This window comes from Vreelandella sp. ssv, assembly GCF_059448525.1.
The window spans coordinates 3224428-4137420 of record NZ_CM182545.1 but is presented as its reverse complement, the minus strand read 5'-3'; the positions used below and the strand labels follow the sequence as shown (position 1 = coordinate 4137420).

General features: G+C 54.9%; 852 protein-coding genes, 11 tRNA genes, 3 rRNA genes, 1 other RNA gene, 1 pseudogene and 1 riboswitch (2 of these 869 cut by a window edge). Of the genes and pseudogenes, 475 read left to right on the top strand and 393 right to left on the bottom strand.

Going from position 1 to position 912993, the window contains the following annotated elements:
- Both AC5TBW_RS18950 and AC5TBW_RS18945 read left to right on the top strand, forming a co-directional pair.
- Positions 1-1247 carry the 3' portion of a TRAP transporter large permease gene (locus AC5TBW_RS18950; RefSeq protein WP_495510036.1) on the top strand. Its footprint begins 43 nt before the window's first position, so the window shows 1247 of its 1290 coding nt (coding positions 44-1290); its start codon lies off the left edge, out of view; the stop codon is at positions 1245-1247.
- Between the two features lie 27 nt (positions 1248-1274).
- The gene (locus AC5TBW_RS18945) at positions 1275-2726 is read left to right on the top strand and encodes an aldehyde dehydrogenase (protein ID WP_495510035.1); all 1452 of its coding nucleotides are present in this window, start codon (positions 1275-1277) and stop codon (positions 2724-2726) included.
- Here the strand turns inward: AC5TBW_RS18945 and AC5TBW_RS18940 are convergent.
- Positions 2719-3645 carry a helix-turn-helix domain-containing protein gene (locus tag AC5TBW_RS18940; protein WP_495510034.1) on the bottom strand — a complete coding sequence of 309 codons (927 nt, stop codon included), beginning with the start codon at positions 3643-3645 and terminating at the stop codon, positions 2719-2721. The two genes, AC5TBW_RS18945 and AC5TBW_RS18940, sit on opposite strands and share 8 nt — an antisense overlap.
- Before the next feature lie 147 nt (positions 3646-3792).
- Between AC5TBW_RS18940 and pobA the strand changes: the two genes are divergently transcribed.
- A complete protein-coding gene (gene pobA, locus AC5TBW_RS18935; protein WP_495510033.1) occupies positions 3793-4977 on the top strand; it encodes a 4-hydroxybenzoate 3-monooxygenase in 1185 nt (394 codons plus the stop codon).
- 58 nt (positions 4978-5035) lie between these two features.
- On the opposite strand, the gene AC5TBW_RS18930 is transcribed toward pobA, so the two are convergent.
- The 7 genes from AC5TBW_RS18930 to AC5TBW_RS18900 form a co-directional block, all read right to left on the bottom strand.
- Positions 5036-5704, bottom strand: coding sequence for a nitroreductase (locus AC5TBW_RS18930; protein WP_495510032.1), 669 nt, complete (start codon positions 5702-5704; stop codon positions 5036-5038).
- Between the two features lie 65 nt (positions 5705-5769).
- Positions 5770-6990 (bottom strand): ABC transporter substrate-binding protein, encoded by a 1221-nt coding sequence (locus AC5TBW_RS18925; RefSeq protein ID WP_495510031.1) that lies wholly within the window; start codon positions 6988-6990, stop codon positions 5770-5772.
- 95 nt (positions 6991-7085) lie between these two features.
- Positions 7086-7640 (bottom strand): MarR family winged helix-turn-helix transcriptional regulator, encoded by a 555-nt coding sequence (locus AC5TBW_RS18920; RefSeq protein ID WP_495510030.1) that lies wholly within the window; start codon positions 7638-7640, stop codon positions 7086-7088.
- Positions 7637-8776 (bottom strand): cyclohexanecarboxyl-CoA dehydrogenase, encoded by a 1140-nt coding sequence (gene aliB / locus AC5TBW_RS18915; protein WP_495510029.1) that lies wholly within the window; start codon positions 8774-8776, stop codon positions 7637-7639. The genes AC5TBW_RS18920 and aliB overlap by 4 nt, the downstream gene beginning before the upstream one ends.
- A 56-nt stretch (positions 8777-8832) precedes the next feature.
- Positions 8833-9624: an enoyl-CoA hydratase-related protein gene (locus AC5TBW_RS18910; RefSeq protein WP_240717831.1), complete on the bottom strand. Its 792-nt coding sequence runs from the start codon at positions 9622-9624 to the stop codon at positions 8833-8835.
- 67 nt (positions 9625-9691) lie between these two features.
- Complete coding sequence (locus AC5TBW_RS18905) at positions 9692-10459, bottom strand: SDR family NAD(P)-dependent oxidoreductase (RefSeq protein WP_495510028.1); 768 nt, start codon at positions 10457-10459, stop codon at positions 9692-9694.
- 43 nt (positions 10460-10502) lie between these two features.
- Positions 10503-12158, bottom strand: coding sequence for an AMP-binding protein (locus AC5TBW_RS18900; RefSeq protein ID WP_495510027.1), 1656 nt, complete (start codon positions 12156-12158; stop codon positions 10503-10505).
- A gap of 283 nt (positions 12159-12441) precedes the next feature.
- Here AC5TBW_RS18900 and AC5TBW_RS18895 point away from each other — a divergent pair, with 283 nt between their 5' ends.
- Together AC5TBW_RS18895 and AC5TBW_RS18890 are read left to right on the top strand one after the other, a co-directional pair.
- Complete coding sequence (locus AC5TBW_RS18895) at positions 12442-13263, top strand: 3-oxoadipate:acetyl-CoA acetyltransferase (RefSeq protein WP_495510026.1); 822 nt, start codon at positions 12442-12444, stop codon at positions 13261-13263.
- A gap of 39 nt (positions 13264-13302) precedes the next feature.
- A complete protein-coding gene (locus AC5TBW_RS18890; protein WP_495510025.1) occupies positions 13303-13710 on the top strand; it encodes a nuclear transport factor 2 family protein in 408 nt (135 codons plus the stop codon).
- A gap of 13 nt (positions 13711-13723) precedes the next feature.
- Here the strand turns inward: AC5TBW_RS18890 and AC5TBW_RS18885 are convergent, their stop codons facing one another.
- A complete protein-coding gene (locus AC5TBW_RS18885) occupies positions 13724-14629 on the bottom strand; it encodes a LysR family transcriptional regulator (protein ID WP_495510024.1) in 906 nt (301 codons plus the stop codon).
- Between the two features lie 204 nt (positions 14630-14833).
- Here AC5TBW_RS18885 and salA point away from each other — a divergent pair, with 204 nt between their 5' ends.
- From salA to AC5TBW_RS18790, 19 genes are all read left to right on the top strand, one after another.
- Positions 14834-16114, top strand: coding sequence for a salicylate 1-monooxygenase (gene salA, locus AC5TBW_RS18880; protein ID WP_495510023.1), 1281 nt, complete (start codon positions 14834-14836; stop codon positions 16112-16114).
- A 369-nt stretch (positions 16115-16483) separates the two neighbouring features.
- Entirely contained in the window at positions 16484-17602 is a 1119-nt protein-coding gene (locus AC5TBW_RS18875) for a muconate/chloromuconate family cycloisomerase (RefSeq protein ID WP_495510022.1), read from the top strand.
- 72 nt (positions 17603-17674) lie between these two features.
- Entirely contained in the window at positions 17675-17965 is a 291-nt protein-coding gene (gene catC, locus AC5TBW_RS18870; RefSeq protein ID WP_495510021.1) for a muconolactone Delta-isomerase, read from the top strand.
- A gap of 63 nt (positions 17966-18028) precedes the next feature.
- Entirely contained in the window at positions 18029-19000 is a 972-nt protein-coding gene (gene catA, locus AC5TBW_RS18865) for a catechol 1,2-dioxygenase (protein ID WP_495510020.1), read from the top strand.
- A 96-nt stretch (positions 19001-19096) separates the two neighbouring features.
- Entirely contained in the window at positions 19097-20464 is a 1368-nt protein-coding gene (locus AC5TBW_RS18860) for a Rieske 2Fe-2S domain-containing protein (protein WP_035563477.1), read from the top strand.
- Positions 20465-20497: 33 nt separating this feature from the next.
- Complete coding sequence (gene benB / locus AC5TBW_RS18855; RefSeq protein WP_035563479.1) at positions 20498-20986, top strand: benzoate 1,2-dioxygenase small subunit; 489 nt, start codon at positions 20498-20500, stop codon at positions 20984-20986.
- Positions 20987-21010: 24 nt separating this feature from the next.
- Entirely contained in the window at positions 21011-22036 is a 1026-nt protein-coding gene (benC, locus tag AC5TBW_RS18850; protein WP_240720587.1) for a benzoate 1,2-dioxygenase electron transfer component BenC, read from the top strand.
- On the top strand, positions 22033-22818 hold the full coding sequence (gene benD, locus AC5TBW_RS18845) for a benzoate diol dehydrogenase BenD (protein ID WP_495510019.1): 786 nt from the start codon (positions 22033-22035) through the stop codon (positions 22816-22818). The genes benC and benD overlap by 4 nt, the downstream gene beginning before the upstream one ends.
- Positions 22819-22889: 71 nt before the next feature.
- Complete coding sequence (locus AC5TBW_RS18840; protein ID WP_240720589.1) at positions 22890-24134, top strand: benzoate/H(+) symporter BenE family transporter; 1245 nt, start codon at positions 22890-22892, stop codon at positions 24132-24134.
- 539 nt (positions 24135-24673) lie between these two features.
- The gene (gene catA, locus AC5TBW_RS18835; RefSeq protein ID WP_495510018.1) at positions 24674-25645 is read left to right on the top strand and encodes a catechol 1,2-dioxygenase; all 972 of its coding nucleotides are present in this window, start codon (positions 24674-24676) and stop codon (positions 25643-25645) included.
- A 96-nt stretch (positions 25646-25741) separates the two neighbouring features.
- Positions 25742-27109: a Rieske 2Fe-2S domain-containing protein gene (locus tag AC5TBW_RS18830; RefSeq protein WP_035563477.1), complete on the top strand. Its 1368-nt coding sequence runs from the start codon at positions 25742-25744 to the stop codon at positions 27107-27109.
- A 33-nt stretch (positions 27110-27142) separates the two neighbouring features.
- Positions 27143-27631, top strand: coding sequence for a benzoate 1,2-dioxygenase small subunit (benB, locus tag AC5TBW_RS18825; RefSeq protein ID WP_035563479.1), 489 nt, complete (start codon positions 27143-27145; stop codon positions 27629-27631).
- A gap of 81 nt (positions 27632-27712) precedes the next feature.
- The gene (locus tag AC5TBW_RS18820; protein ID WP_035563482.1) at positions 27713-28885 is read left to right on the top strand and encodes an ABC transporter substrate-binding protein; all 1173 of its coding nucleotides are present in this window, start codon (positions 27713-27715) and stop codon (positions 28883-28885) included.
- 65 nt (positions 28886-28950) lie between these two features.
- Positions 28951-29811: a branched-chain amino acid ABC transporter permease gene (locus AC5TBW_RS18815; RefSeq protein ID WP_035563485.1), complete on the top strand. Its 861-nt coding sequence runs from the start codon at positions 28951-28953 to the stop codon at positions 29809-29811.
- A gap of 12 nt (positions 29812-29823) precedes the next feature.
- The gene (locus AC5TBW_RS18810; RefSeq protein WP_495510017.1) at positions 29824-30897 is read left to right on the top strand and encodes a branched-chain amino acid ABC transporter permease; all 1074 of its coding nucleotides are present in this window, start codon (positions 29824-29826) and stop codon (positions 30895-30897) included.
- Positions 30894-31661, top strand: a complete 768-nt coding sequence (locus tag AC5TBW_RS18805; protein WP_495510016.1) for an ABC transporter ATP-binding protein — start codon at positions 30894-30896, stop codon at positions 31659-31661. Before AC5TBW_RS18810 ends, AC5TBW_RS18805 begins: the two co-directional genes overlap by 4 nt.
- Positions 31658-32389 (top strand): ABC transporter ATP-binding protein, encoded by a 732-nt coding sequence (locus tag AC5TBW_RS18800; protein WP_240718402.1) that lies wholly within the window; start codon positions 31658-31660, stop codon positions 32387-32389. The genes AC5TBW_RS18805 and AC5TBW_RS18800 overlap by 4 nt, the downstream gene beginning before the upstream one ends.
- Before the next feature lie 80 nt (positions 32390-32469).
- Entirely contained in the window at positions 32470-33669 is a 1200-nt protein-coding gene (locus tag AC5TBW_RS18795) for a benzoate/H(+) symporter BenE family transporter (RefSeq protein ID WP_495510015.1), read from the top strand.
- Positions 33670-33706: 37 nt separating this feature from the next.
- Positions 33707-34510 carry a universal stress protein gene (locus AC5TBW_RS18790; protein WP_495510014.1) on the top strand — a complete coding sequence of 268 codons (804 nt, stop codon included), beginning with the start codon at positions 33707-33709 and terminating at the stop codon, positions 34508-34510.
- Between the two features lie 10 nt (positions 34511-34520).
- On the opposite strand, the gene AC5TBW_RS18785 is transcribed toward AC5TBW_RS18790, so the two are convergent.
- Positions 34521-35423 (bottom strand): LysR family transcriptional regulator, encoded by a 903-nt coding sequence (locus AC5TBW_RS18785; protein WP_035563502.1) that lies wholly within the window; start codon positions 35421-35423, stop codon positions 34521-34523.
- 195 nt (positions 35424-35618) lie between these two features.
- Between AC5TBW_RS18785 and AC5TBW_RS18780 the strand changes: the two genes are divergently transcribed.
- Both AC5TBW_RS18780 and mscL read left to right on the top strand, forming a co-directional pair.
- The gene (locus tag AC5TBW_RS18780) at positions 35619-36062 is read left to right on the top strand and encodes a universal stress protein (protein WP_495510013.1); all 444 of its coding nucleotides are present in this window, start codon (positions 35619-35621) and stop codon (positions 36060-36062) included.
- Between the two features lie 141 nt (positions 36063-36203).
- Positions 36204-36719: a large-conductance mechanosensitive channel protein MscL gene (gene mscL / locus AC5TBW_RS18775; protein WP_495510012.1), complete on the top strand. Its 516-nt coding sequence runs from the start codon at positions 36204-36206 to the stop codon at positions 36717-36719.
- Positions 36720-36825: 106 nt separating this feature from the next.
- Here mscL and AC5TBW_RS18770 read toward each other — a convergent pair whose 3' ends face one another.
- Together AC5TBW_RS18770 and AC5TBW_RS18765 are read right to left on the bottom strand one after the other, a co-directional pair.
- Positions 36826-38103: a heme biosynthesis HemY N-terminal domain-containing protein gene (locus AC5TBW_RS18770; protein WP_495510011.1), complete on the bottom strand. Its 1278-nt coding sequence runs from the start codon at positions 38101-38103 to the stop codon at positions 36826-36828.
- The gene (locus tag AC5TBW_RS18765) at positions 38100-39104 is read right to left on the bottom strand and encodes a uroporphyrinogen-III C-methyltransferase (RefSeq protein WP_495510010.1); all 1005 of its coding nucleotides are present in this window, start codon (positions 39102-39104) and stop codon (positions 38100-38102) included. Before AC5TBW_RS18765 ends, AC5TBW_RS18770 begins: the two co-directional genes overlap by 4 nt.
- Before the next feature lie 94 nt (positions 39105-39198).
- Between AC5TBW_RS18765 and AC5TBW_RS18760 the strand changes: the two genes are divergently transcribed.
- On the top strand, positions 39199-39429 hold the full coding sequence (locus AC5TBW_RS18760) for a hypothetical protein (protein WP_495510009.1): 231 nt from the start codon (positions 39199-39201) through the stop codon (positions 39427-39429).
- 279 nt (positions 39430-39708) lie between these two features.
- On the opposite strand, the gene AC5TBW_RS18755 is transcribed toward AC5TBW_RS18760, so the two are convergent.
- Entirely contained in the window at positions 39709-40488 is a 780-nt protein-coding gene (locus tag AC5TBW_RS18755; protein ID WP_495510008.1) for a uroporphyrinogen-III synthase, read from the bottom strand.
- Positions 40485-41429: a hydroxymethylbilane synthase gene (gene hemC, locus AC5TBW_RS18750; protein WP_495510007.1), complete on the bottom strand. Its 945-nt coding sequence runs from the start codon at positions 41427-41429 to the stop codon at positions 40485-40487. Before hemC ends, AC5TBW_RS18755 begins: the two co-directional genes overlap by 4 nt.
- Before the next feature lie 134 nt (positions 41430-41563).
- Here hemC and AC5TBW_RS18745 point away from each other — a divergent pair, with 134 nt between their 5' ends.
- The 8 genes from AC5TBW_RS18745 to AC5TBW_RS18710 all read left to right on the top strand — a co-directional run bounded on the left by AC5TBW_RS18745 (position 41564) and on the right by AC5TBW_RS18710 (position 50544).
- Positions 41564-44347: a bifunctional diguanylate cyclase/phosphodiesterase gene (locus AC5TBW_RS18745; protein ID WP_495510006.1), complete on the top strand. Its 2784-nt coding sequence runs from the start codon at positions 41564-41566 to the stop codon at positions 44345-44347.
- Between the two features lie 62 nt (positions 44348-44409).
- A complete protein-coding gene (gene argH, locus AC5TBW_RS18740; RefSeq protein WP_495510005.1) occupies positions 44410-45813 on the top strand; it encodes an argininosuccinate lyase in 1404 nt (467 codons plus the stop codon).
- Positions 45810-45941: an LPS translocon maturation chaperone LptM gene (lptM, locus tag AC5TBW_RS18735; protein WP_007112308.1), complete on the top strand. Its 132-nt coding sequence runs from the start codon at positions 45810-45812 to the stop codon at positions 45939-45941. Before argH ends, lptM begins: the two co-directional genes overlap by 4 nt.
- 46 nt (positions 45942-45987) lie before the next feature.
- A complete protein-coding gene (lysA, locus tag AC5TBW_RS18730; RefSeq protein WP_495510004.1) occupies positions 45988-47259 on the top strand; it encodes a diaminopimelate decarboxylase in 1272 nt (423 codons plus the stop codon).
- The gene (gene dapF, locus AC5TBW_RS18725; RefSeq protein WP_495510003.1) at positions 47259-48092 is read left to right on the top strand and encodes a diaminopimelate epimerase; all 834 of its coding nucleotides are present in this window, start codon (positions 47259-47261) and stop codon (positions 48090-48092) included. The genes lysA and dapF overlap by 1 nt, the downstream gene beginning before the upstream one ends.
- Before the next feature lie 16 nt (positions 48093-48108).
- A complete protein-coding gene (locus tag AC5TBW_RS18720) occupies positions 48109-48819 on the top strand; it encodes a DUF484 family protein (RefSeq protein WP_495510002.1) in 711 nt (236 codons plus the stop codon).
- A 19-nt stretch (positions 48820-48838) separates the two neighbouring features.
- The gene (locus AC5TBW_RS18715) at positions 48839-49753 is read left to right on the top strand and encodes a tyrosine recombinase XerC (RefSeq protein ID WP_495510001.1); all 915 of its coding nucleotides are present in this window, start codon (positions 48839-48841) and stop codon (positions 49751-49753) included.
- A 14-nt stretch (positions 49754-49767) separates the two neighbouring features.
- Positions 49768-50544 (top strand): HAD family hydrolase, encoded by a 777-nt coding sequence (locus AC5TBW_RS18710; RefSeq protein WP_495510000.1) that lies wholly within the window; start codon positions 49768-49770, stop codon positions 50542-50544.
- Here the strand turns inward: AC5TBW_RS18710 and yihA are convergent.
- Positions 50517-51155, bottom strand: coding sequence for a ribosome biogenesis GTP-binding protein YihA/YsxC (gene yihA, locus AC5TBW_RS18705; protein WP_495509999.1), 639 nt, complete (start codon positions 51153-51155; stop codon positions 50517-50519). The genes AC5TBW_RS18710 and yihA overlap by 28 nt on opposite strands.
- Before the next feature lie 365 nt (positions 51156-51520).
- Between yihA and AC5TBW_RS18700 the strand changes: the two genes are divergently transcribed.
- The 10 genes from AC5TBW_RS18700 to dtd all read left to right on the top strand — a co-directional run bounded on the left by AC5TBW_RS18700 (position 51521) and on the right by dtd (position 60211).
- Complete coding sequence (locus tag AC5TBW_RS18700; protein ID WP_495509998.1) at positions 51521-52150, top strand: c-type cytochrome; 630 nt, start codon at positions 51521-51523, stop codon at positions 52148-52150.
- Between the two features lie 130 nt (positions 52151-52280).
- A complete protein-coding gene (locus AC5TBW_RS18695; RefSeq protein ID WP_495511991.1) occupies positions 52281-52913 on the top strand; it encodes a thiol:disulfide interchange protein DsbA/DsbL in 633 nt (210 codons plus the stop codon).
- Positions 52914-52915: 2 nt separating this feature from the next.
- Complete coding sequence (locus AC5TBW_RS18690; RefSeq protein WP_495509997.1) at positions 52916-53752, top strand: endonuclease/exonuclease/phosphatase family protein; 837 nt, start codon at positions 52916-52918, stop codon at positions 53750-53752.
- 103 nt (positions 53753-53855) lie between these two features.
- Positions 53856-54416 (top strand): TRAP transporter small permease subunit, encoded by a 561-nt coding sequence (locus tag AC5TBW_RS18685; RefSeq protein WP_495509996.1) that lies wholly within the window; start codon positions 53856-53858, stop codon positions 54414-54416.
- On the top strand, positions 54416-55819 hold the full coding sequence (locus AC5TBW_RS18680; RefSeq protein WP_495509995.1) for a TRAP transporter large permease: 1404 nt from the start codon (positions 54416-54418) through the stop codon (positions 55817-55819). The genes AC5TBW_RS18685 and AC5TBW_RS18680 overlap by 1 nt, the downstream gene beginning before the upstream one ends.
- Positions 55820-56007: 188 nt before the next feature.
- A complete protein-coding gene (locus tag AC5TBW_RS18675; RefSeq protein WP_495509994.1) occupies positions 56008-57120 on the top strand; it encodes a TRAP transporter substrate-binding protein in 1113 nt (370 codons plus the stop codon).
- 131 nt (positions 57121-57251) lie between these two features.
- Entirely contained in the window at positions 57252-58082 is an 831-nt protein-coding gene (thiD, locus tag AC5TBW_RS18670; protein ID WP_495509993.1) for a bifunctional hydroxymethylpyrimidine kinase/phosphomethylpyrimidine kinase, read from the top strand.
- A gap of 110 nt (positions 58083-58192) precedes the next feature.
- The gene (locus AC5TBW_RS18665; RefSeq protein WP_495509992.1) at positions 58193-59038 is read left to right on the top strand and encodes a universal stress protein; all 846 of its coding nucleotides are present in this window, start codon (positions 58193-58195) and stop codon (positions 59036-59038) included.
- A 100-nt stretch (positions 59039-59138) separates the two neighbouring features.
- The gene (locus AC5TBW_RS18660) at positions 59139-59708 is read left to right on the top strand and encodes a chalcone isomerase family protein (protein ID WP_495509991.1); all 570 of its coding nucleotides are present in this window, start codon (positions 59139-59141) and stop codon (positions 59706-59708) included.
- Between the two features lie 65 nt (positions 59709-59773).
- Entirely contained in the window at positions 59774-60211 is a 438-nt protein-coding gene (dtd, locus tag AC5TBW_RS18655; RefSeq protein ID WP_495509990.1) for a D-aminoacyl-tRNA deacylase, read from the top strand.
- Here the strand turns inward: dtd and AC5TBW_RS18650 are convergent.
- Complete coding sequence (locus AC5TBW_RS18650) at positions 60208-62184, bottom strand: ATP-binding cassette domain-containing protein (protein WP_495509989.1); 1977 nt, start codon at positions 62182-62184, stop codon at positions 60208-60210. The two genes, dtd and AC5TBW_RS18650, sit on opposite strands and share 4 nt — an antisense overlap.
- Before the next feature lie 30 nt (positions 62185-62214).
- Between AC5TBW_RS18650 and AC5TBW_RS18645 the strand changes: the two genes are divergently transcribed.
- From AC5TBW_RS18645 to AC5TBW_RS18615, 7 genes are all read left to right on the top strand, one after another.
- On the top strand, positions 62215-62802 hold the full coding sequence (locus AC5TBW_RS18645) for a TIGR02444 family protein (RefSeq protein WP_495509988.1): 588 nt from the start codon (positions 62215-62217) through the stop codon (positions 62800-62802).
- Positions 62803-63007: 205 nt separating this feature from the next.
- Positions 63008-64054, top strand: a complete 1047-nt coding sequence (locus AC5TBW_RS18640) for a TRAP transporter substrate-binding protein (RefSeq protein ID WP_495509987.1) — start codon at positions 63008-63010, stop codon at positions 64052-64054.
- A gap of 237 nt (positions 64055-64291) precedes the next feature.
- A complete protein-coding gene (locus AC5TBW_RS18635; RefSeq protein ID WP_495509986.1) occupies positions 64292-64870 on the top strand; it encodes a TRAP transporter small permease in 579 nt (192 codons plus the stop codon).
- Positions 64871-64900: 30 nt separating this feature from the next.
- On the top strand, positions 64901-66184 hold the full coding sequence (locus AC5TBW_RS18630; protein ID WP_495509985.1) for a TRAP transporter large permease: 1284 nt from the start codon (positions 64901-64903) through the stop codon (positions 66182-66184).
- A gap of 21 nt (positions 66185-66205) precedes the next feature.
- Entirely contained in the window at positions 66206-66649 is a 444-nt protein-coding gene (locus AC5TBW_RS18625; RefSeq protein ID WP_240718368.1) for a universal stress protein, read from the top strand.
- Positions 66650-66781: 132 nt separating this feature from the next.
- Positions 66782-67462: a BamJ family beta-barrel-assembly machinery protein gene (bamJ, locus tag AC5TBW_RS18620; RefSeq protein WP_495509984.1), complete on the top strand. Its 681-nt coding sequence runs from the start codon at positions 66782-66784 to the stop codon at positions 67460-67462.
- 3 nt (positions 67463-67465) lie between these two features.
- Positions 67466-68554, top strand: coding sequence for an alpha/beta fold hydrolase (locus AC5TBW_RS18615; protein ID WP_495509983.1), 1089 nt, complete (start codon positions 67466-67468; stop codon positions 68552-68554).
- A 22-nt stretch (positions 68555-68576) separates the two neighbouring features.
- Here the strand turns inward: AC5TBW_RS18615 and AC5TBW_RS18610 are convergent, their stop codons facing one another.
- Both AC5TBW_RS18610 and AC5TBW_RS18605 read right to left on the bottom strand, forming a co-directional pair.
- A complete protein-coding gene (locus AC5TBW_RS18610; RefSeq protein ID WP_495509982.1) occupies positions 68577-69170 on the bottom strand; it encodes an SCO family protein in 594 nt (197 codons plus the stop codon).
- A 5-nt stretch (positions 69171-69175) separates the two neighbouring features.
- The gene (locus AC5TBW_RS18605) at positions 69176-69679 is read right to left on the bottom strand and encodes a hypothetical protein (protein WP_495509981.1); all 504 of its coding nucleotides are present in this window, start codon (positions 69677-69679) and stop codon (positions 69176-69178) included.
- A gap of 106 nt (positions 69680-69785) precedes the next feature.
- Here AC5TBW_RS18605 and AC5TBW_RS18600 point away from each other — a divergent pair, with 106 nt between their 5' ends.
- Complete coding sequence (locus tag AC5TBW_RS18600; RefSeq protein WP_495509980.1) at positions 69786-70700, top strand: AEC family transporter; 915 nt, start codon at positions 69786-69788, stop codon at positions 70698-70700.
- A 333-nt stretch (positions 70701-71033) separates the two neighbouring features.
- Entirely contained in the window at positions 71034-72026 is a 993-nt protein-coding gene (locus AC5TBW_RS18595) for a 2-hydroxyacid dehydrogenase (RefSeq protein WP_495509979.1), read from the top strand.
- 96 nt (positions 72027-72122) lie between these two features.
- On the opposite strand, the gene trmB (AC5TBW_RS18590) is transcribed toward AC5TBW_RS18595, so the two are convergent.
- From trmB (AC5TBW_RS18590) to thiS, 3 genes are read right to left on the bottom strand one after another with little or no spacing between them, the layout of a single operon-like run.
- Positions 72123-72887, bottom strand: coding sequence for a tRNA (guanosine(46)-N7)-methyltransferase TrmB (gene trmB, locus AC5TBW_RS18590; protein ID WP_495509978.1), 765 nt, complete (start codon positions 72885-72887; stop codon positions 72123-72125).
- A gap of 15 nt (positions 72888-72902) precedes the next feature.
- Positions 72903-73712, bottom strand: a complete 810-nt coding sequence (locus tag AC5TBW_RS18585; RefSeq protein WP_495509977.1) for a thiazole synthase — start codon at positions 73710-73712, stop codon at positions 72903-72905.
- A gap of 10 nt (positions 73713-73722) precedes the next feature.
- The gene (gene thiS, locus AC5TBW_RS18580) at positions 73723-73929 is read right to left on the bottom strand and encodes a sulfur carrier protein ThiS (RefSeq protein WP_035555041.1); all 207 of its coding nucleotides are present in this window, start codon (positions 73927-73929) and stop codon (positions 73723-73725) included.
- 137 nt (positions 73930-74066) lie between these two features.
- Between thiS and AC5TBW_RS18575 the strand changes: the two genes are divergently transcribed.
- Entirely contained in the window at positions 74067-74447 is a 381-nt protein-coding gene (locus AC5TBW_RS18575) for a DUF423 domain-containing protein (RefSeq protein ID WP_495509976.1), read from the top strand.
- Positions 74448-74488: 41 nt separating this feature from the next.
- On the opposite strand, the gene AC5TBW_RS18570 is transcribed toward AC5TBW_RS18575, so the two are convergent.
- The gene (locus AC5TBW_RS18570) at positions 74489-75100 is read right to left on the bottom strand and encodes a nucleotidyltransferase family protein (RefSeq protein ID WP_495509975.1); all 612 of its coding nucleotides are present in this window, start codon (positions 75098-75100) and stop codon (positions 74489-74491) included.
- On the bottom strand, positions 75090-76079 hold the full coding sequence (locus AC5TBW_RS18565; RefSeq protein ID WP_495509974.1) for an XdhC family protein: 990 nt from the start codon (positions 76077-76079) through the stop codon (positions 75090-75092). Before AC5TBW_RS18565 ends, AC5TBW_RS18570 begins: the two co-directional genes overlap by 11 nt.
- A 207-nt stretch (positions 76080-76286) precedes the next feature.
- Between AC5TBW_RS18565 and AC5TBW_RS18560 the strand changes: the two genes are divergently transcribed.
- The 3 genes from AC5TBW_RS18560 to paoC are packed head-to-tail and all read left to right on the top strand — an operon-like array spanning position 76287 to position 79981.
- Positions 76287-76847: a 2Fe-2S iron-sulfur cluster-binding protein gene (locus tag AC5TBW_RS18560; RefSeq protein ID WP_495509973.1), complete on the top strand. Its 561-nt coding sequence runs from the start codon at positions 76287-76289 to the stop codon at positions 76845-76847.
- Positions 76844-77794 carry an FAD binding domain-containing protein gene (locus AC5TBW_RS18555; protein ID WP_495509972.1) on the top strand — a complete coding sequence of 317 codons (951 nt, stop codon included), beginning with the start codon at positions 76844-76846 and terminating at the stop codon, positions 77792-77794. The genes AC5TBW_RS18560 and AC5TBW_RS18555 overlap by 4 nt, the downstream gene beginning before the upstream one ends.
- Positions 77795-77797: 3 nt before the next feature.
- Positions 77798-79981: an aldehyde oxidoreductase molybdenum-binding subunit PaoC gene (paoC, locus tag AC5TBW_RS18550; RefSeq protein WP_495509971.1), complete on the top strand. Its 2184-nt coding sequence runs from the start codon at positions 77798-77800 to the stop codon at positions 79979-79981.
- A gap of 333 nt (positions 79982-80314) precedes the next feature.
- Here the strand turns inward: paoC and AC5TBW_RS18545 are convergent, their stop codons facing one another.
- Both AC5TBW_RS18545 and AC5TBW_RS18540 read right to left on the bottom strand, forming a co-directional pair.
- Positions 80315-80659, bottom strand: coding sequence for a hypothetical protein (locus AC5TBW_RS18545; protein WP_495509970.1), 345 nt, complete (start codon positions 80657-80659; stop codon positions 80315-80317).
- A gap of 528 nt (positions 80660-81187) precedes the next feature.
- The gene (locus AC5TBW_RS18540) at positions 81188-82378 is read right to left on the bottom strand and encodes a glycosyltransferase family 9 protein (RefSeq protein ID WP_495509969.1); all 1191 of its coding nucleotides are present in this window, start codon (positions 82376-82378) and stop codon (positions 81188-81190) included.
- 293 nt (positions 82379-82671) lie between these two features.
- On the opposite strand from AC5TBW_RS18540, the gene AC5TBW_RS18535 reads away from it, so the two are divergent.
- The 3 genes from AC5TBW_RS18535 (at position 82672) to AC5TBW_RS18525 (ending at position 85425) form a co-directional block, all read left to right on the top strand.
- Positions 82672-83334: a response regulator gene (locus AC5TBW_RS18535; RefSeq protein WP_495509968.1), complete on the top strand. Its 663-nt coding sequence runs from the start codon at positions 82672-82674 to the stop codon at positions 83332-83334.
- Positions 83331-84728, top strand: a complete 1398-nt coding sequence (locus AC5TBW_RS18530; protein ID WP_495509967.1) for an ATP-binding protein — start codon at positions 83331-83333, stop codon at positions 84726-84728. The genes AC5TBW_RS18535 and AC5TBW_RS18530 overlap by 4 nt, the downstream gene beginning before the upstream one ends.
- Before the next feature lie 253 nt (positions 84729-84981).
- Complete coding sequence (locus AC5TBW_RS18525) at positions 84982-85425, top strand: DUF411 domain-containing protein (RefSeq protein WP_495509966.1); 444 nt, start codon at positions 84982-84984, stop codon at positions 85423-85425.
- 10 nt (positions 85426-85435) lie between these two features.
- On the opposite strand, the gene AC5TBW_RS18520 is transcribed toward AC5TBW_RS18525, so the two are convergent.
- The gene (locus tag AC5TBW_RS18520; RefSeq protein ID WP_495509965.1) at positions 85436-85852 is read right to left on the bottom strand and encodes a PaaI family thioesterase; all 417 of its coding nucleotides are present in this window, start codon (positions 85850-85852) and stop codon (positions 85436-85438) included.
- Between the two features lie 69 nt (positions 85853-85921).
- Positions 85922-88096: a malate synthase G gene (locus AC5TBW_RS18515; protein WP_495509964.1), complete on the bottom strand. Its 2175-nt coding sequence runs from the start codon at positions 88094-88096 to the stop codon at positions 85922-85924.
- A gap of 217 nt (positions 88097-88313) precedes the next feature.
- Here AC5TBW_RS18515 and AC5TBW_RS18510 point away from each other — a divergent pair, with 217 nt between their 5' ends.
- Positions 88314-89297, top strand: a complete 984-nt coding sequence (locus tag AC5TBW_RS18510; RefSeq protein WP_495509963.1) for an alpha/beta fold hydrolase — start codon at positions 88314-88316, stop codon at positions 89295-89297.
- Positions 89298-89406: 109 nt separating this feature from the next.
- On the opposite strand, the gene AC5TBW_RS18505 is transcribed toward AC5TBW_RS18510, so the two are convergent.
- Positions 89407-90717, bottom strand: a complete 1311-nt coding sequence (locus AC5TBW_RS18505) for an esterase-like activity of phytase family protein (protein WP_495509962.1) — start codon at positions 90715-90717, stop codon at positions 89407-89409.
- 119 nt (positions 90718-90836) lie between these two features.
- Here AC5TBW_RS18505 and AC5TBW_RS18500 point away from each other — a divergent pair, with 119 nt between their 5' ends.
- On the top strand, positions 90837-91160 hold the full coding sequence (locus AC5TBW_RS18500; RefSeq protein WP_495509961.1) for an NADPH-dependent FMN reductase: 324 nt from the start codon (positions 90837-90839) through the stop codon (positions 91158-91160).
- Between the two features lie 24 nt (positions 91161-91184).
- Here AC5TBW_RS18500 and AC5TBW_RS18495 read toward each other — a convergent pair whose 3' ends face one another.
- From AC5TBW_RS18495 to AC5TBW_RS18475, 5 genes are all read right to left on the bottom strand, one after another.
- The gene (locus AC5TBW_RS18495) at positions 91185-92693 is read right to left on the bottom strand and encodes a YifB family Mg chelatase-like AAA ATPase (RefSeq protein WP_495509960.1); all 1509 of its coding nucleotides are present in this window, start codon (positions 92691-92693) and stop codon (positions 91185-91187) included.
- A 114-nt stretch (positions 92694-92807) separates the two neighbouring features.
- Entirely contained in the window at positions 92808-93707 is a 900-nt protein-coding gene (locus AC5TBW_RS18490; protein WP_495509959.1) for an ABC transporter substrate-binding protein, read from the bottom strand.
- 158 nt (positions 93708-93865) lie between these two features.
- The gene (locus AC5TBW_RS18485; protein WP_495509958.1) at positions 93866-95983 is read right to left on the bottom strand and encodes a TonB-dependent siderophore receptor; all 2118 of its coding nucleotides are present in this window, start codon (positions 95981-95983) and stop codon (positions 93866-93868) included.
- A gap of 159 nt (positions 95984-96142) precedes the next feature.
- A complete protein-coding gene (locus AC5TBW_RS18480; RefSeq protein WP_495509957.1) occupies positions 96143-97114 on the bottom strand; it encodes a helix-turn-helix transcriptional regulator in 972 nt (323 codons plus the stop codon).
- Positions 97115-97502: 388 nt separating this feature from the next.
- Positions 97503-97844 carry an accessory factor UbiK family protein gene (locus AC5TBW_RS18475; protein WP_495509956.1) on the bottom strand — a complete coding sequence of 114 codons (342 nt, stop codon included), beginning with the start codon at positions 97842-97844 and terminating at the stop codon, positions 97503-97505.
- Positions 97845-98203: 359 nt separating this feature from the next.
- Between AC5TBW_RS18475 and AC5TBW_RS18470 the strand changes: the two genes are divergently transcribed.
- From AC5TBW_RS18470 to glnK, 3 genes are all read left to right on the top strand, one after another.
- Positions 98204-98542, top strand: a complete 339-nt coding sequence (locus AC5TBW_RS18470; RefSeq protein WP_007112359.1) for a P-II family nitrogen regulator — start codon at positions 98204-98206, stop codon at positions 98540-98542.
- 36 nt (positions 98543-98578) lie between these two features.
- Positions 98579-99826 (top strand): ammonium transporter, encoded by a 1248-nt coding sequence (locus AC5TBW_RS18465; protein WP_280105053.1) that lies wholly within the window; start codon positions 98579-98581, stop codon positions 99824-99826.
- A gap of 171 nt (positions 99827-99997) precedes the next feature.
- On the top strand, positions 99998-100336 hold the full coding sequence (gene glnK / locus AC5TBW_RS18460; protein ID WP_007112362.1) for a P-II family nitrogen regulator: 339 nt from the start codon (positions 99998-100000) through the stop codon (positions 100334-100336).
- Positions 100337-100434: 98 nt separating this feature from the next.
- Here glnK and AC5TBW_RS18455 read toward each other — a convergent pair whose 3' ends face one another.
- Entirely contained in the window at positions 100435-101211 is a 777-nt protein-coding gene (locus AC5TBW_RS18455) for a ferredoxin--NADP reductase (protein WP_008956562.1), read from the bottom strand.
- A gap of 180 nt (positions 101212-101391) precedes the next feature.
- Between AC5TBW_RS18455 and AC5TBW_RS18450 the strand changes: the two genes are divergently transcribed.
- Entirely contained in the window at positions 101392-102318 is a 927-nt protein-coding gene (locus AC5TBW_RS18450) for a LysR family transcriptional regulator (protein WP_495509955.1), read from the top strand.
- A 4-nt stretch (positions 102319-102322) separates the two neighbouring features.
- On the opposite strand, the gene AC5TBW_RS18445 is transcribed toward AC5TBW_RS18450, so the two are convergent.
- The 6 genes from AC5TBW_RS18445 to phnD all read right to left on the bottom strand — a co-directional run bounded on the left by AC5TBW_RS18445 (position 102323) and on the right by phnD (position 108306).
- On the bottom strand, positions 102323-104182 hold the full coding sequence (locus AC5TBW_RS18445) for a methyl-accepting chemotaxis protein (RefSeq protein WP_495509954.1): 1860 nt from the start codon (positions 104180-104182) through the stop codon (positions 102323-102325).
- A 126-nt stretch (positions 104183-104308) separates the two neighbouring features.
- Entirely contained in the window at positions 104309-104737 is a 429-nt protein-coding gene (locus AC5TBW_RS18440) for a host attachment protein (RefSeq protein ID WP_495509953.1), read from the bottom strand.
- Between the two features lie 120 nt (positions 104738-104857).
- Positions 104858-105667, bottom strand: a complete 810-nt coding sequence (phnE, locus tag AC5TBW_RS18435; RefSeq protein ID WP_495509952.1) for a phosphonate ABC transporter, permease protein PhnE — start codon at positions 105665-105667, stop codon at positions 104858-104860.
- Positions 105661-106473, bottom strand: coding sequence for a phosphonate ABC transporter, permease protein PhnE (gene phnE, locus AC5TBW_RS18430; protein ID WP_495509951.1), 813 nt, complete (start codon positions 106471-106473; stop codon positions 105661-105663). Before phnE (AC5TBW_RS18430) ends, phnE (AC5TBW_RS18435) begins: the two co-directional genes overlap by 7 nt.
- Positions 106460-107257, bottom strand: a complete 798-nt coding sequence (gene phnC / locus AC5TBW_RS18425; protein ID WP_495509950.1) for a phosphonate ABC transporter ATP-binding protein — start codon at positions 107255-107257, stop codon at positions 106460-106462. The genes phnE (AC5TBW_RS18430) and phnC overlap by 14 nt, the downstream gene beginning before the upstream one ends.
- Positions 107258-107313: 56 nt before the next feature.
- Positions 107314-108306, bottom strand: a complete 993-nt coding sequence (gene phnD / locus AC5TBW_RS18420; RefSeq protein WP_495509949.1) for a phosphate/phosphite/phosphonate ABC transporter substrate-binding protein — start codon at positions 108304-108306, stop codon at positions 107314-107316.
- 173 nt (positions 108307-108479) lie between these two features.
- Between phnD and AC5TBW_RS18415 the strand changes: the two genes are divergently transcribed.
- Entirely contained in the window at positions 108480-109073 is a 594-nt protein-coding gene (locus AC5TBW_RS18415; RefSeq protein ID WP_495509948.1) for a histidine phosphatase family protein, read from the top strand.
- On the opposite strand, the gene AC5TBW_RS18410 is transcribed toward AC5TBW_RS18415, so the two are convergent.
- The 7 genes from AC5TBW_RS18410 to hemE all read right to left on the bottom strand — a co-directional run bounded on the left by AC5TBW_RS18410 (position 109070) and on the right by hemE (position 116150).
- Positions 109070-109468: a RidA family protein gene (locus tag AC5TBW_RS18410; protein WP_495509947.1), complete on the bottom strand. Its 399-nt coding sequence runs from the start codon at positions 109466-109468 to the stop codon at positions 109070-109072. The two genes, AC5TBW_RS18415 and AC5TBW_RS18410, sit on opposite strands and share 4 nt — an antisense overlap.
- A 215-nt stretch (positions 109469-109683) precedes the next feature.
- Positions 109684-110412 carry an amino acid ABC transporter ATP-binding protein gene (locus AC5TBW_RS18405; protein ID WP_495511990.1) on the bottom strand — a complete coding sequence of 243 codons (729 nt, stop codon included), beginning with the start codon at positions 110410-110412 and terminating at the stop codon, positions 109684-109686.
- Positions 110413-110511: 99 nt separating this feature from the next.
- The gene (locus AC5TBW_RS18400; RefSeq protein ID WP_495509946.1) at positions 110512-111612 is read right to left on the bottom strand and encodes an amino acid ABC transporter permease; all 1101 of its coding nucleotides are present in this window, start codon (positions 111610-111612) and stop codon (positions 110512-110514) included.
- 15 nt (positions 111613-111627) lie between these two features.
- On the bottom strand, positions 111628-112818 hold the full coding sequence (locus AC5TBW_RS18395; RefSeq protein ID WP_280105041.1) for an amino acid ABC transporter permease: 1191 nt from the start codon (positions 112816-112818) through the stop codon (positions 111628-111630).
- 85 nt (positions 112819-112903) lie between these two features.
- Positions 112904-113929, bottom strand: a complete 1026-nt coding sequence (locus tag AC5TBW_RS18390; RefSeq protein WP_495509945.1) for an amino acid ABC transporter substrate-binding protein — start codon at positions 113927-113929, stop codon at positions 112904-112906.
- 242 nt (positions 113930-114171) lie between these two features.
- On the bottom strand, positions 114172-115038 hold the full coding sequence (gene speE, locus AC5TBW_RS18385; RefSeq protein ID WP_495509944.1) for a polyamine aminopropyltransferase: 867 nt from the start codon (positions 115036-115038) through the stop codon (positions 114172-114174).
- The gene (hemE, locus tag AC5TBW_RS18380) at positions 115035-116150 is read right to left on the bottom strand and encodes a uroporphyrinogen decarboxylase (RefSeq protein WP_495509943.1); all 1116 of its coding nucleotides are present in this window, start codon (positions 116148-116150) and stop codon (positions 115035-115037) included. The genes speE and hemE overlap by 4 nt, the downstream gene beginning before the upstream one ends.
- Positions 116151-116425: 275 nt before the next feature.
- Between hemE and ribA the strand changes: the two genes are divergently transcribed.
- Both ribA and trhA read left to right on the top strand, forming a co-directional pair.
- On the top strand, positions 116426-117061 hold the full coding sequence (ribA, locus tag AC5TBW_RS18375) for a GTP cyclohydrolase II (RefSeq protein WP_495509942.1): 636 nt from the start codon (positions 116426-116428) through the stop codon (positions 117059-117061).
- Positions 117062-117093: 32 nt separating this feature from the next.
- The gene (gene trhA / locus AC5TBW_RS18370; RefSeq protein ID WP_495509941.1) at positions 117094-117804 is read left to right on the top strand and encodes a PAQR family membrane homeostasis protein TrhA; all 711 of its coding nucleotides are present in this window, start codon (positions 117094-117096) and stop codon (positions 117802-117804) included.
- Here trhA and AC5TBW_RS18365 read toward each other — a convergent pair.
- The gene (locus tag AC5TBW_RS18365) at positions 117801-118424 is read right to left on the bottom strand and encodes a glutathione S-transferase family protein (RefSeq protein ID WP_495509940.1); all 624 of its coding nucleotides are present in this window, start codon (positions 118422-118424) and stop codon (positions 117801-117803) included. The genes trhA and AC5TBW_RS18365 overlap by 4 nt on opposite strands.
- Before the next feature lie 43 nt (positions 118425-118467).
- Positions 118468-119421: an AraC family transcriptional regulator gene (locus AC5TBW_RS18360; protein ID WP_495509939.1), complete on the bottom strand. Its 954-nt coding sequence runs from the start codon at positions 119419-119421 to the stop codon at positions 118468-118470.
- A gap of 99 nt (positions 119422-119520) precedes the next feature.
- Here AC5TBW_RS18360 and AC5TBW_RS18355 point away from each other — a divergent pair, with 99 nt between their 5' ends.
- Entirely contained in the window at positions 119521-120258 is a 738-nt protein-coding gene (locus AC5TBW_RS18355; protein WP_495509938.1) for an SDR family oxidoreductase, read from the top strand.
- Between the two features lie 80 nt (positions 120259-120338).
- On the opposite strand, the gene djlA is transcribed toward AC5TBW_RS18355, so the two are convergent.
- From djlA to AC5TBW_RS18335, 4 genes are read right to left on the bottom strand one after another with little or no spacing between them, the layout of a single operon-like run.
- Entirely contained in the window at positions 120339-121103 is a 765-nt protein-coding gene (gene djlA, locus AC5TBW_RS18350) for a co-chaperone DjlA (RefSeq protein ID WP_495509937.1), read from the bottom strand.
- A gap of 32 nt (positions 121104-121135) precedes the next feature.
- Positions 121136-123061: a 1-deoxy-D-xylulose-5-phosphate synthase gene (dxs, locus tag AC5TBW_RS18345; RefSeq protein ID WP_495509936.1), complete on the bottom strand. Its 1926-nt coding sequence runs from the start codon at positions 123059-123061 to the stop codon at positions 121136-121138.
- Between the two features lie 2 nt (positions 123062-123063).
- Positions 123064-123957, bottom strand: coding sequence for a (2E,6E)-farnesyl diphosphate synthase (ispA, locus tag AC5TBW_RS18340; protein WP_495509935.1), 894 nt, complete (start codon positions 123955-123957; stop codon positions 123064-123066).
- Positions 123951-124241: an exodeoxyribonuclease VII small subunit gene (locus AC5TBW_RS18335; RefSeq protein ID WP_495509934.1), complete on the bottom strand. Its 291-nt coding sequence runs from the start codon at positions 124239-124241 to the stop codon at positions 123951-123953. The genes ispA and AC5TBW_RS18335 overlap by 7 nt, the downstream gene beginning before the upstream one ends.
- Before the next feature lie 249 nt (positions 124242-124490).
- Here AC5TBW_RS18335 and serA point away from each other — a divergent pair, with 249 nt between their 5' ends.
- Positions 124491-125735, top strand: a complete 1245-nt coding sequence (gene serA / locus AC5TBW_RS18330; protein WP_495509933.1) for a phosphoglycerate dehydrogenase — start codon at positions 124491-124493, stop codon at positions 125733-125735.
- An 81-nt stretch (positions 125736-125816) separates the two neighbouring features.
- On the opposite strand, the gene AC5TBW_RS18325 is transcribed toward serA, so the two are convergent.
- Positions 125817-126506, bottom strand: a complete 690-nt coding sequence (locus AC5TBW_RS18325; RefSeq protein WP_495509932.1) for a pirin family protein — start codon at positions 126504-126506, stop codon at positions 125817-125819.
- A 184-nt stretch (positions 126507-126690) separates the two neighbouring features.
- Between AC5TBW_RS18325 and trhO the strand changes: the two genes are divergently transcribed.
- The 5 genes from trhO (at position 126691) to ybiO (ending at position 132541) form a co-directional block, all read left to right on the top strand.
- The gene (trhO, locus tag AC5TBW_RS18320; RefSeq protein ID WP_495509931.1) at positions 126691-127644 is read left to right on the top strand and encodes an oxygen-dependent tRNA uridine(34) hydroxylase TrhO; all 954 of its coding nucleotides are present in this window, start codon (positions 126691-126693) and stop codon (positions 127642-127644) included.
- Between the two features lie 86 nt (positions 127645-127730).
- Positions 127731-128567 carry an enoyl-CoA hydratase gene (locus AC5TBW_RS18315; protein WP_495509930.1) on the top strand — a complete coding sequence of 279 codons (837 nt, stop codon included), beginning with the start codon at positions 127731-127733 and terminating at the stop codon, positions 128565-128567.
- A gap of 147 nt (positions 128568-128714) precedes the next feature.
- The gene (locus AC5TBW_RS18310; protein WP_495509929.1) at positions 128715-129536 is read left to right on the top strand and encodes an IclR family transcriptional regulator domain-containing protein; all 822 of its coding nucleotides are present in this window, start codon (positions 128715-128717) and stop codon (positions 129534-129536) included.
- Positions 129537-129552: 16 nt separating this feature from the next.
- Complete coding sequence (locus AC5TBW_RS18305) at positions 129553-129984, top strand: YqaA family protein (protein ID WP_495509928.1); 432 nt, start codon at positions 129553-129555, stop codon at positions 129982-129984.
- A gap of 169 nt (positions 129985-130153) precedes the next feature.
- On the top strand, positions 130154-132541 hold the full coding sequence (gene ybiO / locus AC5TBW_RS18300) for a mechanosensitive channel protein (RefSeq protein ID WP_495509927.1): 2388 nt from the start codon (positions 130154-130156) through the stop codon (positions 132539-132541).
- A 97-nt stretch (positions 132542-132638) separates the two neighbouring features.
- On the opposite strand, the gene AC5TBW_RS18295 is transcribed toward ybiO, so the two are convergent.
- Positions 132639-133397 (bottom strand): SDR family NAD(P)-dependent oxidoreductase, encoded by a 759-nt coding sequence (locus AC5TBW_RS18295; protein ID WP_495509926.1) that lies wholly within the window; start codon positions 133395-133397, stop codon positions 132639-132641.
- A gap of 167 nt (positions 133398-133564) precedes the next feature.
- Between AC5TBW_RS18295 and folK the strand changes: the two genes are divergently transcribed.
- Together folK and AC5TBW_RS18285 are read left to right on the top strand one after the other, a co-directional pair.
- Positions 133565-134011: a 2-amino-4-hydroxy-6-hydroxymethyldihydropteridine diphosphokinase gene (gene folK / locus AC5TBW_RS18290; protein ID WP_495509925.1), complete on the top strand. Its 447-nt coding sequence runs from the start codon at positions 133565-133567 to the stop codon at positions 134009-134011.
- A gap of 72 nt (positions 134012-134083) precedes the next feature.
- Positions 134084-134905, top strand: coding sequence for a flagellin N-terminal helical domain-containing protein (locus tag AC5TBW_RS18285; protein WP_495509924.1), 822 nt, complete (start codon positions 134084-134086; stop codon positions 134903-134905).
- Positions 134906-134934: 29 nt separating this feature from the next.
- Here the strand turns inward: AC5TBW_RS18285 and AC5TBW_RS18280 are convergent, their stop codons facing one another.
- A complete protein-coding gene (locus AC5TBW_RS18280) occupies positions 134935-136488 on the bottom strand; it encodes a BCCT family transporter (RefSeq protein ID WP_495509923.1) in 1554 nt (517 codons plus the stop codon).
- A gap of 404 nt (positions 136489-136892) precedes the next feature.
- On the opposite strand from AC5TBW_RS18280, the gene AC5TBW_RS18275 reads away from it, so the two are divergent.
- From AC5TBW_RS18275 to AC5TBW_RS18265, 3 genes are read left to right on the top strand one after another with little or no spacing between them, the layout of a single operon-like run.
- Positions 136893-137981, top strand: coding sequence for an ABC transporter substrate-binding protein (locus AC5TBW_RS18275; protein WP_495509922.1), 1089 nt, complete (start codon positions 136893-136895; stop codon positions 137979-137981).
- 2 nt (positions 137982-137983) lie between these two features.
- Positions 137984-138766 carry an ABC transporter ATP-binding protein gene (locus AC5TBW_RS18270; RefSeq protein WP_495509921.1) on the top strand — a complete coding sequence of 261 codons (783 nt, stop codon included), beginning with the start codon at positions 137984-137986 and terminating at the stop codon, positions 138764-138766.
- A gap of 34 nt (positions 138767-138800) precedes the next feature.
- On the top strand, positions 138801-139571 hold the full coding sequence (locus tag AC5TBW_RS18265) for an ABC transporter permease (RefSeq protein WP_495509920.1): 771 nt from the start codon (positions 138801-138803) through the stop codon (positions 139569-139571).
- A gap of 15 nt (positions 139572-139586) precedes the next feature.
- Here the strand turns inward: AC5TBW_RS18265 and AC5TBW_RS18260 are convergent, their stop codons facing one another.
- Positions 139587-140333, bottom strand: coding sequence for a DUF481 domain-containing protein (locus tag AC5TBW_RS18260; RefSeq protein WP_495509919.1), 747 nt, complete (start codon positions 140331-140333; stop codon positions 139587-139589).
- A 124-nt stretch (positions 140334-140457) separates the two neighbouring features.
- Between AC5TBW_RS18260 and AC5TBW_RS18255 the strand changes: the two genes are divergently transcribed.
- From AC5TBW_RS18255 to urtE, 10 genes are all read left to right on the top strand, one after another.
- Positions 140458-142155, top strand: a complete 1698-nt coding sequence (locus AC5TBW_RS18255; RefSeq protein WP_495509918.1) for an ATP-binding protein — start codon at positions 140458-140460, stop codon at positions 142153-142155.
- 33 nt (positions 142156-142188) lie between these two features.
- The gene (locus tag AC5TBW_RS18250; RefSeq protein ID WP_495509917.1) at positions 142189-142932 is read left to right on the top strand and encodes a response regulator; all 744 of its coding nucleotides are present in this window, start codon (positions 142189-142191) and stop codon (positions 142930-142932) included.
- A gap of 185 nt (positions 142933-143117) precedes the next feature.
- A complete protein-coding gene (locus AC5TBW_RS18245) occupies positions 143118-144119 on the top strand; it encodes a Bug family tripartite tricarboxylate transporter substrate binding protein (protein ID WP_495509916.1) in 1002 nt (333 codons plus the stop codon).
- Entirely contained in the window at positions 144119-144571 is a 453-nt protein-coding gene (locus AC5TBW_RS18240) for a tripartite tricarboxylate transporter TctB family protein (protein ID WP_495509915.1), read from the top strand. Before AC5TBW_RS18245 ends, AC5TBW_RS18240 begins: the two co-directional genes overlap by 1 nt.
- Entirely contained in the window at positions 144571-146100 is a 1530-nt protein-coding gene (locus AC5TBW_RS18235; RefSeq protein ID WP_495509914.1) for a tripartite tricarboxylate transporter permease, read from the top strand. Before AC5TBW_RS18240 ends, AC5TBW_RS18235 begins: the two co-directional genes overlap by 1 nt.
- 425 nt (positions 146101-146525) lie before the next feature.
- Positions 146526-147917, top strand: a complete 1392-nt coding sequence (gene urtA, locus AC5TBW_RS18230) for an urea ABC transporter substrate-binding protein (protein WP_495509913.1) — start codon at positions 146526-146528, stop codon at positions 147915-147917.
- Positions 147918-148027: 110 nt separating this feature from the next.
- Complete coding sequence (urtB, locus tag AC5TBW_RS18225) at positions 148028-149647, top strand: urea ABC transporter permease subunit UrtB (RefSeq protein ID WP_495509912.1); 1620 nt, start codon at positions 148028-148030, stop codon at positions 149645-149647.
- A 3-nt stretch (positions 149648-149650) separates the two neighbouring features.
- Positions 149651-150823: an urea ABC transporter permease subunit UrtC gene (gene urtC, locus AC5TBW_RS18220; RefSeq protein ID WP_495509911.1), complete on the top strand. Its 1173-nt coding sequence runs from the start codon at positions 149651-149653 to the stop codon at positions 150821-150823.
- Entirely contained in the window at positions 150820-151656 is an 837-nt protein-coding gene (gene urtD / locus AC5TBW_RS18215) for an urea ABC transporter ATP-binding protein UrtD (RefSeq protein ID WP_495509910.1), read from the top strand. Before urtC ends, urtD begins: the two co-directional genes overlap by 4 nt.
- Positions 151656-152363, top strand: coding sequence for an urea ABC transporter ATP-binding subunit UrtE (urtE, locus tag AC5TBW_RS18210; protein ID WP_101146823.1), 708 nt, complete (start codon positions 151656-151658; stop codon positions 152361-152363). Before urtD ends, urtE begins: the two co-directional genes overlap by 1 nt.
- Positions 152364-152460: 97 nt before the next feature.
- On the opposite strand, the gene AC5TBW_RS18205 is transcribed toward urtE, so the two are convergent.
- Genes AC5TBW_RS18205 through AC5TBW_RS18190 form a run of 4 tightly spaced genes read right to left on the bottom strand, consistent with a single transcriptional unit; the run spans position 152461 to position 156262 of the window.
- Entirely contained in the window at positions 152461-153381 is a 921-nt protein-coding gene (locus AC5TBW_RS18205) for a metal ABC transporter permease (protein WP_495509909.1), read from the bottom strand.
- A complete protein-coding gene (locus AC5TBW_RS18200; protein WP_495509908.1) occupies positions 153378-154484 on the bottom strand; it encodes a metal ABC transporter permease in 1107 nt (368 codons plus the stop codon). Before AC5TBW_RS18200 ends, AC5TBW_RS18205 begins: the two co-directional genes overlap by 4 nt.
- Positions 154485-154487: 3 nt before the next feature.
- A complete protein-coding gene (locus tag AC5TBW_RS18195) occupies positions 154488-155270 on the bottom strand; it encodes a metal ABC transporter ATP-binding protein (protein ID WP_495509907.1) in 783 nt (260 codons plus the stop codon).
- 23 nt (positions 155271-155293) lie between these two features.
- Positions 155294-156262 carry a metal ABC transporter solute-binding protein, Zn/Mn family gene (locus AC5TBW_RS18190; RefSeq protein ID WP_495509906.1) on the bottom strand — a complete coding sequence of 323 codons (969 nt, stop codon included), beginning with the start codon at positions 156260-156262 and terminating at the stop codon, positions 155294-155296.
- Positions 156263-156802: 540 nt separating this feature from the next.
- On the opposite strand from AC5TBW_RS18190, the gene AC5TBW_RS18185 reads away from it, so the two are divergent.
- The 7 genes from AC5TBW_RS18185 to ureG all read left to right on the top strand — a co-directional run bounded on the left by AC5TBW_RS18185 (position 156803) and on the right by ureG (position 162237).
- Entirely contained in the window at positions 156803-157687 is an 885-nt protein-coding gene (locus tag AC5TBW_RS18185) for an urease accessory protein UreD (protein ID WP_495509905.1), read from the top strand.
- A 49-nt stretch (positions 157688-157736) separates the two neighbouring features.
- Positions 157737-158039, top strand: a complete 303-nt coding sequence (locus AC5TBW_RS18180) for an urease subunit gamma (protein WP_096277280.1) — start codon at positions 157737-157739, stop codon at positions 158037-158039.
- Between the two features lie 25 nt (positions 158040-158064).
- Positions 158065-158385: an urease subunit beta gene (locus AC5TBW_RS18175; RefSeq protein WP_495509904.1), complete on the top strand. Its 321-nt coding sequence runs from the start codon at positions 158065-158067 to the stop codon at positions 158383-158385.
- Positions 158382-160097, top strand: coding sequence for an urease subunit alpha (gene ureC, locus AC5TBW_RS18170; RefSeq protein ID WP_495509903.1), 1716 nt, complete (start codon positions 158382-158384; stop codon positions 160095-160097). The genes AC5TBW_RS18175 and ureC overlap by 4 nt, the downstream gene beginning before the upstream one ends.
- 174 nt (positions 160098-160271) lie before the next feature.
- Positions 160272-160805 carry an urease accessory protein UreE gene (gene ureE, locus AC5TBW_RS18165; RefSeq protein ID WP_495509902.1) on the top strand — a complete coding sequence of 178 codons (534 nt, stop codon included), beginning with the start codon at positions 160272-160274 and terminating at the stop codon, positions 160803-160805.
- Positions 160783-161538 carry an urease accessory protein UreF gene (locus AC5TBW_RS18160; RefSeq protein WP_495509901.1) on the top strand — a complete coding sequence of 252 codons (756 nt, stop codon included), beginning with the start codon at positions 160783-160785 and terminating at the stop codon, positions 161536-161538. The genes ureE and AC5TBW_RS18160 overlap by 23 nt, the downstream gene beginning before the upstream one ends.
- A gap of 42 nt (positions 161539-161580) precedes the next feature.
- Positions 161581-162237 (top strand): urease accessory protein UreG, encoded by a 657-nt coding sequence (gene ureG, locus AC5TBW_RS18155; protein ID WP_495509900.1) that lies wholly within the window; start codon positions 161581-161583, stop codon positions 162235-162237.
- A gap of 58 nt (positions 162238-162295) precedes the next feature.
- On the opposite strand, the gene AC5TBW_RS18150 is transcribed toward ureG, so the two are convergent.
- The 3 genes from AC5TBW_RS18150 to AC5TBW_RS18140 all read right to left on the bottom strand — a co-directional run bounded on the left by AC5TBW_RS18150 (position 162296) and on the right by AC5TBW_RS18140 (position 166083).
- Positions 162296-164161, bottom strand: a complete 1866-nt coding sequence (locus tag AC5TBW_RS18150; RefSeq protein WP_495509899.1) for a TRAP transporter large permease — start codon at positions 164159-164161, stop codon at positions 162296-162298.
- An 81-nt stretch (positions 164162-164242) separates the two neighbouring features.
- Positions 164243-165235, bottom strand: coding sequence for a TRAP transporter substrate-binding protein (locus AC5TBW_RS18145; RefSeq protein ID WP_495509898.1), 993 nt, complete (start codon positions 165233-165235; stop codon positions 164243-164245).
- Positions 165236-165318: 83 nt separating this feature from the next.
- A complete protein-coding gene (locus AC5TBW_RS18140) occupies positions 165319-166083 on the bottom strand; it encodes an SDR family oxidoreductase (RefSeq protein ID WP_495509897.1) in 765 nt (254 codons plus the stop codon).
- 327 nt (positions 166084-166410) lie between these two features.
- Between AC5TBW_RS18140 and AC5TBW_RS18135 the strand changes: the two genes are divergently transcribed.
- Positions 166411-167118: a GntR family transcriptional regulator gene (locus tag AC5TBW_RS18135; protein ID WP_495509896.1), complete on the top strand. Its 708-nt coding sequence runs from the start codon at positions 166411-166413 to the stop codon at positions 167116-167118.
- Between the two features lie 53 nt (positions 167119-167171).
- Here the strand turns inward: AC5TBW_RS18135 and AC5TBW_RS18130 are convergent, their stop codons facing one another.
- A complete protein-coding gene (locus AC5TBW_RS18130; RefSeq protein ID WP_495509895.1) occupies positions 167172-168098 on the bottom strand; it encodes a YihY/virulence factor BrkB family protein in 927 nt (308 codons plus the stop codon).
- A 396-nt stretch (positions 168099-168494) separates the two neighbouring features.
- On the opposite strand from AC5TBW_RS18130, the gene AC5TBW_RS18125 reads away from it, so the two are divergent.
- Positions 168495-170273, top strand: coding sequence for a methyl-accepting chemotaxis protein (locus AC5TBW_RS18125; RefSeq protein ID WP_495509894.1), 1779 nt, complete (start codon positions 168495-168497; stop codon positions 170271-170273).
- A 99-nt stretch (positions 170274-170372) separates the two neighbouring features.
- On the opposite strand, the gene AC5TBW_RS18120 is transcribed toward AC5TBW_RS18125, so the two are convergent.
- The 3 genes from AC5TBW_RS18120 to AC5TBW_RS18110 are packed head-to-tail and all read right to left on the bottom strand — an operon-like array spanning position 170373 to position 173152.
- The gene (locus AC5TBW_RS18120) at positions 170373-171635 is read right to left on the bottom strand and encodes a TRAP transporter large permease (protein WP_495509893.1); all 1263 of its coding nucleotides are present in this window, start codon (positions 171633-171635) and stop codon (positions 170373-170375) included.
- Positions 171632-172156, bottom strand: a complete 525-nt coding sequence (locus tag AC5TBW_RS18115; protein ID WP_495509892.1) for a TRAP transporter small permease — start codon at positions 172154-172156, stop codon at positions 171632-171634. Before AC5TBW_RS18115 ends, AC5TBW_RS18120 begins: the two co-directional genes overlap by 4 nt.
- Complete coding sequence (locus tag AC5TBW_RS18110; protein ID WP_495509891.1) at positions 172157-173152, bottom strand: TRAP transporter substrate-binding protein; 996 nt, start codon at positions 173150-173152, stop codon at positions 172157-172159.
- Between the two features lie 145 nt (positions 173153-173297).
- On the opposite strand from AC5TBW_RS18110, the gene AC5TBW_RS18105 reads away from it, so the two are divergent.
- A tRNA-Arg gene (locus AC5TBW_RS18105) sits at positions 173298-173374 on the top strand.
- Positions 173375-173545: 171 nt separating this feature from the next.
- On the opposite strand, the gene AC5TBW_RS18100 is transcribed toward AC5TBW_RS18105, so the two are convergent.
- From AC5TBW_RS18100 to AC5TBW_RS18090, 3 genes are read right to left on the bottom strand one after another with little or no spacing between them, the layout of a single operon-like run.
- On the bottom strand, positions 173546-174250 hold the full coding sequence (locus AC5TBW_RS18100) for a hypothetical protein (RefSeq protein WP_495509890.1): 705 nt from the start codon (positions 174248-174250) through the stop codon (positions 173546-173548).
- A gap of 10 nt (positions 174251-174260) precedes the next feature.
- Entirely contained in the window at positions 174261-175052 is a 792-nt protein-coding gene (locus tag AC5TBW_RS18095) for a DNA adenine methylase (RefSeq protein WP_495509889.1), read from the bottom strand.
- Positions 175003-175200 (bottom strand): Com family DNA-binding transcriptional regulator, encoded by a 198-nt coding sequence (locus tag AC5TBW_RS18090; RefSeq protein WP_144814150.1) that lies wholly within the window; start codon positions 175198-175200, stop codon positions 175003-175005. Before AC5TBW_RS18090 ends, AC5TBW_RS18095 begins: the two co-directional genes overlap by 50 nt.
- Positions 175201-175390: 190 nt before the next feature.
- Between AC5TBW_RS18090 and AC5TBW_RS18085 the strand changes: the two genes are divergently transcribed.
- Positions 175391-175801 carry a hypothetical protein gene (locus AC5TBW_RS18085; protein WP_495509888.1) on the top strand — a complete coding sequence of 137 codons (411 nt, stop codon included), beginning with the start codon at positions 175391-175393 and terminating at the stop codon, positions 175799-175801.
- Positions 175802-175819: 18 nt separating this feature from the next.
- Here the strand turns inward: AC5TBW_RS18085 and AC5TBW_RS18080 are convergent, their stop codons facing one another.
- From AC5TBW_RS18080 to AC5TBW_RS18015, 14 genes are all read right to left on the bottom strand, one after another.
- Entirely contained in the window at positions 175820-177772 is a 1953-nt protein-coding gene (locus tag AC5TBW_RS18080; protein WP_495509887.1) for a phage tail fiber protein, read from the bottom strand.
- Positions 177773-178648, bottom strand: coding sequence for a hypothetical protein (locus tag AC5TBW_RS18075; RefSeq protein ID WP_495509886.1), 876 nt, complete (start codon positions 178646-178648; stop codon positions 177773-177775).
- A 1-nt stretch (position 178649) separates the two neighbouring features.
- Positions 178650-180086: a hypothetical protein gene (locus AC5TBW_RS18070; RefSeq protein WP_495509885.1), complete on the bottom strand. Its 1437-nt coding sequence runs from the start codon at positions 180084-180086 to the stop codon at positions 178650-178652.
- The gene (locus tag AC5TBW_RS18065) at positions 180083-185116 is read right to left on the bottom strand and encodes a hypothetical protein (protein WP_495509884.1); all 5034 of its coding nucleotides are present in this window, start codon (positions 185114-185116) and stop codon (positions 180083-180085) included. The genes AC5TBW_RS18070 and AC5TBW_RS18065 overlap by 4 nt, the downstream gene beginning before the upstream one ends.
- Positions 185117-185127: 11 nt before the next feature.
- Positions 185128-185463 (bottom strand): DUF1799 domain-containing protein, encoded by a 336-nt coding sequence (locus tag AC5TBW_RS18060; protein WP_495509883.1) that lies wholly within the window; start codon positions 185461-185463, stop codon positions 185128-185130.
- 32 nt (positions 185464-185495) lie between these two features.
- A complete protein-coding gene (locus tag AC5TBW_RS18055) occupies positions 185496-185819 on the bottom strand; it encodes a hypothetical protein (protein ID WP_495509882.1) in 324 nt (107 codons plus the stop codon).
- An 82-nt stretch (positions 185820-185901) separates the two neighbouring features.
- Positions 185902-186831 carry a phage tail tube protein gene (locus AC5TBW_RS18050; RefSeq protein WP_495511989.1) on the bottom strand — a complete coding sequence of 310 codons (930 nt, stop codon included), beginning with the start codon at positions 186829-186831 and terminating at the stop codon, positions 185902-185904.
- 17 nt (positions 186832-186848) lie between these two features.
- Positions 186849-187256 (bottom strand): phage tail terminator protein, encoded by a 408-nt coding sequence (locus AC5TBW_RS18045; protein ID WP_495509881.1) that lies wholly within the window; start codon positions 187254-187256, stop codon positions 186849-186851.
- Entirely contained in the window at positions 187256-187546 is a 291-nt protein-coding gene (locus tag AC5TBW_RS18040; protein ID WP_495509880.1) for a hypothetical protein, read from the bottom strand. The genes AC5TBW_RS18045 and AC5TBW_RS18040 overlap by 1 nt, the downstream gene beginning before the upstream one ends.
- Positions 187547-187556: 10 nt before the next feature.
- Positions 187557-187967 (bottom strand): gp436 family protein, encoded by a 411-nt coding sequence (locus tag AC5TBW_RS18035; RefSeq protein ID WP_495509879.1) that lies wholly within the window; start codon positions 187965-187967, stop codon positions 187557-187559.
- 3 nt (positions 187968-187970) lie between these two features.
- The gene (locus AC5TBW_RS18030) at positions 187971-188501 is read right to left on the bottom strand and encodes an HI1506-related protein (protein ID WP_495509878.1); all 531 of its coding nucleotides are present in this window, start codon (positions 188499-188501) and stop codon (positions 187971-187973) included.
- A 65-nt stretch (positions 188502-188566) separates the two neighbouring features.
- The gene (locus AC5TBW_RS18025) at positions 188567-189469 is read right to left on the bottom strand and encodes a Mu-like prophage major head subunit gpT family protein (RefSeq protein WP_495509877.1); all 903 of its coding nucleotides are present in this window, start codon (positions 189467-189469) and stop codon (positions 188567-188569) included.
- Between the two features lie 15 nt (positions 189470-189484).
- Positions 189485-189922: a hypothetical protein gene (locus tag AC5TBW_RS18020; protein WP_495509876.1), complete on the bottom strand. Its 438-nt coding sequence runs from the start codon at positions 189920-189922 to the stop codon at positions 189485-189487.
- A gap of 37 nt (positions 189923-189959) precedes the next feature.
- Positions 189960-191078, bottom strand: a complete 1119-nt coding sequence (locus AC5TBW_RS18015) for a phage protease (RefSeq protein WP_495509875.1) — start codon at positions 191076-191078, stop codon at positions 189960-189962.
- Between the two features lie 135 nt (positions 191079-191213).
- On the opposite strand from AC5TBW_RS18015, the gene AC5TBW_RS18010 reads away from it, so the two are divergent.
- Positions 191214-192017, top strand: coding sequence for a DUF8757 domain-containing protein (locus AC5TBW_RS18010; RefSeq protein ID WP_495509874.1), 804 nt, complete (start codon positions 191214-191216; stop codon positions 192015-192017).
- Here AC5TBW_RS18010 and AC5TBW_RS18005 read toward each other — a convergent pair.
- From AC5TBW_RS18005 to AC5TBW_RS17865, 29 genes are all read right to left on the bottom strand, one after another.
- Positions 191989-192450: a DUF488 domain-containing protein gene (locus AC5TBW_RS18005; protein ID WP_144814086.1), complete on the bottom strand. Its 462-nt coding sequence runs from the start codon at positions 192448-192450 to the stop codon at positions 191989-191991. The genes AC5TBW_RS18010 and AC5TBW_RS18005 overlap by 29 nt on opposite strands.
- Before the next feature lie 195 nt (positions 192451-192645).
- Positions 192646-193086, bottom strand: a complete 441-nt coding sequence (locus AC5TBW_RS18000; RefSeq protein ID WP_495509873.1) for a phage virion morphogenesis protein — start codon at positions 193084-193086, stop codon at positions 192646-192648.
- A 129-nt stretch (positions 193087-193215) separates the two neighbouring features.
- Positions 193216-194370, bottom strand: coding sequence for a phage head morphogenesis protein (locus AC5TBW_RS17995; protein ID WP_495509872.1), 1155 nt, complete (start codon positions 194368-194370; stop codon positions 193216-193218).
- Positions 194360-195967: a DUF935 domain-containing protein gene (locus AC5TBW_RS17990; RefSeq protein ID WP_495509871.1), complete on the bottom strand. Its 1608-nt coding sequence runs from the start codon at positions 195965-195967 to the stop codon at positions 194360-194362. The genes AC5TBW_RS17995 and AC5TBW_RS17990 overlap by 11 nt, the downstream gene beginning before the upstream one ends.
- A complete protein-coding gene (locus AC5TBW_RS17985) occupies positions 195961-197475 on the bottom strand; it encodes a hypothetical protein (RefSeq protein ID WP_495509870.1) in 1515 nt (504 codons plus the stop codon). The genes AC5TBW_RS17990 and AC5TBW_RS17985 overlap by 7 nt, the downstream gene beginning before the upstream one ends.
- Positions 197475-198023: a DUF3486 family protein gene (locus AC5TBW_RS17980; RefSeq protein WP_495509869.1), complete on the bottom strand. Its 549-nt coding sequence runs from the start codon at positions 198021-198023 to the stop codon at positions 197475-197477. The genes AC5TBW_RS17985 and AC5TBW_RS17980 overlap by 1 nt, the downstream gene beginning before the upstream one ends.
- Before the next feature lie 3 nt (positions 198024-198026).
- Positions 198027-198326 carry a VpaChn25_0724 family phage protein gene (locus AC5TBW_RS17975; protein WP_495509868.1) on the bottom strand — a complete coding sequence of 100 codons (300 nt, stop codon included), beginning with the start codon at positions 198324-198326 and terminating at the stop codon, positions 198027-198029.
- Positions 198327-198668, bottom strand: a complete 342-nt coding sequence (locus AC5TBW_RS17970; RefSeq protein ID WP_233975112.1) for a DUF2730 family protein — start codon at positions 198666-198668, stop codon at positions 198327-198329.
- Between the two features lie 7 nt (positions 198669-198675).
- Positions 198676-198975 (bottom strand): hypothetical protein, encoded by a 300-nt coding sequence (locus AC5TBW_RS17965; RefSeq protein ID WP_495509867.1) that lies wholly within the window; start codon positions 198973-198975, stop codon positions 198676-198678.
- The gene (locus tag AC5TBW_RS17960; RefSeq protein WP_495509866.1) at positions 198972-199325 is read right to left on the bottom strand and encodes a hypothetical protein; all 354 of its coding nucleotides are present in this window, start codon (positions 199323-199325) and stop codon (positions 198972-198974) included. Before AC5TBW_RS17960 ends, AC5TBW_RS17965 begins: the two co-directional genes overlap by 4 nt.
- Positions 199310-199975 (bottom strand): transglycosylase SLT domain-containing protein, encoded by a 666-nt coding sequence (locus tag AC5TBW_RS17955; protein ID WP_495509865.1) that lies wholly within the window; start codon positions 199973-199975, stop codon positions 199310-199312. The genes AC5TBW_RS17960 and AC5TBW_RS17955 overlap by 16 nt, the downstream gene beginning before the upstream one ends.
- The gene (locus tag AC5TBW_RS17950) at positions 199972-200130 is read right to left on the bottom strand and encodes a hypothetical protein (protein WP_495509864.1); all 159 of its coding nucleotides are present in this window, start codon (positions 200128-200130) and stop codon (positions 199972-199974) included. Before AC5TBW_RS17950 ends, AC5TBW_RS17955 begins: the two co-directional genes overlap by 4 nt.
- Position 200131: 1 nt before the next feature.
- Positions 200132-200434 carry a putative holin gene (locus tag AC5TBW_RS17945; protein WP_495509863.1) on the bottom strand — a complete coding sequence of 101 codons (303 nt, stop codon included), beginning with the start codon at positions 200432-200434 and terminating at the stop codon, positions 200132-200134.
- A gap of 163 nt (positions 200435-200597) precedes the next feature.
- Positions 200598-200822: a hypothetical protein gene (locus AC5TBW_RS17940; protein ID WP_495509862.1), complete on the bottom strand. Its 225-nt coding sequence runs from the start codon at positions 200820-200822 to the stop codon at positions 200598-200600.
- A 124-nt stretch (positions 200823-200946) separates the two neighbouring features.
- A complete protein-coding gene (locus tag AC5TBW_RS17935) occupies positions 200947-201288 on the bottom strand; it encodes a hypothetical protein (RefSeq protein WP_495509861.1) in 342 nt (113 codons plus the stop codon).
- A 33-nt stretch (positions 201289-201321) separates the two neighbouring features.
- A complete protein-coding gene (locus AC5TBW_RS17930) occupies positions 201322-201918 on the bottom strand; it encodes a type VI secretion system-associated protein TagO (protein ID WP_495509860.1) in 597 nt (198 codons plus the stop codon).
- A gap of 47 nt (positions 201919-201965) precedes the next feature.
- Positions 201966-202394 carry a Mor transcription activator family protein gene (locus tag AC5TBW_RS17925; protein WP_495509859.1) on the bottom strand — a complete coding sequence of 143 codons (429 nt, stop codon included), beginning with the start codon at positions 202392-202394 and terminating at the stop codon, positions 201966-201968.
- A complete protein-coding gene (locus tag AC5TBW_RS17920; protein ID WP_495509858.1) occupies positions 202381-202803 on the bottom strand; it encodes a gp16 family protein in 423 nt (140 codons plus the stop codon). Before AC5TBW_RS17920 ends, AC5TBW_RS17925 begins: the two co-directional genes overlap by 14 nt.
- A complete protein-coding gene (locus AC5TBW_RS17915; protein WP_495509857.1) occupies positions 202800-203204 on the bottom strand; it encodes a hypothetical protein in 405 nt (134 codons plus the stop codon). The genes AC5TBW_RS17920 and AC5TBW_RS17915 overlap by 4 nt, the downstream gene beginning before the upstream one ends.
- 9 nt (positions 203205-203213) lie before the next feature.
- An RNA gene (locus AC5TBW_RS17910) (hammerhead ribozyme type II) lies at positions 203214-203278 on the bottom strand.
- Positions 203278-203910, bottom strand: a complete 633-nt coding sequence (locus AC5TBW_RS17905; protein ID WP_495509856.1) for a DUF3164 family protein — start codon at positions 203908-203910, stop codon at positions 203278-203280. The genes AC5TBW_RS17910 and AC5TBW_RS17905 overlap by 1 nt, the downstream gene beginning before the upstream one ends.
- Positions 203911-203912: 2 nt before the next feature.
- Complete coding sequence (locus AC5TBW_RS17900; protein WP_495509855.1) at positions 203913-204323, bottom strand: hypothetical protein; 411 nt, start codon at positions 204321-204323, stop codon at positions 203913-203915.
- The gene (locus AC5TBW_RS17895; protein WP_495509854.1) at positions 204320-204961 is read right to left on the bottom strand and encodes an HI_1489 N-terminal domain-containing protein; all 642 of its coding nucleotides are present in this window, start codon (positions 204959-204961) and stop codon (positions 204320-204322) included. The genes AC5TBW_RS17900 and AC5TBW_RS17895 overlap by 4 nt, the downstream gene beginning before the upstream one ends.
- On the bottom strand, positions 204961-205356 hold the full coding sequence (locus AC5TBW_RS17890; protein WP_495509853.1) for a hypothetical protein: 396 nt from the start codon (positions 205354-205356) through the stop codon (positions 204961-204963). Before AC5TBW_RS17890 ends, AC5TBW_RS17895 begins: the two co-directional genes overlap by 1 nt.
- Positions 205353-205997, bottom strand: a complete 645-nt coding sequence (locus AC5TBW_RS17885; RefSeq protein WP_495509852.1) for a hypothetical protein — start codon at positions 205995-205997, stop codon at positions 205353-205355. Before AC5TBW_RS17885 ends, AC5TBW_RS17890 begins: the two co-directional genes overlap by 4 nt.
- 2 nt (positions 205998-205999) lie before the next feature.
- Entirely contained in the window at positions 206000-206719 is a 720-nt protein-coding gene (locus AC5TBW_RS17880; protein ID WP_495509851.1) for an AAA family ATPase, read from the bottom strand.
- A 41-nt stretch (positions 206720-206760) separates the two neighbouring features.
- Entirely contained in the window at positions 206761-208806 is a 2046-nt protein-coding gene (locus tag AC5TBW_RS17875) for a transposase (protein WP_495509850.1), read from the bottom strand.
- Positions 208803-209240: a hypothetical protein gene (locus AC5TBW_RS17870; RefSeq protein ID WP_495509849.1), complete on the bottom strand. Its 438-nt coding sequence runs from the start codon at positions 209238-209240 to the stop codon at positions 208803-208805. Before AC5TBW_RS17870 ends, AC5TBW_RS17875 begins: the two co-directional genes overlap by 4 nt.
- Before the next feature lie 2 nt (positions 209241-209242).
- A complete protein-coding gene (locus tag AC5TBW_RS17865) occupies positions 209243-209581 on the bottom strand; it encodes a helix-turn-helix domain-containing protein (RefSeq protein WP_495509848.1) in 339 nt (112 codons plus the stop codon).
- 152 nt (positions 209582-209733) lie between these two features.
- Here AC5TBW_RS17865 and AC5TBW_RS17860 point away from each other — a divergent pair, with 152 nt between their 5' ends.
- Together AC5TBW_RS17860 and AC5TBW_RS17855 are read left to right on the top strand one after the other, a co-directional pair.
- Positions 209734-210438: an XRE family transcriptional regulator gene (locus AC5TBW_RS17860; protein WP_495509847.1), complete on the top strand. Its 705-nt coding sequence runs from the start codon at positions 209734-209736 to the stop codon at positions 210436-210438.
- Between the two features lie 30 nt (positions 210439-210468).
- Positions 210469-210750, top strand: coding sequence for a hypothetical protein (locus AC5TBW_RS17855; protein WP_495509846.1), 282 nt, complete (start codon positions 210469-210471; stop codon positions 210748-210750).
- Between the two features lie 327 nt (positions 210751-211077).
- Here the strand turns inward: AC5TBW_RS17855 and AC5TBW_RS17850 are convergent, their stop codons facing one another.
- The 5 genes from AC5TBW_RS17850 to AC5TBW_RS17830 all read right to left on the bottom strand — a co-directional run bounded on the left by AC5TBW_RS17850 (position 211078) and on the right by AC5TBW_RS17830 (position 218347).
- Positions 211078-212784 (bottom strand): class I SAM-dependent methyltransferase, encoded by a 1707-nt coding sequence (locus AC5TBW_RS17850; protein ID WP_495509845.1) that lies wholly within the window; start codon positions 212782-212784, stop codon positions 211078-211080.
- Positions 212785-213015: 231 nt separating this feature from the next.
- Positions 213016-215445: an AAA family ATPase gene (locus AC5TBW_RS17845; protein WP_495509844.1), complete on the bottom strand. Its 2430-nt coding sequence runs from the start codon at positions 215443-215445 to the stop codon at positions 213016-213018.
- Entirely contained in the window at positions 215442-216017 is a 576-nt protein-coding gene (locus tag AC5TBW_RS17840; protein ID WP_495509843.1) for a hypothetical protein, read from the bottom strand. Before AC5TBW_RS17840 ends, AC5TBW_RS17845 begins: the two co-directional genes overlap by 4 nt.
- Entirely contained in the window at positions 216014-217729 is a 1716-nt protein-coding gene (locus AC5TBW_RS17835; RefSeq protein ID WP_495509842.1) for an SIR2 family protein, read from the bottom strand. The genes AC5TBW_RS17840 and AC5TBW_RS17835 overlap by 4 nt, the downstream gene beginning before the upstream one ends.
- Positions 217730-218131: 402 nt before the next feature.
- The gene (locus AC5TBW_RS17830) at positions 218132-218347 is read right to left on the bottom strand and encodes a helix-turn-helix domain-containing protein (protein WP_495509841.1); all 216 of its coding nucleotides are present in this window, start codon (positions 218345-218347) and stop codon (positions 218132-218134) included.
- A gap of 148 nt (positions 218348-218495) precedes the next feature.
- Here AC5TBW_RS17830 and AC5TBW_RS17825 point away from each other — a divergent pair, with 148 nt between their 5' ends.
- From AC5TBW_RS17825 to AC5TBW_RS17810, 4 genes are read left to right on the top strand one after another with little or no spacing between them, the layout of a single operon-like run.
- The gene (locus AC5TBW_RS17825; RefSeq protein ID WP_495509840.1) at positions 218496-218732 is read left to right on the top strand and encodes a hypothetical protein; all 237 of its coding nucleotides are present in this window, start codon (positions 218496-218498) and stop codon (positions 218730-218732) included.
- Entirely contained in the window at positions 218725-219888 is a 1164-nt protein-coding gene (locus tag AC5TBW_RS17820) for an Arm DNA-binding domain-containing protein (protein WP_495509839.1), read from the top strand. Before AC5TBW_RS17825 ends, AC5TBW_RS17820 begins: the two co-directional genes overlap by 8 nt.
- Before the next feature lie 9 nt (positions 219889-219897).
- On the top strand, positions 219898-220218 hold the full coding sequence (locus AC5TBW_RS17815) for a hypothetical protein (RefSeq protein WP_495509838.1): 321 nt from the start codon (positions 219898-219900) through the stop codon (positions 220216-220218).
- On the top strand, positions 220209-220493 hold the full coding sequence (locus tag AC5TBW_RS17810; RefSeq protein ID WP_495509837.1) for a hypothetical protein: 285 nt from the start codon (positions 220209-220211) through the stop codon (positions 220491-220493). The genes AC5TBW_RS17815 and AC5TBW_RS17810 overlap by 10 nt, the downstream gene beginning before the upstream one ends.
- A gap of 66 nt (positions 220494-220559) precedes the next feature.
- Here AC5TBW_RS17810 and AC5TBW_RS17805 read toward each other — a convergent pair whose 3' ends face one another.
- The 5 genes from AC5TBW_RS17805 to AC5TBW_RS17785 all read right to left on the bottom strand — a co-directional run bounded on the left by AC5TBW_RS17805 (position 220560) and on the right by AC5TBW_RS17785 (position 228917).
- Positions 220560-223946 carry a tyrosine-type recombinase/integrase gene (locus AC5TBW_RS17805; protein WP_495509836.1) on the bottom strand — a complete coding sequence of 1129 codons (3387 nt, stop codon included), beginning with the start codon at positions 223944-223946 and terminating at the stop codon, positions 220560-220562.
- Positions 223943-226339, bottom strand: a complete 2397-nt coding sequence (locus AC5TBW_RS17800; RefSeq protein ID WP_495509835.1) for a hypothetical protein — start codon at positions 226337-226339, stop codon at positions 223943-223945. Before AC5TBW_RS17800 ends, AC5TBW_RS17805 begins: the two co-directional genes overlap by 4 nt.
- Positions 226340-226353: 14 nt before the next feature.
- The gene (locus tag AC5TBW_RS17795) at positions 226354-226743 is read right to left on the bottom strand and encodes a hypothetical protein (RefSeq protein WP_495509834.1); all 390 of its coding nucleotides are present in this window, start codon (positions 226741-226743) and stop codon (positions 226354-226356) included.
- Positions 226744-227742: 999 nt separating this feature from the next.
- Positions 227743-228153 (bottom strand): hypothetical protein, encoded by a 411-nt coding sequence (locus AC5TBW_RS17790; RefSeq protein WP_235208652.1) that lies wholly within the window; start codon positions 228151-228153, stop codon positions 227743-227745.
- Positions 228154-228173: 20 nt separating this feature from the next.
- Positions 228174-228917 (bottom strand): alpha/beta fold hydrolase, encoded by a 744-nt coding sequence (locus AC5TBW_RS17785; RefSeq protein WP_495509833.1) that lies wholly within the window; start codon positions 228915-228917, stop codon positions 228174-228176.
- 259 nt (positions 228918-229176) lie between these two features.
- Between AC5TBW_RS17785 and AC5TBW_RS17780 the strand changes: the two genes are divergently transcribed.
- The gene (locus tag AC5TBW_RS17780; protein ID WP_035581727.1) at positions 229177-229482 is read left to right on the top strand and encodes a 2OG-Fe(II) oxygenase; all 306 of its coding nucleotides are present in this window, start codon (positions 229177-229179) and stop codon (positions 229480-229482) included.
- A gap of 428 nt (positions 229483-229910) precedes the next feature.
- Here the strand turns inward: AC5TBW_RS17780 and AC5TBW_RS17775 are convergent, their stop codons facing one another.
- Together AC5TBW_RS17775 and AC5TBW_RS17770 are read right to left on the bottom strand one after the other, a co-directional pair.
- Positions 229911-230189 carry a hypothetical protein gene (locus AC5TBW_RS17775; RefSeq protein ID WP_495509832.1) on the bottom strand — a complete coding sequence of 93 codons (279 nt, stop codon included), beginning with the start codon at positions 230187-230189 and terminating at the stop codon, positions 229911-229913.
- 723 nt (positions 230190-230912) lie between these two features.
- Entirely contained in the window at positions 230913-231797 is an 885-nt protein-coding gene (locus AC5TBW_RS17770) for a DMT family transporter (RefSeq protein ID WP_495509831.1), read from the bottom strand.
- 419 nt (positions 231798-232216) lie between these two features.
- On the opposite strand from AC5TBW_RS17770, the gene AC5TBW_RS17765 reads away from it, so the two are divergent.
- Positions 232217-232489 (top strand): hypothetical protein, encoded by a 273-nt coding sequence (locus AC5TBW_RS17765; protein WP_495509830.1) that lies wholly within the window; start codon positions 232217-232219, stop codon positions 232487-232489.
- A gap of 230 nt (positions 232490-232719) precedes the next feature.
- Here the strand turns inward: AC5TBW_RS17765 and AC5TBW_RS17760 are convergent, their stop codons facing one another.
- The 3 genes from AC5TBW_RS17760 to AC5TBW_RS17750 form a co-directional block, all read right to left on the bottom strand.
- On the bottom strand, positions 232720-232932 hold the full coding sequence (locus tag AC5TBW_RS17760; RefSeq protein ID WP_035581718.1) for an antitoxin Xre/MbcA/ParS toxin-binding domain-containing protein: 213 nt from the start codon (positions 232930-232932) through the stop codon (positions 232720-232722).
- Positions 232933-233006: 74 nt separating this feature from the next.
- Positions 233007-233228: a BPSL0761 family protein gene (locus AC5TBW_RS17755; protein ID WP_035581716.1), complete on the bottom strand. Its 222-nt coding sequence runs from the start codon at positions 233226-233228 to the stop codon at positions 233007-233009.
- 71 nt (positions 233229-233299) lie between these two features.
- A protein-coding gene (locus tag AC5TBW_RS17750; RefSeq protein ID WP_495509829.1) for an IS3 family transposase occupies positions 233300-234387 on the bottom strand; the annotation gives its coding sequence in 2 pieces (ribosomal slippage) (positions 233300-234126 and positions 234126-234387; 1089 coding nt in all).
- A gap of 83 nt (positions 234388-234470) precedes the next feature.
- On the opposite strand from AC5TBW_RS17750, the gene AC5TBW_RS17745 reads away from it, so the two are divergent.
- Positions 234471-234815 (top strand): TetR family transcriptional regulator C-terminal domain-containing protein, encoded by a 345-nt coding sequence (locus AC5TBW_RS17745; protein ID WP_495509828.1) that lies wholly within the window; start codon positions 234471-234473, stop codon positions 234813-234815.
- A 45-nt stretch (positions 234816-234860) separates the two neighbouring features.
- A complete protein-coding gene (gene acuI / locus AC5TBW_RS17740) occupies positions 234861-235841 on the top strand; it encodes an acrylyl-CoA reductase (NADPH) (RefSeq protein WP_495509827.1) in 981 nt (326 codons plus the stop codon).
- Positions 235842-235977: 136 nt separating this feature from the next.
- Here acuI and AC5TBW_RS17735 read toward each other — a convergent pair whose 3' ends face one another.
- Positions 235978-237990, bottom strand: coding sequence for a sensor domain-containing diguanylate cyclase (locus AC5TBW_RS17735; RefSeq protein ID WP_495509826.1), 2013 nt, complete (start codon positions 237988-237990; stop codon positions 235978-235980).
- A 351-nt stretch (positions 237991-238341) separates the two neighbouring features.
- Between AC5TBW_RS17735 and AC5TBW_RS17730 the strand changes: the two genes are divergently transcribed.
- Positions 238342-238503: a hypothetical protein gene (locus AC5TBW_RS17730; protein WP_495509825.1), complete on the top strand. Its 162-nt coding sequence runs from the start codon at positions 238342-238344 to the stop codon at positions 238501-238503.
- On the opposite strand, the gene AC5TBW_RS17725 is transcribed toward AC5TBW_RS17730, so the two are convergent.
- Entirely contained in the window at positions 238500-239054 is a 555-nt protein-coding gene (locus AC5TBW_RS17725; RefSeq protein WP_240719896.1) for a carboxymuconolactone decarboxylase family protein, read from the bottom strand. The genes AC5TBW_RS17730 and AC5TBW_RS17725 overlap by 4 nt on opposite strands.
- 213 nt (positions 239055-239267) lie before the next feature.
- Between AC5TBW_RS17725 and AC5TBW_RS17720 the strand changes: the two genes are divergently transcribed.
- Positions 239268-239882, top strand: coding sequence for a TetR/AcrR family transcriptional regulator (locus tag AC5TBW_RS17720; RefSeq protein ID WP_495509824.1), 615 nt, complete (start codon positions 239268-239270; stop codon positions 239880-239882).
- Positions 239883-240193: 311 nt separating this feature from the next.
- On the opposite strand, the gene AC5TBW_RS17715 is transcribed toward AC5TBW_RS17720, so the two are convergent.
- From AC5TBW_RS17715 to AC5TBW_RS17695, 5 genes are all read right to left on the bottom strand, one after another.
- Positions 240194-241750 (bottom strand): methyl-accepting chemotaxis protein, encoded by a 1557-nt coding sequence (locus tag AC5TBW_RS17715; protein ID WP_495509823.1) that lies wholly within the window; start codon positions 241748-241750, stop codon positions 240194-240196.
- Between the two features lie 46 nt (positions 241751-241796).
- A complete protein-coding gene (locus AC5TBW_RS17710; protein WP_495509822.1) occupies positions 241797-244298 on the bottom strand; it encodes a bifunctional diguanylate cyclase/phosphodiesterase in 2502 nt (833 codons plus the stop codon).
- A 1256-nt stretch (positions 244299-245554) separates the two neighbouring features.
- Complete coding sequence (locus AC5TBW_RS17705; protein ID WP_495509821.1) at positions 245555-247468, bottom strand: putative bifunctional diguanylate cyclase/phosphodiesterase; 1914 nt, start codon at positions 247466-247468, stop codon at positions 245555-245557.
- Positions 247469-247480: 12 nt separating this feature from the next.
- Complete coding sequence (locus AC5TBW_RS17700; protein WP_495509820.1) at positions 247481-248725, bottom strand: FIST signal transduction protein; 1245 nt, start codon at positions 248723-248725, stop codon at positions 247481-247483.
- Positions 248726-249388: 663 nt separating this feature from the next.
- Positions 249389-249922, bottom strand: coding sequence for a hypothetical protein (locus tag AC5TBW_RS17695; RefSeq protein WP_495509819.1), 534 nt, complete (start codon positions 249920-249922; stop codon positions 249389-249391).
- Between the two features lie 775 nt (positions 249923-250697).
- On the opposite strand from AC5TBW_RS17695, the gene AC5TBW_RS17690 reads away from it, so the two are divergent.
- Both AC5TBW_RS17690 and AC5TBW_RS17685 read left to right on the top strand, forming a co-directional pair.
- Positions 250698-251990, top strand: coding sequence for an MFS transporter (locus AC5TBW_RS17690; protein WP_495509818.1), 1293 nt, complete (start codon positions 250698-250700; stop codon positions 251988-251990).
- A 43-nt stretch (positions 251991-252033) separates the two neighbouring features.
- On the top strand, positions 252034-252939 hold the full coding sequence (locus AC5TBW_RS17685) for a homocysteine S-methyltransferase family protein (RefSeq protein WP_495509817.1): 906 nt from the start codon (positions 252034-252036) through the stop codon (positions 252937-252939).
- 74 nt (positions 252940-253013) lie between these two features.
- Here AC5TBW_RS17685 and AC5TBW_RS17680 read toward each other — a convergent pair whose 3' ends face one another.
- The 8 genes from AC5TBW_RS17680 to AC5TBW_RS17645 all read right to left on the bottom strand — a co-directional run bounded on the left by AC5TBW_RS17680 (position 253014) and on the right by AC5TBW_RS17645 (position 265771).
- Entirely contained in the window at positions 253014-254636 is a 1623-nt protein-coding gene (locus tag AC5TBW_RS17680) for a BCCT family transporter (protein ID WP_495509816.1), read from the bottom strand.
- Between the two features lie 351 nt (positions 254637-254987).
- Positions 254988-257225 carry a putative bifunctional diguanylate cyclase/phosphodiesterase gene (locus AC5TBW_RS17675; RefSeq protein ID WP_495509815.1) on the bottom strand — a complete coding sequence of 746 codons (2238 nt, stop codon included), beginning with the start codon at positions 257223-257225 and terminating at the stop codon, positions 254988-254990.
- Positions 257215-260208: a CheR family methyltransferase gene (locus AC5TBW_RS17670; protein ID WP_495509814.1), complete on the bottom strand. Its 2994-nt coding sequence runs from the start codon at positions 260206-260208 to the stop codon at positions 257215-257217. The genes AC5TBW_RS17675 and AC5TBW_RS17670 overlap by 11 nt, the downstream gene beginning before the upstream one ends.
- 330 nt (positions 260209-260538) lie before the next feature.
- Entirely contained in the window at positions 260539-261336 is a 798-nt protein-coding gene (locus tag AC5TBW_RS17665) for a M48 family metallopeptidase (protein WP_495511988.1), read from the bottom strand.
- Positions 261337-261535: 199 nt separating this feature from the next.
- Positions 261536-262843 carry an ATP-grasp domain-containing protein gene (locus AC5TBW_RS17660; RefSeq protein ID WP_495509813.1) on the bottom strand — a complete coding sequence of 436 codons (1308 nt, stop codon included), beginning with the start codon at positions 262841-262843 and terminating at the stop codon, positions 261536-261538.
- A gap of 319 nt (positions 262844-263162) precedes the next feature.
- A complete protein-coding gene (locus AC5TBW_RS17655; RefSeq protein ID WP_495509812.1) occupies positions 263163-263639 on the bottom strand; it encodes a LabA-like NYN domain-containing protein in 477 nt (158 codons plus the stop codon).
- Positions 263640-263751: 112 nt separating this feature from the next.
- Positions 263752-264630, bottom strand: a complete 879-nt coding sequence (locus tag AC5TBW_RS17650) for a diguanylate cyclase domain-containing protein (protein WP_495509811.1) — start codon at positions 264628-264630, stop codon at positions 263752-263754.
- Between the two features lie 100 nt (positions 264631-264730).
- Complete coding sequence (locus AC5TBW_RS17645) at positions 264731-265771, bottom strand: AraC family transcriptional regulator (RefSeq protein WP_495509810.1); 1041 nt, start codon at positions 265769-265771, stop codon at positions 264731-264733.
- Positions 265772-265899: 128 nt separating this feature from the next.
- Between AC5TBW_RS17645 and AC5TBW_RS17640 the strand changes: the two genes are divergently transcribed.
- Both AC5TBW_RS17640 and dctP (AC5TBW_RS17635) read left to right on the top strand, forming a co-directional pair.
- Positions 265900-266814 carry a 3-hydroxyacyl-CoA dehydrogenase family protein gene (locus AC5TBW_RS17640; RefSeq protein ID WP_495509809.1) on the top strand — a complete coding sequence of 305 codons (915 nt, stop codon included), beginning with the start codon at positions 265900-265902 and terminating at the stop codon, positions 266812-266814.
- A 71-nt stretch (positions 266815-266885) separates the two neighbouring features.
- Entirely contained in the window at positions 266886-267995 is a 1110-nt protein-coding gene (gene dctP / locus AC5TBW_RS17635) for a TRAP transporter substrate-binding protein DctP (protein ID WP_495509808.1), read from the top strand.
- A 39-nt stretch (positions 267996-268034) separates the two neighbouring features.
- On the opposite strand, the gene AC5TBW_RS17630 is transcribed toward dctP (AC5TBW_RS17635), so the two are convergent.
- A complete protein-coding gene (locus tag AC5TBW_RS17630) occupies positions 268035-269081 on the bottom strand; it encodes an AraC family transcriptional regulator (protein WP_495509807.1) in 1047 nt (348 codons plus the stop codon).
- Between the two features lie 232 nt (positions 269082-269313).
- Here AC5TBW_RS17630 and dctP (AC5TBW_RS17625) point away from each other — a divergent pair, with 232 nt between their 5' ends.
- The 7 genes from dctP (AC5TBW_RS17625) to AC5TBW_RS17595 all read left to right on the top strand — a co-directional run bounded on the left by dctP (AC5TBW_RS17625) (position 269314) and on the right by AC5TBW_RS17595 (position 276056).
- On the top strand, positions 269314-270423 hold the full coding sequence (gene dctP, locus AC5TBW_RS17625) for a TRAP transporter substrate-binding protein DctP (protein ID WP_495509806.1): 1110 nt from the start codon (positions 269314-269316) through the stop codon (positions 270421-270423).
- 97 nt (positions 270424-270520) lie between these two features.
- Positions 270521-271021, top strand: a complete 501-nt coding sequence (locus tag AC5TBW_RS17620) for a TRAP transporter small permease subunit (protein ID WP_495511987.1) — start codon at positions 270521-270523, stop codon at positions 271019-271021.
- On the top strand, positions 271018-272352 hold the full coding sequence (locus AC5TBW_RS17615) for a TRAP transporter large permease (RefSeq protein ID WP_495509805.1): 1335 nt from the start codon (positions 271018-271020) through the stop codon (positions 272350-272352). Before AC5TBW_RS17620 ends, AC5TBW_RS17615 begins: the two co-directional genes overlap by 4 nt.
- Positions 272353-272420: 68 nt before the next feature.
- On the top strand, positions 272421-273194 hold the full coding sequence (locus tag AC5TBW_RS17610) for an SDR family oxidoreductase (RefSeq protein ID WP_495509804.1): 774 nt from the start codon (positions 272421-272423) through the stop codon (positions 273192-273194).
- A 48-nt stretch (positions 273195-273242) separates the two neighbouring features.
- The gene (gene kce / locus AC5TBW_RS17605) at positions 273243-274175 is read left to right on the top strand and encodes a 3,5-dioxohexanoate:acetyl-CoA acetone transferase (RefSeq protein ID WP_495509803.1); all 933 of its coding nucleotides are present in this window, start codon (positions 273243-273245) and stop codon (positions 274173-274175) included.
- A gap of 38 nt (positions 274176-274213) precedes the next feature.
- Entirely contained in the window at positions 274214-274975 is a 762-nt protein-coding gene (locus AC5TBW_RS17600) for an SDR family NAD(P)-dependent oxidoreductase (protein ID WP_495509802.1), read from the top strand.
- Between the two features lie 7 nt (positions 274976-274982).
- The gene (locus tag AC5TBW_RS17595; protein ID WP_495509801.1) at positions 274983-276056 is read left to right on the top strand and encodes an SMP-30/gluconolactonase/LRE family protein; all 1074 of its coding nucleotides are present in this window, start codon (positions 274983-274985) and stop codon (positions 276054-276056) included.
- A gap of 351 nt (positions 276057-276407) precedes the next feature.
- On the opposite strand, the gene AC5TBW_RS17590 is transcribed toward AC5TBW_RS17595, so the two are convergent.
- Positions 276408-276635 (bottom strand): helix-turn-helix domain-containing protein, encoded by a 228-nt coding sequence (locus tag AC5TBW_RS17590; RefSeq protein WP_495509800.1) that lies wholly within the window; start codon positions 276633-276635, stop codon positions 276408-276410.
- 41 nt (positions 276636-276676) lie between these two features.
- Between AC5TBW_RS17590 and AC5TBW_RS17585 the strand changes: the two are divergent.
- Both AC5TBW_RS17585 and AC5TBW_RS17580 read left to right on the top strand, forming a co-directional pair.
- A pseudogene (locus AC5TBW_RS17585) lies at positions 276677-276778 on the top strand (short chain dehydrogenase); the annotation flags it as partial.
- 238 nt (positions 276779-277016) lie between these two features.
- Positions 277017-277673: a phasin family protein gene (locus AC5TBW_RS17580; protein ID WP_495509799.1), complete on the top strand. Its 657-nt coding sequence runs from the start codon at positions 277017-277019 to the stop codon at positions 277671-277673.
- A gap of 63 nt (positions 277674-277736) precedes the next feature.
- Here the strand turns inward: AC5TBW_RS17580 and mapR are convergent, their stop codons facing one another.
- Positions 277737-279146 carry a GntR family transcriptional regulator MpaR gene (gene mapR / locus AC5TBW_RS17575; protein WP_495509798.1) on the bottom strand — a complete coding sequence of 470 codons (1410 nt, stop codon included), beginning with the start codon at positions 279144-279146 and terminating at the stop codon, positions 277737-277739.
- A 212-nt stretch (positions 279147-279358) separates the two neighbouring features.
- On the opposite strand from mapR, the gene ccoG (AC5TBW_RS17570) reads away from it, so the two are divergent.
- Together ccoG (AC5TBW_RS17570) and AC5TBW_RS17565 are read left to right on the top strand one after the other, a co-directional pair.
- Positions 279359-280789 (top strand): cytochrome c oxidase accessory protein CcoG, encoded by a 1431-nt coding sequence (gene ccoG, locus AC5TBW_RS17570; RefSeq protein WP_495509797.1) that lies wholly within the window; start codon positions 279359-279361, stop codon positions 280787-280789.
- Between the two features lie 162 nt (positions 280790-280951).
- Positions 280952-281626: a hypothetical protein gene (locus AC5TBW_RS17565; RefSeq protein ID WP_495509796.1), complete on the top strand. Its 675-nt coding sequence runs from the start codon at positions 280952-280954 to the stop codon at positions 281624-281626.
- A 385-nt stretch (positions 281627-282011) separates the two neighbouring features.
- On the opposite strand, the gene speB (AC5TBW_RS17560) is transcribed toward AC5TBW_RS17565, so the two are convergent.
- The gene (speB, locus tag AC5TBW_RS17560; RefSeq protein WP_495511986.1) at positions 282012-282914 is read right to left on the bottom strand and encodes an agmatinase; all 903 of its coding nucleotides are present in this window, start codon (positions 282912-282914) and stop codon (positions 282012-282014) included.
- Between the two features lie 154 nt (positions 282915-283068).
- On the opposite strand from speB (AC5TBW_RS17560), the gene AC5TBW_RS17555 reads away from it, so the two are divergent.
- From AC5TBW_RS17555 to AC5TBW_RS17525, 7 genes are all read left to right on the top strand, one after another.
- Entirely contained in the window at positions 283069-283992 is a 924-nt protein-coding gene (locus AC5TBW_RS17555; RefSeq protein ID WP_495509795.1) for a LysR family transcriptional regulator, read from the top strand.
- Positions 283993-284182: 190 nt separating this feature from the next.
- Positions 284183-285754: a Re/Si-specific NAD(P)(+) transhydrogenase subunit alpha gene (locus AC5TBW_RS17550; protein WP_495509794.1), complete on the top strand. Its 1572-nt coding sequence runs from the start codon at positions 284183-284185 to the stop codon at positions 285752-285754.
- 16 nt (positions 285755-285770) lie between these two features.
- On the top strand, positions 285771-287213 hold the full coding sequence (locus AC5TBW_RS17545) for an NAD(P)(+) transhydrogenase (Re/Si-specific) subunit beta (RefSeq protein WP_495509793.1): 1443 nt from the start codon (positions 285771-285773) through the stop codon (positions 287211-287213).
- A 140-nt stretch (positions 287214-287353) separates the two neighbouring features.
- Complete coding sequence (locus tag AC5TBW_RS17540; protein WP_495509792.1) at positions 287354-289120, top strand: ABC transporter transmembrane domain-containing protein; 1767 nt, start codon at positions 287354-287356, stop codon at positions 289118-289120.
- A 27-nt stretch (positions 289121-289147) separates the two neighbouring features.
- The gene (locus AC5TBW_RS17535) at positions 289148-290152 is read left to right on the top strand and encodes an aldo/keto reductase (RefSeq protein ID WP_495509791.1); all 1005 of its coding nucleotides are present in this window, start codon (positions 289148-289150) and stop codon (positions 290150-290152) included.
- 222 nt (positions 290153-290374) lie between these two features.
- Entirely contained in the window at positions 290375-292528 is a 2154-nt protein-coding gene (katG, locus tag AC5TBW_RS17530; protein ID WP_495509790.1) for a catalase/peroxidase HPI, read from the top strand.
- A gap of 168 nt (positions 292529-292696) precedes the next feature.
- On the top strand, positions 292697-293734 hold the full coding sequence (locus tag AC5TBW_RS17525) for a hypothetical protein (RefSeq protein WP_495509789.1): 1038 nt from the start codon (positions 292697-292699) through the stop codon (positions 293732-293734).
- Between the two features lie 79 nt (positions 293735-293813).
- On the opposite strand, the gene AC5TBW_RS17520 is transcribed toward AC5TBW_RS17525, so the two are convergent.
- Together AC5TBW_RS17520 and AC5TBW_RS17515 are read right to left on the bottom strand one after the other, a co-directional pair.
- A complete protein-coding gene (locus tag AC5TBW_RS17520) occupies positions 293814-295799 on the bottom strand; it encodes a methyl-accepting chemotaxis protein (protein ID WP_495509788.1) in 1986 nt (661 codons plus the stop codon).
- Between the two features lie 197 nt (positions 295800-295996).
- Positions 295997-298291 carry a xanthine dehydrogenase family protein molybdopterin-binding subunit gene (locus AC5TBW_RS17515; RefSeq protein WP_495509787.1) on the bottom strand — a complete coding sequence of 765 codons (2295 nt, stop codon included), beginning with the start codon at positions 298289-298291 and terminating at the stop codon, positions 295997-295999.
- 210 nt (positions 298292-298501) lie between these two features.
- Here AC5TBW_RS17515 and AC5TBW_RS17510 point away from each other — a divergent pair, with 210 nt between their 5' ends.
- Positions 298502-298984, top strand: a complete 483-nt coding sequence (locus AC5TBW_RS17510) for a MarR family winged helix-turn-helix transcriptional regulator (protein WP_495509786.1) — start codon at positions 298502-298504, stop codon at positions 298982-298984.
- A 39-nt stretch (positions 298985-299023) separates the two neighbouring features.
- Here AC5TBW_RS17510 and AC5TBW_RS17505 read toward each other — a convergent pair whose 3' ends face one another.
- Genes AC5TBW_RS17505 through AC5TBW_RS17490 form a run of 4 tightly spaced genes read right to left on the bottom strand, consistent with a single transcriptional unit; the run spans position 299024 to position 302513 of the window.
- On the bottom strand, positions 299024-299689 hold the full coding sequence (locus AC5TBW_RS17505) for an N-carbamoylsarcosine amidohydrolase (protein ID WP_495509785.1): 666 nt from the start codon (positions 299687-299689) through the stop codon (positions 299024-299026).
- A gap of 50 nt (positions 299690-299739) precedes the next feature.
- On the bottom strand, positions 299740-300492 hold the full coding sequence (locus AC5TBW_RS17500; RefSeq protein ID WP_495511985.1) for a maleate cis-trans isomerase family protein: 753 nt from the start codon (positions 300490-300492) through the stop codon (positions 299740-299742).
- Positions 300493-300537: 45 nt separating this feature from the next.
- Positions 300538-301356, bottom strand: a complete 819-nt coding sequence (locus tag AC5TBW_RS17495; RefSeq protein ID WP_495509784.1) for an alpha/beta fold hydrolase — start codon at positions 301354-301356, stop codon at positions 300538-300540.
- Positions 301353-302513 carry an FAD-dependent monooxygenase gene (locus tag AC5TBW_RS17490; protein ID WP_495509783.1) on the bottom strand — a complete coding sequence of 387 codons (1161 nt, stop codon included), beginning with the start codon at positions 302511-302513 and terminating at the stop codon, positions 301353-301355. The genes AC5TBW_RS17495 and AC5TBW_RS17490 overlap by 4 nt, the downstream gene beginning before the upstream one ends.
- 513 nt (positions 302514-303026) lie before the next feature.
- Here AC5TBW_RS17490 and AC5TBW_RS17485 point away from each other — a divergent pair.
- From AC5TBW_RS17485 to AC5TBW_RS17465, 5 genes are all read left to right on the top strand, one after another.
- On the top strand, positions 303027-303515 hold the full coding sequence (locus AC5TBW_RS17485) for a (2Fe-2S)-binding protein (RefSeq protein ID WP_495509782.1): 489 nt from the start codon (positions 303027-303029) through the stop codon (positions 303513-303515).
- Positions 303508-306531, top strand: coding sequence for a c-type cytochrome (locus AC5TBW_RS17480; protein WP_495509781.1), 3024 nt, complete (start codon positions 303508-303510; stop codon positions 306529-306531). Before AC5TBW_RS17485 ends, AC5TBW_RS17480 begins: the two co-directional genes overlap by 8 nt.
- A gap of 21 nt (positions 306532-306552) precedes the next feature.
- Positions 306553-306741 (top strand): hypothetical protein, encoded by a 189-nt coding sequence (locus AC5TBW_RS17475; protein ID WP_064235471.1) that lies wholly within the window; start codon positions 306553-306555, stop codon positions 306739-306741.
- Complete coding sequence (locus AC5TBW_RS17470) at positions 306734-308254, top strand: sodium:solute symporter family protein (protein WP_495509780.1); 1521 nt, start codon at positions 306734-306736, stop codon at positions 308252-308254. Before AC5TBW_RS17475 ends, AC5TBW_RS17470 begins: the two co-directional genes overlap by 8 nt.
- Positions 308255-308372: 118 nt before the next feature.
- Entirely contained in the window at positions 308373-309404 is a 1032-nt protein-coding gene (locus AC5TBW_RS17465; protein ID WP_495509779.1) for a 2,5-dihydroxypyridine 5,6-dioxygenase NicX family protein, read from the top strand.
- Between the two features lie 53 nt (positions 309405-309457).
- Here the strand turns inward: AC5TBW_RS17465 and AC5TBW_RS17460 are convergent, their stop codons facing one another.
- Genes AC5TBW_RS17460 through AC5TBW_RS17450 form a run of 3 tightly spaced genes read right to left on the bottom strand, consistent with a single transcriptional unit; the run spans position 309458 to position 311906 of the window.
- A complete protein-coding gene (locus AC5TBW_RS17460; protein WP_495509778.1) occupies positions 309458-310408 on the bottom strand; it encodes a 5-oxoprolinase subunit C family protein in 951 nt (316 codons plus the stop codon).
- Positions 310405-311109, bottom strand: coding sequence for a 5-oxoprolinase subunit PxpB (gene pxpB / locus AC5TBW_RS17455; protein WP_495511984.1), 705 nt, complete (start codon positions 311107-311109; stop codon positions 310405-310407). Before pxpB ends, AC5TBW_RS17460 begins: the two co-directional genes overlap by 4 nt.
- Before the next feature lie 44 nt (positions 311110-311153).
- Positions 311154-311906, bottom strand: a complete 753-nt coding sequence (locus tag AC5TBW_RS17450) for a 5-oxoprolinase subunit PxpA (RefSeq protein WP_495509777.1) — start codon at positions 311904-311906, stop codon at positions 311154-311156.
- Between the two features lie 369 nt (positions 311907-312275).
- Here AC5TBW_RS17450 and AC5TBW_RS17445 point away from each other — a divergent pair, with 369 nt between their 5' ends.
- The 7 genes from AC5TBW_RS17445 to AC5TBW_RS17415 all read left to right on the top strand — a co-directional run bounded on the left by AC5TBW_RS17445 (position 312276) and on the right by AC5TBW_RS17415 (position 320861).
- Complete coding sequence (locus AC5TBW_RS17445; protein WP_495509776.1) at positions 312276-313259, top strand: LysR family transcriptional regulator; 984 nt, start codon at positions 312276-312278, stop codon at positions 313257-313259.
- A gap of 22 nt (positions 313260-313281) precedes the next feature.
- Positions 313282-314265, top strand: a complete 984-nt coding sequence (locus tag AC5TBW_RS17440) for a TRAP transporter substrate-binding protein (protein ID WP_495509775.1) — start codon at positions 313282-313284, stop codon at positions 314263-314265.
- Between the two features lie 80 nt (positions 314266-314345).
- Positions 314346-314909, top strand: coding sequence for a TRAP transporter small permease (locus AC5TBW_RS17435; protein ID WP_445531945.1), 564 nt, complete (start codon positions 314346-314348; stop codon positions 314907-314909).
- Between the two features lie 104 nt (positions 314910-315013).
- Positions 315014-316318: a TRAP transporter large permease gene (locus AC5TBW_RS17430; RefSeq protein ID WP_495509774.1), complete on the top strand. Its 1305-nt coding sequence runs from the start codon at positions 315014-315016 to the stop codon at positions 316316-316318.
- 128 nt (positions 316319-316446) lie between these two features.
- On the top strand, positions 316447-319122 hold the full coding sequence (locus tag AC5TBW_RS17425) for a bifunctional diguanylate cyclase/phosphodiesterase (protein ID WP_495509773.1): 2676 nt from the start codon (positions 316447-316449) through the stop codon (positions 319120-319122).
- 86 nt (positions 319123-319208) lie between these two features.
- Positions 319209-319931 (top strand): HAD family hydrolase, encoded by a 723-nt coding sequence (locus AC5TBW_RS17420; protein WP_495509772.1) that lies wholly within the window; start codon positions 319209-319211, stop codon positions 319929-319931.
- A gap of 36 nt (positions 319932-319967) precedes the next feature.
- Positions 319968-320861 (top strand): EamA family transporter, encoded by an 894-nt coding sequence (locus AC5TBW_RS17415; protein WP_495509771.1) that lies wholly within the window; start codon positions 319968-319970, stop codon positions 320859-320861.
- 62 nt (positions 320862-320923) lie between these two features.
- Here the strand turns inward: AC5TBW_RS17415 and AC5TBW_RS17410 are convergent, their stop codons facing one another.
- From AC5TBW_RS17410 to AC5TBW_RS17395, 4 genes are all read right to left on the bottom strand, one after another.
- Positions 320924-321664 (bottom strand): sulfite exporter TauE/SafE family protein, encoded by a 741-nt coding sequence (locus tag AC5TBW_RS17410; protein WP_495509770.1) that lies wholly within the window; start codon positions 321662-321664, stop codon positions 320924-320926.
- A 134-nt stretch (positions 321665-321798) separates the two neighbouring features.
- On the bottom strand, positions 321799-323154 hold the full coding sequence (gene mgtE / locus AC5TBW_RS17405; protein ID WP_495509769.1) for a magnesium transporter: 1356 nt from the start codon (positions 323152-323154) through the stop codon (positions 321799-321801).
- Positions 323155-323222: 68 nt separating this feature from the next.
- Positions 323223-323564: a DUF6482 family protein gene (locus AC5TBW_RS17400; RefSeq protein ID WP_495509768.1), complete on the bottom strand. Its 342-nt coding sequence runs from the start codon at positions 323562-323564 to the stop codon at positions 323223-323225.
- A 129-nt stretch (positions 323565-323693) separates the two neighbouring features.
- Positions 323694-324710 carry a 1-aminocyclopropane-1-carboxylate deaminase gene (locus AC5TBW_RS17395; RefSeq protein ID WP_335596164.1) on the bottom strand — a complete coding sequence of 339 codons (1017 nt, stop codon included), beginning with the start codon at positions 324708-324710 and terminating at the stop codon, positions 323694-323696.
- 203 nt (positions 324711-324913) lie between these two features.
- Between AC5TBW_RS17395 and AC5TBW_RS17390 the strand changes: the two genes are divergently transcribed.
- Positions 324914-325420 carry an Lrp/AsnC family transcriptional regulator gene (locus AC5TBW_RS17390; RefSeq protein ID WP_495509767.1) on the top strand — a complete coding sequence of 169 codons (507 nt, stop codon included), beginning with the start codon at positions 324914-324916 and terminating at the stop codon, positions 325418-325420.
- A gap of 44 nt (positions 325421-325464) precedes the next feature.
- Here the strand turns inward: AC5TBW_RS17390 and AC5TBW_RS17385 are convergent, their stop codons facing one another.
- A complete protein-coding gene (locus AC5TBW_RS17385; protein ID WP_495509766.1) occupies positions 325465-325839 on the bottom strand; it encodes a YbaN family protein in 375 nt (124 codons plus the stop codon).
- A gap of 199 nt (positions 325840-326038) precedes the next feature.
- On the opposite strand from AC5TBW_RS17385, the gene AC5TBW_RS17380 reads away from it, so the two are divergent.
- Positions 326039-328174: a PhoX family protein gene (locus tag AC5TBW_RS17380; protein WP_495509765.1), complete on the top strand. Its 2136-nt coding sequence runs from the start codon at positions 326039-326041 to the stop codon at positions 328172-328174.
- Between the two features lie 85 nt (positions 328175-328259).
- On the opposite strand, the gene AC5TBW_RS17375 is transcribed toward AC5TBW_RS17380, so the two are convergent.
- A complete protein-coding gene (locus AC5TBW_RS17375; RefSeq protein WP_495509764.1) occupies positions 328260-328595 on the bottom strand; it encodes a hypothetical protein in 336 nt (111 codons plus the stop codon).
- Between the two features lie 184 nt (positions 328596-328779).
- Here AC5TBW_RS17375 and AC5TBW_RS17370 point away from each other — a divergent pair, with 184 nt between their 5' ends.
- Positions 328780-329673, top strand: a complete 894-nt coding sequence (locus AC5TBW_RS17370; protein WP_495509763.1) for a LysR substrate-binding domain-containing protein — start codon at positions 328780-328782, stop codon at positions 329671-329673.
- A gap of 39 nt (positions 329674-329712) precedes the next feature.
- Here the strand turns inward: AC5TBW_RS17370 and AC5TBW_RS17365 are convergent, their stop codons facing one another.
- Positions 329713-330471: a FadR/GntR family transcriptional regulator gene (locus tag AC5TBW_RS17365; protein WP_495509762.1), complete on the bottom strand. Its 759-nt coding sequence runs from the start codon at positions 330469-330471 to the stop codon at positions 329713-329715.
- 215 nt (positions 330472-330686) lie between these two features.
- Between AC5TBW_RS17365 and AC5TBW_RS17360 the strand changes: the two genes are divergently transcribed.
- From AC5TBW_RS17360 to AC5TBW_RS17335, 6 genes are all read left to right on the top strand, one after another.
- Positions 330687-331682 (top strand): asparaginase, encoded by a 996-nt coding sequence (locus AC5TBW_RS17360; RefSeq protein ID WP_495509761.1) that lies wholly within the window; start codon positions 330687-330689, stop codon positions 331680-331682.
- A gap of 77 nt (positions 331683-331759) precedes the next feature.
- Positions 331760-332761 carry a TRAP transporter substrate-binding protein gene (locus AC5TBW_RS17355; RefSeq protein ID WP_495509760.1) on the top strand — a complete coding sequence of 334 codons (1002 nt, stop codon included), beginning with the start codon at positions 331760-331762 and terminating at the stop codon, positions 332759-332761.
- Positions 332762-332823: 62 nt separating this feature from the next.
- Positions 332824-333345 carry a TRAP transporter small permease gene (locus tag AC5TBW_RS17350; protein WP_495509759.1) on the top strand — a complete coding sequence of 174 codons (522 nt, stop codon included), beginning with the start codon at positions 332824-332826 and terminating at the stop codon, positions 333343-333345.
- Positions 333346-333361: 16 nt separating this feature from the next.
- Entirely contained in the window at positions 333362-334636 is a 1275-nt protein-coding gene (locus tag AC5TBW_RS17345) for a TRAP transporter large permease (RefSeq protein ID WP_495509758.1), read from the top strand.
- Between the two features lie 36 nt (positions 334637-334672).
- Positions 334673-335140, top strand: coding sequence for a RidA family protein (locus AC5TBW_RS17340; RefSeq protein ID WP_495509757.1), 468 nt, complete (start codon positions 334673-334675; stop codon positions 335138-335140).
- Between the two features lie 23 nt (positions 335141-335163).
- Positions 335164-336564, top strand: coding sequence for an amidase (locus tag AC5TBW_RS17335; protein WP_495509756.1), 1401 nt, complete (start codon positions 335164-335166; stop codon positions 336562-336564).
- Positions 336565-336576: 12 nt separating this feature from the next.
- Here AC5TBW_RS17335 and AC5TBW_RS17330 read toward each other — a convergent pair whose 3' ends face one another.
- Positions 336577-337641 (bottom strand): LacI family DNA-binding transcriptional regulator, encoded by a 1065-nt coding sequence (locus AC5TBW_RS17330; protein ID WP_495509755.1) that lies wholly within the window; start codon positions 337639-337641, stop codon positions 336577-336579.
- Positions 337642-337847: 206 nt separating this feature from the next.
- On the opposite strand from AC5TBW_RS17330, the gene ltnD reads away from it, so the two are divergent.
- From ltnD to AC5TBW_RS17275, 11 genes are all read left to right on the top strand, one after another.
- Entirely contained in the window at positions 337848-338783 is a 936-nt protein-coding gene (ltnD, locus tag AC5TBW_RS17325) for an L-threonate dehydrogenase (RefSeq protein ID WP_495509754.1), read from the top strand.
- 1 nt (position 338784) lies between these two features.
- Positions 338785-340083, top strand: a complete 1299-nt coding sequence (gene otnK / locus AC5TBW_RS17320; protein ID WP_495509753.1) for a 3-oxo-tetronate kinase — start codon at positions 338785-338787, stop codon at positions 340081-340083.
- On the top strand, positions 340080-340739 hold the full coding sequence (gene otnC, locus AC5TBW_RS17315) for a 3-oxo-tetronate 4-phosphate decarboxylase (RefSeq protein WP_101145496.1): 660 nt from the start codon (positions 340080-340082) through the stop codon (positions 340737-340739). Before otnK ends, otnC begins: the two co-directional genes overlap by 4 nt.
- A 27-nt stretch (positions 340740-340766) precedes the next feature.
- A complete protein-coding gene (gene otnI, locus AC5TBW_RS17310; RefSeq protein ID WP_495511983.1) occupies positions 340767-341582 on the top strand; it encodes a 2-oxo-tetronate isomerase in 816 nt (271 codons plus the stop codon).
- A gap of 31 nt (positions 341583-341613) precedes the next feature.
- On the top strand, positions 341614-342576 hold the full coding sequence (gene denD / locus AC5TBW_RS17305; protein ID WP_495509752.1) for a D-erythronate dehydrogenase: 963 nt from the start codon (positions 341614-341616) through the stop codon (positions 342574-342576).
- 104 nt (positions 342577-342680) lie between these two features.
- A complete protein-coding gene (locus tag AC5TBW_RS17300; RefSeq protein ID WP_495509751.1) occupies positions 342681-343700 on the top strand; it encodes a TRAP transporter substrate-binding protein in 1020 nt (339 codons plus the stop codon).
- 72 nt (positions 343701-343772) lie between these two features.
- A complete protein-coding gene (locus AC5TBW_RS17295) occupies positions 343773-344327 on the top strand; it encodes a TRAP transporter small permease (RefSeq protein ID WP_495509750.1) in 555 nt (184 codons plus the stop codon).
- Complete coding sequence (locus tag AC5TBW_RS17290) at positions 344324-345601, top strand: TRAP transporter large permease (protein WP_495509749.1); 1278 nt, start codon at positions 344324-344326, stop codon at positions 345599-345601. Before AC5TBW_RS17295 ends, AC5TBW_RS17290 begins: the two co-directional genes overlap by 4 nt.
- Before the next feature lie 51 nt (positions 345602-345652).
- The gene (locus AC5TBW_RS17285; protein WP_495509748.1) at positions 345653-347113 is read left to right on the top strand and encodes an aldehyde dehydrogenase family protein; all 1461 of its coding nucleotides are present in this window, start codon (positions 345653-345655) and stop codon (positions 347111-347113) included.
- A gap of 26 nt (positions 347114-347139) precedes the next feature.
- Complete coding sequence (locus AC5TBW_RS17280) at positions 347140-348015, top strand: NAD(P)-dependent oxidoreductase (protein WP_495509747.1); 876 nt, start codon at positions 347140-347142, stop codon at positions 348013-348015.
- A 284-nt stretch (positions 348016-348299) separates the two neighbouring features.
- The gene (locus tag AC5TBW_RS17275; RefSeq protein WP_495509746.1) at positions 348300-349238 is read left to right on the top strand and encodes a GGDEF domain-containing protein; all 939 of its coding nucleotides are present in this window, start codon (positions 348300-348302) and stop codon (positions 349236-349238) included.
- Here AC5TBW_RS17275 and AC5TBW_RS17270 read toward each other — a convergent pair.
- Positions 349235-349996, bottom strand: coding sequence for an SDR family NAD(P)-dependent oxidoreductase (locus AC5TBW_RS17270; RefSeq protein ID WP_495509745.1), 762 nt, complete (start codon positions 349994-349996; stop codon positions 349235-349237). The genes AC5TBW_RS17275 and AC5TBW_RS17270 overlap by 4 nt on opposite strands.
- A 210-nt stretch (positions 349997-350206) precedes the next feature.
- On the opposite strand from AC5TBW_RS17270, the gene AC5TBW_RS17265 reads away from it, so the two are divergent.
- Positions 350207-351571 carry an aspartate aminotransferase family protein gene (locus tag AC5TBW_RS17265; protein WP_495509744.1) on the top strand — a complete coding sequence of 455 codons (1365 nt, stop codon included), beginning with the start codon at positions 350207-350209 and terminating at the stop codon, positions 351569-351571.
- Here the strand turns inward: AC5TBW_RS17265 and pdxR are convergent.
- Positions 351564-353051, bottom strand: coding sequence for a MocR-like pyridoxine biosynthesis transcription factor PdxR (pdxR, locus tag AC5TBW_RS17260; RefSeq protein WP_495509743.1), 1488 nt, complete (start codon positions 353049-353051; stop codon positions 351564-351566). The two genes, AC5TBW_RS17265 and pdxR, sit on opposite strands and share 8 nt — an antisense overlap.
- A 196-nt stretch (positions 353052-353247) precedes the next feature.
- On the opposite strand from pdxR, the gene AC5TBW_RS17255 reads away from it, so the two are divergent.
- The 4 genes from AC5TBW_RS17255 (at position 353248) to AC5TBW_RS17240 (ending at position 356273) form a co-directional block, all read left to right on the top strand.
- On the top strand, positions 353248-354105 hold the full coding sequence (locus AC5TBW_RS17255; RefSeq protein WP_495509742.1) for a transporter substrate-binding domain-containing protein: 858 nt from the start codon (positions 353248-353250) through the stop codon (positions 354103-354105).
- 77 nt (positions 354106-354182) lie between these two features.
- The gene (locus AC5TBW_RS17250; protein WP_495509741.1) at positions 354183-354824 is read left to right on the top strand and encodes an amino acid ABC transporter permease; all 642 of its coding nucleotides are present in this window, start codon (positions 354183-354185) and stop codon (positions 354822-354824) included.
- A gap of 23 nt (positions 354825-354847) precedes the next feature.
- Positions 354848-355513 (top strand): amino acid ABC transporter permease, encoded by a 666-nt coding sequence (locus tag AC5TBW_RS17245; RefSeq protein WP_495509740.1) that lies wholly within the window; start codon positions 354848-354850, stop codon positions 355511-355513.
- Entirely contained in the window at positions 355506-356273 is a 768-nt protein-coding gene (locus AC5TBW_RS17240) for an amino acid ABC transporter ATP-binding protein (RefSeq protein ID WP_495509739.1), read from the top strand. Before AC5TBW_RS17245 ends, AC5TBW_RS17240 begins: the two co-directional genes overlap by 8 nt.
- Before the next feature lie 40 nt (positions 356274-356313).
- On the opposite strand, the gene AC5TBW_RS17235 is transcribed toward AC5TBW_RS17240, so the two are convergent.
- Together AC5TBW_RS17235 and AC5TBW_RS17230 are read right to left on the bottom strand one after the other, a co-directional pair.
- A complete protein-coding gene (locus AC5TBW_RS17235) occupies positions 356314-357579 on the bottom strand; it encodes a D-amino acid dehydrogenase (RefSeq protein ID WP_495509738.1) in 1266 nt (421 codons plus the stop codon).
- Between the two features lie 166 nt (positions 357580-357745).
- A riboswitch (glycine riboswitch) is annotated at positions 357746-357847 on the bottom strand.
- A gap of 119 nt (positions 357848-357966) precedes the next feature.
- Positions 357967-359637 carry an isovaleryl-CoA dehydrogenase gene (locus tag AC5TBW_RS17230; protein WP_495509737.1) on the bottom strand — a complete coding sequence of 557 codons (1671 nt, stop codon included), beginning with the start codon at positions 359635-359637 and terminating at the stop codon, positions 357967-357969.
- Positions 359638-359839: 202 nt separating this feature from the next.
- On the opposite strand from AC5TBW_RS17230, the gene AC5TBW_RS17225 reads away from it, so the two are divergent.
- Positions 359840-360133 (top strand): hypothetical protein, encoded by a 294-nt coding sequence (locus AC5TBW_RS17225; protein ID WP_495511982.1) that lies wholly within the window; start codon positions 359840-359842, stop codon positions 360131-360133.
- 124 nt (positions 360134-360257) lie between these two features.
- A complete protein-coding gene (locus AC5TBW_RS17220; protein WP_495509736.1) occupies positions 360258-360785 on the top strand; it encodes an HPP family protein in 528 nt (175 codons plus the stop codon).
- 2 nt (positions 360786-360787) lie between these two features.
- Here the strand turns inward: AC5TBW_RS17220 and AC5TBW_RS17215 are convergent, their stop codons facing one another.
- Positions 360788-361360: a gamma-glutamylcyclotransferase gene (locus AC5TBW_RS17215; RefSeq protein ID WP_495509735.1), complete on the bottom strand. Its 573-nt coding sequence runs from the start codon at positions 361358-361360 to the stop codon at positions 360788-360790.
- A 163-nt stretch (positions 361361-361523) separates the two neighbouring features.
- Between AC5TBW_RS17215 and AC5TBW_RS17210 the strand changes: the two genes are divergently transcribed.
- Both AC5TBW_RS17210 and AC5TBW_RS17205 read left to right on the top strand, forming a co-directional pair.
- Entirely contained in the window at positions 361524-362378 is an 855-nt protein-coding gene (locus tag AC5TBW_RS17210) for a sirohydrochlorin chelatase (RefSeq protein ID WP_495509734.1), read from the top strand.
- A 111-nt stretch (positions 362379-362489) separates the two neighbouring features.
- Positions 362490-364076, top strand: coding sequence for an ABC-F family ATPase (locus AC5TBW_RS17205; RefSeq protein WP_495509733.1), 1587 nt, complete (start codon positions 362490-362492; stop codon positions 364074-364076).
- A gap of 6 nt (positions 364077-364082) precedes the next feature.
- Here AC5TBW_RS17205 and AC5TBW_RS17200 read toward each other — a convergent pair whose 3' ends face one another.
- The 3 genes from AC5TBW_RS17200 to AC5TBW_RS17190 all read right to left on the bottom strand — a co-directional run bounded on the left by AC5TBW_RS17200 (position 364083) and on the right by AC5TBW_RS17190 (position 366489).
- Positions 364083-364682: a cell division protein ZipA C-terminal FtsZ-binding domain-containing protein gene (locus tag AC5TBW_RS17200; protein ID WP_495509732.1), complete on the bottom strand. Its 600-nt coding sequence runs from the start codon at positions 364680-364682 to the stop codon at positions 364083-364085.
- Positions 364683-364769: 87 nt separating this feature from the next.
- Entirely contained in the window at positions 364770-365237 is a 468-nt protein-coding gene (locus AC5TBW_RS17195) for a TspO/MBR family protein (protein ID WP_495509731.1), read from the bottom strand.
- A 133-nt stretch (positions 365238-365370) separates the two neighbouring features.
- Positions 365371-366489 (bottom strand): alkene reductase, encoded by a 1119-nt coding sequence (locus AC5TBW_RS17190; RefSeq protein ID WP_495509730.1) that lies wholly within the window; start codon positions 366487-366489, stop codon positions 365371-365373.
- 182 nt (positions 366490-366671) lie between these two features.
- On the opposite strand from AC5TBW_RS17190, the gene AC5TBW_RS17185 reads away from it, so the two are divergent.
- Positions 366672-367427 (top strand): FadR/GntR family transcriptional regulator, encoded by a 756-nt coding sequence (locus AC5TBW_RS17185; protein WP_495509729.1) that lies wholly within the window; start codon positions 366672-366674, stop codon positions 367425-367427.
- A gap of 18 nt (positions 367428-367445) precedes the next feature.
- On the opposite strand, the gene AC5TBW_RS17180 is transcribed toward AC5TBW_RS17185, so the two are convergent.
- From AC5TBW_RS17180 to AC5TBW_RS17145, 8 genes are all read right to left on the bottom strand, one after another.
- Positions 367446-368705, bottom strand: coding sequence for an allantoate amidohydrolase (locus tag AC5TBW_RS17180; protein ID WP_495509728.1), 1260 nt, complete (start codon positions 368703-368705; stop codon positions 367446-367448).
- A gap of 53 nt (positions 368706-368758) precedes the next feature.
- A complete protein-coding gene (locus AC5TBW_RS17175; protein ID WP_495509727.1) occupies positions 368759-369460 on the bottom strand; it encodes a DUF1028 domain-containing protein in 702 nt (233 codons plus the stop codon).
- Positions 369461-369475: 15 nt separating this feature from the next.
- Positions 369476-370870, bottom strand: a complete 1395-nt coding sequence (locus AC5TBW_RS17170; protein WP_495509726.1) for a YfcC family protein — start codon at positions 370868-370870, stop codon at positions 369476-369478.
- A 160-nt stretch (positions 370871-371030) separates the two neighbouring features.
- Positions 371031-371402, bottom strand: coding sequence for a hypothetical protein (locus AC5TBW_RS17165; RefSeq protein ID WP_495509725.1), 372 nt, complete (start codon positions 371400-371402; stop codon positions 371031-371033).
- A gap of 146 nt (positions 371403-371548) precedes the next feature.
- Complete coding sequence (locus AC5TBW_RS17160; protein ID WP_495509724.1) at positions 371549-372736, bottom strand: M24 family metallopeptidase; 1188 nt, start codon at positions 372734-372736, stop codon at positions 371549-371551.
- A gap of 69 nt (positions 372737-372805) precedes the next feature.
- Positions 372806-373546: a TSUP family transporter gene (locus tag AC5TBW_RS17155; protein ID WP_495509723.1), complete on the bottom strand. Its 741-nt coding sequence runs from the start codon at positions 373544-373546 to the stop codon at positions 372806-372808.
- Positions 373547-373556: 10 nt separating this feature from the next.
- The gene (locus AC5TBW_RS17150) at positions 373557-374237 is read right to left on the bottom strand and encodes a transglycosylase SLT domain-containing protein (protein WP_495509722.1); all 681 of its coding nucleotides are present in this window, start codon (positions 374235-374237) and stop codon (positions 373557-373559) included.
- Between the two features lie 87 nt (positions 374238-374324).
- Positions 374325-375743, bottom strand: a complete 1419-nt coding sequence (locus AC5TBW_RS17145) for an aminotransferase-like domain-containing protein (RefSeq protein ID WP_495509721.1) — start codon at positions 375741-375743, stop codon at positions 374325-374327.
- Between the two features lie 278 nt (positions 375744-376021).
- Here AC5TBW_RS17145 and AC5TBW_RS17140 point away from each other — a divergent pair, with 278 nt between their 5' ends.
- The 6 genes from AC5TBW_RS17140 (at position 376022) to AC5TBW_RS17115 (ending at position 381810) form a co-directional block, all read left to right on the top strand.
- The gene (locus tag AC5TBW_RS17140; RefSeq protein ID WP_495509720.1) at positions 376022-377437 is read left to right on the top strand and encodes an APC family permease; all 1416 of its coding nucleotides are present in this window, start codon (positions 376022-376024) and stop codon (positions 377435-377437) included.
- A gap of 46 nt (positions 377438-377483) precedes the next feature.
- Complete coding sequence (locus AC5TBW_RS17135) at positions 377484-378935, top strand: NAD-dependent succinate-semialdehyde dehydrogenase (RefSeq protein ID WP_495509719.1); 1452 nt, start codon at positions 377484-377486, stop codon at positions 378933-378935.
- Between the two features lie 11 nt (positions 378936-378946).
- A complete protein-coding gene (gabT, locus tag AC5TBW_RS17130) occupies positions 378947-380218 on the top strand; it encodes a 4-aminobutyrate--2-oxoglutarate transaminase (RefSeq protein WP_495509718.1) in 1272 nt (423 codons plus the stop codon).
- Positions 380219-380572: 354 nt separating this feature from the next.
- The gene (locus AC5TBW_RS17125; RefSeq protein ID WP_495509717.1) at positions 380573-380914 is read left to right on the top strand and encodes a hypothetical protein; all 342 of its coding nucleotides are present in this window, start codon (positions 380573-380575) and stop codon (positions 380912-380914) included.
- Positions 380915-381220 (top strand): DUF6804 family protein, encoded by a 306-nt coding sequence (locus AC5TBW_RS17120; protein ID WP_495509716.1) that lies wholly within the window; start codon positions 380915-380917, stop codon positions 381218-381220.
- A gap of 101 nt (positions 381221-381321) precedes the next feature.
- Entirely contained in the window at positions 381322-381810 is a 489-nt protein-coding gene (locus AC5TBW_RS17115; protein ID WP_495509715.1) for a hypothetical protein, read from the top strand.
- 273 nt (positions 381811-382083) lie between these two features.
- Here AC5TBW_RS17115 and AC5TBW_RS17110 read toward each other — a convergent pair whose 3' ends face one another.
- Positions 382084-383664 carry a cryptochrome/deoxyribodipyrimidine photo-lyase family protein gene (locus AC5TBW_RS17110; protein ID WP_495509714.1) on the bottom strand — a complete coding sequence of 527 codons (1581 nt, stop codon included), beginning with the start codon at positions 383662-383664 and terminating at the stop codon, positions 382084-382086.
- Positions 383665-383780: 116 nt separating this feature from the next.
- On the opposite strand from AC5TBW_RS17110, the gene hmuQ reads away from it, so the two are divergent.
- Positions 383781-384083 (top strand): heme-degrading protein HmuQ, encoded by a 303-nt coding sequence (gene hmuQ, locus AC5TBW_RS17105; RefSeq protein WP_035560873.1) that lies wholly within the window; start codon positions 383781-383783, stop codon positions 384081-384083.
- A 59-nt stretch (positions 384084-384142) separates the two neighbouring features.
- Here the strand turns inward: hmuQ and AC5TBW_RS17100 are convergent, their stop codons facing one another.
- Positions 384143-385069: a 1,4-dihydroxy-2-naphthoate polyprenyltransferase gene (locus AC5TBW_RS17100; protein ID WP_495509713.1), complete on the bottom strand. Its 927-nt coding sequence runs from the start codon at positions 385067-385069 to the stop codon at positions 384143-384145.
- Positions 385070-385211: 142 nt separating this feature from the next.
- Between AC5TBW_RS17100 and AC5TBW_RS17095 the strand changes: the two genes are divergently transcribed.
- From AC5TBW_RS17095 to menH, 4 genes are read left to right on the top strand one after another with little or no spacing between them, the layout of a single operon-like run.
- Positions 385212-385709, top strand: coding sequence for a DoxX family protein (locus AC5TBW_RS17095; RefSeq protein WP_495509712.1), 498 nt, complete (start codon positions 385212-385214; stop codon positions 385707-385709).
- Positions 385710-385744: 35 nt separating this feature from the next.
- Complete coding sequence (locus AC5TBW_RS17090) at positions 385745-387070, top strand: isochorismate synthase (RefSeq protein ID WP_495509711.1); 1326 nt, start codon at positions 385745-385747, stop codon at positions 387068-387070.
- Positions 387071-387075: 5 nt separating this feature from the next.
- Entirely contained in the window at positions 387076-388812 is a 1737-nt protein-coding gene (menD, locus tag AC5TBW_RS17085) for a 2-succinyl-5-enolpyruvyl-6-hydroxy-3-cyclohexene-1-carboxylic-acid synthase (protein ID WP_495509710.1), read from the top strand.
- Entirely contained in the window at positions 388802-389560 is a 759-nt protein-coding gene (gene menH / locus AC5TBW_RS17080) for a 2-succinyl-6-hydroxy-2,4-cyclohexadiene-1-carboxylate synthase (protein ID WP_495509709.1), read from the top strand. Before menD ends, menH begins: the two co-directional genes overlap by 11 nt.
- Positions 389561-389568: 8 nt before the next feature.
- Here menH and AC5TBW_RS17075 read toward each other — a convergent pair whose 3' ends face one another.
- The gene (locus AC5TBW_RS17075; RefSeq protein ID WP_495509708.1) at positions 389569-391038 is read right to left on the bottom strand and encodes an anion permease; all 1470 of its coding nucleotides are present in this window, start codon (positions 391036-391038) and stop codon (positions 389569-389571) included.
- Between the two features lie 265 nt (positions 391039-391303).
- Between AC5TBW_RS17075 and frdA the strand changes: the two genes are divergently transcribed.
- From frdA to AC5TBW_RS17040, 7 genes are all read left to right on the top strand, one after another.
- On the top strand, positions 391304-393091 hold the full coding sequence (gene frdA / locus AC5TBW_RS17070; protein WP_495509707.1) for a fumarate reductase (quinol) flavoprotein subunit: 1788 nt from the start codon (positions 391304-391306) through the stop codon (positions 393089-393091).
- A complete protein-coding gene (locus tag AC5TBW_RS17065; protein WP_495509706.1) occupies positions 393088-393855 on the top strand; it encodes a succinate dehydrogenase/fumarate reductase iron-sulfur subunit in 768 nt (255 codons plus the stop codon). The genes frdA and AC5TBW_RS17065 overlap by 4 nt, the downstream gene beginning before the upstream one ends.
- 12 nt (positions 393856-393867) lie before the next feature.
- Positions 393868-394263: a fumarate reductase subunit C gene (locus tag AC5TBW_RS17060; protein WP_495509705.1), complete on the top strand. Its 396-nt coding sequence runs from the start codon at positions 393868-393870 to the stop codon at positions 394261-394263.
- 17 nt (positions 394264-394280) lie between these two features.
- Positions 394281-394676, top strand: a complete 396-nt coding sequence (gene frdD, locus AC5TBW_RS17055; RefSeq protein WP_495509704.1) for a fumarate reductase subunit FrdD — start codon at positions 394281-394283, stop codon at positions 394674-394676.
- Between the two features lie 68 nt (positions 394677-394744).
- Positions 394745-395605, top strand: coding sequence for a 1,4-dihydroxy-2-naphthoyl-CoA synthase (gene menB, locus AC5TBW_RS17050; RefSeq protein ID WP_495509703.1), 861 nt, complete (start codon positions 394745-394747; stop codon positions 395603-395605).
- Positions 395605-396549: an o-succinylbenzoate synthase gene (gene menC, locus AC5TBW_RS17045; protein ID WP_495509702.1), complete on the top strand. Its 945-nt coding sequence runs from the start codon at positions 395605-395607 to the stop codon at positions 396547-396549. The genes menB and menC overlap by 1 nt, the downstream gene beginning before the upstream one ends.
- Complete coding sequence (locus AC5TBW_RS17040) at positions 396546-397940, top strand: AMP-binding protein (protein ID WP_495509701.1); 1395 nt, start codon at positions 396546-396548, stop codon at positions 397938-397940. The genes menC and AC5TBW_RS17040 overlap by 4 nt, the downstream gene beginning before the upstream one ends.
- 13 nt (positions 397941-397953) lie before the next feature.
- On the opposite strand, the gene AC5TBW_RS17035 is transcribed toward AC5TBW_RS17040, so the two are convergent.
- Genes AC5TBW_RS17035 through AC5TBW_RS17020 form a run of 4 tightly spaced genes read right to left on the bottom strand, consistent with a single transcriptional unit; the run spans position 397954 to position 403039 of the window.
- Complete coding sequence (locus tag AC5TBW_RS17035) at positions 397954-399354, bottom strand: amidase (RefSeq protein WP_495509700.1); 1401 nt, start codon at positions 399352-399354, stop codon at positions 397954-397956.
- Between the two features lie 2 nt (positions 399355-399356).
- Positions 399357-400631 (bottom strand): Zn-dependent hydrolase, encoded by a 1275-nt coding sequence (locus AC5TBW_RS17030; RefSeq protein ID WP_495509699.1) that lies wholly within the window; start codon positions 400629-400631, stop codon positions 399357-399359.
- Between the two features lie 18 nt (positions 400632-400649).
- Positions 400650-401504: a FadR/GntR family transcriptional regulator gene (locus tag AC5TBW_RS17025; protein ID WP_495509698.1), complete on the bottom strand. Its 855-nt coding sequence runs from the start codon at positions 401502-401504 to the stop codon at positions 400650-400652.
- Positions 401505-401515: 11 nt separating this feature from the next.
- Positions 401516-403039: a sodium:solute symporter family protein gene (locus tag AC5TBW_RS17020; RefSeq protein WP_495509697.1), complete on the bottom strand. Its 1524-nt coding sequence runs from the start codon at positions 403037-403039 to the stop codon at positions 401516-401518.
- Positions 403040-403622: 583 nt separating this feature from the next.
- Here AC5TBW_RS17020 and aptA point away from each other — a divergent pair.
- The 3 genes from aptA to AC5TBW_RS17005 all read left to right on the top strand — a co-directional run bounded on the left by aptA (position 403623) and on the right by AC5TBW_RS17005 (position 407237).
- Positions 403623-404996, top strand: a complete 1374-nt coding sequence (aptA, locus tag AC5TBW_RS17015; protein ID WP_495509696.1) for an omega-aminotransferase AptA — start codon at positions 403623-403625, stop codon at positions 404994-404996.
- 29 nt (positions 404997-405025) lie between these two features.
- Positions 405026-406522, top strand: a complete 1497-nt coding sequence (locus tag AC5TBW_RS17010; RefSeq protein ID WP_495509695.1) for a CoA-acylating methylmalonate-semialdehyde dehydrogenase — start codon at positions 405026-405028, stop codon at positions 406520-406522.
- Positions 406523-406616: 94 nt separating this feature from the next.
- Positions 406617-407237, top strand: a complete 621-nt coding sequence (locus AC5TBW_RS17005) for a TetR/AcrR family transcriptional regulator (RefSeq protein ID WP_495509694.1) — start codon at positions 406617-406619, stop codon at positions 407235-407237.
- Positions 407238-407282: 45 nt separating this feature from the next.
- Here the strand turns inward: AC5TBW_RS17005 and AC5TBW_RS17000 are convergent, their stop codons facing one another.
- The 6 genes from AC5TBW_RS17000 to AC5TBW_RS16975 are packed head-to-tail and all read right to left on the bottom strand — an operon-like array spanning position 407283 to position 412398.
- Entirely contained in the window at positions 407283-408572 is a 1290-nt protein-coding gene (locus tag AC5TBW_RS17000; RefSeq protein ID WP_495509693.1) for a M20 family metallo-hydrolase, read from the bottom strand.
- A gap of 20 nt (positions 408573-408592) precedes the next feature.
- Entirely contained in the window at positions 408593-409312 is a 720-nt protein-coding gene (locus tag AC5TBW_RS16995) for a DUF1989 domain-containing protein (RefSeq protein WP_495509692.1), read from the bottom strand.
- 39 nt (positions 409313-409351) lie between these two features.
- Complete coding sequence (locus AC5TBW_RS16990) at positions 409352-410170, bottom strand: amino acid ABC transporter ATP-binding protein (RefSeq protein WP_495509691.1); 819 nt, start codon at positions 410168-410170, stop codon at positions 409352-409354.
- The gene (locus AC5TBW_RS16985; RefSeq protein ID WP_495509690.1) at positions 410157-410852 is read right to left on the bottom strand and encodes an amino acid ABC transporter permease; all 696 of its coding nucleotides are present in this window, start codon (positions 410850-410852) and stop codon (positions 410157-410159) included. Before AC5TBW_RS16985 ends, AC5TBW_RS16990 begins: the two co-directional genes overlap by 14 nt.
- A gap of 13 nt (positions 410853-410865) precedes the next feature.
- Positions 410866-411522: an amino acid ABC transporter permease gene (locus AC5TBW_RS16980; protein ID WP_495509689.1), complete on the bottom strand. Its 657-nt coding sequence runs from the start codon at positions 411520-411522 to the stop codon at positions 410866-410868.
- A gap of 48 nt (positions 411523-411570) precedes the next feature.
- Positions 411571-412398: a transporter substrate-binding domain-containing protein gene (locus tag AC5TBW_RS16975; protein ID WP_495509688.1), complete on the bottom strand. Its 828-nt coding sequence runs from the start codon at positions 412396-412398 to the stop codon at positions 411571-411573.
- A 159-nt stretch (positions 412399-412557) separates the two neighbouring features.
- On the opposite strand from AC5TBW_RS16975, the gene AC5TBW_RS16970 reads away from it, so the two are divergent.
- From AC5TBW_RS16970 to AC5TBW_RS16955, 4 genes are all read left to right on the top strand, one after another.
- Entirely contained in the window at positions 412558-413523 is a 966-nt protein-coding gene (locus AC5TBW_RS16970) for a LysR family transcriptional regulator (protein ID WP_495509687.1), read from the top strand.
- 130 nt (positions 413524-413653) lie between these two features.
- Positions 413654-414115 (top strand): Hsp20/alpha crystallin family protein, encoded by a 462-nt coding sequence (locus tag AC5TBW_RS16965; RefSeq protein WP_495509686.1) that lies wholly within the window; start codon positions 413654-413656, stop codon positions 414113-414115.
- A 36-nt stretch (positions 414116-414151) separates the two neighbouring features.
- Positions 414152-414550, top strand: a complete 399-nt coding sequence (locus AC5TBW_RS16960) for an Hsp20/alpha crystallin family protein (protein WP_495509685.1) — start codon at positions 414152-414154, stop codon at positions 414548-414550.
- Between the two features lie 144 nt (positions 414551-414694).
- On the top strand, positions 414695-415747 hold the full coding sequence (locus AC5TBW_RS16955; protein ID WP_495509684.1) for a class I fructose-bisphosphate aldolase: 1053 nt from the start codon (positions 414695-414697) through the stop codon (positions 415745-415747).
- 45 nt (positions 415748-415792) lie between these two features.
- Here the strand turns inward: AC5TBW_RS16955 and AC5TBW_RS16950 are convergent, their stop codons facing one another.
- The 3 genes from AC5TBW_RS16950 to AC5TBW_RS16940 are packed head-to-tail and all read right to left on the bottom strand — an operon-like array spanning position 415793 to position 416451.
- Positions 415793-416131 (bottom strand): PhzF family phenazine biosynthesis protein, encoded by a 339-nt coding sequence (locus tag AC5TBW_RS16950; RefSeq protein WP_495509683.1) that lies wholly within the window; start codon positions 416129-416131, stop codon positions 415793-415795.
- A complete protein-coding gene (locus tag AC5TBW_RS16945) occupies positions 416124-416252 on the bottom strand; it encodes a PhzF family phenazine biosynthesis protein (protein ID WP_495509682.1) in 129 nt (42 codons plus the stop codon). The genes AC5TBW_RS16950 and AC5TBW_RS16945 overlap by 8 nt, the downstream gene beginning before the upstream one ends.
- Positions 416245-416451 (bottom strand): DUF1127 domain-containing protein, encoded by a 207-nt coding sequence (locus tag AC5TBW_RS16940; RefSeq protein ID WP_495509681.1) that lies wholly within the window; start codon positions 416449-416451, stop codon positions 416245-416247. The genes AC5TBW_RS16945 and AC5TBW_RS16940 overlap by 8 nt, the downstream gene beginning before the upstream one ends.
- A 166-nt stretch (positions 416452-416617) precedes the next feature.
- On the opposite strand from AC5TBW_RS16940, the gene AC5TBW_RS16935 reads away from it, so the two are divergent.
- The gene (locus AC5TBW_RS16935; protein ID WP_495509680.1) at positions 416618-418060 is read left to right on the top strand and encodes an aminotransferase-like domain-containing protein; all 1443 of its coding nucleotides are present in this window, start codon (positions 416618-416620) and stop codon (positions 418058-418060) included.
- Positions 418061-418094: 34 nt separating this feature from the next.
- The gene (locus tag AC5TBW_RS16930; RefSeq protein ID WP_495509679.1) at positions 418095-419051 is read left to right on the top strand and encodes a zinc-dependent alcohol dehydrogenase family protein; all 957 of its coding nucleotides are present in this window, start codon (positions 418095-418097) and stop codon (positions 419049-419051) included.
- Between the two features lie 123 nt (positions 419052-419174).
- Here the strand turns inward: AC5TBW_RS16930 and AC5TBW_RS16925 are convergent, their stop codons facing one another.
- Together AC5TBW_RS16925 and AC5TBW_RS16920 are read right to left on the bottom strand one after the other, a co-directional pair.
- Positions 419175-419885: an anti-sigma factor gene (locus tag AC5TBW_RS16925; RefSeq protein WP_495509678.1), complete on the bottom strand. Its 711-nt coding sequence runs from the start codon at positions 419883-419885 to the stop codon at positions 419175-419177.
- Positions 419864-420427 (bottom strand): sigma-70 family RNA polymerase sigma factor, encoded by a 564-nt coding sequence (locus AC5TBW_RS16920; RefSeq protein WP_495509677.1) that lies wholly within the window; start codon positions 420425-420427, stop codon positions 419864-419866. Before AC5TBW_RS16920 ends, AC5TBW_RS16925 begins: the two co-directional genes overlap by 22 nt.
- Positions 420428-420613: 186 nt before the next feature.
- Here AC5TBW_RS16920 and AC5TBW_RS16915 point away from each other — a divergent pair, with 186 nt between their 5' ends.
- Complete coding sequence (locus AC5TBW_RS16915; RefSeq protein WP_495509676.1) at positions 420614-421165, top strand: fasciclin domain-containing protein; 552 nt, start codon at positions 420614-420616, stop codon at positions 421163-421165.
- 61 nt (positions 421166-421226) lie between these two features.
- On the opposite strand, the gene AC5TBW_RS16910 is transcribed toward AC5TBW_RS16915, so the two are convergent.
- A complete protein-coding gene (locus AC5TBW_RS16910) occupies positions 421227-421829 on the bottom strand; it encodes a DNA-3-methyladenine glycosylase I (RefSeq protein WP_495509675.1) in 603 nt (200 codons plus the stop codon).
- Positions 421830-421843: 14 nt separating this feature from the next.
- A complete protein-coding gene (gene pcsA, locus AC5TBW_RS16905; protein WP_495509674.1) occupies positions 421844-422569 on the bottom strand; it encodes a phosphatidylcholine synthase in 726 nt (241 codons plus the stop codon).
- A gap of 162 nt (positions 422570-422731) precedes the next feature.
- On the opposite strand from pcsA, the gene AC5TBW_RS16900 reads away from it, so the two are divergent.
- Positions 422732-423181: a GNAT family N-acetyltransferase gene (locus AC5TBW_RS16900; RefSeq protein WP_495509673.1), complete on the top strand. Its 450-nt coding sequence runs from the start codon at positions 422732-422734 to the stop codon at positions 423179-423181.
- A 16-nt stretch (positions 423182-423197) separates the two neighbouring features.
- Here AC5TBW_RS16900 and codA read toward each other — a convergent pair whose 3' ends face one another.
- Positions 423198-424451: a cytosine deaminase gene (codA, locus tag AC5TBW_RS16895; protein ID WP_495509672.1), complete on the bottom strand. Its 1254-nt coding sequence runs from the start codon at positions 424449-424451 to the stop codon at positions 423198-423200.
- A 16-nt stretch (positions 424452-424467) separates the two neighbouring features.
- Positions 424468-425733: a cytosine permease gene (gene codB / locus AC5TBW_RS16890; protein WP_495509671.1), complete on the bottom strand. Its 1266-nt coding sequence runs from the start codon at positions 425731-425733 to the stop codon at positions 424468-424470.
- Between the two features lie 303 nt (positions 425734-426036).
- Between codB and AC5TBW_RS16885 the strand changes: the two genes are divergently transcribed.
- The 3 genes from AC5TBW_RS16885 (at position 426037) to AC5TBW_RS16875 (ending at position 429312) form a co-directional block, all read left to right on the top strand.
- Entirely contained in the window at positions 426037-427482 is a 1446-nt protein-coding gene (locus AC5TBW_RS16885; protein WP_495509670.1) for a diguanylate cyclase domain-containing protein, read from the top strand.
- A 3-nt stretch (positions 427483-427485) separates the two neighbouring features.
- On the top strand, positions 427486-428388 hold the full coding sequence (locus AC5TBW_RS16880) for an amino acid ABC transporter substrate-binding protein (RefSeq protein ID WP_495509669.1): 903 nt from the start codon (positions 427486-427488) through the stop codon (positions 428386-428388).
- Positions 428389-428451: 63 nt separating this feature from the next.
- Positions 428452-429312 carry an amino acid ABC transporter substrate-binding protein gene (locus AC5TBW_RS16875; RefSeq protein WP_495511981.1) on the top strand — a complete coding sequence of 287 codons (861 nt, stop codon included), beginning with the start codon at positions 428452-428454 and terminating at the stop codon, positions 429310-429312.
- Positions 429313-429326: 14 nt separating this feature from the next.
- On the opposite strand, the gene AC5TBW_RS16870 is transcribed toward AC5TBW_RS16875, so the two are convergent.
- Positions 429327-429950: a TetR family transcriptional regulator gene (locus tag AC5TBW_RS16870; protein ID WP_495509668.1), complete on the bottom strand. Its 624-nt coding sequence runs from the start codon at positions 429948-429950 to the stop codon at positions 429327-429329.
- A 178-nt stretch (positions 429951-430128) separates the two neighbouring features.
- On the opposite strand from AC5TBW_RS16870, the gene AC5TBW_RS16865 reads away from it, so the two are divergent.
- Together AC5TBW_RS16865 and AC5TBW_RS16860 are read left to right on the top strand one after the other, a co-directional pair.
- On the top strand, positions 430129-431226 hold the full coding sequence (locus AC5TBW_RS16865; protein WP_495509667.1) for an efflux RND transporter periplasmic adaptor subunit: 1098 nt from the start codon (positions 430129-430131) through the stop codon (positions 431224-431226).
- Between the two features lies 1 nt (position 431227).
- Positions 431228-434272, top strand: coding sequence for an efflux RND transporter permease subunit (locus AC5TBW_RS16860; RefSeq protein WP_495509666.1), 3045 nt, complete (start codon positions 431228-431230; stop codon positions 434270-434272).
- 103 nt (positions 434273-434375) lie between these two features.
- Here AC5TBW_RS16860 and preA read toward each other — a convergent pair whose 3' ends face one another.
- From preA to AC5TBW_RS16840, 4 genes are read right to left on the bottom strand one after another with little or no spacing between them, the layout of a single operon-like run.
- Positions 434376-435719, bottom strand: coding sequence for an NAD-dependent dihydropyrimidine dehydrogenase subunit PreA (gene preA, locus AC5TBW_RS16855; protein WP_495509665.1), 1344 nt, complete (start codon positions 435717-435719; stop codon positions 434376-434378).
- Positions 435716-437095 (bottom strand): NAD(P)-dependent oxidoreductase, encoded by a 1380-nt coding sequence (locus AC5TBW_RS16850; RefSeq protein ID WP_495509664.1) that lies wholly within the window; start codon positions 437093-437095, stop codon positions 435716-435718. Before AC5TBW_RS16850 ends, preA begins: the two co-directional genes overlap by 4 nt.
- Positions 437096-437149: 54 nt before the next feature.
- A complete protein-coding gene (gene hydA, locus AC5TBW_RS16845) occupies positions 437150-438589 on the bottom strand; it encodes a dihydropyrimidinase (RefSeq protein ID WP_495509663.1) in 1440 nt (479 codons plus the stop codon).
- A gap of 33 nt (positions 438590-438622) precedes the next feature.
- Positions 438623-439489 carry a nitrilase-related carbon-nitrogen hydrolase gene (locus AC5TBW_RS16840; protein WP_495509662.1) on the bottom strand — a complete coding sequence of 289 codons (867 nt, stop codon included), beginning with the start codon at positions 439487-439489 and terminating at the stop codon, positions 438623-438625.
- A 554-nt stretch (positions 439490-440043) separates the two neighbouring features.
- Here AC5TBW_RS16840 and AC5TBW_RS16835 point away from each other — a divergent pair.
- Positions 440044-441561, top strand: coding sequence for an NCS1 family nucleobase:cation symporter-1 (locus AC5TBW_RS16835; RefSeq protein ID WP_495509661.1), 1518 nt, complete (start codon positions 440044-440046; stop codon positions 441559-441561).
- Positions 441562-441599: 38 nt separating this feature from the next.
- Here AC5TBW_RS16835 and AC5TBW_RS16830 read toward each other — a convergent pair whose 3' ends face one another.
- On the bottom strand, positions 441600-442502 hold the full coding sequence (locus AC5TBW_RS16830; protein WP_495509660.1) for a LysR family transcriptional regulator: 903 nt from the start codon (positions 442500-442502) through the stop codon (positions 441600-441602).
- Positions 442503-442706: 204 nt separating this feature from the next.
- Here AC5TBW_RS16830 and AC5TBW_RS16825 point away from each other — a divergent pair, with 204 nt between their 5' ends.
- Positions 442707-445415 (top strand): bifunctional diguanylate cyclase/phosphodiesterase, encoded by a 2709-nt coding sequence (locus tag AC5TBW_RS16825; protein ID WP_495509659.1) that lies wholly within the window; start codon positions 442707-442709, stop codon positions 445413-445415.
- Here the strand turns inward: AC5TBW_RS16825 and AC5TBW_RS16820 are convergent.
- From AC5TBW_RS16820 to AC5TBW_RS16800, 5 genes are read right to left on the bottom strand one after another with little or no spacing between them, the layout of a single operon-like run.
- Positions 445412-446434, bottom strand: coding sequence for a CobW family GTP-binding protein (locus AC5TBW_RS16820; RefSeq protein ID WP_495509658.1), 1023 nt, complete (start codon positions 446432-446434; stop codon positions 445412-445414). The two genes, AC5TBW_RS16825 and AC5TBW_RS16820, sit on opposite strands and share 4 nt — an antisense overlap.
- A 2-nt stretch (positions 446435-446436) precedes the next feature.
- Positions 446437-447459, bottom strand: coding sequence for a GTP 3',8-cyclase MoaA (gene moaA, locus AC5TBW_RS16815; protein WP_495509657.1), 1023 nt, complete (start codon positions 447457-447459; stop codon positions 446437-446439).
- The gene (gene moeA / locus AC5TBW_RS16810; RefSeq protein WP_495509656.1) at positions 447456-448727 is read right to left on the bottom strand and encodes a molybdopterin molybdotransferase MoeA; all 1272 of its coding nucleotides are present in this window, start codon (positions 448725-448727) and stop codon (positions 447456-447458) included. Before moeA ends, moaA begins: the two co-directional genes overlap by 4 nt.
- A complete protein-coding gene (mobA, locus tag AC5TBW_RS16805) occupies positions 448724-449350 on the bottom strand; it encodes a molybdenum cofactor guanylyltransferase MobA (protein WP_495509655.1) in 627 nt (208 codons plus the stop codon). Before mobA ends, moeA begins: the two co-directional genes overlap by 4 nt.
- Positions 449347-450204, bottom strand: coding sequence for a formate dehydrogenase accessory sulfurtransferase FdhD (locus AC5TBW_RS16800; RefSeq protein WP_495509654.1), 858 nt, complete (start codon positions 450202-450204; stop codon positions 449347-449349). The genes mobA and AC5TBW_RS16800 overlap by 4 nt, the downstream gene beginning before the upstream one ends.
- A gap of 175 nt (positions 450205-450379) precedes the next feature.
- Between AC5TBW_RS16800 and AC5TBW_RS16795 the strand changes: the two genes are divergently transcribed.
- The 10 genes from AC5TBW_RS16795 to moaB all read left to right on the top strand — a co-directional run bounded on the left by AC5TBW_RS16795 (position 450380) and on the right by moaB (position 459979).
- Entirely contained in the window at positions 450380-450820 is a 441-nt protein-coding gene (locus AC5TBW_RS16795) for a DUF3305 domain-containing protein (protein ID WP_495509653.1), read from the top strand.
- On the top strand, positions 450817-451404 hold the full coding sequence (locus AC5TBW_RS16790; RefSeq protein ID WP_495509652.1) for a DUF3306 domain-containing protein: 588 nt from the start codon (positions 450817-450819) through the stop codon (positions 451402-451404). The genes AC5TBW_RS16795 and AC5TBW_RS16790 overlap by 4 nt, the downstream gene beginning before the upstream one ends.
- Positions 451405-451603: 199 nt before the next feature.
- The gene (locus AC5TBW_RS16785) at positions 451604-453343 is read left to right on the top strand and encodes a 4Fe-4S dicluster domain-containing protein (protein ID WP_495509651.1); all 1740 of its coding nucleotides are present in this window, start codon (positions 451604-451606) and stop codon (positions 453341-453343) included.
- Positions 453344-453347: 4 nt separating this feature from the next.
- Positions 453348-453974 carry a TorD/DmsD family molecular chaperone gene (locus AC5TBW_RS16780; protein WP_495509650.1) on the top strand — a complete coding sequence of 209 codons (627 nt, stop codon included), beginning with the start codon at positions 453348-453350 and terminating at the stop codon, positions 453972-453974.
- A 171-nt stretch (positions 453975-454145) separates the two neighbouring features.
- Positions 454146-454346: a twin-arginine translocation signal domain-containing protein gene (locus AC5TBW_RS16775; RefSeq protein ID WP_495509649.1), complete on the top strand. Its 201-nt coding sequence runs from the start codon at positions 454146-454148 to the stop codon at positions 454344-454346.
- A gap of 24 nt (positions 454347-454370) precedes the next feature.
- Positions 454371-457223: a molybdopterin-dependent oxidoreductase gene (locus AC5TBW_RS16770; RefSeq protein WP_495509648.1), complete on the top strand. Its 2853-nt coding sequence runs from the start codon at positions 454371-454373 to the stop codon at positions 457221-457223.
- A 64-nt stretch (positions 457224-457287) separates the two neighbouring features.
- Entirely contained in the window at positions 457288-457902 is a 615-nt protein-coding gene (gene fdh3B, locus AC5TBW_RS16765; protein ID WP_240717918.1) for a formate dehydrogenase FDH3 subunit beta, read from the top strand.
- An 11-nt stretch (positions 457903-457913) separates the two neighbouring features.
- Positions 457914-459014, top strand: a complete 1101-nt coding sequence (locus AC5TBW_RS16760) for a formate dehydrogenase subunit gamma (protein WP_495509647.1) — start codon at positions 457914-457916, stop codon at positions 459012-459014.
- Between the two features lie 105 nt (positions 459015-459119).
- Positions 459120-459452 carry a DUF1244 domain-containing protein gene (locus tag AC5TBW_RS16755; protein ID WP_495509646.1) on the top strand — a complete coding sequence of 111 codons (333 nt, stop codon included), beginning with the start codon at positions 459120-459122 and terminating at the stop codon, positions 459450-459452.
- 5 nt (positions 459453-459457) lie between these two features.
- The gene (gene moaB / locus AC5TBW_RS16750; protein WP_495509645.1) at positions 459458-459979 is read left to right on the top strand and encodes a molybdenum cofactor biosynthesis protein B; all 522 of its coding nucleotides are present in this window, start codon (positions 459458-459460) and stop codon (positions 459977-459979) included.
- 218 nt (positions 459980-460197) lie between these two features.
- Here the strand turns inward: moaB and AC5TBW_RS16745 are convergent, their stop codons facing one another.
- Entirely contained in the window at positions 460198-461580 is a 1383-nt protein-coding gene (locus tag AC5TBW_RS16745) for an aminotransferase-like domain-containing protein (protein WP_495509644.1), read from the bottom strand.
- Between the two features lie 315 nt (positions 461581-461895).
- Here AC5TBW_RS16745 and dctP (AC5TBW_RS16740) point away from each other — a divergent pair, with 315 nt between their 5' ends.
- The 5 genes from dctP (AC5TBW_RS16740) to AC5TBW_RS16720 all read left to right on the top strand — a co-directional run bounded on the left by dctP (AC5TBW_RS16740) (position 461896) and on the right by AC5TBW_RS16720 (position 467445).
- Positions 461896-462825 carry a TRAP transporter substrate-binding protein DctP gene (gene dctP, locus AC5TBW_RS16740; protein ID WP_495509643.1) on the top strand — a complete coding sequence of 310 codons (930 nt, stop codon included), beginning with the start codon at positions 461896-461898 and terminating at the stop codon, positions 462823-462825.
- 88 nt (positions 462826-462913) lie between these two features.
- Positions 462914-463426 carry a TRAP transporter small permease subunit gene (locus tag AC5TBW_RS16735; RefSeq protein WP_495509642.1) on the top strand — a complete coding sequence of 171 codons (513 nt, stop codon included), beginning with the start codon at positions 462914-462916 and terminating at the stop codon, positions 463424-463426.
- Positions 463423-464745 (top strand): TRAP transporter large permease, encoded by a 1323-nt coding sequence (locus tag AC5TBW_RS16730; protein ID WP_495509641.1) that lies wholly within the window; start codon positions 463423-463425, stop codon positions 464743-464745. The genes AC5TBW_RS16735 and AC5TBW_RS16730 overlap by 4 nt, the downstream gene beginning before the upstream one ends.
- A gap of 16 nt (positions 464746-464761) precedes the next feature.
- A complete protein-coding gene (locus tag AC5TBW_RS16725; RefSeq protein ID WP_495509640.1) occupies positions 464762-466030 on the top strand; it encodes a hydroxymethylglutaryl-CoA reductase, degradative in 1269 nt (422 codons plus the stop codon).
- Between the two features lie 209 nt (positions 466031-466239).
- Positions 466240-467445: a molybdopterin molybdotransferase MoeA gene (locus AC5TBW_RS16720; RefSeq protein ID WP_495509639.1), complete on the top strand. Its 1206-nt coding sequence runs from the start codon at positions 466240-466242 to the stop codon at positions 467443-467445.
- On the opposite strand, the gene AC5TBW_RS16715 is transcribed toward AC5TBW_RS16720, so the two are convergent.
- The 19 genes from AC5TBW_RS16715 to dctP (AC5TBW_RS16625) form a co-directional block, all read right to left on the bottom strand.
- Positions 467442-467855, bottom strand: coding sequence for a hypothetical protein (locus AC5TBW_RS16715; protein WP_495511980.1), 414 nt, complete (start codon positions 467853-467855; stop codon positions 467442-467444). The genes AC5TBW_RS16720 and AC5TBW_RS16715 overlap by 4 nt on opposite strands.
- A 7-nt stretch (positions 467856-467862) precedes the next feature.
- Positions 467863-468423 (bottom strand): chemotaxis protein CheW, encoded by a 561-nt coding sequence (locus tag AC5TBW_RS16710; RefSeq protein ID WP_495509638.1) that lies wholly within the window; start codon positions 468421-468423, stop codon positions 467863-467865.
- Complete coding sequence (locus AC5TBW_RS16705) at positions 468413-470086, bottom strand: diguanylate cyclase (protein ID WP_336273907.1); 1674 nt, start codon at positions 470084-470086, stop codon at positions 468413-468415. The genes AC5TBW_RS16710 and AC5TBW_RS16705 overlap by 11 nt, the downstream gene beginning before the upstream one ends.
- A gap of 84 nt (positions 470087-470170) precedes the next feature.
- On the bottom strand, positions 470171-470527 hold the full coding sequence (locus tag AC5TBW_RS16700; protein WP_495509637.1) for a response regulator: 357 nt from the start codon (positions 470525-470527) through the stop codon (positions 470171-470173).
- A 42-nt stretch (positions 470528-470569) separates the two neighbouring features.
- On the bottom strand, positions 470570-472717 hold the full coding sequence (locus AC5TBW_RS16695) for a hybrid sensor histidine kinase/response regulator (protein WP_495509636.1): 2148 nt from the start codon (positions 472715-472717) through the stop codon (positions 470570-470572).
- 1 nt (position 472718) lies between these two features.
- Entirely contained in the window at positions 472719-474140 is a 1422-nt protein-coding gene (locus AC5TBW_RS16690) for a CheR family methyltransferase (protein ID WP_495509635.1), read from the bottom strand.
- Complete coding sequence (gene cheB, locus AC5TBW_RS16685) at positions 474137-475204, bottom strand: chemotaxis-specific protein-glutamate methyltransferase CheB (protein WP_495509634.1); 1068 nt, start codon at positions 475202-475204, stop codon at positions 474137-474139. The genes AC5TBW_RS16690 and cheB overlap by 4 nt, the downstream gene beginning before the upstream one ends.
- 23 nt (positions 475205-475227) lie before the next feature.
- A complete protein-coding gene (locus AC5TBW_RS16680; protein WP_495509633.1) occupies positions 475228-477264 on the bottom strand; it encodes a methyl-accepting chemotaxis protein in 2037 nt (678 codons plus the stop codon).
- A gap of 229 nt (positions 477265-477493) precedes the next feature.
- Positions 477494-478660 (bottom strand): glutathionylspermidine synthase family protein, encoded by a 1167-nt coding sequence (locus AC5TBW_RS16675; protein ID WP_495509632.1) that lies wholly within the window; start codon positions 478658-478660, stop codon positions 477494-477496.
- A gap of 18 nt (positions 478661-478678) precedes the next feature.
- Positions 478679-479287, bottom strand: a complete 609-nt coding sequence (locus tag AC5TBW_RS16670; protein ID WP_495509631.1) for a DUF1190 domain-containing protein — start codon at positions 479285-479287, stop codon at positions 478679-478681.
- A gap of 26 nt (positions 479288-479313) precedes the next feature.
- Positions 479314-479727, bottom strand: a complete 414-nt coding sequence (locus AC5TBW_RS16665; protein WP_336273899.1) for a DUF350 domain-containing protein — start codon at positions 479725-479727, stop codon at positions 479314-479316.
- Between the two features lie 55 nt (positions 479728-479782).
- The gene (locus AC5TBW_RS16660; protein WP_495509630.1) at positions 479783-480505 is read right to left on the bottom strand and encodes a DUF2491 family protein; all 723 of its coding nucleotides are present in this window, start codon (positions 480503-480505) and stop codon (positions 479783-479785) included.
- A 36-nt stretch (positions 480506-480541) separates the two neighbouring features.
- Positions 480542-481237: a PspA/IM30 family protein gene (locus tag AC5TBW_RS16655; RefSeq protein WP_495509629.1), complete on the bottom strand. Its 696-nt coding sequence runs from the start codon at positions 481235-481237 to the stop codon at positions 480542-480544.
- A gap of 83 nt (positions 481238-481320) precedes the next feature.
- The gene (locus AC5TBW_RS16650) at positions 481321-481779 is read right to left on the bottom strand and encodes a DUF2170 family protein (RefSeq protein ID WP_495509628.1); all 459 of its coding nucleotides are present in this window, start codon (positions 481777-481779) and stop codon (positions 481321-481323) included.
- A 144-nt stretch (positions 481780-481923) separates the two neighbouring features.
- Entirely contained in the window at positions 481924-483456 is a 1533-nt protein-coding gene (locus AC5TBW_RS16645) for a malonate--CoA ligase (RefSeq protein WP_495509627.1), read from the bottom strand.
- On the bottom strand, positions 483453-484820 hold the full coding sequence (locus AC5TBW_RS16640; protein WP_495509626.1) for a malonyl-CoA decarboxylase: 1368 nt from the start codon (positions 484818-484820) through the stop codon (positions 483453-483455). The genes AC5TBW_RS16645 and AC5TBW_RS16640 overlap by 4 nt, the downstream gene beginning before the upstream one ends.
- Before the next feature lie 11 nt (positions 484821-484831).
- A complete protein-coding gene (locus AC5TBW_RS16635; RefSeq protein ID WP_495509625.1) occupies positions 484832-486166 on the bottom strand; it encodes a TRAP transporter large permease in 1335 nt (444 codons plus the stop codon).
- A gap of 2 nt (positions 486167-486168) precedes the next feature.
- Positions 486169-486690: a TRAP transporter small permease subunit gene (locus AC5TBW_RS16630; protein ID WP_495509624.1), complete on the bottom strand. Its 522-nt coding sequence runs from the start codon at positions 486688-486690 to the stop codon at positions 486169-486171.
- A 102-nt stretch (positions 486691-486792) separates the two neighbouring features.
- Complete coding sequence (gene dctP, locus AC5TBW_RS16625) at positions 486793-487788, bottom strand: TRAP transporter substrate-binding protein DctP (RefSeq protein WP_495509623.1); 996 nt, start codon at positions 487786-487788, stop codon at positions 486793-486795.
- Between the two features lie 156 nt (positions 487789-487944).
- On the opposite strand from dctP (AC5TBW_RS16625), the gene AC5TBW_RS16620 reads away from it, so the two are divergent.
- The 3 genes from AC5TBW_RS16620 to AC5TBW_RS16610 all read left to right on the top strand — a co-directional run bounded on the left by AC5TBW_RS16620 (position 487945) and on the right by AC5TBW_RS16610 (position 490912).
- The gene (locus AC5TBW_RS16620) at positions 487945-488628 is read left to right on the top strand and encodes a GntR family transcriptional regulator (protein WP_495509622.1); all 684 of its coding nucleotides are present in this window, start codon (positions 487945-487947) and stop codon (positions 488626-488628) included.
- 125 nt (positions 488629-488753) lie between these two features.
- The gene (locus tag AC5TBW_RS16615) at positions 488754-489749 is read left to right on the top strand and encodes a GlxA family transcriptional regulator (RefSeq protein ID WP_495509621.1); all 996 of its coding nucleotides are present in this window, start codon (positions 488754-488756) and stop codon (positions 489747-489749) included.
- Positions 489749-490912, top strand: a complete 1164-nt coding sequence (locus AC5TBW_RS16610; RefSeq protein WP_495509620.1) for an MFS transporter — start codon at positions 489749-489751, stop codon at positions 490910-490912. The genes AC5TBW_RS16615 and AC5TBW_RS16610 overlap by 1 nt, the downstream gene beginning before the upstream one ends.
- Here AC5TBW_RS16610 and AC5TBW_RS16605 read toward each other — a convergent pair.
- Genes AC5TBW_RS16605 through AC5TBW_RS16585 form a run of 5 tightly spaced genes read right to left on the bottom strand, consistent with a single transcriptional unit; the run spans position 490909 to position 496199 of the window.
- Positions 490909-491355 (bottom strand): phosphatase domain-containing protein, encoded by a 447-nt coding sequence (locus AC5TBW_RS16605; protein WP_495509619.1) that lies wholly within the window; start codon positions 491353-491355, stop codon positions 490909-490911. The two genes, AC5TBW_RS16610 and AC5TBW_RS16605, sit on opposite strands and share 4 nt — an antisense overlap.
- Complete coding sequence (locus AC5TBW_RS16600; RefSeq protein WP_495509618.1) at positions 491343-492434, bottom strand: MBL fold metallo-hydrolase; 1092 nt, start codon at positions 492432-492434, stop codon at positions 491343-491345. The genes AC5TBW_RS16605 and AC5TBW_RS16600 overlap by 13 nt, the downstream gene beginning before the upstream one ends.
- The gene (locus AC5TBW_RS16595) at positions 492431-493492 is read right to left on the bottom strand and encodes an ABC transporter ATP-binding protein (RefSeq protein ID WP_495509617.1); all 1062 of its coding nucleotides are present in this window, start codon (positions 493490-493492) and stop codon (positions 492431-492433) included. The genes AC5TBW_RS16600 and AC5TBW_RS16595 overlap by 4 nt, the downstream gene beginning before the upstream one ends.
- Positions 493480-495192: an ABC transporter permease gene (locus tag AC5TBW_RS16590; RefSeq protein ID WP_495509616.1), complete on the bottom strand. Its 1713-nt coding sequence runs from the start codon at positions 495190-495192 to the stop codon at positions 493480-493482. Before AC5TBW_RS16590 ends, AC5TBW_RS16595 begins: the two co-directional genes overlap by 13 nt.
- 2 nt (positions 495193-495194) lie before the next feature.
- Positions 495195-496199, bottom strand: coding sequence for an ABC transporter substrate-binding protein (locus AC5TBW_RS16585; RefSeq protein ID WP_495509615.1), 1005 nt, complete (start codon positions 496197-496199; stop codon positions 495195-495197).
- A gap of 134 nt (positions 496200-496333) precedes the next feature.
- On the opposite strand from AC5TBW_RS16585, the gene AC5TBW_RS16580 reads away from it, so the two are divergent.
- Both AC5TBW_RS16580 and AC5TBW_RS16575 read left to right on the top strand, forming a co-directional pair.
- Entirely contained in the window at positions 496334-497086 is a 753-nt protein-coding gene (locus AC5TBW_RS16580) for a DeoR/GlpR family DNA-binding transcription regulator (protein WP_495509614.1), read from the top strand.
- A 64-nt stretch (positions 497087-497150) separates the two neighbouring features.
- On the top strand, positions 497151-497417 hold the full coding sequence (locus tag AC5TBW_RS16575; protein WP_495509613.1) for a DksA/TraR family C4-type zinc finger protein: 267 nt from the start codon (positions 497151-497153) through the stop codon (positions 497415-497417).
- An 18-nt stretch (positions 497418-497435) separates the two neighbouring features.
- On the opposite strand, the gene AC5TBW_RS16570 is transcribed toward AC5TBW_RS16575, so the two are convergent.
- Together AC5TBW_RS16570 and AC5TBW_RS16565 are read right to left on the bottom strand one after the other, a co-directional pair.
- The gene (locus AC5TBW_RS16570) at positions 497436-497912 is read right to left on the bottom strand and encodes a DMT family transporter (protein ID WP_495509612.1); all 477 of its coding nucleotides are present in this window, start codon (positions 497910-497912) and stop codon (positions 497436-497438) included.
- Positions 497913-497938: 26 nt separating this feature from the next.
- Positions 497939-498367, bottom strand: coding sequence for a DMT family transporter (locus AC5TBW_RS16565; RefSeq protein WP_495509611.1), 429 nt, complete (start codon positions 498365-498367; stop codon positions 497939-497941).
- A gap of 89 nt (positions 498368-498456) precedes the next feature.
- On the opposite strand from AC5TBW_RS16565, the gene AC5TBW_RS16560 reads away from it, so the two are divergent.
- The gene (locus AC5TBW_RS16560) at positions 498457-499389 is read left to right on the top strand and encodes a LysR family transcriptional regulator (protein ID WP_495509610.1); all 933 of its coding nucleotides are present in this window, start codon (positions 498457-498459) and stop codon (positions 499387-499389) included.
- Between the two features lie 114 nt (positions 499390-499503).
- Positions 499504-500766: an S-methyl-5-thioribose kinase gene (gene mtnK / locus AC5TBW_RS16555; protein WP_495509609.1), complete on the top strand. Its 1263-nt coding sequence runs from the start codon at positions 499504-499506 to the stop codon at positions 500764-500766.
- A gap of 198 nt (positions 500767-500964) precedes the next feature.
- Here mtnK and AC5TBW_RS16550 read toward each other — a convergent pair whose 3' ends face one another.
- Genes AC5TBW_RS16550 through mtnB form a run of 3 tightly spaced genes read right to left on the bottom strand, consistent with a single transcriptional unit; the run spans position 500965 to position 502837 of the window.
- Positions 500965-501513: a 1,2-dihydroxy-3-keto-5-methylthiopentene dioxygenase gene (locus AC5TBW_RS16550; RefSeq protein ID WP_495509608.1), complete on the bottom strand. Its 549-nt coding sequence runs from the start codon at positions 501511-501513 to the stop codon at positions 500965-500967.
- 35 nt (positions 501514-501548) lie between these two features.
- The gene (gene mtnC, locus AC5TBW_RS16545; protein ID WP_495509607.1) at positions 501549-502235 is read right to left on the bottom strand and encodes an acireductone synthase; all 687 of its coding nucleotides are present in this window, start codon (positions 502233-502235) and stop codon (positions 501549-501551) included.
- Between the two features lie 14 nt (positions 502236-502249).
- Positions 502250-502837: a methylthioribulose 1-phosphate dehydratase gene (mtnB, locus tag AC5TBW_RS16540; RefSeq protein ID WP_495509606.1), complete on the bottom strand. Its 588-nt coding sequence runs from the start codon at positions 502835-502837 to the stop codon at positions 502250-502252.
- 102 nt (positions 502838-502939) lie between these two features.
- Here mtnB and mtnA point away from each other — a divergent pair, with 102 nt between their 5' ends.
- Positions 502940-503950: an S-methyl-5-thioribose-1-phosphate isomerase gene (mtnA, locus tag AC5TBW_RS16535; RefSeq protein ID WP_495509605.1), complete on the top strand. Its 1011-nt coding sequence runs from the start codon at positions 502940-502942 to the stop codon at positions 503948-503950.
- A gap of 10 nt (positions 503951-503960) precedes the next feature.
- Here mtnA and recQ read toward each other — a convergent pair whose 3' ends face one another.
- The 6 genes from recQ to AC5TBW_RS16505 form a co-directional block, all read right to left on the bottom strand.
- Positions 503961-506093 carry a DNA helicase RecQ gene (gene recQ / locus AC5TBW_RS16530; protein WP_495509604.1) on the bottom strand — a complete coding sequence of 711 codons (2133 nt, stop codon included), beginning with the start codon at positions 506091-506093 and terminating at the stop codon, positions 503961-503963.
- Between the two features lie 64 nt (positions 506094-506157).
- Positions 506158-507000, bottom strand: coding sequence for a carbohydrate ABC transporter permease (locus tag AC5TBW_RS16525; protein ID WP_495509603.1), 843 nt, complete (start codon positions 506998-507000; stop codon positions 506158-506160).
- A complete protein-coding gene (locus tag AC5TBW_RS16520; protein WP_495509602.1) occupies positions 506997-507881 on the bottom strand; it encodes a carbohydrate ABC transporter permease in 885 nt (294 codons plus the stop codon). The genes AC5TBW_RS16525 and AC5TBW_RS16520 overlap by 4 nt, the downstream gene beginning before the upstream one ends.
- A 63-nt stretch (positions 507882-507944) precedes the next feature.
- On the bottom strand, positions 507945-509225 hold the full coding sequence (locus AC5TBW_RS16515; RefSeq protein ID WP_495509601.1) for an ABC transporter substrate-binding protein: 1281 nt from the start codon (positions 509223-509225) through the stop codon (positions 507945-507947).
- 60 nt (positions 509226-509285) lie between these two features.
- Positions 509286-510416 carry an ABC transporter ATP-binding protein gene (locus AC5TBW_RS16510; RefSeq protein ID WP_495509600.1) on the bottom strand — a complete coding sequence of 377 codons (1131 nt, stop codon included), beginning with the start codon at positions 510414-510416 and terminating at the stop codon, positions 509286-509288.
- 112 nt (positions 510417-510528) lie between these two features.
- Complete coding sequence (locus AC5TBW_RS16505) at positions 510529-511974, bottom strand: sigma-54 interaction domain-containing protein (protein ID WP_495509599.1); 1446 nt, start codon at positions 511972-511974, stop codon at positions 510529-510531.
- A gap of 198 nt (positions 511975-512172) precedes the next feature.
- On the opposite strand from AC5TBW_RS16505, the gene speB (AC5TBW_RS16500) reads away from it, so the two are divergent.
- The 6 genes from speB (AC5TBW_RS16500) (at position 512173) to AC5TBW_RS16475 (ending at position 519816) form a co-directional block, all read left to right on the top strand.
- Positions 512173-513123, top strand: a complete 951-nt coding sequence (speB, locus tag AC5TBW_RS16500; protein WP_495509598.1) for an agmatinase — start codon at positions 512173-512175, stop codon at positions 513121-513123.
- Positions 513124-513262: 139 nt separating this feature from the next.
- The gene (locus AC5TBW_RS16495; RefSeq protein WP_495509597.1) at positions 513263-514645 is read left to right on the top strand and encodes a YjiH family protein; all 1383 of its coding nucleotides are present in this window, start codon (positions 513263-513265) and stop codon (positions 514643-514645) included.
- Positions 514646-514655: 10 nt separating this feature from the next.
- A complete protein-coding gene (locus AC5TBW_RS16490) occupies positions 514656-516275 on the top strand; it encodes a 5-guanidino-2-oxopentanoate decarboxylase (RefSeq protein WP_495509596.1) in 1620 nt (539 codons plus the stop codon).
- Between the two features lie 13 nt (positions 516276-516288).
- Positions 516289-517599: a purine-cytosine permease family protein gene (locus AC5TBW_RS16485; protein ID WP_495509595.1), complete on the top strand. Its 1311-nt coding sequence runs from the start codon at positions 516289-516291 to the stop codon at positions 517597-517599.
- Entirely contained in the window at positions 517596-518330 is a 735-nt protein-coding gene (locus tag AC5TBW_RS16480) for an MBL fold metallo-hydrolase (protein WP_495509594.1), read from the top strand. The genes AC5TBW_RS16485 and AC5TBW_RS16480 overlap by 4 nt, the downstream gene beginning before the upstream one ends.
- A 13-nt stretch (positions 518331-518343) precedes the next feature.
- Complete coding sequence (locus AC5TBW_RS16475) at positions 518344-519816, top strand: aldehyde dehydrogenase family protein (RefSeq protein ID WP_495509593.1); 1473 nt, start codon at positions 518344-518346, stop codon at positions 519814-519816.
- A 3-nt stretch (positions 519817-519819) separates the two neighbouring features.
- Here AC5TBW_RS16475 and AC5TBW_RS16470 read toward each other — a convergent pair whose 3' ends face one another.
- Both AC5TBW_RS16470 and AC5TBW_RS16465 read right to left on the bottom strand, forming a co-directional pair.
- On the bottom strand, positions 519820-520761 hold the full coding sequence (locus AC5TBW_RS16470) for a hydroxymethylglutaryl-CoA lyase (protein WP_495509592.1): 942 nt from the start codon (positions 520759-520761) through the stop codon (positions 519820-519822).
- Between the two features lie 11 nt (positions 520762-520772).
- The gene (locus AC5TBW_RS16465) at positions 520773-521978 is read right to left on the bottom strand and encodes a CaiB/BaiF CoA transferase family protein (protein ID WP_495509591.1); all 1206 of its coding nucleotides are present in this window, start codon (positions 521976-521978) and stop codon (positions 520773-520775) included.
- 151 nt (positions 521979-522129) lie between these two features.
- Here AC5TBW_RS16465 and AC5TBW_RS16460 point away from each other — a divergent pair, with 151 nt between their 5' ends.
- The 5 genes from AC5TBW_RS16460 to hpaI all read left to right on the top strand — a co-directional run bounded on the left by AC5TBW_RS16460 (position 522130) and on the right by hpaI (position 527102).
- Entirely contained in the window at positions 522130-523029 is a 900-nt protein-coding gene (locus AC5TBW_RS16460) for a LysR family transcriptional regulator (protein WP_495509590.1), read from the top strand.
- A 347-nt stretch (positions 523030-523376) separates the two neighbouring features.
- On the top strand, positions 523377-524357 hold the full coding sequence (locus AC5TBW_RS16455; RefSeq protein ID WP_495509589.1) for a TRAP transporter substrate-binding protein: 981 nt from the start codon (positions 523377-523379) through the stop codon (positions 524355-524357).
- A 124-nt stretch (positions 524358-524481) separates the two neighbouring features.
- Positions 524482-525024, top strand: a complete 543-nt coding sequence (locus AC5TBW_RS16450; RefSeq protein ID WP_495509588.1) for a TRAP transporter small permease — start codon at positions 524482-524484, stop codon at positions 525022-525024.
- A complete protein-coding gene (locus AC5TBW_RS16445) occupies positions 525021-526316 on the top strand; it encodes a TRAP transporter large permease (RefSeq protein WP_280104734.1) in 1296 nt (431 codons plus the stop codon). Before AC5TBW_RS16450 ends, AC5TBW_RS16445 begins: the two co-directional genes overlap by 4 nt.
- A 15-nt stretch (positions 526317-526331) precedes the next feature.
- Positions 526332-527102 (top strand): 4-hydroxy-2-oxoheptanedioate aldolase, encoded by a 771-nt coding sequence (gene hpaI, locus AC5TBW_RS16440; protein WP_495509587.1) that lies wholly within the window; start codon positions 526332-526334, stop codon positions 527100-527102.
- A gap of 28 nt (positions 527103-527130) precedes the next feature.
- Here the strand turns inward: hpaI and AC5TBW_RS16435 are convergent, their stop codons facing one another.
- The 3 genes from AC5TBW_RS16435 to AC5TBW_RS16425 are packed head-to-tail and all read right to left on the bottom strand — an operon-like array spanning position 527131 to position 531053.
- Positions 527131-528555, bottom strand: coding sequence for an FAD-binding oxidoreductase (locus tag AC5TBW_RS16435; protein WP_495509586.1), 1425 nt, complete (start codon positions 528553-528555; stop codon positions 527131-527133).
- Positions 528555-529856 carry an L-fuconate dehydratase gene (locus AC5TBW_RS16430; protein ID WP_495509585.1) on the bottom strand — a complete coding sequence of 434 codons (1302 nt, stop codon included), beginning with the start codon at positions 529854-529856 and terminating at the stop codon, positions 528555-528557. Before AC5TBW_RS16430 ends, AC5TBW_RS16435 begins: the two co-directional genes overlap by 1 nt.
- Before the next feature lie 33 nt (positions 529857-529889).
- Positions 529890-531053 (bottom strand): fumarylacetoacetate hydrolase family protein, encoded by a 1164-nt coding sequence (locus AC5TBW_RS16425; protein ID WP_495509584.1) that lies wholly within the window; start codon positions 531051-531053, stop codon positions 529890-529892.
- A 304-nt stretch (positions 531054-531357) separates the two neighbouring features.
- Between AC5TBW_RS16425 and AC5TBW_RS16420 the strand changes: the two genes are divergently transcribed.
- The 8 genes from AC5TBW_RS16420 to nanR all read left to right on the top strand — a co-directional run bounded on the left by AC5TBW_RS16420 (position 531358) and on the right by nanR (position 539504).
- Entirely contained in the window at positions 531358-532122 is a 765-nt protein-coding gene (locus tag AC5TBW_RS16420) for an SDR family NAD(P)-dependent oxidoreductase (protein ID WP_495509583.1), read from the top strand.
- Complete coding sequence (gene pdxA / locus AC5TBW_RS16415; protein WP_495509582.1) at positions 532119-533120, top strand: 4-hydroxythreonine-4-phosphate dehydrogenase PdxA; 1002 nt, start codon at positions 532119-532121, stop codon at positions 533118-533120. The genes AC5TBW_RS16420 and pdxA overlap by 4 nt, the downstream gene beginning before the upstream one ends.
- The gene (locus AC5TBW_RS16410) at positions 533117-534307 is read left to right on the top strand and encodes a four-carbon acid sugar kinase family protein (RefSeq protein ID WP_495509581.1); all 1191 of its coding nucleotides are present in this window, start codon (positions 533117-533119) and stop codon (positions 534305-534307) included. Before pdxA ends, AC5TBW_RS16410 begins: the two co-directional genes overlap by 4 nt.
- Before the next feature lie 208 nt (positions 534308-534515).
- The gene (locus AC5TBW_RS16405; protein ID WP_495509580.1) at positions 534516-535517 is read left to right on the top strand and encodes a sialic acid TRAP transporter substrate-binding protein SiaP; all 1002 of its coding nucleotides are present in this window, start codon (positions 534516-534518) and stop codon (positions 535515-535517) included.
- A 109-nt stretch (positions 535518-535626) separates the two neighbouring features.
- On the top strand, positions 535627-536160 hold the full coding sequence (locus AC5TBW_RS16400; RefSeq protein WP_133733268.1) for a TRAP transporter small permease: 534 nt from the start codon (positions 535627-535629) through the stop codon (positions 536158-536160).
- A gap of 38 nt (positions 536161-536198) precedes the next feature.
- Entirely contained in the window at positions 536199-537578 is a 1380-nt protein-coding gene (locus AC5TBW_RS16395; RefSeq protein WP_495509579.1) for a TRAP transporter large permease, read from the top strand.
- Positions 537579-537640: 62 nt separating this feature from the next.
- Positions 537641-538717, top strand: coding sequence for an Ldh family oxidoreductase (locus AC5TBW_RS16390; protein ID WP_495509578.1), 1077 nt, complete (start codon positions 537641-537643; stop codon positions 538715-538717).
- Between the two features lie 64 nt (positions 538718-538781).
- Complete coding sequence (gene nanR, locus AC5TBW_RS16385; protein ID WP_495509577.1) at positions 538782-539504, top strand: transcriptional regulator NanR; 723 nt, start codon at positions 538782-538784, stop codon at positions 539502-539504.
- Between the two features lie 58 nt (positions 539505-539562).
- On the opposite strand, the gene AC5TBW_RS16380 is transcribed toward nanR, so the two are convergent.
- Positions 539563-540639 carry a TRAP transporter substrate-binding protein gene (locus AC5TBW_RS16380; RefSeq protein ID WP_495509576.1) on the bottom strand — a complete coding sequence of 359 codons (1077 nt, stop codon included), beginning with the start codon at positions 540637-540639 and terminating at the stop codon, positions 539563-539565.
- Positions 540640-540904: 265 nt separating this feature from the next.
- Here AC5TBW_RS16380 and AC5TBW_RS16375 point away from each other — a divergent pair, with 265 nt between their 5' ends.
- From AC5TBW_RS16375 to AC5TBW_RS16360, 4 genes are all read left to right on the top strand, one after another.
- Positions 540905-542707 carry an IlvD/Edd family dehydratase gene (locus AC5TBW_RS16375; RefSeq protein ID WP_495509575.1) on the top strand — a complete coding sequence of 601 codons (1803 nt, stop codon included), beginning with the start codon at positions 540905-540907 and terminating at the stop codon, positions 542705-542707.
- A 17-nt stretch (positions 542708-542724) separates the two neighbouring features.
- Positions 542725-543669, top strand: coding sequence for a DMT family transporter (locus AC5TBW_RS16370; RefSeq protein ID WP_495509574.1), 945 nt, complete (start codon positions 542725-542727; stop codon positions 543667-543669).
- 30 nt (positions 543670-543699) lie between these two features.
- The gene (locus tag AC5TBW_RS16365) at positions 543700-544470 is read left to right on the top strand and encodes a FadR/GntR family transcriptional regulator (RefSeq protein ID WP_495509573.1); all 771 of its coding nucleotides are present in this window, start codon (positions 543700-543702) and stop codon (positions 544468-544470) included.
- Positions 544471-544558: 88 nt separating this feature from the next.
- Entirely contained in the window at positions 544559-545485 is a 927-nt protein-coding gene (locus AC5TBW_RS16360) for a Gfo/Idh/MocA family protein (RefSeq protein WP_495509572.1), read from the top strand.
- Between the two features lie 6 nt (positions 545486-545491).
- On the opposite strand, the gene AC5TBW_RS16355 is transcribed toward AC5TBW_RS16360, so the two are convergent.
- The 5 genes from AC5TBW_RS16355 to AC5TBW_RS16335 all read right to left on the bottom strand — a co-directional run bounded on the left by AC5TBW_RS16355 (position 545492) and on the right by AC5TBW_RS16335 (position 551138).
- Positions 545492-547066, bottom strand: coding sequence for an aldehyde dehydrogenase (NADP(+)) (locus AC5TBW_RS16355; protein ID WP_495509571.1), 1575 nt, complete (start codon positions 547064-547066; stop codon positions 545492-545494).
- Positions 547067-547097: 31 nt separating this feature from the next.
- Positions 547098-548084: an AraD1 family protein gene (gene araD1 / locus AC5TBW_RS16350; protein WP_495509570.1), complete on the bottom strand. Its 987-nt coding sequence runs from the start codon at positions 548082-548084 to the stop codon at positions 547098-547100.
- Between the two features lie 44 nt (positions 548085-548128).
- Complete coding sequence (locus AC5TBW_RS16345) at positions 548129-549430, bottom strand: TRAP transporter large permease (RefSeq protein WP_495509569.1); 1302 nt, start codon at positions 549428-549430, stop codon at positions 548129-548131.
- Positions 549430-550035: a TRAP transporter small permease subunit gene (locus tag AC5TBW_RS16340; RefSeq protein ID WP_495509568.1), complete on the bottom strand. Its 606-nt coding sequence runs from the start codon at positions 550033-550035 to the stop codon at positions 549430-549432. Before AC5TBW_RS16340 ends, AC5TBW_RS16345 begins: the two co-directional genes overlap by 1 nt.
- An 83-nt stretch (positions 550036-550118) precedes the next feature.
- Entirely contained in the window at positions 550119-551138 is a 1020-nt protein-coding gene (locus tag AC5TBW_RS16335; RefSeq protein ID WP_495509567.1) for a TRAP transporter substrate-binding protein, read from the bottom strand.
- 238 nt (positions 551139-551376) lie between these two features.
- Here AC5TBW_RS16335 and AC5TBW_RS16330 point away from each other — a divergent pair, with 238 nt between their 5' ends.
- A complete protein-coding gene (locus tag AC5TBW_RS16330; protein WP_495509566.1) occupies positions 551377-553122 on the top strand; it encodes an IlvD/Edd family dehydratase in 1746 nt (581 codons plus the stop codon).
- 27 nt (positions 553123-553149) lie between these two features.
- Here the strand turns inward: AC5TBW_RS16330 and AC5TBW_RS16325 are convergent, their stop codons facing one another.
- Positions 553150-554091 carry a LysR substrate-binding domain-containing protein gene (locus AC5TBW_RS16325; RefSeq protein WP_495509565.1) on the bottom strand — a complete coding sequence of 314 codons (942 nt, stop codon included), beginning with the start codon at positions 554089-554091 and terminating at the stop codon, positions 553150-553152.
- 159 nt (positions 554092-554250) lie between these two features.
- Between AC5TBW_RS16325 and AC5TBW_RS16320 the strand changes: the two genes are divergently transcribed.
- From AC5TBW_RS16320 to AC5TBW_RS16300, 5 genes are all read left to right on the top strand, one after another.
- A complete protein-coding gene (locus AC5TBW_RS16320) occupies positions 554251-555477 on the top strand; it encodes an aldose epimerase family protein (RefSeq protein WP_495509564.1) in 1227 nt (408 codons plus the stop codon).
- Between the two features lie 73 nt (positions 555478-555550).
- Complete coding sequence (locus AC5TBW_RS16315; protein ID WP_495509563.1) at positions 555551-556546, top strand: arabinose ABC transporter substrate-binding protein; 996 nt, start codon at positions 555551-555553, stop codon at positions 556544-556546.
- Between the two features lie 44 nt (positions 556547-556590).
- Positions 556591-558084 carry an L-arabinose ABC transporter ATP-binding protein AraG gene (gene araG / locus AC5TBW_RS16310; protein WP_495509562.1) on the top strand — a complete coding sequence of 498 codons (1494 nt, stop codon included), beginning with the start codon at positions 556591-556593 and terminating at the stop codon, positions 558082-558084.
- A gap of 54 nt (positions 558085-558138) precedes the next feature.
- Positions 558139-559155: an L-arabinose ABC transporter permease AraH gene (gene araH / locus AC5TBW_RS16305; protein WP_133733729.1), complete on the top strand. Its 1017-nt coding sequence runs from the start codon at positions 558139-558141 to the stop codon at positions 559153-559155.
- Between the two features lie 62 nt (positions 559156-559217).
- Entirely contained in the window at positions 559218-560963 is a 1746-nt protein-coding gene (locus AC5TBW_RS16300) for an IlvD/Edd family dehydratase (RefSeq protein ID WP_495509561.1), read from the top strand.
- 42 nt (positions 560964-561005) lie between these two features.
- Here AC5TBW_RS16300 and AC5TBW_RS16295 read toward each other — a convergent pair whose 3' ends face one another.
- Entirely contained in the window at positions 561006-562232 is a 1227-nt protein-coding gene (locus tag AC5TBW_RS16295) for an ROK family protein (RefSeq protein ID WP_495509560.1), read from the bottom strand.
- Positions 562233-562362: 130 nt separating this feature from the next.
- On the opposite strand from AC5TBW_RS16295, the gene AC5TBW_RS16290 reads away from it, so the two are divergent.
- From AC5TBW_RS16290 to AC5TBW_RS16220, 15 genes are all read left to right on the top strand, one after another.
- Complete coding sequence (locus tag AC5TBW_RS16290) at positions 562363-563874, top strand: sugar ABC transporter ATP-binding protein (RefSeq protein ID WP_495509559.1); 1512 nt, start codon at positions 562363-562365, stop codon at positions 563872-563874.
- The gene (locus tag AC5TBW_RS16285; protein WP_495509558.1) at positions 563855-564892 is read left to right on the top strand and encodes an ABC transporter permease; all 1038 of its coding nucleotides are present in this window, start codon (positions 563855-563857) and stop codon (positions 564890-564892) included. The genes AC5TBW_RS16290 and AC5TBW_RS16285 overlap by 20 nt, the downstream gene beginning before the upstream one ends.
- A gap of 114 nt (positions 564893-565006) precedes the next feature.
- Entirely contained in the window at positions 565007-565972 is a 966-nt protein-coding gene (locus AC5TBW_RS16280) for an ABC transporter substrate-binding protein (protein WP_495509557.1), read from the top strand.
- Between the two features lie 74 nt (positions 565973-566046).
- Entirely contained in the window at positions 566047-567102 is a 1056-nt protein-coding gene (locus AC5TBW_RS16275) for a sugar phosphate isomerase/epimerase family protein (RefSeq protein WP_495509556.1), read from the top strand.
- Between the two features lie 27 nt (positions 567103-567129).
- Positions 567130-568293 (top strand): Gfo/Idh/MocA family protein, encoded by a 1164-nt coding sequence (locus AC5TBW_RS16270; protein ID WP_495509555.1) that lies wholly within the window; start codon positions 567130-567132, stop codon positions 568291-568293.
- 15 nt (positions 568294-568308) lie between these two features.
- Positions 568309-569079: an SDR family NAD(P)-dependent oxidoreductase gene (locus AC5TBW_RS16265; protein ID WP_495509554.1), complete on the top strand. Its 771-nt coding sequence runs from the start codon at positions 568309-568311 to the stop codon at positions 569077-569079.
- Between the two features lie 77 nt (positions 569080-569156).
- Positions 569157-570281, top strand: a complete 1125-nt coding sequence (locus tag AC5TBW_RS16260) for a heparan-alpha-glucosaminide N-acetyltransferase domain-containing protein (protein ID WP_495509553.1) — start codon at positions 569157-569159, stop codon at positions 570279-570281.
- 53 nt (positions 570282-570334) lie between these two features.
- Positions 570335-571441 (top strand): serine hydrolase, encoded by a 1107-nt coding sequence (locus tag AC5TBW_RS16255; RefSeq protein ID WP_495511979.1) that lies wholly within the window; start codon positions 570335-570337, stop codon positions 571439-571441.
- A gap of 49 nt (positions 571442-571490) precedes the next feature.
- Positions 571491-571769: a peptidylprolyl isomerase gene (locus AC5TBW_RS16250; protein WP_280104685.1), complete on the top strand. Its 279-nt coding sequence runs from the start codon at positions 571491-571493 to the stop codon at positions 571767-571769.
- Between the two features lie 83 nt (positions 571770-571852).
- A complete protein-coding gene (locus AC5TBW_RS16245) occupies positions 571853-572794 on the top strand; it encodes an ABC transporter ATP-binding protein (RefSeq protein WP_495509552.1) in 942 nt (313 codons plus the stop codon).
- Positions 572791-573552, top strand: coding sequence for an ABC transporter permease (locus tag AC5TBW_RS16240; RefSeq protein WP_495509551.1), 762 nt, complete (start codon positions 572791-572793; stop codon positions 573550-573552). Before AC5TBW_RS16245 ends, AC5TBW_RS16240 begins: the two co-directional genes overlap by 4 nt.
- Positions 573553-573585: 33 nt before the next feature.
- Positions 573586-574599, top strand: a complete 1014-nt coding sequence (locus AC5TBW_RS16235; RefSeq protein WP_495509550.1) for a nucleoid-associated protein — start codon at positions 573586-573588, stop codon at positions 574597-574599.
- Between the two features lie 36 nt (positions 574600-574635).
- Positions 574636-575100, top strand: a complete 465-nt coding sequence (locus AC5TBW_RS16230; RefSeq protein ID WP_495509549.1) for a tellurite resistance TerB family protein — start codon at positions 574636-574638, stop codon at positions 575098-575100.
- A complete protein-coding gene (locus AC5TBW_RS16225) occupies positions 575093-575686 on the top strand; it encodes an exopolysaccharide biosynthesis protein (RefSeq protein ID WP_495509548.1) in 594 nt (197 codons plus the stop codon). The genes AC5TBW_RS16230 and AC5TBW_RS16225 overlap by 8 nt, the downstream gene beginning before the upstream one ends.
- A gap of 14 nt (positions 575687-575700) precedes the next feature.
- Positions 575701-576261 carry a YqhA family protein gene (locus AC5TBW_RS16220; protein WP_495509547.1) on the top strand — a complete coding sequence of 187 codons (561 nt, stop codon included), beginning with the start codon at positions 575701-575703 and terminating at the stop codon, positions 576259-576261.
- A gap of 24 nt (positions 576262-576285) precedes the next feature.
- On the opposite strand, the gene AC5TBW_RS16215 is transcribed toward AC5TBW_RS16220, so the two are convergent.
- Both AC5TBW_RS16215 and AC5TBW_RS16210 read right to left on the bottom strand, forming a co-directional pair.
- Positions 576286-577293, bottom strand: coding sequence for a serine hydrolase domain-containing protein (locus AC5TBW_RS16215; RefSeq protein ID WP_495509546.1), 1008 nt, complete (start codon positions 577291-577293; stop codon positions 576286-576288).
- A gap of 430 nt (positions 577294-577723) precedes the next feature.
- Complete coding sequence (locus tag AC5TBW_RS16210; protein ID WP_495509545.1) at positions 577724-578065, bottom strand: hypothetical protein; 342 nt, start codon at positions 578063-578065, stop codon at positions 577724-577726.
- Between the two features lie 171 nt (positions 578066-578236).
- Between AC5TBW_RS16210 and AC5TBW_RS16205 the strand changes: the two genes are divergently transcribed.
- From AC5TBW_RS16205 to AC5TBW_RS16050, 32 genes are all read left to right on the top strand, one after another.
- Positions 578237-579562, top strand: a complete 1326-nt coding sequence (locus AC5TBW_RS16205) for a UDP-glucose dehydrogenase family protein (protein ID WP_495509544.1) — start codon at positions 578237-578239, stop codon at positions 579560-579562.
- A gap of 230 nt (positions 579563-579792) precedes the next feature.
- Complete coding sequence (gene fliD, locus AC5TBW_RS16200) at positions 579793-581148, top strand: flagellar filament capping protein FliD (protein WP_495509543.1); 1356 nt, start codon at positions 579793-579795, stop codon at positions 581146-581148.
- A gap of 159 nt (positions 581149-581307) precedes the next feature.
- Entirely contained in the window at positions 581308-582660 is a 1353-nt protein-coding gene (gene fliD, locus AC5TBW_RS16195) for a flagellar filament capping protein FliD (RefSeq protein WP_280104674.1), read from the top strand.
- Between the two features lie 137 nt (positions 582661-582797).
- The gene (locus AC5TBW_RS16190) at positions 582798-583667 is read left to right on the top strand and encodes a flagellin N-terminal helical domain-containing protein (protein ID WP_495509542.1); all 870 of its coding nucleotides are present in this window, start codon (positions 582798-582800) and stop codon (positions 583665-583667) included.
- A 289-nt stretch (positions 583668-583956) separates the two neighbouring features.
- Positions 583957-586161 (top strand): glycosyltransferase, encoded by a 2205-nt coding sequence (locus AC5TBW_RS16185; protein WP_495509541.1) that lies wholly within the window; start codon positions 583957-583959, stop codon positions 586159-586161.
- 20 nt (positions 586162-586181) lie between these two features.
- Entirely contained in the window at positions 586182-587465 is a 1284-nt protein-coding gene (locus tag AC5TBW_RS16180) for a polysialyltransferase family glycosyltransferase (RefSeq protein WP_495509540.1), read from the top strand.
- Positions 587466-588464 (top strand): UDP-N-acetylglucosamine 4,6-dehydratase (inverting), encoded by a 999-nt coding sequence (gene pseB / locus AC5TBW_RS16175; RefSeq protein ID WP_495509539.1) that lies wholly within the window; start codon positions 587466-587468, stop codon positions 588462-588464.
- Positions 588464-589624 (top strand): UDP-4-amino-4,6-dideoxy-N-acetyl-beta-L-altrosamine transaminase, encoded by a 1161-nt coding sequence (gene pseC / locus AC5TBW_RS16170; protein WP_495509538.1) that lies wholly within the window; start codon positions 588464-588466, stop codon positions 589622-589624. The genes pseB and pseC overlap by 1 nt, the downstream gene beginning before the upstream one ends.
- The gene (locus AC5TBW_RS16165; RefSeq protein WP_495509537.1) at positions 589621-590484 is read left to right on the top strand and encodes an aldo/keto reductase; all 864 of its coding nucleotides are present in this window, start codon (positions 589621-589623) and stop codon (positions 590482-590484) included. Before pseC ends, AC5TBW_RS16165 begins: the two co-directional genes overlap by 4 nt.
- Complete coding sequence (locus AC5TBW_RS16160; protein WP_495509536.1) at positions 590481-591380, top strand: Gfo/Idh/MocA family oxidoreductase; 900 nt, start codon at positions 590481-590483, stop codon at positions 591378-591380. Before AC5TBW_RS16165 ends, AC5TBW_RS16160 begins: the two co-directional genes overlap by 4 nt.
- Entirely contained in the window at positions 591377-592132 is a 756-nt protein-coding gene (locus tag AC5TBW_RS16155) for an SDR family oxidoreductase (protein WP_495509535.1), read from the top strand. Before AC5TBW_RS16160 ends, AC5TBW_RS16155 begins: the two co-directional genes overlap by 4 nt.
- A complete protein-coding gene (locus AC5TBW_RS16150) occupies positions 592129-592827 on the top strand; it encodes an acylneuraminate cytidylyltransferase family protein (protein WP_495509534.1) in 699 nt (232 codons plus the stop codon). The genes AC5TBW_RS16155 and AC5TBW_RS16150 overlap by 4 nt, the downstream gene beginning before the upstream one ends.
- Positions 592827-593960, top strand: a complete 1134-nt coding sequence (gene pseG, locus AC5TBW_RS16145; protein ID WP_495509533.1) for a UDP-2,4-diacetamido-2,4,6-trideoxy-beta-L-altropyranose hydrolase — start codon at positions 592827-592829, stop codon at positions 593958-593960. The genes AC5TBW_RS16150 and pseG overlap by 1 nt, the downstream gene beginning before the upstream one ends.
- Positions 593961-593986: 26 nt before the next feature.
- Positions 593987-594541 (top strand): GNAT family N-acetyltransferase, encoded by a 555-nt coding sequence (locus AC5TBW_RS16140; protein WP_495509532.1) that lies wholly within the window; start codon positions 593987-593989, stop codon positions 594539-594541.
- A 24-nt stretch (positions 594542-594565) separates the two neighbouring features.
- Positions 594566-595609, top strand: coding sequence for a pseudaminic acid synthase (gene pseI, locus AC5TBW_RS16135; protein ID WP_495509531.1), 1044 nt, complete (start codon positions 594566-594568; stop codon positions 595607-595609).
- Between the two features lie 449 nt (positions 595610-596058).
- Entirely contained in the window at positions 596059-596829 is a 771-nt protein-coding gene (locus AC5TBW_RS16130) for an amino acid ABC transporter substrate-binding protein (protein ID WP_495509530.1), read from the top strand.
- Positions 596830-596911: 82 nt separating this feature from the next.
- Positions 596912-597580, top strand: a complete 669-nt coding sequence (locus AC5TBW_RS16125) for an amino acid ABC transporter permease (protein ID WP_495509529.1) — start codon at positions 596912-596914, stop codon at positions 597578-597580.
- Entirely contained in the window at positions 597577-598332 is a 756-nt protein-coding gene (locus AC5TBW_RS16120) for an amino acid ABC transporter ATP-binding protein (RefSeq protein WP_495509528.1), read from the top strand. The genes AC5TBW_RS16125 and AC5TBW_RS16120 overlap by 4 nt, the downstream gene beginning before the upstream one ends.
- Before the next feature lie 29 nt (positions 598333-598361).
- Entirely contained in the window at positions 598362-599168 is an 807-nt protein-coding gene (gene cysQ / locus AC5TBW_RS16115) for a 3'(2'),5'-bisphosphate nucleotidase CysQ (RefSeq protein ID WP_495509527.1), read from the top strand.
- 269 nt (positions 599169-599437) lie between these two features.
- On the top strand, positions 599438-599704 hold the full coding sequence (rpsT, locus tag AC5TBW_RS16110) for a 30S ribosomal protein S20 (protein ID WP_008959243.1): 267 nt from the start codon (positions 599438-599440) through the stop codon (positions 599702-599704).
- 98 nt (positions 599705-599802) lie between these two features.
- Positions 599803-601386, top strand: a complete 1584-nt coding sequence (gene murJ, locus AC5TBW_RS16105; RefSeq protein ID WP_495509526.1) for a murein biosynthesis integral membrane protein MurJ — start codon at positions 599803-599805, stop codon at positions 601384-601386.
- A gap of 66 nt (positions 601387-601452) precedes the next feature.
- Entirely contained in the window at positions 601453-602541 is a 1089-nt protein-coding gene (gene ribF / locus AC5TBW_RS16100; protein WP_495509525.1) for a bifunctional riboflavin kinase/FAD synthetase, read from the top strand.
- 7 nt (positions 602542-602548) lie between these two features.
- Entirely contained in the window at positions 602549-605386 is a 2838-nt protein-coding gene (ileS, locus tag AC5TBW_RS16095) for an isoleucine--tRNA ligase (protein ID WP_495509524.1), read from the top strand.
- The gene (gene lspA / locus AC5TBW_RS16090; protein ID WP_495509523.1) at positions 605379-605921 is read left to right on the top strand and encodes a signal peptidase II; all 543 of its coding nucleotides are present in this window, start codon (positions 605379-605381) and stop codon (positions 605919-605921) included. Before ileS ends, lspA begins: the two co-directional genes overlap by 8 nt.
- A 19-nt stretch (positions 605922-605940) precedes the next feature.
- Positions 605941-606387, top strand: a complete 447-nt coding sequence (gene fkpB, locus AC5TBW_RS16085) for an FKBP-type peptidyl-prolyl cis-trans isomerase (RefSeq protein ID WP_495509522.1) — start codon at positions 605941-605943, stop codon at positions 606385-606387.
- A gap of 30 nt (positions 606388-606417) precedes the next feature.
- The gene (gene ispH, locus AC5TBW_RS16080; protein WP_495509521.1) at positions 606418-607398 is read left to right on the top strand and encodes a 4-hydroxy-3-methylbut-2-enyl diphosphate reductase; all 981 of its coding nucleotides are present in this window, start codon (positions 606418-606420) and stop codon (positions 607396-607398) included.
- Between the two features lie 66 nt (positions 607399-607464).
- Entirely contained in the window at positions 607465-607860 is a 396-nt protein-coding gene (locus AC5TBW_RS16075) for a type IV pilin protein (protein WP_495509520.1), read from the top strand.
- Positions 607847-608359: a GspH/FimT family pseudopilin gene (locus tag AC5TBW_RS16070; protein ID WP_495509519.1), complete on the top strand. Its 513-nt coding sequence runs from the start codon at positions 607847-607849 to the stop codon at positions 608357-608359. Before AC5TBW_RS16075 ends, AC5TBW_RS16070 begins: the two co-directional genes overlap by 14 nt.
- Entirely contained in the window at positions 608356-608790 is a 435-nt protein-coding gene (pilV, locus tag AC5TBW_RS16065; protein ID WP_495509518.1) for a type IV pilus modification protein PilV, read from the top strand. Before AC5TBW_RS16070 ends, pilV begins: the two co-directional genes overlap by 4 nt.
- Complete coding sequence (locus tag AC5TBW_RS16060) at positions 608787-609272, top strand: PilW family protein (RefSeq protein WP_495509517.1); 486 nt, start codon at positions 608787-608789, stop codon at positions 609270-609272. Before pilV ends, AC5TBW_RS16060 begins: the two co-directional genes overlap by 4 nt.
- A complete protein-coding gene (locus AC5TBW_RS16055) occupies positions 609269-610852 on the top strand; it encodes a pilus assembly PilX family protein (protein WP_495509516.1) in 1584 nt (527 codons plus the stop codon). Before AC5TBW_RS16060 ends, AC5TBW_RS16055 begins: the two co-directional genes overlap by 4 nt.
- Before the next feature lie 71 nt (positions 610853-610923).
- The gene (locus tag AC5TBW_RS16050) at positions 610924-611946 is read left to right on the top strand and encodes a tryptophan--tRNA ligase (RefSeq protein WP_495509515.1); all 1023 of its coding nucleotides are present in this window, start codon (positions 610924-610926) and stop codon (positions 611944-611946) included.
- A 128-nt stretch (positions 611947-612074) separates the two neighbouring features.
- Here AC5TBW_RS16050 and AC5TBW_RS16045 read toward each other — a convergent pair whose 3' ends face one another.
- On the bottom strand, positions 612075-612593 hold the full coding sequence (locus AC5TBW_RS16045) for an Hcp family type VI secretion system effector (protein ID WP_087105289.1): 519 nt from the start codon (positions 612591-612593) through the stop codon (positions 612075-612077).
- A gap of 645 nt (positions 612594-613238) precedes the next feature.
- Here AC5TBW_RS16045 and tssB point away from each other — a divergent pair.
- The 23 genes from tssB (at position 613239) to AC5TBW_RS15930 (ending at position 645426) form a co-directional block, all read left to right on the top strand.
- A complete protein-coding gene (tssB, locus tag AC5TBW_RS16040) occupies positions 613239-613742 on the top strand; it encodes a type VI secretion system contractile sheath small subunit (protein WP_495509514.1) in 504 nt (167 codons plus the stop codon).
- Positions 613743-613798: 56 nt separating this feature from the next.
- Positions 613799-615280, top strand: coding sequence for a type VI secretion system contractile sheath large subunit (tssC, locus tag AC5TBW_RS16035; RefSeq protein WP_495509513.1), 1482 nt, complete (start codon positions 613799-613801; stop codon positions 615278-615280).
- A gap of 12 nt (positions 615281-615292) precedes the next feature.
- On the top strand, positions 615293-615736 hold the full coding sequence (gene tssE, locus AC5TBW_RS16030) for a type VI secretion system baseplate subunit TssE (RefSeq protein WP_495509512.1): 444 nt from the start codon (positions 615293-615295) through the stop codon (positions 615734-615736).
- 18 nt (positions 615737-615754) lie between these two features.
- A complete protein-coding gene (gene tssF / locus AC5TBW_RS16025) occupies positions 615755-617518 on the top strand; it encodes a type VI secretion system baseplate subunit TssF (RefSeq protein ID WP_495509511.1) in 1764 nt (587 codons plus the stop codon).
- Positions 617482-618504, top strand: coding sequence for a type VI secretion system baseplate subunit TssG (gene tssG / locus AC5TBW_RS16020; protein WP_495509510.1), 1023 nt, complete (start codon positions 617482-617484; stop codon positions 618502-618504). The genes tssF and tssG overlap by 37 nt, the downstream gene beginning before the upstream one ends.
- Before the next feature lie 3 nt (positions 618505-618507).
- Positions 618508-619959: a type VI secretion system-associated FHA domain protein TagH gene (gene tagH, locus AC5TBW_RS16015; protein WP_495509509.1), complete on the top strand. Its 1452-nt coding sequence runs from the start codon at positions 618508-618510 to the stop codon at positions 619957-619959.
- Positions 619956-620510, top strand: a complete 555-nt coding sequence (tssJ, locus tag AC5TBW_RS16010; RefSeq protein WP_495509508.1) for a type VI secretion system lipoprotein TssJ — start codon at positions 619956-619958, stop codon at positions 620508-620510. Before tagH ends, tssJ begins: the two co-directional genes overlap by 4 nt.
- Positions 620510-621844 (top strand): type VI secretion system baseplate subunit TssK, encoded by a 1335-nt coding sequence (tssK, locus tag AC5TBW_RS16005; RefSeq protein ID WP_495509507.1) that lies wholly within the window; start codon positions 620510-620512, stop codon positions 621842-621844. Before tssJ ends, tssK begins: the two co-directional genes overlap by 1 nt.
- A gap of 3 nt (positions 621845-621847) precedes the next feature.
- A complete protein-coding gene (gene icmH, locus AC5TBW_RS16000; RefSeq protein ID WP_495509506.1) occupies positions 621848-622690 on the top strand; it encodes a type IVB secretion system protein IcmH/DotU in 843 nt (280 codons plus the stop codon).
- Between the two features lie 8 nt (positions 622691-622698).
- Positions 622699-625320: a type VI secretion system ATPase TssH gene (gene tssH, locus AC5TBW_RS15995; protein ID WP_495509505.1), complete on the top strand. Its 2622-nt coding sequence runs from the start codon at positions 622699-622701 to the stop codon at positions 625318-625320.
- A gap of 4 nt (positions 625321-625324) precedes the next feature.
- Entirely contained in the window at positions 625325-626923 is a 1599-nt protein-coding gene (locus tag AC5TBW_RS15990; RefSeq protein ID WP_495509504.1) for a sigma-54 interaction domain-containing protein, read from the top strand.
- A complete protein-coding gene (gene vasI / locus AC5TBW_RS15985) occupies positions 626920-627573 on the top strand; it encodes a type VI secretion system-associated protein VasI (protein ID WP_495509503.1) in 654 nt (217 codons plus the stop codon). Before AC5TBW_RS15990 ends, vasI begins: the two co-directional genes overlap by 4 nt.
- Positions 627574-627584: 11 nt before the next feature.
- Complete coding sequence (gene tssA / locus AC5TBW_RS15980) at positions 627585-629078, top strand: type VI secretion system protein TssA (protein ID WP_495509502.1); 1494 nt, start codon at positions 627585-627587, stop codon at positions 629076-629078.
- 79 nt (positions 629079-629157) lie between these two features.
- Positions 629158-632763, top strand: coding sequence for a type VI secretion system membrane subunit TssM (gene tssM / locus AC5TBW_RS15975; protein ID WP_495509501.1), 3606 nt, complete (start codon positions 629158-629160; stop codon positions 632761-632763).
- Complete coding sequence (locus tag AC5TBW_RS15970) at positions 632747-633334, top strand: GNAT family N-acetyltransferase (RefSeq protein WP_495509500.1); 588 nt, start codon at positions 632747-632749, stop codon at positions 633332-633334. Before tssM ends, AC5TBW_RS15970 begins: the two co-directional genes overlap by 17 nt.
- A gap of 41 nt (positions 633335-633375) precedes the next feature.
- The gene (locus AC5TBW_RS15965) at positions 633376-634269 is read left to right on the top strand and encodes a type VI secretion system PAAR protein (protein WP_495509499.1); all 894 of its coding nucleotides are present in this window, start codon (positions 633376-633378) and stop codon (positions 634267-634269) included.
- Positions 634263-634802, top strand: a complete 540-nt coding sequence (locus AC5TBW_RS15960; protein WP_495509498.1) for a hypothetical protein — start codon at positions 634263-634265, stop codon at positions 634800-634802. Before AC5TBW_RS15965 ends, AC5TBW_RS15960 begins: the two co-directional genes overlap by 7 nt.
- Positions 634803-634806: 4 nt before the next feature.
- Positions 634807-636843 (top strand): type VI secretion system Vgr family protein, encoded by a 2037-nt coding sequence (locus AC5TBW_RS15955; protein ID WP_495509497.1) that lies wholly within the window; start codon positions 634807-634809, stop codon positions 636841-636843.
- Positions 636844-637776, top strand: coding sequence for a DUF4123 domain-containing protein (locus AC5TBW_RS15950; RefSeq protein ID WP_495509496.1), 933 nt, complete (start codon positions 636844-636846; stop codon positions 637774-637776). It abuts the gene before it with no gap.
- A complete protein-coding gene (locus AC5TBW_RS15945; protein ID WP_495509495.1) occupies positions 637769-641119 on the top strand; it encodes a T6SS effector BTH_I2691 family protein in 3351 nt (1116 codons plus the stop codon). The genes AC5TBW_RS15950 and AC5TBW_RS15945 overlap by 8 nt, the downstream gene beginning before the upstream one ends.
- Before the next feature lie 22 nt (positions 641120-641141).
- Positions 641142-641891, top strand: coding sequence for a hypothetical protein (locus tag AC5TBW_RS15940; RefSeq protein ID WP_495509494.1), 750 nt, complete (start codon positions 641142-641144; stop codon positions 641889-641891).
- 465 nt (positions 641892-642356) lie between these two features.
- Positions 642357-643568, top strand: coding sequence for a YeeE/YedE family protein (locus AC5TBW_RS15935; protein ID WP_495509493.1), 1212 nt, complete (start codon positions 642357-642359; stop codon positions 643566-643568).
- 178 nt (positions 643569-643746) lie between these two features.
- On the top strand, positions 643747-645426 hold the full coding sequence (locus AC5TBW_RS15930) for an NAD-dependent malic enzyme (RefSeq protein WP_495509492.1): 1680 nt from the start codon (positions 643747-643749) through the stop codon (positions 645424-645426).
- Between the two features lie 63 nt (positions 645427-645489).
- On the opposite strand, the gene acnA is transcribed toward AC5TBW_RS15930, so the two are convergent.
- The gene (acnA, locus tag AC5TBW_RS15925; protein ID WP_495509491.1) at positions 645490-648222 is read right to left on the bottom strand and encodes an aconitate hydratase AcnA; all 2733 of its coding nucleotides are present in this window, start codon (positions 648220-648222) and stop codon (positions 645490-645492) included.
- 260 nt (positions 648223-648482) lie between these two features.
- On the opposite strand from acnA, the gene trxB reads away from it, so the two are divergent.
- The gene (gene trxB / locus AC5TBW_RS15920) at positions 648483-649436 is read left to right on the top strand and encodes a thioredoxin-disulfide reductase (protein WP_495509490.1); all 954 of its coding nucleotides are present in this window, start codon (positions 648483-648485) and stop codon (positions 649434-649436) included.
- 39 nt (positions 649437-649475) lie between these two features.
- Here trxB and AC5TBW_RS15915 read toward each other — a convergent pair whose 3' ends face one another.
- Positions 649476-650012 carry a GspH/FimT family pseudopilin gene (locus tag AC5TBW_RS15915; protein WP_495509489.1) on the bottom strand — a complete coding sequence of 179 codons (537 nt, stop codon included), beginning with the start codon at positions 650010-650012 and terminating at the stop codon, positions 649476-649478.
- Between the two features lie 133 nt (positions 650013-650145).
- On the opposite strand from AC5TBW_RS15915, the gene thiO reads away from it, so the two are divergent.
- Positions 650146-651252, top strand: coding sequence for a glycine oxidase ThiO (gene thiO / locus AC5TBW_RS15910; RefSeq protein WP_495509488.1), 1107 nt, complete (start codon positions 650146-650148; stop codon positions 651250-651252).
- Here thiO and AC5TBW_RS15905 read toward each other — a convergent pair.
- Positions 651249-651521: a PP0621 family protein gene (locus AC5TBW_RS15905; RefSeq protein ID WP_495509487.1), complete on the bottom strand. Its 273-nt coding sequence runs from the start codon at positions 651519-651521 to the stop codon at positions 651249-651251. The two genes, thiO and AC5TBW_RS15905, sit on opposite strands and share 4 nt — an antisense overlap.
- 137 nt (positions 651522-651658) lie before the next feature.
- Here AC5TBW_RS15905 and AC5TBW_RS15900 point away from each other — a divergent pair, with 137 nt between their 5' ends.
- Positions 651659-653293 carry an NAD+ synthase gene (locus AC5TBW_RS15900; RefSeq protein ID WP_495509486.1) on the top strand — a complete coding sequence of 545 codons (1635 nt, stop codon included), beginning with the start codon at positions 651659-651661 and terminating at the stop codon, positions 653291-653293.
- Positions 653294-653331: 38 nt separating this feature from the next.
- Here AC5TBW_RS15900 and AC5TBW_RS15895 read toward each other — a convergent pair whose 3' ends face one another.
- Together AC5TBW_RS15895 and AC5TBW_RS15890 are read right to left on the bottom strand one after the other, a co-directional pair.
- The gene (locus AC5TBW_RS15895) at positions 653332-655029 is read right to left on the bottom strand and encodes a methyl-accepting chemotaxis protein (protein WP_495509485.1); all 1698 of its coding nucleotides are present in this window, start codon (positions 655027-655029) and stop codon (positions 653332-653334) included.
- A gap of 230 nt (positions 655030-655259) precedes the next feature.
- The gene (locus AC5TBW_RS15890; RefSeq protein ID WP_495509484.1) at positions 655260-656075 is read right to left on the bottom strand and encodes an outer membrane protein assembly factor BamD; all 816 of its coding nucleotides are present in this window, start codon (positions 656073-656075) and stop codon (positions 655260-655262) included.
- Positions 656076-656273: 198 nt separating this feature from the next.
- Here AC5TBW_RS15890 and rluD point away from each other — a divergent pair, with 198 nt between their 5' ends.
- The 9 genes from rluD to rrf all read left to right on the top strand — a co-directional run bounded on the left by rluD (position 656274) and on the right by rrf (position 669970).
- Complete coding sequence (gene rluD / locus AC5TBW_RS15885) at positions 656274-657233, top strand: 23S rRNA pseudouridine(1911/1915/1917) synthase RluD (protein ID WP_495509483.1); 960 nt, start codon at positions 656274-656276, stop codon at positions 657231-657233.
- Positions 657230-657985 (top strand): peptidoglycan editing factor PgeF, encoded by a 756-nt coding sequence (gene pgeF, locus AC5TBW_RS15880; protein ID WP_495509482.1) that lies wholly within the window; start codon positions 657230-657232, stop codon positions 657983-657985. The genes rluD and pgeF overlap by 4 nt, the downstream gene beginning before the upstream one ends.
- A 167-nt stretch (positions 657986-658152) precedes the next feature.
- Positions 658153-660747 carry an ATP-dependent chaperone ClpB gene (gene clpB, locus AC5TBW_RS15875; RefSeq protein ID WP_495509481.1) on the top strand — a complete coding sequence of 865 codons (2595 nt, stop codon included), beginning with the start codon at positions 658153-658155 and terminating at the stop codon, positions 660745-660747.
- Between the two features lie 476 nt (positions 660748-661223).
- Positions 661224-662948, top strand: coding sequence for an acetolactate synthase 3 large subunit (locus AC5TBW_RS15870; protein ID WP_495509480.1), 1725 nt, complete (start codon positions 661224-661226; stop codon positions 662946-662948).
- Positions 662948-663439 (top strand): acetolactate synthase small subunit, encoded by a 492-nt coding sequence (gene ilvN, locus AC5TBW_RS15865; protein ID WP_007113940.1) that lies wholly within the window; start codon positions 662948-662950, stop codon positions 663437-663439. The genes AC5TBW_RS15870 and ilvN overlap by 1 nt, the downstream gene beginning before the upstream one ends.
- Before the next feature lie 207 nt (positions 663440-663646).
- Positions 663647-664558 carry a CDP-diacylglycerol--serine O-phosphatidyltransferase gene (pssA, locus tag AC5TBW_RS15860; RefSeq protein ID WP_495509479.1) on the top strand — a complete coding sequence of 304 codons (912 nt, stop codon included), beginning with the start codon at positions 663647-663649 and terminating at the stop codon, positions 664556-664558.
- Positions 664559-665003: 445 nt separating this feature from the next.
- Positions 665004-666536 (top strand): 16S ribosomal RNA (locus AC5TBW_RS15855).
- A 287-nt stretch (positions 666537-666823) separates the two neighbouring features.
- A 23S ribosomal RNA gene (locus AC5TBW_RS15850) occupies positions 666824-669715 on the top strand.
- A 139-nt stretch (positions 669716-669854) separates the two neighbouring features.
- A 5S ribosomal RNA gene (rrf, locus tag AC5TBW_RS15845) occupies positions 669855-669970 on the top strand.
- The 16S, 23S and 5S rRNA genes sit together here, the layout of an rRNA operon.
- 242 nt (positions 669971-670212) lie before the next feature.
- On the opposite strand, the gene hisC is transcribed toward rrf, so the two are convergent.
- On the bottom strand, positions 670213-671274 hold the full coding sequence (hisC, locus tag AC5TBW_RS15840) for a histidinol-phosphate transaminase (protein ID WP_495509478.1): 1062 nt from the start codon (positions 671272-671274) through the stop codon (positions 670213-670215).
- Between the two features lie 167 nt (positions 671275-671441).
- On the opposite strand from hisC, the gene AC5TBW_RS15835 reads away from it, so the two are divergent.
- The 4 genes from AC5TBW_RS15835 to mnmH all read left to right on the top strand — a co-directional run bounded on the left by AC5TBW_RS15835 (position 671442) and on the right by mnmH (position 675603).
- Complete coding sequence (locus AC5TBW_RS15835; protein WP_495509477.1) at positions 671442-671888, top strand: copper resistance protein NlpE N-terminal domain-containing protein; 447 nt, start codon at positions 671442-671444, stop codon at positions 671886-671888.
- Between the two features lie 165 nt (positions 671889-672053).
- Positions 672054-673424, top strand: coding sequence for a DNA repair protein RadA (radA, locus tag AC5TBW_RS15830; RefSeq protein ID WP_495511978.1), 1371 nt, complete (start codon positions 672054-672056; stop codon positions 673422-673424).
- Positions 673425-673480: 56 nt separating this feature from the next.
- Positions 673481-674518, top strand: coding sequence for a selenide, water dikinase SelD (gene selD / locus AC5TBW_RS15825; protein WP_495509476.1), 1038 nt, complete (start codon positions 673481-673483; stop codon positions 674516-674518).
- Entirely contained in the window at positions 674515-675603 is a 1089-nt protein-coding gene (mnmH, locus tag AC5TBW_RS15820; RefSeq protein ID WP_495509475.1) for a tRNA 2-selenouridine(34) synthase MnmH, read from the top strand. The genes selD and mnmH overlap by 4 nt, the downstream gene beginning before the upstream one ends.
- An 18-nt stretch (positions 675604-675621) precedes the next feature.
- Here mnmH and AC5TBW_RS15815 read toward each other — a convergent pair whose 3' ends face one another.
- A complete protein-coding gene (locus AC5TBW_RS15815) occupies positions 675622-676311 on the bottom strand; it encodes a type 1 glutamine amidotransferase (protein WP_495509474.1) in 690 nt (229 codons plus the stop codon).
- A 124-nt stretch (positions 676312-676435) separates the two neighbouring features.
- On the opposite strand from AC5TBW_RS15815, the gene AC5TBW_RS15810 reads away from it, so the two are divergent.
- Complete coding sequence (locus tag AC5TBW_RS15810; protein WP_495509473.1) at positions 676436-677038, top strand: YjaG family protein; 603 nt, start codon at positions 676436-676438, stop codon at positions 677036-677038.
- Positions 677039-677125: 87 nt separating this feature from the next.
- Here the strand turns inward: AC5TBW_RS15810 and hisF are convergent, their stop codons facing one another.
- From hisF to hisB, 4 genes are all read right to left on the bottom strand, one after another.
- Entirely contained in the window at positions 677126-677899 is a 774-nt protein-coding gene (hisF, locus tag AC5TBW_RS15805; protein WP_008957631.1) for an imidazole glycerol phosphate synthase subunit HisF, read from the bottom strand.
- The gene (hisA, locus tag AC5TBW_RS15800) at positions 677896-678642 is read right to left on the bottom strand and encodes a 1-(5-phosphoribosyl)-5-[(5-phosphoribosylamino)methylideneamino]imidazole-4-carboxamide isomerase (protein WP_495509472.1); all 747 of its coding nucleotides are present in this window, start codon (positions 678640-678642) and stop codon (positions 677896-677898) included. The genes hisF and hisA overlap by 4 nt, the downstream gene beginning before the upstream one ends.
- 11 nt (positions 678643-678653) lie before the next feature.
- The gene (gene hisH, locus AC5TBW_RS15795; protein ID WP_495509471.1) at positions 678654-679295 is read right to left on the bottom strand and encodes an imidazole glycerol phosphate synthase subunit HisH; all 642 of its coding nucleotides are present in this window, start codon (positions 679293-679295) and stop codon (positions 678654-678656) included.
- Between the two features lie 76 nt (positions 679296-679371).
- Positions 679372-679965, bottom strand: coding sequence for an imidazoleglycerol-phosphate dehydratase HisB (hisB, locus tag AC5TBW_RS15790; RefSeq protein WP_495509470.1), 594 nt, complete (start codon positions 679963-679965; stop codon positions 679372-679374).
- A 230-nt stretch (positions 679966-680195) separates the two neighbouring features.
- Between hisB and AC5TBW_RS15785 the strand changes: the two genes are divergently transcribed.
- The 7 genes from AC5TBW_RS15785 (at position 680196) to AC5TBW_RS15755 (ending at position 685062) form a co-directional block, all read left to right on the top strand.
- Positions 680196-680678 carry an acetyl-CoA sensor PanZ family protein gene (locus tag AC5TBW_RS15785; RefSeq protein WP_495509469.1) on the top strand — a complete coding sequence of 161 codons (483 nt, stop codon included), beginning with the start codon at positions 680196-680198 and terminating at the stop codon, positions 680676-680678.
- Positions 680679-683018, top strand: a complete 2340-nt coding sequence (locus AC5TBW_RS15780; protein WP_495509468.1) for an AsmA family protein — start codon at positions 680679-680681, stop codon at positions 683016-683018.
- Between the two features lie 111 nt (positions 683019-683129).
- Positions 683130-684224: an A/G-specific adenine glycosylase gene (gene mutY, locus AC5TBW_RS15775; RefSeq protein WP_495509467.1), complete on the top strand. Its 1095-nt coding sequence runs from the start codon at positions 683130-683132 to the stop codon at positions 684222-684224.
- Between the two features lie 58 nt (positions 684225-684282).
- Positions 684283-684558: an oxidative damage protection protein gene (locus AC5TBW_RS15770; RefSeq protein ID WP_008957624.1), complete on the top strand. Its 276-nt coding sequence runs from the start codon at positions 684283-684285 to the stop codon at positions 684556-684558.
- 199 nt (positions 684559-684757) lie between these two features.
- Positions 684758-684833 (top strand) — tRNA-Phe (locus AC5TBW_RS15765).
- A 6-nt stretch (positions 684834-684839) separates the two neighbouring features.
- A tRNA-Gln gene (locus AC5TBW_RS15760) sits at positions 684840-684914 on the top strand.
- A gap of 72 nt (positions 684915-684986) precedes the next feature.
- Positions 684987-685062 (top strand) — tRNA-Thr (locus tag AC5TBW_RS15755).
- A gap of 217 nt (positions 685063-685279) precedes the next feature.
- On the opposite strand, the gene AC5TBW_RS15750 is transcribed toward AC5TBW_RS15755, so the two are convergent.
- The 13 genes from AC5TBW_RS15750 to AC5TBW_RS15690 form a co-directional block, all read right to left on the bottom strand.
- Positions 685280-685555: a hypothetical protein gene (locus AC5TBW_RS15750; protein WP_495509466.1), complete on the bottom strand. Its 276-nt coding sequence runs from the start codon at positions 685553-685555 to the stop codon at positions 685280-685282.
- A gap of 96 nt (positions 685556-685651) precedes the next feature.
- On the bottom strand, positions 685652-685897 hold the full coding sequence (locus AC5TBW_RS15745) for a hypothetical protein (protein ID WP_495509465.1): 246 nt from the start codon (positions 685895-685897) through the stop codon (positions 685652-685654).
- 611 nt (positions 685898-686508) lie between these two features.
- A complete protein-coding gene (locus AC5TBW_RS15740) occupies positions 686509-687657 on the bottom strand; it encodes a site-specific integrase (RefSeq protein ID WP_495509464.1) in 1149 nt (382 codons plus the stop codon).
- Positions 687654-687863: a hypothetical protein gene (locus tag AC5TBW_RS15735; protein WP_495509463.1), complete on the bottom strand. Its 210-nt coding sequence runs from the start codon at positions 687861-687863 to the stop codon at positions 687654-687656. The genes AC5TBW_RS15740 and AC5TBW_RS15735 overlap by 4 nt, the downstream gene beginning before the upstream one ends.
- 138 nt (positions 687864-688001) lie before the next feature.
- Positions 688002-688223, bottom strand: a complete 222-nt coding sequence (locus AC5TBW_RS15730) for a TraR/DksA C4-type zinc finger protein (RefSeq protein ID WP_495509462.1) — start codon at positions 688221-688223, stop codon at positions 688002-688004.
- Positions 688224-688333: 110 nt separating this feature from the next.
- The gene (locus AC5TBW_RS15725; protein ID WP_495509461.1) at positions 688334-690646 is read right to left on the bottom strand and encodes a replication endonuclease; all 2313 of its coding nucleotides are present in this window, start codon (positions 690644-690646) and stop codon (positions 688334-688336) included.
- Positions 690643-690924: a hypothetical protein gene (locus tag AC5TBW_RS15720; protein WP_495509460.1), complete on the bottom strand. Its 282-nt coding sequence runs from the start codon at positions 690922-690924 to the stop codon at positions 690643-690645. Before AC5TBW_RS15720 ends, AC5TBW_RS15725 begins: the two co-directional genes overlap by 4 nt.
- Complete coding sequence (locus AC5TBW_RS15715) at positions 690921-691328, bottom strand: hypothetical protein (RefSeq protein ID WP_495509459.1); 408 nt, start codon at positions 691326-691328, stop codon at positions 690921-690923. The genes AC5TBW_RS15720 and AC5TBW_RS15715 overlap by 4 nt, the downstream gene beginning before the upstream one ends.
- On the bottom strand, positions 691321-691617 hold the full coding sequence (locus tag AC5TBW_RS15710; protein WP_495509458.1) for an Ogr/Delta-like zinc finger protein: 297 nt from the start codon (positions 691615-691617) through the stop codon (positions 691321-691323). The genes AC5TBW_RS15715 and AC5TBW_RS15710 overlap by 8 nt, the downstream gene beginning before the upstream one ends.
- Complete coding sequence (locus AC5TBW_RS15705; protein WP_044627876.1) at positions 691617-691820, bottom strand: hypothetical protein; 204 nt, start codon at positions 691818-691820, stop codon at positions 691617-691619. Before AC5TBW_RS15705 ends, AC5TBW_RS15710 begins: the two co-directional genes overlap by 1 nt.
- A gap of 38 nt (positions 691821-691858) precedes the next feature.
- Positions 691859-692062: a hypothetical protein gene (locus tag AC5TBW_RS15700; protein WP_227404671.1), complete on the bottom strand. Its 204-nt coding sequence runs from the start codon at positions 692060-692062 to the stop codon at positions 691859-691861.
- 25 nt (positions 692063-692087) lie between these two features.
- Complete coding sequence (locus tag AC5TBW_RS15695; protein WP_133731169.1) at positions 692088-692294, bottom strand: hypothetical protein; 207 nt, start codon at positions 692292-692294, stop codon at positions 692088-692090.
- Positions 692295-692363: 69 nt separating this feature from the next.
- On the bottom strand, positions 692364-692690 hold the full coding sequence (locus AC5TBW_RS15690) for a hypothetical protein (protein WP_495509457.1): 327 nt from the start codon (positions 692688-692690) through the stop codon (positions 692364-692366).
- Between the two features lie 269 nt (positions 692691-692959).
- Between AC5TBW_RS15690 and AC5TBW_RS15685 the strand changes: the two genes are divergently transcribed.
- From AC5TBW_RS15685 to AC5TBW_RS15675, 3 genes are all read left to right on the top strand, one after another.
- Positions 692960-693445, top strand: a complete 486-nt coding sequence (locus AC5TBW_RS15685) for a S24 family peptidase (protein WP_495509456.1) — start codon at positions 692960-692962, stop codon at positions 693443-693445.
- Between the two features lie 59 nt (positions 693446-693504).
- Positions 693505-694632, top strand: a complete 1128-nt coding sequence (locus AC5TBW_RS15680) for an endonuclease/exonuclease/phosphatase (RefSeq protein WP_495509455.1) — start codon at positions 693505-693507, stop codon at positions 694630-694632.
- Positions 694633-694697: 65 nt separating this feature from the next.
- Entirely contained in the window at positions 694698-695198 is a 501-nt protein-coding gene (locus AC5TBW_RS15675; protein ID WP_495509454.1) for a hypothetical protein, read from the top strand.
- Between the two features lie 184 nt (positions 695199-695382).
- Here the strand turns inward: AC5TBW_RS15675 and AC5TBW_RS15670 are convergent, their stop codons facing one another.
- Positions 695383-695943: a hypothetical protein gene (locus AC5TBW_RS15670; RefSeq protein WP_495509453.1), complete on the bottom strand. Its 561-nt coding sequence runs from the start codon at positions 695941-695943 to the stop codon at positions 695383-695385.
- Positions 695944-696042: 99 nt separating this feature from the next.
- Positions 696043-697371, bottom strand: a complete 1329-nt coding sequence (locus AC5TBW_RS15665) for a Y-family DNA polymerase (RefSeq protein ID WP_495509452.1) — start codon at positions 697369-697371, stop codon at positions 696043-696045.
- A 116-nt stretch (positions 697372-697487) separates the two neighbouring features.
- On the opposite strand from AC5TBW_RS15665, the gene AC5TBW_RS15660 reads away from it, so the two are divergent.
- The 3 genes from AC5TBW_RS15660 (at position 697488) to AC5TBW_RS15650 (ending at position 699894) form a co-directional block, all read left to right on the top strand.
- Positions 697488-697838, top strand: coding sequence for a S24 family peptidase (locus AC5TBW_RS15660; RefSeq protein WP_495509451.1), 351 nt, complete (start codon positions 697488-697490; stop codon positions 697836-697838).
- Between the two features lie 203 nt (positions 697839-698041).
- The gene (locus tag AC5TBW_RS15655; RefSeq protein ID WP_495509450.1) at positions 698042-699259 is read left to right on the top strand and encodes a DNA cytosine methyltransferase; all 1218 of its coding nucleotides are present in this window, start codon (positions 698042-698044) and stop codon (positions 699257-699259) included.
- Positions 699256-699894, top strand: a complete 639-nt coding sequence (locus AC5TBW_RS15650; protein WP_495509449.1) for an Eco29kI family restriction endonuclease — start codon at positions 699256-699258, stop codon at positions 699892-699894. Before AC5TBW_RS15655 ends, AC5TBW_RS15650 begins: the two co-directional genes overlap by 4 nt.
- Positions 699895-700080: 186 nt before the next feature.
- Here the strand turns inward: AC5TBW_RS15650 and AC5TBW_RS15645 are convergent, their stop codons facing one another.
- The 8 genes from AC5TBW_RS15645 to AC5TBW_RS15610 all read right to left on the bottom strand — a co-directional run bounded on the left by AC5TBW_RS15645 (position 700081) and on the right by AC5TBW_RS15610 (position 707261).
- Positions 700081-700827, bottom strand: a complete 747-nt coding sequence (locus AC5TBW_RS15645) for a hypothetical protein (protein ID WP_495509448.1) — start codon at positions 700825-700827, stop codon at positions 700081-700083.
- 170 nt (positions 700828-700997) lie between these two features.
- Positions 700998-702002, bottom strand: coding sequence for a phage late control D family protein (locus AC5TBW_RS15640; protein ID WP_495509447.1), 1005 nt, complete (start codon positions 702000-702002; stop codon positions 700998-701000).
- Complete coding sequence (locus AC5TBW_RS15635; RefSeq protein WP_495509446.1) at positions 701999-702442, bottom strand: phage tail protein; 444 nt, start codon at positions 702440-702442, stop codon at positions 701999-702001. The genes AC5TBW_RS15640 and AC5TBW_RS15635 overlap by 4 nt, the downstream gene beginning before the upstream one ends.
- 14 nt (positions 702443-702456) lie before the next feature.
- Positions 702457-705036: a phage tail tape measure protein gene (locus AC5TBW_RS15630; RefSeq protein ID WP_495509445.1), complete on the bottom strand. Its 2580-nt coding sequence runs from the start codon at positions 705034-705036 to the stop codon at positions 702457-702459.
- Positions 705026-705163, bottom strand: coding sequence for a GpE family phage tail protein (locus tag AC5TBW_RS15625; protein ID WP_133731155.1), 138 nt, complete (start codon positions 705161-705163; stop codon positions 705026-705028). Before AC5TBW_RS15625 ends, AC5TBW_RS15630 begins: the two co-directional genes overlap by 11 nt.
- Positions 705164-705189: 26 nt before the next feature.
- Positions 705190-705498, bottom strand: coding sequence for a phage tail assembly protein (locus AC5TBW_RS15620; RefSeq protein ID WP_495509444.1), 309 nt, complete (start codon positions 705496-705498; stop codon positions 705190-705192).
- Between the two features lie 45 nt (positions 705499-705543).
- Positions 705544-706056 (bottom strand): phage major tail tube protein, encoded by a 513-nt coding sequence (locus AC5TBW_RS15615; protein WP_495509443.1) that lies wholly within the window; start codon positions 706054-706056, stop codon positions 705544-705546.
- Positions 706057-706076: 20 nt separating this feature from the next.
- On the bottom strand, positions 706077-707261 hold the full coding sequence (locus AC5TBW_RS15610) for a phage tail sheath protein (RefSeq protein WP_495509442.1): 1185 nt from the start codon (positions 707259-707261) through the stop codon (positions 706077-706079).
- Positions 707262-707350: 89 nt separating this feature from the next.
- On the opposite strand from AC5TBW_RS15610, the gene AC5TBW_RS15605 reads away from it, so the two are divergent.
- Both AC5TBW_RS15605 and AC5TBW_RS15600 read left to right on the top strand, forming a co-directional pair.
- Positions 707351-708295, top strand: a complete 945-nt coding sequence (locus AC5TBW_RS15605; protein ID WP_495509441.1) for a hypothetical protein — start codon at positions 707351-707353, stop codon at positions 708293-708295.
- A gap of 64 nt (positions 708296-708359) precedes the next feature.
- On the top strand, positions 708360-708953 hold the full coding sequence (locus AC5TBW_RS15600; RefSeq protein WP_495509440.1) for a hypothetical protein: 594 nt from the start codon (positions 708360-708362) through the stop codon (positions 708951-708953).
- Between the two features lie 213 nt (positions 708954-709166).
- Here AC5TBW_RS15600 and AC5TBW_RS15595 read toward each other — a convergent pair whose 3' ends face one another.
- The 17 genes from AC5TBW_RS15595 to AC5TBW_RS15515 all read right to left on the bottom strand — a co-directional run bounded on the left by AC5TBW_RS15595 (position 709167) and on the right by AC5TBW_RS15515 (position 719630).
- Positions 709167-709880, bottom strand: coding sequence for a DUF4376 domain-containing protein (locus tag AC5TBW_RS15595; RefSeq protein ID WP_495509439.1), 714 nt, complete (start codon positions 709878-709880; stop codon positions 709167-709169).
- Between the two features lie 14 nt (positions 709881-709894).
- The gene (locus AC5TBW_RS15590; RefSeq protein WP_495509438.1) at positions 709895-711661 is read right to left on the bottom strand and encodes a tail fiber protein; all 1767 of its coding nucleotides are present in this window, start codon (positions 711659-711661) and stop codon (positions 709895-709897) included.
- 1 nt (position 711662) lies between these two features.
- Positions 711663-712196, bottom strand: a complete 534-nt coding sequence (locus AC5TBW_RS15585) for a phage tail protein I (protein WP_495509437.1) — start codon at positions 712194-712196, stop codon at positions 711663-711665.
- Entirely contained in the window at positions 712189-713079 is an 891-nt protein-coding gene (locus AC5TBW_RS15580; protein WP_495509436.1) for a baseplate assembly protein, read from the bottom strand. Before AC5TBW_RS15580 ends, AC5TBW_RS15585 begins: the two co-directional genes overlap by 8 nt.
- Positions 713076-713417 carry a GPW/gp25 family protein gene (locus AC5TBW_RS15575; RefSeq protein ID WP_495509435.1) on the bottom strand — a complete coding sequence of 114 codons (342 nt, stop codon included), beginning with the start codon at positions 713415-713417 and terminating at the stop codon, positions 713076-713078. The genes AC5TBW_RS15580 and AC5TBW_RS15575 overlap by 4 nt, the downstream gene beginning before the upstream one ends.
- Positions 713417-713968, bottom strand: a complete 552-nt coding sequence (locus tag AC5TBW_RS15570) for a phage baseplate assembly protein V (RefSeq protein WP_495509434.1) — start codon at positions 713966-713968, stop codon at positions 713417-713419. The genes AC5TBW_RS15575 and AC5TBW_RS15570 overlap by 1 nt, the downstream gene beginning before the upstream one ends.
- Before the next feature lie 76 nt (positions 713969-714044).
- Positions 714045-714503, bottom strand: coding sequence for a phage virion morphogenesis protein (locus AC5TBW_RS15565; protein ID WP_495509433.1), 459 nt, complete (start codon positions 714501-714503; stop codon positions 714045-714047).
- A complete protein-coding gene (locus AC5TBW_RS15560; RefSeq protein WP_495509432.1) occupies positions 714493-714987 on the bottom strand; it encodes a phage tail protein in 495 nt (164 codons plus the stop codon). Before AC5TBW_RS15560 ends, AC5TBW_RS15565 begins: the two co-directional genes overlap by 11 nt.
- Positions 714950-715195, bottom strand: coding sequence for an Rz1-like lysis system protein LysC (gene lysC / locus AC5TBW_RS15555; RefSeq protein ID WP_495509431.1), 246 nt, complete (start codon positions 715193-715195; stop codon positions 714950-714952). Before lysC ends, AC5TBW_RS15560 begins: the two co-directional genes overlap by 38 nt.
- Complete coding sequence (lysB, locus tag AC5TBW_RS15550; protein ID WP_495509430.1) at positions 715095-715517, bottom strand: Rz-like lysis system protein LysB; 423 nt, start codon at positions 715515-715517, stop codon at positions 715095-715097. The genes lysC and lysB overlap by 101 nt, the downstream gene beginning before the upstream one ends.
- On the bottom strand, positions 715514-715987 hold the full coding sequence (locus tag AC5TBW_RS15545) for a lysozyme (protein WP_495509429.1): 474 nt from the start codon (positions 715985-715987) through the stop codon (positions 715514-715516). The genes lysB and AC5TBW_RS15545 overlap by 4 nt, the downstream gene beginning before the upstream one ends.
- A complete protein-coding gene (locus tag AC5TBW_RS15540; protein WP_495509428.1) occupies positions 715977-716180 on the bottom strand; it encodes a hypothetical protein in 204 nt (67 codons plus the stop codon). Before AC5TBW_RS15540 ends, AC5TBW_RS15545 begins: the two co-directional genes overlap by 11 nt.
- A gap of 48 nt (positions 716181-716228) precedes the next feature.
- Positions 716229-716453 carry a tail protein X gene (locus AC5TBW_RS15535; RefSeq protein ID WP_495509427.1) on the bottom strand — a complete coding sequence of 75 codons (225 nt, stop codon included), beginning with the start codon at positions 716451-716453 and terminating at the stop codon, positions 716229-716231.
- Positions 716450-716935, bottom strand: a complete 486-nt coding sequence (locus tag AC5TBW_RS15530; RefSeq protein WP_495509426.1) for a head completion/stabilization protein — start codon at positions 716933-716935, stop codon at positions 716450-716452. Before AC5TBW_RS15530 ends, AC5TBW_RS15535 begins: the two co-directional genes overlap by 4 nt.
- Positions 716936-717048: 113 nt before the next feature.
- The gene (gene gpM, locus AC5TBW_RS15525; protein ID WP_495509425.1) at positions 717049-717732 is read right to left on the bottom strand and encodes a phage terminase small subunit; all 684 of its coding nucleotides are present in this window, start codon (positions 717730-717732) and stop codon (positions 717049-717051) included.
- Between the two features lie 2 nt (positions 717733-717734).
- Positions 717735-718802 carry a phage major capsid protein, P2 family gene (locus AC5TBW_RS15520; protein ID WP_495509424.1) on the bottom strand — a complete coding sequence of 356 codons (1068 nt, stop codon included), beginning with the start codon at positions 718800-718802 and terminating at the stop codon, positions 717735-717737.
- 15 nt (positions 718803-718817) lie between these two features.
- A complete protein-coding gene (locus AC5TBW_RS15515) occupies positions 718818-719630 on the bottom strand; it encodes a GPO family capsid scaffolding protein (protein WP_495509423.1) in 813 nt (270 codons plus the stop codon).
- A 147-nt stretch (positions 719631-719777) separates the two neighbouring features.
- On the opposite strand from AC5TBW_RS15515, the gene AC5TBW_RS15510 reads away from it, so the two are divergent.
- From AC5TBW_RS15510 to AC5TBW_RS15495, 4 genes are all read left to right on the top strand, one after another.
- Positions 719778-721559, top strand: a complete 1782-nt coding sequence (locus AC5TBW_RS15510; protein ID WP_495509422.1) for a terminase large subunit domain-containing protein — start codon at positions 719778-719780, stop codon at positions 721557-721559.
- Positions 721556-722602 carry a phage portal protein gene (locus AC5TBW_RS15505; RefSeq protein WP_495509421.1) on the top strand — a complete coding sequence of 349 codons (1047 nt, stop codon included), beginning with the start codon at positions 721556-721558 and terminating at the stop codon, positions 722600-722602. The genes AC5TBW_RS15510 and AC5TBW_RS15505 overlap by 4 nt, the downstream gene beginning before the upstream one ends.
- Before the next feature lie 130 nt (positions 722603-722732).
- Complete coding sequence (locus AC5TBW_RS15500; RefSeq protein WP_495509420.1) at positions 722733-723494, top strand: DNA adenine methylase; 762 nt, start codon at positions 722733-722735, stop codon at positions 723492-723494.
- Positions 723495-723569: 75 nt separating this feature from the next.
- Positions 723570-724178 carry a hypothetical protein gene (locus tag AC5TBW_RS15495; RefSeq protein ID WP_495509419.1) on the top strand — a complete coding sequence of 203 codons (609 nt, stop codon included), beginning with the start codon at positions 723570-723572 and terminating at the stop codon, positions 724176-724178.
- A gap of 598 nt (positions 724179-724776) precedes the next feature.
- Here the strand turns inward: AC5TBW_RS15495 and AC5TBW_RS15490 are convergent.
- From AC5TBW_RS15490 to AC5TBW_RS15480, 3 genes are read right to left on the bottom strand one after another with little or no spacing between them, the layout of a single operon-like run.
- Entirely contained in the window at positions 724777-725244 is a 468-nt protein-coding gene (locus AC5TBW_RS15490) for an RING finger protein (protein WP_495509418.1), read from the bottom strand.
- Positions 725245-725291: 47 nt separating this feature from the next.
- Entirely contained in the window at positions 725292-725831 is a 540-nt protein-coding gene (locus AC5TBW_RS15485; protein WP_495509417.1) for a hypothetical protein, read from the bottom strand.
- Between the two features lie 29 nt (positions 725832-725860).
- Entirely contained in the window at positions 725861-726373 is a 513-nt protein-coding gene (locus AC5TBW_RS15480) for a DNA adenine methylase (protein ID WP_495509416.1), read from the bottom strand.
- A 713-nt stretch (positions 726374-727086) separates the two neighbouring features.
- Between AC5TBW_RS15480 and AC5TBW_RS15475 the strand changes: the two genes are divergently transcribed.
- From AC5TBW_RS15475 to AC5TBW_RS15465, 3 genes are all read left to right on the top strand, one after another.
- Positions 727087-727815, top strand: coding sequence for a Crp/Fnr family transcriptional regulator (locus AC5TBW_RS15475; protein ID WP_495511977.1), 729 nt, complete (start codon positions 727087-727089; stop codon positions 727813-727815).
- A gap of 226 nt (positions 727816-728041) precedes the next feature.
- Positions 728042-729055: an ectoine hydroxylase gene (gene thpD, locus AC5TBW_RS15470; RefSeq protein ID WP_495509415.1), complete on the top strand. Its 1014-nt coding sequence runs from the start codon at positions 728042-728044 to the stop codon at positions 729053-729055.
- 118 nt (positions 729056-729173) lie between these two features.
- Positions 729174-729839, top strand: a complete 666-nt coding sequence (locus AC5TBW_RS15465) for a fumarylacetoacetate hydrolase family protein (RefSeq protein WP_495509414.1) — start codon at positions 729174-729176, stop codon at positions 729837-729839.
- Between the two features lie 176 nt (positions 729840-730015).
- On the opposite strand, the gene speA is transcribed toward AC5TBW_RS15465, so the two are convergent.
- The gene (gene speA, locus AC5TBW_RS15460; protein ID WP_495509413.1) at positions 730016-731932 is read right to left on the bottom strand and encodes a biosynthetic arginine decarboxylase; all 1917 of its coding nucleotides are present in this window, start codon (positions 731930-731932) and stop codon (positions 730016-730018) included.
- A complete protein-coding gene (locus tag AC5TBW_RS15455) occupies positions 731929-732888 on the bottom strand; it encodes a homoserine kinase (RefSeq protein ID WP_495509412.1) in 960 nt (319 codons plus the stop codon). Before AC5TBW_RS15455 ends, speA begins: the two co-directional genes overlap by 4 nt.
- Before the next feature lie 188 nt (positions 732889-733076).
- On the opposite strand from AC5TBW_RS15455, the gene polA reads away from it, so the two are divergent.
- The 6 genes from polA to cydC all read left to right on the top strand — a co-directional run bounded on the left by polA (position 733077) and on the right by cydC (position 742364).
- Entirely contained in the window at positions 733077-735863 is a 2787-nt protein-coding gene (gene polA, locus AC5TBW_RS15450; RefSeq protein ID WP_495509411.1) for a DNA polymerase I, read from the top strand.
- 229 nt (positions 735864-736092) lie between these two features.
- Positions 736093-737664: a cytochrome ubiquinol oxidase subunit I gene (locus tag AC5TBW_RS15445; protein WP_495509410.1), complete on the top strand. Its 1572-nt coding sequence runs from the start codon at positions 736093-736095 to the stop codon at positions 737662-737664.
- On the top strand, positions 737661-738803 hold the full coding sequence (gene cydB / locus AC5TBW_RS15440; RefSeq protein ID WP_495509409.1) for a cytochrome d ubiquinol oxidase subunit II: 1143 nt from the start codon (positions 737661-737663) through the stop codon (positions 738801-738803). Before AC5TBW_RS15445 ends, cydB begins: the two co-directional genes overlap by 4 nt.
- 12 nt (positions 738804-738815) lie before the next feature.
- A complete protein-coding gene (gene cydX, locus AC5TBW_RS15435; protein WP_051052215.1) occupies positions 738816-738935 on the top strand; it encodes a cytochrome bd-I oxidase subunit CydX in 120 nt (39 codons plus the stop codon).
- On the top strand, positions 738919-740631 hold the full coding sequence (gene cydD, locus AC5TBW_RS15430) for a thiol reductant ABC exporter subunit CydD (RefSeq protein WP_495509408.1): 1713 nt from the start codon (positions 738919-738921) through the stop codon (positions 740629-740631). The genes cydX and cydD overlap by 17 nt, the downstream gene beginning before the upstream one ends.
- Positions 740622-742364, top strand: a complete 1743-nt coding sequence (gene cydC / locus AC5TBW_RS15425) for a thiol reductant ABC exporter subunit CydC (protein WP_495509407.1) — start codon at positions 740622-740624, stop codon at positions 742362-742364. Before cydD ends, cydC begins: the two co-directional genes overlap by 10 nt.
- An 88-nt stretch (positions 742365-742452) precedes the next feature.
- Here the strand turns inward: cydC and AC5TBW_RS15420 are convergent, their stop codons facing one another.
- Positions 742453-743478: a Fe(3+) ABC transporter substrate-binding protein gene (locus AC5TBW_RS15420; RefSeq protein ID WP_495509406.1), complete on the bottom strand. Its 1026-nt coding sequence runs from the start codon at positions 743476-743478 to the stop codon at positions 742453-742455.
- A gap of 216 nt (positions 743479-743694) precedes the next feature.
- Here AC5TBW_RS15420 and AC5TBW_RS15415 point away from each other — a divergent pair, with 216 nt between their 5' ends.
- Entirely contained in the window at positions 743695-744798 is a 1104-nt protein-coding gene (locus tag AC5TBW_RS15415; protein ID WP_495509405.1) for an ABC transporter ATP-binding protein, read from the top strand.
- 7 nt (positions 744799-744805) lie between these two features.
- On the opposite strand, the gene AC5TBW_RS15410 is transcribed toward AC5TBW_RS15415, so the two are convergent.
- The 4 genes from AC5TBW_RS15410 to dctP (AC5TBW_RS15395) all read right to left on the bottom strand — a co-directional run bounded on the left by AC5TBW_RS15410 (position 744806) and on the right by dctP (AC5TBW_RS15395) (position 749682).
- The gene (locus AC5TBW_RS15410) at positions 744806-746491 is read right to left on the bottom strand and encodes an ABC transporter permease (protein ID WP_495509404.1); all 1686 of its coding nucleotides are present in this window, start codon (positions 746489-746491) and stop codon (positions 744806-744808) included.
- A gap of 187 nt (positions 746492-746678) precedes the next feature.
- Positions 746679-748013, bottom strand: coding sequence for a TRAP transporter large permease (locus tag AC5TBW_RS15405; RefSeq protein WP_495509403.1), 1335 nt, complete (start codon positions 748011-748013; stop codon positions 746679-746681).
- Positions 748010-748513, bottom strand: a complete 504-nt coding sequence (locus tag AC5TBW_RS15400) for a TRAP transporter small permease subunit (protein WP_495509402.1) — start codon at positions 748511-748513, stop codon at positions 748010-748012. Before AC5TBW_RS15400 ends, AC5TBW_RS15405 begins: the two co-directional genes overlap by 4 nt.
- Positions 748514-748578: 65 nt before the next feature.
- The gene (dctP, locus tag AC5TBW_RS15395) at positions 748579-749682 is read right to left on the bottom strand and encodes a TRAP transporter substrate-binding protein DctP (protein WP_495509401.1); all 1104 of its coding nucleotides are present in this window, start codon (positions 749680-749682) and stop codon (positions 748579-748581) included.
- 434 nt (positions 749683-750116) lie between these two features.
- Between dctP (AC5TBW_RS15395) and AC5TBW_RS15390 the strand changes: the two genes are divergently transcribed.
- On the top strand, positions 750117-752207 hold the full coding sequence (locus AC5TBW_RS15390; protein WP_495511976.1) for a tRNA(Met) cytidine acetyltransferase TmcA: 2091 nt from the start codon (positions 750117-750119) through the stop codon (positions 752205-752207).
- 27 nt (positions 752208-752234) lie between these two features.
- Positions 752235-753701 carry an aminoacyl-histidine dipeptidase gene (locus tag AC5TBW_RS15385; RefSeq protein ID WP_495509400.1) on the top strand — a complete coding sequence of 489 codons (1467 nt, stop codon included), beginning with the start codon at positions 752235-752237 and terminating at the stop codon, positions 753699-753701.
- A 73-nt stretch (positions 753702-753774) separates the two neighbouring features.
- Here AC5TBW_RS15385 and AC5TBW_RS15380 read toward each other — a convergent pair whose 3' ends face one another.
- Together AC5TBW_RS15380 and AC5TBW_RS15375 are read right to left on the bottom strand one after the other, a co-directional pair.
- Positions 753775-754251: a Dps family protein gene (locus AC5TBW_RS15380; protein WP_008957591.1), complete on the bottom strand. Its 477-nt coding sequence runs from the start codon at positions 754249-754251 to the stop codon at positions 753775-753777.
- Between the two features lie 235 nt (positions 754252-754486).
- Positions 754487-755626 (bottom strand): glycerate kinase, encoded by a 1140-nt coding sequence (locus tag AC5TBW_RS15375; RefSeq protein WP_495509399.1) that lies wholly within the window; start codon positions 755624-755626, stop codon positions 754487-754489.
- 134 nt (positions 755627-755760) lie between these two features.
- Between AC5TBW_RS15375 and AC5TBW_RS15370 the strand changes: the two genes are divergently transcribed.
- The 4 genes from AC5TBW_RS15370 to AC5TBW_RS15355 all read left to right on the top strand — a co-directional run bounded on the left by AC5TBW_RS15370 (position 755761) and on the right by AC5TBW_RS15355 (position 758457).
- Positions 755761-756312, top strand: coding sequence for a hypothetical protein (locus AC5TBW_RS15370; RefSeq protein ID WP_495509398.1), 552 nt, complete (start codon positions 755761-755763; stop codon positions 756310-756312).
- A complete protein-coding gene (locus AC5TBW_RS15365; protein WP_495509397.1) occupies positions 756309-756668 on the top strand; it encodes a hypothetical protein in 360 nt (119 codons plus the stop codon). Before AC5TBW_RS15370 ends, AC5TBW_RS15365 begins: the two co-directional genes overlap by 4 nt.
- Positions 756665-757324, top strand: a complete 660-nt coding sequence (locus AC5TBW_RS15360) for a DUF1007 family protein (protein ID WP_495509396.1) — start codon at positions 756665-756667, stop codon at positions 757322-757324. Before AC5TBW_RS15365 ends, AC5TBW_RS15360 begins: the two co-directional genes overlap by 4 nt.
- Before the next feature lie 80 nt (positions 757325-757404).
- On the top strand, positions 757405-758457 hold the full coding sequence (locus tag AC5TBW_RS15355; protein WP_495509395.1) for a nickel/cobalt transporter: 1053 nt from the start codon (positions 757405-757407) through the stop codon (positions 758455-758457).
- Positions 758458-758465: 8 nt separating this feature from the next.
- Here the strand turns inward: AC5TBW_RS15355 and AC5TBW_RS15350 are convergent, their stop codons facing one another.
- The gene (locus AC5TBW_RS15350) at positions 758466-758885 is read right to left on the bottom strand and encodes an HIT domain-containing protein (protein WP_495509394.1); all 420 of its coding nucleotides are present in this window, start codon (positions 758883-758885) and stop codon (positions 758466-758468) included.
- A gap of 173 nt (positions 758886-759058) precedes the next feature.
- On the opposite strand from AC5TBW_RS15350, the gene AC5TBW_RS15345 reads away from it, so the two are divergent.
- Both AC5TBW_RS15345 and AC5TBW_RS15340 read left to right on the top strand, forming a co-directional pair.
- Positions 759059-759190 (top strand): entericidin A/B family lipoprotein, encoded by a 132-nt coding sequence (locus AC5TBW_RS15345; RefSeq protein WP_226250697.1) that lies wholly within the window; start codon positions 759059-759061, stop codon positions 759188-759190.
- 101 nt (positions 759191-759291) lie between these two features.
- Entirely contained in the window at positions 759292-759663 is a 372-nt protein-coding gene (locus AC5TBW_RS15340) for an I78 family peptidase inhibitor (RefSeq protein ID WP_495509393.1), read from the top strand.
- Positions 759664-759670: 7 nt separating this feature from the next.
- Here AC5TBW_RS15340 and AC5TBW_RS15335 read toward each other — a convergent pair whose 3' ends face one another.
- Positions 759671-760276 (bottom strand): LysE family translocator, encoded by a 606-nt coding sequence (locus AC5TBW_RS15335; protein WP_495509392.1) that lies wholly within the window; start codon positions 760274-760276, stop codon positions 759671-759673.
- 97 nt (positions 760277-760373) lie between these two features.
- Here AC5TBW_RS15335 and AC5TBW_RS15330 point away from each other — a divergent pair, with 97 nt between their 5' ends.
- On the top strand, positions 760374-761768 hold the full coding sequence (locus tag AC5TBW_RS15330) for an aminotransferase-like domain-containing protein (RefSeq protein ID WP_495509391.1): 1395 nt from the start codon (positions 760374-760376) through the stop codon (positions 761766-761768).
- Between the two features lies 1 nt (position 761769).
- Here AC5TBW_RS15330 and AC5TBW_RS15325 read toward each other — a convergent pair whose 3' ends face one another.
- The 7 genes from AC5TBW_RS15325 to AC5TBW_RS15295 all read right to left on the bottom strand — a co-directional run bounded on the left by AC5TBW_RS15325 (position 761770) and on the right by AC5TBW_RS15295 (position 768884).
- Positions 761770-762774, bottom strand: coding sequence for an ion transporter (locus tag AC5TBW_RS15325; protein WP_495509390.1), 1005 nt, complete (start codon positions 762772-762774; stop codon positions 761770-761772).
- Between the two features lie 30 nt (positions 762775-762804).
- Positions 762805-763344: an acyl-CoA thioesterase gene (locus tag AC5TBW_RS15320; protein WP_495509389.1), complete on the bottom strand. Its 540-nt coding sequence runs from the start codon at positions 763342-763344 to the stop codon at positions 762805-762807.
- A 91-nt stretch (positions 763345-763435) separates the two neighbouring features.
- Positions 763436-764746 (bottom strand): short-chain fatty acid transporter, encoded by a 1311-nt coding sequence (locus AC5TBW_RS15315; protein WP_495509388.1) that lies wholly within the window; start codon positions 764744-764746, stop codon positions 763436-763438.
- Positions 764747-764892: 146 nt separating this feature from the next.
- Entirely contained in the window at positions 764893-766182 is a 1290-nt protein-coding gene (locus AC5TBW_RS15310; RefSeq protein ID WP_495509387.1) for an MATE family efflux transporter, read from the bottom strand.
- 5 nt (positions 766183-766187) lie between these two features.
- Complete coding sequence (locus AC5TBW_RS15305) at positions 766188-766436, bottom strand: YfhL family 4Fe-4S dicluster ferredoxin (protein ID WP_495509386.1); 249 nt, start codon at positions 766434-766436, stop codon at positions 766188-766190.
- Positions 766437-766509: 73 nt separating this feature from the next.
- Positions 766510-767004, bottom strand: coding sequence for a pantetheine-phosphate adenylyltransferase (coaD, locus tag AC5TBW_RS15300; protein WP_495509385.1), 495 nt, complete (start codon positions 767002-767004; stop codon positions 766510-766512).
- Positions 767001-768884 carry a beta-ketoacyl synthase gene (locus tag AC5TBW_RS15295; RefSeq protein ID WP_495511975.1) on the bottom strand — a complete coding sequence of 628 codons (1884 nt, stop codon included), beginning with the start codon at positions 768882-768884 and terminating at the stop codon, positions 767001-767003. The genes coaD and AC5TBW_RS15295 overlap by 4 nt, the downstream gene beginning before the upstream one ends.
- Positions 768885-769111: 227 nt before the next feature.
- Between AC5TBW_RS15295 and trmB (AC5TBW_RS15290) the strand changes: the two genes are divergently transcribed.
- The 6 genes from trmB (AC5TBW_RS15290) to AC5TBW_RS15265 all read left to right on the top strand — a co-directional run bounded on the left by trmB (AC5TBW_RS15290) (position 769112) and on the right by AC5TBW_RS15265 (position 775978).
- A complete protein-coding gene (gene trmB, locus AC5TBW_RS15290; RefSeq protein ID WP_495509384.1) occupies positions 769112-769777 on the top strand; it encodes a tRNA (guanine(46)-N(7))-methyltransferase TrmB in 666 nt (221 codons plus the stop codon).
- A complete protein-coding gene (locus AC5TBW_RS15285; protein WP_495509383.1) occupies positions 769774-770103 on the top strand; it encodes a DMT family transporter in 330 nt (109 codons plus the stop codon). Before trmB (AC5TBW_RS15290) ends, AC5TBW_RS15285 begins: the two co-directional genes overlap by 4 nt.
- A gap of 9 nt (positions 770104-770112) precedes the next feature.
- Positions 770113-771588, top strand: a complete 1476-nt coding sequence (dacB, locus tag AC5TBW_RS15280) for a D-alanyl-D-alanine carboxypeptidase/D-alanyl-D-alanine endopeptidase (RefSeq protein ID WP_495509382.1) — start codon at positions 770113-770115, stop codon at positions 771586-771588.
- Between the two features lie 34 nt (positions 771589-771622).
- Positions 771623-771994, top strand: a complete 372-nt coding sequence (locus tag AC5TBW_RS15275; RefSeq protein WP_240718854.1) for a diacylglycerol kinase — start codon at positions 771623-771625, stop codon at positions 771992-771994.
- 50 nt (positions 771995-772044) lie between these two features.
- Positions 772045-775017, top strand: a complete 2973-nt coding sequence (glnE, locus tag AC5TBW_RS15270; RefSeq protein WP_495509381.1) for a bifunctional [glutamate--ammonia ligase]-adenylyl-L-tyrosine phosphorylase/[glutamate--ammonia-ligase] adenylyltransferase — start codon at positions 772045-772047, stop codon at positions 775015-775017.
- Positions 775018-775084: 67 nt separating this feature from the next.
- Complete coding sequence (locus AC5TBW_RS15265; protein WP_495509380.1) at positions 775085-775978, top strand: AEC family transporter; 894 nt, start codon at positions 775085-775087, stop codon at positions 775976-775978.
- Between the two features lie 27 nt (positions 775979-776005).
- Here AC5TBW_RS15265 and AC5TBW_RS15260 read toward each other — a convergent pair whose 3' ends face one another.
- A complete protein-coding gene (locus AC5TBW_RS15260) occupies positions 776006-776380 on the bottom strand; it encodes a hypothetical protein (protein ID WP_495509379.1) in 375 nt (124 codons plus the stop codon).
- 230 nt (positions 776381-776610) lie between these two features.
- Between AC5TBW_RS15260 and AC5TBW_RS15255 the strand changes: the two genes are divergently transcribed.
- Positions 776611-778236 (top strand): BCCT family transporter, encoded by a 1626-nt coding sequence (locus AC5TBW_RS15255; protein WP_495509378.1) that lies wholly within the window; start codon positions 776611-776613, stop codon positions 778234-778236.
- Between the two features lie 71 nt (positions 778237-778307).
- On the top strand, positions 778308-778460 hold the full coding sequence (locus AC5TBW_RS15250) for a hypothetical protein (protein ID WP_495511998.1): 153 nt from the start codon (positions 778308-778310) through the stop codon (positions 778458-778460).
- Between the two features lie 42 nt (positions 778461-778502).
- Here AC5TBW_RS15250 and AC5TBW_RS15245 read toward each other — a convergent pair whose 3' ends face one another.
- The 3 genes from AC5TBW_RS15245 to AC5TBW_RS15235 are packed head-to-tail and all read right to left on the bottom strand — an operon-like array spanning position 778503 to position 781231.
- Positions 778503-779792 (bottom strand): GGDEF domain-containing protein, encoded by a 1290-nt coding sequence (locus tag AC5TBW_RS15245; protein WP_495509377.1) that lies wholly within the window; start codon positions 779790-779792, stop codon positions 778503-778505.
- A complete protein-coding gene (locus AC5TBW_RS15240) occupies positions 779792-780481 on the bottom strand; it encodes a substrate-binding periplasmic protein (protein ID WP_495509376.1) in 690 nt (229 codons plus the stop codon). The genes AC5TBW_RS15245 and AC5TBW_RS15240 overlap by 1 nt, the downstream gene beginning before the upstream one ends.
- A gap of 48 nt (positions 780482-780529) precedes the next feature.
- Positions 780530-781231 (bottom strand): substrate-binding periplasmic protein, encoded by a 702-nt coding sequence (locus tag AC5TBW_RS15235; RefSeq protein ID WP_495509375.1) that lies wholly within the window; start codon positions 781229-781231, stop codon positions 780530-780532.
- 216 nt (positions 781232-781447) lie between these two features.
- On the opposite strand from AC5TBW_RS15235, the gene AC5TBW_RS15230 reads away from it, so the two are divergent.
- The 5 genes from AC5TBW_RS15230 to AC5TBW_RS15210 all read left to right on the top strand — a co-directional run bounded on the left by AC5TBW_RS15230 (position 781448) and on the right by AC5TBW_RS15210 (position 786465).
- Positions 781448-782812 (top strand): MFS transporter, encoded by a 1365-nt coding sequence (locus AC5TBW_RS15230; protein WP_495509374.1) that lies wholly within the window; start codon positions 781448-781450, stop codon positions 782810-782812.
- Positions 782813-782849: 37 nt separating this feature from the next.
- Entirely contained in the window at positions 782850-783377 is a 528-nt protein-coding gene (locus AC5TBW_RS15225) for a retropepsin-like aspartic protease family protein (protein ID WP_495509373.1), read from the top strand.
- Between the two features lie 72 nt (positions 783378-783449).
- Positions 783450-783629 (top strand): PLDc N-terminal domain-containing protein, encoded by a 180-nt coding sequence (locus tag AC5TBW_RS15220; protein ID WP_290696655.1) that lies wholly within the window; start codon positions 783450-783452, stop codon positions 783627-783629.
- A gap of 461 nt (positions 783630-784090) precedes the next feature.
- Positions 784091-784849 carry a winged helix-turn-helix domain-containing protein gene (locus AC5TBW_RS15215; protein WP_495509372.1) on the top strand — a complete coding sequence of 253 codons (759 nt, stop codon included), beginning with the start codon at positions 784091-784093 and terminating at the stop codon, positions 784847-784849.
- A gap of 20 nt (positions 784850-784869) precedes the next feature.
- Positions 784870-786465: an ATP-binding protein gene (locus tag AC5TBW_RS15210; RefSeq protein ID WP_495509371.1), complete on the top strand. Its 1596-nt coding sequence runs from the start codon at positions 784870-784872 to the stop codon at positions 786463-786465.
- Here the strand turns inward: AC5TBW_RS15210 and AC5TBW_RS15205 are convergent.
- The gene (locus AC5TBW_RS15205) at positions 786428-787366 is read right to left on the bottom strand and encodes a LysR family transcriptional regulator (RefSeq protein ID WP_495509370.1); all 939 of its coding nucleotides are present in this window, start codon (positions 787364-787366) and stop codon (positions 786428-786430) included. The genes AC5TBW_RS15210 and AC5TBW_RS15205 overlap by 38 nt on opposite strands.
- A 99-nt stretch (positions 787367-787465) precedes the next feature.
- On the opposite strand from AC5TBW_RS15205, the gene metE reads away from it, so the two are divergent.
- Positions 787466-789763 (top strand): 5-methyltetrahydropteroyltriglutamate--homocysteine S-methyltransferase, encoded by a 2298-nt coding sequence (gene metE, locus AC5TBW_RS15200; protein ID WP_495509369.1) that lies wholly within the window; start codon positions 787466-787468, stop codon positions 789761-789763.
- An 87-nt stretch (positions 789764-789850) separates the two neighbouring features.
- Here the strand turns inward: metE and ppk1 are convergent, their stop codons facing one another.
- Together ppk1 and hemB are read right to left on the bottom strand one after the other, a co-directional pair.
- Positions 789851-792040 (bottom strand): polyphosphate kinase 1, encoded by a 2190-nt coding sequence (gene ppk1 / locus AC5TBW_RS15195; protein WP_495509368.1) that lies wholly within the window; start codon positions 792038-792040, stop codon positions 789851-789853.
- A 120-nt stretch (positions 792041-792160) separates the two neighbouring features.
- Positions 792161-793171: a porphobilinogen synthase gene (gene hemB / locus AC5TBW_RS15190; RefSeq protein ID WP_495509367.1), complete on the bottom strand. Its 1011-nt coding sequence runs from the start codon at positions 793169-793171 to the stop codon at positions 792161-792163.
- 168 nt (positions 793172-793339) lie between these two features.
- On the opposite strand from hemB, the gene elbB reads away from it, so the two are divergent.
- Positions 793340-793999: an isoprenoid biosynthesis glyoxalase ElbB gene (gene elbB, locus AC5TBW_RS15185; protein ID WP_495509366.1), complete on the top strand. Its 660-nt coding sequence runs from the start codon at positions 793340-793342 to the stop codon at positions 793997-793999.
- 101 nt (positions 794000-794100) lie between these two features.
- Here elbB and tatC read toward each other — a convergent pair whose 3' ends face one another.
- From tatC to AC5TBW_RS15120, 13 genes are all read right to left on the bottom strand, one after another.
- Entirely contained in the window at positions 794101-794892 is a 792-nt protein-coding gene (gene tatC, locus AC5TBW_RS15180) for a twin-arginine translocase subunit TatC (RefSeq protein ID WP_495509365.1), read from the bottom strand.
- Complete coding sequence (gene tatB, locus AC5TBW_RS15175) at positions 794889-795359, bottom strand: Sec-independent protein translocase protein TatB (protein ID WP_495509364.1); 471 nt, start codon at positions 795357-795359, stop codon at positions 794889-794891. Before tatB ends, tatC begins: the two co-directional genes overlap by 4 nt.
- Positions 795360-795362: 3 nt before the next feature.
- On the bottom strand, positions 795363-795641 hold the full coding sequence (gene tatA, locus AC5TBW_RS15170) for a Sec-independent protein translocase subunit TatA (RefSeq protein WP_495509363.1): 279 nt from the start codon (positions 795639-795641) through the stop codon (positions 795363-795365).
- Between the two features lie 76 nt (positions 795642-795717).
- Positions 795718-796110, bottom strand: a complete 393-nt coding sequence (locus tag AC5TBW_RS15165) for a phosphoribosyl-ATP diphosphatase (RefSeq protein ID WP_495509362.1) — start codon at positions 796108-796110, stop codon at positions 795718-795720.
- 31 nt (positions 796111-796141) lie between these two features.
- Positions 796142-797764 (bottom strand): ubiquinone biosynthesis regulatory protein kinase UbiB, encoded by a 1623-nt coding sequence (gene ubiB, locus AC5TBW_RS15160; RefSeq protein ID WP_495509361.1) that lies wholly within the window; start codon positions 797762-797764, stop codon positions 796142-796144.
- On the bottom strand, positions 797761-798417 hold the full coding sequence (locus AC5TBW_RS15155; RefSeq protein ID WP_495509360.1) for a ubiquinone biosynthesis accessory factor UbiJ: 657 nt from the start codon (positions 798415-798417) through the stop codon (positions 797761-797763). Before AC5TBW_RS15155 ends, ubiB begins: the two co-directional genes overlap by 4 nt.
- Before the next feature lie 31 nt (positions 798418-798448).
- The gene (gene ubiE, locus AC5TBW_RS15150; protein WP_495509359.1) at positions 798449-799204 is read right to left on the bottom strand and encodes a bifunctional demethylmenaquinone methyltransferase/2-methoxy-6-polyprenyl-1,4-benzoquinol methylase UbiE; all 756 of its coding nucleotides are present in this window, start codon (positions 799202-799204) and stop codon (positions 798449-798451) included.
- A 163-nt stretch (positions 799205-799367) separates the two neighbouring features.
- A complete protein-coding gene (locus AC5TBW_RS15145) occupies positions 799368-799751 on the bottom strand; it encodes a gamma-butyrobetaine hydroxylase family protein (RefSeq protein ID WP_495509358.1) in 384 nt (127 codons plus the stop codon).
- A 112-nt stretch (positions 799752-799863) separates the two neighbouring features.
- Positions 799864-801186: an ATP-dependent protease ATPase subunit HslU gene (gene hslU, locus AC5TBW_RS15140; RefSeq protein WP_495509357.1), complete on the bottom strand. Its 1323-nt coding sequence runs from the start codon at positions 801184-801186 to the stop codon at positions 799864-799866.
- A 51-nt stretch (positions 801187-801237) separates the two neighbouring features.
- Positions 801238-801771 (bottom strand): ATP-dependent protease subunit HslV, encoded by a 534-nt coding sequence (gene hslV / locus AC5TBW_RS15135; protein WP_008957546.1) that lies wholly within the window; start codon positions 801769-801771, stop codon positions 801238-801240.
- A 159-nt stretch (positions 801772-801930) separates the two neighbouring features.
- Positions 801931-802665: an SPOR domain-containing protein gene (locus AC5TBW_RS15130; protein ID WP_495509356.1), complete on the bottom strand. Its 735-nt coding sequence runs from the start codon at positions 802663-802665 to the stop codon at positions 801931-801933.
- A 3-nt stretch (positions 802666-802668) separates the two neighbouring features.
- Positions 802669-804354 carry an arginine--tRNA ligase gene (gene argS, locus AC5TBW_RS15125; RefSeq protein ID WP_495509355.1) on the bottom strand — a complete coding sequence of 562 codons (1686 nt, stop codon included), beginning with the start codon at positions 804352-804354 and terminating at the stop codon, positions 802669-802671.
- Between the two features lie 136 nt (positions 804355-804490).
- Positions 804491-806737, bottom strand: a complete 2247-nt coding sequence (locus tag AC5TBW_RS15120; protein WP_495509354.1) for a primosomal protein N' — start codon at positions 806735-806737, stop codon at positions 804491-804493.
- A 159-nt stretch (positions 806738-806896) separates the two neighbouring features.
- Here AC5TBW_RS15120 and rpmE point away from each other — a divergent pair, with 159 nt between their 5' ends.
- Both rpmE and AC5TBW_RS15110 read left to right on the top strand, forming a co-directional pair.
- The gene (rpmE, locus tag AC5TBW_RS15115) at positions 806897-807112 is read left to right on the top strand and encodes a 50S ribosomal protein L31 (RefSeq protein WP_071694190.1); all 216 of its coding nucleotides are present in this window, start codon (positions 806897-806899) and stop codon (positions 807110-807112) included.
- A 328-nt stretch (positions 807113-807440) separates the two neighbouring features.
- Positions 807441-808712 carry a malic enzyme-like NAD(P)-binding protein gene (locus AC5TBW_RS15110; RefSeq protein ID WP_495509353.1) on the top strand — a complete coding sequence of 424 codons (1272 nt, stop codon included), beginning with the start codon at positions 807441-807443 and terminating at the stop codon, positions 808710-808712.
- 74 nt (positions 808713-808786) lie between these two features.
- Here the strand turns inward: AC5TBW_RS15110 and AC5TBW_RS15105 are convergent, their stop codons facing one another.
- On the bottom strand, positions 808787-809605 hold the full coding sequence (locus AC5TBW_RS15105) for an acyl-CoA thioesterase (protein WP_495509352.1): 819 nt from the start codon (positions 809603-809605) through the stop codon (positions 808787-808789).
- Positions 809606-809719: 114 nt separating this feature from the next.
- Between AC5TBW_RS15105 and tadA the strand changes: the two genes are divergently transcribed.
- Positions 809720-810187 carry a tRNA adenosine(34) deaminase TadA gene (tadA, locus tag AC5TBW_RS15100; RefSeq protein ID WP_495509351.1) on the top strand — a complete coding sequence of 156 codons (468 nt, stop codon included), beginning with the start codon at positions 809720-809722 and terminating at the stop codon, positions 810185-810187.
- A gap of 54 nt (positions 810188-810241) precedes the next feature.
- Here tadA and mltF read toward each other — a convergent pair whose 3' ends face one another.
- A complete protein-coding gene (mltF, locus tag AC5TBW_RS15095) occupies positions 810242-811705 on the bottom strand; it encodes a membrane-bound lytic murein transglycosylase MltF (RefSeq protein WP_495509350.1) in 1464 nt (487 codons plus the stop codon).
- Positions 811706-811889: 184 nt separating this feature from the next.
- Here mltF and purL point away from each other — a divergent pair, with 184 nt between their 5' ends.
- From purL to nadA, 8 genes are all read left to right on the top strand, one after another.
- Positions 811890-815852 (top strand): phosphoribosylformylglycinamidine synthase, encoded by a 3963-nt coding sequence (purL, locus tag AC5TBW_RS15090; RefSeq protein WP_495509349.1) that lies wholly within the window; start codon positions 811890-811892, stop codon positions 815850-815852.
- Between the two features lie 25 nt (positions 815853-815877).
- Positions 815878-817686, top strand: coding sequence for a DNA repair helicase RadD (gene radD / locus AC5TBW_RS15085; RefSeq protein WP_495509348.1), 1809 nt, complete (start codon positions 815878-815880; stop codon positions 817684-817686).
- A gap of 101 nt (positions 817687-817787) precedes the next feature.
- Positions 817788-818735 (top strand): segregation and condensation protein A, encoded by a 948-nt coding sequence (locus tag AC5TBW_RS15080; protein WP_495509347.1) that lies wholly within the window; start codon positions 817788-817790, stop codon positions 818733-818735.
- Positions 818732-819571 carry an SMC-Scp complex subunit ScpB gene (gene scpB / locus AC5TBW_RS15075; RefSeq protein WP_495509346.1) on the top strand — a complete coding sequence of 280 codons (840 nt, stop codon included), beginning with the start codon at positions 818732-818734 and terminating at the stop codon, positions 819569-819571. Before AC5TBW_RS15080 ends, scpB begins: the two co-directional genes overlap by 4 nt.
- A complete protein-coding gene (gene rluB, locus AC5TBW_RS15070) occupies positions 819558-820433 on the top strand; it encodes a 23S rRNA pseudouridine(2605) synthase RluB (protein ID WP_495509345.1) in 876 nt (291 codons plus the stop codon). Before scpB ends, rluB begins: the two co-directional genes overlap by 14 nt.
- A 222-nt stretch (positions 820434-820655) precedes the next feature.
- Positions 820656-820731, top strand: a tRNA-Lys gene (locus AC5TBW_RS15065).
- 95 nt (positions 820732-820826) lie between these two features.
- Positions 820827-820902, top strand: a tRNA-Lys gene (locus AC5TBW_RS15060).
- 284 nt (positions 820903-821186) lie between these two features.
- A complete protein-coding gene (gene nadA, locus AC5TBW_RS15055) occupies positions 821187-822215 on the top strand; it encodes a quinolinate synthase NadA (protein ID WP_495509344.1) in 1029 nt (342 codons plus the stop codon).
- Between the two features lie 114 nt (positions 822216-822329).
- On the opposite strand, the gene AC5TBW_RS15050 is transcribed toward nadA, so the two are convergent.
- Positions 822330-823793, bottom strand: a complete 1464-nt coding sequence (locus AC5TBW_RS15050; RefSeq protein ID WP_495509343.1) for a M48 family metalloprotease — start codon at positions 823791-823793, stop codon at positions 822330-822332.
- Positions 823794-823951: 158 nt separating this feature from the next.
- Between AC5TBW_RS15050 and AC5TBW_RS15045 the strand changes: the two genes are divergently transcribed.
- Together AC5TBW_RS15045 and AC5TBW_RS15040 are read left to right on the top strand one after the other, a co-directional pair.
- On the top strand, positions 823952-824215 hold the full coding sequence (locus AC5TBW_RS15045) for a sulfurtransferase TusA family protein (RefSeq protein ID WP_495509342.1): 264 nt from the start codon (positions 823952-823954) through the stop codon (positions 824213-824215).
- Positions 824212-825318 carry an AI-2E family transporter gene (locus AC5TBW_RS15040; protein ID WP_495509341.1) on the top strand — a complete coding sequence of 369 codons (1107 nt, stop codon included), beginning with the start codon at positions 824212-824214 and terminating at the stop codon, positions 825316-825318. The genes AC5TBW_RS15045 and AC5TBW_RS15040 overlap by 4 nt, the downstream gene beginning before the upstream one ends.
- A gap of 48 nt (positions 825319-825366) precedes the next feature.
- Here the strand turns inward: AC5TBW_RS15040 and AC5TBW_RS15035 are convergent, their stop codons facing one another.
- The gene (locus tag AC5TBW_RS15035; protein WP_495509340.1) at positions 825367-825843 is read right to left on the bottom strand and encodes a peroxiredoxin; all 477 of its coding nucleotides are present in this window, start codon (positions 825841-825843) and stop codon (positions 825367-825369) included.
- A gap of 331 nt (positions 825844-826174) precedes the next feature.
- Between AC5TBW_RS15035 and dapA the strand changes: the two genes are divergently transcribed.
- The 3 genes from dapA to purC all read left to right on the top strand — a co-directional run bounded on the left by dapA (position 826175) and on the right by purC (position 828870).
- The gene (gene dapA / locus AC5TBW_RS15030) at positions 826175-827059 is read left to right on the top strand and encodes a 4-hydroxy-tetrahydrodipicolinate synthase (protein ID WP_495509339.1); all 885 of its coding nucleotides are present in this window, start codon (positions 826175-826177) and stop codon (positions 827057-827059) included.
- Between the two features lie 77 nt (positions 827060-827136).
- Positions 827137-828120, top strand: coding sequence for a lipoprotein, NlpB (locus AC5TBW_RS15025; protein ID WP_495509338.1), 984 nt, complete (start codon positions 827137-827139; stop codon positions 828118-828120).
- Between the two features lie 33 nt (positions 828121-828153).
- Positions 828154-828870 (top strand): phosphoribosylaminoimidazolesuccinocarboxamide synthase, encoded by a 717-nt coding sequence (purC, locus tag AC5TBW_RS15020; RefSeq protein ID WP_495509337.1) that lies wholly within the window; start codon positions 828154-828156, stop codon positions 828868-828870.
- 15 nt (positions 828871-828885) lie between these two features.
- Here purC and tsaA read toward each other — a convergent pair whose 3' ends face one another.
- On the bottom strand, positions 828886-829623 hold the full coding sequence (gene tsaA, locus AC5TBW_RS15015) for a tRNA (N6-threonylcarbamoyladenosine(37)-N6)-methyltransferase TrmO (protein ID WP_495509336.1): 738 nt from the start codon (positions 829621-829623) through the stop codon (positions 828886-828888).
- A gap of 173 nt (positions 829624-829796) precedes the next feature.
- Here tsaA and AC5TBW_RS15010 point away from each other — a divergent pair, with 173 nt between their 5' ends.
- On the top strand, positions 829797-830321 hold the full coding sequence (locus AC5TBW_RS15010) for a GNAT family N-acetyltransferase (protein ID WP_495509335.1): 525 nt from the start codon (positions 829797-829799) through the stop codon (positions 830319-830321).
- 22 nt (positions 830322-830343) lie between these two features.
- Here the strand turns inward: AC5TBW_RS15010 and nadC are convergent, their stop codons facing one another.
- Positions 830344-831198, bottom strand: a complete 855-nt coding sequence (nadC, locus tag AC5TBW_RS15005; RefSeq protein WP_495509334.1) for a carboxylating nicotinate-nucleotide diphosphorylase — start codon at positions 831196-831198, stop codon at positions 830344-830346.
- 80 nt (positions 831199-831278) lie between these two features.
- On the opposite strand from nadC, the gene ampD reads away from it, so the two are divergent.
- From ampD to AC5TBW_RS14970, 7 genes are all read left to right on the top strand, one after another.
- Positions 831279-831860, top strand: a complete 582-nt coding sequence (ampD, locus tag AC5TBW_RS15000) for a 1,6-anhydro-N-acetylmuramyl-L-alanine amidase AmpD (protein ID WP_495509333.1) — start codon at positions 831279-831281, stop codon at positions 831858-831860.
- A gap of 384 nt (positions 831861-832244) precedes the next feature.
- Positions 832245-834917: a pyruvate dehydrogenase (acetyl-transferring), homodimeric type gene (gene aceE / locus AC5TBW_RS14995; protein ID WP_495509332.1), complete on the top strand. Its 2673-nt coding sequence runs from the start codon at positions 832245-832247 to the stop codon at positions 834915-834917.
- 58 nt (positions 834918-834975) lie between these two features.
- On the top strand, positions 834976-837015 hold the full coding sequence (aceF, locus tag AC5TBW_RS14990; RefSeq protein ID WP_495509331.1) for a pyruvate dehydrogenase complex dihydrolipoyllysine-residue acetyltransferase: 2040 nt from the start codon (positions 834976-834978) through the stop codon (positions 837013-837015).
- 255 nt (positions 837016-837270) lie between these two features.
- Complete coding sequence (adk, locus tag AC5TBW_RS14985; protein WP_495509330.1) at positions 837271-837924, top strand: adenylate kinase; 654 nt, start codon at positions 837271-837273, stop codon at positions 837922-837924.
- Between the two features lie 141 nt (positions 837925-838065).
- The gene (gene tsaB, locus AC5TBW_RS14980) at positions 838066-838764 is read left to right on the top strand and encodes a tRNA (adenosine(37)-N6)-threonylcarbamoyltransferase complex dimerization subunit type 1 TsaB (RefSeq protein ID WP_495509329.1); all 699 of its coding nucleotides are present in this window, start codon (positions 838066-838068) and stop codon (positions 838762-838764) included.
- Positions 838761-839480, top strand: a complete 720-nt coding sequence (locus tag AC5TBW_RS14975) for a class I SAM-dependent methyltransferase (RefSeq protein WP_495509328.1) — start codon at positions 838761-838763, stop codon at positions 839478-839480. The genes tsaB and AC5TBW_RS14975 overlap by 4 nt, the downstream gene beginning before the upstream one ends.
- Positions 839481-839585: 105 nt before the next feature.
- Positions 839586-840707 carry a phospholipase D-like domain-containing protein gene (locus AC5TBW_RS14970; RefSeq protein WP_495509327.1) on the top strand — a complete coding sequence of 374 codons (1122 nt, stop codon included), beginning with the start codon at positions 839586-839588 and terminating at the stop codon, positions 840705-840707.
- Positions 840708-840722: 15 nt separating this feature from the next.
- On the opposite strand, the gene AC5TBW_RS14965 is transcribed toward AC5TBW_RS14970, so the two are convergent.
- Entirely contained in the window at positions 840723-841382 is a 660-nt protein-coding gene (locus tag AC5TBW_RS14965) for a YecA/YgfB family protein (protein ID WP_495509326.1), read from the bottom strand.
- A 63-nt stretch (positions 841383-841445) separates the two neighbouring features.
- Between AC5TBW_RS14965 and AC5TBW_RS14960 the strand changes: the two genes are divergently transcribed.
- From AC5TBW_RS14960 to AC5TBW_RS14950, 3 genes are all read left to right on the top strand, one after another.
- Positions 841446-841994 (top strand): SprT family zinc-dependent metalloprotease, encoded by a 549-nt coding sequence (locus AC5TBW_RS14960; RefSeq protein WP_495509325.1) that lies wholly within the window; start codon positions 841446-841448, stop codon positions 841992-841994.
- A 193-nt stretch (positions 841995-842187) separates the two neighbouring features.
- On the top strand, positions 842188-844137 hold the full coding sequence (gene acs / locus AC5TBW_RS14955; RefSeq protein ID WP_495509324.1) for an acetate--CoA ligase: 1950 nt from the start codon (positions 842188-842190) through the stop codon (positions 844135-844137).
- Positions 844138-844398: 261 nt separating this feature from the next.
- A complete protein-coding gene (locus tag AC5TBW_RS14950; RefSeq protein ID WP_007113812.1) occupies positions 844399-845061 on the top strand; it encodes a response regulator in 663 nt (220 codons plus the stop codon).
- Positions 845062-845131: 70 nt separating this feature from the next.
- Here the strand turns inward: AC5TBW_RS14950 and AC5TBW_RS14945 are convergent, their stop codons facing one another.
- From AC5TBW_RS14945 to AC5TBW_RS14930, 4 genes are all read right to left on the bottom strand, one after another.
- The gene (locus AC5TBW_RS14945; RefSeq protein WP_495509323.1) at positions 845132-849073 is read right to left on the bottom strand and encodes a hybrid sensor histidine kinase/response regulator; all 3942 of its coding nucleotides are present in this window, start codon (positions 849071-849073) and stop codon (positions 845132-845134) included.
- A gap of 115 nt (positions 849074-849188) precedes the next feature.
- The gene (locus AC5TBW_RS14940; RefSeq protein WP_495509322.1) at positions 849189-849698 is read right to left on the bottom strand and encodes a hypothetical protein; all 510 of its coding nucleotides are present in this window, start codon (positions 849696-849698) and stop codon (positions 849189-849191) included.
- 135 nt (positions 849699-849833) lie between these two features.
- Positions 849834-851615, bottom strand: coding sequence for a sodium:solute symporter family protein (locus AC5TBW_RS14935; protein WP_495509321.1), 1782 nt, complete (start codon positions 851613-851615; stop codon positions 849834-849836).
- 6 nt (positions 851616-851621) lie between these two features.
- Positions 851622-851882: a DUF4212 domain-containing protein gene (locus tag AC5TBW_RS14930; protein ID WP_280104471.1), complete on the bottom strand. Its 261-nt coding sequence runs from the start codon at positions 851880-851882 to the stop codon at positions 851622-851624.
- A gap of 682 nt (positions 851883-852564) precedes the next feature.
- Between AC5TBW_RS14930 and AC5TBW_RS14925 the strand changes: the two genes are divergently transcribed.
- The 3 genes from AC5TBW_RS14925 to ttcA all read left to right on the top strand — a co-directional run bounded on the left by AC5TBW_RS14925 (position 852565) and on the right by ttcA (position 856227).
- Complete coding sequence (locus AC5TBW_RS14925) at positions 852565-854394, top strand: DUF294 nucleotidyltransferase-like domain-containing protein (protein WP_495509320.1); 1830 nt, start codon at positions 852565-852567, stop codon at positions 854392-854394.
- 5 nt (positions 854395-854399) lie between these two features.
- A complete protein-coding gene (locus tag AC5TBW_RS14920; protein ID WP_495511974.1) occupies positions 854400-855053 on the top strand; it encodes a 3'-5' exonuclease family protein in 654 nt (217 codons plus the stop codon).
- Positions 855054-855315: 262 nt separating this feature from the next.
- Positions 855316-856227, top strand: coding sequence for a tRNA 2-thiocytidine(32) synthetase TtcA (gene ttcA / locus AC5TBW_RS14915; protein ID WP_495509319.1), 912 nt, complete (start codon positions 855316-855318; stop codon positions 856225-856227).
- 1 nt (position 856228) lies between these two features.
- Here ttcA and fnr read toward each other — a convergent pair whose 3' ends face one another.
- From fnr to ccoN, 11 genes are all read right to left on the bottom strand, one after another.
- Entirely contained in the window at positions 856229-856975 is a 747-nt protein-coding gene (fnr, locus tag AC5TBW_RS14910) for a fumarate/nitrate reduction transcriptional regulator Fnr (protein ID WP_495509318.1), read from the bottom strand.
- A 105-nt stretch (positions 856976-857080) separates the two neighbouring features.
- Positions 857081-858520 (bottom strand): oxygen-independent coproporphyrinogen III oxidase, encoded by a 1440-nt coding sequence (gene hemN, locus AC5TBW_RS14905; RefSeq protein WP_495509317.1) that lies wholly within the window; start codon positions 858518-858520, stop codon positions 857081-857083.
- A gap of 92 nt (positions 858521-858612) precedes the next feature.
- The gene (locus tag AC5TBW_RS14900) at positions 858613-859308 is read right to left on the bottom strand and encodes a sulfite exporter TauE/SafE family protein (RefSeq protein WP_495509316.1); all 696 of its coding nucleotides are present in this window, start codon (positions 859306-859308) and stop codon (positions 858613-858615) included.
- Positions 859305-859550, bottom strand: a complete 246-nt coding sequence (gene ccoS / locus AC5TBW_RS14895; protein ID WP_495509315.1) for a cbb3-type cytochrome oxidase assembly protein CcoS — start codon at positions 859548-859550, stop codon at positions 859305-859307. The genes AC5TBW_RS14900 and ccoS overlap by 4 nt, the downstream gene beginning before the upstream one ends.
- Positions 859547-862003 carry a heavy metal translocating P-type ATPase gene (locus AC5TBW_RS14890; RefSeq protein ID WP_495509314.1) on the bottom strand — a complete coding sequence of 819 codons (2457 nt, stop codon included), beginning with the start codon at positions 862001-862003 and terminating at the stop codon, positions 859547-859549. The genes ccoS and AC5TBW_RS14890 overlap by 4 nt, the downstream gene beginning before the upstream one ends.
- Positions 862000-862533 (bottom strand): FixH family protein, encoded by a 534-nt coding sequence (locus AC5TBW_RS14885; protein ID WP_495509313.1) that lies wholly within the window; start codon positions 862531-862533, stop codon positions 862000-862002. Before AC5TBW_RS14885 ends, AC5TBW_RS14890 begins: the two co-directional genes overlap by 4 nt.
- 6 nt (positions 862534-862539) lie before the next feature.
- Positions 862540-863979: a cytochrome c oxidase accessory protein CcoG gene (gene ccoG / locus AC5TBW_RS14880; RefSeq protein ID WP_495509312.1), complete on the bottom strand. Its 1440-nt coding sequence runs from the start codon at positions 863977-863979 to the stop codon at positions 862540-862542.
- Between the two features lie 176 nt (positions 863980-864155).
- Entirely contained in the window at positions 864156-865085 is a 930-nt protein-coding gene (gene ccoP / locus AC5TBW_RS14875) for a cytochrome-c oxidase, cbb3-type subunit III (RefSeq protein ID WP_495509311.1), read from the bottom strand.
- Positions 865082-865306 carry a cbb3-type cytochrome oxidase subunit 3 gene (locus tag AC5TBW_RS14870; RefSeq protein WP_495509310.1) on the bottom strand — a complete coding sequence of 75 codons (225 nt, stop codon included), beginning with the start codon at positions 865304-865306 and terminating at the stop codon, positions 865082-865084. The genes ccoP and AC5TBW_RS14870 overlap by 4 nt, the downstream gene beginning before the upstream one ends.
- A gap of 3 nt (positions 865307-865309) precedes the next feature.
- Entirely contained in the window at positions 865310-865918 is a 609-nt protein-coding gene (gene ccoO, locus AC5TBW_RS14865; RefSeq protein ID WP_495509309.1) for a cytochrome-c oxidase, cbb3-type subunit II, read from the bottom strand.
- A gap of 19 nt (positions 865919-865937) precedes the next feature.
- Positions 865938-867362, bottom strand: coding sequence for a cytochrome-c oxidase, cbb3-type subunit I (ccoN, locus tag AC5TBW_RS14860; protein ID WP_495509308.1), 1425 nt, complete (start codon positions 867360-867362; stop codon positions 865938-865940).
- A 164-nt stretch (positions 867363-867526) separates the two neighbouring features.
- On the opposite strand from ccoN, the gene AC5TBW_RS14855 reads away from it, so the two are divergent.
- The 6 genes from AC5TBW_RS14855 (at position 867527) to AC5TBW_RS14830 (ending at position 869050) form a co-directional block, all read left to right on the top strand.
- Positions 867527-868261, top strand: a complete 735-nt coding sequence (locus tag AC5TBW_RS14855) for an alpha/beta fold hydrolase (protein ID WP_495509307.1) — start codon at positions 867527-867529, stop codon at positions 868259-868261.
- 135 nt (positions 868262-868396) lie between these two features.
- Positions 868397-868472 (top strand) — tRNA-Val (locus AC5TBW_RS14850).
- A 70-nt stretch (positions 868473-868542) separates the two neighbouring features.
- Positions 868543-868619: transfer RNA gene (locus AC5TBW_RS14845), tRNA-Asp, on the top strand.
- Positions 868620-868677: 58 nt separating this feature from the next.
- Positions 868678-868754: transfer RNA gene (locus tag AC5TBW_RS14840), tRNA-Asp, on the top strand.
- Between the two features lie 66 nt (positions 868755-868820).
- Positions 868821-868896, top strand: a tRNA-Val gene (locus tag AC5TBW_RS14835).
- Positions 868897-868973: 77 nt separating this feature from the next.
- Positions 868974-869050: transfer RNA gene (locus AC5TBW_RS14830), tRNA-Asp, on the top strand.
- Positions 869051-869172: 122 nt separating this feature from the next.
- Here the strand turns inward: AC5TBW_RS14830 and AC5TBW_RS14825 are convergent.
- From AC5TBW_RS14825 to glcD, 4 genes are all read right to left on the bottom strand, one after another.
- Positions 869173-869577 (bottom strand): heme-binding protein, encoded by a 405-nt coding sequence (locus AC5TBW_RS14825; RefSeq protein WP_495509306.1) that lies wholly within the window; start codon positions 869575-869577, stop codon positions 869173-869175.
- A 100-nt stretch (positions 869578-869677) separates the two neighbouring features.
- A complete protein-coding gene (gene glcF, locus AC5TBW_RS14820; protein WP_495509305.1) occupies positions 869678-870910 on the bottom strand; it encodes a glycolate oxidase subunit GlcF in 1233 nt (410 codons plus the stop codon).
- A 14-nt stretch (positions 870911-870924) separates the two neighbouring features.
- On the bottom strand, positions 870925-872025 hold the full coding sequence (gene glcE, locus AC5TBW_RS14815) for a glycolate oxidase subunit GlcE (RefSeq protein WP_495509304.1): 1101 nt from the start codon (positions 872023-872025) through the stop codon (positions 870925-870927).
- A 52-nt stretch (positions 872026-872077) separates the two neighbouring features.
- Positions 872078-873577, bottom strand: coding sequence for a glycolate oxidase subunit GlcD (gene glcD, locus AC5TBW_RS14810; RefSeq protein ID WP_495509303.1), 1500 nt, complete (start codon positions 873575-873577; stop codon positions 872078-872080).
- Positions 873578-873793: 216 nt separating this feature from the next.
- On the opposite strand from glcD, the gene glcC reads away from it, so the two are divergent.
- Positions 873794-874573, top strand: a complete 780-nt coding sequence (gene glcC / locus AC5TBW_RS14805) for a transcriptional regulator GlcC (protein WP_495509302.1) — start codon at positions 873794-873796, stop codon at positions 874571-874573.
- Between the two features lie 4 nt (positions 874574-874577).
- Here glcC and AC5TBW_RS14800 read toward each other — a convergent pair whose 3' ends face one another.
- Positions 874578-875261 (bottom strand): GntR family transcriptional regulator, encoded by a 684-nt coding sequence (locus tag AC5TBW_RS14800; RefSeq protein ID WP_495509301.1) that lies wholly within the window; start codon positions 875259-875261, stop codon positions 874578-874580.
- A gap of 193 nt (positions 875262-875454) precedes the next feature.
- Here AC5TBW_RS14800 and AC5TBW_RS14795 point away from each other — a divergent pair, with 193 nt between their 5' ends.
- The 9 genes from AC5TBW_RS14795 to AC5TBW_RS14755 all read left to right on the top strand — a co-directional run bounded on the left by AC5TBW_RS14795 (position 875455) and on the right by AC5TBW_RS14755 (position 886080).
- The gene (locus AC5TBW_RS14795) at positions 875455-875919 is read left to right on the top strand and encodes a GlcG/HbpS family heme-binding protein (protein WP_495509300.1); all 465 of its coding nucleotides are present in this window, start codon (positions 875455-875457) and stop codon (positions 875917-875919) included.
- Positions 875920-876231: 312 nt separating this feature from the next.
- Complete coding sequence (locus tag AC5TBW_RS14790) at positions 876232-877209, top strand: TRAP transporter substrate-binding protein (protein ID WP_495509299.1); 978 nt, start codon at positions 876232-876234, stop codon at positions 877207-877209.
- Between the two features lie 65 nt (positions 877210-877274).
- On the top strand, positions 877275-877835 hold the full coding sequence (locus tag AC5TBW_RS14785; RefSeq protein WP_495509298.1) for a TRAP transporter small permease: 561 nt from the start codon (positions 877275-877277) through the stop codon (positions 877833-877835).
- Positions 877836-877844: 9 nt separating this feature from the next.
- Positions 877845-879128, top strand: coding sequence for a TRAP transporter large permease (locus AC5TBW_RS14780; protein WP_495509297.1), 1284 nt, complete (start codon positions 877845-877847; stop codon positions 879126-879128).
- A 24-nt stretch (positions 879129-879152) separates the two neighbouring features.
- Complete coding sequence (locus AC5TBW_RS14775) at positions 879153-879959, top strand: enoyl-CoA hydratase/isomerase family protein (protein WP_495509296.1); 807 nt, start codon at positions 879153-879155, stop codon at positions 879957-879959.
- 41 nt (positions 879960-880000) lie between these two features.
- The gene (locus AC5TBW_RS14770) at positions 880001-881188 is read left to right on the top strand and encodes a CaiB/BaiF CoA transferase family protein (RefSeq protein ID WP_495509295.1); all 1188 of its coding nucleotides are present in this window, start codon (positions 880001-880003) and stop codon (positions 881186-881188) included.
- A gap of 100 nt (positions 881189-881288) precedes the next feature.
- Positions 881289-882500, top strand: coding sequence for a pyridoxal-phosphate-dependent aminotransferase family protein (locus AC5TBW_RS14765; RefSeq protein WP_495509294.1), 1212 nt, complete (start codon positions 881289-881291; stop codon positions 882498-882500).
- 18 nt (positions 882501-882518) lie between these two features.
- A complete protein-coding gene (locus tag AC5TBW_RS14760; protein ID WP_495509293.1) occupies positions 882519-885521 on the top strand; it encodes an FAD-binding and (Fe-S)-binding domain-containing protein in 3003 nt (1000 codons plus the stop codon).
- A gap of 34 nt (positions 885522-885555) precedes the next feature.
- Entirely contained in the window at positions 885556-886080 is a 525-nt protein-coding gene (locus AC5TBW_RS14755) for a gamma carbonic anhydrase family protein (RefSeq protein WP_495509292.1), read from the top strand.
- Positions 886081-886176: 96 nt separating this feature from the next.
- Here the strand turns inward: AC5TBW_RS14755 and AC5TBW_RS14750 are convergent, their stop codons facing one another.
- On the bottom strand, positions 886177-887868 hold the full coding sequence (locus AC5TBW_RS14750) for an L-lactate permease (protein ID WP_495509291.1): 1692 nt from the start codon (positions 887866-887868) through the stop codon (positions 886177-886179).
- Positions 887869-888238: 370 nt separating this feature from the next.
- Here AC5TBW_RS14750 and AC5TBW_RS14745 point away from each other — a divergent pair, with 370 nt between their 5' ends.
- The 3 genes from AC5TBW_RS14745 to AC5TBW_RS14735 all read left to right on the top strand — a co-directional run bounded on the left by AC5TBW_RS14745 (position 888239) and on the right by AC5TBW_RS14735 (position 890258).
- Entirely contained in the window at positions 888239-888931 is a 693-nt protein-coding gene (locus AC5TBW_RS14745; protein ID WP_495509290.1) for a glutathione S-transferase family protein, read from the top strand.
- A 97-nt stretch (positions 888932-889028) separates the two neighbouring features.
- Positions 889029-889718 (top strand): glutathione binding-like protein, encoded by a 690-nt coding sequence (locus AC5TBW_RS14740; protein ID WP_495509289.1) that lies wholly within the window; start codon positions 889029-889031, stop codon positions 889716-889718.
- 183 nt (positions 889719-889901) lie between these two features.
- On the top strand, positions 889902-890258 hold the full coding sequence (locus AC5TBW_RS14735) for a phasin family protein (protein WP_495509288.1): 357 nt from the start codon (positions 889902-889904) through the stop codon (positions 890256-890258).
- Positions 890259-890347: 89 nt separating this feature from the next.
- Here AC5TBW_RS14735 and uraD read toward each other — a convergent pair whose 3' ends face one another.
- Entirely contained in the window at positions 890348-890887 is a 540-nt protein-coding gene (gene uraD / locus AC5TBW_RS14730; protein ID WP_495509287.1) for a 2-oxo-4-hydroxy-4-carboxy-5-ureidoimidazoline decarboxylase, read from the bottom strand.
- Between the two features lie 161 nt (positions 890888-891048).
- Here uraD and uraH point away from each other — a divergent pair, with 161 nt between their 5' ends.
- From uraH to AC5TBW_RS14715, 3 genes are read left to right on the top strand one after another with little or no spacing between them, the layout of a single operon-like run.
- On the top strand, positions 891049-891402 hold the full coding sequence (gene uraH, locus AC5TBW_RS14725; RefSeq protein WP_495509286.1) for a hydroxyisourate hydrolase: 354 nt from the start codon (positions 891049-891051) through the stop codon (positions 891400-891402).
- A gap of 15 nt (positions 891403-891417) precedes the next feature.
- Positions 891418-892620, top strand: a complete 1203-nt coding sequence (locus AC5TBW_RS14720; protein WP_495509285.1) for a urate hydroxylase PuuD — start codon at positions 891418-891420, stop codon at positions 892618-892620.
- An 18-nt stretch (positions 892621-892638) separates the two neighbouring features.
- On the top strand, positions 892639-893373 hold the full coding sequence (locus AC5TBW_RS14715; RefSeq protein WP_495509284.1) for a GntR family transcriptional regulator: 735 nt from the start codon (positions 892639-892641) through the stop codon (positions 893371-893373).
- A 382-nt stretch (positions 893374-893755) separates the two neighbouring features.
- Here the strand turns inward: AC5TBW_RS14715 and AC5TBW_RS14710 are convergent, their stop codons facing one another.
- The 4 genes from AC5TBW_RS14710 to AC5TBW_RS14695 all read right to left on the bottom strand — a co-directional run bounded on the left by AC5TBW_RS14710 (position 893756) and on the right by AC5TBW_RS14695 (position 898783).
- Complete coding sequence (locus AC5TBW_RS14710; RefSeq protein WP_495509283.1) at positions 893756-894520, bottom strand: hypothetical protein; 765 nt, start codon at positions 894518-894520, stop codon at positions 893756-893758.
- A 481-nt stretch (positions 894521-895001) separates the two neighbouring features.
- Entirely contained in the window at positions 895002-896471 is a 1470-nt protein-coding gene (locus AC5TBW_RS14705; protein WP_495509282.1) for an NCS1 family nucleobase:cation symporter-1, read from the bottom strand.
- A gap of 29 nt (positions 896472-896500) precedes the next feature.
- Positions 896501-897859, bottom strand: a complete 1359-nt coding sequence (locus AC5TBW_RS14700; RefSeq protein WP_280104429.1) for an NCS1 family transporter — start codon at positions 897857-897859, stop codon at positions 896501-896503.
- Positions 897860-898027: 168 nt separating this feature from the next.
- Positions 898028-898783, bottom strand: a complete 756-nt coding sequence (locus AC5TBW_RS14695) for an aspartate/glutamate racemase family protein (RefSeq protein ID WP_495509281.1) — start codon at positions 898781-898783, stop codon at positions 898028-898030.
- 320 nt (positions 898784-899103) lie between these two features.
- Here AC5TBW_RS14695 and puuE point away from each other — a divergent pair, with 320 nt between their 5' ends.
- The 13 genes from puuE to AC5TBW_RS14630 all read left to right on the top strand — a co-directional run bounded on the left by puuE (position 899104) and on the right by AC5TBW_RS14630 (position 910476).
- Positions 899104-900042 (top strand): allantoinase PuuE, encoded by a 939-nt coding sequence (gene puuE, locus AC5TBW_RS14690; RefSeq protein WP_495509280.1) that lies wholly within the window; start codon positions 899104-899106, stop codon positions 900040-900042.
- 22 nt (positions 900043-900064) lie between these two features.
- Positions 900065-900940: a MurR/RpiR family transcriptional regulator gene (locus AC5TBW_RS14685; RefSeq protein WP_495509279.1), complete on the top strand. Its 876-nt coding sequence runs from the start codon at positions 900065-900067 to the stop codon at positions 900938-900940.
- Between the two features lie 322 nt (positions 900941-901262).
- Positions 901263-902117, top strand: a complete 855-nt coding sequence (locus AC5TBW_RS14680) for a transporter substrate-binding domain-containing protein (RefSeq protein ID WP_495509278.1) — start codon at positions 901263-901265, stop codon at positions 902115-902117.
- An 8-nt stretch (positions 902118-902125) separates the two neighbouring features.
- Positions 902126-902803 carry an amino acid ABC transporter permease gene (locus AC5TBW_RS14675; RefSeq protein WP_495509277.1) on the top strand — a complete coding sequence of 226 codons (678 nt, stop codon included), beginning with the start codon at positions 902126-902128 and terminating at the stop codon, positions 902801-902803.
- Complete coding sequence (locus AC5TBW_RS14670) at positions 902800-903456, top strand: amino acid ABC transporter permease (protein WP_495509276.1); 657 nt, start codon at positions 902800-902802, stop codon at positions 903454-903456. The genes AC5TBW_RS14675 and AC5TBW_RS14670 overlap by 4 nt, the downstream gene beginning before the upstream one ends.
- Positions 903437-904165, top strand: coding sequence for an amino acid ABC transporter ATP-binding protein (locus AC5TBW_RS14665; protein ID WP_495509275.1), 729 nt, complete (start codon positions 903437-903439; stop codon positions 904163-904165). The genes AC5TBW_RS14670 and AC5TBW_RS14665 overlap by 20 nt, the downstream gene beginning before the upstream one ends.
- Positions 904166-904275: 110 nt before the next feature.
- Positions 904276-905112 (top strand): bifunctional allantoicase/(S)-ureidoglycine aminohydrolase, encoded by an 837-nt coding sequence (locus AC5TBW_RS14660; protein WP_495509274.1) that lies wholly within the window; start codon positions 904276-904278, stop codon positions 905110-905112.
- A 153-nt stretch (positions 905113-905265) separates the two neighbouring features.
- A complete protein-coding gene (locus tag AC5TBW_RS14655) occupies positions 905266-905754 on the top strand; it encodes an ureidoglycolate lyase (RefSeq protein ID WP_495509273.1) in 489 nt (162 codons plus the stop codon).
- Between the two features lie 118 nt (positions 905755-905872).
- Positions 905873-907348, top strand: coding sequence for a pyruvate kinase (gene pyk / locus AC5TBW_RS14650; RefSeq protein ID WP_495509272.1), 1476 nt, complete (start codon positions 905873-905875; stop codon positions 907346-907348).
- On the top strand, positions 907335-908120 hold the full coding sequence (gene modA, locus AC5TBW_RS14645; RefSeq protein WP_495509271.1) for a molybdate ABC transporter substrate-binding protein: 786 nt from the start codon (positions 907335-907337) through the stop codon (positions 908118-908120). Before pyk ends, modA begins: the two co-directional genes overlap by 14 nt.
- A 13-nt stretch (positions 908121-908133) precedes the next feature.
- Positions 908134-908802: a molybdate ABC transporter permease subunit gene (gene modB / locus AC5TBW_RS14640; RefSeq protein WP_495509270.1), complete on the top strand. Its 669-nt coding sequence runs from the start codon at positions 908134-908136 to the stop codon at positions 908800-908802.
- Positions 908765-909943 (top strand): ABC transporter ATP-binding protein, encoded by a 1179-nt coding sequence (locus AC5TBW_RS14635; RefSeq protein ID WP_495509269.1) that lies wholly within the window; start codon positions 908765-908767, stop codon positions 909941-909943. The genes modB and AC5TBW_RS14635 overlap by 38 nt, the downstream gene beginning before the upstream one ends.
- 2 nt (positions 909944-909945) lie before the next feature.
- A complete protein-coding gene (locus AC5TBW_RS14630) occupies positions 909946-910476 on the top strand; it encodes a DUF192 domain-containing protein (RefSeq protein WP_495509268.1) in 531 nt (176 codons plus the stop codon).
- Here the strand turns inward: AC5TBW_RS14630 and AC5TBW_RS14625 are convergent.
- The gene (locus tag AC5TBW_RS14625; protein ID WP_495509267.1) at positions 910473-911333 is read right to left on the bottom strand and encodes a DMT family transporter; all 861 of its coding nucleotides are present in this window, start codon (positions 911331-911333) and stop codon (positions 910473-910475) included. The two genes, AC5TBW_RS14630 and AC5TBW_RS14625, sit on opposite strands and share 4 nt — an antisense overlap.
- Before the next feature lie 187 nt (positions 911334-911520).
- On the bottom strand, positions 911521-912255 hold the full coding sequence (locus AC5TBW_RS14620; protein ID WP_495509266.1) for a ParA family protein: 735 nt from the start codon (positions 912253-912255) through the stop codon (positions 911521-911523).
- Positions 912256-912535: 280 nt separating this feature from the next.
- Between AC5TBW_RS14620 and AC5TBW_RS14615 the strand changes: the two genes are divergently transcribed.
- Positions 912536-912993, top strand: partial view of a DctP family TRAP transporter solute-binding subunit gene (locus tag AC5TBW_RS14615; protein ID WP_495509265.1) — the beginning only. It continues 553 nt past the right edge of the window; the window shows 458 of its 1011 coding nt (coding positions 1-458); the start codon lies at positions 912536-912538; its stop codon lies off the right edge, out of view.

Genomic DNA, 912993 nt, shown 5'->3' with positions numbered 1-912993 from the left:
TGGTATTGATGATTCTGCGTGTGCCCGTTGCCCTCACGATGCTGGTCGTGGGCGTGGGGGGCTTTGCGCAAATCATTAGCTGGGACGCAGCCGTTGCACAGTTAAAAACGGTGCCGATAGAAGTACTCTCGAACTACAGCTTTAGTGCCGTACCCATGTTTATCTTAATGGGCGTGCTGGCGGCCCATTCGGGCATGGCCGGTAAACTGTTTGATTCAACGCGGGTCATTTGCGGTGGCTGGAAGGGCGGCCTGGCGATTGCGGCGGTGGGCTCTTGCGGTATCTTCTCGGCGATTTCCGGTTCCTCATTGGCGACTGCCAGTACCATGACCCGGGTAGCGCTGCCGGAGATGGAGCGCTATGGCTATAACCGTGGTTTAGCGACCGGCGCGCTGGCCGCAGGCGGCACGCTGGGCATCATGATTCCGCCAAGTATTGCGCTACTGATCTACGCCATTCTTACTGAGCAGTCCGTGGGCGATATGTTCATGGCGGGCTTGATCCCTGGCCTACTGGGGCTGGTGATGTATTCCCTTACCGTTACCGTGGTGATGTGGCTGCGCCCCTCCCTTGCGGTGGCCGGCGAGCCTACGGCTTGGAAAGAAAAACTGCTCTCTCTCACCGGCTTGATGCCCTTTTTTGGCGTTTTCCTGGTGATGATTTTAGGCATCTATTTTGGTGCCTTTACGCCAACAGAAGGGGCCAGCGTAGGGGCATTTGCCACTTTGATTTATGCCCTCGTAAAAGGGATGCGCAGTGCACAGTTATGGGCCAGCGTCCAAGAGACCTTGGCGCTCTCTGCCGTGGTGTTCTTTATGCTGGTGGGGGCGGAAACGCTGGGTTATTTCATCTCAGTCTCACGTATTTCGTTCTCCATTACCGACGTGCTCTACGGCATGGACCTAACGCCACTCGTCGTCGTGCTGTGCATCCTGGCGCTCTACTTTGTGCTGGGCATGTTTATGGACTCCATCGCCATGCTGGTGATCACCGTTCCTGTGGTGTATCCGATCATTCAATCGATGGGCATTGATCCTGTCTGGTTCGGTATTCTTACCGTACTGACAGTGGAGCTGGGGCTGATGACGCCACCGGTAGGGATGAACGTGTTTGTGATTAAAGCGATGGCGCCGCATGTGGGGCTAGGTGAGATTTTTAAAGGGGTCGCGCCGTTTGTGGTCTCTGACTTACTACGCCTGGCGTTGCTCATCGCTTTCCCTATCTTGAGCACGATGTTTCTGCTGTAGGCTTTTTTATTACAAGGAGTTAATGCCATGTTCACCACACAGCTATTGTCGGCGGGCCAATCAATCGCTGCCGAGCAAACCGCCACCTTTACCCGTGCGAATCCATTAAGCGGTGAAGTGGTTACCACTGCTGCGGCGGCAAGTGTCGGTGATGCGAACACGGCTGCGGACGCCGCAGGCCGGGCGTTTGAAGCATGGTCAAAAACGGGCCCAGGGGAGCGGCGCGCCAAGCTTCTAAAAGCGGCTGAGCTCATGGAGGCACGTCAGGGGGATTTCATCGATCGAATGGTGGAGGAAACCGGCGCCACCCCCGGCTGGGCCGGGTTTAACGTCAAAGTAGCGGCCGATGTATTGCGTGAGGCGGCGGCGTTAACGACGCAAATCCAGGGCGATATCATTCCCTCTAACGTGCCCGACAGTATGGCCATGGGTGTGCGTGTGCCGTGTGGTGTCGTCGTGGGCATCGCGCCCTGGAATGCGCCGATCATTCTGGGTACGCGGGCCATCGCCACACCCTTGGCCTGCGGCAATAGCGTTATTTTGAAAGCTTCCGAGCAGTGCCCGGCGACGCATCACTTGATTGGTGAAGTGCTTCAAGAAGCGGGGTTTGGTGATGGCATCGTTAACGTGATTACTAACGCACCGGATAACGCCGCTGATGTAGTGAGTGCGCTCATTGCCCATCCCGCCGTGCGGCGGATTAATTTCACCGGCTCCACCGGTGTGGGCAAAATCATTGCCGAGCAAGCGGCCAAGTATTTAAAGCCCGTGCTGCTTGAACTGGGTGGCAAGGCACCGTTTTTAGTATTGGATGATGCAGATATAGATGCGGCCGTGGACGCAGCGATTTTTGGCGCGTTCTTTAACCAAGGCCAGATCTGCATGTCCACCGAGCGGGTTATTGTCGATAACCAAGTGGCGGATACCTTTGTCGAGAAATTTGCTGCGCGGGCTCAGGCGCTAAAAGCAGGTGACCCGCGTGATGAAAGCAACGCGCTCGGTACGCTAATCAACGTGCAGTCAGGTGAAAAACTAAATAGCCTCATCGATGATGCAGTGACTCAAGGCGCCCACTTAGCCGCGGGTGGCAAAGCCGAGGGCGTGGTGATGCAGGCCACGGTCATCGATGGTGTGACCAGTGCTATGCGGCTATATAGCGAAGAGTCGTTTGGCCCGGTCGTCGCGGTGATTCGCGTTAACGGTGAAGAAGAGGCAATCCGCATAGCCAACGATAGCGAGTACGGCCTCTCATCGGCGGTATTCAGCCGCGATAGCGCACGCGCCATGAAAGTGGCAGGCCGCTTACAAACGGGTATCTGCCATATCAACGCCCCCACGGTACACGATGAACCGCAAATGCCCTTCGGCGGCGTCAAATCCAGCGGCTACGGACGTTTTGGGGGCAAAGCAGGCATCGAAGAATTCACCGAACTGCGCTGGATGACGATGCAGCTAGGGCCTCGGCATTATCCTATTTAGCGATATCGTTAACCGTTGCTTGGCGCAGCCGAAACTCGCGTGGTGAAAGCGCTGTATTACGCTTAAAAAAGCGCGTGAAGTAGGCGGGTTCAGAGAAGCCTAAGCTGTCAGAGATTTGGCCTATGGTCATATTGGTATAGGTGAGCTGGCGCTTGGCTTCTAGCAATAGGCGTTCATGCAGCAATTGCAGGGCACTGCGACCGGCAATTTGGCGACACAGCATATTCAAGTGCGCGCTACTCACCCCTAACTGCTCGGCTAACGCTTCAATGCTGGGCTGTTCGCGATAGTGCGCTTCGACCAGCGCTTGATAGTGCTCTATATGCTGCCGACCTTTATCGCTTTGGCGGGGACCATAACGTTTTGCAGGGTTTCCAGCGGCACTAAGACGCGACAGCTCAACCACCAAGGCTTGAATTAGCGCTTCGAGCAGCCTATCGCGGCCGGGAGCAGGCTGACGATACTCCTGGTCGATCTGAGACACCAGCGTGGCAATTCGCGAGGGTGGGTTTGAACCTGTTTGGCTCGAAAGGGGTAGGCGGTAGAAGTCTGCTTTTTTAAGCGTACTACTCTCACCCATAAGGCCATGTAAGTGGTCTGCCAGCGGTTTGGCCAGGGTAATAATGTGCCCTTGTACATCAGGCGAGAAGTGAAAGCCGTGAATTGCCATCGCGGGCACAATAATAGTGACGACACCCTGTAATTGATGACTCGTTCCCTCCAGCGCTAACTCAACGCTTCCTTGGCTAATAAATAGAATGTGCACCAGATCGGCGTGACGATGCGGGCGGATAATCCAGTTATGCAGTTGGCTGCGCTCGGGAATCGATTCGCAGTGAAGCAAATCGGGTGTCGGCCAGTGCTGGGTCTCGCCATAGAGTTTAAATACTGGAACGGAGGTTGCCGATGACGCTGCCATCTCCTGCATCTCCTTTACGACTAAGGTGGGGTGATAAAGCGCTAAATGTCCAATAATTGATCTAAATCATGCCTTATTGTGCGGCGTGTTTCATTGAAAAATACAACTTATAGCGTTTTAGATAATGACAACGATGAGGCACTCCTTATGAAGACCCAGGTCGCGATTATTGGCGCAGGCCCTTCTGGCCTCTTACTGGGCCAGCTACTGCATCGCCAAGGCATTGATAACGTGATTGTCGAGCGGCGTAGCGGTGAGTATGTGTTAAGCCGTATCCGCGCAGGCGTGCTTGAGCAGGGCATGGTGGACCTGCTGCGCGAGGCGGGGGTTGACCAGCGCATGGATAAAGAAGGCTTGCCCCATGACGGCTTTGAACTTGTCTTCGACAACCGCCGCGTGCGGGTTGCTCTGGATGAGTTAACCGGCGGCAGCAAAGTGATGGTGTACGGCCAAACAGAGGTAACGCGGGATTTAATGGAGTCCCGCGAAGCCTCTGGCGCAACAACACTTTATGAAGCAGAAAACGTCCAGCCCTACGACCTGGAGAGTGACAATCCCTATCTCACCTTTGAGCACAACGGTGAAACGGTCAGGCTCGACTGCGATTACATCGCCGGTTGTGATGGCTATCATGGCGTCTCCCGCCAGGCGATTCCTCAAGACCGCATTAAAGAGTTCGAAAAGGTATACCCGTTTGGTTGGTTAGGCATGCTCTCGGATACTCCGCCGGTGTCCGATGAGCTAATTTATGCACGCCACGAGCGAGGCTTCAGCCTGTGCAGCATGCGCTCAGCTACCCGCAGCCGTTACTACCTTCAAGTGCCTTTGGATGAAAAAGTAGAGGACTGGTCTGACGAGCGCTTTTGGGAAGAGCTGAAGCGCCGCCTGCCGGACGAGGTCGCCCAAAAGCTCGTTACTGGGCCATCCATCGAGAAGAGTATCGCCCCGCTGCGTAGCTATGTGGTCGAACCCATGCAGTACGGGCGGCTATTTCTGGTCGGCGATGCGGCACATATCGTACCGCCTACCGGTGCCAAAGGGCTGAATCTGGCCGCCAGCGATGTGAATACGCTCTATCGGCTAATGGTGAAGGTATACCAGGAAGGACGCACGGATTTGATCGAGCGCTACTCACAAACGTGCTTGAAGCGCATCTGGAAAGCCGAGCGCTTCTCCTGGTGGATGACCTCCATGCTGCACAATTTCTCTGATGAGGAGGACTTCAACAGCCGTATGCAGCTGGCCGAATTAGATTATGTGACTAGCTCTAAAGCAGGGATGACGACCATCGCAGAAAACTATGTTGGTTTGCCCTATGAGCCGCTTGAGTAGCGCTTGGCCCTTTCCCGTTGTCCTTATTGCCCAAGCGTCTGCTTGGGCTTTTTTGTTCTTAAACGCCATGAAACGTCGTGAAGTTCTCCGCGCTTTCTCGCTCAGTAATAAAGCCGTTTTCGGGTGCCTGAGTGTCTTCGTAGCCTAGCGCTATGCCGCAGAGCAGTAGCGAGCTTTCATCCAACTTAAGCTCATCGCGAATAAGCGTGTGGTGCCAAGCAAAAGCAGCCTGGGGACAGGTATGTAGACCTTGGCCCCGGGCGGCCAGCATGATGCTTTGGATAAACATGCCGCAATCCATAAAACTACCGGCTTCCAGGCGGCGATCCATGGTGATGAAAAGCCCTATGGGCGCATCAAAAAAGTGAAAATTCCGCCGTGCCTGGGCTTCTCGTTTGGCTTTGTCTTCGCGGCCGATGCCTAGCGTGGCATAAAGCCCAAAGCCACAGCGTCGGCGGCGTTCCAGGTAGGGCTCAAACCAATTCTGCGGGTAGTAGTGATACTCGGGTGGATCGCTTTTGCCGAGATCTACGGCGTTCAATAACCGCTGGCACAGTTGGTCTTTAGCGGCACCCGCCACCACATGCACTTTCCAAGGCTGGATATTGCTACCGCTGGGCGCGCGGCTCGCAATCTGCAATATGTGCATAATCGTTGCGCTGTCGACAGGAGTGGCAAGAAAACGGCGCACCGATTTGCGGCTGGTAATGGCGGTATCTACATGCATGCAGGCACTCCTTAAAAAGCCGCGCGGTGCCCTACCGCGAGCATACCGCGCGAATTGGAATGATGTTATTGGGTGACCAAGTGACAACGGCTCTCTTTCAGCGATTGAAAAGCTTCTTCACCCGGAATCGTGCGAAGTATTTCGTAAAGATCCCACTCGCCGCTCGAGGCTTCCGGTGTTTTCACTCTGGCTAGGTACATATCATGCACCATGCGACCATCATCACGAATGTAGCCGTTGGTGGCGAACATGTCGTTAATGGGCGTGTCTTGCATCATGGCGCGAACGGTAGCTGAGTCGTCCGTACCGCTGGCTTCAACGGCATTTAAGTAGTGAATAACGCTGGAGTAAACGCCTGCCTGTACCATGGTGGGCATCCGGCCGGTACGCGCTTGATAGCGCTCTGCCCAGGCCCTTGAAGCCTCATTCAAATCCCAGTACCAGCCGGTCGTTAGTTGCATACCTTGGGTGCTTTCTAAACCCAGCGCGTGTATATCGTTTAAAAACACCATTAAACCGGCGAGTGATTGACCGGACTGTGCTAAGCCAAATTGCCCAGCTGTGCTGATCGCATTAACGGTGTCGGCCCCCGCATTCGCCAGCCCTACGATCTTGGCGCCTGAGCTTTGCGCTTGCAGCACATACGAGGAGAAGTCGCTGGTATTTAGCGGATGGCGCACGCTACCCAGAACCTCGCCGCCATGCGCTTCCACGACAGCGGTGACATCGTTTTCCAGCGAGTGGCCAAAGGCATAGTCAGCGGTAATCATGTACCAGCTATCACCACCTTCTTCGAGTATCGCTTTAGCGGCTCCATTAGACATGGCGTAAGTGTCGTAGACCCACTGCACATGGTTAGGTGTGCAGTACTCGTTGGTGATGCTCAGTGCTGCGGCACCCGCCACCATGGCAAGCTTATCGTTTTCAGCCAGAAGCTGCGTGGCAGCAATAGTCACCGACGAGGCCACCATGCCTGCGACCATATCGACATTACGCTGATCGATCCATTCACGTACGGTATTGGCACCCACATCAGCGCTGTTTCGGTCATCACCACTAAACACCACAATCGGTGCGCCATTAATCTCACCGTCGTGGTCTTCGACTGCCATATTCACCGCTTCCAAACCACCAGGGCCGGCTAAATCGCGATAGGGCCCTGACATATCGGATAAATAGCCGATACGGATTTCATTATCGCTGACGCTTGCCTGAGCGCTGCTGAATGCACTGGCAAATGCGATGCTTAACGCAATGGCTAATGGTTGTTTATTTAGAGCAGACATAGAACCCCCAACCCCGCGCAAGACGAGGCAGATTGTTGTTATCGGTATGGGTAGTAACACTGAGTGCGCTTTAACAGCGCCGTTCGTTGGGTTGGTTATGGTGTTTCGGTCGTTTCCTCCTTAGCGTTTAGCGCGGTATTTTCTAAATCGTGCTGAAGTTTATTGAGGTAGTGCAATAAGCTGACGGTTTCATCGAAGGAAAAACTGCCAAGCCCATCACGGTAAAACTCATGAATACGGGGCTGTAAACTTTCCCAAAAGGCGCGACCTTGGCTGGTCAGTAAAATAATTCGTGCGCGCTTGTCATCGGGATGAGCAATACGTTCAACATGAGCATCGCGCTCTAAACGCTTGAGTACGCCGTCCAGGCTTTGACGGCTAACCACCAAATACTCGGTAAGCGCATTAAACGAAATCCCCTCTTCAAAGCCTTTGCGTGAAAGGGCGCCCAGCACTGCCCACTGTACGGTGGTCAGGCCCACTTCACTTATCGTCTGCTTTTGCAGAATATTGCTGACCTGAAAAAGCCGAAAAAAAAGTCGGTTTTCCACGCTTTTGTCGTCTTCACTCGCCATCGGCATATCCTTGACTGGGTCGATAGAGTCAGCGCCCAGGCGATCAAGTGAGACAAGCAAGAAGCCAGCGTTCACGCAGAGACCGACTGACGCGCAATAATATTTTTCATAATCTGAGCCGTGCCATCACCAATCTGCAGCCCTAGTACATCACGCATACGCTGGGAAAACGGCAAATCTTTCCCCCAGCCCGTATGCCCGTGTGCCAGCATGCACTGTTTGATCACATCAAAGGCTAGCTTCGGTCCCCACCACTTATTCATTGCCGCTTCAGCGGTATGCGGACGGTGGTTGTCTTTTAACCACAGCGCGTAATAACACTGCAGCCGCGCCGCTTGTACGTAGGTTTGGTATTCCGCCAATGGATGGGTCAAGCCTTGGAAGGCGGCTAACGGCTGGCCAAAGGCTTCACGCTGGGTGAGCCACTGCCAGGTTTCATCCAGCGACTGCTGAGCAACAGCCAAACACTGTAAACCAATCAGCGCACGACTATAGTCAAACCCCTGCATCACCTGCTTAAAGCCCTGTCCCTCGATGCCTAGCATGTGGTCGGCAGGCACGCGCACATTGTCGAAGAAAATAGAGCCGCGGCCAATGGCTCGTTGGCCTGAATCCTCAAAGCGACTGGTAGAAATACCTTGGCTCTCCATGGGTACTAAAAACGCGCTGATGCCGCTGGCGCGCTGCTCTTGTGTGCCAGTACGAGCAAAGACCACCGCTACATCCGCCTGATCGGCCATGGAAATGGAGGTTTTTTCACCATTTAGCAGAAAGCTATCACCGTCACGGGTCGCTTTGAGCTTAAGGTTGGCAGCATCTGAACCGCCGTGCGGCTCGGTAAGCGCGATACAGCAGATCTTATGTCCAGCCGTAATGCCTGATAACCACTCTTGGGCCAATTCCGGCCGGGCGTGATGGGCGATGATTTGACCATTAAGAGAAGCGAGCAGGGGCAAGTAGCCGACATTAAAGTCACCCCTGGCGATCTCTTCAACAATCACGCCAGTGGTAATACAGTCCAGCCCGCTGCCACCGAACTTTTCGGGTAGCTCACCGCCCAGGCAGCCCATCTGGCCTAACTCGGAGACGATCTCACGCTCAATGCATGCCGCCTGCTCGCGCTGACGATAGCGAGGCGCTAATCGTTCGCTGGCAAACCGTGCAATGGTGTCGCGAATGACTTCTTGCTGTTCGGTAAATGCAAAATTCATGACGCTTTACTCGCTCTCTTGAGACTACCCTTTGTGGAGGGGAGTAACGGTTATGACTAATAATATTTACGAAATTCGGGCTTACGCTTTTCCTTAAACGCGGCAACACCTTCCTGCGACTCTTTGGTGTCGTAGTAGAGGCTTAGCGCCTGCATACCGAGTGCCCCAATACCGGCGATATTCTCGCTGTCTGCATTGAACGAACGCTTGGCGATGGAGAGGGCAGTAGGGCTTTTCTCAAGAATTTCGTCACACCATTTACGCACTTCCTCGTCGAGCAGTTCAGGCGGCACCACCGCGTTGAGCAGCCCCCAATCGAGCGCTTGCTGAGCCGTATATTTTCGGCACAGATACCAGATTTCACGCGCCCGTTTTTCGCCAATGACGCGGGCGAGATAAGCGGTGCCAAAGCCGGGATCAACCGATCCCACTTTTGGACCCACCTGACCAAAAATGGCTGTCTCTGACGCAATGCTTAGATCGCAGACCACGTGTAAAACGTGCCCGCCGCCAATGGCAAACCCATTCACTCGTGCAATGACCGGTTTAGGCACTTGGCGGATGAGCGTTTGCAGCTCCTCTACCGGTAGGCCGATGATGCCGCGGCCATCGTATTGGCCCTCATGCGCACCCTGATCGCCCCCGGTACAGAATGCCTTGTCCCCCGCTCCGGTGAGCACAATGACGCCAATCGATTTGTCCCAGCCAGCACGGTTGAAGGCATCTAGCAGTTCCATACAGGTTTGTCCGCGGAAGGCGTTATAGCGCTCGGGACGGTTAATAGTGATCGTCGCGACGCCGTCGTCTACCTCATACAAGATATCTTCGTAGTGAGTGGTATGGCTCATGATGCAGCTCCTTGTTTTTGTAAGCGCCTTATTGTTGTAAACAGTTGGTCGCTGTAAGTGACTTGCGTTAACCAGCCATGGTTAGCCCGCCGGAGACGCTGATAACCTGCCCGGTAATAAAATTCGCTTCATCGCTCGCGAGCATCACGATAATCCCGGGATAATCTTCAGGTTGACCTATCCGGCGCATAGGCACAGCGTTGCGGAAGGCTTCCAATAGCTTCTCTGGGTCGCGGGAGGTATCTGCCACGCCTTTTAAAAGGGCAGTATCGGTAGGGCCAGGACAAACGACGTTGAACGTAATATTTTTGGTGGCCAGCTCCCGGGCGAGGGTTTTACTTAAACCGAGCAGCCCTGCCTTGCAGGCGGCATAAACGGCTTCACCAGAAGAGCCCACTCGGGCTGCATCCGAGGCAATGTTGACCACCTTGCCACCGCCCGCCTCAACCATTCTTGGTAATACGATGTGGTGCATATTGAGCGCGCCGGTCAGGTTGACGGCAATCAGTGACTCCCACATCGCAGGGTCGGTTTTAAGAAACGGCATAAAGCGGTCAAAGCCCGCGTTATTAATCAAAATAGTGGGCGTGCCGAGCTCTGCTTCAATGCGCTTAACGGTCACTTCGATTGCGCGGTAATCGGTGATATCTGCGGCGTAAGCGCGAGCGTTACCGCCCGCTTCAATAATGCTGTCGACACTTACTTGGGCGGCTTTCTCATCAAGGTCAAGCACAGCGACCAGCGCGCCTTCCTGAGCAAAGCGTTGACACACCGCGCGGCCAATGCCGCCGCCGCCGCCGGTCACTATTACGGTTTTTCCAGTTAAACCTTGCATATTGTTTTCCCATTACTGGCCATTTGAGGCGCATAACGACACATTAAGAGCGTGAATCGGAATGGATAGCCGCTTGGTCGCGAAGCTTAAATTTCTGAATTTTTCCAGAAGGCGTGCGTGGCAACTCTTCCAGCACTTCAAGAAACTCCGGATGGTATTGGCGCGTCACATGCCGCTCGGTAAGAAGCTGAGTGATCTCTTCAAGGCTTAGGCTGGGGTAACCCTCTTTGAGCACAACGTAAGCGACCAACCGCTCTCCTAAACGCTCATCTGGCCGACCAACCAGCGCCAGCGCCTGAATCGCGGGATGTTGATAAAGAGTGTTTTCGATATCCACAATAGGGATATTCTCACCGCCTCGTATGACCACATCTTTAGAGCGGCCCGTGATACGCACATAGCCCACTTCATTGAGGCGTGCTAAATCCCCCGTTGGAAACCAGCCTTCCTCATCTACGCCGTAAAGGTCAGGTTGCTTGAAGTAGCCAACAAATAGACTGGCACCGCGCACCCATAGGCTGCCTTCTTGATTAGGTGGCAAGATGTTGCCCTCAATATCGGTCACTTTGAGTTCCATAAAGGGCAGGGGGACGCCATCGGTTTCGACTGAACACGAAGGCGCATCATCCAAACGAGTAGTGGTAACGGCGCCGTTCTCGGTCATTCCCCAAGCGGAGATGATTTTAGTGGGTAAATTACGCGCCGCTTTCTCTACCAACGGGCTAGGTATAGGGGCGCCCGCGCATAGAAATAGCTTCAGAGACTGCAGATCGCTTCCGTGAGCAATTGCTTGCTCGGCGATATCTGCCAAAAAAGGGGTAGAGCCCAGCATCAAATTGGGCTGTTCAAGGCGCACGATGTTGACTGCTTCAGCGGGTAACCACGTGTCTTGAAGCACGGCCGTGGCCTGCAAGTAGATCGGCATCATCAAGCCGTAAAGAAAGCCTAACTGATGCGCCAGAGGCGAAGGCATTAAGGTGGTATCACCAGCATTCAGCGCTAAACGTTCGGCAAGGGGGCGAATATGGCTAAGCAGCGTATTGGAGGTGTGCATTACCCCTTTCGGCTTACCCGTAGTACCCGATGTGTAAAGCAGTTGCACAACATCATCGCCGGATGGGCGACGCTCCGTAAATAGTGCGGCAGTATCGCGCGCCTGTTCCTCGCCATGGTTAAGCAGTCGTGCTTCAAAGCTGGACTCTCCTTCACCGCCAATCACTAGCACATGGGTTAGCGACGCCAATTCTGCCTTCAGCGTGGTTGCCATAGCAGCATGATTAAAACCTCGAAACACGCCGGGTACGACTAGCAGCTTACTTTCGGCTTGGGCGAGCATAAAACGTAACTCATGCTCGCGGAAAATGGGCATAAGCGGGTTAAGTACCGCGCCAACTCGAACACACGCTAAGTGGAGCGCGGTCATTTGCCACCAATTAGGCAATTGGCACGAAACCACCTCCCCCACCTGAATGCCAAGCGAGGCAAGCCCAACGGCTATTTGTGTGACCCGCTCATTGAGTTCGCGATAGCTAAGCTGCGTGCGCTCTCCAGAGGCTATGGTGTAGGTAACAATGGCTGGTTTGTCAGGGACTTGTGCTACCGCTTTATCAAGATAATCTGTAATGAGCATGTCATTCCAGGCGCCTGACTGCTTCATGGAATTACGACGGTCTATTGTCATGTTGGTAGTAATAGACATTCCTTATGCTCCAGAAATCGCTATCAATTTTGTTTTTATAGGGCCTAGATAGAAAATCTAGTGCTTCACCTTGTTAAGCTAGAAAGTAGGTTAGCTTTAAAATTATGTCAAGTAGTTGTCATTTATTTTAGATGCCAAAGCGTCGCTTCTGAAAGTGAATTTGCATCACTCCCTTGGGCCGATAACTAGCATTGAGGAATTAAATTTGACGCTTAGAAGGAGGTGAACTATTTTGTTCGTATTACAAATTAGTATTCGCAATACGAACAAAAAGGAGGTTTCTATGTCTCAGCCTTGCATAATTTGCGTCGCCATTACCGGCAGCCTGCCACGCAAAGAGAACAACCCTGCTGTGCCCGTCACGGTTGAAGAGCAGATTGAAAGCACCCAGGCGGCGTTTGAGGCGGGGGCTACCATTGCTCACTGCCACGTGCGTAACGATGACCAAACGCCTTCATCTGACCCAGAGAAGTTTGGTCGGCTGATGGAAGGGCTTAAGAAGCGCTGCCCCGGCATGATCATTCAGCTCTCTACCGGCGGTCGATCTGGCGCTGGTGAGGCACGCGGCGGGATGCTGTCGCTGAAACCCGATATGGCTAGCCTCTCGGTGGGCTCCAACAACTTCCCCAATCGTGTTTACGAGAATCCGCCCCAGTTGGTGGAGTGGCTTGCCGATGAGATGCTCAAGTACGGCGTTAAGCCTGAAATCGAAGCGTTTGATCTGTCCCATATCCACCAAGCGGTGAATCTTTCAAAGCAAGGCAAGCTGAAGACGCCGCTCTACGTGCAGTTTGTCATGGGGGTCAAGAATTCGATGCCAGCGGACAAGCCAACGTTTGATTTTTATATTGAGACGCTCAAGCGACTGGCGCCGAATGCGCAGTGGTGTGGTGCTGGCATCGGCGCCAATCAATACCTGCTTAACGAGTGGTCGATTGCGGCGGGTGGTCACACCCGTACCGGGCTTGAAGATAACGTACGCCTGGATAGCGAAACGCTGGCGCCTTCCAATGCGGCGTTGGTCGAGCGCACCGTTGCTCTATGCGAAAAGTACCAGCGGCCGGTGGCGACCTGGCAACAGGCGCGTGAGATGCTTGGGTTATAAAAAATATAAAACCGACAATTAAACTGCAGGAGTTAAGTTATGACCGATATTACTATCGTAGGTGATGCGCCTGAGATCGACGAGATTAAGCGTGTTGTGCAGCTATATGTTGATGGCTTTCAAGGCAGTAGAGACAAGTTAGAGGAAGCGTTTCATAAGGATGCGTGGATTTTTGCTTTGGACGCTGATGCTGCGTTAGCAACTGATCTGATCAGCGATCGTTTCGAGCGCTGGGCTGATAGCCGCCGCGCAGTGAAGAGTCGCTTTATTGCGGTGACTCAGGCCGGGGAAGTCGCCAGCGTGTTGCTAGGCTTTGACAATAGCGAAAACCTTGCGGATTCCTGGGTCGATGTTATTGCCCTGGTGAAGGTCGATGGCGCTTGGAAAATCACCAATAAAACGGCAGCCCACAGCACGCGTGCGGCGTGGGCAAAGCCCAGTTCTTAGGCTTTAATGGCACCTACTCAGAAAACATAGAAAATATCAGCTCGCGCAGCCAGCGATTGCCCGGGTCTTGATGATAACGACGGTGCCAGAAAAGATTAATCGGGATTTCTGGGAACGTTAGCGGGTGCTCACGAACGGCTAACCCGAAACGTACTCGGGTTGCCTCGGCTAACTTGTCGGTCACCGTTACTATCAGATCGCTGCTACTAACGATATAGGGAACGGCGGCGAAGTTCGGCAGCGTTAGCCTGACGGGGCGAAGGACCCCAGCGCGGCCAAGCTGCTTTTCTACCATCCCGTGGCCAGTTCCCTGAGCAACTACGACGGCATGATGGGCTGAGCGAAACGCCTCTAAGCTAAAGTCGCCTGTTGCTAAGGGATGGTCATGACGCATTAGGCAGACATAGCGTTGTACAAATAGCCGCTGCTGATAGAAACCGGCTCCCAGCTGTGGGATCAACCCAATAGCCAGATCAATCTGCCCCTCCTCCATCTCATACTTCAGACCGTTATTGTGGCTGCGCACAGTGCTAAGCGAGACGCCTGGTGCTAAGTGTGAGAGATGCTGAAGTAAGCGCGGTAAAAAGACAATTTCGCCAATATCCGTCATGTTGAGATTAAAGGTGCGTTCACTCAGCGCCGGATTAAAAACATCGTTTAGGTTTAAGGTGTCACTCATGCGTGCCAATGCATCCGCAATGCCGGGGTGAAGCTGGTTAGCGCGTGACGTTGGCTGTAGCCCTTGCGAGGTGCGCTCGAAAAGTTCGTCATTCAGTAAGTGGCGTAAGCGCTTCAGTGCATGACTCACCGCTGGCTGTGTAATACCTAGGCGTAGCGCTACCCGCTGAGTGTTTTGCTCTTGGTAAAGCAGATCAAACACAACTAGCAAGTTCAGGTCGATATTGGCTAGTTTAACCATCAGGATGCGCCATGCCGGATGTTCGACAATAGTCTACTCCAGCCGTAGTTAAGGTTTTTAACTTGTTGTTTCATATTGTTATTAGCGCCGTTTATAGCCTAAATGAAGAGGACTGTGTGGTGACCGCTGTTTCATCCTAATAGCGTTAGGGGAAGAGCATAAAGCTCAACATGATAACGATAAATTCCTGAGCGGAGTGAAAACATGCCAGCCAAACAGACTCAGCAGAAACGACTTTCGATTGGCATCGTGGGCGGTGGAATCGGCGGCGTCGCCTTAGCCGTTGCGCTATCACGCCATCAGCATCTCGACGTGCAACTGTTCGAAGCGGCTCCCCAGTTCTCCGAGATTGGTGCGGGCGTCTCTTTTGGCCCCAATGCGGTGAAGGCCATTCGACTGTTAGGACTGGAGGCTTCTTATCAATGTATCGCCGACGCTTCACCAGCGCCGTTTGAGGATGTCTGGTTTGAGTGGCGTCGTGGTAAAGATGATACCTACCTTACCGCCAGCCTGGCGCCGGGGGTGGGGCAGTCGTCGGTACACCGTGCCGATTTTCTAGGTGCTATTGTTGCGAATCTGCCTGAGGGAATTGCCCACTTTGGTAAACGCTGTATAGACGTTAAGCAAGACGCCGATAGCGCCACCGCCAGCTTCGACGATGGCACTCACTTTACGGGTGATGTGATCATCGGGTTTGACGGCATTAAGTCGGCGGTACGCCCCCATGTGTTACCCCCAGAACAATACGGCGAAATTACGCCGTTCTGGAGTGGCACTTACGCTTATCGTGGAATGATTCCCACCCGGGATCTAGAAACGGCTTTAGAGGCGAAAGGTAGCGAGAAGCGTCTGGCATTGGTGCCTCAGATGTACCTTGGCAAAGATCGCCATATTCTGACCTTCCCAGTTAAACAGTCTCAGCTCGTTAACGTCGTGGCCTTCATTACGGATCGCTCTGTACCGAGCCCTAAATTACCCGAAGGCGAAGAGTGGGTTCAAGCTGTCAGCCCGCAAGAAATGTTGGCCGTATTTGAAAGTTGGAGCCCGGCGTGCCAAGCCATTCTTGAATGCATTCCTGAGCCAACGCGCTGGGCGCTGCACGAGTTACCGGAGCTTGCCCGTTACCATCGTGGCCGAGTACTGATTGTTGGCGATGCTGCTCATGCTTTAGTGCCCCACCAGGGGGCCGGGGCCGGTCAGGCACTTGAAGACGCCTATGTGCTGGCCAGCCTGATAGCTGATACCAGCCGCCAGAACGTGGAAACTGTTTTATCCGCCTTTGAGCAGGTGCGTCATGATCGCACCTGTAAGGTACAGCGTACCTCCCATGAAGCAGGCGATGTCTATGAATATTCAGGTGAAAACATTGGTGCTGATGAAGCCAAGTTGATCGATAACCTGGAAAAGCGCTTCGAATGGCTCTGGAACCACGACCCTCACGCCGATGTAATGGCGGCTCAGCGGATAGTAGCGTTAGCCATCTAGGGGGCAGTGGCGAAGGGGGCAAGTGTGCCGCCCCCTTAATAGTTAGTCGCAGACATTATGTACTAAACGCATTGCTATGGTTTACCAATCATTACGCCAACCATTTGCGGGTAAATCGCTGTCAAAATGTCAGATTATTATGCAAGATATTGATTAATAGTGAAAATTAATGAATGAAAGTAGAGCTTAAAAAGCTGATCAGAAGATGAAATGGTTAAATAAAGGTGGTTGCCCGCTAAAAACTAAGCAGTCATCACCCTGTCGTGATACCTGCTCGGTATAGCCAAGCACCTAAACAATATTGGTTCCGTCGTGTAACGCCAATCAAACTGATATCCAGTCAAATGATTGCCAGACGCCGGAGCCTCCATGTCAACCGTCATCCAACATATTGAGACGTTGCTGGTCGATTTACCGACCATCCGTCCTCACAAACTTTCCATGACCACCATGGCCTGCCAAACCATGGTCATAGTGCGGATGCGCCACTCCGACGGTATCGAAGGACTCGGTGAAGGCACCACCATCGGTGGCCTCGCCTACGGTCCAGAAAGCCCGGAGAGTATCAAGCGTAATATCGACACCTACTTGGCACCCCTTCTGATAGGCCAGCCCTCCAGCAATGTCCACCAGTTGCGTTCCCGCCTTCACCGCCACGCCCGTGGCAATATGATTGCCAAATCGGCGCTTGAGACTGCGCTATTAGATGCCCAGGGTAAGCGACTGGGGTTAAGTGTGGCTGAATTACTAGGTGGCTCTCGCCAGGAACACTTGCCTGTACTTTGGACATTAGCCAGCGGCGATACCGCTAAAGATATTGATGAGGCGATGCTGCGTTTAGAGCAGCGTCGGCATTGCGATTTCAAACTGAAAATCGGCGCCAACCCAGTAGATCAGGATGTGCAGCATGTGGCAGCTATCAAAGAGGCATTGGGAGATCGTGCCAGCGTGCGTGTCGACGTTAACCAGGCTTGGGATGAATCCACGGCGGTACGGGGGATTCAGGCGCTGCAGGACGCCGGCATAGAACTCATCGAGCAGCCCATTCCCGCCCGTGAACATGCTGGTCTGGTGCGGTTAGCAAACCGCTTCAATGTGCCCATGCTTGCGGACGAAGGTGTTCAGGATGCCCGCGATGGGCTGGACCTGATATGCAGCGGTTTTAGTGGCGCTTTCGCTCTGAAGATTGCCAAATCCGGCGGTATTTACGGTGCTCTGGAACTAGCACATATCGCCCAGGCGGCGGGTATCGGTCTCTATGGCGGCACCCTTCTAGAAGGCTCCATCGGCACTGCTGCTTCACTTCATGCTTGGGCAACCTTGCCGGAAATGGCCTGGGGGACCGAGATGTTTGGTCCATTGCTGCTCAAAGATGACATTGTCGTTGAACCCCTTAATTACACCGAGTTTGGCGTAGAGCTGCCGCAAGGCGCGGGGCTAGGCATCACACTCGACGAAGATAAATTGGCTCACTATTCGCGTAAATAAACGTACGTAAATAAAACCATATAAATAAAGCAACCGTTTGCGTGTTAGCCAGCGATGACAGAGGAGAGACGTATGCTGTTTCAAGTAGAAATGACCGTTAAGTTGCCGCCCGATATGCCAGCAGAACAAGCGGCTAAAATTAAGACGACTGAAAAAGCATATTCACAAGACTTACAGAACCAAGGCAAATGGCGCCACTTGTGGCGGGTGGCGGGTAGCTACTCGAACGTCAGTATTTTTGACGTGGAAGACAACGCCGAACTCCAACAGCTGGTCAGCAACCTGCCGCTGTTTCCCTATATGGACATTAGCGTCAAGCCGCTGTGTCGCCACCCTTCCTCGGTCCGTGACGACGACAGTTAATTAAGCACCTAAACGCCAGCTCCATTAATAAAATAATAGTTTATAAAAAAAGAGGTTTTCACCATGACCGTGAAGATATTCGACACCCCCGACGTTCAAGCGTTTGTTAAAACCGTGGCCGGCTTTGATCAGTCAGGCGGCAATGACCGCGCCAAGCAAATCGTCCACCGCCTGGTCGGTGACCTGTTCAAGCTGATCGACGATTTCGATGTCACCGAAGAGGAGTACTGGGCGGCGGTCAATCTGCTTAATGCCCTGGGCAGCCAGACCCAGTTCGGTCTGCTTTCGCCCGGGCTCGGCTTTGACCACTTCCTCGATATGCGCCAGGACGCCATCGACGCCGAAGCCCAGCGCACCGGTGGCACCCCGCGCACTATCGAAGGCCCGCTGTACGTGGCCGGCGCCCCGGAAGCGGACGGCTTTGCCCGCCTGGACGACGAAGCGACCGACGGCGAGACCATGTGGCTGACCGGCCAGGTCCGCGACGTCAACGGCACCCCGATTGCCGGTGCCAAGGTCGAGATCTGGCACGCCAACTCCCAGGGTGGCTATTCGTTCTTTGATCCCTCGCAATCCGAGTACAACCTGCGCCGCACGATCTATACCGACAGCGATGGCCGCTACACCGCGCGCAGCATTATTCCCTCGGGTTACGGCGTGCCCGAAGGCGCCCCCACCGATGTGGTGCTCAAGTCACTGGGGCGCCACGGCGAACGCCCGGCGCATATCCACTACTTCGTCTCCGCCCCGGGCCACCAGCACCTGACCACCCAGATCAACCTGGCAGGCGACCCCTACACCTATGACGACTTCGCCTTTGCCACCCGCGAAGAACTGGTCGTGCCCGCCGAGCGGATTGAAGACCCCGCCGAGATCGCCAAGCGTGACCTGGACGGCCCGTTCTCCCACGTGGTGTTCGATGTGGCGCTGGCCCCCGCCGAGGCGCCTGAGCTGCAGGTGCGTCACGCCCGACCACGCGCCAAAGAAGACGAGCAGGATCTTGCCAGCCAGCTCGCCGGAACCGCCAAGGTTTAACGCTCTATAGCCTCGCGCTGATGATGGCCTAACTGCTCATCGTCTAACGCATCAGCGCTATTCCCAGGTTATGCCACCGTATTGAGGAGAGAGATCATGACCACACAGCTTGATCAGCTCGAAGCCCGCGTGCGCGGCGCCGTCCAGGACGACCCCGCCCAGGGCATCTTCCGCTGCCACCGCAGCATGTTCACCGACCCCGCCTTCTTCGAACTGGAGATGAAGCACATCTTCGAAGGCAACTGGGTATTTCTGGCCCACGAGAGCCAAATCGCCGAGCCGGGAGACTACTTCACCACCACCGTTGGCCGTCAGCCGATCGTCATCACCCGCGACAAGCAGGGCGAGTTGCACGGCCTGATTAACGCCTGCGCCCACCGCGGTGCCACCCTTTGCCGCCGCAAGCGTGGCAACAAAGGCACCTTCACCTGCCCGTTCCACGGCTGGACGTTCAAAAACGACGGCCAACTGCTCAAAGCCAAAAACGAGAAGAACGGCGCTTACCCGGATAACTTCAAACAGGACGGCTCCCACAACCTCAAGCGCCTAGCGCGCTTCGAGAACTACAAAGGCTTCCTGTTTGGCAGCCTGAGTGACGATGTCGTCCCGCTTGAACAACACCTCGGCGAAACCACCAAGATCATCGACAACATCGTCGACCAGGCCCCCGAAGGCCTGGAAATTCTGCGCGGTACCTCGTCCTACACTTACACCGGCAACTGGAAGCTCCAGGCCGAAAACGGCGCCGACGGCTACCACGTCAGCTCCGTGCACTGGAACTATGCCTCCACCATGGAACGCCGCAACTACGACGCCGGCGGCACCAAAGCGGTGGACGCTGACGGCTGGTCGAAGAGCAAAGGCGGCTTCTACTCCTATGAAAACGGCCACATGATGCTGTGGACCCGGCTGCTTAACCCGGAAGTTCGCCCGGTCTATCAGCATAAGGACTGGATCCAGGAGCAGCTGGGCGATGCCCGGGCCGACTCCATCGTCAACCAGACGCGCAACCTCTGCCTCTACCCCAACGTTTATTTGATGGATCAGTTCTCCACGCAAATCCGCGTGATTCGCCCGGTCGCCGTGGATAAAACCGAAGTCACGATTTACTGCTTCGCGCCCAAAGGTGAAGCCGCCGAAGACCGGGAAGTCCGTATCCGTCAGTACGAAGACTTCTTCAACGTCTCCGGCATGGGCACCCCCGACGACCTGGAAGAGTTCCGCGCCTGCCAGGAAGGTTACAACGGCGCGCTGGCGGAATGGAACGACCTCTCCCGCGGGGCCCAACAGTGGATCGAAGGCGCCGACGAAACGGCCCAAGCGATCGACATGAAGCCCCTGCTCAGCGGCGCCTCACCGGAAGACGAAGGGCTCTACGTGCTGCACCACAAGCACTGGGTCGACGAAATGCTGCGCGCCATCGACAAAGAGCGCAGCCAGTTTATCGCCACCGCGTCCGCCTAAGCGCCCAGCGCCTGAAGAGAGGAGAGAAGTGACATGAGCATTAGCTATCACGACATCCAAGCCTTTTTATACCGCGAAGGCCGCCTGCTGGACGACCGCGAATGGGACGAGTGGCTCGCACTGTATCGCAAGGACGCCGAGTTCTGGATGCCCGCCTGGGACGACGACGACCAGCTCACCCGCGACCCGCACAGCGAGATCTCGTTGATCTACTACCCCAACCGCGACGGGCTGGAAGACCGGGTGTACCGGATCAAGACCGAACGCAGCGGGGCCAGTACGCCGGAGCCGCGCACCACCCACCAGGTGACCAACCTGGAAATCCTGTCGCAAGACGGTGACACGGTGGAACTGCGCTTTAACTGGCACACGCTCAACCACCGTTACAAGAAGACCGACAGCTTCTTCGGCACGTGCTTCTACACCCTGGACGTGTCGGGAGAGAGCCCGTTAATCACAAGAAAAGTCGTGCAGTTGAATAACGACTATATCCATCAGGTCATTGACGTGTATCACGTGTGACCTGATAGGAAAGGAGAGTTAACCATGAGCTATACCATAGCCCTCAACTTCGAAGATGGCGTCACCCGCTTCATTGGCTGTAAAGAGGGAGAAACCGTTCTCGACGCCGCTTACCGGCAAAAAGTTAACCTGCCGATGGACTGCTCCGACGGCGTATGTGGTACCTGTAAAGGCCACTGCGAGCAGGGCGAATTCGACATGGGTGACGAATATCTGGAAGACGCGCTTTCTGACGAAGAAGCTGCAGAAGGCCAAGTGCTCACGTGTCAGATGGTGCCTTCTTCGGACTGCGTTATCCAAGTGCCCGTAGCCTCCACGCTGTGTAAAACACAGGTAGGCAAGGTTGAAGGCACGGTTACCGCAGTTGAACAACTCTCTGAAGATAGCATTGAACTCGCGGTTGAGCTGGACGATGAGGAGGGCCTTGCCTTTTTACCGGGGCAATATATCCATATTGATGTACCCGGCACCGAGGTACACCGCTCCTATTCCTTTAGCTCACAGCCGGGGGAGAAGCGCGCCACTTTCTTGATCCGTAACATTCCCAATGGGGTAATGAGCGGTTATCTAACTGAGCGTGCCGCAGTGGGCGAAAAGCTTACGCTGACTGGGCCGCTGGGTAGCTTCTACTTGCGCGAAGTGAAACGCCCGGTGTTGATGCTGGCTGGCGGCACGGGACTGGCACCGTTCTTGTCTATGTTGGCGCAATTGGTTGAGAAAGGCTGTGACGCACCCATCCATATGATATATGGCGTCAATAAAGACGATCACTTGGTCAAAACCGACGCCTTAGACGCCTTCGCTGAGAAACTGCCAAGCTTCAGCTACGCCACGGTGGTGGTTGATGAGTCCAGCGAGCATCCGCTTAAAGGGTATGTGACCCACCACATGGACGCTGCTGTCATGCATGACGGTGATGTGGACGTTTACCTGTGTGGCCCGCCTCCAATGGTCGATGCCGTGCTGAAATACTTTGACGCGGAAGGCATTGAGCCACAGAGCTTTCACTACGAGAAGTTCACCCCCAATGAAGCAGGGAGTACATCATGACACACCGCTTTCAAGGCAAAGTGATGGTGATTACCGGTGCCGCTCAGGGAATTGGGCGGCGAGTTGCTGAACGCGCAGCCGCGGAAGAGGCACGTTTAGTTCTGGTAGATCGCGATGATTACATCCATGAAGTGGTGGCTGGAATCAGTCAGCAGGGGTGTGAAGTGATCGCGGTACAAGCGGATCTAGAGACCTGTGATGGTGCCGAGAAAGTGATTCAGGAGACGCTCTCTCACTTTGGCCGTATCGATATTCTAGTGAACAACGTAGGTGGTGCAATTAACTTTAAGCCGTTTACCGAGTTCACTGAAGCGCAAGTTATTGCAGAGATTAACCGCTCTTTAATGCCCACGCTTTGGTGCTGCCGCGCGGTACTGCCGACCATGGTAGCGCAGGGTAGCGGCGTGATCGTCAATGTTTCTTCCGTAGCGGCGCGGGGCATCCACCGGATCCCTTACTCGGCAGCCAAGGGTGGGGTCAATGCGCTGACCGAGTCACTGGCTTTCGAATACGCTGATGCTGGCATCCGCGTGGCGGCCGCTGCCATCGGTGGCACTGAAGCACCGCCGCGCCGTATCTCCCGCGGCACGCCCGAGCCTCGCAACGAGACCGAACGGGCATGGTTCCAGGCACATATCGACCAGACCAAGCAGAGCTGCCTGATGAAACGCTACGGCACGCTCGACGAGATGGCTGCGCCGATTCTGTTCCTGGCCTCAGATGAGGCGAGCTACATCACCGGCAGCGTGCTGCCAGTGGGCGGTGGTGACCAGGGCTATTAGCAGATTAACTAAGATAATTCTAAAGAAGTATTAATGATAACTCTAAGTAAAGTAATCCCCTGGAGAAAACCGTGAAACATATTGAGAAAGGCGTCAGCCTCAGGCATGCGCCCCGCGATTTCCTACGCGACCTCAATGTCGATAATGCCAGTACAGGCTTAGTCGCCGGTATTTTAGGGCTCAGCGTTGGGGTCGTTCACATCAGTGCTGGCACGTCTGCGGGTCTAGACTCCTCCTTTATTATGCTCTGGGTCATCAGCTACTTGATGATCAATGGCTTGTTTGGGCTTTTCATGCCAGCTTACTACCGCTTGCCGCTGCCGATGGCCAACTCCATTCCCGGTGCTTTGATGTTCGCAGCGGTCATCCCTGTTATAGGGCTGGAGGCCGCGCTAGGGGCGAGTTTGATTGCCGGTGCTATCACGCTGGTCGCTGGTGTGACCGGGGTGATGGGGATTGTGATGCGGCTAATCCCTATGCCGATTGTCATGGGCATGGTGGGCGGTATGCTGTTGAGTTTTGGACTCAATATGGTGAAGCCTCTGGAGAGTGCTATTGTGCCAGCCTCTATCATGATTCTGGCTTTCTTCTTTTCTGCACGGCTGTTTCGTAAGGTTCCGCCCCTGATTGTCGCGATGTTAGCTGGAATTCTGTACCTAATAGCGACCGGTGTGGACCTTTCCGGTATTGAGGCGACGATCCGTTTCCCCGAGTTCATTGTCCCAGAATTCACGTTGGGTGCCTTTCTAACGTACGGTTTGCCTCTTGCCATCATCCTGGTAGGAATGGAGACACCCGCGGGCGTCGGTTTAGTAAAAGGGATGGGTTATAAAGAAGTACCCGCTAATGCGATCACGGCGGTGGGCGGCATAGGCACCATGGTGTCGGCTTTTTTCAATTTGCACAGTACCTGCATTGCCGCGCCTATGACCGGTGTCTGCGCCTCACCGGAAGCTGGGTCTCATGATAAACGTTGGGTAGCGGCTGTAATTGCTGGGGCTATTTTCGTGGTTGCTGCGCCTTTTTACGGTTATGTGGTCAGCCTATTGGAGGCAACTCCGCGCTACTTTATTGCCATTATCGCCGGGCTGGCACTTATGCGCGTGATCACCTCGTCGATGTCCATCGCATTCTCTGGCAAGAAACATGAAATAGGTGCGCTATTTGCCTTTCTAATTGCTGCTTCTGGCATCCAGATGCTTGGGATAGGTGCCACTTTTTGGGCGTTAGTACTGGGCGTCGTTGTCTCGGCAATATTCGAAACCAAGGACTTCGAGTTCATCTTCATTCGCGAGGCTGCCAAGAAGAGCGGCTAGACCCCCACGCAACGTTAGCAATTTGATAATGGTTATCCTCGTTGGCCCGTATCCGCTTTTGCAGTACGGGCCTTTTTTGTGCGCTGCTTCCTTTTTTATTGCCTCTTATTCTTTTGTCGTAAGTGGAAGTCGATAGTTACTCCTTTGGATCAGGAGTAGGGAACGTTATGCCCTACAAAAACCGTGATATCGATTTAAAGCGTAAATAAAAGACAATTTAGATTGAAGGTTGTTAGTCATCTCATTCTCTCCATTTGAAAATTTTTCTTTATAAATAAAGGATTAAGAGTTTTTTTACGTTAATCACTTAGATAGTTGAAAGGAAGAATATCAATCCAGTCGAGATACCTATGAAGTATGGAAAGGTACTCAAACGATATTGGTCCAGTGGGTATGGACTGGACGATATTGGGGGCGAACACAACAACAACTGTCGTCTTTAGGCCCTAGATAGACGTTTCTTCATCTTCCCCTTGAATGCACTACCGCTATCGCCGGGCACCAAGACAACGATAAAAATCCAACGATAGGGTTACACCATGACCGTGAAGATATTCGATACGCCTGAGGTTCAGGACTTCATCAACACCGTGGCCGGCTTCGATCAAACCGGCGGCAATGACCGCGCCAAGCAAATCGTCCACCGCCTGGTCGGTGACCTGTTCAAGCTGATCGACGATTTCGATGTCACCGAAGAGGAGTACTGGGCGGGCGTCAACCTGCTCAATGCCCTGGGCAGCCAGACCCAGTTCGGTCTGCTTTCGCCCGGGCTCGGCTTTGACCACTTCCTCGATATGCGCCAGGACGCCATCGACGCCGAAGCCCAGCGCACCGGTGGCACCCCGCGCACTATCGAAGGCCCGCTGTACGTGGCCGGCGCCCCGGAAGCGGACGGCTTTGCCCGCCTGGACGACGAAGCGACCGACGGCGAGACCATGTGGCTGACCGGCCAAGTCCGCGATGTCGACGGCACCCCGATTGCCGGTGCCAAGGTCGAGATCTGGCACGCCAACTCCCAGGGTGGCTATTCGTTCTTTGATCCCTCGCAATCCGAGTACAACCTGCGCCGCACGATCTATACCGACAGCGATGGCCGCTACACCGCGCGCAGCATTATTCCCTCGGGTTACGGCGTGCCCGAAGGCGCCCCCACCGATGTGGTGCTCAAGTCACTGGGGCGCCACGGCGAACGCCCGGCGCATATCCACTACTTCGTCTCCGCCCCGGGCCACCAGCACCTGACCACCCAGATCAACCTGGCAGGCGACCCCTACACCTATGACGACTTCGCCTTTGCCACCCGCGAAGAACTGGTCGTGCCCGCCGAGCGGATTGAAGACCCCGCCGAGATCGCCAAGCGTGACCTGGACGGCCCGTTCTCCCACGTGGTGTTCGATGTGGCGCTGGCCCCCGCCGAGGCGCCTGAGCTGCAGGTGCGTCACGCCCGACCACGCGCCAAAGAAGACGAGCAGGATCTTGCCAGCCAGCTCGCCGGAACCGCCAAGGTTTAACGCTCTATAGCCTCGCGCTGATGATGGCCTAACTGCTCATCGTCTAACGCATCAGCGCTATTCCCAGGTTATGCCACCGTATTGAGGAGAGAGATCATGACCACACAGCTTGATCAGCTCGAAGCCCGCGTGCGCGGCGCCGTCCAGGACGACCCCGCCCAGGGCATCTTCCGCTGCCACCGCAGCATGTTCACCGACCCCGCCTTCTTCGAACTGGAGATGAAGCACATCTTCGAAGGCAACTGGGTATTTCTGGCCCACGAGAGCCAAATCGCCGAGCCGGGAGACTACTTCACCACCACCGTTGGCCGTCAGCCGATCGTCATCACCCGCGACAAGCAGGGCGAGTTGCACGGCCTGATTAACGCCTGCGCCCACCGCGGTGCCACCCTTTGCCGCCGCAAGCGTGGCAACAAAGGCACCTTCACCTGCCCGTTCCACGGCTGGACGTTCAAAAACGACGGCCAACTGCTCAAAGCCAAAAACGAGAAGAACGGCGCTTACCCGGATAACTTCAAACAGGACGGCTCCCACAACCTCAAGCGCCTAGCGCGCTTCGAGAACTACAAAGGCTTCCTGTTTGGCAGCCTGAGTGACGATGTCGTCCCGCTTGAACAACACCTCGGCGAAACCACCAAGATCATCGACAACATCGTCGACCAGGCCCCCGAAGGCCTGGAAATTCTGCGCGGTACCTCGTCCTACACTTACACCGGCAACTGGAAGCTCCAGGCCGAAAACGGCGCCGACGGCTACCACGTCAGCTCCGTGCACTGGAACTATGCCTCCACCATGGAACGCCGCAACTACGACGCCGGCGGCACCAAAGCGGTGGACGCTGACGGCTGGTCGAAGAGCAAAGGCGGCTTCTACTCCTATGAAAACGGCCACATGATGCTGTGGACCCGGCTGCTTAACCCGGAAGTTCGCCCGGTCTATCAGCATAAGGACTGGATCCAGGAGCAGCTGGGCGATGCCCGGGCCGACTCCATCGTCAACCAGACGCGCAACCTCTGCCTCTACCCCAACGTTTATTTGATGGATCAGTTCTCCACGCAAATCCGCGTGATTCGCCCGGTCGCCGTGGATAAAACCGAAGTCACGATTTACTGCTTCGCGCCCAAAGGTGAAGCCGCCGAAGACCGGGAAGTCCGTATCCGTCAGTACGAAGACTTCTTCAACGTCTCCGGCATGGGCACCCCCGACGACCTGGAAGAGTTCCGCGCCTGCCAGGAAGGTTACAACGGCGCGCTGGCGGAATGGAACGACCTCTCCCGCGGGGCCCAACAGTGGATCGAAGGCGCCGACGAAACGGCCCAAGCGATCGACATGAAGCCCCTGCTCAGCGGCGCCTCACCGGAAGACGAAGGGCTCTACGTGCTGCACCACAAGCACTGGGTCGACGAAATGCTGCGCGCCATCGACAAAGAGCGCAGCCAGTTTATCGCCACCGCGTCCGCCTAAGCGCCCAGCGCCTGAAGAGAGGAGAGAAGTGACATGAGCATTAGCTATCACGACATCCAAGCCTTTTTATACCGCGAAGGCCGCCTGCTGGACGACCGCGAATGGGACGAGTGGCTCGCACTGTATCGCAAGGACGCCGAGTTCTGGATGCCCGCCTGGGACGACGACGACCAGCTCACCCGCGACCCGCACAGCGAGATCTCGTTGATCTACTACCCCAACCGCGACGGGCTGGAAGACCGGGTGTACCGGATCAAGACCGAACGCAGCGGGGCCAGTACGCCGGAGCCGCGCACCACCCACCAGGTGACCAACCTGGAAATCCTGTCGCAAGACGGTGACACGGTGGAACTGCGCTTTAACTGGCACACGCTCAACCACCGTTACAAGAAGACCGACAGCTTCTTCGGCACGTGCTTCTACACCCTGGACGTGTCGGGAGAGAGCCCGTTAATCACAAGAAAAGTCGTGCAGTTGAATAACGACTATATCCACCAGGTCATCGACGTGTACCACGTGTGACCTGATGGGACAGGGATGTCGCTTACTGCTGTATTCGTAGCCAAAACAACTCCATAACAACTGAACCCTGGTGAAAATATAATGAAAACATTTAAAAAGACTTCCCTAGCCACGCTCCTTAGTGCCACTGCCATGCTGACAGCAGGAAGTGTCGTCGCCAATGAAGATCCGGTGAAACTTGGCTTGATGCTTCCCTATTCAGGTACCTACACCGCCCTTGGAGAGGCCATCACTAATGGTTTGAAATTGGCCATTGAGGAGGAGGGCGGTCAGTTGGGCGGCCGCGAGGTGGAATACATTGAGCTAGATTCGGAAGCTGATCCATCTAAAGCGCCTCAAAACATGAGTCGTCTGGTCAATGGCGACGATGTGGATTTCGTGATTGGGCCCGTACACTCGGGTGTTGCCATGGGCATGTTGCGAGTGGCCAAACAGACCGGTGCCATCACCATTATTCCTAATGCGGGATTGGGAGCCGCTACTAATGAGCTATGCATGCCAAACGTGTTCCGCACCTCGTTCAGCATGTGGCAAGACAGCTACCCCATGGGCAAAGTGGCTTACGATCAAGGGCATCGCAAGATTGTAACCATTACTTGGGATTACGCTGGTGGCAAGGAAGATTTGGCAGGCTTTGAGGAAGCATTTATCGCTGAAGGTGGTGAAATCGTCGAGCAAATTTTAGTGCCATTCCCCAGCACGGAATTTCAGAGTTACCTGACGCAAATTGCCAGTCTTGAGCCTGACGCGGTTTACACCTTCTTTGCGGGCGGTGGCGGCGTTAGCTTTGTTCGGGATTATGCCGCAGCCGGGCTCAAAGAAAGCATTCCGTTATTAGGTTCCGGCTTCCTTACTGAGGGTAATTTAACAGCCCTGGGCGATGCAGGTGAAGGCGTAATGACCACGCTGCACTATGCAGAGACCCTCGAAAATGACGCTAATCAGTCCTTCGTATCAGCCTACGAGAATGCCTACGGGGAAACTCCGGACACCTACGCTGTACAAGGTTACGACACGGGCATGATGCTGGTTCAGGCGCTTGAAGTGCTTGGCGGTGATACCTCGGATCGCGAGCGTTTGATCGATGTGTTAGCCAATGTGCAACTGGCGAGTCCCCGTGGGCCGCTCAGCTTCTCTGATTCCCACCACCCTATCCAGAATGTGTATCTGCGCGAGATTCGCGACGGCAAACATGAGGTCGTCAGTATCGCTTCCGAGAATCTTGAAGTCCCTGATGACGCTTGCCAGATATAACGGCATCTTGCATCACTCTGGGGCGGGGCAACCCCGCCCCTCATTCTGATTCTCGGAGGGATCTTATGGATCTCGCATTTTTCAGCGTACAGCTACTTAACGGTTTGCAGTACGGCCTGCTGCTCTTCTTAATTGCCAGCGGTTTGACGTTGATTTTCGGCATTATGGGAATCATCAACTTGGCCCACGGCGCCATGTATATGATAGGTGCCTATCTGGTTTACGACCTTACCCTGCGGCTGGGTAATTTTTGGCTGGCCATGCTGGCGGCCATCCCCATCGCTATTGTTCTGGGGCTCATCATCGAGCGCCTGTTTCTCGATACGCTTTACAAGCGTGACCATCTGTATCAGGTACTGCTGACCTTCGGGCTGATTTTAGTACTCAACGAAGCGCAGCGGATTATCTGGGGTGGCGATGTGCATCGTGTTGCGGTGCCCGCACCGTTTGATGCCAGTATTCAACTGACGGATAACCTGCAGTACTCGGTCTATCGCCTGTTTGTGATGGGCGTGTGCCTAGCATTGGCTGGGGTGATTTATTGGGTGATGCGCCATACACGGCTGGGCATCATCATTCGCGCCGGTGCCGCCAACCGCGACATGGTGGAAGGGCTGGGGATCAACGTCCGTACCCTCTTTACGCTGATTTTCAGCGTCGGTGTGGCGCTTACCGCCTTCGCGGGAATGATCGCCGCGCCACTCACCTCCATCGCGCCTGGCATGGGCGATAGCATTCTCATCACCTGCTTTGTTGTCGTGGTCATCGGTGGGATTGGTTCTATTAAAGGAGCCTTTTGGGGCGCCATTATCATTGGCATGGCCACCACTTTTGGGGCGGTGCTCATCCCCAGCCTCGCCAGCATGGTGATTTACCTGATCATGGCGGCGGTGTTGCTGGTGAAACCGCGCGGCCTGTTCGCGTGAGGAGATTAAGCAATGTTACATAGATATCCCAAGCGCGTTGCCTACATCATGCTGGTGTTAACGGCGTTGGTAGCTGCCTTTCCTCTCTGGGGAGAAGCCGTGTTCGGCAATCAGGCCAACTTCATGTTAGAGAAACTAACACTCATGCTAATCCTGGCGCTGTTTGCTATGAGCCTGGATCTGTTGGTCGGCATTGTGGGCTTAGTCAGTCTAGGGCATGCGCTCTTCTTCGGGTTGGGAGCGTATACCCTGGCGTTAGCCAGCCCTGACTTTAGGCCGGCATCAATGTGGTGGATGCTGCCTCTTGTCATGGGTGTCTCAGCTTGTGTTGGGCTAATCGTTGGCGTCTTAGTGATCCGCACTAAGGGCATCTTCTTTATCATGACAACACTGGCGTTTGGCCAGATGCTTTACTACTTCATTAGTACCTCCCCGCTGGCAGGGGGCACCGACGGCGTCTTTATCATGTTCCGCCCCAGTCTGACGATAGGTGAAACCTCGCTGGTAAACCTGGATAACCCTTACAGCTTCTTCTACTTCTGCTTGGGAATGCTGCTGATTGGCTTCTTATTTCTACGCTGGTTGACGCGCTCTTACTTCGGCCAAGTGCTCGATGGTATTCATGATAACGAGCACCGTATGCAGGCCTTAGGCTATGCCACTAGCGGCTACAAACTAGTCGCCTTTGTTATCGCTGGGGTGATGGCGGCAATTGCTGGCATGTTAGCGGCAATGCAGTATGGCTTCGCCAACCCGGCTCAGCTTGGCTGGCACACCTCTGGCGAAGTGCTGATGATGCTCATTTTAGGCGGCATGGGTACTATCTTTGGCCCCATATTAGGCGCCTTTGCTTACGAAATTCTGCTCTATATCTATGAGCATGCCACGACTCACTGGCCTATTTTGATGGGCCTGACCATTATCATTGCCGTACTGGTGCTCCCAAGGGGTATTGCGGGCTTGATTATCGCGCCACCCTGGCGCAGCAAGCGCCAAACAGAACCCAGAACTGCGTCTGAGCATGGGAAGGCGCAGGTGGCTCTTTCCGCTAAGCCCGCCCCCAGCGCAAGGAGAGCTAAGCCATGAGCAACGAAATTGTTTTGGCCACCCAGGGTTTGACCCGGCGCTTTGGCGGTTTAGTGGCGGTGAATGACGTTGATTTTGATGTTAAATCCAACGAAATACATGCCATTTTGGGTCCTAATGGCGCCGGTAAAAGCACTTTGATCAATCTGCTTTCCGGGGAGATCCCGCCTTCTGAAGGAAAGGTGATCTATAAAGATCGTCCCATTCAAGGAAAAAGCGCGCGGCAGATTGCGCGCATGGGGATTGGTCGTAGCCACCAGAAGACCAACATATTTCCACGCCTGAATTGCCTGCAGAACTGCGAGCTGGCAGCGCGTATTCATATGGGCGGCGTGTTTGGTAGTTGGCGTTCGCGACACACCGCGCGGCAGGTGAGCGAGCGAGCTCAGGAAGTGCTGGATACCTGTCAATTGAATCACCGCGCTTATACGACCGCATCAGACATGAGCTATGGCGAACAGCGCCAACTGCAGATCGCAATGGTATTGGCGACGGCACCCTCGGTGATGCTACTCGATGAGCCGATGGCAGGAATGGGACGAGAGGAAACCGTTCAGGTCACTGAATTACTCGCGAGCCTAACAGATCGCTACACGCTGGTATTGATAGAGCACGACATGGATTCGGTGTTCCGGCTTGCAGATCGTATCACCGTTATGGTCGATGGGTGCGTTTTAGAGAGCGGGCCGACAGAACAGATACGCTCCAGCGAAAAGGTGCGCGATGTCTACCTGGGACGCCACGATGAGGGGGCAACCGCATGAGCGCTGAGCAAACCAATACACCATTGATTGATGCCCGAGGGCTGCACACTTACTACGGTGAGAGCCATATTTTGCATGGGGTAGATTTGACTCTAATGCCTGGCGAAACGCTGAGTCTTCTGGGGCGTAACGGGATGGGCAAGACCACGACGCTGAAGTCGATTCTTGGCTTTGTTCCACCACGCCGAGGCGAGGTTTTTATCAAAGGGGTCTCTGCCACTAAGCGACGTCCTTGGCAGCTGATTCGTCAAGGCATCGGGTACGTGCCGGAAGGACGCGGTATTTTTCCAGGTATCAGTGTGCGTGAGCACCTAATTATGGCCGCACGCCCCAATGCGCGAGGAGAGTCTCCTTGGACGCTGGAGCGAGTCCTGGATACGTTTCCGCGCTTGGGCCAACGTATTAACCACGATGGCTCTTTTCTCTCGGGCGGCGAGCAGCAAATGCTCTCGATTGGTCGCGCGTTGACGACAAATCCCGATCTGATGATTCTTGACGAGGCGACTGAAGGGCTTGCGCCGCTGATTCGAGATGAAATCTGGAAGATCATACGAGAGATCAAGGCCACTGGCATATCGACCATTATCGTCGATAAAAATATCGACAACCTGCTGGATATAGCTGAAAAACACTTGCTGCTGGTAAAGGGAGAAGTGGTCTATAGCGGTGATTCCCAGGGGCTAAAAGACAATCCTTCAATCCTTGAAACCCATCTCGGGGTCGCCTGACATGGCTCCGGCAAGCGGATGCTTGCCGGAATTGATGTTGGCTATCGCGTTAAATTCATTGATACAGGGAAATGTGTTGCATGCAATTTCACAAGCAATTGCTAAAGGACCTGTCGATTCCTGCAATCGCTGCTGGCTTTGTGGCAGTGCTGGTCTCTTACTCTGGCCCCTTGGCAATCTTTTTTCAGGCAGCTCAGAGCGCCGAGATATCCAACGCCATGATGACGTCTTGGGTCTGGGCAATCTCTATCGGCGCAGCTGTCTCGGGTATCCTTCTAAGCCTGTGGTTGAAAGTGCCGGTGGTTACCGCCTGGTCGGCACCTGGCACTGCGTTATTAGTGACACTCTTCCCAGGCCTGTCCCTCAATGAAGCTATAGGTGCTTACCTGACGGCGGCGGTTATTATTTTTTTGATTGGTGTTACCGGCTCTTTTGACAGAATCATTCGAATGATCCCTCCTGGTATCGCCAGCGCGATGATGGCGGGAATTCTGTTCCAATTTGGTGTAGGAGTCTTCGTCTCCTTGGAAAGCGTACCGGCGTTGGCGATTGGTATGATTATCGCTTATTTACTATTTAAGCGACTTACGCCGCGCTACAGCTTAGTGCTGCTTTTAATTGCCGGGGTTACTTTGGCGGTTTTGTTAGAAGGCGCAAGTCTGGAAGGTGTTTCCGTTCAGTTTGCGGACCCACAGTTTATCCGCCCCGAGTGGACATGGAACGCTACCTTGAGCCTGGCTATTCCGCTGGTCTTGGTAAGTCTGACGGGGCAGTTCTTACCCGGCATGGCCATTTTACGCACCTCAGGTTACTCCACCCCGGCCAAGCCAATCGTTATTGTGGCCAGTTTAACATCGTTCTTCACCGCTTTTTTCGGCGGTATCACGACGGTGATCGCAGCGATTACGGCAGCTATCTGCACGAGCAAGGAAGCGCACGAAGACCCTGATAAACGCTATGTTGCTGGAGTGGCGAACGGCGTTTTCTATCTAATTGGTGGCATCTTTGCTGGCACTATTGTGGCGCTATTTACCTCATTGCCGGGGGAATTTGTGGCTGTACTTGCGGGCCTAGCACTTATTGGCGCCATCAGTAGCAATATCAGTGCGTTCGCTGCCGAAAAAAACCATCTGGAAGCCTCTGTTATTACCTTCATTGCCACGGCATCTGGCGTTAGCTTTTTAGGACTAGGCTCTGCCTTTTGGGGAGTCGTTGTTGGTGCCCTTGCCTACAACCTGCTGCATCGACGTTTTAACTCGCTTAACCATAAAACCCAATAACAGTAGATACTACTTAAGCGGTAGTTGGAGTGTAATCATGGAAAAGATCGTTGTGGCAATTGATGATAGTGAAGGTTCTTTGCATGCACTGGAGTTTGGTCAGAAGTTTGCAAACCAACTAGGCATAGATGTAAGCGCTATCTCAGTGGTGCCAGTGCAGGATGAGATAGTCTCCAGGCGCGTTAAACTGCAGGAGCGCCTATCGGCGCATCATTTCGAAACAGTACACATTGATGTCGTTTCCCATGATAGCGCCAAGGAGTACCTCGGTGAGCTTGCCAGCCGTGAAGAGACCGGGCTATGTATGATGGCCCATGGTCGCCGCCCGGTGCCCGAAATGCTAATAGGCAGTGTAACTGCCGGTGTTGTACGTCGAGCCCATCGTCCGGTTTACTTGTGCGGCCCACGCTATGACAGCCGTTCTCACCAGCGTGTTGAAGTGTTAGCCGTTTGCGTCGATGGTTCTAAGCTATCCGAGAAAATCTTGCCCTATGCCTCAGCCTTGGTGAAGCGGTTGGGAGCTCGTTTGCAGCTTCTGCAGGTGATGGATACCAATGGCGATAGAAAACCAACGACGCTAGGCCATACCGATGTCATGGAGTCAGCTTATTTGTCCGCTTTGGCACGCCGTATCGAGAGCGAGCAAGCGTTAGAGGTTGATTGGGAGGTGCTGCATGGTGACCCTGCGGCCTCTATCGTCAGCTACTTAGCGGGTAGCCATAATACGATGCTTGCCATGACAACTCATGGGCGTAGTGGTCTTTCGCAAGTAGTGGCTGGCAGCGTTAGCCATGAAGTGCTGCACGAAACGTCCTGCCCAGTGGCCGTACTGCGCCCATAAAGGAAGGGCTTCAAGGGTAACGGCCTGAGCGACGGTTCTCCACGAGCACTTCTAAAATAGCGTTGGCTTCCTGCATCAGCGGTGAGGGTTTTTCTCCTCGCCGACGACTGCAGATAACGGGTGAGGTTATTGTCTTGTCAGCCAATGCGACGTAGGCAATGCCATCCCGTTGAACGCGCTTAACCTGTTCAGGAACCAACGTAATGCCGATACCTGAGGCGACAAGGCTTAGCGCCGTCTGAACTTCGTTTGCCTCCTGTACCACTTCCACTTTTAGCCCTTGGCGGCGGAAAATGCCGAGTACCATGTCTGCCAGGCTAGGGCGTGGCTTAGCGGGAAAGAGAATGAGTGGATAGCGAGCCAGCTCCTCGCAGGTAGGGGTAGTGCCCTCTAATGGATGACCGCTCGAAAGGGCGGCAATCAGTGGTTCATCGAAAAGAATTTCCTGCTCGACGTCGGGATCATCAATGCGTAAGCGTCCGAAGCCCATGTCGATGCGACCCGCTTTGAGCGCCTGAATTTGTTGTACCGTCGTCAGCTCTGCCAGTGAGAGCTCAACATTATCCATACGGCGTAAGTCACGCACGAGCATTGGTAGCTGTCCGTAAAATACGGAGGGTACAAAGCCAATGCCAAATAGTGCACGTTTGCTACGCGCCATGTGTCGAGTGGCGTCGATGGTGACTTCCACTTTTTCTAAAATCTGCAGAGCGTGCTGCTGAAAAAAGACGCCAGGCGGCGTTAAACGCAATCCTCTTGAGCTTCGCTCAAACAGCTCAGCACCCACTTCTTGCTCTAATTGCTTGATTTGGCGGGAAAGTGGTGGCTGTGACATATGTAACCGTTCAGCCGCGCAGGTAAAATTAAGCTCTTCAGCGACAACGCAAAAATACCTCAGGTGGCGTAGTTCCATAATACCTCCAAGGTATAAGCGGCTACTTAAACAATATTGGCTTTGTTATTCGGTTACTACCAAGCTGGCGATGCTCTTCACTAAAACAGAAAACTTTTAAACCAGCTTAACCAAGCGTTATAACGCTACCAGTATTTAAGCGTTTAGAAGCGAAATATTGACTACGACTTTAGTAATGCAAGGGGATAACTAGTCATGTATGTGCGTATTTTAGTTCCTATTGACGGCTCTGAGAGCGCTAAACAAGCCTTGAAAGTGGCTTGTAAACTGCTTGATAGAGAAGGTTCAACGCTCTACCTATTGCATGTACCTGAAACGCTTGCCTGTTCGAGCAAGTTGGTATGGGGCGTTGGTGCTATTGATGCTGACTCTACTCTGGCAGAGCGCGAGAAAGTAGGTAAACAGCTACTGGCACAGGCGGCGAGTTCTGCACAGGAAGAGGGCGCTCAGAAAATTGAAGAGTTACTGACACAAGGTGATCCAGCCCACGCCATTATAGATATGGCCGACACTAATAATGTAAATGCCATTGTGATGGGAAGCCGAGGGCTGACTGATTTGGCTGGAATGGTGATTGGCAGCGTCTCACACAAAGTTGGTCACTCTGCCAGGTGTCCTGTGGTTACGGTGAGTGAATAAAGAGTGATGCCGATATCTTTCCGCATATCGCTTTATATAGTTGTCACCCTCAATAAAACTACTTGCCGCCTAACGCACCGTCGCCCATGCTTTTGATTGGATGTGTGTGGGTCACAACGAAACGTTAGGGATGTCGAAGAAATGGCAAAATTTTTCCAGGAATTCCGTGAGTTTGCGGTAAAAGGCAACGTAGTCGATATGGCGGTGGGTATCATTATCGGTGGGGCGTTTACGCTGATTGTGCAGAGCCTGGTGGCCGATGTGTTGAACCCGCTGATTGGCTTGTTGGTGGGCGGTGTGGATTTTTCGAATCTGTTTGTTGTGTTGCGTCAAGGGGTGGTGGATGGCCCTTATGCGACGCTGGCGGATGCACAGGCAGCAGGGGCGGTAACGCTAAACCTGGGCCTGTTTATCAATGCGGTGGTCAGCTTTACGATTGTCGCCTTCGTGGTGTTTCTATTGGTACGCACTATCAACCGATTAAAGCGTGAAGAGGCCGTGGCGCCTGCGAGCCCAACAGAGCAGCCTTGTCCTTATTGTTTGATGGTGGTGCCGATTAAAGCCACGCGGTGCGGCCACTGTACCGCAACACTATCTAAGCCAGAGGGTGTTGAAACAACGATTGAGACGTCTTCTACAGCGCCAACTGCAAAGTAAGTGATAGTGGTAAGAGATAGTTGTAAATGAGAGTTAAAAGAGTAACTCAACGCAAAAGGGGCCGTTCACAATGGACGGCCCCTTTTTGTTTTTTCAAACAGCGTTGTTACGCTCTTTTCTTAATCGTTTTGCTGTCTGTGCGTTTATTAGCCGGGCTTTTGCTGTCGCTAGCATCGCTGGGTTGGGGTAGCGAGGGCAGGGATTTGGCTAACATTTCGACGCTATGGCGGTAGTAAAGCTGGCTCTTATTATGCTCACCAAGGCTTGCATAAAGGCGAGCAAGTTCTGCGCAGACTTCGCCATTGGGACGTTGACGTTGGCTGGCCTCGAAGTACTCAAGCGCCTTTTGCCACTGGCCAGTGCGCAACGAGAGACGGCCACAGGCAAGCAGTAGCTCGGGGTCATTGGGGCGTTCTTGCAGCCACTTCTCCGCTTTAGCCAACTGACGTCCTGCATCAACATTCAGCAGGCCGTAGCGTTTTACTAAACGCGCGTCCCAATGGTTATCCAGCGAGTGGTTGAGTAAACGCTCGGCAATGGGTTCTTCGTTGGCTTGAATCAGCGCTTCGGTGTAGAGCACGATTAACTCAGTATTGCCGCGTAGGTAATCGGGCATATCTGCCCAAAGGCCGCGCACGCGCTCGATGTTGGTGGGGTTTTGGGCTTCAAACACGATGAGCTCGCGGTAAGCCTTAAACTCCAACTGCTCGCGCTCTTGCTGAGTAATTAGCTTCTGCGCCGCTAGGCGTGGAATCAAGCGCCGTAGGCCTTCCCAATCGTTGACGCTCAAGTGCACCTGTTTCAGCAGTTTGAGCACCTGCGGGTGGTTCGAGAGCTTCTTATCCAGTCGGTTGAGGATTGCCAGCGCCTCTTCTGGCTGCTGACGCTCAATCATCATTTGCGCCTGCATCAAGCCTACCGCCGTATCGGCACCTTCGGTAGTTAATTGTGCCTGATTCAGGTGCTCCTGGGATTTCGCGTGGTTGCCCTGGTAATGCGCGGCCAACGCTGCGGAGAGGTAGTTCACCAACGGTGTGCTGGAGTCGTCGGCGGCATTCATCAGGGTTTTTTCCGCCTTTTTCCAACGGCCTTCGGTCAGCGCTACCAAACCACGCACGGTGCGCTGCATGGCGCGACGGTTACGGGCACGGCTGTTCCAGCTGCGAAAGCGCCCCATCGGGCGAATAATACCGCTAAGTAAGCGCAGGACAAAGTGCAGCACAATAAAGGCAGCGAAGAGCAGCACCAAGCCAAACCAAAACGAGGTTTGGATGGAGGAGTCACCTACCCGGATGAGCCAATAGCCGGGCACCGACATCATCAGGTGCCCAAACAGAGCGCCGACGGCAAGGCCCGCGACAATGAGGAGAACAAGCTTTCTCATGCATCACCTCCGCTTTGGCCACGCGTCTCATAGCGGTTCTCGATAAAGCGGGCGAGCTCCTGCTGTGACGCGCTGATATCTGGCAGCTCCGGTTTGACCTGGGCTTGCTTAAGCTCTTGAAGACGCGTGATAACACTTTGCGCTTCTTCGCGTGAGGTGTCGTAGTAGCCATTTAAAAGCTCAATGGCTTTATCGATACTGGCTTCATACAGCTCTTGCTCTTCGTTGAGCAGCGCTAACTGAGACTGCTCTAGCACCAAGCGCAGACTTTGGCGCAGATAAGACTCTTGCTCCGGCGTTATCAACGCTTCTAGCGCTTCATCGTGATGGCGGATCACCACCAGATCTTTGAGCTCCTGACCAAAGCGCGCTAGCTGGCGCTGGAAAGTACCGGTAGGCGGCTGTTCAATGCTAGAGGTCACCGCACGCTCTTCAATTTCCTGCGAAAGGCGCAGGCCTGAAATGCGCTCCTGCTGCGCATTCAGCGCCAAGTAGAGGCCGGTGCGATCAACCTGGGGCACGGCGTCAAGCGCCGCCAACTCATTGGCAATCTCACGGCGCACCGGTGTTAGTGCAGGGTTGTCAGCATCGACAAGACGTGCATCGGCGGTGCGCAGTAGCGCGGCTGCACCTTCAACATCGCCCTCTAACTGCAGGCGCTGGTTAGCCAGGCGGAGTAGGTAAGCCGCTTCGGCATGCAACCACTCGCCCGCGTCGGTATCCTGCTCTTGAGAGAGCTGATCCAGCACTTGTCCCAATGTTTCATCGACATCACTGCGGTAGCTGGCAAATTCATCGCGCAGCTCATCCATGGTGCCTTGAATCGCTGCATTGCGCTCTGCTTCACCGCTGTCTAAACGTGATTCCAGGTCGCTAACCGCTTGTTGCGATGCGCTGCCTTCAGCCTGTTGCGCTAGTTCTTCAATGCGCTGCTGCTGACTATCCAGGCGTTGCCAGCCTTGCCAAGCCACGAGCGCTAAGGCGATGGCCAGTATAAGCACCAGGGCAATGGCGAGGCCGCTGCTTTTTCCACCACTGCCTTTCCCACCGCCACTGCTCGCGCTGCCACCGCTTTTATGACTGGACGGCGGCGGAGTGCCACTGCCAGCTTTATCTGAAGTGGATTTTGACGCCGAGGAGCCCGCAGGGGAGGAGCTTGCAGGGGTGCTTGAAGAAGTGCCTGAAGGGCTGGATGCCGACGGGCTCGGCGTCGACGAGGTCGTGCTAGTACTGTCTTTAGCCGTGCTGGAGGTACTGGTATTCGCGGACGTTACGCCTGCCGGTTTAGTGCTCGTCTGGGAGGTGCCTGCCGCCGCGGGGCTTTGATCTGACGTGCTTTTTTCTGGGGGGCTTGTCGCTGAGGTGCTAGCTGCCGTTGAGCCCGTATTAGAGGATCCCTTGCCACGCCGCCGCGAACGACTATTTTTAGCGCCACTTTGAGGCGGCGTCGCTGAGCTCTGCGAGGTAGGCGTCGTGCCTGGCTCAGTCGCGTCGGTGGTGGGAGTCACCTTGTCGGTCGTCGTGTGGACACCGTGAGAGGCATCGGCGGACGTCGGTTGTACATCGTCCTGATCATTTACTTGTTTGCTCATCTGTCGCTAGCCCTTAGTAAGTTCCTTGATCGACATCGGCACCCTGTGGGTCGCAGGTCTCCAACGCCGCTATCAACGCAGCCGGCGTTGCTCCGGACGCCACCTTGAGGTCACAAAAACCCAGTATGCCAGCCAGTGTAGCCAAACGGCGACTGGAAACGATTAGCGGTTGGTTCAAGGCCGCTTCATTGCACCATTTTGCCAGATGTTCCAGCAGTTCGCTGCTGGTGACGATCAACGCCCGGTAATCACCCGAAAAAAGGCGCGTTTGCTGAGCCGGTGCAAGGGGGTGAAAGCGGCGTCGATACACGGCAACGCGAGTCACCTTTGCTCCCCGTTCAGCCAGTTTTTCAGCGAGCAGTGGGCGGCCACCCTCTCCTGCTACCAGTAAAACACGCTGGTCGTTTAACTGCTGCAATGAGGCAAGCGCAAGCAGAGCTTCGCTGGTATCTTCACCCGCCGTGGGCGAAGGCACATGCACGCGGACCCCCAGCCGGTCATAAAGCGTGCTCGCGGTAGCACTCCCGACACTATAGTAGTCAATTCCCACCGGCAGTTGAGGCCAAAAACGATCCAGCGCCTCATCTAAGCAGACGGCGGCAAACGGGCTGATAACAATTATCTTATGGTACTGATCAATATCTAGCCATATACGGCGCATCGCGGGATCTTCAGGCAATGCTTCGAGTTGCATCACATCAAGAGATTCAACGCTCTCGCCCCTTTCGCGAAGCGCTGCGGCGAGCGCTTCACCGCGTTCGCCGGGGCGGCAGATCAGTACCGGTTGGCTCATATTTCGCGGCCGTAAACCTCAGCCAAAATATCGCCAGCGCCCTGGTCGAGTAGCTCTTCGGCAATACGAATGCCCAGTGCTTCAGGCTCATGCATTGAGCCACGACCTTCAGCGCGCAGCACCTCAGTGCCCTCCGGGTTGCCAACTAAGCCGCGTAGCCACAGAGTTTCATTTTCAATATCCAGCACTGCGTGACCCGCAATAGGGACTTGGCAGCCGCCCTCTAAGCGCGTGTTCATGGCCCTTTCGGCGCGCACGCGGGTTGCGGTATCGGCGTCATCTAACGGCGCCAGCAAGGCAATGAGCTCCGGGTCATGCAAGCGGCACTCAATGCCTAACGCACCTTGCCCACAGGCGGGCAAGCACACTTCTGGCGGCAGCGCCTGGGCAATCCGCTCATTCAAACCCAAGCGTTTTAAGCCAGAGGTCGCCAGAATGATGGCATCGAACTCGCCCGCGTCTAATTTGGCAAGCCGCGTTTGCACGTTACCGCGCAGATTAAGAATTTGCAGGTCAGGGCGAGCTTCGCGCATTTGCAGCCCTCGGCGCAGGCTGGCTGTACCTATACGAGCCCCTTCCGGTAGCTCATTGATGTTAGAGTAGTGGTTAGATACAAAAGCATCGGTGGGGTCAGCGCCCTCTAAGATGACTGACAAACCCAGCCCTTCCGGAAAGTGCATCGGCACATCCTTCATGGAATGAACCGCTATATCGGCGCGGCCATCCAGCATGGCGTCTTCCAGCTCTTTAACGAATAGTCCCTTACCGCCAATTTTTGAAAGTGGCGTGTCGAGAATTTTATCGCCCTTGGTGGATAAAGGTACAAGCTCGACCTCAAGACCACTGTGTGCCGCCATTAAACGGTCGCGAACGTACTCAGCCTGCCACATGGCCAATTGACTTTTACGCGTGGCAATGCGCAGTTTGGTGATTGATAGCACGTTATTCTCCCTATACCGCAGACACGGCGAGTCAAGCTATGATAGGTGTCATCATAAAGCACCGAGCGCCACAGTAAAAATAACGGAGTTAATGCGGGCCCTATATGGAACCCATTAGTTTCCTAGGAAGCCTTATGAATACAGTATTACCCCATGGCCAGCTTGATCAGTTTTTCCAGCTTTCGCAGGATCTGTTCTGTTGCCTGGATTTTGAGGGGGTACTGCTGCAAGTCAATCCAGCCTTCGAATCACTGTTGGGATATTCAGCAGATGCGTTAGTAGGGCGTCTCTGCGGTGTCGTGGTGGACCCGCAGGATCATCCTGTGATTGAAGCGGCAATGGCACGCCTGCATAGAGGGGAGATCACTACCGCTTTTGAGGTGCGCGCACTATCAGTATCCGGTGAGACACATTGGCTTGAAATAACCGCGAGCGCCGGTGGTGATATTATTTATATTATTGCCCGCGAGGTGACGCAGCAGAAATTGGCACAGGCGCAGTTATTGAGCAATCAGCGGCTGTTTCAAATTGCGGGCGAAACTGCTCTTATTGGTGGTTGGTACATGGATATGGCAGTGGGCCAGCCAAATTGGTCGAATGAGGTTTGCCGTATCCATGGCCTGCCCCCAGGTTTCCAACCCACCATTACCCAAGCGATTGAATTTTACACATCTTCTTCTCAGCCACGTATCCACGAAGTGTTCGTCGCCTGCTGCGAAAAAGGGACGAGTTTTGACGAAGAGCTAGAAATGATCACGTACCTAGGCAAGCCCATCTGGGTGCGAGTGATTGGCAAAGCGGTTCGTGATGAAGACGGAAAGATTATTCAGGTGCAGGGCTCGACGCAGGATATTACCGAGCAAAAGATGTTGCGTGAAAATATCACCCAGCTTGCACAACGACTCACCATTACTCTTGATAGTATCACCGATGGTTTTTTTACCTTAGATACCCACTGGTGCTTCACCTACGTTAATCGCGAAGCGGAGCGAATGTTGAAGCGCCGTAAGAGTGAGCTGTTAGGCCAGCATATTTGGCAGAGCTTCCCCGATGGAAAAGGCAGCCGCTTTGACGAGGAATATCAACGCGCTATTAATCAACAAAAGGCAGTACATTTTGAGGCCTTTAATCCGCGGTTGGAGTTGTGGGTTGAAGTGCATGCCTATCCTTCAATTGAAGGTCTTACGGTCTATTTCCGTAATATTAGCGATCGCAAAGCGAGTGAGCACCAACTCAAACTGTTAGAGCGCAGCGTAGAATCAAGCACCAACGGGGTCATTATCGTTGATGCCCAGAGTAACGATCTGCCGATGGTTTACGTGAATAGCGCTTTCGAACGTATTACGGGCTATTCACGCGACCAAGCGTTGGGCCGCAACTGCCGATTTCTACAAGGCGAAGACACCGACCCCGCCACCGTTAAGTTGTTAAAAGAAGGGGTTGCCGAACAGCGTGAAATACACGTAGTGATTCGTAATTATCGGCGTGATGGTTCGACTTTTTGGAATGACCTCTATATATCCCCTGTGCGCGATGAGACAGGGGTTGTTACCCATTATTTGGGTGTGCAGAACGATGTGTCTGAGCAGCGTGAGTATCAGGCCCAACTCACTTATAACGCCAATCATGATGCCCTTACCGGGCTGCCTAATCGTGTAATGCTTGGCCAGCGCCTGGAGCAGGGGTGCGTGGTGGCGCGCCGTTACAAGCGTTTTATCGCCGTTCTGTTTATCGATCTGGATGATTTCAAACCCATTAACGATACTCTGGGTCACGATGTAGGCGACTTTATCTTGATTGAAGTTGCCAAGCGCCTTGAAGAAGAGCTGCGTCCCTGGGACACCGTGGCGCGATTTGGTAGTGACGAGTTCGTTGTGTTGCTGCCCGACTTAGCCCATGAAAACGATGTGATACAAGTGGTCGAGCGAGTTCTGCAGCGGCTTTCACCACCTTACTGGTACCGTGGCAGCGAGCTACGAATTACCGCCAGTATCGGCATTGCCATGAATGATGGAAGCATGAAGAACCCTCACCAGCTTATACAGCAAGCGGATTTGGCTATGTATAAGGCCAAGCGCCGAGGGCGCAATACCTACCATTGGTATACCGAAGACCTAAACCGCAAGGTCAGTGAACGCGTGAGTCTGCGCAGCGCACTGCAGCAGGCTATCGAAAAGCAGCAATTTGAGCTTTATTACCAACCCCAGGTTCATGCACCGAGCGGTCGCGTTGTCGGTGTCGAGGCATTGATTCGCTGGCAGCACCCGCAGCGAGGTAATATTCCGCCATCTGATTTCATCAGCCTTGCAGAAGATACCGGACAAATTATGCCGATCAGCGATTGGGTGCTGGCTACCGCCTGCCGAGACGCCTACCGGCTTAATGCCATAGGAGTTGGCCCCATCACCATGGCCGTCAATATTTCACCCATGCAGTTTCAGCGGCCGGGTTTTCTGGCCTCCATTGAGCAGGTGCTGGCTAATAGTGGCTTAGCGCCTGCTTTACTGGAGCTGGAGCTTACCGAAGGTGTGCTGATGGACAGCACGGAGCAAGCCATTCAAGCGCTGCAGGATTTGCGAGGCCTAGGTGTTCATATCGCCCTGGATGATTTTGGCACTGGCTTCTCTAGCCTGAGCTATTTAAAGCGTCTGCCGATTAACAAAATCAAGATTGATCGCTCCTTTGTGCGCGATGTAATCACCGATAAACATGATGCGGCCATTATCGATGGCGTGGTTGCCATGGCAGGTAAAATGGGGCTAGAAGTGCTCGTTGAAGGGGTGGAAACGGCGGAGCAGTTTACCTATCTTGAACAGCGCAAGTGTGACTATTTTCAGGGCTACTACTTTGCTCGTCCTATGCCCCTCCACGACCTCTGTGCGTTTCTGAACTTCCCGCCTGCGTTTACTGCTCGCTGACCGACGACTCTGGTACACTTTCGGCAACGACTCCTTTGTTTTGTCAGCAGGATATACCTTCGATGAGCCAAGCTACGAATCAGTCTTGGGGCGGTCGCTTTAGCGAGCCCACCGATGCCTTTGTCGCACGTTTCACCGCGTCAGTGAATTTTGACCAGCGCCTAGCGCGTCAGGATATTCAGGGCTCCATTGCCCACGCCACCATGCTGGCCCGGGTGGGGGTGCTGACCGACGACGAGCGCGATGCGATTATCAACGGCCTGAACGAAATTCAGGGCGAGATCGAACGCGGCGAATTTAACTGGTCGGTGCCGCTTGAAGATGTGCACATGAACATTGAAGCGCGGCTGACCGATAAAATTGGCATTACCGGCAAGAAGCTGCACACCGGGCGTTCGCGTAACGATCAGGTGGCCACCGATATTCGCCTGTTTATGCGCGATGAGATCGACGTTATCGAAGTGGAATTGAAGCGTCTGCGCGAAGGCATGATTGAGTTGGCTGACCGTGAAGCCGACACCATCATGCCGGGTTTTACCCACCTACAAACCGCTCAGCCGGTCACCTTTGGTCATCATATGTTGGCCTGGCAAGAGATGCTGGCCCGGGACCACGAGCGCCTGCTGGACTGCCGCAAGCGCGTTAACGTGATGCCGCTGGGTGCCGCCGCACTGGCTGGGACCACCTATCCAATTGATCGCCACGTGACCGCAGAGCTCTTGGGCTTTGACCGTCCTGCGGAAAATTCTCTGGATGCGGTTTCAGATCGTGACTTTGCGATTGAATTTACCAGCTTCGCCAGCATTCTATTAATGCATCTGTCGCGCATGAGCGAAGAGCTAGTGCTATGGACCAGCGCCCAGTTCAACTTTATCGACTTGCCCGACCGCTTCTGCACCGGTTCATCCATCATGCCGCAGAAGAAAAACCCTGACGTCCCCGAGCTGGTGCGGGGCAAAACTGGTCGCGTGTACGGCCACCTGATGGCGCTGCTAACGCTGATGAAGTCGCAGCCATTGGCCTACAACAAAGATAACCAGGAAGATAAAGAGCCGCTGTTTGATGCCGTGGATACCGTGCGCGACTGCTTAAAAGCATTCGCCGATATGGTGCCTGCCATTGAACCCAAAAAAGCCAGTATGTATGAAGCGGCGCGGCGAGGTTTCTCTACCGCGACGGACTTGGCCGACTACCTGGTACGCAAAGGCGTGGCCTTTCGCGATGCTCACGAGATCGTAGGCCAGTCGGTGGCCTATGGCCTCAAAACTGAAAAAGATCTCTCTGAAATGAGCCTTGATGAGCTCAAACAGTTCTCCGATACCATCGAGCAGGACGTATTCGAGGTGTTAACCCTGGAAGGCTCGGTAGCTGCCCGTAATCACATTGGCGGCACGGCGCCAAATCAAGTGCGGGCGGCTGCCCAGCGAGCGCGCGAGGCGTTGGTCGCGCTCAAGGCGGGCGCATGAAAACGTTGGCCATCATGACCCTTACGGTGTTGCTGTTAACCGGATTGGCAGGCTGTGGGCAAAAAGGGCCGCTTTATCTGCCGGAAGATGCACCCGCTGACGAGCAACCTGCCCAGCCGTCTGAATAGATTGCTGCAGGCCCAGGACGCAGGTTCATAATAAGGGGAGAGCACCATGGACTATTTTAATTACCGCGATGGCGTGCTGTACGCCGAAGACGTGCCGCTGTCGCGGATTGCCGACGAGCACGGCACGCCTTGCTACGTCTACTCAAAAGCTACTTTTGAGCGTCACTTTCGCGCCTATACCGAAGCGCTGGGCGGCCATCCGCATCTGATTTGCTACGCGGTGAAAGCCAACTCTAATCTGGCGGTGCTCGGCCTTTTAGCCAAGCTGGGCGCGGGGTTTGATATTGTCTCCATCGGCGAGCTTGAGCGGGTACTTAAAGCAGGCGGTGATCCGGCCAAAGTGGTGTTTTCAGGCGTTGCCAAGCAGGCCCACGAAATGGCTCGGGCGCTGGAAGTGGGCATTAAGTGCTTTAACGTTGAGTCGCGCCCGGAACTTGAGCGCCTGAATCGCGTTGCAGGGGAGCTGGGGAAAATTGCCCCGGTATCACTGCGAGTGAACCCGGATGTGGACGCGGGAAGCCACCCGTATATCTCTACCGGTTTGAAGGACAATAAGTTCGGCATCCCGGTGGATGAAGCGCTGGAGGTTTACGAACTAGCGGCTAATCTGCCCAATCTGAAGGTGAAGGGGCTCGATTGTCACATTGGTTCACAGCTCACCGAAACGGCCCCTTTTCTGGATGCCCTTGATCGCTTGCTGATGCTCATGGAGCGCCTGCGTGAACGCGGCATCGAAATCGAGCATCTCGATTTGGGCGGTGGTTTGGGCGTGCCTTACCGCGATGAAAAGCCACCCCAGCCGTTCGATTACGCCAGCCAGCTGTTGGCGCGGCTATCCCGCTGGGAAGGCGGTGAAGCGCTTACGCTGCTGTTTGAGCCTGGCCGTTCCATCGCCGCTAATGCGGGCGTCATGCTCACTCGGGTAGAGTTTCTCAAGCCTGGTGAGACCAAGAACTTCGCTATTGTCGATGCGGCCATGAACGATCTGATTCGCCCGGCGCTGTATCAAGCCTGGCAAGCGATTGTACCGGTGGATACTCGCCAAGCGCGGAAAAGTGACCTTTACGACGTAGTAGGCCCGGTGTGTGAAACCGGTGACTTTTTAGGCAAAGAGCGCGAGCTGGCAATTGCCGAAGGGGATCTTCTGGCGGTGCGCTCGGCGGGAGCCTACGGCTTTGTCATGGCGTCAAACTACAACAGTCGTCCTCGTGCCGCCGAGTTGATGGTCGATGGTGACAGCTGCTATGTGGTGCGCGCGCGGGAAACCGTTGCCAGTCTTTGGGCGGGTGAAGCACTGCTGCCCGAAAGGGGGCGCTGATGCTTTTACACTTCACCAAAATGCATGGCCTGGGCAATGACTTTGTCGTAGTGGATCTCGTTACTCAGCGCGCCCGGCTGGACGAGGCCCAAATTCGTGCACTGGCAGATCGGCGTTTCGGCATTGGCTTTGACCAGCTGTTGGTCGTCGAGCCACCCCGTGATCCCGAGATGGATTTTCGCTACCGCATTTATAATGCCGACGGCAGCGAAGTGGAAAACTGTGGCAATGGGGCGCGCTGTTTTGCCCGCTTCGTTCGCGATCAGCGGCTAACTCACAAGCATGAAATCCACGTAGAAACCGCTGGAGGCCCGTTGGTGTTGACCGTGCAGCTCGATGGCATGGTGCGAGTGGACATGGGCCGTCCGCGGTTTAGTCCGCTGGCGCTGCCGTTCGAAGCTCCGGGGGATCAACCCTTACATCAGCTACAAGTGGGTGATGAAACGCTGCAGATCGGCGTGGTCTCCATGGGCAATCCCCATGCGGTGCTGCAGGTTGAGAGCGTTGATAGCGCCCCGGTGGAACGCCTTGGGCCGTTGGTAGAAGCGCATCCTCGTTTTCCTAAGCGTGTTAACGTGGGCTTTATGCAGGTACTCTCACCTAGCGAAATACGCTTGCGCGTGTATGAGCGTGGTAGCGGTGAAACGCTTGCTTGTGGCACGGGTGCCTGTGCGGCGGTGGCCAGCGGTATTCGTCAGGGGCTTTTAAAAAGCCCTGTGAAAGTTCACTTGCCCGGTGGAGAACTCAGCATTGAGTGGCCCGACCCTGAAGGGCCACTGACGATGGTGGGACCGGCTACACGCGTCTTCGATGGCCGCGTAGCCCTTAATTAATTCGAGGAGAACGGCGATGTCACAAGCCCCTGAACCCCGCAAAACGCTCGATCCTGATCAAGTGGCGTTCTGGCTGGCGCGTCATCCCGATTTTTTCGTCGGTCGTGAAGGGCTTTTGCAACAGCTGCAGGTGCCCCATCCGAACATCGACGGGGCGGTATCGCTGTTAGAGCGCCTGGTCTTTGATCTGCGTAAGCGTGCGGAAACCGCGGAAGGCCGTTTAGAGCACTTGCTGGAAACCGCCCGCCATAACGAGTCCCAGTACCGACGGCTGCGGGAAACGCTCATCGCGCTGGTGGAAGCTCAAGACCGCGATGCGCTGGCGCAAGCGTTGGCCACCCAATTGAGCGAGCGCTTTGAAACCCCTGCCATGGCACTGTGGTGCCCGGCGACGTTAAGCGACAGTGAGCCAACGCCGCCCCAGCCGCCGCGTCATGTGCTGGATCAACACGCTAGTGCACGCCTAACGGCGCTGTTGGATGGCCGCACCAGCCGCTGCGTTAAGCTCAGCGTCAGTGACTGGAAGTGCTTGCTACCTCACGTGAAAGCGCCGCGTAAAGCGGGTTCCTGCGCTATTTCACGCCTCTCCGCGGGTGATCCGTTGGGCTATCTGCTGCTGGCCAGCCCCAGTCCTGACGCCTATCGCGCCAGCATGGACACGCTATTCACCGAGTACTTGGGTGATATCGTCGCGCGTCTATTGGTGCGCCTCGGCGATCATGGTTGAGGCAGCGCTGGGGAAAACAATGATAGTCAAGCGTGTCGAGGCCTTTCTAGCCGCGCTGGCGTCCCATGCTAGCCCTGCCACCGTAGAGGCTTATCGGCATGATTTAACCGCGCTGTGCGTGTTTACTGACCGCCGTGAGGTGACCGACCCCGCGGCGCTAGACACGGCGCTTCTGCGCGCTTTTCTAGGCTCGGAGCGTAGCCGCGGTTTAGCGCCTAGAAGCCTTGCCCGGCGCCGGGCGGCGCTTTCCAGGTTCGCGGATTATCTGGTCAAACAGGGTGTGTTGATTGATAACCCGGTGGGGCTTTTGCGCACGCCCAAACAGCCTAGCCATTTGCCACGCCCGGTGGATGTCGACGCCCTGGCGCGTTTTCTCGATACTCCCCACGATGGCTCACCGTTGGGTGCGCGGGATCAGGCCATTCTTGAGCTGTTTTACTCCAGCGGCCTGCGTTTAGCGGAGCTGGCGGCGCTTGACCTGGGTGATTTGCAAAATAGCCGGGTAAGAGTCATTGGCAAAGGGGGTAAGCCGCGCCAAGTGCCCGTGGGGCGTCGCGCTCAACAGGCGCTGGCCGAGTGGCTGGGGTGCCGCTCAGCACTCGCGCCAACGGGGGAGCTTGCGCTATTTGTGGGGCAGCGCGGGACACGGTTAGGTCATCGCGCCATTCAAAAGCGCTTAGCGCAGTTGTCGGTAGCTCGTGGCCTACCCGAGCATCTTCACCCCCACCGATTGCGCCACTCCTTTGCCAGCCACCTACTGGAGTCGAGTCAGGATCTGCGCGCCGTGCAAGAATTATTGGGCCACGCCAATCTCTCGACGACGCAAATCTATACCCGGCTCGACTGGCAGCATCTTGCGACCAGCTACGATGCCGCCCATCCCCGTGCGAAAAGAAGCCCCAGTCCCATAAACGGCGACAACAGAAACAAATAGCCCAGGAGTAAACCATGACGATGCTGAAGGCGATTACCTTCGATTTGGATGACACGCTTTGGGATAATCATGGGGTGATGGCACGCACCGAGGAGGGGCACTATCGCTGGCTATTGGAAGCACTTGAGGCTTGGCGCACGGCACGCCAGGAGCCTGTCTTGGCGCTAACCCACGAAGGTGGCGGGCGCGATTACCTTCAGCGTCGTCAACAGTTAGCCAAGCAGGTGCCTGAACGGCGTGGCGACTTCACTTGGCTGCGTTCGCGCGCCCTTGAAGCTCAGCTGGAAGCAGCCGGGCTGCCCCGCAGTGCCGCGCTGCTTTGGGCAGCAGCGGCGATGAATGAGTTTCACCGCCTGCGCGTACAGGTCACGCCCCATCCGGAAGCTGCCGGTTTGCTGTCAGCACTGGCCGAGCGTTATCAACTGGCAGCCATTACCAACGGCAATATCCATTTGGCGCGTCAGCCGCTGGCGGCCTACTTTCCGGTGGCCATTGCAGCAGGCGAGTTGTTAGCGCCTAAACCTGATCCCACTCCGTTCCTGACCGCACTTTCGCGTTTAAATGTGGCACCCGAATATGCGATGCATGTGGGAGATTCGTGGCAGGAGGATGTGTTGCCCGCACAGCAGTTGGGTATGCATGCCGTTTGGATTTCTGCAACGGAGGATCAAGCGCTACCCCCTCGGGTTCACCGCATTGCCCATATTAAAGACTTGCCCCGCGTGCTTGATACGATAGAAAAAGAGGCACTAGAGCAGCAGCATCATTCAGGCGGTGTATACAGCCACTGATTTAGTTTCTGCGACAAGGTATCGACGCCGTCGCGCTTAAGCGACGAGAATAGCTGTACGGAGACTAAGTCTTCCCACTCTTTCAGACGCGACCGAACTTGCTGCAGCGCAGCGCTGGCGGGCCCTCTTTTCAGCTTATCGGCTTTTGTAAGCAAAATATGCACCGGCATTCCGCGCTGGTCGGCATAATCGAGCATCATTTGATCGAACTCGGTGAGCGGGTGGCGCACGTCCATTAGCAGTACTAAACCGCGAAGACTAAAGCGGTTGCGCAGGTACTCGGCTAAGTGTTTCTGCCACTCTAATTTAACCGCCTCCGGTACCTTGGCGTAGCCGTAGCCGGGTAGATCGACCAAACGTCGCGACTCATCGTTCATAACGCTGAAAAAATTGATCAGCTGGGTGCGGCCCGGCGTACGCGAGGTGCGTGCCAATGCATTTTGTTGCGTCAAAGCATTGATAGCGCTGGATTTTCCCGCGTTAGAACGCCCGGCGAAAGCGACTTCAGCGCCGGTATCATCCGGGCACAGAGCCAGGGTGGGGGCGCTGATAATAAAACTTGCCGTCGGGTAGTTCAGCCGAGGGACTGGGCTATCATGGGGGGTAGTCATGGACTTGATCCTGAAAAACGAACATAAAAACGGCCTGCTCAGCGTACTAACACGCCATTATCGCTTCACCATCGCGTAAAGTAGACCGCTTGATAGCGACGTATGATAGAGAAGAGGGAGCAGTACCGCGACGAATTACCCCTAAAGCAGACTGGGACTTGCATTCCCGCCGCAGGGGTGATTCGTTATAATGCAAGCGGTTTATATCTGCGACCTGGGGCGCTAGTGTACCATCGCCCTCTAGCCGGCAGCGACCAACGCGACACGTTGTTCGTTTTGGCGGAGCTAACCCTGGTAATTTGTGGAGCCTGGGAAGCGCCCAGGGTGCGTACCAGTCAAACATAAAACGGCATAGTGGAAGAGCAATGAGAAAGTTACTGGCAAGCCTAGCAATTACCATGGGCGCCGTTGGCACCGCCCACGCTCAAACGGACTATCAAGCCGATGCTGACGCATCTGCTGGCCAGGAAATGGCCCAAACCTGCGCCGCCTGTCATGGGCAGCAGGGTATTAGCCCATCGGGTGCTTTCCCTAACCTGGCGGGGCAGCAAATGTCATATCTGGCAAAACAGATTATGGATATTCGCGACGGCAATCGCATGGTTCCCCAAATGGCGGGACAAGTGGATGACTTCTCCGACCAGGACGCCTGGGACGTGGCAGCACATTTTGCGCGCCAAGACGCCAATTTAGGGCAGACCAACGACGAAGACGCTGAGTTACTGGCTCGTGGTGAAGAGATTTACCGCGCTGGTGATATCTCCAAGGGTATTCCTGCTTGTTCTGCCTGCCACACGCCGACCGGTGTAGGTATCGGTAGTGCCGTATACCCAGGCCTGTCCGGGCAGCACGCTCAGTACACGGTTTCAACGCTGCAGGCATTTGCATCAGGCGATCGTAACAATAGCCCTAACAACATCATGGGTGATATCGCGTCAAAAATGAGCGACAACGACATGGAAGCAGTGGCTAACTATGTATTAGGCCTATATTAAAATATTTCCTTATGCCGTTCGGTTCCCTCATTTGGCGATGTGTGTCAGGTGAGGGAACCCGCTCATGTATCCACGGTCTCAGTCTTCGCTAACCCATGGAGAAACTTACATAATGTTTAAAACGCGCGCGATGTTCAAAACACTAATGATTGCGGTAGCTGGTTTGGGGCTTTCAGCGGCGGTGAGTGCCCAGGAAGTGGTTGAGGGCCAGGACTATGAGCTGCTTGAGTCACCGGTAGAAACCCAGGTTGAAGACGGGCAAATTGAAGTCACTGAAGTATTTTGGTTTGGCTGCCCGCACTGCTACCGGCTGCAAACGCCGGTTAACGAGTGGTACGAGACCCTGGAAGATGACGTTAGTGTCGTCAAAATGCCTGCCACCATGGGCGGCGACTGGAATACCCACGCCACAGCGTTTTATGCGGCTGAATCGCTGGGTATCGAAGAGGATCTACACGCCGACTTCTTTAACGCCATTCACCAGGAAAATCAGTCTCTCACTGAACCTGATGAGATTGCTGCCTTCTTCGCCAACTATGGTGTTAGCGAGGAAGAAGCCAAGCAGGCGCTAGCCGACTTCAGTGTCCGCAGCGAAGTGAATAGTGCTAACAATCGCATGCGTCAAATGAAGTTGATGGGCGTGCCGGCACTGGTGATCGACGGCCGTTTTGTGGTCTCACCAAGCTCGGCAGGAAGCTTGGAAAACATGCCGAAAGTTGCCAATTCGCTTATTGAGCAGGTGCGTGCTGAGCGCGCAGAATAACCGTGTTACGTGAAGCGAGAGAGCGTGATGAGGCAGCGATAAGCGGCGCTGGCTCTAAACTGCTTGAAGATGGTCACCTGCGGTTACTGACGTTTAACCTGCAGGTGGGTATCCAGACGTCGGCGTATCATCACTATCTTACCCGCAGCTGGCAGCATCTGCTTCCTCACCCGCGTCGTCAGCAGCGTCTGGATGTAATGGGCGATGTGCTTAGCAAGTTCGACATAGTGGGGCTGCAAGAGGTGGATGGCGGCAGTTTCCGCTCAAGCCGCGTTAATCAAGTGGAGTATCTCGCTACCAAGGCGGGGTTTCCCCACCATGTGCAGCAGCTCAATCGTAACTTGGGGCGCATCGCCCAGCATAGCAACGGTTTGCTGTCGCGTTTGGCGCCTAGCCAAATAGAAGAGCACCGCTTGCCTGGCACTATGCCCGGCCGTGGCGCTATTCATGCCCGCTTTGGTGAGGGGGCGGATGCACTGCATATATTTGTTGCCCACCTTGCACTTAGCCATCGCGGGCGCGTTCGGCAGCTTAACTATTTAAGTGAGATTATCCAGCCACTGCGTCATGTGGTGGTGATGGGCGATCTTAACTGCACACCTGACCAACTGCATGCTCACGAGCGCTTCAATGCGTCGCTACCGCTGCACCCGGTCAAACCCCTGCTCAGCTACCCTTCCTGGCAGCCGCGCCAAGCGCTGGATCATATCCTGCTGTCGCAGTCGTTGGAGGTTGCCGAAGTGCGGGTATTAGATCATCTGTTTTCTGACCACCTACCCATTGCTGTTGACCTACCCCTTCCAGAGGCTTGTTTAGCAGCTATTCGTTCAAGCGTTTAAGAATTCACGGCTCTTGCCGATTGAGGGCGCTGCATTGTCCGCGTATATGCGCTATTGTCTGGGGCGCTGACTCCTCCTTAGCCGTTTTACGCGAGACACTTCCATGTCGGACACAACACAACTACCTGCGTTTATCGGTGCGCTGGACCGCGTTTCAGAGTGGTTCGGGCGTACCCTTGCGTGGCTGATCATCATCATGATGTTGATTCAGTTCGCGATTGTACTGCTTCGTTATGCCTTTAGTGTGAACAGCATCTTCATGCAAGAGCTGGTGATGTATATGCACGCGAGTGTGTTTATGCTCGCTGCAGCCTATACCTTTCGCCATGACGGCCATGTGCGGGTGGATATCTTCTACCGGGGAATGACCCCGCGCCGCCAAGCGTTAATCAATGTTGTGGGTATTATTACCCTATTGATTCCCGTCATGGTCTTTATCATTGCTTCCAGCCTGGGCTACGTTGCCAACTCCTGGCGCATTCTTGAAACCTCCTCAGACTACGGTGGTATTCCGGCCGTATACGCACTGAAAACCTTAATACCGCTGTTTGCCGTGTTGATGATCGCGCAAGGTGTGGTTGAGATTGTGCGCAATGGCTACGTGTTGGCCGGCCGAATAGTGCCGTCTGCTGCCGGTGGCAACCATCTTGAGGAGCGTGTTTGATGCTGGAATTTATGCCGATTATTTTGTTTGCCGTTATCTGTATTGTTTTGATGTTCGGCTTTCCTGTGGCGCTCTCGCTGGCGGGCACGGCGCTACTTTTTGCCGGGATGGGGCTAGGCCTTGAAGCCATTGGCATAGACGCCAACTTTGATAGCGGCTATCTCGCCGCGTTGCCCAACCGGCTCTATGGCATTATGACCAACCAAACATTGTTGGCGGTGCCGCTATTCGTATTAATGGGCGTCTTGCTGGAAAAATCCAAAGTGGCTGAGACGCTGTTAGATGCCATGGCTCTGCTGTTTGGCTCCCTGCGCGGTGGGCTGGGTATCTCGGTGACGCTGGTGGGCATGTTGATGGCAGCCTCTACCGGTATTGTGGGGGCCACCGTGGTCACCATGGGGCTGATGTCACTACCTACCATGTTAAAGCGGGGTTACAGCACGTCGCTGGCAACCGGCACTATCTGTGCTACCGGCACGTTGGGACAAATTATTCCACCTTCCATTGCTCTGGTGCTGCTGGGTGATGTGCTTTCTTCGGCGTATCAACAAGCACAATTGGACATGGGGATTTTCAGTCCTAAAACCGTCTCGGTGGGCGATCTGTTTATGGGGGCGCTGGTGCCCGGGCTGCTGCTAGTGGTGATGTATATGATGTATGTCGCCCTGGTGGCGTGGCTGCGTCCGCATATGGCGCCTGCCGCCGATCGTGAAGAGTTAATGGCCGAGCTTGGTCACACCTCTGGGGTTGGCATGCTGCTGCTGAAAGGACTGGTGCCCCCCATAGTACTGATTGTGGCGGTACTGGGCTCGATTCTGAGCGGCTTTGCCACGCCTACAGAAGCTTCTGCGGTAGGCGCTTTTGGTGCCCTGGTGTTGGCGCTAGCCTATCGTCAGCTCGACTGGGCGACGTTGAAAGACGTGCTGCGCTCGACTACGCACGTGACCACCATGGTGTTCTTGATCCTGATCGGCGCTGCGCTGTTTTCCCTGGTGTTTCGTGCCTACGGCGGCGAACACATGGTGACCGAACTATTCGAGACGATGCCTGGTGGGGTGATCGGCGCGACGGTCATCGTTATGCTGGTGATCTTCTTGCTCGGCTTTATTCTCGACTTTATCGAAATTACCTTTGTGGTGGTGCCCATTGTCGGCCCGATCTTGCTTGCCATGGGCCTTGATCCTATTTGGCTGGGCATCATGATCGCGATTAACCTGCAAACGTCGTTCTTAACGCCCCCGTTCGGCTTCGCGCTGTTCTATCTCCGTGGCGTAGCGCCGCCGTCTGTATCTACCTCGGCTATTTACCGTGGCGTTATCCCGTTTATCTTAATGCAGCTGGGTATGTTGCTGATGTTGAGCTTCTTCCCACAGTTAGCAACATGGCTTCCCGGCCAGTTTTAGTAAACGAGGAGTCGGTTGAAAAACATGTCCGTTATCAACGCTGTAATCAACGGGTATATGTGGCAACCTAATTAAAAAGCAGTAAATAGCCATCAATGGCCTGTATGTAGTAAACCGCCTAGTGTTCTATGCTAGGCGGAGCACTCCCTACTCATAATAGTAATAATAGAAAGTAAGAGGGTTATCGTATGAAAGCCAAAACACTCCCCGTCGCCATTGCGATGACGACCGCTCTTTCCGCCAGTTTGCTGGTGGTATCAAGCTTTGATAATCAAGCCCAGGCCCAAGAGGACGAGTTCCGTTGGAAAATGGTGACCTCCTGGCCTAAGAACTTCCCTGGCGTTGGCCAAGGCCCTGAGCGCCTATCGCAGCTGGTCGATGAAATGTCGGATGGTCGCTTAACCATAGAAGTTTTCGGTGCTGGACAATTGGTGCCGGGGTTTGAGGTGTTTGACGCGGTGTCCGAGGGCACTGCTGAGCTCGGTCACTCCGCTTCTTACTACTGGAAGGGTAAAGCGCCTGCCGCACAGTTCTTTGCCGCGGTGCCGTTTGGTATGAACGCCCAAGAAATGAACGCCTGGCTAAGCTATGGCGGTGGTATGGAGCTGTGGAACGAGCTTTACGACGATTTCGGCGTTGACGTCATGGTCGCGGGCGCCTCAGGCGTGCAGATGGGCGGCTGGTATAACAAAGAGATCAACTCAGTTGCTGATCTTGACGGTCTCAAAATGCGCATGCCTGGCCTGGGTGGCGAAGTAATGAGTCGTATGGGAGTGGCCATTGTCAACATGCCAGGCGGCGAGATCTTTACCTCGCTACAGTCCGGCGCGATTGATGCCACTGAGTGGATTGGCCCCTATAACGACTTGGCGTTTGGCCTGCATCAAGCGGCCGACTATTACTACTATCCAGGCTGGCACGAGCCGACGGTCATGTTCGAGGCCATCGTCAACGAAGAGGCCTGGGCAGAGCTGCCAGCGGATCTGCAGGCGATCCTGCGTACCGCCATTAGTGATATCAACCAAAGCGTGCTGGATGAGTACACTGCGCGTAACAACGATGCGCTGGAAACCCTTGTCAACGAGCATGATGTTGAGCTACGCCGCATCCCCGACGATGTACTCGCCCAGGCTCGCGAGTATTCGGCTGACGTAGTAGGCGAATTGGCCGCATCGAGTGAACTGGCCACGCGGATCTACGACTCCTACCGCGCATTCCAGGACAAGGTCGAGGATTACCACGCCATCTCCGAGCAGGCTTATTATAACGCCCGTAATCCAGAAGGTGACACGGCCGAGTAGTCTGCTGTATGGGATCAGAGAGCCGCCTTCGGGCGGCTTTTTTGTGCCAGTGCATGCATGTTTTAAGCAGCACAAAGCGCACAGCTTGGGTATCCTAGGAAGACATGATGTTATTACCCTCAAGGAGCCCCATGTCTACCGATTCTCGCCTTCGCAATGTGCTTACCATCGCGGGCTCCGATCCGTCCGGCGGCGCTGGTCTACAGGGTGATTTGAAAACCTTTTCAGCTCTTGGCGTTTACGGCACCAACGTGATTACCGCGGTGATTGCCCAGAATACCTGCAGGGTGGCCGCAGTGTATCCCGTCTCGCCTCAAGCAATACGCGAGCAGTTGGAACACTTGCTGGATGATGTGGCGATAGACGCGGTCAAAATCGGCATGGTGGCGAGCCGTGAAGTCGCGGAGGTGATCGCCGACGTGCTGTGCCAGCGTCGTCCACGCTGGATTGTGCTCGACCCTGTGATGGTCGCCAAAAGCGGCGATATTCTGGTCGATGATGCCGGAATTCACGCCGTGCGCGATATTTTGGTGCCGCTCGCCGATGTGATTACCCCCAATCTGCCGGAGGCCGCGGTACTGCTTGATTCGCCATCGCCCAATAGCCTCGACGAGATGGAGGCGATGCTCCCTGGGTTAACGCAGTTGGGCGCCCCCTACGTAGTGTTGAAAGGCGGACATTTACGCGGGGCCACCTGTCCAGACCTGCTGGCAACCCCCAGCGGCCATGAGTGGTTGCCCGCTTCGCGCATCGATACCGACAATTTGCACGGTACCGGCTGTGCGCTCTCCTCTGCGATCGCCGCCTGCCTGGCGAAGTTGCCAGAGCATTCCGGCCCTGATGCGCCGGTGGCGGCCATTGGTGATGCCAAACGTTGGTTGCATGCTGCGCTGGAAGCCAGTGTGCGCTTGAACGTGGGCAAAGGGCGCGGCCCTGTCCATCACTTTCATGCTTGGTGGTAAGCGCGGCAGGGGAATCATCAGCTTGCGCGAATGGGCATTGCGCACCATGCTGAGGAGTGTTTGCTTAACGGCTTGTAAGGCTGAGCTGCTCAGCCGAGGAGCGTTTCGCCATGCCTCGCACCATTCTGTTTGCCACTGATCTTTCCGCAGATAATCGCGCCGCTTTTGCTCGGGCGCTGCGTTTAGCCTATGCCCATGGGGTTCAGCTGGACGTACTGCACGTGTTGGACCCCTATCTTCCGCGGCGTGTGTTGCTTGACGTCGAGAGCGCCGTGGTAGATGACATCACGACCACGCTGACCGATCTACGCGAAGACTACGCCTTAGAGGCGCCAAAAACGCTGATCCAAACTGTGACCGGTTCGCCCCACATCGAGATCGTTCGCGAAGCTCACGAGCGCAATGCTGAGCTGATTGTGCTGGGCATGCATCGCAAGCGGGGGCAAAAAGACCTGCTGGCGGGCACTACGGTGATGCGTGTGCTGCGAAGTGCCCCTTGCCCGGTGGTGGTGGCATCCTACCAACCCACCCAGCCCTGGCAGCATATTCTGGTGCCGATCGATTTTTCGCTCACCGCGCGTCACACCTTAAAAGAGGCGCTGATTCGCTTTCCCGAAGCGACGCTTACTCTGCTACATGCCTGGACGCTGCCCGGCGAACGCGAATTGGGTTCGCAAGCCTATTACGCCCACTGGCGTGATCATGAAGTTCTGCGCCTGCGCGAACAATTAACCACTGAAGTCGATAGCCTCATGCGCGAACTAGACGGCGTGCCCGATGTTGAGCTGGTGCTAGAGCAAGGTAGGCCCTGTGATGTGCTGCAGGCGTATATGAAGCGCCACTCCCCCGATCTCATTATGATCGGCAGCCGTGGGCAGCCACATCATACGAGTAACCTAGCCGAGATGCTGCTGTGCGAACCGCACTGCGATCTAATGCTCTGCCGCGCTTGGTAGACAGCCGCAATTAAAATGGCTGTAGGAATTGGCTGGTTATTGTACGAAACCTTTATTGGGTGTATTGCTGTGTATAGTAATGCTGCCTTGAGGAGGTTTTATGTCCACGCCAATTTCCGCCCAAATTACTCTGATGTTAGTGGGGTTAATGCTGTCGCCTGGGGTGATGGCCAGTAGTGTGTCAGAAAACGGTGAGTCATTTGAACGCAGCGTAGCAGAGGAAGGCCAACGCTATACGTTGATTGGCAGTGGCGTATTCCGTTACATGATCTGGACGGCCTACGCGGGGGCATATTATCAGCTTGAAGGTGAAACCCAGCCACAGCCGTTAGGTGACATTCCACGCCGCCTGGAGCTTGCTTACTTTCATGCAATCGAAGCTAGCGATTTTGCCGAAGCGACGGAAAAAACGCTGCAAGACACTCTCACGCTGTATGAATTTACCCAGATCGAAGAACCTCTTGCGCGCCTAAATCAACGCTATCGCGACGTCGTTCCCGGTGACCGCTACCTGCTTAGCTGGAACGGCGAGCAGCTGCGCCTTGCGCTCAATGGTGAAGTGCTGTTTGAAGAGGAGAGTACCGAGTTTGCCAGCGCGATGTTTAGTATTTGGCTCGGTGAGCGCCCACTGGACAACGACTTTCGCGATGCGCTACTCGGGAGAAACTGACTAGGTAAAGGAAAAGCCAATGAGCGACGGTTACAATAATCGTTTCTTTGCTGGGGAGAGGCGTTTTGAAGGCACTAATTCAACGAGTGAAGCGTGCGAGTGTAGAAGTGGAAAGCGAGGTCGTAGGCAGTATTGATCACGGGCTACTGGCGCTGGTAGGCGTGGAGAAGCAGGATAATGCAGTGGCTGTTGAGAAGCTGCTGCATAAATTGCTCCACTACCGGGTATTCAGCGACGCCGACGGCAAAATGAATCACAACCTGCAGCAGGCGAACGGAGGCTTGCTGCTTGTGTCTCAGTTCACCCTGGCGGCGGATACCCGCAAAGGTCTTAGGCCCAGCTTCTCAAGCGCCGCTCCACCCGCCCAGGGTGAAGAGCTGTTTAACTTGCTGGTTGCCAAGGCGCGCAATGCTTGGCCGCATGTCGCCACCGGTGAGTTTGGCGCTGATATGCAGGTGGCGCTAATCAACGATGGCCCGGTAACGTTTTTGCTCGAAAGCTAGCTGGCCGTCTCTTCGCTGGCGAGCAGCTCGGCTTCCATTGTTTCCAACGCCTCTTCAGCGCTGAGCCACTGCCGCTCTGACTCGTCCAGACGTGCTTTAATCTCCGCTTGCTGACTAAGCGTCTTGGTCAGTTCGGCTTTGCGAGCGCTGTCGGTGTAGAGCGCGGGGTCTGCCAGCACTTGTTCTACCTTATCAAGTTCCTGCTGGGCCTTTTCCATGGCTTTTTCTGCTTGGTCACGCTGCTTTTTAAGCGGGCGCAGTTTTTCGCGCAGCTCGGCGGCCGCTTTACGTGATGCTTTGCGCGCTTCACGGCTGTCGCCGCTGGGCTGTTGGTTCTGGCGCTCGGCTTTTTCACCGCGGGAATCCCGACGGCTCTCTTCCAGGCGCGCTTTAAGCCAAACGCGGTAATCTTCTAAATCGCCGTCGAAAGGCTCGACGCGGTGATCCGCTACCCGCCAAAACTCATCGACCGTGGCGCGCAGCAAGTGACGGTCGTGAGAAACCAGAATCACCGTGCCTTCAAAGCTTGCCAGTGCCTGGGTCAGCGCCTCGCGCATCTCTAAGTCCAGGTGGTTGGTCGGCTCATCGAGCAGTAGCAGGTTGGGTTTTTGCCAAGCGACCAGCGCCAGCGCCAGGCGGGCTTTTTCGCCACCCGAGTAGTTGGCAACTTTGCCGAAGGCGTCGTCGCCCTTAAAACCAAAACCGCCCAGGAAATTGCGGATATCCTGATCGCTGGCGGTGGGTGAGAGGCGCTGCACATGCACAAAGGGCGTCGATGAAACGTCCAGGCTCTCAAGCTGATGCTGAGCAAAGTAGCCAATCGCCAAATGCTCGCCGGGCACGCGCTTGCCATTAAGTAGCTCAAGCTCGCCGGTGAGTGATTTAATGAGCGTCGATTTACCTGCGCCGTTGGGACCTAACAGGCCAATGCGGCTGCCGGGCAGCAAGGTAACGTTGACCTTGTCCAACTGAATGTTGTCGTCACTTCCGTCGCCCTTTTTACCGCGGTAACCTAGCTGCGCCTGATCCAGCACTAGCAGCGGGTGCGAGGTTTTATCGGCGGCAGGCAGCGTGAAGTGGAAAGGGGAGTCCACATGGGCGACGGCGATATCTTCCATGCGCTCAAGCATTTTGACTCGGCTTTGCGCCTGTTTCGCCTTGGTCGCTTGTGCTTTAAAGCGTGCAATAAAGCGCTCGATCTCTTCCCTGCGGGCCTGTTGCTTGGCGGCTTCAGCCTGCTGAAGAGCGAGCTTTTCGGCGCGGGTGCGCTCAAACTGGGAGTAATTGCCGCGGTAAAGCTCCAGCGTTTGGTGATGCATGTGCACGATGTGGTCACATACGGCATCCAAAAAATCGCGGTCGTGGGAAATCAGCAACAGCGTGCCAGGGTAGCGGGTCAGCCATTGCTCCAGCCACAGCAGGGCGTCCAGATCCAGGTGGTTGGTGGGCTCATCCAGTAGCAGAAGATCAGAAGGCATAAACAGCGTACGGGCGAGGTTGACCCGCATCCGCCAGCCGCCGGAAAACGCCGAGAGTGGGCGGCTGAGGTCGGTCTGCACAAAGCCCAGTCCAACCAGCAGTTGCGCTGCTCGCGATTCCGCACGGTAGCCATCCAGGGTTTCGATCAATCCGTGCAGTTCGGCTTCGCGATGGGCTTCACCGGCTTCGCGGGCGGCCAGCAAGTCGGCCTCTGCTTGGCGTAGTGCAACATCGCCATCAAGTACATACTCAATAATGGGGCGATCTAGAGCGTCAACTTCCTGGGCCATATGCGCGATACGCTGGCCGCCGCTCATCTCGACATCACCCTGATCGGGAGCGATTTCGCCCAGCAGTAGTTTGAACAAACTCGATTTGCCGGCGCCGTTTGCCCCGATAATGCCAGCCTTGACCCCGTTATTCAGGGTAACGTCTGCATTGTCGAGTAGCGTTTGCGTGCCGCGTTGCAGGGCGACTTGGCGCAGTGCAATCATGCTTTCTCCCGAAAATAAGTGGGTCATACGATGCTAGAGACTAATGCACTCGATTCTACCCGATTGCAGCGCTTACAGCAGATACCGTTGTGGGATTTTGCCCTGGCGCTTTACGCCAAGCCTGGAGTTGAGACAGCTTGCCTAACGCTGCAAGAGGAGGCCGGGATCGACGTTTGCGAGCTGTTGCTCCATTGCTGGCTATACTCGTGCGGCCTGGAAGCCCTGTCCACGGCGGTCGCTCGCCAGCGTGACCAGCGTCGTCGATGGCAGAGTAGCGTGACGGAAGTGTTGCGGGGGTTACGTCGTGCTTTAAAAGACTCGGCCGCGTCAAGCGAGTCCGTGACAGCACTGCGCGAAATAATTAAGCAGGCCGAACTCATGTCCGAACGTGAGAACCTTCAACGTTGGCAAGCGTGGGCTTTGGAAGTGCAAAACGATGAACGGCGTGTGACTAACATCGTCGAAATGTCGCAAGATCCGGCTAAATGGCTGCGAAAACAGCTTTTTTTAAGCAAAACAGACATGCAGTCAGATCGTGACTTACAGCAACCATCAGCACTGTGTCTGGCGCTACAAACGCTTACTTGCCAGCTTGACCCTCATCAAGGAGCGCGCTAGCCTGAATTTAAGCTGATTTTAAAATACCTAGCGTTATTCACTGGCTAGCACACAATAAGAGGAGTGCCATTGTCTGTTAGAGAACGTGTCTGTTAGTGGACGTTGAGTTGAATAGCGTATAACAGTGTCGTGTTGAGATACGCGTGGATTATCTAGCTTCTTGCGCACTTGTATAGCGCGCTTACCACTGCAAGGGGAACACCGTATGAAGGCAAGCAAACCCGTATTTAATCGTTCTGTAACCACCAAATTAGTCGCAACGGCAAGCGTGGGCGCACTATTGATGGGCATGACGGCTGTCGCGCAAGCGGATAACTGGCGTTACGCTCATGAAGAGTACGAAGGCGACGTACAGGATGTCTTTGCCTATGCTTTTAAAGAGTATATCGAAGAGAATTCCGATCACACGGTTCAGGTTTACCGCTTTGGCGAGCTGGGCGAGTCTGACGATATTATGGAGCAGACGCAGAACGGTATTCTGCAGTTTGTGAACCAGTCGCCCGGGTTTACCGGTGCACTGATTCCTGAAGCGCAAATTTTTTTCATTCCTTACCTGCTGCCGACCGATGAAGAGACCGTACTAACGTTCTTCGAGGAAAGTGATGCGATTAATGAAATTTTTCCGGAGCTTTATGCCGAGCAAGGCCTTGAGCTGCTGAAAATGTATCCAGAAGGCGAAATGGTCATTACGACCAATGAGCCGTTCTCTTCGCCGGAAGGGCTGGATAACAAGAAAATCCGCACCATGACTAATCCGCTACTAACGGAGACTTACGACGCCTTTGGTGCGACGCCAACGCCGCTTCCGTGGGGCGAAGTATATGGCGGTCTGCAGACCGGTATTATTGATGGCCAAGAGAACCCGATTTTCTGGATTGAGTCCGGTGGTTTGTATGAGGTGTCTCCGCACCTAACGTTTACTGGTCACGGCTGGTTCACTACCGCGATGATGGCGAACCAGGACTTCTATTCAGACCTATCTGAAGAAGATCAGACCCTGGTTCAAGAAGCCTCACAAGCGGCTTACGACCACACTATTGAACATATCCAAGGGTTGGCTGAAGAGTCGTTAGCGAAAATTCAGGAAGCGTCTGATGAAGTGACCGTAACGCGTCTGAATGAAGAGCAAATTCAAGCGTTCCGTGACCGCGCTCCTCAGGTTGAAGAAGCCTTCCTGGAAATGACCGGTGAAGATGGTAAAAAGCTGCTTGAGCAGTTTAAAGCCGACCTTGAAGCCGTAAGCAACGAGTAATCATCCTTCAGGCCTTGAAGGCTAGTGGGAGATTACCCAAGGGGGGGGCAGCCAAGGCTGCCCTTTTTTTGTGCTAAGGCGCTAATGGTTGGTTATTTGCCTTAGGTTTTAACAATGTTGCCGTTAGGTTACGTACATCTAGCGTTGAACCACCCGCGGCGGCATGCCGTTACGCTATATTCACTGTGCCTAGGCATATAACTGATGCCGTTAGAGCCGTTAGAAAGGAGTCCGGCCATGACCGATGAAGAGATGGAAAAGAGTTATCGCTCCGGCTTGCCGGGAGTATTGGGTGTGATCGACACTGCAATTAGCAAAATGGAAGCCGTGATCCTGGCGATGGGCGTTTTGCTAATGGCGCTGAATACGGTCACCAACGTCGTCGCCCGTTTTGTATTTGGCAATAGCATCATGTTTTCCGGTGAGTTAAACCGGATTTTGATTATCATGATTACCTTTGCGGGTATAGGCTATGCAGCCCGTCATGGTCGCCATATTCGCATGTCGGCTATCTACGATGCGCTGCCGGTAGGTGGGCGCAGAGTGCTAATGATCTGCATTGCGCTGTTCACATCGCTAGTGATGTTTTTTCTGCTCTACTATTCGGTTGTTTATATCCTCGATCTATATAGCAAAGGGCGTGTACTGCCTTCCATGGGCTTACCGATCTGGATTATCTATATTTGGGTACCGATCGGCTTTTTGATTACCGGTATTCAATACCTGCTGACTGCCGTTAAAAACTTCACCTCTCACGATGTGTATCTCTCGACGGGTGTGGTGGATGGTTACAAAGACACCGAAACTGAAGTCTGATGCAAGGCACTGCACTCTAGGGGAATAGCTATGACGACAATAATGGTCTCCACCATGATTGCCCTGCTGTTGCTGGGCTTTCCTATGATGATCCCGTTGATTACCGCTGCGGTAATTGGCTTCTACATGATGTTTAACGGCTTCGGTCAGATGGATACGCTTATCCAGCAGATGATGGCGGGGATACGACCTGCTTCACTGATTGCCGTGCCGATGTTTATTCTTGCTGCCGACATCATGACCCGCGGGCAATCCGCGAACCGCTTAATTGATATGGTGATGTCGTTTATCGGTCATATCAAAGGTGGTTTGGCGGTGAGCACCGCAGCGTCATGTACGCTGTTCGGCGCAGTGTCGGGCTCTACCCAGGCAACGGTAGTGGCCGTGGGTTCACCATTGCGCCCCAAAATGCTCAAAGCGGGCTATTCTGACTCTTTTACCCTCGCACTGATCATTAATGCCAGCGACATCGCGTTTTTGATTCCCCCCAGTATCGGCATGATTATTTATGGGGTTATCTCGGGTACATCAATCGGTGAGCTGTTTATTGCTGGGATTGGTCCTGGCTTAATGATCCTAGTGATGTTTTCGGCTTACAGTATTATTTACGCCATCGTAAAAGACGTACCCACCGAACCCAAATCAAGTTGGAAACAGCGTGCCGTGGCTGTACAGCAAGCGCTGTGGCCGCTCGGTTTCCCGGTGATTATTGTCGGTGGTATTTATGGCGGTATCTTCAGCCCTACAGAAGCCGCTGCGGCCTGTGTGCTGTATGCCGTTTTGCTAGAATTTGTGGTCTTCCGCTCGCTCAAAATGCACGACATTTATGCCATTGCAAAATCAACCGGCTTGATCACCGCGGTGGTATTTATTCTGGTGGCCGTCGGCAATGGTTTCTCGTGGATTATTTCGTTTGCTCAGATTCCACAGATGATCTTGGAGAGCGTGGGGGTCAATGATGCTGGGCCGACGGGCGTGCTAATAGCTATCTGTATCTCCTTCTTTGTGGCGTGCATGTTCGTTGACCCTATTGTGGTCATCCTGGTGCTAACACCGATTTTCGCACCAGCCATTGCCGCAACAGGCTTAGACCCCGTGCTGGTGGGTATTTTGATAACTTTGCAGGTGGCGATAGGTTCGGCAACGCCCCCCTTTGGGTGCGATATTTTTACCGCGATTGCGATTTTCAAGCGCCCCTATTGGGATGTCATCAAAGGAACACCGCCGTTTATTTTCATGCTGATTTTAGCGGCCGCCCTATTGATCATGTTCCCGCAAATTGCGCTGTTCCTGCGCGATGTCGCCTTCCGCTAAACAGCCACAAGGAGTACGCGAATGTTTAATCGCATATTAGTCCCGGTGGATGGCTCGAAAGGCGCCTTGAGGGCGCTGGAGAAGGCGGTGGGTTTGCATATGCTAACGGGCGCCGAGCTTTATCTGCTGTGTGTGTTCAAACACCACAGCCTGTTGGAAGCCTCGCTCTCCATGGTGAGGCCCAATCAGTTGGATATTCCTGACGATGCGTTAAAGGAGTACGCCACCGAGATAGCGGTGCATGCAAAGTCCCATGCCATTGAGCTGGGGGCCGATGGCTCCCGCGTGCGCGCCTTTGTGAAAGGCGGGCGCCCCTCGCGGATTATTGTGCGCTTTGCCCGTAAGCGGGAGTGCGATCTCATCGTGATCGGCGCCCAGGGTACCAACGGCGAAAAGAATCCGCTGCTAGGTAGTGTCTCTCAGCGCGTTGCTGGCGCGGCTCACTGCCCCACGCTGGTCGTCTAAATCTGCTAAACCTCTTTCTTATTTTGTGGTCTTATTAGCACCCACCACCCCAAAGATGCAGCTCGGGGCGGTGGGTGTTAGTCTTTAAGTGATACTGATTGGCGTTCGGCGCCGCGATAAAAAGGATGTTTCATGAAATTACTACTTTCTACAACGGCTCTGACAGGTTTGCTATTGGTTGCCCCTTTTGCAGCGGCAGCGCCAGAAACAGATGAACAGCGATTAGCGTATAGCCTGGGTGTCACCCTGGGTGAAAGCATGCAGGCGGACATCGAAGACCTCGACTTAGATGCGTTTAACGACGGCATGAGCGATGTTTTTGAAGGCAATGACTTGGCGTTGACAGAAGAAGAGATGACGCAGGCGCTCATGGCCTTCCAAGAGCAATCAATGCAAGCGCGGGCAGCGGAAGCTGAGGAAATCGCTCAGAACAATCTCGAAGAGGGTGAAGCTTTCCTCGCTGAGAACGCTGAACGCGAAGAAGTTACCGTAACGGAGTCTGGCCTTCAGTATGAAGTGCTTGAGTCGGGCGATGGCGCGACACCGGGCCCTGAGGACACCGTCGAAGTGAACTACGAAGGCATGCTGTTAGACGGCACCGTATTCGATAGCTCTTTTGAGCGTGGCGAATCGGTCAGTTTTCAGACTAACCAAGTGATTGAAGGTTGGCAGGAAGCGCTACAGATGATGAGCGTTGGCGATAGCTGGATGTTATATATCCCCGCTGACATTGCTTACGGCGAAAATGGTCAAGGGCCTATCGGTCCTAATGAAGTGCTGACGTTCCGTGTTGAATTGTTAGGCATCGAATAAGCGATGTCATTAGCGCCTCCCTACTTGATGCACAAGCTTGCTTACGCGCTGTTTTGTGTTGGCGTATGTATGCCGCTTATCGCGCAAGCCGAAACGGACAGCGAGCCCGAGGATTTACCTGCCTTGGGCGCTGCTCCAGAGCAAGCAAGCGTTGTAGGCGTGTCGTCAGGCGGCTATATGGCGACGCAGCTTGTGGTAGCTTGGCCTGAGCGGTTTAGTGGTCTTGGGGTGCTGGCGGCTGGGCCTTGGAGCTGTGCACAAGGCTCGCTGAGTTTGGCGCTGAATCAATGCATGATGACTCGCCGCGGTGCACCTTCATTAGATGAATTGGAGGGGCGTTATGATCGCTATAGAGCGCTTGAACAGGTCGGCAGCACAGAAGCCCTTAGCCAGCTTCGAACCTATTTGTGGCACGGTGAAGAGGATGAGGTGGTTGAACCGCTGCTAGGCGACCTTCTCGCTGAGCAGTGGACGAACTGGCTTGCTTCCCCCGACCAGTTGAGAGTTGCGCGCAGCGAAAATGCTGGGCATGGCTGGCCGGTACGCCTACCGAACGATGCATCACCTGGCCCAGAAGAGTGGGGTGATTGTCGCCAGGGGGGAGGGAGTTATGTGCTGTCCTGCGATGAAGATATCGCCGGTGAGATGATGAACTGGCTCTATCCTGAGCGTGAGATACGCAGTGGTGGCGAGCAAGGCGCTCAATTAACCGCCTTTGATCAGTCTGAGTTCGCAGTAAAAGGCTTCGCCGATACGGGCTATGTCTTTATTCCCGAAGGCTGTAAGGCTGGCGAGTGCCCGGTAACGCTAGCGCTTCACGGCTGCCAAATGAACGCAGAGGCGATTGGCGAGACGTTTGTGCGTTACACCGGGCTAAACGCCTGGGCGTCAGATCACCAGCAAATTGTGCTTTATCCCCAGGCAGAAAGCAGCATGGCGAACCCGAAGGGTTGTTGGGACTGGTGGGGATTTGCTGAAAGTACGTGGCAACTAAGCCCCCAGCACGATACCCGTAATGGGACTCAAATAGGGGCGTTAATGGCGATGCTGGATCGTTTGCAAGCCGCTCCCGAGAGCGCATCGCCAGAGTGAGCAGTCCATCCTTTGTCCGTGATTAGCTGCCCAGCTCGCTCTCCAGCGCTGAGACTAAACCGTGAGGCGTTGGCGAGTAGAGCACTCGCTGAAGAATTTCGCCCTCGCGGTTAACTAAAAAAAGCGAGGTGCTGTGGTCAATGGTATATGCCATGGCTGAATCCGGCGCTTCGACTTTTCGCCATATCACGCCATAGCGCGACGCAACATCCTCTAGCTGTTCCTGGCTGCCCACTGCACCGATGAACTCTTCGCCAAAAAAGGCCATGTACTCCTGCATACGCTCGATAGTGTCGCGTTCAGGGTCAACGGTAATCATCACCGGTACTACACGCTCGCGCTGTGCATCCGAGAGCTGGGCGAGCGCTTGGCGTTTGACCGACTGTGTCATAGGACATATATCGGGGCAGTACGTATACCCAAACGACAAGATGGCTAGTTGATCGTCATCCAATTGGGTTAACGAAAAATCACCCTGGGTAGAGGGCATTTCGACTGGTCCGCCCACAGGGTCATCATTGTGGGGGGCTAAAGCGTATTGATAGAGGCCGATGCCGCTGATCACGATTAATACTGCAGCGACTCCAGCGCTCAGCCATAACGGTTTACGGGCCATATGCGTTAACTCCGAATGACGTCAAAATCAAACCAACTGCCGACTTTCCCCTCAGCGGTGTCCAGTATGACACGCGCTCGCCAGGGCATAACGCTTTGCGTACAAATTCCCACTTGGCCTTGACCTTTAAAATGGCCGGGCGCGCCAGCGCTAAGGGCAAAGCGGTGTAATCCCAAATCCATATCCCGACCAATAAAGTCGACGTCAACCTGAGTGGCAGTGACGCCATCGACCTCGACTTCCAGTGGTAATATCTCTAATGCATCAATCCGTCCATCCGCTTGAATGTACAGGGTAATGCGGCCCTTATCGCCTAACGTGGCAGAACAAGGCGCTGCATGTAGGTTGCAGCTTGAAGCGGGCGGAAACCAGGTCACATCACTGTCGCGGTGCAGCCAATGGGCAAAGGCGTACCATGCACAGGCAGCCAGCGCTAAACCAGTGACCAGTATCAGTACCCTTAAGACGGGGAAGCCCGCCGGGTGTGCAGGTTTTGACATCATCTTCATGGCAGAATAATCGCTACGCAAGCCGTGAGGCGGGGTGTAATCGCCATGTTAACAGTAATCGAGCCGATATCGCTGTGCTGGGATGTCGCAGGCAAAAGGGACGCAAATGGAGAGTATCACCGGCGCTTTAGGCCCACTGTTTCTATTGATCTTACTGGGCGGCGTTCTCGGCTATTGGCGCTGGCCCAGCGACATCTTCTGGCCGCAGATAGAGCGGCTAATCTATTTTGTGCTGTTTCCCGCCATGCTGGTCGGAACGTTGGCGACTGCCGATGTGAGCCAGGTGCCAGTCGGCCGTTTAGCGATGGTGCTGCTAGGCGCAATGGTATTGTTTGGCTTACTGCTCTGGCGTTTTCGGAGCTGGTTACAACTTACGCCCGCGGCGTTTACCTCGGTGTTTCAAGGCGCGGTACGCTTTAATACCTATGTGGGCGTTGCCGGCGCCGCTGCGCTACACGGCAGCCTGGGGGCGACGACGGCCGCAGTCGCTGTGGCACTGATGGTACCGGTGGTGAACGTGATGTGTGTGGCTAGCTTTGTGGCCGCTGGCACGTTAGGCGGCGCTAGCGTGGCTAAAAGCGCAATGGCGCTGATTAAAAATCCGCTAATTCTGGCCTGCCTTGCGGGTATCGCCCTTAATCTCTCTGGGGTCGGCTTACCCGGTTGGAGTCAGGATACCGTGGAGTTACTGGGTCGCGCGGCTTTACCGCTAGGTTTGGTGGCTGTTGGTGTGGCGCTGCGTCCAGCAGCGCTGTTACGGGTCGACCGCGGTGTGCTGGCCACTAACAGCGTAAAACTGGTATTCATGCCCGCGCTAGTGCTGCTCTTGGCCTGGGTGTTGCAGCTTGACCCTGTTAGTCGCGATGTGGCGCTGCTGTTTGCCGCCCTACCTACCGCAACCTCTGCTTATATTTTAGCCCGCCAACTTGGCGGCGATGCCGAACTAATGGCGGCTATTATTACCGGACAAACCCTGCTGGCAATTTTGACGCTGCCCCTTTGGCTGCAGTTGGTTAGCTAAATAGAAGGTTGGGAAAAGCTAAATAAAAAATATTCGTATTTGTATTGACGAGGTAAATGAGAATGATTATAGTGTGATTGTCAGCGTTTGATGAGACGTTGGCAACCAAGACAGCTGTTGATTTAAGAATCAACGCCAATTTACTGTCATGGTTTCTCCCTCTCATTGCTAGTCACGGTCTTTTTTGCCGCTCCCTTGGAGCGGCTTTCTTTTTTCTAGCTTCTTCACATTAAGCCCGCGCGCCTTCGCCCCGCTGAATAGATGCTGCTCGAGTTACTCCTGTCGCCTATGCTGTCCCAGAGACAACGTTAAGTTCCTACGGAGAACTGAGCCATGCGCATCGCCGTGTTTAGTGCCAAGCCCTATGATCGTACCTTTCTTACCCGCGCCAATGCGGCAGAGCGACACTCCTTAAGCTTCTTCGATGCGCGCCTGACGGTAGACACCGCACCCTTGGCCCAGGGCTTTGACGGGGTATGCGCCTTCGTTAATGATTGCCTTGTTGCCACCGTGTTAGAGCAACTGCACGGTGGCGGCACACGCTTAGTGGCGCTGCGTTCAGCGGGCTTTAACCATGTCGATCTAGCGGCTGCCGACCGATTAGGCATGACGGTTGTGCGGGTGCCTGCCTATTCGCCCCATGCCGTTGCAGAGCACGCAGTCGCCCTGGTGTTGAGCCTAAACCGCATGACCTATCGCGCCTATAACCGCGTGCGTGAGGGTAACTTCGCCCTGGACGGCCTGCTGGGTTTTGATCTGTACGGTAAAACCGTAGGCGTGATAGGCACCGGGCAAATTGGCTTGATCTTTGCCGATATCATGCATGGCTTTGGCTGTCGGGTAGTGGCCAGCGATCCTTTCCCCAATCCGCAGGCAAAGCCGTTTTTAGAATACGTAACGCTAGCCACGCTGTATGCCAGCGCCGACATCATTTCGCTGCACTGCCCGTTAACGCCTGAGACTAATCATTTGATTGATGCCGAGGCCATCGCGCAAATGAAGGACGACGTGATGATTATCAACACCGGTCGAGGAAGAGTGGTCGATACCCAAGCGGTCATCGCTGGTCTGAAAAGCGGCAAAATCGGCCGCTTAGGGTTGGATGTCTACGAAGAGGAAGAGAAGCTGTTCTTCGAAGACCTGTCCCACGGCGTGATCGATGATGATCAGTTTATGCGGCTAACGACCTTTCATAATGTGCTGATCACTGGCCATCAGGCGTTTTTCACGACCGAAGCGCTAACCAATATCGCCGAGACCACGCTGGCAAATATCGATGCTTTTGAAAGCGGAGAAGGAGAGATTCATACGGTAGCTGTCGCTTGATAAGTCTCGTCCAAATAACACCGCGACGGTTTGATGCAGACCGTCGCGAGCCTAGTGATGATCACTCTATAAGCAGAGCTAAATAAGCCGAGCGCTTTACCCTTCCCGCTGATAAATCAGATCCCACACGCCGTGACCTAGCTTTTCTCCGCGGGCTTCAAACTTGGTCAATGGGCGGAAGGCCGGGCGTGGCACATACGGGGTGGTTTCTTCGCTGGCAGTATTGGCGTAGCCGGGCGCGGCTTCCATTACCTCGGCCATCCACTCCGCGTAGGCTTCCCAGTCTGTCGCCATATGGAAAGTGCCGCCGGGCATCAGGCGAGTGCGGATCAGCTCAACAAAGGCAGGCTGCACGATACGCCGTTTGTGGTGCTTCTTCTTCGGCCAAGGGTCGGGGAAGAACAGCTGCAGCGTGGTCAGCGAGCCTTCAGGAAGGCACTGTTCGAGCACTGCCAGGGCATCCTCGCGGTAAACGCGCAGGTTGGTGAGGCCCCGCTTATCGACTTCATCGAGCAATTTTCCAACGCCAGGGGCGTGGACTTCAATGCCGATAAAGTCGGTATCCGGATGGGTTTCAGCCTGTTCTATCAGCGAGTTGCCCATGCCAAAGCCGATTTCTACCACCCGCGGTGCCTGACGGCCAAACAGAGCGTCCAGGTCTTGACGACCATCGGCGATGGTCAGGCCAAAACGCGGCCAGATATCTTCCAGGCCCCGGTTTTGCGCCTGGGTCATACGACCCGCGCGGATCACGTAGCTTTTAATGCCGCGGCGGTGCAGCGGTGCGTCCTGGCTTTCAGGGGCGGTGGTGGCACTGCTGTCGGTGCTGCTTGGGTGCACAGGGGTATTAGGTTCAGTCATGGGGTCTCGAATCAATTAACCGTTAATACGGCCAGCAAAAGGTGAAGAAGGGTCGGCGGATTGACGACGCGCCATGCGGCCGGCTAAAAACGCATCGCGCCCGGCTTCGACAGCCAGCTTCATGGCGTTAGCCATGCGCAGCGGCTCGCGGGCGTGGGCAATGGCGGTATTGAGCAGCACGCCGTCGCAGCCTAGTTCCATGGCCATGGCGGCGTCTGACGCCGTACCAATGCCTGCATCCACTAATACCGGTACCTTGCTCTGTTCAACGATCAAACGCACGTTGTGTGGGTTCTGAATACCGTGGCCCGAGCCAATCAACGAGCCAAGCGGCATGATGGCGCAGCAGCCCATGGCTTCTAATTCGCGTGCCACAATAGGGTCGTCGCTGGTGTACACCATGACGTCAAAGCCGTCAGCAAGCAGCGTTTCAGCGGCTTTTAGCGTCTCGACCACATTGGGGTAAAGCGTGTGATCGTCGCCGAGCACTTCCAGCTTGACCAGATTGTGGCCGTCGAGCAGCTCGCGGGCCAACCGGCAGGTGCGCACGGCATCTTTAGCGGTATAACAGCCGGCGGTGTTGGGCAGCAGGGTATAGCGCTCCGGCGAGATAACGTCCAGTAAGTTGGGCGCTCCAGCGTCCTGGCCTAAGTTGGTACGGCGCACGGCAAAGGTCACGATCTCTGCGCCGCTCTGGGCAATGGCGGCGCCGGTTTCGGTAAAGTCTTTGTATTTGCCAGTGCCTACCAGCAGGCGCGAATGAAAATCGCGTCCGGCAATGGTGAGCGGCGTATCAGTTAGCGGTTCATGCGTTAATTGGGTCATAGTATTTCCTCTAGCCACCGCCAATCGCGTGAACCACTTCCACGTGGTCGCCATCGGCCAAGTGGGTGTCGGCGTGTTGGCTGCGGGGGACAATCTCTTCGTTAATTTCCACGGCAATACGACGACCACTAAGACCCAGTTGTTCCACCAGGTCGGCGGCGGTTAGGCCGGTGGACAGTGTATGCGGTTCACCGTTTAGACGTATCTGTATAGACATAATAGGGCGCGTCTCATTCGTCATGGCAGTTCGTTCTCTATTGTAGCGGTTTAGCGCCGCGCAAGGTACGCCGTGGGTATAATCATCGCGATGGGCGTAGCGAAATTGAGAGCAGGAAATGGAAGCAGGAGAGCAGTGTGCAACAAACAGATAAAGTGTGGTGGTGTATAGCGGCGTTGTCAGGCGCCATGATGGTGATGCTGGGCGCCTATGCGGCACACGGCCTGGCGGCGCGCACCACCGAGGCCATGGTGAGTGCCGTCGAAACCGGCGTGCGTTACCAGGCGTGGCACACCCTAGCCATTATGATGGTACTGGTGTGGCGCCGAGTACATCCGCTGGCGGGACAGCGTTGGGTGCTGGCGCTGTGGGCACTGGGAGTTGTGTGCTTTTCCGGCTCGCTCTACTTAGTGGCCTTGGCGGGACTAAGCCTCGGCATGGTGACGCCCATTGGCGGCGTTTTGTTAATGGCTGGGTGGCTGGCGCTTGCTGTCGTCGCACTGATAGCCAAGCAGTAGGCATCTTGGTAGGCCAAATATTCGCGTGGCTGTTGTTGCCGTCAGTCCGGCGGCGCGTGTTTTGATGGCGCTAAGTGAGCGGGCACGTCGATATCCATCAGCGTACCCACATCCTGCACGTGATACTCACGGTAGTGCGAGGCGTTATTGCGAATAATGTCTTTGGCCCCCGCATGGCCATTTAGCGTTGCAAGGGCGGGCCAAAGCGTACGCCCAAATATAACCGGATGCCCAGGCGTGCCTTCATGGCAGGGACGCACGATGGTGTCTCGAGTGGCTAGCCGCTGTAACGACAGCAGCGTCTGCTGCTGAATCCAGGGCATATCGCCCAATAAAATCGCGACTGCCTCGACGCTATTCAGGCGGGCATCGTGGCTAAGCGCGGCCACCGCCTCGGCGAGGCTTGCCCCTAACCCCTGATTCGCCTGATGAAGCCGAATCAAGGGCGTGCTTTCTGCAAGGCCTAGCAGGGGCGCATCATCCTCTTCGCGGATCGCCACGCGCAATAAAGGAAAGGCTTGCTCGGCATTCGCGACACAGGCTGCCAACAGCGGGCGTCCGTCGGTTAATGACGCGCAGCGCTTGTCATCCTCACCAAATCGGCGTGAGAACCCAGCCGCCATCACCAGGGCGACGAGCTTGCTAGAGCTCATGGAGTGCTTTTCCGTATTGGACTCTGACGATATCCGCCATAATCGCGAGGGCAATTTCCGCTGGGGACATGCTGCCAAGTGCTAAACCAATCGGCATATGCAGTCGGTCGACTTGCTCTTCGGTCAGCCCACCTGAGCGAATCAGCCGCTCAGCGCGCGCAGTGGATGTGCGCTTTGAACCCATGACGCCTATATAGAAGGCAGGTGTACGCACCGCTTCCATCATCGCCAGGTCGTCAATACGTGGATCATGAGTGAGCGCCACAATGGCTGTGGCCGCGTGGCAGCCGTTGCCGGCAATGTACAGGGAAGGCAGTTGCGCCTTGACCGTGACCCCTGGAACATCAAACGCCTGGCAGGCGGCTTCGTCGGGGTCGCAGACAATCACCTCGAACCCTAACGTGACAGCAAACGAGGCGCAGGCGCTGGAAACGGGCGAAATGCCGGCAATGATCAGCCGCCGTGCGGGCGCGAGTCGCATTTTTAGCCGGTTCGGCGCGCCCTCTTCACTGGGCCAGACCACGCGCGGCCCCAATGTCGTGTCGTCGGTAAAGTGTCGGGTGCCAGCGTGAATATCGACATGGCGCATCAACTGGCGGTGTCCTTCAAGCGTCGCCTTCAGCGTGCCAAGGTGCTCGTGTATATCCGGCGTGGCAGGCAGTCGTTCAACCAGCACTTCCAGAATGCCGCCACAGGGCAGCGTGATATGCCCACCCTGAGCATCGTCTACATCGCCGTAGCGTATAACGACCGCTGGTTCTTCAAACTTCCCCTCGGCTAGGCGTTTGATGAAATCATCCTCCACACAGCCGCCGGACAGCGACCCCATGTGCTTACCATCGCTGGTCACCGCCATCCAGGCGCCGGGTGCGCGGGGCGATGAGCCAAACGTGGCGAGTACCGTGCACAGCCAGACCGTTTCACCCGCCTGGGACCAGGTAAGCGCTTGATCTATCACCTGCAAGTCCAAGTGTTGCATTTCAAACGTTTCCCATAGTGAGCAAGCGGCATCCATTGCCTGTCTTGCGTGGATAGACGTGTCATAGCGTAGCGCAACTGACACCTATAGAGGTTTTGTTTTACAAGGTTTGGACACAGAGTTGGGCTGCCTGGCCGAATAGTGACTATGCTAAAGGCCTTATGGCACTAAATAAGCGAAAGCAACGCGCAAGGAAGGCATATAGCAATGAACCCCTCTAATAACGACGAAAGACACCCCAAGACCGTGAACCCCGAAAGCAGCACATTTTCACTAACCGTCAATGGCGAACGGCATACGTTAAGCCTGGATAACCGCACAACGCTGCTGGATGCCCTGCGTGAGCATCTTAAGCTGACGGGCACCAAGAAGGGCTGTGACCACGGCCAGTGTGGCGCCTGCACGGTGTCGGTGAACGGCGAGCGCATCAACGCCTGCTTGTCCCTTGCGGTCATGCACGAAGGCGATGATATTTCGACCATCGAAGGGGCGGCTGAGGTCGATCATCTTGATCCTATGCAGCAAGCCTTTGTCGATCATGACGCTTTCCAGTGCGGCTACTGCACGCCGGGACAGATTTGCTCGGCCAAGGCGGTGCTTGACGAGATTCAGGCGGGACTGCCCAGCCATGTTACCAAAGATCTGAATGCGCCGATTGAGATCAACGATGCGGAAATTCGCGAGCGGATGTCGGGCAATCTTTGCCGCTGCGGCGCCTACGCCAACATCCTCAAGGCCATCAACCAGGTTGCGGAGGCGCGCTCATGAAGGCCTTTTCCTATGAACGCGTCAGCGATCCGGCCCAGGCGGCAGCCCGTGCGGCGGAAGTGCCAGGCGCCAAGTTTATTGCGGGCGGTACTAACCTGCTGGACCTGATGAAGCATGAGATCGAAATCCCCCAGCACCTGATCGACGTAGGGGGCACGGGTCTTGACGAGATTACCCCGACGGATGAGGGCGGACTACGCATTGGCGCGCTGGTCAGCAACACCGCGCTCTCGGCGGATACCCGGGTCCGTAAAGACTATGCGGTTTTGAGCCGGGCGCTGGTGTCGGGTGCCTCCGGCCAGCTGCGTAACAAGGCGACCACTGGCGGCAACCTGCTCCAGCGCACGCGCTGCCCCTATTTTTACGACACCGGTATGCCTTGCAATAAGCGCTCGCCAGGTGCTGGCTGTGCCGCGCTCAGTGAAGGTGCCACCACGCGACAGTTGGGCATTATCGGTACATCCGATGCATGCATTGCCACACACCCTTCTGATATGGCGGTTGCTCTTCGCGTGCTGGATGCCGAAATAGAAACCGTGACGTCAGCGGGTGAAACGCGCCGCCTGACCCTGGATGAGTTTTATCAACTGCCCGGCGATACCCCGGAGATAGAGAACGCGCTGCAAGCCGGTGAAATGATCACCGCCGTGCTGCTGCCGCCACCTGTCGAGGGCCGTCATGCCTATTACAAAGTGCGCGACCGGGCCTCCTATGCGTTTGCGCTGGTATCCGTTGCGCTGATTCAAGCCTCCGATGGAACGGGGCGCGTTGCCCTGGGCGGGGTGGCACCCAAGCCCTGGCGCCGTGATGACGCCGACGCGGCGTTACCACAGGGCGCATCCGCTGTCATGGCCCGCTTACTGGACGGTGCCCGCCCGACGCAAGAGAACGCCTACAAGCTTACCCTAGCAGAACGAACGCTCGCCGCGCTGCTGGCTCAGGAGTGACCCATGGATTTCAATCAATCAACGGAAGATAACCTGTTCGATCATGCCCGCATTATCGGCAAACCCCACGCGCGAATCGACGGTCTGCTCAAGGTAACCGGCCGCGCGCCCTACGCTTACGAGCGGCATGACGTGGCAGCCAACCAACTGGTGGGATACCCCGTGTGCGCAACGATTGCGCGAGGGAAAATCACCCATATGGATGCCTCGGCTGCCCGCGCTGCCCCCGGCGTGGCGGCTGTTATTACCACACTGGAGCTTGAGCCGCTGGCGCGTGCCGACAGCAACGTGGCCCACTTGTTCGGCGGCGCCACCGTTGAGCACTACCACCAGGCCATCGCGGTGGTGGTCGCCGATACCTTGGAGCAGGCGCGTGGTGCGGCGTCATTGATCGAGGTGCGCTACGAGGAGGCGAAGGGCGTGTTTGATCTTGAAGATGCGTGGACGCGCCTGCAGAGCACCGGCGAGCCGGTGGCCAACGTAGGTGATGTGGATGCGGCGTTTGCTGCTGCGCCGGTCACGCTGGATGAAACCTACCGCACCGCCTCGCAAAGCCACGCCATGATGGAGCCTCACGCTTCTATCGTGGACTGGTCGGATGGCGGGCAGATGACGGTATGGACATCGAATCAGATGATCGAGTGGACGCGCCAGGCGCTCGCCACCACCTTCGATATCGACGCCGATAGGATCCGGCTGGAAAGCCCTTATGTGGGCGGCGGCTTTGGCGGCAAGCTATGGCTACGCGCCGATGCGGTGCTGGCGGCACTTGGCTCGCGAGAGACCGGGCGACCGGTCAAGGTGGCCTTGCCACGCCCGATGATCTTCAACAACGCCACGCACCGCTCTGGCACCATTCAGCGCCTGCGCATCGCGGCCGATTCAGATGGCAAGATTACCGCTTTCGACCATACCGCCGTTTCCCATACGCTGCCCGGCGGCAGTGGTGAAGATGCGGTCAACCAGACCCGCTGCTTCTACGCAGGGGAAAATCGTCGCGTGGCGCACCATCCTATCGATATGGGCCTGCCCGAATCGGCGGATATGCGTGCCCCTGGTGAAGCCTCGGGGCTGGCAGTACTGGAGATCGCCATGGACGAGATGGCGGAGAAGCTTGGCATGGACCCGGTGGAATTCAGGATTCTCAACGACACCCAGGTCAATCCCGAGGAGCCATCGAAGCCTTTCAGCGACCGCCATTTTGTGGAGTGCCTGCGAAAGGGCGCCGACACCTTCGGCTGGGCTGACCGTAACCTTAAACCGGCCAGCCGACGCGACGGCCAGTGGCTGATTGGTCACGGTATGGCCGGTGCCTATCGCGGTTCGCCCACCCTGACCTCGGGCGCGCGGGTGCGCTTGCAGAACGGCCGCCTGATCGTGGAAACCGATATGACCGATATCGGTACCGGTTCCTACACCATTCTGACCCAGACGGCGGCAGAAACCATGGGAATGGAGATGCAGGACGTAGAGGTGCGCCTCGGCAATAGCGCCTACCCGACCTCCTCCGGCTCGGGCGGGCAGTTTGGTGCCACAAGCGCCACCGCTGGCGTTTATGCTGCCTGTGTGGCGCTTCAGGAGCAGATCGCCAAACGACTGAACGTTGACGAGGCGCGCTTTGAAAATGGCCGTGTCGTCGCCGGGCAGACAGACTTGGCGCTGGCGGACGTAGCCGATGGCGAAGAGATAGTGGCTGAGGATTCGATCCACTTTGGCGACTTCAAGGACGAGCTGGAGATAGGCACTTTCGGCGCGCACTTTGTCGAGGTGGCCGTGAATGCCTATACCGGGGAAACTCGCGTGCGGCGTATGCTGGCCGTGTGCGATGCAGGCCGCATTCTTAATCCCATCACGGCGCGCAGTCAGGTGATTGGCGGCATGACCATGGGCGTTGGCGCTGCCTTGACCGAGGGCATGAGCGTGGATACCGAGCGCGGCTTCTTCGTCAACCATGATCTAGCAGGCTACGAAGTGGCGGTACATGCGGATATTCCTGAGCAGGAGGTCATCTTTTTGGATACCACTGATGCTGCTTCATCGCCCCTAAAAGCCAAAGGGGTGGGGGAACTGGGTATCTGCGGCGTAGCGGCCGCGATTGGCAACGCGATCTACAATGCTACCGGTATTCGGATCCGTGAGTACCCGATGACGCTAGATCGCATGATTGCGCAGTTGCCGCCTGCGTAAAACCATGGGGATATGGCCGCTAGTCTGAGCTCTATGCCGAGGGGCGAAAGCATCTCTAATCATTTGAACGCTTAGAGGCTTAGGGATTGTTTGAAGGTCCCTAAGCCTCTTTTAATTTCGCCCGCTGCATTGCCGTTTTGCTATTTCTACCAATAACATCCATAGCGGCATCGAAAGCCCGCGCACCTAGGTGTCTTGATGATGCCACGGCAACCTGCCTATTTTGCCTTCATTAAGGCTCTAAACGTATTTACTGGGATTATTTATAAGCCAAGTGTTGGTATTTTTTTCCACTGTCGATCAAATTAGTGAATATCGACTGAAGAAGAGCTATCAGGCTAAAAGATATAAAGCAACGACAGTACCAGCGCCTGCCATACCTAACGTGTCCAGGGTGTCTAAAAAGTCATTATTTAAAGAATTCAGGAAGAAGTGCATGGTTTTGCTTGCACTGCTTAATCGTAATGACTGCGATATACTACTTACCCCGATGCTGAGTATGGCGATAATAATTTCAATTGTTTCTATCTCAAATAAAGTGATAAGAGAAGTAAGAAGAATAGTTAATATCACGCATACTCGAAATGGTAGCCAATACCAGTAACTGAAATCCTTTTCATCACTCGCTATCCAGCTATCAGAAGCGATTTTTTTGTTTAATAAGAACGGTATGGACATTCCAATGCACCTAAATCAGGGTGAAGTTGAATCGATCTTGCCACCGAATACTTAACGATTACTTACGTGTTTAACTTCTGGAGAGATGTCTCCACGCTTAGCTAATCTCTTCTGCCTGCTAGTAAACGTCCGTTGCTACGACAAGCAAACCCAATACGCTGTGAAATAATTTATCGTGCGAGACGGTCTTATCAGAGATTTGGCGTAAGCAGCCCATAGCCAAGCAATACTATTTACCGACTTTCTAAAAAAATATCTTGAGTAATCCAGGTGTCTTTCCATGTGGGGTGCGTGACGAAAAAGCAGTGGTTTTTCCACGGAAGTGACATGAACAAAAAATACAAAAGGGTAGAGGGTGAGGCAGAGCATCACTTCTTGTTTAAAGGCAGATTCATTTATCCAGCATGATTGTAAACTCGATACTGCATTGATAGAGGCGCGGGAGATGCGTTTAATATCCGTGCCTAGCGTAATGTTCAGGTCACTATAAAGCGCAAAACTTAACGAATAGTTATGCGCTTTCATTCATTAACTGGCGTACGTGTGGGCGGCTCTGGGGGGAGATGTTACGCACTGTTTTGGATGATCTGCTAACGCGTCCGCATGAGCGGATGTTGTCGAGGCTCGACCCTCAAGATTAGCTTGTATGGCTTCTATTACCGTGCTGATCTCTGGGCGCCATAGAATGGTGTCATAGGCTTCTCGTGGTACGAAAGCGAATGATTTTTTCTGGCGTACTAGGGAAATGGTGGCGATATCGAGTGCCGCCGCTAAGTGCATTGGCCCTGAGTCTGGGGTCACGAGTAATCGCGCACGCTCTAAAACGGCGGCGAAGTGACGGATAGGAAGCGGTGGGCATAAGCTGCCATACAGCGATGACCTCAAACGCTGCTCAATAGGAGCCAGAAGCCTAAACTCCTCCGGTCCAAGAAATACGACATAGCGTAATTTGTGGGCTTCCATCGCATCGATGAGCATTAACCAAAATGCCAACGGCCAACGTTTGTTTTGATGCCCGCCAACGAAGATCGCAATAAAATTAGTCTCCGATGGATGGTCGCGATGAAGGCTAACTAGCTGTTGTATTTCCTTCATTGCCCGGTAGCGTTCCTGCTCTGTTAACTGGAGCAGTGGCCGATTACGACAGGCAACACCGAGCGGACGTGTCAAATTAACGATGGCATCATAAGCATGTGATGACTTCCCTTCAGCTTCAATGCTGTACCAGCGCTGGTGACCCTTACGTGACCCCATGCTGTACCGTGCCCTTATTAACCGGGTCACTATAAAACCGCTCGTTGACCCCCCACTCACTTGTACCGCTAGGTCATAGCGTTGTGCTCGTAAGCGTCGTAATAGTGTCACGCACTGCCAAGGACGGAGAATGGCGGCTCTTGACAGTAAATGAAAATGATCAACGGGACGCTGCTGCAACAGTGGCAATGTTTTATCAGTCGCTAAATAATCTATGCGCGCGGCAGGAAAACGTTCACGAAAAGCATCGATGACAGGGGTACTGATGAGTGCGTTGCCCAGACGAAAATTGGGGCGAATAATGAGAATTTTTTCTATGCCCACAAGGCTGTCAATGGTTTCTGGTGCAGGCGCTTTGAGGATATGACGTATGCCTTCCAGTAAATATCGCTTCATTCTTTTTTCTAAAAAACGGGCCATTATTTTTAAATAATAGTTTGTTCTAATGAGGGTTAGTAAATGCATACTCTGGCGCTCTGTTCAGTTAATAGACAATGATCTGCCCACGGTAGCGGCAGGGCAGTTTCAAAATGACCGCTATTGAAGGCGCTGCTTTGGCTTTGCCCATAGCGTAAGAGGTAGCTTGAGCCTAATAACTTAAAGAAGAGTTAAAACGGCGTAGCTGTTTGCAAAACTGGGAAGTAGGGTTACTGGTTGGTTGACTTCAGGTGAGGTTGTTGTGTGATATGAGCCTTTATATTTAAGAAAGGCTTAAGTCTTGGCAGCGAAGATGGTGGTTTGTCGATTGAGGAAGCAGCATGCGCGCACTGCTAATAGAGGATGATCCCTTGCTCGGGGATGGCATTAAAACGGCGCTGGAACGCGAGGGGTACACGGTCGACTGGTTTATGCTTGGGCGCGAAGCAATCAGTGCTGTCAGTAGCGAGACCTTCAGTGTGATTATTTTGGATCTTGGCCTGCCTGATATGGACGGTATGCAAGTACTGCATTTACTGCGTCAGCAATCCGTTCTGCCTATTCTGATTTTGACTGCTCGTGATGCGATGGAAGATCGCATTGGTGGTTTAGATGCGGGTGCTGATGACTATGTGCTCAAGCCTTTTAACTTGCAGGAGTTACTCGCCCGTTTGCGCGTCGTAATGCGACGCGCTGAGGGGCGCGCGTCGCAGATATTGACACTGGGAGCGCTGAGTATTGACGAGGCCCGCCATGCGGTGAGTTGGCGGAACCAAGAAGTCACCTTGGGCAGGCGAGAGTATGCCTTATTGCTAGAGCTAGCTAGGCACCCCGACAAAGTGCTGTCTCGCCCCCGTTTGGAAAATCTGCTTTATGGCTGGGGCGAAGAGGTTGAATCCAATGCGGTGGAGGTTCACATTCATCATCTTCGTAAAAAGCTTGAAAAGCATCTGATCATTAACGTGCGCGGGATTGGCTACCGATTGGATAGCAAAGCGCAATGATATCGATACGGCGTTATCTACTCCGCACGTTGGCCGTTACCATGATTGTTGCCGGGGGAGTGGCGTTTACCGCGGCCTACTTAATTACAGATCACGAGCTGGAAGAAATTCTCGATACCCAGCTCAGTCTGCATAGCCGGATCGTGGCTGGCCAGCTCGATCCAAACGCGACCATTGACGACTATGCTCGCCTCGCTTCGCGCATGGGCCTGCCTGGACATCCGACACAGCTATATCGTGACGGTATCGCAGTGCCCTTGAGCCGTTCTGAATCGGGTCCCAAGCTTTACCACGAGGAAGAGCTGAAATTAGTGCTGGGTTTTTGGAATGCAGATGGCTCACCCAGACTGTTAGGGGGCAAATGGAATGATGTCGGCCCTTTCCCAGCACCTTTAGAGGAGGGTTTTCGCTGGGAAAGCTACGATGGTCATCGTTGGCGGGTGTTCAGCATGTTCGACGTTGCCAGCGATACCTGGATCAGCATGGGGCTGCGAGGTTCGTTTCATGATGAAGTGGTGGAGCGCATCACCTGGAACAATTTATTGCCGATGCTTTTATTGCTGCCACTCCTCCTTTGGCTGATGAGCCTTATTATTCGGCGGGGTATTACGCCCATCCAAGCGCTTTCCAGCCAGGTACAAGGCCGCTCAGCCCATGACTTGCGTAAAATCGATAACCCGGTTCCTCAAGAGCTTAATGGATTACGCCAATCGCTAAACGACTTTATCGCCCGGTTGAAAGAAACGTTAGAGCGCGAAAGGCGTTTCACTGCAGATGCAGCACATGAATTACGTACTCCCTTAGCCGCGCTGAGGATCCACCTAGATAACGCGCAGGCAGGGGGTGAGCATTCACTGCAAAAGGCTTATGTAGGTGTCGATAGGCTTCAGCGGGTGGTAGAACAACTGCTTATTTTGGCTCGTTTGGATCAAGTCGCCACAACCTCACCGGCCACTATCGATCTCTATCCTATTATTGCTGAATTGGTCGCCGAGCTGTGGCCACTCGCTGAAGAGCGAGGTCAGCACTTAAGGCTAACAGGCTTAACCCGGCTGGAGGTTCGCGCCGACGAAGTCGAGGTGGGTATTCTCTTTCGTAACCTCCTGGATAACGCCCTGCGCTATACGCCGGAAGGTGGCTGGATTGAGGTGGAGTTGGCGCTTTGGGAGGGTTTGCCTCAGCTTATTGTAAGAGACACTGGCCCCGGCCTCCCTGAGGCACTTTTGGATAAAGTCACTGAGCGCTTTAGGCGTGCGTCTGGTCAGGGAACCACTGGCAGCGGATTGGGTTTGTCGATTGTCTCGGAGTTGGCTCAGCGTCAAGACGCACGGCTTACGCTTAGCAACCGCACGCCCAATGGCCTAGCGGTCAGTGTGACGTGGGGAAAAAAATAAGCAGCAAGCAACCTGAATTAGGTGAGAGCTGTGGGTTATATTTTCCTCTATACCTGCGACAAAAAGGCAGGTTTGCGTCCATTTCGCCGCTTGACCTTGGGGCTACCTATAGGCCGTAAGATAAAAGGTTAACGAATGCCACCAGCTTTTTTTACTGATAGGGCTTATAACTGATAGAGCTTATAACTGATAGGGCTGGGTATCGCCTAGCTCGTCAACTATTGGTTTAGCCACGCCTTTAAGGAGACGACTCATGAAACGTTTTACCGCTAAGTTGTTGTCGAGTGCTTTGATGTTAGGGGCTGCCACAGCTCAGGCCGCACTGCCCACTGAAGCCACGTTGTTCAAAAACCCCCAGTGCGGCTGCTGTGACGGTTACGCACGCCATCTTGAAGAACTCGGTATAAAAGTGACGGTTATTGATGATGTAGAGCTGGGTGATATCAAGCAGCAGGCGGGCGTGCCCTATGGCTTGGGGGCGTGCCATACCATCGAGATGGGCGAGTATTGGATCGAAGGCCATGTTCCGATGGAGGCCGTGCAGGCGCTATTTGAGCAACAGCCTGATGTTGACGGTATTGGTTTGGCCGGTATGCCCATTGGCACGCCGGGCATGCCTGGGCCGCAGGAGGAGCCCTATAACGTCTACGCGTTTAGCGATCAGCAAGATGAGCCGTTCATGACACTGGCGCCGTGACAACGGCCGCTTAAGACTTTTCTGGTAACGCATAGCTGGCGGTGACATGCACCACTGGGCGTATGTCATCGCTGGCTGAGTAGATTTGTACTTCGCCCACGGCTAGGCGGCGGCCGAGCTTGATTAACTTGGCGTGGGCGATAATGTCGTGATCGCCGGAAGCCGCGCGGAGGAAGTGGCAGTTTAAATCGCTGGTCACGGCCATCGCCTCCGGGCCGATTTGCGCCAAAATAGCGACGTACATGGCGACATCCGCAAACCCCATCATGGTGGGCCCGGAAACCCGCGGGCCAGGGCGCAGATGCTCGTGGCCAACCTTCAGGCGCATAGTGGCACTCATCTCACCCACGCATTCAATTTTGCCCATTCGCTGGGGGAACACCTCATCCAGGAAATATTCAATTTGCTCGGCAGTCATCACGGTCATGGTTGTTATCCTTTATATAAAAAAGCCCCGAGGCTTGCGCCTCGAGGCTGATTACACCATAAAATGCGTTTACTTCGCCTTATGCACCTGACGCCACTTGTGCAGTAGCGGCTCGGTGTAGCCAGAAGGCTGCACGCGACCTTTGAAGATCAGGTCAGAGGCAGCTTTGAAAGCAGTAGAATCTTCAAAGTCGGCGCTCATGGCCGTATAAGTCGGGTCGCCTGCGTTCTGCTCATCGACCACTTTTGCCATGCGCTTGAGGGTCTCTTCCACGCGGGGTGCATCGACAATGCCGTGGTGCAGCCAGTTAGCGATGTGCTGGCTGGAGATACGTAGCGTCGCGCGGTCTTCCATTAGGCCAACGTTGTGGATGTCCGGTACTTTCGAACAGCCCACCCCGTGCTCTACCCAGCGGACTACGTAGCCCAGAATACCCTGGCAGTTGTTGTCCAGCTCCTGCTGCTTCTCTTCATCCGACCAGTTAGCATTTTCAGCCACCGGCACGGTGAGTAGATCATCCAGGTAATCGGGCTCACCCAACTCTTCCAGCTCGCGCTGAACATCGGTGACGTTAACTTGATGGTAGTGCAGCGCGTGAAGCGCGGCAGCCGTCGGCGAAGGTACCCAAGCGGTATTGGCACCGGCTTTCGGGTGGCCGATTTTCTGCTCCAGCATGTTATGCATCAGGTCAGGCATGGCCCACATGCCTTTGCCGATCTGAGCGCGTCCACGTAGGCCGCAAGCAAGGCCGACTTGTACGTTGCTCTTCTCATACGCCTGGATCCACGCAGCGCTCTTCATATCGCCCTTGCGAACCATGGGGCCTGCTTCCATGGCGGTATGCATTTCATCGCCGGTACGGTCGAGGAAGCCCGTGTTGATGAATGCTACGCGGGAAGCGGCTTCCGCAATACACGCCTTGAGATTGACGGTGGTGCGGCGCTCTTCATCCATGATACCCATTTTCAGGGTATCGCGGCTCATGCCTAAAATGTCTTCGACGCGACCAAACAGTTCGTTGGCGAAGGCGACTTCTTTAGGACCGTGCATTTTCGGCTTCACGATATACACAGAGCCGGTGCGCGAGTTACGCGGCTGACTAGCGTCTTTTTTCAGATCGTGCAGTGCCAGCAGCGAGGTAACCACAGCATCCAAGATACCTTCTGGCAGCTCGTTGCCATTCTCATCCAGAATCGCTGGCGTGGTCATCAAGTGACCCACATTGCGAATGAACATCAGCGAACGGCCGGGCAGTGTGACGCTACCGCCATCGCTGGTTTGCCAGGTGCGGTCAGCGTTGAGCTTACGGGTAAAGGTTTTGTCGCCTTTCTCGATCTTCTCTTCCAGATCGCCCTTCATCAGGCCGAGCCAGTTGCTGTAAACACCGACCTTATCTTCTGAATCCACGGCGGCAACGGAGTCTTCACAATCCATGATGGCGGTCAGTGCGGCTTCAACCACGACATCTTTAACGCCCGCCGGGTCGGTCTTGCCGATTGAGTCGCTGGGATCGATCTGGATTTCCAGGTGTAGGCCATTGTTGCCCAGCAGAATGGCGTCGGGTTTGGCTGTTTCGCCGGTGAAACCGATCAGCTTGCCGGCATCCTTCAGGCCTGTCTCACGACCACCTTCCAGGGTGACGACCAAGTGCTCATCACGAATGGCGTATTTCACCGCATCACGGTGCGAGCCAGTGGCCAGCGGTGCCGCGCGGTCAAGCACGCCACGAGCGTAGGCAATCACTTTGGCGCCGCGTTTTGGATTGAAGCTGGTGCCTTTCTCAGCGCCATCGTCTTCTGAAATGGCATCGGTGCCGTAGAGAGCATCGTAAAGGCTGCCCCAGCGCGCGTTAGCTGCGTTCAGTGCGTAGCGGGCATTGCTTACCGGTACGACCAACTGAGGCCCTGCTTGAACGGCCACCTCACGGTCAACGTTGGCCGTGGTTGCTTTGACGTTTGCCGGAGCCTGCGCTAAGTAACCGACCTCTTTCAAGAAGCGACGGTAACCGGGCATATCGGTAACAGGGCCGGGGTTTTCCCGATGCCAAACGTCGAGCTGTTCTTGCAGTGTGTCGCGCTCTTCCAGCAATTGACGGTTTTTAGGAGTCAAATCGTGAAACAGAGCATCCACACCGGCCCAAAAGGCATTTTCGTCAACGCCTGTTCCCGGTAACGCCTGCTCATTGATAAAACGATCTAAGTCGGCTGCCACCTGTAAACGGTGGCGCGTGATACGCTCACTCATGGGGTATCTCCTGTGAGGATGCCCGTGAAAAATTAGTTTGCCACGGTCAGAGTAAAATGTATTTATGGAAAATAATTCCACACCTGCTCGGGCATGTAAACAGCGTAGACCCTAAAGCGGTAAAATGCTCGACCAAATGACTAGCAAGTAGATTTCGGGAACGCGACTCATCAGCCGCGTCTAGGTCAATGGAAAATGGCGTTATGGAGAAACAACGATGCGTGATTTCCAACACTTGGAAGGCTTGTTTCGCCATGCCTCGGGCGAGACCGCCCTTAGCCGTCTGCTGCCTGGGGAAATATTGACAGACGCCATGCAGGACTACTTTCAGCACTACGGTCTGGAAGCGCTGCTACTCGAAACCAGTGAAGTACACGCAGGCTTTATTGATACTGGACGCTTTGCGCTCTGGTGCCAAGTGTGGAGTCCTCCTCAGCCGGTGGGCACTGCTTTTGTCGTGCACGGTTACTTTGATCATATGGGGCTGTACCGTCATCTATTAAAGCGCCTGCTGGCGAAAGGCTGGCGGGTAGTGCTGTGGGATCTTCCCGGTCACGGCCTTTCCAGCGGAGCGCGGGCAGAAATAGAAGATTTTGATGACTATCAGCACTGCCTGACCCATTTGCAGATCATTCTGAAGAGCCAAGGCATGGCGCCTGCGCCGTGGTTAGGGGTAGGGCAAAGTACCGGCGGCGCCATTCTGGCCACGGATGCGCTCACCCGCCGTGAGGCCGCTGGTTGGGCAGGTTTAGTGCTGCTCGCACCCCTGGTGCGGCCTTGGGGCTGGAGCCAAACCAGCTGGCTACACCTGATCGCCAGCCCGTTTGTAAAAGCGCTGCCGCGTAAATACCGCTCCAACTCTACCGATGAGCAGTTCACCGAGTTTCTACGTGAGGGTGACCCGCTGCAGCCCGAGCGCCTAAGCGTTGCCTGGGTGAGCGCCATGCGTCGCTGGATGCCTCGCTTGCTGGCGCAGGAGCCCAACCTGCTGCCTACCCTGATACTCCAGGGCGAGCAGGACTTGACCGTCGATTGGGAGTGGAATTTAGCGATCTTGGCAAAGAAATTTCCCAATGCCGAAATTCATCGCCACCCGGAAGCTCGTCACCACTTGGTGAATGAGGCAGATCCCATTCGGGAAGTGCTGTTTGAAGCGCTGGATGGGTTTGTAGATGGTTTTGTCGATAATGTTAGTAAATAGTTTTTATAAAACACGTTGGTGAGATAGCCCCTAACGTCTCGAGCACTGAATAAATTCCGCTACGGATTTATTCAGTGCTTTTACTTTTCTATGTAAACACTTACTTGCCTTACTGGGCGTTCAGGAAGTCTTCTACATCGAGCAGTATTAGCTCATTATCATCGGCGTGGCCTTGCTGGCGACCAATCGAGAAAGGGTAGTTGTTGTCATTGGCGACCACGATGGTGCTCTCATCGACACGATCCACGTTCTCAATGGTCACAAAGGGGAAATTAAAGGTGCCGTTGATCGTGCCGCGTGGAGCAATGCCGTCTGGATCCTGGATATCCATAAGGTCGATATAGGCGATTTTCTCAAGTACGCCCTGCTCATTTGTGCGGTTGAGATCGACGAGATAGATGCGTTTGAACTCGGCAGGATTGTCTGCCCACTCTTCTCGCGGATCGCCCTGACGGCTATCACGCTCAATGATCAAGCCGCGAGTTCCGCCAATGAGATTGAAATCGCCAATCGCATGATCCGCTGACGCCAAGGGGTAGTAGCGGGTTGTGTCGCCCCATTCGCCGGTTTCAGTATCGAGCTCGAACATTCTTAATACGGGAGTGCCATCAATGGTTTCCGGGGCGTTGGCGTTGCTGTCCCAGACTGGCTTTTCCAATAAAGGGTAAAGGGTGGTTTGGTCTTCGGAGAGCGCCATGCCCTCGTAGCCTCCGGAGCGAAACACCACCACTTCATCAGCGAGAGGCGCGCCAGGGTTCGGGCTGAGGGCAAAAGCATTGTCGGGTGAGCGCATCAGCGTCCCATCAGGGTTGGTGGCCAGCACTTGCAGCACTTCGCCCGCACTATCGACCTGGATAATCCAGGGGCCGAACTCATCGCCAATCCAGTAGTTATCACCCACCGGCTGTATCGATTCAATATCGAAATCAGCCCCGGTTAAAAAACGACCAGGCGTAGCTTCATTCATAATCGGGAAGGGCACCTTGCGGTTTGGATCCGATAGTTGAACGGTTTCTTCGATGATGACGCGCCCAGTGTCCCAGTCAGTCTTTACGATGTTAAACATCAAAATGACGTCAGAGGAGTTCGCTTTGGAGCCAAAGCCGTTATCGGTTAATACCAAGAAACGGTCATCGCCAAGTGAGCGAATACCTGAAAAACCCTGCAGAGGCTGGCTGGGGAAGGGTAGCGCTAAGCCCGTGGCTTGCATGTTCGTATACAGCTGCTCAACGCGGCCCTCTTGGCCAGTAAAACGGCCGGAGACGTTGTAGTGCTCAGCGGCACCGGCAGGAGCCGCCACAAAGGTGCTGCCGGGTAGCTGGGCATGGCCGGACAATGTAGCTGGAAAGACCTGCTGGGCGTGTGCCACACCGGTAAATGCAAAGAGAGTAAGAGCAGTGGTTAATACTGGCTTTATCATCGCTATTTCACCATTTAAGAGGGGTCAGAGCTGTTTCAGCTTTCGCTAATTTTCCTCGGCAATAGTGATAATTGAATGACACTACGTAGACGTTTTAATGGCAGCTAAAGACCAAGCCGTTGATTAGCAAAAAATGCATTGCTGAAAACACGCTGGACTGGCTGTCACGACCCTACCAGGATACGCCGGGGCTTGGGTTATTTGCCGGTAAGTGGGCAGCGCTGGTGGCGGCTTCCCCTGGTGGGCTAGGTGGCATCCGTGCGCTGCCCCTTGGTCAGCAACTGTTAGCCAATCTGGGGCTGGTCGTGCTGCCACAGCCATTGTCGCTGGCGAAAGCGGGCAGCGCCTTCAATGATCGTGGCGAGTTACACGATGAAACCACGGGGCAAAAGCTTGATGCGCTGTGTCAACGCCTAGTGGACTCACTGGCAGCCACCCGCTAACCGTTCAGTGACTTTCGGGGGGGCTTACGCCCCTTTCAACATCCGATCTAACTGCCGGTAGCCAATCGCTTCAATAAGGTGCGGCTGGGTGGGCTTAGGAGCGCCCTCTAGGTCGGCTAGTGTCAGGGCCACACGCAGTACGCGGTGATAGGCGCGGGCAGAGAGCTTGAGCTTTTCGAGCACGCCCGCCAGCCAGGCGCGCTCTTCATCGTTAAGTGCGCAGGCGGCTTCCAGGGCTTTACCGCTTAACTGGCTATTCAGCGCGCCGCGGGCCATTTGGCGTTCCCGGGCGGCCATTACTCTTTCACGAACAGCTTCCGATGATTCGCCTTGGGTTTGCGCGGTGAGCTGTTCGGGCGGCAGCGCAGGGACTTCTACCTGTAGGTCGATACGGTCTAAGAGGGGCCCGGAAAGCCGTGCTTGATAACGCTGGATTTGGCTGGCGGTACACTGGCAGCGCTGGCGTGGGTCGCCCAAGTGACCGCAGGGGCAAGGATTCATGGCAGCCACTAGCTGAAACTGCGCTGGATAACGGCGTTCATGGCTAGCGCGGGCTAAATGAATTTCTCCTGTTTCCAGCGGCTGGCGCAGTACCTCTAATACATGGCGGGAAAACTCGGGCAGTTCATCTAAAAACAGTACACCATGATGAGCGAGTGAGATTTCGCCGGGCTTGGGTTTTGAGCCCCCGCCAACTAACGCTGCCGCGCTGGCACTGTGATGGGGCTGGCGAAACGGCCTTTTGCCCCAATCGGCTTCCAACGCTAGCCCGCAAACTGATCGCACGGCGGCGACTTCCAGGGCATCCTCCTCGGAAAGCGGCGGCAGAATGCCCGGCAGGCGGCTGGCCAGCATGGTTTTACCGGTGCCGGGTGGGCCAGCGAAGAGAAGGTTATGACCACCGGCCGCGGCGACTTCCAGTGCGCGGCGCGCCTGCTGCTGGCCGCGCACATCGGCAAGGTCATCTACCGGGGCGGTGGTTTTTACCGAAGCGCTGAGCTTGTGCGGGGGAATCTTCTCTTGATCGAGCAAGTGCGCCACGACCTGCCAGAGAGTGTCGGCAGGCAGCACCGGCAGGTCGCCCGCCAGGGCAGCTTCATCGGCACAGTCGCGGGGAATAATCAGCGCTTTTTTTGCTCGCCGAGTGGCCAGCGCAAACGGCAGTATTCCCGGCACCGCGCGCAGCTTGCCATCCAGGGCCAGCTCACCAGCACACTCCATGTCCTCTAGCGCTTCTACCGGAATTTGCCCGGAGGCGGCCAGAATGCCCAGTGCGATGGGTAGATCAAAGCGACCACCCTCTTTGGGAAGATCGGCGGGGGCGAGGTTTAAGGTAATACGGCGCGTATTAGGGAAATCAAAGCCCGCATTGACCAATGCGCTGCGCACCCGTTCACGGCTCTCTTTAACGGCGGTTTCGGGTAAGCCCACTAATGTCAGGCCCGGCAAGCCATTAGCCAGATGCACTTCAACATGCACCGCGGGTGCGTCCAAACCCACGCCTGCCCGCGTGGCGACAATGGCTAGCGTCATTGCATTCCCTCGCTGATTTTTCGTATGGCCTTAAGCTAATGCTTGGCGAAACCTACGTTATCTTAAGTAATTAAACTAACGTAATTAAGAACGCTTTGGTAGTCTTAGAACTTGCTAATCATTCGAGGGGGAGCTCACTACATGCGCTGAGGCTAGCGCCTTGGTCAGTTCCCGGGCAAAGCGTTGGGCGGAGGGGAGCGCGCCGAAACTCCATACCGGTGGCAGGCGCAGCAGCCTGTCGTTTTTGACACTGGGAAGATGCTGCCATAGGCCGCTTTTGGCCAGCTGCTCTTCAACCCCAGCGGGCAATGGGTCGATAATCACCAGCGCTGCCTCCGGGTAACGCGCCAACGCTTCAACCCCTACCAACGCAAATCCCCAGGCATTGGTGGGTTGATCCCAGGCATTGGGGAGGTCGAGCTGCTCCAGCACGGCGTTGTACAAGCTGTTGTCCCCAAACACCCGCACGTGGCGGGCATCCATAAACTGAATCATGAGTAGCGGCGCGATTTTTGACTGTGAGAGAGGGCTGGATTCGCGCAGGCTAGTCATCAAGGCTTGGGTGTCGTTAATTAGCTCTTCTGCTTGGGGCTGGTGCTCGGTTAACTCGCCTAGCTGGCGAGTGAGGGTTTGCATCTCCTCCCAGGTATCGGTGCCGGGGGAGTAGAGCGCGAACGAAGTGACCGGTGCGATTCGCTCAAGGCGTGGCGTCAAACCCGCAAACATGGGTGAAATAAGCGTCTGCTCTGGCGGCACTTGTGCCAGTAGCTCAAAGTTGGGCTGGGTACGTAGCCCCATATCGGTGGCACTCTCGGGGATACGAGGCTCACCCACCCACTGGTGGTAGTCACTCTGCTGGGCGACGCTGCTGACAGGTGCGTCAATCGCCAGCAAGGTTTCGGCTATCGTCCAGTCAACCGCTGCCCACTGGGCCTGGGCAGTTGAAAAGGCCATTAAGCAGACGGCGAACAGCCCGAAGCGTGTGAGTCTTGAGAGCGCGGTGGTGTGGCGCATGGTGATGAGAGGCCATCCGAAAAATAAGAGCTGTATTTAAACGATAATATTTATTGTTTGCAAACCTAGCTTCAAGGAAAAATGCCCAGGCGCGTTGGCCTGGGCAGAGTTGCTCACGATTACTCCTCGAAACTTAGGCAAGGGCTTAGAACAGAAGCTTAGAATCGGTAGTGGACGCTAGCGGTGATGCCCCGCTCGGCGCCGAAGTAGCAGTACTCCAGGGAGTTACAGGAAGCCACGTACTCTTTATCTAGCAGGTTGTTCACGTTTAAGCGCGTTTCGACCCCTGCAACGCCAAGCTGGCTGAGGTCGTAACCAATGGTGGCATCGACCAGGGTATAGTCGGGCACGGTTTCGGTGTTGGCCCGGTCTGCGGCGATATCCGCGTAGTGACGTACGCCAACACCCATATCCAAGCCGTTCAGCCAGCCATCGTTGGCTTTGTAATGCCCCCACAGTTGAACCTGGTGCCGGGGTGAGTAAATCGCGTTATTGCCCTGGTTACCGTCATCGCTTTTGGCGTAGGTGATATCGGTGAAGCTATAGCCCGCCTGCAGCGAGAGGGTCTCCGTTAGCTGGGTTTGCGCTTCCAGTTCCAGTCCCTGGGATTCGATTTCACCTACGGCGCGGTAAGGGTCGGTGGGCTGCTCTTTGGTGGCAACGTTCTCCTGGCTGATATGGAACAGCGCTGCGCTGTACTGGCTGGTGCTGCCGTTAGGCTGGTATTTGACGCCGGTTTCCCACTGTTCGCCTTCCATGGGCTGTAGCAGATCACCGCTTTCATCCACGAAGCTGGTGGGGGTGAACGCGGTGGAGTAGCTCAGGTAGGGCGCTACGCCGTTATCGAATAGGTAGACCACCCCGGCGCGGCCACTGAACTGGGTGTCGCTGAGGGAGCTGGTATCCCCGCTATCGCGGTTGGTATTGTCGATATTCACCCAGTCGTAGCGGCCTCCCAGGGTGAAGCGCCAGTTATCGAGGGCGATTTGGTCTTGCAGGTAAACTCCGGTCTGGTCGATCTCATGGCGTTCGCGCACTGGGGCGTAAAATTCGATGGGATCGCTACCATATACCGGGTCAAACGCATTGAGCGGCGGGAAATATCCCGAAGGCCATGACACATCGTTTTCCCGCTGTTGGTAATCCACCCCGAACAGCAGCGTGTGATCCATAAAGCCGCTGCTAACGTTGGCTTCTAACTGGTTGTCGAGTGTCCAGGCTTCCAGCGACTCATCGCTGCCGGAGTAGTAACGGGTGAGTTCATCAGAGGTCGGAGACGTCCAGCCATAGCCGTAGACCTGATTGAGTACCACGTCGGAATTGAGGTAGCGCATCAGTTGGCGGCCGGTCACCTGGTCGTTGAAGTGGTGCTCAAGTGCGTAGCCGAACATACGTTGGGTGCGCTCGTAAGCGTTGTAGTCCTCTTCACCGTCAAAGAAGTTGTTACTGATCTTGCGGCCATTATGGGTGACCACGGCTCCTTTATAGGGTACGCCGGAGTGGTAGCCGCCTTCCGGTTCATCCTGAAGATACGCCTCTACGGTTAAACTGGTGTCGTCAGTGATATCCCAGGTGAGCCGGGGTGCTATGGCGTAGCGCTGCTCTTCTGCCGGGCCAAACTGGGTATCCGCGGCGCTGGCTATGCCGGTCAGGCGAAAGGCCATCCGCTGCTCTTCGCCAATCGGCCCGGTGAGGTCAAAAGCGGCGCTGCGTTGGTGATTATTACCCACTCGAAAACGCAGCTCACCGCCCTGTTCAAACTCTGGTCGCTTGCTGTTCAGGGCCACCACCCCACCAGGGGAAGCGCGGCCATAGAGTACCGAGGCGGGCCCGCGCACCACTTCGATGCTTTCCAGAAACCATGGATCAATGCGCATGCTGCTATGGGAGTTGGCATCGCCCATGACCTTTAAACCATCTAGAAAGGTATTGCTCAAGCTGCCGTCAGAAAACCCGCGCAGTACCAGGTAATCGAAACGGTTGGAGGCGCCAATTTGATTGCTGTAGACACCCGGTGTGTAGTCGGTGGCCCGCTGAACGGTATCCACACCGCGATTATCCATCTGCTCGCGGGTAATCGTGGAAACGCTCTGGGGTGTTTCAATAAACGGCGTTTCCACTTTAGTCGCTGCCTGTTGAGCGGTGACTGTGACAGTGCCTAGCTCAGTGCTCTCTTGGGCATACAGGGGAGATGCCCACAGGGCGGCGATGATGGCCGCACTGAGCGGCGTGCGTGAAAAATAGTGAAGTGGGAAGCGGCTATAGGAGGCGTACATGGCGTGAATACCTGCGCAAAAAATTGATTAACTAAGTTGTTAATGAGAATTATTGCGCTTAATGGTGCTAAAAAGGTATGCGCGATGACAAAGCAGCTATGCGTACTGCCAAGAAAGCACTCTCTAAGGAACGCATTGCGTTCAGCACAGTGCAGCCACTCAGCCTCGGTTGAGCACTGCATGGGGTGCGATGCCAAAGGCTCGTTTAAAAGCGGTGGCAAAATTAGTAGCGTGGCGATAGCCACTGGCGTGAGCGGCTTGCTGCACGCTGTAGCCGCGCTGTAAATCACGATACGCCTGAGCCAAGCGGCATTGGCGCAGGTGATCAAACAGTGAGTAGCCATAACAGGCACGAAACTTCTGGCGCAGACTGCTGGGACTCATGGCGGCATCGCGGGCTAAGTCGTTTAAGCAGTAGCGCTGGGTGGGGTCATCAACAATGCGTTGATGCAGGCGCGTTAGGCAGTTGCGTTCGCGCGGGGTCAAGCGAACCCCTGGTCGCTGGCTGGCGGAATGCATGGTCAGTGGTGACAACTGGCTCGGTGGCAGGCCATGGCCGAGTAGTTGGAGTGCTAGCCCATGCCATACCAGAGGCTGACGGCAGGCGCTGGGCGGTTGATCGATAGTGGCACGCAGCAGCGTAATCAGCGTTTCAGGTAGCCGCCAGCGATGCAGCAAGGGCTCTTGTGGTGTCGAGGGGAGGCCGTTGGGTGCTGTGGCGAGCACGGCTAGGTTAACGGTGCGTAAGCGAGATTGAGCGGGTTGGTAGACCGTAAGCGAGTGCTGGGGAGTAAAGTGGGCGCAAAGTCCATCACCTGCTGAAAATGCCTGGCATTGGTTGCCTACCGTGGCAGTAATGTGACCTTCCAGCACCACGCTAATAAACCAGGGCAGCGTTTGGCGGGAAGCCGACCAGTAGGTGCGCTCAACCTTTAGATCCGAGAGCGTTAGATGCAGTGACGTGGAGAGGCTAACATCGTGAACACGGCCATGGGCGACGGGGGCAACACCTGCGCACCTGCCTTCAACTCGGTAATCGATCCCAAAACGTAACCCCAGCTGCGCTAACGAGTTTGGGGTAAGAATATGCGGTGCCTGATCTGCAGACGGATGAGCTGAGAGGGTGTTCATGAGGTCGTGGCACTATCGTCTTCAATCAAATGCATCAAATTGGCGCACTGACATGGGCGGTATCTCATCGAGATGAAATGTTCTGCGCTAGCAAATACCACTCAACAGCGGTGTCGGCACCGGCTTGACCTATATTGGTGCTTCTGAACGATCAATTTAGTGAGTAAGCCAGTTCATTTGGATTGGCGGAGTATGGAAAGCGTTTAGTAAGAGGAAAATAACACTGGAGGGGAAAATGTCAATGATATTGATTCGTGTTTGTGTTTTTGCTGTGCAAAACGATCGCCCGAGCGCTTCGCTGCAATAAGTCTTGGGCGGTCGGCAATAGATGATCGCTCTCTATTGCCGATACTCATACTAAGTACCTGAGTTATTAATGCTCTAGCGGCTAGCTTGGTTTGTTGTCTTCACTCGTGTCGCTGTTTGGCTCAGGAGTAGGGACTGGCGGTACTTCTGCTTCAAGCGGTGTAGCAGCAGGGGCAGTGGAGGCTTCTACAGTGGCCTCCAGGTTGGCAACTTGTCGCTCTAGCGCTTCCACCCGTGAACGCGTGCGCTGTAATACGTCCATCAAAATATCGAAATCCTCTCTCGAGACAAGCTCCAGGCGGTCAAAGGCGCCACGCACGACTTGCTGCACACCCTTTTGAATATCTTCCGGTGCCTGTGAGGCGTTTTGTAAACGGTCGCCAATCTGCTGGGCCAATCGGCTGATACGGTCTTGAGGCGCCATAGCTGCTCTCTCCTAAATAACTAATTAAATGTACGCATATGAAAACGGCTTACCTGTAAGGATACGCAACAGTTGGCGAATTCGCATGCGCCTTGTGCATTTCCTGCTGCGGCTTTGCTTTGCATTGAAATGGGGCAGGCTACATTTTCTTATGCTCTTTTTTGGTGCAATAGCCGTGATATGAGGATGAGTTTGGTTATAGAGGGCGCTTTGATAGTCATTGGATGTCAGCTAATTGGCTGACTTTTAAGCAAAAAAAATCAGCTGGCACGGTATGCGCATTATCGGTTCAGGTGCTTATTCTGGCGGCAAGTGTCGCTACCAATCTAGCAGGACTTATCCAGCAGGGGAGATCCGGGATGAAACTCATCACCGCTATCATCAAGCCATTCAAGCTCGACGACGTTCGTGAGGCACTCGCCGACAACGGCGTGCAGGGCATTACGGTTACCGAAGTGAAAGGTTTTGGCCGTCAGAAAGGGCATACCGAACTGTATCGCGGCGCAGAGTATGTCGTCGATTTTCTACCCAAGGTAAAGGTTGAGGTAGCCGTCGACGATGCTCGTTTAGAGAGTGTGCTGGATGCGATCTGCAGCGCAGCCAATAGCGGCAAGATCGGTGACGGCAAAGTGTTTGTTACGCCACTGGAAGACGTGATCCGTATCCGCACCGGCGAACGCGGCGCTGACGCCGTCTAATCACGGCTAAACCAGACATTAAACGGGGAACATACAATGAATGAGTTTACAGAGTTGAGCTACGCGCTCGATACGTTCTACTTCCTAATTTGCGGCGTGCTCGTCATGTGGATGGCGGCTGGCTTCTCCATGTTGGAGGCGGGCCTGGTACGCTCCAAAAACACCGCTGAAATTCTAACCAAAAACGTTGCGCTGTTTGCCATTGCCTGCACCATGTACCTGTTGGTCGGCTACTATATTATGTACTCCAGCAGCGCTGGCGGCTTCCTACCCAATCTGGGCTTCCTGATTGGCGCTGAAAACAGCGTTGATGCGGTGACTGCCGGTGGTGATGACGCCCCTTACTACTCCATGCGTTCTGACTTCTTCTTCCAGGTAGTGTTCGTCGCCACCGCCATGTCGATTGTGTCGGGTGCCGTGGCTGAGCGTATGAAACTGTGGGCCTTCCTGGCGTTTGCCGTAGTAATGACCGCGTTTATCTATCCGGTGTCTGGTTACTGGACCTGGGGTGGTGGCTGGTTGTCTGAAGTGGGTTACTCTGACTATGCGGGCTCAGGCATTGTGCACCTTGCCGGTGCAGCTGCAGCCCTTGCAGGCGTCATCGTACTGGGACCGCGTAAAGGCAAATACGGCAAAGATGGTTCTATCCATGCCATTCCTGGTGCCAACATGCCGCTGGCAACGTTGGGTACCTTCATCCTGTGGATGGGCTGGTTCGGCTTCAACGGTGGTTCCGAGCTCAAGCTGGCGGCCGTCGATTCTGCTAACAACGTGGCGCAAGTGTTTGTAAATACCAACGCTGCAGCGGCGGGTGGTGTCATTGCCGCGCTGATTCTGGCCAAACTGTGGTTCCGTAAAGCTGACCTGACCATGGCGTTGAACGGTGCATTGGCGGGTTTGGTCGCCATTACCGCTGATCCGCTCTCCCCGACTGCACTGGGTGCCACTATTATCGGTGCAGTAGGTGGCATCATCGTGGTGGCTGCCATCGTTACCCTTGATAAGCTGAAGCTAGATGATCCGGTCGGTGCGATCTCTGTGCACGGTGTGGTCGGTATCTGGGGCGTACTGGCGGTGCCTTTGACCAATGACGGCGCCTCATTCGGTGCTCAAATCATCGGTATTGCAGGTATCTTCGGTTGGGTCTTCCTGGCAAGTCTGGTGGTATGGCTCATCCTGAAAGCCATCATGGGTATCCGTGTCAGCGAAGAAGAAGAGTACGAAGGTGTTGATATCGCTGAGTGTGGTCTTGAAGCCTACCCAGAATTTGGTATTAAGAAATAAGTTAATGCCAACCCATTGAGCTGGTGTGCTCCTTATAGCCTCCCCTAAAGTGGGAGGCTTTTTTATTCTCTGACGATAGCGGTGTATGCTGGTGGTTAGCGGTTCTCGGTTGGCTTACCAGTCGCCGTGCAACCCGACCCCATTACGGCCACCCAGTTAGAGGATATGGTAATGAAATTGATCACAGCTATTATCAAGCCGTTCAAGCTCGACGATGTGCGCGAGTCGCTCTCCGACATCGGCGTGCAGGGTATTACGGTGACGGAAGTGAAAGGATTTGGGCGCCAGAAAGGGCATACCGAGCTTTATCGTGGCGCTGAGTATGTGGTGGACTTCCTACCCAAAGTGAAACTGGAAGTCGCCGTAGACGACGACATGGCCGAGCAAGTGATCGATGCCATCACCCAGGTAGCTAACACGGGTAAAATCGGCGACGGCAAAATTTTTGTGATGCCGTTGGAACAGGTGATTCGTATCCGTACCGGCGAAACGGGCAAAGACGCCGTTTAAAATACAAAACCCCCGCTAGTCGGTTTATATCCTCAAACCGATTAGCGGGGGTTTTTAGTGACTAGCGTGTAGGACTGTATGTTTACTTACTATGTCACTTACTTTTCGACAAAAGCGCGTTCAATGACGTAATCGCCGGGCTCGCCCATGCGGGGTGAGATATTCAGACCCAGCTCATCGAGTAGCGCGCTGGTGTCGTCAAGCATGGCGGGGCTGCCGCAGATCATCGCACGATCCTGGCGTGGGTCGATGGGCGGCAAGCCGGTATCTTCAAACAGTTTACCCGTCCGGATATGGTCGGTTAGGCGTCCCATGGTGTGGAACTCTTCCCGGGTAACGGTCGGGTAGTAGACCAGCTTTTCAGTGATATCTTCACCCAGGTACTCGTGGGCGGGAAGCTCTTTGGTGATGAAGTCAGCGTAAGCCAGTTCAGAGACTTCACGCACACCGTGTACCAGCACGATTTTCTCATAGCGCTCATAGACATCAGGGTCTTGAATCAAGCTCATGAACGGCGCCAGGCCAGTACCGGTCGAAAGCATGTACAGGTTGCGCCCAGGCAGCAGGTCATCGGTGACCAGCGTGCCGGTAGGCTTGCGGCTGACCATGATTTGATCGCCCACTTTCAAGTGCTGTAGGCGTGAGGTCAACGGGCCGTCGGGCACCTTGATGCTGAAGAATTCAAGATGATCCTCGTAGTTGGGACTGGCAATGGAGTAAGCGCGCATCAGCGGTTTGCCATTCACTTCCAAACCAATCATCACGAACTGACCGGTTTTGAAGCGTAGGCTGCGCTCGCGGGTGGTGCGAAAGCTGAACAGGGTATCGTTCCAGTGGTGAACGCTAAGCACTTCTTCCAGAGCAAACTTACTCATGCCGTTTTCTCCATTAGCCGACGTTGGCGCTAAGCCGTATCGGGCATATTCTTTAAAAGAATAAAAAAGATTAAATATGTTGTCAGCAAGTCTAAGTAAAGGGTGGTATATCTGTTAAGCAAATTATATTGATAACGGTTATCTGAAAAATAGATATAGATCAAAAATAGGTCAGACGCTATGCACTATACCTTGCGGCAGTTGGAAGTCTTTGTAGCGGTCGCCCAGCATGAGAGCGTCTCCCACGCAGCGCGGGCTCTCTCCATGTCTCAGTCAGCGACCAGTACCGCGCTTGCCGAGCTGGAGCGTCAGTTCGATTGTCAGCTGCTGGACCGCATTGGCAAGCGCTTAAAGCTCAACGCGCTGGGGTTTCAGCTATTGCCCAAAGCGGTGGCGCTGCTTGATCGCGGTGAAGAGATTGAAGAACTTCTACGTGGTCAGAAAGGGGTTGGCTCGCTGGAGGTAGGGGCTACGCTGACCATTGGTAACTACCTTGCCACGTTGCTCATCAGCGACTTTATGCAGCGTCACCCCGGCAGCCGTGTGCGCCTGGCGGTCCGCAATACGCGCCATATTATCGAAGGCGTGCGCCAGCACTCGCTGGATTTAGGCTTGATTGAGGGACAGTGCGACGATGAGATGATCATCAGCCAGCCCTGGGTGGAAGATGAGCTGTGCGTGTTTTGCTCACCGCGCCACCCACTGGCAGGCCGCGAGCATCTTGAGCTTGAGCAGTTGCTGCGAGAAGACTGGATTATGCGTGAAGAGGGCTCTGGCACCCGCATGACGCTGGAGCACGCTGCCCGCCACCGCCGCAGCCGGTTTAACACCCTGCTGGAGCTGGAGCATACGGAAGGTATTAAGCGCGCCGTTGAGTCGGGGTTGGGAATTGGCTGTGTTTCACGCTTAGCCCTACGCGATGCCTTCCGGCGTGGCAGCTTGGTACCGCTGCCCACGCCGGAGTTGGATCTAAAGCGTCAATTCACGTTTATTTGGCACCGGCATAAATACCTCACCACCGGCGTGCGCGAGTTCCTGCGCCTGTGTCGTGAAATGACCGCCGGAGCCAAGCGTAGCGACGATATTGCGCTACCGCCGATTCCTTAATCCCTCAAAACGACGTCAATGCCTTGGGCGAGCTTGATGTAAGCGGCGCAGGCGGGTGCTGAGAAAGCTTGAAGCTGCTAATCGTGCCTGCCAGATGATCAGCCTGCTCTTTTAACTGCTCGGCGGCGGTCGTCGACTCTTCTACCATGGCTGCGTTTTCCTGAGTCATACGATCAAGCTCGGCCACGGCGATGTTGACTTGATTGATGCCATCGCTCTGCTCGCTGGTAGCCGCATTGATCTCCTCCAAAACATCGGTCACGCGGGTAATATGCGCGACGATATTCTGCATGGTGGTTCCGGCATTACGCACCAAAGCGGTGCCGTTATTCACTTGGCTTTGTGAATCTTCGATCAGTTTTTGGATATCGTTGGCGGCATCGCTGCTGCGCCCGGCCAGTTTGCGTACCTCATCGGCCACCACGGCAAAACCCCGGCCATGCTCGCCAGCACGGGCGGCTTCTACCGAAGCATTAAGCGCCAGTAGATTGGTTTGAAACGAAATACTGTTCATTAGGGTGACAATCTCACCGATCTTATCCGAGGAGCGAGTGATGTCTTCCATGGTGGTCACCACATTCGCCACGACTTTTCCGCCTTCGTTCGCCACTTCAGAGGCAGTTTGAGAAAGCTGGTTGGCTTCTTTGGCGGAAGCCGCTGTGTGCTGAACCGTACTGGTGATTTCCTCGATCGATGCCGACGTTTGCTGCAGGCTAGCAGCGGCATTATCCGTACGCCGAGATAAATCCTGGCCGCCCATGGCGATCTCATTGGCCGCGTGGTGAACCGACTCACTACTGGTGCGCACATCGATCAATACGGCTTCCATTTTGCTTACAAAGCGGTTGAAGGCCTTGGCAATTTGTGTGATCTCGTCATTGCCCTCTTCAGGCAAACGCTGGGTTAAGTCGCCTTCTCCGGAGGCGATGTCATCCATTGCGTTACGTGCAACCAGTAAACGGCGCAACAGCAGTGAAAGCAGCAAACCAAAGACTACCGCCGTGATTGCGGCCACAATCAGCAGTGTGACTATCGATGTCGTGGCGATGCCACGCAGACCTGCCGTCGCCTCGCGTTCGTCCAGCGCTACAATCAACTGCCAGCCACTGCTACCGCCCACGTTATTGCCCATTAGTAACTTATCGCTGTTTTGCAGTGAAAGTGATTGGGGCTCATCGGCTTGGGCGATTTCGCTAAGCCGGGTGTTGGTCAGTTCATCGCTCAAACGTGTGGAAGGTTCGAGCGTCATGTCAGCGTCAGGATGCGCGATCAGGGTGCCGTTTTCCGTTGTTAAAAAGCCAAAACTGGACGGCGTCGGAGCAATGCCAGCTACAATATCGATCACATCCTCAATGGTAATATCCGCACCAATGACGGCGGCCAGCTGTCCATTACGATAGAAAGGGCGTGCAAAGGTAACGATCAGTCCGCCCGTTTGGGCATCTGTGTAAGGTGCCGTAATAATGGTCTCTTGCGCTGCGGCTGCGCCTTGAAACCAGGGGCGCTGGCGAGGGTCGTAATCGCTGGGCGGTTGCCAGCCATCGGAAAAAATAGCGTCTGGTGTGGAAGGGTAAGCAATGTAGGCCGTCATAAAGCTGCCTGAGCCAGCCAGTTGGCGAAGTGCTTCGAGCGGGTCATCGCTATTGGCTGCATCACCCATGCTGGAAAGCATGGTATAGCGTGCGCTAAACCACTCGTTAATAGCTTGCGTATTACCGTTAACCACGGCGCTAAGATTGCGCGTTATTTGCTGGCTATTATGGTGTTTTACGGTGGTGTAACTGGCAATGCCGTTCACCACTAAGGCGAGAGTAATCGCCACTAATGCGGCCAATAGGATACGTGCTCGGAGGGTAGATAGCATGGTCGCTCTCGACGTAAAAGTGCATGTCGGTACTCAGGGGGTAGGTACCGCTTGTAATGTCGACTAGGCTATCGGCGAGAGCGACTCTTTCTTTAGTGTTGAATAATAGTTAAGTTTCGGATTTTTCTAGCGTAAATCACTAACTGCTTGTTGGATATCGACCAGTGACGCTTTACTTAGATCTTTTGATAGGGAGTGAATCACCAGCTTTTGGGTAGGGGCATCGAGCTTATCGCGTAACAGTCCCAAGAATTTAGGCGGCGCCACCATAATGAGTTTCTCCATGCTGTTATCTACGCGAGCACTGTAAAGTCGCTGAGCGACCTCTTTCGCAAACAGCTCATTTTCGTGCTTGGTAGCCGTCCCCTCTTCGCCAGCCGATCGAGAGGTCGTGGACATCGACTCGTGCACATCGCCTCGACCATCGGTGACCAAATCACCTTCATGCAGCCGTCCTTCTGCGTGAACCATGCTCTCCTGCTCCGCTAGCGTTAAGGCATCACGGGTAAAGATACGTGCGCGAGCGGCGTCGGCTACCACGATATAGGTTGTCATCGCTGTGCATACTCCATGTCGTTGATGGTCATTTAACCATGGCAAGCGTTTGGCGTTAGGTCAAACGCTTGCTATTGCTTAAGCAACCAGGCTTAAGCAATTGGGTTTAAATAGTTTGGATTACAGCACCTTGCTACGCAGCAGGCTGGTTAAGGCTTCACCAATCAGCACCAGCACAATAATGGCAATTAAGATGGTCGCCACGGTTGGCCAGGCAAAGGTATCAATCGCACCTTGCAGGATGACTCCAATACCGCCCGCGCCCACTAAACCTAGCACTGTCGATTCGCGAATATTGATATCCCAACGCAGGATCACAATGGCAAAAAAGGCTGGCATCACTTGAGGCACAATCGCATAGGCGACTACTTTGGCTTTGGAAGCCCCGGTGGCTTCCATGGCTTCTACCGGACGCCTATCAATCTCTTCGATGGCCTCGCCCATCAATTTGCCGATAAAGCCAATGGAGCGAAACACGATGGCGAGGATCCCGGCTAGCACGCCAGGGCCAAAAATGGCCACGAACAGCAGCGCCCAGATAATCGTGTTCACCGAACGGCTAGAGACCAGAATAAAGCGCCCCAGCCATAAACAAGCGCGGTTTGGCGTGGTGTTCTGGGCGGCAATGTAGGCCACCGGTAAAGCCAGAAAGATCGTTAAGAAGGTGGCCAGGGTGGCGATATGCACCGTCTCGATCAGCGCCGCGATAATGCCGCTTAAGCCAGCGGCACTGGGAGGCCACATGCGCCCCCCAAGCGCAGAAATTTGATTGGGCGCATCCCATACCCAGGGCCAGAAAATATCAATATCGCGTACCGCCCAAACCACTAGCATCAAGGTGGCTAGCAGAACGGCGTAACGAATAAGGCGCTGTTTGCGGTCGTAGCGCTGCCAGATACGATCGGCAAGCTGTTGTGCGTGATCTACCATATTTTTTTCCTTACCCAGCCGCTGACACCTTCACTGAGCAAAATGACCGCGATGATGACAAGCAGAATCGCAAAGGCGAAATCGTAGTCGTAGCGACCAAAGGCGTTCATTAGCGTACCGCCTATGCCGCCTGCGCCCACGATTCCGACCACTGCTGATGCGCGCAAGTTGCTGTCCAATTGATACATGGAAAGGCCCACTTGGCGTGGCAGTATCTGCGGAAAAACGGCATAGAATAGAATCGCCACATACCCCGCCCCGGCGGCTTTCATGGCCTCTACCTGGCCCCAGTTAATCTCTTCTATCTCTTCGGCCAGCAGTTTGCCTACGAAACCGATGGAGTAGAGGGTTAGGGTCAAAATCCCGGCTAGCGGCCCGAACCCAACCGCGGCCACAAATAGTATCGCCACGATCACTGGGTGAAAGCTGCGCGATACAATAATGACGGCACGGCCAATGACATAGATAGGCATTGGGGCGATATTACGCGCCGCCATCACGGCAAAGGGAATAGAGAGCAAAACCCCCATTAAAGTCGCCAATATGGCGATTTGGAAGCTCTCTTTAAAGCCGGTAATCAGTAGTTCGTAGCGCTCTAAGTTGGGAGGAAAGCCGCCGCTAAAAATCCGCGCTGCGCGGGGCAACCCTTCGGAGATACGCGCCCAGTTGAACGGCAGCGAGCCGAAAGCCCAGACCAAATAGACGACTGCGACGATGATCAGCCCATAGCGCAGCAGTGGATTAGCGATAAACGGCGGCTTTCGCCAAGTGCGGGGCGCTGTTGAGGGGGCGTCAGGCGGAGTCATGGGAGCGCTCCTCCATGGGCGTATCGGTAATCGCATCGTCCGGCGCTTCAATGCCGCCGTAGATAGCGTCTAACGCGTCTTTGTTGAAATCGGCAGGCAACCCATCAAAGATCATCTTGCCGTGGCGTAGACCCACAATCCGCTCGGTATAGGTTTTGGCCTGGGCAACGTTGTGGATATTGATCAGCACCGGCAGCGACAGCTCGCTGGCCAAGCTCTGCAGCAATATCATGATTTGCTCGGAAGTGCGTGGGTCCAGCGAGGCCGTCGGTTCATCCGCCAGCAGAACTTCAGGTTCCTGCATCAGCGCGCGAACCACGCCTACCCGTTGGCGCTCCCCACCGGAAAGCTCATCAGCGCGCTTGTTGGCGTAGTGGGCGATTCCCACGCGCTCCATCAGCACAAAGGCCCGCTCAATATCGGCCTGGGGGTAGCGACGTGAAATCGCTTGATAGAGATTGACGTAACCCAACCGCCCGGCCAGCACATTCTCCATCACGGTTAAGCGATCCAGCAGGTTAAAGCCCTGGAACACCATGCCAATTTTGCGGCGCGCGCGGCGTAATTCAGCGCCTTTAAGGTTTACCAGCTCATTGCCGTTGAGTTTGATCGAGCCCGAGGTCGGCTCGACCAGGCGATTGATACATCTCAGCATGGTGCTTTTACCCGCACCCGAGGCGCCTACGATAGAAACAACGCTGTTTCCCTCTACCTTGAGGTCAAGCCCTTTCAGCACGGCTTCATCGTGGCCATAACGTTTGACCAGATTGGTAATTTCCAGCATGTGTCCGCTTCCATCGTCGAGACAATAACCGCACCGCCGGCGGCGGTGCGCTTCGTTTACTCTTCCAAGTTTTCTGGCGTATAGCTCACGTTATTGGCCGCTTGGATGGTACGAATCACCTTCCAGTTGTCTTGGTAGTTGATGGGTATGAATTTCTCGACGCCCTCAAACTCTTCGCCTAGCTCGGTGCCGATAAAATCAAAGCTGAAGAAGGCTTCTTCAATTTTTTCGACCAAATCTGGGTGCAGGTTATGCGCGTAGTTATACGAGGTGGTGGGGAAACGGTCGGATTCGTAGATCAGGCGCACGTCCTCCTCATCGTAAAGGCCGCGTGCCGCCATCCGCTCGACCACTTCGGAAGCGACCGGCGCCGCATCGTAGTCTTTAGCCACGACGCCCAGCATGGATTGGTCGTGGCTGCCCGAGTAGACCACTTCGTAATCCTCGTCGGGGGTAATGCCGAGTTCAGGAAACAGAGCGCGTGGGGCTAAATTGCCCGAGTTTGAGGTGGGTGAGGTATGGGCAACGCGTTTGCCTTTGAGATCCTCAACCTCATGGATATCGGAGTCAACGTGGGTAAACAGTTGCAGGGTATAACCGAATTGGCCGTCATCAGAGCCCATTAACGCAAACGGCACAGCACCGGCTAAATTCACAGCAAACGGCGTAGGACCAGTAGAGAAACCGGCGATATGTAAGCGTCCGCTGCGCATGGCTTCAACTTGAGCAGCGTTGGACTGTACCGCAAAGAAGCGCACATCCCGCTCGGTGACTTTAGCCAAGTGATCGATAAACGGCTGCCAGATGTCCGAATATATGGCTGGGTCTTCTACGGGGGTATAAGCAAAAATCAGCGTGTCTGGATTAGCCCACTCAGACTCATCGGCAGGGCGGTCGGCGACCATATCGCCATTTTCATCACAGTAAATAGTATCTAAATCGCCGCGTTCGCACTCAGCGAAAGCGGGCGAAGTGAGCAGGGCGAGCGGTAATAGAGATGCGGCGGTAAGCATCGCAAGCGGGCGCTTGCGGAAGAGCGAAGTTGCCATGGTAAGCCTCGTTTGTGCGTTATTGTTGTGTTCTTGCTCTGGGTCGAACTGAGTTTCCTTTGCTGCGTTTTGCCACTACTGAAAACGAAAAATGTTTCGTAAGTGGACATTCCGCGCCAAGGATGGTTATTTTCGAAAGCAGACACCTTCAATCTAGGGTTTGTGACAAACTTATGTCAAATACTTTACAGCCCCTCCCCGACCATTGGCGCAACCGCTATTTATTAATGCGCCACGGCCATAGCCAAGCCAATCAGCAGGGCGTGATTGTCAGCTCGCCAGAGCGAGGAATAGAAAACTTCGGTCTTTCTGAGTATGGCGAGCAACAACTTTCCCAGTTAGTTGCCGATTGGCATTGGCCTGTGCCGACCCGCGTGGTGCATTCTGATTTTTTGCGGACCACGCAAACCGCTTCCCGAGTAGCCGCTAAGTTCGGGTTAGCACTCGGCGTGGATAAGCGCTTGCGAGAGCGAAATTTTGGTGACTTAGAAGGCCTGGGAGATGAGCACTATCCCAGCGTGTGGGCGTTAGATGCCGAGGATGCCGAGCATCGTCACCATCAGGTGGAAGCCTTGAGTGCGGTGGCGCAACGTATGCAAGCAGTCATAGCTGACTGGGAACAACAGGTAAGCGGCGATACCATCCTGCTCGTCAGTCACGGTGACCCGTTGCAAATACTGTTAACGGCGTTGGCTAAAAAGCCTCTTACCCAGCACCGTGAACAGCCTCCGTTACTTCCCGCGAGCATCACCCAAGTAGGTGGTTAGGCGCCGTCTTTCGCAGGCGGAATCCAGGCAATCATATCGACTTCAACATCGGCCCCGCCCGCTAGGCCTGTCACTCCAATGCAGGTGCGGGTAGGCAGCGGTTGGGGGAAGTAGCTCGTGTAGACCTTATTGACCTCGTCAAAGTGGCCCATATTGGTAATAAACACCCGGGACTGCACCACATATTCGAAGGCGCTACCGACTTCTTCGAGCACGATCGCCAAGTTCTGCATCACCCGGTGGGTCTGCTCGGTGAAAGTACCCAATAGCATTTCGTTGGTTTCCGGCACCGTCGGCATTTGCCCAGTGATAAACACCAGATCGCCGACGCGGCAGGCGTGGGAAAACGGCGCGATAGGCTGTGGCGCGCGGTCAATAAACAGCTTTTCAATCATGTGCTTATCCTTTTTGAAATGATGTCATTGTGAGGAGCAGAGCGAAGAAGCAATCTTGTTTTTAGTAGCAGGATAACCTCAAGATCGCCGCGCTACGCTCGCAATGGTAAATAGGTGGTTTGCTGTTTTTTTAACGGTTTTAAAACATCATGGGCCTCAAATGAGGCCCATGATGACGTACTTATCAACAGCTGCTTTGTTTCGTGGGCTGTGGATTAATGCCCCAGAATCTGGCTTAAGAACAGCTGGGTGCGCTCAGACTGCGGATTATTGAAGAATGGCTCAGGTGCGTTCTCTTCAATGATCTGCCCTTGGTCCATAAAGATCACTCGGTCGGCCACGGTTTTGGCGAAGCCCATTTCGTGGGTCACACAAATCATGGTCATACCCTCTTCCGCCAGCTCCACCATGACGTCCAGCACTTCCTTGATCATCTCAGGGTCGAGAGCGGAGGTGGGCTCGTCAAATAGCATGACGTCGGGGTGCATGCAGAGTGAGCGGGCAATCGCCACGCGCTGCTGCTGGCCGCCTGAAAGTTGCCCAGGGTACTTGGTAGCCTGCTCGGCAATGCGCACCCGCTGTAGGTACTCCATTGCCAGCGCTTCGGCTTCTTTACGGGGTTTCTTCTGCACCCACATCGGCGCGATACAGCAGTTTTCCAGCACCGTTAAGTGAGGAAACAGGTTGAAGTGTTGAAACACCATGCCGACGCTGCGACGAATCTGCTCAATGCGCTTTACGTCCTGTGTGAGCGGTACGCCACCCACCACAATTTCACCTTTTTGGTGCTCTTCAAGGTGATTGATACAGCGAATCAGCGTTGATTTACCCGAACCCGAGGGGCCGCAGACCACAATACGCTCGCCGCGTTTTACCTCAAGGTAGATATCCCGCAGTACGTGAAAGTCGCCGTACCACTTGTTAACGTTACGCATCTCGACCATCAGGTCAGAAGTACTGGTGTCAGAAGTACGAGTGTCAGAGGTGTTGGTGGCTGCTTGTGTCATGTTGAAATCCTACTTAAAACGTAATGAGATGCGGCGTCAGTGCTTATGGCCAGTGTTTAGCTTGCGCTCCAAGTACTGGCTATAGCGCGACATGCTGAAACAGAATATCCAGAACACGAACGCGGCAAATACATAGCCCTCTACCGAGAAGCCCAGCCAGCGCGAGTCGGAAAGCGCCGCCTGCACAATGCCCAGCAGGTCAAACAGCCCGATGATCATGACCAGGGTGGTGTCTTTAAACAGAGAGATAAACGTATTGACGATGCCCGGAATCATCATTTTCAGTGCCTGGGGCATTACGATGAGTCCCATGCGCTTCCAATACGTCATGCCCAGTGCCGCGGCGGCCTCATCCTGACCTTTGGGAATCGCCTGCAAACCGCCGCGAATAACCTCGGCCATATAGGCACTCTGGAACAGCGTCAGGCCGATTAGCGCCCGGATAAGGCGATCCACGTTAATTTCAGACGGTAGGAACAGCGGCAGCATCACCGAGGCCATAAACAGAATGGTGATTAGCGGCACACCACGCCAAAACTCAATAAAAATCACACAGAAAGTTTTGACGATGGGCATGTTCGAGCGTCGCCCAAGTGCCAATACGATGCCAATAGGCAGTGCGCCAATCATTCCCACGCTAGCCAGTAGCAGCGTCAGCATCAAACCGCCCCAGCGGTGGGTGGATACACGCGGTAGATCAAAGTAGCCGCCGTGTAGCAGCACGTAGGCGATCACCGGGAAGATCAGCAGGGCAAACAGTGTCATCCAGCGCTTGAACGGCAGGCGTGGAATGACCATCCAGGCAATAATGCCAGCGAACATGGCAAATACAATGTTGGCGCGCCAATACTCCTCGCTGGGGTAGAGGCCATACATAAACTGGGAAAAGCGTGCGTTGACGAATACCCAGCAGGCGCCCGCTTTGGTGCAGTCTTCGCGGCTATCGCCCACCCAGTTGGCATCGATAAACGCCCACTGGACCGTTGGCACCACGAGTAGGTACAGCACGTAAAGGCCCAGCAGCGTGAATATGCTATTGATTGGACCGTTGAACAGGTTGCCACGTAGCCAGGCAACCGGACCGATCGTGCCTTTAGGAGCCGGGCGCTGAGGTATGGTTTCTTTGTTGTGAATCATGGGGTCGCCTCCGGCCTAGCGTTCGACCAGCGCAACGCGAGCGTTGAACCAGTTCATGAACATGGACACCAGCAAGCTGATGATGAGATAAACCGCCATGGTCATGGCAATCACTTCAATTGCTTGACCGGTCTGGTTGAGCGTAGTGCCAGCAAAAACTGACACCAAGTCGGGGTAGCCGATGGCGGTGGCCAGGGACGAGTTTTTAATCAGGTTGAGATATTGGCTGGTGAGCGGCGGAATGATGACGCGCAGCGCCTGGGGGATCACCACCAAACGTAGGACTAGTTTGCGTGGCAAGCTAAGCGCTTGGGCGGCTTCTGTTTGGCCATGGGGAATAGCCTGAATGCCCGAGCGCACAATTTCGGCGATGAACGACGCGGTATAAATGGAGAGCGCCAGCCACAGGGCCAAGAATTCGGGAATGATGGTAATACCACCACCGAAGTTAAAACCACGTAGTACAGGCATCTCCCAGGTGACCGGTACACCGGTCGCCACCAATACCAGCAATGGCAGGCCAAAAATGATCACCAGCGACATCCAGAAAACGGGCAAGCGTTTGCCGGTCGCTTCGTGGCGGCGCTTGTTCCAGATAACGAGCGCAATGCTAGCAATGATGGCCACCACAAAGGTAGCAGGAATTAGCCCAAAGCCTGATTCAAACAGCGGTTGTGGCAAGTACAGACCGCGAACATTGAGAAAAATGGCTTCACCAAACGCCATGCTCTCTCTAGCACTGGGTAACGTGCGCAGTACCGCGAAATACCAGAAGAAAATCTGCAGCAGCAGCGGGATATTACGAAAGGTTTCGATATAGGCGTTGGCTAACTTAGCGATCAGCCAATTGGGGGATAGCCGTGCGATACCGACGATAAAACCAATAATCGAGGCTGCTAACACCCCCAGTCCGCCGACTAGCAGCGTATTGAGCAAGCCAATCACGAAGGTACGGGCGTAGGTGCTCTGAGAAGAGTATTCGATTAAGGTTTGACCAATACCAAAGCCGGCTGTATTGCCCAGGAAGCCGAAGCCTGTGGTGATGCCGCGGGCGTTCAGGTTGGCTTGGGTATTGCCGATAATATAGATCAGGAAAGCCGTTACAACGGCGACCAAAATGAGCTGAAAAATAAGTGCGCGCTTAGCGCGGTCTCGCCAAAACGGCGGCTTGTGGCCGGCGGGGCGAATGTTGGGTCTTACAGACATGGATGGCGTCTCCGCTACACGGAAGGTCAATCAGATGGCCCGCCAGCACCTGAGAGGGTTGGCGGGCCGGGGTCAAGCGAGACGCTTAGCGAATCGGGGGAGCGTACTGGAAGCCACCGTCGTTCCACAGGGCGTTGACACCGCGCTCGATTTCAAGCGGAGAGTCCATACCCACGTTACGTTCGAAGCTTTCAGCGTAGTTACCGACTTGGCTGATGATGTTGTAAGCCCAGTCCGCTTCAAGGTTCATGCCTTCACCGTAGTTGCCGTCTTGGCCCAGTAGGCGAGCAACATCAGGGTTTTCAGAGTTCAGCATTTCTTCAGCGTTTTCGCTGGTCACGCCATACTCTTCGGCGTTAATCATCGCGAATAGTGACCACTTCACAATATTGAACCAAAGGTCGTCACCCTGACGAACCACAGGACCCAACGGCTCTTTGGAGATGACGTCAGACAGAATCATCGAACCTTCAGGGTCATCTAGCTGGATACGCAGCGCTGCGAGCTGTGAAGTATCAGAGGTCAGTACGTCACAGCGGCCAGCTTGATAACCACCTACAGTTTGCTCAGAGGTATCAAATACGATTGGGTTGAATTCCATGTCATTAGCACGGAAGTAGTCAGCCAGATTCAGTTCGGTAGTGGTGCCCGACTGAATACAGATAGAGGCGCCGTCGAGTTCGTCAGCACCGGTAATGCCCAGGTCACGGGATACCATGAAACCCTGACCGTCGTAGAAGTTAACGCCAGTAAAGTTCAGACCCAGCGTGGTATCGCGGGTAGTGGTCCAGGTGGTGTTACGTGAAAGTACATCGACTTCACCAGACTGCAGGGCGGTGAAGCGCTCAACGGCATTTAGAGAAATATAGTTAACGGCTTCTGAGTCGCCGAGTACCGCTGCTGCTACTGCACGGCAAACATCAACGTCCAGTCCCTGCCAATTACCATCGTCATCCGGCGCTGAGAAGCCCGGCAAACCATCGCTCACACCACACTGAACGGCGCCACGCTCAATGGTATCTTCTAAGGTGTCGGCTTGAGCAGTCGCCATTCCCGCTAGGCTGAGTGAGCCAGCGGACGCCAGAAGCGCTAGGTGTTTTTTATTGAACATTTAGTTTCCCTCGAAGTTATTAAAATCTGTCACTGAAATAGTTGTGCATGCCGTAGCATGTCACTAAACCTAGCAAGGAAGATGCCAACAAGGGTACAGGTGCTAATTCAGCGCTTTTCAACGCTACTCAACGAATTCGAGACGAACGTCTAGGTGCAAAAAATGTTACCGCCCACCTCGCTTTGCACCTTTATAGAGCAAGCTGGGGTGAGCGGTGACAGAAAAACGGCAGTGAAGGACGTTTATTTGGCCGCAAATGCCTTGCGCATAAACGGAGGTAGGGCGAGCGCACCGCGATGGGCGTCAACGCTATAGTACTCAAGCGGCAGGTCGTGGCTGGCGGCTGCCTGCTCGCGGAACGCATTAACGTCTAAGCCTTTGCCCGCCAATGTCACGCTCCACCAGCCTGAGGGGTAAACCGGCTGCGGGAAGGGTAGCGTGGCGACACTGTCGAAACCCGCTTCCAGCATATCGTGGCGTAGCTCACGAATGATCGAGCCCGTGTGGTAAAGCGGTGACTCGCTCTGCTGCACCATCACGCCGCCACTTTTCAAAATACGGTGGCAGCGTTTGAGAAAATCGGTCTTGAACAACCCCTCGGCAGGGCCGACCGGGTCGGTGGAGTCGATAATGAGGACATCGATGCTCTCATCCGGTGCATCGTCCACCCATTTCACGCCGTCGGCAAACAGCAGCTCGGCGCGCGGATCATTATTCGATTCTACCAGCGATGGAAAGAAGCGCTCAGAGGCCTTGGTTACTTCTTCATCGATATCAATTTGAGTAACTTGCTCGACGCCCGGGTGACGCAACACTTCCTTTAAGGTACCGCAGTCGCCGCCGCCGATAATCACGACCCGTTTAGGGTCTTGGTGGGTAAACAGGGCCGGATGCGCGATCATCTCGTGATAGAGAAAGTTATCGCGATCGGTCAGCATCACACAGCCGTCCAGCGCCATGAGGTTACCGTAAGTCTCGGTAGCATAGACTTCCAGATGCTGGTACTGGCTCTGCACATCCAGCAGCTTTTCAGAGATTTTCAGCGAGAAGGCGCTGCCGTGGCTATCAAAGACTTCGGTAAACCACTGGTCGTCGCGTAGTTCGCTCATGAATGGGCTCCTGAGTGTGCTGTGTTGGGTTGTGTCGGAATATCCCGATGGTATTGCGGGCTTAGCTCGTGCAGCGCCTCCATGAAGGCGGTGACGTTATCCGGGTTGGTAAACTGGCTGATACCGTGGCCCAGATTAAACACATGGCCAGGGCCATGACCGTAGCTTTCCAGCACGCGGGCCACTTCAGCGCGGATAGCCGAGGGCCGGGCAAACAGTACGTTGGGATCCAGGTTGCCCTGCAGTGCGACCTTATGACCAACGCGGGTGCGGGCATCGGAAAGCTCAGTAGACCAGTCGATACCCAGGGCATCGGCACCGGCGCAGGCGATATGCTCAAGCCACTGGCCGCCATTCTTAGTAAAGAGAATGACCGGCACGCGGCGTCCGTCGTGCTCGCGGATCAGCCCGGAAACGATCTGCTCCATGTAGCGCAGTGAGAACTCCAGATACGCCGGGGTAGAGAGCGCGCCGCCCCAGGTATCAAAAATCTGCACCGCCTGAGCGCCCGCGCGAATTTGGGCGTTCAGGTAGTCGGTCACCGCATGCGCCAGCGTATCCAGCAACTGGTGCATGGTATCTGGTGTATCGTACAACATGGTTTTCAGGTGCCGGAAGTCCTTGCTGGAACCGCTCTCCACCATGTAGGTCGCCAGGGTCCAGGGGCTGCCGGAGAAACCGATCAGCGGCATACGGCCGTTCAGCTCGCGGCGAATGGTCGACACCGCACGCATTACGTAATCCAGGTCACGCTCGGCATCGGGCACGGTCAGCGCAGCGACTTCTTCAGGTGTGCGCACGGTTTTGCGAAATTTGGGACCTTCGCCGGTTTCAAAATAGAGCCCCAGGCCCATCGCATCCGGAATGGTTAAAATATCCGAAAACAGAATGGCGGCATCCAGCGGGTAGCGTTCTAAAGGCTGCATCGTGACTTCGCAGGCCAGGTCATGGTTGCGGCACAAATCCATAAAGCTGCCTGCATCGGCACGACTGGCGCGGTATTCCGGCAGGTAGCGGCCCGCTTGGCGCATCATCCATACCGGGGTGCGGTCGACGGGCTGACGCGCCAGGGCGCGAAGAAAACGGTCATTTTGCAATGGTGTGGGAGTCATAGACACTTGCTCTTAAGAAGTTTGCCCGCACTGTCCTGGGGACAAGTACTAGGTTCATGTACTTGGTATCGTATGGGGCAATTGTACTTGAAGATAGGCGCAAGGGCGGCGTACTAGGTGGCAAAAATCGTCGCATCCGGCCAATTTTTCTCCTCTAATGAGCCGATTTTAGTCGCGTTGCCACCGTGAGGCGGGCGCCGCTTCCTGTTAGAATGCTTGCCCATTTTGCCAACACTGGTGTGGTTAACTGGTTTGGTCAATCAGCGAGGTAACCTGTGACCATTCGCTTTATTGCCGCTTCCCAACTGCCCACGCCCTGGGCGACATTTACGATGCATGGCTTCGAAGATGAGGCCACCGGCAAGGATCATATCGCCTTAACATTGGGTGATGTGACCGGCGATGTGCCGGTCTTGGGGCGTGTGCATTCCGAGTGTTTAACCGGCGATGCGCTGTTTTCCATGCGCTGTGACTGTGGTTTTCAGTTGCAGGAAGCGCTTAAACGCATTGCCGAAGAGGGGCGTGGCGTACTGTTTTATCTGCGCCAAGAGGGCCGCGGGATTGGCCTGCTGAACAAAATTCGCGCTTATAATTTGCAGGATCAAGGAGCTGATACGGTCGAAGCCAACGAACGGCTTGGCTTTGGCGCTGATATGCGTCGCTATGATCTCTGCGTGCCGATGCTTAATCACCTAGGCATTACGTCACTGCGATTAATGACCAACAACCCGCGTAAGGTGGATGCCCTGACGCGCGACGGGGTGAATGTCGTAGAGCGCTTACCCATCACCACCGGCCTCAATCCCCATAACGAGCACTATCTTTCCACTAAAGCGGGCAAGCTCGGCCATATGATGGCCCTTGATGATTTTACTCATGCTAGCGATGTGGATATTGAGCGAAAGGGGTGATAATAGTGGTGTAGGTTTTAGGAGCACCCAGAATGAAAGCCGTACGTGATGGACAGTGTGAGAAGCAGCGTGAAATCACGCCTGCAGAGCAGGGCGAATTCAGCGTTGTTGAAGAGTGGCTGCACAGTATCACTCACGGTATCGGGGCCGTGCTCAGCCTGGTGGGAATGGTCGTTCTGCTGATGGCCGCGAGCCTCGCCGCTCATGTTGATCCATGGAAAATCGTCAGCCTGAGCCTCTACGGTACCACCCTGGTGCTGCTTTATACCGCTTCGACCCTTTATCACGGCATTCCGCATCGGCGCTGGAAGCAGCGCTTTCAACTACTCGATCACTGCGCCATTTATCTGCTTATCGCAGGCACCTACACGCCTTTTTTACTCGTCAATATGCGCGGCACCACGGGTTGGGTCTTGTTCACCGCCGTGTGGTCGCTGGCGCTGGCAGGCATTGCCTGCATATTGCTATGGCCTCAGCGCTTTTCGATACTACGCGTGGCAATTTATCTGCTGATGGGCTGGATGATCTTGCTGGCGTCAGGGGAGATGGCGGCGAATCTTTCCTCGACCGGCATTTTTCTGCTTGCTGCGGGAGGCATCACCTACACGCTCGGCGTTATCTTCTACGCTGTGCGGGCGATCCCCTATAACCACGCTATTTGGCATCTGTTTGTCATAGCAGGAAGCGTCTGCCACTACTTGGCTGTTTATAGCGCGGTTCTCCCTCACGTGACGCCTGCTTAACTCTCTGCGGCAGCTTTCTCACGCGCGACTGCTTTGGCCATCGCGGGGCGCTGGCTATGACGCTCGCGGTAAGCCATGAGCGGCTCGGGCAAGCGGTGCTTCATGCTAACCGCCCAGGAAAGGGTATGCGTTAAAAATATGTCCGCAAGCGTGAACGAGTCGCCGACCAAATTTTCTTGGCCATTATAGCGCCTTTCCAGGGCGCTCAGTGCGCGCTGCAACTCCCAGGCGCAGACTGGCAGCACAGCGGGAACGCGTTTATCTGTGGGCAAGGCAAACTTATGCTTGGCCTGATTCCACAGCGGCTGCTCAAGTTCAGTGACGATAAAGCTAAGCCATTGATCAACCTGGGCGTGGGCGGCGGGATCGCTGGGCAGCAGTGAACCATCGCCATAAGTCTCGGCCAGATAACGGCAAATAGGCGCCGACTCAAATAAATGTACCTCGCCATCCTCGATGACGGGCACCTTACCGTCCGGGTGGCGTGCCAAATGCTCGGCTGTTTGGCCCTCGCCTTTATCCAGTGCCACGTGCTGGCACTGATACTCAAGGCCTAGCTCTTCGAGTGTCCATGCCGCTCTTAGCGAACGGGATTGGGGAAAGCTGTATAGCGTGATCATGGCGAGCTCCTGGCGAAAAAACGATTCTTTAATCTAGCGGTCGTTAGCGACGCTGTCGATTCTCTTCCTTGTCCACAGGTTTTTTTAACTGGGCTTTGGGGGAGTGTCCAACGGTTCGTTTAAAGGCGGCGCCGAAAGCACTCTGTGACATATAACCCACGGTTTCAGAAACCTCTGCGATACTTAGGCCTTCCTGAATCAATCTTTGCGCCAGCTGCATTCGCCAATGCAACAAATAATCGATCGGTGATTTTCCTACAGCTGTTCGGAAGGCATTAGAGAACGAAGATCGCGACATACCGACTCGATGTGATAGGTCTGCGACTGTCCAGGGGCGACTAGGCTCAGAATGCATGAGATCTAACGCAGCGCCAATTTGAGAGTTGTTCAGCGCTCCAATCCAGCTGGTTAAAACATCTTCAGGTTCCGCTGTGGTGCCAGCATATTCCCGTTTTGCAAAAGCACGTAGAAGTTGAACCAGCAGCATGTCAGCTAAATGTCGCCGCATTAAACCGAAACCAATCTCGGTACGACGGATTTCGGTATCCAGGATTTCTAAAATATGTCGCAAAGAGGCTGCCGATGGTGCAGCAGCCGGAATTCGCATGAATGGCGGTAGAGTGTCGATCAATAATTGCGCGTGTAGATCATCTAATAGAAAGCTTCCAGCAAGCAGTACTGTCTCGGCGCCGCCGTAATGACCAGTATCGGAATGTTCCCAGTCGATAACGGCCACTCCGTCCTCGGCCAAGAGGTTGGGGTCACTGGCAATAACGTAGGGTGGCGTGTGCGAAAGAAGGAATACATCACCTTCATCAAGCCAGATATGTTCTTGGTTTGGATATATCAGCCAGCAGCCTCCACGCATAACGGCTGCGAATTTAAGAGCAGGTTTTGCAGGAAAGCGAAGTGCCCAGTCCCCACCGGCTTCGAGTCTGGTACATCGCGCACTACGCAAATCGAGTAGCGAAAATACTTCCGTTAGCGTATCGCTCATTATTAATACGATCTCTATAAAAAACTGTATTTTCCAGCATAGATAAACCAGCTGAGGCTCACCATAATATTTTCATTAACCGATAAGAGGGGATATGAAATGACAGGTATCAGCGGCAAGGTTATCGCTATCACGGGAGCAAGCAGCGGCATTGGCCGAGAGACCGCACTTAAGCTGGCTGGAGCGGGGGCAAAGTTAGTTCTAGGGGCTCGTAAAAGGGAAGCGCTGGAAAGCCTCGAGGAAGAGATAACGCTGATGGGGGGCGAAGCGGCCTTCGCAATAACGGATGTCTGCGTCCGCGAGGATCTGCAGAGACTGGTTGACGTTGCCTGTCAGCGGTTTGGTCAGCTTGATGTTTTCATTTCCAACGCAGGCATCGGCCCCATCTCAATGTTAGATGAACTGCGCGTTGACGATTGGGATGCGATGATTGATGTGAATTTGCGTGGAGTCATCTATGGCATCGCAGCTGCACTACCGATTTTCCGTCGGCAGTCATCGGGGCACTTCGTGAGTGTGATTTCAACAGCCGGGCTAAAGATCGTTCCAGGGCAGGCCATTTACGCAGGTACAAAAAATGCCGTACGCACTATCCACGAGGGACTTCGACAAGAAGCAGGCCCCAACCTGCGAGTAACGGGGATATCTCCCGGCATAATTCGCACGGGTTTTGGCGACGCTATCCCTTCTCAAGAGCTTCGAAATAAGGTTGCGGACAGCATGGAGTCAATAGCCATTGACCCTGCTGCTGTTGCATCGGCCATCGCTTTTGCCATTGCCCAACCACCCGAAGTCGATATTGGAGACATTGTCGTTCGGCCAACGGCGCAAGGTTAAGATCAAAGGCCTAGAGCTATCGAAGTTACCCTTGTGGGGCCTCGTTAACTAGCTTTTGGAAATTGGCGATTGCGGTCAGACTAAGCGTTCCCCCTTGCCTCGCGGATCCGCTCGTAGGCGTTACCGATTTCGCTGGTGCGCGCTTGGGCGATATCGCGCATGCTTTCGGGCAGACCTTTGCCCGCCAGTTTATCCGGGTGGTTTTGGCTCATCAGGCGGCGGTAGGCTTTTTTAATTTCGGCATCGCTGGCGTCATCAGAAACACCTAATACGCGGTAAGCATCTTTGAGAGCCTCTTCGCTGGCGCCCTGAGAGTTCGCGGCCGCGCCGTGGAGCATCGCCTCGATCTGTTGAACTTCGGCGTCGCTGCAGCCTACGCCCTGGGCGACGCGCAGAATCATCTCGTGTTCGGCGGGGTGAAGGACGCCATCAGCGGCAATCGCCGAGAGCTGAACCTGGATAAACACTTGGCGTAGCACCGGCTGGCGCTGGGTGAGGCGGTTAACGTTGGCCAGCTCGGCGTCCAGGTTGAAGTCTTCGGCACGACCGCGCTCGAAGGCGGCGCGGGCTTTGGCGCGCTGCTCGCCCTGGAGGCGCATCTGATCAAACAGTTTCTCGGCAACGTCCAGCTCCCCTTCGGTCACTTTACCGTCGGCCTGGCAAAGGCAGCCCATTACGGAGAAGATCGACTCCAGAAAACCTTCCTGAATGCGCATCCGGGCGATATTCAGACGACGGCTAAGGCGCTTGCCTAGCCACCAGCCCAGGCCACCGCCAATCAGGAGGCCCACCGGGCCACCAAACGCAAGGCCAATCAAGGCGAAGATAATAATTAGAAATAGCATATGGGTCTCAAAAGTAATTTAAAAATAATGGTTTATGGCAGTCGAGCGCGTATGGCGCGCTCAATGCCGTCGATATCCAACTGACAATCGGCAAGCAGCTGAGCGGGCGTGCCGTGCTCTACAAAGCTGTCCGGCAGGCCGAGATTCAGCACTTCCACCTGAACGCCTTCGGCGTGGAGCAACTCATTCACGGCGCTGCCCGCACCACCGGCAACCACGTTCTCTTCCAGGGTCACCAGCAGCTCGTGTTCGTCAGCGGCATGCAGCACCGCATCGCGATCCAGCGGTTTGATGGAGCGCATATTGATATGGGTAGCGTTGAGTCGTTCGGCGACTTCCGCCGCGGCGCTGTTCAGGCTGCCAAAGGCGAGCAGCGCAATGCGCACGCCGTCGTTGGCGGCGTGGCGGCGCATCTCGGCCTTGCCGATGGTCAGCGGCTCAAGGTGGGCAGGAATTTCCACGCCAGGGCCAGTGCCGCGTGGGTAGCGCACTGCGGCAGGGCCTGGATGATGATAAGCCGCACTAAGCATGGCGCGACACTCGGCTTCATCCGCCGGAGCCAGAATCACCATGCCGGGTACGCAGCGCAGGAACGAGAGATCCATGCTGCCGTGGTGGGTGGGGCCGTCTTCGCCCACTAAGCCCGCGCGGTCAATCGCAAAGGTGACATCCAGGTTCTGGACCGCGACATCATGAATCAGTTGATCGTAGCCGCGCTGCAGGAAGGTGGAGTAAATCGCCACCACCGGTTTCATGCCTTCGCAGGCCATGCCCGCTGCGAGCGTTACCGCGTGCTGCTCCGCGATGGCGACGTCAAAATAGCGCTCGGGATACGCTTTAGAGAAGCGAATCAGATCGGAGCCTTCACGCATCGCGGGGGTAATGCCCATCAGGCGTGAATCAGCCGCAGCCATATCGCATAGCCAGTCGCCAAACACGTTGCAGTACTTTTTCTTGGCAGGTGATGGAGTAACCACCGGCTTCTTAGCCGCGCCAGCATTGGCTAACGTGTCGGGTTTTTCCAGCTTGGTAATAGCGTGGTAGCCAATTTGATCTGCCTCGGCGGGGAGGAAACCTTTGCCTTTCACCGTTTTAATATGCAGGAATTGCGGGCCGTCGAGGTCGCGCAGGTTCTCGAGCGTATGGGTGAGCGCGTCGAGATCATGGCCGTCAATCGGGCCTACGTAGTTAAAGCCCATCTCTTCAAACAGCGTGGCGGGGCTGACCATGCCTTTCATGTGCTCTTCGGTGCGCCGTGCCAGTTCCAGTGCGCCGGGCAGGTGCGAAAGCACCTTTTTGCTCTCTTCGCGTATTTTCAGGTAAGGCTTGCTGGAGAGCACGCGAGCTAGGTAGGTCGCCATGCCGCCGACGTTCTCAGAAATCGACATCTCGTTGTCGTTGAGCACCACCAGTAGATTGGCATCAACGTGACCCGCGTGGGCGAGAGCTTCAAAGGCCATGCCAGCGGTGAGCGCGCCGTCGCCAATAATCGCACAAACGCGCCGCTTATTGCCCTGTGCCTTCGCTGCAAGTGCCATACCCAATGCCGCCGAAATCGACGTGCTGGAGTGGCCAACGCCAAAGGTGTCGTACTCGGATTCGGCGCGGCGGGGAAACGCCGCCAAACCGCCGTGCTGGCGAATACTCAGCATCGTTTCACGGCGACCGGTAAGAATTTTATGCGGATAAGCCTGGTGACCAACGTCCCAGACTAAGCGGTCATGGGGCGTGTGAAAGGCGTGGTGCAGGGCAACGCTTAACTCGACCACACCCAGGCCTGCGCCAAAGTGACCACCCGATACGCCCACGCTATAGAGCAAATAGGCACGTAGCTCGTCGGCCAATTGGGCGAGCTGATGGTCATTCATGGCCCGCAGGGCGGCGGGGTGATCAAAAGAGTCGAGCAGCGGCGTCGCCGGACGCTCGCGGGGAATTTCGTCGAACAGCTTCATGGGCATGTTTAGTGGTCGCGCTCGATCATATAGTGGGCTAAGGCGGCCAGCGGTGCGGCACGTTCGCCCAGGGGGGCGAGCGCGGCAATGGCCTCGTCAATCAGGCTGTGCGCTTTGCGTTGAGCACCCTCTAAGCCCAGCAGGCTGGGGTAGGTAGGCTTGGCTCGTGCGGCATCGGCACCTGACGTTTTGCCTAGGGTAACGGTGTCGCCGGTCACATCCAGGATGTCGTCGTGAATCTGAAAGGCTAGACCAATGGCGCGGGCGTAGCGAGTCAGCGCGCTCAATCGAAGGTCATCATCCGCCACTGCTACCAGGCCGCCCAGGCGTACCGCGGCGACAATCAATGCGCCGGTTTTGTGGGCGTGCATATGGGCTAGGGCATCGACATCCGGGTGGCCGCCAACGGCGGCTAAATCCAGCGCCTGGCCAGCGACCATGCCGTCTCGGCCAGCGGCTGAGGCCAGCGTGTGAACTAAATTACCCAGCCGCGGATGAGCGGTACTGGCCAGCACCTCAAAGGCCAGTGCCTGCAGGGCATCACCGGCCAGAATCGCGCTCGCTTCATCAAACGCCTTATGCACAGTGGGCTGGCCGCGACGCAGGTCGTCGTCATCCATGGCCGGTAGGTCATCATGGATCAATGAGTAGGCGTGGATTAATTCAATCGCTGCGGCAGGAGCGTCTAGCGCTTCGTCTTCTGCACCCAGTGCGTGGCCAGCCAGATACACCAGCAGCGGGCGCAGGCGCTTGCCTCCGGCCAGCAAACCATGGCGCATGGCGGCCTCAAGGCGAGGCGCCACTGCCGGGCGGCTATCGAACAGAGCCGCTAGGGTGGTGTCTACGCGGGTATTGCTGGTGTGGCGCAGGGTGGCAAGCTGGCTAGGCTGCATGGCTACCATGGGGGCGTCTCCTTGCTCTCATCCTCGGCCGCATCCTTGGGGTCGTCGGGGCCAGCAAAGGGTGCCACATTCAAGCGACCTTCGCTGTCTTCACTCAGCGCACGAACCTTAAGTTCGGCGCTATCCAGGCGCTGTTGGGCATCGCGGGTTAGCCGCACACCCTGCTCAAACGCGGTCAGTGCATCCTCCAATGAGAGCTCGCCTGACTCAAGGCGCTCCACGATGGTTTCGAGTTGCTCAACCGTCGCGGCAAAGTCCTGTGTAGGTGCTGTTATGTCACTCATTGGGGGGTGCCTGCAAACCGGTATGTTTTTAAAATAAGCTGAAATAAGCTCCCAGTATACACCGACGCTAGGGGGTGGCGTCTGCCTTTCAGCCTACGCTTATGGTAACGACTTGCGGTTCATTCATCGTCACCACGCAGACTTTTCATCATTCTCACCCGGCCTGAACGGTGTGGGCTGTGCTACGATATGCGCCTCCCGTGAACCGATACACGGCGCATGCCGCCGACCATAGAGGTTGATTCAGCCATGGCCAAAACGTCCCTGGACAAGAGCAAGATCAAGATCCTGCTACTCGAGGGCGTCCACCAAAGTGCGGTGGACAATTTTCACAACGCCGGTTATGAAAATATCGAGCATCTGCCCACATCGCTTGATGAAGAAGCGCTGATCGAAAAGATTCGTGATGTTCACTTCATAGGTATTCGTTCCCGCACCCAGCTGACTGAGCGCGTTTTCGAAGCAGCGGAGAAGCTGGTCGGCGTTGGCTGTTTCTGTATCGGCACCAACCAGGTGAATTTGACCGCTGCCCTCACCCGCGGCATCGCAGTATTTAATGCGCCGTACTCCAATACCCGTTCGGTAGCCGAGCTGGTGTTGGCGGAAGCGATCATGCTGCTACGCGGTATTCCCGAGAAAAACGCCCGAGCCCATCAGGGCGGTTGGTTGAAATCAGCCAAGAACTCCCACGAAGCACGCGGTAAAACGTTGGGCATTGTGGGTTACGGCAGCATCGGCGCGCAGCTCTCCGTGCTGGCCGAATCGCTTGGCTTTAATGTTATTTTTTATGACGTGATCACAAAGCTGGGCATGGGTAATGCTAGCCAAGTATCAAGCCTTGAAGAGCTGTTAGGCCGCGCCGATGTAGTCAGCCTGCACGTGCCTGACCTTGCCTCTACCCGCTGGATGATCGGCGAGAAAGAGATCGCTGCCATGAAGCAAGGCGCTATCTTGATTAATGCCGCTCGCGGCAGCGTGGTGGAAATTGATGCTCTGGCAGAGGCGATTAAAGCCGGCAAGCTAAACGGTGCTGCCATTGACGTATTCCCGGTTGAGCCGAAAGGCAATGACGAGGAGTTCCAGAGCCCGCTGCGTGGTCTGGAAAACGTCATTCTGACCCCGCACGTCGGTGGTTCTACCCTGGAAGCCCAGGAGAACATCGGTATCGAAGTGTCAGAAAAACTGATCACTTATTCTGATAACGGCACCACCGTGACCTCGGTCAACTTCCCCGAAGTGGCGCTGCCCGCTCACCCGGACAAGCATCGTTTACTGCACATTCACGACAACGTGCCGGGCGTGCTGTCGCAAATTAACCGCGTGCTGTCTGAAAACGGCATCAACATCTCGGGTCAGTATCTGCAGACCAACGAGAAAGTCGGTTATGTGGTCATTGATGTGGATAAAGCCTACGGCCCTCAGGCGCTTGAAGCACTGCGTGAGGTAGATCACACACTGAAAATACGTGCGCTCTACTCGACACAAAATAGCTAATCGAATTAGCTAAAGCGTTGTTTCAAAAATAAAACGGCCCCTCAATTGGGGCCGTTTTGGTTAGCGTCTTCGAACGATTCATCAAGCGAGATCAAACAGCAGCACTTCGCCTGCCTTTTTGCCGGTTAACTGAATTGCCTCATCCGGCGTAAAGGCCGCAGCGTCGCCTGCGCCCAGCGTCTCGCCATTCACCTCCATTTCACCATTCACTACATGCAGCCAGGCGTGGCGCGAAGGCGGCGCGGTTGCCTGTTCGCCAGCATTAAACAGACCGGCGTACAGATTAACGTCCTGATTAATACTCACTGAGTCTTCGTGGCCCTGTTCAGACACGACTAGCCGCCACTGGCCCTGACGCTCGGCGACAGGAAAGGCCTTCTGCTCGTAGCTGGGTTTAATGCCCAACTGCTTGGGCTCAATCCAGATCTGCAGAAAGTGAAGCCCGTTCTCCTTGGAGTGATTGAATTCGCTATGCAGCACGCCGGTGCCCGCCGACATGCGCTGTACATCGCCTGGGCGCATCACCTCGCCGTTGCCCATGTTGTCTTTATGCTCCATCTCGCCTTCCAGTACGTAGGAGATAATCTCCATATCCCGGTGAGGGTGGGCGCCAAAGCCATGGCCGCCCGTTACGCGGTCTTCATTGATCACGCGCAGCGCGCGAAACCCCATATGGTTGCGGTCAACATAGTTGGCAAATGAGAAGGTATGAAATGAGCGTAGCCAGCCGTGGTCAGCGTAGCCCCGATCGTTTGAACGACGAATAATCATGATGAACTCCGCTAGTTGCGTGAGGGAATAGGGACAATATACGCCTCGTTGAAGACGCGTGGGGTGAAGGTTTCAGTACGTTTCTGTCGAATAAATCGACGTTTTCAGCGCCAGGTTGCGCTAGAATATGCGCGTCTTAATAACCCGGTCCGTCCTTTACGAGGATGACTACCTGGAGCTTTACATGTCAGTAACCACTCAAATGCCGCCCATTGTGGTCGCGGCGCTGTATAAATTTGTCACCCTGAACGACTTCGAAGCGCTGCGAGAGCCGCTTCACCAAACCATGCTCGATAACGGCGTGAAAGGGACCTTGCTGATCGCTAAAGAAGGCATCAACGGCACGGTGGCGGGCAGTCGCGAAGGTGTTGACGGCCTACTTGCCTGGCTGACCGCCGACCCGCGCCTGGCCGATATTGATCATAAAGAGTCCTATTGCGACGAAACGCCGTTCTACCGCACCAAGGTCAAACTCAAAAAAGAGATCGTCACCCTTGGCGTTCCGGATATCGACCCTAACGACACCGTGGGCACCTACGTCGAGCCGGAAAATTGGAACGACATCATCGCTGATCCGGAAGTGCTGGTGATCGATACCCGCAATGATTACGAAGTGGCGATCGGCAGCTTTGAGCGGGCGATAGACCCTAAGACCACCACCTTCCGCGAATTTCCTGAGTACGTGCGCGAGCACTACAATCCGGAAAAACATAAAAAAGTGGCGATGTTCTGCACCGGCGGCATCCGCTGTGAAAAAGCCTCCAGCTTTATGCTTAAAGAGGGCTTTGAAGAGGTCTACCACCTGAAAGGCGGCGTGCTGAACTACCTGGAAAAAGTCCCCGAAGCGCAGTCGCTATGGAAAGGTGAGTGTTTTGTGTTCGATAACCGCGTAACGGTGCGCCACGACTTAAGCAAAGGCGAGTTCGAGCAGTGTCACGCTTGCCGTATGCCTATCTCCGCCGAGGATATGCAGTCTTCCGCTTATGAGCCGGGGATTAGCTGCCCTCACTGCATCGATTCGCTGCCGGAAAAGACCCGCAACGCTGCGCGTGAGCGCCAGCGCCAAATTGATCTAGCCAAACAGCGCGGCGAGCCGCACCCATTAGGCAGAGATACCCGCTTAATGAAAAAAACCTGATAAAAATGTCTTGGCGCACAAGCATTGCACGCAAAGCTTGTGCGCTAGACTGATGGGCAATGTGTTACTCACACCAGGAGTTCACCATGTCCATCATCTCTCAAGGACCCTCTTCTGAAGAGCCATCTTCTGAAGGGCCAGCTTCACCGACTACCATTCTGCAGCGCCTTGACCATCACGGCGTTGTAACGCTGACGATGAACGCGCCAGAGCGCTTTAATGCGCTTTCGGAAGCGATGTTGCAAGCCCTCCACGACGCCTTAGCCGATATCGCTGACGATAGCAGCGTGCGCTGCGTGGTACTTGCCGCCGAAGGCAAAGCTTTCTGTGCCGGGCATGATCTAAAGCAGATGCGCGCTAACCCCGATAAAACCTACTACCAAACGCTATTTGCCCGCTGTGGCGAAGTGATGCAGGCCATCGTCAATCTTCCTGTACCGGTAATTGCTAAAGTCCAGGGCATCGCCACTGCCGCGGGCTGCCAACTGGTGGCGAGCTGTGACCTGGCGGTGGCGGCGCGCAGCGCCCGCTTTGCCGTTTCCGGTATCAACGTAGGCCTGTTTTGCTCCACTCCAGCGGTGGCGCTGTCGCGTAACGTTGCCCGTAAGCGAGCCATGGAAATGCTGCTGACCGGGGAGTTTATCAGCGCCGAGCAGGCGGCTGAGTGGGGCTTGATTAACCGCGTGGCAGAGGACGATGCGCTAGATGACGCAACGCAAGAACTGACCGCCAGTATCTGCGCTAAAAGTGCCGTGGCGGTGCGCACGGGGAAAGCCATGTTTGCCCGTCAGCTCACCATGCCGCTTGATGAAGCCTACGCCTTTGCCGGAGAAACCATGGCCTGCAATATGTTGGCCGAGGATGTGAGTGAAGGGATTGATGCGTTTATGGCCAAACGGCCACCGCAATGGCGGCATCGTTAAGGTGACGCCATTGAATGAATGGAATTCGTTTCCGTAAACGCGACAACGACTGTGTTGGCACGTTATCCTGACGCCCTTTGTACTTTCAAGGAAGGCGCCGTCAGTAAAGGCGCTTTCAGGTAGGAGCGCCTTTTAGGAGAAAGCCAGGTGAGTGAAGCCAAGCGCAGGACGGTCGGCCGTCCGGCGAATACCGCCAAAGCTAGTGGAGGGCATAGCCAGTCGCTGGTACGAGGCTTAACGCTGCTGGAATACCTCGCGGCCAGCCCGCTTGGGTTAGCCCTGTCAGAAGTGGCAGAGATGGCGGAGTTAGCGCCATCGACTACCCATCGTCTGTTACAGGCCCTGCAAAGTCAGGGCTTTGTGACCCAGGAAAATGAGCAAGGCCTGTGGCGAATCGATGTTAAAACCTTTCGTATTGGCAATAGTTTTCTAGAAGCGCGCGATGTGGTGGCTACAAGCCGTCCGTTTCTGCGCCGTTTGACCGCCGAAACGGGTGAAACGGCCAACTTGGGTATCCGCGACGGCGCTACGGCAGTGTTTCTTGCCCAGCATGAGTCTCCGCAGATGATGCGCATGATCACTCGACTCGGCTCCCGCGCGCCGTTACATGCTTCCGGCGTAGGTAAAGCACTGCTGGCAGGAATGCCTGACGACGAGCGGATGCAGTTATTGGAAGGACGCGAGCTTGTCCGTGTAACCGCTAATACGCTCTATCAGCCCGACCTCTTACAGACCGAAATGCAGCAGATACGCGCCCAAGGCTTTGCCTGTGATCGCGAAGAGCATGCTATTGGCCTGCACTGCGTGGCTGCCTGTATCTTTGATGAACACGGCACGCCGCTCGCAGCGATCTCTGTCTCAGGCCCGGTGGCCCGAATCCCGGAAGAGCGCCTGTTAACCCTGGGCGCACTGGTTCGCCAAACGGCCGATGAAATCACTCAGCAGCTGGGTGGGCAGGTGCCACGCTAACGCGGGCCGCTGAGTTATGTTAAGCCTGTTTTTTGTCGCTTTGGTCAGCGCCACCCTGCTACCGGGCGGGTCCGAAGTGTGGCTCGCGCGGCTGTGGTGCACGGGGGAGCCACCCCTGGTGTTATGGATAGTGGCGACCTCGGGCAATACCCTCGGTAGCATGATCAACGTTGCATTAGGCCGCTATGCCCGCCAGTTTCAAGACCGTCGCTGGTTTCCCGCTTCGCCGCGTAGCCTGGCCCGTGCAGAAGGCTGGTATTATCGTTTTGGTGAGCTGAGCCTGCTGATTTCATGGGTACCGATCATTGGTGACCCGCTCACTGTGCTGGCTGGCGTGCTTCGACTGCCCTGGTGGCGGGCACTGGCATGGATCTTAGTCGCCAAGGGCAGCCGTTATGCCGTGGTATTGCTGCTGGCGCACTATTGGCTAGCGCCCCTGTGCCAGTGAAACGCCTTATTAATCAAGTCATGTTACCCTGTACAACTTTTTAACAAGCGGTACTGTCAATATGAGCAGGGTTTGTTGTACGCAATGTGCCCAAGTGTAAAACGCCTGCTAGCTTATAAGCAGCCAGCCGTTAGATTGAAACAACACTCACCCAAAAGGAGGTTTAGGTGTGAAGCCACTTCGTTTATTACCCTGGCTAGGTGTCTGGCTTTTGGCAATGATTGCCATTGTGGCCACGCCAGCAATGGCGCAGGGCACGCCGAGTGAGTCGGCCAGCGCCGACGGCGCCGCATCATCCGAGGAAGCGTCGCCTACGTCTTACGAGGCATTGGCCAATCTTTTAGAAGATGAGCAGTCGCGGCAAGAGTTGATTGAGATGTTGCGCAGTCAAGCCTCTGCACTGCCCGAAGGCATCGCCAATGAGCTTTCGCCAGAAGCTGCCGCGCAAGGCAGTGAAATAGCGCCAGAAGATGTCTCACTGCCGCGCCAGTTAGCTGAACTCACCAGTCGTGTAGTAAGCGATGTGGGAGGGCAATTTGAACAAGTGGTTAGCATCGTAGGTGGACTGTTCGCGGGTGAAGAAGCAGACAGTGTCTTTGACATGGCTGCGTTCATCAGTGCGGCGATCAATCTAGGCATTGTCATTGTCGCTACGTTTGCGATGTTTATGATTTTTCGCCGTTTAGCGAAACCACTGTTTACTAAAATAAGTGGCTGGTCGCTGAACGGTAGTAATTTAACGCCGGTGTTGCGATTGATTGCATGTGTGGCGATTGCGGCGGTCATTGATGTGCTGTTGGTCGCCGTTGCTTACGTTGGCGGCAACCTATTAGCCACCTTTGCCATTGGTGAAGCCGGCGAGCTTTCGACTCGCGCTTCACTGTTCTTAAATGCATTCTTGATTATCGAGCTGCTCAAAGCCGGTGTGCGGATGCTGTTCTCTTCGCGCTACGAAGGGCTGCGCCTGTTGCCTATTTCGACCCAAGAAGCGTCTTATTGGAATCGCTGGTTAGCGCGTTTGATTGGCATGGTGGGTTACGGCCTGATGGTGGTAGTACCGCTGGTCAATTTCTACGTGGCGGCGTCGCTGGGTGAAGCTGTCGGTACGCTGATCATGGTGTTGGCATTTATCTACGCTGTGGTAGTCGTGCTGAAGAACCGCACCCGCCTACGCGATAACCTGAATGAGATGGCGGCAAAATCAACGCTCACTGCCAGCCGCGTTTCACTGCAGCTATTTGCCCGCACCTGGCATCTGTTCGCGCTGCTGTACTTCTTGATTGTATTTGTACTGACGTTGACGCGCCCCGGCGATGCACTGCCGTTTGTAATGTTTGCTACCTTGAAATCCCTGGCCGCCATCGTGGTAGGGCTGCTTGTGTCGTCCTTCCTTACCCAGACCATTGGTCGCCGTATCAAGCTGTCAGACGACCTGCGGCGCAAACTGCCGTTGCTTGAAAAACGCTTGAATAGTTACGTGCCCAATGCGTTACGTGTGCTGCGTACCATCATTCTGATCGTGGTTGTTATGGTCGTTCTGAACGCTTGGGGCGCCTTTGATCTTGCCGCCTGGTATGCCTCTGAAGGTGGCGCCGTGTTGGTCGGCAAACTGACCAGCGTTGCGGTGATTTTGATCGTGGCCCTCGCCGTTTGGTTGGGCCTGGCGAGCCTGATTGAGCATAAGCTCAATCCGGAAACCGGCTATGGCGAACCTTCGGCGCGGGCGAAAACGCTGCTCAGCCTGTTCCGTAATGCCCTGGCGATCGCCATGGTGACCATTACTGGCATGATTGTGCTGTCGGAAATTGGTATCAATATCGGCCCATTGATTGCAGGTGCCGGTGTGCTGGGGCTGGCAATTGGTTTTGGCGCCCAGAAGCTGGTGCAGGACGTGATCACCGGGGTGTTTATCCAGGTAGAAAATGCCATGAACACCGGTGATGTGGTGACGGTAGGCGGCGTGACGGGCACCGCTGAGCGGCTCAGTATCCGCTCTGTGGGGATTCGCGATCTGTCCGGTACTTACCACATCGTGCCGTTCTCAAGCGTAGACACCGTGTCTAACTACATGCGCGAGTACGGTAACCATGTGGGTGAGTACGGCATTGGCTACAGCGACAGCATTGATGAAGCCATTGAGCAGCTCAAGTTGGCCTTTGAGGATCTCAAAGCCAGCGAAGAGCACGGCACCAAGCTGCTGGCTGATCTGACAGTAGCAGGGGTTACTGCCCTGGCAGATAGCTCTGTGAACATCCGTGTAGTGATTAAAACCACGCCGGGTGATCAGTGGGCCGTTGGTCGCGCCTACAATCGTCTAGTGAAGCTGCGCTTTGATGAAGCGGGTATTGAAATTCCCTTCCCTCACACCACGCTCTATTTTGGCGATAGCAAAAACGGCAATCCGCCGCCTGCCAATGTGCGGATATTGGAGTCCACCGCCAAAGAGAAGAAGGTGGAAGAAGCTCCTGCTGTTAAGCACGATGCTCCGCACGAGGGGCAACAAACAGCGGACAATAGTCATCTTAAGCCCGACCATGATGACGTCGATGAAACGTGATGGGGTATTAACGTAGCCTTCAGCGGGGCCGCCTTCGGGCGGCCCCGCTGCGTTTAAGAGAGACCGATTTTCAAGGAGTGGATTTTACTGACGAGCTTCAAGCGCCATAGTTTTCCGAGTGACGCCCCTCAATATTGATCGACTCACCTCCATCAACAAACAGGATTTGCCCAGCCACAAAGGCGTTATCCAGTAGGTAGTGCAAAGCTTGTACGAGATGGGCGGGTTCACCACGGTGTTTGAGGGGGATACCTTCAGTGCGCCACTCAAGATAGTCGCTGCTGCGTTGAGAGGCAGGCAGCACCACCCCTGGGGCAATGCCGTTAATGCGCAGGCGCGGGGCGAATTCCAGCGCCGCCATACGTGTCATCTCCGCCAGACTATTTTTCGATAACAAATACGCCGCGTACGGGTACTGGTGATAGGCCACTTTGTTATCAATGATATTGATCACTTGGCCCTCTTGAACCGCTTCGGCAAAGTGGCGCGTGAGCAGTAACGGCGTGAACATATTAACCCTGAACTGCGTTTCCAGCATTGCCAGTTCCGTTTTGGCAATCGGGGCTGGCTCATAGGCGGAGGCGCTGTTGAGCAGTAGGTTAAGGCCAGGGAAGCGACGCTTCGCCGTCTGAAGCAAATCACTTAGCTCTTCGCTCAACGTGTCGCTTAAAAAATCGCAGGGGAATATCTCGCACTCGCGGCCTTTGGCACGGATGCTGTTGGCCACATCTTCGGCCTCAGTCAGGGAGCGATTAACGTGCAGTGCAATATCGTAACCCGACTCGGCCAAGGCTTCCGCAAAGTAGCGTCCCAAACGGGTGGCGCCGCCGGTTACCAGTGCAGCTTTTTGATACATACCGTGCTCCGCTTTGAATTTATTAGTATTGAGAGACTTTCTGCGTGAGCGCAGCGTTTGTCAATAAGTTATACAGGACTTGCACGTGGTGCTGGCCTGGAGGTATTTATACCTCTGCTCCACACTAGAGTCATTCTAGAATGCGCCACTGACCATAGGATATCGCCATGCCGTCCACTACATCGCTTAACGAGCAAGTTGACGTGCTCCATGAGTGTTTAATCTCGCTTGGGTCCAATATCGACCCTGACCACTATTACGCCCAAGCACTCGACATCATTAGTCGCGAATGCGATTTGTTGGCCCGTTCAAAAGCGATCCGCACTACGCCGGTAGGCTACCAGCAACAGCCCGATTTTCTGAATGCCGCGTTATTGGTCAGTACTTCTCTTGAATACGATGCTTTCCGTGCTTATCTCAAGCAAGTGGAAGACCGCCTGGGCCGGGTTAGGGGAGCGATTAAATCCGGACCACGTACCATGGATCTGGATATTGTGGCGTGGGATGGTGAAATCATCGATGAAGGGTATTACCAACACGACTATGTAAGAACGCCCGTTGATGAAGTGTTGGTCAGCAGTGGGCGCGCCATTGAGACTAGAAAACGCTCATGATGTTCTTCTCTTGGCCGATAGTAACGCTATAGCCTCAGAAACCAGGAAGGCTTAACTCCCTGGAGGAGCGCATTGCTCAGCCTGAATACCAATTTGATGTCGCTTATCGTGCAGAATAATCTGCGCGGCAGTCAGCAATCCATGCAGACCGCAATGCAGCGCCTCTCATCTGGGCTACGTATCAATAGTGCCAAGGATGACCCAGCGGGGCAGGCGATTGCCAACCGCATGACAGCACAAATCAAAGGCATGACCCAGGCAATCCGCAACACCAATGACGGCATTTCCATGGTGCAGACGGCGGAAGGCTCTCTCAATCAGATTAACGATAACCTGCAGCGCATTCGTGAGCTCAGCGTACAAGCGGCTAACGGCACCAACTCTTCCGATGACCTTGTCTCTATCCAAGCAGAGATCGATCAACGCTTGGATGAAATTGACCGTGTTGCAGTGCAAAGTAACTTCAATGGTATTGGGCTGCTTAACGACACCAAGTCGCTGAACATTCAGGTGGGCGCTAACGCTGGCGATAGCATCGCGATTCGTTTTGAAGCCATGAACTTACAGGCGTTGGGGCTGGAGGGCTTGAGCGTATTGGATGATGGTACTGGTTCGGAAAAACCCATTGATATGATGGATGAAGCGATCAAGCGGTTGGATCGCCAACGCAGCTATATGGGCGCCGTGCAGAATCGCTTTGAGAGTGTCATTGATGGCCTCAATAACAGCATCGTTAATACTTCCGCTGCCCGGTCGCGCATTCAGGATGCCGACTACGCTCAGGAAGTCTCCAACCTTATTCGCGCACAGATCCTTCAGCAAGCCGGTATCGCTATGTTGGCCCAGGCCAACCAGCAGCCGCAGATGATTTTGCGTCTGCTGGAAGGTCTATAAGTTAGCCAGGGTGGTGATAGCGCAACACCTTAGTCAATAATGCCCTGTTCGCGGGCCATGGCGTAAGCCGCCTGCGGTCCGTTCCAGAGCGATGGCAGCAGTATTAACGACACCGGGATCGCGGTGATAACAATAAACTGCTGCAACGCGCCAATCTGGCCAGCGCCCATATACAGTAGGACTGCCGCCATTAGTGCCATGGCGATACCCCAGAAGGCCCGCATGACAGGGCTGGGGTTGTCATGACCCGCACCGACCACGGCAATGGCATAGCTCATGGAGTCGCCCGTGGTCGCTACGAAAATCGTCGTCAGCACTAAAATGGCCAGCGCCATCCAGGTGCCACCCGGAAGCGCCTGGGCGACGGTCAGCGTCGCGACATCAAACTGGAAGTTATTAAGTGCTTCGGTTAAATCAATCACGCCAGTGAGCTGATAATAGATACCCGAGCCGCCGAGCAGGGTAAACCAGACGGTAGTGGCGATAGGCGCGAGAATCGCCACCGCAACAATCATTTCACGAATGCTGCGACCGCGGGAAATACGCGCCACGAAAATCGCCATCACTGGGGCATAGCCGATAAACCAGGCAAAGAAGAACACCGTCCACCACTGCATCCACCACGCCGGTGCAGTTTCTGCGGTCATGGTCGCCATGGTAAAGAATTCGCTGACATAAGCGCCCATACCGGAAACATAGCTATTGACCAAAAACAGCGTCGGGCCAAAGACAATAATCACCGCCCCAATGGCCAGCGCCAGAAGCACGTTAAACCGGCTAAGCAGCTGAATACCTTTGTGTACACCGCTCATTGAAGAGAGCACGTAAATACTGGCAAGTACGCCTAGAATAATCAGTTGACCGGTATAGCCTTCCGGCAGACCAAACAGCTCGTGCAGACCAAAGCTGACTTGAGTGGCCAGAAAGCCAATGGGTCCAACCGTGCCCGCCACCAGCGCAATCACACAGCAGGCGTCGACTAAACCGCCCAGTGGGCCACGCATTAAGCGTTCACCAAGTATTGGATAGAGTAGCGTACGTGGTTGTAACGGTTGGCCTTTTACGTAGTGCGCATGCGCGAGAACCACCGCTGTTAATGACCCCAGTACCGCCCAGGCCATAAAACCCCAGTGCATAAAGGACTGACCTAAAGCGCCAGAAACGGCTTCAGCGGTTCCCGCTTCGCTATCAAAGGCGGGTGGCGTCACGACAAAGTGATAAATTGGCTCACCGGCGGCAAAAAATACGCCACCACCCGCCAACAGGGTGCACAAAATGATCGATAGCCATTTAAACGTGCTCATTTCTGGTGCATCTAAATTGCCGATTTTTGCTTTTGCAGCTGGCGTCATCGCTAAACCAATGGCAATAAAGAATGTCATCAGAAGGAGTAACTGGAAATAACTCCCTAACACTAACGCCGTCCACGCGAAGCCTGCGCTGATGCTATCTGCCACCAGGGCTACGTCGTAAAACGACAGCGCCAGAAAAGCGACAATAAAGCCGATACTCAAGATCAGCACAATGGGATCGCCAAGTGAAAAACGCTGGGAACCCTCAGCGTTAGGGCTGGGTTGGTTCATGTTAAATACCTTATGGGAAGTAGGGGGAGGTGGAAAAAGAGCCTATCAAAGCATGTCGTTAGATGGTTTATCGACGCGTCATTTATTAATGAAAACAGTCATTAAAAACAGTAGGCATTAATGGAAGTGGTGATAAAACAGGTGAAGTTTTAGGTAAAAAAAAGCGCCATTCAATGAATGGCGCAAGGACAGGAAACTGCGCATAGTATACCGCCGATATAGACCAACGTCTAATGTGTTTTATTTTGGTGCGTTTTAGGAACAAAAATGCACGCTATTGGCGCGTCGACAAAGCATTCCCCATCAATGATAGGGGTGTAATTAACTGATAATTATAAGAAATACTATATTTGGCAATATTGCTGCTAATGCTTAAGCATATTTTGTATACAAGGTATGTTGCTATGTCGCCCGTTTTGACTCTTCTCCGTTCTGCCCTCAACACTGCTGCCCTACGCTGTTCGCCAACACCTTTGTGGGTGGGCGGTGCCGCTGCGCTGGTGTTAATGCCATCCCTCAGCCATGCCGACGACACCCAGATACGCTTTCAGTTGGATTGGCGTTTTGAAGGACCCTCCGCTCCCTTTTTGATGGCTGCCGAGAAGGGCTACTTCGCCGAAGAAGGCCTGGACGTTCAAATCGACTCCGGCAGCGGCTCGGCGGGGGCGATTAACCGCGTGGCGTCCGGAGCCTACGAAATGGGCTTTGGCGATCTTAATGCGCTGGTCGAGTTCCTCGCTGAAAACCCCGATGGTCCCGGTATCCACGGCGTTTATATCGTCTACGACGGCACCCCCGCCGCGGTGTTTGCCCGCAAAGACCGCGGCATCGAGAGCCCGGCTGATTTAGCTGGTAAAACCATCGCTGCCCCCACCTTTGATACTGGCTACCGTGCCTGGGGCGTGTTTGCCGCTGCCAATGATCTCGAAGCCGATGCGGTGGAGTGGCAAAACGTTGATCCTACGCTGCGCGAAACGCTGCTAACCTGCGGCGATGTGGATGCAATCTCCGGCTTCTACTTCACCAGCCTGCTCAATCTTGAAGAGCGGGGAATGAGTGAAGACGAACTGACTATCATGCCTTTCCCAGACTACGGCGTGCCGCTATACGGCAATGCGATTATTGCCAGCGAATCCTTCGCCGAAGCGAATCCGGAAGCCGTGCAGGGCTTCCTGCGCGCCTTCAACCGCGCCCTGGGTGACACTATTGCCGACCCCGAGGCTGCCATTGAGTATGTTAAAAATCGCGATGGCTTGATCAATGTGGAAATGGAAACCCGGCGCTTAAAACTCGCTCTGGATGGCGTCGTCAACACTCCCGAAGTGCGCGAAAATGGTGTGGGGGGAGTGGATGACGAGCGCTTGGCTCAGGCGATTCAATTGGTTGCCGATGCTTACGACCTCACCTCAATTCCTTCGCCCGATCAGGTGTTTAGTTCAAGCTACTTACCTACCCAGGAAGAACGCATGCTGTTTCCGGCCGAGGGCGAATAGGCATGTCGGCAGCATTCGTCACCTTTGATGACGTTAGCCTAGCCTACGATGAGTCGGGTAACGCCATTGAAGATATCAACCTGAGCATCCATGAAGGCGAGTTTGTCGCTTTCGTGGGCCCCTCTGGCTGTGGCAAGTCGACCTTCATGAAACTCTGCACCGGTCTGCATGCGCCGACTGCCGGTACCGTGCGAGTAGATGGAGAACCGATCACCGGGCCGTTGAAGATCTCCGGCATGGCATTTCAGAACGCCAACCTACTGCCATGGCGTACCACGCTGGATAACGTTTTGTTACCGCTGGAAATCGTCAAACCTTACCGCCATCAGTTTCGGAAGCGGCGTGAAGAGTTTGTCGGCTGGGCGCGCGCACTGCTCAAAACCGTGGGGCTTGAAGGCTATGAAGATCAGTACCCCTGGCAGCTTTCCGGTGGTATGCAGCAGCGGGCATCGATCTGCCGGGCGCTGATTCATCAGCCACGGCTGCTAATGCTGGATGAACCCTTTGGAGCGCTGGATGCGTTTACCCGCGAAGAGCTGTGGTGCGTGCTACGCGACCTGTGGGAAGCGCAGCGCTTTACGGTGGTACTTGTGACCCACGACCTGCGCGAGGCGGCGTTTCTAGCCGATACTGTCTATATCATGAGCCGCCGCCCCGGCCGGGTAATCGAGCGCCGTGAAATAGAGCTGCCGCGACCCCGTGCACTGGAAACCACCTACCAAAAACCCTTTATCGATCTGGTTCAGGAATTGCGTGCTCAGATTGGCGAAGTCCGTAGCACTTGATAAACGCACGCAGTACTTGATGAAAGGCGCTTTCATGACGAAAAAAAATCAGTTAATCGAACGATTAGCGCCATGGATAGCAGTGGTGGCGCTGGTCATTATCTGGGAAGTAACGGTGCGGGTATTTGACGTGCCAAGCTTTATCTTCCCCAGTGCCTTGGAAACAGCCCAAGCGCTGGTGACCTATTCCGGACCCATCGCCATGCACTCCTGGCAAACCTTCTGGACCACGCTGATTGGCTTTGGATTGGGTGTCGCCGTGGGGTTGGTGTTGGGCTTTATCATCGGCTCGTCGCGCTTTCTGTATAACGCCTGCTACCCGCTATTAGTGGGCTTTAACGCTATTCCAAAAGTGGCTTTCGTGCCGATTTTAGTCGTCTGGTTTAGGATTGGTTCAGTGCCTGCCATTCTCACCGCGTTTTTGATCTGCTTCTTTCCTATCGTGGTCAATGTGGCGACCGGTTTAGCGACGCTGGAGCCTGAGATGGAAGACGTTCTGCGAGTGCTGGGCGCGCGCCGCATGGACGTACTGCTCAAAGTAGGTTTGCCACGCTCGTTGCCGTATTTCTTTGCTTCGCTAAAAGTCGCTATTACCCTGGCGTTTATAGGCACGGTGGTATCGGAAACCGTCGCCTCCAATCAGGGCATAGGCTATCTGATGATGAGCGCCGGTTCGCAAATGCGCATGGGATTGGTCTTCGCCGGGCTGCTGGTGATCAGCGCCATGGCCATGGTGATGTATGAGCTATTTGCTCAACTGGAAAAACGCATGACCGGGTGGGCGCATCGTGGTCAGAACCGCTAGACGTTATGTTAAGGCTCACCAGCGATAAAGCAGCGACGCGCTGGTGGTGCTATCGGTGCGTTCGCTGGTGTCGTCAGGTGGTTGAGAGTTGTGCTTGATTTCGTGGGATAGGCGCAGCGACAGCTTCGAGTTGAGCCGGGCGGTGAGTGCCGTTAGCGAGCGTGATGTTATATTTTGGTCGGTATACTCAACGGACATCTCCTGCTCGATATCGGCGTAGTCAGATAAGCCCCAGCGATAATCCAGCGCGGTGTAGGTCACCATCAAACGCTCATCGTCGTAATCGCGCAGTCGATCATGGCGATAGCCAGGGCCCGCTTCCAGTGACAGCGTATGGGTATCGTTTTCCAAAATCTGTCGCCCGTAGCCACCAATCGCGGACAGCTGCTGGTCATAACCGGCAAAGCGATCCTTCTCCCAGCGGGCAAAGCCAAATAGATAGTGCGGACCATCTAGTTCATAGCGTTCGCGTCCTGCTATCAGGTACTGCTCGGCGCTGGTTTCGTCATCTTTACTCACCGTACGCACTTCACCGCGCAGCGAGTAGGTGAATTTACCGGTCAGCCATGTCAGTCGTGTTTTAGCGATCAGCGTCTGGCTATTGGTATTGCCCGAAAGGTGGGTAAAACCAAGCTCAGCATCGCCGCTAAACACGGGCGCGTCGTCTAGGGGAGGCGGTGGGGCATAGAACGGGTTGGCATAAGCCGAGGTTAACCACAATGGCCAGCAGGCCAGCAATAGAATCCGTCGAACAATAGCCACTACATCCCTCCTTGGTTTCGGCAGTGGGTAAGTATATCAGCGAACGATGACATAGAGTGACGGCGATTAACGTCGTTTGCTGGCGCGTGCCATAATGGTGCGGTCACGCATTTCGAGTCTACTTATGAGCGTTTCTCGCCCCCGAACATTGGCCGACCTGCAGCGCTGGCGCCGTACCCGCGCAAGGCGTAGTTGGTACAAACGTAGCTTTAGACTGCAGGTAATGCTGCTGGTCGGGCTACTGCTGGCGGGCATGCTACTGGCTCAGGGCACGTATCTCAATCTCCGCAAGGCGGAAATCATTAGCCAGCAAATGGGCGAACGCGCGCTGGCAGTGGCTAAAACAGTGGCGTCGATGCCCCAAATCATCAACGCTTTCGAGATACCTGATCCCGCCCGAATTATTCAGCCGCTGGCAGAGCGGGTACGCCATGAAACAGGGGCGCGCTATGTCGTGGTAGGCAATACCCAGGGCATCCGCTACTCCCATCCCTTACCGGAACGAATCGGGCAACCGATGGTGGGAGGAGATAACGATCAGGCGCTGATCCATGGTCAGTTCTATGTCTCCGAGGCGACCGGCTCACTGGGCACCGCCATGCGAGGCAAAGCACCCATCTGGGATGAAGAGGGTAATATCATTGGCCTGGTATCCGTCGGTTTCATGATGGATCGCGTCGAGATGGACGTGGCGCGCTATAACAGCTTTGGCTGGATACTGGTGGCGCTAATGATTTGCCTGGGCTTTGCCGGTGCTTATTGGTTATCGCAGCATCTAAAAAAGGTCATTTTAGGTTTGGAACCCTACGAAATTGCCCGATTGGCGATGGAAAAAGAGGCCATCCTGCAGTCGATTCACGAGGGTATTTTGGCGGTTAACCGCGAAGGCCATGTCACTCTGGTCAATCAGCAGGCACGGCGCTTTCTTAACTTGGATGACGAGCATGTGCTGCTGGGGCAACCCATCCGTGAGGTGGTACCCAACTCGAGGCTACTGGAAGTGCTCCGGCGCGGCGAGCAGGAGTTCGATCAGGAGATGTGGCTGGGCGATCACCCGGTGGTGGTCAACCGGGTGCCGATTCTGCATGAGGGTGAGATTGAGGGGGCGGTGGCCACTTTCCGTAGCCGTCGCGAGATAGTCGACCTCTCCCAGGCTCTAACCCAGGCCAGCCGCGATGTGGATATGCTGCGTGCCCAGGCCCATGAGTTTTCCAACAAACTCTACACTATCTCTGGATTGCTACAGCTACAGCGCACCGAGGAGGCCTTGGCGCTGATCCATCAGGAAACCGAACGCGCCCAGGCGCAAATGAGCTTTTTAATGCGCAACGTGGCTGACACTGTGTTTAGCGGTACGTTACTGGGTAAACTCACCCGCGCACGAGAGCTCGGCGTGGCGCTGGAAATTGACGAACAAAGCTCGCTCTCCTGCCCGCTAACGCCCACTGGTCAAGAGGTGATGATGAGTGTGGTAGGTAACTTACTGGACAATGCCTGTTACGCGGCGCTGAATGGGCCGAGTCAAGAGCCCAAAGTGCGGTTGTTTTTTACCGATTTGGGCGAACAGTTGCTGATCGAAGTGGAAGATAATGGGCCAGGGGTGCCTGCTGAATTTGCCGAGTCGATTTTCCAGGAGGGTTTCTCGACCAAAACCGGCAAGCATCAAGGCATTGGCCTGGCGCTGGTGGCTAGGCTCTGTCGCCAGCACGGCGGCGCGGTGACGCTGGAAGAGAGCGAACTGGGCGGCGCCTGTTTTATTGCAGTGCTCGACCGCTCGCTATGCGCGCAGCAGTATCAACAACCGTCTCAACAACAATTTTAAAAAGCAGTGACCACAACGGCTAGGGGGAAAGTAATGTCTGATGGGCAGTACGGCATTTTGGTCGTTGAAGACGATTTTCGCATTGCCGATATCCACAGGGCCTTTATTGAGCAGAGCGACGGTTTTTATGTTGGGGGTATGGCACGCAATGGCAGCGAAGCTAAAGCGATCATGGCGGAGCGCGCTACCAGCATCCAATTGATTTTATTGGATGCCTACCTTCCCGACGTCGAGGGCTTAGAGCTACTGTGGGCGATTCGCCGCGACTATGTGCATGTGGATATCGTCATGGTCACCGCCGCCCGGGAAGTGGAAACCATCAGTGAAGCGCTACGCGGTGGGGTGTTTGACTATCTTATCAAGCCTATCGAAGCCGCGCGGATGACCCAAATGCTGACCCGCTTTCGGCGCGAGCGTGAGGCGTTGGCCAATCGTGCCGAGATGAACCAGGACGAGCTGGATCACGTGCTGGCGCGCTTAAAGCCCGGTGAACCGTCGCGTACTAAAAACCAAGCTCAGTCTCAAACCCTGCCCAAAGGCATTGATCGGCTGACGCTGCGCCGGGTGATTGATGCCCTGGCCGACGCCTCTGATTCCCTCACTGCCATGCAGATGGCGCGCACGATGGGCGCTAGTCGCTCAACCGCGCGCCGTTACTTAGAGTTCCTGGTCGCCGAGCAGGCGGTGAGTGCCGAGCTGGGCTATGGTGATGTAGGAAGGCCCGAGCGCCGTTACCGGCTGTTAGAAGCGGCGCATGCGTGGCTAGAGTCTCTATAACAGCGGACTTAAAAAAGCGCGGTCGTGAACAAAATGAACAAAATGCGCATAAAGAACTTTTTGTCTTTTATGCGCACAAGCTTGTCTATCAGGGGAGTGGTCTTCTAACGTTCGCGGCGTGCAGTCTCACAATAAGAAGCCTACGCAACAACATCACACAACAACACTGATACGCGGAGAACGCCATGATCCTCAAGCCTGCCTTTAAATATATCACCCTGCTGGCCCTTCCACTGGCGGCTGTTACCGCCTTCTCTAGCACTGCCGCGGCCTTCGAGCCGGAGGGCAAGGTGGAATGTATCGCTCCTTCCGATCCAGGCGGCGGCTGGGACTTTACCTGCCGCAGCGTGGGTAATGTCATGCAGGAGCTTGATCTCGTACCGGCGAATGTACAAACCATCAATATGGCTGGCGCTGGTGGCGGTGTGGCGTTTGCCCATACTGTAAGCAAACGCGCCGGTGACGACCATCTGCTGGTCGCGGCGTCCACGGCGACTACGACTCGCCTGGCTCAAGGACAGTTCCCGGGGCTGACCGCCGATCAGGTCAATTGGATCGGTGCTCTAGGGGCGGATTACGGGATTATCGCCGTCGCCGCTGATTCCGAGATCGATGACCTGAATGAATTGATGGACTCACTTAAGGAAGACCCGCGTAGCGTCAAGTTCGCCGGCGGTAGCGCTAAGGGTGGTTGGGATCATCTTAAAGTGTTGATTGCCGCTCAGGCAGCCGATGTCGAGAATCTTCCGCGCATTGCCTACCTTTCGTACAACAATGGTGGTGAAGCGTTAACCCAGGTGATCGGCGGGCACGTAGACGCCTTCACCGGTGATATCACCGAAGCCCAAGGGTTTATGGAGTCTGGCGACTTGCGCGTCCTAGCGGTGCTCTCCGAAGAGCGCCTACCGGGTGACCTGTCTGATATCCCCACCGCCCGTGAGCAAGGCATCGACGCCCTTGGCCCCAACTGGCGCGGCTTTTATATGCCTGCGGATGTCTCCGAGGAAGCTAAAACGTATTGGACCGATGCCATGGACACTATTTACGAGAGTGAAGAGTGGCAGAATGTCATGGCTCAGAACGGTTTGATGCCTTTCCACATGACTGCTGGTGAGTTTGAAGAGTTTGTACTCAACCAGATCAGTGACATTGAACAGCTTTCTAAAGATATTGGATTGATTCAGTAATGACATTCAATGACCGCATCTTTGGGGTCTTGATGATCGTCCTGGCCGTCGCGTACGGCTGGGCCGCGACTCAGTTCCCGGAGCCGTTTGGTGGGGCCGAAGCCGTCGGCCCTGACACTTTTCCGAAATTGCTGGCGGTGGTGCTGGCCATTTCCAGCATTTATCTGATCGTACGCCCTGACCCCGACAACGCCTGGCCTTGGAGCCGTACCGGTATCGAGTTAATCATCGCCGTAGTGGTACTGATCTTTTACGCCATGCTGCTTCAGCCGTTGGGCTTCGTCATTAGCACCACGTTGGCGGTGGGGACGCTTTGCTGGCGCATGGGGGCTCGCCCGCTCAATGCTTACATTACCGGGGCAGTGTCGGGCGTGGTGGTGTACTTTCTGTTCAGTTTTGCACTTGATCTCGCCTTGCCGCTGGGTCTGCTGTCATTCCTGGAGGTGAACTGATGGAAACTCTAGGTTATCTGATGGATGGTTTTGGTGTTGCTTTGCAGCCCCACAACCTGATGTTTGCCCTGCTAGGTGCTTTCCTCGGTACCTTAATCGGCGCCTTGCCGGGGTTAGGTCCTGCCAATGGTGTGGCCATCCTGATTCCGCTGGCGTTCAGTTTGGGGCTCGCGCCCGAAACCGCTCTGATTATGCTGACGTCAGTGTATGCCGGGGCCATGTACGGCGGTCGTATTTCGTCGATTCTGTTGAATATTCCTGGCGATGAACCGGCCATGATGACCTGTCTTGACGGTTATCCGATGGCCCAGAAAGGCAAGGCTTCCGAGGCGTTGGCGATCTCTGCGGTGGCATCTTTCATCGGTAGTCTAGTCGCCACTGTTGGTTTGATCCTGCTGGCGCCACTGTTGGCTAATTTTGCCCTGACATTCGGCCCGGCAGAATATTTTGCGCTCTTCCTGCTGGCGTTCGCTACCTTGGGCGGTATCACCGGCAAAAACCCTGTCAAAACGGTGGTTGCCGCCTGCATTGGTCTCATGATTGCCACTGTGGGTATCGACAATACCGGCGTCCAGCGCTACACCTTCGGCGTCCTTGAGCTCTTTGAAGGTGTTGACTTCATCATCGCTATCGTCGGCCTGTTTGCCATTTCCGAGCTGCTGTTCTTCATTGAAGAGCGTGCCGGTGGTGGTAAGGAGAAGATGAAGGTCAACAAGCTATCACTCTCCTGGAAGGATATCCGCGAAATTCTACCCACCAGTTTCCGCGGTGGGGTGTTGGGGTTTATCGCCGGGGTATTACCAGGTGCCGGTGCTTCGTTGGGTAGTTTCATCAGCTATACCCTTGAAAAGCGCGTGCTGGGCAAGAAAGGTTATTTTGGGCAAGGTGATCCACGCGGCGTGGCGGCCCCAGAAGCTGGCAACAATGGTGCGTCCAGCGGCGCTTTGGTACCCATGTTGACGCTCGGCGTGCCGGGTAGCGGTACCACCGCGGTGCTGCTGGCACTCTTGATCTCGTTGAATATCACACCAGGACCGCTGATGTTCACCCAGAATGCCGACATCGTCTGGGGTGTGATCGCGGCACTATTGATCGGTAACTTTTTGCTGCTGATCCTCAACATTCCATTGGTGGGCATTTTCGTCAAACTGCTATCCGTGCCACCGATGTACCTGCTGCCGATCGTCACAATGGTTGCCTTCGTAGGTATCTACTCGATCAGTAACACCATCTTTGACCTGTACTTCATGGTGGCATTTGGGGTGGGCGGTTACGTGCTGCGCAAGCTGGAGATTCCACTGGTGCCGGTGATTCTTGGCTTGTTGCTGGGGCCTGAGATGGAGAAGAACCTACGTCATGCCATGGATATCTCCGATGGCGACTGGATGATTCTTTGGGATAGCGGTTTGGCTATCGGCCTTTGGGTCTTTGCAGGGTTGGGTTTGATCTTGCCTTATATCGTGGGGCCCCTCCTGCGTCGTGGGATGAAGGGAACGTCACCCTCGTCTGGCACACCTGAAAGTGATTGATACTCACAGAGCTCAATCTTAAGCAACGGGGCGCTGACGAAAGTCAGCGCCCCGTTTTTATAGGATTAGAAGAAACCAAGGCTCCTTAGTGGTGACGGCTGATGTGTAACTGGTCAGTAAGTATTGGGTTTCTAAATTGTATATGACTAAACCAAGTGCCTAGTTGGTGCAGTGAATCTAATTGGTGCATTAAAGAAGTGCTTAAAGGGTGGTTTGCCGCATCTTCTTGGTGCAGGAGGCAGGGTTTGGGGTTTTCCAAATATTACTAAGTGATTGATTAACTACTTGTAAACCAACGTTGTGCCAATCTGGCGCATCCCTTGCAAGAGCTATTGGCTAGTGGACGTATTGGGAAGTCAACACGCGCTTCCCAAATGCGAAGCCAATAAACAAGCCCCACCGATAAGGGGTGCAAGGAGGTTCAAGTGACCACATTGCAACACAATACTCATACTCGCTCGACGCTCTCTTACCAAAAACAAGCGCGCTCAAGCCGCTCAGCTGGCCGTTTCGCGACGGCCCTACTTGCTGCCGCCATTATGGGTGCCAGCGCCCAGGCCGTCGCCCAAGACGATGACCCGATCAAAGTCGGTATCCTGCACTCACTTTCCGGCACCATGGCGATCAGCGAAACCGTCCTCAAAGACACCGTCGAGATGCTGATCGAACAGCAGAACGAAGCCGGTGGTTTGTTGGGTCGCCAGTTGGAAGCCGTCGTCGTTGACCCGGCGTCTAACTGGCCGCTGTTTGCCGAACGCGCTCGCGAGCTGTTGGCGCAAGAAGAAGTCGACGTGATTTTCGGCAACTGGACCTCAGTTTCACGTAAAGCGGTGCTGCCGGTAGTCGAAGAACTCAACGGCCTGCTGTTCTACCCGGTGCAGTATGAAGGCGAAGAGTCCTCTGAAAACGTCTTCTACACCGGCGCCGCACCAAACCAACAGGCGATCCCGGCGGTTGAATACCTGATCAACGAAGTGGGTATCGAGCGCTTTGCGCTGGTCGGTACCGACTATGTCTATCCGCGCACCACCAACCGCATCCTCGAAGCGTTCCTCAAGGATGAACACGGCATCGCGGAAGAGGACATCATGGTCAACTACACGCCGTTTGGTCACTCCGATTGGCAGAACATCGTGGCGGAAATTCGCCGTTTTGGCGAAGAGGGTAAACCCACGGCGGTGATCTCGACGGTTAACGGCGACGCCAACGTGCCGTTTTATACCGAGCTCTCTAACCAGGGCATCGACGCTGCCGATATTCCGGTTATCGCCTTCTCTGTGGGTGAGCAGGAACTGACCGGTATTGATACCGGGCCGCTGGTGGGTCACTTGGCTGCCTGGAACTACTTCATGAGCGTCGATAACGACGACAACTACGACTTTATCGATGCCTGGATCGACTACACCGGCGACGATATGGCCGTCACCAATGACCCGATGGAAGCGCACTACATTGGCTTCAACATGTGGGCCGAAGCCGTTCGCAAAGCGGGCACGACAGATGTCGATGCGGTGAAAGACGCTATTATCGGCGTGACCGTGCCTAACCTCTCCGGCGGCTATGCAGCCATGATGCCCAACCACCACATCACCAAGCCGGTGCTGATTGGTGAGATTCAGGACAACGGCCAGTTCGATATCGTTTGGCAGACGCCGTCTACCGTGGCGGGCGACGCCTGGTCTGACTACCTGCCTGGTTCGCGTGACCTGATTGCCGATTGGCGCAAGCCGATGGAGTGCGGCAACTTCAACGTCGTGAACGGCTCGTGCGGTGGCAGCACCGCAGCAGAAGAAGCCGAAGCGGCACTCGCTGAGTAAACCTGAGTAAGTACCTTACCCTTCGCCACCCGGGCGCATAGCGTCGATAGTTAAGGGGTGGCGAAGGAGCACGCTATCTTTCCCTTTCTGATAACCAAAGGAAGAACCCCATGAGGCGTTTCCTTTCCTTGGCGCTGCTCTGCTTTCTGCTGTTGGGTATGACGCTCACCGCACAGGCACAATCAACAGACACCGCCAGCAGTTCCACGAATGATGAGGCCGCGCTCGAACTATTAGAAGCGCTGGACGTTGAATCCTATACCGCCAAAGGCGAAGCCATCACCGCTATTTTACAAAGCGATGACGAGCGCGCCCGTGACTGGCTGCAGGCCTTGCTGGATGGCCGCCTACAGCGCACCGAAGACGGCCGCTTTGTACTGGTACTGGAGAACCGTGGTCGCGACTGGCCGGTGGCCGATGTATTGACCGGCGAAGCGCTGGGCGAGATGTCTCGTCGGGATCTGGAGCGTATCGGCATTAACAACAACCTGCGTAATCAACTGCGCAGTGCCATTGCGGTCGTTGACCTCTACTCGCCCAACGTGGAACGCCGCCGCACCTCGGCCGAGCGCCTGTTAGGTGAAGTAGATGCTGAGCTGGTGCCGACCCTTGACGACTTGATTGCGCAGGAAGAGGACGAGCAGGTGCGCTATCGCCTGACCCAGGCGGTGGCGATTTATCGCGCTGAAGCGGGTGAAATGGCCGGGGTCGAAGCGCTGGACGGCAGCCTGCATCCGCGTTCCCGCGTGGCGTTAAGCCGGGCAGCCAATAGCGATGATCCCGTTGTCGCCAACGCCGCTGCCGCTTCCCTGGCGGGTATCGAGCAGCAGCTCAAACTCAATCGCGGCCTGGAAACCCTCTATTTCGGCTTGAGCCTTGGTTCGGTGCTGGTGCTAGCCGCCATTGGCCTGGCGATCACCTTCGGGGTCATGGGCGTCATCAACATGGCCCACGGCGAGCTGATGATGCTGGGCGCCTACACCACCTGGGCGATGCAGCAACTATTGCCCGGCCAGCCGGGTTTGGCGCTGATTCTATCGATTCCCGCCGGCTTTATGGTTGCCGCACTGGCAGGTGTGGCGATTGAGCGCGGCGTTATCCAGTTTCTTAAAGGCCGCCCGCTGGAAACCTTGCTGGCGACCTTTGGTATTAGCCTGATTCTGCAGCAGCTGGTGCGCACGGTGATTTCACCGCTCAATCGTACTGTCATTACCCCCGATTGGATGAGCGGCTCATTGGTGGTCAACGATGCGCTGTCGCTGACGCTCAACCGGATGTACGTGCTCGGCTTTGCGCTGGTGGTGTTTGCAGGCCTGATGCTGATCATGCGCCGCACCCGGCTGGGGCTTGAAGTGCGAGCCGTGACCCAGAACCGCGCCATGGCGCGCTCCATGGGCATTCGTGCCACCCGCGTGGATATTATGACCTTTGCGCTGGGTTCGGGCGTGGCTGGGCTTGCCGGTGTTGCACTCTCCCAGCTCACTAACGTCGGCCCTAACCTGGGGCAGAACTACATCATCGACTCCTTCATGGTGGTGGTGTTCGGCGGCGTGGGCAACCTGTGGGGCACATTGGTCGCCGGGCTATCGCTAGGGGTCATCAATCAGGTACTGGAACCCTGGGCAGGCGCGGTACTGGCCAAAATCATCGTGCTGGTCTTTATCATCCTATTCATTCAGAAACGCCCGCGTGGACTCTTCCCGCAGAAGGGCCGGGCTGCGGAGGGCTAAACGATGTCATTAACGACCGAATCATCGACGAATTTTTGGCTAACACGCCCGTTCAGCGAACGCTCGACGCAGATATTTCTCGGCGTGCTGGTGGCCGCGCTGGCACTGGTGACGCTGCTTCACGTGGCGGTGCCGCCGGAAAACCCGCTTCATATTGGCGCCTATACGGTCAACCTGTTCGGTAAATACCTAAGCTACGCGCTGCTGGCGATGGCGGTGGATCTGGTGTGGGGCTATCTGGGTATTTTAAGCCTGGGCCACGGCGCGTTTTTTGCCATTGGCGGTTACGCCATGGGCATGTATTTGATGCGTCAAATTGGCGATCGCGGCACCTACGGCCACCCAGTACTGCCCGACTTTATGGTGTTTCTGAACTGGGACAGTCTGCCGTGGTTCTGGCACGGCTTTGATATGGCCTGGTTCGCCTTTGTCATGGTGTTGCTGGCGCCGGGGTTGCTGGCGTTAGTTTTTGGCTTCTTGGCGTTCCGCTCGCGGGTTACCGGGGTGTATCTGTCGATCATTACCCAGGCGCTGACCTTTGCCTTGATGCTGGCTTTCTTCCGCAATGAGATGGGCTTCGGCGGCAATAACGGCCTGACCGATTTCCGTGAAATCGTTGGCTTCGATTTACGCAGCGATGCCACACGCTTAGGACTGTTCCTGGCCACCGGGGTGGCGCTGGCGCTGGGCTTTATTCTGTGTCGCGCGATTGTCACCAGTAAGCTGGGCCGGGTGAGCGTGGCCACCCGCGACGCCGAAGCGCGCACGCGTTTTCTCGGTTATCGGGTCGAACGCTTTCAGCTGTTTGTGTTTGTGGTCTCGGCGATGCTGGCGGGCTTGGCGGGGGCGCTTTACGTGCCTCAAGTGGGGATTATCAACCCCAGCGAGTTCTCGCCGATTTTCTCCATCGAAATAGTATTGTGGGTTGCGCTGGGCGGTCGCGCCACGCTGTATGGCGCGGTGATAGGCGCCATTCTGGTCAACTACGCCAAAACCATCTTTACCGGCGTCATGCCCGACGCCTGGCTGTTTGCCCTAGGGGCGATGTTCGTGCTGGTCACGGTGTTTCTGCCCAAAGGCGTGGCGGGGCTGTTTGGCTACCTCAAGCGGCGTAAGCGCGAGGATCAAGCGACGCATCCTGACCGTAAACACACACCCGAGGAGGCCTCCGTATGAGTTTGCTGCAATCGCTGACCCAGCGTGACCGGGTGTTCGATTTTATGGTGCCCGAGACCTCGCCAGTGGATGTTCGCCACGGCCCGATCCTCTACATGGAAGATGTCACCGTCAGCTTCGATGGCTTTAAAGCGATCAATAATCTCAACCTGACCATCAACGACGGTGAGCTGCGCTGCATTATCGGCCCTAACGGGGCGGGTAAAACCACAATGATGGATATTATTACCGGCAAAACGCGACCCAATAGCGGCAGCGTATGGTTCGGTAGTCGCCATAACTTGCTGCACATGAGCGAACCCGACATCGCCAGCCTGGGCATTGGCCGCAAGTTTCAAAAGCCCACCGTGTTTGAAGCGCTGTCGGTATTTGAAAACCTGGAGCTGGCCATGGCCGCCGACAAGCGGATCTTTCCCACCCTGACCGCCCGTATGACCGGTGAGATCAAAGACCGCATCGATGAAGTGCTTGAAACCACAGGCCTGACGGCACTGCGCCATCAACCGGCGGGGATTCTCTCTCATGGCCAGAAGCAATGGCTGGAGATTGGCATGCTACTGATGCAGCGTCCGCGTCTGCTGCTGGTGGACGAACCGGTGGCGGGCATGACCGAGCAGGAGATGGAGCGCACCGCCGAGTTGCTTACCGGGCTTGCCGGTAAACAATCGGTGGTCGTGGTGGAGCATGATATGGGCTTTGTGCGCTCCATTGCTCGCCAAGTGACCGTGCTACACCAGGGCAGCGTGCTGGCGGAAGGCACCATGGACCAAGTCTCCAGCGACCCCAGCGTCATCGAGGTCTACCTGGGTGCCGACGATGAGGAGGCCGCCTGATGTTAGCGATTGAAAAGCTCAACCAGTTCTATGGCGAAAGCCACACCCTGTGGGATTTGGATCTTGACGTGCCCACCGGGCAGTGTACCTGCGTGATGGGTCGCAACGGCGTGGGCAAAACCACGCTGCTGAAAGCCGTGATGGGCGAGGTAGCCGTCAAAAGTGGCGAGCTGCGCTACGCCAGCGAGGAAGGCGAGATCCAGCTGACGAAAAAAGCCGTTGAGGCGCGCTCTCGCTTGGGGATTGGCTACGTGCCCCAAGGGCGGCAGATATTTCCGCTGCTGACCGTGGAGGAGAACCTGCGCACCGGTCTAGCCGCCCGTAGTGACGGGCTGAAGAAAATCCCCGAGCGAGTTTATGAACTGTTCCCCGTGCTGAAAGAGATGAAAAACCGCCGCGGCGGTGATTTATCCGGCGGCCAACAGCAGCAGTTGGCCATTGGACGTGCGCTGGTTATTGAACCCAAGCTGCTGATTTTGGACGAGCCGGGGGAGGGCATTCAGCCCAATATCGTCGCCCAAATTGGGCAAGTGATTCGTCAGTTAATTAACGAAGACGGCCTAACGGTGCTATTGGTGGAGCAGAAGCTGCCCTTTGCCCGTAAATACGCCGACCGCTTTGTGATCATGGATCGCGGTCGGCCGGTAGCCAAAGGCGAGATCAGTGAACTCTCCAATGAGCTGATTAAGCAGCATCTGACGGTTTAAGTTATCCACACCCGGTTACCGCCTTTACGGCCAAGTGGTGGCCGAAAGGCGGTCGCTTTTTTGCGCGCAGGTGAGCCCTGTTTCCAAAAGCTGGGCTTCAAACGCTGGGCGGCGGCTCCACCGGCGCCTGACGTGCCCGTTGACGTTTGACCAGTTGGGTAATCACGCCGTAGCGTGGCCCTGCCAGAAAGGCGAGCATCAGGAACACGCCGGTCATGACGGCCATCATCCCGCCAATGGAGACGTTGAGATACACGGCGAGGTAGTAACCAGAAATACTTGAGGCGATAGAAATTAACGCACCGATGATAAACATCATCCACAGCCGGTCGGTCAGCAAAGAGGCGGCGGAGGCGGGAACAATGGCAAAGGCGATAAACAGCACCGCGCCTACCGCATCAAAGGCCGCTACGGCGGTGGAGCTTGTCAGCATTAGCAGCACATAGAAAAGAATCGAGGGCATAAAACCGAACGTTTTAGCCAGCGCCGGATCGAAGGTGGCCAGCTTCAGCTCCTTATAAAAGAGGCCGATAAACGCGTAGTTGAGCAGCGTCATCACGCTCATCGATACCAGCGCCTGGGGGATGGGCAGGCCAAAGATGTCGAGTGTATCCAACCAGACAAAACCGATCTCACCGAGCAACACAGTATGCGTGTCGATATGCACATCATTGGCATAAATATTCAACAGCAGCACGCCGATAGAGAACAACGCCGGGAAGACCAGGCCGATAGCGGTATCCTGCTTGACCCGTTTTGTGCTCGCTAAGGCTTCAGTGAGGAGGACGGTTAACAGCCCGGTGAGGGCGGCCCCGATCAGTTGTACCGGCCCGCTCTGTTGCTTGGTCAGCAGCCAGACAATGACGATGCCAAACACAATCGAATGGCTGATTGCGTCGGATAACATGCTGTTGCCGCGCAGCACTAAGAAGGTGCCCACCGCTGAAGAAGCGATGCCTACCATCGCGCCCACTAGCATAATGGGCAGGGCAGTGGTGGTCAGTAGCTCGGCCATCATGATGCTAATTCCTCAAAGGCCGCGACCACTCTTCTAGCCTCCGCCTGGCCCTGTGCCGTTAGCCCCCAGCGGTCGTTGCTGAGGGTGGCGCTGCGGGGAGAGTGGGTCAGGTAGCCTTGCTGCTTAAGCTTGTTGAGCATCCTGCGTGAACCTAATGTTGAGGGGGGGCATGAGGGATCGGCCGAGTGTTTATAGAGCGCATAAAGTAACTGCTGTTTTTGCAGCGCTGACCTCTGGCGATAGTGCTTTATCACACCCCACAGCAGGCCACGGCCGGGCGCCAACGCCAACGATATAAGCACGATGGCGGTGGCGGTAAGGACAATCAGCGGGCCGGTTGCCAGGCCTCGCGATAGGGTGCTGATGGTCGCCCCTGAAACACCACTGACAATACCGACGCCTGCGGCGATGGTGAGCATGCCGCCTAGGTGGCGGCTCCACTGCCGCGCGGCCGCCGCGGGTGCCACGATCATGGCGGCCATCAAAATCACACCGACCATCTGCAAGCCGACGACGACCGCTAGCGCAACCATCGCGGTGAGCGATGCTTCAATCACGGTGATAGGCATGCCGAGCGTGCGGGCATACTCCGCATCAAAGGTGACCAGCTTGGCCTGTTTCCAGAAGACCGCAAGCAGCAGCAGCGTGACCAGCGTAATGCTGCCCATCACCCATAAGTCGGAGCGCAGCGTCGCGGCGGCCTGGCCGAACAGAAAAGCCTCGAGACCGCCCTGGGAAGCGTTATTGGTACTCTGGATATAGGTGAGCAGAACGATACCCACGGCAAAAAAGATACTCAAGCAGGCGCCCAGGGCTGCGTCAGTTTTCAGGCGGCTTAAGCGCGTCAGTATCAGCATAATCAGCGCGGCGGCGGAGCCGGTGATCAGTGAACCCATAATAATCCCGCCAATATCCCGGCTGCCGGTGATGATAAAGCTTAAACAGATGCCGGGAAGGGCCGCGTGGGAAATCGCGTCTCCCAGAAGGCTTTGGCGACGCAGCACCGCAAAACAGCCCAGCGGGCCGCTGATCAGCCCCAGCAGCGAGGCGCCAATGACTACATTTTGAAAGGTGTAGTCAGATAAAAGCTCAAGCCACGCCATGGGTTACTTCACCTTTGAGGCAGAAAACATTAACGATTCATTGTCGTCAAGTAGCGCGATTTGGCCGCCGTAAGCCTGGCGCAGGTGGTCGATCTTGAACACCTCCTCGACCTTGCCGCTGGCGATGACTCGCACGTTGAGTAGCAGCAGCCAGTCAAAGTAGGTGCGAACCGTTTGCAGATCGTGGTGTACCACAATCAGCGTTTTACCCGCATCGCGCAGGCGACGCAGGATATCGATAACGGCCCGCTCGGTGGTGGCATCGACGCCCGCCATGGGTTCATCAAGAAAATACACATCGGCTTGCTGCACCAGCGCACGGGCCAAAAATACGCGCTGCTGCTGGCCACCTGAGAGCTGATTAATCTGGCGCTCAGCGAAGGCGCTCATACCGACCATCTCAAGTGCTTCCTGCGCCTCGTGACGCTCTTTTCGACCCGGCCTTTTAAGCCAACCTAAGCGCCCGTAAAGCCCCATGGTGACCACATCCAGTGCAGTGGTGGGAAAATCCCAGTCAACGCTTGAGCGCTGGGGCACGTAGCCCACTCGTTTACGCTGCGTGGCGTAGGGCCGCCCATGCACCATCACCTCGCCTGACAACGATGGCACCAGCCCAAGCAGGCTTTTGATCAACGTGCTCTTGCCAGCGCCGTTAGGACCGACAATGCCCGCCATGACACCGGCGGGAATATCCAAATCGATATCCCAAAGCACGGGCTGGTTATGGTAGCTCACCGTCAGGTTTTTAATGCTCAGTGCGGTGTCTGTAGGGTCGGATGTCGCCATGGATGCACTGCCTTATCGAATGCTTATTGGGAGAGTTGCCACTCGCTGGCCCAGTCATCTAGTGCCGTTGGCAGCGGGGCCAGCGAACCGTCTAGCGCCTCGACAATGTGCTGGGTGTTACGGTAGATCATGCCCATATAGGTACCATCCACCGTGTCTTCATCCCCCATGGCGTCGGAATAAAGCTGGCCGCCGATGGCCACATCATGGCCGCGCTGCCTTGCGGCATCAATCACTGCCTGAATAGTGCGCGGGTTGATCGTGCTCTCGACAAATACCGCAGGAACGTTACGGGCAACAACGCTATCCGCCATGCTGCGAATATCTGCGATCCCGGTTTCGGTTTCGGTACTGATCCCCTGAATCCCTTCCACCTCAATGTCATAAGCACGGCCAAAGTAGCTGAATGCGTCGTGCGCGGTGACGAGAATACGCTGCTCTTCGGGGATGCTGGCAATGCTCTCTTTAACCCACTCATGCAGGGCTAGCAACTGAGACTGATAACGCTCGGTATTGGTTTCAATGGTCGTGGCGCACTCAGGGCGTGCCTCGCTAAATGCATCGCTCAGGGTGGGCAGTAATTGGGCCCATAAAGAGACATCCATCCACAGGTGAGGGTCGATCCCGTAGACATCCTGAGCGGAGATCAACGACGCTGGCTCAATGGAAGCGGGCGCCACGGCAAGCGTGGGTGTTCGTGCCGAGAAATTCTCCAGCACACTCCCCAGCTGTCCTTCCAATGAGTAGCCTGAATAGAGAATGTATTCGGCGCCCCGCAGCAAAGCCACGTCGCTAGCGCTTGCCTGATACAGATGGGGGTCTACGCCGGGGCCCATCATGGCTTCCACATTAACGCATTCGCCGCCTACTTCCTGGGCTACATCTGCAATCATCCCAATCGTTGCCACCACGTTTAAGGGCGTTTCATCGGCAGTGGCCAACGCACTTAAAGGAAGCGTTCCCAATAGAATCACGGCATATTTTGTTGCCATTATTTAGCTCCAGACTCGTCATGAGGTAGATGGATTGCAATTGCTTCGTGTCATTTAATTGCCCTAAGGAAATAAGTATAGCCTTGGCTAAGTTTGTGGCGCTATTCATACAATGTCAAGCGGATAAAAGACGCTGAGGTGAGCTGAAAGGGGAGCCTGTATCATGGCGGAAATACGCGCAAGGCGTCCTACTAACGTACCTTTGCACGCAATACTTTGCTCGGTTGACGAAAATGCTTTGCGTGTAACATTGGCTGTTAATCAATAATATGAAGCGAGGCGCGGCGGACGTGATCAGGTCGTTATGCAGTAAGGGTCTGAAGCGCGAGTACAAGTTGAGCACTAAATCAGCAGTGAATGCATTTGTTTGGTGCATCAGAGGTCTGTTGTTGTTCCTTATTGGTGCGTTCGGGTGCATGGCACTGCAAGTCACCGTCGTTCATCCTTGCCATTGACAGCCCAATAGGGCTTTTCACCATTTTGGCGCATTAATTGCTTCTATAAATTAAAGGCTTATTAAAAAGGACGCGATAGCTACCCATGATTTTGAGCGATATCGCAAAACCACCCGTTGCCTCCGGACACCGATTTGATCAAGGCCGCCACTGGGCGGCTTCGTTAACCCTGACGTTTGCCCAGCGCGACGGCGCTACTCGCATGGTGCAGGCGCGTCATCATGGGCCACTGCGGGTGCAGCGTCCTTTCTATCCCGAAGGGAGTAGTGAGGCTTGTCACGTTTACGTGTTGCACCCGCCGGGTGGATTGGTAAGCGGCGATGCATTGACCATTACTGCACGGGTGGCGTCTGGTGCCCATGCACTGCTAACCACACCTGCCGCCAATAAACTCTACAAGGCCGACAGTCAGGGCGTTGCCTGGACTCAGCACACCCGGCTAAGCGTTGAAGATGGCGCCACTCTGGAGTGGCTGCCCCAGGAAACCATCGCCTTCGATGGCTCGAAAGGCGAGCAACGCACCCATATCGAGCTGCATGGCAGCGCTCGTTGCCTGGGCTGGGAAGTGATGGCATTAGGCCGCCCCGCCAGCGATTTACCCTACGTCTCAGGCCGCATCGAGCAACACTTTCGCTTAACCCTGGATGGCAAGCCGCTTTGGCTTGAGCGCCAGCCCCTCGACCCTTTGCACCCCCGCTTTACCGGGCGCTGGGGCCAGGGTGGCGCCACTGTTCAAGCCACGCTGTGGGCAGTAGGGGTTAGCGATGCGCCAGCGGCTATTGATGCTTTACGTGAAGCGCTGCCGGATAACCCGCGCTGGGCGGTGACCGTGCGCCAGAACGTATTATTGCTGCGCTACTTAGGCAATTCGCGCAACGAGGCCTGGGCGCTTTGCGAACATGCGTGGCGAGTCTTGCGCCCCCGTTGGATCGAACGTGAAGCGCATACACCGCGAATTTGGCTAACCTGAACAACACGTTTTCCCTATTTTTGTGGCCTATTGTTTGGAGGCATGCACCATGGAATTAACCCCGAGAGACAAAGACAAGCTGTTGCTGTTCTCAGCCGCCCAATTGGCGGAGCGCCGCAAAGCACGCGGCTTAAAGCTTAACTACCCCGAAGCGGTGGCGCTGATCAGCTTTGAAATTATGGAGGGTGCCCGGGATGGTCGCAGCGTGGCTGATTTAATGAGCTATGGCCGCGAGATTCTCAGCCGCGAGGATGTGATGGAGGGCGTCGCCGAAATGGTCGACGAAGTGCAGGTGGAAGCCACTTTCCCCGACGGCACCAAGCTGGTCACTGTCCACACCCCCATCAACTAGTTTTTAGCAACCAGGAGAGCGCCTGATGATTCCCGGTGAGTATCAGTTAAAAGAGGGTGATATCGAACTGTGCGCGGGACGTGAGCGGATTAGCGTCGAGGTGGCCAACACCGGCGACCGCCCGATCCAGATTGGCTCCCACTACCACTTTGCCGAAGCCAACCCAGCGCTGGTGTTTGATCGCAGCAAAACCCGAGGCTTTCGCCTGGACGTGGCCGCCGGCACGGCAATTCGCTTTGAGCCCGGCCAGACCCGCGAAGTCACGCTGATTCCTTTTGTTGGTAAGCGCGAAATTTACGGCTTTCGGGGCGATGTGATGGGCGCGCTAGAGGGGGATACACAATGAAGCCGACCAACAAGATCAGCCGACAAGCCTACGCCGATATGTACGGCCCCACAGTGGGTGACCGCGTGCGCCTGGGCGATACCGAGCTGTGGATCGAAGTCGAAAAAGACGCCACCCACTATGGCGATGAAGTGAAGTTCGGTGGCGGCAAAGTTATCCGCGACGGCATGGGCCAAAGCCAGCGCGCCGATAGCACGGTGATGGATACGGTCATCACCAATGCGCTGATTCTCGATTGGTGGGGCATCGTCAAAGCCGATGTCGGTATTCAGAACGGCCGCATCGCCGCGATTGGCAAGGCGGGCAATCCGGATGTGCAGCCGGATGTTGAGATCGTGATTGGCCCCGGCACCGAAATCATTTCCGGCGAAGGCAAGATTCTGACTGCGGGCGGTATCGACTCCCACATTCACTTCATTTGCCCTCAGCAGGTTGAAGAAGCGCTGATGAGCGGCGTGACCACCATGCTTGGCGGCGGCACCGGCCCAGCGACTGGCACCAACGCCACCACCTGCACGCCAGGCCCCTGGCATATAGGTAAAATGCTTCAGGCGGTCGACGATATGCCGATGAACATCGGCTTTCTGGGTAAAGGCAACGCCAGCCTGCCCGAATCCCTGGAGCTTCAGCTCAAAGCAGGCGCCATGGGGCTCAAGCTGCATGAAGACTGGGGCACCACGCCCGCCTCGATCAACAACTGCCTCAATGTGGCCGATGCCTACGATGTGCAGGTGGCGATCCACACCGATACCCTGAATGAATCGGGCTTTGTGGAAGACACCCTGGCCGCGTTCAAAGAGCGCTGCATTCACACCTACCACACCGAAGGCGCGGGCGGCGGTCACGCCCCGGATATTCTCACCGCCTGTTCCAAACCCTACGTGCTGCCGTCGTCTACCAATCCAACGCGGCCCTACACGGTCAACACCATCGATGAACACCTCGATATGCTGATGGTGTGCCACCACTTGGATCCCAATATCCCTGAAGACGTGGCCTTCGCCGATTCACGCATTCGCCGCGAAACCATCGCCGCGGAAGATATTTTGCATGATCTTGGCGTGATCTCGATGATCGCCTCCGACTCCCAAGCCATGGGGCGGGTCGGTGAAGTAGTCTGCCGTACCTGGCAAACGGCGCATAAAATGAAGGTGCAGCGCGGGCTGCTGCCGGAAGATGAAGCGCTGGGCGCTGATAACCTGCGCGCCAAGCGCTATATCGCCAAGTACACCATTAACCCGGCGATCACCCACGGTATCGCCCACGAAGTCGGCTCTATCGAAGTCGGTAAACTGGCGGATCTGGTGCTATGGAAGCCGGCCTTCTTTGGCGTTAAGCCAGCGATGATGATCAAAGGCGGCATGATTGCGGCGGCGCCCATGGGCGACCCCAATGCGTCGATTCCCACGCCGCAGCCGGTTCACTACCGCTATATGTTTGGTGCCTTTGGCCGCGCAGCCAGCCAAACCCGGCTCAGCTTTGTCAGCCAAGCCGCGCTGGATGCAGGCATCAAAGAGACGCTGGGGCTAAATAGCGAACTGGCGGCATGCAAAAACGTGCGCCAAGTACGCAAAAAAGATATGAAGCTCAATGATGCCTGCCCCGATTTGACCGTCGACCCGCAGACCTACGAAGTGCGCTGCGATGGTGAAATTTTAACCTGCGAGCCCGCCACCGAGCTGCCGCTGGCTCAGCGGTATCATTTGTTTTGAATAGCGCACTATGATCGCGAGCAAGTGCATTGCCGGGGGTAGGTCTACGTGAGGGCGCTGTAAATACCTCCCTGTACGCTACTTTTGCCATCCATGGCAAAAGACCCTCACTACGACCTACCCCCGGCTCGGCTGCTGGGTGCTTAACTGCAGGTTCTTAACAGGACGATACCAATGCTAAAACTCATAGAACGCTTAGGGCCGATAGAGGAAAGCGCGGCGAGCGACACACTCACGCTGCCCTTCGAGCTGCGCATTCGCGGGCGCTTAAAAACCAAGAGCGATAGCGGCCGCGAGCTGGGGCTGTTTCTGGATCGTGGCCCGGTGCTGCGCAGTGGCGAAGGCTTGAAAGCCGAAAGCGGCGAAGTGGTGCGTGTCTGTGCCGCCGTTGAGCCGGTGGTTACCGCGCGAGTGAGTACTGGCTTACCGCTGGCGCGACTGGCTTATCACCTGGGCAATCGCCACGTACAGCTGGCGCTGGGTGAAGATGAAAAGGGCGGCTGGGTGCGTTTCCCTCCGGATCACGTGCTGGAAGAACTCGCCGAACTGCTGGGTGCCGAACTAGAGCACCACGACGCCACCTTCGACCCAGAGCCGGGCGCTTATAACCAAGTGGGCGGCGGGCGTTCCCATTCGCACGGGCATTCACACGACCACGACCATTCACACGATCATGATCACCCGCATGAGCACCACCATGCACACTGAGCTTAACGCACTAGCAAGCCAAAGCGACGAACTGGCGCTGCTGGGGCTGATGCAGTTGGTGAGCCCCGCGCTGCCGATTGGTGCCTTTGCGTTTTCCCAAGGCCTGGAAAGCGCATTCGAGCTGGACTGGGTACGTGATGAAGCGAGCCTTGCTGAGTGGTTAAACGGCGTGCTTGAAGATGGCTTAACCCGCTGCGAGCTTCCTGTGCTGGCGCGATTGCATCAGGCCTTTGGCCAAGCGGACCGTGAAGCGGCCAGCGCAACAGTCGCCGCATGGGATGAGTGGCTGGCCGCCACCCGGGAAACCGCCGAGCTGGCTGCAGAAGACAGCCGCCTGGGCGCCTCGCTTAAGCGCCTACTGGGTAGCTTGGATTTATTGCCAAGTGAGGCAGTGCTAGAAAGTGAGGGCTTACTAACGCCCTTGTTACCGGCTCACGCGGGCTACGTTACGCTATTTGCCTTTACGGCACATACGCGAGGTGTATCCGTTCGCCAAACCTTGCTGGGCTTTTCCTGGGCGTGGTTGGAGAACCAGCTGGCGGTGGCCTGTAAAGCCTTGCCGCTGGGCCATACCGCTGCTCAACGGGTGATTGAGCAACTGCGCCCAGCGCTAGTGGATGCCGTTAACCAAGCGTTAACGCTGGAAGATGACGAACTAGGCCCTGTGCTGCCCGGCTTGGCCCTGGCCAGTGCGCTGCACGAGACCCAGTATTCGCGCTTGTTTAGAAGTTAAAAAGTTTAGAAGTTAATCGGTTTATATATTTAGGAGAGAGACATGACGCACTGTTTACGTATTGGCGTGGGCGGCCCGGTAGGCTCCGGCAAAACCGCGCTGCTCAAGCAACTCTGTTTAGCGCTGCGGGATTATTACGACATCGCCGTGGTCACCAACGATATCTACACTCGCGAAGACGCCGATTTTCTGATCAAGCACGATGCGCTCCCGGCGGATCGTATTTTAGGGGTAGAGACCGGCGGCTGCCCGCATACCGCGATTCGCGAAGACGCTTCGATGAATCTAGCGGCCATTGACGAGCTGCAGGCGCGCCACCCGAAGCTGGAACTGGTGATGGTCGAGTCGGGTGGCGATAACCTTTCGGCCACCTTCAGCCCCGAGCTTTCCGACCTGACGCTTTACGTCATCGATGTTTCCGCAGGTGATAAAATCCCCCGCAAAGGCGGACCGGGCATCACCAAGTCAGACCTGCTGATTATCAATAAGATGGATATCGCCGAACAGGTGCATGCATCGCTCGACATCATGGCGCGTGACTCGAAGAAAATGCGCGGCGAGCGGCCCTTCGTATTCACCAACCTGTATGACGGGGTAGGGCTTGAAGAGATCATCCGCTTTATTCTCGACAAAGGGATGCTGGATGAGAGACGCCCCCAGGCTGATGCAGCGGCTCCTGCGAGTACAGGCGCAACCTAGTCAATTCTAGATGCACAAAGGCCGCCAAACATTTGGCGGCCTTTTTATGCGCAGTGCCTTACTCCATTAAGTTCCACAGGCCAATGGTTAATGCGGGGAACATGCACAGTAGCAGGACGATCACCATGGTCGCAGCGATGAAAGGTACCGCCGCACGGAACACGGCGGAAGGCGATACCTTCGCGATTTGCGATGTGATAAATACCAACAGCCCCACAGGGGGAGATATCCCCCCCAGTTGCAGGGTAATAATCATCACGATCCCTAATTGCACCGGGTCGACGCCAGCACTGGTCATCATCGGTAAAAACAGAGGAGCGATAATCAGCATCGCTGGCGTCAGGTCGAGAAACATGCCAGCAACAGCAAGCACCACTAAAAGGATGATGAACAACCCGAACTGACTGTCAGCCGCTGTGCCCGCCCAGCCGACTATCTCCTGGGGCACTTGCTCAGCAATCAAGATCCATGCGAACGGTACCGAGGCCGCGATCAAAAAACCGACCAGCGCGGCGTCCGTGCCGCACTCAACGAAGGAGCGGTAAAATTGCTTCCAGTCGTACGCTTTGAATACCAGCTTACCAAGCACGAACGTCCAAAGCAGCGCCACAACGCCGGCCTCGGTAGCAGTAATAATCCCAAAGCGGATGCCGCCAAGGACACCGACGGTGATAACCAACACCGGGAGCGCTCGTAGGAAGGTATGCCAGATCGTCGCCATTGGCGCACGCGCTGTGGCGGTCTGGTAGTGGCGGCGCACGGATATCCAATAAGCGACCAGCATCAACGCACCGGCCGCCATGATCGCTGGCACGATACCGGCCATAAACAAGCGGGCGATAGAAACGTTAGCGACCGAGGCATAGACCAACATAGCAATGGCAGGAGGTACCACGTTGGGCAGGATAGCCGATGAGGCGGTGACCGCGCAGGAGAACGCGGGTGAATAGCCACGTTTGACCATCTCAGGCACCAAGATTTTGGTGCTGCTGGCAGCATCGGCACTTGATGAGCCAGAGATACCGCCGACCATAAGGCTGTTGAGAATGTTGACGTGGGCCAGACCGCCGCGCAGGTGACCGACTAGACTGGTGGCGAAATCAATCAACCGGGTTGAAAGCCCGCCGAGGTTCAGTAGGTAACCGGTGGATAGAAAGAAAGGTATCGCTAGCAGGATGAACTTAGTCGAGCCGGTGACCATGTTCTGAACCACCGCTGGAGCCGGCAGAATAAACGAGGCCGAACTGGCCAGAAATACCCCGAACATCAACGAAAACGATACCGGCACACCCACCCCGAGCGCTAAGAAGAAAACCACCACCATAATCAGGCTCGGTGAGATGCCCTGCAGGGGACCCAACAGGCCCTGATCTATTCCCATATAGATCACGCTAGCGATGACGATTGCCGCCAAATTACGGATCAGGATGCCTGTATTGTCAGCGTTGCGAGCAAGCAGGAAAACCAGTGCGATGACACCGGAAATGGGAATGACGGCATACTTGATAGCCGTGGGCCACTGTAAGCTGGTACTGGTGCCACCCACCATATCGGCTAGTTGGTAGCCGCCAAACAGCATCATAATCAGTGTCAGCGAAAGGATAAGGTTCTGGGTGAAGCCCAGTACACCGATGAGCCAGGCTGGCAGATCCTTGGGCAGAAAGTCGCCAGCGACATGGCGCTGTTGGCGAACCCCTAAGGCCGCGCCGAGAAAAATCAACCAGGTAAAGCACCAGATCGCGAACTCTTCGGTCCACGAGAAGGAGTCATTGAAAACATAGCGAGACACGACACCGGCAAATACGGCTAATGTCATGGCTAACAGGATGCCGAAGACAAGGAAACGGACCAGGCTCTCTAGCCCAGTAGCGGTGCGGCCGATGCCCAGTGATGAGGTTGCAAGGGAAAAACGGTAGGCAGACATCCGATACGCTCCAGAAGGGCGGTGCCAATTAAGGCGCAACAAACACTCGGCCCCACCATGGCGGTGGGGCCGGCAGGGTCGTTATTCCGCTTTTTCGATCAGCGAAACGAGTGCTTCGCCGTTCGGGATTTTTTCAACATACTCGTCGCGGATCGGCTTCATAGCTTCTTGCCACGGCCCTTTGTCTTCGATTTCGATGATCGTCGCGCCATCGGCAACGGTCTCATCCAGTGCTGCCTGATCGTCACTCTTACGCATTGCTGGTAGCTCCGCCTGAACCTCCAGTGCCGCCTCAGTAATCACCTCCTGGTAGTCCTCAGGCAGACGCTCCCACCAGTTCTGTGCCACCACCCAGGTGCCCATAGCGAAGATGTGATCGGTTTTCACATAGTACGGAGCTACTTCGTAGAAGCGGTTGGTCAGGTAGTTAGTAGCAGTGTTATCAAAGAAGTCGATAACGCCGGTCTGCATAGAGTTATAGATTTCAGGGGCGGGAACGGGTGTTGGGTTGGCACCAGCTGCTTGCCAGGCATCGACGTGCAACGGGCTCTGGATGACGCGCATCTTTTTGCCCTGGATGTCGTCGATCGAATGAATCGGAAAGCTGCTCATCAACTGACGTATACCGTTGACTGAGAAGCCGAGGAGATGGAACCCCTGCTCTTCAAAGTTGGCTGAGAGTTCTGCGGTCAATGGTTCGCTGAGCGCCGTTGCCTGCTCCTCGCCGTCGATCAGATACGGTAGATCAAGAACCTGTACCTCGGGCACCCAAGAGGTCAGTACAGAGCTGGTGATGATGCCCATCTGAACCGAGCCCAGTCGAATGCCTTCGGCAGATTCACTTTCTCCGCCCAGAACGCTGTTAGCGAACAGCTGGATATCAACATTATTGTCCGTGCGCTCACGCACCAGATCGGCAAACTGTTGCGCCGCTACATATTTGGTATTGCCCTCCGGCACATCGAGCGAGAGCTTGGCATTGTAATCTGCTGCTAGAGCGGACGTGCTGCTGATGGCGAACGCCAATGCCGTCAGCAAAAGGGGTGTTGTGGTTAAAGCGTGTTTGATTTGCATGAGCCTAGTCCTTGTATGTTGTTATATAGGTCGTTCATCCGGTCATACCGGTATTGTTATCTTTCGCGGGTTTTAAATTGCCGTTAAAGAACGGCCAGCATGCCGCCGTCGACGTAAATGATTTGGCCATTTACGTAGCTCGACGCCGGGGATGCGAGATAGACCACCGTCCCAACAAGATCTTCGGGGACGCCCCAGCGCCTGGAGGGGGTACGGCCAACGATCCAGTCATTGAATTTCGGATCGTCAACCAGTGGCTGGGTCATTTCCGTGATCATGTAGCCTGGACCGATGGCGTTGGTCTGGATATTGTGCTCCGCCCACTCCGCTGCCATGGATTGGGTCAACAGACGCACACCGCCCTTGGAAGCCGTATAAGCGCCCACTGTTGGTCGTGCGACTGAGCTCATCAGCGATCCGATATTGATGATTTTGCCGCCCGTGCCGCGCGCAATCATTTGGCGGGCAACATTGCGACCCAGCAAGAAGGTGCTGGTCAGGTTTGTGTTGATCACGGTGTCCCACTGGTCACGTTCGAGCTCGACCAACGGGCGGCGAAGCTGCATGCCAGCGTTATTGACCAGGATGTCGATAGTAACGCCATCGGCATCAAGTGCTGCCAGCGCCTGCTCAATGGCAGCTTCGTCGGTAATATCGAACGATGTGGTCAACACGCTATGACCTTCTTCGGAAAGGGCATCGCGTGCTGCTTCGAGTTTGTCGTGATTTCGACCATGAATGATGATTCGAGCGCCTGACTGAGCCAGCCCGCGAGCCATAGCGAGACCCAGCCCGCCAGATGAGCCAGTAATAAGGGCTGTGCGGCCTGTAAGATCGAACAAGGACATCTTTCTCACCTCTTATATCATTGTTTTTAATATGAACTACGAGTGAACACTTTTACTAAGTGCGCTAAGTCATTATTGGTGAATGATTTAAATCACCTGAAATGCCAAGTGAGTAGCCATTGATGTGAGTTATTTAGAAGATCTGACTTTATATATTTAGACTAAAAATTATTATTAAAGAAATAACCCATTAAAAAGTGATGGCCTACTTAAGCGCTATTGACGTGTGGTGTGCATGTGTTCTGATTGGAAATATATTGGTATATATCTTGATATACTATGATACTTATGTCTAATGAGGCTCTATTTGTTTGGGATAAAAAAATAATGGTCACTAAAACATCGCCTTACGGGATGTCCCAGGGAGAGCAAGCTTATGAGAGAATTGAGTCACTAATCGCCCACATGGAGCTCAAACCCGGTGAGACGATGACGATGGCCGACCTGCAGGAGCGGGTATCGCTGGGTCGCACACCAGTACTTGAAGCAATCCGCAAACTTTCCGATGACACTCTTTTAGAGGTACGCGCTGGGCGTGGCGTTCGGATTACGCCAATTGACTTGCATCGTGAACGGCGATTGTTAAGAATCCGGCGCGATATCGAATGTTTTGTCGTTGAACTGGCTATTGATAACGCCAGCAGCTTGGTACGAAGTCAGTTGAACCAGCTAGCCCGCATGCTTCGGGAATTAAAGTCGGGCAGTGATATTCGCCCCTTCAACGAACTCGACAAGCGAATGGATCAGCTCCTTCTGGAGGCTGCCGACGAACCGTTTGTGGAGCGAACATTGCGTCCACTGCACACGACGTTTCGGCGGCTGGGGTATCTTTACCAGAGTCACCTGGGGAGTGAGCGTACCGTGCAGGAAAATATCCAGATGCACGTGGACATGCTCGACGCAATCATCGAGCGTGACACCCCTAAAGCACTAAGTGCGACCCACCTGCTGATGGACTTTATGGAAGAGATGTTCGTACCGCTTGAGCGGGATCTTGCTCCTTCCTATCTGGATATCAACATCAAGCCCTTTTAAGGGGATGTTGCAGCCAGAAGGCTTCTCCTGGTGGGCCGCCAGTCACTGGTTACTCAATCGAAGCGAGTAATGGGCTGTCGGCTAGGGTCGGTGTGCCAGGGCAGGCCAAGGCGTGAATTTCGCTCCAGTTCGGCGATCACCTGGGCGCCCAGCAGCAGTATGATGGCACCCACTTCCAGGCTGATCAGTACGATTACCAGCGTAGCCAGCGAGCCGTACACGGCGTTAACGAACGAGAGATTGGCAAAATAGTAGACCAGTAACAGCCGTACGCCTTCCCACAGCAGCGCCGCCACGAAACCACCCACGATTGCCCGGCCGATGGCGATGCGCACCACCGGGAGTACTTTATAGATAGCGCTGAACATCAGAAAAACGCCAATAAAACTGGTCAGATTAAGCACGGGCTCAGAAAACCCCGCCAGCGGCAGTTCGCGCGCGAATAATAAAAATACCAATGTATTGAGCGAGCTGGCCAGGGTAACCACCAGTGTGAGCACCATCAGCGCGGCCCCGAGTACCACCATGAAAGCGTACGGCAGCATCACGGAAACCCATACCCTACGCTTGATATGCGGGTTCTCCGGCGCATGAAAAATGATCGCCAGGGCATCTTCCAGCATGCGAAAGGCAAAGGAGCTAAACAGTAATAGAATAGGAAAACTCAGAATGCCGACCATATCCCGGGAATCGAGCAGGCTGCGCACGGCATCAAGCAATACCTCGGCATGGGCGGGCGCCATATGGCGAGCCTGAATAGCGAGCACATTGAGAAGATGCTGCTGATCCACGACTTTAGTTAACAGCACCACGAGCAAGGCAAAAAGTGGCACGATGGAGAGCAAAATATTATAGCCGACCCCACCTGCCAGCAGGACGCCGTGATTTTTCAGGAAGTTGCGTAATACGCGCCAGGCAAAGTGAGCCAACTGAGGGAGCAGGAGCAAGACAGCGTTAAAATATGCGTGTTTTCGAGCCATGCTTGCCATTCTCCTTGTACACTTTGGCCATGATACGCTGATGGCAAGTAACAGGGGCAACTATCAAGAAAGTCAGCAAACGAAAGGGCGGGTCAAGGCGGGACACTAAAAACAAAAAGGTCGCCCTGACCAGGCGGTAAATAGGTCAGGGCAACCGAAGATCGTGGTTAAGCAACATGCTTGAAACGGGCCATCCTTGGCCACCACTCCACCACCATGAACGCATTGGCCCGTTATCACCTTAACCTAGGTTATGAAAATAGCCATTGATCCCTAAATAGTTGCATATAAAGCAAAAAAAGACGTAAAGAGATTAAAGCTGGGACAATCCAGGCCGATTTATTACAAAAATAAAACTATAAATTCTCCCTCAAGATTGATCCTGGAATATGCCTAATGTCCACTCCAAATGCTCCCCCTAAGCGCAGCCTGGGTTTACAAACCAAGGTGCTAATGCTCGTACTGCTCCCCCTTTTGTTGGTGACGGTAGCGCTGGTCGGGTTTAAAGCCTATAGCAGCGCCGAGGACACTCGCGCTGCGCTAGCGGAACAGCGCGAATTATTGATTGAAGAGCGCCGCAATGCGGTAAGGGATATCGTTCAGATTGCGACCACGGCCATCGCGCCTATTTATGATCAGGCCGGTGCTAATGACGAGGAAGCGAAACAGCAGGTAGCTGAACTGGTGCGCTCCATGCGCTTTGAAGACAACAACTACATTTTTATCTACGACTATGAGGGTAACAATATCGTCACGGCGCCCGCGCCGGAGCGTGAAGGTACCAACATGATCGATGCCCAAACCCCTGATGGCACCTATCTGATCCGAGAGATCATCAAGGTTGCCCAGAGTGGCGGGGGCTTTTATAGCTACGTATGGGATTACCCCGGTACCGATAGGGTTGAGCCCAAGCACTCATTCGTTGATCGTCTTGAAAAATGGGACTGGCTGATTGGTGCCGGGGTCTACGTCACCGATGTTGATGACGCCGTTGCCGAGCTTGAAGCCGCCGCCGCGGCTGATTTGCGCCAAGGGATTATCGTTGCCTCCCTGCTGGGCCTGGGCCTTTTCGTTGTGATTGCCCTGCTGGCATTCGGCTTTGTAAGTCGCACGCTGGGGCCGATCAGGCGCACCAGTTCCGCCATGAGCGATATCGCCCAGGGTCGCGGTGATTTAACGCGTCGCTTAGCGGTTGAAAGCGGCGATGAGATTGGCGAGCTTGCCGTTCAGTTCAACGCCTTCGTGGCCCGCATGCAGGATACGCTGCGTGATGTGCGCACCAGTACGGTGAGTGTGCATCAGGCGGCGGGCGAAATCTCGCAAAGCTCTGAAGAGCTAGCCACCCGTACCGAACAGGCTGCGGCCAATCTGCAGCAAACCTCTGCCTCAATGGAAGAGATCACCTCCACCGTCAATCACAGTGCCGACAACGCCCAGCAGGCCAACAAGCTGGTGCAGTCCACAGCGGAAGTCGCCCGCGAAGGTGAGGCCGCGATGGGGCAGGTTGAGACCACCATGCGTGATATCAACGACTCCGCTTCGCGCATCAGCGACATCATCAGCATGATCGATGCGATTGCCTTCCAGACCAATATCCTCGCGCTCAACGCCTCGGTGGAAGCCGCGCGAGCAGGTGAACACGGGCGTGGCTTTGCGGTCGTCGCGCAGGAAGTGCGTATTCTGGCCAGCCGCTCTAGCGATGCATCGAAAGAGATTCGTACGTTGATCGATGCCTCGGTTCAGCACACCAACTCGGGTGCAAAATTGGTACGAAGTGCTGGCGATACCATGCGTGAGATCGTCTCCAGCGTGGCGAAGGTGACCGATGTCATTGGTGAGATCACCGCCGGTGCAAAAGAGCAGAGCAGCGGTATTGGCCAGATCAACACCGCCGTGGCCGAAATGGACACCATGACCCAGCAGAACGCCGCCATGGTGCAAGAGTCGACCACCGCCGCCACTAACATGCGACGCCACGCGGAGCACTTGAACCAGCTCATCAACTCCTTCGTTCTCGGTGAAGATGAGCCTGCTCAGCGGCATCAAGCGCTTGCGTCTCCGGCTTCGTCGGCACGTGGCGGCGCGAATGCCCTGAAACGCCCGGCGCTTTCATCGCAGCCCGCAGCGAAGCCGTCATCCACCCACGCGTCAGAAGATGAGTGGGAAGCGTTCTAACGCTGCTGGTCGGTGTAGCAGGGATTAGCTAGCAGGTATAAAAACGGGGCTTGCCAATGGCAAGCCCCGTTGCGTTAATGCCGATCCAGATGAGCGTCGTTAATCGCCTGACCAGCCCAGCAAAATCGGCACATAGACGACCAGTAACAGCACGCCTATCAGCCCCAGCATATAGGGCACAATTGCCCGGGTAATGCGCTCCAGTGGCAACTGGGTAATCGACGATGCCACATAGAGGTTGATCGCCACCGGCGGGGTGATCATGCCGATCGAAAGCCCCACCACGATAATCAAACCAAAGTGGATCGGATCGATGCCCAGTTGCAGCACCAGCGGCAACAGCACTGGCGTCAGGATAATCAGCGCGCTGGCGGTTTCGATAAACACCCCGGTGAGCAGAATAATCCCCACGATCAGCAGCATAATCACGTAAGGGTTGGTCGAAAGCGACAGCACCGCCTGGGCAATCGCCCCCGGCACCTGCCAGCTTGAGAGCGTCCAGCTCAGCACCGCCGACATCGCAATCACCAGCATAATCACCGCGGTGGTCATCGCCGAACGGATCAGCAGCTTGTAAATCTGGGGCAGGTTAAGGTCACGATAGACAAACAGCGACACCAGCATGGCGTAGTTCACCGCCACGACCGCCGCCTCCGACGGTGTGAAGATCCCCGAGAAGATACCGCCGAGGATGATCACCGGCGTCATCAACCCCCAACTGGCATCTTTAAAGGTATGCCAGATGGTGGTTAGCGAGAGCGGCGTGCCCTTGGGGTACTGGCGCTTGTAGGCCTGGGCAATCGCAATGGCCATCAGCCCCAGCCCCATCGCCAGCCCCGGCAAAAAGCCGCTCAGGAACAGCTTGGAGACCGACTGCTGGGCGATGACCGCGTAGATGATCATCGGCACCGAGGGCGGGATCACCACCCCGATCGTGCCGCTGGCGGCGATCAAACTGGCCGCCGAGGCCGGGTCATAGCCTTTACGCTTGAGCTCCGGCACCAGGCTGGAACCCACCGCTGCGGTAGTGGCGGCGCCAGAGCCGGAAATCGCCGCAAAGAACATGCCCGCCATCACCGAGACCACCGACAGCCCACCGCGCATAAAGCCGACCAGCGAATCGGCAAAGCTGACCAGCTTTTCGCTCACCTTGCCCTGGGCCATCAAGTCCCCGGCCAGGATAAACATCGGGATCGCGACCAGCGCAAAAGAGTTGATGCCCTGGAACATCTGCTGGGTGACCACCATTAGCGGCACACCGGACTGATAAAGGGCATAAAGGGTGCTGGCGCCAATCGCAAAAGCAATCGGTACGCCCAGCAGCATAAACAGGAAGAACAGCCCAAAGAGCAGCAGCGTCATAGCGGCTCCTCCTGAACGTGGGTCGTTTCATCGCCCAGCAGCAGTTCAATGATATCGACCAGCGCATACCACGCCATGATCGCCGCGCAGATCGGCATCACCGCATAGACGTAGGTCATCGAGAGCCGCATCGAGGCGGATTTCTGGAAGCTCTGCACCTGCATGTAGCGGTAGCCGATCACGATCAGCGTGATCATAAACGCCAAAACAATCAGCAGAGCAGCCATGCGCGCGATTTGGCGCAGGCGGCCGGGCAGGGCATCCACCACAAAGGTGACGGCAATATGCCGCCCGCGCTGAAACGCCAGGGTGCCCGCCAGGAAGGTGATCCACACCAGCAGAAAGCGGGCGACCTCCTCCGTCCAGCCGACGGCGGTGAACAGCACGCGCGAGACGATCTGCAGGGTAATCACCCCAATCAGCGCCGCCATGCCCGCAAAGACCACGGGCTGGATGATGGCATCCAGCCCGCGCTCGATTCGACGCAGCAGCTTTAACAGCGGTTGAGTCGTGGTGGTCACTTACTTGAGCGCCTCCTGGATGCGCGGCAGGTAATCACCGAACTGTTCGCCATACTTCTCATACACTGGCTTGACGGCGGCTTGGAAGGCTTCCATATCCGGCGTGTCGTTGATCTCCATGCCAGCATCGCGCAGGGCTTGCAGCTGCTCGCTCTCCATCTCTGCGTTTACCTGGCGCTCGTGCTCGGCGGCTTCCTGCGCGGCTTCAAGCAGGACTTCTTGGGCCTGTTCCGGCAGTTGGTTCCAGGCGGGCATACCCATCACAAAAATCGCTGGGGCGTAGGTGTGGCGCGAAAGGGTCATGTAGTTCTGGGTTTCATCCAGGTTGAACGAGTGAATAACGTTCACCGGGTTTTCCTGACCGTCGATGGTGCCCTGCTGCATGGCGGTAAGCGCTTCGGTCCACGCCATGGGAATCGCGTTGGCGCCCAGCTCGCGGAAAGTGTCGGTGTACACCGGGTTTTCCATTACGCGAATGCGCAGGCCATCCAGGTCTGCCGGAGTATTAATCGCCCGCTCGCTGTTGGTCAGGTTGCGGAAACCGCGCTCGGCGTAAGCCATGCCTTTCAGGTTCACCTCTGAAAGCTTATCGAGCAGCTCCTGGCCAATCGGGCCATCGAGCACGTCATAAGCGGCTTCCGGAGAGGGGAACAGGAACGGCAGTTCGAAAACCGCCATCTCTTCCACAAAGTTGGCCACCGGCCCGTTGGTGATCACGCCCATATCCACGGTGCCGATCTGCATGCCTTCCAGCAGCGTGCGTTCATCACCCAGGGTGGCGTTGGGATAAATCTCGATATCGACCTTGCCGTCGGTGCGCGCTTCCACAAGCTCTTCAAACTTGGTGGCGGCGATATGGAAACCATCCTGCTCATTGACCACGTGGGCCAGGCGCAGGGTAACGGGGTCCATATCGGCAAAATCAGCGGCGTTCGAGGCGCTGACCAGCGCCAGTGAGATGCCCAATGCCAGCGTGCTACGTGCAAATGTTTTCATTTTATTGTGTTCCCGATTTTTCTAAGGTGCAGAAGTGCTTCCAAAGCATGCACTAGAGAAGGGAAAAGGGTCAATTGAACAAGCCCGCAAAACCGCTTCGCGGCTGGACACAGCCGCCCCGCACGGTTACGATACGCACCCACAAGCGCCCGTAGCTCAGTTGGATAGAGTATCGGCCTCCGAAGCCGAGGGTCGCAGGTTCAAATCCTGCCGGGCGCGCCATAATTTCAAGGGCTTACGTTAATGCGTAGGCCCTTTTGTTTTGCGTGTGTCAAATCTGTGTCATCAGTGTTGTAAGCGCGCGCCGCATTTGGCATATGTTAGCGGGATAATTGGCACAGCAGTCTGCTAACTTTCTTGTCAGTTTTTGCGACTTATTTGGCACCTCGTCAGCTATTGCTTAAGAATTGCGAAACGCCTTTCCCAATTCGCTAACGACACGTCGCTGAAAACCTCATTTAAGCTTTCACCAACAATAGCAATATCGCAAACCTCAGATACTGATGAAGCGCGAGTAGAGACGTTTGCCATAGCTTCCACAGCTACCCTCACGTTATTTAATAGCGCATCCTTCAAATTCAGGTCAGCGCCAGGCATTTGCATCCCTGATTGAACCTCTTCTGTAAGAACCTTAGCTTCATCAGCAGTGAAGCTACTAGGGGAGATACAAATAGCTTGTCCCGTGCCAAGTATACGGAAGCCCTCTACACCCCAAAAAGGATGAAACATAGCGATGCGATGAGCCAGATTATCGTCGTCAAGGATAGCGATGTAATTAAAAACCCAAGAGGTACTGGATAACGCACTACTTACATCGTGGTGATGCGAGTACTGAGCTTTAAATCGTTCCCGAGCTTGAAGGATTGCGCCTAGGACTTGGTCAGTGTTGTGAACGCTACCAGCTTTAACAAAATTTTTTACTTGATCCAACAGCTCAACTCTTCCAGCACCGGTTATTACACCCAGTGGTGTGCGAATAATTTTTTCAGCCTCTTGATGAATAGGCGATATATCACCATTTGAATTGATCATAACTTCAGCTTTATCTGAAGCAATCAGTCCAATCTTTCCCATGTCCATCGCAATTATTAGCGTCATACTATTTTTCCTAAAACAACCCTGCCGGTTCGGCCTCTACATCCCAACTGAAGATCAGCACTTCTTTGGCATCTGAGCCTTTGCCGCCGCCAACGGTGTAGCGGATATCGGTGGTTTCGATGTGGTAGCCCGCGAAGATCCGGCGGATGTCTGGGTGGTCGTTGAGGCTGATGATGGCCTTGCCTTTGAGCTTGGCCAACATGCTCGCCATCTCCTCGTACTGTTCTATGCCAAAGGGTACCCCATATCCTTCTGTCTGCCAGTAGGGCGGGTCCATATAAAAGAGCGTGTGTGGGCGGTCATAGCGCTCAATGCAGTCCTGCCAGCTTAGGTGCTCTATAAAGGTGCTTGATAGTCGCAAGTGGGCCGCTGATAGCGTCTCCTCTAAGCGCAGCAGGTTCAAGCCTGGTGGTGTGGTGGTGGCAGTGCCAAACGTTTGGCCTTCGATCCGGGCACCAAAGGCGTTCTGCTGTAGGTAATAGAAGCGCGCAGCACGCTGTATGTCAGTGAGCGTTTCGGGCCGTGTCATCTTCAACCATTCAAACACTTGGCGGCTGGAAAGTGCCCACTTGAACTGCCTAACGAATTCTTCCAAGTGGTTCTGCACGACACGATATAAGTTAACCAGGTCGCCGTTAACGTCATTAAGCACTTCTACTTCGGCTGGCGATGGGCGTAGAAAGAATAGAGCAGCCCCTCCTGCGAAGGGCTCTACGTAGCACTGGTGCGGCGGCATCAGCGGGAAAATACGATCAGCGAGGCGGCGCTTGCCGCCCATCCAGGGAATAATTGGGGTAGCCACGAGGCATCTCCTTTGGTGGTTTGGAGCTCGTGGCTCTCTGTTGATTTAAGTGCCTGCAGCGCGGGCACTTTATTTCTATGAACTGGTAGTCGCTGACGTTGGCCAGCTTGCGATTGCACTGCTTACAACGGATTTCTATTAACACCATGTCAAGCCTTCTAACGTTCTAACGTTTGGCTTAGACTGCCTGTGCCTCGCGAGGCAGGGGAGTCTTGGCCGACTTGCAGGTGTGTGCTGCTTGTTGGTGGCCACCTCCGGTGTTACAGCACCTTGGGTGGTCACTCCTCTTTGTGCATTAGGATGACCTAACGATCACTCTCTCTGAGGCACGATTGATTATGGATATTTCTCCTAATAAAGATGGACCTGAGTACGATGCCATCCGCAAAGATCTTTTAATCTGTCATCAAAACCGTGCTTGGCAGGTGATTCAATACTCTATCACCATCCAAACGGCCTTCATTGCTGGCTGGTACTATGCTCTTTTTGAGGCTAATCGGCCTTTTCTGGCATTGGGAGCTACTATCTTCAGCTTCCCTATTATGTTCCTGCTAAAGCAAGCCTTGGAGCGTTACAATTTCCTAATGGATCAAGCCAGCGCTGCTCTCAGGGGTAGAGATATTTACCGCAGTGATGATCAGGGCACGGCTCCAAAAGCCGCTATAACGAGCCAGCGTATAATGTTGGTCATTCTTTTTGCTAATGTTGTCCTATTCGGCTTTACGCTAGGCATACACATAAGAGGTTAGTACGCCCGGCGTGGGAACCTAGGCCTCGATCGTCAACGCATGCCTGAACAAATTGTCAACTTGCTCATCTGTTAGCCCTAGCGCAGAGGCCAGCTCTATCACGGTTTCACTTAAACGCCGGAACTCAGTCGCCTTTTCCCAAGCTCGGCGGGTTTTATTTGTCGTTTCAGGCTTTGTCATTTCCGCTTCGACCTGTTCATACAAACCGGAATCATCAAGGGCTTGGTGCGCCTGAAATGCACTTACCTTAGTCGCTGCGCGCCAGCGCTCGAGCTGCTCAATGCGGGCTTGCTCTTCTTGTTCAGGGGTTAACGGAATAGGCGATTCTGGGGCGTCATCAGGGTGTTCACTAGTGGGCGGCTCGGGCATGCTTAAACGCAGATCCACCCAGCGCCCGGCAGGTATATCCATGGGCTCATTAGCGACGACATCGCCGGTATCAGTATCCACCGTTTTAGAGAACGTGCGCACCGTGATAGTGCCATCCTGCGCCTGCTCCGCTTCTACGACACAAAGCCGATTGCCGTTACTATCCTGCGGCACTTCAACCGTCCAGCCGTTTACAGCAAAACCGAGCGACCCAGTGACGGTATACACGCCCACCGCATCATGTGTTGCGGTGACGCCTTGGGCCTCACCATTAGCCGCCCCCGATCCCGCTTCTTTAAAGTTTTGCTCTTCGCTTATCGACGTTTCAGAAGTGTTAGATAGTCGGTAAATAGGAGAAGCCTGTTTAATGAAACCATTACTATCAACAGTCGTATTTGCTGTAGAGCGTACTTGGCTAAATGCTTGCGGGTTAGTGTCAGTGGAAGAGCGAAACCACAGCCGATTATCTCGGAGCATCATTTGATAAATGCCACCGCCGCTCGTTCTTGTCTGAATCATACCTCCTATAAAAGGAGTAAACGGCCAGTAAGCGGATGTTTGACGTGAGCTATCAGCACGCCAAAAGCCGTTCGCAGATTGGCCGTTATCAAGGTTAACGCCACTTGGGCTGTAGTTGTCCGTTACTCCTAGACCGTATGCACCATCTAATAGCAGCCCTGGTCCATCACCTGTCACACCTCGGCCAGCTACATTGATAATTTGAAGTGCAGTTTGCAGCGCTTCCAGATCGCCAATATTTGCTTCTGACAATGAAGCAACGTAAGCCAGCGCTTTCAGCGCTGTTTTTTTCTCGTATTGAGTGTGCGGGTCTGTCTGTTCAGTGTGCGCCTGAACGGCGGCAGTCGCTGCACCTTCGCTTTGTCCAGCTGCCGTTTCGGCTGCCTCTTGAGCAGTCTCAGCGCCTTCTCGGGCGGTCTGGGCTAAGCCTCTCTCTTCGCCTGCATCGGTCGCGGCCTGCTGGGCTTGAGTCTTGGCAGTCTCAACTGCGTTTAGGTCGCCGTAGAGCGCCTGGGATTCATTTTTGGCCTGTACTGAGGCATCGGCAGCGGTGATCGCTGTATTGGCAGCCGTGTTAGCTGTGGATGCTGAACCCGCAGCAGCACTGGCTGAGTCGGATGATTCACCGGCTTTCGTGGTCGCTGTACTGGCAGCCGTGCTAGCTGTGGATGCTGAACCCGCAGCAGCACTGGCTGAGTCAGAAGCTTCACCGGCTTTCGTGGTTGCTGTATTGGCAGCCGAGCTGGCTGTGGATGCTGAACCCTCAGCGGCACTGGCTGAGCCCGATGCTTCATCGGCTTTCGTGGTCGCTGTACTGGCAGCCGTGCTGGCAGTGGACGCTGAACCCGCAGCGGCACTGGCTGAGCCAGCAGCCTCATTGCGCAGTGTTTGGCACTGCGTCACATAGCCAGCCGCCGCCTCAGCGTTGCTCTGCGCTGACAGCCCCATGGCCACCGCTTGCTGTAGGCAGGGGATAAACCGAACGGTATAGCCCAGGCCATCCAGGCCCGTGTCCGGGTCGGCGTCGTCGGTGTAGGTCTGGCCGTTGCCGCCTAGCTCTTCGGGAAACGTTACGCTCGCCATTTATAGGATCTCCAGTAGTGACACCGTGTTTTCATAGTTCGCGTGATACGGGTAGTTAATGGGGTTCAGCTCGGTTTGCTGTGCCAGCATGGCGCGGGCAAAGTTGGTCGGTGAGGGTACTGGCGACCAGAGATAGAGGATCTCGCCCACCACATCTTGGGTGCGATGCAAGCGGTGAACGCGCAGGAAGGCTTCGTCTTCGGTTAAGTTGCTTAGCTGGAAGTTCACGGTGCGTTTCGGCGTCACGCGGCGGGCGTAACCTGTGCGGGCAAGATCGCCTGCGCGGGTGATCTGAGTGCCGCTGTCGTAGCCATGCTGAACGTTATAATCGAGGTTCTTAATGGGCTGCCAGACGTCAGCGAGAACGACGCGACCCATGATGATCGCTCCTGTTGGGTTGCCAGTATCCACCAGCTCCACATGCACGCTGCTGGCCAGTAGGCGCTCGGGAAAAAGCACCACCATCAACGGCGTGTAGTTCATCCGGTCGTCTTCTGATAATCGGCGGTTCCAAAAATTGTCATTGCCCCATACCACATCATCCAGGCCGTAAAGAACGGGCCAGACATTTTGCCAATCGGTGTCATAAATCAGATCGGTTTGCTCAACATCACGATACACACGCGCACGAACCGTGGCGGCGGCGCTCATATTGTGGGCAGGGATGGCCAGCACGTGCAGGCGCTGACGCTTAGTTAAAGTGATTGAATATTGCGTGTCCGCCGGGTCGAGTGACGCCGATTTGGTGACCACAGATAAGCGGTCATCTTTCACGTGCTCAAGCGGCAGCGTACCTAGCCACTGGCCACCGCTAACCGTTGCCGCATCGATGTAATTGGGCCAGCACAGCGCGATTTTATTCGGATCAAGTGCCATGTTAGCCCCAGAGGTTCAGTGAGAGTTCGTCGGTTTGCGCGTTGAGCCGGTAGCCTGTAACGCGCATAGCGCGGCCATTACCGTAGCCTTGGCGCGGCGTAATCAGCGTTAGATTGCCGCCCACGGTGGGCAGTGGTGCCTCCAGGGCTTCGACCTGGACGCTATCGCGACGCACACTCAATAGCGCCAATACGCGCTGAGCCACGGCCTGACTTTGCGCATAGCTGGCCAACACGCTGTTAATGATGATTTCACCGGCTAATGGATGGCGGTCACGCACCGATTGATCGGTGGCCACCACGCGCCGTGTTTGCCGCGCAAGGCGAGCGCGACGCGCTTCTGAAACATTGCTATCAAGATCAGCTTGGATGGTCTCAATGCGATCGCATTCAAGGGTGACGCGCCACACCGGAAGGCCACCTTCACCTGCCCCGGTCGCGCTTCGGCTGATCGCTTCAATGGAATAATCGTGTATAGCTTCGTCAGTGGGCTCGGGGGATTCCCAATCGCCCAGGCGCAGCACCTGATCAGGCTGAACGGCTAGCCAACCACCGATGCTTTCAGCGATGCGATCGAGCAGCTCAAGCGTGTTAGTTTCGGTGGTGAGATAGAAGCGCACGGCACCATAGTCATTGAGAGTGGCCACGTCGCTTGTGTGCAGCGTATAGCCACGCGCCGCTGCCAGTGATTGGGCCACAGCACCGGCTCTTGGGTCGCTCTGCTCGGCATCCACCGTCAGCGTGCCTTCGGCGTTATCGCCAATGCGGATATAGCCCTGGTAGGCACGAAAATCACCGGGGTCTGGGGCCGTGTTTTGCAACTGCGCCAGGCTGGTATAGACGCCACCGTTATCCAGCGCGACGCCGCGATCGTAAACCGCCGTCACTGTGCAGTCTGAAAGCGATGACACCTGGTAGATGAGCTTGGCCGTGTTGACCAGCACGGGCTGAGCGTTGCGCACTTCACCGAACACCAGCGGCTTGGGCTCGCCTGCTATATCGTCCTCAGTCCCTTCCAGGCCGTTGGGCAGCACGTTATCGCCCGCGTAAGTCTCCATCGGGTGGGGCGATCGCAACGGCTCCAGTGGGTCACGCAGTACCACCGACACTTCGGTGTCCGAAAACGCCAGGCGTGCCACCGTCCCAGTGACCTGGGGAACACCGGCAAAGGCCAGAATCATTTCGCGGCCATCCACGGCGTAATCAGCGAGATAATCTAAGCCGCCATCAGCATTGACCAAGGTGGTTTCGCCATAGCCAGAGCGGCTCTGCTGGAGCAGTTGACCCGCGTAAAGGCCCGCTTCGTACAAGCCAGGCTGTAGGATGCGCGGGTCGTAGAAATTGTCGTCATCATCCAAATAAATGCCGAGACTAAAGCGCAGCGTTTGCGGCGTGTTTTCTTCGTCAAGCGCTTGAATGGTCAGCGTCCAGGTGCTCATCGTTTCGCCGCCTCCAGCCGCTTGTCGTCTTCCATGCGCTTGAGCATCTTATTGCCGCGCTCAGTGGCTGCGATCTGCTGGGTCGCGGCTGCACCACGTTGGTTATTGGCCGCTGCCAGGTGTTTGTTGCTGGCACTTAACAAGCGGTTAAGGTCAGCCCGTAGTTGCTGATTCTCGCGCACCAAGTCGCGCTGCACTTGCACGGCATCGTTGTTGCTGAGCAGCGGGAAGTTAGTCAACGGCATGGATGATGGCGAACGGGCAGGCAGATCCCGCAGACGATCAGCCGTCTGGGCGGGTACAACCATTTCATCGCGGTGCAGCTCTGCCACGTAGCCGTCGAACGGCACGTTCCAAAGGCCTGTCGCATGTGAGCCATCAAGTCGTGCCGCTTTGGCGCGCTCTTCATCAGCGCGGGTTTCATTGCGGTAAGCAGCGGCGTATTCGCGACCGTAGAGGTATTCCAGGGAATCCCGACCAAACACCTTATTGAGGTGCGCGAGCATGTCCTCCCACTCTTTATTGGTGAACACGCCATCTTTCATGCGGTTATCAATCAACCCCGAGATATTGCCTGCATCGCGTGAGTCGATACGGCCACTCAAGCGGCTTGCTGTCTCACTGTGGCTTGCTGACGCCGACTCAAAGCTAGCCGCGTTTGAGAGGTAACCTTCGATAGAGCGTTCGCGTTCAACGCGGTCACGCTCGGCCTGCTCAGCCGCTGCTTTCTCGCGCTCAATCCGGGCAATCTCATCGTTGGCAACACCTAGGGCGTTGATCGAATCTTGTAGACTCACCATCGTTGAGTTGAGCGACACAAACTGGTCAGTGGTGCGGGTCATTTCACCCACCAAGCCGTTCAGCTCGCGCAGCTGGTCGCGGGCCTGTTCTTCCAGGCTTTGCGTATTGGCTTCGGTGCCTTCATTTGAGCGGTTTAATGCTTCAAGGCGACTGATCGTGCCGCTGCCATCAGTGTCCAGTTTTTGGAAGATGCGCTTTAGCTCGGCATCGCTGGCCATCCCTGCAAATGCGCCGTAAAACTCATCCCAATCGATCAGACCAGAGGCATCGAGATCGATGCTCTCAAACAGCGGGTGCAGTGAAGTGGCGATGCCGCCGGGCAGTTGTTCTACGGCTTCTTGCAGTGCCTCGCGGATCTCATCAGCCAGGTACTGCTCAGCACTGATCGACTCCGGCAGCGCTCGGATAGCCGCATAAACGTCGTCTTCAATGCTCTGGCCAGCGGGGCTGCTGGCGTTGAATGCTCGGTTGGCTTCCAGCACGCGATCGGCGTACTGAGTGATGACTTGCATAGCGTCGCGGTCGCCGTTTTCGGCCAGCACTAACTGGCGGGCGAGCTGCTCTTGCGCTGTAGCCAGGTTGGTTTCAGGCGCGCCGCTGGTCGCTTGCTGCTGATCGAGCCAGCCCGCGTTTTGGGCAAACTGCTGGTTGAGCTGGTCACGCACGCTGGCCAGCTCGCGCTGATAGTTCTGAGCCGCTGCCGTGGCGTTCTGCTGCGCGGCGATCTCATCCTGAATGGCCCAGATACGCTCCTGCGTCGGGCGTAGAGATTCGTCGATCGTTGCCAGTTCGCGTTCACGCTCAAGGGCCAGGGCGCCTTCCGCATCGCCCATTAGGTTGAGCAGCTCGATCTGCTGGTCAAACGCCTGGTTGCTGAACACCTCATAGGCGCGGCGGGTCTGGTCTTCAGCGGTGGCCAGCGCATCGCGAGCGGCGCTTAATTCGTCAGTGAAGCTGCGCACGCCGGTATCGGTCTGCCCAAGCATGTCCTGCAACTGGTCAAACGCACCGCTGAGCTGCAACAGTTGGACGTAGTTACGCGCACCTGAGTCAGTGTTCTGATTTTGCGCCTCGACCAGGGCGCGGAACCCCGCTTCGTTCGCAGGCAGCGCCAAGCCCATGGCGTTGAGCGATGCTGTCAGATCCTCTTGCAGGTTCGCGGCACGCTCGGCTTCGCTGAAATACGCCTGGTAATACTGATCTTGTAACTGAGTGAGCTGATCAACACCGCCCGCGTATTCGGCAATATTGCTGGCCGCCTGATAGGCACCGGCACTGGTGGCATTGAACTGGAGATTCAGGCGATCCATGCTGCCAGCCAGCACCGTGTGCGCCTGCTGGCCTAGCTGGGCTTGCTGAACCACCTCTTCAATACCGCCGCTCAGGCCGCGCACGAACTCCCCGAACTGACCGCCGAGCGCATCCAAGGCGGCACGTGGGCGTTCGTTCAAGGCAAAGTCAATGATGTCAGCAGCGCTGCGGCTCGATGTTTGCAGCCCCTGTACTGCACTGCGCATTGCCTCCAGCTCTTCAGGCGTCTGGGCGATCGAAGCGACCAGGTTGTCCATTTCGACCGATGCGGTGGTCAGCTCTGCGGCCCAGTCTTTGGAACCGGTACCCGCACGCTGTAGGCGTTCAGTGCCCTGGTTCAGGAAGCCGGTATAGCCCAGCGCGCTCTGACCGTAGAACTCGCCATCATCCTGGTGCTCGAATGTGCCGCTGCCGATATTGCCAGTGGTGCCAAAGCGACCGCTAAACGGTGTTTTGCCACCACCGAACAAGCTGCTAATGCCACTCACGATGCCGTCGACAATACCAAGCCCCAGCACTTCATCCACCAGCATGCCGCCTGCCACCCAAGGCATTGCCGCACTGGCCGCACCCATAAAACCACCGCCCGCGCTTGCAGCACCGGATACAGCGCTGCCGAGGGCACCGCCATAGCCTGTTGATGTTGCAGCGCCAAGCGCACCGGTGTAACCAGCCGCAGCCGTTGAAGCGGCTGAACCGCCGCCCCACAAGCCGCTGACGGTATCCCAGCCGCTTTTCAGCGAGCCCATGTTGAAGCCACCTTGTTGGCCGCCAGCGCCTGGCATTCCGGTGGTGTCCAGCCCCATCATGCCCGCTACCTGGAAGGTGAACTTCTGGGTGGTGAGCATGTGAAGGATGTTGGCGATCGTCTGCTCGAAAGCACGCTCGACGGTATCTAGCGCGCTGGTTGAGCCGTCCACTAGGCCTAGCCACGCGTCCCGGCCTGAGTCGTCAACATTGCGCAGCGTGTTATCGGCAATGGTGCCCCAAGTGGTGAAGCTATTAGCGATGCGGCTGCCCGCGTCTTCAGACTTCGCGGCAAGGTCGTCGGTGTCGTTCTGTGCATCGATGTATTGCTGCTGGAGCAGTCCCATCATCTGGATGTTTTCAGCGACGTTGCCTGTGCCCATGGCGATTGCCAGGTTAAGCGTCTGCATGTCTCGCGCTAGCTGAACCACTTCACTACGGCCAGGTCGCAGGCGGTTGTAGAGTTCTTCTAAGGCATCTAATTGGGCCTGAGTGGATTTTGCAAGCTCTTGAGCCTTGGCGGCAGCGGTTTTGCTGGCTTCACCAATTTCTGTAACCGTGGGTGTGACTTCTCGGTTACGCTCTCCCAATTGGCCAATTCGACCTTCTACAAGTGCGATAGCCGATTCGAGATTGGCAGCCTCTTGCTGTGTTGCGTTGCTGGTTTCGCCCAGCTCACGCACGGCGTTGGTTTGAGCTGTGACATCAACCCCCAAAAAGCCACCGCCGCCATCACCTTCAATTTGGCCAACCTTCAGAAACTCTTCAGCCGTCACCTCAGCCTGGGCACGCACTTCAGCCAACTGACCTACCAGCGATGTCAGCGTGAGCTGCGCAGCGGCCTGGTTCATGTCATCAAGCCCATTGGTCAGCTTGTTGACAGCAGTGGTGTTGGCATCGATCTGAGGAACCGTTAGGCCTAGCTCATCGCGGAAGGTGTAAATGGCTAAGCCCGCTAGCGCGACGGCACCAGCGGGGCCACCCAATAGCATCATTGCGCCAGAAGCGGCACGAGTCGCGCCCGCCAGTGCTGTTTGTGCAGCGGCAGCGGTACCCGATACTCCTGCCATGCGCGCCAACGCGAGCTGGTACGCAATCGTCTGCTGTGTCGCTGCTAACTTGGCAGCGGTGACGTTGGCCAGGGCAACAACGACACGCCCACCAATTAGCACCGCCATGATCTCTGCACCAGACGCCAGCGTGTCGATGTTGTCGGTCAGGAACTGAACGGTGTTACTGGCGTTGGCGAGAGTGCTCTCAAATACTTCGGTAGCCCCGGCATCACCTATGGCCAGGTAAAGCTGGTAGATAGAGTCTTCTAGGTTGGCTGATTGACCGATAAGCGTGTCCATCTGATCAGACATGGCACCTGCGAACTGGTTTTGCCCGATCTCCTGGAGGTATTGGCTAATAGCTGTGGCACTGTTTGCCACGGTGGTAGTCACGCCTTGGAAGGTGAACGAGATTTGCTCACCTTCTTTGCTGGCACGAATACCAAACTCTTTTAGGCGCTCAAATTCTCCCGTCGTGGCATCCGCTACCGCCTCGACCATCTGCATCATGTCTTTACCCATGGCAGAGGCGGTGTTGCCATAAGATCGCAGCGCTTCCAGGCTAGGGTTTAATCCTAGCGACTGCATGCGGATAAATGCTTGAACTGATTGATCTAGCGTGAAGGGTGTTTCTGCGGCAAAACCTAACAGCGTATCCCAAGCCGTTGATGCGTTTTTTATAGAGCCGGTTACGGTTTTAAGTGATGCCTGAAGCTGCTGAGAGCTGCTAACAGCCGCATAGGTGTCTGCGACAAAATCACGAACACCCATGGTGGCCATTGCAACGCCAACAGCAACTGCGACACCACGCATTTGATCCAGATGGCCAGTGACCGTTTGTGCTTGGTCGCCGGTCTGAGCCAATGCACGGCTGGCTTGGCGGCTACTGCGGTCGGTTTCGGTACCAAAGGTGCGCGCTTCGCGCTGGGTGTCGCGGAGGTGATCAGAAACGGTGGCAGCCTGGCGCCCCGGCTTTTCTAATGCGGTTTCGGCCTTTTTGCTTTCCCGCTCTGTGGTGGTACTGAATTCCCGCACGTCACCCTGGGCATCCTTTAGGGTGCCCGAAAGCTGGCGATTATCGCCAGTGAGGGTAACGCTTAGCGTTAGATTGTTGTTCACAGTCCAGCCTTCTAACGTTTATTGGGGGAATTTTTGATCACGAGTAACGCGCCGTACTCAATGAGCTGTACTTGATCCAGCCGCTCAAGTTGTTGCTCTGGGGGGAGCTGGTAGAGGTTGAGAACGCTGGCAACCGCTGACACATCCAGTGATACAAGCTCATCACCGTTCTTGTATCGCCACTGGCGGCAGCAGCGTTCAAACAGCCGCACGGCTTCCCAGTTCTCTGGCAGTACGGCGAAGAGATCCGGCTCAGCTTCCGCTGCCTCGGCCTCTTCGGCCAATTCCCCTGTCAGTGTGATCCCTAATGCAGCAACGTCTTCCTTGACCAGGTTGGGCTGAGCCACATTGGCCTCAGCCCAGTGTCTCCCTGCGTCGATCAGGTTCGCGGGCGATTCTTTTTTGAGATGCTTTCCCTGTAAGCGGCTAACAACGCAGCGCTGGCTGCCGGGTCATTCTTCACTGCGTTCAGGAGTTCCTCGCCTTGCAGGGCCTTGCCGTCTTCGCCGGGCACTTCAATGTCGCTGACTTCTACCAGCACCTGATCGAGCAGCAGCGCATCGGCAGGCAATTCAAGTAATTTGTCTTGCCCCACGACTTGGAAAACAGCGTTGAACTTACCGGACTGCTCTTTGCCGGTTTCGTCGTAGACGGTCAGTGCGACAGGGTATGAGAAGCGGCGATTAGTATTGAGTTTGAACACGGGTAGTTCTCCTGGAGATAACGGTTCGTTAAAGGCTGTTTAACCGCCGCTTAGTCAGCGGTTAATTTCTTCGCAAAAGACTTTATTTGACGGTGATGGTGACTTCGTCGTTACCGTCGATCGGCTCGGGCATGTAGTTAATGCTCAGCATCTGCTTGCCTTTCACATCTGCGTAGCTAGGGGCTTCAATGCCTACAGAGGGCATGCTGAACTCGATAATGCTGCCGGGGGTTTTACCGTGAGTGAGGGTGAGTACTCCGGTTTCTGCGTTCTGGTGAGCCTCAAAATAATCCTTCACGCTTACGCCCGGATCTTCGATCTGTAGCGTGCCCGACGGGCCGCGATCGGTAATCTCGATATCGGCACCACCGACAATCTCGGACATGTGCTCCACTTGGCCAGCCATGTTCAGCGAGAACTGGCTAAACGGTACGCTTGCACCAAAGAAGCTGAGCTGCTCTGTATTCGTGCTGTTGACCACCAAGGCTTTCTTCCACTGGGTCAACGTGACGGCGGGCAGCGCTTCTTGCGTCACGGGACTGATGAGCCCGTAAAGCGTGAAGCGAATCACCGGAATGCCATTACCATTGAGCGTGAACTCTGGTGTGCCACGCGCGCCGCGACCTTTGTGCAAGTTGCCATCCATGTGGGCGAAGAACACGCAGCTGTCTTCATCGTCAGATACGGGCGAGTAGGTGACGCTTTCCCCCTCAACAATGACTTCACTCCAGCCACAGGCGCGCAACATCGTGCCCCAAGGGGGTGGCGTGCCCAGCTCGCCACTGGTGTTCAGCTCAACTTCCACCACTACCTGTACGTGCTTTTCACCAGGTGCCTGCGGGGAATTGCCGTAGTACGGGCGCACATAGTTGCGCTCGATGTTATTACCGGCCAGCGGTGTTGACGTAATCTCTCGGGCCAACACCGCTTGCGTGGCTTCATCCGGCATTGTGGTGCCATCGTTATATGCGGCTTCCAGGGCGACGATGAGCGCCCGGCGGTTCGTCTTCATGCTCACGGTTCGTTCTCCTACCACCGGTATTCAGTGGTAAATACGTCGACCCAGAAAAGGGCGTTTGATTTAAGGGCTAGAATTTGGCCGCGCTGCCACTTGATGGCGCTATCGCAGTCGTCAGGTATCCAATTGATCAGGCTGTTCAACATCGGCTCGCGCAGCTGTGCCAGCACATCGTCGGTATTACCCATCGGCAAGTTGATGCGATTAATACCGGTGACAAGCAGCACTTCAGGCTTAACCATGTGGTCGGCGCCGGTGCTCATGTCTGTGTGTGTGACGGGCTCACGCCCTAGCACTAGCATTCGGCTCGGGTGAACCACGGCGGTTTGGGCAGCGTTTACGTCTGCGGCCAACTGCACTTTCGGGCCATCATTGAGCGCGTTTAACCGTTCCAACCAGGGCGCGAGCGAGAACAACATTACTTGGCCTCTTTCTCTGCTTGCTCATCCGAGGCCACCGCCTTGGCAGGCGGAGGGGCCTTCTCCATCACCAACGCGGGATCGCGTTCAATGGCTTTGTAGGCACTGCCTAGATCATCCAGGGTTAAGTGCTTCCAGGCGTTCTCGAAAATAACGCCACACACCTGGCGTTTTACGCCTGGTGATTTGGTCTTTACCCGCACCTGAACAGCCTCACGGGGCCGTGGTGGTGGCGCGTCTTTATCAGCGCCTTGCTTAGCCGCTGCTTTGGTGGTCTGTTTGGCATTCATGGCCATCTCCTTAAAAACCGCCGCCGGAAAACACACGACGGCCTGAGTTCATCTGCACGTTGCCCGAACTGCTTGCTGCTGAGCCGGTCGAGATACCCAACTTGACGGTGCCGTTGGCAACGCGAACCAGGAACTTAACCGCATCGTCATAGCGCTTTTGCACTTGCTCGCTGGCTTGTGAGTCATAGAGCCGGTAACGGGCGATATCGCACGCATAGGCTGTGATGATGCGAGTGACCGTGGCTAGCGGCACGGTGTAACCCGCTGCGCTTACATACCCGTCGATCTCACCACTGGCGTCGTCACAAGCACGCTCGACAACAGCGGTATCAATGGCCGTGCCCGATTCATCGCGGGCAAGCGCGAGCAGCTCGGCTTCACCAAACCGCTCGATGAGATCCGCTTGCGTGCAATACGGCATGGGTTAAGCCTCCGGCTCGCTGGTCGCTTCATCCAGCGGGAAGGTGCAGTCTTCCACCTCAAGTGCCGGGTCTTCGCGCAGTTGCGTCAGCTGCTCTTCGCTCAGCGCCTCAAGGGCAATACCCATGCCCTCGCGGCTGAAGCGGAAGCCAGCACGGCGGCGGCTTTTGAAGCGACGCTTGGTGCGCACGAAAACACCAGGCAGTTCAAACATCGGCGGCAGCGCGTTGCCGGTGCCGTCGCCAGTGACAGTGTTGCCTTGGATCTCGGTAGGCTGGGGCGCTGCTGCTGGATCAGTGTTGGGCGCTACTGCATTAGCTGCCGTTTCCGGCACGGGCTCGGCATTGGCTTCATTCGCCTCTGCTGTTGTTGCCGCTTCTGCGTTTGCCTGGGCTTCCTGCTCAGCATTCGGCGCTACGGCGTCAGCCGTTGTTGGTGCTTCCACCACTGGCTCGGGCTTGGCCTCAGTCGCTTCTGCCTTCGCCTGGGCTTCCTGCTTGGCCTTGGCAGCGGTGGTCTGTTTACGTGTTGCCATGGTGTTGCTCTCCGTTGCGCAGTGCCCGCCTAAGTAGGCACTGCGAATTGCGGTTTAACGTGCCGTTAAGCGCTGGTTAACCAAGGGTTCAGCACCAGTGTCGAGGTGTTCGCCCATTTGTTGGTTTCACCGCCAGCGGCGAGCTGGCTTTGCAGCACGGCACGGGCAGCGCCTTCCATGGAGTTGGGCACCATGGTGTGCGAGTGACGCAGCGCCAGCGGGCGTTCGTAGTCACCTTTCAGCGTCGTCAATGCCTGGCGCGCGGCTTCGTAGTTCTCGGCAGTAAACGGCTGGCGAGAGCGAACGGCGAGCTGCCACAGCCCTGCACCGGCATTCACTCGGGCATCCACACCGAACAGGAACTTGTCGGTCATGAACACTGCCGTATCGTTCAGATCGGTAATCGAGCGGAAGTTGTAATCGCGCCGCTTTTGGAACATGACCGGCTTGATCACGCGGGTGTTATCCATGACGTACCAGGCATCGCCCGTGCCGCCCATGTCGTTACTGACGGAGATTTCTTTGCCCGTTTTATCCAGCACCGAGTGGTCGGTATCAAACAGCGGCTGGCCGTCGTAGCACTCGGGGTTACCTTCCAAAACTTCCACAGCGAGTTCGTTAGGGTGCTCACGGCTGGAGCGGCCAAACTCTTGGAACACCGGCGACCAGAGGCCGTAAGTGTCGTCTTCAATGGCATCACGTGAGACGCCTTCGGTTAGCTCGAACTTGCGGTTCGTGATGCTGAACCCGGCACCTTCCAGCGAGTGAATAACCCGATCACCCAGCCATTCGCGCATACGCGGTAGCGACTTAAGGAACGGATACACCTCAACCGCTGTAGTCGATGGCACAGTGGTGCAGAACAGCTCATAGAGCGCGGCCTGCTCACCCAGCGAGCTAAAACCCTGCTGGAAGCTGGTGTTGTAGGCCTGGAACAGCACCTTCAAATTTGGGGAAGTAAGATTCATGTAGGCAGTCCTTTATCAGGCGCTAGCGGCAACGCCGTTAGTCGGGTCGATGTTGACCCACACGCCGTTATCGTCGACGGCGTCGACAATGCCAGCGGGGGAGCGGGTAGCGGTGCCATCGGTTTTAGCGACGGTCTGGTTGTCAACGATGTAACAGACCTGGCCAATGTCAGCGGCGGTGATCGCGTCGGTACTGGTTGAGTTGGCGAAGTGGAAATTGCCGCGCTTCACTTCCACCACCTGGTCGCCATCCGCACCGTCGGTGTTGTCCTGGTAGTGCTCAAACACACCGGCAGCGGTCAGGCCGGTGGCGGTAGTGCCTGGCTCGGTAAAGCCTTCAGCATTGATGACGGCGATAGTGCCCGCGAAGCACTCAGCAGCAGCCGCGACCAGATGGCCGCGAGACAGCCCTAAGCGGTGCGGGGTGTTTCGATTTTGGGTTGCAGCGGTCACGGGGTGATCCTCTTGCCTGTTGGGTTAGTGCGCCTGCTTATGCAGCGGGTACGGGGTTCGCCTTGCGGTACGCTTCCGGCGAGATGCCCATGCCTTTGCACACCGCCAGCTCTGTTTCGTTTAGCTTGCCGTCGCCTTTTACTTCACTGCCTTCCGGCGCTTTGCCTTGGGTCTGTGTAGTTTTCAGGGCGGCGATGCTGGGGGCGCCTGCCACATGCGCCTTGCAGGCGGCAATACCTTGGGTGCGCAGCCAATCGGCGGTGGCTTTACCCGCGATACGGCCATCGTTGAGCCCTTCGGTGATTAGTGCTTCCAGCTCAGCGGTATTGCTGTTTTCTTTCAGCGCGGCTAGCTGCTGGGTAGTTTCTTGGTACACGGCCATAGGTACGAACTGGGTCATGTCGGCAGGCGCGCCTGCACTGGAAGCTTTAAGTGCGGCCACGGCTTCATCCGGCTTCGCGTCGTCTTTGGCACCTAGTGCTGTGCGGAACGCGTCTGCATCTGCCTGTGCGGCTTTCAGCGCGGCGATAGCGGTGTCGATCTGCTCATCGGTTGCTTCAGCGGCCAAGCCAAGGGTTTTAATCAGTTGCTCACGTTTCACGGTGTCGATCTCCTGGGCGTCATCATTGACGTCATGGGTAATCGCCATCCGAGCAGCGGCAAGCTGCGCCGCGCCCTCATCAATGGCGGGGGTGTTGGTTAACGCCAGGTGCAACAGATCTAACGGCACACCGTTGGCGTCATAAGGGAATACGGGGGAGAGGTAACGATAGGCTGCTGGTTCGCCGTTCGGGCCTTCAGCAATTGCAGCGCTTGCGGCTGCTGTCCAGGCAACGGAGCCGTACAAACCATCTTCACGCCATTCAAGCGAGCGTGGGTCGACCCAGCCAGCGGCGGGCGCGGGCAAGCCGTTATTTTCGGCGTAAAGGGTTTGGTGTTCGTAGTCGATGACAATGTCAGTGCTGCGCGCAGCAGCAAGACGAATAATCGCCTGGCCTTGTTCGGCAGAGAGGCTCCAGGGGCCAGAGCCTATAGCAGCCCCACGCGGTACGTGGAAGGTGCCAGAAGGCATCAGTCGCGTTTTTTCGTCGGTGAGCTGCACTCGTAGAGCGCAGGCAGCGACGCGGGGCTTTGTTTGAAGGCTTTGTGTTTTCATGCCCCCATGATCGGGGGCTTAGGGCGAGACGTGGATTTAAAGCGCTTTAGGAGTTTTTCTAACGAGGGGTGGAGAAAAGATCACTTTGCTGTTACTAAATAGGCTGAGGTTATTACATAAGAAAACGGGGGGAATATGCGAGACAGGGAAGCAAATATACTCATACTATGCAAAACGTATCCGAGCCCTAGTGCTAGATATCAAGAAACATCCTGTGTAGCAGGAATGGAAGAAGACGGCTCTTTGATTCGCCTTTTTCCGGTTCCCTTTCGCTTAATCAGCGGAGATCAGCAGTTTTCGAAATGGCAGTGGATCTCGGCAAAGATTGAAAAAAGTCGTGATGATCATAGACCCGAGAGCCATAAATTGAAGGTAGGCTCGATTCAACTTGGCGATTGCATACCTTCTGATGGCGACTGGAGGAATCGTCGCCATTATCTTGAGAAGCTACCCGTTTTTGATAGTCCTGAAGACCTTGAACAAGCACGTCAACGTGATGGCACAACTATCGGGTTGGTTCGAGTACAAAAAATTACTGACCTTACGCTTACCGAGCATAAAAATAAGGATTGGACTGAAGAAGAACGATCCAAGCTAGAACGAAGCCAACTTTCACTTCTAGATGATGAGCAAGGTGAAGTAAAAGTTCTGGAAAAAATACCTGTTGATTTTCACTATCATTATGAATGCCTAAAACCTTCAGACGCTGCTCCTTTCAGGCATAAAATCGTGGATTGGGAGATTGGCGCACTATATAGAAATCTTATCAGAACTCATGGTGAGGAAGGCTGGAAGCGTCCTTTCAAACATAAGCTACTTGAGGAACTGCCAGCCAAAGATTTGATGTTTCTGATGGGCACCGTGCATCGGTTTCCTGGTCAATGGCTAATCATCAGCTTGATCTACCCTCCTAAACAGCCACAGCAATCTCTTTTTTGATAGCCAAATGCTTCACATGGAGATCGGGATTTAGTTTTTTACCCGCCTCTGCCACGAACCTTCTGTGACAGAACATAACGTCTGCCTCAAAACATATCAGGCAGGCGTTAATTTCAGAGGCTTCGTCGGCCACATCGCGAACTACATCTTCTTGGGTCTCAATGTAAGCCCTGAAATGCTTCGTATAGTTTGCCCAGTCACCGTCTTTCTTATATTGATCCCGTATTGGCTTGGGGCAGCCAAGAGCTTTGACGTGTTCATAATCAATACCTGATGACTTGAGCTTTTCCGCAAAAGACGTTTTTGAAAAACCTTTCTTGCGTGATACGGGAAGCTGGCGAACGTCCACCACCTTGTTGACACCTGCGTGCCGCAGCCCTTGTAGAAAGCTGTCTATATCTAATCCTTCGTATCCTGCTGTGAATAACGCCATCGTGTTACCTCAAAAAAACTACAGTATATATAATAGTATCTTCCATGCTCCGGAGGTCTTCGTCCAATGAATCCCTTTCAAAGCCCCTAAATTGGAAATCTAACGCGGGTCTAACGCGCCTATGGCGCAAATATCAAGCCAACGTAGCGGGTAATGCCTCAGCGGCGCTTACAGGGCCACGTTGATGATTAGTTCCTACACGCTCAAGTGGTCGGCAAGGATGGCTAACACTTCGTCTTCGTCGTCATCTGACAGCCCGATAAATTCCCGTCCTGGTATATCGCCCCATAAGTGCGGGAACTCTGCTTTGGTACCGCCGAAGTTTTGCATGGCGGCATAGACCATCAAGCTGCCCCATTCGACGTTGTCGTTACTGGCGGCGTAGCTGAACTGTTTGGATAGCTCACTGCTTTCACCTTCAAGAATGCGCCCATGGCCTTTGTGCTTTTCAGTGACAGGGGAGTTATCTTTCCAAGGCGTACCGTCCGGTGCTTCCTTATCTATAAACCGTTGCTGGGTGCGGTTGATCATCTCTTCACCGATACTCTTCATCGGCGCGGTGAGATCTTCGCTTTTTTGCAGCAGCTCGGTAATGGCGCGTTCGACTGCCTCGGTGCTGACATTGATGGTACCCATGAAACTCTCCTATACTGTGTGTGCCTGTCCTCGGTATGGCTACCGACCCCAACGCTCAGGCGTTGATGAGGGCTAGCATGGGTGCCTCCCATGCGGCAGGCTACAATCCCTCTCTTATTCCCCCCTGACTTATCTCAAGCGCTCCGCTCCTGGCGGCGGCTGATCTGTACGGCTTTTAAACAGTGTCAAAAAGTAGTTCTTCTTACCGTCTTCGGTGCGTTTGAGCGCGGCGCGGTAGGTGACGCCTTCAATGATCAGGTAGATCAAGCGGCCTGGGTCGTTAGGCACTCGGTACACCTCGCCATCGTCCAGTAGCTGCTGCACGCGGCGGTAGTCATTGATACCGATCTCTGGGTGACGCTCACGGTGCGCAGTCAGGCTCTGCTGAGATAACAGCACCACAGGGCTTTCTGCCCCCAGCACTTCACGCTCGACCGGCGGCACAACGGCTACCGGATACTCCCCACGCATCTCACCATTAAAGAACCTGTTGAATAGCGGCGCTGCGACCAAATCTGCAACGTGTTGGCGTGCGATGGTGGCTTCTACACTATCCAACCGGTTTAGCCTGGCGGCGATCGCACGCTCGGTAGCCGTTTGCCCAGGGGCATAATCCCATCCTGGCTGCACGCCGTTGGGCACTGTGACCACTTCGCCGGTGGTGCTATCGACGTGCTCATAGGTGCCGTCATTCGGTGCTGTGTCCGGGCCGTCTTTACCTAAACGGCGCAGGCCACGTTCGTTGAGGGTTTCCACACCGCAGTTGCAGCCAAAGCCGTTGGGCGCGAAATGGGTTTGCCACCATGGGTCATCTGCACTCAGCACCAGGTTGTTCCAGCGCTGATGCTGCTGGCGTGGGTTCTCGATCGTGTTGTGGATGTAACGCCAGTAAGGGCGCAAGCGCACCACATCCGGGTCGGTCATCTGCTGCCACCGGCCAGCGGCGTAGGATGTATCCAGGTTGGTCTTATAGATAAGACGGGTACGCCAGGCGCGACCCGCTTTGGTGTCTTCCCCTGTCCAGTCGGTCCACCCACGTTTCGATACGATCTCATTGAACTGGCGGCGAAACTCGCCAATGCTCTGGCCATTGCTGATCGCATCGTCGACAGCGCCGCGAAGATCCACGAGCAGGTCGGCTTTGGTGGCACCGGCCACGACAAAGGCCGCGTCGTTTTGGTCGCGGGTGATTTGCCCAGAACGGGTGGTGGGCAGGTTCAGCTTGTTACGGAAGAACGTCACCTGCTCAGGAAAAGGCCGGCGGAACTCTGCACTAATCGGCATTGCCGGTTTCCTCATCGACCGTTGCACGGCCTGCCAGATCGGCAGTTTCAAAGGCGATGGCCATCACATCGGCCAGCTCGGTTTCGTCCAGGTCATCAAAGGCGTTGGTTATCAGCTCTTGCAACTGCTCTAGGCTTTCGGCTTGTTCTACCAGCTGCTGCACCTGGTTAACCCAGCCGTCTACGACCGGCTGCGCCTGGCCGTCTAGCTGCTCTAGGGTGGCGTCGCGGTAATAGCTGGGCTGGCCCGGTTGTGTGGGTGCCTGGCGTAGTGCGGCTAGCGGTGGTTTAGATGCTGGCAGGCGTAGAGCCCCAAATGGGCTTGGCGCTGCCTTTGGCATAAGCACCTCTTCGCCTTCCTGGGCTTTGGGGATGCCAGATTTCTCATGGAACCACCAACTGGGGATCTTCGCGCCCATGTCCACGAAGGTAGGCAAGCTCTTGGAGAGGCGTTCAAGATCCTCCGTTTCGCCTGTATCTAGATAGAACCTTGGCGCGCGCTGGGCCTTATCGATACCGTAGTTAAGCGCCGCCATGGGCCATAACATGCCTTTTCGGACACTGCTCGCGTACTGGCGCACGTCGGAGCGAATCAGGCTGGTTTGCCCGCGCTCGTGAACATTGCCCAGAGCGTTGGTGTTGGTGCCTTCGCCGGTACCGCTGGTGAGCGTACCGCCTAGAATCGCTTTGGCCTTAGCGCGCTCGCACCAGTCCATCATGGTTTTGTAGATATCGGCTGAAGCACCTTTGCCTGCCGCCTCGGTAAAGTCGATGGCCATCCCTTCCGGGATAATGCCAGCGGCATTCTGGCCAAGCGTGACCACGGCACGTAGCAGTGTGGCTTTCTCTTTTTCAGTGGCGTTCTTCGGGTACTTACCGATGCGGGCCGGTAGGCCGTAGATTTCGAGCAGCTGCGCCAGGTCGCCCAGCGCGTAGTTCTGGAACAGGTAGGGCCATGCGAGCATTCGGTGTAAGCCCATTCGGGCTACGTAGCCACTCTTTGCGCGGTGGCGGTGCTGCACCCATCCCAGCGGCCACAGCTCGTCACCGGTGGCGCTATGGTCGCGTAGGGTGATGCAGTTCTGGTCGTCTGGATGCAAGCGGAACCAACTGTGTGGTCTTAGTGTGGGCTGTTCGATGTAACGCAGTGCGCCGTCACGCTGCCACGATAACTCCAGGTTGGCCCAGCCGTGGCCGATGCCGGTACCCAAGTCTAGTATCAGGTCTTCAACTTCCAGCGCGCTGAACACATCAATGGCGTGTTCGGTGGCGCGCTTCTCTTGGGCGGTGGCGTTATCCGGCGGCACGATCTGCCACTCCAGCTCTGCTGCTAGCTGGCGGCGCTTGCCCAAGTCGGCACCGATCTGCGCATCCTTTTCTTCCATGTCATCGAACAGCTCGCTTTGAGCCTTGAGATCACCTTGCTCGGCGGCTTCAAGGATCTGATACAGGCGCGCAGGTGTGAGCCCCTTGGTGGGGTGATCGGCGAACTCACGCTTGAGTTGGCCAATGCGGGCATCGTTGGTTTGCTGTTCTTTCAGGGCTGGCGCACTGGCCTTGACCAAGTTGCGCCGATACTTCGCAGTGGGGCTTACCATGCGCCGCCTCCTATGCCGAATCCGGCGTGTTCAATGTCGTCGCTGTCGTTGTCCTGGTTAGGAACACCAGGCAGGGGCGCGGCGGTGAATTCAATCGGTATCACATCCATCATGCTGGCGTAGTACGCCATGGCCAATGCGATGGCCGCATCGCCGTGGCGGTCTTTGCTGTCGCCGGTTTTAGCATCGGGTAGCTTGGGGACGCCCTTAATCACTTGCAGGGCGCGCAGGTCATCAACCACGTTGCTGTCGCGGGGAAGGCTGATCAGTTCGTCTTCAAACGCGGCTTTGAAGGGCGGCATGTTGTTCAGGTACCAGCTCTGGGAAAGCATCACCACTTCCACGATGCTGCCGTAGCGCTCGGCTGCCTGTTCGGCTAAGTACTGGCCGTTGCCCCTGCCATCCAGCGCGCCACCTTGTAGCCGTGGCAGGCGGTCGGCAATAAAGAACAGCACTTGCTCTTGCTGCTTGAACGGTACGTTGCGCAACTCGACCAGGAACGGCACCTGGCGCAATAGCTGCTGGGTGATGGCCATGGGGGCAATCACGGTTAAATCCCCACTGCGGCCAAAGTCTTCACCGAAGCAATGAGCCAACTTGGGGTCGAGTTTTTCCAGTAGTGGCAGCAGGTGTTCAATACACCAGGCGTTTATTTCCAGGGCGCGGTAGTGCTCGGGTACCGCGTTGAATTCTGCGCTGCCTTCAAAGCGAATCACCGGCGCATCGACCATGCGCGCTTCGATCATGGCGCGTGAGAGGTAGGCACCGCCGCCCGCTTTGGGTACGCAGTAGTACTCCTCTAAGGCGTCTTCCCGCGTGGCGGTGTCCTTGAGCAGGTTGGCCTTCCATTCTTCCTCTGCCTCTGGCGTCCAGATCTTACCGCGCACTTGGCAAATACGCTGGTACAGCCCTTGTTCGCAGGCGTCGTCTAGCGTGATGCGGTGAACGCTGTAGCGTTTCTTTTTCGCTCGGCTGTCTTGGATCAGCTCATTGAAAACGTTTTCAACGCCGTTGTGTGTGCTGATCAGGCGCACCTTGGCGCCCCACATGGTGAGGGCTAGCGCGGCTTTGAGTACTTCAGCGAGCTGGTCGTGGAAGGCGGCTTCGTCAATCGTGACGTTACCCTGGCGGCCCCGCATGTTGCTGGGGCGTGAGCTAAGCGCCTGGATCTTGAAGCCGCTGGAGAAGTGGATATTGAAGGTGAGGATGTCTTTATCCTCATCTTGGTAAAGTTCTTCCTGGATGTGCGATGCGGCGCGGTTGAACGCTTTGGCCCACATGGCGCAGGCATCGATAAACTCGATGGCCATGTCTTTGTTTGAGCCCACATAGAAGTGGTTGGTACCACCGGAAGCTTTGGCACTGCTGGCCGTTAGAACGCCATCGGCGGCTTCGCCCCAGGTCAAGCCGGTACGGCGGCTTTTCTCAGCGATCTTGAGATCGGAGGTGTCTTCGATCCATGCTTTTTGGTAAGGCAGCAGAACTGATTCAGGTAGCGCAGCGCTCATTAGGCAATCCCCAATATGTCGCGCTTGATAGAGTCGATCGCTTCGCGGCTCATGCCTTGTGTGGCCATGCTGGTTTCGGCCTTAGCAGCGGCCTCTCTAGCCACTTGTGCCCGCAACTCTTTGGCGTGTTTCTTCTGGGTAAGCGATAGGCGTCCCAGGCTATCCAACGCCTTGGAAACTTTAGCCAGATGGTGCGCGGCGGCATCCGGTTCGATCTCCATCTTGCGAAACTCTAGGGAGATCCGCAGTAAGTGCTCTTGCACCAGGCGCGCCGTGGCGTCGATCAGGTTGCCTTCGTCATCTTCCACCGCATCCGCCATGGCCTTGGCCATTTCGGTAGTGCGGCGTACGCTGCCCATGGCTTCCTCAAACTCTTCCCGCAAGTCCTGGCCATAGCGATGCACTGAGCTTTTGGAAACGTTATAACCGCGCTCGCTTAGCCAACCGGCTAACGCTTCATAGCCCTGAAAGCCACTGCTAACGAGCTTCTCGTTTAGCTGTTCTCGCACATCCTGTGGAAGGTCAAATACCTTATTGCGTGGGGGCATGGCTCATGCTCCTGGGCGTGGCTTAGCTACGCCTGGCACATTCGCAAGGCCATCTGCACAATCTGAACCTCGGGCCGTAAGCGTGATGACCCAACCCACACGGGGTTGCTGAGTAATGACCAAATCCTGCTCTTCCAGCCACGCCAGATCACCGTGCAAGCGATCGCGGCTGATGTTGTGCGCGTAAGCACCTTTCAGCTCATCGTTTAGCGAGTACTCATTTGTCGTGAACTGGCTACGACGCGAAAGTATCCGCAGGATGCACAAGCGACGGCCTTCGGTTTCAAAGTCTTGGTAGCTCATTTAACGGTTCCCCTTTTCCGTCAGCAGGTATTCATGCAAGCGGTTGAGTAGTGCATTGCTGGCCTGTACTTGCATTGCCAGCTCACCCACTGATCGGTTCATGCCCGCCATCTCGCCGCGAAGCTTGTCGATCTCGCTGAAGCCTGGGCGATTTTCCAGCGTTTGCTCTAGGCGTGACACGTGGCGATCTACCTCATCTAACCGGATATGCACATCGCGGATGGCGGTGCTGGTGGCGCGGTTGCGGGTTGTCCACCACACGTAAATCCCACCCGCGAGCAGGAAGCCGTTCTTGAGCAGCTCGAAAAGAAAGCGGGCATCCCATAAGTTTGTAATTTCCATGTTCCCCTCAGTCTTCGTCTTCTTCTTCTTCGGTACTGGCCACGCACTTATCGGCGTGTTCACGCACTCGGGAAAGCTTGAGCCAACCCCGCGTTGCCCAGTGGTGTAGATCGGTGATGTATAGCGCCACATCGTCTTGGGTGTAATCACCCACAGGGCGCAGCGGTTGGCGTTCTGGTGCTGTCATGCCCGCTGGTGCGGCGCATTCGTCGACGTTTATAGAGGGTGGCGGCGTTAGTGGCTCTGGCGGTGTGCTGCTGCAAGCGGCCAAGGCGGCGAGAGCGCCCACGATCAATACCGTTCTCATGGCAGCGCCTCCAACGTTGAGCGCAGCACCGGGGCTATGGGGCCATCGTCGCTAGTGGGTGAGCGCTGGATGCGCTGGCGTAGGGCGTCGTAGTCTTCGGCCTGTTCTGCCATTTTTTCCTGGAGCGCTTTGACGTCAGCTTCAGCCAGGCGGCGGCGTTGCTCGGCCTGGTTTAGCTGATCTGCCACTTCTGTGGCTTCCTGCTTCCATTCGTCGCGCTTGTCGATCATTTCCGAGAGCGCTGAGCGTTCAAGGGCTAGCTCATTAGCAAGGTTATTGGCCTGCCATGTTTTCCAAAATAGTGTGATCGATAGCGCTATAACCGCGGCAACCATTACACGCTGGAGCATGGCGCACCTCCGTGCCAGCCAGCCCGCTCATAGCGGGGTGTCAGCTCTAGAAGTATGTGCCGCACGTAGTGGCGGTTTTCTCGCAGGGCCCAGCCTGCGCGGTTGGTGTACTTCTCAACGCTGCCAAACCACACACCGGCATCATCACCGGCGGCGGTGGCTAGGCGCCTGTCTCTGTTTACCCAACCTAGTCCACCGTTGTATGCGCTTAGCGCCATGGCCCAGCGTTGGCATTCGTCAGCAGTATTAGCCAGCCGCTGCCAATGCCACTTGTTGTAACGGGCTTGGGCGCGCATCGCCCATGTGGGGGAGTACGGCGCGGCGCGCCCCAGGTCTGGGTAGATCTCGGCAATCCAGGCGGAAGTAGAAGGCATAAACTGGCTAAGCCCCTGCGCACCCACGGGACTGTTGACGTTTGAACGCCAGGCGCTTTCCTGGTGGATCTGCGCAGCATGCACGGCTACGCGGCCATTCATGCCCCATTCCTGTTGAACCACTCGCGTTAGCTCGCGCTGGTAGCCCTGAGCGGCGCTAGGGATCTGTGCATGCGCGGGCTGGCACGATTCCAGTACTAGCAGTGAGGCCAGCACTAGGCTCATGGCGATCCAGGTGCCGTTGGCGAGCAGGTAAGCCTTGATATCGTTCATCATGACCGTTCCTCCTGGAGCACCTGCTCGGCGCGTTCCGTCACATCTTTCAGGCGCAGGTGTAAGGGCAGCACGCTAGCGCCACCAGGAAGGGCATCGATTTCAGCCACTAAGCGCTTGCCCTCTGCCAGCAGCTCAGCGGCGGTATCTGCGGCCATGTCAGACTCCCAAGCCAAGGGCTAAGAGCGCGGCGGCGATGATGATGGCTCGTCGGAGCATGAGTAGCGCAATGGCACTCAAGCCATTGCCGTTGTTGCACTGATAGTCGCCAGGACGGGCGTAGGGGAATATCGATCGGTCGATCCAGTACCCGAGGTATGCACCCCAGCACAATTTCGTGATTGACCAGAGCAGCACTCCAATCTGATGCTGATAGAGCAGGCCAACAACTATGGTGGTGAGAATGGCAAGGATCAGCCAAGGGCCGATGCGGAGTTTGTCGAGCAGGGAGCGAGTGTTCACGGTAGGTAGCCTCAAATGCAGGGTGAGCGATATACGCAAGTGCAGTGAGGTTCAGGCTAGAGGGGATCGGCTAGGCGTCGGGAATCAAGCAGTTTAGGAGTTTTGTTGCTGCAAAAAAAAACACCCCGCCATAGCGGGGTGCAGTATTAGTAATAAACTAAGGTCACTCTTCAATACTAACAATATCTGTATTGACACCCAAACGTTTAGCAATGTCATCGATCAGCTCATCATGGGAATGGTATTCTGTGTTGTCGATTAGCGTCTCATCATCTACTTCTGATCCGTCAATATACTCAATGGTGACTGAACCACAGCGAACGATACCGTCCATATACTCAGGAACACCTTGGTCTAGATACACGGTAACTTGATTGATTTTAGTCATTAGAAATACCTTTTGGTTGTTTTAATTAACTGGCTCGATAAAGTGTTTAGAGCCACATTGATTATACTGTTTTCAAAGGTGTTTTTCTATATTTTTAGCTGTCGACAATACTCAAATTAGCCGCTTATATCTCACATTGGTGCCGACCAAGTGTCTTGAAGCCTTCCCCTCTTGAAACTGCGGCAACATCGATGATGCGCACTAGTCGACTGCCTTCGCCTGTTGCGTTTACCCGGACAGTCTCACATACAGACATTGCGTAGCCCTCGCGGTTGTTGCCGTTATCCAGAACGCCCACATAGATAGCGCCATCGTCAGTCACTAGGAAGTCTTTTGCAGTACTGCCAGCCATCACTTCAGCCTTGATCGCTTCCTCATTGATAGTGACGTTGCTGGTTGCTTGGCTCTCTCCACAGCCTACGAGCAGAGCGGCGGTGGCGATTGTAGTACCTAAAAGCGCTCTCATAGTGAACCTCTTCTATTATTGATAGTTAGATCGTTACCAGTTGCACGCTTCACGAAGCGGAGAAATAGCTTCTTCCAACCCAGTGATAGGAAACTGAACGGTAATGGGGGATTCACTGAACGGGGTTGCGCGTACGGTCAGAATATCGCCATCGAACATGCTACTAATGACTGGTATTGACTGACCGCCGTTCCATAGCCCAAGCGCTTTACTATCTGTCGAAGCTTGCATATTTCGCGTCACAGCATCCTGCTGATCGACCCTTAGCGTTACACGGCCATAACCCTGAATATCGGCCATATGGTGTTGTTCAAAGCTGAAGTACATGACGGTCTTGTTTTCGTGGCATCGCAGAATCAGGTTTGGCCTACTGTCTCTTCCAAACCGACCTGCTATCGCTTCAATCGCCGCTGTGCGCAGCACCACGGTCTTACTATCGTCTATGGGCGAAGTTTGTTCACTGACATTCCACTCAGATACATTCTCTCGCTCGACGGCAGGACGGTACTCTGCATCGTAACAAGCTAGGCGGCGCTGATCGTTTGAAATATCGGTGCAAGTTTCGGAAGCGTGACCCTGTCCAATCGAAAGTGCTAATGCTGTTGCGATAGTTGTTACAGTTTTTTGCATGATGTTCCCCGTTATTTTTTGTTAATTATAACTTTGCTGAATCTAGCTTAGCCGTTTGCGCTTTCACCGAAAAGATCAGATTGCATGCGGGCGCGGGCAAGCTTGCGCTGCTCGCCGAGAATGCTATAGATCTGCGCTTCGGTCAGGTCGTAGTCTTCGACCAGTTGGGGAATGTTGTCGCCGGTGTGGCGCTCCCATATTTCACGGTCTCGCAGGGCGCGATCTAACTGGCGGCCTTGCGGCACGTAAAGGCTACGGCCACCCGCAAACGAGCTGATAGCACGCACAGCAGCAAAGGCGCGGCTGCGAGCTACTTTTGGTTCATCGCCTGCGCGTATGTGGGCGTTCTCGACCACGGTGAGCATGTCGCTTAGCCCTTGTGGCCACTTCTTTATGATCTCGGGGTCGAGATAGTCCAGGGCATCGTCGGGGATGCCGAAGCCCAAGTCCATGTTGTCGAGCTTATGCGATGTCATCGGGGTACCGTCCTTGCCGCTTGGCGTCGATGATCAACGCCTGGAGCAGCTTGTGCAGTTGGTTATCATCGAGAAAGTCCACGCGATCAACCTTGAACATGTGCTTGGCCATGCCATCGGCGTAGGCCCAGGCGCGGCCCGCTTCCGCCAGCAACGCTTCGACCTTGTTCATTTCCGCTTGGCGTGTCGCCGGTGGGTTAGGGGCCTTACGGCCTGCCTTTTTGGCGGGCTTTGGCTCAAAGCCGAGGCGGCGAAACTCAAACATCACACCGCCTATGGTCTTATTCGTGAGTTCTTTGGCACTGCTCACGCCCGCTGTGCGGGCGAGGATGGCACGGTAGTCCTCATCGCTCAGCCCTAGCTGCTGTTTGGCGATGTGGATCTGGGCCAGTTTGCCTTTGCTGATCATGACGCCACCTCATCGACCTTTATCTCAAGATCAGGGAAGTGCTTCCTGAGGTGAGCCACCGCAGCACCTTCGGTGCCAAAATTGGGTACAACGCCGATCACGCGAGGCGTTACCATGCGGTCGGCTTCCTTCTTGCCAAATGCTCGCTTGGCACTCGCATACACTTTTTTGGGATGCGGTGCCCGTTTCAATGGCCGCCAGAAGCGCCCTTGGGGATGCACTGGCTTACCGTCCTCGGTTTTAGTCCATTCGAAGTCCACGGTGCCGTCCACGAACACCACAACGAAGATCTTCTTACCGTCATGCATCTTGGCCAGTTGTAGCTCGTGGCCATCGGCAATCAGCTCAACTCTGCCGCCCAGGTGCTTTAAGCGCTCTTTGATATCTTTCCACTTATCCATGCATTACCTCATTGGCTGCTCATCAGTGCTGGGCCACCACGCCCAGCAGACGCCCCGAGTGGGGCGTTTCGCTTTACACCCCCGCGATATCTAGGCTGATGGGCTGGTATTGGTCGGTGCTGCCAATACGCTCATAGATGCGGATGTAGCTTTTGGAGCCGGTGACTTGCACGGCGTCGCTGATAGCATCCATGGCTTTCAGCCAGCGCTTGTCCTGAATGTTGAGGCGGCGTAAGCCCAGCACTTGACCGGTACGGATGTTGCCCGCTGTATCGACGCGGAAGGCGTCTTGAACGATGGTGGCCACCTCGGGGCGAGCGTCTGCTGTCCAGTCTTCCAGGCAGTCTTCAATCAGGCCTCTGGCCGCTTGCAGTCGCTCATCAAAGGTGATGGTTTCGGAGATAGCGCGCTGCACCTTGTACTTGCCGCAGAAGCTGACCAACTGCACGTTGCCTTTCTTGCCGCCGATCTTCGCGTCGTACTCCTGAGCGGATGTCTCAATTAGCGCGGCGATCTCGCTAAACACATCGGCCTTGAAGTCCTTTAGCTGGTCGCGCAACTCGCAGGCGCGGTCGACAATTGAGAGCACGAGTTCATCGCGCACCTGGTCGATTGGCTTGATCTGCGACTCTGGAATCAGGCGGCCCTTGGCGTCCATGCGGAAGCCTTCGGGTACCTGTTGGGTATCGGTTGCTGGGGTGTTCATGGTTAGGCTCCTTTACGGGCAAAGTTGGCGCTGCGGTTACGAGCGTTATGGCGGTTGTGGTGCAGCGGTTCGATAAACGCGCCGTTGCGCTGGCGGATAGCTTTGTTGTTTCCAAGGCCCAGCAAGAACTCCTCCCACACGGCGTACACACCAGGCAGCTCGAAAGGCTCTTCGTCTGTCGCTTGCTCGGCAGGTGCTGCAGTCTGTTCAGCCAAGCCGGTATCCCAGCGCTGCCAGATGCGCAGCACGGCGGCTTCTTGCGCAGGCAGCAGTGGCTCTGGCTCCAGCGCTAGGCGCTCGAACTGATGCGGGTTGATCAGGTACTGGGCTAGGTTCACCCCATGTCGCGCCATGCGCAGGGCGATGAAGCGATCGGCGTAGTGCTCAATGTGGGCGTCGCTGTAGGTTCTCATTGCTGGTCTCCCTGGTTGGCTGCGCCTTTCAGTAGGTCGCTGAGGCGTTTGGGTGCGTTGGCTTGCTCAGCCGCTTTAGCGTTTTGCCGCTGACTCTTTTGCGGGGTAGTCACCGTCGATTGGCGGCTTCTCAATCGCTCATGCTCGGCTAATACGTCATCGGTAGAGCGCTCACGCAACGCTGCAGCTGGGGCACGGTTTGCGGACTGTTTGGCACCGCTGCGTGCCTGTTCCTCGCGCTGTTTTTCCACTTCGCCGGCGTGGCGATCGGCACAGTTGGCAACGACTTCATAGAGGTACCCATGGCCGCTTAGCGGTAGGTTGCTGGGCGGGCGTTCCAGCAGTTGATCCAGTGCCATGACCCACACCTTCAGCGGTGCTTCCCGCGTGATGCCTTTGCGCTCAATCACGCCGCTGGTGATGGTCTCTTTCAGCTCGGTGAGTAGGCGGGCGCTTTTGGCGCTGGCCAGGGCACGGCTGGCAGGCCGGAACATGCCTAGGTAGCGCACGATGCGTGAGCTGAGCAGTGCGGGCATTTCCAGCGCGGCGGCTACAGCTTGGTTGTGTTCGCCCTGGGTGACGAAGGCGGCCATGTCGCCGGTCATGCCGCACTCGGGGCAGGTGGCTTTAAGGGTCATTAGTTTTCTCCCTGCTGGCGGTCGGGGTTGTGCGGGCATGATTGGCAGTGACGCCACATGCGCATGGCCATGGGGTTGTGCGTGGGCGTTGGGCGAGCGCGGTAGTCGCGGCACTGCTCAACGCTGATGGTGAGCTGCTGAGCTGGGCATTGGAGGCCGTCCAGGGCCAGCAGCACTTTCTTCTCGATGCTATCGGTGGAGGGGCTCGGGTAGCGGTTGGCCAGTGCCAAAGAGACCGCTGATCTGGATACCCCAATGCGCTCACCGGCCATCTTGCGGTTGGTGGCGCGCACTTCATCGGCGAGCAGCGAGATCCAACGGGGCGGCTCTTCACCCCAGTTGGTGATATCGACGGTACGGGTACGACGAATGCTGTTGTTTAAGGGCGTGTTCATGGCTCACCCCCTTCGGTTTTTGTCACTCGCGTGTAGACGACTTCGCCAGTGTTGGGGTCGTAGAGCTGCTTGGTGCGCTGGATCATGGGCGCACGAGGCCCCGTCCAGCGGCTCGAAACCAGGCGGTAACGGCTCATTACACCGGGAGTCCCTGGGCGAATAGTGGCGACGTACTCGGCAGCCGCCAGAAAGCGCAGGTATTCGTTGGCAGTGGCTTCGGCGATTTCAACCTGGGGCGTGGTGGCGGCGTCGGCAAGTTCGCGGGCGGTGCAGTCGCCGACGATCTTCAGCGTGCGCCACATCTGTTCACGGCCAAGGCCACCGGTAGGTGTGGAGCCGTCTTTGCGCACACGCGGGGCTTCCATGCCAACGTCTTTAATAAGGGAGTACTGCACCGGCTCGCCGCTTTTGCGGGGCACATCAATACGGGAAAGGTAGCCGCCGTTTTCGAGACCGTTTAGATAGTCACGCACGCGGCCCTGGCTGACGGCATCCGGCATCAGTAGCGATATGTCTACCGTGGTGATGGCTAATCCTTTAGCGTGCATGTCACGTAGGGTTTCCCAAATGGCCTGGCGGTCGATGCGCGGCCCCTGGGCGTTGAGTGGGGGTTTACGTTTTGCCATGCCTGTCTTTGTCATGATTAGCCCCTCCGTGCCGGTGGTTGGCCGGTGTGGATCTCACGCTCGCCCCATTCCCGCAGGCCGACCTTCGTCCAGCCATTGGCGGTAGCTTCGCTGTGGATCTGGTAAAGGTTCACAGCAACTCGACGCAGGCAGCCTTTAACACGGTCGTTTACCGCTTCCAGCAGGTTGTCGTCGATTTCAATATCGGGGTAGCTCTTGTCAGCCAGGGCGCGCACGTCATCCAGGCTGGCGGCTTGGGCGGGCACCCATTCCAATACGCGGTTATGCAGGCGCTCCAAGCGGGCCATTGAAGCGGGCACGCGCTCTTCACCGATCAGAATCAAGGTGCCTTGGCTGGCGTTATAGATGTCGGTGAGAACGTTGGCGGCGGCTTTGTCGATCACGTACTGAACGTCATCAACGATCAGCGGGCGGCCTGAGCGTGAGAGCTGCTCGGCGATCTGGTCGACCATCTCGCTGAGCGTTTTCATGGGGATGATGCCCATCTCGCGCAGCACGGCGACCACAAAGGCTTTTTTTGTCCAGCTTTCCCGGCACTCGACGTAGTAGGCGCGGTGTAGGTTGGCGGCATAGGCCGCTGCTAGGCTTTTGCCGTAGCCGCTGGGGCCGTACATAACCACCAAGCCAGGCAGTTCTGGTGGGCGGTTGGCGGCGCTTTCTACGGCAGCGGCGAGTAGCCCGACGTTAGTGAGTGGTACAATGGTGTTGACGCTCATAGTGCTTCCTTATCCAAGGTTGGGGTGTCGTGGGCCGTGGTCTAGACGGCCCGTCGGTTGCGGGCGGGTGACAGCCCGTCCGCATCCATTACTTTCGCGATAGCGCGAAAATCGTTGTGATGCTGGTAGCGTTCGTACCAGTCGCGTGCCGCTTCCGACACTTCCTCTGCCTGCTGAAGTTGGGCATCCAGCTTTTTCCAAAGCCGATAACGCTCCATCTTGTTTTGGGGTATCTGAAAGCGTGTGCCTTGATCCGCCAATTGCTTGGCGTAGGCGCGGCCTGCGGCTGCCTGCTTTTCATCCGAGTAACTGGCGGCGGGGGTAATCGCGCGGATCTCGACATCGCTGCCGGTGATCGTTTTGGCTTTTTGTGCCAAGCGGTTGAGCTGGCCTTTTTCGCGCTTTTCGGCGGCGCGCTGGATCATCGTTGCAGGCATGGCGGGGGTGGCGTTGCCGTCGAGAATGGCGTCGCCAAGGTGCTCGCCATCCAGGGTGTAAACGCCGACGCTGCCGGTGTCGCGGTAGTCCCAGGCGACGCGGATCTCTTCGCCGTGCATGTCGCGCAGAGCATCCATAAAGTAGGTGCCGCCATTGATGCGCACTTCGCCTCGGTTGGTTTTGCGCACTTCCTGTGGGCGCATGAGGGAGGCGACCACATCGCTAGGCGCGGTCAGCGCTTCAAAGCCTTCAGCCTCAGCACTTTTCCAAGCTTCCATGGGGCTTTGGTTGCGCAGCCTGCCGGTGTCTAAATCGCGTACTTTGGAAAGGCCTTTATGGGGCCGATGGTTGTAGACGTTTAGCGCTTCGTTTAAGGAATCAAAGAACGCCTGAAACGTGGGTATTAACGCGGGCTTTAGGCCCTTTTTAATATCGCGGCGGCTTAACTTGTGCGCTTTAGTGGAGGCTTCTTTATCCATGTCCGCGCCGATATAGCTGTCCATGGTTTTAGCCAGTTTTACTAAGGTGCTTTGGTGGGCGCGCTCAATGACGCCGCGTGCCTGAGAGTTGTAAGGCAGCGAGTGGGTAATGGTGCCGCCCAGGCGGTCGACCACTTCATAAACAGTGGCGTTGTCAAAGCCGCTGCCGTTATCGACGTAAAACAGGTTGAACATGCCCACGCGGCTAACGGCATCGCGCAGCGCATCCAGCGTCGCCACGGTGGACTCGGCAAGGTTGAGGGCGAAGCCGACGATGCGGCGCGTTGCCCAGTCGATGATCAGCGTGACCTCTGGCCTAAACGCTTGGCCGGTCAGCGGGTTAATCACTTCGGCATCAAAGGTGTGGCCATCCGCCACCCACACATCGTTCGGCCATAGTTCAGCACTGGTGCGGCGCTTGAAGGGCTGGAGTGCTTTCAGCTCATGGGCACCCATGCGGCCACGTTCCCGCGCTTCGGGGCTTAGCTTGGCAAGCCAGCGGCGCACCTGGTGTATAGAGGGGTGCGGTGGTTGGGTCTGCTCGACCAGCAATTGGTAAGCAGCTTCCACGCTGGGCTTCTGCGGTTTCTGGTAGCGCTTGAGAAAGTCACCGGCCCAGTCAGGCATGCTCATATCTGCCTGACGGCGTTTGGGGGCTAGGCCTCGTTCGCCGTGCTTGCGGAAGTCAGCGATCCAGCGCTTTAAGGTGCGTTCGCTTAGGTTGCGCGTCTCTGTCTTGCGGTCATTGGCCAGCACCACACGCTCTTTAAGGTAAGGCGTTAGATCGTCTCCCTTCGCATGGGCAACTAACGTTTCGATAGCGCGTTGCTGGCTGACCATCTTGCTCATACGTTCGATCTCGCGAACGAAGGCAACGCGGGCGGTCATCACTTGGCGCTGGGCATCGGTCAGCTGCTGCTGGCCTGGGCGCTGCTCTTCTGGCTGCGGCGCTAAGGTGCTAACAGGCGTTGGCGCGGCGTTATCTGCCTGTGCCAATAACAGTGCGTTTTGGGTTTCGGTGGGTAGAACCGCAAAGGCGTATTCGACCGCTTTACTGCCCAGGCGCTGCTGGCCTTCCCAGCGGTGACGCTTGGCATGTTCACGCACGTTGCGTTCTGTACCGGGAAGCCCTGGTAACCCGGCCAGTTCTTTGGCGGTGTACCAGTTCATTCCTCTTCTCCCATCAGCTTTTTCAGCTTGCGCAGATCTGCATTTACACGCTCCTGAATGCGGGAAAGCTTCCCGTATTCGGCAGCAAGCGCCTCACGGCCATAGGCCACACGCCCACCACGTAGATGCACGATCCAATCTGTAAAAACGTGGCTCTGGCAGACTTCTTCCAAAAGCGGAATACGATAGAAAGGGATGTTATGGTCGCTGCGCGCTGGTGAACTCCAGGCGTCAAGCATGTGTTTGGAAACGTCGTCACCCGAGTAGCGGCTCATCTGTGCGGCCACTTCATAGCGGTCAACGGGGCAGTCCTTCAACACGATGCCAACTAGCTCGCTCACTTGAGCAGCATAGTTACCACTACCTGGTAGGGGAGTGACCGGCACCGGCACCTCAAAGATGTCTAATGTTAATTCGTCTTTGACGCGTCGCATGGCTATGCTCCCTGTGCCATTTGACGGTGCGCTATAACGTTAGAAACGCTATCCTGTTCACAAATAGTGTCATTTCGCTTTTCGGCACGGTTTGGTCGCTCACGACATGGGGTGCCGTCATGGTTCCAGCGCTCTGGCCAAATAGCTTGTGGAGTAAAACCAAGCTTTTTGGCGATAGCGCGTTCCATGCGGGGGTAAGGCGTGTACTTCGCTAGCTGTACCGCGTTGTCAGTGACGCCAAGCTCATCGCTAAGCTTGCGCAAGCTAGAACCCTGGCTACGGAGTTGGTATTTAAGCCACTCCCATCGTTGGCTTGGGTTGGCGGGAATTTGTTGGTTCATGGCGTCACCTCGGTGGCGTTTTTTGGGGTGTCTAACCTGTGCTTCCCCATAAACATAGCGCGGATAAAAGTGTATATCAAGCGGATAAATGAGCATCCGTTTCTTTTTATTGCGCCAATCGCTCTTTTTTTTGTGCATGAGGTTGTAAAACAGTGGGTTACGAAGAAAGGGATGCTGACCAACTCAATGATATCGAGCATCCGATTCCTACTGAGGGAATCGGACACTTCCCCTCACGGCTTAAAGACGCTTTAGGGACTGAAAGTGCGCGCGTATTTTCGCGCCGATGCGGTTTGTCTGAAGGTGCGATACGCAGTTATATGAGCGGAGACACTTATCCAACCCTGGATCGTCTAGCGCTAATTGCCAATGCGCTTGGTAAGGACATGCAATGGCTTGCATTTGGAGAGGAGAAGGCTGATTCAATAGATGTAAAGGGCATGGACGATTACGCCTTTGTGCCTTTGTATGATGCCCAATGCAGCGCGGGTGATGGGGCTTGGAACGAGAACTGCCGTGTGCTCACGTACATCAGCTTTACGCGCTATTCACTGCGTAAGCAGGGACTGACGCCAGATCACCTATCAGCGATCCGCATTGATGGCGACAGCATGGAGCCGGTACTACACAGCGGTGATACGGTGCTGATTGACCACACCAGGACGGCGATTGAAGGCGAGGGTATCTATATACTGCGGCTGGATGGACATCTCTATGCTAAGCGGCTGCAGCGCCAATTCAACGGCGTTTCCATCATTAGCGCGAATAAGGAATATGACAAAGTACTAGTGCCTCAGGATCAACTGCATGAGCTTGAGATTGTTGGACGTGCCGTGTGGTCTGCTGGGTGGTTGTAAGTAAGTTAAAACAATGAGATAGGAGGTTGCATGGCTTCTTTTACAGTGCGGATGGTATTGAAAGGCGGGGAGTGGGAGGATTATGAAAAACTCTATGCTCGGATGGAAATGAAGGGGTTTACGAAAGAGATCGAAGGAAGCAGTGGGCAAGTCTATGAGCTACCTGATGCTGAATATATTTATGATGGTTCTGCTACTAGAGACGAAGTATTTGAAAAGGCAAAAGTAGCTGTTGAAGGGGTTGGCCTCAGGTACTCTATCTTCATAACCGAATCTAAAGGTCGAACATGGTGTGGGCTAGAGAAAGCTTGAGCGCCCTGTGCCAATAATAGCGCGAAAAAGGTTGTTCCACGACTGAGCGGCCTTCTTCCAATTTGCGCGCCTTTTGGCACTAGTGGTGTCTAATCATCTGGCGCTATATGCTGGCGCTGTGTCCGTAACCATCTGAATCTACACCACTAAATTGCGCCTCTCATCCCAGCTTATCCCTATTTGTTGTTTATAGTCCCACATTAGACCGTTGTGCCATATCTCCTGCTAACCCACAAGTGTGCCAAGCTCGTCAATATATAAGCTAATACCTGTTATAAAGCTAATGACCTTTAGCTATTACCTGACACAAGGTATGGCACAGGCTTATTAGCTCACTCCCATCCATTCCGCAAGTTGTTGATTCGCCTTTAATCGTTGGCGTTGTAGTAATGCGCTGTTAAAAATTCCATCCAGAGAAGACGTTGGCGTGGCAAGCGGCAGTGCTACGGCAGCTTCATCACGAAATTGCTGACGGACTGTACAGGCATCGAGATATTGCCACCAGTGCATAATGTCCTGTTTAGCCTTTTGCATCACTTGAGCTGCAGGCAGTCGATCCGATTTGGATTGATTGGCTTTTGCTGTCGCTGGCAGCAAATTCCATAGATCATTGTTGTTCCAGCGCGACCAGGGAAAGCAGTGGTCGATAGCGTAATTTTGCCTGTGCAAATCATTTTGTGACCAGACGCAAGACAGTGGAGCCGGTTCATGTAAACGTTGAGTGACCAGTTGACGCGCCTGCTGTGTGTCACGGCGACTTTCTTGCCACTGCAAGGCGAGATGCAATGTGCCGATATCGTAAGTGGCGTCATACCGCTGCATTAACTGAGCCCACTCATGAACAATGGCGGGCTCGATCCAGCAGGCGTAGCGGCTCATAGAGTCCCATAGTGAGGTAGGGATACGAAATGTTCCGAAAGAAGCCATCGTGGCGCTATCAAGTCGAACGGCCTGTTCGCGGATGCGTAGCCCTTGATAACTTCCATCAAATACAGGCCGCTGGCTGCCGGGCCAGGTGGTGAAGTGAGCAGGCATCTTTAGAACTGTTTGGCAGGCATCACGGATTGCTCGCATGACGGTGGCAGCACATTGAGGATCATAAAAGGCTGAGCCAATGCGCAGATCATGTGGCGATAGTTGCTTTAAGCGATAGAAATCATCCTTAGCGAAACCATACCCCTTCTCGCCGGGAGATTGGCGCAAATCACGCTCTATCAATAAAGGACGGTACAGTTTTATCCAGTAGAGACCTACTGCTCCCAGAGGTACCGTCACCCATTCTTCTGTTCGTGAAATCACTATGCCAGGTGCGCTATCGGCAAGGCGTGTCAGCGTGCGTAGCAAACCGAGCTTGTAAGAAGATGCCTTGTCATCATTAACGATAATATGCCGAAGGGAAGGCAGTGCCCCAGTGCCATCATCAGGTAGCCTGAAAACCCGTAGATGCCAAGCAACATCCTGGCGCCCAAGTTGGTCGTCGCTATGACTTGCCTGCACGGGGAGTAACGCCAGATCACGAGCCCAGCTATCGAATATGCTCATGTGGACCGAATGAAGCTGGCGCTCATTGCTATCCGGGCCTTCACGGCAGGTGATTACCATAAGCCCACCCGGCGCTAGCAGGGAGCTAAGAACCCTCAAAGCACGTTGCTGTTCATTAGCTGGTAAATGCATCCACACCGCTGATACCAGAATCAGTTGAAAGCGCTGTGAAAGCTGACGGATGCAATTTAAAGCAGGCAAAGTATCGTCAATCCAACTGACATCCTTTTCGTGCGTATACTTTTGCCCTAACGTTCTCAGCTTTTCTGCTGGCTCTACCGCCATTACCTGCCAACCGCGCCCTGCAAGTGCTTTAGCATCGCGCCCGCTTCCAGCGCCAACGTCTAGTGCTAAACCAGCCTGCTCAGGAAGTTGATGCAGCCATTCACCATGTGCGTTTTCAAAACTCAGGGACAGGTACTGGTCAAACAATCGATCAGCGTGGTCGTCGTAGAAACGCATTGACGTAATGAATGGTTGGGAATTCGCCATGCCAAATCCTTGGTAAGCAGTCACGGAAATACACTTAACCTTACCAGTTTTGTGAACCTCTGGTGGTGAGTGAGATGCTGGGCAATTCAGCTATCGGCCAATAGCAGCCATTCACTAAACTCACTGAACCGTGTCGTTCGCTACAACGAGACGGTCGCATCGTAGACCAACAAAACGTCTCAGCCACGCGGCCGTTTCAGAGCTCGGGAGGTCTAGTGTGAGCGCAGATGACTAAGATGCAATCGCTAGGTCCTGCTTCCAGTCTCTGACCAGAGTGTTTGCTACCGAGTCTCCATTGGCTGTACGTCCCAGCTCTACTGTGATCAATCGGTCCCCTTCGAAGGCTGGGCTTAGCTCCAGGCAAAGGTAGTCGAAAAGGGGTTTTTCGTGTACAGCAATGATCACTTGGCGTCCATGCTGCTTGGAGAGTGTCCGCAACAGCGCAGCGAACTGCGAGATGTGAACTTCGTCCATGCTTTGCACCGGGTCGTCGATGATCAGCCACGGTAGCTGAGGCTTCACGGACAGATGGAGCGCGAGGAACAGCGTCAGCGCGGCCGTGTTGAGATTCCCGGCGCTGAGCATGGCCCTTGGATTTCCGCCTTTACTGCCGTCTCGGTAGTGGGTCTCTAGCTTCGCTTCGACGTCGCCCCTCGTCGCCTTGGGCAAAGAGAAGGCGGGGATGAAAGGTTCATCCGGTGCCAGGCGGATGAAGAGGTCTCGCCACGCCGCATTCAAGGAATCATTGAACACCTGGCCCACGACACGGGAACGCTCAACCTGAGCGAGCCTGAGAAGCTCACGGGCCTGTTCCATCGCGCGCTCCCCCGCTTCCTTCGCCGCATGCAGGCCTCGACGAGCAGTTTTGCGCTCCAGCTGCCGCACCTTGATGGCTTCAATGTTTTGCTGCTTCAGCAGCAGTTCCCTCAGTTCCACCTCGCCATCGTGGCGTGCCGACTCTTTTGCCGTCAACCGCTCCAGCCGAACAGTGACTTCAATCAGGAACCGCTGCAGCGCCTCTTGTAAAGGCTCACTAGCGCCGATGGAGTCCATGGAAAGCATCGAGGCATACCGACCAGCAGAATCACGAATGGCTGCTGATTGCTGATCGCTGGCGCGAGCCGATGCCAAGGCTTGTGCGGCGTTGGCAGCTTGCTCGAATAGGGTTTCGCCAGCGTTGGCTTCCGCTTCCAGTGCAGACAACGCCTGCAAGGCCTGCTCTAGGGTTGCAAGCCTTTGCCCGTATTCCGCTCTAGCTTCGGCCGTGAGTACTAGCGCTTGAGTGACATCGATCTCTCGATCTCTGGCTGCGACGGCGTTCACAGTGTTCACCCGCTCCTGCGACAAGGCAGAGAGAAGGCCAGCCGACTGGGTCAGGGACGCAATCCGGGCGGTGAGATGACCCAGTAACGGCGACGACGAAACCTCACCGAAGTCCCGACTACAGACCGGGCATTCTTCCGTATGCACATGTGGCACCAGGGCAGAAAGCGCTTGCGCAAACTGACCTGCATCATGTGAATACTGCACGATCTGCTTGTCGATCTCTTCCAGCCGTCTGGTGAGACCTTGCCGGTCCTCTTGAAGGGTTGAAACCTGCTTTTGTGCTGCTTGATCCTTGCTCTGAACCTGCTCACATCTAGTTACCTCAGCGGTAATGGAGCGATGGGCGTAGGCGCGGGCGTATTCGGGGCGGTTTTGGATGGGTGACGGCAGATCAGAGAAGTAGCCACCAAGCTTGTCGAACAAATCCGTCATGCGCTTGCCACTAGTGTCCAGCCAGCCGCGCAGTGCCGCGTCGGCGGCACTGGCGGCCATTTCGGCAGCCTCGCGCTGGTCGGCAGCAATGGCGGATAACACCCTCTGGCTTTGCGAGACCGTGTCATTGAGCTCCCGCCTTAGCTGCGTCAGGCGTTGCAGCTCGGGCTCCTGCGACTGGTCCTTTAACAGGTCAAGCATCGCCTGTGTCGAGAGATCGGCAACGTCTGGCCAGTGTGGTGCAAGTCGCTGAGCCACCGTCTGCATGAGCTGAGTTGCCTGGCCCTCGGCAGCAGTGAGTTCTCTGGCCAGGCGGCTCAATTCGTCATCCAAACTCGGGATCTGCTCGCGTATGTCCCAAAAGCTAACGGCATGGCCGCGGAGCCGGCGAACGTCTCCGGCACCGTGCAGGCCGTCAATGAGCGCATCCAGCGCATCCAAGCCGAGCAGTTCCTTAACGAATCGCGTCAGTGCAGTGCCATTCGCCGATTTGTCCTCGTAGAACTCCAGTAGTCTGGATAGTGTAGATTGCGCCAGGTAGCAGCGTTCTGAGAAGTGCCTGCCCAAGACGGGATCCAGCGCCGGCTTTCCAACGAACTTGTTGCCATGGATTTCGAAATGTCCTGCAGGAAATTCGACATTAAGCTCCTGGACGCCGATCGACACCGAGCCCTTCTTGGACAACGCCTCCTTATGAACCAGATGCTCCCGAAACTGTGAGTCCAGCCGAGATAGCGATGCCAAATTGCCGGTCAGGCCAAGTTCCATCGCCGTCAACAAGCTGGTCTTGCCAGCGCCATTACGACCATGGATCAGCACGACAGGGCTGTCCATAGGGACCGTTACCGTCCCTCGAAGACTGCGGAAGTCGGTAGCCGTGAGTGACGTGATGCGTGGCGTCATGAGTTCTTCTCCTTGGCCTGGACGGCAGCGGCGTCGATGATTGAGTACAGTTCCTTGCTGACGGCGCGCTCTCCTAGAGACGCAGCATTGATCAGCTTCCTGGTGGTCTCGTCCAGGCTTTGTGCGGCGGCGTGGATGCGTGCCAAGGAGTTGCCCGCCACGGACTCAGGCTGTGGCAACGGCAGAGGCAGCAGCACAGCCAGCCAGCTCATGAGGACTTCGTCGCCGTCGTCACCGCTGATGTCGCCGATAGGAAGGACCCGGCAGACCCGTCCCATTGATTCCAGAGCGGGAGCACTGGGACGGGGGCCAGTCACCACCAAGGTAAGCGACCGTGTGGAGAATACGATGTCCAGCGCGCGCGCCACGCCGTCGACCTTGCGCGTCAGTTGCGTCTCGCTCTCGCTTGCGATGTCGGCGACAAGGATCAGTTCGGCCGAACTCTTCGCCTTCACGAACGCGGCTGGAAACTGGAATTTCAGCTCGCCGACCTGAAGTCCGTTGGCGATTCGCTGGTACCCTGCATCCTCGAGCGCCGCCGCGACCCGGCCCACTGGCGTTGAATCAGTCATAGCGCAAGCTCCTGTCGGAACGCTTCATACAGTTCGTCAGCGGTGGTGGAGGTTTGCAGCAGGGTCGATATGCTAACCTCGCGCACTTTCGGCAAACCGGTTCGCCCTGCTGCCGCCCTTGGGGATCGAGTCATTGGCACCGCCAGCCTCTGAGACTGGATCAAGAGGGGGCTTTCTGTTTCCACTAGGTGCCCCTCGCTGCGAAGCAACGCAGCGCCGGACGAGCTGGCTGTCAGGTACACCTTAGTACGAGCCGCTGCTGCGCCTTTTCCGGTGACTGCCAGCACACCCGATTCCCTCTCGAGAGACTCCGCTTCCACTACCCAGTGGTCGCGGCTCAAACCCATCCCCACCAAACCAAGTGCAACGGCTGCCTCGCGTAACCCGAGTGCCCCTAAGGCGGGATTGCCCGGGAGGGATGTCACTACATCATTCGTAATCGGCTCAAACCTGACATTGGGGTGTTCGATTTGGCCGTCACGAAGTAACTTACAAGCGCGGCCGAACCGATCGAGGAGCGCATCGATGAAGTCGATCTCCGGCTCCGCCATATCTGCTAGGTGGTTGCGAAGCGACACTATGCCGGTACACAGGTGTTGACGCTCCGCAAGAGGGAGCGGACTTGGAGCGAGAGGGATCAACGCCTGCAGCTTTCTTGACCACACATCCAGCAGCAACGCGGTGAGCAACCGCTTTGCGTATGCCTGGATGCGCGCCTCCTCAAAGACCGCCGTCCAGTTGGCTGACGTGATTTGGTCGCGGTAGACGTTTTTCAGGAGCGATCGCTGGTCCATGCCCAGCTTTTGCTCAGAGAACACATAGCTCGGAGGAGCTTCGTCAAGCTGCCACGTCAACTCGTTAGCCGCTTTGTTAAAGATTCCCTGAATATTGGAGTCCTGAGCTGAAAGGCCAAGCATAAGCGTGCGCTTGCTCCCAACGATGTGCGTCAATGCAGTGACCAGCCCTTGGTTGTTCGCCTGCGTGCAGAAGGCGGCGACCTGGTCGTTGGACGCCACCATCCATTGGCGGTACTGGCTCGGATCACCTTGAGCTTTCACAGCACAGCCGTGAAACTTGATGAGGCGGGTCTTATTGCGGGGCAGTTGAAGATCGGCAGGACGTGCGACAACTGTTGGACTCAGAGCAACATTGCCGCCTGTCAGGGTGTCCACAGCCCTTTCGACCAGCGGGTCCCAATTGGCGGAGAGCATCTCAGGCGCAATACCTTCCAGACTCAAGGCCGCGAGGCAAAGGTGCTCCACGTCGGGGATCATGTCGGGATCCGCGAACGTCGCGCAAACGTCGATGACATTCCACAAGAGATAGTCCATGTCCTCGCCATCGACAGTGAGGCCGAGCAGCTTGGAATAGTTATTAATCAAGCGCTGTGCAATGGCATCCTGATCCGGCCAACTGGCAAAGGGCTCATCGAACTTCGAGCGCGCACGTTCTTCAGCTGAGGTGCTGGCCAAGTCGAGAATCTCTTGCAAGGTGCGTGCGAACTTACAGTTGGGATCCGCATGGTTTATTTGCGAGCGTACGAACTCGACAACTTTGCCGACGAGGCTGTGCAGACTCGGTGCGCGTCCGAACGAAATCCCAGATCCCAACCAGAATGCGTAAAGCCCGTTTGACACACCTTCTGCGAAGGACTCTAACGAGCCATCAAGCAAGCTGAGCGTGTCACGCACAGTGATGTCGAATGCAGCCATGCATGGCATCTCCTTGTTTTTATTTAATTTTATCGCAATCACGCGGTACTGGATGCGCGTTTAGCCTAGGATATGTCGGTTGCTGACCATCCCGTGATCGCACGCGGCCGACTGCTTTGGCCGATCGAGATTGCGTTTTGTTCAGCCACGACATGCGTCTCTAATAATGGTGTACGGGACAATTTCGCAGCGCACTTGAACGCTCAAGTGCGTCCGCTTTGGGTCGTTATCTGCCTCTATTATGTCTCCAGCGAAGGCTAAGCTAAGTTTACTCAATCGGAGTGCTTGGGTCACCTTGATCTAGCAGAAGGCCCGATCTAGCAAGCCTAAAAGGTTTTGCATTCCGAATCGCCGAGTTAAGCACCGTCTTTTTACTTACGTTGAGCCAATTAGCATTCAATTTTAATCAGTGTCCTTATCTACCTGATACTCGAATAAGTCTCCCACCTGACAGTCAAAATACCTACATAACGCTTCCACAGCTTCAAGCTCTATTCGACTTGCTGTTTCGTGATACAGCCGTGTAACCGTTCCTCGGTTAATGCCGGTTTCACGGGCCACGTCGACGATTTTCAGCTTTCTCTCACCCATGATCCGAGATAAGTGACACTTGATCATAATGTCTCTCTATAGAATTAATTGAGCTCCTGTAGATCAAAAATGCTTGCAGATGGTCTCTTTTGGTCTATTATGTTCTCCAGGAGATCATTAAGTCCCGCTGGGATCCTTAATGAACTACTAAGAACATATCACAAGGAGAGCAAAAATGTCTTATTGCTACCTCACCACGGCAGAACTTGCCATGCGCATCAAATACGATGCGCGCACTATTCGCGAACGTTTAAAAGATGACGTGTTGCTGGAAGGTATTCACTACATTCGCCCATTTGGTGGCCGTAAGATTTTGTACCTTTGGGAGCCCATCGAGCGCGATATGCAGTTGCATTCAAAGGAAGAAAGCATCGGTGTGCCGATGGCTGGAGGAGGTATGTGCCATGGGTAGAATTGCGGTCAGGAAAGAAACTAAGAAGCTGTTTTTTGACTTTAACTATCTGGGCAAACGCTGCCGCGAACAAACGTCACTAGATAACACGGCGACTAACCGGAAAAAGCTAGAGCGGATTCTGGAGAAGATTGAAGCGGAGATTACGCTGGGCTCGTTTGATTATGGACGCTACTTCCCGGATAGCCCGCGAGCAAAGACGTTAAGCAAGCGTGCACTGACTACCTTAGGAGGTTATCAAGCGACGCCATTACTGCGCGAGTTTGCTGAGACGTGGTTTGCGGAGAAAGAGATCGAATGGCGCGAGTCACAGATCGTCACCGTGCAAGGATGTCTGGATCGACATATTTTGCCAGCGTTAGGGGATAAAGAAGTCGGCAGCATCACCCGTGCAGAAATTCTTGAGTTCCGGGCCTCACTCGCCAAAGTAAATACCCGGAGCGGCAAGAAACTCTCTGCCAGTCGCATTAACCACATCATGACGCCATTGCGAATGATGCTGAATGAAGCCGCCGACCGCTATGAGTTTAGCTCACCGTACCGCGGGATTAAATCGCTCAATGTGCCACGCACCGATGTGGAACCGTTTTCCCTTGATGAGGTGCAGCGGATCATCAGTAATGTCCGCGACGATTTTCGTCAGTACTACACCGTGCGCTTCTTCACCGGCATGCGGACTGGCGAGATTGACGGTTTAACCTGGGAGCATGTGGATTTCTCTCGACGTCAGATTCTAGTGCATCAAGCGGTGGTGAACGGCAAGGTTGTGCCCACTAAGAACGATGGATCCTTTCGTGCGATTGATATGTCGCAGCCGGTCTTCGATGCCTTGAAGGCGCAGTTTGAAGTCACGGGGAAGACAGGTCTGGTCTTCACCACACGTAAAGGCACCGCGCTTTCACACCATAACGTCACTAAGCGCGTTTGGTACCCGTTGTTGGAAGAGCTTGGGATGAATAAGCGACGGCCTTATCAGACACGCCATACCGCGGCGACATTGTGGCTTGCGGCAGGCGAGAGCCCCGAGTGGATAGCGCGCCAGATGGGCCATACCACAACGGAAATGCTTTTCCGTGTTTACTCACGCTTTGTGCCCAACCTAACGCGCCAAGACGGCTCTGCGTTTGAGCGCATGCTTAACCAGAAACGCGCTTAGGAGCAGACGATGAAACAGCTCAATACTCTAAAATTGAACCGCGACGATATCGAACACTCCCTGCGCGTTACGGCAGCTATCAAATCTCAGCGTCGTCTTGAACATCGCTTGGCGGAGTCCTTGGCCGCCGCTACCAGCTTAGCTTCTGGCTGCGCGCTCGTGATGTGGCTTGGTGATGGGCAAGAGAACAGCAACCTTGATGCGCTAACGACCTGGGTAGGGCGCACCCTTCAACAACTTGGCCTTGACGCTAATCGCCAAGCGATCCCGCATCTTCTCGCGGAATTAGAGCGCACGCTTTGGGCTTGGGAGGATCAAGCATGGCAGTAACACAGCCAGTGTCATCGAATAAAGCTGGGCGTGAGTTTGAGGGCGCGCTATATGTGGCCGGTGTTGAGGGTCCAGAGTGGTTAATGCAGCATCGGGTATGGTTGCTCTACTTGATTGGCCCCAATGGTAACTATCGCTTCTATCTCACCGACCGCCACTTAACGGGGCAGGGCGTGCCTAAAATGGGCCAACATGTTCAGGTTACGACCAAGTGGGCGCAATTTGTTAGCCAGAAGCTTTGTTTTATTAACGCGTACGAGGTGCTGAACAGCTAGGCTAATATCGTTGCTTAATATCCTACTTATCCCCACCCCTTATAATCTAAGCGGTGGGGATAAGTTTTAAGCGTCATTGCTAGGCAGGGCACCTTGATTCCCGATGGTTTCCTTATCGCCGTTGGTTAATGATGATGTCACTGACAGCTGCTCGTCGTCTCCCAGACCCAATACCAGCATCGTCATAAAAGCAGCGAAGCGCACGGCTTCCCATAAAGGTTGTTGGCGGTCTTTGTAATGCCCCCGCGTGATTTTTAGATTGGCATTCCCATGCCAGTAACGTGTTCGGCCAGAAGGCGAAGGCGTTGGAATCAACTCAATGCGCTCGTGGGGAATGTCGGTCGCATTGGACCAGTAGCGTTTGATGCTCTTTTCTTTGGCCGCCATCTCGGTTTCGACAACGAGGTAAACATGCTGAAAACAACGCAGCGGACGCAATAGTTCGCGGACACTGTTAATGGCATCAGCATTGGGTAGCTCGATCTGCCCGGTGCTACGTTGCATATGATTGCGTAACATCATTAGGCTTTCTTCCGCGATATCGGGCTGCGACTGATGCCAGTCGAGCAGGCGGTGAAAAAACTGTCCGGCCTCTCTTAGTACCGCTGGCTTGATAGGCGGTGCCATGCAGCGTTGAAGCTCTGGCATATAGATACGTTGCGATGCCACACGCCGAGAACGGTCATTGCGGTTATCTTCACGACTAAACTGTTGATTGGTGCGTCGTGTTTTACGTTGCATCAATGCTTCGCCATGCTCCAACCAGAGAGATAGCTGCTCAGGGTCGAGAACAAATCGGCTGGCTGTCCGTTGGATAGCGTCGCCAAGCGGTATCCCGTGCATCTCTTGTTGTTCGACAAGCCGCAGGCTTTGATAAATCGTCGTGGCTTCGGGCCAGTCGAACGAGGATTCCAAGAGGTTATCGAGCGGATTCTCGGTGGGCGGTTGATAGGGGTGCCATTCTTTCTCCAGAGGGTCATCGGCCAGATATGGCTGCCACTCATCCTGCAGATACTGCAATAACACGCTGGCTTGCGTCTTTCCTTTGAGCCCGCGACGGTTACGCCAACTGCTCAACGCTGTTTTAGTCGGAAAATTAAGTAATGCGAATTGTTGGTCGATATTGAGGGTGGTATTAAGACGTTCACGTAAGGCTTGCCCAAGGATCCAGTCGAGAGAGTGAGTGTACGAGCTAAGCGTCTCATCGGGGCTTGCATGCCCCGCCCAAAGCGCGAGTTGCCAAAGCCGTTTACGCGAAGGCCTGTCTTGAGGCGCAAGACCAGCTAAGGACGAAATATCGGTATCGATGTTTGGCATCGCGATATTGCGATGGTCATCCAGTGCCCAGGCGCCTGGCAGTAGTTCACCAGGCACTCGCTCCAACAGGCGCATTAGCGTAAAGGTCACAAAGCTATGCCGCAGATGATGGTAGCGCAGAGTATTGTCGCCACTGACCGTTTTTAAGGCAGTTTGTATCGGTTTAAAAAGCACTTTATCTTCCAGAAGCAATCGGCCATTTCCACTGCGACAGAAAAGCAGTTGTTTAGTTACCTGCTGGGTAGTGATTTCCCCTTTGCGACGTTTTACCCAGTCGATGAGTTCCTTTCGCTCTTCTGGCATCAGTAACCACAGCGGCAACCGTCGTGTTGCTGAATAGCTTTTACCTTTTCGGTAGTCATTGGAACGAATGATGATCTCGCCATCGAAAGGATCGTTCTCAAAGAGGTAAGCGACATCTTTTATCTGCAGCCCTGCGCACTCGCTGCGGCGGATCCCGAGACGGTAACCCAGTATCAATGCAAGTTCTTGCATCGTGCGAAAGCGTTCGGGCTGTAGTGAGGTCTCAATCAACTCCAAAGCGCGACGAAATTCGGCGGGTGTAATAATATTCACATCGACGCGCTGTTTTTCTGTATTGGCACTGTCGAGGTCGATGTTGGGGAATGCGTACGAATCAACGAGGAAATGATGAAATTCATAAAGACGATTTCGCATTTTCGCTTTGGAAGAGGAGGTTTTAGCACTGTTTAACACGCCTTCATACAGCGCTTCCCACTGATCGGCACTGGCAGCTTGAACATCACCAAAGGATTGACTGTGCGCTACCAGCGGGCGTGCAATGGTCGATAAATACGTTTCTGCAGTGCTTGCAGCCAGTTTGGATTTAACCCGGCCACCTTTTTGCATCAGCTTTTTACACCAGTTGGCGAGCATCGTCACCATGACACCGTTACTGTTTGAAACCGCTAGAAATGCGTTGATGTTGTCGATTGCGTCACGCCTGCCCGTTTGTCCTACCAGCGAAGCTGAAAAGCATTGCTGCAACTGACGAAGCTGCTTTAGCTGGTCGGCAGGTGAAGTGCTTGCCTGGTGAGTTATTTGGAAGTCTAGGTAGACGTCTTCGTCGTGGGTTTCGACTGAGGGGGCTATTAACACATTGCGGTTAAGCAGTCGCTGCCATGAGGACGGGCGTAACGAGTGCGAGGAGTCGGCTTTGCTTGCGTAGTGTGTCAGTAACGGTGGCATATCGAGAGCCGACGCTGTTTTTGCCATCGTCAGCAGAGTTGAGATGTTTGCTGGCGGTATATCGACAGCAATGCTTTTGATATAAAACTCCAGGCACTGCTCGACAGGCACCAAGCTTTTAGAAACGGTTCTTGGCCATGCGTTGCCTATATTCTGGTAGGCGTTTAGGAGTAGCAACTGGCTCATCGGACTCAAACATAATCGCCGGTAATGAGATCGCAGCTCTTTTTCGATCGGTGTCTCAGAAAGTGTTTTTGAAGGCGGATGATCATCAGACGCTTCGACTTCTACCTTTTCTTCCTCGCCTGGATTAGTCGACTGAATGCAGTCTGCTACTGTGATAAACCCTGTGCCGGGAGCAAAGGAAATACCTTGCTCAAACGCTTGAGGCATCTGTTCCAGGTAGCGCTTATCCAGCAGAGCACCTTCACGGATCAACTGAAACAACCATCGTCCCACCATCCATTTACTCAGCGCATTGCCGCTATGATTTTCCACATTAGACATTGCGTCATGTTTTTCTACGAGGGCATCCCAACGATGCAGGTCTAAGAATGAAGAGGTCGTGACGGTGGGTGGCTTACGGACGACAGTGACCAATGGACTCGGAATTGTCACACGCCATTTCAGCTTTTCACGGCCATTTTCCAACCCTTTCACTAAAAAATTGTGCGTTTTTCGCAGTGCCTTGGGCGGCGTGCTTTGGTGCAGTGCCTCAAATACGGCAGAGGTATCTGTGTCTGCAAAAGAAAGGTTCGGCTTGCCTTCTATGGCTCCGGGGACCTTTTGTTCCAATGTTTCGAGAATGCCCATCAGAAATTGATAGCGTTCACGATCGCGTTGATAGCGGCGTTTTTCTTGGCCATCACTAGACATTTTTTGAGGCCGTGGCAGTCGCCACCCTGACCAGAGCGGCTGGTCGCTCATAGCGCAGCTCCTTTCAGTGCTTTCCAGCCTTGTTGCACCATCAGAGGCTCTATAACTGAAGTTATAAGGTGCTGATATTCTCGTGGGCAAAACGTCGAGTAGCTAGCCCATGGCTCTTGGCCCGAATCCCAGTGACCCATAAAGGCATCGACAACCTCCGACGATAAGTCCCTCTCTTTTAATCGCGTATGCAAATAGTGGCGGTTGATATTTAAAGGCGGGGAGTCGATCCACTGCAACTGGTCATGTAGCCGAGTCGGCGTGATTTCCTTTGGATTGCCGCAGTGATCCAGGAACATAAACGGCGTATCCCACGGGTGTTGAAGATAAAACGCTAAGCGGAAAATAATACTTTGGCGATGAAGTTGGTAGTGTTGCAGTTGCTCTACCATGAGGCTTGTCAGCGGTAGAAAACGTGCATGGCTTTGTTGATCGTCAGTTTTGTCGGCAATGACGATGATACGTCGCGATAACGAAATATTATTCCAGCTCGGGAGTGGGTCACGAATGCTTCGATATCCTGTCGAGAACATCAGCATGGCCACTGTATAGGCCACGTAAGCATTGTGCATGTTGAACAGTGCGACCGGCCTTGCCTCCTTTTTAGCTACTTTAATCTGCTGTTGCATATTAGTGACGAGATCGTTTACGTATGCCGTTCTAGGTACGAGGTTAGACCCGACATAGTTGGCTGCATCAGATTGAGAAGTAGCGCATGCGATAGCATGGCAAGGCTCAGCTTCTGATGACGGATGAGTAGAACATTGCCGTGCGATGGCCTCCATGGCTCGGGTATATTGCTGTTCAAGGCGTTTCATATGCGGTGCATAGTAATAAAGCGATGCCTGCTGCCCGAATGAGGGCACACGCGCTGTTATAAAGCATGCCCCCGTTAAATCTGCATCACCGTGGTTGAGCGTATTAAAAAGGTGGGCACCCAAGCGATGAGCGGTTAACCGCGATCCAGTTTTACGGTTAGTGTCAGAGAGAAGCGCTTTCAACTCATTTTTCAGTTCTTCCCGATAGTCCTTTGAAAACAGTGGCACAGAGCGTTTATTAACCCTTGAAGCAATATGGCTTACTTTTAGTTTTATGAGCCGCCAAAATATTGGCGGGACAGGTAGCGTCAGGCGATCTCGTGTGATGCGCATATGAGCGGGCCAATCCCCCGTCAACTGGCGACTATTTTCTGGTCGATAAACCCCTGATACCCAATACGCTCGCTCACTAGATAAAACGTAAATTGCTTGGCTTGAAATGACCTTTGGGATCCTTTCAATGTGTTTGATTACCTGTGTGTCCAGCACACTGTCTAGGCTACGACCTGTCATGAATAGTAGCCCGACCACACACTTAAGCCATTGACGTAGGGTGGGTTTCTTTTGCTCCAATTGCTGCATTAATTGATGAAGGTCAAATGCACTTAACTGCTCCCAGCGCCCTGGTAGCAGTTGAGCGGCTTTATCTTTAAATATTTGCTGGCTGCGTGCGCGAAATACGGCTTGTAAAGAGCTATCACCCTCAGCCGCTTTGATAGGGGCGTCATTCTGGGTCAGCTCAGCGGCCGGACGCTCTTCCACGGTAGATAAACCGGAAGTACGCAGGGCATCTTTTGTTTTTTCGTCTATATCGGATGGTAGGGTGATAGCTGAGCTGGCTGTCTCGTTCCAGCTATCATCCGGATCATCATCGAAGCGACGTCTGCGCTGTGCTAGAGTCGTATTTTTAGTTTCATCAGCGGTTGTATCTTGATAACCGCGTTGTGGTTGACGACGATTTAGAGCGTAGGCGAGAAAGCGACCTAACTCTTTGATATAGCTGTCTTGCCGGTTTTTTTCTTCGTCTGCTTGGTACCTATCACACCGTTTGAGCAGTTGATCTGTTGGCCGATCGAATGGAGCCAGTAATTCCAGCCACTCAGTATCAATACGCCTTGCGACTTTGCAAGCAGCCTCCAGGTTTTTGAGGTAGGTCGTCTGTTTAAGGCGTTTTTCACGCTGCTCAGTAAAGCCTTGATTGGCTTCAACTGCTTTCATGTCCTTGCGCCAGTGGAGGGCCGCATTGATGATATGCGCCAGTAAATACAGACGATCATTAAGCCCTTCTAAATCTTCTTGCATTTTAGCAAGCTTAAATAGAGCGCCATTTATCGGGTGAGTACCGTGAATGCCTTTTTCTTTCTGGCCTGGCATTGATGTTAGTACCAACTGTCCACTCTTTATGGCGTCTGCTAGCCCTGAAAGCGCTGATGAGTCCCATGCCTTGTCACGAATGGCAGCCAGTTTTTCAATGGTGGGTACCAGTAGTGGCTGGATCGTCTCGATAGCAAAGTAACCATCGCGGGGCTGAAGGACGTCCTTGAGTAGAGCGGTAAGTTGCGCATTACTGTCCATAAATTTAACAGTCCTTAAAAGTCCCTACGGTTTATGCTAAGGGCCTCGCAGAAAGACGCCTTGCTGTTAAATTTTCCTGACAGACTTGTTAACACTTGGGGGTCAGAAGAAGCTAAGAACTGCCATAACGACATGATGTAATGAGGTAACTCTTTTGGAGAAACTGCATGGCACGTTTCTGCTGATAGCGCTAACAAAAGTGCTAGAGAATCTATATTTTTACTGAGCGGTGCATCAACTAAAGTGATTCGAATTTTTTCACTGCCAGAGAGGCAACGTTTGGCTAGATATAAAGGGAACAGGTTAGCAATGCACACCAATGGAGTGCCATTCTTACCCCTTTTATTTTCATAAACGATCGGAGGATGCTGAAGCAAATAGATTTTTATGGCCTCTTCAGACATGCATTGAACGTTTCGTAAGAGTGGCGAGCGAGCTAAAAATACACGAAGTACAGGGGCAGATAAATGCTGACTGACTCCAATATGAGATAATGGAACCTTTCTTGAACCACGGTCCTGGAGCATTAAAATACCTGTACTAATGATTTTAAAAATCACTCTAGGTTAACTAAGTGATTCAGATTTCAGGATATGTTCTCTTTATTTTTACCGCATTTTTTGATTAGCGCAACCCCTGTTTGAACAAAATTTAATATAATTTCAGAGGAGCATTATAGTGGTAGGTAGGTATTTAAGTTATTATTTTTTTATCTAGAATATAATAGTATTCAATTATTTAATTTTCTTAATTATTATAGTATTCAATTATTTTATAAAGTGGCGCTGTATTTTCTAGGTTAATATAAGAAGGCAAGCTACTTAAATAGCTTAATCGCTAACTCACTTTTTCTGTGCCAAGCAGCGCGCCACAGAGCGCTAACAAAAACTCTTTGGATCGCTTGCTTATGTTAATCAGTACGTTGAGTTGGGCTTTGCAGAAAACACCGCTAAGGAGGGCAATTCTATGCTTCGGCGATGATAGATGTAACAGGTCGATAAACTTTTTTATCATGCTCTACGTTCACCCTCCGGCCTGTAGGGTGCGCAGACTTATTTTCATAGTAATCAATTATTGTTAAAACGTGGAAAAGCACTTATTGCCCCGGTTCGAATATCGTCTGTGTCTTTTGATCTACCCCTTTGAAGCCTAACTACTTGAGGTCGCACGCGCCAAGGCAATCAACAAAAGGTATGAACTGCATAGGCGAAGCCATCCAGAAGTTCAGAAAACAACGTAGCTTGGGATCGGGATTGACCTGCGACGAAACGTTTCATCGATACCTCCCACGATCTGACCGGGGTGAAAGTAAAGAGGATAGCTACGTTTTGCAAAGCCTGGGGCAGGAGCGGACGCTTGATACTAGCTGAATGACGTAATACGTAGGGAGGTTTATTTCCTTCTTAGTCGCGAAAGTAGTCATCCCTCGCCACTAGCCCTAATTCGTCTCTCGCGTTGGTTGGAACTACATCGTCATCTTCGCTGAATAAATTTTGTATGCGCTGCTCCTGTTTTAGGTTCGCTAGTGTGAGGAAAAAACAATCCTCACAGAGGTGCAGTTCGTATCGCTCGCCATCATGCTTGGTGCCGTAGCCCCAATGTGCTTGGAGTGTAGCGAATTCAAGCCCACCAGAAGTGACTCGGGTAGAGCAGAGACATAGATCACACTGCACGTCGGTGACGGTTTCAATTTCAACTTTTTCTTTAATTTTCATCGCTATCTCCAGCATCAACCAACCGGCACATTTATCGACGGCATCGAGCAAACCCCTCAGACCAACGACCATCGAAGCGTCGCTGGTTCTAATCCGCATACACCGCTCTTGACTATATCTCAGCGTGCGAGGAACTCGAGGATATAACGCGCTGTCCCTTCTGGTTTTTCGTCAGTCACCCAGTGACCGGCATCTCTCACCCAGATCAGCTCGGCGCCCGGAATGGCATCTGCCAGCATGGGACCATAATCCGGTTTCTGGAAGCTGTCTTTGTCACCCCACAGTACCAGCGTATCGATTTCGATATTCCTGAGATCACCGGCGATGGCCTCAGTGTATTCTTTGTTGAGGCGACGCATGTTGCGAAAGAATGCCGCCTTCCCTTCAACGCTATTCCACGGCGCCACATAGCGCTCTATCATCTCTTCGGTCGCTACTGCCGGGTCATGCACACCACTTGGCATGAAGCCGCGCATGGTGGTGATAAATTCCTCGACACCCGGTTCCAGCAACTGCTTAAACTCTGGGATTGGCCAGGAATCGAAGCATACGCTATCGATCAGTACCTTACGTCGCACACGCTCAGGGTGTTTAACGGCCATCAGCTGACCGATGCCACCACCGATATCATGCGACACAATGTCTGCTCGTGCGACACCGAGCGCATCCACCAACTTGATGAAAATACCGGTTTGGGCAATGATAGAGACATCAGCATCCACCGGCATATCCGACTCACCATAGTTCAACATGTCAGGAGCAATGACACGGTAGTGCTTGGCCAGTTCCGGCATAACATTGCGCCACATCAGCTTGTTAGTCGGGATACCATGAATCAACAATAGCGGCTGGCCTTCACCCATTTACTTGTAAGTTATGCGATGTCCTTCGATCATCGCATAGCGTGTTTGTAGAGCTTCCATTGTATTGATGTCGTTGCTCATATTGACCTCTTCTATCAAAAATAGCAGTGAGTCACTGCAAGGTTATCTTTCCTGGCATAACACTTGCGCTATGAAAGTGAGGGCACTTTACGCATTAATGAGTCATCGCTCAAAAATGAATTTGAGTGACCACTCAAAATGCGCTCTAATAGTGCCAATCAATTGCAGGAAAACGCCCATGGCCCGTATTATTAACCGCACTTTGCTCGATTTAAACCGCCTGACAATCAATCTCGTGACCTACCCCGAAGGCCACAGTGTTATGCGTCATAACGACCCGGTGAGCAGCGGCAGCTACTACAAACTAAATCTTGTCCTGAAGGAGCCACAGCAAGGTGGCGTTTTCGAAACCGATCGTGTCATCTTTTCCCTCTTCAACCGTATGGTACTTTTCCGGCCCGACCTCTACGATCATAGCGTCAGCCGCATAGAACGTGGCAAGCGGATACTGTTGAGCATCGCTTTGCATTTCCCGTGGCGCTAGGCTAAGCCTTTAAGCGAGTGACCGCTCAAGAAAAAATTAAATGTTTATTTAAGTGCGCCGCGGTGTTGTACCGAGGTACCGAACAAACTGGCACTGACCATGGCCCACGCGACAATTACAAATTGGCAAGACTCTCTGGAACGAGCCCAGCAGCTGTTCTGGAAAAAAGCGAATTCTCTTTGAATATTTAGGTAGCAAATTAGTGCGTACGAATTATTTAAAATAATATGGGTTATGAGGGGATGCTAAATGCGGATAGGCCCCTTGTGAAACGGGGTCTATAAAATAGGGTTTTACTTATAATCATTTGATTTTGAAATATTTTTATATCAGCTTCATAAGTGCCAAAAAACCCACCTCGCGGTGGGATTATTGGCACTTATGAAGCTGAGCTCCGCTGTGTTTCAAACAGCAGCGCTCATCTGCTTTCAAGAGGCATTACGATCCGGCAGTTCAGATGCTGCAAACTGGTCATCGTTGCTAATTGAGTAATGCAATTCAGAGCTAGGCTCGATAACAGCGTTTTTGGCAGCGTCGCCGTTCACAAGCGTCAAATCAGCTGGGGCAATGCGCAAATTTTCGGTACTGTAGTTTGCAGAAGTGCTTGCATGAACGATTTCATTAAGCTCACCAGCACCCTGTTCCGCTAGAGCAGCAGTAGACGTTAATGTGATGGCAATTGCAGAAATAAGCGTAACTTTTTTCATGGTTAATACTCTCTTTAATTTACGGATCCAATGATCAGATCGTTATGGCGTGCTGCATCAGTAAGTGCGTTAATATTAACTGCGCAAAATAAATAAAAAAATTGATTAAAAGTACTGTTTATATTCGTTTTTATCGAATTATTTAAAGTTGCTGTTTTTGAACAGACCTGCCAACGGTTATATCCATAATTTTCATTACACTAGCGAAGATGTTCTAAGTGGCCACAAAGCGGCGACGCTAATTTTCGCTGAGCGCGTACCTCAACAAATAGCGCATCATCACCGTGTCAAAGCTCACTGGCAAAGTAGTAATACGTGTGTGGGCTCAGCCCGGAAAGCAAACGCCCTAATCACATGAAAATTCATCTGCTTTATCGGTTAGGGATTGGATTGGTATGACAGTTAGTCCGATTACCCTCAAGGCTGCTCGGCTAAGCACTCTGCCTCAGAACGCTGGTTAAAAATTCAAGATAATGAGGATAATCTTGAATTTTGGTCAATAGGCGTGAATAAATCACGCTATTTTCGCCTGAAAAAACTTTTCGTGTATCTCATATGTCTACGGCACTCTGTCGCTGTCAGCAGAGCGCCTTCTGAGTATGGGAGGTGTGCGCGATGGCCCACGTTGTTACCCAGTAGGCCAGTTGAGCGCTAGATCTCCCTTGTCAACAGGTGATGCCAGCCGCTCATGCCAGATCTGAACCACAGGCCCAAAAATAGCCGTTACCCGTTCCGCTGGCTTAGGCGTGCTTGGATGATACCGCTAGCCAGTATCAAAGCGCCGCCGATCAACTGCAACGGCGACAAGGCTTCGCCGAATAGGCTCCAGCCGAAAAGTACCACTGCCAGCGGCTCGCAGTAGGCCAGGGTGCCGTAAAGTGCGGTGGGAAGACGGTTTATCGCCAACACGGCAAACAGCAGCGCGACAAAGCCCGGCACCAGGCCCGCCACCAGCAGCCATGGCCACTGCCAAGGCGCGGCGCTTAACCCCTCGGGTTTAATCAGGGCGAAGGGTAAAATTGCCAGCGCGCCGAACAGTAGCTGCCAGAAGGCACCGGTATGGCCGTTATGACGTGGCGGCAAGCCGCGATTGGTCAAAATAAAGCCGCTGTAGGCAAGCATCGCCAGCAGTGCAAATCCTAGTCCTGTGGCGTCACTGCCGTTGTCTAGCTTTAGCTGAAACTCCTGCATCATTGCAAAGCCAAATAGTGCTGTGGCAATGCAGCCGAGTTGCGCGCGCCTCAAGCGCTCATGAAAGACAAAATGCGCTATTACCGCGGAAAACACCGGCGCTAAATACACCACCATAATGGCGTTGGCCATCTGTGTGTAGTTCATCGCCTGCACGTAAAACAGGATAAATGACGCTAGCAAACCGCCGGTGATTACTACTCCCCAGCCAGGAGCGTGGCGTAGATGTTGGCCGCGGCGGGTAATGATCAGGTAAAGCAGCAAAAAGCCCGCGCCCAGACCTAGTCGGTAGAACGTGATGCTTTCCGCGCCGAGCTGTGTAATGCGCGAAATCACCCCGATGGTCGCCATGCCCACGGCGGCGGCAACGGCAAGTAGTAAGCTAGATAACGGCACGATGGTAGAGCGAGAGGGCATGACGGCAACCAGGTGGGAAAAGAAAAGCAGGAGATGCTACCGCTTTCGATATTGTTCTGCCTTCAATAAAGCGACTAATCTTGAATTCAGGGTTTTAAGCGGGGTTATTTCACGTTTTTATAGAGAATAAATGTCATAACCTATGATATTTGCAATTTATTTGAAACGTGACTCGGTGAAAATAGCTGGGCAATGGATGCTCATCAAAAAGGAAACTAGGCACGGAACGCTCTATGACGCCATGGATGCATAAGCAGGATGCTTATGAGAGCTTGCTAGGATAGCGATGATTGAAATTGCCCGCCCCTTAGGGGGCGGGCTTTTCTTTGCCTGCATCAAAAAAACGTGTACTTTCGACGTCACGCCTTGATTGAATAGCGCTACACTTTAGAGTCCGAGCCTACTTATGGAGAGTAGCCATGATGCGACACGAGAACATCCTCGCAGGCTTGGGCGGCATGGGATTAGATGAGGCTATAAAAGACACCCGCGCCGCACTCGACCAGCAATGGCAACCCTCTCAGTTGAGTGTGACCACTGCTAACGTCAACATATGCCTGACGCAGGAAGAGCGGTTTGCAATAGGGAAGGTAATACGTGAAATGTTGAAAGATCGATTATTGGTACTGGAAAACGAAACAGATTGCTCAGACCTCGTACGCAATTATCCTTTCAAAGATAATCGAAGGTAATTCAATAAGCCTATGATATTAAGGTATTTGATGATTTAGTAATTGGACGGTTGGCCAGAATTAGAAAAGGTGGTGCAACATTGGGTGGTAACGCTCTGAAAATCGAATAGGCATCTTTCGAGTAAAGGCGTACAGACATCAATAGCGAGCCTGAACAATTATTCAACTTCTTGAGCAGAATTAATAGAAGGGGCTAAAAACCACGATCAAGTCACCGCAGAATGGCGAGGTTATGTGTAAACGCCTCTGTCTATCCTCTTAATCAGATCCAGCACCTGCTGACCGTCTACCTGCATGACATCAATGGGACGCTGCCAACTAAGCCCTATAGCTTCACTGTGTAACCACTTGTCCGCTGCTGTTCGATCCCCACCAAACAGCGCTATAGCCGCCCTCCAGATGACGATTGTACTTTCCTGTTTTGAGTCATCAGTACTAAGCATATCTCTTCACCTCTAGTAAATTCTTGAGAAATCAAATTTTAGATGAGTCAAGGCAGTATAGGTTTTGTATTCACTTATTCTTCTTTGCTAGACAGCATAGGATGAAAAATAGTCCCTGACGTAAGTTTTTCTTCTAACTCGCCAGCCATAAGCACTTCTCTACGGCTTGGGTAATGGCGCAGCAAGCGTCGGGCCTCTTGTCGCTTCTCATCAGGAAGGTATTTATCCTTGCTCAGTTCAATCAGAAAGGCTTCAGTCTGGATAATTGCACGTGTCCGTTCATAAGGTAGCGTCATTAGACTTCTCTCATTGTTTCTAGAAGCGATTGGGTAATCCCCCCATTTTTAGGGGGCTTCAAAAGTAGAGTTCAGGCCACAGTGGCCAGTTTCTGTTGAGGGGTAATCCCTCCAAGCCCCATATTAGGGCGCTCGTTGTTGTAGTGCCAGAGCCTGCGAGTAGCATAATCCTGAACCTCTTCGGTGCTGTCGAACAGATACTGTGCCAGCCAGTCGTAACGCACCGTGCGGTTGTAGCGTTCGATATAGGCATTCTGTTGGGGTTTGCCGGGCTGGATAAACGCCAACACAATGCCTTGGTTTTCCGCCCAGTTCGCCAGCTTGCCGCTGATGTATTCAGGGCCGTTGTCACAGCGAATAGAGCGCGGTTTAACCCGCCACTCAATGATCTGCTCCAGTGATCGGATAACACGCTCTGCCGGAAGCGCGAAGTCTACTTCGATGCCAAGGCCTTCGCGGTTGAAGTCATCAATTACATTCAGCAGTCGGTAACTACGTCCGTCGTTAAGCTGGTCGTGCATGAAGTCCATCGACCAACTGTCATTGATCATTTCCGGCACGCCCAATGGCACCGGCTTTTCACGCACTAGGCGTTTCTTGGGTTTTATCCGCAGGTTCAGTTCCAGCTCTCGATAAATTCGGTAAACCCGTTTGTGATTCCAGCCAAACCCTTTGACGTTTCTCAGGTGCAAAAAGCACAGACCGAAGCCCCAATTTCGCTGGTTATGGGTCAACCGGATCAGCCAGTCGGCGATCTTGGTATTCTCGCTGCTGAGCTTGGCTCGGTAGCGATAGCAGGTCTCGCTGATGCTGAACATCCAGCAAGCCAGCCGAATACTGATGCGCTTCTCATTGACGGCTTTCTGCGCCATCTCACGGCGTCGAGACGGCTTCACCACTTTTTTTCGATGGCTTCCTTTAGGATGTCCGCTTTCAATCGTTCCTCAGCGTACATCTTCTTGAGCCGTCGGTTTTCATCCTCTAGCTCTTTCAGCCGTGCCATCATGGACGCATCCATGCCGCCGAATTTGGCTCGCCACTTGTAGAAGGTCGCACCGCTCATTCCATGCTCACGGCATAGCTCCGGGACGGGTGCGCCGCCTTCGGCTTGCTTGAGGATCGACAGTATTTGGTTGTCAGAAAAACGTGATTTTTTCATGCAGAATCTCCCTGCGTTTAGCTTACGGAAAATTCTACTTTTGAGCACCCTGGTTTTTCGGGGGGATTACCACGCTACCGCCGTTGTTGCGTATCAAAGCTTTCGTAGCAGATGCCAAGGAAGGCATGCAGCGTCATGATTTTCAGCGCGGCTGTTTAGTCGGCAACTTGGGTCAAGAAGTGAATGGTCTTCCTGAAGGCTATCGTACATGCCTCCAAGCGATATTGACCGACTGGCAACAACGAATAGCGGTATGTCTACGTGAAGCCCAACGACTGAGTGACATCATTTCTTCGGCAGATTGCGATCGACTCGCTGAGGCTTTTTGGATTGGTTGGGAAGGTGCTGTCATGCGTGCACGGCTTGAAGCGCAACCACGCCCGCTCGATATCTTTCTGGATACGTTTTTAGACGGAATATCTCCGTAATTTTTTTAAAATTTAATAGACGACCGTCTACAAAAGAGGTGCAACATGTTCAAAGCAGTGCTGATCGATAAAGCAGACGATAAGCAGCAGGTAGCCATTACCTCGCTAGACGAAGCATCGTTACCTGAAGGCGATATTACCGTCAGCGTGCATTGCAGCACGCTTAACTACAAGGACGCCTTGGCCATTACAGGCAAAGGGCCTGTGGTGAAGCAATTTCCTATGGTGCCTGGCATTGACCTATCGGGGGTCGTCGAGCATTCTGCTTCGCCTGACTTCAAGCCAGGGGATACGGTGCTGCTGAACGGCTGGGGCGTAGGCGAAAAGCATTGGGGTGGATTGGCCGAGAAGGCGCGCTTAGACAGCCGCTGGCTTATTCCACAGCCGTCAGCGTTTACGCCTTATCAGTCGATGGCCATTGGCACGGCGGGCTATACCGCAATGCTAGCCGTTATGGCACTGGAGGAGCGTGGCGTTAAGCCTAATCAAGGAGAAATTTTGGTCACCGGTGCGAGCGGCGGCGTGGGCAGCTACGCGATTACGCTGCTGGCTCGCTTAGGCTATCGCGTAGCTGCCTCTACGGGGCGTCAAGAGGAAGCAGCCTATCTTGTCGAGCTGGGGGCTGAGAATGTGATAGACCGTCGTGAACTCTCCGAACCCGGACGCCCATTGGCCAAAGAGCGGTGGGCTGGGGCCATCGACTCTGTGGGCAGCCATACCCTTGCCAATGTGTTGGCCTCCACCAAGTATGGCGGCACCGTGGCATGCTGTGGTCTCGCGCAGGGGATGGATTTACCCACCAGCGTTGCTCCCTTTATTTTACGCGGTGTCACGCTCGCGGGTATCGATAGCGTCATGAGGCCGTTGGCTCATCGCATCGAGGCTTGGCGTCGCTTAGGAGAGCTATTGAGCCCTCATCAATTGGAAGCGATCACTCGACCCATCGACCTAACGCAAGTTATCGGCGTCGCAGAAGACCTGCTAGCGGGTAACGTCAGGGGAAGAGTGGTCGTCAACGTGGCCTGATCTCATAACGTGGGTGGGCGGGCCACACGTCGTTGAAATAAGCGACCTGCGGCCCGGCCTATGAGAGGAAAGATGACTTTATTGCTTGTTAAATTGTCTGCTCTATCGGCTTGGAAATAGAGATTGTAATTGTCTGCTAGACATCGACATCACTCTCGACCTTGTTACGTCCACGTTGCTTTGCGCGATAGCTCGCAGCGTCAGCTCGATTGAGTACATCGTTGATCGTTGTATCCTCTTGGCGGAAATGACTGACCCCAATACTGGCGGTGACTTGCCATTGACGACCATCCGCTTCGATAAAGCTAGTGGCAATACTGGCACGCAGAGATTCGGCGATGGTGAGCGCCCGCGCTGGCGTACAGCCCGGCAGTAAGACGGCAAATTCATCTCCACCTTGGCGAGCGGCATAATCACTGCTGCGAATCCCGCTCTGTACGATATGCGCAATCTGTTGAAGCATCTGATCGCCTAGCGCATGGCCTCCTTGATCGTTCACGGGCTTGAAACGATCTAAATCAAACAGCACGACGGCGGTCGGTTTGTCTTTTGACTGCCATTGCATCAGCAACTCTTCAAGATGCCTCGTTAGCCCGCGACGATTCAGTAAACGGGTGAGAGGATCATGCTCCGCTTCCCAGAGCTTTTGAGCATAGTCGTGGTGGTGCTGGGTGATATCGCGTACCGTACCCACGGTGCCGATAAACTGATCATCGACATGCACAGCCGCTGTTTGCACATCTAACCAGTACATCTCTCCATCGGCACTCAAGAAGCGGAACTGACGTGTAAAATCCGTCTGTTTAACGAGACTGCGTAACCAAGCGGTTCTGACCTCTGGGCGGTCATCGTGATGAATTTGATCGCTCCAGTCTAGAAGGCTGCGGAGTGCCTCATCACCCAAAATCTCGTTCAGCGCGTCGTTGATAAAGGTCAGTTGACCGCGTGGGTTCGTCACAAATGTGCCTTGAGGCGAAGCGGATAACGTTCCCCTCAGCAAGGCTTCCCGCTCCGCTAAGTCGTGCAAGCTTGCTTGGCGTGCAGCTTCGGTCGTGTTGATCACATCAATAACGCGGCGCAGCTCTTTCATCGTGGTAGGGATATTCAATACAGAGCGGCGCCCGTCTTGAAGCTCTTGAATCTGTCGAGCAAGATGCGCCAAGGGGCGTAAAGCCAACCAAATCACTCCCCACACCAAGGGTAAAATCAGTGCGAGGATGCCCCAGACATAGACAGTAATTTGCTTCATGCCCGCAACAAGGGGGGCTTCGGCTTGTGCTTGCGGCAAATGCACGCCTACGATCCAGTTCGCAGGCCAAATTTGTCGATAGGCGACCAGTTGAGATTCGCCAGCGATAGACTGACCTAAACTCTCGCCTTCCCATCCATCCAACGCCTGCTCCAAGACGGGCGAAATGGAGTCAGGTAGCGTCACAATGGCTTCCTGTTGATTGGGAGCGTAAATACGCTGACCGGTTGCCGTTGTGATCGTGACATAGCCGCTATCGCCTAAGCGGAGCTTATCAAAGTTGTTGAACAGTTGGCTTTTCCTAAGATCGACCAATCCACCTAAAAAGCCTGTGTAGCGACCCGCGTCGTCGTGGAGGGGGACCAGCATCAGTACCAACGGCGTGTTAGTAATGCGTCCAACCAGGGGAGCGCTGACGTAAGGCGTTTTGAACGCATGCATAAACCGGGTATATTCACGATCAGCAAAATTGTTACCGCTGCGGCCTCCTTCAGCAGGCCACTCGTCAATGACATCGCTGCTTAAATCAAACACCAGCAGCGCTTCAAAGAGAGGTTCCATCGTGTACGCGTGCTGTTCGAGTAGAGCTCCTTGCCTGGGAAACGACATTCTCTCTGCCAAGCGCTCCAGCTCGCTGAAACGCTCATTCACCTGACGAGTGATTGAGTGGCTAATGAGTTCTGCCTCGTAGCGCAGATGCTGGTGGTTGGTCTCATTCACCAGGAACTTGCCCGCCTGCCAGCCAAACATGAGCACGATTAGGCAAAGCAAACTCCATAGCACCACAGCCCCCATAACCAAGCGCCCGCGTAGCGTCGCAAAGGGGAATGTGATCATGCGCAGGAACGAGTGCTGCACGTGCCATCTTGGAGCGATGTTTTCATTCGATATCGATGTCATGAACGGTACCTAGCAGGCGAAGGTTCAACGCGATCGCGTATCGCCTATCTCGTATAAAGTTGTCTAGCCATCATAACAGTTGAAAAAGTGCTGAATTAGCTAACGTACCAACAAATGCTCAAGGAAGGCTAGATCCGTCACTCGCCGGTGGGTAAGGCGCTACGTGTTTGGCGTAGCACTGGGATATGACGGCAAAAGGACAAGTAGATAGAGTGGTAGGTCAGACGACCCTGTAGAGAAGAAACGACAGCAAAAGCTAAACCATGGATGTCTAATTTGATGCGGCGCAAAATACCGTCTAAATTGATCGATGTTATGGCATGAAGCCTCTAGACAAGGATGTCACCTCCCATGGAAGGCCTAATTCCTTCTGATCTGTTCCTTTTTATTGGCTCCAGCAGGAGCCTTTTTCTTGTATCCAATATTTTTAAAAGTGCCATCACTGTTAAAGAAGCCTCATTCCAAAAACAAGAAGCGACGCTGGAGCGCCGCTTCTCGCGATACATTTATTAATTAGCCTTATGCCACTCAAATTTTTTGAAAGGGGCATCAACCGGTGTGTCGGCGAGGTGGTTGGTATAGTTGCTCATGACCTTCTGCGCTGTGACGAGCACGACCTCTAGAATCTGCCGTCTTGTAAAGCCAGCAGCGAGGAAGGCCTGCACGTCATTTTCATCTACGTGGCCACGACCACGCACAACGGAAAGCGTAAAATTACGCAGCGCTTCCAAACGTTCTGTGGGAAGTGGAGTCTCGTTTCGCAGAGCCTCAGTGATGGCATCGTCCACATTCATGGATTTAGCAATGCCCGTATGTGCAGGAACGCAGTAGTGGCAGGCATGTTCGACATTGATGGTTTGCCAAACCACGGTAAGTTCTTCCTTATCAAAACTGCTATCCAGCGCTAGCTGATGAAGCTTTTGATACCCCTCCAATAGCCCCGGTGCTTCAGCCATGACGGCGTGTAAGCCAGGAATCATGCCGAATGCTTGGATAGATGTATCCAATAGCTTTTGGCTGGGTTGAGGGGCGCTTTGCTTATCGTGAAGCGTAAAATCGATCATGTAACGGCTCCTTTACTTTTTCGACAAAAAATATGTCTTGCTACAGGCAATAGTATGATTTTGAGTGATCACTCAAAAAAAGGCGTGATAGATATAGTTTTTATCGAACACGACTGTAGCTGTACTTGAGTGATCGTTCAAGATAAAATTGAGCGATCGTTCAAATTGTTGACGCCGCTTTTCTCTAGCGGCCTTGTGAAATCGGATTCGATCATGCCTCGTGCAACTCTCCACCAACGCCATGACTCCTTAGAGCGGGCTCTACAGCTTTTCTGGCGGAAGGGCTTTCATGCCACTTCGCTGAAAGACTTGGAGCGAGCCCTAGATATGCGCCCGGGCAGTATCTATGCCACCTTCGGTAGTAAGGACCGGCTGTTTCAGGAAGCTCTAGAGCGCTACGCACGTTTGGCTCTGGCCGAGCTTGAGCGTACTTTAAACGCTCACGACTCGCCGCTGACAGGCCTGGCTGCCTATGTACGACGGCTCGGCGGACTTTGTGACCAAGAGCTGCCAAACCGCGCCTGCATGTTAGTGAAGAGCCTGTTGGAATTGGGCGAACGAGAGCAGGCGGCTTGGCGCAAAGCAGAGGAGTTGCTGGCAGGTATGGAAAAGCGTTTCATTGATCGCTTCGCTGCTGCTCAGCAGGTTGGCGAGTTGGACTCGCGACTCGATCCCAGCAGGCTAGGAAGGCGATTGCAGGCCGAGGTAATAGGACTAAGAGCTTTTGCCCAGCGCGACGTAGACAGCGCTGTTGTACATGATCTTGCCGAGGACATGGCGTTGTCCTTAGAAGCCCTGCGAATGGATACTGTTTCATCTTCTCGGTAGTTTTCTATGTAATGTCTTGGCACTGGGAAGCGGATCTCGTCGCCGACGGCGTATTCGGGGTAAGCCGCAAAAAAAGCAAGCCCTGTGCACGCTCCAGCCAATGACGAGTTTAATCACTAGTGCTGACGCAAAAAATTGCCAGCAATGGCCGGTAAGTTGTGCCCTTTGACGCTAGGAATGCTCATCCCCAAATGCTCACACAGCGTTTCGTAGCCGGTGATCAGCTGAGCACCGGCGTATAAGAGTCGACGTTGCTTTGGGCTTTAAATACATAGAATTCATCGTGCGACGTTAAAGTTTGGCGTTAAGCCTTAAGAATGTGCGATAAGCGTTTGTTTATTGGTCAATGGAGAAAGTGAGGGTAGTGTGAAACCACTTACTGCTTGCATCATAGTGTCCGCAGTACCGGAGAGCCGCTCTGCCAAAAGGTGTGAGTTATCCACAGCTTCGCGGGAAAGCTCCAACGCATTATAAATTTCGTTCACGCTTTGCTCTAACTCTTCAACGCCCTGATGCTGCTGCTGGATAGCGTTGTCCATATTAGTCAAGCGCATCGCCACTTGCTCGAAGCTTTGAATAAGGGACTGGGTGGTGTCAGCAATGATGGATGTTTGATCAACGCTTTTTGAGATCTGATCGGCAGTGGCAGCGATGGTTTGGCGTATTCGAGAGGCCGTATTATGAGTATTTTTCGACAGCGTTCGAACTTCGTTAGCCACCACGGCGAAGCCTAGCCCGTGTTCGCCTGCTCTTGCGGCTTCCACCGAAGCATTTAGCGCCAATAGGTTAGTCTGAAATGTGATGTTATCAATTTTGCTAAGCATTTCATGGATGTTGCCTGTGTTTTGATTAAGCAGGCGCATCATCTTACGCATTTCTTCCACCTGTTCGCCGTTTTGACGTGCGATTTGCTCAGCATGGTTGGCCAGTTTGCGAATGTGCTGGGATTCCTCGGCGGTCTCGCGAGTAGTGGTGGCGAGTTCAGTGCTGCTGGTGGATATACGCTCGGTTTGGCTACTGTTACGTGCTGTTTGTGTCCGTAACTGTTCCTGGGCAACGAAAAGCTGCTGGCTGTAAGCTGTGACATGACTTGCTGCGGTTTGTGTTTTGCGCAAACTTTCCGAGACCTGGTTACGCATGTTGATGACGGCGGCTACGGCAGGTAACTGCTGCTCTCTATCATTAAAAGTCATATCGAGCTTGCCACTGCCTGCGGCAACCGCAAAGTGAGTCACGTGAAGTCCTTCTTTAACCATGTTTCTCAGTACCTTGGCCAAATAGCCAAGAATCACCACCTGGATAACAACAGCACCGCCATGCATTAGCAAGCAGTAGAGTAAATCTACAAAGCCGTGGCTACTGTCACCAGCTATCATGCTTTCCATATCGCCCATACTGTTATAGAGCTGGACGACACCTTGGTATTGGAGCCAAGTAAATAGAACATGGTGTAGCGCAATGACTAGACCACCAAATGCAATAACCCGCCAGTCGCTGTAAAGGATCAATACAGATAGCAGGATAAAAATACTGAAGTGTGCCTCAATCAGTCCACCACTTTGTTCGATCAACACGGCTGACCAGACCATCATCACGGCAGCTTTGACGAAGCTGTTAATAACGTAACCGCGCCATTGGTGTTGGACGATGTAGGTCAGCGGCAGAGTAATCACCCCCACTACGACAGCCAATAATAGGGTTTGGGTGAAAATACCCACAACTACACATAAGAAAACGATAAAGCCTATCGGCAACCACATGAGTCTGTCGGTGCGTGCGATATGGTTTGAAAGTGATGCATCAGCCATTATTTTAATGTCCTTTTTAGTATTATAAATGCTCATAATTGCTAAATACATGTCATGCATTGTACAAGTATGCTTATAAAAATGAGCAGTACATGATGATTAATTATTACGTAAAGCTGGCATGATCTACTGCATCGTATTCAACTATTGCATTTGAGAAAGCCTTTACCGTGCTGGGACGACCAAACAGATATCCCTGATAAATATGGCAGCCCAGTCGAGCCAGCACTACGCGCTGCTCGTCGGTTTCCACTCCTTCGGCAACCACCCGCAGTCCCAGGCTTTCTGCAAGGGTAATGATGGTGGCAGCAATTGGCGTGGCTTGCATATTCAGGGTTAAGTCCCTGACGAATGCAATGTCGATTTTAAGCGTGTCCAAGGGCAGTACCCTGAGATACGAAAGTGATGAATAGCCCGTGCCGAAGTCATCCAGTGCAAAGCTGATTCCCACTCGTTGTAACTGTTCCATTTTTTTTATGGTGCTATCAGTGTCACTTAATAAAAGCGATTCGGTAAGCTCCAGCGTTAAGCGTACGGGTGGCGCATCATAGCATTGGATGAGCGCCAGCACTTGTTCAGCAAAATCAGGCTGCTGGAATTGACGAACGCTGATATTTAATGACAGCTTTAGGTCTTGGAACCCCGGCATATGACGCCACTCGCCCAACAGGCGGCAGCCTTCTTTCAATACCCAGTGCCCCAGCGGCAAAATTAGCCCTGTTTTTTCAGCGACGGGAATAAATCGCCCAGGTGAAACCATACCTCGTGTTGGATGCTGCCAACGTATAAGAGCTTCGGCTCCGATTACTTGCCTTTCGGCATCGACCTGAGGCTGGAGATAGAGGCACAGTTCGTCGTGCTCAATGGCGTATTGCAATTCACGTTCAAGCGTCAGGCGCTCTTCCAACTCGTCTTCTTGTCCTTGATGAAAGAGCCTAGGTTTACCATCCCGGTGTTGTTTGGCTTCCAGTAGGGCAAGTCCTACTCGTTTGAACAGCTGCGGCGTCATCTCCCGGTCGTGGGGTTGAAAGATAAGCACCCCGACATTTAACTGACACGGATAGGTATGGCCTTGCAGCAAATAGTCAGCCGTCAGCGATAACACTACCTCATCAATAAAGCGCATTGCCTCCTGCTCGGCGTTGGGCGCTTCGTGCGAAACAAGAGTGCCTGCTAAGGAAAACTCGTTACCGTCGAGCCTGGCAACGAGCCATTCAGTCTCTAGCCACTGTTTAAGGCGTCCGCCCAATTGGCGAAGCAACTCATCGCCGATATCTTGCCCTAGGCTGTCGTTGAGTACTTTAAAACGATCAATATCGAATAGAGCCAAAAATGCATACGGGTGGGTGAGCGACTTCTTGGCGCAAAGCTCGGCAAGTTTTTCCTGCAGCGCTCGCCGGTTGGGAAGCTCTGTCAGCCTATCGTGATAGGCAAGGTAGTGAATACGCTGTTGGGCCTGCTGTTCTTTAGAGCGGTCGCTGAGCAGCGCAACGTAGTCCTGGTCGTCGCTGTCGGCGTAGATGACAGGGCTTACGCTCAGCCATGCGGGAAAGCTTTCACCATTGGCGCTCAGTGCGTTGATCATTCCACTCCATTCACCCTTTTTTTCTAATACTTGGCGTATGTGTTTGCTGAGTGAATGGCTTTCTTCAGCGTAGTTAAGTTGTGACACCGGCATGCCTTCAAGCTGCTTGCTGCTGATACCCGCCAACCGTTCAAACGCAGCATTGCACAGACGAATCCGGGCCTGTTCATCGAGCAGGATCACGCTATCCTGAAGAGCGGAAATCACCTCAAGTAAGCGGGTTTGAGTCATGTGTTCATGGCGCTCGCTGGTATGCAGGCGGCGCTGCACTCGGGTACCTATTAGCGCGAGCAAGGCTATTAATACAGCAACGCTACCAATTAAATAAATTATCCAGTGAGACATGTGCAAGGCAGGCGTGCCAGCATCATCAGTAGGCAAAAACCAGGCAGCCTGCATGGCGACATAATGCATGCCGCAAACCGCGACAGAAACGCAAAGTGCCGCAATAAAGGCGCAGGTTCTGGCGCGCTTCATACCCCATTCATGCTGGCAAAGGCGATAGGCATAAACGCTGACAATGCCTAAGCCAACGGCGACCAGCAGCGAAAACAAAAATAGGTCCTGTGCATGGTATAGCTCTGCGGGCATGCGCATCGCAGCCATGCCGCTATAGTGCATTGTTCCTATACCAATTCCTAAACCAAGCCCTGCTATCACTAGGGCGCGATGGGAAGGATTATCGCGCGAAATGACGGCCATGGCACATAAACTACCGAGGATGGCGGGAATAATGGATAACAATGTAGGCAAAGGAGCGTGACTGACAGGGAAGTCCAACCGATAGGCATGCATGCCGATGAAGTGCATGCTCCATACGCCCAAGCCCATGGAACTGGCACCAGCAAGTAGCCATGTGCTGCGCCAGATCGTCTTAGATCCCTTCTGCACCAGTTTAATAATATCCAAACCTGCGAATGAAGCGACCCAAGCAACTAGCCAGGAGAGCAATACTAAGAAAAAATCATGTTCTCCCTGAACCGCGTTTATGATGTCCGGGTCCTGCAACATATTGAATAACATTTATTGATCGTCAACCCGTTGGCTATCGGTAATACAGTTACTATCGGCTCCTACTCCTAAATCTGTAATGGGTTGACTCAAAGTCGTCTAAAAAGTCGCCCAAATATCCTAAAAAATAATACGTAACGTAATGCACCCCAACGGGGTGTATGCAACGTTAAGGGTTGGTTAATGTAAAAAGGAAAGTTTTACTTAAAAAAATGGCTGCTCACCGGCAACGAAACAGGTGTCACCCTCAACAGAGAAGCGGTGGGACATTTCATGGCTCAATCGCAGAACAGCACGAGCGGAGTTAAGCACTTAAATCACGCCAAATTCTTCAGCTTCATTGGTGTTAATGGCAATTCAATACGCGTCTATTAATCACCGCTTTCACCTGAGAGCATAAAGGCCTTCGTCACTCTCTCGTGACCACAAAGCGGTACACTGCGTTCTACCTTCTAGGAAGATGAAGCGTTCAGAAGTAGGGAATTACAATGTAGTGGTCAAGAAAAAATGGCCACCGACTTATAGCTAGTCCAGTACTATTTCTCTGCCTGATTCGTACTTCTCTCTTTGTTGTGCTGAAGCTGGCTGTAATGCCCGATTAATTAGTTCACGACACAAGGAGAAAGCGCTTCAAGTAGCAATCGACCTTGTACTTTCGGATGGCGCAGCAGATCACGCACTGCATGACAATGAAGATCAGCGTTTCGCCCTGATCATCTTTCTCGTTTTTAATTCTTGCCAAAGCTGTTCTTGCCGGTAGTCGATGGAGGCCTTATCGAGTCGGCTCGGCTAGCGCTTGAGCATTTTTCAGGACTAGCCCCCGTTGTCTGAGAAGATCGCTGATCGACGAGGTACTGTAGTGAACGTCGGCCAGTCGTGCGAGGGCATCGGTAATACGCTGCATCGTACAGTGCTGTTCTTCAAAGCTGAATCCTTACTGTCCCAGAGCTTTGAGCGCTCCTCACCGCCTTTTGAATACGGTCGAACCATTTGCTGATGGCGTCTTGGGTGACTTCCAGGCGCCGAGCGGCCCGATTGACTCATGCCAACCTTGACCCATTTGGTAGCGAGCTAACGACGCTATGCTTGAGTTTACTCCACTAAGATAACGATGCCATGCCAGAGAGCAGAGTATATGCCAGGTCGGCAGGCTATCCATGACGAAGTGCCTGTATCGACAGTAGTAATAAAACCATTAACTAAAATAGATTCAAATTATTGATTATATTGGTTAATATCTATTCCCTTATAATATGTCATGAGGTTTTTCAACTCATGAATTTCTGAACGCTGCAGGTTTGTTGTTCGATGATCTCACTGATGAGCTGCGGCCTGTGGAATAAATATCCTTGGCCGGTCTTTATTCTGGAGGAGTTCAATAAATAGTTTTTTTCATCCAGTGTTTCGACGCCTTCCGCGATCACGGACATGCCTAGCGATGCACCCAGGGATTCTATTGCCCCTAGGATGCTCTGGCTTCGCGGTCGCTGATGTATAGAAGTTATCAGTGATCGATCGACCTTGAGTTCGTCCGCTGTGATGTCGGCAAGAATAGCCAGGGATGAATAGCCTATTCCGAAATCGTCGATGGAAACGCCGACGCCCGCTTCCCTGATCAAGGGCAATACCTGCGTCTGAAAAGCGCCAGCTGCAAGGAAAGATTCTTCCGTCACTTCGAGCAGAAAGCGCTCTGCACACCCAGTATCGGCTATTCGCCTTATCAGCTTCTGCATGAAGAGTGTTTTCGTTGCCTGGGACGCCGATATATTGATGCTGTATGTTGCGGCCGTTCCGAACTGGGCATCGAGTAAAGGTAATCTTTGGCTCAGATTGTCGAGAACGATATCGGTGATCCCATCCAGCAGATCCAGCTCCGTAGCAAGCTGCAGGAATGTCGCCGGCGAATGGATAGTGCCGTGACGATCCACCCAGCGGACCAGCGCTTCAAATCCGACAATGTCCTGAGTGCGTAGATCGACTTTCTGCTGCAAGGCACACTGGAATTCACGTTCCGTCAGGGCAATGCGCAGCCGATGTTCGAGTGACAATCGCTCTGACATCTCGTTACCCAGTGCTGAGCTGAAAAACGTGAAGCTCCCCTTATGCGCAGTTTTGGCCCGGTACATGGCTGTGTCCGCATGACGTCGGAGCGTATCATAGTCATGGCCATGTTCCGGCCAGAGCGCGACGCCAATCGATCCCGAAGCTCTAATTTCCTGCCCTTCAATGCTGAAGGGTTGTCGTAGCTTATCGCTTACGCGGTTAACAAGGACTGATATTTCTGATTGCTGTTCAATCAGGTCAAAAACGATAACGAACTCGTCGCCACTGATTCGCCCGATAATGTCCATTTGCCGGATTTCGGTGCCAAGCCTGTCCGCGACACTCTTTAGCAGCGCGTCGCCCACCGTATGGCCGTAGAAATCGTTGACCCGTTTGAAGTCATCGAGATCGAGAAATGCCAGGGCCATTTTCTGCCCCGGCTGTTTGCGCGCAAGGATAGCCTCGACGAGTTCCTGAATATATGCCCGGTTGGGTAAGCCGGTAAGCTGGTCATGGTTGGCGCGCAGCTTCAGCGCCTCCTGGCTGACTTTCAATTGTTGGGTCAGATGTTGCAGACGATGACTTTCCGCCTCGGTCTGGCTGGCACGCTTGGCCGCAAACGCATGGGAGGCCAGCAGAGAGAATTTGCGGGCAAGCGTCACGTGGGTGCGGTCAAAGCCAGGGTGATCCTCATCCCGTAGCAACATCATGAGTCCGCGCTGACCGCGCACGCTCAGCGGCAAATAGAGGGTAGGCTGCGATTTCGACAAACCGTCAATCTGAGGCCAGGCTTCATCATCCGCGGTGGAAATCGTCGTTACAATGCGTCCAGAAAGCACCTTGCCAAATTTCCGGCCGTTTTCCCAGAGTGACGCGACCGCCGCAGCGTGGGTTGAGGCGACGCATTCCAGCTTGCACGGATCTTTTATATTTTCGATGAGGACAATAGCGTAAGAGCACTCGAAAACCGGCAATAGAGCCTTGAAGACACCCACAAAAGGGTCGACGTTGCCATCGACATCAAGCATCGCCTCCAGCGCCTCGAGCAGTACATTGGCATGCGTTACCTCGACGCGTAGGGTGCCTACCTCGCGGCGCAACGCTACCAGTGCTTCGCGAAGCTCTTCGGAGCCTTCCAAGACGGGCTGCATCTAGTGCCCAAAGGCAACAGCGGAGATCATCAGGTTGCCATGCGCATTCTTTTCAAGCACGGAGCCTTGTTCGCCGAAGGTAAAACATCCCAGGAAGGGCATATTTTTGAAGCTTGCCGACACCGTCTGCGAAACTTCGGGCATCTGTTCGCCAACAGCGAGCATGCAGCCCGCACAATAGACAATCAGTCCGCCAGCTAGATTCTCGCTGCCGCCGGGAATTGCATCCGCTGCCGCCGAGGCGACCTTACCAGCACGCTGGATCAATCGGGTTCTGTCCCCGCGCATGCTATAGAGACGAGTGCCTTCTTCGATGGAGGCAAACGTGGAAAGCGACTGATTTTTTCCGATCTGCTCAGGGTGAATGAGAAGATATTGAGTGACACCCTCGATTTGACCCGCATCGATGCCCAGCGGATAGGTGGTGGTGTCCTCGAGGATGCATCCTCCGTTCTCTATCTTTTCTGATAAGACTCCGCCAATCCACCGGTTGTAAACCTCCGCCGCCGGCTCGCCGTCAATGGTTAGAACCTGCCGACCACTGACTTTGGTGACGACCCCGCTTTCGCCGAAAGAGTCATACCCGATACTTGTCACAAGGCCACTCGCACCGCTAGGCTCGTAACCTCCCTGAAAAGCAAAACCAATGCCGCCGGAGGAAAACAACACTGCCACCACGAGACCGTCGTTCATAGGTCCCTCCGGCCCGATCTGGCGCCATCCGCCGGCCACCGTGTTGTCCGCGGAACTGCCGCCTATAATGGGACATCGGTCGCCCACCACGCGCCGGAGGCCTTCGATCACCGCTTCCTCCCGCCCGGGGGCCTGATAGATCCAGATCAATTCCGGCAGTTCCCCGGAGCAATCCGCTGCCGCCAAGGCCGCATGAAGCGCCTGTTCGGCACATCCGCACGCATCCGGCCCAAGCCGGACGGCGGCGGTGCCGTAGTCCCCGTCCGCATCCTCGATCAAAAGCAGGCCGATCGATCCCGCACCGCCCAGCCCAGCTTCACTCATTACTCCGCTACAGGAGGTGCCGCCGAGCAGGGCAGCATCCGGGAAACGAGTGCGGACGTAATCGAAAATCAACGCATCCTCATGATCGCCGTCATAGAACACACAGATAAGATTCGGGTCGATCTCAACGTCGTCAATAGCGATGGATAACTCCGATAGGGCCTCTGCGGTGGACGAGTTCGATATAACAAAAGACTTCAATGCAACCATAATATTTGCCTCGGGCATTGAGATCGCGCGCCTGGAGCTGACCGACGAGGTTTTACGCTATTCGGTTTGCGACACTATTGAGAGTTTGAACGGTGAGCCACTTGAGCACGCCTGCATTACTTTCTATCGGCATGTGACGGGAAAACTTTACGAGTCTGATGGGAGCAATAAGCCTCGTAAGATAGGCTAGAGGTGTCTGGATAACATAGGGCAGTCCATATAAGGCCTGGAGGTGTCTACGAAACCCTGGGGCGATTCATTGGCCAATGGTCATTCTTGTCCGAAAAAGAGACGTATGAAAGTCACGCAATGTGCCCATTGCTTACGCTGTAAAAGGCATTACTCGTTGTTAATTGGCGCTAGTTCCCTAAAAATTTTTACTAGTTTTAAATATATCTATATGATTTTAATAATTTATTTATATTTCTGTTTTTAGTAGCAAGAAAACTGAAACTAGCAGGATATGGCCTCCGAAGCCGAGGGTCGCAGGTTCAAATCCTGCCGGGCGCGCCAAATTGTTAAAAAGGGGCCTGCGAGAAATCGCAGGCCCCTTTTTTTGTTGGCTGCTAACGGCGAATAGCGGTTCTTTCAGTTACTCTAATATCACAGCCTAGAACGCGCGACATTGTAGTGAAGGCGCAGCCGCAAGAGAGACTTTTGCGGTGCCTGAGATTGTTAGCCTCAGTAAGTTAAGTTTGGCCAATGCTCATGCACTATTTCAGTGGACGTATGATTTGAAGATAAGCATTCACGCACCATCTTCTCAAGCACATACAGATTGATAGGATCAAGATGGCCCTCAAGCAGCTCTCTCGTTTCTTCAAATGCGTAGTCAAAGCTGTCGATCTTAAGCCTATGCGATTTGAATTGCTCAAATAGAAAGGTGATCATTCTCTTACCATAGTGCGCGTTAAGCGATGGCAAGGTAGTGGTATCAGCTTCATCCGTTTGTTGCTCAATAAGACCTTTCACAAGAGCAATAACTGAGTCCAACTTTGCATGTAGCTGCGGTATTTCCCTATTCAGAAAAGCTTTAATGAACACGGAGGTTGCTTGATCCTGCTGTATTTCTTCCACGACTTGATGATGATTGTGCTCGATAAGCCAAGCAATAAACTCAGTAAGCTCATTTCCTTTCTTGATATCCCGCCCTGTAGCGAATGCTGAAAGCAAGCCCACGATAGTAGCGGATGCAGTTGCATATTCAGCAATCACAAGCCAGCTCCAACTCTGGTACTAATAATTTATTAGTGCACATTAATATTTTCGCCACTCTTTTAAGCTTGCATGTGAACATCAATGAAATTATCGCTAGTCATTGTTTTATAATTATTTAAAAAATATTATTTTCGTAAATTCAAGCATTTGTAATTTCAAATCTTTTAAAAACCCGCTTTGTTGGCTTAAGGCGTCTATGAATATGCGTTTTAGGCTAACTTCCGCTCAGGGTCGTTAGCTGCCTTTTCATGTATCTAGCAACTGACCCGCCACCTACTAAAATTAGCCTAGCACAAGCTGCCTAAGCTGGCTGAAGCTCGTAAGCAAAAGATTTCAACGCTTCGTAAGAAATAGCTGGAACTGCATTGGAAAAATTCGCAGAGGTTTGTGTTTAGACTTATGAACAATCAGAAACTGTGCAACCTGCCGGGCTAGTACAATTGAAAAAAGAGACCTGCAATTACTCACAAGCCCCTGACTTGTCTATCCTAATCCCCGGTTTCAACTCTTCCCGCCTGAGTGGGCGTGCCTACCCGCACTTCGCTGAGATCCTCATGGGAGAGGCCGCGTTACAGCGCGAACATTATGATAAATACCAGAATAGACATCGGCAGGCCGACCACGGTGATTACCTCCTGCAATGCGGTCAGCCCGGCATCGCCTGCCAGCATGACGAGCATGGCGGGTTATCTGCATTGCTCATCTTGACTATGGCGACGACAATGAACTAAGCGCACCTCATTAAAGCCACCGCTTTCATGGAGTAGTCGGTATGAAAACCTTGTCGAATATGGGGTTTGCCCTCTTCGGTGCCGCACTGGTCGCCATTAGTTATGGCATGGCGCGTTTTGCATTTGGCCTGTTCGTGCCTTCCATCAGCGCCGAACTGGCACTGACGCCGTACCTTATCGGTCTCATCGGTGCGCTGCCGTTTATCAGTTTCGTGCTGGCTACCCTGGCCGCACCGCTTGCCGCTCACCGATTCGGTGCGCGTAACTTGGCGGTGTTGTCGGGCGGTTTCGGGGTAGGTGGCCTGGGGCTGATTAGTCAGGCGTCGGGCGCATTATCGCTCGGGGCGGGGGTGTTTATCTGCGGGATTTGCACCGGCTTGATGATGCCCGCGCTGACTGCTGCAATGCAGTCGCTGGTGAGCCGGACGATGCACGGGCGTGTGAGTTCCATTATGAACGCGGGTACCAGCGTCGGTATTATAGTGGCGGTGCCGACCGTTGTGTTTCTAGCTGATGCATGGCGCTTGACCTATACCATCTTTACGGCCCTGACTGCCCTCGGTGTAGTGGCAGCATGGTACTTCATCCCTTCGGTGTCCCGAGTCATTCCAGCCAATGCTGCACCGCCGCCGCCCATTACCCGCTTGCAGTGGTCGCGGCTCATTCGACTTTCGTTGTTTGCTTTCGCGATGGGCTTTGTGTCTGCGCCGTACTGGCTTTTTGCGCCCGATCTTGCTGTAACGCTTGGCGCGTTACCCCCTGGCCAAACCGGTTGGCTGTGGTTTGCGGTCGGTATTGCCGGGTTGGGTGGTGCCGTGGTGAGTGATTTGGCCGACCGCAATAACCCGCCCATTACGCAAGCGTTGATGTTGATGATGCTCTCCTCGAGCCTCGCGTTGCTGGCCGCTAGCCCTAGCCAGTTAGCATTGGCAATGTTTTCCGCGCTGGTCTTCGGCCTTGCCTACATGAGTTTAACGGGACTCTACCTGATGACGGGTATTCGCCTATTGCCGGGACGGCTATCAATGGGGCCGGTGTTACCTTTTATGGCCTGTGCGCTTGGGCAAGCGGTAGGCTCTCCGGTCATCGGTTTATTGGTCGATGGACTTGGCTATGCGGATGCATTTGCGATCTTCTCTGTGATCGGTATTTTGATCGCGTTTTTATCGCCCATCTATCCGGGCCATATCGACTATTGGGCGGAGGAAGAAGAGCCGCAGCCTGTTGAGGATACTGGCCTTCAGGCCGCGTACGACCAACAGCTATTGGACGACAATGGTGAGCCTATCGAACCCGTTGAAGAAGAAACCGATACGGCCTCGTCTAGTGGTTGATAACATTATGCAGCCAGTAACCTTAGCAAAGGATCGCGACCTGATGAGCGCTGAAAGAGAAAATGTAGTACTGCTTGACGGCGGAATGGGGCAGGAGCTTAGAAAACGCAGCAGCCAGCCGGTATCCCCTTTGTGGTCCGCTCAGGTCATGCTTGACGAGCCCCACTTGGTTATCGCTGCGCACCGAGATTTCATCAAGGCTGGTGCCCAGGTGATTAAGCTCAATACCTATAGCGCCACCCCTCTCCGCTTGGCGCGTGACGGCGATCCGGCCATGTTTGAACTGTTACATGCGGCAGCGCTCAGTGCCGCCCATCAGGCGTGTGAGGAAAGCGGACGGGTGGTGCGTATTGCGGGCTGCCTGCCGCCATTAGTCGCGAGTTATCATGCCGATAGCGTGCCGGACGACGCTATTTGCCTGCGTGACTACCGCCGAATCGTGGAATGCCAGGCAGACGGGGTCGATCTTTTTCTGTGTGAAACGATGTCGCTTGCCCGCGAGGCAAGGGCCGCGACTCGTGCGGCGGTAGAGAGCGGGCGTCCGGTATGGGTGGCATTTACTGTGGATGACCACGATGGTACGCGCTTGCGCTCCGGTGAGCCGCTTGCCGCGGCGGCCCGGTCGGTCGTAGAGCTCGGTGCTGAGCGGATCATGGTCAATTGTTCTACGCCTGAGGCGGTCACGAGCGCCATGAGTGAACTGGCCAGGCTCAACGTGCCCTTTGGCGGCTACGCCAACGGGTTTACCTCTGTGGCGCCGCTCCAGCCCGGCGGCACCGTGGATGCGCTAGCGTCGCGCATGGATCTTGACCCCGATGCCTACGCTGAGCACGCAATGAGATGGGTCGAGCAGGGGGCAACGGCCATTGGTGGTTGCTGTGAAGTGGGCCCTGACCACATTGCCACGCTGGCTAAGCGCTTGGCGGAAAAGAAGCCCCGCCTACGTTGAGACCGCCCAGCACTTAGTTTTCCCAATTCCAAACAGGGGCCTGCAATGCCTGGCAGGCCCCTGTTGTGTGCCCCCTAATCCTCCGGCTTCAACTCTTCTTGCTTAGGCGGCGTGCCGACTCTTACTTCGCTGAGATCCTCATGGGAGAGGCCGCGGTAAAGCGCGAACATCATAATAAACACCAGAATAAACATCGGCAGGCCGACAACGGTGATGACCTCTTGCAGTGCCGTCAGTCCGGCATCGCCTGCCAGCACGATGAGCATGGCGGCCAACATGCCTTCGGAAACGCCCCAGAAAACCCGCTGATGCCATGGGCCTGGGTCTGAGCTTCCGGTACACAGCATATCGACGACCAGGGAAGCGGAGTCCGATGAGGTGGCGAAGAAGATAGCGACGATCACCACCGCCAGGCCCTGAATCAAGGTGGCGCCGGGAAAGTTATCGAAAAACGCGAACATGGCGAGTGGAATACTTTCGGCGACGGCAGTGGATAAAATACCGGCTTGATCACCCAGGGCTGCCCGCGCCTCGGGGCCAATACCGTCAATCTCCATGGCCGACCAGCCAAAGATCGCAAACCAGATCAGCGTAAAGATCGAAGGGGCGAACAGCACGCCGAGCACGAACTCGCGGATGGTGCGCCCACGGGAAATGCGCGCCACGAAGATGCCGATGAACGGCGACCAGGTGACGGTCCAGGCCCAATAGAAGACCGTCCAACTGCCTTGCCACCCCCAGGAGCCGCCTTCGCTGGAGTAGCGTGCCAACGTGTCATTCCAAAACGCCATGGGTAGCAGGTTCGTTATATACAGGCCAAAGGTTTCGACAACGGCACGTAACAGGAAAACAGTCGAGCCGGTAAACAGCACAAACAGCAGCAGACCAACGGCCATCCCGATATTGATATTTGAGAGCCGTTTCACCCCTGAATCCAGCCCCGCGATGATCGACCCCACGGCAACAGTGGTTAGCACAGCGATGATCACTACCTTTGGCAGCACGGCGTCTGGAACACCAAACAGTTCCGTTAGCCCTGCATTGATCTGCTGGGTGCCCAGGCCGACCGACACCGCCACGCCAAATAACGTGCCGAGAATGGCGAAGATATCGAGCGCTTTGCCAACAGGGCCGTAAATGCGCTCGCCTAACAGCGGAAAGAACACCGAGCTGAAACGCATCGGCAGGTTGTAACGGTAGATAAAGTACGCGAACGCCAGCCCCGGCATGGCGAAAATCGCCCAGGTATGCAGGCCCAAGTGATAGATCGAAAAGCTCATGGCATCGTCGGCGGCAGCCACCGAGAAGGGCTCGACACCTGGCCGTGGGGGCGTTGCGAAGTGGGATATCGGCTCGGCCACGCCCCAGAACATCAGCACCGTGCCGATGCCGCCTGCAAACAGCATGGCGAACCATGAGGCGTTGGTATAAGCCGGTTTCGCATCATTGCCACCTAAGCGTATTGCCCCGAAACGGCTGATGGCCACCCAGAGCAGAAACCCTACCCAGCTTGTTACCCCGAAAATAAAAAACCAGCCCAGGTTAGTCACGATCCATTCCCGCCCTGCGCCAAAGGCTTCTCCTATGGGGCCTGGCGCAATCAACAGCGCCACGAGAAAAACGATCATGATCCCGGCTGAAGTGAAAAATATAGTGGGATCGGTCTTGAGGCCCAGCTTTCGCGCAAGTGCATCCATCGTTACGTCTCCCTGTGTCTTTACGATCGGTTTTTATACTCAGCTTTTACAATCAGCTTTATATCCGGCCTTCATCACCAGCCAATACAACGCGTCTTTAAAGCAAGCCTCTAAAACAACGTAGGAGCTATAAGCCAATCGCGCCAAGCAGGGGGAACAAAAGATGCTATTTTCAGCGCTTCTCGGCTGTATGGAATAGGGTGAGTCATGCCGACCTCTGACCCTGGTGCAGCATTGGATAGATTTGAAGAGAGGCGGATGTTTTTGGCGTTGGATGACTCTTGTGACGGGGCTTATTGATATTTGGAAGGATTGGCTCCCTCGCGCCTCAAGCGCGCATCAAAATGCTCTCTAGGTATGAAGCATGGCCCGAAATTCTGCGGCTTCAAGAGGGTAAGCGAGGATAAAACCCTGGATGCGGTTGCAGCCTTGTTCCTGCAGCCACGTCAGTTGCGATTGCGTCTCTACGCCCTCGGCCACCGTCCTGAGTCCGAAGGCCTGCGCCATGTAGAGAGTGGCCCGTGCGATGGCCTCGTCGTGCTCGTTTTCGCCTAGACCGTCGACAAAGGATTTGTCGATTTTGAGCTCGGCCAGGGGTAGCCGCTTGAGATTGACGAGAGAAGAGTAGCCGGTTCCAAAGTCGTCGATTGACAGTTCGATCCCACCTTCGTGAAGCTCGCGGATCTGCTGGTGGACAATATCGGAGCGTTCGGTGAGCGTGCTCTCCGTGAATTCCACCTGGAGCTGGCCCGGCGATATGCCATATTGCGTCATGGTCTCGCGCAGGTGGCAAGCAAACTTCCCTTCGCGAAAGGTTTTGGGGCTGACATTGAAAGAAATAACCGGTGGCTTGAGGCCTGCTGCTAGCCACTGCTGAATATCGGTACACAGCAGCTCCTGCACCCGCCAGCCCAGTTCCGTGATCAAGTCAGATCTTTCGGCAATGGGTATGAAATGCTCTGGACTGATCAGGCCCCTTTCGAAATTTTCCCAGCGTAGCAGGGCTTCTGCACCCACAAGACGCCCGAGGTTACTCGCGTCAAATTGAGGGTGATACAAGATACGCAGCTCCCCGTTAGTGAGCGAGCGGCGCAGCGCCTCCTCAATAGCGCGATCCTCTAAAAGCTGCTTATGCAACTCAGGTTCGTATAGCCGGAGCCGGTTGCCACCCTCACCCTTTGCACGATACATGGCCATGTCGGCCGCTTGGTAGAGTGTCTCTATGTCTTTGCCGTCTTGGGGGTACAACGCCAACCCAGCGCTAGTCGTTACGTGCAGGTGCCGGCCTCGAATCTCAAAAGTTCCAGCGAGGCCCTCTACTAAGCGCTGTGCGATGAATCCCGCTTCTTCTGCATCGCATTCGGCGAGCACCACCGTGAATTCATCGCCGCCTATTCTCGCGACGGTATCGAGTTCGCGTACCCACTCTTTTAGTTTATCGGCCACCTGTACAAGTAGCTCATCCCCCACCTCGTGCCCAAGGGTGTCATTGATATCCTTGAAATGATCCAGGTCCAAAAACAGAACCCCCGCCTTTCCACCGCCGTGCTGGGCCTGGGCGATGGCCTGTTGAACTCGGTCCCTGAACAGGCTGCGGTTAGGGAGGCCGGTTAGCGCATCATGGTTGGCCAAGTACTCAATTTTGCGCTGAGAGGCCTTGATCTGGCTGATATCGGAGAAAACGGCCACTAAATTCCGCGGCTGCCCTTCTTCGTCGTCAATGCGAGTGATGGTGAGCCATTCCGGGTAGATCTCGCCGCTCTTGCGGCGGTCCCAAATCTCCCCCTGCCATAAGCCATGGCTTTTAAGGCTGCTCCACATCTTTTTATAGAAGGCCTGCCCTTGGCGTTCGGATTTGACCAGGCCGCTCATGGTTCCGCCCAGGGCGTCACTTTCGGTGTAGCCGGTAATAGAGGTGAAAGCCTTATTGATGGACTGAATGCAGCCGGTGGGATCCATGACGACGATCGCCTCGCCTATTTCGTCAAATACACTGGCGGCGATGCGCAGTTTATCCTCTATCCGACGGCGCTCCGTGATGTCAATCAGCGCACAGCGGTAACGGTCAGCGCCTGCATCATCAGAAGGTTCCACCACGCTTTCCATGCGCACCGTGCGTGTCGCTTCCGCGTCCCATGCCAGGGTCAGGTCGACGGCATTAGTTTTCCTCGTGGAAGCAAGGGTGCGGCGGTGTAGATGCAGCGCATCCTGGGATTCAGTGGCCACAAAGGCAGACATTAAATGGCCGACCAGGTCGGTTCCCGGGGCGAGGAGATGGACAGCCGCTCTGTTGGCTTCCAGAATGCGGCCTTTGGCATCCAGGAGTAGATAGCCCATCGGGGCACATTCGAAGAGATCGCGATAAGCGTTTTGGGCGATTTCACGGGCGATTTCGAGCCAGTCTCGTGCTTGCTGCAGTTCCTCGTTCTGGATTCGCAGCTCTTCCTGGTGCAGCTCCAATTCGAACACTAAGGATTGAATATCAGCCCCCGTCCAGTTGGAGACATCCGTGAGGCTCTGCCCCAGACTACGACGGGCGGCTTCCCGCAGGCCTCCCGGTAAGCGCGGTTGCAGTTCGTTATGGGCCATGGTCGGGACTCATTTCGGTTCGTTCTGAAGGCTTGAGTACTGGCTTCTGAACATCGACCGCAAGCAGGATCATCGCTGAACCATCTTCCAACGCCAGATAGCGGCCATTCATGCGTAAGCAAGCGGGCGTTGCATCGCCAAGCTCCATGTTCAGTTCGAAGTCTTGGAAGGTCTGCTGTTTAGGCAGCACCTCCGTTAACAGCGCCCTCAATTCCGGGTGATTCCACTTTCCGTCCCCTAGATCCCACAGGCTCTTGCCGACTACTTCCTCCGGGGGCTGGGGGAAAATGCGATAGAAGCCATCGTTGGCAGAGACTACCTGTAACGCCGGGTCGAGCACTAAAAGGGGTTCAAGTACCGTGTCGACGACCGCTCGAAAAAAGGCCTCGCTCTGTGCCAAGGCATGTGTGACCTGGATGTCCTGAAAGGTGCAGACCACGCCGCGGATGACATTCCGAGTACTACGATAGGGTTGGATGCGAAGTAGATACCAGTGACCAGTGGTGGTCTGTACCTTGATCTCTTTGGTGATCAGGTTATCCAAAACGGCATTTGCATCTTCCATGAGTGTGTCGTAACTCAGCTTGGTCGTCAGCTCGCTTAGAGGCCGACCAATATCGGAAGGGCGTACGGCGATCAGATTCTGTACAGGGGGGGTGAAGCGCTTGATGTTCAGGGCTTCATCAAGAAACAGGGTGGCGAGGTGGGTACTGTCCAACAGGTTCTTAAGGTCATCATTGACCTCGGTAAGGTCGTCGACACGTATATTGAGCTCGGCATTGACACTGCGCAGCTCCTGATTAAGTGATTCGACTTCCTCCTTGGCGGCTTCCAGCTCTTCGTTGCTGCTCTGGAGTTCCTCATTCATGGATTGGAGCTCCTCATTCAAAGACTGAAGCTCCTGATTGGCGGCCTGCATCTCTTTAATGGCGACCTGCTTTTCCCGACGAAGGGCTTCCAGCTTGCCATTCAGTCGAGCCGCAGCCTCAATATCGCCACTATCAGAGTCAGTGGTAGGGCGGGGAGACTCCGCGGGCGGTTTCAGCGAGTTCTGTACAGGTGCAAGATGCAAGGCGACAAGGCAAAAACCCGCTAGGGCCTTGGGGGTTCGGATCAGTTGAACCTCCAGCCGTACCTGCTCGGTATCTCCATTGGCCAGCACCTCAACCTCCTGGCTAATGTGATCGATATCACCGCTGGCCACTTCCTTTAGCGCCTGACTCAGCGGCGCCCGCAGGCCGGGTCGCGCCATTTCCAGCAAATGATTACGGGCGGGCCCACTGGCGGGTTCTAGAAAACGGCCTGTTTTGCCATGCACATATACGACTTCCCCGCGGTCATTGACCACGACTGAAGGTGGGGCGAACTGCAGCGCTAGAAGGCATTCCACACTACGGGAAAGTGTGTCGGTGGCCTCCATCGTTGGCTGTCTAGGAGACTCCAGAAACGGCAGTGAGCGGCGGTGACGGCTAGGCCCAGGCATCTCCAGTAGCCGAGGCGGCAGGGACCCTTCAGCAACCCGGTAGATTCGACTCTCTTTATCTACGACGCTGAAAGCGTCGCTCTGGTGATCCAGGCTTTCCGAAGGCCCCAGCAACAGAATACCCTGGCTGCGCAGGGCGTAGCGGAACAGCGCCAGAAGGCGCTCTTGCCGCTCCCGTTCGAGATAGATCATGAGATTGCGGCAGGTAATAAGATCCAGGCTGGTAAACGGCGGATCCTGAAGGACATTGTGCTCGGCGAATACCACCATGTCTCGCACCTCACGTCCGATCCTAACGGTATCGTTTTCAGCCGAGAAATACCGTCGCAGGTTCGATTCGCTCAGGTCCTGGCTAATGCTGGTTGGATAACGCCCCGCCCTGGCTCTCTCAATGGCTGACTGATCTACATCAGTGGCGAAGATTCTCACCGCCGGAGCCTGTTCCCAGTCCGCCATGCATTCCCGGATGAGAATGGCCAGGGTGTAGGCTTCCTCGCCAGTAGCACACCCTGCCACCCAAGCCCGGAACTCCTGCCCCGTCCGCACCGCCCGTTGTAACATCGCTGGTAGCAGCTCGCCCAGGGTGGCCCAGGCTCGGGGGTCTCGAAAGAAGTTGGTGACACTGATGAGAAACTCTTGAAACAGCAGGTCAACCTCTTCGGGGTGCGCCTGCAGATAGACCAGATACGACTGGGGTTCGAGGATCTGCCGCAAGTCCATGCGACGTTCCAGGCGGCGATTTAGCGTGCTCACCTTGTAGCCTGAGAAATCGTGACCGGTACGATACCTCACCTGATGCAGGATCTTTCTCAACAGGTCGGGTGGAATCGCAGACTGATTGCTTTCCAGCGTCGCCTGACGGTGGTTTTGGGAGCGGAGGTAGCCTGCCAAGGTAGCCGGCATATCCGCCGAGGGCAGCACATAGTCCACCTGACTGGTGGCAATCGCATTGGCTGGCATCCCTCCGAACTCTGCAATATCCGGATCTTCGGCCATTACCATGCCGGCCTGGGACTTAATCGATTGAATACCGAGGGTGCCGTCACTGCCCGTTCCAGAGAGGATAATCGCGAGCGCGCGGTGTCCTGCTTCCTCCGCAAGTGACCGAAAGAGGGTATCGATAGGATGGGGCGGGTGGGGCCGGTGGGCCACTGTCGCCGATATACCGGTACCTAGGCGGTCGTTAGCCGCCCCGGACTTGACTAGCTGCCCTTTGTAAAGAATCCAGCCGTCGTCCGGTAGTGCCACATAGATTCTGTTCGGTGCCAGGGCCTCGCCCTCCTGGGCCATTTGCACTGGCAAGGCCGTATGCGAGCCTAAAATTTCGGGTAGCAGGCTACGCTCACCTCTGGGATGGTGGGTGACAATGACGTACGCCGCTCCCGTATCAGCAGGTAGATTAGCCAGGAAGGATTTAAGAGACTGGAGTGAACCAGCCGACCCTCCGATGCCGACAACTGGCAAGGCTTCCAATACGTGGTGATCGTTCGATGGTGACATGCATTGATCTCGGACGGATGATATTTAGTTTTCCATACCCTTATAATGTATGGTTTTTAGCATTATTGTGATCCTGCTTTTTCCGACTCAAGTTGCACTCGCTCTTGAGTTCGCTAAACCTCAGTATAACCGCTATCCAACAAAGGCCCGGTTGATTTGCACCGTTTGAGCTGAATAGAGTGTTTGGTCTAAATAAAAAAGGCTAAGAAGCTTCTTAACATAAAATAATGAAACTGCCGCATTGCGTTTAATAGCAGCTTTATATCGTTCGCTCCCCCACACAACATTTGTGAGCAGAGAAAGGCTGAAGGTTCTGCTCACTGCCTATCCTTAACAGTCAGCCGGGGGGACGTCGCGGTAGCTTGCCACGGCTTCCTCCATTGCTTGATTCAATGCCTCGATACGCGTTCTGTGTGCAGGGTGAGTAGAGAGAAATTCGGGGGGCTGACCACTACCGGCAGCGGCCATGTTTCGCCACAACGCCACGCTATCTAGCGGGTCGAATCCTGCTTGCGCCATGACCGCCAAGCCCATCAGATCGGCCTCCTCCTCGTGGGCGCGGCTGAACGGCAGGCTGATACCGAGCTGCGCGCCCAGGCCCAATGCCTGCATCAACTGTTGCTGCCCTAGGTCTCCTTCACCTAAAAAACCTACCAGCAACAGCACTGCCTTAATACCCAGCTGCTGGGTAAGGCGCTCATTGCCATGGTCAGCCAGCACATGCGCCACCTCGTGACCGATCACCGCTGCCAGTTGGCTCGGGGTCTCGGCCACGCTCAGCAGGCCCGAATGCACGCCGATACGGCCACCTGGAAGGGCGAAGGCGTTGGGTGAAGGATCTTCAAAAACAACAATCTCCCAGGCTTCGGGCAGGTCGGCGGCAGGATAGACGGACTCGGCAGCGGTGATTATCTCTTGGGCCACGCACTGTATCTGACGGTTAATGGAGGTGTTCTGAGACACGGGTTGGTCGCGGCGCAGTTGCTCGAAGGCATCCTCGCCCATCTGTGCCATCAGGTTCTCCGGTACCAGGGCCAGTTGTGAACGCCCGGTTGGCGTCTGATCGCAGCCAGCCAGCAGTAATAGGGGGAACATCAACAGCAGGTGCAACAAGTAAGGCAGACGCATCGCATCTCTCATCAGTAAACCACGCGTATATACCTCGGCCTTGGCCAAGGGGGGAGTCATGCCACTATCTTAAGGCATCTTCACTCGGTAGACAGAGCGAACGCTGGCAAAAAATAGGGCGCGCTACCAGCATCTTGAGTTTGAGTGTCTCAGATGCTGATAGCGCGCCCATGGTGAAACGTATTACTTAAACGAATCTCTACACGTAGAAATCAAGATCCTCCTGCGCTTTTAGCAGGTCGCGCATCTTGATGGGGTCGTCACCGAAGAAGAAGATTAAGCCCCAGTGTGTTCCGAAGGCCGAACGGTCAGGTACCGTTTCTTCCGTAGGCGCGACCAGTTCGTGCGACTCGAAATACGGGTGGTTAATCGTTGCTTCAGGCATTTCCAGCTTGCTAACCACACGGCGACGAGGATATACACCGAAGCAACCGGCGTAGCCTTTCGCGTCGACCACTTCGCGGGGGAAAAATGCCGCCACTTCCTCTTTCGTGCTTTTCGGATCGAACACCAGCATGGATGCCTGATAAGCGTTGAATCCGTAGGCTTTTTCGATCAACTCAAACGCTTTGAAGCCTGGCGGACGATAGGCAACTTCGCCAAAGTACATTTCACCATCGGCCGTGACGAAGTACTCGGGGTGAATCAAGCCGAACTGAATATCAAACGTTTTAATCAATAACTCGATTTGCTTCGTGATCGCGTTGCGCCAGCTTTCGAGTTCCGCGGTCGCGGGAACGAACACTGAATAACCGAGCGTCACGTATTCCGAAATGTTCAGAAACTGGATTTTACCATCGTGAATCCAGGCCTCAACGGCGAACTCCCAGCCATCCAGGTGGCTTTCCATCAACAGGGGATATTCTTCGTCCGGAATGTTGTCGATCTCTTCGATCGTGCGGATCATGCGGTGACCGAGGCAACCGGCTTTGTCGAATGCTTTGACGTGAATCGGGTCGTCCGGGTCCCCATCAAGTTTTAGCAGTGTTTGGTTAACACGCTTCATGAAGCGAACGATGTCTTCTTTTTCATGCGCTTCTTCGAAGATACCTACACGAATACCGCCAAGTTGAGCGCGACGTTTCATCAACGCCTTGTCACGAAACAGAATGGACTGCCCGTACATGCGCGGGCTGTCGAGAAGAACCGAGTTGATGGCGCCGGACCACTCAACGGTTTCTTCAAAAAGCGGAATGGCGACATCGACGCCTTCTTCCTTCAACCTTTCGGCGATTTCCATGGACCGGTCATTCAACCGGATAAAATCCCACGGGATAAAAGGGATATTGTTGGCAGTACAGAAATCCGCGGCCCACTCAGGCGCAACGACGATATAACGGCGGTCAAATTTCTGCGCCGCCTTAATCGCGTTGACACTCCAGCCAAGTAGAGCGATATAGCCTTTGTTCGGATCTTTGGGGGTCTCGGTGCCTTTTACCGAGTCCATTTCCGGATCACGCCAAGCCGCGACTGCTTCGGGTAATTGCTTTTCTGATGTAACCGACATTCGATGTCCTCCTTGCTGGCCGACCCAAATTGACTGTGCTGAGATTGGAGCGCACCAAGTGAGCTGAGCCACAGTCAGAGATATCCAGGAGCGATTGAGTCGGCCAGCATTAGAAAAGTTATTAGCGCACCCGTTGTAACTAAGTTAGTCCATAAGGTTACAAATGGCAATTAAACTGTAGAGTAACTGTAGAACTTTTGCGTTTGCTTGGAGTTGATGATTTTCTCAAGCGCTCAGAAGTAAAATCAGTGAATGCTTATGTAGCATTGGAATAATAAATAGGTAATGATTGAAATTAAAGTTTTTAATTAATATTAGGTTAAGCCAGCAAAAGCGACTTATCGATGGCGATAAATTCACTGGCTTCATTCATTAAAGACGCTGCCGTCAGTTTTGGAACGCCGTAAACTTCAACTCTTTTCCCAAGTTTAGCGCGGATTTTATTGACGAGTAGATCGAAGTCTCCATCACCCGAGACTAGCACAATAACATCTGCTTGCTCGGCGTACTCCATCGCGTCGAGGGTAATCCCTACATCCCAATCACCTTTGGCCGAACCATCCGAGCGTTGAATGAATGGTTTCAATTTCACATTAAAACCAATGGCTCGGAGTATGTTTTGAAATTCCCTTTGCTTTTTGTCACCCCTATCGATGGCGTAGCAAAAGGCTTGTACGACTTCTCTATGGTCAGTGGCTTTTTGCCAAAATTTATTGTAGTCAAAGTTTCGACCATAGGCTTCGCGCGAGGTGTAATAGACATTTTGGATATCGATAAATATGGCTACTTTTTCCATTAGTATTTGATTGGCCTTTATTAGTGTTTGAATAACTGTTTAACCGGTCATAAATAATTTTTTTAATTTTAAACGCTAACACTTGAAGACCGTCAAGCTAATGAGTGGTTTCTTACCCCGTAGTCGTTTGCCCCACTGTCAAGCGATCCCTCTTAATCCGATACATATGGCTATCTGCATGGCTTAGCAGGGTGTCGGCATCTTCCCCATCCATCGGATAGCAGGCCACCCCGATACTGCAGGAAGGCATGTTGAACTCACCGTACTCGGCGCTCAGCGGCTCACTAATGATCCTATTAATGTACTCTACCTGCGCTGTAATGGCTTCTTTAGACTGTATATCCGTGAGCAGAACCGTGAACTCATCGCCGCCCATTCGGGCCACCGTGTCGGTTTCTCTCACACAGCTTTCCAGCCGTTGAGCCACCGTGCAGAGTATTCGATCGCCAGCCGCATGCCCTTGGGTATCATTAATCACTTTGAAATCATTAATATCCAAGTACAGTAAGGCAAGAAAAGTCTGGTTACGATGAGCGGAACTCAGGCCAAGGGCTAATCGATCGTAGAACAGTGATCGGTTGGTCAGCTGTGTCAGCGGGTCATGGTGGGCAAGAAAACGCAACTCTTCCTCGGTCTGCATGAGCGCTGTTACATCTCGTGCAACACCAATGCGCACTCGCTCCTTTTCGTACCAGCGAGCAGACCATAATATATGAACGATACCGCCCTCTTTATGAAGATACCGATTACGGTAATCAATGTGGGGTTGGCCGTTCATTACCCTGTGAATGGAGTCCCGAGTGACGGCTAGATCGTCAGGGTGCATGTAGTTGGTAATCAAGTTACCTATCATTTCGTCGGCACGGTAGCCGAGCAGCGACTCACAGGCATCACTTACAAATACGATATGGTTGTGCTCATCGACGACGAAAACGGTGTCCAGCATCAGATGAACCAGCTTGGGGTAGAGCGCTTGTAGGTCAACGGCCATAGGCTAGGGTTATCCTGTTAGCATTGCTCGACTATAAAACAAACGCGAACGAGGGGCGATACGAAATCTTGCAATTAGAAAAAGAAGGTAATACAGCAGGTTAAATTTTTGATTCTTTTCTGACATGAGAGGGCGGCTTTCCCGTCCAGCGCCTGAATGCTCTTCGAAAATGTGCGCTGTCGCTAAAGCCTAGTCTTTTCGCTATATCGTCGGTGTTCATCCTTGTTACCAGCAGGTACTCGATGGCTAACGTACAGCGAGCATCATCCAGTATTGCCCTGTAGCTGGTCGCCTCCGCCTCCAGTTTTCTTCTTAGAGTGCGTGATGTAATGCACAGCTGATTTGCGACGGTTTCCATATCTGGAAAGCTGTTCGGAGACATCATGAGAATTTGATAAACTTCGCCACTAATGCCGGATGACATCTTGGTACGACCCAACAGTTGATTGCAGGTCTCTTGGAGTAACTGTATGGAAAGTTGGTTACCTAGCAAAGGAGATTGGTCGAGAATTGATTGTGGGAAATGTAGTTCATTTACCTTTTGATTGAAGTGGCATTCGCAGCCTAAATATTGTTCATGTATAGTTTCGATCCCCTCTCCTGAATAAGTTAATAAGGCTTTTGTAGGCAAGAGGCCTTGACCCGCGACATCACGTATATGAGTAACATTTTGGGCCATCTGTTGCTGTATGAGGAAATATCTTATTTTTATGTTTTTAACATAAGCATGGGTCTCTCTAAATTCAAAGATGGCAGACTCTTTCGTTTCCCTCCAAGTCATGTTTAGCGTTGGTGTGGCTAAAGGGTGGTATTTTACGCCAAAATTAAAATAGTCTCTGATGGTTGGACTTGAGAGAAGAGCGTACCCATACATCCCATAAGCGGTTAAATGCAGTTTAACGCCTGTCTCAAAAGGTGTTGAAAAATTGACCCCCGCATCAATAGCATTTGTGCAAGCGTCGATATACTGTTTTATCGAAACCAGTGTTCCTGGGTTTGTAAGTGCATCTTGATTTAGTCTAAGCCCCTTCAGTATTTCACCCACCGCAATTCCCTGCTCAGTGGCCGTCGCCACTAACGCCGCAATTTTATAAGGTGAATAAATCTTTTTATTCAGTAATTTGGTTTGAGAGCTAGTCATAATGGGTCATTTCTGAATGTCCGAAAAAGGCCCCTTTAAGGCCGTTTTCGACCTTCCTCAGGGCGAGGATACCTTTGTAGAGTAGCGCTACAAAACAAGGCTTCCATAGCTCTATAAGAAGGATTTTCATGAACTCACCTGTCAATATATGCGTTGTTGGTGCCGGCCTAATGGGGCACGGAATTGCGCAGACGTTTGCGCAGGCAGGCCACGCTGTATCTCTGTTTGATGTTGATAAGAAGACGCTTGAGCTTGCACCATTGCTTATTGAGAAGAACCTACTCCAAATGGATGTAGATTCTAAACCAGTACTCGATAATATAGAGTTATGCTCAGATATTGCCAGTGCTGTCTCTTCTGCAGACTTTATCATCGAAGCGGTAACGGAAAACCTTTCGTTAAAGCAAGAGTTGTTTGCATCATTGGCAAAGCTGGCACCTTCGCATGCAATTCTAGCAAGTAATACCTCCGTAATACCCATTACTGATATTGGCGAAAAATTAAGTGATACAGTGCGGTCGCGTCTTGTTGGCACGCATTGGTGGAACCCTCCTCATCTTATTCCTCTGGTTGAAATTATAAAGACACCTTTCACCGATAATGTTGTTTTTGAAACTACCTTCGATCTGATTATTAATATAGGAAAGCAGCCTGTAAAGGTTTTTCAGGATGTGCCGGGGTTTATTGGTAATAGGCTGCAACATGCTATGTGGCGCGAGGCTTTATACCTAGTTTCAATAGGTGTTTGTGATGCTGAAACTATAGATATTGTGGTCAAAAATAGTTTTGGTATGCGCATGCCATTTCTTGGTCCCATGGAAAACGCAGATTTAGTCGGACTTGAACTTATTCAGCAGGTTCATCAATTTATCTTTCCTCATCTTTGTAATGAGCAATCCCCAAGACCCATGGTTGAAGACCTTATTAAACAAGGTTGTTTAGGCATGGAAAGTGGAAAGGGACTGCAAAACTGGCCTCCAGAAAAAGCGGACAACGTACGAAAAAATCTGAATAATCGGCTCATTGACGCTTTAAAAGAGTAAATAAACGTAACGCCTGATTTTTACCCAACAATAAACTTGATTCAAGCTACTTTAATAAGGCAGGAAACAATATGAAAACTCAGCGTGCCATTAAACTTACCGGGATCGCCGTTGGTATAGCACTCGCATCTATTAGCACTGCCGCCCAGGCTCAGGTGCAGTGGACGATGACAACCACGTGGCCTGACAATATTGCGCTCGTCGAGGTCGATCGCCATTGGGTAGAGCTAGTTAATCAACTGGCTGGCGAAGAGTTGCAAATTAATTTCCGTGCTGGCGGCACGCTTATGCCCGGCACCGAGGTCTTCGATGCCACCGAGACGGGGAGTATTGATGCTGCTGGCGATTGGCCCGGCTATTGGGCGGGGCTCAGTCCTGCGTTTTCTCCATTGGCTTCTACTCCTAGTCTGTTTAACGCCGCTGATTATCTTAATTGGATTAACCAGTGGGGCGGCTGGGAGCTCTATCAAGAGGTTTATGGTGAATACAATATGGTTTACTTGCCTTACGGCATTCTTAACAACGAATCAGGTTTCATGGGGCGCACGCCGATCGAAAGCATCGCCGATCTTGACGGTAAGCGGCTGCGTCTCTCAGGTCGTGATCAGGGACGAGTGCTTGAAAAGCTGGGCGGATCACAGGTAACGCTAGCGGGCGGTGAGGTTTACCAGGCAATTGAGCGGGGTGTGGTTGACGCTGGAGAGTTTTCGTCGCCTGGGGTGGATTACTCTGCTGGTTTTGCTGAGGTTGCCGACCACTGGTCTGTGCCTGGTTGGCATCAATCTGCCAGTGTGTTTGGTGTGATGATTAATAAAGATGCCTGGGATGCTCTTACCGAGGAGACGCAAGAGAAGCTGAAAGTCGCCACGATGGCTACCATGACGTGGTCATTGGCGTGGTCAGAGCGTGAATCTACCGAGGCGACTCAAAAGTTTATTGATGCGGGCGTAGAAATCCACCAGCTTCCTGAGGAAGACTTGGCCGAGATCCAGCGCATGACCAATGAGGTTATCCTGCAGGGAGCCTGTGAAGATCCACTGCATGCCAAGGTCTACCACTCTATGGTTAGCTACATGCAGCAATATGCGACTTGGCGGGATGTGTCTGTGCCATACAACATGAGCCGCGTAACCGATGACCTTCCTTCGCTGGAAGCACTTGAGTCTTGCATGAACCAATAAGTTTGCCAGGGTGGGTCGATGTGGGCCCACCCTTGTTGGCTAATGTTGTTGAGACTCCGCACGCACTTGATGGGGCGTTTTGCCTGTCCAACGTCGAAAGGCTCTACGAAAATTAGCACTGTCGCTAAAGCCTAGCCTTGCGGCTATATCCTCGGTGCTCATTTTGGTGACCAGCAGGTACTCGGTTGCCAGCGTGCAGCGGGCGTCATCGAGTATTTCCCGATAGCTCGTTAGCTCCGCGTCCAATTTTCTTCTCAATGTTCGTGTGGTGATACACAGCAGGTTAGCGACGGCTTCCATGGTAGGAAAGCTATTCGGTGACATCAGCAGTATTTGATATACCTCGCCGGTAATCCCCGATGACATCTTTGTTCGGCCAAGCAGTTGGTTGCAGGTTTCTTGAAGTAGCTTTATTGAAAGCTGGTTGCCTAGTAGGGGGGACTGGTCGAGTATTTGTTTAGGGTAATGAATTTCGTTGACGTCTTGATTGAAGTAACAGTCGCACAATAAATACTTCTCATGAATCTGCTCAACGTCTTTTCCTGGGTAAGACAGTAATGCTTTGATAGGAAACAGGCTTGAGCCAGCCGCATCGCGGATATGAGTAATGTTTTGAGCCATCTGCTGCTGAATTAAGAAATTACGCGTTTTGATACTTTTTATATAAGAGTAAGTCTCTTTAAATTCAAACACAGCAGATGCTTCCGTTTCTCGCCATGTCATATATAGCGTCGGGGTGGCTAAGGGGTGATATTTTACCCCAAAGTTGAAATAGTCCCGCATCGTAGGGCTGGTAAGAAGGGCGTACCCGTACATGCCGTAAGCGGTTAAATGTAATCGAGTGGCCGTCTCAAAAGGTGTAGAGAGATTAGCGCCTGCCTCAATGACATTAGTGCAAGCGTCTACATACTGTTTGATAGACACCAGCGTGGCGGGGTCTGTCAGTGCCGCTTGGCTTAAGCTCAGTCCTTTGAGAACTTTTTCAGACGAAATACCCTGCTCAGCGACCGTATCGAGCAAAGCCGCAATTTTATAAGGCGCATATATCTTTTGATTCAATAGGTTAGCTTGGAAACTGGCCATCATTGACGCTCGCTGAAATGTCCGAAAAAGACCTCACGAAGACCGATTTAGACCTTCCTTGATCCTAGCGTAACTTTGTAGAGTAGCTTCACGCAATAAGGCGCCACTAACCCTCCAAGCTAAGTAACTGACATTAGACTTATGGCTAGTGTGATCGCCTGGGATACACCGCTATCGCAGAATTTTTTACAACAAAAATCAGCTTAAAGCTGACGGTTATCGGAAGGAAAATAATATGAAAACGCAGAGCGCCCTTATCCTCACTGGCTTGGCTCTCGGTGCCAGCCTGATTTCTCTCACTGCTAATGCTCAAGATCAGCAAAGCTGGACGATGACGTCTACCTGGCCGGAGAACATTGATGCGGTAAAAATAGACCGGCATTGGGTCGATATGGTCAACAATATCGCCGGTGATGCGTTACAGATTGAGTTTCATCCCGGTGGCACACTCATGCCTGGCACTGAAGTATTCGATGCCACTGAAACGGGCAGTATCGAGGCTTCAGGTGATTGGCCAGGTTATTGGGCGGGTCTAAACCCGGCATTTTCACCACTGGCTACGACAACCAGTCTGTTTAATGCCCTGGACTACTTCAACTGGATTCAGCAGTGGGGCGGACGTGAGCTGTACCAAGAGATCTATGGCCAGTTTGGTCTGGTTTATCTTCCTTATGGCGTATTGAATAACGAGTCCGGCTTCATGGGCCGCACGCCGATTGAAAGCATCGCTGACCTTGAAGGTAAGCGCCTGCGTATTGCCGGCCGAGACCAGGGCCGTGTGATGGAGCAGTTAGGCGGTTCCCAGGTCACACTGGCGGGCAGCGAAGTCTATCAGGCAATTGAGCGCGGGGTAGTCGACGCCGCGGAATTCTCAGCGCCGGGCATTGACTATAGCGTTGGTTTAGCTGAAGTAGCGGACTATTGGGCGACACCGGGCTGGCATCAGTCTGCCACGGTATTCGGGGTCATGATCAATAAAGATGCCTGGGATGCGCTTTCCGAAGATACGCAGAAAAAGCTTGAGATGGCGGCTGATGCCACCATGGGTTGGTCATTGGCGTGGTCGGAGCGGCAGTCTACCGACGCTACCCAGAAGTTCATCGATGCGGGCATTACCATTAACCAGTTCTCTGAAGAGGATTTGGCCCGCATTCAAGAAATTACCAACGAGGTGATTGTACGCGGTGCTTGCGAGCATCCAGACCATGCCAAGGTCTATCACTCCATGATCAGCTACATGGAGCACTATGCGACTTGGCGTGACATCTCCGCGCCTTTCAACATGAGCCGCGTCACTGATGATCTTCCCTCGATTGAAGATCTCGAAGCCTGCATGAATCAGTAAGTAAGCTAAGCGTGGGTGGGCCCTGATGGGCTCACCCACATTGCTTCCAGCGCTTACTGACGACCTGTTTGATCTGACCTATTCCGAGATCCTCACCATGAATGCCATTGCCAGGGCCATTGACGCCCTCAACGAAGGATTCGGTCGCTTGATAGCCCCGCTTCTTGCTGTCATCACCATTATCGTTATTTATGACATCGCCATGCGTTTCTTGGCAGGCCGCCCCAGTGATTGGGCGTTTGAGGTCACCAAGATGTTGTTTGGTGCTCACTTCATGCTGATGGCTGCGTTTGCATTACGCCATCACGCTCATGTCGAGGTCGACGTGCTTAAGCGGTTATTGTCCCGCCGCAAGCAGGCAGTGCTCGAACTCGTCGGCTATCTGGTTTTCTTCGTACCCTTTATTTGGCTAATGATCACGTTCGGCTGGGCATTTTTTGAGCGCTCTTACAGCCGCGGCGAAACGACCTACGGCATGGTCTCGCTTCCTGTCTATCCCATCAAAGGGGTGATCATGGTGGCTGCGGTACTGATCCTGCTACAGGCCGTCGCGATCGTCATTCGTGCTACCCAGCAGCTGCGGGAGGAAACCGTATGAACCTGAGTCCCGAGTTGCTGACGCTGGTGATGTTCAGCGGGTTACTGATCGGCCTGTTTATGGGGCATCCGCTGGCCTTCGTATTGGGCGGCGTTGCCGTCATCGGTGCCTTTCTAGGCCCCGGCGAGCGCGTGCTTAGCACCATCATCAACAACATCTATGGCAATGCCATGGATAACTATGTCTTGGTGGCCATCCCGCTGTTTGTGCTCATGGCGCGCTTTCTCAATGACTCAGGGGTCACTGAGAAGATGTTTGAATCCATGCGCCTGCTGCTCGCTAATCTTCGCGGTGGCTTGGCACTCACCGTGGTCATCGTGTCGGTGCTGCTGGCCGCGACCACGGGTATTGTCGGTGCCTCGATTGCCGTGATGGGGATGATCGCGCTGGTTCCCATGCTCAAGCACTCCTATAACAAAGAGCTAAGTGCCGGCGTGATCATGGCCAGCGGCTGTTTGGGCATCCTGATTCCACCGAGCATCATGCTGATACTGATGGCTAGCTACTCGCCAGTCTCAGTGGGGGCGCTGTTTGCCGGTGCGCTGGTGCCTGGGGTCATGCTGGGCGCGATGTATGCCATTTATGTGCTGGTGATTTGCTATATCAAGCCTAGTTACGGCCCGCCGGTACCGGCTGAGGAGCGCGCCCAAGTCTCTACCCGCCAACTGTTGGTCATGCTGCTTAAATACGTACTGCCACCGATGACACTGATTCTGGGTGTCTTGGGGTCGCTGTTTGCCGGTATCGCCACCGCTACCGAAGCTTCAGCCATTGGTGTTTTTATCGCGTTCCTGCTGTTCATGATTTTTGGTGACCGGAAAATATCGACCTGCTATCGCACGCTGATCGATGCCAGCAAGACCACCACGATGGTGATGTTGGTTCTCGTCGGGGCTACCGCCTTCACCGGTGTCTTTTCGCGCGGTGGTGGTATGCAGGTCATTCACAATGTCGTCATGGCCATGCCCGGTGGCACCGTGGGGGCGTTGATCCTGATGCTATTTCTGGTCTTCATCCTGGGAATGTTCCTCGACTGGACGGGTATCGTGCTGCTGAGTTTCCCCATCATGCTACCGATCGTCGCCGACATGGGCGTGGATGTGTTGTGGTTCGTGGTCATGGTGGCAGTGGTGTTACAGACATCGTTCCTGACCCCGCCTTTTGGCTATGCGCTGTTCTATCTGAAAGGCGTTGCACCACCTGGGGTGGAGACACTCGATCTCTATCGAGCCGTCGTGCCCTTCGTCGCTCTGATCGTGCTGGCTTGCATCTTGATGGCCATCTTCCCGGTATTGGTAACAGGCCTGCCCTCTTTGCTAATGAGCAGATAAACCGAACCACGACAGGCCCATTCCGACTTCGCAGGGTCTGTAGCGAGTTTCAATGGAGTAACTAGACGATGAAAGTGATAGACAGCCTGATTCCACGTTCGGGACTCAGAGTCCTGATTACCGCCGGTGCTAACGGCATCGGTTTGGCGATTGCCCAAGCCTTTCAGGAAGCGGGTGCCCGTGTCCATGTCTGTGATATTGATGATCAGGCGCTGGCTGCGCTGCCCGCTGGCATTACCCATACCAAGGCCGATGTCAGCCAAGAAGCAGATGTTGATCGTTTGTTTCAAGAGGCTGCTTATCTAGGTGGGCTTGATGTCGTGGTCAATAACGCAGGTATTGCGGGCCCAACGGCGAGCATTGAAGATATCGATCCTGAAAGCTGGAACCGCACGATCAATATCAACCTCAATGGCCAGTACCGTGTGGCCCATCGAGCCACTCCCTTACTGCGCGAGAGCCAGGGGCTGCTGATCAATATGGCCTCGGTCGCTGGCCGCCTGGGCTTAGCCTACCGTACCCCTTATTCGGCGAGTAAATGGGCGATTGTCGGTCTTACCAAGAGCTTAGCCAATGAGCTTGGCCCCGACGGTGTGAGGGTCAACGCCATTCTGCCCGGTATCGTGCGTGGGCCTCGCATCGAGCAAGTCATTACTGCCCGAGCGGAGAAGCGAGGCATCAGCTACGCCGAGATGGAGCAGGAGATCCTGTCTAATGTTTCCATGCGGCGCATGGTTGAGCCTACTGACATTGCTGCCATGGCGCTGTTTTTGTCCGCTCCCGGCGGCGCCAATATTTCGGGCCAGGCGCTGAGCGTTTGCGCCAACGTCGAGACGATTTAACCGACTTCGCGCTTCTTTTGCGTCACCCTACTTATTAGAGACATCTTCATGGCTACTCAACGTAAAGTCATCATTACCTGTGCCTTAACCGGCGCTATTCATACCCCTTCCATGTCACCGCACTTGCCGGTCACGCCGGAAGAAATCGCCGAGGCAGGCATCGCCGCCGCCGAGGCGGGCGCCGCTATTATTCATTTGCATGCACGCGACCCTATTACCGGCAAACCTACCCAGGACCCCGCCGTTTTTGAGCGTATCCTGCCCCGCCTTAAGAGCGCCACCAATGCGGTGATTAACCTCACTACCGGCGGTAGTCCACACATGAGTGTGGAAGAGCGCATGCGTCCGGCCATGGAGTTCAAGCCCGAGCTTGCTTCAATGAACATGGGGTCGATCAACTTTGGCTTATTCCCCATGCTCAGCCGCTACGACAGCTTTCAGCACGAGTGGGAGAGAGAGCATCTGGAGAACAGTCGCGATTTGGTGTTCAAGAACACCTTCGCTGACATCGAGAAGGCCATGACGCTTGGCGCCGCGAACGGTACCCGCTTCGAATGCGAGTGCTATGACATCGGTCACCTCTATAGCCTTCGCCATATGATGGATCGCGGCTTTATTGACGGGCGCGTTTTCGTGCAAAGCGTGTTCGGTATTCTCGGCGGCATCGGACCGCATCCAGAAGATGTTATCCATATGCGCCGTACCGCTGATCGGCTGTTTGGAGACAGCTATGAGTGGTCGGTGCTGGGTGCTGGTAGCAACCAGATGCGCATCGCCGCGCAGTCTGCCGCAATGGGTGGCCATGTGCGGGTTGGGCTGGAGGATTCGCTATGGCTCTCACCCGGCCAACTTGCCGAGAGTAATGCCAGCCAGGTCACCAAGGTACGTCACATTCTTGAAGAACTCTCCTTTGCAGTAGCAACGCCTGACGAGGCGCGAGAAATGCTGCAACTGAAAGGTGCCAGCAACGTCGGTTTTTAAACAACCTTAAGACGATAAGAGCTACTAAGGAATCATTAATGGAAGTCACTGATAAAGTCATTGCGATTACGGGTGGCGCGAGCGGACTTGGCTATGCTACGGCTCAGCGTTTAGGCAAGCGAGGGGCCGTAGTGGCGTTGCTGGATAGAAATGCCACTACCTTAGATGAGGCGGTCTCAGAGCTGACTGCGCAGGGAATCAATGCCCATGGCTTCCCGCTAGATGTATCAGACGAGCAGTCAGTCATTACTGCATTTGCTGATATTGCGGCTCGGTTAGGGCCGGTAGAAGGGTGCATTAATAACGCCGGTATCACTGACGACGCGCTATTAATAAAAGCCCAAGACGGAGCGGTAACCAAGCGTATGTCGCTGGATGCTTGGAAGCGGGTGATTGATGTCAATTTAACGGGCGTTTTTCTGTGTGGGCGCGAAGCCGCTAGTCAGATGGTGGAATCGGGGAAAGGGGGTGTCATCGTCAACATCTCAAGCATTTCCCGGGCGGGAAACATGGGCCAAAGCAACTATGCTGCTGCCAAAGCGGGTGTGCATGCGCTCACGGTAACGTGGGCAAAAGAGTTGGCTAAATACGGGATTCGTACCGGTAGCGTAGCGCCAGGGTTTATCGTTACTCCCATGACGGCGTCTATGCGCCCTGATATGCAAGAAAAACTTGCCAGCGGTATACCACTTAAACAACTTGGCCAAGCGGATGATATTGCCCAGAGCGTCGCCTTTATTATTGACAACGATTACTTCACCGGCAGGATTGTTGAGTGCGATGGTGGTTTAAGAATGTAGCGGAAAGATGCAAATACAAAAACAAAATCAACAGAGAGGAAATGATATGAAGAGCTTAAAAATACAACCGTTATTGTCTACCCTATTGGCTAGTATCATAATGGCATGCGGGGCGGTTTATGCAGAGGAGGGCGAAGGGTTAGGCTACGGTGGTGAGAGGGAGGCATTAATGAACTTCCCCATTCCTCCTTCTGAACAGAGTTTGCAAACAGTCATTGCGGAGCCCTGGTATAAAGTGTCAGACGAGGGCATTCAACTGGAGGGCCCTGCTTTTGATGAGGAAGGTAATCTCTTCTTTGTTGAGGTTTTTGATGGAAGGGTTTTTAAGCTTACACCTGACATGGAATTAACAACTGTATTAGAAAAGAATGATTATTCTGCCGCTGGGCTGGCAATTCATAATAACGGAAAATTATTTATAGCGGGATTAGGGGATTTTGAGACTGGTGGGACCGTCTTCTCCATCAGCCCAGATGGCGATGACATGGAAGTGATAATTGATGAGTCTCATGGCTATTTACCTGATGATCTAGTATTTGATGAACAAGGAGGGTTTTACTTTACTGATTTTAGTGGTAATTCATCTGAGCCTGATGGTGGCATGCTATATGTAAGCCCAGACTTTAACGAAATCACTCCAGTACTTCCCAATCTTTCAATTGGGAATGGGGTGGCATTGAATGCTGAAGAGGATATCGTCTGGGTATCTGAACTCAGTGCGGGCAGGTTGCATAGAATTTCATTAGCTAGTCCGGGTGAAATAGCACCTTTTGGCACATCAGTTCCTTATCATTTCGCCGGAACGCCCGACTCTATGCGTACTGACATAGACGGTAACGTATATGTTGCCATGTATGGCCAAGCCCGTGTTATGGTCTTCAATAGAAATGGATTGCCTATAGGTCAAATCCTTTTACCAAAAAGAGATGAAGGACATAACTTACGGTCAACAAGTATGGTCTTCAAGCCTGGGACGAACGACCTGTTTATTTTTACAAACGACTGGGATGGTGGGGAAGGTTCCCAGATTTTTAAAACTAAGGGGTTTGCTAGTGGCACACCTATGTACTCGCATAAATAGTAATTATAAAAAACACAAGTGACGCGCCCTAATGCTGGGCGCTTCATCATTAAAAATAAAGTAAACAGTAGTTGCTGTCACCATAACCATATTCCTTGAGAGCAGTGCATACAAGATATCAGAGGTTGCGATACGTTCTAATATATGACGGATATCCGCGATAACTTTAAGACCTACTGCTTGTGCCATCTTAATAAGGTATTCTGTCTAGCTATAAGAATTATTGTAATTTTATTGAGCTTATTAGCTCGGTAAGATGGCATTGGCGTGGCAGAGCAATACCCTTTTCTCGACATTGTGAGAGGCAGAGGCAACACTTGCTGCTCAGGCTTAGCGAGAGGGTTAATGAAGCTACTTTATATTATGCCTTCGATACTCGCTAGGACTTAGGCTATTCCATCTCTTAAATGAAGCCCTAAAGTTAGAAGCGTCAAAAAACCCCAGTAGGTTGGCGATGTCTTCAACTGTAAAGCAATTTAATTCTAAATATTTTTTTGCTAATACATTTCTCACTTCGTCCAGCGTCTCGGAGTATGTGCATCCTTCGGATTTCAATTTGCGTCTGAGGCGGCTATTCAAGAATGGGTCAGTTTAGATTGCAGGCTGTGACCCTCAAATAGCTTGGCCAGGCGGACGATATTGCCCAGAGCGTCGCCTTCATTATTGACAACGATTACTTCACCGGCAGGATTGTTGATTGCGATGGTGGTTTAAGGATGTAGCGAAGATGCTTCTTGGTTGGTCATTAGGTGTTCTGCCGCACGGAAGGATTGGCCGTTTTGGCCTAGGCTTAAAGTGATCATTTAAAAGTTACGTTACGAAAGGAAAAAATTCAGAATATTGAGGTAACGGAGCTTGTTCCTGATCCTGCTGATAAAGGCGAAGCCAGGGCTTCGTTGGGCAATGTCCATTTATCAGTTCAGTGTTGAATTCTTCTGTTACTTAACGTGGAGGTGTTAGATGAGCACTGAAAAGCCTAAGAAAAACAGAGATCATTCTGCCAAGCAAGCAACTAACCGCGCCAAGGACCAGATTGAAAGCTCCACCATCGAGCCATTACGTGCCTATGGGTCACTGGCAACGGATTATTATGAGCAACTGGTTTCAACCCAGTTTGATGCTGTGCGTTCTTTTGCTGATAAAGGTCTGGCTCAATCCCGCGCTTGGTTAGACGTCAGGGACGTCGAAAGCTTCCAGAAAGTGTTGGAAGAGCAGCAGCAAGCCATTCGCGACATGCGCGAGCGCTTGAAGGAAGATGCCATAAAAATCAGTACTCTTAGCCAGGAATATCTGAAAGAAAGCCAACAGCTGGCGATGGAGCGCATGCAAGTCGGCCGTCAACAACTCGAAGAAAATATGCAGCAGGGCAAGGAGCAGATTGAGGACAGCATCCAGCAGGGCAAGGAGCAGATCGAGGAAGGCATGCAGCAGGGCAAGGAGCAGCTAAAGGCCAGCATGAACCAGGGTACGGAGCAGGTTAAGGACAACATGCAGACGGGTCGGGAGCAAGCTAAGGACAACCTGGCGAAGGGTAAGGAAGAAGTAGCAAATACGCAGCAGAAAAGACGCCAACCATCCGTTAAAAGTCATACTTCTTCCAACACACCCAAAAAATAGGGTTGTTATAGTTGCTTTAAGTGGATGTTCAACGGGGGCGTTTTCTAAATGGAAACGCCCCCCTTAAATGAGGGCCAGCAACTTCCCTAGCGTTTCCATGCCGCGCTCGCTGCGTTGTGTCCAACGGTGGCCATAGCTTAAGCGCACGCAGTGGCGAAACTGCTGAGTCGCGGAAAAGATCGGGCCTGGCGCTAAGCTAACACCATGGTCGAGCGCCGTATTGAATAGTCGCAGCGAATCCACCTGCTCGGGAAACTCCACCCATAAAAAGTAGCCGCCCGAAGGGCGGGTAATGCGGGTATTGGCAGGAAAGTAGCGATCCGCTGCTGCCAGCATGCTGCTTTGTTGGGCTTCCAGGGCATGGCGGAGTTTACGCAAATGGCGGTCATAACCGCCGTGCTGCAAATAGTCGCCAATCGCCGCTTGAGCGGGCACAGAAGGTGAGATGGTGGTCATCAGCTTTAGCCGTGAGATGGCCTGAGCATAGCGGCCGCCGGCTACCCAACCCACCCGGTAGCCGGGTGCCAGGCATTTTGAAAAGGAGCTGCAGTGGATGACCAAGCCCTCATCATCGAAGGCTTTGACTGGCGCGGGCGGCGTGCTGCCAAAGTACAGCTCGGCATACACGTCATCCTCAAGCATGGGTACTTGGTGCTGTTTTAATAACCGATAAAGTGCTTGCTTGCGTTCTTTACTCAGGCTGGCGCCGATTGGGTTTTGCAGATGGCTCATAAACCAGCAGGCTTTGATTGGCAGCGTCTCCAGCCGTTCTGCCAACACCTCAAGGTCGATACCCTCCCGTGGGTGCACCGGAATCTCCACCGCGCGTAGTTTCAACCGTTCCAATACCTGCAGGCTGGCATAGAACGCCGGTGACTCAATGGCTACCAGATCCCCCGGCTGAGTCACGCACTGCAAGGCTAGATTAAGCGCCTCCATCGCGCCATTGGTAATCACCAGCTCTTCCATCGGCAGTTGAATGCCTCCCAGCATGTATCGCAGCGCAATCTGCCGACAGAGGTCGGTATGCCCGGTGGTCATATCGGCCACGACCTGCTGGGGCGATAGCGCGCGCAATCCCCGCGTCATGCTGGTGGCCAGACGTGAAAGCGGAAACAGCTCGGGGCTAGGGAAAGCCGAGCCGAAGGGCACCGTTCGGTCATCCTGAAGCGAGCCAAGCACTGAGAACACCAAATCGCTGACTTCCACCTCCGCTGGGTCGGTGGGCTGCAGTGTTACACGGGGTTCCTCCAGCAAACGTCGGGCGTGTTCACGGACAAAGTAGCCCGAGCGCGCCCGCGCGGTGATAAGCCCTTGGTTTTCCAGTAAGTAGTAAGCCTGAAACACCGTAGAAGGACTAATGCCATGATGACGGCTAGCCTGGCGCACCGACGGAATACGCTCCCCGGGGCCAAGCACGCCCTGGCGAATCAGCGTGGCTATCTCATCGGCAAACTGTTCGTAGCGTTTCATGGGATAAACCGTTGGTGCGTTGGGAGATCAACAAGCTCGATTTAAAGCATATCAGATAGAGCAGTGACAGGTAGACAGCACAAACTGATACGGCTTATTTCTCTAAAACTGCGTCTGTTTTGGGTATCTGCTGGAAGGGCATAGTGACGGCTAATAACCGGTGACGCCCCACGATCGTATAGATCTCCACTACCTCTTTTCTGGATATCGGTATGGCGCAACGCATTCCACTGCAAGACCTGACTACCGAGACGGCGGTTGAACATCATACGCCCCCACCCAGCTCTTCTAATTCTCAGTCTCCTAAGCCGGGGCATATTTATGTGCGAGAAATAGGCGGCTTTTTTCAGCGCATTCGGCGTTATTCCAACTGGCTACTGATGGCGCTCTATTTTGGCTTGCCTTGGATTAATTGGGGTGATCGACCACTGGTGTGGTTTGACCTTTCTGCTCAGGAGTTCCACTTATTTGCAGCGACGTTTTATCCACAGGACTTTATCTTACTTACCTGGATTTTGGTGTTGTGTGCCTTCGGGTTGTTTTTGATTACGGTCGTGGCGGGGCGCGTGTGGTGCGGTTACAGCTGCCCGCAAAGCGTGTGGACGTTTCTGTTTATCTGGTTTGAGCATCGCTTGGAAGGGCCACGGTACCGTCGCATTCGGCGTGATAAAGCGCCAGGTAGACTGGATACGCTATGGCGCAAAAGCATCAAGCATGCAGCTTGGCTACTGATTGCGCTGGCAACCGGGGTGGCCTTTGTCGGTTACTTCACACCGATAAGAGCGTTAGTGGTGGAAATGTTCACCCAGGACGCACACCCCTTGGCACTGTTTTGGATCGGTTTTTTTACCCTGTTTACCTACTTGAATGCCGGTTGGCTCCGCCATCAGGTATGTCTGCATATGTGTCCCTATGCGCGCTTCCAGTCAGCCATGTTCGATGCTAATACGCTGATTGTTTCCTACGACGCGGCCCGCGGAGAGCCGCGCCGCGACCCTTCTCAAAAGGGCGTTGAGGCAACTCGAACCGGTGACTGTATCGACTGCGAACTCTGCGTTCAGGTATGCCCCACCGGTATCGATATTCGTGATGGACTGCAGTATGAGTGTATTGGCTGTGCGGCGTGTATCGATGCCTGCAACAGCGTTATGGCTCGGATCGATAAACCGCTTGGCCTGATTCGTTACACCACTGAGCGTGCTCTGGAAGGTAAAACGACCCGTTTCTGGCGCCCTCAGCTGTTGGCTTATACGGCGGCGTTATTGTCCATGGTGGTGCTTTTAGTCAGCTTCTTGAGCGCTCGGGTACCTATTGATGTAGAGATTGCCCGCGATCGTCAGACGCTGTTTGAAAGTACCGCCGAGGGCCGCATTATCAATTACTACAACGTGACGCTACGCAACCAAGATGACCAGCCCCATCGCTATGCGGTAACGGCTACGGGGCTGCCAGGGCTTCGTCTGCAGGGAGTGGAGACCATCGAGGTGGCATCGTTTGAAACGCGCAACCTACGTCTCGCTATGACGACAGATGCCGCTGATCTGGCACAGCCAAGCCAGCCCATTGAGCTGCGGTTTACCGCATTGGATGATCCTTCCATAATGAACATCAGTGAAACACGCTTTTTAGGGCCCTCTAAGTAGTGGTGGCTCCTCCGTGATGCAATAAATGGCGTCAACGTCTGGTAACCAGATGGTCTGATCTGCCTTATTTATCGCTGTCTGATCCTGTACAGAAGAACAATATATCGTCATAGTCATTAGGTAGTTTGAAAGCTAACGATATTGCTTGAGGGAAATCTGAAAATGCTGATGTTTATGTTGTTTCTTACAATTTTTGTGGGCGTTACGATCGCTCTGTATCAAGTATATGAGACACACTTCAATATCAATTTTGGCAATGATAAAAAGCTGTCAGCTGCTGACCAACGTTGCTTAGAGAATCTTTCAGCGAGGGCAAAAAATCTAACGGACAAGAGTTCTTACTCAAATTTTGATGAGATGGTTAACAAGACCTTCGGTCCTGAGTTTGACTCGAATATTGTGCTGGCAGCTTTTGCCAAAGAGTCGGAGGGTACATATGCGATTCCCTTATTGCGACGCAAAGATCGTCTGCGTTTTAACGGCGCTAAAAATGGCATTCATAGAGGTGATGTGAGTGTTCGCCATCTGCCGTTCTGGAAAACACCGCTGCCCAGCGTGAATGTTCGTGGGTTTTTAATGACACTGATTATATTAAATTGTTTTTTGATTCAGTTGTTGGGGGCCATGAGTATTTATACCCTCAATTATGAAGTTTCGAGCTCCTTACTGATTTGGCTCAACAATCCATTGGTAGTGGCGCTGGTTATTTATACGCTGATCTTTATTACCTATGTTATTTCAAAGTTTGATATGTATATGCATGATCTTTATCAGCTTGGGAAGTTATTTGATTGTAGAGCCGTAGGGCAGAGTAGTTTAACGCTGAACGAAACGTAATATACGGCCTGACTTAGCACGGCTTGACTTAGCCAGGTAGCGGGACCTATCTGCACGGTGAAGGATACTGTCTTTTGTTGGGTCAACCTCAGCAAAGCTGGAGACGCTGCAGGTGATGGGAGATTCTGAAGGTGCCCCGCTTCGGTTTTAAACGTATGCTCTGCCAGTGCAGCGATCGTCACTGCGGCTTCTGATAAACACGCATGATATCAATCGCTTGGTAGGGTCGCTGATGAATGCATCCACGATTAATCATTGCGTCATTCCTGTCCATTTATAAATAAAAAGCCCCTCAGCAGCTTCACCGTGATGCGGATCAACTGATCGGGGCCCAGGTACGTTTAACCTTAACTAAACGTTAAATTAAACACTACGCCTCTAACCATCAAATGTACTTAGATGCCCCCAGCGTGTACAAAAACTCAAGCCCTAACGTCGCAGCGGCGAGCGAAGTAATGTCACCATGATCGTAGGCGGGATTCACTTCCACCACGTCCATACCAACTAACTCCATGCCCACCATGCCGCGAATGACCTTCAGCATCAGGTCGGTAGACATACCACCGCAGACCGGGGTGCCTGTGCCGGGGGCGTAGGCGGGGTCCAGACCATCAATGTCCAGGCTGACGTAAGCAGGATGATGGCCCACCTTGGCGCGAATACGCTCCAGTACAGCGGCTGCACCGTGGTCGTTGACCCAGTCCGCATCCAGCACTTCATAAGGATGATTGTGGCGGTCGTAGCTGGTGCGAATACCAATTTGCAGCGAGTGCTCGGGCACTACCAATCCCTCTTTCAGGGCGTGGTGAAAAATGGTGCCGTGGTCAAAGCGCGTGCCCTGCTCGTAGGTATCGGTATGGGCATCAAAATGGATCAGCGCCAGCGGGCCGTGTTGGCGTGCGTGGGCACGCAACAGCGGCAAACTGATGTAATGGTCGCCGCCCAGGGTAAGCATCTTTTTGCCCGCGCTTAACCAACGGTTGGCGTGGTTTTCCAGGTTATCGACCAAACTTTCTGGTTCGCCATAAGCGTAATCAACGTTGCCAGCATCACATACCTTGAGGCGCTCTTCTAAGGCGAAGTCCCATGGCCAGCGCTTGCCTTCCCAGATTAAATTGGCGGTACTTTGACGGATCGCATTTGGCCCCATGCGGGTGCCCGCACGGCCAGAACACGCTAGGTCAAAGGGAACGCCACTCACCACCACTTCAGCATCGGTCGTCTTTGGATCCGTTGCTTTCTCTACACCCATAAAGGTAGAAATCATATCGCCATAAAGGCTAGGCATGGTCTGAGTTAGTGGGTGGATCACCGTGGTATGTCTCCTTGCGTGCTGGTTAATCGCTGGCAGGTGCGAATGGCGCAGACGATAAGGAATAATTGGTGATAAATTAAATGAATGTTTAGAATTTAATCATTCTTATTGTGAATGATGGTGACTCATGCGCTCGCTACGCCATTTCGATCTAAATCTGCTGTTGGTTTTCGAGGCACTGATGCGCGAACGCCACGTAACCCGAGCGGCAGAAAGGCTCTTTTTAAGCCAGCCAGCCTTGAGCCATGCGCTCAAGCGCTTGCGCGAGTCGCTGGATGACCCACTATTCATTCGTACCGAAAACGGCATGCAGCCAACGCCCCGCGCCCAGGCGCTGCAGCCTGTGGTACAGCAGGCGCTGACACTGCTGCGTGAGGGGTTGGCGCCACCCGCTATGTTTTCACCTGCCAAGAGCACACGCCGCTTTACCCTGGCCACCACCGATTATTTTGAAGAGGTAATGTACCCTCCTTTTCTTAGCCAACTACTGGCCTACGCACCGGGCATTAGCTTTTCCATCGAGCTGATTACTCCCGACGTTTTAAGCGAGGGGTTAGAGCAGCGCCATGTGGATATGGTCGTGGGGCTGGATAGCCAGAGTGCGCTACCCAACGGTGTCATTCAGACCCCTTGGATGGATGAGGAATTAGTCTGCCTGGCCGCTAGCCATAATGAGCGCGTAGGCGAAGCACTGGATATTGAGCAGTTTGCCCGAGAGCTCCATGTGGAACTGGCCGATATCAGCGGCCTACTGCCCAGTAACATCGATAGTTGTTTAGTTCAGCATTGCTTAACCCGGCGAGTGATCTCTAAAAACCTTAATTATATCGCTGCAGCGCGGGTAGTGGCGCTAACCGAGGCGATCATGACGCTGCCACGCCAAATGGCTGAGCGGTTCGTTGCGATGCTACCGGTACGCTTGGTGGAGCCACCAAAGGAGCTACCAACGCTGAAAATGACGTTGATTCAGCATGGTCTGTATGCCAACGATCCTGCCAACGTGTGGCTCTACCGGGTACTTGCTGAGTTTGCTAACGAGTTTAGACGTTAGGCTAGCCGTCATGCACACTAGCCTATGTTGTAATTAAACAACCCTGTTGTATCAAAGGTTGAATAGTATCTGGCAGCCACCCCGTTAGATCCTAGACTGCTATGAAGGCGTTATCATAGACGCCGCTAAAGGTGCGGTGCCCGTTGAGCAAATGTGGCACTGCAATAAGGTTAAGCAAGGGAGAAAGCGAGTGAAAATAGGCGCACCAAAAGAGAGTGCCCAGGGGGAAGCGCGTGTCGCGCTGACCCCTGAGAGCGCTAAGCAGATCCAAAAACTGGGCCACGAGTGTTTGGTAGAAAGCGGCGCTGGCCTTGCGGCGGGCTTTAATGACGACACTTACCGTGATGCGGGCGTTACCGTCGTAGAGGGAACTGACGCACTCTGGAACGACGCTGAGGTGGTCATTAAAGTCCGCGAGCCCTCTGATCAAGAGGCCGAGCGGCTGCGTGAAGGTCAAACGCTGATTTCCTTCTTCTGGCCAGCGCAAAACGAAACGCTGCTGGAGAAGTGCAAGGCCCAGGGTGCCACCGTGATTGCCATGGATATGGTGCCGCGTATCTCGCGAGCGCAGAAGATGGACGCACTCTCCTCCATGGCCAATATCGCCGGTTACCGTGCGGTCATTGAGGCGGGCAACAACTTTGGCCGCTTCTTCACCGGTCAGGTAACCGCCGCGGGTAAAGTACCCCCAGCCAAAGTGCTGGTGATTGGTGCTGGCGTGGCCGGTTTGGCGGCGATCGGTACTGCCACCAGCCTGGGCGCCGTAGTGCGGGCCTTTGACGTGCGCCCCGAGGTTTCCGAGCAAATCGAATCCATGGGCGCGGAGTTTCTGTTTCTCGATTTCGAAGATAGCCAGGACGGTTCCGAAAGCGGCGGCTACGCCTCGCCTTCAAGCCCAGAATTCCGCGAAAAGCAGCTTGAGTGCTTCCGCGAACAGGCGCCGGACGTGGATATCGTGATTACCACCGCGCTGATTCCCGGCAAACCTGCGCCCAAGCTGTGGCTGGAAGATATGGTCGCGGCGATGAAGCCGGGCTCGGTGATTATTGATTTGGCCGCCGAGAAGGGCGGTAACTGCGACCTGACCAAGCCTGATGAGCGCGTGGTATCGGATAATGGCGTAGTGGTCATCGGCTATACTGATTTTCCTTCGCGCATGGCCACGCAATCATCGCTGCTCTACGCCACCAATATCCGTCACATGTTGACTGACCTGACACCCGACAAAGAGGGTGTGATCAATCACAATATGGACGACGACGTGATTCGTGGCGCCACGGTGACGCATCAGGGCGAAATTACCTTCCCGCCGCCGCCGCCCAAAGTGAAAGCGATTGGCGCATCAAAACCCAAGAAGAAAGAGAAAGAACCCACGCCGGAAGAGAAAAAGGCCACTGAGCTCGCCGCCTTCAAAGCGCAAACCAAGCGCCAGGTGAGCCTATTGGCTGTTGGCGGCGTGTTGATGCTGCTGCTGGGCCAAGTGGCCCCGGCGTCCTTTATGCAGCATTTCATTGTCTTTGTTCTGGCCTGCTTTATCGGCTTCCAGGTGATTTGGAAAGTGAGCCACTCGCTGCATACACCGCTAATGGCGGTAACCAATGCGATCTCGGGCATTATTATTTTGGGGGCGATTCTGCAGATTGGCTCCGGCAGCGTAGTGGTAGGCGTGCTGGCGGCGATCTCGGTGCTTATCGCGTCAATCAATATCGTGGGTGGCTTCCTGGTGACACGCCGGATGCTGGCCATGTTCCAAAAATCCTAAGCGGCGGAGAGACGATATGTTAGGTCAAGGATTCGTATCTGCCGCGGCAATCGCGGCGAGCGTACTGTTTATTCTGTCGCTAGGCGGCTTGAGTAACCAAGAGAAAGCCAAGCGAGCCGTATGGTACGGCATTGTGGGCATGGCGGTGGCAGTGTTCTTCACAGCCCTCGGCCCAGGCATCGGCGGCTACTGGTGGCTGATACCGATGATGTTGATCGGCGCTGGCATTGGCGCCTACGTGGCGGGCAAGGTCGAAATGACCGAAATGCCTCAGCTTGTGGCGGCATTACACAGCTTTGTGGGGTTGGCCGCCGTACTGGTGGCTTGGAGCGCTGATTTAGAGCGCCGCCGGGTCATGGCCGCGCGCGCCGCTGAGGCGTCGATGGATCAGTTTTCCGCTTTTGCGGCGCTGGTCGCCACCAAAGCCCCCGACGAGCTGATGTTCCTGCAGGTTGAGGTGGTGCTAGGTATCTTTATTGGCGCAGTCACCTTCACCGGCTCGGTGGTCGCCTTTGGTAAGCTGGCGGGTAAAGTGGATGGTAAGCCTCGTCAGTTGCCAGGCGGGCATATGCTCAATGCGGGGGCGGCAGTGCTGTCACTGCTACTGGCTATTCTCTACCTGAACGGTGCTGGCTTCTGGACGCTGTTGGTGCTCGCGGCGCTGGCGTTCTTTATCGGCTATCACCTGATAATGGGCATTGGCGGTGCCGATATGCCGGTGGTGGTCTCCATGCTCAACAGCTACTCTGGCTGGGCAGCGGCCGCTATCGGCTTTACGCTCTCCAATGATTTGCTGATTGTCACCGGTGCGCTGGTAGGTTCATCGGGTGCGATTCTCTCTTACATCATGTGTAAAGCGATGAACCGCAACTTCATCAACGTCATTTTGGGCGGCTTTGGCGGCAGTCAAGGGCCAGCGGCCGAGATCGAAGGTGAGCAGGTGGCGATTGACGCCGGTGGCGTGGCCAGTGCTTTGAACGATGCCGATAGCGTCATCATCGTCCCGGGCTACGGCATGGCAGTGGCCCAGGCGCAAAGCGCGGTGAGCGACCTGGTGCGTAAACTGCGCGCTGCGGGTAAAAATGTACGCTTTGGTATTCACCCGGTGGCGGGACGCTTGCCAGGGCATATGAACGTGCTCTTGGCGGAAGCCAAGGTGCCTTACGACATTGTGTTGGAAATGGATGAAATCAACGACGATTTCGCCACCACCGACGTGGTGATCGTGATTGGTTCCAACGACATCGTGAACCCCGCGGCTGAGGAAGACCCCAATAGCCCTATCGCCGGTATGCCGGTATTGAAGGTATGGGAAGCCAAGCAGGTGTTTGTCAGCAAACGCGGCCAGGGTACCGGTTACTCGGGTATCGAAAACCCGCTGTTCTTCAAAGACAACACGCGCATGTTCTACGGCGATGCCCGGGATAGCCTGAATACACTGCTACCGCTGATTGATTAAGCCTAGCCCAGGTAGCAACAAACTAACCTATTAATTAGGTGCTGAGCCCGCGATCATTCGCGGGCTTTTTTGTTTCGGTGCATGTCGCCAACACTCCTGCTATGGTCTGATACCGCCTTCTCTGTTGAGCACTCGCTACTATGAATCCACGCCCCAATCCCTGGGTGCTGCTGCGCTTGCTGGGCCTATTGCGGCCTTACCGGTTACGTCTAGCCCTGGCTGGCCTGGCGCTGTTATTGGCCTCGGGCAGTGTGCTGCTGTTGGGTAACGGATTGCGCTTGGTTATCGATCGCGGTTTTCTAGCCGCCGATGAGCAAGCATTAGCCCAAGCGTTGGTGCTGATGCTGGTAGTGGTCACGGTGCTGGCGCTTGCTTCTGCGCTGCGTTATTACCAGGTGACATGGATTGGCGAGCGTTTGGCTGCTGACTTACGCCAACGGGTGTTCGATCATTTGCTCACCCTGGAACCCAGCTTTTTCGAGAGCGCAAGCTCCGGCCGCGCCGCGGGGGAAATTGCCTCTCGGCTGACCGCGGACACCAGTGTGCTGCAAAGCCTGTTTGGCTCTTCGGTTTCGCTAGCGCTGCGTAATCTGGTCATGCTGGTAGGCGCCGTGGTGCTAATGCTGGTGACTCAGCCGTGGCTCTCGGCGATGGTGTTGATCGGTATCCCCGCCACGCTGTTGCCCATCGTATGGTATGGCCGCCGGGTACGGCGACTTTCGCGCACCAGTCAGGATCGCGTGGCCGAACTTGGTCGTTATGCTGAGGAGGCACTGAGCGGCATACGAACCCTCCAGGCGTTTACCCATGAAGCGGCGGATAAAACCCACTACGGTCAGCGAGTAGAGCAGGCATTCGGCAGCGCCGTGGAGCGCACCCAGCAGCGCGCCTGGTTGACCGGTATCGCCATGCTGGTGGTGTTTACCGCGGTTGGCTTAATGCTCTGGCAGGGCGGACAAGCGGTGCTAGACGGCACCATGAGTGCGGGCGAACTCTCGGCGTTTATTTTCTATGCTGTGCTGGCGGCGGGGGCGATCGCTACCTTGGCTGAAGTGGCGGGAGATGTGCAGCGCGCTGCTGGGGCGGCGGAGCGTTTATTGGAACTGCTCGATACTCAACCTGTTATCCAGTCGCCCGCGAATCCGCATAGCCTGCCAAGCCCTTCTCGTGGTGAGATTACCCTGGAGAACGTCACGTTTACCTACCCCGGCCGGGAAACCCCAGCGCTTGAAGGGTTTGATCTGCATATTAAGCCGGGAGAACGGGTAGCGGTGGTGGGGCCTTCGGGGGCAGGTAAAAGCACCCTCTTGGCGTTATTGCTGCGCTTTTATGATCCTAGCCAAGGGCATATCAGCCTTGATGGCAGTGATATCCGCACCTTAGAGCTTGCTGCCTTACGCAGTGCCATGGGGCTGGTGGCGCAAGAGCCGGTGCTGTTTAGCGGCACGGTGGCCGAGAATCTTCGCTATGGAGACCCCGAGGCTGATATCGATAGATTACACATTGCTGCCCAGGACGCCAGCGCCCTCGACTTTATCGATGCGCTGCCACAAGGTTTTGATACACCGCTTGGCCCCGGTGGGGTGCAGCTCTCCGGTGGCCAGCGCCAGCGGCTCGCTATTGCCCGGGCGTTGCTTAAGAATCCCGCCGTGCTGCTGTTGGATGAAGCCACCAGCGCGCTGGATGCGGAGAGCGAGCGGTTGGTGCAGCAGGCGCTGGACAGACTGATGGTGGGGCGCACCAGCATCGTGATCGCCCACCGGCTGGCGACGGTGATCGCCGCTGACCGTTTGCTGGTGCTTGATGGTGGAAAGCTAATCGCAGCGGGCACCCATGACGAATTAATCACTACCAGCCCGCTTTATCGTCATTTAGCCGCGTTGCAGTTTGGTGGTGAAACGTTATAAAACGAATCTTTAAAGACGGGATTTTCTATGTCGAATTTTTTCCAACGCCTTAACGCTGTCAATGCTCCTTCGATTGGTCTGGGCTGTATGAACCTCTCTCACGGTTATGGCAGCATCGTGCCTGAAAGCGCGGCCTTACGAGCGCTGGATGAGGCCTTTGATATGGGCTATCGCCACTTTGACACCGCCACCCTGTATGGGGCCACGGCCAATGAGAAAGTGGTCGGGCGCGCCTTGGAGGGCAAGCGGCACCAGCTGTTTCTAGCCAGTAAATGCGGCATGGCGATGGACCCTGAGACAGGCAAACGGGTGATTGACGGCCGCCCGGCAACCCTGCGCAAACAGTGCGAAGCAAGCCTTGCGCGCCTGTGTACCGACCATTTGGATCTCTACTACCTGCACCGCCTGGATCGCCAGGTCCCCATCGAAGAGAGCGTCGGCGCACTAGGGCGCCTGATGGAAGAGGGCAAAATTGGTGGCGTGGGGTTGTCGGAAATCTCTGCACTAACGTTGCGCCGTGCGGCAACTGAATACCCTATCGCAGCCGTGCAGTCGGAATACTCGCTGTGGACGCGCAACCCTGAAATCGCCCTGATCGATGCGTGCCGAGAGGTGGGCGCGGCCATGGTTGCGTTTAGCCCTCTGGGGCGAGGCTTCTTAACCGGCGCCATTCAAGACCCAGCGCGTCTTGAAGACGGCGATATGCGCCGTCACATGCCGCGCTTCAGCGCCGAAAATTACCCACATAATATAAAATTATTTGAACGCCTTGCGGCGATGGCACAGGTCTTAAGCGTGACGCCTGGGCAGCTGTCACTGGCCTGGTTGAAGGCCAAAGGCGATGACATTATCCCCATTCCGGGTACACGCTCACCTGACCACATGCGGGAAAACTTGGCGGCGGAAACGCTGCGCCTGGATGTCACCACAATGCAGCAGTTGGATGCCATCATGACGCCAGACCAAGTCGCGGGGGCGCGCTACAGCGAGGCGCAGCAGGCGGATATCGACACCGAGGAGTTCACCCGTTAGTAGCGATAAGTAGCTTGATGGGAAAAAACTATTAGAGCGGTCATAAAAAGCAAATTGTGCCTATGACGGATCTGCTTTAAAACAGTACCCATTGAGTGAAGCGTCCTTTTCCTGCATAGCAGGCAAAGCAATAGCACTAAGGTAAGGGCGCTCACCATCAGTTGACTTGGTAGCTGCTACGATAAATGCAACCAAGACAAAAGCAATAAGGGGAGAGAGCTAATGAGTGGTAAATGTCCTGTAATGCACGGTGGTAATACCTCCACAGGCACGTCTAACAAAGACTGGTGGCCGGAAGGGATCAACCTGGATATCTTGCACCAGCAAGACCGCAAATCAAACCCGATGGACGCAGATTTTGACTATCGGGAAGAGGTCAGAAAGCTCGATTTTGACGCGCTCAAGCAAGATGTTCACGCGCTGATGACGGATAGCCAGTCGTGGTGGCCAGCTGATTGGGGTCACTACGGCGGTCTTATGATCCGCATGGCATGGCACTCTGCTGGCACCTACCGTCTTGCTGACGGTCGTGGCGGCGGTGGTACCGGCAGTCAGCGCTTTGCACCACTCAACTCCTGGCCGGATAACGTCAGCCTTGATAAGGCGCGTCGTCTACTGTGGCCGATCAAGAAGAAGTACGGCAACAAAATTAGCTGGGCGGACTTGATGATTCTGGCCGGCACCGTTGCTTATGAATCTATGGGGCTTCCTGCTTACGGATTCTCGTTTGGCCGTAAGGATATCTGGGAACCCGAAAAAGACATTTATTGGGGCGATGAGAAGGAGTGGTTAGCACCTTCCGACGAGCGCTATGGCGATGTTGAAAAGCCTGAAACCATGGAGAATCCGCTTGCTGCGGTTCAGATGGGGCTTATCTACGTTAACCCTGAAGGCGTTAACGGCGTGCCTGACCCGCTGAAGACAGGTCAGCAGATTCGCGAAACCTTCGCCCGTATGGCAATGAACGATGAAGAGACCGCTGCCCTGACTGCCGGTGGACACACCGTGGGTAAGTGCCACGGTAACGGTGACGCGGCAGCGCTGGCAGCTGAGCCAGAAGCCTCTGACGTTGAAAACCAGGGCTTTGGCTGGGGCAACCCGTCCATGGGTGGTAAAGCTAGCAATGCCGTGACATCGGGCATTGAAGGCGCCTGGACCACTCACCCTACCAAGTTCGACATGGGCTATTTCGACCTGCTGTTTGGACACGAGTGGGAACTGCGCAAAAGCCCCGCAGGCGCTCACCAGTGGGAGCCCATCAACATTAAGGAAGAGGAGAAGCCGGTTGACGCCAGCGACCCCTCTATTCGCCACAATCCGATCATGACCGATGCGGATATGGCCATGAAGATGGATCCGACCTACCGCGCCATTTGTGAAAAATTCATGGCGGATCCGGAGTACTTCAAGCAGACCTTCGCCAAGGCGTGGTTCAAGCTGACCCACCGTGACCTAGGCCCGAAAGCGCGCTACATCGGCCCGGAAGTGCCCGCTGAAGACTTGATCTGGCAGGATCCTATTCCGGCTGGCAGCACCGACTACAGCGAAGAAGTGGTTAAGCAGAAAATCGCCGAAGCCGGTTTGAGCATCAGCGACATGGTCAGCACTGCGTGGGACAGCGCGCGCACTTACCGCGGCTCTGATATGCGCGGCGGTGCCAATGGTGCACGCATTCGTTTGGCGCCCCAGAAGGATTGGGAAGGCAACGAGCCTGCGCGTCTCGCCAGCGTATTAGCCGTGTACGAGAAGATTGCTGCCGACACCGGCGCTAGCCTTGCCGACGTCATCGTTCTGGCCGGCAGTGTTGCGATCGAAAAAGCCGCTAAAGCTGCAGGTTATGACGTTCGCGTGCCTTTCCTGAAAGGCCGTGGCGACGCTTCTGCCGAGATGACCGACGGCGAATCCTTCGAGCCGCTAGAGCCGCTGGCTGACGGTTTCCGTAACTGGCAGAAGAAAGACTACGTCGTGAAGCCGGAAGAGCTGCTGCTGGATCGCGCGCAGTTGATGGGGCTGACAGGGCCGGAAATGGTCGTGTTACTCGGCGGCATGCGTGTGCTGGGCACCAACTATGGCGGTACCAAGCATGGCGTATTCACTGACCGTGAAGGCCAGTTGACCAACGACTTCTTCGTCAACCTGACCGATATGGGCAACACCTGGAAGCCGGTGAGTAAAAACACCTACGAAATCCGTGATCGTCAAACGGATGCCGTTAAGTGGACCGCTTCTCGCGTTGACCTGGTGTTCGGTTCCAACTCGCTACTGCGTTCCTATGCGGAAGTCTACGCCCAGGACGATAACGACGAGAAATTCGTCAAAGACTTCGTCGCTGCCTGGACGAAAGTGATGAACGCGGACCGCTTTGACGTCGCGTAACCAACACTAAGCGTTACGTCTCTACCCAAACCCGCATCGAAAGATGCGGGTTTTTTGTTACTTGCTGATAGGGTGACCATCGCTTGCTGAACAGCATGGTGTTTTAGAAGCGGGAGTTTTCTCTCCTTGACGCTGTCAGTAGAAGTGACCTTTCCAAGGAGTATAACGATGCAGAAAGCCAGAATCTTGCAGCAGGGCAGTATTCACTGCTTCCCCGTTGGCCTGCGCGATGAGCAGGGAAAGCTCGCCAATGCCGAAGTGTCGGCGGTTATGTATGACGGTGAGCGGTTACTGTTGGCCAGCGATAAGCCGATTCCAGGAGAGCATCGTTCCGCGGTCTTTGCCTTGCCGATGACGGATGACGGGCCGGATGATTCACAGCTTGAGTATTTTACAACGCCGCTGATCAAGCGAGCGGTGAAGTATGAAGACTTCGCACTGACTGCCGATGGTAAGCATGTATTGGCCACGACGGGTTTTGATCGCATCGACGACGCGACCCATGACCTGAATGCCTATAACCATTTATTGATTTGGCCGTTGGGTGAGCCTGAGAAGGTTCAAGCGGTAGATCCTGACCCCCGTGACGGGGTGGAAGGGTCATTGGAGTTACGTAATAAGCTGAACCATGCGATTGGCTTGCCCTACTACAAGATTGAAGGGCTGGCGGCAGTGCCTGGCGAGCTAGGCGATGGTCTTTTGCTTTTCGGCGTACGCGAGCAGGGACAGCGGCATGATGACTTCTCTTATGTGAGCCGTGTGGTGGGCGCCCACTATGTGGTGAATGCGTCTGGCAACCTCGAGTTTATCGATGAGCTGCGCGAACTCTACGCTTTTGAACCGACTGAGCATGAAGGGGTAGCGATTGAGTGCGGATTGTCGAGTCTTGAATATGACCCTTACCACCATCGACTTTATCTGATGACCAGCTTTGAAACGGAGGTTGATAACGTCGCACGCATTGGCGGTTACCTATGGGTGATGGAGCTGGAACACCTCACCACTGGCGAGCCACCTGCCTTGGTACGCGGGATGGACGGCACCCCGTTTGAATTCGAGCACAAAGCAGAAGGGCTGGCGGTGTTGGATCATGAGCGTGTCTTTGTGGTGTACGACAATGATCGTGAAATGGGGGTGGGCAGTATTGACGAGCGCGATGAGCGCCACGCCAGTGAAGCGCTTTATACGCTGCTGCACATGGAGTAATACACGCACGATATCAGGCTAGCATAAAGAAAAAGGCACCCAAAAAATGGGTGCCTTTGGCGTTAATAATGAGAGGAGGTTAAAACTCTTCCCACTCCGCTACTTCATGCTTTTGCTGGGCGGCCTGTGGGCGGCGGCTAGATGCTTGGGGTAAAGAAGTATTTGCGCGAGCTTGATGTGCTGCCGTATAGGGGAGTGCTGAGTTCTCGGTGGCGCCATCACTGAGCACAAACTCGCTCATTAACTGATCCAGGCTGCGGGCGTTGTCGCGCATGGAAGCGGCAAGGTTTGCACTTTGACTGACCATGGCGGCATTCTGCTGGGTCATCATATCCATCTCTGCCACGGCGGTATTGACTTGCTGAATGCCGGTCGTTTGCTCTCGAGCGCCGGCCGCAATCTCGGCAATCACATCCGACACCTGAGTAACGCTATGACGAATCTCCTGCATACGCATAGCCGCTGCCTTGACGATGTCGCCGCCTTCTCTTGAGTGGCTAACGGACATATCGATCAGCGCACGAATATCGTGAGCAGCCGAAGCCGAGCGACTGGCGAGAGTGCGCACTTCGCTAGCGACGACAGCGAATCCGCGGCCTTGCTCGCCAGCACGTGCTGCTTCCACCGAGGCATTCAATGCCAATATATTGGTCTGGAACGCAATCGAGTCAATCAAGCCAATGATATCGCTGATCTTGTTGGCCGAATCACTGATGGCCGCCATCTTGGCTTCCATCTGGTTCATTGACTCAGTGCCACGTTCAGAGGCATTGGCAGCCTCTAGTGCTAGGCTATTGGCCTGTTCGGAGGCCTGGGATGTATGCGCCACGGTGGAGTGAATCTGCTCCATGGAAGCGGATGTTTCCTGCAGGTTGGCTGCCGCTTGCTCGGTGCGCGACGAAAGTTCCTGGGTACCATCCGCCATATCGCTGGCATCTGATAATACCGTGCGAGCGTTCTGGCGTACTTCCTGAAGGGTTAACTGCATGCGTTCCACAAACGCATTGAAGCCATGGGCAAGGTCGCCAATTTCATCGTTTGTTTTGGCTTCTAATCTGCGCGTCAGGTCGCCTTTACCTTGGGCAATGTCTGCCATAGCGGTTGCCGTATGCTTGATTGGCGCGAGAGCGCGACGTGCCGCATAGGCAACCACCACCAATAGCAATATCAGCAGCAGTCCGCCTGCCAGCAGTAGCGACTGCAGCAGGCTGTTGGTCACGGTCGTAAAGGCGGTGATGGGGACAGTGACACCCACCACCCAGGAGGTGCCTTCCACCGGACTCCACATGAGAACCGTCTGTTTGCCGCTGGGCATGGTGATTTCACCTGAGCCAGCCGTGCCATTGAGTATTTGTTGGCTCAACGCATCCAGACCTTGGTAGCCCTGCTGGTCGGCATCGGTGTAATTGAGCGACATCCGATACTCTTCATTCGGGTGGGCAATGACTTGCCCCTGGCTGTCGATGAGCCAGCCATAGCTTCCTTCGCCAACATTGATATCGGAGGTAATATCAGAAACGGCAGCCATGGAGACCGTCATGCCTAGCAATCCTGCCCTATTACCGCGTTCATCAAACACGGTGTCGGCGACAATAGCCGTTGGTAAACCACTAATCATGGAGATAACAGGATCACTGAGAAGACTGTCTTGGCTGCCCTCTGTCACGAGGGCCTGGAAGTAGGGACGTTCGGCTATATCCAGGTTGACGCCTGAGTGGGTCAACGTTGCCCCGGAAGCATCAGAGAAGAAAAGTGACTCAATGGTGCCCCCAGGAGGATAGCGTTTTTCGAGCCACTCGCGATGAGAAGCAATGGGCACGTCTTCTACCAAACGCTCATCCTTAGCAAGTACGGCTATCCAATTACGGTATCCTGTAATCCAGCGGCTAATTTCATCGGCTCGCGCTTCTACTTGCCGAGTCCCTGCATTATCGATTAACGATGGAATAGCATTATTGAGCTGTTGATTGACGACAATACCTAAAACGACAGCCACCACTAGAAGTGGAATGGCGACAGCAGCCAGCAGTTTCTGCGTCAGTGAGAGACGAGAAATTTTTTTCATTTGTTGCCTCGACGTATAGGTCAGTAGTAGGTCGCTGTTAGTCAATCAGTGCCGTACTCTGACTATGTTATGGTTCCCTGGAAGTTCCTTGCTACCGCTAATTATTAACGGCTTCTAATCTTTAAACTTAAGTCTAAATAATTATTTTTACTGCTCCTTTCGTTAGAATTCAGTCACCTGAAGATCAACGTAGTGTATTAGTTGACGGCCTCCAGTGGATATTTGAGAGACGCTGCCAAGGTTTTACGAACGGTATCAGGGGTAAATGGCGGCTGGGTAAGCCTTACGCCTATTGCATCAAAAAGCGCATTAGCAATCGCGGGAGCGCCAGGCAGCGAGGCGGATTCTCCAACGCCGAGTGGTGGCAGTTCAGGTCGATCAAGCAGCATGACATCGATGGGAGGAAGCTCCGAAAAGCGTAGGATTGGGTAGCCGCCCCACTCTCTACTGGTCGGTAGGCCATCCTCGAAGGTTACCCGCTCCTTTAACGTGCGGCTGAGCATCTGGATCACATTGCCATGTACTTGGTGACGAACGCCGGCAGGGTTCACCATCAAGCCCGCATCCTGTCCTACATATAAATTCTCGACGACAATCCGCCCACTCTTCACATTGACTTTAAGCTCAATCACCCAGGCGGCGAGCGCGGCGCCAAAGCCAGGAAATTTACTATGCACGTACTGGGCGTAAGCGAAGCCTCGGCCATAGCGCCACTCGCCATCGCTTCTTGGGTTGGAATTGGCGATGCCGGATTTCCAATTCGCGCGTTCGACTAACGCTTCGACAAGTTTGCAGGCGCGGTTGTCGGTTAAATAGCGCAACCGATAGGCGACCGGATCCTCGCCCGCCAAATAGGCAAGCTCATCAATATAGCTTTCGTGGGCGAAGGTGCTGGGCAATGCCGATACACCACGTAGCCAGGATGCTCGTACCAGGGTCGGGACGTCGTCGCACACTATTTGGCGGTGAGGATAGCGGTAAGGCGGCACCGAGGTTCGATCACCCATTTCAAAAGGGATATCAATCGGTGAGGCAGCGCCGGTCAGCAGCAGTGCCAGCGTAGGGGCACTGTTAGAAGGATAGCGTGTGTTAAAGCGATAACCTGCCGGGCTGCCATCTGCGTTTAACCCACCCTGGATGGCCATATACTGGGCAGCGCCTTTAGGCTCCCAGGTGTGCTCCTGCTCACGGGTTAATTGCACGCGAACAGGTCGACCCACCGCCTGAGAGAGCAGCACGGCATCGGCGCCAACGTCGTCAGCGCAGTTGCGGCCATAGCAGCCTGAGGTTTCCATCCGGGTAATGGTGATAACGCCTTCATCCAAACCGGTAAGCCGCGCGAGGTCGGCGCGCAGGCTGTGTGGGTTTTGGGTGCCGGACCAAACGTGAAGGGCATCTTCTCTGGCATCGGCGACGGAGCACGAAGGGCCGATGGAGCCATGCAGTTGGAACGGCCACACATAGTGACGATTGAGCGGATGTTCTGCGGCAGCAAGGGCGCTGTCGAGATCACCCTCTTCAAGGAGGATGCGCTGCTTGCCGGGTAAGTCGAGCAGCGCTTGCTCTATATTGTCTAACTGAGGCAGGCCTTCGATTGGGCGCCAATGAACCTTTAGCTGCTTGGCTGCCTCGGCGGCCTGCTCTTCACGCTCGGCCACCACGCCAACAAAGTCACCGACCACCACGACGCTTATCACACCTGGCAAATGCGCCACAGAGCTTTCATCTACCGCGATTAAACTGTTGCCAATAAAGTCGCCACTATCATGACCTACATAAGGCGGGCGAATCACTCGCCCATGCAGCATGTCGGGCAGGCGTAGGTCGTGGATAAAGGTTAAGTGCCCGGTGGCCTTGGCAGGTATATCCACACGTGCGGTCGATTGGCCGACTAGGGTGTAATGACTGACCGGTTTAAGCAGCACCTCATCGGCAAGCTTTAACGCATGGCGAGCACTCTGCAGTAACTTTCCGTAACTAACGGGCGGGCGGGGCTTATCAATGTCACTGGTCTGAAGGGTGTCGTTGAGATAAATAGCCCCGTCTTGGCAGTGAAGTAGAGAGCGTTCAGCGTCAAAGTGTTTGGCTGCCAGCGTTAATAAGTACTCTCGCGCTTGGGCTGCGGCCCGGCGCAGCGGCTCAGCGGTGATCTGAATCGATGCACTGGCAATGGTGGGGCCTTGGTTAGGGGCTTCAAGAGAGTTGCCCAGCACCATGGTGACGCTGTCGAACGCGACGCTAAGTTCCTCTGCGACAATTTGAGCGAGTGCTGTGCGAATGCCGGTGCCTAGGTCTACGTGGCCGTTGAAAGCCACGATATGGCTATCGCTGAGTACGGCAATGAATATCTCGGGCTCATGGGGGGTGAAGTTTGAGTGTGTACCTGGCTGTCCGGGGGCGGGCTTGGGTGGCGTAACCGGGTCGCGGTAGATCACCAGAACATCAGACCCATACAGCAGCGACTCTCTCGTATAGTCTGATCTATCAGCCATGTCTGCCTCCCACGCTAGCGCTTAAGATAATCAGTGCGGATGAATTTTAGGTGATGAAAAAAACGATAACTAAGGTAAAATTGTGGCGTGTACGCCATAAAAGCATGATGAATTGATCCAGCGCAAGCAGTATTTCTTGCGTTGATGCATCCTTTTATTCACCAGTGCCATACTCGATAGACGACGTCGCCAATAGATTAAGGAGATGGAATGACAACGGATAGTGCGTTCAAACACTCGTCTTCCGGCGAGCACCCTACGCCTTCAGAGCAGGGGTATGATTTTTCTGAGCAAGTAGGGCATCTACTGCGTAAAGCCTACCAGCGGCATACGGCTATTTTTCAGCGTTACAGCAGCGATAAACAGCTCACGGCCATTCAATTTGTCACGCTGTGCACGGTGATGGAGCGTGGCCCTAGCTCGTTAACCGATATCGTCAACGCCACGGCGATTGATCCAGCCACTATCCGCGGCGTCATTAAACGTCTTAAAGCGCGGGGGTGGATCTCGCTCACCACTGACCCCAACGATCAACGCAAAGTCATGGTCGTGATCACCGAGCCTGGGGAGACATTGGTAGAGGAGATGGTGCCCAGTGCCAAGCAAATTAGCGATCAGACCATGAGAAATCTCAATCCGGCAGAGCGGATTGCCTTAATGCATCTGCTGGAAAAAATGAACGCGGACGGGTGACCCAAAAAGACGTTCCCTTCGCCCGCATTTTGGCCATTCCTAACGCTGCGTTAAGTAACCCAGCGTTTCATCCAGTCCAACCACATCCCCATACTTGCTATCGATATCAAACAGGTTAGCTTCATGGGGTGCGGGGTGGCGGTCGCCCACGCAATCACGTACCACCATCACCCGAAAGCCGTGCTGTACTCCATCAACGGCGGTGGCGCGAATGCAGCCGCTAGTGGAACAGCCGGTGATGATCAGCGTATCGATCCCCATGGCGACCAGCGTTGAGGCAAGCGAAGTACCAAAGAAAGCACTGGCATACTGCTTTGTCATTACCAGCTCATCTTCACGGGGTGCCACCTCGGGGCAGAACTCCGCATAAGGGTTACCTGCCACCATCGCCCGCATTACCGGTGCCTTCTTGACCCAAATGCCGCCATCGATTTGATCCGGGGCGTGATAAAGAATGTTCGTGTGAATAACGGGCGTGCCTGTCCGCCGCGCGGTGTTTAAAAGCGACGGCATATTGGCGACGGCATCCACCACGCCCTGGGCAAATAGCGGTGAACCTGGGGTGGTGTAGCCTTGCATAAAATCAACCACTAGCAGCGCAGGCGATTTGCCAAAGCCGATGCGTCCATCCCATACGCCTCGGTAGTTGTCCATGGCAGTGTTATCGCTAACGTTATCACTGTTATCACTATTGTGTGGCGACATGGCCGTCTCCTTAATCAGTACTTAATATCGTTGATAAGCACCTGATTGAGTTAGTAAGCCCCTGATAAGAGCGCGCCTGCACCTGGGACGATGGGCTCCAGGTCGAGTGCCTTGAGCATGGCGTAGGTGGTTGCGATCGCAGCGGTCACCACCGGCTTGCCGGTCAGGGCTTCAACCTTGGCGACGGCGGGTAGCGACGGCATCTGTACACAGGCTGACAGGACGATAGCGTCCACATTACTTAAGTCGAGACTGGCGACAATCTCGGGAAGATTGGCCGGATCGTGACGGGCGACATCCAGGTTATTGGGGATTTCGAGCGCGCGGTAGTCGAGTACTTCAATACCTTCCTGGCGGATGTAGTCCACCACCATTTCGGTCAGCGGCTTCATGTAAGGCGCCACCACCACCACACGCTTGGCTTTCATCACGCCTAGCGCATCGACCAGCGCACCGGCGCTGGTGACCACCGGTGTGTCGCAGCCGTTCTCTTCAGTACGGCTGCGCAAACGCTTTTGCGACTCCCGGTGGTAGCCGGGTCCCATCGCCATAATGGCGACTAGGCAGGCATACCCCATCACATCTACGGCGGCATCGGAGAGCTCCAGGGCGCAGCGATCCGACTCCGCATCCATCGCGGCCAGCTCGTCCTTGCTGACCGTTTTCATACGCATGCGGCTGGAGTGAAAGGTAAAGCGTTCCGGGCGAATCAACTGCCGTGCAGCCAGCATGGCCGGTATCTCGGTCTCCATGGTGATATTGGAGCTGGGGACGATCTGGCCGATGCGGTATGTTTTGGTCATGGAATTGTTAGACATAGTGCTGTGACTCATGATCATTGGCCTTTGTTAGAGTTGTCTGCCCAGGAAGTCTTCAAAGGCGACAAAAAAGCCGTCGAAGTCATCCCAGGGAATCATGTGACCCGCCTGTTCGGCGGTAGACATACGAATCGTCGGTAGTAGAGAGCGTATTTCGGCGCGATCTTCATCTTGGATAACCCCCCCTTTGCCAGCACACATCAGCAGCGTGGGCACGTTGATAGCAGGGAAATCCTGATGGATATCGACGCTGTGGAACTCTTCAAACGCCTGAACGATGGCGGGCTCAAAGCACGTGTGTAACCACTCGGCGCGTAACCGCAGCTGCTCGTCGCTCCAGGTGGGGCAGTAGTGGCGCATGGTTTCGATATCGGCGCCTCGCGTGCAGTCACGGATGGAGTCCACGTACCAGGGCAGCTTGCTGGGGTACTCTCGGCGTCCTGGTCCCGAAACCGGCGGGTCGATCAGTACCAGTTTGTCGATACCCTTGGCGCCGCGACTCATAGCGCGTAGCGCAAAGCGCGCACCCATGGAGTGGCCTGCCAGAATGACATTGCTCAGGCCCAGTGCATCGATAAAGGCGATCACATCGTCGGCGCACGTGTCGGTGTCATAGGCCAGATCAGGACCGGTAGACGACAAGCCGCGTCCACGGACATCCAGCACATAAGTGTCGAAATGCTGACCGAGCCGCTCGGCCACAAAACGCCAGGTGATGGCCGGGCTGGTAATACCCGGTATCAGTACCAGCGGCTGGCGCGAGGTCTCGGTGCTGTCAGCGAAGCGCAGGTAGTGCTGACGAATACCATTGGCCTGCACGTTGGCGCCATAGAGATAGGTGCTGCTCATACTGGGCTCCCTTCACTGGTGGGTTGCTTCAGCGGTACTTCAAAGGGGTCATAGGCAAATACCCAGGCCGGATCTTCGTCTTCCCGTAACCAGGTATTGTCGTGGGAAACCTGCTGAACCCGTGAGGCGCGTTCAAAACGGTTGGTGCGGTACAGCTCGAATGCCTGCTGGTAGTGCTCGGCGCCCACTTCCTCCAGGCAGCGCACCAGCATGGCGGCATCTTCGATGGCCATGGCGGCGCCCTGGGCCATATGGGGCTTCATCGGGTGGCAGGCGTCACCTAGCAGCACCAGCCGATTTTCATGCCACAGTGGCAGCGGGTTGCGCTCCAATAGCGGCCACTTGGTGACGCTTTCGGTGCAGTCGATGAGCGCTTGGACGGTGGGGTGGTAACCCTCGAATGCCTTGCGCATCTCTTCGCGCGAGCTGTCGACGAAGGAAGTGCCGTGGTTCCAATCGGGTTCAGGCACGCCTGTCACGTAGTAATACTCCTTCTCGTCGCCGGTCACGAAGTACACCATCATGTGCCGGTCTTCCGACCACCACTTCACGCAGGCTTCAAAATCCAGGTCATATGCCTTGAGTTTTTCGGCAGAGATAATGGCCCGGTGGGCAACCCAGCCGCTGTAGATCGGGGCTTCAGGGCCAAGCAGCTTCTCGCGCAGACGCGAATTAACGCCATCAGCGCCGATCACTAAATCAGCTTCTTCGATTGAGCCATCGGCGAAGGTCATGACCACCTTGTCGCCGCTGTCATCCACATCGACCAGACGCTTATCGAAATAGAGGTTGTCCTGGTCGAGTGTGCTGACCATCAATTCGTGTAGATCACCACGGTGTACGGTGATGTAGGCCGCCCCATAGTTTTCGCGGGCAAACTCGCCTAGCGGGATACGTGACTGATACTCGCCCGTCATGCCGTTACGGCTAAACCAGTAATCGGGGTGTGAGCCCATGGCATTGAGCTTCTCCTCAATGCCGATTCGGCGCATGACCTTCATCACGTTAGGGCCAAGGTGAATACCGGCGCCTAAGCGAGAAAATGCCGGGGCCTGTTCGTATACCTTGGTGGGGTAACCCGCTTGCTGTAGCAGCGCGCCAGCTGCAGCGCCGCCAAGGCCAGCGCCAATAACGGCTATGGTGGGTTTGTTGTTCATATCTTGGTTTCCTCGCTGTTTTATTCGCCAATCACTCGTTTATTTACGCAGCACCTAGGGGATAGGGCTTACCTAATTGACTGCCGTGTGAGGCGTTACCGGAATCTTTTTTGAATGCTATAAAACAACGTATACACCATTTATTTGGTGGTCAAGAATTAGTTTATAAAATATTTTTTAATACCATAAAATGAGTTATTTTATGTAAGTTAATGAATTTAATATATTTTTAAGATATATTTTGGTTTTTATGAAAACTTGAAAAACGTGTCTATTGAGTGCTATACGTTTATTAGGCGCATTTTTATAGCGTATGCACCTTTAATGCTCTGTGCATATTGGTGTTGCACTGAGCTGGTGCAAAGCGATGGGCGTAGGCGAAAATAGGCTTGTTTAAGGTGCTACGAAGCATGTTTGGCACTCTGTGTTTATTAGTAATATCTAAGTCATATCCAAGCCCCGTCGCTCCGTTATAGAAAGAGGGTGGGCTTAACAATAAAGATGATGATCACTATGACGCTAAAGCTAACTATCAATGGGCAAGAACGTGAGCTGGCCGTGCCGCCGCAGACACCACTGCTCAATGTGTTGCGTAACGACCTAGCGCTAAACGGCCCGAAATATGGCTGTGGCTTGGGCGAATGTGGTGCATGTAGCGTATTGATTGATGGCATGGCCGCACGTACCTGCGTGCTGCCCGTGTCCGCGGCTGTGGGTCATGAAGTCACCACTCTTGACGGTCTTTCCCAGGGCGGTCGGCTTGACCCTGTACAACAAGCTTTTATCGATGCCCAGGCGGCCCAGTGTGGTTACTGTTTGAACGGTATGATCATTACTATTCGGGCTCTGCTAAATCATAACGCCCAACCCTCTGCCCAGCAGATTCGCGCCGCTTTAGAGCATAATCTCTGTCGATGTGGCACCCATGTTGAAATTCTGCAGGCGGCCGAGCGTGCAGTCGTCATTAACGCGGCCGCGCTGCAGGAGGCACCTCATGAGTGAAGGGGCGGTGCGCCATGACCAACAAGAAAAGGCCAGCCTCCCTGCACTGCTGGCGCAGGCGCGCTATGGTGTCGTCGTTCGACCACCTTACTACCGCTGGAATGGGGAGCGTTTTGAGAGTGATCGCTTAGTGGGCGTCGATAGCAACAGTATTGCCTCACTACCTGGATCCATTGACGTCGTGGTGGAGGGGAATTTTGTAGGGGTAGTTGCAGATAGCTTGGCGTTGGCAACCGATGCGGCTAAACAGCTGAAGGTGGAATGGCAAGCCGCTCACCAGGCGCCCGAAACAGCCCTCGGCAGCCATCAAGAGGCTTCTACAAAACCCTCTGCAAAATCTCTCGATAAGCCTCGCCAGTCCTACACGCATTCAAATCATGCATATGGCTGGCCGAGTCGCATGCGCTGGGGCAACCACCCTAGCTGGGTCATTGCCGATTGCCGCGACCAACAATTGAGTGTGTGTGGGCAAACCGTCACCCCCACGGCGCTTAAACAGGATTTAAGCCAGTTAACCGCGCTGGATATTAGCCAAATTGAGCTTTACAGCGCCGATGGTAAGCACGCATCAAATCAGGCCTCAGGGTTGGGTCGCCATTGCGGTGACGATGCCGCCGTCGATGCGGCGTTGATGTCGCGGGCGGTGGGCGGCCCGGTAGCCGTTTGGCTCGATGCCCGCTACGCCAACGATGTTCAGGCATTGGGCCAAGCGCAGCGAATTACTCTAAACGCGGATATTGCCAGTAGTGGTGAGATAGCCCGTTATCACTATCAGCAGGCCAATCTCACTGGTGAGGTGGCTGCCGTAGGGTTGTTGTTAAGTGGTAGGGTCGCGATAGCAACGTCTAGCGCTGAGGCCCTCGCTGGCGAGCAAGATACAACGCCGTTCTCGCCCTATGTGTTCCGCGACCAATATCTTGCCGAACGCTCTCAGTCAGCCTCGCTCTCCAGCAATGCCACGTTGGTGGGTATACAGCAGGCGTTCGCGCGAGAATCTTTTTTAGATGAGGTTGCCCGCGAGAGTGACCAAGACCCTATCGCGCTGCGACTTCGCCATCTTGACGATGCGCGTGGCGTTGAGCTGATTGAGTCCGTTGCTAAACGGGCCGAGTGGCAAAAGGGATCCAGTCCATCAGCAAACTCTTTACCCCAGGATTTACTGCGCGGGCGGGGCTTTGCCTACTCTCAACTGCCCGATCGGAATCAGCGCGTGGAGTCGGGAGTGCGCTCTGCCTGGATTGCTGATGTGGCGGTCAATCGTGTTACCGGCGATGTTCAGCTTACCCGGTTGGTGGTGGGGCAGGACGCTGGCCCTGATGTGGATACTGATCGCCTTCAGCAAACGCTACAGGCTCGGGTCTTGGGTGAAGCGCGCCCCCTTTTGGGGCAGGCGCCCGGTTTCGATGAGTGGGGGGACGGCAGTCGTGCGCTGACTGAACGTGAGTATTCCGCAGGATTACCAACGAGCGCTTCTTCGAAAAGCCACGTTGAGGAAGGTGTTAATAAAACCGTCGGTGAAGACGTATTAACCGGTGCGGAGCTATCGCCGGGTGTTGCGGTAATAGCCAATGCGCTTTTTGATGCCACCGGCCTGCGTTTTCGCCAACCACCGTTTACCGCCAAGCGCGTACGCCAGGCACTCGAAGCTTCTTCCGTCGAGGAAGCAGGGCTCCCATCTACATTGAAACCACCGCGGTCAATGAAACGGCGCTGGTTAGCCGCTGCAGCGTTTACCACTATTGCGAGCACTGCAGCGGCGGCATGGCCATGGAAAGGGGTGATTGCACCGGTTTCCAGGCCAGTCACCAACCTCTATTCCGCCGAGACCATTGAACGCGGGCGACTCGTTGCGGCGGCAGGCGACTGCGCGGCGTGTCATACCACAGAAGGTGGCGTGACCAATGCGGGAGGGCGTGAGTTCGAGACACCTTTCGGGACGCTCTACAGCACTAACATTACGCCGGATGAGGCGACAGGGATTGGTCAGTGGTCTTACGCTGCCTTTGAGCGCGCCATGCGCCACGGCATTAGCCGTGATGGTAGCCACCTTTATCCCGCGTTCCCCTATACGGCATTTGCCAAGACCAGTGATGCCGATTTACAGGCGCTTTACGCCTACTTAATGGCTCAGCCCGCCGTGTCGACTGAAAAACAAGCCAATGCGCTCACTTTTCCCTTCAGCGTGCGCAGCTTAATGGCAGGCTGGAATACGCTTTACCACGATGCAACGCCTTTCCAGCCTGACCCCATGCAAAGCGAACTGTATAACCGTGGTGCCTATCTTGCCGAAGGGTTAGGTCACTGCAGCGCCTGCCATAGCCCCCGCAATGCCATGGGGGCCGAAAAAAATGGTAAAGCGTACTTTGCCGGTGCCTTTGTCGATGGTTGGGAAGCGCCGCCTCTCAATACCTTGTCACGTGCCCCCGTTCCGTGGAGTGAAACTTCGCTTTACGACTATCTACGCCACGGCGAGTCAGCGCTGCACGGTGTTGCCTCTGGCCCTATGGCGCCGGTTGTTGCGGGGCTGGCTGAGTTGCCTGGATACGATGTGCGGGCCATTGCCCATTATGTGGCCGCCCAGATGCAGGCGCCCACAGGGAATAGCGATGCGGCCGTGGCGGAAGCTACGCAGCGCGTGACCAGTGCAGTCGATAGCTCAACAGAAATGGAGGCCGGGGAGCGGCTCTTCGAAGGCGCCTGTGCGGCGTGCCATGTTGATTCCGGCGTTCCTACCTTTTCGAGCGCGAAGACTAATCTAGCCCTGAATACCAATTTGCATAGCGATCATCCCGATAACGTTATCCAGTCAATTTTGGGGGGTGTCCACGCAGACCACGTTCCAAACATTGGTAGCATGCCAGGCTTTGCCGACAGCTTTAGTAATACCCAGATCGCTGATTTAGCGACCTATCTCCGAGCGCGCTTTGCACCTGAGAAAGCGCCTTGGCAACAAGTAGAACAACGTATTGAAGATTTACGCCAGCCTCACCACAACAACACACACTCTACTCCCTGACGAAATAAAACGAGGTGGACTATGAAACGCAGTAAATGGATATGGCTGGTATGGGCCGTCGTCTTACTCAGCTATTTAGTGCCGTACACCCTATTGAGCGGGGTCGCGCTCTGGTACGGCAGCTTCCTGTTTTGGGCGTGCGCAGGATTAGCGGTCATTGCTCTAAACGTGTTTATCACTAAAGATTTTGAGGAGCACAGCAATGACTGAGTCACTTATCTGGTGGTCCATCGCCATCTATTTATTGATCGCTATTGGCATTGCGATTATGTCCCGTCAAAGCCCGGCAGAGGGTGGGGCGGAAAGTATGTCGGGTTACTTTCTGGGCAACCGGCAGATGAACGGCTTTGTCTCGGCGCTGAGTTATAGTGCCACTACTTATAGTGCCTTTATGATGGTGGGCTTGGCAGGTCTTACTTATGCCGGAGGCGTCGGCGCGCTAGGCTTTGAAATCATCTACTTTGCCGGCGTTTCTCTGGTGGCTATTTTCGGTCCCAAATTCTGGGCGGTTGGCAAGACGTTTGGTTTTGTGACCCCCAGCGAGATGCTGGGCCACCGCTACAATAGCAAGCATGTGGCGATGGCTGTCTCGATTGCCAGCTGTATCTTCTTGATCCCTTACTCTGCCGTTCAGCTCGCCGGCGTGGGTTACCTGCTTCAAGGTATTACCGATGGCGCCATTACCTTTACCACCGGGGTAGTGCTGGCCACGGTGATTGCCATCTTCTTCTCTTATATCGCGGGCATTCGTTCGGTCATGTGGACCGACTCGCTCCAGGCGATCATGATGATTGTTGCCTCGACCCTGGTGGCCTTCCTCGTGATTCAGGGCTTGGGTGGTTTCGGCGCACTATTTGACACGCTGGCAACGGAACATCCGCAGTCGCTCACCGTGCCCGGCCCTGGCCTGTTCAGCTTTGTCACTTTCCTGGGACTGACTATTCCCTGGTTCTTCTTTAGCCTCTCTAATCCGCAAGTGAGTCAGCGCCTGTTTATGCCCTCTTCGTTACGCTCCATGCGCCACATGCTGATCGGCTTCCTGGTGTTTGGTTTTATTTACACGATGGTCTCTGTGCTGTGGGGGTTCTCCGCCTTGGCCGCTTTCCCTGCTCTAGAGCGCGCCGATTTAGCCACACCTTCGCTGTTGGCGTCGGAATTTGTACCGCCAGTGCTTGGTGTCATCGTCATGATCGGCATTATGGCCGCCGCCGTTTCCACCATCGATTCAATCATGCTGACGCTGGCGTCCATGGTCTCACGTGATGTCTATGCCAACGTCAAGCCGAACGTCAGTGAAAAACGCCAACTGCTGGTGGGCAAGTTCGTGGTGCCGGTGATCGCACTGATGGCGCTGGCCTTCGCCGAGCTACAGCTTGACCTTATTGCGGTGCTGTCGGTGGCAGCCTCATCGGGCTTGGTTGCCATGGTGCCTGCGCTGATCGGTGCCTTCTATTGGAAGCGCGGTACTGGCGTCGGTGCGCTGGTAAGTGTGGTGGGCACCAGCGCCTTTGTATTGCTGATGTATGCCACCGGTAACTCGCTGCTGGGTCTGCCTGCTGGTGTATGGGGCATTGTGGTCGCTAGTGTGCTGTTTGTTGGCATTAGCCTGGTGACTCAACCCCATCAAGCCTCTACCGATGCCTTCTTTACCGCCATCGCTGAAGAGCTGGGTAAAAAGCGCCGCTCGACCAGCGATCCGGTGACGAAAGAAGCGTCTGCCTAGTCGTTTTACCTGACAAAACCATAGAGCGCTTGGCGAGTCTCTTGAGGGAGAACAAGCGCTCTCAGTTAGCTTAACCCGACAAATAGCTGAACTAACGGTTGGGAAGTGAGGAGTCACTATGGATCATGCAAGCTTCGCGGAAATTTGTCTCCACCAGCTGAAAATGTCTGGCGTGCACGAAGGCGAGAAACTGGTGGTGCTGACCCAGGGCAGCGAACGCCTTGATTATGCCGATGCCTTTATGGCGGCGGGGCAGCGATTAGGCGCCAATATGTACCACATGCGGTTACCCGCGCCGTTACCTACCGGTGGCTGGGCCGTGGGAGCAACGGGGCTTGCCAGCATGCCCGATGCGGTGGAAGCGCTTAAAAACTGCGACATGTTGATCGATTGTATCTTCCTGCTGTTCTCGCCGGAGCAAATGGCGATTCAGGCTGCAGGTACGCGCATATTAACGGCGGTTGAGCCGCCAGAGCTGCTGGCCAGAATGCTGCCTACCAAGGAGCTACGAGAAAAGGTCGAGCTCGCTGCAGATCTGTTGGCGAAAGCCAAAGTGATGCGCATCACTTCGCCCCATGGCACTGATGTCACCTACCAACTGAACACCTATGAGACAGTGGCTGAATATGCCTGTAACGACGAGCCGGGGCGTTGGGATCACTGGCCCTCTGGCTTTGTGTTTACCGGCGGTGATGACGATGGCGTTGATGGCACCATTGTCGTTGCGCCGGGCGATATTCTGCTCCCCCAGAACATGTATGTTCGCGAGCCCATTACCTACACTATCGAAAAGGGCTGGATTACCGATATACGCGGTGGGCTTGATGCGGAGCTAGTGAAGTCCTATATGGATAGCTTCAACGACCCGCGTGGTATGGGCATGAGCCATGTGGGCTGGGGCATGAACCCGAACGCCAAATGGCACCGTATGGTACCGGGCGAGTTTCCCGGTGGCATGGGGATGGAGCCGCGCAGCTTCTATGGCAACGTGATGTTCTCCACCGGCCCGAACAGCGAACTGGGTGGGGCTAACGATACCGCCTGCCATCTGGATATTCCCATGCGCAACTGCTCGCTCTTCCTGGACGATGAGCCCATTGTTATTGATGGTGATATCGTCGTTAAAGAGCTGCAGATGGCTAGAAACTAACCCGAGCAGGAAGTCATGCAGTTAAAAAGCCCCTGATTAGGGGCTTTGTCGCTTTAGCGCCAGATGGTTAGCTGATGTCGGTAATCATTCTGCGCCTGGCTGGCGCTGACCGGTGTTAACCAAACTGCAGTGCCAGGCAGGCACTGCGATAGGGCGGCACAGGCGATGGGGGTGAGGGCGCCAAGGCGGGGGTAGCCGCCAATGGTTTGGCGGTCGTTCATCAGTACGATGGGCTGACCATCCGGCGGGACCTGTACGGCCCCAAAAGGAATGCCTTCGGAAATAATGCCCGTGAGCGAACCATGCAGGGCAGGGCCGGTGAGCCGCACGCCCATACGGTCAGCGCGGTTATCCACTGTCCAGGGCTGGTTGAACGCCTGGAAAAGCGTGCGGCCGCTAAACGAGGCGATCTGCGAACCGAGAACGATGGGTAAACGGCAGCCTGACGCTGGCATTTGCGGGCCTTGCCCCTCCGCGATACGGCGCACCGCTGGGGCGGCACCTTTCCAGGTTAAGCGGTCGCCCACTTTTAACGGTTTACCATCTTCATGCAAGCCGCCCAGTTGCTCGCGAGCGGTGCAGGCGCGGCTGCCGAGCACCTCCGGTGCATTCAGCCCTCCGGGAAAAGCGAGATAGGCGCGCAGGCCCTGGCGCGGTTGGCGAAACTCCAGGCGCTGGCCGGGCTGTAGCTTAAAGCTGGTATTGGGGGCGAGTGGCTTGCCATCCAGTTGGGCGTCAAGGTCGGCGCCGGTCAGGGCCAGACGCACTTCGCGCTCGGTTTCAAAACTCAAACCGCCGCCCATGACGATTTCCAGCGCGGCGCTGTTTAAAGGGTTGCCCAACAGCCAGTTGGCCCAGTGAAAAGAGATCCAGTCGGCGGCGCCGCCCTGAGTAACGCCTAAGTGGCCGACGCCAAATCGCCCAGCATCTTGGATAAGCGCCAGCGGCCCCGCCTGCTTAACCACCAGCCCTTTTTGTGCCTCATTGGTAGCCATGTGACTCATGGGCGCTCCTCCATGGGCGTGGTGTCGCCACCATCTGCTTCAAACTCTTCGCGGGAGATCGCTCTAAAGCGCACCTTGTCGCCGGGGCGAAACAGTGGCTCGCCACGCTTGGCATGCTCAAATAGCGGCACGTTGGTACGGCCAAGAATGTTCCAGCCACCTGGCGAGAGCAGTGGATAAATCGCTGTTTGCCGATCGGCTATGCCCACGCTACCTGCTGCTACCTTACGGCGCGGTGTTTTCAAACGCGGCGTCGCTATTGCTTCATCGACTAAGCCCATAAAGCCGTAGCCTGGCGCGAAACCCAGCGCGAAGACACAGTAGTCATGGTTGCAGTGCTGCTTAATGAGCTCGTCGACGCTTAAGCCTGCCCGCTTGGCGACCAGAGGCAGCTCAGGCCCCACGCTTTCGTCATACCACACGGGGATGTCGTGTAGCTCACCGGCTTGGGTGTCAGCGGGGGTGAGGCCGAAAAGCGCTTTTTGAATAAGGCTGAGAGCCTCAGTGTGAGTCAACTGCCGACAGTCGTAATGGACTAATAGCGTGGTGTAAGAAGGCACCAGATCAATGAGCGCAGAGCCAAAGGCTCTTCGCAGGACTTGGTCGGCGGCGATCACCCAGGCCATATTCGCTTCATCGATGGTATCGAACAGACGCACCATCAGGGCGTCCATGGAGGCGGTTTCAATACGCACTTCAATACGTCTTTCAGCGCTGTTTCCAGCTCTTTTTCCAGTAATGGGATTCACGCCTGCTCCAGCGCCTGAAAGGCCTCACGAATAGCGAGTACAGCGGCCACCGATTCAGGGTTATCACCGTGAACGCACAGCGTGTCGCAGGCTAGGTGCAGCGGCGTGCCGTCGAGTGCAGTCAGCGGCTCGCCTTTGGCAAGCATAATGGCCTGATTCACAATGGTGTTCTGGTCGTGATGCACGGCGTTGGGTAGCCGGCGCGAAGCCAAGTGGCCATTGGCGTCATAGGCACGGTCAGCAAAGGTCTCAAACCAGAGGGTAATGCCCAGCCTGTCGGCGAGCTCGCGGTGCGGCTCGGGGTCGGCGGTGGACATAATCATCAGCGGCAGGCTCGGATCGTAAGCACGTACCGCGCGCATTACACCTTCCAGTAGCGCCGGGTTCGCGGCCATGTCGTTGTATAGCGCACCGTGAGGTTTGATATAGCTCAGCTGGGTGCCTTCCGCTTGGCAGATACCCGCCAAAGCCCCTACTTGGTAGAGCACCATATCTTCCGCTTCTTCCGGCGAACAGGCCATAGAGCGTCGCCCAAAGCCCATCAAATCTGGGTAACCCGGGTGAGCGCCAATACGGACGCCATTCTGAACCGCTAGCTTCACAGTGCGGCGCATCACATGGGGATCGGAGGCGTGGAAGCCGCAGGCGATGTTGGCGCAGTCGACGTAAGGCATCGCATCGGCATCTAGGCCGATCGTCCAGTTGCCGAAACTTTCGCCCATATCGCAATTAAGCAGGGGAATGGCCATAGCGACTCCTGTCGTTGATGCAGTGGATGTGTTGACTTGGCTGAAGCTGATTTGTAATCCACCACCAATATATGAACACGGCAAGCTCAGTGCCAATCGTTTTTGACGATACTAACTATCGGGTGCTCCTATCATATTGTTATTTGGTGGAAAAATGGTTGACGCATGGGCACGATACGCTTATCACAGTAAGGGTGTGGCGTGATAATAGCGTTGGTGGGGTAGTGCTGCCGAGAGTGGTCTCAAAGTTGCATAGTTTAATAAATCTAGTGTTACCTGATAATCAGGAGGGTTAGCTCAGCAGCCAGCTTTACGTATCACCACGACGATGCTTATGTATCCCAGAAAGTCATTTGTAGGCGAGTCACTATGCTCGATTTTAAAGAACTTGAGGCGTTTGTATGGGCGGTGAGGCTCGGCTCCTTCCGTAAGGCAGCGACCCGCTTGCACCTTACACAGCCTTCAGTTTCTGAGCGTATTTCGCGCCTTGAAACCACGGTAGGGGAACTGCTCTTAGAGCGCGCTGCTCGGCCTATTCAGCCCACCATGCGTGGCCGCGAGTTCTTTATGCACGCCGAACGCATGCTGCACCAACGTGATGAGGCGATGAAGCTATTCGATAGTGAAGAGGCGTTTTCTGCACCATTGCGGCTCGGCACAATTGAAACCATTGCCCATAGTTGGTTCCCTGACTTTATGCGTCGGCTGACCGAGCGGTATCCGCGTCTGATTATTGAGTTAACGGTTGATTACTCGCCGGTTCTGAATGAGCGACTGCTGAGTAATGAATTGGATATTGTGCTGGCGATGAATGGTTATTCGCCTCAAAAACAGATCGAGTACGAGTCGTTGAGCCCTTATGAAATGGGCATGTTTGTTTCCCCGCGGCATGCCAAGTTGCTGAGCGAAAGTGCCGAACCGTGGTTTAAGCAGCTGCCGTTTATTTCGTTTGGTAAACAGGCGCGACCCCACTCAGAACTGGTGCAGTACTTGGCGGAGCAGGGCGTAGCCAACCCTCGTATTCATTGCGTTAGTACATTAATGACGATTGTGCGCATGACCACTGAAGGGCTGGGGATTGGCACGCTGCCAGTCGCCACCGTGCTGGGTGAATGGCAGCGGGGTGAGTTGTACCGGCTTGAGCTGCCGGTGCCATTACCCGCTATGCACTATGATGTGATATGGCGCCATGCTAACCATCCACGCTTTTGCCGCGGCGTTTCCCGCTTGGCTCAACAAAGCGCCTGCAGCTATGCCCAGGCGCGCCGTGCTGATATGACAACAACTCTTTTCTCGGGTCGTTGGGTTCCCTCCAGCGCCTCCTCTGGCACCACCAAAGCAACATACTACTAATAGAAATAAAGGGGTTCTCACAATGCGCAACACATTAACTTCCACACTGCTACTGGCCACCGCCTGCGGTTTAACGGTCACGGCACACGCCGCAGAGTGGACTATGGCCACGCCTTACGGTGATGCCAGCTTTCACACCCAGAACAACAAGCAGTTCGCCGAGGACGTGGCCGAAGCTACTGATGGCGAGTTAACCATTACCGTACATAGCGGCGGCTCGTTGGTATCGCATGGTGAAATCAAGTCATCGGTTCGCCGTGGCACTATTGATGCGGGCGAGGTCTTCCTCTCGGTACTTTCCAATGATGACCCCATTTTCGAAGTGGACACACTGCCAGGGGTTGCCGGCAGCTACGATGATGCTTACGCGTTGTGGGAAGCCACCAAGCCAATGATCACTGAGCTATTTGCCTATGAGGGGTTGATTCCGCTTTACGCGGTCACCTGGCCTGCGCAAGGGATCTACACGTCCGAGCCGCTCACCGACCCAGAGCAGTTTGAAGGCCTGCGCGTGCGTGCGCCCAACATCAATACCCAGCGTTTTGTCGACAACCTGGGCGGTAGCCCCACGGAAACCGAAGAGTCTGATATCCCGACCGCCTTCAGCACTGGTCGTGTGGACGCCATGATTACCTCGAGCTCTACCGGTAACTCCATGGCGGCTTGGGACTATGTCACCGACTACACCGACGCTAACCTGTGGTTGCCCAAGAACATTGTTTTCATCAGCCAGCGCAGTTTCGATGGCCTGGATGAAGCGACCCAGGAAGCCCTGATGGAAGCCGCCGCCGAAGCTGAAAAACGTGGCTGGGAGATGAGCCGCGAAGATAACCAGGCAAGCCTGGAAGCGTTGGAAGAGAACGGTATTTCGGTTTCTGAGCCAAACGAAGCCGTTTCAGAGGCGCTGCAAGCAGCCGGTGACAAGCTGTTTGAAGATTGGCAGTCACGCGCCGACGATGAAGCCAAACAGGCGCTGGAGACTTACCGCCAGCAACGCGATAGCTAATAGCCGTACCAACGATCTTGCAGGGGCCGTGGCAATGCCACCGTCCCTGCTTTACCCGCGCGCTTCATGAGGCTGCGAACATGACGTTTAAATTCGACAAGCTCTATCGCCTCGGTGCTTGGGGTGCGGCGGCGTGCATGGTGGCTATCTGTGCGCTGATCGCGCTCCAGGTAACCTTCCGCCTGGTAGATGCACTGCTGGTGCTGGTGGGATTGAGCCGGCTAGGCCTGAGTATTACCGGCGTCTCAGAAATTGCGTCTTACTTATTAGTCGGCGCGACCTTTCTGGGCTTGGCCTACACCTTTGTGCATCACGCCCATATTCGCGTGACGCTGTTGATTACCCGTTTACCTCCGGCCATCCGTGTGTGGTTTGAAGTCTTCTGCCTGATTATTGCACTGGCGATCAGCCTGATGCTCAGTTATGGCCTGGTTGGCTTAGCGCAGGAGAGCATTCAGTACAACGATGTCTCTTCGGGGTTTGTATCGATCCCATTGTGGATTCCCCAACTAGTGTTGGCGACCAGCGTAGGGCTGCTCTGTCTGGCACTGGCTGAAGCCCTGTTCATGGCAATCCGGATTGCCATTCGCGACCCTTCGAGTTTTCGCGAAGCGGCGGCCCCAGATGACAGCGAGGGGTACTAAATGACGACCTTACTATTGTTTCTAAGCTCCTCGCTTTTAGCTATCTCTCTATTAACGACGCCTTTACGTCAGGCGCTTCTGTCCCTTAAATCGGAGAGATCCTCGTGCTGCTACTAAGTCTCGCCACCATTTTTACGCTTGTACTGCTACTGGGGAGCGGGGTATGGATCGCCTTCGCGCTGATCGGTACTGGCTGGATAGCGCTCGAGTTCTTCAGCTCGTTTTCACCCGCGTCTATTTTGGCCTCCGATTTTTGGGGAGCAAGCTACGGTTGGGATCTTACCGCACTGCCCATGTTTATCTGGATGGGCGAGATTCTGTTTCGCTCCGGGCTTGCCGATAACATGTTCCGTGGCCTGTCGCCCTGGTTAAACCGCCTACCGGGCCGTTTGCTGCACACCAATATTATTGGCAGCGGCATGTTTGCAGCAGTTTGCGGTTCTTCGGCCGCCACCTGTGCCACAGTAGGAAAGATGACGCTGCCGGAGCTCGAACGGCGGGGCTACGACAGCAATATGGCGATTGGTACTCTAGCCAGTGCCTCTACCCTCGGGCTATTGATTCCGCCATCGATCGTGTTGATTGTTTACGGCGTGGTCACAGAGCAATCAATCTCCCGGCTGTTTATGGCCGGAATCGGCCCTGGCATAATGATATTGGCCATGTTTATGACCTACCTGATTTTGTGGGCATTGCTTAAGGGTAACCGCGAAGGCCTGACGGGCGAGGATGAGTCGGGCATGAGCTTTGCGGAAAAGCTGCGTAACACCTGGTCACTAATACCTATCTTGTTGCTGATCGGCGGTATTATTTTTTCGATTTATGGTGGTCTCGCTTCACCGACCGAAGCTGCTGCAGTGGGTGTTGTGCTGTCTATCATTATCGCGCGCTTTAACGGGCATTTTGACCGGGACATCTTCAAAAGCTCGCTGTTTGCCGCCGTCCGCACCGCTTGCATGATCGCTTTCATTATTGCCGGTGCTTCGTTTTTGACCTCGGCCATGGGGTTTACCCAAGTGCCCATGAAGCTGGCACAGGCGATTGGTGAAATGGGTCTGTCCCCTACCATGCTGCTGATTGCGCTCACGCTGCTACTGTTGATAATGGGCTGTTTCCTCGACGGTATTTCGCTGATTCTGCTGGTTACCGCGATCATTATGCCGCTGGTGAGTGCCGCAGGGTTCGACCTCATCTGGTTTGGTATTTATCTGGTGATCGTCGTTGAAATGTCTCAGATCACGCCGCCGGTTGGTTTTAACCTGTTTGTGATTCAGGGGCTAACGGGCAAAGATATTTTGACCATTACCAAAGCCACGCTACCGTTCTTCCTATTGATGTTGCTGGCGATTGCCTTAATGCATATCTTCCCCGGTATCGCCCTCTATTTACCGGAGGCAATGACTCGCTAACTGCCCGCCACAGGCCACGATTAAACATCCAGGCAGCCACGTCGGTTGCCTGGATGTTTAACGGGCGCTTCTTTGTCGATGCGCTTCGCGCTAAGCTGAAGAAAAAGCGGGAATAGGTGAGCCCACCAATGCGCATGTGGAATAACGCGGCCGATATCTTTCGCCAACTGGCAGAAGGCGTGGGACATAGTGGCAGTCCTAACTTTTATGCCACGCTGGTGGAGCGCTTGGCGGCCATATTAGGCGTTGAGCATGTATTAGTAGCGGCTGCTACTGAGCAAGGAGTGGCCGAAACGTTGGCCGTTTGGTCAAACGGAGCACATCAAGAAAACTTTGCTTACTCACTAACCGGCACCCCTTGCGAAACCGCACTAGGGAGCGAATTCTGCTTATATGACTGTGATGTCCAATTACGTTTCCCCAACGACAGATTGCTTCATGAGCTCGGTGCCGAGAGCTATATGGGGCTACCCCTATATGCAGTAGACGGACCCCCGATAGGATTGTTAGCGGTGCTCAAAAATGCACCGATGCATACCGATGACTTATCAAGCGAAATTCTGCGTATCGCTGCAGCCCAAGCGGGCGCAGAGCTTGGTCGTCAAAAGGCGGAACAGGCGTTAAGAAAAAGCGAGGAGGTCACGCGGGAGAGTGAGCGCCGATTGAATACGCTGCTTAACCACCTTCCGGGCATGGCCTATCGCTGTTTGAATGACCGCGATTGGACCATGCAACTAGTCAGTCAGGGGGCCGAAGCGTTAACGGGGTATCGGCCTGACGAGTTGCAAGACAATCGGGTTACCAGCTTTGCCGCTTTGATTCATCCTGAAGACCAGAGCAAAATCGTTAAAGAAGTGCAGTCAGCCATTGAAAGAAAGCGGCCTTATCGTGTGGTGTTTCGGTTGCAGCATCGCGACGGTAGCCTCCGCTGGATGTGGGAGCAGGGACAGGCCGTTTTAGATGATGCGGGTGAGGTTGTTTGCCTGGAAGGCTTTATCTCTGATGTCACCGATCAACAAGAGTCACAGCGGGTGCAAAACGCCGTACTGCAAGTGGCCTCTACGGTCACCACGAGAGTCGGTGATGATTATTTCCAACAGTTGATTGCCACCTTGGTTGAGGTGCTGGAAGCCGATGCGGGCTTTATTGCCCTGCTTCACACATCGCCCCAGGGATGTGAAGAAGTCTTTGGTCAGGCGACCACCGTCAGCATGGTGGTACAGGAAATCCCGCATGAGCAGCACACCTTTGCATTACGAGGGTCTCCGAGTGAACAGGTGGTACTCGAGCGGGAGGCGGTCGTACATGATGGTCCGCCGCTGCTACTGTCGGGCACACCGCTGCCGGTACGGGCTTGGATTGGCCGCCGTCTGGACAACGCCAACGGCGAAGCCATTGGTGTGATGATGGTCTTTTACCGCCAACCGCTGACCACGAATGCGTTTGCCACCTCGGTACTACAAATTCTTTCTACCGGTGCTGCGGCAGAGCTTGAACGTCGCCGTGACCACCGACATATGCACCAACTGGCCTACATCGATAGCACCACTGGACTGCCTAATCGCGTCCGTTTCATGGAGTTGTTAGGGGATCTGTGGAAAGAGGCTCATCAAGGTGAGCATGGGCTTTCACTGCTATTACTGGATATTCGTCGCTTCAAAGAAGTAAATGACCTGCACGGCCATCAGGTGGGGGATCAATTGCTGGTCACCGTGGCCGATCGTTTACACCGGATCAGCCATGCGTTTAGCTCGCTTGCCCGACTATCCGGTGATGAGTTTGCCCTGCTGGTGGTAGATGCTAATGTTGACAGCATCAATGCTCTTGTCGAGCAGCTACGCTCAGTCATTACGCAGCCACTGCATCTTGAGCGGCGCGTTTTTCATCTGGATGTCAGCATCGGTTTTGCCCATTATCCGCAAGATGTATCAGATGCAGAGGAATTATTTAACGCTGCCAGTATTGCCCTTCACCACGCCAAACGGCGCGAAAACAGTACCTGTCCCTATAACCAAACCATGCGCCATGCGCTCCAGCGGCGCCAACGGATGACTGAGCGGCTCAGTGCTGCGATCATTGAACAGCGCCTGGAACTCTATTTCCAGCCACAAGTCGAGCTCCCTAGTGGGCGGCTGACAGGCGCTGAAGCACTATGCCGCTGGCACGATGCGGAATGGGGGTGGGTGAGCCCGGGTGAGTTTATTCCTCTCGCCGAAGAGCGCGGATTGATTCGCATCTTGGGAGACTGGGTGTTGGAGGAGTCGGCTAGGCAACTAATGGCTTGGGGTACACAAAACAAGCAGGCACTGCCGGGTAGGCTGTCGATCAATATTTCTGCCCAACAATTTGCTGACCCCGATCTAACCCAGCATATTGCGCACCTAATGGCAGGCGTTCCACCGAATGCCATTTCGCTGGAGCTTACCGAAAGCGACTTTATGCGCGACCCCGATCAAGCCGTGGAAATCACGCACACTATGCGTAAGGCCGGTTATGCACTCTCTATTGACGACTTTGGCACGGGCTATTCGTCGCTCTCATACCTGAGGCGCTTTGCCGCTGACGCGCTGAAAATCGATATCTCCTTTGTGCGTGAAATGCTCGATAATCGCCATGACCGCACCATCGTGCAGACCATCATTGCCATGGCGCAAGCGCTTGAGATGAAGACAGTAGCTGAGGGTGTTGAGACCTACGAGCAAGCAAGTCTGCTTGCCGAAATGGGCTGTAATGAAGCGCAAGGCTACTGGTTTGGTCGCCCCTTACCGGCCGATGAGTTTGCGGCGGTATGGTTGACTCCTTAATTTTTCATCATCGCTGGCGTCATCGTCTTGTCATCACCTCTGGCATACCCTACGCGCCGCTAACCTGCGATGAAAGGAGTGCTCCCATGCGCCTAGCTCTGTTTGATCTTGATGGCACTCTCCTGGATGGAGACTGCAGCGATCGCTGGAATTTATGGATGATAGAGCAAGGTTGGGTCAGCGATGTCGATGCCTTTATGGCGCGGGCGGAGCGGATGCAGCAGGCCTATCATGCAGGCAAGTTAAAGCTGGAAGAGTATTTGGCCATGACCCTGGCGCCGCTGCGAGGACGCCGGGTGAAGGATGTCCAAAAAGAGGTCGAGCGTTTTGTCGCCACGCACCTTCAGCCGCGTATTTTTGAACAAGCCTGGGCCTGCCTGGATGCGCATCGTAAGGCTGGCGATACCCTGCTACTGATTTCCGCCTCGTCACGCCATTTGGTCGAGCCGATTGCGACTATCCTGGGCATTGAACATGTGTTGGCGGTAGAGCTAAGCGTGGAACACGGCATCAATGAAGACGCGCGCTATACCGGTGGTAGTGAAGGTATTTTTTCTTATCGCGGCGGTAAGGTGCTGCGCTTAAAACAGTGGCTGAGCGAACAACAGGTCTCTCCTAGTCACACTACCTTCTACTCAGACTCTCGCAATGACCTCCCGCTGCTGCAATACGTGGATTGCCCGGTGGCGGTCAACCCCGACCCGGTATTGGCCGAGGTAGCTAGTGTTGAAGGGTGGCGGCGCTTAGACTGGCGGTCGCCTCCAGGCGTTTCTCCTAATGTTTTGCCAGGGAAATCGGCGCATGCCTGATGCTGTTAATACACATCTACGAAATGAGGAGCGGCCTTGAGCCCTACCGCGCTGACCCTGGTGCTGGTCTCGGTGTGTATGCACGCAGGGTGGAACGTGCTGGGCAAACGCAATGCGCCATCATTAGCCTCTTTTGCCCTGGCTTACGGTGTCGGCGGTGCGGTGTTGCTTCCGCTGACGTTACTTGGCCCGGCGCTCACTGCATTACCCAGTGAATTCTGGGTCTGGCTGACGCTTTCTGGGTTATGCCAGATGCTCTATATGGGCGGCTTGGCTTGGGCCTATGCGCGGGGAGAAGTGAGCGTGCTTTATCCCATTGCCAGGGCATTGCCGGTGGTGCTGGTGCCTCTGGTATCTATCGCGCTGCTGAGCAGCCGCGTGCTGGATATGTGGGATGGCCTGGGAATGGCGCTAATAGTGGCCGGAGCTCTCTGCCTACCGCTTAGTCATCCTGAGGCGCGTCGGTTCTCTACCTATTTAACGCCCGCCATGGGCTTTGCGTTGTTGGCGGCTGCGGGAACGGTGGGCTATTCACTGATCGATAAGCAGGCCTTAGGACTGATGCAAGGCGCTGGGCACTCCGGGCTTACCGCTGGAACTGTCTTTATGGTGCTACAGGCGGTGATGACACTGGCTTGGGCGGTACCGCTGCTGGCGTTGCTGCCTGCCGAGCGGCGTCGACTTCCTGCACTTCGCCTGCAAGGCCTACCGATGCTAGTTACCACTGGCCTGATGATGACCTGCACCTATGGCTTAGTGCTAATGGCCATGGCACTCACCGACGAGGTGAGTTACGTGGTGGCGTTACGCCAACTCTCTATTCCGGTCGGTGTATTGATGGGCGTGCTATGGCTTAAAGAACCTGCCTCCAGGGCAAAAGCCCTCGGTACCCTGGTGATGCTAGCGGGGTTGATGATGGTGGCGCTGTAAGCAAAGCTGATTTTTTAGGACGCTACTCTCTAGGTGAGATTCTCTAGATTAGAGCCCTTAGGTTAAAGCGCCTGCCATACCAAGTTAATCCCCACCAAGAACATGGCTAGGATCACTAGGCGGTAAAACAGCTTTTCATTGACCCGGCTTTGCAGCCAGAGGCCGTTACGCACGCCGATCCAGGCCACGGGTACTAACAGTAGAGACGCCCAAGCGCTGGTCATATTGACTTCGCCAAGCCACACATAGGGGCCCAGTTTGATGGTGTTGACTACCGCGTAAGTGATCGTGCAGGTGGCAATAAATGTCTCTTTAGTGAGCTTGCGCGGCATCAAATACATGTTCATCGGTGGCGCGCCCGCATGGGCAATAAAGCTGGTAAATCCGCAAACGCTGGCCGCTGGCAGTGCCCACCGGCTGGAAATCGGTTTTTTAGCGACAGGTTTTAGCAGCATATAAGCAGCAAACACGACGGATAGAATCCCCAATGCTAGGCGCACGCCTTGCTCACTCAAACTGCCAAACAGCAGTGTGCCTACCGCCACACCGATGAATAAACCTGGCACAAATCGCCATACTTCAGCGTTTGATTGCTTACCCCACCACGCCCTCACCGCAAATACGTCCATTACCAACAGTAGTGGTAGCAGTAGGCCGGCCGCTTGAGTGGGGCTAATCGCCAGCGCCATCAACGGGACCGAAAGCGTGCCGAAACCACCCGCAAAACCGCCTTTTGAAACCCCGGTCAGGTAAACAGAAAACATGATTAACAGCCAAGCGATCACGGTATAGTCGGGGAGCATGGACGCCTCAGGATATTCATAAAAATGAACCACAAAAAAAGCCCCGCGTTAGCGGGGCTCGTAATCATAACATTAGATAAATGTTAGCGGACGGATAGAGTGACGCCGCCGCTCGCATGATTGAATGGCCTTGATCACAAAATAATCAGCGTCGCGAGTCCTAAGAAGGATAAAAAGCCAACCACATCGGTAACGGTGGTTAAAATCACCGCGCCGGATAACGCAGGGTCGATCTGGAGCTTTTTCAACACCATGGGGATGAGTACGCCGGATAAGTTGGCGAGGCTCATATTGATAAAGATGGCCAGGGTGATCACCACTGTAATCATGGCGTCGCCAAACCAGAGATGGGAAATCAAACCGACCACTAATGCCCAAACCAAGCCGTTACTCATCCCCACCCACATCTCTTTGTTATATAGCCAGCGGACGTTGTTACCAGCGAGCTGGCCCAACGCCAAACCGCGTATGACGACAGTGAGGGTTTGACTGCCGGCAATACCCCCCATGCTCGCCACCACCGGCATCAAAATGGCCAGGGCTACAATTTGATCCAATGCCGCTTCGAATTGGCCAATAACGAAAGCCGCTAAAAAAGCCGTTAACAGATTAATACCCAGCCAAATGCCACGGCTTTTTGCGCTGCGTAAAACGGGCGTGAAGACTTCTTCTTCGTTACTGACGCCGGACATATGCTTTAGCGTCATGTCAGCGTCGTCTTGGGTGATTTCAAGTACGTCGGCGGCGTTTAGCTGGCCGACCAATAACCCATCGCTATCGCACACTGGCACAAAGTGCAGCTCTTTAGAGCGCAGTAAAGCCGCTGCATCGCTGACTTTCATTTGATCATTTAGGGTGAAAAAGTCATCCATATAATCATCAACCACCGCATCTTGTGGTTGCTTTATTAAATCAATCAGGGTCAAGGTGCCGAGTAAGCGTTTGTCTTTATCCGTAATCATGATCTGCTGCGACTCATCGTCGAGCAGATGGTGGATGCGAATATAGCGCTGCACGGCCTCTAACGACACGCCCTGTTTTACATTGACTGTCTCGGGATCCATGTAACGGCCAACCACGTCATCTTCATAGGCGTGAAGATTCTCAACCTGGGCACGGATCTCTTGCTCTAAGCTGGCGTAGACGCTGGTTTTTATGGCTTCATCAGCAACATCTAAAACTTCAGCAACTTCTTGAGCATCCAAGCCTTTAACAATTTCCTCTACATCGCTGGCCGATAAGTCTTCGATGTAGTCAGCACGGATGTCTTCGTCAACTTCGGCGAGAACCTCGCCGATTAAATCGTCGGGAACATACTCCCAAAGGAAATCTCGCGTTTTGGCCGGGAAGGACTCTAGTGTTCGCGCAATGTCTAAAATATCGAGTTCAGAGAAATACGCTTTTAGTGCCGTTGTGTCTGGGTCATCTAGCAGATTTTGAAGGTAGAGTAGTTGCTCTTCGGAATTGGTGTATTTTTCATCATCGCGCATAGAGTCCGTCCTTGTTGGAAGCTAAGTGTTAAAGAAGTGCAAACTCCTGGCGGCTCGCTTTATGAATGTTATAGACAGGTATGGTTGAACGCCACGCGAACACCATAGGCCATGCGTTGCTGGGCAGAAACGGGCGCTATGTCTGTGCCAATCATCTCGTCATCAGCGTCGGCCCAGGTGAGTGTGCCGTGGGTGAAACCCAGCGGCGCCAGCGTGCGGCCAATCCACTGCGTACCGGTAAAGCGTTGCGTCTCGCCGTTCTGGTCGGTAAGCACGCTGATAGCGTTACCCTGATATAGGCGAACGATGTACCAACCCCTATCGAGCCCATGTACCTCAACCTCGGGTAGCGGCGCTGGGTATTGGGCAAGATCGTCAACGGTAATGTGCGCGGGAAGTGTTGAAGACATGGCGTATCCTCATGAGTGAACATCTTATACGCCAAGACTAAAGGGTGTGCTCTATTTGTACAGCAGTAACCGTCTGATCAGGTTTATTGGGGCACTGGATCAGACGGTTTGAGGAAGGTATTTTACGCCTTATCCATTGCGAAATAGGAAACTATAGGCATTTAACGCGGGTACGCCGCCCAGGTGGGCGTAGAGCACCTTGGAACCCGCGGGAAATTCACCGTTGCGCACCATGTCGATCATGCCGTGCATGGATTTGCCTTCGTAGACGGGGTCGGTGAGTACGCCTTCCAGACGGGCGCAGAGGCGAATGGCTTCTAGTGTGCCTTCGTTGGGCAGGCCGTACTCGGGGCCGCCGTAACGAGTATCCAAAATAACATCGTCATCGCTAATACCGCCTTCCAATTCCACCAGCTCGGCCGTATTGCGCGCGATGCGCAGGATCTGTTCACGGGTTTGCTCAGGCTTGGCGGAGGCGTCAATGCCAATCACTCGCTGGGCACGGCCATCGGCGGCAAACCCCACCACCATGCCCGCCTGGGTGCTGCCGGTGACCGAGCACACTACGATATAGTCAAATGTGAAGCCCAGTTCTTTCTCCTGCTGTCGCACCTCTTCGGCAAAGCCCACGAAGCCTAAGCCGCCGTAAGGGTGTTCGGAACAACCCGCCGGAATCGGAAAGGGCTTCCCGCCGCGCTGGCGAACATCCTCCATCGCCTGCTCCCAGCTGGGGCGAATGCCGATATCGAACCCCGCGTCATCCAAGCGCACATCGGCGCCCATGATGCGGGACATCTCAATATTACCCACGCGGTCATAGACTGCATCGGAGTAGTTCACCCAGTTCTCTTGCACCAGTACGCACTGCATACCCAGGTGAGCGGCCACCGCGGCTACCTGGCGGGTCTGGTTGGATTGGATACCGCCAATAGATACCAGCGTATCGCAGCCCTGCTCCAATGCTTCAGGAATCAAGTACTCCAACTTGCGCGTTTTGTTGCCGCCAAAGGCTAAGCCGCTGTTGCAGTCTTCGCGCTTGGCGTAAAGCTCGACTTCACCGCCTAAATGTTCGCTTAAACGTTTGAGAGGTGTGATAGGAGAAGGGCCAAAGGTGAGCGGGTAACGTGGGAAGCGTTCGAGGTTCATAGCAATCTCCAGCTTTAAAACATTAGTTGCGATATAGGGCGGCTAAGGTTGTTGTGAACAATTGGCGTGCTCTCTGCTATTTATAGTAAGTGTTAGCTATGATTTTTGTGTTGCAAAGTTGGCTGTTTTAAAGCAATAAAAATTGATAAAACATGTTTTATATGGGATTAAATGGTGTTTATAGATGAATAAGGTAAATAATAGTGCGCTCAAAAACCTCCCGTTCACGCCCTGAGTCTGATGATCAGGCCGCTGAACTAGACCGAACAGATCGGCGTATCCTTAAACTGCTTCAGGACGATGCCACGCTCTCCAATGTGGCACTGGCAGAACAGGTTAACTTGAGCCCGGCGGCGTGCTTACGCAGGGTGGAAAAGCTCAAGCGGGATGGGGTAATCAGCCGGGTGGTGGCGCATCTAGACCCGGAGCAGCTACAGGCGGGTATGGTGGTGTTGATTGGCGTGGTGCTGGATCGTTCGACGCCGGAATCCTTCGCTGCCTTTGAAGAGGCGGCACAGAAGGTGTCAGGCTGCATGGAGTGCCACGTGGTCACCGGAGAGTTTGATTACTTTATGTTGGTGCGCACGCGAGACAGCCAAAGCTTTAACAGGCTGCACGCCGAACAACTGCTTTACCTGCCCGGCGTGCGTCAGATCCGCTCGTTTATGGGTCTGCGTGAGGTGGTCTCGACCCATAAGGTGCCGATTTAGTGGTTTGCTAGCTGAGTTTTAGAAGTGATACTTCCTAAACGGTGTCAAGGCAAAGAGGAGGGCTCAGGACGGGTAGCTAGCCACAAAGCGATCATTATTAGGAAAGCAACCACCCCCCAGCTTAGCCAGCCTTGGCCGAGTGACCAGACAACAATCAGCGCGCTAGCCGCGATCATACCAACGGCCGTTAATTTAGCGCGCCGGGGTATGGCGCGCTCTTTTTCCCAGGTTAGCAGTAGTGGACCAACATAGTGGCGCGAGCGAATCCATTGCTCAAACCGCGTCGATCCTTTAGATGCACAATAAATAGCGATGAGCATAAAAACAGTGGTGGGCATTAGCGGTAAAAAAATACCTACCAGCCCCAGGCTGAAACTAATAGCCGCCAACGCCACCCATATGATGCTGATCAGTCTCATCCTTGCTCCCGATTGGCCCGCTGTTACCCAGCGCAACGCATTACGTGTGGATAAGTATGGTTTTATATCACGGCTTTGCCACGCGGGCTGACACTCTTCATCTAAATGAAGCCAACTCGTCATTATCCTGTCATTTCACTTAATTAGTGTCTTCTGCAAGTTAAATCGTTGGCTTACAAACGATCAGGGAGAGACCACCATGAGTAAAGAGATCGAAGATCATCGTCTGTTTAATAACAGCAGCAACCAGCCTTTTGCTGAGGTATTGGCGCGGCATGTCTCTCGGCGTGATGTAATGCGTGGTGGTTTAGGAGTGGCGGCGGCTTCCATGCTCAGTTTTGGTGGTGCTGCCCAGGCGCTGGCTTCAAGTGGCGCGCAGAAGACACCCCTGTCGCTCGCCTTTGAAGCGGTACGCGGTTCCCATACCGACGCGATCGTGGTGCCGGAAGGCTATGTGGCCCAGGTATTAGTGCCTTGGGGCACGCCATTGAGTACAGGCGATGCGTGGCAGGCCGATCAGGCCATGACGGCTGAACGACAGGCAGAAAGTGTGGGCATGCACCATGACGGCATGGCCGGTTTTGCCTTGGATGCCGACAACGCGTCGCGTCGTTTCGTGCTGGCCCTCAACAATGAATATATTGATCAGGCCGCCCTTTGGGCGCCTCAGGGCGGCCCTACCAATGCCGAAGAGGGCAAGCGACCCGCGGATGAGTCGCGCACCGAGATCAATGCTCACGGTGTCACGCTTGTCGAAATCGAAAAAGACGCCAACGGCCAATGGGCGCATGTGCCAGGATCCCGTTATAACCGTCGCCTGACTAGTGCAACGGTGATGGAGCTGGCTGGGCCCGTGGCAGGCAGTGACTACGTCAAGACACAGTTCTCTCCGACAGGTCTGCAAACCCGTGGTACGAACAATAATTGCGGTAATGGGGTAACCCCTTGGGGTACCTATATTGCCTGTGAAGAGAACTGGCCTGATATTTTTGTTAATCGTGGCGAGCGCTTTCAGGATGACGCCCGCATCGGTATTCCCACTGACAAGAGCCGCTACGGTTGGGACACATCCGCAGGCGATACCTCCGAGGAGAAGGATGAGTTCGCGCGCTTTGATATCACCCCGCGTGGCGAGCGGGCGGAGGATGATTATCGCAACGAGGCACGCACGTTTGGTTATCAGGTGGAGGTTGACCCCTATAGCGAAGCGCGAGCAGTCAAGCGGACAGCGCTTGGCCGTTTCCGCCATGAAGGGTGCTGGTTAGGCAAGCTGGAAGCCGGTCAGCCAGTGGTTTACTACTCGGGCCACGATTCCCGCAACGAGTACGTGTATAAGTACGTCTCCGATGCTGCTTGGGACCCTGCCGATGCCAACCGTCCCGGTGAGGAGTACGATCGTCTTGCCATTGGCAACAAATATTTGGATAACGGTACCCTTTATGTTGCTCGCTTCCACGCCGACGGTAGCGGTGAATGGCTGCCGCTAACGCCAAGTGCCCAAACGCGTGACGGTCGTACACTGGCAGCGGCGTTGGGGCTGGCCGACGGCGATGCGGCAGGTATCATCATCAATACCTGCGACGCAGCCGATTTGTTGGGCGCCACGCCGATGGATCGTCCTGAGTGGGCCTCTGTGGATCCCACATCAGGCGATGTCTATCTGACGCTGACCAATAATAGCCAACGTACCGCCGAGGGCTCCTCGCCGACGTATACCAATGACGGTGAGCGCCTAGAACAGCACGGCATTGGTTACGATCTGGCACCGACCAACGCGGCCAATCCACGTGCTAATAATGAAGCGGGACACATCATCCGCTGGCGTGAAAGCCGGTTGCCCAATGCCTTTACTTGGGAGGTGTTTGTGTTTGGCGCGGCCGCTGACGATGCGGATAACCACTCTGGTCTGACAGAAATGAATCAGTTCGCCAGCCCCGATGGACTCTGGTTCGACGATCGCGGCGACGGTCAGGGCATCCTCTGGATCCAGACCGATAACGGTTATGATGGGGTGACCGAATACACCAACGATCAGCTGCTTGCCGTGGTACCTAACGGGCTCGACGACATTCAGGGTACTGGCCCGGTGATTAACAGCAGTAACCAGCAGCAGCTCAAGCGCTTTGCGGTAGGGCCGAACGGCTGTGAAGTGACGGGTATTTTTGCCACGCCGGATAAAACCGCGCTGTTTATTAACATTCAGCACCCGGGCAATTGGCCAGCCGATGCTAGCGCGCTGGTGCAAGACGCCACGATTGCCGCCAGTGGTCAAGTGCGCCCCCGGGCATCGACCGTTGTTATTCAGAAACGCGATGGCGGGCCAATAGGGGTTTAAAATCACTCACTGAGTGCAAAGCGCTGCCGCTAGAAGACGCCGCATTAAAGCTTCGAACCTCCCACAGGTTCGAAGCTTTTTTGATTCAGGCCTGCTGAAATTGCCGCTTTTTCTGCTGGCCTTCTAATGCGTGAAGGGCATCGACCTTTAGTGGGAGCTGGCTGGCCCAGAGAATATCTTCTCGGCTGTGGCCAATATCTCGCAGTACATGGTCATCGTAGGCCAGCAGCGGCACTATATGACGGCGGAAAAGCCATCGCCGCCGACAGTGCCACCAGCCCATATCCAGCGCACGAATTAGCCGCGTCGACGGCATGGCCGGCATGTAAAACTGCAGTTGTGGCGGCTTGGGCGGCGGCGCCAATTGGCTAGCTTTTTCCCAGGCGGTATGGGCGTGTTGGGTAAGCTCTTGATACTTCATTGCGCACCTCCATTGTCACAGCGGCTGTACAGTCAATGGCGCCAGGGCGCTAACTGGGCAGCTTTGATCTGTGATGAATAAGTGGGAGGGTCGCGACCTCTGGTTATCAGCTTGGTACTTTGCCTTGGATCAATCAAACGAAAAGAACTACACTATGCCTTAAGTTTTTCTGAAAGGTGCTGTGATGAATCAGCTAACGAATGTGGTGAGCAGCCGGGCTGTCTTGCCGTTACTGGACAGTGAAGTGCTGCGCAGCTTTGTCACGATTGCGGAAAGTGGCAGCTTTACTCGCGCTGCCCAGCAACTGTTTCGGACCCCTTCCGCGCTGAGCATGCAGATCAAACGCCTGGAAGAGACGCTGGGACAGACGCTATTTGTACGCGAAGCACGCCACGTGCGACTGACGGCAGAGGGGGAAGTGCTGCTTGGCTATGGACGGCGACTGCTTAAACTCAATGCGGAAGCCGTTACCCAATTTTTAGCCCCCACCATAGAAGGGCGCGTGGGGTTGGGGATAACTGACGACGTCGTAGGACGTATTCTGCCCACTGTGCTCGCCCAGTTCGCCCGCTCGCATCCAGCAGTGCAGGTCGATGTAGTAGTGGGGCGCAGCAAAGATTTGCTTGCCCAGCTGGATGAGGGAGAGCTGGATCTGGCGCTGGTGATGAGCGTAGAGCCTGGTCAGGCAACGCGCGGCGACATTGTCCATAGCGAACCGTTAGTGTGGGCGGGTCGTGAGGATGGCGTTGCCGTTCAGCGAACGCCTCTGCCGGTGACCTTGGCCCAGCAGGGGTGTGCATGGCGTAGGATCGCGCTGAACGCCCTTGATCATGCCGGGGTTAATTACCGGATTGCTTACTCCTGCGACCACTGTGCCGGGCAGGAGGCCGCCATGCTGGCCGATTTGGCCGTAACGGCTTTCCCTAAAAGCTTGATTCGCCCGCCGCTCAAGCGCCTCCACAACGAATCGTTGCCCCCACTAGGCGATTACCAAGTGGCACTGGTGAGGCGTCCAGGCAGTGGCGATGCCAGCGAGGTATTGGCCGAGCGGGTGGTGGAGGCTTTTCGGGTGAGTTGAGCCCACGTCATCAGCCATCTAAAGAAGCTGCCAATTATGCTAACGCGGTGCCGCACTCAATTCGCTGTTGCCTTCATAGGTAAGGTTGGTTTCCCAGCTTTCACTGCTAACGGCTATTGCTGCATGAATACCGGCGGTGTCGCCTGCTTTGAAGGCAGCATAGATCGCTTTGTGATCCTTCAAGGCGGTTTCCGGGAGTGATCGCATGGAGGTTTCCAGTGCGGCTTCGATCAGTTGCAGTAAGGTTTCCCCGACGCGGATGGTCATGGGGTTATGGGTGCTGTGCAGAATGGCGCGATGGAAGGCAATATCGTGCTTGGAGGTTTGAGCACCTGCGCGGATGGCTTCTTCCATGGCGTCGATACTCTGCTGAATGCGTTGGTGATCGTCTGCTGTAGCGCTATGCATGGCTTGAAGGGTATACGCTGGTTCAAACATAAGACGGAATTCCAATACGTCCCGTGTCATGCCCCGCGCCAGGATCATACCGAACGCCATCGGGTCGACGAGCGGCGTGCCGGGTTCGCGGCGAATCATAGTGCCTTGGCCTCGTTTGACCTCAACGATTCCTATCGCTTGCAGCATCTTAATGGCTTCACGCACGCTGGATTTACCAATGCCCAGGGTGTGAGTGAGCTCCGTTTCCGAGGGCAGGTAATCCCCAGGTTTGAGATCGCCTCGTATAAGAGCGCTTTTAATACGCTCTAGCAGCTGCAGTGCAACGGAACTGCGATCCATCGAATCCCCAAAAGAGGTTGTACTGGTCGAGTTAATCTCGGGCTGGCGTTTAAAACTCATGTGGGCCTCGCGTGGCTCATCGGTGTTTCCTGCATTTTATCAGTGCCCAAGCCTAGCGGCTTAGGGCAGTCGATTGCATATATTTAAAATGAATATTCTTATCTTCCATTGTTTTATATGACTGTCTTGCTAATGTCTTGTTCTTTAGTCTAGTCTGAATTCAGACATCTGATGTCTGTTGTTTGTTCAGAAAGATATAAAACGTGAGAACCTGAATGACCAAAAAGCACATTGTGGTATTGACCACGGGCGGCACGATTGCCAGCAAGCCCAGTGATTCAGGGCGTAGCCAGTCAGGAAGGTTAAGCGGCGAGCAGCTGCTGGAGCAGGTGCCGCTGCCGCAGGGTGTCGACGTCACGTTAGAGGTGATGTCGATCCTGCAGAAGCCCAGTAATGCCGTCACCCTCACCGATCTTGCTGAACTCCATTGCCAAGGGCGGAGAGCATTGTCGCGGGCGGATGTGGATGGTCTGGTGATCACCCACGGTACCGATACCTTGGAAGAGACCGCTTACTTTCTATCGCTCACGCTGCCAGCGGATAAACCCTGCGTCATCACCGGTTCCCAGCGGGCGCCTCATCAGTTAGGTACCGACGCCTTTAAAAATATTTGCGATGCCATCGTGGCGGCAGCCAACCCCCAACTGAATCGGCTGGGCTGTGTCGTGGTGTTCAACGAGTCGCTGTTTGCGGCGCGCCATGCCCGCAAGGTGAGCAGTTTCCAGCTGCATGGATTTGATGCCCCCGGCGCTGGAGCGCTGGGGTATATCGATGGGCAACGGCTCAAGCTTTATCACCCGGCAACCGCGATTGAGCCTCCGATTGAAGGCTGGGAGGTTCCGTTGCCGCGAGTCGATCTACTGCCCGCCTATCTGGATGCCTCGCCAGCACTGCTGAACGCCTGCGTGGAGAGTGGGGCGAAGGGGGTGGTGATCGATGGTTTAGGCCGGGGCCATGTGCCGCCTAGCTGGATGAACGAAATACGCGCATTGGTTGGCGCAGGTATCCCTGTCGCGGTCGTGAGTAGCTGCGCTCAAGGGCCGGTGAACACCAGTTATGAGTTTAGCGGCAGTCTGGCCGATTTAGTCTCGGCAGGGGTGATCGCGCTCAACGATATCAGTGCACGCAAGGCAAGGCTTGCCCTTGCCTTGCTGCTGAGTAAAACCCCACGCGAAGCATTGGGGGATGCGATGGAACGCTTGATGGCGTGAGCGGCCTTTTAACCTTGCTCAACTGCAGTAACAGGAAACTAAAAAGCAATTCACCATAACTAAATAAGGTGCTGGACATGAAACTAACGCTGACAAAAGCCACCCTCTCTGCGGCTATTGCTGTCGCTTCTCTCAGTGCGGCGCAACTCCATGCGGCCGACTATACCTTCAGCTTCGCCCACGTGTTGATTGAAGAGACGCCGAACGGCCAGGCGGCGCTGCGCTTTAAAGAGGAGGTAGAGGAGAAGTCCGACGGTCGTATCGAAATTAATGTTCTGCCAGCCGCTCAGGTGGGGGGTGACGTTGAAATCATTGAGCAGATTCAGATGGGGCTGGTCGATATCGGTATCCCGCCCACGGCGACCCTGGGCAACTTTGAGCCGCGCATGCAGATTTTGGATCTGCCGTTCTTGATTGCCGATTACGACACCATGGTGGAAACCCTGGATGGTGAAGTGGGCCGCGAAATACTCGACACCCTGAGTGGCCATAACATGGTTGGCGTCAATTTCTGGGGAGCGGGTTTCCGCCATATCACCAACAATGACCGCCCGATCGAAACCCCCGAGGATATGGAGAATATCCGCATGCGTACCATGCAGGCGCCGATCATCATCTCCACCTATGAAAACCTGGGCGCTAACGCCACCGCAATGGCTTTCACCGAGGTGTACAACGGCCTGCAGCAGGGCGTGGTGTCGGGGCAGGAAAACCCATTGGCTAACATCTACACCATGCGTTTCCATGAGGTGCAGGATTATCTTTCGCTGACCAATCACGCTTACCACGCCTATGCGGCGGTTATGAACCAGGATTCCTGGGACTCGCTGCCGGAAGACCTGCAAGCGGTCATGCTGGAAGCCTTCGATAACGGTCGAGATACGTCCCGTGCGCTAACGCTGCAGGACGAAGAGACCATCATGGAAGAGATCAAAGACGAAATAGCGATCAACGAACTCACCCCAGAGCAGCGCGACGCCTTTATTGAAGCCAGCATGCCGGTGCACGAAGAGTATGAAGATATCGTCACCACGGAGTTGCTGCATAAGGTATATGACGCTGTGGGTATCGAGTATTGATCCAACGGGTCGGCTAAGACCCGACTCCTCTCTTCTTACCCCTTTTAGGGTGTGGATATCTCATGTTCGAAGCGCTCAACAAATGTCTTGATCGCTTGGAAAGTGTGGCGATGGTCGTTTTCATGTCGATTGCGACCATCCTCACTACCATCCAAGTCGTGTATCGCTACGGCTTTAGCGGTTCGCTATTTTGGGCTGAAGAAGTCGTTATTTACTCCATTATCTGTATGAGTTTTGTGGGTGCCAGTATGGGGGTACGCCATGGGACGCATATTTCGGTGGATGTACTGAATGCCATTGCCTCGCCCGCTGTGAACCGCTGGCTGCACATGATCGCCGCACTGATCGGTATCGTGTTCGCACTCTTTATGACCTATTACGGCTTTGTGCTCTATTTCAGTACGCTGGATCGCGGCCAATTGACGGCGGCACTCCGCCTGCCAATGGCGTGGTTTTATCTGCCTATTGGCATATCGGGTGTGCTGCTGATTCTGCGCTATCTATGGGTCATCCATGAAGTCTGGAAAAAGCCTCCGGTAGGACTCTCCGAAGAGCTTGTAGCCAGTTCGGATAAGCTCATTTAACCCCTGGAGAGCGACCATGATTACTGCATTATTACCGATCTTTTTTGCCGTTCTACTCCTCGGGCTGCCCATCTTTGCTTCCTTGGCATTGGCGGTGTTTCTTGCCATTGAATTCTTCGGTGCCACCAATCCGGTCATCGTACCGATGCGCATGTTTACCGGCATGAACAATTTTTCGCTGATGGCGATTCCGTTCTTTATCCTGGCGGCGGAGTTGATGCGGATTGGCGGGCTTTCCGATCGATTGATCAATCTGGCCAAGGCGCTGGTAGGGTGGGTGCCAGGGGGCTTGGCAGCGGCTACCGTGCTGTCATGCCTCTTCTTTGGGGCCATCTCCGGTTCGAGCCCCGCAACGGTGGTGGCGATTGGCTCGATCATGTTCCCGGCACTTGTCGCTGCTGGCTACGATAAGCGCTTTGCGATTGGGTTAATCGCCACCGCCGGTACCTTGGGGCCGATCGTACCGCCGAGTATTGCGCTGATTATCTACGGCTCAGTGACCGGTACGTCGGTGGGACGGCTGTTTGCAGCGGGCCTGCTGCCCGCCATTGTGATTGCCTCGATTCTCATCGCCTACTGCATCGTCTTTAGCAGCATCAAAGGCTATGAACGCGCTCCTTTTCCTTCGCTGCGGCAAATCTTGTTTGCCTTTAAAGACGCTGCCTGGGGCCTTGGCCTGCCGGTGATTCTGCTAGGGGGCATTTACAGTGGTGTCTTTACCCCGACCGAATCGGCGGCAGTCGCCTGTGTATATGGGCTGTTCGTCGGCATGGTGGTTTATCGCACCATCAACGTCCTGGAATTGGTGGGAACGCTAAGAAGCTCTGGTTTGATTTCCGCGACGCTGCTGCTGATTACCGCGGGCGCCTCTGCTTTCTCTTGGCTGCTTGCCATTACGGGTACGCCTAGCCAGTTGGCAGGTGAGGTACTTTCGTGGACAGACGACCCGTTTCAGGTCATGGCGCTGTTTAATGTCGTGATGATCGTTGCTGGCTTCTTCCTCGATAGCGCCTCTGCCATCATCGTGCTCTCACCTTTGCTGCAGCCTATTGCGGCCCAAGTGGGCGTGGACCCGGTGCATTTTGGGGTGATTACGCTGATCAACTTCTCGGTAGGCATGATTACCCCGCCGGTCGGGCTGAACCTGTTCGTTGCCATGGCGATATCCAAAATGTCGCTGCAGGAAGTGTTTAAGGCCTGCTTACCGCTGATTGGCTTGATGCTGTTAGCGCTGATTATTATCACCTACGTCCCATGGCTAAGTACTTGGCTGCCATCGCTAATTTATTAATAGCGTGAATACGTTAATCAACAAGGACAACGAGCCATGAGTAAAACGATTGAACAAGCGGTGGCGGAGCAGGGCCTTACGTTACCGACGATTCCAACACCGCGTGGCCTGTTTCTGCCCTGGTCACGGTTGGGCAACCAGTTGTTTTTAGCGGGCCAGATTTGCGAACGAGACGGTGATGTTCTCTATCCTGGCAAGGTGGGCGGTGAGTTCGATCTTGAAACCGGCAAACTGGCGGCCCAGGCGTGTGCTTTGAACCTCTTGGCTGAATTGAGCGATGCGGTTGATGGCGACTTCTCTCGCGTGGTGCGCTGCGTGCGCATGAATGGTTTCGTCAATGTGGCGCCAGGCTTTCACGATGTGCCGCTGGTGATCAACGGGGCATCAGAGCTTTTTGTCGCGCTATTTGGCGATGCGGGGCGTCATGCTAGAATTGCCATTGGGGTGGCGACACTGCCCGGCAATGCGGCGGTGGAAGTCGAAGCGATTTTTGAAGTGCGTTAAGCACCCGCGGAGGTACGTAAAGCATGCAGGATTCACCCATTTTTCTACCCCTAAGGGAGCAACGCGCACGCCTGCGGGCAGGCACTCTCACCGCGACAGCGCTGGCCGAAGCGGCAATCGCTGCTTATCAGCAGCGCGGCAAACACGACCATGCTTACCTCACCTGGAACGGGGAGCAAGCCCTGGCAATGGCAAACGCTGCCGATGCTGTGCTCGCCCAGGGTGGTGATGCGGGGGCGCTAATGGGCATGGCGGTATCGATCAAGGATATCTACGCCGTGACTGGTCTGCCCACTTATGCGGGCTCTTCCCAACGCCTTCCGAAGCGCTGGGAGCGTCCCGGCCCGGTGGTGAGCGCGCTATTGAAGCAACTGCCTTCGGTGATGGGTAAAACTCACTCCGTTGAGTTTGCCTTTGGTGGTTTGGGTACCAATGCCCACTGGGGGGCGCCGCGCAATCCCTGGGATGTTCATCAGCACCGCACGCCTGGCGGTTCCAGCTCAGGCGCGGGTGTTTCGTTAGTGGGCGGCACGGCAAGCTTAGCGTTTGGCACCGACACCGCCGGTTCGGTGCGTATCCCTGCCTCGATGACCGGTGTAGTGGGATTGAAAACCACCGCCGGGCGCTGGTCGACCGAGCAGATCGTGCCGCTTTCAAGCACGCTGGATACCCCAGGGTTACTGGCGCGCCGGGTAGATGACCTTGCCTTTGCGTTCGATGCGTTGGATGGCGGACTTAGCGGTCAGGATGATCGAATGCCAGCAACACCGACGCTGGCCGGATTGACCTTTGGGGTGCCTGAAACGTTTTTCTGGGACGACTGCAGTCCAGGTATCGCGGAAACTGTACGCGCTGCCATAAAGCAGTTGGAAGCCGCTGGGGCGCGAATCATCACCTTAGAGTTACCCGGCATCGACGAAGCGTACGAACTCTTCAAACTGGGCGGAGTGGCTGCGCCGGAATTGGCAGCGTTTCTAAACACTGAACTGCCCGAGATGATTGATTCCCTGGACCCGAACGTTGCTGCCCGTGTTAAAGCGGCAGATGACATGCCCGCCTGGGAGTATGTACGTCGTCGCACGGTGCTGGATTCGCTGGCCGCCTCTGCTGCCGCTCGCATGGCAGATGTAGATGCAGTGCTGACGCCCACGGTAGCGATTACCCCGCCCACTATCGAAAGTCTTGAGCCAGAAGGCGCTTATCCCAAAGCCAACATGCACGCCCTGCGCAACACGGTGATCGCTAATTTCCTAGGCCTGTGTGCCTTAACGCTGCCGGTTGGGAAAGACGCCGCCGGCATGCCCGTTGGCTTGCAAGTGCTGGCCGGACCGTGGCAAGACGCCTATCTGCTGGCAATGGGTCAGGCGATTGAAAACGAGTTGGGATCAGGCTTGGAGATTCTTGGTCAACCACCAGCGATATGAACGCTGAGGCGACTAAGTACTCCCACCGGTTTGGAGCGTAAAGCCCACATCGTGCTGGCGGCGGTAGACGCTCTTGCCGCTTAGCCGCCGAATGAGTTCTTTGGCGGCTAAGCGGCCCATTTCTTCCCTGGGTGAAAGAATGGTAGTGAGCTGAGGGGTAACGTGCTGACCAAGGGGCAAGCCGTTAAACCCGGCAATGGCGATATCCCCCGGCACGTTTAGCCCTTGTCGTTGAGCAGCCAGTAAGGCGCCTGCCGCCAAGTCATCGTTGGCAAAGTGAATGGCTTGAGCATGAGGATATTGCGCGAGCACTTGGGCCAGCCCTTCCGCACCCGCCTGCAGGCTGCCCAGGGTGTCTAGTTCCAGCAGTGGGGCATCGATCCCATTCTCTTTTAGCACCGCTTTATGGCCTTCGTAGCGCATGTTGGCGCGATAATCCTGCGAGAGCCGGGCGCCCACATAAACAATATGGCGGTAGCCTTTGTCGATAAGATGGCTGGCCATGCAGCGGCCTGCTGCCACGTGATCCAGCCCAACGTTAAGATCCATACCTTTGCCCAGCTCCATCACCTCCATAATGGGGTGATCCCAGTTCGCCAGCAGCGTGTGACACGCTGTGTTATGGCGTAGCCCGGCCGTGACCAGCGCCGAGCATGACCAGCCTAAAAACGTACGCACCAACTGATACTCGCGGTCTAGATCGTAGTCGGTGTTACCCAGCAGTATCTGATAACCCTCGGCTTCCAGTGTTTCCTGCAGCCCCTTGATAACCTCCACGAATACGCTATTGATCAGTGACGGCACAATCACCGCAATCAGACGCGACCGGGAGGAAGCCAGGCTACCGGCGACTAAGTTGGGAACGTAGCCCAGCTGCTCTACGGCTTGTAGAACACTCAGGCGTGCACGATCACTGACCTTATCGGGGTAGTTCAGTGCTCGTGATGCTGTAATCGGTGATACCCCTGCTGCTTGTGCCACTTGGCTAAGCGTGACTTGGTCGGAGCTACGGCGTTGCCTAGCAGTGCTGGGAGAGGCAGCGTCGGGCGAAACGTTGCTGGGCGATTCTTTAGACATTGGTCGCACGTCCCTGATTTTCAGCTTGTCGTTACGCCGACAATAATCTAAAACGAATGGTAGCGCTATCATGACAGCGCTACCATTTGACTTCTAATAGCACCGTAACGAAAGCAACAAATACAACAACGGTCTCAGCAATAGTTTTAATCACCGTCTCCACAACCGTCTCCATAACTGTCTCCATAACCAAGAGGTGCCGTTAGGTGAGCCAACACGATCAGCAATCACTTGAAGTCGGCGTTATTGGCCTGGGTGCCATGGGCATGGGCACTGCTAACGTATTGCTCCAACACGGGTTTAACGTCACGGGCTGCGATATTTCTGCAGAGGCTCGCGAGGCCTTCCTATTGGCAGGGGGGAGCAGTGTCGCTACGCCAGCGGAGCTTGCCCACTGTCAGGTGGTGTTGGTGGTTGTCGTTAACGGTTTACAGGTTGAGCAGGTGTTGTTCGGAGAGCAAAGCTTGGTCAGCCAGTTGGCACCGGGCAGCCTGATTATGCAGTGCGCCACAGTCGCCCCCAGTCAAGCCAAACAGCTGGGTGAGCGTTTGTCGGCAGAAGGATTAATGATGCTGGATGCGCCGATCAGCGGCGGCGCGGCGAAAGCCAAAAGCGGTGAGCTATCGGTCATGGCCTCTGGCGCACCGAAAGCCTTCACGTATGCGCAGGGAGTGCTTGATGCCATGGCCGCCAAGGTCTATCGCCTGGGCGATGCTCCTGGGGTGGGTTCCAGCATGAAGCTGGTAAACCAGTTACTGGCAGGCGTGCATATCGCCACCGCCGCTGAAGCCATGGCGCTGGGCATTCGCATGGGGCTCGACCCCGAGGTTATTTATGACGTCATTACCCACTCGGCCGGCAACTCCTGGATGTTCGAAAACCGCGTGCCACATATCCTGAGTGGCGACTACACGCCGCTGTCGGCGGTGGACATCTTCGTCAAAGATCTCAACATCGTGCATCAAACCGGCCGCGAGCTGGCGTTGGCAACACCGGTAGCGGCCAGCGCTTTGCAGCAATTTACCGCTGCCAGTGGAGCGGGTTTTGGGCGCGAAGATGATTCGGCCGTGATTAAAGTCTATCAGCGGTTATCGGGCATTGCGTTGCCAGAAGCCGCTAACGATGCCCAAGGAGCCGAATAAAATGGGTATGGGATCGAACATCGTATTAGGCGCTATTGCCGACGATTTTACCGGGGCCACCGACCTTGCTAATAACCTGGTGCGTGGTGGCATGCGCTGCCTGCAGGTGATTGGCGTGCCTTCGGAGGAGATTGATCTGCAAGAGATCGATGCGGTGGTGGTGGCACTAAAATCGCGCTCCTGTCCGGTGGATGAGGCGGTGAATGATTCGCTCGCTGCGTTAAATTGGCTGCAAAAGCAGGGTGCCCGCCAGCTGTTCTTCAAGTACTGCTCGACCTTTGATTCCACCGACCAGGGCAATATCGGCCCGGTGGCGGATGCTTTGTTGGAATCGTTGGGCGCTTCCCAGACGGTGATGGTGCCTGCCTTCCCCATCAATGGCCGCACGGTTTACCAAGGGCATCTATTCGTGGGTGATCGCTTGCTCAACGACAGCGGTATGCAGCACCACCCATTGAACCCCATGCAGGATGCGGACTTGGTGAGGGTGCTTGCCCGCCAAACGCCGCACCCGGTGGGCTTAGCCAACCGGGCGGTGCTGGCCCAAGGGGCTGAGGCCTCCCGCGCTCATTTATCGGCACTGGCGGAGCAAGGTGTGCGCCATGTGATCTGCGACGCTTTGGATGAGCAGGATCTGGACGTGCTGGCCGAAGCCACCGTGTTATTGCCCTTGGTCACCGGCGGATCTGGCCTGGGGCAGGCGCTACCTGCCCAATACCGTGCTCAGGGCTGGTTAGGCTCCATCACTGAGCCGGGGCGTTTATCGCCTGCCTCGGGCGGGGCGCTGGTGCTTTCCGGCAGTTGCTCACGGGCAACACTGGCCCAGGTGGCGGATTTTCTGGACAAGCACCCTAACGGTGGTTTTGTCCTGGATCCTTTGTCGCTGGCGGAAGGTGAACAACAGCAAACGCAGGCGCTGGCGTTTGCTCGGCAGCGGCTATCTGAACAGGCGCCGGTAATGATGTACGCCTCGGCAGATCCAACCAACGTAACCGCGGCACAGCAAGCGTTAGGAGTGGAACGTGCGGGCGCGCTTGTGGAAGAGGCGCTGAGCCAGCTGGCGGTGACGCTGGTTAACGAAGGCGTGGGCCGGTTACTGGTCGCCGGGGGCGAGACCTCCGGTGCGGTGGTCTCCGCGCTGGGCATTACCACCCTGCGCATTGGTGAGCAGATCGACCCCGGCGTGCCCTGGACTCAAGCCCCGCTAGCAGGCCGCGATGCGCCGCTGTCGCTGGCGCTGAAGTCCGGTAACTTCGGTGGCGTCGATTTCTTTACCCGGGCATTTGAGGTGCTGGCATGAGCATCCACTTGCATCGCCATCCCCAGAACAGCTTGCGGGAACAGATCAGCACCCTGGGCAAATCGCTGTTTGATCGCGGCCTGACCATGGGCTCCAGCGGCAATATCAGCGTGCGGCTGGACGACGGCGGCTGGCTGATGACCCCGACCAATGCCTGCTTGGGGCGGCTAGACCCGGCACGTATTTCCCATCTGGATAACAACGGCCAACTGTTGAGTGGCGATAAGCCCACCAAAGAGCAGTTTCTGCATATGGCAATGTACGAGGAGCGCCCGCAGTCCGGCGCTATCGTGCATCTACATTCCACCCATTCGGTGGCGGTCTCCTGCTTGCCCGAAGTCGATCCCTGCGACTGTATTCCGCCGTTGACCGCCTATTACGTGATGCGGGTGGGCAAGCTACCGCTGGTGCCTTACCACATGCCCGGCGACCCCAAACTGGGCGATGCAGTGCGTGGGTTGGCGGGCAAGCATAGTGCCGTCCTGCTGGCCAACCACGGCCCGGTAGTGGCAGGGAAAAACCTCGAGGCAGCGGTATACGCCACCGAAGAGCTGGAGGAGACCGCCAAGCTCTATTTACTGTTGCGGGGCGAGAACCCTCGGGGGCTAACGCCGGAACAGGTGGCCGAGCTGGAAGCGCGTTTTCCCCGGGATTAACGAGCACTAAACAACATGAGCACCGAAATGATTCGATTAGCCGCCAACCTCAGCATGCTGTTTAACGAACACGCTTTTATTGACCGCTTCGCTGCCGCTGCCGACGCGGGCTTTAAAGGTGTCGAGTATTTATTTCCCTATGCGTTATCCCCGGAAGAGTTGCGCCATGCGTTGCAGGAAACGCAGCTGGAACAGGTACTGTTCAACATGCCGCCAGGGGACTGGGAAGCCGGGGAGAGAGGCTTAGCGAGTTTGCCTGGCCGAGAGGGTGAATTCCGCGACTCGGTAGTAGAGGCGCTGAGCTATGCCGAGGCCCTCAACTGCCCTCGGGTGCATGCCATGGCAGGACTTTTACCCGCAGGTGCCGATGCCGTGACGAAAGCTGACCACCAGGCGACCTATATTCGCAACCTGCGATTTGCGGCGGGTGAGGCGGCGAAAGTCGGCCGAGACGTACTCATCGAACCCATTAATACTCGCGATATGCCTGGATTTTTCCTGTCTCGCCAAGCGCAAGCCATGGCAGTGCTGGAAGAAGTCGGGGCGGAAAATCTCAAGCTACAGTTTGATCTCTACCACTGCCAGATCATGGATGGCGACTTGATTCGCCACCTTGAACGCCAGTTCGGCGCCATCGGCCATATCCAAGTCGCAGGTGTGCCAGAGCGCCACGAGCCAGATGTCGGGGAAGTGTACTATCCCGCCATTTTTGAGCGGTTAAGTGCGCTGGGTTACACCGGTTGGATCGGCTGTGAGTATCGCCCCAAGGCTGACACCCGAGCGGGGCTAGGGTGGGGTGAAGCTTGGGGGCTAACCCCTCACCGATCTATCCCAACTGAATGAACAATAACAACACCACAACAGGATCCTCACAATGCATATTGCCATTACCGGTGCTGCAGGGTTTCTCGGACAGCGTTTAGTCAAGCAATTGCTTGAGCGTGGTGAGCTTTGCCAGCAACCGATTACCCGGTTAACGCTCCTTGACCAAGTGGAAGCACCGCAGCCTACAGCGGGAAGCGTTGCTGTGACATCAGTGGCGCTGGATATTACCCAACCCGGCGCTCTTGATAGCGTGTTAAAGCAGCGCCCCGACGTGATCTATCATCTGGCGGCGGTCGTAAGCTCTGCCGCAGAAGCCGATTTGGAACTCGGTATGAGGGTTAATTTCGATGCCACGCGAGCGCTACTGGAGGGCTGCCGGGAGCAGTCACTGACTGATACTCGCTTGATTATGGCCAGCTCCGTGGCAGCCTACGGCGGCGAGTTGCCGGAAGTGCTGGATGATATGACGGCACTCCATCCACAAAACTCCTACGGCGCCCAAAAAGCCATGTGTGAGCTGCTCATCAATGATTACAGCCGCCGTGGGCTAATTGATGGCCTGGTTCTTCGCCTGCCGACCATTGTGATTCGTCCCGGGCGACCTAACGCTGCGGCTTCCAGCTTTGCTTCCAGCATTCTACGTGAGCCTCTCAATGGCGAGGAGGCGGTTTGCCCGGTGCCCGTTGAACTTCCGATGTTTGTGATGTCGCCAGCCAAGGTGGTGGATGCGCTAATCCATGGTGCTGAGGTGCCGAGCGAGGCGCTGGCGCCTTTTCGAGCCTTTATGCTGCCGGGCATCACTGTCACGGTGGAGGAAATGTTGGCAGCACTGCGCGATGTGGCCGGCGAGAAAGCGATTTCACTGGTACGACATGAACCCGACCCTCGCATTGAGGCCATTGTGGCGAGCTGGCCCGCCCGGTTTGAAGCCGCGAAAGCCAAGCAGCTGGGCTTTGTAGGCGATGACAACTTCAAGCAGATTATCGATGCGTTCGTTTCTGAACCGTCGTGACTTTCTCTCCTACCCGTAACGGTAGGACACTGCCTGGGCGACCCCCGCAGTCGGGTAAGTTGCCTCAATGACAACCCTCACAACAACATAAAGAGGGCATTTCAATGACCAAGCAACACTCTACAACAACACCCACACTGACACGCCATATCCTGGTGGCAGCGATTAGTGGTATGGCGACCGTTGGCATTGCACTACAAGCCCATGCGGCGACGGAAGTGAATCTGGGTCACACCCTTTCAGACAGCTCCCACTACTCAGTGGGCGCAGACGCCTTTAAAGAGGCGCTGGAGCGTTTGTCCGATGGCGAGTTTACGGTCACTGAGCATACCTCGGGGTCGCTGGGCGGCGAGAGGGAGATGATCGAAGGTCTGCAGATTGGCACCGTCGATGTGGTCATTACCTCCACTGGCCCGCTGGGTAACTTCGTACCGGAAAGCTATGTGCTCGACCTGCCGTTCCTGTTTGAAAATTATGACCAGGCTCGCTGCGTGTTGGATAGTGAACTGGGCGATGAGCTATTGGAAAAAATGGGCGAGCACGACTTAGTGGGGTTGGCATGGTCTGAAAATGGTTTTCGCCATTTAACCAATAGCCAGCGCGAGATCGCCACGCCTGCAGATACCGAGGGGCTGCGCGTACGCACTATGGAAAACGCGGTACACCAGGAAGCGTTCCGCCAGATGGGCGCTCGCCCAACGCCGATGGCGTTTCCTGAACTGTTCACCGCGCTTCAGCAGGGCACCGTCGATGGTCAGGAAAACCCGATTACCGTCATCGTGGCGACCAACTTCTGGGAAGTGCAGGATTACCTCTCGCTGACCGGACACGTCTACTCACCGGCCATCGTGCTGGGGTCGCCTATTCTGCTGGACGGCTTGAGTGATGAGCAGCGGGGCTGGTTTATGGAAGCTGCGGCGGCGTCTGCCAAAGCGACCCGCGAAGAGGTATCACGCTTAGAGCGTGAAGGGGTAGCGCTGTTGGAAGAGAACGGCATGACAGTAAAAACCGATATCGATATCGCCCCCTTCCAGGAAGCGGTACAGCCCGCCTACGAGATATTTACCTCTGAATACGGCACCGAAATGCTTGAACGCGTTCAGGAAACAGCCAGCGGTTGTTAATTAACACGGTCGAGTGCTTCCCCACCTTGGTCTCCGGCGGCGCCGGAGGCCGCTTTGGTACGGTGACATATTATGTTAGCGGTATTTCTTCGTTTTGAGCACCAGTTAACCCGGCTCGCGATGCTGCTTGCCGTGGCGATGCTGGCGATCTCGGTGACACTCAGTTTTTATCAGGTGCTCACCCGTTTTGTCTTCAATGCGCCCTCGACATGGACGGAAGTGGCCTCCCGTGCGGCAATGATTTGGTGTGTCTTCCTGGCCGCTGCCGCTACCTTCCGGGGCGGCTATATGATGGCGGTTGAGGTGGTTTATAAAGTCGTGCCAATGCGTTTGATCACCCTGCTGGAAATCGCCATCGTGGCGTGTTGCCTGTTGGTGCTAGGCGTGTTGATCCATTATGGAATTCAAATGACGATGCGGGTGAGCAATCAAACCATGTCGGGCATGAACATCTCGATGGCATGGGCCTACGCAGCGATTCCTACCGGGGCAAGTTTTGCCATTATCGCGGTGATTGCGCGGCTACTGGCGCAGCTGAGTGGCCGTGAGAAGGTGGGGCCAGAAAATAGCGAAATCGCGCCTGAAACCCAGGAAGGACAGCTAGCTAAAGGGGAGGCGCGGCCATGAATACGGTTATTGGCCTGTCGCTCATCATCCTGTTTACCTTTGGTGTGCCGATTGCCGTTTCTATTATCCTGGCATCCATTATTGGCATTGAGTTCTTTACCCGCTTGCCGCTGTTGTTAGTACCGCAGCAGATGTTTATCGGCATCGATAAATTTCCACTGATGGCGATACCGTTTTTTATTCTTGCCGGTAATTTGATGGCCGCAGGGGGAATTTCCCAGCGGTTAGTCGACCTGGCTAAATCCATCGTTGGGCGCGTTCAGGGCGGGCTGGCGATGTCCTGTGTGTTGACCTGCATGATGTTTGCAGCGGTTTCCGGGTCAAGCGTGGCGACCACCTTTGCGATTGGTGCCATTCTGATTCCCGCGATGGTTAAACATGGCTATCCCAAGCCATTAGCGGCCTCTATTCAGGCATCCTCCGCAGAGTTGGGAGTGCTGATTCCACCTTCGATCCCGCTAATACTGTATGGCGTCAGTACCGACACCTCTATTGGTCAGCTTTTCCTCGCCGGCATTGGCCCCGGCATATTGATTGGCAGCGCGCTAATACTCTTTCTCTACCTATTCTGCAAAGTGCGCGGTTACGGGAAGGACGACTATAAAGACAGCACCGGTTTTATGATCTCGGTAAAGCGTGCCTGGGTCGCGATGCTGATGCCGGTCGTCGTGATTGGCGGTATTTATGGCGGTATTTTTACCCCCACCGAAGCGTCTGCCGTGGCGGTGTTTTTTGCCTTAATCGTCGGTGGCTTCTACTACCGCGAGCTGAAAATGGCCGATATGTGGCCGATATTTCGGCAGAGCGTTATTTCGACAGCAGCCGTCATGCTGATCATCGCCGCCGCCTCGCTCTTCAGCTTTCTGCTCAGCCGTACGGGGCTGCCCGCGCAAATTGCCACTCTGGTGACCAACACCATCAACGACCCTCTGATGTTTCTTTTGGTGGTCAATGCGCTGCTGCTGATCGTCGGTATGTTTATCGAAACCTCCGCCGCTATTTTGGTTCTGGCACCGATCCTAACGCCAATCGCTATTCAGTTCGGTATTCACCCCGTCCATTTTGGCCTGGTAATGGTCGTTAACCTGGCGCTTGGCATGATCACGCCACCGCTGGGTGTGAATCTGTTTGCTGCTTGTGCGGTCGCCAAAATATCGATCGATCAGATGCTGCCATGGCTATTGCGATTTGTCTTGGTGGTGCTGGCCTGCCTCATGGCGATTACCTATATGCCGTGGATTTCCATGGGGTTGGTGAACATCTTCTATGGCTAGGTAAGTCGTTAGTTAAACTGAGCAAAACAACGATAATAACAGGAGTGCTGTATGTCACATGCGTTAAAGCTGCCACCGGAGCAGGCGCTGATTGGTGGAGAGTGGGTAACGACCGCTGCTACGCTACAGGTAGAGGCTCCCGCCACGGGTGAGCCTTTAGCGCGTATTGCGCGTAGCCAGATGGAAGAGGTCGATGCCGCCGTTCAGGCAGCTCGGCTGGCCTTTTCTGGTCAGCTAGGCGAGTGGGCCCGTTGGTCTGCCCGGCAGCGCAGCGAGTGGCTGCTGCGTTTTGCCGATGTGATCGAGGCGCATCATGAACAGCTGGCCCAGCTCGAGTGTGCCGATACCGGCAAGCCGATGACGCAGGCCAAAGGAGATATATCCGCCTGTGCTCGCTACTTCCGCTTTTATGGCGGTGCGGCGGACAAGCTGCACGGTGAAACCATTCCCTTTGAAACCGACTTCGCGGTAATGACACTGCGCGAGCCCTACGGCGTATGTGCCCAGATTATTCCCTGGAATTACCCCTCACAGATATTCGGGCGCTGCGTGGCAGCCGCGCTGGCGGCAGGTAACTGCGTGGTGCTTAAGCCCGCCGAAGATGCCTGTTTGAGCGTGCTGCGCTTGGCAGAACTGGCGGTGAGCCATGACCTCCCCGTCGGTGCGCTCAACGTTGTACCAGGGCTTGGTTATGAAGCAGGCGCAGCGCTTGCCGCCCACCCCCAGATTGATCATCTCTCTTTTACCGGTTCACCTGAGACCGGCACCCATGTCGCCCAAGCGGCCGCCCAGCACCATGTGCCGGTCACGTTGGAGTTAGGTGGAAAATCACCTCAACTCTTGTTTGCCGATGCGGATCTCGATGCTGCGCTTCCGGCAGTGGTGCGTGGCATTATTCAGAACGCTGGGCAGACCTGTTCGGCGGGTAGCCGTCTGCTGGTGCAGCGTGAAATCGCCGATAGCGTGGTAGCCAAACTTTGTGAGCGATTTGCTGCTTTGCGCTGTGATGCGGGCGAAGCCGACGCCGACTGCGGGCCGCTGATCAATGCGCGGCAAAAAACCAAACTGGAAGAACGTTTGGCGGCGGCCAAAGCCGATGGCATTCGCGTCGCGGCTACAGGAGAGCTTGCGTCGAGCGCACCGGCTGGAGGTCACTTTGTGCTGCCCCAACTGTTGACCGATATTCCTGATGGGCATGAAGTTTTGCGCGAAGAGCTGTTTGGTCCGGTACTGGTGGTGCAGGTGTTTGAGGACGAAGCCGATGCTCTGGCGCTGGCTAATGCCACCGATTTTGGCCTCTGTGCCGGTATTTGGACGCGTGATGGTGGCCGTCAGCTGCGTTTGGCCAAAGGTATTCGTAGCGGCCAGGTCTTCATCAATAACTACGGCGCCGCCGGTGGCGTAGAGCTTCCATTTGGTGGCATTGGTCGCTCTGGGCATGGTCGTGAAAAGGGCTTTGAAGGTCTACGCAGCTATACAAGAATTAAGACGGTTGCAATTAAACACGGTTAACTATTGATATAAATGGAGTTATTAAAATGACGTCAGTTCGCCAAGTTGGCATCGTTGGGGTTGGTTTAATGGGGCATGGAATTGCTAGCAGTCTGCTGCGCGCAGGGCATCAGATAAGCTTTTTAAATCACCCGGGCAATCAGCCCGTGGAAGATTTGTTGGCAGCCGGTGCCATCTCGCTGAAGTCAGGACGAGAGGTGGCCCAGAGTGCTGAGGTGGTCATTCTGTGCGTTACCGGCTCACCTCAAGTAGAAGCCGTGCTGTTTGAACCCAACGGCTTATTAGAAGGACTAACCTCTGGTAGTGTTGTTGTGGATTGCTCCACAGCTCTGCCTAGTTCGACAGAAAAAGTCGCTGCACGAGTCACGGGGGCGGGCGGACGCTTTATGGATGCGGCAATGACGCGTACGCCTAAAGAAGCAGCGGAAGGGCGGCTTAATTTGATTGTCGGCGCCCCGAAGGCGCTGTTCGATGAAACATTGCCGCTTCTGGAGGACTTTGCTGAAAATATTGCCCATGCGGGAGACGTCGGTGCAGGTCACACCCTTAAGTTGCTGCATAACTTTGTCTCGTTAGGCTTTTCCGCAGTGCTAGCCGAAGCCACGGCGGCTTCACGCAAAGCGGGAATCAGCGATATCGCTTTGCTAGAGGTGCTGGGTGCCGGCGGTGGGGGCGGGGTGGTGCTAGAACGGTTACGCCCTTACATTGCTGAAAATGACCCTTCAGGCTTCAGGTTTACGGTTGCCAATGCCAGCAAGGATCTTGGTTACTACCACACCATGACCAGTGAGCTGGGAGTAGAGCGTGGTGTGGCGGGTGCCGTTCATGCGCTTTATACATCAATCGACGACAGTTCGCTGGCGGTGCCTGAAGTGATCGGCGTACTGGAGCAGCGGGGTTAAGTTGGCGGTAAATGCTGGCGATGGTTCAGCAGTTGCTGGCCCGAATGTTCAGAGCAAAAGGCTATTTCAGTATTTGTTTTTTGGTGAGAGATAGCCTACGTTATGTTAATGAATTGTAATTAATAAGATCATTAGAGTAACTCTGGTATTAAATATGACGTAAAATCTCGCGGTAGCATTGTGCGTACCCGCTCTGATGCGTTAACGGTGCTGGTGGCTGATAATACGGTGGCTACTTCCAGCCGTATGACCGCACGACTATTTCACAGGGATGAGTAAATAGAATGTATCAGCACTATTCGCATCCAGGATCGGATGCAGAGGGCGCACGGGCTGGCCATGCAGTGGCGATCCTGAGCGTTCAGGAAGACGCGACAGGGATTCGCATCGTCGATGTCAATACTGACTACCAGCGATTATGGGGGGGTAGCCGCGAAGAGTGGCTGGGTGCTTCCCCCGTGGTCGTACAGCAAGAGGCTGCCAACCGCCAGATCTTCGCGCAGTTGCATGACGCGCTCCATCCTTTAAAAGATAATGCCTACGGTGCCTTTGAAGGTATCAGCGGTCGAGAAGTGTCCCGCCATCATGATGGTAAGCGTCGGCATATCGAATGGCGTATTACCGCGATGGGTGGAGGGCACGACCATCAGATTACGCTGGTGCTGACCCAGCGCGATGTAACTGAGCAGATGGAAAAAGAGGCTCAGCTTGAGCGATTAGCGAAGACGGATATGTTAACCGGACTGGTTAACCGCTCGCATTTCGATGCGGTGCTGAAAAGCGAGTTCAACCGACAGCACCGCTATTCTCGCCCCCTGTCTTTAATTATGCTTGATCTTGATTACTTTAAAGATATCAATGATAGCTACGGGCATGATGTGGGTGATGAAGTGTTGAAAGAGCTTGCTCATCTGCTTCAGCGAAACTTGCGCAAAGCAGACTGTTGCGCGCGTTGGGGCGGAGAAGAGTTTATGCTCTTGGCGCCTGAAACCTCGCTTGAACAGGCAGTTAGGCTTGCTGAAAAAGTCCGAGGGGCGATCAAACACACCGCTTTTCCCATTAAAGGGAGCGTTACAGCAAGCTTCGGTGTTGTAGAGGTTCATCCGAAAGAGTCGATTAAAAGTGTGATGAAACGCGCGGACGACGCCCTTTATCTCGCTAAAGATAAAGGACGTGATCAAGTTTCAACAGGCGGTTTATTAAGCTCGGCGAAGCAGGCTTAGGTTGGGTCGCGGTCAATGGCGAACGATGACCATGCTTGGCGTACCGACATAATTTCCAAGCGATTGATATTGATATGGGGTGGCAAGGTGGCTAGGTAGTAAAGCTGTTCTGCAATATCTTCCGCTTGAAGCGGCGTTGTACCTCTATACAGTGCATCTGAAGCGGCCTGGTTCCCCTTGGTTCTCACCAGCGTAAACTCGGTTTCCGCCATTCCAGGGGCTAGGTCCGTCACGCGCACGCCCGTTCCCAGTAGGTCGCAGCGCAAGTTATAGCTAAATTGCTGAACAAACGCTTTTGACGCCCCATACACATGCCCACCCGGATAGGGCCACTGGCCCGCGACTGAGCCGAGATTAAGAATGCTGGCGCCTTCGCTGTTTTTGAGTAACAGCGGTAAGGCTGCGTGGGTGACGTTAACTAACCCGGTGATATTGGTATCGATCATGGTGTGCCAATCCTGCAGCGCGACCTTTTGCGCAGGCTCCGGCGCTAACGCCAAACCGGCATTGTTAATGAGGCAGGTCAGCGGCAGAAATTTTTCCGGCAGGTTGCTAATACTGTCAGTGACTGCGTCGCTGTCGCGGACATCCAGTGCCAATGTAAGTACGGGTACCTGATGGCTTAACTCTTTTTCCAATGCCTCTAATCGCTCCTTGCGGCGCCCGGTAAGAATCAATGACCAGCCTGCTTTGGCGAAGCGTTGTGCTGCCGCTTTACCAAATCCCGAAGTAGCTCCTGTAATAAGTACGCTAGGCATTACACTATCTCCATGTTAATAAACTTATTTAACAGCTCAGTGGTGACTGTAAGCAATGCTGGCTCAAGTCGCTAGAGCCAGTGGGCGGTAGCCGGTGAGACATCACATCTGTCCCCTTGATACGTAACGATTGGCCCTACAACCTAGGCGGATGAACTCACTAGGCTGGCAAGCATGCTATCTCCTTATGGATTAAACAGGGTGCTTGTTATGAATGCCAATGTTGCCGTTTCTGATTCCACGACACACAGTGTAGATAACCGCTATGTGCACGGCCTGGATCGTCAGTATGTGTTCCACTCATGGGCTCAGCAAGGCAGTTTAGACCCAATGGTTATCGCGGGCGCGCAGGGATGTCGCGTATGGGATTACGCTGGGCGCGAGTATTTGGATTTTAGTAGTCAATTAGTGAATACCAATATCGGTCATCAGCACCCCAGCGTTGTGAGCGCGATTCAAAATCAAGCTGCCAGCCTATGCACTATTGCCCCAGCCCATGCCAACTTAGCCCGCGGTGAAGCGGCCAAGCGTATTATCGCCAAAGCGCCGGACGGTTTTAGTAAAGTGTTTTTTACCAATGCTGGCGCTGATGCCAATGAAAATGCCATCCGCATGGCGCGGCTCTATACCGGGCGTACCAAAATACTTTCTGCTTACCGCTCCTATCACGGCAATACCGGTTCTGCGATTGCTGCTACCGGCGATTGGCGGCGGGTGCCCAACGAGTATGCCAGTGGTCATGTGCATTTCTTCAATCCATACCTGTATCGCAGCGAGTTTTGGGCACGAGATGAAGATGAAGAGTGTGAGCGGGCGTTAACCCATCTTCGTCGAGTCATTGAGTGCGAAGGCGCCAATGCCGTCGCGGCCATTCTGCTGGAAACCATTCCCGGTACGGCAGGTGTGTTATTACCCCCTAAAGCGTATCTGCAGGGCGTTAGGCAACTCGCCGATGAGTTTGGCATCGTGCTGATACTTGATGAAGTGATGGCGGGTTTTGGCCGCACAGGGCGCTGGTTTGCCTTTGAGCATTACGATATGGCACCGGATCTGATTGTTTTCGCGAAAGGGGTCAACTCAGGCTACGTGCCTGCCGGTGGAGTCATCATTTCAGCGCCTATCTCACGCTATTTCGATGACCACTTTTTTGTCGGCGGCCTGACCTATTCCGGCCACCCGCTGGCGATGGCGGCCATTGTCGCCACGCTCGACGCCATGGAAGAAGAGGGCATCGTAGAAAATGCCGACAAGATAGGTAACGGCCCGCTAGCGGAAGGGTTGAAAAGGCTTGCCGAACGCCACCCCATCATCGGTGATTGGCGCGGTGTGGGCGTATTCCATGCCTTGGAGTTAGTGAGCGACCCGGTGCGTAAAACGCCGCTACCAGGCATGGAAGTGCTGAAACTCAAGCAGCTACTGATGGAGCAGGGACTGCTGGTATTTACTGTCGAAAACCGTATCCATGTGGTGCCCCCTTGCATTGTGACCCTGGAAGAAGTGGAGGAGGGCTTGGCAATTCTAGAGCGCGTGTTTGAAGGCTACACGCATCACCTCAGTGAGATATTGGCTACGTAGATAAAGTATTATCGTAAGCAAGCCCCAGGCGCTGCATGCCTGGGGTGATACGCTGCATTTCAATAGCGCCGAATCCTAAGCGGAAAAAACGGCGTGGCGGAGCGGCATCGAAAAAGTGTTGAAAGCCCGGTTCAATCAGCACCCCGCGCTGAGCGGCATGCCACGCAAGGCGCTGGGTATCGATGCCAGGATCGGCCTCCATCCAAAAGGCGCTGGAACGGCTGCTACTGTGGCTGAGGCAACCGGGTACTGAGTGATCAATGGCCATACGCATGGCGTCTCGTCGTCGGTCAATCTCTTCTACATGCAATTTGAGGTAGCGCTCGTAATAGCCTTGGGAAATAAATTGTGCCAATTGGTGTTGCAAGGCCGCGGGCGGATGGCGATACATCATGCGTCGCAGTGCGCGTAGTTCATCAATCAATTCGGGATCCGCCACTACATAGCCCATACGTAGCCCTGGCGAGAGCGCTTTAGATAAGCTGCCCATATAGATAATCCGCGCGCTCTGCGCACTGGCTTTAAGTGCCGGAAGCGCGAACTGATCACCGTGAATTTCAGCGTCGTAATCATCCTCGATGACGATCTGGTCACGGTGGGGGAGTTGGGTCAATAGAGCCTCGCGCCGTTCGCGGCTCATGGTAATGCCTGTCGGCACCTGATGGCTGGGCATCACATAGAGATAGTCACATTGCTGAGTGCCTTCCAGGCGCATGCCTTCTGCGTCCAAGGTTTGAAACTGTAGGCTGGCACCGCGCTGGGCAAATACGTTCATCGCCTCGCGATAACCTGGAGATTCCAGCGCTACCCGGGTGCCCCGATGACAGAGCAGTTGCGCAATCAGATAGAGTGCATTTTGAGTCCCCATGGTGATGAGGATCTCTTCGGACCGAGCGAAAATACCCCGTCGCGGTAAAATGCGTTTACGTAGTTGTTCTATCAGCAGTGGATCATCTTGATCGATACGATCACGCAGCCATGGTTTGTCGCGCTGCGAACTTAATAAGCGCCGTGAAACATCGCGCCATTGGGCTAACGGAAAGAGTCGCGTATCTAATTGGCCATAAATAAAGGGGTACGCATACTCTGACCAATTGCCGGGTTTGAGAATGCCTTGATAGTTAGTAGGGCGCTGAGTAATGCGTTTGTGCCAGTTTGGTGCAGTTGCAGCGTCTGTACTGTTCTCTGCTAATACGGTTAAAGGGGAGTTTAGCGCTAAGTGCGGATCATTATAGTCAGGATGTAAATAGTAACCGCTACGAGGTCGACTGATTAGGTACCCGTCTTCGACCAGTTTCTCGTAAACAATAGACACCGTATTCCGTGAAATACCCAGCTGTTGCGAGAGTTTACGGCAGGAGGGTAGTGCGTCTTCAAGGGGCAAACTGCCTAAGCGAATCGCTTCCAGTAGCGTCTCGCGAAGCTGTTCTTGCAGGCAGGTAGAAGCATTAGGGTCGACCTCAAGACACAGCGTTGTCATGCACTTCTTCCTCTTAAATAACCCTCTTATCTATTTAACCTAAGCATCTTTCGTGCCAGCTTTATGATAGCCAACTGTCCTTTCACTTTACGCTAACTGGCTCTAATCGAGAGGAGGATAAAAAACTAGGGTGAAGTCACTTTCAACTTGTAACCGTTTGGTTAGCGATGATTGTCCACTCTAGGGGTATAAGGCGATGAAAAAAGTAGCTGTTTTAACCTGCGCATTAAGCGTTGGTGTCCTTGCATTAGGCGTCTCATTCACCGTGTCCGCTGCGGACTTAGAAGAAATAGAGAGCCGTGGCTACATGAGCGTGGCCACCGAAGATAACTACGCGCCGTTCAACTTTATGAGTGGTAGCGACCCAGATGGCTTTATCAAAGACATCTTGATTGAACTGGAGGAGTACGCTGACTTTGAAGTCCGCCAGGATATTTTGCCGTGGACGGGGCTGCTTGCTTCGGTTTCATCGGGCCAGTACGACATGGCGCTTACCGGCGCTTCAGTGACCGATGAACGCCTGCGCGTATTTAACTACGCACCGCCGTTTGCCTCTGCCCAGCACTTCTATATCAAACGGGCGGGCGATGACCGTATCAACAGCATTGAGGATTTAAGCGGTATGACGCTGGGCGTCCAAGCGGGTAGTGCGCTGCTGTCACGCTTGCCTGAGCTGGAAGTCATGCTAGAGGAGAGCGGCGGCGAGCTGGGTGAAGTGATGCAGTATGAAGCCTATCCAGAGATTTACGCCGATCTGGCCAATGGTCGCGTCGATTATGTGATCAATTCCATCGTGCCGGTGAATGATCTGATTAGTGAGCGCCCTGACGTATTTGAAGCGGGCCAGGCCGTTTCTGGCCCTGGCTATGTTGCTTGGCCTATGCCCAAGGACAGCCCCGAGCTGCTGGCCTATATTACCGATTTCATGAGTCATCTGCGTGATTCTGGGCGCCTGGCTGAACTGCAGGAAGAGTGGTTCGGCGAGTCATTTGACGACCTACCGACAACCCCCATCACCTCTGTGGAAGAGTTCCACGACATGGCCGGTATGTAAGCCATCACATTCGCCAGCCGCTCAGGCGTGTTAGTTGGGCGGCTGCTTCCATCGAGCGAATCAGGGGGTGAGTGAGCATGGATAGTAGTGCATGGGGGCTTCTCATCCAGGGCGCCTGGACAACGCTTTGGATATCCGGCATATCCATTGCCATCGGTGTGGTAATGGGGTTGCTGATTGCCTTGCTCAGAGTGGCCAAAATCCCCGTTCTGCATCAACTGCTAGGCGTTTACATCAGCTTGGCGAGGGCAACACCGCTGGTAACATTGGTGCTGTTTATCTTCTTAACCGCACCGACCATGGGGGTTAATCTCAACCGCAATATGGCCGGTATCATAGCGTTAACCCTCAACACCACTGCTTTTAACGCCGAAATTTGGCGCTCCGCGTTTAATAACTTCTCCAAAGAGCAGCGTGAAGCGGCCCTGGCCATTGGCATGACGCCATGGGTCTATTTTCGCCGCATTATGCTGCCGCAAATCACCATTACCAGCCTGCCGGGCCTGGTCAATGAGATGTCTTTTCTGATCAAAGGCAGCCCCGCCATTGCGGTGATTGGTGTGGTCGATCTGACCCGCGTGACCAACCGGATTTCGGCGGTGACCTACGACCCTCTGCCGCCGATTTTAGCCGCAGCGGCCCTGTACATGCTGATCATCAGCCTGCTGGTATGGCTGCAGCGCGTGGCTGAGCGAAAAGCCAGTCGATTGGCCGTCTAACTTGGCCATCAAGGGGAGCCTTTATGAGCAACTGGGATATTCTTTGGTCATCGTACGATGTGTTTTTGAACGGTTTTTATAACACCTTAAAACTGTTTGGTTTATCTGTAGTGCTGGCGTTTATATTGGGTAGCGGAATCGTATTTTTGTTAGAGGGTTCGCGCCCGCGCTTAAAAATACCGCTGCGCATCTTTATTGACGCCATGCGCATGCTGCCATTTTTGATTCTGGCCTATTTACTCTATTACGGCCTACCCAGCGCAGGCATCCGCATGAGCGCCTGGACGGCGGGGATTATCGCCTTGGTGATGTATCACGGCGCTTACTTTGCGGAAATATTGCGCGGCTGCCGCGCTACCTTCGCCCAAGGGCAGGTAGAGGCTGCCATCGCGCAGGGGTTCTCTCAGCCCAAGATGTTTATGCGCATTATCTTGCCCCAGCTGATTTTAAAAACCCGCGGCTTACTGGGTAATCAACTGATAATCCTGCTCAAAGATACCGCCTTTTTGGTGATTATCACCGTGCGCGAACTCACCGCGGCGGCGAGCAGCCTGTCGAGCACCTACTTCATTCCCATGGAAGCCTTCATTGTGGTGATTGGCTTCTACTGGCTGATCAGTATTGGTTTGGAACTGTTTATCAAAATGATTGGCCGTTTTGGCGCCAAGCGAGGATTCGAAAATGCCTGAGACCGCCGCTGTTAGTATTCGTAATCTTTCAAAAAGCTTTGATGGCACCGAAGTGCTGCGGGATGTATCGCTGGAAGTTCAGCCCGGCGAAGTGGTGAGTATTTTGGGCTCATCGGGGTCGGGTAAATCTACCCTCTTACGCTGTATTAACTGGCTTGAGCAACCCGACCGAGGCGACATTCGTATCGACGGCGACCGTATCGGCGTTAGTGATACCGGCAAACCGATGTCGCGTCGTGAACTGGCAGGCATGCGCGCGCGCTTGGGCATGGTGTTCCAGGGCTTTAACCTCTGGCCTCATTTAAGCGTGCTGCGCAATGTCACCGAGGCGCCTGTTCATGTTCAGGGGCTAAGCAAAGCCGAAGCGGAAGAGCGGGCAATGGCACTGCTTGAGAAAGTCGGCATGGCCGACAAACGCGAGCAGTACCCCTATACACTCTCTGGAGGACAGAAACAGCGGGTAGCGATTGCGCGGGCACTCGCCATGCAGCCCAAGGTGATGCTGTTCGATGAGCCTACTTCAGCCCTCGACCCTGAGCTGGTGGGGGAAGTGCTTGGGGTTATCAAAGACCTCTCGAAAGAGGGCTACACCATGGTGCTGGTGACCCACGAAATGGAGTTCGCCAGGGCTGTCTCCGATCAAGTGGTGTTCCTCGATAAGGGCATCATTATCGAAAAATCCCACCCCAGCGAATTCTTTGAAAATCCCAAAACCGACCGGGTACGGCGCTTCCTGGAATTAGAAGCGCCTGCGGTTTAATTAATAAGGAGGGAATGCCCCTCCTGGTTTATGCCAGCCGTCACACTGAGTGCGTTCTACTTGCTGGCGCCGATGCTTCTCCCTCTGCTTGTACAGCATCCGCCAACATATCGGCGGTAATCGCAGAGAGCGTCCAGCCCAGGTGGCCGTGGCCTGTGTTGTAGAACACCGTGGGTAATTTTCCACGACCGACTTTGGGCAGCATATTGGGGAGCATCGGGCGCAGGCCCGCCCAGGGCACTACGCGGCGGGTGCTGACGCCGGGGAAACACTCTTCCACCCAGCGGATCAACGGGCGGATGCGGTTGTCGCGGATATCGCGGTTAAAGCCGTTAAACTCGGCGGTGCCCGCGATCCGGAAACGGTCATCGCCCAGGCGGCTGGTCACCAGTTTGGTTTCATCATCGAGCAGGCTAACGGTAGGGGCAGCCTGTTGAGAGGCGGCGTCATCGAGCTGCACGGTAATCGAATAACCTTTGACCGGGTAGATATTGACCCGGTCGCCTAGCTTGGCGGCCAGGGCGCGGCTCCCTACGCCTGCGCATACCACCACGCTATCAAAGGTTTCACGTACTGGTTCGCCGTCAGCCTCGCCTTCAAGCGTGGCAGTAATCCAGGCGTGCTGTTGATCGGCGCCGACATCCTGCACGCTGTGGCCATATTTAAGCGTTACGCCGCGGCGTTCGGCGGCTTGTGCCAGGCCGTGGGTAAACTTATGAATATCGCCGGTGGCATCGCTTTCGGTAAAGAAACCGCCGTAGTAGTTGCCCGCCAGGGTGGGTTCGATGGTGCGCATCTCGTCGGGAGTGACCGCCCGGCGCTCCAGGCCGCCTTTGCTGAGCAGTTGAGACACCTTGGCGGCGTGGTCATAGCCCGCTTTGTCGCGGTAAATATGCAGAATGCCTTTCTGCTTTAAATCAAAATCGATTTGCTCTTCCTGCGCCCACTGAAAAAGATGCTCGCGTGCCGCAATGGCTAGCCGCGCGGTTTCGGTAGTGTTGGCAGAGTAGCGGGGAATCGAGGCGATAAACTCGCCGAACCAACTGAGCTTGTGCCAACTGGGGCGGGGATTGACCAGTAGCGGGGCATCATTTCTGAGCATCCAGCGGATACCCTTGATTACGGTTGGCCAGTGATTCCACACTTCGGCATTGGAGGCTGAGAGCTGACCGCCGTTGGCGAATGAGGTTTCCATCGCCGCATAGCGATGCTTTTCAAATACGGTGACATCATAGCCACGTTTAGCCAGGGCGTAAGCGCTGGTAATGCCGGTGATACCACCACCGATAACGGCAATGCGTTGCATAACTCTCTCCAGATTGTATGAGCGTCGGGGAATCCCACCTAACGGCGTAACTGCTGCTGGGCGTACCCCTTCCGTCATGGAACCTGAGAGATTCACGCACCCGTTGGGTGCGCTTGCTCCTTCGGTGGGCTGAGTGACGCAGTCATCAGCCGCTCTTCGGAAAGTGAGGGTAATAGCGGTCCGGTTGCCTGAGAGTTTCCGGGGCTGTTGCTCCTTCGGCGCTGGCGTCATCGGTTTAGGACGCGCCAAGCTCTCCCGCTATTACTTTGCTGCTTGTTGTTTTAAGGCTAACAGTTTTAATGCAAATAGATTTAACACGATCAGTTTTAACGTGACTAGTTTTAGCATGGAAGTCGACCATGGTCGTGAACGCTTATTCCACGCGGCTCACTCCCTGGGCTGGGCACGCTCGATGATTGCCGCGCAATCCAGTCCGGTGGGCAGGGTGCCTGTACTGAGGCTGCTGCGGTCTGTAAGCCGTCCAGCACAGAATGCATCTGCCACATAAGCGGGGGCGTGCTGTACCAGCAGCGCGCCCTGTAATGCCAGGGCCATGCTGTCCGCCAACTGGCGAGCGCGGTACTGGAGCGCTTGAGTATCCTGCATCTCCCGCTGTAATTGGTGAATAAAGCGGTCAAGATGTTCATTGGCACCCAGTGAAAGGCCGAGTTCGGAGAAGTAGGCGTCGAGTACCTCAGGCTGTTTTTCAATCGCGCGCAGGATATCCAAACACTGCACATTGCCGCTGCCTTCCCAAATGGCGTTGATGGGCGACTCGCGGAACAGGCGCGCCATTATGTGGGTTTCCATGACGCCGCTGCCGCCAATCACCTCCATTGCCTCGTAAGCGTGGTGGGGTGTGCGCTTACAGATCCAGTACTTGCCCACAGGGGTGGCGATTCGCGAAAGCAGGCGCTCATGCTCATTGTCCTGATGATCCATGGCCCGGGCCATGCGCAGCATTAAGGTAGTGGCGGCTTCGCTCTCAATGGCCAAATCAGCTAGCACATTTTGCATCAGCGGCTGCTCGCTTAGCCGCGCCCCAAAAGCATGCCGATGCGAGGCGTGGTGAATCGCCTGGGCGGTGGCTTGGCGCATTCCGGCAGCTGAACCAATCATGCAGTCGTAGCGGGTCATGGCGACCATCTCAATAATGGTGCGCACGCCGCGGCCTTCATCGCCCACCATCCAGGCAAAGGCGCCCCGTAGCTCCGTCTCGCTGGAGGCATTCGATACGTTGCCCATTTTACGTTTTAGCTGCTGTATATGAAGCGGGTTCTTACTACCGTCGGGTCGCCAGCGCGGCAGCAAGAAACAGCTCAATCCGCCGCGTGCCTGGGCAAGTACCAGAAAGGCATCGCACATGGGCGCGGAGACAAACCATTTATGCCCCACCAGCTCAAAAGCTTCGCCCGGCCCGCCTTGGTCAATCGGGTAGGCACGTGTTGTGTTCAAACGCACATCGGAGCCACCCTGCTTCTCGGTCATTGCCATGCCGAGAGTGAGGCCCTGTTTCTCAAAATAGGGCACGTTGCGCGGGTCGTAATGGGGGGCGGTGACTTTATCGCCCCACTCTACGAGCAAGCTGGGCTGGTGGCGCAGTGCGGGCAGGGCGGCAAAGGTCATGGTAATCGGGCAGCCATGGCCTGCTTCTATCTGGGCCTGTAAAAAATAGCGGGCGGCACGGTTAACATGCGCACCGGGCTTAGGGATTCGCCAGGGGCTGGCATGCAAGCCGTGCTCTATCGCCGTTTGCATAAGTTGATAATAGGCGGGATGAAACTCGATCAAATCGACCCGATGGCCTTGCCGGTCGTGGGTCACCAGCTGTGGTGGATAGCGATTAGCATCAACCCCCAAAGCGATGGCTTCGGCGGAGCCCGCCCAAAAGCCAAACGTCTTGAGAGAGGTGTCGTCAGTCATCCCTTCGCGTTTGACGCCCTCTTGAAGAACCTGATCAGCGGTGTAGCTATTGTAGTTCTCAAGTGGCGGGGGCTGGTTTTCCACCCGGTGAGTGCTAGCGAGAAGCTTATCGGCAAGGGGATAGTGCTGCGTCATGATGATCACCGTCGACGTGGCGAGCATATCGTCTAAACGAACATTTTATAGTCTTATAGTAGTTGCATGGCTGAGAAGGCGCTAAAAAGATGAGGGTATAAAGCAGGGAAAATTTGTTCTGCTTTGCTCAGCCAGCGTATTTAACCGACAATGCCAAGCTTATCCTTCTCAGCCTTGGGTACTATCAATGCAAGCAAACGCAATGCAGGCAACTGGGTTTTTTGACGAAATAGGCGAGACCATTGGCGAAGCAATCCGCGTGATGGTTGAGTTCTTATTGGGCATATTTACCAATTTCTTTGGTGCCTTTGGCGATTTTATCGATGGCTTAACCCGTTCTCTGGGAATCAGCGATTCTTTTTTTAGCATTGCCGTGCTGGTCGTTGGCCTATTGATTCTGTTTGGCGGTGTCCGGGCATTTCTGCGTGGCTCGCTGATAGGGGGGATATTTCGTACCTTATTGGGGCTGTTTATTCTCTCGTGGCTGATGATGTAAAGAGTTGCTTTCCCCCTTGAAGTAGCGCCCTTGAGGCAGTTTCATCAAGGGTATGATGGATTGTCATTTGCTTATTTGGTGCATTTTGCCATCATCTGCACTCATTTTGTGCAAAGCGAGTGCAATGAAAACTTATCTCGGCAAGATGCGGGGGCAGCCAGTTAGGCGCTCGCGGGTAGGCTGGCAGGATGCTTTTTGGTCATGGGTCGGGGCCTTTACCGGTATGGCGGTCATTTGCTGGTTGAGTTCGGCGTGGCTGTCACAGCAGTTGCTGATCGTAGGCTCCTTCGGGGCGACGTCAGTCCTTATCTATGCTGCTCCTGAAAGTCCCTTTGCTCAACCAAGCCACGTGCTGTTTGGCAGCGTGCTATCAGCGGGTATCGGCGTCGCTTGCTACCAACTGCTGGGGGCGACACCGCTCTCGATGTCTCTGGCTGTATCGCTGTCGATACTTGTTATGCAATTAACCCACACGGTTCACCCACCGGGAGCCGCAGCGGCTCTGATTGCGGTAGGCGGGGGTGCCAGCGTTCATCAACTGGGGTGGTGGTATCCTCTTTTACCAATCGGAGCGGGCAGTATAGTGATGCTGGTAATCGCTATTCTGGTCAATAACCTTGCCCGGCACCGTTGCTACCCGCGCTACTGGTAATGTTAAAAACGACTCAGTTGCTGTTCCAGGGCAAAAATATGGGCATCTTTAGCGCCTAGCTCGCGCAGCGCCTTAGCCAAGTTGACTAAGTATTCGCGATTGGGGCCGCTGGGGCCATGGGCGTTGGCTATTTGCTGGGCGATATCGGCAAGGGGAGCCTCACCTAGAAAGGCCGGATTGTCCTCGCTGGCCAGATAAATAAGTCCTTCGCTCTGCTCGGTTCCGTTGCCCTTCTCGTCCATAAACGTCAGCGGTACTTTTTCTCGCAAGTAACCGTTCTTCTCCCGCACATCCAACGGTGCGAGCACTTCCGGGGCAATGCGGTAGGCCATACCGTGGCAAATCGCATCCTTGGCACGTACCAGCGTTGCCACTCGACCAGGCGCTTCAGGGGTGCCACGATGATCGTGTGAGCCCTGCCAAAAACGTCGTTCCCAGCCATGAATATAAGCCGGGCGGCGCTCTATATAGGCAAAATCGGCTTTCCATATCAACGATCCATAGCCGAATAGCCATATAGCCGCATGGCCCTCGAAGAAGTTTCTTTGCTGATTAAGGGCAGTGGTATCAAGCATCGTTATCAAGCAACATATCGGCGTCCAACAACATATCGTCACCCAGCTACATCGGTTACCAAGCAACACAGTTAGTAGCTACTTTTGTAAAAAATCCATCTTATCATGTCATTGGTCATCACTTATTTAACAGCTCATTCAACCCAAACTAGCAGAGGCAAGCATGCGCGCGATTTTTCTGGTCGATAACGGTTCGCTACGAGCGCAGGCAACGCTGAATTTACGCCATGTGGCGGCTTCGCTTAGCGCGTTGTTAGGCGAAACCGTCCAGGCGGCTTCGCTGCTGCACTCCAATAAGATTCCCGCAGAAGAGGTTGATGGCATTCCCGCCACCACCCTTGGCCCCGCCGCTGAACGCAGCGCCGAACAAGGGGCAACGGAGATTATCGTGCTGCCGTTCTTTTTCGGCCCCAGTAAAGCATTGACCGGCTACCTGCCTGAACGCATGGCGACGCTGCAAGAGCGTTTTCCCCACGTTAAGGTGCGGGTGGCCCAGCCCTTGGTGGATGAGTTCGGCGATAATGACCTGCGTTTAGTCCATTTGCTGGCCGATAACGTGCGCGACAAGCTTCGGCCAGGTGATAAACCCCACGTAGCGTTGGTAGATCACGGCAGCCCAATCCCAGAAGTTACCGCCGTGCGCAACCGCTTGGCCGGGCAGCTTAGCGTGCTGCTAGCCGAAGACGTAGCGTGTGTTGCCGCCGCCTCCATGGAGCGGCGCGAGGGCGATGAGTACCGTTTTAACGAGCCGCTGCTGGAAAACTTGCTAGCGCTTCCCGAATTCAACGCAGGCCCGGTCATTCTGGCAATGCTGTTTCTTTCACCGGGGCGCCATGCGGGGGAGGGTGGCGACATCGCTGAAATATGCGCGGCGGCTGAACAGCAGCATCCAGGGCTTTCCGTTACCACGACCAAACTGGTGGGCGAACATCCGGGTATTGTCGATATTCTTGTCACTCGGCTGCGCCAAGCGCTTGATGGACAACGCTTTCTACTCGATATCCCGGCAATCACCTGATGTGACTAAAGTCTGATGGGTGAATACAGGCCAAATAGCGCGTAGAATCGCGAGCCTTTCTATTCGTTGTAAGCTGTCGTTGCTGACAATGCGCTAACCAGGGCTCCTTTTGTGATCGCTACCGCCAATATCACCATGCAGTTTGGGGCCAAGCCCCTGTTTGAAAATGTCTCAGTTAAATTCAATAACGGCAATCGCTACGGCCTGATTGGCGCGAACGGCTGCGGCAAATCCACCTTTATGAAAATTCTCGGTGGCGATTTGGAGCCCTCTTCCGGCCAGGTGATGCTGGATAGCAGTACACGGCTGGGTAAGCTGCGCCAGGATCAGTTTGCGTTTGAAAACGAGCGCGTCATCGACACCGTGATCATGGGCAATGTAGAGCTCTGGTCGGTGGCTGCCGAGCGCGAGCGTATTTACTCGCTGGCAGAGATGAGCGAAGAGGACGGCATGGCCGTTGCCGACCTGGAAGTGCGCTTTGCGGAGCTTGACGGCTACACCGCAGAGTCCCGCGCGGGCGAACTGCTGCTGGGCCTGGGTATCCCCATCGAGCAGCACACCGGGCCGATGAGTGAAGTCTCTCCCGGCTGGAAGCTGCGTGTTCTGCTGGCTCAGGCGCTGTTCTCTGACCCGGATGTACTGCTGCTGGATGAGCCCACCAACCACCTGGATATCAACACTATCCGCTGGCTGGAAGATATTCTCAAAGCGCGCAGCAGCACCATGATCATCATTTCTCACGACCGCCACTTCTTAAACAGCGTCTGCACCCATATGGCGGATCTGGATTACGGCGAAATTACCCTGTTCCCAGGGAATTACGATGACTACATGACTGCCGCCACGGCGGTTCGCGAGCGCCAGCACTCGGATAATGCCAAGAAAAAGGCACAAATTGCCGAGTTACAACAGTTCGTGAGTCGCTTCTCCGCTAACGCCTCGAAAGCTAAGCAGGCTACGTCTAGAGCGCGTCAAATCGATAAAATCAAGCTGGAAGATATCAAGCCTTCCAGCCGCGTAAGCCCTTTTATCCGCTTTGATCAGGCCAAGAAGATTCACCGTAACGCTGTCAATGTTGATGGCATTACCAAAGGCTATGACGGTGAACCGCTGTTTAAACGCTTATCCATGACCGTTGAAGCTGGCGAGCGGATTGCCATCATCGGCCCTAATGGCATTGGTAAAACGACGTTATTGAAAACACTGGCGGGCGAGTTACATCCGGACGCCGGCGAAGTGAAATGGACAGAAGCCGCTGATATCGGGGTTTTTGCTCAGGAACATAGCGACGATTTTGCCGTTGATGCCACGCTGTTTGAGTGGATGTCGAGCTGGACCACCGGCGGCGAGCAGGTTGTTCGGGGTGCGTTAGGGCGGATGCTGTTTTCCAGCGACGATATTGGTAAATCGGTGAAGGTGATTTCCGGTGGCGAGCAGGGACGCATGCTGTTCGGTAAGTTAATCCTTACTCAGCCCAACGTTATGCTGATGGATGAGCCGACGAACCACCTGGATATGGAGTCTATCGAGGCGTTGAACCTGGCTTTGGAAAACTACCCCGGCACGCTACTGTTTGTCAGCCACGACCGCGAGTTTGTCTCTTCACTGGCCACCCGCATTATTGATATGCAGCCGGAAGGTATTGTCGACTTCAGCGGTAACTACGACGATTACCTGCGCAGCCAGGGCGTTGTATAAACGCGTCTAACCGATAATGCGTTGATAGGTGGTATCTGTGGCGGGTTTTCGATCACCATCGAGTAACTCGCCCTGAAAAATCTCAGCTGCTTGTTTAGCAATATCTACAAACACAATCATCTGCTGGTTGCGCCGCTTATGTAGCGGGGGTTTAACCAACAGGCTTATGCCTTTTACTTCGTGATTGGAGTCACGGTAGAGATCAGGCATCTCGCCGGGTAGGAAGGCATTAGCAATGGTCACTGGGTTGGAAGGCTGCTTGCCCGGCACATGATAAACCTTGGTGAGTGGATCGTATTTAGCCTCTATCTGACGCAGCCAATCGGTCAATTGTTGCGTGTTGTCAGGTGAAGGGTTGGCGAATACCACAAACAGTGAATGCTGCTTAAACGTTGTTTTTGATGTGTCAGCGGCAACCGGGGGTTTTTGAGCAGGCTCAGGAGGCGCGGTTGCCGTTGCCTGTTTCGCCTCAGTGGAAGCCAGGAACTCTTTTTGTGAACGTTTACGGCGCTGAGCAAGCATGAAGTAGAGAAACAGCGCTGCCGCCACCAGCCCAAAAATCAAGGACCCACCAGCGAGCAGTGTCACCATTGATGTGTTTTCCATCTCTCTACTCCCTCCTGTGAACCTAAAGTAAGCCCGCAAATAGCATTTTATTATTGCGCAGAGCTTAAGTTGTTGAGCAAGTAAGCATTAGCGCCGGTTAAGCCGCCAAATCGTTGCATTGAGTGCCAGTGCCAGCGCAACCCATAGCCAGTAAGGCACCATCAGCCACGCGGCGAGTGGGATGACCTGGGAAAATAGCGCAATGGCGACAGTTATCAATCCTAGTAATACCACAATATCGGCCAGCGCCGCGGCTATCTGTTTGCGTCCAAAGAATAGCCAGGACCATGCCGCATTGGCGAAAAGTTGTAGCACGTAAACTACTAAGCTGGCGGTGCGCAACGCCGAATCATCGGCCATATAGAGTCGCCACGCAGCGATAGCCATTAATAAATAGAGTATGCCCCACGCAATAGGAAAGGCGATATCAGGCGGTGTCCAGGTCGGCTTACGTAGTTCGCGGTACCAGCTATCAGGACGAAAACGTGCGCCGGTACTGGCGGTAAGGCCAACTAGCAGGATAGATAGCAGCAGCGTCAGCAGCGAACCCAGCATTTATCACCTGTGTGTTTAAACGAAAGAATCAATAGCCTAGCAGTGTTTGAGAATAATCAGATATAAAAAAAGCACCACCTAAGTGATGCTTTTCAGCCGTAAGGGTTCAGCAATTTGCTAAATAAGTACTGTCTTAACTCCGACGGTCATAGCCGTTATCCATAAATGGATAGTCGGTATAGCCCTTCTCGTCACCGCCATAGAACGTTTCATGGTTCGGTTCGGTGAGCGGCGCGTTGACACGGAAACGCTCGGGTAAATCAGGGTTGGCGATATAGGGGCGGCCAAAGGCAACGGCGTCGGTGGTATTTTCACTGATGCGTTTCTCGGCGCGCTCGGCGTCGTAGTTACCACAGTAGATCAGGCTACCGCTGAAGCGCTCGCGCATCTGTTCACGGAAACCATCGGGGAAGGTGATATCGCCACCGGCCCAGTTGGGTTCGTTAAGGTGCAGGTAGGCGAGGCCGCGCTTGGAAAGCTGCTCGGCCATGTAAAATGCCATCGCTTCCGGCTCGTCGTCGGTTAAGCCAAACAGCTCGATGAACGGCGTCATGCGGATGCCGACACGGTCAGCACCGTAAACGTCAATCACCGCATCAACCACTTCCAGCGGGAAGCGGGCGCGGTTTTCCAGCGAGCCACCGTACTGGTCAGTACGCTTGTTGGTGCCAGTCGCCAGGAACTGGTTGAGCAGGTAGGCGTTTGCTGCGTGGACTTCGACCATATCGAAACCGGCACGCTTGGCACGCTCGGCCGCTTGGCGGTAATCTTCGACAATGCCGGGGATCTCGTCGGTTTCCAGCGCGCGCGGCGTGCTGGTGGGGTGCTGACCCGCAGTGCCGTCTTCAAACTCTACGAAACACTGGGCGCCTTCGCCTTTCAAGGCACTCGGTGCTACCGGCTGTTGGCCATCGGGTTGAACCATTTCATGAGAAACGCGCCCAACGTGCCACAGCTGCAAGGCAATACGGCCACCTTTGGCGTGTACCGCGTTGACAACGCCTTTCCAGCCGGCTTCCTGCTCATCCGTCCAAATGCCGGGCGTATACACATAGCCACGGGCAGTGGGAGAAATGTTGGTAGCTTCGCTGATGATGAGTCCCGCGCCAGCGCGTTGACCGTAATAAGCTTCCTGCATCTTACCCGGTACGCTATCGGGGGTGCGCGCACGCGTCAGCGGCGCCATGATTACGCGGTTAGGAATCGACAGGCTGCCCACCTGGATGGGGTTAAACAGTGTTTCGAAAGCCATCAATTAAGCTCCTTTTGAATGCTTCGATCAAATAGTACGAATCAGAATAGACCAGTTTACTAGTTAACGCCAACCGGATATTTTAAAACGTATTTATGCACTAGGTAACCGCTTATGGGGCATCCAAAATCAGAGTCTCTCTGGTACTGTTGCTGCTTATTACCAAGGATGTTGTTGATAGCATGTTAAAAAACGCCCCTCAGCGCCGCCCTTATCAGGTGGCGGAAACAATCAAATGCTGGATCGTGGATAGGCACCTGAAGCCGGGTGACCGGCTACCTAGCGAGTCGGAGCTGATGGAGACCCTGCAGGTGTCGAAAGGGACGGTGCGCGAGAGTACGCGAGTACTGGAAGCCCAGGGATTGGTCGAAACTCGCACAGGGCCCGGGGGCGGCGCTTTTGTGCGTGAGATGAGTGAGGCCAAAGCGGTATCGCTATTAAGCAATTACCTGTTTTTCAAAGAGATTTCAATCAAGGATATCTACCAGATACGCTTGGCGTTAGAGCCTGAACTAGCCGCCTCGTTAGCCGGTAAAGTGTCGGCCAGTGATATGGTACGTTTACGCGAAAGTCTGCATAGTTACGCAGCCCCTGCAGTCGATAGTGAGACTGAGCGTCAGCAGCACCTCGATTCGCTGCATTTTCACTTGATGCTTGCCGAGTTATCCGGTGGCAATCAGCTGCTGACCTTTATCATTCGTTTCACTATTCAAGTGCTCTCCGATTTGACGATATATCATCGCCTGTATGAGCCAGCTACCTACGATTTTGGCCAGGTGGGATGTCGCTATCACGCGCAAATACTGGATGCGATCGAGATGGGGGATGCCGAAAGCGCTTATAACATCATGCGCGAGCATATGCTGGATGCCCAGCGCGTGATGAATCAGCAAGAGGCTCAGGTACGCCGAGGCTTTTTACCTGAGCCATTGAAGTAGCCAACGCTACATGCTGCGCTATGGTTGCCCCAACTGTTGTAAAAATGCCATAACCACCCGCGTTGCTGCTTCGCCATCCTCGGCGGTAATCGCTTCGTCCGGGTGGTGACTCAGCCCCTCTTTACAGCGCACAAACAGCATGCCGATGTCGGTCAATGCCTGCATGGCCAAGCCATCGTGGCCTGCCCCGCTAAACAGTCGCTCTGCAGGCTGTCCAACCTGCATGCAGGCCTCTTCTAGGGACGTCATCATCCAGTCAGCGCAGGCGGCGGCATCGGCGCTGTAAGTGTTTTCCATCTCCAATGTCAGTCCTCTGCGGGTCGCTACTTCTTCCATTGCTGCGTAGACAGCTTCGCGACCTTGTTGCCGAATGTTGCGCTCTGGTGAGCGTAGCTCGACAGTGAACGAGACCTCGGCAGGAATGACATTGACAGAATTCGGGTGGACGTCGAGCTTGCCCACCACGCCGACAAGCTTATCGGTACACTGCAGCACGCTATCGACGGCCAGGACCATTTCCGCCGCGCCGACTAGCGCATCATGTCGCATGGGCATCGGTGTGGTGCCTGCGTGTCCGGCCTTGCCGCGCAGCGTGACACGGTGACGTTCAATACCAGTCAATGCTGTGACAACGCCAACCGCATGATGCCGCTGCTCAAGAATAGGCCCCTGTTCAATATGTACCTCTAAATAACCCAGGGTGTTGGCGGAGGCACGGGCGATAGAGGGGATCTCCTCTGGTGTGCAGCCAAAGGCGGTCAATGCTTCTGCAAGGGTCACGCCTTGCGCATCCTGGGCGGCAAGCTGCTCAGGCGTTACGTTACCCGCCAGCGCCTTGCTGCCAACCAGCGTGGTAGGAAAGCGCACTCCCTCTTCGTCACCGAACGCTACCACTTCGATACCGAAGGGCAGGGCCACCCCTTCGCGTTTAAGCGCTTCCAGCGCCAGAATTGGCAGTGCAACGCCCAGCATGCCGTCGTACTTACCACCTTCGATTACCGAATCCTGATGGGATCCCATGATGAAGGTTTTTTCGCCTGCCAGGGCTTTGGGGCAGCGACCAACGAGATTGCCGGCCGCATCCAGTTGGGGGACAAGCCCTGCTTGCTCCATCCAGCGGCTGATTATCGGCAGTACATCCTGGTGCTCCTGGGAACAGAACAGTCGCGTAACACCGGCGCCAGGTGCCGAGCAACGGGCGGCTTCGTCCAGGCGGTCGATCAATACCTGCCCCAGCTCGCCCTGGGAAAATGCAGTGTGAACAGCGGTTTCGGTCATAAACTCTCCGATAGGCGCAGGGTAACAGCAACACTACCAGCTTGGATGTGCCTCTAGCGTAGCGGTAGTTGGTGCCAAAAGGCTTGGAAGTCGTCGCTCATAAACTGGTCAGCCAACGCCCTCAAGGCGCCCACGACGTCTTCCGACCAGTCAACGCGCAAGTCAATCGGTGCTTGCTGGAACGACTCGATACGCAGCGCGGCAGAGCGGGTACCACGCTTATCGCCACCCGCATCCAAAGCGGCATCGAGGGCGCCAATGAGGTGCGCCAGCAAGTGTTGGTCGTGATGATGGGGGTAGCGGGGCGCCTCGCTGCGTTTGATGGCGGCGCCGCTGTTGGTGGCGCTAAGGCTTAAGAACTGTTCTGCCAAGACCTGCACGACATCGCCGCTTTGCAGCATGTTGCCGACCGCAGCGACGCCGGGAAAGCGGGCGTCTTCCACCTCGGCGATGTTCTCGCTTCCCGAATGTACCGATGAGCGTCCATGGGCATCCATCACCATGCATTGGCGCAGCGCGGAATCGCTATCTGCGTTGATCGCCGTGCCAAGGGCCTGCTTAGCGGTGGCGCCATCGACAAGTGCCTCATGCACCCGAGCCGGGTACCATGGATTGGTAAACCGCCCTTGGGTGACGCACGCTCCAACGCCGCGCCAGCAGTGATGTACATAGCCACCTACCGCCACCCCTCCGGTGGCGGTGATGGTGGCCACAGTGCCGGTGGTGGGGTGGTAGTGAACCAGTGAAAGCGTCATCGTGGCTATGCAGGCTTAATAGCCCACCAAGTGGCCAATCACCAGCCCAATCCAGGACAAAACATAGACCAGCACCATAAAGGGCAGAATGGCCTTGAGCCACTGGGCATAAGAGACGCGACCGAGTGCCAGCATGGCCAACGTACCGCCGGAGGTCGGCACAATCAGGTTCGTTAAGCCGTCACCCACCTGGAACGCGGTGATCATCAGTTGGCGACTCATGCCGACAAGGTCTGCCACGGGAATAAGAATGGGCATGGTCACTAACGCCTGACCGGAGCCGGAGGGAATAAACAGATTGATGATGCCCTGCACCACACTGGCCATGATGGCAGAGAACACCGACGGTATACCGTCGATTAGCGCGCTCAGCGAGTTGACGATGGTGTCGATTATGACGGCTTGTTCAAGAATGACCTGAATAGAGGCTGCTACCCCGATCACCAGCGCACCGGCGGTAACGCTGGCGGCACCTTCCATCATCTGTTTGACGATGCCGTTTGCCGACAGTCCGTTCAAGGCACCTATGATGATCGCCAGCAGCAGGAACGTGCCTGCAATTTCATTGATATACCAGCCACGGGTAAACACCCCGATCAACATGGCGATTAAACCACCCACAAACACCACCATGGTGAGTATGTTGCGCTTTGTCAGGTGGTATTCGCTAAGGGGCTTGCTTAACGCTTCCGCATTGTCGGGTTCCTCGAACTCCATCTTGACGACCCGCTTGCAGATATACAGCGAGAGAAGGGCAAGCGATGAAAGCACGAGTAACGTGCGCAGCCAAGCGCCAGAGAATGTCGGCAGCTCCGCAATACCTTGAGCCACCCCGACGGTATAAGGGTTGATTGGCGAAAGAGCAAAACCGATACCAATACCGCCAACGGCCATGGTGGTACCCACCAAACTTGAGCAGCCAATGGCACTGGCGATAAGTACCGCAATTGGTACCAGCGCGATATTGTTTTCAAACCCCACTGCCACGCCAAAAAAGCCGTAGATAAAGGTGCCGACGACGATGATCACGTTGCGTCGTTCAACCCCAACGCGGTTAACCGCCACGCCGATCGCATTTTCCAGCGCGCCGGTCTTTTGCAGGATATGAAACAGCCCTCCAGCGATGAAGACGATAAACAGGTATCGAGAGGCGGAAATAAGGCCTTCAGGAATCGCCACAAAAATATTGAACAGGGGAATGTTGGCGACGTCTTCCAAGTAGGCAAATGAGCCCGGCACCACGACCGTTCGCCCATCCTGAGTAACCCGCTCAAATTCACCGGCGGGAATAATGAAGGTTAGAAAATAGGTAGCGACCAGGATTATAAAGATTAGCACCATGGGGTCGGGGACCGCCTGATACCACTTTTTACGCGAGCCAGAGGCTGCCGCGGTAGGTTGTTCAGCCATGAGGATACCCTTGCTTGTGATGTGTCTCAGCGTGGACGCTCGTTGGCGCCTTACTTTGAATTTATCATGATAAATAGCGGGGTCAAGTAAGCCTTACTAAAGGTCACTCGTGACTATGCCGATTAATAAATAGCCTAGTCAGTTGCATGAAGATGGGCGGTTAAGCTCGCTGCCACGGCCAGCGGCGCTTGGCAGGGCTATCAATTTGCTGAAGGGCACTGGCCAGCGGCAGCATGATGGCGCTCAACTGGCGGTGGCAAATGGCGCTGCTGAGCACCCCGGGGCACTGCTTGAGCAGCAGGTCGCACTGTTGCGAGGCGATGAAAAGCTGTTCAGTAACGGGAGGAGCAAACAGTGGCTTCGACTGCTGACAGCAGCGGGTCAGCTCGCGGGAAAGCATCGACATCATGGCGGTATCCATCCAGCAGGGCAGCGGGTCCTCCAAGCGGCCAGCAATGGAGTGCTGAACCGCTTCAAAAGAGGTGCGCAAAAACATGACCGTTTGGCGAAGTTGCCGCTGCTCGCTAGTCATCTCACTGATCCCTCACGACGGATTGCCTGCTTAATGAAACGCTGTATAATGGAAAAAGAGAGTGTTTCTCATTTGCATCTGTGCTGACGATAGCGTTACTTTATGAACCTGTCAATGCAAGGCGATGAGAGTGTCTATGTGAGAGGTTATGAGTGTGCTTCAAACAGCTGCCAGTCGTTATCGGTCAGTGGCTTGGCTCCCTGTTCGGTCACTACCACGGTGTCGCTTATTCCTACGCCCCACTGACCGGGTACCCGTAGGCAGAGCGGCAGGTGAAAGACCATATTGGTTTTAAAGGTTCGGTGTTGGCCTTTAGCGATAAAGCCGGTGCCCTCCACCCAACTGGGCGGAAACTGTGCGCCCACGGCGTAGCCAAACACACCGGAGAAGAAATACTGGTCTCGTTGCGGGGCGAGTAAGGCATCAGCCGCTTGGGCGGCAGCGTCAAAACTATTGCCGGGCCGCATGGTGTCGCACAGAGCCTCGAATATCGAACGACAAAGGCCGCGAGTGGCTGAGAGGGCCGCGTTGGGAGCGCCGGTCACCGCAGTACGCATCATGGGGGCCGTGTAGCGCTGGTAAGCGGCACCGAACTCCAAGAACACCGGCTCGTTGGGCTGAATAACCCGCCGCTTATGGTTAACGTGAATAACGCCAATGCGGTGCCCGCTGGTCACGATCGGTTGCAGGCTCATAAATTCGCTGCCGTTTTCCAACAGCGCTTTGGCGCCGATGGCGGCAATGTCGTTATCGGTCATGCCTGGGCGAATGCTTTGTATCGCGGTCTCAAGGCCTAGGGCGGTGATTCGCGCGCTCTCTTGCAGCATATCGAGTTCAGCAGGGCTTTTAACAATTTTAATCGCATCGACTAACGCGCCTGCTTCGCAAAAACGCTCGCGGCCAATGGTCTTCAGCAGTGCATCAATCACACCAAAGCGCAGCCCAGCACTCCAGCCATCAATGCCGATTTTCTGGCAGTGGGTCAGCAGATCCGCCAATGGCGCGATGATTTCATCGAGGTTTTCCCAGCGGTAGCCGATGATCTCATCGACCTGAGCGGTGACGACGGCCGCGCCGGTTTCAATCGAGGCAACTTGCAGCACTAACCGTTCTTGCGTGCAGACAAGGCAGGCGTGAACCGAGACTTCAAAGGTGTGATAGCCGGTGAGGTAATTAATATCGGCGGGATCGGTGAGCAGCAGCGCATCTAACCCTTGCTGGGTCATCGTCTGACGCACCTTATCTAGACGCGCCTGGTATTCGGCAGCGGGAAAGGGTACTTCACTCTGGGCAAGTGTTTCAGTCAGGGCTGTGCGGTAGTGATGATAATCCATAGCGACCTCCGTTGATGACTATGGTCAGTATAGGCATCAACGGCAAGTCCGCTTTTATCTCCCTCAACGCTAACGGGCGAGCAGGAATATCCCTTGTGCAAAGTAGAAAATACCAATGCCGGTCACGATCCAGCGGGTCCAGGTGCGGAAGTTGGCATCGGTGAGGCGGTGTAAAATGCGGTTACCCGCTTGAGTGCCGAGCATGGCAAACGGAGCTGCTAGCAATACGATGCCCCATTCGCCCGCGCTTAGCGCCATAGCGGCACCCAGGTAGAAGATAATTTTAATGCTGTGCGCCACTACCTGAATCATCGCCTTGGTGGCCACGACTTGGCGGCGATCCATGCGTGAGCGCACAAAGAAGATATCGATCAGCGGCCCGGAAACCCCCGCAGCGATTGTTAAACCCCCTGAGGCGATGCCGCAGCAAAAAGCATGGCTGGCGCGGTTGGCATTGAGATGAAACCAGCGCTTGGGCAGCCACACTAGTATTGGCAGCAGGCCAATCAGCAGCGAGACGCTGGCGGCATTGGGGCTGTAGTTGAACAGCAGAAGCAGGCCTGCGGCGCTTAGTACACCCAGCGCCATAAACGCGACGATGCGCCAGACAATATAGTGCCGCGAGAGCCAAGCGCGTGACCCATTCGCCGTTAGCTGTATCACGCCGTGCACCGCCATCGCCGTCCCAGCGGGAAATACCAACAGCAGAAACCACAGCAGCACCAAGCCACCCGCCATCCCAAATACACCGGAAAGCATGGAGGTGAAAAACACCACACTAACCAGGGCTGCCCCCATCCATAGTGACATTGTCTATCCCTTAACTACGGCAAAATGGCCAGACCTGGTAAAACTTGCGGCACTGGAATTCTGCTTCGCAAGCGTTGAGCTGGGCTTGGTAGCGATTGGCCCGCGCCGCCACTTGTCTTCCTGCACTCAATACCTGAGGTTTGCTGCGGTAAGTGCCTCGCTGGTAGCCGCCAGCGCCTTCGTGATACGCGTAATAGAGGTGTTCAGGATTGCTAAGCGATATACCGGCCTGCTGCTGTGAACGGCGGTTATACCAGCCAATAAAATCCGTGGCGTGCTTCATATGGGTTCGGCGGGCAAACAGGCTGCCCGCTTGATCTTCATACTCCTCCCAAACCGGGTCTTGGGCCTGGGCGTAGCCTTTGGCGGAGGAGGGGCGCGGGCCGGGGATAAAGCCTAAGTAGTATTTTCGATCAGGACGAATATGGCTGCGAAACGAAGACTCCTGCTGGATAAACGACATCTGCGTGGCTATGGGCGTCCCCCACTTCTCCTCGGACTCCTGAGCGTAGTCGTACCAACTGGGCTGCTCGCGGAATATCTCGCAGATATTGCTTTGATCCTGGGGCGGGTTGGGGGCAAAAGTGGCGCAACCGGAGAGGAACAGAGCAAGGCCTATCGCCATCCAAAGGCGAAGTGAGGCGACAGCAGGTGAAGACGCAAAGATACGGTTATCAACAGGGCAGCGCATAAAAGTCCTTGTGAATAAGCTATTCAAAGATTGTGGATAAGATGTTGAGAAGCACTTACTTAATAACCGACGCGCTATTAGTCACCATTAGCGCAGCAGCGCTTCGAGGCTGCGACGCAGGCGCTGTGCTTCGCGTACCAGCGTTTCCCCTGACAGCATGCCGACACCCATCACTAAGCCAACGCGTGGATCTGTTGGTGCACACACAGGGCTTAATGGACGCACGATCAAATGCTCTTTCAGCAGTGATTGAGCGATCCCTACGTCGTTAACGTCCGGTTCAAACTCGACACACAGGCTGATGGCGCTACTGGGCGGTGAAACACTGCGCACTTGAGGCAGCGATCGCAGTTGGTCATGCAGCACCTGCTGGCGACCTAAATAGTCGCGCTGAATGCGTCGGCACCAGGCATCTAAATCGCCATCAAAAATAAACTGCGCCAGCACGGCTTGATCCAGCATGCGACCTTCACGGAAAAGCTCGCTGCGTAGACGGTTCATCGGCCCCGCTAAATGGTGCGGTACCACTAAATAACCTAACCGCAAACCTGGAAACATCATCTTGGAAAACGAGCCCACCAGCAAGTGGCGCTCTGAGTGGGGGTCGAAGAGCAGGTTGGGGTGGTCGTCGCGGGTGAACTCGTAATCATCTTCGATAATATAAGCAGGCGCTAAGGTGTCGCATAAGTGTTGCTTGTCGGCAGAGCGGGTAGGCACGCTGAGCGGGTAGTGGTGCGAGCCTGTGAGGTAGGCCAGCTTTACTGGGTCAGGGGCAGGCGGTAGTGCATGACCCTGCCCTGGCAGCCACGGCACCGGTTTAATTTCCAAGCCTGCAGCGGTAAAGACGTTGCGTGCTCCCCAGTAGCAGGGCGACTCCATGGCAACGGTGTCACCCACATCGGCCAGCGCCACGGCGCATAGCTCAATGCCGTTATGGGTGCCGTCGGTGATGATGATCTGCTCAGTGTCGCAAGTAATATTGCGCCAGCGCGCCAAAAAGTCACGTATCGCGCGCTTCAACGGGCCGTAGCCACCGGTGGAGTAAGAGAGCAGTAGGGCATTTTGCGGCACCGTTACGCTGGCGTAGAGCTGCCGCCATTTTCGCATTGGAAACTGGGCGATATCGGGAATGCCGGGCACGAAAGCGCCGCTTTGAATCATGCTGGCGCCGGGGCCATCTAACACCCGCTGGGCGCGTGATGAGAGCTGGGCATTGCCACTTCCTGTAAGGTTGGGAGTAACGGGCCTGCACGTCCAGGTCCCTTGGCCATGGGCGGTTTTCAGCAGTGACGCTTCGAGTAGCGTATGTATCGCCAGCGCCAGTGTCTGGCGGGCAACACCTAGGGCATCCGCCAACTGGCGATGGGAGGGCAGTCGCAGTCCGGCAGGCCACTGCTGGGTAATTGCTTGGCGCAACGCCTGCTCTATGCGCACCTGCTTACTCAGCCGCTCCGGTTGGAGTGCATAAAGTTGTACAAGTTGGTGCACGACCTCCTTTCGATCCATCTGGATGCCTCCTTTATCCCGCTTGCCCCGCTTAAGGTTACTACTTAGACGAAAGCAGCATGGAATTTGCGCACCTTTTTGGTGCGCCTTGAAAGTGGTCTAGTCGAACGTCAAAGTGGTGCATTCGCGTTTTTATCGCCGCCTGCTAGCGTGTTGCTATTCTGTTAAACAAGTCCGTTTAAAACGCGGCAATCAACGCACGATTAAAAAAGCAGAATCAGGATACCGCGCCCCTGAGCGCCCACGACAACATCCAATAACTCGCAGGACATTTTACAATGACCACACCCGCATCAGAACAGGAAGGGCTCGTCCGGGTACTGGCCCGTGGCGATGTATTAGCGCTGGCCTTCGGCGCGATGATCGGCTGGGGCTGGATAGTACTCACCGGCACCGCGATTCAATCCGCTGGCAGCCTAGGCGCCATTATAGCCTTTATTATCGGCGGTTTAGCGATTGTATTGGTCGGCCTGACCTACGCCGAGCTTGCCGCTGCGATGCCCAAAGTGGGTGGCGAGCACGTCTACAGCTACCGCGCCTTGGGTCACTTGCCCTCATTCTTATGTACCTGGGCGATCATTTTAGGTTACTTAAGCGTCGTGGCCTTTGAAGCCGTCGCGTTACCCACGGTGATCGAACACCTGGCGCCCAACTACGCCGTTGGCCACCTCTGGACGATTGCCGGGTGGGAAGTGAAAGCCACCTGGGTAGCGGTAGGCGTGGGCGGTTCGCTGGCCATGATGGTGATTAACTACTTCGGTGTAACGACCGCTGCGCTGCTGCAAAAGGTCGTCACCGGGTTAATTCTGCTGGTGGGCGTCATGTTTGTCACCGGTTCGCTGTTTGAAGGCGAAACCATCAATATGATGCCGCTGTTCACCCAGGCCGACACCGGCGTGTTCGCTGGCATTGTCGCCGTGCTGGTCATGGTGCCGTTCCTGTTCGTGGGTTTTGACGTTATCCCCCAGGCCGCCGAAGAGATTAATCTGCCCTACAACGCCATCGGCAAAGTGCTGATGATGTCGGTGATTCTGGCGGTGGTGTGGTACGCGCTGATTATTCTGGCCACCAGCCTGGCGCTGAACAGTGATGAGTTGGCGGCAAGTTCGCTCAGCGTGCCGGATGCCATGGGCAGTCTGTTTAACGCCTCATGGGCCAGTAACCTAATGGTCATGGCAGGGATTGCGGGCATCATTACCAGCTGGAACGCCTTCTACATTGGCGGCTCCCGGGCGATTTATGCCCTGGCTAAAGCGGGCATGCTACCGGCACCGTTTGCCAAGCTGCACCCTCGCTATAGAACGCCTACCAACGCCATCTTTATGATGGGCTTTCTCTCCTGTCTGGCGCCCTTCTTTGGTCGCCCAGCATTGGTGTGGATCGTTAACGCCGGTGGCTTAGGTATCGTGTTGGCCTACCTGTTCGTGGCCATCTCCTTTGTGGTGCTGCGGGTGCGTGAACCCGATATGCCCCGTCCGTTCAAAGTCAGCAACGGCAAGCTGTGCGGCACCCTCGCGATCATCCTTTCTTTCGGTATGGCGTGCCTCTATCTGCCCGGTAGCCCGGCGGCGCTGAGCGGTGCGGAATGGACCATCTTTGCCGGTTGGTCACTGCTTGGCCTGGCGCTCTATGTCCACGCACTGCGTACCTACGGGCGTGACTACAGCGATCGCCATATGAAAGCGGATCTGTAAGCCGTCTTACGAGATTTTTGGACTTAAGTTTTTTTAGGAGCAACGTATGAGCTTTATCGAACAGTGGTTGCACGATGCGGTTCCCGCCTTGGTGGGCAGCGAGTGGCGTAAAGGCCAACAAACCTTTGCGGTGGATAATCCCGCCACCGGCGAAACTATTGCCCGCGTCGCCGATATGGGCGCCGACGATACCCGTGACGCCGTGGCCGCGGCCTACAACGCCGGTGCTGCCTGGCGTGCAACCCCAGTGAAACAGCGCTCGGCCCTGCTGCGCCGCTGGTTTGAGTTGATCAATGAGCACGCCGATGACTTAGCCCGCCTGATGACCCTGGAGCAGGGCAAGCCGCTGGCGGAAGCCAAAGGCGAAGTGACCTACGGTGCCTCGTTTATCGAGTTTTTCGCCGAAGAAGCCAAGCGCATGGCCGGCGAAACCCTGCCCAGCCACGGCGCGGACAAGCGCCTGCTGGTACTGCGTGAGCCGGTGGGTGTCGTCGCGGCGATTACCCCCTGGAACTTCCCGCTGGCGATGATTACCCGCAAGTGCGCCCCGGCGCTGGCCGCAGGCTGCACCGTGGTGATCAAACCTGCTGAAGCCACCCCGCTGACCGCACTGGCCGCGGCTTACTTAGCGCTGGAAGCTGGCCTGCCCGCAGGCACCATCAACGTGGTGACGGCTTCCAAGCCTGCCGCCGTGGGTGAAGTGCTCACCACCGACCCTCGGGTGCGCAAGGTGTCGTTTACCGGCTCCACGCCGGTTGGCAAACATCTGTTAGCCCAGTGCGCCAGCACGGTGAAGAAAACCGCCATGGAGCTGGGCGGCAACGCGCCGTTTATCGTGTTTGACGACGCCGATGTGGATGCCGCTGTTAATGGCGCCATTGCCTCCAAATTCCGTAACGCCGGGCAAACCTGTGTCTGCACCAACCGCTTCCTGGTGCAGGACGGCATTTACGATACGTTCGTCGCCAAGCTCACCGAGCGTGTGAATGCGTTAAAAGTGGGTGATGGCCTGGCAGAAGGCAGTGTTATCGGCCCGCTGATCAACCAAGCGGCCGTCGATAAAGTGCAGCGTCATATTGATGACGCTGTCAGCCACGGCGCGCGCGTACTGTGCGGCGGACAACCCCATGCAGCGGGTGATCGTTTCTTTACCCCCACGGTTCTGGCAGACGTGACTAGCCAGATGGCGGTCGCCGACGAAGAGACCTTTGGCCCGGTCGCGCCGGTATTTCGCTTCCAGCACGATGAAGAGGCCATCCAGATGGCCAACGACACGCCGTTTGGCTTGGCGGCCTACTTCTACGCCACCGACTACCGCCGCATCTGGCACACCATGGAAGCGCTTGAATACGGCATGGTCGGCGTCAATGAAGGCTTGATCTCTACCGAGCTGGCGCCGTTTGGTGGCGTGAAAGAGTCCGGTCTGGGGCGTGAAGGCTCTCACCACGGGTTGGATGAGTTTACTGAACTGAAATACGTCTGCGTTGGCGGTTTATAAAGAGAACGATGATGACTAACCAAGAATTGAACGACCTGAAAAACCGCTACGTGGCTAACGGCGCCGCTACGCCGACCACCCAGTTTGCCGAGCGCGCTGAAAACGCCGAGCTCTGGGATGCCGATGGCAATCGTTGGATCGACTTCGCGGGCGGCATTGGCGTGCTGAACCTGGGCCACCGCCACCCGAAAATCGTTGCTGCCGTTGAAGCGCAGCTCAAGAAAGTCATGCATACCAGCGCAGCGGTGATCTCCTACGCCCCCTACGTGCAGCTGTGCCAAAAGCTTTGCGAACTGACGCCAGTGCGCGGCCCCGAGCGCAAAGCGATGCTGGTCAACACCGGCGCCGAAGCGCTGGAAAACGCCGTGAAGATCGCTCGCGCCGCCACTGGCCGCACCGGCATCATCACGTTCGATGGTGCCTTTCACGGCCGTACCATGATGACGCTGGCGATGACCGGCAAGGTGCTGCCCTACAAGAACGACTTTGGCCCGATGCCGGGCGACGTGTTCCGCGCACCGTTCCCCAACCCGCTGCACGGCATCAGCGAAGAAGCCTCGCTGAACGCCATCCGCACGCTGTTCAAAACCGATATCGCCCCGCACCGCACGGCGGCCATCGTAATTGAACCGGTACAGGGCGAAGGCGGCTTCTACATCGCTTCACCGGATTACCTGAAAGCGCTGCGCGCCCTTTGCGACGAGCACGGCATTCTGCTGATCGCCGATGAAGTACAGTCCGGCTTTGCCCGCACCGGCAAGCTGTTTGCCCTCGAACACAGTGGCATTGAGGCGGATATTCTGACCACCGCCAAGAGCCTGGCTAACGGCATGCCGCTTTCTGCAGTAGTAGGTAGCGCTAAGGTAATGGACGCCTCTGGCCCCAACTCCCTAGGCGGCACCTACAGCGGTAACCCGCTCTCCTGCGCGGCGGCGCTGGCGGTGATTGAGGCGATCGAAGAAGAGAACATTCTTGAGCGAAGCGAGCAGATGGGCAAGATGCTCGCCGAGCGTTTCGCGGTATGGGAAGAGCGTTTCCCCGCCGTGGCCCACGGCCGCCAGCTAGGCGCGATGGCGGCGTTTGAACTGCTTGATAGCGACGGCAAACCTTCCCCGGAGTTCACCCAGCAAGTGTGTGCCAAAGCGCGTGAGAAAGGCCTGATCCTGCTTTCCTGCGGCTTCTATGGCAACAGCATCCGTATTCTAGTGCCGTTAACCGTCTCTTCTTCTGTGTTGGAAGAAGGGTTGAGCATTATTGAGCAGTCCCTGGAAGCGCTTAGCTAATATCGTTTAAGCATCACGAAACCCGCCCTCGTCAAACAGTGAAAGCTGCTGGCGAGGGCGGGTTTTTTTATGGGCGTTGAAAGCCTAGGCCTAAGAGAATCAGCCGACCTAAGTGACCTGTGCTAAGCTGAATTTGGTATGGTGAATGAGAAAATAGTAGGACAGATAACCTTCCAACGTGGAGGTGTTGGCAAATGCAGCAGATGTGCGAGTTTTAGATATGCAGCCTAATAAATATAAGAATCATAGGTTTGGGAAATTATGGCAGGCTTTTTTTCGGACAATAATGACGGCACGTTCATCCAATCATAGGATGTGCTATCTAATACGCTGTTTGTAAAAAGGAAAACGATAATGAGTAACGTAGCCGACGCCTTAACGGGCACTGGAGCCATACTGAAGTCTGTTTCCGGATTCATCGTGTTTGGCTTTCTGATCTATAGTTTGTATTTTACAGGCTACTACGAACTGACAATATTCAAAGGCATCCTAGCTTTTGTTGTTTTATCTATATTTATCGGCTTTACGTCCATGATTCCGTTTGGAACAACATTTGCGCCAATACTTTTTGAGTGGTGGTGGCACGATATCTCGTTCTGGGATTTTACTACCGCTGCGTGGGTAGTAACTGGCATCTCTATAGCGGCAAACGTACTACTAGTAACTGGCTTAGGCCTTTCTGAAAGGCAAAAATAAATGCCTATTGTGATTATCTATATTGCTTCCGTAATGCTGCTTGTTGGGGCTGCATCATTGCCGTATGGGTATTACACGCTTTTGCGCCTTGTGGCCACATGCGTATTTATATGGGCAGCTTTCATTGCATACGACCGTAGCCATAAATCATTGCCATGGGTTTATGGTGTTTTGGCCGTACTCTTCAATCCGATACTTAAGATTCATTTGCCAAAGGATCTGTGGGCTGTAATCGATGTTGGGTCAGGTATTCTGCTGTTTTCAACAAAGTCAGTAATTCAGCACAGAGAAAATGAAAACACATAACGATCGCATGCACTCGGACAGCAAAAAGCGATGCTCCTCCGTCGCTCCGCTTTTTGCTGTCCGTGATACGAAGCGTTAGATCCACTCTGAAAGGAGTCAGCATGGTCTCATTTTTTAGGAAAAGGGTTTCAGAGGATGCTGTGAAGGCTCATTTGGAGCGAATCTCATTCCTTATGAAATATTTAGAACAGTACGGCCTGAGGAACAATAAGCAAGTAGTGGAAATTCTTAACAAAGAACTGCTTCTTGGAATCCCAGAGGACATCCAAAATCCAGAGGATCGCGTCTGGCCAGACCCAAGTAATAGCAATATTGCCATCAGCTTTGCCTGTAATGATCACGATAACATTAACTGCGTAAATCAGTTTACGTTAATCGGTTTTGACGCTATGGCGAACACTATTATTATCGGCACAGCCCATCAGGAAGACAAAGAGCGAGCTCATTTTAGCTGGAGCATCACCAAAGAGAGCGATGCCCGATCAGTTCCTAGATTGTCAGAAAGAATTCACAAAGAGTTCTGGAACTTGCCTGGATATAGCCAAATAGGACTAGGAGAATTCCGATTCTTGAAAAGAGCTCAGGTTTGAGCATGAATTATAGCAAAGCGCTCAAATTGCTCACTTCATTCGCTTGGGCGGGCTAAAGCACGACTTCTAATCGTTAGATACTTTCCTGTCAACTGAGTAAGCACATTTCGGTAGTTCCCCAAACGAGACGCAGGATAGGTAACGATTGGCGGCATTACTGAAGCAGTCCACCAATAATATCAATTGCATGCCGAACGACAGGCTCCTTCTAATGGCGCATGTGTCATACCGTGCTGTTCCCCATTTGCGGCCACGTATATCTAAGCGTAACAGCTACCTATCCTCCTCCCCGCCCTCATCAAACAGCGCAAGCTGCTGACGATTGTCGGGTTTTGCTTTTTTAGTGCGCCGAGCGGTCGGTCGGCGCTGGCTGGCGAGCTTATCCACAATGGCTTGGCTGGCTTCTCTGGCATCCGGGGTGCGGCGAAGCTCATACAGCATCTTCTTCCAGTGCCGCGCTTCGGCTTCAAAGTCGTTGGGCAGAGGGTAGTGCTCGCCGGGCTGAAAGCCGAACCGCTGGCGTAGGCTTTCGGGTAGGGCCCAGGGTTTGGCGCGCCACTCTAACGGCAGTGTGGTTAACTCCGGCACCCAGCGGGCGACAAACTCACCATCTGGATCGTTATCCTCCGCCTGTTTGATGGGGTTATACACTCGCAGTGCGTTAGTGCCCGTGGCGCCTGCCTGCATCTGCACCTGGGGGTAGTGAATGCCGGGCTCGAAGTCGGTGAACAGCCGCGCCAAATGTAACGCGGGTTCATACCAGTGCAGCCCTAAGCCAAAAGTGGCGTGGGAGATCAGCATGGCGCGCATGCGAAAGTTGATCCAACCGGTGGCGATCAGGCTGCGCATGCAGGCATCCACCAGCGGTACGCCGGTTTGACCGCGCTTCCAGGCAATCAGATTGGGGTGTTCTGGGTCGCGCTCGCGCAGGCCGCTCAGCGCGGGGTGCAGCGTTTGTGACTCTATGCTCGGCTCGCTTTCGAGCTTTTGAATAAAGTGGCAGTGCCAGTGAAGCCGGGAGGCAAAGGCGCGCAGTGAGCGTGACCACGGCGTGTCTTCCGCATGCTTTTTCCGCTGGCGGCGCAGTGACTGCACCACTTCACGCATGGAGAGTGTGCCCCAGGCCAAATGGGGCGAAAGCCTTGAGCCAAATTCCCAGGCCAGCAGCGGTTTAGAAAGCGAGCCGCGATAGCGCCGTCCGCGCTGGGTTACAAAGCTGCGCCACACTGCGCGGCCTTCGCTTCGCCCTCCTGGCTGTCGCTCGGGGCAGGGCGTGGTATCAAATCCTAATGTCAGGCCGTGAAGCTGTTCGACATCAAAATGGTGGAAAGCTTGCCAACCCTCAGCCGCCTGGGCGTTTTGCGGGGCAGCGGCGGTGGGCGCCGTCATTAACGTTTCCCACTGCTTTTCCCATGCGTTGCGGTCGGCCACTCTGGATGTTAAGCCACGCACTACGCCGTGCTGGCGCGCTTCATGCCATGGCGTGCCGTGCTGCTGGCACCATGCTTTAACGTCAAGGTCGCGGGCAAAACTCCAGGCGTTGCCGGTCTCCTCGTGGGAGTGAAGGACAAGCTCGCCATAGTGCCCTTTAAGCGCAGCCAGCAGGTCAAGCATGCTGCCCTGCCATAGGCACAGCGGCAAACCCAGCGTTCCCAACGCTTGAGCGAGATCAGCCAGCGAGTCTGCAGCAAATTGCCAGTGGCGCAGCGCGCTGTCCGGCGCCTGCCACTGCTCAGGTTCAATGGCGAATACGGGCAACACGGGGCCAGCCGCCGCTGCGTTAGAAAGCGGCGCGTGATCGTGAATGCGTAAATCGCGTTTGAACCAAACGACCTGGATAGGTGCCTTAGCCATTAATAATACTGATACCCGACGGTTGAGGGCTATTCGCCGCTAAGCCTATTCGCCATTTGCCTGTGACGTTACCATCAAGGTAGCGTTTGCGGAATCAACCCAGTAGGAGAGTAATGATGTATATCGCCATGAACCGTTTTCGGATTGCTCCAGGCCGCGAAGAGGACTTTTTAGAGGTGTGGCGCAACCGCGACTCTCACCTGGATGAAGTGCCGGGCTTTAAGCAATTTAAGATGCTGCAGGGTGAAAGCCAGGAAGATCACACCGTGTTTATCTCCCACAGCGTATGGGAATCGGAAGAAGCTTTCCGTGACTGGACCAAGTCAGATGCGTTCCGCAAAGCGCATGCCAATGCTAAAGCGCCGGAAGGTATCTACCTTGGCCCGCCCAAGTTTGAAGGTTATGAGGTAGTGCTGTAAGGCATGCCCAGCTAACACGAAGCAGACTGTCAGCGGGGTGGTTGCCCCGCTTTAAGCGTCTAAAACAAGGCCAAGCCAATAGACAGCAACACGCTATAAAGCAGCGTTGAAATGGCCGTTTTCTTCAGCATATTGGTTAGCATCTCGCCATCACGGGTATGGCTTAACGTTCTGGCTGCATCGGTCAGTGGCTTGGCCACCAGCAGGCAGCTCCATCCCACCCACGGTACCGGCAGTGCAACCATGTAGATCAAGGTAAGCAGCAGCGCCATACCCAGCAGCGCCCAGTGGTAGTTAATCGCCTTGGTGCGACCAAGCCGCACGGCCAGGGTGATCTTGCCGTTGCGCGCGTCGCTTTCGATATCGCGTACGTTATTGACATTGAGTACGGCGGTGGCCAGCAAACCGCAGGCGGCGGCAGGTAGAAAGGGCAGCCAGCTTAGTTGCTGTACATGCAGATAGTAGGTGCCCAAGACGCCGAGTAGCCCAAAAAATACAAAGACCGCAATGTCCCCAAACCCTCGGTAGCCATAAGGGGTTCCACCTAGCCCAACGGTGTAGGTTACCGCTGCCAACAGGGCCGCAGCCCCTAATGAAATGAAGATGAGAATCTGCCCCCATTGATCCCCAAACGCGGCGACCAGCAATAACAGCCCCAGTACTGCGGCAATCGTGGCCGCAACGATCATTCCCGTGCGCATTTTTTCCGAGGTAAGCAAACCGGAAGAGACTGCCCTTTCAGGCCCTATTCGCTGTTCGTCGTCGGCACCCGATGCGGCATCACCGTAATCGTTGGCTAAATTTGATAGCACTTGGAGTGCTATAGCGGTCAGCAGGGCAAGCACAAGTACTGCCATATTAAGTGCATCCACATTCGCGGCTAGTCCCGTACCCAGCAGAATGGAAGCACACGCCAGCGGCAGCGTTCGGGGGCGAGCGGCGAGTACCCAGGCTTGGTAGGGGCGGCGCTGACTATTTTGTTCCATTCCGTTGATATTCCTGTTGACCGTTTTCATTCAATAAACATTCGTCAATGTATGATTAAGTGCTGAAAAGTAGATCTACGTCAAAATATGCCTCGTCATCTTGTCCGACACTGCTGGTCACCCGATACCAGGAGTTTACGCGATGATTGGCGACTTATTTAGACATAACAAATATATGGCAGTAGTTTGGTTATTACTCCGGCTCTACTTAGGCATCACCTGGCTAACTCTGGGCATCGGTAAAATCACCGGTGGCTTTAGCGCCGAGGGTTTCTTAAGCAATGCTGTCGCCAATCCTGTGATGCGCGAGGGAAGCGCGGTTTACCCCAATTATGTTGCCTTTCTAGAGAATGTTGCGTTGCCCAATGCCGATATCATTAATGTCATTATACCGCTGGGAGAAGTGTCAGTTGGCCTGGGTTTGATCGTTGGTGTGCTGACATCTTTTGCTGCGTTTTTCGCCATCGTGATGAACATGTCGTTTTTGATGGCAGGCACGGTGTCCACTAATCCATGGATGATTGCGCTGACGTTCTTTTTGCTGGTGGCGGGTGCTAATGCAGGGCGGTTTGGCGGCGATCGATGGGTGCTACCCTATGTGAAACAAAAACTAGGCCTGAAGCACCCCAGTAGTCATTAGTAGGTAATTGAAAAGGCTGGCCTAATAGGTAAATTATGCAATTTATTCCTCCTGTTGAGGCACTCAAAAGCCAGCTTGATACGCTTAGCGATAGCGCTAAAAAAGGGTTTATACGCCTTAGTACCTCTTGTCAGGTCAATCACCTGATGGGATGGCTAAACGCGCAGAGCGAGTATCCCCGCTTCTATTGGCAATCCCGAGAAGCTGGCGCCGTTGAGTATGCGACGTTGGGGGCTGTTAAGGCGTTTGATTCACTAGCCGCGCTGCAGGCTGACCTTTCCAGGCTGGCAGATTTGGGGGGCGAGCAGCCGGACTACTTCGGTGGCATGGCTTTCGACACCAGTACGGTAGGGTGGGAGCATTTTCCTGGCTGTCATTTTTTGCTGCCGCGTATAGAGCTTAGGCGCCAGCAAACTGTGACGACGCTATCACTCAATCTGCGCTTTGATGACCGCTGCCCAGAGGCCGAGATAGCCCAGGCGCGTGCCTGTTTGGCTGCCCTGAAAGAGGAGCAGCCGTTGCCGCGCTTGCGGCCGCATGTTTATCAGCGTGAAGACCGCCCTTCGCAGAAGGCGTGGGCGGCATCGGTCGCGCAGGTCACCCATCCTGATCACCTGAGCCACACACCCAAGGTGGTGCTTTCACGGGAGACCTGCCTGACGACACCTGAAACGCCTAACCCTTGGGCGCTGCTAGCACGCTGGCAGGACGGCGCCGCCGACTGTTTCCACTTTGGCGTCCAATTGACCTCACATGAAGCGTTTATCGGCTGCCCGCCGGAGCAGCTCTATAAGCGTGAAGGGATTCATTTAACGACAGAAGCACTGGCGGGCACTACACGGCGCGGGCGGGATGCCCAGCAAGATCAAACGCTTGCCGATGAACTGCTGGCCGATAAGAAAAACAGCTTGGAAAACCAGTGCGTCTATCAGCAGCTTTTGATCCAGCTTGAGCCGCTCTCTTGTCACGTCCAGATGGGCGAGGCGCATACTGTTAAGCTGCGCTCGGTACAGCATATCCGTCGTCTGATTCACGCCGAGTTGCACCGAGATGTCACTGACCAACAGTTGCTTGCCGTGCTACCGCCTACCCCGGCGGTGGGCGGTGTGCCCCGCGAGTCGGCACTGGCATTTATTCGCCAGCATGAGCGCCATCGCCGTGGCTGGTATGCAGGCGTCTTGGGTAGAATCAGTCACACCAGCAGTGACCTGTCGGTGGCCATTCGCTGCGCCCATATCAGCCCAGAAACGATTCGCCTTTATGCCGGAGCAGGCATTGTGGCAGGCTCTCAGCCGGACGAGGAGTGGCGCGAGCTGGATACGAAAATTGCTGACATTATGTCACTGCTTGGGATGGGATAATGCATATGACAGCACCTGTATCTACCGATTTTGCCATCCAACACGCCACCTTTAATCATGTATGGGCGGCGCTGATGCTGGAGGAGCTCTACCGCTTAGGCGTCCGCGACGTGGTGCTGGCGCCGGGTTCACGCTCATCGCCTTTGACCATGGCCGCCAGCGAACACGCCGGGCTGCGCTGCCGCTGCCACTTTGATGAGCGTGGGCTGGGATTTATGGCGTTGGGCATTGCCCGGGGCAGTCAGCGCCCGGTCATCATTATCACCACCTCAGGCACCGCTTTAGCGAACCTTTATCCGGCGGTAGTGGAAGCCAAATTGCTCGGCGTGCCGCTTATAGTGCTTTCTGCCGACCGCCCGATTGAACTGCTGGACAACGGCAGCAACCAGGCGATTGACCAGCGGGATATTTTCTCCCGCCACACCATTGTTCACCACGACCTGCCGCCGCCAGATGCTGCGATAAAAGCGGCATTCCTACTCAGCACGCTTGACCAAGCGGTTGACCAGCAGCGCCGTACTCCTGGGCCTCTTCACATTAACTGCCGTTACCGCGAGCCGCTTTACCCCGGCAGTTGCCCTATGGATGCCAGTGACTATCTCGCCCCGCTAAGGGAGTGGCTGACGACTTCAAAACCGTGGAGTGATTGGCGGACCAGCACTGCGTTTCCCGCGTTTAATAGTGAGTGGAAAACGTTTGCCCAGCAGCGGGGCCTGATTGTCGTTGGCAGTGTTGATGATTTTCAGCAGGCGCAGCATGCTGTTGAGCTATCCAAGCAATTGGGCTGGCCGTTGCTGGCGGATGTGCAGAGCCAGGTTCGGTTTGATCCTCACAACCTGATTTATTTTGATTTGGCGCTGCATGATGAGCGGTTCAGCGCTGAGCTAACCAAGGCAGAAGTGCTGCTGCAGTTTGGTGGCCGACTGATTTCCAAGCGGTTAAGCCAATTTATTGCCCAGCAGCCCTGGCAGGATGTCTGGTTGGTTGATCCGCAGCCCCAGCGGTTGGATCCTGACTATTGCGTTAAGCGCCGTTTGGTATGCTCGCCTGCCGACTTTATCGCTGATTTGCCAACACACTTTGAACAATCGCCTTGGCATCAGTTGGATAGCCTCCAACGACGCACCTGCCTGCTTGTGGAAGAGCGGTGTACGGCATTCTCAGAAGTGGGTGTTTGCCACCTTTTAGCACAGTTGGCTGAAGGGCAGCTGTTTATAGGCAACAGCCTGCCCGCGCGGCTAATGAATATGCTGGGTACGCATCGCCAAACGACGCTGCGAGTATTGGCTAATCGCGGGGCCTCCGGTATCGATGGCCTGATCGCAACGGCCTATGGCCTCAGCTGCACATGCTCGGAACCCACGACTATCGTGCTGGGGGATACCAGTGCTCTGCATGATCTCAACAGCTTGGCGCTACTGAAACAGTCCAGCCAGCCTCTGGTGGTGGTCATTCTTAATAATGATGGCGGCAGTATTTTCCATATGCTGCCGGTGCCCAAAGAGGGTGAGCTGCTGGAGCGCTATTACCGCCAGCCCCACGGCTTGAACTTCGAGTATGCGGCTAAGATGTTTGGGCTTGGCTACTCGGCGCCCAGTTCATTGGAGGCCTTCGCGGCGGCTTATACCCAGGCGTTAGAGGCGGGCGTTTCACTGATCGAGGTTAACGTGCCCCATCAGCAGGTCGCCGATGACCTCAAGGCCCTTGGCGCAGCGATTCGAGGGGAGCCGCGTGAGCAGTAAATCACAGCAGCAGGCACCTACCCTGGTGCTGCTCCACGGCTTACTGGGGGATCGTCAGGATTGGGATGAGGTCATCGCTGGCTTGGAAGGCATTAACTGCTTAGCGTTAGACCTGCCGGGCCACGGTGAGAATCACCAGATACGGCTGGCCTCGTTTGAGGCGTTTCACCATTGGCTGTGCGACACATTGAGTGACCGAGGCGTTAGCCGCTACTGCCTGCTGGGTTACTCCCTGGGTGGGCGTTTGGCGCTTTACCATGCCAGCCGTCAGCCATCGGGGTTGGAAGCACTCTGGCTGGAGAGCGCTCACCCAGGGTTGCCTGCAAACGAGCGCTCTGCCCGAATTGCCCACGATGAACGCTGGGCAACACGTTTCGAGCAGGAGTCATTAGAGAATGTACTTGCCGACTGGTATCGGCAGCCGGTGTTCGCCGACTTAACCGAGGCCCAGTGCACTCGGCAGATTCAACGTCGGCTAGCGAATCACGGGCCAGCCATCGCCAGCATGCTGCGATCAACTTCCTTAGGCCAACAGCCTTCGCTTTGGCAGTGGCTGGAAAGTACCTCGCTTCCGGTAAGCTACTTTTCGGGGCAGCGGGATGCCAAGTTCCACTCTTTGGCATCTCATCTGACAACAATGGCCCCGCGCCTGCGCCATATCACGCTGGAAGGGGGCCACAATCTCCATTCCGAGCAGCCGGATGAAATCTCACATAACCTCAACGCCTGGTATCAGACGCTTGGCTAAACCACCGGTCAGCTGATTAGAATTAACCAGGGCAGGCCAATGACTAGCCAGACCACCAGGAATAGCAGTCCAAAGATCGCCCCCAACCGCCAAAAGAGTGCGCTGGGCAGATAGCCGCTGCCGTAGTAAACCGGGCTTGGACCTGTACCGTAGGGGGTGAGAATGCCCATAAAGCCAAGTGTGGGTAGCAGCAGCAGAATAAACATCTGCATATCCAGTCCGGCAACCCCGGTAGCTGCCGCCAGAATCACGGGTAGCAGGGCGGTAACGTGGGCCGTCACGCTGGCAAAGAAGTAGTGCAGTAGATAGAAAATGACCACCAGCGCTACCATGGCCATCAGCGGGTCGAAGTGGCTTATCTGACCGCCCACCACATTGCCAAACCAACTAACGAATCCCACTTGGCTAAGACCGCCTGCCAGTGCCACCAGGGTGGCAAACCATACAAAGGTATTCCAAGCCGCGCGATTATTAAGAATATCGTCCCAGTGAATGATGCCCGTTAACAGCATGCCGCAGATCACCACTAGGCCCACGAGTGAACCAGAGATAACACTGCCGGCAAAAATCCACAGCAGCAGGGCGGTGACCACCATCACGACCAGCATTATTTCATGGCGGGTCAGTACGCCCAGCTTGGTTAACTCCTTTCCCGCCCAGTCAGAAATTTCATCGCCTGCCTTCACTTCGGGGGCGCATAGCCAGTAGCTCAGCAGCGGCACCAGCAGAAGCAGCAGAATGCCCACCGGCACGACCGCCATAAACCACTGTCCCCAATTGACCTGAATACCAGTGGTGCTTTCGGTGAGCGCGATAGCCAATAAGTTGGGGGCCAGTGCGGTCAAAAATAGCGAGCTGGTTACGCAGGTGGAGGCCAACGCGGTCCACATCAAGAAGCTGCCCATGCGCTTCATGCTGGGGTCATTGGGGTGCGAATCGTAAAGCGGCGGTAGATTGCGAATGACTGGATAAATCGTGCCCGCACTGCGCGCGGTATTCGAGGGCGTAAACGGTGCCAGAATGCCATCGGCAATCATCACCGCATAGCCAAGGGTCAGCGTGCGCTTCCCCATGGCTTTGACCAGCCAAAGCGATATCCGCCTGCCGAGCCCGGTTTTTTCATACCCCAAGGCAAACATAAAGGCGCCAAAAATCAGCCAGACGGTGGAGTTGGTAAAGCCCGACACCGCCCAGGAAAAAGCTTGTCCGGCGGGGTTGAAGCCGTCAGCGGCCAGCTGTTCGGGAGAGAACAACACCCACCGAGAAAGCAGTGCCACCAGGGTAACGCCGACCAGACCTACCACCGCCCCCGGTAGTGGCTCAAGAATCAAACCCACCACGCAGCCCAGAAAGATGGCTAAAAAATACCATGCATGGGGAGCTAGCTCGGGGGGAGTGGGTATCAGCGCGACGATGATGGCGACTGCTAGCGGAGCTAACAATTTCCATCGCGGTGAGGGTTGAGCATTCGTCGTCATTCGGCACCTCTCTTGAGTTTATCCTGGCGATTGTTGTCGTCTGGCGAATAGGGATCTGCCATGCACGGGATGGCTGGAAGAGTAGGTGCTGCGGCACGCCGGGAACAGCAATGCCGACTCAATTCACTTCTTCCTTGATTCACGTCAATAGTCCTTTCGACTAACAAGCAGGGTCTGCAGCGGGCATGATAGGTTCGAATAAAGAAGACGGCAGCGTAGATTGCCGCCATTACCACCTGTGACTTGGCTAATGAAGGGGCTTTTCATGCAGCAGCGAGATTTCGATATCGTCATTGTGGGTGGGGGTGGCGCAGGCTTGCGTGCTGCCATTGGGGCCGCTGAGCACGCCAAGGAGCATAAGACACCTCAACGTATTGCGCTGCTGTCCAAGGTGTATCCCATGCGCTCCCATACCGTGGCCGCTGAAGGCGGTGCTGCCGCCGTCACCAGTGCCGAAGATTCCCATCAGGCGCATTTCGATGACACCGTGTCAGGCGGTGACTGGCTGGTTGAGCAGGGTGTCGTCGACTACTTTGTTCATCATGCTTATCGAGAGCTGGTGCAGATGGAGCGCTGGGGCTGCCCCTGGAGCCGTAAAGACGATGGCCAAGTGCAGGTGCGCCGCTTTGGGGGCATGAAAACCGCCCGTACCTGGTTTGCGGCCGACAAAACCGGCTTTCATATGCTCCACACCCTGTTTCAGACCTCGCTGAAATATCCTGAGATCGAGCGGTTCGATGAGTTTTTCGTGCTCGATCTAGCCGTTCACGAAGGTGCGGTGATTGGCGTGATAGCCCTGCAGATTGCCACCGGTGAACTGACCCTGCTGCGCGCTAAAGCGGTGATTCTCGCTACCGGCGGCGCAGGGCGCTTGTTCCGCTTCAATACCAACGCGGGCATTGTCACCGGCGACGGTATGGCGATGGCTTATCGTCACGGTGTGGCGCTGCGGGATATGGAGTTTGTCCAGTACCACCCCACCGGTTTGCCTGGCTCCGGTATTTTGATTACCGAAGCGTGCCGGGGCGAAGGCGGCATTCTGCTCAATAAAGAGGGCTACCGTTATTTGCAGGATTACGGCCTGGGCCCGGAAACCCCGCTGGGCAAGCCGGAAAACAAATACATGGAACTGGGACCGCGGGACAAGCTCTCCCAGGCCTTCTGGCAAGAGCAGCAGGCGGGCCGCACGGGTAAGTTTGGCGACAGCGACGTGGTTTATCTCGACCTGCGCCACTTGGGTGAAAAGTATATCTTGGAGCGCCTGCCGTTTATCTGCGAGTTGGCTAAAGCCTATATCAATGTCGATCCTGTTAAAGAGCCCATCCCTATTCGCCCGGCGGTGCACTACACCATGGGTGGGATCGAAACCGACCCTCAGTGCGAAACCTCCATCGCCGGGCTTTATGCCGCTGGGGAGTGCGCCTCGGTGGGGCTGCACGGCGCTAACCGGCTAGGCTCCAATTCGCTAAGTGAGCTGCTGGTGTTTGGCCGCTTAGCCGGGGAGCAAGCCAGCAAGCGTGCAGCAAAAACCGAGTGGGCCGATGAGCGGCTGCTGGAAGCCCAGGGTGATCGTCAACAAGCCAAGCTGCTGCGCCTCTGTGACGGAACCGGAAGTGGGGAGAACTGGGTCGAACTCAAGCGCGCCATGGTGCAGGCCATGGAGAGCGGCTGCGGTATTTACCGCACTGAAGAGGGCATGCGCCATTCGCTTGAGACCATGCGCCAGCTGCGCGCTCGCTTCAATAAGATACGCGTTAAAGATACCAGCAAGATATTCAATACCGAGCTGCTGGAGTGTATCGAGCTTGGCTATGGTTTGGATATTGCCGAAGCCTCTTGCTTGAGTGCTCTTGAGCGCCGTGAATCCCGCGGTGCCCATCAGCGCCTGGATGAAGGTATGCAGAAACGCGACGACGTTAATTACCTCAAGCACAGCCAGGTGTTTTACCAAGGCGAAGCGAATGCCGAACTGCACTGGCAGGATGTCGATGTGCGGTTCTCCGCACCGGCTGAGAGGGCCTATGGCGATGCAGGCAACGGGGGCAAGGCATGAGCACCGAGCAGATCAATGCTAAGAACGTTAGCACCAAGCAAATAAGCGTCAAACGCTACCTGCCCGACAGCTCAGCTGAGCCCTATTGGCAGCAGTACGAACTGCCGGTGGACGACAGCACCTCGCTGTTGGATGCCCTTAACCACATTAAAGAGCAGCTCGATAGCACCTTGAGCTACCGCTGGTCTTGCCGGATGGCGATTTGCGGCTCTTGTGGCGTGATGGTGAACGGCATTCCCAAGCTTGGTTGTAAAACTTTCCTGCGCGATTACGAAGGCGAGATCCGCATCGAGCCGCTCTCCCACTTTCCGGTGCAGCGGGATCTGGTCGTGGACATGGAAATATTTCTTGAGCATCTGGCCGCGGTGAAGCCCTACCTGATCGATGACAATCCGGTGAAAGCGTTTGATCCCCAGGCGCCGGAAACCTATCAACAGTCACCTGAACAGCTCGCCCGCTACAAGCAGTTCGCTAACTGTATTAACTGCGGCCTCTGCTACTCGGCCTGTCCGCAGTTCGGGCTTAATCCTGAGTTCCTTGGCCCGGCGGCGCTAACGCTGGCTCACCGTTACAACCTGGATAGCCGCGACCACGGCAAGAAGCAGCGTATGGCCGAACTTAACCGCCATGAAGGCGTGTGGAGCTGCACCTTTGTGGGCTTCTGCTCCAAGGTATGCCCCAAACACGTTGACCCGGCTGCGGCGGTAAATCAGGGCAAGGTTGAGGCAGCCAAACACACACTCATTGCGCTGTTTAAAGGGTAGGGGAGGAACGTCATGGATAAATTATCAACACAACGCCTGCCACCACTGAAACGCAACTGGTGGCTCAAACACCGCTTTTTTAAACTCTATATGCTGCGCGAAGCCACGGTGCTGCCGCTGGTGTTTTTTACCCTCTGCCTGCTTGCCGGTATGGTTGCCCTGTTGCAGGGGGCGGATAGCTGGCAGGGATGGATAGCCTTTATGGGCTCTCCCATCGTATTAGTGCTGAATCTTCTTGCGCTGGCCGCCAGCCTGTTTCACGCCGCCACCTTCTTTGTGCTGTTCCCACGGGTAATGCCGCTGCGTATCGCCGGGCACAGTCTGCCTGATCAGGCCATTGTGGCTGGTCAGTGGGCAGGCGTGGTGGCAGTCGCGCTGCTGTTTTTCTGGCTACTGGGGAGGGCATAAACATGGAAAAAATAGCCATGAATAAACCAGACATGGGTAAAAACAGCACTCAGCACAAACAGGCCTTTGACGAGCCGCTTTGGTGGGGGCTGTTTAGCGCGGGCGGTGTCTGTTTTGCCGTCTTGCTACCTGCTGTGATTCTCTTTATCGCCGTTCTTCTGCCCCTGGGTTTGCTGCCCGCTGGGGCGTTGAGCTATGAGCGGGCATCATCGCTGCTGTTTAGCGTGCCGGGCTTTCTGTTTGTTGGGGCGGTGGTCTGTTTGCCGCTATTTCATGCCGCTCACCGCCTGCGCCATGGGATGTTTGATATCCGTGTGGGCAATGACGCACTTAACAAAAAACTGATGTACGGTGGGGCTGCGCTGTTAAGCATTGTGGCGCTGGGTCTCGTCGTTGCAGGTATGTTGGGTTAAGCGATTCTCGGCAAGAACCACGTCCAAAAGCGAACGAAAAACCCTCTGGCAAAGAAAAAGAGACTGGCATGATCAACGGACTCACTGAATCGGAACTCTATGCGCCCATCGAGTGGCAGGATCGCTCCGATGACTATCAGGATATTTTGTACCACACCACTGCCGATGGCATTGCGCGCATCACCATCAACCGCCCCGAGGTACGCAACGCCTTTCGCCCGCTAACGGTGAGCGAGATGGCCCAGGCGCTTAACCGCGCCCGCCACGACAGCGCCATTGGTGCCATTCTGCTCACGGGTGCAGGCGACAAAGCGTTCTGTTCCGGCGGTGACCAGCGCATTCGCGGTGACTATGGCGGCTATCAGGATGAAGAGGGTACCCACCACCTCAACGTGCTGGATTTCCAGCGCGATATTCGCACTTGCCCCAAACCAGTAGTGGCGATGGTGGCGGGCTACGCCATCGGCGGTGGCCATGTGCTGCATCTGATGTGCGACCTGACTATTGCCGCCGACAACGCTGTCTTCGGCCAGACAGGGCCCAAGGTCGGCTCCTTCGATGGTGGCTACGGCGCCTCTTATATGGCGCGCATTGTGGGCCAGAAAAAGGCCCGGGAGATCTGGTTTTTGTGCCGCCAATATAGCGCCGCCCAAGCGTTGGAAATGGGGCTGGTCAACCACGTGGTGCCGTTGGAGACGCTTGAAAAAGAGAGCGTGCGCTGGTGCCGGGAAATGCTACAGCACAGCCCCATGGCACTGCGCTGCCTAAAAGCCGCGCTCAATGCCGACTGCGACGGTCAGGCTGGGCTGCAGGAGTTGGCGGGCAATGCGACTATGCTCTACTACATGACCGAAGAGGGACAAGAGGGGCGTAACGCCTTCAACGAGAAGCGCCGCCCGGATTTTTCCCGCTACCCGCGTAACCCTTAATGCAACTGGCGCTCTACCGCTACGCCCTCCCGTTCCGCCAGCCGCTAATGTTTAAAGGACAGCGGCTGGCGAATAGAGAAGGGCTGTTAGTTTCTATCCACGGGCAGTGGGGCGAGATTGCCCCGCTACCCGGATTCTCGACTGAAACGCTGGCGGAAGCTGAAGCCGAATGTCTGGCCTGTTTGTCTGCTTTGAGCCGAGGCGAAAAAGTCTCCCCAGCACTGCCATCGGTTCAGTTTGGACTCGACTGCGCCCAACGCTCTTGGCCAAGCAATCTTCCTGCTTCTTTGCCGCCCTACCCACTGCTCCAGGGCTCACCAGGGGAGTTGATAGAGGCTCTTGGAGAAAGCGATTGGCAAGCGTCTCCACCCTCTCGGCTCAAGTTGAAGGTGGCACGCTATGCAATGGAGGAGGAACTGGCGCTGATCGAACAGCTTGCCGCTCGGCTACCCAACACCAAGCTGATTTTGGATGCCAACGGCGGCTGGACGCGGGAAGAGGCCCAGCGTTTCTGTGCGCGCCTGTCCCTTGCGCAAATCGATTACCTGGAAGAGCCCTGCGCTACCTTCGCTGACACCATTGCCGTGGCAGAAGAAACAGGGGTGGCCATTGCCCTGGATGAAACGCTATCGCGCCGGGAAGAGTGGCACTGCCACCCGCAGCTCAAAGCCCTGGTAATCAAACCCACGCTGATCGGCTCGCTAATTGCCTGTGAAGTACTCGTTCAACGGGCACGGGCGAGCGATCTACGTGTGGTGATCTCCTCCAGCTTTGAATCCGATTTGGGTCTTGGGCTGCTTGCTCGGTTGGCCAGCGAGTGGGCGCCCAATGAGCCGCCAGGGCTGGATACCGGCCATTGGCTTACCGAGCGCGTGACAACCGCCACGGGCGAAGTGAAGACAGAAAAGTTGCACTGCCTCTCGAAATTGGAAAATTCAGCGTGATAGAAAACTGCCCCATCCACTACTGGGCCAAAGAGACCCCAGAGCAAGTCGCCATAGAGGCGGGTTCAGTAAAGCTTAGCTACCGAACGCTTAATCGCCGCGTGGCGTCTTTAGCGCAGCAACTGGCTCGGAAAGGGTTTGTGCCGGGTGATCGGCTAGTGGTACCCGCTAAAGGCTCGCTCGAATCCTTGCTGCTGGCGTGGGCCTGCCTGCGGGCCTGGGTAATTTTCTGCCCACTTAACCCTGCCTTTCCCGTTGCCCAGCAGCTCAATTTAGCCAAGCGCTTGCAGGCTGGCCGCGTTTGCCAAACGGAAAGCGGCGACGATTACTCCTCCCAGCTAACGTCGATTACCCTGGATTTCCTGGCGGAAGCCGATGCAGATGAGCCTCCGGCGCTCGATGGGCGCCAGCTGTGCAACACCATTTTTACCTCAGGCTCCAGCGGTACGCCCAAAGCGGTGCTGCATCGTGTGGCCAATCATTTGGCCTCCGCGCGCGGCTCTGCGTCGTTTATTCCCGTTGATCAAAACAGTGGCTGGCTGCTCTCGCTGCCGCTGTTTCATATCGGTGGCTACGCTATCCCATTTCGCGTTTTTCTCGCCGGTGGGCGGGTGATTCTTGATGAGGACCCACACACGCTTCCCGCGCGTCTTGAGCAGCAGTCGATTACCCATCTTTCACTGGTACCCACCCAGCTTTGGCGGCTGCTAAAGGCGGGCTTTACGCCCCAGCACACGCAGTTGCGCGAGCTGCTGCTGGGCGGCGCGGCCATTCCCGCACCGCTGGTGGCGAAGATGACATCACTGGGGCTAACACCGAAAGTCAGCTACGGGCTCTCCGAGATGGCCAGCCAGGTTTGCACCGGGATACCTACCGCGCCGGGCGTCGTGGGCAGGCCACTACCGGGTCGAGAGGTCAGAATAGTCGACGGTGAAATTCAGCTGCGTGGCGAGACCCTGTTCTGCGGCTATTTGAATAACGGCGAGGTTGATCCAGGTCTCAATAACGAGGGATGGTTTGCGACCCGTGACAAAGGGTACTTTACTTCACAAGGTGCGCTAGTAGTGGAGGGACGGCTCGATAACGGCTTTATCTCCGGCGGCGAGAATATTCAGCCGGAAGCTATCGAACAGCGCTTGGTCGATCACTCTAGCATCGCCCAGGCGCTAGTGGTGCCGGTGCCTCACCCCGAGTGGGGTGAGCGTCCGGTGGCGTTTATCGATTGGCATGGAGAAGCCGAGACAGAACAGGCGCTAAGCGCCTGGGTTCGTGAGGCACTACCCGGCTTTATGGTGCCCAACGCTTGGCTAGCCTGGCCGCCAGGGGTTGGCTTTAAACCCTCCCGTAAGCAGTTTGCTGAGCTGGCGCGAAAGCAGTTGATTAATAAGTAGCCAGCTGGTGTGGTTATGCTATTCCTGGTGGTATCAGTGGCGGCAAGTAGCGCTCCAGCAGTTGGGCAGCATGTAATACCTTAAGGTCTTGATATTTGTCTGCAACAAGGTGCAAGCCTACCGGCAGCCCCTGGTTATCCAGCCCGCAAGGCAGTGATGCGGCGGGCTGTTGGGTAAGGTTGAAGGGATAGCTAAACGGCGTCCAGTCCATCCAGTCGCGATAGTGGTCACCCGGTGGTACGTTGTGGCCCGCAGTGAAGGGGACAATTGGCATGGTGGGCGTGACCAGCAGGTCATACTGCTCATGAAATGCCGCCATATGGGCGGTCAACTCGCTACGCTCGCGCCGGGCGGCAAGGTAGGCGGAAAGCGATACATCTTGCCCGCGCCTGGCGATATCTAGGAACCCGGGGTCGAGGGCTGCCTGCTGCTGTTCGTTCAGTTTTTCGAGTGCTTGAGTGGCTCCCGCAAACCAGAGCGTATTAAACGTCTTGAGCGGATCGCTAAAGCCAGGATCTATACGTTCTACAGTAGCGCCTAGAACTTCTAAATAGGCAACGGCCTCCTCAACCAGTCGGGCAATATCCGGCGCCACCTCTACATAGCCAAGGTCAGCACTAAAGGCGATTCGCCAGCCGCGTAGATCCGCAGGAGGAGGCGTTAGCCAGTCCGGCCCAAGCGGATTGCCGGAGTAGCCATCCCGAGCATCAGGCTGCGCCATCACGCTAAGCATCAGCGCGCTATCAGCTGCTGTTCGGGTCATCGGCCCCAGGTGAGAAAGTGTGCTCATGGTGCTGGCGGGCCACTGGGGCACCCAGCCAAAGGTCGGTTTAATACCAAACGTGCCGGTAAAGCTGCATGGAATGCGGATGGAACCACCCGCGTCGCTGCCCTGATGCAGCAAGCCAAGGTTAAGCGCCGCGGCTGCCCCCGCGCCGCCGGATGATCCACCTGGCGTTAGTGCTGTGTTCCACGGGTTGCGGGTAATGCCGTGCAGCGGGTTGTCGGTGACGCCTTTCCAGCCAAACTCCGGCGAGGTGGTTTTGCCAATCACGATGGCCCCGGCGTTGCGTAGGTGGCGGCTGATCGGGGCGTCTACCTGCCAAGGGCCCTCTGCCGAGGTAGTGGTCGACCCAAGGCGTGTCGGTAAACCTTTGGTTAAGGTCAGATCTTTAATGGTAATGGGGATGCCATCCAGCGGTCCGCAGGGCGTGCCTGCTTGCCAGCGCCGCGCTGATTCTATGGCTAGGCGTCGAGCCTCCGCATCGTTAACGCAGGTAAATGCATTGACCTTAGGGTTATCCCGTTCAATCCGCGTCAAGCAGTCCTCGACGAGTGACTCCGGCGAGAGCGAGCCCTCGCCGAAACGGGCCAATGCCTGAACGGCTGTTAGTGTTTCAAAGGTCTCGGCCATGATTATTCACCACCTTCAACACCGGCCGCTTCAAGCATGGCGTGCAGTAGAACGTTACAGCCAGCGTGGACATGCTCAGGCTTGGCGCTTTCAATCTCGTTATGGCTAATGCCATCTTTACAGGGAATAAAGATCATCGCGGCGGGTGCCACACGGCCAACAAACATTGCATCGTGACCTGCACCGCTGATGATATCCATATGGGAGAGGCTGAGCTTTTCGGCCGCTTGGCGAACAGCATCCACACATTCTTGATTAAAGTGCTCTGGTGCGAAATCCGCCGTAGGCGTTAACTCGTACTCCAATCCATGGCGTTGGCAAATTTCTTCAACGGCATTGGCAACGGCTTGGCCCATTGCGATAAGGGCTTCTGGCTCCCAGTGACGCATATCCAAGGTCATTTTGACCTGGCCGGGAATCACGTTGCGTGAACCTGGGTGCAGCGTCATGCAGCCCACTGTGCCGCGCCCGTGGGGTTGGTGCTCATGGGCAATCCGGTTGAGTGCTTGAGTAACTTCTGCGGCCCCCATCATGGCATCCCGACGAAGGTTCATCGGAGTGGGGCCCGCATGGGCTTCAAGCCCTGTCAGGGTTAAATCGAACCACTTCTGGCCAAGCCCGCCTATAACCACGCCAATGGTGGTGTCTGTGTCTTCGAGAATAGGGCCCTGCTCAATGTGTGGCTCAAAATAGGCTTTGATCTCGTCGGGGGAGACCGTATCACTACCGCGGTAATGAATAGCGTCGAGGGCATCGCTTACCGTGACGCCCTCGGCGTCGGTGCGCGCTAGCATTGCGTCAAATTCCAGCACGCCACTAAATACACCTGAACCCATCATACAAGGAGGGAAACGGCAGCCTTCTTCGTTCGTCCAGGCGACGACTTCGATTGGGGACTGAGTGGTGATGTTATGCTGGTTCAGGGTGCGAATCACTTCCAGACCTGACAGCACGCCAACGCAGCCGTCATATTTGCCGCCGGTGGGCTGGCTATCCAGATGGCTGCCTGCCATCACCGCTTTGGCGCTGGGATCGCTGCCTTCCCGGCGAGCAAATATATTGCCGATATTATCAATACGAATAGTGCAGCCCTCGGCGCGGCACCACTGGATAAACAGGTCGCGGCCTTGACGTTCTAAATCGGTAAGCGCTTGGCGATTGACGCCGCCTTTAGGCGTGGCGCCTAGTTTAGCCATTTCCATCAGCGACTCCCAAAGGCGGTCGCTGTCGGTATGTAGGTCTTTGATATGATTGGTTGGTGTAACGTAGGTATTCATTTCACTCTCCTCGCAAGATTAAACGGATGCATTTTCCGTCAGTAATTCGTGTAGCTTGGAACGGTGATTCTGAAGGTTGTGTGAATGGTTGCTGATCAGCATCTGCGCGGCCATTTCCGCTTCTAATGCGCTCATATGATGCTCGGCATCGGCCATATGCTCGGCCATGACCTGCCGCACCCGTTGGGTATCTTCAGCGCGGTAGGCGTCCACCAACTGGCGATGGTAGTCCTGATTGGCGTGATCGAATTGCTTACGCTCAGGCACGTAGGCTTTTTTGATCACGACTAAATCCCGCAGCATGTCGTTTAAAAACTGGCACATAAACGCCAGCAGAGGGTTAGGGCAGACACGCGCCAATAGCTGGTGAAACTCCAGCTCTAAAAAGCGCTGGTGTCGGTGATCCTCTTCATCACTCGCGCAACAGGCGCAGGCTGACATATTGGCTTCCAACTGCTGTAAGTCGTGCTCGGTGAGCCTTCCCACCACGGATGCCGCCAGCTCTACTTCCAACAGTTTGCGCAACTGATAAACCTGCTTGCCATCCAACTGTTGGAAATGCAGAAAGTTGCGCAGCATGCGGCTGGCGGGCTCCATGCCTGGCTGATTAATGACCGCGCCGCCTTTGGGCCCGGTTTTTAACGTGACTAGCCCCTCAACCTCAAGAATCTTAAGCGCTTCGCGGACAGTAGCCTTGGCGCTACCGTAAAGCTCCATCAGCGCTTTTTCGTTCGGCAGCCGGTCGCCTTCCCCCAAAGACTCGGCGGCAATCCAGCGCTTGATATCATCGCTGATCAGCTCGGCGAGTTTGGGTCGGCGCCTTGAGGCTGGAACAGAGGTTGAAACTATCTTTGAAACAGGGGCTTGAGCCATCAACCCACTCCTTACTTGTTGTTAGCGATGGTGGTCGTTTCATAGCCATAGGCGGGTAAACGCTCAGGGTGGTACTCGGCATCGTACTCATAGCGCGCTTGGGTAAAACGTTCCACTACCGCTGTATCGCGGCGGTGCAGCGTATGGCTTAGGCCAACAAATAGCGCAGCGTTCAGCAATAAGCCCCAAATACCCGCATGGTAGCCAAAGGGGGCGCTTAGCGGGCCAAAGGTCATCAGTAGCACGCAGGCAACGCCAGCCCATAAACCAGCGAGCGCAGCGGTAGGGTGGGCTTTTTTCCAAGTGATAGCACCGATGGTAGGAATCACCAGCTGTGCAGTGCCCGCCAGCGCAGCAATACCAATGGTGACCAGTACGCCGGGTACGGTAAGCGCCATGATATAAGCCGCCAGAGAGAAGCCCACCAGCGATAAACGACCGATATAAACAATACGTGCTTGGCTGGCGTCACGATTCATATAACGTTTGTAAATATCCATTGTGACCACGGTAGATACCGCGTGAATCTGTGAGTTAGCCGTGGACATCGCAGCCGAAGCGCCTGCTGCCATGATCAGTGATGCGAGTAGGTAGGGGGCATACTCCATCAGCATAATGGGCAGGATCTGATCAGGATTGTCTACATTGGGTTCAAGCAATACACCTGAGTAACCCGACAGCACCGAGCCTACATAAGCAAAGGCTGCCAAGCCCAGTAAAAACGGCATTAAGTTAAACAACTTGCCGTGTTTTACTGAGTACATACGTAACCAAATTTGCGGGCCCATAAAGGCACCAATAGCGGTAATGGCAAACAGCGAGAACCACATGGGGTAGCCCATGGTGCCGTTAGGCCCAGGCATGGTGAGATGGTCAGGAGAGGTTTGCTGAAGTTGGCTAAAGAGAGCGGTTGGCCCACCTACCTGGGTGGAAATGTAGTAACCGGCATACAGCATGCCGAAGAATAGCAGTGCACCATAAATAACGTCGGTCCAGGCGATGGCACGGATGCCACCGATCCATACATAGATAATGATAATGAAGTAGAAAAGCAGTGCGGCGAGCCAGAACGGAATCAGCCCACCAGAGGCGACTTCGATTAAATAGGCGCCGCCAGTTAGCTGAATCTGCAAATAAGGGATGGTGAAAATCAGCGTGATAGCGGCAACAGTAATACGCAGCGCTTCGCTATTATAAAAGTCGCCGATTAAATCTGAAGGTGTTAAATAATTGAATCGCTTACCTAAAAACCATACCCGTTTACCGATCCAGTAATACATAAAACCAAACAGCAGGTTCCAGGCTAGCGCAGTAAGAAATACAGGCCCATTAGTATAAAAGGTCGCGTTAGAACCGAGGAATGCAAAGGCGCTCCACCAAGTTGCCGCCACGGTAAAGAATACCGCGATACTCCCCATGGCGCGGCCTTGAACGAAAAAATCTTCGCTGGTTTCTTGCGATTGTCGTGCCGACAAAACCCCCACCATCAAGGGGATAATCATAAAGGCCGCAATAATTAATAAACTACCGGTCATGGTTAATCCCCTTGCTATGGCTGTTTAGTGGCGTGAGCAGTTGTTGGCGCGGGGCTACCCCAATTGGTGAAATAGGCCACCAAAAACAGCGCCGTTAACACAAACCACCAGAGCAAGTTCCAAACTAAAAGAAAGGGGAGCCCCATAACCATGGGCTCTATGCGGTTAGCCAGCATAATGAGGGGACTTTCCAGCATAAAAAAACTGAAAAGCATGCCGCCATAAATCGACAGCTTTAAGGGGGTTAAATATTTCATCGCGCGTTAGCCCTTTGTTTATGTTGATCTGTTTATGTTGAATTTGTGAGCAATGTTTTCAGCACGCGTCGACCAACCACGGAGCTACTTGAAAGCAACGTTATCGGTGCTGAGCACTGTTTGGGTGTGTTCCACTGATTTGTTGTATTTATTCGTATAAATATAATGATTAGGTGTTTTTTTATCAGGCGTCAAGGCCAAGGGGTAAGCAAGGCGGCACTAATACGTATAGATTCTCTAACGTGAACAAAAGAAAAGCGTAATTTTATAAACGTGTGTGGTGGCGCATGCTGAGACCATGTCTCATAGCGATGGAGCTAGACACCATGTTTGGAATAAAAAGCAAAACCAAGACACTAGCCTCGCCTGCTTTGATGGGGGATGCCCCCTCAAAAACGGCGCTTAATCAGCACTACTGGATGCCGTTCAGCGCCAACCGCGACTTCCACGCCAACCCACGTGTTATCGCAGGGGCGGAAGGGCGTTACTACATTGATGATCAGGGCCGTAAGCTGTTCGATTCGCTTTCCGGGCTATGGACCTGCGGCGCGGGGCATAACCGTGAAGAGATTCAAAAAGCGGTGTCGGCACAGTTAGGCAGCCTCGATTTTGCGCCAGGTTTTCAGCTTGGTCATCCGCTGGCGTTTAAACTGGCGGAAAAGGTCGCAGGCCTCGCACCTGCTGGGCTTGACCATGTGTTTTTCACCAATTCGGGTTCAGAAGCCGCTGATACCTCGGTCAAAATGGCCAAGGCCTACTGGCGGTTAAAAGGTAAACCTGAGAAAACCCGCATGATTGGCCGCGCCAAGGGCTATCACGGGGTGAATATCGGTGGCACCAGCCTGGGCGGTATCGGAGGCAACCGGAAACACTACGGCCAGTTGCTGGACGTGACGCACCTGCCGCACACCCTTCAGGCGGGCCACGCTTTCACCCGTGGCCAAGCGGAAACCGGTGCTGAGCTTGCCGATGCGCTGCTCGATCAAATCGCCCTGCACGATGCCTCGACTATTGCGGCAGTGATTGTTGAGCCGATGTCAGGCTCGGCGGGCGTCATTGTGCCGCCTAAAGGCTATCTGGATCGGCTGCGCGAAATCTGCACCGCCCACGATATTCTGCTGATTTTTGACGAAGTGATTACCGCCTTTGGCCGCAGCGGCGCAACCACGGGCGCGGAAGCGTTTGGCGTGACGCCGGATATCATGAACGTGGCCAAGCAGATCACTAACGGCGCCATTCCTATGGGCGCGGTCATCGCTTCCAGCGAGATATTCGACACCTTCATGCAGGCTGGCGGCCCCCAGCACGCGGTTGAGTTCTCCCACGGTTACACCTATAGCGCCCATCCCGTAGCTTGCGCGGCGGGGCTAGCGGCCCTTGAAATGATGGAGCGTGAAAACTTCCCCGCTCAGGTAAGCGCTATCGCGCCCACCTTCGAGCAGAAGCTGCACGCGCTAAAAGGCCGCAACCACGTTGTCGATATTCGTAACTACGGTTTAGCGGGCGCCATTCAGCTATCGCCCCGAGACGGCGACCCCATCATTCGCCCAAGGGATGCCCACATGGCGCTATGGGAAGCAGGTTTCTACGTGCGCTACGGCGGCGACACGCTGCAGTTTGGCCCTCCTTTCGGCACCACCGAGGCTGAGCTTGAGCGACTGTTCGACGCCGTTGCGACCACTTTGGATTCGCTAGCCTAATCTACTGATCAACTTCAGAGAGTTTAAACATGAGTGTTGTTTCCCACCTGATCAACGGTGAACTAGTCGAGAGTAAGCGCACGCTGGATGTCACCAATCCGTCAACCGGCAAAGTGATTCGCCAAGTCGCGGATGCGGATGCCGCCGATGTAGAGCGTGCTATTGCCGCCGCCCAAGCTGCTTTCCCTGCCTGGCGCGATACGCCACCCGCCAAGCGCGCCCAGGTAATGTACCGTTTTAAGCAGTTGCTGGAAGAGCACGCTGACCGTCTAGTGCAACTGGTTAGCGAAGAGCATGGCAAAACCCCAGAAGATGCGATGGGCGAGCTTAAGCGTGGCATCGAAAACGTCGAGTACGCCTGCGGTGTACCGGAACTGCTTAAAGGCGAGTACTCCCACAACGTAGGGCCGGGCATTGATGCATGGTCTAACTTCCAGCCGTTAGGTGTGGTGGCCGGCATCACTCCGTTTAACTTCCCCGCCATGGTGCCGCTGTGGATGTACCCCATGGCCATTGCCTGTGGTAATACCTTTATCCTTAAGCCGTCGGAGAAAGATCCGTCCGCCTCTATGGCCGTTGCCGAACTGCTTCAAGAAGCGGGGCTGCCTAAAGGTGTGATGAACGTGATTCACGGCGGTCGCGAAGCAGTGGAAACACTCTTGGATGCCAAAGCCGTCAAAGCCATTTCCTTTGTTGGCTCAACGCCTGTGGCGGAAGCGATTTATTCCCGTGGTTCCGCCGCGGGTAAGCGCGTTCAGGCGTTGGGCGGGGCGAAGAACCACGCCGTCGTGCTGCCGGATGCTGATTTGGAGAACGCCGCCAACACGCTAATGGGTGCGGCTTACGGTAGCTGCGGCGAACGCTGCATGGCGATTTCAGTAGCGGTATGTGTTGGCGATGAAACGGCCAATCGTCTGGTCGAAACCATGCTTCCCAAGATTGCTCAGTTGAAAGTGGGCCCTGGTACTAACAAAGGCCTGGATATGGGCCCGCTGGTAACGGCCGAGCACCGCGATAAAGTGCTAGGGTTCATCGAAGACGGTGTTAACGCCGGGGCAACGCTGGTCGCTGATGGCCGCAGCCTTAAAGTGGCTGGCCATGAAGAGGGCTATTTTGTGGGTGGTTGCCTGTTCGATAACGTCACCGCGGAGATGCGTATTTACCAGGAAGAGATCTTCGGGCCAGTGCTCTGCATCGTGCGGGTCGGCAGTTTAGACGACGCCATGCAGTTAATTAACGATCATGAATACGGTAATGGCACCTGTCTATTCACCCGTGATGGCGAAGCTGCCCGACGCTTTACCGACGCTATCGAGGTTGGCATGGTGGGGGTTAACGTACCGCTGCCAGTACCGGTCGCCTATCACAGTTTTGGTGGCTGGAAGCGCTCACTGTTTGGTGACCTTCACGCCTACGGTCCTGATTCAGTACGCTTCTATACCCGCCGCAAAGCGGTTTCCCAGCGCTGGCCTTCCGTTAGCGAAGCGACCCGGGCGGAGTTCTCTTTCCCCGCCAATCAAAGTTGACGTCATGGGGTAACTAGGACATCTTTTCAGCACCACCGCACTGCGGTGGTGCTTTTTTTGGTCGTTTACTTTAGCTGTAAGGAATAAAGGCATCGTGGCGCGTACTCAGGACGAAATTCGGCAAACTAACGTCAAAAAGATTCTCCAGGCAGCGGAGCAGTTGTTTGCCGAAAAAGGCTACGCAGGCGCCTCCATGGGTGAAATCGCTCAGTTAGCTGATATCCCAAAATCCAACGTGCACTACTATTTTTCGACCAAAAAAGCCTTGTATCAGGATGTGTTGCTGGAGCTTTTGGAAATTTGGAAACAGGATGCGCTGTGTTTTGAGCTCTATGATGATCCGCGTGTTGTGCTCTCCACCTATATTCGTGCCAAGATGAACCACTCCCGCAACCGCGCCCATGGCTCAAAAGTATGGGCGGCCGAAGTGATGCAGGGCGCCCCGATTCTTAAGGAGCGCCTACGCGATAACCTCTACGAATGGGCTAAACTTAAAGAGTCGAAAATTCGCGAATGGGTCGAAACAGGCCAGATCAACCCCGTTGAACCTTCCTACCTGCTTTATATGATCTGGGCATCCACCCAGCACTACGCTGATTTCGACTACCAAATTTACCTACTCAACGATGATAAGCCACTGGACGACCTACAGTTTGAAAAAGCCGTGCAGTCGGTGACCTCGGTGATCTTGCGCGGGATTGGGCTGACGGCTTAGAGTGCCTATGTCCGCATAGCGGCGTGTTTGTGTCTGCCACTCTCCTTATCGGGTTAAGCTCGCCAGGCTGGCGGCCAGTAGCTGGGTGCCTGCGACGGCATCATCGAGTTCGGTATGCTCATTAGGGTGGTGACTAAGGCCATCGCGGCAGGGCACAAACAGCATCGCCGTTGGGCAGTGGTTGGCGAGGTGAATCGAATCGTGAAAGGCGCCCGATACTAATCGCGGTGCCGTCATCCCCAGCTCGTGGGCGGTGTGATCGAGCAGGGAGGTGAGTGTGGCGGGAAACGCGACGGGTTCAACGCGCGAGAGTGATGTCAGTGTTGCTTTGCAACCCGCCCAGGTCTGCTGGGCGAGCCCATTGAATTCTGCTTCCAGTGCTTTTAGCGTCGTTGCTTCGGGGTGGCGTAAATCAATAGTGAAGGTGACCTGGTCGGGAATAGTGTTCACCGAGCCAGGGCTGACGGCAAACTTACCAATGGTAAAACGCACGCGGTCTTCGCTATCCCGTGCGGCCTCACGCAGCGCGGTTGCCAGCGCACAGGCGGCTTCTAACGCATCGCGGCGCATGGCACGCGGCGTTGTACCCGCATGGTTGGCGCTGCCTGATACGGTGACTTCAAACCAGCTAACGCCTTGAATACCTTCCACAACGCCTGCTGACATACCCTTGCGCTCCAGAATGGGGCCTTGTTCAATATGCAGTTCAAGAAAGGCATGCATGGGTGTTGTCATCGGGCGGCGGGGAACGTCTGCGGCGTCCAGTTCAGCCAGGCAAGTATCCAGTGCATATCCCAAACTGACGCCGTCGCTGTCTTTAACTAAGCGCGTTTCATCCAGGCTGCGCGCACCGCAGAATACAGCCGAACCGGAGGTGCCAGGGGAGAACCGCGCCCCCTCTTCATTGGTCCAGCTCACCAGCGAAAGAGGGCGGCGTGGAATAAAGCCCGCCTGCTTAAGTGCGCGTAGTGCTTCAAGCCCTGCCAGCACGCCCAGCGCACCGTCGTACTTGCCACCCGCCGGTTGGCTATCCAAATGACTACCCGTGACGACGGGCTCAAGCGCAGGGTCGCTGCCGGGCATATCAAGGAACACATTGCCGATAGCGTCGACGCTTGCCTTGGCACCCAGGGCGCTGGCCTGTTCGATCAGCCAAAGCCGGGCGCGCGTGTCGTTGTCATCAAGCGCCAAACGCGCCACGCCGCCATCTGAACGGCCGCCCATCATCGCTAGCGTTGCCAGATCATTGGCTAGACGTTCAGGACTGACTGCTGCGGCGATAGCCCTCAGGTCGATAGCGGGCTTGTCGGTCGGTTCGTTAAGGCGGCTTGTCATCAGGCTCTCCCTAGATGCTTTTATTCGTAGACTTCGAAATGTACCTCGACAGGCACACAGTCTGCTCCATTGATGGGAATAATGTCTTGGGGGCAGGCGGACATGACGACGATACAGTCCATCTCAGCGCGTAGCTCGACGTAGTCACCGGGTTTGGACACCGGCGGGCACCAGTCGACTTTCATCTGGGCATTAACGGGAATGTTCATCCATAGATTGAATGGCTGGGGCACCTCGGGGGTGATAACGCCTATCGCTTTCATCGCTAAGCGCAGGTTGTCGGCGCAGCTGTCGTGGTAGCCCTCAACACCCAGGGTCATATAACGGAACAGGTCGCAGGCGGCCATTAGCGTGTCGTGGACACCCGGCGACGTGTCGGCGGTAAGAGTCATGATCGGGCGACGGCGGTTACTGATCAGCGGGTCGCCTACCTGGGGAATCAGCGCGCTCAACCAGGCACGCCCGTGTTCCCAAGACATGAACTCGTTGATGTTATCGGTGCTAAACGCCCAGGTGTCGCACACTTGGGTGCCGTGGGTATTGATAATACGAATAGTTTGTCCGGCTTTTAGACGCACCGCCCGGCCGCCACGGGCGGCAACTTCGTAGCGCTCGCCTAACACTGGGGTACCGTCGGGGGAGATAGGGTCTTCCAAGCTGTGGTTATGGCCGCAAGGTTCGCTGTTGCTGCGCGGCAGTTGCTCAATGCGAGCGTGGTCAAAGCGTTTATCAGAACTCATGGGATGCTCCAGGTGTTTTAAAGTGTTGAGGTGACGGAATCAGTCGATATGGCGCTCGCGCCAGGTGTTAAGAAACTGCTGAAGGCGTTCGCTTTTTGGTTGGCGGAACAGGGTCGCGGGTGGACCGCTCTCGACCACGCGGCCTTGATCCATAAAGATCACGCGGTCGGCGACTTTGGCGGCAAAACCCATTTCGTGGGTGACGATCACCATGGTCATGCCGTCTGCGGCCAGTTTCTTCATGACATCCAGCACTTCGCCGACCAGTTCCGGGTCAAGCGCCGAGGTAGGCTCATCGAAGAACATCACCCTGGGCTTCATGGCGAGTGCCCGAGCAATGGCTACCCGCTGCTTCTGGCCACCGGAAAGACTCTCTGGAAAGTGTCCCGCACGGTCGGCAAGGCCGACCTGTTCGAGCATCGCCATGCCTTCCTCTTCAGCATCCTGGCGGGAAAGGCCGTTGACCAGACGCAGCGCTTCGGTCACGTTCTCCAGTGCCGTGCGATGGGGCCATAGGTGAAAGTGTTGGAACACCATGCCGACGGGCGCACGCACTTCGTCTACGCGCTTTTCGCTGGTGCGCACACGCTTGCCGTTGCGGTCTTCATAGCCTAATAATTGACCGTCGATATAGACGCTGCCGTGATCGTAGGGCTCCAAAAATGCCAGACAGCGCAGCAGGGTGGATTTACCCGAACCGGAGGGGCCAATCACACAGACCACTTCGGAAGGGGCGAGGCTGAAGTCGATGTTGGTCAGCACTTCCAGATCGCCAAACTGCTTACTGATGCCTTGTGCCTCAACAATGGCTTTTTGTCGGGTAGGCTTGGGTGGTGTGAGCGTGTCAGCCGTTGGCATGGGCGTTATCCTTTTGAGCGACATGGCGCGGTTGACGATTGGCTAAGCGTTTTTCCAGCGCATAGCCACCCCGGGCAACCAGTTCAATCATTAGCCAGTAGAGCAAGGCAACCGCCAGGTAAGGCTCGATGACCTGAAAAGTCTGGTTAACGATGGTGGTGGCATTTTTGGTCAGGTCATCCACCGAGATAATCGAGATCAGCGCGGACTCTTTCACTAAAATGATCAACTGGTTGGTACTCGGAGGAACAATTAAACGCGCCATTTGCGGGATCTGAATGCGTATTAGCGCGTGCCAGGGGGATATGCCCAGCATTCGCGCCGCCTCAAGCTGGCCTTTGGGGATGGACTTGAAGCCGCCACGATAAATTTCTGCAAAGTAGCCTGCGCCATAAAGCCCAATACCGGTGACACCGGCAATTTCAGCATCTAGCCGTAGGCCAATGCTGGGGCCCCCGTAATAAAGCAAAAACAGCAGAATCAGCAGTGGGATGCCGCGGCAAATTTCTACATAGCAGGCCACCGGATAGCCGAATAGACGTGGATTAGCCAGACGTAGCGCCGCCAGCACCAGCCCCAATGAAACCGCTAGCAGGCAGCCGAAAAAGCAGATCCACAGCGTATTCCACAACCCTTGCAGAATCAGCCCACGGACGTCCCATAGCAGGGCAATATCGAACATAACGGACACTCCCCTATTCGGTGGCTAGGCCGCCGGTCATGCGGCGTTCTAAGTAAGCGCTGAGTCGTGCCAGCACCAAATTGACCGCGAGATAAAGCAGCGCGGCAGCTAAATACGTTTCCAGCGGCTGAAAGGTGCGTGAGGCGATTTGCTCGCTAACGCGCATTAGTTCGGTGACGGCAATCACCGAGATCAGCGATGAATTCTTGAGAATCGTGATGATCTCGTTCGTCAGTGGCGGCAGCGTCAGGCGAAATACCTGGGGCATGATGATGCGCCTGCGGGTCTGCCACGCCGAGATGCCCGCCATGCGCGCCGCTTCTATTTGCCCCGCGGGAATATGGCCGATGCCACTGCGGAAAATTTCCGCCTGAAAGGCCGTTGTGTTTAACGTTAGGGTCAAAATGGCAGCTGAGATAGGCGCCATCTCAATGCCGATTTCGGGCAGTAGGTAATAAACCAACAGCAGCTGTAGCAAAATAGGGGTGCCGCGCCAGAAGCTGCGGTAAAGCCCGCAGGGCCAGAGCACTAGGCGATACTGGCTGGTCAAACCAAAGGCCAGTAAAACGCCTAATACCAAGCCCAATGCGATGGCGGAAAGCGAGACCACCATGGTGGTGGTCAAGCCTTTGAGCAGTACAGGGTAGTGGTTGAGCAGAATCTCAAACATGGTGCACCTGTAAAATGAAGAAAAACGGCTTCACCAACTCACGCTGTTTTACTCGGCCGCTGGGAGTTCTAAAGGCAGGTCCATCGGGCCACCGAACCATTTTTCCTGTAACTCATTTAAGGTGCCGTCTTCATTCAGGCGCTGAATCTGCTCATCCATAAAGGCGTTGAGTGATGCGCTCGCTTCGTCATCGCGCCCGGCCCAGGAAAAGTACACCGGGTCGCCGAAAGTGCCGACTACTTCAAACACATCAGGACGGGTGCGCTCGGCTTCGAGCAGGTTAGGCAAGCTATTGATCACCACATCGACACGGCCCGTGCCTAACTCGGCGTAGGCCTCATCAACGCCTGTGTAGGTGCGAATATCTTCAACAGGAGTGCCCGCTTCCTCTAACTCTGCGGCCAGCGCTTCCAGTGCTTCTAACTGCGCGGAGCCTGCCTGAGCAGCGGCTACTTTGCCGGCGATATCTTCTGGTGAGCTGATACCTTCTTCACCCGCACGCTTGAGAATCGCCATGGTGGCGTCGGCAATGGGCGCGCTTAAGTGGTAGCGTTCCATACGCTCCGGCGTGGCGGTGACCGAGGTGATCACGTAGTCAAAACGCTCGCGCTCCAGACCGGGCAGAATGCCTTGCCAAGGGAGATCCATGCGGATCAGTTCGACACCCTCAAGCTCGGGCATGATGTGTTCCATGACATCGGCGGAGTAGCCGACAATTTCACCATCCTCGATGTACTCGAATGGCGCAAACCGTGCTTCCGTGCCCACGGTAAAGGTGCCTTCCGATCGTATGTCTTCAAGCAGATCGCTGTGGGCGGTAGTGGCGAAGCTAACGCCAAGTAGGAGGCCAGCGGTAATAGTGGGGATGCGTTGCATGGGGATGCTCCTCGGGGTGGAGATACTCGAAACAAAGGCGAAGGCCTGTTGAACAAGAACCCCTTGAGTTAAGCAGGCGTTATGCAACAATAAAACTGTTATCTTTCGATGTTCATACCCGTTTTATTGATGTTAATTGCACTAACTTAGAGCATGCCGATGAAACTCTCAGCCGCTGACCTGAAAAGCCTCTCTGTATTCCTTGCGGTGACCGAGCACCGTGGCTTTGCCGGTGCGCAAACGGCGCTGCATATGAGCCAGTCAGCCATCAGTTTTCATATTCGAGCACTCGAAGAGCGAGTGGGATTTACCGTATGTCGTCGGGGGCGGCAGGGTTTTGAGCTGACGGAGCGGGGCACGATTGTGTATGAGCGCGCTAAACAGCTGCTCTCTTCGGTAGACGATTTTGATAGTGAGATGAGCGAGCTGCGCAGCTCGGTATACGGCACGCTGCGTTTGGGCGTCGTCGACAACACCATTATGGATGTCGATCTTGATCTGCAGGGGGTGATTGGTGAGTTCCTGCGCAAGAACCCCAAGGCGCGTCTCAATATCACCGTGGGCAGCCCCGACCGCTTGATCGGTGAGATCGCTAATGGCGCCGTACAGCTCGGTATCCTGCCGGAAACGGCGCAAATGGAAGGTTTGCAGCACCGCCAGGTCTACACGGAGGTGCACGGTATTTACTGTGCAAAACGTCATCCGCTGTTTGCCCGCGACAGTACACAATTAACGGTTGAGGAAGTCATCTACCACCCCTTTGTGGTACGCCCCTATGCCAACCTGCAAGAGCTTAAAAGTTTCCCCAATGCCCAGGTGGGGGCTCATGCCTCCAATATGGAAGCCCAGGCGCTACTGATTTTAAGCGGCCACTTTATTGGCAATTTGCCCCACTATTACGCCAGCCACTGGGTGGAGCGGGGCGAACTCAAAGCGCTGCTGCCGGATCAGGTCGAGATCGCTTCGCCGTTTTGTGTCGTCACCCGGGCTGGTCGACGGCCTTCGCTTATTGTGCGCAGCTTTATTCAGGAATTGGTGGCTCGGCTTTGGCAGCAGTCGCATCTGGTTGATGCGTACAAAGGGGATGAGTTGCTGCCCAGCACAGGCTTAATTGACCCTTCTTAAATCGATAAAAAAATTACTATTGAGACCCTTGAAAGCCGTTTGAAAGCGCCTATTTTGCAGATTATGGAGGCACTGACCCGAAATATGGCTGCCTCTTTCAATCATCTGCTTAACATAGGAGGTGTTTGCTATGTTCGACGACATTAAGCGTTTCGAAATCGGCTCGCCCCAGCAGTTGGACTGGTTTCGTCAGCTGTTGGACGGCTTCTTGCCTGATGGCAGTGCGATGGATATTCGGGCGGTGCCTCGGGGCAGTTTCCCGATGATAAATCTCGCTCGCAGCGATGATGCCGTGCGTGTATATGTGTTTGCTGCGGGGCTGGCACCCTCGGATTTGAGCATTGATATCCAAGATAACGTGCTTACTTTGCGTGGCAAGCGTGAGCCCGTCAGTAGCAGCAATGAGGATGGCAGCTCGCGTCCGGTATTTCGGCGTGAGCGCGCATATGGTGAGTTTGTGCGCGCGATAGCACTACCTGATGGCCTCGATGCAGAGCGTGCAGAAGCGCACCATGCCAATGGTGTGTTTGAAATCGTGCTGCCCAAGCGTGAAGAACTCAAGCCACGGCGTATTGACGTTCAGGCGGCTTAAGTCATGTTTATGAACCTGGATTGCGGAGGATAAACCATGAATAACGTTGTCCGTTCAGCCACTCATTCTCCACGGCAAGAGCGTGGCGACATAAAACGCGCTCAGGAAACGTTGCTGCCGGCAGTGGATATCATTGAGGAATCCAACGCCCTCAAGCTGGTGGCGGATATGCCCGGCGTGACGCATGAAACACTGAAAGTAGAACTCGATAACAACGTGCTGAGCCTGGAGGGCGAGATAGCCCTGAATGTGCCTGAAGGGCTGAGTGCACTGCATGCCGAGGTACGTGGCCAGCGGTTTGCGCGCCGCTTCAACCTTAGTCATGAAGTGGACAGCGATGCCATTACGGCCAGTATCGTCAATGGTGTTTTGACCATCACGCTGCCGAAAAAGGATAGCCATCGCTCACGGCGTATCGATGTGAAGGCAGCGTAAGACAGTGCCGCTACTGACCGCCCCCCGTATTTTACCTGTAATACGGGAGGCGGTACTTTCCTTCTGCGCCATTTCAGCTCTATGCTCTAGTAAAGAAGAGGTTGATTAACACTTTTTTACAAATAAGGTAGAGAGGAGCGCACCATGACCGATATAACCGCTTTGCTCGGCAGCGATGCCGATAGTTTGCTGAACCACACTTGTCAGGGTGTTCGTCGAGAAGACTTACATCTTCCTGGTCCCGATTTCATTGATCGTGTGATGGCCGATAGCGATCGCAGTCCTGCGGTGCTACGTAACATGCAGGCGTTCTTCAATCATGGGCGTTTGGCGGGTACCGGCTACCTTAGCCTGCTGCCGGTAGATCAGGGGATCGAGCACTCGGCAGGCGCCTCCTTTGCACCGAACCCGCGCTACTTCGACCCGGCCAATATCGTTGAACTGGCCCTAGAAGGTGGCTGCAACGGCGTAGCATCAACGCTTGGCGTGTTGTCGTCTGTTGCGCGGCGTTATGCGCACAAGATTCCAATGATGCTGAAGCTCAACCACAACGAGACGCTGAGTTATCCGGCCATCTATGACCAGACACTATTTGCCGATGTCGAGCAAGCCCACGATATGGGCTGCGTGGCAGTGGGGGCGACGATTTACTTTGGTTCCCATGAGAGTCGTCGCCAGATCATGGAAATCAGTGAAGCCTTTGAGCGTGCCCATCAGTTGGGCATGGTGACAGTATTATGGGCCTATCTGCGTAATCCTGATTTCAAGCAGGAAGGCACCGATTACCATGTCTCTGCCGACCTCACCAGCCAAGCCAACCACATGGCCGCAACCCTCAAGGCGGATATCGTCAAGCAGAAACTGCCTGAGAATAACGGCGGCTACAAGGCGGTTGGGTTTGGTCATACCCACGATAACGTCTACAGCAAGTTAACCACCGACCACCCGATCGACTTGGCTCGTTACCAGGTCGCTAACTGCTTTATGGGACGCGCTGGGTTGATCAACTCGGGCGGCGGCTCCAAAGGGCACTCCGATCTTGGCGAAGCGGTTCGCACAGCGGTGATCAATAAACGTGCCGGTGGCATGGGCTTAATATCAGGGCGCAAAGCGTTCCAGAAACCGATGCAGGAGGGCGTTGAGCTGCTGCATGCGATTCAGGATGTCTATCTCTCCAAAGAGGTTACCGTGGCCTGAGCGCTCGATCCGCACGAATCAAGCTGGGGTAACAGGAGGGGGCGCTTAGCATCTACCGCTCATTGATGGATGCATTTTAAAAGCGCCCCTGCCCAGCACTAACGCGTTACCGCCCACTTGGACAAAGCCAGCCTGGATGTCGCCATTAGCGGCGGTGTAGATAACACTAGGCCGACCCATCTCAACACCTTGATGAATATTGCACTGCAAGGCGTCTGTTTGAAGAGATGCCAAGTAGCCGGTCAATGCTGCCGCGGCGCTTCCCGTGGCGGGGTCTTCGCAAATACTGGCGTGCATACAGAACATGCGGCTATGAATAACCGTCTCTACCCCGTCGTGTTGTTCAATCACATACAGGTACACCAGCTCTGCACTGCTAGGCACCAGAGAGCGCTTGCATGGCGCTTGTCTCAAGCTCTCCAGAATCTAAAAGCACGGCCAGATGGTTACCGGTAAACGGCTGATCGGTAAACACATCAAGCAAATAATAGTCAGCGTTATTCATAAGAATCCTCTTCAGACAGCGAGTGTTTCCAAAACGGCTTTTGTCCCTCTTTCTTCGCCTGTTCTCGGGTGAAACCGATATCCTCCAGTAGCCGATCATCCAGCGCTAATAGCTGACGGCGGCTACGGCGATAGTGACGATAGGAGTGAAATTGATGGCGCAATTGGTAGCGAAGCTGAGCAAGGCTGATACGTGGCATGGCGGCTCTCCTTGAGAGTTATGTGCCTAATCAGATTACTCATAGCTGTGAATTCAATACAGATATAGGTATTTTAATTTTTAAGATACAGATAGAGTGTTTTATATCTCTGTATGGGCTATAAATAGCTATCTGTATTGTTTTCAAGCTAAAGGGGGTAAAGGCCGTGACGCGCTATGAAGAGGTAGCCACCATATTGCGAGAGCGTATTGAGCACGGCATTTACCGCGTGGGTGATCGCCTGCCCTCTATTCGAGCGGTTTGCACAGAGTTGGGCGTCAGTATTTCGACGGCCCAGGAGGCCTATCGGCAGCTGATAGATGTGGCGTTGATCGAATCGCGGCCAAAGTCTGGCTACTTCGTGCTGCCCACCCGGGTGCCGTCGGTGTTGCCCTCGGTCTCTCGCCCGGCGCAGCGCCCGTTGGATGTTTCCCAATGGGATCAGGTACTGGAGCTAGTCGCTACACAGCGGGATGACGAGCGGTTGCTGCTAGGGCGTGGCGTACCTAATTTTGAGTATGAGACGCTACAGCCATTGTCGAAAATCCTCGCAGGTTTACACCGTAGCAATGACCTGCACGGATTCAACTACGACAAGCTGAGCGGTAGTCCCGAGCTGCGCCAGCAGGTTGCGCGGCTGGCCATTGCATCCGGCTGCCTGCTGCACCCGGACGACATCATGGTGACCACCGGCTGTCAGGAGGCGCTGGCCATTTCGCTGCGTACGCTCACCCAGCCCGGCGATGTGGTGGCCGTGGACTCGCCCAGTTTTTACGGCACCATGCAGATCCTTAAGGCCAACGGTTTAAAAGCGCTGGAAATTCCCACCGACCCGCAAACAGGCATCAGCCTGGAAGCGTTAGAGCTGGCGCTGGAGCAGTGGCCGATCCGCGCGATACAGGTCACGCCGACCTACAATAACCCGCTGGGTTACACCATGCCTGAGGCACGCAAGCGGGCGCTGTTTCAGCTCGCCCAGCGTTTCGACGTGGCCATTATCGAAGACGATATCTACGGTGATTTGTCATTCTCCCTGCCCCGGCCGCGAACCGTGAAATCCTTCGATGACGATGGGCGAGTAATGCTATGCAGCGGGTTTTCCAAAACAGTCGGACCTGGGCTGCGGGTTGGCTGGCTGGCACCGGGCCGCTATCGTGATCAAGCGCTGCATATGAAATATGTCTCCACCGGTGCCTCGGCGACGCTGCCCCAGCTGGCGGTGGCGGAGTTCGTCGCCAAAGGCCACTACGAGCGCCACCTGCGCTTTGCCACCCGCCAGTATCAGCGCCAGCGCGATATCATGATCAGTTGGGTGCAGCGCTACTTCCCCAAGGGCGCGGGTATCAGCTATCCGCAGGGCAGCTTTTTGCTCTGGGTGGAGCTGCCCGCCGCGGTGGACTGTGTGCGCCTAAACCAACGCTTGGCGCAACATGCTATCCACGTAGCGCCGGGATCGCTGTTTTCAGCCTCGGGCAAGTTCCGCCAGTGCTTGCGCTTGAACTACGCTTTCACGCTAACGCCTAGCATCGAAGCGGCCGTGCGAACGGTGGGGGCGCTAGCCACGGAGATGGTGGAAGAAGCGCAGGCGCATGAGGTGGGTATTATCTAAGTCGGTCAGCGAAACTCTCACTTTCGAGGTGCCCATGCGGCGTCATGCTCTTACCTATCGCGCGTTCGGAAGGCCGCTTGAAGTATTGAAAATGGAAACATCTGAAGCGCGACTCCTAAATGAGGGCAAGCTTAGAGTGAGGATGCTGTGTGCTCCGGTTAATCCGTCTGACCTGATTCCTATTAGCGGTGCCTACTCGCATCGTATTAGGCTTCCCGCTATCGCCGGTTACGAAGGGGTGGGCTGTGTTATTGATGCTCCGCGAGAGTATTCCCACCTGATCGGAAAACGGGTGCTCCCCTTACGAGGCGATGGCACTTGGCAGACGGTTGTGGATTGTGATCCGGCTCTTGCGGTACCCGTGCCTGATACCATTTCTGACGATGTGGCCGCACGCGCCTACATTAACCCCTTAGCGGCCATCACCATGCTTGAAACTTGGCCTGTAAAGGGAAAGCGGGTGCTTCTCACTGGAGCCGGATCGAATTGCGCTGAATACCTCGGAGCATGGGCGTATCAGCACGGCGCCAAAGAGGTCGTTGGGATATACCGCTCTGAGAGTAGAGTTGCCCGCCTGGAAAAGCTTGGTATCAAACCGGTACCTATCCAAAATGTGGCCCAGATCTCGCGTGTGGCTCGTGAGTCGGACATAGCGTTTGACGCTTTAGGAGGGCCAATCGCGGCAAAAATATTGCAGCTTATGGCGCCGGAAACGAGGTTTATCGCATATGGGCTATTAACGGGGCAGGCAATTCAGTTGGATTCCAAGCCTGACGCCCACTATAAAAGGTTTCACCTCCGCGATAGTTTGGCCAGGATGTCTGCAGAAACCTGGCAGCACAAATTCTTGGCTATCTGGGAACTGCTAAGCCAGGCAGATATGCCGAGTTATAATGCCATTCCCAGTCAAGAGTGGCGCCAGGCTGTTGAAATGGCGCTTTGCCCGAGTAACCAGAAAGTCCTTCTGACTTTCGCTGATCAGGCACAATGATCGTCGCATCCATAACCGGATGTTAGGCGACTTCCCAGTTGTGACCTGCCGGGGTCTGGTAAAAGTGAATAGCGCATGGCAGGCCTTGTTCAATAAGAGTGATCCAGCTGATTTTGCGTTTCATCAAAAGATGATGTTGCTGCCCGCCATTGGCGTTAAACGGCCATGGTCAATAATGGGGCCGGTTGGCAGGCCTGCGGGAGCGCCGCCTTGGGGTTCAACACTGACGGCTAAGTCGGCATTAAATAACTGCGCGCGAAGCTCAGCGCTGGGTTGGAGGCGTCGGCTGCCTTGCTCAGGCAGCAGGCCTAGCGAAATAGGTGTGCCATCGGCAATCAACCACAGCTCGCCGGTCTGCTCGTTGCCAACTTGGGTCGGTTGAACCGCTTGCACGATCAGCTCACCCCCCTCGGTGGCGCTAATGATCCAGCCTGGCGTGCGCGATTCGTCCTGAACCACGAACACCGCTTCTCCTTCTGGCGGCGTAGTCAGCTCAGCTTGTTGCCACAGAAGGCCCAGCGCGACCGCGATCACTCCAAAACTGGCCGCCGTGGCCTGCCATGCACCCAGACGGTGCCACCAGCGTAAAGGTAACGCCCCGGTCGCCGCGGTAATACGCTGCCAAACCTCTTTAGGCGGTGTCTTAGGGTCCAGCCGCTCATTAAACAAGTGGAGATGTTCTCGCCAATCTTCCACGTCATTACGTAGGTCGTGGCTGACAGCTAACAGCGCTTCAAAGCGTGCTTTTTGATCGCGATCCAATACGCCCAGCACGTACTCGCCAGCCGCCAGATGGCGATCGTCAGGGTCGCTTAAATCCCATTGGTTAGACATGTTTTTAACCTCTCGAGTCCACGGCGGATCCAGCTTTTGACGCTGCCCAGCGGTTGGGACAGAGAGCTGGCAAGCTCGCTGTGAGTCATACCCTGAAAGTAGGCCATTTCCATTAACTGGCGCTGATGATGACTGAGCGTATCGAGGCAGTCGTTCAGTTTGTCGTTCTGTTCATGATTGATGCTGTCATCTTCAGGATCGTCGGTTCCCAAGAGCGTCGCTAATAAGGGTTCATCGATTGTTGCGTCCTGGGGTTTCTGGCGGCGCAGCCAGTCAATACCAATATTGCGAGCGAGAGTTGAAAGCCAGGTCATCGGCTTGGCACGCCTGGCATCGTATTGATCGGCAGCATGCCAGATTTTGATAAAAACATGTTGCAGGCAATCCTGTGCGGCACCTTCATCCCTTACTATACGCAGCAGCTGCGCATATAGATGCGAACTAGCGACACGATAAAGACGTTCTAACGCTCGTCGGTCTCCCTGAGCGCAGCCGTTTAGTTGCTCAATAAGGTATTGGTGACGTTGGGTGGCATCTAGCATTCAGGCATCTCTGCACAGTAAACCGAATCGTCAGTCTTGGTGAGTCAGCCGTTGAAGGCAATAGGGGAGGCCTAAGCAGCGACTAAAATATTGTTGAGATATTTGCATCCACTGCGGCATCGGGCACGTAAGTGTTAATGAGCTTGCATGGTTGAGCTCTTTTAATAACAACCAGGAGATGCCCCAATGAAACTCAAACTTCTTACTGCTAGCCTATGTGCTGCTGCCCTCTATACCGGTGCCGCCGTTGCCGATCATGGGCCTACCACGGTAGGCGGCGCTAGCATGCTTCCTGAGCGCAATATCATCGAAAATGCCGTTAATTCGGGTGACCATAAAACGCTAGTAGCCGCCGTTCAAGCGGCTGAACTAGTTGATGTGCTGCAAGGCGAAGGCCCCTTTACCGTATTTGCTCCGACCGATGAAGCCTTTGCGGCATTGCCAGAAGGTACGGTTGATACTTTGCTGAAACCTGAGAATAAAGCGCAGTTACAGACCGTTCTGACTTATCACGTTGTGCCTGGCAACATGAATCGGGACGCATTGTGGGAAGAAACCATGGAAAACGATGGCACCGTGGCCTTCAAAACCGTACAAGGCGAGTACCTAACCGTATCGCGCAATGGTAATAACCTGATGGTCATGGATGCTCAGGGCAATAGCGCCAACATTACTGTCGTTGATGTCGCGCAGTCGAATGGCGTTATCCACGTGGTTGATAGCGTGTTAATGCCCTGAACACCTCGTTCGTAGCGATCAAATCACCCACCACTCGTTAACGAGTGGTGGGTTTTTACGTTTATAAGGGTCGTGTAAACGACTCGCGAGCAAGGGCCACTTTCTCACGGACGATGCACTCATTCGCATGGTCATTAAGCAGCCCCATGGCCTGCATGAATGCAAACGCGGTGGTGGGGCCGAAAAACTTCCAGCCGCGTTTTTTCAGCTCTTTGGCCAGGGCTATGGATTCAGGCGAAGTGGTCTGGGTTTGTGGCGACGCTAACTCGGTAGCCTCATAACGCCAGAAGAATGCCGCCAGGGAACCCTCCTGCTCGACCATTTCCTTTGCACGTTGGGCGTTGTTAATCGTCGCTTCAATCTTGCCGCGGTGGCGAATAATTCCCGCGTCTTGAAGTAAGCGCTGTACATCGTCTTCGCCAAAGCGGGCGACTTGATGGAAGTCGAAGTGCTGAAAGGCCGCTCGAAAGTTGTCGCGTTTATTAAGAATCGTGCGCCAACTCAAGCCCGATTGAAAACTTTCTAAGCACAGTTTTTCAAACAGCCGCTGATCGTCGTCCACCGGAAAGCCCCACTCGTTGTCGTGGTAAGGCAGAAACTCTGGCGCGCCGCCACACCACTGGCAGCGGGGATATCCATCAGGGGCGATAAAGTCGTTGGTCATCAGCTACCCATCCGTTAATCAAACCACTCTTGGGCGGTGCGCCACAGGCACATACCGATGAAATAAGCCGATGTTACTCCCCATCCCCATAGTGCCCAGCCAGCATGAACGGGGCTGGAGAGCACCAATGACGTAGCGCACACACACCACACCAGCGTCACGGCGATATTGAGCGGCATAAACAAACGCACCCGAAACGGGTGCAGAAACTTCATGCGGGTAACCGTAAGGATGGCCAGTAGCATGATAGAGGCAAAGGTGATGAACGGCGGGAGATCGAGAATATAAAAATAGGCGGCGGCGATGTTCCAGGCGGCAGGAAAGCCAACGAAGTAATTATCCTGGCTTTTCATATCGACGTTGCAAAAACAGAACATCGATGACAGCAGGATTATGAAAACTGATAGCAACCCTAAATAGGGTGGCAATTCAATGAAGTAGTAGATAAATAGGGCGGGAATAAAGGCCCAGGTGAGGTAATCGATGACCATATCGAGGGTTGAACCATCGAAATGGGGCAGTATGGCCTTTACTTCATATTTGCGGGCCAGAGTGCCATCGATGCCATCAATCATCATCGCAGCACCCAGCCAGAGGAGGCAGGCGACGGGATTATTGTCGACCAGTGCGAGCAGTGCCATCGTGCCCAGCAGCACACCGCTGGCGGTAAATATGTGCACGCTCCATGCTTTACATCGTGAGGCGCGGGATTCTGTATGCGAAGAGAACGATTGAACCACGTTGACCCCATTGGGAACGTGTTGTCCCCTTTCTGTTCGGTTGATAGATAGGTGTATAAAGAAAGATACACTACTACAAGAAGGCTTCCAGAGAATACGTTGGCATGCCCTTCAGTGCTATATCGGCCTAGTAAGATGACAAGTAACCCAAGGAGATTGCTGATGACGACTGTGCGTACGGCGACTATTAACGACCTTGATGATTTAACCAACCTGCTTGATGGCTATCGCCAGTTTTATAAACAGCAGAGTGATGTTGATGCGGCACGTGACTTTTTGCGCCAGCGCTTGGGGTTAGGTGATGCGTACATACTGGTTAGCGAAAACGGAGAAGGCGCACTCACCGGTTTTGTACAGCTTTATCCTGGTGTTTCCACGGTGGGCTTGAATGCACGCTGGACATTAAATGATCTGTTTGTGCTGCCGGAGTGTCGTGATAAAGGCACCGGGAGAGCATTAATGGAAGCTGCCACTCAACTTGCCCATGAGCATGGTGTGGCGAGGTTGATATTAATGACCCAGGTAGAAAACGAGCGTGCCCAGCATCTCTATGAGTCACTGGGCTGGCAGCGCAATACGGCGTTTTATGGGTACTTATTAGACGTGAAATAATGTTTATTGGGCTGTTTTAACCCAGCCAGGGCGGCGTGATGATCTTCGCTGGCTCGCGCTGCATGATGATCTCGCCGTGGCGCACCGAAAGCAGCACCTCGCCTTGATTACGCAGCACGCTGTAGTCATCCTCGCCCTCCAGCAGGTTGAAACTGGCGGGTTTGCCTACTTCAATACCGTAACGCGCTTCAATATTAAGCGTGCGGGCGCTGTTGTCAGTAATGAGTGAAAGCGCCTGGCTGAAGTCCTGATAACCCATCATCTGGCAAATATGCAGGCCAAAATCCAGCGTGCGCAGTAGCTTGCCGTTACCCAGTGAGTACCAGGGATCGAAGATGGAGTCCTCGGCAAAGCAGACATTAATGCCTGCTTCGTTGAGTTCTTTTACGCGAGTAACACCGCGGCGTTTGGGGTAGGTATCGAAGCGCCCTTGCAGGTGAATGCTTTCGGTGGGGCAGGAAATAAAGTTGATGCCTGAGCGTTTGAGCAGCAGAAACAGCTTGGAGCAGTAAGCGTTATCGTAGGAGTGCATGGCGGTGGTGTGGCTGGCGGTCACGCGGCTGCCTAAGTCATTAAACAGCGCTTCGCAGGCGAGTACTTCGAGAAAGCGCGAGTTGGGGTCGTCGATCTCGTCGCAGTGCACATCCACCAAACGGTCATATTTGATTGCCAGTTCTATTACCCGCTTCATGGAGGCCACGCCCAACTCGCGGGTGTATTCGAAGTGGGGAATGCCGCCCACCACATCGGCGCCGATCTCCAGGGCCTCTTCCATCAGCTTGTCGCCACCGGGGTAGGAGAGCAGGCCGTCTTGGGGAAAGGCGACCACCTGGATATCGATTTTATCTTTCAGCTCGTCACGCAAGGCGCACAGGGTTTTAAGCCCAATAAGGCTAGGGTCGCTGGTGTCGGCGTGAGTGCGTACAAACTGAACGCCATTACCAATCAACAAATTCAGCGTTTTTAGTGCTCGCTCGCGAATGTCCGCTTCGGTGAGCATGGGCTTCCGCTCGCCCCAGCGCTCAATGCCTTCAAACAGCGTGCCGCTCTGGTTCCAGCTTGGCTCACCCGCGGTGAGGGCGGCGTCCAAATGTATATGCGGTTCAATAAAGGGCGCGCAAACGAGCTTGGCGCCCGCATCAATCTGCCCTTCAATAGCCGTTTGCGGCGCGTCCTGGGCGGTGATTGTCGTAAATATGCCGTTCTCAACCTCAAGTCGGTAAAGCTCAGGACGCTGGCGTAGGCGGGCGTTAATAATCTGCATGCTCATATAAAAAGGGGCTCACTTATTGCTTAGCAGTAGAGGGAAGCGTATCGCTTAGCGTAGCGTGGTTTAAACGAAGCAGCACGGCGTAGCTTCCTGCCCCCACTGCCACACCCACCAGCGGGGGAAGTAACGGGGAAAAGTAAGCGGCCCCTGCGCCCAGCGCATACGCAGCTAATCCTCTGCGGTTGAAGTCGGGCAGCCGTACGTTGTCCAAAGCGGGGTAGTGGCCTTTATGCTTGAGCCAAAAGTCCGCCATAATCACCCCGCCCATGGGTGGTATAAAGGTGCCAAGTAACACTAGAAACGGGATAAGTAGGTTATACATCCCGCCCACCGCCAGTACGGTGCCAATCGCCGCGCCGCCTACCGTAACCAGCCGACGCTTTTCGGTGCGCAGTAAATTACAGCCCGCCACGGCGAAGTTATAAATGGTGTTGTCCTGGGTCGTCCAGATATTCAGAAACAGCATCAGCACGGCAATGGTGACAAACCCCTGGGCGATCAACACATCCACGATATCCGCCTGCTGGTAAATCATCGTGCCGAGTGCACCCGTTAGCACCATTAAGCCGTTACCGACAAAAAACGCTGCTAGGGTCGCAATCACAGCAATTTTTGGCGTCTTAGCAAAACGACTCCAGTTAGTCGCTTGGGTACCGCCGCTAATAAAGGTACCGATAATGACGGTAATCGCTGCCGCCACACTCATGCTCTCCGTGGGCGTTTGCTGGCTTAATCCTGAAAAACCGCGCACATCAACCAGTCCGGTGAATAGGCTTATCAATATAAACAGCATCATGGCGGGGACAGCAAAGCGTGAAAGCCAATCCATGCCTTTGTAGCCAATCATGGCCGTCACACAGAAACCAAACCCAAAGAGCACCATTAAGGGGATTTCCAGCCATTCTGGCATCCCCGTGGTGCGCACTAATACCAATGCAATAGTGGCCGTCCCCCAGGCATACCAGCCAATTTGGGTAAAGCCGAGAATAAAATCAGAAAGCTTGCTACCTTTCTCACCAAAGCAGAAGCGACCCATCAATACGGAATTAAGCCCGCTTTTACAGGCGATATAAGCAAGTGCGGCTGCATAGGCACCCAGCAGCAGGTTGCCGATCAGAATAATCCATAACAGTTGGGCAATGGGAAAGGCTTGGCCTAGCGTGCCGCCCGCCCACATGGTGGCAGTGAAGAAGGTAAAGCCGAGAAGCACCGCAGATGTGGAAAGCAGCCCCTTCCGTGCGCTCAGTGGAACTTCCTTAAGCGGATAATCAGAGTGGTACATCACAATCTCCTAGCGTAGGTAAGTAAAGTGATTAGCTAACTACTTACTAGCAAAAGATGTGCCAAACATTATTAGCCAAGAAGTAAGGCACTGCGTATATTTTTAAAACATTCTCACTCTTTTTAATGATACTTTATTAAGTAAAAGCTCAGAATTTTTATTCATTTGTCGATATAAACTGTATTCAAAACAGCTCACGGCTCGTACAACAGATGTTTACAAAATAAAGCTCTGTCAAAAAGAAGCTTGCTACTCGCGATTACTAATTTAGTCATCACGAGTAGCAATAAGGAACCCGACTAAATGCAAGAACCTCAGCATGCCGACGCTGTATCGCCTACCGCTAAACTTCCCTGGCACCGTTCGCTGGTTGGAAAAGTGGTCATTTTTATGCTGTTGGGCGTGTTGTTTGCATATTTGATGGGGGCATTATCGGGGTTTTTTATGGTGGAACGGGGTGCCCGCGAACAGTGGTGGCGTGAAGCGCAGGTGAACACCCAGATCGTCAGTGCCACCATCCGGCGTATTTATACCTCTGTGGCGGTTAAAACAGACGACACAGGGCAAGTGACTCATATTGTCTCCCCACGAGCGATAGGCGATGAGGAGTCTGTTCTTGAAACAGGGTTTAGTCCGGTTGATGTGTTGGCATTGGCCAGTGCCCAAACCCGCAACAATGTCTGGCTATTTGCAGAGTCGCCGCAAGGGACATTAGAGATGATGGCCGATGCACGTAATACCTCAGATTCATCCGCTAAACTGGCGGTAAGCGATTGGAAATCGCCTGCGGATGCGGCTGATTTTTACGTGGGGTTTGCCCGAATTGATAGTGAAGAGCATTTTATTAGCTCGCTACCGATTGTGACCTCTGAAGGCCAGCTATTGGGCGTTGTGGTGTCGACCATCGGTCAGAAAGACTCCCTTTACGAGATGCGCAACGATCTAATCTATAAAGCGTTTTTGGCACTTCTGGCGGTACTGCTCGCAACAGCGTTGCTGGTAAGTATTTTGATGCGGCAATTATTTCGTCCCGTGCCTGTATTGATACGGGCGCTTACAGATATCGCCAAAAACCAAACGCAAAGTACCACGCTTTATACGCATCGAAATGATGAGATTGGCCGTATGGCAAACGCCATAGATGCCCTGCGCAAAAAGGTTATTGAGCGTGAGAATTTGCTGGAAGTAAAAGATGAGGCCCTGCGTTTTCAACATCTTGCACACCACGATGAGTTAACCAAATTACCCAACCGTATACAGCTTAACGATGCTTTAAAAGCTGCGGTGCACTCACTACTTCAAGGCGACATATTTAACGTCATGCTGTTTGATCTTGATCACTTCAAAGAAGTGAACGATAGCTTGGGTCATGCGGCGGGCGATGCTCTGTTGATTGAAGCTAGCCAGCGAGTGCAGGGGTTGCTGACAGAAAACGATCTGGTGGCGCGCTTGGGCGGCGATGAATTCGCCATCATTCAGCACGTTTCGCGAAGTGCACGGGAAGAGGCCAAGGCGCTGGCGGGCGCCATTGTTGCCACTCTACACGAGCCTTTTCAAATCGATAATCAGGCAATCCAAATAGGCGTGAGTGTTGGCATATCAAGGGCACCCACCGATGGTGACAATAGCTATGATCTGTTGCGTAACGCAGATATTGCGCTGTATGCCTCGAAGGCAAAAGGGCGCGATCGCTATATGCTCTTCGCCCCAGGGATGAAGATGACACCCAATACTGCTAGGGAGGTATGAGCCATGCGCTGGTTAGTCGTTCTTGTCGTAGGTGCATTGAGTTGGCAAAACGCAGTCGCTGCTAGTGGTGAACAGATAGCGTCTTCGCCTACCTTGTCGCGTATTGCGTCAACGGGTGAGATTACGATTGGGCATCGAACCAGCGAGGTTCCCTTTTCCTACGAAGTGAATGGTCAAGCAACCGGCTATGCGATTGATCTTTGCCTAAAGGTCATCGAAGGTTTGCAGGAAGCATTGGATTTAACAGATATCCGGGTGAACTATGTGCCGGTGACCCCTGCCAATCGATTTATATTCATCCGTAATGGCGAGGTGGATATCGAGTGCGGTGTTACCACCAACACCCCTGAGCGTCGCCGCCAAGCGGCTTTCTCCTACCCGAATTTTTTAACGGCTACACGCTATGTCTCGCTCGCTGAGCAGCACATGGATAGCGTGCAGGATTTAGCTGGTCGCAGCGTGGTATCAACTACGGGAACCATTAATATCGGCCAGCTTAACGAGCTCAATCGTACCGAAGGGCTGAATATCTCGGTCATGCTAAGCCGAAATCATGAAGAGGCGTTTGCCATGGTGGCCTCAGGGCAGGCATCGGCGTTTGTGATGGATGAGGTTTTGCTGGCGGGGTTGGTGTCTTCGGCCACGGACCCTGGCGCTTTTCATATTTCGCAAGCAACGCTAAGTAGTGCCGAACCTTATGGCTTGATGATGCCGCCCGACGACCCTGTTTTTGTTGAACTGGTCAATCAGCAGCTAAGCAAGCTTTATCAAAGTGAAGGCATCCATGCCCTCTATGATAAATGGTTTTTACAGCCTGTTCCTCCGGACAATCGCGTGCTGAATTTGCCGTTAACGCCAGAGCTTGCCGCTATATTTTCCCATCCTGAGCATCACTTAGAACAGTAGGTAAAATAAAGGAGAGAGATAATGTGCAGGAGGTCACTATTCGGGTGGTGTAGTTTGTTAGTAATGCTGCTAGGTGGGGGCAGCGCCCATGCAGCGCAATCCTTAAATACGCTTGAACGAATAAAGGCAACGGGTGAGCTGCGCGTCGGCTATGGCGATACGGCGCCTTTCTCGTACCTAGATAATCGGGGCAATGTAGTCGGCTACTCGATCGATATTTGCCAACGGCTAGCCGGGCAATTGCAGAAGCAATTGGATATCCCGGTGCTGGATATCACCTATGTGGCGCGTACGCCGAGCAACCGTATACAGCTGCTCAATAGTGGTGAAATCGATATTGAGTGCAATGCCAGTACCAACACCGAAGAGCGTCGGCGCAGCGTACAGTTTGCGCTTAGCCATTACTTTGTCTCCGTGCGTTATGTTGCACTGAAATCGAGTGGTTTTACCACGCTAGAAGACTTGTCCGGGCGTAGCGTGAGCGTGGCGCGGGGCACCGTTAATGTCAGCCAGATCAACCAAGCAAACCGTGAACAGCAGCTAAACTTATCGGTAGTGCCGGTGGAAACACTGCAAGACGCTTTTGATTTGGTGACCGAGGGGCGCGTAGCAGCCTTTGCTATGGACGATGTGTTACTTAGCACGATGATTGCCGAGTCAACTGATCCTGATGCATACGTGCTTTCAGAAGAGGCCATCACTTCGACAGAGCCGCTCGGTTTTATGATGCGCTTAGAGGATGATGCCTTCGCCGTAGAGGTCAATAAAGCCCTCGAACATATATATACCAGCCCAGAGATGCCGCTGCTTTATTATCAATGGTTTCAGCAGCCATTGCCGGGTAAAAATATTACGCTCGATATGCCGATGAGTGAGGTATTAGCTGAACACTTTACGGTCCTGCGTACCATGGTTTCACACTAGAGCTATCAGTCACGTTAAGCGTTTTGGATGTTTAACAATCCCCGCATTAACGTCTCCACGATGCCGTCGCACTCGTCGGCCAGAGAATACTCTTGAGGGTTTTGCAGCCAATCAAAGCAGACCCCGATCAAAAAGCCATGAAACTGACGGCGGGCGCTGGCTGGCGTTAGGTCAGCGCGTAAGTTGCCCTCTGTTTGCGCTTGCTCAAATAAGGCTTCCACCTGTGCTTCAGCATGCTTGGGGAGCTGGGTGATCATGCAGATTCGAGGGTGTTCATCTTCCAATTTTTCGCAGCGGTGCAGCACGATGGTGGCTGCCCGCTGCAGCGGTAGGTCGTGACAAATTCCCGCCAGGGAGCGTTGAGCTATTTCGCGCAGGCATTCAACCGGCGTGGCTCCGAGCCGCTGGACGGCATCATCGACAATCCCATCCAATGGGAGCCTAACGCGTTCTAACAATGCATCAAACACTGCCGCTTTATCTTCAAAGTGCCAATAAATGGCCCCCCTTGTCACACCCGCCGCCTGAGCAATATGCGCAAGCGTAGTACGCGAAACGCCTTGAGCAAGAAAGGTGGTTTCAGCAGCGTCGAGAATCGCTTCTCTGGTGCGTTCAGCGTCTGCCTTACGACGGGACATAGCGACTCCTGTTAATAGCATTAGCGGTATTTTGGCAGTGATAAATAGCAAAGTCGCCTAATGGTGATTATTATATACTTCACTGACATTCATGAATGTCAGTGAAGTATATAATAATCACTTTGTTTTCCAAATTCAGGTTTTAAAAGCGACATTGACCGTTATCAAGGAGCCTATCGTGCGCGTGCCCCATTTTCGTTTATTGCCAGCTTTACTGGTCTTGCTTGTGCTAATGGGCTGCGAGCAACCCCAAGCACAGTCAGAAGCGTCGGCACGACCGGTGAAATTGATGACCCTGGAGTCGGCAAACGCAACAGCCCTACGCCAGTTTCCAGCACGGGTGGAAGCGACCACTCGCAGCACTCTCTCGTTTCGCATGGCGGGGGAACTGCTTGAGCTTAACGTTAGCCCTGGCCAGCAGGTGAGCGAGGGGGAGTTAATTGCACGCATTGATGACCGTAATGTGCAAAGCGAATTGGATAGCGCTCGCTCGCGCCTGCAACTCGCCAAGGCCAACCTGGAACGCATGCGCTATACACTGGAACGTGGCGCGGTCAGCCAATCCCAGTTTGATGAGGCGGAGAGCGAATGGCGGGCAGCCCGCGCTACTTTCGAACAGGCCGAAGAGCAGGTGACACATACTCAGCTGCGCGCGCCCTACGATGGTGTGATTGCCCAAGTGCCGGTGGATAACCGCCAGATTGTTCAGGTGCAGGAAACCGTTGCTGTCATTCAGCAGCCAGGGCAGTTGGACGTGGTGTTTCATTTGCCTGAGCAAATTGTGCAGCGTATGCCCCGGGAGGACGGAGCGGGCCCATTGGGTGATGAAGTATCCTTCGAAGTGCACTTTGGTAATAGCGACAAATCCTATCTCGCCCAGCTCTCTTCCTATACCACCCAAGCCAGCGCGCAAAGTTTGGCTTATGAAGTCACCCTCACACTGCCTCAGCCGGACGATATTACGTTGCTGGATGGCATGAGCGCTAACGTGCGGTTGGATTTGAGTTTACTGCAAACCGAAAACGCTTTGCCGCTTTGGCACTTGCCCCCAGGTGCAGTGAGTTATGCAGGAGACGACCCCGAGCAGGCACAGGTATGGCGCTTTATAGCACCGGAAAGCGTTGAAGCAGTGCCCGTCGACGTCGGCCGGCTGACCTCTAACGGCCTTGAGGTCAGCGGCGAGCTGGCGGCGGAGGACCGTATCGTGTCAGCGGGTGCCCACCGCATAACCGCAGACACCAAGGTAACTCCGTGGGAAAAAGAGCAGGGGCTATAAGATGGTCGACTATTTTTTACGCCATCGGGCGGCCAGCTATTTAATGACCGTGGTGCTGCTGGCGGGCGGCGCATTGTCTTTTTTAGGCATGGGTCAGTTGGAATTTCCTGAGTTCACCATTCGCAATGCTTTGATTACTACACAGTATCCGGGCGCCACTCCCGAGGAAGTTGAGCAAGAAGTCACCTCGACGCTGGAAGAGTCAATCCAGGGCATGTCATCGATCAAGCGCGTGAGTTCGGTGAGTTCAGATGGTCTTTCTCAGATTACCGTCGAGCTGGAAAGCACCGTACAGAATGAAGAGCTTGAACAGCTATGGGATTCGCTGCGCCGTAAGGTTCAGGATGCTCAGTCCGCGCTACCGCCGGGCGCCAGCCAATCCCGCGTCAATGACGACTTTGGCGATGTTTTTGGCTTCATGGTCAACCTGACCGGCGAAGGCTACGGCATGCCTGACCTAGCCGACCATGCCGACTTTCTCAAGCGCGAACTGACCCTGGTGGAAGGCGTTGAAAAAGTCTCGCTGGGCGGTGAGCATGAGGAGCGCATCTACATTGAAGTCGATCGTGAGCGCCTGCGAGCATTGAATATTCCGCTCACCCGATTGCAGCAATTGCTGGATACCCAAAATGCCGTGGCTGATGCAGGGCATCTCAAGCAGGATGGCCGCCGTTTTCGTATTACCCCGACCGGCAGTGCGGCGAATATCGATGACCTGCGGGCGCTGATCGTGAGTGAAGGCGATGGCGAACTGGTGAGGCTAAGCGATATCGCTGAGGTGTCGCGGGGCTTGGCCGAACAGCCCCAGCAGCTCTATCGCGACATGGGCAGGCCGGCCATGTCGCTGGGTGTCTCGTTTGAAAGCGGTGTCAACGTCGTTGAGGTCGGGGAGCGACTGCAGCAGCGTTTGGATGAGCTTCAGGCGCGCACACCGCTGGGCATGGAGCTGAATATCGTCTACAACCAGCCACAGGTCGTGGATGAGGCGGTCTCTGGCTTTCTGGTGAGTTTGATTCAGGCGGTAGCCATCGTGATCGTGGTGCTCATGCTGTTCATGGGCTGGCGCAGCGGTTTGTTGATGGGGTTCATTCTGCTGATCACCATCATCGGCACTTTTATGCTGATGCGATTTCATGGTCTACAGTTGGAAAAAATATCGTTAGGGGCGCTGATTATCGCACTGGGTATGCTGGTCGATAACGCCATTGTGGTCACCGAAGGCATGCTGGTGGGCTTGAAGCGTGGCAATACTATTCGCGATTCAGCGCACCAAGTGGTTCGCCAAAACGCCTGGCCGTTGCTTGCTGCCACGCTGATAGCGATTGCCGCGTTTGCCCCCATTGGCTTGTCGCCGGACACCACCGGCGAGTTTATTGGTTCACTGTTTTTTGTGCTGCTCTACTCACTGCTGCTGAGCTGGATTACCGCGCTGACGTTAACACCGTTCTACTTTAAGCTGTTTTTCCGCAATATCGCGCCCGGCGATGGCCAGGAAGACCCCTATCAAGGCGTGGTTTATCGCCTGATGAGCCGTATTATTATTACTTGCATACGTTGGCGCTGGGTGACCTTGTTGCTGGTGGTGGCAGTATTGGCTGCTGCCGTCGTCGGCTTTGGGTCGGTCAAAAATGCCTTCTTCCCCGCCTCTAATACGCCCCTCTTTTTTGTCGATTATCGTACGCCGGAAGGCACCGACATCCTTGAAACCCAGCGTCGGGTGAGTGAATTAGAAAAGAGCGTTATGGACATGGAGGGCGTTCGTCACCTGACCACCACCGTGGGCGGGGGCGCGCAGCGTTTTACCTTGACCTACGCCCCGGAAGACCGTTACGCAAGCTATGCACAGCTAATTGTCGAAACCGACAATAAAGCCGTTCAACGCGACAGAATGGCAGAGGTCGAACGAGTACTGGAGCGCGACCATAGCGATATCGACTATAAAATAGCTCCATTGGAGGTCGGACCCGCGCCGAAAGCCAAGCTGGAGGCGCGCTTCTATGGCAGCGACCCGGGGGTGTTGCGTCAGCTAGGCGATCAGGTCGAAGCCATGTTCCGTGATACGCCCAATATGACCAGCGTGCGCACCAGCTGGCGTAACCGGGTACAGGCGATCAAGCCGGTCTTTATGGAGGATACTGCCCGGCGACTGGGTGTTACCCGCGAAGGTCTGGCCGCTACGCTGGCAATGAGTACCAGCGGCAGCCAAGTGGGCATTTATCGCGATGGTAGCGACCTGATTCCGATGGTGGCACGAGCGATCCCCGAACAGCGCCACGACGTCGATAATCTTGGCTCGCTAAACGTCTGGAGCGAAGAGCAGGGCCGCTATATCACTGCTGATCAGGTGATCAGCGATATCACCACCCAGGTAGCAGATCCGCTGATCATGCGCCGTAACCGAGAACGTATGCTGGCCGTGTACGGTGAGCCGGATCCGTTAAGTGGCGTGACCGCCGCCAGCGTGCTGGCCGAGGTTCGTCCTCAAGTGGAAGCGCTGGAACTCCCGCCAGGCTATCGGTTGGAGTGGGGCGGCGAGTTCGAGACCGCAGGCGAGGCGCAGAGCGGGCTTTTTGCCTCGCTACCGCTGGGCATCGTGATGATGTTCATCCTCACCGTGGTGCTGTTCAACAACTTCCGCCAGCCGCTGGCTATTTGGTCGCTGGTACCGCTGACCATTATTGGCGTAGTGGGCGCGCTTTTAATTACGGGGCTGCCGTTCTCGTTTATGGCGCTGCTGGGCACGCTGAGCCTGATTGGCATGGTGATTAAGAACGCCATCGTGCTGGTGGAAGAGATCAACGTGCAGCTGCCGCTATATCAGGATCGCTACCACGCAGTCGTTCGCGCCGCGGTGAGCCGCGTGCGCCCGGTAGCGATGGCCGCGCTGACCACCATGCTGGGGATGATCCCGCTAATTAGCGACGCCTTTTTTGCCAGCATGGCGGTCGCATTGATTGGCGGCCTCGGCGTCGCCACGCTGCTAACCCTGGTCGTGCTGCCGGTGGTCTACTGTGTATTGTATCGGATCAAGGTGCATTCGGACTGAAGCCAACGTTGGGGCCATTTGAAGCAACCACCTGTTGCGAAAACGCGACCGCCCTCACAAACGGAGGGCGGCGGGTAGTCCTTGAGGAAATTAATCGATGGGGTTAAGAGGCGACCCGGAAAGGATTGCGTGGGTCGTTATCCCAGGCCAGGAAGGGCTGTCCAGTTTCCTGGGGCACCATGGTGATGCAGTTCTCCACTGGGCAGGTGATCTGGCATAAATTGCAGCCTACGCACTCCTCTTCAATGACTTCATAACGACGCGCGCCGTTTTGTTCGAGGAGCTTGGCAATCGACTGGTGAGACGTATCCTCGCAGGCGATATAGCAGCGACCGCACTCGATGCATAGATCCTGATCAATCTTGGCGATCGTCTTGAAGTTGATATCCAAGTATTTCCAGTCGGTGGTTTGCGGTATCGCCTTACGGGAAAATGCCTCTATTGAGTCGTAGCCCTTTTCTGCCATCCAGCGGGAGAGACCATCTTTCATCTCCTCCACAATGCGAAAGCCGTTGAGCATCGCCGCGGTACAAACCTGCACGCTTCCCGCCCCCAGGGCGATAAACTCCGCCGCATCCCGCCAGGTGGAAATGCCACCAATGCCGGAAATCGGCAGCGTTGGCGTGGCCGGGTCGCGGGCGATTTCCGCCACCATGTTCATCGCGATGGGTTTGACGGCGCTGCCGCAGTAGCCGCCGTGGGTGCTTTGATGGCCGACGGTGGGCTTGGCGACCATGTTGTCCAGATCGATGCTGGTGATCGAGTTGATGGTGTTGATCAGCGATACAGCGTCGGCCCCGCCGCGCAGCGCTGCCTGGGCGCCCACTCGAATATCAGTGATATTGGGGGTGAGCTTCACAATCACCGGTTTGGAGTAGTGCTTCTTGCACCAGTAGGTGACTTTCTCGATCAGGTCCGGGTTTTGGCCTACTGCTGCGCCCATGCCGCGCTCCGGCATGCCGTGGGGGCAACCCAAATTTAACTCAATGCCATCCGCGCCGGTAGCTTCCACCAGCGGCAGAATGTAGGCCCAGGCCTCTTCATTGCAGGGCACCATAATGGAGACGATCAGCGCGCGGTCGGGCCAATCCTTCTTCACCTGGGTGATCTCTTGAAGATTGATTTCCAGCGAACGATCGGTAATCAGCTCGATATTGTTAAAGCCGATGACCTCACGGTTTTTGCCGTAGTGGGCCGAATAGCGCGAAGAGACGTTCACCGCCGGCGGCTCTTCACCGAGGGTTTTCCAGACCACGCCGCCCCAGCCTGCTTCATAGGCGCGCACCACGTTGTAAGCTTTATCAGTGGGCGGCGCAGAGGCCAGCCAGAAGGGGTTGGGGGCTTTGATGCCGGCAAAATTCACCGATAGATCAACGCCGTTGACGACGCTATCGCCGCTGTTTTTCTTGCCTGGAAAAGCGTGAGCAGTGAAAGGTTTTGTGTTCATGCGGCCTCCTGCTTGGCGGCAAGCGCTTGATGGATGGCGTGGGCCGCCAGCTTGCCGTGCTGTACGGCTTGTACGGTGAGATCCTGGCCGGGCTTTACGCAGTCGCCTCCGGCATAAACATTAGGTAGCGAGGTGCGGAACATCTCATCGACATGAATGCGTTCGCTGTCCCGGGCTAGCTCGGCGGCGGTGGCATCAGCTAGGCTGGTGTTATCAAAGCTTTGGCCTATGGCTGTGAAGATGGCGTCGGCGGCAATCTCAATCGTTTCGCCCGTCGGCGTTAATAGACCCGCTTGCTCAATGGTCTTGGCAAAGCGCATGCCCGCTACGCGGCCCTGGTTATCCAGCAAGATTTCATCCGGCTGCGCCCAGGTCACCATGCGTACACCGTTGGCTTTAGCGATCTCCTGTTCGTGGTCGGTGGCGGACATGGCCTCTACGCCACGGCGGTAAACCAACGTCACCTCAGTCGCGCCCAGCCGTGCCATTTGCGTCGCCATATCAATGGCGGTGTTGCCCGCGCCAATCACGATGCAGCGCTTGGCCACGGTAAGGCTGCTCAGGTCGTCGGTTTGGCGCAGGGTTTTGATGTAATCCACCGCAGGCATCAGGCCTGGTGCATCCTCGCCGGTTAGCCCCAGAGCGCGACTGGTGCCTAAGCCCAGCCCGAGGAAGACGCTGTCATACTGTTGATGCAGCGTGACAAGTTCGAGGTTATACCCCAGGCGTTGGCCGTACTGAATGTCGATTCCGCCGATTTCGAGCAGAAACTCGACTTCCTTGCGGGCAAAGTCATCGGTCATTTTGTAGCGGGCGATGCCGTACTCGTTTAGCCCGCCGGACTTTTGCTCAGCTTCAAAAATCGTCACCTGATGGCCAAGCATTGCCAGCCGATGGGCGCACGAGAGCCCAGCAGGCCCGGCACCGACCACCGCGATATGTCGGCCAGTGCTGGCGGCGCGCTTAAACGGGTGGCCATCGAACTGCATGTGGTCGGTAGCGTGGCGCTGTAGCAGGCCAATCAGCACCGGTTGGCACTCGGCGTCGTGGTTGCGTACGCAACTGCGCTCGCAGAGTATTTCGGTGGGGCACACCCGCGCGCAGCTGCCGCCTAGGATATTGGCTTCCAGAATGGTCTCCGCCGCGCCGTTGATATTGTTTTCGCTGATTTGGCGAATAAAGCTTGGGATGTCGATGTCCGACGGGCAGGCCTCTACGCAGGGTGCATCAAAGCAGTAGAGACAGCGCTGGCTTTCAATCATCGCTTGGCGCTGGGTTAACGGCGGGTGTAGATCGCTAAAATTACGGGCCAGCGTTTGTGGGTCGTAGGTGCCGACCTCTTGTGCGCTGGGTAGATGATTCAGTGGGCTAGTCACAGTAGAGCCTCCGCTGTTTTTATACGAACAACTGTTATCGCTTGATCGCCGCTTTTAACGTTTAACGGCTACCGGGGCATTTAGCTCGGCGCGCTTGGCCAATAGCTCGAACACTCCTGGATAGGCGGGGCGCTCTAGATAGCGGCCCGCACCACGCTCAGCGCGGAGATCACCGTCGCGCCATACCCACTTACCCTGGCTAATGGTATGGCGAGCGATGCCGCGCACTGTTTTGCCCTCGAAGATATTAAAATCGACGTTCTGATGGTGAGTCTTGGCAGAAATGGTGCGAGTACCGTTAGGGTCCCAAACGACGATATCGGCATCGGAACCCACCTGAATTGCGCCTTTGCGTGGGTAGAGGTTGAAAATTTTGGCGGTATTGGTAGAGGTAATGGCGACAAACTCCTGAGGAGAGAGCTTGCCGCTGTTAACGCCTTCGTCCCAGATGACTGCTAGGCGGTCTTCCACCCCGGCGGTGCCGTTGGGGATCTTGGTAAAGTCATCTTTACCGGCGGCTTTCTGTTCTTCGCAAAAACAGCAATGGTCGGTGGCGGTGGTTTGCAGATTGCCTGACTGCAGACCGTGCCATAGCGCTTCCTGGTGGCCTTTGGGACGGAAAGGCGGGCTCATTACGTGGGCCGCCGCCGTAGCCCAGTCAGGGTGTTGATAAACGCTGTCGTCAATGACCAAATGGCCTGCTAGGCACTCGCCAAATACCGGGTGGCCCTGTTGGCGCGCATAGGCGATCTCATCCACCGCGTCTTTGGTAGAAACATGTACCAAGTACACCGGTGCGCCGAGAGTGGTGGCAATACGAATGGCCCGGCTAGCGGCTTCGCCCTCAACCTGCGGTGGGCGGGAAAGTGGGTGGGCTTCCGGCCCGGTAATGCCCTGGGCGAGCAGTTTTTGCTGCATATGGTAGACCAACTCGCCATTTTCCGCGTGTACCGTGGGCACTGCGCCCAGTTCCAAGCAGCGCGAAAAGCTCTCCACCAGGATGTCATCGGTGGCCATGATGGCGCCTTTGTAGGCCATAAAGTGCTTGAAGCTATTCACGCCATGGTCACGTACCAGGGTACCCATCTCTTCTTTGACGCTTTCGTCCCACCAGGTGATCGCCACGTGAAAAGCAAAGTCGGTGGCGGCTTTCTCCGCCCAGCCTTGCCAGGTATCGAACGCTTCCAGCAGCGACTGGCCGGGGCTGGGGATGACAAAGTCGATAATCGTCGTCGTCCCGCCCGCCATGGCCGCTGCAGTGCCGGTATAGAAATCTTCGCTGGCCACCGCGCCCATAAACGGCATCTGCATATGGGTATGGGGATCGATGCCGCCGGGCATTACTAACTGGTTGCTGGCATCGACAATTTCACAATCGTTGGGGATGTCTAAATCGGTGCCAATAGCGTGGATTTTACCGTCCACACACAGCACATCAGCGCGGTAAGTATCAGCGTGGGTGACCACGGTGCCGCCCTTGATCAATAAACTCATGGTTTGCTCCTTAGATGATTGTTTGAGGAGGGCTTATTCGCCGTCGGTCAGGCGGGTGTAGGTCTCTGGGCGACGGTCGCGGAAAAACTGCCAGTTGTTGCGTACTTCGCGCACCATGTCCAAATCGATTTCATGCACCAGCAACTCGTCGTCGGTTTCGCTGGCCTGGGCTTCGATCTTGCCGCGGGGGTTAACGATATAGCTGGAGCCATAGAAATCACCGATATTCCAAGGTGCTTCAGTGCCGACGCGGTTGATCGCAGCGATAAAGCAGCCGTTAGCGGCAGCGGAGGCGGGTTGCTCAAGCTCCCATAAATATTGAGAGAGACCGGCCACGGTGGCGGAAGGGTTGAAAATCACCTCGGCGCCGTTGAGCGCCAGGGCACGCCAGCCCTCCGGGAAGTGACGGTCATAGCAGATATACACGCCGATTTTGCCGTAGGCGGTATCAAATACCGGCCAGTTGGAGTTGCCCGGCTTGAAAAAGAACTTCTCCCAGAATCCCGCCACTTGGGGAATATGCGTCTTGTGATACTTGCCCAGATAGCTGCCGTCGGCGTCGAATACTGCGGCGGTGTTGTAATAAACGCCGGTCTCTGTCTCTTCATACACCGGCACGATGATGACCATGTGGTGCTCTGCAGCGAGTTTTTGCATCATCTGGCAGGTGGGGCCTTCTGGTACACGCTCGGCGGCGGCGTACCATTTCTCATCCTGGCTGGGGCAAAAATAGGGTTGATTAAAGACTTCCTGGAAGCACAGCACCTGCACGCCCTGGTCAGCTGCCTGTTGAATCATCGGCAGGTGGGCCTCGTTCATGGCGTCGCGAATAGCGTCAGGCTCAAGATCGGTGCTGGTTTTTAGACCCATTTGTATCAGGCCGATTTTTATCTTCTGCATGAGACGCTCCCTCTGATTGTAGGTTTAAAGCGCGTGGCAAGGCGGTATTGAGAAACAACTAATAAAGCTGACAAACAAGACAGCTTTTGTTGAAAGTATCGCTGGCTGGCTGGTTTTAGCAAGCTTATGACTTGTATTTTTTAATTTTCATTTAACCTGTTGAGTTTGTTTGTTTTTATTGTTTTTAAAAAGTCTATTCACTCTTTTGGTGAGCCAGTGCACTGTTTTGGGGTTTTTAATTAATTAATATAAAACATATAGTTAATGTTAATATTGACGGCCATTTGAAGATTTTGTTGTTTAAAGTTGGTGCAAATATTTTTTTTGACCTAGCTTTGTTTAATCGATTTTGGTTTGGGGAACGTGATTAATACAGTTAACCAACTAACAATAATATTGTTGTCCAGTAAGGCAGCTTTTTAATCAATGAGTTAATGGTTCTGCTTTTGTAAGTAGGCACGCTTATTGCTTTTAATTCTGTTTGAGATGCTCCACTGACCGTGAAGGTCCTTAAAAGAGCGTAGCTGGGTAACTCATTGCAGAGGATAGATAAAATGACGGGAACAACCTCTCAGATGGTGGATAGAGATGGTCTGGTTGAGCTTGATGTAGGCAACGATGTGCGCAACAGTTCACGCTTCAACGAGGATATTGCACCCACCCAAGCCAGCGAACGCACTTGGAGTAAGTGGAATATTGCAGCGCTTTGGGTGGGTATGTCGATTTGTGTGCCTACCTATACGCTAGGCGGCGTATTAACCGCTTATTTTGGTCTAAGCGTCGGTGAGGCGCTGTTTGCCATTCTATTGGCGAATATCATCGTGCTGATTCCGCTGACCTTAAACGCCTTTCCTGGCACTAAATTTGGCATTCCATTCCCCGTCGTTTTACGTTCATCATTTGGCATTTTAGGTTCCAACGTGCCTTGTCTGGTACGGGCATTGGTGGGCTGCGGCTGGTTCGGTATTCAGACCATGTTTGGCGGGTTGGCGATTCACTTGCTGTTGTCTGAGTTGATTCCCGCCTGGGCGGCGCTTGGCGGCGTGGGGGAAGTGATTGGCTTTTTTGTTTTCGGGGCGATGAATCTCTACGTGGTAATTCGTGGGGCCGAATCGATTAAGTGGTTGGAAACGTTAGCCGCACCGTTACTGCTGGCGGTGGGCATCGGGCTAATGATATGGGCGTGGCCGAACATGTCGATGACCGAGCTGCTGGCACAACCGCCGTCGCGCCCTGACGGCGCGTCGGTGTATGGCTACTTCTTCGCTGGCTTAACCGCCATGGTGGGGTTTTGGGCCACACTATCGCTTAATATCCCGGATTTCAGCCGCTTTGCGAAAAGCCAAAAAGATCAAATTGTTGGTCAGATAATCGGTTTACCGCTGACGATGTTCTTCTTTGCCGCGTTGGGTGTGGTGTTAACTGCTGCTTCTGAGTCGTTGGTAGGTCAAACGATCGCTGATCCTGTGAATCTGATTGGGATGATCAATAGCCCTTTCTGGGTAGTGCTAGCGATGCTGTTGATCATCATCGCTACTCTCTCTACGAATACTGCCGCTAATATTGTCTCTCCCACCAACGATTTCCAGAATATTGCCCCTAAGTTGATTAACCAGACCCGCGGTGTACTTTTAACGGGGTTTGTGGGTGTGCTATTAATGGGCTACGACCTGCTGCAAAAAGCGGGCGTTATTCCACCTGGGGTTTCGCTTGAGCAGATGTACTCCAACTGGCTGTTAGGTTACTCCAGTCTACTGGGGCCCATTGCGGGCATCATGGCGGTCGATTATTTTCTTATTAAAAAGCAGCGCCTCGATATCCCTAGCCTGTATATGGATAATCATGCTTATCCAGCGGTGAATATCGCCGGTTTCATCGCTTTCGGTGTGCCGGTGGCGCTGACTTTATTGTCGTTGTTAACTGGTACTATGAACTGGTTTTACGACTACGGCTGGTTTACCGGCTCGGTGCTGGGGGCAGTTGTTTATTTTGTTGCTAGCCAGCTGTTAGCGTCATCGCCTCAGGCGGGGCCCGCGCCAATCATGGCCAGCGAGACGACCGAACAGCGTTAAGCCGTTTAAGCCCGGCTTAGTCGTGCCGGGTTTTTACCCTAGCTGCTTTTGATTAAACTCAGAAAAGCATCGACCACTCGGTTGGGGCGGCGGTCGTGGCGAGTAACCAGCACAAATGGAATACGGTAGTGTTGAGTTGCGCTATGCAGCGCGCGCATTTTGCCTGCCACGACCCACTGTTCGGCCACATGCTCAGGAAGGAAGCCGATAAAACGCCCGGTAAGAATTAAAAACGCAGCGCCTTCCCGATCAGATGCCGACGCGCGTAGCGAGAGAGCATCATGTGCCTGACGCGCCTCGATCGGCAGCGGATAGCGAGGCGAAATAGCGAAGTGTTGGGCGATATCCTCAGCATTAAGCGTATCGTCGCGCTGGTTAAACAGTGGGTGATCCGCTGCGCAGTATAGGTACGAAGGTTCGTCGTAAAGGTGTCGGGTTTCTAAACTGGTAGGCAGGTTGACTGCGGGGACCACCCCGACATGCAAGTGGCCGTCCATCACGCCTCGAATGACGGCATCAGAGGGCTCCATGTGGATATGCAGCATTACCTCATTCTCCGGCGCGCTAAGTTCAGCCAGCGCATTGGTGACGTGCATGGCGGGTAGTGTTACCAGATTATCGGTAATACCAATATTCAACTCACCTTTAATCGTTTGATGCAGGGCATTTACATCACTTTTGAAGGTTTCCAATGCCGTTAGTAGCGTTAGTCCCGCCTGATAAATCTCTTTACCTTCCTCTGTTAAACTAAACCCGCCGCGCCCCCGCTGGCAGAGTGAAAATCCCAGCCTCCCCTCTAAATCATTCATGTGCTGGCTAATCGCTGAGCGACTGATGCCGAGCGTCGTTTCTGCGGCCGTAAAGCCGCCGCATTCAACCACCGTCTTAAAAATACGGATTAGACGTATCTCGTAGTCACTCATTTGCCCCAGCGATGCCATAACAGTTCCTAGGTACGTAGACAATCAATGGTTAACGTCACGCTTTTCAACGCATTAACGGCGATAAAAGCTGATATACATCGTAAAATCACCGCGGCACTATCAGTTAAAGCCACATGCCTGCGCGTGCTATATATTGTTTCTGGTTATTTTTAACACTGTATCAGGTGTCCCGATGGGTTACCTGAATAAGGCCTCTGCGCGATGTCCGTCACTGCCATTGATGTAAATGATGATGTTCTGAAAGCAACAAGCACTTACCGCCAACAGCGGCGCAGTGTGATTACGCTCTACATGCTGGCACTTCTGGTCATGATGGCACTGTTTGGATGGCTGCTTAATGAACAGTATCAGCAAGAAATTGAGGCCGCTGAATCCCGCATTACCGGGCGGGCCAATGTCGTGACCGAGTGGGCAAAAGGAGTCTTTGCACAAAGTGGACAAGCGCTGTTTGGGCTAACGGAAATATTGGCGTTACAAGACATACCTGATAGCAACAATCCTCAGCGGTTACAGCGCTCGCTGGGAAACCTCGCCTCATACGTACCTATGGTTGATGAGATAGGTGCATTTGGTTCGACAGGACGCTTGCTAGCGAGTAGCAGAGTCGATCGGGATACCAATATTGATATTAGCGAAACGCGTTTTTTTAAAATATTTCAGCTTAGCCAGCAGCGAGAGCTGATTACACCTCTTTACTGGTCAAAAAGCGATCAGCGCTACTATTTGTATCATGGCCGACGCGTCGAGACGACTGCCGGTGATTTCGATGGTGTGGTAGTTTCCAGTATCGTTCCAGAAGTCTTTTCTGAATCGCTTGAGCAAATGAGTGTTCATGATGGAGAAAGTATTTCTCTGGTCGACTCCGAGCTGAAATTCATTGCTCGTTACCCTATGGCAGGCGAGCACTTTACGGTTGGCAAACAAATTGAAAGCGCTGAAACATCTCAGCGGCTAACAAATGGTGAAGTTACTTTCTCGTTTAGCGCTAAGTCACCTATTGATGGCCGTGAACGTCTGTTTCGTATGCAGAGGGTAGGTGACTACCCCATGCTGGCGGTGGTGGGTATTGACGTGCACGAACTGCTGGCGGGGTGGCGGCAGCGTGCCTTGATCTTAATCTTGGTGATGGCTGTCATTGCCCTGCTCGGCGCGTGGGGAGCGCGTCACTACCTAAACCGTTTAGCATTGGCGCACCAGCTACGCCAGCGTATTGAGGAGCGTGAGGAGGCGCGCGCTGAAGCGCAAATTGCCGCTGCTGCTTTTCAGACCCATTTAGGGATTCTAATTACTGATCCTCGGGGCTCTATTCTCAAGGTTAATGAGACGTTCACGCGTATTACTGGCTATAGCGAAGCGGAGATAGTGGGTAAAAACCCGTGTATGTTTAGCTCTGGCTTACAAAATGCGGCGTTTTATCGGCGGCTTTGGAAGCGTGTTATCAAAACCGGTAATTGGGAAGGGGAGATATGGAATCAGCGCAAAAATGGTGAGCTATTTCCTGAGTGGCTCACCATTAGCGCGGTATACAGTATAGAGGCCACATTAACTCACTACGTGGCCACGATGAGCGATATCAGTGAGCGCAAAGCCGCTGAGCAAGAGATACATCAGTTGGCCTTTTATGATCCATTGACTGGGTTGGCGAACCGGCGACTGTTTATGGATCGTATGGGCGCTGCCCTCAAAGAGCTTCAGCGCCATCAGCGTTGCGGCGCGCTGATATTTATCGATATCGATAACTTCAAGCAAATCAACGATACTCTGGGTCACTATGCGGGTGATCAGGTGCTGGAGAGCGTTGCTCGGCGTATGGGCCAGATGTTGCGCGATACCGATACCTTGGCGCGGTTGGGAAGTGATGAATTTGCGGTATTAATCGAAGGTGTTGATAGTAATTACGCCCAAACTACCCGGCTGGCGGAGCGTATCGCACATAAGTTGCTGGCAGCGGTTAACGAACCAATCATCCTAGCTGAAGAGAGCATCACGGTAACCGGAAGTATTGGTATTGCGATTATGGCGAGCAATGAGTGCGGCCCTGATGACTATCTGCAGCAGGTGGATATGGCGCTCTTTCAGGCTAAGCTCGGAGGCCGCCACAGCATATGCTTTTTTGACCCTGCAATGCAGGCAGCGCTACTGGCGCATGTAAAACTAGAGTCGGATCTGCGCCAAGCGCAGGCCAACAAACAGTGGCAGCTCTATTATCAGCCCCAGGTAAATCACCACGGTACGATAACCGGCGTCGAGGCGTTGTTGCGCTGGCAACACCCTGAGCGTGGCATGGTCTCTCCAAGTGAGTTTATTCCCGTGTTGGAAAGTACGGAGCTGATTAACGATGTGGGCGAATGGGTATTGGAAGATGCCTGTTATCAATTGGCACGCTGGGCACTGCATCCACGGCTAAGCCAGTTAACGATATCGGTTAATATCAGCCCGGTTCAGTTTCGCGATGAGAACTTTCTAAGCCGTTTAGAGGGGGTGTTTACGCGCACCAAGCCGTCGCTTCAGCAGCTAAAGTTGGAAGTAACCGAGTCTCTGTTTGTGGAAGCCCGGGACGATGCTCGCGATAAAATGCTCGCCCTCAAATCGCAAGGCGTGCGCTTTTCGCTGGATGATTTCGGTACTGGCTATTCATCGTTGGCGTATTTAGCTCAACTGCCCCTCGACCAACTAAAAATTGATCAATCCTTTGTCCAGCAGGTGCTCGAAAGCCAAGCCAATGCGGCGATTGTCGAAAGTACAATTGCCCTGGCGGAGAGCCTCAGCTTAGAGGTCATTGCGGAAGGCGTTGAGACTAAGGCGCAGCAGGCGTGGCTATTGGCACACGACTGCCATGCTTATCAAGGCTACCTGTTCGGACGCCCGGTCCCCATTGACGAAATTGAACGGCTAATTTTAGCCCACTAGGCCAGTGTCAGTGTGTGCAGGCGCGTTTCGATGTCAACGGCGTTGGGCACCAGTGCATTGGGGAGGATAATCTCTAATCGTGAGTCTTGCCGCCACGCGCTGCTCTCAACGCTGAGCGTACCGTCGGCACGATTAAATCGTTTCCAGCCGCTATCGGTATGAAACACGCCTTTAATACGTGCCTCCCTAGGTAACTCTCCCAAGCATTTGGCCAAACTATTCAGCTCGAAGCGCTCGCTTGGATGCCAGCGCAGACCCGTGCTGGTGTAGCCCAGCGAAGTGCCTGTTTCGCGTTGCGGCGTGCCCGGCGGAGGTGGGAAATCAAAAAATGACCCAGCTATGCTGGGCGCTGCCGCCAGCTGTTGATGGTTGGCGGGCATGCTGATATCGCTTCCTTCGGTGCTTCCACTTTGGGTCAACAACGCTATCGGTAGTTTGCCTTGCGGGGCTTCCTGCACCCATTTACGCGGCGGCCAGCGCTGCGCCACAAAGGCATGGGCGTTACTGAGCTGTTCGGGCGTGCTCTGGTCGAGCATGGTGAGCGCCACGGCATCGGCCATATCGAGTTGATCGCGGAAAGTGTCGTGCGTTCGGGAGCGTGGGTCATCCAGGCGGCGAGGATCAAGGGTGGCAATGATATCGCGTACTTCGACCACCTCATGAAAGGCTTCCCCTCGCAGTAGATCCAACAGGCCTGCCGGGTGGCCAAGGCCTGAGGGTTCGATGATGACGCGATCAGGCTTGCTGCGCGCGAGTAAATTCACCAGTGCCGCTTGCAGTACAAAAGCGAGCTGGCAACACAGGCAGCCGCCGGGCAGGCCTTTCACCACCACATCATCACGGGCATCAAACATGGCCTGGTCGATGCCGATCTGACCAAACTCGTTGACCAGGATGGCCCAGGTTTCATCCACAGGCTTCTGCTCGATGAGGCTGTGGATAAGCGTGGTTTTGCCGCTGCCTAGAAAGCCGGTAATGATATGCACCGGCACTTTTGCCAATCTTTCTGACGCTGCCAACGTCACCCCCCTGTCATATTCATAAAGCGCACCACCTGCACATCGCCATCGGTGGTGAAGTGATGGCGCTCGGGTTTAAGCGGTAGGGCGTTGATGATGGCCTCTTTGAGCGCCTGCATATTGCCGGGGTGGCGGCGCAGCACGGCGCGCAGATCTACCGAATGTTCGTTGCCTAGGCAAAGCAGTAAACGGCCTTCCACGGTCACGCGCACCCGGTTACAGGTATCGCAAAAGTTGTGGCTATGGGGGGAAATAAACCCTACCCGGCTGTCGCTGTCGGCCATTTTGAAGTAGCGCGATGGGCCGGGGGTGGTTTCGGTCGTAGGGATCAGCGGATAGCGCGTTTCGATCAATTCTTGAACATCGTCACTGGAGTAGAAGGTCTCCGCCCGCGAATGGTCGGAAACATCGCCCAGAGGCATCTCTTCGATAAAGCTAATATCGAGGTTTTCCTGGCGGGCAAAGGTGACCAGGTCGATCACTTCATCGTCGTTACGACCTTTTAAGATCACCGCGTTGAGCTTGATACGTTGAAAGCCTGCTTCTTTAGCAGCGTGAATGCCGTCGATGACTTTAGCCAAATCACCGGTTCGGGTGAGTTGCTTGAAGCGCTCCGCATCCAGCGAATCCAGGCTGATGTTCAGCCGCCGCAGGCCGCTGGCGTAAAGCTGCTTGGCGTGCTTGCGTAGGCTGGCACCATTGGTGGTCATGGTGAAGTCGTTAAGACCTGGCATCGAACCGATCTCATCGACCAGTTGCTCAATGCCACGGCGCACTAACGGCTCGCCGCCGGTAAGACGAATCTTTTCGACCCCAAGCTCCGTGAAGGCTCGGGCCACCATGGCGATCTCTTCCAGCGTCAGCACTTGAGCGCGGGGCAGGAACGTCATTTCCTCGCTCATGCAGTACACGCAGCGAAAATCACAGCGGTCGGTGACCGAGATACGCACATAGCTAATGCGTCGACCAAAGTCGTCGATCAATTGCTGGTTAGCGTGAGCTTGGGTCTGTCGTTGCTCGGTCATAGCGATCCCGTAAGTGGTTGAATGCTGACTACCTCGCCCGGTTGTGCGCCTGCCTGGTCGTCGGCAAGCTCAATCAAACAGTTCGCAGCCACCATCGAGGTTAAAATGCCAGAACCCTGGGCACCGGTACTGCGCACGAGTAACCGTCCTTCGCTATCAGTATGGTAAACGCCGCGGATAAAATCAGTACGCTTCAAGCGGCTTTTTAAGAGACTTTCGGTAACGGCATAAAGACGGTGTGGTGGTGCCAATGGCTGCCCATTAAGCCGATCCAACAGCGGCGAAACAAACTGTAGAAAGGTTACCATGACCGCTACCGGATTGCCGGGCAAGCCAACAAACAGTGTGCGCTTTTTACCCAGCCAGCCGCAGGCCATGGGGCGGCCAGGTCGCAGCGCTACCCGCCAGAAGGCCAGGCGGCCTAACTGCTCCAGAGCCTCACGGGTAAAATCAGCCTGACCCACGGAAACGCCGCCGCTGGTGATCACCAGATCGCTCTGCTCTGCAGCGTTTTCAAGGGCCGTTTTAATAGCGTTTAAATCGTCCGGGAGAATGCCAAGGTCAATGGCGTCGGCGCCGTGTTCGGAAAGCAACCCCATCAGGGTGAAGCGATTGGCGTCATAAATACCTGCCTTGGGCAGTGGCTCACCAGGTGCCGTGACTTCATTGCCGGTGGAAAAAATCGCCACCCTTGGGCGTCGGCACACCGCTACCTCCGCATAACCCAGTGATGCCAAAAGCCCTAACGAGGCGGCATCGAGCCGTGAACCCTCAGGCAGTGCCATGTCACCAATGGCAATATCTTCACCCGTTTGACGTACATGTTGGCCGTGTTTGAGAAGCTCAGGAGACTCAATGATCACATGCGCAGGCTTATCATCTAACGGTTCGCGCAACTGTTCACTCATGACCACTGTATCGGTGCCCGGCGGCAAAGGGGCGCCGGTGGTGATGCGTACGCAGTGACCGGCAGGTACTAATTCGCTGCGATACTGCCCGGCCAAGACCTCGCCGGCCAGTGGCCAATGGGTTTGCTTTACTCCAACACCTTCTTTGGGCAAGGCTAGCGCTACGCCGTCCATGGCCGCATTGGTATGTTGCGGCACGTTAATGGAGGCCTGAACGGCTTTGGCCAAACGTCGTCCATGGGCCTGCGCCAGCGGCACCTGTTCGCTGCCCAGCGGGCTTTCAATCAAGGTGGCTAGCGCTTGGCGTGCCTCGTCGACGCTGAGCATCTGCTCGCCAAGATCAAAGCAGGAGAGGGTCATTTCACCTCCTTGCTCGAAGAACCCATTAGTACTTTTTCCAGGTGCAGCTTCTCTTCCTCAGTATTGAGGTTAGCAAAGGCATCAGGGCAGTCCGACATATCAACCTTGCACCAAGCATGGCGTGCGTACCAACGGTCGATCTTACGCTCGCCTTCGGCAAGGGTGACGGCCAAATCATCCGCCAGCGAAGTGCGCAGTAGGGCAACAACCGGGTGCAGTCGTTCGCCATCAAAGGCGACGGCGATATCGTGGTGGCCAATACCTTTGACCATGCGTGCCACTAAATCGTCAGGCAGAGCGGGTGAGTCGCAGGGAGCGACTAGCAACCAGGGTGTTTTTGCCGCGCGTAGGCCGCTATAGATCCCCATCAGCGGGCCTTTAAAGCCGCCTTCGTCGCCGTCCATTACAAGGTCAGCTATGACACGATCGGCGAAAAAGCGGTAGGCATCAGCATTGCGGTTGGCGTTAATCAGCAGCTCGGCCACCTGACCCTCAAAGCGTTTCACCACATGGCCGACCAGCGGCAGGCCAGCGAAAGGTTCAAGCCCTTTGTCGCGGCCGCCCATTCTTCGCCCTTCGCCGCCCGCTAGAATCATGCCGGTGAGTTCGTGAGTGGGGATCATGAGCTTGCCTCTTTGGATGAGCGGGCGTGGGATGGGCGCGGCGGAATAGCGTCTAGCGTTAAACGGTTGTGAGTATTAATGGCCTGAAAGTGGCGCCCTTTTGCACGGGCAATCAGCATGACACCAAAGCGTTCGGCTAGCTCGACACCTTTTTGCGTAACGCCTGAGCGCGAGACCAGCACGCTAATGCCCATTTGCGCCACTTTTAGCACCATTTCAGAGGTCAGCCGCCCCGTGGTGTAAAAAATATCCGCATTAGCGCTGTCAGCCTGTTGTAGCCACTGGCGTCCGGCCAGGGTATCCACCGCATTATGCCGCCCTACGTCTTCAACAAAGTCGAGAACCTCGGTTTGTTGGCACAGCGCGCACCCGTGAACGGCGCCAGCGCTGCGATAAGTCTCGTTGTAGGTGTTAAGGTTTTGCAGCAGTCGATAGAGCGATGATTGTGCCAGTTGAGTGTCGGGCAGCGCCGTGAGTGCGGTTTGATCAAGCAACTTACCAAATACCGTGCCCTGGCCGCAGCCGGTGGTCACCGTACGAGTGCTTAAGCGCGCCTCTAAATCTTCGGGCAAGTGGCGTGTAATTACGACCGCCGCTTCTACTTCCCAATCGACCTGCACCGCTTCTAAATCAGCCGCCGCTATTAGCAGCCCTTGATTGCGCAGATAGCCCACGACCAGTGCCTCTGGGTCGTCGCCTAGCGTCATCAAGGTCACTATCTCACGCTTATTGAGATAAACGGTTAGCGCCCGTTCAGCGGCGATCGCCTGCTGGCGCGCATCACCATACTCATCAACGATACTGATCTCGGTGGTGGCCGGTAAGCGGGCTCGGCTTAACTGAAGAGCGTGCATCCGCAATCCTCGCTACTAAAATAAAATACCTGAGTAAAAAAGTCAGGGTTGACGATGATGGCGCTGGAGATGCTTACTTGTCTACCCATTCAAGCGCTATCCTTAATAAGTAGCATCTTTTCTAAGTGCTATCTCTTCACATGCCATCCCTTCAAGGTCCAGGGTTTATAAATATATGAGTGATAACCTACGCCCAATCAGTATTACCTTGGTGGCTGAGTCAAAGCAGGTTAAGCGTTTTACGCTGACGCAGTGGCGTATTGCTGAATTAACGCTGGGCGATCAGGGTGACATTGTCCTTAACCTGCAACTGTCGATGACTGAACGTGCCGCCTACCGTTTCAATCTAACGTCGGCTACACCACGGCTTTTTGTACGGGCGGGTTTTACCGGGCAAACACCCAAGCCTGATGCGATTACCGCTAGCCAGGACGTTGCGGCCGGTTGGATGGACGGCGAACAGCAGGTGCTGGAAGCGTCGATGCCGATGGCTATTCAGGTATGGATTGAAAGCTATTTAGCCCGACAGGGTGAAGCGCCAGTGGAAATGCGCAAGAAAAAGCGCAAAGGGGCTGGCCGCGCTAAAGACACGCCGAGTAAGGAGCAGCCGCAATGAGCCGCCTAGAGCGATGGTCGCGACTAAAGCGCAATGTACCAAAGGAAGAGGACGCATCGGCAGCGTCATTACCTGCTGAAGAGCCTGTTGATGAACTGGCCGCCGAGCCGAATGCCTCGCCCAATGGAGCAGAGCAGCCGCACCACCATGGCCCTGATGCAACCCAGGCACCGCCAGAACCCGGTAGCCTCGACCACACCTTGCCAGATCCCGATGCGTTAGAAGCGGGCAGCGACTTCAGTGCATTTATGGCGCCAGGCGTCAGCGGCCCTTTGCGTCGGCAAGCATTGAAACGATTGTGGGCCACCGGTAACTATAACGTGCGCGATGGTCTGGATGATTATGATGCCGACTACAATAAACTGTTGAAGCCGATGTCGTCAGAACTCGCCGGTAAGCTGCGACGCTGGACGCATAAAGTGGAGGAAGCGGTCGACAAGCAACTGGATGATGACAGTCAAAGCGAGTCGCAAAATGACATAGCCGTCAGCGAGCAAACAAAGACCGCTGATGACAACCTGGTAGAAAATGCTGCGCTAGACGACCAGTCTGATTATTTATCTGATACTCAGAAGAAAGTATGATGTGGGTTTTTTGTATTTAATAATCAATAGCCTGAGTGTTATTTGGGGCGTCAGCGTTGGTAGCGTTGACGGCAAGAAGGTTGGCAAAATGCTGTGTTACACATAGTCTGAACTTAGATTTAACGCATTGTTATGCCACAATAGTTAATCATTATTACTCAAAAATATAATAAGAATTATTCACTGACCGTGAGAACGCATGAACCAAAGAATCCAACTGGCGTCGATAGATGACCAGCGCAATGCTGAGGCTCGGGAAACGGTACGCCGACGTATCTCGTGGCCTGCTAATTTAACGCCTGCCAATGTGACTTATCACAGCCGTGGTCATGCGCTGTTAATCGGTAACGAAGCCGACATTTACCCAGTAGCTCGCGCGCTTCAAGGGCGCGGTTTGGCGTCGCTTACACTGCTGGTCACTGAGTCCGTGGTCGATAGTCCAGATAACGAAACGGTCGCTCCACTGGGTGCCAACGAACCGCTGGTCAGTCAAACGATAACGCGCGAGCAGCTAAGCAAGCTGCGTATCAATGGTTATCTGGGGGCCTTTAACGTTCAGCTTGATGACGGTGATGTGCCGCTGGATCTTGCCCGCGCACTGATTGAGCGCGATAGTTTTGATCTTATTCTCGATCTGGCCCCGACGACCCACTCCCAGCGCTGGGAACTGCCGCCGCCGGGCTATGTGACCATGCAGTGGCAAGGCCAGAATCAAGATTTAAACCAGCGCAACGAAACCCTCGATAGTTTTGTAGGGCTAGTGGGCGAATTCGACAAACCCCGCTATTTTCAAGTTAACAGTGACCTATGTGCCCACTCAACCAGCGGCAACATTGGGTGTACCCGCTGCCTGGATGTTTGTCCGGCGGATGCCATCTCCAGTGTTAAAGGCCGGATTGAGTCTCGCATAGAGATTGACCCTTACCTCTGCCAAGGCGTAGGGAGTTGCACCAGCGCTTGTCCTACGGGCGCGATTGAATTCCGCTTACCGGAAACGCGCCGCCAGCAGGATACGCTCTCCGCTTGGCTGGCGGCCTATCGTGAAGCCGGTGGCCAGGTGCCAGTCCTTCGCTTTATTACCCACGACTCTCAAGACGCCGAGCGCGCAGCGGGGGCAGTGCCTGCTGGCCACGTGATTGATGCTCCCTTGGAAGAACTGGGAGCGGCGGGCCACGACCAGTGGCTAACTGCCCTGGCTGCGGGTGCCGCTGAAGTGCGTATCCAGCTTCACCCCAATATGCCTGCCCGCTTGAGCAGCTTCTTGACTGATCAAGTTACCCAGGCTCACGCTCTATTAGACGCTTTGGGCCATGATCGTGCTCGCGTAAAGCTGATTGAGATAGCCGATGAAGCCGCTCGGGATGCCCTGCCAGCGCTCACGCCTCTAACGCAGGTGTCGCTAAACCTGCCAGAGCCAGAAAAGCGTGCACGCTTTAACCGTGTGTTGGCACGGCTGGCCGAACTGGGTAACCCTCATAGTGAACGAGTCGCGATGCCAGAAGGCGCAGCATACGGCGCTATTCAGGTAGATAGCGATGCCTGTACGCTATGTCACGCCTGCGTCAGTAATTGCCCAACGCCAGCGCTAAAGTCGGGTGGCAAAACGCCCGCGCTGAGTTTCCTCGAAGCGGACTGCGTGCAGTGCGGCCTGTGCGAGCAGGCCTGTCCGGAAGATGCGATTACCCTACTGCCGGGCTTTTTGGCCACTGAGGCACGGGAAACGCGGCAGATCTGCCACGAAGAGGCCGCCTTTGAGTGCATTAACTGCGGTAAGCCGTTTGCCACTGTCAGCACGGTAGCTACTATTAAAGAGAAGTTGGCCAATCACCCGTACTTTGCCGGTGAGGCTATGATTCGTCTTGAAATGTGTGAAGACTGCCGTGTTAAAGATGTCTGGAAAACAATGATTCGCGATCCCGACGCGCAACTAAAGGTATAAGCCGATGACGGATGCACTGCCCACGCTGAAAGAAGCGGATGCGCTACGCGCCGATATCTACCGGCTGTTTGCCACACTATTGCGCCAAGCGCCGGATATCGAACTGCTGAATTGGCTAGCTGAGCTGGACATTGAGCAAGACGGCAGCCGTTTAGCAGAGTGCTGGCAGGCACTGGCAGAAGTCGCCGCGAGTAATGAAGGCGGCGCTATTTTGGAAAAACTCCAGCGCGCTCACTTTCAGCACTTGGTTGGCGTGATTCAAGGTGACGTGGTGCCCTATGCTTCTTGGTACCGCAATGGCGAATTGATGGAAGCCGCGCTGGTGGCGCTGCGTCAGGATTTGAAGGTGCTCGGCTTTGTGCGCAGTGAACACACCCGTGACCCTGAAGATCACCTGGCTGCACTATGCGAAGTCATGGCAATGCTGATTGACTCAGCCAGTCACGAGCAGGCCTACTTCTTTAGCCAACATTTAGCCCCTTGGGCGGCCAGTTGTTTTGCCGACCTGGGGCAGGTAGACACTGCTTTCTATGCAGCGCTGGGGCAGTTGGGTAGCGCTTTTATGGAGAGTGAGGAGGCTCGCTTGAGTGTTGATGCGGGTCATACGCCGGTGCGTATTGTCGAGCGGTAACGTTGATACAGAACCGGTGATATCGCGCTAAGCTTTTGAGATCCATTTAGTCAGGGCATGGGCGCGAAGGTATTGGATAACAGCAGCAATCTGATTAAAAAGGCCAAAAGCTTTTTATAAAAAGACCTTAGATAAATGGCCCCGCAAAAAAGCATGCAAGAGGAGAGACCCATGCACCAGTCACACAATTCTGAGCGCCGCCGGTTTATGAAAACCGTTGGGTTGGGAGCCGCCGCTGCTGGCGCTGCGGCTGCAGTCGGTCATGTCACTCTGGCACAGGCTGACACTGCCCCAGTGAAAAACGAAAAACAAACGGTTAATTACCGTGAGACTGACCACGTCCGTGCTTATTACGCTTCGCTGCGTGACTGACGGCGGAATGCCAGGAGATTTGCCATGCGTTTAACTCGCAAAACAGACACCCCCAAGGCCTCCGGGCTGGGAATTTCCCGTCGTCAATTCCTTAAGCGCACCGGAGCGGCCACGGGCGGCGTGGCCGCTGTTGGTTTCATGGGCGCGCCGATGATGAAGCGCTCGGAAGCCGCGGACAAAACTCCCGTACTCGACTCGCCGGTAGAGACCAAACGCACCATCTGCTCTCACTGTTCAGTAGGTTGTGGCGTTTATGCGGAAGTTCAAGAGGGTATTTGGACCAAGCAAGAACCGGCTTTTGATCACCCCATCAACCGCGGTGCGCACTGCGCGAAAGGCGCTTCGCTGCGCCAGCACGGCCACTCCACGCGACGCCTCAAGTACCCGATGAAGCTCGTGGCCGGTGAGTGGGAGCGCATGAGCTGGGAAGACGCCGTTAACGAGATCGGCGACAAACTGCTCGAGCTGCGCGAAGAGCACGGCCCGGACAGCGTTTATTGGCTGGGGTCGGCGAAGTTTAACAACGAGCAAGCATATTTAATGCGCAAGCTTGCCTCGCTGTGGGGCACCAACAACACCGATCACCAGGCGCGTATCTGCCACTCAACTACCGTGGCCGGGGTGGCGAATACCTGGGGTTATGGAGCGATGACCAATTCGCTCAACGACATGCATAACAGCAAGTCGATTCTGTTCATTGGCTCCAACCCCAGTGAAGCGCACCCGGTGGCGATGCAGCACATCCTGATCGCTAAGGAGCGCAACAACTGCGACATTATCGTCGCTGACCCTCGCTTTACCCGTACTGCCGCCAAGGCCAACAAATACGTGCGTCTACGTCCCGGTTCGGACGTTGCCTATATTTGGGGCTTGTTGTGGCACATTTTTGAAAATGGCTGGGAAGATAACGAGTACATCAATCAGCGTGTTTACGGTATGGATGAAGTGCGCGCCGAAGTCGCCAACTTCCCGCCCAGCGTTGTAGAAGAAGTCACCGGCGTTCCCGAAGCCGAGATGTACGATGTCGCCAAGCGCCTCTCCGACAACCGGCCTGGCTGTGTGGTCTGGTGTATGGGCGGTACCCAGCACACTACTGGTAACAACAATACCCGCGCTTACTGCATTCTTGAGCTGGCGCTGGGTAATATTGGTGTGGCGGGCGGCGGCGCTAACATCCTGCGCGGCCACGATAACGTACAGGGCGCAACGGACCTTGGCCTTGGCTGTGATTCATTGCCGGGTTACTACGGTTTGTCGGAAGGCGCCTGGCAGCACTGGGCGCAGGTGTGGGATCTCGACTACGAGTGGCTTAAAGGCCGCTACGATGACACCGAGTATGCCGATGGTAAGCCCATGTACAGCGCCGGTATTACGGTGTCGCGCTGGGTCGATGGTGTGCTCGAGGAGGACGAGAATATCTCCCAGCGTACCGCGCTGAAAGCGATGTTCTACTGGGGCCACGCGGTTAACTCCCAGACCCGCGGCGTCGAGATGCAAAAAGCGATGCAGAAGCTTGAGATGATGGTCATCGTTGACCCTTATCCCACCGTTGCCTCCGTAATGCACGACCGCAGCGACGGCGTTTATCTGCTGCCAGCGGCCACCCAGTTCGAAACCACCGGCAGTGTTACCGCGACTAACCGTTCGATTCAGTGGCGTGACCGCGTGATTGAGCCGCTGTTTGAGTCCAAACCCGACCACGAGATCATGTACCTGTTTGCCCGTAAGCTGGGCTTCGGTAATGAGCTGGTTAAGAACTACCAGATGAACGGTGACGAGCCGCTCATCGATGACATTCTGCGCGAAATCAACAGCGGTATGTGGACGGTCGGCTACACCGGACAGAGCCCCGAACGCCTCAAAGAGCACCAGAAAAACTGGCACACGTTCAGCTTCGAGAACCTGCGCGCAGAGGGTGGCCCGGCAGATGGTGACTACTACGGCTTGCCGTGGCCCTGCTGGGGCACGCCAGAGTTCGGCCACCCAGGCTCGCCCAACCTTTACGACACCAGCGTACCGGTGATGGAAGGTGGTATGGGCTTCCGCGCCCGTTTTGGTATCGAGCGTGACGGCGTCAACCTCCTGGCGGAAGGTTCAGCGCCGGTAGGCGGCGATATCGACGATGGCTACCCAGAGTTCAACGACCAACTGCTCAAAGACCTAGGCTGGTGGGACGACCTGACTGCCGAAGAGAAGCAGGCGGCGGAAGGCAAAAACTGGAAAACCGACCTCTCTGGCGGTATCCAGCGTGTCACCATCGAGCATGGCTGTGCGCCCTACGGCAACGCCAAGGCACGCGCTGTAGTCTGGACTTTCCCCGACCAGGTGCCGAAACACCGCGAGCCGCTCTACACCACGCGTCGCGATTTGGTTGAACGCTTCCCTACTTGGGACGATTTCGACTCCATCATGCGCCTGCCGACCATGTACAAAACCATTCAGGATCGCGACAACAGCGGTGAGTATCCAATGATTCTCACCTCTGGGCGACTGGTTGAGTATGAAGGCGGCGGTGAAGAGACGCGCTCCATGTCGTGGCTTGCCGAGCTACAACAGGAGATGTTTGTCGAGATCAACCCGGCGGACGCCAACGACCTCAGCATCAAAGATGGTGACGATGTTTGGGTTGAAGGGGCAGAAGGGGGCCGTGTGAAGGTTAAAGCCCTGGTCACTCCTCGCGTCGATCGCAACGTGGCCTTTATGCCGTTCCACTTTGGCGGCATGTTCCAGGGCGAGAGCCTGCGCGACCGTTACCCGGATGGGTCGGACCCGTACATCATTGGTGAAGCGGCCAATACCGCCACCACGTACGGCTACGACCCGGTGACACTGATGCAAGAGACCAAGTGCACCATTTGCCGCATTGAGCGGGCTTAAGCCCCGACCGACCTGACAGCATTACGGTGCGGGAGCCATCCCGCACCGGTATGAGGAGAACACCATGGCTCAAATGAAATTTATGTGTGACGCCGAACGCTGCATTGAATGCAACGGCTGCGTCACCGCCTGTAAAAATGCCAACGATGTCGAGTGGGGCATTCAGCGTCGCCGCGTGGTGACACTAAATGATGGCGAAGCGAATGAAATGTCCATTTCCGTCGCTTGCATGCACTGTGACGATGCCCCCTGCATGGCCGTCTGTCCCACAGACTGTTTCTACAAGACCGATGACGGCATCGTGCTGCACGATAAAGACCTTTGCATTGGCTGTGGCTACTGCCTTTACGCCTGCCCGTTTGGCGCCCCGCAGTTTCCTCAGCAGGATGCTTTTGGTGAACGCGGCAAGATGGACAAATGTACTTTCTGCGCGGGCGGCCCGGCCGAAAGCAAAGAAGAAGAGTACGAGAAGTACGGTTCAAACCGCATTGCCGAAGGCAAGCTGCCGCTATGTGCAGAAATGTGCTCTACCAAAGCGCTACTCGCGGGTGATGCACAAGACGTTGCCGACATCTTCCGTCAGCGGGTTGTACACCGCGGTCATAAAGATGGCGCTTGGTCCAATAACCCCCAGGCCAGTGCCGACAACCTAGCCTATGATGCTGCCCATAAAGGGTAAGGAGGCGTGTCATGAACCTGTTGACTGCACAGGCACCCGGTGGGGTGCCGCGCTCAGGTAAAGGGCTCGCCCTGGGCATCTGGCGCTTTATGTTGGTAGCGCTTGCGTTGGTGCTCAGCCTCGGCTTCACGCAAGTGGCGGTGGCCCAAGCAGATCCTGACCGTGAAATGACCACTGCTGCTCCTGGTATTACCGCCGATCAGTGGCGCCAGGTGCGTAGTGGAGAAACCGGGCCTAATTACCGCGACTCGCGCTTTGATAGCAACTACAGCCTGATCAATTCCAGCGGTGAAACCTGGCGGGAAATTCGTAACCGCTGGGTATCGCCCTTTGGTTTGATCGCGGTATTTGGCATGGCGGCCCTGATCGCGCTGTTCTACTTCATTGTGGGACGTAAGGATCTTGAAGCACCGCGTACAGGTCGCTTGCTCTTGCGCTGGACGCTAATGAAACGCGCACTGCACTGGACGGTAGCGACGCTGTTTATCATTCTGGCGCTGACCGGGATGACGCTGCTGTTCGGCAAGTTCGTGTTCCGCCCGCTGTTTGGCGATGGGGTTTGGGCCTGGATGATTGCGGCCACGAAAGTGCTGCACAACTATCTAGGGCCGATCTTTGGCATTTTACTCGTCATACTGCTGGCCAGCTTGATTAAACAGAACATTCCCAAAAAGCATGACTGGGTATGGCTCAAGAAAGGCGGTGGGATGATTGGTAAAAAGCATGTTGACGCAGGCTTTGCCAACGGTGGGGAGAAGGCTTGGTACTGGATATTGGCGACAGTCGGTATTCTCGTTATTGCCAGTGGCTTGGTGCTCGACTTCCCCAACTTCGACCAGGGCCGTGACACCATGCAGTGGGCCAACATTATCCACGCAGTGGGTGCACTAGGACTCACCGCCATCTCCTTAGGGCATATCTATATTGGCACGCTGGGTACTGAAGGCGCGCTAGAGGGTATGACCACGGGCTACGTGGATGAGACTTGGGCCAAAGAGCACCACAATTTGTGGTACGACGAGGTGAAAGACCAAACGCTATCGGAAGAAGAGGTTGCAGCTCGCAAATCATCTGGCGGCGGCGGTGAACCGTCGGCTACACGAACCAGTTGATGATCACATCTTGATAGCTATGACACCGCCTTTTGGCGGTGTCTTTTGTTATGCTTCACCTTAAGTTATTAAAGAACCAAACGTCATTTTAGGAGAGCAACGGTTATGTCAGCATTTGATCAGTTAGACCCAGCTACGCGCACTGAGCTGGAAGCCGCCGCATTTCGTCGCTTGCTTCAACACCTTGACGATAACAAGGATGTCCAGAATATCGATCTGATGATTCTGGCGGATTTTTGCCGCAACTGCTTATCTAAGTGGCTGGTGAGTGCCGCAGAGGCTCGGGATGAAAGCCTTAATTACGATGAGGCCCGTGAGTACGTTTACGGTATGCCTTATAGCGAGTGGAAAGAGCTTTACCAACCGGAAGCCACGCCAGAGCAAATGGCGGCTTGGGAAGCACACCACGCCAAAAAGAAAGCGACCAAACAGGGGTGACGTCAATGAGCGAGCCAATGGTGCCTCTCAACATAGCCATACTGACGGTCTCTGATACGCGTAATGAAGAGACCGATCGCAGTGGCCAAGCCCTTGTGGAGCGTTTAACCAAGGCGGGTCACACGCTGGCTGAAAAGCGCATTGTGCCTGATGACGTTTACCGCATTCGTGCGGTAGTCGCGAACTGGATAGCCGACTCAGCCGTGCAGGTGGTGATCACCACCGGCGGCACCGGCTTTACCGGCCGCGACTCTACGCCTGAAGCTATCTCTGTACTGCTGGATAAGCACATCGAAGGCTTTGGTGAGCGTTTTCGCCAGCTAAGCGGTGATGAGATCGGCAGCTCTACTATTCAAAGCCGTTGCCTCGGCGGCCTATCCAACGCCACGGTGGTGTTCTGCCTGCCGGGCTCAACGGGCGCTTGCCGCACCGGCTGGGACGGCATTTTGGCAGAGCAGTTGGATAGCCGTCACAAACCCTGCAACTTCGCCAACCTGGTCATCCCTGGCCGGGGACAGCATGGCTGATGGTGTGTTTTGTTGACTAGGGCAACCCTAGCAGTCGCAAGCCAAGTGTGGCGATGCTTTCCTACTCTTAATCGCCACACCCACTAACCTCATCAAAGCAGAACGCATCTGATCGCTTTAGTATAAAATATAACCATTTTACTGGTTTAAAATGCGTTAAAAAATTTCTTTAAATGCTTGTCTCGTTATTTAACTAAGCAGATCTCTTAGTTGAAAAGCTAACTTAACGCTTCTTCTTTAAGAAACTTCAACAGGAGAGGATGGTTAGCCAGCGCGATATTAATGCGTAAAGCCGAGCCCATCTCATCATTACCTAAAGTGAACAGTGATCCAGGTGCCAGGAAAATTCCTTCTACAGACGCTTTTCGCGCGAGTTCAAGTCCATCCACGCCTTTTGGTAACGGACACCAGACATAGTAGCTCCCCATGGGCGGATGAATACCCTTAAAGCCAATGTTGCGTAAAGAGGTGACCGCTACAGCGCTTGCCTTTGCCACTTTTTCACGTAAACGTGCCATCTGACGGCGGTATCGGCCATGAATGATAATCTCGTGAACCATGCGTTCAATAATGCTTGAACTGGTGACAACGGTGAGCATCTTAATATCGATCAGAGAGCGAATTAGCTTTGGATTGGCCGCGATATAGCCGCAGCGTATACTGGCAGATAGTGTCTTGGAAAAAGTGCCTACATATATCACTCGGTTGAGCCCATCAAGTGATGCGAGATGCGGTGTGGAACGAGGCAGGATATCTCCAAACGGATCATCTTCAATGATGGTTAAATCATGTTGTTCAGCGATACGTAGCAAGGCATGCATGTTTTGGAGCGACATCGATGTGCCTGTTGGGTTATGCGCCATAGGCTGAACGAACAGAAGTCTTGGTCGGTATTCGCGTATATGCTGTTCTAGCATGTCGAGATCCAACCCTTCCGGGCCTCGGGCAATGCCAATCGTTTTTGCACGCTGTAATCGTAATTTGCCGAACATAGGGTAATAGCCGGGACTCTCGACAAGCACCGTTTCTCCGGGTTCAACAAAGTGTCTTACGATTAAATCAAGGGCATGATTGGCGCCGAAGGTCATCAAAATTTGTTCTGGATGAACGCTGATAGTGCGATCTATGAGCGTTCTTGCAATATCCTCCCGTAGGCCGATCAACCCCTGAGGATTGCCATACTCAAACTCATCACTAACATCTTTTTCCCGATTGCTGCGCTTGAAGTACCTGCGTATATCAGCATTCTCCATCCAACTCGCTGGAAGACGACCATCGCCCGCCCGAACTTCATAATGCTGGTTTAACTGTTCTCTTAGCAGTGAGACCAAGTCGACTGCTTCAGTAAAATGCTCAGGCTTAATGGTGGGGTGAGCGGGCCTTGATGTTTCAACATAAAAGCCAGAACCACGCCTGGAACTAACGTATCCGGTTGCCACTAAACGGTCGTAGGCATCAATTATTGTATTTTTTGAAACGCCGAAACTCAGTGTGGCATTGCGTATAGAGGGCAGCCTTGTCCCTGCCGTTAACTTTCCCTGCTCAATCTGTTCTATAAGCGTATTGGCAACTGCTTGTGCTCGAGGTGTTTTTGGATTCATCTGACGCTCAATTATACCCATTTATTAAAGGGTACAGTACGTGGGTCAATTTTTAAGATTGTACCTTGTCCAGTTTACGCAATCATCTTAATTTAAGATGAGAGCCTAGGGTTCATTTCTAACAATAATCGGTGATGCTGCAATGTCTGGCTATCGCTTAGTGCAAAGGCATTCACCATGGAGAGCATAATGAAATTAACAATCAATAAAATAAACGGTGGCTTTTTTAGATCAGTAGCCGTGCTATCTGCACTGACAGTTTGTGCAATTCCCACCTTTGCAGCTGCTCAGGAGCTGCCTAGCGTCAATTGGAGGATGCAAGCACTTTGGGATGCGGGAACCACTCCCTATGAGTATGAAGAGAAGTTCGTAGAGCGTGTGTCCGAATTAACGAATGGTAAATTCGAAATCCGACTGTTTGCAGGTGGCCAGTTAGCGCCGTCAGCCCAAGCGTTTGAAGCTGTGCGAGCGGGTGCTTTCCAGTTGATGAAAACGTTTGATGGCTATGAGGCGGGTTCCATACCGGCATTTGCGTTTACTAGCACCTTACCGTTTGGTTTCCCTGAGTCTGATCAGTATGAAGCTTGGTTCTATGAGAAAGGGGGGATTGAACTAGCTCGCCAAGCCTATGCGACAGCAGGTCTCTACTACATTGCCCCTACGGTCTATGGTCAAGAACCTATCCACTCGAAATTTCCCATTGAATCGCTCGATGACCTTAATGGTAAGAAAGGTCGCTTTGTGGGTTTGGCGAGTACGGTGATGAGCGAATTTGGTGTATCTACCACAGGCTTGCCGACGGCAGAAGTGTATCAAGCCCTTGAAAAGGGTGTGATCGATCTTGCCGACCGTGGCGATCTAACGGCTAATCTGGAAGCCGGTTTAGGCGAAGTGGCTGGATACTTAGCCGTGCCTGGTTTTCATCAACCTACCACCGCTACCAGTTATGTAGCCAATCAAGCGGCCTACGATAGCTTACCTGACTCTTACAAAGCAGCGTTGGAAGTGGCGGCTCGCGAGATTTCGTCTTCTCTGCGCCAGCATATTCTTGCCCAGGATGCTGTGGCTCTGGAAGCATTCGAAGCTCAGGGCGTACAGATTACCTATTTGGATCCTGAGCTAATTGCTCAAGGACGTCCTACTGCAATGAATGCTTGGAGAAGTGCGGCAGGCGATGACGAATTGGCTAACGAAATTCTTAACAGCCAAATAGAGTTTATGCAGGAACTGGGTTTGATCGACTGATGGTTTGATTGACTAAGTTCAGCCTACCTAATTCCGCACGATCGCAATCCGGTATGGGCCGGATTGCACTCCTCATCGAGGTTCATTTATGGATGTTCTTCTTGGCTACTGCCGCTTTATAACGGCGCTTAACCGGTGGGTGGCTACCTTAGTTTCTGCTTTCGTGTTCATCATGGTAGCGGTTATTAGCTACGAGGTAGTGTCCCGTTATTTCTTTAACGCACCTACCACCTGGGCGATGGAGTTGGCGACTCTGTTATTTGGCCCCTATTTCTTACTTGCCGGACCTTATCTTCTGCATACCGCTGGTCACGTCAACGTAGATATTCTTTATCGCAAGTTATCTTATCGGTGGGCCGGCTTCGTAGATTGCATTACATATTCGCTTATTGTTGTGGTTACTCTAGTGTTTATTGATCAGAGCCTGCCCGTCGCATTAAACGCCTATGCAAGTGGTGAAACTTCATTTACTTCTTGGAATCCTCCCGTTTGGCCCGTAAAGGCGCTTATTCCTGTTGCTTTTTTCTTGCTCCTTTTACAAGCGCTCGCTGAAATCATCCTGGCGGTTCAGCGTGTTCAAGGCCAAAAGGTGAAAGTATGAGTTCAACGCTCGTTCTCTCAATGATGTTCATCTCATTACTGATTTTGTTGCTCAGTGGAATGCCGCTAGCATTTGTGTTGGCATTGCTGGCGATTCTATTCACGGTCGTACTGTGGGGGGCGGATGCGCTAGTGCTCACCGTGCTCCAAACGTTTGATGCAATGTCCTCTGATATTTTACTAGCGATTCCACTTTATGTGTTGATGGCTAGCGTGCTTCAGCGTTCAGGCATCATTGAAGCTTTGTATCGTGCCATGGAGCTATGGTTTCGTCGTCTGCCGGGAGGGTTGGCCGTCGGTACGGTGGCTATTTGCACGGTGATGGCGGCGATGACCGGCATTGTAGGTGCAGCTGTGGCGGCGATGGGCATTCTCGCGCTGCCGTCGATGCTTCAGCGAGGATATGACCAGCGGCTTGCGCTCGGCACTATCTGTGCTGGAGGTACACTGGGTATCTTAATCCCGCCGTCAATTATTACGATTGTGTATGCGTCGACTGCCCAGGTATCCGTTGGCAAAATGTTTGCTGCCGGTATTGTGCCAGGCATTTTTCTAGCGGGACTCTATATTATCTATATTGTTTCGCGCGCGCTTATACAGCCTAAGCTGGCTCCCCGGCAGATAGGTGAAAAGGCTAATCTCAGTGAAATGCTGGGCTCTCTTAAATCCCTGGTTCTCCCTGTACTGATTGTTTTTTCCGTGCTCGGTAGTATCTACGCCGGTATAGCAACGCCTACTGAGGCGGCAGCAGTGGGTGTAGTGGGGGCATTAGTTTCAGCAGCCTTCCAGAAACAGCTGACAGTTAAGAATCTGTCGGCGGCTTCCATGGATACACTGCGTGTGACCACGATGATTATGTGGATCACGATTGGCGCGAAGATATTCGTATCCATTTTCACCGGTACTGGTGGCGCGGATTCACTTTTGCAGTTTATTCAAGATCTTGAAATGAATCGCTGGCTAGTGCTGATTTCCATGATGGTGGTATTGATCTTTCTGGGATTATTTCTAGATGAGATTGGCATCATTCTTTTATGCGTGCCCGTCTTTTTACCTATTATAACCGCCCTCCAATTTGATCCAATTTGGTTCGGTGTGCTTTTCCTGATTACGGCGCAAATGGGCTATATCACCCCACCTTTCGGCTACACGCTTTTCTATATAAAGGGAGTGCTCCCACCCAATATAGGCATGGGAACTGTCTACCGGGCCATCGTACCCTTTTTAATATTGCAGCTGATCGCGCTCATCGTATTCATGCTTTACCCGGACATCGTTACTTGGTTGCCTGAACAACTCACACAGAAAGTGCGCTCTTAAAAGGAGATAACAAATAATGAATATAACGAACTCTCGCATTTCAGGGTTACACAAAATGTCACCCGCTGAGCGTCTAAAGAAAGTAGTAGAAGTTACTGACCTGGGCGACGACGTTATCAGCCATCTGAGTAATACCGGAAACCTGGATGCAGCTACTGCCGACTCAATGATCGAAAATGTCATTGGTACGATGAATATTCCGTTGGGTGTAGCGACCAATATGTTGGTCGATGGGCACGACGTACTTGTGCCCATGGCGACAGAGGAGTCGTCGGTCGTTGCTGCTGTCTGCAACGCAGCCCGCCAGTGCCGTTCTACCGGTGGGTTCACGACAGAACTGTCGAGCTCATATATGATTGCTCAGGTTCAGTTATTGGGGGTTTCTAACCCTGAGTTCGCCCGCTTGCAAATACTTGAGCATAAGCCGGAAATCAAAGCGATTTGTGATGAAACCGATCCTGTTTTGCTTAAACACGGGGGGGGCTTTCGTGATATCGAGGTGCGTATTCTGAAGGGGCGCACTGGGTTAATGGTGATTACGCACTTGATTGTCGATACCCGTGATGCGATGGGGGCTAATGCGGTGAACTCCATGGCGGAAGCCGTAGCTCCTTATATTGCTAAATGGACTGGAGGAAAAACGTACCTACGTATTCTGTCCAACTTGGCGGACCGCCGATTAGCAAGAGCGCGCGCAACATGGTCCTTAGGGGAAATTGGCGGGGCCGAGGTGCGAGATGGAATTTTAGCTGCCTACGACTTTGCCGATGTTGATCCCTATCGAGCGGCTACGCATAACAAAGGCATCATGAATGGAGTGAGTGCCGTGGTGTTGGCTACCGGCAATGATTGTCGTGCAGTTGAAGCGGGCGCCCATGCTTATGCGGCACGATCAGGACAATATAGTTCATTGACGCGATGGGAAGCCGATGCCGAGGGTAATCTAACAGGCACTATCGAAATGCCGCTGGCAGTAGGCTTGATAGGCGGTGCTACCCGCTCCCATCCAACCGCGCGCATTGTGCTCGATATCATGAAGATTACCACCGCCGAACGGCTCGCTTGCACGATTGCGGCAGTCGGTTTGGCCCAAAACTTTGCGGCACTCAAGGCGTTAGCAACGACTGGCATTCAAAAAGGGCATATGGCGCTCCACGCAAAAAACATTGCAGTCATGGCAGGTGCGACCGGAGAAGAAATCGAAAAAGTGGCTAATGAACTCGTTACGCACGGAAAAGTAAGAGTGGATGTAGCGGAAGAAATTCTAAAGGGGATGCGGCAGTAAGCTATCTTCATGTACATAACTAGGTCACTCATTATAGGAAGAATAAGCGGCCGGGCTGTTTCTAGCCGTTGATCATGGCATCCTGTCTATACTATCAAGCTGCTTGATTTTGATGATTTCTGCACTTCTTACTATAGAGGCGGTTATGCCAATACCTAGCTCCATACAGCTCGTTGATGCCAACCTGGTCACGCCAGACCGGGGGCAACATGGCTGATTTACAGCCGCTTTCAGCCGCACTGGAAGCGCTTTTGTCAGACGTTAGCGCACTCAGTGCAGAAAGCGTTTCGCTAGAGGCTGCAGCGGGGCGTGTGCTTGCTGAGGCCGTGACCGCGCAAATGGATGTGCCGCCGTTCGATAACAGCGCGATGGATGGCTATGCCTTGCGTGCTGCCGATGCAGGGCAGTGGCTACCGGTGAGTCAGCGCATTGCGGCAGGCACACCGGCTCAGGTGCTTGCGCCCGGCAGTTGCGCACGGATTTTTACCGGCGGTGAGATTCCTCCCGGTGCCGACTGCGTGGTAATGCAGGAGCGTGTGGGGCGCGACAGTGAGCGTGCGCTGATACCTGCGGATATTCCAGCGGGTGATAATGTTCGCCGCCGCGGGCGCGATGTTCGCCAGGGCAGTGTGTTGCTGAACGCCGGTGAGCGGCTGGAAGCGGCAGCACTAGGCCATTTGGCGGGGCAAGGGGTTACCCAGGTCAGTGTGCGCCGCCGGCCCCGTGTGGCGCTGCTGTCGACCGGTGATGAGATCATCGACCCGGGCACGCCGCTCAAGCCAGGTCAGCTCTACAACTCCAACCGGCCGATGCTTAAGCGCCTGTTGGAGAACTTTGGCGCCGTGGTGGTGAGTACCGTTAGCGTGCCGGATGACTATGCTCGCACCGTGGCACTGCTAACGGCGGCCGCCGCTGAGGCAGACTTAGTGGTCACCACTGGCGGGGTGAGTGTTGGCGAAGAGGATCACGTCAAAGCAGCGCTGGAAGCGATTGGCCAACTCGATATGTGGAAACTGGCGATTCGTCCCGGTAAGCCGCTAGCATTGGGGCGATTGCCTCGCGATGATGGCAGCCAGGCGCGGTTTGTCGGCTTGCCGGGTAATCCAGTCTCTGGTTTTGTGGGCGCGTGGCTCTTTTTGCGGCCTCTACTGGGTGCGATGCTGGGCTGCCCTGCGCTCGCAACGTTGCCAAGCATTACCGCCAGCGCAGGATTTTCCACGACTACCGGCCCGCGTGAACATTATATGCGCGTGAGGCTGAAATTTACGCCCCGTGGCGTGACGGCAATGGCCTTTGAGGATCAGAACTCTGGTGTGCTTTCGTCGTGTATCAACGCTGATGCCTTCGCGGTGATTCCTGCCAATAGCGACATAGCAGAAGGCGATTTGATTAGCTGCTTATGGCTGGCGGGCTAGGACTTGTGAAGGCTAAGCTTGTTTGCGTCCAGCAGAAGCACTAGTTGCTCCTGCTCAAAGGTGAAGCCACATAGCGCCGGTGAAAAACGTCGGGATTGCAGCAGCTTAGGCAGCGGATAGAGCATGCTGGCGGGCAGTTGCTGAAGCGAGATGTCGCCGTCCACGCCCAATTGCCAAGTGCTGGCGGCTTGGCCATTGACTGTTTGAGTATCGCGCAAGGTTAACCAGCGGCTAGGTTGGGGGGCATCGCCACTCTCTTCATCAAGCAGCGAGTGAGCATTGGCAGTGCGCAGTGACGCAGGGTGATCGGTCATCGCGAGGACGTGACATGCTTCCAGAGCAGCACGGTAACGGCCTACCCAAAATAGCACCAAGGCGACTTGAGCTTGCTCATGATGGTCACGATTCATGGGCACTTTAACCCAGTCCTTGCTGGTAGGCGCTAAACAATGCCTCTGGGTCAAGCAAGGCAAGCGCCTGGCGCTCATCGATCTGCCATAACGCACTGACGTAGGGAAGTAATGTACTGGAGAGTGTTTCGGGGGGTGGTTGCAGTAGACTCTGAGCGATTTCACAAACATCATCTAGCTGCTCTATTCTTACGCCGCTACGAATTCCCGCGGCATTGACTAATAAAATCATGCCTTTAGGAGTGCCTTCCTGGGTAGGTAAGGCGAGGAGTGGCTGCAGACTTATTACCGACTCAATTTTACCCCGTAGGTGCAGCACGCCCTCGGTGGAAGCGGGTAGTCCCGGGACATAGTAGACGGGCTGATCACTGGGTAAAATCTCACTGACTGCACTACCAGGCAGAGCAAAACGCTGGCCATTAATACGAAAGAGCACTAGCTGTTGGGTGGGCTCGTCAACATCTACTACGCTTTCGTCATCATGGTGGGCAGCTAACGCTTCTTCTAATGTCTGTGAGATCGGCTGCTGTTCATTCGCGTGGCTGTGGCGAGAGGTTTCAGCGTTCATCGGCTAGCTCCATACTTACCTGATTACGACCCAGGCGCTTGGCGCGGTAGAGCGCCTGATCGGCGTTCAGACGCAACGATTCTGTCGACGGTTGCGCAGGGAAACTGCTAACGCCTGCGCTAAAAGTGCAGCGAAAGCGAACGTCACCGGCATGAAAGTCGACCAGCGAGAAGTCTTCGCGCAAGCTGTCGATTAACCCAGCGGCCTTCTCCGCACTAATGCCTTTCAACAGCACGACAAACTCTTCACCGCCATAGCGTCCAATAATATCGGAGAGCCGCAGACGGCTTTTCAATAACCTGGCCAGTGTGATGATGACTTGGTCCCCCGCTAGGTGACCATGGGTATCATTCACCTGTTTGAAATGATCAATATCAATCATGGCCATGGCGTGCTGGTTCTCTTCGCGGTGTGCCTGCGAGAGGGTTTTCGTGATCAGGTCGGTCGTCGTACTGTGGTTATAAAGCCCGGTCATGCTGTCGCGGGTCATTAATGAACGCAGCAGGCGAAGGCGTTCGGCGCGCAGCCGCACAGCAGAGACTAATTCTTCGGGCTGTACGGGTTTGGTAAGAAACGCTTCAACGCCGGCAGCCATGGCGGAAATCTGCTTTTGGCTATCGGTCTCGCTGGAGAGATAAATAATCGGTAGCCCAACGTGCTCTGGCTGCTGACGAATAATCGTTGCCAGTTCTTCACCCGAACACACGGGCATATACACATCGACCAGCACTAAATCAGGGCTAAAGCGTTCTAATGCATTGAGTGCATCGGCAGGGTGGTGCACCTGCTGCACAATCATGCTGGCTTCCTCAAGCAGCAAGGCGTGATAGGCAGCTACTTCGGGCTCATCATCGACAATAAGCACTTTCAGCGGTTCATCCGCCGCTGGGGCAGTGAGTTCATCCACGGCGAGCATCAGATCCAGCGGTTTCACCGGCTTGGTAAAGTAGCCACCGCAGCCAGCGCGAACGGCGCTAAGGCGCGAGTGAAAATCGCCATGGGCTGATAGCACGATAGCGGGAAGCGGCTCGCCGGTTAGCTTGTTCAAACTGGTTAAGGTTTCCGTACCGGCGGTTTGGCCTTGGGGGAAGTGTACATCCATAATCACCGCATCGGGACGGCGGGTGAGAACGGCATTAAAGAAAGTCCCTGTGTCAATAAACTGGACGACTTCATGACCAAAACAGCGCAGATGATGAATAAGGTGACTGACCTGTTCTGGTTCGTCATCACATAAGTAAATAAGCCGCTGGCGTTTATTGCGTAGCGGCTCTGCTTGGTTGGTAAGCTCGAAGCTATTCACTGCCGCCAGGGCTTGCTGCTGGCCATGATGAGAACGCAAGTGCTGCTGCTCACGCTCCATCTGTTGTAGAAGCTGAGTGATATAGGTATCGATATCGCTGCGTGTGGGGCAGGAGGTCAGGGCCGTTTCAGCTTGGTCGGCGAGCAGGGCTAACCGTTCAAAGCCCAGTGAGCGACCGGTGCCTTTTAGACTGTGAAAGAAACGGTGCAGCTCTGGCGCAAGCCGCGTCTGCTCTTCCTCCGAGTTACGGCTTTGCTGCCACTGCACAGCGGTTTGAGCTAAGCGGTGGGGCAGTTGCTCAATAAAGCGCTCACGAAGCTGGTTCAGCTTATCGTGCAGCGAGGGGGCGGGCTTAGACATCAAACTACCTGCGTGAGTGATCGAAAGCGGCGATCCATTCCATCCTATATCCATTCCATCGCATCTAGTGGTACTAGCTGTCCCTTAGCTGCCTAGGGCCTGTTTGACGGCGGCTTCCAGGTTGTCAGCCAGTTCGGCGTCTTTGCTCAAACAGGCATTAAGGCCGGGCGTCTGGCGCAATGCCGCATCCGGTGTATCTCCGGAGAGTAAAATAAACGGCAGCTGATTATCTTGCTCACGCAGCATCGCCAGTAGCGTTAACCCGCTGATCAGCGGCATATGCATATCGCTGACAATTAACCCGATATCGCTGTGGTTGTTTAATTGATCAACAGCTTCCATCGCGTCGTTGGCTAGTAAGGTTTCATGACCTTGTGATTCCAGCAGAGCTGCCGTCATTTCCCCTGCAAGCGGATCGTCGTCTACGACCAGAATGTGCATGCCATGACCTCGTGTTAGTGGTTCTTTAAGTAACACTCACGGTTAGCCCAGCAGGGCTTGGAGCGTCTCTACTAAATTATTTTGATCAAAGCTGCCTTTGACGATATAGGCATCAGCCCCGACTTCTATGCCGCGCCGACGATCGGACTCTTTTTCCCGCGAGGTGATAATTATAATCGGTCGATAACGATAAACCTCATTTTCGCGCAGTCGGGCGGTCAGCGCAAAGCCATCCATTACCGGCATCTCGACATCGGTGAGTACGGCATCAAACGGCTCGGCCAGCGCTTTAGCCAAGCCGTCGCGACCATTTTCGGCCAGAGTGACATGATAGCCCCACGCTTCGAGCACATCTTTTTCTATTTCGCGGGTATTCAGCGAGTCGTCGACCACCAAAATCCGTTGTGCGGTAGCGGTGCGCTCAGCACTAGGGCGAAGCGTACTGCGTCGTGTTACCTCCAATAAAGCGGGCACGTGTAACAGGCTCACCAACGCATTGCGTCCCATGGACACCATGCCCGACACCAGGGGCAAATGGCGTAGATGTCCAGGGAGTGGCTTGATCACCATATCGCGCTCATCAATCAGTGAATCTATGATGAGAGCGAGCTTCTGGTGGCGTTGATGAACGACCAGCAGCAAGGTGGTGTCGGTAACGTTCGTAGTGGGAAGCTCTAACAGGCTAGCCAGCGAGACGACAGGCACAAACTCATTGCGCAAAATCAGTGTGCGCTGGCCAGCAGCATCAATGAATGAGTCGGTTGAGCACTCGACGAGTTCCGATACGTAAGGCGCCGTTACACCAAGCTTGACGCTACCGACACTGACCAGCAGTACCCGCATCATCGCCAGCGAAAGCGGCAGCCGTAGGGTAAAGCGCGTGCCGCGCCCCTGTTCGCTGGCAAGCTGTAAATCCCCGTTAAGCTCATCCACGACGGTGCGTTTCACCACATCCATCCCTACGCCGCGACCAGAAAAATCGGTAATCATACTTTTGGTAGAGAAGCCGGGCAGAAAAATCAGCTCAAGCGTTTCCTGTTCGCTTAGCGTGTTCAACTGTTCTTCGCTGACTAGCTGTTTGGCGAGCGCTTTTTGGCGCACCGCTTCAAGCGAAATACCCGCGCCGTCATCATGCATCTCAACCACCACCCAGCCAGCGTCCTGCCACGCTTCAATAACCAACTGGCCGCGAGGTGGTTTGCCTGTCGCCTTACGTTCTGCAGGGGGCTCTAAGCCATGATCCAAGGCATTACGCAGCAGGTGGATGAGGGGGTCTGACAAGCGGTCGATCATCTGGCGATCCAGCTCGATTTCGCTTCCACGCACGCGACAGTCGACCTGTTTGCCAAGCGACTGAGCCAGCTCACGCGACATATGCGCCAGGGGATCAAACACCACGCTTAGCGGCAGCATGCGCATTTGCAATGCCCGGTCATGCAGATCGCTCATGAGCGAGTCATGGGTTAAAACGCTATCTTTTAGCTCACGGTTAAACGCTTGAAACGGCGCCTGCTGCTCAGCGGGGAGAGAAGTGCTAAGCTCTCGCGCTTGGTCAACCAGAGAGTGCAAATGATGGTGGCCTGACAGTACTTCACCCATTAAGCGAATCACATCATCCAGGCGATCCAGGCGAACTCGCACGGTATCGCTCAGGCGTAGTTCGCTCTCGGTCGCTACTCCAGAGGGGCTGGAAGACGTATTGATCGGTTGGGGTGATGTTTGGCTTGACGCCGCAGTCGAGGACGAAGGCGTAAGAGGTACCGGGGGGCTCGGTTCGATGTCGACGACAGGGGCGTGGCCATGAGCTGCGTTTTCAAGCGCGCTACACAGCGCTTGATCAGCTGCGGGTAACGCTTCCCCTGTCACCCCATCCGCTAATTGGCTAACCAAGTCCGAAAGTCCATCCACTGCCTGACTAAGCAGGCTGGTGACCGCCGGTGTTGAGATTAGGGTGCCGTCCCGCAAGGCGCTGAGCAGCTCTTCAGTGCTGTGCGCCAGCGCCGTAATGGGCACCAGTTTTAGCATGCGCGATGAGCCTTTTAGCGTATGTGCGGCGCGGAACAGCTCGTTGATCTGTTCACCATCAGCATTGCCTTGCTCCAAGGCGCTAATCCCTTCGCGCAGCCGGGGGAGGTGATCGGCAGCCTCTTCCACAAAGCGCTGTATAAAGCGGCGAATATCCAGCGCCATATTAACCCACTCCCTGTGCGTTGCTGGTCGTTGCCAGTCTAATGTTAACCGCTTTTAAATAGCGCTCAGCTAAAAAGCGCGCATCGCCTGGTGGTAGCGGTGGGTCGATGGTCTCTAACCCGCCACTCGCGGTGGGCGCGGCTGTTAATAGACGAACGACGGCGGCATAGCAACGTTGTTGCTGTAAGGGCGCATCGGTCAGTTCGCCCTGGCGATAAAGTTCAGCTAAATAGAAGTGTGCAGGCCAGCACTCCGGGGCTGCATAAATAGCCCGTTTAAAGTAGTCGTAGGCGAGCTCAGGCTCGTGCTGCCAGCGAGAGACTAACCCGGCCAGTACCAGCGCATCGATTGACCACGGCTGTTGCTGAAGCAGGGCCTCAAGTAGCTTGGCGGCGTCATCAAAAGCGTTTTGATTGAGCAACCGATGGGCGGTGTGCAACTGGTGGGTGAGGCTGTCAGCTCGTTCACTTTGCGTTGCGAACTCCATTGACGTATTGGGGGGTAAGCCAGTGCCGCTGGCTAACCCTTCGCTCGCGTTCTCACTGACATCAGCACTGCCATTAGTCGAATTACCCATCGCGAGCAAAGCGGGCGGAGAGGGAGCGACTGGCATTGATATGGACTTCTCTGGATGACGAAAATAAAAAACTCCCTGGGCTTCGGTGAGCTCAAACACGCCTAGATCATTCCCCAGGGTTTCGGTGACCCCGCAGAGTAAAATGCCATTGGGCGCCAGTAACTGGCTGAGCTGCTGATGAATTTGACGCCGAGTCTGCTGATCAAAATAGATCGATACATTGCGAAAGAGAATGACATCGAAAGGACCGCCTGGGTGGGTCTCTGCGGCGTTTAATAGATTGAAGGAGTGAAAGGTAACCCATTGGCGCAGTGATTCGCGGAGCTTAAAGCGCCCCTGGTGAGGGCAAAAGTAACGCTCTTTAAAGGTGGGCGAGAGGGCGCGAAACGCCATGCCGCCATACACGGCTTGGCGGGCCTTAGCGAGAACTTGTTGATCAAGGTCGCCGCCTGAGATGTTAAATAGCGTTTTGGCTCGTTCTCCAAAGCACTCATATAGCATCATGGCGATGCTATAGGGCTCTTCGCCAGAAGAGCAGCCAGCACTGAAGATAGAGATGGGGCCATTTTCAGTGGCTAAACGCTCAGGGAGATAAGTGTCAATCAACCAGTTTAAGGCGTCTGGCTCGCGACAAAAGTACGTTTCGTTAACCGTCAGTTGACTGACAAAATGGTCAAATAGTGTTTGGTCGCGGGTTAAAAGCGCAAGTAACTGCGAGGTGTTAGTGAGTCCTGTGGCGGCTTGTAAACTGGCGACTGCCCGAAATAGCCGAGCTTCGGCTAAACCCTCCAGGTGTAATCCGCAGCGTTGATATACCAGGGTTTTAAAAGCGGCAAAGGTGCTCATGCGAAGGGCTCCGGTCGGCCATGATGACCGAGTACCGCACGTAAAAGCCGGTTAGGCAGGCTATCGAGCGGCAATTCATACTGAATGACGCCTGCTTTAACCGCTTCTTGATTCATGCCGTATATCACTGAACTGGCTTCATCTTGCGCAAAGGTGGTGCCGCCTGCCTGAGAGATCGCCCGCATGCCATTAACGCCGTCACGCCCCATACCAGTCAAAATAATGCCAATCGCATCACCGCCATAGACTTCGGCGACGCTTTGCAGCAGTACATCGCAGCTGGGATGGTAAAGTGAGCTTTCGGGGCTGGGTTGAAGCTGGAAGCGATGGCGTGGCGTCACGCATAAATCACTTTCTGATGGCGATAAGTAAATATGCCCAGGGCGCAATTGCTCGCCTTCCTGGCCGACACTGACTGGCAAGGCACACAGCGATGCCAGCCATTGGGCCATGCCGCCAATAAATCCATGACTGATGTGCTGAGCAATCACAATGGGTGCTGGAAAACCGTCGGGTAGTGTCCGCAGCACGCGTACTAATGCTTGTGGGCCGCCGGTAGAGCAAGCAATCGCGATAACGTGCTTAAAATCGCGAGGTACACCTCGCAGTGGCGTCATCAGTGTCGAGTGAACCGATGTTGTTGGTGAGGAAAGCGTGCAACGCCGGCGCAAGCGAGTAATCACCGATACCCCCGCCAGTAGGCGAACCCGCTCTAACAGACGTTCGGCGTCTGCCTCATCCAGAGATGGTTTTGGCATGACTTCTAGTGCGCCTACTTCTAGCGCGTGGTAGGCCGTTTGAGCATCGGAGCGGTCACTAATCACCAAAATCGGTACGCCTTTGGTGTACATGATCTCTTCGATGGCGCTTAGGCCATCCATCACCGGCATGTTGAGGTCCATGGTGATTAGCTGCGGCGCTAAACGTCTGGCCAGCTCAACAGCCTCACGGCCGTTAGTGGCTTCCCCGACGATGTCAATGTCACCGTCTCGGCTGAGAATATCGCGTAGCACGTCGCGGGCTACTTGGCTGTCGTCGGCAATGACTACCCGAATTACACTCATCCGATATCCTAATCAGCGGTTTTTTATTTATCGTTGTTAACTGTTTTTGCCTGAGCGATGGTGAACTCCTGCACCAGCGCGTTGAGTTCGATCGACATATCAATCATGTCCTGGCTAATGTCGGTAATGCTGCGCACCGAGTGCGCATTACGAGAACTGGCCGTATCGATATCACGCAGAGCCATGACCACCTGGCTACTGGCGGTTTTTTGCTGCTGAGTAGAGAGCGATATCTGCTGTGCCGCGCTGCTGGTTTGGCTGGCCGCTTTGAGCAGCGCTTCCAGATCTTGAGCGGTGCTCATACTTGCCTCAACGCCTTGCTCAATAGAAGAGGCGCCTTTTTCAGACGCGACCACCAAACGATTGATCGCCGTCTGGATATCATCGGTATGCTTTTCAATTTCCTGCGTAGAGTCCGTCACACTGTCAGCTAAGCGGCGTATTTCATTGGCCACCACTGAAAAGCGGCGTCCAGACTCGCCTGCGCTTGAGGCTTCCAGCGCGGCATTAAAGGCGATCAGTTTGGTCTGGGCTGCCAATGTGTTGATCAGTTCCATGACCTTATTAATCTGTTTGGATTTAGCTCCGAGGGTCATTATTTCGGCGAGGCTCTGCTCGCTGTCGCTACGGATATCCTGCATTTTCGACTGCAGAAGCTGCATAGCAGTGCTGCCTTTACGGCTACGCTCTAACGTTTGGTTGGCGACATCTACCACCGACTGGGAGTGATCGGCTATTTGGGTGGATGAGGTGGAAAGCTCTTCCATCGTTGAGGTGATTTCAGCCACCGACGACGCCATCTCTTCAACGGCAGCTGCCATGGTTTGGCTAGCTTCATGGTGAATATCACTACCGTGCACACCCGAAAGCCCTGCGGTTTTTGCCAAACGCTCCGCTACGTGCGTCAGCGCCTGGGAGTTCTTGGCTACCGCAGCAATAGCGCGGGAAAGGCGCTCAAGCAGTTCGTTGGTTTGATCCGCTAAATCGCCCAGCTCCGCTTTGTCGTCGGTACTGACCCGCCGCGATAGATCCAAACTGTGAGTAATGTCTTTAAGCTGACCCTGAAAATCAATCAATGGGCGAATAAGTCTCCCCGTTAGCGGGTAGAGCACCAACAAACCTGCTAGCAAAATGAGCAGTCCTATACCGCTGGACGCCAGGAAGCGCTCGCGGGTAGACGCCAAGTACGCCTCTTTATTGACTTCAACCATGAGGTAGCGCTGCAATTCCGGTATCCAGCGTGTGCTGATCAGTAGGGTTTGGCCGTCGCGCTCAATCTCGTCTACTTGCAGCTGTTCGTCACGTTGCAGGCGCTGCGCTGCTTGTGGGGGTAGGGCCTCCGCTACGTCAACACTACTAATGGTTTCACCACTGTGAACGAGCATCTCACCTTCAGCACTCAGCAGAGAAGCGCGACCATCGTCACCTAGCCGAAAGTCTTCAATAAGCATGGCCATGTCAGAAAGATCAAGCCCTGCGCCTGCCACTACCAGCGGTCGACCGTTGGCTGCATTTGCCACACTGCGGTAATTAACATATACAAAGGCTTCATCGGTTGAAAAGGTATCGCTATCCAAATTCAACTCGTACATGGCATTACCTTCCGTGAAGCGGTAATACCAGTCGTCTTCGTTACCCGGCGGTTGGATAATACGCTGAAGAAATTCACCGTCGCGCAATTGAAAATAGTAGCCCCTGCTCTGGTATTGAGCGGCAATAAAGAGCAGTTCCGTATCCAGCTGTGCCATCAAACGCGAGAGATAAGTCGTGATCTCATCCTGGCGCTCTTGGGGCATGCCCTCCTGTACCCACTGCTCAATAAAGTAGCTGTTAGCGAGGCTCTCAGAAACGGCTAAGTCCTGACTGAGGCTGAGGTTGATATGGGCAGCAAGCCCTTCGATTTGAGCAGGCAGCTCATTATTTAGCAGATTATCAAGCCGCGCCTGACTATGGGTTCGAGCCTGAAGGTAGAGCGCCAACAGCATTGCAAGCGCGAGCACCGTTCCAAAAGAGAGAAATAGCCGAAGCCGTAGGGGTAGATGTTTCCAGCGCGCCATCATATTCGCCGTTGCTCCAAAGTAAACGGTGTCCCTGAAGACGCGGCAAGACTCGCATCAACGCTGTTGGGTAACGCTCAGGGTAATAAAGGTGAAGAGGTGAGTGCTACTCTATTGATTAGATCGGCTCATTAGATCTGCTCTTTAGAGTAACCCCCAAATTAGTAACCTCGATTTCAGCTTTTTTCGGTAGCGATGTCCAGCGTTTGTCGGAGGGATTTAGTCTTTGCTTTTATACAATCGCGTGGGGCACAAAGCAGGAGGAGTCTTTGGTAATCCGGCCAACGTCTTCGCGAATGCCCATGCCACAAGCGCGGTCGCCCACCACCCAGCTGCCAATTAACGCGTGGTTATTACCAAAGCGGGGCATGGGGTGATAGGCCTGGCGAATCCAGGGGCTGTCAGTATAGGGGCCGTCTACTGCCTCGCGATGGCCGGCTGGTGTGATCAATTCAACGTTGCTGCCTTCTCGAGAGAAGAATGGCTTGCGCACCCAGCCTGCTGGCAGCGGCGGGCTATTGGCATCCTCGAAAAATGCCGGTAGCAGATTGGGGTGGCCCTCAAAATGCTCCCATAGCAGGGGGAGAATGCCCTTGTTGGACAGAATCGCTTTCCAAGGGGGCTCAAACCAGTGGGTGTTTAGCTTCGGGATATATTCGCCGAAGGCATCGTCGGCCATCTCTTCCCACGGGTAGAGTTTGAACAGTGCGTGAATGGGTTGATTATCCAGATCAACGAAGTGCTCGGCACCGGGCCGCAGGCCAATATCTTCGGTGTAGATAAACGGCGCCTTAAGACCCGCCTGCACCGCCACATCCTGCAAGTAGTGCACGGTGGCACGCTCTTCAGCGTTATCTTTGATGCAAGAGAAGTAGAGCATGCGCGCTTCAATGCGATCACCAAGGTGGGCCATGGCATTGATCAGCCGCTCTTGGATCGAGTTGTACTGATCCGCGTGGCGCGGCAGGATACCTTGCTCGATGGCCTGCTCAAGCCATACCCACTGAAAAAAGCCCGCTTCGTAGAGCGAAGTAGGGGTGTCGTAGTTGAGCTCCAGCAGTTTCGCCGGGCCATCGCCTGAATAGGCAAAATCCATCCGCCCGTAGAGGTGCGGCTGACCCGACTTCCACGAGTTGTGGATGCTGTCCCACATATGCTCGGGCAGCGCCAAACGCTGCATAAGTGCATTGGAGTGGCAGACCTTATCCACCAGCTCCATGCACATCTCATGCACCGCCTCGGTAGGCCCTTCAATGTCACGCTCCACCTGCTCTAGGGTGAACTGGTAGTAGGCGTCCTCTTTCCAGTAAGGCTCCCCGTCGATGGTGTGAAAATGAAAGCCCAGCTCGTGGGCCAGGGCTTTCCAGTTGCTTCGTTCAGGGATATCAATTCGCAGCATGTTGGTATCCGGTGATAGCTAGGAGCCCCAGCCGCCCCGGGCCGAAGAGCGCGAGCCAAAACCTCGGCGTTGAGAGGTCGCCACTGAGCTGCGCATGGCATCATTACGCTGAGTAACGCGCTGGGTGGCCTGATTGGTAGCGGTGTTCCAATTGCCCTGGTTTTGACGATTGCGGTACACCGGCTCCTGGTAAACCCGCTCGAAGGAGCGTCCACGGTTGGTGTTGGACATCATGCTGCCGACCATATAACCCATCATGGCAGGCATGAACCAACTGCCACCGGTGCTACCCGTCGCCGCTTGAGACTGCTCTTCAGTTGGCGCGGTACAAGCGCCTTCACCATTCTCAGCTTCGCACTCTTCCAGGGTGCTATAGCGCGGCACCGACTCTAAAGAGGCTTCATAAGCGTCTTCGCAGGCGCTACGGGTATAGACATTCTCAGCAACGCAATCCTCAACGCTCTGAAAGCTGCGCGGCTCGTCAAATTCGATCTCGGTGATTTGCTCTTCCTGGGGCGGCTGGCCACAGGCAGTAAGACCAAAGGCGCTGGCGCCCATCATCGCCAGAGTTAAACGCCCGCTGCGCTTGCGGCGGGGCAAATGGGGAGTGTGATCGTGTTTAGACATTCGGGCTCTCCTTTACCACGTCGTCGTTACCAAGTCATCGAAGCGGCGTTGAGCAAGCCGACTGCCACGGCCACACTGGCCATTAAAATGCCGTAGGCCTGATGGCCTTCGGTAATGTGCTGAGACAGGCTTTCACCCTGCTTGCGCAAAAACAGCTTAACGCCAAAGAAGGTGGCTAACTGAACGATAAAGGCGACGATGCCCCAGAGCACAAAATCGATAAAGTTGATCGAGTGCGCCATTGCGCTGTAAAGCGGAATGGTAAAGCCAAGAATGGAGCCGCCGTAGGCAGAAGCGGCGGCTGCGTTACCTTCACGAATCAGCGTCCACTCGTGATGCGGAGTGATGCGACTGTAGCAGTACATAAAAGCGGCGAGCAGTAAAATCGCGGTCACTAGATAGGCGATAAATGACGGCAAGCCGTACAGGTAGTTCACCATGGTGGTGGTTTCCTTTTGTCGTAGGTAAAACGTATTTAAAGAACGGCGGTAATGATTACATGGCGTCGATATCGACGGAGGCTACATCTACCCCCACGTTGTGCACCACCATAAAGCTGCCTTCGTCATCATTTTCAGCGCTCATCAGCAGGTACTCCATGCGCTCGGTGCCTTCGATGGTACGCTCATAGAGCATTGCATGGTGGGTCACATGGCGGGCTGACACGCTCTCGGTGGTCATTACCTGCTCTTCGAAAACCACCGGCGGCGACCACAGGCTGTCGCCATTCCCCCAAACTCGCTGATAGGTGCAACTGCGCGCTTCCTCAGTGGTTGAGGTGAGCGAGACAGTTTGGGCGCCGATGCTGTCGGGCTGCTTATCTTCACCGTTGATCAAATTATCAAATTCGGCATCCGAGAGATGGGCAACACGGTAAAAGTCGAACAGCTTATATTCAAGCACCTGGCCGTTCTCAATGTTGGCCTGTAGCCAGGTGTCGTTGTCCAGATAGAAGCGTACGAGATGCGCACCCTGGCCTAGATCGACATGCCCGACGGCGGCAATGTGATGATAGGCATCGTCGTCCCAGCGAAACAGCGCATCGGCATGGGCGCGCAGGCCAATCAGCTTAATATTGACGCGACCATCCAGTCGCAGGCCTTCTAGATCTTCCTGGCTGACGCTCATGGGCAGGCCCGCCGCTACCGGGCGGCCCGCTGCCTGCTCGGGCTGCTTCTGCGTGGTAGCGCGAAAAAGTGCTTTCAGGTTGTTAAGCATGGCCTGCCTCGCTAATGAGCTTGTTGAAGAGAGAACTTACTCTTGTGGAGCGCTTTTCTTTGCTTTCAGGCGCGCTAATACATCGTCTGCTTTGCGCTGCGTGCCGCCGATGCCCGCTGATTTCAGGCGTGCTTCCAGCGAGCTACCGCTCTCTTCCGCAGCCATCTCGTCTGCGGCCTTCATTTGTGCCGAGTTAAGCTGCTGGCGCTCTTTAATGCGCTCCAGTGACTCCATGGCGCTGCTCATGGCGCTGTTCTGGCCTGAATGGCGAGACGCGACGGCAGACTGGGCCTTTTGCGCTGACTCGGTGGCTTTCACCACGCTCACCTGCTGTTTGAGCTGGCGAAGCTGGTTGTCGGTGCCGCGAATTGCGCTGCGCAGTTTTTCAATGCTGGCATCGTACTCGCTCACAATCGCGCGCTCGGCTTCCAGGTCATCCTGCAACGCTACCATGCGCTCAGCCACTTCCACCGCGAGTGCTTCCTCGCCTTTATCCAGCGCGGCTTCGGCGCTTTTTTCCAGCTCGGCGATTTTGCTTTCCAGCGTATCGGCTTTATTGCTGTTTAGTTGGCGCTGGCCCATCAAGCGGGTGAGCTCGGTTTTAGACTGGCTCAGGTGATTTTCCGAGTCGCGGATTTCCTGGTCTAAAATGCGCAGCGCCTGGGAATCTACCACTGTTTGACCGGTTTCAGTCGCTTTGCCACGCAGGGCGGTCATTATTTTGCTTAACATAAATAATCTCGCTTATACGTCACCTGGGTGGTGACACTAATGGATAACGGTAGTTGGGAGAATAGACGAACAATGGGTAAACGTTAGGCGAAGTGCGTTTGTATCAGTTCGGCGACGTCCATGGCCGCACTGGCCGTGGCGTGCAGTTCGGCACAAATTGATTCAAGTTTGGAGTCGCCAAACAGCTGCCCGTAAGCCACATAAAAGTCGTGTCCGTCGATTTCGACAATACCCACGGAAGCCAGCGGTAACGAAATGCCCTGGCGCAGTAAGACGTCGTTAAGTTCGGCGGCGTTTTTGACGCTGTTCACGGCCACTATGGGCGACATGGCGATCCACTCATTTTCACTGCGCGAGAGGGTAATCGGCAAGTTGCCGTAGTCGTTGAGCTCCCAGATCAGCGTCTGATTCGCCTCATCCAGGCTAATGGTCGCTTCGGGCCATTCAAGGGTCGCATTTCCGCTGCTGGCGGAGGCTGGCTGGGTGACCAACTTATAGAGTTCGCTGGCAGTGATGCCGCTCGTGACGGTAGGCGTAGTCAAGGTGATTTGCTCCATCGTTCGTTAAGTAGTTTCACCTTAACACTTAGGAGAGCAAATGGTTCCTTTTCCCAGCAAAGCCCTGCTAAAAGCCCCGCACGCGGCGGGGCAAAAAAGGGCAGCAGAGTATGCTGGCAGGATGGGCAACTAAGAAGTTCGATAGGTATCGTTAAACTGCTTGCGAAGCTCATTTTTCTGCACTTTGCCCATGGTATTGCGGGGGAGTTCATCGACAAAGAAGACCCGTTTGGGCTGCTTATACTTGGCTAGCCGACCATCTAGATAGCTGATCACCTTATCTTCATTAAGCTGATTTTCAAGGGCTCCTTGCTGGCGCACGACCACAGCGGTCACCCCTTCACCAAAGTCAGGATGGGGTAGCCCGATGACCGCGGATTCAGCGACTTGGTCGAGCTCGTCAATCACCTGCTCCACCTCTTTAGGGTAGACGTTGTAGCCGCCGGAAATCACCAGGTCTTTGTCGCGACCTACAATATGCACATAGCCTTGTTCGTCGACCATGGCGAGATCGCCGGTAATGAAAAAGCCGTCGTCTAACAGCTCCTCGCGGGTTTTTTCAGGCATCCGCCAGTAGCCGATAAACACATTCGGGCCGCGAATCTGCAGCATGCCAATCTCACCCGACGGCACTTCATCGCCGGTTTCGCGATTGGTAATACGCATCTCCACGCCGGGCAGCGGCATACCCACGGTACCTGCTCGCCGTGCGCCTTCATAAGGGTTGGAGAGGTTCATGTTGGTTTCGGTCATACCGTAGCGCTCAAGAATTGCATGACCGGTTTTGGCTTCAAACGCCTCGTGGGTCTCGGCGGTTAGCGGGGCTGAACCGGAGACGAACAGCCGCATGTTGGCGGTAACATCAGTCGTCAGGCGTTCATCCTGAACCAAGCGCGTATAGAAGGTAGGAACGCCCATCATCACACTGCCACGGGGCAACTCTTCAAAAATGACATCCGTATCAAACTTCGGCAGGAACAGCATGCTGGCGCCCGCCATCAGGGTGACGTTGCAGGCAACGAATAAACCGTGGGTGTGGAAAATTGGCAGCGCATGGATCAGCCGGTCATCGGCGCTGAAGTGCCAGGCTGTTACCAAGGTTTCAGCGTTTGAGGCGAGGTTCTTATGCGTCAGCATGGCACCTTTCGAGCGCCCGGTGGTGCCGGATGTATAAAGAATAGCGGCCAGGTCGCGCTCGCCAAGTGCCACGATATCCTCCCGTGGCGCTGCCGTGCGAGCGGTTTCCATTAGACTGCCATCACCAGCGCTATCCAGGGTAGCCACCGCAGGGCAGCCGGTTTCAGCGGCAAGCGCCTGCGCCTCGTCGAGGAACTTAGGGCGGCAAACAAACAGCGCGGGCTCGGCGTCGTTCAAGAAATAGCGTATTTCATCGCCGGTATAGCCTGTATTAAGGGGCAAGTAGACGCCGCCAATGCGCAGGCAGGCCAGGTAAAGCAAAATGGCTTCAGGGCTTTTATCTACCTGCACGGCAACGCGGTCGCCTTGCTTAACGCCTAACTCGGTTAGCGCGCCAGCAAGCTGTGCACTGATAGTCAGCGCATCGGTGTAGCAATAGCGGCGGCCATCGCGGGTGGTAATGAAATCGGCCTCAGCGCGCTCGTGCATTTTGGCAGCAAAGGTTTCAAATAGGTTGTGGCTCATTTGGTGGTCTCTCCCTTGGCCAGCTTGCGGGCGCGTCGAGCGAGGTCGCGCACCTCATTGGAGCAAGCAACAGTCGCCTTGGCGGTGTAGTTTTCGTGGTTGCGTTCGATATCGTCTAGCACATAGAGGTAGTTGACCATCAGGCCTGCGGCTTGTTTAAAGCCTTTCTCGGAGATATCGCCCAACCAGTTAATGCGGTGGAGCTCGGCGCCGTTGCCGAGGTGAAAGCGGGCCACCGGGTTGAGCGGCAGGCCGTGGCGGTTCTTCTCTTCGACCAGGTAGCGGGCAGCCAACGGGCGAATGGCGGCTTTGAGCTGCTCTTCACGGGCTTTATCTTGATGCCATCCCGGTGTTTCAAGCCCTTTGAGCGATTGACGCAGTGACTCGGGAAGCTGCTCATCATTGCGCTGCTCCTGCAACCACTGGGCAAAGCCGGGCACCGGCGAGAGGGTGACGAAGTATTTCAACTGCGGCAACTCCTGGGAGAGTTCTTGCACCACCTGCTTGATCAAAAAATTACCAAAGGAGATGCCGCGCAGGCCGGTCTGGCAGTTGCTGATACCAAAGAACGCCGCTGTATCAGCATCTTCGGGGTCGTCGACCCCTTTTTTGCTATAGCTGCTTTCGCCAGAGAGGATGGGCTGAATTCGGCTTGGCAAACCCTTGTGGAGGGCCACTTCCACAAAAATTAGCGGCTCGTCGCCAATCGCCGGGTGGAAAAAGGCGAAGCAGCGCCGATCACGTGCATCCAGCCGCCGACGCAGATCGTCCCAGTCCTGAATTTCGTGTACCGCTTCGTAGCGGATGATCTTCTCTAGAATCGAAGCGGGGGTGTTCCAGTCAATCCGTTTGAGCATCAAAAAGCCGCGATTGAACCAGGAGCCGAACAGGTGAGCAAAGTCGTCGTCAATGGCCGCCAGTTCCGGCTGTTCGCGCAGCAAACCCAACAGGTCTTCACGCATTTTAACCAGCTCATAGGTACCGTCGCTGGCCAGGTTTAAACGCCGGAAGAGCTCCTGGCGACGCGGCTCGCAGGCTTCAAACAGGCGCTGGAGTGATTGGTTGTCGCGAACCTCCTGGTACGCCAGATAGGCCGCGTCAATGGGGCCGGGCTCGGCCGCAAAGTCCGTCGTTAGACGAGCAAAAAAGCGGCTTTTCTCAGCCGGTGAGAGGCGCTGATAAATCGCCAAGGCGCGGCTTGCCAGCGCAATGCTGGAAGCTTCGCCATCACTTTCCAGCAGCTTCTGGCAGGCGTTGACCAACTGCCCATGGTCAGGCTTTAACGTCTCCGGCTGGCGTCGCCGTAACAAGGCATCACGCTGGGTGATGTTGTTAAACACTTCCTGCAAAAACAGCATGTTCATGGTCGAACTCCTTACCCCATGATCAAGTTAGGTAGCCAAAGCGCGATGCCTGGGAAGAGACACAGCAGCAAGATACCCAGCACCATGCACAGCGCGTAGGGCAAGCTTCCCATCAGAATGTCGCGCAGCGAGATATCCGGCGCGATGCCTTTGATAATGAACAGATTGAGACCCACCGGCGGTGTGATCAGGCCGATTTCCAGGTTGATAGTCAAAATCACCGCAAACCAGTAGGGGTCGAAGTTAGCCGCCAGGATGATGGGCAACAGAATCGGCGCGGTCATCACGATTACGGCCACCGGCGGCAGGAAGAAACCGGCCACTAGCAGGAAGAGGTTAATCACACCCATCAGCGCCCAGCGGTTAATCTCCAGATCAGCAATCGCGCCCGCCACTGTTTGGGTGATAAACATGGAAGAGAGCGCATAGGCGAACACTTCAGCGGTGGCGATGACCAGCATGATCATCACACTTTCGCGCAGCGAGTCGCGCATGATCAGCTTGATAGGCCCCAACTGCCACATGCGGTAGATAAGGATCGCTAGCGCCAAGCATAGAAACGCGCCAACGCCCGCCGCCTCGGAAGGCGTTGCCACTCCGCCATAAAGGGCAAACAGGATGCCCGCGACCACGCCCAGAAAAGGGAGTACCCGCACTAATGCTTTTAGGTTGCTATCAACATTCTGCTTAACGTTCTCTTTTAGCCGTTCGACGGAGACGGCCATCGGGTTGTTATAACCACCGGCCATCTTGCAGGCAATCATGGTCCAGATCATAAACAGGCCGGCGAGCATAAAGCCGGGTACCACCCCAGCTATAAATAGCCGTCCAATAGAGGTTTCGGTGGAAATGCCGTAGATGATCATGGTGACCGACGGCGGAATCAGAATGCCTAGAGTACCGCCTGCGGCAATGCAGCCTGCCGCCACGCCATCGGGGTAGCCGCGCTTGCGCATTTCAGGAATGCCCATTTTGCCGATGGCTGCACAGGTCGCCGGTGACGACCCCGAGAGCGCGGCAAAAATGGAGCAAGCACCGATATTGGAAACCGCTAAACCGCCGGGCAATTTGCCCATCCATAGATCCAGCGAGCGATAGAGGTCACGCCCGGTGGGGGAGGAGGCCACCGCAGCACCCATCAAAATAAACATCGGAATGGCGACAAAACCAAACTCCGCAATGCGGTCAAAAAAGGTTTCCCCAAAGTAGGTAAGCTCGGAAAGGCCGCGATCATAGAGCAGCGCCAGAAGTGACACACCGCCCAGGGCAAAAGCGATAGGAGTGCCGATGGCCATGAGCACAATCAACGCGATGGCCACAATAATGCCTAACGTAATGGGATCCATGCTCAGTCCTCCCCGCGCAATATTTCAGCCACGTACTGCAGCGCAAGAAGGGTAGCGCCCACGGCCATGGGCAACAGTGCTGGCCATAGAGGGGGATTCCATACCGAGCCGGTGGTCCACTCGCCATGCAGCGCCTCTAAGACGTAAATCCAGCTGGCATAGGCCAAAGCGGCACAAAAACCTAACCCAAACAGCGATGCGATCAAACGCATAATGGTGCGTGTAATGCCACCTAGCGCATCGGGAACGATCGTAATGGCGACATGGCCGCCGGTCATTAACACGTAGGGGCTTCCCATCAGCATTGCTCCCGTGACGGAGAAGATGGTGAATTCAGTCTGCCAACTGGTGCTCATGCCCAGCAGGTAGCGAATAAATACCATCTGGCAGATGACCAGTACGCCCGCAATAAACATGGCGCAGGCCAAATAGGCGGAAAGCCGCGAGAGCTTATCCATGACGCGAATGTAGCCGCCGATGATGCCCCTTCGCGCAAGGGCATTGTGAGTCGTTGCAGGTGCCATAATTCCCTCGTCAAGCTGGTTATTTCGCCAAGCTAAGCAAGCATCAGTAGAAAGCGGCCATCCCGAGCAGAATGGCCGCGCCGTTAGGCGATTATGGGTTGCTTACTCGACGGCCAGCGCCGCATCGATAATGGCTTGTCCGTTGGGAACGTTCTCGGCGAAGTTTTTGTAAGAGGTTTCGCGAGCAATCTCTAGCCAGGCGTTGTAATCGTCCTCGCTCATGCTGACCACCTCAACGCCATTCTCTTCGTAGAGGTCGATCATTTCCTGATCAATGGCGGCAGCCTCTTCAGCGAAGAACGCTTCTGCGGCTTCACCGGCTTCCATCAGCGCCGCTTGCTGCTCTTCGTTAAGCCCCTGCCACACTTGCTCAGAGATCAGAATCGGCTCGTACATGTACCAGAGCGCGAAGTCGCCAGGCTCCGTCAAGCACTCGACCTGCTCGTAAAGACGATAGGAGATAAACGACATTGAGGAGGTATTGGCAGCGTCCAGTACGCCGGTTTGCATAGCGGTGTAAACCTCCGAAGAGGGCATTGATGCGATAGACGCACCAGCGGCTTCTAGCATCTCCTCAAATGCTGGACCGGCCGCACGAAATATCTGGCCCTCGACCGTATCGGGGGAGGTAATGCATCCCTTGCTAGAGGCAAAACCGCCCGAGAGCCAGGCATCCGCAAGCACGCGGGCGCCGCCTTCGCGAATGACTTCTTTAATCATGGCCATATATTCAGAGTCATTCAGGCGTTGCGCATGTGCCTGATTACGCACTAAGCCCGGCATCAGCGTGGCCGAAAACTCTGGATGCCGACCACTGGCGTAGTCCAGTGGTAGAGAAGTGATATCGAGGCGACCACGAGCGATAGCGCCCCACTGTTCACGCGCTTTGAACAGCGATTGGCCGGGATAGACTTCGATGGTTAGCCCTACATCCGCATCGGCTACTTCGCGGGCCAGCATTTGCACCATTTCGTCGCGAACATCCCCTTGGCCACCGGGAAATTGATGCGAGGCGCGAAGTACGGTATCGGCAGATGCGTGGGAAGCCGCAATGGCGAGACCAAGGGCGGCAGCAGTTGAAATCAAATAGCGTTGCATGTGGCATCTCCAACAGTTGTTGTTGTGTGTTTGGATGAGCTTTATATGTTTATCAGAAGGACTGATGTATATATCAATAGGCGTTACGTATGCTAATGTCAACTATATGACAGCATTAAAACGGCGAATACGAGCCGCGATCCAAGGAGGTAAAACATGACGGGCACTAAGCGTTCCAACGCTCAGCGATTAAGAGATTCTCTTGAAGATGACATTATTAATGGCCGCCGTGTGCCGGGAGAACGGCTGGACCCCGAAGCCTTGGGCCGTGAGTTTCAAGTCTCGCGAACACCCGTGCGCGAAGCTTTTCAGCAACTGGTGGCTAGCGGCTTGGTCACCGTTTCGCCGAAGAAAGGCACCTTCGTGGCCAAGGTGGGTATTGATCAGTTGATCGAAATGTTTGAGGTGATGGCCGAACTTGAAGGCATGTGCGGCCGTCTGGCGGCTCGCCGAATCACTGAAGAGGAGTTGGCTGCGTTGCGTGAAGCACACCAGCGCTGTGAAGCCGCTGCTCTGGCCGGTGATAGCGATGAGTATTACTACGAAAACGAAGGCTTTCACGACTGTATCTACACCGCTAGCCACAATGCCTTTTTGGCCAGCGAAGCGCGGCAGTTGAAGCAGCGCTTAAAGCCTTACCGGCGACTGCAGTTGCAGGTACGCCAACGGGTGAATAATTCGCTCAGCGAGCACCAAACCATTGTGGAAGCGATTGAAAAAGGTGACCCCTTGGCTGCACAGCAAGCGCTTAGTGACCATGTGTTGATTCAGGGCGAGCGCTTTAGTGATTTCGTTTCCAGCGTACGAAGGATGGAGGCACCTTTAGATAGAACGGGATAATGACGATTTTAAGTCGGTAGGGTTATTAATATGTCCGTATCGGTGGGGTAATGGTCCTTGCCGACATGGGGCGCAGCACTGAAACTCTCTCTAATGCTTCGATAGCCCGTTAGCGGAGAGACACAGTGACTCGCCATATTGCTCTATTTGCCTACCCCGACTGCCAACTGCTGGATATCAGCGGCCCCTGGCAGGTGTTTGCCAGCGCCAATGCGTTAAGCCCGCAGCCGCTTTATCAGTTAACCCTAGTCGCCGATGCCATCGGCCCGGTAGCCACCAACGGCGGCCTAGCCGTGCATGCTACGCACACCTACCACCAACTTACCCATTTACTGCCCCTGGATACGCTGTTGGTGGCGGGCGGCAGTGGCGTGATGCAGCAGCGTGAAATAGCTGCAGTGAAGCAGGTGCTTTGTGAGGTGGCTCCAGAGGTGAGGCGGCTCGGCTCTATCTGCTCCGGGGCATTTTTGTTAGCCGCTGCAGGGTTGCTGGATGGCTGCCGCGTCACTACCCACTGGCGCCATGCACCGCAACTGGCCGATGAGTACCCAGCGCTTAGTGTCGAGCCCGATGCGCTCTATATCGAAAGCAATGACCGTTACACCAGTGCCGGTGTAACGGCAGGAATTGATTTGGCGCTTTCGCTGATAGAAGCGGATCACGGTGCTGATCTGGCAGGGCGAGTGGCCCGTGAACTAGTGGTGTTTCTGCAGCGCCCAGGTGGGCAGTCGCAGTTCAGCGAGATACTGCGACACCAACAGGAGGCGGGGCCGCTGCGCCGCTTGCTGGATCATCTCCACGCCGATCCCAGTGTGGATCACGGTATCGAGAGCATGGCGGATATGATGGCGGTCTCTCCACGCCATTTAACCCGACTGTTTAGACGCCACCTGAAGACTACCCCGGGTGCCTACCTGACCCAGCTACGCCTTGAGCAGGCACGTCTAGCGCTGCTCCACGAGCGTGAACAGTTCTCCCTTGAACGCCTGGCAAAGCGATGGCGTTTGGGTGGCGCAGAGCAGCTGCGACGCCAGTTTCAGCGCTACTACGGGGTATCGCCCTCGGTCTATCGCCAGCGCTTTGCGTCTTCCCATGCTCCTTGCCTGCAGGAGAATGCCTGATGCCATTGACCGTTTCCCTCTTATCACTCTGTCAGGCCCTGCTGGTCACCGGCAATGTCCTGCTGATCGCCGTCTCTCCGCTGATTGGCGCATCGTTAGCCCCAAGCGCGTCTTGGTCGACCGCGCCGGTTGCCACCCAGTGGCTTGGGCTGATGTGTGCGACTATTCCCGCTTCGTTGATCATGGCCAGGCTTGGCCGTAAACGCGGTTTTATACTGGGCAATATCGTGGGACTGGTGGGCGCGCTGGTGGCCGTGCAGGCCCTGATGAGCGAACGCTTTGGGTTGTTCTTGCTGGCAACCTGGTTGATTGGTATCGGCATTGGCTTTGGTCAGCTCTATCGCTTTGCCGCGGTAGAAGCCGCCTCCGCACCGATGCGTGATCGAGCGATTGGCTTGGTAATGGGGGGCGGTGTGCTGGCTGCGTTTGCCGGGCCGTGGCTGGCAAGAGTCAGCCGGGAACTGGGGGAGGTGCCGTTTCTGGGCAGCTTTGTGGGTTTAGCCGCGCTCTACGCGCTGGCTTTAGTGGTGTTGATGCTGACACGGTTACCACCTGCATCCCGCACCCACGCTGAAGGCACCGCATTGCCTTTAGGTAAGATACTTCGCCAGCCTGCGTTTATTCTAGCAGTAAGCGCAGCGATGGTTGGGTACGGCGTGATGAACCTGGCCATGACCGCCACACCGCTCGCCATGGCGGGGGCTGGGCACCACTTTAACCACGTTTCAATGACCATCCAGTGGCACGTGGTAGCGATGTTTTTACCCTCGTTCTTTACTGGCCATTTGGTCACTCGCTTCGGCGCCAGGCAAGTCATCGTGGCAGGCTGCCTCCTACTGGTGGCCAGTGCCTTGGTCGCTCAGTGGGGTATCAGTTTATCCGGTTTTAACGTGGCGCTGGTTTTGCTGGGCTTGGGCTGGAACTTCACCTTTTTACCCGCCACCGGGCTACTCACTGAGAGTTACCGCCCGGTGGATAAAGCGCGCACCCAGGCTGCCAACGAGTTTTTAGTCTTTGGCACCGCCGCTATCACTGCGTTGCTCGCTGGGCCCTTGGTCAGCGGCTTAGGCTGGGCAACACTTAACCTACTGATGATCCCTGTCGCGCTGGTGCCCTTGGCGGTGCTGGTGTGGCAGTACCGAATCAGGCTGGCAAACGTTTAAAAATCCCCTGGCGCGCACTGCAGGCAGGTTAGCCCGAGCGCTCGCCACTGGGCGACCACGGCATCACGGTCATCCAGCACCAGCCAGGGGGCAAAGCCGTCGTCGCGCATGCGCTCCAGAAGGGCCTCTTTTACTGTTTCATCATCCACATGGTCATCACCTTCGGGGCGTAGGTACATGGCATCAAAGGGGATGGTGTGTCGCTCTAGCCAGCGCTGGGTATGCTCTCGGTGGCTGTCTGGGCGACCGCTGCAGATCACGATCTGCTGGCCCTGAGCTTTCAAGAGTTTGACCAGCTTGGCCACCGCTTCGATGACCGGCGCTTCGGCCATGTGGGCAAAAAAGGGCTCCCACTGTTTTTGGCTGCCGAGTACCCAGTCGCTAACTTGATGAGGATGAAATTCGGCTAAGGTGCCGTCGACATCAACAATCACTGCGGACATGCAAAACTCCTTAAAGGGGAAAGGGGGTTGGTACGAGAGTTAGTTTTGAAACGCTGAGAAGTGTTAAGGCGATTGCCTAGAAGCCCTTGCCACGCCTTCAATTCGTTATCGCTAAGCTGGGTAAATAGCGGCACCACTTGAGAGGCGCTCAACTGATCGGCAAGTGCCACCAGATGCGAGGCGCGCAGATGCACATTCCAGCGTTGCCAGCTGATTTCCCCTGTCGCTAGCTGGACTTGACGCTCAGGCGTTAAGTAACCGGTATGCAGTAGCCGATGCTCGGGCCACTGCTGGGGGGTGTCATCGTGATCACTAATTAGCCTCAGCGAGGCATTTTTATCATTTCGTCGCGCCAACACATTGTTGATAGCAGCATCAATACCTGGGCGACGTAGCTCGGCTGGCATTGCCAGCAGAGCAGAGAGGTTGGCGCGTATATCCGCATCAATCGCCAGCGTTAACCCTCGTAATTTAGCTTCTTTAAGCAGCCACAGCGCCATTTCCAACGCGCGGCCGGTGGCAGGCACGGGAAACGCTAAAGGCTGGGTAAAGTGGTTGCTGATCGCTTGGATACATGCGGGTTGGGGTTGATCAACGCTGCCGTAGGAGGCATCCAGCAGCGCAAGACGCGCTGGCGGCGGCGTATCAAACGGAAACACCAACGATTCAAAGCAGGCATCGCCGCTGTAGAAAACACCGTCTTCCACCGCTAAATGCAGCCAAACACCGCCTAGCGAATGTCCCGCTTGACCGGTGGTGACGGTAATACCTTCCACCTCTAGCGTGCCGCGTTCCGGTAGGGGCCGCCATAACCGGTTCTTGGGCAATGAGTTAGCGACCAGCGGCGTGCAATAAAGCGGCACGCTCTCGGCTAACTCGGCCACGCCGCCGATATGATCAATATGGTCGTGGCTAATCAGCACTGCGTCGATATCCAGGTTGTTCGCCCAAGCAATGGTGTCATCCGGGTGGAGCGCGCCGCCTGCATCCAGCAGCAGGCGTTTTCCTTGGGCTTCTACCACTATCGCAGCTGGGCCTTTTGCGCCTAAACCACTGAGAATCTCGATAGTGACACTCATTGATCGGGCTCCAGACACCAGCCCTGATGAAGGTCGACGGCAATCTGGCTACCCAAATCAGGCGCGCTGTGATGGTAGGCCAGCAGGGTTTCGCCACTGGCTAGACGCAATGTGAGTTCATAGCGCTCACCGCGGAAAATTACGCTTTTTACCTGGGCGACAAGCTGACGATACGTGGGGGCCGCTGAGGAGGAGGGCGTTGTGCTGATCTGAATATGCTCTGGGCGCACCAGTACCGTTTGGGTGCGCTCGGACTCGATAGCGTTTAGACCACGCATCAAGGAAGCGCCCTCAAGCAATTTTCCAGGATTGCCTGCGGCGACCTTTAATTGGCTGCCCTGACCGATAAATCCCGCTACCCAGGCGGTGCGCGGTTGCCTATAAAGGGTTTCGGGGGCGCCCCATTGAACCAATTTGCCCGCTTTCATAACGGCGATTTTGTCCGCCAGCGCCATGGCTTCGGTTTGGTCGTGGGTGACATAGACGAGTGTGGCGCCAGTGCGCTGGTGAAAATCGCGGAAGCTGTGTTCCATGGTGGCGCGCAGATGGCGATCAAGGTTGGCCAGAGGTTCATCCAGCAGTACCACCGACGGGTCGCTGACCAGGCAGCGCGCCAGGGCCACCCGCTGGCGCTGACCGCCGCTGAGGGCTTGGGGCATACGATCGGCGTAGGCATCGAGCTCCACCAGCGCCAGGGCCCGCTGCACCTTTTGCTGATACGCCGCTCCGCGCAGTCCGCGCAGTTTGACCGGATATCCCACGTTGTCCGCCACGCTCATGTGCGGCCATAGCGCATAGGACTGGAACACCATGGCCATATTGCGCTGCTCAGGCGGCACATGGGTATCGGCGCTGGCCAGGGTGCGATTGGCTAATTGAATGCTACCGTCGTTGATCGTCTCAAAACCTGCCAGCATGCGTAGCATGGTGGTTTTGCCGCAGCCGCTGGGGCCGAGCAGGGCGACAAACTCGCCTGGGTTGATCGTCAGAGATAGCGCATCGACTGCCGTCTGCTCGCCAAAGCGCTTGGTAACGCGATCAATCGTTAGCCCTGCCATGGTATGACTCCTTTGGGTAAACGCGGCGCCAGTAAACTGAGTGTCAGCATCAGCGAGGCGACCATCACGACCACCAGCACTGACACCGCAGAGGCCAGCACGCTTTCGCCGCCTTCATCGAGGTTAAAAATCAGCACGCCGAGGGTTTCGTTACCGGCGCTCCAGAGCAGCGCTGACACGGTCAGTTCGTTGACCGCCAGCAAGAACACCAATAAGCCGCCTGCGAACAGTGCGGGCGCGACCAGCGGCAAGATGATGCCCCCAAGACGCCGCCAGGGGCCTGCCCCAGCCAGCTGCGCCGCCTCTTCGAGGGATGGGTCCAACTGCGCCAGGCTGGCCGCGACAGGTTTGACGCAGACCACCAGAAAGCGCGCCAGATAGGCGATAAAAATCAGCCCTAGCGTGCCGTAGAGCGCCACATTGATCATCGGCAGGGGGCGGACAAATAGCAGGATGCAGGCAATGGCCAAGACCACCCCAGGCAGCGCATAGGGGATCTCAATAGCGCTGAGAACCACGCCCCGACAGCGTTCCGGTAGGCGCTGTAACCGGTAAGCCAATGGCAGGCTCAGCAACATCAGCACCCCAGCCGCGCTAACTGCAAGCATTAGGCTGTTGTTTACCGCCCGCCATGTGGCGCCTTGGCGGCCGACCACTTCGGCGTAAGCGTTCAGGGTGGCGGTTTCGGCATTTAGCGGCACGCCCATGGCGGGCACCAGCGAGCTGATAACCAGGGCGAGCAGGGGTGCGACCAGAATAATCAGTAAGACACCGACTAATGTGGCGGTGACCAGAGCACGCCAGCGGCCCAGGGTGAAATCGTGGGAGCGTCCACTGTGGCCGCCCAGCCCAAAGCGGCTGCGGTTCATAAGCTTTTGTTGCAGCGCTACCCCGGCCAGCGCCAGTAAGCCAATCAGTAAGGAGAGCGCCGCCATCTCTGCTAACACCCCCGTGCCGAAGTTGGCCATACGCTGGTAGATCAGCGTGGGCAGCACGTAATAGCCTGCGGGAATGCCCAGCATGGCGGGGATACCAAAGTTGCCGAGACTCGAGATAAACGCCATCGCGCCCCCGGCAATCAGGCCACTACGGGTCACGGGTAGAATAATGTGGCCCCATACCTGGGTCTGTTTGGCGCCGCTAATGCGGGCGGCTTCAATAAGCTCACGGGGCAGCGAAAGCAGGCTGGTGCGCAAGGCCAGAAACACCAGCGGTGCGCTCTGGATGCCCAGTAATAAGGCGATGCCTTCAGCGGAGTAGAGTGGTTGCGGGCTACCTAGCGGCGGCGCCATACCCATACTTTTCAGTAGCGGGCTGGCCGGGCCGAATAGCTGCAACCAGCTCAAAGCGGTGACCTGCGGCGGAATCATCATCGGCAGCATAAAGCAGAACACCAGCCACGATTTTCCGCGCACATTAGTGAGCGTAATGGCAAAGGCGAACAAGCTACCCAGCAACAGAGCGATCAGCATGCCGAGCCCCGAGGTATAAAGGCTATGCCAGAGCGCTCGCCAAGTACTGGCGCTGTTGAGCACCTGCCACAGCGGTGATTGGCGGCCTTGGGTAAGGTCGCTCAATGCCTCTATCAGCAGGCGCAGGCTGGGCGCCAGGCTGAGCAGCACAATGGCGATCAGCAGGCTTGAAAGCAGCCAGCGATGCTGGCTGCCGTACTTATGACCATAGGTGAGAGCGGGCGTCATGGTTACCCGCCGAAGAGGTCGCTAAAACGCTGTTTGAGTTCTTCTTCCTGGGCCAGCGCCTGTTCGGTATCAACCGCCATCAAGGTAATGCTATTGCGCGCAGGGAAGCCTTCCGGTGGGGTAACGCCGTTGCGGGCAGGCAGATAGCCCTGCTGGCTGACCAGCTCTTGGCCTTGCTGTGAAAGCACGAAATCCACAAACTTTTGTGCGGCATCGACATTATCTGCACCTTCCATAATGGCGACCGGTTCGGTCACTGCGCTCACGCCTTCTTTCGGAAACACGAAGTTGACCGGTGAACCTTTGGTGGCTTCACGAATCGGCAGGAAGTCCACCACGATACCGTAGGGCTTGGTGCCAGCGGCCACGGCGTTAAAGACACCACCATTGCCGCCCTGCGCTTCGGTCCGGTTTTCTTGAAGCTTCTCGTAATATTCCATGCCGAGGTCAGGGTTGGCGGTAATCGCCGCCATGTGGATCAGCGCCGCGCCGGAGTAGAGTGGGCTGGGCATAGTCACCAACCCTTCGTAGTCAGGCCCCAGCAGGTCTTGCCAACTTTGCGGCTGATGCTCGGCGCCGGTGTTATAGACAATCCCGGTGGTGATCAGCTTGGTGCCGTAGTAGTAGCCTTCCGGGTCATACAGTTCGGCGTCGTACCCCTTTCGCTCATCGCTGAAGTAAGGCTGCAGGTGACCCTCCTGCTTGAGGGATTCCATGGTCATGCTGTCGGCGATCAACAGCACGTCAGGGTTGCTCACTCCGGCCGAAAGTTCCGAGCGCAGCCGGGTCATCAAACGCGTGGTACCGTCGCGCACCCACTCTACTTCGATGTCGGGATAGGCCGCTTCAAAGGCATCCACGGTCTGTTGGGCGTCGCTATTGGGCTGGCTGGTGTAGAGCGTCAGCCTTTCGTTCGCTGCTACTTGAGCCGCAAGGGAAAAGCTGGCTACCGCAACGGCAGCGGTCAGGGCAGATGTGGGAATAGATAACAGGGGGCGCTTCAACATGGGTAAACCTCCAGTGAGTGAACCCCACCTAAGCTACTGTCATCTGCTTACAACAAAGTGACACTATGCTTTCGTTCAACATTTTATGGCTTTCGTTTGCCGCACTTTTTGCTTTCGTTGTGCCGAGAGGGGCTATGCGCCAGTTCGAACGTCGACAACAGCTATTACAGCGAATCCACTCACAAGGTCGCCAGTCGGTAGACAGCCTGGCAGGCGAGTTTGGGGTTTCTGTGCAAACCCTGCGTGGGGATATTCGCCACCTAGCTGATAAGGGCTTGGTGCTGCGTCGCCAAGGTGAGGTGCTGCCATTTCCTGAGCAGGAAAACATCGGCTACGACCAGCGTCAGATCGTTAATGTGGCGGGTAAGCGGCAGATTGCGGCACGGGCAGCGAGCTTGGTACAGGATCATCAAGCACTGTTTTTAGGCACGGGCACCACGGTAGAGCAGTTGGCCGATGCGCTGAGTGATAAGCAAGGTCTGCATATCACGACCAATAACCTGCATGCGCTGATTAAGCTGTGCCAGTTGAAGTGTGAGTTAGTGGTGGCGGGTGGGCGAGTGCGTCGTCGTGACCAGGATGTGATTGGCGGCGATGCCTGGCGCTTTTTTCAACGCTACCGTGCCGATGTAGGGATTGTGTCGGTGGGGGGAATGGATAGCCATGGTCAGCTTTATGACTACAACGACGACGAAGTAATGGCCCGTGAGGCGCTGTTGGCCAATGCCGGTTATCGTGTGCTGGTGCTGGATAAAACAAAACTGAATTTGCCATTACGCTGCGCTGCGGGTCACCTGAGTGACTATGACGCCGTAGTCACCGATTTGCCGCTACCCGATAAATTAAGAAGCCCATTGGCGGCACAAGGCGTTAGGTTTTTGGGCTAACGGTGAGCGCTTCTCGTTACTGCTATGCTGATAGATTGCTATTGCCGAAGCGAGGAGCGCGATTATGGCAGGTGGATGGGCGAAAGATGGTGCCGAACAAGAGCAGATGGAGAGCACGCTGGAGGATGCGGTGCAGCGTGCGCGTAGCCAATTGCCTCGCGGTGAAAGTCTTGAGACTTGTGAGGAGTGTGGCGACCCCATTCCCGAAGCACGCCGCAAGGCAATTCCAGGTGTTCGGCTCTGCGTGGAGTGCCAGAGTGAACTGGATAAAAAGCAGTCTAGCTTTAGTGGCTATAATCGCCGCGGTAGCAAAGACAGCCAGCTACGTTAATGCGGTGAGCCTGAAGAACTAACTTGGCTGGCTTGCCAGTCGACGATGGCGCTGCTGATGACTTAGATAGATTAAGCCGATAGCACCAATGAGCAGCGCCATCGCAATGTAGCGTGAAACATCTAACGGTCGTACTGCATTGCTTAACCAGCCGAAATGATCAATCAGTAGGCTCATCAATAGTTGGCCTGAAATGACCGCTACCGTGGCCGCTGCGGTACCTACTCGGGGTACGGCAAACACAATTGCCAACATATAGACAACGCCAAACAGCGCGCCGGTTAGCTGCCATTTCGGTACGCTAAAGAGGGTCGCTTGCTGTGCTGGCTCAAAAAAGAACATCAATAAAAAGGTCAGGACGGCGCCGATCACAAAGGTCAGCCAAGAACTCTCGATGACGCCCGCTTTTGCGCCCAAACGGCCATTGATGGAGGACTGGGCTGCCAGTACCGCTCCGCCAACCAGCAGTAAGATAAAGATAAGAGGGAGTAGCATGGTTTAATTCCTTAATACGTTAGCCGTTACATTAACCACAGGGCGACAAGAATCATCGCTAAGGCGCCAATACGATAGCCGTCGACTTTACGCTGTTCGCTTCCCAGCCAGCCAAAGTGGTCGATAGCGACGCTGGCCGCTACCTGGCCGCACAAAATTCCCACCATCGTCATTCCAACACCCACCAGCGGCGTCGCAAGCGTTAACACAATGACGTAAACCGGGCCTAATATACCGCCCGTCAGTAGCCAGCGAGGCTGCTTGAAAAGGACTCCCAGCTGTCGCTTAGGCGCAAACACCAGTGCTATCGAGAGCAGTAGCGCGCCCACCATAAAAATCGACAAGGTGGCTGATAAGTGCCCAACCTGCTCGCCAAGCGGGCCTAGCAAGCCGGCTTCGACCGATAGGCCCATCCCGGCAATTAGCACGCCGAGCAGAATAAGTGCGTGACGCATAGGTGGCTCCGCTAAGTAAAAGAAGCGCGTACTGTAGAGAGTTAGTGTTATTGCTACAATGCGTCAAAACAGCAAAGGACTATTGCATTTTGGACAACTCGCTTCGCCTGTTAGCGTTACGCCTTTTTGTGCGAGTGGCCTTAAGTGGCAGCTTCGCTGAAGCCGCACGCTACTTTGACTTGCCGGCCTCTTCGGTCTCGCGGCACATTGCAGGGTTGGAGCGTTCGCTAGGCCAGCGGTTGCTCTACCGACATACCAGAGCGGTAAGGCTCACCGATGCCGGAGAGCGCTACTATCGGGAGGTAAGCAGCATATTAGAAAGCTTGGATGTCGCTACCGAGCAGGTGATCAGCGGCGCTAAGCAACCACAGGGCTTGTTGCGTCTGAATGCACCGGTGGCGTTTGGACGTCGGCATATCGCGCCTTTATTGGCTAGTTTTCAGCAGGCGAATCCGGCCGTGGAAGTTGAGCTAACGTTGAGCGATGCCTTTATCGACCCGGTACAAGAAGGCGCCGATGTTGTCATACGTGTGGGGTCGCTGGAGGATTCAAGCCTGCTGGCCCGGCAACTGGCGACCCAGCGCTTTGTCGCCTGTGCTTCCCCCGCGTATTTAGCGCGGCTCGGCGAGCCTCACCATCCAGAGCAATTGGGCGACCATAACTGCTTAGTTTATAAAGGAACACGCGGCGTTCAGCCTTGGTATTTCCAGGAGGCTGGCGATCCTCAAGCGCAGCGTTATTCGGTAAAAGGCAATCTGCATAGCAACAATGCAGAGAGTCTTGTGGAAGCCGCGCTGCAAGGCCAAGGTATTGTGCTATTCCCCACATGGTTGCTATTCGATGCGCTGCGCGATGGCGGACTAATACCCATATTGGAAACCTATGAAGCCCTAGGAGACGCAACGCGAGAGGGAATTCACGTTATCTACCCCGAAAACCGCCTGCGCTCGCAGAAAGTGGCCGCTTTTTTAGAGCATTTGTTCGCGGAGATTGGCGAACGACCCTATTGGGATCACCATTAATAGCGATGTCGATAGTGCCCTTATTAACTTTTAAACGTTACTCTCTGATAATCAGCGTCTTAAAGCCCCTTATTCGGGCCTGAATATATGCAAAATTTTGGTGAGGATTGGCCTGTGGAGATTGATCAACATTACCGCGCGCTCAGCGTCGACACTCTCTCTCAACGGCTTGGAGGTGTTGAAGCGGTGGCGAGTCGAGTGGGTGGAGAACCCGCTAGCTGGGACATTCGCGAGGTGGGTGACGGCAACCTCAACCTGGTATTTATTGTCTCCGGTGACGTAGGCAGTGTCGTGGTAAAGCAGGCGCTTCCTTATGTCCGCATGGTGGGCGAAAGCTGGCCGCTACCGATTTATCGCGCCCACTTTGAATACTATGCGCTGGTCCGCCAGGCCAAGCGCGCGCCTGGTATTGCCCCTGAGGTCTACTACTTTGACAAACCCCAGGCGTTGTTTGTGATGGAGTACCTTCACCCACATACGATTCTGCGCCGTAAGTTAATCAACGGTGAGCAAGTTGCCCAGCTCGGCGAAACCATTGGTCAATTCTGCGCACGTACAGCGTTTCGCGGCTCGGAGCTTTCACTGAGCAGCCCTGAGAAAAAAGCGGACGTAGGACTGTTCTCAGGGAATGTAGCGATTCCTGCCATCACCGAGTCGCTGGTGTTTACTGACCCCTATTACGGCGCCGAAATGAACCACCACACACCGGAACTTTCACCGGTGGTGGACGAATTGCGCCGCAATGCGCGTCTAAAAGCCAAGGTGCAACGGCTGTTGATGAAGTTCACCTCGAACACCGAAACCATGCTGCATGGTGATCTTCACTCCGGCTCGATTATGGCCACGGATACCGACGTGCGGGTCATTGACCCCGAGTTCTCCCAATACGGGCCAATGGCCTTTGACGTGGGCATGGCGGTAGCCAACTTTCTGATGGCCTATTTCAGTCAGCCCGCGCATCGTCTAGAAGATGAGCTTGAGGCGTATCAATCGTGGATTCTGGAGGTGATTGAAGCCTGCTTTACCCGTTTTGATGCCGAATTCCGACACCTCTGGCAAACTGAGCGGACTGGCATTCTGTTTCCCAAATCGCTTTTTGAAGAGCAGGGCAATAGCGCCGACGACGCCTGCGATGCGCTGCTTGAAGAGATCCGCCTGGATGCGCTGGCCTACTGTGGCATCGAAATGCACCGGCGGGTGTTATCGCTGGCCCACAACGCCGACTTTGAAGAGATTAAAGACACCGCGCTGCGCGCCAAGCTTGAAGCGCGCAATGTGCTAATGGGACAAACGCTGATTATGGAGCCGGAAGCCTACTGTGACCTGAGCGCGCTGGCGGATTTAGCCAGGGCGTATAACCAGCAAGAGGTGTTGTAAACGGTTGCCCAGTAGCGCGGCGTAACGAATCTCGCGAGGGACGAGCGTATGAGGCACCCGCGACGGCGGCGCTAGCCGCCTGGATGGGGCCAGAGTGAAGGATCATATTTCGGTGCCGCCTTCGGCACTCCTAGCGGAGTGCTTCGCGGGTGCGCTCCGCTTACGCCGCGCTACGATTTACCCTTCACGCTTCACACGTTAAAGCTGATCCAAACGATCAAACTTTCCGGCGATATCGCTTTCGGTCCAGTGGGGCACCCAGCCTTCCACGTTGTCGAAGAAACGTAGCGCGGTGAATTCCGGTGCTGGGCCCATATCGAACCAGTGGGGCGTGTTGGCAGGCACGCTGATCAGGTCATTGCGAGAGCACAGCACCTGATACACCTTGTCATCGATGTGCAGGCAGAACAGCCCCTGGCCTTTAACGAAGAAACGCACTTCATCTTCGTGGTGGCGATGCTCGTTTAAGAACTTCTGCCGCATGGCGTCCTTCTCAGGGTGCGTGGGCACCATGTGCAGCACATCCACGGTTTGGTAGCCGCCCTTAGCTTTGACCCGGTCAATATCTTCCTGGTAAAGCGCCAAAATATCTTCCTGGGTGGCATCGTCAGCAATCTCGCCCGGCGCTGCCCAGCGCTCAAACAGCACGCCCACCTTGTTTAGCTCAGTGGTCATCTGTTCGCCGTCAGCGGTGTCGATCAGGGCATCGTTCGGGTTTTGATCAGCAAATACTTTTAGTTGCGACATCAATAACTCTCCTAAAAAGTGACGGACAATGAACGTTACAGAACGATCTCATCGAAGCGGGTGACGTATGCATGATGGGTGCCGGCCTGAGTGCCTTCACGAACCAGTTGCAGAGTTTGCATGCCCGCCTGCTTGGCGGCGTCCAACTCTTCGACCACATCCGACAAGAACAGCACCGCATCCGCAGGTAGGTCAAGCTCTGAGACAATGCGCTGATAGGCAGTCGCCTCGCGCTTATGGCCAATATGGGTATCGAAGTAGCCGCTAAACAGTGGGGTTAAATTGCCCTCATCGCTGTAGCCAAACAGCAGTTTTTGGGCCTGTACGGAGCCTGACGAATAAACGTAAAGTGCTTTGCCTGCATCTTTCCACTGGCGCAGAGCAGGTGCTACATCGCTATATAAGTGGCCTTTAAAATCGCCACGCTGGTAGCCGTCGGCCCACACCATGCCCTGCAGGGCTTTTAGCGGAGTGACCTTTTGATCGGTCTCGATCCAGTGCAGCAACTCAGCAATAACAGCTTCCAGCGTAGCATCAGGATCACCCATTTCGCTGCGCACGGCGTCGATCTGCTCGGCGACGGCCGGGGTTTCTGCGTTAGCGCGTAGAAAGTCAGGCAACTTATTGTGGGCGTAGGGAAACAGCACCTTATGGACGAAGTTAATGTCCGTGGTGGTGCCCTCAATATCGGTCACAATGGCGCGAACAGTTGGGTTACTCATTTAAGACTACTCATTTAAGACCAGCGACTCTCTTCAAGAACACAGGCAAGTAAAAACTCAAGCGCTTCCAGGTGACGGCGGCAACTGGCGATGCTATCGCCCACGGCGTAAATACCGTGCCCTGCCACCAAAAAGCCCCAAGGCATGGGCCAGCCGAGGCGGACATGCTCGGCCAGTTCTTCCATATTCTGGGAGTTGGGCACAACGGGTAAACGGATGGTGTCGTCGTGAGTAGCGTTGCCCTGGAGCGCTTTTTGCATTTCAAAGCCTTTTAGCTCGACACCCTCTGGAAAACGCCGTGACAGAACCGTGCTGGCCACAGTGTGAGTGTGGAGCACGCAGTTAATCGAAGCGTCTAAGCGATAGAGCGCGGCATGCAGATCGCTCTCCGCGCTGGGCTTGCCGTTACCTTCAAGCACTTTGCCATCCGGGCCGCACAGCAATAGGTCATCGGCCTGAATACGGGCTTTATCCCGGCCAGAGGCGGTGACTAGGTAGCCAGCCGCGGTGCGGGCGGAAAAGTTGCCGCCGGTAGCGGGCGTCCAGCCTTGCTGCGCCGCCCATGAAATGGCGGCCAGCAGTTCAGTTTGTAGCGTCATCATAGGGTCTGCGTCGCCTCTTCTATTGGCAGCCATTCTATATGATAAGCTTCGCGGCTGATAAGCCGTGTAGCGGTTCCGGTCAAGTGCTCAAGGAGTCCATCGATGCCTCAACTTCAATCACGCAGTTTGCGGGTCCATGCCAATACGCTTGAGTACTTGGATCAAACGCAGTTGCCGCAAGCTGAAACGTGGGTGTGCTGTGACTCTCCCGAGGCCTGGCAGGGGGCGGTTAAGAACCTAGCTATTCGTGGCGCACCACTGATTGGCTTGAGCGCCGCTTTCGTGCTGGCGCAGTACGCCGCGCGCCATCCCGAAAGCGATTGGCAGGCAGTCAGCGATCGCCTGCGCGCCACGCGCCCGACAGCCGTCAACCTAATGTACTGCCTGGATGCCATGGAAGCCTGCTTTGCGCAAGGCGCCAATGCCCTGGCCGAGCGCGCTGCTGCGCTGTTTGCAGAAGATCGTGCGCTATGCCAACAGATGGCCGAACGGGGCGCTGACTTGCTGAAAATGGGTGACCGTGTGCTCACCCACTGCAACACCGGCGCGCTGGCAACCGCTGGCGTGGGTACCGCGATTGGCGCGCTGGCGGTTGCCAAACAACGCGGCGTAGATCTTCATGTGTATGTGGATGAAACCCGCCCGCTGCTGCAAGGTGGCCGCTTAACCGCCTGGGAAATGGCCGACCTGGGCATTCCCTATCAACTGATTGCCGACAGTATGGCCGCGAGTCTGATGGCAGCGGGCAAGGTGGATAAGGTGATGGTGGGCGCTGACCGTATCTGCGCCAACGGCGACTTCGCCAATAAAGTGGGTACTTATATGCTTGCGGTGGTCGCTCACTATCATCAGGTGCCGTTTTATGTGGTGGCCCCTTACACGACAGTAGACCCTGCCTGCGCCACCGGCACGGATATTCCCATTGAGCAGCGTGATGGCGCGGAGGTGCGCGGTGCCGCAGGAGCGTTTGGCGAGGTCGTGTGGGCGCCCAGCGATGCCCCGGTATGGAACCCTGCTTTTGATGTCACCCCTGCCAAGCTCGTCACTGCCTGGATTTTGGATACCGGCGTGTTCGATGCCGCCGCCATTGAGCGGGGCGAGCATTGTCGATAATCCAGGCGCGCTATGTAGGTGCCGCCATGGACGCCCGCACGCAGTGCAGAATAGGGTAATCCACACGCCCCTCCAGCGACTCGAACACCGCTTTCAGCCCCTGGCCGGGAAACTGCTCAAAAGCGGCGCGAATCTGTTGTACGGTCGCCGTATCCAAGTCGACTACCTCTTCCAGGGCCAGCTCGCCGCTTTGGATCACGTCGCTTAGGTGGCGGTACACGGTATTAGCGGCCAGGCCACGCTGCTCGGCGACCTGTTCCGGCGTTAACCCTTGACGCAGCAGCGCGGCGGATTCCAGAGCGCTGCTGCCCGCAGCGGCGCTGGCGGCAGGTTCGTTGGGGTGTGCCAGAATAATGGCCAAAAAGCCCTCACCATAATCCGCCAACTTGCGCGCGCCGATGCCTGAAATCGCGCCCAGTGCCTCCATGCTCTGGGGTTTTTGCTCGACCAGCTCAGCCAGCGTGGCATCGTGGAAGATCACATAGGCAGGCACGCCCTGCGCTTCGGCAAGCTCCTTGCGGTGCTGGCGAAGGGCTTCCCACAGCGCGCCATGGCCGAGCGTGGCTGAGGCGCCTTTGCTTCCCCGTCGGGCGGGGTTGGCTTTGCTTGGCTTACGCAGGGTGAGGTTCTGCTCGCTGCGCAGCACCGGCTTGGCATCGGCAGTGAGCTTAATACCGCCGTGACCTTCCATATCCACGCTTAAAAAGCCGCTGGCAATTAACTGACGAAATAGCGCTTTCCATTCACTGGCCGTGAGGTCTTGACCAATACCGAAGGTGCTGAGCTGGTCATGGCCAAAACGGGTGATACGTTCGTTGCGCTTGCCCAGCAGTACATCCACGAGATAGGTCACGCCGAAGCGCTGCTCGGTGCGGTAGACGCACGACAGCGCTTTTTGTGCTGCCACGGTGGCGTCCCAGGTCTCGGGTGGGGTGAGGCAGTTATCGCAGTTGCCGCAAGGGGCATCCAAGTGATCTCCGAAGTAGTGTAAAAGCGCCTGGCGTCGGCAGCTGATGATTTCACACAGCCCCAGCATGGCATCTAGCTTTTGCTGCTCGATACGCTTTTGCTGGTCGGCGGCGCTGGAGCCCTGCTGCATTTGACGCAGGGTGATCACATCCTGAAGCCCGTAGGCCATCCAGGCATCGGCGGGCAGGCCGTCACGTCCGGCGCGACCGGTCTCTTGGTAGTAGGCTTCGATGCTTTTGGGCAGATTAAGGTGAGCCACAAAGCGCACGTCCGGCTTGTCGATGCCCATGCCGAAGGCGATGGTGGCGACGACGACCACGCCATCTTCACGTAGAAAGCGGGTCTGATGCTGCTGGCGCTGCTCGGGGGGAAGGCCCGCGTGGTAGGGCAGTGCGGTCAGCCCCTGACGCTCCAGCCAGGCGGCAGTCTCCTCCACCTTGCGTCGGGAAAGGCAGTAGACGATACCCGCCTCTCCATCGTGGTGCTCGCGGATAAAGCGCAGCAGCTGCTCCTTGGCGTTGCCCTGATTTTCAGCGATATGGTAGCGAATGTTGGGCCGGTCAAAGCCGCTGTTGTAAAGCGCCGCCTCCTGAAGCTGCAGATGCTCCATGATGTCGTGCCGAGTAGGCACATCGGCGGTGGCAGTGAGCGCGATGCGCGGCACCTGGGGGAAGCGCTGGTGCAGGTGGGAGAGCTGGCGATACTCGGGGCGGAAATCGTGGCCCCACTGGGAGACGCAGTGGGCTTCATCAATGGCGAACAGCGCGATCTGATTCTGCTCCAAAAGCATCTGCATACGCGGCGTGGCCAGCCGCTCGGGCGCGACATATAAAAGATCCAGCTCCCCCGCCCGCAGGCGATTCTCTACCTCGACCGCCTCGTGATAATCGAGGCTGGAATTGAGGAAGTCCGCCCTAACCCCGTTCTGCTTAAGCGCGGCCACCTGGTCTTGCATCAGCGCAATCAATGGCGAGACCACAATCGCGGTGCCTTCGCGCAGCAGCGCAGGGATCTGATAACACAGCGATTTTCCTCCACCGGTAGGCATCAGCACCAGCGCATCGCCTCCGGCGATCACATGCTCAATGATAGCCTGCTGGGGGCCGCGAAAGCTGTCGTAGCCAAATACTTCCTGCAGTACCTTGAGGGCTGCCGGGTGAGGGTCGCCGTGCATCAATGCTCTCCTTATCGCGTGCTTGAGGGAGAATTGTCGCACGAAAAACCTGAGGGGCGTCTGTCTAGCGTATCCCCGCTCTTAAAAATGACTGCACGAATTGGCGTTGGAAGAGCAGGAAAGCCACCAGCAACGGAGCGATGCTCAGCAACGTTGCGGCACTCACCGTTGCCCAGTTGACGCCGGTTTCCGGGGCGGAGAAAACGCCTAGTCCGACCGTTAGCGGGCGGCTTTCCACCGAGTTAGTGACGACCAATGGCCACAGAAAGTTATTCCAGTGGTGGCTGATCGAAACGAGCCCGTACGCGAGATAAGTCGGCTTGGCCAGTGGTACGTAGACCTTCCATAAGATTTCCAGCCAGTTGCAGCCTTCGATGCGGGCGGCGTCTTCGAGCTCTCGGGGGATGGTTTTAAACGTCTGACGCAGCAGAAAAATACCAAAAGCGCTGGCCACATAGGGCAGACCGATGCCGGTAATGGTGTTGATCAGCCCCAGCTCACTGGCGATGCGGTAGTTCTCGACGATCAGCACTTCGGGAAACACGAACAGCTGAATCAGCACCAGCATAAACAGCACGTTTTTGCCGGGAATCGGAAAGCGCGCAAAGGCAAACGCCGCCAGAGTGCAAACCACAAACTGGGCAAATACAACGCCGGTGACGAGGGCAAAGGTATTTAGGTAGTAGCGACCAAAGGGTGCCTGAGCCCAGGCATTGGTGAAGTTATCCAGTGTGAGCGGGGCGAAAAGCTCGAAATTCACCATAAATTCGCTGGGGTGGAAGGCGGCCCAAAAGGCGTACAGCAGTGGAAAAATCCAGATAACCGCCAGCAGCCACGCGGCCACCGTTTCCAGCGCCGGAATTGAGAAGAAACGGGAGCGGGGCGCATAGAGTGTGGTCGTATTCATTGGTAGTGCGTCCTGCGATCTAAAATCGTGAACTTAAGCGTGGCCACGACCGCGAGGACCAGCAGAATAACCACCGTAATGGTAGCTGCTGTAGTGCGGTCAAAAAACGAAAATGCGTTCTCATAGACATAATAGAGCAGCAGGTTCGTCGCGTTGTTGGGCCCGCCTTTGGTCAAAATAAACAGGTGATCGACGACTCTTACTGCATTGATTAAGGCGTTAATCAGCACAAACAGCGTGGTGGGCATCAGTAGGGGGAAAGTAACCCGCCAGAAGAAGCTCCACCGACTGGTGCCCTCCAAGTCAGACGCCTCTTTGAGCTCCGGGGCGATACCCTGCAGCGCGGCGAGATAGAAGATCATAAAAAAGCCGGCCTCTTTCCACACCGACATCACGATCACTGATCCCAGCGCCACGCTTGGGTCGCCGAGCCAGTTCACTCCCGAAAAACCTAACGCGCCGAGCAGCTTATTGAATAGGCCAATCTGCGGGGCGTAGAAAAACATCCAGATATTGGCAGCGGCGATCATGGGCAGGATGGTCGGGGTAAAGTAGGCCATGCGGACAACGCCGCGTCCGCGCAGCTTTCCATTCACAAATAGCGCCATGCACAATGCCAGCGCGATAGAGGTGGGGATCGTACCGACGGCGTAGATTAAATTGTTACGAGCGACTTTCCAAAATGTTGGGTCATCGAACAGCACCTGATAGTTTTCAAGCCCTACAAACTCAGTGGGGGCGCCGCGAAAGCCAGGTAAAAACAGACTGTTGACCACCGTGGCGATGGTGGGCAGGTAAGCGAAGGTGGCCAGCAGTATGGCGGCGGGCAGTAGCAGAAGCGCACCATAGAGCTGCATTTTGCGGTGGTTGGTGAATGACATAGTTAAGTACCGCACGTTGGAAAAGCCGGGGCATGCCCCGGCGAACAGATAAAAATATAACGATTAACGAGCGTAGCGGCGCAGTACGCTATCGGCTTCTTGCTGCGCCTGGGTAAGCGCTTCTTCCGGTGACATCTGGCCGGTTAACGCAGCTTGTACGGCGTTATCCAAAGCACGACGCACGCGGCCCCCCTGATAAGTGGAAAGCTCAGCAGTGCCATGTTCAAGCTGGTCGCGGGCCACGGCCGCAGGCGCGAACTCTTCCACATAGCTCTTCAGTGCATCGGTTTCATAAGCGGCGGGGCTAACGCCCATATAGCCGGTTTCAATTGACCAGGCTGCAGCGCGCTCGGGGTCGGTCATCCAGCGGATAAAGGTCATCGCCGCGCGTTGCTCTTCTTCGCTGGCATCTTCAAAAATATAGAAGTTGCCGCCGCCGGTGGGGCTGCCGCGCTGGGTTTTCATTGGCAGCATTGCAACGCCGAAGTCAAAATCAGCTTCACTACGCACGGCCGTTAGGTTGCCCGTGGTGTGCCACATCATCGCCGTAGACTGCTCGATAAAGTTCTGGCGCAGCGTGCCCCATTCGATGGTGCCATCGGGCATAGCGTCGTGCTCGGTGGCCAGCGACACCCAGTATTCAAGTGCTTCAATAGCCGCCGGGTCGTCAAAATAGACCTCAGTACCATCTTCGCTCATCAAGCGATGGCCATTCTGAAACGCAAAGGCCTGGAACATCCAGTAGGGGTAGCCGGTGGAAGGCACCATTACGCCCCACTGCTCGCCATTGGAGGCTTCTCGAACGGTGGCGGCCATTTCGGCCATCTCTGCCCAGTTCTCTGGGGGTGTTTCAGGGTCTAGGCCTGCCGCTTCAAAGGCGTCCTTGTTCCAGAACAGCACGATGGTGGAGCGCTGGAAGGGGATGCCGTAGGTTTTGCCATCCAACCGGCCGTTTTCCATCAAGCCAGGGTAGAAGCTATCCAGCCAGTCCCGCTCTTCGTCGGTTTCGACCAGATCATCGAAGGCCACAATGGCGTTTTGTTCGATCAGCTCGTAGAGGTCAATCGAAAACATCACCGACAGTTGGGGAGTATCGCCCGCTTCCATCGCCGACATAGCGCGCACACGGGTGTCATCGTAGTTACCAGCGTAAATCGCTTCCACGTTGATATCGGGGTGTTCGCTTTCAAACTCTTCCACCAGATTGTCAACCACGTCGGTGAGTGCCCCACCCACCGACACCGGGTAGTACATGGTGAGATCGACGCTATCAGCGTTGACCTGGGCGGCGCTTAACAAGCCCGCTGCCAGGGCCGTCATCGCAAAAGGGATCCGCGAACGCATAAGAGACTCCATAAGTGTCAGGACTGAATCAGGGTTAAAACTGGTCAGTGTTGAAAACGATCAGTGTTGGAAAGAGCCCACCGCCGGTGGACGAGGAATGCTTCGGGTTGGCAGAGCGAAATCGCTTAGTGGCACATCATCGCGCCGTAGGCCGTTAGCATCGAAAAGATGTATGTTCTTGGACGCCCAATAGAGGCTGCATGGCTGGCCGCTCAAGAGCGGTTTGCCGCTTATTCGAGCCCGCAAGGTATGTGAGCCCACCTCGACATAGGCAATGGTATCTGCCCCTAAGTACTCTTCACTTAATACCTTGGCGGGTACGCCGGGTGACGTCGCTGGCCGTAGCTCAATATCTTCTGGGCGTACGCCCAAATGCCCACCCACGGCCTCCATTGGGGCCACAGTCGTACTCTGCTCACCTTTTATGACAGCGCCATCTTCCCCGGCCACCAACGGCAGCAGATTCATCGCTGGGCTACCGATAAAACTTGCGGCGAAGGCGCTGGCAGGGTGGTTATAGAGTTCGTCGGGCGTACCGTCCTGCACGATTTTGCCGTGCTGCATCAGAATGACGCGATCGCCCATGCTCATGGCTTCAACCTGATCGTGGGTGACGTAAATCACCGTCATGTTCAGGCGGCTTTGTAACGCTTTGATTTCCCGACGCATATCGCTGCGCAGCCGCGCATCCAGATTGGAGAGCGGCTCATCCATTAAGCAAATCGGGTGTTCGGAGATAATTGAGCGTGCCAGCGCCACTCGCTGTCGCTGGCCACCAGAGAGCTGGGCTGGTTTGCGGGTCAGGTAATCGGTGAGATCGACCAGTTCGGCGACCTTGGCGAGCCGCTCGCGCTGTTCGGCTTTGGGCACTTTGCGACTGCGCAGGCCAAACACGATATTGTCGGCCACACTTAAATGCGGGAACAGTGCGTAGGACTGAAACACCATGCTCAGTCCACGGTCACCGGGTGGCAGGCGTGTCACATCACGCTCACCAATATAGATATGCCCGCCGCTGGCCTCTTCCAAGCCTGCGATCATACGCAGCGTGGTTGATTTGCCGCAGCCCGAAGGGCCTAGCAGAATGACAAATTGCCCAGGCGTGACATCGAAGGAGATATCATCGACGGCAGCGGTCGCGTCCCAACGTTTGGTGACGCGTTCCAGGCGGATACGCGATTGGTTTGACATAGCACACACATCACCGCTGTTGGTTGTTATTGGTTCAGCTTGTGTTGAAGGTGTTGCCGTTGTATGACACTTACATGGATCGTTTATGACAGCCGCTGTGTCAAGCAGAAAATCATTTGGTGACTTTAATGCCATAGCGCTGAAGCCTGCGCACCACGCTCGATTGGCTGATGCCCAGGCGTTCTGCGATGGCATAGGTGCTGGGGTGGGTGGCGCACAGTGCCTCAAGCGTTTCTCGCTCCAGCCGCGCTAGGTATTGCTTGAGGGTTTCATGGGGGGCGAGTTCGGTTAGCGACGTTGCTGGTGAAGCGCTCGGCAGGCTCGCATGGTGTTGCTCGGCGTATGGGTGAGCGGCAGGCACTTCGATCTGATCCGTGGGGCTGGAAAGCCAAGCCCGTTCCAGCCAGTTCTCTAACTCACGAACGTTACCCAGCCATTCGCTGCCCATTAGGGTCGACCAAACGCGGGTGTCGAGGATTTTCTGCCGCCCATAGCGCTGGTTCAGCCGGTTTAAACACGCTTCGACAAGATCAGGAATATCCTCTCGACGGTCACGCAGCGGCGGCAAGGTCACGGGTATTACGTTGAGGCGGTAGTAAAGATCCAGCCGGAACACCCCAGCCTCTACCTGTTTAGCCAAGTCTTGGTTGGTCGCCACGACCAAGCGAAAGTTGACCTTGCGAGAGCGAGTGTCACCCAGCCGAGTCAGGCTGCCATCTTGAATTACCTTTAACAGTTTGGTTTGCATGAGCAGCGGCAGCTCGCCTATTTCATCCAAAAATAGCGTGCCGCCCTCGGCCTGTTCCAACAGTCCCGCCTTACCTTGCCGCGCCGCACCGCTGAAAGCCCCGGGCTGGTAGCCAAACATTTCGGACTCAAACAGGTTCTCAGGAATTGCCGCGCAGTTAACGTCAATAAACGGCCCGTCACAGCGCTGGCTCCAGCGGTGTAGCTGTTTGGCAAAGGCGGTTTTACCCACGCCCGATTCACCCAACATCAGTACATTGGCATCTGAAGGGGCGACCCGCTTAAGGAGTAGCGCAATTTCACGCATGACGCTGCTGCGCACCTGCAGGTTATCCAGGGCATCATCCAGCGCCTGCTCTTCCGCATCCGGGGCGGCCTGGCTGCGTTTTAAGTGTTCGCTAAAGCGTTTTTGTAGCAGCGCGTATTCGTCCTGCAATAGCTGTAAATCGGTCAAATCCCGCGAGCGGCTGATAATCCGCTCCAGCTTGCCATTGACGAACACCGGGTAGGCTTCGGCGATGACCCGGCGGCCTGTTCCGGTGACCTGCATAAGTTGCGCTGGACGCCGAGTGCGCATCACTTCCATGGTGATAGAGGGCTTAAGCACCCCGGCCGCTTGCAGTTGCTGCACACTGTTGGAGAGCAGTTCTTCTCGTGATACCCCGTAAACCGCCTCGGCTCCTGGGCTAATGTCGACTATTTGTCCATCGCCACTGACGATAAAGAAGTGATCGTTAGCAGTCTCTACAATGGTTTGCAGCACACGCTTGTCTATTTCACTCACTGCAGGCGACTCCTCTAAATAATTCATTTTTGAATCTTTGATTCAAAAATGAATTGATTGAACCCCATGTTGATTCATTTTTGCATCGTTTGGGCGGTGATCCCACCTCTTTATAGGCATCTACGACTTGGCATGATCTGTGCAAGGCCTAGAGGAGATAGCTAAGGCCGAAAGACAGGAAAGTTGCATAGGCTAAATCGTCACAACAAATCCAAGGAGATGTGTATGTCGGAGTTCAATCAGCCGTTGGGCGGCAACACCATGCCGCGCTTTGCAGGCCCCGCCACCATGATGCGCTTGCCTACCCAAGACACCGCCGAAGGTTTAGACGCGGCGTTTATTGGCATACCCATGGATATCGGTACCTCGAACCGCCCCGGCACGCGCCTTGGGCCGCGTCAGATCCGCGATGAATCGCGCATGCTGCGCCCCTACAATATGGCGACCCGCGCTGCGCCGTTTGAAAGCCTGCAGGTGGCCGATATTGGCGACGTACCCATCAACACCTTCCACCTGCCGAAAAGCGTCGACATCATCACCGCTTTTTACGACGACGTGCTAAAGCATGACTGCATTCCGATGACCCTGGGCGGCGAGCACACGTTGACGCTACCGATTCTGCGCGCCATGGCTAAAAAGCATGGCCCGGTGGGGTTGATTCATATCGATGCCCACGCCGATGTGAATGAACACATGTTCGGCGAGCCAATTGCCCACGGTACGCCGTTTCGTCGGGCCCAGGAAGAGGGCTTGTTGGCCCACGGCAAGGTGGTACAAATCGGCCTGCGCGGTACTGGCTACGCCGCTGAGGATTTTGACTGGTGCCGCGATCAAGGTTTCCGTGTCGTGCCCGCCGAGGAGTGTTGGTACCGCTCGCTAGCGCCCTTGATGGCCGAGGTGCGTGAGCAGATGGGCGATATTCCGGTGTACATCAGCTTCGATATTGATGGTTTAGACCCCTCCGTTGCCCCCGGTACCGGCACGGTAGAGATGGGTGGTCTGACGTCTACTCAGGGATTGGAAATTGTTCGTGGCGCCTTGGGCCTGAACATTGTCGGCTTTGACCTGGTGGAAGTATCCCCGCCTTATGACCCCAGCGGCAACACCGCGCTGATGGGGGCCACACTGCTGTATGAAATGCTTTGCGTCCTGCCGGGCGTTAAGCGTGGCGATTAAGCCGCTCTTAAAACAGTTTTGATTAAAAAAAGCGCCGACCTGATAAGGCGCTAATAAAAAAACATATGGCAGGAAGTATTGCTTCCTGCCAGGACGCCGCTAGCCCACCTCCAATAATCACTTCCAATAGGTGAACCCTATGCTGAATAGTAACGTTAAGACCGAAGAGCCGACCTCGTCGGGGCCGATCCCCCTGGCGCATTTGCTGAAGTTTATAGTGCCTTCTTTAATTGGGGTTTTGCTGTTTCTCGTCCCTTTTCAATTTGGCGATACCATCAATATTGGTATGGGCCTGATGGCGGAGGGTTTGCAAGCGCTATTAGGCTCAGCGCTGCCTGCTATCGCGGTAGTGGTGCTCTGCCTGTCGGTGGTAGCGACGATTTATGCCAAGCTTGCTACCCCTGCCTGGGCCAAGCAAGGCATGCTGCACGAAATGTTTCATGTCGGGCCGGTGTGGCTGGTGATGCGTGTTTTAGGCGCGTTGTTTGCTGTGATGACCTATTTTCAGTTTGGGCCTGAGTTCGTCACCGCGTCCTTTACCGGTGGCGTGATGCTCAATGATTTGGCGCCGGTACTCTTAACATTCTTCTTCTTTGCTGCACTTCTACTGCCGTTTTTGGTCGAGTTTGGCTTTATGGAGTTCATCGGCAGTATGGTGCGTAAGCCGTTTCGGCTAATTTTTAATTTGCCGGGACGCAGCGCTATCGATGCCACCGCCTCATGGATGGGATCGGGTACCGTCGGTGTACTTATCACCACGCAGCAGTATGAGCAGGGCTATTATAATGGTCGTGAAGCTTCGGTAATTGCCACCAACTTCTCTGTGGTATCCATTGCCTTTGCACTGTTAGTGACGAGCTTCGTCGATATTAACCACCTGTTTGTGCAGTTTTACACGACGGTCGTGGTGGCCGGTTTGATTGCTGCGGTGATTGTGCCGCGCTTACCGCCCCTGTCGCGTAAGTCCAACGAGTACTATGAGCCTGTGGGCTGCCAGTTGAGCGAAGAGCGTACTGAAAATGTAGGTCTGTTCCGTTACAGCTTGATTCAAGCCACCAATCGCGCTGCTGGCGCTCCCGGTCCTCGTGAGCTAGCACGTTTGGCGCTGCTCAACGTAATGGATATTTTCCTAGGGTTACTGCCTTTGGTGTTTGCCATCGGCACGGTGGCGCTAATTCTGGCGGAGTTTACCCCGCTATTTACCTGGCTCTCTTACCCGATGGTACCGGTGCTGGAACTGCTGCGTATTCCAGAGGCAGAAGCGGCAGCGCCCGCCACACTGGTAGGCTTTGCCGATATGTTCCTACCGGCGGTATTAGCGACCAATATTGAAAGCGAACTCACCCGCTTTGTGATTGCCTGTCTGTCGCTCACTCAGCTGATCTACATGTCGGAAATCGGCGCGCTGCTGCTCAAGTCGAAAATTCCCATCAAGTTCTGGGAGCTGGTGGCAATCTTTCTGCTGCGTACCGCGATTACGCTGCCAATTATCGCCTTTATGGCCCATACGTTTTTCTTCTAAGGGGCCATGCATGAAAGATAAAACGACAATGACCTGTGCCGAACTGCTAATCCACCTGCTACGGGATACGTACGGCGTGCGGGCACTGTTTGGTATTCCCGGTGTACACACGGTAGAGCTTTATCGTGGGCTGGAAGGCAGCGATGTGCAGCACATTACTCCGCGCCATGAGCAGGGCGCAGGGTTTATGGCCGATGGCTATGCCCGTGCCAGCGGCCAGCCGGGTGTGTGCCTGATTATTACCGGACCGGGGATGACCAACATTGCCACCGCCATGGGCCAAGCCCTGGCGGACTCCATTCCTATGCTGGTGATCTCCAGCGTTAACCGCCGCGATACCTTGGGCTTAGGTCAAGGGCGGCTGCACGAGCTGCCCAGCCAACAGCAGATGATCAGCGGCGTGGCGCGGTTTAGCCACACGCTGCTGGACGCCAATACGCTACCCGACGTGCTGGCGCGTGCCTTTGCCATCTTCAATGGGTCGCGCCCAGGCCCGGTGCATATCGAAATCCCCATCGATCTGTTCAATGCCCCGGTGAATGTGCCGGCCAGTTGGCAAGCGCCTACGCTTTACCGCGCGGCGCCTGATCCAGAAGGCTTGGCCGAGGCTGCACGCTTACTAAAAGCGGCGAAGCAGCCCCTGGTGCTATTGGGCGGAGGCTGCGTTTCCGCGCCAGAAGCAGCGCGAGCTTTGGTAGAAAAGCTCGATGCCCCTACGGTAACGACCATTAACGCCAAAGGGCTGCTAGGCCGTGACCACCCGCTGGATTTGGGTGCCAATGCCGCGCTGCCCGCGGTTCGTAAACTAGCCGCCAACGCCGATGTGATTTTGGCGATCGGTACCGAGCTGGGTGAGACCGATTATGACGTCGTTTTTGACGGCGGCTTTCACCTCAACGGCACGCTGATTCGTATCGACCTCGATCCTGAGCAGTTGGTGCGCAACCAGCGCACCACGCTTGGACTGGTGGGCGACGCAGGGCGTAGTTTGGAGCTTCTGCTTGGTCACTTCCCCGAGCCGCTGAAGCGTCAAGGCATTGAGCGAACCTCCGCAGCGTTGGGTGCGCTTAATTTGGTAAACGACCCTGCCTTTGCCGACTTTGTACCGCTTTATAAAACGTTGGCTGATTCTCTGCCCGAGGCGATTTTGGTGGGCGACTCCACCGCACCGGTATATGCCGGCAACCACTTGGTCAGTCAGCCCGCGCCTAGGCGCTATTTCAATGCCTCAACGGGTTACGGCACGCTGGGCTATGGGCTTCCGGCGGCGTTGGGAGCTCAGTTGGCACGGCCTGACTTGCCCGTGGTGGCATTGGTGGGCGATGGCGGGGTGATGTTTACGCTCTCGGAAATGGCAACGGCCGTAGAAGAGCGCCTGCCCGTAGTGATCGTACTCTGGCACAACGCCGGTTATGAAGAGATTCGTCGCTATATGGATGCCAACGGCGTGGCCCGCTTAGGCGTGGATATTCAGGCACCCAATTTCCTTACCCTGGCCGAAGGCTTTGGTTGTCCCGGCATGCTGGTAGAAAGCCCTACAGAACTTTCCGAAGCGCTCGCCAACCGCGTTCCAACTGGGCCGCTGCTGATCGAAATTGATGCCGCTGCTTGGCAGAAGAGCCTGCTCTAAACAGGAAACAACAATGAAAACTAAACATGTTTTGGGTCAAGATACGCTGTCGGCTGATGATGTTGAACATAGCCTAGGTTTGCCCGGTACCTTTGCACTCTGGTTAGGCGCGAATGTCGTTGTGACTACCATACTGACCGGTATGTTCTTGGTGCCTGACCTAACCTTTCAGCACGCGATGTTGCTGATCCTACTCGGCTCTGCGATAGGTATCATTCCATTGGTGCTAATCGGGGCAATGGGCCAACAGACTGGCATGACGACCATGGTTCTAGCTCGCGGTACCTTTGGGCGCAAGGGTGCTAACTTCCCAGCCTGGGTGAATTTATTAGCCCTGATTGCCTGGAGTTGGATTCAGGCGCTGCTAGCAGGTATGAGCCTTGATTACGCTGTCGAAAGCCTGACGGGTTACTCCAACGTAGCGCTGTTTACGGTGATTTGTGAGTCGCTGGTAGTGCTGATCGCCCTGCGCGGTCATTTGGGGATTGAGAAGGTCGAGAAAATAGCGGCAATACTGATGCTTGGGTTATCCGCCGTGGTGCTATTCGCACTCAATCGGCATTACGACCTGCCCAGCATTACACAATTGAAACCTGAAGGAGTATTGGGTGGCGGCGTTGTGTTTGATATTGTGGTTGCAACGGCTTTCTCGTGGATTCCGTTAGCGGCAGATTACAATCGCCACTGTCGCTCGCTAAAAGCAGCCGTTGTGGGCACTTGGAGCGGCTATGTGGTCGCTACACTCATTGCGATGGGGCTTGGGGCGACCGTCTCCGCACTGTCGATCAGTATCGGTATGGAACCCACCTATGACCCGACAGCGCTGCTCAGCGGCTTCGGGTTTGGCCTACCTGCAGCGTTGGTTGTTTTCTTCTCAGTGCTCACTACTAATGTGATGTGTGTCTACAGCGCAACACTTTCATTCATGAGCGTGCGCCCTACAGTACCGTTTTGGAAACCCGCATTGATCATTGGCGTCGTCTCGGTGATTGGGGCCCTTATCCCCGGTATTCTCGATCAGTTCCAGACCTTTTTATTAATTATTGGCAGCGTCTTTATTCCAGCATTTTCGCTGATGATCGTGGATTACTACCTGTTGGGCCGGGAGCGCTATACCTCGGCACAGCTAATCCAGGCTGAACATAGCCTTCCCGCCTTCAACTGGCTGGCGCTGGGCAGCTACGCGGTCGGGGCGTTACTGGCTTACTACTGGAACTGGGTCGCTTCGCTTGATTTTGGCGCTTCGCTTCCGGTGTTCGTTATCACCGGCGCGCTCTATTTCGTGGTCAGCAAGGTCGCGGTCGCCAAGCGGGTGCCTGCATGAGCCTTGAGCGCATCAGTGCACAGCAGTGGTACCGTACCACCCCCAAGGCGGACGGTATCACCCTGATCGACGAGCCGCGGATCAAGCCGTTTTATCGCTGTAATATCTGGCATGTTCAGGGCAGCAAGCGCGGCATGGTTGTGGATTTTGGTCTGGGCGCGGTGCCGCTGCGCCAGCACGTGGCGCAGCTTGCCGAGCGTGACCTGCTGGCGGTGGCCAGCCACACGCACTTTGACCATATCGGCGCCGCTCACGAGTTCGGCTGTTGCCATGTGCATGCCGCTGAGGCGGACATCCTTGCTTCACCCGACAACACGCGTACTCTGGCCGACCAGTTTCTCAGCGACGATATGTTCGAAGCGCTACCCCCAGAGCCTTATTCGCATGATCGCTACCGTATTCAGGCGCCGCAAATGGTGTCCCCGCTAAAGGATGGCGAAATACTGGACTTGGGAAATCGGCAGTGGGAAGTGATTCATACGCCTGGTCACTCCCCTGGCGGCATCGCACTTTGGGAGGCGGCCACCCAGACGCTAATATCGGGTGATTTGATTTACGATGGCCCGCTCATCGAAGACCTCTGGCACAGCGATCTTACCGACTACGCCGCCAGCATGCGGCGGCTGTGCAAGCTGCCTGTCCGCACCGTGCACGGCGGCCATTTCCCCAGCTTTAGCGGCCAGCATCTCACAAAGCTCATTGATGATTGGCTTCGCCAACACGACCTCTAAAGGAGCCACGATTATGCCCATGACCTCCCAGACCGACTTCCCTTCGGTTGTTGACCACCAATTCATCAACAACCAGTGGGTGCCCTCGGCGGGCACCCGCCTGCTCGATGTAATGAACCCCTACCGCGAAGAGCGTATTGCACAGGTCACCGCTGGGGATGCTGCCGACGTCGATGCGGCGGTACAAGCCGCCCAGCAGGCGCAGCCTGATTGGCAGGCGTTGGGTGGGACAGCTCGCGCTAAGTTTCTGGAAGGGTTTGCCGGTGCATTGGAAGCCCGTCGGGATTCGATCATCACGCTTTCAGCAACTAACAACGGTAAGCCGCTAGCAGAAGCAGGGATTGACCTGGACGATGCGATTGCCTGCTACCGCTACTACGCAGGGCAAGCCAAGGCACTAGACGATCGCCAAGGCGAGTTGGTGAACGTAGAAATGGAAGGCGTTGAGGCGCGCACGTATCACGACCCGGTCGGGGTAGTGGGGCTGATTGCGCCGTGGAATTTTCCATTGGTGACCAGCGCTTGGAAGCTGGCACCCGCGTTGGCTGCGGGCTGTACTGCGGTACTCAAACCGTCAGAAGTGACACCGCTTCCCGAGCGAGTACTGGCAGAGATTGCCCTGGAGATAGGCTTGCCCGCTGGGGTGCTCAACCTGCTCAATGGCGACGGCGAGGGCATCGGTGCGCCACTAACCAACCACCCTGGCGTGGATAAAATTTCCTTTACCGGTAGCAACCGCGTCGGTGAAACGGTGATGCAGGCGGCCGCCGCACGCACTGCGAGCGTGTCTCTGGAGCTGGGCGGAAAATCGCCGATCCTGGTGATGGAAGATGCCGACCCCGAACAGGCAGCCGACTGGGTGATGGCGGGTATCTACTTTAATGCCGGGCAGATCTGCTCCGCGACCTCGCGTTTATTGGTGCACGAAGACGTAGCAGAAGCACTCTACGCTGCCCTTGCTGAGCGTATGGATGCGCTGACACTGGGCGACCCGCTCGCTGCAGACACGGATTTAGGGCCCTTAACCAGCGCCAAACAGCGCGATGCGGTACAGCGCTACTTAGATCTTGCCGAACAGGAAGGTCTTACCGTCGTGCGCGATGGGCAACACCGCACGCTGCCCGCCCAAGGTTACTTCCTGGCACCCACGCTTTATCGCGATGTGCCAGTGGAAAGCCGCTTGTGGCAGGAGGAGATTTTCGGCCCGGTACTTTGCGGGCATAGCGTGGCAAGTGAGGCCGACGCTATCCAGCTTGCCAACGACAGCGCTTTTGGCCTGGCGGCAACGGTGATTAGCGGTGACCCAGAACGCGCCAAGCGCATTGGCCGCCAGCTTAAAGCCGGCAGTATCTGGTTCAACAGCGAGCAGTTAGTGTTGCCTGAAACCGCCTGGGGCGGCTTCAAGCGTAGCGGCATTGGTCGTGAACTCGGACCTTGGGGGTTGAGTGCGTACCTTGAAGTGAAGCATGTGATTGGACCCGCCTAACGCTCAAGCTTGAGCATTAGGCATCGCATAACGCCGGGTCGATTTCCCGGCCTTGACCACCTGCCCCGGCACATCGTGGCCGATAAGGGCGGGTAGGGTAGCGGCGACTTCCAGCAGTGCATCCAGGTCGACACCGGTATCGACGCCCATGGCTTCAAACATATGCACCAGGTCTTCGGTGCATACATTACCGCTAGCGCCGGGGGCGAAGGGGCAGCCGCCCAGCCCGCCTAATGAGGCGTCGAAGCGGGTGATCCCTGCTTGCCACGCCGCCAGGGCGTTGGCCAGCCCCATGCCGCGAGTATTGTGGAAGTGGAGTGTGAACGGCGTTTCCGGCCAGCGTTCAAGCACGGCTACGCACAGGCGTTTGACCTGGGCAGGATTGGCCATACCGGTGGTATCGCACAACGTGACGCCCTGAATGCCAAGGTTGATAAGTTTCTCAACCAGTTCCAGCACCCGCGCTTCGGGCACCTCGCCTTCAAAGGGGCAGCCAAAGGCAGTGGAGAGCGAGGCATTGATAAATACCCCGCTCTCTCTGCTGACTTCTACAATCGCCGCGAACTGCTCTAGTGACTGTTCCGGCCTCATGCGCAGATTGGCCAGACCGTGGCTATTGCTGGCGGACATCACCAGATTGATCTCATCCACCTGGCAGGCAAGCGCCCGCTCGGTGCCTTTTACATTGGGCACCAGCACGGTGATATCGACCCCTTCCCGACGCTGGATGCCGGTCACCACATCAGCGGCATCGCGCAGGTTGGGAATCGCTTTAGGCGACGTAAACGACGTTGCTTCGATTCGCCGCAGGCCGGTGGTGGAGAGCGCATCGATCCAGCGGATTTTCTCTTCGGTGGGCACAAAACGCGTCTCAATCTGGAGGCCGTCCCGGGGGGCAACTTCGTTGATTTCGATCTTGGTGGGGCAAGGTGTTATCAAATTCATAAAAACATTCCCTAAATAATGCCCGCTTGGCGCAGCTTTGCGCGGGTTTCGTGATCAATGCCCAGCTCATCCAACACGTCGTCGGTGTGCTGGCCAAGCGTGGGGCCGCCGTCGCCGATTCGTCCTGGGGTAGCGCTCAGCTTGGGCAGTACGCCGGGCACTTTTAGCGGTTTGCCGTTAGGGCGGGTAAAGGTTTGAATCATCTCCCGCGCCAAGTAGTGGGGATCAAAGGCAATATCTTCGGCCGTGTAGGGATAGCCTGCGGGCACGCGGGCGTCGTCCAGGGCTTGCAGAATGGCATCTCGTGGGCGCTCTTCGGTCCATGTTTGAATCGCGGCATCAATCATCTCGGCTTGCTGGCTACGCCCATCGTTGTGGGCCAGTGCCGGGTCGTTGGCGAGATCATCACGACCAATCACGCCCATCAGGCGCTTGAAGATACTGTCGCCATTGCCGGCAATCAGTACGTAATCGCCGCCCCGGCAGCGGTAGGCGTTTGAGGGGGTAATGCCGGGCAGGGCGCTGCCGCTCGGTTCGCGAACCTGGCCGCTGGCATCGAACTCTGGCAGTAGGCTCTCCATCATCGCAAATACCGACTCATAAAGCGCGACGTCGATCTCTTGGCCCAGGCCGCTGCGGTTACGCTCTTGGAGTGCCAGCAGGGTGCCGATCACGGCATATAGCGCGGAAAGCGAATCACCAATACTCACCCCAACGCGCACCGAAGGCTCGCCCGGCTGGCCGGTGAGGTAACGCAGCCCCCCCATCGCTTCGCCAATTACGCCAAAACCGGGCTTGTCGCGGTAAGGCCCGGTTTGCCCGTAGCCAGAGATATGCACCATGATCAGCCGTGGATTAAGGTTGGAGAGTGCTTCCCAGCCCAGCCCCCAGTTGTCTAATGTGCCGGGGCGGAAGTTTTCCACCACCACGTCAGCTTCGGCGGCGAGCTGGCGCACCAGCTCTTGGCCCTCTTCACTGCGCAAGTCCAACGCCACCGAGCGCTTGTTGCGGGTTTGCACATGCCACCAGAGCGACGTGCCCTCTTCTAACATTCGCCATTTGCGAAGAGGGTCGCCGGTGCCGGGCGGTTCGATTTTAATCACATCAGCGCCGAATTCACCCAGCAGTTTGGTGGCGAAAGGTCCCGCAATCAGTTGACCAAGCTCAAGCACTTTCAAGCCTTGGAGCGGAAGCTGGCGGGCTTCGGGAGCATTCATTAAGGCTTTCCTCTATTTATCGTTATCATCATTTATTGTCAGCATGCGTGAGCCGATCCAGAGCGACAATTAGGCAATCGGTAACAATGGGTTCGTGATTAGCGAAGGTGTGCGTTAGCATAATCCGCCTGTCTTATGGGAGTCATGTGTCATGCGCCGCTTCGATTTTGTCACCCTCAAGCTGTTTATTTCCGTCGCGGACGAAGGCCGCCTGACCGCCGCTGCCGAGCGAGAACACTTAGCACTCGCAGCAGTGAGCAAGCGAATAAGTGACCTGGAAGCGCTGGTCGGCACGACGCTGCTGTATCGCCGCCCCCGTGGTGTGGAACTCACTCCTGCGGGCCAGGCGTTTTTGCACCATGCCCGACGTATTATGGATAACATTGAGCGTCTGCACGCCGAACTCAGTGAGTACGGCGAAGGCGTGCGCGGCCATGTACGTATCCACTCCAATACCTCGGCGATCATTGCCTTTCTTCCCCAGGATCTCAGCGCGTTCTCTCGGCTTTACCCTGAAATCAAGATCGATCTTCAGGAGCGGGTCAGTAGCGAAATCATTGCCGCCGTTCGCGACGGGCTGACCGATATCGGTATTTTCGCTGGGCATGTGGCGGCGCCTGATCTCCAGCAGCTCTCCTATCGGCATGATCGACTCGTGTTAATGACACCCATTGATCACCCGCTTGCTGAGCGTGAAAGCATCGCTTTTAATGAAGCGCTGGCCTTCGATTTTATTGGCTTACAGCAGGACGCCTCGCTGCAATCGCTGTTGAATGAGCAAGCTAACCTAGCAGGCAAAGCGCTGCGTATGCGCATTCAGGTACGTAGCTTTGACGCTATTTGCCGGATGATTCACCACGGCATGGGGGTTGGCGTACTCCCCGAGCAGACCATCTATCGCGATCTGGGCGATTTGCAGCTCAAAAGTATTCCGCTTAGCGATCCTTGGGCTCAGCGTGAGCTGGTGATTGGCATGCGCCGGTATGCCTCGCTGCACGTGACTGCGCGACATCTGGTTGACCACCTCACCCAGAAAGTAGCCGAGATCTAGCTGACAAAGCCTGCCAATGGCTTCGTGCTTTGTGAAAGCTGGCGAACACATGAATTCGATAAGCATGGTTGGGGCATGCCGTTTATAAATGCGCCGTTGCTGCCAAAAAGGAGAGCAGCGGAGGCTGCTAGGTATTCATCTTTGGTCGTATGGCTGCAAGCTTCTCTGGCAAAATCCGCGTCATACCAGCGTTTCTAGCCATCGTATTTGACGAAGTCATCCTTCTTGAACGTCGATTTGAGCCCTTCGTCCGCTTGTTTCAAGATCAGATAAGCGACATCAAGCTCTTGCCTACAGGAGCTACCCAAGAACCACATCCAATAACGACAACCGTAGAGAGTCATCCCATGCGGAAACAACTGTTTGCCACGCTGGCTACCCTTGGCATGCTAACGACAGCCCCGTTCGTTTTAGCTAACCCCATCGAAATTCAAGTTAACAACACCATGAGTGAAGGCGGCTCGGAAAGCGCCGCGGTGGAACGCTTTGCTGAGTATCTGGAAGAGCAGGCGCCAGGCCGCTTTGAAGTGCGTCCCTTTTTGGCGGGCTCTTTGGGCGGTGAGAATGCCGTGTTGGAGCTGCTTAACCTGGGCCAAACCCAGCTCTCCCTGACCGGTGGTAACTGGCGTCAACAGTATGCGCCTGAGTATGACGCCATTACGGTTCCCTTTGTCTTTACCACCTGGGACGAAGTCGACGCCTATATGGAGAGTCCTTCCGGCCAAGCGCTGGTTGAAAAAGCAGAAAACCAGGGCGGCCTGAAGTATTTTGGTCTGCAGCACCGCGGGCCCCGCCACATGACCGCTAACAAGGAGATCCACACCCCGGCGGATCTGGAAGGTTTCCGCCTGCGCCTGCCTTCGCTGCCAGTATGGTTGGAAGTGTGGGAAGAGATCGGCGCTCAGGTAGTGAACGTGCCCGCGCCAGAGATTTATCTCGCCATGCAGACCGGCCAGGTAGATGGTCACGAGAACTCGCTTTCCTCACCCTATACCCGTCGCTTATGGGAAGTGCAGGACTACCTGATCATGACCAGCCACGTGCAGTTTCCGTGGAGCTGGGTGGCTAGTTCTCGCTGGTGGGAGGGTCTAGAAGAGGAAGATCAAGCGCTGATCGAAGAGGCGATCGACGTAGCTCGTCAATACGGATCAGAGCAAGAGCGTGAACTTGATGAGTTCTATCTGGAAGCGCTTCAGGACGAGGGCATGACTGTCATTGAGCCGGAAGTTACGCCTTTCCGCGAAGCGGCGTTGCCAGCCATCGATCGTGTCATGGCTGAAATGGCCGACGGCGTTCGTGAAGATGCGCTGGGTAACGACAGCGAGTAAATACGCACCGGACAGACACCGCGGCGGCCTAACGGGCCGTCGTTGTTTTTCATGTCAAGAAAGCTTTCATGACCAATAAATTTTCATACATGACCAAGAAGACGTCAGGGTAAGGAGTTCTCCTGTGGAAGACGCGGTAGCGCCCAACAAGGGCCTGGATCGAATTGCTTTCTATACGCTGCGCGGCGTTACTCGTCTTTGTGACGGGGTGGGCGTGGCGCTCATGGCGGCCATTCTGCTGTTGATCGTGGCGGCCGTCATTGCCCGTGACCTACTCGGAATCGGTATGCCCTGGACCGAGGAGATGGCGTCTATGCTGGCCATCTACGCAATTGGCTTTGGATCACTGTCGGCATGGGTACGCAGCGAGCACCTAGCGGTGGATCTGTTTAGCCATAAGCTTTCTGGTTTAGGTAAAAATATCCAATACCGTCTCATCACCCTAATCTCATGCGGCTTTTTCGCGCTTGCCGCCTGGGGCGCGTGGATCATGTCGGACATGAGTGCCAACAATAAAACCGTCTCGTTAAGTATCAGTTTCAGCTACCTCTATTACGGCATCTTTTTCAGCTTTGTGGGCATGGCGTTGATTGCCCTGTGGCAATGCCTGCGTGGCCCAGTGGCGTGGTTGGAAGTATCCCATGAAGAGGAGACCTCTCAACCATGACCGAACTTATGATCTTTGTCGGTGGCCTGTTGGTACTGATGGCCATTGGTTTGCCCGTAGTGGTCGCCATTGGCGTGACCTCGTTTATCGCCCTGGTGGCAACCGGCACCGGCGGGCTGCCTGTCGAGCTGCTTCCGCTGCGCATGGTGCAAACCCTCAATAACTTTACGCTACTGGCGATTCCGCTGTTCATCCTGGCCGCCAATATCATGAATATCGGTTCTACCACCACGCGCATTTTTGACTTTGCCACCGCGCTGGTGGGCTTTACCAAGGGCGGCCTGGGCCACGCCAACGTCGTGGCCAGCTCCATTTTTGCCACCATGTCGGGTACCGCCGTTGCCGATGCCGCAGGTCTTGGCAGCATCGAAATCAAGGCCATGAAAGAGCGTGGCTACGAGCTGGGTTACTCAACCGGCATCACTGCCGCCTCCAGCGTGATAGGGCCAATTCTGCCGCCCAGTATCGCGCTCGTGGTTTATGGCTGGCTGGCCAATGTGAGTATTGGCGGGCTGTTCATGGCCGGGCTTTTGCCGGGTATTTTGATGGCGCTGTTGCTCATGGGGATGACTGTTCTGTTGTCTGCCAGTGGCAAGGTGGTGATGCCCAAGCCCACGCCTTTTGACGCCTGCGAAGTCGTCCGCACCGGCAAGCGCGCCATTCTGCCCTTGATGATGCCGGCGATTATCGTTGGCGGTATCTGGGGTGGTTTTTTCACCCCGACGGAAGCCGGCGCCATTGCATCGCTTTATGCGGTGATACTGGGCGGCCTGGTTTATCGCGACTTGAATTGGCGGGATCTGTTCAATGCCTTTCGCCGTACTCTGATGTTCAGTGCGGTGATCCTGCTGATCATCGCCGTCTCCAGTTTTTACGGTTGGATTCTGGTACGCATGGGCATTCCTCAGGCGTTGGCGGGCCAGGTGGCCAGCATCGATATGCCCATGTTTGCACTACTCCTCTGTTTTGCACTGTTTTTCCTGCTGATCGGCTGCTTTATGTCGGTGATCGAAAGCATCCTGATATTCACCCCGATTGTGGTGCCGGCAGCGCTGAGTGCAGGGCTTGATCCTGTGCACTTCGGTATCGTGATGGTCATCACGCTATCGGTAGGGGTCATTACCCCACCCTTCGGTACGGTGCTGTTCCTAATGGTTGGGATCACGCGGCTACGCTACGGCCAAGTGGTGACCGCGATACTGCCGTTCCTGCTGCCGATCATTGCGACCATTTTGCTGTTGATTGCCGTGCCGGGGCTGGCCACTTGGCTGCCCGATATCATGGGGTATTGATCCAGAGGAGCCCGTATGAAAATGCTGCACAACGAGTTTAAGCAACAGCTTCTGGCGGGCCAACCCCAAACGGGGATCTGGCTCGGCTTGACCAGTGCTTATACGGCTGAGATAGCCGCCACGGCAGGCTTCGACTGGCTGTTGATTGACGCGGAACATACGCCTAATGATTTAGCCAGCCTGCTGGCACAGCTGCAGGCGCTGGCCCCCTATCAAAGCCACCCCGTGGTGCGCCCGCCCACCGGCGATGCGGTGTTGATCAAGCGTTACCTGGATATTGGCGTGCAGAACCTGCTAATTCCTATGGTAGAAACGGCTGAACAGGCGGCTGAACTGGTAGCGGCCACGCGCTATCCCCCCCGCGGTATTCGCGGCGTTGGCCATGTGCTGGCACGCGCCTCGCGGTGGGGGCAGACAGAAGATTACCTCTCTCGCGCTGATGCCGAAATCTGCCTAATGCTACAGGTGGAGAGCCCCCAGGCGCTTGCCAACCTGGAGGCTATTGCGGCAGTAGACGGTGTCGATGGGGTGTTTATTGGCCCGGCGGATTTATCGGCGTCTATGGGGCATCTCGGCAATGCCAGCCACCCCGAAGTGACAGACGCGATTAGTGACGCCATTCACAAGATACGCGCTGCGGGCAAGGCAGCGGGTATTGTGACGGTGGATGAGCAAGCCGCCCGCGGCTATCTTGCAGCGGGATGCACCTTTGTTGGTGTTGGCATTGATACGTTGCTTTACGCCAATGCTCTGCGCGGGCTGGCGGAGCGCTTCAAGCAGTCATGAACCAAAGAGTGGTGAATCACGCTGGGGACTACTCCCCAGTAGGCAAAATTCTGCCTGGGTTCATCAATCCTTTGGGGTCGAACAGCGCTTTAACACCGCTGACCATCTCTCGCTCAATCGACGATAGCCGCGCCAAGTAGGGCGCCTGCTTGGTGCGGCCAATGCCGTGTTCAGCGCTGATGCTGCCGTAAAAATCATCGAGCACTTCAAACAGCCGCTCCTCCAGGTCGTGCAGGTGGGCTTTCTTATCGCTATCCGCCATTGCCGTGGGCGGTAGTATATTGAAGTGCAGATTACCGTCGCCCACATGCCCGTAGGCAATAATTTCGCACTCGGGTGAGGCGGCCATGACCACGTCGCTGGCTCGGCTGACGAAGTCGGGAATCGCCGAAATGGGCACCGAGATATCGGTACGCAGATGCTCGCCGCGCCGCCGCTGGCCTTCCAGCATGCTTTCGCGGAACTGCCACAGCTGGGCGGACTGGGTATCGCTGGATGCCAGTGCGCCATCCAGCACCAGTTCGCGCTCCATGCCGGTTTCCAGCAGTTGTTCCAGCATCGAACCTAAATCCACCGGACCTGTGGCCGCAACTTCCATCAACACGTACCAAGGGTAGGCGTTTTCCATCGGGTCTCGTAGTTCAGGCGTTGCTTCAATGGCCAGCTCGATACAGCGGCGGGGAATCAGCTCGAAAGCCGTTAGCAAATCACAGCAGTCGCGACGGGCCAAACCGTAAAGATCAATCACCGCCTGAACAGAGGGCAGACCAAGCAGTGCGGTACGGTTTTGGGTGGGGCGAGGTGATAGTTTTAACACTGCGCCCGTCACGATGCCCAGGGTGCCTTCGCTGCCTAGAAACAATTGCTGAAGGTCGTAGCCGCGGTTGTCCTTGTGCAGGGCGTTCAGGCTTTCCCAGATGCGCCCGTCGGGGAGTACGACTTCAAGGCCCAGCACCAGCTCGCGCATCATGCCGTAGCGCAGTACATTCAGCCCGCCTGCATTGGTGGCGATATTGCCGCCAATCTGGCAACTGCCTTGAGCCCCCAGCGAGAGCGGAAAATCGCAGTCATGATCATAAGCCGCCAGCTTGACGTTCTCGAGAATACAGCCAGCGTCTACCGTGATGGTGAAGTTGACCGGATCAATGGCACGTACGCTGTTAAGGCGCTCTAGACTGATTACCAACTCTTGACCATTGGTGGCTGGCAAGGCGCCTGCCACCAGGCCGCTGTGACCACCCTGGGGCGTCATTGCCACCCCCTGCTGGTAGCAGCGTTTGACGACCTCAGCAACCTGCGCGGTATTGGCTGGGCGTGCCACGGCCAGCGGCATGCCCAGCGTGTCGCCTGCCCAGTCGCTGGTGTAACGTGCCATGGCGTCGGGCTCACGGATTAGCCCGCGCTCACCCAGCAGGCTGGTGAGCTCATTTAAAAAGGCTGTGTTGTCGGTCATCAGTGCTCTTCCTGCCAAGCAGCACCCTCAGGGAAGCGGTGCTGTGCCTGGGACTCTGTGTGCATGGCGATGCTGTAACCTGGCGCTTCTGGCACTTGATAGCGGCCACGGTTGATGACCACTGGATCAATAAAGTGCTCGTGAAGGTGATCTACGTACTCCAGCACACGACCTTCGAGGCTGCCGGATACCGCGATATAGTCGAACAGAGAGATATGCTGGGTGTATTCGCAAAGCCCAACGCCACCGCCATGGGGGCAAATTGGCACGCCGAACTTAGCGGCCATCAGCGTTACTAAAATCACTTCGTTAAGCCCACCCAAGCGTGCCGCATCTAGCTGGCAGTAGTCGATGGCATCGGCCTGGAAGAACTGCTTGAACATCACTTTGTTGTGGCAGTGCTCGCCGGTGGCGACGCCAATGGGTGCCACGCGGTGGCGGATTTCGGCGTGGCCGAGAATATCGTCAGGGCTGGTGGGTTCTTCAATCCACAGCGGATCGAATTCAGCCAGACGGCGCATTTTGGTCACCGTTTCGTCGACTTCCCACACTTGGTTGGCATCCATCATCAACACGTTGTCCCAACCGATCTCATCGCGCAGCAGCGCTGCCCGGCGGGCGTCCTCTTCGATATCGCCGCCAATCTTCTGCTTGAAGTGCGTCCAGCCCTCGGCTAGCGCTTCACGCGCCAGACTACGCACTTTCTCGTCGCTGTAGCCCAGCCAGCCGGCCGAGGTAGTGTAGCCGGGGTAGCCATCACTGCGCATTTCGGCTTCACGGGCTGCTTTGCCAGGTGCTTTGCGGCGTAGTAGGCAGATCGCTTCTTCCGGCGTTAACGCATCGGTGACGAAGCGGAAGTCGAGACAGCGTACCAACTGCTCCGGCGTCATATCCACTAGCAGCTTCCATACCGGCTTGCCTTCTTTTTTCGCCCACATATCCCACACGGCGTTGACGATGGCGGCAGTGGCCAGGTGAATCGCGCCTTTATCGGGACCAATCCAGCGTAGCTGGCTGTCGCCGGTGATTTCCCGCCAGAAGGTGCCCATGTTGTCGGTAATCGAGGCCAGCGTACGCCCCTCAATGAGTGGCGCCAGGGAGTGCAAAGCAGTGACAACGATCTCGTTGCCGCGGCCAATGGTAAAGGTCAGGCCGTGCCCTTCGGGGCTGCCGTCATCGGTGTGTAGGATGACGTAAGCGGCGGAGTAGTCCGGCGCGGCATTCATGGCATCTGAGCCATCCAGCGAGCGCGAGGTGGGGAAACGGATATCTTGAATATCGATGCGAGTAATCGTTGTCATTGTGCTCTCCTTGGCGTTGAGTGGGGGTGAAATTTAACGGCGTGCCAGGTGGCGCATCAGCTCACGGATACCGTAGGTCCAGGGCGGCAGTTGATCGCTTCTGCCTACTCGGTTGACCAGCGCGCCCAGCGCCGGTGTGGCGATGGTGACGCGGTCATTCATATGATGGGTGAAGCCTTGGCCTTTACCGTCGCGATCCTGAATCGGCGAGAACATGGTGCCCAGGAATAGCATGAAACCGTCCGGGTATTGATGGTGGTCGCCGATGGTCTGGTTGACCAGATCCAGCGGGTCACGGCTGATTTCGCGCATATCGCTTTCACCCTGAAGCAGGAAGTCGTCATCTTCGCCCTCGATACGCAGCGATACCTGGCAATTGCGCACGCTGTCGATGTCGAAGTGATCGTCAAACAGGCGGATGAATGGACCGATTGAGCAGGAGGCGTTGTTATCTTTCGCCTTACCGAGCAGCAGGGCACTGCGCCCTTCAACGTCACGCAGATTGACGTCGTTGCCCAGCGTGGCACCGCGCACCTGACCGCGGCTGTCGACGGCCAGCACGATTTCGGGTTCAGGGTTGTTCCATTGCGATGACGGATGCAAGCCCACTGGCGTTCCGAAGCCCACCGATGAAAGCGGCTGCGCTTTGGTAAACACTTCGGCATCGGGGCCGATACCGACTTCCATATATTGTGACCACCCACCGCGCGATTGGAGTGCCTTTTTCAGCGACAGCGCTTCTTCAGAACCCGGCTTAATCTTGGAGAGGTCGGTGCCAATCAGTGCTTGAAGGTCGCTCCTTAGCTCATCCGCACGTGCAGGGTCGCCGCCCGCCTGTTCCTCTATCACTCGCTCCAATAGGCTGACGGCAAAAGTGACGCCGCACGCTTTAACGGCTTGCACATCGCAGGGAGCCAGCAGGTAGGGCGCCTGGGGTTGGGGCAATTGAGAGTTTTCCAGCAGTGCCTCAACACTGCCCAGGTTAGGACCTTCCGCCCGTCGCACGACCTCTTGTAGGTCATCACGTTCCAGAAGGTCCGCCATGGTCGGGCCAAACGCGGTGATGTCGATCACCTGGCCGTTATTGACGGTCACTAGCGCGGGGCCAGAATGGCTGCCGTCCAGCCATACCCGGCCAACCAGCAGCGCGTTCCCCAGGTCTGCGGGAAGTGTGTCCGTCGATGAAAGTGGGTTCATGCCTCTCTCCATTCGTTCTTAAAGGGGGTTATTAAAATTAGTTCTGCAAATTAGCTCTTCAAATTAGCTCTTCAAATTAGCTGTTTAGACTTGGTTATTAAACGTTAGTAGCGATATGCGACTGGCGGTTAATACACCATCGCCTATCATGTTATAGATGTCGTGTTGTATGACAGGTATGCCAGTTCATGGCTTACTTTAGCGCACCGCTCCATTTCGGGTCGATAGTTAAATCTATCTGGTTGAAGACGGTATCGCTAAGCAGCGCTCTCACAATAAAACAAAAAGTGGTAAGGAGAATTTCATGTTAGACGAGTGGAAAGGTAAACGCGTGCTGATCACCGGCGCCAGTCGTGGCATTGGCGCGGCGGTTGCGAAACAGCTGGGGGCGTTAGGAGCGCACGTAGCCGTGCACTATCACAGCAGTGAAGCCCCCGCTGAAGCCGTGGTTAACGCTATTTGCGATGCGGGTGGAAACGCTTTTGCCCTTAAAGCAGACGTCAGCCGCACTAGCGAGACCCAACAACTTGTCGATGATGCTGCCGAGCGTCTGGGCGGTTTGGATCTGTTGATCAATAACGCGGGGGATATGATGGGCCGTGTTGGCTTAGATGAGATGGACGATGACCAGTATGACCGGGTCATGGATCTCAATGCCCGTTCAGTGATCATGGCAAGCCGAGCGGCGCTGCCCCATTTCCGGCGCGCAGGCGGGGGTAATATTATTCACACTACTTCGATTGCCGCGCGCAACGGCGGTGGGGGAGGTGCCGGTTTGTACGCTTCTGCCAAAGGCTTTGTAAGTACGATCACCCGTAATATGGCTAAGGAACTGGCAGGGGATAATATCCGCGTCAACGCCGTTGCCCCCGGCACGATTGCCACCGATTTTCATGATCGCCACTCAAGCGAGGCTCACTTAGCAGCTGCTAAGGCATCAATCCCCATGGGGCGGCTGGGAACGGCGGAGGAGTGCGTGGGCGCGTATGTTTTTCTGGCGACCGATACGCTAAGTGGCTATGTCACTGGTCAAATCATTGAGGTCAACGGCGGGCAGTTAATGCCATGAATAACTCCCCACGCTGTTATGAAATTGCGATCACCATGGGCGATCCTGCTGGCATCGGCCCGGAGATCATCTGCCGTGCACTGAGTGCTATGTCCGCCACTGAACGCGCCACGGCGATGGTCATCGGTGACCCGGCTATTTATCGCCGTGCGGCGGTGAGTGTTGGCGCCGCGCTTGAGTTCGTGCCATTGGAGCAGGCAGAAAGTGGGCAGGATCATGTGGCGGTCGGCGTGGTCGAGGTGCCGGAAGGCGTTGAGATTCCCGATGGCCAAATCAGTGCCGGGGCGGGTGACATGGCGTTTCGCTGCGTCCGCAAAGCCGTGGAATTGGTACAGGCGGGGCGGGCGCAGGTGATTGTCACCGCACCACTGAACAAGGCGGCGCTGCATGCGGCCGGGCACCATTACGATGGCCACACGGGGATGCTGGCATCGCTGACCGGTGCGTCCTCGTCGTTTATGCTGCTGGCATCAGAGACACTTTCGACACTGCATGTTTCCACCCACGTATCGTTGCGCGATGCGATTGATCGGGTCACCCCCAAGCGTATTATTGCCACCGTTGAGGCGGGGCATACGCACTTGGTTGCGCTGGGGATGCGTGCCCCGCGTATCGCCGTCGCCGGGCTTAACCCCCACTGTGGTGAAGGAGGGATTTTTGGCGATGAAGATAGCCGCTGTATCGCTCCGGCGGTGGAGCACTTACGCCAGCGCGGTTTCGATGTGAGCGGGCCTATCTCGGCGGACACGGTATTTTACCGTGCCTCAAAAGGCGAGTTCGACCTGGTGATTGCCCAGTATCACGACCAGGGGCATATCCCCGTCAAGCTAATCGCCTTTGATACTACGGTGAATGTCAGTCTCGGCTTGCCGCTTCAGCGTACCTCGGTGGATCATGGCACCGCCTTTGATATTGCCTGGCAGGGCAAAGCCGACGCGACCAACATGGGGTCAGCGATTGCCTACGCCCGGCGATTAGCCGGTGGCGCCAAGGAATGAGTCGCTGCCGGTTGGCGATTATTGCCGACGACCTATCAGGCGCGCTGGACACTGCCGCCCCGTTCGCCGCGCGGGGTGCAGATGCCCGCGTGGTGATCAGCCTGGAGGCATTAGCGACAACGCTTGAGGCGTGGCAAGGCCAGTGGCCAGAGGTCATTGCCGTGAATACTCAATCCCGCCATCTGCCATCCGATGAGGCAGCGCTTCGGGTGAGTGAAGCAGTGCGTTTACTCAAGCGAGTAGCGCCTCAGCAATGGTTCAAGAAAGTCGATTCAACCTTGCGTGGCCAGGTCATCGCAGAGTGCACGGCACTTCGGGAAGCGCTTGGTTTGCCCCTGCTGCTGGCTCCCGCGGTACCGGCCCAGGGGCGAACGGTGCGTCATGCCGAAGTATGGGTGGACGGCATTCCACTGGCCGATACCACCTACCAACAGGATGCTCTCTCAACGCCCCTGGCTGGCCCCATTGATCAGGCATTTGCCATCAGTGGTTTGCCGCTGCAGCGCTATCAACCTGAGCGTGACGTTCAACTCCCGAACGGGGACTGCATCGCCGATGCCGAAAGCGACGAGGAGCTTTCGGCGCTCTATCAGCTCGTGTCGAGTGCGGATTACCGCCGAGCGACGGCGGGGGCTGCGGGGCTGGCAACGGCTATCGCACAACGCTTTTTCGGGTGGCCTGATGCACCGCTTCGAGCGTTGAGTAGCGTAAATGCAGTGCTTTATGCCATCGGTTCCAGAAGCCCTCGTGCTGCCGAACAGCTCCAGCAGTTGCGCCAACATGTGCCCGGTTTAGCTGTGATTAAAGCGTGTACCAATCCCTCTGCTAATCCCTGTCATCCCAGTAATAGCAGCCCCGTTTTAAATGCTTGTGCGGTCGTGCCTGGAGAGAGTGACGAACGCACGGCAAACCAAGTCGCCGAGTCGATAGCAGCCAACGTGGCCGATATTACGTCTGCCTGGCAGGACGATGATCCGCGTTTGCTATTTTTAACCGGCGGGGATATCGCCATGGCCGTGTTGACCCAACTGGGGGTGAGTTATATCTCTGTCGAGACGGAGTGGTCACCCGGGGTGGCACTAGGGAGTATGGATGGCGATAGGCGAAAGCGAGTGATGACTAAAGCGGGTGGCTTTGGCGATCCTCAGTTGCTGGTGCGCTTACACCATCAGGTCGCGACGGCTTGAATCATCATCTTCACTACGAAAATCGTTACCTGGATAGTTGCGCGATTGCGGCTAGCCAACTAAGTTTGAAGCTGGTGGTATGACACGTATACAGCACTATGGTCGGTTATGTTGTTTGCCGCCGCTTAAAAAATAACCAATACACCACAATAAATAGCAGCAAATCACACTACCCAAAAATAAATCCAATGGTTGTGAGGAGTACACGATGAGTCACAAACGCCAACACTCGCTTAAGATGGCCCGCCTGCTGACCGCTACGCTTATCGCCGGTGGTCTCTCAGTGACCGGTGCTGTGCATGCGCAAGAAGAACTCACCTTTGCTCACGTCTATGAGACATCCGAGCCTTACCACGAGTGGGCACTGTGGGCGGCAGATGAAATCGAGGAGCGTACTGATGGCCGTTATTCGATCGGTGTCCACGCGGCGTCGTCGCTGGGTAAGGAAGCGGACATCAACGAAGGCCTACAGCTTGGCACGGTTGATCTGATCTACACCGGCAACCAATTTGCCGGACGTTTCTATGGCCCGGTGGGTATCGCTGGCGCGCCCTATATGTTCCGCGATTTTGATCACTGGCAGGCCTATGCCGATAGCGACCTGTTCAAGGAAATTGCCCAGGGCTACCAGGATGAAACCGGTAACGTACCGCTGGCCATGAACTACTACGGGCGCCGCCATGTAACCTCCAACAAACCGATCAATACGCCTGAGGACATGAAAGACCTTAAAATTCGTACGCCCAATGCGCCAATGTACATGATGTTCCCCGAAGCGGTGGGCGCCAACCCCACTCCGATCGCTTTCTCCGAGGTTTATCTGGCGCTGCAGCAAGGTGTGGTGGATGCGCAGGAAAACCCACTGCCGACCATTCGCGCCAAGGCGTTCCATGAAGTGCAGGACTATATCAATCTGACCGGGCATATCACTGATTCGCTAATCACTATCGCCGGTGGCCCGCTGTGGAACCGTCTCTCCGAGGAGGATCGCGAAATTTTCCGTGAGGTCTACACCGAAGCCGGCGAGCGCATCACTCAAGATATCCTGAAGTCCGAGGAAGAGCTGGTGGCTTGGTTCGAAGAGCAGGGTGTGACCGTCAACGAAGTGGACATCGAACCCTTCCGCGAAGCCACGATTCCTGCCCATAACGGTGAAGCGGCTACTTGGGATCAGGAAACCTATGATCGTCTGCAGGCTATCGGCCTGTAATACCGTGAGGCCTGAGTTTTCCAGACTTTGTATGTTTCCGGGATCGTTTTTTTCGTAGACCAAGACTCGCCCCGCCCAGTCCTTGGGTGGGGCGAAGCGGGAGCCTTCCATGAGCCAAACCGACCCCACTGACGAGACCAGCCTTGCAGGTCTCGACGATGATTCTTTTAACATTCATGACTATGCCCTGGAGGATTTCCTCACGCTTGGGATCTTCTGGCTGCTGGCACTGGATGTCTTTATGCAGTTTTTCAGCCGCTATGTGCTGGGTAATTCCATCGCCTGGACGGAGGAGATGGCGCGTTATCTATTGGTCATGGTGGGCTTTATGGGCAGCACCATGGCCGTGCGAAAAGGGTCGCATATCGCAGTGGAATTTTTCTATCGCTACATGCCGGGGTGGCTAGGGCGCTTGATGTCGACGCTGGTAGACCTGATCAATATTGCCTTCTTCGCCAGCATGGCCTGGATCACCTTCAAACTGGCTGACCGTACCAGTGCCATGATGACCTCGGTGGATATCCCTAAAAGCTGGCTTTACTACCTGGTGATGGTGGGCTTTATCGTAATGCTGGTGAGAGGGGTGCAGGTGGCTATTCGTCACTGGCGCTCGGGCACCAGTGAACTGCTCAATACCCAATAACAACACGCCAACACGCTACTCTCTCGGAGATCACCCCAATGCCTAATATTCTGGCTGTGAGGCGCGGCGGTGCGATAGTGCCGCCATTGGTCGCGGCTGTCGCGATACTCGGCTGTATCGCATTGGCCGTCACCCAGCACTATCTACTGTTCCTGTTTGCAGCACTCTTTACCCTGCTGGTGATGGGAGTGCCGATCGCCATTAGTCTTGCTGGTTCGTGCCTGCTGTATGTACTGCTGACCGGCAGAGTACCCGATGTTGTCGTGATGCATCGCATGATCAACGGTGTCGACAGCTTTCCCCTGTTGGCGATTCCGTTCTTTATACTCGCCGGTAACCTGATGAACAACGGCGGCATTACCGTGCGGATATTTGATTTTGCCAAGGCGTTGATGGGCTGGATGCGTGGCGGTCTGGGGCACGTCAATGTAGGCGCCAGTATTGTGTTTTCCGGCATGTCAGGAGCCGCAGTCGCCGATGCTGGGGGGCTAGGCACCATTGAAATCAAGGCCATGAAAGATGCCGGTTATGACGAGGAATTCTCGGTGGGTATTACCGCGGCCTCTTCGACCATCGGCCCGATTATTCCGCCGAGCTTGCCGATGGTCATTTACGGCGTAATGGCCTCGGTGTCGGTCGGCCAACTGTTCGTCGCCGGCCTGGTGCCGGGCCTGTTGATGGGGCTGGTGTTAATGGCCATGATCACGATCATTTCACGGCGGCGCGGCTATACTCGCGATGCGGTGTTCTCGTTTCCGGTACTTGGTTATACGTTCAAGCGTGCCTTCCTATCGCTTTTGACCCCGGTAATCATTGTCGGCGGCATCATGAGCGGCGCTTTTACCCCTACGGAAGCCGCCATCGCTGCGGTGGTGTATGCACTGGTGCTGGGTGGCTTGGTGTATCGCAGTTTGACGTGGCGTCGCTTGCTCAAAGTCAGCATGGAGACGATTGAGACCACCGCGGTCATCCTGCTGATCGTTGCGGGTGCCTCGATATTTGCCTGGATATTGACCAGCAACCAGGTCACCCAGCATGTGGTCACCCTGCTTGGGCCGTTTGCCGACAATCCCATCGCCACGCTGATCATTATCAACCTGGTGCTGATTCTGGTGGGTTGTTTTATGGAGACCATCGCGGCTATCACCATCCTGGTGCCGGTATTGTTACCGGTGGCCGTTACTGCGGGTGTCGATCCGGTGCACTTCGGCGTGATCATGGTGCTAAACCTGATGATCGGCTTATTAACGCCGCCGGTTGGCATGGTGCTGTATGTACTGTCGCGAGTATCCGGCATTTCCTTTGAGAAGTGCATGCGTGGCACGTTGCCGTTCCTGGTGCCGCTGGTCATCGCCTTGCTATTGGTTACCTTCATTCCAGCCATCTCGTTGTGGCTGCCGACACTGATTTATCGTTAAGCATTACCAGGGCTGGCCAAAGGTCAACTAATAGCCCGACTGGCACCAGGAGCTATTGATTAATGAAAGATACATCGTCGAATTTTCGCGTCGCTCGCGAAGACCTTGCCCGCTTCATGCAAGCCGTTCTGAAGGCGGCAGGTGCTGATCGGGCATCAGCAAACGCGGTCACTCGCGCGTTGATTACCGCCTCCCGTATGGGAACCGACAGCCATGGCTTACGACTGCTGCCCCACTATCTGCAGGCGCTCAAGGGCGGGCGAATCAACGGCGCGCCCGACATGCAGTTCCACCAGCGCCTGGCGGCGACCGGTTTTCTGGATGCTGACAACGGGCTTGGCCACTTAGCGGGTTATACCGCCATGGAACACGCCATGGCGATGGCAGAGAAGGTGGGGATGGGCGCTGTGGCGGTGGGTAACTCTTCGCATTTCGGCGCGGCGGGTTGCTATGCATTGGCGGCGGCTGAGTGCGGTTATCTGGGTATGGCGTTCTGTAATTCGGATCCTTTTGTGCTGTTGCATGAGGGCGCCAAGCCCTTTCACGGTACTAATCCCATCGCCTTTGCGGCACCTGTAGAGGGTGAGTCGCCATACCTGCTGGACATGGCAACCAGTTCGGTGCCCTGGAATCGCGTGCAGCAGTATGGGGCGATTGGGCGTGAACTGCCTGATCAGGTCGCGGCGGATGCTGCCGGGAAGGTAAGTCGCGCTCCCGGTGACGTGGCCGCACTGTTACCGCTGGGTGGCAGCGGTTTCGGCTTCAAGGGCGCGGGGTTGGGTGGCATGGTTGAAGTTCTGAGTTCGATGCTGTCGGGCATGCAGCATGGCTTCAAGCTGCTGCCCATGGGCGGGCCTGACATGTCGACGCCACGCGGGGTAGGGCACTTCTTCCTGGTCATGAAACCGGATGCGTTTGCGGATGCAGGCACTTTTACACACGCAATGGCCGAGTATCTAGCCGACCTGCGCGCCCAGCCCGCGGCACCCAATGCCCAGGTAATGGCACCTGGGGATCGCGAATGGCGTTGCCAGGCCCAGCGCGACGCCGAAGGCATTCCGCTCGATTCCGCCAATCAAATAGCCTATGCCGAGATCGCCGATCAGTACCACATAGCGCCGCTCTCTCGGCTGGATTGAAGGATAATGACCAGAAATGCAGTAAAATGGCGGAAAATTCCAGGTTAACCAGGGGTGACTGCCTATGAGCAGATACCGGATTGAGCGTAAAACGCTGTCTGAACAGGTCGCCGAACAGCTTGAGGCGGAGATTCTCGAAGGCCGGCTGAGTGAAAACGATCAACTGCCTTCAGAGAGAGAGTTGATGGAGCAGTTTGGAGTCGGCAGGCCCGCAGTGCGCGAAGCGCTATTCCACCTGCAACAGCTTGGACTTATTGCGATTAATAGTGGCACGCGCGCCAGGGTGATTCGCCCCACCGCCGATGCAGTAATGGCCAGGCTTTCAGGGGTAACCCGACAGCTGCTTTCCAAGCCCGATGGTCAACAATACTTTCAGGAAGCGCGGGCGATGTTCGAGATCTCGTTGGCCCGCTACGCGGCGCGTAATGCCAGCGAAGAGGATCTAGCGAGATTGCGCGATGCATTAGCGGATAATCGCGATGCGATTGGTGATGAAGCGCGCTTTAAGCGCTCTGATAACGACTTCCATGGCGTGTTGGCCAGCATTGGCCGTAACCCCATTTTTGATGCCATTCACGTGGCGCTCTCTGAATGGTTGGACGATCGCCGAGCGCTGGTACTACAACAAAAAGATGAAGACAAAGCGGCTACCGCTGCGCATACCGAAATCATTGCAGCGATAGAGTCTCGTGATCCAGACGCGGCCGAAGCGGCCATGCGGCGCCACCTCGACCGTCACTACGGCACCTATATGCAGCTTAAAAAGCGCCTCTCGGACGCTTCTTAACCATGCTACCTACTACCTAATGACTCCTGCCGCCGTTTTCGTGCGGCGGCAGGGGGTATCACTCGGTCATGGAGGATTCAGCAATGCGCTGGAATTCTGCCACTAGGTCTTCACCAATGCGTGGCGCCCACTCGTCATAGACAGGCTGCACGGCTTCCTGGAAAGCGGCAATCTGCTCATCATTGAGTCGAGTAATTTGCATGCCGCGTTCTTCAAGCTGATCCCTTGCCCAGTCGTCGTACTCGCTGGAAAGCTGGATTTCATAGTCCGCTGCCTGCAACGCGGCTTCCTGTATAAGCGCTTGATACTCAGGGTCGAGACGATCCCAAGTGCGCTGCGAGATCATCTTGATAAACGGCGTGTAGACGTGGCGGGTTTCAGAGCCGTAGTCCTGCACTTCGTAGAAATTTGAGGTCAGGATGGTGCTCCAGGGGTTCTCCTGGCCGTCCACTACGCCCTGCTCCATGGCGGAAAACAGCTCCCCAAACGCCATGGGGGTCGGGTTGGCGCCCAGTGCTTCCCAGATGGCCAGGTGGACGGGGTTTTCCATGGTGCGAATCGATAAACCACGAACGTCTAGGCCTGCCACATCCTCTGGAGAGGAGACTTCCCGGGCACTGTTGGAGAGCTCTCGAAAGCCGTTTTCAGAGAATGCCAAGGCTTTCAGTCCAGTGCCATCGAACGCGTCAAGCATCTCCTGGGCGGCATCGCTGCGCATGGCTGCCACGGCCGCTTCACGGGTGGGCAGCAGGAAGGGCAGGTCGAAAACAGCCAGTTCCTCGACATAGCCGGTAGCCGGGGAAGAGGACGGGTAGGTCATATCCAGCGTACCGGTTTGCAGCATCTCCATCATCTGCACATCGTCGCCAAGCTGACTGTTAGGGAAAATATTGACGGTGATACGGCCTTCGCTGCGCTGGTCAAGAATATCCGCGAAGTACTTGCTGGAGATATACTGGGGCGAGCTTTCCGCTAAGCCAAGCCCCATTCGCAGGGTGACGCTACCGTGGTCACCCACGGTGGCGCCATCAATCGCCGGAGGGTCGGATAGATCAGGCGTTTGCGCGTAAACTAAACCTGAGCTGATCAGCGTGGCACCGGTCATTAATAGGGTGCGTTTCCAAAGGTGATGCATAGTCGTCACTCTCCTGACGTGCTGCAGGCCGCTCCGCTAAGGGTGTCTTCTAAGCGAGCTACAGCGTGGTTTCTATTGTAGTTGTGTTTAAGCAGCGCTTTTCGAGTCAGATAGGTGCTGCAACCCTTAGCTAAATGTCTAACGTTTTGGGTATATGTTCAACATATACTTTTGTATGTATCGACCTGATAGCAAAGAAAGCGTACCTTGCTTGCTAACTTTTATATCTACTTTTCTATATTCACTCTAGGCGTGGAGCAACCCCATGGCCAATTTTCATCGAATAACCCCCGATCAACTGCGTTCACGCTACTGGTTCGATAACCCTGATCACCCCGGTACTACGGCACTGTGCATCGAGCGCTATCTTAATTACGGCATTACTCTGGATGAGCTGACCAGCGGCAAGCCGATTATCGGTATCTGCCAGTCAGGGTCGGATTTAACCCCGTGCAATCGCCACCACATTGACTTGGTTAAGCGGGTTAAAGACGGTATTCGCTCTGCGGGCGGCGTGCCGTTTGAATTCCCCATGCACCCCATTCATGAAAACGTTCGTCGGCCGACCGCTGCGCTGGACCGCAACCTCGCCTATTTGGGTATTGTGGAAGTGCTTCACGGCTACCCGCTGGATGGCGTGGTATTGACCACCGGCTGCGATAAAACCACCCCGGCTGCGCTGATGGCAGCGGCAACGGTGAATATCCCGGCCATCGTGCTCTCCGGCGGCCCGATGCTCAACGGCTGGCGCGGCGCCGAGCGAGTGGGCTCGGGCACGATTATCTGGGAGCTACGCAAGCGTCTGGCGGCGGGTGATATCGACTATGCCGAGTTTCTGTCCCGCGCCAGCGATTCGGCACCCTCGATTGGCCACTGCAATACCATGGGCACCGCCTCCACCATGAACTCCATGGCGGAAGTGCTGGGTATGAGCCTGCCGGGCTCTGCGGTGATTCCCGCGCCCTATAAAGAGCGCGCGATGGCTGCTTACGATACCGGCACACGGATCGTCGATATGGTCTGGGAAGACCTGCGCCCGCTGGATATTCTGACCCGGGAAGCGTTTGAGAACGCCATCGTGGCGTGTTCGGCGCTGGGCGGCTCTTCCAATGCGCCGGTGCATATCAATGCGATTGCTCGCCATGCGGGCATCGAGTTGGATAACGATGACTGGCAGCGTCTGGGCCATGAAATCCCGCTGCTGGCTAACGTCATGCCTGCTGGCGCGTTCCTATGCGAAGAGTTCTATCGCGCTGGCGGCGTTCCCGCGATCCTTCATGAACTGCAGACCGCTGGAAAACTTCACAGTGATGCCCTGACGGTAAATGGACGCACGATAGGCGATAATCTACAGGGTCGCGAAACCCAGGATGTCGATGTTATTTGCCGCTATAACGATCCACTGGTGAACCACGCAGGCTTTCTCAATCTCAAGGGCAACCTATTCGACTCGGCGTTGATGAAAACCAGCGTGATCTCGCGGGATTTCCGTGAGCGCTTCCTCAATGATCCCAACGACCCGGAAGCCTTTGAGGGCAAGGTGGTGGTATTCGATGGCTCCGAGGATTACCACGCCCGTATTGATGACCCCGCGCTGAATATAGATTCGCGCACCATTCTGGTAATGCGTGGTGCAGGGCCGGTGGGGCACCCCGGTGGTGCCGAGGTAGTCAATATGCAGCCGCCAGAGGCGCTGATCAAACAGGGCATCGAGTCGCTGCCGTGCCTGGGCGATGGTCGCCAGTCGGGCACGTCCGGCTCGCCGTCGATTCTTAATGCCTCCCCGGAAGCGGCCACGGGTGGCGGCTTGGCACTGCTGGAAACCGGCGATCGGCTGCGGGTCGATCTCAAACGCGGCGAGGTACAGCTACTGATAGAGGATAGTGAGCTGGAAGCGCGACGCGAGCGTTTAGCCCAGCAGGGCGGCTATCGTTACCCAGGTCACCAGACCCCCTGGCAAGAAATTCAGCGCAGTATGGTCGAGCCGCTGGATCGCGGGATGACATTGGAGCCCGCGACTAAGTATCGCGATGTGGCTCGCCGACATCCGCCTAGGGACAATCACTAAAGGAATCGTTACCACACATGAGTCGTTGGAGTACCTTTTCCCATCGCCAGCAGGGCCTGCTATTGACCGGTGGTGGCGCCATGATCATGGCGCCGGATGCTTTGCTGATCAAAGTCGCCGACCTGCCCGATGCGGAGATACTCATGTGGCGCGGTTTCCTCTCCGCGCTCGGTTTTCTGCTGATTGCCTTGGCACGCTATGGTCGCGGCACCTTGGCAGCCTATCGGCGTTGCGGCTGGACGGGCATCGCCGTGGCGCTGCTGTTTAGCCTGACCACTTGTGGCTTTGTGCTGGGCAATCAATACACCAAGGCGGGCAACGTTTTGATGATACTGGCCAGTGCGCCGATAATCGCCGCCGTGCTCTCCTGGGTCATCCTCAAGGAGCGTTTGCCCAGGCGTACCTGGTTGGCGATTTTGCTGTGCATGGCGGGTGTCGCCATGATCGCCCTCGATGACGCGGGTGCAGGCTCCTGGATTGGCAATACTTTCGCCTTGATGGCGGCAACAACGCTGGCGATTAACTTTACCCTCTGCCGCACACGTCCAGGCGTGGATATGAGTCCAATGCTGGTATTCAACGGTATTATTGTTGGTAGTGTCGCTGGGCTGTTGTGGCTGGGTGGGAATGAACCGTCCCTGCCAGCCGTCAATCAGCTTGCCGTGGTGATCCTCCTCTGCCTGATCATTGTACCCTGCGGGGTTACGCTGCTGCAGCGCGGGCCGCTCTATCTTCCCTCCGCTGAAGTTGGCCTGCTGCTGTTGCTGGAAGTGGTGATAGGCACGCTGTTGGCCTGGTGGGTTTTGGCTGAACAGCCCGCACCAATGGCCATGGTCGGCGGCTTTCTGGTGCTGGGTACTTTGAGTGCCAAGGGGCTTTATGAGCGGCGGCTTGAAATGAAACAGAGAGCGTGGCTCGATGCTACGCCTTCGGTAACAGTCGACCGGTCAAGTACGGTATGATTGCCAGAATTGAAATAAGGTCTGATCGCAGTGACGTCATCTCCTAGTAAGCCAGTAGCTCGCCCCAGTATTGCCGAACACCTCGCCGAGGAGATCTTTGGTGGACGCTATCACCCCGGTGATCTGGTGCCCCGTGAAATGGATCTGTGCGAACGCTTTGCCATCAACCGTTCGGCGGTGCGCAGCGACCTGCGCCAACTGGTCGAGGCAGGCATCATCGAGCGCATTTCCGGCCATGGCTCTAAAGTGCGCGAGTACTCGGAGTGGCATATTCTCGATGCCCAAGTGACCGACTGGTTGACCCGCTACGCGGCCCCCAACCCGGAGATTCAGCGCGAAATCCTGGCCTTTCGTTTGGATGTTGAACCCTATGTGGCGATGACCGCCGCCAAGCGTGCCAAGGCGCGCGATCTGGTGGCCATCGAAGAGGCTTTTGAAGGCTTAGGTCAGAATCTGCGCAATGCCACCTGCGAAGAGGAGCGGCGGCTGCATAGCGAGTGCGATGTTGCCTTCCACGAGGCGATCTTTAAGGCAACCCACAATATTGTCTGGGCGCAGCTATCACATATTCTGCGCCCGTCTATCTTTATGCTGGTGTCCATGTCCAACGAGAATGCAGTGGATCCTGACGAGAGCCTGGAACGCCACCGTCAATTGATGGAGAGTATCCGGCTGCGTCGCCCCCGGGAGGCATTCTTGGCCGCCCAGGCTGTGTTGGCGGGCACCGCCGCTGCGTTGGGTTTAGAGCACAGCGCCAGCTCACTGGGCCGCAGTGTCGAATTACCTCATAACTCCCATTGACCCTGCCCCCTGTTAGCCACTTTCAGTTAAGCCATTCTTGATTCGTTTCTTTCGTTAAAACGTTTCTTCCATTAAAAAAGGCAAGCGCATGTCTGACTTCACCCTGGGCATGGTGGGCGTGGGTAAAATTGTCCGCGACCAGCACCTACCGGCGATAGCCGCCACCCCGAACTGCCAACTTATCGCCACGGCGGATCCTTATGCGTCACTGCCGGATACACCCGCCTATCAGGATCTAGAGGCGATGCTTGATGCGCATCCCGATATTGACGCCGTAGCGATCTGTACACCCACCCACCTGCGCTACTCTCAGGCGCGGGCGGCACTTTGGCGCGGCAAGCACGTGCTGCTGGAAAAGCCGCCGGGAGCGACGCTAAGCGAAGTAGAGGATTTGATTGCCACAGCCTCCAAGCAGGGCGTTAGCCTGTTTGCCGCTTGGCACTCGCGGTTTGCCCCTGGGGTGGCTCAGGCCCAGCAATGGCTAGCCGAACGGCAGGTCCAGCGAGTCGAGATCGAATGGAAGGAAGACGTGCGGGTATGGCATCCAGGTCAGGCGTGGATCTGGCAGCCAGGTGGCATGGGGGTTTTTGATCCAGGCATTAATGCGCTATCGATTGCCACCGCCATTTTGCCTCAACCCTTTTTCTTGCAGCAGGCGCGGCTGCTGGTGCCTAGCAATGCGCAAACCCCGATTGCGGCAGAACTCTCTTTCACTGATCCAGAAGGCGCAGCGATTGAGGCAGATTTCGACTTCCGCCAGAGCGGCCCGCCCACCTGGGATATGCATATCGACAGCGATGGCAGCCGCTTGAGCCTTACCCAGGGAGGCTGTCGTTTAGTGATTGATGACGACCTTATCATCGACGCCGAAGAGCGCGAGTATCAAGGTATCTACGCACGTTTTGGCGAGCTGATCACAAAAAAACGCAGCGAGGTGGATGTTGCCCCGCTGCGCCAAGTCGCCGATGCGTTTCTATATGGTCATCGTGAAACCACCGACGCCTTTATCGAGTAACGCTCGTTATTCACGCTTGCCATCGACCAGGCGTGATACTCCACAAGGGTTACCATCACGGATCGCTTCGGGCAGTAACCCTTCCGGTAGCGCCTGGTAGCACACTGGGCGCAGGAAGCGGAAAATGGCTGCGCTGCCCACCGAGGTCGTGCGTGAATCCGAGGTTGCTGGGTAGGGGCCGCCATGCACCATGGCGTGGCACACTTCTACGCCCGTCGGCCAGCCGTTGGCCAGAATCCGCCCCGCCTTGCGCTCCAGCGTCGGCAGCAGTTGCTTGGCGGTCGCCAAGTCCCCGTCATCCATCTGTAGCGTAATGGTGAGCTGGCCTTCCAACTGAGCAGCTACCTGTGCCACTTCCTGAGCGTCCGTACAGGCGATCACCAACGAAGTTGAACCAAACACCTCTTCTTGAAGGGCGGGGTCGTTGAGGAATGCCTCGGCCTGGGTAACGAACAGTCCCGCTTGGCAAGGGTTCGCTGTTTCACCCGCTTGACCACGTGCGACCTCGGTGACCTTGGCGTGGTTGGCGAGCCGATCAACACCCTGCTGGTAAGCGTCGTGAATGCCCGGCGTCAACATGGTTTGCGCAGAGCTGCCCTTGACCGCTTCACCGGCCACTTCAACGAAGGCGTCCAGTTCCGGGCCCTGAATCGCAATGACCAACCCTGGGTTGGTGCAGAACTGGCCGGCGCCCATGTTGAGAGAGCCGACAAAGCCTTCGGCGATGGCTTTGCCGCGTGCCTTGAGGGCTTCCGGCAGCAGAAAGACTGGATTTATCGAGCTCATCTCGGCGTAGACGGGGATTGGCTGTGGCCGCGCCTGGGCAGTGGCCATGAGTGCCGTGCCACCATTGCGCGAACCGGTGAAGCCCACCGCCTGGATGCGCGGATCAGCGACCAGTGCCTGGCCGATGTCGCGGCCTGAGCCAAACAGCAGGGAGAAAACGCCTTCAGGCAGGTTGCACTTGGCAACGGCGCGTTGAATGGCACGACCCACCAGTTCAGACGTGCCGGGATGGGCAGAGTGGCCCTTGACCACTACCGGGCAGCCAGCCGCCAGTGCGGAGGCAGTATCGCCACCGGCCACACTAAAGGCGAGTGGGAAGTTGCTGGCGCCAAACACCGCCACCGGGCCCAGCGCAATATGGCGCTGGCGCAGGTCGGCACGCGGCAGCGGCTCACGATCAGGCAGAGCGGGATCAATGCGCACATCGAGCCACTCGCCAGCCCGGACCACATTGGCAAACAAACGTAGCTGACCGCAGGTGCGACCACGCTCGCCCTGCAAGCGAGCTTCGGGGAGGCCGGTTTCGGCGACGCCACGCTCGGTTAGCTCTTCGCCGATAGCCTCGATCTCGCTGGCAATGGTTTCGAGGAACACGGCCCGGTCTTCAAGCGAGGTTTCGCGGTAAGTGGCGTACGCCGCTTCGGCAAGTTCACACGCTTGTTCGACTTCCGCCTTGCTGCCGCCGGGGTAGGCGGGCGCGAGGGTCTCGCCGGTGGCGGGATTCACTGCGTGAATGTCAGCCTGTTGGCCGGTGATGGCCTGCTGGCCAATAAGTAGTTTGCCTTCCAGAGTCATACAACCTCCTGCTGGTGTAAAAATGCGGGTGTTAAAGCGATTTTACGCTGATGGCCTGAGCGTCTGTTTCCACCCGTAGCGGGTTGCGCAGTGCCCGGCCAAATTCATTGATTTTGATCTCAAAACGATCGCCTTCGCGGACTTTAATGCCGTCGGCGAAGCTTAGTGTCGCGGTACCGAAAAAGTGCACATGCACATCGCCGGGGCGGCGGAAGCCCGGGTATTTAAAGTGGTGATACTCCAGATTGGCCAGACTGTGAGCCATATTAGCCTCGCCGGTCAAAAAGGGTTTTTCCCACAGTGTTTCGCCACTACGCTGGATTCGGCTGGTGCCTTCGAGATTTTCTGGCAGTTCGCCGATCAGCAGCTCGGGCCCAAAGCTGCAGGCACGCAGCTTGGAGTGGGCCAGCCACAGGTAGTTAAAGCGCTCGGTCACGTGGTCAGAAAACTCATTACCTAGAGCGTAGCCGACTCGCCAGGGCTGGCCATCGCTGCCAATCACATAAAGACCTGCCAGTTCCGGCTCCTCGCCTGCATCCTCGGCAAAGGCGGGGGAGGGGATATCGGCTTCTGGCGACACCACGCACTGGCCATCGCCCTTGTAGAACCACTCCGGCTGGGCACCTGGCTGGCCTGCGTCGGGTTTGCCGCCTTCCACGCCCAGCTTGAACATGCGCATGGAGTCGGTCATATCTTCTTCCGCCGCCTGGGCCTTAGCGTGCATCGCCGAGCGGGTATCGGCACTGCCCAGGTGGGTTAGGCCGGTGCCGGTGACCAGGCAGTGGGCCGGGTCGGTATGCGTCAGCGGGGGCAGTAGTCGCTTGGCATCGACCAGCGCTTGATAATCCAGGCGCGTGTCGGTCAGCGCTTCCGTCACCATCTCGCTAAGTGTCTTGCCGGCGCTAATGGCCCGGTTGGCCAGGGTGTAGGTATCGCAGTCGAGCAGTCTAACCTGCTCCTCACTCTCAACCAGGGCGGTGCGAACCTGGCCCTGATGGTCACACTGAATCAGTCGCATGCTGGTCTCCTCATGCATAGTGTCAGTCAATAGTGCGTCAGTCATCATAGTGGCCAAATGGCCAGTTGCGGCCACATCAATAGCGCCGCGAGTATGCACAGCTGAATAGCCATAAAGGGTAGTACGGACAGGTAGATATCCTTCAGGCTGATATCTGGCGGTGCCACGCTTTTAAGGTAGAAGGCGGCGGGCCCGAAGGGCGGCGACAGGAACGATACCTGCATATTCACGGCGAAGAGAATGCCGAACCAGATCGGATCGAAACCGAGCTGAATAACGATGGGCAGAAAGATGGGCAAGGCCAACATGGCGATCCCGATCCAGTCGAGGAACAGCCCGAGCACCAGCATGATCGCCATCATCACCAGTATGATCACAATCGGCGCGACGTCGAGCCCGAGAATCAGGCTCGACACAAAGCGATTGCCGCCCATCAAGTTATAGACGCCCACCAGGGCGGCGGCACCGATGCCGATCCAGATGATCATGCCGCAGGTGTTCATGGTCTGCCCCAGGCTGTGGTGCAGCATGCCGGGGGTGAATTCGCCGCGCACAATGGTGGCGAGTAGAACACCGAAGACACCCATGGCGGCTGCTTCGGTGACCGAGGCAATCCCGCCGTAAATAGTGCCCAGCACCAGAAAGGCAATCAGCCCTGGCAGCAGGATGGCTTTGACCGCGTCCAGCTTACTGTCGAAAGGATTGTCCTGAGTGTCTTTATCCAGCGGCGGGCCCAGCGCGGGGTTTTTCAGGCAGCGCACCAACACATAGGCGATATAGGAGCCCATCAGGATGATTGCCGGTGTAACGGCAGCGGCGAACAGGTCGGCAATCGATACGCTGGCGATCAGCCCATAGATAATCAGCACGATGGAAGGGGGCATCATGGTACCCAGGGCGCCCCCGGCACACACCACGCCGATGGAAAGATGCTTGTCATAGCCCAGGCGCAGCATTTGCGGCAGCGCCAGAATCCCCAGGAGCACGATCTCACCGCCGATAATGCCGGAAAGAGCGGCCAGGAAGAACGCCACGACGATGGTCTGTACCGCCACGCCGCCGGGTAGGCGACCGGCGAACACGCGCATGGCGTTGAACAGGTCTTTAGCGATGCCGGAGCGATCCAGCAGTGATGCCATCAATACGAACATGGGCACCGCCACCAGCGAATACTCGGTGATAAACCCATAGACCCGGCTGGTGACCAGCGGCAGTGCCGCCTCGCCGAACCAGCCGAAGGTGAAGGCCATGGCCACTAAACCGGTGATAAACGCCAGCGGCAGACCGGTGACCAGCAGCGCGAAAATCGCTCCTACCATGAGGATCGTAGCGGTTGAAATATCCATCAGCGCGCCTCCTCGGAGCGGGGTTTCGCCTTAATCGATTGCCAAAGATGCAGTGTGGCCTGCAGTGCCATCAACGTCAGGGCAAACAGAATCATGCCCTTGACCATGGCCGGAAAAGGCGGATTCCAGGAGGTGCCGGAGCGCTCCAGCGACCATTCGCCAAACGGATTATGCGACGCTCCCCAAAACATATGAAAAGCGGCGTAACTCATTGTCAGGCAAAAAATCAGGGTGAGCAGATCGTTGAAACGATCCATCCAGCATTTCAAGCGGGGTCCTGCGCTGTCGTACAGCACCTTGACGCGAATATGGCTATTGCGCGCCATGGCCGCGGGACCACCCAGTACAAAGATAACAGCGATCAGAAACACCACGGTTTCGTGAACCCAGGAGGTGGGGTTGTTGAACCCGTAACGCATGAATACCTCGACGACGCTGATGCCCATCGCTACCAGCACCAACCAGGAAACAGCCCGGCCGCCCCGTGCCACCAGGCGGTCTAACGCATTACGTTCAGGTGCGATCTCCTCCACGGTTTCGAGGATCTCGGGAAGATCATGGGTGGGTGGGGAACGGTATTGATTGTCAGGTGTTTTTTGAGACATGGCGCGACTCTACGCGCATCGCTCGGGATACTTCCCGAGCGATGCGTTGGTTAGGTTAATGAAGCAGCATTGAGAGCAGAGCGTTAAAGCAGATTGCGTGAGCGCAAAAAGGCGGTCGCGGAATCATAAACCTTCTGGGTCATTTCATTTTCACCCGCCCACTCTTGCCACTCCTGCTCAGCCGCGATGCGGAATTTCTGACGCTCTTCTTCAGGCAAGTTGAAGGGGTGAACATCTGGGTCATCCTGAAGCCGTTGCAGGGTCTCAATATCCTGCTCCTTGAGGCGGGCGATCAGGTCGTATGCCATGCCATCAAAGGCGGTATTTAGGGTCGTCTGTAGCTCCTCGGGCAAGCCATCCCAGATGTCTTTGTTGATCGACACAGCGATCATGGGCATGGAGTGAAAGCCAGGATAGAGCGGGTAGGGGGCGAAAGCGTGCAGACCCATGGCGTCGTTATTCGAGAGCACCGTGGAGTCCGCGGCGTCGATCACACCTTTTTCCAGGCCGGTATACACCTCAGAACCCGGCAGGTTGACGGGCGTGGCGCCAATGCGCTCAAAGATGTTGTACACCATGCCTTGAGGGGCGCGGATTTTTAGCCCTTCGAAGTCAGCGATGGATTCGATGGGCACCGTGGAGGGTACCGACTCCAACGGAAAGGTCGCTGCGCTGATCAAATGAGCGCCATAGGGTTCGACCAGTTCGTTGTAAAGCTCTTCACCACCGCCGTATTTCATGTACTCCAGGAAGTCGTAAGGGTTCTGCCAGGCACCGACAAGGTTGCCGAGCATGCCGAAAGCGGGGTCCTGGCCGGAGAAGTAGCTGGGATCCGTCATGTGGCCTTGCAGGATGCCGGCACTAACGGCGGTCAGCGTTTCGGTGGGACCCACCACTGAATTAATCGGCATTACCTCTATCTCGACACGACCATCGGTCATTGCCGTGATTTTCTCAGCCCATTCCTGCTTGATCTTAAAGCTGGGTTCGCCCGAGGTTTCTGACGCCTGAAATTTCCATTCGTACTCGGCTGCCTGGGCCGCAGAGAGGCCTAGCAGTAGTACGGAACCAGTGAGTAGCGAGCTGTATTTCGATTTGAGCATGGCACTATTCCTCAAGTTTTTTGTTGTGGAGAGCGTGGTGGTTAAGGGTGTGATGCAACGGGCCAATGACCCATCTGGGAGGGTAATGTTGAACATTAAGCGCAATTGTTCAACATATACTTTTGTATGGTCGACTAAATTGGCGAGGTAGTTTAGTGTCTTGCGCATTCGACACTTACTCTCGACGCCAACCCTCAGGTCGTCAGCCGTCACCGAACTAAAACAAGGAGTTAACCCCATGGGCCAACGTCAACGTCCGCTGCGCAGTGCTGAATGGTTTGGTACGGCTGATAAGAACGGGTTTATGTACCGCAGTTGGATGAAAAACCAGGGGATCCCCGACCATGAGTTCCAGGGCAAGCCGATTATCGGTATCTGCAATACCTGGTCGGAGCTGACGCCCTGCAATGCCCACTTTCGTAAGTTGGCGGAACACGTGAAGCAGGGCGTGCTGGAGGCGGGCGGTTACCCGGTGGAATTCCCAGTGTTCTCCAACGGCGAATCCAACCTGCGCCCCACGGCGATGTTTACCCGCAATTTGGCCAGCATGGATGTGGAGGAAGCGATTCGCGGTAATCCCATCGATGCAGTGGTGCTGTTGGTCGGCTGCGATAAAACCACCCCGGCGCTGCTGATGGGCGCGGCGAGCTGCGATATCCCCACCATCGTGGTCACCGGTGGACCGATGCTCAACGGTAAGCACAAGGGCAAGGACATTGGTTCCGGCACCGTGGTGTGGAAGCTCTCCGAGCAGGTCAAGGCGGGTGAGATTTCACTGCACGACTTTATGGCCGCCGAGGCGGGCATGTCCCGCTCCGCGGGCACCTGCAACACCATGGGTACCGCCTCCACCATGGCCTGCATGGCCGAATCCCTGGGTACCTCGCTGCCCCACAACGCGGCGATTCCCGCGGTGGACTCCCGCCGCTACGTGCTGGCCCATTTATCGGGTAACCGTATTGTCGAGATGGTCAACGAAGACCTGCGGCTGTCCAAGATCCTCACCAAGGAAGCCTTCGACAACGCCATCCGCACCAACGCCGCGATTGGCGGCTCCACCAACGCGGTGATTCACCTCAAGGCGATTGCCGGGCGTATCGGCGTCGATTTGACCCTGGACGACTGGAGCCGCGTCGGGCGCGGCACCCCCACGGTGGTCGATCTGCAGCCCTCGGGGCGCTTTTTGATGGAAGAGTTCTACTATGCGGGCGGTCTGCCGGCGGTGCTTCGGCGCCTGGGCGAGGCTGACCGGCTGCCCTTCAAGGACGCGCTCACCGTCAACGGCAAAACGCTTTGGGAGAACGTTCAGGACGCCCCGCTGTACAACGACGACGTGATTCGCCCGCTGGACAACCCGCTCACCGCGGACGGCGGCATCTGCGTGGTGCGCGGCAACCTGGCCCCCAATGGCGCCGTGCTCAAGCCCTCGGCGGCGACCGCCGAACTGATGCAGCACCGCGGTCGCGCGGTGGTCTTTGAAGACTTCGACGACTACAAAGCACGCATCAACGACCCGGACCTGGACGTGGAAGCCAACGACATCCTGGTCATGAAACACTGCGGCCCCCGCGGTTATCACGGCATGGCCGAGGTAGGGAACATGGGCCTGCCGCCCAAGATCCTCGCCCAGGGCATCACCGACATGGTGCGTATTTCCGATGCGCGCATGAGTGGCACGGCGTATGGCACCGTAGTACTGCACGTCGCCCCCGAAGCCGCCGCCGGTGGCCCGCTGGCCGCGGTACGCAACGGCGACTGGATTGAGCTCGATTGCGCCAGCGGCCGACTGCATCTGGAGATCAGCGATGAAGAATTGGCGTCTCGCCTGGCAGACAGCGACCCTACCGCCGCCTCAACGTTAATCGCCAGTCAGGGCGGTTACCGCCAGTTGTATATTGAGCATGTGCTCCAAGCGGATGAAGGCTGTGACTTCGACTTTCTGGTGGGTTGCCGGGGCTCTGATGTGCCGCGGCACTCGCATTAATACGGCGTACTGAAGGGGCGACGTTCGCTAAGCACCCTGGGCAATAATCTCACGCAGGGTGCTCATTAGGGCGGCAGCACCGGGAGAGAGGCGTTGGTGGCGCAAGCTCACCAGCCCATAGGGCTGAACGCTCAGCGTTTCGCTGAAGGGCAGCAGGTGAAAGCGCTGCGGCGGACAGAGCAGGTCGGCGGCTTCCCGGGTAGTCACTGTGATGGTGTTAGATTTGTCGACCAGCGCTAGCGAAAGCAGCACGTCTGCGGTATCGACAATCTGGCGGGGCGGTGCAACCTGATGATGCAGAAACAGGCTATCCACCCGTTGACGCATCAGAGCGCCAGCGGGTTGTAGCGACCATGGATAGCTCGCCATATCAGTCAGACTTAGCGTTTGTTTAGCAGCTAATGGGTGCCCTTGGCGACACACAAAGCAGAGCTCCTCCTCGCCAATTTCCTCAAATATGAAGCGCTCGGTATCGACGCCTGCCGGGATTCGGGTAATCACGAAATCCAGCTCGCCCTCCAGTAGGCGCGGTACCAGCACCTTGCTGACATCCACATCAACGCTGATTTTTAACCCAGGCCGGTCGCGGTGCACCCGCTCGATGGCGCTAGTGAGCAGCGTAACCGCCGGGGCCATTACCGTGCCGACGGCTACCGTGCCAGCACTGCCCGCGCTGAGAGCGTTCAGCTCCTCACCGGTGTGGCGTAGCGCTGAGAGCATGCTGTGGGCGTGGCGAATCATAATTTCGCCGTACCAGTTGGGCGCTAGCCCGCGGGGGTGGCGGTCAAACAGTCGAATCCCCAGGTGGGCTTCCAGATCACTCAATAGCTTGGAAGCGGCGGGTTGGCTCATATTAAGCTGAGCCGCCGCGCGGTGCAGATTGCGCTGCTCTTCCAGCGCTAAAAATAGCTGGAAATGGCGCAACTTTAGTCTCACGTCTAAAAACCAGTTCTCGCCGAGAACGCCCATGGCATAAGCCCTGAATTGTTATTGATACTTAGAAGTATATCGATGATGAGGTGTTTGTATATTGGTTGGTTATGCCGGAGTTATCTACTGTAGAGACTGTATTGACGGTGGCAATGCCGTACTAACAACAACAAAGAGTGATTAACAAGGAGGAAGATCATGCCTCTCATGTACAGCCAGCGATTGAAAAGTAGTTCGCCGCTACTTAGTGCCATTGCTGCGATGTTGATGTTTCACACAGCTCAAGCCCAGAGTAATTCAGAAACCGAAGCGGCTAGCGTTGACGACAGCGGCATTCAAACGACGGTGTTTGGTCACCTCCCGGATGGCCGCCCAGTTAATGTCTATCAACTTACCAACACCAACGGTATTGAGCTGCGGGTAATCAACTATGGCGGCATCATCGTGTCGCTGAAAACGCCCAACCTGGCGGGTAAGTTCGACGATATCGTTCTGGGATTCGACTCTCTGGATAGCTACCTCTCCGAGGCATATCGCAACGCTAACCCGTACTTCGGTGCCATCATTGGCCGTTATGGCAATCGTATCGCGGGTGGCCAGTTCTCGCTCAATGGCGAAACCTATTCGTTAGCAACGAATGATGGCAGCAACCATCTGCATGGCGGCGATCAGGGCTTCGACAAAGTGCTGTGGCAAGCCGAACCGTTTGAGAACGATACCGGTAAGGGACTGGTGCTGCGCTATACCAGCGAGGATGGCGAAGAGGGTTACCCCGGTAGGTTAGAGACCGAGGTGACCTATACGTTGACCGATAACGACGAGCTTATGGTCGATTACCAAGCCGTGACCGATAAGGCCACACCCATCAACCTCACCCAGCACAGCTACTTCAATCTCAAGGGCGAGGGGAGCGACACCATTCTCGATCATCGCTTGATGATCAATGCGTCTGAATTTACCCCGGTCAATGACACCCTGATTCCCACCGGAGAGATCCGCTCGGTAGAGGGGACGCCGTTCGACTTTACCCAGCCGACGCCTATCGGCGAACGGATTGAGCAGGACAATGAGCAGCTCTCTTTTGGCGGCGGTTATGACCACAACTTTGTGCTGGCCCGTGATAACGCAGCATCAGATGAGCTGGTCTTGGCTGCCAAAGTATGGGAGCCCCAAAGCGGACGCCTGGTGGAAATCACCACCACCGAACCCGCGATTCAGTTCTATTCCGGCAACTTTCTTAACAGCGACCTGACCGGTAAACAGGGTCAGCCTTACGGGCACCGCTCCGGCTTTGCGCTGGAAACTCAGCACTATCCCGATTCCCCCAATCAGGCAGCATTTCCCAGTACGATCCTAGAGCCGGGAGATACGTACCGCTCGCGTACGGTCTACCGCTTTTCGGCACACCAGAATTTTGATGAATAACCACCCCAATGGGTTGGCGATAAAAGATTGAAAAATCAATAAAAACAACGCTAAAGATCACAGGAGTATAACAATGAGATTGACTAAGACATTTACCCGGTTAGCACTTGGTAGCGCGGTGATGCTGGCCTCGCTGGGGTCAGTGCAGGCCCAAGAAGACGAGGTGAAGATTGGCTTTATCGTTAAAAAACCAGAGCAGGCATGGTTTATTAACGAACAACAGGCCGCGACGGCGGTCGGCGAAGAGCTTGGTTTCGACGTGGTGCGCCTAAGCGGCGAAGATGGCCAGGAAGTGCTCACCGCCATTGATAACCTCTATGCCCAGGGTGCTGAAGGTTTTGTGATCTGTCCGCCGGACGTGCGTCTGGGGCCCGCCATCATGAACCGTGCTAACCAGTACGATATGAAAGTAGTCACCGTAGATGATCAGTTCGTTAACTCGAGCGGTGAACCGATGGAAGGCGTACCGCACCTGGGCATGTCCGGTTATAAGATTGGTCAGCAGGTAGGCGATGCGATTGCCGCCGAAATAGAAGCACGCGGCTGGAATCCTGAAGAGGTGGCCGCGCTACGCATCACCAATAACGAACTACCCACCGCCGTTGAGCGTACTGATGGTGCCACCGCTGCGCTCCTTGACGCTGGCTTCCCTGAAGGCAACATCTTCGATGCACCCCAGCAGAACAGTGATACTGCCAGCGCCTTTTCGGCCGCATCCCCGGTGCTCTCTCAGCGTGGCGATTATGAGCATTGGGTGATCTATGCCCTTAACGAGGAAAGTGTGTTGGGTGGCGTCCGGGCTACCGAGCAATACGGCTTGGCACCAGAAGATGTGATCGGCGTAGGTATCAACGGCTCCGGTGCTGCCTTTGCGGAATTCTCACGTGATAACCCCACGGGCTTTCACGGTACCGTGGCTGTCAGCTCTACCATGCACGGCAGTCAGACCGCTGAAGATCTCTACCGCTGGATTAGCGAAGACAAACAACCGCCAGCCAATACCGAAACCTCAGGCGTGTTGATGACGCGTGAGAACTGGCAGGAAGTGCGCGACGAATTGGGCCTATAAAAAACGGCGTCTGCAACGGAAAGTGACCGCGGGAGGCTTGAAGCATGTCTGATGCTTATCTACGTTTCGACGCGATTAGCGTCGTCTTCCCTGGGGTGCGTGCGCTGGATGGGGTGAGTTTTAGCGCTCAAGCCGGTCAAGTACATGCGCTGATGGGCGAGAACGGCGCGGGTAAATCCACCCTACTCAAGGTGCTAAGTGGTGTTAATCGCGTGGCGGAGGGCGCGCTGTGGATCAACGGCCAACGCCACGTGTTCAGTAACGCTCGGGAAGCACTGCGGGAAGGGATCGCCATTATCTACCAGGAGTTGACGCTCTCGCCCAATATGTCGGTGGCCGAGAACCTGCTGCTGGGCCAACTGCCTACGCGGCGGGGCTTTGTTAATCGTCGCCAGTTGCGCGAAAAAGCGCTGGCAATTCTGGCCGACCTTGGTGAGGGAAATATCCACCCCTCGACCAAGGTGCGCGATCTCTCGATCGGCCAACAGCAAATGATTGAGATTGGTCGGGCACTGCTGCGCGACGCCAAGATTATCGCCTTTGATGAACCTACCAGCAGCCTTTCCATTCAAGAGACTCGCCAGCTAAAGCGCATCGTCAAACGGCTGCGCGACGAGGGGCGGGTGGTGCTCTACGTGACGCACCGTATGGAAGAGGTGTTTGATATGTGCGATGCGGTGACAATCTTCCGCGATGGTCAGCATATTCGCACCCACGAGGATATGTCGGCTCTGAATCACGACCTCCTAGTGAGTGAGATGGTGGGCCGGGATATCAACGATGTTTACGGCTATCGCCCTCGCGAGCATGGCGACGTGATATTGAACGTTGAGGGCATTCAGGGGCGTGGCCTTAAGGCACCGGTAAGTTTCTCTGTTAAGCGCGGTGAAGTATTTGGGTTGTTTGGTCTAGTCGGCGCCGGACGCAGCGAGTTGCTGCGGCTGGTCTGCGGGGTCGAGTCTCCCAAAGCGGGTAGCGTGCAATTCAATGGCGAGGTGCGGCGGTTTAAAAGCCCTCAAGATGCCATTCGTGCAGGGATTGCCATGTGCCCGGAGGATCGTAAGTCCCAGGGTATTTTTCCGGTGGCCAGCGTCGCCGACAACCTCAATATCAGCTGTCGACGTTTTTTTAAACGCTGGGGAATGTTCCGCCACCCTGGCCGTGAGCGGCGTAATGCCGAGTCTTATATTCAGCAACTCAGCGTTAAAACGCCGAGCCCGCGAACGCCCATTGGTAAGCTCTCGGGCGGTAATCAGCAGAAGGTGATTCTGGCCCGTTGGCTGGCTGAAGAGATTGATCTGTTCGTAATGGACGAGCCGACCCGAGGCATCGACGTGGGGGCGCGGCGAGATATTTACTCGCTGCTCTACGACCTGGCCGAACAGGGCAAAAGCGTCGTGGTGATTTCCAGTGACCTCGCGGAAGTTAGCTCTATTTGCGACCGGATCGCGGTGATGCGCGACGGGGAACTAGTAGACGTGGTGCCGCGCGAGTCGGCCACCCCCGAACGCCTGTTGGGGCTGGCATTGCCCGCCTAAGTCGGCTTTTTTCAGCACGCTCGCTCTTATAAGAACACGCTCAGGACGACAATCATGACAACGAACGATGTAACCCAAAGCGATGGCCATAAAGCGCCCGCTCGCCCGGCGGGGCGCCAAGGGCTTATCAAGCCGCTACGTACACTGCTCGATACCTCGGGCATGATTGCGATTTTTTTGTTGTTGTTTATCGCACTAGCGGTGCTCATCCCCGACTTCCTAACCGGCCGCAATATGGTCGGGTTGCTGCTGTCGGTGACCTTGATCGGCAGTTTAGCCGCCACCATGATGTTGGTATTGGCACTGGGTGAGGTGGATCTTTCGGTGGCCTCCACGGTGGCCTTTGCGGGGGTGGTCGCAGCAACGGTGACCACCAGCACCGGTAGCGTGTTTATTGGCGTGATAGGGGGCATTGTCGCGGGGGGCGCGGTAGGTGCCTTTAACGGCCTGGTCATTGCCAAGTTCGGCATTAACTCGCTGATCGCAACGCTGGCGGCAATGGAGTTTGTGCGCGGGTTGGCTTACATCACCTCTGGTGGTGACGCCGTGATGATTACCGTGCCGGGCTTCTTTGATCTGGGTAGCGCCTCCTTTCTCGGTCTAACCCTGCCGGTATGGACGATGCTGGCCTGCTTTGTGATCTTTGGCGTAATACTCAATATGACCGCGTTCGGGCGCAATGTGCTGGCAACTGGCGGTAACTCCGAGGCCGCTGCGCTGGCGGGGGTCAACGTCCGCCGCCTCAAGATTATTGTCTTCGGTCTTCAGGGGGTGGTGGCTGGCATCGTAGGGGTGCTGCTGGCCTCGCGCATGGGTCTGGGGGACCCCAATACCTCCATGGGGCTGGAGTTGGCAGTAATCTCCGCCTGTGTACTGGGCGGGGTCGCGCTGTCGGGCGGTGTCGCGACCATCACCGGCGTGGTGGTCGGGGTGCTGATCATGGGTTGTGTGCAGAATGCCATGGGCCTGCTCAACGTGCCGACGTTTTACCAGTACCTAGTACGCGGTGGAATTCTACTGCTGGCCGTGATGTTTGACCGCTGGAAGCACACTCGCCGTCAGCGGGCCTGACGCTTAAGCCGTTCACCTTTATTCGTTAGTTACTTTTTCCAGGTTAGTACGGAGACTTTGTTATGTCTGATCGTCAGCGCCCATTACGCTCGGCCGAGTGGTTCGGCACCGCCGATAAAAACGGCTTTATGTACCGCAGTTGGATGAAAAACCAGGGCATCCCTGACCACGAGTTTCAGGGCAAGCCGATTATCGGTATCTGTAATACTTGGTCGGAGCTGACGCCCTGCAATGCGCACTTTCGTAAGTTAGCGGAGCACGTGAAGAAAGGCGTGTTGGAGGCGGGCGGTTACCCGGTGGAGTTCCCGGTGTTTTCCAACGGCGAATCCAACCTGCGCCCCACGGCGATGTTCACCCGTAACCTGGCCAGCATGGACGTGGAAGAGGCGATTCGCGGCAATCCCATCGACGCGGTGGTGCTGCTGGTCGGCTGCGACAAAACCACCCCGGCGCTGCTGATGGGCGCGGCAAGCTGCGATATTCCCACTATCGTGGTGACCGGCGGGCCGATGCTCAACGGCAAGCACAAGGGCAAAGATATCGGCTCCGGCACCGTGGTCTGGAAGCTCTCCGAACAGGTCAAGGCCGGGGAAATATCGCTGCACGACTTTATGGCCGCCGAGGCGGGCATGTCCCGCTCCGCGGGCACCTGCAACACCATGGGCACCGCCTCCACCATGGCCTGCATGGCCGAATCGCTGGGTACCTCGCTGCCCCACAACGCAGCGATTCCCGCGGTGGACTCCCGCCGCTACGTGCTGGCCCATTTATCGGGTAACCGGATTGTCGAGATGGTCAACGAAGACCTGCGGCTGTCCAAAATCCTCACCAAGGAAGCCTTCGACAACGCCATCCGCACCAACGCCGCGATTGGCGGCTCCACCAACGCGGTGATTCACCTCAAGGCGATTGCCGGGCGCATCGGCGTCGACCTGACCCTGGACGACTGGAGCCGGGTGGGTCGCGGCACCCCCACGGTGGTCGACCTGCAGCCCTCCGGGCGCTTTTTGATGGAAGAGTTTTACTATGCGGGCGGTCTGCCGGCGGTGCTGCGGCGCCTGGGCGAAGCCGACCGGCTGCCCTTCAAGGACGCGCTCACCGTCAACGGCAAAACACTTTGGGAGAACGTTCAGGACGCCCCGCTGTATAACGACGACGTGATTCGCCCGCTGGACAACCCCCTCACCGCGGACGGTGGTATCTGCGTGGTGCGCGGCAACCTGGCGCCCAACGGTGCGGTGCTCAAGCCCTCGGCGGCGACCGCCGAGCTGATGCAGCATCGCGGTCGCGCAGTGGTCTTTGAAGACTTCGACGACTATAAAGCACGCATCAACGACCCGGATTTGGACGTGGAAGCCAACGACATCCTGGTCATGAAGCACTGCGGCCCCCGCGGTTATCACGGCATGGCCGAGGTAGGCAACATGGGACTACCGCCCAAGATCCTCGCCCAGGGCATTACCGACATGGTGCGTATTTCCGATGCGCGCATGAGCGGCACCGCCTACGGCACCGTGGTGCTGCACGTCGCCCCCGAAGCCGCCGCCGGTGGCCCGCTGGCCGCGGTACGCAACGGCGACTGGATCGAGCTCGATTGCGCCAGCGGCCGACTGCACCTGGAGATCAGCGATGAAGAGCTGGCCTCGCGCTTGGCCGAAAGCGACCCCACCGCCGCCTCGACGCTGATCGCCAGTCAGGGCGGCTACCGTCAGCTGTATATCGAGCATGTGCTCCAGGCCGACGAAGGTTGCGACTTCGACTTCCTGGTCGGCTGCCGCGGGTCTGATGTGCCGCGTCACTCGCATTAATCGCTTCCCCGGCGCTAACGGATCGCAACCCGCCCAATCTGGCTAAGCTTCACGGGAGGTCTCGCTATCTAACAGCGTTTCGCCATCGGTGGCCTGCAGCGCCATGGCTATACCGCCCATGCAGGTCATATCGCGATCCCAGGCGCAGCTTTCGATGCGGGTGGTGCCCATTAGTTCGGCCACCAGGGCATCATTAATGGCGCTGTGCATGGAGGCCTGCATGGCGTCAAAACCGCGCACGCCGGAACCGGTTATCAGGACTAGATCGGGGTTGAACAGCGCCAGCACATTGGCAATGCCGAAACCCAACGCCCGACCGGCTTCGACATAGATGCGCTGTGCAGTCGGTTCGCCTTGTAATGCCAGTTGGGTGAGCGCCTGCATCTGCTGCTCTGAAGGGTGGGCGCTGTCGCCAGAAGGGAGTTCTAAATGATCGGCGGCGGCGCGATAGAGCGCGTAGTCGCTGGCGTAGGCTTCAATGCAGCCCCGTCGACCGCAGGCACAAAGTGCGCCATCTGGCTGGTATTTGCTATGCCCAAACTCGGCCGCCGACCCATTGGCGCCAAGATAAGGCACGCCGTTAATCAACACCGACATGCCAATGCCGTAGCCCAGCATAATGACCACTAAATTGGGGCAGTCTGCGTAGGCGGACTGTGCCGCCAAAACGCTGGCGATACAGTTGGCATCATTCTCCAGCAGCACGGTGCAGTGAAAACGCTCCGCTAATCGCGCCGAGATCGGTGCGTTTCGGAAGCTTAACGCGGGGGACCAGATAATCGTACCGCTTTGCGACGAGACTACCCCCTGCACCGCCAAACAGATCCCCGCCAGGCGTTGAAAACCTTTCAGATTTTTAGTGCAAACAGCGCTGATCTTGTCTTCCAGCAGTGCTGTCAGGTCGTCGGCGCTCAACGTCAAGGTGGGCACCGTGTGGAGCTCGCTGTGGCGAACCTGGCCCGCAAAATCCCCGACCACTAGTTGGATCTCATTGATCGATAGCTTGATGCACACCACGCAGGCGGCATTAGGCTCGAGTGCAATCAAGGTTTTCGGTCGACCACGCCCGTTTGAACGGGGTGTTTCGGGCGGGCGCTCACTGATCAGCCCTTGCTGGAGCAGCTCGGCGCTAATCGAGGTGACGGTAGCAGAGCTAATGCCATTGAGTTTGCCCAGATCGGTGCGTGCCACCGGCCCTTGATCTCGCAGGGTGCGGATCACCGCCAGAGTGTTGCCGATGCGGCTAGTATCAGTCGATGAAAGAGCCATAGGGTCGTGCGACCTAAGTTGCATATGCAAGTATTTATTTTAGCACCTAAAGTAAATCAAGCATCAACCTAAAGCAATCGATGTGGATAAGCCTCCAACACAATAACAACAGACATCATCAGGTGGCCCCATGCTGTTATCAGCGCGAAAACTCTGCCGCTCGTTTGGCGAAAACCAAGTGTTATTCGACATTGATCTCGACCTGCAGGCGGGCGAAGTGCACGCCCTGCTGGGTGAGAACGGTGCCGGTAAATCGACCCTGGTAAAAATTCTGGCCGGATACCTTCGCCCCACCTCGGGCGAGGTGAGAGTGGACGGCAGCCAAAGGCACTATCGATCCAGCGGTGAAGCGGAGGCCGACGGCGTGGTGATGATTCACCAGGAGCTGGCGTTGGCGGAACAGCTCAGCGTAGAGGAGAACATCTTCTTGGGCCGCGAGCTGCGCCGGGGGCTGTTTCTGGATCGGCGGGCCATGCGGGAACAAAGCCGGGCGGCGCTGGAGGAGCTTGAAACCCATGTCGATCCACGCGCCCGAGTGAAAGACTTAAGCACTTCCGATCAGCAGATGGTGGAAATCGCCAAGGCGATCACCCGCGACGTGCGCGTGCTGATTATGGACGAACCCACCGCGACCTTGACGGAAAATGAAGTAAAAGTGCTGTTCGCACTCATTGACCGCCTGCGGAAGAGGGGTGTGGCGATTCTGTATATCTCCCACAAACTGCGTGAAATCGAGCAGATCGCCGACCGCGTGACGGTGCTGCGTGACGGCCATTTGGTGGATAGCGGCCCCATGGCCGGGCGCAGCAAAGAGGAGTTGGCACGGCTGATGGTGGGGCGCGAGATCACTGAAATGTACCCACCGCGTACGCATCTACCCTCCGATGCGCCGGTGGTACTGGAAGCGCGGGGTATGGTGGTGCCCGGTGCCGTTAAACAGGCCAGTTTTACTCTGCGCCGGGGGGAAGTGTTGGGGTTTGGCGGCATCGTGGGCGCTGGCCGAACCGCGCTGATTGAAGCCGTGCTGGGGCTGCGCGGTAAAAACGCCGGTCAGGTGCTACGCAATGGCCAGCCGGTGGTGTTGCGCCACCTGCGCGATGCGGTGCACCAGCGAATTGCTTATCTCACCGAGGATCGCAAGGGCAAAGGCTTGGTGCTCAATATGGATCTGCGCTCCAACGTTACGCTGCTCAATTTGCGCGCTCACTGCCATCCATTAATCGACCGCCGCCGCGAAGAGCAGGCCTTTCAGCAAGCTATCCAGCGTTTTGATATCCGCCTGCGAACGGCAGTGCGCACCGCTGCCGAACTCTCCGGCGGTAATCAGCAAAAGCTGCTACTCGCCAAGGTGATGTCCATTGACCCTGAAATCGTGATTATCAACGAACCGACCCGGGGCATCGATGTAGGTACCAAGCACCAGATCTATCACTTTATCCATGAATTAACCGAGGCGGGCTGCTCGGTGATATTGATCTCATCAGAAATGGGCGAGCTGATCGGCCTTTCTCACCGAGTAGCGGTCATGTGCGCCGGGGTGCTCACCGGGGTGCTGGAAGGCGACCACATTAACGAACACGAAATCATGCAGTACGCATCCGGTATTAAGGGAGTAGATGTCGATGAGCAGCGTCATGGCTAATAACAAAACGACTGACAAGGCCGCTAACAAAATGATCAAGCAGAAAGGCTTCGCCATAGACCTGAAAACCTGGGGGCCCTTTGTTGCACTGGTGGTTCTTGCGGTACTGGGCGTGCTGATTAATCCGGCTTTTTTGGGCCTGGATAACCTTTCTAACATGCTCACCCGCAGTGCCTTTATCGGCATTATTGCCATCGGCGCCACCTTCGTGATTACCGCCGGCGGGTTGGATCTTTCGGTCGGGGCGATGGCGGCCTTTATTGCCGGGGTGATGATTATTTTGATGAACAGCCTCGTCGAGCAGTTTGGCGCGGGGCTGACCACCGTGCTGTTCGGCGTGGGCGCCTCGCTGCTGCTGGGGCTGTGCGCTGGCTTTATCAACGGCATGGTGACCACCAAAGGCAAAATTGAGGCGTTTATCGTTACTTTGGGCACAATGGGGATTTACCGCTCACTGGTGACGTACCTCGCCGATGGCGGCACCCTCACCCTGGACTGGGCAGTGCGCGATATCTACCGCCCGGTGTATTACGGCAGCTTTCTGGGCATCACTATCCCGGTCTGGGTGTTTCTGGCGGTCGCGATTATTGGCTACATCCTGCTCAACTTTACACGCTTCGGGCGCTACTGCTTTGCCATCGGCTCCAATGAAAAAGTCGCCGAATACAGCGCAATCCACGTCGACCGCATCAAAACCATGACCTACATGCTACAGGGCGTGTGCGTGGCCTTGGCGACGATTATCTATGTGCCCCGGCTGGGCTCTGCATCGGGTGCTACCGGTGTTCTCTGGGAGTTAGAGGCGATTGCCGCAGTGATCATCGGCGGCACCATGTTGAAGGGTGGGCATGGGCGCATCTGGGGCACGGTAGTGGGCGCCATCATGCTTACCATGATTGGCAATATTCTCAACTTGACCGATGCCATTTCCAATTATCTCAACGGGACGGTGCAGGGGATCATCATCATTGTGGCGGTCTATCTGCAGCGTGCATCGTGGAGAAAAACAGCGCCTTAAAGCACTGAAACGAATGTAAAAACCAGAAAAACGTTCGCAACATCAACCCTTAGCAGCTCGCAACGCAGCAAGTAAAAACAGCAAAACAATTACAAACACGAAAGGAGCATCACTATGCGAACCCTCAAAACAGCAGTGAAGACCTGCGTCACTACTGCCGCTCTCACTTCAGCAATAGCGCTCTCCGGTGCCGCCGTTGCACAGGAAATCACCATCGGTGTCTCCATTCCCGCCGCCACCCATGGTTGGACGGGGGGCGTTAACTACCACGCCGAAGAGGCCAAAAAGCGTCTTGAGGCGCTCTATCCCGATATCGAGATCACCATCTCTACCGCGGGCACGGCGGGAGAGCAGGCCAATGATCTCGAAGACTTGGTATCGCTGCGCAACATCGACGCGCTGGTGGTGCTGCCATTTGAATCTGGGCCGCTGACCGATCCGGTGCGCCGGGTTAAAGCGTCCGGGGTGTTCGTCACCGTGGTGGATCGAGGGCTGACGGAAGAGGGGATCCAGGATCTCTATGTGGCGGGTAACAACCATGAGTTAGGCCGTGTTTCCGGCGAGTACATCCGCGAGCGCCTTGATGATCAGGGCGACATTGTGGTGCTGCGCGGTATTCCCACGGTGATCGACGATGAGCGGGTTCAAGGCTTCCAAGAGGCGATCGAGGGCTCCGAGGTCAATATCCTCGATATGCAGCACGCCAACTGGAACCGCGATGATGGCTTTGAAGTCATGCAGGACTACCTGTCCCGCTTCGACAATATCGACGCCGTCTGGGCCCAGGATGACGATATCGCGCTAGGGGTCATCGAAGCAGTGCGCCAGGCGGATCGTGAAGACGAGCTGTTTATCGTCGGTGGTGCGGGCATGAAGGACATCATCAAGCGGGTGATGGACGGCGATGAACTGGTGCCGGTGGACGTGCTCTATCCGCCTGCCATGATTGCCACCGCCATGGATCTGACCGTGCAGCACTTTGTCTCCAATGGCCCGGTATTGGGCGAGTACATTCTGGGCTCACCGCTGATCACCGAGGAGAACGCCGAGCAGTACTACTTCCCTAACTCGCCGTTCTGATCTGACCAAAAGGCGCGGGTGACGTCGCCCGCGCTCCTCTACTCACGTCATTTAGATTTCACTGAGAGAGTCCTATGAAAACCATCAAAGGGCCAGCGCTCTTTCTCGCCCAGTTCGCCGGTGACGAAGCCCCCTTTAATAACCTCGACAGCATTGCCGCCTGGGCGGCGGGTCTGGGTTATCAGGGCGTGCAGATTCCCAGTTGGGATGCGCGCCTGTTCGATCTCAAACGTGCTGCCGAGAGTCGCACCTACTGCGACGAGATCAAAGGCACCCTGGCCGAACACGGTCTGGCGCTCACCGAACTCTCCACTCATCTTCAGGGCCAGTTAGTCGCCGTGCATCCCGCTTATGATGAGATGTTCGACGGCTTCGCGGTACCCGAAGTGCGTGGTAATCCCAAGGCGCGCCAGGAGTGGGCCGTCGAGCAGCTCAAGCTGGCCGCCAAAGCATCGCAAAATCTCGGCCTTACCGACCATGGCACCTTTTCCGGTTCGCTGGCGTGGCCGTTCATCTACCCCTGGCCCCAGCGTCCGGCGGGCTTGGTCGAAACCGCTTTTGACGAGCTGGCTAAACGCTGGCGGCCGATTCTGGACACCTTTGACGAGGCGGGCGTGAACCTCTGCTACGAGATTCATCCCGGCGAAGACCTGCACGACGGCATCACCTTTGAGATGTTCCTCGAACGGGTCGGCAACCACCCGCGCTGCCATATCCTTTACGACCCTAGCCACCTGATCCTGCAGCAGCTCGACTACCGCGGCTTTCTGGACGTGTATCGCGACCACATTCAGATGTTTCACGTTAAGGACGCCGAGTTTAACCCCAGCCCCAAGCAGGGCGTTTACTCCGGCTATCAGTCGTGGACGGAGCGCGCGGGTCGCTTCCGCTCCCTGGGCGATGGTCAAATCGACTTCAAATCGATCTTCTCCTGGATGGCGGCCAACGACTACCACGGCTGGGCGGTGCTGGAGTGGGAGTGCTGCCTGAAGCACCCAGAAGTCGGCGCTCGTGAAGGCGCAACTTTTATTCGCGACCACATTATTGAGGTCACCGAGCGGGCGTTTGACGACTTTGCCAGCGGCGGGTCAGACGACGCAGCCAATCGGCGCATTTTAGGCCTTCATTAATGTAATCAAAGGGGAGGGCAATACGACATGAGCAATCAACACGACACGCCGCGTCGGCTGCGCCTGGGCATGGTCGGCGGTGGCCAAGGAGCGTTTATCGGCGGGGTGCACCGCATCGCCGCAAGATTGGATGACCACTACGAACTGGTTGCCGGGGCTTTCGCCTCTGACCCCGAGCGCAGCCGGGCCGCCGCCGCGGAACTGCATGTTGACGCCGAACGCGCCTACCCCGACTACCAGACCATGGCCGAAGCGGAGCGCAAACGCTCGGATGGCATCGACGTGGTCGCCATTGTGACCCCCAATCATGTGCACTTCGATGTGGCGCGCACCTTTCTTGACGCGGGCTTTCACGTCATCTGCGACAAGCCAATGACAATCACTCTGGAAGAGGCGCAAACCCTCGCCGAGCTGGTGGAACGGACGGGTCTATTCTTTGGCTTAACCCATAACTACTCCGGCTACTCGCTGGTTCGCCAGGCGCGCGAGATGGTGGCCAACGGTGAGCTGGGTGATCTTCGCGTCGTCCAGGTGGAGTATCCGCAGGATTGGCTATCCACCCGCCTGGAAGAGAGCGGCGTCAAGCAAGCCGAGTGGCGTACCGATCCCAAACGCAGCGGTCCGGCAGGTTGTTTGGGCGATATCGGCACTCACGCGTATCACCTGGCGCGTTATGTCACTGGGCTGCAGCTGGAATCTCTCGCCGCCGATATGCACACCTTTGTCGAAGGGCGAGCGTTGGATGACAACGTACATATGCTGCTGCGCTTCAAGGGCGGTGCGCGGGGCATGCTGTGGTCGAGCCAGGTGGCGCCGGGTAACGAAAATGGTCTCCAGCTACGTGTTTATGGCAGCAAGGGCGGCCTAGCCTGGCGCCAGGAAACGCCCAATCAGCTAGTGCATTCTCCACTTGGAGAGCCACCGCGGATCTTGACCCGTAACGGCCCTGGACTGGGCGAAGCCGCCATGGCGGCTTCGCGCATCCCACCCGGGCACCCGGAAGGCTATCTCGAAGCCTTTGCCCAGCTCTACCGCGATTTCGCCGTGCAAATTCATGCTCATCAGCGGGGGGAGCGTGCTGAGTCGCTGGCGTTGCAAACGCCAGGCGTGGCCGACGGTGTCGATGGCTTAACGTTTATTACCCGCGCACTGGCCTCGTCCGCCGCCGGTGGTCAGTGGGTGAATATATAAAAAGTGAGAGTCGCTATGAACGAACCCTCAGCGCGGTATCCGAGCCTTGAACAGCGCGTGGTATTTATTACCGGCGGCGGCAGCGGTATTGGCGCCTCGCTGACCCGGGCGTTTCATCAGCAGGGCGCGCAGGTGGTGTTTGTCGATATCAATGACGCCGCCAGCGCGGCTCTGGTCGCGGAACTTAGCGCCGAGACTGGCAAAGCGCCGCGTTACCACCACTGTGATATCCGCGATGTGGCAAGCCTACAGAAAGTGATAACTGAGACCGGTCAAAACGTTGGGCCTATCCATACTCTGGTGAACAATGCCGCCAGCGATGACCGCCACGCATGGCGAGATGTGGATACTGCCTATTGGGATGAGCGTATGTCACTCAATCTGCGTCCCATGTTCTTTGCCGCTCAGGCGGCGGCTGAACAGATGATCCAGGCAGGCGGCGGCTCGATCATTAATTTTGGGTCGGTCAGTGTGCAGATGGCGTTAGGCGGCTTGCCCCTTTACGTTACCGCCAAGGCGGCCGTTCATGGGCTAACGCGCAGCCTGGCCCGAGATTTAGGAGGACACAATATTCGCGTCAATACGCTGGTGCCTGGTGCAGTGATGACTGAACGGCAGCTCGAAAAGTGGATTAGCCCTGAGGACGAAGCCACTATTCAAGATCGTCAGTGTCTAAAAATACGCCTTGAGCCCCAACATATCGCCCCCGCCGTGCTGTTTTTAGCCAGCACCGAAAGCCAGGCCATTACCGGCCAGGAGCTGACGGTGGACGCTGGCTGGGCTTAGAGAAGGCCTTCTCGCTATGGTGTAACGCCTCGTTTTGCGTAATGATTTGATCCTTGTCCCCCCACAAGGATGTCTCAATGCCGCTGAATTGGACGCTTTTAAAATGGAAAGACAAGCCCCAACTGCCCAAAGCTGAAGGCCGAATAGAAGCGATTGATTTAGCGCGTGGTATAGCCATCGGCTTGATGATTATCAGCCATTCAGTCAGCGGGCTGGTCGGGATGCGCAATGTGCCTGATTGGGGCATGGTGCCGATCCATTTTCTGACCAAATTTTCTTCTTCGCTGTTTATTCTGGTCTTTGGCATTGCGCTGGCGGTGGCGTTTCTTTCCCACACTCAAAGCGATGACTGGCCTAAGCGTCGGTTAAAGCTATGGCTACGCGCCGTAGAAGTATGGTTTTGGTATAAGGCGCTGCTGGTCATTGAAATGCTGCCCTTTTACCCGCCCAACGAAATCGTCGATGCGCTTCTCTATGGCCGTTTTGCGATTTGGGTCGAAATCTTAGGCTTCTACGCCATCGCGCTGCTTTGGGTGCCGCTGATATTACCACTATGGGCGCGGGCGCCGCTCTGGAGTCGACTTGCCACCATTGGCGCATTAATCGCGCTGACTATTTGGCTGCAAAGCCTTACGTTTGGCGGCAACGATATTCTGAAGGCGCTGCTGGTCGATCATGAAGACCACTACACCTGGGGGCAAATTAGCCGTGCGCCGATGATTCTCGTCGGGCTGCTTATCGGCGAAGCGCTGCTGCGCTGCTACTTCGACTCCGCCAAACGGCGCCGCTTAGTGCTCACTCTGTTAAGCCTGGGTGCGCTGATGGTGGCGGGGTTTTATGCATTGGCATTTGCCAGCGGCGATGTATCTGCGGCGATGCTAGCGGTGGCCAATAATGTCGGCAAACACCCGCCAGGGCTTGAGTTCATGCTGTTTAGCTTAGGCGGTGCGCTGGTACTGTTAGCCCTCGCGTTAGCCGGGGGCGCCAAAGCCGCCAAGGCACTTTTGCCGCTAACGATGGTCGGTTCAGATGCCCTTAAAGCGTTTATTTTCCATATTGTGATGATCTTTTTAGTGCTGCGCTTTTTGTGGGAAGGCGAGGGGATGTACACCTATCCACAGGCACTGGGCGTAGGTGGCCTGTTGATACTTGGCGCCGCAGCGTGGATTTGGGTGACCCGCTGGATGGCGAACCATCGTTAAAAACGATCAATAACTGTTGGAGTGACGAATTGCGACACTGGATACAACGTGGGCTGGTGGCCGTCGCGCTGCTTATAGCGCTCCCTGCTCATGCAGATGAGTACGATACAAATTGGTACTATGAAGTCGATAAAAAGAGCGCTTGGCAGGGCGATTTAACCGCTCGCTTGAAGGCCATTGAAGGTGTCTTTGAGGGTCAACTGGGCGTTTATGTACAAAACCTCGCCAGTGGCGAAGCGTTTTCATGGCATGCCCATGACCCTTGGTATTTAGCCTCGCTGATTAAAATACCGGTGGCGGCGCAGGTACTTGCTGAGCGTCAGGCAGGTAACTTGACGTTGGATGAGCGCTTGACCCTGGCTCAAAGCGATTTTGTCGACGGCGCCGGACCTACCAACTGGCATGATCCGGGTACACCCATCTCCATTCGCTACTTGATGGAGCAGATGATTACCGTCAGCGATAACACCGCCACTGATATGCTGATTGACCGTGTGGGGCTGTCGGACGTCAACGCGCGCGCCCGTACCATGATCGCCGCAAGCGGCGGTAACCCCGATGAGCTCGGCCCTATCTCTAAACTGGTCGGCGTACGCCAGGGCGTTTACGGTGAACTTCACCCTGACGCACGAGAACTTGGCGGAATGGATTTTATCGCCCTGCGACAGCATTCGGTGAGCCAGCGCGGGCAGGCGTTAGCGCGCGTGTTAGGCGTTAGTACTGATACTTTCGCCCAGCCTGATTACGACCATGCGTTTGATGCTTACGAAGCCACCGGTGAAAACGTGGGCACCCTAAGCGCCTTTGGCGACCTGCTTGCCAGCCTGCACCCTGCTCGACAAGCAGGTGCCATGGAAGATTTAAATGACGAGCAGCGGCAAACGCTGTTGGCGCTGATGATGCGAACCCGTTCCGGCAAACAGCGTCTTCAGGCGGGTATGGGGAGCGGCATAAGCTTCGCCCACAAAACCGGCACTCAGCAGCGGCGTAGCTGCGATGCCGGTATAGCCGAGCGCACTAACGCGGATATGGCAACACAAGGGCCCTGGGTGATTGTCACCTGTACTCGCGGGTCAGAGGCGGTAAGCGCTCACGAACGCACCTTGGCCCGTGTGGGCGAAGCATTGCGTTATAGCGGAGCCCTGGGTAAGGCGTGGTAAACTACCGCCCCGAATGACCCCTTAGAACATCATTAGTTAGGAGTAACCTATGACACGCGCCAGCGCCCGCCACATTTTGGTCAGCAGTGAAGAGCAGTGCCTAGCACTCAAAGAAGAGATTCAAAATGGCCGCGACTTTGCTGAAGTCGCTAAAGAGCACTCCAGTTGCCCTTCTAGTCGTCAAGGTGGCGATCTCGGCAGTTTTGGCCCCGGTCAAATGGTGCCCGAGTTCGATAAAGTCGTCTTTAACGATGAAGTAGGCCAAGTACACGGCCCGGTGAAAACACAGTTTGGCTACCACCTGCTGGAAGTTACCGAACGCACTTAACTTCTCCTAATCAAACGCTCTTAATTGCGCCTAAAAGGCCGTCAAGCGCCGCGGTCATTTGACCGCGGCGTGAGGAGTACGCCTTGAACGACCCGATTATTACCATTAACGGCCTGAACAAAACCTACGAGGGTGGCTTTCAGGCGTTAACCCATATCGATTTAACCATCCAGCGCGGCGAGATATTTGCCCTGCTTGGCCCCAATGGGGCAGGCAAAACCACGCTGATTAGTGTGGTTTGCGGATTGGTTAATCCCACCGCTGGTCATGTGTTGGTAGACGGGTTCGATAATATTACCCACTACCGCCAAGCCCGCGAGCGCATAGGCCTAGTGCCCCAAGAGCTGACCAACGAAGCGTTTGAAACCGTTTGGAACACCGTTAGTTTCAGCCGCGGCCTGTTTGGCAAAGCGCCCAATCCTGCGCATATCGAAAAAGTGCTCAAATCGCTGGCGCTATGGGATAAGCGCAATAATCGCTTGATGACGCTCTCGGGCGGTATGAAGCGCCGTGTGCTGATCGCCAAAGCGCTCTCCCACGAGCCGCGCATCCTGTTTCTGGATGAACCTACCGCCGGGGTCGATGTTGAGCTGCGCCGGGAAATGTGGGAAGTGGTACGCCAACTGCGTGATAACGGCGTGACCATTATTCTCACCACTCACTACATCGAAGAAGCCGAAGAGATGGCGGATCGTATCGGTGTCATTAATCGGGGTGAGTTAGTGCTGGTGGAAGGGAAAGCCGCGCTGATGAGCAAGCTAGGCAGCAAGCAGCTAACGCTTAACCTGCACACACCGTTAACGGACATGCCTGCCAGCCTTCAGCACTTTGAACTGAGTCTGGCGGCCGAGGGGTATGAGCTGATTTATACCTATGACGGCAGTCAGGAAGAGGATGGTCACGCAATTCCGGCGCTGTTGACCGCGCTTGAGCGAGAGGGTGTCACCTTTAAAGACTTAAATACCCGGCAGAGCTCTCTTGAAGATATTTTCGTCGACTTGGTTAACCCTAAGGAGCGTGCATGAACCTTCACCCCGTTCGCGCCATATATATGGCGGAAATGGCCCGCACGCGTCGCACGCTGCTGCAGAGTATCGTGTCACCGGTTATCTCTACCTCGCTTTACTTTGTGGTATTTGGTGCCGCCATTGGTTCGCGAATCAGTGAGGTCAACGGGGTTAGCTACGGCGCCTTTATTGTGCCGGGGCTGATTATGCTAATGCTGCTCACCCAGAGCGTCTCAAACGCCTCTTTCGGCATCTTCTTTCCGAAATTTTCCGGCAGTATTTACGAGCTGCTGTCGGCGCCTATCTCGCATTTAGAGATTGTGATCGGCTACGTGGGGGCGGCGGCCTCGAAATCGATTCTGCTGGGGCTGATTATTTTGGCGACCTCGGGCTTGTTTGTACCGCTGGAAATCGCCCATCCGTTCTGGATGCTGACCTTCCTGGTGCTGACGGCGGTCACTTTTAGCCTGCTTGGCTTTATCATCGGGATTTGGGCCGATGGCTTCGACCGCCTACAGCTGGTGCCACTGCTGGTCATTACGCCACTGACCTTTTTGGGAGGCAGCTTCTACTCGATTGATATGCTGCCGCCGTTCTGGCAAACCATTACGCTGGCTAACCCTGTTGTGTACTTGGTGAGTGGCTTTCGCTGGAGCTTTTACGGTATCAGCGACGTTAGCCTTGCCGCGAGTGTGGGCATGATTGCGCTATTTCTGGTGGCTTGCCTGGTCGCCATTGGCTGGATTTTCCGTACCGGCTATCGCCTTAAACCCTGATCCTTTTTAAACCCTGGAAGCTAGTAAACCTTTATGCCACTACTGCAAAGTATTGTGCACCGCCTCGACCCAACGCTTGACGGTGAGCGCCTAACCCTAACCGCAGCGCCCCAAACAGAACAGGCGGCTCCCAGCGATGACCCGGTAATGACAAGCTTGGTGGGGGCGCTCAATGACACCTACAACACCAAGCCTAAAGGCTGGGGGCGCTTTGCCGAAGAGGGCGAGCAGGCCGGTCCGTTGGCCATGTGGCTGCGCGACTATTTAGCCGGTGAACAGAGTTTTGCTGAGCTTTCAGTAGCACTGGCCGAACGGCTGGCCAAACAGCTTCAAGAGCAGCTGTCAGTGAGTGGTTACTTAGTGCTCAGCCACCAGCGTCAGGGTGATACCGAAACGCTGCTGATGGCATTGGTTCACCAGCGCGAAGGAATTGGCATTAACGCTGAGCATCACGCGGTGCCCGCTGCCCAGCTCAACACCAGCCAGCTCACTCTGGCGGCGCGCATCAACCTTACCCAGTGGCAGAGCGATGCACCGAATGCCCAGTATGTTTCGTTTCTAAAAGACCGCGGCGGCAAAAAGCTCGCCGAGGGGCTGGTCACACTGCTGGGGATGGAAGAAGGCGTCGATGCCCCGGCCGAAACCCGCACACTGCTGAAAGCGTTTAGCGACTACGTTGAGAAAGAGGATTACGACGACGAGGTGAGTCGTGAAAAAACCGACACGCTGGTGGACTACGCCAACGAACAGCTGCGCCGTGGCGAGCCGATGACACTGGAAGAGCTTTCCGGTCTGGTCAATGAGCAGCAGCCCAAAGCGTTTTACGAGCATATTCGCAACGCCGATTACGGGCTCTCGCCGGAAATTCCTCCCGATAAACGCACCTTGAGCCAGTTCCGCCGCTTTACCGGCCGAGCGGGCGGCGTCTCGATTAGCTTTGATTCTCACCTGTTGGGCTCAAGCATCGAGTACGACGCCGCTCAGGATCGCCTGATTATTAAGCAAGTGCCCAAGCAACTGAGAGAACAGCTTACCAAGAAGGATTAAGGTAATGACGATACTGGAGCTACTGAGGAGCCCTCTATGCTGAATGCCATTAGTGATTTCTTCCAGCGCACCTTGGCGCAACCCGAGCAGCGTGAAAATCAAACGCTTACGCTGGAACTGGCCACCGCTGCACTGTTGTGTGAAATCGTCCGCGCTGATTACGACACTACCGATGAAGAGCTTGCCGCGCTTCGCCTTATGCTTACCGAACGCTACCGACTAAGCGATAGCGATGTAGAAGAGCTAATGACACTGGCCCAGGCGGAAGTGGATGAGGCCGTCGATCACTACCAGTTCGTGAGCCTGATTAAAGAGCACTATAACTACGGCCAGCGCTGTGAGCTGGTCGCACAAATGTGGCAACTGGCCTGGGCCGACGGCAGCGTTGACCCTTTGGAAGAACACCGCATTCGCCGCTTGGCGGATCTGCTGTATGTGAGCCATAGCGATTTTATCCGCACCAAACTGCACGTAGAGGAGCGCAATAACCACGATGCATAACCGCAACGAAGACTCGAATTTAATGGATCTAATTGACTCAATTGAGAACATGAAGCAGGACGCTTCGCGGGTCAGCGTTGACGATGTGGTGCACGCCGTGGGGCGGCGATCATTTGGGCCGCTACTCCTGGTGGCTGGTTTAATTACACTGACGCCTATTATTGGCGATATACCCGGCATGCCAACGCTGATGGCCGCCCTGGTGCTCCTCGTTTCAGTCCAACTACTCGCTGGTCGAGACGCATTCTGGTTACCTGGCTGGCTGTTGAAGCGCTCACTTTCGCGGCAAAAGTTTGATAAGGGCCTTCATTACATGAAAAAGCCCGCTCGCTGGATTGATGGGCTGCTGCGCGTGCGCTTACCGTGGCTGACAGGTTATATAGGGATCCGCGTGACGGCGGTTGTCTGCCTGCTTATCGCCCTTGCCATGCCGCCTATGGAGTTCATTCCCTTTTCGGCTAACGGTGCGGGGCTGGCGCTGACGCTACTGGGGTTAGGCTTGGTTGCCCGTGATGGTATTGCGCTGTTACTAGGATTTGCACTGTTTGCTGCCACTACGGCTTTTATCGCGATGAGTTTGTTCTAACAAAGGTATTTTTCATGTCGGACACTTCACCACCCACGCCCCCTAAATTGCCGGAAAAGCAGGGGGCCTGGGAACGGCGCATCGAAGCAGCGCTGTGGAATTCACGCTTCTTGGTGATGTTGGCGGTCATACCCAGCCTGCTGGGGTCGTTAATGCTGTTTATTGTCGGCACTATGGATATTTTAAAGGTGGTCGCCGATGTTTTTCGTTATTACCTATTTGGCAGTGAGCAGAATATTCACGACAGTTTGGTGCCCGATATCATCATCGCGGTGGATATTTATCTTATCGCCATCGTACTGCTGATCTTTGGCTTAGGCGTCTACAGGCTATTCGTCTCCCGTATTGACCAAGCTGAAGCCAGTAATCTGCGCCACCCGTTTAACGTTGCATCGCTGGATCAGCTTAAAGACAAAATAGCCCGGGTGGTGATTCTAGCGGTGATTATTGAGTTTTTTCGCGCCGTGGTGGATATCCGCTTCGCCACACCGCTGGAGGCCATCTACTTAGCCCTTTCAGTATTGGCCCTGGCGGCCGCGCTTTATTTGATGAGCTTAGGCCACAAAGGCGAGTAAGCAAGCCTGCAATGATTGGCTAAGCTACTGCTCACCGGGTAATAGCAGTCCTTCCACGAGTCGGTTTAACTGTTGCTGGAACTGCCCGCCCGGCGAGGGCGGGTTGGGATCTGAGGTAATCACCACCGTCAGCTCACGCTCGGGAATAACATACAGCGCCTGGCCGCCATAACCACGCCCGTAATAAACCGCTTCCCCTTCTAGCTCTGTGATAAACCAGCCGTAGCCGTATCCATCGCCGGTCCACGGTGATGTGCCACGGGGCTGCCACGACTCTGCCACCCAACCTTCAGGTAGAACACGCTCGTCATTAACCACACCATCATTGCGATACAGTTCGCCTATCTCAATTAACGCCCGCGGCGAAAGCTGCATATCATTGCCGCCAAAATAGATGCCTTGGGGGTCGCGTAGCCAGGGGCGAATGGTGATATTGAGCGGATCACCTAATAAACGCTGGGCAAGGGCATGAGTAGTCTCGCCGCTGGCGTGGGTGAGTGCGGCGGAAAGCAGGTGGCTGGTGCCGGTGGAGTAGAGCATTCGCCCGCCGGGTTCATCGACAAAGGGTCGCGTCAGCGCATCATTGACCCAATTTTTACTGGCCACCCATGCACCGTAGTTGCTGCCTGAAGTACGCTCCAACCCCGCCTGCAGGGCGAGTAGGTGGGCAACGGTAATATCCCTAACTCGCGGATCCATACCGCTAGGTAGGTGCTCGCCAAAGAGCGCTACCATTGGCTGATCAGTCGATTCGATGACGCCTGCCTCAATCGCCGCACCAGTAATCGCCGCCAGCACGGTTTTCGACAGCGACTTAATATTGGCAGGTGACGCCACCCCCGGCCCACCCTGGTGAAGCTCGTGAATAATCTCGCCATCGTAGGCCACTACCACGCTGTGTACGCGTTCAAGCTGGCGGGTTTGCTGGTCTAGCGTCTGGAGTGCATTTGTAGAAGGCTCATTAGCGGCTGAAAAGGCGATAGGAAGCAACGACATAACAGCAAACGAAATAAGCAAAGCAGTAGCGCGCATCGCAACACCTTCGGTATAAGTGGCAAGGGTCCGGGGTTTAGAAGCCAAACAAGTTCCACAACACAAGCCTAGTCACTTTCTATCAGGGAAATGCAACGACATTACGCAAAAGGATAAAAAGCCTGCTAGGATGGGTGTGTTGGGTATTGAGTAAGCAAGCCTTTGATTTCCCTAAAACGCAATAAGCAAGGAGCGCCCTATGCGTAATATTATCTACATTATTGGTCTCATCGTGGTTGTGCTATTCATTCTGTCGATGCTCGGCCTGCGCTAAGCGACATAAATTAGGTTTTTTGAGCTATGTTTTAGAAAAATAGCCTAAAATAATGAACCTAAGCAAAAAACCGCCCGAAGCTCTCGCTTATGGCGGTTTTTTTATGGGCTGCTTTTATGAGCTCTTCTGATCAGCAATGCGTGGCAGCACTAGATGTTAAGCGCAGTCAGCGGCCCCTTGACCAAACATATCGAACATCAACTCACGGCCAAGGCTGGTCAAAACAAAGCGGCCATACTCATTAAAAGAGGCGGCTTCACTGGTTTCCATCACTTGCTGACAGGTAGCCCAGGCAGGTGCTGCCGCGCTGAGCGCCAAAAGTTCACGGCGGGCTAAGCCGCGCTGGGGAAGGGTAATGGTTTCTAACACATGTCCGTTAACGTAGAGCAGTTCAGCGGCAATCGATAAGCATTGGCGAAGGCTACGTTGAACATTTGCAGTAGTCGTAGGCCCATGAGGCGCTTTTAAAGGACGTTCTTTTGTCAGTTCGGGAGGCATTTTATGTTCTCCTGCGGTTAGCACCAAATCGGGCTTGTGCAGCGCATTATAAACCAAGGAGGGTATTAGACCAAGGTCTATAATTAGGCAAAAACCTCCCACTTTCGAACTCATCAACGGTAAGCCAATGTGCTACGCTCGCTGTCACGTATTTTAGCGAGTCAATAAGTCATGCAGATCAGTGTATTCGGAACCGGTTATGTCGGCCTTGTTGCGGGCGCTTGTTTAGCCGATGTGGGGCATCAAGTCACCTGTATGGATGTTAATGCTGAGCGTATCGAACAGCTTAATTCAGGCGACGTGCCGATTTTTGAGCCAGGGCTAAGCACCATTGTTACCCATAACGTAGCAGCAGGGCGTTTACGCTTTACCACCGATGCTGCCCAGGCGGTCGACAATGGCGAGCTATTATTCATCGCCGTAGGAACGCCGCCTGATGAAGATGGCAGTGCCGACCTGCGCTATGTGCTAGAGGTGGCGCGCACCATTGGTCAGCACATGGACAGCTACAAGCTGGTCATTGATAAATCCACCGTGCCGGTGGGCACTGCCGAAAAAGTCCAGGCCGCTATTAGCGAGGTTCTCGAACAGCGCGGTGTAGCACACGCGTTCGACGTTTGCTCAAACCCTGAGTTTATGAAAGAGGGAGCGGCGATTGAAGACTTTACCCGTGGCGCGCGTATTATTGCCGGCACGGAAAGCGAACGGGTAAAAGCGCATATGCAAGAGTGCTATGCCCCCTACAATCGCAACCACGAAAAACTGATGTTTATGAGCGTGCGGGCTGCCGAGCTGACCAAATACGCCGCCAATGCCATGCTCGCCACCAAAATCAGCTTTATGAACGAGATTGCCAATCTTGCTGAACGGCTGGAAGTGGACGTTGAAGATGTGCGTCGTGGCATTGGCAGCGACCCGCGTATTGGCTACCACTTTATCTACCCAGGCTGCGGCTACGGTGGCTCCTGCTTCCCCAAAGATGTACAAGCGTTGGAGCGGGCCGCGCGTCAGTTAGGCTATACGCCGGAACTGCTTAGCGCTGTTGAAGCGGTTAACTTACGCCAAAAGCAGACCCTGTTCACAAAACTGCAAGACAACTTAGGCAATCTAAGCGGTAAAACCATTGCCGTGTGGGGCTTGGCGTTTAAACCTAACACCGATGATATGCGCGAAGCACCTAGCCGCACATTGATGGAAGCACTCTGGCAGGCGGATGCTAAGGTGCAAGCGTTTGACCCAGAAGCCATGGCGGAGTGCCGGCGCATCTATGGCGAGCGCGATGACCTAATGCTGGCAGGCGACCGAATTCAAGCCGTGAAAGGCGCCGATGCCCTGGTGATTTGCACCGAGTGGAAAGAGTTCCGTAGCGTCGACTTCACCTGGCTAGCTGGCCAGTTGGTTGAAAAAGTCGTCATCGATGGGCGTAATTTATACACACCCAGTGCCGTTGAAGAGGCAGGTCTACGTTACATTGGGGTGGGGAGAAAGAGTAATTAGAATATAGCGTTACTGACAATATCTTATTAACGCTTTATACGTGAATTACGGATCGTTACTCTGAATTACGTCTTAATACGAAAAAAATAGTTAAATATTCAAGTTATAGTTCACTTAGTTGTTATATTAAGGTAGTTGTATTAGAAGTAGTGCTAAGCATCGCTCCATTAATAAGCAGTAATAGAAAGCATCAGGCGTAGCAACACGTATTTAAAAAAGGCATTGGTTTTATGGCTTCCATCTCATCACTTGGTATTGGTTCTGGCCTAGATCTCAACGGGCTATTGGATCAGTTACAAGACGCCGAACGCGGTAAACTTGAGCCGATTGCACAACAGGTCCAGTCTGAAAATGCGCAAATATCAGCCTACGGACAGTTGAAGAGCGCGCTTTCCCAATTTCAGAGTTCTGCTGAAGCACTCAACGAAGTGTCTTCATTTGAGAGCCTGACAACCAACGTTGAGGGCAGTGCTGTTAGCGCTGTTAGCAGCAATGAGGCGCAGCCTGGTCAGTACGAAGTGCAGGTTGACCGTTTAGCGACAGCAGGTAGTTTGGTGACTGAGCGCCTGGAAACAGCAGTGGAAAGTATAGTGTCGGGCGAACAGTCTTTGGATTTTACTATCGCTGATGGAAACCTGACGACTATTACTATCCCTGATGGCAGCTCTCTTAAAGATATGCGTGACGCCATCAATGAGCAGAGTGATGGTCGTCTTAATGCCTCGATTATTGATGACGGTGAAGGATATCGTCTTGCTGTAAATGCTACCGATACGGGTGCAGACGCGAGTATCGAAAGCACCAATTTTTCAAACATTCTAGCGGGTGATGCACAAACCTCCGACGTGCAGGTAGTTCAAACGGGCCAGGATGCTGAATTTAACGTCAATGGAATCGATATTGTTAGCCCCACTAATCAAGTGGAAGGTGCTATTCAAGGTGTTACCCTAAATTTAACTGAGGCTGGTGCGACGAGCACAGTGAGTGTTGAGCAGGATAACGAGGCGATGCGAGAGAAAGTCTCTGCATTTGTTGACGACTTCAACACCCTCAAAGATACCATTACTAGTTTAACAGCCTACGATCCAGAGACGGGGCAAGCGGGTGGGTTGAACGCCGATGCGACGACTCGCGCTGTTGAAAGGGAACTGCGTCAAACAATCAGCAGTGTTGTCGGTGGGGATGGCTTTAATGTTTTATCTGATATAGGTATCTCTCTCCAAGTGGATGGCAAGCTAGTTATTGATGAAGATAAATTAGATAGTATTGTTACAAATCAGCCAGATAAAATCGCGAGTTTTTTCGCAGGGAATAGCGAAGAGGGCGGCATGGCAGGTCAAATTACCGCGTCACTTGAGAGCCTTGTCGGGTCAGACGGTCGTCTTGAAAACGCTATCAGTGCATCTGAAAGGCGCGTTGATTCGTTAGAAGACCGTTTCACTACCACTGAAAGCCGTATTGAACAAACCGTAGAGCGTTATCGAACCCAGTTCCAAGCAATGGACGGTATGGTGGCACAAATGAATCAAACCAGCGCCTACTTAACCCAGCAGTTTGCAGCACTGGGACAGCAAAACCAAAGTTAAATAGATAAAAAGCTAAATTAGCTTCATGTGAAATGCCTGGCACAATGTGCTGGGCATTTTTTTGGAATAGCCTAAAAAGTCATAGCCGCTAAAGTTTTCCCCTCCACAGCCGATAATTCCCATAGATACCTTTATCTACTACTTATAAGGAACTGAGTCATGGCTTCGATAACTGCACTTGGTGTGGGTTCTGGTCTGGATCTCTCTGGCTTGGTGGATCAGCTTAAAGCGGCCGAACGCCAAAAGCTTGTACCTATTCTAGAGCAGCAAAGTGCTCAGAAAACCAAAATATCTGCTTATGGGCGCCTAGAATCAGCGATGGATAGGGTGCAAGCCTCTATTGCTGCGCTGAATGAGGCCTCTACGTTTAAGCAGCAAAAAAGCACCGTGACGGGCGATGGCGTATTGGCGACCGCAGGCGAAACCGCGAATGCCGGGCGCTATGAAGTGACCGTTACCCAATTGGCACGCGCAGGCAGCGCTGCTTCTAATAGCGTGGCGCTAGACCAAGAACTAACAGCAGCCGATGCAACGCTGACGCTTAACTTCGGTGCTGGCGCTACGCAAACAAGCTACGACGTTGCTATTTCAGCAGGTAGCACACTGGCTGATGTTCGTGACCAAATCAACGCGGATAAAGAGGCTGGTGTCACTGCTTCTATCGTAAATGATGGCACCGGGTACCGCTTAGCGCTGAGCTCAAAAGAGACGGGCCAAGATGCTTCACTGGAGAGTTTCTCAGGCTTGGCATCGCTGACCATGGATGCAGCCACCCAACGTTCAGGTCAAGACGCCGAGCTGAATGTCAATGGCATTGCTATCACCAGTAAAACCAACCGCGTTGAAGAGGCCATCCAAGGCGTAACGCTTGACCTCACGGCGGTGTCTGGTGATCCCGTTACGCTGTTGATTGAGCGTGATGAAGGGGCGCTGAGAGAGGCGATTGATAATTTTGTAAGCAACTACAACGAAATGAAATCCACCGTTGATCGAATGACGGCATACAACGGTGAAGGCGAAACATCAGGCGAATTAGTGGGCGACCGAACTGTTCGTACGATTGAAGACCGCCTGCGCCGGGATATAACAGACACCCTCGGCACCGGCGATCTTTCACGTCTTTCACAACTGGGCATCGCCATTGATGAAAAGGGGCGATTAAAGGTCGATGAGGATAAGTTGGACGATGCAGTCGCCAACAACCCCGAGGGGCTATCTGCCTTCTTTGCGGGCGAAACCGAAGAAGGTGGCTTTGCAGGGCGCTTAAACGCCACGCTTGAAGCCATCACTGCAGAAGATGGCATTATTCAAAGCTCGGTGAATAGTGCGGAGCAGCGAGTTGACAGCCTGGATGTGCGTAAGCTGCGTATGGAAGCAAGTATTGAGCGAAGCACTGAGCGTTACCGCAAGCAGTTTGGGCAACTGGATGGCTTGATCGCGCAAATGAACTCTATGAGTAGCTACCTCTCCCAGCAGTTCAGCGTGCTGAGTAATATGCAGAATAATAATTAAAATGCTTTACAGTAATTTACATAAAAAAGAGTAATTTTTTCTAAAGAAATCGGTGGGCCTGCCGTTAATTATAATAACGGCGACGCAAGCGCCGCTAAGCAGGCCACATGGCCAGTTAAATTTCGAGGAGCACTCACATGTCTGTAATCAACACTAACATTACTGCCCTGATTGGCCAGAACAACCTGTCCAACTCACAGGCCATGCTAGCTAAAGCGCAAGAGCGTCTATCATCTGGCCTGCGCATTAACAGCGCGTCAGACGATGCTGCTGGCCAAGCCATTGCCAACAAAATGACTGCCCAGATCAAAGGCATGGATCAAGCTAGTCGTAACGCTAGCGACGGTATCTCTTTGGTTCAGACCATGGAAGGTGGCCTTGACCAAATCAACGACAACCTACAGCGTATTCGTGAGCTAGCGGTACAAGGTGCCAACGACACCAATGCTGCAGAAGATCGTGATGCCATCGTAACCGAGATTAACGAGCGGTTAGCTGAAATTGATCGTGTGGCTGAAAGTAACAACTTCAACGGCACAAGCCTGCTAAATGCTAGCGGTAGTCTGAGTATTCAGGTGGGCTCCAATACTACTGACCAAGATGTTATTGCTGTAAAAACCGTTGATGCGACTGGCGCAGGTCTGGCACTAGACGGAGCTAGCGGTGGTGTAGTTACTGCTGGTGCTGACAGTTTAGTGTTTGCTGCTGTGAGTGGTAGCGAACATACTAGCTTCCAAAGCCTAGTTGATGCGGTTGATACTGCAACTGAAACGCTAGATACCAATCGCGCAACTCTAGGTGCTACGCTTAACCGCTTTGATTCGGTAATCGATAATCTGGCGACCACGTCTACGAACCTTTCTGAAGCCCGTTCGCGTATCGAAGATGCCGACTACGCGGTGGAAGTGTCTAACATGACGCGCGCTAACATTCTCCAGCAGGCTGGCACTTCCATGCTGGCACAGGCTAACCAGACGCCGCAGTCTGTACTGTCTCTGTTGGGCTAATACCTTAGTTGGTAATATGTTGAAAGAAAGTAATAACGGGGCCAATAGGCCCCGTTTTTTTGCTTGCTTCAACACCTGAGCGGTACTGATTGCTAGAACATCTACTTAAATACATGCGCATTCGCGCCTTTGCCCACAGCTCTGCCAAGGTAAGCTAGGTACATTGCCACTTCTCTGTGTGAGCCGCTTCATGGTTAAGAACTCTTCTTCATCTGCTACTCAAAAACGCAAACCCCGAATATTATGGGCTAACCCATTCTGCTTGCTAGATTCCTCTAGCGGGGCCAGCATGACTGTGCGGCAAATGTTATTGCAGTTGGTAGCTCATGGCTATGATGTCAAAGTGCTTGGTGCGACCGTATTCGATAACCCAAAGGGAATGAGAGAACTAAAAGAGCAATTTCAAGACCTTAGTGCCCACCTGCACCAATTGATCGAAGCCCAGGACGGCCCACTAACCCACCAATTGGTGGTCAGTTATAGCCACAACCGTAACCACTTTACGACTCATGAAGAAGGGCTTTGGTACAATCAGTACCTCTATATGCTGGATTCATTTAAGCCTGATATTGTGTGGTTTTACGGCGGCCAAACCCTAGATATGTTAATTGCCGACGAGGCACGTGATCGAGGTCTTCAGGTCGCCTTCTACTTGGCTAATGGCAGCTACAAAGCACCACGCTGGTGCCGTGATGTGAATCTGATTCTAACTGACAGCCAGGCAACGGCGGATATGTACCGTAAAACGGTAGGATATGCGGCTAAGCCAGTGGGCAAGTTCATTGCTTCAGAAAGCTTTGTCGCGGAGGAGCATGAACGTCAACGCCTATTATTTGTTAACCCTAGTTGGCAAAAAGGCGCGAGCATATTTGTGCAGCTAGCCGAAAAGCTGGAGCGAGAAAGGCCTGATATTGAGTTAGAAGTAGTTGAGGCGCGGGCCGACTGGTCGGCTGTACTGCGGGAAACCACCCAGAAAATGGGTAAACTGCGTAATTCATTGAGCAATGTGACCGTTACTGCAAACACAAGTGATATGCGCGTCCCTTATGGCCGAGCCCGTGTGATAGTGGCACCTAGCCTCTGGTGGGAAAGTTCGGGACGTGTATTGGCAGAGGCCATGCTTAACGGCATCCCAGCACTAATTACCAACCGCGGTGGTATGCCAGAAATGGTTGGCAACGCCGGTATCGCCTTTGACTTCCCAGTCGTCTGTTATGAAGAACCCTACCAGCAGCTGCTCAGCGACGATGAGCTTCAGCCGCTTATTGATGCCGTCATCCGCTTTTTTGATGATGAAGATGTTTACCAGGAATATGTCGCTCGCGCCTTGCAGGTAGGTAAAGATAATCACCACATCAATCGCGCTACAGATCGATTGCTTGCCGCATTAGCACCTTTGGCGGGGTTACGCGCTGGCAATAAAGACTTCGCTATTAATCAGAAAAAACGCCACCGTCAGCGCTTAGCCAGCCGGGCTACCAAGCCAGAGTTTAAAGTCGATAACTCCCTTCAGCAGTTGATTAGTGCTAAACCTGGCGTTAAAGAAAGGTATGAGTCACAGACTGATCGTTTGTGGCTTACGGATGGTTTTACCTGGCAAATCAGAGGTAAAATCATGGTGCTCGACAACCGTGCCAGCCTGATCAAAAGTGGCCTTGCCGACCAAATGGCGTCTACAGAAGCTTTTGGCATTGTCGCTTTTGACCCCGCCAGTGAAATAAAGGATGCTAAGCAGTACGAAGGCAGCGACTATATTCAGTTATTCCAGCACGCTTTATTAGGCGATGGCAAGGCAACAACGCTGCACGCCTGTGTCACCCCGGAAATGACTAGCACGTTGACGCCCCTACCGGCTGAAAAGCTACCCAAACGTCACCATCTGGGCGCAAAGCCTTTGGCAGAAATACCTATTAATACCGTGGCGCTGGACAGTATTGATGGTCTAGGGAATCTCGACTGGTTGATTCTCGACGAGCTAAGCGATGCGATGGCCGTGCTTGAGTATGGTAAAAAGTCGCTAACAGACACGTTGCTAATTCAGGCACGCGTTGCCTTTCAACTTACTCATGAAAAGCAGCCCAACTTGGCAGAGCTACAGCACTGGGCTAGTCGCAATGGCTTCCGCTTCTACCGCTTCCATAACATTAGTCACTACAGCCATTTGCCAGAAAAGCTAAGCACCCAAACAGCCTGCGCCACTGAGCAGGAGAGCGGCGATGTTCTCTTCCTCCCTAGTCACGAGCGCATGGCTAATCTAAGCGAGAAAGAAAGGTTGAAGCTAGCCTTTATTCTGAGCGCATGCTTCGCAGCGCATGACATGGCTTTTGATTTGATAGCAGATTTTAGCCAGGATAAAGCGTTAGAGTTTCTTGAAGCTCAGAAGCTACTTCCTCCTGCAGTTGAAAAAAATAATAATGAATCAAATTCACATTTTTCTGCAAATGAAACCGCCTTCTTGGGTCGGGACGATAATCTTTTTGAATTGCTTAATTAATATTCTAGAGGCGCAGGGCTATGTTCGCTTATGAAAAGTTTGATGTGTACAACGAAATTGTTTCTAGCCTGCCTGATGACTACGAATTAACCTATTCTCCGCTGATAAGGGAAGGATTTCAGTTTTGTCTTCGGGAAGTAAAACGAAAAGATACGGCAATTTCCAAAGGAGGTCTAAAGCTTACTGGTGCGGGCCTTAATGGCTATCCAGAAAAAAGAAATATAAGCAGAGTGGGTTATTTTTTTGATGAAGGTTTTTTGAAAAACATCATTGAAGGATTTAAGAGCAATGGAGTAGAAGTGAAGAAATTAGAGCTTCTCTCCGCACAATCTAGAAGAGTATTAAGTAATAAGCAAAAGGAAGAAATCGAGTTTTTCGATTCCAAACTTCAAGAGGTCTTTGGTACCAGCATCCGCTCTAGTTTAGAAGAGAGGTTCTATTTGATGAATGGAATGGTGGCTAAATATTATAATCTTTTGAAGAGCTCGGATATCGATGCCCTAGTTTTTAGAGTTTACTATGGTTTGTACTATTTTCCTATTATTCTTGCTTGTAAGATGCTCGGTATTACTGTTATCGATATTCAGCATGGTATCAATGGCTTTAAGCACCCCTGCTACTCGAAGTTTAAGAAAAGCGAGATTGGCAGTCCGTTACTTCCAGATGTTTTTTGGACGTGGAGTAATATGGCAACCAAAATGTTGACAAAAGACAGCTGTATTGAGGAAGGGGCTAGTATTATAGAAGGTGGAAACCCGGTTTTTTCGGCACCTAGTATAGCTACTTTTAACAAGGGCGAGGCACTTACATCTGGAAAGGGAAATCGAATCCTTTATACCCACCAGCCGAAATCAAAAGGGATCCCTGTTCCAGTTGATGAAATTAAATTTATTTATAAGATGAAAGGGCAGAAAGTTATTATAAGGCCTCATCCTCTTCATGTAGAGGAAGCAAAAGAGGTTCAGTCAATGTTGAAAAAAGAAGGCGTAAAATCTAAGATTGAAAACTCTCTTAAAGTGCCAATTCATGATTCGCTTGCTCAAGCTAGTATCCACGTTACCTACTCATCTACTTGTGCTTTAGATGCTCTAAATTTTGGTATACCGTCGGTTTATTGCTCTGATTATATTGGAGAAGTTGAGAAGGAATTTGCTACAGGCCTGCTTTTTAGAATTGGTGAAATTAAAATCGGAGATATGGTGCGAGTGCCTGGAAAATCAATAAATTACAGTTTAGGGTCTAGTGAGAAAATTGCCGAGGCTATCTCTCAAATATTATCCAAAGCTACGCGAGTGGAATCTTAAGTGTTCAATGATCAAACAATTCTCATAACTGGCGGCACTGGTTCCTTCGGCCATACGTTTATCCCTATGCTTTTAGCACGCTACAACCCCAAAAAGGTTATCATTTTTTCTCGTGATGAAATGAAGCAGTGGGAGATGGCTAAACTTTTTGAAGGTGATTCCCGCATACGTTTTTTTATTGGTGATGTGCGCGATCGTGACCGCCTTTACCGTGCTTTGGATGGCGTGGACTACGTTGTCCACGCAGCCGCAACGAAGATAGTGCCAACCGCTGAGTACAACCCCTTTGAGTGCATTAAAACTAATGTACTGGGTGCGATGAACCTAGTGGATGCCTGCATCGATAAAGGGGTAAAAAAATTGGTGGCGCTATCTACGGATAAAGCCAGCAGCCCGATCAATCTCTATGGCGCGACCAAGCTAACGTCAGACAAGCTGTTTGTCGCAGGCAACCATTATGCAGGTCATAACCCAACACGCTTTTCAGTAGTGCGTTATGGTAACGTAATGGGTTCGCGCGGGTCAGTGATACCTTTTTTTATGTCGATTAAAGATAAAGGCACCTTACCTATCACTGATGACCGTATGACGCGCTTTATGATCTCTTTGGAAGAAGGTGTTGAACTGGTTTGGCATGCATTTGAAGATATGGAAGGTGGCGAAATTTACGTCAAGAAAATTCCATCAATGAAAGTTACCGAGTTAGCACGTGTGGTCGCGCCTGAAGCCAAACAAGAAATCGTTGGTATTCGTCCTGGTGAAAAATTGCATGAGCAAATGATTAGCGCAGAAGATGCTTATTACACTTATGAGTATCCTGAGCACTATAAGATACTGCCACAAATTAATAGTTGGGATAAAGACGCCAATCGAATCAAAGATGGTAAAAAAGTGCCAGATCACTTTGTTTACTCAAGTGATAACAATAAGGAATGGATGACACATGACGAGTTGCAGGCTTGGATAGATCAAAATCGAGGGAAGATTGGGGCGATCTAATGATCCCATACGGTAAGCAGGAAATTACTCAAGCCGATATTGATTCTGTGCTTGATGTTCTTAAGTCAGATTTTCTAACGCAAGGCCCAAAAGTACCCGCCTTCGAGCTTAAGGTAGCCGCTCATGTGGGGGCTAAACACGCCTTAGCCGTGAACAGCGCAACCTCTGCGCTCCACATTGCATGCAAAGCACTGTGCCTGGGGCCGGGCGATTGGTTGTGGACAACACCAATTACTTTCGTGGCCTCTGCCAACTGTGGTTTGTATTGCGGTGCTCAAGTTGATTTCGTGGATATCGATCCGAAAACCTACAACCTGTGTCCGCAGGCCCTTGAAGTAAAGCTGGAAGAAGCCAAGCAGCAAAATCGCCTACCGAAAGTGCTGGTGGCCGTTCACCTTTGCGGCCAGCCCTGCGATATGGAGGCGATCTATAACCTGAGCCAACGGTTTGGCTTCCGCATAGTTGAAGATGCTTCCCACGCCATTGGCGGCAAGTACATGGGCGAATTTATAGGCAGTGGCCGTTACAGCGATATTACTGTGTTCAGCTTCCACCCGGTAAAGATCATCACTACAGCTGAAGGTGGCATGGCGCTGACCAATGATGACGAGCTAGCCAGCCGCATGAACCTATTGCGTAGCCACGGTGTTACCCGTGATCAGAGCTTAATGACACATGAGCCGGACGGGCCTTGGTATTACCAACAGGTGGAGTTGGGCTATAACTATCGTATGACCGAGCTGCAGGCTGCGTTGGGTATCAGTCAGATGAACCGGCTGGATGCGTTTGTCGCCCGCCGTCATGAGCTAGCCAAACGTTATGGTGAGCTCTTAAAAGGCTTACCCGTAACAATACCGTGGCAGCACCCAGACAGTTTTTCTGGACTGCATTTGTATGTGATTCGCCTGCAGCTGGACGCAATCACCAACACCCATCGTCAGGTATTTGAGTCTTTGAGAGAGCAGGGTATAGGCGTGAACCTGCACTATATTCCCGTTCATACCCAGCCGTATTACCAAAATATGGGGTTCGAGCCGCAAGAGTTCCCGCAAGCGATGCAGTATTACCGGGAAGCGATCAGCTTACCGATGTTTCAGGGGCTGACGGATGAGCATCAGGACGACGTGGTTGTTAAGTTGAATAAGGCCTTTGCATCATGAAGCTCGCTCTAGGGACCGCTCAGTTCGGCATGGATTACGGGGTTGCCAATAAAGAGGGGCGAGTGCCCTTGTCCGTGGTTGAAAATATCCTGTCAGCCGCCAAAAGCCATAATATTAATACGTTGGATACGGCCGCTGCTTACGGTAACAGTGAGCAGACATTGGGAACCGTTGGAGTTGATGGCTTCAACATTGTTTCTAAACTACCGCCTCAAATTTCAGAGCATTCAGACGCTCGCTCTTCGGTTATAGAGTCGCTTGAAAGCTCACTTAATAACCTCGGTGTGAATACGTTGTATGGCTTTCTTTTACATCGACCGTTGGAGCTTTTGAGCTCGGATGGGGGTAAGATTTTTGAGGCTCTCCAGGCCTTAAAGGAACGAGGTTTAATTAAAAAGTTGGGTGTATCGGTGTACGGGCCGGAAGACCTCAGTAAGTTATATCCACATTACGAATTTGATCTTGTTCAGGCCCCAATGAACTTGTTAGATCGCCGCATGATTGAGTCTGGCTGGTTGACAAGACTGAAGCAAGAGGGGACAGAAATTCATATTCGATCCGCTTTTTTGCAGGGTCTGCTTCTGTTGCCAGCTTCCGATAGGCCTGCATATTTTAAACCCTGGAGTCCTCTATTTGAGCGTTTCGATGGCTGGCTAAAGTCCAGCGAGTTACTGCCACTGGAAGCTTGCTTGGGCTTTCTGAATAATCAGCCTGAAGTCGACAAAATAGTGGTTGGTATAGACTCTGTTAAGCAATTGTTAGAAGTAGTCAATGCTGCGAACACAAAAATACCTGAAGCTCCAGAAAGTCTTCAATCTGGAGAGCAAGCCTTAATTAATCCGGCACTTTGGACGTTATGAGACTCAAACTCGGCGTTATCGGTTTGTCCGAGGGAAATGGTCACCCATATTCATGGAGTGCGATTTTTAACGGATATAACCAGGAGGCGATGGAACATTGCGGTTTCCCTGTGATTCCCAGGTATCTTGAACAACAGAAGTGGCCAGAAAGCCGTATTCCTGATGCAGAAGTGGTATCTGTTTGGACTCAAAATTATGAATTATCAGAACAAATCTCAAGATCCAGCTTGGTTGAAACGGTTGTGAAAAAGCCACAAGATATGTTGAAACAAGTCGACGCATTATTGCTGGCAAGAGATGACGCAGAGAAACACCTGAAATACGCAGAGCCATTTCTCAAAGCGGGAATTCCCATCTATATTGATAAGCCAATTGCACTATCACTTGAGGATCTCGAAAAACTTTATGCCTTAGAGCGATACCGCGGTCAGATATTTTCCTGCTCAGCGCTAAGGTACAGTGATGAATTGAAATTGAAAGAGGAAGATAGGGTTAAGTTAGGAGAGATCCGCCAGATTATTGCTTGTACCCCGAAGTCCTGGGAAAAGTACGCCGTACACATCATCGAGCCTGTACTGAAAATGCTTCCAGCTGGAGATTCACCAAAAGGCTTTTCGAAAATATCTGGCAGATCAACAGCTGGTTCAGGCAGCCTTTCTGTCACTTGGAAAAGTGGTATCCAAACCAGCTTTTTCGCAACCGGTGATGCTGTGACGCCGATTTTTATTCGCGTTTTTGGCACTCATGGCTGGAAAGAGCTTCTCTTCACAGATTCGTTCTCTGCGTTTAAAAAGACTTTAGAAACTTTCATAGCTGGTATCCGAAATTGCACCACAGAGACACCAAAAATTTTTAATTCTAGAGTCGTTCAAATATTGGAAGAAGGCAGGAAATGACAGAGACAATATTGATAACCGGAGGCACAGGGAAATTTGGGCGTAGGTTTGTTTCCCACTTTGCGAATAAAGGATGGCAAGTCGTTTTTACTTCCACCGATCAGGGGCGGGCGGAAGAATTCATAGCTGAAGCGCAGTTGCTCGATAACGTTTTTGCAATTGAGTCTGACCTCATGGAAGAAGGTGCGGCTCTCTGTCTGGTTCAGAAAGTTCATGAAGCAGGCTTTTTTGTGAACCATTTAGTGAATAATGCTCGCAGCCTTTCATCTCTGAGAACGAACGATCACGGTCAGACTGAGCGAGAGGATTTTCAGGCTGAGCATCTCATGGACGTAGTCGTCCCATACGAGTTGTCTATGGCACTGTATAACTCCCAAGCAGATCAGCTGCGGACAGTTACGAATATAGGCTCGCAGTATGGCATTGTTGCTGCAAACCCTCACCTGTATGACGAATATCCTAAACAATCCCCGATCCAATACGGCGTTGCAAAAGCAGCGCTGGTTCATTTAACAAAGGAATTAGCCGTTCGTTTGGCGGATAAGCACGTGCGAGTGAATTGTGTTGCTTACGGGGGGGTTGAAGGACGCGTAGACTCAGCCTTCAAGCAACGTTATGCAGACCTGACCCCAGCCCGCAGGATGTTGACTGAATCGGAACTAGTTGGGCCCTTGGAGGCACTTGTTCAGGATAGCAGCAGTGCAATCACCGGCCAGACCCTCGTCGCTGATGGAGGTTGGTCTCTGTGGTGAGCAAAGATATTGCCATTATACCGGCTCGCGGTGGCTCAAAGCGCATTCCTGATAAGAACACAATCAATTTTCAGGGCAAACCAATGATCGCATGGACAATTGAAGCTGCCCTAGAGTCAAAGTGTTTTGATAGAGTGCTAGTTTCTACAGATGATGAAAAAATTGCCAAAGTCGCCATTGAGTATGGCGCAGAAGTTCCTTTTTTAAGAACCAGCCATGCTGACGATTACTCTCCAGTCAGTGAGGCCACAAGCGCTGCGCTGAAACAGGCAGAGAGTTATTGGAAAGAGGACTACAACCTCGTAGTACAGTTGATGGCAAACTGTCCTCTGCGTTCAGCGGCTGATGTGAGGCAAGCTGTTGAGCGATTCACTACCAACAACCGCGATTTTCAGATTAGTTGTTTTAAGTATGGATGGATGAATCCTTGGTGGGCCGTAAAGCTTGATTACTACGGTCAGCCAGAAAGGCTCTTCCCTGAAACTGCTGCAAAACGTTCTCAAGACTTGCCAGAGCTTTATTGCCCTACCGGTGCCATCTGGATAACCAAAGGTAAGAACCTGATGGGTAGCCAAACCTACTATGGGCCAAATCATGTCTTCGAGCCGTTACCTTGGACAAGCGCCGTTGATATTGATGACTACGATGACCTGATCTTTGCTAAAGCCGTTTTTAATCAAGTTGCTGACCAGTAATGCTCTATCAATCATTAACTGTTGCCTTCCGTGCTGATGCCTCTATCCAGATCGGCACTGGCCATGTCATGCGTTGCCTAACTCTGGCTGAAGAACTGCGTCGACAGGGCCATCAGTGCCTGTTTATTTGCCGAAACCATGAAGGCCATCTAGCAGGTTTGATTACTGAAAAGGGTTTTGATCTTCATCTGATGCAGTCACCAGCCCAATTGGAAACGTTGGCAAAAGATGAACCAACGCTTGCCCATTCCAGTTGGCTGGGCGTTCCATGGGAAACCGATGCCAAGCAAACGCTTGAAGTGCTAGCCCGAAACAACACTGATTGGCTGATTGTTGACCATTACGCGCTCGATGCTCCATGGGAACGTACACTGGCCGAAGCAGTTGGGCAGATTATGGTGATTGATGACTTAGCAGACCGGGAGCATGAATGTTCGATATTACTGGATCAAAATCTGGGTCGAGAATCTGCAGATTACGAAGCACTGGTTCATCCAGCCTGTACAAAACTGATCGGTCCACTGTATGCGCTACTTCGTCCCGAATTTGCAGAGCTTAGGCCATCCAGTCTTGAGCGCAGGTGCACACCGGAGCTCAAGCGCATTCTGATATCTTTAGGCGGCGTTGACCGTACCAATGTTACGGGTGAGGTGCTAGAGGCGCTTTCAAATAGCACTCTTCCAGCAGAGACCGAGTTGGACATTGTGATGGGTGGGTCTGCTCCTCATCTTGAAGTGATAAAAAAACAGGCTTTGGAACTTCATTTTCAGGCAACGGTGAGTGTTGGCGTTAATGATATGGCAGAGCGGATGTGTTTGGCAGATATTGCTTTTGGTGCAGCAGGTAGTACGTCATGGGAGCGCTGTTGTCTGGGGCTGCCAGCTATTGTTTTAGTGCTGGCCGATAACCAAAAGCACTCGGCCGAATCTCTAAGTATGCATGGGGTTGCTGTGATAGCTAAAACGGCTGAAGACATAAGAAATGTAATTGCGCGGTTTACAAATGAAGCTAAGTTGTTATGTGACCTTTCTTCTATGTCGAATGCTGCAAAAGAACTGGTCGATGGTGATGGCTGCAGGCGAGTATCAATAAGTATAGCGGGATTGGTGCCACGGAAGGAGACTACTAGCTGATCTGGAAAAACCAAAAGGAGATAATTATGTATTACGATACATCTGGTGCTTTCAAGCTGATACCTTTAGAACTTAAGCACATTGATGAAGAGTATGTATCGTGGTTTGAGAATGCTGATGGTCATCTCGATTACTTTACGGGTAGTGGTAGGACATTCTCCCAAGAAGTGATTGTCAAAGACTTTCACAACGGTATTACGTCAGGGAAGTGGTTTTATTATCTGATAGAGAGCGAGTCAGGCGACAAAATCGGGAACATAAAAGTTGGGCCTATTGATCAGAAAAACAAAACATCTGACTTGGTGTGCTTTGTTGGAAACAGAAAATATCTTGGAAAGGGTATTGCGAGCAGGGCAATAGGGCTTGCTAATAAGATTGCCTTTGAAAAATATGACATTCGTAGACTTCATGGTGGTATGTACGCTAGCAATGTACCTTCAATCAAAGCTTATACGAGAGCTGGATGGTATATCGAAGCCACACTTAAAGGCTATTACTGGATGGGCTCAAAGTCCGAAGATCGGGTTTGTGTTGCTTGCCTGAATCAAAAGTATTTTCCTGACGAATCGGGCAAAACGTAATTCATAATTAGTCGGATTATAATCATGGAAATTTCAGGAAGAAAGATAGGTCAAGAGTACCCTCCGTACATTATTGCCGAACTTTCAGCTAATCATAACGGCAAGCTGGAAATAGCCCTAAAAATCATCGAAGAAGCCGCAAAAGCCGGTGCCGATGCAGTGAAGCTGCAAACATACCGACCGGATACGATCACCCTAGATTCCGATGCCGACGAATTCAAAATCAAAGGTGGTCTGTGGGATGGTCGAACTCTCTATGAGCTCTACGAAGAAGCTCACATGCCTTGGGAGTGGCACAAACCCTTGTTTGAACACGCCAGAAAAATCGGTATCCCTATATTCAGCTCTCCTTTCGATTCCACCGCTGTGGATTTGCTGGAAGATCTGAATGCGCCAGCCTATAAAATTGCCTCGTTCGAAGCAGTTGACTTACCGCTTATTCGCTATGTCGCCGCTACCGGTAAGCCCATGATCATCTCCACCGGCATGGCCAATGCAGAGGAAATTGAGGAGGCAATTGCAGCCGCGAGAGAAGGTGGTTGCAAGCAGCTGGCCATTCTGCATTGTGTTAGCGGTTACCCTGCTCCCGCAGAAGACTACAACCTGAGAACGATTGCAGACATGATTGAGCGTTTTGGGTTGGTTACTGGTTTGTCAGACCATACTCTGGATAACACCACCGCAATTGCCAGCGTGGTGATGGGCGCTTCCCTGATTGAAAAACACTTCACACTCGATCGCAATGGCGGTGGCCCGGACGATAGCTTCTCTCTGGAGCCTTCCGATCTGGCGGCACTCTGTAGTGACAGCAAAACGGCCTGGAAAGCTCTCGGCGAGGTTAACTATGGTCGAAAATCCAGTGAGCAGGGTAATGCTCAATTTCGGCGTTCACTATATTTTGTGAAAGACATGAAGGCTGGTGATGTAATAACTGAAGATTGCGTGCGGAGTGTGCGGCCGGGGTATGGCCTTCCACCCAAATTGCTGAATAAGATTATTGGGCACAGAGTGGCCTTTGATGTAGATGCAAATACCCCAGTAAAAGAAAATTTTATAAGTACCAAATAGCTAGGTAACTCACGCTTTAGTCAGCGCCGATGTCTACCCGGGCTTAGGCCCTACCTGCCTGTAGGATACTGGTGCTGCACAAGCGGTGGTGTTCTATGCCGGTGGCCGGGTGGAAACGCTGGAAGGTGGACCGATTTCCTATGCCACGCGAGCGAGAAGCTCAACCCGCACTTTTTGGTTTGGGGGCACAAGAAAGCCTAATGACTCTTGATGATTGCCAACGTGTCATCGATCAGCTGCAAACCGTTATCGATGAGACTCAAGCCACGCAATTGCTCTGCAGTTGTTATCACATCTACATCAGGTATATTCAAAATAAGCATAAAAAATATCTTTAATATTCTTTTGTATGCTTTTGTCTTGCAGGTAAAATAACAGCCATCAACGCCACATGATTTTTTTGCGGCTATTCGGATCGTCGGGATATCGACTAACGAGGAATCAGACCTATGCCACTAATACGCCGATTTAATTTTACTTTAGCTGCGCTCTCATTGAGCGTTGCCAGCGGGTTATTCGCCGCCACTGCCCAAGCCGAAACGCTCCGCGTGGGTATGTCCGGCGGTTACTTCCCCTTTACCTTCGTTGAGCAGGATGAGCTTAAAGGGTTTGAAGTCGATGTCATGAATGCCGTGGGTGAAATCACCGGTGATGAGATTGAGTTCGTTACCGCTAGCTTCTCGGGCCTAGCGGGGATGCTGGAGTCTGGGCGTATTGATACCATTGCTAACCAGATTACGATTACCCCTGAGCGCGAAGCCAAGTATGCCTTCACCGAGCCTTACGTGTATGACGGCGCGCAAGTTGTGGTGCGGGAAGGCAATGACACTATCCAGGGAGTCGACGATTTATCGGGTAAAAGTGTTGCGGTAAATTTGGGCTCGAACTATGAGCAGCTGTTGCGTGAACAACCGAACGCCGATGAAATCGAGATTCGTACCTATGAATCCAATATCGAGCAGGATGTGGCGCTGGGTCGGGTAGAAGCCTTTGTGATGGATCGCGTGAGCGCGACGCAAGTCATTAAAGAGAAAGGCCTGCCATTAGAGCTGGCGGGCAAGCCGTTCTCGACCATTGAGAACGCGTTACCGTTTCGCGATGACGAAGCGGGCCGGGAACAGCGTGATCGAGTTGATGAAGCCCTCACCGAGTTGCGGGAAAACGGTAAATTGCTCGAGATATCCGAAAAATGGTTCGATACTGATATCACTCAGCCTTAACGCCTGACCTAATCCGTTTAACACGGCCGTGGCATTGCCACGGCCGTTTGCTTATAAGCGATTTAGCCTATGTTTAATTATCATGCTTAACCTCGAATATATGTGGGGGCTGTTGCCGGTTCTGCTGCGCTATCTGCCGCTCACGCTGCAAATGGCGACTATCGCCATGTTCTTTGCGCTGATTCTGGCGTGCCTGCTGGCAGTGGTTCGCGTATCAAAAGTGCCGGTGTTAAACGGGTTTTCGCTGCTGTTTATTTCGTTTTTCCGTGGTACGCCGCTGCTGGTTCAGCTGTTTCTTTTCTACTACGGCTTGCCTCAGTTGGTGGAAGCGCTGGTGGCGATCAATGGTGTAACGGCGGCAGTGTTAGGGCTAACGCTGCACTTTTCTGCTTACATGGCCGAGTCTATTCGTGCGGCCATTGTGGGGATCGATCGCAGTCAGACCGAAGCCGCGCTCTCCATCGGCATGACCCAGTCACAGTTAATGCGCCGTATCATTTTGCCCCAGGCAACCCGCGTAGCAACGCCCACGCTAATGAATTACTTCATTGATATGATCAAGGCGACCTCGCTGGCCTTTACGCTGGGGGTGACTGAATTAATGGGCGCAACGCAAAAAGAGGCGGCGGGTAGTTTTCTCTATTTGGAGGCATTCTTGCTGGTGGCGCTGATTTATTGGGCGATTGTGGAAGTGCTCTCCTGGGGGCAGCGTCGGTTAGAAATTTACCTGAATAAGGCCTACCAACGATGATTTCGCTGCAGGGCATTACCAAGCGTTTTAGTGGCCATACGGTGTTTCAAGATATCGACTTGAGCCTTGCTCAGGGCGAGATCATTGTGATCATTGGGCCTTCCGGGACGGGTAAATCGACGTTGCTGCGCTGTATTAACTTTCTTGAAAAGCCAGATGCCGGGCGCTTACAGGTGGGCGACCTGAGTGTGGATACCCAGCGCGCTAGCCGGGCAGACATTTTGGCGCTGCGTCGGCGTACGGCATTTGTGTTTCAGAACTACGGCCTGTTCGCCAATAAAACCGCGCTGGAGAATATCAGCGAAGGCATGATCGTGGTGGATAAACTGCCTAAGGCGAAGGCCCATGCGCGGGCTAGGGAGATTCTGGAGCGCATTGGTCTAGCGGATAAAGCAGATGCTTATCCCGCTTCGCTCTCCGGCGGCCAGCAGCAACGAGTAGGTATTGGTCGTGCCATGGCCGCTAACGCTGACGTGATCCTGTTTGATGAGCCTACCTCTTCCCTTGATCCCCAGTGGGTGGAGGAGGTGCTGAGCTTGATGAAGCAGCTGGCCGAAGAGCGCCAGACAATGATTGTGGTGACTCACGAGATGCAGTTCGCAAGGGAAGTGGCAGATCGCGTGGTGTTTATGGACGAGGGCGGCATCGTTGAGCAAGCGCCGCCAGAGGAGTTGTTCACTGCCCCCAAAGATGAGCGAACGCGCCATTTCTTGCGTAAAATATTGGCGCCAACGGGGCAGGCTGTACCTTAAAGGCTAAATCCTTACTGGCTGAGGTTAAGATGCCCACTATTAACAAGGTATTGCTAAAAAGCGTTGAGACGTTGGTCCGTGAGGCGGGCGAAGCGATCATGAGAGTATATCGCCGCGACTTCGCCGTAGAAATAAAAGCTGACAAGAGCCCGCTCACCGAGGCGGATAAAGCGGCGCATCTCATCATTACCCGTGGTTTGCAGGTTCTCACCCCTGAAGTGCCGATACTCTCCGAAGAAGATACTCAAAGCTTCAAAGGCGCTAACGCTGAGGGCTTTTATTGGCTGGTCGACCCGCTGGATGGCACGAAAGAGTTCATCAAGCGTAACGATGAGTTTACCGTTAATATTGCTTTGATTGCTCAAGGAAAACCGGTGTTGGGGGGGGTGATGGCGCCAGCCTTACAACTGACTTATTTAGCCGCAGATGGCTTGGGCGCTTTTAAGGTCGGTACTGATGGGCAGTGGCAGGCGATCCAAGCGTTATTGCCTCCTTTGCCGGGGCAGCCTTGGCGAGTGCTGGGAAGCCGCTCCCATGCTGACCCGCGTATGTCGTCATGGTTGGCTGCCCTGGGCCTCTATGAAATCCAGCCCATGGGTAGTTCGCTGAAGTCGTGTTTTATCGCCGAAGGTAAAGCCGATGTGTACCCGCGCTTTGGGCCCACGAGCCTGTGGGATACCGCAGCGGCCCAGGCAGTTGTCGAACAGGCCGGGGGGCGGGTGGTTAACCTGCAAGGTCACCCTTTAAGCTATGCTAATCCTGAGCAATTCCTTAACCCCGATTTTATAGTGTGGGGGCAGCGAGCGAGCGAAGAGCGTATCGGGCAGGGCAAGTGAGGTGAGCGGTGCGTTTATGTGGTGTCGTTCCGTATTGACAACCGCTAGCAAGCACGCTTAGCGCGTGATAGACTACGCCATCCTCTCAGACAAGACTCGTGAACGGGCAGCTTAATTCGACTGCCTGTTACACATTTTGGTAGGGTAATACGCCTTCCAAATCAATTGGTTGTTGCGGAAACGTCGTGCTATGACAGCGTAGCCGACGAACACATATTTAATTTCGTTGCCGTTTTATCGGTAACCTTTATTCTCCAAGGAGATACCCTGTGGCGAACAGCAAGCAAGCTCGCAAGCGCGCCCGCCAGGCCGAGAACCGTCGCGTCCTGAAATCCAGCCAGCGCAGCATGGTCCGCACCTACATCAAGCGTGTAGTGAAAGCGATCAGCACCGGCGACCACGCCAAGGCAATGGAAGAGTTCAAGGCCATGCAGCCGGTCGTTGACCGCATTGCAGATAAAGACGTGCTGTCTAAGAAGAAAGCAGCTCGCCTGAAGAGCCGTTTGAACAAGCGTATTAAGGCACTGGCGGCGTAAGTCGGCAGGCGCCATAAAAAAAACCGGCTACGGCCGGTTTTTTTGTGTCTGGATATTTCTTATGGATGGTTCTTCTAGACGGTTTTTCTGGATAGCTTATGACGGTGAAGAAAGCACCTAACACTTCCCCTGGTAGCGCAATAGCCCGTCGCGGGCTAATGCGCTCTGGGCTTGTGGTCAGCGCCATGACCATGCTGTCGAGAGTGCTGGGGCTGGCGCGGGATGTGGTTATCGCAACCTTGTTAGGGGCGGGAGACGGCGCCGATGCGTTTTTTGTGGCGTTTAAGATCCCCAACTTTCTGCGCCGCCTATTTGCCGAGGGCGCATTCAATCAGGCCTTTGTGCCCGTGCTTTCAGAGTACTCCACCCAGCGTAACCGTGAAGAAATTCGCGAGCTGCTGAATGCGACGGCGGGAAGCTTGACGGCGGTGTTGGCGTTGATTACCGCCGTGGCGATGCTCTGTGCGCCTTGGCTGATTTGGGTGTTTGCCCCCGGTTTTGGCAGTGAGCCGGAAAAGCTAGCGCTGACAGCCGATATGCTGCGCTTAACGTTTCCCTATTTATTGCTGATATCGCTGACTGCGTTTTCAGGCAGTGTATTGAATACCTGGAACCGCTTCGCAGTGCCGGCGTTTACTCCCGTATTGCTGAATTTGTCATTGATTGGTGCGGCGCTTTTTCTAATGCCGCTAATGGAAGAGCCCGCTATGGCGCTGGCCTGGGGCGTGTTGATTGCCGGGGCCGCCCAGCTTGTTTTTCAAGTACCGTTCTTGCTGAGATTGGGGTTGATGCCCACGCCGTGGCCTAATTTTGCCCACGAGGGCGTGCGTCGCATACTAAAGCTAATGGGCCCTGCGCTTTTCGGGGTGTCGGTGTCGCAAATTAACCTGCTATTGGATACCGTTTTGGCGTCTTTGCTGGCGGCAGGTAGCGTGTCGTGGCTCTATTATTCGGATCGTTTGGTAGAGTTGCCACTGGGTGTTTTTGGCGTGGCTATTGGTACCGTAATTTTGCCAGCGCTTTCTAAACGCCATGCCGACCAGTCCAAAGAGCACTTTGCCGCCATGCTTGATTGGGCTATCCGCATTGTATTGCTGTTAGGTTTACCCGCGGCGTTGGCGCTAGCGGTGCTGGCCGAGCCGCTATTGATTACGCTGTTCCATTACGGTGCGATGACTGACAACGATATTCAGATGGCCGCCATGAGCCTGCGTGCTTACGCCTTCGGCTTGGTGGCCTTTATGCTAATCAAGGTATTAGCTCCGGGCTTTTTTGCTCGCCAGGACACCAAAACTCCGGTCAAGGTAGGCATTATCGCCATGGTGGCTAATATGGTGCTTAACCTGCTGCTAATTTGGCCACTGGCCCATGCCGGGTTGGCGTTAGCCACCGCGTTGTCTGCTTTCTTGAATGCGGGTCTGCTGGGTTACTTGTTGCATAAACAGGGAGTGCTGGTCTTTCAGCCAGGCTGGACGCGCTATGCGGTGCAGTTGTTAGGCGGCAGTACCTTAATGTGCGCGGCCCTCTATTTTGTTGCACCGGACTGGCAGTCATGGCTCACGTTTGGTCTTTGGCAGCGGATAAGCTGGGTCACGGGGTTAGTGGTACTAGGCGGTTCGCTTTACTTTGCGTGGCTAGCGGCACTGGGTTTACGCGTTCGTCATTTTAAAATGCACTCATAACACTGCATCCTAGGGTGTGGGTTCGTTATAATCAGAGGCTTTATATCCTCCAACGGCTGAGGTGCCATGCGCGTCATTCGAGGTCTGCACAACTTGAGAGCGGCTCATCGTGGCTGCGTTGCGACCATTGGTAATTTCGATGGGGTGCATCGCGGCCATCAAGCCATCCTTCAGCAGTGCCGTGAGCATGCCGCACGCTGGAGTGTGCCGCTGACAGTAGTGGTGTTCGAGCCCCAGCCACGGGAGTTTTTTGCCGGCGATCAAGCGCCGCCACGGTTAACGCGCCTGCGTGAGAAAGTGCGATTGCTTCGCGATTTTGGTGCGGAACAAGTTCTGGTGCTGCCGTTTAACGACACGCTGCGTAGCCTCACCGGGCGCGAATTTATCGATCAGGTGTTGATTGATGGGCTAGGTGTTAGGCACCTGGTGGTGGGCGATGATTTCCGCTTCGGATGCGACCGCCGCGGTGATTTCGCGCTGCTGGCGGAAGTGGGCCGTGAGCAGGGGTTTGGCGTAGAGCACACCCGCACCTTTACCGTTGACGACGAGCGGGTGTCTAGCACACGGGTGCGTACCTTGCTCGCGAGTGGCAATTTTTCTGCCGCCGCGCGCTTGCTGGGCCGCCCTTATTCGTTGCATGGCCGCGTGGTGCGAGATCAACAGTTGGGGCGCACCATCGGCGTACCCACCGCTAACTTGCCGCTGCTACCTCAGCCATTAACGTTGCGTGGGGTGTTTGCGGTGGTGGCCGAGTTGGCAAATGGTGAACGCTACCCGGCAGTGGCGAATGTTGGCTTTCGCCCCACGGTGGGCTCAGAACGGCCGACGCTTGAGGTACACTTGCTCGATTTTAGCGGTGACCTTTACGGCCAGCGCATGACGGTGTTTCCCTGCGCTCGCCTGCGAGGTGAGGTCAAATTCGACGGCCTTGAGGCGCTGAAAGCGCAAATAGAACGTGATCAGGCCCGCGCTCGCCACTATTTAACGTTAACGGCGGCAATAGGTGGGCAAAACAGCGCTGACCAAGACAGTTCTGAACAAAACAGTTCTGAACAGGACTATTCTCTTCCGCTGGCCTCGGCCCCACTTGGGCGTGAGACCGCTTCTTCTGATTCATCTTCGGCGGGGACTTCCGCTGATGCTAACGACGGCTGACCGGACTATGGATTATAAGCACACGCTGAATTTGCCAGAAACTGACTTCCCTATGCGCGGCATGCTGCCGAAGCAAGAGCCGGGCCGGGTTTCCCAGTGGCAGGATATGAACATTTACCAGCGCCTGCGGGAAGCGCGCGCGGGAGCGCCGCTATTTGTGCTGCACGATGGCCCTCCTTATGCCAACGGCAGTATTCATATTGGTCACGCCGTTAATAAAATTCTGAAAGATATTATCGTTAAATCGAAGAATTTAGCCGGTTTCGATGCCCCCTACGTGCCGGGTTGGGACTGTCATGGTTTGCCTATCGAGCACAAAGTAGAAACAACTCATGGCAAGCACCTGGCGCCGGATCACGCTCGTGAGCTTTGCCGTGAATACGCTGGTGCTCAGGTTGAAACACAACTGGCCGATTTCGTGCGCTTGGGCATTATCGGGGATTGGGATCACCCCTACCGCACCATGGATTTCGCCAATGAAGCGGGTGAGATTCGTGCCCTGGCCGAAATGGTTGACGCAGGCTACGTGTTTAAAGGCTTGAAGCCGGTGAACTGGTGCTTTGACTGTGGCTCGGCGCTGGCTGAGGCAGAGGTCGAATACGCTGATAAGAAGTCTGATGCTATCGATGTCGCCTTCCCGGTGGAAGACGCTGACAAGCTGGCTGCCGCCTTTGGCTTAAGTGAGTTGACCAAGCCCACTTCGGTGGTTATCTGGACCACCACGCCCTGGACCATTCCAGCCAACCAGGCGTTGAACGTTCACCCCGAGTTCACCTATGCACTGGTCGATACCGGCGAGCGCCTGCTGCTGCTGGCTGAAGAGCTGGTGGAGAGCTGTTTGGAGCGCTTTGGGTTACAAGGTGAAGTAATTGCTACCACTCAAGGCAAAAACCTTGATCTGATCAATTTCCGCCACCCGTTTTATGATCGTCTCTCGCCGGTTTATCTAGCGGAGTACGTCGAGTCTGAGGTAGGCAGTACTGGTATTGTTCACTCTGCGCCCTCTTACGGTATGGATGACTTTATCACCTGCCGCGAGCATGGCATGGAGTTCGATGACATGCTCAACCCGGTGCAGGGAAACGGTGTTTATGCTGACAACCTGCCGTTCTTCGGCGGTCAGATGATTTGGAAGGCCAACCCCCAGATCGTGGAAAAGCTACGCGAAGTGGATGCGCTGATGGCGCATATTCCGATCAAACACAGCTACATGCACTGCTGGCGCCATAAAACGCCGGTGATCTACCGTGCCACGGCGCAATGGTTTGTGGGCATGGATATTCAAGGCAAAGACGGTAAAACGCTGCGTGAACGTGCCCTTGAAGGTATCGAAGCCACGGCGTTTACGCCCGGCTGGGGGCAGGCGCGCCTACACAGCATGATTGCTAACCGCCCCGATTGGTGTATCTCCCGCCAGCGTAACTGGGGCGTGCCGATCCCGTTTTTCTTACACAAGCAAACCGGCGAGCTGCACCCGCGTACCGTTGAACTGATGGAAGAGGCTGCCAAGCGCGTTGAGCTAGAAGGCATCGACGCCTGGTTCAAGCTCGAACCGTCAGAGCTATTGGGCGCGGAAGCGGCGGATTACGACAAAGTTACCGATACACTCGATGTGTGGTTCGATTCCGGCACCACGCACCGCCACGTACTGCGAGGCTCGCACCCCCACGGCCATGAAAGCGGTCCGCGAGCGGATCTCTACCTGGAAGGCTCTGATCAGCACCGTGGCTGGTTCCACTCATCGCTGCTGACTGGCTCGGCGATTGACGGTCATCCCCCGTATCGTCAGCTGCTGACTCACGGCTTTACCGTCGACTCCCAGGGCCGAAAGCAGTCCAAGTCGCTGGGCAACGTGGTCGCGCCGCAGGAAGTGATGGATAAGCTAGGCGGCGACATTCTGCGCCTATGGGTGGCATCGACCGATTACTCCGGTGAAATGGCCGTCTCTGACGAGATTTTGAAGCGTACCTCCGATGTCTATCGCCGGATTCGGAATACCGCACGCTTTCTGCTTTCGAACCTTAACGGTTTCGATCCAGAGAAAAACCAAGTAGCGTTTGGCGATATGCTGGCACTGGATCAGTGGGTCGTTGATCGCGCGGCTCAGCTCCAGGCGCGCATTGAAAAAGCCTACGAAGAGTACCGCTTCCTGGATGTGTATCAGCAGGTGCACGGTTTCTGTGCCCGGGAACTGGGTGGCTTCTATCTAGACGTCATCAAGGATCGCCAATACACCACCCAAACCGACTCACTGGCACGCCGTAGCGCGCAAACCGCGCTCTATCATGTGGTGGAAGCCCTGAGCCGATGGATCGCGCCGATTCTATCCTTCACCGCTGAAGAGATTCACGAGAACATCCCCGGTAAGCGTGGCGACAGCGTGTTGCTTGAGACCTACTACACTGACCTTGGCACGCTGGAAGAGGGTGCAGATATGGGTCGTGCTTTCTGGGAGCAGGTGCTGGAGGTTAAGCACTCGGTCAATAAGTGCCTGGAAGACGCCCGTAATGCCAAAGTGATTAAAGGCAGCCTTGCAGCCGAAGTGACGCTGTATGTGAGCGACGAGCTTCAGGCGATGCTGACTAAACTGGGCGATGAGCTGCGCTTTGTCATGCTCACCAGCGAAGTCACGCTCAAGCCCCTTGCTGAAGCCGGTGATGTGGCGGCTGAACCAACGGAGCTTGAAGGCTTGAAAGTGGCGGTCAACGCCAGCGACAACACCAAGTGCGAGCGCTGTTGGCACCACCGCCCAGATTTAGGCACGCATGCCGAGCACCCAGATCTATGCGGACGCTGTATCAGCAATCTTCCCGAAGGCAGCGGTGAGACTCGTTACTATGCTTAAAGAAGGAAATACGCCTGATACCAACGCACGGCCGACGATGCGTCGGCCGCTGCGCTGGCTATGGCTAGCCGTGGCGGTGATCGTACTGGATTTGGTCACGAAATTTGTGGCCAGTAGCCAGCTAGGCTATGCGCAGCCAGTGGAAGTACTGCCGTTTTTTAACCTGACGCTGCTGCACAACACCGGCGCCGCGTTCAGCTTTTTAGCTACCCATCCCGGCTGGCAGCGCTGGTTCTTCGCTATTATTGCGATTGGCGCTAGTGCGGGTCTAACGGTTTGGCTGACGCGCATCAAGCACGACGAAAAGATGTTGGCGATTGCGCTTCCGCTGATTATTGGTGGCGCCTTGGGCAACCTTTATGACCGCTTGGTGCATGGCTATGTGGTCGATTTCCTCTCTTTCCACGCCGCTGGGTGGTACTACCCAGCGTTTAACGTGGCAGATATTGCGATTACCCTAGGGGCCGTCGCTTTAATCTGGGAATCCATTATGGGCGAACGGCGGCGTAAAAAAATAGCCGAAACTTCCCATTAATCGAACGTTGAGAACTGCAATGAGCGACTATCTGATCGATGAAGGCATGGAAGTGACGCTACACTTCACCCTAAAGTTAGAGGATGGCACGTTGGTGGATTCCACCAAAGACAAAGCCCCGGCCACTTTCGAGTTTGGCGATGGCAATCTTCCGCCCGGCTTTGAGCATCCTATTAAAGGCCTGGCGGCCGGCCAGGATGGGACGTTTCAGATCACTCCCGAACATGCATTCGGCCAGCATAACCCGCAAAATATTCAGACTCTGAAGCGGGCCGATTTTGGCGATGAACCGCCAGAAATTGGTATGGTGATGTCGTTTGCCGATAAAGCGGGAACGGAATTGCCTGGTGTGGTCAAAACCATCGATGGTGATCGTATTGAAGTGGACTTCAATCACCCATTAGCAGGCCGCACGCTAACGTTTGAAGTAGAAGTACTGGACGTTAAGCCGGTGACCACTCATTAAGCAGATGCCACGTCGCATCAAGGCGCTCTTATGACAAGCACGCAGCAAACACAGCCTATCGAAATTAAATTGGCCAACCCGCGCGGCTTTTGTGCCGGTGTGGATCGTGCGATTGATATCGTCAATCGCGCACTGGATGTCTTTGGCCCGCCCATCTATGTTCGCCATGAGGTGGTTCATAACCGCTTTGTCGTTGAAACGTTGCGCGACCGTGGCGCTGTGTTTGTTGAGGAACTGGATGAAGTGCCGGATGACGTTATCGTCATTTTCTCTGCTCACGGTGTTTCTCGTGCCGTCCAAGCCGATGCGGAACGGCGCGGTTTGAAGGTGTTCGACGCCACTTGTCCACTAGTGACCAAGGTACACTTAGAGGTTTTGCGCTACGCTAAGCGCGGTCAGGAGTGCATCCTTATCGGCCATGAAGGCCATCCGGAAGTCGAAGGCACGATGGGGCGTTATGACACCTCCCACGGTGGGCGTATCTATCTGGTAGAAGACGAAAAAGACGTCGCTAAACTAGAAGTGCGTGATCCCTCCAAGCTGGCTTTCGTCACCCAAACGACGCTCTCGATGGACGATACCGCGAAGGTGATCGCTGCGCTGCGTGAGAAGTTTGCTGAGATTCAAGGCCCACGCAATGATGACATCTGCTACGCCACGCAAAACCGTCAGGATGCAGTGCGCGAGTTAGCGTCCCAGAGCGATTTATTGTTGGTAGTAGGTAGCCCCAACAGCTCAAACTCGAACCGCTTGCGAGAGCTTTCAGAGCGTATGGGCACGCCCGCTTACTTGATCGACAACGCTGATCAAATCGATCCGCTGTGGCTTGAGAACGTGGCGCGTGTAGGGGTGACCGCTGGTGCCAGTGCCCCTGAGGTGTTGGTCAAAGGTGTGATTGCCAAGCTCCAAACCCTGGGTGCTGCGATCCCTGAAGAGTTACAGGGTCGCGAAGAAACCATTACTTTCTCGATGCCGAAGGAGTTGCGTGAAAAGGTGATCGCCAGCAGCTGATGCAAAGCGTATTAGTTTGCGACATACTGAATCGGTATGAGCCAACTAATACAGGAGCAAAGCCGCGTGTCTTATGTTTCTCATCCTTCCTCTGGCCGTTCTTTCTTAAACGGCCAGCGCGGCTTTACCCTCATTGAGTTAATGATTGTGCTGGTGATCATCGGCATTGTCGCTTCTATTGCCTACCCCAGCTATACCCGCTACGTGCAAAAATCGGTACGAACCGACGCCCATGCAGGCCTAATGCAGGCTGCCTCTGAGCTTGAGCGCTGTCATACGCGCTCATACACCTATAGTGATTGCACCATTAGTGAGTCTTCTCCCGAAAACAACTATGAGGTTGAGGCGAGTATTAGCGGTAGTGGTTATTTACTGACCGCAAGCACTACTCAGAATGATGGTTGTGCAAGTGATATAACCTTGAGTTCGAGCGGTGAAAGGTTACCCAATGACTGCTGGTGAACTGAATAAGCAGCGTGGGTTTACCCTGATCGAGCTATTGGTGACGCTGATGATCGCCTCGATCATCGCTATCATGGCGGTTCCTGCGTTTGCCGGTTTTCTTGCCCGACAACAATTGGCGGGCGATGTAAACGAACTTATCTCTGTGCTGAGCTTTGCCCGTAGCGAAGCGATCAAGCAGCGCCAACCGGTCTTAGTAGCGTTTTTACCGCCTGGTGATTGCGACGATGTTGAAGGAGTAAACGGGGGTAACGATCGTCAGCAGTGGTGTTACCGCGTACAACGCGAAGATGATGAGATCATGCGAGTAGGGCATTCGACCAATATCACTACGCCGGATCAAGCTTTCTCGCTCATCTTTCAAAGTTTAGGCGATGCCGATATTGATGGCTGCGGCGCTTCTCCTTGTAACGTCACGCTCACTCCACAGCGTGACAATATTGCTCCTGTGACGCTTGTTATCAATACGACAGGCAGTATTCGTCGGGGTGAGCCATGAAGCAACAGCGTGGCTTTAGCTTAATAGAGGCTTTGATTGCTTTAGTGGTCCTTTCGATTGGCCTAATCGGCGTAGCAGCCATGCAGCTTAAAGCGCTGCAGAGTGCGAATGCGGGTTATCAGCGTTCAGTAGTAAGCGTTGCTGCAGTAGATGCCCAGGAGCGGCTCTGGGCACACATGGCAACTCTGGATGCTGGCCAAACCTGTGAAGATATCGTGGCTTCCGCAGTTCAAACTGCATGGAAAGAGCATTGGTTTAATAACAGCAGTGAAGAGACCCCGCTGCGTGGCGCCTCCTCAGGCAACAGTGTTATTGAAAGTAGCAATAGCAATGCTAGCTGCCGGTTCCGTGTCAACGTGGCTTTAAGTGATGATGTGAATGACCAGTTTGAGTATACCTTTAGCCTCCCGCGCATTGAGAGTTTGCCATGAACCAACGTCAACATGGCTTTACGTTGGTTGAGTTGATGGTGGCAATGGCTATTGGCACGGTTATCATTTTAGGCGCTGGTCAGTTGTTTTTAACAACCTTTCAGACATTTAAAACCGTCGACCAAGTAAGCCGTAAGCAAGAGGCATTAATCTTTGCGGTCAGTACTCTGACTGAAGCCGGTCGTAAAGGAAATATTGATAACTACACGATCGTTCAGGATGAGAGAAACTCCCAAGGTACTGCTCGCCATTACTGTGTCCTGCAAGACCTCGCACAAAGTCAGCCTATAGTGGATCTTGCCCAAGTTGATCAAGCTACAGACTGTCCAGTGCTATCTGAATCTAATGACGATCACACATCTCACTTAGTAACGTTGGCGGTTGGTGATTGCCGAGAAGGTGAGAGGGCGATGTGTGACGTGATCACATTTCTCGTCACAGAGCGAAATAAAGTCATCTCATCACAAGAGCCAACCTCATGAAACAGCAACAAGGCGCAGCGTTAGTGATTGTGATGGCACTGCTCTCTGGCGCCCTGATGTTAGGCATGTCAGGGATGCAGAGCGCGTTGATTGATGAGCGTTTGGCAGGTAACTATCGTGCGTCTGTTCAATCACAAATGGCTGGTGAGTCTTTTTTATCTGACATTGTTAGAGATGAGAATAGTGACGTTTTAACTAGCATCATTAACCAGGTAATGGAAAGCGAAAACAATACGCCAGTAACGGTTGATGATGAGCAGCTCAAAGCATTGATGGAGGAGCTTTCTGTTGAAATCGAAGTGACTCGTCAAGATAACGAAATTACTATCAAAGCATGGGGCTCTCAGGGAAGGGCGAAAGCCCCCTCAGTGCTTGTGTTTAACGCGAACGGGGCGGCTGAGAATTTTCGAGCACCTTTTATAGCTTGCCAGCGTATGCGAATTAGCGGTAGCTCATTAGCTGCTAGTTGCAGGACCACTAACGACGTCTGTTCACAAAACCAATCCAGCTTTATCTCAGCGGGATCTCAAAACTACAATCTCCTTTATAGTTTAGGCAGTCAACCGAGTGATGCCATTACTTTAGATGGTAGTGCGCAAGCTTATGGTAGTGCCCGCTCTCAGAGAGATATCGTATTAACGGGGTCTTCGGGTATTAAGGGTGATGCCTATTTTCAAGGGGCTATTTTCCATGATGGTGGTACCGTTGTCGCTGGAAATGAAACAAGAATTGATTCCACTCCCCAGCGTTGTGATGTGTTTATGGATTTGGTTGAATTAAATCAGCAGAGAAATACAGTTAAGCAAGGGTATGGTAATAGTGTTGGTAATATAGATATTGGAGGTTATCAACGTCGCCAGTGGACGTTAACGCCTGAAGGGCTATTTTACTATGATGAACGGAGACAAGAGCGTAATTGCAGTATATTTGACTTTGCATGTTACTTTAACTTCCTTGATTTTTTTCTTAATTTGTTAGGCTTTGATGCCTGTGACGCTGGGGTGGTCCAGTGCAATAGGAATGATGTTGGCTGGGTAAAGCACTCCCCTGTTAGAAACAATACGATTGTAGTAGATGATTTTCGACTCATTAGTGAGCCCACTTTTTTTGTGAGTGGGTCTGAAAGTAATACACAAAGTAACCCTTCCCGGTTGCGCATGATAGTCAATGGAGACTTTTCCGTGAATGGTATTAGTGATGGCCTTATTATTGATGAAAGTGCTCAGTTAGAGATTTTTGTGCAGGGTAAAACAGATATTTGGTCTAATTTTCAATTAGGTAATACAAAAGCAACACGAGCCGGGGCACCCCCGCTTACAATCAATTCAAGTTACGCGGGTGCTGGCGATGCTGTCGCCGTAAACAGCGGCAGTCACTTTGTCGGTAACATCTATGCACCAGCCGGGAAGGTGTCAGTCAATTCGAGCCGTGTAACAGGTAGTATTTGGGCGCAGGAAATCAATGCCCTTAATAACAGCTACATCATTTATAACGAAGCAAATGTGGTCGCAGATAGCCAAGCCATTGAAACAGAGGCAACCGGTGAGAGCGGCAATGGTTTTAATTGGCAATGGAGATGATCGAGAATATATGTCGATTAGCACCTATGGTATGTTAGGTCTTTTTACACCCTGAAGGATCTGCATATCATATGCAAGCGTCTAACAAAACCCGCGTTCTTACCGGTATTACCACCACCGGCACACCTCACCTAGGTAACTATGTAGGGGCGATCAAGCCTGCTATTGAGGCAAGTCAAGATCCCAACGTTCAGTCTTTTTACTTTTTGGCAGATTACCATGCGCTTATAAAGTGCCCTGATCCTAAGCGCGTACAAGAATCACGCTTAGAAATTGCTGCCACTTGGCTTGCGCTGGGTTTGGACACCGACAACGCGATTTTTTATCGCCAGTCGGATATTCCAGAAATCCCTGAGCTGACTTGGATGCTCTCCTGCGTATGCGCTAAAGGCTTGATGAACCGCGCCCACGCCTACAAAGCAGCCGTTGCTGAGAACGAAGAGGCGGAAAACCAGGACCCAGATAAAGGCATCACCATGGGGCTTTTTGGTTACCCCGTGCTGATGGCGGCGGATATATTGATGTTTAACGCCAATAAAGTGCCGGTGGGTCGTGACCAAATTCAGCATATCGAAATGGCTCGCGATATTGCCGGGCGTTTTAACCATCTTTACAAAGGCCAGCACTTTACGCTCCCAGAGGCCGTGGTAGACGACAAAATACAGCTATTGAACGGTTTGGATGGACGCAAGATGTCCAAAAGCTACGATAATACGATCCCGCTCTTTGCTCCCGAGAAAAAGCTTCAAAAGCTGGTGCGTAAAATCAAAACCAACTCCCTGGAGCCTGGTGAGCCGAAAGATCCAGATACCTGCACGTTATTCCAAATTTACTCCGCCTTCGCGACAGTTGAAGAGACCGCGGATCTGCGCAAACAGTATGCCGAAGGTGTTGGTTGGGGTGATGCGAAAAACCAAGTATTTGAATATTTGAATGCCCACTTGAGTGCGCCCCGTGAACGCTATAATGCGTTGATGGAAGACCCTGCTCACATCGAATCAGTACTGCAAAAAGGTGCAGAGCGTGCACGGGAAGAAGCCGCTGTAACAATGGATCGTTTGCGCGCGGCCGTTGGTCTTGGGCGTTTCGTTTAGTTGATGAGAAGAGCCGAAATACCAATCGCTACATGACAGTAATGAGATCTCAATAATGACGAAGCCCCTTCTAGTTGGAAGGGGCTTCGTTTGTTTCAGGCCTGGTGTTTCAGGCATCGGCTAGGCTTTTAGCCTTCGATCGGGGCGCGCCAGTCGTCGGAGCCAGAGGTGCCAGCTACTGTGTGTTCCCAATCAATCTTACGGTAAGCCAGTGATACGTCCATCAACTGAGTGAACTCAGATTTATTGATGTCCTGGGCATGCGGCATGCGCAGGTTGATGTCAACAATAGTGGCATCGGTCAGTGAAGTAGTGAAAAAGTGTTCTTGTTTACCTTCAACAGAAGTCCGGTACCACTTAAGTGCTACGTTAGGCAGCATTTCACCAGACGCCAGTGCGTTGTACATTAGCGGCACTGATTTGTTGAGTGCAACGGTGAATACAAATGGCTTATGAGCACGTTGGCCAGAGGGCTGACCTGACTGAGGATCAGTCGGTACGGTAACAACATGCTTGAACTCTTGAACCAGCATTTCATCTTCGTGGCCTTCAACATAAATGTTGCCGACAGAATCAGGAGTAAAGGCGCCAGCGGTGATGTTGCCCTGAGTTTGGCCTTCGATGCTGATATAACATGGTGTTGGCATGATCTGCTCCTTGAGTGAACTAGCAAAATTATGTCATGTGGACATTTAGTTAGAGCAAATGGTGTGCCAGTATTTTTTTTACCATAACTTTCAGGTGCTTGAGTTTTTTTATTATTTTTATTAAATATTATTAGGCAATAATTTGCCTGCTTTAAGCAACTCTTTGCTTATGTGGCAACCCGTTGCTTATTTTATTTTAGTAGCTATTTTAGACACCTCTATAAGTAAGTTAATTGCTATTTTAAGTTTTGATTGGTAACGAAATTATACTGGATGGCATTTTCTAGTTAGTAATTAATGATTCATTACCCTCTCTTTTTAACGACTATTCACTTCTTATCAAAATGATTTGTGCGTTATTTCTGTCAATATCCTTAAGAGATTGCCGATAGAATTTGTAAGCCATATCTCACAAATTTAAATTAGCATCCTGATTTAAATTTTCACCGCCTCTATCTTCAGTAAAATTCGCCAAAATAGCTTCTAACGTGTCAAAAAATGAAGATACCTTTTGGTGCCGTTGCATAGTGCACTGCCTTTAGCAAAAAAATGAGCTTTGGCAACACTTTGCTTAATTCGTTACCTTCCCGGGATTGAGAACCATTCACGGTTACATTGATAAATCTCTCTCCAGGGCTAACTATCATGGCAAAGCAAGGTACCGTCGCGCCTAAAGAGCGCATCAACATCAAATATGTGCCGGCTACCGGTGATCAACAGGCAGATACAGAGCTACCGTTGAAGTTGTTAGTCGTCGGTGACTTTAAGGGTGGTGAGGAGGAGGCCCCTATTGAAGAGCGCCAGTCTGTTTCTGTTGATAAAAACAACTTCCAGTCAGTGATGCGTGAAGCGGGTTTAAGCCTGCAAACGGCCGTACCTAATCGCCTAGATGAAAGTGAAGAGCCAGCGGATATAGCCGTTAATCTTAACTTCAAATCCCTGGAAGATTTCTCCCCTGACGCTGTTGCAAAGCAGTTGCCCGAATTACGCAAGCTGGTCGAGTTGCGTGAAGCGCTGGTTGCGTTAAAGGGGCCGCTGGGCAATGTGCCCGCTTTCCGTGATCGGCTACAGAAGCTGTTAGAAAACGATGAGGCTCGCCAGCAGTTACTTAATGAGCTGGCATTGCTAGATGCAGATAAAGATCAATAATTCTTCAGCACTAGCAACGTTTTTTTATTGCAAATCAGCGAATTCGAGGCACAGCGATGAGTAAGACAGCAAAGCAACAGAGTGCAGTTGCAGAGACTGAAACAGATGTTTCGTTGCTTGATCAAGTGATGGCGCAGACGCGTATGGCGCCAGCTGATGAAGGTTATAACGTTGCCAAGCAGGGAGTGGCCGCTTTCATAGCTGAACTACTTAACGGCGATGAAGCAGCTCCAAAGGTTAACAAAGCGCTTGTTGATAACATGATTGTCGAGCTGGACCGTAAAATTAGCCATCAGGTCGATGAGGTTTTGCACGAGTCGAATTTCCAGCAGCTAGAGTCAGCTTGGCGAGGTTTAAAACTGCTGGTTGATCGCACTGATTTCCGCGAAAACATCAAGCTCGATGTGTTGCATGCCACCAAGCAGGAACTGCTTGAAGACTTTGAGTTTGCACCTGAAATTAGTCAGAGCGGGTTGTATCATCACGTCTACAACGCGGGCTACGGCCAGTTTGGCGGAGAGCCTGTGGCGGGCATTATTGGCCACTATGATTTTTCGCCCTCTACACCTGATATGAAGCTGCTCCAGCATGCAGCGGCCGTTGGCGCTATGGCGCATGCGCCCTTTATGTCATCAGTTGCACCGTCCTTTTTCGGCATTGAAAGCTTTGAAGAGCTGCCGAATATCAAAGATTTTAAGGCGATTTTTGAAGGGCCTAAATATGCTCGTTGGCGCAGTCTGCGTGAGTCTGAAGACGCACGATATCTTGGCTTAACGGCACCGCGATTCTTGTTGCGGACGCCCTATGACCCAATAGAAAATCCGATTAAGAGCTTTAACTACCGCGAAGACGTTAGTGAAAACCACGAGCATTATTTATGGGGTAATACCTCTTATTTGCTGGCGGAACGTCTCACGGATAGCTTCGCCAAGTACCGTTGGTGTCCCAATATTATTGGCCCGCAAAGTGGCGGTGCGGTCGAAAACTTGCCAGTGCATACCTACGAAGCATTTGGCCAGTTGCAGGCCAAAATTCCTACCGAGGTGCTCATTACTGACCGGCGTGAGTTTGAAATGGCTGAAGAAGGGTTCATTTCATTAACCATGCGTAAGGGTAGTGATAATGCAGCCTTCTTCTCAGCCAACTCTGTTCAAAAGCCTAAGGTTTTTCCAAATACCGCAGAGGGTAAAGCCGCCGAGACCAATTTTAAACTGGGCACCCAGCTTCCCTACATGTTCATCATTAATCGCTTGGCTCACTACGTCAAAGTGCTTCAGCGCGAGCAAATCGGTTCATGGAAAGAACGCCAGGATTTGGAGCGTGAGCTTAACGCTTGGATCCGTCAGTACGTTGCCGATCAAGAAAATCCACCAGCTGATGTCCGCAGCCGCCGTCCGCTGCGCGCCGCCTCTATCCAGGTGTCGGATGTCGAGGGTGATCCAGGCTGGTACCAGGTTTCTATGGCGGTACGTCCGCACTTTAAATACATGGGTGCCAACTTCGAGCTCTCACTTGTTGGTCGCCTCGACAAAGAGTAAAGGACGACAGTCATGGCAACTGACAGCGGGCTGTTGGGGAATGAGTTATTAGGAAGCCGCTTGTTTGAAAGACTCGCTGCTCCAGATCAGCCAGTTCAGCGCAAGGAAGGTGACGAGCTGGTCGGGGTGGTCGAGTCGGTTAAGCGCCACTTGGTGGAGTTGCTAAATAGCCATCCAGGGAACAGTGCCTGCGCGCCGGAGTTAGGTTTACTCGACTTTAACGACGCCACAATTGGTGTGCTGGACTTGGAACGTAATGTTCAGCAGGCCATTTGTCAGTGCATTGAACGTTATGAGCCCCGAGTCAAACGTGTGGAAGTAGAGTCTTTGCCTCATCATGGCGATCCGTTGCAACTGCGCTTTCAGGTGCATGCCACTGTCGCGTTAGGTAGAGAAAACACCCAAGCGACGATTGATTTGTTGCTTAACAACAAGCGTTATCAGTGTCTCAACTGATAGGCCTGAGAGGCACGAATGCTGAATCGCTATTACCGTGACGAGCTCAATTTTTTAAAGCGCCAAGGGCGGGAGTTTGCCGATGCAAACCCTGGTCTAAGTCGCTTTTTGTCTGAGCGCAGCACGGATCCTGACGTAGAGCGTTTGCTAGAAGGTTTTGCCTTTCTTACAGGGCGCATGCGTGAAAAAGTGGAGGATGAGTTTCCCGAGCTTACGCACTCGCTAATCAGCATGCTGTGGCCGAATTACTTACGGCCTGTGCCCAGTATGACGGTGGTGCAATTTACCCCTAGTTGGTACTCCTTGAGCCAACAACAGCGGGTTGAGCGCGGGACTGAGCTTTCCAGTGAGCCGATTGAAGGCACGTCGTGTCTGTTTAGAACGTGCCACGATGTGACGCTGTATCCACTAGCGCCAGTAGGCGTTGAAGCACGTCATACACGAGAGTCCTCTATCGTGGAACTCGCGATGGAGGTGCGCAGCGACCAACCGCTAAACGCTATGGGTATCGACTCACTGCGTTTGCATCTCGGCGGGGATGGTTACACGGCACGAACACTCTATTTATGGATGAGCCATTATCTTTCACGGCTAGAGCTCGAAATCGATGGCCATACGCAGCGCTTACCTGCTGATGCGCTTAAGGCTGTCGGGTTTGAACGCGAGCAAGCGCTTTTGCCTTACCCGCAGAATGTACATCAAGGGTATCGCATCCTGCAGGAGTACCTCTGTTTTCCAGAGGCTTTCCATTTTTTCGATATTTTAGGGCTCGGGCATTATTTGTCGGCGGATACGGCCAGTAACGTCACGCTGCGCTTTGTGTTTTCTCGCCTCCTGCCAACCGATGCTCGAGTGCAGGATGAGCATCTAGCGCTTTACTGTACACCGGCGATCAACCTTTTTGAGCATGATGCTGAACCTATTGATTTGAGCGGCGAGCGTAGCGAGTACCGCATACGGCCTAATAGTCGCGCGCCTTCCCACTATGAAGTTTTTAGTGTTGATGATGTCCAGGGCTATCTCGAAGGAGAGAAAACCGGGCGGCAAGAAAAGCCGCGCGGTTATGTGCCTTTCGAGAGTTTTCAGCATCAAATTGAACGTGACCGGGGGCGTGAGGCGCTTTATTACCGGGTCCGTGTACGCGACAGCCTGCGCAGCGACGGTTTCGATCACGACATCGCCTTTGTCCGAGGGGACGAACGTGACTGTCTTGGCCGCCGTGAAACGATTTCGCTGCAACTCACCTGCAGCAATCGTGAATTGCCTGAACAGATGACCATTGGTGATCTGTGTGTAGCGACCGAGAAGAGCCCTGCGTACGCGACCTTCCGCAATATTACCCGGCCGACGCCGGTGCTTCGCCCTGCTCTAGATGACGGGCTGCTCTGGATATTAATCTCGAATTTGTCGCTCAATTACCTTTCCTTGCTAGAGCGAGATGCGCTTTGTTCGGTGCTACGTGCTTATGATTTCCGAGCCTTAGTGGACAGGCAGGCAGAGCGGGTGGCGCAAAAAAGGTTAGCGGGCATTCTTGAAATTGATACCCAGTCTGTTGATCGGTTGCGCAAAGGGTTGCCAGTACGTGGACTGCGTTCGGTGATGACACTGGACCAAGATGCCTTCGGTGACGAGGGCAGCCTGTATCTGTTTGGCAGCGTGCTGGCGAGATTCTTCTCTCTATACGCAAGCATCAATTCATTTCACGAGTTGCATGTCGTTAATCGCCATAACCAAGAGCGCTATCAATGGACCTTACAGGTGGGGCAGCAGCCTCTGATGTAGCGCTGGCACCCGTTATTCAGGGGGCGCGACGTTACGAGTTTTATCAGCTAGTTGAGTTGCTGCACCGTCATCACGGCGATGATTTAGAGCAGCGACATGGCGGTAGCGTGCCTCCATTTCAGCGCGTGCGCTATACCGCCTCAGCGTCGTTGGGCTTCCCGGGCAGCGATGTGCTTGCCCTGAGTGAAAGCCAAACTGGCCAATACGAAATGGAAGTCAGTTTCCTGGGGCTACAAGGTGCGCAGTCGCCGCTCCCAGGCTATTACTTGGAATCGTTGGCGCATAACGCTGCACACCAGGAAGGATCCGCGGGTGATTTTCTCAACTTCTTTAATCATCGGCTGCTAACGCTCGTTCATCGGAGCTGGCGTAAATACCGCCATTACGTTCGTTACCAAGATGATGCGAAAGATGGTTTTTCTGCCGCGATATTTGCTTTGGTGGGGCTGGCGGACAGTGATCTGCGCGGTGAAACACCGATCAGTTGGAGCAAAATGCTCGCGTATGCGGGGCTTTTGGCAGGGCGATCACGCTCACCAGATGTGGTTAGCGGCATTGTTGGGCACTGTTTCGACCTAGCCCAGGTACAGATCGAAGAGTGGGTGCAGCGTTGGGTGGAGATTCCTCTGGATCAGCGCAGTTGTATGGGTACCTCTGGGATGACATTGGGTGGCGACATGGTCGCAGGCGAGCGTGTTGCGGATGTGAATGGCAAATTTGCTCTGTGCCTGCGCGGTTTAAGCCTAGCGCGATTTAGAGATTTTTTACCTGATGGTGAAGAACATAGCCCTCTTAAAACGCTGGTGAGTTTTGTGCTGCGTGAGCCTTTGGCCTATGACCTTGAGCTTGAGTTGCTGGATAGCGAGGTAAAACCCATGCGGTTGGGCGATGCCGGGTCGTGCCAGCTCGGATGGACCACCTTTGTTGATCCAGAAAGCGACGGCAACACCATGCGCCGTCGAGTCCGCATTCAGATGACGAGTTAATCCATGCCTTTCAATCAACTAGACGCCATCACCTTGGTTGTCATCAACAGTGAGCAGCTCGAAGGGCGCTCAACCAGCAGTTTTGTCTTCCATAACGAAGGGGGAACGCTGGGTAGTGGCCTGCAAGACAATTGGTTATTGCAGGATCATAGCGGGCGAATTAGGCCCAGCCATGCCGAAATCACCAAAATCGATGGCAAGTTCTGTCTAGTCGACCTAAGTGGCCACACCTTTATCAACCGGACGACGCTGCCGATTGGGCGGCATCGAAAGGTAGCGCTACGCGATGGTGATGAGCTGATGATTGGCGAGTACCGCTTGAAGGTTCATCTCGGTGATCGCCATGCATGGCAGCCTGGGGTGCACTCGCTAGCCACGTTGATTGATGAAGAGCATGACGAGGTCACCACTCAGGGAGCTGTTTGGACGTCAGGACCTGGGCAAACCTTCAATCATGAAGCAGAAAAAGGTGATCCGATGGAAGCCTTAGGGGGGGCTTTGCCTGGCTCGATTGAGCATGACCCGATGGTGGCGTTAGACCATGAAGATAAGTCGTCAAACACCATTGAGCCGCTTGACGCGATGCCGTTTTCACATCGCAAACAAGCGTATCAAGACTATGCCTATCAAGACCATGCCTATCAAGCAAACAGTCACCAAGAGTCAGTCTATCCGAACCAACGAGGGCAGTGGCAGCACCAAGAGCGCCATGAGGAAGCCTTAAGCCTTCCCGACATCAGAACACCGAAAGGCACAACAACGCAGAGGAGCAGAGGTATGGATGAGCGGCAGATAAATGATTTGGAGCGTTCTGTTGGGGAGCAACTGGAAGATCGCTGGCAAAAGCCGACAACCCAATCGCTTGGTCATGTGGGGGCAGACCCCCTGTTAAGAGGCTTAGACCTAGACTTACCCTTCCGTGATAGCGAGGAGCAGCAAGCGTTTCTGGAAGAGGCAGGACAAACGCTGCGCGCCACTATTGATGGTCTGCGGCTTCTGCAGCAGTCTCAGAACGATAGTAAGTACCCGCTTCGAGACCGCCGTCTACAACCGATAGAGGATAATCCCCTGCGCTTAGGTCAGTCCTATAGCGAGACGGCTGAAACCCTCTTTTCTGCCCAGCGTAGCCCCGTACATTTATCAGCGCCGGAGGCGGTTGCCGAGTGTTTGCGTCACCAGGGGCAGCATCAAGCCGCTGTCGAGGAGGCGATTAGTCATGCGCTGGGCTCAATACTCGATGCGTTTTCGCCTGAAGCACTCCTTAAGCGTTTCCATGCATACCGTGGTGCGGGTAATCGGATTGAAGACGAAGGGGGCTGGGCGTGGGAGATGTACCACTACTACTACCGAGAGCTTAACTCTGGTCGTCAACAAGGCTTTCAAAAACTGTTTTGGGAAGTCTTTGAACAAGCCTATGACCAATCGGTGCGTCGCCAGCAGCGGGAGGAGGCATGAACGTGCAGCGCATGAGCATGCGAAACATGGCGCGTCTTGCCTGTTTACTTTGCATCATTTTGCTATTGGCAGGCTGTGCCTCAACCCGTGAAGCCACGGGCAAAGCATGGCAGGTAATGCGCGATCCATCGATTCCCGTCGGCTACCCCGAAGATCGCCCCACCATGGTTGATCTAAGCATGATTGCTGAGCCAAACGTCAATCCTAATGTGGACGGTGACGGCACGCCGCTGCGATTTCAGGTGCTGCAGTTAAAAGATGATTCCATGTTGATGGCGGCTGACCTGGGCCAACTGAGCGGTGATTTGGAGGAGGCGTTAGGGACCAATTATCTCACCCACGATGACTTTACGCTGCTGCCAGGGCAGTGGAAGTTTTATGAGCCTTTCGATATCGATGAAGAGACGCGTTACATCGGGCTGATTGCTTTCTACGCGACCCCCAACGAGGCCGAGTGGAAGAAGGTCGTTAAGGTGAAGAGCCGTGGCGAGCATTACCACTTATTGGTTCATCTCCGGGGCAATGAAGTAGAGCTAAGGAAGGAGGAGTAATGGCCAGCCGAAATCGTGTGGTGTGGAGTGAAGGCCTGTTTATTAAGCCCCAACATTTCCAGCAACAGCAGCGCAGCTTAGAAGGGCTAATTGATGCACGGCTAAAGGGCATTAGCCACTATTTATACGGCTTCCATACGCTGGAGTTAAATAATGAATTTCTCAGCTTTGGGCGTATTGCCATTAGCCGTGCGAGCGGGGTTATGCCGGATGGTGTCGCCTTTCAGCTACCGGCAGATGATGTCGAGCCAACGCCGTTAGAGATCAGCGATGCCAGCATTACCAACCAAGTGGTCTACTTAGGACTGCCGCTGGCAACTGACGGCGTGGGCGAAGTGCGCTGGCCAGGAGATGAACTGCCGGCGCGCTATCGTCTCTCTTCACGCAGCGTACGTGACCTCCACTCTCGGGATGGTGCGACAGCGGAGTTGGAAGTGGCGCGGGTTTCTCCGCGTTTGCTACTAGAGAGTGATGACCGTAGTGGCTACGCCTGCCTATCCGTGGCGCGTATTGTCGAGCGTCGCCCGGATGGCAGTTTAGTGCTTGATGAGCAATTTCTACCCACCTTGCTCAATGTTCAGGCGGCACCAAGGCTACAGCGATTTGTGGGAGAGATGGCCGGTTTAATGCGAGAGCGGGCGCGTAATATTGCGCAGCGGCTCTCTACGCCAAATCAGGCAGGCGTTGCCGACGTCTCTGATTTTATGTTGTTGCAGCTACTTAACCGCGCCCAGCCGCGCTTTCAACATCTTGCTCGGCTGGGCCAGCTTCATCCTGAGCGTCTTTACGACACCATGCATGAAGTCGCCTGTGAGTTGGTGACGTTTACCGATGAGTCACGGTTACCGCCCGAATGCCCAGCCTACGATCACGACCATCCTGAACGTGCTTTTCGGCCGCTGATGAAAATGCTGCGCCAAGCGCTTTCCACCGTACTTGAACCGCGTGCTGTCGCCATTCAAATACAGGCGCGCCGCTTTGGTCTGCTCGTTGCGCCGCTGTCAGATCTAAGTCTTATAGAGTCGGCGGAATTCATTCTCGCCGTTCGCGCGGATATGCCTAACGAGCGGCTGCGTAAGCTGTTCTTGCAGCAAACTAAAGTGGCCAGCGTGGAGCGCATTCGTGACCTCATCAGTTTGCAGCTGCCCGGCGTGCCGCTTGAACCCTTGCCCGTGGCGCCGCGTGAATTGCCCTATCACGCTGGCTATAGCTACTTCCAACTGGACCGTCAGAGTGAAGCATGGGGAATGCTCAACGGCGCCAGTGGATTTGCCTTCCACGTCGCCGGTGAATTCCCCGGGCTGGAAATGCAGTTCTGGGCCATCAGGAGTTAAGCCATGCAATATCTTGCAACTGAAGATCAACGCTCTGTACGACCACGTGGCGCAAGCGACAAAGTGCGTCATGAAGATCTGATTAATGAGCGTGGCCTGGAACATCTCATCCATAGCCATGCCGAGCAGTTGGATGCTGACGAGGACTACTGGTTCCGATTGCGCGGGCACAATCTCAACCCGCTGGTGGATGCCGCCAGCAGTCTGCTCGGTATGGTGGTGCGCGTTCGTCAGCTCGACAGTGCAGGTGATGTGGAACGCCTCTATCGCCAAGTAGTTGATGAGATTGCTGCCATCGAAATTGAGCTGACAGAGCAGGGTTATGACCGAGCCACGTTGCTCGCATACCGCTACGTTCTCTGCTCCTTCATCGACGAAGCCGTCATGGGAATGCCCTGGGGGCGTCAGAGTAAGTGGGCTGAACACTCGCTGTTAACACGCTTTCATAATGAAACTTGGGGCGGCGAAAAAGTATTTTCGATCCTTTCGCGCCTGCAGCAAGAGCCTCAGCGCTACCGCGACATGCTGGCATTTATTTATCTCTGCCTATGCCTTGGTTTTGAAGGGCGTTACCGGGTGATGTCCCACGGGCGCGATGAGTACGAGCAAATCGTCCGGGCGTTAGGTGACCAATTAGCCACGCTTGATCAGCCGCCTGAAGACGCGCTTACCCAACCGTTGCGGAATGTCGTAAAAGGCCGCCAAGGCACCCGCAGCGGATTTCCTATATGGGGAATCTTTACCCTATTTGGAATCGCCATGGTGGCAGTGTATCTGGGTCTTTCCTGGTCACTTGATCAGCAAGCCGAACAGATTACCTCGCTTCTTAACCAAATTTACCGTTAGGAGATCCCATGCTCAGGGTAGAGCTACCGGCGCTTATTAGTCGACTCAATGAAATTGCTCGTCAGGGCCTGGAACAGGCCGCCGTACTGTGCGCCGAACAGCAAGCACCCGAAGTGACCACCGGGCACCTGCTGCTGGCGCTGGTCGACCAGCCGCTGTGTGATGTGCGCCTGCTGTTGGAAACACTGGATATTGATGTAGAAACATTGCGAGCAAGAATGGCGGAGGAGAGCCGCCCACCTCGGGATCTCGAAGTATCGACCCCTAGCTTTTCACCGCTATTAGTCGAGCTGCTCCAGGATGCCTGGTTGCTGGCAACCACTGAGTATGGACATCAAACGCTACGCAGTGGGGTGCTGTTCACTGCGCTACTGCACAGTACCCCTCGCTACTTGGGGCCGAAGAGCGTGGCGTTACTGGAAGATATCAATCGCGAAAATTTGCGCCGTCACTTAGAACGCTTAACAGCAGATTCAGCGGAGGCACCGCGAGATAGTGCGGGCACAAGCAAACGTCAGGTTGCCCAGCCTGTTAGCGATGACAGTGCGCTGGCCCGTTTTGCCACCTCCCTGACTGAGCAAGCCCGCAATGGTGAGCTTGACCCCGTTCTCGGGCGTGACCCGGAAATCGACCAAATGCTCGATATCCTGGGGCGTCGGCGTAAAAACAACCCCATCGTCATTGGCGATGCGGGGGTAGGTAAAAGTGCTGTGGTAGAAGGCTTGGCGGCACGTATTGTGGCTGGACAAGTACCCGCTGCGCTGGCCGATGTTGAATTGCTTACCCTTGATTTAGGCGCACTCCAAGCTGGCGCTGCGGTAAAAGGCGAATTTGAAAAACGCCTGAAAGCGGTGATCGACGAAGTCAAGAATGCCCCGCGGCCCACGCTATTGTTCATTGATGAAGCACATACACTGATCGGTGCGGGCAATCAGGAGGGCGGCGGTGACGCGGCCAACTTGCTCAAGCCAGCTCTGGCGCGGGGCGAGCTGCGTACCATCGCCGCCACTACTTGGCGTGAGTACAAAAAGTACTTTGAAAAAGACCCGGCGCTGTCGCGGCGCTTCCAGCCGATTGCGCTTTCCGAGCCAAGCGTTGAACAGGCGCTGGTCATTTTACGCGGCCTACGCGATGTGTATGAACGCGCCCACGGTGTGCTGATTGGCGATAGCGGTCTGCGTGCAGCTGCCGCGCTGTCTGCCCGTTACTTGGCTGGTCGGCAATTGCCCGATAAAGCCATTGATGTGCTGGACACCGCCTGTACTCGGCTGGCGCAAGCCCTGGATACCCCGCCCCGTAAGCTCAGTCATCTTCAAAGTGAACATATCGCCGCACTGCGCGAGCGCGATCAGGTCGAGCGCGAACGTCTGCTGGGGCGCGAACCGGATAGCGAGCGCCACCACGACTTAACCGAGCGCTTAGCCAAGTTGGAAGAAGAGTTGGCAAGTCTGGAAGCCGCCTGGCAAGCGCAGCGCGAATGCGTCGATGCCATCGTGGCGCTACATCGCCAACTGCTAGAGGCAACAGATGGTGATGCTGTAGATCAACTTCCCGAGGGTATTCATCAAGAACTCTCCGAACGAGAGCATCAGCTGGCCCAGCTGCAAAAGGCGTTTGCACTGGTCAACCCTAGCGTAGAAGAAGCCCAGATCGCCCAGGTGATTGGCGATTGGACTGGTGTGCCGGTTGAGCGCATGACCAGTGACGAGCTAACTCGTCTCACCGAATTGCCGACCCATCTGGATGCGCTAATCCAGGGGCAGGGCAGTGCGATTGAGCGTATCCACCGCCACCTATTAACCGCCCGTGCTGATCTACGTCGCCCAGGGCGACCATTGGGTGCGTTTCTATTGGTAGGCCCCAGCGGCGTCGGTAAAACCGAAACCGTGGTGCAAATTGCTGATCAGCTATATGGCGGCCGTCAATTTCTCACCACGATCAATATGTCCGAATACCAAGAAAAACATACGGTTTCACGCCTGATCGGCTCACCGCCTGGGTATGTTGGGTTTGGTGAAGGCGGACTACTGACCGAAGCGATACGCCAGCGCCCTTATTCGGTGGTGTTGCTGGATGAAGTCGAAAAAGCCCATCCCGATGTGCTTAACCTCTTCTACCAGGCGTTTGATAAAGGTGAATTGGCCGACGGTGAAGGGCGCGTGATTGATTGCAAAAACGTGCTGTTCTTCCTGACGTCTAATTTGGGCTACGAAGCTATCGTCAGCTACGGCGATGACCCAGCAGCGCTGGATGCAGCGCTCTATCCGGTGCTGGCTGAGTTTTTCAAACCGGCGCTATTGGCGCGTATGGAAGTGGTGCCTTACTTGCCGCTGGACGGGGATACCTTGCGCGATATTGTGAAAACCAAACTGGATACGTTGGCAACACGAATTCGTGAGCGTCATCGTCATGCCGAGGTGGTACTTGATGACAGCTTGGCGGAAGCGATTTGTATACGTGCGACGCGGAGCGAAAACGGTGCACGGATGCTGGAATCGGTGATTGATGGCGAGCTGTTGCCACCACTGTCTAGAGCGCTGCTCGAACGTATGGCGCGACGGGAGCAAGTGAGTCGGGTCGCGTTGGGCGTGCACACTGAAAACGGCTCTTTCACGGCGGAGGTCGCGTGACATCATGACGCTTCAAGCCCTCAACACCTTCGCCAGCAACAGTGCGTGCTCACCTTCGCCACTAACGGCCATGCCCATCGCCTTAGCCTTGGTGGAAAGTGGTAGCGCAGAAGTGCTGCGCAAACGTGCAGCCCAGGTGCTATGCGATAGATTAGGACTTGATAGCGCTGAGTGCCTTTATATAGATGGGAGTGGACGTTGGCTTGGACGTGATGGTGATACGGCACAGTTTGATTGCAGTGACTTTAACCATCCATATGCGCATGTGGTCCGCAGTGGTAAAGCGCTCACATTAAGCGTTGGTGATGCCCGTACGAGGTTGGATCATGCTGGGTTTCAAGCCCAGGTCGTTCATTTGGGGGCTAAGAAGCGACTTCAAGTAAGACCGCTGCGTGCCCAGGATAATGAGAAAGAGTGGCTGGGTGTACTGTTAATGGTGGGGGAAGAAGGCGCTATTGGGGCTCTCAATGACGATCCTGGGATGGCCGCATTCGAGGCGTTGTTAAGTAGGCTGTGGGCGCGTTTGTCGCGGGAGCAGGGCGAACGCCATCGATCGCGGGCACTGCGTGATTCGTTAGTCAAGCTTAACGATGGCGCGCGGCGGCAAGGGTTGGCTGACCAATTAGCCCAGGAGTTACTGGGACAATCCACTGCTATGCAAGCGCTGCGGTGCCAAGTGGTGCGGGCGGCTGAAACTAACCTCGCCGTGTTGTTGCAAGGGGAAACGGGAACCGGGAAGGACCGGGTGGCGCGTGCACTTCACCAACTCTCCGGACGGGCGAAAGGCCCTTTTATGGCCATTAATTGCGCCGCTATCCCCGAAGCCTTGCTTGAGTCCGAGCTGTTTGGCCATGCCAAAGGGGCATTTTCAGGCGCAGATCAGGTTCAGGAGGGGCTCATTAGCCAAGCTGATGGCGGTACGCTGTTTCTGGATGAAATTGGTGATATGCCGCTAGCACTGCAAGCCAAACTGCTCCGAGTGCTAGAAAGTGGCCGCTACCGCCCGCTAGGGGCCAGCGAAGAGCGCTGTGCGGACTTACGGTTAATCGCCGCTACCCATCAGCCGCTTCGCGAACATATTCGGGCGCAGCATTTTCGTGCCGACCTCTATTACCGTTTGGGTCAATTCCCGCTCACTCTGCCACCGCTTGCTGAGCGGCGCGATGACATTGCCCAGTTGGCGCAATCGTTCATTGCCGATTTTTGCACACGGGAAGCGCGTGACGACATGGGGATTACCCCGGCGGCATTGCGCTTACTGAAGCAGCGTGATTACCCGGGCAACGTACGCGAATTAAAAAATCTGATCGATTATGCCTGTGCTATGACGCCGCAGGGCGCGGATATTGACGCCTATCTAATACCGGGGGAGCAGGATAACGACGCTCAAATGGCACCCACATCCCAAGTAAGTGGCGCGGTGTTCTCTTTACCGAGTGATATTGATGACTTGCGCCAAGCGCTACGCGATGTTGAAACCGCGATCATTCGCCAGCGGTTAATGCATTTTGGTGGCAATCGCGCCCAAGCCGCTGCAAGCCTTGGCTTACCTAAGCGAACACTGGCACATAAATGCCAACTGCTAGAACTGGATACAAAATGAGAGTGACGTTACCAATCCGCCAGTGGTCATGTTGGGGACTACTCATCATCGCTGCTTTGGGGAGTTCGGATGCGCTGGCAGACGAACACCAGACAATGGTTGCAAACGCTTTGGCATGTGCGGATGAGACCTCACGATTAGAGCGTTTGAGCTGCTATGACGATGTGTTTCGTACAGCGACCGCCTCGACTGATGACAGAGAGCTGCCCGATTTATGGTACGCCATTGAACGTCAGGAGAGCGGGCGCGAGGACGATGATTTGGGTGTCATCGTTCAAACGGCCGGTGATGACGTGTTGATGAGCGTTCCCGCGTTGGGGACCACGCCGCCACGACCCATTATGGTGATGGCGTGTGAAAAGCAGATCACGCGCTTTCAGCTGCATTTGCCGGAGCCTATCGATAATGCCCGTGTTGATATACAGCTAGGCACCCATAGCGCCAGCGTACACCAGCAGTGGCGAGTCCGTGATGGTGGTCATGTCATCAATGGTGGCCGAGGGTTGCCTGCCATCGAAACGCTTCGCCAATTGCTGGGAGCCAATGACGTCACTATCACTAGCGATGTGCCGAGTCTAAATGGGCTGCGTTTTGATATCACCGATCTCCGCCAACTCATTCAACCGCTTCGCGAAGCGTGTCGTTGGTAAGGGAGAACACTATGCGTATTACCGCTGAAGCTCATCTTGACCCATTATTGGCACCGCTGGCCGGTAACGAACATGACCACCCGGTGGGTGAGCCACTAGAAGAGACGAACGACTATCTGGCACTTGATGCTGAAATGATGAAAGTCGGCTCGTTGCAACACGCTAATGTCGCCTGGGAAACCGCTGAAACACTGGCTATTCAAATGCTTAGTCAGCGTGGCAAAGACTTGAAAGTGTTAGGTCATTTACTGCACTGCCTACAACACGATGGTAACGGTGTGCGCTTTGCACTCTCCCTGCGCTTACTTCGGCGCGCGTTGGGGCAGCCCTGGTGGGAACATGCTTACCCATTTAATGGCCCGCGTGGTGTCAAGCTGCGCCCAAGGCTATTTCAGCAATTTACCCAGCGAAGTGTGAAGCTCGCCGCCGGGCTTGATTTCCATAACGCTGAAGATGAGTACGAGGCCTGCCAAACCGCGCTCACTGAGCTACAGGCACGAGTAGAGCAGGATGCGCTACCCGGAGACGCGCTGAATGAATTGCAGCGTCAACTAGTGGCCCAGCGTCCAGTTCCCTCGTCCTCTTCAGGGAGTGTCAATAAACCTCCCCAGCCGGAGGGTAGCAATGCAGCAACCGCTAGTCATGAGGCGTCTCAAATACCCCCAGCCCAGGCTTCCGCCCAGGCGCCTGCGAAAGTGCCAGAGCTGCGTTTAGAAGCGGGCAATGAGCGCTCTAATCGTCAGGCACTGCTCAAAATGGCCGATTTTTTGAGTGAGCAGTCACCAGGCGAGCCTCTCGCCTATCGCCTTCGCCGCTATGCAGTCTGGAGCGCAATACAAGCGCTACCCGCGGCTAAAGCGGAGGCGGACGCCCTACGAAAAACAGAGTTAGCGCCGGTCTCGGCAGACCGGATTGCCGATTATCGCGAAGCACTTGCACGTGGCGGTGACAGCGAACTCTGGCAGCGGATTGAGAATAGCCTGGCGGTTAGCCCTTACTGGTTAGAGGGACATCGACTCAGCGCAGGGTTGGCCAAGCAGCTGGGGCACTCGCGTTGTGCGGAGGCGATTCGTGATGAAGCACAACGGTTTGTTGAGCGGCTGCCAGGTATTGAAGCGCTGACATTCAACAATGGAGCAAGGTTTGTCGACGATGAAACACAGCGTTGGCTATATAGCAGTGCATCAGGGGGCAGCGGCGGAGATAGCCATGGTAGCGATGCATGGCAGATGGGCCTTGAAGAGGCTCGCGAAGAGGTAGGAAAGGGGGATATTGGCGCAGCGTTAAAGGTACTTGATCAAGGCTTAAGCGCTGCCCGCTCACCCCGTGAAAACGCCTATTGGCGATTAGCTAGCGCCGATCTATTACAGGAAGCCGGGCTGGAAAGCATCGCGCAGCAGCACTATCACACCCTGCATCGCAGCGTAGCTGAGCTGGCGCTAGAGCAGTGGGAGCCTGCGCTGGTATCACGCCTTAAAGCAGCGGTTAAAGAGACGCACTCATAATGTTCATCATTAAAGGGACGAGGGACAAAGACTAATGTGGTCAACATTAAAATCAAAGCTAAGCCGTTGGGTGCCAGGCATGTCGCGGGCACAATCAGCTCAAAACCGTGCTCAGGCGCATGGTAATAAGGCCAAAGGGTTATTGCGGCTCTCAACGTTGCTATGGGCTGTACTGCTCATCGGACTACTCGTCGCGATTTGGTGGTGGGGGCCCAGTTGGCAAGTGCGTGGTGTTATGCCCCTTGCCCCTTTAACGAATCGCCTGTTAGCTACGCTGGTGGTCGTTACTTTAATTGCCGTGGTATGGGGTGTTCGTTTAGCACGTCGACTGCGGGCGTTGGATGACGAACGTCAGCAAGAAGATGCACGCCAACAAGACCCGATTATGTCGCAAGTTGAGCGTCAGGAAGCCTCTCTTAATAACGTATTAAGCGAAATCACTGAGAGCCTGGGTGGTGGTCATAGTAGCCGATACCGTTTGCCCTGGTATCTGGTCATGGGAGTCGAAAACGCGGGCAAAACCAGCCTGATTAATCGCTCTGGTCAAAACTTTGCGCTTACCCATGTTATGAAGGCTTCTGGCCAAAGCAGCAAGCAAGGGCAGCTGGGTTTTGACTGGTGGATTGGTGATAAAGCCGTATTGATCGACCCTGATGGGGAGCTGCTGACGCAAGGTGCCATGGAGGGGGGCGAGCCCCAGGCGTTGCAAAGCAGGCTTTGGGGTCACTTTGTTGATTGGTTAGAGCGCAACCGTGCCCAGCGACCGCTGGATGGCGTAGTGCTGGTGCTAGATCTTGCCCGTTTGAGCCATGCCCAAGTGGCGGTGCGTAAGGGCTATGCGGCGCTGCTACGCAGCCGTTTACGAGAGTTGATGGAGCGTCACGGCACCCGGCTGCCGGTATATGTCACGTTCAGCAAAATGGACTTGCTGCACGGCTTTGATGATTTCTTTCGACATTACTCCCGTGAGGCTCGTCGCGCACCGCTTGGGTTTACCTTTAGCCCGGCGTCCATGGAAACGCCAGGTAAGTGGGAGTCAGAGTTTGAGACCGACTACGACGCCATGCTGGCGCGCTTGAATCAGCTGTTACCGACGATGTTGTCGGAATGTCGTGACCGCGAAGAGCGTGAATCTGTGTTCCGCTTTGTGCGTCAGTTGGCAGGGCTACGCGATGTACTGTTCGGCTTCTTGACCGAGGCATTATCAAGTGACCGCTTCTCGACCGCCGCGATGGTTCGAGGCGCCTACTTTACGTCCGTGTATCAGCAAGGCGTTCCTGAAGATCCCTTTGTCGATGCCGCTGCTCGTCGCTATGGCATGGATGACAGTGTTCAGCCTGCTCACCGAGCGACCCGCAGCGCGCTCTACTTCACCGAAGAATTATTTGAGAAAGTCATTTACCCCGAAGCAGGGCTGGCGGGTGATAACGCCAGAGTTACCCAGCGCCGACGCCGGGCCCGCAATATCAGCCTAGCCGCGTGCTTGATTATGGGCATAGGGTTGGTAGGAGGCTGGTCACACTTTTATCAAAAAAACAGCGTCTCCCTGGCCGCTGTCGAAGAGCGTGCAGAAACGTTTTTAGCTACCCAGCCTGAGGCTTTCCAAAGCGATGACCCCAGTGGCTATGAGTTTTTAGAGCCTCTGGACAGGTTGCGCTATGCGCTAGAAACGTTCTCCGAATACCGCACGCACACGCCTTATCTGGCGGATATGGGGTTGTATCAGGGCCATATCATTGGTGCTCAGATTGAGCGCGCTTACCTCGCCATGCTTGAGCATCAATTCCTGCCTGCCTTGATGATCGGCGTTATGGACGATATGAATCGCGCCGAAGAGGGCAGCAACGAGAAACTGGCGCTACTGCGTGTGCTGCGCATGATGTCGGATGCCAGCGGCCGTCAGCCAGAGCGGGTAGAGCGCTTCATGGCTCAGCGCTGGCAAGGCTATTTTCCCCAGCAGGGCGAGGTTCAAGAGCGCCTCTTAACCCATCTGGACTATGCCTTGGCGCATAGCGATATAGAGGGACATATTGCTGAAGGGCAGCAGCTCCCCGCCCAGGCGATGGCCCCCATTCGTGGCAGCTTGAACGCTGCGCAAGAAGAGCTTTCGCGCCAACCGATTGATGAGCGTGTTTATGCCGCCCTAAAAGCTGCCGGTAGCCGTCAAGGCAATCCGCTTGATCTGCGCCGCAGCGTAGGTACGTTGTTCGATACGGTGTTTATGGCGCGTAATGATGACCCTGAGCATGTTCGTTTGCCCCACTTGGTCACGCGAGATGGCTTTGAAAACTACTTTTTACAGGAGCTCGAGCGGGCCACAGAGCTGGCATTGATTGATGTATGGGTACTGGGTCAGCGCGATAATATCAATTTTAGTGAGGCCGATAAGCAGCAGTTGCAAACAGCGCTGCGCGAGCATTATGTCAGTGACTACCATGTCAGTTGGCGCGATGCCCTGCGGGATACCCAACTGGTTCCTCTTCCAGATATCCATCAGGCCATCGTGGTGGCCGATGCCTTGGTGGGGTCACAGCGACCGCTTGATCGGCTGTTGGCAGCCGTTGAGCGCAATACCAGCCTCTATCCTGAACTACCCGTTGATGATGAGCAGGCGCGCAAAGCGCTGCAACAGTCCCAGCGTTACCAGCTTGCACTCGCCATTGAGCAGCCTTTCACGCCGATTAATCAGCTCAGCCAGGAGCGTAACGACAATCCCTCTTCACTAGAGGAGATCAAAACCGCGGTAACGGCGTTGCGTGACTACTTGCTTGAGATTGAAGAGTCGAGCGATGCCGGGCGTGCGGCTTTCATCAATGTACGAGACCGGCTCTCGCTACGCGGTGATGACCCGATCTATAACCTACAGCGCATCGCGGACAACACCCCCGAGCCGGTAGGTAGCATGTTGCATGACTTGGCCAATCAGAGCTGGCAACTGATGATGGCGAGTGCAACGCGCCACTTGGAGCACCGCTGGTTGGACGACGTCGTCGCGCCTTATCAAGAGCGCTTGGCGGGCCGTTATCCGCTCGCCCCCGGTGCCAGTCGTGAAGTGGCGTTGAGCGACTTTGAAGATTTTTTTGCCCCAGAAGGTACGTTAGATGCCTTTTATGAAGAGAGCTTAAAACCCTTTATTGAAGGCGCCCCGGAGTACTTAGTGGATGCCGAGGGTAATTCACTGTTGCGCGATAGCCTGCACACGGCCATACAGCAGGCCGAACAGATCCGTCGCGCCTACTTTAGCCGCGATGGCGCTTTGGATGTGGAGTTTGCCCTTGAGCCGGTTAGCCTAAGCCCCGATAAGCGGCGCAGTGTCATTAGCGTGGATGGCCAACTGATCGAATACGCTCATAGCGTCAGTCAACGTGTGTCGATGATTTGGCCGAATACACTGCGCGGTGGAACGGAAAGCCGCGTCACCATGGTGCCCAGTGAGATTAATCGCTCTCCCCGCAGTGTGAGCCAAGATGGCCCCTGGGCGTGGTTCCGTTTATTGGAACAGGCCGATATCACCAGTATTAGTGAACGAGAACTTGAACTGCGCTTCAACGTAGACGGCGGCACGATGCGCTATCGCCTGTTTGCCAGCGGCGCGCCGAACCCATTTACGCGACCACTGGCGTCAGGATTTCAGCTGCCGTCAGCACTTTACGCGGAGCGAGGTGGCAATGCTGACCAAACTTAAGCGGCTATTTACCTCAGGCTCGCCCCAACCCACTGCCCGCCAGAAACGTCAGGGGAGAAAACGCTCCCCTCCGTTAGAAGACGCGCGCGGAGAGGATATCGATAGTTTTATCGAGGCCGTCTACCGCGCCGATGCGAAGGGGCATTCTCCTTGGGTACTCCGGGACAGCAGCGTACTGGAAACCCTGCGCCGGGCGCTGGAATTCACCGTTCATCGTGGCCTGTGGCTACAGCGTGAAGAGGGTCAGGTCGCCCACTGGCAGGGGCGTTTGTTGGCCCTCCGCCATGGGGAAGGGCCGCCGCTCGGCATGGTGCTCGCCTGTCGGCCAGATGATGAAGCAGCTTGGCAACTGCGGTTTTTCTACATCGGTCAGGAGTGGAAAGGCAGTGGTCACGGCACACGGCTGCTGATGGCGGTGCGCCGCAGCCTTAATGGGGTGCCGCTGCAAATACGCCTGCCACTCGCCTGCCACTCGGCCATTGATAGTCTTGAAGCGGCAGGGTTTAACCGTCAATTCGTAGACGCTTTTGATGTGGCCAGCTATGAAGCGCCCGCCAAGTGGGATGAATAGGTGGGACGAGTAAGCGGAACCGCAATAAAGGAGTATTAACAATGAGCCAGAAGTTTGTACTCGTGGGTGATATGGGCACCGACCACGATGGCTTTCCAGCCACGCCCGTTACCGCAGGCAGCGGCACCGTGATGATGGACGGCAAACCGGTTGCCCGGGTGGGTGACCCCCTGGCGCCGCATGACAAGCCCAACCACTCAACGCACCCCCGTGCCATCGCGCAGGGATCAGGCTCTATTTTAATTGACGGCAAACCAGCCGCACTCACGGGCCACGCAGTGGATTGCGGCGGTGTAGTGATTGGCTCTGGTTCAGGGGAGGGTGGGGAAATATCTGGGGCTGGTGGCGCTCCTGCAATGTCATTTATGGCTTCCATGGTTTCTGCCGTACATTCTAATGAACCTGAGTCGGTAAAAAATGATTTCTCTCCACCTGCTAGTTCGTCGGCTTTGAGTGAAGCGGGTAAAGCGTGGCTGAAAGATGTTGAAAGGCTGCGCTTGATGCCTTACGACGATCAAACAGGCGAAGAAATATCCCGGTGGGTACCCGGAGCAACGATTGGCTATGGTCATCTTATTGCACAACCAGAATGGCCAATCTATCAAAATGGAATTACCGCAGAGCAAGCTGATCAAGTTTTTGAGGATGACTTAGCGCCGTTCGTCGACATAGTAAACCGCACTATTAACGTTCCGCTTGAACCTCACCAATTTGATGCTGCTGTTATGCTGGCTTATAACACTGGAATTAATAGTTTTAGCTCATCATCAGCAGCTAAGTTAATAAATGATCCTCAGGCGGTAACACCTTACCCTTCTCTTGAAGAAGCATGGAAGGCATGGAATATATCCCAAGGTAAAGTGAATCAAGGCTTGATAAATCGAAGAGCTGAAGAGTGGGAAATGTTTTCAAAAGGAGTGTATGAGCGATGGTGAATGCATTTAAATCATACTTGCTGTTGTTAGCTTTATTCTTTTCATTTTCAGCTTTTGCAGAAAATGCTGATTGTAATGAGTCGCTTGAGCGGATTTATGGTGATTATACTTTAGAGGATATCGAACGCTATCGAGGTGGTTTAACGAGTAGAAGTGAGGCATTAAATCGGTTGAATATGAATATATCCGTAAAGAAAAATGAGTTCTTATTTTGGGATGGGGTGGTTTATCAAGATCCAATTTATGAAATAAAAGAGCATAATATAATGAGTGAAGAGGGCCATGTTCCTGACTCTTCTGAGCTATACGGCAACTTTTACGGTTACGGGCTAGAAAGAGAAAAAATTATAACAATGAGTGTTCATAGCCAAGTAGAAAGCGAACTTTCATATATGTTTGAAGTAGTGGAGAGCGAACTATGGTTGTTTTTAGATGGGTGGTTTTATCGTTTCATGAAAACATCACCTAACAATAGTGATCTCTCTTTTAGTCATAGCACCGACTCCATCTTAGATAACGATATTAGGGGATGATTTTATGACTGGTCTGCAATTCACCCTAACACTCCCCGGTGTTGAGGATATCGCGGTGATCGATTTCACCCACCGCGAAGCGCTTTCCCAACCCTTTGAACTGGTGCTTAACCTTGCCAGCCGCGATGGTAGCCTGGACGCGGCAGAGCTGCTGGATCGTGAGGCGGAACTGACTATCTGGCAGGATGGCGAACCGCTGCGCCGAGTGCACGGTATCGTGAGCGAGTTTGGCCAGGGCGACCGCGGCCATCGCCGCACCTTCTACTCGCTGGTGCTACGGCCAGCGCTCTGGCGGCTTTCGCTGCGTCAGAACTCGCGTATTTTCCAAAAGGTCGACCCGCTCACCATCATTAATACCCTGTGCGATGAGCGGGGTATTACCGATGTAGGGTTTGCGGTCAATCGCGGGCTTGCCGAGCGTGAGTACTGCGTCCAGTACCGTGAAACCGACCTCACCTTTATCGAGCGCCTGGCCGCGGAAGAGGGCCTGTTTTACTTCCATGAATTTGCAGAGGGTAGCCATCGGCTGATCTTCGCCGATGACCCACAGGTACTAACCAACCTCGGCGAACGCACTTACCACAGCCGTGCAGGCGGTACCGCGCCCAGCCGCCATGTGCGCAAACTTCGCCACATTGCCCGCGTTGCGACCGCGTCCGCCACGCTGAAAGACTATAGCTTTAAAAACCCGGCCTATGCGCAGTTGCATGACCACCTAGGTCGCGACGTAGAAGTCCATGGCCAAAACGCGGACTACGAACACTACGACTACCCTGGCCGCTACAAGCAGGACGCCTCCGGTAAACCGTTTACCCGTATTCGCTTGGAGCAGCTACGTTGTGAAGCGCTCACCGCCAACGCCGAAAGTGACCTGCCCGAACTCGCCCCAGGCCTGCGCTTCGCCCTGACCGATCATGACACTGAGAGCCTCAACCGTGATTGGCAGGCCATTGAAGTGGTCCACCACGGCGAGCAACCCCAGGCGCTGGAAGAAGACGGCATGACGCAAGGTGATGCTAACGGTATGACCCGCTACCACAACCAGGTCACGCTGATCCCCGGTGATGCCCCCTGGCGAGCAACGCCGAATCCCAAACCCCGCGTCGATGGCCCCCAAGTGGCCTTTGTGGTCGGCCCCGAAGGCGAAGAAATTCACTGCGACGAGCACGGCCGGGTCAAAATACAGTTCCCGTGGGATCGCTATGCAGAGCCTAATGACACGGCGAGCTGCTGGGTACGCGTCGCCCAAGGCTGGGCAGGTGGTGGCTACGGCAGTATCGCCATCCCGCGTATCGGCCATGAAGTGATTATCTCGTTTCTGGAAGGTGATCCCGATCAACCGCTGGTGACCGGGCGCACCTATCATGCCGTGAACACCGCGCCTTACCCGCTGCCGGAACACAAAACCCGCACCGTCATCCGCACCCAGAGTCACAAGGCCGAAGGCTTCAACGAACTGCGCTTCGAAGACGAAGCGGGGGAGGAGCAGATCTGGCTCCACGCTCAGAAAGACCTGGAGCTGCTGACGCTGAATGACCGCACCGAAGAGATCCAGCACGACAGCCACCTGAAGGTACATAACGACCGCATCAGTGAGATCGATAACGACGATCACCATACGGTGCATAACAACCGTCATACCCAGGTAGACGGCGACGACCACCTGATGATCGACGGCACTCGCCATGAAAAAATCGGCCAAGCGCAGCTACTGGAAGCCGGACAGGAGGTTCATCACAAAGCGGGCATGAAGGTAGTGATTGAAGCCGGTGCGGAAATCACCCTAAAAGCAGGCGGCAGCTTCCTCAAGATCGACCCCAGCGGCGTCACCATCGTGGGCCCGCAGGTCAAGATCAACTCTGGGGGGAGTCCCGGCTCGGGTAGTGGGCAGGCGGCACAGGGGCCGCAGTTGCCGGGACATGCAGAGGCAGAAAGCCATCACATAGTTCCGCCCATTAACCGTCCAGCTCAGCTTAAAACCCTGCTCAAAGCGCCTGCCCACTGTGAGATTTGTGAAGATTTGAGCCAGGGAAATAGCTAGATGGATCTCCCTCAGGCAATAACACATGCATTAGTGGATGGCGTACGTTATCCCAATGCACTCAAACGCTTGTATAGCCGCGATGACATTGAGGATATCGAGCCACTCTATCTGATGACCCGTTGGTCGTCGTTAGCCGAGCAGGGGCCGATACTGGTTCGTCTTAAGAGCGGTTATCTGGCGGATGAAGCGCATGCTGACGACGATAAACTGTATCGTTCGCTTTCATTGCTGAATAGCCAAACAAGTACGGTCGAGTTGAGTAAGCACCTCGGTCAGTTTGTGACTTTTAAGGGGAAAGGGGAGCAAGAGCAGCTTTTTCGTTTTGCTGACCCGCTTGTCACGAGGCATTGGCTGACTAGCTACGGAAACGCTCTACCGGCAGAGCTTATGGGGCCCATCGACACATGGTGGGTGGCAGATTGGGCGCCTAAATGGGCACCGCCACGCCCACTGGTGTGGCAAATGTTTCGCTCTCACCTTAGCCAAGCATCAACAACGCCGTTACCGGGAAGTTTCTTTCCTCCGATGGGAAGCGCCCAGTTAACGGCTCTTGATGCAGTAGAACGCTGGCAGCTCAAGGAGCGCCTAACAGATTACTTCAAAGAGCATATGGCCGAGGCATGGCAGCAGCTTTCTATTGAGGTGCGTGGTTTATGGCTTGAAGAACGTTTAGACGATGCCATCGCCTGGGGGGCTAACACGGAACGCCAGCTCGCTATTTGGCTCAGCTTGAGCCTGCGTTGGGGCGAAAACTTCATGGCAGCTAGCGACGGTTTATATGCCCAATGGGTGATGCAAGTGCCCGAACACAAATCGCTTTCAAGGCAAGATCAGCTTTATGCGTTAGATGTTTGGAGTCGAACTCAAGAAACGGCGTCGGATGGCATCGCTCAAGCATCACTATTAAAAGACGAGAACACTTATGGATAATACGGATGCTCAGTCCCAGGCACGCGATGCCACCTTTGACGAAACGCCCATTGGTGGCGGTGTTTGTCCTTTACTGATTGATGTCACCCTTTTTCCTGTGCGCTATGCCGTTGATGAAGCGCCTGATCATGCGGGTGCGCCAGCTCCTCACCCTATTGCAGAGCAGTGGCAAGGGCCTGGTTACCCTTCGATTGAAACCCGCAGCTATACGCTCAGGCAACTACGCGATGGGTGGCTCTATGTTTGGGTAGAGGAAGAAAGCGAACAGCGGGTTGATGAGTATCGTGTGGAAGGAGCAACGTTCAATGGTGAACCTCATCTTACCTACTCAACATGCACCCCCATAGCGCTGGCCTACTCCTCGGTGCAGTGGACCGAGCGTATTCAGCAGCACATGTTGGAAGACGCCCAAGCACGCCAACGCATTATGCGCCCAGTGAATTTAATGGACGCGATGAGCGCCTCTTCAGGCGGAGCACCCTTCTCTTCCCACGTAGGCCCCTTAACTCAACTCGCTGAGCATGTGGCGGACATAACGCCCATTGGAGCCGTAGACAGCTTTAACAGTACCACCGTCTCGACCGTTGAGAGAGAAGAAACGATGGAAGACAGTGACGGCGGCGAAGAAGGCATTTACCCGCTGCTCGCAGTAAAACCTGAAATCACCCAGGACAGCGTACTCGCCGCCGTTGAAAAGCACGATGAAGCGCTTTTTGTGGCCCTGGATGACGATTTAGGGATTGTTAACGACCTCGCCATGGCGCTTATTGGCCGCGAAATCGAGCTTGAGGCCTTCCTGGATGAACACGGGCATCGATTAGAGATGGCGTCGGTCACGCAACTCTTATGCGGCCCTGACGATAGCGAATTACCCGAAGATATACGTGACGATCCAGAGCGGCGTCGGCAGGCGCAGGAACTACTTCAGCAGCGGTTGGAAGCCCTGGAGGCCCAGGAACTGTCGAGCGCCGTTAACCGCGGCTCTCCCTTTGGGCACCAGGGCTCTATCCTACAGCGCCATCATGAAGACCGGCTTGAAACGATCGATTCCAATTTAGCCGCCATGGGGATCGAGCCGCCAAGCCGGGAAGACTTGGAGGCATGGAAAAGCAAACGTCCATGGCGAGATGATGTGTATTATGACGAGGCTGTCGATTTTCTTGCCACGTATGAACCCAGGCTAGAACGGTTACGCAACCATGCGCATACCAGCCTTAGCGATATCATCGTCTGGCTTGAACGGTTACCTGCTCATGCAGAAGAGCTCTTTTATGACAACTGTGATGAAGTACAAAGTCAGTGCCTAATGGAGTTCGTCGCTTTAATTGCCGACGCCGTTGGGGCCAGTGAGAAGGGGCGTGAATGGTTAACCCGCACCTTCCGTGAGCGCGATACGCTGGTTGGCACCGGCCCATTTAACTTTTCTCCCGTGTTGGCAGATGCACTGGATCTAGTGGCGGCTCAGTGGCTGGCATCCGGTGACCCAGATGATCAAGCGCTAAGCATCGAGCTGGGTGATGTGTTGAATGTCGGCAATGTAGCTGTAAACCTTGACACTGTTCTGGGTTACCAACATGTTCAGCAGTCGGCCGTTTTTCAAGCGCTGGCAACTCCCGTCAAAGACGCCTTCTCCGTACTCAAAAAAGTCGCTGCTGAGGCGGGCAAGGCGAGTTGGCAGTCCATCGCCTATCATGCGCTTCCCGCCGCCGGAGCAGGTGCCCACGTCGCATCGAAGCAGTTAGCCAGAAACCTCTCGATCACCATGGTGGTGGCCTTCGTTCATCCTGACAATGACGGCCTGTATTTAGAACGAGACGACGCCGTGCGCACAAAGCATCGCCGCTGGCGACGCGATATGCAACGCTTGTCGCACTCCAAGGCGCAGCTCACAGGAAGGTTAAGCCTACCTATGTCGCCTGGTGGGCGCGCCAGTATTCATCGCGATATTACCCAGCTTGAGCAGGAGCAACGCGTGCTAGCGTTAAACGAGCCGAAACGCTTCAACGTTGGAGGTGGCACTCAAGCCAATGCCGCTGTACTGGCCGACCTTGGTTTTGGTGAACTGCGTGAACAGCATCGACAACTGCTTGGCCGCGTGGCGACAAATGCGGCAGCGGCACGCCAGCGCATGCAGCGCTGGGTCAATGCCCGTGGCATAGGGGGGCTACCGTTATTGATAGCGGCGATTAACTTGGCCAATGTGACCAATACCCTGCTAGATGCGGAAAAAGATGGCGTTGACCGTGAAGAGATGACCACCCTTGCCAGCCAAGCAAGTTACGCCACCGCCGCGGTGATGTCGCTGTGGGTAATGCCCTACTGGCAGCGGCATGCCAATAGCTTAGTGCCGTTACGTGGTCCAATGACAAGCATTACTGGTGCGAGTATCTCAACCTGGAAAGCGGCAAAACAATCTAATGTTGCTAGGATTGCTGGCAAACTCGCAAGTCGCGTTGCCGGTTTAGCCGCTTTTGCGGCGATTGGGGCGGGGGTTGAATCTTGGCAGATATGGCAGCAGCGCAAAAACTCAACAAACATGGATGAACGACAAGCGCTGACAGCAAAATTTCTGATGACGACAATCATGACAGGTATTGGCGGTGCACAATTGTTTGGCGCGGCAGCTAGTCGTTGGTTTGCCTTTGGCTGGATAATGGCACCCTGGGCGGGGTGGGCAATGCTGACTTTAAGTGTTGGTTATCTGTTGTTTTCGGTGTTGGCAGAAAACTACCGTCGTGAAGGGGTGCGCTTATGGCTCTATCAAAGTACTTGGGGTAAAGCTAAGAAGTGGACGTGCAGTGATGATGACAATAGCGCAGAACTGCGTGCCTTGAATGAGGCGCTGCTTGAACCTTCACTCAAGCTAACCCCCGTTACCACTCTGGGAGCTGAGTTCGACACCTCCCGCACATTGTCACCCTATTCTCCTGGTAGACGCGTTCCCATCGTACAAGGCTACTGGGCACAGCTAGCTCTACCCGCCAGCTTGTCGGGGGAAACCATCACGATCTCGGAGCGATTGGCCGCAGGGGCTTGGGTGCCTTCGGATAGCTTTCAAACCACACCACCAGAAGTACCACGGCAACTGCAAGAGTCTGTTTCCTACAACGCAGATGATCCGCTACGGGTATGGCAGGCGTGGTTGCCGGTGGATCAGCTACCCGAAGATCAACCATTCCTGGTGGAAGTCATCTATGAGGAAGCGATCTACAGCGATAGCCAAGGAGGGTTGCGCTTTCCTTTCTATCAAGCAACGCCCAGCCAAGGGAATATCGAGATCGATAAACGCTACCGTCACACAGACAACTCAGCAAGCTTACCTCTGACGTTGCCTTCTGCCTGATTGATAAAAGAGAGTATTCACCATGTGGCTTATTCAACCCAAGCGAGACTATGTAGCAGAAATGCCCTGGAAGCATGCCGATGAACCCGCAGTCATGACATGGCAGATTCGTGCACGTGATTACAATACGTTTATTGCTAATATTTTATTTTTTATAAACTTTATGATTTCATTTGCAGTAGGGTTTGCAGTTTTCTCTTTTAATGATCCTAGCATTTCCTCATTTATATTAGGATTGGGTGGAGGGGGATTTGTCTTACTAGTTAGCATGAGCATGACTCACCAAACGACGATTATCGTGTATCGTTTAACCGAAAAGCGCATCGAGGTATTTTCCTGGAAACCACAGATTGACTCGGTCAAGCCGGTGATGAAATGGACGGCCATTATTTCCGGTGTGGGGGTGTTGTGTTTGGTATTGGTAGACCCTGACTTTATTATTGCCGCGATTGGCCCTGTTGGCATTGGGGTGATGGCGGCGTTGATGGGGAACTCTAAAGGCTATCAATCAATGGTTCGCAATGAAGAATACCATGAGATAGATTGGCCAAATGCAGAAGATATTGCTGTTTGGGGAAAGCGCTGTCTGATTGGCTTGCGCTTCACTTGGTATAATGAAGATAGTTCACACTACTCCGTTTACAGTAAAGTTTATTGTCATAAAAAAGATTTTGAGAAGTGCATAGGTATATTTAAGGATAGGCTTCCGAATACGCCCTATCATGAAGGAAAGCTTGTTGTGCATTCGCATTTTGCGACGCTGCCGGAATAAGCACTGCTGGCGTGGTTAGTTCACCTATGAACAGATGTAAAATAGGACTTGCTATGCCGCTCATGCTTTCACCTTTCCTTTCTATAAAGCCCAGCCAAGGACATATCGAGATCGATAAACGCTACCGTCACACAGAGAACTCAGCAAGCTTACCTCTGACGTTGCCTTCTGCCTGATTGATAAAAGAGAGTATTCACCATGTGGTTAATTCAGCAGAACTATACCGTTCAAGTGCCAGGAAGCAGACTGACGAAGTCACCATTTGCTATTCAACAGGCTTATCCCGCATTTTCGTTTACCGCGAATGGCACTAAATTATAGCTTTTATTCCATAAAGCTATAAGAACCTTTAAATAAAGAATTTCCCGCGCTTTACCGCTATCGTTAGGCTTATAACTATTGTCCATGTCTACCAAAAGCGCCTGTTTCTTAACAGGCGCTTTTGGTGCTGCTAAAGGTGAATGTATGTCGACTACGGCTGTTGCTGTGCCTCAGAGCTATCGCGTGCCGCTGATAGCCACTGCGGCAATTGTGATTGGTGCGTTACTGGTGGGGATGGTGTTTGAGGCGAATACGGGCCTGCTGATGATTGTCGGCGGGCTGTTTGGCATGGTGCTATATCACGCCGCGTTTGGTTTTACCTCTGCGTGGCGGGTGTTTATTACGGAAAGGCGGGGGCGTGGCCTGCGGGCGCAAATGGTGATGCTAGCGATTGCTGTGGTGCTGTTTTTCCCGGCGCTGGGCGCAGGTAGCCTGTTCGGTACCGAGGTGCGCGGCTTCGTTGCTCCCATTGGTATCTCTGTGTTGGTGGGGGCGTTTCTCTTCGGGGTGGGCATGCAACTAGGCGGCGGCTGTGCTTCCGGAACGCTGTTTACCGCTGGCGGTGGTAACGCCCGTATGTTAATTACACTGGTATTCTTTATCGTGGGCTCAGTGATCGGCACCGCGCATTTTGCCTGGTGGCAGAGCCTGCCCGCTTTTCAGCCGGTATCGCTGGTGAATGTGGCAGGCGTTGGCGGCGGTGTTGGGATCAGCTTAGTGCTGTTTGCCGCGATTGCTGCTTTCACCTGGGTGATGGAGAAGCGCCGCCATGGTCAGTTAGAGCAAGCACCTATCGTCAATAAGCATGGGTATGAGCGTTGGCTGACGGGGCCTTGGCCTTTGATTGCTGGTGCTGTCGCGCTAGCACTGCTGAACTTTGCCACCTTGGCACTGGCAGGGCGCCCGTGGGGAATTACCTCAGCGTTTGCGCTGTGGGGCGCTAAAGGCTTTGAACTGGTGGGCGGCGATGTCAGCCAGTGGGGCTATTGGCAAGCACCGGGCAATGCGGCAGCTTTGGAAGCCAGCGCATGGAGTGATATCACCACCGTAATGAACGTGGGTATTATGCTCGGCGCCCTGGCGGCTTCGAGCTTGGCGGGTCGTTTTGCGCCAAACTTCAAAATTCCATTGAAGTCCATCTTGGCAGCGGTTATTGGTGGCATCTTGTTGGGGTATGGGGCGCGCTTGGCGTATGGCTGCAATATTGGAGCTTACTTCAGCGGTATTGCCTCTGGCAGCCTGCACGGTTGGGTATGGCTGGTGGCGGCGTTTGCCGGCAATATGGTCGGCGTTAAGCTACGGCCGTTCTTTTTCGCTGGCGTTGAGGGGCGTAAACCCACTGCTAAAACGTGCTAAAGCATCCTTAATGTCATCATGACGCCTCGGTTTGGTCCTCCTAAATCGAGGCGTTTTTATATCAACAAGGTCGCTCTCTTCTACCTTTGTAGCAGGAGCATGTTACATTAAGTCCAAACGCCGCAAACGCCCGATATTGCTGCATTGCAGCAGTGATTGACATAAAAAGAGAGTGCTTATGACTACCCAGAGTAAACGCCCCTTATACCTTCCTTACGCCGGTCCTTCTCTGCTCGAAATGCCGCTATTGAATAAAGGCAGCGCGTTTACTCAACAGGAACGCCTGGCATTTAACCTGATTGGTTTGCTGCCGCAAAAGGTGGAAACCATTGAGGATCAGCTGGAGCGCGTCTATCGCCAGTATCAGCAGTGCCATAGCGACCTTGAAAAGCATATCCATTTGCGTGCGATTCAAGACGACAACGAAACGCTCTACTTCCGGTTGGTTTCCCAGCACCTTGAAGAGATGCTGCCGATAATCTATACCCCGACGGTCGGGCAAGCGTGCCAGGAATTCTCCAATATTTACCGTAACCACCGTGGCCTGTTTATTAGCTACCCGGACCGCGAGCATATGGATGACATCCTGCGCAGCGCCACTAAAGATAACGTTAAAGTGATCGTAGTGACGGATGGCGAGCGCATTTTAGGCCTGGGCGACCAAGGGATCGGGGGGATGGGTATCCCGATTGGTAAACTGGCGCTGTATACCGCCTGTGGTGGTATTAGCCCTGCCTACACGCTGCCGATCATGATTGACGTGGGCACTAATAACAAAGCGCTGCTGGATGATCCTATGTACATGGGTTGGCGCCACGAGCGGGTGGGGCAGGAAGAGTACGATGCTTTCATGGCAGAATTTATCGCTGCTGTTAAACGTCGCTGGCCGAACGTTCTGCTGCAGTTCGAGGACTTTGCCCAAGCCAATGCGGTGCCGCTGCTTGAGCGTTATCGTAATGAACTGTGCTGCTTCAACGACGACGTGCAGGGTACTGCTTCTGTGGTAGTGGGTACGCTAATGGCGGCTTGTCAGGCCCGGGAAGAGACCATTGCCCAGCAGCGTGTGGTGTTTGTCGGTGGTGGTTCGGCGGGCTGTGGAATCGCCGAGCAGGTGGTCGTTGCCATGGAAGCCGAAGGCTTGACCGAAAGCGAAGCACGGTCGCGTATTTACATTGTCGATCGCGACGGTTTGATGACCAGCAATCAAGAGTGGCAGCGCGACTTCCAGCGCCGGTTAGCCCATGACCCCTCTCTAGTGGCGGAGTGGAGTGGCCAAGGTCTGGAAGAGACGATCGCACAGATCAAGCCAACGGTGTTGATCGGTGTCTGCGGCCAACGCGGTATCTTCACCGAGCAGGTTGTTCGCACCATGCACGCGGGCTGTGAGCACCCGGTGATCATGCCGCTCTCTAACCCGACCTCCCAAGCAGAGGCCGTGCCGGAAGATGTTATCCGCTGGACCGATGGTCAAGCGCTGGTAGCCACCGGCAGCCCCTTTGCCCCTGTGGTTTACAACGGCCGCACTTATCCAATCGCCCAGTGTAACAACGCTTATATCTTCCCAGGCATTGGTTTAGGCGTGATTGCCGCCAGTGCTAGCCGCGTTACCGATGAGATGCTGATGAGCGCCTCCCGGGCGCTGGCCCGTGAAGCACCGCTGGTAAAAGAGGGCAAAGGCGCGCTTCTGCCGCCGCTGTCGCGTATTCGCGATATCAGCAAGTCGATTGCCTTTGAAGTGGCTGCCCAAGCGCAGCAGAACGGAGTGGCGCTGAAAACCAGCGGCACGACTCTGCGTGAGTTGATTGAAAAGGCATCCTGGTCGCCTGATTACCGCACGTATCGTCGCCGCGCTTTTTAAGCGTTTGGCTAAAAAAAAGCCCCCACCGAGGTGGGGGCATGCAAGCATTGGTAGGTTTTACCTTTAGGCTGCGCCGATCATCTTGCGCAGCACGTAGTGAAGGATACCACCATGGCGGTAGTAAGCCAGCTCGTTTACCGTATCAATTCGGCACTTGGCATCAACGCTACGTTCCCCTTCGCCATTTTTAATCACCACTTTGACCGTGCCACCCGGCGTTAGGTCGCTCAAACCGGCAATCGAAATTTCTTCATCCCCGGTCAGACCCAAGGTTGTACGGCTTTCGCCTTCGGCAAACTGCAGCGGTACAACACCCATGCCGATCAGGTTAGAGCGGTGAATGCGCTCAAAGGATTCGGCAATCACCGCGCGAACGCCCAGCAACCGGGTGCCTTTGGCCGCCCAATCCCGTGAAGAGCCGGTGCCGTACTCTTTACCGGCAATCACGACAAGCGGTTTGCCTTCCTCTTTGTACTTCATGGCCGCATCGTAAATAGCCATCTGCTCACCACTGGGCACGTGGCGCGTCTCGCCGCCAACCACGCCGTCGAGCATCTCATTTTTGATCCGCACGTTGGCAAAGGTGCCGCGCATCATGACTTCATGGTTACCCCGGCGCGAGCCGTAGGAGTTGAAGTCGACCGGCTTAACGCCGTGTTCTTGCAGGTAGCGCCCGGCGGGGCTGTCGGGCTTGATGGCGCCGGCAGGAGAGATATGGTCGGTGGTGACAGAGTCGCCTAGCATCGCCAGCACCCGGGCACTGTGTACATCTTCGATGGCATCCGGCTCACGGCCCATACCTTCAAAGAAGGGCGGGTGCTGAATGTAGGTAGATTCCGGCCACTGATAGACCTTGCTTTCTGACACATCGATGGCTTTCCAGACGTCGTCACCCTCAAACACCGCGCCGTACTCTTTACGGAACATGGCGGTGTTGACTTGCTCAACCGCGTTGGCAATCTCGGCCTGGCTGGGCCAGATGTCTTTGAGATAGACAGGCTCACCGTTGCTGCCTTGACCCAGCGGCTCTTTGGTAAGGTCGCGTTGAACGTTACCTGCAAGGGCGTAGGCAACCACGAGCGGCGGAGAGGCAAGCCAGTTGGTTTTCACCAGCGGGTGGACGCGCCCTTCAAAGTTGCGGTTACCGGAAAGCACCGAGGCCACTGCAAGGTCGCCCTCGTTAATTGCCTGCTCGATCTCATCAGGTAGCGGGCCAGAGTTGCCGATACAAGTGGTACAGCCGTAGCCGACCAAGTTGAAGCCTAACGCATCCAGGTCATCATTGAGACCCGCGGCAGCAAGGTAGTCGGTGACCACTTTAGAGCCGGGCGCCAGTGACGTTTTCACCCACGGTTGGGTAGTTAAGCCCTTTTCACGCGCTTTACGTGCCAGCAAACCGGCCGCCATCATTACGCTGGGGTTGGACGTGTTAGTGCACGAGGTAATGGCCGCGATAACCACCGCACCGGGGTCAAGGCTAAAGTCATGGTCATCAAGCTTAACGGCTTGACTGGTGTCATGTTCGAAGCTGCGCTCTACCCCTACGGCAGTTTGGCCACCTTCAGAGGAGAACTTACCCTTTTCGGTTGGCTTGGCCTTGCTATCTTCCTGCATGAACTTTTCAAAGGCTGCCGCCATATCCTGTAAGGCGACCCGATCTTGCGGACGTTTGGGGCCGGCAAGGCTGGCTTCCACCTCGGTCATGTCCAGTTCCAGAGCGTCGGTGAAGATCGGCTCATCGCTGGGTTCACGCCACAGCCCCTGGGCTTTGCTATAGGCTTCTACCAGCGCGACTTGCTCATCTTCACGACCGGTAAGACGCATATAGTTCAGGGTTTCTTCATCCACAGGGAAGAAGCCACAAGTAGCGCCATACTCTGGGGCCATGTTGGCAATCGTAGCGCGATCCGCCAGCGGCAGGTCTTTCAAACCGTCGCCGTAGAACTCAACAAACTTACCCACGACGCCTTTCTTACGCAGCATCTCGGTAACGGTAAGTACCAAGTCCGTCGCGGTAATGCCTTCGCGTAGCTTGCCAGTGAGCTTAAAGCCAATCACCTCGGGGATTAGCATCGAGACCGGCTGACCGAGCATGGCGGCTTCGGCTTCAATACCGCCAACGCCCCAGCCTAATACCCCCAGTCCGTTGATCATCGTGGTGTGGGAGTCAGTGCCGACGAGGGTGTCGGGGTAGGCAAAGGTCTTGCCGTCTTCGTCTTTAGTCCATACCGTTCTGCCAAGGTACTCCAGGTTTACTTGGTGGCAGATACCGGTACCGGGGGGCACGACGCTGAAGTTGTCAAATGCCTGTTGGCCCCAGCGTAGAAACTCGTAACGCTCGCGGTTACGCTGCATTTCGATATCAACGTTCTCCTGGAACGCCGCTGGGTTACCAAACTTATCGACCATGACTGAGTGATCAATAACCAGATCAACCGGGGTGAGTGGGTTGATCTTCGCGGGGTCTTCACCGAGACTTTCGACAGCGGCGCGCATAGAGGCAAGATCCACTACGCCGGGTACGCCGGTAAAATCCTGCATCAATACGCGTGCCGGGCGATAGCCAATTTCACGGCTGGATTTACCTTCGCTCTGCCAATCGACCAGAGCCTGCATGTCCTCGTCCGCTACGCTCTCGTCGTCTGCAAAGCGCAACTGGTTTTCGAGTAGAATCTTGAGCGTTTTGGGAAGCCGGTCAATACTACCCAGCGTCTCTGCCGCTTGGGGGAGGCTGTAGTAGTGATACGTTTTACTGCCAACTTCTAAAGTACTTAGCGTATCGGGTGTCTTGCTCATGTGTCTCTCCTCTGATTGCTGAGTGTTGCCCTCAGCGTGACGGTCACGATCTTCCTTTAGTATGGCTTACCCCAGTATGGCGTTGATTTAGTAATAACACATGGGTGTTTATATCGTCGCTTTCAAGGTTTCTTCGCCTAATAGCGTAGATGAAACCTTGCAATAGCTTGTACTTGACGCCATTTCAGGCAGACTCTTTGCCAAATTCATTTACACAGCTTTCAACAAAGCTATCAGACAGGTCTTTACAAGGTGGTGTCATGGAAACTCGTCATGAGCGTTTGATTATTCTTGGGTCCGGCCCGGCAGGCTATACGGCTGCTGTGTATGCCGCGCGGGCCAACCTGAAGCCACTGCTGATCACCGGTATTCAGGCGGGTGGGCAATTGACCACCACAACCGACGTGGATAACTGGCCGGGTGACGCCCAAGGTGTTCAAGGCCCTGAATTAATGGAGCGCATGAAGCAACACGCTGAACGCTTCAATACCGAAGTGCTGTTTGATCATATCAATGAGGTCAGCCTAGGTGAAAAACCCTTCACCTTAAAGGGTGATAGCGGTTTTTATACCTGCGATGCACTCATCGTAGCGACGGGTGCTAGCGCGCGTTACCTGGGTCTGCCAACTGAACAGCAGTTTATGGGCCAAGGGGTGTCGGCCTGTGCGACCTGCGATGGCTTTTTCTACCGCAACCAGGAAGTCATTGTGGTCGGTGGCGGCAATACTGCCGTAGAAGAAGCGCTTTATCTCTCTAACATTGCTTCTAAAGTGACCCTGGTACACCGCCGTGACACGCTGCGGGCTGAAAAAATCCTCCAAGATAAGCTGTTCGAGAAAGCTGAGGCGGGCAAAATCGCTCTTGAGTGGTTTCAGGAAGTCGAAGAGGTGCTCGGCGATAACTCGGGCGTCACAGGAGTACGGGTCAAATCCACGAAAGATGGTTCAAGCAAAGAGATTCATGCGCCTGGTTTGTTTATCGCCATTGGCCATAGCCCCAATACTGGCATTTTTGAAGGTCAGTTAGCCATGAACGGCGGTTACATCAAGGTGCAATCTGGGCTTGAAGGTAACGCCACCGCGACCAGCGTGCCGGGCGTATTTGCCTGCGGTGATGTAATGGATCACATTTATCGCCAAGCAATTACCTCCGCAGGCAGTGGCTGCATGGCGGCACTGGATGCCGAGCGCTATTTGGACGGTATTGCTGGATAGGTACAGAAAAGTCTATCAATACTGGATAGATTGAAGCGCCTAACAACCGATAGGCGCTTCATCAACTCGCAAACGCCCTAACTGGCTGAGTACCAGCTTTTTACCTTGAGCGTGCTCTGCGCCGCTGCTGGGGCAAATAACAAAGCTGCCGTTGTAACCGCTGGTATAACCTAGCGGACTGTAGCGAATGCGCGACCACCCTCTGCTGTAACTGACTTGAGTACCCTGTTGTGCGGGGACTATGCGCAAAATATCCTCTGCAGCAATGCTGTCGGTTTTATCACCCCGTACAATCATCAACTCACCACTCCAGTCATTCATGCACGCTTTGTGATCCTCATCGGCTGGGCATAGCGTCAACTGGTTGCGTTGGCTAATGGCTGTATTTCGCGCTAACGAAAATGCGCTCTGAAACCGATTCACTTCGCTGGTCTGTGCGGTGCGCTCCCCCAGCGCTTGAAAATTAGGCAGCCCCCAGGTGGCGATAATCCCCACTAACAGCAGCGTAATCAATAGCTCAAGCAGCGTAAATCCACTTTCAGGCGTCATGTGTGTCTCGATACGGCTATCGCTCATCGCCTTCCTCTCTTGACCTTGTTATTGCCCGCGCTATGCTCACTGACCGTCGTCAGCCGCGAACACTCTGTGGTTAATAGGTCACCCTAAGCGGCGCAACGCATTTTTTATGTAAGCCAAAACGGACAATTTTGTGAGCGATTTCTTAATTATTGGTGGCGGTGTGATCGGCATGATGACGGCGCTGCAGCTGGCCGATGCGGGTCAGCTGGTCACGCTGGTGGATCGTGGCGAGTGCGGTAAAGAGGCCTCTTGGGCCGGTGGCGGTATCGTCTCGCCGCTTTACCCCTGGCGATACGACGCTGCGATATCGCAATTATCCCGCTGGTCGGAAGGCGTTTACCCCTCTTTGTCACTGCGATTGTTGGAAGAGACCGGTATTGATCCCGAATACCGTCAAAGAGGGCTGCTGTATTTAAATGTTGATGACGCCGACAGAGCACTGCGCTGGGCGCGTCAATTGGGGAAACCGCTGGAGCGGGTGGACGCAGATTTTGTTCGCACTAAAGAGCCGAGCGTGGCGATGTCTGGTGACAGCGCGCTTTGGATGCCGACGTTGGGCAGCGTGCGCAATCCGCGGTTAGCCAAAGCGTTGAAGGCGCGGCTAGCGGCAATGCCGCAAGTAACGCTGAAAGAGCAGTGCGAGGTTAGTGGCTTTATTCATCAGCAAGATGGTCAAGTGGAGGGGGTGGTGACGTCTCTGGGGCCATTAAAGGCCCAGCGATTAGTGGTTTGCGGTGGCGCCTGGGCTGCTCAGTTATTAGCACAGCTGAAGGTGCCGTTGCCGGTTAGGCCAGTAAAGGGGCAGATGATCGCTTACCAAGCACCCAAGGGATTGGTGCAGCGCGTGGTATTAAAAGATGGGCGCTATATCATTCCGCGTGCGGATGGCCTGCTGTTGGTCGGATCTACGCTGGAAGAAGTGGGCTTTGATAAGACGACCGATAAGGCAGCTCTGGCGTCGCTAAAACAGAGCGCTGAAGCCATGTTGCCTGCGTTAGCAGCGTGCCCGGTAGCGCACCAGTGGGCCGGATTACGTCCCGGCTCCCCAGTGGGCATACCGTTTATTGGCGCCCTTCAAGAATGGCCTAATGTCTTCGTCAATGCGGGACACTACCGTAACGGCTTGGTATTGGCCCCTGCATCGACCCATCTATTGGTGGACCAGTTGCTTGGGCGTGAGCCGCTCATTGACCCAGCGCCTTACCAACTTACGCCAGAGCGACTTAAACCGGCTTAAGGTGTGCCATCTTTGTCTTGCTGCTCTTGTAGAAAACGGTCGCGATGCGCGCCAGAGCAGAACCACTGCTCTTGATCGCGAAGCGCTTCATTTTCAGGTACGTGGACATCGCACCAGCGGCAGCGCACCATTTTGCCGCCTTCATGATGGTTGACTTTTTTATGCTGCGCTTCATGCTCAAGCTTACGTTGGCGGTAGATGCCGTAGAGCTTTAAACCGGCATAGAATAGAACGGCAAAGATAATCAGCCGAATGATCAAGAGGTTCATCCTTATTTTGTCTCCCGTGGTGGGGATCTAGGCGTTGGAATAGACGCATGGCCTTTGCCAGTTGGCGGCCCTTGCGGGACAATGCGTGTATGACGGTGTAACCCTAATTTAAAGATTCTCAAGAGATTTTGACGCCCATGCAAGACTTAACGCTGGTAATGGCCCAACTCGATCCTTTGGTCGGGGATATTCCCGGCAACGCCGCGCATGCCATTGAGGCCGTGCGCGAAGCACGGATTGAGCATGGGGCGGATATTGTTGTCTTTCCTGAACTTTTTTTATCGGGCTATCCGCCTGAAGATTTACTGCTTCGTCCCTCCATGGAAACCCGCCTGCGTGAAGCGCGTGCCCTGATGGCATCAAAAGTTGCCCGCGATGTACTGGTAATTATTGGATATCCCGGCGTGCGGGAAGGGCGCTGCTACAATCTGGCGGGCATTCTTTACAACGGCCAGTGGGAAGCGGAATACGCCAAGCAGGCGTTACCTAACTACCAAGTGTTTGATGAGCAGCGCTACTTTACCGCCGGGACTGAGACTCTCGTCTATGAGCACAAAGGCGCCAAGTTAGGCATCGTGATTTGCGAAGACCTGTGGGATGGCGCGCCGGTTAGAGCCGCCACAAAAGCAGGTGCTGAAGTGCTGATTACCTTGAACGCCTCGCCCTATCATCAGGATAAACCCACGGAGCGGCTCCGCTTGTTGAAGGAGCATGCCCAAGACGTTAAGCGGCCAATTGTGTACGTGAACACCATTGGTGGCCAAGACGAGCTAGTGTTTGATGGCGGTTCCTGCTGCGTTAATGCGAGCGGTGAGCTGCAGGTGCTGGCGCCATATTGGCAGGCGGGCCTGATGCCAATTCAGTTTTTGCAAACCAGCGCGACAGTGTGGGAGCCCCAGCCCGGCGAAATCGATCCCGAGGTGGCGCCGGAAGAGAGTCTGTATTGCGCGCTCGTCACTGGGCTGCGCGACTACGTCAATAAGAGTGGGTTTGACGGTGTGGTGCTGGGGCTTTCTGGCGGCATTGATTCCGCACTTTCACTGGCGATTGCCGTTGATGCGTTAGGCCCTCAGCGGGTGCAAGCGGTGATGATGCCCTATCACTATACCGCGGATATCTCCAAGCAGGACGCCGCGGAGCAGGCCAAGATGCTGGGTGTACACTATGAGATCATGCCCATTGAACCCATGGTAGAAGCGTTTATGGACACGCTAGCGGAGAGCTTTGCGGGTACCGAGCGGGATACTACCGAAGAGAATTTGCAATCGCGCTGTCGCGGTGTGTTGCTAATGGCGATCTCCAATAAGAAAGGCTTAATGGTCCTGACCACCGGAAACAAGAGCGAAATGGCGGTAGGCTACGCCACGCTTTATGGCGATATGGTGGGCGGCTATAACGCGATTAAAGACGTTTATAAAACCTGGGTGTATCGTCTTGCTCGCTGGCGCAACACGCAATCACCCGCCATCCCTGAGCGTGTCATTGATCGGCCGCCGAGTGCAGAACTGGCGCCCGATCAGCAGGATAGCGACTCTTTGCCTGATTACGATGTACTCGACGCCATTTTAGTCCGCTATATCGAAGGGGATATGAGCGCAGAAGCGATTATCGCAGCGGGTTTTGACGATGACGACGTATATAAAGTCGTTAAGCTTGTGGATCGCTGTGAGTACAAGCGCCGCCAGGCGCCCATCGGCGTGCGCGTTACCCCTCGTGGTTTCGGCCGGGACCGGCGCTATCCGATTGTTAATGGCTGGCAGCCCGGCGAGTAATCAAGCTTAGCGATCAATAAATACGCTGTTAAGACGTATTAAAAACTTTCCCACTCAGGTTCTGTCTGCTGAGATTTTGCAGCAGGCAGTGCTCTCATTGTATTCGTTGATTGAGTGCGCACAGGTGCCAAAGCGTTACGCGGCGACTGTTCACTTTGATGGGTGTCAGGCAGCTTGAAGACTTCCATGGTATGGAGCAAAGAGTGGGCGTTTTGGCGCAAGCTATTAGCCGCAGAGGCACTCTGTTGCACCAGCGCGGCGTTCTGTTGGGTGGCCTGATCCATTTCAGCTACTGCTCTTCCCACTTCTTGAACACCGGTACTTTGTTCTGCACTGGCGTAACTGATTTCCTTCATAATGCTGGTTACGCGCTCAATGGCCGCCACAATTTCAACGGTTGACTTGCTGGCTTCTTCGGCGCGTTTATTACCATGGTTAACCCGTTCTAAATTCTTGGAAATTAGATTGTTAATTTCCCGCGCAGCGTCGGCGCTACGCTGCGCAAGTCTACGAACCTCTTCGGCGACGACCGCGAAGCCACGCCCATGCTCACCCGCGCGGGCGGCTTCGACAGAGGCGTTAAGCGCCAGGATATTAGTTTGAAAGGCGATTGCATCGATCGTTGAGATGATGCCCGAAATTTCCTGTGAGCTTTTATTCAGGTCGTTCATGGTGTTTACCACCTGATGAACAGCTTCCCCGCCGCGGGTGGCGGTGCGCGAAGCATTGGTTGCCTCTTGGCTCGCTTGCTCTGAGTTCTCTGCATTAAGCTTGACGGTGCTGTTGAGCTGTTCCATGGCAGAGGCCGTTTCGGCCAGAGCGCTAGCTTGCTGCTCAGTACGTGAGGAGAGGTCGTTATTACCTTCAGCAATTTGTTCGCTGTTGTTAGCAACCGCCTCAGCAGAGGCGCGAACCTGGGACACAATAGTCTGTAGCTGATGTGCCATCGCTACCTGGGATGCCATGATGCTGCGTGTATCGCCCTTCTTAAGATGCCCTTGGCTAGTCAGCTCACCCCGACCAATAGCTTCTGCGAACGCTTTGACTACGTGCGGCTCTGCACCCAGTTCGCGTAGCAGTTGGCGGGATAAAAATAGTGCGATCAAGCCGCCTACTAGCAGTGCAAAGAGGGTTAACCCCAACATTTGCATTTGAAAGCCAGAAGCCGTATCGCGGGCTTCCGAGGTGGTGACGTTATTTAGTTCCTGTTGTAAATCAATAAACTGGTTAATACGATTAAGCCACTCGGTATAGGCGGGGCCTGCTTGTTCAAGAAGCAGCGTTCGTGCACTTTCATACTCGTCTGTTTGGCGTGCTGCGATCACTTGACCGGTAAGTTCACGTGTCATCGCGGCTTGTTCGTTGATGCTGCTAACAATGCTCTGTTCTTGCGCACTCCCAGCGTGTTCGCTAATGACCTGTTGCATCCCTGTTTCTGCGACACCGTAAGCATCGATCAGGCGCTGCATTTCGCTTTCAAGCGTGCCGAGGTTGCCGTTACCCGCTGTAATAACAATATCACGTAGCACAATCGCACGATCATGTACGCTGCCCCGCCAATCCACTGCAAAACGCTGCTTGGTGCCGTTGACGTCATTAATTGTGGTTAAATCTCGATCAATTTTATTGACTTGGTAAATACCCACGGCAGTTAACAAAATGAGTAACCCTAGCAGTGCCGAAAATCCTGCTAATAAACGAGTACTGATCTTAGTGCCGGACCTGGATAGCCGCATTGAATTTCACCCTAGGCGCCGTTCAGGCGCTTTATTATTTATTAAAGGCTAATCATATCTTGATGTACAATGGTTGTATAGAAAATATTATTTTCTTGTATAGATTTTATCTAAAAAATCAGGCAAAGCTATCAACGGTTTATGGCCTTTGTTCATAAAAAACCACGCCGAGGCGTGGTTTGATAGGTGGGTGCAGTACAGTTTTTTAATGGATAAAAATTTCCAGAGGCTTAATCATTTTGTCCTAAATGTTTAGGAACAAAGCGGCTCCCCTCTAGCTGCTCGTGATCAGGTGCGTTCTCACGAAGTACGGCTAGCACCTCATTGGCTCGGTCATCCATCTCTAGACCTTGATAGCCTTCCACCATGGTGGCCAGTGCATCCCGGGTGGCGCTGGATTCTGGATAGTTTTCGATTACCCAGCGGCCACGCTCCACAGCCGCCAAGTAGGCCCCACGGCGCAGATAGTAATCCGCGACATGTAGCTCATGACGGGCCATCAATTCACGCAGGTAAACGATGCGCTGTTGAGCATCGGCAGCATATTCACTTTGCGGATAACGCTGAATCAACTCGCGGAAGTCGTTGTAGGCATCCCGTGAGGCGCCTAAATCGCGCTTGGAGATGTCGATCAGGCGTAAACGCTCTAAGCTAAAACGGCCCGCTTGCCAAGCGGACAAGCCGCGTAGGTAGTAGGCGTAATCAACTTGCGGGTGGTCGGGGTGAAGGCGGATAAAACGGCTGGCCGCTGCCCGGGCTTCTTCCCAATTGCTGTTTTCATAGTAGGCATAAATCAGCTCAAGCTGTGCCTGCTCGGCATGAGCGCCAAACGGATAGCGCGTATCGAGTGCTTCTAAACGCTCGATCGCAATCGGATAGCGGTTGCTGTCTAAGGCCGTGCGGGCCAATTCATAGAGCTCACGCTCCTGTACCCCAGCAAATTCATCATCATCTTCTTCACTGGTGTCGTTGCTCGCACAGCCCGCTAAAAGGGCAAGGCTTAGGGCTAAAGCACCAAAGCGGTTGGCAGCTGAAAAAACGCGCATCATTATCCTCGTTGCTAACAAGCCATAATCACCAAAAAGCGGCGATGGCCATAAGTAGAAATGGTAGAATAGGTTGCAATCAGCCCACTATAAATCACCTCGGCTCAAAACGCAGGCTTAGCGACGTTTCGTCGGGTGTCGTTATAGAAAATGATTCCATGCCTTGGCTAGGTTTTTTGTGTTTTAAAGAGGTTTTTCATGTCCCGAATTGTTGAAGACACGCAGCGTGTACCCGCTACCTTAGCCGGTGCGCGGTTAGACCAAGCGGCGGCGGAGTTGTTCAGCGATTACTCCCGCGAGCGCTTAAAAGCGTGGATTAATGCCGGTGAATTAACTGTTGATGGCGCTCACACCAAGCCAAAAGCCAAGCTGCATGGTCATGAAGTGTTAGTGCTGCAGGCAACTATCGAAGACGATACGCGTTTCGAAGCGCAGGACATTGCGCTGGATATCGTTTATGAAGACGATGCGGTGATAGTGATCAATAAAGCAGCGGGTATGGTGGTGCATCCCGCCGCCGGTAACCCAGACGGCACACTATTGAATGCATTGCTTCACCATCATCCGGCATTGGCGGAAGTGCCGCGAGCTGGGATCGTCCACCGCCTAGATAAAGACACCACGGGCTTGATGATGGTGGCGAAAACGCTGCCCGCGCAAACAGCGCTGGTGGATCAGCTTCAGGCGCGTAGCGTGTCGCGCCAGTACGATGCGGTGGTCATCGGTAAGCCTGTATCGGGCAGTACCATTGATGCGCCCATTGGCCGCCACCCTAAAGACCGCAAGCGCCAGGCGGTGACAACAGCAGGTAAACCTGCCATTACCCATTTCCGTGTGGTCGAAAGGTTCCGTGCCCATACCCATGTGCGGTGCAAATTAGAAACCGGACGTACCCACCAAATTCGTGTGCATATGGCCCATGCTCGCTATCCGTTGATTGGTGACCCTATGTATGGCGGTCGCGCTAAATTACCCCCGGGTGCGGCTGAGCCGCTGAAAGAGATTCTGCGTGAGTTTCCTCGTCAGGCGCTGCATGCGCGTAAATTGATTTTCAAACACCCGGTGAGTGGCGAAAATGTCACTTTTCAGGTGGACCTGCCTGATGATTTGTTAATGTTGTTGGATTACCTGCGCGAAGATAACGAGACGATGCGATGAGCGATGCCATTAATTTGCGGCCGACGCTTTTGATTCCAGACTGGCCGGCGCCGGCAAACGTGCGTGCCTTTGTGACTACCCGCGAATCAGGGCCTAGTCAGGGTGATTTTGCCGCTTTTAACACGGCCGCGCATGTGGGTGATAACCCCGACCATGTGGCATTGTGCCGCCGTTTAGTGCAGAAAGAGATTGGTGATGAGCGGCCACTTCTGTGGCTCAACCAAACCCATGGCGCCCGCGTGCAGCAGGTTTATCAAACCGAGGCTGCGGATGCGGATGCAGCAATTGCAACTTCCAGCGAGTACGCCTGTGTGGTGTTAACAGCGGACTGCTTACCGGTGATGTTTTGTAACCGTGCAGGTACTCAGGTGGCGGTAGCTCATGCCGGTTGGCGTGGCTTGGCGGGCGGCGTGCTGGAGGCAACCATTGCCGCGCTGAACACGGATCCAGACGATATTCTGGTGTGGTTAGGTCCTGCTATCTCCAACGCTCAATTTGAGGTTGGCCCAGAAGTTTATGGCGCCTTTGTTGCCGTTCACCCGGATACCGCTGACGCTTTTGATCATAGCCCTTACCGCCTGGGTCATTACATGGCTGATCTCTATCGACTTGCACGATTTCGTTTAGAGGCGCTTGGCGTGAATCAGATCAGTGGCGGCCACTTTTGTACTGCCTGCGAGTCGCGGTTTTACTCTTATCGCCGTGATGGCGGCACCACTGGTCGTATGGCCAGCGTGATCTGGATCAATTAACGTCAATAAAAGCCTCCTAAGCCTCGTGGTTTATTTAACCTGCTCTTGAAATGCCCGGAACTGACGCCATTTAACTTGTCAAGCTAATCGTGATTAGTACGCCTAATGACACGTTATATTGGGTTGCGCGGTGCGTCCAAACGCACGGCTACCTCAGGAGGAATTCTATGCGTTTTGATAAATTTACCGCCAAGCTCCAAAGCGCGATTGCCGAGGCGCAGTCGCTGGCCGTTGGCCGTGGCCATAATCAGCTAGACCCAGCGCATTTGCTGCTGGCCCTGCTCGACACCAAAGATACCGGTATTAAGGCCCTGATTGAAAAAGCCGAGGGTAGTCCTTCGCGCCTGCGCGACGGACTGATGCAGCAGCTGGATAATTTGCCCAAGGTGGGGCAGTTCGACGGCGAAGTGCAGCCATCTCGGGATTTCATCAAGCTTTTCAACTTAACCGATCGTGAAGCGCAGAAGCGCGGTGATCAGTTTATCGCCAGTGAGCTAGTACTGTTGGCCGCGCTTGAGATGAACTCGGCCATCACCAAGCTGCTGAAAGACGCGGGCATCACTCGTAAATCACTCGAAGCGGCTATCAATAGCCTACGCGGCGGTGCTACCGTCGACGATGCCAACGCCGAAGATCAGCGCGAAGCGCTCAATAAATACACTTTGGATCTTACCCAGCGCGCCCTGGACGGTAAGCTCGATCCGGTAATCGGTCGCGACGACGAAATTCGTCGTACGATTCAAGTGCTACAGCGGCGAACCAAAAACAACCCGGTATTAATCGGTGAACCCGGTGTGGGTAAAACCGCCATTGTCGAGGGGTTGGCCCAGCGCATTGTTAATGGTGAAGTGCCGGAAGGCCTCAAAGATAAGCGCGTGCTCTCGCTGGATATGGGCTCGCTGTTAGCGGGCGCCAAGTTCCGCGGCGAGTTTGAAGAGCGTTTGAAGGCCGTGCTCAAGGAACTCTCCCAGGAAGAGGGACGGGTAATCCTGTTTATTGATGAGCTGCATACTATGGTCGGGGCGGGTAAAGCCGAAGGCGCCATGGACGCAGGCAATATGCTCAAACCGGCCCTTGCACGCGGCGAGCTGCACTGCGTGGGCGCGACCACCCTGGATGAGTACCGCAAGTACATTGAGAAAGACGCCGCATTAGAGCGCCGCTTCCAGAAAGTGTTGGTGGATGAACCTTCTGAAGAGGACACCGTGGCGATTCTGCGTGGCCTGAAAGAGCGCTATGAAGTACACCACGGTGTGGATATTACCGACTCGGCCATTATTGCCGCAGCCAAGCTCTCAACACGCTATATCACTGATCGCCAGTTGCCCGACAAAGCAATCGACCTGATCGACGAGGCTGCTTCACGTATCCGTATGGAGCTTGACTCCAAACCAGAGGAAATGGATCGCCTTGATCGCCGCCTGATTCAGCTCAAGATGGAGCGCGAAGCGCTTAAGAAGGAGACCGATGAGGCGAGCAAAAAACGCTTGGAAGCACTGAGCACTCAGATTCACGAGCTAGAGCGCGAATACGCCGACCTTGATGAAATTTGGAAAGCTGAAAAAGCCAGTATTCAGGGGGCAGCGCAGTTTAAGGCCGACTTGGAACAAGCGCGGCTCGATCTGGAGCAGGCCCGACGTCAGGGCGACCTGGGCCGCATGTCAGAAATCCAGTATGGCAAGATTCCAGAGCTCGAGAAGAAAATTGCTGAAAGCGGCGAGGGAGAAGCGGATACCTCTAGCCACCAGCTGCTGCGTTCCAATGTGACGGAAGAGGAGATCGCTGAAGTGGTTTCCCGTTGGACAGGTATTCCGGTCTCCAAAATGCTCGAAGGCGAACGCGATAAGCTGCTGCGTATGGAAGAGGCGCTGCACGAGCGCGTGATTGGTCAGGACGAGGCCGTTGAGGCGGTGGCGAACGCGGTACGTCGCTCACGGGCAGGGCTATCTGATCCTAATCGTCCTAATGGCTCGTTTCTGTTCCTCGGCCCCACCGGGGTGGGTAAAACAGAGCTGTGTAAATCGCTGGCGAACTTTCTGTTCGATACTGAAGAGGCGATGGTGCGAATCGATATGTCGGAGTTTATGGAGAAGCACTCCGTGGCTCGCTTGATCGGTGCGCCCCCTGGCTACGTAGGTTATGAAGAGGGCGGCTACTTAACCGAGGCTGTACGCCGCAAGCCATACTCGGTGCTGCTGTTGGATGAAGTAGAGAAAGCACACCCTGATGTCTTCAATATCCTGCTGCAGGTGTTGGAAGATGGCCGTTTAACGGATGGTCAGGGGCGCACCGTGGACTTCCGCAATACCGTCATCGTGATGACCTCCAACATGGGCTCGGACATTATTCAGCGCATGGGCGGTAATCCGAGTGGTGACGAAGGTCAGGACTATGAAATCATGAAAAACATGGTCATGGAGGTGGTGGGCAACCACTTCCGGCCTGAACTCATTAACCGCATCGATGAAGTGGTGGTGTTCCACGCGCTTGGCCAAGAGCAGATTCAAGCCATTGCCGGTATCCAATTGGAGCGCTTGAAAGTGCGCCTCGCCGAACACGATCTGAAACTTGAGGTTAGCCCTGAAGCGATGGCGCAGCTTGCGGTAGTGGGCTTCGACCCGGTGTATGGGGCGCGACCACTTAAGCGGGCGATTCAGAGCCGTATTGAGAATCCGCTGGCCCAAGACCTATTGGGGGGCAAATTTACGCCTGGTGATACCATTCATATAACGGCGGAAGAGGGTAAGTTGGTGTTTGCCTAAACATTGATGAAGCTAATTTCGCGCAATTGAATAGGGCGAAAGCCCCGCTAGCGTTGCTAGCGGGGCTTTTTTAATGGCTTCCTGCGACCTTTGTTGCGTTTGGCTTGATCGGAGGTTGACAGGCTGAGGGCGCTAATGGAATCTTGTCGGTTCCTGATTTGCGGGCGCGGACTCAACGGGCAACCCCTAATCCCCGCGTGAAGGGTAGGCGAAGGCCTCTACCCGCCGAAGGACTTCCGGGCTTGGGCTAACCGCCCAACCTGGCCAACGCCCCGACACGGCGAACTGCCGTGTAAGGGAATGGCTGACTTACCTTGGTGTACGTCAGTGTTCCCGACAAGAGTGCAGGCCCTAACCGGGCCATCTGCCAGGGTTTGGCATCAGGTGCCGGCTTGGGCCGGCAGCGGCATACCGCCGCACTCGACACCGCAGGATGTCCTGCGGATCGCACTCGAGACCTCCAGGGGAGAAATACAGTGGAACTGCTTTCCGGCGCAGATATGATTGCCCGCTTCTTGCAAGATGAGGGCATCGAATACATTTATGGTTACCCCGGCGGTGCAGCGCTGCATATTTACGATGCACTCTTCCGCCAGGACAAGGTGAAGCACATTTTGGTGCGGCACGAACAAGCGGCGACTCACGCGGCCGATGGCTATGCTCGCGCCTCGGGCAAAGCGGGCTGCGTGCTCGTCACTTCAGGCCCCGGTGCGACGAATGCCGTCACCGGTATCGCTACCGCCTACATGGACTCAATTCCCATGGTAGTGCTGTGTGGCCAAGTGGCGAGTCATCTGATCGGTGAAGACGCCTTCCAGGAAACCGATATCGTCGGTGTGACACGCCCGATCGTGAAGCATAGCTTCTCAATCCGTCATCCTTCTGAAATCCCGGAAGTGCTTAAAAAGGCGTTTTACTTGGCGTCGACAGGGCGACCTGGTCCGGTGGTAGTTGATATCCCTAAAGATATGACTGCCCCTACCGAACGCTACGAATACGTCTATCCGAAAAAGGTTAAGCTGCGTTCGTACAATCCGGTAACGCGTGGCCATACCGGTCAGATCAAGAAAGCCGTCGAAATGATGCTTAAGGCCAAGCGTCCGGTGTTTTATACCGGCGGCGGTGTAGTCACGGGTAAAGCCAGCGAAGGCCTGACTGATCTGGTCAAGCAGTTGGGTTATCCGATCACCACCACGCTGATGGGCATCGGCGCGTATCCGCAAAGTGATCGGCAGTGTTTGGGCTGGCTGGGTATGCATGGTTCCTATGAATCCAATATGGCCATGCACCACGCCGACCTGATCATTGCCATTGGCGCGCGTTTCGATGACCGCGTAACCAATAGTACGTCGAAGTTCTGCCCCACAGCTAAAATCATACATGTCGATGTTGATCCGAGCTCGATCTCTAAAACGGTACGTGCCGATGTGCCGATCGTGGGTCCGGCCTCCAGCGTTATCAATGAGATGATCAGTTTGGTGCAGGGGCAAAAAATTGCCCATCCAGAAGCGCTGGCTGAGTGGTGGGAAAAGATTGATGGCTGGCGTGCAGACCGTGAAGGCAAGCTTTACGAGCCGTCCAAGCCCGGTGAGGCGCTTAAACCACAGGAAGTGATTGAAGCGCTCTGCCGTGTTACGCGAGGTGAGGCTTATGTCACGACTGATGTCGGCCAGCACCAGATGTTCGCGGCACAGTACTACAAGTTTGATAAACCCAACCGGCTGATTACCTCAGGTGGCTTGGGCACTATGGGCTTTGGTTTTCCAGCGGCCATGGGTATCAAGCAGAACTACCCAGAGGATGATGTGGTATGCGTCACCGGTGAAGGCAGCTTCCAGATGATGATGCAGGAGCTCTCCACCTGTAAGCAGTACGGGGTGGGCGTTAAGATCGTCAATCTTAATAATGCGTCATTGGGAATGGTGCGTCAGTGGCAGGACTTGAACTACAAGTCGCGCCATGCACACTCTTATATGGAGTCGCTGCCAGACTTTCATATGCTGATTGAGGCGTATGGGTTTACCGCTATTACCGTTACGACGATAGATGAGCTTGAACCAGCGCTAGAGCGTGCCTTTGCTGATAAGCACGAGCTGGTGTTCCTTGACGTGAAGGTCGACCCATTTGAGCACGTCTATCCGATGCAGGTGCCGTTAGGTGCCATGCGCGACATGCTGCTGTCTAAAACGGAGCGTACCTGATGCGTCATATCATCTCGATTCTGTTAGAAAATGAACCGGGTGCGCTGTCACGTGTGGTCGGGTTGTTCTCCCAGCGTAACTTCAACATCGAAACGCTTAACGTGGCGCCCACTGAAGACCCATCGCTTTCACGCTTAACGGTTACTACCGTGGGCGATGACCGGGTGATTGAGCAGATTACCAAACACCTCAATAAGTTGATTGATGTGGTGAAACTGGTGGATCTCACTGAAGGTAATCACATCGAACGCGAGCTGATGTTGGTGAAAGTGAAAGCGCTAGGCGCGGCGCGTGATGAAGTGAAGCGCACGGTTGATATCTTCCGCGCGCAGATCGTCGACGTAACGCCAAGCCTGTATACCGTGCAGATCACCGGCGATGCGGGCAAGCTGGATGCTTTCCTGCAAGCCATGGCGCCGGTAGGTATTTTGGAAGTCGCGCGTACAGGGGTTTCCGGTATTGCCCGGGGCGATAAGGTTTTGTCGCTCTAGGCATAAAAGAACGTAGCCTTTACAGCTGGCACTTCAACGTAAGCATAAGCGTCGCTTCTTTCCCGAAGCGGCGCTTTTTAGTTATTAGCCTGTAGCACCCGCCGACGCCAGCCTCTAGAAGGTAACAATGCAGCAATTGGCTGGCTGAGTGTCCCTCACCGTGTAGAATGAATGCGATCACTGTTCCCGTGACTTCACTTTTAATGGATGAAACCTATGACACAGGACGCTCGCGATCAAGAGCCCTCAGGCTCAGATCAGTCAAACGCTGGCCAGGTAAGCCCAGGTCGTACAGGCTCTGAGCAGCCCAATGGCTCTGATCAGTCAGAAGTAGGCGGCAATGAGGATCTGGCGACTGCCTTCTTGCGTGAAACGGAAGTGGTGGAAGAGGCAGTAGAAGACGGCAAAAAAATTCGCCGTAAAGGTATCTACTTATTGCCCAACCTATTTACCACTTCGGCACTATTTGCCGGCTTCTTTGCGGTGGTGGCTGGCATAAATGGTGAGTTTACCTCGGCAGCCGTTGCGATCTTTATTGCCATGGTGCTGGATGGCTTGGATGGCCGTGTCGCACGCATGACCAATACACAAAGTGAATTCGGCGCTGAGTACGATAGTCTAGCTGACATGATCTCCTTTGGTATGGCACCTGCTTTGGTTGCCTTCACCTGGATTCTTCAGGATATCGGTAAAACAGGATGGGTAGTGGCCTTTCTCTACGTTGCCTGCGCGGCGCTTCGCCTTGCACGCTTTAATGTCCAGATTGGCAGTGTCGATAAAAAATGGTTTATTGGCTTACCCAGCCCTTCTGCTGCGGCGCTAGTCGCAGCCAGCGTGTGGACTTTCCATAGCTTTGATGCCGACGCTTTCGGTTTCAAACTGTTGATGTTGGTAGTCGTGGCAGCAGCAGGTGTGTTGATGGTGAGTAATATCCGTTACTACAGCTTTAAGGACCTCGACTTTAAAAAGCCGGTACCGTTTGTTGTGCTGTTAGCCATCGTGCTCGCTTTCGTGTTGATCTCGGTCGAGCCTTCAGTAATGCTGCTATTACTGTTTGGTACCTACGTGGCTTCAGGCCCTGTATTAGCCGTTATGCGTAAAGCAAAACCCAAGAGCTAAACTTTTCAGCCTGTTTTTATAGTTATTTTCGCATTAGCCCTTGCCAACCCGTCAGCGAAACCGTAGAGTACGCATCCGCTGCCGGGGACGCCTAGCGTTACCAGCGGTGAATGAGGTGTAAAAGCCTTGGTTAGTCAACGAGTTAGCGGTTTTGAAAATCGCATATTGACAACCGCCAGGAAATGCGTAGAATACGCCTTCCTCGCTGAGGCAAGCCAAGTCAACGGCAAGCCGGTTGCTTTCACAGTAACCCCAGCAGCGAAACGCTCTTTAACAATTTGATCAGGTAATTCATGTGGGCGCTTGCTGACGTTGGTGACAAATCACCAAATATCAAGGCAAGCGGTCATGACAATGTAAATTGAAATGAATTCGTTTGAACCTTGAGCCAAGTTTGATTCGCTTTTGTTGCCTTCGGGTGACGAGTAAGGATCACAATGATTGTAAACTGAAGAGTTTGATCATGGCTCAGATTGAACGCTGGCGGCAGGCCTAACACATGCAAGTCGAGCGGTAACAGATCTAGCTTGCTAGATGCTGACGAGCGGCGGACGGGTGAGTAATGCATAGGAATCTGCCCGGTAGTGGGGGATAACCTGGGGAAACCCAGGCTAATACCGCATACGTCCTACGGGAGAAAGGGGGCTTCGGCTCCCGCTATTGGATGAGCCTATGTCGGATTAGCTAGTTGGTGAGGTAATGGCTCACCAAGGCGACGATCCGTAGCTGGTCTGAGAGGATGATCAGCCACATCGGGACTGAGACACGGCCCGAACTCCTACGGGAGGCAGCAGTGGGGAATATTGGACAATGGGGGCAACCCTGATCCAGCCATGCCGCGTGTGTGAAGAAGGCCTTCGGGTTGTAAAGCACTTTCAGCGAGGAAGAACGCCTAGTGGTTAATACCCATTAGGAAAGACATCACTCGCAGAAGAAGCACCGGCTAACTCCGTGCCAGCAGCCGCGGTAATACGGAGGGTGCAAGCGTTAATCGGAATTACTGGGCGTAAAGCGCGCGTAGGTGGCTTGATAAGCCGGTTGTGAAAGCCCCGGGCTCAACCTGGGAACGGCATCCGGAACTGTCAGGCTAGAGTGCAGGAGAGGAAGGTAGAATTCCCGGTGTAGCGGTGAAATGCGTAGAGATCGGGAGGAATACCAGTGGCGAAGGCGGCCTTCTGGACTGACACTGACACTGAGGTGCGAAAGCGTGGGTAGCAAACAGGATTAGATACCCTGGTAGTCCACGCCGTAAACGATGTCGACCAGCCGTTGGGTGCCTAGAGCACTTTGTGGCGAAGTTAACGCGATAAGTCGACCGCCTGGGGAGTACGGCCGCAAGGTTAAAACTCAAATGAATTGACGGGGGCCCGCACAAGCGGTGGAGCATGTGGTTTAATTCGATGCAACGCGAAGAACCTTACCTACCCTTGACATCTACAGAAGCCGGAAGAGATTCTGGTGTGCCTTCGGGAACTGTAAGACAGGTGCTGCATGGCTGTCGTCAGCTCGTGTTGTGAAATGTTGGGTTAAGTCCCGTAACGAGCGCAACCCTTGTCCTTATTTGCCAGCACGTAATGGTGGGAACTCTAAGGAGACTGCCGGTGACAAACCGGAGGAAGGTGGGGACGACGTCAAGTCATCATGGCCCTTACGGGTAGGGCTACACACGTGCTACAATGGCCGGTACAAAGGGCTGCGAGCTCGCGAGAGTCAGCGAATCCCTTAAAGCCGGTCTCAGTCCGGATCGGAGTCTGCAACTCGACTCCGTGAAGTCGGAATCGCTAGTAATCGTGAATCAGAATGTCACGGTGAATACGTTCCCGGGCCTTGTACACACCGCCCGTCACACCATGGGAGTGGACTGCACCAGAAGTGGTTAGCCTAACGCAAGAGGGCGATCACCACGGTGTGGTTCATGACTGGGGTGAAGTCGTAACAAGGTAGCCGTAGGGGAACCTGCGGCTGGATCACCTCCTTAAACGATGCGTCACGCTCAGTAAGCGTCCACAATGAATTACCTGATCAGATAGCTGTGATATGAGCAGTGATAAGCGAACGCTTTTCTAGCTTAGAAAAAGAAAAAGGTCTTCTTTTTTTAATGTGAAAAAAACGCTTATCACTGCTTATAGCAGTCGCTCTTTAACAATGTATATCATGCTGACAAGAACACTTCGCAAGAAGTGCTCTTAAATTGTGATACGTCTCAAGCGTATCCGGCAAAATGAAACGTGATTATTGCGACATCCAGACTCCTTCGGGTTATAGGGTCAAGCAATTAAGCGCACACGGTGGATGCCTAGGCAGTCAGAGGCGATGAAAGACGTGGTAGCCTGCGATAAGGTTCGGTGAGGTGGCAACAACCTGTGACCCGGACATCTCTGAATGGGGAAACCCACTGGCCATAAGGTCAGTATCTTACACTGAATACATAGGTGTAAGAGGCGAACCAGGGGAACTGAAACATCTAAGTACCCTGAGGAAAAGAAATCAACCGAGATTCCCCTAGTAGCGGCGAGCGAACGGGGACCAGCCCTTAAGCATGTGAATGATTAGGCGAACAGATTGGGAAGTCTGGCCGTAGCGGGTGATAGCCCCGTAGTCGAAAATCTGATCATGTGAAATCGAGTAGGTCGGGGCACGAGAAACCTTGACTGAAGACGGGGGGACCATCCTCCAAGGCTAAATACTCCTGACTGACCGATAGTGAACCAGTACCGTGAGGGAAAGGCGAAAAGAACCCCGGAGAGGGGAGTGAAATAGATCCTGAAACCGTGTGCGTACAAGCAGTAGGAGCAGACTTGTTCTGTGACTGCGTACCTTTTGTATAATGGGTCAGCGACTTATATTCAGTGGCGAGGTTAACCGTATAGGGGAGCCGTAGGGAAACCGAGTCTTAACTGGGCGACACAGTCGCTGGATATAGACCCGAAACCGAGCGATCTATCCATGAGCAGGGTGAAGATTGAGTAACATCAATTGGAGGCCCGAACCAGGATCTGTTGAAAAAGATTTGGATGACTTGTGGATCGGAGTGAAAGGCTAATCAAGCTCGGAGATAGCTGGTTCTCCTCGAAAGCTATTTAGGTAGCGCCTCACGTAGTACCGCCGGGGGTAGAGCACTGTTTCGGCTAGGGGGTCATCCCGACTTACCAACCCGAGGCAAACTCCGAATACCGGTGAGTAACGCGTGGGAGACACACGGCGGGTGCTAACGTCCGTCGTGAAAAGGGAAACAACCCAGACCGTCAGCTAAGGTCCCGAAATCCTGGTTAAGTGGGAAACGATGTGGGAAGGCTCAGACAGCTAGGAGGTTGGCTTAGAAGCAGCCATCCTTTAAAGAAAGCGTAATAGCTCACTAGTCGAGTCGGCCTGCGCGGAAGATGTAACGGGGCTAAACCAGGTACCGAAGCTACGGGTTCATCCTTAGGGATGAGCGGTAGAGGAGCGTCGTGTACGCCAATGAAGGTGGATTGAGAAGTCTGCTGGAGGTATCACGAGTGCGAATGCTGACATGAGTAACGATAAAGGGAGTGAAAAACTCCCTCGCCGGAAGACCAAGGGTTTCTGTTCGACGCTAATCGGAGCAGAGTGAGTCGGCCCCTAAGGCGAGGCCGAAAGGCGTAGTCGATGGGAAACGGGTCAATATTCCCGTACCGGACATGGTTGCGATGGGGGGACGAAGAAGGCTAGGTGAGCCAGGCGTTGGTTGTCCTGGTGAAAGTGAGTAGGCTTGGATCTTAGGTAAATCCGGGATCCTTTAAGGCCGAGACACGAGATGAACTGACCACGGTCAGGAAGTCACTGATGCCACGCTTCCAGGAAAAGCCTCTAAGCTTCAGATCATGTGCGACCGTACCCCAAACCGACACAGGTGGTCAGGGTGAGAATCCCAAGGCGCTTGAGAGAACTCGGGTGAAGGAACTAGGCAAAATGGTGCCGTAACTTCGGGAGAAGGCACGCCGGCGTAGGGTGAAGAGACTTGCTCTCCTAGCCCGAACCGGTCGAAGATACCAGGTGGCTGCAACTGTTTATTAAAAACACAGCACTCTGCTAACGCGCAAGCGGACGTATAGGGTGTGACGCCTGCCCGGTGCCGGAAGGTTAAATGATGGTGTTAGCCGCAAGGCGAAGCTCTTGATTGAAGCCCCGGTAAACGGCGGCCGTAACTATAACGGTCCTAAGGTAGCGAAATTCCTTGTCGGGTAAGTTCCGACCTGCACGAATGGCGTAATGATGGCCACGCTGTCTCCACCCGAGACTCAGTGAAATTGAAATCGCCGTGAAGATGCGGTGTACCCGCGGCTAGACGGAAAGACCCCGTGAACCTTTACTATAGCTTCACACTGGACGCTGATGTTGCCTGTGTAGGATAGCTGGGAGGCTTTGAACTCTGGACGCCAGTTCGGAGGGAGCCAACCTTGAAATACCAGCCTGGCATCATTGGCGTTCTCACTCAGGTCCGTTATCCGGATCGAGGACAGTGTGTGGTGGGTAGTTTGACTGGGGCGGTCTCCTCCTAAAGAGTAACGGAGGAGCACGAAGGTACCCTCAGCACGGTCGGACATCGTGCATTGAGTGCAAGAGCATAAGGGTGCTTGACTGCGAGACAGACACGTCGAGCAGGTGCGAAAGCAGGTTCTAGTGATCCGGTGGTTCTGTATGGAAGGGCCATCGCTCAACGGATAAAAGGTACTCCGGGGATAACAGGCTGATACCGCCCAAGAGTTCACATCGACGGCGGTGTTTGGCACCTCGATGTCGGCTCATCACATCCTGGGGCTGAAGTCGGTCCCAAGGGTATGGCTGTTCGCCATTTAAAGTGGTACGCGAGCTGGGTTTAGAACGTCGTGAGACAGTTCGGTCCCTATCTGCCGTGGGCGTTGGATGTTTGAGAAGGGCTGCTCCTAGTACGAGAGGACCGGAGTGGACGACCCTCTGGTGTTCCGGTTGTCACGCCAGTGGCATTGCCGGGTAGCTATGGTCGGACGGGATAACCGCTGAAAGCATCTAAGCGGGAAGCCCCCTTCAAGATGAGACATCCCTGAGGCCTAGAGCCTCCTGAAGGGCCCAGCGAGACCAGCTGGTTGATAGGCACGGTGTGGAAGCGCTGCAAGGCGTTGAGCTAACGTGTACTAATGGCCCGTGAGGCTTGACCCTATAACACCCAAGGGGTCTGGTCGTGATGATGACGTGAAGGAACCGGATACGCAGCGTGTGGCCCCGGCAACCGCCAGGGCGGCAGGCAGTGAGACGATCACAATGTAGCAATAGTCAGCATGATATATAGCCAGTTACGCCTGACGACCATAGCACGCGTGAACCACCTGATCCCTTGCCGAACTCAGTAGTGAAACCGCTTAGCGCCGATGGTAGTGTGGGGTCTCCCCATGCGAGAGTAGGTCATCGTCAGGCACCTATACCGTACCCCAGCTTCGAAAGAAGCTGGGGTATTTTTATTGTGCGCAAGACAACAAGGGGTCTCCCCAGGGAGAGTCCCGGAGCGCCGGCCGCCGGATGGCCGGCCCAGCCATCGTCAGGCACCTATACCACGAAGAACCCAGCCACCCGGCTGGGTTTTTTGTGTGCGTGGAAGAAAAGATGCCAATAAAAAAGGCGGCTTGCGCCGCCCAGATAAAGACTTACAAATGAAAAGGTTAAGCGCAAATCGTCTCTAACGCTTCAATCAGGCTATCCATCTCATCATCGGTGCCGATGGTGATACGCAGGAAGTTGTTGAGGTCTGAGGTATTAAAATGACGCACCAGAATGCCCCGCTCGCGTAGGCCAGCAAATAGCTGAGCGCCTTCATAGTCAGGATGCTGGGCAAGCACGAAATTAGCCTTAGAGGGCAGCACCTCAAACCCTAGCGCTTTAAGGCGTTGACGAGTACGTTCACGAGTAGTGATGACATGCTCGCGGCAGGCTTCGAAATGCTCGACATCTTTCAGAGCAGCGATGCCTACTAAGCTTGCTAGGCTATCCACTGGGTAAGAGTTGAAAGAGTCTTTTACCCGCAGCAGGCCATCGATCAATTCCTCAGAGCCTATCGCATAACCCAACCGCAATCCTGCCAAACTGCGGGACTTAGAAAACGTACCGGTGACGAGCAGGTTAGGGTAGCGATCAATCAGCGTTACAGCACTCTCTGCGCCGAAATCGACATACGCCTCGTCTACCAACACGACTCGATCTGTGACGCGTTTAAGTAGCGCCTCTATCGTTGTGAGCGAGTGAGCGTGCCCGGTAGGAGCATTCGGGTTAGCGAAAATAACACCGCTGCGGTTGGTTTCCGACGCCAGCGCATCAATATCGACTTCCCACTGCTTATTGAGCGGATGCTTACGCAGCTCAACGCCATAAAGATTGGCGTAAACAGGATAAAAACTATAGGTAATGGCAGGCACATCAAGCGGTGCCTGATGGCAAAAGAAGGCCTGAAAAGCGAATGCCAGTACTTCATCGGAACCGTTGCCGACAAACACCTGGCTGCTAGCTACCTTGAACGTCTCCGCCAGCACTTCACGCAGCGCTTTAGAGGTAGGGTCAGGGTAGAGGCGCAGATGGTCTGTTGCATAATCGTGCAGGGCCTTACCGACGCCTGGAGCAGGTGGGTAAGGGTTTTCATTGGTGTTGAGCTTAACAAGCTTCTCGCGTGGCTGCTCACCGGGCACGTAAGGCGTAAGTTCGCGAACGGCCGGACTCCAGTATTGGCTCATGAGGGTAACCTGATTATCCTAGCAAGGTACGCCATGGTCGCTTGAAGGCTAGCTAAGCGCAAGCATTCGCGTCGCTAGGGGGTGTGCGTCGCACCTTGTAGCGGTTATGCTGTCACAAGTGCGCGTAAATAAATGTGATGTCCAACACGAGATTAAGGAGACACTCTATGCAACTTAAGAGTTTGCTGGCTGGTTCGGCTATGTTGGCACTGTTAGCTGGCTGCGCAAGTGGTCCGATGGAACAGCAGCAAGAAGAAGCGGCGACAGCACAGGCTAATTATCAAGGCTCGCTACCTTGCCGTAACTGCGATGGTATCGATCTGGATGTCACAATGATGGGTGACGATATGGGGGCAGCCGAGGAGCGCACCTTCACATTGAACGCGAGCTACCGTAATCACCCCCAAACACCCCCGGATGAAAACTACGCGGGTAATTGGGAAGTGCTGACCGGTACGCCGTCTGACCCAGATGCCACCGTTTACGAGCTGACGCCGGATGGCGATGGTCAGATCTATTACTTCATGCGTATTGATCAGAGCACACTGGAGCTAATTGACCCAGAGCGTCGTCGTTTTGAAAACGGTGAAATGCTGCAGTTAAAGCGTCAATAAGGCGTTAGCCAGTAGTAAAAAGGCGGCCACTGGCCGCCTTTTGTGTTTTTCGAGTCCAGTGGTTGTAAAGCGGGTGTTAGTTTAAATGGACCGTGGTCTTGGGTAGATTGGGCAACTCGGTGAATGTTGTCAGACAGCGAAAGTAACAGTAGGAGTGTAATGGCAGTGGCCAAAGCCAAAAGCGCCTTTGTATGCACTGAATGCGGCGCCGAATATCGCAAATGGCAGGGGCAGTGCAGCAGTTGCCAAGAGTGGAATACCCTTAGCGAGGTGCATTTAGCAAGCGCTAGGCCGGGAGGAGGCACCTCCCCCGGTCGTACAGGCTATGCGGGAGATCTTTCACGCGAAGTCATTGATCTCGGTAACGTGGATCTCAGCGAAGTACCCCGCATGAGTTCCACGTTCGCAGAGTTCGATCGCGTGCTAGGTGGAGGCCTGGTTCCTGGTTCGGCGGTACTACTCGGCGGTAACCCTGGGGCAGGTAAGTCGACGCTGCTGCTACAAACCGCCTGCAAACTGGCCCAGCAGCGCCGTATTCTCTATGTAACCGGAGAGGAGTCGCTCTCCCAGGTAGCCATGCGTGCCCATCGCCTACAGCTACCTACCAACGGCTTGAAAATGCTGGCTGAGACCAGCGTAGAGACTATTCTGGCGGTGGCCGAACGGGAGAAGCCAGAAATTCTGGTGATCGACTCGATCCAAACGATGCATTTAGAAGATATCAGCTCGGCACCCGGTGGCGTTGCCCAGGTACGCGAGTCGGCGGCTGCGTTAACGCGCTTCGCCAAGAAGACCAACACCGTTCTGCTATTGGTAGGGCATGTCACCAAGGACGGTTCGCTAGCCGGCCCTAAAGTACTTGAGCATATGATCGATGCCTCGCTTTTATTAGAAGGCGGCGCAGACTCACGCTTTCGCACTCTGCGGGGTCAAAAAAATCGCTTTGGCGCCGTTAACGAGCTAGGCGTCTTCGCTATGCTTGAGCAGGGACTTAAAGAAGTCAAAAACCCCAGTGCGATCTTTCTTTCCCGGCAAGAGGTGCAGGCGCCCGGCAGTTTAGTCATGGTGGTTTGGGAAGGCACACGCCCGATTCTGGTGGAGGTACAGGCGCTGGTGGATGAGTCTGCGCTGGGTAACCCTCGCCGTGTCGCCGTCGGTGTTGATCAAAACCGTTTGGCCATGCTGCTGGCGGTACTTAATCGACACGGTGGATTGTTTACTGGCGACCAGGATGTGTTCTTGAACGTCGTCGGAGGCGTCAAAGTGCTCGAAACTAGCGCCGACCTCGCCGTGTTACTAGCGGTGGTGTCGAGTCTGCAAAACCGCGCGCTGCCCAAAGAGTTAGTGGTATTTGGTGAGGTTGGGCTGTCAGGCGAGATACGCCCGGTGCCCAGCGGCCAAGAGCGTATTGCCGAAGCGGCCAAGCATGGTTTTTTACGTGCCATCGTGCCGCGCAGTAATGCACCCAAGCAGGCGCCAAAGGGGATGGAAGTGATTGCTGTAGATAAACTCAGTGATGCGCTGGACGCCCTGTAGCTGGGGCGATACTGGGTTAAACTGATGATATTACCGAAGTGCCAAGGAGAGACACGATGAGTTCTATTCGCTTGACCCACTATAGCCACGGTGCAGGCTGTGGCTGCAAAATTGCCCCGGACGTGCTGGATGGGATTCTAGCTAAAGCGGGGCCAGCAGCAGGCCATAAGCAGCTTATTGTCGGCAATCAAGGGCGCGAAGATGCTGCTGTGTATGATCTGGGCGATGGCCGCGGCATGATCGCCACCACGGATTTCTTCATGCCGATTGTCGATGATCCCTTTGATTTTGGGCGCATCGCGGCGACCAATGCGATTAGCGATGTCTACGCCATGGGCGGCACGCCGGTGATGGCGTTAGGTATTTTAGGCTGGCCGCTGGATAAGCTTAGTGCTGAAGTCGCCGGTGATGTAATGGCCGGGGCGCAGGCGGTGTGTCGCGAATTAGGCGTTGCCTTAGCGGGCGGTCACTCCATTGATGCTCCAGAGCCGATTTTCGGGCTTGCTGTGAACGGTTTGGTTGACCTCACCAAGCTGAAGCTAAACAGCACCGCCAAGCCAGGCGATCTACTGTTTTTAACCAAGCCTTTGGGCGTGGGGTTGCTCACCACAGCTGAAAAGCGTGGCTTACTGGAAATAGGCCATCATGGTCTTGCCCGTGAAACCATGCTCAAGTCCAACAGCATTGGCGTAAAGCTTGCCGATGTGAAAGGGGTAAATGCCATGACCGATGTGACCGGTTTCGGGCTGGCTGGCCACCTTGCTGAAATGTGCCAGGCCAGTAACGTCATGGCCCAGATTGATTTCCGTAAGTTACCCCGTCTGGCCGAGGCAGAGTCCTACCGCCGCCAAGGCGCTGTGCCGGGCGGTACGCTGCGCAATCGTGATGCGCTGGGGGAGAGCCTGCCTGCCATGGATGAGGCTCACTGGCAGTGGCTGTGTGATCCACAAACCTCTGGCGGGCTGTTAATTAGCGTCGATCCTGCCTGGGAGGATGACGTTGAGCGCATTGGCCGCGAATTCGGCCTGTCATTACAGTCATTCGGTGTAATGAAAGCACGCCAAGGTAATGTTTCTATTGAGGTGGTCGGGTGACGCTAGCCACCCGACCAGCGGCATTAAGTCTAATCAAAGAAGAGCGGCCGCTAATAGATGTGCGCGCCCCGGTCGAATTTGCCCAGGGCGCACTGCCTGGTGCCGTCAATCTGCCGTTAATGATTGACGAGGAGCGCCATCAGGTGGGTATCGCTTATAAACAACAGGGCCAAGCCGCGGCAATTAAGCTAGGCGAACGCTTAGTCAGCGGTGAGGTCAAGCAAGCTCGAATTGCAGCGTGGCAGGCGTATTTAGCCGAGCATCCAGATGCATTGATTTACTGCTTTCGCGGTGGGCTGCGCTCACAAATTGCTCAGCAGTGGTTAGAAGATGTCGGCATCTCAATACCACGCTTGGAGGGTGGTTGGAAAGCCATGCGTCAAGCGCTATGTGAGCGTATTGAGACGGCCGCGCTGCAACCGATGCTGGTCGTCGCGGGGCTGACTGGGTGTGCAAAAACGACGCTGATTAATCAGCTCGATAACGGCATCGATCTGGAAGCCTATGCGCACCATAAAGGTTCCGCCTTCGGGCGGAGGCCTGAAGAGCCTGCCACACAAATAAATTTTGAGCACGCGCTGGCCAAACGATTAATCAGCTTAACCGAAGGGCTGATTATCGAAGACGAGTCCCGTCAGATTGGCAGTGCCAATATTCCCTTGAGCTTCTGGCGAGCATTGCAGCAAGCTCCCCGTATACGCATCGAAATGCCGCTGGATTGGCGTCTTGCTCAAATTCAGCAGGACTACATTATCGATTTAGAGCAGGCCTATGCTGCTCGCCATGGTGCCTATCAGGGCTGGCAACTGATGCAGGCGCAGTTAAGTAATGCGCTGATCCGTCTAGGCAAGCGTTTGGGAAATGCACGGCTGCAACGTTTGCAGCGGCTTCAAGCACTGGCGTTTAACGAACATGTCCACGGCAACCCCCAGGCCCATGAAGCGTGGCTTGCGCCACTGCTTACCGAGTACTACGACCCGCTCTACCGCTATCATTTAAACAAGCAGCGCGAGACTGCCCCGCCAGAAATCCATGTCGGCGATTGGGAGAGCTGCCTGGCGGTGGCCAGGCAGTGGAACAGATAATGGTTGTATGCGCTGCTGTTAGTTCGTTTTTAACCACTGGGTCATCACGCGGTCAAGTAACGGCGCTAGATGAGTGAAGCGATTGGAATCCTCAAGGATTTGCGCATCGTCCTGAACATAGCGGGCGGCGGCAGATGAGGCGCTGGGTCGTTCGACGTTGCTCAACAGGTGGTTAACGCTGGCAGGCGTGGCTTCCAAATGGCACAGCAGGCTAACGACGCGACCTCTATCCCAGGTAAACCCCTGCAGCGGTGCTGCTTCACTGCCACCCAGGGAAAAAGCATCATCGGGCAAGCTAAAGACATAGCGATGCCACATAAACGCGCTAAAAGTCTCGGGCAAATCCAGTGAGCTTTCCGGCGCCAGGGTGACCGTATGCCAGCCTGTTTCGGCGTAAGTGCCCGGGGCTACCACTGCGCCGAGTGCTTGCGCTATCCAGTGAGCGCCAATGCCAATCCCCAATAACGGTTTTTGACCATCCAGGTAGCGGTTGATCAGTTTATCTTCAGCTTTAAACCAAGAGGGTGGTTGGCTGAGTAACGTCTCAGGCCCATCAAGTACAATCAGTGCATCGGATTCGTTCGGGCGGGGCGTTAACTCGCCAGCATAGAGATGAAAAACGGTGTAACTATGGCCCATACTGGTAAGCCAGTCGGTTAAACGGGCGGGTCCATGGTCAGGGCCGTGCTGTAGCAGATGAATATGCATGGTAATCTCCTCGCCGGCCGTACAATCATCAAAGCGCTGAGGGGATCGCCCCAAGCGCAGAGAGACGATAACGTACCCGCTACATTTCACCAATATCCCACGTAATGTGATCCAGGAAATCAGTATGGTGCCGAAACCCCAGGGCTTTTACTTACGGCTGCAAGAACTCCCACTACCGGCCCAGCAAGCCTTTATGGCGGCGCTATGTGAGCGTTTGCTGCCGAACTATGTGCTGTATGAGCAAACCACAGGCCAGGGCGATAGCCATACGCTACGTACCGTGCTGAGTTTGGTGTGGGAACGGCTTATTGTCCCCAATGCCAGTATCGACTTCGCTCGCCAAGCGGAGAAGCTCGCCGAATGTGAGCCTTCCGAAGAGGACGACAGCTTTGGCGCTCGGCGTGCTCTGGATGCAGTGGTATCGGTCTCGGCGCTGCTGGACACCCTACAAGGCGATTCCCCAGAGGCGGTGCTGGATGTTAGCCGCACATCCCGAGCGGGCGTGCGCGCCTTTATAGAGCTTACTGAAGGCGAGGTTGACGCACAGAAACTGGCGCTGATTATTCGCGACCACCCGTTGATGGCCGACGAGAACGACTTTCAGGATGCCGTTTTGGAAATGGTCAGCGAACCTTTGGATAAAGCGGCACTAAAAGAGGTTCGAGAATTAGGGCGTAACGGTGGGATCAGTAATCTTGGCTTATCGCTTGAGGATACCGGGGCTTAAAGCCCCGGCAGGCTTAGGTCTTAAAGGCTACGTTCGTAAAGACTATGTTCGTAAAGACTATGTTCTTAAAGACTATGTTCTTAAAGACTAAAGCCGCATTTCGATACCACGTTCGGCCATGTAGCGCTTTGCTTCAGGGATGGTGTATTCGCCAAAGTGGAAAATGCTGGCGGCAAGCACCGCGTCGGCACCCCCTTTCAGTACGCCATCTACCAGGTGATCCAGGTTGCCCACACCACCTGAGGCAATCACCGGAACGCTAACCGCTTCGGAAATCGCGTGGGTCACGCCCAGATCAAAGCCGATCTTGGTGCCGTCGCGATCCATGCTGGTGAGCAGCAGTTCGCCTGCCCCGAATTCAACCATCTTCTTTGCCCACTCAACGGCGTCTAGGCCTGTGGGGCGGCGGCCGCCGTGGGTGAATATCTCCCAGCGCGGCGTTTCGCCCTCTTTCGAGACGCGCTTGGCATCGATCGCCACCACAATGCACTGGCTACCGAAGCGCTCGGCAGCTTCGCGCACAAACTCAGGGTTGGTGACCGCGGCGGTGTTGATCGAGACTTTATCCGCTCCTGCGTTTAGCATGGTGCGAATATCGTCACAGCTTCGAATGCCGCCGCCGACGGTGAGAGGAATAAACACTTCGCCAGCGATACGCTCAACCATTTCCACGGTGGTATCGCGGTCTTCGTGACTGGCGGTAATATCGAGAAAGGTGATCTCGTCGGCGCCCTGCTGGTTATAGCGCTGGGCAATCTCTACCGGGTCACCGGCATCGCGAATGCCGACAAAATTAACGCCTTTGACCACGCGTCCGGCGTCTACGTCCAAGCAGGGGATAATGCGTTTGGTAAGGCTCATAAACCGCCTCCCGTCAGTTGGTCGCTCAATCGCTGTGCTTCGGCAACATCCAGGCTGCCTTCGTAAATTGCCCGGCCAGTAATTGCGCCCAAAATGCCGCTATCGGCCACTGCGCAGAGTGCTTTGATGTCGTCCAGATTGGTCACACCGCCCGAGGCAATCACCGGCAAGCCGCCTTCACGGGCAAGCGCAGCGGTGGCTTCTACGTTAACGCCTTGCATCATGCCGTCGCGGGCAATGTCGGTGTAGACGATGCTGGAGACGCCGTCGTTAGCGAAACGTTTGGCCAGTTCGGTGGCTTTAACCGTGGAGACCTCAGCCCAACCATCGGTGGCGACATAGCCATCTTTAGCATCAAGTCCAACAATCACATGGCCCGGAAAGGCGCGGCACATTTCGCCCACAAAAGCGGGTTCTTTCACCGCTTTGGTGCCGATAATGACGTACGAAACACCGGCGCTTAAGTAGTGCTCAATAGTTTCCGCACTACGAATACCGCCACCAATTTGAATCGGCAGTTTGGGGTAGGCGCGGGCGATAGCCGTGACGGCGTCACCGTTCACCGGTTTGCCTTCAAAGGCGCCGTTTAAGTCCACCAAGTGGAGGCGGCGGGCGCCTGCCTCCACCCAGCGTGCCGCCATGGCCACCGGGTCATCGCCGTAGGAGGTCGCGTCTTCCATGCGACCCTGCTTCAACCGGACACACTGACCGTCTTTGAGATCAATAGCGGGAATTACCAACATACAAAATCCTCTCAGGGCGTCCAGGTGACAAAGTTTTCAAGCAGGCGAAGGCCCGCGCGGGAGCTTTTTTCCGGGTGAAACTGCACCGCGAAGGTTGAGTCACGACCAATCGCGACATGGGCGCTTACCTTGCCGTATTGGGTCGTACCAAACACCTGGGTATCGTCATCCGCATTCACGTAATAGCTGTGCACGAAGTAGAAGTGCTCACGGTTATCAATACCTGCCCACAGAGGGTGGTCGTGATGCTGTTCAACCACATTCCAGCCCATGTGCGGGACTTTCAAACGCTGCTCGTGGTCGTCGCGCATATCACCAGGGAAACGGTCGACACTGCCTTTAAAAAAGCCCAGGCACTCAACGCCGCCATTCTCTTCACTGCGTTCCAGCAACATCTGCTGACCCACGCAGATGCCCAGTAACGGCTTAGCCTGGCGTGTTAAAATATCGTCTACCAGCCCGCGTAACTCGGTGCGTTCAAGTTCACCAACGCAGTCACGAATGGCGCCTTGGCCTGGTAGTACCAGGCGCGTCGCGCCAAGAATGCGTCGCGGGTCACGGGTGATGACCACATTCTCATGCGTCACATGCTCCAGCGCCTTGGCCACAGAATGCAGGTTGCCCATTCCATAGTCGATCACAGCAATGGTCATGAAGCGCTCCTTGTGGAGGTAGAGGGGTAGTAGCTAGAGGCATCGCTCGTCACATAGCTCGTCACATAGCGCAGCATTACAAGCTCCCTTTGGTGGAGGGCATTTGGCCTGCCATACGTGAGTCTTCCGCCACGGCCATGCGCAGCGCTCGGCCAAAGGCTTTGAAGATCGTTTCTGCCTGATGGTGAGCATTAAAGCCTTTGATGTTGTCGATATGCAGCGTCACCCGGGCATGATTGACGAAGCCTTGGAAAAACTCCCAGAACAGCTGGGTATCCAAGCTACCGATGGTATCGCGAGTGAACTCAACATTCATATAGAGGCCTGGCCGACCTGAAAAGTCGATAACCACCCGTGAGAGCGCTTCATCAAGGGGGACGTAGGCATGACCATAGCGGTAGATACCGCGTTTATCGCCAATGGCTTTAAAAAAAGCTTGGCCTAGCGTAATACCCAGGTCTTCTACGGTATGGTGGTCGTCAATATGCAGGTCGCCAGTGGCATTGATGTCGAGATCAATCATCCCGTGGCGGGCAACTTGATCAAGCATATGATCCAAAAACGGAACACCGGTTTGGCAGCTAAGACGGCCTTCGCCGTCCAGATTGACGCTGACCTTAATCTGCGTTTCGTTGGTGTCACGGCTAACCGTGGCAATACGCGCTGACATGTTGCATCTCCTGCGCTAAGGCGCACTCTGAGGGCTAGCCCTGAGTAATGATCCTGAGAAATAATCGGTGGCTCTGTATCAACTTACCACCGTTTGATCAGGACATAACCTGTGGCGAAGCGACCATTATAGTGAATCGGCGCCCTCATCCGCTACAATGCGCGAAATGTAGCTGCAATCAATTGCGGCAGAAATAGCAGCCAAGCTGCTTTGGCGAAGAGGATTTCACCATGCCGGTGACACTGCACCATGTCGACCAGGCCCGTTGGGAGGCCGATGAACAGGTGCGCCTTGACCTAATGCGCATCTATGAGGATGCGCCCCAGGAGCGCATGCCCACCCCAACTGTGGAGCCATTTATCGAACAACATTTTAAAGGGCAGCACTTTTTTGCCTGTGCACTTTTCAATGACCGACTGCTAGGCGCTGTCGCTGTAAAAGAGGGCGAAGACCGGGCGTGGTGGCTGTCAGAACTCTGCGTGCGCAAAACCACACGCCGTCGTGGCGTAGGTTCTCGCTTAATGGCGCTGCTCGGCGAGCAAGCCAAACAGGAAAGCCGCGTACTGCGGATCGAAACGTCCAGCTTGCCACTGGCCGATCGCGTGCTGCTCTCCAAGCTAGGTTACCGGCCAATGGCCAATCCGGAAACTCAGGCGGCGGGGATGCCCGCCACCAGCGATTTTGTTGAGTTAGACCCACAAGGGAAAGGGTAAATGAAACAGCTATTACGTATTTTGCTGGCAGCGGTCGGTATTCTTGCCATCGTCGCAGTTGCCGCCGTTGTCTATGTGACTACCTTTCTAGATCCTGAAGACTTCAAGCCACGCTTAACGGCTGTCGTTGAGGAGCAAACCGGGCTTAACTTAGCGCTGGAAGGCCCTATTAACTGGTCGTTCTATCCCCGTATTGGCGTTAGCGTAGAAAAGGCGCGAGCTTGGCTACCCGAACAGGCTGAAGATAGTGCTGCCTTTGCCGCGATTGATCGCGCAGAGGTGAGCGTGGCATTTGGCCCACTACTGCGTGGGGAAATTGCCGTTGATGGTCTTACGCTAGATGGGATGCGCCTTAATCTCGAGCGCGACGCTCAAGGTGAAGGCAACTGGGAACCTCTGTTAGAGCGGCTCTCAGAGCAGAGTGATGGCGGCGCAGCTGAAACGGTATTGGCACCTGCCAGTGCAGGCCCCAATGCGGATGCAGGAAGTCTAGAAGTGGTGTTGAGCATCGCCAGCGTTGAAGTGAAAAACGCTGATATTCGCTTCCGTGATGCGCAAACCGAAGCACTGTGGCGTATGCAACAACTGAATATCTCGGGCAGCAATGTTAATCCGCTGCGTGCCTTCCCGTTGAAGGCCATGTTTACGCTAACCAAGCATAATCGACTGGATGCCGAAGTCTTGGAGCGTGCTCCGGACCTGAGCAGTGAAATTAATCTTGAAACGCGAGTGCGGCTTGGCTTGGCGGATGAACTGTTCGTACTCGAAAATATGGCGCTGAGTACCCGCACAACATCGGGCGCAGAAAGTGAGCCACAACAGCTGAGCCTAAAAGCCGCTGAGCTGATTGCCCGCATGGGCGAGCAGCAGCTCTCTATTAAAGAGGGTTTGCTTGAAACGGGCCTGCGTAATGCTGAGAACTGGCAGGGCAGCTTGGCGCTGGCGCTTGCTTTTGGCCTAGAGGGTGATTGGCAGGCCCAAACGGCGCAGTTGAAAGACCTCCATCTGACCGGTCCGGATGGCCTAAGAGTCAGCGGGCATTTGAATGTTGAGCAACTACGTGATGCCCCCCGCTATCGTGGCCAACTGACTGCGGCTCCCTTTACGCTTCGCCCCTGGCTGGCCCGCGCTGGCGTTACGCTCACCACAGCAGGTGAGGCTGCTCTTAGCGATGTAGCCATGACCAGCCCTATTGAAGGTGATGCCGAGCAATTCTCGTTACCTAGCCTCTCGTTGGTAGTGGACGACAGCACCTTTACCGGTGAGCTATCGGCCGCGCTGGATGGCTCACGCATAGCGTTTGATTTGGCAGGTGACCAATTAGATCTAGATCGCTATCTGCCTGGTGAAGCCACCGCAAAACAGGCTAGCCGCGGCTTGCTTCGTAAAGCCTTTGCCCAGGATGCCAATACGCTAATACCGCAATCGCTTCTCAGTGGCCTGACGCTAGAGGGTGATTTGAGTGTTGATACTCTTGCCTTAGCAGGTCTGACCTTCAATAACCCGCGGCTACAGCTGAGAGGAAATAACGGTGTACACCGGTTAACGGCGTTTGAATCAGGTTTTTACGACGGTGAGCTTAGCGCCACCGGTCAAGTTGATGCTACCGAGTCTGTCATGGCATGGACACTTTCGCCGAACATTAACAACGTTCAGGTGGCACCATTGATTGAAACGATCAGCGGCGAAGAAACATCGCCTCTGCGTGGACGCATTGATTTATCTGGTGACCTTACCAGTCTGGGGAATACTCGCGAATCACTCATTAGCAATCTAAATGGTGAGCTAATGGCCCGACTAAACGATGGCGCTATTTTAAATACCAACATTTCCCAGCAAATGTGCGAGCTCGTGGCCCAGTTAGAAGGTGAAGGAACTCTGCGCGACTGGCACACAGATACTCGTTTTGAGCGCTTTGATGCTACCTTCCAAATCAGCAACGGCTTAGTAGAAAGTGACGATCTGTTGATTACCTTGCCCGGCATTGATGTTAGTGGCGAAGGTGAACTCAACCTTACCAGCTTGAACTTTGATACCCGCGCTAATGCTCGCTTGGTCGACACTGCCGATGCGGCCTGTGAAGTTAATCCGCGCTTGGAACAACTGCCACTGCCCGTTCGTTGCGAAGGCCATCTGGGCGATGAGCGCACCGAGTGGTGCCGCTTTGATCGTGAGATGTTCCAGACGGCTGTTGTCGACTTGCTACGCAACGAAGCAGGGGATCGCGTCAACAAAGAGCTGGAGGAGCGGATAGGCGACTCTTTAGATGAGCTGGATGAACGTCTGGGCGAGGGCGCCGGTCAAGAACTCCGTGACGGCCTGCGCAAACTGTTTAACTGAGCATTGATGCGCGATGTGAATGGATGCACTCATCGAAACAGTCAGTGCTGCGCCGGCCTAACCGCCGGCGCTTTTTATTGTCGTATACCAATTTCTGTTTAAGGAGCGTGCATGGCAGATATGCCCACCCCGCGGCTGGCGGCAAGTGAATTTCAGCAGCGCCTACTCGCTTGGTTTGATCGCCATGGTCGCCATGATTTGCCGTGGCAGTCGCCGAGGAGCGCTTATCGTGTATGGGTGTCTGAAATCATGCTGCAGCAAACTCAGGTTGCTACCGTTATTGGCTATTTTGAGCGGTTTATGACGCGCTTTCCGACCTTGGAAAGCCTCGCCAATGCACCGCAGGATGAAGTGCTGCACCTCTGGACCGGACTGGGCTATTACGCCCGTGCGCGCAATTTGCATAAGGCTGCCCAGGTGGCCATGGCGGAGCATAGTGGAAAGCTGCCCTGCGACAGCGTTGAGGCCCTAATGGCTCTTCCAGGCATTGGACGCTCCACCGCTGGCGCTATCGTTGCGCAGAGCACAGGGAAGCGGGCCGCGATTTTAGATGGCAATGTAAAACGCTCGCTCACTCGCCTGCATGCGGTTCCTGGCTGGCCGGGTAAGCCAGCGATAGAGCAAAAGCTGTGGGCGCTGGCGGAGTACTACACTCCCACAGAGCGCTTGGCGGATTACACCCAGGCAGTGATGGATTTTGGTGCCACACTCTGTAAACGCAGCACTCCGGACTGCCTAAGCTGTCCGTTTAACGATGTCTGTTTGGCCTATGCTCAAGGCGAACCAAAGCGCTACCCCGAATCCAAACCCAAAAAGGCATTGCCCACACGGCAAACCATTATGTTGATGCTACGCGACCCAGAAGGGCGAGTGTGGTTGGAGAAGCGTCCCCCTAGTGGCTTATGGGGTGGCTTATGGAGTTTGCCGCAGTTCGAGAAACACAGCGAGCTCAACGACTGGCTTGAAGCCAACGCTGTAAACCCAGAGCGTGAAAGTGCATCGCCCACCTTCTATCACACCTTCAGCCATTTTCGCCTAGAGATTACCCCGCAGCCAGTTAGCTGCGATAGGCTGGGCGGCGTCCGCGAAAGCGGCGTATGGTACGACGTTAACCATCCCCCCGCGCTGGGCTTAGCAGCCCCCGTCAAAACGTTGCTCAGCCAGCTAACGCCCTTTAGCCTCAACCCAACACCAGGGCACGCTTAAGCGTTTGCCAGTGATGGGATAAGATCATTGAATGAAATCGCAGAATCAGGAGTACGTTATGAGCAATACCGTTTTTTGCCGCAAGTACCAAAAAGAGCTAGAAGCACTGCCATTCCCACCCTTGCCGGGTAAGCAAGGTCAGGAGATTCAGGCCACCGTTTCGAAACCTGCCTGGGAGGCTTGGCAGTCACTACAAACTCGCCTGATCAATGAAAAACACCTCAACATGCTCGATCCCGAATCCCGTGCGTACCTAATGGAGCAGATGCAGCGCTTTTTGGACAACCAGGAAACCGACCAAGCCGAAGGCTATGTGCCACCCACGCAGGCATGAACGAAGGCCTGCTCTTCTAAGTGAGAGGTGGTTAGGTAGAGAGCTGACTCGTCATCAGTGGCTCTATATATGGGTGTAGAGAAGCCCGAGCCAGAGATGGCGCAGGACAAAAGACCTCTAAGCATCGGTATCGCAAGAAAGTTTCACAAAGGTGTTGACGGAAAGCGGCGTTTTTAGTTTAATACGCACCGTTGGCAGCGGCCAGATAGCTCAGTTGGTAGAGCAGGGGATTGAAAATCCCCGTGTCGGCGGTTCGATTCCGTCTCTGGCCACCACACTGCTGGGGTATCGCCAAGTGGTAAGGCACCGCTTTTTGGTAGCGGCATTCCCAGGTTCGAATCCTGGTACCCCAGCCATTTCCAACAAGATTTCTTGTTGATTGCAAAGCCTAGCAGCCACGCAATCATGTTCTCAAGAAAACGTGAAGCGCCGACATAGCTCAGTTGGTAGAGCAACTGACTTGTAATCAGTAGGTCCCGGGTTCGACTCCTGGTGTCGGCACCACTAGAAAGAGTGGTAAAAACAACACGTTAGAGAATTCAAAAGGCCACCTTTCTAGGTGGCCTTTTTCGTTTACGTAGAACTCTACATAGATCATCAAGAGCTTTCGCCACCTTTTTCAACTGACCACTGCCGAAATCGTACCGAAAAAATGACTAATCGTTGCAGGATTCTTCATTTTCCAGCGGGGAGTATGGTCAGCATCTTTATTTTGAATTTTTTAACCGCTGATTTTCAAAAGATGCCTAACTAAACCATCCCAGCCATCAGGGTGTTTTCTCGGTGCAATAAGTTTGCACAGATCCTCCCCCATCCTATCTATTCCTTCTGACTTGCCATACAAATGAACGTACTGTTCAGCCACCGTCTCTAAATCCTCAATTGTTCGCCTTCTCAGCTCATTGCTAGCTGATCGTTTTAATGCTTCAAGCTCATCTTCGGTTAGATCCTCAATGTTTTTATTTAGTAAAGATCCAGTTAGCTTGCTATCTGTCATTAGGCGCCTCATTTTTTAAATAATTTTCCGAATGGAATTGATTTTTTAGCTATTTATTTAATAGGTAGTGAGCTTTTTTTTATAAATTAATTTTGATTATTTTGGTGGCCCCGCTTCTAAAACCTTTTTAGTGAGTGTGTTAAACATTGAACTTATATCGCTTAGCTCTGATATATCAACTTTTGGTATTTTAATACTTGAGCGATCCACTAGCTGTGAAAGGTACTGAGCGGTCTTTTGAAGCTCAGGGTTATTTTCAACTTTTATTAAGTAACAAATCAAAAAACCATCGACCATAAAGAAAAACATGATACCTTCATGATATGTATCTCCCTTCTCCATTGTCATATCTATTATGCAATTTTTGATTACACTATCAGGTATGTTATTACTTTCCCCTGTGATTCTAACAACACAGATTTTGAAAAAATGATCGAGACGGAATTGATGATCTAAGCTTATACTTCTTCGTCGGAGGCAGTCGCGAACTACTGGGGCAAAATCGCCTAGTGTGAGATTTTGATACTGCGGTAGACTCGACTCACTTACCCGCCATAGGATGCTCATAAAATAAAGGTATATAAATCTGTATTTAAATTTTTTTATTTTGATGTAATCTGGCATCACCACAGTACTACTTCGAGGCTTAAAGAGCTGTGTTCCCTCCTTCTCGTAATTCTTGTCAATGAATTGCTCGCAATCGTGACAAAGCAACCTATCTTTTGGATCAGAATTTTCCAGTGTGGGTCGGGTTTCTTGATCGACCTTAACTTTGAGAAGCTGTCCCTGTCCTTTCTTTATATTTCGATAGTACGATCGGGGAATTATGTGTGATCGCCTTAAAGGCTTTGTCTCACCACACAGCTTGCAGCCTGGATCGATAACAGGTGTCGTGTTATCAATTTTTTTTTGATGTTTATTTCTTATTAGATTCACAGTTCAAATTACCTTTTTTAGTATTCTCCAGGATGATAAACCAGCGGGACGCTTAGGTCATAGGTGTCCATCATGGATGCCGAACGGTGGCCGCTGGCTTCTTGTTTTTCGTGGCGGTTGCCTTTGGTGTCGGTGATGCCGCGACGCTTTAGGTCATGAAGGCCGAAGCGCTCTTCTTTGGTAATTACCCCCTCGCTAATGGCCAGCCTGATAAGCCTCTGCCAAGCCGTGTCTAGGCCAGACTTTCGAAGCCAACCGCCGTCTGTTGCCACTATTAATGGGCGCCTCTCTGGGTGCATGGGTGTTGGCGTTCCTCTCGCGCTCCATATTGCCTCGCGGCGTTCAATCGCAGCATTCCAAGCGGCCGTTAAGCGTGGATACCAGCGGACGACATTATCACGGGAGCCTTTTCGGCGGTTGGTCATCACGCCATCGGCTGTGCTGTTGGCATCGCTGAGGGTTATCACTTCAATACCCCGTAACCTGCAGATATAGGCCAGCTCCATGACTAACCAAAGGTGCGTAGCACAAGCGCCTTTTTGACTGCGGGTCATCTGGCCACGTTCGCGTGCAAACTCGGTTAGGCGAGCAATGGTGTCTAGCTCTGGCAAACGGCGCTGTTTGCGCTCTTTGGCTGACTCAACGCCCTGTGCGGGGTTGCTGTCACAGTAACCGCGGTTAATTCCCCAGCGAAAAAGGCGACCTAAGTATCTCAATAGGTGGTTAGCCTTTGAGGGTGTGCCCTCGGCGGCGATCTTGTCTACTAATCGCTGCACTAGTGCCGGGGAGAATTGCGCGGTGGGCAGATCTCCCAGCGGTTTACCCAACTTGGTAGGTATTTCCAGCACGATGGCTCTGCAGTATTCATAATCTTTCTGGGTTTTGATGGCCAGCTCTTTAAGCTGTGCCGATTCGTGAAATTGTTTGGCCAGATAGCGCAGTGTGCGGCGGTCAATGCCGCTGCGCTGTTCCATGATTCGATGCAGCTCTGACAGTGTGGCATCGGCCCCGGCGATCCGCTCGGTTTTGAGTTTGCCCGCTTCATCGCGATATTGAACATACCAACGGCCCCGACCGCGCTTATCAAAATAAACGCCATTGGGAAGCTTTGACTGATTAATGTGTGACGGTATGTCGGGGCTGTGTTTTCGCGGGCGTGTTTTCATAAGATATCGCTAGGGCTTAGTTCTTTTCCTGGAACGGTTTCAATGCCGCCCGCCTTGTTGATTAGGTCGATTGTTGTCCAGGGGCCGCGTCTACCGTTAAAAACGACCACACCTTGTTCGCGCAGGCAGCGCGCCGCATCGGCGGGCCGTTGATAGCCGGTGATGGCTTTTAGCTCTTCACAGTCTATTACCTTTTGTAGGCTCATATCACACCCCAAAATCTGAGTAAGTGCTCCACTGCCAAATACCAGGCATAGGGAAATAGCGTTATCGAAAAGAACGTAGACCAAAAGCCCTTCGCCACTACCACTCCGAAGATCCAAAGGCCGATCATCAGAACCCCATTAAGATTGGCGAACATGTTTCCCCCTCATTTCACGAATGCCCTGGCACTCAATGCAGGTTGTAGCCCAGGGCGCGGCTTTGCGGCGCTTGGCGGGGATCTCGTATCCGCAGTCGTCGCACTCGGTGTTAGTGGCATGGGTGGCCAGCACGGCGCGGTTGGCCAGCGAGGCTTCCAGGCTTAGTTCGATGGTGACCGCGGCGCGGTCGGCGTTATCGGCCATCTTCACTGTTCTCTTCGTTGCGATATTGGCCACCGCGCACTAAGGCGATGGCGGTTAATGTGCCGAGGGCGGACAAAATCGCCCAGGCGATGAGTAAATGGGTCATGGCATTAGCAAAGTTCAGGCGGGAAGAACTCTTCTTCCTCGCTTTGGGTGTGTTGGGGTGGCGGTGCGAAGAGTTTTCGCGCCGCTTCTCTGGCTTCTTGGCCTTCGCGGTAGGCGTCTTCCGCTTCGGCCCGGTAAATTTCTGAGCGCTTCCACTCTTCGAGACGTTCGCGCTGGGCTTTTTGCTCTTCGGGGGATGGCTCGCGGGGCTGAATATCCGGCCCCTGCGTACAGTTAGTGACACGAGTCCAAGGGGACGCGGCTTCGCCGCCTCCCGAAACCCCCTGGTGGCGTTGCGACTTGCTGCGCACTTCCCACTTGTAGAAGCGGGTCAGGTATTCGTGTTCGTTGCCGCGGCCGTCGGTAACGACGATCCCGAAGGTGCCCAGCTTGCTTTCGCCATGGCGGCCTTTGGCCTCGATGCCTTCGTGCATCTCGCCGGTGGCGTGGCTGAAGTCAGCACGGTCGAGATCCACGCGGGGCATCGTCCAGGGTTTAACGGGGCGCTGTTTGCGGGGCAGGTTGGGGCCGCCCATTAGGCGTAAGAATTGATCCCACTGGCCTGCGTTGGCCGCCTTACGGATCTGTTCCAAACGGCTGGCGATGCGTTTATCCGGGCGGGTGGCTTGTTCCCAGCTTTCCAGCTCATCGATGTGCTTTTCGTTTAGGCGGCGAACTTCCCGCCACACGGTGACGCTGGGCAGGCCGACAAACTGAAACTGGCGAATACCCCACACCGCTGCCCACGACTCAATGCGCGGTGCGATGCTTTGCAGCTCATGGCCGTAGCGGTCTTTGTCATCGTTTTCCACACCATCACGAACGAACTGCTGGCCGTTGATGTTCTTGCTGATGTACTTGGCCACGTAGCCCGCCGCGGTACCGCGGCGGTAGTCGATCTTTTCCACCTTGAAGCGGGCGGTGGTCTTCCGGCCCTGGCGGTCGAATAGCTCTTCGGGGGTGTCTGCTTCCGCGTGGCTGCGCAAGATCTCGTTGACGCGCTGGGTGTGCTCCGGCTTCATCCACAACAACAGGTGCCAGTGAGGCGTGCCATCGTGGTGTGGCTCCACCACACGGATGCCGTAAATCCCCAGGTTCTCGCGGGCCAGGGCAGCGCGGGCACGTGCCCACACTTGCTGCAGGTGTGCTTGGGCTTCGCGTGGGGTGGTGCCGTTGTACTTCGGGTTGCGGATGCTGTTTTCAGAGATCACCGGATGGAAGCGGCTGGGCGCGGTGATGGTGTAAAACATGCCCACGTGGCCCATACGGCGGGACTCCGCCTCGGTGTCGCTAATGCGCAGCATTAATTCTGCCCGGCGGTGGTCGGGGTTCGATAAGCCCAGCTCGGCGAGTTCTGCCAGAGTGTAAACCTGACCTTCCTGATTGATGGCTTCCAGCGCTTCCAGCAAGGCGCGGTTGCGGTTCTTCTGTGCGCGGCGGCGGTCGAGCGTGACGTTGCTGCAGTAAATGCCTGCGCGTTTGTGCACACGATGGGCTTCACGCTGCACTTGCTCCAACCGGCGGCCGCCCAGGCGGCGCAACTGCCGACGCCACCAAATGGGGTCGGTGAGCTTGGCCAACTGCACCGAGCTTTTAAGCTTGAGGCTGGGCGGATTGATGTCGTGTAGGCGTGCACGGTAACGGGCTTTAACGAGCGCCATTTCATTGACGACGGATAGGCTCATGACCGGCGCACGGTGCCAGTTGAACACTGCCATCAATGGAATGACGCCCAGCGGCGGGCTTAACGGATTGCGGGAATCGGCGATTTGCAGGGCGACTTCCCTCGCCTGACCGGAAAGGGTGCGCGCCTTGGGCGTTTTCAGGTTTAGCGGGGGCGGCAATAACCCCAGGCGCAGGCGACGGTTATGCTCGGCGATGCCGCCGATCAGCTTGCTGCGCTCACGTTCCAGCGCCGTGGCTTGTGCCTGGGCGTGGTTGATCACCGCTTCATCGTCGTGGGTCACGTTAAGGCCGTGCACCACCAGCCGATCTTGCACACTGGAAAGCCACTCGCAGGCGGTTTTCAGGCCTTCGATGGTCGTGTTGGCACGCTTGACCAGGGCGTTAAAACCGCGCTCTAAATCATCGGCGATGGCCGGAAAGCGACAGTAGGTGCTGGCCGGGTCGATGAGGTCTTTCGCATTGCGGCGCAGCCAACGGTTAGCAGCGGCGTGGCCATGACGTTTGGAGACATACACATAACCTTCGGCCAGCTTCTCCGCCAGCGACGGTAAACGCTCAAAGTGCACCTGCAGAAAGGTGTAGCAATCCTTGGTGCCAGAGCTGTGCTGAAAGGCAAGGGCTAACGCGCTCACGCTTTCACCTCATGAAAGCAAGTACGTTCACCGCCCTGGGCGCCCCTATCCACACCAATAAAGCGGGGTGGCTGTTGCGGTAACTGAACGGCCGCAATATCGATTTTGTAGTCGTCTAAGACGCCCTCTAGCTGGGTCACCTGATAGCCGAAGTGGTGGGCTTCGCGCTTTAGCTCCTCGGCGGCCATGGTATGACCTGCCTGCTCTAACTGCTTGGCGAGGTAGTCAAAGCGGGCTTTCACGATGTAGAGACCGTGCATGGTGGCGTCCAGGTTCATGCGACCCCCTTTTCGATCAGGCTGAGCCAGTGCAGGGCGGCTTTAGTGTTCCCTTCGGCCAGTGCTTGGCGGGCGTGGCTGGCGAGTTCAGCGCTTGGGTGTTGGGAGCGGTTGTTCAGTTGGTCTTTCAGGCCGCTGGCATAGCGGCTCATGCGGTGAATAGACGACCGCACGGCATCCCGCTCTGGCTTGGCGAGCTGACGGATTTGCACGGTGGCGTCTTCCTTCAGGCCTGCGCTTTTCAGCACAAAGCGGCGCTCGGCGTGGGGGAGATCGGCCCAGACCTGAACCAAATCCTGATCAGCGGCGCGGCTGTGCAGCTCGGCGCGTAAGGCGCCAAAGCCAGCACGGTCTGGCTGGGTCTGGGGGCTTGGTGGAAGGGGGAGGTGGGCTACCTTATTCATCAGCGGATTCCTCGTAGTGTTCGTCGTTGGCGGCCTTTCGATTAAGGGCCATATTTATTAATCGGAGTAAGCGAGGGGCGAAGGGAAGATCCACATTCGGATTCGGTATGTCGCTAGGTGCTAAGGTGTGAAGAATTTCGAAACCTGCCTTGCCTCGAAAGCCGCACTCCACGTTTCGGCACTCCACTTCCCCTTCGCGGTACACCGGTGTCAGCGCCTGGCTTTTGCGGACGCGCATGTTGTGGCCGCAATGTGGGCAGGGCATGCGGTGCTTGGAAGCGGTCGACATCAATGGTTTCTCCCTACGGGGTAAAGGGCGCGGCCACGGCCGGTGAGTCCTTGGGTGCCTTTGCGTAAGCGCCGACGGAGTAACCACTCGGCGGCTTCGTCCAGGCTGGTTAAATCCTGCTGTTCACATACCTGCTGCAGCGCGGCTTCTAGCTGGTCGTTCAGCGGAAGTCGTAATTCGCCGCGTGCCGGTTGGTCAGCCATACATCAATGCTCCTTGAGGGCCTCAAAAAGCCCTGCCTTTACGACGCCTGCTGGGGCACAGTGCTAACAGAGAGATCAGCAACGCCCAGCGTTTCCAGTGCTTCTTTCAGCACCAGTTGACGCAGCAGCGACGCCCGTTCGATGCCGGTGTAATCCACCAGCGCGTCGATCAACTGGGCCTCGTACTGATCCAAATTGAGAGCGGCGTAACGAGAGCGCACGCGTTTGGGGTCCTGGTACATGGCAAACATCCTTATGCAGGCAGGGTCATTCGGCATTCAGCGTGTCTTGGTCGTACTCGGCGATGCCGCGCAGCATGAGCATGCGAGCGGTGGCCGACTTAGTGCGCATCTCCAGCTCCTGAATGCGCTCCAGATCGGCACACTCGCTTTCCGTGAGGTAGGTCATCACAGGCTGATCGCAGCCTTTTGGGGCATAAATTGGCTTTGGGGTAATGGTGTTAGTGGTGGCCATGGGTTAGGCTTCCTTAATAGAGTGAAAGACTTTAAACGAGAGCTTGAACAAGGAGACCGAGCGTCTGTATTAACGCTCGTAAAGGCGTACCAGCTTGCGCTGCAGGAAGTGTTCATCCATGTAGGTGCGCAGTTCGCAAAGGGCGTCTTCGACTTCATCGCTAGAGGCGTTACAGGCCAGCATCAGGGCAGCGAGTTCGCCCACGGCTTCGGCGGTGATGCGCTCTTCCAGCGCTTCAAGATCCGCCAGTGGGTTAGGCGTGTTGGTACCGCGCTTCAATGCGGTTTCGATGTGGCGGCGGGTTTGTTCAGAGCAGCGGTCAAGCTCCACTTCGACCCCGCGGAACAGGGTGGTCTGAGTGGACGGCATAACAATGGTGGCAATGATGGTGACCATGGCAGTGGTTCCCTTTGCGTAGTGTTTTAGAGTGAAAGACATTAATAGAATGGTGGAGATATCCTACCGTGTCAATCGGATTGGTGGAAAATATACCCCAAAGGATTAGGGAAGAAATATCTATCCTTGGGCTTTCTCTGGCTGAAGCGTCCAGACGCGCGGGTGAAAACTCACCTCAGCGCTTGAAAGACGTGCTTGCTGGAAGACAGAAATGTTCTGCTGACCTAGTTGCTCGGCTAGCAAATATTGGCGTGGATATTTCCTACGTTTTGACAGGTGTACGTGCAGGCACATCCGATGCTCAGCCCCTTGGCTTGCCTGTGACTGAGCCAGGGCCGGATTTAGTGCCGGTGATGATGTACGACATCGAAGCTGCCGCCGGCGCGGGCCGCAGTTTTGAAGGTGAACCAGTGCAAACCACGCTGCACTTTCCCAGCAGTGAGCTGGCCGACAAGGGGCTGGACCCCGCGCAGGTGGTAGGCATTAAGGTGCGCGGTGATTCTATGGACGGCACCCTGGCCGATGGCGACTGGGTACTGGTGGATCGCAGCAACCGCGATCCGAAACAGGAAGGGGTGTTTTTACTGCTTGTTAGTGGAGAACGACGGATTAAGCGGGTGCAGCGCCTAGCGGGCGGGGCGTTGTACTTGATCAGCGACAACGACCACTACCAGCCGGAAATGATTAAGCCGCAGGATATGCATGATGTGGAGATACTGGGGCGGTGTGAGATTCGGATTGGCAGAATTGTGTAACTGCAAAAAAATATATAAATAACGGCGTTTTGATGCTGCCTAGTAGTAGGGAACAGGGAATGAGTTACAGCAAGAGTGTTACACAGCTCTTACAACCAGCGCTGCTAGTCTGCCTAGTGCTTTCGTGGCCTGCTTTAGCCGATATTAAAATTGGTAGTTGGAACATTCAGAATTTTGGATGGGGTGAGCAGAAAAATATTGTTGCAGTCACCGAGGTAGCCAACCAGTTCGACATTCTTGCGATTCAAGAGTTGATGAATACTGAAGCGCTAGGAGCCCTTGAAATAATGTTGGAAGAGTCATCAGGTGAAGAATGGAGTTCCATGCACTCGCATCTGATGGGAAGCTCATCCCGCTACCAAGAGATGTATGCGTTTCTTTGGCGTGACTCAACAGTGACCTATGAAGACGGGGCGGTTATTTATATAGATGATCGTAATGCGTTTGCACGTGAACCGTACTCTGCCCGTTTTAAATCACTAGAAAGCGATACGAATTTTGTGTTGGCTACAGTTCATATCACTTATGGCACAAGCATCAGCGATCGTACTCCTGAAATTCACGCGTTACGTTCATATTGGGACTGGTTGGCAGAGGTTTACCCCGAGTCAGCCAACCAGCGCATGCTTGTTGGCGATTTTAATATGCGGCCCAGCCATGAAGCTTGGGCAGAATTATTTGAAGTCGCGCAGCCTCTAGTCACTTCCGGCTCGACTACGTTATCCAGTAAAGATCGGCAGTATGCCAATCTGTACGACAACATTATTGTGCCTTTAAACCATGATCTGCCAATCAGCGAAGTGGGTATTTTAACGTTTCCGGAATTGCTAAGTGAAAGAGGCGACTACTGGTCACATGAAGCTGCGCGGCGCTATGTATCTGACCATGCCCCTATCCTTGCCACATTTGGTGATAACCTAATTCATGATGCCACTGATCTTGCTGTTGAGATCCCTACTCAGCCAGTTGAGCAAGAAATAAGTTTTAGTGAAGACTGCATTGATTTGAATACAGCTTCCAGAGATGAGTTGGTTGGAATTGTCCATATTGGTGAAGACCGTGTGGATGATTTGATTAGCCAACGGCCTTGGGTGTCGGTCAATCACCTGACACGTATTTCTGGTATTGGGCCTGCCCGACTAAGGGATATCAAAATTCAAGATGTTACTTGTAAACAGAAAATTTGATTAAATTTTATTTAGATGTTTTTTTGCTGCTAAATTTCAATTGTTAAAAGGAATAGGGGTTAGTTATGTTTTTATATGATCTTTTTAAATTGGATGTTGTGAGGCTTTTAATCGATGTTTCTTCGTTATTGGGTGCTGCTGTGAGCGTTTACGTTTTACGTCAAACTCAGCTGATCAAAAAAGAAACTAGAGATATTCAGTTGGTGATGCTGAGAAGGGCACGAATTCCTGAAATTTTAGATCAATTAAAGAGTGTTTTAGAAGAATTGAGTGAAGCGAAAGATAATGGTGATAAAGAGAAAATTGATTCTTGTGTAAATCGTTCTTTAGTTTATGCTCAGCATATCAGGGCTAAGATTCCTGTTGGTAGTGGTTTTGATAAAACTGAAATTGAGCTTGAGAATATCAAAAAACATATACAAGGAGCTACTGATTACTTGAGATTGGCTAATCCTTATAGGTTTGAAGAGAGAGCACAATTTGTTTTTGCTAATTTACAGATCCTTGTCTGCTCTATGGAAGAATACCTGAGGGATACTAGGTTGAATGTTTTTAGTAATCATTAATTTTTATTGTATTGATTTATGAAAGCTGTTAAGGTTTTTTATAATTTCTTATTTTGTTAATAGAATTTATTGTTTCTACACCTCTCTTGTATTTGAATGGTTTAGGCCACGACGAATGAAATTAGTTGAAGGGGCAGTTTGATAATTTTAGCGGGGCTTACTTTAACTCTTTTGTTTGCCTGGATTACTTATTAATAAGATTGTTATGTATATCAATGCCGTGGTCTAATTTATCAAAGCTAAAGATATTTAGCTGGGTGCTCCATCCGCATAGCAGATATTTTGATTCTGACTTGCTCTGGTAATGCTGAGCGGCAGTCTTGAGGGCGCTCATAGCGGCCAGAACATCTGCCTCTGTCTTGGTCTGGTAAACAAAAACCTTATATTCTGAGTCGGCTTGGAGAAGCTTATGGAAGTCGTACAATAGCGAGGAAATCTTTGATTCAGACACCTCGATCTCCATGGTCAGTACGACTTTAAGGAGATTGTTGTTCTCGTCAAACTCACGCCATACGAAGTCGTAGAGCCATTGTCCAGCTTTGGTCTCATGTGAAGGACGCGACCTGTAACCCCGCTGGGCTCCCTCATCCCTGAAACGGTCTTTGATGGCGTTATTCTTGACAGGGCTTTTCCAGATAAAGCTTTTCCATCTAGCTTCATCTCCAGCAGCGCGTGCCTGTTCGCGTTTATATGCAAGTGCTTCCTCTTGTATTTCGATTAGCCATCGCTTGAATTCTCCTCTCATTGTCCCCTATCCCTTTTTATTCATCGATATTAGTGGCCAGCCAAGGCATAAGCTCAGCTAGGCGAAGCTAAGAATAGTGTACAGTCCTGATTAGGTTTATCAGCAGTTTTTAAGATGTGAGTTCCTCCTACCTCTTTGCGCCGCCCCCTCATCCGTATACGCCACCATCAGCTCACCCCAATTCGTCGTATAGCGCGGGCTTCGGTTCGCGCAGCGTAGGTGCCAGGGGGCGTTCTTTTCTGGAAGGCCTAGGCGTACCGTTCCTTTTCCCATCTTCTCGTTCAACGCGTCCATGGTGGCCATTAGCTTTTGGCTGCGCTGGCGTTCCTCTTCCGTTTGCGGTGTGTCCATCAGGCTGAGCTGTTGGCGGTTCTCGTCGGTCAGGTCGATCAACATCACGCCCGCTTTCTTGTAGCCGTATTTGGGACGGTAGATCTTGCATAGCGCCTCTTGGGCGGCATGAAGTATGTCGCGGGTGTCCTGGCTTGGGCGTTCCATTTCCACCGCTAGGCTGGGGGAGTATTGGGGCAGGTCGGGCCGGAAGCGGTCGGTTTTGAGAAACACCAGCACGGCGCGGGCGAGGCTCTTCTGCTCGCGTAGCTTTTCAGCGCCCCGTTGGGCATGTTGGCGAATAGCGCCCTGTAGGTCGTAAAGCTGTGTGGTGGGGCGGCCAAAGGAGCGGCTGGTCATGATGCGTTTGCGTGGTTCATTGAAGTCGTTCATCTCCAGGCAACTGATGCCGCGTAGTTCCAGCACCGTGCGTTCCATGTTCACCGAGAACTTACGCCGTAGGCGCTTGGCGTCCGCTTCGCGGAGATCCCAGGCAGTGTTGATGCCGAGGATCTGCAGGCGCTCGTTTAAACGGCGGCCAACGCCCCATACATCGCTCACCTCAATTTGCTGCAGCAGGTGTTTGGCTTTGACGCTATCCGCATGAAGGATGCACACGCCTGGGTAGGCGGGGTGCTTCTTGGCAACGCGGTTGGCCAGCTTGGCGAGGGTGTGGGTAGCGGCGACGCCAACACACACGGGAATGCCGGTGCCGCGGCGGACTTTTCTGTGCAGGGATTGGGCGTGCGCCTGCAGCGCTTCCGGCTCGAAGCCATCCATGCGCACAAACATTTCATCAATGGAGTAGGGCTCTACACCGGCGGTTTCCTGCTCCAGGATGCCTTGCACCCGGTGGGACATATCGCCGTACAGCTCATAGTTGGAGGAGTGCAACACGATCTCGCCACGTTCGACCAGGTGACGCACCTGATGGGCAGGGGTGCCCATCTCGATACCCAGCGCTTTCAGCTCTTCCGATCGGGCGATAATGCAGCCATCGTTGTTGGACATAATGCCCACCGGACGGCCTTCCAGCTTGGGGTTGAACACCCGTTCACAGCTGACGTAGAAGTTGTTGCAGTCCACCAGCCCAATCATGTTGCCTCCATAACCCTTGTTAAATGCTGTTTGTTTATACAGTATTGGCAGCAGGGAAAGCGACAGGCGAACGCTAATGTACGTCGCTTAATGGGGAGCAAGCACAGGGCAATAGCATGCGAGTAAATTACTTGGGGCCAGCAGTGGTGGGCGTGAAGCACCCGGCAGTAGCCGAGATGGATGGCCGAAAATTTCCACCCAGCTGCTTTCTGGTGGAAATAAGCGAAGACGCACGCCCAGGCGGGCCATGGATGGAGGGAGATGTGCTGGTGGTGGATGAAGCCAGATCGTTTGGCCACGGCGATCTCGTAGTGGCAGAGGTGGAAGGAGAGTATCGGTTGTTTAAGTCCCACCGTGTGGGCAGCCGCTGCCGGTTGTTACCAACGAACGGTGGCCAGGGCTGCTTCGTGACCGTACAGCAGTTTAAGGGTGTGGTGGTGAGGCAGGCGCGGTGCTGGGCGGTGTAGGCAAGCCCATCAACGAAAAGCTGGCTGGTGTCCAGAGGCGGGTTTCGGTATCGTCTGCGAGCTTTGAAAATATCGGCAGACGTTTACCAATCTGCTGTAATACTGTGACAGTATTAGGATAGCTGCCAAGTTTTTGTCACCAAGAGTGTGTGGTTTTTGTAATTAAATAATATTATTTATTAATAGCTTAGCAGGGTCTGAGTATGTTGAAGTCAGTTGAAATGTTTGCAGGTGCGGGGGGGCTAGCTATGGGGGTCTCTCTTGCTGGCTTTGAGTCGTTGGCAGTCGTGGAATGGGATCGATGGGCCTGCGATACGATTCGGGAAAATCAAAAAAATGGTTACCCACTAGTCAATGGATGGCCGCTTTGGTCTGGTGATGTCCGTGAGTTCGATTGGGCAAGTATTCCTGAAGATATAGACCTAGTAGCAGGTGGCCCTCCTTGCCAGCCATTTTCGATGGGTGGAAGGCACAAAGCGTTTGGCGATGATAGGGACATGTTTCCTGCCACTGTTGATGTTGTGCGACGTTTAAAGCCGAAAGCTTTCATCATTGAGAACGTGAAAGGGTTGACCCGGTCCAGTTTTGCTAATTATTACCAGTACATCTTGCTGCAGCTTGAGTTCCCGGAAGTGGCTCGACGAGATGGAGAGACCTGGGCTGAACATCTTAAAAGGCTGCAGGAAGAAAAAACTTCTGGCGCTCTTCATATAAGCGGTCTGACTTACAACGTGGTGCCTACACTCGTAAACGCTGCTGATTATGGTATTCCTCAAAAGCGTGAACGTGTTTTTATCGTGGGTTTCCGGTCTGATCTTGGTGCTGAGTGGTCTTTCCCTAGAGCGACGCACTCATTTGATGCTTTGTTATATTCACAGTGGGTAACCGGTGACTACTGGCGTCGACACCATATTGCACAGAACAAAATACCGGCTATTCCTTCGCGGCTTGAAAAACGTGTGGGCAAATTAGCGAATGAATTACTCCCAGGGATAGAAAAGCCTTGGCGTACTGTTCGCGATGCACTCATTGATGTACCGGATCCACGCGCGAAAGGTGCGAGTAAGTTTCGCAATCACCTCTTCCAGGATGGCGCGCGAGTCTATACCGGCCATACAGGTAGCCCCTTAGATTTACCATCAAAAACCTTGAAGGCCGGTGCTCATGGCGTGCCTGGCGGTGAAAATATGATGGTCAATGAGGATGGCAGCGTTCGTTACTTTACAGTGCGCGAATCTGCAAGATTGCAGACCTTTCCCGATGGTTATGTGTTTCACGGTGCATGGGGTGAGACTATGCGCCAATTAGGTAATGCAGTACCCGTAGCTTTGGGTCGGATGGTAGCCAGCTCCGTGGCAGAGCAATTGGCGATAACACAACTTCGCCAGTTAAAACGCCAAAACAATAGGAAGATGGCATGACCGACAATATCTACCCTTTCAATCCTCTTGATAAGCAACACCTGGGCGAGAGTGTTGGGCAGGCAATGCTCCGTCAGCCGGTTCATTCTTTGACCGATCTAGCCAAATTCAACGGAGCAGGTGTATATGCCATATATTACTCAGGTGATTTTCCGGCATATCAGGAAATAGCTAAGCGAAACTCCAATGGCTCGTATACAGCGCCGATTTACGTTGGGAAAGCAGTTCCAGCAGGGGCCAGGAAGGGTAAGTTATCACCAGCAGTTACAGAGACTCTGTTTAAAAGGCTAAATGATCATCGAAAAAGCCTTGAGAATGTAGAGAATCTTCGCATAGAAGATTTTTTTTGTCGTTTTTTAATAGTAGATGATATCTGGATCCCGTTAGGGGAATCCCTACTGATCTCAAAGTTCTCACCTATTTGGAATAATTTAATAGATGGCTTTGGAAACCATGACCCAGGGAGTGGACGCCATGCGGGCTTACGTCCCAGATGGGATGTATTGCATCCAGGTAGGCCGTGGGCAGAAAAACTTAAACCACGCGCAGAAACGATGAATCAAATTATCTTGGAAGTGAAAGATCATTTGCGGAACAACCCGCCGCCGGATGACGATAATATGATTTCGGTATAAATGTTGGTGGTGCCGAATTGGGTGAGATGTCAGAAATTTCTTACAAAAATATGGTTAATTGCTTACATCATTGGCTAAGCAGATTTGACATAGTGGACTAGTCGCCAAGTAGCACGCGTTACCTTAGGGTTTCGCCAGAAGATTGCGGCAACGGGATGAGCCCCCGGCCATGGATGGCTGGGGTTTTTAATTTCTGACTGAATGAGCGCACTCTAAAATGTGATAGCGCTGCTGAATCAGACTGATAACGACATCCATAATAGCCAAGCACATCCCTACAAATGGAAAAGAACGCTTTAATAACCACCTTATTAACGCGCGTACTATGGGTGACTGAGCCGTCTCAATACCCTGTTTAATAGCCTCGCTAATAGATAATTCGTTTATAAGTAGCTCCACATAGTTTCTAAGCTTGTTGTTATCTTCTTGTTCAATTGATTCAGCCATCCCGTCGACGTAAATAGATTGATTTTGCTCCTCTAGAAACCTCTCAAAATCATCGATATATCGCATTTCAACATTGAACACATCGGCTAATATCCGGAGAACTGCTTCCTTGCAGGGGTGGCGTGTTGATTGAGACAAAAATGAATTGATCTCGCTTACATCACGTAGAGGAATATCCTCATTGAATGGAGCAGGGGTCAAGTTGGTACGTGTCCATTCCTCCCCTGCAATATCATCAAGCTCATCGAGTGCAGGAGCGATACTGTCCAGTTCATCCTGAAGCTTGTTGAGAACATCATTGCTGCCACTGATTTGGTCATCGGGTGAAGGATTCAGGCATAGGAGAGCAAGTTCTTGCTTCGCTGAAGCTTTAATCGCATTGATTGTATCGTAGGCCTCTATATCTAGATAAACGCCTCTCTCCTGACCCAACACGTTGATAGGATAGTAAAAAAGTGCACTGCCACCCAGGCTTGCACTGGTCACGAAGGCTCTTCGGCTCATTTTTTTATTGTTTATCATCGTCCCCAGCCTCTTTTTAAAACTTATGGGTTCCCTAGAGACCAGTATGAGACAAGGTAAGTAGGCTTAGCGGGTTAAATGCCCCATCAATATGTCTATCAGCTAAAGGGCTGATGAATTTCTTAGCTTATCAATCAAAATGAGGTTGGTTCTGCGGTTTTAATCTCACATCTCACCTGCGTCCCAAACCCTCCATCATTAAGCGAGTGCGTCACTTCCGCCACCAGCCAGGGGGTGGCGTCAATCTGCGGCTTGTACCCGCTAAGCGTTAGCGGCGATTCCGGCAGAATATCCGCCCGCCCCAGTGCCAGCGTTAGCTCAAACTCTGCCAGGCCGCGCTGGATGCGTTGCCATTCGGCGCGGGCGGCGGCTAGGGCGTCGTCTTCCGTGGCATAGGTGGGGCGTAGCTGTTTGGCGTTGTCGCCGCTGCCTGCGAGTACGGTTTTGCGCTCTGCGCCTCTTGTGTCATTCCAGTAGGCTTTTACGCCGCTGTAGGCGTCGCGATCGGTCACGCTGTAGCGGTGTTGGTCGCCGTCGCGGCGGATGAGGGTGATGGCGGGCATGGCTTGGCCGCTGGCGGTGAGGCCTTCGCCTGCCACGGTGAACAGCAGGCGCCCGGCTTTAATGGCGGCAATGGCATCGTAGCGTTCGCCCAAGCGTGTAAGAAAATTTAGATCTGATTCGTCGGTTTGGTCGATGTGGCCAATGCGGATGCCGTTGAGGGCGGCGGCCACCACTGGCTCTATGCTGTTGCGACCGGCGATGGTGGTGACGATCTCGCCCAGCGTTACATCATGCCAGCTCTGGGTGCGCTTGCCGGGCAGTTGGCCGCGCATATCCGCCGAGCGGGCGCGGATGGTGAGCTGGTCGGGCGTGCCGCTGTGCTGCACTTCATCTACCGTAAAGCGGCCCTTGTCGATCAGCCCTTCGTCCTGCCAGCCAAACGCCACCTGTAGCTCGGCGCCTCGTGGGGGAATGGCGAGCTGGCCATCGTGATCCGCCAGGGTGATATCCAGTTGGTCGGCTTCCAGCCCGCGCTGCTCGCGTAGGGTCAAACTGATCAGGCGGCCGTTAATGCGCGGGGTGATATCGGTGCCATCCAGCGTAATGCGGTAACTGGGCTTTGGGTAAGCGTTCATACGTAGCCCCCAGCCAGGCGCGCCACGGCGGGCAGTGCCAGCCGACCGATCAGGTCGGTGCGTTCGTCATCCACGTGCTCGAGCGTGAGGTTGAACTCGATTTTTTCAGCGGCACCGTCACGGAAAAAATGCGTGCTGGTTTCTTCCACGCGGGTGACCACCCATAAGCCGTACTGGCGGCCGGTACCTTCCACCAGCGGCCAGGCGTTGCCCTGGTCGGCCATCTCGCGGATCTCATCCAGGCTAAAGCGGCCGCCGGTGAAGGTGGGTAGCAGGGTACCGCTGAGCGTGATGGTGTCAGCCCCTGGCCCAACAAATTGATAGGCGGGGCGTTCACCCACGCGGGATTGGCTGGGGTGGCGCCACTCTGAAATGCGTTTGAGTTCTTGGTAGGGCACGGTGCGGGTTTCAAACACGAACATGCCTAACGCCATTAACATGATGAGTACTCCGGTTAATCGAGGTCGCGCAGTGACGAACGCTGCCGTGCCTGGGCATCGCGTTGGGCGTTGGCCAGGGCGCGCTGCACTTCCTGCGCCACGTACTGGGCGAGCTGCTGTTCGTTCATGCCGGGGGCAGGGGTGACGTTGATATTGATATCGCCCATGCTGAAGCCGCCTGCTTGAGCGCTGGAAGCAGTCAGCGGCGGGCGGTTATCAAACTGAATAGGCGCTTGCTGCTCGATGCTGGGCATCGCTGCTGCAGGTAGGGTAGCGGCGCCCAGTGCCAGCCCAGCCCCTGCGCGGGTCACTCGGCGGGCGATCTCGCGAACACGCTTGGCAGGTTCATCCTGTTGGGCAGCAAGCCCTTGATTCAGGCCGTCCACCGTGTAGCCGCCTAACTGGGTAAACACTCGGGAAGGACTGTTGATATCCAGCACGTCGGCGAACCAGCTTTTTACGCTACCGGCCATATCGGTCACTCGGCTACGTAGCTCGCCTAGCTTGCCGGTTAGCCCGCCAATGATGCCTTCCACAATGGAGCTGCCCAGCGAGCTGAACTGCTCGGGGATCTCGACACCCAGCGCAGAAAGGCCGGAGGTTATGCCCCGGTAAATTAGGCCGAGCGGCGACCAGTTCATTAGCAGCTGCGCCACGCCGCTTATGCCGTTATTGAACGCGTCTTTTACCTGCTGCCACAGCCCTTGGAAAAATGCTTTGATCGGTTCCCAATGGCGGTAGATCACGTAAGCCGCGGCGGCGATTGCTGCGATGGCCACGCCAATCGGGTTAGCGAGCAGGAACATCGACACCGTGCGGAACACGCCGCCCAGCCACAGGAAGGCTTTGCCCGCCATTAGGATCTGCGGGCCGACCAACGTCATGCCATAGCGCACCATGGCGATGGGGCCGAGGATGGAGGCGAGCATCAGCGTGAGCATGCCGCCCGCCGTGACCAGTACCGCCAGGATGGCAGCCACTTTGGCGATGGTGCCGGCCAACCGTGGGTTTTCGTTGATCCAACTGCCCACACCACGGGTAATGCTGGTGACGTTTTGAATCAGCTGACGCAGCGGGCCGTTGTTGGTGTCGGTGATGGAGATCCCCACCTCTTCCCAGGCCGATTTGAGCGATTTGAGATCGCCGCCGATGTTGTCGGCCATGGTTTTGGCCACACGGGCGTTTTCACCGGCGGCGTTGGTGAGGATCTCCACAAACTGCTCGATACCCTCGCTTCCCTGCTGGGCGATCAGTTCGGCCATGCCTGCGCCGGGCTCTTCACCGAAGATATCCTTCAGGTAGGCGGCACGGTCGGCGTTGCCCATTGCCTCTGTGGCACGGGCCACATCGGTGAGAATGCGGGGGATGTCGCGCAGGTTGCCTTGGGCGTCCTTGGCGTTGACGCCTAGATCTGCCAGCGCGCTGGCGGCGGCACCCGTAGGTGCGGCCAGGCGGGTGACCATGGCGCGCAGCGTGGTGCCCGCCTGGCTGCCTTGGATACCCACGTTGCCAAGCAGCCCGGCCATGGCGGCGGACTGTTCCAGTGACATATTCATGGCCCGGGCCTGGGGCGCGACGTACTTCATCGACTCGCCGAGCATCTCCAGGTCCACGTTGGCCCGGGTGGTGGTGGCGGTCAGCACATCGCCCACGCGGCTCATTTCGGCGGGGTCTAGTCCGAAGCCCGATAGGATATTCGAGGAGATATCCGCCGTGCGGCCGAGGTCGGTGCGGTTGGCCAGTGCCAGGTCGAGCATATCCGGCATGGCGGCCTGAATGGCGTTCGGGTCGAAGCCTGCCATGGCGAGGTAGCCTTGCGCATCAGCGGATTGCCCGGCGCTAAAGGCGGTGGTGGCCCCCAGTTCTCGCGCCTGTCGGCGAAGGGCCTGGAAGCGTTCGTCGTCGGCCTCCATGCGGGTGAGCGCCTGCACCCGAGACATCGACTCACCAAACTCTACGCCTGGGGCCAGCAAACGCGCCCCGGCGTATAGCGCAGCACCACCACTGGCCGCCATGCCTGCACCGGTACCCGCCATGTTGTTGCGCATGCTCATGGCGCGGTCGTATCGGCCACGGGCTTGGGCAGCGTTGCGCTGCTGTTCAGCTAGCCGCTTTAACCGTTGCCGCTGCTCATCCACGGCGGTGTTGGCCTGCTGTATCTCACTGGTCAGCCGCCGTTGATCGCGGGAGAGGTGTTCGGTGCTGACGCCGTTATTTTTCAGCGAGGTACGCAGCCGCTGCAACTGCTGGCGTTCTTCATCGTAGCGTTGGGTCAGTCGGCGGGCTTGGGTAATGGCCTTTTGGCGCTCGGCGGCCAGGGCAGCGGTATCGCCCTGGTTCGATTGCATCTGCTGGGAGAGGCGGCGGATGCGTTCCTGTTGTTCGCGCAGGGCGGTGGTGGTGCTGGTGGATTGCCGGGTCAGGGTGCGAAAGGAGCTAACGTCTTTCTGGGTGGCCTGAAGCTGCTTTAAGCGATCGCGGTTTTCGCGCATGGCCTGGGACGCGCCCTGGGAGGCGCGATCAATCGCCCGGAGCGGGCGGGTAGCCCGGTCGACGGCGTTGAGTATTACCTGCAGCTTTAGATCACGCGCCACGCTGGCTCCTGCTTTCCGTGGGTGTGCTGCGCTTTCGCGCCCGTTCCCGCCACTCCATTAGCTCCCGCAGGCTGAAGTCGGCGCAGTCTTCCGGGCTCCAGTGGAAGACGATGGCGAGATCCGCCATCGCGTCTTCCACACAGCCAGGTAGGTTTATTCGCTCTCGCCCTTGGCCCGCTTCGTGAGCAAAAAACCGGCGATCTCGCCACCGCACTGGACCAGGTCGGCCGGGTCCATCTGGCGTACTTCGGTCGCGGTGAGCGATGGTGTGGAGAGGCGCGGGATCAGGGTGATCAGCGCGTCGGTCTGCATCTGCAGCACATCGGCCAGTGAGATGCCGCGCAGCTCGCCAGAGGTGGGTTTGCGCAGGCGCAGTTCGGTGATCTCGGTTTCGCCCCGGGTAAGCGGGGTATCCAGCGTGATGGTGACAGCGATGGCTTGGGTAACGGCTGCTTTGGTCATGGTGGTGTACCTGTTGAATGTGTGGGGCTAAAAGAAAAGGGGCGGTTAAATACCCAGACGTTGGCGGCGGCCAGCGAGGCGGTCTTCACCGTTGACCTTGAACACACCGTTGACCAAGTCGATCTCGATCTTGGTGGAGCCGTCGATGGTGAGCTTGTAGTAGCTGAGCGTGCTGGTGACCTGGTGTTCGGTGTTCTCGCCGGATTGGGCGTCGCCCATATCGATCTCGGTGTGGCGGCCACGCATGACGACTTCGACGGCGGAGGCGTCTTCGATATCGTCGCGTTCGTAGCTGCCGGTCATGCGCAGCATGTCGGCATCGATGCGGGCGGTGCCGAAGTTGTCGAACAGGCTTTCGACCAGCCCGCCCACCGTCCATTGAACGGTGAGCAGGCCGTCCTGGCCCATATCAATACCCACGGCACCGTCCATGCCGCTGCCGCGCCACTCTTCGATCTTGCGGGTGAGAGTGGGCAAGGTGATCGACTGGACGATGCCCTGCCAGCTCTCGCCATTGCTGAACAGGTTGAGGTCTTTGAGCTTTTTGGGGAGTGCCATGGAGTCTCTCGCTAGTCAGTTCAGGCGGTGGCCGCGACGCGCTCGGCGAAGTCGGCCAGGTAGGTGTCGGTGATGCGCTGCTGGAAGCCGAGATCTTCCAGCGGCGGTACCGGCGTGTAGTCGTAGTCGATGCGCAGCTTGCCAGCCTTGAGGGAGGTCTGGGTGTTGAGCTCTTCGTTCAGCCAGGCGCTACCATCGACAATCAACCCCAGGGTTTTCAGCTCGCGGAACTTGGCGTTCAGGCCTTCGATAATGTCTCGGGCCAGTGAGGCGTGCAGGGGAAGATCCACCGCCCATAGGTGGGCTTCGGCCACGGTGTCGGCGATGATCTGCGCGGTGCGCGTGTAGTTCTCGAACGGGAAGAGGCTTTGCGGCCCGGCGCAGGTGCGCGAGCCCCAGAAGCGGTAACCGCTCTGGTTGACCAGGGTGGTGACATCGGCGGCGTTGAGCAGGCCCGCATCGGTGGCGGGGCTTTGCAGATCCCAGAACACGTCTTTATTGATGCCGGTGACGCCGTTGACCACCACGTTACTGATGGTTTTGTGCCAACCCACGGTTTGATCCAGCTTGGCGCGCAGGCCCAGGGCGATGGCCACGGGGCTGATATCGACTGTATCGGCTTCGTCGGTATCGAACGCCTGCCACTGGGGCCAGATGACCATGAGCTCTCGGGCGCCAAACTGGTCGCGGTAGGCGGTGACCTCGGTAATGGTCTCGCAGTCGTGGGCGTACACGTAGCCAAAGGCGCGTAGCTGCTGAAGCACCGAGACCATGGCGTTGGCCACCGGCTGGGTATCCAGGTAAGGCACACCAATAATGCGCGGTGTGACGCCCAGCTTCTGTTTGGCGGTGAGCAGCGCCTGCAGCCCGGTGCGCTCGCCTAGCTCGGTGGTGGTGCCGATTACATTGGCGGTGGTTTCTTCCTCGGTTTCGCCTTCGGCCACCCGCACCACGACGATGATCGGCTTGGCCTGCTGGCTGATGGCGGTGAGGGTGTCTTTCAGCGTGCCTTGAGTGCCCGCCTTGCCAATGGCGGTATCCACATTGGTGACCAAGGCGGGCTGGTTAAGGGGGAAGGTGGTGGCATCCGCATCGGATGCGGAGCAGACCACGCCAATCACCGCCGTGGAGACGGTGCGGATAGTGCGCGTGCCGTCGTTGACTTCCGCAACGCGCACGCCGTGGTGGTATTGATCGAGTGCCATGGTGGCTCCTGCGCAGGTTCACTGTTCGAGTAACGAAAAGGGTGAATTCATGCAGGTATCGTGCGGGGGCTTGGGGGAGGGTGGTAGCGGTGCTGGGTGTGAGTGGGGCGGTTTACACCGTGCAGATTGTTTCAGTCTCTTCTGATACTGTTGGCCTAAGGAAACCTAAAGGAGAAGCAAGCGTGCGTTCACAGTACGGTTTGATCGTTGTTTGGGCAGTAGTAATTGCCAGCGTTTTTTTAGGAGCTTTTTTTCTTAAATTTGGCAGTTGGCCTACGTCTGATGATCCTTCCGATTGGGCTGATTTTGCAACTTATCTGTCGGGAACGATTGGGGTTACGGCTGTTGTAGGCACACTGTTTGCTTTTGTGGTTACGTTGAGGCAACAGAAGCTGTTGATTGACAGCCAGGAGAAAATGCTTGAAGAGCAAAAAGTACAGTTAGAAATTGCTAGAGATCAGTTGGCTGCAACAGAAAGAAGGAGTTCTGTTGAGCGGGCGTATCTGAACGTAAAAGATGTATTGCCGAAACTCTTAAATGCTTTCTCAAAACACTTAGATATTCATTTTGCTCCTGAAGATGGCTCTGATTTAGAGGAATTTTTATTGGCTTTCTATGCTGGTGAAAGAGTATTTACCGTGAATGAGTTTTATGAGAGTTCTGGTAGGATTTTGCATTATGTCGACCACTTCGATTTTGTTGCTAATGATGTATCAAATTATTTTGAGATGACCCTAGGACATTCAAACCAATTGTGTATCTTCTTGGTAAATCAGTTAAGAATTGAAAGTGATTTATTCACCTTTGTGGATGTGCAAATGTCAGAAGTGATAAATGCTTCTCATCGTACTTACTGGTTTTACATTCAATGTTTATTAGCCTATCGGTTCGGTTATGGTAAGAGTGTGTTTTATGAAGATGCCCGCATACTGACTGGAGAAAAAACAAGCTATGAGATACACCCAGATGAGAAAATAAGAAATTTCTATTTGATTGGTAGAGCGTTGAAGTGTAAAGAGAAAAATGAGGAATGATAGCGTTTCTAGTCTCAATAAAATAAAATTTATTTAGCGTTTTAATATTAATAAGAGGGTGACGGTGGATAAGACAGGCTTGATGCTAAAAAGCTTTGGGGTGGCGTATCACGGCTATATGGAGTGGAAATTTGAACGGCTACTCCAGAAAGCAGAAGCCCATGGGATGACTCAAGAAGAACTGAGCAACAGTAATCACCGATTCGCACTTTTCATGCGGGTGGGTAGAGCCTTTGAGATTTGTTCTGAAGGGGAAGTGGTCGACTACATTGCTGATGCCATGATTGGTGGAATTCAGTGTGGTGATGCCGATAAGCGGCCTGACTTAGCACAGATGGCCATCAGTTCGTTGAGTGGGGTCACGCTCACTGAGCTGAATCTCATCCTACTAATGCGTGAGCATAATCTGTGGGGTACTTCTGATGAGGAAGTGCTAGATGAGTCGGGCTTTGACGGGTTTCAGGCTGCACTGGATAGCGAGTTGGGGTTAAAGCCGCTTGAGGTGAGCGCCCTTTTGAACGGCCTTACACGAACTGGCTTGGTGACGCCGCCGGCTAGTGGTTTTGGCACTACGGTTACTGTGCATGGGAACAGGCTTACACACTTGGCTCGCGAACTGTTTCATTATGTTGACTATGCTCGCCGCCTGACTTCATGAAAAGCCCGCCGGTTGGCGGGCATAAGAAGGATTACAGAAAGCCGTTTTGAAATACCCAACACCCTACTACAATTACCACTACTAACATCAGTTGCAAGCTTGATTTTGGTGACATTGAATTCCCCTCCTTTATGAAATGAGCTGACATTTTTGCACGCGTTCATGAGTAGGAGGGGGCGTCTAGAACGCCCTTAAGGGTGCTTTTCCCGACATTCACCAAAATAATTCTTCAATCGACTCTCTATCCTCATCGACCAGAGCCTCTTCTAGCCGATCTTTCAATACCCAGCTGTGCTGATAGATTTCCTCAATATGCCCCAATGCCGCTAGCGTCAGAGCATTGATCTCAGTGGCGGTCAGCTCGCGGTTGACGTTGTCGCCGCCTCGGAACGTCATCGTTGCATCAGGTTGTCCTGCCGCGATTAAGCGCTGGGCTTTTGCTGACAGGCCGAGCAGATTGATTTGGTCTTGCGGGCGGGTTTGCACCACGTCGACTTGTCCATCGAAGTTGTACTCCAATCCCGCTGCGAAGGCCCCGTCGCGCGCTCGGTCTAGCTCTTTCCGTTTGAGTTCGGCCAACTGTTCTAGTGGGATGGGCGGCTTATCTACCAGAATCGGGCGGCCATGCTCATCCGCGGCGAGCTGCTGGGTCCCGTCGTGGTTGATCAATGCCTGGTGTTGCTCTGCGCTGATTTCGATGGCGTCTTTAGGCAGGCGGCAATCGGAGTTGGGCATGTCGATCATTGGCGGTTCGATGGTGTCGTCGCGTACCTGGATCAACGGCGCGTTGCCTTCGCCCTGGTGGTTAGGGTCGGGCACCTCAATCATCGGCCATTCAAATTCGGGGTCGATGATAAGGAGCGTGGGTTCGCCGAAGAGCCGGGTATCGAAAAAGCTGTTGGTTGCTGCGCTGTAGAACGTTCTCATGCTCTTTTTCTCCCTTAGTTGCCAAATACCCAGTAGTTGAACGTCCGGTTGCCCGATGAACCGGCGGCGGCGATGGTGATGCCGGTTTGTGAAATCTCGATACCGCAGGTATCCGCTGTGGAAACGGCGGCCGAGACGCGAGTGGCCACGCCCCGGAAGGCGCGATTAGGGAAAGTGGTGGGCAGCGCAGCACTGGCGAACGACGCACCCACGGGAATGGTGATAAACCCCCACTGCATGATTAGCCCATTGGGTAGTCGCGTCCAACCAGTGGGGGCGATGTCGCCGGGAAACGCGCTATCGATGTTGCCAGTATGAAAGGCACCCATGGCGTCCCTAACCTGAGCTGGCGTTGAGGGCCGCATATAATCAGTGCCGTCGTCTTTAGCAGAGGTATAGATGACCTGTACGTTGCTATTTTTGGGGGTGTAGGAAGATCGGAAGAGCCGCGCCCACGTATCGCCGGAGCTGTTACGGGTCATTAAAGTGTTGCCAGTATCTTGGTCAGTGCCCTCTAGGTTGGGGACTTTGCTTAATCCTACGTCCGCTTTTGTGGTGCCTCTAGCGCGCAGTGAAGCGGTGCCGGTTAAACCTGCACCATCGCCGACGAACTTACCTTGGGCGTGCACGTCCCCGTAAAAGTAGTGCTTTCCTGCTGTGCTTTGATAGTGGGTATAGCCGGTGTTCCGGTTGCCGATATCGACCGATCCGTTGCCTGCGTTGCTGATTTTAAGGCCATTGGTGCCCCCTTCCAGCGTGGTGGCTCCAGGCAGTTGAAGCGCTCCCTTGAACGACACTTCTCGGCCTCGGTAGTGCAGCTCCATAACGCTGAACTCAGGGATGCCGGTTTCGGGGTCGACTGTTCCCATGCCGATGTGACCTTTACCATCTCCGGTATAGGTGAGGTGCAGCGCCGCATCTCCTTTGTAGCCTGACTCCCCAATCGATACTCCCGCGCCTTGATCGGTGCCGGTGCCGCCGCTGGTGGTGCTGTTCAGCGTGAGCCAGGGGTTGCTTTTGCTGATGGTGAGATCGCCATTCATGCTGTCACCGTTACGCTTAACGTAACGGGCGTCGTGATCGCCGCTTGTGCGGTGGTCATTCATGGCGGCCGCCTGCAGCAGTAAAGTGGTGCTGCTGGAGGTGCGCAGGGCGGTGGTGCCCAGCGTTGCCGATGACCCTAGGCCAAGATTGACCCGCGCCGTTGCCGGGTTGGTGAGATCCGCCAGGTTGGCGGCTTTACCTAGTCGGGTATTGGCGTTGTCGTTGGCCAATTTCACGGCGTGGGGTGTGGCGGCCAGGTTTTGGGCGGTGCTGTCGGTGGCGTTACTCAGGCGTGTTACACCTGGCGTCGTGAGGCTGGCAGGCGGGTTGCTGAAGCTGATATCGCCAAATGTCAGCGATGCCGCTGGCAGGTCGGCCAGAATGATATCGACGGTGAGTAGCAGCGTGGTGGGCCCCGACTTCTCGATGATCGGCGCCTCCTGGCTGTAGACCGCGAACAGGGTGCCGTACTCACTGATCAGTCCAAAACCGTGCACTGTGTAGGCGTCGGTGCCTTCGTCTTTGGCGGTCACACTGATCGTATCGTCTGCTACCACTTCCCCGGCGATACTACTTACCCGTTTGATCTCATCCGGCAGCGCGGTCTGTGTTTTGCTGGGGGTGAACGCGGTCTCGGTAAACGCGATATGGGTGATCTCGACGGGGCCGGTGCCGGTGTTATCGGCGTTGATCAGTTCTGCACGCCCAGCGTCGGTAATGGTGATTTTGAGCGCCATGCTACTCCTCGGTTTGAATGCGTCGGTAGATCGTTGGGCGGGCGGCGGCATAGGTGCCGATGCCGCCTTCGGCCGCAATGCCTGCGACCAGGTTGAAGTGGCTGCGCACCGGCTTAACGCGCATCACTTCCTGCACGATGTCCTCCTGCAGTTCGGCGGCGTAATTGTCGGCGCGCACCGTCAGCACCAGTTCAAACGTGTGGGGCGTGCCCCTGGGGTGGGTCTGCCACCACTCGCGGATGGCGACCCCGGCGCCAAACGACTCGACCACACGGCGGACGGATTGCACCGTGCCCCGGCGGCGGTGGATCTCGACGGCCTGGCGAATGCGCTGGCGTTTGATCTGCTCGGACCAGTAGGGCTTCCATGCCGCCACACCTAGCGACCAAGCCAGCCAGGGCAGCAACTCTGTGGGGCAGGTGTCTGGGTTCCAGAGGTCGCGCAGCGGCGTGGGGACGTTTGAGACACGAGCGGTGGTTTCGGCGGTGCTGCGTTCCAGTGGGGTGGCATTGGGGGGCAGCAGGCTATTACTCATCGATGCCCCCATCGGTCAGATTAATGTTGGTGCAGTAGGCCGCTTGCTGACGATTGACCGTGATGGTGGCCACCGGGCTGGTCATTTCTACGCGCTGAACGCCGGGTCGGTGCAGGGCGGCATACAGGCCTGAAAGGGTGATGTCTTTCCCCAAGCGGTGCTGTTCGTTGGCGTAGCGCTGGGCCATTTCCTGCGCTTCGGCCAGCACGACCTGGCTATCGGGGCCGGGGTAGAAGTAGAGCGTGGCGGCGATGGCGTAGGTCAGGATCTTGGCGCTCTGTACGGTGACGAAGTCGGTCAGCGGCCGCACATCTTCCGCGCTGACGGCGTTATCAACGGTGGTGAGCAGTTCGTTGCTAGCGGTGCCATCGCCTTCCCTGGCCAGTACCGTAACCACGACTTCACCAGGGCTCGGGCTGGTGGCACTGGCATCCAGTACCTCGCCGGTGGCGGAAAGAGCGTGGTAGATATAGGCGCCTTCTGGCCCTGCGGTGGAAAGCCCCTGTAGCGAGAGCAGGATACGCCGGCGAAAGTCGGCATCCGTTTCATACACTGGCGGGATCAGCGGTATGGCCGCAGGGTCGCCGGGTGAGATTTGCAGGCGCTGAACATTGAACAGGGCACCCAGGTTGTCGAGATCTTCCTTGGCGGCATACGCCAGCATCACCGCACGGGCCGCTTCATTGACCCGCTGACGAACCAGCATCTCCCGATATGCCGCTACTTCCAGCACCTTGTAGATGGGGTCGGATTCGGCCGGTACGTCAAACGCCGGGTAGCGTTCCTGTAGGTCGGCCAGCAGCTCGGCAAGAATGGCCTCGTAGTCGATGGCGTCGACTACGTTGGGCACCGGCAGTTGGGAGAGATCGATGGCGATACTCATGGTGCGGGTACCTCCAGCGCGATACGTTCCCCGCTATCCACCCGCTGGGCGGAGATGATCAGATCAAAGCGGCCGGGGCGCTGTGTAGAGACTTGGCGGGTGATTTGCTGCACGCGAATGCGTGGCTCCCACTTCATTAGCGCGACCACCGTGGCGGAGTAGGCGCGCAGCGCCGTGGGCCCATTGAGGGGCTGGTCGATCAGTTCCGGCAGCAGCGAGCCGTAGTCCCGCCGCATGATACGAGAGCCAATCGGCGTGGTGAGAATGTCGATTACCGATTGCTGGATATGAGTCAGTGAATCTAGCCGTCGGCCGGTGTGTGCGTTCATGCCTGCCATTAGACCGGCCCCTGAGTATTGGCCGAGCCGGGCTGAATGCCGCCATGGGCATGGTCGTGGCCGATGTTTTTACCGTTGTGGCTTAGCTCGCCGCCTTGCTGGGTGTATTTGCCTTCCCGGTTGAGTTCGCCTTTATGAGCAATGTTGCCCTGCCAAGTGGTGCCACCGGGGGCGGTGATCTCGATAGCACCGGGCAGGCGGATGCGCAGCACACTGTTGGCGTGGTCGTACTCGAATAGCCCTTGATCCGGAAACAGCCTGCGCCACAATGCGGCGGTCTCTGCCGGTGCGGGGTATGCATCGGAGAAAAGCCCGGTCAGCACCACGCCAGCGGCAGGGTCTCCACCGGGTGAAAAGAGGATCACCTGCTCGCCTTGGGTGGGCGGATTCCAGTCCCGTGTGGTGCCTGCGCGGCCTTCGATCCACGGCAGCCAGTCGGTGAGCAGCTCGCCGGTTTTGACGCGCACGCGGGCAGCGGCGTGATCCACCTCGGCGATAGTGCCGAGGCGGATCAGGTTGTGCAGCAGGCGGAGAAGTTCGGGAATATTCATAGCCGCTATCCTGCGGCGGCGTTTGGCGAAGGCGAAGCGGCGGCGGGTGTGAGTAGAGCTATTTACACCGAGACGCTTATACCGAACTCAAATGGTTCAATACCGAATCCATGATGTGCTCTTGATCCAGCGCGGTGAAGCCGAGCAGTTCCCGCTGGGCGTACTCGACGCGGGGGCCGTCGCGGCTGACGCGATCTTTCAGGCCGCGTTGGTGAGTGGTGGCGATGCGGGCGACGTTGCCGAAGAAGCCCACCACGGCGGTGTCGCCTTGGGTGGTGGCCTTGAGCCACTTGGTGCTGGAGAGTTTGCTGAACATGGCACGGCGTTTGATGCTGCCCTGCTGGGCGCGCAAGCGTTGTTCCTTACGCGGGGCGAAGGGTGTGCCATCCGGGTTGGTTTGGGCGCGGATTCGCTCCCGCTGACGGCGGCGAAGATCTCGCGCTACGTTGCGGGCCAATGTCCGGCGCTGTTTTTCGTTCAGCTTGGCCAGCAGTGGCCCGACCCACTCCTCTAACGCTTCCATATTATCTGCCATGCGTGCTTTCCCACTCGGCGACCAGGGTGTAGTCGTCGTCTGCCTCGCTATCACGAATCAACAGTTGCCAGCGGGCGGCTGGGCAGCCGGTGGCCTCGAAGCGGGGCAGGGCGTGATCGACCTTGATCTCACCATTGTCGCAATCCACCTTGGCCAGCACTCGCTCGGTCAGCTTCACCCGCAGGGCGACATCCACGGATTGGTGGCTGAGGATCTCGGCTTCGAAGCTGATGGCTTCCGTTGGGTCGGCATCCGGCTGGTATTCGGCCAACCATTTCAGCAGCGGTACGATGATGGTGTCGAGATCCGCGCTGAAGTCGGTGAGTACCAGTTGGGCGGTGAACTGGTATTCGTGTGTGAGGTTGGGGCCCCGATGAAATTCGATGCTGCCTTCTTCCACGAAGGTGAGCAGCCGATCGGGGTCGTTGGCTAGTGCCGGTACTGCTTTAATCAGGTGGGCGCGTAGTAGGTGGAGTTTTTTCATCGGCGTTCTCGTGGCAGGCAATAACGGCATCGACCTCGGCGGCGCACTGTGCCCAGGCGGCTTCGGTGCGTTCCAACTGCAGGTCTAGCTCGCCATTGGTGAGCGGGTTACTGGCGGGGAGGGTGCAGGGGCTCGGCGTCGCGCACTGATTGGTGATAAGCATCGGCGCCGGTGACCGCGGGACGGCGGCGCATCCGGCTAACAGCATCAGGCAGGCGAGCGGTAGCCCAAGCGCGAAGCGTTTCATTTTCACGATGTAGCTCCTCGATGGTGGTGAGACGGTTGGAAGCAGTGCGGGCCAATGAAGCTTGCTGCTGGGCCAGGGCGCGGCGCTGATTGGCTTGGCGGCGGGTGTTGTCCCATAGGGCATTGATGACCACCTCGTTTTGCGCTTCGCGCTGCAGGGATTCGGCCAGTTGCCGTTCGGCAAGGTCGGCGCGGGCCTCGGCGGCGTTGGTGCGCTGCCAGAGCGCCCAGGTGACCAGTAGCACCAGTGCAAGGATGGCGAGGGCGGCGAGTAGGCGGTTCATGGTGCTAACCCCTCCAAACACAATTCGCGCTCCGTAGCGCGGCGTTTGACTAGGCCGTTGAGTTTGCGCCCCCCGGCATAGACCCAGCGGGAGAGCTCGTGGCAGGCACCGCGTAGATCGCCAGTATTGAGCTTGCGCAGCAAAGTGGATCGGGCGAAGTTGCCTGCCCCGACGTTGTAAACAAACGAGGCGAGCGCGGCGCGGGTGGGTGCTGGCAGTTCGACCTGGGCGCGGCGATCTACCACTGCGAAAGCATCGCCCAGATCCTGCTGCAGCAGGGCGGTGCATTCGGCTTGGCTGAGGGTTTGCCCCATGCGCACCGTGGCGGTATGGCCGTAGCAGATGGTGGGTATGCCCACAGGGTCGCGGTAGGCGGTAGGCTCGTACCCTTCATAAAACGAGACCACGGCGGTGGCGATACTGATGGCACCGGCGGCCAGACTGATGCCGAGTTTGGTTTTAAGACCCACGGCGTTTCTCCCAGTAGTGGCGCAGGCGGGTGAGGTAGCGGGGAACCAGCAGCCCGATCTGCAGCGCGAGGTAGAGCAGCGTTAGCACCGTGACCCAGTCGGCGGGCGTCATGCCGCCGACATGCAGCAGCGAGACGATGGCCGGGGGCGCGGCCTTGGCGCTTTCGGTGGTGATTTCAAAGTGGTGGCTCATTCGGGCCTCGGTGTTGTGACCATGCGCGGCAGCGGGCGCAGTAAAAAGTTAATCCCATAGGTTCACCGTGGGGGCGCGCTGGGTGGCTTGGGGAATAGCGGGCAGTGCCACCGGCGTGCCATGGGGCAATAGCGGCCCTAGTTCGGCCAGCCCTGGGTTGGCGGCTAGCACCTGCTCGGTGACGCCTCGCGTGGTGCCGTAAAAGCGGTAGCAGATGGCATCCAGGGTGTCGTGCTGTTCGGCGCGGACTTTGGTTAAGTTAGCGGGGGTCATATCAGCTCGACCGTGCTGTGAGGCCGACCTTCGATCTCGCTTATTGCCCAGGCGGCATCGCGGCGGTAACCGTCGGCGGGATCTTGCAGGCGTTCGCCACGTTCGCGGCCGCTGTTGGTGGCATCATAATTCGCGTAGCGTTCTAAGAGACTGGCGTGGGCAGTGGAGTAAACAGCGCGCAAATAGAGCACGTTGAAGACTTCCGGCGTTTGCCAAACCGGAATGGGCAGCGCTTCCATGGTGGGGTAGCCCGCCTCGACCTTGGTCTGCTGCCAGTGACGCAGCACACGGTTCACCGTGGCCATGGCGGCTTTTAGTGCGGATTCGATGCGGGCGTTGGTAATAGTGGTATCCAGCCGGTGAGTCTCCCGGAAGTCGCTGGGCTGGATCGCCGGCCAGAAGCCATTATTTTCGAGACGGTTCTCGATGGCGGTGGCTTCGGTTTTGCCGCTGTTGGTGCCTGCCGAGATAAAGCTGCTCATCGGGTTACCTCAATTGAATAAAAGGGGGTGGGCGGCGTTCGAGCATGGGCATGGGCTTAGGTGTTAGTGCCTGGCTCTTACGTCGCGCCCCCTGACGTCGGCGGTCGACTCTGTTAGCTGTCAGCCTTTGGCTGTGCAGCGTTTTGCTTCAGCTCGCGTTCCAGGCGTTCGAGGTCTTTCTTCACGCCTATGCGGTCGTTGAGTGTTAGGGCGCGCTCCAGATTGACCTGGGCATCTTCCAATTGGCCGGTAGCCCGACAGGCGTAGCCCAGCGCCTTATGCAACTTGGCGCGGATCTGATCGTGCATGTCAGCGTCGCTGGTGAGCTGCTCTACATCGATCAGGTGAACCAGTAGGGCGGTGGTATCGGCTCCCTCTTCATCCAACTGCTTTAACGCCTGGTCGGCGACCTCTTCGGCGATGATGGCGGCTGTGCCACGCTCGAATTGATCCGGCGGGGTGAGACCGTGCTTGATGGCGTACTTGGCGATCGCAATGGCTCCGGCAAGGTCACCGGCATCGATTCGCCAGAGCATGACGCGCATCAGTACGTCGTCCTGAGCGCCTTGCCCGGCTTCCAAAACGCCGGTGATGTATTCGGCGTACTTGGGCAGGATCTCGCGCTTGATCTCGGCCTTGCGCTCCATTGATTGGGTGGATTTGAGCAAGCGGTAGTCTTCAAACAGCGCGGCTTGCATGAGCTCAAAGGCTTCGCCTTGCATGGGTGCTTCACCGGCATCAGCGGCCGCGAGGGCGGCGCTGACGCGTTCAAAGTGGCGGCGGGCTGGGCTGGTCATTGTTACTCCGTTATCCCGTTGCGAGCAGCTTCAGACAGCTCGATGTTTTCTACCAAGCAGCCCGCACCGAAGTCCTCTACCACGTAGGCGTCGTTAGAGGATTCGAAGTTTTCCACGCGGTTGCGACGGGGGTTCTCGGTGACATAGCGGCGGCGGGCGCCGTTCTGCCAGTAGACCGAGAGGTTATCGAGGGTGGTGACCATCAGCGCGTTATCAGGGAAGAAAGGCACATCCATGCCTTGCAGCCCACCGATGCGCTTCTGACTGATGACCAGGTCGGCGGCCAACTGCTCGCTAGGCGGTAGCTGGTTGAGCAGTGGGAAATACTTATCAGCCATGAGATTGCGGCCGAGGATGACCACTAGACTTGGCAAACGGCGGAACCATGGGTCCAGCAGGCTACTGACTGCGTCTTGGACAAGCGCGTCTAGCGTGGCGTAGTCACCTACGATGCCGGTTACTTTGTTCGTATCGTCTTTTATCTTTGTGTGGTCAATGAGGATCTTGCCGTTGGTTTTACCGTTTTTCATCACTCGCTGAGGAGCCTGGGTGCGGTAGTGCTGCAGCCAGCCGATGTTGACGTCTTCCAGGTACGGGTTGGCCACCGGGTCGGTTTGCGCAGAGGCGGTGATGCCGTTAAAACCGATCATCATGCGGTCCAGCGCCTGCTGACGAACGATGACATCGCGCACCATGGCCTGGAAGTTGGGGAACTTGGCCCAGGCATCCAGCTTGGCGTAGCCCAGGTGGGTGTCGAATTCGGTCATTCGGCACTCATAGCCTTGGGCGTCCAGCGTGGTGAGGTCGCGGGTTTTGCGATCCTGATTGTTGACGTTGGTTCGGGCGGCGATGGGGCCGGTAACACCCAGAGCGAGCTTTTCGCCTTTCAGTTCATCGACGCCGACCATGTTGATGCGCGAGAGGAAGTCGCTGGATTCCTGAATGCGCTTCTCCAGACGCTGCTGGATGGTGGGGTCGACGGCAAATTTCTGGGTGGCGTCCGGGACGCCGTTGAGCTTCGCCACCTTGGTGGCGAAGTTGTTGAAGTGCGAGCGGGTTTCGTTGCGCATGGGCGTGGGCGTCTCTTAGCAGTCGGTTTCGATGGTGCCGTCGTTGCCGGTGGCAGGTTTGCGCGACGGGCGGCTGGGGGTGTTGTCGAGCTTGGAATAAAGCGCGTCGAACTCTTCTTTCAGCGTGTCGTGGGCGCTTTTGAGCTCATTGAAAGCGGCCTGGGTGGGGCGCTTCTTAAGCGCTTCGCTAAGTGCCTGGTGTTTTTCCACGAACAGGCCGAGGGTCTCTTCCAGGTCGGCGCGGAAGGCAGCGAAGCCTGCTTCTGTTTTGGCGTCCTGCTTTTTGAAGAGTGCTTTGACGCGATCGGCAAGAGAGGGGCCTTTGTCTTCCGGTTCTGTGCTGAATGAGAGCTCGGTTTCAATGGCTTCAGAGAAGAGGTTTTCCGGGCGTTGCTTGCGGGCAGCCAGCGGGGAGTTCTTACCTTCCGACGCGCTGAACTTGAGCATGGACGTGCCGAGAGAAGCGGGGGAGTCGGTGACGGCTAGGCCAACCAGGTACGCTTCGCCGGAATCGGCAAAGTCGAGATCGATCTCCATGGAGGTGTAGATCTTCTGGCGTTTTTCGACCATGGCTTTGAGCTCATCGGTCGGGTCGATCTCGGCGTATAGGCCGAGCTTGCCGTCGTCGCCCTCTTCGGTTTTGAGCGCGGTGACATCGCCGTAGGCTTTGAAGGGGCCTTCCGGCAGCAGACCTTTGATGTGTTCCATATTGACCCGGCAGCCGTAGTTGTCGGGGTCGAAGTTGGCGGCCATTTGAGTGAGCCATTCGGCGCTGATGGTGCGGCCATCGGTGGTTGCGCCTTCTTTTGCAATGCGGTGCCAGGGCATGGTCGGGCCTCGGTATGTGGGTTGGGCGTTTGGCTGCGGTCAGGTTCCCCGCACACGCGGCTTGGCTCAATGAGGGCTGGGTGTAAGTGGCGTTACTTACACCGGGTGGGGCAATCGTTGTGATACCTGCACGGGTACGCTGGCGGCATGACTCCCCAAGCGCACATCGACGACGATCACTACCGCCTTTCTGCCCGCCATCTTTTTTGGATGGGGTGGCGGATTGCGCGCATTGCCGAGTTCCTGGAGATACCCAGGGCGACCATTGATTCGTGGAAAAAGCGCGACTCATGGGACGACGCCACGCCGACCCAGCGGGTAGAGGGCGCGCTGGAAGCGCGCCTGGTGCAGTTGATTTGGAAGGAGCAAAAGGAAGGGAAAGACTTCAAGGAGATCGACCTGCTGGGCCGCCAGATCGAGCGGTTAGCGCGGGTGCATAAGTACCAGGACAGCGGGAAGGAAGCCGACCTTAACCCCAACATTGAGCGCCGTAACTCGGGGCCGAAGAAGAAGCCAGCACGCAACAGCGTGGGTGACGAAGGTGTCATTCAGATTGTCGAGGCGTTCGAGGCCTCGCTGCTCGACTATCAACGTGATTGGTACCGGGCGAAAGAAACAGAAGCGATCCGCAACATTCTCAAGAGTCGTCAGATCGGGGCGACCTGGTACTTCGCTCGGGAAGCGATCGCTGATGCCCTGGAGACTGGGCGCAACAAGATATTCATGTCGGCGAGTAAAGCCCAGGCGCATATCTTCAGAAATTACATCGTGCGCTTCGTGTTCGAGACGACCGGCGTGGAGCTGAAGGGCGACCCGATTATTCTCGCTAACGGCGCCGAGCTGCACTTTTTGGGAACCAACGCCAAAACGGCGCAGGGTTACCACGGCGATACCTATCTAGATGAATATTTCTGGATTCACGGCTTTGAACAGTTCCAGCAGGTGACGTCAGGGATGGCGATGCAGAAGCAGTGGCGAGAAACCTATTTCTCTACGCCCTCATCTGTCACCCATGAAGCCTATCCGTTCTGGACGGGCAGCCATTTCAACGAAGGGCGTCCCAAAGCCGACCATATCAAAATCGATGTGTCTCACAGCGCCTTGTCTGGTGGCCGACGCTGTGAGGATGATCACTGGCGACAGATCGTCACGGTTGAAGATGCCGTGGCACGCGGCGGTGACATCCTGCTCGATATTGACAAGCTTCGTCGCAAATATAGCCCCGATGCCTTCAAGAACCTGCTGATGTGCGAGTTCGTGGATGACACGCAAAGTGCCTTCCCGCTGGCGATGATGCAGCGCTGCATGGTGGATAGTTGGGATGCCTGGCGGGATCTAAAACCCTTCGCGCCGCGGCCCTATGGCGAGCATCCGGTGTGGATTGGTTACGATCCGGCCGGAGATAGTGAAGATGGCGATGGGGCTGGCCTTGTTGTGGTCGCACCGCCAAAAACCTCCGACAGTAAGCACCGTATCCTGGAACGCCACCGGTTGAAGGGCCGCGACTATGAGGCCCAATCAGAGTTTATCCGCAGCGTCACCCACCGCTATAACGTGACCTTTATCGGCATCGATACTTCAGGCCTGGGTGAAGCCGTGGCCCAACTGGTGGCGAAGTTCTTCCCCACCGTCACCCGTTACCGCTATACCCCGGAAATGAAGTCGCGCCTGGTAATGCAGGCGCAGCAGATCATCAATAAGGGGCGGCTTGAATTCGATGCAGGCTGGGTGGATCTCGCCCAGTCGTTTATGGCGATCCGCCGGGAGCTGACAGCCTCCGGACGCCAAATGACCTACACCGCTGGGCGCAATAACCAGACCGGCCACGCTGACCTGGCGTGGGCGACCATGCACGCCTTACACAATGAGCCACTCGATGGCCCGGTCGATCACGGCACGGGCCGTTCCCTAATGGAGTTATACGGATGAGCGAAGCGGCAGCAGCGCAGAAGCCGCGGGTACGCGTGCCTGCTTATGTGAAAGACACCGAGACCACGACCGCGCCTGCCAAAGCGGAGGCGTTTAGCTTTGGCGAGCCGACGCCGGTGATCGATGGCTATGACTTTTTCTACACTGGCTGCTGGATGTTGGGCAATGAGTGGTACGAGCCACCGGTGGATTTTCCGGCGCTCTCCCAGACCTATCGTGCCACGGCGCACCATGGCTCGGCCATCCAGGTGAAACGCAACATTCTGGTGCGTTCGTTTATTCCTCACCCGCTGCTCAGCCGCCAGGCATTCAGTGCGCTGGCCACTGATTACCTGGTGTTCGGCAACTGCTACCTGGAAAAGATTTATGGTCGCTTGAATAGACTGTTGGCACTGAAACCAGCGCGGGCGAAATACGTTCGCCGCGGCGCGGATCTTAGCCGCTACTTCTGGGTGCCCAACTGGTCCGATCGCAGCGAATTCGACGAGGGCAGCATCATTCACCTGCTGGAACCGGACATTAACCAGGAGGTGTATGGCGTGCCGGATTACCTGGGTGCGCTGCAGTCGATCTACCTCAACGAAAACGCCACGCTGTTCCGGCGCAAGTATTACCTCAATGGCTCCCACGCGGGCTTTGTGATGTACGTCTCCGACGCTGCCCACAACCAGGAAGATATCGACGCCATGCGCTCGGCGCTAAAGGAATCGAAGGGCGTGGGCAACTTCCGCAACCTGTTTATGTACAGCCCCAACGGTAAGAAAGACGGCATCCAGATCATCCCGATCAGCGAGGTCGCCGCCAAGGACGACTTTGCCGCGATCAAAAATATCACCCGCGACGACCAGTTAGCAGGTCACCGTATCCCACCGCAACTGATGGGCATCATCCCCAACAACACCGGCGGGTTTGGTGACGTGGAGAAGGCCGCCAAGGTATTTGTCACCAATGAGCTGGAACCGGTACAGGCGGTGTTTAGTGAGATCAACGACGTGCTGGGAGAAGAGGTGATTCGGTTTAAAGAGTATTCGCTAGACCCATAAATAAAAAAGCGCCTGGCATGACCAGGCGCACATCGCTCGTTTCATCCCTGAAAACAGTGGGAGCGTCCCGGCCCCGCAAGCGATACCAACTACTGTATATCAATACTGTATATTTGAACAGGTATCATGGATGATGAATCGACCGATATTGCCCTGGATGGGCGGCAAGCGACGTTTGGCCAAACAGATCCTACCGCTCTTCAAACCGCACACTGCCTACGTGGAACCGTTCTGTGGCGGTGCTGCGCTCTTCTTTATGAAAGCACCCAGCAAAGTGGAAGTCATCAACGACGCGCATGGGGAGCTGGTAAACCTCTACCGCGTGGTGAAGCACCACCCTGATGAGCTGGTGAAGCAGTTCCGCTGGGGACTGATTAGCCGGGAAGAATACCTCACTCAACGAGAGATCGACCCGCACCACCTAACCGATATTCAGCGGGCGGCGCGATTCTTCTACCTGCAAAAGCTGGCGTTTGGCGGCAAGGTGAGCGGCCAGACATTTGGCACCTCTGCGGTTTCCCCACCACGAATGAATCTCCTACGCATTGAGGAAGATCTCAGCGCCGCGCACCTGCGCCTGGCTCGTACAGTGGTTGAGCACCTTGATTGGGCAGAGTGCATCCGTCGTTACGATCGGGAAGGGACGCTGTTCTACCTCGATCCACCTTATTGGGGTACAGCCGGCTACGGCCGCGACTTCCCGCTTGAGGGGTACTACCGCATGGGTGAGCTGGCCCGTGAAGGGAAGGGGCAGTTCGTGATCAGCGTTAACGACACACCAGAGATGCGTGATGCTTTCCAGGGCTTAACCCTAAAAACAACTTTAATTAGGTATACTGTAGGGCAGCAGGCGACCGAGCCACGCGGTGAGCTGATCATCACTAACCGCTAGGGTGGAAGCCAATTTATTAACCAAAACCGCCCCATTGAGGGCGGTTTCTAATGTTCGCATTTAAGGAATTAGACCATGCAGGAGCTATTTCTGAACCTGATCGCACGGTTTTTCAATAGACAACGTAATCTCGATGATCTTTGCGATGCTTTGGAAAAATATCAGGAAGATGAAGATAGCCCAGCCAGACAACTTAGGCTCGAGGCGGCTTTTTTCAAAGCTTACAAAAAAAGTGCGTCAGCGAAATTTATTGATCGTCTTGCGCGTAGTGACTGGGGGCCTCATGAAGCGCTTAGTGTGTTTGGCCGTACCTCACCTGTTTTCAGATGTGACTTCGACACCCATAACCTCACTCATGGACGCTGGATCAATTTTTCTCGTACAAAGCGAGCGCTACTTTCCCTAGCATTAGGATTGCCAGCATTGATGGTGGGTGCTGCCTTCGCAATGGTGGGGGCTTTCCTTTTGTTTAATGTTTTCTTGAGAATCTTTTCAGCTGGTGAAGCTGCGTTGCTGGGTGGTGATTTGGGGCAGGTTCTAAACTTTTTCTTGGCTACAGTGTTTGGGATTACCCTAACAATTTCTGGTGGTTATTTTGTCTACTCTGCTTGGGATCTGATATCTGCTTTAGATAAAGAACACCGAGCTCAGAAGCTGTACGAGATGCTCAATTCAGATCCATAGTGGCCACCCACGGCGCGCCGTCGACTCCCCGCCCCGCCTGCGCGCTAAACCTGTGTGATTTTATGCACTATTGCGGCAGGCACTCAGGCTCCGCCATTGCTGGGCGGAAGGGCGGTTATAAGGGAAGTTATTTTCATGCGTTTTCATGCGAACTTAAGCAGTGGTGTCGGAGCAGGTAGGGGAAGTACAGAGTTTGATTATTTTGTCCTGGTTTCATTGCACCACCTAGAAGCAATTAGCTACGTAGTTCAATTCGGTAAACGATTGAATTACAATGTCTGGGTGATCGGCTTTCACATAGTTTTTTGGCGCTCAACTCACTGATTTTTATATTTAATTGTAATATCTTGTAATCAGTAGGTCCCGGGTTCGACTCCTGGTGTCGGCACCACTAGAAAGTGGTTAAAAGCAAAGCGTTAGAGACTCAGATTAAGCCGTCCGAAAGGACGGCTTTTTCGTATGTGTCGACAAAGTGTCTACAGCGTAGTGTAAACGCGCGCCGCATTTGGCACTTTCTAGCGGTAGACTTGGCACTGTTTGAAAGAACAACAGTGCCAGAATTTTGCAGCTAATTTGGCACTACCTAAACCGTTTGAAGCTACTGGCGCAAGCCACTGTGAATGACTCTCCTCTTAGCATAGCGAGGGGGCTGGTCTTGAAGCCAAGCCACGTACTTACAAGTCGGGCATTTGTAGTTGAGATTATTCTCTGACATAGGAGTTAACTTACCTGACTCTTTGCAAAAGTGGCAGATAGCATGGGGTGGGTTATCCTCATTCACGAACTCCTCCCTGAGCTTCAAAATAAAATACCCCTTCGGGGATTTTTCCATTCGATACTGATCAAAGCGCGCCTCTTGGCTGAGTTGGATTTTCATCTCCCTATTTTCGTCAACTAGCCGATGATGCTCAGTAAGTAATTCAAGGAGATCGGACTGTGCTGTAGTCAGCTTGTCCATGATGTCGCTCATTGCCGCATTGAGCTGCGCACGGTCGTTTACGTCCTTGGCAGAACGCGCCAGATCAAGCGCTCCCTTGACAGCTGTTACTGCTGCTCCTATTTCCATCAGTTATCCTCGTTACCTATTAGCTTTTCCACACTTCATAATAATTATTAGCGCTTGGTTGTATGTCCCGAAATAATCTCATCAGCTAAGACTAAGGCCCGTTCTAAAAAATCGACATCTTGCTGAAAGCCATGCTGGCCACCTACTCCTGTGTAGAGTATCCCGCCGGGTATAACATCCTGAACCACGCTCTCAATTAAGTGGTAAAGATGCACTATACGTGATGCCTCCTCAGGCTCCAGCAAGCCAAGCCTAGCAGTATTGCTTTTATAGATAATGAAGTAGTCCCCAGGCACATTTACTGACATTGTGCTTATGCGTCCCTCTGCACCCTCGCGTAAAGCCTCTATGTAACCTCGGGCGCGAATGATCTCGGCCATCCCTGATATCTCGGCGATCAGGGAAGCGCGAAGGGTACGAGCCTGTCGCTTCTCCCTGCGACGTTCCAGCCAAACAACAGGAATAAATGCTGCGAAAAAGCCAACAATGCCTGAAATGGCAGGAGGCCCGAGATCGCTCAATAGAGAGCTGTTCTGTTCAACTGCAGCCTTTACTTCAGCCATCTGTGTAAGTAACTGTGTTGCCACCTCTTGTTCCAATTGAGTTCTTCGGTTATCTAAAACAATCCCGCCGGTTCTGCATCCACATCCCAGCTAAATATCAGCACCTCTTTGGCGTCTGAGCCTTTGCCGCCGCCTATGGTGTAGCGTATGTCGGTGGTTTCGATGTGGTAGCCCGCGAAGATCCGGCGGATGTCTTGGTGGTCATTGAGGCTGATGATGCCCTTGAGCTTTGCCAACATGCTCGCCATTTCTTCGTACTGTTCTATGCCAAAGGGTACCCCATATCCCTCCGTCTGCCAGTAGGGCGGGTCCATATAGAAGAGGGTGTGTGGGCGGTCATACCGCTCAATGCAGTCCTGCCAGCTTAGGTGCTCTATAAAGGTGCTTGATAGGCGCAAGTGAGCCGCTGATAGCGTCTCCTCTAAGCGCAGCAAGTTCAAGCCTGGTGGTGTGGTGGTGGCAGTGCCAAAAGTTTGGCCTTCGATCCGGGCACCAAAGGCGTTCTGCTGTAGGTAATAGAAGCGGGTAGCACGCTGTATGTCAGTGAGCGTTTCGGGCCGTGTCATCTTCAATCATTCAAACACTTGGCGGCTGGAAAGTGCCCACTTGAACTGCCTTACAAACGCTTGCTGCGCCATAAATAGTAACTGGCTTCTGTGAAATCGTACCGACGGCAGAGTTCTTTGATGGGCAGCCATGCTTCTGTTTCGCCAAGGAAACTAATGGTGAGTTATTCGGTGAAACGCTTTTTCATGTCCAAATTCCTTACGCATTGAATCCGACGCTAAAGTTTAGCGCTTCTCAATCTGGTGGTGACGTCGCGTCCATCAACACAAAGCCCTTTCCCTGGGATATCCCGGATTTTTATGGAGAGAGAAAACTTCCAGGCTATAGAGTAAATAGTCTGGAGCTGGGTTGTGAAATTATTTTTATAATATAGAAATGTTAATGTTGTGGTGATAAGAGCTTATTTGTTAACAGAGGTGGTCGTTGGTGATTAAAAAATATGCTATTTTTGGTTCAGTTAACGTGTGTCTAGGTTGATTTTTTTTATTTCTATAACTTACGTTATAAACCGTTTTTTCATTTTAGTGTTTAATGGTGAAGATTGTGCGTTCAGTATGATTCTTTAAAGTTATAATTTTTTGTATGTAACTGTTTTCTAAATGCAATTTTCTAGCTGCAGTGTGGTTTGGAGAGGGCAGACCAAGCGGTCGATGTCCAAAGTGATATTGCTGTCAGGAGAAACTCTAATGCCCAGGTGTTTCAAGTGTTAGAAATGCCCAGTAAGCTTATTACGCTTAGTGATATTCTGAGCCGTTACGGTAAGCTCGGCGAAGAGTCCCAGGAGCATCTGTCAAAAATTAGGCGACGCAGTGTAGAGCTAAAAAAAAATCAGAAATTATATGCATCAATTCAGGATAAAGAAGGAATATTTATAGTCAAAAAGGGCTGGATTACGTTATGTCATTCATTGAGTAATCGTAGTCAATATATTTGCAATGTTTATATGCCCGGCGATATTGTTGGCGTGAGAGAAAGTTTTATTAATAACTATGGTTTTTCGATATGGGCATTAGAGAATTGTGAACTTGATACGATTGCTGTCGATGATGTGCATTTCTTGTTTGAGGAGTTTTCAGACATTAAAAGAGCAATCGTTTCTTATATTATTGTTAATGATAATATTGCTATTGAAAGATTAAGGAGTTGCACCCATCATAAGGCCGAAGAGAGAGTTGCGCATTTTTTATTGGAAATTTTTGCTCGCTATAAACTCAAGGGTATGATTGTTTCTGATTATTTTCCTTTTCCTATTACTCAGGAAGTGGTGGGGGAGTTATTAGGTATTACAAGCGTGCATGTAAGTCGGTGTATGACCGCTTTAGAGCAGAAAAAAATGATTCGTAAAACCAGAAGTACAATCAAGCTGTTACAGCCAAAACTAATGGCTGAGAATACAGGTTTTGACGAAGAACTGATCTATGGTCATCTGAAGATAATGTGATAATTTGATTAACTGGTTTTTAATTATTTTTATTATATTAATGTTTTTAAAACGAGGAGGTTGTGGAAGATAAGTTAACTCAGGTTATAAATATGTCCGTTCAATTTTTTTCACGTAACATACGTTATGAAAAGCATTGTTAAACTTGCATGCTTATATAGTTTGTCTACTCTACTCCCTGCAATATAGTTCGACCTGAAACCTAATCATACAAGGAGTGGATTAGATGACAGTCAAAAGCACACCGCTAAATTCTGTAAACGCCCATAAGCAATATAGCGAAATGGCCGACACACCTAATGTTCATAACACACAGGCTCACAGTACTGAGGTTCAGCGTAAACAGGGTCAGGATGCCTACCCGTCGCGCTTGGCTGACGCCCCTGAGAACACGTGGTTACCGCGACAAGATGCGGTAGTTAAAGGGCGCCAACTTTCCGGCCCTTTAAGTCAGTCGCAGCTTGATGAGTTCGAGCGTAAGGGGTTTTTGTTTATTCCCAACCTCATTGAAGGCGCAGAGCTTGATGAACTGTGCCAAGAAATGAGTGCGTTGATGAGCAACGACGATTATCTAGATAAAGAGTTCAGCGTCACTGAGCCAGAGAGCCAGGAATTACGTTCGCTATTTGCGGTGCACTTTCTCTCTGAACGTTTGGGCCAATTGGCCAGCGACGAGCGGGTAGCAGGCGCGGCGCGTCAAATCATTGGCGATGACCCATACGTTCATCAGTCGCGGATTAACTACAAGCCTGGGTTTGCCGGTAAGGGCTTTAACTGGCACTCCGATTTTGAGACATGGCACTCGGAAGATGGCATGCCAGCGATGCACGCAGTAAGCGCTTCGCTGATCCTGACCGATAACCATGAGTTCAATGGTCCGCTAATGCTGATTCCCGGTTCGCACAAAAAGTTTGTGCCGTGCCTGGGGGAAACGCCGGAAGACAACCACAAAAGCTCGCTGAAAGCGCAAGAGGTGGGTGTGCCCAGTCCGGAGGCACTTGCCGAGCTAGTGGCTGAGCATGGTATCGAAGCGCCAAAAGGTAAGGCGGGCGGCTTACTGTTGTTTGATTGCAATACCTTGCACGCGTCAAACGCAAACCTGTCGCCAGACCCGCGTAGCAATGTGTTTTTTGTTTTTAACCGCCGGGATAATTGTGGTGATGCGCCCTATGCAGCTGCTAAGCAGCGCCCTGACTTCTTGGCGCATAGCCCAGACCAGCAGGCGCCGCAGTATCGCTAACCAGTGGTGGGGAAACAAAATCATAGAGGAAGGCTGTGGAACCTTCGTCTAGGTGGGGTAAACTGTTGCGCCTGTCGTTGCAAATGCGGCACGCATAATGAGAAGGAGAATACCCGCCATGCGTTTTGTTCCACAGTTTACCGATGGCCAGGAGTTTCCCCACACGTTGGGCAAAGTTGTCTGCATCGGCCGCAATTATGCCGACCATGCGAAAGAGCTGGATAATCCGGTTCCTACAGAGCCGTTGCTGTTTATTAAACCAGCAACCAGTGTCGTGGATCTAAGCAAGCCCATCGATCCGCCTTTTTCTCGCGGCGATGTTCATTATGAAACAGAGCTTGCTCTGTTAGTGGGTGAAACCTTAACTCATGCCACGCAAGATGAAGCCGAACGTGCGATCGTTGGTATCGGCTTGGCGATGGATTTAACCCTTCGTGATGTGCAGACCAAGTTAAAAGAGAAAGGCCATCCTTGGGAGATTGCTAAAGCATTTGATGGTGCCTGCCCGCTTTCATCGTTCCTGCCGTTAAGCCGTGTACCTAATTGGAATGCATTGGCTTTTACGCTTGAAATTGATGGTGTAGAGCGTCAGCACGGTGAAGGTTCCGATATGATTTTTGCCATACCCACCCTGGTCGCTGAAATGAGCCGTCATTTCACCTTAGAGCCGGGTGATGTGATTTTAACCGGTACGCCGTCGGGGGTAGGTGAGTTAGTTCGCGGTTCATCACTGCGCTTAACCTTGACCGGTGGTTTGGATATCGAAACTAGCGTGGTTGAGTAATAGAAAGCAGAGTAATAAATGGCAGAAAATAGCCGACTATTACAACGATAGAGTAGATAGCACGCCAAAAGCACTGGCTATCGTAAGCTCAATGGAAACGCCACCCCACAATCAGGGTGGCGTTTCTTGTTTTGAGCTACCAAAATGCGCTCTTCAAGACCAAGCGCTCAACCTCGTTACTCAAGATAGGTGTAGCCTTCCAGCCCTTCGCTTAGGCTTGCTGCAAAGCGTGCCTGTTCGTCGGCAGAGAAGCCGCTTGCCGCCAATTGATCGGTGAGCTTTTGCTTGAGCACATTGGCATTGAAGTTAACGTAGGCCAGTACATCGGCCACCGAGTCTCCTGCCAGTGGGTTTGAAAGCGTCCACTCGCCGTCTGCATTGAGCGCAGCATCAACGGAATCAGTGTCGCCGAACAGGTTGTGAAGATCGCCAAGAATCTCCTGATAGGCGCCTACCAGGAAGAACCCTAACCAGCGCTCGTCATCGGATGCCCATTCGGGCAGCGGCAGGGTGCTCTCCACGCCCTGGCCATCGACATAGCTGTCGATGCGGCCATCGGAATCGCAGGTAATATCCTGAATCACTGCTCGACGCGTTGGCGCTTGATCCAACCCGCTAAGGGGCAACACCGGGAATATCTGCTCGATGCCCCAAACGTCAGGCACCGATTGGAACAATGAGAAGTTGACGAAAAGCTTATCGGCTAGCTTCTCCGCTAACTCGTCCATAATCTCACGGTGGGCACGGTTACGGGTGTCGAGCTGGGTACGCAGCCGCGCGCAGGCGGCCATATACACCCGCTCGCCTTCAGCGCGGGCGGTAATATCACTCAACCCCATCACAAAACGTTCCTGCAACTCGCTCACCGCTTGAAGCAGATCGTGCCACGCTTCTACCAGCATGCGTGGCTCCTGGGGGGTCGCGAGTTGCTCAAATACACGCCACAGCAACTCAACTTGAGTATCCTCTTGAGCGTGTCGTTCCGGCGGGGTGTGATCAATACGCTCTTCGCCAATCACGTTGGTGATGAGCACTGCGTGGTGGGCGGTTAGCGCGCGGCCAGACTCGCTGATCAGATGGGGTTGGGGTAGGTCCGCCTCTTGGCATAGTTGAGCAAAAGCGCTCACTACGTTACGGGCATATTCGCGCATCGAGTAGTTGGCCGAACAGAAACTGCGTGAGCGGGTGCCTTCGTAATCAATGCCCAGCCCACCGCCTACATCCACGGTGTCGATAGGCGCGCCCAGCTGCATAAGGTTCTGATAGAACCGCGCGCACTCGCGTAAGCCTCGCTGAATATCGCGAATATTGGCAATCTGAGAACCCAGGTGGAAGTGCACAAGCTGCAGACTTTCCAGTGCATCCTCGCGGCGTAAGGTGTCTACCACCTCAAGAATCTGGCTGGCAGTCAGGCCGAACTTGGATTTTTCGCCACCGGTATTCTGCCATTTTCCTTTACCCACTGAGGCAAGGCGGGCACGCAGGCCAATACGCGGGGTAACGTCCAGCTCGCGGGCCTCTTCCAAAATCAACTGCAGTTCGGAGAGCTTTTCGACCACCAAATAGACCTTATGGCCGAGCTTCTCACCCAGCAGGGCTAGCCGGACATATTCGCGGTCCTTGTAGCCATTACAGACAATCAGTGAAGAGCCACCGTCTGAAAGTGCCAACACCGCCAGCAACTCAGGCTTACTGCCCGCTTCCAGCCCTACGCGGCCACTACCGCGCTCGGCAGTGGCCAGAATTTCCTCAACTACCCGGCGCTGCTGGTTTACCTTGATAGGGTAAACAGCAGTATAGCCACCCTGATACTCGCAGTCGCTCATGGCGGCATCAAAGGCGCCGCATAGCTGCTCAACACGGTCATGAAGAATATCGCTAAAACGTACCAGCACCGGTAGACGCAGCCCGGCGCTTTGCAGTTGGCGCACCAGCCCACTCAGCGGTAGCGTCGGACCTTCTGCATCGCTGCCCAGCGGACGAACCAGGGCTTGGCCGTGGTCATCGACATCGAAATAGCCGCTGCCCCATTGATCGATATTCCAGGTGCGCCGTGCGCGCAGCGCCGGGCTAGTGGTGGCCGTCACACTCATGCAGTTACCTCTGGCAGTGGCAGCGCACCGTGGGCAATGCGCGCATTTAAAATAGTACGGAAACGCTCCGGGTCGTGGGGCGTCAAATCGTGGGCCGGGGGATCAACGTAAACCACCAGCAGGCGCGACAGCCAATAACGCAGCGCCGTCATACGTAACATGGTAGGCCATAGCTCACGCTCAGCCGTGGTTAATGGACGCCGCGCAAGATAGGCGCTCAAGAGCGTGTCGTAACGCTCAGCGTTGAGCGTACCGTCCTCGTTAGAAGCCCAATCGTTGATCACAATCGCCAGATCAAATAGCAGATCGCCGGTGCAGCCGTTATAAAAGTCGATGATGCCGCCCAACTGATCACCCTCAAACAGGGTATTGTCGCGGAAAAGGTCACCGTGCAGAGCGCCTTGTGGCAGCTCATTGTGTTGAATAAAGGCGCTCTCAAAGTCGTCGACTTCATCCTTCATCAAGGTTTGATCTGCTGGGCTTAAATAGCTCAGCACCTTGTGGTGCATCACATGTAACCAGTTTAGGTCGCGCGGGTTTGGACGGTGCCCAGGGAAGCGTTTTGAGACCACGTGCATGCGGCCCAGGGTGTCGCCCAAGGCACGGCATTGCGCCAAGTTAGGCGCTTCTGGGTGACGGCCGGGCAGGCGCGGAAATAGCAGCGCCGGTTTGCCTTCCAGACTGTGCAGCGCGATACCTTCGCGGTCATGTACCGTGCCGGGCACCGGGAGGCGGTGCTCGTCTAAATAGTCCAAAAGTTCGACAAAGAACGGCAGCTCTTCGTGCTCACCCTGTTCAAACAGCGTTAAAACGAGCTCGCGGCGGTCGGTAGTCACAAAAAATGTCGAATTTTCAGTGCCGCCCGCAACTCCCTGAAGGGAAACGAAACTACCTACATCAAATTTTTCTAAAAACGCGGCGACCTGTGCGTCGCTAAGCGGGGTAAATACAGCCATGAGAGTCTCGCCCAGGTTGCTAAGCCCATTATTGTAGCGGCTTGGTCGCTGAGTTGGCAGCGTTGTTGTCGATGTAGATTCAGGAGAGGGCGTTTGTCTCTGCAGGCGGCCTGTGCAACGCGTATCATGTGAGTCACTCTTATTGGTAATTCTTTTTAAGCAATCCTATTTAACAATGGAACTTGGTTATGGCTCGCGCACCGATCGTTCTCGTCGATGGCTCTTCCTACCTTTACCGTGCCTTTCATGCGCTTCCGCCGCTGACGACCTCTAATGGTCAGCCTACAGGCGCGGTGAAGGGCGTACTGAACATGCTCAAGCGGCTGATTAAAGATTATCCGGAAAGTCCCATGGCGGTGGTATTCGATGCGCCGGGCAAAACGTTCCGTGATGACATGTACAGCGATTACAAGGCACATCGCCCGCCGATGCCCGATGATCTGCGCAGCCAAATTGCGCCGCTGCACGCCTGTGTCAAAGCGCTGGGTTTACCGCTACTGTGTATTGAAGGCGTCGAGGCGGACGATGTGATTGGCACTCTGGCGCATCATGCTACCCAAGCTGGGCGCGACGCAGTGATCTCTACTGGCGATAAAGATATGGCGCAGCTGGTCAATGCCCATATCACGCTGGTGAACACCATGAAGGATGAAACCCTGGACGAGGCGGGCGTGGAAGAAAAATTCGGCCTACCGCCCGCGCTGATTATCGATTTTCTCGCCCTGATGGGGGACAAGGTCGATAACATTCCCGGCGTGCCCGGCGTGGGTGAAAAAACCGCCATTGGCCTGCTTCAAGGCATGGGCGGTGGGCTGGAGACCATTTATGGTGATTTAGAGCGAGTAAAAACGCTCACTTTTCGGGGCGCCAAAACCCTGCCCAAGAAGCTTGAAGAGCATCGCGATCAAGCGTTTCTCTCCTATCAGTTGGCCACCATCAAAGTCGATTGCGATCTGCCGGTGGGCCTGGATGATTTGGATATTGCCCATCCAGACCGCGAAGCGTTGGTTACCCTGTACAAAGAGATGGAGTTCCGTCAGTGGTTGGGCGAGTTGCTGGAAGGCAAAGACGAAGGCGTGGATGACGTTAAAGGCGGCGAGCCGGCGCCCGCCAGCGCTGATGAAGCGGGTAGCGAGTCCGAGGATAGCGGTTTCGGGCAAGCGTCTGTTCGTGAAGACCAGGTCATCCTAGAACAGGCAGACTTCGAGCGCTGGTTGAAGCGGCTACAAAACGCCGAGCGCTTCTGCTTCGATCTGGAAACCACCAGTCTTAATTACATGGATGCGGAAATTGTTGGCATTGGCTTGTCGCTGGAAGCGGGGGAGGCGGCTTATATCCCCCTTGCCCACGACTACCTGGATGCGCCTAAGCAGCTTGACCGCAAAACGGTGTTGGCGGCGCTAAAACCGCTGCTGGAAGACCCGACAAAAACCAAGGTTGGCCAAAACCTCAAGTACGATATTTCGGTTTTGGCCAATTACGCTATTTCCGTGGTTGGCCCTTTTGCCGACACCATGCTGGCGTCGTATGTGCTCAATTCTACCGCCACCCGGCATGATATGGATTCGCTAGCGCTCAAGTATTTGGGCGAAAAAACCATTTCATTTGAAGAGATTGCGGGTAAGGGGGCGAAGCAGCTGACCTTCAACCAAATTGCCCTGGAGCAGGCGGTACCTTACGCCTGTGAAGATGTCGACATCACCCTGCGGCTGCAGCAGGTGTTGCGTCCTCAGGTCGAAAGCGAAGGGCGCTTGGCGGAGGTGCTGGATCATATCGAGCTGCCGCTGATCAAAGTGCTCTCGCGGATTGAGCGCAACGGGGTCGCGGTAGATGCCGAGCTACTGCACAAACAGAGCCAGCAGCTAGAGCAGCGCATTGGCGAATTAGAGCGCGAGGCGTTTGAGCTGGCCGGGCGCGAATTTAACCTGGGTTCGCCCAAGCAGTTGGGGCAGATTCTGTTTGAAGAGCAGAAGATTCCTGTGCTCAAGAAAACGCCCAAGGGCGCGCCTTCTACCGCTGAAGGCGTATTGGAAGAATTGGCGCTGGATTACCCGCTGCCCAAGGTCATCATGCAGCACCGGGGGCTTGCCAAGCTGAAGTCCACCTACACCGATAAGCTGCCACGGTTGCTCAATAAGGCCACTGGCAGGGTGCATACCAGCTACCACCAAGCCGTTACGGCTACCGGGCGGTTGTCATCGTCTGATCCTAACTTGCAGAACATCCCCATCCGCACCGAAGAGGGGCGCAAAATTCGTCAGGCATTTATTGCCCGCCCCGGCTACCGCATTGTCGCCGCCGACTACTCGCAAATTGAGCTGCGCATCATGGCGCACTTATCTGAAGATAAAGGGCTGCTTGAGGCATTTGCCGAAGGGCGTGATATCCACACGGCCACGGCGGCGGAAGTGTTTGGTACCTCCCTTGATAAGGTCTCTGGCGATCAGCGTCGTAGTGCCAAAGCAATCAACTTCGGTTTGATTTATGGCATGAGTGCTTGGGGCCTGTCGCGTCAGCTGCGTATCGAACGTGGCCAAGCGCAGACCTATATTGACCGCTACTTTGACCGTTACCCAGGGGTTGCCCGCTACATGGAGCGCATCCGCTCCCAGGCAGCTGAGGATGGCTTTGTCGAAACCGTGCTGGGTCGGCGGCTCTACCTGCCGGAGATTCAGTCACAAAACCGTAACCGCCGCCAAGGCGCCGAGCGCACCGCGATTAACGCACCGATGCAGGGCACCGCTGCCGATATCATCAAGCAGGCGATGATTGATGTGGATGCATGGCTGGAAGAAGGCGAGTTCGATGCGCTGATGGTGATGCAGGTGCACGATGAACTGGTGTTTGAGGTCGCCGCAAAGCAGGTGGAGGCGTTTATTGAGCAGGTGCAAAAACGCATGCAGGGGGCTGCAGAGTTGAAAGTACCGCTGATTGTAGAAGCGGAAAGCGGCGCCAACTGGGACGAAGCCCACTAATGCTACTACCAATGCCGCCAGCCTCGTTCGTCTACGCCTAATAATGTGGAGTAGTGTGGATGGCATTTTGTCGCAACAGTGCAATGCTTCAGTAAGGAGTTGACCAAGATCAATTTTTTGGCTCGGGTGGAGGAATAGCCTATACACATCGCTTTACCTGGGTTAGCACCTATCTGTGGTTTCCCGGTGGAGCGAAAGGTGTGTTTACGCTATCCATCGGGAGCCACTCATGGACATTGTTGAATTATCCAGGTTGCAGTTCGCCTTTACGGCGATGGTGCATTTCCTGTTTGTACCCTTAACGCTAGGACTGTCGATACTGCTGGCGATCATGGAGTCAGTCTATGTGATGACCGGCAGAACCATTTATCGTCAGATGACCAAGTTCTGGGGCAAGCTATTTGGTATTAACTTTGCGCTGGGGGTCACCACCGGCATCGCCATGGAGTTTCAGTTCGGCACCAACTGGTCGTACTACTCTCACTATGTCGGCGATATTTTCGGCGCGCCCCTGGCGATAGAAGCCTTGATGGCGTTCTTCCTTGAGTCGACGCTGGTCGGGCTGTTCTTTTTCGGCTGGGATCGCCTGTCAAAACAGAAGCATCTGGCGGTCACCTGGCTGATGGCGCTGGCGACCAATATGTCGGCCCTATGGATTCTGGTCGCCAATGGCTGGATGCAGCATCCGGTAGGGTCGGAGCTCAATCTTGCCACCATGCGTATGGAGTTGGTCAGCTTTGCTGAAGTGCTGCTAAACCCCGTTGCCCAAGTCAAATTCGTGCATACCGTGTCGGCGGGCTACGTCACCGGCGCGGTTTTCGTGTTGGCGATTTCAAGCTGGTACCTGCTCAAGGGCCGCGAGGTTGCCTTTGCCCGGCGCAGCTTCGCGATTGCGTCTGCCTTCGGGTTGGCCAGCGCACTATCGGTCATTGTGCTGGGCGATGAGTCCGGCTATGAGCTGGGTGATGTGCAGAAGGTCAAGCTGGCGGCTATCGAAGCAGAGTGGCAAACCCATCCCGCACCGGCAGCCTTCACGCTGTTCGGACTACCCAACGAGGCGCAACAGCATACCGACTTCGCCGTTCGCATACCGGGCGTGATGGGCTTGATCGCCACGCGCTCGCTGGATACCGAAGTGATGGGCATTCGCGAGCTTAAGGAGGAACACCGCGAACGTATCATCAATGGCCAGGAAGCCTACGCTCTCATGCAGCGGCTACGCAGTGATGAAGGGAGCGAAGGGGACATGGTCCGGTTCGAGGAAGTGCGCCGCGATCTTGGCTACGGGCTACTGCTTAGCGCCTATAGCGACGATGTGGCCAATGCCTCCGCCGCCGAAATTGATCAAGCCGTTGAAGCGTCGATCCCCAAGGTTTGGCCGCTTTTCTGGTCTTTTCGGGCCATGGTAGCCGCAGGGTTTAGCATGCTGTTGCTGTTTGCGCTGGCCTTCTGGCATAGCGTACGTCGTCAGCCAGAGAAGTCCCGCTGGCTACTTCGCTTCGCACTGTTTAGCCTGCCGCTTCCCTGGATTGCCTGTGAGGCGGGCTGGTTCGTGGCCGAGTATGGACGCCAGCCCTGGGCCATCGGCGAGATCCTACCGGTACATCTGGCTATTTCCAGTCTGACGGCTGAACAGGTGCTCACCACCCTGATTGCCATTGGTGTCCTCTACACCACCTTCGTCATCATCGAAATGTGGTTGATGCAGCACTTTGCTCGCAAGGGGCCTTCCGGTAGCGGTTACCTGGAGGATGACGCCGACGCTGACTATCCAATCCCAACCCCCGCACGGGAGGCATGATGATGGACTACGAAACACTTAGGTTTGTCTGGTGGGTGCTGATCGGCGTGCTGTTGATCGGCTTCGCCGTCACCGATGGGTTTGATATGGGCGTTGCCACCTTGCTCAAAATAGTCGGGCGTGGCGATGAAGAGCGCCGGGTGATGATCAACTCCATGGCGCCTCACTGGGACGGCAATCAGGTCTGGCTGGTGACCGCCGGGGGAGCACTGTTTGCCGCCTGGCCACCGGTTTACGCCACGGCTTTCAACGGCTTCTATTTCGCCTTGATGCTAACGCTGTTTGCGCTATTCCTGCGGCCCTTGGCGTTCGATTACCGCTCCAAGTTGGACAATCCCACCTGGCGCAGCCGCTGGGACTGGGGGCTGACGATCGGTTCCGCCGTTCCCGCGCTGATCTTTGGTGTCGCCTTCGGCAATCTCTTGCAAGGCGTTCCCTTCCAGTTCGATGACTATCTGCGCTTGGAGTATCAGGGTGGCTTGCTGGGGCTATTGAACCCCTTTGCACTATTGGCCGGGCTTTTGAGTCTGTTGATGTTCGTCACCCACGGAGCGGCCTGGCTGCAGCTCAAAACCGAGGGCGAACTGCGCCGTCGTAGTGCCGCCATCGGCAGCCTGACAGCACTGGTGTGCGCGGCACTGTTCGTGCTGGGTGGGGTTTGGCTGCTATGGGGGATTGATGGCTACCAGGTAACCAGCGTGATCGATACCCAGGGCTACAACGATACCACCGGGAAAATCGTGGCGGTGAGTGCTGGCGGCTGGATGACCAACTACAACCGCTTCCCACTGTTGTGGCTACTGCCCGTACTGGGCGTAGTAGGGTTTGTGCTCTGTGCGCTGACCATGAAACTGGGACGCCATGCGCTGGCATTTACCAGCTCAGCGGTGGCTATGGCCATGGTGGTGGTCACCACGGGTGTGACGATGTTCCCCTTCGTGATGCCATCGTCGCTCAACCCTAACCATAGCCTGACCATGTGGGATGCCACAGCGAGTGAGCTAACGCTCAAGATCATGTTTGTGGTGGTGTGCATCTTCGTGCCGTTGATACTGCTCTATACCGCCTGGAGTTATTGGGTCATGCGCGGTCGTCTGAATGAGCAGTTCATTCGTGATAACGACAAAGCGCTTTACTGAGGAGGGGATCGTATGTGGTATTTCGCCTGGATTTTGGGTGTCACGCTGGCGGCCACCGTCAGCATTCTTAACGCCATGTGGCTTGAAGTGAATGGCTATGAAGGCGAATCCGAGCATGAGCGGAGCGACTGAAGCCAATGATGCGAGGCAGTTGCTAAACCGCTGCCTCGCCGCTCAACGCTGGCGGTTGCGTGGCGCCGCGCTGTTGGCGATGATCGGCGTGGTGCTGCTGATTGCCCAGTGTTGGCTGCTGGCCAAACTTTTCCACCATTGGTTGCTGTTTTGGCAGGATGGGGCGTCTCAGGCTCCCTCGCCGGTTTTGCTAGCAGGACTGGCCATTTGTATGGTGCTACGCCCTTTCCTACACGCTGGCCGTGAGCGGCTGTCTCGGCAGGCCAGCCTGCGTGCCCGAGATTCGCTACGCAGCCAGTTACTCGAGCAGCTTGGACGGTTGGGGCCGATTAGGCGCCAATTTGGCAGTGATGGTGCCTTGGCCACCCAAGTGCTGGAGCAGGTAGACGCCCTGGATGGCTACATTAGCCGCTATTGGGTACAACGTCTGCTCGCGGTGCTAGTGCCTTGCCTGATAGCCGCGGTGGTAGCGCTACATAGTCCGTTGGCGGCTGGATTGATGCTAATGACCGCGCCTTTAGTGCCGCTGTTCATGATTCTTGTCGGGCGTGCTGCTGCGGGGGCTAGTCAACAGCAGTTCACGGCGTTAGCGCGTATGGGAGGCCGTTTCCTTGATCTGGTTCGGGGGATGGCCACGCTGCAACGCATGGGCGCAACGGACCAGGCAGAGACCCAGGTAGCCCAGGCGAGTGATGCTTACCGTGGGCGTACCATGCGGGTGCTAAGGCTTGCCTTTCTATCCAGCGCGGTATTGGAGTTTTTTGCCGCGCTGGCGATTGCCTTGGTGGCGCTTTATCTCGGCTTAGGGCTGCTTGGCCTTTTGCCCTGGGCAAAAGCAGAGGTGCCGGTACCCTACCAGGGGGCGCTGTTTATTTTACTGCTGGCGCCAGAGTTCTATGCGCCGCTTCGCCAATTGGGTACCGACTATCATGCCCGGGCAGAGGCCGTGGGCGCCATACAGGCGTTAGCGCCGCTGCTCAAAGCCGACACTTGGCAGCCCCAAGGGGCATCGCTATCTCCGGCCACCGTCAGCGTCGAGTCGTTCGCGTTAGAGTACCGAGCGCTGAGTGTCATGGGTGAGGGTGGTCGTTTGCGGCTAGCGCCGCTTAACCTGACGCTGGCAGCAGGCGAGCGACTGTTGGTGCAAGGGGAAAGCGGCGCTGGCAAGTCGAGCTTTTTGCAGGCAATGCTGGGGTTTATTGCCTATCAGGGCAGTCTGAAGGCAAAGGGATGCGAACTGAGTGAGTGGCCCCGAGACGCTTGGCAACGCCAGCTTGGCTACCTGAGTCAGCAACCGCCGATTCAGTCCGGCAGCATTGCAGAGAACTTGCGCTTGGCGGCCCCGGATAAAACGGACGAAGAGCTCATTGAGGTTCTGACCCTGGTCGGCCTGTGGTCGATTCTGCTTCGTGGCAATGGGCTTGCCACGTCGTTGGGCGAGCGCGGACAGGGTCTCTCCGGTGGCCAGCTACAACGTTTGGGGTTGGCGCAGTTGCTGCTTCGCGATGCGGCGCTATGGCTATTCGATGAGCCCACGGCCCATCTTGATCCGGAGGCCGCTTGGCAGCTCAATGCACTGATCGGCAAGCTTAGCCGTGGGCGTAGCCTGATCATCGTCAGTCACGAGTCGGCGGGGCTAGAGTGGGTCGATCGGCAAATTGAGCTGTTATCGAAAGAGGCCATCGCATGCTGCTAAACAAGACACCCTCTGCAGAACAACCTCCCACTGTGCGGCTGCGTGATTTGCTGTTGCTTCGTCGCGGCGGGTGGGCACTGGCGTTCTTGCTAGGCGCCGCCACGCTGCTAGCTGTCATTGGTTTGCTGGCTATCTCGGGTTGGTTTATTACCGCAGCCGCGGTTGCTGGCACGGTGACGGCGACCGCCTTCGGGTTCGACTATTTTCGCCCCGCAGCGCTGATTCGTCTGTGTGCCATTGTACGCACCGCCGGGCGCTACGGTGAGCGCTTGGCCTCCCATGATGCCGCGCTAGGCTTGCTGAAGGATCTGCGCTGCCAATTGTTCATGGCATTGGGTAAAAAACCGTTATTGCAGACCGCTTCCAGTCCTTCTCATCACGGTACGGCTAACGCTATGCATCGCCTTGTGACCGATATAGACCAGCTTGATCAGGTGGTCCTTCGGGCACTGCTGCCCTGGGGCTGGGCCGGGCTAATGGTAGTGGTGGTTATGGCAGGGCTCTACTGGCTGAGTGGCACGCTGATGTGGGCTGCTTTGCCGGGAGTGCTGTTAGCTTGGCTAGGGTTGCCGTTATTGGCGTTATGGCGTGGTATCGATCAGGCACGTCAGGGGGCCGACCTTGCTGAGCGTCGTCGGGTGGCGCTGATTGAGCCCTTGGCCGCCATTACCTCATTAGTGCTGTGGGGGCGATGGCAAGAGATGGCCCAGCGAGTGAAAAAACGGGACGCAGACTACCTGGCCCATCAGGAGCGCCAGCAACTCCTTGCGAGCCTGACCACCGCGTTACAGCAGGTGGCGCTGGGAGGTGCCATCGTTTGTGTGCTGTGGCAGGCAGAAGCGCTGTTAGCGGCCAGCCATTTGACGGTGCCAATGCTGTTAGCCGCCATCTTGGCGATCCTGGCATTAGGGGAAATGTTGGCACCACTGACGCATAGTTTTCTTGCCTTGGGCGCGAGCCTTGCCGCACGGAATCGTCTCAATACCTTGGTGGAAGGGGCACCGAGGGTGCAAACCGCCATTGAGGAGGCTGAAGCCACACCGCTCACCTGGCATCTGAATGTCAGCCAATTAACCGCGCGCCTGCCCGGTGCACTGGTGGGGCCGCGGCGTATCAGCCTGGCGTTGAACAGCGGGGAAATACTCTGTTTGCATGGCCCCTCGGGGTGTGGCAAATCGACTTTGTTGCAGGTATTAGCCGGTGAGTTGCTGCCGCTGTCCGGGCAGTGTTGGCTTAACGGCCATCCCATTGAGCAGTGGTCAATGCACAACGCAGTCGGCTATCTGCCCCAACAGTGGGATTTGTTTGATATGAGTTTGGCGGAAAACCTGCGCCTGGGTGATCGTTATGCCAGTGAGAGTGAGCTATGGAGCGTTCTTGATGATTTGGCTCTGAGCGCTTGGGCTCAAGGGTTGCCTCAAGGCCTCAAGACGCCTTTGGGCGAGTATGGCGCTGCCGTTTCCGGTGGGCAGGCGCGACGTATTGCATTAGCGCGCGTGCTGCTGTCACGGCGGCCCATTCTGCTGCTTGACGAGCCGTTAGCCGGGTTGGACGCGGTAACACGGCGCCATGTCGTCACCAGCCTTGTGCGCCGGGCGCAACAGGGCATTCTGGTTATTGCTAGCCACGTGCCATTAGAGCTGCCTGAAAATCGGGTGCATACCCTCTATCTGCAGGAAGATGGTCGACCCCGAAGCTTTCCGCCAGTGCCAGCATGTTTAGACGCGCTATAACGCAAAACACCCGCAGCTGCGGGTGTTTCTAACTTCTGCTGAAGGATTTTAGCCTAGCGAGATTCTTACTCTCGTGTGGGCAGGGGGCTTAACGCCAGCCGACGCGATCAAAAATACGGATCGCTTCAGGGTTATTCTCACCCAGCACGCTGATGTTCACGTCATCCGTTTTGAATTTGCCCCAGGATTCCAGCACAGGGTCTTTCTTGATGCCTTCAACGACCGGGAACTCGTTGTTACCGGAGGCGAAAATTTCCTGAGCAGTGTCTGAGGCGAGGTATTCAAGGAAACGTACGGCGTTGTCGCGGTTAGGCGCGCCTTCTACTACACCGGCGCCGCCAACGTTAACGTGGGTGCCGCGGTCATCCTGATTGGGAAAAATAATACCCACTTTGCGAGCCGCTTCACGCTCAGCGTCGTCGTCGGATTTTAGCAGGCGAACATAGTAGTAGTGGTTAGCCACTGCGATGTCGCACTCGCCGCTGGCAACGCCGAGAATTTGGTCGGTGTCACCGCCTTCGGGGTCGCGCGCCATGTTATTGACCACGCCCTGGGCCCACTCTTCAGCACCTTCTGCTCCGTGGTGCTCAATCATTGCGGCCAGCAGTGACTGGTTATAAATATTGTTGGAAGAACGGATGCACACCTTGCCTTCAAACTGTGGGTCGGCAAGGTCTTCGTAGCTTGCGATCTGGCTTGGGTCGAAGTTGTCGCGGTTATAGAAAATAACGCGGGCGCGTTGGCTAAAGCCAAACCACAGGCCGTCAGGGTGGCGCATGGATTCAGGCAGGCGCTCGTTAAGCACGTCCGACTCGACGCTTTGGAAAATGCCTTCATCTTCCGCGCGCCATAGACGGCCAGCATCGACGGTTAGCATGATGTCGGCGGGGCTAGCCACGCCTTCACGCTGAATACGCTCAATTAGCTGATCGGAGTCGCCTTCAAGAATATTAACTTCAATACCGGTCTCTTCGGTGAACGCATCATAAAGACGCTCGTCAGAGTCGTAATGGCGCGCAGAATAGAGATTGAGTTCATCTGCGGCGGCCTGGCCGGCAAAAGTAGCGCTCACCATCATCGCTGCCATTGGAGCAACAAAGCGTACGGTTTTCATCAAGCTCATCCTTATTTATTGAATGATAATAAGTTGCATTATTAACATTGTTATTGAAGCGTTTCAGCTCCCTAACGTCAAGGCTTTGCTGCTACTTAAGAGGTGTCACGTGCATAACGCGCCAATAGAAAATAGAATGCAAATAACTTTCAAATGTACTGAATCCGCGTTTAGACGTTTTCAAACGCAATTTGCTCACCTGAACAGTGGTGATTTATGACAGCAACCCTCAAGGTCGCCTCGGCGGCGTCTAATGCCACGGCCCTGACGATGCACAATGTGCGGCATGCTTACGACGGCCATTTAGTTGTCAAAGGTGTCGATTTAAGCGTTGCCCCTGGTGAAGTGGTTTGCTTGTTGGGCCCCTCTGGGTGTGGCAAAACCACGCTATTGCGTATCGCTGCGGGGCTGGAAGTACTGCAAGAGGGCAGCGTAGCGCTGGAAGATGTATATATTGCCGCGCCAGGCCAGCGCCACGTCCCCCCGGAAAAGCGCAATGTGGGGTTAGCATTTCAAGACTCGGCGCTGTTCCCCCACCTTACCGTGCTGGAAAACGTCACCTTTGGTCTTAAACACTTGGCCTCAGGTGAGCGCCGTGAGCGTGCTAAACAGCTGCTGGAGCAGTTGGGTATGGCAGCGTATATCGATGTCTATCCACATATGCTGTCAGGAGGCCAGCAGCAGCGGGTGGCCTTAGCGCGTGCGCTGGCACCATCCCCGCGCTTAATGCTGTTGGATGAACCGTTTTCAAGCCTGGATGCGCGGCTGCGCGACCGTATCCGCGACGATACTCTGCACGTGTTAAAAAAGGTCGGGGCAGCGACGCTGTTAGTCACCCACGACCCTGAGGAAGCCATGTTCATGGCGGATCGCATCGCGCTGATGCGGGACGGGCGGATCGTGCAGACCGGCACGCCACGTGAGCTTTACTGCGCGCCACAGGATCCTTTTGTAGTGACTTTTTTTGGCGATGTAAATGAGCTGCAGGGCAAGGTACATAACGGCATGGTGAGTACGCCAGTGGGTCGAGTGCCTGCTGTAGGGCTTGCTGAGGGCAGCGATGCTCAGATAATGATCCGTCCTGAGGCGCTACGTATTGTCGAGCGTGATCTGCCTGCGGATGAGCACCGCCATAGCCATGTGGTCATGGCGAAGCTGCTGGGGCGCACCAGCCTTCTACACCTGTGTGCCCATGGTGAAAACGGCCTGGAAGCCCACCTGCACGCCCGTGTACCAGGGGTATTTCTACCCGCAGAAGGTCAGCCGGTGGATATTCATCTGGATCTGTCTCAGGTATTTGTTTTTCCGCTCTCTATCTAGCGTTTCGTCAGGGGGTAGCGCCGGGGCGCGAACGGCGCATGGCCATGCTGAGTAGAATAACCGGCAAGATACCCACCACCACAATCGCCAGCGACGATGTGGAAGCCTCGGCCAGTCGCTCGTCGGAGGCCAAGTTATGCGCCCGCACTGCTAACGTATCGAAGTTGAAGGGGCGCAGAATAATCGTCGCGGGCAACTCCTTCATGACATCAACGAAGACTAAAATCCCTGCCGCTAACAAGCTGCTACGCATCATCGGCGTATGTATATGGCGCAGGGTGCCGCCTGCCGTTTGACCAAGGGTGCGCGAGGCGGCATCCATGCTGGGCGTCACCCTGCCGAGACTGGCTTCAACCGCATTGAACGAGACAGCCAAAAAGCGCACGACATAGGCGTATAGCAAGATAAATGCCGAACCGCTGAACACCAGTCCAATGATGTAGCCATAGTGACTGTGTAACCAGGTGTTGAGTGCATTATCCAGCCAGGTGAACGGAATCAGAATGCCCACCGCGACCACCGAACCAGGAATCGCGTACCCCATCGAAGCGACCCGGGAAGCCACCCGCGCAAATGCCGTATCGTGCATGCGCACTCCATAGCTCAGTACGACTGCCAGTCCGACGGCGATCAGCGCAGCGACGGTTGCCAATCCAAGGCTGTTCCAGGCGTAGCCAATAAAGCGAGAGCCCCACAGTGAATCGCCCCCTTGGAGCGCTAAATTAAGCAGGATACCGCTAGGCAGTAAAAAGCCCACCAGCACCGGCACTAAGCAAGCTAGCGTTGCTGCAGCGGCGCGCCAGCCGTGCAGAACATATTCGGGCAACTGCTGGTAACGATTAGTGGTATGAAAGTAGCGGCGTTTGCCTCGTGACCAACGCTCCAGTAGCACTAAGACAATCACGAAAGTTAGTAGGCAGGCTGCCAACTGCGCCGCTGCAACCTGTTCACCCATGCCAAACCAGGTACGGTAAATGCCGGTAGTAAAAGTATCGACGCCGAAGAACTGAACGGCGCCAAACTCATTAAGTGTTTCCATTAAGACAAGCGATACTCCGCCCACCAGCGCCGGCCGCGCGAGTGGTACGGCAACGCTGGCGAACAATTTCCAGGGTCCGCGCCCTAGCGTTCGCCCTACATCCAGTACGCATACCGATTGTTCCAGAAATGAGGCACGAGCTAACAGGTAGACGTAGGGGTAGAGCACCAGCGTAATGACCGTGGCCGCACCGCCCAGCGAGCGCACATTAGGAAAATAGTAATCACCATACTCCCACCCAAATGTTTCGCGCAGCAGGCTCTGCAGTGGTCCAGCAAACTGGAGGAAGTCTGTATAGGCATAGGCGATAACGTAAGTAGGCACCGCCAGAGGAAGCAGCAGCCCCCACTCGAAAAGCCGTTTACCGGGAAAGCGGCACATGACGACCAGCCATGCCGTTCCGGTGCCTATGATGAGCGTACCGAGCCCAACGGTCACGACGAGCCAGAAAGTGTTGTTTAAGTAGCGGCCAAGTACCGTGCTGGCTAAGTGCTGCCAAACACCATCGGTAGGCATCACGATATGGGCAAACACCACCAGTACAGGCAGCGCTACGATAAACGCCACTGCGACCAGGGCAATCGACCAGGGGCTAGCGCGACGGCTAAGCGAAGAGGAGAAGGCGAATAGCCCGCGATAGCCGGATCTGAACAAACGAACACTCCTTGCAACAGCGTAAAGTGGCGCAGCGCACTTAATGCGAAATAGTGACGGGCGTGAATAGTAGCATTTGCGGTGTTTTACTGCAGCTTGGCAGTACTGCCATCAATACAAACAAGAAGCCCGCCGGAGCGGGCCATCATGGTTGGAGGTTAAGTCTTAAGCCTGGGATGGGAACGTTCTAGTAACCTAGCATCATGTTCGGTAGGCCGGTAATTAGCCATGGGAAGAACGCCATTAGCGTACACGCCAGCAGAATCAAGGCGACGAAGGGCACCACCGCTTTGTACAGATCGACGATTTCGACCCCGGGTGGGGCGACGCCTTTTAAGTAAAACAGCGCATAGCCAAAGGGCGGGGTCAGGAACGAGGTTTGTAGTACCACTGCTACCATCACCACGAACCAGAGCATATCCACGCCCATGGCTTCGACGATGGGTAGCATGATCGGAAAGCTCAGCAGTACGATGCCGGTCCAGTCCAGGAACATGCCCAGAATAAATACCAGGAACAGCATCAGGATCAACGCGCCAATGGTGCCGCCAGGCATTCCCAGCACCAGTTCGCTAATCACGGTCATGCCGCCACCGCGCGAGAACACACCGGTAAAGGCAGTGGCGCCAACGAGTACCAGCATGACCATGGTGGTGGTTTTACCCGCTTCTATCATTGTCCAGAAGCAGGTGCTGATTTTGCGGTCGCCGAAGATCAAGAACAGAATAAAGGCGATAAAAACGCCGATAGCGGAGGCTTCAGTGGCGGTGGCGATGCCGGTAAACAGCGCACCCAACACGCCGAGGATTAGCGACATGGGTGGCACCACGTATTTACCCAGCATTATCAATAGCTGTTTCGTGCTGACTTCGGCGCGCTCCTCCGCTGGCACTTTGGGGCCGTAGTGGGGCTTGAGATAGCAGATGATCAATACGTAAAGCGCATACATGACCCCTAACAACAGGCCGGGAATCAACGCGCCCGCAAACAGCGCGCCCACTGATACCGGCGAGTAGCTAGCCATCAGAATCAACATGATACTGGGCGGAATCAAGATACCCAGACAGCCGCTCGCCATAATAACCCCGGCGCTAAGCTCTTTGTTGTAGCCGTACTTGAGCATAGGTACCAGGGCAATCATGCCCATCACCGCAATGGAGGCGCCAACAATGCCGGTAGTGGCGGCTAACAGCACCGACACGATGACCACGGTAAGTGCGAGGCCTCCGCGCAGGTTCGCCAGTAGTAAACGCATGGCGTCAAACATCTTCTCGGTAACGCCCGAGTCGTTTAAGAACCTTGCCATCAAAATGAACAGCGGTATCGCCACCAGGACGTAGTTGTCCATGGCGTTACCGAAAATATTGTTAATCAGGGTGCCGAGGATGCGCTCGCCGGGGCCAAGAAAGGCGCCGATAACCGCTACGCCGCCGAGTACAAACGCCAGCGGGTGACCCATAAACAGCCCCACCATCAGACCGCCAAACATCACCAGCGTGAGCATTTCAGGACTTAGATTCATGCTGATGTCTCCTCGCGAAGCTGCATGATGGCACGCAGCACAATGGCAACTGCCTGCAGCAGAATCAGGATAGCGGCGACCACAATCACGCCTTTAATCGGGTAGACCGGGATCGAGACCATGCCATAGGTGGTTTCTCCGCGGCTCCAAGCGCGTTCAAAGAAGCTCCAGCCCAGGGTGATTAGCATCCAGATAAAAGGAATAAAGAAAACTAAGTAGCCGAGCACATCAAGCGCGGCTTGCTTCTTGCGCGATAACAAGCGCTTTAGCACATCGACTTCCACGTGGGCGTGGTGTTTGAGCCCATAGGCCGCCATTAGCATGAAGTGAGCGCCAAACAGCATTTTGGTCACGTCAAAGGCCCAATCGCTGGGGCGCCCAAACAGAAAGCGTGACGCAATGTCGAAAAGAACAATCAGGGTGATGATGGCAATCAACGGGGCGATGATTCGCCCAAAGGCTTCATTGATGGCATCGATCGCCTTGGCAATCGCATTCATGGAAGATCTCCGCGGTCAGCACAAAAAAACCGCCCCGGTAAAAACCGAGGCGGCACAGAAGCGCCTTACAGGCAGGCTTCGACCTCTTCCAGTGAGGGCAGGTTATCCATCACGCGGCTCATGTTGAAAGGAGCTGAAACATCGCGCCAAGTCGCGTATTGCTCAAGGTAGGCAATCATTGACTGGTAGACCTTGGCGTGGTCAGGAGATTCGCAAGCACCGCGCAGAATCACCTCGTTGGTAACTTCCTGAATGCGCGCCAAATCCTCTTCAGAGAACTGGTTGATCGTGACGCCCGCATCGATGAACTTCTGAGTGGCTTCGGTAGATTGGCGCTCAGACCAGGCTAGTGACCATGTCATCGTGGCATCTGCCGCAATACGCAGAGTCTCTTGGGTGTCTTCTGAGAGAGCGTCCCAAGCATCTTTATTGATCATGACCCCGAATACGCTGGCTGACTGGTGCCAACCTGGGGTTGCCCAGTAGTCAGCCACTTCGGCAAAACCGGCATTGAAATCAACGCCAGGGGTCGAAAACTCACCCGCATCGATAACGCCACGCTCAATCGCTTGGTAGACTTCACCGCCCGCCAGAGTGACCTGCGAGCCGCCCAGCTCCTCAAGTACGCGGCCCTGATCGCGACCCGAAAGGCGCAGACGCTTGCCTTCTAAATCGGCAATACTTTCAATCGGGGTGCGGCCCATAAAGCCCGACTCATTGTTGGTAATGCCGTAAGGAAGATAAACCATGTTGAACTGGCCGTAGATCTCTTCGTACAGTTCGCGGCCGCCCCACTGCTGAATCCAGTTCAGATAGTCAACGCCATTAAACAGGCTGGTGGTGGTGGCCAGTGGCGAAAAGGCGGGGTTCAAGCCGGCCCAATAGCCCGGCCAGTCGCCTGCGGCTTCAATGCTGCCCGTTTCAGTGGCGTCAAATACTTCTGTGCCGGGCATTAGCGTACCGCCGGCACGAAAATTGATCTGCAGTTCTTCACCTGCCAGTTTATTGACCAGTTCCACCCAGTGCTGGTCAATCTTGATCAGATCAAGATTTTCCGGCCAGGTGCTGGTCATTGTCCATTCTTCTTGTGCTTGGGCGGTGGTCGTTAAAGCAGCGAAGGCAATACCAGCGGCAAGGCCGGTGAGGGCAAATTTGTTCATTGTTTTCATGATGTATTTCCTGGTTTGGCGCGTGGCGTTATTAGTGTTGGGTACCTGGATGCAGGAAAGTGCAGTGCTGCTGGGTTACGTTTACGTAAACATGGTTTTGGCACTGCAGAGCTAAATTAGCACAACAACCCCGCTGCGGTGCAATATCAGTAATGTAAGAGATTTAAGCCGTTAGTTTTTATGAGAAAATGATTTTAAATTATTAAAAACAATGGCTTATATTATTTTGAAAGCCTTTGGATGAGTGGCTGAGAAGCTCAAGAGCGTTGAAAGAAGTTAAATTATTAAACCAAAGTTGTAGCATAAAGCGCCCGATAAGACGCTCAGCGGCACACTTACACACTTAATAGGGTAACGTGATGGGAAGCAGTCGCGCTGGAGCAGGAAATCATTTGTTAAATATCCATGTGCTAGAGAATAAGCAGCAAGCACGGATGGTGGCGTCGTTGATCCATCATGCCCAGCGTTTAGCCCGTCGCCGCTGGCGGCAGCTTGTGTGGCTAGGCGGCGATGCCGAGCAGTGCCAATCCCTTGCACAGGCTTTATGGCAAGGCCACGCCTGGAGTGCGCCGTTATGGGTGGGGGAGGAACACCTTTCGCCACGCAAGGCTCGCACTCGCCTGGGCGCGGAGCACCAGTTGGTAGTGCTCGACACTCACAGCACCGGGTTTGATCCCGAAGCGTTAGGGGCGTTGGCGGGAACGCTCACCGCCGGTGGTTTGCTGGTATTGCTCACGCCGCAGCGATGGGGAGAGTCACCGGATCCAAACTACGCACGGTTTGCTGATCATCCCTGGCACTGGTCAGAGCTGAGCTGCCACTACCTAGCGCGACTATCGCGTCACTTGCAGACTTCGTCTCAAGTAGTGCGCTGGCACGTTGGCGAGGCGCTACATCTAGCTCTATTGCCTGTGTGCAAAGCAGATGAAACCGCAAGTGGCGATAGTGACTGTCTAACCTCAGACCAAGCCTACGCAGTGAAACAGCTGGTTGGCTTAAAGCGCCGTCGCCCGTTGGTAATAACGGCGGATCGTGGGCGCGGCAAAAGCGCCGCGCTAGGTATTGCCTGCGCGCGGCTGCTGACCCACAAAGCCCAACGAGTAGTGCTCACCGCGCCGCGGCTGAGTGCGGTGGAGAGCGTGTTCGAGCGGGTAGCGGCGCTCTGCCCGGATGGCCGCAGGGTGGCTCCAGGCCGCTTTGTGCTGGCTCAAGGCAGTGAGCTGGTTTTTTTACCGCCGGATGACTTAACCGAGCAGGTTGAGTCGCAGCAGCAGGGCGGTGACGGCAGTTACTTAATGGTTGATGAAGCAGCGGCGATTCCCGCTGCGCTGCTGGGGCAGTGGCTCACCGCCTTCCCGCGGATTGCCTATGCCACCACGGTACATGGCTACGAGGGATCCGGACGCGGCTTTGCGCTGCGCTTTCGCGATACTCTTGATCAGCTGACACCTCAGTGGAAATCGTTAGTGCTTAAGTCACCCATTCGCTGGGGCAGGGGCGACCCGCTAGAAAGCCTGATCAATCAACTGCTGCTATTAAAGGCATCGCAGCCAAACGCACAGCAGCGACAAGAGCGCTCAGCGGTGACGAAGGTGATTGACCGCGCGTGGCTGGCCGAACATGATATTGCTCTGGAAAAGCTGTTTGGGCTGTTGGTGCAGTCTCACTACCGCACTTCACCTAATGATCTGCGTCAGTTGCTTGATGGCCCAGGCACGGCTGTGCGTACTGTCGAACAGGCTGGCGAGCCTCAGGCTGTCTTGGTCACCCGGCAAGAAGGCGGTTTCGAGGCTGCACTTGCACACCAGGTGGCCCGCGGCGAACGTCGCCCTCAGGGGCATTTGTTGGCTCAGTCGCTGGCAACCCATGCAGGTAGCCGTGAAGCATTGACCGCCCGCTGGCGGCGAGTGGTGCGTATCGCCACCCATCCTGAACGACGCCGCCAAGGCTTGGGGAACGCGCTGCTGAATGACGATATGGCGGCTGCAATGCTGGAAGGCGTTGCGCTTTATGGTGCCACCTTCGGCGCTGAAGCGTCACTGCTCCGCTTTTGGCTGGCGCTGGGTTTTTCGCCGGTACGCTTAGGGATTACCCGGGAGACATCCACCGGGGAGTTCGCTGTTATGGTGGCCAAAGCGTTGAATTCAGAAGGTGAAATGGTCCTTACTGAACTCAGCGAGCGCTTTCTGGCCGCGCTCCCTGGTTTGTTGGCCTTTGAACTCAAGGCGCTACCCCCAGCAGTGCTCGTATTGCTGCTGGCTAAAATTCCAAGCATGCCACTGAGTGATCGCGAGTGGCAGGATGTTGAAGATGTCGCGACCGCCCATCGCGACCCCGTTCTTGCTCGCCCTGCTCTGCAAGCGTTGGCCCGCGTAGCCAGTCACCGCGCCTTAACTGAGACACAACAGCAGGCACATCAACAATTATCTGCCTGGGCGTTTCAAAATATCGCTCTGGCGGATGCTCATAGTGACGCAGTGAAAGCCCTTCGCCTCGCCGTTAAGAGCCTCATTGAGTTAAAGTAGGTCGGTTACCGATAACGAAGAGTCTTTATGAACGCACATCTTGACGCACTTGAGCCCACCTTGGTTTGGCGCCACTTTCGAACGCTGTGTAATACACCGCGCCCCTCTGGGCATGAGGCGGCACTCGTCGCTGCCCTCGAAAGCTGGGCCGATGCTCAAGGTCTCGCCCACGACCGCGATTCCTTCGGTAATCTACGCCTGCTCAAGCCAGCTTCTCCCGGCTGTGAGCAGGCGCCTGGCGTAGTACTCCAGGGCCACCTGGACATGGTGGCCCAGGCCAACAGTGGTCATGCTCACGACTTTACCCGCGACCCGATCAGCACCTATGTGGCCGACGGCTGGCTGCACGCCGATGGCACCACCTTGGGCGCCGATAACGGCATGGGCGTGGCGGCTATTCTCGCCGTGCTGGAAGACCCGGACCTACGCCATGGTCCGCTAGAAGCGCTATTTACCTTGGAAGAAGAGACTTCCATGGGTGGTGCGCTGAATCTGGCAGAGAACTGGTTAGAAGGCTCGCTGCTGCTCAACCTGGACAGCGAAGATCGGGGGCAGGTCTATATCGGCTGTGCGGGCGGGGCCGACGTTGAAGTTGATGGTCAATTGCCCAGCGCAGCGGCTGGCGACCACGAGCGGGTGATCGAGATTGCCTTGACTGGCCTGAAAGGCGGCCACTCGGGTATCGATATTCATAAGCCGCTGGGCAATGCTAACCGGTTGCTGGTCAGAGCGCTGCGCTCTCTTGAGGCGTTCGACGCACGTTTGATTAGCTACCATGGCGGCACATTACGCAATGCGATCCCCCGGGAAGCGTTTGCCCAGGTGGCGCTGCCCGCCGATGAAGTAGACGCCGCCATGGTGGCTATCGCCGGACTGGAAACGATTCTTTTAAGAGAATTAGGCAGTGGCGACAACGGCCTTAGGATTAGCGCCCAACGCCTGACGGAGCTACCCGACGCGGAGCCGCTAACCTTGGATGCCAGCGTTATGTTACTGGCCGCGCTTCACGCTGCCCCATGCGGCGTGGAGCGGATGAGTGCCGATGTGCCAGGCGTAGTGGAAACGTCCAATAATCTAGGAGTATTAAGCCTGGAAAATGGGCGGCTGCACCTCTGCGCATTGGTGCGCTCGCTGCACGATAGTGCCGTGGTGGCCATGGCGGATCGCTTTCAAGCGCTGTTTGGGTTGATTGGTGCGCGGGTAAAAGTCGAGAACGGCTACCCAGGTTGGGCGCCTAATCCTAATGGCGAGCTGCTAGCGACCTTTAAAGCTCGCCATGCGGCGCTGCTGGGCCGGGAGCCTGAAGTGAAGGTGATTCACGCTGGGCTCGAATGCGGCATTCTGGGTAGCAAGTACCCGCATTTGGATATGATCTCGTTTGGCCCGCTGATTCGCGGTGCACACTCCCCGGATGAGCGAGTGGACATCGCCTCTGTCGAAGAGTTTTGGTTAATGTTGCGAGCGTTGATCGAGGATCTTGCCACGCAGCGATAACCTTGGCACTGCAGGTGACAGGCATAAAAAACGGCACTCAAGCGGTGCCGTTTTTTGTGGTCAGCAATAGCGCTTATTTGCTCAAGTAAGCATTGAGCATCCAAACGGTTTTTTCCTGCTCACGGATATAGTCACCGGCCTGCGCGGCGGTGCCTTCATCATCAGCGTCTGAGGCGAGCGCCAGCAGTTCACGTTGAAGCTCAATGATCGTTTGATACCCTTTTAGCACGCCTTTAACGCAGGTGGTGCCGTCATGGACATCTTTGTCTTCTTGAATGCGTGACAGTGTTACATAGTCACTGTAGGCGTGAACCGGCTTGTGGCCCAGCGTCAGAATGCGCTCGGCGACTTCGTCTACTTTGGTTAACAGGTCAGTGTAGAACTCTTCAAACTTGGCGTGCAGCTCAAAAAAATCGCTACCGCGAACATTCCAGTGGTAGCCGCGCACGTTCATATAGAAAATTTGGTAATTGGCCAGCAGGTGGTTGAGCTTCTCGGCGAGTTGACTAGCGCTACCTTCGTGTAGGCCAATGCTATTAGTGTCAGTCATATCCTGCTCCCTCTTTATGCCGCAATGGGCGGCGGTTAAGGCGTTTTCCAGCACAAATGTTGCTACAAACTTGCTAGTAGTGTTTCAAGGGTAAGGCACCTTTGGTGCAGTGCAAAACAAGATTTTTGCATCGCCGCCATAGCGATACGACATTAGGTGCCAGTCGTTACCCTTTGACTACTGTTTAAATGCTGGCGCTGAGAGCCCTTTTCAAGGCCCGTCAGTAAAACGCTGATTAACCCTGGTTGGCTGCAGCCCATAGTCGAAGCAGGTTTTCACATCGAGCTTCCAACAACTCGGCAGTGCGCGGTAGCGCTTGAGCTAACGTCATGGGGCCATCGGCTAATGCCAACGCCGCCGTAACGCCCTCATCAAAACAGGCTTGCCAGCCATCCCCTAGGCTGCCGGCTAACACGATAACCGGTTTGTTGAGGTGTTTGGCAGCACGTGAGACACCTATTGGCGTTTTTCCCGCCAGACTCTGCCCATCCAACCGGCCTTCGCCGGTAATCACCAGATCCGCGTGAGTCAAAAGCGTTGCCATGTTGGCCTGCTGCATGATCATCTCAATGCCGGGTCTCAAGGTGGCCTTTAAAAAGGCCTTGGCCGCAAACCCCATGCCGCCAGCAGCACCTGCGCCGGGTAGTGTGCGGTAATCGTCGCCAAGCGCCTGAGCGCTGATATCCGCAAAGTGACCAAGCGCACGATCGAGCTGCTCGACTTCTTCCGGTGAGGCGCCTTTTTGCGGGCCAAATATTGCGCTGGCGCCGCGCTCGCCGAGCAGGGGGTTATCAACATCCACGGCCGCTTCAAGGGTGAGGCCAGCCAGCCGCGGGTCTAGCTCTTCAAGCGATAAACTGGCCAGTTGGCTAAGCGCCGCACCGCCGGGCGCCAGCGGTTCGCCGTTCTGATCCAAAAAGCGAACACCCAAGGCCTGTAGCATGCCAGCGCCTCCGTCATTGGTAGCGCTGCCCCCGAGTAGCAACAGCGCTTTTTCTGCGCCTTGATCCAGCGCCGCCAGCAGTAGTTCACCGACCCCAAAGGTAGTGGTGTGCAACGCATTGCGCTCATCGGCCGCAAGGTGTTGTAAACCGCTGGCTTCTGCCAGCTCTATAAACGCGGTACGCTGGGCGCTAAGCCAGCCCCAGGTCGCTTGACGAGGGCGTCCCAAGGCGTCCTGCACCTCCAATTGACGGCGCTCAGCACCGGTTGCAGCGATCAATGCGTCTAGACTGCCTTCACCCCCGTCAGCCAAAGGACAGGTATGGATATCCGCACTCGGTACCGCGCGCTTTACTCCCCGCGCCATGGCGGCTGCGGCATCTTGGGCACTCAGCGCATCTTTAAAGCTGTCGGGGCAAAGCAAAACATTCATTAGCACGATCTCCGCAAAACAGTGTCTTCACTACATTGTCTTTACTACAGTATCAGTTAAGTATGACCACCTTTGGCGAGCTTAGCGCGCTAGCCTGCGCCAAACCAGCGGCCTCGTCCGTTAGAGGATCTAACATGAAGTCGATACCGATAAGCTTAACTTGCCTGATAGCGCTTGCTGGCTGCCAAGTGACCCCTGATCGTTTGCCACAAGCAGAACCAGCACCTTCCGCCGCGTGTTACTTTCCTTCAGCGGATGAACGAGCGCTTGAAACCAGCGTTGATATTCTTACCGAGTGGGGGTTTACCCTTACCTCTACCGATACCACGTTGGGTTTAATTAGCGCCAGTCGTGAGCGTGAACTGCACGGCTATTATGACCCTTACGATAATGCTTATGGCTATGGGAGAGGAATGAGTATTTTTGGTGGCTTGGGCATTGGGGGTGGTTCGAGCATAGGATTTGGCGGGGTAGGCTTTGGTGGCGGAATAGGTCAGCAGCCGTTAGAAGTGGAGCGCGTTTCGTTGTTTGTGAATGACGCTCATATACGCATATCCCGAGATATCCGACGCTTCGATCATTTGGGTGACTTACGTGAATCGTACAGTGCCAGCAATGACGATTTCTGTCGGCGCTTTCAAGCCACTTTCGAGCAGAGCTTGCCCGCCGATGGGAGGTCACAATGAACCTTCGACACTGGCTATTGATGGCGCTGTTGGGCGGATTGGTCGGCTGTGCCACCACCACTCCTTTGGAACCTCGAGAATTGGTTTATGCAACGCCATACGAGGAGACGTTTCGAGGAGCGGTAGATTTAATGGTTGAACAAGGCTATGTGGTGCGCCATGCGGATATTGCTTTGGGCCGCGCAGAAGCCTCTCTTGCCCGCTGGCCGGGGTATCGGCTGCAATTGCAGGTAAGTGAAGAGGTTGGCGGTAGCCGCGTGCGCGTGTCGGCCTTGAGGGGTAACCAGCCGCTGCAACCCTATTTACTCGACCCATGGCTGGTCGCCTTGCAACATAAGTTGGGAGTCGCACCATGAAGGGGGGCGTCGCCGCAGTGGCGTTAGTTTTGGCAGCAAGTGGTTCTCTCTTTACCCCTGACGCTTATGCCCACCCACACGGTTGGATCGATTTGAGTGTGCGGGTCATTACCGATGATCAGGGCATGGTTACCGGCTTGCACCAAACGTGGCGAATGGACCCCTTTTATAGTCTGGTCGTTTTCGAAGAGCTTCAGCAGGCTGAGAATTCAAGCCTTGAAGAGGGCCTTGACCAATTAGGCAAAGAGATTCGCGATAATCTTTCTGCTCAGCACTATTTAACCGAAATCCATATCAACGGTGAGCCTCAGGCATTGGGGGAAGTAGGCGAATATACCGCTTTAGAGCGTGATGGACGGCTAACCTTTATGTTTATTTTGCCGCTGGATACCCCGCAGCCGCTGACAGATGCCTTGCTCAGCTATCAAGTGTTTGATCCCACCTACTACATCGAAGTGGTACATGAAGAGGAGGGCGGTCAGCCTAGGGACGATGCGCTGATACTTAACGGGGCCCCTGCCTGTGAACTGTCTATTCTCCCCGCGAATCCCGACCCTGAAGTGGTGATGCAGGCGGCGCTACTGGATAAAGACGAAAGTGGTGAGCCAGGTTTGGGACGCTTTTTTACCGAGACAGGCCAAATTGATTGTCGCTAGGCGTGGTTGGTAAGCGTGCTGCCTGTCGAGTATTAGGGTCTGTGCGTTATTTATAACAATTTAAGCGATGGAGCGGTGAGATGTTCTTAACACGGCCCTTGATACGTCATTTAGGGTTAATGCTGAGTCTGCTGCTGGTGGCTGTGGTGCTTATCATCGTTTGGCAAGGTGGGCTTCAGAGCGTGAGCTATCAGTTGCTCGGTTGGCAGCGGGATCTGCACCGTTCGCTAACCCTGGCGATTACCGAACTGTCACGTACCCCCACCCTGGCAACATGGGTAAGCCTGCTGAGCGTTAGCTTCGCCTACGGGGTCTTTCATGCCGCTGGGCCGGGGCATGGTAAAGCCGTACTAGCGACCTACTTAGCCACCCATGGTGGCGCGGTAAAGCGCGCCTTAGGGCTTTCGTTCGCCGCTTCCTTACTGCAAGGTGTGACCGCCATTGCGCTGGTCGTGGTGTTGGTTTACGGCTTAGGCTGGATAACCCGTCAAGCCATGGGCAGCGTTGCCTGGGTGGAGCAGGCCAGTTTTCTGTTGGTGGCAGTTTTAGGGTTGTGGCTATGCTGGCGGGCCTTCAAGCAATTGCGGCGAGCCTACCAGCCGGAGCGAGCGGTTCATTCACACAGCCCAGGCCATGAACATAATCAAGACCATGAACATAGCCATCTAGACCATCAACAAAGCCACAGCCATGACCACACCCACTGCTGTGGCGGCGCCCACCATATTGAGCCTCAGCAAGCGTTAGATTGGCGGACGGCGATGATAACGGTCGGCGCCATTGGCATGCGCCCCTGCAGTGGCGCAGTGTTAATGCTGGGGGCGGCCAGCCTGTTGGGCCAGCTCGAAGTAGGCATCGCATCGGTGCTAGCCATGTCGTTAGGTACGGGGATAACCGTCTCGGCGCTGGCAATGGTTAGTATTTTAGCCCGCGGCTGGGCGCAGCGGCGCCTAGCCAGGCAGCAGCATTCCCACCTGAGTGTGCAAAAAGCCACCGGCTGGCTGGCCTTAACGGGTGGGGCGATGATTGTCATGCTGGGAATTTCCCTTAGCGTTGCAGGTGTCGCGCAGCCTGCTAGCGGACCGCTGCTCAACGAGCCGCCCGCGCGTCAAGGTCATCCTTTAACCGGGTAAACGTCCGGCTAAACATCAAGCCCTGCGATGAGCGTCTTTAACTGGTCGCGTAACTGCGCTTGGCTATCAAAAGCATAAGGTTCGGCTGAGCCATTGCCCCATACGGGGGCAGGCCATGTCGCATCGCTATGGCGACGAACTACCACGTGGACATGCAGCTGGCTCACCACATTGCCTAACGTGGCAATATTAATCTTGTCACCCCCTAGGGCGGTTTTCATGGCATCGCCTAATTGAGTGGCTTCACGCCAAAGCTGCTGCTGGTCGTTGGCCGAAAGCTCGAACACTTCGCTGATAGAAGCATGGCGTGGCACGAGAATAACCCACGGGTAGCGCGCGTCGTTCATCAGCAGCACGCGGCTAAGTGGAAGCTCGGCCAATGGCAATGTATCTGCGGCAAGGCGTTCGTCCAGCGTAAAATCGTTCAAGTGAGAGACTCCGGTCAATTGAGTAGGCGTTTGATAGCATAGCAATTACACGGCAAAGTAGGGAAAGCGAGCGTGATGACGAAAACGCTGTTACCCTGAAAAAACTCCCAAGCGGCAATAAAGTTTGCCAGTGGAGTTTCCCGATGTTGAATGACTCGTTAAGGAGAACGTAAATGAAAAAATTATTAGCCATGAGTTTTATGCTGCTGATGACGGCGGGTGTTCTAACTGGTTGTAATACCATCGCTGGCGCTGGCCAGGATGTTGAAGAGGGCGGTCAAGCTGTCCAGGATGCGGCTAGTTAACGTTGCGTTAGAAAGATAGTGGTATCCCTCGGGCCAGGCTAACGCCTGGTCCGTTGGGTTTTACACCCTTTTTTAATACCTTACTTTTAGGAAATTCAAGGATGAAACCGCATATTACGCTGACTAAATTCGCCTTAGTGAGCGCCTGCGCGATGCTGCTTACGGCTTGCGTTAGCTCCCAGATGCCCATCTCTTCCGCTAACGACGATGTGGATGCAGCGCCACCGCCGCCAACGGTCGCGCCGAACGGTTCCACTAATCAGCAGGCTGCTGCCTGTGATCTAGACGCTATCCAGTCCGCCATCGGTGAACCCTTCGATGAGGCTGACGTTGCGCACTTACAAAGCGAAAGCGGTGCTCAAAAGGTGCGCGTGTTGCGCCCTGGCGATATGGCTACCATGGATCATCGTCCTGATCGTTTGAATATTCATCTCGATGATCAAGATAACGTTGAAGCACTGCGCTGCGGCTAACGTATTGTCATCCTAAAATCAGCACAACGCAGGCGGCGGTCAATACCCCCATGGTGACGTTGAACGCTCGCCATGCACCGTCGCTTTTGATCCATTGCCCAATAGCGGTGCCAAAGGCTGCCCACAGGGCAATACACGGCAGTGCGATCATTTCGGCAAAGCCCGCAAGCACCAGTGCATTGATCACTGGCTGGCCGCTTTCGGGGAGAAATCCGGCCATCAGCGCAAGCCCCATTACCCACGCTTTAGGGTTGGCGAACTGAAACGCCGCTGCCTGCCAAAACGTAAACGGTACGCTATGTTCACGAGCCTTAAGATTGGGCGGTGGCGCGCTGGCAATTTTCCATGCCAAGTAGAGTAAATAGGCGCTGCCTATCCAGCGAAGCGCGGTTTGAATCGCCGGGTAGCGTTCAAACAACACACCCAATCCCAGCGCTATACCCGCGAACAGTAGAAAGCAGCCGCCTAAAATGCCCCACATATGCGGCAGCGTGCGCCGAAAGCCAAAGTTAGCACCAGAAGCAGTGAGCATAACGTTGTTCGGCCCAGGAGTAAGCGTCATTGACATCATATAGAGCGCGGCTGGGCCGAGAATTAACCATTCGTTGTTCATTTTTTGTATCCATACAATTTGTATCTAAAGATTGTTTTAAGGCTACTTTTGCTAGCATAATGGGGTTTAAATTTACGTCAAAGGTTTTATTGTCACCATGACAATGTGGGTGCCTTCATTAAGTGAGTTTTCTGGATCACGTTACCGCGCTATAGCCAGCGCCATTGAAGCCGCTATCCAGGCTGGAACCCTTTTACCGGGAGAGAGGTTGCCGCCCCAGCGTCGTTTGGCGGATGCGTTAGGCGTGACAATAGGCACGGTGACTCGTGGTTATGCTGAGGCTGAACGCAATGGTTGGGTGTCAGCACGGGTAGGCAGCGGCACCTATATAAGAAGCCAAACCCAAGTCAGTGCTTTTAGCCCCACGTTTCACTCTGACGAAACGCCTGGGGTGATTGATTTAAGCCTGAGCCTGCCTCCGCCGCATCCGTTGCGTCAGTCGTTGCTAAGCGAAGCGCTGATTGCGTTAAGCCAATCAGGGGCAGCATTGGCCCGAGGGGTTACTTACCAAGAGGCCCAGGGTCGTCGTGAACAGCGCGATATATTGGCTAGCTGGTTGAATAGGTTAGGGATGCCGTTCAGTGCCGATGAGCTGTTTATCACTCAAGGTGGCCAGCACGGCATTAGCCTAGCGCTTAGTACGTTACTGCGGCCAGGCGAGCTTTTGGCTGCCGATGCATTAACGTACCCCGGTGCTATCAGCGCAGCACAACAGGCGCACCTCAAACTGGTCGGCATCGGTCAAGACGAGGAAGGGATGCGGATGGACTTGCTTGAGGCTCAGTGTGCCCGACAACCGCCTCGAGCAATCTACCTGACGCCGGATCAGAACAACCCCACCGGCGCGTGTTTAAGCGAGTCGCGTCGGGAACAACTGGTGGCGTTGGCACGGCGTTATGATATCTGGTTGATTGAGGATGGCGTGCAGTATTTACCTCTTGAGCAGCGTGGCACGCCCATTTATAAGTTGGCGCCGGAGCGCACGCTGTTTGTCTTCAGCACCGCTAAAGTACTCGCGGGCGGGCTGCGGATTGGCGTGCTTCGAGCGCCGCTATGTTTGCACGAGCGGCTTGCTACCGGGCTGCGATCCCAGAGCTGGATGGTGCCCCCATTGATGGTTGATGTGGCGTGCCACTGGGTCAATCAGGGAGCGGCTGAGGAGTTGCTCGCCTGGCAAACCCAGGAGCTAGCGGAGCGGCAGAGGCTAGCGGCCGAATGGCTGCAAGGGTTTACCCTAGGTGGACGTTCGCACAGCAGTAATGTCTGGCTGACCCTGCCCGAGGGTAGTCGGGCGGTGGAGTTATGTGAACGACTCCTGCAGCGGGGCGTGAAGGTAAGTAGCGCAGAGCCATTTTGTGTCGGGAGCACGCCAGCGCCCCAAGCGATTCGACTCTGTATTGGGGCCGCGGCAGATCGCAGCAGGCTTATTGAAGCATTGAGCATTGTGGCTGCCTGTTTAACTGAACGCCCGTTGGCTCCCACCACGTTATGAATTATTCATAGCGATCCTTCCAATCCTGGTGGCGTACTTGGTCTTTCAGCATCTCCAGGATGTCATACATCACCTGCTCGGTGACGCGATTGCTGCCTTCGTCAACCGTTAACCAAGTGTCAAAGCCACTGTCGGCGGTACGTTCAACTAATTTCCTAAACTCATCCGAATGTATGCCCAGCAGCAGCTCATCTACCAGCCGCTGGGCAACACCACTCAGTGATGCCTCTATTGCGCTGGTGGCTTGCTGCCCCATTGGCAAGCGATTAAAGCGCTGAATCTCTGGGCTTTCCCGTAACGTACGGCTGACTAAATCGCTAATCGCCGCCATGATGGACTGGCGGTTATGCTGGTAGGCTTTGCCGATAGTGCTCTCTAGCCTCTGGGCGATCTCATGAATCAGCTGAGCCTTGCGTGGCATGATCACCCGCTCAATCACTCGCTCGGTGAGGGAGTCAGTCGAGCGAATTTGCTGCTGCACATTGCCTAACAGACGCAAAGCGATGCGATCGGAAAGCTCCTCAAGCAGTATGTTGTAATATTTGGCAACAAATAGGTAAATATCCCAACGGGTTACATCAATAATGCGCAGGCGGTGCAAGCGGTTGATTAATGATACGACGCGTAGAATACGCAGCAGACGGAAGCCCGCTAAGGGAATACAGCCCAGCACGTCATACCAGTGCACAAAGGGGTAAAAGAACCAACGATGATAGCGCCGTTCGGCAATAGCGATTGACCAGCCTAGCAGGACATCGGCTACAAAGAAGCTGACAAACACTAAATCAATAGTGATAAAGCGGCTATGGATGGTGTCATCGTAGAAAGCGTGAAACCCGGGGGCGATGCTGGCGATTCCCTGGTTGATTGGGCCGAGCAGAAACAGCGAGTCAAACAGCAGCAGCGCGAGGTTAATGACCACCAGCGTTAATATGAAAAAATCCCAACCAATATGGGCGTATTCGACCGCTTTAGGCAGGTGCGGGTAGCGTTCCCTGGCAGGCATGCGAACTCCTTGTGGTGGGATGATGCTTTTTTACTGAGCTCTTGATTGATACTGCTGTTGCGTCAATAGCTCTTCTCGCTCCGCCTGTTTGCGTAACTTTTTACGCAGCGCTGCCTTTTCAAAACGTAGCTTCTGCAGCGGTGTTGCCAAACTGAGTGGCGGTACGCTGGCAGGCTTGCCATCAGCATCAACGGCGACCATGGTGAGGTAACAGCTATTGGTATGGCGTATCAGCTTATTGCGAATATCTTCAGCCACCACCTTGATGCCAATTTCCATTGACGAGCGCCCAACGTGATTGACGCTGGCTAAAAACGTCACCAGTTCACCTACGTGAATAGGCTGCTTAAACAGCACCTGATCCACCGATAGGGTGACCACATAGTGGCCTGAGTAGCGGCTGGCGCAGGCAAAAGCGACTTCATCGAGCTTTTTAAGAATCGCCCCACCATGGACTTTACCACTGAAATTCGCCATATCGGGCGTCATCAATACGGTCATGGAGAGTTCATGCTGCCCAGGCAGGGCAGTATTTACGGCAGTGCTCGCACTGATTTCGGCGTCTGTCATACGGTGCTCCTGCTGTTACTTGAGACCAATAACGGCTGCCCGCCACCCAGAAGGAAAGCCAACTGAGCGGTGGGCAGTCATTGGCGGGTTTTTAAAGCCATACCAGGCCGACGGAAATAATAATGCCGGTGATAAAAAGCTGAATCAGGCAGAAGCCCATAATATCTTTTGCCTTCAGCCCGGCAATAGCGAGTACCGGTAGTGCCCAGAAGGGCTGCAGCAAGTTGGTCCAGGCATCGCCCCAAGCCACCGCCATGGCGACCCGCGGAATGTCAGCCCCTAAGGCCTGAGCAGCAGGTAGCATTACGGGGGCTTGTACGGCCCACTGACCGCCGCCGGAGGGAACGAACAGGTTGACAATCCCAGCGCTGATGAACGACCAGAACGGCAGTGTATTGACGGTGGCAAAGGAGACCAGCCACTCAGACATGCTCTCTGCTAGCCCGGACTGAACCATGATCGCCATGATGCCAGCGTAAAACGGGAACTGAATAACAATCCCGGCGCCACCTTTAATCGCCTCGTTAAGGCTATTAAGCAGGTTGCGCGGCGTGCGGTGTAGCACAATGGCCAGAAACAGAAACATAAAGTTAACGACGTTAAGGTTTAAGCCGCCACCCCGTAGCAAAAAGTGGTCAAGCAAAAACAGCAGCCCCGGCACACCGACCAGCATGGCGAGGGTTAAGCTGTTTTCCAGGCGTTCCGCAGGGCGCGTAATGCGGCCAACCGGCTCAGCCTCATCATGAAGCACGCTGGGATCGACGTAGACGCTATCTTTTTCATCCGGCAGCATCATTCGATTGACTAACGGAATAGCAATAAACAGGCAGACCACGATGGCGAGGTTGAAAAACGCAAAAGTGGTTGAGCCTGTGCTAATAACGCCGATTTGATCAGCCGCGAAGTGGCCTTCGGTGGCGATGGTTAGCGGTATCGAACCGGCCAGGCCGCCGTGCCACACCACAAAACCGGAGTAAGCACTGGCAACCAGCAGTCGGTAGTCCACGCGAATCAGGCGGGCCAGCTCTTTAGCGAACAGCGCGCCAACCACCAGGCCAAAGCCCCAGTTGATCCAACTGGCTGCCAGCGAGACAAGCGTCACCAGGATAATGGCGCCGCCGGGCGTTTTGGCTGTACCGGCAATTTTTTGCAGGATACGTTTTACTGGCGGCGAGCTTGCCAGCATAAAGCCGGTGACCAGCACCAGCAGCATCTGCATCGAGAACGTCAGCAAACCCCAGAAGCCATCGCCCCAGAAGCGCAGCACCGCCAGCGGAGTTTGGCGCTCAATGGCGATCGCGGCGACCGAGGCAATTAACGTCAGCAGCAGAACGAAAATATACGGGTCTGGCAGATAGCGCTCCACCAGCTTTACCGCCGGTTTTGAGATCATTTTAAGCATGAGATGCTCTCTTTATTCATTATTAGGAAGTGCCTAGCAAGTGGCTAGGAAGTGCATGGCTAATATACGGGGGAGCGCACTGTTTTTCACGTGGAAGCTGCCCGCCTAATCTCACGTTAGCGCAGTTATCAAGAATTGCGCCTGTTTTAGCGCCAGTGGCTTAACCGGTATTGGCGATAATAGAAGATCAACACTGCCGAGCGAACCAGCGTAAACAGCATAAACGCCAGCCACAGACCATGATTGCCCAGCCCCTGGGTTAGCCACCAAGCGGGCAGATAGGCGGCTAGGCCGATAAAGATACTGTTGCGCATTTCACGTACTGCGGTGGTGCCAATAAATACACCATCAAGCAGGTAGCTCCATACCGCAATCAGCGGCATGACGACCATCCAGGGCAAGTACTGCGCCGCGGTCGCACGCACCTCTTCAAGGCCGGTGAGTAGCGCAATCAGCGCATTGCCGCCTAGTGCAAAAAGCAGGGCGGCAGCGCCCGCGGTCCAGAATGAAAAATGCGCGGCAGCGCGTACAGTGGCGGCAAACCCACGCCAATCTTTGCGACCATAGGCGCGCCCAATCAGAGATTCAGCCGCATGGGCAAAGCCATCCAAGGCATAGCTGGTTAGCATGATAAATTGCAGTAGTACGGCATTGGCGGCGAGCACCGTGTCACCCTGGCGGGCGCCTTGGGCGGTAAAGAACGCCATGGCGAACAGGAGGCCAAGGGTGCGCACAAACAGGTTGGCGTTGACGTTGAATAGGGCTGCATAGGCCGCTAGGGCAAGCAAGCGCTCGCGCAAAAAGAGGCCTTCTAACCTAGCTAGCTGGCGCAGTACTAAGTAGCTGCCAAACGCCAGCGCACTGTAGTCAGCGATCACGCTGGCCCATGCTACGCCGTTGCTGGTCATGCTCAGACCCACGACAAACCATAAGTCCAGCACGATATTAACGCCGTTGGTGAGCAGTAAAATCATCAGCGTGACGCGGGAGTTCTGCTGGCCCAAAAACCAGCCCAGAATGGCGTAGTTGGCGAGTACCGCTGGCGCTGACCAAAGGCGTATATGGGCGTACTCGCGGGCTAAATCGGTTGCTATTTCACTGCCATCCAATAGCCACAGGCCTAACGTAATCAGCGGCGAGGCAAACACAATCAGCAGGCAGCCAATCACTAGCGCCATGATCAGCGACTGTCCCAGCAGGTTGCGCACGTCAGTGTCGCTCTCGCGCCCCATGGCTTGGGCGACGAGCCCCGTAGTGCCCATGCGCAAGAAACCAAAGCCCCAATAGAGAAAGCTAAACAGCGTCGCACCCAGGGTAACGCCCGCTAAATAGCGGGAGTCGGGCAGGTGCCCGACCACAGCAGTATCCACCAACCCGAGCAGTGGGACGGTGATATTGGAGAGAATGATTGGCCAGGCTAGCGCCCAGATTTTCATTAAGCTTATGCAGCAGTAATGATGAGGTACTTCTTCATCAACTGCTCTTGGCTTTCGTGACGCGCTGGATCAAGCGGAATACAGTCTACCGGGCATACCTGCTGGCACTGGGGTTCGTCATAATGGCCAACGCACTCGGTGCATAGATTGGGATCGATGACATAGATCTCCTCACCGGGGGAGATCGCATCATTGGGGCATTCGGGCTCGCAGACGTCGCAATTAATGCACTCGTCGGTAATCATCAGGGCCATGGGCATACCTCGCGGATGGCATTCGCACCCAGGCTGTCTAGTACCTGAGTGTTTTACTCAACAATGGCGTTGGCTAGCTAGTGTAGTGCTTACGCAGCGCCTCGGCGACCTGTGGATGCACCAGGGGAGAAATATCGCCGCCGAGCTTGGCGATTTCACGCACGATGGTCGAAGAAATATACGAATTTTCCACCGCCGGGGTTAAAAATACGCTTTCCAGCTCCGGGTTCTGCGCCCGGTTCATATTGGCAAGCTGCAGCTCATACTCAAAATCAGAGACCGCGCGCAGGCCGCGCAGAATAATCGTCGCGCCCTGCTCGTGCATCATCGTCGTGAGCAGCGTTGAAAAGCCGATCACTTCAACGTTGGGCAGCGACGCGCAGACCGTTTTGACCAGCGCCATGCGTGTCTCTAGATCGAGATTAGGGCTTTTGCCAGGGCTGGCCGCCACCGCGATGACCACCTTGTCGAACATCCGAGCGCCGCGCTCGATCAGGTCGAAGTGGCCGTTGGTGATAGGGTCGAAGGTGCCGGGGTAGACGGCGATATTCTGCTTACGAAAAGTCATTCCTCGCTCTCCTCGTCCAGGCGGCCAAACGAGTTGTCGCTGGTTAATGAGACGGCGTGGTCGTAACCGGGGATATGAATCCGGTCGGCGTGAATATCCAGCTCTGGGCCTTCGAGCACCGCTTCACCAAACTGGTAGCGTGGCGCGTAGTGGCCATGGTCTGCCTGAGCAAGGTAGGCCGCCGCCGCTTCCCGGGTGGTTTCGCGACGCGCTTTCCAGGCGCTCACCGCCGCCGCTCCGTGGCGTTGAGTCAGCAGACGTTCGGTCACCGCAGGCGAGAGCACAACACCGGTGGCATTGTTACCGCCGAAGCCCTTAGCGTTAATAAAAGCGGCGTCCGCGCGGAAAGTTTGTGCCGTTTGCGAAAAGCGCAGCCGATCAGCATAGACATCGTCAGCCACTGCATCGAGCGTGGGAATGCCCGGCAGCAAGTCGTGAGCAAAGCTACCCAGGGCGCTCGCCAACTGGTCGCCCGCCGCCGAGCCTTGGGAGTGACCAATAAAAGCTTTAATTGCCACTACGGGCCAGTTGCTAATGCCGTTGGCGCGGGCAATTTCGTCGAATACGTGGGATTCGGTAATGCGGTTTTTCGGCGTGCTGGTGCCATGAGCATGCAAAAAGGTGCGCTCTTTGAGAGCTTTTTCGCCCAGCATATCGCGCACCAGCGCCGTCGCTTTACCAAGGGTGATGTAGTTGCCGATGCCCGGGGCTGAAATTGAGCGCTTATAGCCGTCAGCGTTTACGAAAACATCCGGAACGGCACCGAGAATGTCCGCACCGACTTCCATGGCCAGTGCATCGTCCATCAGCAGCACAAACTGGCTGGCTTCCGCCATGGTAAAGCCGCAGTTGCGGGCAAACGGCCGGCAGGCGCGCTGATAGTCGCTGTCGGTCAGCAACTCAAGCGCGTCCAGCGCTTTTAATCCTGCATCGTCAGCCAGCGCGCCCATCGCCCGAAAGCCTTCGATGATTTCCGGTGTAATGGGGGCATCGGCGGTGCCGACCATCACCACGCGGCGACGCCCGGCACGAATATCGTCAATCCCCAAGCGCAGGTTGTAGAGAAAGCTGGCGCAGGCGCCTAGCGCCGCGCCGGTACCGCCGACGCTGCCGAGTACATAGGCATTCAGAAAGTCAGCGGGCATCTGACCATAGCCCAGCGGCATCTGCTTCGACGTTGCACGCTGGCCGCTCACCAGGCTTTTCAGCAAGCCCCCCCAGCCCTGGTCATCAAGTTGGCCGATGGAGTTGCCGGCATACACGGCAATATGATCCGGATTCAGCTGCTGACGCAGCGTCTCCCAGGAGAGGCCGCTGGCGCCCAGGCAGTCACTGGCGCCAAATACCGCCAGCGATAGTCCGCGGGGGTGATGCACGCTGCGATAGAGGCTGGCGGGGTCAAAGCCGCTGGGTAGCTGAGCCGCTGCGCGAACCTTGGGAATCTGCGTGTCGGGTAGCAATACCTCCAGTACCCCTGCGGGCACGCTTACCTCTACCTCGCGGGCATCAATATCGCGTACCTGCCAATCCATCGGCAAGTTTTCAGGTAACTGACGACGGCGCAGCGTAAAACGTATTGGCTCAGCAAACTGCATGCTGGCTTGTCGGTTAGACGGCATACCGGGGTCGAGAAAACGCGGATCTTCATTGCGCCGAATCAGGGTATGGTTCAACACCTGTTCACGCAGCGACTGCGCAGGCGCGTCTACGGGCTGGCCTTGACTATCGTGCCACCCTTTTTCGGAGTGCTCTACTAGGCGCATAAGCGCCGCCAAGCCTTCCAGTGTCTGGCGTTGCTGGTCAGCAGGGAGGGCATCAAGCACAGTGCGGCGGAAGGCCTGATGGCCAGAGGTTCTGCCAGCGGGATTGATGCCGCCCATGCCGACAATCACCGGTAAGTGTGACAAGCCGGGTTCCTCGTGATGCGGTGGTGGTAATCATGATTATTGGCAATGCTAATGAGCATATTACGCCCAGTACTATGCGCTTAATAAGTTCGGTAATTAATCTTCCAGGCGTGATCATAGCACCGGCTACGCAACGGCGTCATGCCGCAAGCGTTCGAGACTGATAGAATCACACTTTTCAGCCGAGCGATGGCATGGGCATGCAGCATAATTCTCGATCAGTAATTTCTAATCAGCCAGGCCCGCATCAGGATCTTGCCCGGCGCGTGAGTCGAGCGTTAACGCATCCGCTGCGTAAACCGATTGCTGAACACACTCAGCGAAGCTTCGCCCTGGCTGCCGAGTGGCTACAAGCCCGTCAAGCTCCGCTGATACTTGATTCAGGCTGTGGCGTGGGTGTGTCGACACGCCAACTGGCGATACAGTTCCCTACGCATGCCGTTATCGGCATTGATCGCAGTGAGGATCGCTTGGGGCGGGATCACGGCGAGCTGCCAGAAAATGCGCTTTTAGTGCGCGCAGACCTCATCGATTTCTGGCGCTTGGCTTATCAGCATGGCTGGACACTCGAGCATCACTATCTGCTTTATCCAAATCCCTACCCTAAGGCGGGGCATCTGAAAATGCGCTGGCATGGACATGCTGTTTTACCCACACTGCTGGCCCTTGGGGGACACCTTGAGCTGCGTTCAAACTGGTCGATCTACGTTGAAGAGTTTGCCCTGGCGGTGGCACAGGTCACCGGTAAGCAGGCGATCGTGAGTGAACTGGCGCCTAAAAGCGACTACTTAACCCCGTTCGAGGCTAAGTATGCTCAAAGTGGCCAGGCTCTGTGGCGGCTAAACGTTGAGTTGGAGCGAACATGACGTTTGTTTATTTGGTATTGGCGATTGTGGCTGAAGTGATTGCCACGAGTGCGCTTAAAGCCTCAATGGGCTTTACGCGACCGTTGCCGAGCGCCGTGGTCGTGGTGGGCTATGGGCTGGCCTTTTATTTGCTCAGCCTGGTATTACGTACGCTGCCGGTGGGTGTGGCCTACGCCATATGGGCGGGGCTGGGCATTGTGTTAGTCACCTTAGTTGGCATTGTGGTGTTCGGTGAAAAGCCTGATTTGCCAGCGGTGATCGGGATAAGCTTGATAGTCGCGGGCGTGGTGATGCTGCAAGTGTTTTCTAAAATGAATGTGCATTGAGGTACTTTAATGGGTTCTTTTTTTGCTGTTAAGCGTATGCGGCGCTGGTCGCTGGTAACGGGTATCGCCACGTTAGCGATGTGCACCAGTGCAGGCGCGTTCGCTGATTTCAACCGCCTGAGCCAACTGCAGAATAAAGGCTTTTCGATTAGTGCCGAGGCGCGTCTTTTGGATGCTGACTCAGGCGCCAATGCGCTGTTGGGCAGTATTACACCGGACCGCCAGCTGTCGCCCGCTTCGGTCACTAAAGCCTATTTATCGGCGGCAGCGCTGAACCGTTTTGGCCCCCAACACCGTTTTACCAGCCAACTAGTCAGCTCCGCTAGCATTGAAAATGGCGTGCTACGCGGTGATTTGGTGTTTGAGGGCGGTGGAGACCCAGGTCTCACGACTGAAAACCTATGGCGCTTGGTACAGCGTTTACACTTGGCTGGGGTGCGTGAGGTAGAGGGTGCGTTGGTGGTCAGCCAGTGGCGCTTTGGGTCGGTGGACTGCATTACCACTGACCGCTGTGATGCTCTGGCCCGGGTTGCCAATGCCTATAGCGCACCGCTCTCATCAGCGGGGGTTAACTTCGGCAGTTGGTGCGTTAATGTCGCGCCAGCCACTACCGCAGGTGAATCCGCCCAGGTGGGGCTGTGCGATAGCCAGACGTCGCTAATCACCATTGATAACCAGGTAGTCACTCGCCCAGCTAATAGCGGTACTGAGATTAGCGCAGAGCGTATCACCGACGCGCGCGGCGATGTGATGCGTCTGACGGGCCAGATTTCGACCAACGCGACTGCCCGTGATGTTTATCGTGGCGCGGGCGATGCCGCTGAAACAACCGCACAAGTATTGATGGGCATGCTGAACCAGGCGGGCATCCATGTACGTGATCCTTGGCGGGTCAGCTCGACCCAGCCTCCCAGCAGCGCCCAGCGACTAGCTGCAGTGGATAGCCAGCCACTGCAAGAGATACTGCTGCGGATCATGAACTACTCCAATAATTATATGGCCGATGTGCTGGCATTGGATCTGGTGGATACGCCCCAGGCGCAATTGCGCCAAGCAGGCCAAGCCATTGAGTCCTATGTTCAAAGCTTACCCGGGCACGGGCCGTTAACTCTGTATAGTGGTAGCGGATTGACCACGGAGAATCGCACATCGGCGCAGGGCGTTAATGTGATGTTGGAGGATATGTTCCGTAAAAGCGCACTGTTTCCAAGTTTTGTGGCGGCTTTTCAGTCTCCGGCCAACGGCGTCATGCGCTTTATTCGTCGTGGCTCCTCTACGTTTCAAAACAATGTCATGCTCAAAACCGGTACGCTTAATCAGCCTTTTGCGGTTCGCGCGGCGGCGGGCTATTTCCGCACGGCGCAAGGTCGCTGGGGGGTGTTTAGTGTCATGGTCAATGGTAACGGCAGCACGCCTTATTTAAGCTGGTCCGAGGTGCTAGACCCATTATCACTGGATCTGGATGCAATGATTTTAGCGAATTGATTCAACGTTACGCTCACAGGGTGAGGCGACCTTCATGAAACCAGGGCATACCGGTTTAACCCATTTGGTTCACTCCACGCGCTATTCGTGGAAAGGCTTAAAAGCGGCGTTTAGAAACGAGGCAGCTTTTCGTCAGGAAGTCGGTATTACGCTGGTGTTGCTGCCGTTTGCCTGGTGGATTGGCGAAGGTCCGATCAGTTGGCTATTGCTGGTAAGTAGCCTGTTTTTTGTGCTGATCGTGGAGCTACTCAATAGTGCAATAGAGAATGTGGTCGATCGGATTGGCACCGAGCATCATGAACTTTCAGGGCGGGCCAAGGATATTGGATCGGCGGCCGTCATGCTGTCGCTAATAATGGCCGGTCTTACCTGGGGACTATTGGGTTGGGAAAAGTTCTTTGGTTAAGCTGATTTAACAGCTGCTCATCTTTTTAACACGCTGTCAGCGAGGTAGTTATGCAAGGGAACGACGATTTTTTACCGTTGTCGACGCTGCCAGCGTCGTTACAAAACCCCACCCAAGCCGCTTGGAAGCGGTTGAGCGAAGCGCTGACCCAAGCCGACAATATCGCTGAGATGACCCAACAGGAGCTGCCTTCAAGTAACTGGCAGGGGCTTTCTGAACAGCGCCGCGAGGCGCTTGCTAGAGTGTTGGCCATCTCGACTTTTGCGCTGGATACCTTGGTCCGCTACCCCCAGTGGTTGGCTGAGCTGGATATTGCCGGTGAGTTGGATGTAAATCCTGGGCGGGATGAGCTGGCTAGCTGGCTGAATGAGTCACTTGAAAGCGCTGAAGACGAAGCCGCGATGCAGCGGGCGATTCGCCGTTTTCGCCGCAAACGCATGCTGGGGATTATCTGGCGCGACTTGAACAGGGCTGACGGTTACGTCATGTGGCATACCGCTGCGGCAGTCTCTGAGCTGGCTGAAATATGTTTAGAGGCTGCTTTAACCTGGCTTGAGCAGTTTTACGCACCGCGCTGGGGTTTACCCGCGCCGCGCAAGGACGGCACGCCCCAGCGTCTGGTGATTCTGGGTATGGGCAAGCTGGGGGCGGGAGAGCTGAATCTCTCCTCCGATATCGATCTGATTTTTGCTTTTCCAGAAAAAGGCGAAACCCAGGGCGGGCGAAAACCGTTAGAGCATCAGGAGTACTTTACCAAGCTCGGTCAAAAGCTGATTGCCGCTTTAGATGCCATGACGGCGGACGGCTTTGCTTTCCGAGTTGATATGCGTTTGCGGCCTTTGGGTGACGGCGGTCCCTTGGTGGGCAGTTTCGCCATGCTCTCCAGCTACTACCAGGATCAAGGCCGCGAGTGGGAGCGCTATGCGATGTTGAAAGCACGCCCGGTCGCGGGAGATCTCGACGCGGGGGATGAGCTACTGGCCGGGCTGCGCCCCTTTGTGTATCGCAAATATCTCGACTTTGGGGCGATTGAGTCGCTGCGCGAGCTGAAAGCGATGATTAATCGTGAAGTGAAACGCAAAGGCATGCAGAGCAACATCAAGCTCGGCCCCGGCGGCATTCGCGAGGTGGAATTCGTCGTGCAAGCATTCCAACTGATTCGTGGCGGCCGCGATACCGAGCTACAGGTCACAGCGCTGAAAACGGCGCTCAACCGCTTGCCCGAGCTAGGCCTGTTACCCCAAGAAGTGGTCGATGAACTGCTGCCTGATTACGCTTTTCTGCGCGATGTTGAACACGCCCTTCAAGCGCTGGAAGACCGCCAAACTCAAACCCTGCCCAGTGATGATAGTGATCGTGAGCGGGTGGCCTTCGCCATGGGCCATGAAGATTGGCCGGGCCTTATCGCTCAGCTTGATGAAGTGCGCGAACGAGTTCGCCAGCACTTTGATGCTGTCATCGCTGATCCCGAAGAGGATGTCGACGAGGCCAACGATGATAGCCAGCTTGGCTTGTCCCAGTGGCGGCTTATTTGGCGCGGCGAGCTAGAGACGGATGAGGCGATCGCGCACCTTGCCGAGGCGGGCTTTAACGAGCCTGAAAAAGCCTTGAAGCGGCTTCAGAGTCTCTACCATTCCCGGCAAGTGCAAAGCATGCAGCGGATTGGCTTTGAGCGGTTAGACGCATTAATGCCTCTCCTGCTGGATGCCATAGCAGACAATGAAGCACCGGATACGGCACTTTTGCGGGTGCAGCCGCTGATTGAAGCGGTGCTGCGGCGTACCGCTTACCTCGCCTTGCTGCGCGAAAACCCCCAGGCGCTTGAACACTTGATGCGCCTGTGCGCGGCCAGCCCATGGATCGCTCAACAGCTATCGCGTTACCCTATTTTGCTCGACGAGCTGCTGACGCCTGACACACTGTATACCCCTGCTGATAAAGCGCGCCTGGCCGATGAGCTGCGCCAAACGCTGAACCGTCTGCCTGAGGATGATGAGGAAGCCCAGCTAGAGGCGCTGCGTGTTTTCAAGCATGCGCAAACGCTGCACGTAGCGGCGTCGGATATCGTGGGCACTCGGCACCTAATGAAAGTAAGTGATTACTTAACGTTTATTGCCGAAGTTATCCTCGATGCTGTATTGGCCATGGCGTGGAAACATATTACGCGCAAGCATGGTGTTCCTGAGGGGCTCAATACTCGAGAGGCGGCATTTTTAATCGTTGGTTATGGCAAGCTGGGGGGCATTGAGCTGGGCTATAGCTCAGATTTAGACTTGGTGTTTCTTCACGATAGCGACGGCCAAGGCTCGACAGATGGCCCGCGGCCCATCGATACCCCAGTATTTTTTACTCGTCTGGGCCAGCGAATTATTCACCTGCTCACTGCGGTAACGCCTACCGGCTCGCTTTACGAAGTGGATATGCGCCTGCGGCCGTCGGGGAATTCAGGGCTGTTGGTAACATCGCTTAAAGCCTTTGCTGACTATCAGCGTCAGAACGCCTGGACCTGGGAACACCAAGCGTTAGTGCGCGCCCGTGTCGTGGCGGGTAGCGATGAGCTGGCCGAGAAATTCGCCCAGCTGCGCGGCGATATTTTAGGTAATGAGCGTGATAATGCCGTGCTGCGCGAAGAGGTGGTCAAGATGCGGCAAAAAATGCGCGATCACCTTGGCAGTAAAGCGACTAGCGGTACGTTTAACATTAAGCACGATGCGGGCGGTATGGTTGATATCGAGTTTCTTTGCCAATACGCGGTGTTAGCATTTGCTCACCAAACTCCCGCGCTCCTCACGTACAGCGATAACATCCGTATTTTAGAGAGCTTGACGGAGAGTGGGCACTTACCTGCTGAAGAGGCTGAGCGACTGAGGGAGGCTTATCTGGCCTATCGCAGCGCCACCCATCGAGCGGCGCTCACCGGTGAAAAAACGCTCACCGATGGGGAAGAGTTTCGTGAGCATCGCGATATTGTCACCGCGCTCTGGCAGCGCTTTCTTGAGCCATCAGCCACTGATAATAACTAGCCCGGTAAATGGGTCACTCTGACTAGGAAGAAATAATGCAGCCATGGAGTCAGGCGGGGTGGCCCGCATGATTGGTCATATTCTGGCCACACTATTGCCCGTGTTTTTAATCAGCGGTTGTGGCGCCGCCTATGGGCGCTACCGTACGCCAGACATCCGTAGTCTCAATACACTCAATATGGAGCTGTTCGTCCCCCTATTGGTATTCGCCGTGCTAGCCGACCGCCAGGCTCCACTTGCCGAGTACGCGTGGCTTGCCACGGCGGCTGTTGCGGTGGTGCTGGGGTCCGGGATTGTACTGTGGCCGCTGGCTAAGTGGCTTAAGCTAGACATTAAAACCTTTCTTCCCCCCATGATGTTCAATAATTCGGGCAATATGGGGGTGCCTTTACTGGTGCTCGCATTCGGCCCCGATGCTCTGCCTGCCGCAGTGGTGGTGTTTATTGTTGAGATGCTACTGCACTTTTCGGTGGGGCTTTATATGCTAAATCCGCGTACTTCGCTATGGCGAATGCTGCGCATGCCTATCGTATTAGCGAGCTTGGCGGGGCTGGCGGTTAACATCAGTGGGCTGCCGCTACCGGGCTGGCTGCTAGAGGCCATGCGTATGCTGGGCGATGTATGTATACCCTTAATGCTGTTTGCGCTGGGGGTGCGGCTGCTGGACATTGACTTCAGCGATTGGCGCACGGGGATGCTGGGGGCGGTGCTTTGCCCGCTTTCCGGATTAGTGATTGCATTGCCGTTAATGTGGTTACTGCCGCTGAATGCATTGCAAGCAGCGGTGCTGCTGGTTTTTGCAGCGTTACCCCCCGCCGTATTGAATTATTTGGTAGCAGAACAGTACCAGCTCGCGCCGCAAAAAGTGGCTTCGCTGGTACTGATTGGTAACCTGGGGAGTTTGATTGTCATGCCGCTAACGTTAGCGGCGGTATTTACGTGGATATATGCGCCGCTTTAACAGGCGTTGCAATGAGTGACTACCTACTTAACGATCATTTTTAACTTCACTGCCTTTCACTTCATAACTGCCTTCTAATGCGTCCTGATGGCCTGGACGGCTGTTTGCAGAGGCATTCCCATGAGAATAACCGCCGCCAATATCCTGCGCTTGCTGAGCACGCATTTGCTCCATACGCTTTTTCATTTTATGACGCATAAACGGCATCATTGCCCAGCCAATCAATAAGAAGAATAGGCCGAGTACCACACCTACTATCATCAACGCGCCAAAAGCCAACCATGTAAACAGCAACTTTAAGCTACCGGCTAAACCAGTCGGCTGGGTTTGTGCTGCACGGGCGCGCCATTGGTTTGCCGCTTGCCATGCTGCGTTGCGTTGGTCGCGATTCATCTGTGGCATGAGAGCCTCCATCGGTTGTTCGCACCCATTGGAACACAGTTGGTCTCGCAAGTTCACTGCTCGGCATTCACGGGCAGTAGAGCGACCATTCTCTAGGTTCCTGTTTCATGCACAGTGCGATTAGGTTTTTCAACTGTTACCATTAAGCTGTACAGAACAAGTTTAGTTGTACAAGCATGGCTCAGTACGTCGTGCTTATCTAAACAGAGCTCATCTAACAGGACGGTTATATGGCTAATCATGGAGGCAAGTCGGTTTTCATCGCATCGGTGGTGATTATCTTTGGCTTGGTAGTTGTTGGAGCGTCATTTCCTGAAGGATTTGCCAACGCTGCAGAGGGAGCGCTGACCACTGTTACCGGGCTATTCGGGTGGTTTTATCTGTTTTCGGTTTTTGGATTTGTGATTTTTCTGTTTGGTCTGGCGTTGAGCAAGTACGGCAAGGTGCGCTTGGGGCCCCAAGACAGTCGGCCCAACTATACGTTTTTTTCGTGGATCAGCATGCTGCTAGCCGCAGGCTTTGGCGTCGGGCTGGTGTTCTATGGCATGGCAGAACCCATGTTTCACTTCATTGAGCCGCCCTATGGCGACAGAACCGCCGAAACCGAAGCGGCTGCCCGCTACGCTATTCAATACAGCTACTTTAACTGGGGTATTCACCAGTGGGCAGCCTTCTCAATCGTCGGTTTGATCATTGCCTATTTTCAGTTCCGTAAAGGGCAGGCAGGGTTAGTATCTTCAGTACTGTCATCGATAACGGCTAAGCATCCCAAAATTCGTCCGTATGCTTCCTGGTTGGATGTCTTTGCTGTGGTGGCCACTGTTATGGGGGTCGCTACTTCGCTTGGATTGGGTGTGCTGCAGATGAATGGCGGCTTAAATGCCGTGTTCGGTCTGCCGGAAAATGGTTTATGGCAGTTTGTGATTCTGTTCGTTATGTTCTGCGCTTATATGGCATCAACCTGGTCGGGCTTGGATAAAGGCATTAAACGCCTGTCTAATCTTAATATGATTTTGTGTATTGGGTTGATGCTGTATGTGCTGTTCACAGGCCCTACCGTAGCAATATTAGAGACCATCACGGTGGGGATTGGTGATTACCTGCAGAACTTTATCGGTATGAGCTTACGTATTTCCCCCTATAGCGATAACGAGTGGGCAAGCAGTTGGACTATTTTCTACTGGGCCTGGGTTATTGCCTGGTCGCCGTTTGTGGGTACTTTTATCGCTCGTGTCTCCCGTGGGCGCACCATTAAAGAGTATGTATTTGGAGTACTGTTCGTACCGCCGCTGCTTGCTTGTCTATGGATTGGTGTTTTCGGTGGCGCGGCACTACAAATGGAGTTGAACGGCACCGACGTCGGCCTTGCTGCTGCGACCCAGGATAATATAACGGTTGCGTTGTTTGAGATGTTTGAGCTGATGCCTTATACGGGGGTGCTATCGGTTGTCGCGATGATGCTGATCTTTATTTTCCTGGTCACGTCGGCTGATTCGGCCTCGTATATCGTGGCGCAAATGACTGATAATGGCTCAATCAATCCGCCCCTGTATAAGCGCGTCATTTGGGGCGTGCTAATTGCTGCTATCTGCCTGACGCTAATTGCATCGGGGGGCTTAACGGGGTTGCAGTCAGCATCGGTGCTGTCGGCGCTGCCATTCACCTTTATCCTGTATATGATGGTGTTTGTCCTGGTGCAAGAGCTACGTGCGGATCGTAAGGCGATGCTGACACAGCTTTATCGCCGACATGGCGAAACGCCGGTGGGTGCCGACGCTTTTGAAGCTGAGCTATTAGGTGAAGAAGAACGCCTTCGCCGTGCACCCAGTGTGGTCAATCGGCGCATTAATAGTTAGCATCAACAGCAATAAGCAAACTTTCTATTACGGGAGTACGCTACTTCAGGAGCACGTCACATGGAGAGAGCATGTTAATGGCCAGGCAAGGACGCCATGGTGCGACACGAAGACAGCCCAAGGGCGTTGTCTTCGATCGCTGGCTTGATCGGATAGTAACCATAGCGGTAGTGACCGCGATGGTGATCGGTCTTGCCGCCGTGATGGCCCACTGGTTGTTATAAGGCTATTAATTCTCTGCAGTGTTCATGCTATAACGCCCGGCCTTAGGCCGGGCGTTTGCGTGTTTCTACCCTGTTTCGGCCAAGGCGTTTAGCGTGGTAAAGGTGCTGGTCAGCGCGCTCTATTAACGCCTCGGCGCTAATCCAAAAGCCGGGAGGCATGCTGGCAACACCCATACTAACGGTAAGGTCTGAATGTGTGCTTGAAAAGGCGTGAGGAATCGCCAGCGACACAACGGCTTCACGCAAGCAGTTGGCGACGCCTACGGCATCATCATGATCTTGACCTGGTAGGACACAGACAAACTCTTCGCCGCCGTAGCGAGCGAGTAGATCTTTTGCTGGATCAATACATTGATTGAGCGTGTTGGCAACCGCGCGTAGCGTATCGTCGCCCAGGGCATGGCCATAGTGATCGTTAAACTCTTTAAAGTTATCGATATCGATAAAGATCACTGACAGCGGCTGTTGCGCCTGCTGCGCCAAATGCCAGTGGCGCTTATAAAACTCATCGAAATGGCGTCGGTTGGCCACCCCTGTTAGGCCATCTATGTTGGATAGGTGGTGTAGCTGGTCGCGCTGTTCCAATCCTTGCTGAAACGCATTTAACAGGTGATCTAGGCTATCTACTAGATGCCCTAACTCGTCATGTCGGTGGCCGCGTAAGACAGGTTTGGGCCATTGGCCAGGACAGTTAGGATCGGTTTGAACAATCGCTGCGTGTACTTTGAGCAGAGGTCGCGTGATAAAAAAATGGAAAAAAGCGATCACCAATATGCTCAAAATAAACGCTTCTAAAATGCTAATACCCACTACTGAGTATATGCGTGCCAGGAATTGCTGGGTTAAATACCCCTCTGCCAGCATGAGTTCAATTTCACCGACGATGGCTTCTGGCATGTCACTCCCCATGTAATACTCTAGGGCAGTTTGATGGTGCAAGATATCGCCAAATAGACGCTGGCTAAGCCAGGTCGATTTGGACTGTTCTGGCGTATTAAATTCTGCAAGCGAGCGGCCAAAATCATCTCTTATGGCGACCCACGCCACCTCATCATCTCTAAACAGTCCATAGGCTATTTGGTGAGCAAGGTCTGGATTAAGCTGAAAAGCGGCCTCGGCTGCAGCCCCATTGACTACCGCGAGCTGTTGGTCGACACGCTGTTGCACTTCTTGGCGCATATTAGTGGCGTGGCTAATAAGCTCAATGCTGCCGGCTACGCTACTAATCAACATGGCGATGAGCAGTGTGAGTAGCGCTTGCTTAGTCGTTAGACTGCCTTTTTTGGGCGGGGCGCCTGAGGCGGGGATAGAGAGCCGAGAGCGAGGGCTCATCACTGTCCATCCTCCTGTGCCGCTCCACGCTGTAAATCTAGCTGCGTTTGCAGACGCGTAAGCAGCACCACAGATACGCTGGAGTGACAGGCAAGGTAAAGCGGTGAACTGGAAAAAGTAAACAAATGCTCAAGCGCGATATTCTGTTCTTCTGCCATAAATTCACCGGTTGCTTTGCCTGTCACAATCACATCGAGCAGGCCTGCTTTTAAGCGCGCGATATTTTCTCGCTCTGAGAGCGCGCGCACCACATTAATGCCCTGAGATGCTACATAATTGCCCACCGCATCTTCACGAAAACCGCCCACTCGCAGGTCGTGCAACCCCTCAAGTGAGGCAATGCCAAGATCGCTTCCGGCTAAACTAAAGGCTGCCCACTCATTGATCACCAGCGGCCCAACCCAGTGAAACAACGCTTCACGCTCGCGGGTACGCGTCGTGGAATAAACACAATGCTGGTCACGTAAGCGCGCTTCTGTGTAAGCGCGTGCCCAAGGCAGTAACCGAAAATATGCCTCAATGTCCGCTTGGCGTAGTGCGTTGCGAAGGAGCGTTGTCGCGCTGCCGATGATTTGTCCTTGGTCGTCGGCGTAGTTGAACGGTGGATAATCTTCCGTGTTGATAGTGAGCGGCATTGCTTGAATTGGCAGGCTGAAACTACCCATAGCTAAGAGAAGAGCAGCGCTCATGGGGTATCGCCATTGGCGAGATACGTCGTTAGCCATCGTCAACTACCTCTAAAGTCGACTCGCCTGCACGCTTTCTAATGCTTGTTGCATTAGCGATACCAAGCGTTGATCGGTAGCTTGGTTAATAGCAAAGTATAGATAAGATTCGCTGAGTGTAAGTATTGGAATCAAACTATTTTTAGGAAATCCTTCAGATTCAGCAATCCAGGCGGCTACGTCTTCGCTGTAAGCCCATAAATCAACCCGTCCGCGTGCTAGCAGATGCAGCGCACTGCGATTATCCATGGCAGGTAACATGAGGTGCTCGGGGTAGCCAGCTTCTAACAGCGCTTGAGCGCCAATACCCTCACGAATAACGGCTACCGTCAGGCCTTGATCAATAGCGTCGGTCAGCGAATCAATCGTAATCGGAGCATTGCGGTGGGCGAGTAAGGAGACTCGGTCCTTGGCAATCGGTCCTACCCAGTGAAAGCTGGCTTCCCGGGCTGCGGTGCGAGTAGTGGAAAACAATACGGTATTGGGTTGGCTAATCGCGAGTTCATAGCCCCTTACCCACGGGTAGAGCCGGATATCCTGACGGCTGAGTGGCGTATTGGTCGCAGCAAAAACAGCTTCCAGTAACTCAATTGATAATCCGGTTAACTGTTGATTACTGAGATAGTTGTAGGGAGGGTACTCTGCAGTGATAAAGGTGAGTGGTGATAAACCTTCAGATGTTTCAGCATGTCCGCTTGGAGCAGCTGCTAGCAAAAGACATAGAGCGGCTATCAACCCTTTTATTAGTTGTAGGTATAATTGCCGTGGAGATGGCCAGGCTAACCCCATCGCACTCTGCCTATATTGTTTTCAATCAATCAAACTTAGAGCAACGCTGATCGACTGTCACCTCAAATCTGCCAACGCAAGCCGTGGCGTGTTGGCGCTTCCTCCTGCTAGGCTTACGACTTCCCCCGTGAGAGAAAACTAATGCTGCCTGCTAACACTGCTAAGGCGACTGATGCCTACGCGCCGCGTCGCGAAATTTTTGGCTGGGCGATGTTCGATTTTGCCAACCAGGCATACACATTGCTGATCATTACCGTGGTGTTTGGCGAATTATTTACCACCGTTATTGTGGGGGATCGAGGTGATAATTTCCGGCTCGCCAACTTTTTATGGAGCCTCGGCCTAGCCATTAGTTATCTGATGGTGGTCATTACCGCACCCCTGTGTGGCGCGATAATGGATTACCGTGCTGAGAAAAAGCGCTTTTTGCTCATCAGCTATCTAGCCACCGTGGTCACTACGGCCATGCTTTACTTTGTTGAACCCGGCTACGTCATCTTTGGCCTGCTATTAATTGTACTGTCTAATTACGCTTATTCCATGGGGGAGTCGTTTATAGCCGCCTTTTTGCCTGAACTGGGGCCGCCAGAGTCGCTGGGTAAAATTTCTGGCTTTGGCTGGGCGTTAGGCTACATTGGAGGACTGTTTGCGGCAGGCTTCACTCTGGTGGTGCTGGGAGAGGCAAGCGCGGATAATTTTGAACGTATACGCTGGGTTGGCCCCTTTGCCGCCGGGTTTTTCTTGATTACCGCCATTCCCACTTTTTTATGGCTAAAAGAGCGTGGTACGCCCCAGCCTCGCGGTGTCTCTTATCGCCATATTGCCGTGCGTCGCGTTACATCTACACTACATGAGTTGCGTTATTTCAAAGACTTGACCGTATTTTTGATTTCGCTGCTGTTCTCGATGGCGGGTGTTTACATCATTATCGCGTTTGCATTCATCTATGGGGCTCAAGTGATTGGCTGGGACGAAAGCGTGCGCAATATCATGTTTATTATTGTTCAAATCACCGCAGCGGCGGGGGCGCTTGGGTTTGGCTGGTTGCAGGATCGGCTAGGTGCCAAGCACACTTACCAAATGACGCTGGCGCTCTGGGTGGTGGCGATTATTGCCATCTGGGCAACCCCGGAGCTTACCCAGTGGATCAACGAGCAGTTTGAGGTGAAGTGGCAAGCCCAGTACGTATTCCTGGTAGTGGGTTGCCTGGCGGGGCTGAGCCTTGGTTCTAGCCAGTCTGCCAGCCGAGCGCTGGTTGGCCTGTTTTCACCGCTGGACAAATCTGCGGAGTTTTTCGGTTTCTGGGGGTTGGCCAATAAGTTGGCGGGGGTATTTGGCATTGTCATGCTGGGCGTGTTGCAAACGCTGATTGGCTTACAAGCGTCTATTCTATTATGTGTGGCTTTGTTCGTTATCGCGATGCTGATTTGCGCGAGGGTCAATGAGCGACGTGGCCGAGAGGCTGCGCTTGCCTGGGAAAGTAAGCCGCCCTATCGGCCATCATAAAGCTTGAGGTGGCGCCTTTACCTCTGCGAGGTGAAACATGCTGACGCATACAGCAACGCAAAGAGCACAGCGTGGTGGCATTGTTATGATGCTCCTGTTTTGGGTGCTGCTTATGGCGGTGGGCACTTGGTGGATTCACGGTGGCTTGGAAGAGATGATGCGTCCCAACGCTAATATCGTGCATACGTTGCCTGCGGGGGAGCCGGTTACCTTAAAGCGTAATCGTGCCGGACATTTTGAGTCGCCGGGCCTCATCAATGGTGAGCCAGTGACCTTTTTGCTCGACACGGGAGCCACCTATGTGGCGGTTTCGGCCAGTTTGGCTGAAGAGTTGGGCTTGGCGTCAGGACGTAGCGCCTGGTTCAATACCGCTAATGGCCGAGTGGAAGGCACTTTAACCGAACTGGATGAGGTTTCGCTGGGCGGACTAAAAGTGCAGAATATACAGGGGTCAATTAGCCCTGGCATGGAGCGCGACACTGTTCTGCTCGGCATGAGTTTTTTGAATCTTTTGTCGATTGAAATGCAGGCTGGTGAGATGGTGTTGAGCCTTCCCGAGCAGTGAGTTCAGCTTGGGAAGGTATTGTTGATATGATGAGCTAAATAGACATGAGTGCCAACACGCTAAGGAGTTGCTATGGGCATTGAAGTAGGTGGATTGTTAGGACTAATTTGGCTAGTCATCGTGATCTGGGCCATTGTCAAAGTAGCTAAAAGCGGCGCAGGTGGTGTTGCCAAGCTAATATGGATTCTGGTGCTGCTGTTTTTTCCGCTGGTCGGCTTAATAGCGTGGTTTCTATTTGGCCCCAAGGGATAGCGGTCTATAGATTAGTGTGATCAAACAAAAAGGCAGGCCAGTGATGGCCTGCCTTTTTGGTAAATCAAGCATGAATTACTCAATAAAGAGTTACTCAATGGTGTCGTTTCCTTCACCGGGTGGCGCTTTATAATGCCCGGGTATTTTTAACTTTTCCCCGTTGGGCAGGTCGCGCACTTGGGTTGGAATGTAAACACGTTTAATAACACTTTTCGTTTTACTACTTCCCATGGCAGGTTCCTCCTGTCAAATTGTCGACAGTTAGCGCTTCCACATTAGCTCTCGCTGGTGTGAGAATCAAGTATCTGGCTCTTTGCATCCATCAATAGGCGCAATTGTAATGACAGAAGCGGGTGTTTTGATGGTTTTGAGTTATCCTGAGAGCCAATAATAGGGCACCTGCGTTGATAATGGGTGAGCGGGTGAAAAAATAAACAGCCTAAGCGGAGTGCAAAAAGAGGATGGTAGATCATTTGGAACAGCAATTTCAGGCGCTTGAGTCCCAAGAGCCTGTGATGCCTGACTACCCCGATCAAGATCATGTCCTGATCATTGAAGATGATCAGCGCCTAGCTGAACTAACTCGCGATTACTTGGAAGCGAACGGCTTTCAAGTAACGCTGGAAGCTGATGGGGCGAAGGGGGTAGATCGTATTTTAACCCTGCAGCCCGACTTGGTGATTTTAGATTTAATGCTGCCAGGCGAAGATGGATTATCCATTTGCCGTCGCGTTAGGCCTGATTTTGCAGGCCCGATCATGATGTTGACCGCGCGCACTGATGATCTGGATCAGGTATTGGGCCTTGAAATGGGGGCCGATGACTACGTGCCGAAGCCCGTTCAGCCGCGTGTACTGCTTGCGCGTATGCGAGCACTGCTCCGCCGTGCAGACGGACCAGCCCCTGATGGCGAAATGCGTCTGCGTTTTGAAAACCTAGAGATTGACAACGCTACCCGCGAAGCATGGCTCTCAGGTGAACGTATTGACTTAACCAGCGCTGAGTTTGATTTGCTGTGGCTGCTGGGGCGTAATGCAGGCCGTGTGCTCACTCGGGAGGAGATATTCAGCGACCTACGGGGCATCAAGTACGATGGGCAAGATCGCTCTATTGATGTTCGCGTGTCGCGTATTCGACCTAAGATTGGCGATGATCCCAATCAACCCCATCGGATCAAAACCGTGCGCAGTAAAGGTTATCTCTTCGTTAAAGACAGTTGATTATTCAGAGGGAAAGCATCATGCGGCGGGTGCTCAGTAACGGCTCGTTTTTACGGTTTTATTTGTTGCTGGGCGTAGCGCTATTGGTGGTGTTTGTGATCGCATTAGCAGGACGTTCGTTTATCGAGCAGGTGCGCCGCGAAGATTATCGTGAACAGCTTGCTGCGCTCCCTATGTCATTGATGACGCGACAGTTAGCCGATTTGCCAGTCGACCAGCGCAATGCCTTGCTGGGTCGTTTTTCAGAGCAACTTGGGCTGCAGCTTACCTTGCAGCCGATCAGCGACGCTGATCTTGGCTACTTTGAACGGTCGCGCTTGGAGCAAGGCAAGATACTGGTTGCTGAAAGTCCCTGGTTATTGCAGCAGCGGCTGCCTGGCGATACTTGGCTACTGCAAGCCAAACTAGAAGATTGGAGTGAGCACCAATGGCACGGCAGCATAGCGTTATTGGGTGATTGGCTCGCAGCTGCGCCCGAAGATGAGCGAGAAAGCCGCATGGCTCAGCTGCGGCAAGGCAGTTGGCCGCTTCAGCTATCCTCTAGCGTGCCAGCTGGGCTGTCGGCTCAGCAGCAGGCCCAACTGGCCAGCGGCGGCGTCATCACTCAGTTAGTCTCTGATAAGCTCTCAATTAAACTGCTTTATCAACTCCCCGGCGAGTCACAATGGCTGCAAGCAGGGCCGATTTCTCGTGGCGATACGCTGCCACCCTCCTTGCACCTTCCCCTGTTGGTTGGGTTGATGATTGTTCTCAGTCTGATTATCTATTTAATTATGCGCAGCATAGAAGCCCGCATGGCGCGGCTAGAATTGGCCGCCACGCGGATTGCCAGTGGCCGCCTGGAAACCCGTGTGAAGGTCGAGAGCGGTGACTTTTTAGGCCGCTTGGGCATGGCGTTTAACGGTATGGCCAATCAAGTGCAGAGTCTGCTGCGTGGCCAGCAAGAAATGATTAGGGCAGTTTCCCATGAGCTGCGCACTCCAGTGGCGCGTATTCGCTTTGCCGTTCAAATGGTCGAGGATATGACCGACCAGCCTGCCATTCGCCGCCAGTTGCAGGGCATCGATGCGGATATTGCCGAGCTCGATGAATTAGTCGATGAAATACTCACCTATGCACGTCTAGGCGGTGAAACGGTAAACGGTGCTGAGCTAGAAACGGCGTTGGTGGAGTGCCGCGCCATGACGGAGCGGGTGATAGATACTCTCACGCCGCTGCATAAAGACTTAACATTGACGCTGGCCACTGGCCCTGAAATCGAGCTGTTGGCGGAGCCGCGATATCTTCAGCGAGCGCTGCAGAATTTAGTTGGCAATGCCTGCCGGCATGCTAAGTCTCAGGTAGTCATTCAGCTTTGGGATGAGCCCCACTTGGTGCGTATCGACGTTGAAGATGATGGCCCTGGCATTCCCCCCGAAGCCCGAGCGGATATCTTTAAGCCTTTCGCCAGGCTGGATGACAGCCGCGCACGTAGTTCTGGTGGCTACGGGCTAGGGCTGTCGATTGTGCAGAAAATTATGGCTGGCCACGGTGGCAGCGTAACCATTGATACCAGCCCGACCCTGGGCGGTGCTCGTTTTACGCTGCTGGTTCCGCGTCGCGATCCGCCGGTTTAACGCCTGTCAGCACCGCAAAGGAGGTTTCCCGAGCGGTGCGTAAGAAATCCTGCATCCATGGGGCTTCTCGAGTCTCATCGCGAATCGCCGCATATAGCGTGCTCCATACCCCGTGCTCGCCTAACTTCACTGCACTAACGTAATTGCGCTCTAAATACTCGGTGAGTGCCCAGTTGGGCAGTGCGCATACGCCGCGCCCGCTGGCCACTAACTGCATCATCATAATGGTTAATTCCGCTGTACGAATCTCCCGAGGACGCACATTCGCCGGTTGCAAAAACTGGGTGAAAATATCCAACCGCGACTGCTCAACGGGGTAGGTAATCAACGTTTCCTCGGCCAGCGCCTGGGGCTCTATAAAGCCCCGGCCTGCAAAAGGGTGCTGGCGGGCGATGGCTAATAGCCCTTCATAGCGAAACAGCGGGGCGTAGTGAATACCCTCAAGGGGTTGTGGGTCGGCAGTGATGACAAGATCCAACTGTTCACGGGCAAGCGCTGGAAGCGGGTCGAAGTGATGACCGCTGGGTATATCGATTTCCACCTCTGGCCAGTGATCACGAAAATAATCCACTGTCGGCATCAGCCACTGAAAGCAACTGTGGCACTCAATGGCCATATGCAAACGCCCCTGCTCGGTGCCTGCCAAACGCGCCAAATCCCGCTCCGCTTTGCGTACCTCGGGCAGTACTTGATCGGCTAAGGCGAGTAGCCGTAAGCCCGCGCGGGTAAATTCCACCGGGCGGGTTTTGCGCGCGAATAGCGGGCTGTCTACGCGGCTCTCCAAATCTTTCAACTGGTGAGAAAGCGCGGATTGGGTCAAATGCACGCGATCGGCAGCATCGACAAGAGAGCCGGTTTCGCGCAGAGCCAGCAAGGTGCGTAGATGTCGCAGTTCAATCATTGTGAGTTTTTTTCATCTTTACTATTAGAAACTTTAGTTTGATTCACTAAAGCGCGGTGCCCAGACTGTGTGAATTCATTCACGTTGGTAGGGTTCATCATGACAGTTTCTCATATTCTCGGCTATCCCCGCATTGGTGCTCAGCGCGAGCTAAAAAAAGCCACTGAGGCGTACTGGAAAGGCGAGTGTTCGCGTAGCGACCTGGAAAGCACTGGCCGTGAGCTGCGTTTGCGCCACTGGCAGGCGCAGCAGGACGCGGGGTTGGATTTCGTTAGCGTGGGCGATTTCGCGCTTTATGATCAAGTGCTGAATGTTTCTGTGGCGCTGGGGGCGGTACCTTTACGTTTTAACGCCCAAGCAGAAGTCGCTGGTGGCGATATCGATCTCGACACTACCTTTCGTATGGCTCGCGGTAGAGCGCCCAGCGGTGAGCCCGCCGCGGCCTGTGAAATGACCAAATACTTCGATACCAACTACCATTACCTCGTCCCTGAGCTGCACGAAGAGCAAACGTTTACCCTGGCCTCCAATCGCCTGTTTGACGAAGTGGATGAAGCGTTACGTGCGGGTTTTACCCCGAAAGTAACGCTAACTGGGCCGTTAACGTGGCTATGGCTGGGCAAAACCAAGGGCGGTGATTTTGATCGCCTGACGCTACTAGACAGCGTGCTGAATGTGTATGGCGAAATATTAGCGCGACTCGCCACCCAAGGCATTGAGTGGGTACAGCTGGATGAGCCTGCGCTGGTGCAGGATCTCCCGCTGGCATGGCAGCAGGCCTACGAGCGTGCCTATCATCGCCTTCAGTCTGCGCCGCTGAAACTATTACTGGCCACTTACTTCGGGGGCTTGGGTGACAACCTCTCCCTGGCGACCCGCCTACCCGTGGCGGGTTTACACATTGACGCCGTGCGTGCGCCTCAGCAAGTCGAGAGCGTGATTGACCGTCTTGGCCCTCATCAGGTGTTATCAATCGGTTTTGTCGATGGTCGTAATATCTGGCGTGCCGATTTAGCCGCCTTGCGGGAACGTTTGCTGCCATTAAAAGTGCGTCTTGGGCAACGGCTTTGGTTAGCACCGAGCTGCTCACTGCTTCATGTACCGGTGGATTTGGAGCAGGAGACGGAGCTAGGTGATGAGCTGGTCAGTTGGTTGGCCTTTGCGCGACAGAAACTGGATGAAGTCGTTACTCTGACAAAGTTGATTGATAACCGTGTCACTCCCATCGACGAGCAGCGTCTGGATGAGGCTACCCGGGCGCTGGATGCTCGGCGTGAATCAACGCGTATCCACCAGGCACTTGTGAGTGAGCGGCTGGCCGCAATTAGCCCTTCTGACAGCCAGCGTCAGGCGCCCTATAGCGCGCGAGCTGAAGCGCAACGCCGCGCTCTTAAGCTGCCGCTATTCCCTACCACGACGATTGGTTCTTTCCCCCAAACCGATGAGATTCGTGCCGCCCGACGCGCGTTTAAAGCCGGTGAACTATCCCTAGCTGACTACGAAGCCCGCATGCAGGATGAAATTGCCTACGCGGTTGAGCGTCAGGAAGCGCTGGATATCGATGTTCCGGTGCACGGAGAGGCCGAACGAAACGACATGGTGGAGTATTTTGGTGAGCAGCTTGAAGGGTTTGCCTTTACCCGCTTTGGTTGGGTGCAGAGCTACGGTTCACGCTGCGTCAAGCCACCGGTTATTTTTGGTGACGTTTCCCGCCCCGCACCAATGACGGTTCGTTGGAGCCAATACGCTCAAACCCTGACCAGCAAACCCATGAAGGGGATGCTGACGGGGCCGGTGACCATTCTGCAATGGTCGTTTGTACGCGATGATCAGCCGCGAGAAACTACCTGTCGGCAAATTGCCTTGGCGTTGCGCGATGAGGTATTGGATCTGGAAAAAGCCGGGATCAATGTTATTCAAATCGATGAGCCCGCACTGCGCGAAGGATTACCGTTGCGTCAGAATGAGTGGCAGGCTTACCTGGATTGGGCAGTCGAGAGCTTCCAACTGAGTGCTGCGGGCGTTGCCAACACCACGCAAATTCATACCCATATGTGCTACTCGGAGTTCAACGACATCATTGGTGCGATTGCCGCACTGGATGCCGATGTGATCACCATTGAAACATCGCGCTCGGATATGCACCTCTTGGATGCCTTCCAGGACTTCGCTTACCCCAACGAAATCGGTCCTGGGGTTTACGATATCCACACCCCGAATATTCCTGAGGTGAGCTGGATGGTGGATTTGATGGAGAAAGCGTTGGAAAAAATCCCCGCCGAACGGCTGTGGGTAAACCCGGACTGTGGCCTAAAAACCCGTGGTTGGGCGGAAGTGGAGCCAGCGCTGGCCAATATGGTGGAAGCCGCCAAGGTACTGCGTCAACGCTACGCTTAGATGATCAATAGCAAAGTATCAACGAGGTCTGAACAACCCACGGACGGGTTGATTCAGACCTTACCAAGGCTGGCCTCGACTCACCTTTTAGCTTTTTGATGCATAGGCGTAGAGCAGGGTTTCCTGGGCGCTGATGGCATCGCTCTTACCTGGATCCTGAAGCCGATAGCTGCCATCGGTCTGCAACAGCCAGCTCTGGCAATTGTCGACGAGATAGGTTTCGAGATCCTTGCGTACCCGGGTGGCGAGTTTCTTATCCAGCAGCGGAAAGCAGGTTTCCACACGGTGGAACATGTTGCGCGACATGAAGTCGGCGCTTGAGCACCAGGTCTCCGATTTTCCATCATTGTGGAAGTGGAATACCCGGGTATGCTCCAGCAGACGGCCAATAATGGAGCGCACGCGAATATTGTCGGAAACGCCTGGTACCCCAGGCTTTAAACAGCACATACCGCGAATAATTAAGTCGCACTCAACTCCCGCCTGCGAGGCACGGTAAAGTGCTTTAATTAGCTTGGGTTCGGTTAATGAGTTGCACTTGATGATGATATGTCCACGTTTCCCCTTACGTGCTATTTGGGCTTCACGGTCAATCATCTCCACTAGTCGTTCATGCAGGGTAAAAGGTGCGTGGAGCAAGGTGTCGATTTTACGTGCGCGACCCATTCCCGACAGCTGTTGGAACACTTTATGCACATCGGCACACAGCGCCTTATTCGCGGTTAACAGGCTGTAATCGGTATAAAGCTTGGCGGTTTTAGAGTGATAGTTACCGGTGCCAAGGTGCGCGTAGTAGCAAAGCTCGCCTTTTTCGCGGCGTACAATGTGCAGCATTTTTGCATGGGTTTTATACGCCATAATACCGTAAACCACGATGGCACCAGCCTCCTGCAAGCGTGACGCTAACTGGAGATTGTCCGCTTCATCAAAACGTGCGCGCAGTTCAATAACGACCGTTACTTCTTTGCCCTGGCTGGCTGCCTCAACCAGCGCGCTCACAATGGGTGAGTCGGCGCCCGTGCGATACAGCGTCTGCTTTACCGCCAACACATGAGGGTCGCGGGCGGCTTCGCGTAAGAGGTCTTCAATCGGTGTAAACGACTGGAAAGGGTGGTGCAGTAAAATGTCATTCTTGGCGATGGCATCAAACAAGCTGCCCGATTTGAGCGCTTTGGGAATACTCGGCGTAAAAGGCCTATAGAGCAGTTCCGGGCGGTCCACGTCACCCAGCACCGACATCATGCGGGTTAAATTCACCGGCCCTTTGACCCGGTATAAATCGTCGCTCTCCAGCTCAAACTGTCGCAGTAAAAAAGTAGTTAAGTCATCGGGACAGCTATCGGCCACTTCCAGGCGCACGCCGCTGCCGTAGCGACGTGCCAGTAGCTCACCTCGCAGCGCGGAAGCAAGATCGGAGACTTCCTCTGGGTCAACGCTCATATCCGCGTTGCGGGTCAAACGAAACTGGTAACAGCCGCGCACGCGCATGCCTGGAAACAGCTCATCAGCGTGGGCGTGGATCATCGATGAGAGAAATACATACTCCGAGAAGCCCTCTTCGCATAGCTCCTTGGGCAGCGCCATCAAGCGAGGCAGTGAACGGGGAGCAGGCAGGATCGCCATGCCCCCAGCGCGTCCAAAGGCATCCTTACCTTCCAGCTCAACGATGAAGTTGAGGCTTTTATTGACCAAACGCGGGAAGGGGTGTGAAGGGTCTAAGCCGATTGGGCTAATGACCGGCATAATTTCGTTATCGAAGAATGCGCGTGCCCAGGCCTTCTGCTGCTCTGTCCACTGATCGCGACGCCGAAAACGCAGCCCTTGGGTTTCCAGGGCGGGCAGTAGCGTGTTGTTGAGTATTTCATACTGGCGGACAATTTGTGCGTGGGCGATTTGGGAGATTTCCGCCAATACGGCTTTGGGTAAGCGTCCATCGGCGGCGGTGGTGTCGTCGCCCAACGCGATTTGATGCTTTAAGCCCGCCACGCGTATCTCGAAAAACTCATCCATATTGGATGAAAAAATCAGTAAAAACATCAGACGGTTGAGCAGCGGGTGGGCATCGTCTAACGCCTGCTCAAGGACGCGGATATTGAACTGTAAATGCGACAGCTCACGGTTGAAGTAGAGCTGCGTATCGTCAAGGTCAGTTTCAGGCAGCGCTTCACGCGCTTGTACACCGGTCGGGGTGCGGTTAATCCGTAGCGGCGTATCGCCGTCGCTGCTGGTTAGATCAGTAGACGATAGTGGTGAGGAATCTGTAGCTTGCTCGTCCATAGAGGATCTCCCGCGTCGATGGCTCGAAGGTATCATAGCCTGATACTTGCATATGAATGCAGTATGCGGGGAGAAGATGACAAACAAGTGTCACCTTGTTGTCATCTTTGTCATGGCGGCTTAGCGCTGCTGCAATATCCGCGCTGCATCGAGGGCGAAGTAGGTCAAAATTCCATCAGCGCCGGCTCGTTTGAAGCACATCAAGGATTCTAGGATGACCGGTTCTGCCTCCAGCCAGCCATTATCAAACGCTGCACGGTGCATGGCGTACTCGCCGCTAACTTGGTAGGCGAAAGTGGGGACTTTGAGCTCAGCTTTTACTCGGCGTACGACATCCAGGTACGGCATGCCGGGTTTAACCATCACCATATCGGCACCTTCGGCGATATCCATGGCTACTTCGTGTAGCGCTTCATCGCTATTGGCCGGATCCATTTGATAGGTACGCTTATCCGCTTTGCCCAAGTTGGTCGCTGAACCAACGGCGTCGCGGAAGGGCCCATAGTAGTGGGAGGCATACTTGGCGCTGTAGGCCATGATGCGCACGTTGTGCAGGTTCTCTTGTTCCAGCACTTGGCGAATAGCGCCAATGCGGCCGTCCATCATGTCGGAAGGGGCAACCACGTCGGCGCCCGCTTCAGCATGGGAAAGAGCCTGTTTTAACAGGGTGTCTACCGTGCGGTCATTCTGCACGTAGCCATTTTCATCGAGAATGCCGTCCTGACCGTGGCTCGTATAGGGGTCTAATGCCACGTCAGTGATAATTCCTAGCTCGGGCAGGGCGGCCTTCAGGGCTCGCACGCTTCGCTGCACCAGGCCACTGGCGCTATACGCCTCTTCGGCAAGTTCGGTTTTTTGCTCGGCGCCCACCACGGGAAACAGTGCCAGCGCTGGGATGCCAAGCGCATAAGCCTCTCTGGCTTGTTCAATCAACAGGTCGATAGAGAGCCGCTCAACGCCGGGCATTGAGGCCACGGCTTCACGCTGATTTTCTCCTTCCAATACAAACACCGGCAGAATCAGGTCTGAGGGGCTCAGGCTGTTCTCCTGCATTAAACGACGTGAAAAATCGTCGCGGCGCATGCGGCGCATACGCGTGGCAGGGAAGTGGCGGGCAGTGGGTGTGCTCAAAGGTTCTCTCCATTAAGGATCACATATGAGGGTGCCCGAAGGCATGCACGGAGTATATCAGTCATGCCCTGCTGCGAAAGCCGTCTTGTGACAACAAGTCAGACTGACTAAAGTGAGCAATTGCTTTGCTGTATTGCGTTCGGCAGACCCTGGGATAAGGAGATAGGCATGACCAAACAGGTAGCAGTGATTTTAGCTGGCTGCGGCGTTTACGATGGCTCAGAGATATATGAGACCACGCTAACGCTGCTGCGCTTGGATCAGTTGGGTATTGGTTACCGTTGTTTTGCCCCGGATATAGAGCAGCACCATGTCATTAACCACCTCACACAAGAGGTGGTTGAGGACGAGCAGCGTAATGTGTTGCAAGAGTCTGCCCGTTTGGCGCGGGGGGATATTAGCCCGCTAGAAGAGTTAGACGCTGATAATTTTGATGCAGTGATCGTGCCTGGTGGTTTTGGTGTTGCCAAGAATCTGTCGGACTTTGCCAGTGCCAGTGACAATATGCAGGTGCTGGAAGCGCTAAAAGAGTCGTTGGTTGGCTTTCGACAAGAGGCCAAGCCGATTGGCTTGATGTGTATTTCCCCCGTACTGGTGCCTCGCCTGCTAGGCGATGGTATTGCGGTAACCGTGGGCAATGATCCGGCGGTTTCTGGAGCGATTAGTGCCATGGGTGGGTTGCACCGCAGCTGTGCTGTCGAGGATATTGTCGTTGACCTTGAGCATCGTGTCGTGACTACGCCTGCCTACATGCTGGCAACGCGTATCAGCGAAGCGGCCACCGGTATTTTCAAACTGGTGGATCGAATCGATGAGATGATGGGGTAAACTATCGCTTAAAGTAGCGGTTGATAATGTAAAAGCCGTCGCTATCAATGATAGCGACGGCTTTTTATTGAGCTCGGCGAGACGCTAACATCACCACCACGCTATAGGTCTGCCTCTTGCTCTTCTGCAGCTTCTTTCTCGGCTTTACGTTTGCGTACTAGACGCCCAAACAGAAGCCCAACTTCGTAAAGCAGATACATGGGAATCGCTAGTAGGCTTTGGGAAATTACGTCCGGTGGCGTTAGTAGCATGCCAACCACGAAGCAGCCTAGCAGGATATAGGGGCGCTTTTTGGACAGGCTTTCCACGCTCGTAGCGCCAGAAAGAATCAGTAAGAAGGTCGCAATAGGTATTTCAAACGCCACACCGAAAGCAAAAAACAGCTTAAGAACGAAGTTCAAATACTGGTTGATGTCGGTCATCACGGCGACGTTTTCAGGCCCCGTTTGGGTGAAAAACTCAAACAGCAGCGGAAAAACCACGTAATAGGCGAATGCCGCACCGCCGTAAAATAGCGCAATGCTCGACACCAGGATCGGAATCGCCAGCGCTTTTTCGTTGTCATAAAGACCCGGCGCGATAAAGGCCCATGCCTGATGCAACACAAAGGGAATAGCGATAAACACCGCTACGACCAAGGTTAGCTTAAACGGCGCTAAAAACGGTGAGGCCACTTCCGTGGCAATCATTTGCGAGCCTTCAGGCAGCAGATCCATTAATGGATCTGCCACAAAGGTATAAATATCATTGGCAAAGGAATATAGGCCCAAAAAGATTACCAAAATCACGATCACGGCACGCATAAGCCGTGAACGTAATTCGATTAGGTGCTCAATGAGAGGGGCTTGGCTTTGTTCTTCACGCGGCTCTTTTGAATCGCCAGACATACTCATTGGTGATTACGATCCTTATTTAATTCAGCCTTTTCAGGTGCAGCCACGTCAGTTTCCGCCTCGCGATTAGCCGCCGAATTTGACGCGCGCGGCTCTTCACGCACTGTTTGAAGCGCGTCATCCAAGCGAGCGCTGGCCTTGGCAACCCGTTGTTCCGTATCACGCTGGGCCGCGTTGGTAGCCGGTGCAGTACCCGAAGCAGAGGGGGAGTCTGCAATACTCTCTACGTCCAGCTTGGCTTTTTTCAAACTGTCGTCGAGTTTCTTTTGCTGCTCGTTTAGCTTTTGCCTTAGCTCTTCTGCTTCTAACTGGGCACTGATTTCGCGCTGCATGCCGGATACCGTGCGCTTAATTTTTCCAATCCACATACCCGTCGTACGGGCAGCGCGGGGCAGCCGCTCTGGGCCAAGCACCAGCAGCCCAACGACGCCAATGAGCATCAGTTCAAGAAAGCCGATATCCAGCATGGTTTATTTGCGCTCTTCGTTGCGATCGTTGGCAGCCTGTTTCTCTTCGGCTTGAACGTCGTAAGTATTGCCGGGTTCTTCATGGCTTACTTTGGCATGCGGCTGGTCAGCGTCTTCTTTATCCGCCTCTTTGTTTTTTTCTTCGTCGTGCATGGCTTTTTTGAAGCCCTTGACCGCCCCGCCTAGGTCGGTACCCACGTTACGCAGTTTTTTGGTGCCGAAAACCAGGATGATAATGCCCAGAACAATCAGCAACTGCCAAATACTAATACCACCTAACATATGCGTTTCCTCATGGGAGCAGGTTGACTATCTTTTTTCCAGCTTGGTTATCACTATACGAAAGCTTTTTTGACCGTTATGGCTGACGAGACGCTTTTTCATCATGTCCGGATATGCCAAAGCGACATGCCAGCTCGTCTAAAACAGCCTGATGATCCATCTCCAAGTGAGACAGCATCACCAAGCTATGAAACCACAGGTCGGCAGTTTCAGAAATCAATGCCTGGCGCTCAGCCTCACCACCGTGCTCCGCATCTTTTGCCGCAAGCACTGTTTCAGTCGCTTCTTCGCCAATCTTCTCGAGTATCTTGTTCAAACCCTTATGATGCAAGGAGGCAACATAAGAATCTTCTGCTGCTGCGTGTCGCCGCTGCTTTAATACCTCATTGAGAGTATCCAGCACAGACGCAGTGTTTGTCGAAATGGTATTGGTCGATAAATTGTCGGGCGATAATGAGTTGCTGTCCATGGGAATCCTTATAAACGTTTAATGCGCTGTACTATTGCCATACCAGCAACAAGAGACCAATCGCAGCGGCGGCCAATACAGGCCACTCTTGGAGCTCAACCCAGCCGCTCAAGGGCTGCCAGGCCAGCGCGACTGCCAGTAGAATCAAGCCGATCCTGAGACGGTACAGCCGCTTGCCCTGCCGGACCATCTGTACACGCATGGCGTTAATAGAATCAACCTGCTGATGACGTTGGCGGTGCTCGTGCTCCATGCGACTGAGCGCTTGATGCGCAAGCACAGGCAATTCGGGTAGCTGGCGTGAAAGCTCCGGCGCCTGACGTTTCAGCGACTCCCATAAACCGCTGACACCGGCACGCTCTCTCATCCACTGCTCTAAGTAAGGCTTGGCGGTGCTCCAGAGGTCTAAGTCGGGATAGAGCTGGCGCCCCAGGCCTTCAATGTTGAGCAGCGTTTTCTGCAGCAGTACCAGTTGCGGCTGCACTTCCATATTAAAGCGGCGCGCGGTTTGAAACAGCCCCAACAGAACTTGGCCAAAGGAGATATCTTTTAATGGCTTCTCTAAAATGGGCTCGCACACAGTACGAATAGCGGCGGCGAACTCATTGGCGCGGGTATTTTCCCCCACCCAGCCGGACTCAATATGCAGCGCGGCAACTTCATAATAGTCCTGATGGAAAAACGCGAGTAGATTGCGGGCCAAATAGTCCTGATCTTCCCGTGTCAGGCTACCGACAATGCCGCAGTCGATGGCGATGTACTGGGGGTCTTCTGGGTTGTCGCAGTTCACGAAGATATTGCCTGGGTGCATATCCGCGTGGAAGAAGTTGTCACGAAATACCTGAGTAAAGAAAAGCTCAACGCCGCGTTCGGCTAGCTTTTTCAGGTTCGTGCCTCGAGCAATAAGCGTATCTAAATCGGCGACCGGAATGCCGCGAATGCGCTCTTGGACCATCACGTGGCGGCGGGTAAAGGGCCAATAAATTGTCGGCACAAACAGCAGCGGTGAGTCTTTGAAGTTCCGTTTGAGCTGCGAGGTATTGGCGGCCTCTTTATAGAGATCCAGCTCGTCAAACAGCGTGGCTTCATAGTCGCGTATCACTTCCACCGGGCGCAGGCGACGTGCTTCAGGGATTTTGGAGAACACTTTGGCAACTTGGTACATTAGCGCCATGTCCTGACGCATGACGCGATCAATACCGGGGCGAATGATTTTGACTACCACATCTTCACCGCTGTGCAGCCTTGCCGCATGAACCTGTGCAATTGACGCCGAGGCTAATGGCACCCGGTCAAACTCAGCAAAGGCTTCTTCCAGCGACATTTCCAGCGCTTTCTCGACGCGGGCGGCGGCTTGTTCGCCAGGAAAGGGGGGTACCTGATCCTGCAAACGTTTCAATTCGTCGGCAATATCCGAGGGCAACAAATCGCGACGGGTCGAGAGCATTTGGCCAAATTTAATAAATATCGGGCCTAAGGCTTCTAACGCCAAGCGCAGGCGTTCTCCACGCGAACGATGACCAATGGGCACCAAGCGTAGTGGTGAAAACCACAGCAGCGTGCGGAGCCACCAGGGTAAGCGCTCTAGCGGCAACAGTGTATCCAGGCGATGACGAGTGATTACCCAGCTTATCCGCAGAAGACGCAGGCTCATGGGCGCGGCTCCTGAGTGGCATTTTGCTGTTGCGTTAGCTTTCTCTGCAGGCGATTAAAGCGCGCTTCCAGACGATCAGTGGCGACCTCTAACTCGGTCAGGTGCTCGCGTAGCACATTGCGTTGCTGGCGCCCCGGAAGTAGTCGTGCCTCTTCAAAGACGTACTCAGAGACATCTTGCATGAGCTCATCTTTGGCGCGCAGGCCCCAGCGGGCGGCGCGGCGCAGTCCTTCTGCCAGCGAGTGGGCGGGCAAGTCTCCCAGCCACCTGGCCAGCTCACTTTCCCAGTCAATGTCCAAATCGAAAAGCAGATCGCGCGTCGCCTCAAGTAGGTGGATGCGCCCACGCACGGCTAATTTTCCGTCAAACATGAGCCGTTCAATCGATGCGCCGCTGAGCCACTCGGAAAAGGTTTCTGGGGTCATCTCTACCACTGCATCGACATCGGTTTCATCGATGTCTTCGCCACGCATTAGGTCGAGCCCAGCGTAGTGATAGTGAATAACCAGCGCTAGATGCGGCTGCTCCAAACGCACCAATAAGCGACTGCCCGCCAGCGCTGCCAGCCGTGTGGGGGCTGCCGGGTCACGAGCGAGCAGGGCATTAAGAGTGCGTTCACATCCGGCCAACAGCAGGGTCGGGGTTACCAGCATGCTGGCCTCTGGGTCAGTAGCGTCTGAAGCCTCATAGCTTAATGCCGCGGTGCAGTGCAACGATGCCACCCGTTAGATTGGTATACTCGACCCGCTCAAGTCCGGCTGTTTCCATCATGTCTTTGAGCGTTTCCTGGTCAGGATGCATACGAATCGATTCCGCTAGGTAGCGATAGCTCTCCCCGTCACCCGCCACCAGCTCGCCCATTTTGGGCAGCAAGCGAAACGAGTATTCGTCATAAGCTTTGGAGAGGAGCGGATTGTTGGGCTTTGAGAATTCCAGTACTAATAGGCGCCCGCCGGGCTTGAGGACGCGGGTCATCGAGCGCAGCGCGGCATCTTTATCGGTGACGTTGCGCAGGCCAAAGGCAATCGTAATGCAGTCGAAGCTGTTGTCAGGGAATGGCAGGCTTTCGGCATTGGCTTGAACATACTCAACGTTGCCGCCAACGCCGTTATCCATCAGCTTGTCGCGGCCGACTTTGAGCATTGAGGCGTTAATATCGGCCAGTACGACTTTGCCACGTGGGCCAACCAAGCGGGAAAACTTGAGCGTTAAGTCGCCCGTACCACCAGCGATATCAAGCACGTGGTGACCAGGGCGCACACCTGCGCGCTCAATGGTCATGCGCTTCCATATCCGGTGGATGCCCATGGACATCAGGTCGTTCATCACATCGTAGCGGGCAGCCACGGAGTGGAAGACATCGGCCACTCGTGAGGCTTTCTCATCAACAGGGACTTCCTGAAAGCCAAAGTCAGTAGTGCGTTTTTCTGTGGGGCTCATTGGGCAGTAGCTCCCGAATTCGAGGCGGTGGCAGATCGGCCTTAGGTCTTTTGACTTAGGGTCGACGCGATTAAAAGAGTAGTGCCATTGTAGCCTTGTCCACCCTGGCTTGTCTGCCTAGCTTGCTTGCCTGCTTTATTGCCTAGGGGCCTGAGTCAGGCACTCACAGTTGCTTGAATTGAATGCTGGCCGGCTCGCGCGAGGCACCGGCGTCTTTTAAGCGCTGTAAATAGTTGTTCCAGTAAGCTTCTTGGTGAGTAGCAATCTCATATAGGTAGTTCCAGCTAAACAGCCCGCTGTCATGTCCGTCATCAAAGTGAAGCTTCAGCGCGTAGTTGCCTGCCTGGGTGATGTTTTGCAGGCCGACGTCTTTTTTACCTACCTGAAGGACAGCGGTATCACCACCATGGCCACGTACTTCGGCAGACGGCGAATAGACGCGTAAAAACTCAACCGGAAGGCGAAAATTTTCACCATTGGCGTAGCCAAGTTCCAGCTCGCGGGACTGCTTATGGTAGTGAACCCGAGTAGGGGTAGGGGCGTTCATGATGCGACCTCATGGCTAAGTGTCCATGGCTTATGAACATAGCAGCAAGCCCGCGAAGAGCGAGCTTGCTATTGCTGACGATACCAACACTGATAATAACGGCAGGCGCAGCTTACAAAATATACCGCGACAGGTCTTCGTCTACCGCCAGTTCGCCCAGCTGGGCATTGACGTAATCACCGTCGATGACCAGCGGGCTCTCCATATCACCGCCTCTGAAAGAGGCTTCTTCCAACAGCCGCTCCATTACCGTATGCAGGCGGCGGGCGCCGATATTTTCGGTTCCTTCATTGACCTGCCAGGAGATCTGCGCGATTCGCTCGATACCGTCGGGAGTAAACTCCACATCAAGGCCTTCTGTCGCCAGCAGCGCTTGATACTGCTTGGTCAGCGATGCCGAGGGCTCGGTGAGGATGCGTTTGAAGTCGTTGGGCGTTAGTGCGTCAAGCTCGACGCGAATCGGTAGACGACCCTGAAGCTCCGGAATCAGATCCGACGGGCGCGAGAGGTGAAACGCACCAGAGGCGATAAACAGAATGTGATCGGTTTTGACCATCCCGTATTTGGTCGAGACGGTGGAGCCTTCAATCAGCGGCAGCAGGTCGCGCTGAACGCCTTCGCGAGAGACTTCGCCCCCGCTGGACTGGCCACTACCCTTGGCAACTTTATCGATCTCATCCAGGAACACGATGCCGTGCTGCTCTACCGAGTAGACCGCGCGAGCCTTGATCTCTTCTTCGTTGACCAGCTTGCCAGCTTCTTCATCACGAAGCAGAACCAGCGCTTCTTTGACCGTGACGCGGCGATTCTCCCGCTTCTGCTGGCCCATGTGGGAGAACATGCTCTGCAGCTGACTGGTCATCTCTTCCATGCCCGGTGGGGTCATGATATCGATGCCTTGGCCGTGAGAGGATATTTCAATATCGATCTCTTTATCGTCCAACTGGCCTTCGCGTAGCTTTTTACGGAAGGATTGACGTGTGCTGCTTTCTTCGCGTGGCTTGTCTTCCTGCCCCCGCGGCGGTGGAAGCAGTGCATCCAGTACGCGGTCTTCGGCAGCATCTTCGGCGCGGTGGCTGACTTCCTCTTTGGCCTGCTCGCGCACCATCTTGATGGCCGCTTCCATCAGGTCGCGAATAATCGACTCTACGTCACGGCCGACATAACCGACTTCGGTAAACTTGGTCGCTTCGACTTTGATAAACGGTGCCTTGGCCAGCTTGGCCAGACGGCGGGCAATCTCGGTTTTGCCCACGCCGGTGGGGCCAATCATCAAGATATTTTTAGGGGTGACTTCCGGGCGCAGGTCGTCATCGAGCTGCATGCGCCGCCAGCGATTGCGCAGGGCGATTGCAACGGCACGTTTAGCATCCTGCTGGCCAATAATGTACTGATCCAGGGCGTGAACGATTTCGCGGGGTGTCATCTGAGTCATATAAGTAACCTTTGTGGGCAATGAGCGGCGTTTGGGGGTCGCGTAAAGTGATTAGCGACCGTCAATCGACAGCTCTTCGAGCGTCACGTGATGATTGGTAAACACACAGATATCACCAGCGATCGCCAGCGATTTCTCAGTAATTTCACGCGCTGAAAGCTCTGTGTTTTCTAACAACGCTCGGGCGCTGGCCTGGGCGAAGTTGCCGCCAGAGCCAATGGCAATAATGCCGCGCTCGGGCTCGACCACGTCACCGTTGCCGGTAATGATCAGCGAGGCGCTGTGGTCAGCCACGGCTAACAGCGCTTCCAGGCGGCGAAGAGCCCGGTCGGTGCGCCAGTCTTTGGCGAGCTCGACGGCGGCCTTGGTGAGGTGACCCTGGTACTTTTCCAGCTGTGCTTCGAAACGTTCAAACAGCGTAAAGGCATCTGCGGTGCCACCGGCAAACCCGGCGAGCACTTTGCCACGATAGAGGCGACGTACTTTGCTGGCGTTACCCTTCATTACGGTATTGCCCAGCGATACTTGGCCATCGCCAGCGAGGGCGACCTGGTTACCACGACGAACGGAGACAATAGTGGTCATGGAGATAACTCCTTGGTGGGAGGCTCGCTCCCGATGACTGGCAGGTCACTTACTCGTTAGCAAATTGCTCCTGAAAGCGACCATTGTGTAAGCGTTCACAACAAAATGCGGGCGGCTGATAAAAAATCAACCGCCCGCAGGGTATTCCAGATGGGATTATTAGTTTTGCAGTTGGATAAGCAGCGGCTCGATACCCTGGGTATTCATTAAATCCTGAGCACGGTTCAACTCCCGGGTATCCTCGTAAGGCCCCACTTGAACGCGGTGCCAGGTATTGCCATCCGCCTGCACTTCGCTGATTTCCGCTAGTAGGCTTAAGTTGCGCAATCGGCCACGCAGCTGTTCGGCGTCACTTGCTTCACGAAATGAGGCGGCCTGAAGCATATAGCGGCCTGGGCTATTGGTGGCGGCTTCATTCTCACGGGCCGCCGAGACCTGATCCTCAGGTCGAGTATTGGCGGCAATGACCTGGGCGATGGGGTCGTCGCTGGCTGCGCCAGAGGGGGTATCGCTCTCGGCCGCTTGCTCGGGAACCTCCGGGCGCACAACGCTTGACGGCAGCGTGACGCCAGGGGCAATGACCTCGGTTTCCGGCAGCAGAGTATAAAACTCAAACGTCGGCATCGACGGCTCGGCGGCCGCTTCGGTTTCACGAGCCGCAGCGCGTTCCTCACTGCCGGCGGGCTTGGGCAGCACCGTGGCCTGAGGTGCTTCGCTTTGCTCTTGCCAGGGGGCGGTGCCGTGCTGGTGCTGAGCCAAGAAAAACCCTGCCGCCATGCCGGCAAGGCCCCATAGCCAACCAGGAAGGCGAAAGCCGCCACCGGAGCTGCGGGCTGATTTGCGCTGCGAAGTGGCTCCTCGGCGGGCGGCGGGCTTTTTACGCGGGCTAGCCATGGATTACATCTCCTCTGGGGCGCTAACCCCCATTAAATCAAGCCCATTGCGCAGTACTTGACGAGTGGCGAGACCTAGCGCCAGACGCGCGTTGCGCAAGGTGTCGTCGTCGACCATTACCTTGACGGCGTTGTAGCAAGTGTGAAAATCACCCGACAGGTCGAGCAGATATTGAGCCACTTGCTGCGGTTCACGGTTTCTTGCCGCAGTCTCAACCACTTCAGGGAAGCGCGCCAAGCGGTTAAGAACGGCCTTCTCCTGGTCACTGTCCAGCAGTGCTAGATTGGCCATCGCTAATGGGTGATCGAACGGCTGGTCGGCATCCTGGGTCTTGCGCAGCATGCTGCATACCCGGGCATGTGCGTATTGAATGTAATACACAGGGTTATCGTTCGACTGCGAGCGGGCCAGATCGATGTCAAAGGTGAGCTGAGAGTCAGCGCGGCGGGCAGCGAGGAAAAAGCGCGTGGCGTCGCGGCCGACTTCGTCAATCAGGTCGCGCACGGTGACATAGCTACCGGCGCGCTTGGAGAGTTTTACCTCAACCCCAGAGCGGGTGACCATGACCATCTGGTGGAGCACATAATCGGGCCAGCCTTTGGGAATGCCCATTTCCAGCGCCTGTAAACCAGCGCGCACGCGGGTGACGGTGGAGTGGTGATCGGCGCCCTGCTCGTTAATCACGGTTTTGAAGCCGCGCTGCCACTTGTCCAGATGGTAGGCCACATCGGGCAGAAAGTAGGTGTAGCCACCGTCCTGTTTGCGCATCACGCGGTCTTTGTCATCACCGAAATCGGTAGTGCGCAACCACATGGCACCATCTTCTTCATAGGTATGACCAGCGCTCACCAGCTTCTCAACGGTGGCATCCACCTTGCCATCTTCGTAGAGCGAGGACTCTAGGAAATAGACATCAAACTCTACGCCGAAAGCTTTTAAATCCAGGTCCTGTTCGCGACGCAGCCACGCCACAGCAAACTCTTGAATCGCGTTTAGGTCGTCAGGGTCGGTTTTGGCGGTGACTTCGCGGTCATCGGCGCTGACCGTTTTACCTGCCAGGTAGTCGTTGGCGACATCGGTAATGTATTCACCGCGATAGCCATCTTCGGGCCAGCTATCATCGTCAGGGCCTAAGCCTTTCACTCGCGCTTGTACCGAGCGCGCTAGGTTGACGATCTGGGCGCCAGCGTCGTTGTAGTAGAACTCGCGGGTGACATCAAAACCGGTGGCTTCGAGCAGGCGACATAGGCAGTCGCCAATCGCTGCGCCACGTCCGTGACCTACGTGCAGCGGACCGGTGGGGTTGGCGGAAACGAACTCGACCTGCACCTTCTCGCCTTTGCCCACCATGCTGCGGCCAAAGGTGTCGCCGCAGTCGAGTACCTGGGCAACGATTTGCGCCGCGGCATCGGCGGCCGCGAAAAAGTTAATGAAGCCGGGGCCCGCAATGTCAGTTTTTTGAATCGCGTCGCTCTCAGGGAGCGCGGCCACCAGCATACTGGCCAGTTCGCGTGGGTTTTTGCCGGCGGGTTTGGCCAGCATTAGCGCTAAATTGGTAGCGTAGTCGCCGTGGATTTTGTCTTTGGTGGGGTCGACTTTGATCGTGGGTTGAAGGTCGTTCGGCAGCACGCCTTGGTGCTTGAGCGCAGTAATCGCGCCTTCGAGCAGAGAAACTATGGTGTCTTTCATGTAGGTATCCGGGTGTCGTCGGTGGCGGCGTGTGCTAACGCGCACCTGTTAAGGCGCGTCAATAAAGTGGCTATTATCAGCAATTGAGCCGCAGTTTCAAAGCCACGTGATCCTAAGCCCCTATTTAGGAGATCGTTTAGGAGAGCGTTTGTGGATCGATATCTATCGACCAACGAACCTTGCGTGCCTCGCGATTCGCTTCCAACCACTGCACTAGCCAACTGACGGCAGGGTGAAGTTGGCTACGCTTATCGGCCGCCAGCATGACATGTAAATGGTAACGGTTTTGACGTCTTTCCATCGGTGCGGGCACCGGGCCCAGGCAGCGGGTCGCCACGCGGGACTCTTTGAGCCACTGGCGCAAGGCTTGGGCGGCCTGTTGCGCCATGGCCAAGGCGGCCTCCTCCTTGGGGCTTTCAATCCGAAGTAGCGCCATAAAGCAGAACGGGGGCAGTTGAGCGATACGCCGCTCTTCCAGCATGTTGCGTGCGAGCGCCCCGTAACCGTGCTCAGCCAGCTGGCCCAGGTGAGGATCATCGGGATGTAGCGTTTGCACCAGTACTCGGCCTGGGTGGGCGGCGCGCCCCGCTCGACCCGCCACTTGCTCAAGCAACTGAGCGCTGTGTTCCAGCGCGCGAAAATCAGCGGCGTACAGCCCGCCGTCGGCATTCACGACCACCACCAAGGTAACGTGGGGCAGGTGATGGCCCTTGGCGAGCATTTGGGTGCCGACTAATACGCACGGCTCACCGCGCTGAATCTCTTTCAGCACTTGCTCGAAACTATCCTTGCGCCGCGTGCTATCGCGGTCAATGCGGTAGATGGTGGTCTTTGGAAACAGGGTCTGTAGCGTCTCTTCCGTGCGTTCAGTGCCGCTACCCAAGGCTCGCAGGTCGCCGCTACCGCAATCGGGGCAGGCATCCGGCAGGGCGCGGCGGCTATCACAGTGGTGACAGGCCAGCAGGGCGGGCTGACGGTGCAGCGTCATGCGCGCATCACACTGGCCGCACTCGGCCATCCAGCCGCAGGCGTGGCAGGCAAGCGTTGGGGCAAAACCACGGCGATTGATGAAGATCAGTACCTGTTTACCCGCACTTAAGGTGCTTTTGATCGCCTTGATGGCGCCAGGCAGCAAGCCGCCCTGGCGGTGCTGGTGACGCAAGTCGATCAGTTCCAGTTTGGCGGGTGGGTGGCGGCTGGGGCGTTGGGTCAGGCGGAGATGGCGATAGGTGCCGCTAAGCGCCTGATGCAGGCTCTCTAAGGATGGCGTGGCACTGCCCATGAGCAGCGGGATTTTATGGTAGTGCGCGCGGGCAACCGCTAAATCGCGTGCGTGATAGCGTAAACCGTCGTGCTGCTTGTATGAGCCATCATGCTCCTCATCGACAATAATCGCGCCGGGGTTAGATAGCGGGGTGAAAATAGCCGAGCGGGTGCCGATGATAATCAGCGCCCGGCCGCTGGCGGCGGCTTCCCACACATCTAAGCGTTCAGGGTCTGTGAGGCCTGAATGCAGCGCTACCACAGGCACGCGAAAACGGCTTCTAAAGCGGGCGAGGGTTTGCGGCGTTAAGCCAATTTCCGGCACTAGTACCAGCGACTGCTTACCCTTGGCGGCCACGGCTTCAATCAGTTGGAGATAGACTTCGGTTTTTCCACTGCCGGTGACCCCTTCGAGCAAGCAGGGATGATAGCCCTCAAGCTTTTCATGTAACGCTGCCAGCGCCGTTGCCTGTTCCCGGTTGAGAGGGAGCGCCGGGACCGCGAGTAAGTTACCGCTTGGTGGTGAAGGGGCGGTAAGAATATGTTCTTGGCTAGTGGCCAAACCTTTCTTCTCCAGCGCTAATAGCTGGTCGCGGGCAAAGCCATGGGCGCTGACCGCACGATTGGGCAGCCCATGGGGGTGTTGGCGTAAAAGCGCATACAGCTCTGCTTGCTTGGGCGCTCGGCTGAGGGTTTCCTGCGCACCGTCACCCTGAGCAAGCCAGAGCGTTTGGGTGCGACCGGCCATCGGGTGCCCCTGGCGTAGTCGCGCGGGCATGGCGTGGTGAAGGGTGTCACCCAGGCTATGCTGATAGTAGCGGGCAGCAAAACGGCACAGCCAGAGCCAATCTTCGGGGAGCGGAGCGTCGTCCAGCGTCTCACTGACCGCTCGCAGCTGGCTGCGTGGCAGGTCGCTTTTGTCGGCAAGTTCTACTACCACGCCGACGACTTCTCGCCTTCCAAAGGGTACGCGCACCCTAAGTCCCGGCTGCCAGCCGCAGGCGGGCATCACGCTAGACGGCAAGTAGTCGAACAGTCGCCGCAGTGGGGAGGGCAGCGCTATTTTAAGTATTTGGTTAAGCACTTGAGACGGTGCCCGCGAAGAAACAGAATCAGGCAATTGGCCTCCGGCGTTAGTTTTGCTAGAATATGCGACCGCTCACTCTTAGCGATCTTATCGTAACGAAAGAGCGGCCAACCGGTTAGTAGTTTTTTCCAAACCCGTATGCGGTGCCTGGCACGAGATCAGGTGGCGGCATATAGCTTCGTGAGGCTCGAGATGAGACAAGGTATCCACCCGAATTACAACACGGTCACCGCCAACTGTTCTTGCGGTGCCACTTTCCAGGTAGGTTCGACATCAGGTCAGGACTTCTCACTGGATGTGTGCTCCAACTGCCACCCGTTCTACACTGGTAAGCAGAAGCAAGCGACCACTGGTGGCCGCGTAGAGCGCTTCAACAAGCGTTTCGGCGCTGCTGTTAAGCGCGGCTAATCCGCACCGGATAGCCATATTGCAAACATCCCAAGTGTTTGTGCAAAAACCCACGCCACGGCGTGGGTTTTTTGTTGTTCAGTTAAAACTAACTAATAATTTTGTGGAAAAAATTTTCATAAATGCTGCGCTACAGCAATTTGCAAAGCATTACGGCCAAAGCAGTTTTTAATAATTTTCAGTAAAAATCATACGAAATGCGGCGAATGTGAAGGTAAAATTCAGTTAAACGAGCGTTTTGATATGAGTTGACGGCGCGCTTGAGGCGCATAGGTTTTTTCTATATTCTGAAACGACTTATCTATTTTATGTTAACTGGACTCTGACCATGACGGATGCAAATAAGCAGGCTGCTTTGGATTATCACGCGAAACCAATTCCCGGTAAGCTGTCGGTAGAGTTGACCAAGCCTACTGCAACCGCACGGGATTTAGCGCTGGCGTATAGCCCAGGCGTGGCTGAGCCAGTGCTTGAAATCGCCAGGGATGCGGAAAATGCCTACCGCTATACCGGCAAGGGTAATCTGGTCGCGGTTATTACTGACGGCAGCGCTATTCTTGGCTTAGGCAATCTGGGCCCACTGGCGAGTAAGCCAGTAATGGAAGGCAAGGGCGTGCTGTTTAAGTGCTTTGCTGGCATCAACTCGGTGGATATCGAAGTGGATGCGGAAAGCCCGCAGGCATTTATCGATACCGTTGCGCGCATTGCCGATACCTGGGGCGGCATCAACCTTGAAGATATTAAGGCGCCTGAGTGCTTTGAAATTGAAAAAGCGTTGATTGAGCGCTGCAGCATTCCGGTGTTTCATGATGACCAGCACGGCACCGCGATTGTCACGGCGGCAGGTATGCTCAATGCGCTGGAGATCGCTGGTAAGCGTATCGAAGACGTTAAGATTGTCTGCATGGGGGCAGGGGCGGCAGCCATTGCTTGCATGCGCCTGCTGGTCTCTTGTGGCGCCAGTAAAGAAAATTTGGTGATGCTTGACCGCCGGGGCGTTATTCACACGGATCGCGACGGTATTAACGAATACAAGGCCGAGTTCGCCCGCGATACCGAAATGCGCACCTTGGATGATGCCATCGACAACGCTGACGTATTCATCGGCCTTTCCGGCCCAGGCCTACTCTCTGCTGAACAAGTAAAGAAAATGGCACCAGATCCGGTGATCTTTGCCTGCACCAATCCGGATCCGGAAATTCATCCTGACGTTGCCCGCGAAGCGCGCCCCGATGTGATCATGGCCACTGGCCGTTCGGACTTCCCGAATCAGGTTAACAATGTGCTGGGCTTCCCGTTTATCTTCCGGGGCGCTTTGGATGTGCGTGCCACGCGCATTAATGAAGAGATGAAACTGGCGGCCGTGCACGCGCTGAAAGACCTGGCCCGTGAACCGGTGCCCCAGGAAGTGCTGAACGCCTACGAGCGTACCGAGATGAGCTTTGGTCGTGAGTATATTATTCCCACGCCTGTCGATATCCGCCTGTTGGCGAGGGTCACCTCGGCGGTTGCGCAAGCCGCGGTTGATTCTGGCGTAGCGCGCAAACCGTTTCCTGCGCACTATCCACTAACGTCCATCAACGACGTTTACGGCGGCTAAACCACTCGCTGCGTCCAGGCCATTACTTACGCCCGCTGCTTAGCGGGCGTAAGTGTTTTTAGAGCCTGTCTATTTTAGTCTTGTGAATAACGCGTTAGCCCTTCTTGAGCGGTAGAAGCCACTAATCGACCATCGCGGCTATAGATATGCCCCCGCGCCAGACCGCGAGCGCCGCCTGCCCAAGGTGAGTCGATAACGTAAAGCAGCCAGTCGTCTAGGCGCGTATCTTGATGCAGCCATAAAGCGTGGTCTAGGCTGGCGATGCGCAGCTTGGGGTCGCGGTATTCAATGCTGTGAGGAATCAGACTGGTGGTCAGTAAATTGAAATCAGAGGCGTACGAGAGCAGGTGGCGGTGCAGGGCCGGGTTGTCTGGCAGAGTCCCTGAAAGGCGAAACCATAAGCATTGTCCCGCAGGCGTGCCGCTGTCGGGGTTGCCAGTCATGTGCAGAAACTCTATGGGGTGGCCAGGAAAGCGGTCATGCTTGGCATCGCCGCTTTCGATTAACGCTTCCGGTGCAGGCACGTCTGGCATGGCGCGCTGGTGGCTAAAGCTTGCCTCTTCGCTCTGAAAAGAGGCGCTGCAGAAAAAGATCGGGCGCCCTTTTTGAATGGCGGTGACGCGGCGGGTGGTAAAGCTGCCGCCATCGCGAATGGTATCTACCTGATAGACAACGGGGCGATGGGGGTCGCCAGGGCGCAGGAAGTAGCCGTGTTGAGAGTGCGGGCGACGCTCGTCTGGCACGGTGCGTGCGGCGGCGGCTAGCGCCTGCCCTAGCACTTGGCCGCCGTAGAGCTGAGGAAAGCCTAGATCCTGGCTCTGGCCTCGAAAAAGCGTCTCTTCCAGCGTTTCCAGCTCCAGTAACGCTACCAGTTTATTTAGCGCGTCTGTCATTCTCGGTATCCTTGCGGCTGTCTCTATCGAATGCTGTCGGTGAAAGCGAGCTGCCACGGCGGCGGGCACCCCCTTTCATACGATCGTTTAGCTACCTTAGCGGAGTTTACGTTTATGCGCAGCGATGAATTTTACATGCACCGGGCGCTTGACCAAGCCCATCTGGCCGCGGCCGCAGGTGAGGTGCCCGTAGGAGCGGTGGTTGTTGATGCGCAGGGGGAGATAATTGGTGTCGGTTGCAACGCGCCAGTGGCCAGCTGCGACCCCAGCGGCCACGCGGAAGTGCGTGCCCTACGTGAGGCGGGCAGGCACCAGGGCAACTACCGCCTTGAGGGCTGTACGCTATTTGTCACCCTGGAGCCCTGCATGATGTGTGCGGGCACGATGATTCATGCTCGCTTAGCCCGCCTGGTTTATGGTGCCGCGGAACCCCGTGCTGGCATGGTGGAATCAAAAGCGAACCTGCTGTCACAGCCGTGGTTTAACCATCAGATCGCAGTGACCGGTGGCGTGTTAGCTGTAGCCTCGCAAAAACTGCTGAAGGGGTTTTTTGCCGTTCGGCGCGCGCAGCCAAGCGAGTAGTGACCCGCCGGCGGGTCACGAGCCAGTGAAGTGGGCAAGCAACTGGGGTGGTCTTTAATTAAGCGGCGGCACCAGGTCAAAGAGTAGTAGCGGATCATCGTTGACAGCCGTTTGTTCTAGTTGAAAAAACTGCTGTCGGCTGCGCTCTACGTACTCGATCATTTCGTAATAGCGGCGAATATTGCGCACGTAAATAACCGGCTCGCCGCCGCGGGCATAGCCGTGACGCGTTTGACTATGCCATTCGCGTTGTTGCAACAGCGGTAGGGCCGCGCGCACATCTTCCCAACTGTCGGGATTGCCGCCGCGCATTTCCGCAACCTTGCGGGCGTCGTATAAATGGCCCAGACCCACGTTGTAGGCCGCCATGGCCATAAACAGGCGATCATCACCGGTAATACTTTCCGGTAAGCGGTCTTTAATGCTGCGCAAATAGCGGGCCCCGCCATCAATGCTCTGTGCGGGGTCGGTACGGTCAGTAATGCCCATTTCACCCGCCGTGGGGTTGGTCAGCATCATCAAGCCTCGCACGCCTGTCGGTGAGACAGCGTCCGGGTCCCAGTGAGACTCTTGATACCCCACCGCCGCCAGTAACTTCCAGTCAAACTCTGTTTCGCGGGCGGACTGCTGGAACAGTTCCGTGTAACGGGGCAAGCGTGCATCTAAGTGATCGAGAAAGGTGCGGGTACCGACATACTCTAAATAGTCGTCATGGCCAAAGTAGCGGCTCACGAGCCGATCAAGGGTGCCGCTTTCTTGTAGGTCTTGCAGGAAGCGATTAGCGGCTTCCAGCAACCCCAAGCCGCGACCACTGGGCACGGCCCATACCATGGAGAGCGGGTCGCCGAGTATAAAGCCACGCTCAACATTGGGGAAAAACAGCCGGTTTAAACGGAACTGATGCTCGAAAATGACCGCCGCGTCCAGCGTGCCGTTCTCAACCCGAGCAAGCAGTTCAGCGACTTCAAGCTCGTGAGACTCCTTCCAGCTCAAGGTCGGATGACGGCGTTGAAGGTCGCGCAGCGCTTGATCAGTACCGGCTTCGCTTAGGGTGCCAAGCTCTAAACCGACAAGGTCACTTGGCTCTTTAATGCCATTGAGGCCGCGGCGGTAAACTACCAGCGGCTGCATTTGAATGATTGGGCGAGTGTAGTGGATGCCGGGGCTGTCGGGCAGCAGTGGCAGCGCTGCTGCGCCTAGGTCGCCTTTATCACGCACCGCAGGCAGAACACTTTCTGGGTGGTGGCTGGCGTCAAGGTTAAGGCTCACTCCCAGGTAGTCAGCAAAACGGTGCATTAGCTCATACTCAAAGCCGGTAGGGCCTTGGCGCCCTTCGTAATAGGTCGTGGGAGTGTTGCGGGTGTGAACGGTAATAAAGTCTTTTGCGCTGATATGCGTCAGATGCTCGCCTGGGGGGACGAGGGAAAGAGTCGGTACCATGGCTAAAAGCGTAATAGCGATTAACGCATAATAAGCGCTGGCACGGGCTATAAAGTGTCGGCAAATCAACGTCAGCATAGCGTCTTGTCGGCATGAAACAATCTGCCACGATACCCAGCCAGAGGATGGCTGTCACCTTGTTGATTTCGTCTGGTGGCTGGTTTCCAGTATCATAGGGGTTTTTCGGTATCATAAAAGCACGGCCGCACAGCGGCCCGGTGATTTCCCTGCTCGAATTTCCCTGCTCTAGAGGCTTCAGGATATGCTCGAACTGCGAGGCGCGCCCGCCCTTTCTGCCTTCCGTCATGCTCGGCTGTTAACGGTGCTGCGTGAACGTGTGCCCGAGGTGGAAGCGCTGTCTGCCCACTATGTTCATTTCATCGACCTTAGCACTCATAACCAAAGCGAGACGCTGGACGATACCGCCCGCGAGCGTTTGGTGCAGTTACTTGACTATGGGACGGGCGATGGCACTCAAACAAGCGTAGAGCTTCCGGAGAGCGCCCAGCGTTTTTTAGTGGTGCCGCGTTTGGGTACCCAGTCCCCCTGGTCGTCTAAAGCGACCGATATCGCCCACAACTGCGGATTGCGCCAGATTAGCCGTATCGAGCGTGGGATTGATTATCGGGTCAGCTTCACCGCCGCGCCGGATGAAGAGAGCATGGGCGCGCTGGCGGCGCTGCTGCATGATCGCATGACGGAAACCGTGCTGGCAGATGCCTCGGATGCCGCTAAGCTGTTTGCCCAACACGATCCGGCGCCGCTGGGCAGTGTGGATATTTTAGAAGGGGGCCGGGAAGCCTTAGCCACCGCCAATCAAGCACTAGGGCTGGCGCTGGCAGAAGACGAAATCGACTATCTTGTCGACGCCTTCAATGAGTTGGGGCGTAACCCCAGCGACGTTGAGCTAATGATGTTTGCCCAGGCTAACTCCGAGCACTGTCGTCATAAAATCTTCAACGCCGACTGGGTGATCGATGGCGAGCCGCAAAGCCACTCGCTGTTTAAGATGATCAAAAATACCTTTGCGTCGTCGCCGGACAATGTGCTCTCGGCCTACAGCGACAACGCCGCCGTGATTAAGGGCAGCCAAGCGGGCCGTTTCTTTGCTACGCCGCTAACAGGGGCCGATGACGAGCGCGCTCTTTACGCCACTCATCAGGAGCCCGTGCATATCCTGATGAAAGTAGAAACCCATAATCACCCCACCGCGATTGCCCCTTTCCCCGGCGCGGCAACCGGCTCGGGCGGTGAAATTCGCGATGAGGGTGCGACGGGCATCGGTGGCAAACCCAAAGCGGGCCTTTCGGGCTATACCGTCTCTAACCTGCGCATTCCTGAGTTCGTACAGCCCTGGGAAGCGTTTGATTACGGCAAGCCCGAGCGCATGGAGTCGGCGCTGAACATAATGCTTGAAGGCCCGATTGGCGGCGCGGCGTTTAACAATGAGTTTGGTCGCCCTAACTTAACCGGCTACTTCCGCACCTACGAGCAGGAGTCGCTGAACGACGGTGGTATCGAGCGCCGCGGCTTTCATAAGCCGATCATGCTCGCCGGTGGTTATGGCAATATTCGTGCCCACCACGTTCAAAAGGGCGATATCCCCGTTGGCGGCAAGCTGATCGTGATGGGCGGCCCGGCGATGCTGATTGGCTTGGGCGGCGGCGCTGCGTCAAGCATGGCGTCCGGTACCTCCAGCGCCGATCTGGATTTCGCCTCGGTTCAGCGTGAAAACCCCGAAATCGAACGTCGCGCCCAGGAAGTTATTGACCGTTGCTGGGCAATGGGCGACCACAACCCCATTCGCTTTATTCACGATGTGGGCGCAGGCGGGCTTTCCAACGCGCTGCCCGAGCTGGTGAAAGACGGCAACCGTGGCGGCCGCTTTGATCTGCGCGCGGTGCCGAATGCCGAGCCGGGCATGAGTCCGCTGGAGATCTGGTGCAACGAAGCTCAGGAGCGCTACGTGCTTGCCGTCGCGCCTGAAGACTTGGACACCTTTGACGCACTATGTAAACGTGAACGCTGCCCCTACGCGGTGGTGGGTGAAGCGTTGGAAGCGCATCACCTTGAAGTCCGTGACGGCCACTTTGACAGTAAGCCTGTCGATTTACCGATGAGCGTGCTGTTCGGCAAAGCGCCCAAAATGCAGCGCGAGTTTGAGCGTCACGACCCTGCGCTTTCCGGCATGATGCTCGATAATCTCGATCTGCGCGAAGCGTTGGATCGCGTACTACGGCTTCCTACCGTGGCCTCCAAAAACTTCCTGATCACCATTGGTGACCGCTCGATTACCGGCCAAGTGGCTCGCGATCAAATGGTGGGCCCCTGGCAGGTGCCGGTGGCCGACGTCGCCGTGACAACCGCCAGCTTTGACACCCACGCCGGTGAAGCGATGGCGATGGGCGAGCGTCCGCCGGTCGCCTTGATCAACCCCGCCGCCAGCGCCCGTCTGGCCGTGGCCGAAGCGATTACAAATCTGGCAGCGGCACCGATTGCTAAACTGAGCGATATCAAACTTTCCGCTAACTGGATGAGCGCTGCTGATCACCCCGGTGAAAATCAGGCACTGTACGATGCGGTTTACGCCGTGGGCATGGAAATGTGCCCGGCATTAGGCATTGCGATTCCGGTTGGCAAAGACTCCATGTCGATGCGCACCGCCTGGGTCGATGAGAATGACCAAGGTGAAAGTGAAGACAAGAGCGTAACGTCACCGCTGTCTTTGGTCGTTACCGGCTTTGCACCCGTTACCAATGCGTTGGCGACGCTAACGCCGCAGATCAACTTGGATCAAGACGAATCGGATCTGATTCTGATTGATCTCGGTAACGGCCAAAATCGTTTGGGCGGCTCTGCACTTGCGCAGGTCTACGGCCAAGTGGGTAACGACTGTCCCGATGTGGATGACCCAGAAGATATTAAAGCCTTTTTCGAAGTGATTCAGGGGCTTAATCGAGACGGTATACTGCTGGCTTACCATGATCGCAGCGATGGTGGTTTGCTGGTGACGCTGCTGGAAATGGCCTTTGCCGCTCACGCCGGGCTTGAGATCAAGCTCGACTGGATGGTCGATGAGCCGGTAGAAGCGCTTAATGCCCTGTTCTCCGAAGAGCTAGGCGCGGTTATCCAGGTCAATCGTCAACACACTGAAGAAGTGCTGGCGCAGTTTGCCGTTGCCGGTATCGAAACGTGTGGCGTTATCGCTCGCCCCCGTTACGACGACCAGGTACGCGTTACGCTGTTTGAAGAGCCGCTGCTAGAAACCACTCGTCTGCTCACCCAGCGCACCTGGGCTGAAACCAGTTACCGCATGCAGGCACTGAGGGATAATCCTGAGTGCGCCAAGAATGAGTTCGATAATCTGCTCGATAGTCGTGATCCAGGGCTCTCCGCTACGCCCACCTTTGATATCAACGACGACATAAGCGCACCGTTTGTTAATACCGCCAAACCTGCCATGGCCGTGCTGCGCGAGCAGGGCGTCAATGGCCAGGTAGAGATGGCCTGGGCCTTCGATAAAGCCGGGTTTGAAGCAGTCGACGTGCACATGAGTGACATCCTTGAAGGGCGCGTCTCGCTGGATGAGTTTAAAGGGCTTGTCGCCTGTGGCGGCTTCTCTTACGGTGACGTGCTTGGCGCCGGGGGCGGCTGGGCAAAATCAGTGCTGTTTAACGAGCGCGCCCAGGAGCAGTTTGCGGCGTTCTTCGCCCGAGAAGATAGCTTCTCATTGGGTGTCTGCAACGGCTGCCAGATGTTGTCGCAGTTGAAGTCGTTAATTCCTGGCGCTGAAAATTGGCCGACCTTTGTGCGCAATGAGTCTGAGCAGTTTGAAGCGCGGGTCTCCATGGTGCGGGTTGAGAAGAGTCCTTCGATTCTGCTTGCCGGTATGGAAGGCTCCAAGCTGCCCATTGCGGTTGCTCATGGCGAGGGGCAGGCGGCGTTCCGTGACAGCGCTCATCTGCGTAGCATGCAGTCGAGCAGCCAAATTGCCATGCGCTATATCGACAACTACGGTCAAGCCACGACCCGTTATCCGGCGAACCCTAACGGCTCTCCCTCGGGGATTACTGGCCTGACCACACCCGATGGTCGAGTGACTATCATGATGCCGCACCCTGAGCGCGTGGCTCGGGCGGTCACCAACTCTTGGCGCCCGGCGGAGTGGACCGAAGATGGTGCCTGGTTGCGTTTGTTCCGTAATGCCCGCGTTTGGTTAGGTTAACGAAGATATCGAACATAGGTGATAGATGACGCAACACCATAAGGCGGCCTCCGGGCCGCCTTTTGTCTCTAAGGTAACTATGCCGCAGCTGCGCCCCTACCAGCAGGAAGCGGTCAAGCGTGTGGTGAGTCATTTCCGCGCCTCTAGCGAGCCTGCGCTGGTGGTGCTGCCCACGGGCAGTGGTAAATCCCTGGTGATAGCTGAGCTAGCGCGCTTGGCTCGTGGGCGGGTATTGGTGCTAGCCCATGTGCGTGAGCTAGTGGAGCAGAACCATGCCAAGTACCAGGCTTATGGGCTTGAGGCCGACATTTTTAGCGCTGGCTTAAAGCGTAAAGAGGCGAATCGGCAAGTGGTGTTTGGCTCGGTGCAGTCGGTGGTGCGCAACTTAGAGCGCTTTAATGACGCAAGTTTTACCCTGCTGGTGATCGATGAGAGCCACCGCGTATCGCTTAACGAGGACGCAAGCTACCGCCAGGTGATTGAGCACCTACGACAGCATAATGCTCAGCTTAAAATACTCGGACTCACCGCTACGCCTTACCGCTTGGGGCAAGGATTTATCTACTATCGCCACCATCACGGTATGGTTCGCGGCAGTGAAGAGAGCTTTTTTCGCGACTGTGTCTTTGAGCAGCCGCTGCGGCTAATGGTGAAACAGGGCTATCTGGCGGCACCCAAACGCCTGGACATGGCGATTGAGGGCTATGATTTCTCTGCCCTCAAGCCCTCTTCAAACAGTTATTTCCAGGAGGAGGAGCTCAATCGCGTGGTGGCGGGTAGTCGGGCAACGCCAGGTATTATCGGACAAATCGTCGAACGCGCGGCTGATCGCCAGGGGGTGATGATTTTTGCCGCCACCGTGGCCCACGCTGAAGAAATTATCGGCTATTTACCCAGCGAAGAGGCTGCGTTAATCACCGGTGCCACACCTTCTCAAGAGCGCACGGCGCTGATCGATGCCTTCAAAGCGCGCGAGCTGAAATATCTGGTGAACGTCGCCGTGCTGACCACCGGTTTCGATGCTCCTCACGTGGATTTAATCGCCATTTTACGGCCTACCGAATCGGTGAGTCTCTATCAGCAGATGGTGGGCAGAGGGTTGCGATTGTCGCCGGGTAAGAGCGATTGTCTGATTCTGGATTACGCCGGGAACCCCTGGGATATCTACGCACCGGAAGTGGGCGAGCCAAAGCCTGATAGCGATAGCGAACCGGTGCAGGTCGAGTGCCCCGCCTGCGGTCATGCCAATCTTTACTGGGGTAAGCGAGATGGCGAGCTAGTGATTGAGCACTTTGGCCGCCGTTGTCAGGGGCTAATTGAAGATGATCAAGGAAAGCGCCATCAATGTGACTTCCGTTTCCGCTTTAAGGTGTGCGATGAGTGTGGCGCCGAGAATGATATTGCCGCCCGCCGCTGCCACGGCTGTGACAAGCTGTTAGTGGACGCAGATGATAAGCTCAAGGATGCCCTTAAGCTGAAAGACGCCAAGGTGTTGCGGGTAAGCGGTATGCAATTGGAGGCCACGACCAATGGTCGTGGCCTGCCGCGCCTAAAAGTCACCTATCATGACGAAGATGGCACCCATCTCTCCGAATGGTTCGCGCTAGAAACGTCTGCTCAACGGCGCGCCTTCTATGCCGCCTTTCTGCGTTATCACCTGCGTGCACCAGGAGGTAAATGGCAGCCGTTAAGCGCCGAAGAGGTCGTTGCTGAACAGCGCCGACTACGCCACCCTGATTTTGTCGTAGGCCGCAAAGTGGGGCGCCATTTTCAAATCCGAGACAAGCTGTTTGATTACGCTGGCCGCTACCGCAAAGCGGTAGAGGCGGGATAGCACGCTTGTGCTGACTTTTTTAATAGAGCGACGCGAATGCTGACGACTTTGCTAAACTGTTCGCTTGTGCCGATTTCCAATTCTCAAGAGAGCCGACCCGCGTGAGCGAGACGCCAAGCGCTACCGTTGATTTAGCCACGCCTGATTCCGAGCCCGCTGATCCAGTGGCGGTTTCGTTTGGGCGTCTGTTCAATGAGCAGATTACGCAAATGCCAGAGGATTTGTATATTCCTCCCGAGGCGCTGCGCGTCTTTCTGGAGACCTTTGAAGGTCCGCTGGATTTACTGCTCTACCTGATTCGGCGTCAGAACCTGGATATCCTGACCATCAATGTGGCCACTATCACCCACCAGTACATCGAATACGTGGAACTGATGAAGGCCATGGAGATTGAGTTGGCGGGTGAGTACCTGCTGATGGCCGCTATGCTGGCTGAGATCAAGTCGCGAACGTTGTTGCCGCGCCCCCCGAAAGCGGAGAGCGATGATGAGGAGGATCCTCGCGCAGAGCTTATCCGACGCCTGCAGGAGTACGAACGCCTCAAGGAGGCAGCCGAGACGCTGGATACGCTGCCGCGCATGGGGCGTGACTGGTTCAGCGTGCAGGCGGGTTTACCTCCACTGGAATCTCGTGTGATTCACCCTGAGGTGGAGTTGGATGAATTGCTCAGCGCGCTCTCCGATATCCTCAAACGCGCTGAGCTGGTGCAGGCGCACCAGATCAGCCGCGAGGTGCTCTCTACCCGCGAGCGTATGCTCAGGATTATGGAGCAGCTAAGTCACGATGGCGCTCATCAACGCTATACCCCCTTTGAAGCGCTGTTTACCTTGGAAGAAGGGCGGGCTGGCGTGGTAGTGACCTTTATGGCAATTCTAGAGCTGGCCAAAGAAGCCATGATTGAAATTGTTCAGAACGCACCGCTTTCGCCGATTCATGTGCGGGCGCGGCAGGCCGCCCTTGCTGACGAAGAGGGTGCGTTTGAGGAGCCTGAGAGTCAAGACGATGCCTATGGTGAGTCCGCCTTTGAACCCGATGAGGAAACGCCATGAGTAACGCCGCCAGCGCGTTAGATGACATTATTGAAGCAGCGCTCCTGGCCGCTGGTGAACCGTTGCCCCTTGAGCGCCTAGAAACGCTTTTTCTTGAAGGCGAGTGTCCGACTCGGAAGGAGTTTCGCGATGTCCTTGAGCGCTTGCAGCTGCGCCATTCGGCTGGGGCGCTAGAGTTATTGGAAACGATTTCAGGTTATCAGCTACGTATTCGCCCGCGTCTGTCGCAATGGGTGTCACGGCTATGGGACGAGCGCCCCCAGCGCTACTCACGGGCGCTGCTGGAAACGCTGGCGCTGATCGCCTATCGCCAGCCGGTGACCCGGGGTGATATTGAAGAAGTGCGTGGGGTCAGTGTGAGTAGCTCGATTATGCGCACCCTGGCGGAGCGTGGTTGGATTCGGGTAGTGGGCCATCGGGATGTGCCCGGGCGTCCAGCGGTATATGCCACCACGCGCAGCTTTTTAGACGATTTTGGGTTGAAAACGCTCGATGCGCTGCCGCCGATGCATACTCTGGCAAGCTGGGATGAGAGCGAAATACCTGAAGACACGGGGATGACGCAGGACGCTGACATTCAGGAAGAACATGGCGCCCGTTCAGACCACGAAGCACTAGACGAAACGATCAAAACGGTGCAGGATGCGCCACCCCAGAGAGAAGAGATAACGTCGGCTGAAATAGCCGATACGCACGCCGAGACGGCGTTAACCCAGCCGCTGAGCTTTGCTGATTTGCAAGCACGGCTAGCGGCACGTGCGCAGCGCGCGAACGAAGATGAGCGCGAGCGCACGCAGACTAACGATGTGAGGTCAGACGACCATGAGTCAGAGTAATAGCACCACGCCCCCTACCAGCGAAAAGCTGCAAAAAGTCTTGGCCCGTGCCGGTCTTGGCTCGCGGCGTGAGATGGAAACGGCGATTTCCGCCGGTCGCGTTAAAGTGAATAGCCAAGTCGCCAAGCTGGGCGATCGCGTTGAAGCGCGAGACAAGGTCAGTTTCGATGACCGCCCGGTATCGCTGCGCCCTGAAGAGGAAGTGCCGCGTCGAGTGATTATGTACAACAAACCGGAAGGCGAGTTGTGCACGCGCAAAGACCCGGAAGGTCGGCGCACCGTATTTGAACGCTTGCCGCGCTTGAAAGGCGAGCGCTGGATTGCGATTGGCCGCCTGGACATCAACACCAGCGGTTTGCTGCTGTTTACCACGGATGGTGAGTTAGCCAACCGCTTGATGCACCCCTCTACCCAGGTCGAGCGTGAATACGCCGTTCGCGTGATGGGTGAAGTGAAGCGTGAGCATATCCTGGCCATGGTCGATGGCGTTATGCTGGAAGATGGCCCGGCGCGTTTCACGGATGTGCAGGAGTTTGGTGGCGAAGGCATCAACACCTGGTTCCACGTGGTGATTTTAGAAGGTCGTAACCGCGAAGTGCGTCGTCTTTGGGAGTCTCAAGCTCTCACGGTTAGTCGCCTCAAACGTGTGCGCTACGGCAATATCTTCCTGGATAAGCGCGCAAAAGCCGGTGAGTGGGTCGAACTGAATCAGGATGAGGTGGACGATTTAGCGACGTTGGCTAACTTAGAAACCCGTAAAGTGCCTGCGTTGACCCCTGATGAGAAGAATCGTTGGAACCGCGATAAGCACAAGCGCAAGCCAGTTCAGGCAATGCGTAAACCGAAAAGCAAAGCTCGCTAAGCGCGTACTTGATAGGTCCGTTTCAAATGGAATACGGGGCATAGAACCGTCGATTAGTCGCTAAGTGGTAGGTAATGGGTAGGTAATGGGTAGGTAAATGAACGTGCCTGAAGCTGTTTATATCAGTAAAACAGGCACGTTCTGGGTTCGGTTCTACTATCCGAAGCTAAAAAACACTTGCTATCAAAGGGGTGTGAGCGTAGGATATGCATCCGTTCAGGCGGGTCGTTAGCTCAGTTGGTAGAGCAGTTGACTTTTAATCAATTGGTCGCAGGTTCGAATCCTGCACGACCCACCATCGAAGCCGTTGTTTTTTACGATATGTTTGAACAACAAGTGGCATCGGGTGGTAGTGAACGAAGATAGTGCATGATGATTTAGCAATGCAAATTTGGGTCGTTAGCTCAGTTGGTAGAGCAGTTGACTTTTAATCAATTGGTCGCAGGTTCGAATCCTGCACGACCCACCAAATTTAACGCCCTTGGCAGCCATGCTGCCAAGGGCGTTTTGCTATGCGTGTGATAAGCACTTTTGAGTCGGGCTCCCTACGTGACAATCTATTTGCAGTGGGCAGCTATTTCCCACCACAATGGTCTAGAATAGTTTTTAGACGACGGGTCACCGCGAGAGACGCAGCGGCCCGTCGCGCACGCGAGGGGCATAGGTGTAGAAGTGTCTGTGAAGCAGCACTTACCTGTGTCTCGACCCAGTGTTTAGCAGGGGGATTCCCTGTTCGTCACAGTGGTAGACACGATGACTATTATGACTACTCAAGCCGAGCTCCGTGCTCCGCTACCCGTTGCATATTGCCCGACCCGTATTCCGGCAGAAGATCTGGTGCGGGTCGAAGAAATTAAACGGCTATTGCAAGCCCATAACGCCGTTTTGGTAGCGCACTATTACACCGATGACGCGATCCAGCAGCTTGCCGAAGAAACCGGTGGGTGTGTCGCCGACTCGCTGGAGATGGCGCGCTTTGGGGCCCGCCATGACGCCACCACGCTGGTTGTCGCCGGTGTCCGTTTTATGGGCGAGACCGCCAAGATACTGTCGCCTGAAAAGCGCGTGCTCATGCCCACCCTAGAAGCAACCTGTTCGCTGGACATTGGCTGTCCTATCGAAGAGTTCAGCGCTTTCTGCGATGCCCATCCGGATCGCACCGTGGTGGTATATGCCAATACCTCTGCGGCGGTTAAAGCCCGGGCTGACTGGGTGGTGACCTCATCGATTGCGGTAGAGGTGGTTGAGCACCTGCAGGCCAAGGGCGAGAAAATTCTCTGGGCGCCCGATAAGCATTTGGGCGGCTATATTCAGAAGAAAACCGGTGCCGATATGTTGATGTGGGACGGCGCCTGTATCGTCCATGAAGAGTTCAAGGCCAAAGGCGTTGAAGACCTTAAGCGGATCTATCCCGATGCAGCGGTACTGGTGCATCCCGAGTCACCCGAACCGGTCGTCAGGCTGGCGGATGTAGCCGGCTCCACCTCACAGCTGATTAAAGCGGCAAAAGAGCTGCCCAACGATAAGCTGATCGTGGCAACTGACCGTGGCATCTTTTTCAAGATGCAACAGGCGGTGCCCCACAAAACCCTGTTTGAAGCGCCTACTGCGGGCAATGGCGCTACATGCCGCAGCTGTGCGCACTGCCCCTGGATGGCCATGAATGCGCTGGATAACCTGGCGGGTGCACTGCGCGAGGGGAGTGGTGAGATCCAGGTCGATGAGTCGATGCGTTTGAAGGCCTTGATGCCGCTGGAGCGGATGCTTAATTTCAACGCATAGCAACGCTGATAGGTATAGCAGCGCTGATTGATATAGCACGCCAGATTGAGATAGCGCCCATATTGGTTAAATCATCTTGATTAAGCCACGGGCGCTTTTTAATGTTTTAGACCATCAATTAAAATCTTCCAGCGCTTCCCGATACTCAATAAACGCCTCGCGGCGCTGCTCAATTCTTGCTACTACCTGCTGGTCATTTTCCCGCTCCGCAGCATCTCGAGCAATGGAGAGCTGGCGAATGCTGCGGTCTACCCGGCCCGTAAGCTGCAGATGTTCTGCCCGAGCCAAATGGCCCCAGCCATCATGCCCATTGCGCCCAGCGGCCTCGGCGAGCAGGTTAAACCCTTGTGGGTTTTCCGGGTGTTGAGACGTTATATCGCGCAGCAGATTATAAGCAGCCTCCGGATCGCGCTGTAGCTGTGCTTCAGCCAATATCAATTGAGCAGGCAGGTAGTTAGGCATAAAACGCAGCAACCGCTGGCTGCGCTGAATGGCCTCATTGTACTGGCCGGCCTCTAAGGCGACGCTCGCCGCAGAAGCGGGTAGCATGGCAAAGTCAGGCTGCTGGCTGGCCAGCTGATCCAGACGCTGTAAGGCGCTATCCGTTTGGCCGTTGCGGCCGGCGATCAAGGCATCAAGGTAACTTTGCGCGACTTCATCTGCGCCTTCTTGGGCAAGTCGTGCAGCCGCTTGCTGAGGAGTGTTGGCATAGATACTCAGCAGTGCGCGAGCGCGCATCATGTCGTAGAGGGTGTCGCTGGTATACGCATCGGCGACATTGAGCTGGGCAGCGCGGTCCTGAGCGGCACTTAAGCGACTATCGGTGACCGGGTGAGTGAGTAGGAACTCGGGTGGCGTATCGCCCTGCAGACGCGCCAGACGCTGCATGGCGGCGAACATGCGTACCATGGCCTCTGGGTCATAGCCTGCGTCAGCCATTGCCTGCAGGCCAATATTGTCGGCTTCCTGTTCGAATAAGCGCGAATAGCTGAGCTGGTCCTGTATCAGCGCTGCCTGGGAGCCCATGGCGGCCGCCATGCCCACGTCTCCGCCGCCACTGGCGGCAATGAGCATGCCCGCCAGCATTGCTGCCATGGCGGGCAGCTGGGTTTGCGCTGCTCGGGCGCTGCCCCTTGCATAGTGGCGTTGCGACAAGTGGCCCAGCTCATGGGCTATAACCGATACAAAAGCGCCTTCATCCTCGGCAAACGCGAAGAGTCCTGAGTTAATACCTACCACGCCACCTGGTACGGCAAAGGCGTTAAGCGATGGGTTGTCGACCATGACGGCGGTCGTCCGTAAGCCGTTAATCTGGCTATAGGGAGCAAGTCGGGCAATCAGGCTTTCCAGGTAATCACTAACAATGGGATCTTGCCACTGAGGTGCCTGGGCACGGAATTGACGCAGCCATGCTCGACCCAGGCGGTACTCTTCGTTGCTGGCAGAGGTAGAGGCTGCTCCCAGGCTAGGCAGGCCGTAATCGTTGATAGCGGCGCTTTGTGGGCTGAAAAGCAGGCTGCCGCAGGCGCAAGCGAACGCGCATATCCAGCCAGGGTAAGCGGTACGAAAGGTCGGCATGGCATCCTCATGAGTGGTGGTAAAGCGGAGTCGTCACAGTGTGACATTGATAAAGACGGGGAAGTGCCGTTAAATCGATGACCTAGTGAAATCAATCGCTAAAAAGACAGTTTATGCAACAATGCCGTGAATATGCAGATCATTTTGAGGGAGAGTGTATGTCTGAGCAAACCGGGGGCTTTCAACCCGACACGGTGCTTGACGCTCGTGGGCTGCATTGCCCGTTGCCATTGCTGAAAGCCAAGCAAGCATTGGCAGGCTTGGCAGCAGGCCAGTTGCTGGAAGTGCGTTCAACGGATGCGGGCTCGTGGCGAGATATGGCCTCGTTTACCGACCAGAGTGCGCATACGCTGGAAGGTCGTGAACAGCGTGATAATGTGTACGTGTACTGGATTCGTAAAGCTGCGGATGTGCACTCATGACCCTGCGCACGATTTTAAAAAGCTGGGTTGAGCGCTACTTCTCCGATGAGGAAGCGTTGATTTTGCTTGTGGTGTTAGTGGCGGGCTTCGCGGCGATTATCTGGTTTGGCCGTATGCTGGCGCCGTTTTTCACCGCGTTGGTGATCGCGTTTCTACTGCAAGGCGTGGTGAGTGCGCTTACCCGACGTGGGCTGCCGCATTTGCTGGCAGTTATTATGGTGTTTTTGGCGTTTATTAGTGTTCTGCTAACCCTTGCCTTTATTCTCATGCCGCTAATTTGGAATCAGCTGGTCGGACTGGTTCAAGAGACGCCGAGGATGTTTGCCAGTGGTCAGGGCTGGTTAGACGAGCTGCAGGCGCGCTACCCCAGCATTATTACGCCGGATCAGATGCAGAACTGGATAGGTGTGGCTAGCCGCGAAATAAGTCAGCTAGGGCAGCGCGCCTTAACGCTCTCCCTGGCATCGCTTGGCAATATCATGTCACTGATTATCTATCTGGTGCTGGTGCCGATATTGGTCTTCTTCATGCTCAAAGATCGCGCCGTATTGGTCGGCTTTATGCTGTCGCTACTCCCCCAGAAGCGCACGCTGTTATCGCGTATTTGGCGTGAGATGGATGATCAAATAGCCAACTATATCCGCGGCAAGTTCATTGAAATCATTATCGTGGGCACCGTAACCTTCTTTACCTTTGCCTTCTTTGGATTGCCCTATACCGCGCTGTTGGCCGTACTGGTAGGTTTTTCAGTGTTGGTGCCGTATATCGGAGCGGCAGTCGCAACGTTGCCGGTGGCCGCCGTCGCTGGTTTCCACTTCGGGCTTGGCGACGAGTTTGTGTATGTGATCGTAGCCTATGGGGTGATCCAGGCGCTGGATGGCAACGTATTGGCCCCGGTTTTATTCTCGGAAACCAACAATATCCACCCGGTTTCCATCATTGTGGCGGTGCTGTTCTTCGGCGGGATATGGGGGTTCTGGGGTATTTTCTTTGCCATACCCTTGGCAACGCTGCTCAAAGCGCTGATCTACGCCTGGCCCCGAAGTCTGCATGAGCGAGAGGAGAGTCGTGGCTTGCAAGCCCCGGCAAAAGAGTACGAGTAGCGCTAAAATACGGCCCACGCTGGGATTCTCAGCGCGGGCATAAACGGGTTAGCTTGTAGCGTTAAGCTGTTCAGTCGCGGCAAGTACTTCATCGACGTGATCCGTCACCTTAACGCCACGCCACTCTTTTGCCAGCTTGCCCTCTTTATCAATCAAGAAGGTGCTGCGTTCTATACCTAGATGCTCCTTGCCGTACATTTTCTTGAGTTTAATAACGCCAAAGAGCGTGCAGACGTTTTCGTCTTTATCCGAGATAAGCTCAAAATTGAAATCCTGTTTGGCTTTAAAGTTCTCCTGGGCCCGCAAGCCGTCGCGAGAGACGCCGAGGATGACAGTGTTCGCGGCATCGAAAGCGGGTTTGCGATCGCGGAAGTCGCCGCCTTCGGTGGTGCAGCCTGGCGTGCTGGCTTTGGGATAGAAGTAAATAACCACTTGTTTGCCGCGTAGCTCTGACAGCGTCACGGTGCTATCGCCGGTGGCAGTGGCGGAAAAATCAGCAACGAGTTGACCAATTTCAACAGACATGAGGCATCCTTTTGAGGGTGGGTGTTAATATTGTGAGTCACACGCACTAAAGCGAAAATTTGCCGTGCGTGAAGAGCGAACTAGTGACGCACGATTACACGTAAGCCAGGGGCAGTTGTCAAAGCTCAAATCAGGCTGGTGACAAACTCGCACCGCTTTACGCTGTACAGGCTCTAATCGCCTGAGTACCATTTGCTCTCTGTGGAAAGCTGGCGCCTTATAAAAAGTATCGCGATGGCGCCTAGTTTTGACAAAGACATAGCACCTAAAATACGAAGCACTTAAAACATAGATAGTTGATATCACACTTTGGCTGGTGAGGAATAAACGGATGATCACAGGCAGCATCGTCGCCCTGGCGACGCCTATGAAGGTCAATGGCGACATCGACTGGGAGGCGCTCCGTCGTCTGGTGAACTTCCATCTCGAAAATGGCACCGATGCCATTGTGGCTGCTGGCACGACGGGCGAACCCACTACCATGTCCTTCGCGGAGCACTTTGATGTGATTCGCAGTGTCGTAGAAGAGGTCAATGGTCGCATTCCCGTCATTGCAGGTACTGGGGCTAACGCCACTTCTGAAGCGGTTGAGCTGGCGCGCTACGCCGGTGAAGTCGGGGCCGACTACTGCTTGTCGGTTTGCCCTTACTACAACAAGCCTACCCAGGAAGGCCTTTACCAGCACTTTAAAGCGGTCGCGGAAGGCAGCAAGCTGCCGGTCATTCTGTATAACGTGCCTGGCCGTACCTGCTCTGATCTCTATAACGAGACCGTCTTACGGTTGGCTGACGTAAATAATATTATTGGCTTGAAAGACGCTACGGGGAACCTGGAGCGTGCGGAAGATCTAATCACACGTCTGAAGGGCAGTGGCTTTATGCTCTACTCCGGTGATGATGCGACCGCCTGTGACTTTATGTTGATGGGTGGCCATGGTGATATCTCCGTGACCGCCAATGTGGCCCCACAAGCGATGCACGACCTGTGTACCGCTGCCGTGGCGGGTGATGCTGATAAAGCCCACCAAATTAATACGCGTTTGATGCCACTGCACACCAATCTGGGTATAGAGTCCAACCCTATTCCCGTAAAGTGGGCGCTGAATCGCATGGGCTACGCTGACGCGGGTATTCGTTTGCCGCTGACTTGGCTGTCCGAAAAGTACCACGCCACGGTGAGCGAAGCGCTGCAGATGGCAGGCGTCGTAGAGGAGTAACCCGGCGCAGTACCCTTTGTTACCCAGCTCGCTTTTCGCTGAGCTGGGTACCTGATTTGTTGACTTAAGGTGGCTTGATGAGCTCTGTGCTTGAAATACGTGCGCTTAAATGGGTTCCGCTGGCACTTGCAGCGGCTGTCGCGCTATCTGGTTGCGCGCGAGATGGTTTTTATCACGACCGTAACTTGGACTACACCGAAGCCGCCCCGGCACCGCCTCTAGTGTTGCCGGAGACCCGTGATGCTCAACGATACCGCGATGCGCTGCCGGTTCCTCAAGCCGCCACCCAAGGAACACGGCTTGACGAAGCGGCAGAAATTCGCCCGCCCCAATCGCTGGCCATTGGCAGTGGGTTAGAGCCTGAGTATGTCGAGCGTCGTGAAGTCGGCGATCAGGCTTGGCTTGTGGTGGCTGCTGACACCGGTACGGTGTGGCCGCAGTTGGAAGAGTTTGTACGTAGCCGTCAGTTAGCCGTCCAGGAGAGTAGTGCTTCCCGGGGCATTATTGTGACTTCCCAGGCGGAAATACGTTTACAAAGTGCGCTGCGTGCGGGCAGCAGTGAAGTTCGCTGTGAGCGTGGCGGGCAAACCATGGCGAGCTGCCTAGAGGCGCTGGAAAGCCATCTAAGTGCGCGCAGCGCATCCGCCAGCGTGTCATCTTCCTGGACCGCTCAGCGCCTCACCGACGAGCAGACAATGCAAATTCGTCAGCAGGGTGAAGAGTGGGAAGTTGTAATTCCGCAGCCCGTTGACCGCGTTTGGGCAGAGCTGAACCACTATCTGGAACTGGATTTTGCTCAGGAAGGGCAGCGTGATTTGCTGGCCGCCGATCCGGCTAGTCACGAATTCATGATTGAATATATGACCGAGACTGAGCGTAATCGTAACCCGCTACAAATTGTGTTCAGCGCGGACGTGCGCAAGATGTCGCAAGAGATCCGTCTTGCCCTACAGCCTGACGGCGACAAGACGATTCTGCGTGCCATTAACGCCAGTGAACGGGCATTCAGCGCCGACGATCAGCGCGAGCTGCTTGAGCGTGTCTCCGGTTATTTACGTTAATTTAATTGATTCTTGATCCCTTACGGAGCCCCCATGGAAAAGCGCCAAGAACTCTACGCCGGTAAGGCGAAATCTGTGTATACCACCGACGATCCGGATTTGTTGGTGCTCAATTTTCGTGATGACACCAGCGCCTTTGATGGCAAAAAAATGGAGTCGCTGGCCCGTAAAGGGATGGTCAACAACATCTTTAACGCCTTCATTATGGAGCGACTGCAGGAAGCGGGCATTCCCACCCACTTTGAAAAGCAGCTCTCTAACACGGAGAGTCTGGTCAAAAAGATGCAGATGATCCCGGTGGAGTGCGTAGTGCGCAATATCGCTGCGGGTGGTTTGGTAAAGCGGTTAGGCGTGGAAGAGGGTATTGCACTAACACCCCCTACCTTCGAGCTGTTCTTAAAGAATGACGAGAAGGGCGACCCGATGATCAATGAATCTCTGGCCGAGACGTTCGGCTGGGCGACGCCTGAGCAGTTGGCTAAAATGAAAGCACTAACCTTTAAGGTTAATCATATTCTCAAGGCGCTGTTCGCCGCTGGCGATATGCTGCTGGTGGATTACAAGCTTGAGTTTGGTGTGTTCAAAGGCGAGGTTGTACTGGGGGATGAGTTCTCCCCTGATGGCTGCCGTCTATGGGATGCCAATACCCGGGAAAAACTCGATAAGGACCGCTTCCGTCAAGGGTTGGGCGGTGTGATCGAGGCCTACGAAGAAGTAGGCCGTCGCCTAGGTATTAGCTTTCCCGCTTAAGCCGCTCTCGTTGGCTTATTGCTCGGCGTAAGGTTCGATAGCCATCACCTCTAAGGTGGTGGCTTCGCCTTTTTGGCGAGGGCAAAATTTAATGTCCACATCTCGCAGCCTTACCCCATAAAGTCGATCAGAAGCACTCCCTTGTTGCTTGTAGGCGGGTCTTGGATCCTGGCGTAGCACCTGCTCAATTAATGCATACAGAGAGGCACTGTCTGGACGTTGGGCGAGGGTGTCCAGTGCCGCAGGGTGAAACGACACCGCCATGAGTGACGGTGGCTGAGGCGCAAAACCGGCCTGGGCGTTAGGCTGGGAGTCGGCCCAGGGTAGGTAGGGTTTGATATCAACGACGGGCGTGCCGCTAACCAAGTCGCAGCCCTGCAGCTCCAACACCACGCCTTGCAGGGTGTTGATGCCAGTGAGTTTAACCAGTGACAGCCCCAAGCGATTCGGACGGTGGGTGCTGCGACTGGCGAATACCCCCACTTTTTTATTGCCGCCCAAGCGCGGTGGCCTGACGAGTGGCGACCAGCGATCAGGGCTCTGGTGAAAAATAAAGCTTAGCCAAAGGTGGCTGAAGTCTTCAAGGCCGCGCACCGCAAGAGGATCGTTGTAGGGGGGCGTAAGCACCAAGCAGGCATTGGCAGCGGGTGCAAGCCCCGGCTGGCGCGGAATACCAAATTTATCAGGGTAGTCACTGATTACGTGGCCAATGGGCCTCAGCGTAAAATGCTCGCTGTTAGGGGCATCGTCCATCACACTGCCTTTTGCTAAAGTTGATCTATATAGGGTTGGTCCCCATCGTGTAAAGCCACGAAGCACGAAGCCAGGAAGTAGTATAAAGCAGGCCAACGGCTCAAGCGTGACCAAATAGGGTGTGATCGAATGCGGCTTGATCAAATGTTAGTTGAACAGCGCAAAGGTGATGCATGAGTAATATTGAGGAGCAGCCAATGCCAGCGAGTGCGCGCATTATGTATCGCGCAGCGCTGGCGCGCGATGCCGCCGATCAGGCGGAAGTGTTTTACCACGCCGTTATGCAGGGTGCTGCTACCCACTACACGTTGGATGAGCGGCGGGCCTGGGCCAATGCTTTGCCCCGGGAAGGCAATGCTTGGAGAGTGCGGCAGGCGCTCTACAACACTTTGATTGCCACCTGCGATGGGCGCTGCGTGGGCTTTCTAGAGTTAGATTTAGCCGCCGGGCGGGTGGAAACGCTTTATGTATGGCCCTCGTTGACCGGACGTGGCATTGGCACCACGCTGCTGGTACACGCTGAGCGCTTGCTGCTAGAGCAGGGGCTTGGAAGGGTCGAAATAGAGGCCAGTACTATGCTCTATGAGCGCCTGATGCGCCGTGGCTGGGAAAACCACGGCGAGGAGTGGGTCGAGCGAAGCGGGGAGCGACTGCAGCGTTATAAGCTTTCTAAACCGTTAAATGCCGTCGAAACCTAGGCATCTGAAATAATTACTAACGTCACACGGTATAGCTGCGGGTAATGCGCATGGAAAGGTCGATTGAGGCGATATCCTTGGTCAACGCACCGCTAGAGATACAGTCAACGCCGGTGTCGGCGATTGCCCGTAGCGTTGCGTCGTCCACATTGCCTGATGCTTCTAAGGTGGCTCGACCACCATTGATTTCGACGGCAACGTGCAGGTCTTCGATAGCAAAATTATCAAGCATGACAATATCGACACCCGCTGCCAGCGCCTGATCCAGTTCCTCAAAGGTTTCTACCTCCACTTCCACAGGCAGGTCGCTGGCCAGCTTGCGCGCCTGGGCAACCGCCGCCTGGATGCCCCCGCAGGCAGCAATGTGGTTCTCTTTAATCAAGAACGCATCCCATAGCCCAATACGATGGTTATGACCGCCACCGCAAGTGACGGCATATTTTTGCGCCAAGCGCATCCCGGGAAGGGTTTTACGGGTATCGAGCAAGCGTACGCCCGTGCCTTCAATCAAGTCCACGTAAGCGCGAGTGGCGGTAGCGGTGGCAGACAACGTTTGCAGCACATTGAGGGCCGCGCGTTCGCCGGTTAGCAGGGTGCGGGCAGGGCCTTCCAGGGTTAAAAAGCACTGGCCTGCGGTAAGCTGATCACCGTCGGCAGCTTTCCAGCGTAGGCTTACACGGTTATCCAAACGGCGAAATATTTCATCCACCCAGGCAGCGCCGCACAATATGGCGGTTTCACGGGTAATAATATCGGCGGTGGCCCATTGGTGTTCAGGGATCAATTGCGCGGTAATATCACCCGGACCGACGTCTTCTGCCAACAGGCGAGCAGCGCTGGCGCGGATTTCTTCAGCAAGAGCGGATTGATAATGCATGACAGTGAGTTCTCTGAACGTCGTCGAGTGTAATAGACATTATAGTGAAAGAGAGCGCTAACGTAGAGGAGGCCTTGCGCGTGGAAGAGAAACAATCCCTTGGCAACTGGTGGACAACGGCACGACAGGTCGTCTCACCCAACTGCGATACTAGACCCGCCGATGATGTGTCGCTGCTACTCCTCCATGCAATTAGCTTGCCTCCCGGCGAGTTTAGCGGAGATGCTATTGAGGCGCTGTTCACCAATCAGCTGGCAGTAGGTGAGCACCCGTTTTTTGCTGAAATTGCCCACCTCCGAGTTTCCGCGCATTTTCTAATACGTCGCGACGGTGAATGCGTTCAATTTGTTGATACAGATCAACGTGCATGGCATGCAGGGCGCTCCTGCTGGTGGGATGCTCATCAAGTAAGGTGGCGGACGGCGCTGAACGATTTCTCGGTGGGTATTGAGCTTGAGGGGGATGACATTACGCCCTACACCAAAGCCCAGTATAACGCTCTGGTAGAGGCGACAGTGTGGCTGATGGAGCGCTACCCACAGTTACATAGTCGCCGCATAACCAGCCATGCTCATGTGGCGCCGCTGCGTAAAACTGACCCAGGCCCGGCGTTTGACTGGGCATATTTTCAGCAGCGGCTAGCGTTGCGAGCTGGGCGTTAGCATATTATGTAAGTCTTTCACTATCATAGAATAAAACGGTAGTTTAATTACAATTTATGATCTGTTAGTGGAGTCAGCTAATACTCTAGGGAATGCTTATGTTGCAGTGCAGTAGTTTGTTTTCGATAGGCTTTTCCGTCGCGACGGAATTGGCAGCGTGGCGACTTTGCGGTATCTTCGCATATACAAAAGACTAACTTTTACGACATTTATGTAGTTTTACTACATCATAAACACGTAGCTTGTTGAATATAGAGCTAAAAACCCTATCTGGTGTTGATTCACCGGCAGCGTGTTGGCGGGTGGTCGTATTCCACGCCGCTGCCCCAGGCCCTTCAGGGTGGCGGGGCTTATTGTCATTTATCGTCATTCGGAGAGACCTCTATGAGTCTGGAGACAAGAGAAGATCTCGATCCGATCGAAACTACGGAATGGATTGATTCCCTAGAGTCGGTATTGGATCGTGAGGGCGAAGATCGTGCCCGCTACCTGATGACCCGCTTGGCGGATCGCCTGCGCCGGGACGGGATGAAGGTGCCCTTCTCGGTGACAACCCCGCACCGAAATACTATTCCGGTTCACCGCGAAGCACCGATGCCTGGCGATCTGTTCATGGAGCGCCGTATTCGCTCTTTGATCCGCTACAACGCTATTGCACAGGTTATTCGCAACAATCGCGCCAAGCCGGGCTTGGGCGGTCACATTGCCAGCTTCATGTCATCTGCCACGTTATATGACGTGGGCTTTAACCACTTTTTCCGCGCGCCCCAGGGCGATTTTGCCGGTGATTTGGTGTATATCCAGGGTCATGTGGCGCCGGGCATCTACGCACGTTCCTATTTGGAAGGGCGCCTGAGCGAAGAGCAGATGGACAAATTCCGCCAGGAAGTCGATGGCGATGGTCTCTCTTCTTACCCGCACCCGTGGTTGATGCCGGACTATTGGCAGTTCCCCACGGTTTCTATGGGTCTCGGGCCGATTCAGGCAATTTATCAAGCGCACGTGATGAAGTACCTCCATCACCGTGAGCTGAAAGATATGTATGACCGCAAGATCTGGTGCTTCATGGGCGATGGCGAGTGTGATGAGCCGGAATCCCTCGGTGCCATTTCTCTGGCCGGCCGCGAAAATCTCGATAACCTGATCTTCGTTATCAACTGCAACCTGCAGCGCCTCGACGGTCCTGTGCGCGGTAACTCGCGTGTTATGGACGAATTCGAAGGCGTCTTCCGTGGTGCTGGCTGGAACGTGATTAAGGTGGTCTGGGGTCGTCACTGGGATCCGCTGTTCGAGAAGGATAAGAAAGGCATCCTTCAGAAACGTATGGACGAAGCGGTCGATGGCGAGTACCAGAACTACAAAGCCAACGGTGGCGCTTACACCCGCGAGCACTTCTTTGGCAAGTATCCAGAAACCGAAGCGATGGTCAAAGACCTCTCTGACGAAGATATCTGGAAGCTCAACCGCGGCGGTCACGATCCGTTCAAGGTTTACGCGGCGTATAACGAAGCGGTTAACACCTCCAACGGCAAGCCCACGGTCATCCTGGCGCACACCGTTAAAGGCTACGGCATGGGTAGCGGCGATGGCGAAGCGGCCAACGAAGCGCACCAGGTCAAGAGTATGGAGTACGAAGCACTCAAGACCTTCCGCGATCGCTTCGGTATTCCGTTAACCGACGAGCAGCTCAAAGACGTGCCGTATTACAAGCCGGAAGATGACTCTCCCGAGCTCAAGTATATGCATCTGCAGCGCGAGCGTCTGGGCGGCTACCTACCCAGCCGTCAAAGCGACTTCGAGGCCCTGGAGATCCCCAGCCTCGAAGACAAGACCTTTGCCTCGCAAATGGGTGGTTCGAAAGGTCGTGAAGTCTCGACTACCATGGCGTTTGTGCGGGTACTTAACGGCCTGGTCAAAGATAAGACGCTGGGCAAGAAAGTAGTACCGATTATTCCTGACGAAGCGCGCACCTTCGGTATGGAAGGCATGTTCCGCCAGTTGGGTATCTACACTTCGGAAGGTCAGAAGTACGAGCCGGTGGATAAAGGCCAGATCATGTTCTACCGCGAGGATCAGAAAGGCCAGATCCTTGAAGAAGGTATTACTGAAGCGGGCGCGATGTCGGCCTGGATCGCCGCGGCGACCTCCTACAGCAACAACAACGTCACGCTACTGCCGTTCTACATCTACTACTCGATGTTTGGCTTCCAGCGCATCGGCGATCTGGCCTGGGCGGCGGGTGACCTGCAAGCCCGTGGCTTTATGGTCGGCGGCACCGCAGGGCGCACCACGCTTAACGGCGAAGGCCTGCAGCACCAGGATGGCCACAGCCTGATTCAGGCCTCCACCATTCCTAACTGCCGCAGCTACGACCCGACATATGCTCATGAAGTGGCCGTTATTGTACAGGATGGTCTGAAGCGCATGTTCACCGATAAGGAGAACTGCTTCTACTACCTGACAGTGATGAACGAAAACTACGAGCACCCTGCGCTGGAAAATGTACCGGTCGACGATATCGTCAAAGGTATGTACCTGCTGCGCGAAACCAAGGGCGACAAAGGCCGCGTTCAGCTGCTGGGTTCTGGCACCATTCTGCGCGAAGTCGAAGAGGCGGCCACGCTGCTTGAGAACGATTGGGGCATCGGTGCCGATATCTGGAGCGTGACCAGCTTTAACGAGCTCCGCCGAGAAGCGCTTTTGCTCGACCGTGAAGCCTTCCTAAGCCCAGATGCGGAGGCCAATAAGCCTCACGTCACCAAGTGCCTGGAAGGGCGCGATGGCCCGGTTATCGCTTCAACCGATTACATGAAGCTATATGCGGATCAGGTGCGCGCCTGGGTGCCGGGTGACTACACTGTACTGGGTACCGATGGCTTTGGCCGTTCAGATACCCGCGAGAAGCTTCGCTACTTCTTCGAAGTAGATCGTTACTTCGTCACTGTAGCAGCGCTGCGTGCGCTGGCTGATCGCGGCGAGATTGATCGCAAGCTTGTCGGCGAAGCGCTGAAGAAGTACGGCATTGACGCCAATAAGCCTAACCCGCTGACTAGCTAAACCGCTGCCCGGTGGGCGAACGCCCACCGGCTCGATCCGATTTGGAAGGAGCGCGACCTTGAGTAGCGAAATCATCAAAGTTCCCGATATCGGTGGCGATACCGATGTCGAAATCATCGAGATTGCGGTGTCAGAAGGCGACGTCATTGAAGCGGAAGACACCCTGATCACTCTGGAATCTGACAAAGCCAGCATGGACGTACCGGCCCCGAAAGGTGGCAAGGTCATCAAAGTGCTGGTCAAAGAAGGCGATAGCGTTTCCGAAGGTGACGATATCGTAGAGCTGGAAGTTGAAGGCGAGGACGACGGTAACAGCGAAGCGTCTAGCAGCGATGACGCCGAGCCAGAAGCAGCCCCTGCAAAAGAAGAGCAGCCGAAAGAGGCGTCTCAAGAGCAGAAGCCAGCGGCTAAAAAAGCAGCCGGTGGTAAGCAAACCGTTGATATTAAAGTTCCGGATCTCGGTGGTGCTGACAGCGTCGAAATTATCGAAGTCGCCGTAAGTGAAGGTGATGAGGTTGAAGCCGAAGATACGCTGATTACCCTGGAGTCTGACAAAGCCTCCATGGATGTACCCAGCCCCTACAGCGGTAAAATCGTTAGCTTCACGGTGAAAGAAGGCGACAGCGTCTCCGAAGGCGACGTAATCGGTCAGATGGAGATTGCGGGCGAAGGCGGCGACGAAAGCGAAGACGCCCCTGAAGAGCCAACCACTAGCCAGGCCAGCAGTGAGCCGGAAGAGTCCGCTGACGAAGACGATCAGGAAGAGGCCGCTAGCGGCGAGCCGGAGCGCAAAGAAATTCGCGTGCCGGATCTTTCTGGCGCTTCTGACGTGCCGATTATTGAGATTGGCGTGGCGGCAGGTGACGAGGTAAATGAAGAAGACCCGCTGATTACCTTAGAGTCTGATAAAGCCTCTATGGACGTCCCTAGCCCGTACAAAGGCAAGCTTCTTGAGCTGACGGTAAAAGAGGGCGACACCGTCTCTGAAGGCGATGTAATTGGCTATATGGAAGTGGCTGGTGCCAAAAAAGCGGCACCGAAAAAAGCTGCCCCAGAAAAAACCAAGCAGAGCAGTGACAGTCAGGAGAGCAAGGGCAGCGCCAAGCCTTCGGAGTCGCCGTCAGGTACGCCCAGCCCGGAAGCTCAGATGGCAGCCCATAAGCCTCGCGATGGGAAGCTGGTTCACGCCGGCCCGGCGGTGCGAATGCTGGCCCGTGAACTAGGCGTCGATTTAGGGTTGGTAAAACCCAGCGGCCCGAAAGATCGCGTCGTTAAAGAAGACGTGCAGTCTTACGTGAAGCAGGCGATTGCCAATCAAGGCAAAGCCCAGCCAGGCGCGGCAGCCGCGGCCACCGGTGGTGCGGGTATCCCGGCAATTCCAGAAGTCGACTTTAGCCAGTTTGGTGAAGTGGAAGAGAAACCGATGGGTCGCCTGCTTAAAATGGGCGCCACCAACCTGCATCGCAGCTGGCTCAATGTGCCCCACGTCACGCAGTTCGACGAAGCGGACATTACTGAGCTTGAAGCCTTCCGTAAGGCGATGAAAGCCGAAGTGGAAGCGCAGGGTGCCAAGCTAACGCCGCTGCCGTTTATGGTCAAAGCCTGTGCCTTTGCGCTGCGTAAATTCCCGCAGTTCAACGTCAGCTTGAAGGGCGATGGCGAAACTCTGGTATGGAAGAACTATGTCCATATTGGTATCGCTGTTGATACGCCCGATGGCCTGATGGTGCCCGTTGTGCGTGACGCCGACAAGAAATCCCTGGTCGAGATTGCCAAGGAGATGGCGGAGCTGGGCAAGAAAGCACAGACCAAAAAGCTCAAACGCGACGAGATGACCGGTGGCTGTTTCACTATTTCGAGCCTCGGTTCGATAGGTGGCACGGCGTTTACGCCGATCGTCAATGCGCCGGAAGTGGCTATTTTGGGTGTCTCTAAGGCGCAAATGAAGCCGGTATGGGATGGTGGTGCCTTCCAGCCGCGCCTAATGATGCCACTATCGCTCTCCTACGATCACCGTGCGATCAACGGCGCCGATGCAGCAAGATTCACTGCCTTCCTGGCAGATGTATTGACCGATATTCGTCGCTTACTGCTGTAACGGTTAGCGATGTGCTTTCACAAGCGGCGCCCTTATGGGCGCCGCTTGTGTTTGCTAAATGGCTAGTAGGTCGACCAAAGTGGTAGTTTTACGGCATTTGGCTGTTTTAATTTAAAAAAATTGAAATAAAAGCGGGTCTCTCAGGCTTTTGGGGAGTTGTGTCGCCTGAGAGGCGCGGTTATTGTCGGTTAACAGATTTTTCATACTCATTTTTCATACTCATTTTTCATACTAAGACTTTCAAGGAGCAGAGCCATGCGTTTAATCCTGTTGGGTGCCCCCGGCGCGGGGAAGGGGACTCAAGCTCAGTTTATTTGCGAGCAATTTAAGATTCCTCAAATTTCCACCGGGGATATGCTGCGCACTGCCATTAAAGATGGCACTGAGCTAGGCCTAAAAGTAAAAGAGATCATGAACAGCGGTGGCTTGGTGTCTGACGACATCATCATCGATCTGGTCAAAGAGCGTATTAGCCAGCCAGACTGCGAAAATGGCTTTCTGTTCGATGGCTTCCCGCGCACGATTCCGCAGGCTGATGCCATGAAAGAGGGCGGCGTTAAGCTGGATCACGTGGTGGAAATTGCGGTACCCGATGAAGAGATCGTTAACCGCTTAGCGGGACGTCGTGTTCACCAGGCGTCTGGTCGGGTTTATCACGTTGAGCACAATCCGCCCAAAGAGCCGGGCAAAGATGATGTCACTGGCGAAACGCTTATCCAGCGTGAGGATGATCAAGAGTCCACGGTGCGCAATCGTCTGTCGGTTTATCACGATCAAACCGCTCCGTTGGTTGATTACTATCAGCAGTGGGCCGCCCAGGATCCGCAGAGCGCTCCCCAATATCACCGCATTGAAGGCGTAGGCAGCGTGACCGATATCACTCGCCAGGTAAAAGAAGCGCTCAGTTAATACACGCTATTGGCTAATGGCACCGGTTTTAAGCATCTTTCGCATTTTTTGCATTTGGGATGGCCCGCTTAGGCGGGCCATCGTCGTGATAGCCTGACAAAGGTATAATGTCGCAATCTTTCTTTCGAGTGGCCACTTGCTATGCCGTTACATCTGCTTGCCCTTGACGCTTCATCTAGCGCTTGCTCCGTGGCTCTGCTGAGTCAAGACGATGCGGGGTCTGAGTGCCTAGCGCGTTTTGAAATGACGCCCAGAGCCCATACCCGTCGGTTGCTGCCGATGGTGGATGAAGTGCTTGCTGTAGCGCAGGTAACGCCTTCCCAGCTTGATGCCGTCGCATTTGGTCGTGGCCCAGGTTCGTTTACCGGACTGCGTATCGCGGCGGGCGCAGCCCAAGGGCTGGCATTTGGCCTCGACTGCCCGCTACTGGGGATCTCTACGCTGGAAGCGCTGGCCCTTCAGGCCCATCGCCGTTATCACCTCCGCCACGTGGTGACAGCGTTGGATGCCCGCATGGGCGAGGTATATGCCGCGACCTGGCACTGCCTGAAAGACACTATTACGCCGATGAGCGCCGAGGCCGTGCTGGCGCCTGAGGCACTGCGACTGCCCGGCGACGAAACCGACTGGGTAGGCGTGGGCAGCGGCTTTTCGCTATGGGATCGCTTTACTGTCGATGTGCAGCTAAGCATGCCTCAGCATTTGGGTGATTTAGAGCCCCGCGCCGAAGAGATGGCGTGGCTGGCGGCGCGTGACTTTGCCGCTGGGTTGGGTCAGTCGGCGCATTTGGTTCAACCGGTATATCTGCGTAACGATGTCGCTTGGAAAAAGCCCGCATGAGCTTTGGGAAGAGCGATGTTGAAAGCATCGTGCTGCCTGACGGCCTTCGCTTGGTGCAGGACGAAGAAGGATTGGCACTAGTCGGTGATGAAAAACGCTACGGTAAGCCGCTCAGCGTCGATTTTGTGGCGGGCAAAGCGGCCCATCGTCGACGCTTTGGCGGTGGGCGGGGGCAGCTAGTCGCCAAGGCTTGTGGGCTAGCCAAGGGCGTGTCACCCAGCATTGTCGATGCAACGGCAGGGCTAGGCCGCGATGCGTTTGTGCTGGCCAGTCTAGGCGCCCAGGTGCTGTTGATTGAGCGGGTTGCGGCTATTGCAGCGCTGCTGGGCGATGGCCTGGCGCGCGCCGCCAGGCATAGCGACACGGCAGACATTGCCGCCCGCATGACGCTGCGCCATGGTGATGCGGCTCAATCCCTGGTGGAGCTTGTCGCCAGCGCTCATTTTGCGCCTCAGGTAATTCATCTCGATCCGATGTTTCCCCATCGTGAAAAATCGGCCTTGGTAAAAAAAGAGATGCGTCTGTTTCGTGAGCTAGCGGGTGATGATGACGACGCTCCGCGTCTGCTTGAAGCGGCGCTGGATGTGGCGACTCATCGCGTGGTGGTAAAGCGCCCACGTAAAGCACCGCCTATCGGTGGCCCTGCGCCGCAGCACACCCTAGAGGGTAAAACCAGCCGCTACGATCTGTATGTCCATCGTTCATTAGTGCGTTAGTCCAGTGCTCAGATAGTACTGAAATGAGATAGTGCTGAAATGAGATAGTCCTCAAGTGAGATAGCCCTGACGCGAGATAGCTCAGTGGCAATGCAAGGAGCACCCATGCTGCAAGCGTGGCGAGAAGGAAATCGATTTACGCTGCTGCCGGAAGCTTCGCGCTTTCTGCCAGCCATGTTTGAAGCAGTACATAGTGCTCGTCACTATGTGTTGGTCGAACTCTATTTGATGGAGTCGGGAGAGCTTGCGGATCAAGTCAGTGATGCGCTTATTGATGCTGTTCAGCGCGGCGTCAGCGTCTATTTACTGCTGGATGGGTATGGCTCGATGGGTCTTTCCAACGAGGATCGTCAGCGGTTGAGAGCTGGCGGCGTACAGCTGCGCTTTTTTAACCCGATCGGTTTTCACTCCTTAACACTTAATTTAAGCCGCGATCACCGCAAAATAGTCGTGATTGACGGCGAACTTGCGTTTACCGGTGGCTTTGGTGCGGTAGATGAGTTTCTCAATGCCTGGTATGAGATTGCGCTGCGTATTGATGGCCCCGTGGTGGCTGACTGGGAGCAGCTTTTCCGGCGGCTTTGGAACTCGCGGCTAACCCGCAATGAGAAAGGCGATAAAAGCGTGGGGGCGTTGCCTGATCGGCGTGAACCTCGAGCGCATGCCAATGGCGTACCTGGGCGTGCGATGTCGGCACGAGGCTATCGATACCAGGCCATTCGCCATTCACTGCATGAGCGTGTTAATCATGCCCAAAATCAGCTATGGCTGTGTACCCCCTATTTTGTGCCGACCTTCGCGCTACGTCGGCGCTTGGTTCGTGCCGCCCGACGCGGAATTGACGTACGCTTACTGCTGCCTGGGGCAAAGCATGACCACCCCGGCGTGCGTTTTGCCGGCCAACGTTTCTACCATTCGTTGCTGAAAGCGGGCGTACGTATTTATGAGTTTCAGCCCACCTTTATCCATGCCAAATTCGTGCTTGCCGATGAGTGGGTCAGCATTGGTTCGTGTAACTTTGATCACTGGAATTTGCACTGGAACCTAGAAGCAAACCAAGAAGCGATGGACCCACAACTAGCGGCGGAAGTACGCGAACTATTTGAGCGTAACTTTGCCGCCAGCCAGGAGGTGGATGCAGCGGCCTGGGCGGCGCGCCCCTGGGGCCAGCGCGCCAAAGAGTGGATCTATGGATTACTGGATGGAATCATCACGCGGCTCAAATGAGGGCTACTGATAGCACTAGCGTTTCTTGCCCTTGGCGGGCGTTTTCTTGCGTGGCTTGGGTTTGGGGGTTTCCGGCGGCACGCGGTAATGCAGGTAAAGATCCAGGACGAGCTCTGGCAGTTGCACCACGAGAGACTCCTGACGCGCTTGATCCTTAGCCAGCTCGGCCAAGTCAGGCTCTTCGTCGAACAGGCCGGAGAGCAGCATAAACGGCAGCAAGAGGGCGGCGGCGGCCTCTTCATCGTCCTGGAACCAGGCGCTCTCGTCGCTGAAGACACCCTCCATAAAGCCCGCACACCAGTCGCCAATGGGGGTTTCCTCGGCGGGTTCACCACCCAGCGTTAGCTCAAACGGCAATTCAGGCAAGCCGCCTTGCTCGAGTACCGCCACCGCATTGTCACGCAGTAGCGTGAGGAGGGTGATAATCTCATCACGCTCGGCGTCGTCGGCGTAGCGCGGCTCGCCCTGAAACAGCTCAGCCAGCCACTGAGTCGGCGGCACTTCGCTGGGTGCCACGGCAAGGGCGACTAAAAAGCCATGGGCGGAGATGAGATCCAGAGCATCTTCGTCGACTTGATCAGAGTCGAGGAAGTCGTCCAGTCTATCCAGCTGCTCATCCTCAAGCAGTGGCTGTGGTGGCGTGTTCGTTTCAGGCGTATCGCTGCGCTCTGCCATGAGTAAAGCCTCGTTAATACAAATGTTCATCAATGGTTACCTATAACGGCTAGTTTATCACTAATGAAGACGTCACCACTGCCTCCTTGGCCTGCCACTGAATTGGCGGCCATGTCGGAAACAGAGCTGCATCGAGCCACGCTTACTCGCGTTGAACAGGCGTGGCAGCGCTGCTGTGAAGTATGCCCTGCGCTGCCAGCCCCAAACGTGTGGTTTAACCTGCGTGGCGCTTCGGCTGGGCAGGCGCACCTTGGCCACGGTGGCCTGCGTTTTAATCCAGTACTGCTGAGTGAAAACCGGACGGCGTTTTTTGATGAGGTGATTCCCCACGAAATGGCTCACTGGCTGGTGTTTCATTTGGACAATGGCCCGCGTTTAAAACCTCATGGCCGCGAATGGAAAACGGTCATGCGCGACCTTTTCGGCTTAGTTCCCAGCGTGACCCATCGGTTTGATATTAAGCAGGCGCAGTCCGCACCTTATCGTTACCAGTGCGATTGCCGCTTTCATCAATTTACCCCGAGACGTCATGCTTTAGTGGTAAACGGGCGTCATTACCGTTGTCGACACTGCGCTAAGACATTGGTCTACAGGCCGGAAGTTGATTTGTGATTCGTTTATAAATGTTTGTTTTTTAAATAAAAAATGATAATACCAATGTCTAAGGGGAAGCCCGCGCGAGGAGGTTTATGCTAGGGGAACATTAATGTCAGTCGATACTCCTGATAATGACCAATAAGCCCATAAATAATCGTATCGACTACAGTTTCTTAGAGAGTGCATTTTCACGGACAGAGGCAATTTTATGAGCGATCAACAGAACGTCTATCCGGTGCGCGACGATTTCGCCGCCAATGCCTGGGCCGATAAAGCCAAATATGAGGCCATGTATCAGCAGTCGATAGACGACCCGGAAGGCTTCTGGTCTGAACAGGCCAAGCGGCTCGACTGGATTAAAGCGCCCAGCAAAATCAAAAATACCTCCTTTGCGCGTGACAATGTCGATATTCGTTGGTTTGAGGATGGTCTACTGAACGTCAGCGCCAACTGCCTTGACCGCCATCTGGATAAACGCGGCGATCAGACGGCAATCATTTGGGAAGGCGACAACCCCGATGAGTCCAAACATATTACCTATCGCGAACTCTATGCCCGTACGAATCAGCTGGCTAACGCGCTGAAAGAGCTGGGCATCGGTAAAGGCGATACCGTCACGCTGTATATGCCGATGATTCCCGAAGCGGCCATGGCGATGCTTGCCTGTTCGCGCATCGGGGCCGTTCACTCGGTTGTCTTTGGCGGCTTCTCGCCGGACGCCGTTGCCCAGCGGGTCATTGGCGCCGACTCCAAATTGGTGATTACCGCCGATGAGTCCGTGCGCGGTGGCAAGCACGTGCCGCTCAAGGAGAATGTGGACGCCGCGCTGACCCGTGACGGCACCGATGTGTGCAAAAACGTCCTGGTGGTGAAGCGCACCGGCGGTGAGATTGAGTGGAAAGAGGGCCGCGATGTCTGGTTTGACGAGCTGGTCGACAAGCAGTCAAGCGAGTGTGAACCGGAAGCCATGGGCGCCGAAGACCCACTGTTTATTCTCTACACTTCGGGTTCTACCGGTGCGCCTAAAGGCTTGAAACACACCACTGGCGGCTACCTGACCTACGCCGCCATGACCCACCAGTACGTGTTTGACTATCAAGAGGGCGAAATTTACTGGTGCACCGCAGACGTTGGCTGGGTCACTGGACATAGTTATATCGTTTATGGACCCCTGGCCAACGGTGCAACTACCCTGATGTTTGAGGGCGTCCCCAGCTATCCCACCCATGGTCGTATGGGGGAGATCGTTGATAAGCACAACGTCAATATTCTCTATACTGCGCCCACCGCAGTGCGTGCTCTGATGGCCCATGGCGACAATGTCATGGACTCTAGCAAGCGCGATAGTCTGCGCCTGTTGGGCTCCGTGGGCGAACCGATTAACCCGGAAGCCTGGGAGTGGTTCTACCGCGTTATCGGCAACGAAAAATGCCCGATCGTGGATACCTGGTGGCAAACCGAAACCGGCGGCATCATGATTGCGCCGCTACCGGGTGCTACGCCGCTTAAACCGGGTTCTGCGACCGTACCGTTCTTCGGCGTGCAGCCCGCGCTGGTCGATAACGAAGGGAATATACTGGAAGGCGCCACTGAAGGTAACTTGGTGATGCTTGACGCTTGGCCGGGTCAGGCGCGCTCTATTTGGGGTGACCATGAGCGCTATGTTCAGACCTACTTCTCGACCTACGACGGTATGTACTTCACGGGTGACGGCTGTCGCCGCGATGAGGATGGCTACTACTGGATCACGGGACGTGTGGATGATGTTCTGAACGTGTCTGGTCACCGTATGGGCACCGCAGAGATTGAGTCCTCTCTGGTAGCGCATAGCGCCGTTGCGGAAGCAGCCGTTGTTGGCTTTCCTCACGATATTAAGGGACAAGGCATCTATATCTATGTCACCCTGAATGATGGTATCGAGGCGACAGACGAACTCAAGAAAGAGCTGACCCAGTGGGTGCGTAAAGATATTGGCCCGATTGCTTCACCAGATGTCATCCAGTGGGCGCCAGGTTTGCCGAAAACCCGCTCCGGTAAAATCATGCGCCGTATCCTGCGCAAGATTGCCGCCAACGAGTGTGATGGCTTGGGCGATACCAGTACGCTGGCCGACCCTTCGGTGGTTGATGAGCTGATTGAGCATCGCGCCAATCAGTAATGGCGACAATGCCGTAGGCTGTTTAGCCTAATCAGGCCTGTTTATCTCGTAAAGCCGTGCCGACCTGAGTAGGTCGGCACGGTTGTGTTTATAGATATGCGTTTATAGATACGCGTTTCACTTGTGTGAACGATCTATTATAAATTGTGCATGTGATGCTTGGGCATGATGAAGCCCATGGGGTACCATGCTTCACAACCGTAAGAGCCTAGCGTCGCGGCGGCAGACAACCCCGCTGATCGAGGAACCGGAGGAATATCCATGGCAGTAGCTCATAAGTTTATCGTCGCTGACGATCACCCGCTGTTTCGTGCAGCGCTGACCCAAGCGTTACGCCAGTTGGCCCCCCAGGCGGAAATTGTCGAAGCGGATACCATGGAAGCCACCACTGATGTGGTGAATCGCCACCCAGATGCCGATTTGATTCTGCTGGATCTGCACATGCCGGGAGCCCACGGCTTCTCTGGCCTGATCCAACTGCGCGGCCAGATGCCCGATATCCCCGTTGCGGTAGTGTCTGGCAGCGATGAACCTTACGTCGTGCGTCGTGCTATTGACTACGGCGCGTCGGGTTTTATCCCTAAATCATCGTCTCTACAGCTAATTGCTGAAGCCGTCGGCGAAATTCTACAGGGCGAAGTATGGTTGCCTGAGGCGTTAGCCAACGTACTGGAAGAGACCAGCGAAGAAGAGTCGCGCTTTGCCGAGGCGATCGCTTCATTAACGCCCCAGCAGTTTCGGGTGCTGAATATGCTGACCGAAGGCCTGCTGAATAAACAGATCGCTTATGAACTGAGTGTTTCTGAAGCGACCATCAAGGCCCACGTTACGGCGATTCTACGCAAGCTTGGCGTGCACTCGCGCACACAGGCCGTTATCGCTGCTCAGAAACTGGAAGTCGAACCGCCGAAAGTCGTCTCCTAAATTCTCACAGATCGGGGCTCTTCTTGACCGTAATCCCTGTTCGCAATTCACTTAAATCCAGCTGCGGCGCTTAGCGCGCCGCGCGATTGGCCTGTAGCGTGCGTGTTAATAGCGCTCGCAGCGCCGCCGGTTTTACGGGTTTCAACAGCAGTTGATAGCCTGCCCGCTTTATCTCCTCGGCGACCACTTCAGTGCGGTCAGCGGTAATCACAATCCCAGGTACGGCTCCTTCAAGACGTTCACTGAGTGCTTCCAGTGCCATTAAGCCGGTAACCTCATTGTCCAGATGGTAGTCCGCCAGAATAGCGTCCGGGTCTCCATCCATGTTACGTAGAATGGATTTGGCCCCACCGATGCTGGTGGCGGTAAACACTTCACAGCCCCAGCCGCTTAGCATGGCGGTCATGCCTTCCAAGATCAGCGTTTCGTTATCGATACATACAATTCGCGTGCCGCTAAGCTTTTGAGTGCCGCGGCGTGCCTGGGGCTCAAGCTCCGTATCGCTGGCTTCACGGGGTGTGACGATCGGCACGCTGACGGAGAAAACCGCCCCTTTACCGACCGTGGAGCGTACTTTGATGGGGTGATCCAACACGCGGCTCATGCGGTCAGCAATCGAAAGCCCCAGCCCCAGCCCTTTCTCGCTCTCTTTGTGTCGAGACACCTGATCCAAGCGGCGGAATTCCTGAAAGATCTCGGTGAGTTTGGATTCAGGAATGCCGGGGCCGCTGTCCCATACTTCAATGGAGAGCCAGCCGTTTTGGCGACGGCAGCCCAGCAGTACGCGCCCCTCTTGGGTGTAACGAATCGCATTGGAGAGGAAGTTTTGTACGATACGTCGCAGCATCTGCGGATCGGAATCCACCCAAAGATGGGTAGGTACGACCTCCAGGTCCAATCCGCGGTCATCTGCCATCACCTCAAACTCGGCGCGTAGCGGGCGAACGATATCCGCCAGGGCAAAGTGACTGCGGCGGGGCGTTAGGGCGCCTGCGTCCAGCTTGGAGATATCCAGCAGGGTGCTGAGCAACTCTTCAGCAGCCTGCAGTGAGTTATCGATATGACCCACAATGCGCTGGGTATCGGTGGTGGTCACGTTCTGCATTAAGGCGGAGGTGAATAGCCGTGCCGCGTTAAGCGGCTGCAACAAGTCATGGCTGGCCGCCGCCAAAAAGCGCGTTTTAGAGGCATTGGCATCTTCGGCTAGCTGTTTAGCCTGGCGCAAGGCGAGCTCCGCCTCAGCGCGGACACGGTTCTCCTGACGCAATGCCGCGTTGGCTTCCGAGAGCGCCTGGGTACGTTCACGCACGCGCTCCTCAAGGGTTTCGTTGGTCTCTTTAAGCGCTATTTCGGCCTGGCGGCGCTCGGTAATATCCTGATAAAGCGCAAAGAAGCCCAGAATCGCCTGGCTGTCACCAAAGTGTGGCGTGTAAGTCACCAACATATAGCGCATGGCGTCGTTTACCCGCAGCGACACCTCAAAGCTGACCCGCTCACCGTTCAACGCACGGGCGACCCATGGTGCGCGTTCTTCTGCTTGTTTAACCTGCAGAACATCTTCAAAGCGGCGGCCGATAACCGCATTCCGGTCAATGCTGAAGGCTTGCTCGTAAGCGCGGTTGGTAAACAGGTAACGGCACTCTTTGTCGAAGTAAGCAATCAGCGCGGGCACGTTATCGGTATAGATTCGAATATTGTTTTCCGATCGAATCAGCGCCTCTTCGATCCGCTTCTGTTGGGTAATGTCCTGATAGGTATACACAAAGCCGCCGCCGGGCATAGGGTTGCCCTGCACTTCCAGCACGCTGCCATCCTGGCGGTAGCGCACGTAGCGGTGGGGTTGGCCTTCGCGAATATTGTCGAGTAGCAGCTGCACGTGCTCTTCTGGATCACCCGGGCCATATTCGCCGTTGTGAGCGTTGTAGCGGAAGATGCGGTCAATGGGTGCGCCAACACGAATCAGGTGGTCAGGAAAGCGGAATAGCTCCAGGTAGCGCTGGTTCCACACCACCAGACGCAGGTTCTGGTCGACAACGCTGATGCCCTGATTGATATTCTCGATGGTGGCCTGGAGCAGCGCTCGGTTGAACTCCAATACCTGAGAGGCTTCGTCGACAATCGAGATTACATCCGAAATGCCGATGCCGCGCCCCTGCAGCGCCGAGTTAACCACGATACGCGCCGATGAAGCACCCAGTACCGAGGCCAGAAAGCGTTCGGTGAACTGAATAATATCAATCGAGGCGCGGGTGCCGTCATCCAGCGGTTTACCAGCACGACGGGCGTAATCTTCAAAGGCGCGATCCACCTGTCCGGCACCCAGAAAGCGTTCGCAGAGGACTTTTAAGTCGCCGACGGTGGTCGCCCCGGTCCAGGGGCGGTTCACTGAGGTTTGACGCGTTTCCACGCTATCCACGAACAGTGAGGCCTGAATACGCTCGACCACGCGTTGCGAGGTCACCTGGGAAACAAAAATGTAGCAGAACAGATTAACCCCGAGTGACAGCATCACGCCGTGAGTAAAGCTGTCGCCCAAGTTGAGCCCAAACAGTGCCGTAGGCGATAGCCAGTTAAGCCCCAGCGGGCCGCCCTCAAGCCACATTGCCGGAAGAACACCGGCATTGATCATGGCGGGTAGCAATAGGCTATAGGCCCAGATGGCAAAGCCCGCATTCATGCCGACGATCACCCCAAGCCGATTACCGCGCTTCCAGTAAAGCCCGCCAATCACCGCAGGGGCAAACTGTGCGGCGGCGGCAAACGACAGCATGCCAATGGAGGCCAGCGAGGTGAACTCGGCAATCAGTTGGTAGAAGCCGTAGGCCATGGCCAGTACGGCGACAATGGTTAAGCGCCGCGCACGCAGTACCAGACGACCATAATCCCGGGCTTTGGTATCAAACCAACGCAGCCGAAACAGCGCTGGAATAACAATTTCATTGGAGATCATGATCGACACCGCCACCGCGGCCACAATGACCATGCCGGTAGACGCCGAGAAGCCGCCGATAAAGGTGAGTAGCGTCAGCCACTGGTGGCCCGAGGCCATGGATAGCGCCAGTACATAGGTATCGGGCTCTACGCCGCTTTCGGAAAACAGCAGCAGCCCAGCGCCGGCCAAGGGCACTACAAAAAATGCAATGGCGAGCAGATAAAGCGGGAACAGCCAGCGGGCTTTGGTGGCGTCGTCAGGGTGAATGTTCTCGACCACCGCCACATGAAATTGGCGCGGTAGACACAGAATCGCCAGCATGGCGAGCAGGGTCTGCGCCCAGAAGCTCTGGCCAAAATCTTGATTGGCGAGCTGGCGCTGGAGTTCAAGTTGACTCTCTGCGTGTCCCATCAGCTCACCCAGACCACCAAACATTCCCCAGGTAACAAAGGCGCCGAGTACGACAAAGGCCAACAGTTTGACCAACGACTCAAACGCGACGGCGTGGATTAAGCCTTCGTGGTGTTCGGTGGCATCGGTATGCCGAGTACCAAATAGAATCGCAAAGATGGCCATCACAATGGCCACGTAGAAGGCCGTATCGCCAAATAGCGGCGTATGGGTGACATCGGAGGCGTCGGTGAGCACACTAAAGGTTGTGGAGACCGCTTTCAGCTGTAGCGCGATATAGGGCAGGGTGCCGACCAGGGCGACCAGACTGGCAAAGGCGGCCAGCGACTGGGTTTTACCGTAGCGGGAGGCGATAAAGTCGGCAATTGAGGTAACGTTTTGGTGTTTAGCGACGCGGATCATTTTGGCCAACACCGGCCAGAACAGTAAAAACGTCAATATCGGGCCAACGAAGATGCTCGCAAACGACCAGCCCGCGGTGGCTGCCTGGCCCACTGCGCCGTAAAACGTCCACGAGGTACAGTAGATCGCCAGCGCCAGGCTATAAATGATCGGACGCCGCCGGGTGGCGCCATGGGTACGCGCGCGGCGATCACCATACCAAGCAATGCCAAATAAAACGGCAATATAAAGTAGCGATACCGCAACCAGTAGCCCGCCGTGAAACATGCCTTTCTCCCCGCCAGAGTGTGCGACCCACTTAACGTGCGCTAATCAAAAGGGTTCATTCTAGGCGAAACAGTGGGCCGTGTACGACCGTTTGTATCACGGGCTTTTTATTTGCCTATGTGCACACATTGCTGAGCAGTGGCGAGGTTTCACGCAGCGTCCGTATTTCTTCGAGAATAGGCTCGCGAGACTCTTCATCCAGTGGTACCAATTCCCGATTCGCACAGTTGAGTATGTAAGGCTGGGTGATCAAAATATCGGTGTGATGGCGTTCAAACTGATAAAGAATAAATTCTGCCAAGCGGGCGTCGCCCTGATCGGTGATACGAATGTTCTCACTGTCCACTACGCTAAATTTGGTGGTCATGGGAATGGCAAAGGTCCATGGGCGCCAGATAGCCGTACTGGTATCGGCTGAAATCACCGTGGCAGTCTCGGGAAGCTGCGCCTGCTTGTGTTCAAACCAGCTGTACTCTACCTGTATTTGATAGCCTAACATGCCCAGCCCGCCGCAGACCGGAACGATCCACTTGGGTAGACGTTTGCCGCTCAGCTTGCGCAGTGTCAGGCCAATCCCTGCTGCCGCAAGGCCAGCAAAAACAGCGGCGATCAAATGCCATATCATAAAATATCCTTTCTAAAAGCCATCTTTAACGGCTATCTATAAAAGCCATCGGGCCTCCGTAAGGAAGCCCGATGGTAAGGTCGTTTCCAAAACGCAATCACATAATAGCGATAATACGTTAGGAGGGATTATGACTTAGTGATCAATGGCCATACCAGCACCTTTGGGATAGCGAACGCTTTCCACCAGGTCCTGAATTTCCTGCGGCGGTGCAGCCGTCACTCTGGATACCGCGAAGGCAACGGCGAAGTTGATCATCGCGCCTACGGCACCGAAGGATAGCGGTGAAATACCTAAGATCCAGTTATCCGGTGTGTTGGCCAGGGTGTTGGTGTCGGGAATAAAGAACCAGCCCAAGTAGGTGAAGATGTAGAGCAGGGTGCAGATTAAGCCCGACAGCATGCCCGCAATCGCCCCTGAATTATTCATCCGCTTAGAGAAGATGCCCATCATCAGTGCGGGGAAGAGCGACGCACCAGCGATACCAAAGGCGAGTGCCACCGTCTGTGCTGCAAACCCTGGTGGGTTAAGGCCCAAATAAGTAGCCAGAAGTATGGCGCCGCCCATGGAGATTCGTGCTGCGAGCATTTCGCCTTTTTCGGTGATTTTCGGATTGATCATGGTCTTGATCAAATCGTGACTAATGGCTGAAGAGATCGCTAGCAGCAAGCCTGCCGCTGTCGAGAGTGCTGCGGCGATACCGCCTGCTGCAATCAAACCGATGACCCAGCCAGGCAAGTTGGCAATTTCAGGGTTAGCCAGTACTAGGATGTCGTTATTAACCGTTAGCTCATTGCCTTCCCAGCCACGATCAGAGTAGTCGGTAGCATCATTATACATCTGGATGCGGCCATCATTGTTGCGGTCATTGAAAGCGATAAGACCTGTTTCTTCCCAAGTGCGAACCCAATCTGGACGCTCTTCATAAAGAATCGGGTTTCGTGCAGCCTCTTCGTAGTTCTCAACTTGCCCAGCCATCTCTGGGTACACGGTGGTCGCCAGATTAAGACGAGCCATCGAGCCAACGGCGGGTGCGGTCAGATAAAGCAAGGCGATGAACACCAGTGCCCAACCGGCAGACCAACGTGCATCGGCGACTTTCGGCACAGTGAAGAAGCGAATGATGACGTGCGGTAGACCGGCAGTACCGACCATCAGGGACAGTGTGAACAGCACCATGTTGAGTTTGTTGTCCACATCGGCTGTGTAGTCGCGGAAGCCAAGCGCGCTCACTACGTCATCTAATTTAGCCAGCAGCGGTATGCCTGATTCGGTATGCGTACTAAACATACCGAACATTGGAATTGGGTTGCCGGTCAGTTGGAAAGCAATAAACACCGCAGGAATGGTATAAGCAATGATCAGAACGATGTACTGAGCTACCTGGGTGTAGGTAATGCCCTTCATGCCGCCAAATACTGCGTAGAGGAATACGATCAGCGCGGCTAACCAGATACCCCAAGTGTTGCTGACTTCGAGGAAGCGTGAGAATGCCACGCCCGCACCGGTCATCTGACCGATTACATAGGTGACTGACGCCACAATCAAACACACAATCGCCACCAGGCGAGCGGTGTTGCTGTAGAAGCGGTCACCAATGAAGTCGGGCACGGTGAACTTACCAAACTTACGCAGGTAAGGGGCTAATAGCATCGCAAGGATAACGTAGCCACCGGTCCAGCCCATCAGGAAAGTGGAGTTAGCGTAGCCACCCGAGGCCAGTAGACCTGCCATGGAAATAAACGACGCTGCTGACATCCAGTCCGCCGCGGTCGCCATGCCGTTAACGATGGGGTGAACGCCGCCGCCCGCTACATAGAAGTCTTTCGTCGAGCCTGCTCGGGCCCAAATCGCAATGCCGATATATAGGGCAAAGGAGGAGCCTACGAACAGTAGGTTGATTGCAAACTGGCTCATACCGGCTTACTCCCCAAGTCCAAATTTTTGATCGAGCTTATTCATCTTCCAGGAATAGAAGAAGATCAGCACGATAAACGTTAAAATGGAGCCCTGTTGTGCAAACCAGAAGCCAAGATCGGTGCCGCCAACCGGAATACCGGCGAGCAGTGGGCGAAAGAGGATAGCGCATCCGTAAGAAACAAATGCCCAAACAGCCAGGCATCCGAAAATTAAGCGAACGTTAGCTTTCCAGTATTCAGCAGCATTGGTTTTGTCGTCTGCCATTGTGTTGCTCTCCACTTGTGATTTTTAAGGTTGGGAAAGTTCACGAGGAATAGCGTGTGATCCATCAGGGCAATCGCACGTCGAAAGCCACCCAGTTGTAAAGAGTGGTGAGCCAGCTTTTATCAGCACGTCACCTTATTGTTCGATATAGAATTTCGAGTTAGTTAGTGACGTGCGATTACCCTGCATGACTCACTGTTAATACTGGACAATAAACGCCAAAAAATAAATCCCAGACTTTGGTATCAATAAGCAATTTAAATACTTTTATATTTTGCATGTAGTTGAAAATGCGAGTTTTTGACTACTGTTTAAGCGAAGTTTGTAGGCGTTTGCAGAGCTATAGGACGATAGTCTAGTGAGCAAATGAATGTGGTTATTGGCTACTTTAAATGCATGGGTTACGTTTTGATGTTAAACACAGTTAGTAAGTATTAATACTTTGGTCGCGTATCAAAAGTCGCTTCGACCTTAGCGTGATAGCTAAAGGTATAACAACGTTATACTTGCTACTTGGGAAGTGAATCCTTTATACCCGTAGAGCCACCTTCACATAATAACCGATAACAGTTTTTGAAGCGTGGGAATGACTCCTGTGATGTGAATCAATATCGTCCGGAGTACATGATTAAGTCTACTTGTTTCTTTCTAGTTCGCCTTTAGTTGAGTGAGGTCATGCAAAATGGTTGATGTGGATCTATCCCAACTACCGTTCACGCTTCTTGACGATGAAGGGCGCGACCACATTCGCCGTGGTATGGACCTTGCTTACTATGATCGTGACGAAATTATTCTAGAGACCGGTCAAGTCGGCGAGTTTGTGTTTCTGATACACAGAGGTGAGGTGGCGGAAATCGACCCTACGCTCCCCTCGTCTACCGCACGTATTGGTCACTACACTGCCGGGGACCTATTTGGCGCGATCAGCATTCTTAATGGTAAAAGCCGCTATCGCTTTAAGGCTGAGCAGGAGTGCCTTTGTTACCTGCTGCCTAAGGCGCTGTTTCAGCAGCTATGCCGTCATTATCCTGACTTTAGTAACTTCTTTCGTCAGTCATTGGCTCACAAGGCGCGGTTACTGACTGAAAAGCGCGCTGAAGGTGGTGTCACTATGGCGGGCTTTATGCTGGCTAAGGTCAGCGAGTGTATGCGTGAGCCGCTGCTGATGGCAGCGTCTACTGATATCGCTAGCGCGGTGAAACAGCTTAATGAAAGTCATGCCGACAGCCTGTTGGTAGAGACTCAGGGCAAATTGGGCATGGTGACCAAAACCGACCTGCTCAATGGGTTGGTGTTAGGCGGTCACCCGGTGTCATCACCCGTCGATGAAATCGCCCATTTTAATCTGGTGACCGTCGCACCGGATCAGTACTTGTTTGAAGTATTGGTCTTGATGACACGCCATAAAGTGACACGGGTAGTGGTGCTCGAGCAAAACGCCTTAAAAGGCGTTGTCGAACTCACCGACGTGCTTAGCTATTTCTCAAGCCGCAGCTACGTGGTGAGTTTACAGGTCGAACAGGCGAGCAGTTTAGAGGCGCTGTCGGCAGCCAGCCAGCGTACGCCGGAGCTGGTCAAAGCGCTGATGGCTCAGGGTGTAAAGCTGCGCTTTGCGATGGATCTGCTCGCTGCGCTGAACGGTCGTATTATGAGCAAAGCCTGGGAGTTCACTGTCGATGAGAAGTACCACGAACAGAGTTGCATGATGGTGATGGGCAGCGAAGGGCGTGGTGAGCAAATCCTAAAAACAGACCAGGATAATGGCTTGATTTTAGCCGATGACGCGCAGTGGCCTGATCTTACGAGTCACATGCAAACGCTCACTGACACCCTCATACAGCTCGGTTACCCGCCGTGCCCCGGCAATATTATGGTGTCGAACCCTGAATGGGTGGCCACGGTGTCGCAGTGGAAGAGCAATATTGCTAAATGGGCCAGCGAGCGGGATGGCGATAGCCTGATGAAACTGGCGATTATGCTTGATGCCCATGCCGTGACCGGTAACTCCAGCCTGCTTGAGAGCGTACGAGAAGAGCTATTTGAACGCTGCTCAGGTGATGAACTTCTGCTCTCCTATTTTGCCCGCACGGCGCTGCGTTTTTCCACGCCGCTGACCCTGTTTGGTACGTTGAAAAAGCCCCAGCACGGTATCGATATTAAGAAAGGGGGCATCTTCCCCATTGTTCACGGCGTGCGCACCATGGCTCTTGAGCGGCGGATCAAAGCCACCTCGACCCTGGATCGTTTAGACGCACTGGCTGCCGATGGCCGACTGGACCGTCGTTTTGCCGATGACCTGGGCGAAGCGCTGGCGCTATTTTCCGAGCTGCGTCTCAGGCAGCAGCTCAATGCACTGGAAGCAACCAGCACGTCGCCAGAGGCGAACCGTGCCAATCGCGTGGTGGTGCAAAACCTCTCTTCTCTCGAACGTGACCTATTGCGTGAAGCGCTGCACATTGTGAAAGACTTCAAGCAGCGGCTTTTCCATCGATATCATTTGGAGTATTCGTGACAGGAATGCGGCTATTAGATCGACACGTGGCTCTCTTTAGCGGTTCCTTGCGTACTTTGCTGAGACGCGAAAGCGACCGGCGTCGCTGTGCTGACTCTCACTATGCCTGGCTATTTAACCCCTATATGGGCGATGAACTAGTCGCGCTTGCTTGCACGGCAACGCCCACGGCATCTTCCCCGGTGATCAGTCTGGCAGCGGTGGTGCTCAGCCAGCAGCAGGTGCGCACCAGTCGCGCCTTTGTGCTGACGCTTGGCATACCGGGGCAGGCTGAGAATGCGTCGCTGCGTCGCCATCACTTGCTATGTCAGGCGGGGGAGGTCTCTTGCCCGAGCAGCGACAATTTAAATGCGTTGGTAGAGTTTATCGGCAATCGCCCCATTGTCGGCTGGCAGTTGGACAAGCGGATTGGGGCGTTAAATACATTGCTGAGCGAGCGGCTGGATTTCGCGCTGCCCAATGCCCAGGTCGATTTGGCAAAGCTGCACCAGCGCCAGCTGCGGCGTTTGCACCCTGAGGTCGATGCACCCAGTAGCTTTACCCAGGCGCTGGCGTGCTGGCAGGTGCCCTCGATGGGCATGCAAAGTATGTTAGGCGAAGCGACGGCAAGCGCGCTGCTGTATATGCGTCTGCAGCGGGTGATGGCAGAGGCAGCTTAGTGGCAGCTATCGTGGTGCAGAGGGAAGGTTTCCGCGAGGGCACTGTGACCCCATCCCTGGGCGCTACTTTTTCCATCCCTGGAAAAAGACCCTCGCTTCAACCTACCCTCTCACCGAGTACGGTTTAATCGTCAGGGCAGTCATTTTACATTGCGATATCTTGGGTGGTTCTCTCTGAGTAGTTGGGTCTGGGCGATGAGTGTTGTTAGAATAGCAGCCACTTTTTTCTTGAATGCCTTCCACCCTCGGCAGTGCTTATACCATGCAATCTCTTGATCATTTTGACCCTGCTCACCTTGGAGCCTCCCAAGCTGACGTTGAGCGCGACCAGCCTGAGCTGGCTGATGTTAAGCAGAAGCGTGAATTTAACAAACTGCAAAAGCGCCTGCGCCGAGATGTGGGCAATGCCATTATTGATTACCAAATGATCAATGAAGGCGACCGTGTGATGGTGTGCCTCTCCGGCGGCAAAGACAGCTACACGATGCTGGAGATTTTGCGCAATTTACAGCGCAACGCACCGGTTAATTTTTCGATAGTGGCGGTCAATCTAGATCAAAAGCAGCCCGGTTTTCCTGAACACGTGCTGCCAGCTTATTTGGATAAACAGGGCGTGGAGTATCACATCGTCGAGCGTGATACCTATTCGGTGGTGAAGGAAAAAACGCCAGAAGGCAAAACGACTTGCGCACTCTGTTCACGCCTGCGCCGCGGTTCGCTGTATGGTTTTGCCGAAGAGATCGGTGCCAACAAAATTGCATTGGGCCACCACCGCGAAGATATCCTTGAAACCCTGTTTCTCAACATGTTCTTTGGGGGCAACTTGAAAGCGATGCCGCCCAAACTGCTCTCCAATGATGGCAAAAATATTGTTATTCGACCGTTGGCTTACTGCAAAGAAGCGGATATTGCTGAATTTTCTCGGTTAATGGAGTTTCCGATTATTCCCTGCAATCTCTGCGGCTCCCAGCCCAATATGCAGCGCCAAGTGGTCAAAGAGATGCTCGCCGAATGGGATAAGAAATTCCCCGGCCGTCTAGAAAGCATGTTTAAAGCGGTGACTAATATTGCGCCTTCCCAGTTGGCAGACCGCAGCCTATTCGATTTTGAAGGCTTAGAGGCCAAACAGGCGGAGCTGCTGGCCGGGCGTATCCAGGCATTTAACGTTAGCTAATTCAGCTAACCGTTTGTTCTTCCTCCTCGGCGAGAGTAATCAAGCGCTGCATATCGAGAATATTGACCTCTCGCCCAGAAACCGCCACCACGCTCTGCTGTTGAAAGCGGCTTAAAATACGGCTGACGGTTTCCACCGCTAAGCCCAGGTAGTTGCCGATATCGGCTCTGGGCATTGATAGGCGAAAGCTGTAAGGCGAGTAGCCCCGGCGACGAAAACGATCCGAGAGGGTGATCAAGAAGCTCGCTAGCCGCTGATCAGCGGTTTTACGTGACAGCAGACGCATCATGCGGCGGTCATCGCGTAGCTCCTTGCTCATGCTGCGATACAGCTGGCCGCGCAGTTCGGGCAGCTCCTCGGAGAGTAAATCCAGGCGGTCAAAAGGAATCTCACAGATAGTGGTCGTTTCCAGGGCGATAACGCTGCCGGGGTAGTGCTCTTCATCAATTCCGTCCAGCCCCACCAGCTCACTGGGCAGGTAGAAGTTGGTCAGTTGCTCGCTGCCATTCCCCTCCGCCGTCACCTGCTTCAAGCTGCCTGAGCGAACCGCATACACGCTGGTGAAGGCGTCGCCCTGGCGAAACAGTGGCTCGCCCTTTTTCAGCGGTGCCCGGCGGCGAATAATGGCATCGAACTGCCCGATATCATCTAGCTCAAGGGCAAGCGGCAGGCACAGCGAGCTCAGGCTGCAGGTCTGGCAACGAGCTTCATGGAGTAGCGAGCGTCGTCGGTTCATGGGATCCAACATGCATAGCTCCTTGAGTAGCGTTCAAGAGAAATTTTACGTTATCCGTGCCGTACTAACAGCTGCATCCATTATTATGGAAGCTTCATGTGGTTAGCGACAGCCCGATTACACAATCTTTGAGTAGTGCTGCCCCGTTTGCCCAGCAAAATGGGCATCAAACGCCATGGCTAAATGGCGAATCAGCAAGCGACCCATAGGGGTTACGCTAAGCTGATCGCCGCTCCGGGTCAGCAGACCGTCGCGCTCGGCGCTTTGTAAGCTCTCCAGCGCCGGTGCAAAGTAGCGGGGAGCATCGATGTTCCAGCGCTGACCAACGGCGGACAGGTCGATGTGCATATCGCACATCAGTCGTTCAATCACGTCTCGGCGGATCAGGTCATCATCACTCAGGCGCAGCCCGCGCACCGTCGCCAGTTGGCCTTGGTCCAGTGCCGCTTCATAACGGGCCAGGTCACCAGGATTCTGCGCATAGACACTGCCTACCCGTGAAATGGCGGAAACGCCCAGCCCTACCAGATCACACTGGGCATGGCTGGAATAGCCTTGAAAGTTGCGCTGCAGCGAGCCTTCGCGCTGAGCAATGGCTAAGCTGTCATTGGGACGAGCAAAGTGATCCATCCCGATATGCACGTAACCTGCCGCCGTAAGCATCTCAATCGTGGTGTGCAGAATCGCCAGTTTCTCGTCGCTGCCCGGCAAGTCATCGACGTTAATACGTCGCTGGGGGGTAAAGCGCTCAGGCATATGGGCATAGTTGAAGACCGAAAGCCGTGCGGGGTTCATCTCAATGACCTGACGAAGGGTATTCGCAAAGCTCTTTTCGGTTTGAAACGGCAGGCCGTAGATTAAATCGAGATTGAGAGAGCGAAACCCCAGCCGATGGGCTTCATCCATCAATGTTTCGGTGAGGACTCGCGGCTGAATGCGGTTAATGGCTTTCTGCACCAGTGGGGCCAAGTCCTGCACCCCTAAACTGATGCGGTTGAAGCCAAGCGACTGCAGGTGTCGCAGGGTAAACACATCCGCTTCGCGAGGGTCTATTTCAATCGCGTAATCGCGCTGAGAAGACGATGAAAGACCAAAGCGCGCATCCAGTCGATCAATCAGGTCGCCCATCTGATTCAAACTCAGAAAGGTTGGTGTGCCGCCGCCCCAGTGCAATTGCTCCACCGGACGTGAAGTATCCAGATGCCGTGCAATCAGCACCATCTCACGGTCGAGCCGGGATAAGTAAGGCTCAGCCAGAGCGGTGTTTTTGGTGGCGATTTTATTACACGCGCAGTAAAAGCAAATTTTACGGCAGAAGGGAATATGCACATAGAGCGATAGCGGGCGTTTGCCAGCATTACTTTGCTCAAGCGCCTGAGTCAGATCTCCGGGGGTAAATCGGTCATCAAACGACAGCGCCGTGGGGTAGGAAGTATAGCGTGGGCCGCTGGTGTCATAGCGGCGCAGTAAAGTTTTATCCCACACTGCCTGATCGTTGGCTGGCCTGGTCATGGTGGAAGTCTTCGTAGAAGAAGCCGCAAGGGCATGAACGGGCATGAAGAGAGGCTCCGGCGTAAAGGGCTGTGTAGCAAAGAAGATCAGCACCAGCCTAACGCGCAGAGACGCAATAAACGTTGAGCCATGTCATGTTAGTGAAGGTTATGTGCCGTGAGTGACCAAAGCTGCCACAGGGCAAAGGCAATAATGGACAGCGCGGCCACGCTGCGTGTCGCCGGATGACGAATCAGGTGGCTCAATTGGCGCGCCGCAAGCCCAGTGGCCAATAGCGCGGGCAGCGTGCCAAGTCCAAACGCCCCCATCAGCAGTGCCCCCTGCAGCGGGTCGGCAATCGCCAGACTCCAGGCCAACATGGAATAGACCAGCCCGCAGGGGAGCCAGCCCCATATTGACCCCAGCGCGAAGGCCTGGGGTAAATGAACGACCGGCATTAAACGCCGTCCCACCGGCTCAATAAACCGCCAGAGACGGCGTCCGACGGCTTCAACCTTGAGCAGCCCCTTCCACCAGTTGGCGATATACAGCGCCATCAGTATCAGCATCAGCGCCGCAAATACCTGCAGCAGCATTCGTGCCGTGGCAGAGAGTGAAAACAGCGTGCCCAGCAGGGCCACCAGCGCGCCTGCGCTCATATAGCTAGTGATACGGCCTGCGTTATAGCTGAGCAGTAGGCCGCTCATACGCGCCGGGTGGCGCATGCTGGGCGGGACGGCAAAGGTGAGTGCACTCATGATGCCGCCACACATGCCAATACAGTGGGCGCCCCCCATCAGGCCAAACACGAACGCCGCCAGTAGCGGTGGCAGGTCGAGGCCGGTTGGATTCATGGTCGCGGCTCTTGGTCGTCGGGTGCGTTTTTATCTGCCGAAGCGGCGGGTTTTTGCTTGGCTTGCTGTCGTTGGCGACGCTGTTCTGGGGTGAGGTCGTTCTCGTCCTCATCGAACAAAATGCGGTGCGCCGGGCCTTCCAGGTCGTCGAACTGATCGTTTTTGACCGCCCAGAAGAATGCCCAGACGGCGAGGCCGAGCAGAATCAGTGAAAGCGGAATAAGCAGATACAGAATCGTCATGCGGTTACCGGTGTTGAAGCGCTAAGTGCGGCGGCAGGCTTGGCACGCCAGCGTGAAAGCCGCAGGGCATTACCGACCACCACCAGTGAGCTGAGCGACATGCCAATGGCTGCAAGCCAGGGAGGCACCAGCCCCATTGCCGCCAGCGGCAGCGCCGAAAAGTTGTAGCATACTGACCAGATCATGTTCTGGCGCATGATACGCCGGGTGGCGCGGGAAATCTCAATGGCCTCGAAAATCCGCATAAGACGTGGGCTGAGCAGCACTGCGTCGGCGCGGGTGCGGGCCAGATCCGTCGCGCCATTCATGGCAATCGCCACATCGGCACCGGCTAACACCGGCACGTCATTGATGCCGTCACCAATCATCACCACGGTTTCGCCGGCGGCTTGAAGCTCTTTCATTCGGGCCAGCTTACCCTCTGGGCTGATGCCTGCGTGCCAGGTAGTAATGTTGAGCTGGTTGGCCAGGCTTTCCACGGCATCCTCAGTATCGCCGGAGAGCAGCTCCACGTTTAGCCCGAGGGCCTGGAGGGCATTGATCGTGGCGGCGGCATCATCGCGGACGCCGTCATGCAGACCAAACCAGGCACTGGGTTCGCCGTTTTCGCTAAGCAGCAACCACTGGCCTCTGGCAGGCGCCGAAATGGCTTCTCCAGCGGCAAATTCTGGTTTGCCCAACTTCCAGCGCGCGCCATTTAGCGTGCCCTCTAGCCCTTGACCGGTATGGCTATGAATATCTTTTGCCTGAAGCGTTGCATCCCGAAACGGACGAAAGGCACGGGCGATAGGGTGCTCTGAGTGGGCTTCGAGCGCCGCGGCAATCGCCTGGGCACGCTCGGCGGTTAATTCTCCAAACGGTTTGGTCTGGGTGAGGTGCATCTCGCCGCGGGTGAGCGTGCCGGTTTTGTCAAAAATCACCCGGGTAACGTTGGAGAGGGTTTCCATGGCATCTGCGCGGGTGATCAAAACGCCGCGCTTGCGCAGTTGTCCATGGCCTGCGGTCAAGGCCGCGGGGGTGGCCAGCGCCAGCGCACAAGGGCAGGTCACTACCAGTACTGAAAGCAGTACCCAGAGCATCCGCGAGGGGTCGATAAACCACCAGACGATAGTGACGCCAACCGTTACCAGCAGCAGGCGCAGAACAAACAGGTGGGCCATACGCGCCGCCATCTGAGCCAACCGCGGGCGGCTGGCAAAGGCGCGGTCGGTGAGATCGACAATGCCCGCTACGCGAGCATCGCGCCCTGCGTGGGTGACCCTGATCACCAGCGGGTTTTCCATGTTTTGGCTGCCGCCGGTAATCAGGTCTCCCACCCGGCGGGTGACCGGGAGATATTCGCCGGTCAGCATCGACTCATCCAGACTCGATTCGCCCTCTTCAATCACTCCGTCGGCAGGCACGCCGTGTCCGGGCTTGATCAATACGCGATCACCGGGCGTGAGTTCGCTGGCGGGCAGAATGCGTTCGCTGCCGTCGCTTTCCAGCCGCGTGGCCGATATCGGCAGCACGCCGCTTAGCGCATTGCCGCTATGCCCGCTGCGGCGCCTGGCGCGGCCTTCTACATAGCGACCAAACAGCAAGAAGAAGGTGAACATGGCAACCGAGTCAAAATAGACCTCGCCCACGTCAAACAGCACCGCATAGCTGCTGGCCAGGTAAGCGCCGCCAATCGCTAACGAGACCGGTACATCCATGCCCAATACTCCGGTGCGCAGGTCGCGCAGGGCGTTGCGGAAAAATGGCTGGGCCGAAAAAAATACCACCGGCGTTGCCAGCGCAAAGGAGAGCCAGTGGAACAGGGCATAGAAATCGTCGCTGATTTCACCGGGGCCGGAGACGTAGATCGGGATCGAGAACATCATCACCTGCATCATCCCGACGGCGGCAATGATCAGCCGGCGAACGTTCATGCGCTCCTCATGCTGCATGCGGGCTTGAGCCTGATCTGGTTCGTAGGGCTGGGCATCGTAGCCAATTGCCGACAGTTCGGCCATCAGTTGAGAGAGCTTTAACTGCTGTGGGTTCCAACTCACGCGCAGGCGGTGGTGGGTTAAGTTTACCGCGCTGGAGGCAATCCCGGGCAGAGCATTCAAGCGGTGCTCGATCAGCCATGCACAGGCGGCACAGGTAATACCTTCGATAGCGAGGGTCGCTTTTACGTTGCCGTTATCGCCGTCGGGGTGAACAAACTGCGCCTGCAGGCCGGGGTCGTCAAATACCGACCAAGTGTCCGCTTTGGCGGCCTGGCGTTCATCCGGCCGTTCGGGGAGCTCGGTCCGGTAGCGGTAGTAGCTCTCTAAACCGCCGTCGACAATGGCATGAGCCACCGCTTCACAGCCTGGGCAGCAAAGCGGGTGGGTATGATCATCCAGGGTAATGGTCCAGGGTGCCGCAGCGGGCACTGGGTTACCGCAGTGGTAGCAGGGAGCGGCAGTCGTCACATCGCTCATTCGCTTTCTGTACGCCCTCCCGGCTGAAGCGTGACGCTGTTGTCACTGGGGAAGGTCGCCTCTCCGGTAAGACGCCAGTCGGCGTTTTCTAACGCAGGCTGAATCTGTAGGTACCAACGGTAGCGCAGATTATCAGGGCCTTGGGTGATATAGCGGCCGTCACGCACATGTTCCAGTATGAACGATTGGTCACGGTCATCCTCGGTGGGAAAGATGAGGTCTAGATAGAGCTTGTCGGGGCGCGCATCGCCGCTCAAATCAATCACGATATCACTGGTCAGCGGATCAAGGCGTAAATCTGCACTCAGGTTTAACTCTCGAGCACGGTCTTGCTTGGCAAGCACCATATTAATGGCTTTGCCGTGTTCGTAATAATCTTCCTGAACAACCATACCGTCGAAACTCTTCACTGACATGATGGCAAAGGTAATGCTGAACACGATGGACGAGAGCAGTATGCCGATTAAAAACCACGGCCAAAACTGCTTATACCAAGGTGTTACCTTCTCACCAGTGGGTAGGGATGACATAGCTGTTTATCTCCTAATATCGCCCAGGAAGCGTGCTTCCCGCTCAAGGCGAATACCGTCGTCTTGCTGAGCCTGCAGTGTGAATACGATATCGTGACTGGGTTGCTGCAAATCATCAGGGTTAACGGTTGCCGTGACGACTTCCAGGCGTGACTCACCAGCAGGCACGGTAATCAAGGTGTTATCCAGTGCCAAGCTGGGTAATCCAGACGCGCTTAGTTGGTAGGTGTGGTCCTGATCATCAAGATTACGAATGGTCAGGGTAAACACATTACTAATCAGCCCATCGCGGGTCGTTTGGTAGAGCTGGGTGCGTTCTCGCTCGGCATCGAAATTGAGCGGCATACGATCGTTTATTGCCCAGGCAAAAGTGCCAATCATCAGCACCAGTGCGGCAAAATAGCCTAGCAGGCGAGGGCGCATGATATGGCTCTTTTTTCCTTCAAGTGCGTTTTCGGTGGTGTAGCGCACCAATCCCCGCGGATAGCCCATTTTGTCCATCACGCTATCGCAGGCGTCAATACAGGCGGCGCAGGTAATGCACTCGTACTGCAGTCCGTCGCGGATGTCGATACCGGTAGGGCACACCTGCACGCAAAGATCGCAATTGATACAGTCGCCGTAACCTGCTTCCCGGGCCTCTTGATGGCTCAGATTCTTGGGGCGATGGGCACGGGGTTCACCGCGGGATTCATCGTAAGAGACGATCAGCGTATCCCGGTCAAACATAACCGATTGAAAACGTGCATAGGGGCACATATAAATGCACACCTGTTCGCGCAGCCAGCCAGCGTTGAGATAAGTAAATACCAGGAAAAAACCGACCCAGAAGTAGGACCAGCCGTGGGCTTCAAAGGTAGGGAGTTCTGCCACTAATTCACGAACTGGGGTGAAATAACCCACAAAAGTGATGCCGGTGGCGAGGGCAATCAATAGCCAAGCAGTATGCTTTGCGCCTTTACGCCAGAATTTGTCGAGGGTCATCGGCTGGTCGTCGAGCTTAATACGCCGATTGCGTGAACCTTCGATACGGTGTTCAAACCAAATAAACAGAAAGGTCCAAACACTTTGTGGGCAGGTGTAGCCGCACCACACCCGACCAGCGAAAACGGTAATAAAAAACAGCCCGAAGGCGCAGATGATCAACAGCCACGACAGCAGGATAAACTCCTGCGGATAAAACGTGGCGGTAAAAATATGGAATTCACGATTAGGCAAGTCAAACAGAATTAACGGTCGGTTACCGACGTTAATCCAGGGCAATAGGAAAAATGCCAGCATTAGCGCCCAGTTGGTGCTTCGCCGAAGTTTCTGGAAAATGCCTTTAATTTCACGTACATAAATGTGACGCCGCTTAGCGTACATTGCCTGAGTAACCGTTTCTTTTGGAGGAGTGTGATGCCCCACGGGATTCGGCGTGACGTCTTGGCTCGGTATCTTTTCCATGGCGGTATTCCCGGCTCAGAAGGCAGGAGAGGCTGCACCCATTGCTCAGTCGCTGCTCAGACAAATTGGGCGCTTATTCAGATATGATGCCTGATTAATATTGTATCGGGTTGTGAATAAAGAAAGGGTGCGGTTTGGGGCCGCACCCTTGCTTGGTTAGCGTTGCTGACCGACGATCAGTCTGCTAAGCGCAGGCTATACACGTAGGCAGCCACCAGGTGAACGCGCTCTTCGCCAATATACGCTGCTTGCGCAGGCATATGGCCGTTACGACCATTGCGTAACGTTTGACGAACAGAATCGCCCACCTCCTGACCGGGCGCCAAGTAGAGCCAGGTATTGTCAGTTAGGTTGGGGGCGCCTAGGGCCTGATTGCCAGTGCCGCTTGGGCCGTGGCAGGCAGCACAAACCGCCATGAAGGTGCTTTCACCGCTCGCTGCGCGCTCAGCATCGTGTTCCTCGTCAGATAACGACAGCACATATTGCGTCAAATTCTCAATATTGTTCTGTCCCAGCTGTTGCCAGGAAGGCATATTGCCATTTCGGCCATTGGTTAGCGTCTGGACGATGTTGTCCGGCTCGCCGCCGTATAACCAGTCGTCATCGGTCAAGTTGGGGAAACCATAGCCCCCTTGGGCGTTAGAACCGTGACACACCGCGCAGTTATTCTGAAAAACACGTTCAGCGACCTGCATCGCTTCAGGGTCTTCGGCTAGTTCGGGGATAGGGACTTCCTGATACTGAGCAAAAATCGGCGTGAAGCGTTCTTCAGCCTGAGCTACTTCCTCTTCCCATTGGCCCTCTTGCGACCAACCCAACACGCCTGCGTAGTTACCAAGGCCGGGATAGAGCACCAAATAACCAAGCGCGAAAACCACCGTCAGGACAAATAGCTGGAACCACCATTTAGGCAACGGATTGTCATACTCTTCAATGCCATCGGCGGCGTGGCCGGTAGTTTCTACGTTACCTTCAGCATCAGGTATTTTATCGGTGCGGCGATTGGCCAGCAGGATCCATACGCTTAGCGCAATCGTGCCGAGCGTAATGATAATGATCCAGGCGCTCCAGAAGCCGGATAGGGAGTCACCCCATAAATTATTCATATATTTTTATCTCCCCTGTCGTCACGGGAATGCGCTTCACTGTCGCGTTCATGCGCAGCGTGCTTGTCACTGGTCGGTAGCTCATCGTCGTCGGCAAAGGGCAAATTAGCCGCTTCGTCGAAATCTGGCTTGCGTCGCTTGGAGTACGCCCAAAGGGCGATACCGATAAAAGCGAAAATCAAGATCAGCGTCATGAGTCCGCGAAAAGTTCCCGTATCCATAGCTTAACGAGTACCCTCAAGCACGGTTCCGAGCTGCTGCAGGTAGGCGACCAGCGCGGTGATCTCCTGAGTCCCGCGAACGTCTTCTGTCGCATTGGCGATATCTTCGTCGGTATATGGCACACCTAACTGACGCAGCGTGCGCATCTTGTTCGGTGTGCCTTCGCCATCGAGGGTATTCTCAAACAGCCAAGGATAAGCCGGCATGATCGACTCGGGTACTACATCCCGGGGATTGTAGAGGTGAGCACGGTGCCAGTCGTCGCTATAGCGGCCGCCTACGCGCGCCAGGTCTGGCCCGGTACGCTTGGAGCCCCACAGGAAGTTGTGCTCATAAACCTGCTCGCCAGCCACGTTGTAGTGGCCATAGCGCTCCGTTTCAGCGCGGAACGGGCGCACCATTTGTGAGTGACAGCCCACACAACCTTCACGGCGGTAGATGCCACGGCCTTCTAGCTCCAGTGCGGAGAGCGGCTCCAGGCCTTCAACCGGCTCGGTGGTCTGCTTCTGGAAAAACAGCGGAACGACCTCAGCCAAGCCAGCAAAACTGATCACGACAAGGATCAATACGGCAAGCAGGCCAACGTTCTTTTCGACAATCTCGTGTTTCATTGGTCTCAACTTCCCTGGTTTAGGCAGCTTGTGGCGCTGAATGGCTGATGGCCTCACGACGCTTAACGGTCATGTATACGTTGAACGCCATGATCAGCATGCCGGTGACCCAGAAAAGGCCGCCGATTAAGCGTACAAAGTAGCCCGGTGCGCTGGCTTCAACGGCTTCAACGAAGGTGTACATCAAGGTGCCGTCAGGGTTGATCGCACGCCACATCAGGCCTTGCAGAATGCCATTAACCCACATGGAGGCGATGTATAGCACGGTACCGATCGTGGCCAGCCAGAAGTGCACGGCAATCAGGTTGATTGAGTACATTTCAGTGCGACCAAAGACGCGAGGAATCAGGTGGTACATCGAGCCGATGGTGATCATCGCTACCCAGCCGAGTGCGCCGGAGTGAACGTGACCAATGGTCCAGTCAGTGTAGTGCGACAGCGCGTTGACCGTTTTAATGGCCATCATCGGGCCTTCAAAGGTGGACATGCCATAGAACGAGAGGGCAACCACCAAGAAGCGCAGCGTGGGATCCGTGCGCAGCTTATGCCAGGCACCTGACAGGGTCATCATGCCATTGATCATGCCACCCCAGGAGGGAGCCAGAAGAATGATCGACATCACCATGCCCAGCGACTGAGCCCAGTTGGGTAGCGCGGTATAGTGCAGGTGGTGTGGGCCAGCCCACATGTAGATCATGATCAGCGCCCAGAAGTGGACGATGGAAAGACGATAGGAGTAGATGGGGCGTTCCGCCTGCTTGGGGACGAAGTAATACATCATGCCCAGGAAGCCAGCAGTCAGGAAGAAGCCTACCGCGTTATGACCGTACCACCACTGCACCATGGCATCCACCGCACCGGCGTATATCGAGGTGGCGTACATCGGCGAGACAGGAATAGCCGCATTATTAACAATATGCAGCACAGCAACGGTCAAAATAAACGCAGCAAAGAACCAGTTCGCCACATAAATATGCGACGTAGTGCGTTTTTTAATCGTCATTAAGAATACGGCGGCATAACTAATCCAAACGATCGCGAGCAAAATATCGATTGGCCACTCCAGCTCAGCGTACTCCTTGGTCGAGGTGTAGCCCATGGGAAGCGACACGATCGCTGAGAGAATAACGGCTTGCCAGCCCCAGAACGTAAAGGACGCTAACTTGTCAGAAAACAGCCGCGTCTGACAGGTCCGCTGAACAACGTAGTACGACGTGGCAAACAGCGCCGAACCGCCAAAGGCGAAGATAACGAGGTTTGTGTGTAACGGACGCAGACGCCCGAAGCTAGTCCAAGGTATGCCAAGGTTCAGTTGCGGCCAAACAAGCTGCGAGGCGAGGATGACACCAACGGTCATCCCCACGATGCCCCACACAACGGTCATAATCGCGAACTGCCGAACCACCTTGTAATTGTAGGTCGGGTGTTCCAATGCTGTGCTCATGTCATGTTCCCATCGAACGCGGTTAGGGGGTAACCCGTTGCATTTTGCACGGGTGCGGCCACCCGCTTGATGATGCAGGTCAAGATCCGACCAGGATTCTAGCGCAGCCGAGGCTTAAGCTGAACATGCCAATAGGCTAATTACTGAATTATTAGGAGTGGTGCGTGTCACATTCGGCTTTGTCTGACTATATTTGCGTGCCTCGTGAAGGGTTAAAAGAGGCACTGACCCAACAGCCGAATGGCTGTTTTATGGTGCAGGGGATGGGGCCGTTGGCACTCCATGGTGACGCTAGAATTGGCCGCTTGCTGTTTGCCCATGGCGCAGGCGCGGGTCAACAGGCAGTCTTCATGCGTCAATTTGTCACCTCTTTGGCTAAGCACGGAATTCAGGTTCTGTGTATTGATTTCCCTTACATGCAGCAGATTCTGGAAACGGGCAAGCGACGTCCACCGCCACCTATCGCACAGACCTTGGCCCAGTTTGGCGAGTGGTATGCGCTACTGGACTCTCTGTTGGACGGGCCGCTGTGGGTAGGAGGCAAATCGATGGGCGGCCGCGTAGCGACGCTGCTAGCCAGTCAGCAAGCGTGCCCAGGTGTCGTGGTGGCCGGTTATCCGTTTCACCCTACTAAAGCGCCTGACAAGCTTCGTTTGGATCACTGGCCCGCCACTGTTTGTCCGATGCTGATTTTACAAGGCGAGCGAGATCCCTTCGGTACTCGGGAGGAGGTCACAAGCTACCCGTTGCCCGCTAATGCTCGGCTCGCCTGGCTAAAAGATGGCGACCACGACTTTAAGCCGCGTCGTTCATCTGGCCTGACGCAAACGTTTTTGATTGACGAGGCCACCCAGGTTGCGGCATCCTTCGTCCGCGCTCAAACGCCAGACGTAGAGTGAAGTGTTTCGTCACTTGGATTAAGTAACATGCTGTTTTAATCGCTGATGTTATTAGCAGATTTTAAACACGGTTTTTAAACCAAGTAGGTTGACTTCCCTCAAGTATTCGGTAGAATGCAGCGCCACGTGACCAGCGGGTGGTTAGCTCAGTTGGGAGAGCACCAGCCTTACAAGCTGGGGGTCACTGGTTCGAACCCAGTACCACCCACCATATTTAGAAATGGCTAAAATGGTTTGGAAACGTGAAGTAAGAAGTACGATTAAGTTTTGATGTGCATAACGGACCGGTAGTTCAGTCGGTTAGAATGCCGGCCTGTCACGCCGGAGGTCGCGAGTTCGAGTCTCGTCCGGTCCGCCAACATCAAATCATTATCTGCTTGATAAGTAATTAGCTTTAAAGTGTGTTATCGCAATTCGGACCGGTAGTTCAGTCGGTTAGAATGCCGGCCTGTCACGCCGGAGGTCGCGAGTTCGAGTCTCGTCCGGTCCGCCACGATAACTGCTAAGCTAAGCTGGTAAGCAAAAGTTGGTAAGCACAGCAAGTCCTTACTAATAGATTGGGTGGTTAGCTCAGTTGGGAGAGCACCAGCCTTACAAGCTGGGGGTCACTGGTTCGAACCCAGTACCACCCACCATCTTCTACCTTTTAGAAGCGCCTCTGAACCGCTTGTAACTGTTAGTTTTGATGGTTGTTTGAAAAGTGCTTTAACGTGGACCGGTAGTTCAGTCGGTTAGAATGCCGGCCTGTCACGCCGGAGGTCGCGAGTTCGAGTCTCGTCCGGTCCGCCATTAAGCATTTGTGTAGTTAAGTATGTAAGTTGTTGGCAAGATATCGGCATTAGCCGAACGAATTCCAAAAAAGCCCGGATCAATGATCCGGGCTTTTTCGTGTGCCTGCACTTTTTCAGCTTTTAGCCATTAATAGCGCTAACGCCTGCTTTGGCGACTTGAACGTCCTGATCAGGTTTTACGCCGGAAATGCCCACAGCGCCGACAACATGGCCATCAACCGTAATCGGAACACCGCCGGAAAGAAGGCCTTGCAGCGGCGCCGAAATAAACGCGGTGCGACCACCGTTGATCATCTCTTCGAATACCTGTGTCTCTTTACGGCCTAGCGCTGCGCTGCGTGCTTTCTGCGTAGCGACTTCTGCACTGAAGGGGGCAGCACCATCTAAACGGCGCAGTCCCAGCAGGTGGCCGCCATCGTCGGTTACTGCGATCGTGACCGGCCAGTGATTGCTGTCAGCTTCCTTCTGCGCTGCATCCAGCACATTGATGACATCGGCTTGAGCGAGGATGGCTTTGGTTTGCATGTGTAAATCCTATTAATGCTGGGGAGTGAAGTTGCCGTGCCCATCAAAAGCAGCACGGCAAAGGGTGGAGTACTACGTATTTTCAATGAAAGTTAAAGCGCTAAGTGAGCGCGGCATCGACGATTTCGACCCAGTGGCGCACCGGGGTGCGGTTAGCGCCTGCCAGGTGCGTCTGGCAGCCGATATTGGCGGTGACAATCATATCTGGCTGACCGGCTTCTAGCGCATCCATTTTATTGTCGCGCAACTGAGTGGCAAGTTCAGGCTGAGTGATTGAGTAGGTGCCTGCCGAGCCACAGCAGAGATGCGCATCCTGCACCGGCGTTAACGCAAAGCCGAGCTTGGTGAGTACACCTTCTACTGCGCCGTTAAGCTTCTGGGCATGTTGCAACGTACAGGGGCAGTGAAACGCTAGACGCTTTGATTCGTTAACGTTCAGCGCTTCTAAGGGCTCATCACGCAGAATTTCAACGATATCTTTAGCCAGGGAACTAACCTTTTGCGCCTTAACGGCATAATCGGGGTCGTCTTTGAGCATATAGCCATACTCTTTCACAAACGCACCGCAACCGCTGGCAGTTTGCACAATAGCCTCAGTGCCTTGCTCGATATGTGGCCACCAAGCATCTATGTTGGCGCGCATGCGTGCACGGCCATCGTCCTGGGCGTTGAGGTGGAAATCAACCGCGCCACAACACCCCGCTTCAGCGACCGGCGTGACGCTAATGCCGAGCCTATCCAGAATCCGCGCGGTGGCCGCATTGGTATTGGGTGACAGCCCCGGCTGTACACAGCCCTCCAGTATTAAAACCTGGCGGGTATGTTTGTGGGCATCAGGACGCGTACCTGCATCTACCGGGGCCGCAGGCATTTTATTGCGCAGCTTGCCTGGCACTAGCGGCTTAAACGTTTGCCCAAGCTTTAGCAGTGCCTGAAAGCGTTTAGGTTCCACCATCATCTTGCGCAGCGCATAGCGCTGGGCTCGCTCGGCTGCGGGGCGGGGGACGCGGCGCTCAATTTCAGCACGGCCAATGTTGAGCAGCTTGTGGTACTCCACGCCGGAAGGGCAGGTGGTTTCACAGTTAAGACAGGTAAGGCAGCGATCGAGGTGCAGGCGAGTCTCATCGGTGACCTGGTCGTCATCGTCGCGGCTCTCAAGCAGCTCCTTCATCAAATAGATACGCCCGCGAGGGCCGTCGCGCTCATCGCCTAATAGCTGGTAAGTCGGGCAGGTCGCGTTACAGAAGCCGCAGTGAACGCAGGTGCGCAATATGCGCTCTGCTTCCTGAATATGCGGCTTCTGACGGTCGGCATCGGTAAAGTGCGTCTGCATGTCAGCTCTCCTGATTAAAACGCCGCATAAAGACGTCCGGGATTGAATATGCCATGGGCATCCAGCTCCGCCTTTAAATTACGATGATATTTTTCCACTACCTTGTTGAGCGGTGTGAACGGTTCGGCGGCGCCTCCCTGGGCGTGCGGCGTATAGCAGGTAGCATGGCCACCTGCTGCCGCGCAGGCGGCGCGCAGGGTACTGGCATCGAGCGATGTTTTTACCCAGCGCTGACAGCCCGCCCAATCGTAAAAGATATCCGCTTCGGGAATATCCAGTGCCAGTGGCGACGTATGCGGAGGCAGCGATAACCGCCACAGCGCTTGGCCGTCGCTGAGTTGGAAGAAATCGTGGGTATGGTTGCGTAGCGAGGTCCAGAAGCTGGCATCGAGCGGCTCGCCGTTTAGGTGCGTTTGCGTCGCGCTGACAGAGCTGTTGCCCCCTTCTAAGCGCAGAAAAAGTTCACCGTTATGCCAGGCTGCCGCCGTGATCGGCAGCGGCTTGCGACCCAGCTCGGCAAGCTTTTTAAGCGCGTCGGCAAGATTAATGGGCAGGCGTAAGCTGTGTGTAGCGTTGGGAATGGGCAGCACTTTAAACGAGATATCGGTCAGTACGCCAAGTGTTCCCTGGGCGCCAGCCATCAATCGCGAGAGGTCGTAGCCGGCGACATTCTTCATCACTTCGCCACCAAAACGCAGCAGCTTGCCCTCTTGGGTGATGATCCGCGTGCCGAGCACGAAATCCCTTGCTGCGCCTGCCCAGGGGCGGCGTGGGCCGGAAAGGCCGCTCGCGACCGCGCCACCAATGGTCGAGGCTTCGCCAAATATGGGCGGCTCAAATCCCAGCATTTGATGTTTTTCTGCCAGTGCTGCTTGAAGGGCACTTAGCCGCGTGCCTGCGCGCACGGTGACCACCAGTTCGACCGGATCGTAGCTGACAATACCACTATGTTCGGCCATCTGAAGCGCTTGGCCATCCACGGGTCGGCCATAAAAGTCGCGGGTGTTTCCGCCTACAATGCGTAGCGGAGTGCGTGTCTCATATGCGCTGCGCACCTGATCACAAAGGGTGTCAGCGATATCGCGGTCGGCGGCATGCATCGCTAGTTCGGTCATGGTCTATCCCAGTATTTATTTTGCCTAGTGGTTATGTGGACTAGGTTCATTATTAAAAACGTGGCAGTTCCGGGTGCGGTAGCTCGTTGTTATGCACATGCATGGCACCGAATTCCGCGCAGCGAGCCAGGGTCGGGATGTTCTTGCCTGGGTTGAGTAGACGCTGTGGATCAAAAGCGGCTTTCAAGGCATGAAAAACGCTGATTTCATCCGGCTGGAACTGGCTGCACATCTGGTTGATCTTTTCGCGCCCAACGCCGTGTTCACCGGTAATCGAGCCACCTGCGGCCACGCAGAGTTCAAGGATCTTGCCGCCCACCTCTTCCGCAAGCGCCAACTGCCCCTCTTTATTGGCATCGAACAGGATCAGCGGGTGCATATTGCCATCACCGGCGTGGAACACGTTGGCGACCGCCAGGCCGCTCTCTTCGGAAAGCGCGGCAATGCCTTTGAGTACGCGGGGGAGTTCGCGGCGGGGGATAGTGCCATCCATACAGTAGTAGTCCGGCGACATACGACCCACCGCGGGGAAGGCGTTCTTTCGCCCGGCCCAGAACTTGGCACGCTCGGCTTCATCGCGAGCCTGCTGAATGTTGGTGGCACCGGCGGCTTCCAGTACACGGCGCACGGTATCGCAATCGTCGTCCACATCGGCTTCAACGCCATCCAGCTCACAGAGCAGAATTGCCTCGGCATCGAGGGGGTAGCCCGCTTTGACAAAATCCTCGGCGGCTTTGATGGCAAGTTTATCCATCATTTCCAGGCCGCCGGGAATAATCCCTGCGGCAATGATATCGCCCACGGCGCGGCCGGCTTTTTCGACATCGTCGAAACTAGCCATCAGTACTTTGGCGGTTTCCGGTTTGGGGAGTAGCTTGACAGTAATTTCGGTGACTACGCCGAGCATGCCTTCGGAGCCATTCATCAGCGCCAGCAGATCAAAGCCGGGCGCATCGAGAGACTCGGCACCCAGCGTCATGTGCTCACCCTCAATGGTGAGTACGTCTACGCGCATGACGTTATGAACCGTCAGGCCATATTTTAGGCAGTGCACGCCGCCAGCATTTTCAGCCACGTTACCGCCGATCGAACAGGCAATTTGCGATGAAGGATCGGGGGCATAGTAGAGACCGTAAGGCGCAGCCGCTTCGGAAATCGCCAGGTTACGCACGCCGGGCTGAACCCGCGCCAGGCGGGCATCCGGGTCGACTTTTAGAATTTGGTTAAAGCGCGACATGACCAGTAGCACGCCTTGCTCAAGCGGCAGTGCGCCACCAGAGAGGCCGGTGCCCGCACCACGGGTGACCACGGGCACGCCCAGGGCGTGGCAGCGCTTGAGTAACCCTTCAACCTGTTGGAGGGTTTCCGGCAGTGCCACCAGCATGGGTAACACGCGATAGGCCGCCAGCCCGTCGCATTCGAAGGGGCGCAGGTCTTCCTCGCGGTGCAGCAGGGTCATATCGGGAACGGCTTGCTGCAGATCGCTCAAGACTTCGTTCTTATCGCGCCGAACCAGCTCACCGTCCAGGCGCTCATCAAAGAGGATATTCATCACGACATCCCATGCTTATTATCATTAAAGGCAAACGTTGAAAATTTAGGCGCATATCGCCCAACTAACATGGCCTCAATTTGGGCTTTTTTTATCCATCTGTCTAGGTCGTGGTGCATTGGTCTGACCAGTAATTAGTCGACCATGAGGTCTTCTTTGTTTAGTACTGGGTTGAGTACTGGCAAGCTGAACATACAGACCATCAGGAGAGCCAGCATGCCAGTGGAGAATCAAGCCTTGTCACCCGGGGTGCGGATGCCGGATCAGGTGGCTACCCGGCTTGAGCGTTTAATTCTTGATGGCGTTTTTCGCCCCGGCCAACTGCTTCCTTCCGAACGGCGCCTGTGTGACCGGTTGGGTGTATCCCGCGCTTCGCTGCGCGAAGGGTTAAGGATTCTACGCAGCAAGGGGATTATCGATACCCGTCAGGGCCATGGTTCGACGGTGGCCACGCTACTGCCCGTAGGCAATCAAAGCCCCTTGATGCACCTATTTAAAGACCATCCGCGCACGCTGTTTGATCTGTTAGAGGTGCGCGCCCTGTTAGAAGGGGAGTCGGCGCGGCTGGCCGCGAGTCGAGGCACCTCGGCTGATCGGGTGCTGATCACTCGACGCTATCGTGAAATGGCCGATTACGCAGAAACCGCAGAGGCGATAGACGTCGAGCGACTTGCGCGGCTCGACCATGCCTTTCATTTGGCGGTTTCTCAGGCGTCGCACAATCCGGTATTGGTGCATACGCTACAGAGCTTGACCGATTTACTGCTTAGCTCGGTCTTCGCTTCGGTTAAGCACCTTTACCACTTGCCAGTACCTCGTGCGATGATCAATCAGCAGCATGCCCAACTGCACGATGCGGTGGTCAGCGGCGAGGCGGAGCAGGCAAAACATGTAGCACTGGAGCATCTATCCAGCATTAGCCAGCTACTGCGCGATTTGGAAGAGGAGCACGAACGGCTAGAACGTTCCTCCATGCGCCTTGACGAGTGGCAATAACGAATTAGCTGTTGGCCACACTTTTATCATCTTCTGTGTCGATCACCCCCGCTAACGTGGCCACTTCAATCTTATTGCAAAGGTGGTCACGTAAAATTTGGCCGAGTAATTGGCTGTCGCGCTTCTCAAGCGCGGCCATCATATTTTCATGATCTTTTACTGCCTGACTCCAATAGCGCTCGGTCATCTTCTTGGAGTAACGCACGCGCTTGATGCGCTGACTTAGATTGCTGTACATCTCTTGCAGAACATCGTTATTGGACGCCGCCAGAATGCTTTCGTGAATCTGCCGGTTCACCTTGAAATAGGGCGCTAGCTCCCGGTTTCGGTAGTGTTCCAACATGGTGTCGTGTAACTGGCGAATGGCGGCAATTTCGGCGTCGCTAATGTATTGGCAGGCAAGCTCGCCTGACAGACCTTCTAGTGCGGCCATCAGGTCATAGGTGTCTTTAACGTTTTTTAAGGTTAACCGCACCACCCGCGCGCCGCGATTGGGTAGCAGCTCAATCAGGCCTTCGGTGGCAAGCACTTTCAATGCCTCCCGCAGCGGCGTACGCGATACGCCGAAGAGATCGCAAAGCTGCTTTTCAGAGATACGTTCACCGGGAAGCAGCTCACCGTGCTCAATCAGATCGCCAATTCTATCAGCCACTTCGCGATATAAATTGCGTTGCAAGATCTTTGTCATTCGTAAGTTCCTTGTCAGCGGCTCGCTTGGGTGTTTTCCAAGCTACCCAGGCCACCTGGACCAATAAGAGCGCGATGTCATCTTCGTATAGTGGCTATTGTTCATATGATCTGCAAAAGTAATTATGAATTCAATATTCCTTTGGTGGCGCTTTGCCCCCACTGCTCACTAACAATGACAAAGGTGAAACCAAATGGCCGGACAAGTATTTCATTGCAGCGTACAGCTCACCAGAGAGCAGGGCAGAAAGATAATCGATGGTGCCATGGCGTTGGCGCGGGCATCAAAGTTGCCGCCGTTGACTATCGTGGTACTAGATGGCGGCGGCAATCTAGTCGCTGCTGAACGTGAAGATGGCTGTGCGCCGCTGCGATTTCCGGTAGCCAAAGGTAAGGCTTACTCCTCATTGGGTATTGGAGTTGCCAGCGGCGTGTTAGGTGAACGCAATGCCGAGCGCACAGCCTTTGTTGCCAGCGTAGCCGCTGCCTCACAGGGGCATTTTGTAGCTGTCGCTGGCGGGGTGCCCATTCTCAATAAACAGAGCCATGTGATTGGCGCTGTCGGTATTAGCGGCGCCTCGTCAGAGGAGGACCAACAGGCTGCGATTGCAGGTATCGAGCTTGCTGACCTGGGCTGGGGGCTGGAGCCGAGCGAGTGAGTTAGCAGGGGAAATCATTAATCTAAGACGGGCAGATGGCTGGTGAAGCCACTGCCCGTTTTTTTATCCTAATTGGTTTTTTTTTGTTCCTTAGGAAACAAGCTGTTGCAGCGTTATTCTTTGGTCGAGACGAAAGTTTAATACCTAATTTTGAATTTTGAATTCAAATTGATGTGGGGGATGATCCACGGGTAAGCGCCTAGCAACAATAAACAGGGCTGCTCAATCGACTCCTTTTGCAGGTGCCATCGGATGCCCGAGCAACGATGGTGATATTGCTAAAAACAACAAATGGTTCACCTGGAGTTCACTATGAAATTGCTCAAAACAGCACTCGCAACGGTCGTTGTAACCTTGGGTTTGCAGGCTGCCGCTGCCAACGCAAACACTGAAGTTCGTCTTGGTCATGTGGGTGGCCCTGGCTCTCTGTTTGAAATATCCGCTAACCGCTTCGCTGAGCTGGCTAATGAGCGCCTGGAAGGCGTCGCCGAAGTTAACGTTTATGGCAATAGTCAGCTCGGCAGCGATGAATCGATGATGCGCCGCTTACGCCTGGGTTCGTTAGACCTATCGTTGCCTTCAACGGTGATGAGTTCGGAGTCTGATCAGTTTGCGCTGTTCGAGATGCCTTACCTGATTAAAGACCGTGAACATATGAAGCGTGTACGCGAAGAGATCGTTCGCGGCCCACTGTATGACGCTGCTGAAGCGCGCGGTTTCAAAATCATTGGTGTTTGGGAAAATGGGTTCCGTCAGATCACCAACAACGTACGCCCGATCGTCACACCTGAAGACCTCGCCGGCATCAAACTGCGCGTTCCCGGTGGTACATGGCGTATTGATATGTTCCGTAGCTATGGGGCTGCGCCTTCCCCGATGTCGCTTTCAGAAGTGTTTGTTGCCCTGCAAACAGGTGCAATGGACGGCCAGGAAAACCCCTTTATTCAGACCTACTCCTCGCGCTTTCATGAAGTGCAAGACTACCTCTCGATCTCCAACCACGTTTACACCCCAGCTTACCTAACGGCTGGCGCTAGCTGGAGCCGCCTGCCCGAGGAAGTACGCCAGGTACTTGAGGAAGTCGCGGTTGAAATGGAGGACTTCGTACTTGAAGAAGGCCAACGCCTGGATGATGAAACGCTCGTAAAAATGCGTGATGAAGGCATGGAAATTAACGAAGTTGACTTCGATGCCTTCGTTGATGCCTCTGAAACCATCTACAACAAATTCGCGGAAGAAGTGGATGGTGGCCAGGAAATGATTGACGCCGTGGCTGCTCTACGCGAGTAAGCAAAGCGCCATTCTTTAGAGGTGCGTCGCTACTTGGCGGGGCGCCTCGCCTTTCGGAGGTCTCAATGAGTACTTTTACAAAGTTCAAGAACGCCTATTTTGCGTTTCTTGAAGGCATCGTGGTCTTTCTGGTCATTGCGCTTGCCGTTGTCGTCACGCTCGGCTTTGTGACCCGCTACTTGGGCTCACCGCTAAGCTGGTACGACGAACTGGCCGCCGCGTTGCTCGCCTGGGTGACCTACTACGGCACGGCTTTAGCAGCCGCCAAGGGCGCGCACATTACCTGCCCAAGCGTCTTAAATATGTGCCCGCCTTCAATTCGGGTGCCGATCGCGCTGTTAGCTGAAGCCATCACGATTGGTTTCTTCATTTTCTTGGGCCTTGCCAGCTACCAAGTCATGTTGATTCTCGAAAACGTCGGCATGGTCAGCCTCCCTGAAGTGTCGATGCAGTTGGTGCATTCTGCGATTCCCGTTGCCTCCGTACTGTTCATTATCGCTGAACTGTTGCGGCTGCCTGACGTGCTTAAAAGCGCGCGCGGTAGAGGCTTTATTGACCATGAGCTTGAAGAAGCCGGTATCGACGCGGAAGAAGTCGCCACCGTCAGCACGCATCAGCGAGGATAAGTAACTACCATGGTCATACTGTACATATTTCTAGCACTGATAGTCCTTATTCTGATTAACGTGCCGGTGGCGGTTGCCTTGGCGCTGGTAGGAACGATTGCCACCTTTATGACATACGGCAACATGGCGATGCCGACGGTGGGCATGACCATGTTTGAAGGGGCTACCAACTTCCCGCTCATTGCCATACCGCTGTTTATTTTAGCGGGTGCGATTATGAACGCCTCGAGCATATCGCGGCGCTTGATTGACCTGGCCATGGCGATGGTGGGGTTTATCAAAGGCGGCCTAGCCATGGTCACTATTGGGGCATCGGTTTTTTTTGCTGAAATCTCTGGATCGGCAGTCGCCGGTGTGTCGGCAATCGGTAGTATTTTGATCCCCGCCATGCGCAAAAAAGGCTACTCAAAAGAGTTTGCGGCCTCTATCTCCTCCTCTGCGGCAAGCCTGGCGATCATTCTGCCGCCGTCTATCCCCATGATCCTTTATGCGGTGATGTCGGGCGAGTCGGTCGTACAGATGTTCGTGGCGGGGATTTTGCCGGGCTTGTTGGGTGCGATGGGCTTAGCCGCGATGTGCTACTACCTGGCACGCAAGAATGACTTCCCCTCTGAAGGCCGCTTCCGGGTTTCGCAGCTCTGGATTGCCTTTAAGGAAGCTATTTGGGCGCTGTTGATTCCCGTCATTATTTTGGGCGGTATCTTTGGTGGCTTTGTCACCGCGACTGAAGGTGCAGCGCTGGCGGTATGTGTCGCCATCTTTATTAGTGCAGTGGTGTATCGCGAATTCACCATCAAGAACTTCATTGATTCTTGTAAAAGTGCTGGCGTGCAAACTGCGGTGGTGATGCTGCTGGTGGCGGCGTCCGCAGTGGTCGGTGGCTACCTCACCGAGACCCGTGTGCCTCAAGAAATCGCCATGCAAATCAGCGAGCTAACCAACAATAAATATCTCATTTTGGCACTGCTCAATGTCATTTTCCTGATTTTGGGGATTTTCCTGCACTCAGCCGCGGCGATCATTCTGGTGGTGCCCATCGTGTTGCCGCTGGTAATCGAGGTCGGTATTGACCCTCTACACTTCGGTTTGATCGTGACGCTGAACCTTGCCATCGGTCAGCAAACACCGCCCGTGGCCAGCGTGCTGATTGCGTCATGTTCAATCGCCAAGTCAGATGTATGGGCCACGTCCAAAACCAATTTGTGGTTTATCGCCGTCCTGTTCGCTGTGTTAATGATTAACACCTATATCCCCGCGTTTGCGCTGGCATTAGTCAACTTTGTTTATGGCTAAGCACGCGCTATCCAGGAGAAGCTGATGAACAACACAGACAAACAACAGCACGTTGACAGCGTTACTTATGACGTTCGCAACGGCGTGGCCTGGATTGGTTTTAACCGTCCCCAGAGTCGTAACGCCATGACCTGGGAGATGTATGACGCCCTGGAAAAATACTGCGATCAGCTGGCAGAAGACGACGCCGTGTATGCCGTGGTTTTACATGGTGTCGGTGGTGAAGCCTTTGTCGCCGGCACCGACATCAGCCAGTTTGCAGGATTTACTCAGCCTGACGACGCGATTGGCTACGAGCGACGCATTGATCGCGTGGTAGGCAAGCTGGAAACCTTCCCCAAGCCAACCCTGGCGTTGATTGAAGGTGCTTGTGTGGGCGGCGGTGCGGCCCTGGCCCTGGTATGCGATTTCCGTTACGCCACCCCAACGATGAAATTTGGCGTACCGATTGCCAAAACGTTGGGCAATACGCTCTCGATCAATAACGTGTCTCGCATGATCGACATGCTTGGCGTTGCGCGGACCAAAGAAGCGCTGATGATGGCGCGCCTATTCAGTGCTGACGAAGCCCACGCTGCCGGTTTGGTAAACCAGCTGTTTGATGCGGAATCGATTTACAGCGAAGTGGCAGCGCTAGCGGAAGCCTTTGCCAAGCGGGCGCCGTTGACGCTACAGGCCAGCAAGGCGCTGATTGGACGCGCGTTGGAACAGCGACGCCTTTCTGCAGATGCCAGCGATGACTGGGTAACGACTTGTTATATGAGTCGAGACTTTGCTGCGGCGGTGGATAAATTCGTCAATAAAACGTCGTTTGAGTGGTCTGGCCACTAGTTTCGGACACAGCGTAAAACTACTAACCGGGAGGAAAGCGCATGCTTCCCCTACAAGATATAAAAGTGCTGGATGTGTCGCAGATCATGGCAGGCCCTTATTGCACCATGGTGCTGGCCGACATGGGTGCCGAGGTGATCAAAGTCGAGAAGCTCAATGGTGGTGACGATAGCCGCCAAATGGGTCCTTACGTCAATGGCGAATCGACCTGTTTTTCACAGATTAACCGCAATAAAAAGAGCATATCGCTCAACCTGAAGGATGAGCGGGCCAGACAAATCTTTTACCGCTTGGCGGCTGATGCGGATGTCATCGTTGAAAACTACCGGCCAGGCGTAACCAAGTCGCTGTCGATTGATTACGACACCATCAAAGCAATCAACCCTGGCATCGTTTACTGCTCTATTTCAGGCTATGGCCAAACCGGGCCCTATAGCCACAAAGGGGGCTTTGACCTGGTGGCACAGGGGATGACAGGCCTGATGTCGATGACCGGTGAAGAGGGCAAGCGCCCGCTGAAAACCGGTATTGCGGTTTACGATATTGGCGGTGGTCTGACGGCGGTCTACTCGATCCTCGCTGCCTGTATCCACAAGATGAAAACCGGTGCCGGCCAGCACATTGATATCGCCATTACCGAGTGTGGTTTGCCCTGGTTTACTTGGGAAGCGGCGGCTTACTTCTCTGAAGGCACCGTGCCTGGACCAACGGGCTGGCGCCATCGTGTATCCGCACCTTATCAGGCAGTCAAAGCCAGCGATGGCTATTTGATGCTCGGCTGCGCCAATCAGCGTACCTGGGAACGCTTCTGCCAGGACGTACTTAAACGCGAAGAACTCATGCAGGACCCCCGCTTTATTACCAATCAGGATCGCGGACAGCACGTTGAAGAGCTGGAGGCGCTGCTCGAAGAGCTGATGGCGAATCAAAGCGTTGATGAGTGGCTAACTCTATGTGACAGCGCGGGTGTGCCTGCCGGGCCAATCAACGACTTTGCCCAGGCCATGCAGGATGAGCACTATTTAGCGCGCGGTATGGTGCAAGAGATGGAGCACCCGGTGATAGGCAAAATGAAAACCATCGGATTTCCGAGCAAATTCTCAGAAACGCCGTCGCAAATTCGCAGCCCGGCGCCGCTCTTCGCCCAGCACACCGACGAAGTGCTCGATAGCTTAGGGTTCTCCGGCGCTGAGCTTGACGCTTTACGTGCTGAAGGATGTATCAAGTAGCGCTTTTTTGATGTGAATAATTGCATTCATTATCCATTTTTAGCAACGCTAATCGGCCGATCCAGCCGCGAGCTCTACAACAACAAACAGGAACGTCATCATGCTAAAACTTAATTTTCACCCATCCGGCCGTCACTTTTTGCAAATTCCTGGCCCTTCGCCGGTGCCAGACCGTATTTTACGGGCCATGAGCCTGCCCACGATCGATCACCGCGGTCCTGAGTTTGGCGCTTTGGGCCTTGAGCTGCTGAGCAAAATTCAAAAAATCTTTAAAACCGAGAACCCGGTGGTTATCTACCCGGCGTCGGGCACCGGTGCCTGGGAAGCTGCTTTGGCCAATACCATGTCACCGGGCGATAAGGTACTGATGTTCGAAACCGGACACTTCGCCACGCTGTGGCACAAAATGGCCCTGCGTTTAGATATCCAACCTGAGTTCTTGGGCCTGCCAGGCTACGAAGGCTGGCGCCACGGTGTGCAGGCCGACATGATCGAAGCGCGCCTGAAAGAGGACACCAATCACGAGCTGAAAGCTGTTTGTGTAGTGCACAACGAAACCTCGACCGGCGTGACCAGCGACATCGCCGCCGTGCGTAAAGCCATCGACGCGGCGGGCCACCCGGCACTGCTGATTGTCGATACCATTTCTGGGTTGGCCAGCGCTGACTACCGCCATGATGAGTGGGGCGTTGATGTCACTGTCTCCGGCTCGCAGAAAGGCCTGATGCTGCCGCCGGGCATCAGCTTTAACGCGCTTTCACCTAAAGCCATCGAAGTCAGCAAACAGGCGAAACTACCCAAAAGTTTCTGGGCCTGGGACGAAATTCTCGAAGCCAACAAGAACGGCTACTGGCCCTACACGCCCAGCACCAACCTACTGTATGGCCTGAATGAAGCACTGGATATGCTGTTGGATGAAGGCATGGACAATGTGCTGGCACGCCACCAACGCTGGGCCGCTGGCGTGCGCGCGGCGGTAGAGGCGTGGGGGCTTGAGATTCAGTGTCAGGATCCGTCGGTTTACTCGCCGGTGCTGACCGGCGTGGTAATGCCGGAAGGCGTCGATGCAGATGCGGTGCGCAAGATTATCTATGAGCGTTTTGACCTTTCATTAGGCATGGGGCTGGGTAAGGCCAAGGGCAAAATGTTCCGGATCGGCCATTTGGGCGACTGCAACGATTTAACGCTGATTGCCACGCTCGGCGGCTGTGAAGCGGGTATGAAGCTGTCGGGCGTTAACCTTAAAGGCAGTGGCGTAACGGCTGCTTTGGACTACTTTGCCGCCAACCCGCTTAACGCAGGCAAGCGCTAAACGACGGGGGAGAGCCACATGACGTCTCTGACGAACCAACAGCCGTCCCGCGATGCCAAGATTAAACCGCTCGGCGAACTCGCCGAGCGTTTATCCCGAGAGATGGCCGGGGAGGTGCTGTTTGACCGGGCTACTCGGGGGCGTTATTCGACCGACGCTTCTATTTATCAGGTGACGCCAGTAGGCGTGGTTATCCCGCGCCATCAGGAAGACCTGAAAATCGCTCTGGATATTGCCCGTGATGCCAAGGTGCCGATTTTGGCCCGGGGCGCGGGCACCAGCCAGTGTGGGCAAACCGTCGGCGAAGCGCTGGTCATCGACACTACCCGTTGGCTCAATCAGGTGATTGAGTTTGACGCCGAGGCGCGCACCGTGGTCGTCGAGCCAGGCATTGTGCTGGATCACCTCAACGCCTGGCTCAAACCTCATGGGCTCTGGTATCCGGTGGATGTTTCCACCAGCGCCCAGTGCACCATTGGCGGTATGGCAGGCAATAATTCCTGCGGGTCGCGGTCGATCTACTACGGCAATATGGTGCACAACGTGCTGGGTGTGGACGCGCTATTGGCTGACGGCAGCGCGGCGAGTTTTGGTTTCGTTGACCGCTTCGCGGAAGGCTCGCGTGAGCAGCGTCTTGCCCAGCAGGTGAGGGCAATTGCCGAGCGTGTGGGCCCGGAAATTCGCGATCACTTCCCCAAGGTGCTGCGCCGGGTGGGGGGCTACAATCTGGATCTGTTCGATTGCCAGAACCCGATGCCCTACGACCCTGATGGACGCGCCAACCTAGCCCACCTGCTAGTGGGTTCGGAAGGCACGCTCGGGGTCAGCCAGCGTATTAAACTCAGGCTTTCCCCATTGCCCGAGCAGAAGGTGCTGGGCGTGGTGAATTTCCCGACCTTCTATCAGGCGATGGATTTCACTCAGCATATCGTCAAGCTTGGCCCCACGGCGGTGGAGCTGGTGGACCGCACCATGATTGAGCTGTCGCTGGAGAACCCAGCGTTCCGTCCGGTCATTGAGAAGGCGCTGATTGGCAAGCCGGAAGCCATTTTGCTGGTGGAGTTTGCCGGTCACGATCATGCCGCACAGCTTGACGCGCTGCGTGGGCTTAATGAATTGATGGGCGATTTAGGTTTGCCGGGCAGCGTGGTGGATATGCCCGAGGCCGCCGAGCAGAAAGCGCTATGGAACGTGCGCAAAGCCGGGCTCAACATCATGATGAGCATGAAGGGCGACGGTAAGCCGGTCTCTTTTATTGAAGATTGCGCGGTGCCGCTCGAACATCTGGCCGAGTACACCGAAAAACTCACCGAGGTCTTCAACCGCTACGGCACTGAAGGCACCTGGTACGCTCATGCCGGTGTCGGCACGCTACACGTGCGGCCGATTCTCGATATGCGGCGGGACGGCGCAGAGAAAATGCGCGAAATTGCCGAGCTGGCCTCCGCGTTGGTGCGCGAATACAAAGGCGCTTACTCCGGTGAACATGGCGACGGTATTTGCCGTGGCGAGTGGGTGGCGTGGCAGTTTGGCGAAACGGTCAACAATGCCTTCCGCGACATTAAGCAGCTGTTTGACCCTGAAAACCTGTTCAACCCCGGCAAAATCGTCGATACCCCCAAAATGGACGACGAGCGCTATTTTCGTTTTCCCAAGTCTTACACCACTATCCCGCTTACCCCGGTATTCGATTGGTCCGCCTGGAATGTGAAGCGCGACCCGCTCACCGGCGAGCAAACAGCACCGGGTACCGGCGGTGATGCGACCCATGGCTTGGCCATGGCGGTGGAGATGTGCAACAACAACGGCCACTGCCGCAAGTTTGACGCAGGCACCATGTGTCCTAGTTTCCGGGTCACTAAAGATGAGCAGCACCTGACCCGCGGCCGTGCCAACACGCTGCGCTTGGTGCTCTCCGGGCAGTTGGGCGAAGCAGGGCTCGCCAGCGACGACGTAAAAGAAGCACTGGATCTCTGCGTGTCGTGTAAGGGGTGCAAGCGGGATTGCCCGACCGGCGTCGATATGGCGAAGTTCAAGATAGAGGCGCGTACCGCCCGGGCCCGTGTCAAAGGCTTATCGCTACGTGATCGGATGGTGGGTGAGATGCCGCGCTATGCGCCCTGGGCCAGTAAGTTTTCTGCCCTGGTGAATGGCGTCGAACGGGTGCCGTTTCTGGCTAAACAGATCAAGCAGGCGTTAAAGCTGGCGCCCCAGCGCTCGCTGCCGGTGTTTAACGGTAACTTCCTCGCCAGTGCCGAAGCGTCTCGGCAGCCAGTCTCCTCGGAACGGGAAGTGCTGCTGTTTGTGGATACCTTCAATAACTATATGGAAGGCGATAACGCCAAAGCCGCCAAGCGGGTGCTGGAAGCAGCGGGCTACCGTGTACACCTCAATGTGACCAAAGGACAGCGGCCACTCTGCTGCGGGCGTACTTACCTCTCTTCCGGTCAGTTTGATAAAGCCAAGGCGGAGGCCAAGCGTACGCTTGAACACCTGATGCCATTTGTAGAGCGCGGGGTGGCGGTTGTGGGTCTCGAACCCTCTTGCTTACTTAGCATGCGCGATGAATTCCTACAGTACGGCTTTGGCGAAGAGGCGAAAGCGTTGTCGGCATCGGCCTATCTGTTTGAGGAGTTTCTGGTCAAGGCGCGTGCCGAAGGTCAGCTGCCCCTCGAACTCAAGCCGCTGAGCTACGAGCGGGCGTTGCTGCACGGTCACTGCCATCAAAAAGCTTTCGATGCGCTGCGCCCCGTTGAGCAGGTGCTGGGCTGGATTCCGAACCTCTCCATCGAGACTATCGAGTCTTCCTGTTGCGGCATGGCGGGTAGCTTTGGCTATGAAGCAGAGCACTACGACGCCTCGCTCAAAATGGCGGAACTCTCGCTTTTACCGGCGATTCGAAAGGCGGATAGCAACGCCGTGTTGATTGCCGATGGCACCAGCTGCCGCCACCAGATTCACGATGGCAGCGGGCGCGAAGCGATTCACGTTGCTCGATTGCTGGAACAAGCGCTAGCCTGAAGGCGGAATACCCATAACAAACCAGGAGGTTAACGTGGCACTTTATCAATACGGCGAGCATCGCCCCGATGTTCATGACGACGTTTACATTGCGGAAACGGCGGATGTTATCGGTCAGGTTACGTTAAAGGCGCGCTCAAGCGTTTGGTATCAAGCCGTGTTGCGCGGTGATACCGACCATCCTGAAGTAGGCGAAGAGAGCAATATCCAGGATGGCGCCGTACTGCACGCTGATCCAGGCTTTCCGCTCAAGGTAGGTAAAGGCGTAACGGTAGGGCATCAGGCGATGTTGCATGGCTGCACCATCGGTGACGGCTGCCTGATCGGTATCCAGGCGGTAGTGCTCAATGGTGCAGTGATTGGTGAGAATAGCCTGGTGGGTGCCGGCGCCTTTATTAAGGAAGGCGCGGTATTTCCGCCCAACTCGTTAATCGTTGGCTCGCCGGCCAAGGTAGTGCGGGAGCTTTCCGAGGAAGTCGTTGCGGGACTGAAGCAGAACGCTCAAAGCTATGTGGAACGCGGCAAGCTGCACAGCCAGCAGTTAAAGCGTATCGATTAACGGGTAAATCCAGCGGTGCTAAACAGCAAACCCCCAGGCCTTGGCCTGGGGGTTTGCGTTTCTAGCGTCGTTATTACAGCCAGCGCTACTTCATGGTCACATTAACGGATCCGTTACGCCAATCACGTAGAACGCAATCAGGGCTATGGTGCCGGTAAAGATGAGGTAGTACAGCGTAGGCAAAATCGTCTTACGGATGGTGGCACCTTCACGGCCTAACAATCCGACCGTTGCCGATGCCGCGACCACGTTGTGGATAGCGATCATATTACCTGCCGCCGCACCGACTGCCTGGAGAGACACCATCATGGCTGTGGAAAGACCCAGGGTTTCAGCAACGCTGAACTGGAACTCGGCCAGCATCAGGTTGGATACCGTATTAGAGCCTGCGATGAAGGCACCCATCGCCCCGACTGCTGGGGCAAAGAAGGGATAAATACCCCCCACACCATCGGCCACAGCCTGAGCCACCATGACAGGCATCGAGACAAGATCTGCGCCATTGACACCGGAGTTGATCAATATGCGTACCATCGGCACGGTAAAGATCAATACGAAGCCCGCTCCAAAGATCGTTTTGGTCGACTCCGACACAGCCGCGCTGATTTTTTGTGGGTTCATACGGTGCAAGAAGTAGGTGACGATGACCACGGCCAGAATGATGCCGCCTGGCAGATAGAGAGGCTGAACGCCGCCACTGATGCCTGCTTCGCCGAGAATGTTAGTCCAGCTAAGATTGATAGAGGTCAGCGCGGCACGCAGAGGCTCGATCGTACGTGAAGCCACCAGGAACAGCGCCAACAGTACGTAAGGCACCCAGCCTTTAAAGGTCGACATCGGCGCTTTGCCCGCAACGTCATCCAGCTTGATTTGCAGGTTACCGATCCACTCGTCGGGCCAGGAGCTTTCTTCTGGAAAGTCCCAGGTGTCTTTAGGCAGCAGGAAGCCACGTTTGGCGGCCGGTACCACAATCGCCAGACCCACCATGGCACCAATCATCGACGGGAACTCAGGCCCCAGCAGCACGCCTACCAGCATGTAAGGCACGACAAAGCAGATGCCGGTAAAGATGGCGAAGGGGGTAATCGACAGCCCCTCTTTCCACGAACGGTTAGCACCAAAAAAGCGCACCATCACGGTGACAAGAATCAACGGCATTAAAATACCCACGATACCGTGAATAATCGCCACTTCGCTGGTGATTAGCTGAAAGAACACATCCCAACTGGAGCCGACTGAATCCAGCTGAGCGGTAATGCCAGCGCGATCCACGCCGCTACCTACGCCGACGACGATTGGCGTACCCACAGCACCGAAGGAAACCGGCGTTGATTGGATCATCATGCCAACGACCACCGCCGCAAGCGCCGGGAAGCCAAGAGCGACCATCAGTGGAGCGGCAACAGCGGCTGGTGTACCGAAGCCAGAAGCGCCCTCGATAAAGCAGCCAAACAGCCAGGCAACAATCAATGCCTGCACCCGGCGGTCCGGGCTAATGCCTGAAAAGCCGTTACGGATAGCGGTAATACCACCGGAATGCTTAAGCGTGTTAAGCAGCAGGATGGCGCCAAAGATGATCCACAGCAGGCCAGCGGTTTGGATCAGGCCTTGGATAGTCGACGCCGCGACACGGCTAAACGACATATCCCAAACGGTTAGGCCGATAATAGCGGCTGTCAGGAAGACGATAGGCATCGCAATCTTGGCAGGTATCTTAAACCCGATGAGTAAAATACCGGCCAACAGCAGCGGCAAGAAGGCCAGAAGTGCAAGTATCGTTTCATTCATGGAAGGAACTGCCCCTTGTTATTGATTTGGTATGCTCCGCAATTACCGACTGGCAGTTGTGTCGTCAGTCGGGTGTATGTGAAAGATACGTTTAGGCTAACCATATGACTACATTGGAGAATTGGTCTTACCACTTAAATGCTTGTTTGAGAGTATTTTTTATATGGCTATTATTATCTTATGTTTATGTTTTTAAATGGTTTTCTGGTTGATCATGGCAGGCCTAAAAGCGCTGAGTTATTAGACTAATAGACAGTACAGTTGCCAGCAAAAAGATCAGCACAGAACTGACTAGTTGCGTCGTCGCTGGCTAACGCTCATTGTTATCGGCTAAAGCCTTACTACGATCAACTACCCGGAGGTTATGGCAGTGGCAATGACTCTTTATGATCTGTGCGGCCGGGACGAACGGCTCCGCTTCTCACCTTATTGCTGGCGTGTGCGTATGGCGCTGGCCCATAAAGGCCTGGAATTCACCTCCGTGCCATGGCGGTTTCTCGATAAAGAAGCGTTGGAATTTGCCGACTACGACAAAGTGCCGGTGCTCTGTGATGGCGATAAAGTCGTCACCGACAGCTTTGAGATCATGCGCTATCTGGACAGCGCGTATCCGGAGGCACCCGTGTTGGGAGAAGGCATCAGCTATCAGCGGGCCTTACTGTTCAAATACTTCGTAGAGCGCAGTGTGAATCCGGCGCTATTCCGTATTATCGCCATGGATTTATTCGCAGCCGTACACCCTGATGACCGCGACTATTTCCGCACAACCCGTGAGGCGCGTTTTGGCTGCACGCTAGAAGAGTTTCATCAGCCTGAGCAGGGTAAACAGCAGCTCCGACAGGCGCTGGCACCGGTGCGTGACCTGCTGCGGGAGAGCGCATTTTTAGACGGTGACGCACCCGGCGGCTGCGACTATTTATTGTTCGGCAGTATGATGTGGGCTCATGTCGTATCATCACAAGCAGTAGTAGAGCCTGGCGACCCGGTAGACGAGTGGTTTAAACGCATGCTCAGCGTACACGATGGGGTGGCAAACACTGCCCTGACCGTGCGCGAGATATAAGGCGCCGTTGGCGGTTCATGCACGTACCGCCAACGGCATTTGGAAGGCTTGATAGGCTCATGATGAGTCTATCAATGTTTTCATCAAGGAGATGGCAATGATTGACCTGTATTACTGGACAACACCTAACGGCCACAAAATCTCCATCATGCTCGAAGAAGCCAAACTGGCGTATCGAGTGAAGCCGATTAACATTGGCCGAGGGGAGCAGTTTGATCCTGAATTTCTCGCTATCGCTCCCAATAATCGTATCCCTGCCATTGTGGATCACTCCCCCCAGGATGGCGGACAGCCGCTTTCGATGTTTGAGTCGGGCGCAATCCTAGAATACCTCGCCGACAAAAGTGGTCTTTTCTTGCCCCCTGCAGGCCGAGAGCGCTATATCGTGCTGCAGTGGCTACATTGGCAAATGGGCGGGCTAGGCCCGATGGCAGGCCAGAACCATCACTTTTGCCACTACGCGCCGCAAAAGATTGAGTACGCCATCGAGCGTTACGTGCGTGAAACCAATCGCCTTTACAGCGTGTTGGATCAGCGCTTGGCGCATCATACCTACGTGGGCGGCGATGATTACTCGATTGCCGATATGGCGATCTACCCTTGGATTGTTCCGTGGGAGAAACAGCGCCAGACATTAGAGGAATTTCCCGACCTGGAACGTTGGTTCGACATGGTAAAAGCGCGACCTGCGGTACGTCGTGCCTACTCGCTAATTGAAGAAGTAAATCCCCAAGCAGGCGAAGCGATGGACGAACAGGCACGTAAGCATCTGTTTGGAAACAGTTAGTAACTACTTACTCTAAGGGCCAATAAATATCTGCAAGTGAGCAAGCGCAGCATGGATGAAAAACCATGTTGCGCTGCACAAAAAGCACTGCTAGCTTTAAGTGCAGCAGAGGCTAAAGCCTGGCTAAAAAGAAAGCCTAATGAAGGCGATTTTAGATGCTAGCTCATACTTGGAGATATTAAGATGAATAAAGCGACTGACAAGACAACACAGCAGTTTGAATCCACTTTTGTTTCACCCATGCGTTCTTACACGCTAACAGCGCTTGATTACTATGATCAGCTGTTCAGCGCCCAGCTAGACGCAGCCCGTGCCTACTCGGACATGGCGATCGCGCAAGCGCGTACCTGGTTGGATGTGAAAGACGCCGACAGTTTCAAGAAAGCAATTGAAAGCCAGCAGAAAACGGCGAGTGATTTCATGGAGCGAGTAAAGGGTGACACCGAAAAAGTCACCTCCATCGGCCAAAGCTTTGCCGAAGATAGCCAGAAACAGGCAGAAGAAACCTCGAAAAACGTGGTCGAAAAAGCTAAGCAGTAAGTTAGCTTTAACCCGTGTGAAGCGCCGTGCCCCTCGAGGGCACGGCGTTTTTGTATACAATAATAGTCAGCTGAACGTGACTTCTAATGCTAACCCTTATTTGCTCGATCAATTAAACGAAAGCGCGCAATGCGGATAATTTGCTCAATCGCCGTTTGTCGTTCGGTGGCTGGGTCGTTGTTCAGGCGCTCTTCAAAGGCAGCTAAAATGGCATGCCGATCTAGCCCTTTAACGGCAATCACAAAAGGAAAACCAAATTTTTCCTTGTACGCCGCATTAAGCATCTCAAAGCGCGCAAACTCATCGGGGCTGCACTGATCGAGCCCGGCACCTGCCTGTTCGCGGGTTGAATCTTGAGTGAGCTCACCTGCCATCGCGGCTTTGCCTGCCAAATCTGGGTGCGCCTGAATCACGCTGATTTGCTGTTCGCTGCTAGCCTGCTGCAACATAAGCCCCATCAGCTCGGCTAATGCGTCGGGTGTATCATGGGTTTCAGTCAGGCCGTGCTGCCAGGCTGCTTCGGCCACCCAGGGCGAGTGCTCATAAACATCCCCATAGTGATGAGTCAGCATTTCCAGGCTGCACTTGCTAGGTGCGGGTGAAAGCAGTAACGGTTGCGGTGTGGGCACTGTAACGCTCCTAAGCAGGTAAGTTTTTACGCCATACGTGGTTCAAAGCAAACGTGGCGCTAAAAAGTAGGGTTTTAATTACTGTATACAATAAATATCAGTAACGGTACTCTTTGACCAATAGGTCAAGCAACGTCATCAATAATCAACAAGGAGCGGCTATGGGGCGTTTAACCACCCACGTACTGGATACCGCCAAAGGCCAGCCCGGTCAGGGAATTACCATTGAAGTGTTTCGCCTTACCGGGAGCAATCGCCAGCATCTGAGTACTGTGGTCACCAACAGCGACGGACGTTGCGATGCACCTATTCTGGAAGGTGATGCGCTCACACCAGGAGAGTACGAGCTGGTGTTCCATGCCGGTGACTACCTTCGTGCCCAAGGCGTTGAAGCTGCCGAGCCGCGCTTTTTAGACGTTATCCCACTGCGCTTTGGCGTCGCCGATGCCAGCCAGCACTACCATGTGCCGCTACTCCTCTCGCCCTATGGCTACTCAACTTACCGCGGTAGCTGATAGGGGACTTCCGTTATGCAAGCGTACCTAATCGATTTCGTTAATTTGCTGCTGCGCTGGCTGCATGTGATTGCGGCTATCGCCTGGATCGGTGAGTCGATCTATTTTGTAATGCTGGATAATAGCCTACGCACACCGAAGGCTGAGGAAGACCGCGAGAAGGGCGTGTTTGGTGAAATGTGGTCGGTGCATGGCGGCGGTTTTTACCACAACCAGAAGTATGCCACCGCGCCTGCCAAGCTCCCCAATGATCTGCACTGGTCATTCTGGAAAGCCTATACCACCTGGCTTTCCGGCTTTGCGCTGTTTGTGATTCTCTACATGGTCAATCCGGGCTTCTATCTGGTAAACCCCAATAGCCCCTGGGAGTGGGCTGCCAACATGACCGGCTGGCAGGCCAACGTGCTGGCGCTGGCATTCTTGCTGGGCGGCTGGGTGGTTTATAACGAGCTGTGTAAGCGCATTAGTCCCAATATGGATCGCGACGGCCTGCTCAGCATCGCGGTTGCCGTGATGATGGTGGTCGTTGCCTACCTGAGTACGCAAATGTTTACCGGCCGCGCCGCCTTCCTACTCACGGGTGCCGTCATGGCGACGGCGATGTCGGCCAACGTCTTCTTCTGGATTATTCCCGGCCAGCGCCGCATGGTAAAAGCCATGAAGGCGGGCAATGCCCCCAATCCTTTGGATGGCAAACGCGGCAAGCAACGCTCGGTACATAACACCTACTTCACGCTACCGGTCGTGTTGCTGATGGTGAGTAATCACTACTCCTTTATTTACTCCCATGAGCTTGCCTGGGTGGTGATGGTGCTGTTTATCTTTGCCGGTGCCTTGATCCGTCAGTTCTTTGTATTGATGCATGCAGGCAAAACCCAGCCCGCCTATCCCGCCTTTGGGGTAGGGCTTATTCTGTTAGCGTTTTGGGTGGCCGCACCGAGTACTTCGTCGCCGAGTGGCAATGAAGGCGCGGAAGGGCCGCCAGACCAGGCGAAAATTACCGGTTTGATTGAGCAGCACTGTGTTCAGTGCCACGCTCGCAACCCCGAGCATGCCGGTTTTTCAGCACCGCCCGCCGGGATTGCTTTCAATAGCTGGGATGAAATTCTGGGCCAGAAAACACAGATTCAGCAGGTCGTAGCCAGCCGCTATATGCCGTTAGGCAATATGACCAACATGAGCGATGAAGAGCGCGATATCATTGCCGCTTGGGAGTAATCATCAGAGAGGCTAGCTATGAGTGATGCGCAGGCGCCGGAAAAGCGGCGCGCTCCTGCTAAAGAAGCTAAAAATAGCAAAGAGGGCGATGAGCGCCACGAGGCCATCTATCGCTCCGTGAGCGATGCCATTGTCGAGCAGCGCTTAAAGCCCGGCGCACGGCTGCGCGAAGATGCGCTGGCGGACGTATTTGGCATTAGCCGCACCGGTATTCGGAAAATCCTCCAGCGCTTGGCCCTGGAGCAGTTAGTCACGCTAACACCACGCCGTGGCGCCAGCGTCACCCGGCCCACCGCCGATGAAGCCAAAGACGTATTCGATGCCCGCCAATTGATCGAGTGCGGACTGATGCCCGATGTAGCGCGGCGCATGGGCGAAAAAGAAGCGGCGGAGCTGCGCGAAATGGCCCGCCAGGAGCGCCAAGCGCTGCGCAGCGGCCAACAGAGCGTCGCCATCCGGCTATCAGCCGATTTTCACGTGCGCCTGGCGCAGCTTTCAGGCAACGCCACCCTGGCGGAGTTTGTCGAACGGCTCTGCTCGCGCTCATCGCTAATACTCGCCGTCTACGGCCATCGCGGCCACTTAGGCTGCGAATCCCACGACCACGACGACCTGATCGGCTACCTTGAAACAGGCAACGGTGAGCGCGCCAAAGCCTTTATGAGCCGCCACTTGAAAGCTATCGAAGCCTCGCTATCGATGGTCGAAGAGGAGGAGAATGTGCCTGATTTGCAGCAGATATTTGGGGGTTGAGGTTGATGGCTCAAGCTGCAGCTTGTTGGGTGATACACTCCAGAATACATCCTATTCATGTTCATACTTAGGCTGGACGGGACGCTAGATAGGGTGATCTCCGCCCACGACACGCACTGAAAAGAGCGTGCTGTTTAAGGGCAAGCTCAAAAAAGGTGCCTGTGTTTAAAACTGAGATTAAAGAAAGAGGATTTTTAGACTCCCATGATTTCTCAGACTATTTGGACTCTAGCCAAGCACAACTTGCCTAGCCTCTTTCTTGAAGCTGAGGTGCTAACGCCCGGCTCACCAGCGGCCAAAACGGAGCGGATTTTGTGATAAGGTGGAGCACAGCGAAACCACAAAAACCGCGTAGGATTGGGTGTCTGAGTGAAGCCGATTGTTAGTTGTGTTTTGGTAATGATTCAAATTCATTTTTGATTCTCTCTTTAGCGTCAGCTTTAAAGTTTTCATTTCTCAACCGGATAAAGCCTTCGGGATTTTTTTCACAATGATAATGATGATGCCTCATCCTTAACTCTTCCTTCTCTTTAGCTATTTCAGCCTCTGACTTTTCCTTTCGCCCCGTCATCAACAAATATTCTTGATAAGCTTTCCAAAAACTATAAAGAAGAGCAATTACCGCTATCCAAGTTGGGCTAATAAATTCCAATATAGCGATGAATGCGGGAACAAATACTGCCCAAATCAATATAATAATTTTAAGCCGACGCATGGGTTTAATTGATTCAAACGCGGACTCAGTGACCTCGTCTTGGGTTCTATGCCCAATATCACTATACACAGACAATAAGTAGTCGGCATCTAACGTCTCTGTAGGAAAAGCACTGTCAGGAAGAGAATCCCAATGTATATCAAATGAACCTCCGTTCTTTAGCGCAGTTAGATACCTTTGTCCATTTTCGTTTCTCAGATCAATCATTCTTCCATGTTCATCGAGCGCCCACGCCATTAATGAAACTGGGTATCTTCGCACCCATTTCATAGCATGCTTCTCTAAGTCGGAAATTACAGCATCTGCTCGCACATCCCCCAAATAGGTAATTCGAAGCGTTGCAAATAGGAAACCATTCAAAGGAGGGCGATACTCGACGAACAGTGTATCGTATTTTTCCTTTACAGAATCAAAGTACAACTTACTATTCATCGAACTATCCTATTGGTGCAAACAACTAACAGTTTATTCATAAGCATGCGTGTTTTCCTTGCAAGCCAAAATCCATTAATAAGAAACAAGTATCTGATATGAAATGGAAATACTCACCTTATCCCGCTAAAGGCTGCCAGAAATATGCGCATGCGCATAAGCATACCAGGTCACTTTTTTAACTTGCGCATAAACATACATAATCTTTTTATAACTTATTGTTTTTAGTTATTTTAATGAAATGCTATCCAGAAAAATGAGCACACGTTCCATGGAGCCTACCAGACAAACGCGCACTACAGATCGAAAATATCTCATTCCGCTGAGTTTTGATACCGCAAAATACGTTACTTGGTAGCGCCATGGGTGGATGCAAATAAGTTCCCAATTGGTTACGCCAGCCCGTGACCAAAAAAAGCGCCATCGGCAAAACCGATGGCGCTTGTATTTGCTTCTAATCAGCTATTTACGGTCAGCTTGTCTACTGCTGAGCCAACGCAGGCGCAGCCTTAAACTGCCGCATCAAGCCGTAGTAGAACAGCCCACCCAATCCTGCACCAATAAGCCAGCCGTAGCCTCCAAGCGCGGATAGCGCGGGTACTAATACCGTAGAGAGCGAGAACAGCGCCGCGACGCCAAAGGCGATAAGGGCGCGGGTGTTCCAGCCGTTTACGTAGTAGTAGGCGCTGCCCGGCGCTGATGAGAACAGCTCCTGCATGTTCAAGTGCTGACGCTTAATCAGGTAGTAATCGACCACGATAATGCCGTAGAAGGGCGCGACGATGGCGCCGAGTGCATTTACAAAGCCGGGAACGCCAATCTGGCTGATCACTGAAAGCCATAGTGCGCCGACAAAGAACGCGATTACCGCGGTAATCAGGCCGCCCATCTTGAAGCTGATTTTGCTGGGAAACAGGTTGGCCAGATCGTAGGCGGGTGGAATGAAGTTGGCGACCAGATTGATGCCCACCGTGGCGGCAAAGAAGGTGAGGGCGGCGATAATCGTCAGCGGCAGTGAATCGACCCGCTCAACGATATCGGCGGGGTTTGTCAGCGCTTCGCCAAATAGCACCAGGGTGCCAGCGGTAATAATCAACGCGATAAATGAGAAGAATGCCACGTTCAGCGGCAAGCCCAGCAGGTTGCCTAGCTTCATCTGGCGCTCGGTTTTTACAAAACGGGTGAAATCGCCGAAGTTGATCACCACCGCCGCGAAATACGCCACCATGGTGCCGACAATCGCCATAAAGGCGGCGATAGAGCTACCGCTGGTGTCAGTGCCACCGCTGAAAATGGTGCCAATGGCGGGGATCAGCTCACTGCCCGCCTGATACCAGACAATGATCATCAGCACCAACATCACCACGTAGACCAGCGGGCCCGCCCAGTTAAGGAAGTGTTTAATACGCTCAATGCCTTGCCAGAAGATCGCGATCTGAAACAGCCACACAATCACAAACGATACCCAGGCTACGCCGGAAAGCCCCAGAAAGGTGCTGCCGCTGCCTGCACCTACAAAGGCGGTAATGAGGAGTGTGACGGCGGTAGAAGCGAAGTAGGTCTGCACGCCGTACCAGAAGATCCCCACGATGGCGCGCAGCATCGCGGGTAGGTTCGCGCCGCGTACGCCCATGCTGGCGCGCACCATGACGGGGAATGGAATGCCGTATTTAACGCTGGGTTTACCGGTGAGGTTGACCAGGAACATCACGATCACGCCCGCCAGAATAATCGCCGCCATCACCGCCCAGCCGTTCAGGCCGTAGGTTAAAAACAGTGAAGCCGCCAGGGTGTAACCAAACAGGCTCTGGATATCGTTAGACCAAACGTTAAATATCTCAAACGCGCCCCAGTTACGATCCTGGGGTTTAAGCGGCGCGAGATCTTCATTATAGAGCGTGGGATCAATGTGCTTAATATCCAGGTCACTCATGTCGTTGCTCTCTTTCATCTTATTAGCTCTTCGGTTGGCAAATGGAGTTACTGACTAAAGCGCTGGCAGGGAGCCCAGTACTTCATGAGTAGGTAGTAGGTAACACCGGCGGGGATCAGGCTGGCGTACCACGAGATCGCCGAGAAAGAGAGCGCCGCCACAATGCCAATCGCGGTAGCGATGAACGCGGCTAGGTTCACACCCTGGTAGGGGCCGTTGGCGTCATAAAGCTTGTCGATATCCAGCGTGCGGCGGCGAATGACGTAATAATCGACCACTAGAATGGCGAAGATGGGGCCTAAAAAGGCGGAGTAAGTTTGCACAAACAGCTGTAAGCCTGCCGCAGAGCCGGGCTGCACCAGTTTCCAGGGGAAGGTGGCGAAGGCCAGCAAGCCAACGATCACCGTGGCGACCGAGAACTTGATCTTGAATACGTCCATTAGCACGTAGGTCGGTGGTACCACGTTGTTGAGTACGTTGGTGGTGACCTGGGCGAAGGCGATGAACAGCAGGGTGGTCATTAACAGCGGGGTGTTGTCGACGGCGTTGGCAAACACCTGGATAGGGTCGGCGGTGCCGGTAGCTTGCGAGACCATGTAGCCGATCAAGCCCATAAACAGCGTGCAGGGCAGAATCGACATGGCGTAAATGGTGGTCAGCAGGCTTTGGGCGGTGCCCTTTTTATGCTCGCGGGAGTAGTCGCTAACATTGAGCATCATGGTGCTGTAAATGCCCAAAAACAGCATGGTCGCGCCCCAGAACGGCATGCCCCAGGAGCCTTCCATGGTCAGCAAGCTGGCGGAGAGCTCATCGCCATAGCGCTGCACCGTGGCGTAAAACATATACACCAGCGAGGCTAGGATAAAGGCGCTGCCGATATTCTCTAACCACTTGATGCCCTGGAAACCCATTACCGACAGGCCAATTTGCAGAAACTGGAAGGTAATAAAGTAGAAGATCAGGTTGTCGAAACCGAACAGGGTAGCCGACACCATATTAAGTGCTCCGGCACCAATCCAGCTTTGAAAGCCGTACCACACTACCGCCGGAACCGCGCGCACCAGGCCCGGTAAGCGCGTGCCGGTAAAGCCGAAGGCACTGCGCGCCTGCACCATAAACGGAATGCCGTATTTGTAGCCCGCGGCCCCGTTAATGGCCAGGGCAATCCCGATTACAAAGCAGCCGATGGCAATGGCTAGGGTGGCTTGTAACAGGTTCAGGGTGCCGACCACGCTTGAGCCCATGGCAAAGGTGCCGATGGAAACGCAGCCGCCAAACCAGGCCAGAAAGTAGGAGCCGCGCCCCATAATCCGGGTCTGTTGAGGGGCCAGGCTTTCTGCCCCGAGTGCTTTTGATCCAGCATCGGATCGTTCTTCTGACGCAAGAGCCGAGGGTGATGCGCTCATGATGTCGTCCTCGCAAGATTATCGGTTTTTATTAATCCCCGATTAGGTATCGGGAAACGCTTGCGGCGTGGCGTGCTAATGGACGTACTGTTTTTTAAATACAGTTTTTAAATTCTATTTAAGCTATTGTTATTAAATGTTTTTGAGTCGTTATTGTTTTTTCAGATGTCAGGGCTTAAACGGTAGCGCAAGATCCGAGAGTTCAGAAAACTTACCGGTGAAGGCTTTGGGGCGTGGGTAGGCAAGATCGCCATGCTTACTGGTATGCAGCCCTAAACTGACCAACGACTCCGCTAGTTTCAGCGCTGCGGTGACACCTTCGACGACCGGCAGGCCCACTTCGCGGCTGATTTGCTGGGTCAAGTTGGCCATACCGCCGCAGCCTAAAACGATGGCGCCAATACCATCTTCATCTCTTGCGCGGCAGCACTCTTCCACAATGCGTTTGAACGCCGCGTCAGGGTGATGCTCCAGATCCAATACCGGGATCTCCGCGGCGCGTATACGGCGGCAGTGGTGGCTAAAGCCGTACTGCTGAAGCAGATGCTCGGCGATAATGCCGGTGCGGCCCAGGGTCGTGACGATGGAAAAGCGGGTACTTACCAGTGTGGCGATATGAAACGCCGCTTCAGCGATACCGATGACCGGCGCAGTGGTTAACTCCCGCGCTGCAAGCAAACCGGGGTCACCGAAACAGGCAACTATATACGCATCGATGCCGCCTTCGCGCTCGCCCTTCAGGACTTCTTCGGCCACCCCTACCGCACTGATCACTTCGTCGAAATGGCTCTCGATTGAAACCGGGCCAGCCTCCGGCTGTGAAGCACTCACCGTGGTGCCTGCACCTGCCTGTTGCTGCGCTGCCTGATGAATAGCAGCGGTCATCGAGGCCGTGGTGTTGGGGTTAATAATTCGTATATGCACGTTAAATAATCCGCATGTAAACAATATAACTTTTCTTGTATACAAAAATAGGGCGGTTTCTAACGAGACGCAAGGGTCTAACCACGAATACACGACCAAAGTGATAGGCTAAGCGCTTGACCAATCGTTCAGGATTCAATGGCTTAACAGTTCTAACAGTGAGAAAGAGTATTGGTGTCAGAGGATTAGCGACCGGCTGCGTTGCGGTACGCTATTAATGCCGCTATTTTGTATACAAATAATGAGTTGCCGCACTGGCATTGCTCACCGCAGTAGAGGCTAACCCGTGCTGGCCAGGAATATGACCGAAGGAGATAACAATGTCGTCCTCATCCAAGCTGCATTACCCACGCGATTTGATCGGTTACGGCCGCAATCCGCCTCATGCTAACTGGCCCAATAAAGCGAAAATTGCCGTTCAGTTTGTGCTCAACTACGAGGAGGGCGGCGAGAACTGCGTGTTGCACGGCGACTCAGGCTCCGAGCAGTTCCTATCGGAAATCATCGGCGCCCCGACTTATCCTGATCGCCATTTGAGCATGGAGTCGATCTACGAGTACGGCTCCCGCGCTGGGGTGTGGCGTATTCTGCGCGAGTTTGAAAAACGTGATTTACCGCTCACGGTGTTTGGCGTTGCCATGGCGCTGGAGCGCAATCCCGATGTGGCGATGGCCTTTAAAGAGCTGGGCCACGAGATTGCCTGCCACGGCTACCGCTGGATTCATTATCAGGAAGTGCCCGAGCATATTGAGCGGGAGCATCTACAGCAGGCCATGGAGATTTTTCAGCGCCTTTACGGCGAAAAACCCCAAGGCTGGTACACCGGTCGCGATAGCCCTAATACCCGGCGCTTGGTGCTAGACGAAGGCGGCTTCCTTTACGATAGCGATTACTACGGCGACGACTTGCCTTTTTGGACGCAGGTGACGGATAGTCAAGGCGGTGACCACAACCATCTGATTGTGCCCTACACGTTGGACAGCAATGATATGCGCTTTGCCGCGCCGCAAGGTTTCAACACTGCGGACCACTTCTTTACCTACCTGCGCGATGCCTTTGATGTACTTTACGCAGAAGGGGAGGAGGCGCCCAAAATGCTCTCAATAGGCATGCACTGCCGTTTGCTGGGTCGCCCCGGACGTTTTCGCGCCCTGCAACGCTTTTTGGATTATATCGAAACCCACGACCGCGTTTGGGTGGCCCGGCGGGTTGATATTGCCCGTCACTGGGCGGAACACCACCCGGCGCCAACGCGCTAATCAAGTCGCTTAATAGGATGCTATGACGCCGCATATCGGACAGCGGATTACCGCCCAGTTTGACGCGCTAACTGCCCAGGAGCAGCGGGTGGCGAGCTTTATCCTCGATCACTTTGATGATCTCGCGGTGTACAGCGCCGCTGATTTGGCGCGTTTGACCGGGGTATCCAAATCGACGGTCAGCCGCTTGTTCAAGCGCTTGGGGTTTGAAAGCTACCGCACCGTTAAAGACCACGCCCGCCAGCTACGTAACCTGGGTGTGCCTTTGGTGATCGACGCTAACGCCATGCAGGAAGAGGCCGGCGCGCCATTCCAGCGCCATTTGCAGCGGGAGCAGGATAATCTGCAGCGCTGCTTAAACGGCATCGTGGCGGATCAATTTGCGGCACTGATCGAACGGTTGGATAGCGCGCGTCATGTGGTCGTGATCGGTTTTCGTAACAGCTACCCTTTAGCGCTACATTTTCGTCAGCAGCTGATTCAGGCGCGCACCCAGGTGCGCGTGGTGCCTCACCCAAACCAGTCGTTAGCGGAAGAGATTGTCGATCTCACCGAGCAGGACGTGGTGGTGCTGTTTGGTTTTCGCCGCCGTCCAGCGGCCTTTGCTTCGCTGATCGATTCACTTGAGCGCTCACCTGCCAAGGTGGCCTTACTGGCTGACCCCACCGCGGTAAATTTCGCCTCACAGGTAACGTGGTTTTTTGAAACACCGCTGGAAAGCCTCTCCGCCTTCGATAGCTACGCCGCTGCCAATAGCCTGATCTGCCTGATTGCCAACGGCTTATTGCATCGGCGCCTTGCTGAAGGTCGAGAGCGCATCAGCGCGATCAGCGGTGTATATGCCGACCTTAGTGAATTGGAAGCGCCAACCATGAGCGTAGATTGGAGTGCTCAATAAGCTAGACCTCCTTTCATGGTGCATTCTGTCCTGTTGAGGGATAAAAACTGCACCAACACATTGCATCTCTCTTCTTTTTTACCTCCTTCTCAATGCGGCAATCGCTGCGTTGTGCCTTCGCGCGTCCGCTAAGATGTTGTTCTGAAAAACGTTCACCAATTTTGGTATCGCTGTTGCTATTAGGTGGATAGGTGAAACGAAAGTTTCTTTATAAGGTTTTATGCAACAAAGCTTTCACTCGCTCTGCATCCCTTGCTCATTCCATTGCGGCTATTCGCTGAACAACATGCCCTTGTCAGGCTGCCCTTGTTAGGAGAACACCATGAAATCGCTATCGCACTGCTTCAATTCCTCTTTATCTAGTAAATTCAAACACCTACAGGCCAGTGTGCTAGCCACTGGCCTGAGTGCCGCGGTTGCCCTCGGTGCTATTACCACTAGCCCAAACGTTCAGGCAGATGCGCTAGAAGCTATCGAGTCCCGCGGTACTATCCGGGTAGCCGTGCCGCAAGATTTTCCACCGTTTGGCTCGGTAGGCACTGACCTGCAGCCGCGCGGTTACGATATTGATATGGCCCAATACCTCGCTGACGAAATGGGTGTAGAGCTGGAAATTATCCCCGTCACCAGCGCTAACCGTATTCCCTATTTGCAGACCGGTCAGGCGGACCTGGTGATCTCCAGTCTGGGTAAAAATCCTGAGCGCGAAGCGGCGATTGATTTTTCTGATGCCTACGCGCCGTTCTTCCTAGGGGTGTTCAGTGCCGATGCGGATGAAAGCGTGGAGGGGCCAGAAGGCTTGGCCGATAAAACCATCGGGGTAACCCGCGGTGCCGTGGAAGATATGGAGCTTTCCAATATTGCCCCGGACTCCACGACGGTGCAGCGCTTTGAAGACAACGCCACCACCATTTCGGCCTTTCTTTCCGGGCAGGTCGATTACGTCGCCACCGGTAACGTCGTCGCTGCCGAAATCGCCGAGCGCAATAGCGACCGTGCGCCCTCATTGGTTTACCAGCTCAAAGATTCACCCTGCTATGTAGGTATGAATAAAAACGAGCCAGCGCTAATGGAAGAAGTGAATCGCCTGATTGCCCAGGGTCTGGAAGATGGCACCTTGAATGAAATGTCCCAGCGCTGGTTTAGTGCCGACCTGCCTGAAAACTTCGGTAGCTGAGGGTCGACATGGGGCCAACACTCGATTTTCTCACCCTGTTGCCCTACGTCAGTGAGCTTCTCAAAGGATTTACCACCACGGTCATTTTGACCGTGGTGACGACCTTAACGGGATTGTCGCTGGCAGTGGCGGTAGTATATTTACGCGTGAATGCACAGCCATGGGTGCGCTGGGGGCTAGGCGGCTACGTCGAGGTAACCCGCAACACACCCTTCATCGTGCAGCTATTCTTTATCTTCTTCGGGCTACCGGGGCTCGGCATCAAAATTGATGCCATCACCGCGGCGTTCATTGCCATGACGCTCAACCTGGCCGCTTACAGTGCCGAGATTCTACGCGCCGGGATTAGCGCCACGGCCAAGGGGCAGCTGGAAGCCGGGCGGGCATTGGGCATGACCACGTTGCAAAGCTTTCGCCATGTCGTGTTGGTGCCTGCCTTTGCGCGCGTTTACCCCGCACTCATTAGTCAGTCGATCATTGTGATGCTGGGTTCTGCGGTGGTGTCGCAGATTTCGGTTTTTGATCTGACCTACGCCGCTAACTTTATCCAGTCCCGCAACTTTCGCAGCTTTGAAGTCTACCTGCTGATCACGCTGGTCTATTTGCTCCTCGCCTTCGGCATGCGGCGTAGCTTTATGCTGGTGGGCAAGCGCGTATTCGCCTATCAGCAAGGAGAACAACGATGATTGAGTTCACCTTCTGGGACATTCTGCGCAACCTGCTGCTGGCAACCCGCTGGACCATTGTTCTTTCACTGATTGCCTTTGCAGGCGGTGCGACGGTGGGGCTGTTACTGACCTTTATGCGTCTCTCCAGCAATCGCTGGCTGCAGCGCTTAACGTCACTTTATGTTGACTTGTTCCAGGGCACGCCGCTGTTGATGCAGCTGTTCTTGATCTTCTTTGGCGCTGCCGCCATGGGCCATCCGATCTCTGCCTGGCTGGCGGCTTCCATCGCACTGACGCTGTTCACCAGTGCTTTCCTATGTGACATCTGGCGCGGTTGTTTAGAGGCGGTGGCCAAAGGGCAGTGGCACGCATCGAGGGTGCTGGGCATGAACTACTTCCAGACCATGCGCCATGTCATTCTGCCTCAGGCGCTGCGGCTTTCGATTCCGCCCACGGTGGGTTTCTCGGTACAGGTCATCAAAGGCACGGCGCTGGCCTCCATCATTGGTTTTGTCGAGCTGACCAAGGCGGGCACCATGCTCAATAACGCCACCTTCGAACCCTTCACCATCTTTGCCCTTGTGGCCCTTCTTTACTTCGCGCTGTGCTATCCACTTTCCTGCTATGCGCGCTATCTGGAGAAAAAGCTCTATGACGCTGGTTTACGTTAATAACCTTCATAAAGCCTTTGGCGACCTGGAAGTGCTTAAAGGTATCAATTTGTCGGTTGCGGAAGGCGAAGTGGTGGCGATTATTGGTCGCAGCGGCTCGGGTAAAAGCACCCTGCTGCGCTGCCTGAATCAGCTGGAAAAACACGACAGCGGCGAGATCACCATTGCCGATAAGCAGCTCGATGCGGCGTCGATGTCGCCCAAAGAGCTGAGTGAAAACGTCGGCATGGTATTCCAAAGCTTTAACCTGTTTCCCCATAAAACCGTGGGTGAAAACGTCTGTTTGGCGCCGCTGGTAGTGCGTGGTGAAGAGAAAGCTGACGTCGATAAAATTGCCCGCGAAGTGCTTGAGAAAGTCGGCCTCTCGGACAAATACGATGCCTACCCGGCGCAGCTTTCCGGTGGGCAGCAGCAGCGAGTCGCCATTGCTCGGGCGCTGGCCATGCGCCCCAAAGTGATGCTCTGCGATGAGGTGACGTCTGCCCTTGACCCAGAGTTGGTCGGAGAAGTGCTGCGCGTGCTGGAAGCCTTGGCAGCCGAGGGCATGACGCTGATTCTGGTCACCCACGAGATGAGCTTTGCTCGTGATGTGGCTGACCGCGTGGTGTTTATGCACCAGGGGCGCATCCATGAAGAGGGCGCTCCCAGCGACCTGTTCAGCAACCCACAAACGCCCGAGTTGAAACAGTTTATTTCTGCCGTGCTCTAGTCTTTTTAGACGACAAAGCCTAGCGTAATATTGTATACAAGAATGAATACATAGAGCTGTCGTAAAGGCAGCCGACCAACACGCCACGCTTAACGATAAAGGGAGAAATAATGACAACCAATAGTCGCTCGGCTAACTACTATGCCCCCACCGGCGGGCATCCACCGCAAACCCAAATTACCGCTGATCGCGCCGTATTTACCGAAGCCTATGCGCTGATCCCCAAAGGGGTGATGCGCGATATCGTCACCAGCAATCTGCCGTTTTGGGAAGGCACTCGCCTGTGGGTGCTGGCGCGGCCGCTATCGGGGTTTGCCGAGACGTTCTCCCAGTACATTATGGAAGTCCAGCCCCAAGGCGGCAGTGATAAGCCCGAGCCAGACTCCCAGGCGGAAGGGGTGCTGTTTATTGTGGAAGGTGAGTTAACGCTTACTTTATCGAGTGAGCGCCACACTATGCAGCCCGGCGGCTATGCGTTTATTCCCCCCGGCAGCAAATGGCAGGTGCGCAACGAATCTAACGCGCCGGTGCGTTTCCATTGGGTCCGCAAGGCGTATGAGTTTGTCGAAGGGCTTGAGGTACCAAAGGCGTTTGTCACCAATGAACAGGATATTGCTCCCATTGAAATGCCCGGTACCGAAGGGCGCTGGGCGACCACGCGCTTTGTCGACCCTGCAGACGTTCGCCACGATATGCATGTCAATATCGTGACCTTTCAGCCCGGCGGCGTGATTCCTTTCGATGAAACCCATGTCATGGAGCATGGCCTTTACGTGCTCGAAGGCAAGGCGGTTTATCACCTGAATCAAAACTGGGTAGAAGTAGAAGCCGGGGACTTCATGTGGCTACGCGCCTTCTGCCCCCAGGCCTGCTACGCCGCTGGCCCAGGGCCGTTTCGGTATCTGCTGTATAAAGATGTTAATCGCCATCCTTCTCTTCGCCTGTAAAAACTGGCTGCGCTCGGTCATACGGCGTTAAAAATTGGCTCAAAATGCTCATTTACACCAGTAAACTCCGCTTTTTCGCCAATTTTTGCCTTATCTGACCATCGCTCGCTGCGTTTTTACGCGGCGAAGGGTAAATGTTTTAGGAATTATAAAATGCTAGAACTAAAAGCCGAGCCGCTAACGGCTGAAGCCTTTGCTCCTTTTGGCGACGTGATGGATGCACGTACGTCAGCGTCGTTTCCCATCAACGCCGGGCGTACCCAGCGTCATCATGATCTGGCCAAGGTGGAAACCGTGGGCGAAAACGCCCACACGCTGATTAATATCTTCGTGAGCCAACCGATTACACTACCGCTGGAGCTCACCTTTCTAGAGCGCCACCCTCAGGGCAGTCAGGCCTTTATGCCGCTTCATCAGGAGCGCTTTATTGTCGTGGTGGCGCCACCCGGTGAACACATCAACCCAGAGGACGTTCGAGCCTTTGTCACCGATGGCCGCCAAGGGGTGAATTATCGCGCGGGCACCTGGCACGCCATTCAATCGGTGCTAGAGCGGGAAGGCGAATTTTTGGTAGTGGATCGCGGCGGCGATGGCAATAATTGCGATGAGTTTCCTCTAGCGATCACGGTGACATTGAAATAACCCGTGCCGAATGTGTTGCACTGCTGTCATATCTCACGCGTTAAACTGATAAGCTAGGGTGATGAAATAAGGTCACTCTAACGAGTCACTACACGTTAATTTGCATGGTTGGAGCATTATGAACGCACTGCACTTCTCCTCGATTCGTCGCACCAAAATTGTCGCCACCCTTGGGCCTGCCAGCGACCGGGAAGGCGTATTGGAAGCCATGCTCAAAGCTGGTGTCGATGTGGTGCGTCTTAATTTCTCTCACGGCACCGCCGATGATCACCGTCGCCGTTTAACCGAGGTGCGCGAGATTGCCGCTAAACTGGGCCGTAGCGTAGCGGCCTTAGGCGATCTGCAAGGCCCCAAAATTCGTATTGCGCGGTTTAGAGATGGCGCCGTGGTACTGGAAGAGGGTCAGCCGTTTATTCTCGATATGGCACTCGACGGGGATGCTGGCGATATTCATCAGGTGGGCTGCGACTACAAGACCTTGTCCCAAGACGTCACTGCCGGAGATCGCCTGCTGTTAGACGACGGGCGCTTGGTGCTGGACGTGGCCCGTGTTGACGGCCAACAGGTGCATACCACCGTGGTCGTTGGCGGCAAGCTCTCCAATCACAAAGGCATCAATAAGCAGGGCGGCGGCCTCTCTGCTCCGGCATTGACCGATAAAGATAAGGAAGACCTCAAAACCGCCGTCGAAATTGGCGTCGACTATCTGGCCATTTCTTTCCCCCGTCATGCGGAAGATATGCTCGAAGCGCGTCGCCTATTGGGCGAGGCGGGTAAGGAGATTGGCCTGGTGGCCAAGGTTGAACGTGCAGAAGCAGTCGCGGATGACGCCACGCTGGATGGCATTATTGAAGCTTCGGAAGCGGTCATGGTGGCGCGGGGCGATTTAGGTGTAGAAATTGGCGATGCCAAGCTGGTAGGCGTTCAGAAACGCATGATCAAGCGCGCCCGCTCGCTCAACCGTGCCGTCATTACCGCCACGCAGATGATGGAAAGCATGATTTCAGCGCCGCTGCCTACCCGGGCTGAAGTCTTTGATGTCGCCAACGCGGTACTGGACGGCAGCGATGCAGTCATGCTCTCGGCTGAAACCGCGGCGGGTGACTATCCGCTGGAAACTGTAGAAGCGATGTCGCGTGTTTGTCTGGGCGCTGAGCGGGAGAAATCTGCCCAGGAATCCGGCCACCGCATTCATGAAGGCTTTACCCGCCCGGACGAAACGATCGCGCTTTCCGCTATGTACGCGGCCAACCACATGACTGGCATTACCGCGATTGCCTGCATGACCTCATCGGGCTATACGCCGCTAATCGCTTCGCGCATTCGTTCGGGCCTGCCGATTGTTGGCTTGGCGCATAACCCCATCGCCCAGCGCCGCATGGCACTCTACCGCGGGGTTGTTTCGCTGCCGTTCGATACTTCCGAAATGAGCGCTACCGAGCTGAATGACCGTGCCTTGGAGCTGCTGGTGAAGACCGGCATCTCTAAAGCTGGTGACCATGTAATTCTGACTCGCGGCGACCATATGAATGCTCACGGCGGTACCAATACCATGAAGGTCATGGAGATTACTGACGAGCATGCTAAAAGCTAAATGGCCGCATGGAATACTGCTCGCTTGCTTGATGTTGATCGGCTCTCCCGCTCAGGCGGGAGCGCCGATCGTAGCAGCCGCTTCTGATCTCCAGTTTGCCCTAACCGAGGCCGCTGAACAGTTTCGCGAAGAAACCGGTCATATTCTGCGGCTTAACTTTGGTTCGTCGGGTAACTTCCGCCGCCAAATTGCCCAAGGAGCCCCTTTCGAGCTCTATCTTTCTGCTGACGAGCGCTACGTCCAAGCGCTTTATGAAGAGGGCCACACCCAGGGCGAAGGCGTGATCTACGCTATTGGCCGGTTAGTATGGCTGCAGCGCGCAGGCCGCGGTGATTTGCCCAGTGGCGATGTGCCGCTTACTGGGGTAGAAGCTGCACTTGAAGCACAAGAGAGCGGTACCACTGAGCGAATTGCCCTTGCGAATCCTGAGCACGCGCCCTATGGCGTGGCGGCGCAGCAGGCGCTTGAGCACGCCGGGCTTTGGGAGCAAACCGAGCCGTTGCGAGTGCTGGGTGAAAACGTCTCCCAGGCGGCACAGTTTGCGCTTTCCGACGATGCGCGCGGTGGTCTGGTGGCTTACTCCTTGGCACTGGCCCCCGCTTTGCGTGAGCGAAGTGAGTACGTACTTATTCCCGAGGCTTGGCATGACCCGCTTCGTCAACGCATGGTGTTGACTAACCACGCTGGAGATGTCGCCACTGCCTTCTATCAGTGGCTGCAAGAGGAAGAGGGCCAATCCATTTTGCGTGCCTACGGGTTTAGCGTCGAATAATGGCAGGCGCATAATGGATTGGTCGGCGCTGTCGGTTTCGTTACGCCTTGCGGCGTTCACCTGCCTGATCCTCACCCCCATCGCTATTTGGTTAGGCCGCTCCCTGGCCTACGCGCGTTTCCGGGGCAAAGGACTATGCGAAGCGCTGATTGCACTACCGCTGGTATTGCCGCCTACCGTGCTGGGCTTTTATCTACTGTTGAGCTTTGGCCGCGACGCGCCAGTGGGCTCGTTTTGGGCAGACATCACCGGTAGCGGGCTGAATTTCACTTTCACGGGCATATTACTGGCCTCCCTAATCGCCAATCTGCCGTTTGCCGTGCAACCCATTCAGCGTGCCTTTGAACACGTGCCCCACAACCTGCGGGAAGCGGCCTGGTGCTGCGGGCTGAGCCCTTGGCAAACGCTGTTGCGGATCGAACTGCCGCTGGTGTGGCCGGGTATTCTGTCAGCGACAGCGCTGACGTTTGCCCATACGCTGGGCGAATTTGGCGTCATCTTGATGGTGGGTGGCGCCATTGATGGTGAAACCCGCACCCTTGCCATTGCTATCTATGATCGCGTCCAGGCCTTTGATGAACAGGGCGCTGCACAGATGTCGGCGTTGCTGCTATTGGTGTCGTTTATTACCTTGGGGCTTGTCTATGGACTGGCTGGGCGTAGACGGTGGGCACGTGGCTGATTCGTGCATTACCGGGCCGATCGAAGGGCTAGGCGTGGCGGTTCACCAAACGGGGCCGATTCCACTGGATGCCGAGTTTGTTTGCCAACCCGGCGAACTGCTGGCGCTGGTAGGGCCTTCCGGCAGTGGAAAAACCACGTTGCTGCGCACCATTGCCGGGCTTTATCGTCCTCAGGGCGGGCGAGTGGAGTGTGCTGGTGACGTTTGGTTTGATGCTGGGCGTAAGCATTCACTTCCGCCCCAGCGCAGGCAGGTCGGAATGGTTTTTCAGGACTATGCGCTGTTTCCCCACTTGACCGCGTTAGAAAATATTCAACTGCCGCTGCGCTATCTACCCCAGCCCCAGCGCCTGGAACAGGCTGAACAGTGGTTGGCCAAGGTGCGTTTAAACGGGCTGGGCGAGCGCTACCCGAATGCGCTTTCCGGTGGGCAGCGTCAGCGAGTCGCGCTTGCCCGCGCCTTGGCCCGCGACCCGAAAGTGCTATTGCTCGATGAGCCGTTTTCAGCGGTGGATCAAGTCACCCGGCGGCGTTTGCAGCGCGAGCTGGCGCTGCTCCGCCAGCAAATCGAGATCCCTATCGTGCTGGTGACGCATGACCTGGAAGAAGCCACCGCGCTTGCTGATCAAATCTGCGTGCTGCATAACGGCTTAAGCCTTCAGCAGGATTCACCCGAGGCGCTGTTCAGCCGCCCTGCCTCGCCACTAGTAGCCCGTTTGCTGGACCGGCATAATCTGTTTGAAGGCACTGTGGTAGAGGTAGCGGGGCAGCGCCGCCTGAAGTGGGGGGAAACTTACCTGGAAGTCGCCGAGGGGCTCGCCAACCTGCGCCTGGGAGAGGCCGTGGCTTGGTATTTGCCGCCCTCCGATATTGTGCTTCACCGTCGTGACCGGCCTTCGCAAGGCGAGCGGGAAAACCCGCTGGCAGCCACGGTCAGTGAGGTAGTGGTGTTGGGCGGCATTACGTCAGTTTCCTTAAGCGTTAGCCACGGTGATATGTTACGTTTCGACATCGCCACCCATGCTGCACGTCGCAATCAGTTAACCAGCGGGGCAGTGGTGAATGTTTCACTGCTGGCGGCAGGAATACACCTGCTGCCAGGCCACCGAGTTCGCGCAGATGCGCATGACAAAAGGAAGTAAGCATGGACCCCACGCGTCGCACGCTGCTTAAAGCATCGTTACTGTTACCGCTGGCGGCGTTGCTGCCAATGTCGTTACTCAGCTCGTTTGCCTGGGGGCAGGCAACAGAAGAGATGCAGACGCTGGCGCTGGCTATTCATAGTGAAGGTGGTCCGCACCGTTTAGACGTTGAGGTGGCGGAAACGGGGTCTCAGCGCCAGCGCGGCTTAATGGGGCGTGAGAGCCTGCCTGAAGCACAGGGAATGCTGTTCCGCTTTGAGAGTGAGCAGTCAGCCAACAATGCCTTTTGGATGTATCGCACGTTGATTCCCCTCGACATTGCTTTTATCGATGCGAATGGCCGTATCGTGGCGATCAACACTATGCAGCCTTGTGAATCCACTTCGCCGAGTGAGTGCCCTTCTTATCCAGCGGGTGCGGCGTATCATTCAGCGCTAGAAGTGAATGGCGGTTACTTTGCCGAGCGCGGCATCAAAGTAGGCGACTGTGTTTCCATTCCTGAAGACGCGGGCTTTTGCCAACCTGCGAACTAAGCGGGGCGAGGGTTGCGGCGGAATTTCAGCACAATCAGAGCGATACCCGCGACCACTAAACTGCCGCCCATCAATTTATGAAAGCCTAGGCTATCGTCCATTAGCAGCGCGCCTAGGCTGACCGCCAATACCGGTACGAGCAGCGTCATGGGTACCACGCGATTGACCGGGTGACGACGCAAAAGCGCGTACCAAATCCCGTAAGCAACAATCGACGACATCACCGCGGTGTAAATCATTGCCCCCCAACCCAACCAGCTCGCCTGCTGTATCGCCTGCCATTGACCACTTTCAAACAGCCACGAGCCCAGTGCCACTTGCGGCACCGCAAACAGCGCCACCCAACCTGCAAGCGCTAAGGGGGCAATGGGTGGGCCGCGTTTAATCAATAGCTGCGATACTGCCCAGCCGAGAGCACTCATCAATAAAATACTCAGCGGTAGAGGCGAGGGCAGCGTCGGCCCTCCGGCCAGTACGATGACGCCCGCAAACGAGAGCAGCAACCCCGCGATACGCTTGGGTTCCAGCTTCTCTTTGAGGAATATCACGGCTAGCAGCGTCGCAAAAGGCGTGCCCATTTGTACTAACAGCGCCCCGGTACCAGCTTCGGCATGCTCTAGTCCAATGAACAGCAAGGCGAAATGCAGAGTGCCGAAAGTGAAGGATAGCAGTAGCAAAAAAGGCAGTTGCACACGTGCGACTGGGTAAAAAGGCACCAGCAGCGCAGCCACTAGCATAAAGCGCAGCGTCGTCATCAATAGTGGCGGCAGTTCCGCCACTCCGACTTTGATCACAATGACATTCAGCGCCCAAATGACGATAACAAATAAGCCGAGCAGCAGATCGCGTGGGGGCACGTTAATGTCCATTCGTTGATGTTCGTTGCTAGATGGGAACGAGCCTCATTGTACCAGCTTGGCTGTCTGCAAAATAACGGGGGAGTGCTAAATCCTGCCGCTGTTAACTGACAAATTTGCTGTTTTTGGGGGAGGATGAGTTGTTAGTTTGGTCGTCATCGACATGCCCACGAGTGAGAAATCCAGGTCATCGCATACGCTGCTCTATCTCACGCCACAGTGCGGCGTAGGCGCGACCGCCCGGACTGCTGCGGGCGAACTGCCCAACCGGCGCGCGTTCGATCCCCATGCGCTCGACCGCACTGGCGTTGGGCACGGTCGTCGTCAGGCGCCTCGGCCAGCGTTCGCTGAGACTCTCCATCACTTCGCGGTGTAGAGTTTTGCGGCGGTCGGCGAGGGTGATGAACGGCCATATCGGACAGGCCTGTTCGACCGCATCCAGGTGAGTGTCCAGTTGCTCGAGTGTGCGCAGCGATAGAGTCGTCGGCACCACCGGCACCAGCAGAGCATCAACGCTGGAGAATATCTGATCGGCGAGCGCCGACAGGCTTGGCGGGCAGTCGAGTATCACCAAATCGTAATTGGTCATCACTGGCTTGAGAATTTTGCGCAGCCGACTAGGCTTGCGGGCTTCCATCGACGCTTCCAGGTCGCGGGAGCCGAGTGCCGAAGGCAGCAGGTCGAGACCCTCGATGTCGGTCTCACGAATCGCCCGATCAAGGTCCGCCTTGCCCTTGACCAGTTTGTCGACACCACCGCGCACTTTGGGTTTGCTGCGCAGGTAGAAGGTAGTGGCGGCCTGAGGGTCGATATCCCACAGCAATACTCGCTTGCCATCGCGTGCCGCTTCGGCGGCGAGATTGACGGCGGAGGCGGTCTTACCCACGCCGCCCTTGATGCTATAAAGCGCCAGCATCTGCATGGGAAACTCCTTGATTGGTAACTGTTTTAGTTTAACCGATTGGCCCACACGGATACGTGACGTTTCTATGACGGCGGTGGTGATGGTAGCGCCAAACCATTGTGATACACGCCGAAAGTCGGTCGTTAATAGCCGATAGAATGGCTTTCCTTCCCCTCAAGAATACCTACAATGGAGTGCTTATCGCCAACATGCACTCAATGCAGCACTGTTATTTAGGCGATACAGTGATAGACCTCCTAATAAAGTCACCATAAAAATCGATAAAAAAGGATCTACCATGACGCTGACACGCTCAATGGCTCGTTTCACCGCTGGCTTGGCCGGTGCGGCACTGCTTTCCGCTTCTCTTTCTACTCAAGCTCGCGAACTTTCGGTTTCTACTGTTTTGTCTGATGCTTTCCCGTGGGGGCAGGCGGCTGAGAAGTGGGCAGAACTAGTGGAGGAACGTAGCGGAGGTGAACTCACGCTGCGCGTTTACCCCAATTCACAGTTGGTCTCCGGGGACCAAACCCGTGAGTTTTCTGCCATGCGCTCGGGGCTAATCGATGCCGCGGTGGGCTCGACGATTAACTGGTCGCCCCAGGTGCCGGAACTTAATTTGTTCTCTTTGCCGTTTTTCATTCCCGATGAAGCCGCCGTCGATGCGGTTACCGGTGGGGAAGCCGGTGAGTTAGTGTTTGAGGCGATTGAATCCCGTGGCGTTATGCCCTTAGCGTGGGGTGAGAATGGTTTCCG

Bases quoted from the DNA above. Each gene is read 5' to 3' on its own strand.
- AC5TBW_RS15615 (WP_495509443.1), bottom strand. From the start codon at position 706,056: ATGGCACTCCCCAAAAAGCTCAAAGACCTCAACCTGTTCAGCAATGGC.
- nadC (WP_495509334.1), bottom strand. From the start codon at position 831,198: ATGCATTATCAATCCGCTCTTGCTGAAGAAATCCGCGCCAGCGCTGCT.
- benB (WP_035563479.1), top strand. From the start codon at position 20,498: ATGAGCATTAGCTATCACGACATCCAAGCCTTTTTATACCGCGAAGGC.
- ribF (WP_495509525.1), top strand. From the start codon at position 601,453: ATGCGCGTCATTCGAGGTCTGCACAACTTGAGAGCGGCTCATCGTGGC.
- AC5TBW_RS18930 (WP_495510032.1), bottom strand. From the start codon at position 5,704: ATGCATGTAGATACCGCCATTACCAGCCGCAAATCGGTGCGCCGTTTT.
- AC5TBW_RS14720 (WP_495509285.1), top strand. From the start codon at position 891,418: ATGCAAGCGTACCTAATCGATTTCGTTAATTTGCTGCTGCGCTGGCTG.
- AC5TBW_RS15025 (WP_495509338.1), top strand. From the start codon at position 827,137: ATGAGCTCTGTGCTTGAAATACGTGCGCTTAAATGGGTTCCGCTGGCA.
- AC5TBW_RS16510 (WP_495509600.1), bottom strand. From the start codon at position 510,416: ATGTCAAACCAATCGCGTATCCGCCTGGAACGCGTCACCAAACGTTGG.
- AC5TBW_RS15480 (WP_495509416.1), bottom strand. From the start codon at position 726,373: ATGACACGGCCCGAAACGCTCACTGACATACAGCGTGCTACCCGCTTC.
- AC5TBW_RS16220 (WP_495509547.1), top strand. From the start codon at position 575,701: ATGTCGGACACTTCACCACCCACGCCCCCTAAATTGCCGGAAAAGCAG.
- AC5TBW_RS18565 (WP_495509974.1), bottom strand. From the start codon at position 76,079: ATGCAACACTTGGACTTGCAGGTGATAGATCAAGCGCTTACCTGGTCC.
- AC5TBW_RS17835 (WP_495509842.1), bottom strand. From the start codon at position 217,729: ATGGCTGCATTCGACATCACTGTGCGTGACACGCTCAGCTTGCTTGAT.
- AC5TBW_RS17640 (WP_495509809.1), top strand. From the start codon at position 265,900: ATGAACTCACCTGTCAATATATGCGTTGTTGGTGCCGGCCTAATGGGG.
- AC5TBW_RS14685 (WP_495509279.1), top strand. From the start codon at position 900,065: ATGACGCCGCATATCGGACAGCGGATTACCGCCCAGTTTGACGCGCTA.
- AC5TBW_RS18540 (WP_495509969.1), bottom strand. From the start codon at position 82,378: ATGCATTTACTAACCCTCATTAGAACAAACTATTATTTAAAAATAATG.
- AC5TBW_RS17465 (WP_495509779.1), top strand. From the start codon at position 308,373: ATGGATCATGCAAGCTTCGCGGAAATTTGTCTCCACCAGCTGAAAATG.
- AC5TBW_RS15610 (WP_495509442.1), bottom strand. From the start codon at position 707,261: ATGGCACTCGATCAATACCACCACGGCGTGCGCGTTGCGGAAGTCAAC.
- AC5TBW_RS16230 (WP_495509549.1), top strand. From the start codon at position 574,636: ATGCTGAATGCCATTAGTGATTTCTTCCAGCGCACCTTGGCGCAACCC.
- AC5TBW_RS16630 (WP_495509624.1), bottom strand. From the start codon at position 486,690: ATGGCACCTGCAACGACTCACAATGCCCTTGCGCGAAGGGGCATCATC.
- AC5TBW_RS16940 (WP_495509681.1), bottom strand. From the start codon at position 416,451: ATGCCACGTATCAGCCTTGCTCAGCTTCGCTACCAATTGCGCCATCAA.
- AC5TBW_RS15960 (WP_495509498.1), top strand. From the start codon at position 634,263: ATGGTGAATGCATTTAAATCATACTTGCTGTTGTTAGCTTTATTCTTT.
- AC5TBW_RS15385 (WP_495509400.1), top strand. From the start codon at position 752,235: ATGAACGCACATCTTGACGCACTTGAGCCCACCTTGGTTTGGCGCCAC.
- otnI (WP_495511983.1), top strand. From the start codon at position 340,767: ATGATTCGATTAGCCGCCAACCTCAGCATGCTGTTTAACGAACACGCT.
- dctP (WP_495509806.1), top strand. From the start codon at position 269,314: ATGAAAACGCAGAGCGCCCTTATCCTCACTGGCTTGGCTCTCGGTGCC.
- AC5TBW_RS16455 (WP_495509589.1), top strand. From the start codon at position 523,377: ATGCGGAAACAACTGTTTGCCACGCTGGCTACCCTTGGCATGCTAACG.
- glcE (WP_495509304.1), bottom strand. From the start codon at position 872,025: ATGACCGAACTAGCGATGCATGCCGCCGACCGCGATATCGCTGACACC.
- AC5TBW_RS15490 (WP_495509418.1), bottom strand. From the start codon at position 725,244: ATGGAAATAGGAGCAGCAGTAACAGCTGTCAAGGGAGCGCTTGATCTG.
- AC5TBW_RS17760 (WP_035581718.1), bottom strand. From the start codon at position 232,932: ATGCTTAGTACTGATGACTCAAAACAGGAAAGTACAATCGTCATCTGG.
- AC5TBW_RS15915 (WP_495509489.1), bottom strand. From the start codon at position 650,012: ATGAGCGATAGCCGTATCGAGACACACATGACGCCTGAAAGTGGATTT.
- AC5TBW_RS18400 (WP_495509946.1), bottom strand. From the start codon at position 111,612: ATGATTCACAACAAAGAAACCATACCTCAGCGCCCGGCTCCTAAAGGC.
- AC5TBW_RS18190 (WP_495509906.1), bottom strand. From the start codon at position 156,262: ATGGCAACAAAATATGCCGTGATTCTATTGGGAACGCTTCCTTTAAGT.
- AC5TBW_RS18860 (WP_035563477.1), top strand. From the start codon at position 19,097: ATGACCACACAGCTTGATCAGCTCGAAGCCCGCGTGCGCGGCGCCGTC.
- AC5TBW_RS14635 (WP_495509269.1), top strand. From the start codon at position 908,765: ATGGACTGGCTGGGCGTAGACGGTGGGCACGTGGCTGATTCGTGCATT.
- AC5TBW_RS15680 (WP_495509455.1), top strand. From the start codon at position 693,505: ATGAGTTACAGCAAGAGTGTTACACAGCTCTTACAACCAGCGCTGCTA.
- AC5TBW_RS17120 (WP_495509716.1), top strand. From the start codon at position 380,915: ATGCCTATTGTGATTATCTATATTGCTTCCGTAATGCTGCTTGTTGGG.
- hemE (WP_495509943.1), bottom strand. From the start codon at position 116,150: ATGACTCCCACACCATTGCAAAATGACCGTTTTCTTCGCGCCCTGGCG.
- AC5TBW_RS17030 (WP_495509699.1), bottom strand. From the start codon at position 400,631: ATGAATACCTACGTTACACCAACCAATCATATCAAAGACCTACATACC.
- AC5TBW_RS18560 (WP_495509973.1), top strand. From the start codon at position 76,287: ATGAACCCCTCTAATAACGACGAAAGACACCCCAAGACCGTGAACCCC.
- AC5TBW_RS16050 (WP_495509515.1), top strand. From the start codon at position 610,924: ATGCAAGCGTCTAACAAAACCCGCGTTCTTACCGGTATTACCACCACC.
- AC5TBW_RS18160 (WP_495509901.1), top strand. From the start codon at position 160,783: ATGAGCACCACCATGCACACTGAGCTTAACGCACTAGCAAGCCAAAGC.
- AC5TBW_RS15345 (WP_226250697.1), top strand. From the start codon at position 759,059: ATGAAAAAATTATTAGCCATGAGTTTTATGCTGCTGATGACGGCGGGT.
- pssA (WP_495509479.1), top strand. From the start codon at position 663,647: ATGAAACCTATGACACAGGACGCTCGCGATCAAGAGCCCTCAGGCTCA.
- AC5TBW_RS18125 (WP_495509894.1), top strand. From the start codon at position 168,495: ATGTCCACTCCAAATGCTCCCCCTAAGCGCAGCCTGGGTTTACAAACC.
- AC5TBW_RS16140 (WP_495509532.1), top strand. From the start codon at position 593,987: ATGTATTACGATACATCTGGTGCTTTCAAGCTGATACCTTTAGAACTT.
- AC5TBW_RS15770 (WP_008957624.1), top strand. From the start codon at position 684,283: ATGAGCAATACCGTTTTTTGCCGCAAGTACCAAAAAGAGCTAGAAGCA.
- AC5TBW_RS18660 (WP_495509991.1), top strand. From the start codon at position 59,139: ATGTCCACGCCAATTTCCGCCCAAATTACTCTGATGTTAGTGGGGTTA.
- AC5TBW_RS18080 (WP_495509887.1), bottom strand. From the start codon at position 177,772: ATGGCGAGCGTAACGTTTCCCGAAGAGCTAGGCGGCAACGGCCAGACC.
- AC5TBW_RS18325 (WP_495509932.1), bottom strand. From the start codon at position 126,506: ATGATTATTCGTCGTTCAAACGATCGGGGCTACGCTGACCACGGCTGG.
- AC5TBW_RS14885 (WP_495509313.1), bottom strand. From the start codon at position 862,533: ATGTCATCCCTACCCACTGGTGAGAAGGTAACACCTTGGTATAAGCAG.
- AC5TBW_RS16645 (WP_495509627.1), bottom strand. From the start codon at position 483,456: ATGAGCCACAACCTATTTGAAACCTTTGCTGCCAAAATGCACGAGCGC.
- lysC (WP_495509431.1), bottom strand. From the start codon at position 715,195: ATGCTGTTAGCCGGATGCGCCGCCGTCCCGCGGTCACCGGCGCCGATG.
- gpM (WP_495509425.1), bottom strand. From the start codon at position 717,732: ATGACCAGCCCAGCCCGCCGCCACTTTGAACGCGTCAGCGCCGCCCTC.
- AC5TBW_RS18515 (WP_495509964.1), bottom strand. From the start codon at position 88,096: ATGAGTGAGCGTATCACGCGCCACCGTTTACAGGTGGCAGCCGACTTA.
- frdA (WP_495509707.1), top strand. From the start codon at position 391,304: ATGCAGCAGCGAGATTTCGATATCGTCATTGTGGGTGGGGGTGGCGCA.
- AC5TBW_RS16840 (WP_495509662.1), bottom strand. From the start codon at position 439,489: ATGCAGAAGATAAAAATCGGCCTGATACAAATGGGTCTAAAAACCAGC.
- AC5TBW_RS15580 (WP_495509436.1), bottom strand. From the start codon at position 713,079: ATGAGTATCGCCATCGATCTCTCCCAACTGCCGGTGCCCAACGTAGTC.
- AC5TBW_RS18335 (WP_495509934.1), bottom strand. From the start codon at position 124,241: ATGAGTGACATAACAGCACCTACACAGGACTTTGCCGCGACGGTTGAG.
- AC5TBW_RS16495 (WP_495509597.1), top strand. From the start codon at position 513,263: ATGCTGAATAGTAACGTTAAGACCGAAGAGCCGACCTCGTCGGGGCCG.
- AC5TBW_RS16250 (WP_280104685.1), top strand. From the start codon at position 571,491: ATGACACGCGCCAGCGCCCGCCACATTTTGGTCAGCAGTGAAGAGCAG.
- AC5TBW_RS14715 (WP_495509284.1), top strand. From the start codon at position 892,639: ATGAGTGATGCGCAGGCGCCGGAAAAGCGGCGCGCTCCTGCTAAAGAA.
- AC5TBW_RS14705 (WP_495509282.1), bottom strand. From the start codon at position 896,471: ATGAAAGAGAGCAACGACATGAGTGACCTGGATATTAAGCACATTGAT.
- AC5TBW_RS18455 (WP_008956562.1), bottom strand. From the start codon at position 101,211: ATGAGTAAGTTTGCTCTGGAAGAAGTGCTTAGCGTTCACCACTGGAAC.
- trhO (WP_495509931.1), top strand. From the start codon at position 126,691: ATGTCAGTAACCACTCAAATGCCGCCCATTGTGGTCGCGGCGCTGTAT.
- AC5TBW_RS16165 (WP_495509537.1), top strand. From the start codon at position 589,621: ATGAAGCTCGCTCTAGGGACCGCTCAGTTCGGCATGGATTACGGGGTT.
- paoC (WP_495509971.1), top strand. From the start codon at position 77,798: ATGGATTTCAATCAATCAACGGAAGATAACCTGTTCGATCATGCCCGC.
- ispA (WP_495509935.1), bottom strand. From the start codon at position 123,957: ATGGTAGCCATGCAGCCTAGCCAGCTTGCCACCCTGCGCCACACCAGC.
- AC5TBW_RS16345 (WP_495509569.1), bottom strand. From the start codon at position 549,430: ATGGATATTTCAACCGCTACGATCCTCATGGTAGGAGCGATTTTCGCG.
- AC5TBW_RS16180 (WP_495509540.1), top strand. From the start codon at position 586,182: ATGTTCGCTTATGAAAAGTTTGATGTGTACAACGAAATTGTTTCTAGC.
- AC5TBW_RS16595 (WP_495509617.1), bottom strand. From the start codon at position 493,492: ATGGCAGGGCTAACGATTGATCGCGTTACCAAGCGCTTTGGCGAGCAG.
- AC5TBW_RS16635 (WP_495509625.1), bottom strand. From the start codon at position 486,166: ATGGATCCCATTACGTTAGGCATTATTGTGGCCATCGCGTTGATTGTG.
- aptA (WP_495509696.1), top strand. From the start codon at position 403,623: ATGTTTGGAATAAAAAGCAAAACCAAGACACTAGCCTCGCCTGCTTTG.
- AC5TBW_RS17790 (WP_235208652.1), bottom strand. From the start codon at position 228,153: ATGCGGATTAGAACCAGCGACGCTTCGATGGTCGTTGGTCTGAGGGGT.
- AC5TBW_RS17735 (WP_495509826.1), bottom strand. From the start codon at position 237,990: ATGACATCGATATCGAATGAAAACATCGCTCCAAGATGGCACGTGCAG.
- AC5TBW_RS16770 (WP_495509648.1), top strand. From the start codon at position 454,371: ATGCGTTTAACTCGCAAAACAGACACCCCCAAGGCCTCCGGGCTGGGA.
- argH (WP_495510005.1), top strand. From the start codon at position 44,410: ATGAGCCAAGCTACGAATCAGTCTTGGGGCGGTCGCTTTAGCGAGCCC.
- AC5TBW_RS15500 (WP_495509420.1), top strand. From the start codon at position 722,733: ATGATGAATCGACCGATATTGCCCTGGATGGGCGGCAAGCGACGTTTG.
- AC5TBW_RS14765 (WP_495509294.1), top strand. From the start codon at position 881,289: ATGCTAAAACTTAATTTTCACCCATCCGGCCGTCACTTTTTGCAAATT.
- AC5TBW_RS17660 (WP_495509813.1), bottom strand. From the start codon at position 262,843: ATGTCGGTTACATCAGAAAAGCAATTACCCGAAGCAGTCGCGGCTTGG.
- araG (WP_495509562.1), top strand. From the start codon at position 556,591: ATGTCTGATGCTTATCTACGTTTCGACGCGATTAGCGTCGTCTTCCCT.
- AC5TBW_RS16435 (WP_495509586.1), bottom strand. From the start codon at position 528,555: ATGACCGACAACACAGCCTTTTTAAATGAGCTCACCAGCCTGCTGGGT.
- AC5TBW_RS16780 (WP_495509650.1), top strand. From the start codon at position 453,348: ATGACGGATGCACTGCCCACGCTGAAAGAAGCGGATGCGCTACGCGCC.
- AC5TBW_RS15415 (WP_495509405.1), top strand. From the start codon at position 743,695: ATGACAGCAACCCTCAAGGTCGCCTCGGCGGCGTCTAATGCCACGGCC.
- AC5TBW_RS15560 (WP_495509432.1), bottom strand. From the start codon at position 714,987: ATGAAAAAACTCCACCTACTACGCGCCCACCTGATTAAAGCAGTACCG.
- AC5TBW_RS16520 (WP_495509602.1), bottom strand. From the start codon at position 507,881: ATGTCATTCACCAACCACCGCAAAATGCAGCTCTATGGTGCGCTTCTG.
- AC5TBW_RS14930 (WP_280104471.1), bottom strand. From the start codon at position 851,882: ATGGCAGACGACAAAACCAATGCTGCTGAATACTGGAAAGCTAACGTT.
- AC5TBW_RS14750 (WP_495509291.1), bottom strand. From the start codon at position 887,868: ATGAATGAAACGATACTTGCACTTCTGGCCTTCTTGCCGCTGCTGTTG.
- AC5TBW_RS16355 (WP_495509571.1), bottom strand. From the start codon at position 547,066: ATGACTCTGGAAGGCAAACTACTTATTGGCCAGCAGGCCATCACCGGC.
- AC5TBW_RS17375 (WP_495509764.1), bottom strand. From the start codon at position 328,595: ATGAAGTATCAAGAGCTTACCCAACACGCCCATACCGCCTGGGAAAAA.
- mscL (WP_495510012.1), top strand. From the start codon at position 36,204: ATGGCAAAATTTTTCCAGGAATTCCGTGAGTTTGCGGTAAAAGGCAAC.
- AC5TBW_RS15295 (WP_495511975.1), bottom strand. From the start codon at position 768,884: ATGGGCGGCATCAATCCCGCTGGCAGAACCTCTGGCCATCAGGCCTTC.
- AC5TBW_RS18820 (WP_035563482.1), top strand. From the start codon at position 27,713: ATGAAAACATTTAAAAAGACTTCCCTAGCCACGCTCCTTAGTGCCACT.
- AC5TBW_RS17940 (WP_495509862.1), bottom strand. From the start codon at position 200,822: ATGACTAAAATCAATCAAGTTACCGTGTATCTAGACCAAGGTGTTCCT.
- AC5TBW_RS15520 (WP_495509424.1), bottom strand. From the start codon at position 718,802: ATGCGCAACGAAACCCGCTCGCACTTCAACAACTTCGCCACCAAGGTG.
- urtC (WP_495509911.1), top strand. From the start codon at position 149,651: ATGTCATTAACGACCGAATCATCGACGAATTTTTGGCTAACACGCCCG.
- AC5TBW_RS16960 (WP_495509685.1), top strand. From the start codon at position 414,152: ATGAATAACGTTGTCCGTTCAGCCACTCATTCTCCACGGCAAGAGCGT.
- AC5TBW_RS17985 (WP_495509870.1), bottom strand. From the start codon at position 197,475: ATGAGCGCTGCGCTACCTGAATCAGTTCTGCTGCCTTACCAAAAAGCA.
- AC5TBW_RS17895 (WP_495509854.1), bottom strand. From the start codon at position 204,961: ATGACCCTTAAAGCCACCTGCCCCGAGTGCGGCATGACCGGCGACATG.
- AC5TBW_RS15965 (WP_495509499.1), top strand. From the start codon at position 633,376: ATGAGCCAGAAGTTTGTACTCGTGGGTGATATGGGCACCGACCACGAT.
- AC5TBW_RS17950 (WP_495509864.1), bottom strand. From the start codon at position 200,130: ATGGCCGCAGATACCGCCGCTGAGCTGCTGGCAGAGGGCAAGCGCTTA.
- AC5TBW_RS16525 (WP_495509603.1), bottom strand. From the start codon at position 507,000: ATGAATACGACCACACTCTATGCGCCCCGCTCCCGTTTCTTCTCAATT.
- AC5TBW_RS18150 (WP_495509899.1), bottom strand. From the start codon at position 164,161: ATGTCTGCCTACCGTTTTTCCCTTGCAACCTCATCACTGGGCATCGGC.
- AC5TBW_RS15715 (WP_495509459.1), bottom strand. From the start codon at position 691,328: ATGAATAAGGTAGCCCACCTCCCCCTTCCACCAAGCCCCCAGACCCAG.
- AC5TBW_RS16860 (WP_495509666.1), top strand. From the start codon at position 431,228: ATGGTCGACTATTTTTTACGCCATCGGGCGGCCAGCTATTTAATGACC.
- phnD (WP_495509949.1), bottom strand. From the start codon at position 108,306: ATGGCAACTTCGCTCTTCCGCAAGCGCCCGCTTGCGATGCTTACCGCC.
- AC5TBW_RS15405 (WP_495509403.1), bottom strand. From the start codon at position 748,013: ATGAATCTAAGTCCTGAAATGCTCACGCTGGTGATGTTTGGCGGTCTG.
- AC5TBW_RS15145 (WP_495509358.1), bottom strand. From the start codon at position 799,751: ATGAACGCCCCTACCCCTACTCGGGTTCACTACCATAAGCAGTCCCGC.
- AC5TBW_RS17880 (WP_495509851.1), bottom strand. From the start codon at position 206,719: ATGAGCGTCAACACCATTGTACCACTCACTAACGTCGGGCTACTCGCC.
- AC5TBW_RS16265 (WP_495509554.1), top strand. From the start codon at position 568,309: ATGAACGAACCCTCAGCGCGGTATCCGAGCCTTGAACAGCGCGTGGTA.
- AC5TBW_RS16445 (WP_280104734.1), top strand. From the start codon at position 525,021: ATGACCGAACTTATGATCTTTGTCGGTGGCCTGTTGGTACTGATGGCC.
- AC5TBW_RS15275 (WP_240718854.1), top strand. From the start codon at position 771,623: ATGAAACCAGGGCATACCGGTTTAACCCATTTGGTTCACTCCACGCGC.
- AC5TBW_RS16055 (WP_495509516.1), top strand. From the start codon at position 609,269: ATGAAACAGCAACAAGGCGCAGCGTTAGTGATTGTGATGGCACTGCTC.
- AC5TBW_RS15390 (WP_495511976.1), top strand. From the start codon at position 750,117: ATGGTGGCGTCGTTGATCCATCATGCCCAGCGTTTAGCCCGTCGCCGC.
- AC5TBW_RS18255 (WP_495509918.1), top strand. From the start codon at position 140,458: ATGAGCGTTTCTCGCCCCCGAACATTGGCCGACCTGCAGCGCTGGCGC.
- AC5TBW_RS15250 (WP_495511998.1), top strand. From the start codon at position 778,308: ATGTTAATGGCCAGGCAAGGACGCCATGGTGCGACACGAAGACAGCCC.
- AC5TBW_RS16995 (WP_495509692.1), bottom strand. From the start codon at position 409,312: ATGAGTTCTGATAAACGCTTTGACCACGCTCGCATTGAGCAACTGCCG.
- AC5TBW_RS16970 (WP_495509687.1), top strand. From the start codon at position 412,558: ATGAAACTCTCAGCCGCTGACCTGAAAAGCCTCTCTGTATTCCTTGCG.
- AC5TBW_RS15570 (WP_495509434.1), bottom strand. From the start codon at position 713,968: ATGAATATTCCCGAACTTCTCCGCCTGCTGCACAACCTGATCCGCCTC.
- purC (WP_495509337.1), top strand. From the start codon at position 828,154: ATGGAAAAGCGCCAAGAACTCTACGCCGGTAAGGCGAAATCTGTGTAT.
- AC5TBW_RS17235 (WP_495509738.1), bottom strand. From the start codon at position 357,579: ATGCAACGCATTGCCGTTATCGGTGGTGGTATCACCGGCATTACCAGC.
- AC5TBW_RS18595 (WP_495509979.1), top strand. From the start codon at position 71,034: ATGCGCATCGCCGTGTTTAGTGCCAAGCCCTATGATCGTACCTTTCTT.
- lysB (WP_495509430.1), bottom strand. From the start codon at position 715,517: ATGAACCGCCTACTCGCCGCCCTCGCCATCCTTGCACTGGTGCTACTG.
- AC5TBW_RS14780 (WP_495509297.1), top strand. From the start codon at position 877,845: ATGGTCATACTGTACATATTTCTAGCACTGATAGTCCTTATTCTGATT.
- salA (WP_495510023.1), top strand. From the start codon at position 14,834: ATGCCAGCCAAACAGACTCAGCAGAAACGACTTTCGATTGGCATCGTG.
- codA (WP_495509672.1), bottom strand. From the start codon at position 424,451: ATGAGCATGCAGATTATTAACGCCCGCCTACGCCAGCGTCCTGAGCTT.
- AC5TBW_RS16580 (WP_495509614.1), top strand. From the start codon at position 496,334: ATGCGCCAGTTCGAACGTCGACAACAGCTATTACAGCGAATCCACTCA.
- AC5TBW_RS18120 (WP_495509893.1), bottom strand. From the start codon at position 171,635: ATGACGCTGCTGCTCTTTGGGCTGTTCTTCCTGTTTATGCTGCTGGGC.
- AC5TBW_RS15720 (WP_495509460.1), bottom strand. From the start codon at position 690,924: ATGAACCTGGACGCCACCATGCACGGTCTCTACATCGTGAAAGCCCGC.
- AC5TBW_RS18360 (WP_495509939.1), bottom strand. From the start codon at position 119,421: ATGAGCGATACGCTAACGGAAGTATTTTCGCTACTCGATTTGCGTAGT.
- AC5TBW_RS18615 (WP_495509983.1), top strand. From the start codon at position 67,466: ATGTCATTAGCGCCTCCCTACTTGATGCACAAGCTTGCTTACGCGCTG.
- AC5TBW_RS14790 (WP_495509299.1), top strand. From the start codon at position 876,232: ATGAAATTGCTCAAAACAGCACTCGCAACGGTCGTTGTAACCTTGGGT.
- AC5TBW_RS17655 (WP_495509812.1), bottom strand. From the start codon at position 263,639: ATGGAAAAAGTAGCCATATTTATCGATATCCAAAATGTCTATTACACC.
- coaD (WP_495509385.1), bottom strand. From the start codon at position 767,004: ATGACTTTTCGTAAGCAGAATATCGCCGTCTACCCCGGCACCTTCGAC.
- AC5TBW_RS16915 (WP_495509676.1), top strand. From the start codon at position 420,614: ATGAAACTCAAACTTCTTACTGCTAGCCTATGTGCTGCTGCCCTCTAT.
- AC5TBW_RS14975 (WP_495509328.1), top strand. From the start codon at position 838,761: ATGAGCTTTGGGAAGAGCGATGTTGAAAGCATCGTGCTGCCTGACGGC.
- AC5TBW_RS16425 (WP_495509584.1), bottom strand. From the start codon at position 531,053: ATGAACCCACTTTCATCGACGGACACACTTCCCGCAGACCTGGGGAAC.
- AC5TBW_RS16390 (WP_495509578.1), top strand. From the start codon at position 537,641: ATGAAAGATACATCGTCGAATTTTCGCGTCGCTCGCGAAGACCTTGCC.
- AC5TBW_RS17295 (WP_495509750.1), top strand. From the start codon at position 343,773: ATGTTAGCGGTATTTCTTCGTTTTGAGCACCAGTTAACCCGGCTCGCG.
- pdxR (WP_495509743.1), bottom strand. From the start codon at position 353,051: ATGACAACGCTGTGTCTTGAGGTCGACCCTAATGCTTCTACCTGCCTG.
- AC5TBW_RS17265 (WP_495509744.1), top strand. From the start codon at position 350,207: ATGAATGCCAATGTTGCCGTTTCTGATTCCACGACACACAGTGTAGAT.
- AC5TBW_RS16725 (WP_495509640.1), top strand. From the start codon at position 464,762: ATGAATATAACGAACTCTCGCATTTCAGGGTTACACAAAATGTCACCC.
- pilV (WP_495509518.1), top strand. From the start codon at position 608,356: ATGAAGCAACAGCGTGGCTTTAGCTTAATAGAGGCTTTGATTGCTTTA.
- AC5TBW_RS18440 (WP_495509953.1), bottom strand. From the start codon at position 104,737: ATGACAACCTATATCGTGGTAGCCGACGCCGCTCGCGCACGTATCTTT.
- AC5TBW_RS16875 (WP_495511981.1), top strand. From the start codon at position 428,452: ATGCTGCTAGGTGGGGGCAGCGCCCATGCAGCGCAATCCTTAAATACG.
- AC5TBW_RS17770 (WP_495509831.1), bottom strand. From the start codon at position 231,797: ATGCCCTCTCGCTCTACCATCGTGCCGTTATCTAGCTTACTACTTGCC.
- AC5TBW_RS17555 (WP_495509795.1), top strand. From the start codon at position 283,069: ATGCGCTCGCTACGCCATTTCGATCTAAATCTGCTGTTGGTTTTCGAG.
- AC5TBW_RS18630 (WP_495509985.1), top strand. From the start codon at position 64,901: ATGACGACAATAATGGTCTCCACCATGATTGCCCTGCTGTTGCTGGGC.
- AC5TBW_RS16400 (WP_133733268.1), top strand. From the start codon at position 535,627: ATGAGCCAAACCGACCCCACTGACGAGACCAGCCTTGCAGGTCTCGAC.
- kce (WP_495509803.1), top strand. From the start codon at position 273,243: ATGGCTACTCAACGTAAAGTCATCATTACCTGTGCCTTAACCGGCGCT.
- AC5TBW_RS18405 (WP_495511990.1), bottom strand. From the start codon at position 110,412: ATGGTCGAGATGCGTAACGTTAACAAGTGGTACGGCGACTTTCACGTA.
- modB (WP_495509270.1), top strand. From the start codon at position 908,134: ATGGATTGGTCGGCGCTGTCGGTTTCGTTACGCCTTGCGGCGTTCACC.
- AC5TBW_RS18780 (WP_495510013.1), top strand. From the start codon at position 35,619: ATGTATGTGCGTATTTTAGTTCCTATTGACGGCTCTGAGAGCGCTAAA.
- phnE (WP_495509952.1), bottom strand. From the start codon at position 105,667: ATGGTAGATCACGCACAACAGCTTGCCGATCGTATCTGGCAGCGCTAC.
- AC5TBW_RS15340 (WP_495509393.1), top strand. From the start codon at position 759,292: ATGAAACCGCATATTACGCTGACTAAATTCGCCTTAGTGAGCGCCTGC.
- AC5TBW_RS17965 (WP_495509867.1), bottom strand. From the start codon at position 198,975: ATGAGAACGGTATTGATCGTGGGCGCTCTCGCCGCCTTGGCCGCTTGC.
- aliB (WP_495510029.1), bottom strand. From the start codon at position 8,776: ATGAATTTTGCATTTACCGAACAGCAAGAAGTCATTCGCGACACCATT.
- AC5TBW_RS18090 (WP_144814150.1), bottom strand. From the start codon at position 175,200: ATGGTGTTAATAGAAATCCGTTGTAAGCAGTGCAATCGCAAGCTGGCC.
- AC5TBW_RS17855 (WP_495509846.1), top strand. From the start codon at position 210,469: ATGGCTTCTTTTACAGTGCGGATGGTATTGAAAGGCGGGGAGTGGGAG.
- AC5TBW_RS16260 (WP_495509553.1), top strand. From the start codon at position 569,157: ATGCCGCTGAATTGGACGCTTTTAAAATGGAAAGACAAGCCCCAACTG.
- fdh3B (WP_240717918.1), top strand. From the start codon at position 457,288: ATGGCTCAAATGAAATTTATGTGTGACGCCGAACGCTGCATTGAATGC.
- AC5TBW_RS17525 (WP_495509789.1), top strand. From the start codon at position 292,697: ATGCAGAAAGCCAGAATCTTGCAGCAGGGCAGTATTCACTGCTTCCCC.
- AC5TBW_RS18545 (WP_495509970.1), bottom strand. From the start codon at position 80,659: ATGTCCATACCGTTCTTATTAAACAAAAAAATCGCTTCTGATAGCTGG.
- ttcA (WP_495509319.1), top strand. From the start codon at position 855,316: ATGCAATCTCTTGATCATTTTGACCCTGCTCACCTTGGAGCCTCCCAA.
- AC5TBW_RS14620 (WP_495509266.1), bottom strand. From the start codon at position 912,255: ATGCAGATGCTGGCGCTTTATAGCATCAAGGGCGGCGTGGGTAAGACC.
- hpaI (WP_495509587.1), top strand. From the start codon at position 526,332: ATGAAAATGCTGCACAACGAGTTTAAGCAACAGCTTCTGGCGGGCCAA.
- AC5TBW_RS16405 (WP_495509580.1), top strand. From the start codon at position 534,516: ATGAGTCACAAACGCCAACACTCGCTTAAGATGGCCCGCCTGCTGACC.
- AC5TBW_RS16315 (WP_495509563.1), top strand. From the start codon at position 555,551: ATGAGATTGACTAAGACATTTACCCGGTTAGCACTTGGTAGCGCGGTG.
- AC5TBW_RS17275 (WP_495509746.1), top strand. From the start codon at position 348,300: ATGTATCAGCACTATTCGCATCCAGGATCGGATGCAGAGGGCGCACGG.
- AC5TBW_RS15465 (WP_495509414.1), top strand. From the start codon at position 729,174: ATGCGTTTTGTTCCACAGTTTACCGATGGCCAGGAGTTTCCCCACACG.
- AC5TBW_RS16955 (WP_495509684.1), top strand. From the start codon at position 414,695: ATGACCGATATAACCGCTTTGCTCGGCAGCGATGCCGATAGTTTGCTG.
- AC5TBW_RS18475 (WP_495509956.1), bottom strand. From the start codon at position 97,844: ATGGCGCCTCAAGACCGTATCAGCCGATTGGCCCAGCAGATTGGCGAC.
- AC5TBW_RS16285 (WP_495509558.1), top strand. From the start codon at position 563,855: ATGAGCAGCGTCATGGCTAATAACAAAACGACTGACAAGGCCGCTAAC.
- AC5TBW_RS17150 (WP_495509722.1), bottom strand. From the start codon at position 374,237: ATGCGCTGCCCTGTTGATAACCGTATCTTTGCGTCTTCACCTGCTGTC.
- AC5TBW_RS14825 (WP_495509306.1), bottom strand. From the start codon at position 869,577: ATGCAAACCAAAGCCATCCTCGCTCAAGCCGATGTCATCAATGTGCTG.
- AC5TBW_RS14630 (WP_495509268.1), top strand. From the start codon at position 909,946: ATGGACCCCACGCGTCGCACGCTGCTTAAAGCATCGTTACTGTTACCG.
- AC5TBW_RS18790 (WP_495510014.1), top strand. From the start codon at position 33,707: ATGGAAAAGATCGTTGTGGCAATTGATGATAGTGAAGGTTCTTTGCAT.
- AC5TBW_RS18110 (WP_495509891.1), bottom strand. From the start codon at position 173,152: ATGAAAACATTTGCACGTAGCACGCTGGCATTGGGCATCTCACTGGCG.
- AC5TBW_RS17225 (WP_495511982.1), top strand. From the start codon at position 359,840: ATGCAGGCAACTGGGTTTTTTGACGAAATAGGCGAGACCATTGGCGAA.
- ispH (WP_495509521.1), top strand. From the start codon at position 606,418: ATGACAAGCACGCAGCAAACACAGCCTATCGAAATTAAATTGGCCAAC.
- AC5TBW_RS15400 (WP_495509402.1), bottom strand. From the start codon at position 748,513: ATGAATGCGATTGCCAAGGCGATCGATGCCATCAATGAAGCCTTTGGG.
- ccoG (WP_495509312.1), bottom strand. From the start codon at position 863,979: ATGGAAAAGATACCGAGCCAAGACGTCACGCCGAATCCCGTGGGGCAT.
- AC5TBW_RS16225 (WP_495509548.1), top strand. From the start codon at position 575,093: ATGCATAACCGCAACGAAGACTCGAATTTAATGGATCTAATTGACTCA.
- AC5TBW_RS17690 (WP_495509818.1), top strand. From the start codon at position 250,698: ATGAAAACCTTGTCGAATATGGGGTTTGCCCTCTTCGGTGCCGCACTG.
- icmH (WP_495509506.1), top strand. From the start codon at position 621,848: ATGCAATATCTTGCAACTGAAGATCAACGCTCTGTACGACCACGTGGC.
- AC5TBW_RS17510 (WP_495509786.1), top strand. From the start codon at position 298,502: ATGACAACGGATAGTGCGTTCAAACACTCGTCTTCCGGCGAGCACCCT.
- AC5TBW_RS15510 (WP_495509422.1), top strand. From the start codon at position 719,778: ATGACTCCCCAAGCGCACATCGACGACGATCACTACCGCCTTTCTGCC.
- AC5TBW_RS17065 (WP_495509706.1), top strand. From the start codon at position 393,088: ATGAGCACCGAGCAGATCAATGCTAAGAACGTTAGCACCAAGCAAATA.
- AC5TBW_RS16565 (WP_495509611.1), bottom strand. From the start codon at position 498,367: ATGCGTCACGCACTTATTCTGCTCGGCGTGCTAATTGCCGGGATGGGC.
- AC5TBW_RS18910 (WP_240717831.1), bottom strand. From the start codon at position 9,624: ATGAGCCATACCACTCACTACGAAGATATCTTGTATGAGGTAGACGAC.
- AC5TBW_RS17480 (WP_495509781.1), top strand. From the start codon at position 303,508: ATGAGTGAAGGGGCGGTGCGCCATGACCAACAAGAAAAGGCCAGCCTC.
- menD (WP_495509710.1), top strand. From the start codon at position 387,076: ATGACAGCACCTGTATCTACCGATTTTGCCATCCAACACGCCACCTTT.
- AC5TBW_RS15255 (WP_495509378.1), top strand. From the start codon at position 776,611: ATGGCTAATCATGGAGGCAAGTCGGTTTTCATCGCATCGGTGGTGATT.
- AC5TBW_RS18755 (WP_495510008.1), bottom strand. From the start codon at position 40,488: ATGAGCCAACCGGTACTGATCTGCCGCCCCGGCGAACGCGGTGAAGCG.
- AC5TBW_RS15110 (WP_495509353.1), top strand. From the start codon at position 807,441: ATGACGGATGCAAATAAGCAGGCTGCTTTGGATTATCACGCGAAACCA.
- AC5TBW_RS17490 (WP_495509783.1), bottom strand. From the start codon at position 302,513: ATGAACAACAAACCCACCATAGCCGTTATTGGCGCTGGCCTTGGCGGC.
- AC5TBW_RS17830 (WP_495509841.1), bottom strand. From the start codon at position 218,347: ATGATCAAGTGTCACTTATCTCGGATCATGGGTGAGAGAAAGCTGAAA.
- AC5TBW_RS18895 (WP_495510026.1), top strand. From the start codon at position 12,442: ATGTCTCAGCCTTGCATAATTTGCGTCGCCATTACCGGCAGCCTGCCA.
- AC5TBW_RS15905 (WP_495509487.1), bottom strand. From the start codon at position 651,521: ATGAACCTCTTGATCATTCGGCTGATTATCTTTGCCGTTCTATTCTAT.
- AC5TBW_RS14785 (WP_495509298.1), top strand. From the start codon at position 877,275: ATGAGTACTTTTACAAAGTTCAAGAACGCCTATTTTGCGTTTCTTGAA.
- AC5TBW_RS15305 (WP_495509386.1), bottom strand. From the start codon at position 766,436: ATGGCCCTGATGATTACCGACGAGTGCATTAATTGCGACGTCTGCGAG.
- AC5TBW_RS17035 (WP_495509700.1), bottom strand. From the start codon at position 399,354: ATGGCCGAGACCTTTGAAACACTAACAGCCGTTCAGGCATTGGCCCGT.
- lptM (WP_007112308.1), top strand. From the start codon at position 45,810: ATGAAAACGTTGGCCATCATGACCCTTACGGTGTTGCTGTTAACCGGA.
- AC5TBW_RS16710 (WP_495509638.1), bottom strand. From the start codon at position 468,423: ATGAACGCTGAAACCTCTCGCCACAGCCACGCGAATGAACAGCAGCCG.
- AC5TBW_RS18815 (WP_035563485.1), top strand. From the start codon at position 28,951: ATGGATCTCGCATTTTTCAGCGTACAGCTACTTAACGGTTTGCAGTAC.
- AC5TBW_RS17345 (WP_495509758.1), top strand. From the start codon at position 333,362: ATGATTACTGCATTATTACCGATCTTTTTTGCCGTTCTACTCCTCGGG.
- AC5TBW_RS14795 (WP_495509300.1), top strand. From the start codon at position 875,455: ATGGCCGGACAAGTATTTCATTGCAGCGTACAGCTCACCAGAGAGCAG.
- AC5TBW_RS17450 (WP_495509777.1), bottom strand. From the start codon at position 311,906: ATGGCCATTCCCCTGCTTAATTGCGATATGGGCGAAAGTTTCGGCAAC.
- AC5TBW_RS18585 (WP_495509977.1), bottom strand. From the start codon at position 73,712: ATGACCCAATTAACGCATGAACCGCTAACTGATACGCCGCTCACCATT.
- AC5TBW_RS18365 (WP_495509940.1), bottom strand. From the start codon at position 118,424: ATGATCACGCTATACAGCTTTCCCCAATCCCGTTCGCTAAGAGCGGCA.
- AC5TBW_RS17615 (WP_495509805.1), top strand. From the start codon at position 271,018: ATGAACCTGAGTCCCGAGTTGCTGACGCTGGTGATGTTCAGCGGGTTA.
- AC5TBW_RS15740 (WP_495509464.1), bottom strand. From the start codon at position 687,657: ATGAAAACACGCCCGCGAAAACACAGCCCCGACATACCGTCACACATT.
- trxB (WP_495509490.1), top strand. From the start codon at position 648,483: ATGGAAACTCGTCATGAGCGTTTGATTATTCTTGGGTCCGGCCCGGCA.
- AC5TBW_RS16270 (WP_495509555.1), top strand. From the start codon at position 567,130: ATGAGCAATCAACACGACACGCCGCGTCGGCTGCGCCTGGGCATGGTC.
- glnK (WP_007112362.1), top strand. From the start codon at position 99,998: ATGAAATTGATCACAGCTATTATCAAGCCGTTCAAGCTCGACGATGTG.
- AC5TBW_RS16930 (WP_495509679.1), top strand. From the start codon at position 418,095: ATGCGGCGTCATGCTCTTACCTATCGCGCGTTCGGAAGGCCGCTTGAA.
- AC5TBW_RS15670 (WP_495509453.1), bottom strand. From the start codon at position 695,943: ATGAGAGGAGAATTCAAGCGATGGCTAATCGAAATACAAGAGGAAGCA.
- serA (WP_495509933.1), top strand. From the start codon at position 124,491: ATGGCCAAAACGTCCCTGGACAAGAGCAAGATCAAGATCCTGCTACTC.
- AC5TBW_RS16120 (WP_495509528.1), top strand. From the start codon at position 597,577: ATGATTTCGCTGCAGGGCATTACCAAGCGTTTTAGTGGCCATACGGTG.
- AC5TBW_RS16800 (WP_495509654.1), bottom strand. From the start codon at position 450,204: ATGCACGCTCTTCAGTTAAGCCGAGCCCGCTTACCGGCCACCACCGAG.
- AC5TBW_RS17000 (WP_495509693.1), bottom strand. From the start codon at position 408,572: ATGACAAGCCGCCTTAACGAACCGACCGACAAGCCCGCTATCGACCTG.
- AC5TBW_RS15445 (WP_495509410.1), top strand. From the start codon at position 736,093: ATGGACATTGTTGAATTATCCAGGTTGCAGTTCGCCTTTACGGCGATG.
- AC5TBW_RS14680 (WP_495509278.1), top strand. From the start codon at position 901,263: ATGAAATCGCTATCGCACTGCTTCAATTCCTCTTTATCTAGTAAATTC.
- AC5TBW_RS17230 (WP_495509737.1), bottom strand. From the start codon at position 359,637: ATGACGCAGCACTATCCCCTTGCCGATAAGCTTCTCGCTAGCACTCAC.
- pseI (WP_495509531.1), top strand. From the start codon at position 594,566: ATGGAAATTTCAGGAAGAAAGATAGGTCAAGAGTACCCTCCGTACATT.
- tssH (WP_495509505.1), top strand. From the start codon at position 622,699: ATGCTCAGGGTAGAGCTACCGGCGCTTATTAGTCGACTCAATGAAATT.
- AC5TBW_RS14870 (WP_495509310.1), bottom strand. From the start codon at position 865,306: ATGGATACGGGAACTTTTCGCGGACTCATGACGCTGATCTTGATTTTC.
- mutY (WP_495509467.1), top strand. From the start codon at position 683,130: ATGGCAGATATGCCCACCCCGCGGCTGGCGGCAAGTGAATTTCAGCAG.
- AC5TBW_RS18075 (WP_495509886.1), bottom strand. From the start codon at position 178,648: ATGGCACTTGATCCGAATAAAATCGCGCTGTGCTGGCCCAATTACATC.
- AC5TBW_RS18245 (WP_495509916.1), top strand. From the start codon at position 143,118: ATGATCCTCAAGCCTGCCTTTAAATATATCACCCTGCTGGCCCTTCCA.
- AC5TBW_RS18355 (WP_495509938.1), top strand. From the start codon at position 119,521: ATGACAGGTATCAGCGGCAAGGTTATCGCTATCACGGGAGCAAGCAGC.
- AC5TBW_RS17520 (WP_495509788.1), bottom strand. From the start codon at position 295,799: ATGAAAAAAATTTCTCGTCTCTCACTGACGCAGAAACTGCTGGCTGCT.
- AC5TBW_RS18945 (WP_495510035.1), top strand. From the start codon at position 1,275: ATGTTCACCACACAGCTATTGTCGGCGGGCCAATCAATCGCTGCCGAG.
- benD (WP_495510019.1), top strand. From the start codon at position 22,033: ATGACACACCGCTTTCAAGGCAAAGTGATGGTGATTACCGGTGCCGCT.
- urtE (WP_101146823.1), top strand. From the start codon at position 151,656: ATGTTAGCGATTGAAAAGCTCAACCAGTTCTATGGCGAAAGCCACACC.
- AC5TBW_RS14740 (WP_495509289.1), top strand. From the start codon at position 889,029: ATGATTGACCTGTATTACTGGACAACACCTAACGGCCACAAAATCTCC.
- AC5TBW_RS15505 (WP_495509421.1), top strand. From the start codon at position 721,556: ATGAGCGAAGCGGCAGCAGCGCAGAAGCCGCGGGTACGCGTGCCTGCT.
- scpB (WP_495509346.1), top strand. From the start codon at position 818,732: ATGAGTAACGCCGCCAGCGCGTTAGATGACATTATTGAAGCAGCGCTC.
- AC5TBW_RS17595 (WP_495509801.1), top strand. From the start codon at position 274,983: ATGCAAATACAAAAACAAAATCAACAGAGAGGAAATGATATGAAGAGC.
- urtB (WP_495509912.1), top strand. From the start codon at position 148,028: ATGAGGCGTTTCCTTTCCTTGGCGCTGCTCTGCTTTCTGCTGTTGGGT.
- AC5TBW_RS16900 (WP_495509673.1), top strand. From the start codon at position 422,732: ATGACGACTGTGCGTACGGCGACTATTAACGACCTTGATGATTTAACC.
- AC5TBW_RS15050 (WP_495509343.1), bottom strand. From the start codon at position 823,793: ATGCCGACCTTTCGTACCGCTTACCCTGGCTGGATATGCGCGTTCGCT.
- AC5TBW_RS17175 (WP_495509727.1), bottom strand. From the start codon at position 369,460: ATGACGCTTTCACTGGTTCACTACCACCCCACCACCGGCACTGTGGCC.
- phnE (WP_495509951.1), bottom strand. From the start codon at position 106,473: ATGACTCCGCCTGACGCCCCCTCAACAGCGCCCCGCACTTGGCGAAAG.
- dctP (WP_495509643.1), top strand. From the start codon at position 461,896: ATGCAAGCACTTTGGGATGCGGGAACCACTCCCTATGAGTATGAAGAG.
- rluB (WP_495509345.1), top strand. From the start codon at position 819,558: ATGAGTCAGAGTAATAGCACCACGCCCCCTACCAGCGAAAAGCTGCAA.
- AC5TBW_RS17610 (WP_495509804.1), top strand. From the start codon at position 272,421: ATGAAAGTGATAGACAGCCTGATTCCACGTTCGGGACTCAGAGTCCTG.
- AC5TBW_RS15495 (WP_495509419.1), top strand. From the start codon at position 723,570: ATGCAGGAGCTATTTCTGAACCTGATCGCACGGTTTTTCAATAGACAA.
- AC5TBW_RS14660 (WP_495509274.1), top strand. From the start codon at position 904,276: ATGACAACCAATAGTCGCTCGGCTAACTACTATGCCCCCACCGGCGGG.
- AC5TBW_RS14925 (WP_495509320.1), top strand. From the start codon at position 852,565: ATGGTTGATGTGGATCTATCCCAACTACCGTTCACGCTTCTTGACGAT.
- AC5TBW_RS17210 (WP_495509734.1), top strand. From the start codon at position 361,524: ATGCGCGCGATTTTTCTGGTCGATAACGGTTCGCTACGAGCGCAGGCA.
- puuE (WP_495509280.1), top strand. From the start codon at position 899,104: ATGTCGTCCTCATCCAAGCTGCATTACCCACGCGATTTGATCGGTTAC.
- AC5TBW_RS17250 (WP_495509741.1), top strand. From the start codon at position 354,183: ATGGATAGTAGTGCATGGGGGCTTCTCATCCAGGGCGCCTGGACAACG.
- AC5TBW_RS16465 (WP_495509591.1), bottom strand. From the start codon at position 521,978: ATGAATGCTCCCGAAGCCCGCCAGCTTCCGCTCCAAGGCTTGAAAGTG.
- AC5TBW_RS17800 (WP_495509835.1), bottom strand. From the start codon at position 226,339: ATGGACAGTAATGCGCAACTTACCGCTCTACTCAAGGACGTCCTTCAG.
- AC5TBW_RS15935 (WP_495509493.1), top strand. From the start codon at position 642,357: ATGTCGACTACGGCTGTTGCTGTGCCTCAGAGCTATCGCGTGCCGCTG.
- AC5TBW_RS16460 (WP_495509590.1), top strand. From the start codon at position 522,130: ATGCGCCGCTTCGATTTTGTCACCCTCAAGCTGTTTATTTCCGTCGCG.
- AC5TBW_RS15585 (WP_495509437.1), bottom strand. From the start codon at position 712,196: ATGAGTAATAGCCTGCTGCCCCCCAATGCCACCCCACTGGAACGCAGC.
- pobA (WP_495510033.1), top strand. From the start codon at position 3,793: ATGAAGACCCAGGTCGCGATTATTGGCGCAGGCCCTTCTGGCCTCTTA.
- AC5TBW_RS17765 (WP_495509830.1), top strand. From the start codon at position 232,217: ATGATGCGACACGAGAACATCCTCGCAGGCTTGGGCGGCATGGGATTA.
- glcC (WP_495509302.1), top strand. From the start codon at position 873,794: ATGCCAGTGGAGAATCAAGCCTTGTCACCCGGGGTGCGGATGCCGGAT.
- AC5TBW_RS17850 (WP_495509845.1), bottom strand. From the start codon at position 212,784: ATGGCGAATTCCCAACCATTCATTACGTCAATGCGTTTCTACGACGAC.
- AC5TBW_RS18890 (WP_495510025.1), top strand. From the start codon at position 13,303: ATGACCGATATTACTATCGTAGGTGATGCGCCTGAGATCGACGAGATT.
- polA (WP_495509411.1), top strand. From the start codon at position 733,077: ATGGCTCGCGCACCGATCGTTCTCGTCGATGGCTCTTCCTACCTTTAC.
- AC5TBW_RS18830 (WP_035563477.1), top strand. From the start codon at position 25,742: ATGACCACACAGCTTGATCAGCTCGAAGCCCGCGTGCGCGGCGCCGTC.
- AC5TBW_RS15895 (WP_495509485.1), bottom strand. From the start codon at position 655,029: ATGCGGCTATCCAGGTCCGGCACTAAGATCAGTACTCGTTTATTAGCA.
- AC5TBW_RS17795 (WP_495509834.1), bottom strand. From the start codon at position 226,743: ATGTCTGAAGAGGCCATAAAAATCTATTTGCTTCAGCATCCTCCGATC.
- hisH (WP_495509471.1), bottom strand. From the start codon at position 679,295: ATGACCATTGCTGTGATCGACTATGGAATGGGCAACCTGCATTCTGTG.
- AC5TBW_RS17675 (WP_495509815.1), bottom strand. From the start codon at position 257,225: ATGGCCCATAACGAACTGCAACCGCGCTTACCGGGAGGCCTGCGGGAA.
- AC5TBW_RS18045 (WP_495509881.1), bottom strand. From the start codon at position 187,256: ATGTTGTTCTCGCTCGCGCCCTGGTTGGAACGGTTAAACGCGCTCAAT.
- AC5TBW_RS17410 (WP_495509770.1), bottom strand. From the start codon at position 321,664: ATGCTCCCCGACTATACCGTGATCGCTTGGCTGTTAATCATGTTTTCT.
- AC5TBW_RS15785 (WP_495509469.1), top strand. From the start codon at position 680,196: ATGCCGGTGACACTGCACCATGTCGACCAGGCCCGTTGGGAGGCCGAT.
- AC5TBW_RS17355 (WP_495509760.1), top strand. From the start codon at position 331,760: ATGAAACTAACGCTGACAAAAGCCACCCTCTCTGCGGCTATTGCTGTC.
- AC5TBW_RS15165 (WP_495509362.1), bottom strand. From the start codon at position 796,110: ATGGACAGCAACTCATTATCGCCCGACAATTTATCGACCAATACCATT.
- AC5TBW_RS15735 (WP_495509463.1), bottom strand. From the start codon at position 687,863: ATGAGCCTACAAAAGGTAATAGACTGTGAAGAGCTAAAAGCCATCACC.
- pseG (WP_495509533.1), top strand. From the start codon at position 592,827: ATGCTCTATCAATCATTAACTGTTGCCTTCCGTGCTGATGCCTCTATC.
- AC5TBW_RS15575 (WP_495509435.1), bottom strand. From the start codon at position 713,417: ATGGCAGGCATGAACGCACACACCGGCCGACGGCTAGATTCACTGACT.
- AC5TBW_RS17335 (WP_495509756.1), top strand. From the start codon at position 335,164: ATGCAGGATTCACCCATTTTTCTACCCCTAAGGGAGCAACGCGCACGC.
- AC5TBW_RS18030 (WP_495509878.1), bottom strand. From the start codon at position 188,501: ATGGCAACACGTAAACAGACCACCGCTGCCAAGGCCAAGCAGGAAGCC.
- AC5TBW_RS15655 (WP_495509450.1), top strand. From the start codon at position 698,042: ATGTTGAAGTCAGTTGAAATGTTTGCAGGTGCGGGGGGGCTAGCTATG.
- yihA (WP_495509999.1), bottom strand. From the start codon at position 51,155: ATGACTACCCCCCATGATAGCCCAGTCCCTCGGCTGAACTACCCGACG.
- AC5TBW_RS16410 (WP_495509581.1), top strand. From the start codon at position 533,117: ATGAGTCGCTGCCGGTTGGCGATTATTGCCGACGACCTATCAGGCGCG.
- AC5TBW_RS17475 (WP_064235471.1), top strand. From the start codon at position 306,553: ATGAAACGCAGTAAATGGATATGGCTGGTATGGGCCGTCGTCTTACTC.
- acnA (WP_495509491.1), bottom strand. From the start codon at position 648,222: ATGAGCAAGACACCCGATACGCTAAGTACTTTAGAAGTTGGCAGTAAA.
- fnr (WP_495509318.1), bottom strand. From the start codon at position 856,975: ATGTTGGATCCCATGAACCGACGACGCTCGCTACTCCATGAAGCTCGT.
- AC5TBW_RS17200 (WP_495509732.1), bottom strand. From the start codon at position 364,682: ATGGAAAACACATCAATGGTGACACTGCTCGCTGGTGGGTCCTTGATT.
- AC5TBW_RS18770 (WP_495510011.1), bottom strand. From the start codon at position 38,103: ATGAGAAAGCTTGTTCTCCTCATTGTCGCGGGCCTTGCCGTCGGCGCT.
- moaB (WP_495509645.1), top strand. From the start codon at position 459,458: ATGAGCGAGCCAATGGTGCCTCTCAACATAGCCATACTGACGGTCTCT.
- AC5TBW_RS17505 (WP_495509785.1), bottom strand. From the start codon at position 299,689: ATGTCGCCACACAATAGTGATAACAGTGATAACGTTAGCGATAACACT.
- AC5TBW_RS16490 (WP_495509596.1), top strand. From the start codon at position 514,656: ATGAAAGATAAAACGACAATGACCTGTGCCGAACTGCTAATCCACCTG.
- tssK (WP_495509507.1), top strand. From the start codon at position 620,510: ATGGCCAGCCGAAATCGTGTGGTGTGGAGTGAAGGCCTGTTTATTAAG.
- AC5TBW_RS18535 (WP_495509968.1), top strand. From the start codon at position 82,672: ATGCGCGCACTGCTAATAGAGGATGATCCCTTGCTCGGGGATGGCATT.
- AC5TBW_RS18025 (WP_495509877.1), bottom strand. From the start codon at position 189,469: ATGAATCTTACTTCCCCAAATTTGAAGGTGCTGTTCCAGGCCTACAAC.
- AC5TBW_RS17020 (WP_495509697.1), bottom strand. From the start codon at position 403,039: ATGACCGGTAGTTTATTAATTATTGCGGCCTTTATGATTATCCCCTTG.
- otnC (WP_101145496.1), top strand. From the start codon at position 340,080: ATGAGCATCCACTTGCATCGCCATCCCCAGAACAGCTTGCGGGAACAG.
- AC5TBW_RS17500 (WP_495511985.1), bottom strand. From the start codon at position 300,492: ATGACCAAAACATACCGCATCGGCCAGATCGTCCCCAGCTCCAATATC.
- trmB (WP_495509384.1), top strand. From the start codon at position 769,112: ATGCAGCATAATTCTCGATCAGTAATTTCTAATCAGCCAGGCCCGCAT.
- AC5TBW_RS14960 (WP_495509325.1), top strand. From the start codon at position 841,446: ATGAAGACGTCACCACTGCCTCCTTGGCCTGCCACTGAATTGGCGGCC.
- AC5TBW_RS15225 (WP_495509373.1), top strand. From the start codon at position 782,850: ATGCTGACGCATACAGCAACGCAAAGAGCACAGCGTGGTGGCATTGTT.
- AC5TBW_RS17095 (WP_495509712.1), top strand. From the start codon at position 385,212: ATGATTGGCGACTTATTTAGACATAACAAATATATGGCAGTAGTTTGG.
- AC5TBW_RS17930 (WP_495509860.1), bottom strand. From the start codon at position 201,918: ATGCAAAAAACTGTAACAACTATCGCAACAGCATTAGCACTTTCGATT.
- AC5TBW_RS16575 (WP_495509613.1), top strand. From the start codon at position 497,151: ATGGCAGGTGGATGGGCGAAAGATGGTGCCGAACAAGAGCAGATGGAG.
- dacB (WP_495509382.1), top strand. From the start codon at position 770,113: ATGGGTTCTTTTTTTGCTGTTAAGCGTATGCGGCGCTGGTCGCTGGTA.
- AC5TBW_RS16680 (WP_495509633.1), bottom strand. From the start codon at position 477,264: ATGATGGCGCGCTGGAAACATCTACCCCTACGGCTTCGGCTATTTCTC.
- AC5TBW_RS16505 (WP_495509599.1), bottom strand. From the start codon at position 511,974: ATGAATTATTTAGAGGAGTCGCCTGCAGTGAGTGAAATAGACAAGCGT.
- rpmE (WP_071694190.1), top strand. From the start codon at position 806,897: ATGAGACAAGGTATCCACCCGAATTACAACACGGTCACCGCCAACTGT.
- AC5TBW_RS15745 (WP_495509465.1), bottom strand. From the start codon at position 685,897: ATGGAGAAGGGAGATACATATCATGAAGGTATCATGTTTTTCTTTATG.
- codB (WP_495509671.1), bottom strand. From the start codon at position 425,733: ATGTACCACTCTGATTATCCGCTTAAGGAAGTTCCACTGAGCGCACGG.
- tssM (WP_495509501.1), top strand. From the start codon at position 629,158: ATGTCGCGGGCACAATCAGCTCAAAACCGTGCTCAGGCGCATGGTAAT.
- AC5TBW_RS18745 (WP_495510006.1), top strand. From the start codon at position 41,564: ATGAATACAGTATTACCCCATGGCCAGCTTGATCAGTTTTTCCAGCTT.
- ccoN (WP_495509308.1), bottom strand. From the start codon at position 867,362: ATGAGCACAGCATTGGAACACCCGACCTACAATTACAAGGTGGTTCGG.
- AC5TBW_RS17340 (WP_495509757.1), top strand. From the start codon at position 334,673: ATGAGTAAAACGATTGAACAAGCGGTGGCGGAGCAGGGCCTTACGTTA.
- AC5TBW_RS15010 (WP_495509335.1), top strand. From the start codon at position 829,797: ATGAGTAATATTGAGGAGCAGCCAATGCCAGCGAGTGCGCGCATTATG.
- tssJ (WP_495509508.1), top strand. From the start codon at position 619,956: ATGAACGTGCAGCGCATGAGCATGCGAAACATGGCGCGTCTTGCCTGT.
- AC5TBW_RS17115 (WP_495509715.1), top strand. From the start codon at position 381,322: ATGGTCTCATTTTTTAGGAAAAGGGTTTCAGAGGATGCTGTGAAGGCT.
- AC5TBW_RS18200 (WP_495509908.1), bottom strand. From the start codon at position 154,484: ATGGCGTGGCTTGAGCTTTTATCTGACTACACCTTTCAAAATGTAGTC.
- AC5TBW_RS16290 (WP_495509559.1), top strand. From the start codon at position 562,363: ATGCTGTTATCAGCGCGAAAACTCTGCCGCTCGTTTGGCGAAAACCAA.
- AC5TBW_RS16570 (WP_495509612.1), bottom strand. From the start codon at position 497,912: ATGCTACTCCCTCTTATCTTTATCTTACTGCTGGTTGGCGGAGCGGTA.
- AC5TBW_RS18720 (WP_495510002.1), top strand. From the start codon at position 48,109: ATGTCACAAGCCCCTGAACCCCGCAAAACGCTCGATCCTGATCAAGTG.
- AC5TBW_RS14655 (WP_495509273.1), top strand. From the start codon at position 905,266: ATGCTAGAACTAAAAGCCGAGCCGCTAACGGCTGAAGCCTTTGCTCCT.
- AC5TBW_RS17785 (WP_495509833.1), bottom strand. From the start codon at position 228,917: ATGGGTGAAGGCCAGCCGCTATTGTTGATTCATGGTATCCCGACTAAC.
- dctP (WP_495509623.1), bottom strand. From the start codon at position 487,788: ATGCAACGCTATTTGATTTCAACTGCTGCCGCCCTTGGTCTCGCCATT.
- AC5TBW_RS17515 (WP_495509787.1), bottom strand. From the start codon at position 298,291: ATGGCTGATAGATCAGACTATACGAGAGAGTCGCTGCTGTATGGGTCT.
- AC5TBW_RS15835 (WP_495509477.1), top strand. From the start codon at position 671,442: ATGCAACTTAAGAGTTTGCTGGCTGGTTCGGCTATGTTGGCACTGTTA.
- AC5TBW_RS17890 (WP_495509853.1), bottom strand. From the start codon at position 205,356: ATGAACACGCCCTTAAACAACAGCATTCGTCGTACCCGTACCGTCGAT.
- AC5TBW_RS17245 (WP_495509740.1), top strand. From the start codon at position 354,848: ATGAGCAACTGGGATATTCTTTGGTCATCGTACGATGTGTTTTTGAAC.
- AC5TBW_RS15900 (WP_495509486.1), top strand. From the start codon at position 651,659: ATGCAAGACTTAACGCTGGTAATGGCCCAACTCGATCCTTTGGTCGGG.
- AC5TBW_RS17435 (WP_445531945.1), top strand. From the start codon at position 314,346: ATGACGTTTAAATTCGACAAGCTCTATCGCCTCGGTGCTTGGGGTGCG.
- AC5TBW_RS16985 (WP_495509690.1), bottom strand. From the start codon at position 410,852: ATGTTCGATATTGCCCTGCTATGGGACGTCCGTGGGCTGATTCTGCAA.
- AC5TBW_RS18305 (WP_495509928.1), top strand. From the start codon at position 129,553: ATGTTAAGCCTGTTTTTTGTCGCTTTGGTCAGCGCCACCCTGCTACCG.
- AC5TBW_RS17915 (WP_495509857.1), bottom strand. From the start codon at position 203,204: ATGGATAAGTGGAAAGATATCAAAGAGCGCTTAAAGCACCTGGGCGGC.
- AC5TBW_RS17630 (WP_495509807.1), bottom strand. From the start codon at position 269,081: ATGATGGCCAGTTTCCAAGCTAACCTATTGAATCAAAAGATATATGCG.
- AC5TBW_RS15640 (WP_495509447.1), bottom strand. From the start codon at position 702,002: ATGAACGCTTACCCAAAGCCCAGTTACCGCATTACGCTGGATGGCACC.
- speE (WP_495509944.1), bottom strand. From the start codon at position 115,038: ATGAGCGAACTACGCGACGACCAGTGGTTTACCGAAGTCTTTGATAGC.
- AC5TBW_RS17180 (WP_495509728.1), bottom strand. From the start codon at position 368,705: ATGACCGAAACCGCTGTTCACACTGCATTTTCCCAGGGCGAGCTGGGG.
- AC5TBW_RS15750 (WP_495509466.1), bottom strand. From the start codon at position 685,555: ATGACAGATAGCAAGCTAACTGGATCTTTACTAAATAAAAACATTGAG.
- pyk (WP_495509272.1), top strand. From the start codon at position 905,873: ATGAACGCACTGCACTTCTCCTCGATTCGTCGCACCAAAATTGTCGCC.
- AC5TBW_RS18010 (WP_495509874.1), top strand. From the start codon at position 191,214: ATGCGAGACAGGGAAGCAAATATACTCATACTATGCAAAACGTATCCG.
- AC5TBW_RS17920 (WP_495509858.1), bottom strand. From the start codon at position 202,803: ATGATCAGCAAAGGCAAACTGGCCCAGATCCACATCGCCAAACAGCAG.
- AC5TBW_RS17775 (WP_495509832.1), bottom strand. From the start codon at position 230,189: ATGAAAAAAGTTACGCTTATTTCTGCAATTGCCATCACATTAACGTCT.
- AC5TBW_RS16695 (WP_495509636.1), bottom strand. From the start codon at position 472,717: ATGGCGCTGGATATTCGCCGCTTTATACAGCGCTTTGTGGAAGAGGCT.
- AC5TBW_RS17875 (WP_495509850.1), bottom strand. From the start codon at position 208,806: ATGAACTGGTACACCGCCAAAGAACTGGCCGGGTTACCAGGGCTTCCC.
- AC5TBW_RS18600 (WP_495509980.1), top strand. From the start codon at position 69,786: ATGGAGAGTATCACCGGCGCTTTAGGCCCACTGTTTCTATTGATCTTA.
- AC5TBW_RS15325 (WP_495509390.1), bottom strand. From the start codon at position 762,774: ATGCCTGCCAGGGAACGCTACCCGCACCTGCCTAAAGCGGTCGAATAC.
- AC5TBW_RS18315 (WP_495509930.1), top strand. From the start codon at position 127,731: ATGTCCATCATCTCTCAAGGACCCTCTTCTGAAGAGCCATCTTCTGAA.
- AC5TBW_RS18450 (WP_495509955.1), top strand. From the start codon at position 101,392: ATGCACTATACCTTGCGGCAGTTGGAAGTCTTTGTAGCGGTCGCCCAG.
- AC5TBW_RS15730 (WP_495509462.1), bottom strand. From the start codon at position 688,223: ATGGCCGATAACGCCGACCGCGCCGCGGTCACCATCGAACTAAGCCTG.
- hisB (WP_495509470.1), bottom strand. From the start codon at position 679,965: ATGTCAGCGCGTATTGCCACGGTTAGCCGTGACACCAACGAAACGCAG.
- AC5TBW_RS18175 (WP_495509904.1), top strand. From the start codon at position 158,065: ATGATTCCCGGTGAGTATCAGTTAAAAGAGGGTGATATCGAACTGTGC.
- AC5TBW_RS18205 (WP_495509909.1), bottom strand. From the start codon at position 153,381: ATGATGGCCGAGCTACTGACCACCACTGCCCTGCCCATTATGCTAGTG.
- AC5TBW_RS18050 (WP_495511989.1), bottom strand. From the start codon at position 186,831: ATGAAGACGAACCGCCGGGCGCTCATCGTCGCCCTGGAAGCCGCATAT.
- AC5TBW_RS17270 (WP_495509745.1), bottom strand. From the start codon at position 349,996: ATGCCTAGCGTACTTATTACAGGAGCTACTTCGGGATTTGGTAAAGCG.
- fkpB (WP_495509522.1), top strand. From the start codon at position 605,941: ATGAGCGACTATCTGATCGATGAAGGCATGGAAGTGACGCTACACTTC.
- AC5TBW_RS15635 (WP_495509446.1), bottom strand. From the start codon at position 702,442: ATGTTAATGGCGTTAGGCATGTTCGTGTTTGAAACCCGCACCGTGCCC.
- AC5TBW_RS16825 (WP_495509659.1), top strand. From the start codon at position 442,707: ATGTCCGTCACTGCCATTGATGTAAATGATGATGTTCTGAAAGCAACA.
- murJ (WP_495509526.1), top strand. From the start codon at position 599,803: ATGACGGTGAAGAAAGCACCTAACACTTCCCCTGGTAGCGCAATAGCC.
- AC5TBW_RS17900 (WP_495509855.1), bottom strand. From the start codon at position 204,323: ATGAGAACCTACAGCGACGCCCACATTGAGCACTACGCCGATCGCTTC.
- AC5TBW_RS18625 (WP_240718368.1), top strand. From the start codon at position 66,206: ATGTTTAATCGCATATTAGTCCCGGTGGATGGCTCGAAAGGCGCCTTG.
- AC5TBW_RS18390 (WP_495509945.1), bottom strand. From the start codon at position 113,929: ATGTTCAATAAAAAACACCTAGCGCTTCTGGCGTCCGCTGGCTCACTC.
- glnE (WP_495509381.1), top strand. From the start codon at position 772,045: ATGCAAGGGAACGACGATTTTTTACCGTTGTCGACGCTGCCAGCGTCG.
- AC5TBW_RS15650 (WP_495509449.1), top strand. From the start codon at position 699,256: ATGACCGACAATATCTACCCTTTCAATCCTCTTGATAAGCAACACCTG.
- AC5TBW_RS17805 (WP_495509836.1), bottom strand. From the start codon at position 223,946: ATGAGCGACCAGCCGCTCTGGTCAGGGTGGCGACTGCCACGGCCTCAA.
- AC5TBW_RS17535 (WP_495509791.1), top strand. From the start codon at position 289,148: ATGTCGAATTTTTTCCAACGCCTTAACGCTGTCAATGCTCCTTCGATT.
- AC5TBW_RS15665 (WP_495509452.1), bottom strand. From the start codon at position 697,371: ATGATTGGGCTGGTGGACTGCAACAACTTCTACGTCAGCTGTGAACGG.
- AC5TBW_RS14700 (WP_280104429.1), bottom strand. From the start codon at position 897,859: ATGAGCGCATCACCCTCGGCTCTTGCGTCAGAAGAACGATCCGATGCT.
- AC5TBW_RS18275 (WP_495509922.1), top strand. From the start codon at position 136,893: ATGTCGCCCGTTTTGACTCTTCTCCGTTCTGCCCTCAACACTGCTGCC.
- AC5TBW_RS15970 (WP_495509500.1), top strand. From the start codon at position 632,747: ATGCTGACCAAACTTAAGCGGCTATTTACCTCAGGCTCGCCCCAACCC.
- AC5TBW_RS16885 (WP_495509670.1), top strand. From the start codon at position 426,037: ATGCAAGAACCTCAGCATGCCGACGCTGTATCGCCTACCGCTAAACTT.
- AC5TBW_RS18555 (WP_495509972.1), top strand. From the start codon at position 76,844: ATGAAGGCCTTTTCCTATGAACGCGTCAGCGATCCGGCCCAGGCGGCA.
- ureE (WP_495509902.1), top strand. From the start codon at position 160,272: ATGCTAAAACTCATAGAACGCTTAGGGCCGATAGAGGAAAGCGCGGCG.
- AC5TBW_RS16715 (WP_495511980.1), bottom strand. From the start codon at position 467,855: ATGAATCGTGACCATCATGAGCAAGCTCAAGTCGCCTTGGTGCTATTT.
- AC5TBW_RS16760 (WP_495509647.1), top strand. From the start codon at position 457,914: ATGAACCTGTTGACTGCACAGGCACCCGGTGGGGTGCCGCGCTCAGGT.
- AC5TBW_RS17215 (WP_495509735.1), bottom strand. From the start codon at position 361,360: ATGCTTGATACCACTGCCCTTAATCAGCAAAGAAACTTCTTCGAGGGC.
- AC5TBW_RS17380 (WP_495509765.1), top strand. From the start codon at position 326,039: ATGAGTAAAGAGATCGAAGATCATCGTCTGTTTAATAACAGCAGCAAC.
- gabT (WP_495509718.1), top strand. From the start codon at position 378,947: ATGACTAACCAAGAATTGAACGACCTGAAAAACCGCTACGTGGCTAAC.
- AC5TBW_RS18250 (WP_495509917.1), top strand. From the start codon at position 142,189: ATGTCTGATGGGCAGTACGGCATTTTGGTCGTTGAAGACGATTTTCGC.
- araH (WP_133733729.1), top strand. From the start codon at position 558,139: ATGACAACGAACGATGTAACCCAAAGCGATGGCCATAAAGCGCCCGCT.
- fliD (WP_495509543.1), top strand. From the start codon at position 579,793: ATGGCTTCCATCTCATCACTTGGTATTGGTTCTGGCCTAGATCTCAAC.
- AC5TBW_RS17240 (WP_495509739.1), top strand. From the start codon at position 355,506: ATGCCTGAGACCGCCGCTGTTAGTATTCGTAATCTTTCAAAAAGCTTT.
- ileS (WP_495509524.1), top strand. From the start codon at position 602,549: ATGGATTATAAGCACACGCTGAATTTGCCAGAAACTGACTTCCCTATG.
- ubiE (WP_495509359.1), bottom strand. From the start codon at position 799,204: ATGAGCCCCACAGAAAAACGCACTACTGACTTTGGCTTTCAGGAAGTC.
- AC5TBW_RS17280 (WP_495509747.1), top strand. From the start codon at position 347,140: ATGACGTCAGTTCGCCAAGTTGGCATCGTTGGGGTTGGTTTAATGGGG.
- AC5TBW_RS15950 (WP_495509496.1), top strand. From the start codon at position 636,844: ATGGATCTCCCTCAGGCAATAACACATGCATTAGTGGATGGCGTACGT.
- hydA (WP_495509663.1), bottom strand. From the start codon at position 438,589: ATGAGTTTATTGATCAAGGGCGGCACCGTGGTCACCCACGCTGATACT.
- hisC (WP_495509478.1), bottom strand. From the start codon at position 671,274: ATGAGCCAATACTGGAGTCCGGCCGTTCGCGAACTTACGCCTTACGTG.
- ppk1 (WP_495509368.1), bottom strand. From the start codon at position 792,040: ATGGACGAGCAAGCTACAGATTCCTCACCACTATCGTCTACTGATCTA.
- AC5TBW_RS18925 (WP_495510031.1), bottom strand. From the start codon at position 6,990: ATGTCTGCTCTAAATAAACAACCATTAGCCATTGCGTTAAGCATCGCA.
- AC5TBW_RS15810 (WP_495509473.1), top strand. From the start codon at position 676,436: ATGGTGCCGAAACCCCAGGGCTTTTACTTACGGCTGCAAGAACTCCCA.
- AC5TBW_RS17395 (WP_335596164.1), bottom strand. From the start codon at position 324,710: ATGAACCTCGAACGCTTCCCACGTTACCCGCTCACCTTTGGCCCTTCT.
- AC5TBW_RS15220 (WP_290696655.1), top strand. From the start codon at position 783,450: ATGGGCATTGAAGTAGGTGGATTGTTAGGACTAATTTGGCTAGTCATC.
- AC5TBW_RS14770 (WP_495509295.1), top strand. From the start codon at position 880,001: ATGCTTCCCCTACAAGATATAAAAGTGCTGGATGTGTCGCAGATCATG.
- thiS (WP_035555041.1), bottom strand. From the start codon at position 73,929: ATGTCTATACAGATACGTCTAAACGGTGAACCGCATACACTGTCCACC.
- AC5TBW_RS15955 (WP_495509497.1), top strand. From the start codon at position 634,807: ATGACTGGTCTGCAATTCACCCTAACACTCCCCGGTGTTGAGGATATC.
- cydD (WP_495509408.1), top strand. From the start codon at position 738,919: ATGAGCGGAGCGACTGAAGCCAATGATGCGAGGCAGTTGCTAAACCGC.
- AC5TBW_RS16155 (WP_495509535.1), top strand. From the start codon at position 591,377: ATGACAGAGACAATATTGATAACCGGAGGCACAGGGAAATTTGGGCGT.
- AC5TBW_RS18490 (WP_495509959.1), bottom strand. From the start codon at position 93,707: ATGCGCCACACCACCGCGCTCTCAAGACTCACACGCTTCGGGCTGTTC.
- AC5TBW_RS14970 (WP_495509327.1), top strand. From the start codon at position 839,586: ATGCTGCAAGCGTGGCGAGAAGGAAATCGATTTACGCTGCTGCCGGAA.
- AC5TBW_RS14710 (WP_495509283.1), bottom strand. From the start codon at position 894,520: ATGAATAGTAAGTTGTACTTTGATTCTGTAAAGGAAAAATACGATACA.
- ccoS (WP_495509315.1), bottom strand. From the start codon at position 859,550: ATGACGATTCTGTATCTGCTTATTCCGCTTTCACTGATTCTGCTCGGC.
- AC5TBW_RS18795 (WP_495510015.1), top strand. From the start codon at position 32,470: ATGCAATTTCACAAGCAATTGCTAAAGGACCTGTCGATTCCTGCAATC.
- tsaB (WP_495509329.1), top strand. From the start codon at position 838,066: ATGCCGTTACATCTGCTTGCCCTTGACGCTTCATCTAGCGCTTGCTCC.
- AC5TBW_RS16590 (WP_495509616.1), bottom strand. From the start codon at position 495,192: ATGACGCCCGCTCTCACCTATGGTCATAAGTACGGCAGCCAGCATCGC.
- AC5TBW_RS18695 (WP_495511991.1), top strand. From the start codon at position 52,281: ATGTTCAAAACACTAATGATTGCGGTAGCTGGTTTGGGGCTTTCAGCG.
- AC5TBW_RS18685 (WP_495509996.1), top strand. From the start codon at position 53,856: ATGTCGGACACAACACAACTACCTGCGTTTATCGGTGCGCTGGACCGC.
- preA (WP_495509665.1), bottom strand. From the start codon at position 435,719: ATGAACACAAAACCTTTCACTGCTCACGCTTTTCCAGGCAAGAAAAAC.
- AC5TBW_RS17820 (WP_495509839.1), top strand. From the start codon at position 218,725: ATGGGTAGAATTGCGGTCAGGAAAGAAACTAAGAAGCTGTTTTTTGAC.
- AC5TBW_RS16060 (WP_495509517.1), top strand. From the start codon at position 608,787: ATGAACCAACGTCAACATGGCTTTACGTTGGTTGAGTTGATGGTGGCA.
- AC5TBW_RS15355 (WP_495509395.1), top strand. From the start codon at position 757,405: ATGTTCTTAACACGGCCCTTGATACGTCATTTAGGGTTAATGCTGAGT.
- AC5TBW_RS15240 (WP_495509376.1), bottom strand. From the start codon at position 780,481: ATGAGCGCTGCTCTTCTCTTAGCTATGGGTAGTTTCAGCCTGCCAATT.
- AC5TBW_RS17300 (WP_495509751.1), top strand. From the start codon at position 342,681: ATGACCAAGCAACACTCTACAACAACACCCACACTGACACGCCATATC.
- AC5TBW_RS17135 (WP_495509719.1), top strand. From the start codon at position 377,484: ATGAGCTTTATCGAACAGTGGTTGCACGATGCGGTTCCCGCCTTGGTG.
- benB (WP_035563479.1), top strand. From the start codon at position 27,143: ATGAGCATTAGCTATCACGACATCCAAGCCTTTTTATACCGCGAAGGC.
- AC5TBW_RS17195 (WP_495509731.1), bottom strand. From the start codon at position 365,237: ATGCTGGGTTCGCTGCTGACGCTGCTGCTATCTATCCTGCTAGTTGGC.
- AC5TBW_RS15035 (WP_495509340.1), bottom strand. From the start codon at position 825,843: ATGTCTGTTGAAATTGGTCAACTCGTTGCTGATTTTTCCGCCACTGCC.
- AC5TBW_RS15695 (WP_133731169.1), bottom strand. From the start codon at position 692,294: ATGGCCACCACTAACACCATTACCCCAAAGCCAATTTATGCCCCAAAA.
- AC5TBW_RS18180 (WP_096277280.1), top strand. From the start codon at position 157,737: ATGGAATTAACCCCGAGAGACAAAGACAAGCTGTTGCTGTTCTCAGCC.
- AC5TBW_RS16705 (WP_336273907.1), bottom strand. From the start codon at position 470,086: ATGTCTAAGCCCGCCCCCTCGCTGCACGATAAGCTGAACCAGCTTCGT.
- AC5TBW_RS16420 (WP_495509583.1), top strand. From the start codon at position 531,358: ATGTTAGACGAGTGGAAAGGTAAACGCGTGCTGATCACCGGCGCCAGT.
- AC5TBW_RS16240 (WP_495509551.1), top strand. From the start codon at position 572,791: ATGAACCTTCACCCCGTTCGCGCCATATATATGGCGGAAATGGCCCGC.
- AC5TBW_RS16430 (WP_495509585.1), bottom strand. From the start codon at position 529,856: ATGACAACGATTACTCGCATCGATATTCAAGATATCCGTTTCCCCACC.
- catA (WP_495510018.1), top strand. From the start codon at position 24,674: ATGACCGTGAAGATATTCGATACGCCTGAGGTTCAGGACTTCATCAAC.
- katG (WP_495509790.1), top strand. From the start codon at position 290,375: ATGAGTGGTAAATGTCCTGTAATGCACGGTGGTAATACCTCCACAGGC.
- AC5TBW_RS15530 (WP_495509426.1), bottom strand. From the start codon at position 716,935: ATGAGCAGCTTTATCTCGGCAGGCACCAACAGCGGCAAAACCGAAGCC.
- AC5TBW_RS15320 (WP_495509389.1), bottom strand. From the start codon at position 763,344: ATGACAGACGCCGAAATCAGTGCGAGCACTGCCGTAAATACTGCCCTG.
- AC5TBW_RS16735 (WP_495509642.1), top strand. From the start codon at position 462,914: ATGGATGTTCTTCTTGGCTACTGCCGCTTTATAACGGCGCTTAACCGG.
- otnK (WP_495509753.1), top strand. From the start codon at position 338,785: ATGGGTATGGGATCGAACATCGTATTAGGCGCTATTGCCGACGATTTT.
- AC5TBW_RS17685 (WP_495509817.1), top strand. From the start codon at position 252,034: ATGAGCGCTGAAAGAGAAAATGTAGTACTGCTTGACGGCGGAATGGGG.
- lspA (WP_495509523.1), top strand. From the start codon at position 605,379: ATGCTTAAAGAAGGAAATACGCCTGATACCAACGCACGGCCGACGATG.
- AC5TBW_RS18715 (WP_495510001.1), top strand. From the start codon at position 48,839: ATGATAGTCAAGCGTGTCGAGGCCTTTCTAGCCGCGCTGGCGTCCCAT.
- bamJ (WP_495509984.1), top strand. From the start codon at position 66,782: ATGAAATTACTACTTTCTACAACGGCTCTGACAGGTTTGCTATTGGTT.
- AC5TBW_RS15210 (WP_495509371.1), top strand. From the start codon at position 784,870: ATGCGGCGGGTGCTCAGTAACGGCTCGTTTTTACGGTTTTATTTGTTG.
- AC5TBW_RS16975 (WP_495509688.1), bottom strand. From the start codon at position 412,398: ATGCAACGCATCCCCACTATTACCGCTGGCCTCCTACTTGGCGTTAGC.
- AC5TBW_RS17125 (WP_495509717.1), top strand. From the start codon at position 380,573: ATGAGTAACGTAGCCGACGCCTTAACGGGCACTGGAGCCATACTGAAG.
- mltF (WP_495509350.1), bottom strand. From the start codon at position 811,705: ATGCTGACGTTGATTTGCCGACACTTTATAGCCCGTGCCAGCGCTTAT.
- moeA (WP_495509656.1), bottom strand. From the start codon at position 448,727: ATGACCCTCTCCTGCTTTGATCTTGGCGAGCAGATGCTCAGCGTCGAC.
- AC5TBW_RS15660 (WP_495509451.1), top strand. From the start codon at position 697,488: ATGCGAGTAAATTACTTGGGGCCAGCAGTGGTGGGCGTGAAGCACCCG.
- AC5TBW_RS17580 (WP_495509799.1), top strand. From the start codon at position 277,017: ATGAGCACTGAAAAGCCTAAGAAAAACAGAGATCATTCTGCCAAGCAA.
- AC5TBW_RS16755 (WP_495509646.1), top strand. From the start codon at position 459,120: ATGTCAGCATTTGATCAGTTAGACCCAGCTACGCGCACTGAGCTGGAA.
- dapA (WP_495509339.1), top strand. From the start codon at position 826,175: ATGATCACAGGCAGCATCGTCGCCCTGGCGACGCCTATGAAGGTCAAT.
- AC5TBW_RS17420 (WP_495509772.1), top strand. From the start codon at position 319,209: ATGCGCCTAGCTCTGTTTGATCTTGATGGCACTCTCCTGGATGGAGAC.
- AC5TBW_RS15515 (WP_495509423.1), bottom strand. From the start codon at position 719,630: ATGCCCTGGCACCGCATTGCAAAAGAAGGCGCAACCACCGATGGCCGC.
- AC5TBW_RS16605 (WP_495509619.1), bottom strand. From the start codon at position 491,355: ATGTCCGCAGTGATTGTTGATGTCGACGGCACCTTAGCCGAATTTCAT.
- AC5TBW_RS17145 (WP_495509721.1), bottom strand. From the start codon at position 375,743: ATGGATCGAAAGGAGGTCGTGCACCAACTTGTACAACTTTATGCACTC.
- trmB (WP_495509978.1), bottom strand. From the start codon at position 72,887: ATGACTGAACCTAATACCCCTGTGCACCCAAGCAGCACCGACAGCAGT.
- AC5TBW_RS16910 (WP_495509675.1), bottom strand. From the start codon at position 421,829: ATGACCAACGACTTTATCGCCCCTGATGGATATCCCCGCTGCCAGTGG.
- AC5TBW_RS16775 (WP_495509649.1), top strand. From the start codon at position 454,146: ATGCACCAGTCACACAATTCTGAGCGCCGCCGGTTTATGAAAACCGTT.
- AC5TBW_RS16485 (WP_495509595.1), top strand. From the start codon at position 516,289: ATGAAAACTAAACATGTTTTGGGTCAAGATACGCTGTCGGCTGATGAT.
- AC5TBW_RS18235 (WP_495509914.1), top strand. From the start codon at position 144,571: ATGGAAACTCTAGGTTATCTGATGGATGGTTTTGGTGTTGCTTTGCAG.
- AC5TBW_RS17025 (WP_495509698.1), bottom strand. From the start codon at position 401,504: ATGGCTCAAGCCCCTGTTTCAAAGATAGTTTCAACCTCTGTTCCAGCC.
- AC5TBW_RS14665 (WP_495509275.1), top strand. From the start codon at position 903,437: ATGACGCTGGTTTACGTTAATAACCTTCATAAAGCCTTTGGCGACCTG.
- AC5TBW_RS18145 (WP_495509898.1), bottom strand. From the start codon at position 165,235: ATGCAAATCAAACACGCTTTAACCACAACACCCCTTTTGCTGACGGCA.
- AC5TBW_RS17365 (WP_495509762.1), bottom strand. From the start codon at position 330,471: ATGAGTTTTAAACGCCAGCCCGAGATTAACTCGACCAGTACAACCTCT.
- AC5TBW_RS17680 (WP_495509816.1), bottom strand. From the start codon at position 254,636: ATGGATGCACTTGCGCGAAAGCTGGGCCTCAAGACCGATCCCACTATA.
- pdxA (WP_495509582.1), top strand. From the start codon at position 532,119: ATGAATAACTCCCCACGCTGTTATGAAATTGCGATCACCATGGGCGAT.
- AC5TBW_RS14945 (WP_495509323.1), bottom strand. From the start codon at position 849,073: ATGTTTCACGGCGGGCTACTGGTTGCGGTATCGCTACTTTATATTGCC.
- AC5TBW_RS18005 (WP_144814086.1), bottom strand. From the start codon at position 192,450: ATGGCGTTATTCACAGCAGGATACGAAGGATTAGATATAGACAGCTTT.
- AC5TBW_RS17545 (WP_495509793.1), top strand. From the start codon at position 285,771: ATGTTAGGTCAAGGATTCGTATCTGCCGCGGCAATCGCGGCGAGCGTA.
- mtnB (WP_495509606.1), bottom strand. From the start codon at position 502,837: ATGATGACGCTACAAACTGAACTGCTGGCCGCCATTTCATGGGCGGCG.
- dapF (WP_495510003.1), top strand. From the start codon at position 47,259: ATGCTTTTACACTTCACCAAAATGCATGGCCTGGGCAATGACTTTGTC.
- AC5TBW_RS18940 (WP_495510034.1), bottom strand. From the start codon at position 3,645: ATGGCAGCGTCATCGGCAACCTCCGTTCCAGTATTTAAACTCTATGGC.
- AC5TBW_RS17670 (WP_495509814.1), bottom strand. From the start codon at position 260,208: ATGTCACCATCGAACGATCACCACGTATTGGAAGCCTTGCCAGTTGTC.
- AC5TBW_RS17995 (WP_495509872.1), bottom strand. From the start codon at position 194,370: ATGCCGATTAGTGCAGAGTTCCGCCGGCCTTTTCCTGAGCAGGTGACG.
- AC5TBW_RS14920 (WP_495511974.1), top strand. From the start codon at position 854,400: ATGCGGCTATTAGATCGACACGTGGCTCTCTTTAGCGGTTCCTTGCGT.
- AC5TBW_RS17665 (WP_495511988.1), bottom strand. From the start codon at position 261,336: ATGCGTCTGCCTTACTTGTTGCACCTGCTGTTGATGTTCCCCCTATTA.
- AC5TBW_RS14900 (WP_495509316.1), bottom strand. From the start codon at position 859,308: ATGAATCCAACCGGCCTCGACCTGCCACCGCTACTGGCGGCGTTCGTG.
- AC5TBW_RS17090 (WP_495509711.1), top strand. From the start codon at position 385,745: ATGCAATTTATTCCTCCTGTTGAGGCACTCAAAAGCCAGCTTGATACG.
- AC5TBW_RS18805 (WP_495510016.1), top strand. From the start codon at position 30,894: ATGAGCAACGAAATTGTTTTGGCCACCCAGGGTTTGACCCGGCGCTTT.
- menB (WP_495509703.1), top strand. From the start codon at position 394,745: ATGATCAACGGACTCACTGAATCGGAACTCTATGCGCCCATCGAGTGG.
- metE (WP_495509369.1), top strand. From the start codon at position 787,466: ATGACAGTTTCTCATATTCTCGGCTATCCCCGCATTGGTGCTCAGCGC.
- hslV (WP_008957546.1), bottom strand. From the start codon at position 801,771: ATGACCACTATTGTCTCCGTTCGTCGTGGTAACCAGGTCGCCCTCGCT.
- AC5TBW_RS18605 (WP_495509981.1), bottom strand. From the start codon at position 69,679: ATGAAGATGATGTCAAAACCTGCACACCCGGCGGGCTTCCCCGTCTTA.
- AC5TBW_RS17780 (WP_035581727.1), top strand. From the start codon at position 229,177: ATGGCCCGTATTATTAACCGCACTTTGCTCGATTTAAACCGCCTGACA.
- AC5TBW_RS16730 (WP_495509641.1), top strand. From the start codon at position 463,423: ATGAGTTCAACGCTCGTTCTCTCAATGATGTTCATCTCATTACTGATT.
- AC5TBW_RS18505 (WP_495509962.1), bottom strand. From the start codon at position 90,717: ATGATAAAGCCAGTATTAACCACTGCTCTTACTCTCTTTGCATTTACC.
- frdD (WP_495509704.1), top strand. From the start codon at position 394,281: ATGAATAAACCAGACATGGGTAAAAACAGCACTCAGCACAAACAGGCC.
- AC5TBW_RS18675 (WP_495509994.1), top strand. From the start codon at position 56,008: ATGAAAGCCAAAACACTCCCCGTCGCCATTGCGATGACGACCGCTCTT.
- AC5TBW_RS16340 (WP_495509568.1), bottom strand. From the start codon at position 550,035: ATGTCTCAAAAAACACCTGACAATCAATACCGTTCCCCACCCACCCAT.
- AC5TBW_RS16275 (WP_495509556.1), top strand. From the start codon at position 566,047: ATGAAAACCATCAAAGGGCCAGCGCTCTTTCTCGCCCAGTTCGCCGGT.
- AC5TBW_RS18445 (WP_495509954.1), bottom strand. From the start codon at position 104,182: ATGCTATCTACCCTCCGAGCACGTATCCTATTGGCCGCATTAGTGGCG.
- AC5TBW_RS16550 (WP_495509608.1), bottom strand. From the start codon at position 501,513: ATGTCGCAACTAAAAGTATTTGCTGATCAAAACCCGAACGATGCCCTG.
- AC5TBW_RS18270 (WP_495509921.1), top strand. From the start codon at position 137,984: ATGTCGGCAGCATTCGTCACCTTTGATGACGTTAGCCTAGCCTACGAT.
- AC5TBW_RS17755 (WP_035581716.1), bottom strand. From the start codon at position 233,228: ATGACGCTACCTTATGAACGGACACGTGCAATTATCCAGACTGAAGCC.
- AC5TBW_RS17290 (WP_495509749.1), top strand. From the start codon at position 344,324: ATGAATACGGTTATTGGCCTGTCGCTCATCATCCTGTTTACCTTTGGT.
- AC5TBW_RS16070 (WP_495509519.1), top strand. From the start codon at position 607,847: ATGACTGCTGGTGAACTGAATAAGCAGCGTGGGTTTACCCTGATCGAG.
- catA (WP_495510020.1), top strand. From the start codon at position 18,029: ATGACCGTGAAGATATTCGACACCCCCGACGTTCAAGCGTTTGTTAAA.
- adk (WP_495509330.1), top strand. From the start codon at position 837,271: ATGCGTTTAATCCTGTTGGGTGCCCCCGGCGCGGGGAAGGGGACTCAA.
- AC5TBW_RS16235 (WP_495509550.1), top strand. From the start codon at position 573,586: ATGCCACTACTGCAAAGTATTGTGCACCGCCTCGACCCAACGCTTGAC.
- AC5TBW_RS15375 (WP_495509399.1), bottom strand. From the start codon at position 755,626: ATGAATGTTTTGCTTTGCCCCGACAGCTTTAAAGATGCGCTGAGTGCC.
- AC5TBW_RS17815 (WP_495509838.1), top strand. From the start codon at position 219,898: ATGAAACAGCTCAATACTCTAAAATTGAACCGCGACGATATCGAACAC.
- AC5TBW_RS18650 (WP_495509989.1), bottom strand. From the start codon at position 62,184: ATGATTGCACTGCGCCAAGTCGCCCTGCAACGCGGCACGCAAACGCTA.
- speA (WP_495509413.1), bottom strand. From the start codon at position 731,932: ATGAGTGTGACGGCCACCACTAGCCCGGCGCTGCGCGCACGGCGCACC.
- AC5TBW_RS15780 (WP_495509468.1), top strand. From the start codon at position 680,679: ATGAAACAGCTATTACGTATTTTGCTGGCAGCGGTCGGTATTCTTGCC.
- AC5TBW_RS18485 (WP_495509958.1), bottom strand. From the start codon at position 95,983: ATGTACGCCTCCTATAGCCGCTTCCCACTTCACTATTTTTCACGCACG.
- speB (WP_495511986.1), bottom strand. From the start codon at position 282,914: ATGCCTAGCCTTTATGGCGATATGATTTCTACCTTTATGGGTGTAGAG.
- AC5TBW_RS17255 (WP_495509742.1), top strand. From the start codon at position 353,248: ATGAAAAAAGTAGCTGTTTTAACCTGCGCATTAAGCGTTGGTGTCCTT.
- AC5TBW_RS17935 (WP_495509861.1), bottom strand. From the start codon at position 201,288: ATGAGAGCGCTTTTAGGTACTACAATCGCCACCGCCGCTCTGCTCGTA.
- tatA (WP_495509363.1), bottom strand. From the start codon at position 795,641: ATGTTAGGTGGTATTAGTATTTGGCAGTTGCTGATTGTTCTGGGCATT.
- AC5TBW_RS18100 (WP_495509890.1), bottom strand. From the start codon at position 174,250: ATGACGCTAATAATTGCGATGGACATGGGAAAGATTGGACTGATTGCT.
- AC5TBW_RS15360 (WP_495509396.1), top strand. From the start codon at position 756,665: ATGAAGGGGGGCGTCGCCGCAGTGGCGTTAGTTTTGGCAGCAAGTGGT.
- AC5TBW_RS17400 (WP_495509768.1), bottom strand. From the start codon at position 323,564: ATGTCTTCAACACTTCCCGCGCACATTACCGTTGACGATCTTGCCCAA.
- rluD (WP_495509483.1), top strand. From the start codon at position 656,274: ATGTCCCGAATTGTTGAAGACACGCAGCGTGTACCCGCTACCTTAGCC.
- elbB (WP_495509366.1), top strand. From the start codon at position 793,340: ATGACCAAACAGGTAGCAGTGATTTTAGCTGGCTGCGGCGTTTACGAT.
- AC5TBW_RS15705 (WP_044627876.1), bottom strand. From the start codon at position 691,820: ATGGCTGACCAACCGGCACGCGGCGAATTACGACTTCCGCTGAACGAC.
- AC5TBW_RS16835 (WP_495509661.1), top strand. From the start codon at position 440,044: ATGACGGGAACAACCTCTCAGATGGTGGATAGAGATGGTCTGGTTGAG.
- tssF (WP_495509511.1), top strand. From the start codon at position 615,755: ATGCTGAATCGCTATTACCGTGACGAGCTCAATTTTTTAAAGCGCCAA.
- AC5TBW_RS15040 (WP_495509341.1), top strand. From the start codon at position 824,212: ATGACCCTGCGCACGATTTTAAAAAGCTGGGTTGAGCGCTACTTCTCC.
- ccoO (WP_495509309.1), bottom strand. From the start codon at position 865,918: ATGAAACACGAGATTGTCGAAAAGAACGTTGGCCTGCTTGCCGTATTG.
- uraH (WP_495509286.1), top strand. From the start codon at position 891,049: ATGGGGCGTTTAACCACCCACGTACTGGATACCGCCAAAGGCCAGCCC.
- AC5TBW_RS14965 (WP_495509326.1), bottom strand. From the start codon at position 841,382: ATGGCAGAGCGCAGCGATACGCCTGAAACGAACACGCCACCACAGCCA.
- AC5TBW_RS16925 (WP_495509678.1), bottom strand. From the start codon at position 419,885: ATGTCTAACCAATGGGATTTAAGCGACCCTGACGATCGCCATCTGGCG.
- AC5TBW_RS17955 (WP_495509865.1), bottom strand. From the start codon at position 199,975: ATGATGAACGATATCAAGGCTTACCTGCTCGCCAACGGCACCTGGATC.
- AC5TBW_RS16295 (WP_495509560.1), bottom strand. From the start codon at position 562,232: ATGGCTCTTTCATCGACTGATACTAGCCGCATCGGCAACACTCTGGCG.
- AC5TBW_RS15335 (WP_495509392.1), bottom strand. From the start codon at position 760,276: ATGAACAACGAATGGTTAATTCTCGGCCCAGCCGCGCTCTATATGATG.
- AC5TBW_RS15310 (WP_495509387.1), bottom strand. From the start codon at position 766,182: ATGAAAATCTGGGCGCTAGCCTGGCCAATCATTCTCTCCAATATCACC.
- AC5TBW_RS14670 (WP_495509276.1), top strand. From the start codon at position 902,800: ATGATTGAGTTCACCTTCTGGGACATTCTGCGCAACCTGCTGCTGGCA.
- AC5TBW_RS17495 (WP_495509784.1), bottom strand. From the start codon at position 301,356: ATGAGCAGCACCTATCTCTATGGCGCCAACGTGCAGGCCAATGGTATT.
- cydB (WP_495509409.1), top strand. From the start codon at position 737,661: ATGATGATGGACTACGAAACACTTAGGTTTGTCTGGTGGGTGCTGATC.
- AC5TBW_RS16785 (WP_495509651.1), top strand. From the start codon at position 451,604: ATGAACCAAAGAATCCAACTGGCGTCGATAGATGACCAGCGCAATGCT.
- AC5TBW_RS14800 (WP_495509301.1), bottom strand. From the start codon at position 875,261: ATGACAAAGATCTTGCAACGCAATTTATATCGCGAAGTGGCTGATAGA.
- mtnC (WP_495509607.1), bottom strand. From the start codon at position 502,235: ATGAGTAACCCAACTGTTCGCGCCATTGTGACCGATATTGAGGGCACC.
- AC5TBW_RS17620 (WP_495511987.1), top strand. From the start codon at position 270,521: ATGAATGCCATTGCCAGGGCCATTGACGCCCTCAACGAAGGATTCGGT.
- AC5TBW_RS18570 (WP_495509975.1), bottom strand. From the start codon at position 75,100: ATGAGCTCTAGCAAGCTCGTCGCCCTGGTGATGGCGGCTGGGTTCTCA.
- modA (WP_495509271.1), top strand. From the start codon at position 907,335: ATGCTAAAAGCTAAATGGCCGCATGGAATACTGCTCGCTTGCTTGATG.
- AC5TBW_RS17715 (WP_495509823.1), bottom strand. From the start codon at position 241,750: ATGCATGACATGTATTTAGCAATTATGAGCATTTATAATACTAAAAAG.
- AC5TBW_RS15890 (WP_495509484.1), bottom strand. From the start codon at position 656,075: ATGCGCGTTTTTTCAGCTGCCAACCGCTTTGGTGCTTTAGCCCTAAGC.
- hisA (WP_495509472.1), bottom strand. From the start codon at position 678,642: ATGTTGGTAATTCCCGCTATTGATCTCAAAGACGGTCAGTGTGTCCGG.
- tssC (WP_495509513.1), top strand. From the start codon at position 613,799: ATGAGTAAGACAGCAAAGCAACAGAGTGCAGTTGCAGAGACTGAAACA.
- AC5TBW_RS16470 (WP_495509592.1), bottom strand. From the start codon at position 520,761: ATGAATTTGATAACACCTTGCCCCACCAAGATCGAAATCAACGAAGTT.
- AC5TBW_RS16215 (WP_495509546.1), bottom strand. From the start codon at position 577,293: ATGCGCGCTACTGCTTTGCTTATTTCGTTTGCTGTTATGTCGTTGCTT.
- AC5TBW_RS16320 (WP_495509564.1), top strand. From the start codon at position 554,251: ATGCCTCTCATGTACAGCCAGCGATTGAAAAGTAGTTCGCCGCTACTT.
- AC5TBW_RS18680 (WP_495509995.1), top strand. From the start codon at position 54,416: ATGCTGGAATTTATGCCGATTATTTTGTTTGCCGTTATCTGTATTGTT.
- AC5TBW_RS15945 (WP_495509495.1), top strand. From the start codon at position 637,769: ATGGATAATACGGATGCTCAGTCCCAGGCACGCGATGCCACCTTTGAC.
- AC5TBW_RS15595 (WP_495509439.1), bottom strand. From the start codon at position 709,880: ATGAGAACGTTCTACAGCGCAGCAACCAACAGCTTTTTCGATACCCGG.
- AC5TBW_RS17865 (WP_495509848.1), bottom strand. From the start codon at position 209,581: ATGAACCAACAAATTCCCGCCAACCCAAGCCAACGATGGGAGTGGCTT.
- phnC (WP_495509950.1), bottom strand. From the start codon at position 107,257: ATGCTGGAAATTACCAATCTGGTCAAACGTTATGGCCACGATGAAGCC.
- AC5TBW_RS18905 (WP_495510028.1), bottom strand. From the start codon at position 10,459: ATGCAAGGTTTAACTGGAAAAACCGTAATAGTGACCGGCGGCGGCGGC.
- AC5TBW_RS18035 (WP_495509879.1), bottom strand. From the start codon at position 187,967: ATGCCGTATTGCACGCAAGCGGATCTCATCGAGCGGTTTGGTGAAGCC.
- AC5TBW_RS17565 (WP_495509796.1), top strand. From the start codon at position 280,952: ATGCTGATGTTTATGTTGTTTCTTACAATTTTTGTGGGCGTTACGATC.
- hslU (WP_495509357.1), bottom strand. From the start codon at position 801,186: ATGACTCAGATGACACCCCGCGAAATCGTTCACGCCCTGGATCAGTAC.
- AC5TBW_RS15105 (WP_495509352.1), bottom strand. From the start codon at position 809,605: ATGACAGACGCGCTAAATAAACTGGTAGCGTTACTGGAGCTGGAAACG.
- AC5TBW_RS16880 (WP_495509669.1), top strand. From the start codon at position 427,486: ATGCGCTGGTTAGTCGTTCTTGTCGTAGGTGCATTGAGTTGGCAAAAC.
- AC5TBW_RS17540 (WP_495509792.1), top strand. From the start codon at position 287,354: ATGAATCCACGCCCCAATCCCTGGGTGCTGCTGCGCTTGCTGGGCCTA.
- AC5TBW_RS18395 (WP_280105041.1), bottom strand. From the start codon at position 112,818: ATGTCTGTAAGACCCAACATTCGCCCCGCCGGCCACAAGCCGCCGTTT.
- AC5TBW_RS15285 (WP_495509383.1), top strand. From the start codon at position 769,774: ATGACGTTTGTTTATTTGGTATTGGCGATTGTGGCTGAAGTGATTGCC.
- tssA (WP_495509502.1), top strand. From the start codon at position 627,585: ATGCGTATTACCGCTGAAGCTCATCTTGACCCATTATTGGCACCGCTG.
- AC5TBW_RS18510 (WP_495509963.1), top strand. From the start codon at position 88,314: ATGCGTGATTTCCAACACTTGGAAGGCTTGTTTCGCCATGCCTCGGGC.
- AC5TBW_RS15475 (WP_495511977.1), top strand. From the start codon at position 727,087: ATGCCCAGTAAGCTTATTACGCTTAGTGATATTCTGAGCCGTTACGGT.
- AC5TBW_RS18040 (WP_495509880.1), bottom strand. From the start codon at position 187,546: ATGAATGCCAAACAGACCACCAAAGCAGCGGCTAAGCAAGGCGCTGAT.
- folK (WP_495509925.1), top strand. From the start codon at position 133,565: ATGCCGTCCACTACATCGCTTAACGAGCAAGTTGACGTGCTCCATGAG.
- hemN (WP_495509317.1), bottom strand. From the start codon at position 858,520: ATGCCCGTTCATGCCCTTGCGGCTTCTTCTACGAAGACTTCCACCATG.
- urtD (WP_495509910.1), top strand. From the start codon at position 150,820: ATGAGTTTGCTGCAATCGCTGACCCAGCGTGACCGGGTGTTCGATTTT.
- clpB (WP_495509481.1), top strand. From the start codon at position 658,153: ATGCGTTTTGATAAATTTACCGCCAAGCTCCAAAGCGCGATTGCCGAG.
- AC5TBW_RS17160 (WP_495509724.1), bottom strand. From the start codon at position 372,736: ATGGATTATCATCACTACCGCACAGCCCTGACTGAAACACTTGCCCAG.
- AC5TBW_RS17990 (WP_495509871.1), bottom strand. From the start codon at position 195,967: ATGGTAAGCCCCACTGCGAAGTATCGGCGCAACTTGGTCAAGGCCAGT.
- AC5TBW_RS16665 (WP_336273899.1), bottom strand. From the start codon at position 479,727: ATGGTGAACTACCTGTACGGCTTGCCGTCATTTATCGCCTATCTAGTG.
- pgeF (WP_495509482.1), top strand. From the start codon at position 657,230: ATGAGCGATGCCATTAATTTGCGGCCGACGCTTTTGATTCCAGACTGG.
- AC5TBW_RS18240 (WP_495509915.1), top strand. From the start codon at position 144,119: ATGACATTCAATGACCGCATCTTTGGGGTCTTGATGATCGTCCTGGCC.
- AC5TBW_RS17730 (WP_495509825.1), top strand. From the start codon at position 238,342: ATGGAAGGCCTAATTCCTTCTGATCTGTTCCTTTTTATTGGCTCCAGC.
- AC5TBW_RS16360 (WP_495509572.1), top strand. From the start codon at position 544,559: ATGTCTGACTTCACCCTGGGCATGGTGGGCGTGGGTAAAATTGTCCGC.
- AC5TBW_RS16745 (WP_495509644.1), bottom strand. From the start codon at position 461,580: ATGAATCCAAAAACACCTCGAGCACAAGCAGTTGCCAATACGCTTATA.
- cydX (WP_051052215.1), top strand. From the start codon at position 738,816: ATGTGGTATTTCGCCTGGATTTTGGGTGTCACGCTGGCGGCCACCGTC.
- AC5TBW_RS16790 (WP_495509652.1), top strand. From the start codon at position 450,817: ATGAGCCGCCTAGAGCGATGGTCGCGACTAAAGCGCAATGTACCAAAG.
- vasI (WP_495509503.1), top strand. From the start codon at position 626,920: ATGAGAGTGACGTTACCAATCCGCCAGTGGTCATGTTGGGGACTACTC.
- AC5TBW_RS15045 (WP_495509342.1), top strand. From the start codon at position 823,952: ATGTCTGAGCAAACCGGGGGCTTTCAACCCGACACGGTGCTTGACGCT.
- AC5TBW_RS16610 (WP_495509620.1), top strand. From the start codon at position 489,749: ATGCCATTGACCGTTTCCCTCTTATCACTCTGTCAGGCCCTGCTGGTC.
- AC5TBW_RS17970 (WP_233975112.1), bottom strand. From the start codon at position 198,668: ATGGAAATTACAAACTTATGGGATGCCCGCTTTCTTTTCGAGCTGCTC.
- tssB (WP_495509514.1), top strand. From the start codon at position 613,239: ATGGCAAAGCAAGGTACCGTCGCGCCTAAAGAGCGCATCAACATCAAA.
- ccoG (WP_495509797.1), top strand. From the start codon at position 279,359: ATGGCGCAACGCATTCCACTGCAAGACCTGACTACCGAGACGGCGGTT.
- AC5TBW_RS16700 (WP_495509637.1), bottom strand. From the start codon at position 470,527: ATGCACATTCTGGTCGTAGACGACGATCCGCTTGCAGGGGAAATGACG.
- AC5TBW_RS18810 (WP_495510017.1), top strand. From the start codon at position 29,824: ATGTTACATAGATATCCCAAGCGCGTTGCCTACATCATGCTGGTGTTA.
- AC5TBW_RS15380 (WP_008957591.1), bottom strand. From the start codon at position 754,251: ATGACTGACACTAATAGCATTGGCCTACACGAAGGTAGCGCTAGTCAA.
- AC5TBW_RS16395 (WP_495509579.1), top strand. From the start codon at position 536,199: ATGCCTAATATTCTGGCTGTGAGGCGCGGCGGTGCGATAGTGCCGCCA.
- AC5TBW_RS18900 (WP_495510027.1), bottom strand. From the start codon at position 12,158: ATGTCTATTACTACCAACATGACAATAGACCGTCGTAATTCCATGAAG.
- AC5TBW_RS18635 (WP_495509986.1), top strand. From the start codon at position 64,292: ATGACCGATGAAGAGATGGAAAAGAGTTATCGCTCCGGCTTGCCGGGA.
- AC5TBW_RS17185 (WP_495509729.1), top strand. From the start codon at position 366,672: ATGTTAAAAAACGCCCCTCAGCGCCGCCCTTATCAGGTGGCGGAAACA.
- AC5TBW_RS16980 (WP_495509689.1), bottom strand. From the start codon at position 411,522: ATGTTTGAGATTCTGCTCAACCACTACCCTGTACTGCTCAAAGGCTTG.
- glcF (WP_495509305.1), bottom strand. From the start codon at position 870,910: ATGCAGACGCACTTTACCGATGCCGACCGTCAGAAGCCGCATATTCAG.
- AC5TBW_RS18640 (WP_495509987.1), top strand. From the start codon at position 63,008: ATGAAGGCAAGCAAACCCGTATTTAATCGTTCTGTAACCACCAAATTA.
- AC5TBW_RS16045 (WP_087105289.1), bottom strand. From the start codon at position 612,593: ATGCCAACACCATGTTATATCAGCATCGAAGGCCAAACTCAGGGCAAC.
- AC5TBW_RS18265 (WP_495509920.1), top strand. From the start codon at position 138,801: ATGACGAAAAAAAATCAGTTAATCGAACGATTAGCGCCATGGATAGCA.
- AC5TBW_RS15690 (WP_495509457.1), bottom strand. From the start codon at position 692,690: ATGGTCACCATCATTGCCACCATTGTTATGCCGTCCACTCAGACCACC.
- AC5TBW_RS16795 (WP_495509653.1), top strand. From the start codon at position 450,380: ATGAGTGATAACCTACGCCCAATCAGTATTACCTTGGTGGCTGAGTCA.
- AC5TBW_RS15590 (WP_495509438.1), bottom strand. From the start codon at position 711,661: ATGGCGCTCAAAATCACCATTACCGACGCTGGGCGTGCAGAACTGATC.
- AC5TBW_RS18710 (WP_495510000.1), top strand. From the start codon at position 49,768: ATGACGATGCTGAAGGCGATTACCTTCGATTTGGATGACACGCTTTGG.
- cheB (WP_495509634.1), bottom strand. From the start codon at position 475,204: ATGAGTGTAATTCGGGTAGTCATTGCCGACGACAGCCAAGTAGCCCGC.
- AC5TBW_RS15215 (WP_495509372.1), top strand. From the start codon at position 784,091: ATGGTAGATCATTTGGAACAGCAATTTCAGGCGCTTGAGTCCCAAGAG.
- AC5TBW_RS15455 (WP_495509412.1), bottom strand. From the start codon at position 732,888: ATGGCTGTATTTACCCCGCTTAGCGACGCACAGGTCGCCGCGTTTTTA.
- fliD (WP_280104674.1), top strand. From the start codon at position 581,308: ATGGCTTCGATAACTGCACTTGGTGTGGGTTCTGGTCTGGATCTCTCT.
- AC5TBW_RS17725 (WP_240719896.1), bottom strand. From the start codon at position 239,054: ATGATCGATTTTACGCTTCACGATAAGCAAAGCGCCCCTCAACCCAGC.
- AC5TBW_RS17960 (WP_495509866.1), bottom strand. From the start codon at position 199,325: ATGCTCCAGCGTGTAATGGTTGCCGCGGTTATAGCGCTATCGATCACA.
- mapR (WP_495509798.1), bottom strand. From the start codon at position 279,146: ATGAAACGCTACGAACAGTTTGCCGATGAGATAGCCACGCTGATTCGC.
- AC5TBW_RS17645 (WP_495509810.1), bottom strand. From the start codon at position 265,771: ATGACTAGCTCTCAAACCAAATTACTGAATAAAAAGATTTATTCACCT.
- AC5TBW_RS16335 (WP_495509567.1), bottom strand. From the start codon at position 551,138: ATGCTCAAATCGAAATACAGCTCGCTACTCACTGGTTCCGTACTACTG.
- AC5TBW_RS18015 (WP_495509875.1), bottom strand. From the start codon at position 191,078: ATGAAAACACAAAGCCTTCAAACAAAGCCCCGCGTCGCTGCCTGCGCT.
- AC5TBW_RS15330 (WP_495509391.1), top strand. From the start codon at position 760,374: ATGACAATGTGGGTGCCTTCATTAAGTGAGTTTTCTGGATCACGTTAC.
- AC5TBW_RS16330 (WP_495509566.1), top strand. From the start codon at position 551,377: ATGGGCCAACGTCAACGTCCGCTGCGCAGTGCTGAATGGTTTGGTACG.
- cydC (WP_495509407.1), top strand. From the start codon at position 740,622: ATGCTGCTAAACAAGACACCCTCTGCAGAACAACCTCCCACTGTGCGG.
- AC5TBW_RS18085 (WP_495509888.1), top strand. From the start codon at position 175,391: ATGGATATTTCTCCTAATAAAGATGGACCTGAGTACGATGCCATCCGC.
- AC5TBW_RS18415 (WP_495509948.1), top strand. From the start codon at position 108,480: ATGTCAAATACTTTACAGCCCCTCCCCGACCATTGGCGCAACCGCTAT.
- AC5TBW_RS16210 (WP_495509545.1), bottom strand. From the start codon at position 578,065: ATGCCTCCCGAACTGACAAAAGAACGTCCTTTAAAAGCGCCTCATGGG.
- speB (WP_495509598.1), top strand. From the start codon at position 512,173: ATGTCGGAGTTCAATCAGCCGTTGGGCGGCAACACCATGCCGCGCTTT.
- aceE (WP_495509332.1), top strand. From the start codon at position 832,245: ATGAGTCTGGAGACAAGAGAAGATCTCGATCCGATCGAAACTACGGAA.
- AC5TBW_RS17385 (WP_495509766.1), bottom strand. From the start codon at position 325,839: ATGAGACTGATCAGCATCATATGGGTGGCGTTGGCGGCTATTAGTTTC.
- djlA (WP_495509937.1), bottom strand. From the start codon at position 121,103: ATGCTATTTCTAATTATTATCTTCGCCTTGATTGGCCTTGCGTTTGGT.
- AC5TBW_RS17445 (WP_495509776.1), top strand. From the start codon at position 312,276: ATGCTCGATTTTAAAGAACTTGAGGCGTTTGTATGGGCGGTGAGGCTC.
- AC5TBW_RS18495 (WP_495509960.1), bottom strand. From the start codon at position 92,693: ATGACGCTAGCCATTGTCGCCACGCGGGCAGGCGTGGGTTTGGACGCA.
- AC5TBW_RS17845 (WP_495509844.1), bottom strand. From the start codon at position 215,445: ATGACGCCACGCATCACGTCACTCACGGCTACCGACTTCCGCAGTCTT.
- AC5TBW_RS17825 (WP_495509840.1), top strand. From the start codon at position 218,496: ATGTCTTATTGCTACCTCACCACGGCAGAACTTGCCATGCGCATCAAA.
- denD (WP_495509752.1), top strand. From the start codon at position 341,614: ATGCATATTGCCATTACCGGTGCTGCAGGGTTTCTCGGACAGCGTTTA.
- AC5TBW_RS16600 (WP_495509618.1), bottom strand. From the start codon at position 492,434: ATGAGTGTCACTATCGAGATTCTCAGTGGTTTAGGCGCAAAAGGCCCA.
- AC5TBW_RS15990 (WP_495509504.1), top strand. From the start codon at position 625,325: ATGACGCTTCAAGCCCTCAACACCTTCGCCAGCAACAGTGCGTGCTCA.
- AC5TBW_RS15565 (WP_495509433.1), bottom strand. From the start codon at position 714,503: ATGGCAGATAATATGGAAGCGTTAGAGGAGTGGGTCGGGCCACTGCTG.
- AC5TBW_RS16720 (WP_495509639.1), top strand. From the start codon at position 466,240: ATGGCTGATTTACAGCCGCTTTCAGCCGCACTGGAAGCGCTTTTGTCA.
- AC5TBW_RS17470 (WP_495509780.1), top strand. From the start codon at position 306,734: ATGACTGAGTCACTTATCTGGTGGTCCATCGCCATCTATTTATTGATC.
- AC5TBW_RS18295 (WP_495509926.1), bottom strand. From the start codon at position 133,397: ATGTATCAAAAAGCTGCACTGGTAACCGGCGGCGCCACCCGTTTGGGA.
- AC5TBW_RS15370 (WP_495509398.1), top strand. From the start codon at position 755,761: ATGAAGTCGATACCGATAAGCTTAACTTGCCTGATAGCGCTTGCTGGC.
- AC5TBW_RS18195 (WP_495509907.1), bottom strand. From the start codon at position 155,270: ATGGCGACATCCGACCCTACAGACACCGCACTGAGCATTAAAAACCTG.
- AC5TBW_RS17650 (WP_495509811.1), bottom strand. From the start codon at position 264,630: ATGGCCGTTGACCTACAAGCGCTCTACCCCAAGCTGGTTCATCTGATG.
- nanR (WP_495509577.1), top strand. From the start codon at position 538,782: ATGAGCAGATACCGGATTGAGCGTAAAACGCTGTCTGAACAGGTCGCC.
- AC5TBW_RS15625 (WP_133731155.1), bottom strand. From the start codon at position 705,163: ATGGCGGATCTCGCCATCGTCTTCCACTGGAGCCCGGAAGACTGCGCC.
- dctP (WP_495509401.1), bottom strand. From the start codon at position 749,682: ATGAAAACAATGAACAAATTTGCCCTCACCGGCCTTGCCGCTGGTATT.
- AC5TBW_RS15540 (WP_495509428.1), bottom strand. From the start codon at position 716,180: ATGAGCCACCACTTTGAAATCACCACCGAAAGCGCCAAGGCCGCGCCC.
- AC5TBW_RS17170 (WP_495509726.1), bottom strand. From the start codon at position 370,870: ATGGCTGAACAACCTACCGCGGCAGCCTCTGGCTCGCGTAAAAAGTGG.
- AC5TBW_RS17350 (WP_495509759.1), top strand. From the start codon at position 332,824: ATGTTCGAAGCGCTCAACAAATGTCTTGATCGCTTGGAAAGTGTGGCG.
- AC5TBW_RS18665 (WP_495509992.1), top strand. From the start codon at position 58,193: ATGCCTCGCACCATTCTGTTTGCCACTGATCTTTCCGCAGATAATCGC.
- cysQ (WP_495509527.1), top strand. From the start codon at position 598,362: ATGCCCACTATTAACAAGGTATTGCTAAAAAGCGTTGAGACGTTGGTC.
- tadA (WP_495509351.1), top strand. From the start codon at position 809,720: ATGCGCAGCGATGAATTTTACATGCACCGGGCGCTTGACCAAGCCCAT.
- AC5TBW_RS16945 (WP_495509682.1), bottom strand. From the start codon at position 416,252: ATGAATAACGCTGACTATTATTTGCTTGATGTGTTTACCGATCAGCCG.
- thiD (WP_495509993.1), top strand. From the start codon at position 57,252: ATGTCTACCGATTCTCGCCTTCGCAATGTGCTTACCATCGCGGGCTCC.
- AC5TBW_RS15230 (WP_495509374.1), top strand. From the start codon at position 781,448: ATGCTGCCTGCTAACACTGCTAAGGCGACTGATGCCTACGCGCCGCGT.
- ubiB (WP_495509361.1), bottom strand. From the start codon at position 797,764: ATGAGCCTGCGTCTTCTGCGGATAAGCTGGGTAATCACTCGTCATCGC.
- mtnA (WP_495509605.1), top strand. From the start codon at position 502,940: ATGCCTCAACTTCAATCACGCAGTTTGCGGGTCCATGCCAATACGCTT.
- AC5TBW_RS16205 (WP_495509544.1), top strand. From the start codon at position 578,237: ATGCAGATCAGTGTATTCGGAACCGGTTATGTCGGCCTTGTTGCGGGC.
- AC5TBW_RS16190 (WP_495509542.1), top strand. From the start codon at position 582,798: ATGTCTGTAATCAACACTAACATTACTGCCCTGATTGGCCAGAACAAC.
- AC5TBW_RS18610 (WP_495509982.1), bottom strand. From the start codon at position 69,170: ATGGCCCGTAAACCGTTATGGCTGAGCGCTGGAGTCGCTGCAGTATTA.
- lysA (WP_495510004.1), top strand. From the start codon at position 45,988: ATGGACTATTTTAATTACCGCGATGGCGTGCTGTACGCCGAAGACGTG.
- tatC (WP_495509365.1), bottom strand. From the start codon at position 794,892: ATGAGTATGTCTGGCGATTCAAAAGAGCCGCGTGAAGAACAAAGCCAA.
- AC5TBW_RS14890 (WP_495509314.1), bottom strand. From the start codon at position 862,003: ATGAGCGATGTGACGACTGCCGCTCCCTGCTACCACTGCGGTAACCCA.
- AC5TBW_RS17285 (WP_495509748.1), top strand. From the start codon at position 345,653: ATGTCACATGCGTTAAAGCTGCCACCGGAGCAGGCGCTGATTGGTGGA.
- AC5TBW_RS14735 (WP_495509288.1), top strand. From the start codon at position 889,902: ATGAATAAAGCGACTGACAAGACAACACAGCAGTTTGAATCCACTTTT.
- AC5TBW_RS18135 (WP_495509896.1), top strand. From the start codon at position 166,411: ATGGTCACTAAAACATCGCCTTACGGGATGTCCCAGGGAGAGCAAGCT.
- AC5TBW_RS15700 (WP_227404671.1), bottom strand. From the start codon at position 692,062: ATGTACCAGGACCCCAAACGCGTGCGCTCTCGTTACGCCGCTCTCAAT.
- AC5TBW_RS16130 (WP_495509530.1), top strand. From the start codon at position 596,059: ATGCCACTAATACGCCGATTTAATTTTACTTTAGCTGCGCTCTCATTG.
- ccoP (WP_495509311.1), bottom strand. From the start codon at position 865,085: ATGAATAATTTATGGGGTGACTCCCTATCCGGCTTCTGGAGCGCCTGG.
- AC5TBW_RS16300 (WP_495509561.1), top strand. From the start codon at position 559,218: ATGTCTGATCGTCAGCGCCCATTACGCTCGGCCGAGTGGTTCGGCACC.
- AC5TBW_RS18140 (WP_495509897.1), bottom strand. From the start codon at position 166,083: ATGTCCTTGTTCGATCTTACAGGCCGCACAGCCCTTATTACTGGCTCA.
- AC5TBW_RS17425 (WP_495509773.1), top strand. From the start codon at position 316,447: ATGCGCATGTGGAATAACGCGGCCGATATCTTTCGCCAACTGGCAGAA.
- AC5TBW_RS18700 (WP_495509998.1), top strand. From the start codon at position 51,521: ATGAGAAAGTTACTGGCAAGCCTAGCAATTACCATGGGCGCCGTTGGC.
- AC5TBW_RS16830 (WP_495509660.1), bottom strand. From the start codon at position 442,502: ATGGCATCGCTGGGGCAAATGAGTGACTACGAGATACGTCTAATCCGT.
- AC5TBW_RS17155 (WP_495509723.1), bottom strand. From the start codon at position 373,546: ATGTCACTATGGATGGGGGCAGCCCTGGTTAGTGTGGTGTTTTTCACC.
- AC5TBW_RS17485 (WP_495509782.1), top strand. From the start codon at position 303,027: ATGACGCTAAAGCTAACTATCAATGGGCAAGAACGTGAGCTGGCCGTG.
- ureC (WP_495509903.1), top strand. From the start codon at position 158,382: ATGAAGCCGACCAACAAGATCAGCCGACAAGCCTACGCCGATATGTAC.
- AC5TBW_RS15365 (WP_495509397.1), top strand. From the start codon at position 756,309: ATGAACCTTCGACACTGGCTATTGATGGCGCTGTTGGGCGGATTGGTC.
- nadA (WP_495509344.1), top strand. From the start codon at position 821,187: ATGACTATTATGACTACTCAAGCCGAGCTCCGTGCTCCGCTACCCGTT.
- AC5TBW_RS18800 (WP_240718402.1), top strand. From the start codon at position 31,658: ATGAGCGCTGAGCAAACCAATACACCATTGATTGATGCCCGAGGGCTG.
- AC5TBW_RS15205 (WP_495509370.1), bottom strand. From the start codon at position 787,366: ATGATTGAACTGCGACATCTACGCACCTTGCTGGCTCTGCGCGAAACC.
- ilvN (WP_007113940.1), top strand. From the start codon at position 662,948: ATGCGTCATATCATCTCGATTCTGTTAGAAAATGAACCGGGTGCGCTG.
- pseC (WP_495509538.1), top strand. From the start codon at position 588,464: ATGATCCCATACGGTAAGCAGGAAATTACTCAAGCCGATATTGATTCT.
- AC5TBW_RS16870 (WP_495509668.1), bottom strand. From the start codon at position 429,950: ATGTCCCGTCGTAAGGCAGACGCTGAACGCACCAGAGAAGCGATTCTC.
- tatB (WP_495509364.1), bottom strand. From the start codon at position 795,359: ATGCTGGATATCGGCTTTCTTGAACTGATGCTCATTGGCGTCGTTGGG.
- AC5TBW_RS17165 (WP_495509725.1), bottom strand. From the start codon at position 371,402: ATGACTAGCGAGCAGCGGCAACTTCGCCAAACGGTCATGTTTTTGCGC.
- AC5TBW_RS16480 (WP_495509594.1), top strand. From the start codon at position 517,596: ATGAGCCTTGAGCGCATCAGTGCACAGCAGTGGTACCGTACCACCCCC.
- AC5TBW_RS16990 (WP_495509691.1), bottom strand. From the start codon at position 410,170: ATGCCAACGGCTGACACGCTCACACCACCCAAGCCTACCCGACAAAAA.
- AC5TBW_RS17720 (WP_495509824.1), top strand. From the start codon at position 239,268: ATGCCTCGTGCAACTCTCCACCAACGCCATGACTCCTTAGAGCGGGCT.
- AC5TBW_RS18530 (WP_495509967.1), top strand. From the start codon at position 83,331: ATGATATCGATACGGCGTTATCTACTCCGCACGTTGGCCGTTACCATG.
- AC5TBW_RS17190 (WP_495509730.1), bottom strand. From the start codon at position 366,489: ATGGCTTTCGAAACACTGTTTAACCCCATCCAGGTGGGCAGCCTGTCG.
- AC5TBW_RS17100 (WP_495509713.1), bottom strand. From the start codon at position 385,069: ATGGAACAAAATAGTCAGCGCCGCCCCTACCAAGCCTGGGTACTCGCC.
- AC5TBW_RS15940 (WP_495509494.1), top strand. From the start codon at position 641,142: ATGTGGCTTATTCAACCCAAGCGAGACTATGTAGCAGAAATGCCCTGG.
- AC5TBW_RS16620 (WP_495509622.1), top strand. From the start codon at position 487,945: ATGACGGGCACTAAGCGTTCCAACGCTCAGCGATTAAGAGATTCTCTT.
- AC5TBW_RS16280 (WP_495509557.1), top strand. From the start codon at position 565,007: ATGCGAACCCTCAAAACAGCAGTGAAGACCTGCGTCACTACTGCCGCT.
- AC5TBW_RS16585 (WP_495509615.1), bottom strand. From the start codon at position 496,199: ATGTTGAAGCGCCCCCTGTTATCTATTCCCACATCTGCCCTGACCGCT.
- AC5TBW_RS18520 (WP_495509965.1), bottom strand. From the start codon at position 85,852: ATGACCGTGATGACTGCCGAGCAAATTGAATATTTCCTGGATGAGGTG.
- hisF (WP_008957631.1), bottom strand. From the start codon at position 677,899: ATGAGCCTTACCAAACGCATTATCCCCTGCTTGGACGTAGACGCCGGA.
- trhA (WP_495509941.1), top strand. From the start codon at position 117,094: ATGAAAGCCGTACGTGATGGACAGTGTGAGAAGCAGCGTGAAATCACG.
- benC (WP_240720587.1), top strand. From the start codon at position 21,011: ATGAGCTATACCATAGCCCTCAACTTCGAAGATGGCGTCACCCGCTTC.
- tsaA (WP_495509336.1), bottom strand. From the start codon at position 829,623: ATGGACGATGCCCCTAACAGCGAGCATTTTACGCTGAGGCCCATTGGC.
- AC5TBW_RS18875 (WP_495510022.1), top strand. From the start codon at position 16,484: ATGTCAACCGTCATCCAACATATTGAGACGTTGCTGGTCGATTTACCG.
- tssE (WP_495509512.1), top strand. From the start codon at position 615,293: ATGGCAACTGACAGCGGGCTGTTGGGGAATGAGTTATTAGGAAGCCGC.
- AC5TBW_RS16515 (WP_495509601.1), bottom strand. From the start codon at position 509,225: ATGCGTTCGCGGATCCCTTTTGCGATGACGGCCCTGGCAGCGGGCTTG.
- AC5TBW_RS15260 (WP_495509379.1), bottom strand. From the start codon at position 776,380: ATGCCACAGATGAATCGCGACCAACGCAACGCAGCATGGCAAGCGGCA.
- AC5TBW_RS18410 (WP_495509947.1), bottom strand. From the start codon at position 109,468: ATGATTGAAAAGCTGTTTATTGACCGCGCGCCACAGCCTATCGCGCCG.
- mobA (WP_495509655.1), bottom strand. From the start codon at position 449,350: ATGATCCCCACTCACGAACTCACCGGCATGATTCTAGCGGGCGGCGAA.
- AC5TBW_RS18480 (WP_495509957.1), bottom strand. From the start codon at position 97,114: ATGAACACCCTCTCAGCTCATCCGTCTGCAGATCAGGCACCGCATATT.
- menC (WP_495509702.1), top strand. From the start codon at position 395,605: ATGCAACTGGCGCTCTACCGCTACGCCCTCCCGTTCCGCCAGCCGCTA.
- AC5TBW_RS17600 (WP_495509802.1), top strand. From the start codon at position 274,214: ATGGAAGTCACTGATAAAGTCATTGCGATTACGGGTGGCGCGAGCGGA.
- AC5TBW_RS17440 (WP_495509775.1), top strand. From the start codon at position 313,282: ATGCGCAACACATTAACTTCCACACTGCTACTGGCCACCGCCTGCGGT.
- AC5TBW_RS15315 (WP_495509388.1), bottom strand. From the start codon at position 764,746: ATGCTTAAAATGATCTCAAAACCGGCGGTAAAGCTGGTGGAGCGCTAT.
- AC5TBW_RS16965 (WP_495509686.1), top strand. From the start codon at position 413,654: ATGTTCGACGACATTAAGCGTTTCGAAATCGGCTCGCCCCAGCAGTTG.
- AC5TBW_RS17060 (WP_495509705.1), top strand. From the start codon at position 393,868: ATGGATAAATTATCAACACAACGCCTGCCACCACTGAAACGCAACTGG.
- AC5TBW_RS16475 (WP_495509593.1), top strand. From the start codon at position 518,344: ATGCCCATGACCTCCCAGACCGACTTCCCTTCGGTTGTTGACCACCAA.
- argS (WP_495509355.1), bottom strand. From the start codon at position 804,354: ATGAAAGACACCATAGTTTCTCTGCTCGAAGGCGCGATTACTGCGCTC.
- AC5TBW_RS14775 (WP_495509296.1), top strand. From the start codon at position 879,153: ATGAACAACACAGACAAACAACAGCACGTTGACAGCGTTACTTATGAC.
- AC5TBW_RS17010 (WP_495509695.1), top strand. From the start codon at position 405,026: ATGAGTGTTGTTTCCCACCTGATCAACGGTGAACTAGTCGAGAGTAAG.
- AC5TBW_RS17140 (WP_495509720.1), top strand. From the start codon at position 376,022: ATGACCACACCCGCATCAGAACAGGAAGGGCTCGTCCGGGTACTGGCC.
- AC5TBW_RS17980 (WP_495509869.1), bottom strand. From the start codon at position 198,023: ATGCCCCCACGCAATAAGGTATTTGACCTTCCACAGGATGTGCGAGAA.
- AC5TBW_RS14760 (WP_495509293.1), top strand. From the start codon at position 882,519: ATGACGTCTCTGACGAACCAACAGCCGTCCCGCGATGCCAAGATTAAA.
- AC5TBW_RS16670 (WP_495509631.1), bottom strand. From the start codon at position 479,287: ATGTCTAAACACGATCACACTCCCCATTTGCCCCGCCGCAAGCGCAGC.
- thpD (WP_495509415.1), top strand. From the start codon at position 728,042: ATGACAGTCAAAAGCACACCGCTAAATTCTGTAAACGCCCATAAGCAA.
- AC5TBW_RS18465 (WP_280105053.1), top strand. From the start codon at position 98,579: ATGAATGAGTTTACAGAGTTGAGCTACGCGCTCGATACGTTCTACTTC.
- mgtE (WP_495509769.1), bottom strand. From the start codon at position 323,154: ATGCGCGATGATGAAAAATACACCAATTCCGAAGAGCAACTACTCTAC.
- AC5TBW_RS15245 (WP_495509377.1), bottom strand. From the start codon at position 779,792: ATGAGCCCTCGCTCTCGGCTCTCTATCCCCGCCTCAGGCGCCCCGCCC.
- AC5TBW_RS14675 (WP_495509277.1), top strand. From the start codon at position 902,126: ATGGGGCCAACACTCGATTTTCTCACCCTGTTGCCCTACGTCAGTGAG.
- AC5TBW_RS18000 (WP_495509873.1), bottom strand. From the start codon at position 193,086: ATGGGTACCATCAATGTCAGCACCGAGGCAGTCGAACGCGCCATTACC.
- selD (WP_495509476.1), top strand. From the start codon at position 673,481: ATGAGTTCTATTCGCTTGACCCACTATAGCCACGGTGCAGGCTGTGGC.
- AC5TBW_RS17925 (WP_495509859.1), bottom strand. From the start codon at position 202,394: ATGACATCGCATAAGCTCGACAACATGGACTTGGGCTTCGGCATCCCC.
- AC5TBW_RS16125 (WP_495509529.1), top strand. From the start codon at position 596,912: ATGCTTAACCTCGAATATATGTGGGGGCTGTTGCCGGTTCTGCTGCGC.
- AC5TBW_RS17330 (WP_495509755.1), bottom strand. From the start codon at position 337,641: ATGTCTAAAGAATCGCCCAGCAACGTTTCGCCCGACGCTGCCTCTCCC.
- AC5TBW_RS16675 (WP_495509632.1), bottom strand. From the start codon at position 478,660: ATGCTGCGAATTGATATCCCTGAACGAAGCAACTGGAAAGCCCTGGCC.
- AC5TBW_RS16655 (WP_495509629.1), bottom strand. From the start codon at position 481,237: ATGTTAAGCAAAATAATGACCGCCCTGCGTGGCAAAGCGACTGAAACC.
- AC5TBW_RS15535 (WP_495509427.1), bottom strand. From the start codon at position 716,453: ATGACCCCCGCTAACTTAACCAAAGTCCGCGCCGAACAGCACGACACC.
- AC5TBW_RS17810 (WP_495509837.1), top strand. From the start codon at position 220,209: ATGGCAGTAACACAGCCAGTGTCATCGAATAAAGCTGGGCGTGAGTTT.
- recQ (WP_495509604.1), bottom strand. From the start codon at position 506,093: ATGCACGGCGACCCTCACCCGGCAGCCCTCAAGGTACTGCAGGAAGTA.
- araD1 (WP_495509570.1), bottom strand. From the start codon at position 548,084: ATGCGACTGATTCAGTGTGACCATCAGGGCCAGGTTCGCACCGCCCTG.
- AC5TBW_RS18470 (WP_007112359.1), top strand. From the start codon at position 98,204: ATGAAACTCATCACCGCTATCATCAAGCCATTCAAGCTCGACGACGTT.
- catC (WP_495510021.1), top strand. From the start codon at position 17,675: ATGCTGTTTCAAGTAGAAATGACCGTTAAGTTGCCGCCCGATATGCCA.
- AC5TBW_RS18525 (WP_495509966.1), top strand. From the start codon at position 84,982: ATGAAACGTTTTACCGCTAAGTTGTTGTCGAGTGCTTTGATGTTAGGG.
- AC5TBW_RS17710 (WP_495509822.1), bottom strand. From the start codon at position 244,298: ATGTTATTCAATATGTTGCAGGACCCGGACATCATAAACGCGGTTCAG.
- AC5TBW_RS16660 (WP_495509630.1), bottom strand. From the start codon at position 480,505: ATGCTTAACAACCTGAAAGCACTTTTTCGCGCTACCACGCAGAAGCAG.
- AC5TBW_RS16185 (WP_495509541.1), top strand. From the start codon at position 583,957: ATGACTGTGCGGCAAATGTTATTGCAGTTGGTAGCTCATGGCTATGAT.
- AC5TBW_RS17905 (WP_495509856.1), bottom strand. From the start codon at position 203,910: ATGAACACCCCAGCAACCGATACCCAACAGGTACCCGAAGGCTTCCGC.
- AC5TBW_RS15155 (WP_495509360.1), bottom strand. From the start codon at position 798,417: ATGCTGGTAACCCCGACCCTGCTGTTGGCCGGATGTGAACGCACTCTT.
- AC5TBW_RS17885 (WP_495509852.1), bottom strand. From the start codon at position 205,997: ATGACAAAGACAGGCATGGCAAAACGTAAACCCCCACTCAACGCCCAG.
- AC5TBW_RS18185 (WP_495509905.1), top strand. From the start codon at position 156,803: ATGATTTTGAGCGATATCGCAAAACCACCCGTTGCCTCCGGACACCGA.
- AC5TBW_RS18130 (WP_495509895.1), bottom strand. From the start codon at position 168,098: ATGGCTCGAAAACACGCATATTTTAACGCTGTCTTGCTCCTGCTCCCT.
- AC5TBW_RS14935 (WP_495509321.1), bottom strand. From the start codon at position 851,615: ATGAGCCAGTTTGCAATCAACCTACTGTTCGTAGGCTCCTCCTTTGCC.
- glcD (WP_495509303.1), bottom strand. From the start codon at position 873,577: ATGAATATCCTCTTTGATGAGCGCCTGGACGGTGAGCTGGTTCGGCGC.
- AC5TBW_RS16160 (WP_495509536.1), top strand. From the start codon at position 590,481: ATGAGACTCAAACTCGGCGTTATCGGTTTGTCCGAGGGAAATGGTCAC.
- tssG (WP_495509510.1), top strand. From the start codon at position 617,482: ATGGACCTTACAGGTGGGGCAGCAGCCTCTGATGTAGCGCTGGCACCC.
- AC5TBW_RS18645 (WP_495509988.1), top strand. From the start codon at position 62,215: ATGCTAGAGACTAATGCACTCGATTCTACCCGATTGCAGCGCTTACAG.
- AC5TBW_RS17460 (WP_495509778.1), bottom strand. From the start codon at position 310,408: ATGAGTCACATGGCTACCAATGAGGCACAAAAAGGGCTGGTGGTTAAG.
- AC5TBW_RS18885 (WP_495510024.1), bottom strand. From the start codon at position 14,629: ATGGTTAAACTAGCCAATATCGACCTGAACTTGCTAGTTGTGTTTGAT.
- AC5TBW_RS17975 (WP_495509868.1), bottom strand. From the start codon at position 198,326: ATGAGCTACCAAGACTTTGAAACCGAAGGCCGTCGCTTGTGCATCCTG.
- AC5TBW_RS17360 (WP_495509761.1), top strand. From the start codon at position 330,687: ATGACCAAAAAGCACATTGTGGTATTGACCACGGGCGGCACGATTGCC.
- AC5TBW_RS15675 (WP_495509454.1), top strand. From the start codon at position 694,698: ATGTTTTTATATGATCTTTTTAAATTGGATGTTGTGAGGCTTTTAATC.
- dctP (WP_495509808.1), top strand. From the start codon at position 266,886: ATGAAAACTCAGCGTGCCATTAAACTTACCGGGATCGCCGTTGGTATA.
- AC5TBW_RS17870 (WP_495509849.1), bottom strand. From the start codon at position 209,240: ATGCGACGCGTCAAAGACGAATTAACATTAGACATCTTTGAGGTGCCG.
- ureG (WP_495509900.1), top strand. From the start codon at position 161,581: ATGACGCACTGTTTACGTATTGGCGTGGGCGGCCCGGTAGGCTCCGGC.
- AC5TBW_RS18280 (WP_495509923.1), bottom strand. From the start codon at position 136,488: ATGAACCAACCCAGCCCTAACGCTGAGGGTTCCCAGCGTTTTTCACTT.
- AC5TBW_RS17840 (WP_495509843.1), bottom strand. From the start codon at position 216,017: ATGACTGATTCAACGCCAGTGGGCCGGGTCGCGGCGGCGCTCGAGGAT.
- AC5TBW_RS17700 (WP_495509820.1), bottom strand. From the start codon at position 248,725: ATGCCCGAGGCAAATATTATGGTTGCATTGAAGTCTTTTGTTATATCG.
- AC5TBW_RS17075 (WP_495509708.1), bottom strand. From the start codon at position 391,038: ATGACGACGAATGCTCAACCCTCACCGCGATGGAAATTGTTAGCTCCG.
- AC5TBW_RS16640 (WP_495509626.1), bottom strand. From the start codon at position 484,820: ATGAACATGCTGTTTTTGCAGGAAGTGTTTAACAACATCACCCAGCGT.
- AC5TBW_RS18070 (WP_495509885.1), bottom strand. From the start codon at position 180,086: ATGAGCACCTGGACGCTGACCATTCAAGCGCTTGACGAAGAAAACACG.
- hmuQ (WP_035560873.1), top strand. From the start codon at position 383,781: ATGTATATCGCCATGAACCGTTTTCGGATTGCTCCAGGCCGCGAAGAG.
- AC5TBW_RS15420 (WP_495509406.1), bottom strand. From the start codon at position 743,478: ATGAAAACCGTACGCTTTGTTGCTCCAATGGCAGCGATGATGGTGAGC.
- purL (WP_495509349.1), top strand. From the start codon at position 811,890: ATGCTCGAACTGCGAGGCGCGCCCGCCCTTTCTGCCTTCCGTCATGCT.
- AC5TBW_RS16325 (WP_495509565.1), bottom strand. From the start codon at position 554,091: ATGGGCGTTCTCGGCGAGAACTGGTTTTTAGACGTGAGACTAAAGTTG.
- radD (WP_495509348.1), top strand. From the start codon at position 815,878: ATGACGCAACACCATAAGGCGGCCTCCGGGCCGCCTTTTGTCTCTAAG.
- AC5TBW_RS14950 (WP_007113812.1), top strand. From the start codon at position 844,399: ATGGCAGTAGCTCATAAGTTTATCGTCGCTGACGATCACCCGCTGTTT.
- AC5TBW_RS16375 (WP_495509575.1), top strand. From the start codon at position 540,905: ATGGCCAATTTTCATCGAATAACCCCCGATCAACTGCGTTCACGCTAC.
- moaA (WP_495509657.1), bottom strand. From the start codon at position 447,459: ATGACCGAGCAACGACAGACCCAAGCTCACGCTAACCAGCAATTGATC.
- AC5TBW_RS15265 (WP_495509380.1), top strand. From the start codon at position 775,085: ATGATTGGTCATATTCTGGCCACACTATTGCCCGTGTTTTTAATCAGC.
- AC5TBW_RS15130 (WP_495509356.1), bottom strand. From the start codon at position 802,665: ATGGCTAGCCCGCGTAAAAAGCCCGCCGCCCGCCGAGGAGCCACTTCG.
- AC5TBW_RS15815 (WP_495509474.1), bottom strand. From the start codon at position 676,311: ATGCATATTCATCTGCTACAGCACGGCCCTGACCATGGACCCGCCCGT.
- tagH (WP_495509509.1), top strand. From the start codon at position 618,508: ATGCCTTTCAATCAACTAGACGCCATCACCTTGGTTGTCATCAACAGT.
- AC5TBW_RS16690 (WP_495509635.1), bottom strand. From the start codon at position 474,140: ATGAGCACCTTTGCCGCTTTTAAAACCCTGGTATATCAACGCTGCGGA.
- acs (WP_495509324.1), top strand. From the start codon at position 842,188: ATGAGCGATCAACAGAACGTCTATCCGGTGCGCGACGATTTCGCCGCC.
- AC5TBW_RS16380 (WP_495509576.1), bottom strand. From the start codon at position 540,639: ATGCATCACCTTTGGAAACGCACCCTATTAATGACCGGTGCCACGCTG.
- AC5TBW_RS15930 (WP_495509492.1), top strand. From the start codon at position 643,747: ATGACTACCCAGAGTAAACGCCCCTTATACCTTCCTTACGCCGGTCCT.
- AC5TBW_RS17370 (WP_495509763.1), top strand. From the start codon at position 328,780: ATGAATCAGCTAACGAATGTGGTGAGCAGCCGGGCTGTCTTGCCGTTA.
- AC5TBW_RS17110 (WP_495509714.1), bottom strand. From the start codon at position 383,664: ATGGCTAAGGCACCTATCCAGGTCGTTTGGTTCAAACGCGATTTACGC.
- AC5TBW_RS15620 (WP_495509444.1), bottom strand. From the start codon at position 705,498: ATGACCAAAGCAGCCGTTACCCAAGCCATCGCTGTCACCATCACGCTG.
- AC5TBW_RS16370 (WP_495509574.1), top strand. From the start codon at position 542,725: ATGAGTCGTTGGAGTACCTTTTCCCATCGCCAGCAGGGCCTGCTATTG.
- dxs (WP_495509936.1), bottom strand. From the start codon at position 123,061: ATGCCCATGAAGCTGTTCGACGAAATTCCCCGCGAGCGTCCGGCGACG.
- AC5TBW_RS17220 (WP_495509736.1), top strand. From the start codon at position 360,258: ATGAAAACTTATCTCGGCAAGATGCGGGGGCAGCCAGTTAGGCGCTCG.
- AC5TBW_RS15710 (WP_495509458.1), bottom strand. From the start codon at position 691,617: ATGTCGACCGCTTCCAAGCACCGCATGCCCTGCCCACATTGCGGCCAC.
- acuI (WP_495509827.1), top strand. From the start codon at position 234,861: ATGTTCAAAGCAGTGCTGATCGATAAAGCAGACGATAAGCAGCAGGTA.
- AC5TBW_RS18785 (WP_035563502.1), bottom strand. From the start codon at position 35,423: ATGGAACTACGCCACCTGAGGTATTTTTGCGTTGTCGCTGAAGAGCTT.
- AC5TBW_RS14940 (WP_495509322.1), bottom strand. From the start codon at position 849,698: ATGATATGGCATTTGATCGCCGCTGTTTTTGCTGGCCTTGCGGCAGCA.
- AC5TBW_RS16920 (WP_495509677.1), bottom strand. From the start codon at position 420,427: ATGCTAGATGCCACCCAACGTCACCAATACCTTATTGAGCAACTAAAC.